Raw genomic sequence first — 911914 nt, 5'->3', positions numbered from 1 at the left:
ACTGGCGCGCCGACGTGCCGTTCGTGCCGAAGCCGTTCGATCTGGCGGCGCTCGCCGCGCTGCTGGGCTGAGCCGCGACGGCGATTGTTTCGATTGTTAATGGCGCGGCGCGTTTCCGAAATTTTCGATTAACGGGACTGGAGTCTCATAGACCCACGGCACCCGGCGACGCGCTCGCGACACCGCGGCGCACGATTCGACGATTCGAAAAAACTGGAGACACCGAATGATGAAGCTCAAGGCAGGTTTGCTGACGATGACGCTCGCGCTGACGGCCGCCGCGGCCGCCAGCGCAGGCGCGGCGACGTTGCGGATCGCATGCGGTGCAGCCGGCGTCGATCAGGACATTTGCCAGGTCTCGGCGAAGCGGTGGGCCGAGAAGACCGGCAACGCGGTCGAGTTCATCAGCATGCCGAATAACTCGAGCGAAACACTCGCGCTGTATCAGCAGTTGCTGGGCGGCGGCTCGGACAAGATCGACGTGATGCAGATCGATACGGTCTGGCCGGGCATTCTCGCGAACCACCTGATCGACCTGAAGCCGTACAGCAAAGGGCTGGAAAGCCAGTCGTTTCCGAGCATCGTCGCGAACGATACGGTGAACGGCAAGCTGGTCGCGATGCCGTGGTTCATCGACACGGGCCTGCTGTACTACCGCAAGGACCTGCTCGACAAGTACCGCGTGAAAGTGCCTGCGACGTGGGAGGAACTCGATGCCGCCGCACGCAGGATCCAGTCGGGCGAGCGTGCCGCCGGCAACGAGAAGGTCTGGGGCTATGTGTGGCAAGGGCGCGCGTACGAGGGACTGACCTGCGATGCGCTCGAGTGGGTCAGCAGCTACAACGGCGGCACGGTAGTCGACGACAAAGGCCGCGTGACGATCGACAACCCGGGTGCGATCAAGGCGCTCGAGCAGTCGGCAAAATGGGTCGGCACGATCAGCCCGAAGGCCGTGCTGAACTACGGCGAAGAGGAGGCGCGTGGCGTGTTCCAGGCCGGTAACGCCGTGTTCATGCGCAACTGGCCGTATGCCTGGGCGATCGCGAATCGTGCGGGCAGCCCGATCAAGGGCAAGGTCGGCATTGCGCCGCTGCCGAAGGGCGGCGCCGACGGTCGCCCGGCCGCTGCGCTGGGCGGGTGGCAGCTGGCCGTATCGCGCTACTCGCCGAACCCGAGACTGGCCGCCGATCTCGTGATGTACATGGCGAGCGCGGACGTGCAGAAGATGCGTGCGATCCAGGGTGCGTACAACCCGACGATGCCGGCGCTCTACCGCGACAAGGACATCCTGCAGGCCAACCCGTTCATGGCCGATCTGCTGCCAACCTTCAGCACGGCGGTCGCGCGGCCGTCGACCGTGACCGGCGCGAAGTACAACCAGGTCAGCAACCAGTTCTGGAATGCCGCGCACGACGTGCTCGCCGGCAGCGATACGGCAGCCGGCGCGCTCGCGCGACTCGCCGCCACGCTCAACCGGCTCGCGCCGGGCGGCAGCTGGCACTGAGCGTCGCGCACGATTGATCGATCGGGCCGGCCTCCGCAGGATGCCGGGCTGACAGGAGACATCGAATGAGAACCGGAAGCATCGAGATAAGTAGCAGTCCTGCATTCATGGAGGAGCCGGTGCGGGCCCGAGTCGGGCTTGCCCGCTCGCGGCGGCGCCAGGCGTGGCTGCTGGTGGCGCCTGCACTGCTCGCGCTGGCGGCCATCGCCGGCTGGCCGCTGCTGCGCACGGCGTGGTTCAGCCTGACGGACGCGCAGCTGTCCGATCTGTCGCAGCGCCATTTCGTCGGCCTCGACAACTATCTCGGCGCCGCAGGCGTGCTGCGCGATCCGGCCTGGTGGCAGGCCGTCGGCAATACCGTGCTGTTTGCCGTCGTGTCGGTGGCGCTCGAAACGGGCACGGGCCTCGGCGTCGCGCTACTGCTCGACGTGCCGTCGCGGCTGCGGACGCTGCTGCGTGCGGCCGTACTCGTGCCGTGGGCGATCCCGACCGTCGTGTCGGCGAAGGTCTGGAGCTGGATGCTCAACGACCAGTTCGGGATCGTCAACGCGATGCTGATGTCGATCGGCGCGATCCACGAGCCGCTCGCGTTCACCGCCGATGCACGCCTGGTCTTCCCGACCATCGTGCTCGTCGACGTGTGGAAGACCACGCCGTTCATGGCGCTGCTGATGCTCGCCGCGCTGCAGACCGTGCCGCGCGATTGCTACGAGGCGACGCGTGTCGACGGCGTGCCGCGCTGGCGCGTGTTTCGCTCGGTGACCTTGCCGCTGATCCTGCCGGGCGTGCTGGTCGCGATGATCTTCCGCTCGCTCGATGCGTTGCGCGTGTTCGACCTGATCTATGTGATGACGTCGAACAGCCGGATCACGAAAAGCATGTCGATCTATGTGCGCGAACAGCTGATCGATTTCCAGCAGGTCGGATTCGGGTCGGCGTCGGCGATGTTGCTGTTCGTCACGATCGTGCTGTTCACCATCGGCTACATGGCGGTGAGCCGCCGCCGGATGCAGGAGGCGTGACATGAAGAAGCATCCGCTCGACATCGCGATTCACGGGCTGCTTTCCGCGCTCGTGCTGGCGATCGCGCTGTTTCCGTTCCTCTACATGATCGGGACGTCGTTCAAGCATGGCGATGCGTTGTTCGACGCGTCGCTGTTCCCGGCCAACCCGTCGCTCGACAACTATCGCCAGTTGTTCCGCGACCAGCCGTTCGGCGCGTACCTGCTGAACTCGGCGCTCGTCGCGGGCGGGGCGGTCGCGTTGTCGCTCGCCGTGTCGGTGCTCGCCGCGTATGCGCTCGGTCGCGTGTCGTTTCGCGGACGCGGCGTGCTGATGATGTGCATTCTCGGCGTGTCGATGTTTCCGCAGGTCGCGATCCTGTCGGGCCTGTTCGAGCTGGTCCGTTCGCTCGGCCTGTACGACCACCTCGGCGCGCTCGTGCTGTCCGACCTGATCTTCACGCTGCCGTTCACGATCTGGATTCTGGTCACCTTCATGCGCGAGTTGCCGCGCGAGCTGGAGGAGGCGGCGCTCGTCGACGGCGTCGGCGTGTTCACGCTGATCTTCCGGATCTTCATGCCGCTGCTGCGGCCGGCGCTGGCCGCGACGTCGCTGCTCGCGTTCGTATCGGCGTGGAACGAGTTCCTGTTCGCGCTGACCTTCATGATCTCGTCGAGCCAGCGCACGGTGCCCGTCGCGATCACGATGATCTCGGGCGCGAGCAGTTTCGAGCTGCCGTGGGGAACCATCATGGCCGCGTCGGTCATTGTCACCGTGCCGCTCGTGCTGCTGGTGCTGGTGTTTCAGCGGCAAATCGTTTCCGGCCTGACCGCCGGTGCGGTCAAGGGTTGACGCGTATCGGCCCGAACAGGATCAGGAGGGAAAACATGAGTCAGATCAAGTTGAGCGGTCTTCGCAAGCAGTTCGGCACGACCCCCATCCTCAGCGACGTGAATCTCACGGTCGAGCCGGGCGAGTTCTGCGTGTTCATCGGCCCGTCGGGCTGCGGCAAGTCGACGTTGCTGCGGATCGTTGCCGGCCTCGAAGAGCAGAGCGCCGGCGATGTGTGGATCGACGGCCGCTGCGTCAACACGCTCGCGCCCGCGCAGCGCGACATCGCGATGGTGTTCCAGAGCTATGCGCTCTATCCGCACATGACCGTCTACGAAAACATGGCCTTCGGCCTGCGTCATCTGCGCTTGCCGAAGGACGAGATCGACCGGCGGGTGCGGCTCGCCTCCGGCTCGCTGCGCCTCGGCGAACTGCTCGAACGCAAGCCCGGCGCACTGTCCGGCGGGCAGCGGCAGCGCGTCGCGATCGGCCGGGCGATCGTGCGCAAGCCGAAGGTGTTCCTGTTCGACGAACCGTTGTCGAATCTCGATGCGGCGCTGCGCGTGAAGACGCGCGTCGAGATCGCCAGGCTGCACCGCAGCCTCGACAGCACCAGCATGATCTACGTGACGCACGACCAGGTCGAGGCGATGACGCTTGCCGACAAGATCGTGCTGCTGCGGCCGCTCGAAGGGCGCAGCGGGATCGCCAGCATCGCGCAGATCGGCACGCCGCTCGACCTGTATCACCTTCCGGCGAGCCAGTTCGTCGCCGGCTTCATCGGCTCGCCCGCGATGAACTTCCTGCCGGCAAGCGTCGCGGCGGCCGGCGGCGGCGAGGTTCGCGTGCTGGTTCGTGAGCACCCGCTCGGCGCCGATGTGTCCGGCGACGGCCTCGAGCCGGGCGCCGCCGTGACCCTCGGCATCCGCCCCGAGCACGTGCGGGTCGGCACCGGCACCGTGACGGGCCAGGTGGCGCACGTCGAGCAGATGGGCGAACACACCTATCTGTATCTCGACACGCCGCTGTGCGACCAGCCGATCGTCGCGAAGACCGATGCCGCCGGCGCGCGGGTCGGCGAGCGCATGCGCGTCGATCTGCCGGCCGCCGCGCTGCATCTGTTTCATCCGGACGGGCGCGCGGCGGTACGCATGCCGCGCGAGCCTGCCGCGCCGGCGCTCGCGATCGCCTGAGCGGCGCGCGGCAAATCCGGCCACGGGTTTCAGGCGGTCAGGGCGCATGGCCGCTGTCGAATGGGCGCCAAATCATCGATAAAGGATAGTCATGCTAAACAAGAAGCTGTCAGTGATCGTATGGAACGAGTTCGAGCACGAACGCGAAAACGCGGGCGTGCGTGCGGTCTATCCCGACGGCCTGCACCAGGTGATCGCCAGCGCGCTCGCCGAGACGCCGGCGCTCGGCCACGGTGCGTTGCCGCTCGAGATCGGCACCGCGACGCTCGACGAGCCCGAGCATGGCCTCGGCGAAGCGCGGCTTGCCGCGTGCGACGTATTGATCTGGTGGGGGCACAAGGCTCACGCGAAGGTCTCCGACGAGGTCGTCGAGCGCGTGCAGCGCCGCGTGCTCGAAGGCATGGGCCTGATCGTGCTGCATTCCGGGCACTTCTCGAAGATCTTCCGCCGCCTGCTCGGCACGAACTGTTCGCTGAAATGGCGCGAGGCCGCGGAGAAGGAGCGACTGTGGGTCGTCGAACCGTCGCATCCGATCGCGGCGGGTCTTGGCGAGTACTTCGAACTGCAGCACGAGGAAATGTACGGCGAGCGTTTCGACATTCCGCAGCCGGACAGCACCGTGTTCATCTCGTGGTTCGAGGGCGGCGAGGTATTCCGCTCGGGCTGCTGCTGGGAGCGCGGCCACGGCCGGATCTTCTATTTCCGCCCCGGGCACGAGGCCTACCCGACCTATCACGATCGCAACGTACAGCGCGTGATCGCGAATGCGGTGCAGTGGGCCGCGCCGCGCGTGAACATCGCCGACCGCTGCCCGAACTCGCCGCCGCTCGAAAAGCTCGGCGACAACAGCCGGCAGTTCGCGCACGTCGGCATCCAGCAAAGCGCAGGAGACCTCGCATGAACGACGACTACAAGGTAGAGCTGCCGGAAGTGGCGGCGATTGCGCGCGGCCGTCGCCTGCGCGTGGGCGTGATCGGACTCGGGATCGGCCGCAAGCATGTCGAAGGCTGGCGCGAACATCCGGATGTCGACGTGGTCGCGATTGCCGATCCCGATACGAAGCGGCTCGCGAAGGTCGGTGACGCGTTCGGCATCGACGCGCGCTATGCGTCGGCCGACGCGATGTTCGCAGCGGAGAAGCTGGACGTCGTCAGCGTATGTACGCCGAATAAGTTTCATCGCGAGTTGACGCTCGCCGCGTTCGACGCGGGCTGCCACGTGCTGTGCGAGAAGCCGATGGCGATGAACGCGGACGAGGGCCGTGAAATGCTGATCGCCGCGCATCGCGCCGGCAAGCGGTTGATGATCAATTTCTCGTACCGCTTCAGCGCGCAGTCGCGCGCGCTGAAGGCGCAGGTCGAGAGCGGCCTGTTCGGCGATTTCTATTTCGGGCGCACGGTCTGGCATCGCCGGCGAGGGATGCCCGGATTCGGCGGCTGGTTCGGCACGAAGGCGCTGGCGGGCGGCGGCCCGCTGATCGATCTCGGCGTGCATCGTCTCGATCTCGCGCTGTGGCTGATGGGCTATCCGAAACCGGTATGGGTGATGGGCAGCACCTACGATCCGATCGCGCGCGAGCTGGCCGCGCGTGCGGGCAAGACGTTCGACGTCGAGGATCTGGCGGCCGCCCTGATCCGTTTCGACAACGGCGCGACGCTCGCGCTCGAGGCGTCGTGGGCGACCCATATCCAGGAAGCGGAGCTGATGGAAACGCGCCTCCTCGGCACGCGCGCCGGGCTGCTGCAGAAGAACCTGAACGAGGGCTACACGTTCGACGCGCACGTGTTCGTCGAGCAGAACGGCGCGCAGTTCGACATGCGCTTGAACCCGCCCGCGGAAGGCGCGCACTCCGCGATGTACGACTACGCGGAGGCGATTCTGTGCGACGTCCCGCATCCCGCGTCCGGCGAGGAAGGTCTGATCGTGATGGAGATTCTCGACGCGATCTATGCGAGCGCGGCCGCCGGCGAGCCGATCCGCATTCACGCACCGGGAGCGGCGGCCGTCGATGCGCCGCCGGTGGTGGACCTCGACGTCGCGGGCTGAAGCCGCGAATCGACTTCGTATCGGGCCGGCGCGCGGATCGTCCGCCGCGTCGGCCCGCCGCCAGCACGACGGACGACGCAGCACCACAGCTATTCGATGACGCCGCGCATCGCACGCGGCGCACTGACAACGTTTGGAGACACGTTCATGATCGACGAAGCAGGCCGCGTCGCGCGCGGCCCGGCACGAACCCCGTTCACGCTCACGCGGCTTGCCGCCGCTTTCTCGCTGGCGATTGCATCGACTGCGCTGCACGCGGCGCCGGATCCGGCGGCGACTATCGCCGACAGCGCGCCGGGCGGCCTTTCGCAGGCCACCGGCGTCGTGCCGGCCGACACGAGCCCTGCCAACGTGGTGACGCCGACGCCGTCGTCTGCATGGAACCAGCTGACGCCGTGGACGCAGTTTCATGGCTACCTGCGGGCCGGCGTCGGGACCAGCGACAGCCATTCGCAGGCCTGCTTCCAGCTGCCGGGCGCGCAGAGCAAATACCGGCTCGGCAACGAATGCCAGGTCTACAGCGAGCTGGAGATCGACCAGACGCTGTACAAGTTCTCGAACGGCATGCAGCTATCGGCGGTCGGCATGGCGAGCCTCGTCAACGACCTCGATCGCATGCCGACCTTCAACGGCGATCACGGCCGCGTGCGCCTGCCGCAGTCATACGTGCAGCTCACGAACTTTCCGGGGCTCGACGACATGCGCGTCTGGTTCGGGCGCATCTACTACCGGCGCAACGACGTTCACATGAACGACTTCTATTACTGGAACCCGAGCGGCCTCGGCGCGGGCATCGAGAACGTGCCGATCGGCGGCGGCCTGAAGCTCAGCTATGCGCTGTTCCGCGAGGACTACATCGACCAGCCCAACTACGCGACGCGTCACGACCTGCAGCTGTCGGGCGTGCATCCGAACCCCGGCGGCGAACTGCAGTTCGGCCTGTCGTACATTCCGGCGCGCGCGCCGGTGCTGAACGCGAGCGGCACGCTGCAGGACGCGCACGGCGGCTGGTCGTTTACGGTTCAGCACGTGCAGACCAACCTGCTCGGCGGCAAGAACAAGCTGGCGTTCCAGTACGGCGTCGGTCCGGGCACGGGCCTCGGCTACACGGGAACGCTGACCAACGACAACCGCTACAAGAGTTTCCGCGTACTCGACGCGTTCGACTGGCAGGCGACGCGCGACTTCAGCGGACAGGTGGTCGGTATTTACCAGCGCGACATCGCGCCGTCGGGCGGCTCGCAGACCTGGATATCGATGGGCGTGCGGCCCGTGTACGCGTTCACGCAGCACATCAAGCTGCAGGGCGACCTCGGGCACGATCGCGTGGTGCCGTCCTGCGGGCCGACGCGCACATTGCTGAAGGCGAGCGTCGCACTGACGCTTGCGATGGACCGCTCGTTCTGGTCGCGGCCCGAATTTCGTGTGTTCTATACGTATGCGCGCTGGAACCAGGCTGCGCAGGATGCAGCGGCGCCCGGCGATCCGCTGTCGACGACGGGCATCTTCGGCACGTCGCGCACGGGTTCGACGGTCGGCGCGCAGGTCGAATGGTGGTGGTGAACGCGATGACGGAACGCTGCCCGACGATATCGATGGGGGCCGATGCCGCTCCGTTCTCGCGCATCGTGTTCGGGATGTGGCGGATCGGCGACTGGGCGTTGTCGGGCCGTGAACGCCGCGCGCTGGTCGAGGCAGCGCTCGAACTCGGCGTGACGAGTTTCGATCATGCCGACATCTACGGAGACTATACGGCCGAGAGCCTGTTCGGCGACGTGCTGGTCGAGGCGCCGCACCTGCGCGAGCGGATGCAGATCGTCACGAAGTGCGGGATCCGGCTCGTGTCGGCGCGCCGGCCCGCACACGGGATCAAGCACTACGACACGCGGGCCGCGCATCTCGTCGCATCGGTCGAGCAGTCGCTGCGCGCGCTGCGTACCGACCGGATCGACCTGCTGCTGCTGCACCGTCCCGATCCGCTGATGGACGCGGACGAAGTCGCCGCGACGTTTGCCCGCCTGCGGCGTGACGGAAAGGTGAGAGAATTCGGGATATCGAACTTCATGCCGGCACAGGCCGAATTGCTGCAGGACCGGATGAGGGCGCTCGGCATGTCGCTTGCGACAAACCAGGTCGAGTGTTCGCTGCTGCATCTCGCTCCGCTCGACGACGGCACCTTCGACCAGGCGCAGCGCTGGCGCTGTTCGCCGATGCTGTGGTCGCCGCTCGCGGGCGGTCGCGTGCTGACCGACGCGTTGCCTGCGGCGACCCGCGTGCGCGCCTGTGCCGAACGGATCGGGGCCGCGCTCGGCGTGCCCGAGACTGTGGTGCTGTTCGCGTGGCTCCTCGCGTTGCCGTGCCGGCCGCTGCCGATCGTCGGCTCGAGCCGGATCGCGGCGCTGCGCGAGGCCGTGGCGGCGACGCGCGTCACGCTCGAACGCGAACACTGGTTCGAGCTGCTGCACGCGGCGCGGGGCGCGGACGTGCCGTGAATGGAACGTTCGGCTCTCGACGGCCACGCGGAAGAACCGATGCGTGAGGCTTCCCTCAACGATTATCCGGCCCTGCGGCGTGCGGTGCATGCCCGAGCCCGGACCCCGTGGTAGCAGGCCGCGTCCTGATGGACCGGCCCCTCTCGTGCAATTCCATCGCTCATCCAAGGCGTGATCGAGCGCCACAGCGACTTGCCCGCCTGACGCCGCTCAGGATCTTGAACCCCCCGCATATTCGCTGCGAGTCACGCGGTCGAACGACGCGATGAAAGCTCATCGCCGTCACGACGGGGATACACCAGGCAGTCCGCCGCCGTGCGGCTCAAGCGACAACCCGCCCCGAACCACGACGATCGACAAACGCGTTCGATACGGCCTGCAAAGCAAGGGCGAGTTCGTACGGCACACGCGCACACATGCACCAGATTCATGTCGTGCATTTTTGTCCCGAATTTGACCGCGATTGGCGTGGCTCATATCGTGAGCACATCGCATCGATACGACTCGCGCCGCTTCTTGAGCATCAGGGGAGCGGGAACCATCACTTCATGTTTTCCGTCACCATGAACCCCGAAGCCCTGAACTCCGATCCAGGCGTGCTCGCTCACTCGCGACCCGCGCGCCCCGCAACGAATGTGCGCCGCGCGGTCACCACGGCGGTGCTCGGCCAAATCCTCGAGTGGTATGACTTTTTCCTGTACGGCACCGCCGCCGCGCTCGTCTTCGGCAAGCTGTTCTTTCCCGTCGGCACGGATCCGCTGACGGGCACCATCGCTGCATTCGGCGGCTTTACGGTGGGCTTTATCGCGCGACCGATCGGCGGCGTGCTGTGCGGCCATATCGGCGACCGTTACGGCCGCAAGGCCGTGATGATGTTTACGCTGCTCACGATGGGGACGGCCACCGTCCTGATGGGCGTCTTGCCAACGTATCAGCAGGTCGGCATCGCGGCGCCCGTCATGCTGGTTCTGTTGCGGATTCTTCAGGGGCTCGCCGCCGGCGGTGAATGGAGCGGCAGCATCCTGCTGATTCACGAGAACGCGCCGCAATCGAAGCGCGGAGCGCTCGCAGCATGGAGCCCTTGTGGCGCGGCGCTCGGCTTCGTCCTGTCCACGGGTGCGTTCATGCTGGTGCAGAACCTTCCGGCCGGCGACTTTCAGAGCTGGGGCTGGCGCCTTCCGTTTCTTGCGAGCGCGGCACTCGTGCTCCTCGGCCTCTGGATGCGCCGTTCCGTCGGAGAAAGTGCCGCGTTCGCCGAAGTGAAGGCGACGCGCCACGAAAGCCGGATGCCTGTCATCGAAGTGCTGCGCCAATGCCCGCGCGAAGTGCTCACCGTGTTCGGCCTGCGCTTTGGCGAGGGCGCGGCGTCCTACCTTTTCTTCGCGTTTTCGCTCGCCTACGGGCAGTTTCTCGGCGTCAAGCCGGGCTGGATTCTCAGCGGGCTGTGCATTTCGATGCTGCTGATGATCCCCGTCTCCCTGTTTTTCGGCTGGGTGACCGACCAGGTCGGGCGCAAGCCCGTGTATCTCGTCGGCGCGATCGCCATCGTGCTCGTTGCCTGGCCGTATTTCGCGCTGCTCGGCTCCGGCGAGTACTGGAAGGTCGTCGCGGCGCTGATCCTGGCCAACAGCATCACGCTTGGCATTCTCGAAGGCGCGCAGCCCGCGTTCATCAGCGAGCTGTTGCCGGTGCACCTGCGTTTTTCCGGGCTCGGCATCGGACGCGAAGCCTCTTCCGTACTCGGTGGCGGCCTCTCGCCGATGATCGCGACCGCGCTTCTCGCGCACTACCACAGCGCCGTGCCGGTCGCCGTCTATCTCGCCGCACTCGGACTGATCACCGTCGTCGCGACGTTGCTCGCACGCGAGACGTTTCCGAAAGCGATGCGCGCGGCAGCCCGTCAGCGGCCGGAATGACATCGATACACCATTAACCGAGAGGTACCACTCATGCACGCCCTGCAAAGCGAACCCGTCGTCGATTCGCAAAACGACTATCCGGCGTACGCCGAACCGTTGTCGCTCGATGCGCTGATCGAGGAAGTCGAGCGCCGCCGTGACGAATTCGATGCGCTGTCTCATGTACCGCGCGATATGGTCGGAAAAATGAAGCGCGCGGGCATTTTCCGCGCGAGCACACCGAAACGTTTCGGCGGCGACGCGCTGCCGCCTGCGCGTTTCCTCGAGATGCTCGAACGTATCGCGATCGCGGATGGCTCCACCGCCTGGGTCGCAGCGTTCGGCTCCGCCAATACCTATCTGGCGTCGCTGCCGATCGAAACGCAGGCGCAGATTTACGCAACGGGTCCCGATCAGGTCTTCGCGGGCGGCTTGTATCCGCTGCAGAAAGCCGAGCGCGCGCCCGGCGGCTTCCTCGTGTCGGGTCAATGGCGCTTCGCCAGCGGCTGCAAGGGGGCTGACTGGATCGGCGTGGGGATCGGCGGCGCACCGGCGGGCGCGGACGACAAGAACGCAGGCAAACCCTTCACCGCGGTCTTTCCGGCGAGCGAAGTCGAGATCGTCGACAACTGGAACGTGGTCGGCATGCAAGGCACGGGCAGCCACGACTTGCGCTTGAAGGACAAATACGTCGAGGAACGGTGGACGTTCGTGCGCGGTGGCACGCCGCTGATCGATGAACCGCTGTATCGGTATCCCGCGGTCGCCTATCAGGCGCAGGTGCATGCAGCCGTGAACATCGGTCTGGCGCGCGCCGCGCTCGACATGCTGGCGGGCATGTCCGGCGTGACCACGACCACGACAGGAGCGCCGCGGCTGGCCGATCGCGCCTACTATCGATCGGGGCTCGCACAAGCGGAGGCGCAGTTGCGCAGCGCGCGGGCGTTTTTCTTCGAAGCGGCGGAAGCGTCGTGGCGCACCGTGCTCGCCGGCGACCCGGTGTCGCCTTCCGGAGCGAATCTGCTGCGCCTGTCGGCCACGCATGCGGCTCACACCTGTGCCGATATCGTGATGCAGGCGTACAAGATGGCGGGCATCGGCGCGATCTATCGCGAGAACCGCATGCAGCGCCTGGTGCGCGATTCGATCGTCGTCACTCAACACGCCTTCCTCGGCGAAGGCAATTACGATGCATCGGGCGCGATCTTCGTCGGTATTCCGCCCGTCACGCCGTATCCCTGAACCGGCGAACCGTGAAAGGACAGCAGCCATGACCCACGATCAAGCGCGTGCGCAATTTCGCAATGCAATGGCCTCGCTCGGTGCGCCCGTCAACGTCATCACCACGGACGGCCCGCACGGACGCTGCGGTATCACGGCGAGCGCCGTCTGCTCGGTGACCGATACGCCGCCGACGATGCTCGTCTGCATCAATCAGTCGAGTTATGTTCACGACGTGCTGCTGAGCAACGGCCGCGCGTGCATCAATGTGCTCGGCGCCCATGCGCAGGAACTGGCGCGTGTTTTTGCCGGCATGGCCGGATGCTCGATGGACGAACGCTTTGCGCGCTGCGGCTCGCGGCCCGGCGCCCTGCAACTTCCCGTACTCGACGACGCCATCGCGAGCCTCGAAGGCTGCATCGTCGACAGCAAGAAGGTCGGCTCGCATTCGGTGCTCTTCGTACAGGTCGAGCACATCGGCTTGCGCGAGGACGGCGATGGTCTCGTCTATTTCGGCCGACAGTTTCATCGGCTCGCGCGCGCGAGCGCACCCTGCGAGGCGGCGTGACCATGCAAGTCTGCCTGTTCTTGACCGGTGCGAGCGGTCGGCGACCGCTGCTCGATGTCGCGCCGTTGTGGGGTATCGGCGGCTTGCACAGCCTGATCGTGCACGAGCCGATAACGCAACATGTCGATCCGCGCATCCCGCCGGCCGCCGATGCGCCATCGTGCGTGCTGCAGCTCTATTTCGATGAACTCGCCGCGCTCGAAGCGGCTGCGAGCAACGATGGTCCGATTCATCGCGCGCTGCGCGCACAGGCGTCGGTCGAGTGCTTCACGCTGCAAGTCATGGCGGTGCGCGCGCTGGTGTCATCCGTGCCGGCAGATGGAGCACGCGAGCAGCGGTGCACCTATCTCGTCACGTACGAAGGCCCCGCCGACGATTTCGACTCCTGGCTTGCGCATTACCTGCAGCATCACGCCCCGTTGATGTCGACCTTGCCCGCGCTGCGCGAGCTGGAGATTTACACGCGCATCGACTGCACGATCGGCCTGCCTTGCGCACGCGTGGAGGCGATGCAGCGCAACAAGGTCGTCTTCGACGACGTGTCGGCGCTCGCCGATGCGCTGGCTTCGCCGGTGCGCGACCTGATGCGGCGCGATTTCCATGCCTTGCCGCCCTACCGGGGTGGTGCGCCGCATTTTGCAATGCGCAGCACATACGGTAATCTCGCCGGACGTTGATGGCCGCATCGCGCGACCATGCGCTCGCTCGTGAGTCAACCGTATGACCAAGCTCAACCTCGGTCTCGCCGATCTGAATCTGCTGCGTGTATTCCTTGCCATCTGGGATCTGCGCAGCCTCACCGCCGCCGGCGACCGCCTGGAATTGACGCAGCCTGCGGTGAGTCACGCGCTGCGGCGCCTGCGTACGCTCTTCGACGATCCGCTGTTCGTGCGCACGCCCACCGGCATGGTGCCGACCGATGCCGCGCATCGGCTGTACCCGCCGCTCGCCCAGGCGCTGTCGATCATCAACGAGGCGGTCCAGCAGCTTGCCAGGTTCGATCCGGCGACGGCGCAACGGGTGTTTCGCATCTCGATGTCCGACATGTCGGAATTCTTTTTCCTGCCCCCGCTGGTCGCGTTGCTCGATCGCGAGGCGCGCGGCATCCGAATCGAAGCGGTCAATGTTCCGGTGCAATCCGTGAGCGCGGCGATGCGCTCCGGGGAAATCGACCTTGCGCTTGGCTATGTGCCCGGCCTGGATGCGGGTTGCGTGAGCCGGACCTTGTTCGTCGACGAGCATGTCTGTGTGGTGCGCGCGAATCATCCTTTGGGCAAGTCGCGGCCGACGCGCGAAGACCTGGCCGCGCTGCGCTACGTCTACGCGAGCACCAACGCGACGGGCCATCGCATGGTCGAGCAGTGGCTTGACGAACTCAATCTCAAGCGCGATGTGGTGGTCCGGCTGCCGCACTTCGTGGTCGCGCCCGAGATCGTGATGAACACGGACCTCGCAGTCATCTTTCCGAAGAGCATTGCGCGGCGCTTCAATCGCGGCAAGGCCTTTCGCATTCTGCCCTTGCCGTTCAAGCTGCCCCCCATCGAAATACAGATCCACTCGCACACGCAGTTCGCCAGCGATCCCGGCGTTGCGTGGTTGCGGCAGACCATCTCGACCCTGTTCGGTCCTCATAGCGCAAAAAGCGTGGATTGACCAGCGAGGTCTGAAGCGCGCCAGTGCGGGCGTCCCGTCTGACGACGTGGCGTCCGCTTCGTCACGTGCCGCGAACGTGTGCATCAACAATCAGCGTGAAAGATAAGTATTTCGAACGACCGGGCCGCATGAGCGCGATTCATGCCGGCCATTATTGGCCTGAATTTGACGGCCCACAGGCACGCTTCGATACTCGATCCCACTCTGCGCCGCAGAGCCCGCCGGCATAAGCACCGTGGTGCCGAGTGAACCATTCCATGCCGAGACGATGGAGTGCGATAAAGGACGGTGACAGCCACGATTGCACGGAGACACGACGCTGTGAAAAAGACAGACTCTCTCGCCGTATTCACGCAGGTCGATCGAAGTACATGCCCGCGCTGTTCGTTTCGTCGACGCTCACCGTCATGCTCGCGGCTTGCGGAGGCGGCGGATCGTCCGTTACGTCGGATCCCACCATTGCGGTGACAGCCGACGGCGCCGTGCAGGGCGCGGCGAGCAACGGCGTGGTCGCCTTCAAGGGCATTCCGTTCGCAGCTCCGCCAGTCGGCGCCCTGCGCTGGAGACCGCCGCAGCCCGTGAGCGCATGGAGCGGCGTGCGGCAGGCCACGTCTTTCGTGCACGATTGCATGCAGACCGACGGCCCGAATTCCGGGTTGACGGTCACGCCGTCGGAAGACTGTCTGTACCTGAACGTCTGGCGCCCTCAAGACAGCAAGGGCCAAAACTTGCCCGTCATGGTCTGGATCTACGGCGGCGGATACGTCAGCGGCGGCACATCGATGCCGACCTCCGACGGCACGCAGTTCGCGAAGCAGGGTGTCGTCATTGTCACGCTGAACTACCGTCTCGGCCGGTTCGGCTTCTTTGCACATCCGGCTTTGACGGCAGCCGCCGCGCCATCCGGCGAGACCTTGGGCAATTACGGCTACCTGGATCAGATCGCTGCGCTGAAATGGGTACAGCGCAACATCGCCAACTTCGGCGGCGACCCGGCGAACGTCACGGTCTTCGGAGAATCGGCCGGCGGCGAAGCGATTCACAACCTGCTGACGTCACCGCAGGCATCCGGGCTGTTCGCCAAGGCGATCATCGAGTCCGGCAATGGGCGCGTGAACCAGTACTACGGGCGCACGCTCTCGCGCAACGCGAAAACGGTGGGCGCCTCGGCGGAAGAACAGGGCTCCGCGTTTGCCGAAGAGTTCGGCATCGCCGGCAGCGACGCAGACGCGTTGAAGGCGCTGCGAGCGCTCCCGGCAGAGCAGGTTCTCGACGGTCTCGACCTTTCGACATTGAATGCCGCGCATAGCCTCGCGACCTTCTCGGGCGGCGCCATCATCGACGGCAAGCTGGTCGTGGACGAACCGGAGAATCAGTACAAGGCCGGCCGGTTCGCGAAGGTTCCGCTTCTGCTCGGCGTCAACAATGCCGACCTCGGCTTTGCTACTCGCGGGCTCACGACGAAGGAGCAGGCCTACGCGATCTTCGGTCCGCAGAACCTGAGCGCGGCTGCCGCGGCGTTCGATCCGACGGGCGCCGCTTCCGTTTCGACCGTGGAGAACCAGATTGCCCGCGTCATTACGATGGACGAGCCAGCGCGCTTTGTCGCGCGTACCTTTGCCTCGCGAGGTGTGCCGGCTTATCTCTATCGCTTCTCCTATGTCGCACAGTCGATACGCAGCCAGGTCGGCGGCGCATTTCATGCCGCCGAGATTCCCTATGTGTTCGACACGCTCTCCGCCACGTATGGCACGGCAGTGACGAGCCAGGACGAACGAGTCGCGCAGAACATGATTGCCTGCTGGACGGCCTTCGCCAGGACCGGGAATCCGTCGAATGCAGGCTTGATCGCGTGGCCGGCGTATACGGTCGACGCCGACAATCAGCTGGAATTTACGTCGTCGGGCGCCTTGCAGGTGGAGCAGCCGAATCCGCTGAAATCGCAGATCGATCTCGTTGAGCCGCTGAATGACGCCAACCAGACGGTGAATCGTCAGTACCAGTAGGCACGGGGAGTTGCGTCGCTCGAAGGGGGGATGGGTGGCTGGCATGATCGACCGGTCATGACCGATACCCGCCCACCCGATCGTCGGCCCGCGAACGCACACCGCGATCCGCGGTTTCGCGGAAAAACCGTCCATTCCGTCTGCCGCAATATACCCCTCCTCCCAATATGGATTCGCGGATTGGCATATACTCCCCCCCTCTATAAGAGGGAGCCGTCGTGAGCCATACCGTCAAGGAAAAGCAAAAGCTGCTGAACCGCGTTCGCCGCATCAAGGGGCAGGTCGAGGCGATCGAGCGTGCGCTGGAAGAAGAGCGCGGCTGCAACGAAGTCCTGCAGCTCATCACCAGCAGCCGGGGCGCGATGAACGGCCTGCTCGCGGTCGTGCTCGAGGATCACATCCGCAGCCACCTCGTCGACGCCGACGGGCACGAAGACGAGGGCAGCGCGACAGAGCAGTTGATCGAAGTCGTCCACAGCTATTTCAAGTAATCGAGTGCCGGGATGAGCGAATTCAAGGACGCCGCATTCGGTGCGGGCCACGACCACATTTTTCTGGGCGCCGCGCACGAGGAGAACGAGCGCAGGACCTGGATGGTCATCGCGCTGTGCGCGGCCATGATGGTCGCCGAGATCGTCGGCGGCTCGATCTTCGGTTCGCTGGCGCTCGTCGCCGACGGGCTGCACATGTCGACCCATGCCGGCGCGATGCTGATCGCCGCGCTCGCCTATGCCTATGCGCGCAAGCACGCGAGCGACCCGCGGTTCGTCTTCGGCACGGGAAAGCTCGGCGACCTGGCAGGCTTCACGAGCGCCATCGTGCTGGCGATGATCGCGCTGCTGATCGGGTATGAAGCGATCGCGCGCCTGCTCGCGCCCGTTCCGATCCATTTCGGTGAAGCGATCCCGATCGCGGTCGCCGGATTGCTCGTCAACATCGCGAGCGTCTGGCTGCTGAGCGGCGATCACCACGGCCATAGCCATAGCCATGGTCACAGCCACGGTCATCATCACGGGCATGCGCACGGCAGTCACGGCGATCATCAGCACGACGAGGAAGTGCATACGATCGTCGATCCGCACGGCGTATTCCTCGTGTCGATATTCGAAGATGGCGTGCCGCCCGTTTTCCGCATGACGCCTGCGTCGACCGATACGAAGCTCGTCGATGCAAGCGCCGTGTCGGTGACGACGATCCGCCCGGACGGTAGCCGGCAAGCGTTTGCGATGGAAGATCGCGGCGGCTGTCTGCAATCGGTCGAGGAAATCCCCGAACCTCACGCGTTCAAGGCCATCGTCCGGCTGAACGGCAGCGAGCACGAACTCGCGTTCGACGAACATGACCACGGCGTGTCCGCCGAGGCGGTTCGGGATCACAACATCCGCTCCGCCTACATTCACGTGATCGCCGATGCGGCGGTCTCCGTCCTCACGATCATCGGCCTGCTGCTCGCACGTGCGTTCGGCTGGGTGTGGATGGATCCCGTGGCGGGGATTATCGGCGCGCTGGTGATTGCGAACTGGTCGTACGGCCTGATGCGCGACACCGGCGGCATTCTGCTCGACATGAATCCCGATCGCCGGCTGGCGGACAGCGTGCGCTCCATCATCGAAGGCAGCGGCGACCGGATCAACGATCTGCACGTCTGGCGTGTCGGGCCGGGGCACATGAGCGCGGTCATCTCCGTCTCGACCGACGACGCTGCGCGGGATTCGCGCTTCTATCATGGCCTGCTGCAACGCTTCAAGGATCTGTCGCACGTGACCGTCGAAGTGGTGCCGGCCGCAAGGGGGCGCTGAGCATGGCGGTCAAATCGCCTTGCGTCGAAGTGTGCGTGTTCGACGGCAAGACCGGCTACTGCGTGGCGTGTCTGCGGACACGGGACGAAGCGCGCGCGTGGAAGAAGATGACGGATCATCGCCGCCATCAGATCGTGAACGATCGGGCGAGGAGACAGGCGAAGCTGCCTCCGGCAACCACCGACTGATCACCGTCGTTCCAGGTTTCGCGGAACTGGCCGCGTCGAGCGTCGACGCGGCGGCGAGTGGCGCGGCCGGACCGGCCATGCACGATGCCGCAACGAAAAGCACCCGCTCTAGACCGGCTTGACTCGATTGACGACCCGAAACCCGTCATCTGCGTCTGCTTAATCACCTCTTAAGCAAGCAGTCGGGATAATGGCGCCGCATCCGCTCCGATCGATCGGAGCCGCGTCCATTTTCACGTCAACCCGACAAGGAGCGACAGTTGTTCCGCTCTCTGCTTGCTGCGTCGCCGTTCCCCGGTTTTGGTCCGCGTGCCGCGCTGGCTTGCGCGGTGTCGTGCATCGCCGCGTTCGGCGGCTGCACGACCTATCGCCCGCAGCCCCTCGCGTCGCATGCGACGCTGACCACCGCCGACGAACTCGACCGGATCCGCATCGACCCGGCAAAAATGCCGCTGCCGGAATTGGCCGCGCATCGCTTCGACCCGTCCTCCGGCTTCGACATCGAAGACGTCGCGATGCTTGCGGTCGCGAACAATCCCGACCTGAAGCTCGCCCGCGACGATCTCGGCATTGCGCAGGCGCAGGCATATTCCGCGGGGCTGCTGCCCGATCCGCAACTGTCGGTGTCGAGCGATTATCCGGGCGCGGTCGGCCTCGAGCGCGCGTTTACCTACGGCCTGAGCATGGACGTGATGGCGATCGTGTCACGCAATGCGAACAAGCATTCCGCCGACGCCACCGTGCGCAAGACCGATCTCGGCCTGCTGTGGCAGGAATGGCAGGTTGTCGCGCAGGCGAAGCAGCTCTATACGAAGGCGCGCTACCAGGACGCGGTGCTGCCGCTGCTCGCCCAGGCGCGCGATCTCGATGCGATGCGCTACGAGCGGATCGCGCATGCGCGCGAGGCCGGCAACGTCACCGACGACGCGGTCACCGTCGCATCGACCGCATACAGCGACGCGCGCAAGCAATACGGCGACATGGTCGTGGCGCGCGAGCAGACCCGTCACGATCTCGATGCGCTGCTCGGCCTCGCGCCGGATGTCGAACTGCGGCTTGCCGGTTCCGATGCGACGACGGCGTTGCCCGATGCGACGCTCGACGATGCGCTCGCCGCGCTGCCGAAGCGGCGACCGGACCTGATCGCGCTGCAGGCCGGCTACGAGGCGCAGGAGCAGAAGTACCGCGCAGCGATCCTGAACCAGTTCCCGAGCCTCAACGTCGGCTTCAATCGTGCACGCGACACGTCGGGCATCTATACGACCGGCTTCCAGATCACGCTGAGTCTGCCGATCTTCAATCGCAATCGCGGCAACATCGCGATCGAGCAGGCGACCCGTCAGCGCCTCGGCGACGAATACCAGACCCGGCTGAACACCGCCTATGCGGACATCGCGCATCTGCGTGCCGATGCGCGACTCGCCGCGCAGCAGCTGGCCGGCGACGAGGCGGCCTTGCCCGCGCTCGAACAGGCGGCCGTGCATGCACAGCACGCGTATGCCGCGCACGACATCACGCTCGGGCAGTACACCGATGCGCAGCTCGCCGCGTTGACGAAGCGCATCGACGTGGCCACACAGCGCGACGCACTGGCCGAGCAGCGCATCGGCCTGCAGGCGCTGCTCGGCAGCGCGGTCCCGGATGCCTTTTCCACCGATTCCACCCAGCGTTGACCTCATGCCAGTCGTCCCGAATCGCTTGACCTGCCGTCGCGCGGCTTTGTCAGCCGCCGTACTCGCCGCCGCCTTTGCCGCGCTCGCGCCGTTGGCCAGCCCAGCGCGGGCCGACGAAGCCGTGTCCGCCGCGGTCGATACCGTGCGCGTGCAGCGTGCGCCGATCTCGCAACAGGTGCGCGCCTATGGCGTCGTCGCCACCTCGTCTGCCAGCGTCACGTCGGTGAACCTGCCGTACACGGCGCGCATTCGCAAGGTGCTCGTGCTGCCCGGCCAGACGGTCGCGCGCGGCGCGCCGCTGGTCGTCGTGCAGGCCGATCCCGCCGCGGCGCTGGCCGCGTCGCAGGCCGCCAGCGCGTTGACGCTGGCGCGCGGCGAATTCGCCCGCACGCGTGCGCTGCTCGCCGACGGGCTGGCGACGCAATCGCAGCTCGCCGCCGCGCAGAAGGCGCTCGACGATGCGCAGCAGGCGCAGGCCGCGCAGCGGCAGATGGGCGTGCGTAGCGGCGACGTGACGGTCACCGCGCCGTTCGCGGGCGTCGTATCGCAGCTTTCCGCGGTGCCGGGCGACCAGGTGCAGGCAGGCGCGACGATCGCGCAGCTCGCGGCGACGAATGGCGCGTCCGGCCGCCAGGCCAACGTGACGCTCGGCGTCGATCCGTCCGCGGCCGCGTCGATTCGCGCGGGCGATACGGTCGTGCTGCACGGGCTGTCCACCGCGCTCGCGCACGCGGCGCCGGCCGGGCAGGTCGTCGTCGCGGGTGCGTCGATCGATCCTCAAAGCCAGCTCGTGAACGTCGGCGCGAACGTGCCGCTCGGCGGCACCGCATTCATCCCCGGCACCCGCGTGAGCGCCGACATCGCGACGCAGACGGGCACGTGGTGGGTCGTGCCGCGCTCGGCCGTCCTGCAGGACGCAAAGGGCGCGTACGTGTTCCAGGTCACGCCGAAGCATGTCGCGCACCGCGTCGATGTCGCGGTGCGCGTCGAAAGCGGCGACCGCTACGGCGTGGACGGCCCGCTGAATGCGTCGGAGCCGCTCGTCGTCACCGGCAACTATGAATTGCAGGACGGGATGGCGGTTCGTTCCGCCGGAGGCGCACGTCAATGAACGTCGGGCAATGGATGCAGATGCACCGGCGATCGCTGCTGTTCATCGTCGCGCTGCTCGCGGTCGCCGGCGCGCTGACGGCGTTTCGCCTGCCGATCTCGCTGTTTCCGAACGTATCGTTTCCGCGCGCCGTCGTCTCGCTCGATGCGGGCGACCGGCCGGCCGAGCAGATGGCGACGCTCGTGACGATGCCGGTCGAGGAGGCGCTGCGGCGCGTGCCGGGCGTGCGCGATGTCGAATCGAAAACGAGCCGCGGCTCGGCGGAGATCTCGCTGAATTTCGACTGGGGCACCGACATGGCGCAGGCGACGCTGCAGGCGCAGTCGGCGATCGCGGAGATCCTGCCGTCGATGCCGAACGGCACGACGATGCAGGTCAAGCGGATGGACCCGACCGTGTTCCCCGTGCTTGCGTACAGCCTCACCTCGTCCCGGCAGTCGCTGTCGCAGCTGCGCGATCTCGCGCAATTTCAGTTGCGGCCGCTGCTATCGTCGGTCGACGGCGTGGCGCGCGTCGAAGTGACGGGCGGGGCGCAGGATGAATTGCAGGTCGACATCGATCCGGCTCGACTCGCCGCGTACAAGCTATCGGTCGAGGACGTGTCGAAGGCGATCGGCGCGGGCAACGTGCTGACGGCGACCGGCCGGATCGAGGATCACTACAAGCTGTATCTCGTCGTGGCCGACACGACGATCACGTCGCTCGACACGCTGCGCAATGCGGTCGTGTCGTCGGCCGGCGGCAACCAGGTGCGCGTCGGCGACGTTGCCACGGTATCGCGCGGCACGGTGCCGCAGTGGATCCGCGTGACGGCCGACGGGCAGGACGCGGTGCTCGTGAACGTGTTCCAGCAGCCGGGCGCGAACAGTGTCGCGATGGCCGCGGCGATCCGCGCAAAGCTCGCGGACTTCCAGAAGCAGATGCCGGCGGGCGTCCATCTCGCCAACTGGTACGACCAGAGCCAGCTCGTGATCGCGTCCGCGTCGAGCGTGCGCGATGCGATCCTGATCGGCGTCGTGCTGGCTGCGTTCACGCTGTTCGTGTTTCTGCGCAACTGGAAGATCACCGCGATCGCCGTCGCGCTGGTGCCGGTCGTGATGAGCGCGACGATCCTGTTGCTCGACGTGTTCGGCATGGGCTTCAACATCATGACGCTCGGCGGGATGGCCGCGGCGGTCGGGCTCGTGATCGACGACGCGATCGTGATGATCGAGCACATCGCGCGGCGCATGCGCGAGGCGGGCGCGCACGCATTCCACGGCCGCGTGATGAGCGCGGCGCTCGAGTTCACGCGGCCGCTCGCCGGCTCGTCGGCGGCGACGCTGATCATCTTCGTGCCGCTCGCGTTCCTGTCCGGCGTGACAGGCGCGTTCTTCAAGGCACTGTCGATCACGATGGCCAGTGCGCTGTTCATCTCGTTCGTCGTGAGCTGGCTGGCGATCCCGATCCTGTGCGATCACTGGCTCACCGCGGCCGACGCGGAGGAGCATCGCGAGTCGCGCTTCGCGCATTGGCTGAACACGCGTTACGCGACGCTGGTCGAGCGCGTCAGCCGCCGGCCGGTACTGGCGCTCGCGGGCATCGTGCCGCTCGTCGTGGTCGCCGTGTTTGCGTTCACGCGCGTCGGCAGCGGCTTCATGCCGTCGATGGACGAAGGCGGATTCGTGCTCGATTACCACACGGCGCCCGGAACGTCGATCACGGAAACGGACCGCCTGATGCGCGAGATCGAGACGATCATTCGCCGGAACCCGAACGTTGCGACGTATTCGCGTCGAACCGGCGCCGGCCTCGGCGGCGATCTCAACGAGCCGAACAAGGGCGACTTCTTCGTACGCCTGAAATCGGGTTCGCGCGAGCCGATCGAAACCGTGATGGAGGAGATTCGCTCGAAGGTCGAGGCGAACGTGCCCGGCGTCAACGTCGAGCTCGCGCAACTGATGGAAGACCTGATCGGCGACCTGACCGCGGTACCGCAGCCCGTGCAGATCAAGATCTACTCCGACGATGCCAACGTGCTCGACGCGACCGCGCAGCGCGTGGCCGCGCGCATCGGCAGGATCCCCGGCATCGTCGACGTCGACAACGGCATCAATCCGGCCGGCGATGCGCTCGATCTGCACATCCGGCCCGATGCCGCCGCTGCCGAAGGGATGGACCCGCAGTCGATCGCGCAACAGGTGTCGGATCTGCTCGAGGGCAGCGTTGCGACCCAGTTCCAGCAGGGGCCGAAGACGGTCGGCGTGCGCGTGCGCGTGTCGAACGCGATGCGGATGAACGACACGGGGCTCGGCGCGCTGCAGATTCACGCGCCCGACGGGCACCTGTTCCCGCTCGATCGCGTGACCGATCGCATCACGGTCAGCGGCCAGCCCGAGATCAGCCGCGACAACCTGAAGCGGATGGTCGCCGTCACCGCACGGATCGACGGGCGCGATCTCGGCTCGACGATCGCCGACGTGCAGCACGCGCTCGGCGACGCGAACCTGTTGCCGCGCGGCGTCTATTACGAACTCGGCGGGCTGTACCAGCAACAGCAGATCGCGTTTCGCGGACTGATCGCGGTGTTCGGCGCGGCGGTCGCGCTGGTATTCGGGTTGCTGCTGTTTCTGTACGAACGCTTCCGCGTCGCGCTCGCGGTGATGGCGATGCCGCTGTGCGCGACCGGCGCGGTGTTCATCGGGCTGTGGGTGACGGGCATCGAGCTCAACATCTCCGCGATGATGGGCATGACGATGATCATCGGCATCGTGACCGAGGTCGCGATCTTCTACGTATCGGAATTCCAGGGGCTCGTGCGCGACGAAGGGATGGCGCCCGATGCCGCGTTGCTCGCGGCGGGCCGCAACCGGCTGCGGCCGATCGCGATGACGACGATCGCCGCGATCCTCGCACTGCTTCCGCTCGCATTCGCGCTCGGGCAGGGCTCGGCGATGCAGCAGCCGCTGGCGGTCGCGATCATCTCCGGCTTGATCGTGCAGCTTCCGCTCGTCCTGCTCGTGCTGCCTGCGCTGTTGGGCATGTTGCTCGGTGTGCGCCGCGCGTAAATCCCGCGGTTGAGCGGGACGGAAGCTGACCCCGACGGGAAAGCGCGGCGCTGTCGCCGCGCATTGCGCTGGCGTTGTGCAACGTTATATCATCTCGACCGACGCACCTTAGCCCCACACTCAGACGAACACGACTTCCTTCGGCGCAAACCGGGTCCAGCTTACGATATGTTATATCGTATCCTTACGATTCGGCATGCGGTTCTTGCGGGCTTCGGGGAAAACATTTCTTCTTCCGATTCGCACTATGAAAATCAATCGCATGCTTGCGTCACAGGTCGCCGTCCTCGTGCTGACCGCGGTCGTTCGTGTCGACGCCGTTGCGGCGGATGCCGATGCCACGGTCGCCGGTACCGTCGCCGACAACCGGGGACGGGGGCTTGCCCACGCACGCGTCGTCCTGCAGGACACCGACGGGCACGCGGTCGCCCGCACGACGACGGGCGCGGACGGCCGGTTCCGGTTCGACCATGTGCCGCCCGGCACCTATGCGGCAGTCGTCGACGCGGACGGCTACACGACCGGCAGCGGCATCGCGACGGTCACGCAGGGCCGCTCGCCGGAGCCGGTGGACGTGGCGCTCGGCAAGGACGCGAACGCAACGCTCGACGTGTCGGTCAACGCGAAGCGGCTCGACCGCGCCCGCAACGGCCTGCTGCCGGAAGTGGGGAGCAGCGTCTATCGCCTCTCGCAGGCCGACATCCAGGCGCTGCCGCAGGGCGACAACACGCCGCTCAACCAGGTGCTGCTGCAGGCCCCGGGCGTCGCCGACGACTCCTACGGGCAACTGCACGTGCGCGGCGACCATGCGAACCTGCAGTACCGGCTGAACGGCATCATCATCCCGGAACCGATCAGCGGCTTCGGCCAGTCGCTCGATACGCGGATCGTCGACCAGGTCAGCCTGATCACCGGCGCGCTGCCCGCGCAATACGGCTATCGGACTGCCGGCGTCGTCGACATCCACACCAAGTCGGGCGACACGGGCAATGGCGGCACGATCGACGTATACGGCGGCAGCCATCAGACGCTGCGCACGAGCGCCGACGTATTCGGCTCGCAAGGCGCGTTCAGCTATTACTTCTCCGGCACGCTCGGCGAAAACAATCTCGGCATCGAGGCGCCGACGTCGAACGGCAGTCCGCTGCACGACCACACGCGCCAGGGCGACGCGTTCGGCTACATGTCGTACCTGATCAACCCGCTCACGCGCGTGAGCCTGATGTTCGGCGCGACGAGCAACCGCTTCGAGATTCCCAATACGCCCGGTATTTCGCCGTCCTACACGCTGAACGGGCAGTCGAGCTTCGACTCCGCGAATCTGAACGAAACGCAGGCCGAACTCAACAACTTCGCAGTGCTCGCGCTGCAAGGCACGAACGGCGGCGCGCTCGACTATCAGGTGGCGCTGTTCACCCGCTATACGCGCACGAAGTTCAATCCCGACCCGGTCGGCGACCTGATCTTCAACGGCGTCGCATCGAGCGACTTTCACAGCAATCGCGCAAGCGGCACGCAGGCCGATTTCACGTATCGCCTGAACGACACGCATACGCTGCGGGCGGGCCTGATGGCGGAGGTCGAGCACGCGACCTTCAACGACAGCGTCACCGTGTTCCCGGCCGATGCGGACGGCAACCAGCTGTCGGACCAGCCGCTGACGATCCAGGACGCGCACAGCAAGCCCGGCTATCTGTTCAGCCTCTACGCGCAGGACGAGTGGAAGATCACGCCGAAGCTGACGCTGAACTACGGCCTGCGCTTCGACCGGATGAACGAGTACGTGCAGGCAGGCCAGGTCAGCCCGCGGATCGGCATCGTCTATCAGGCCACCGAGACCACCACGCTGCATGCCGGCTACGCGCGCTATTTCACGCCGCCCGCGTTCGAGCTCGTGTCCGCCGCGACGGTCAGCCGGTTCCAGGGCACGACGAATCAGTCGCCGTCGACGCAGAACGATCCGGTGAAACCGGAACGCAGCCACTACTTCGACATCGGCGTCACGCAGCGTCTCACGCCCGCGCTGACCGTCGGCCTCGACGCGTATTACAAGAAGGCCTCCGATCTGCTCGACGAAGGACAGTTCGGCACCGCGCTGATCTTCACGCCGTTCAACTATCAGGAAGGCCGCGTCTACGGCGTGGAGTTCACGTCGAGCTACAAGCAGGACAACGTGTCCGCCTATCTGAACGTCGCGTACAGCCGTGCCCAGGGCAAGGGCATCGAATCCGCGCAGTTCAATTTCGGCCCGGACGAACTCGCGTACATCGCCAACAACTGGGTCTATCTCGATCACGACCAGCGCATCACCGCGTCGTTCGGCGGCGCGTATACGCTGGGTCGCACGACGTTCAGCGCCGACGCGACGGTCGGCAGCGGGCTGCGCAGCGGCTTCGCGAACACGGATCGCCTGCCTTGGTACATGCAGCTCAACCTCGGCGTGTCGCGGCATTTCGACGAGCCGATCATCGGCAAATTCGACGTGCGGGCGTCGCTCGTCAACGCGTTCGGTCGCGTCTACGAACTGCGCGACGGTTCCGGCATCGGCGTGGGCGCGCCGCAGTACGGGCCGAGGCGCGCGATCTACGCGGGTCTGACGAAACACTTCTGAGCTTCGAGCAGGACGAGGAATGACGATGAACGAGTGGACGGGATTTACCGATGCGTTGCGGATCGGCGGCTGGGTCGTCTATCCGCTGAGTGCGCTGGCGATCGTCGCGCTGGCGATCATCATCGATCGCGGATACGTATTCTGGCGCTTCGCGCGCGGCATCCACGACGCGTCGCGCGACTACCCCGACGCACATGTGATGCGTCGGCTCGGCGCGATCTTCGAGGAGGGCGGGATGCCGCTCTGGCGCGCCGAAGCGAAGATCGACGCGATTGCGCAGCGCATCGAGCGCGACATGAGCCGCGGCCTGTGGCTGCTCGAAACGATCGTCACGGCCGCGCCCTTGCTCGGCCTGCTCGGCACGATCGTCGGCATGATGCATTCGTTCCGGCTGATCGGCGGCGACGGGCTCGTCAATCCGGCCGGCGTGTCGGGCGGGGTCGCGCAGGCGCTCGTCGCGACCGCAATCGGCCTCGTGATAGCGCTGGTCGCGCTGTTCGCGTTCAACTACTTCTCGCGCCGCGTCGACCGCCTGATGGACGACATCGAGTTGCACGCGAACGAACGCCTGGGCGAGCTGCGGCTCGTGCAGGACCGCGGAGCCTCGGCATGAAGCTGCGCCGCTCGCGCGCCTCGAAGCGTGGACGTATCGAGATCATCCCGATGATCGACGTGATGTTCTTCCTGCTCGCGACCTTCATGCTGACCTCGCTCGCGATGCAGCGACTCGATGCGGTCCGCATCGATCTCCCGCATGGCAGCGCAACGCAGCTGCAAGCCGATCGACCGCTCACGCTGTCGGTCGACCAAGGCGACCGGATCTTCATCAACCAGCAGCCGACGGCGCTCGCGCAGGTGAGCGGCACCGTCGCCCGCCTGCTCGGCCGCGATCACGACATCATCGTCGCAGCCGACAATCGCGCTTCGCACGGCGTCGTCGTGCAGGCGATGCTCGAAGCGCGCCGCGCGGGCGCCGAACATTTTCTCGTTGCGGTCCATCGTGAATGAACGCTTGCCGGTATCCGGCGGCCGGCCGAAGCGGGACGTGCGTCGTTTCGCCATGGCAATCGGCGTCGCGAGCCTGCTGTGGTACGCGTTTCTCGGGGGCGCGCTGAAGCTGTTCATGGGTGAGCGGCCCGCTCCCGCGCGGCCCGAGGCGATACAGATGCAGCTGGTCGAACTGCCGCCGGTCGAACTGCCGCCGCCATCGCCGGGCATGCAGCACGTCGATCATGCGGAGCCTGTCGCGGTCCAGCATCATGCCGTGTCGCGGCCGACGACTGCGCAAGCGCCGCATGCGCCGACCCGGCCGACGCCGCCGATCGCGCGCCCGGCGACCGCGCCGTCGAATGACGCGCCGGTGACGCCATCGCCTTCAACGCCCACGCAATCCGCACACACTGCCGACGATGCGCGCCCGGCGCCGCCGACGCAAAGCGATGCGCCGCCCGCGCATGCGAACTCGACGGGCGGCACGCAGGCGCGCCTGCTGTCCCAGCCGCTGCCGGCGCTTCCCGACGATCTTCGCGAGCAGGCGTATCAAGCTGTCGCGGTCGCGCGTTTTTTTGTCCATGCGAACGGGACGTTCGACATCGAGCTCGTGAAGCCGACGCCCAATCCCCGGCTCAATCAGATACTGCTGGAGACGCTGCGGAGATGGCGTTTTTTCCCGGCGACGGAGGACGGGCATCCGGTGGAGAGCCGACAGGATGTCCGCGTGCATTTCAACGTGGAGTGAGCCGTCGATCGGCGGCGATACCGGCGCCGGAATGAAAAAAGCTGCTTGCGCAACGCGCAAGCAGCGAAGGAAAAAGGACATCTCTGGCACGAGGTGGGTCCCGATAAGTTATCGGCCCACGGTCGGAAAACCTGAGAGCGATCGTGAAAATTTTCGGGTCGTCGCGTGGCGCTCGACGCGGCCGCGGCATTATCGGCGATCGTCCGCGCTACCACCGCCTGCAAACGTGCTCAGGCGAGGTCCACCGTGCCATGGTCGTCGCAGTGATCGCCATGCGGGTGATGAAGGCGCCCGTTGACCAGATAATCGACATGATCGCCGTGCGGTACGGCTTCATGCCCGCAGCCCGGACCGTGTACATGGCCCGGTTCATGGTCGCCGCAGCCCGGCGTACACTGATCCGGATTTTTCGCGCTGACTTCGATCTTGTGCTCGTCGACATGATCGCCGTGCGGATGATGCAGATGGCCGTCGTGGAGATAGTCGACGTGGTCGCCATGCCTGATTGCCGTGTGGCCGCAAGCCGGACCATGTTGATGTTCATGCTGGGCGTGATGAGGCTCATTGCAGGTGCTCATACATACCTCCTTTGTTCGTCCGGCCAGGCAAGAAAGACCTGAACGTCCTTACCAGTATAAGACGGCCTTTCCGGGCCAGAGCGGCATTGCTTATAACCCTTCGGCATGAACGGCCGGTCGAAACGGGGTTGGAGACGGATAATCCGGGGCGTTGAGACAAACGTCTGAACAATGGCCCTGCACCGATGAAACGCTTGCCCGGCGCGCCGCAGATGGCAGCGCGCGGCGAGGCGCGGCAGGCCGCCTGACGAAACAGTTACAACATAAGTGTTGACGCCGGCAGTCTCCAGCAGGTACCGTGTCGTCCGAAGTTCAAGAAGTTCGATAGCTGTTCATCCACTGCTCCCCCCTCAGCGGTATTCGTTGTCCTCTCCCTCCTTGATGCTTCACCCGCTCGTCAGTCGGGCAAATTTTTCCATTCGTCATCAAGGATTCTCCACGGATACCGGTATCGTCAATTGACGGCTTCAGGACGCCGGCCGAGCATCAATCGGCTCGATCGCGCCACGCGTCTCGTCGCGCTTCATTCTTCTCCCGGACGGCAACGTCTCTTGCGCTTGCCGACTGCTCCCGATTCGGCCACGACGGCTTTGAATCAGCGTATCCGCGCGCAATGCGCACGGTACGTCCGATCTCGAACATCATTAAAATTAAAATGCATAACGAAACAATTCAACAATACAACGGCTATGCCGTCCGACCGTCGGCACATCGTTTGCCCGACGGCAGCTTTTCCTCGAACCTGCTGCTCGAACGTCACGGCAGCGCACGGACCGAAGGCCGCTACCAGTTCTATTCGCTCGATTACTTCGCGAGCGAAGAGCAGGCGCTGCAGTACTCGGCCCGCTGGGCGCGCCACTGGGTCGACACGCGCGGCTAGGGGCGATGCAGCGGTTCGACGCCGCCAGCGCATGCTCGACCTCGCCGGTCGAGCGACTTCATTCGTCTGCCATCAGATGGCGGATGATCAGCGACGGATCGGCGATGTCGAGAATCAGCCGGCGAAATATGCGCTTGCGCATGTGTTCCTCGTCGAGAATCCACGGTTGGCCCTTGTCGCTGAGATAGCGCGCGAGGGCATCCGCATTGTCATGGCCCGCGGGCAGGTCGAGCCTCGCGGACAACAGTCCTGCCACGACATCGTCGATCTCGATGTCGAGCGGCTTCGAGTCGATCAGAAGCGAGAGTTTCATGGCGGTCCTGGGCAAAAAGCGGCGCCGCGTGCCGAGTGGGCGTGCGGCGCCGAACGTGTTGCGCCGGCCGCGACTGGTTAGCCGGCGCTTGCACGAGCCGCTGTCAGGTCAGTACTCGAGTTCCGGCGTGGCGGACGGCGCCGGATCGGCGTCCTTCGGCGCTTCGGCAACCGATGCGTCCGTCGTCAGGATCAGGCCGGCGATCGACGCGGCATTCTGCAATGCCGTGCGCGTGACCTTGGTCGGATCGACCACGCCTGCCTCGACCAGATCGCCGTATTCGCCGGTCGCCGCGTTGTAGCCGAAGTTGCCCGTGCCTTCGAGCACCTTGGCGACGACGACCGAAGGCTCATCCCCCGCATTCGAAGCGATGACGCGCAGCGGCGCTTCGAGCGCGCGCAGCACGATCTGGATACCGGCATCCTGATCGCTGTTGGCGCCCTTCAGTTCCTTCACCATCGAACGCGCACGCAGCAGCGCGACGCCGCCTCCCGGCACGATGCCTTCCTCGACCGCCGCACGGGTCGCGTGCAGGGCATCGTCCACGCGGTCCTTCTTTTCCTTCATCTCGACTTCGGTCGCCGCACCGACCTTGATGACGGCGACGCCGCCCGCGAGCTTCGCCACGCGCTCCTGCAGCTTCTCGCGATCGTAGTCGCTCGTCGCCTCGTCGATCTGCGTGCGGATCGCCTTCACGCGCGCTTCGATGCGCTTCTCGTCACCGGCGCCGTCGATGATGATCGTGTCGTCCTTGCGCACCTCGACGCGCTTCGCGCGGCCGAGATCCTCGAGCGTGGCCTTCTGCAACTGCTTGCCGGTTTCCTCCGAGATGACGGTCGCACCCGTGAGAATGGCGATATCCTCGAGCATGGCCTTGCGCCGGTCGCCGAAGCCGGGCGCCTTGACCGCCGCGACCTTCAGGATGCCGCGCATCGCGTTCACGACGAGCGTCGCCAATGCTTCGCCGTCGATATCTTCGGCGACGATCAGCAGCGGCTTGCCGGCCTTCGAGGCTGCTTCGAGCACGGGCAGCAGGTCGCGGATGTTCGAGATCTTCTTGTCGTGCAGCAGGATCAGCGCGTCGTCGAGATACGCGGCCTGCTTTTCCGGATCGTTGATGAAGTAGGGGCTGACGTAGCCGCGATCGAACTGCATGCCTTCGACCACGTCGAGCTCGTTGTCGAGCGACTTGCCGTCCTCGACGGTGATCACGCCTTCCTTGCCGACCTTCTCCATCGCGTCGGCGATGATTTTGCCGATCGCCTCGTCGGAATTCGCCGAGATCGAACCGACCTGCGCGATCTCGCGGTTCGTGGAAATCGGCTTCGAAAGCTTGCGCAGTTCGTCGAGCACGGCAGCCACCGCCTTGTCGATGCCGCGCTTGAGGTCCATCGGGTTCATGCCGGCCGCGACGTGCTTCATGCCTTCCTGCACGACGGCCTGGGCCAGCACGGTAGCCGTGGTGGTGCCGTCGCCGGCGACATCGGCAGTCTTCGACGCGACCTGCTTGACGATCTGCGCGCCCATGTTTTCGAAGCGGTCCTTCAGCTCGATTTCCTTCGCGACCGACACGCCATCCTTCGTGATGGTGGGCGCGCCGAAGCTGCGCTCGATCAGCACGTTGCGGCCTTTCGGTCCGAGGGTCACCTTCACGGCATCGGCGAGAACGTTCACGCCCTTGACGATACGGGCGCGTGCGCTGCCATGGAATTGAACGTCTTTGGCACTCATGGTGTTGCTCCGGATAAAGTCGTTGACTCAACGCGTCGCGAACGCCGGTTCGGCGCTTCGCGAACGGCCTGGGATGTCAGGCAGCCTTGCGGGAGGCGTCTGCGTCGGCGTCGAGGACGCCCATCACGTCTTCCTCGCGCATGACGAGCAGTTCCTCGCCGTCGACCTTGACGGTCTGGCCTGCGTATTTGCCGAAGAGAACGTGGTCGCCGACTTTCAACTGGAGCGCGCGCAGCGTGCCATCCTGCAGCAGCCGGCCGTTGCCGACTGCGAGCACTTCGCCTTGTTCGGGCTTCTCGGCAGCCGAGTCGGGAATCACGATGCCCGAAGCTGTCGTCCGCTGCGTTTCGATTCGCTTGACGATAACCCGGTCGTAGAGGGGACGAATCTGCATTTCCATCTCCTGAGCGATTAGAGGATCACCAATAAGGGAATCCGGCTGCGGATCCCGGAGCGCGTGGAGCGCCGCGGTGCAGCCGCGCCAATGTTTGGCGGAAAGCGAGATAGAGGTGCACGTCGCGCCCTTCAAGAGGCGCGATCGCGGCTGTTTGTAACAAATTGTTTCAGCGTGCCGACAGGATCCGATGGACTGCGCCGAGCCGATAAATCGTGCGGCCGCGTCCGTTCGGGCGGCGCGGCTGGGGCAGCACGGGACAGGGAGGGCGGCGCCCGCCGTCCGCGTCGAGGGTGTCGTCCGGTTCGTCGAGCGTGCGCCACAGGCCGCCCTTGACGGGCCGGAACAGCCAGCGCACGTAGCCGCTGCGGGCGGCAAGCTGCATCAGCGCGTCGCGGTCGGTACGATCGTCGGGCAGCAGCGGATCGCGTGCGACGTCGTCCCCGTAGTCGCCGAACGCCTGACGGCAGGCGAGTGCCTCGGCGGCGCTCGCGCCGATCACGTTGCATCCGCGCCGCTCGACGCGCTCGACATCCCAGGCGCCCGATTGCCACGCGGCGTCGAGCAGCATCGCGTCCACCGCTTCGAAGCTGTGCCACGGCGTATCGAGTTGGACGACCGACCCCGGAACCGGCCGGGGCGGGATCTCGACGCCGGGCAGCACGAGCGGTGTCGCGCGGCGGAATCCGTGCCAGTGGAACATCGCAAACAGCGGTGTGTTGACGCGGGCCGCCGCCGTGACCGTGACGGCAAAGAGCGGCAGGCGCACGCTCTCGACCTGTTCCTGCAGCCTATCGAAAAGATCCATGAACCCTCCTGTGCGACATGTCGCGAGGCCTCTTGAAATTTCCGTTGCTTGCACTATTTTATGCATCGCTCAGGCAGTTGCGATAAGCACTGCGTGTTTCGATTTGTTTGTCGGCGGGGTTTCCCACGGGCAGGCGGACTGGAGCGCGTGGTTCCGTTCGTCTTTCGCGAGGCGCCCCCGGTTTCAAGGAGCCAGCCATGAGCGATCTTTTCTTCGGCACCGATCTGCTGGGCGAATTCGACCGCCTGCAACGGCAGATGGCCAGCCTCTTTGCGGGCTATCCCGCAAGCCTGCGCGCCACGCGCAGCGAAACCTTTCCTCCGGTGAATATCGGCAGCACCGACGACAGCGTCGAGATCGTCGCGTTCGCGCCAGGGCTCGATCCTGCCGCGATCGACGTCACGATCGACAAGGGGCTGCTGACGATCAGCGGCGAGCGCCGGCCGCCCGAATCGAACGCGGACGCCGAGACGCGCGTATATGCGAGGGAGCGTTTCATGGGCGCGTTCCGGCGCGTGATCGAGTTGCCGCAGCACGCCGATCCGGACAAGGTCGACGCGCGGTACGTGAACGGTTGCCTGATCGTCAGTGTCGGGCGGTCCGAGGCATCGAAGCCGCGCGCGATTACGGTCCAGTGATTCCGGATGAAATGTCAAAGGCACGGAGGACATCATGAACGACAGTACCGAACTGGCGACTCGCCGTTCCGGCACCGAGGTCGCCCACGCCGAGCAGGCGGCGCCTGCCAGGCAGTTCACCCGCATCGCGCCTGCCGTCGATGTGTTCGAGGACAGTCACGGCATTACGCTGTATGCGGACCTGCCCGGCGTTCCGCGTGAAAAGCTCGACGTGCGCGTGCAGGACAGCAGCCTGACCGTCGAGGCCGAAGCGGTGATTCCGACGCCTGCCGGACTGCGGCTGCAACACGGCGAAGTGCGCCATCCGCACTTCTGGCGCGCGTTCACGCTCAGCCCCGACTTCGACGTTTCGCGTATCGATGCGCAGCTGCGCGACGGGGTGCTGAAGCTGACCATACCGCGCCGCGAGGAGGCGAAGCCGCGACGCATCGAGGTGAGTGTCGACAAGGCAGGGGTATAGCAGCAGGTCGGGACGCACGGCGAAGCCTGCGCGGGCCGCAAGCGTTGCATCGGGCGACCGGTGCTTGCGCCGTGCGTACCGTTACCGCTGATACGCGTTGTATGGAAAATGTGGGACCGCCGGGTGGCGCGGGCGCGCGACGGTGCCCGGCCGTGTGGGGCCGTGACCCGGTTCGCGCCTGTATCGTGCTGCGTTTTTTCGAAACGCGCGGCTGCTCGCGGTTCCGTTGCTGACAGGAGAAGGAAATGCTCAGCCCACACGAATTCGCGACGCTGATGCTGGTTCGTCAGGCGCCGGATCAGCTCGACATGAACCGCGCCGAACTCGACGCGTTGCTCGAACGCCAACTCGTCATGCTCGAGCATTGTGCTGCGGGCGAGCGTCGTGCTCGTCTGACGGACAAGGGGCGTGTCTTTCTCGATGCACTCCATCGGGATGGCGCGCTGCTGGAGCCGGAGGATGTCGAGGAACAGTACGGAATACGTTGCATCGAGCAGGGTGCTTCGTCGGTGCGGCATGCAGGAGGGCAGCCTGCTGGTGAGCGGGTTGAAGAAGGCGGATGAGTCTTTCGCACGGCCGGGCTTTCGGCCGTGTACGTGATCGACACGAGGATTCTGCCGGATGCTGATTGTTTGTGTGAACGACCTGACGCGACTCGGCATTGACATCGCCAGCTTCCGACAGCGCATTCGGCCGGAACGGAACGACCGTATTCCAGAAGATGACTTTTCCGGGAGCCCGCAGCCGTTGTCGCGTCGCAGGTCGCGATAAATCGCATTCTGACGACCGGAGAAATGGCGTAGATTATGAACTCAATCCGCGTCATTTTTAACCGAAATATCGAGTCAATTTTTGTGGTCGGAGGATTTTCGTATTCCAACGGCCGAAATCGACGTAACCTTCACTGCTTCTGCCATGACAGCGGCGGCGCCATGATCCCGGGCAAAACAAATTTCGAAGAATTTGTCTAATTCATTGTCGGTCTATTTATTGGAGATGGTCCGAGTTTGCTGAAACATGCTTTCCGATAAGATCGCGGCTCCCCTCAAACACAAGAATGCCCACCTCCGATAAATCCAAATTCAGATTAATTATTTAACAAGCCTTCGCTGCCGAGCGATGATTTGCCGCGTACACCCGTATCAAACCCGTATCCATACAAGCACAAAAGCGGAACGCGGAACTCGAGAAACGCACACGCGGCTCGCTGGACAGAGGGCATTCAATTGAAATCTCAGAGGAGTAAATACGCACGCGCCGCGCGGCAGCGCGGTTGTCTGCTGGCGCTGACCGCCTGCGGATTGGGGAGCGGGGCGGCCTGGGCGCAGGACGCAGGCAACGCGACGCTCACCGGCAACGTGCAGGACGTCGTCGTAACGACCGGCACGCGCGAGACCGCGAAGAAGGCAGGCGACAGCACGAATCCCGTCGACGTGATCGGCGGCGATGCGCTGCGCCGCACCGGCCAGACCAACCTGCGCGATGCGCTCGTGCAGTTGTCGCCCTCGATCGCACGGCAGGCGATGCGGGGCGACGCGGGGAACCTGACCAGCACGCTGACGCTGCACGGGCTGAGCCCCGATCACGTCCTCGTGCTCGTCAACGGCAAGCGCCGGCATTCGTCCGCGAACATCTCGCTGAACCGGGGCCCGCAGCAGGGCTCGACCGGCGTCGACGTGGATCTGATCCCGGTCTCGGCGGTCGATCACGTCGAGATCCTGCGCGACGGCGCATCGGCGCAATACGGCTCGGACGCGATCGCGGGCGTGATCAACGTCATCCTCAAGTCCGACTACAAGGGTGGCGAGCTGTCGAACACGACCGGGCAGACCTATCGCGGCGACGGCCTCGCGCAGAACAATGCGGCCAGCCTCGGCCTGCGTCTCGGCGATGCGGGTTTCCTGGACCTCAGCGCCGAATACAACCGCCAGAACCACACGGTGCGCACCGGCCCCGATCCGCGCACGGGCCGCGACGACAACCTGATCCTCGGTTCGCCGGCGAGCACGCGCGAGGCATTCGCATTCAACGCGGGCTACCTGCTCGACAGCGGCGTGCAGCTCTACGGATTCGGCACGTACGCGCATCGCGACGGCAGCAGCTACCAGAACTACCGGCTGCCCTCGGTGCTGCCGTCGATCTATCCGAACGGCTTCACGCCGCAGGAGACGATCAGCGAGAACGACTATTCGGTGACGGCCGGCGTGAAGGGCGACAGGCTGTTCGGCTGGGCGTGGGATCTCAGCACGACCTACGGCAGCGACAACATCAACATCGGCATGATCAACTCGGCGAACACGAGCCTGTTCGCGGATACGGGCTCGACGCCGACGCGCTTTCACTTGTCGAATTTCCACAACACGCAGTGGACGAACAACCTCGACCTGTCGCGCGCCTTCCGGCTGCCGGTGCTGCCCGCGCCGCTGAACGTGTCGGTCGGCGTCGAGCATCGCCACGAGACCTACTCGGTCGGCGCCGGCGATGCGGCATCGACCTACGGTTCGGGCACGCAGGCGCTGCCCGGGCTGTCGTCGCTCAGCGCGCTGTCGGCGTCGCGCGAGGTGCTCGGCGCGTACGCCGATCTCGCGACGAAGCTCGCGCCGAACTGGCAGGTCGACCTTGCCGGGCGTTACGAGCACTACAACGACGTCGGCAGTACCGCGAACGGCAAGCTGTCGACGCGCTACGACATCACGCCGCGCATCGCGGTGCGCGGCAGCGTCGGCACGGGCTTTCGCGCGCCGTCGCTCGCCACGGAGTACTTCACGAACCTGAACATCTCGCCGCTCAGCGCAAACGGCATACTCGCGGCGAATTCCGCGGCGGCGCGTAATCTCGGCGCGACGCCGCTGAAGCCCGAGAAGTCGACGAACTTCGACGTCGGCCTCGTGCTCAATCCGCTGCCGAAGCTGAACGTGACGATCGACGCATACCAGATCGACATCCGCGACCGCATCGTGCTGGGCGGCACCTACAGCGGCCAGACGGCGATCGACGCACTGACGCTGGCCGGCATCACGCTGCCTGCCGGGCTGCCTTCAGTGACGGCGAACTACTTCACGAACGGCGTGAACACGCGCACGCGCGGCATCGACATCGTCGGCACGTATCACAGCAATTTCGCGTCGTGGGGCAGTGTCGACTGGGATCTCGGCATCAACTTCAACACGACGAGCGTGACGCGAATCGGGCGCGACAACAACGGCAATGCATTGCTCAACGCGCAGCAGGTCGCGTACCTGACGTCGTCGACGCCGAAGAACAAGATCGTGATCGGCGGCACCTGGCATCTCGACAAGTGGGCGGTCAGCCTGCACGAGTCGCGCTACGGCACGACATCCGGGGAAGAGAGCATCTGGAGCGGACCGAACGCCTACTCGACGACGACCTTCGTGCACTTCAAGAACGCTGCGCGCTACATCACCGATCTCGAAGTGCGCTATGCGGTGACGCGCAAGTTCGAGATCGCGCTCGGCGCGAACAACCTGTTCAACGCGTATCCGACCACGCTGCCGGCGAATACGCAGTTCCTGGGCACGAAGTACGACATCGTGTCGTCGCCGATCGGCGTGAACGGCGGTTTCTACTATCTGCGTGCGCGCTACCTGCTTTGACGCGCCGGCGCCGCACGGCGGCGCATTTTGCGATCGGGATCTTCGCCCTCGACTCCATCATGTCCAAGCCCATGAAAAAACGAGCAGAAGTCGCACACGCAGTCATCGATCTGGACGAAACCGCGCTGCGCGCCGATCACCTGCTGGCGCTATGCAACGGCGACGCATTGGCGATACGCATCCACACGTTTGCACCGCCGGCGGTGATCCGGCGCGCCGGGGAGCGCCTGTTCTCGCATCCGGAGCGCGGCGCGCTGGGCCATGCCACCGAGTTCACGCGGCTCGGCATCGCGTATGCCGAGATCCGCTCCGACGAGGTCCGGCGCGCGTACCACGCGCACGCACTGGACAACATCCAGCGTGTGCGCACGCTGTTCGGCGAGCTGGCCTCGCCGGTCGACCGGTTTCGCACGCTGCTCGACGACGCCTGGCCCGAAGGCGCGCGGCTCCTCAGCGTCGACCGGCAGAAATGCTTCGTCGGCGTGTGCCGTTACCAGACGCCCGGCGTCGATCTCGAGCCGCATATCGACAACCTGGAGTGGACGCTGCCGAAGGGCATCGACTGGAAACTTCGACACCAGCTGTCGGCGAACATCTATCTGCAGGTTCCGCCGCGCGGCGGCGAACTGGAGCTCTGGAACATCGAGCCCGACGCGCACGAGTACGCCGCGTTGCAGGGCGACCGGCGCTACGGGATCAGCCGCCGCCACGTGAGCGATCCCGACGTCGTCGTCAAGCCGGAGGTCGGCGACCTGATCATCCTGAATCCGCGCTTCATTCATGCGGTACGCCCGGTCGAGGAGCAGGACAGGGTCACGCTGAGTGCCTTTGTCGGCGTCAAATCCGAAACCGAACCGTTGGTCTACTGGAGCTAAGCATGTACAAGGTCTCGTTGCAGGCGCAAGGCAAATTCCAGGCGCATCATTACATCGGCAAGACGGCGCTGTTGCTGATCAGCGTCGGGAAGGAGTATCACGAAGGCGACAAGCTGGCGGCGACGGTCGACAAGATCAACGTGTCGGCGTTCGGCCGCTGCGTGATCGCGGTGGCCGACACGTTGCAGCGTCACAACTACAACACCGGATCGGCGCACAGCAACTATCGCCGCAGCCGCGAGCGCGGCGACGCGTGGCTCGCGCAGAACGCGGGCATTCTCGCGAAGCTGTCGATGCGGCGCGAGGTGCTGCGCTGGGACGATCTGCTGCGCCGCGACGACTACACGCAGTACTACCACCTGATCACCAACGAGTACTATTCGAATCACGAATACCGCGATGCGATCAACGGCACGATCGACGTGTTCGCCGAACGCAACGGGCTCGTGCGCGGCACGCAGGCGCACGAGGATGCGTTCTATCGTTCGCTGTTCTATATTCTCGAGGAATGCCCGATCATCATGCCGATGTGGGCGCGCGACGGCATCGACTTCATCCTCTACCCGAAGCAGATGACCTCCGCGATGAGCAAGACGCGCGAGATATTCGTCCAGAACGACGGCGACGCTCGCGCGAACTGGCTGGCTGTCAAGTTCAAGAAAAAGTCCTCGGCGCAGGCGCACGAGCACGGCTACGAGCACGAGGAAACCGAGGCGACGGCGCATGACTGATACATCGGGCAAGGTTCGAAAATATGTCGGGCTGACCGGCATTTGCATCGCCAGCTTCCTGGGCTGCATCGATCTCACGGTCGTCAACACGATTCTTCCTGCGATCGGCCGCGACTTCTCGATTCCGATCCAGGCGACGCAGTGGGTCACGTCGATATTCATGGTGGCGCTGTCGGCGTTCATGGTGCCGGTCGGCACGCTCGCCGACAATCTCGGGCGCAAGAAGCTGCTGATGATCGGCCTGGCGATATTCGGCGTCGCGTCGCTGTTCGCCGGTATCGCGCATCAGTTCTGGCTGCTGGTTCTGTTCCGCTTCGTGCAGGGCATCGGTTGCGCGATCCTGTATACGGTGTCGGGCGCGATCGTCAGCTATACCTTCGACGAAAGCGAGCAGGGCAAGGCGCTGGGGATCCTGTTCGGCGCGAACGGCATCGGCCTCGCGCTCGGCCCGATCATCGGCGGCGTGTTCGCGGGCGCGCTCGACTGGCATGTCGCATTCCTGATCAATATTCCGTTCATTGCGATCAGCCTGGTTCTCTGTGCATGGGCGATACCGGAATTCAGGGAAGCCACGGCGAAGCGCCTCGACGTCACCGGTTGCCTGCTGCTCGTCGTCGGCCTGACCGCGCTCGTCAGCTATCTGTCGATCGACGGGGCGTCGCTCCATCTGTGGCTGCTGCCGGTGTCGATCGGGTCGCTGGCGCTGTTCGTGCGGCACGAACTGAACACGCGCGATCCGATCGTCGAGTTTCATTTCTTCCGGGAACCGCGGTTCCTGTCCGCGCTGCTGGCGACGTTCTTTCTCGCGTTCTTCTACTGCATCGTGCTGCTGACCTTCCCGATTTTCTTTTCGAGCCAGCTCGGGATGGGCGACATCGCGATCGGCCTGTTCCTGCTGCCCGCGACCGTGACGTTCTCGGTCGCGTCGTCTTGGATCGGCGGCCGAAGCGAGCGCATCGGGCCGTCGCGGATCATCGTGACCGGCCTGTTCCTGTTCGTCGTCGCGGCGCTGCTGCTGGCCGTTGCCGCGGCGAAGCTGGACGCGCGCTGGTTCTTGCTGCCGCTGATCCTGTTCGGCATCGGCTGGGGCGCGATTCTCGGCCCGTCGACGCTGGTCGCGCTCGGCGCGCTGCCACGCGAGAAGGCGGCCGTCGCGATGGGCACCTCATGGACGGTGCACAACATCGGCGGCGCGAGCGGCATCGCGTTCGCGATCTTCCTGACCCGGCATTTCGACGATTTCCGCAGCGGCTATCGGGCGCTGATGCTGGCGCTGGCGGTGATCGTGATGATCGTCGCCGTGTCGTGTCATATGCTGGCGTCGCCGCGCGCCCAGGTCGACGGAGAGGCGCGCTAGTTCGTCCGGTTCGACGCTCACGCGAACGGCTGAAGCGCCTTCGGCACTTCGTACCGGCCGTTGCGGTAGCGGATCGAATAGTCGCGATGCTTCACGTCGGACGCGCGCACGTTGCAGTCGTCGGCCGACTGTCCCTTGTGCGGACTCGCATACGTCGACGACGTCTCCGACACATTCAACGTCGGGTAACCCGCGCTGCCGCTCGCCCCGACGGCGAGTTTCCGCTTTACCTCGGAGACTTCGCCGGCGCAGTCGTAGAAGATCCCGCCGGTGCGCCAGTAGACCAGCAGCCGGTCGAGGATCTGCTGGACGCGCGGCCCGTCGATCACGTACATCGACATCACGGCTTCGACGGTGTGCGATGCGCTGTCGGTGTCGCGATTCACCGCGACCACGCCGAATGCGGTCCGGTTTTTGTCGAGCGGATAGGGCGCCACGTCGATCGCGAGCCGTTCGAGACTGCGCCAGCTGCTGCGGTCGATCACGTCTTGCTGCAGGCCGTGCGCGACGACCTTTCCGGTTGCGCTGTCGGCGACGACGACACCGAGATCGGCGGACTGCCTGTCGAACGGCAGCGCGGCGATGGTCAGTTTCGGATTGGCGGGCCACGCGACGCAGGCGACATGCGCGGCGTCGACCGTGCGCTGCGGATAGAGCTGGGCCCATGAGCGGATGAAGCGCTTGCAGTCCGCGCGAGCGGGCGAAGACATCGCAAGACCCAGCGCGAGAGCGAAACAGGCGAGACGTTTCATGTGAGTGGCGCGAGATGAAATGGCAGGCGGGATGAAACCGGACGATACACGCATCGCTTCAGGATCGCACGGTGGAACCGCCCGGACGGTCGATATCGACACGTGCGGATCTGATTCATCATCGGCTCAAACCGCCATCGGTGCTTTGTCGGCATCCTCGCACAAGGTACGCGAAAGTCATTCGATTCGATGCGCAGCGAGCGGACCGCCGACGCACGCGCGCACGACAGTCGGCATCACGCGCGTTGTTGACAGCCGCCAGCGAGTCGACTAGATTCACCGCATGAACGCACGTTTCGTCACGACCACGACCACCACCACCACCACGACCGCTCATGGCGGGTCGGGAGGATGTCGCGCGTCGTAATTCAGTGCTTCGAACCATCCCAGGCCCCGCCGCATGCGACGGGGCTTTTTTCATGCTCCGTCGTATTCGGCATCGAATATCAGCGGAGAACATGATGGATGACTGCGATCACCGAGTGCTCGGCAACAAGCTCGAGCTGTTTCATCAGCAGGACGAAAGTCCGGGTGCCATTTTCTGGCATCCGCGCGGCATGGTCCTGCTGCGTGTCGTCGAAGACTATATTCGTGCCCGGATGCGGCAAGCCGGATTTTCCGAAGTGCGGACGCCGCAGATCATCGCGCGCAGCCTGTGGGAGCAGAGCGGCCACTGGGAAAAGTTCGGACGCGGCATGTTCTCGCTGCAGAGCGACGATCGCCCGTACTGCCTCAAGCCGATGAGCTGTCCGTGCCATGTGCAGATCTTCAGGAAAGGCGTCCGCTCGTATCGCGATCTCCCGGTTCGATATTCGGAGTTCGGCGCGGTGCATCGCGCCGAGCCGTCGGGCGCGCTGCATGGCCTGATGCGCGCGCGTGCATTCACGCAGGACGACGCGCACGTGCTGTGCATGCCCGATCAGGTCGAGGCCGAAGTCGCGCGCTTCTGCATGTTGCTGAAGTCGATTTATGCGGACTTCGGATTCGGCGGGTTCGACGTGGCGTTGTCGACGAGGCCGGCGGTGCGCGCGGGCGACGAAGCGGTCTGGGACCGCGCCGAAGCGATGCTGGCGTCCGCCGCGCGGGCGGCCGGCCTCGACTTTGCCGTGCGGCCGGGGGAGGGCGCGTTTTACGGCCCGAAGCTCGAGTTTCACCTGCTCGACCGTCAGGGGCGGCAATGGCAGTGCGGGACCATTCAGCTCGACTTCGTGTTGCCGGAGCGGCTCGGCGCGGCGTACGTCGCGGAGGACGGGGCGCGAGCCGTGCCCGTCATGCTGCATCACGCGGTGCTCGGCAGCCTCGAACGGTTTATCGGCGTGCTGCTCGAACACTACGAAGGCTGGCTGCCGACGTGGCTCGCGCCCGACCAGATCGTCGTCGCGAACATCGGGCATGACGAACGCGCGTTTGCCGACCGTGTGGCATCCGCGTTCGAAGCGATCGGCTGCCGCGTGCTGCGCGACTTCCGTGCGGAACGCCTGCCGCGCAAGATCTTCGACGCACGCGCGCTGGCCGCGCCGATCGTCGCGGTGACCGGGCGCAAGGAGGCGCTGGCCGGCGCGGTGTCGCTGCGCATGAGAAACGGCGAGTCGCAGGTGCTGGCGCTCGCCGATGCGCTGGCTTACCTGGAGCAGCATGCACATGCACCCTCCGCGACGCGTGCGTTCCGGCCGCCGGCCTGATCGTCATGCGCCGCCGTCCTGCCCCGCCACGTCGGCGGACGCGGCCTTCAGGCATTCGATGAAATGCAGCGCGGCCGGCGTCAGCAACGCGTGCCGGCGCATCACGATTGCGACCGTCAACTGCGGCATGGGTTCGACGAGATCCAGCACCGCGATCCCACGCGCCCGGCGCTCGGCATCGGCGAGCGGCCGCGCGAAGATGCCGAGCGCATCCGTCTGCGACACGAGCGCGAGCGTCGCGGCAAACGACGGGCAATGGATCACGCGCTTCGGCATGTCGATGCCGAACGGCGTGAAAATCGAGCGCACCAGGTCGTCGCCGCCTGCACCGTAGCGCGGTGTGCACCATTGCGCGTCGACGAGCTCGCGCAGCGATCGCGCGCGCCCCAGCCGATGCCGGCGTCGGGCCACGACCGCGAACGCCGTGCGGAACAGCGCAATGCTGGCGAATTCGTCCGCGTCCGGCATCGGCTCGGACAGTTGATGCGTGACGATGAAATCGAGCGTGCCGTCGCGCAGCCGCGCGAGATCGGTCGATGTCAGCGCGTCGTCGATGTTCACGGTCGCGCCGGGCAGCGCCCGCGTGAAAGCATCGAATGCGCGCGGCAGGATGGTCAGCGCGACGGTCGGGCTGACCGCGATCGACACCGAACCGGTCGTGCCGAGCCGCAACTGTTCGATCTCGTCGCGCGTGCGCTCGATCTCCTCGACGATCAACCGTGCACGAACGGCGAACGCGCTGCCGTACCCGGTCAGCGCAATCCCCTTGACGCTGCGCGTGACGAGCGGCACGCCGAGATCGAGTTCGAGCTCGCGCACGGTGCCGCTGATTGCCGGCTGCGTGACGCCGAGCGCGCGGGCGGCGCCGCGAATGGTGCGGTGCTCGGCAACCGCGAGAAAGGCATGGAGCTGCTTGAGTTTCATGGGCGCTGCCGCGAACGCGGCCCGGCGGGCGGGCGCGACCGAAGGTGAAAAGAAAAAGTTATCGAACGCAACGAAATCTTGGATTTTTCTGATCCATCCAAGTGTATATGCTCGGTGCTTTTCAGGAGCGACCGCGATGATCCTCGTTAACCAGCAAAGGCTGTGGGATTCGCTGATGGAGATGGCGAAAATCGGTGCCACCGCGCACGGCGGCAGCTGCCGGCTCGCGCTCAGCGACGACGAGGTGCGGGGCCGCCGCCGCTTCATCCACTGGTGCGAGCAAGCCGGCTGCGACATCCGCATCGACCCGATCGGCAACGTGTTCGCGCGCCGGCCGGGCACGCAGCACGGCGCGCCGGCGGTGATGTGCGGCAGCCATCTCGACACGCAGCCGCTCGGCGGCCGCTTCGACGGCGTCTACGGCGTGCTGGCGGGCCTTGAGGCGATTCGCACGCTGAACGAGCACGGCATCGCGACGCGGCATCCGATCGACGTCGTCGCATGGACCAATGAAGAGGGCTCGCGCTTCACGCCGGGCTTGATGGGCTCGGCCGTCTATGCCGGCGCGCTCGATCTCGACCATGCGCGCGCGCGGCCGTGCATGCAGACCGGCGTGCTGCTCGGCGACGAGCTCGAGCGCACCGGCTTCGCCGGCCGCGAGCGCGAGCGGCAGATGCCGAAGGCGTACTTCGAGGCGCATATCGAGCAGGGCCCGGTGCTCGAGAACGCCGGCAAGCCGATCGGCGTCGTGACCGGCGTGCAGGGCATCTACGAACTCGACGTCACGGTGACCGGCTTCGAGTCGCATGCCGGCACGACGCCGATGAGCGTGCGCAAGGATGCGATGAGCGTGGCCGCCGCGATGATCGCCGCGATCGTCGAGCACGGCCACGGTTTCGATGCCGATGCGCGCGTGACCGTCGGTCATCTGACGTGCCAGCCGAATTCGCCGAGCACGATCCCGGGCAAGGTCCGCTTCAGCGTCGACGTGCGCCATCCTTCGCAGCCGGCACTGCAACGGCTCGTCGCCGACATCGAGGCGATCTGCGTGCAGCGTACCGCGCTGCGCGGTACGCGCGTCGACGTGCAGACCATCGCCGAATATGCGCCGGTGGTGTTCGACGCGCAGTGCGTCGAGCAGGTCCGGCGCGCAACGGCGGCCGCCGGTTATCCGTATCTGGAGATGTGCAGCGGCGCGGGGCACGACGCGGTGAACCTGTCCTACGTCGCGCCGACCGCGATGGTGTTCGTCCCGTGCAAGGCCGGGCTGAGCCACAACGAGGCGGAGGACGCCGATCCGGTGCATCTGGCGCAAGGGGCGTCGGTACTGGCGAACCTGCTGGTGGATTGCGCGCGGTAACGTGTCGGGTCGAGCGAGCCGGATGGCGCGACGTCGGCAACGCGCGCTGTCCGGCGCATCCGGTCGACCAGAAAAATATACCCGCCTCTCGCGTATTCGAATTCGATATTCCAGGATTTACCGAAAATCATAAACCCCGCCGAAAATCCGCGAGACAGCGATTATTCGCGATTCGCGTTGCTTTAAATAATTCGTTATCGTCCTGTCACTTGCCTCCGTTACGCTGCGCGTAATAAAGACCGAGCAGCAAGGTCGCGAGGAAGGTTTTACGCATCACCGATTTGAAAAATCCGCCTGGCCGGTCATTCGCGCGATTGACCGCTACATTCAGGAGAGCATCCGTGATGGTCGATAAAAAACGCATCCGCGTCATCCTCTTCGCTGCGGCGCTCGCCGCGATCGCGCCGGCCGGTGTCGCGCAGAACACCACCGACTGGCTGGCGAACACCTACGGCACGCTCGCCGCCCACGTCGGCAATACCGCGCGTTCGATGTGGGTGTCGCCGGAAGGCGTGATCTACACGGCGTCGATGTGGGACGAGGACGAAGGCGGCGTCGCGATCTACCAGAACCACCGGAGCCTCGGCTCGATCGGCGCGCACGGCGAGTTCCAGGGCAGCGCGATCACCGGCAACGCGACGTCGATCTTCGCGGCGCTGCAGCCGGGCAAGACGTATGGAAGCGGCGCGGTCGGGCGCTACAACCGCGCGACCAAGGTCCGCGACCGGTTGATCCAGATCAGCGCGGCGACCAACCAGCCGCGCGTCGACGTCGTCACCGGGCTCGCGACGGCCGGCTCGCTGCTGTATGCGAGCGACTTCTACGGCAATCGCGTGCGCGTCTTCACGACCGACGGTGTGTGGCAGCGCGACATCGGCGTGTCGGGCCCGGGCGCGCTCGCGCTCGACGGCGCCGGCAACCTCTGGGTCGCGCAAAAGAGCGCGGGCACGATCGTCGAGTTCGCGCCGAACGGCGCGCTGCTGAACACGATCCGGATGGCCGGCGAGTCGCGGCCGTCGTCGCTGTTTTTCGATGCGTCGTCGCAGCAGCTGATGGTCGGCGACGAAGGCCCCGACATGAACATCAAGCGCTACGACGTGTCGTCCAGGCCGACCCTGGCCGGCACCTTCGGCGTGCAGGGCGGCTATCTCGACACCACCACCGGCATCAAGGGGCAGGTCGGCGCGAAGCGGTTCACGCGCATCGTCGGGATCGGCAAGGACACCGCCGGCAACCTGTACGTGCTGAACAACCCGTGGGGTGGCAGCTGGGACCTCGGCCGCGACGGCGCGACCGACATCCACGCGTACGACCGCAACGGCAACCTGCGCTGGACGCTCCAGGCGCTCAACTTCGAGGGCATCGCCGCCCCCGACCCGGCGACCGACGGCACGCTGTTCTACGGCGGCACGCACATCTACTCGGGCCGCGCGGGCGGCGTGTTCGTCGCGAACACGGTCGATCCGTTCACCTATCCGTCGGATCCGCGCATCGACGTCAACGACGTGCAGCGCGACGAGCATTTCGGGCAAGTCGTTTCGGTTGGCGCGAACCGGATCCTGGTCGCCGCCGGGCAGAATCCGCCGATCTTCTACTTCTTCCATTTCAACCAGGCGAACGGCTACATCGCCATTCCGGACGCGTCGATTCCGGGGCCCGCGTTCAATACGACGCGGCGCGTCACGAGCGGCTTCAGCCTCGACGGCAAGGGCGACGTGTGGGCGGGCCTGGACAAGACCGGGGCGATCTACCACTACCCGCTGACGGGCTTCGACGCGGACGGCAAGCCGGCGTGGGGCCGGCCCGTCGCGATTCCGGTCCCCGCGAGCGTGCAGCCCTTGACGCGCATCGTCTACCTCGCCGACAGCGACACGATGATCCTCGCGCAGGGCGTCCCCGGCAGCACGGACTGGACGGCGATCGGCACGCGCATCGAGGTGTATCACGGCTGGAGCGCGGGCAACACGACGCAGCCGAACCCGGTGATCACGCTGCCGCACAGCGGCGCGAAGTCGCTCGACGCGGCCGGCAACCATCTGTTCGTCGGCTACTGGTTCGGCGGCAGCGGCGCGGCGTTGCCGAACATCGACGCGTTCAACCTGTCCACCGGCAAGCTCGACACCACGCTGGTCAACACGAGCAGCAGCACCGTCGATGCGAGCAGCGCACTCGATTCGATGTACGGCGTGCGCGCCTATCGTCGGTCGAACGGCGAGTATGTGGTCACGAAGAACAACGTGAAGGGCAGCAGCATCACCGTTTATCGCTGGACGCCTTGACTGCCGATGCCGACGCGGCGGCGTGCGGCGATTGTCGGCCGCGCGCGAGCCGTCACGCGTGCCAGACCAGGCGGGCGCTGGTGGCCGTTTCCGACACGAGCCGGAAGCCGAGCCGCTCGTACAGCCGTCGCGCGGGATTGCCGTGCAGCACGCTGAGCGAGACGGGCACGTTCGCGCGCGCCGCGTCGGCGAGCACGCTGCCGAGCACGGCGCGGCCGATGCCGCGGCCCTGATGCGCAGGCATCAGCTGGAGCTGATGGATGTGCCATTCGTCGGCGGACCGCGAGACCTTCAGCAATCCGATTGCCTGATCGCCTTCGCAGATGATGGCGGCGTCGTCGAAGTGCGCCGAGATGCGGCGATGGTGTGAGTCGTCGTCGGTGGGGGCGCCGACGCGTTGCAGATGCGCGGTCATCGTGAGCCGGCGCAGCGTCAGCAGAAACGGCAGGTCGGCCGCGCAGGCGGGACGCAGGCCGATCGCGGGTTTCATCGCCGCCGTGCGGGCGAATGAAACGTAAGCGGCTGTTCGCCGCTCGCCGACGGCGTCGCGTCGCCGTCGGTGCCGCATGCGCCGCAGGTGCTGCAGCCGTCGCCGCAATCGGCCGCAGCCGCCGCGCCCGGCATCAGCCGCTGCCCGAGCCAGCGCAGCGCGCGCGTGCGAACCAGCGCGAGCGCGACGGCGCGCTGGCAGCGCGACGCGGGCTTCGGCGCGAGCTTGCGGAACATGAACAGCGCGCTGGCCGCGACCAGCGCGGCGATCACCGCGTATTGCGCGACGAGGCCGGCGCTCATGTCAGCGCCCTCGCGAGCTGGTAGGTGACGAACGACGCCGTGTACGCCATCACGAACATGTAGCCGAACGAGATCGCGACGTTGCGCCACGAACCCGTCTCGCGGCGAATCACCGCGAGCGTCGACATGCACTGCGGCGCGAACGCGAACCAGACCAGCAGCGACAGCGCGCTCGCGAGCGAGAAGTTGGCGACGAGCGCGTGGCCGACGCTCGCGATATCGGCGTCGCCGCCGCTCACCGCATAGACCGTCGCGAGCGCGGCGACCGCGGTTTCGCGCGCGGCGAACGCGGGGATCAGCGACAGGCTGATCTGCCAGTTGAAGCCGAGCGGCGCGAACACATACTGCAGCGCGCGGCCGAGGTAGCCGGCGAACGTGTAGTCGATCGCGGGGCCGACCGCGCCGGCCGGCGGCGACGGGAACGTCGAGATGAACCACATCAGCACGGTGAGCGCGAGAATCACGCCGGTCAGCCGTTTCATGAAGATCGAACCGCGCTCCCACAGGCCGATCGCGACGTCGCGCACGCGCGGCAGGCGATACGACGGCAGCTCCATCAGCAGCGCGTGCTCGCCCTGCGGGCCGCGCAGCTTCTTCATGATCCAGCCGACGAGCATCGCGCCGCCGATCCCCGCCGCATACAGCGCGAACAGCACGACGCCCTGCAGGTTGAAGATGCCGAGCACGCGCTGCGACGGGATGAACGCACCGATCAGCAGCGCATAGACCGGCAGGCGCGCGGAGCACGTCATCAGCGGCGCGACGAGGATCGTCGCGAGCCGGTCGCGCGGGTCGGTGATGCTGCGCGTGCCGAGCACGCCGGGAATCGCGCACGCGAAACTCGACAGCAGCGGAATGAACGAGCGGCCGGTGAGCCCGACCGACACCATCATCCGGTCGAGCAGGAACGCGGCGCGCGGCAGGTAGCCCGATTCCTCCAGCACCAGGATGAACAGGAACAGCACCAGGATCTCCGGCAGGAAGCCGAGCACGGTGCCGAGGCCGCCGATCAGGCCGTCGGTGACGAGACCGCGCAGCGGCCCGTCGGGGAGATGGGCGCCGGCCAGCGCGCCGAGCCACGTGAAGCCGTCGCCGATCGCGTCGGTGATCGGCTTGCCGATCGAATAGACCGCCTGGAACACCAGGAACATCACGGCGGCGAGGATCACGAGCCCGAACACCGGGTGCAGCGCCCAGTGGTCGATCCGGTCGTCGCGCACGTCGGTCGCGCGCGGCATCACGACGGCCGCCGCGAGCAGCGCCCGCACGCGCGCGTGGATCGTGTCGTCGTCGGTGTCGTCTGCCGCGGGCGGCGCGGCCGCCGGCGCGTTCGCGACGGCGCGGTCGAGCACGTCGACGAGCCGGCTGGCGCCGCCGCGCCGCACCGCCACGGTCTGCACGATCTGCACGCCGAGTTCGCGCGCCAGCACGTCGATGTCGATCCGGATGCCGCGGCGTTCGGCCGCATCCATCATGTTCAGCGCGAGCACGACCGGCCGGCCGAGCCGCTGCACTTCGAGCACGAAACGCAGGTGCAGGCGCAGGTTGGTCGCATCCGCGACGCAAACCACCAGGTCGGGCGGCGCCTCGCCCGGATGGCGGCCGAGCAGCACGTCGCGCGTGATGCGTTCGTCGGGGCTCGTCGAATCGAAGCTGTACGCGCCGGGCAGGTCGAGCACCTGGATCTGCCGGCCCGACGGCGCGACAAAACGTCCCACCTTGCGCTCGACCGTGACGCCCGCGTAGTTGGCGACCTTCTGCCGCCCGCCGGTCAGCTGGTTGAACAGCGCGGTCTTGCCGCAGTTGGGGTTGCCGACCAGCGCGACACGCAATGCATTGGCGCTCATGACCGGGCGTCCTCCGGCACGCTGACGCTCACGCGTTCCGCTTCGGCGCGACGCAGCGCGAAGCGCGTCGAGCCGACCTGGATCAGCAGCGGATCCGCGCCCCACGGCCCGCACGCGACGACGCGCACCGGCTCGCCGCGCACGAAGCCGAGATCGCGCAGCCGCTGCGCGATCGGGTCGTGGGGCTGGGCATCGTCGACACGCTCGACCAGGGCCGGCGTGTGTTTGGTCAGATTCGAGAGACGCATGATGGGATGACGGCTGCGAAAGAAAAATGAATATCGTTCGCATTATAAAAGAGTGGCCCGGACCGCGGCGGCGGGGCGCGCGATATCCGTGGCCCCGTCTACCCGGGGAGCAGCCCCGGTTCCTGCCGCGTGTCGGCAAGATTGGCGATCAGGTTGTCGACCACGACGCGCTTCAGGCCGGCGAGCGCCGGCGGCGCGTCCCGCTGGCCCGAGTGAATGCACACTTCGACCGACGGCAGCGGCGGCAGGCCCTCGCGCTCGCCGAGCCGGCGCAGCGTCGGCGGGACGCCGGCCATCGTTCTCAGCGTGATGCCGAGTCCGCCCGCGACGCCCGCCCACAGGCTCTGCAGGCTGCCCGTCGTATAGGCGACCCGCCACGGGATGCCCGCGCGGTCGAGTGCATCGGTGCCTGCGCTGCGGAACATGCACGGCGGCTTGTACAGCGCGAGGTCGAGCGGCATCCCGGGCCGCGGCCGGATGTCGCGGCCCGACGGGCCGATCCAGGCCATCGGCAGCGTGACCAGCGGCTCGGCGTCCACGCGCTGCGCGTGGCCCATCGCGAGCACGAGGTCGAGTTCGCCGTGATCGAGCCGTTCGAGCAGCTGCCCGTTGCGCTCGACGACGATCTCGACGCGCACCGCCGGATGCGTGCGCTTGAACTGGCCGAGCGCGGTCGGCAGCCACGATTCCGCGAAATCGCCGGGCAGCCCGAAGCGTACCGCGCCCTCGAGCGCCGAACCGCGGATCGCCTGGACGGCCTCGTCGTTCAACTCCAGCATGCGGCGCGCATACGACAACAGCAGCTCGCCCGCTGCCGTCGGCACGAGGCCGCGCCCCTGCCGCCGGAACAGCGGCTGCCCGACCTGCGTTTCGAGCTTGCGCATCTGCTGGCTGACCGCCGATTGCGAGCGGCCGATCCGGTCCGCCGCGCGATTGAGGCTGCCGAGCCGGTCGGCGGCGAGCAGCGTGCGCAGCGCATCCATGTCGAGATTGGGGAGCGTCATGATGCGGTTTTTCTTATAAGTCGATTTCGAATTATCGTATTTATTGCATGTCGCCGTCGCTACCATCAAGTGGATCGCGCCGGTCGGCATCGCGAAACATGAGCGGCACCGCAGCGTCCGGCGCGTCTTTCTTTCAAAGCTTGCGCAAAGGAGGGTGAATGAAACGCCACTCGATCTTCACGACCGGCGTGCCGGGCATGCTGCTGGCCGCCCTGGTGGTGCCGGGCAGCGCCGCGACCGTGCCGTCGCTCGCGGGCACGTGGACGCTCGTCGCCGCGGACGTCCGGCATCCCGACGGCACGCTTGGCCGCGACTACGGTGCCGCCCCGCACGGGCTGCTGCTGATCGATGCGCGCGGCAACTACTCGTTGCAGATCTTCAAGTCGGAACGTCCGCGCTTCGGCTCGAACGACAAGAGCAAGGGCACGCCGGATGAGTATCGCGAGGCCGTGCTCGGGTCCAGCACCCATTACGGCACGCTCGACGTCGATGCGGCGCAGCGCACGCTGACGTTCCACATCACCGATTCGTCGTTTCCGAACTGGGTCGGGCAGGCGCAGGTGCGAAGCTACGAGCTGAAGGGCAATGAACTGAGCTATCGCGTCCCGCCGCGGCCAAACGGCGATGTACCGATCTCGGTGTGGCGGCGTGTGGATTGAGCCGCGCGGCGCAAGGCGCTTGCGGCAGCTGGCGCGCGTGACCTCGCGCAGCCGCGGGCCCGACCGCGCCTCGGCCGCCGCTTATCGGGGCGCGTCGAACGCGAACACGATCTCGTCGATGGTCGCGCGAATGCGCGCGGTGTGGCGCAGGTCGCGATGCGTGACGAGCCAGACTTCGTACGGGGCTTCGCGTAGCTGCCCGGGCCACACGCGCACGAGGCCGTCGCGCTCGCCCATGTACACGGGAATCTCGCCGATGCCGAGGCCCGCGCGCAGCGCGGCGCGCATCATCAGGCTCGAATTCATGCGCGCGACGATGCGTGCGTCGCCGATCGGCTCGCCGGCAATGGCCGGCCGGCGGCTCGCATCGATATACGGCTGGTAGACGACGAGGTCGTGTCCCGCAAAGGCGGTGCCGCGGGTCGGCTCGCCGTGCCGCTGCAGATAGTCGGGGGATGCGAACAGTCCCATGTCCCAGCAGGCGAGGCGGCGCGCGACGAGATCGGGGTTGGCGGGCCGCACGGTGCGCACCGCGATGTCGGCCTCGCGTTTCGCGAGGTTCAGGACCTGCGTCGACGTATTCAGCGACACGCATACGTCGGGATGCTTCGCATGCAGCCGCGCGATCGACGGCATCACGAACTCGATTGCGAGCGCATCGGTCGTCGTGACCTTCACGTCGCCGGCGAGCCGCCGGTCGACGCCCTGCGTCAGCCGGACCAGCTCGTGCGCGTGCTGCTCCATCGCCTCGGCGGCGCGCAGCGCCAGTTCGCCGACCGGCGTCGGCAGATAGCCCTTCGACGAGCGCAGGAACAGCGTCGCGCCGAGCTGGTGCTCGAGCGTCGCGAGGCGCCGGCCGACCGTCGCCTGATCGACGCCGAGCGTCTGCGCCGCGCGGCGCAGCGTGCGCTCGCGATGGATCGCGAGGAAGACGCGCGCGTCGTCCCAGTTCATCGATTGTCCAGACTGATGCATTTTTGCATTCCCCGACCGGCAATTCGCTGCGTGCCGGCGCGCGGCATCGCCCCTAGACTGCCTTCACACCCATGGCGATGCCGCGATTCGGGGAAGGTCCGCGAATCGGCCGCGCATCGACGACGTTGAGGATCATATCGTGATTGATGACATGCAAACCCTGCCCGCCGACATGACCGCGATCGAGATCGTGCGTCCCGGCGGCCCCGAAGTACTGGTGCCCACCACGCGCGCGGTGCCGTCGCCGGCCCCCGGCGAAGTGCTGATCCGCGTACACGCGGCCGGCGTGAACGGCCCCGACGTGTTCCAGCGCAAGGGGCTGTACGATCCGCCGCCGGGCGCGTCCGACATCCCGGGCCTGGAGATCGCGGGCGAGGTCGTCGCGATCGGGCGCGACGTCACGCGCTTCGCGATCGGCGATCGCGTATGCGCGCTGATCCCGGGCGGCGGCTATGCGCAATATGCGGTGGCCGACGAGCACAACACGCTCGCGATTCCGCAAGGCCTCGGCATGGCCGAAGCGGCGGCAATGCCGGAGACCTTCATGACGGTCTGGCTGAACCTGTTCCAGCGCGGCCGGTTCACGGCCGGCGAAAGCGTGCTGATCCACGGCGGCGCGTCCGGCATCGGCACTACGGCGACGATGCTCGCCAGGGCGTTCGGCGCGTCGAAGATCATCACGACCGTCGGCTCGGACGCGCAGCGCGACGCGAGCGTGCGCCTCGGCGCCGATCACGCGATCGACTACCGCCGCGAGGATTTCGTCGAAGCGGTCGCGCGCCATACGGACGGCAAGGGCGTCGACGTGATCGTCGACATCATCGCCGGCGACTACGTCGCACGCAATTTCGCGGCGGCGGCGGTCAACGGCCGCATCGTGCAGATCGGCGTGATCAAGGGGCCGGCGAAGGAGCTGGACCTGTTCCCGATGCTGACGAAGCGGCTCACGCATATCGGCTCGACGCTGCGTTCGCGCACGCACGCGGAGAAGGCACAGATCATCGGCGAACTGGAAGCGGCCGTGTGGCCGCTGATCCGGCAAGGCAGCGTGAAGCCGCAGGTTTATCGGCTGTTCGATCTTCGCGATGCGCGCGCCGCGCATGCGCTGATGGACTCCGGGCGCCACATCGGCAAGATCGTGCTGGTGACGCCGGCGGCGGATCGGTCGCTGCAGGCCGCGGTCGACCGGCATGCCGCATGACCGGTCGGCGCCTTGCCTGCGACGTCCTCGCCGCCCGCCGGCGGTGGAGGACGTCAGATCTGGCCCATCAGCACCAGGATCACGACGATGACGACGATCAGCCCGACGGTCCCCGACGGCCAGTAGCCCCAGCTGCGACTGTGCGGCCACGCAGGAAAGGCGCCGATGAGGATCAGGATCAGTATGACGATAAGTATTGTTCCGAGCATCGCACTCCTCCTTGAATAAAGTCGACACGACGCCGCGGATACCGCAATTCCTGTGCCGCGACGCCCGACAGCCGGCGAACCGGCCGCCCGCACGGCGGAATTCATTCGATGAATACTGTTTGATTCAGAAAATAAATTTCAAAAATGCAATCCCGGTCGCTATGCTGGGCCTTCTGTTCCGATCTGGCTGGCATGCGATGGCAGAACTCTATCTGGTAAGGCACGGGCAGGCGTCGTTCGGCACCGACGACTACGACCGGCTGTCCGCCGTCGGCGAGCAGCAGGCCGTGTGGCTCGGCGAGTATTTCGCGCGGCAGGGCCTCGCGTTCGACCGCCTGATCTGCGGCACGCTGAACCGGCACACGCAGACGCTCGCGGCGATCCTGCGCGGGATGGGGCGCGAAGACGCTGCCTGCGATCGCCATCCGGGCCTCGACGAATACGATTTTCACGGGCTGTTTGCGGTGGCGGCCAGCGACTACCCGGCGCTCGCGCAGCTCGCGGCCGGATCGATGAAGGACTATTTCCGGGCGCTCAGGCAACTGCTGCAGCTGTGGTCGGAGGACAAGCTCGGGCCCGCCGCGCCCGAGACCTGGGCGCACTTCCAGCAGCGCGTCGCCGACGCGCGCGCCGCGATCCGCCACGGCGGCGGCCAGCGCGTGCTCGCGGTGAGTTCGGGCGGCCCGATCGCCGTCACCTTGCAGCAGGTGCTGGCCGCGCCGCCGGCGAGCGCGATCGCGCTGAACCTGCAGATTCGCAACAGCAGCATTTCGCAGTATTTCTTCAACGCCGAAGCGTTCCACGTCGCGTCGTTCAACGGCATCCCGCATCTGGAGGATCCGGAGCGACACGCGTTTCGAACCTACGGCTGACCACGAACGATCGCGACGATGACGACGAACACCACCCAGCAACTCGACGTTGCCCGCCTTGCGCGCTATCTGGAAGACCATGTGCCGGGATTCGAAGGGCCGGTCGATGCGGAGAAGTTTGCCGGCGGCCAGTCGAACCCGACCTTTCTGCTGCACGCCCGCAGCGGCCGCTACGTGCTGCGCCGGCAACCGCCGGGCGAACTGCTGAAGTCCGCGCACGCGGTCGATCGCGAGTTCCGCGTGCTGAGCGCGCTGTCGGGCACCGCGGTGCCGGTCGCGCATCCGTATCACCTGTGCGAGGACCGCGACGTGATCGGCAGCCTGTTCTACGTGATGAGCTACGAGGACGGGCGGATCTTCTGGGATCCCGCGCTGCCGGAGCTGCCGAAGGCCGATCGTGCAGCCTGCTACGACGCGGTGCTGCAGACGATGGCCGCGCTGCACGACGTCGACGTCGACGCGGTCGGACTCGCCGACTACGGCCGGCCCGGCAACTACTTCGAGCGGCAGATCGGCGTATGGACCAAGCAGTATCGCGCGGCCGAGACGGAACGGATCGACGCGATGGAAACGCTGATCGACTGGCTGCCGAAGGCCTGCCCGGACGACGCAGGCCGGCCGTCGCTGGTGCACGGCGACTACCGGATCGACAACCTGATGTTCGAGCGCGACAGCTACAGCGTGCAGGCCGTGCTCGACTGGGAGCTGTCGACGCTCGGCAATCCGCTCGCCGATCTCGCGTATTTCTGCATGTGCCTGCGCCTGCCGGCCGACGGCCAGGTGCGGGGGATCGCGGGGCAGGACCGCGCCGCGCTCGGCGTGCCGGACGAAGCGCAGATCGTCGAGCGCTATTGCGCGCTGCGCGGCATCGCGCCGATTCGCGACTGGCACTTCTATCTCGCATTCAGCTTTTTCCGGCTCGCGGCGATCGTGCAGGGCGTGAAGGCGCGCGCGCTGCAGGGCAATGCGTCGAGCGCGCAGGCGCTGCGGGTCGGCGCGATGGCCGGCCGGCTCGCCGGCGAGGCCGTGCGCGTGATCGACGCGCATCGTTGAGCGCCGGCAGAACACAACATTCATGGAGGAGCGAAGCATGGCAAGCAATCTGTTCGACCTGACCGGCAAGATCGCGCTGGTGACGGGGGCGAGCCGCGGCATCGGCGAGGAAATCGCGAAGCTGCTCGCGCAGCACGGCGCGCACGTGATCGTGTCGAGCCGCAAGCTCGACGACTGCCAGGCCGTCGCCGACGAGATCGTCGCGGCGGGCGGCCGGGCCGAGGCGCTGGCCTGTCACGTCGGCCGGCTCGAGGACATCGCCGCGACGTTCGAAACCGTGCGCGGCAGGCACGGGCGTCTCGACATCCTCGTCAACAACGCGGCCGCGAATCCGTATTTCGGCCACATCCTCGATACCGATCTCGCCGCGTACGAGAAGACCGTCGACGTGAACATCCGCGGCTATTTCTTCATGTCGGTCGAGGCCGGCAAGCTGATGAAGGCGCAGGGCGGCGGCGCGATCGTCAACACGGCGTCGGTCAACGCGCTGCAGCCGGGCGACCGGCAGGGCATCTATTCGATCACGAAGGCCGCGGTCGTCAACATGACGAAGGCGTTCGCGAAGGAGTGCGGGCCGTTCGGCATCCGCGTGAACGCGCTGCTGCCGGGCCTCACGAAGACGAAGTTCGCCGGCGCGCTGTTCGCGGACAAGGCCATCTACGAGGCCTGGATGGCGAAGATCCCGCTGCGTCGCCATGCGGAGCCGCGCGAGATGGCCGGCACGGTGCTGTATCTCGTGTCGGACGCGGCGAGCTACACGAACGGCGAATGCATCGTCGTCGATGGCGGCCTGACGATCTGAGCGCGCGATGAAGCTCGACAGCTACGCCGGACAGGCCGTGATGATCACCGGCGCCGCGAGCGGCTTCGGCGCGCTGCTCGTGAGCGAGCTGGCCGCGATGGGCGCGCGGCTCGCGCTCGGCGACCTGAACGCGGACGGGCTCGAACGCGTCGTCGCGCCGCTGCGCGCAGCGGGCGCCGAGGTGATCGCGCAGCGCTGCGACGTGCGCCGCGAAGCGGACGTCGCCGCGCTCGTGGAGGCCGCCGCGGCGCGCTTCGGGCGTCTCGACGTCGGCATCAACAACGCGGGCATCGCGCCGCCGATGAAGGCGCTGGTCGACACCGACGAAGCCGATCTCGACATGAGCTTCGCGGTCAACGCGAAGGGCGTGTTCTTCGGGATGAAGCATCAGATCCGCCAGATGCTCGCGCAGCGCGAAGGCGTGATCCTGAACGTCGCGTCGATGGCGGGGCTCGGCGGCGCGCCGAAGCTGGCTGCCTACGCGGCGGCCAAGCACGCGGTGGTCGGGCTGACGAAGACGGCCGCGCTCGAATACGCGCGTCACGGCATTCGCGTGAATGCGGTGTGTCCGTTCTACAGCACGACGCCGATGGTCACCGACAGCGACATGGGCGACCGGCAGGACTTTCTCGCGCAGGGTTCGCCGATGAAGCGGCTCGGCCGGCCCGACGAAGTCGTCGCGACGATGCTGATGCTGTGCGCGAAGGAAAACACCTATCTGACCGGGCAGGCCGTCGCCGTCGACGGCGGCGTCTCGGCTTACTGACGGAACCGAATCGAGGAGTCGATCATGGACTTTGGCTATACCCCGAAAGTGGAAGAACTGCGCGGCCGCGTGCGCGCGTTCATGGACGCGTACATCGTGCCGCGCATTCGCCAGTGGAACGACGAAGTGCATGCCGGGCAGTATCCGGTGTCGTTCATGGAAGAGCTGAAGGCGCGCGCGCAGGCCGAAGGGCTGTGGAACCTGTTCCTGCCGCACCTGAAGGACGACGAGCCCGGCACGCGGTTGACCAACCTCGAATATGCGCCGCTCGCGGAGATCATGGGGCGCGTCGGCTGGGCCTCGGAGGTGTTCAACTGCAATGCGCCGGATACCGGCAACATGGAGCTGCTGCACATGTTCGCGACGCCCGCGCAGCGCGAGCAGTGGCTGATGCCGCTGCTGCGCGGCGAGATCCGTTCGGCGTTCGCGATGACCGAGCCCGACGTCGCGTCGTCGGATGCGACGAACATCACGACGCGGATCACGCGCGACGGCGGCGACTACGTGATCAACGGCCGCAAGTGGTTCATCACGAACGCCGCGCATCCGAACTGCCGGATCTTCATCGTGATGGGCAAGACCGATCCCGATGCGGAATCGCACCGGCAGCAGAGCATGATCCTCGTGCCGCGCGACACGCCGGGCGTGACGGTCGTGCGCAACATCACGGTCGTCAATCACGTCGCGCCGGAAGGGCATTGCGAGATCACCTTCGACAACGTGCGCGTGCCGGCGAGCAACCTGCTCGGCGAAGAAGGCAGCGGCTTCGCGCTCGCGCAGGCGCGCCTCGGGCCGGGCCGCATCCATCACTGCATGCGTTCGATCGGCGCGGCCGAGCTCGCGCTCGAACTGATGATCGATCGCGCGCAGTCGCGCGAGGCGTTCGGCAAGCCGCTGAACCGCCACGGCACGGTGGGCGAATGGATCGCGCGCTCGCGCATCGAGATCGACCAGGCGCGCCTGCTCGTGCTGAAGGCCGCGTGGATGATCGACAAGGTCGGCGCGAAGGCGGCGCGCAAGGAGATCTCGATGATCAAGGCGCTGGTGCCGAACGTGCATACGACCGTATGCGACCGCGCGATGCAGCTGTTCGGCGCGATGGGCCTGAGTCCCGACACGCCGCTCGCCGATCACTGGACCTGGGGCCGCGCGCTGCGCTTCGCCGACGGTCCGGACGAGGTGCACCTGCAGTCGATCGCGCGGATGGAGATCAAGGGCGGCGAGCGCGGCGCGACGGCGCCGTACCTGACGCCGCCGCCGCGCGGCTGAGCACCGGGCCACGCGGCACCGACATGGACGAACCGGCGGCGCACGCCGTAACATGCCGGCAAGGAGGCCCGGCGATGCGCCTATCGAAGATTGACCTGAACCTGTTCGTCGTATTCGACGCGATCTACAACAAGCGCAACCTGACGCGCGCGGCCGAAGTGCTGAACCTCACGCAGCCTGCCGTCAGCAACGCGCTGGCGCGGCTGCGCAAATCGCTGAACGATCCGCTGTTCGTCAGCACGCCGGCCGGGATGATGCCGACGCCGATGGCGGAGAACATCGTCGGCCGCGTGCGCGAGGCGCTGCAGCTGCTCGATTCGAGCGCACACGAAGGCGACGTGTTCGATCCGGCGTCGTCGACGCGCGTGTTCCGCCTGAGCATGAGCGACCTGACCGAAGCGCTGCTGCTGCCCGCGCTCGGCGAACTGCTGCAGCGGCATGCGCCCGGCATGCATGTGCGCAGCTATACGCTGGACCGTCGCGAAGTGGCGACCGCGCTGGCGAACGGCTCCGTCGACATCGCGATCGACGCGCCGCTGATCGGCGACCCGCACCTGCACCAGGCGCCGCTCGTGCGCGACCGCTACGCGTGCATGATCCGCGACGGTCATCCGTTCGACGGCGACGTGTTGTCGATGGACGATTATCTGGCGATGGGGCACATCCACGTGTCGAGCCGCCGCAAGGGCAGCGGCCACGTCGATGCGGAGCTGACGCGGCTCGGGCTGCGCCGGAACATCCAGATGCGCGTGCAGCACTACATGGTCGCGCCGCTGATCGCGATGCGCGGCGATCTCGCGCTGACCGCGCCGCTGCGGCTGCTGCAGCGCTATCCGGCGCGCATTCTCGAACTGCCGTTCGAGATGCCCGGCCTCGAATACTTCTGCTACTGGCATCGCAGCGCCGATCAGGACCAGGCGAATCGCTGGCTGCGCGAGCGGCTTGTGGAGCTGATGCGCGATATGGGGTGATGGGCGGGTTTACCGCTAGTCATCGAAGCGACTCCCGCGCTTCACGTCCTTCAACCAGTCCCTGACCTTGTCGAGATCCTCGAACTCGCGCAGCGCGACATTCAACTCGTGGATGCCGCGCTGCACACTGGCCATGTCGCGCGCCAGCATGCGCATGACCGTATCCGGCGCGAGCTTGACCGATGACGCGATCCCGTAGGTGCGCCGGAAATCGGCTTCGACGTGCAGGATTTCCTGATCCAGTTCGCGCAGCTGCTCTTCGAGGATGCCGTTGTAGCGCGCCAGCCGCTCTTCGCCGAAGCTGTCGATCGCGTGCTGGTCGATCTGCTCGATCTCCAGCTGCAGCTCCAGCAGTTGCAGCAGCTTGCCTTTCGCATAAGCGTCGTTGACCCGCTGCATCAACACGGTCTTGCGTTCCTGTTCGCGCGGATCGGGTTCGCGATCGGGATGCAGCGCGCTCGCCAGCTTGCGGTAGATCTCGCGGATCGACCGGCTCGATGCCGCCTGCTCGGCTTCGCGTCGCGCCTGCGCGGCGGCTTGCCTTGGCGCTTTCCTGCGCCTGGCGCGCTGCGCTTCGCGGGCCGCGTGGCTCGCCATGTCGCGCTCGAATTGGGCGTCGAGTTCGGCCTGTATGCGTGCGGCGAGTTCGTCGGGCGACAGCGTGTCGAGATCGTCGGCCGGTTCGTCGCCGGGCGTCGGTCCCGCCTTCGTTTTCGCCGCCTTGCGATCGGTCATTGCGTCGCTGTCGATGCCCGATGCGCCGTGCCGCTTGTAGACGATTTTCAGTTGCGCGTCGTCGCCGACGTCGAGCAGATCGCGCGCCATGTCGGCGATCAACCCCGACAGGATGCGCTGCTCGGCCTTGCTGAGTCCTTTTTTCAGAAACGCGTCGTCGAGCAGATGGACGAGTCTGATCCGCAACGCGCTCGACGCCTGTTCGAGCGGCAGCAACCCGTCGACGAATTTCTTCTGGAACGCCGGCATCACGGCTTCCCACGCACCGAGGCGTTCGCGCCGCTTGTCGATTTGCTCGACGAGCGCGTTGAAGGTTTTCCGGGCTTTCGACAGGCGGGTGGTTTCGTAACCGGGCGCGATGGCGACCGCGGTGCCGCGACGTGCGGTCATGATGGGTGTCCTCCGGCTGCGGCGGGACGCGCAGCAGGCCGCTATTCTAGCCGGCCGGGCACGCGTTCATTCGAGAAACAGCTGCCCCTGCCCCGACACGACCCGTTCGAAATCGTCCCGCAGGAACGGCAGGATCGCGTCCGCGACCGGCTGCACCTGACGGCTCACGTAGAACGCGTAATCGATCGGCGAGCGCATCGTCTCGAGCGGCTCGGGCCCGGCCGTCGTCATCACGTAGCTGATCCAGCCACCGCGCTGGTATTGAAGCGGCCGGCCGCTGGCCTGGTTGAATTCGTCGGCGATGCGCGCTGCGCGCACGTGCGGCGGCACGTTGCGCTGATATTCGCGCAGCGGCCGGCGCACGCGCTTGCGATAGACGAGCTGGTCGTCGAATTCGCCCGCCAGCGTGCGTCGCACGTAGTCGCGAATGAAGTCCTGGTACGGCTCCCGCCTGAACACGCGCCGGTACAGCTCGCGCTGGAACTGCTGCGCGAGCGGCGTCCAGTCGGTGCGCACCGTTTCGAGTCCCTTGAAGACGATGTCCTCGCCGCCGTCGGCTGTCATCGCCAGGCCTGCATAGCGCTTCTTGCTGCCTTCCTCCGCGCCGCGCACGGTCGGCATCAGGAACCGGCGGTAGTGCCGCTCGTATTGCAGTTCGAGCGCGCTCTCCAGCCCGAAGCGCTCGCGCAGATGCGTCTGCCACCAGCGGTTCACGTGCTCGACGAGCGCGCGGCCCTTGCGGGCTGCCTCGTCGTCGTCATGCGCGCGGCCGAGCCAGACGAACGTCGAATCGGTATCGCCGTAGATCACCTCGAAGCCCTGCGCCTCGATCAGCTCGCGCGTGCGATGCATGATCTCGTGACCGCGCATCGTGATCGACGATGCGAGGCGCGGATCGAAGAACCGGCAGCCCGTCGAGCCGAGCACGCCGTAGAACGAATTCATGATGATCTTCAGCGCCTGCGACAGCGGCGCGTTGCGCTGGCGCTTCGCGTCGTCGCGGCCTTCCCACACGCGCTGCACGATGCCGGGCAGGCAGTGCGCGGTGCGCGAGAAGCGCGCGCCGAGAAAGCCCGGCACCGACGCAGCGTCGTCCGGCTGCGCGAGCCCTTCGATCAGCCCGACCGGATCGATCAGGAACGTGCGGATGATCGACGGATACAGGCTCTTGTAGTCGAATACGAGCACCGAGTCGTACAGGCCGGGGCGCGAATCCATCACGAAGCCGCCGGGGCTGTTCTGCCCCGTCACGTCGCCGAGGTTCGGCGCGACGTAGCCGAGCCGGTGCATGCGCGGCAGGTACAGATGCGTGAACGCGGCGACCGAGCCGCCGGTGCGATCGGCCGCGAGCCCCGTGACGGTCGCGCGTTCGAGTGCGAACGACAGCAGGTCGGCCTTCGCGAAGATGCGCGTGACGAGCTCGCAGTCCTTCAGGTTGTAGCGCGCGAGCGCGGGCTTGTCGTGATCGAAGCGGCGCTGGATCTCGTCCATCCGCTGATACGGATTGTCGATCGACTTGCCTTCGCCGAGCAGTTGCTGCGACACGTATTCGAGGCTGAACGACGGGAAGGTCCAGGTCGCGGACTTCAGCATGTCGATGCCGTCGAGGATCAGGCGTCCGGCCGCGCCAGCGAAGAAATGATCGGGCTGCTGGCCGTGCGCGCGCCAGTCGAGCACGCTGCCGCCGCGCCCGAGCTTCAGCGGCACGCCGTACTGCTCCGCATGCGCGTGCAGGATGCGCAGGTCGAACTGCACGAGATTCCAGCCGATGATCGCGTCGGGATCGTGCGCGTCGAACCAGTCGTTCAGTCGCGCGAGCATCGCGGGCCGGCTGTCGCAGTAGGCGAGGCGGAAATCGACGGCGCCCGCGTCGCCGTTCGGCGGGCCGAGCATGAACACGTCGCGCTGTCCGCAGCCTTCGAGCGCGATCGAATACAGCTCGCCGTGGATGCTGGTTTCGATGTCGAGCGAGACGCAGCGCAGCGCGGGGCGGTAGCCGGTCGCGGCCTTCAGCTCGGCGTCGAGCAGCGTGCCGTCGCGGCCCGGCTTGCCGCGAAACTGCACGGGCGCGGTGATGAAGCGCTCCATCGTGTAGCGATCGGGCGGCTGCACGTCGGCTTCGTAGACATCGACGCCGGCCGCGACGAGGCGCTTCTGGAGCCCGGCGAGATGGCGATAGCGCCGGCAGTAGAGACCGACGACCGGGCGCTGCCGGAAATCGCGCAGCGCGAGCGGCCGCAGCTCGGCATCGCGTTCGCCGGCGAGCGTCTGTTCGGCGAGCGCCTGCTGGTCGGCCGGCACGAACGCGACGGCTTCCTGCGGGCGCAGCCGCACGCGGCGCGGACCGAGTTCGGTTGCCAGCCAGAACTCGACCTCGATGCCGGTCGCGGTGTCCCGCCAGTGGCGGGTGAGGATGAAGCCCTGCTCGAACGCCGTCAAAACGCTTGTCCGTCGTGGATGTCCAGGCGGCGGATTTTAGCGCCTGGGGCGTGTTTATGCCGGGCATCGGTGAAATGGGGATGGACTCGCGGGGACTTGCGGCCGGCTGCGCACTTGGGTGAAATAGCGCGTTCCTGCCGTCCACCCGCCGCCACCATGATTTCGTTCGATGCTGGAAGTTACCGTTTCAACCTGAGGGCCGCCGCCGTCATCGTCCAGCGCGAATACGTGCTGCTGCATCGGGGCGACGGCGACGACTTCTGGAGCCTGCCCGGCGGTCGTGTCGAACCGGGGGAGGCCGCCGCCGACACGATCGTCCGCGAAATGCACGAAGAGGTCGGCGCGCGCGTTCGCGCCGGGAAGATGCTGTGCATTGCCGAGAACTTCTACGACTGGGATGGACGCCGGTATCACGAGATCGGCCTCTATTTCGATGCAAGCCTCGAGGCCGGATCGCCGCTGCTGGACGTGACGGCCACGCATCGCGGCGCCGAGCCGGACAAGGGGCTGACGTTCGCGTGGTTTGCGCGTGATCGGCTGGCCGACATCGACGTGCAGCCCGCGTTCCTGCGCGAACTGCTCAATACTGATCGCGTCGCGCTCGCGCATGTCGTGCAGCGCGACGACGGCTACCGGATTTCATGCTGACGCCTGCCGACAAAACGACGCGAAGCGAGCGCCTGACCTCGTCCATTCGCGAGCGCCCGTGCGTCGACGTTCGGGCTGAACCCTTCCACGACTGGATTCGACATGGATTTGCGCAAGACGCTGGTGATCGGTAACTCGGGTTCGGGGAAAAGCTGGCTGGCCGCGCGTCTTGCCGCCCGGCTTGGCGCGGACTGCATCGATCTCGACTGGTTTCACTGGCTTCCCGGCGGCTACGACGTCGCGCGCGACCGGGACGAAGCGATCCGCCTGACCCGGGCGGCGGCGCGCGGCGAGCGCTGGGTGATGGAGGGCATCTACGGCTGGCTTGTCGACGAAGTGCAGTCGGACGCGACCGCGCTCGTCTGGCTCTGTGTCGACGAAGCCGAGTGCGTCGCGAACATCCGGCAGCGCGGCATGCGTCGCGGCGGCACCGCGGATTCGTTCGAGCTGCTGCTTCGCTGGGCAGGGTCCTATCGGTCGAGGCGCGGCTCCAGTTCGTACGACGGCCATCGGGCGATTTTCGAACGTTTTGGCGGCGACAGGATCATGCTCCGGTCGCGCGACGCGGTGACGGCGTTCGCCGACCGGTGCGCCGAATAGCGACCGCGCCTGTCACGCCTGCGCGTCGTCGATGCGCGCGGCGACGCGCCACGTCGCGTTCGCGGCGTTTTCGGCACGCAGCAGCCAGCGCTTCGCGACGATCGCATGCCGTTTTTGCGTGACGTACGCGTCCACCGCGAGTTCGAGTGCATCGTCGTCGCGGCGTTCGAGCGTCGCGGTCGCACCCGAGCCGTCGGCGAATTCGATCACGGCGGGGCGGGGTGTCGTGATGCGGCGCGCCCCGTCGATCGCGACGAAGCTGCCGGGATACAGATGCGAATGGCTGGCGCGCAGCAGGATGGCGGTAGGCATCGGTCGGGGCAGGCAGGCGAAGGGTTGTTGACGCGTGCAGCGAAAGTCGGGTCGGAAACCCGTTCTCAAGGCATGGTCGTGCCGGACGCGTTGCGATTCAAAAATCCTGCCGCATGCGGTGAAGCAGCGCGCCGGGCGATTGGCGCGTGTTCACGGCGTCGATGACGTCGGTCAGAAACCAGGGTAGGTTCAGCTGCGTGTTGGAATCGCTCACGCAGACGCGGATCGAGGGCGGCTTTGCCGGCGATCCGGGCTGTCGCGCCACGTCGGACGAGCCTGCGGGGACGCAGTTCCTGCCGGCCGCGGGCACGGGGGACGCGCCGCCCGGGCTGGCGGCGGCGACGGTCGGCAAGCTGGTGGCGGCAAACACAAGCATGATCGATGCCGCGATAGGGCCAAGGTGTTTCATTCGTGTCTCCGGCGATGCTCGTTCGACCATGCGGGCGAACCGGAGTTCGGTCCGAACAGGGCGGGAGACAAGGGGGCGCGGCCGATGTGCCGGGACGACGGAACTCACGCAGCCATGTGGGCGGGAAACCGCGGCCTTGCTTCGACGCCGGGCGTCCCGGCAACGCATCCCCGGCAAGAAACGCCCGTCGCGTTTGCGCTCAGTGCAGCCCTGCCGACGCGATCGAGCGCATCGTATCGGTGATCCGCACGCAGCGCGACAGCCCGAAGCGCTCGGCTTCGCGCCGTTCCGGCTCGCTGCTCGCCACGCCGACCGCCCGTTCCGGCGGCACGCCGAGCGCTTGCAGCGCGACGTCGAACGGATGCTGATTTGCTATGGATTCCTGCTGATTCGCATCGGTCACGACGACCGAGAAGCGGTCGAGGCTGGCGCGGCCGAACTGGCCTTCGAACATGTCGCTGAGCCGTGCGGCGGGCAGCGTCGTGACGAGACCGAGACGATACCCCTGCTCCGACGCACTGTCGAGCCACTGGAGGATCGCGTCGCGCTGATGGCGCGATTCGTGCGAATCCGGTGTCGCTTCGATCTGTTCGAATGCGGCGTCGAGTCGGGTGACGATGGCTTCGATGACCACGGTGATTCCTCTCCAGAGACGTGACGATCCGTTCGCGGACGGGAATGGCAGTTACCTTAGCGTCGAACCGAAAAACAGAACCAATTAATCTTTTTCGCCAACCCATACGATTCGACTAATGAATCGGCGGCGACGCAGAACCGGCGCGGGATGCGCGCAGCGCAAGCGTTTCAGCGAAAAAATTGCCGCATCGACGCGCGTCGATGCGATGCACCGCGATCGTGCACGAATCGCATGCAAGGACCCACGATGTGAAAACGGCGTATCGGGCGACTCCCGCCCGATACGCCGTTTCGCGATGCCGTGCTGTTGCGGGCCGTCGTTCAGTGCAGCTTGATCGACGGCTGGTTGCGACGCTGCAGCCAGTGGCTCAGCGACTGGAACAGCGCGCGCTTGAGGCCGTACACGCTGAACAGATGCTTGCGGTACAGGAACTTGTACAGGCCGATCGCGGCGAGCCCGTCGACGATCAGCGAGCGCGAGCGCATGCCGAGCTCGGTCTGGTACACGGCGCCCGCGTCGCCGAGCGACACGACGGTGCCCGCGTCGCGGAACGTGAAGCCTTCGACCGGCTTGCCGGCGAGACGGCGCGCGAACGCGTTGCCGAGGTACACGGCCTGCTGGTGCGCGACCTGCGCGCGCGGCGGCAGGAACCCGCTCGCGCCGGACGACGGGCACGCGGCGCAGTCGCCGAATGCGTACACGTGCGGGTCGTCGGGCGTCTGCAGCGTGTCGGTCACGATCGCCTGGCCCGACCTGTTGAGCGCGATGCCGTCGAGTTCGCGCAGGATCGCCGGCCCCGCGACGCCGGCCGCCCAGATCGTGATGTCGCTCGGAAGGCGTTCGCCGCTCGCGGTCGTGATCGCGTCCGCGCCGACTTCGGCCACGCGCGTGTCCGTCAGCACGTCGACGTTCAGCGTGCGCAACTGCGCATGCATCTTGTCGGAGAGCCGCGCGTCGAGCGCGGGCAGGATGCGCGGTCCGCTTTCGATCAGCCGGATATGGACGTCGCGTGCGGACACCAGCGCCTTGAAGCGATACGTCGTCAGCTGCTGGATCGCATGACGCAATGCGCCCGCCAGCTCGACGCCGGTCGCACCCGCCCCGATCACGCTGATGCAGACCGGCGCCGCGCGCTGCGCGGGCTGCTGCTCGGCGAGATGGTTCGCCTTCGTGCACGCGGCCAGGAACTTGCGGCGGAAATCCTCGGCCTGGTCGACGTTTTCGAGCGGCAGCGCGTGGCGCGCCGCGCCCGGCACGTTGAAGAAGTTCGTCACGCTGCCGACCGCGAGCACGAGATCGTCGTAGCGGAGTTCGCGCTGCGGCAGGATCTCCGTGCCGTCGGCGTCGTGCACGGCGCCGATCGTCGCGAGGCGGGCTGCACGGTCGACCCGTTGCAGCGCGCCCTGCACGAAGCGGAAGCCGTGCCGCTTCGCCTGCGCCGCGTACTCGATCGTGTGGGACGCCGGGTCGCGATGGCCCGATGCGGCTTCGTGCAGCAGCGGCTTCCAGAAGTGCGTCGGATAGCGGTCGACGAGCACGACTTCGGCTTGCCCGCGACGGCCGACCGTGTCGGCGAGGCGCGTGGCGAGCTGCAGGCCGCCGGCGCCGCCGCCGACGATCACGATGCGCGGCGCAGGGGGTGCGCTGGGTTGGGTCGTGGTGTTGTCCATGTTGAGGCTCCCGCTGATGACGATTCGGATGACATTGCTCAAGAACCGACGATATAGTTTCGAACCCACGCGAACAATTTAATGTTTATAAGCGACTCATATGTATTCACTTATAGGAAAGACCGCGACGTTCCGGCAGCTGAAGGCGCTGGACATGATCGCGCGCGTCGGCAGCGTGTCGCGGGCGGCCGAGGAACTGAACCTGACGCAGCCTGCGGTATCGCTGCAGGTGCGTCTGCTGGAACAGGCCGTCGGCGCCGCCTTGCTGCAGCGGGTGGGACGCGGCGTGCAGCTGACCGCGGCCGGCGAGATCGTCGCGCGCTATGCGCGCGAGATCCTGCATCTCTGGAGCGAGGCCGGCGACGAGGTCGCGGCGCTGACCGGCGATCTCGGCGGCACGCTGCGGATCGGCGCGATCACGACCGCCGAATACCTGATTCCGCCGCTGCTCGTGAAATTCACCGCGACGCGTCCGCACGTGAAGACGTACTTCAAGGTCGGCAATCGCGACGACATCATCCGCATGCTCGCGACGCATGAAATCGATCTCGCGGTGATGGGCAGCCCGCCGAAGGAGCTGCGCACGCATGCGGTCGAGTTCGCGAAGCACCCGATGGTGTTCGTCGCGGCGCCCGGTCATCCGCTGATGCAGCGCAGGCGCGTCGCGCTGAAGGATCTCGAATCCGCGCACCTGCTCGTGCGCGAACGCGGCGCCGGCACGCGCTCGACGGTCGAGAGCCTGTTCAAGACGGCAGGCTACCGGTTTCATGTGGGCTCCGAACTGTCGAGCAACGAGGCGATCAAGCAGATGGCCGAAGCGGGGCTCGGCGTCGCGTTCCTGTCGCTGCACGCGTGTGCGCTCGAACTGCGGACGGGGCTGCTCGGGCAGCTGCCGTTTCCGGGCAATCCGATCGAGCGCGAATGGTATGTGGTCACGCTTGCCGATCGGCGCATCTCGCAGGTGACCGGGCTGTTCCGCGATTTCCTGATCAAGCAGGGCGCGCCGGTGATCGACGGCGCGACGGCCGCGCCGCACGAGCGGCGGCGCAAGTAGGCGCAGCGGCACGCGCCGGCGGGCATTGCACGGCCCTTCGCGCGATCGGCCTGTCGTACGCCCGCTCAACCGAGCCCGAAGTCGTCGTTGCTGTCCGGAATCGACGCGAGCAGCCGTTCGAGCCGATGCCAGCCGAGCGCGCGGAGGCACCCTGCGGCGATCGCGGACCGGATGCCGCGGACGCGGGAGCCCGGCCGGGGCGCGGCCGCGACGGACGAAGGCGGGACTGCGAACGCCGCGCGCGACGGGCAGTAATGGGGCATGACGGTCTCCGTCGGTGTCGAATGAGGCGATCGTAGGCGTCGCGACGGCCGCCGGCGCTCATGCAAGGATCGGCCAGAGCAGAAACGGATGATCTTTTTCTGTCCGACCCGCCCACGGCCGGCACGCCGCCGGAAAACGCGTCACAATGCCCGTTCGACATCCGATCTGCTCCAGGAGAACGTGCGATGAGCGATGCGATTCTCGCCGCGCCGCCGGACAACGGCGTCCCGGTCAGCCTGCGCTCCAGCCGCGGGCTGGGCTGGCACGGCTTCGGCGCGGCGCTGCTCGACATCCGCGCCGGCACCTACCGGATTCCGGCGGCCGAGCATCACCGCATCGGCGTGCATGTCGGCGGGCCCGTCCGCGCGGACTGCGTGTGCGACGGCGAGCGCGTGTCGCGCATCCAGGCGCATGGCGACGTCGACGTGATTCCGGCCGGCCTGCCGGGCCGCTGGACCGACAGCGCCGACTGCCGGATCCTGCACATCATGCTCGGCGACGCGTTCGTGCGCCGGACCTTCGAGCACCTCGAACTGAAGCCGTCGCAGGCGCAGATCCGGCGCCGGCTGCAGGTGCGCGACCCGCGCCTGCAGCACATCGCGTGGGCGATTGCCGCCGAACTCGAAGCGGACGATGCGTCGGACCCGCTGTATGCGGAGAGCCTGTGCACGGCGCTGGTTGCACGGCTGGTCGACAGCGCACCGGCGTTCCGCGAGCGGCGGCGTTCGCTCGCGCCGAAGACGGCCGCGCGCGTGCTCGATTATGTCGAGTCGAACCTCGACCGGCGACTCACGCTCGCGGAACTCGCGGCGCTCGTATCGATCAGCGTCCCGCACTTCAAGGTGCTGTTTCGCGAAACGGTCGGCGTGCCGGTGCACCAGTATGTCGTGCAGCGCCGCGTCGAACGTGCGAAGACGCTGTTGCTCGAAGGGCGGCTCAGCATCAGCCAGATCGCGCTCGAAGCGGGCTTCGCGCATCAGAGCCATATGGCGAGCTGGATGAATCGCCTGCTCGGTGCGACGCCGGCCGAGATCGCGCGCTCGGGCGCGCGGGCGGGGCTGCGGCTGGTCGTCGACGGGGAACGCGGCGGCCAGGGCCAGCGCTAGTCCGTCGCTAGCGCGAACCGGCCCCGGGCATGGCGCTTCGCCGCCGCGCGATTTCCGCACCAGCCGGAATCGGCGCGCTGCATGTCGGGCGCGCCCGCAAACCGCTGATCCTTTCCTGTCCGGTTCATCCGTTCGTGCGCGCCATCCAAGCCGCGCCTGCCGACAATCACGTCACCCCCATCCAACAGGAGTGGATCGTGTTCGTGATCTTCGGTGCATCCGGCAACGTCGGCCGGTCGACGGTAACGACCCTGCGTCGCGCAGGCCATCCGGTGCGCGCGGTGCTGCGCGACGCGCGTCATCGCGAGCGCTTCGCGCAACTGGGCTGCGAAGTGGCGATCGCAGACCTGACGGACCAGCGGTCGGTCGCCGCGGCGCTCGACGGCGCGCACGCGGTACAGATGCTGTGCCCGGTTCCGGTCGCCGACGACGATCCTGCCGCGACGATGTCGCGCATGATCGACGTCGCGATCGCGGCGCTCGCCGCGCATCCGCCCGCCGTGCTGCTCGGCCTGTCGGACTACGGCGCGGAGCGAGACGGCAATACCGGCATCACGAGCCTGTTCCATCTGCTCGAGGCGCGCCTGAAGTCCGTCCCGACGCATCTGACGCTGCTGCGCTCGGCCGAGCATCTGCAGAACTGGACGAGAGTCGCGCCGGTCGCGCTGGCGACGGGCGTGCTGCCGAGCCTGCATCATCCGGCCGGCAAGGTTTTTCCGGCGGTTTGGGCGCCCGACGTGGGCGTCGTCGCGGCGCGGTTGCTGCTGGACCGTCCGGAGGGCGGCCACGGGCCGCGCATCGTCAGTATCGAGGGGCCGCGGCGCGTCAGCGCGAACGAGATCGCGCTGACGCTCGGCGCGGCGGCCGGCCGCGACATCGTCGCGCGCGAACTGCCGCGCGACGCCTGGACCGCGACGTTGCTGCGCGCGGGGTTGAGCGAGCGCCACGCGCAATTGATCGTCGATTTGTACGACGTGCACAACGCGGGGCAGATCGACGTCGAGGACGGCGTGTCGGAGCGGCTTTACGGCACGACGACCCTGGCGGATGCGCTGGCGCAGCTGTTGCGCGAGCACGCGCGATAAGCGGCACGGCAGGCGCGGCGCGATGCACACGCCCGCGCCTGCGCCGCGCGTCGAATCTACCGCCGCACCTTGTTCAGCACCGCATACGACAGCGAGCCAATCACGATCCCCCAGAACGCGGAGCCGAGGCCGAGCCACGTCATCCCCGACGCGGTCGCGAGGAACGTGATCACCGAGGCTTCGCGATGGTTCTCGTCCTCGAAGATGCCGTGCACGTTCGCGCCGATCGCGCCGATCAGCGCGAGCCCGGCGAGGATCGCGACGAACGCCTTCGGCAGCGCGAAGAACACCGCGACGATGGTGCCCGCGAACAGCCCGCCGATCAGGTAGATCACGCCGTTCGCGATGCCCGCGATGTACCGGCGCGCCGGATCCTCGTGCGCGTCCTTGCCGGTGCAGAGCGCGGCGGTGATCGCCGCGACGACGATCGTGATCCCGCCGAAGCAGGCGACGACGAGCGACATCACGCTGGTCGCGGTGATGATCGGACGCGCCGGCGTGTGATAGCCGGACACGCGCAGGATCGTCATGCCCGGCAGGAACTGGCCCGTGAGACTGACGACGACGAGCGGCAGCGCGAGGCTGAGCGTCGTGCCGAGCGTCCATTCGGGCGCGATGAAGATCGGCCGCGCGATGTGCGCGGATACGTTGTCGAGATGCGTCATCCCGAGCAGCGTCGCAAGCGCGGCGCCCGTCAGCAGGACGAGCACGATGCTGTAGCGCGGCAGCAGGCGCTTGAAGATCACATAGGCGGCGATCATGCCGAACGCGAGCACCGGCTGCTCGGACGCCGCCGAAAACGCATGCGTGCCGAACGGCAGCAGGATCCCGGCCATCATCCCGCAGGCGATGCCGCGCGGAATATGACGCACCAGCCGGTCGAAATAGCCGGTGACGCCGATCACCAGGATGATCAGCGCGGCCGTGATGTACGCGCCGACGGCCTGGTTCAGCGTCAGTTGCGGAAACAGGCCGACCAGCAGCGCGGTGCCGGGCGCCGACCAGGCGGTCACGACCGGCACCTTCAGTTTCCAGCTCGCGAACAGCCCCGACACGCCTGCGCCGATCGAGATCGCCCAGACCCACGACGCGACCATCGCATCGGATGCATGGGCGGCCTGCGCGGCCTGGAAGAAGATCGCGAGCGGGCCCGCATACGAAATCAGTACCGCGAGAAAGCCGGCGGTAATCGCGGAAACGGACCAGTCGGTGCCGATCGCGCGCGCAGCGCCGGTCGGAGGGTTCGGATGCATCGTCGTCGGGAGTAGCGGGCGCGCGGCCCAGGGTCGGATCCGGGGGCCTGTTGCCCATGCCCGGAGGTGCCGTCATTCTGGGCGTAGCGGACGGAATTGACAATTCTTCGCCGAATATCAACACTATTTATTTTTCGTAAACAGTTCGGGCGGCGAGATGGACAGATTGACGGCCATGCGGCTCTTTACCTGCATCGTCGATTCGGGCAGCTTCACGCGCGCCGCGCAGCAGCTCGGCATGCAGCGCGCGTCCGCGACGCAGATCATGAAGCAGCTCGAGGCACATCTCGGCGCGCGACTGCTGGTGCGCACGACGCGGCACGTGAGCCCGACGCTCGACGGCGCCGCGTACTACCAGCGCTGCGTCGACATCCTCGACGGCATCGACGAGGCCGAGGCGTCGTTCTCCCATGCGGCGCGGCATCCGCAGGGCGCGCTGAAGGTCGATCTCGCCAGTTCGTTCGCTCGCCTGGTCGTGATCCCGGCGCTGCCCGGCTTCTTCGCGCGCTATCCGCAGGTCACGCTCGACATCAGCATCGGCGATCGCCGCGTCGATCTGGCGCGCGAGAGCGTCGACTGCGTCGTGCGGATCGGCGAGCTGACCGATTCGTCGCTGGTGGCACGCCGCGTCGGCATGCTCGAACAGGTCACCTGCGCGAGTCCCGGCTATCTGGCCAGGTATGGCCGGCCGCGCAATCTCGCGGCGCTCGCGAAGCATCGGGAAGTCGCATACGTGTCGGCGTCGAGCGGCAAGCGCGTGCCGCTCGTATTCGGCGTGGACGGGCGCGTGGAAACGCGGGAGTTGCCGGCGTCGGTGTCGGTCAACAACGGCGACGCGTATGTCGCCGCGTGCGAGGCGGGGCTCGGCATCGTGCAGGTGCCGCGCTATCACGTCGTCGGACAGCTGCAGCGCGGCACGCTGACGGAAATCCTCACGCGCGTGCGGCCGCCGCCGCTGCCGTTGTCGGTGCTGTATCCGCATCGCGGGCATCTGTCGCCGCGACTCAGGGTGTTCATCGACTGGGTGGCCGAGCTTGCATAGCGTGCGCTCGGCGCCGCGCTTGCCCTGCCTACGTACTGATCTGAGGATAGCCGTCGACGACGGTCACCTGCACGCCGCTGCCCGTCGACAGCGATGCGCTGCCGCGATCGAACGGGTGCACGGGCGTGTCGGTCGGCGTCCACGCATGACGCGCGAGCAGTTCGCGATAGCCGCGGATCACGAAGCCGCCGCATTTGCGCGCATACGCATCGCGCCGCATCCGGTAGGCGCGCGGCAGGTCGTACCACGGCAGCTTCGGCAGATCGTGATGGACGAGGTGGTAATTGTTGTTCAGGTACAGCAGCCGCATCGCGAAGCCGGCCTCGTTGATCGCGATGCGCGCCTTCGGATGCGGCGCGGCGCGATGCTCGTACAGCGAGCGGATCATCGCGATCGAATGCGCGGGCCACGTGACCGCGAGCAGGTAATACCACCACGGCACGCCGATCGCCGTTTGCAGCACGGCGAGCAGCGCGACGACGCATGCGGCATGCGTCGCCCACATCGGCAGGTAGCGCAGCTCGCCGCGCCGGAATTCGGCGAACGCCGCGGCGAACATCGCGGCGATGCTCGTCGGCGGCCCGACGACCAGCCGCCCGACGAAGGTCTTGCGCGCGGCCGACAGCGCGCGGCGCCAGCGCGGCAGTTGCGCCCAGCGGGCGCGCGACACGTAGTTCGTTTCGGGATCGACGCCCGGCACGGTCAGGTCTTCGTCGCGGTGATGATCGAGATGCGTGTCGCGATACAGCGTGTACGGATACCAGACCGTCAGCGGCGGATAGCCGAGCAGCTTGTTGATGCGCGCGGAACGCGTCGGGTGGCCGTGCAGCAGTTCGTGCTGCAGCGACAGGTGCCACGCGCCGAGCAGGATCAACGGCGGCGTCGCGGCCGCGAGCGACAGATGCGCCGCGCGCACGAGCAGCAGCACCGCGAGCCAGCCGCCGTAGATCGCGACGATCAGCAGCCAGGTCGGCCATTCGGTGCGGGCGGTGAAGCGGGCGTCGAGCGTGGCGATCGCGCGCGCGTGGTCGACGTCGAAGTATTCGGCCATGGTGCTGATGCGAAGTGGAGCGGGCGGCGCGTCCGCCGTCGAGGCGGGGCGTGCGCGGTTGAGCTGTCCGGCGTCGGCGGCGTCGTGGAACCGCGCCCATCGCCGATGGCGATCGATCGGTTCGACCGGGTCTGCCGCGACGACGAAACCGGCACTCGAACGTAACCGGATTGCGTTGCGGGGCCAACCAATTGATTCGCATTTGCTTATCGGAGCGGCTTCGATAAGCTTCCGGGCCGTCGTGGCGATGGCGCCGCCGGGCGCCCGGGTGCGGGATCGCACGGGCTTCCACCGCGCGCAGGCGGATGCGTAGAATGCGCGCATGAGCTCATGGATCGCCGGACTGCCGATGTACAACGTGACGCCGCGCCACGCCGCGCTGTGGCGGGCGCTGCTGCGCGACGCGCTCGACGCATTTGCGCGCGCGGGCGGCCCGATCGACTTCACGCTGCTCGACGAGCCGTTCGGCGATCTGCCCGCGTTGTGGCGACGCCCCGACCTGCTGCTGTCGCAGACCTGCGGCTTCCCGTACCGGATGCTCGGCCTGCGCGACGACGTGCACCTGATCGCGACGCCGGCGTTCGACGCGCAAGGCTGCGACGGCGCGCGCTATCGCAGCATGCTGGTCGTGTCGGCGCGCGTGCATGCGGGCGGCGCGACGACGCTGGCTGCGTGTCGCGGGCTGCGCGCCGGCTACAACGGCGACGATTCGCACAGCGGAATGAACGCGCTTCGGCATGCGGTCGCGCCGCATGCGCACGACGGCCGGTTCTTCGGCTCGGTCACGTCGTTCGGTTCGCATCTGAACGTGCTGCGCGCAATCGGCGCCGGCGACGCCGATTGCGCGGCGATCGACTGCGTGACGTTCGCGTACGTGCGCGATGCACTGCCGGCGCTGCTGGACGGGATTCGCGTGATCGACATGACGGCGCCCGCGCCGGGGCTGCCGTTCATCGCCTCGCGCGCGCTCGACGATGCACAGGCGGCCGCGCTGCGCGACGCGCTCGACCACGCGGTCGCGGCCGATGCGGCGCGCGCACGCGCGCTGCGGCTGCGCGGCTTCGAGCGGCTTGCGCCGGGCGACTACGACGCGATCGCGCAGTTCGCGCACGCGGCCGCCGCGCACGGCTATCCGGAACTGGCCTGAGTGTCGGTGCAGCGGCCCGCCGCCTAAAACGGCAGCGCGCCGGGCGGCGCGTTTCGCACGATCGCGAGCGTCGTGCCGATATGGTCTTCGAGCGCGAGCGCCGCGCGCGCGTCCGCGCGCCGCATCGCGGCTTCGAACAGGCAGGTGTGTTCCGCATGCACGTCGCGTTTCGAATCGCCGAGGCCGATGCATACGCGCCGGTAGCGCTCGCTCTGCTGCGACAGCATGCGCAGGATCAGGTAGGTCCACGGCGTCGCGGCCGCCGAGATCAGCGCCTCGTGAAAGCGCCGGTTGCACGCTTCCCAGGCGGTCCGGTGCGCGATCGAGACCGGCTGCTCCCACGCCGACAGCATCTCGAAGCTTTGCCGCACGCGCTGCTCCCACGCGGCATCCCCGCAGCGCACCGATTCGCGCAGCGCGTCGACCTCGATATGGATGCGCAGCCGCGTGATCGCTTCGAGGTCGGCGACCGACATCGGCGTCACGCGGAATCCGCGCTGCCCTTCGGCAACCACCAGCGCATCGCTGACGAGCCGCGTCAGCGCCTCGCGCAGCGTGCCCGCGCCGACGCCGTACACGTTCTTCAGATGTTCGACACGCAGTTTCGCGCCGGGCGGGTAGTGCCCTTCGACGATATGCTGCCGAAGCTGATGGTACGCATGCTCGCTGAGCGTGCGGGCATGCGGTTCGCTCGCGTCGTCGTCGGCGGGGACGGTCGCGGGCGCGGCGCCGTCGGCCAGTGGATCGAGCGGCGGATGGTCGGGCAGGATGGTGTTCATCTCACGCGTCCTCCTGGTCCTGTTTGCGGTTCAGGCGATAGCTGAGCTGCGCGCGCGTCAGTCCGAGCAGGCGCGCGGCGGCCGACAGGTTGCCGTTCGCGCGGTCGACCGCTTCATGCAGCAGCGCGCGTTCGAGCGCATCGAGGCCGCCGCCGCCCTGCAGCTGGTCGAGCAGGCTGCCGCAGTCGATCGTCATCGCGGACGCGGGCCGGATCTGCCCCGCGCGGTCGACCGTGGCGCCGCCCGGCAGCCCGACGCCGGGGAACAGGTCCTTCGCGTCGACCGCGAGATTGGGCCGCGACAGAATCACCGCGCGCTCGATCAGGTTCTCCAGTTCGCGCACGTTGCCGGGCCAGCGGTAGCCGCGCAGCGCGTCGTAGGCATAGTCGGTCAGCGTCGGCGCGGGCTTGCCGTGCAGCGACGCGAAGCGCGCGAGCATCGCGTCGGCGAGCAGCGCGATGTCGTCCTGCCGTTCCCGCAGCGGCGGAATCAGCACCGGGTAGACGTTGATCCGGTAATAGAGATCGGCGCGGAAGCTGCCGTCGCGCACCGCCTGTTCGAGATCGCGGTTGGTCGCCGCGACGATGCGCACGTCGACCTTGCGGCTGTCGGTCGCGCCGAGCCGTTCGACCTCGCCCTCCTGCAAGACGCGCAGCAGCTTCGCCTGCACGTCGAGCGGCAGCTCGCCGATTTCGTCGAGGAACAGCGTGCCGCCGTCCGCGCGTTCGAAACGCCCGGCGCGCGCGGCCTGCGAGCCGGTAAACGCGCCTTTTTCCGCGCCGAACAGCTCGGATTCGATCAGCGCATGCGGAATCGCCGCGCAGTTGACCGCGACGAACGGCTTGGCGGCGCGCGGGCTGAGGCAGTGCAGCGCCCGCGCGAAGCGCTCCTTGCCGACGCCCGTTTCGCCCGTCAGCAGCACCGCGACCTTGGTCGGCGCGGCCGTCTCCAGCAGCGTATAGGCCGCGCGGAATGCGTCGGAGCGGCCGACGAGCCGGGTCCGGTCGTCGTCGGGCGCGATCTCGAGGCGCAGCGATTCGACCTCGGTCTGCAGGTCGCGGATCGTGTTGATCAGCGAGTCGGCCTTGAACCACGACGCGATTTCGTCGGCATCCGGCCATTCCTCGGCCGGCTTGCCGACGATCGTGCAGTGCGGATCGTGCATGCCGACGCAGGTCGTCTCCTTGAACAGGATCTGGCGGCCGATGAACGCGCTCGTGTAGCCGGTCGCATAGCCGATCAGCATCCAGCACACCGGCTCGGGCTGCGGGCCGAAGGTGCGCAGGTGCACGTCGGCTTCCCACGAATGCTCCCACCGGTATTCGCAATGGAACGCGCCCGTCGCCGGGTCGGCGTCGAAGCGCAGCGGCGTGACCTGCACCGCGCCTTCGAGCATGTGCAGTTGCGGGCCGACGTGGAACATGTCGAACAGCGACGCGCCGCTGCGAATTTCGCGCGCGAGCGCCGCGTCGCGCTCGCCGGCCGCGAAGCCGACGCGCGTGAAGAAACGCCGCGTCTGCGCCGGGCCGACGCTCTCCATCAGTTCCTGGCGCAGCGTGGCCAGCGCGCCGGTGTGCAGCAGCACCATCCGCTGGCCGGCGAGCCAGATGCGACCGTCGCTCGCCGAGAAATGAATCAGCTTGCGCAGGTCGGCGTCCGGCGGCAAAGGGGGCAGGCTGGACCGCGTCATGTCGTCTCCGTCGAGATATCTCGTGATTTTCTGGAATCCTGCTGCCGGTCGCCCGACCCGGGCGGCGATTTGATCATTTGAGCAAATGCGCGCGGCCGGATTGCTCAAATGATGAAGAAGGCCGGTGGATCAAGGGTTTGGTGCGGCGATCCGGAGCAGGTTGCCATTCTGGTTAACCGGCATTGTGCTTCGCGAATCCGAATTTTGGCTCAGGGCTTTCCCTGAATTATCGAGATTTTTTGCGATGAGGCAGGAACGTGGCACGGATGCTGCATTGAAGTGCGGCATGGAGGCGACACCGATCATGGATCACACGACAACCGATCACCCCCCGTTCGATCCGGGTTGCAAGTATGTCCGGGTAACCGGCACCAACCCCCGAGGCTTCGTCGAATTCGAGCTTTCGATCGGCGGCGCACCGGAATTGTTCGTCGAGCTGACCTTGCCTCCTGCCGCCTTCGACGCGTTCTGCCGGGAGCAGCGCGTGACGCGGCTGAACGACGACGCGAACCCATGACCTTGAGGAGCAGGAAGTGACCATCGAGCTGAAGACAGTCGACATCAAGCCGCTGCGGCACACCTTCGCGCACGTGGCGCGGCAGATCGGCGGCGACAAGACGGCGACACGCTACCAGGAAGGGATGATGGGCGCACAGCCCCAGGTGAACTTCCACTACCGCCCGACCTGGGATCCCGATCACGAGATCTTCGATGCGTCGCGCACCGCGATCCGGATGGCGAACTGGTATGCGCTGAAGGACCCGCGCCAGTTCTACTACGCATCGTGGGCGACCGCCCGCGCGCGCCAGCAGGACACGATGGAGGCGAACTTCGAGTTCGTCGAATCGCGCCGGATGATCGACCTGATGCCCGACGAGGTCGCCGCGCACGCGCTCGACATCCTGGTGCCGCTGCGCCACGCGGCGTGGGGCGGGAACATGAACAACGCGCAGATCTGCGCGCTCGGCTACGGCACCGCGCTGACCGGCGCGGCGATGTTCCATGCGATGGACAACCTCGGCGTCGCGCAGTACCTGACGCGCCTGGCGCTGTCGATGGCCGGCCCCGACACGCTCGACGCGGCGAAAGCCGCATGGCAGTCGGACGCCGCGTGGCAGCCGCTGCGCCGCTATGTCGAGGACACGTTCGTCGTCGCCGATCCGATCGAACTGTTCGTCGCGCAGAACCTCGCGCTCGACGGCCTGCTGTATCCGCTCGTCTACGACCGTTTCGTCGACGAACGGATCGCGCTCGCCGGCGGCTCGGCGGTGGCGATGCTGACGGCGTTCATGCCGGAATGGCACACGGAGTCGAACCGCTGGGTCGATGCGGTCGTCAAGACGATGGCCGCCGAATCCGACGACAACCGCGCATTGCTCGCGCGCTGGACGCGCGACTGGGCCGCGCGCGCGGCCGACGCGCTGGCGCCGATCGCCGCCCGTGCGCTGCACACCGCCGGCGGCGCGGCGCTCGACGAAGTGGAGGAGCAGTTCCGCACCCGCATCGGCAAGCTCGGGCTCGCGCTCTGAGCCGACGACCGTCCTTCAACAGGGGAAACACGCATGTCCAACGTATTCATCGCCTTTCAGGCCAATGAGGAGTCCAGACCGATCGTCGAGGCGATCGTCGCGGACAACCCGAACGCGGTGGTCGTCGAATCGCCCGGCATGGTGAAGATCGATTCGCCGAACCGGCTCACGATCCGCCGCGACACGATCGAGGAACTGACCGGCGCGCGCTTCGACCTGCAGCAGATCCAGGTGAACCTGATCACGCTGTCGGGCCACATCGACGAGGACGACGACCAGTTCACGCTGAGCTGGTCGCACTGAACGCCGCGCATCGCGCAACGACAACACCGGAGACACGCATGGACACGCCAACGCTCAAGAAAAAGCTGGGCCTGAAGGACCGCTACGCCGCGATGACGCGCGGCCTCGGCTGGGAGACCACCTATCAGCCGATGGACAAGGTCTTTCCGTACGATCGCTACGAGGGCATCAAGATCCACGACTGGGACAAGTGGGTCGACCCGTTCCGCCTGACGATGGACGCGTACTGGAAATACCAGGGCGAGAAGGAAAAGAAGCTGTACGCGGTGATCGACGCGTTCACGCAGAACAATGCGTTCCTCGGCGTGACCGATGCGCGCTACATCAACGCGCTGAAGCTGTTCATCCAGGGCGTGACGCCGCTCGAGTATCTGGCACACCGCGGCTTCGCGCACGTCGGCCGGCACTTCACCGGCGAAGGCGCGCGCATCGCGTGCCAGATGCAGTCGATCGACGAGCTGCGGCACTACCAGACCGAAACACACGCGATGTCGACGTACAACAAGTTCTTCAACGGCTTCCATCACTCGAACCACTGGTTCGATCGCGTGTGGTACCTGTCGGTGCCGAAGTCGTTCTTCGAGGATGCGTACTCGGCCGGTCCGTTCGAGTTCCTGACCGCGGTCAGCTTCTCGTTCGAATACGTGCTGACGAACCTGCTGTTCGTGCCGTTCATGTCGGGCGCCGCGTACAACGGCGACATGTCGACCGTGACGTTCGGCTTCTCCGCGCAGTCGGACGAGTCGCGCCACATGACGCTCGGCATCGAATGCATCAAGTTCATGCTCGAACAGGACCCCGACAACGTGCCGATCGTGCAGCGCTGGATCGACAAGTGGTTCTGGCGCGGCTACCGGCTGCTGACGCTGGTCGCGATGATGATGGACTACATGCAGCCGAAGCGCGTGATGAGCTGGCGCGAATCGTGGGAGATGTACGCGGAGCAGAACGGCGGCGCGCTGTTCAAGGATCTCGCGCGCTACGGCATCCGCGAGCCGAAGGGCTGGCAGGACGCGTGCGAAGGCAAGGACCACATCAGCCACCAGGCGTGGTCGACGTTCTACGGATTCAACGCAGCGTCCGCCTTCCATACCTGGGTGCCGACCGACGAGGAGATGGCGTGGCTGTCGGCCAAGTATCCGGACTCGTTCGACCGCTACTACCGGCCGCGCTTCGAGTACTGGGGCGAGCAGGCGAAGGCCGGCAACCGCTTCTACATGAAGACGCTGCCGATGCTGTGCCAGACCTGCCAGATCCCGATGCTGTTCACCGAGCCCGGCAACCCGACGAAGATCGGCGCGCGCGAGTCCGACTATCTCGGCAACAAGTTCCATTTCTGCAGCGACCACTGCAAGGAAATCTTCGATCACGAGCCGCAGAAATACGTGCAGGCCTGGCTGCCCGTGCATCAGATCCACCAGGGAAACTGCTTCCCGCCCGACGTCGATCCGCGTGCCGAGGGCTTCGATCCGCTCGCCGCGGTGCTCGACTACTACGAGGTGGGGATGGGCCGCGACAACCTCGACTTCGACGGCTCGGAAGACCAGCAGAACTTCGCCGCATGGCGTGGCCAGGCCACGCGCAACTGATCGATACGCAACCTCGAACGAGACCGGCGCACGCGCGCACGCGCGAACGCCGGCCGACAGGAGACAAGCATGGCCGTCATCGCACTCAAACCCTACGACTTCCCGATCAAGGACGCGGTCGGGAATTTCCCGGCGCCGCTGCTGTACGTGTGCTGGGAAGATCACCTGATGTTCCCGGCGCCGTTCTGCCTGCCGCTGCCGCCGGACATGCCGTTCGGCGCGCTCGCGCGCGACGTGCTGCCGCCCGCCTACGGCTACCACCCGGACTTCGCGAAGATCGACTGGGATCGCGTCGAGTGGTTCCGGTCCGGCAAGCCGTGGACGCCGGACGCATCGAAGAGCCTGGCCGACAACGGCCTCGGGCACAAGGACCTGATCAGCTTCCGCACGCCGGGCCTCGACGGCATCGGCGGCGCGTGCTTCTGATCGCCGTACGGACGGGCGAACCATCATGAGCCACCAACTTACCATCGAGCCGCTCGGCGTCACGATCGAGGTCGACGAAGGGCAGACGATGCTCGACGCGGCGCTGCGCCAGGGCATCTACATTCCGCACGCGTGCTGTCACGGGCTGTGCGGCACCTGCAAGGTCGCGGTGCTGGACGGCGAGACCGACCTCGGCGACGCCAATCCGTTCGCGCTGATGGACTTCGAGCGCGAGGAGGGCAAGGCGCTCGCGTGCTGCGCGACCTTGCAGGCCGATACCGTGATCGAGGCCGACGTCGACGAGGATCCGGACGCGGAGATCATCCCGGTCAGGGATTTCGCGGCCGACGTCACGCGCATCGAGCAGCTGACGCCGACCATCAAGTCGATCCGGCTGAAGCTGTCGCAGCCGATCCATTTCCAGGCGGGCCAGTACGTGCAGCTGGAGATTCCCGGGCTCGGGCAGAGCCGCGCATTCTCGATCGCGAACGCACCGGCCGAGGTCGCGGCCACCGGCGAGATCGAGCTGAACGTGCGGCAGGTGCCGGGCGGTCTCGGCACCGGCTATCTGCACGAGCGGCTCGCGACCGGCGATCGCGTGCGGCTGTCGGGCCCGTACGGTCGCTTCTTCGTGCGCCGCTCGGCCGCGCTGCCGATGATCTTCATGGCGGGCGGCTCGGGCCTGTCGAGCCCGCGCTCGATGATCGCGGACCTGCTCGCGAGCGGCGTCACCGCGCCGATCACGCTGATCTACGGGCAGCGCAACGCGAAGGAGCTCTATTACCACGACGAGTTCCGCGCGCTCGCCGAGCGCTATCCGAACTTCACCTACGTGCCGGCGCTGTCGGAAGGCGCGGTGGACGCAGGCGACGGCATCGCGCAGGGCTTCGTCCACGACGTCGCGAAGGCGCACTTCGACGGCGACTTCTCGGGTCATCAGGCCTACCTGTGCGGGCCGCCCGCGATGATCGACGCGTGCATCACGGCGCTGATGCAGGGCCGCCTGTTCGAGCGCGACATCTTTCACGAGAAGTTCATCTCGGCGGCCGACGCACAGCAGACGCGCAGCCCGCTGTTCCGCCGGGTGTGACATGGACACGAGCCGCGTGTGCGGGACGGTGACGATCGCGCAGACCGACGAGCGCTATGCGTGCGCAAGCGGCGAATCGCTGCTGGCCGGAATGGCAAAACTCGGCCGGCGCGGCATACCGGTCGGCTGCCTGAACGGCGGCTGCGGCGTGTGCAAGGTGCGCGTGCTGCGCGGTGCGGTGCGCAAGCTCGGGCCGATCAGCCGCGCGCATGTGAGCGCCGACGAGGAGCACGACGGCTATGCGCTCGCGTGCCGCGTGGCGCCGGACGGCGACGTCGAACTGGAAGTGGCCGGCCGCCTGAAGAAGCCGTTCTTCTGCGGCACGGCCTGCACCGACGCGCCGGTTTTCAAAAAGTAATCTGGAGGAGACTCACCATGGGTGTGATGCGTATTGGTCATGTCAATCTGAAGGTGATGGACATGGAAGCGGCGCTGCGGCATTACATACGCGTGCTCGGCATGCAGGAGACGATGCGCGACGCGGCCGGCAACGTCTACCTGAAGTGCTGGGACGAGTGGGACAAGTATTCGCTGATCCTGTCGCCGTCCGACCAGGCGGGGCTCCGGCATGCCGCCTACAAGGTCGAGCACGACGCGGACCTCGACGCGCTGCAGCGGCGCATCGATGCCTACGGAATCGCGACCGAGATGCTGCCGGAAGACGCGCTGCCGGGCGTGGGCCGCCAGCTGCGCTTCCTGCTGCCGAGCGGGCACGAGCTGCGCCTGTTCGCGAAGAAGGAGCTGGTCGGCACGGCGGTCGGCTCGCTGAATCCCGATCCCTGGCCCGACGACATTCCGGGCTCGGCCGTGCACTGGCTCGACCACTGCCTGCTGATGTGCGAGCTGGATCCCGAGGCGGGCGTGAACCGCGTCGAGGAGAACACGCGCTTCATGGCCGAATGCCTCGACTTCCATCTCGCCGAGCAGGTAATGGTCGGCCCGGGCAACACGATCCAGGCCGCGACGTGGATGTTCCGCAGCACGACGCCGCACGACATCGCGTTCGTCGGCGGCCCGCGCAACGGTCTGCATCACATCGCGTTCTTCCTCGACGACTGGGCCGACGTGCTGAAGTCGGCCGACGTGATGGCGAAGAACAAGGTGAAGATCGACGTCGCGCCGACGCGCCACGGGATCACGCGCGGCACCACGATCTACTTCTTCGATCCGAGCGGCAATCGCAACGAGACCTTCGCGGGGCTCGGCTATCTCGCGCAGCCCGACCGCCCGGTCACGACGTGGACCGAGGAACAACTCGGGCGCGGCATCTTCTTCCACTCCGGCGAGCTGAACGAAGCGTTCACGACCGTCTACACCTGATCAACGGCACAGGAGCAACGTCATGGCTCGCAATGACTCGACCCACAGCGTCGCCACGCGCGCGATCGACTGGCCCGCCGCGTCGCATGCCGCGCAGGCGGCGCAGGCCGCCGAGCGCCTGGGCGTGCGGGTGAACGTCGCCGTCGTCGACGCGGGCGGTCTGCTCGCCGCCTTCGTCAGGATGCCCGGCGCGCCGCTGCATTCGATCGACATCGCGATCGACAAGGCGTATACGGCCGCGAGCTTCGGCTTGCCGACCGGTGCATGGCACGACGCGCTGGCCGCGCATTCCGAGGCCGTGCGGCAAGGGCTCGTGATGCGCGCGCGCTTCGTCGCGTTCGGCGGCGGCCTGCCGATCGTCGAGGGCGGCGTGCTGATCGGCGGCATCGGCGTGTCGGGCGGCAGCGAGGCGCAGGACGAACGCTGTGCACGTGCGGGCCTCGACGCCGTCGGCCTCGGCGGTACGTGACGGACGACGGAGCAGCGCAAACATTGTTCTCGGGAACGCACCCGATCACGGATTCACGATTATCGGCAGACACATCATGTACGACACGGAACCGATCGCCGCGACACGCGGCCCCGCCGGCGGGCAGCCGGAACCACGGCTCGTCCGCAACTTCATCGACGGCGAGTATCGCGCGGGCGAACGCTGGTTCGACAAGCGCTCGCCGCTCGACAACACGCTGATTGCGCGTGTCGCCGAAGCGAGCCGCGCCGATGTCGACGCGGCCGTGCAGGCAGCCCGCGCCGCGCTCGCAGGTCCGTGGGGCAGCCTCAGCGTCGCGCAGCGCGTCGAGATGCTGTATGCGGTCGCCGACGGCATCACGCGCCGCTTCGACGACTTCCTCGAAGCCGAGGTCGCCGACACCGGCAAGCCGGTGAGCCTCGCGAGCCATATCGACATCCCGCGCGGCGCGGCGAACTTCAAGGTGTTCGCCGACGTCGTCAAGAACGTGCCCGGCGAAACCTTCGAAATGGCGACGCCGGACGGCGCGGGCGCGCTCAACTATGCGATCCGCCGGCCGGTCGGCGTGGTCGGCGTGATCTGTCCGTGGAACCTGCCGCTGCTGCTGATGACCTGGAAAGTCGGGCCCGCGCTCGCGTGCGGCAACACGGTCGTCGTGAAGCCGTCCGAGGAAACGCCGCAGACGGCCGCGCTGCTCGGCGAGGTGATGAACGCGGCGGGCGTGCCGCGCGGCGTCTACAACGTCGTGCACGGCTTCGGGCCCGCGTCGGCCGGCGAATTCCTGACGACGCATCCGGGCGTGAACGCGATTACGTTCACGGGCGAGACGCGCACCGGCGCCGCGATCATGAAGGCCGCGGCCGACGGCGCGCGGCCGGTCAGCCTCGAGATGGGCGGCAAGAACGCGGCGATCGTGTTCGCGGACTGCGATTTCGACGCGGCCGTCGAAGGCACGCTGCGCTCGTGCTTCGCGAATACGGGGCAGGTCTGTCTCGGCACCGAGCGCGTCTATGTCGAGCGCCCGCTGTTCGAGCGTTTCGTCGCCGCGCTGAAGGCCGGCGCCGAAAGCCTGCGGCCGGGCCGGCCGGAAGCGGACACGACCGGCATCGGGCCGCTGATCAGCCACGAGCATCGCGACAAGGTGCTGTCGTACTACCGCAAGGCGGTCGAGCTCGGCGCGACGGTCGTGACGGGCGGCGGCGTGCCCGACATGCCGGCCGGGCTGCGCGACGGCGCCTGGGTGCAGCCGACGATCTGGACCGGCCTCGACGACGATTCGCCGATCGCGCGCGAAGAAATCTTCGGGCCGTGCGCGCTCGTGATGCCGTTCGACACCGAGGCCGAGGTGATCGGCCGCGCGAATGCGAATGCATACGGGCTGTCCACCGCGATCTGGACCGCCAACCTGTCGCGCGCGCATCGCGTTGCGGCATCGATCGAGGTCGGCATCGCATGGGTCAATTCCTGGTTCCTGCGCGACCTGCGCACCGCATTCGGCGGCGCGAAGCAATCGGGCATCGGCCGCGAAGGCGGCGTGCATTCGCTGGAGTTCTACACGGAACTGCGCAACGTGTGCATCAAGCTCTGATCCCTTTTCTCCTGACCGGAAGATTCATATGGACTCCACGTTGATCACCACGCTGGGCGACCGGCTGTACGACGCGATGACGTCGCGTACGCCCGTCTCGCCGCTCACGTCGCAGCACGAAGACCTGTCGGTCGACGACGCCTACCGGATCCAGCAGCGCTTCGTGCAGCGCCGCACGGAGGCAGGCGAGACCGTCATCGGCAAGAAGATCGGCGTCACGTCGAAGGCCGTGATGGACATGCTCGGCGTGTACCAGCCCGATTTCGGCTACCTGCTGTCGGGGATGGTGTACGGCGAAGGCGAATGCATTGCACTCGACACGCTGATCCAGCCGAAGGCGGAAGGCGAGATTGCGTTCGTGCTGAAGCGCGACCTGCTCGGCCCCGGCGTGACGAACGCGATGGTGCTGGCTGCGACCGAATGCGTGATGCCGTGCTTCGAGATCGTCGATTCGCGGATCCGCGACTGGAAGATCCGCATCGGCGACACCGTCGCGGACAACGCGTCGTGCGGCGTGTTCGTGCTCGGCGACAAGGCGGTGAGCACGCGCAGCGTCGACCTCGCGACCTGCGGGATGGTGCTCGAGAAGAACGGCGACGTGATCGGCACGGGCGCGGGCGCGGCGGCGCTCGGCTCGCCGGTGAACGCCGTCGCGTGGCTCGCCAACACGCTCGGCCGCCACGGCATCGCGCTGCGGGCCGGCGAAGTGATCCTGTCCGGCGCGCTGGCCGCGATGGCGCCGGTCGGTCCCGGCGACAACTTCCGCGTGTCGATCGGCGGTATCGGCGCGTGCTCGGTGCGGTTCGCGTGAGCGGCGCCGTTCTCATTCACTGGCAAACAAGGACTTCCCCATGACCCGGAAAATCCGTTGCGCGCTGATCGGCCCCGGCAATATCGGCACCGACCTGCTCGCCAAACTGATGCGCAGCCCCGTGCTCGAACCCGTGTGGATGGTCGGCATCGATCCCGATTCCGACGGCCTGAAACGCGCCCGCGAGCTTGGCCTGAAAACCACCGCGGACGGCGTCGACGGCCTGCTGCCGCACGTGCAGGCCGACGGCGTGCAGATCGCGTTCGACGCGACGAGCGCCTACGTGCATGCCGAGAACAGCCGCAAGCTGAATGCGCTCGGCGTGCTGATGATCGACCTGACGCCGGCCGCGATCGGCCCGTACTGCGTGCCGCCCGTGAACCTGAAGGATCACATCGGCTCGGGCGAGATGAACGTGAACATGGTCACCTGCGGCGGCCAGGCGACGATTCCGATGGTGCGCGCGATTTCGCGCGTGCAGCCGGTCGCATACGGCGAGATCGTCGCGACCGTGTCGTCGCGCTCGGTCGGCCCCGGCACGCGCCGCAACATCGACGAATTCACGCGCACCACGGCGGCCGCCGTCGCGCAGGTCGGCGGCGCGAAGCAGGGCAAGGCGATCATCGTGATCAATCCGGCCGAGCCGCCGCTGATCATGCGCGACACCGTGCACTGCCTGACCGAGGACGCGCCCGACGAGGCGCGCATCGTCGAATCGGTGCACGCGATGATCGCCGACGTGCAGCGCTACGTGCCCGGCTACCGGCTCGTCAACGGCCCGGTGTTCGACGGACGGCGCGTGTCGGTGTACCTCGAGGTCGAAGGCCTCGGCGACTACCTGCCGAAATACGCGGGCAACCTCGACATCATGACGGCCGCCGCTGCGCGCACCGCCGAGATGTTCGCCGAAGAGCTGCTGGCCGGCCGCCTCGCGCTCGCGCCGGCCGCGCCGGCCACCGCGTGACGCGCGCCGCGGCGCGCCCGCGAATTTCGAACCCACGGACGAACAAGGAACGGCAATGAATCTCAAAGGCAGGCGAATCACCGTCCACGACATGACGCTGCGTGACGGCATGCACCCGAAGCGTCACCAGATGACGCTCGACCAGATGCGCTCGATCGCGGCCGGGCTCGACGCGGCCGGCGTGCCGCTGATCGAGGTCACGCACGGCGACGGGCTAGGCGGCGCATCGGTCAACTACGGGTTTCCCGCACACACTGACGCCGACTATCTCGGCGCCGTGATCCCGCTGCTCAAGCGCGCGAAGGTGTCGGCGCTGCTGCTGCCGGGCATCGGCACCGTCGATCACCTGAAGGAGGCGCATGCGCTCGGCGTGCATACGATCCGCGTCGCGACGCATTGCACCGAGGCCGACGTGTCGGAGCAGCACATCGCGATGGCGCGCCAGCTCGACATGGATACCGTCGGCTTCCTGATGATGAGCCACATGAACAGCCCGGAAGGGGTCGTCAAGCAGGCGAAGCTGATGGAGTCGTACGGCGCGAACTGCGTCTACATCACCGACTCGGCCGGCTACATGCTGCCCGACGACGTGAAGGCGCGCCTCGCCGCGGTACGCGACGCGCTGCGGCCCGAGACCGAGCTCGGCTTTCACGGCCACCACAACCTCGCGATGGGCGTCGCGAACTCGATCGCCGCGATCGAGGCCGGCGCGAACCGGATCGACGGCGCGGCGGCCGGGCTCGGCGCGGGCGCGGGCAATACGTCGCTCGAGGTGTTCGTCGCGGTCTGTGAGCGGATGGGAATCGAGACCGGCGTCGACGTGTGGAAGATCCAGGACGTCGCCGAGGATCTCGTCGTGCCGATGATGGATTTCCCGATCCGCATCGACCGCGACGCACTGACGCTCGGCTATGCGGGCGTGTACGGCTCGTTCCTGCTGTTCGCGAAGCGCGCGGGCGACAAGTACGGGATTCCCGCGCGCGACATCCTCGTCGAGCTGGGCCGGCGCGGCATGGTCGGCGGGCAGGAGGACATGATCGAGGACACCGCGCTGACGCTCGCGAAGGCGCGCGCGGCGCACGCAAAGCAGGAGGCCGCATGAATCTTTCGACCGACCTCGTCGAATCGCTCGCCGCGCATCTCGACGACTGCATGCGCGACGCGCGCGACACGACCAAGATCACCGACCGTCACCCGGAGATGGACTGGGACGACGCGTATGCGGTGCAGGATGCGATCCGCCGCCGGCAGCTCGCGCGCGGCGCGCGGATCGTCGGCTTCAAGGCCGGGCTGACCTCGCACGCGAAGATGCGCCAGATGGGCGTCGACACGCCGGTGTTCGGCTTCCTGACCGACGTCTACGACCTGCCCGAAGGCGGCGAGTGCGACACGTCCGCCCTGATCCACCCGAAGGTGGAGCCCGAGATCGCGTTCGTCACGAAGGCCGAGCTGAAGGGGCCGGGCTGCCATATCGGCGCGGTGCTCGCCGCGACCGACTTCGTCGTCGCCGGCATCGAGGTGATCGACAGCCGCTACCGCGACTTCAGGTTCGACCTGAAGAGCGTGGTGGCCGACAACACGTCGGCTGCGCGCTTCGTCGCGGGCGGGCGCCCGCTTGCGGTGGACGGCGTCGACCTGCGCACGCTCGGCATCGTGCTCGAGAAGAACGGCCTGCCCGTCGCGTTCGGCGCCGGCGCGGCGGTGCTCGGGCATCCGGCCGCCGCGATCGCGATGCTCGCGAACCATCTCGGCGCGCGCGGCGAGTCGATTCCGGCCGGCAGCCTGATCCTGTCGGGCGGCATTACCGAGGCGGTGGCGGTCGAGGCCGGCGACAGCGTGACGCTGCGCGTGCAGGACATCGGCTCGATCGGCCTGCGCTTCCTCTGAACGCAGCACGACGAAACGGGAGGCCATCGTGCCGATTGCTCATCTGTACATCCTCGAAGGCCGCGACGACGACAGGAAGGAACGCCTGATCGCCGAGGTCACCGAGGCCATTCATCGCTCGCTCGATGCACCGGTCGAATCGGTGCGCGTGATCATCACCGAGATGCCGAAAGCGCATTTCGGGATCGGCGGGCAGAGCGCGAAGCGGCGCGGGCGCTGACGCGCGCCGCGCGACAAACGACTGGGGAGCGTCATGTCAACCAACCCTGAAATCGGCCGCCGGATCGTCGCCGGCGGCATCGACACGAACTATCACGACCTCGGCGACGGGCCGCCCGTGCTGCTGATTCATGGCTCGGGGCCGGGCGTGACGGCCTATGCGAACTGGCGGCTGACGATGCCGGCGCTCGCGCAACAGTTTCGCGTGATCGCGCCGGACATGGCGGGATTCGGCGAGACCGAGCGTCCGGCCGGCTACCGCTATTCGATGGACAACTGGGTCGATCACGCGCTCGGCCTGCTCGACGCGCTCGGCGTCGAGCGCGCGCACGTGATCGGCAATTCGTTCGGCGGCGCGCTGGCGCTCGCGCTCGCGATTCGCGCCCCGGCGCGCGTCGGCCGGCTCGTGCTGATGGGCGCGGCCGGCACGCGCTTTACGCTGACCGAAGGGCTCGACGCCGTGTGGGGCTATACGCCGTCGATCGCGAACATGCGTTCGCTGCTCGACGTGTTCGCGTTCGACCGCACGCTCGTGAACGACGAGCTTGCGAAGCTGCGCTACGAAGCGAGCGTACGGCCCGGCTACCAGGAGGCGTTCGCGAACATGTTTCCGGCGCCGCGCCAGCGCTGGGTCGATGCGCTCGCGAGCGACGAAGCGCGGCTGCGCGCGCTGCCGCACGACACGCTGATCGTGCACGGGCGCGAGGACCGCGTGATTCCGCTCGCGAGTTCGCAGAAGCTGCTCGAACTGCTGCCGAACGCGCAGCTGCATGTGTTCGGTCGGTGCGGGCACTGGACGCAGATCGAACACGCGGCGCGTTTCAACCGGCTCGTCATCGACCATTTCAACGAGTAGCGCGTCTGTGCAGGACGCGTTGCCGTCATGTGCCGAATACGACGGCGCGTGGCGGTAACGCGGAGCGTTTGCGTCCGAATCAATATAAGAAATTCACTCAGTACTACCAATATTGGAGACATCGATGAAACGAAAGGCTGCATTCGGAGTGATGTCGCTCGCCGCGTGCGCGGGCATCGCGTTGAGCACCGGCGCATCGGCGACGGAGGGCGGCGGCGATACGATCGGCGAGGGTGCCGAGGCGTTTTTCGCGGGCGCGCTGCCGCCGGCGGGACTGTACGGGCTGCTGTACTACACGCACTACCATGCGTCGCGCTTCAACGATTCGCACGGCAACGGCTCGGTGCCGGGCTTCAAGCTCGATGCGGACGTGCTGATTCCGCGCGTGGTCTGGATGTCGAACCTGTCGGTGCTCGGCGGGCGCTACGGCGCCTATGCGGTGCTGCCGATGGAGCATCTGGCGCTGGATGCGGGCGGCGCGTCGTTCGATCGCACCAATCTCGGCGACCTGATCGTGAGCCCGGCGCTGATCGCATGGGGCTCGGGCGCGTTGCGCACGGTGGCCGCGATCGAATTCGTGTTCCCGACCGGCCAGTACGACATGCATGCGGCGCTGAACACCGGCAAAAACTATTACACCGCGCGGCCGGTGTTCGGCGTGACGTGGCTGCCGAACGACAAGGTCGAGGTGTCCGCGAAGATCACCTACAGCTTCAATTCGCCGAACAAGGACACACACTACCACTCGGGGAACCTGTTCCATGTCGACTACTCGGCGAGCTATGCGGTGACGCCGAAGGCGCGCGTCGGGCTGTCGGGCTATTTCGTCAAGCAGACGACGGACGACATGCAGAACGGGCAGCCGGCCGCCGGCGACGGCTTTCGCGGGCAGACGTTCGCGATCGGGCCGGGGTTTCGCTATCAGTTCAGCAAGATCAGCGTGGAGGCGCGCGTCGTGAAGGAGTTCTTCGTGCGCAACCGGCCGGCGGGCGAGGCCGTGTGGGCGAAGGCCGTGATCCCGTTCTGACGGTGTCGGGTGGTTGACTCGGCATGCGTGACGCCGCCGTCGCGGCGGGCGTCACGTTGCGCGTTGTCGCGTCAGCGCGCGAGTTCGGCGAGGCGCGGGAACAGCGGCAGCGCGTTCGTGCGATTGATCGCGGCGTGCCGGTCGGCGTCCGGCGCGGGATACGCGTCGAGCGCCGCGGTGAACGACGTGCCGACGGACGCCGGCGCATACGGGAAGTCGCTGCCGTACAGCACGCGATCGGGCTGCGCGAACGCGGCGAGGCTCGGCAGCGCGGACGGCGCCGACAGCGCGGTATCGAAATAGAAGCGGCGCAGCAGGTCGAGCAGCCCGTCGCGGTTGGGCACGTCGTCGCGCACGCCCGGCGCGAGTTCGGCGAAGCGGTACGCGGCGTACGGCAGGAAGCCGCCGGCATGCGACAGGATGATGCGCACGTTCGGGTAGCGCGCGATCACGCCGTTGAGCACCAGTTGCAGTGCCGTGCGGGTCGTGTCGAACGGATAGTCGAGCAGCGGTCCGGGGATGCCGGGGAGCATGTCGATCGCGGGCTTCGCCGGGTGGATGAACACGACCGCGCGGCGGCGGTCGAGCGCGGCCCACACGGGTTCGAACGCTGGGTCGCCGAGATACGTGCCGCCGTAGTTGCTGAGCAGCACGACGCCGTCGGCGTGCAGCGCGTCGAACGCGTGGTCGATCTCGGCCAGCGTGCCGTCGACGTCGGGCAGCGGCAGCGTCGCGAAGTTGCCGAAGCGGGTCGGCCATTGCGCGACGAGGCCGGCCATGTATTCGTTGATGCGGCGGGCCATATCGCGCTTGGCGCTGCCGTTCCAGCCCTGCACGCCGGGCGCCGTCAGCGACAGCACACCGGTCTCGATCTGCAGCGAATCCATGAAGGCGAGTGCGCTTTCCGGGCTCCAGGCCGGGCTTCGCCAGCCGGACGGATCGCCGCCGTGCGCCGGCAGTGCGTCGGCCCAGAACGGCGGCACGACATGCTGGTGAACATCGATGCGGTGACGATCGGTCATGATTCGGCTCCTGTGAAAACGGGCTGCGTCGCAGCGCTCGATCGACAGGATGCGCGCGGTTGATTTTTCGATCCAATAGATTAAATTTCAGGATTGATTGTTTTGCGTGATCAATCGAGCGTATGGATCTTCGACATTTGCGCTACTTCCTCGCGGTGGCCGAGGAGGGGCATTTCGGTCGCGCGGCGGAGCGCCTGCATATCGTGCAGCCCGCGCTCAGCGTGCAGATCCGCGCGCTCGAGGACGAGCTGGGCACGGCGCTGTTCGTGCGCAGCACGCGCAAGGTGATGCTGACGGATGCCGGCCGGCTGCTGGTGACCGAGGCGCGGCGCACGCTCGAGCAGGCCGAGCGTGCGAAGACGCTGATCCAGCGTGCCGCGCGGGGCGAGACGGGCGTGGTGCGCATCGGCTTCGTCGGCAATGCGGTCGCGACGGGGCGGCTGTCGGACGACCTGATCGCGTTTCATGCGGCCTGGCCCGGCGTGGCGCTCGAACTGCACGAAATGGCGCCCGCCGCGCAGCAGGACGCGATCCTCGCGGGCCGGCTCGACATCGGCTATTGCCCGGCGTTCGGCACGGCCTTCGATGCGAAGCTGTCGGTGCGAACGGTCGGCAGCTGGGCGTGGCAGGTGGTGATGAGCGACCGGCATCCGCTCGCGAAGCGGCGCACGGTGCCGATCGCGGCGCTGATGGACGAGCCGTTCATTCTCTATGCGGCCGACGGCGACGACGAAGGGCAGCTCGCGGTGCTGCGGCAGGTGCTCGGCCGCGCGCCGCGCGTCGCGCACAAGGTGAGCAGCACGCTGTCGGTGCTGGCGCTGACGGGCGCGGGCCTCGGCGTGGCGCTCGCGCCGGCGCCGCTGAGCCGGATCGCGGCGCCGAACGTCGTCTATCGGAAACTCGGGAAGGGCGGGCCGCGATCGGAGCTCGTCGCGCTGAGCCGGATCGGCGCGGAATGGGGGGCGGTGGAACGGTATCTGGCGATGCTGGGCGAGCGCGCCGCGTAAGCGCCGCAGCGGGCGCTCGCGCGGCGCGCGTCGGCGTCATTCGTCCATCAGCCGGACCTTCACGCGCTTGCCCTTGATCTTGCCCGCATTGAGCTTGCGCAGCGCGTCCTGGGCGATACCACGCTCGACTGCGACGTAGGTCGAGAACTCGGTCACGTTGATCTTGCCGATCTGCTTGCCGTCGAATCCCGCATCGCCGGTCAGTGCGCCGAGCACGTCGCCGGGACGGATCTTGTCCTTGCGTCCGCCGAGGATCTGCAGCGTTTCCATCGGCGGCAGCAGCGTCTGGTCGCTGGCCGGCTTCAGCTCGGCGAGCGGATGCCATTCGACGTCGCGCTTCTGCGCCTGCTCGATCGCGCCGACGCGTCCCATCTCGTCCATGCTCGCGAGGCTCAGCGCCCAGCCTTCCTGATCGGCGCGGCCGGTGCGGCCGATGCGGTGCACGTGCACCTCGGGATCGGGCGTCACGTCGACGTTGATCACCGCCTCGAGCTGCGCGATGTCGAGCCCGCGCGCGGCGACGTCGGTCGCGACGAGCACCGAGCAGCTGCGGTTCGCGAACTGGATCAGCACCTGGTCGCGCTCGCGCTGGTCGAGCTCGCCGTGCAGCGCAAGCGCATGAAAGCCCTGCGCGTGCAGCACGTCGAGCAGATCGCGGCACTGCTGCTTGGTGTTGCAGAACGCGATCGTGCTGACCGGCCGGTAATGGTTCAGCAACATGCCGACCGCATGCAGCCGCTCGGTTTCCGTCACTTCGTAGAAGCGCTGGCGGATCTTGCTGTCGTCGTGGCGCTCTTCGAGCTTCACTTCCTTCGGGTTGCGCAGGAACTGCTGGCTCAGCTTCGCGATGCCGTCCGGATAGGTCGCGGAGAACAGCAGCGTCTGGCGCGTCGGCGGGCACAGGCGCGCGACTTTCGCGATGTCGTCGAAGAAGCCCATGTCGAGCATGCGGTCGGCTTCGTCGAGCACGAGCGTGTTCAGCGCATCGAGCTGCAGATTGCCGCGATCGAGGTGATCCATGATGCGGCCCGGCGTGCCGACCACGATGTGCGCGCCGTGCTCGAGGCTCTGCGCCTGCGGGCGCATCGGCGTGCCGCCGCACAGCGTCAGCACCTTGACGTTTTCCTCGGCGCGCGCGAGGCGGCGCACTTCCTGTGCGACCTGGTCCGCGAGTTCGCGCGTCGGGCACAGCACCATCGCCTGCACGTCGAAGCGGCGTGCGTCGAGGCGCGACAGCAGCGCGAGCGAGAACGCGGCGGTCTTGCCGCTGCCGGTCTTCGCCTGCGCGATCAGGTCGTGGCCGGCGAGCGCGATCGGCAGGCTCGCGGCCTGGATCGGCGTCATGTCGACGTAGCCGAGCTGCGCGAGATTGGCGAGTGCGGCGGGCGTCAGCGGCAGCGCGCTGAAGGGAGTCGGCGTCGGCTGGCTCATGTCAGGACAGGTCTCCGAGGTAAGGGCGGCCCGCCATCTGCTCGTAGACGACATTGCCCTCGTCGTCTTCGAAGCGCTCGAGATAGTTGCGCGCGCCGCACAGCGGGCAGCGGAACAGCAGGCCCTGGCCTTCGTCCTTGATGACGACGTCGGACGTCGCCCACTGCGTGCCGCAGCTCTGGTTTCGGCAGGTAAACACGGTCATTCTCCAGCTTGATTCGGTTGATGGCGCGCCCGGGCGGGCGCGGCCATGGCGTGCGGCGCTCGCGCGGTTCGGGCGCGGGCCGCGCCGGCGGCCGCGTGGTGGTGCGGTTGCGCCGATACGGAGGGTGGATCGGGCGGCGACGGGGTCGCGCGTGCCGCAATTCTAGCGGATGCGGGCGGCGGCGGCCGGCGCGCGCGTCGTCGCGCGCGCCCGCAATGAAAAACGGCCGCTCCGGAGAGCGGCCGTGTTGCGCGGCACAGCGGCCTGCGCCGGGTTACAGCGCCATGTCGGCCGATGCCTTCGCGGGCCGGACGGCTGGCACGCCGGTCGCCTGCGACGGCGCGTCGACGTCGATCTTCGGCGGCGGCGCGAGCTGCAGCACGTCGCTCGTGTACACCCATTCCTCATACACTTTCGCCGGGCTGTCGTTCAGCTTCGTGCCGTAGCTCGGCACGATCTGGCGGATCTTCTGCTGCCACTCGGGCGTCGCGACCTTGTCCTTGAACACCTTCTGCATCAGGTTCAGCATGATCGGCGCGGCCGTCGATGCGCCCGGCGATGCGCCGAGCAGGCCCGCGATGCTACCGTCCTGCGAGCTGACGATCTCGGTGCCGAGCTTCAGCACGCCGCCCTTCACCGGGTCGCGCTTGATGATCTGCACGCGCTGGCCGGCCTGCCACAGACGCCAGTCTTCCTTCTTCGCGTTCGGGAAGTATTCCTTCAGCGCGTTGAAGCGGTCGTTGTCGGACAGCATCAACTGGCCCGCGAGATACTCGACGAGCGGGAATTCGTCGATGCCGACGCGCATCATCGGCATCACGTTGTGCGTGTTGGTGCTCTTGGCGAGGTCGAAGTACGAGCCGTTCTTCAGGAACTTGGTCGAGAACGTCGCGAACGGCCCGAACAGGATGATCTTCTTGCCGTCGATGATGCGCGTGTCGAGGTGCGGCACCGACATCGGCGGCGAGCCGACCGACGCCTTGCCGTACGCCTTCGCGAGATGCCGGCTGACGACGTCCGGGTTGTCCGTCACGAGGAACGAGCCGCCGACCGGGAACGCGCCGTAGTCCTTCGCCTCGGGAATGCCCGACGCCTGCAGCAGATGCAGTGCACCGCCGCCCGCGCCGATGAACACGAACTTCGCGTCGACCGCCTGCGGCGCTTCATCCGAATGCAGCTTGACCCACGACACGTGCCATGTGCCGTCCGCGTTGCGCGTGATGCCGCGCACTTCGCTCGACAGCGACAGCGTGAAGTTCGGCTGGCGCTGCAGGTAGCCGACGAACTGGCGCGTGATCTCGCCGAAGTTCACGTCGGTGCCGATCGGCGTCCACGTCGCGGCGACCTTCTGCTTGCGGTCGCGGCCTTCCATCATCAGCGGCACCCACTGCTTGATCTGGTCGTAGTCTTCCGAGTACTGCATGCCGCGGAACAGCGGGCTCGCCTGCAGCGCTTCGTAGCGCTTCTTCAGGAAGCGCGCATTGTCGTCGCCCCACACGAAGCTCATGTGCGGCGTCGAGTTGATGAACGAGTGCGGGTTCTTCAGCACGCCCTGGCGGACCTGCCATGCCCAGAACTGGCGCGAGATCTGGAACGACTCGTTGATCTCGATCGCCTTCGAGATGTCGATCTTGCCGTCCGCCTTTTCCGGCGTGTAGTTCAGCTCGGCGAGCGCCGAGTGGCCGGTGCCCGCGTTGTTCCAGCCATTCGAGCTTTCGAGCGCGACGCCGTCGAGGCGCTCGACCATCGCCATCGACCAGTCCGGCTGCAGCTCGTGCAGCCAGACGCCGAGCGTCGAACTCATGATGCCGCCACCCACCAGCAGGACGTCGACCTTCTTCGTGTCGGCCGCATGCGCGGACGACGCGGCCACGCAGAGCGCGAGCCCCGACAGGATTACCCGTAACGTTTTGATCACAGCAGAACCTTTTTCAACTTGGATGCATCGATTTGCCACGCCGCCCGGTGACGGACGCGATGCCGGCAGGCGCGTGCACCGGCCGCGCCGAGCGCTTCCGGCAATCCGGATCGCGAATCCGGAATTCCGGATCGGCGCGGGCCGGTGTCGCATTTGCGCACACGAAATCGATGCCAAGGACACCTTCGGATCGCTCGATGCACGCCTGCGGTCGCCGCCGCCATGCGCGCGCAACCCGCGCAGGCCCGTGTGGAAAGCCCGGCGGGACGGCGCTTCAGGCCGTGCCGGAAAGAGCCGTGCGCGACGCGTTTGCGGGGGGCGGGGTGGCAAGGGGCGCGTAATATAACCGAACTCGATTGCTGTGTCGCAAACGAATTTTGTCCTTGTTTTTGTAGGGTTTTTTGCGCGTCCGGGTTTCCGGAACGAGGCCCGCCCGAACCGGCGGAATTGTGGATAACCGCGGTCGAGGCGTCACGTCATGTCGCGTCGCGGCGTTGCACCGCGACGCGTTCGAGTAAGGTCGCGTTACTGCGTGGCGCCGTTCCGACAGAACTGCTCGTAGGCCTGCGCCGAATTCGCAAAACCCTTCTGCTTCGCGAGTTCCCACGGACGCTCGCATTGCGCGGTCGCCTCGCACCACGCGTAGCCGGCCGAGCCGATGCAGCCGTGCGCGTCGCGATCGCCGCCTGCACGCGGCGGCGCGACCTGCACAGACGACTGATCCGGCGCAGCCGGTGGCGCCGCACAGGCGCTCAATGCCGACACGCACGCGATCGCGGCGGCCAGCGGCGCGGAACGGATGAAACGCTTCATAGGGTAGTGCTCCATGGGATGCGTCCGGGAGAATCGGACGAGGCGCCCGCGTGTTCGCCGCAGCGCCGGCTTCACGCTTCCGGCACCGGCACGCGCGACGAGAACTTCACTTCGCGCAGCGCGAGGCTCGACTGGATCGACGACACGCCCGCCTGCTGGCGCAGCACGCGCTCGACGAATTCCGCATACGCATCGAGATCGGACGCGACGACCTGCAGGATGTAGTCGGCCGCGCCGGTGATCTTGTGGCACGACAGCACTTCGTCGTGACGCCGGATCACGTCCTCGAAGTGATCGGAATCCTGGCCCGAATGCATGTTGAACGTGACCTGCACGAACGCGAACACGTTCATCCCGAGCGCGCGCCGGTCGAGGTTCGCCTGATAGCCGGTGATCACGTGCTCGTCCTCGAGCCGCTTGCGCCGCCGCCAGCACGGCGTGACGCTCAGCGACAGCTTCTCGCCGAGCGTCGCGTTCGACAGCGCGCCGTCGTCCTGCAACAGCCGCAGCATCGCTCGGTCGACGCCGTCCAGTTCGACCGAAGCGCGATTTTTGCTCATTTTCGAGATTCCGTAGGCGGTTTTCTCAAAAGTGTACGAAACGCGCAAGCGAAAAGCAAAGCTATTGCCGAGCGCCGTCAATAAACTGTTGCCACCTCTCATCGCAACGGTCAACCATGCTCACGGTCTACAGCAGCGATCACCGACTGCATCGCGGCGTCGAACTGAAGGACGGCGCGATCACCGAATCGTTCGAAAATCCGCTTCGCGCCGAAACGGTGCTCGCGCAGGTGCGCGCCGCCGGTCTCGGCGACGTGATCGCGCCGAAGTCGTTCGACCGCGCGCGCTACGCGGCCGCGCACAGTACGCGCTATGTCGATTTCCTCGCCGGCGCCTGGGACGAATGGCGCGCGACCGGCCGCACCTGCCAGGCGCTGCCGCTCGTGTGGCCGGTGCGCGCGATGCCGGCCGCCGCGACGCCGCCCGCGTTCATCGACGGCAAGCTCGGCTTCTACGCGATGGACGCCGGCGCGCCGATCAACGCCGGCACCTGGGACGCAGTCAGCGCGAGCGCGAACTCGGCGCTGACGGGTGCGGACCTGCTGTCGAACGGCGGCACGCGCGCGGCCTTCGCGCTGTGCCGCCCGCCCGGCCACCACGCGGGCCGCGAGTACATGGGCGGCTACTGCTACCTGAACAACGCGGCGATCGCCGCGCAGCACGCGATCGCGCAAGGCGCGGCGCGCGTCGCCGTGCTCGACGTCGATTTCCATCACGGCAACGGCACGCAGGACATCTTCTACGACCGTGCGGACGTGCTGTTCGCGTCGATCCATGGCGAGCCGCCGGTGTCGTATCCGTACTTCTCGGGCTATGCGGACGAGCGCGGCGTGGGCGCGGGCGAAGGCTTCAACCTGAACCTGCCGCTGCCGAAGGGCACGCTGTGGGCCGAGTACGAGGCCGCGCTGGGCCGCGCGACGGCCGCGATTGCCGCCCATGCGCCCGAGCTGCTCGTCGTGTCGCTCGGCGTGGACACGTTCGAGCACGATCCGATCAGCCACTTCCGGCTCCGCTCGCCCGACTATCTGCGCATTGGCGAGGCGCTCGCGCGCCTGAAGCTGCCGACGCTGTTCGTGATGGAAGGCGGCTACATGGTCGACGAGATCGGCATCAATGCGGTCAATGTGCTGCTGGGATTCGAGGGGCGCGCGTGAGCGCATTGCGCGGCCTTCGACGAACGACGTATTCGAAGACGAACCAGGCAGGACGAGACAAGGAGACGACATGAATCGACATCACAACACGAGGTGTGCGCGTGCAGTGGCACTGGCCTGTGCGCTGTCCGCGGTTTCGGCCCATGCGGACGAGGTCGTGCGCATCGGCCACGTCGCGCCGCTGACGGGCGCGATCGCGCATTTGGGCAAGGACAGCGAGAACGGTGCGCGGCTCGCGGTCGAGGAAATCAATGCGAAGGGGCTCGTGATCGGCGGCAGGAAGGTCACGCTGCAACTCGACGCGCAGGACGACGCGGGCGATCCGCGCACCGCGACGCAGGTCGCGCAGCGGCTCGTCGACGACAAGGTGGTGGGCGTCGTCGGCCATCACAACTCGGGCACGTCGATCCCAGCGTCGCGTGTATACAGCGACGGCGGCATCGTGCAGATCTCGCAGGCGGCGACCAATCCGATGTATACGCAGCAGGGCTTCAAGACGACGTACCGCGTCGTCGCGACCGACGCACAGCAGGGGCCGGCGCTCGCCAGCTATGCGGCAAAGAGCATGGGCATCCGGACGGTGGCCGTGGTCGACGATTCGACCGCATACGGGCAGGGCCTCGCGACCGAGTTCGAGAAGGCGGCGAAGGCCGCCGGCATCCGGATCGTGTCGCGCGACGCGACCAACGACAAGGCGATCGACTTCCGCGCGATCCTCACGAAGATCAAGGGCGAGAACCCGGACGCGATCATGTACGGCGGGATGGACGCGACCGGCGGCCCGCTCGCGAAGCAGGCGCGGCAGCTCGGCGTGCGCGCGAAGATCCTCGCCGGCGACGGCGTGTGCTCGACCGACCTGCCGAAGCTCGCAGGCCCGGCCGGCGACAACGTCGGGTGCTCGGAGGCCGGCATGGCGCTCGAGAAGATGCCGGGCGGCGCGGCGTTCGTGAAGCGCTACGAAGCGCGCTACCACCAGCCGATGCAGGTGTATGCGCCGTTCTCGTACGACGCCGTCTACATCATCGTCGATGCGATGAAGCGCGCGAATTCGACGAATCCTGCGAAGGTGCTGGCCGCGATGCCGGCTACCGACTATCGCGGCGTGATCGGCGAAACGAGCTTCACGCCGCAGGGCGACCTGAAGCACGGCGTGATTTCGGTGTTCACGTACAAGGGCGGGAAGAAGTCGCTGCTCGATGTCGTGAGGATGTGATGTCGCAGCGGATCGGGATGCGTCAGGCCGCGAGATCGGCGAACGCGTCCTGATCGACTGCGCCGGGTTCGAGGCGCGGCTGCCGCAACCAGTCGAACGCGAGCTCGACGATCTGAGCGGTCGGCTGGCTGCAATGCAGCGAACCGATGGATTCGCGATCGATCCACGCGCAATGCGCAATCTCATGCGCCGGGCGTGCGATCGCGTCAGGTTCGATGTCGGCGAGAAACACGTGATGCAGTTTGTGCGTGCCTGCGATCCGGAACAGGTAGCGTGCGCGGCCGCATGCGAGACCGGTTTCTTCCTGCAACTCGCGCCGCGCGGCGTCGCGCAGCGATTCGCCGTCGCGCGGCTTGCCGCCGGGCAGTGTCCAGCGGGCATTCAACCGGGCGACCAGAAGGATCCGGTCGCCGCGTCGGCAAAGGACGGTCGCGCGTACTTTCATGGTGGTTTCCTGATCGAAGGCCCGCGTTCGAATCGGCGAGCAAAAAAATGCCGCCCGCAAGGGCGGCAAGGAACGGAGATTGGCTACCAGGACGCTGGCCGAAACCACCGTCTCGCCCAGCATGGCCATTGTCGCGACGTGCAGGTGCACAGTGAATCAGACGGGTCTGATTCGAGCGCCGCTCGCACGAAAAAGCCGATCGGAAGCGATCGCGGTCGCCGCGCCCGTCACATCTGCCGGACGCGCTCGCCGTCCGTGCGGCGCGCCGCGTCGTGCACGATATGCAGCTCGCGCGTGCGGATCGGCAGCGTGCAGTCCGCGTTCGCGAGCGCCTTGCGCGCTTGCCGCGCGAGACGCCAGCGCATGTCCCAGAACTTGTCCGTGTGCGTCCATACGCGCATGTTCGCGACGGCGGTGCTGTCGTCGAAGCGCATCACCATGACGTTCGGTTCCGGGTCCTGCAGCACGTCCGGATCGGCGAGCGCCAGCTTGCGCAGCGCGTCGAGCGCACGGTCGATGTCGTCGTGCACGGATACTTCGACTTCGAGATCGAGGCGGCGCGTCGGGTTGCGCGTGTAGTTGCGGATCGCGCTGCCCCACAGCGCGCTGTTCGGCACATACTCGCAGATGCCGTCCGGCTTGGTCAGCCGCGTCATGAACAGTCCGACCTCGTCGACGGTGCCGGCCACGCCCGTGCCGCCGTCGATGTAATCGCCGACCTTGAACGGGCGCAGCAACAGCAGCATGATGCCGGCCGCGATGTTCTGCATCGTGCCTTGCAGCGCGAGGCCGATCGCGAGGCCCGCGGCGCCGAGCACCGCGACGATGCTCGCGGTCTCGATGCCGATCTGCGACAGCGCGCCGACCATCGCGACGATGCGGATGCCCCATACCGCGACGTCGCAGAGGATCGGCCGCAGCGTGTCGTCGACGCGCTCCTTGTTGGCGAGCAGGCGGTTCAGCCAGTTGCCGATGCGCTTCGACAGCCACCAGCCGGCGACGAGCAGCGCGAGCGCGGCGCAGAGTTTGATGGAGAGCGTGGACAGCGCGTTCCACAGGAACGTCCAGCGTTCAGGGTGTAGTCGATCGAGAAACATGAAGGGATTCCGGTTGGGTGACACGATGCGCGGCGGGTTGAGCGCGCGCAGGCAGCGTTCGACCGTACCCGGCCCGCGATGGTTCGCGCATGCGGGGAGTCGGCGGCGGGCCGGGCATGCTGGCCGACGTCAGCGTCCTGATTTCGTTCGAGTACCAAACGGGGTTTCTGGAAAATAGGATTGGTCCTATTGGTCTGTTCAGAGCCCGGAGTGCATCCCGATCGCGTTCGGTACGGTAACGAAATCCGCAAAATTCAACCGGTTTCCGGTCCGTCCCACTACGAGGCCGCAGCGCTGAGTCTTTCCGCGCCGCAGCGAAACTATCCCCATTGTTTTCCGATCCGAAATTAATCGGCGTCTGATTGCGGATATTTCTCAATCGGCGATTTGCAGCAATAACCTCACCAATATTGCGAGCGGAAAAATGAAAAGAAATGCGTGGAATCTGGGTTGGGGTGCGATGGCGATCCTGACCGGCGCGGTTCGACGGACGGCAATGCGTTCACGGGTTCCGTGGAAGCTGGCTCCGGTGCTTCTCGAGCGGGTTTGCGGCGCCCCCTCGACCGGCATTGGGGACGACAACGGCAATCGCCGGACGAAACGGCGTCCGGCGACTGCCCTCGCGGCGACCGCGACGCCGTCAGCCGAGCGGCCAGTTCAGGATTGCGATGCCGTCGTTATAGTCGCCATCCGTACCATCCTCCGACCCGACCAGCCCGAAGTACGTCTTCTTGAAGATGTCGACCTGACGCGAGCCGATCTTCGACGGCTTGCCGTTCGCCGTCACGACCACGCGCACCTTCCCCTTGCCGGAGTTCACGATCTGCGTGTTCAGGTTCGCATCCTGCGTGCCGGCGCCCTGGAACGTCGCGGCCGGCTTCGGGTTGTCGTCGACGAAGACCTCGATCGTCTGCTGCGCGGCCGAATTGACGAGCGCCGTTACGCCGAATGCGATGTTCGGCGGCAGGTTGAAGACGCCGTCGCGTTCGCCGCCGCCGGTGGTCGTGGTCGTCGGTGTGGGTGTGGGCTCCGGCGTCGCTTTCGCAAAGTAATTGACCACCGCGCCGACGCCGAACTTTGCCGCGGCGCCGGGCAGCACGCCGGGCGCGCCGGCCCACGTGACCGTGCAGGCGACGACCTGTCCTGCCGCATCGGTTTTCACCTTGTTCTGCCAGCTGCCGACATCGAAGCTGTACGGGATGGTCGCGATGTCGACGAAGACATCGTACTGCGGCAGTTTTTCGACGAGCTGCGCGGTCATGAACTGGCGCATCCGGTCGAGTACCGCCTGGTCGCCGTTCGACTGCACGGCGGTAGCGTCGTTGCCGGCGAGTTGCAGCAGCGCATACAGATCGTCATGGGTAAACGGTTGTGACATGTCGTCCTCGTCATGATGGAATCTCTCGCGTCGTGCGGCCGGCGAGCGGGTCTCGCCGCCGTCGCGCGCGGAGCACAGCGTGGGACTGCAAGCGGGCATGCCGGGAATCCCGCGAATTCGCAACGTGTGGTTGGCCCCGTCGCCGTTGCGATATCGGTCGTGGCGCGGGACGTGCCGCACCCGGTCTGCCGTCGATGGATGGCAGCGTCGGATGACGAAGCCGCCGACCCGCGATACCGGCAGCGGGGCGGCGGCCGTCGATGAATCGTTCGATCAGCCGATCGGCCACTGAAGCACGACGATGCCGTCGTTGTAGTCGCTGTCGTGGCCGTCTTCCGACACGACGATTCCGAAGTTCACCGTAAACGGCGAACCGTCCGATTTCTTGCCGTTGATCGGCGCGAGTCGCGCGTCGGTGGCCGACGGCTTGCCGTTCACCGTGATCTCGAAGCGGATCTTGCCGTTGCCGGAATTCAGCGTGGCTTCGCGCGGGCCGTCGCGCGTCGTCAGCTTGTGATAGGCGGCGGGTTCGCTGCTGTCGCCGATAAACAGCTTGATGTGCTGCTGCTCGGCGGCATTCGCGAAGAAAATCGCGCGGAAATCGGTATTCGGCGGAATAGAGAATTCACCGGCACGATTCGATGACGTTTGAAAGTCGGCCATGCTTTCCTCCTGAAGGACGTTGGTTAAGGCGTCTCCCCGCGTTGCGCAAACGTTTGCCGTTTGAAACGCGGTTTGGAAAGCATGTCAAAAAATAAATGAAAAAATATTCGCCTGAGAATGGTTATTGTTCAATAAATCGAAAACCGATGGGTGTTGATTTATTGAAATGACGTTAATTGGAGATATTGCAGTATTTTTAGAAAACTATATCGACGTGCGTTTCGATTTTCTGAATGATGCGCGACCGCCGCGCACGGGCGGCGGTGCACGCGGAAGAAGGGCGAATGCCGTCGGTGGACACGGGACGCAATCGCGCTTCGGCGCGGACGCTCGGTGTTCGCATATGGCAGCGTTAGCGTTTCAACACTTGTCAATCTCTGTCGTGGCCGCGCCCACCGACCACCACCGAGCGTCCGCGCCGAAGCGCGATCGCACCAAGGCAGGGTGCGGCGAACGGTGGGGATAGGTTCCCGCACTCACTCCGACATGAATAGGGCTTCACCGTCGCCGCACCCATGAAGCATATCGGGCGTGCAGGGTGTCGCCTATCGGACTGGGCTGATTTTGCTTGCAGGGCGCTGACGGGGCCCGCGATGATTGCGGCCAGCGCAGCACGAACGCCATCGGTACGCCGAACAGGAGGATCCAGCGCACGGTGTAGTACACGAGCACGTTCGAGTCGAACAGGAAGAACAGGAATGGCAGCGGCCACATCACGGCTCGCAGCGGCAGCCATTTGCGGGAACGCGCGCCCACGTTGTTCTGCAAGACGAGCAGCAGCGCGGGAATCGCGAACGCCATGACGAACCCCGCGATGCCGAAGTTCACCAGGAACTCCCCCGGCATGCCGAACAGCAGCGTTGTCTTGTCGAGCGAGGTACGCTCGAGATCGCGAACGATTTCGGATTTTTCGAGCGCGAACGTATCGGGCCGATCGCTCCACAGCGCACTCGGCACGATGGACGCGAATGCGCCGGCGAAGCTGCGCCCTATCGGATACTCGTAACCCGGTTGCGTGACGGTATCGATAGCGAGAGTCTGCACGTCGAAGCGCGACAGGTCGCGGAACAGGAACGCACTGACCGGCCCCATGCTCAGCTCAAGATCGCGCTGCTCGGCGAACCGCTGCGACAGGTTCGCGATGTCGTCGTAGCCGAGGCCGAACTTCAGCGGCATCAGCAGAAGGCCGACGAGCGCCACGCCGATGCCCGCGGTCCTGATCGTACGCGGGCCGATCGGCGCGACGAAAGCGTGATGGACGAACAGCGCGAATACCAGCACGAAAACGATACCCTGGCGACTCCCGGCGATGCCCGACGAGAGCCAGCCCAGCACGCCGAGCTGAATGAAGGCCACGGCGGTGAGCCACGTGCTGCGGCGCCGGCGCATCGTCAGGCAGACGAAGACCCATAGTGGCGACGTGTTGGCCAGCGCCTGGACGACCCCGAGCCCGCGAAACGGATCGTTATCGGTACCGGACAGTTCGACACGCGCGCCGTACAACTCGGCAATTCGTGCATAGCCACCCAGCTTGACGTAGATGAACGCGAGCGCACCGAGTGACAGCAGCGCGAACAGATATGCGAGGCCGCCGGCGCGCACGCCCGGCTCGAATCGCCATTCGAACGCTCGGAGGCGGCTGGCGTGTGCGTCGAGCGTCAGCTTGACGACCAGCACGCCGAGGAGGCTCAAACCGTACCACAGCGCGACGGGCAAGCTGTCCTGCGGCAGCAGGCGAAGATAAATCTCGTCGCCGGCCAGCAGTTGCCAGAACGGAAAAACGCCCAGAATGAAGAACAGGAAGACCCGGAACCAGCGCACGGTCGGGTTGCTCGGCCGTATGCCGGCAATCGCCAGCAGTAGCGTGCCGTTCAGCAACAGCAGCACGCCGTGCATGCGCTCGGTCAGCAGGAGCGTCGCGACGATCGCGGCCAGCGCGCCGATGATGAAAGTCATTCCAGCCGCCCGCCAGGGGCCGTCCTGTCGGCGCGCGCCGACGGGTGATCGTCGGGCATTCATCGCGATGGCGCTCCGGAGGCCCAGCCGCTGTAGTAACCGTACCGGCTGCTGAAGTCGCGTTCCGTGATGGCGAGTTCGCCGATACGATCGAGGACGATCCGCCCGTTGCGAACGATCGTGAACCTGGGCTGCCCGGGTAAGCTCGGAACGTCGACGAACGAAATGCCGGCTGGCAGCAGCCGGTGATCTGCTCGCCCGTCCTGCCGGACGGCCAACTGGGCGGGATGCGCCAGCAACACGCATACGAAAATGCGATCGAGCAGCGTCCCCTGCGGCATGCGCGGCGGCGCACAGGCCGATGCGGCCGGAAAGAGGCGATAGAAATAGAACAGTTCGTCGTACACGACCGGCGGCGGGCTGCCCGTCTTGAACCACCGGATGTAATGGTGCGACGCGCGTAGATAGCCCTCGTGGCTCAGGATCGGTCCGAAGCGCGCATGATAGACGGCGGCTTGCCGGGCTCCGCCGGTTGGCGCGACGTACGTCGACTCGGCCCAGTCGTTCCAGGTCACGATCTGCACCCAGGTCGCGCGCGACTCGATCGCGGCGCGCCATTCTTCAGCCATGCCGGCAAACCCGTCCGTCTCGAACGCGCGATAGTTCGTGCCTTGCGGCAATCCTCGGTAGTATGGCGTCACCGGGGCCATGAAGGCCTTGCCGGCGTCGCGCAGGGCCGTGGCGAGCGCACGCGTGGAGCGGGCCAGAAGCGATGGCGCGCCCGCCGCGCCGAAGTAGAAGTAGCCGTCCGCCGGGCCGATGCGCTCGACGATGTCGGCTGCCGCGTTCGCGTCGATTTCCCGTTCGCCGGTATGCGGGAACAGGTGTGGCACGAAATAGACGCCGAGGCGCTGCGCTCGTTCAAGCAGCGATTGCGCGCGGGCGCCTTCGAGCCCGCCCAGCGCGTATGCCGACAACATGGGACGTCCGTTTACCATCATCTGCGCGCGGCGCCCGCGGACAGTCCGGACGATGTCCTCGAGTTCGTCCTGCGCGTTGCCGTCGGCGGACACGAACAGCGCGAATGCGCCGTCGAACCGGTCGGCCGCATCGTACATCGCCTCGACCCGCCGCTTGTAGTACGGCTCGACTGCGCTCCACCCGCCGCAATTCAGCGCAAAGCCGTCGATGCCGGCCGCCATTGCGTCGCGTATCTCGCCTGCATACTGATCCGGGCCCGCCGTTTTTCCGTCTCTTGGCCACGCGACCATGTAATGGGCAAAGACCTTGCGCGTGCGCGGCGCATCATCGGCCCCGGCGGTGCGCGCGTGAAGCAGTTCGCCGGGGGCCAGTGCGGCAGCGCCCGCTGTCGCGATGAAGGATCGTCGTTTCATCAAGGCGCCTGTTCAATATTTGCCTGTCCGGCCCGTTGCCTGGCGCGATGCGGGATGCGACGCGCGGTTCGTCAGTCGGACATACGACGCCGTCAGGATGACGAGCGCCGCCGCGCCGACGCCGCAAATTGCGCCATAGGCCTCGAACTTCCAGCCGAGCGTCGCGACCAGTGCCAGTGTGAGGGTCGCCTCGAACGACGCCATCTTCACGAAGGTCCGACGGCTGTGCGCATACAGCCACAGCGAGAGGATTCGGCAGAGAAACACCAGGCACGCACCCAGCAGCACGGCGAACGCGAACACGAACTGATGAGCCCTGCTCCCGAGCGATTCAGCCGGAAACAGCCGGATTTCCAGCAACGCGTACGACGCGATGGTCAACGCGACCAAGACCGCCAGCAGGGGCGCTGCCACTTTGCGACCGAACCCGACACCGCTGATCAACTGCAACACGCGCGCGCCGTTTTCGCCGACCGCCAGCGAGAACGACTGACCGAAGTTGAAGGCCAGATTATTGAAACCCTTGGCGACGCGATACAGTGCTGCGCCGGCTGGCCCGGCCACGGCTGAAACGATCAATACGTCCAGATGCTTGGCGCCGGACAGCACGGCGTTGGCGTACCAGCTGCTCAGCATTTCGCGATGCGCCTGCACAATGAAGTCGCGATACCAGCCGAGCCCCCCGCGGGCGTCTGTCAGGTGGCGGGCCGGTTCACGACCGGCCGTGTCGCGGTCACTTAGCCACAGGTAGGCGACCAGCAGCATTGCGCCATACGCTGCTTCGACCAGCAGCAGCAGATCGGGGAAATGGCTGCGCAAGCCCGCGAATTTGGCGAGCAATGCGATCACACCCAGACGCGAAAACGCGGAGATCGTCGAGATTGCCAATACCACGCCGTTGCGCGCCGTCATCCTGAAGAAACCGAGCGCGAAGTGCGACAACCCATAGCACACGGAGGCGATCACGAGCGTCGGGGCCGCGTTCGGCAGCGCGATCGATCCGGTTCGGCCCAGCAGCGCGCAAGCCGTGCAGAACAGCACGGTCGAACCGATCGCGCTGATGCAGTCCAGCCGCAGCAGGCTCGGAAACCGCGCACGGATGCGATCGATCGTATAGATGCGCGCCGAGCCGAAGTTGAACACGTCGATCGCGACGTAGAACAATGCCAGCAGCGCATACGAACGCCCGACCAGAACGGGGTCGAAGAGATGCAGCGCCAGCGCCGCCACAGCGAAGTTCACCAGTGCCGGCAATCCGGCACTGGCGACGACATGGATCAGGTCGGTGTTCAGGCGGCGCATTGCTCGACCAGGTAACGACAGTACGCGTCGTACTTTTCCTGCAGCGCCGAATAGGCGAAACCGGCGACTTTCGCCCGTTGGCGCGCGCGCATGGCGACGAGCCGCGCCGGGTCGCGCCAGATCGCCTCGATCGCGGTTTCTATTGCTTCGACCGAGCCGGCACGGATCATGTCGCTGACCGGCAGCACTTCCGGGATTCCGCCCACACGCGCACCGAGCACCGGCGTGCCGACGGCCATCGCTTCAAGCATCGCGCGCGGCATGCCTTCCTGAAGCGACGGCAGCACGAACAGATCGTGTTCCGCGACGGCCGCGCAGGCAGCCTCCGACGCCACTTGCCCGCGGAACGTCACCACGTCGGCGATATCCAGTGCATGCGTCAGTGCCTCGAGTTCGACGCGCAACACGCCGTCGCCGACGAGCGTGAGGACGACGGCCACGTGTTTGCGCTTCAGGCGCGCCACGGCCTCGAGCAGCGCCACGTGCCCCTTGCTCCGGTTATGCATCATCGAGACGTTGATCAGCCGCAGCGGCCCGGTCCGAGCGAACGCATCGAGATTGCGCGCGGCGAACAGCCCGTCCGGCAGGAAGGCGTCGCTGAAGCCGAACGAGACGGTGTGCGTGCGCGGCGGATATTTTGCCTGCAGGTAGCCGTCAGTCACGTATCGCACGCTTTGTGCGCGTCGTGCGGCGAGCGCGGTCGAACGGCAATGCAGCCATTTCGCGACGCGGCGGAGCGGATGATTAGACGCCCCCTTGCTGAAGTAGTCCTCCGGATCGGCCACGATTTCGGCCGAGAACGGCTTGCGCGTGATCCAGCACAGCAGCAGGGCAAGTGTCGCGACGTTGCCCGGAAAGCGGATCATCAGCGTTTGCGCACTGCGGATCGCATGGACCAGGCGTGCGATCGTGCGCGGCAAGGCCGGCAGCCAATGGCGAGCGCCGCGAATTGCACCGAGATCGACGAACGACGTATTCGGTCCGGTTACGAGCGAACCGATCGGCCGGGCCTTCGGAAACGCGCGCGCGACGATCCGCACCGAATCGAAATGTGGCGCGAAGCGGCCGGCGAATTTCTCGTGACCCATGTGCGGACTGTAGATTTCGCGGCCGACCCGCGAAAAATTACCGTCCATCACGAAGGTGATTGAATTGCTCGATTTCATGTCGGATCCTTTCCACCATCTCGTTGTAGCGACCCGCATCTCCCGCGCGCAGTGCCCGCCAGTAACTGCTGTCGTCCTGCGCGATCTCGCGCGCGAGCGCGGCGACCCGTTCCGCATCGAAGTCGCTGGCATGCACCACGTAGCGCGACAGGCCGAGATCGTCGTAAGCGGCCTGCCCTTTGCGTTCGTACGCGATATGAATGCTCGGCACGCCGGCCAGCACGCTTTCGAGGCTGCCGTGCAGCCGGACGGAAACGACCACCGGACGCTCGCGCGCAACGAGCGTGGCCAGGTCGTCGACCCGCCCGACGCCGAACGTATCCTGATAGAACGTGTCGTCGCCGTTGCCGCGACCACTGCTTTGCAGCGCGAATCCCGCTTCCGGCAACAGCTTGCCGAGGCGGCGCAGGTTGACGACATAGTCGTCGCGATACGACTTGCCCTTCAGGTCTCGGAACACGAAGCGAATCGGCCGGGGTTGCCGCGCGCATCGCTGGGTATCCGGCTCGCCGTGCGGTGCCCGGCCGATCTCGAGTACGACGAGATCGCCGGTGCGAATGCCGTGCGGATGCGCGAGTTCGGCGACGCTCTGGTTGTCGCGCAGGAACACGACGTCGACGCAACGCCGAACCAGCGCCGCCAGCAAGGTGCCGGGCAGCGACTTCAGCGGACCGATGCTCTGCGGCAGATAGATCGAGCGCTTCGAGCGCCGCAGCGCCACGCATGCCAGTTGGCTGCCATGAGCGAAGAGCGATTTCCAGCCCTCCACGCCGCTGGACGCGCGCAGGTAACCACCGCCCACGCCGAAGAACAACTCGGGCCGCGCGCGGCCAAAACGGCGGACCGACTCGAGGCAGAACCGGGCCAGCGACCAGAGGCGCACCTTCGCATCGTCGAGATAGCCGTGGAACGACGCCGGATCGAGGCAGACGACGGTGACGACGCCGTCGATGCCGGCCGCGCGGATCGCCTTCAGACTCAGCTTGACCAGCAGGCCGTCGCCGCTGTTTCGCGAGCTGTACGCGTGCAGGAGATAGACGTCAGGCTTGTTCATAGATCCGCATCAGCGATTTCAGGAAATGCTCCTTCCTGAAGGTGTGGTCGAACACGTGCCGGGCGTTGTCGCCCATGCGCCGGCAGGTGTCGGCCGTCAGGCGGTTCAGGTTGTCGGCCAGGCATTGGCCGGTGAGTTCGGTGAGGATGATTCCGTTGTAGCCATGGATCACCTGCTCGGGCAGCGAGCTTTCTCCGGACACGACCACCACCTTGCCCGCACGCATCGCCTCGATCGGCACCAGCGCCAGCCCTTCCCAGCGGGACGGCACGATCACGACGTCCATGGCCTGCATCGCAGCCTTCGTCGTCGCGGCATCGACCCACCCGTGGTAAACGATCCGCTCGTCGCTGGTGCGGCCCGTCTCGACGCCACCGCGCACGGCTGTCCCGTACACGTTGACTTCGATGTCCGGCTTCAGCGTCGGCACGGCATCGAGCACGATGTCGAAACCCTTCTGGTAATCGAGGCGTCCGAAGTAGCCGACGCGGATCGTCGCGCTGCGGCGGGGACCATCGACGGCGGTCCTGGCGTCGTCTCCGGCGATGCCGGTATAGACGAGATCCACCTTGGACATCGGCATCCGGTACTTGCGGGCGGCCCGCAGCTCGTCGAGCGACATGCAGACGATCCGGTCGCACCGCCGGGCCAGCACGCGTTCCGTCAGCGCATACCCGAACCGCGTCGCGATGCCGACGTCTCGCTTCAGGAACGCCCACGCATGGGGCGTGTACAGGACCTTCGCGCGACGATGCCGGAGCAGGCGCACATACAGGCCGGGGAATGTGCTGTGACAATGGACCACGTCGGGGGCAGCGGCCTGCAGCAATGCCCGGATTTCGCGCGCAACACGGATGATGCGAGCCGGATGCCGGCTCGACCGGTAGCCGATCAGCGTCAGTCCTTCCATGCCGGCCGTGCCGACCATTTTGTCCGGATCGCAAATCAGCAGGACTTCGTTACCGAGGGCGATCTGCTCGCGAGCCAGCGCGCCAACGTAGGTGGCGATGCCGCCCACCCATGTTTCGACGACGTGCACGATTCTCACGATGCCTCCCGCTGCGCGCATGCCCGGTGGCCGGCGGCAGGACGCGTGCCGTCGCTCGGTTCGACCGGGCCGTATGGCGCATAGCGATATGCACCGTATCGGGAGCGGTAACCGAATGCACGCGTATCGACGCCGTTGAAAAGCACGCCGAGCAGACCCGACGAGATCCGGTTCAACTGTTTCGCCGACTCGGCGATTTCGCCGATTGTCGTCTGTCGGGCGCGCGTGACGAGGAACGTCGTCGCGCAGTGCGGTGCCAGAATGGTGGCGTCCGATACGGCGAGCACCGGCGGCGTATCGATGATCACGACGTCGTAGGCGGCGCTCATCTCGTCGAGTGAGCGAAGCGTCGATTCACCGAGCAGCAACTCGGACGCGCGCGGCGACGGGGTGCCCGCCGGCAGGAAGTCCAGCGCGTCCGTTACGCGGCGCGTCGCGCCGCGCAGCTGGACATGCCCGGCCAGTACGTCCGACAACCCGGGCGAGCTTGGTACGTCGAAGGATTCGTTCAGATGGCCGCGCCGCATGTCGGCGTCCACCAGCAGCACGCGGTGGCCGGCGGCGGCCATCACGGCGGCCAGGTTGGCCGACACGAACGATTTGCCGATGCCCGGGCTCGGCCCGGTCAGCAGCACGCGGTTGTTGTCGGCATCCAGCAGCGCGAGGCCGAGCGCCGTGCGCAGGCTTTTCAGACTCTCGATGGCCGGGTCGTGTGGATTCTCGTCCGCGAGCAACTGCGGGATGCTCCGGTGCCGCTTGGCCGATACCTCGGCCGCGCGCTGTGCCGACGAGTCGGGTATCGTGCCGTAGACCGTCAGGCCGGTGCGGCGCTCGATGTCGCCTGCATCCTTCACTCCGCCGAACAACGCTTCGCGCGCAATCGCTGCCATGAGGCCCAGCATTGCGCCCAGGATGGCGGACAGCGCGAGGATCAGCGCCTTGCGCGGTTCGACCGGTTCCTCCGGAACAGGCGCGTTATCCACTTCGCGCACGTTGCCGACTTTTCCCGCCGACACCAGCTTGAGTTGCTGGATGTTGTTCAACACACCGACGTACATCGCGTTGCCGACCTCGACATCGCGTCGCAACCGCAGTTCGTCCTGTTCGATATCGGGAAACGCGCGCAGGCGGGCTGACAATGCGTCGATTTTCTGTTTCGCGCCGTCGATCTGCCGATCGAGCGCCTGCATGTCGGGATGGCCGGGCGCGAACCGCGTGGACGCGTCCGCGCGCTTTTGCTGCAGCGCGAGCAGCGTCGCCTGCGTGGCGATGCTGTCCTGCAGATAGGCTTGCGCCTCGATGCCGAGATCGAACGTGCCCCGCTTGCGCCGCATCGCGTTGTATTTCGCTTCGGCCCGTTCCAGGTTCTGCTTCAATTGCGGTGCGACGCTCTCGAGGAATGCGAGCGACTTCTCGGCCTCCGCCGATTTACGCTTGACGTTCTGGGCAACGTATGCGCTGCCGATCGTGTTGAGGATGTTCGCGACCGTGTCCGGATCTTCACCCTTCAGCGACACGTTGATGACGTTGCTCTGCTTGCGGATTTCCGACACGTTCAGCTGCCTCTGCAGCTTTTGCAGCGTCTTGAGTTCGGAGCGACGCTTCACCCGGAACACCACGCCCGGATTACCCTGAAGCGCACTCACGCGAATGCGGAAGGTGCCGCCGGCCTGTGTCGATTCGACGAGCTGCCCGAGCGCGCCTTCGATCGGCCGGTCGAGATCGCCGTTGTCCAGTCGGAAGCGGCCGCCGGAAAGTGCCGTCAGTTCGAACGTTTCGTCTTCGAACGCCTTCGGGACGTCGAACGTGCCGATGTCGATCGATTCGTTGGCCCAGCCGTAGCCGCCAAGCCCGAGCAGGCCGGGGCGTGACAGGCCGGGCGTACGCGCGGCGATTGCAGTGCCGACCAGCGGGAAGCGCTTCGGCGTGGCTTCGATATACAGGCGCAGGTTCTTGACGGCATGGTCGACAACCATTCGCGACTTCAGGATTTCGATTTCGGCGGCGGCCTGGATCTTCGCGTCGAAGAGTGACGACACGCTACCGAGCAGCGTATCGGCGGAGCCCGTGTTGTCTTCGACCTGAATCAGCAGATTCGACTCGTAGGCCGGCCGCGCCAGCAGCACATACGCGGTGCCGACGGTGAAGACGATCGCCGCGACGCCGGCCACCAGCCAGCGGTTGGTCAGCACCAGGTCGACATAGCGTACGAGTTCCGGTTCGTCGCCGAGGTCTGTTTCGGGTAACGGGCCGGAAGCCCGGTTCATGAAAATTCTGTTCATCGTTCAACACTCACTTCAGTGCCGCGATCTTCGGCACCCACGCGTTTACGCCGCGTTCGATCTGACAGAAGGCCTGCCGGAATGCATCGATCGGCTTCATGTACGGATCCGGCACGTCCATGCCGCCTTGCCCGTCGAGCTGGAATACACGCCCCAACGCGAACGGATAGCGCTCGACGATCGCTCGCTTGTGGCGCGCCTCCATCGTCAGGACGACGTCCGCGCCCAGAACCAGTGCCGCAGTGAGCTGTTGTGCGCGGTGCGCGGAGAGGTCGATTCCCGACTCTGCCGACACAGCGACGGCGAAGTCGTCGGCCGACTCCCCGACGAGCGCCGACGTGCCGGCCGAGGCGATTTCAACGTCTGGCAGTCGCGAGCGCAGCAGCCCCTCGCCGATTGGGCTGCGGCAGATGTTTCCGGTGCAGACGACGAGGATGTTTCGAATCATTGGCGATGGCCCCCGGTCATTTCGTGACGATCGCGCCGGTCAATCCGGCATTGATCGCCGGCAGCAACAGATTCAGCACGCGGCTGGCGCGCACGAGGCTGTTGCTGTCCACGTAGACGATGTCCTTGGGTTGCAGGTCGAACTGATTGGCCAGCACCATCGCGACGGGCGAGCGCGCATCGAGGTGGAACACGCGCGGCGCACCGCTCGATGCGCCGCGGATCACGTAAAGCTGTGCGGCGTCCGCGCTTGCGCTGTTGAAGCTGCCGGCCTGCGACAGCGCATCGCTCAGCGTCAGGCGGCCAGTGCGCAGCGGCAGCGCGGTGATCGGTCGGCTGACTTCGCCCATTACGTACACGCCGTTTTCTTCGCGCGGCACCACGCGCAGCAGATCGCCGTCGCGCAGCACGACGCTGGACGGACTCACGCCGTGCGCGAGCATGCCGGGCAGGTCCAGCGCGTAAGACACGCCGCCGCGCACCAGCTCGATGCGGCTCTGGTCGGCCGCTGCGGTGAAGCCGCCCGCGCGGCTGACGGCTTCGTACAGCGTCAGCGGCACGTCGTTGACCGGCACGGTGCCGGGTGTGCGGACTTCGCCGTCGACGTGAATCTGCTTCGCGCGGAACGATGCGACACGTACCGTGACCTTCGGTCTCACGAAGTAGCGCGAAAGCGCGACCGAGATGGCCTGACGTGCACCGTCGATCGTCAGGCCCGCAACCGGCACGTTGCCTGCATAGGGCACCTGCAGGTTGCCGGCTTCGTCGATCACGAAGCCCTGCGGCGGATCGGACGGGCGTGCGTTGGCCTGCTGCTGTGGGCCTTGTGCGAGCGCGAGCTCCGGGTGATCCCAGACGGTAAGCTGCAGCACGTCGCCCGCACCGAGCGTGTAGGCGGTGGCGCGACCGGCGACGGCGGCGGCGTGGCTTGCGGCCGCGCCGCGCGCATCGGCCTTCAACTGACGGATCAGCGTGGCGTCGATTTCGGTGATCGGCACCGGCAGCGACTCGGCAGGCGCGTGTGCGTCGCCGGCCGATACCGGCAGGCTGGCCGCGGCAGGCATCTTCATACCCGGCGCGAGCGCGCATCCCGCGAGCGCCGTGCAGCACAGCGCTGCGGCGAGTGCGCGCGCGGCGCGGTGCACCGGTGGCAGGACGTCGGCGGTCGCGGGGAAGCGACGTTCGCCGATCGGTCGGAAAAGAGGGCGCTTCACGATATGCCTCATTCGGTAGGCTCAGTACGCGTTCGGGTGAGCGAATGCTTTCAACACCGTCGCCCCAATGATTCGCAGATCGAGCGCGAACGACCAGTTGCGCAGGTAGTAGAGGTCGTATTCGACGCGCGACTGCATGCTTTCGAGCTGTTCGGTCTCACCGCGCAAGCCGTTGACCTGTGCCCAGCCGGTGATGCCGGGCTTGATCCGGTAACGGTGGATGTAGCCGTCGACGAGCGTGCGGTAATGCGCGTCGTGTTCCACCGCGTGCGGGCGCGGGCCGACCACCGACATGTCGCCGAACAGCACGTTGACGAACTGCGGCAGCTCATCGAGGCTCGTGCGGCGCAGGAACGCGCCGATCCTCGTCACGCGCGGGTCGTTGCGCGTGGCCTGCGCGACCGTGCCCGGCTGCTCGACGTGCATGCGCATCGTGCGGAACTTGTAGATGTCGAACGTCTGGCCGTCCACGCCGCGCCGCCGTTGCGTGAACAGCACGGGGCCCGGCGACGTCAGCTTGATCGCCACGGCGAGCGCGAGCAGCAGCGGCATCAGCACGACCAGGACGACGGCCGCGAACACGCGGTCGAAGATCGCCTTCGCGGCCCGTGCGCGGCGCGACAGCGGCGGCGCGGCCAGCGAGATCGCCGGTTCGCCGAGAATGTCCTCGACGTGGCTGCCGAACAGCGCATGCTTGCTGACGTCGGGCATCAGCCGCAGTTCGACGAAGTCGTGGCGGAATTCGTCGATCACGCGCGTGATCGCGGCGTCGTCGTCGGGCGGTAGCGCGATCCAGATCTCGTCGACGCCTTCGGCGCGCGCGGATGCCGCGAACGAGACAAGGTCGGAGGCGACGAAAGCGCCGTCGCCGAGCGCGACAGCCCGGCCGGTCGTGCGATAGGCGCCGACGAACCGGTAGCGCGCCGCGCCGGCCGTGTCGATCGATTCCGCGAGGCGCTCCACCCATGCGCCGCCGCCGACGATCGCGACGCGCGCAGGCGAGTCCGGCACGTGCAGGCTGCGGCCGTGGACGATGCCCAGCCCGATCCGGAATACGGCGAGCGCGAGCGCCACACCGATCGTCCAGCCGACGAACCAGGCGAGCAGCGTCGCCGTGACGGCCGTCAGCGCGACCATCTTCAGGAATACGAAACCTTGCACGACAAACCAAAGCGCGAGTGTGCGCAGCGCGTAGCGGAGCGCCGGACGTGTGCAGCCTTCGAGACCGATGCCGGCAAGGCGCAGCAGGAAGGCGGCGAGCAGCGCACTGACGCCGATCAGCAGCCATTCGATGCGCAGCGATGCAAGATTCCACAGCGAATCCCGATGCGTGATCTCCGCGACGACGACGATAAGAACGGTGTCGACCGCACATACAGCGTATGCATTACCCGTTGCGCGCTTGCGCTTCATATCTTGGTTCACTCGGCTTGCGCCAGCGGTATTCCGGTCTTGGCAGCACGAAGCAACTGCATGCGTGTCGTCGGGAATCGGGCCTGGCATGATGACTATGACTGGAAGTGATAGTTGGCAAGGACGCTGAGTTTATGAAGAGCCGCGTCGAAGAGCCATGGGACGAAAGTGGGTCATATGTCTGAATGGCATAGGACAAGAACTAATTTGGTTGCAGATGTCCCGATACCGCGCAGATCGAGCGCATCGCGACGTTTTGCGCCGGGTGCTGCACGAGGCATCGGGGCAGTAAGGCGAGTCTATGAACGATGACGGTGCGCGACCATCGGACGCACTTGCGAAAGGCGAAGCAATATGCTCAGACCGGTCCTAGGTGAATTCGGACCACGGATCGATCGCGTCAAGAATGGTTAAACACGAGGAAAGCCGGGAAAATCGGCAGGCTGCGCGAACGCGCGACCGTGGAGAGAAACGGCGTGGGGCCGCTTCGAAGTGAATCAGGAGATTGACGGCGTCGGCCGGCTGCCGCGGAGCGTAAAAGACGCAATGGCTGCGAGACAGGGCGCCGAAACGAAGAGGTTTTCGTCGCCCCGATGGGCCGGATCGGGGCGTCGGCCACGCGCAATACGATCGTGAACAACGGCCGGACGGCAGGACCTCAAACAGGTCCGATCCGGTGCACGCGCGGCTGCGCCGCTACGTCGCGACGGCTTCCCGGGTCAGCAACGCAGCCAGCACATCGGCCTGCGGAATCCGCACGATCGTGTCGAGCGCGGCGGCTTCGAGCCGACGGCGCCGTGCGGTGTCGCGAACCAGTGAGACGCACGCGTCGGCCAGTGCCTCGTACGACGCGGGGTGGAAGCCGCCCGCATAGTCCGGCTCGACCGCCGTGGTCGGCGACACTTCGCCCACCACGGCCTTGCCGTTCGTCATCAGATAGAACACGCGCACGATCTCGAAGATGTGCGATGCGTAGTGGTGCAGGTTCAGCGCGACCTTCGCGCGCGCGATCAACGCATCGCGGGCCGCACCGTAGACGCCGTAGACGGCGCGCACGTTCAGCCCGCGCGCCGTCAACTCGTCGAGTACGGCCTGGCGCCGGGGGCCGATCGAACCGTAGAACAGCACGTCGATGTCCTGCTCGACGTCCGCCGGAATGCGGCGCAGCGCCGGATGGAAGCCGAGCTTCAGAAACCGGGCATCACGGATGCCGAGGCTGCGCAGCTTCGCGAGATTGCGCGCGCTGTAGTCCCAGGTTTCGAAGCGCGCCGTCCAGAAATAGATCCGCTCGTTCCAGTCGCGTTCGTCCACGTGGAGCTGCTCCGTGTTGACGACGATCGTGTCGGCTGGCACGTGCGCGATCGAATCCGGATCGGCGTGATGGCAGCCGATCATGATGTTCCGCGCGTCGGGCATCAGGTTGTTGTCGTTCACGTGCACGATGTGGCCGAGGTCGTGCAATCCGCACGCGATGACTTCCGCGAGTTCGTCGAATGCGGCCGTATGCGGGTTCGCCGGCGGGCGAACGATGCAGAGGTTGTATCGCATGATGGCGCTCCGGCGTCAGGCAGCCCGCACGCGGAGATCGGCCGCCGCTTCGTCGAGCACCGGCCGCCAGTCGCCGAACGTCCGCTGACGGTACAGCGACGCGCTCGGGTAGAACAGGCTGTCGCGCCGCTCGTGCTGCCAGACCCAGTGCGGGTTCGCGTCGAGCAGCACCCATGTGGGCCGGCCAAGCGCGCCGCTCAGGTGCGCGACCGACGTGCAGACGGTGATCACGAGATCGAGCGCGCCGACGAACGCGGCGGTGTCGTCCAGCGTTCGCCATTCGCGCGTCAGGTCGGTCACCTCGAAGCCGGCGGCGCGCGCCGCTTCGACGTCGTGTTGCGCACCGGGCTGCAGCGAGTAGAACGCGACGTCCTGCTGCAGGCCGCCGAACGCGTCGGCGTAGCGCTGCAGCCCGACGCGACGGAACGGGTTGCGCTGGTGGGTGAGGCTGCCCGTCCATGCGAGGCCGACTTTCAGCCGCTGCTCGCCGGCGAGTGCGCGTCGCCACGCGTCCGTCGCGCTCGCATCGGCATGGAGATACGGCGTGGGTGTCGCGAGCGCGTCGCCGTCGAGGCCGAGCATCCACGGAATGCTCATCAGCGGCAATTCGAAATCGCACGCGGGCAGATCCTCGATCCGGGCGCTGGCGTCATAGACGTCGACGTGTCGGCCGAGACTGCGTTCGAGCAGCGCGCCCATCTGCGGAAACGCGTTCCACACGATGCGGCCGCCTTCGCGGCGCACGCGTTCGGCCAGCAACGGCACGTAGCGGCAAAACTGCAGCAGGTCGCCGATACCCTGTTCGCCCCAGACGAGCAGCGTCTTGCCGGCAAGCGATTCGCCGCGCCAGCGCGGCGCCGGAAAGACCGGCAGGTTGCCACGCAGTTCGCCCGAACCGTCCCAGCGCGCTTCGTAGTTTGCCCAGCCCTCGGCGAAGTCGCCGCGCGCAAGCTGGATCAGCGACAGGTTGTGGCGATACTTCGGATCGTGCGGTGCGAGCTCGGCCGCACGTTGCGCGTACTGCGCGGCTTCGTCCCAGCGCTGGGCCTCCTTCAGCGCCGTTGCCGCATTGTTGACGGCCAGCGGATCGTGCGGCGCGAGCGCGACTGCACGCGTTGCCGCGCGCAACGCGCCGTCGAGATCGAAGCGGCCGACGCGCGTGATGACCGCGTTGGTCCAGGCCCGGGCGTCGTTCGGGTCGTCGTCGAGCGCGCCTTCGAGCAGTGCGTGCTCGGTCTCGGCGTCGCCGCCGGTCAGGCGGATCGCCAGTGCGAGGTTGTTCTTCAGGGACGGCCAGCTGGGGGCGAGCTCGAGTGCACGGCGGTACGGTGCGATGGCGTCTGCGTGACGGCCGGCCATCTGCATCGCGTAGCCGCAATTGAATGCCGCGGCTGCCGAAGCGGGGCGCAGCGCCCAGTGCATCGCCGCGAGTTCTGCGGCACGGGCCGCGTCGCCCCGCTCGACCAGCGTTTGCGTGGCGGCCGCGATGGCATCGTCGTCGGCATCGGGAGCCGGCGTGTGGTCGGCTGGTTCGATCGCCGCGTCGTGGAGGCGTTCGAGCATTGGCGGTGTGTCGTCGCGAAGCATCGTGTCGTGGTGCGTGGTCTGCATGTCGGGTCGCTCCGGAATGGCGGCTGCACGGTGAATCGGCAGCCGGCGTGTGATCGGTGGTCGAAAGGGCGGTCGGGCGCAAGCGCGGTGGCGATGTGCTCGATCGTCGGCGCCGCGAACCATCGCTGCGGAGTCGTCAGCCGCGCGAGCGGGCTCGGCGTCGTGTCGGACTCCACTGTATGGCCCCGGCTTCGATAACTGAATCGGACCAGTCCGAATCGCATTCGCGTGCCCGATGCGTCATGAGCGGCAATGCGTTCGCCGTACCGGCGCACCTCGCGTCACCACCCCGAATGCGCATGACGCGCCGCCCGCGTGCGGGGCAGCCGGCCGTCCCGGCGTTCATTCCTGTAGGCCCAGTCCTATTTGTGCCGGATTTGTTGCGCTTGTCAGACCCGTCCGATAGCGATTCGGGCCGTCGATCTCTTTAATACGAGGCATTCCGGCCGACCTCGTTCGGCCTTCATTCATCGAAAGAGGCCGACCATGAGCAGCGATGCAGACTATGTGGTGAAAGGCGCCGTGCTAGGCATGATCGCGAGCGCGGCGACCGTGGGGTTGGTGCACGTGACGGTCGAATTCGGCTCGCGCTGGTCGTCGAGCGGCGCGATCGTCACGCTGACGACCGCGCTGCTGATGGCATGCGTGCTGCTCGTCCCGCCGGTGCTCGCCGCATGGCGCAACCGGAAGGACGTGGTCGATCCGTTTTTCGAACCGAAGGCATTGAAGCCGATTCTGCAGGGGCGCACGATCGGCATCGTGCTCGGCATCCTGTTCGGCATTTCGGTCGTGACGGGGTGGTGACGATGCCTGCCCTCGATCGACCCTCGTGCGCGATGCCGGCGCCGTTGTCCGCAACGCTGCCTGCCCGTCCCGCGCCGGCCGTCAGCCGCACGCTTCGCGTGATCTCGCTGAACGATGCGCGCGGCCGCCGCGGTGCCTTCGCCGCGCAGAATCCCGATCTCGATTTCGCATTCGTCGACGCAGTCGACGGAAGCGCGTTGACGGACGCGGATATCGCCGACAGCGGCCTGTTCGCGCCCGGCCTGCCGTACACGCGCGGCGCACTCGGTATCGCGATGACGACGCATCGGCTGTGGACCGAGATTGCTGCCGGCGACGAACTGGTCACGATCGCGGAGGACGACGCGATCTTTCGCCCGGATTTCGACGTGACCGCCACGCAGTTCCTGCGCGCCCACGCCGAGCACTACGATTTCGTCGCGTGGGGCTACAACTTCGACTCGATCCTGCGCGGCACGATCTTCAACGACCGCACGCCGGTGACGATGCGTTTCGACGAAGCCGCGCTGGCGCAGGCGGTCGACGATTTCCGCACCGATCGCGGCCCCGTGCTCGTGATGAACCTGCTCGAGTTCTACGGGATCTGCGCTTACACGATCTCGCCGGCCGGCGCGCGCTTCCTGCTCGATCGTTGCTTTCCGTTGCAACCCGAAGCGCTGTTTTCTCACGGGCTCGGCCGTACGCTGCCGAACTACGGGATCGATGTCGCGATGAACAAGTTCTATGCCGCGATGCGCAGCGCAGCCGCGTTTCCGCCGCTGGCCGTGACGATGAATGCGCGCGACACGTCGACGATTCAACGGTGATGGCGTGCAGAATCGGACCAGGCTGATTGTCCGGGCGCGTATGCGCGTCGACAATGCAGGAGTCGGGCGTCCGCATGGTGTGAGCCCGATACCTCGTACCCGGAGCTTCGCTTCGTTGGACGCGCTGCCCGCTTGCCGGGCAGCGCATTTTTCTTCCCCGCGCGGCCGGACGGACACAGGTGAATGCCTTGCGGCGACCGGTGGGCTCGGTCGCGTCTGCACCCTCTCGGTCGCAGGTTGGGAGAACGCTGCCACATGCGAGCGCAGGGCATTCATCTCTGTCCTGCCATCCGTCGACCGTCGTGGCGTTACGGGCGGCGACGCCGCCGCAGGCGCGACCGGTTCGATCGAATCAGGTTCGGCTGATGCGCGATTGCTCGCGCGCAGCCCGTTCGGCGCCGACGCTCGGTTGCCCGCGGCGAAGCTGCCGCATCCCCTCCTGGCCGCCATCGCGTGCGGCATCTCCCTCCCTCGATGAAGGAATCGTCATGAACAAGCATCAAATTTCCATTGTTTCCACGCTGATCGCACTCGCGTGCGCCTGCGGGGCCCCGATCGCGCGCGCCGCAGGCACGAAAACCGAAACACCGCTGCCGCCGGGCGTCGAAGCGGTCGTCAACGACACGCCGATCGCGCGCAGCGACGTCGACGGCATGATCGAAGCGTCGGGGCAGGCCGTCACGCCGGCGCTGCGCGAACAGGCCAAACGCGAGCTGATCGCCCGGCAGTTGCTCGAGCAGGCGGCGGAAAAGGCCAACTACGGCAGCCGCGCCGAAGTGAATCGCGTCGTGATGCGCGCCCGCACCGTGGCCGCGACGGATCTCTACGTGCGCGACAACGTGCACCCGCAAGCGGTGACCGATGCGGAGGTGAAGGCGCGCTACGACCATATCGTGGCCAATGCCGCGCAGTTCGAATATCGCGCCGAGGTGATCGCCGTGGCCGATCCGGCCGAGATGAACACGGTGGTCGCGGCGCTGAAGCAGGGCGCGGCGTTCGACACGCTGGCGAAGCAGTACAACACGACGCCGAACGGCGGCGTCGCGCAGTGGGTCGAGCTGCGCACGCCGGTGGCGGAAGGGAACACGGGCGGCCTGCCTACGCCGATCGCGCAGGCGATCACGTCGCTGCAGCCGGGCGCCGTTGCGGGCCCGATCCGGATCGGCAATGCGTTGGCGATCGTGAAGCTCGACGAGAAGCGTCCGACGGTCGTGCCGGGCTTCGATGCCGCGAAGAAGGTGCTGCGCCAGCAACTCGAAGTGGAGGCACAGCAGCGCGCGATGAGCGCGCTGGTGGACAAGCTGGCCGCACAGGCGACGATTCAGCAGTAAGCGCGTGTATCAGGCGATTCGCCGGACAGGCCGCTGCCGTTTTCGACGGCAGCGGCCTTTTTTTGGAATGTGCGATGGGGGGAGGTAGATCGTTTAGCTAGCTGGCGAATTGCGCATACGTCGCTCTACAGTCGGAAGAGCGCGTGCAGGACGATTTGAGCAACGGACGCCGGATGTCCGGTTCATTCGATTGGACGCGAAGTATCCGATCGGCGCGCCGTCATGCATGCCAGGCGGTCATATGCCTGGAGCTTGTCGGCCAGAGGTGGTGGATGATTTGAGTGATGTTAGCAAATTTGATAATATCGCGATGAAGAACTGGACGATCCTGTATTACAGCGAACGTGTGAAGCGCGACGTATTTGCTTTGCCCACGGGCATTCTCGCGGGCTACCTTCGTCTGATCGAAATGATGGAGGAATACGGCGCGGATCTACGGATGCCGCATTCGCGGGCGATGGGAGACGGATTGTTCGAATTGCGCCCGAGAGGCCGTGAAGGTGTCGGGCGCGTGTTTTATTGCTCGCAGGTGGGAAATGAACTCGTCATCCTGCATTCCTTCGTCAAGAAGACGCAGGAAACGCCTGGCGACGAGCTACGCATTGCCCACCGGCGGATGAAGGAGGTTCGCAACCATGGCTAAGGCCCGCTCCGCACGCGCCAGGGAGGACCGGTATGCACCGGTCCGACACACTGCCGAAGACACCGCCGGTCTGCTCGCCGACCCCACCCTCAAGGCGGAATACGACGCGCTGGAAGAGGAATTCACCGCGCTTCGCGCGTTGCTGGACGCGCGTAAAGAGGCAGGATTGACGCAGGCTCAGGTCGCCGAGCGAATGGGAACCACGACATCCGCCGTCTCCAGGCTCGAGGCCTCGTTGTCGAGCGAAAAGCACTCGCCGTCGTTTGCGACGTTGCGCAAGTATGCCGCGGCGTGCGGGAAGAAGCTCGTCATTTCGTTTGCGTGAGTGTGCCGGGGCCAGGAACCGGGTCTCGAATGCATCGCGTCGACCGATTGCAGAATCAGCCTGGTCTGATGGGTTGTAACGGTTCTTCACGTTACATTGAGCGGGTGTGGCGCCGGAGCCGCTTCGGCGGCGGCCGCCGGGCCCGGTCGCAGTCATGCTATGCATTCGATAGCACTACTCCTAACGCTGCCTTATGCGAGCGCCGAGGCGGTTCCGGCCGCCACACCCATCCTTCAGCTTGTTTCCCTGACCGTCAGACCGATACCGTGATGCCTGCCGGAGCCGAGCGCCCTGCAGGCGTCACCACGATCTCCACATGCTGGCCGAACGACATCAGCGTCAGGATCAGTTAGTCGACGTCGGAAGCGGCCGGCACTTCGCCGGCGCGTCGATGCGAGTCGCGGCGCTTCATTGCACGTCCCCCGTCATCGCCGGATCCTGCGGCAAGGGTCGCTTCGGTGCGGCATCGCCGTCGGCGAGTCCGCGCGTTTCGAAAACGTCGCGGCTGTCTTCGTCGATCGGCGTGATGACGAGCCGCTTGTGCGTCACCTCGATCCGCAGGCGCTGCCCGGGATCGAAACCCGCCGCGTCGATCCACCGGCCCGACAGCTTCGCCCACAGGTACAGAACGGGCGGTGTATCGCCCGCCACGCGAAGCTCGGGGAAAGTGCGGCCCTGCCGGGAAGATTCCTGCGTCGGGACGAAACGATCGAGGAAAAGTACGGTTGCGCTATGATTCGCGTCAGCCATGGTCAACTCCTTGGTTGAGTTGGTTGCGGTCAGCGGCTCGCGGGTGCCCTTACACCTGCGGGCCGCGCTTCGTTGACGCGAAGGATTTCCAGCGCCGGAACCATCACCTGCATCACGCGCTCGATGGTTCGGTTTCCTTGCGTTAACGTGCGACTACTTTAGCTTCGTTCGACGCGTCTCGTTTGACGGAAAGTTGCGCTTTTCTCACGTTGGCCATCAGGCCAGTGTCTTGTGTGCCCGTGGCCCAATGAACGCAACGCAAGGGCGCGATCGGCCGCTTCATCGATGGATCGGCGATGTGTCAGAAAGTGTGTCGTGCGACGGCTTCGCGTCGCCGGCCGCACGCCGTTCGAGGATCTCGTGCGCGTCGTGCCGATAGCGTTCGAACTCGCGCGCGAACGCCGCCGCGTCGCCGGCCAGCGCCAGCGCTTCGAGCGACGCGCACAGCGTCGATATCTCCCGTTCCCCGATCATCGCGAACGCACCCCGCATGCTGTGAATTTCCGAACGCGCGATCTTCAGGTCGCCGTCCTGGAGCGCGCGCGCGATGGCGGCGTTCGAGCGTCGCGTCGCGTCGACCAGTACCGTGTGCAGGTCTTTCGGCAGCGGGCCGGCCGTGCGTTGCGGCACGGGCGGATGCGTGGGCCGTCGCCACGTCCCGGCGTATTTCGTGATCGCCTGTTCGAGCGACTTCAGCGACGTCGGCTTCGTGACGATTTCGTCGATGCCAGCCTCCCACGCCAGCTGCAGTTCGTCGGGTTCCGCATGCGCGGTCACCGCCAGAATCGGCTGCGCGCGCCCGCGCTCGCGCAGCACGCGCGCGAACGCGTAGCCGTCGAGGCCCGGCATATTCAGATCGGTCAGGATCACTGCATAGTCCTGGCGGTCCACGAGATCGAGCGCTTCCGCGACGTTCGACGCGATATCGGCCTGATAGCCGAGCACGTCCAGCTGATCGCTGATCAGCGAACGGTTGACGGCGTTGTCGTCGACGAACAGCACGCGGACGTCCGGCGCGTCGGCACCGGCGCGCGCATGCGCAGCACCGGGCTGCCGATCGAGCGGCAGCGGCAACGTGACGATGAAGGTCGAACCCACGCCCGGCACGCTGTTCGCCTCGATGCGGCCGCCCATCGATTCCGCGAGCTTGTAGCTCAGCGCGAGGCCGATGCCAGTCCCGCCGAAGCGGCGCGCGATCGATTCGTCGGCCTGCGCGAACGGCTCGAACACATGCGCAAGCTGATCGGCCGTCATGCCGATGCCCGAATCGCTGACGCGGATCGTCACCGGCGTCGCGTCGGCCGGCGGCGCCGAGACCGACAACGCCACCGCGCCGCGATTCGTAAACTTGATCGCGTTGCTGACCAGGTTCACGACGATTTGCCGCACGCGCATCGGATCGCCGAGATAAGTCCGGGCCAATGCTGGATCGACGTCGATGCGCAGCGCGATGCCCTTCGCGCCGGCGACCGGATCGAACAGGTCGGCCACGTCGCGCATCAGTTCATCGATGCGAAAGCCGGTCGATTCGAGCGTCATCCGGTCGGCTTCGATCTTCGTCATGTCGAGCACGTTGTTCAGCATGTCGAGCAGCATCCGCGCGGCCGACGTGACCGCATGCAGGCGCGGCTTCTGCCGGCTCGGGTCCGGCGCCTTGTCGAGCAGTTCGAGATTGCCGAGCATCGCGTTCAGCGGCGTGCGGATTTCGTGGCTGATGGTGGCGAGGAACGTCGATTTCGCGCGGTTCGCGCTGTCGAGCGCGCGCTCGGCGTCGGCGCGCGTCGTGATGTCCGAGAAGCTGTACAGCAGCGCGTTCATGCCTTTGAAGCGCACGCGCACGAAATTCACGAGCAGGTCGCGCCTGCGGCCGTCTTCGAGCGTGACCGGCAGCTCGACGTCGAACTGCACCGGCGCAGCGTCCGCGTACTCGCGGTAGCGCGTCAGCAGCCGCTCGTGCAGCGGCGGGTCGCCGGCCTCGCGCTCGTACAGCTCGAGCATCCGGTTGCGCAGCAGCACCTGGCGCGTGTCGGGCGACACGAGGCCGATGCCGAACGGCGCGGTCGCGATGATCGCGCGGCTCGTCCGCTCGCTTTCGAACACGCGGCGCGAGCGGCGGAACAGCGGCGCGAAGACGCGCAGGTCGAACGCGATCACGAGCGCCCACAGCACGATGAGGATGGCCGCGGTCGTGCCGAGTTCGCGCAGCATCGTCGAGCCGATCGCATAGGCGATCGTATGCCACGAATACGCATAGACGATCGCGTAGCCCGTATCGGAGATGCGGTCGCTGATCGTGAACACGCCGTGCCGGTAGCTTTCGTCGAACTGCACGAGGCCGCGCCGCCAGGTGTCTTCGGCGAGCGCATGCCGCATCAGCGCCGCGCCGTCTTCCGCGTCGCGGGTGCGGTCGGCATGCAGCAGCACGCGGCCGTTTTCGTCGATCAGCATCGCGACGGCGTCGTCCGGCGCATGTCGCAAGCGGTCGGCGATCACGTCGACGTCGAAGTCGCTGACGAAGGTCATGAAATGCCGCTGGCCGTCGAACGCGGGTTCGACGAGCCGGAAGACCGTTTTGCCGGTCAGCGGATCGATCGCCGGTGCCTGCCAGGCAATCCGGCGCGAAAGACGCCAGTAGCGCGCGATGGCCGGATCGGACCAGTCGGCCACGTCGAACGCGAGATGCCGGATCAGCGCGTGCGTGTCGGACACGCCGATACGCGCGAGCACGTCCGGATACGGCATCGACGGCGGCGGCGTGATCGCGATCACGGTGCGGTCGGGACTGTACGCGTAGCCGCGTACTGCGCGCCCGGTCTGGCGCTCGGCGGCCGCGACGGAAATCGTCTGGCGTTCCATCAGTTGCACGTAGCGATCGGTTTCGTGGTCGGCGATCGCTTCGGGCGATGCCGCCACGAAGATCTCGCTCACACTGCGCATCGGCGCGAGCAGCACGTGACCATCGCGCCGCAGCGCGTCCGACGCCTCGCGCGCATGCGGCGGATGGCCGTTCCACAGCAGCTCGGCATTGATGACCGCGCGGCGCATCGACGCCTGCTTCGCGTCCATTTCGAGTTGCACGAGCGCCTTGTGTGTCAGGAACAGGTCGCGCCGTTCCGCGATGTAGTCGCGCACCGAGCCGACGAGCAGGATGCCCGCCGCGATCAGGATCACCAGCGACAGCACGGCGGCGCCGCCATACAGCGTGAAGCGCTGATACCGGTTCAGCAGGCTCAGGTCGCGCGCGTCGTCGTCGATCGACGCGAACGGCGCGTTGGCGTCCGCGTGGGACGCGAAGAGATGGCGGATGGGCATGAGACGAAGACCGGTGAATCAATGCGCAAATCGGGAGACGCGCCGCGGCGAAGCCGGGACGCGGACGATATCCGCGAGCCGAATCGAGGCGACGCGATGCGCCGCCGGCTCGGGGAACAGGAAAATTATCGGGATAGCGGACTGGCCTGTATGTAGGGCAGTCCGAAACACTCGCGCGAGACGGATAGGACCAGTCCTATTCACGTCGTTGGTTGCGCGGATGCGTATATAAGGCCTGCGATACGGTCGTGTCAAACGGAATCGTTCAAGCGCAGGTCGTGTCGCGTCGCGCGTGGCATGCCCGATTGTCAAGCAACGTCAGTTTAGGACTAGGCCTACGAAATAAGTGCGATCGTGTCCAGCCGTCTGATTATCGAAATGACAGGCGATCAATACATTGGCATCTGTGGACGAGGAGCGTCCTTCTCTCTTTTTCTCTACAGAGGCAAACAACGTGAACAAGACCTATCGCACCGTCTGGAACGCGACGACGGGTACATGGACGGCAGCAGCCGAAACGGCGCGGACGCGAACGAAATCGAAGTCGAATACGGCGATGCGGTCGTCGGTGACGGCGGCGGTAGCGGTGATGGCCGGGGTCGGTGGCGGCGCTGTGTCGATGGATGCCATGGCCCAGGCCACGACTGGCGGCGGTCTCAATTTGTGCTCGAACACGACTGCGGCAAACGGCGTGAGATATGGGCAAACATTTGGTGCACTGAGCAATACGGTCAACGCGAACTGTGCGCCTATCAATACCAGCCTGCCTTCGTATCAGGGACATGCGCCGTCCTTCATTCTGGCTAACAACGCTGGTACGAACGGCGCTGCCGGCCTCACTCCGACGGCGTCGGTTATGGGCAGTACCGACGGGCACCTGGTCCTGTACGGCCAGAACGGTGTCCACGTCAGCGGCCCGGCCGACTTCGACAACAATGTCAACATGACGAACCATCGTATTACGGGGCTGGCGACGGGGACGGCCGGCACTGATGCGGTCAACGTCAACCAGCTAAATGCTGCAATTTCCGCCGCAGCGACAGCAAGCAACCCGTACGTGGCAATCAGCACCGGTACGTACGCGACGGCAACGGCCGCGAGCGCGGGCGGGAGCGCGACGGCGGTTGGCGCCAATGCGAGGGCGACCGGGACATCGGCTGTGGCGCTTGGCGGTAACACCAGCGCCACCGGGCAGAATGCGGTGGCGCTCGGCACCCTCTCCAGGGCGACAGGTAGCGAGACGGTGGCTGTCGGCGTGAGCGCCAATGCGGCAGGAACGAATTCGACGGCATTAGGACGCCTCGCTGCAGCGGTGGGCAACAATTCGCTCGCCGCGGGTTATGGAGCTCAGGCCAACGGTATCGGCTCGATTGCCGTTGGATCGTCTGCAAACGTCGCCGCGTCGAGCACTGGAAGCCTGGCGCTCGGTCAGGGCGCGGCCGTCACGAGAACCGGCGCGGATTCGTCGAACATGATCGCGATCGGTACGAATGCCCGGGCGGGCGACGCAGGCGCGGGGGTCTCGACGGGTGCGATCGCGATCGGCAGCGGCGCGAACGCGGGTGGTAACGGCTCGATCATGATCGGCACGAACGCGATGCATTCGGGCTCGAACGCGACGGTCGTCGGCGCAAACTCGAGCGCGATGGGCGGTGGCGCCGGTACGGTGCTGGGTTCGAACAGCTCGGCTGCGGGTAGCGCGAGCGTGGTGCTGGGCTCTGGTGCGACGGCCAGCGGCGCCAACTCGGTTGCGTTGGGCACGGGCAGCATCGCTAACGCGGACAACACCGTCTCCGTCGGGTCGGCGACGACGCAGCGGCGCATTACCAATCTGGCCGCCGGTATGGCGAACACGGATGCAGTCAACCTCGGTCAGATGAACGAGGCACTTTCGACGAAGGTCGCCAACACATACATCCAGATCGATACGCGTAACGGCACCGCCGCCGCGCAAGCGGGCGCGGGTTCGCTCGCCATCGGCACGAACACGAGTGCGGCCGGTTCCTATGCGACGGCTCTGGGCAACAGCGCGCTGGCCAGCGGCAACAACAGTACGGCCATCGGCTTCCAGAGCAGCAGCGCCGGCGGCGCCGCCGTCGCGATCGGCTCGGGTGCGAACGCAGGCGGCCTGCATGGTGTTGCCTTGGGTGTCAACGCACAGGCGACCCACGCCGATTCGGTGGCGCTCGGCGCCGCGTCGGTCACCGACCGCAATAACAGCGTATCGGTTGGCTCGTCGATGCTGCAACGGCAGATCACCAATGTCGCGGCCGGCACGCAACGTACCGACGCAGTCAACGTCGGCCAGCTGTCCGGCGTGACCAGGGCACTCGGCGGCGGGGCCGCGATCGACGGGAGTGGCAACGTTACGCAGCCGACTTACAAGGTCGCTGGAACGGACTATCACAACGTCGGCGACGCGCTCGACGCACTGGCCGCGAATGGCGGCAGCGATCCGAATGCCGTGACCTATGACGATGCGACGAAGGACAGCGTGACGCTGGGCGGCGCGGGTGCAACGACGCCGGTGGCGCTGCACAACGTGGCGGACGGTGTGCTGTCGGCGACGAGCAAGGATGCGGTGAACGGCTCGCAGCTGTTCGCGACGAACCAGGATCTTGGCAATCTGAAGGACGCGCTGAAGGACGGCGGCGTGATCGACCCGATGACGGGCGAATCGCGGGCGGTAGTGTACGACGGCGCGACCAAGGATACGGTCACGCTGAAGGGCGCGGACGGCACGACGCTGTCGAACGTGAAGGCGGGTGTGGCCGACATGGACGCGGTGAACGTTTCGCAGCTGAAGGACGCAGGCCTGATCGATCCGTCGACGGGCAAGTCGATCGCGGCAGTGACGTACGACCGTCACGCGGACGGCACGGCGAACTATGGTTCGGTGACGCTTGGCAACGGCACGGGCCCGACGCAGATCAAGAACGTGGCTGACGCGATGGACGACAGCGATGCACTGAACCTCGGCCAGCTGAAGAACGCGGGTCTGGTGGGTGACGATGGGTCGGGCAAGCTGACGTCGCTGGCGGTGACGTACGACAGCGCGGCGAAGGACGCCGTGACGCTGGGCGGCGCCGGCGCAACGACGCCGGTCGCACTGAAGAACGTAGCGGACGGTGTGGACCGTCACGACGCGATCAACCTTGGCCAGTTGCAGGACGCAGGCCTGGTCGCGCCTGTCGATCCGACGAACCCGGGTGCGGGCCTGACGTCGCTGGCTGTCACGTATGACAGCACGGCGAAGGACAAGGTCACGCTGGCCGGCACGGACGGCACGACACTGTCGAACCTGAAGGCTGGCGTGGCCGACATGGACGCGGTGAACGTTTCGCAACTGAAGGGTTCGGGCCTGATCGGAGACGACGGCAAGTCGATCGCGGCGGTGACGTACGACCGTCACGCGGACGGCACGCCGAACTACGGCTCGGTGACGCTGGGCAACGGCACGGGTCCGACGCAGATCAAGAACGTGGCTGACGCGACGGACGACAGCGATGCACTGAACCTCGGCCAGCTTAAGAACGCGGGCCTGGTGGGTGACGATGGGTCGGGCAAGCTGACGTCGATGGCCGTGGTGTACGACGGCGCGGCGCGCGACAAGGTCACGCTGGCCGGCACGGACGGCACGACGCTGTCGAACGTGAAGGCTGGCGTGGCCGACACGGACGCGGTGAACGTTTCGCAGCTGAAGGGTTCGGGCCTGATCGGCGACGACGGCAAGTCGATCGCGGCGGTGACGTACGACCGTAACACGGACGGCACGCCGAACTACGGATCGGTAACGCTGGGTGGTGCCGGCGCGGCCACGCCGGTGGCGTTGAAGAACGTCGCAACGGGCGTCGACGGCACCGACGCCGTCAACGTGAATCAGCTGAATACGGGGCTGTCGGATCTGGAAGACCGACTTTCCGGCGCGGATCTGCGCTTTGTCAAGGTCAATGCCGATCCGGTGTCGGGCACACCGGCTATCGCGAGCGGCGCACTGGCCGTTGCCATCGGTGCGGGGGCGCAGGGCGCGGGTGCCAACTCGCTCGCACTCGGCAGCGGTGCACGCGTGACCGGCAACGGTTCGGTCGCGATCGGCTACAACTCGGTCGCGAACCAGAACAACGTGGTGTCGGTCGGCGCGGTAGGCCAGGAACGCAGGATCGTCAACGTGGCGGACGGTGACGTCGCGTTCCAGAGCACCGACGCCATCAATGGCGGTCAGCTCTACGCGGCATTGAACAACCTGTCGACGTCGGTGACTTCGAAGACGCAGCAGGCGATCGACAGTTTCTCGTCGGAGATCGACAAGAAGACGAAAGCCGCAATTGACGAGGTGAACTCGCGTTCGATGCAGCCGATGGACGTCACCGACCCGCTCGTCGCGGTCGAAGGCCTGCAGGGCAATAACCTCGCTTCGCTGAACGGCGCGGATCCGGCGACGTCAACGGCAGCCGCGATCGGCACGTCGTCAGTCGCAAGCGGCGGCAACGCCGTGGCGGTCGGCCTGCAGAGCATCGCGGGTTCGAACAACTCGGTCGCAATCGGCAGCTTTGCGGGGACGGGCGCTGGTCAGGACTACTCGGTCGCCGTGGGCTCGAACGTCCAGACGAACGGCATGCAGGCCGTTGCGTTGGGGGCGAACACGCAGGCGAACGGCGACTACGCGCTGGCGATCGGCAACAACGGTGCGCAGGCGATCGGCGACAGCTCGATCGCGCTCGGTAACGCAGCGAACGTGCGTGCCGGGGCGACCAACGCGATCGCGATCGGTACGGGGGCAAACATCGCACGCAGCGTCGAAGGTGCGATGGCGCTCGGCGCGAACGCGACTGCGGCCGCGGCCAACAGCATCGCGCTTGGCGCGGATTCGTTCTCGAATCGAGCCAATGCGCTGTCCGTCGGCCGTGCAGGCGCGGAACGCCAGATCGTCAACGTCGCAGCAGGCACGCAAGCGACCGATGCGGTCAACGTGAGCCAGTTGACCGGCCTGGCGAATGCGCTCGGCGGCCATGCTGCGGTCGGCGTGGACGGCAGCATCACGCAGCCGACCTACAACGTCGATGGCAGCGACTATCACAATGTGGGCGACGCGCTGGACGCGCTCGCGTCGCGCAGCGCCGGCGATCCGAATGCGGTGGCGTACGACAGTGCAGCGAAAGACACCGTGACGCTCGGCGGCGCGGGGGCAACGACGCCGGTCGCGCTGAAGAACGTCGCCGACGCGAAGGACGATCACGACGCGCTGAACCTCGGTCAACTGAAGAATGCGGGTCTCGTCGGTGACGACGGCACCGGCAACCTGACGTCGCTGGCGGTAACGTACGACGGCGCGGCGAAGGACGCCGTGACGCTCGGCGGCACGGGCGCGACGGCTCCGGTCGCACTGAAGAACGTTGCGGACGGCGTGGACCGTCACGACGCGATCAACCTCGGTCAGTTGCAGGATGCGGGCCTGGTTGCGCCGGTCGATCCGACGAACCCGGGTGCGGGGCTGACGTCGCTGGCCGTCACGTATGACGGGGTGGCGAAGGACACGGTCACGCTGGCCGGCGCGGACGGCACGACGCTGTCGAACGTGAAGGCGGGTGTGGCCGACATGGACGCGGTGAACGTTTCGCAGCTGAAGGACGCGGGCCTGATCGATCCGTCGACGGGCAAGTCGATCGCCGCAGTGACGTACGACCGTAACGCAGACGGCACGCCGAACTACGGTTCGGTGACGCTGGGCAACGGCACGGGCCCGACGCAGATCAAGAACGTGGCTGACGCGACGGAGGACGGCGACGCGCTGAACCTCGGCCAGCTGAAGAACGCGGGCCTGGTCGGTGAAGACACGTCGGGCAAGCTGACGTCGCTGGCAGTGACGTACGACGGCGCGTCGAAGGACAGCGTGACGCTGGGCGGCGCGGGTGCAACGACGTCGGTGGCGCTGCACAACGTGGCGGACGGTGTGCTGTCGGCGACGAGCAAGGATGCGGTGAACGGCTCGCAGCTGTTCGCGACGAACACGCGCGTGGGTGACCTTGAGGACTCGCTGAAGGACGGCGGCGTGATCGACCCGGCGACGGGCAAGTCGCTGGCGGTGGTGTACGACAGCGCGGCGAAGAACAGCGTGACGCTGGGCAACGCGGGTGCGCCGGTAACCGTGTCGAACGTCGCGCGCGGCACGGCCGGCACGGACGCGGTAAACGTTGATCAACTGACCGATGCAATCCGTGACGTGACTGTTTCACCGAACCCGCTCGCAGTGTCTTACGACACGATTGCGAAGGATTCGGTGACGCTGGGCGGCGCGAGCGCGACCGCTCCGGTGGCGCTGAAGAACGTTGCGGACGGCGTGGATCGTCACGACGCGATCAACGTTGGCCAGTTGCAGGACGCGGGCCTGGTTGCGCCGGTCGATCCCACGAACCCGGGTGCGGGCCTGACATCGCTGGCCGTCGCGTATGACGGCGTGGCGAAGGACACGGTCACGCTGAAGGGCGCGGACGGCACGACGCTGTCGAACGTGAAGGCGGGCGTCGCCGACATGGACGCGGTGAACGTGAGCCAGCTGAAGGATTCGGGCCTGATCGGAGACGACGGCAAGTCGATCGCCGCAGTGACGTACGACCGTCACGCAGACGGCACGCCGAACTACGGTTCGGTGACGCTGGGCAACGGCACGGGCCCGACGCAGATCAAGAACGTGGCTGACGCGACGGACGACGGCGATGCACTGAACCTCGGCCAGCTGAAGAACGCGGGCCTGGTGGGTGAAGACGCTTCGGGCAAGCTGACGTCGCTGGCGGTGACGTACGACGGCGCGTCGAAGGACAGCGTAACGCTGGGCGGCGCGGGGGCGACCACGCCGGTGGCGCTGCACAACGTGGCGGACGGTGTGCTGTCGGCGACGAGCAAGGATGCGGTGAACGGCTCGCAGCTGTTCGCGACGAACACGCGCGTGGGGGACCTTGAGGACTCGCTGAAGGACGGCGGCGTGATCGACCCGGCGACGGGCGAATCGCTGGCGGTGGTGTACGACAGCGCGGCGAAGAACAGCGTGACGCTGGGCAACGCCGGCGTGCCGGTCGCGATCCACAATGTCGCAGCCGGTGCGGTGAGCTCGACGAGCAACGACGCGATCAATGGCTCGCAGCTCTTCAACGTGTCGAAGAGCGTCGCGGACAAGATCGGCGGCGGCGCGGGCGTGGGCGCGGACGGTTCGATCACGGACCCGACCTACTCGGTCGGCGGCCAGGACTACCACAGCGTGGGCGATGCCCTCGATGCGCTGGACAAGAGCAGCGGCGGCAACCCGCTGGCCGTGGCATACGACAGCGCGTCGAAGGATACGGTCACGCTGGCCGGCGCGGATGGCACGACGATCACGAACGTGAAGGCGGGCGCGGTCACGGCCGCGAGCACGGACGCGATCAACGGCTCGCAACTGCACGCGACGGCGCAGAGCGTGGCCGATTCGCTGGGAGGCGGCTCGACCGTGGATGCGGACGGCAAGGTGACGAACCCGTCGTACTCGCTGGCCGACCCGGCGGATGCATCGAAGTCGAAATCGTACAACAACGTGGGCGACGCGCTGGCGAACCTCGACGGCCGTACGTCGACGAACACGGAAAACATCACCGTGATCAACAAGCAGCTGGCCGACTCGGGTCTGGTGGACCCGGTGACGGGCCAGTCGATCGCGGCGGTGACGTACGACCGCAATGCGGACGGCACGCCGAACCTGGGTTCGGTGACGCTGGGCGGCGCGGGTGCGACGGCTCCGGTGGCGTTGAAGAACGTCGCCGATGGCGTGGATCGTCACGATGCGATCAACGTTGGCCAGTTGCAGGACGCGGGCCTGGTCGCGCCGGTGGATCCGACGAACCCGGGCGCGGGCCTGACGTCGCTGGCCGTCGCGTATGACGGTGTGGCGAAGGACACGGTCACGCTGAAGGGCGCGGACGGCACGACGCTGTCGAACGTGAAGGCGGGTGTGGCCGACATGGACGCGGTGAACGTTTCGCAGCTGAAGGACGCGGGCCTGATCGATCCGTCGACGGGCAAGTCGATCGCCGCAGTGACGTACGACCGTAACGCAGACGGCACGCCGAACTACGGTTCGGTGACGCTGGGCAACGGCACGGGCCCGACGCAACTGAAGAACGTCGCGGACGCGACGGACGACGGCGACGCGCTGAACCTCGGCCAGCTGAAGAACGCGGGCCTGGTCGGTGAAGACACGTCGGGCAAGCTGACGTCGCTGGCAGTGACGTACGACGGCGCGTCGAAGGACAGCGTGACGCTGGGCGGCGCGGGCGCAACGACGCCGGTCGCACTGAAGAACGTTGCGGACGGCGTGGATCGTCACGACGCGATCAACCTCGGCCAGCTGCAGGACGCGGGCCTGGTCGCGCCTGTCGATCCGACGAACCCGGGTGCGGGCCTGACGTCGCTGGCCGTCGCATACGACGACGCGTCGAAGGACGTGGTCACGCTGAAGGGCGCGGACGGCACGACGCTGACGAACGTGAAGGCAGGCGCGGTGACGGCCACGAGCACGGACGCGATCAACGGTTCGCAGCTGCACGCGACGGCGCAGAGCGTGGCCGATTCGCTGGGAGGCGGCTCGACCGTGGATGCGGACGGCAAGGTGACGAACCCGTCGTACTCGCTGGCCGACCCGGCGGATGCATCGAAGTCGAAGTCGTACAACAACGTGGGCGACGCGCTGGCGAACCTCGACGGCCGTACGTCGACGAACACGGAAAACATCACCGTGATCAACAAGCAGCTGGCCGACTCGGGTCTGGTGGATCCGGTGACGGGCCAGTCGCTTGCAGCGGTGACGTACGACCGCAACGCGGACGGCACGCCGAACCTCGGTTCGGTGACGCTGGGCGGCGCGGGTGCGACGGCTCCGGTGGCGCTGAAGAACGTCGCGGACGGTGTGGACGCGCATGACGCAGTGAACCTCGGTCAGCTGCAGACTGCAGGCCTGGTTGCGCCGGTCGACCCGACGAACCCGGGTGCGGGCCTGACGTCGCTGGCCGTGACGTACGACAAGCACGCGGACGGTTCGGCGAACTTCGACCAGATCACGCTGAAGGGCGCGAACGGTTCGACGCTCACGAACGTCAAGGCAGGCGCGGTGAACGCGACCAGCATGGACGCCGTGAACGGCGCGCAGCTGTACGGTGCATCGAAGAGCACGGCCGATGCACTCGGCGGTGGCGCGACGGTCGACGCGAACGGCAACGTGACGAACCCGACGTACACGGTCAACAACAAGACGTACAACAACGTCGGCGACGCGATCGAGAACATCTCGAACAGCCTCGTCCACGGCTCGATCGGCCTCGTCCAGCAGGACGAGGACACGCGCGAGATCACGGTCGCGAAGGACACGGACGGAACGACCGTGAACTTCACGGGCACGGCGGGCGACCGCGTGCTGACCGGCGTGGGTGCGGGTGCGGTGAGCGCGACGAGCAACGACGCGATCAACGGCTCGCAGCTGCACGGCACCGCGCAGAGCGTGGCGGACGTGATCGGCGGCGGGACGACGGTCGATGCGGACGGCAAGCTCGCGGATACGTCGATCGAGGTGAACGGGAACAAGTACAAGACCGTTGCCGAGGCAGTGCAGGCGGCGGCCCAGTACGGTGCGACCGATTCGCTCGCGGTGCGCTACGACCTGAACAAGGACGGTACGCCGAACTACGGTTCGGTGACCCTCGGCGGGACGGGCGCGGCGCCGGTGCGGCTGACCAACGTCGCGGACGGCGTGAACCAGTACGACGCCGTGAACTACGGCCAGCTGAGCGAACTCAGCGACAGGATCGGCGGCCTCGACGACCGTGTCGGCGCCCTGGAGCAGAACCCTGGCACGGGCAACCCGAATCCGGGCGATGGCGGTTCCGGCAACGACTACTTCGCCGGCACCGACATCGGTTCGACGGGCACGACGCCGGCGAACGCGGGCGACGGCACGGGCAACACGGCTGCGGGTTCGAACGCGACGATCGCCACGGGCGTGAGCAACGCCACGGTGATCGGTTCGGGCGCCGGCGCGTCGAAGGACGGTGGCGTCGCGATCGGCTCCAACGCGGCGAGCGCCGCCGAAGGGGCGGTCGCGATCGGCCGCGGTTCGGACGCATCGGGCAGCCAGTCGACGGCCATCGGCGACGGCGCGAAGGCGTCCGGTTCGAACTCGGTGGCGGTGGGCGCAGGCTCGGTGGCAACGGAGGCGAACACGGTGTCGTTCGGCAACGGCACCGATGATGGCAATCGCCGGCTCACGAACATCAAGGACGGTATCAACGAGTCCGACGCGGCGACGAAGGGCCAGCTCGATCGCGCAGTGGGCGGCATGCAAGGTCAGATCAACGACCTGTCGCGCAACGCGTACTCGGGTATCGCCGCAGCCACGGCGCTGACGATGATCCCGGGTGTCGATCCGGGCAAGACCTTGTCGTTCGGTGTCGGCGGCGCGACCTATCGCGGCTACCAGGCAGTGGCGTTCGGCGGGGAGGCCCGCATCACGCAGAACCTGAAGATGAAGGCCGGCGTGGGTCTGTCGAGCGGCGGCAACACCGTCGGCGTGGGCGCTTCGTACCAGTGGTAAGCCGCGGGGCGGGGCGCGAGCCCCGCCCGCGTGCAGGCCCGATCGACTCCATTCAACTTTTTCAGAAGTCCGCCCGCGCGGCGGACGTTTCACCATGACGATGAAAACCTTGTTGTTGCGCGCCGCATCGATCGGCGCGATTGCGATGGCGCTCGGTGCGTGTACGACGCACTCGGGCCTCACCTATGACATCCGTGCGGTGTCGATGCCCGGCAAGCCGGACAACGTGTTCCGCGTCAGCTGCGACGGGCTGCTCGGCAGCGCGAACGCCTGCGCGCGCGCGGCGGAGGAATTCTGCCAGGGGCAGGGCTTCACGCCGCTCGAGATGATCGACCGTGTGTACAGCCGTGCGCCGATGAAGGATCCGCGCGAAATCACCTTCATGTGCGGCAAGCCGCAGCCGGTCGTGCAGGCCGCGCCGCCGCCGCCGCAACCGGCTCCGCAGCCGGTCCCGCAGCGCCAGGTGCTGCTGCAGGGCGATGCGAACTTCGCGTTCGACAGCGCGGCACTGACGCCGGAGGCGCGCAGCCAGCTCGATCGCTTCGTGCAGATCAACAGCGGTATCGAGTTCCGTCGCGTGGCCGTGACCGGCTTCACCGATTCGACGGGCAGCAACACGCACAACCTGGCGCTGTCGGCGTCGCGGGCGCGCAACGTGATGAACTACCTGAGCAGCAACGGCCTGAAGGCGCAGTCGTTCGTCTCCGAAGGCCTGGGTGCAGCCGACCCGGTCGCGTCCAACGCGACGGCGGAAGGCCGTGCGCAGAACCGCCGCGTCGAGATCCGGATCGACGCGAAGTGACGCGCGACGGATGACGCTCCACCGGTACGCGCGGGAACCCGATCGGCACTGAGCCGATGGAAGGACGCTCCCCCGCCCGCCCTGTACCTTGAACCGCCCGCTTGTCACGAGCCGGCGGTTTTTTTATGACGATGCGCCGCACGAAGGCCCCGCCCGCCGAGGCGATGGCTGATGCCCCCGGTTTCATGCGAAGATAGCGCCCAATTACGATCCACGACGCCGCGATGCGCGCCGTCGCCGCCCGCCAGGCGGCGAGCCGGCCGCGACGATTGCCGCGCAAATCTGGACGACTATGGGAAGCTATCTGATACGCGTGGTACTGGCCGACGACCACCCGGCGATGCTGGTCGGCGTCGAGCATGGCCTGTCGTCGGTGCCGACGATCAAGTTGAGCGGCAAGGCCGTCAATTCGACCGAGCTGATCCGGCTCGTCGAAGGCGGCGAGTGCGACGTCGTGGTGTCCGACTATGCGATGCCGGGCAGCGCGCACGGCGACGGCATCACGCTGTTTTCCTATCTGCAGCGCAATCATCCGGCCGTGAAGCTGGTCGTGCTGACCATGCTCGACAACCCGGCCGTGATCGGCGCGCTGACGCGGCTCGGCATCGAGTGCATCGTCAGCAAGTCCGACACGATCGATCATCTGATTCCCGCGATTCACGCGGCCGCAACCGGCGGGTCGTATTTCTCGCCGTCGGTCGAGAAGGTCGTGCGCACGCTCACGTCGCATTCGAGCGCGCGCGCGACCGACCAGAAGCGCGACCTCAGCGATCGCGAGCTCGAAGTCGTGCGGCTCTATGCATCGGGGCTGACGGTCAACGAGATCGCGGAGAAACTCAGCCGCAGCAAGAAGACGATCAGCACGCAGAAGGCGCGCGCGATGGAAAAGCTCGGCATCGAGAAGGACATCGACCTGCTGCGTTACGCGATCGAGCACGGTATCGTCGCCGCGTCGGCCAGCGAAGGGCGGGGCGGCGACGCGCCGGCGCACTGAAACCCCGGCACCTCGCGGTCGCCGGGGTTTTCTCTTTCAGGCCAGGCGGCGGCTTTATTCGCCCGTTTCGTCGCCGCGCGCAGGCGGCGCATAGCCATAGTCGGTCACGAGCCCGCACGCGATCGCGTAGCGCACCAGATCGACGTCGCGCTCGATGCCGAGCTTCTGCATTGCCGAGCTTTTCTGCGTGCTGATCGTCTTCTTGCTGCGATTCAGCTTGTCCGCGATCTCGTTGACCGACAGTCCCGATGCAAAGAGGCGAATCACCTCGACCTCGCGCACCGACAACGCGGGCGCCTTGCCGCCGACGCTGCCGGTGCTGCGCAGGATCCGGTCCATCGACGGCGACAGGTAGCGGCCGTTCGTATAAGCCGCGTGGATCGCCATCGTCAGGTGGTTCGGCATGTCGGACTTGCTGACGATGCACGCGATGCCGATATCGATCAGCGCGCGCAGCGCCACCGCGTTCTCCATCATCGTCATTACGACGATCTTCAGGCCGGGAAAGCGTTTCAGGATGCCCGTAAACAGCGCGAGGCCGTCGCCGTATTCGTTGCCCGGCATCGCGTAGTCCGACACGAGCACGTCGCAGGGATGGCTCGCAAGCGCTTCCATCAGTTCCGTCGAGTTGTGCGCGATCGCGACGACCGAGACGGTGTTCGTCGCGGACAGTTCATAGCGAGCACCGATGACGACGGCCGGATGGTCGTCGGCGATCGCGATGCGAATGGGGAAGTTTCTGGTCATGTTGATATTGCGTGGCGCGCAGCGCCTGGGGGCGTACTGCGGTGAGCGTCTTCAAGACTGGGTTGGAGTCGGCGCAACGGCACGATCGTGGGCGGTACGGCGGGTGGACGCGATCCGGTCGCGCCGACGGCCGGTGGCCACTCGAATGAATGGCCACTGACCGTCGGCCGAAAGGCGAGAGGGATCGCGCCCTCCCGCTTCCGGGCGGTGCTCCGCTTGCGCGGAGCCGCCGGGTCAGAACTCGTAGCCGACCTGTGCACGGACGCCCACGTCGCCGACCGACGTGATCGACGTCGCGCCGTTCACGAGCCAGTTGCCGCTGCGCGACCGGTAGGTCGCACCGGCCGCAATCGCCGAGCCGCTCTTGAAGTTTGCGGCGCCGACGGCGACGACGGTCTTGCCCGGCTGCGACGGCGTCATGTTCGGCATCGCCATCGCCGCCGCGATACCGGCGTACGCGTTCTTCGCGACGTCGTTGATCGCGCGGTTCGTGTCGTTGAAGCGTGCGTCGACCGATTCCATCGCACGGTCGAGCTGGCCCTTCGTCGCCGCGTCGGACGCGTTGACGCCGTCCGCGATGTTGACGAGCCGGCGGTTGCCTTCGGCCGTACCGTCGCCGAACGACACCGTGTTCGCTTCCGTCGCCACGGAGCCCTGGCCGATCGCGACCGAACCGCTACCGGTGGCCGACGCGCCCTGGCCGAGCGCGGTGCTGTTCTCGCCCGATGCGATCGCATCCTGGCCGACTGCCGTGCCGTTCGAACCGGATGCGCCCGCACCCTGGCCGACTGCCGTGCCGTTCGAGCCGGACGCGTCCGCGCCGCCTACGACGAGCGAGCCTTCGCCGCCCGTTCCCATGCCCGGACCATAACCTGGCGTGCCGCTGCCGTCCCCGGGCCCGCCGCCGCCCGCTTCGAGATCGCCGACACGGCCGGAAAGGTCGCCGACCTTGCTGCTCAGGTCGCCATACTGCTTCGCGAACTCCTGCTGCATCGCATACAACTGGCCGCCGTTGACGCCATCCATGCTGCCTGCCGCAATCAGGCCCGGCGCGATGTTGTGCAGCGTCGTGCCTGTCTTGCCGCCGAACGTCACGGAATCGAGCGCGATGCCATCGTCGTAGGTGACGGCGCCGATTTCCTTGCCCGTGTAGTCGATCAGACCGGTGGCCTTCAATTGGGCGACCGTCACGGCGTCGTCATCGTCCACGCCTTTCGCGACGCCGGACAATCTGCGCGTGCCGTCGGTGCCGGCGATGTTCACCGATGCGCCGCCCAGGGCGGTGGCAACCATGATCGTGCCCGAGGCCGGATCTTGCCGAACGAGGCCGACCGATCCACTGCTCATGTCGTTGCGGATCTGCGTAATCGACGTCTCGTTGTTCGTCACGCGGCCGTCGAGGTTGGTGACGACGTCGCCGACGGAGTTGACGATCCTGGTGCCGCCGCTGCCGTCGCCGACGGTGAAGGCAGGCGCGGAGATCGAGCCGTCCGGGTTCACCGTCGAGCCGCCGCCGATGGCCGAAGCGACGCTGTCCGCGACGCCATGCAGCTGCGAACCGTTCACGGCTTCGTCGCTGGTGGCCGAGACTGTGCCGGCGGCGACGCCCTTGAGGGTACGGTCGCCCGCCTTACCGGCGAAATCGACGGCTGCGCCGTCGGTGTTGGCGCCGACGGTCAGGTCTGCGCCTGCACCGGCTTGCTGAACGAGGCCGATCGTGCCGCTCGACAACTCGTCGAGCTGGTTGTTGATGTTCGTGATGTCGCCGGTGTTTTTCGCGATGTTGGTTTCGTTCACCGTCACGCGGCCGTCGATGCTCGTGACCTGCGAACCCAAGTTCGCGAGATCGGACGCGTTCTTCGCAACGTCCTGATTGGTCGCATGCAGCTGGTCGCCGGTGACGGCGTCGGTGCTGCCTGCTGCCACGGTGCCGTTGGCAAGACCGGTGAGCTTGCGCGCGCCTGCGGTGCCGGTAAAGTTGACGGCTGCGCCATCGGTGCCTGCACCGACCGTGATGTCATCGCCGACGTTGGCTTGCTGGACGAGGCCGAGTGTGCCGCTGCCGATTTCGCCGGCGAGCTTCGAGATCGCGCCTTCGTTGTTCGTCACGCGGCCGTCGAGGTTGGTGACGACGTCGCCGACGGAGTTGACGATCGTGGTGCCGCCGCTGCCGTCGCCGACGGTGAAGGCGGGCGCGGAGATCGAGCCGTCCGGGTTCACCGTCGAGCCGCCGCCGATGGCCGAAGCGACGCTGTCCGCGACGCCGTGCAGCTGCGAGCCGTTCACGGCTTCGTCGCTGGTGGCCGAGACTGTGCCGGCGGCGACGCCCTTGAGGGTACGGTCGCCCGCCTTACCGGCGAAATCGACGGCTGCGCCGTCGGTGTTCGCGCCGACGGTCAGGTCTGCGCCTGCCCCGGCTTGCTGGACGAGGCCGATCGTGCCGCTTTCGAGCTTGCTCAGCTTGTCGTCGATGTCCCCGATCTGCTTCGTATGACCGGCAACGGTGCTGTTCGTCGAAGACAGGCCGGTGCTCAGACCGGCGACCGTGCTGTTCGTCGAAGACAGGCCAGTGCTTAGACCAGCGACCGTGCTGTTCGTCGAAGACAGGCCAGTGCTTAGACCAGCGACCGCGCTGTTCGTCGAGGACAGACTGGTGCTCAAACCAGCAACCGTACTGTTCGTTGTCGACAGGCCGGTGCTTAAGCTCGCGACCGTGAGGTTCGTTGCGGCGATCGAGGCGTTGGTGGTCGACAGTCCCGCGTTCATCTGCGCGACGTTCACTGCGTCGTTGTCTTCCGTGCCGGCGGCAACGTTGACGATCTGACGCGTGAACGTGCTTCCGTCGATATTGGGAACGCCGGCACCCACGGATACCGTGTTGTCCCGGTTGGCAACCGTGCCGAAACCCAATGCTACGGCGTTGGTGGCGCCGGCGCTGGAGGTGGTGCCAAGCGCAATCGAGCCCGTACCGGTCGCGACGGCAGCCCGGCCAGTAGTGGTGGCACCGCCGATTGCGACACTATAGTTTCCGCTTGCCGTCGAATTGCCGCCGAGCGCAATGGTCGCCGTACCGGCCGAGGTGGCTGACGGGCCGAACGCATTCGAATAGCTGCCCGCTACGGACGCATTGGAGCCGATCGCTGCCGAGTTCGAATTCGTTACGCGGGCGCTGGTCCCGAGTGCAACGGAATTGTTTGCCCCCGACACGACGGTTGCCCCCTGGCCGATCGCCGTCGAATCGGTGCCGCCCGAGTTTGCACTCCCCCCGATCGCGACTGCGTTGGTGCCCGAAGCGGTTGCGGCGGCGCCGGTGCTATTGACCTTTACGTACGTCGTGTCGTCGAACGCCATCGTCCCGATCAGGCCTGTCGTACCGATCGTGCCGCCATTGGCCACCGTACACACCCCCGCCGCGTCGACCGTCCCTTTCGTCCCTTCCTCCGTCGTACACGCTTCCGCCGCCGCCGCGCCACCGACCGCCGCACCGCCCAGCGCGAACGCAACCACCGCTTGCCGCGCCGCGCGCGCCGACCCCTTCGACTGCGACTTCGCCGTTTCGGCCGCCGCCGTCCATGTGCTGGTAACAGCGTTCCAGACGCTGCGATAAGCCCTGTTCATGGTCCTACTCCTTTCAGCTTGTCAATTCACAAACCGATGGTAGGGATCGGCCTCGTCCTAATCAGTCGTCCAGGGCTGATTCGGGAGAGCGGGCGTGTAGGCCTGGTCCTATACGCGTGCGGAAGCCCCGCGAGCGCGCCCCCGGGGGGAAAAGTAATGAGCAGGAAAGGCCGGCACAGAGCCGCCGTGCGGCGCTCAGGCAGTCGGTGCCTGCGTCGTGCGTCGCTGAAGCGCTTCCCGTGCAAGGTCGATCGCCTGCGCGAATCGCGCATCGAACGACGTCAGGTCACCGCCATGCACGACGGCCTGCAGCTCGCCGACCGCGTCGGCCACCGCATGTTCGTGAATCGTCGCGAACGCACCGCGCAGCGCATGCAGTTCGTGACGCAGCGCGGGGATATCGTCGCGTGCAATCGCGTCGCGCGTGGCCGCGATCGATTGCACGAGACTCGCGTCGAGCAGCGCATGCACGTCCGGCGGCAACGGCCCTTCCGCGAGATCGACGAGGGCGCGCCGTGCCGGCGCCTGCGCGGCGACGGCGTGTGCATGCCGCCGCACGGTCCGGTCGATCGTATCGAGCAGCACCGGTTTCACCAGCACTGCGACGATGCCGGCTTCCGCACAGCGCGCATGCTCGACCGCGCTCGCATGCGCGGTGACGGCGACCACCGGCAGCCCCGGATACTGCGCACGCAGCACGCGCGCGAGCGTGTAGCCGTCCATGCCCGGCATGTTCAGGTCGGTCATCACGAGGTCGTAGCGCGTATCGGTACAACGCCGCAGCGCCGCCGCACCTTCCTCGGCCGCATCCGCTGCATAGCCGAGCGTGACGAGCTGCCCCTGCAGCAGCTTGCGGTTCACCGGATGATCGTCGACCACGAGCACGCGCGCGGTGACGGCCGGCAGCGCGGCATCGTCGGCCTGCGCGGCGTCGTGTTCGGCCACCTGCGCGTCGGTGGCCGGCGGCAGCGGCAGCGTGACGACGAAGGTGCTGCCCTTGCCGGGCTCGCTCTTCACGTCCACCGAGCCGTGCATCATCTGCGTGAGCTGCTTCGTCAGCGCGAGCCCGAGGCCCGTGCCGCCGTAGCGGCGCGCGATCGACGTGTCGGCCTGCGTGAACGGGCGAAACAGCGCCGCGCGCTGCGCGTCCGTCATCCCGATGCCCGTGTCGCTGACGCCGATCGCGATCGGCGAAGCAGGATCGGTGTCATCGCGCAGGTACACCTCGAGCGTGATCTCGCCGTGGTTCGTGAACTTGATCGCGTTACCGACGAGATTCGCGGCGATCTGCCGGATGCGCGTCGGATCGCCGAGATGGCGCGCGGGCAGCGCGTCGTCGACGAATACGTCGAACTGCAGTCCCTTGGCCGCGGCGAGCGGTTCGAACATCGCGCCGGTCTGCCGGATCGTCTCCGCGAGATCGAACGGGATCGCCTCGATCGTCATCTGGCCGGCTTCGATCTTCGACAGGTCGAGGATGTCGTTGATCAGGTCGAGCAGCACCGACGATGCGCCTTCGACGGTATGCAGCCGCTCGCGCTGCGTCGCGGTGAGCGGCTCGCGGCCGATCAGTTCGAGGTTGCCGAGGATCGCGTTGAGCGGCGTGCGGATCTCGTGGCTCATCGTGGCCAGGAACGCCGATTTCGCGTCGTTCGCCGCGTCGGCCGCGCGCGCGGCTTCGTCGAGCCGGCGCTCGACGTTCTTCTGCGACGTGATGTCGGAGAAGTTGCACAGCACGACGTCCATGTCGCGGAAGCGCGTGCGCACGAGATTGACGAGCAGGTCGACGGCATCGCCGTCGGCCGTCGGCAGCGTCACGTGAAGATCCGGTTGCCAGGCGCCTGCGTCGGGCGAACGGCCGAAGCGTTGCAGCAACCGTGCCGGCAGCGACGGCTCGCCCGCGCGGCGTGCATCGTAGTCGCGCATCGTGTCGTTCTGCAGCAGCACGGCGCCGTCGGCGAGCGACAGCAGCGCGATGCCGGACGGCGCGGCTTCGACGATCGTGCGGTTCAGGTTCTCGCTTTCCACCACGCGCCGCGTGCGTGCGTCGTCGGGTTTCAGCACGCGGCGGTCGAAGCGCACCAGCAGCCACCAGACGAGCGCGATCGCGGCCAGCATGATCGCGACGTACCAGCCCGCGCGCAGCCCGATCGTCGCGAGCAGCGAGCGCAGCGTGAAGGCCTGCACCAGCGTCCAGTCGGTTTCCGCGATCGGCTGGCTCAGCACGAACAGGCCGTCGCCGAAGGCCGTGCGTGCGCTGCCGCGTTCGGCCGGCTGGCGCGCGCGGGCGCCGAGCCGTTCGAGGGCCGCGCGCGCGGCGTCGTCGTCGGCCGCGGTGCCCGCGCGCAGCAGCGTGCGGCCGTGCGTATCGACGACGATTGCCGCGTCGGTCGCGTCGCCGCTCGACAGGCGCGTGCGCAGTACGTCGACCGGCAACGTCGACAGGAACACGGCGCGCGGCGATTGCGCGTCGTAGACGGCGCCCGCAATGCGGAACACGTCGCGCCGCTGCACGGGATCGTAGACGGGCGGATGCCACTGGTATTGGCCGGGCGGCGGCGTATCGATGCCGGCAGCGACTTTCGCGACGAGCGTGGCGGCGTCCGTGGCCGGCGACGCGGTCAGCGGGTCGGGCGGCACGGGCTCGGGAATCACGACCGCAAAGCTGCGGTCGGGGCGGTACGCATAGCCGGCGATCGAGCGGTCGGCGTCATGCTTCGCGACATACGCGCCGACGCGGTAGCTCATGTCGCTCGCCATCGCGAGATCGTGCGCGTAGCTGGCAGCCGGCCGCGCGGCCGACAGGTCGGCCAGCACGAGCGTCGGCGGGAAGGTCGGGCTGCCCTGGATCACGAGCCGGCCATGGCCGGCGGCCAGCGCGGCGACGCGCGCCGGGTCGGTCGGCCGCGCATTCCACACGGCTTCGTCGTGCGTAACGAGCGTGTCCATGCCCGTCGTACGCATCTTGAATTCGATCTGGACCAGGAATTGGCGCACCGCGAACGTCGTATAGCGCGCCTGGATCGCCTCGCGCGCCATCGTATAGACCATCAGCCCGCTGGCGAGCAGGATCGCGACCGTCACGGCCGCGCCGCCGGCGTACAGCAATGCGCGCTGGCGCCGTCCGGCCGGTGTAGGGGCGGACGGACGGCCGTCGGCGACGGGGCGGGAGCGGTCGGATGCGGCGCGGTGGTCCATCGGGGGCGGGGCGGTCGGCCAAGGTGCCCCCATGATAATGGAGTCCGATCGGCGCGCAACGGGGCGCTGTCAGGGTGGCGAGGGAGCCGACGTGCCATCGAGGCTCGTTCGGCGATGCGAGGCGCGCCGCGTTTTCGTGCACGCCCGTCGCGGCCCGCTAGCGTGGCGGCGGGGCGCCGTCGCTGTCGGGCTGCGCGTCCGGCTCGCACGTGATGAGCCGATAGCCGAACCCGTATATCGTCATCATCCGCACGCCGTGCCGGCCGTCGAGTTCGAGCCGGTCGCGCAGGTACGCGACGTGCGTGTCGAGCCGCCGGTTTGTCGATGCGACGAGCGAGCCCCACGCGAGTTGGCTCACGTGTGCGCGGTCGAGCGCGCGGCCCATGTTCAGGAAGAACGCGGTGGCGATCTGGAAATGCTTTTCGGTCAGCACGTGTTCGCGGCCGGCGACGCGCACGATGCGCTCGGCGCTGTCGAATTCGAACCGGCCGACTTGCCAGCGGCGCCGGTATGTGGCGCGATGATGCGACCAGCGCAGCCACGTCGAGAGGCTGCCGATCAGCGCGTCCGGCGCAACGGAATACGGCAGGTGCTCGTTCGAGCCGGCCGCGAAGCACGCGACGCGGGAGCGCTCCGTATCGCGCTGGCTGATCGACAGGATCGCAACGGTGCCCGCGAAACGCGCGCGCAGTGTGCGGATCGCTTCTGCCGTGCGGTAGCAGGCCGTTTCGCACTGCACGATGAAGACGTCGAACGCGCGCACGTCGCAGCTGGCGAGCAGGTCGGGCAGGTATTCGAAGCGGGCCGGCCGATAACCGGCGCGGCGCAGGATGTCGTCGATGCGCAGGCGATCGTAGCCGCAACCGGCGCGACGCAGGCGATCGTCGAAGGTGCCGCGGCTGGGATGGTCGATCGTCAGGATCGCGATGGATGTCGGAGGCGTGTCGGTCACGATGCGGAGAAATCGCTGAAGACTGACATGACGACGCGCATGCGTCGCGGCGAACGGCACGCGACGGCGGCGCGGGAGCGTGAACGGGCGAACGGAATCGGAATCATGGCCGGTTGGCCGGGCGCCGTCCGGGCGGGGCGGCGCGATGCCTTCAAAAAAGTCCCGCCGGAACGGCGGGATCAAAGTATCGACTATGGAGCCGGCACGCCCCTGGATGATGACGTGCTGGCGAAGGCATTGTGCGCGGTTCGACGCGGCAGGGAAATCAGCCCAGTCCGATATTGACGTGGGCGCCGCAGGCATTCCGTGCGTTGCCCGACGGTTTAGGACGGGGCTGACGGGAATGGCGGCCGATTTAGGACTGCGCCCCGCATCGCGCCGTCGCCGCGCAGCTAAAATCGACCGCTCCGCTTACCGTACGGTGTCGATATACGCGACATCGCCCCAGGCTTCGACGCTCATGAAACCGTCCGTTCGACTCGCCGCGTTGCTCGCGTGGCTTGCGCTCAGCGTGACCGGCACTGCGTTCGTCGTGTCGCGTGCCGTGACCGACGCGTACGGGCGCTTCTTCCAGGATTCGAGCATCGCGATCCGCTTGCTGGCGCAGAAGGCCGCGCAGCACGAGGCGATCCTCGCGACGCTCGGCGCGTCGTCGCTGGGCGCGCCGCCCGCGCACATGCTCGACAGCCTGCGCGAGCGCATGCCGCAGCTCGACGGCCTGGCGCTGTGGCGGCGCGGTGCGGGCTGGCAGGCCGACGGCGGCCCGGCGCCCAACGTGTTGCCGCAGCATCGGCCCGGCAAGCCGTTCACGCTCGCATTCGACGGCCCGGCCGCGTACTGGCTCGTCGCGGAGTCGGGCTGGGCCGTGCGCGTCGATCCGCGCCGAATGTTCATGGCGGCCGACTGGCCCGCGTCGATGTCGACGGCGGCGCTGGAACTGCGCGACCGCCGCATCGACCTGCTGCCGTCCGCATCGGGCGACGCGCTGCCGTTGTGGACGATGCGCCTCGACAAACATCTCCCCGCGCAGCCGCAGGCGTTCGTGCTGCACACCACGCGCACGCTGACGGCTGCCGACCTGCCGTGGCTGCCGATCGCGCTGTGGAATGCGGTCGCCGCGCTGCTCGTGGCGGGCGCACTCGGCGCGTGGCGGCTGCGCGAAGCGCGGCGTCGCGAAGACGCGCGCGCCCGCCTCGATCGCTTCAGCCGGCTCGACACGTTCGGCGAGATGGCGGCCGGCCTTGCCCATGAGCTGAACCAGCCGCTGACCGCGATCGTCAGCCACACGCGTGCGGCCGAACGCATGCTCGACGAACCGGCCGAGCGCGACAGCGTGCGCCGCGCGCTGCAGACGAGCGTCGCGCAGGCCAAGCGCGCGGCGGCGATCCTGGAGCGCCTGCGCGAAGCCGTGACGTCCGCGCACGGCGGCGAGCGCCGCCCGATCGAGCCCGACGCGATCATCGGCACGCTGCTGTTCCTGTATCGCGACGACTGCGCGCGCGAACACGTGGCGCTCGGCTGGCACAACGCGGCGCCGCGTGCGCGGCCGTTTGCGGAGCCGATCGCGGTCGAGCAGATCCTGCACAACCTGATCCAGAACGCGCGCGATGCGCTGGGCGGCACGTCGCGCGGCGAGATACGCATCCGCGGTGAACAGATCGGCGGGCATTACCGCTTCAGCGTGACCGACAACGGCCCGGGCGTGCCGGAGGAGCTGCTGCCGCGCCTGTTCGAACCGTTTTTCACGACGCGCGAGCGCGGGCTCGGCCTCGGGCTGCCGCTGTGCGACACGCTCGCGCAGCGCCAGGACGGCACGCTGACCGTGAAGAACCTGGCGACCGGCGGCGTCGAGGCCGCGTTGCTGCTGCCGCTGGCCGAGGCGGGCGCATGAACGAAGCGCTGCGCTCGACGGACGGTGCATCGATCGTCGCGATCGTCGACGACGACCAAGCCGTGCGTGACGGGCTCGCGTTGCTGCTGCGCACGGTCGGCGTGGCGACGCGCTGCTATCCGGACGCATCGGCATTCCTCGCCGATGCGGACGACGCGGCGCTCGGTTGCGTGCTGCTCGACGTCCGGATGCCGGGGATGAGCGGCCTCGACGCGCTCGACGTGTTGCGCGCACGGCGCAACCTGCCGGTGATCGTGATGACGGGCCACGGCAACGTCGATGCGTGCCGGCGCGCGTTCAAGCGCGGCGCGCTGGATTTCCTGCGCAAGCCGGTGGACGACGACGAGCTGATCGACACGGTCCAGCAGGCGCTGCGCCGGCACGCGGCGCAGCGCGGGCAGGGCGACGCGGAGCAGACGCGCGCCGCGCGCGTTGCGACGCTGAGCGCGCGCGAACGCGAGGTGCTGGACGGCATCGTGCGCGGCTGGAGCAACAAGGCGATCGCGCGCGAGCTCGGGCTGTCGCCGCGCACCGTCGAGACCTATCGCGCGAACGTGTTCGACAAGCTGCAGGCCGCGTCGCTCGTCGAACTGGTGCGCGATTACGCGACGCTCGCGAGCGGATCGCCTCCGTAGCGCTACGGAGGCGCAACCCGTAGCCGAACGGGTTCAACGATCGCCGTGCGATTCCTACGATGACGGTTTCTCCGACAAGTCATCCATCGTCAAGGAATCGAACTCATCATGATCAAGCGCTTTGCCCTGCCGTCCACGCTCGCCCTGCTGTTCTCGGGCGCCGCTTTCGCCGACACCGTGACCGCGCCGGAAACGAAGCGGGCCGCCGAGGCAGGCGACGCCGGCTACTACGCGACGGGCCGCATCATCGGCGCGTTCGACAACGCCGTGAACATGGAGCTGACGAGCCCGCGCGTCGCGAGCCGCATCGGCGGCCCGGACGTCGGCTCGAACCTGACCGGCTCGCTCGGCCTCGGCTACCAGTTCGGCAACGGCTGGCGCGCCGAAGGCGAATACGTGTTCAAGCGCACCAACAACTTCACCAGCTACTGGGCGCCGTTCGATGCAAACGCGAACGAATTCCACGTGTCGGCGCAGCGCCTGATGCTCAACGGCTACAAGGACTTCGATCTCGGCCGCGGCTTCTCGGTGTACGGCACGCTCGGCATCGGCGTCGCGATCGTGTCGGCCGACGGCTGGCAGACCAACGACTCGCGCCGCTTCGCATCGAAGACGCAGACCAACCTCGCGTATTCGGCCGGAGCCGGCGTCAGCTACGCGATCAACAAGCGCTTCTCGATCGACCTCGGCTACCGCTACGTCGACATGGGCAACGTCGAGACGGGCTTCAACACGTTCGCGAACCGCATCAACGCGCGCGACGAGCAACTGAAGGCGAAGCTGTCGTCGAACGAAGTGTTCATCGGCCTGCGCGGCCGCTTCTGAGCAACGCAGCGTGCGAGTCGCGCGCATCCGCGAGGAGGCAGGAGACATGAAGGATGCCATCGATGCGGGCCGGCGCAGGCTCGTGCTCGCGACGGCGGCGCTGGCCGGCGGCGGGACGCTGGCCGCCACGCCCGCCGGGGCGGTCGAGCCCGCGTCGGCCATACCGGCGCAGGGCGCGGTGCGCGGCAAGCGGCGCGATCCGCAGCCCGACCTGACGGTGCGCATTGTCGACATGCTGCGAGGCGTGCCGGCCGAAGGCCTGCGCGTCGAGCTGTCGCGTTTCGACGGCGAGCACGAAGTGCCGCTACGCAACGCCACCGTCGACGCGCGCGGCGGGACCGGCGGCGCGTTGCTGTCGGGCGACGCCTATCGCGCCGGGTCGTATGCGCTGCTGTTGCATGTCGACGAGTACTTCCGCTCGATCGGCGCGCAGCTGGCGAAACCGTCGTTCCTCGCGACCGTGCCGATCCGCTTCCGCATCGCGAGCGCCGACGAGCGGCTGCACGTGCCGGTGCAGTTCGGCCCCTGGCATTACACGTACTACCGCGGCACGTGACCGCGCAAAAGGACTGCGACATGGCGGCAGGCATCAGCACCCATCTGCTGGACGTGACCAGCGGCAAGCCGATTTCCGGCGTGCGGATCGAGCTGTTCGATCTGGACGTACGGCCGCCCGCACTCGTCGCGCGGGCAGCCAGCAACGCGGACGGACGCAACGACGCACCGATGCAGAACGGCGATCTCGCCCGCAGCGGGACGTTCGAGCTGCGTTTCCATCTGGGCGAGCATTTCACTGCGCCCGACGCGCTGCTGGACGTCGTGCCGGTGCGCTTCACCGTGACCGACCCGGCGCGGCACTATCACGTGCCGCTGCTGTGTTCGCCGTGGTACGCGTCGGTGTATCGCGGGGCGTGAGCGGCTGGCGAGCGCCCGTGCTGCCAGGGTCGGTCCGGGGCGCGTGCCGTCGCGTCGGTAGGACTGGGCCGACTCGCCTGCCGAGGCAGGCGCGGCCTGGTCCGATTGTCCGGCGACGGCCCGGCGGCGATACTCGAAGCCGACCATCGTTCAACTACGGGAGCACGTACGGATCGCCGCGGCGGAAGCTGCGCGATACGTTGCCGACATCATGAGCATGCAGGACATCACCGGGCACTATGCGATTCCGCTGGCACTTCCGTATTCGGACGTGCCGCCGCCGTATGGCCGGCGACGTCGGCCGTTCGTGGCGAGCCGGCGGCCGCGACCGAGCGTCTTCGACATCTACGGCCCGCGTCCCGCGCAGGCGGCCATGCCGGCGCGCGACGCCGGGAGGATCAAGGTGACCCGACCGGTTCGGGCCGAGGATTTCGGCTCGGACAATCGGGCATGGGTACGGCCGCATCCGATCCGCCGTCGCTGGCGGATGACGGCGCTGGCGACTGCGATGTTCGGCCTCGTGTGCGTGGTGGCGACGCATCTGTTCGACGCACGCCAGCATGGGCCGATGCCGGGCAGCGTGTACGCGGCGGCGATCTCGATCGCGCCGGAGGCGATTGCCGGGGCGCCGATGGCGGCCGTGTCGGCGATGGTGGACAGCATCGAGGCGGCGGATACGCGGAGCGTCGTGCCGACGGCCAGCGCAGCGACCGTCGTTGCCGCGCAAGCGGCGCCGGCTGCGAGCGCATTGGCCGGCACGCAGAGCGCGAGCCGGGACGGTGCGGCGGCGACGCAGCCGGCGCGGCGCGCGGCGTCGCGGCCTGCGTCGGTCGCACGCGGTTCGGCGCAGGCAGGGCCGGCACGTGCCGTCGCCGAAGCGAAACCGGCCGCCGTCGCCCGGAGCCGGAAGACGCATGACGGCGTGGCGGGGCGGCAGCATCGTGCCGCTCCGGTAGCCGAGGTCGCACACGCCATGCCGCCGCGTGGACGCGACACGCAGCCGGCTGCTGCGGAGGCCGCTGCTTCGACGCCCACTGCGGCCGAGGCCGTCGGCATGACGGCCGCCGAGTTCACGCACTGGCTCGCGGCAACGCGCGAGACGGCGCGTCCGGCAGCCGTGTCGACACCATCGGGCACGCGCGGCACCGATCTCACGGTCAATTTGCCGAGCCACACACGCCTGCTTGAACGCTGAGCGGGACGCCGCAGCGAATATCGTGTCCGGTATCGACGTGCAGGTATTTCACGAGTGACTCTCCGCCGAGGCCGCTTTCCGAGGTTCGATAACCGGAAGGCAGCGCCCCTGCGCAGCGCGTCGCGCAGCCGCAAAATCGGACTCGGCTGATTTCCTGCATGCGCGGTTTCATCGACAATTTGGGTTCTGGAGGCCGGCGCGCGCCCCCCGCGCCGGATCATGGAGAGAGATGTCGTCTTGGCGGCCGGTCTTGCGACTGGCCGCTTTTTTTTACTCCCCCTTCGTTATCGAGGAGCACGATCGCGATGCAGGTCGATCGCCTGATTCCTGAAATCCTGTTCGGCTTCACCGGCCTGATCGGCATCATCAATCCGTTCGGCATGGCCTTCGTGTTCCTCGAACGCACGCAATCGCTGACGGAAGCCGAGCGCGCGATCCTGTCGAAGCAGTTGGCGACGAACGTGTTCCTGACGCTGCTCGTGATCTTCTTCGCCGGTGCGCCGGTGCTGAACTTCTTCGGGATCTCGATGGAAGCGCTGCGAATCGGCGGCGGCTTCGCGGTGGCCGTGGCGGGCTGGTCGATGCTCAACGCACCCGACGTGTCGGGCGGTGAGAGTGCCGCGCACGTTCTTTCCGCTCACGGTACCGCTGACGACCGGGCCCGGCTCGATCGCGACCGGCATCGCGTTGCATGCGAATCGCGCGCGCACGGCGACCGACTATCTGGCGTCGGGCCTGGTGTCGGTCGCGGTTGCGGCGCTCGTTGCGTTCGCGATCTGGCAGATCTACAGCCGTGCGACGACGCTCGCGCGTTATCTCGGCGGGGAGGGGACGAAAGTGGCGATGCGGGTATCGGCGTTCCTGCTGCTGTGCGTGGGCGTGCAGATCATGCTGACGGGGTTGGCGGCGTTCGTGCAGACGCTGGGCGGGCAAGCGGGGTGAGGGGCGACAGGTTCATCCGGGGCGGACGATTGCCGGGCCGATCTCGTGCGCGATTCGAATGAATCGCGCACGATCGGGCCCGAACCTTACAGCAGCTTCGCCTGAACGCGGGCGATCCCCTGCAGCGCACAGGCTTCGTCGAGATGGCCGCCAGGTGCGCCACCGACCCCCACCGCGCCGATCACTTCGTTGCCGGCCTTGATCGGCACGCCACCGCCCAGCACCAGGAAGCCGTCGATTGCCGCCATCTGCGCGGCGGCCGGGTTCTTCTGCAGGTTCGTCGCGAGCGTGGCGGTCGACGTCCTCGTCGACAGCGCGGTGTAGGCCTTGCGCTTCGATGCGTCCACGGTGTGCGGTCCCGCGTTGTCGCCGCGCAGTACGACGCGCACGAGGCCGCTGCGATCGACCACGGTGACGGCCACGTTGTAGCCGTCGGCCGAGCAGGCCTGGATGGCCTGATGAGCGATCTCGCTGGCAAGGTTCAGCGGCAGATTCCTTTCCTGAAGGACCTGGGCGGAAGCGGCGGTGGTCAGCGTGGCGGTGGCGAGCGTCGCCAGGATGGAACGAGCGATCATATGAATTCCTGAATGAATGGGATTGAATACGAGCGACTGGCGTCCGGCACGGGTCGTGTGTCGCGAGGTTCGACGCCGCAATGGTCGTGCCGCTCGATGGGTGCAGTGTCGGTCACGCGGAAACGAAGCTGAATAGGACGGGGCTGATTCTCGACGACGCGCGTTCGCCGGCGCCGGCTATGCACCCGCATCCGTGCGCCGGCTCCGGGCCGTATCGGCTGCTCCATGCGACGACAACGCGCCGCCGCAATGCGGACAGCATCGCGCCGCCTCGCCGGCCGGCCGCTTGCGCTCCAGTGCCGACGCCACCAGTTCGGCGCCCATGATCCCGGTCGGAAACGCGATGATTCCGTAGCCGAGCAGGATCGCGCACGAGGTGATCAGCCGGCCGAGCGGCGTGACGGGCGTCAGGTCGCCGTAGCCGGTCGTGCTCATCGTCACGGCTGCCCAGTACACGCCGACCGGAATGCTCGTGATCCCGTGCTCCGGTCCCTCCACGAGAAAGATCACCGTGCCGAGAATCACGACCAGCACGAACATCCCGCCAATGAACACGAAGATCTTGCGCCGCGCACGCGCGAGTGCACGAATCAGCATCTGGCCTTCCTCGAGATAGATCGACAACCCCAGGATGCGGAACACGCGCAGCAAGCGCAGCAGCCGCACGTCGATCAGCGCGTGCAGGCCGGGGAAGAAGAACGCGAGATAGGTCGGCAGTACCGACACGAGATCAACGATGCCGAAGAAGCTGCGCGCATACGCGAGCGGCTTCGGCGCGGCAATCAGCCGGACCACGTATTCGACGGTGAACAGCAGCGTGAACGCCCATTCCGCCACGTAGAGCGTGCGACCGTACCGTTCGTGCAGGTCGTGCACGCTGTCGGCCATCACGACGAGCACGCTCGCGACGATCAGCGCGAGCACGGCGACGTCGAGGTTGCGGAGGAACTGGGGGCGGCGGGTACGGTGCGCGACGGCATCGCGCAGCGCGTCGAAGGTGGTCTGGAGCGGAGGCATCATGTGCCCGAGTTTACGGACGGGATCCGGCGCGGTGTATCGGGCTAGTCTGAATTTCGACGTGGGTGTCGGGCCGTGGCCCGCATCCCGATCAGCGAACGAGGCCCGCGAGCGGCAGCGGCCCCTGTATCCAGCGATCGCACTGTACGCACAGGGCAGGACGACGTGATTTTCGTGCGGTCGGGAGACGAATCAGACCTGTCCGATGGTCAGCGCAGAGTCGTTCGTCAACAATAGCTCGGCCGGTCTGGCGTGGTGTCCACCGGTGTCCCGACAAGGGACCTCTCCTTGACGGCCGTTCCCCCCGAGCGGCCGATTTTTTATCATCATGCATGCGGGCGTGAGTGCCCTGTGGCGGTCGGTGGGCGCGGCCGCACGCCGGTTTGTATCGGCTGGATCGACGGAACAGGAACGCTGCCAGATGCGAGCACCGGGCATTCACTCGCGCATTGCATGACAACCGGCCTGCGGCCGGCGGGAATCACCGGATAGAGGAGGCACATGACGAACCACGACACGGCACGCGAAGCCGCGATCCCGGATGCAGCCGCTGCGCCGGCGCCGGCCGGCCGCTACCTCCAGCTTGCGCTGCTCGTCTGCGCGGCCGGCGCGATCTACTCGATGCTGTACCTGCGCCAGTTCTACCAGCACACGATGCTGGACCTGTTCCGGATTTCGCGCATGCAGCTCAGCTATCTCTACTCGGCGCTGGGCGTCACCTTCTTCATCTGTTATCTGCCGAGCGGCTGGCTTGCCGATCGGCTGTCGCCGCGCGGTCTGATCGCCTTCTCGCTCGCGGCGACGGGCGCGCTCGGCTTCTGGTATGCCAGCGCGCCGTCGTATGCGGCGTTGCTGGCGATCTTCTGCGGCTGGGGCCTGACGACAGGGCTCGCGTTCTGGACGCCTGTCATCAAGCATGTGAAGACGATCGCGTTGCCGACCGAACAGGGCCGTTTCTTCGGGTTCCTCGACGGTGGGCGCGGCTTGATCGAGGCTTTGCTCGCGACGGCTTCGCTTGCGTTCTTCGCGTGGCTCGTCGAGTCGCCAGGCGTATCGCCCGCGGGTGCGTTGCGGCAGGTGGTCGTCGGCTATTCGGTGCTCTGCATCGCGCTCGGCGCGTTGCTGCTGCTCGTCAAGGACGCGAGTGCGTCGGCTTCGGGCCACGCCGACGATGCGGCGCAAGCCGACAAGCGTCCGCTCGTGCAGGACCTGCGAACCCTCGCGCGCAATCGACGCCTGTGGGTGTTCGCACTGATCGTGTTCTGCGGCTATCACCTGTCGTGGGCGATCTACAGCATCTCGCCGTACCTGCAGCAGGAGGGCGTCGGCATGTCGATTGTCGCGGCCGGCTTCGTCGCGTCGCTGAAGCTGTGGATGCGGCCGATCGGCGGGATCGGCGGCGGTTTCATCGGCGATCGCGTCGGCACGCTGAACGTGCTGGGCGCAGCGCTGTTCTGCGCGGCGCTCGCGTTGGTCGCGCTGATCGTGTTCCCGTCATTCAACCAGGTCGTGCTGTTCGCCTGCGTCGTCACCGTGATCGGCCTGCTGACCTATGCGGTGCGCGGGCTGTACTGGAGCGTGCTCGAACGTTGCGACGTGCCGCCGCGCATCACGGGGCTCGCGATCGGCATCATCTCGCTGCTCGGCTATTCGCCCGACGTATTCCTGCCGCTGCTGAACGGCTGGCTGACCACCGCATACCCGGGCATGTACGGCTACCAGCTGTACTTCGGCTATGTCGCATGCGCGAGCGCGGTCGGTGGCGGCGCGTGTCTGGTGCTGAAAGGGATGCTGAAGGCACAGGCGACGCAGTGATCGCCATGACTGGCTCCCCCGCGCCGGTACGCCGTGAAGCGTTCATGCCATGGCGAATTCCGCGGGGCAGGCATGCCAAGGGCAGACGTGCCGTGCTTCGGCGCTGCGAACGCACGCGACGGCATGACCGCATTCCGAACCCCGGTGGTGCGACACCACATATTCATGTGATGAATCGCCAGATTGAGCGTATCGTTCGATGGGCGCAGACGGCGGCGACGGCCGGCGCGTGCCACCGTCGATTTCCGGCAGCTTCTTTCATTCACCCGGCCCGCGCCGGGGCAACCATGAGGAATGCGTGATGACGAAACCCGATGTTTTGAAAGGCGACATCAAAGGCCAGGCTCAGCAAGCGGATCGCCACAACCTCGCGCGGCCGGCCGTCAATGGCGCGCTGTGGGCGCGCGGACTGACGACGCAGCGGGTCGCCGATCTGTTCCGGACCTTGCCGGGCCTGCCCGGACACTGGATGCAGTTGCAGAACGAGGTCAACGCCGGCAATCGCTATTTTTACGGTGTGCAGAACGGCCATCAGACGACCGAGGAAGGGAAGGCGCTGATTCGCTGGATCGCTGACGCAGTGATCAGCGCGGCCGGACAGGCCGGCTTCGATTTCCCGTTGCAGCAGCTGCGGTTCACGGCCGATACGGGCTGGCTCAAGCTTTATCGCGTCGGCGGGCGCGTGTTGGTGCTGTCGCGTCCGTAAGCCGCCTGCCGCGCGTCGGGGCGGTTCGGCGGGCGGCGAGCGGACCGGTCGCGGGCGTCATGCCGCGACCGTGATGCCTGCCGTGCGTGCGCGTCGCGCGGGCTGCACGACGATTTCCACATGCTGGCCCAGCGATACCAGCGTATGCATCAACCGCGCGAGTGAAATGTTCTGCAGCTTGTAGCGGCGATGCCGGACCATCGATGGCATTCACCTACCGAACCGCTGGCTCAACGTATCCTTCAACCGTGCGGCGGTCAGCTCGCCCATGTGCGATTCGACGAGGTTGCCTTGCGCATCGAAGAACAGCGTCGTCGGCAGTCCGCGCGAGCCGTAGGCATGCATCGCGCGCAACGCGGGATCGAGCAGCACGTGATCGAAGCGCAAGCCCTGCTGTTCGAGAAACGCGCGCACCGTCTGCGCGTTTTCCCCTTGGTTGAGCATCACGACCGCGAGATCCGGATGGTCGCGTCCGGCCTGCTCCAGAATCGGCATCTCGCGCCGGCACGGCGCGCACCAGCTCGCCCACAGGTTCAGCACGACCGGCTTGCCGGCGAAGCGCTGCGGCGCAACCGGCGTTGCGTCGAGCGCTTCGAGCTGCAATGCGGCGAGCGGCGGCGCATGGTGCTGCAGCGTCGCGAGCGTGCCCTGCGCGATGCCCCATGCGCCAAGGCCGGCCAGCATGCCGGCCAGTGCCGGACGACGCAGCGCGGGCAGGCGGCGCAGCCGCCATCCGGCGAACGCGATGCCGGCCGCGAGGCCGATGCGCCAGTCGAAGCCGCCGTCGCCGAGCGCGACGATCGAGCGCGGCGCGGCCGCATATTCGGACCACCATCGAACGACATAGCTCGCACGCGCGGCGATCAGGCCGAGCAGCAGCGTGTCGAGAATCAGGCTCGCCGCCGTCTTGTGCTGGCCGTCCGGCGGCCGGCGCTGCATGAAACGGGCGACGAGCCACGCGAGCAGCGCGGCAGCGGCGACCGCGACGACTCGAATCGAGAAGGGACCGATGCTCAGCATGAGGAATGAATGACGTGATGTGACGTGATCGGAAGAGGGCGGCAGACGTAATCGACGGTCGATGTAGCGTTCCGTCGTCTACGGTCAGGCGGCGGGGTTTCGACCGCCCGTCATGCGCGCGGGTTCCCGGTACGAAATCAGCACGATCAGCACGACACCGGTCACGGTCCGTTTCCGGACGCCGCCTCGCCGAGCCGATATGCGGTGAAGAACTCGTACCACGGCGAGCCTTGCGCAACCGGTACGCCGAGCACCGACGTCCGCTGCTTCAGCGCCGCGAATACGTCGTTGATGCGTGCGATGTGCGCGACGTCGCGCAACGGCCGGGGCAGCAGCCGGTCGGCGGCGAACGCGCCGTAGGCGATCGCGAGCAGTCGCGCCGGATCGTCGATGTCGGCGATCGACGCGTCGATCGCTTCGACGAAGCGCTGCCGGTCTTCCTCGCGCGCTGCGGACAGGCACAGGAACACGACGGCGGACGTTTCGTGCGCGTCGTGCGCGCGCAGCAGCGCGGGCAGCCGCGCGACGATCCGCTCGGCAGGTTCGTCGCGCAGCGCAGCGCCGAAATCGAGCACGGCGGCCATCGGATTCGTGTCGTGCGCGGCGCGATCGAGCGCCGGTTCGTGCGGGCGCTTGCCGGAAGGTGTGCGTGCATTGTCGGCGGCAGCCGATCGCAGCACCTCCGCGACCGGCTGCTTCCACTCGGGAAAGATCATGCGCACCGCACCGAATTGCTCGCCGCCGTCGGCCGCTGGATGCCACCGGTAGACGATCGTGCCGCCGCGAGTGAATGGCGAATACAGATGCTCGGGCGTATTCGGGATCGGTCGCCGGATCGCGCTCGGCCAGGCGAGCGTCAGCCAGTCGTAGCGTCCCGTCGACGGCACCGACGGGCTCGAACTCGCGACGAGCGTCCATGTGCCGCGATTCGCATAGCGCCGGCGCGCGTCGGGCACCGGTACGGTGCGCTGTTTCGCGGTATCGAAGTAGGTGTCGCCCGACACGGCGGCGCCGCTGTCCGGCGCGGGCGTGAGATCGGCGATGACCCACGGCGAACCGTCGGCGGGCCGGTAGTCCGACGGGTTCAGCGTCGCGGTGTCGTGCACCATGCGCGTTTCCGCCGCGACGGTCGGGTACGGAATATCGGGGGGAACGAAGGGCGTCGGCATCGAAGGTCCTCGGCGTCGGTTGCGCGGCATGCGTCGTTTCGGGCTACTGTAAGCCGTTGCGGCGGGAAGTCAAACCCGCGGGATGCGGATCGCGCCGCTGCCGTCGCGCGCAGTCCGTTCACGCGCTGCGCCGCTTCGGCTTACCATGCGCATCCTGAGCAGCCTGCACGAATCCGGATCGGGAGCCCTTCATGACCGACACGAAACCCATCACCGCGCACTGGACGCACGTCGCCGACCAATGGATCGACTGGGCCGGCAAGCCGGGACACGACGCATTCTGGAAATACCGCGACGGGCTCGTCGCGTACATCGGCCGCGGCAGCGGTCGCGCGCTCGAGATCGGCTGCGGCGAAGGCCGCGTGAGCCGCGCACTGAAGACGCTGGGCTACGACGTGACGGCGAGCGACGCGGTGCCCGCGATGCTCGATGCGGCACGCCGCGCCGATTCCGCCCACGGCTACGCGCTCGCCGACGCCGCATCGCTGCCGTTCGATCCGGCGAGTTTCGATCTCGTGATGGCGTACAACGTGCTGATGGATCTCGACGACATGCCGCGCGCATTGCGCGAGGCGCGCCGCGTGCTGAAACCGGACGGGACGCTGTTCGTATCGCTCGTGCATCCGTTCCGCGATCGCGGGCGCTTCGCGGGGCCGCATCCCGACGCGCCGTTCGTGCTGGAAGGCACGTACTTCGGCCGCGAGCATTTCGAGGGCGTGGAGACGCGCGACGGGTTGTCGATGCATTTCGCGGGCTGGTCGCTGCCGCTGGAAGCCTACATGGAGGCGCTGGAGGCGGTCGGGTTCGCGATCGTGTCGTTGCGCGAGCCGCTGCCGGATCATGCCGATACCGATCAGCTGAGGCAGTGGTCGCGCGTGCCGCTGTTTCTGTGGATCAAGGCGCGGGTGGTGGGGTGAGGGAAGGCGGCGGACTGGGTCGTGGCAGCCGAGCCTGCACGGGCATCAGTTCTCCTTGCCGCGATTTGCCAGCAGCTCCGAGCGGCCAATCACCTCTCTCGCGTGATCGACCGGATCTGCGTCCGAGAAGCCGGCAGCTTCGATGACCGGTGTGGGCGCTTTGAACGCCACCTGCGGCTTGGCGCTGCGAAGCGACCCCATGCCTTCGTTCCATGCGTGCAGCATCTGCTTCGCGATCCAATGCCACCGAGTGTCGTTCTTCGCAGCTTCGACGATGTCCTTTGCGGTGGATACGGCGGAGTCGCACAGCGCTTCGACCATCTGGCGATATTGCTTCGGCGGGATGCCAAGACGCGTGTTGAAGAAACGTTCCAGCGTCTTGCCAGGGGCCCATGTCTTGCGGCCTTCGATGCTCAGTCCCGGAGGTAGCGCGTAGTTGTCCGCCTGGCGATAGAGATGAGCGGCGAGCTTGCCTTTGACATGGACATGAAGGCGCATGTCACGTCTCTCCCATCGTGCGCTGTTCGGTCAGGATGTCGTCCAGCGTCCGTCCGTGGCCGCGCCTGACCGTTCGCAGATCATAGCCGGCCGCCTCGAGAAGACGAACGAGCGCAGATGCGCGCATGTCGCTTCGCGCCAGCGTTTCCATGCGGGCCAGCGTGGTACGCGCGACACCGGCGCGATCGGCCAGTTCCTGTTGCGAAAGACCCGCCGTGCGGCGCGCTTCCCTCAGCATCTCCGCAACGTCAGCCAAAGTCGTCATTTGTAGCCCCGGGGCATCAAAAACAGTCGGATCGACTCTCGTTGTAGCCCCTCTGCTACAAAATACCATCTCGGAATTGTGGCCCCGGAGATACAAGAACGCGGTAGGGCGCGGATTTTGTGTCCCCGCGGCTACAGAATTCGACGCGCCCCAGCCGCTTCACCCCCGCATCGGCGGATTGCGCCGCGCGAACGCCTCCTGCCGGCGATACGGGAAATGCGGATACGGCGCTTCCACCGCACTCGCCGCATCGAGCTTCGCAATCTGCGCGTCGGTCAGCGCCCAGCCCGCCGCGCCGAGGTTCTGGCGCAGCTGTTCCTCGTTGCGCGCGCCGATGATCACCGACGACACGGTCGGCCGCTGCAGCAGCCAGTTCAGCGCGATCTGCGGCACGGTCTTGCCGGTTTCTTCGGCGATCCCGTCGAGCACGTCGACGATGTCGTACAGGCGCTCGTCATCCACCGGCGGCCCGTAGGCGGCCGTTTCATGCAGCCGGCTGCCGGCGGGTAGCGGCGCGTTGCGGCGGATCTTGCCGGTGAGCCGCCCCCAGCCGAGCGGGCTCCAGACCAGCGCGCCGAGGCCCTGGTCCGCGCCGAGCGGCATCAGGTCCCACTCGTAGTCGCGGCCGACGAGCGAGTAGTAGACCTGGTTCGCGACGTAGCGCGACCAGCCGTGCCGGTCGGCCGCCGCGAGCGACTTCATGATCTGCCAGCCCGCGAAGTTCGACACGCCGATATAGCGCAGCTTGCCCGCGCGCACGAGAGCGTCGAGCGTCGACATCACTTCCTCGACCGGCGTCGCCGCATCGAACGCATGCAACTGCAGCAGATCGATGTAGTCGGTGTCGAGGCGGCGCAGCGCGTCGTCGACGGCGCGCACCAGCCGTGCGCGCGACGTGCCCGCGTCGTTCGGGCCGTCGCCGGTCGGCAGGCCCGTCTTCGTCGAGATCAGCACCCGGTCGCGCCGTCCCTTGATCGCGGCGCCGAGCACGCGTTCGGACTCGCCGTCCGAATACACGTCGGCCGTGTCGAACAGGTTCACGCCGGCTTCGAGGCAGATGTCGACCAGGCGCCGCGCTTCGTCGACGCCCGTGTTGCCCCACGCGCCGAACAGCGGGCCGGTGCCGCCGAATGTGCCTGCCCCGAAGCTCAGCACGGGAACCTGGAGGCCGGAGCGGCCGAGGGTGCGGTATTCCATCGCGGATTTCCTTGAGTAGGTGATCGAAGCGCCGGCGAGCCGCGCGCGAGAACAATCGTCCGAGCCACTTTATCGCTTCCGGATATCTCGGATAATTGGGCTGGCTTCGAAAATATCATTCGGAAGAGGCGAAGAATGCTGCTCGACAACCTGGCGCTGTTCCTGCGCATCGTGGAGAAGGGCGGGCTGGCCGCGGCCGGCCGCGAGGTCGGCCTGTCGCCGGCCACCGTATCGGAGCGGCTCGGCGCGCTGGAGCGCTACTACGGCGCGGCGCTGCTCACGCGCACGACGCGCGCGATCAGCCTGACCGACGAAGGCCGCACGCTCGTCGCCGGGGCGCGGCGGCTGCTCGCCGAAGCCGACGAACTGGAAAGCCGCGTGCGGCTCGGTGTACAGACGCTGTCGGGCCCCGTGCGCCTGAGCGCGCCCGCCGATCTCGGCCGCGAACGCGTGGTGCCCGTCGTCGACGCGTTCCTCGCCGAGCATCCGGCCGTGACGGTCGACCTGCATCTCGGCGACGGCTTCGTCGATCTCGTCGGGCAGGGACTCGATTTCGCGATCCGGCGCGGCACGCTGGCCGACAGCGCGCTGCGCAGTCGCTCGCTCGGCCGTTCGCGGCGCGTGGTGTGCGCGTCGCCCGCGTATCTCGCCGCGCACGGCACGCCGCGGCATCCGGACGACCTCGCCGCGCACGATTGCATCGTGATGCGCTTCGGCCAGTCGCCCTATGCGGAATGGCCGTTTCTGGTCGACGGCGAGCCGAGGCGCGTGACGGTGCGCGGCCGCCGCATCGCCAACGACGGTGCGCTCGTGCGTGCGTGGTGCATCGCGGGGCATGGCGTCGCGCTGAAGTCGCTGATCGACGTCGAACAGGATCTGGCGTCCGGTGCGCTCGTCGAGATCCTGCGTGCGTTCTCGCCGGGCGACGTGGATCTGCAGATCGTCTATCCGGGGAGCGCCGTGCAGCCGCGCCGCGTGCGTGTACTGATCGACAGGCTGGCGCAGGCGCTGGCCGCGACCTGAACCGCGCGCGGCCGACGGCGAGAGCGCGGCCCGTCCACCCCGCATCGACGAGACCGCATCGCGGGCGCCGATGCAGCAGCGTCGAATCCTGCGCGTCGGCAGTTGCCTCCATCGACCGAACGGCATGGCCGCGCGAAACCGTGCTCCGATCCGCTTGTCCACGTTTCGTCATTTAGCTAATATTCGAAACGTCAAGCGAGGCCGAACCATGGACGACGTCACCCGCATCAGCGCACTGGCCAACGAAAGCCGTCTGGCCGTGATGCGCTGGCTCAAGCAGCCGAGCAAGCATTTCCCGCCGCAACCGCATGGCGATATCGACGAACTCGGCGTGTGCTGCACCTACATCACCGAGAAGCTCGGCATCGCGCCGGCGACGACCACGCGCCACATGCGCATCCTCGCGGACGCGGGGCTCGTGCGCGCGACGCGCGTCGGCAAGTTCACGTACTACAAGCGGATCGACGCCGCGCTCGAGCGGCTGGGCCGCGATCTCTCGCAACTCTGACATTTGCCGAGGCCAACGACATGGACGAATCAGCACTGCTTGCCGACGCCGACCGGCGCGCACACGCGTATCTCGCCGCGACGGACCGTCGCCGCGCGTTTCCCGACGCCGCCGCGCTGGCGGGCCTTGCCGCCTTCGACGAGCCGCTGCCGGACGACGGCCGACCGGCCGACGACATGCTGCGCCTGCTCGACGAGCGCGGGTCGCCCGCGACCGTCGCGTCGAACGGCCCGAACTATTTCGGCTTCGTGATCGGCGCCGCGCTGCCGGCGGCGGCCGCGGCCGAGCGGCTGATGCTCGCGTGGGACCAGTGCGCGTCGTCATTCGCGAACTCGCCGGTGGCCGCGACGATCGAGCGCCAGGCCGCGCGCTGGGTCGTCGACGCGCTCGCGCTGCCGGCCGACAGCGCGGTCGGCTTCGGCACGAGCGCGACCGCCTGCACGCTGGTCGCGCTCGTCGCCGCGCGGCGCGCGCTGCTCGCGCGCAAGGGCTGGGATGTCGACGAGGACGGCCTGATCGGCGCGCCGGAAGTGAAGGTCGCGATCTCCGAGCTGGCGCACATCACGGTCAGGAAGGCGCTGCGCGTGCTCGGCTTCGGGATGAAGCGCCTCGTCGTCGCGCCGGTCGACGCGCACGGCCGCATCGATCCCGCCCGCATGCCGCCGCTCGACGACATGACGATCGTCTGCCTGCAGGCCGGCGAGGTGAATACCGGCGAATTCGATCCGTTCGCCGCGCTGGTGCCGCGCGCGAAGGCGGCCGGCGCATGGGTGCACGTGGACGGCGCATTCGGCCTGTGGGCGCGCGCGTCGTCGAAGCGCGCGCTGACCGAAGGCATCGACGGCGCGGACAGCTGGACCACCGACGGCCACAAGTGGCTCAACACGCCGTACGACGGCGCGATGGTGATCTGTCGCGACGCGGCCGCGCTCGCGACCGCAATGAACAGCGACGCCGTGTATCTGAGCGGCGCGCAGGACGCGCAGAAGAACCTGAACCTCGAATTCTCGCGGCGCGCGCGCGGGATCCCCGTGTGGGCCGCGCTGCGCACGCTCGGCCGCGCGGGCGTGGCAACGATGGTCGACCGGCACTGCGCGCAGGCGGCGCGGATCGCCGACGGCCTGCGCGCGGCCGGCTACGACGTGCTGAACCGCGTCGTGCTGAACCAGGTGCTGGTGCGCGCCGGCACCGACGACGAGACCGTCTCGATCCTCGAGGCCGCGCAGGCGTCGGGCGACGTGTGGTTCGGCCCGACCGTATGGCAGGGGCGGCCCGCGTTCCGGATCAGCGTGTCGTCGTGGCGCACCGGCGACGAACATGTCGATCGTCTCATCGCGTTGCTGACGGCATTGCGGGTGCGCTGACGGGCGGATCGCCGCACGGGCGATCGCGGGTCGGACCGGTCGCGCCCGATCGCGTCGCGCCGCGCCCGAAAATATCGGACAATAGCCGGCACGCCGTTCGCGGCGCGCCGATCCATCCCCTGTCCGCCCCACGCAAAGGCCTGCCCGCATGGTCGACTCCGCCGCTGTTGCCACGGTTTTTTCCGTTTATGTCGCCGGTGTCGTGTCGCCGGGCCCGAACTTCGTCGCGGTCGCGCATCGCGCCGCCTCGGGCACGCGCGCCGATGCGCTGGCGCTCGTCGGCGGCGTCGTCACCGTCAACCTGTTCTGGGCGAGCTGCGCGATCCTCGGCATCGGCTTCGTGTTCGCGCTGTTTCCGTGGCTCGCGATGATCGTGCGTGTCGCCGGCGCGGGCTACCTCATCTGGTTCGGCATGCGGCTGCTGCTGTCGTCGGGCGCGGTCGCGGCTGCCGGCGCGCCGGACGCCCGATCCGCCGGCGGGCGGGCCGCGTTCCTGCAGGGCGTGGCGACCAATCTCGCGAATCCCAAGTCCATCGCGTTCTTCGCGGCCGTGTTTTCGTCGGCCGCGCCGGCCCATGTTTCGTCCGCGACCTTCTTCGCGATGCTCGCGACGGTCGGCGTGACGGCCGCGAGCTGGTACGGGCTCGTTGCGCTCGTGCTGTCGCACGCGGCGATTGCGGCCGCGTATCGCCGCGCGAAGCGCTGGGCCGACCGCGTATGCGGCGTGCTGATCGTCGGGCTCGGCATCCGCCAACTGATCCGCTGACGCGCAGCGCCGGTGTGGCCGCCGTCCGCGCGCGGCCGACGGGTTCGATCGATACCGTAGTCAATCTTGCGAGAACACCCATGTCGACTCCACCCAGGGAATTGCTGAAGGCCGCCGATATCGCGAAGCTCGAACCGGACCGCGCCGTGCATCCGCTGAACGCGAATGCGGTGCGTCTCAGGAAACCGCTCGGCGACCTGACCGGCCTCACGCAGCTCGGTTTTCACCTGATCACGCTGATGCCCGGCCACGAGTCCGCCGAATATCACCGGCACCTGTACGAGGAGGAATGCGTGTACGTGCTGTCCGGAACCGGGACCGTGACGATCGGCGAGCGCAGCCACGCGGTCGGGCCCGGCGATTTCCTCGGCTTTGCGCGGCGCGGCGAGGCGCACACGCTGCAGAACACCGGCGACGTGCCGCTGGAGCTGATCGTCGTCGGCCAGCGGCTCGAACACGACGTGTGCGAATACCCGAGAAGCGGCAAGCGACTGTACGTGGCCGGAAAGCTCGAGGAGTACGTCGACCTGCCCGCGCCGGGCGCCGCATGAGCGGCGGTCACGCGCGTCCGGTCGCGCTGGTCACGGGCTCGACCTCGGGCATCGGCGCAGCCATTGCGCGGCGCCTGTCGGCCGACGGCTACGCGGTGATCCTGCATTCGCGAAGCTCGGTCGACACCGGTCGCGCGATGGCGCGTGAACTGGGCGAGGCGGCCTACGTGCAGGCCGATCTGGCCGACGACGCCCAGCGCGTGCGGCTGATCCGCGACGCGATCGCCGTGCGCGGGCGACTCGACGTGCTGGTCAACAACGCGGGGATCAGCCGCGTGATTGCGCATGACGATCTCGTGGCCGCGACGCCCGAAGTCTGGCGGGAGATGCACGAGATCAACGTGATCGCGCCGTTCCGGCTCGTCGCGGCGGCGGAAGCCGCATTGCGCGACGCTGCCTCGCGCGGACGGCCCGGCTGCGTCGTGAATGTCAGCTCGCATGCGGGCGTGCGGCCGAAGGGCGCGTCGATTCCGTATGCGGCCGCGAAAGCCGCGCTCAATCATGCAACGCGGCTGCTCGCGCGCACGCTCGCGCCGGCGATTCGCGTCAACGCGGTCGCGCCGGGGCTGGTCGATACGCCGCTGACGGCCGACTGGACCGACGCGCAGCGGCTGTGGCGCGAGCATGCACCGATGCGCCGCGCGGCAACGCCGGACGATATCGCGCAGACGGTCGCGATGCTCGTCGCGTCCGACTATGTGACGGGCGAGATCGTGATGCTCGACGGTGGATTGAACCTGACGTGACGTCGTGCCGGCCGGCAAGCCGGTGTTCGCGTGTGGCGGCGTGCGCGATCGCGGCTGCCTGCGCGCGCGGCCGGCGTCATGGCATCGCGGAACGCGCGGTGCGACCGCGCGTCATCGGCGACCGTGGGCCGGACGGCGCGTCACGCGAGCTTCGAACGCAGCTGCGCGAGCGCATGGTCATGCGTGCGCTCGAACTTCAGCGGCGTGACGGCAACATACCCTTCGCCGAGCGCGATCGTTTCCGACTCCGGCGCATCGTCATGCGGCGCGCGCGCGAGCTTCAGCCAGTAATAGTCGATCTCGCGCGGATCGCGGCCCGACACGATCTCGACGCCCTGCAGCGTGCCCGCCCCCTGGTTCGTCGGCTTCAGGCCGCGCACGTCCTGCGCGGCGCACGCGGGGAAGTTCACGTTGAGGCACGCGTCGCGGTCCCAGCCGGCCGCGACAAGTCGGCGGATCACGTCCGGCGCGTGGGTGAGCGCCGTGTTCCACGGCACTGCGTGACGGTCGGTGAAGGCCTGGCTCAGCGCGATCGCCGGCACGCCGACCAGCATGCTCGTCATCGCGGCGCCGACGGTGCCCGAGAACACGGTTTCGGTGCCGAGATTTGCGCCGCGATTCACGCCGGACAGCACGACGTCGGGGCGTGCGTCCTTCATCAGGTGGCTGACCGCGATCGCGACACAGTCGCCGGGCGTGCCGCGCACCGCGAAGCGGCGCTCGCCCTTGTGATGCACGCGCAGCGGTTCGTGCAGGCTCAGCGAATGCGACGTGCCGCTCTGGTCCTCCGCCGGCGCGACGATCCATACTTCGCGCGCGAGCTGCGCGGCAACCTGTTCGAGTATCCGGAGGCCGGGGGCGTCGAAGCCGTCGTCGTTGGTGAGCAGGACGCGGTCGAACAGCGGGCGGGTTTCTTGCATCGGGACGATCCTCGCGAAGTGGGGCAATGACAGGGGCTGCATCGTGGCCTATGTCCGCAAGGCTAGCATCCTGCCGTGTCGCGTGTCGTCCCGCGCCGTCGGTGCGCAGGCGAAAACGGGCGCATTGCGCGCCCGTCGGTCGATCGGTGGGCCGCGCGCGCCGGCTCGGGCGGCGCATCGCGGCGGGGTTGTATCGCGTTATCCGAGCAGATGCCGCAGCAGGCCGGCCGATGCGACGCCGACGATCACGGTCGGCAGGATCGACAGGCGCGTGGCCGCGACCAGCGTGATGCCGAGCGCGAGCAGGTCCGCCGGGCGCGTCGACACGAAGGCCGGCGCGATCACCGAGATCAGCACGCAGCCGGGCACGTTTTCCATCACGGCCGCCATGCGCGGGCTCAGCGTGCGGTTGCGCAGCATCACGTAGCCGAGCACGCGCGACAGGTAGGTCGTCGACGCCATCAGCACGATGGTCGCGACAGTGGCGAAATCAGGCATCGCGCGGCTCCGGTTCCCACAGCAGCGTGGCGATCAGCCCCGCGCACGCGCCGGCCGCGACATACCACGCGCCGGGCACGGCCAGATGCGTGGCCGCCGCGACGACGAGGCTGACGAACCACGGCCGGCTCGCGCGCATTCCTTTCCACATGCCGCGCAGCAGCACCAGAAACACGGCCGTGAACGCCATGTCGAAGCCGTACTGCTCGACGTTGCCGATCGTCGGGCCGGCCGCCGCGCCGAGCGTGGTCATCGAGATCCAGGTCAGGTAGAGCCCTGCGCAGATGCCCGCGTAATAGGGCACGCTGATGTGGCTGTCCGAGCGCGCCTTCGCATCGGCGAGCGACATTGCCCAGCTCTCGTCGCACATGAAGAACAGCGCGGCGAACGCGCGGCGGCGCGGCAGGCGGCGGATATAGTGCGCGAACGCCGCGCCCATCAGGATGTGCCGCGAATTCACGAGGAACGACATCGCGACGATCAGTGCGATATGCGGCGGCGACGTCCACAGATGGATCGCCGCGAATTCGGACCCGCCGCCGAAGTTCAGGCCCGTCATCATCGGCACCTCGAACAGGCTCAGCCCTTTCTGCGCGGCCTGCGCGCCCAGCACCAGCGCGAACGGCACGAAACCGAGCATGACGGGCAGCGCCGCGCGCAATCCGCGGCCCATCTCGGCGAGATACGCGGGCTTGTCGCGAAGCCCGGACGACGTTGAAACGCTACTGCTCATTACTCCTCCTTCGGGAGAGGAATTGTCTGCTTTTTTGACTCGAATCGGGTTGCGTTGTGGCTATGTTTTTCGGAGAATTTGGCATTGAACGCGTGATTCGCGAATTTCTTGGAATCGGATGCCAATGAAGCTGGATGCTATCGACCGGCGGATCCTGAGCGCGCTGCAGCGCGACGGCCGCATGCAGAACGTGGAACTCGCGCACGAGGTCGGGCTGTCGCCGTCGCCGTGCCTGCGGCGCGTGCGGTTGCTCGAGGAAGCGGGCGTGATCGAGAAGTACGTGGCCGTGCTGAACCCCGCGAAGGTCGGCAAGGGGCTGACGATCTTCACGCGCGTGTGGCTGAAGGGGCAGGACGCGGAATCCGTGAACCGTTTCGCCGACGCCGTCCAGCAGATGCCGGAAGTCGTCGAGTGCCATCTGATGGCGGGCGACTGCGATTTCCTGCTGCGCGTCGTCGCGGCCGACATCGACGATTACCGGCGCTTCCAGATGGAATACCTGACGCGCATCCCCGGCGTGCTGAGCGTGAAGACCGACATCCCGATGCAGAAGGTCAAGCTCACGTCGGCGCTGCCGACCTAGCGCGTGGCGAGGCGTCGACGAACGGTCATGGCTTGGTGACAATTGCCCGATACACTGAGGAATCAAGTGAATCGAACGCCGCGCGGCGTTCGATGTGCAAGCAACTAACGGTCGATGTCGACGCGATCGGGCAGGCGGCGCCGCGCGCCCGGTCATGCGTCGTCGCGGATGCGTTTCTTCTTGTCGAGCCACCCATGCAGCCCATCAACAACCCGTGGAATTCGCTGGAAATCGTCAAGCTCGTGCTCGGCGTGCTGACGCCGCTGTCGGTGGCCTGCCTCGGCTGGCTCGTGGCGCGGCGGCTGAAGCGGCTCGAGCTCGTGCAGTGGACCAACCAGCGGCTGATCGAGAAGCGGCTCGCGCTGTACGACGCGGTTGCGCCGCAGCTCAACGCGCTGCTGTGTTTCTACACGTGGATCGGCTACTGGAAGGACATCTCGCCGGACGACGTGATCCGCGCGAAGCGCGAACTCGACCGCACGTTCCATATCTACCGATACCTGTTCGACGACGACGTGTACGACGCGTATCACGCCTATATCCACGCGCTGTTCGACATGCATACGGGCCCGGGCCGTGACGCGCGGATCCGGTCACTGATCCAGGCGCCCGACGGCGATCGCAGCGTGCACGGCTCGTATGAATGGAAGCCGGCGTGGTCCGAGCGGTTCGCGACGACGAACGTCGTGCCGAAGGACGAGGTGCTGCGGCATTACACGCAGCTGATGGAGCGTCTGCGCGTGGCGCTCGGCGCGACGCGCTGAAGGCCGGCCGATGCTGCCCGGCTTGGGGACGGCTCAGGCGAAAGTGATCACGAGTTTCTTGCCGCAGGCGGCCGCATACTTGCGCAGCGTTTCGATCGACGGCGAGTGCTGGCCTGTCGCAAGCGAGCGTTCGAGTCGCGTGACGGCCGGCGCCTTCGTGCCCATGCGCTCCGCAACATCGGCTTGCGACAGACCGGCGGCTCGCCGCGCGGCAAGCATGGCATCGAGCAGCGCGAATTCCTCGCGATTCAACCGCTGATACTCGGCGTGTACCTTCGGATCGGCCAGCGCGCGCTCGCGCAGTTCCTTATAGGTTGCCATCTCGAACCTCCTTCAATCGACGGCGCGCGGTATCCAGCTCTTTCAACGGCATTTTCGCGGTTTTTTTCACGAAGCAGTGAAGCATGACGATCTGCTCGCCGACGACTGCGCAGTAAAACACACGGGCGATGCCTTCCGCCCCCTTCAGGCGCATTTCATACAACCCGTCGCCCATCGCCCGGGTGTGAGGCTCGCCCAGATTCGGGCCGTACCGTTCCATCCGGTCGGCGAGTGCGAAGAACCGCGCGATCAACGTCTTCGGCAAGGCAAAAATGCCTGCCTCGACACGCTCGCTGAAAAACCGGATTTCAAAGCGCAGGTTCGCATGGTAACAAATGTGTTATCTCCGTGCAAGAAGCAGAGCCGTCGCGCCGATGGCGCGGGTGGCCTGGTCGAGAGGTGGGAGGCACCGGAAACGCGGGACGTTGCGCCGGTGCTTCGTTGACGATGCGAACCTGATTGTTGGCGGACGAGCCTGATCCGGCCAGTCGTCCGAATGGCTATCAGGCTTGCTCGCGCACGCGGGACGGGAAGACGATCAGTTGCGCCCCGCCACCGCGAGCCGTGCCGCGAGCCCGACGAATACCGTGCCGAGCAGGTATTGCGGCAGCTTCGACGGACGGCGGCGCGCGCCGAGCCGCTGGCTCAGCCGGCTTGCGGAGAGGATCACCGCGCCGTTCACGACGAGCCCGATCAGGTTGAGCACCGTCGCGAGCACGAGGATCTGCACGGCGATCGAGCCGTGTTCGGGCCGCACGAACTGCGGGAACAGCGCGAGCACGAACAGCGCCATCTTCGGATTCAGCAGGTTCGTCGTCAGGCCCTGGCGGAAGATCGCGGCGCTCGAGTGACGGCGCGGCGATGCGACGGGCGACAGCGCGGTCGCGTCGGAGCGGAAGGTTTTCCACGCGAGATACAGCAGATACGCGGCGCCCGCGAAGCGCACGGCGTCGTACGCGATCGGCACTGCGAGAAACAGCTGCGACAGTCCGAGCGCGGCGGCGAGCGCGTGGCAGTACGTGCCGGCCTGGATGCCCGCGAGCGTCGCGAAGCCCGCGCGGCGACCCTGGCTTACGCTGCGAGACGCGATCAGCAGCATGTCGGGGCCCGGGGTGGCGGTCAGTGCGAGGCAGGCGCCGGAGAACAGCGCGAGCGTGGAGAGATCGATCATGGAGGGCCCTCTTGCCGAGACGGCGTAAAAGGGACCTCAGTGTAGGAGCGGGCGCGATCCGGGTCAATCGGCCGAACGGGGAAGGGGCCGGCAACGCGGTGCAGCGGGTGGCGTTCCGCAAGGGGAGGCCGCACGGTGTCGGGCGACACGCGCAGATACGGCGACGATCGACGCGCACCCGCTCTCGTCGCACGCCGCTACGGCTTGCGGCAGGCGACCTGGTAATCGACGACGATGTTCGCCGACGGTTTGTCCGGTTCGCCGCCGGCCGTCGTCACGCCAAGCACGCCGGCTGCGCTTCGATATCGGAGCGCGCAATATCCCATACCGGTGCCGGAGCAGGCTTCGGCCTCGACGATGCCGTGCCTTGCGAGCGTCGCCGCGCCGTCCGCCGGGTCCGGCTTCTCGCGCGGGCGCAGTGGCTGCCATCCATGCGCGATCAGGATCCTGCGCGACGCATCGAGCGGCTTGCCGTACACGTTGGGCACGACCGCGCGGCCGTGGCAGTACGTGTGTTCGGCGGCGACCTCCGTCAGGCGCAAGCCGCCATTTTCCTCGCGCAGTTCGCCGACCGGCGGCGCGGGACCGTCGCCGCCCCAGATCAGCAGCGCGCCGCTTTCCAGCGGTTCGGCCGCGCCGAGCTGCCAGTCCGCGTGGCGGGCCGTATAGCCGAGCGCGACGAGCGTCGTGCCGTCGAACACGCTGACGTTGCCGTTGCGCGAGTAACAGATCGCGCTCGTGCCGGGTTTGAAGCCGCTCGCGAAGGTGACGACCGTGTAGCGGCCGAGCGGCGCTTCGGACGTCACGATCCAGTCGAGCTTCGCGACGGCGCGGCCGGCCGCCGTGGTCGGCTTTACGCGATAGCGTGCGCAGAACGCGTCGAGCGAACCGTTCTCGGGCGAGCGCGGGAGCGCGCCGAGCGGCACCAGCGCCGCGCCGGCGATATCGGATGCCGTGCGCAGCGTTTCGGCCGACGCCGTGCCGCTGAACAGGGCGCTTGCCACGGCCGCGATCGACGCGAGACGGCAGGCGGGGAGCCGGAACATGAAGCGGAGCACGCGGGCTGTCTCAACGAAAAAGAACGCGGATGCGACGAGCGCGGGTTGCCGGCCGGGTGTCGCTGTCAGGCATGCGGCATGCTGCGGCGTGCCCTTCGCTCGCCCGCGGCGTCGGTGCGACGACTCGCGCGTGTCCATGTTCTCTCAAAGGTTCAGCCCTTCGCCACGACGTCGATGCGCAGCGCTTCTCCGCCCGCGACGATCGCAAGCAGCCGATCGACGTTCGGGTGCGCACCGGGGCGGTTGCGCGCGTCGGCAGTGTGTTCGGCGAACACCGCGAGGCCATGCTCGGCGGCCTTCGCGTCGAGCGTGCCGAACGCCTGCTTCAGATAGTTGTATACCGCCAGCGAACCCTGCTTGCCGGGCTGGTTCTCGATGCTGGCGACCACGTCGCCGTTGGCGCCGACGAGATCGATGCGGGCGATGCCGTCGATGGCCGGCAGTTGCGCGAGATTGTCCTTGAAGACTGCGGTCGGTTGAATCACTGAAAACACTCCGTCGGTTCGATAAAGGTCGGGCCGTATCTTATCCGATCGGACGCGGCGATATGGCCGACGCACGCGGCCCTCGGCCGATCGGCCGAGAGCCGGCGTCGGGCGTGCTTTTCCGCTACAGTAGGAGATCGCAGGCCGCGTCTTCCGGCACGACGCGGCCAGGTTCATAACGGTACACGAGGAGCCCCGATGCACACTCCGCAACGCTATTCCTCCGACGCGCCCACGCGCGCGGAAGTCGACGCGCTCGCCGGCGCCACCGTCATCGAATTCGGCGCGAACTGGTGCGGCATCTGCGCGGGCGCGCAGCCGTCGATCGTCGAGTCGTTCGCCGCGCATCCCGCCGTGCGTCACCTGAAGATCGAGGACGGCCCCGGCCGCCCGCTCGGCCGCTCATTCGGCGTGAAGCTGTGGCCGACGCTGGTGTTCCTGCGCGACGGGGTCGAAGTCGCGCGCGTCGTGCGTCCGGCCGATGCGCGGCAGATCGAGGCCGACGGCTTCGCCGCGCTGGCCTGAGGTGATGCGCATGCAACAGGCGATCACGCATATCGGTGTCGACACGCGCGGCAGCGGCCTCGTCGAATTCACGGCGCAGGTGCGCGCGTTCGTCGACCAGCAGGCGATCCGCACGGGCCTGCTCACCGTGTTCTGCCGGCATACGTCGGCATCGCTGCTGATCCAGGAGAACGCGGATCCGTCGGTGCAGCGCGATCTCGAACGCTACTTCGCGACGCTCGCGCCCGAGGATGCCACCCGCTACGAGCACGACACCGAAGGCCCCGACGACATGCCCGCGCATCTGCGCACGGCGCTCACGCAGGTGCAGCTGTCGATCCCGGTCGAGCACGGGCGCATGGTGCTCGGCACCTGGCAGGGGATCTACCTGTTCGAGCATCGCCGCGCCGCGCACCGGCGGGATATTGTGCTGCACCTGATTGGCGAGTGAACGCGCAGCGAGCGGCCGGCGCGCTCAGCCGAGCAGCTTCTCGACGAGCGCGCCGAGTTCGCGCAGATGGACGGGCTTCGGCAGGAACGCGTCGAACACCTGGCTGTTGTCGCGCAGCGCGGCCGACTCATACGCGCTGACACCGAGGATCGCCGGCGCGCGCGCGTCTGCGGGCCGGGCCGCCGCGCGAATCCGGCGCGCGACGTCGAAGCCGCTGAGGTCCGGCAGTTCGAGGTCCAGCACGACGAGGTCGTAGCCGCCGTCGCCGACGCGCGTCACGCCTTCCTGCCCGGTGCCGCACAGGTCGGCTTCGATGCCGAGCGCCGTGAGCATCGCGCCGAGCGTTTCGCGCGCGTTGTCGTTGTCGTCGACGACGAGCGCGCGCCGATGGCGCTGCGCGGCGGCGTCCGGCAGTGCGGGCGCTTCGCCCGGCGTCTCGCCGAAGTCGGGCACCTCGACCGGCAGCGTCACGACGAACTCGCTGCCTTCGCCGACGACGCTGCGCACCTCCACATGCCCGCGCAGCGTCGTGACGATTTCGCGCACGACCGCGAGCCCCATCCCGATGCCGTCGACGCTCAGTCCGGCCGCATCGTTCGCGCGGTAGAACGGTTCGAAGATCTTCGACAGATGCTGCTTCGCGATGCCGACGCCCGTATCGCGCACGGCGATCTTCAGCTGCCGGCCGGCCGGCGCGTCGGCGAGCGCGATCGACACGGCGATCGTGCCGCCGCGCGTGTACTTGACCGCGTTCTCGATCAGGTTCGTCAGGATCTGCCGCAGCAGCTTGCGATCGGAGCGGATCGCGAGATCGTACGGCGCGACGTGCGACGTGACCGCGATCCGCTGCGCGTCGATCCTGGCGCGGAACGGGTCGAGCACCTCGCCGAGCAGCGCGGCGATGCCGATCGGCTCCGTCTCGGCGAGCCGCTTGGTCGAGCGCAGCTTGATATAGTCGGTCAGGTCCTTGACGAGCGCTTCGAGCGACGACGCGGAATTCTGCAGCCGCCTGATCGTCTTGAGGTTCGCGTCGGACTGCGGGCGCGCGAGCAGGATCTCGATCGATCCGCAGATCGCCTGCAGCGGCGTGCGCAGTTCATGGCTGACCATGCCGAGGAACGCGTTCTTCGCCTCGATCATCTCGAATGCGCGGTCGGACGCCTTGCGTTCCGCGTCGAGCGCCGCGTTCTGCCGGTCGAGCAGCGCGTCGCGCGTGCGCATCGTATAGAACAGCAGCAGGAACAGCGCGCACAGCAGCACGCCGAGCACGCTGCCAAGCATCAGGATTGCGCGCTGCTTGGCCTTCAGCTGATGGAACGTGAAGTCGCGCTGCGCCATCTCGATCGCGCGGAAGTAGTTCGCGAGGCCGTTGACTTGCGGCCAGTACGCGCTGACTTCCGCGATCACGCGCGGCGCGTTTTGCGGGGCGTCGCGCAGCAGCGGCACCTCGCGCTTCAGGCGCGTCATGAATTCGCCGAGTGTCGCGATCTCGGCGCGCGCCCGCGGGATCCGCAGCCAGTATTCGGACACTTCGGACGGGCGCTCCAGAAAGCCGAACGATACCGACAGGCTGTCGAGCTGCATCTGCACGCGGTCGAAGTCGTCGTCCTGGTGCGTCGCGTAGAGGATCAACTGACGGTCGAACCGCGTATAGACGTTCCGGTATTGCGACGCGGTCCAGAACACGCCTTCGCGCGGCCCTTCGAGCACGCCCTCGTTGACCGAGGTCGCGAGCAGGTCCCACAGCAGGAACGCCCAGGCGGCGAATCCCAGGAGCCAGACGAATCCCAGGACGAGGATGATTTTTCTATTGCGCCATCGCCCGCGCTTCATTTCACGGTCAGGCCGATGATCTGCCACGCGAACTTCGCTTCGCCGAGCGGCGTCTTCAGCTCGTCGGGAAACTGGTCGCGCGGATACATGATCCACAGCGGGCCGTAGTTGTCGTTGTCGAGCACCTTGCCGTTCATCGTGCGCGCGAGAATCACGCCGTAGCGGTCGGCGTCGGATGCGGGAATCGTGAACGTGTATTCGTCGATGCAGCGGAATTCGATCTTCGTGCCATGCGCGCCGACGATCTTCAGCACGTCGGACAGCCGCGGGCCGGTGAAGGTCGCCTTCGGCGTCCAGCTCGTCGAGGTCGTGATCGAATGCTGCGGCAACGCCATCAGCGCCTGTTCGGAAAAGACGTAGACGGCCTTGCCGGGCTGGTTGCTCTTGTCGATCTTGCCGTCGACGGTGAACGTAAACGACGCCGCCCACGACGTCGCGGCGATGCCGAGCAGGCAGGCCGCCATCAGTTGCTTGATCCAGGTCGTCGAAACTCGCATGTCTTTTCCTCGGTCGTGTGGTGAATGTTGTTGTTCCGGCCTCAGCCGATTGCCGCCGCGGCCGGCACCGCGATCTTCAGCTCGCGTGCGACTTCGGCGAACAGGATCGGCAGCCGCACCGGCTTTTCCTCGCAGCGCGCGTTGTAGTGCGACACGATGTGCGCGATCTCGTCCTCGCTCGCCTCGCCGGTCGAAATCTTGCCGGTCAGCAGGAAGATCGGCGCGCCGCTGTTCTCGCTCGAACGGATCCCGCGCACGAGCTCGGCGGCGGTCTGGTCGCCGAGCATCCAGTCGAGGATGTAGCCGTCGAAATCCTCGACTTCCAGCGCCTTGCGGAACGTCTCGCCGTCATGGTACGGAATCGCGTTCACGCCTTTCTCGATGAAGTATTCGCATACCGTCTCGGCCACGTCCGGCGAATCGTCGACCACGGCGATCCGCGCCGCGTACACGTTTGGCTGGCTCGAACGCAGCTCGACGACGTCGACCGGATAGGTGCGCCCCTCGTGCGCGTGCTGCCGTTCGGTGACGATCCATTCGCCCTGCCACTGCAGCGCGACGAAGTCCGTCTCGATCTGGCTGCTGGCCTTCGTCGAGATCGCGGCCCGGCAGCGGAAGCGCCGCGACTCGATCACGAAGGTCGCGTCGATCATCTCGGCGGCGGCCGGCTGCGCGCCCTTGTCGTCGAGCAGGATCGCGGGCGGCACGCCGAAATGCGTCGCGATGTCCTGCAGCTGCGACAGGTTCCACGGGATCAGGCCTTTCATCTTGCGCGTGACGACCGAGAAACTCAGCCCGAGCACGTTCGCGATCGTCGTGTTGTGACTGCGCGGCGGGATGCCGTTCCGGTTCAGAAGGTCGCGCACCTTGGTGGCGGTGATGAGGTCTGCGTTGGCCTGCTCGCTATTGGGCATCTCGATCGGGTCTCCAGGGGTTTTGGCGAGGAAGAGCATATTCAAAAGTGACGCGCTACGCAAACTTTGAAAAGCGAATCACCTTGACATGTCATTTTTCTCCATTATTATTGCTCACCACGTCACTATTGTTTGTCGCGTCATGTTTGGAGATCGAAGCCGGGGAGAGCCGGCACAGCGAAACGCGGCAGCAACACTGTGACAGAACGATTCGAAGAGAGAACCTGAGAGAGCCTTGGAATGCGCGTCGGCATCGGCGGATCGAATTCGCCGCGCCGCGCGCAAGCCGGGTGCGAGCTCACGGGGGTGTGGACAGCTCGAAGAATTGCGGCGCCAATAAAACTAGAGGAAAGCACCAATGTATCGCCGTTTACTCGCACCGGGGCTGCTGTTGCTGCTGGCCGCGTGCGCGCAGGATCCGTCCGTCACCGGCAACACGGTGCGGATCTGTGACGACACAGGTTGTTCCGATCGACCCAAAGATCAGGTCTCCTACCAAAAAAGGGACGACTCGGAAGACCGCGAAGATCCGCGCATCGCCGCACTCAAGCAGGCTGCGAAAACCCAGCCGAAGGCCGCCTACGATCTCGGCCTGCGCTATTTCCGTGGCGACGGCGTTCGTCAGGATAGCTATCAAGCGCTGAAGTGGATGCGCGAGGCCGCCGAACGCGGCGACCTGAATGCGCAGAAGGCGCTCGGCAGTTTCTACCTGTTCGGTCTCGAGGAAATGGGCTCCGATCCGCGCGAAGCGGACAAGTGGCTGTCGATCGCGGCAGCCCGCGGCGACAAGGAGTCGAAGAAGCTGCTCGAGCTCGCGCGCAACGAAAAGAAGGCCGACGAAGACGACTGGAAGTGGCGCACGCAGTGGCGCGACGTCTATTACGGCTACTGGTATTCAGGCTATCCGTATTACGGCGCCTGGCACCAGACTTACTGGTACGGCTACTGACCGGACCGGAAGCAACGGGGGCCGCTGCGGGGAGACCACCATCGCGCGCCATGCCCGGGGGGCTTATCGACGTTCGCATGAACCCATAAGCCGAACAACGACTCTTTCGATCGATAACGACAATGAAGACCACTCTTTCCCGACGTCTTACCCAGGCTGCGCTGGCCGCAGCCGTTTCCGCAACGCTGGCCGGCTGCGGCGGCATGGTGTCGCCCGGCGGCCAGAGCCTCGGCGTGACCGGCGCGGCCGGCGGCGGCGCGAGCGCCGGCGCCGATTCGGGGCTGCAGCGCTGCGCGTCGCCGCTCGGCACGATCGCCGTCGATGACGGCCGCAATGCCGACTGGTGGGGCCCGTTCGGCAGTGCGACCAAGGTGACGAGCATCGATCCGCTGCTGCGCCTGGCCGTCCAGCAGTCGAACTGCTTCGTGATCACGTCGATCGGCAACCAGAAGACCGACTCGCGCCTGTCGCGGATCACGCAGATGCAGCGCAACTCGGGCGAATACCGCGCGGGCTCGAAGCAGCAGAAGGGCCAGCGCGTCGCGGCCGACTACTACATGGAACCGCAGATCGTGGTCAATGATTCGCCGATCGGCGGCATCGGCAGCATGATCGGCGGGCTGATCGGCAACAGCGCGGTCGCGGCGGTGGCCGGCCACCTGCAGACGAAGGCGTCGGTCGTCACGCTGACGCTGTTCGACGTGCGCTCGGCGGTGCAGATCGCCGCGGCCGAAGGCAGCTCGACGGCGACCAACTACGGCGCGGCGCTCGGCGGTCTCGGCGGCGGTGTGGGCGGCGGCCTCGCGGGCTTCTCGACGACGCCGGAAGGCAAGGCGACCGTCGTCGCGTTCATCGACGCATGGAACAAGATGGTCGTCGCACTGCGCAACTACAAGGCGCAGGACGTCAAGGGCGGCCTCGGCCGCGGCGGCCAGCTGCAGGTCAACTGACATACGCCGGCCGGCGGCGCGGCCGCCGGTCGTGCCGATTTCCGATCCACCACGGTCCGTGCGCGCGGCTTCGTCCGCGCGCACCGGCTTCGTTCGTCCGGTTCGTTTCGAGGAGGGAATTCCGATGAAAGCCGTTGCATTGATCGCGCTGACCTGTCTGGCACTGACCGCCTGCGGCGGCGACGACAGCCCGTCTCCGGCCGCATCCGCCGGCAACGGATCGGGCACGGGCAGCACCGGCGGAAGCGGCGGCACCGGTAGCGAGGGCAGCGGCGGGAGCGGAGGAACCGGTGGGACGGGCGGGACCGGAGGTACCGGCGGCACGGGCAGCACGGGCGGCAGCACGCTGACGCTGCGCTACGAGGCGCAGCCGCTTGCGTCGGATGCGGCGAGCTTCCTGACGCTCCTCAATGCCGAAGGCGCGAAGGGCTACCGCTACCTGGGAGACGGCGCATACTCGCCGCCCAACGGCGAAGTGCGTTCGATCTTCGTGAACGACGGCACCGCACCGACCTACACGTACCAGCTCCAGTCCAACCCGGCCGACATGACGAGCTTCGTCAACCAGGCCAATGCGCAGGGCGCGAACGGCTACCGCTACGAAGGGCCGTACTCGTACGGCTATCTGTATCGGAAGGACGGCGGGTCGCCGGCCACGTATTCGTACGTGACGACGGCGCTGCCGGGCGATCCGGCCGCGTTCCTCGCGCAGGCGAACGGCCAGGGCCAGTCGGGCTACTGGTTCTTCGGCCCGATGATGGTGGGGGCGGTGCAGGCGAACGTGTACATGAAGAACAATGGGTCGGGCGCAACCTATACCTACGATACGCTGGCGCCGCAGACGACGCTCGACGGCTTCATCGCGCAAGCCAACAGCGAGGGCGCGAAAGGCTATCGCGCGAAGGGCGAGATGCTGTTCGGCACCACGATCTCGTCGGTCTACGTGAAGGACCAGACGCAGTCGCCGACCTTCACGTATCAGTCGGCCGCGCTCCAGGGGACGGCCGCGGACTTCATCCAGCAGGCGAACGGCCAGGGCGCGACCGGCAACGCATACTTCGGCGATCTGGCGTTCGGCACGGTCGCGCCGTTCGTGATGGCGTCGGTCTACTTCAACGCGAGCCACTGCACGGGCTTCCTCTGCACGACGCTGAATCCGCTCACGCAGAACTGAGCGCGCACGTCTGCGCGGCGTGCCGTCGATTGGGACGCTGTCCTGTCGGCGGCCGGCAGGACAGTGCAATTTCACGCGCAAAATCTCGTTCAAGTTCAAAACAATAGCCAGAGCATATTGGACATGTACTAAATCGTTCGCATTGAACTGATTTTCGCAGGACCGTTTGGCATGATCGAACCGTTTCCATCTTTGTACGGTTTCGTTCATGCGATGCCTCGGCCCCCGGATCGGCTTGCCATCCGGGGGCCGATGCGTCGTCGTCCTGCGCCATGCCTCACAGCCCGCTTCAATCGATCCGGCGTTACCAGAGCATCTCGATGTTCGGCGGCGGAATCGTCGTGACGGTCCTCATCCTGATTGCCTGCGCACTCGGGATGGCGTCGATCGTCTACGGCTATCTCGACGGCGAGCGGCGCAACTACCTGGCCGGCCTCGTGCAGACGCTGAACGAAATCAAGGTCAGCGAGACGTCGTTCCGCAACGGCGTATCCAATGCGCAGCTGATCTGGCGGGACATCGACCACGCGCCGGACAGCATCGTCGATACGTTCTACGACAACGATCAGCAGGTCACGATCAGCCCGTATCCGTCGGTCGTGTTCGGTGTGCCGGGGCAGACCGCCGACCGGCGCGAGATCGCGCGCTACCTGTCGCTGTCGGTGCTGCTGGCGCGTATCTGCGCGGCCAGCGCGATCAATCGCGGCTATGCGCTGGTCGGCTATCACTACAGCACGCATGCGGGCGTGTTTGCGCTGGTGCCGAACGCCCGCACCGACGACGCGGCGCTGCTGACGCCGGAAGGGCGCGCCCGCGCGATGGACGCATTGCGCGTCGACTTCGAGGATCAGCCGTCGACCGGCGGGCACGGTCGTCCGCACGTGCGCTGGCTGCCGCCGTTCGTCGATCCACTGTCCGGCGAGTTGCGGATCCGGCTCGCCGCGCAGGCGCAGATCGACGGCGAGCCGTTCGCGGTGCTCGTCACCGAATACGCGCCGGACTACCTGCTGTCGTGGCTGCCCGCGCATCCGGCCGACGGCACGTTCTTCGTGACGACGTCCGACAACCGGCTCGTCGCCGCCGGCCCGGGCATTGCACAGGACGACGCGCGGATCACGCGGCTGCTGCGTCTCGACGCCTCGCGCGATCTGGCGAGCACGGACGAGCCGGTGTTTCGCGGCGGCCACGTGCTGTTTCGCGGCAAGCTCGACAATACCGGCTGGACGCTCGCCTATGCGCTGTCGTGGGGTGACGTGATCGCGAACGTCGCGCTGCGCGCGGGCCTGCTGCTCGGCGCGTCGCTGCTGACGATCGCGATCATGTGGACGCTGCTCGTGCGTTTCCACCATCGCATGCTCGCACCCGTCTATGCGCGTTCGCAGCGCGTGTTCGACAGCGAGTCGCTGTGCCGTAGCGTGATCGAGATGGCGCCGATCGGTCTCGGGCTGATCTCGCGCGCCGACGGTCATTTCATGCTCGTCAGTCCGGTGCTGGCCGAGCGGATCGCGCAGCTGGGCAGCGACTATCGCGCGCTGTCCGGACAGATCGTCGAGCAATACCGCACGCGCGCGTCGAGCGGGCCGCTGCAGGTCGATCTCGTGCTGCCGGACGCCGCCGCCGACGCCGCGCCGCTGCACCTCGAAGTGATCGCATGCGGCGCGCGCTACCAGGAGCGCGACGTGCTGATCGTCGCGGTCGTCGACGTGACCGCGAAGCGGCAACTGGTCCGGCAACTCGAGGAAGCCGTGCGCGCGGCCGATTCCGCGAATGCGGCGAAGTCGTCGTTCCTGGCCGCGATGAGCCACGAGATCCGTACGCCGCTCAACGTGATTCTCGGCAATCTCGAACTGCTCGACCGTCATGCGCTCGACCTGTCGCAGCGCAGCCGCGTGCGCACGCTGCGCACCGCGGCGGCGGGGCTGCTGGAGCTCGTCAGCGGGATCCTCGATTTCTCGAAGATCGAGGCCGGCGCGATGTCGGTGGAATCGATCGAGTTCGACGTGATGGGCGTGATCGCGCGCGAGCTCGGCGCGTTCGCGCCGGTCGCGAAGGCGAAAGGGCTGTCGTTGTTCTGCGAGATTGCCGCGAGCCGCACGCAGCGGATGCGCGGCGACCCGACGCGGCTCGCGCAGGTGTTCGGCAACCTGCTGAGCAACGCGATCAAGTTCACCGAGCAGGGTCATGTGACTGCGCGCGTGCTGGTCGTGCGCGGCGAATGCGGCGCGGCCGAGCTCGCGATCGCGGTCGAGGATACCGGCATCGGCATCGGCGGTGCGGATCTCCACAAGCTCTTCAAGGCGTTTTCGCAAGTCGATGCGACGATCACGCGCCGGTACGGCGGCACGGGCCTCGGGCTGGCGCTGTGCGACCGGCTCGTCACGGCGATGGGCGGGCGGATCTCGGTGACGAGCGCACCGGGCGCGGGCAGTTGCTTCACGGTGCGCGTGCCGCTCGGGCTCGGCATCGAGCCGTTCGGCGCGCGCGTCGCGCGCGACGCCGGTACGCTGCTGCTCGTCGCGCCGCAGCCGGAGTGGCGGCAGTTCGCGCTGCCGCACCTGTCCGCATGGGGTTTCGACGTGGACGTCTACGAATGTCCGTGGCAGATCCCGGCCGCGCGCCATGCGCATGCGGCCGCCATCGTGCTGTTCGGCGACGCCGATGCATGGTCGCGCGACGCGCTCGACCGGCTGGGCGGCGGCGCGCCGCTCGTGCTGGCGACGCCCGACGGTCCGCTGGAGCCGGTACGCGCCGGCCGCACGATCCGCGTGTCCAGCTACGCGCTTCACGGCCTGCACGTCGCACTCGGACAAACGCTGGCCGATACGCCGGCGCCGCTTGCCGGGCCGCGCGAAGTCGCGGCACCGGCTGCCGCCGTCGCGAGTTCCGCCGCGCTGCGCGTGCTGCTGGCCGACGACGCCTCGGTCAACGGCACGATCCTGCGCGAACAGCTCGACGTACTCGGCTGTACGGTCCGCGTTGCCGGGCTGGGCCGCACGGCGCTCGACCTGCTCGATGCGGACGAATGGGATCTGCTGCTGATCGGCACCGATCTTCCCGACATGAAGGCGGTCGTGCTCGCGCAGACCGCTCGTCTGCGGCACGTGTCGTGCGACGTCGTGATCGTGACGTCGCATCTGATGCCTGACGACGCGCGCGGCTATGCGGCTGCCGGCGTGGAATGCGTGCTGACCAAGCCCGTGACGCTCGCGCGTTTGCGCGGTGTGCTGACGAGCGTGGCGCATCGCAGCGGCAGGCACGTCGGCGGCGCCGCCATGCAGACGTAGCCGCCAAAACAACAACAGGATCGCGCGCGGCTGTCGCATGGCGGTGTCGCGCGACACGCAGCGATGCGGCCCGGCGCCGTAACCGGGTGTCCGAGGTATCGAAGGCAGGCCTGCGCCGCAACGCGCGTGCGGCGTGGATTATTTTGGGTGAAGAGGGGAAAGACAGTGCGTCACATGGAGAAGGTCTTCGCGCTGCTGCTCGATTTCGCCACGCTTCCTGAAAAGTCCCGACGAGACTTTCTGGCGAGGATCAACGAATTCTTGATCATGTCGCCATTGCAGAAGCGGCAGGCGATCGACGAGTGGAAGCTGGTCGCGGAGCACAGGCGAGACGAGCGCCGCGAGGATCCGGGCGGGCATTGATCGTGCGGAAGCGAACGCGCTGACAGGCGCGCGCAGGCAGTAGCGCGGGTTGGATGCGCGGCGGCGTCGATTGGCTCGCAGGCGGGCCGACCGCGTGTCGGAAGCGCAGTCGCGCGTGACGCGATGCGTCGCAAATGCATGTCGCGGCGCAAATCGACGTGCGTTGCGGCGATCCGCGGCATGTCGCATCAGCAACAGGGCCGATGGCCGGGGCCCGGACCGCGCGCGCGTGTCGCGCGCGCAAACGAGTTCACCGATGTTATTGTCTTAAAATTACATCGTGCTTGCCTGACCGATGCATCGGATTGGCGGGCTTGGCCTGTGACAGGACGAGCGAGCGCCGGAGGCTGCATTGCACGTCGCGGCGCCGAGCGGGCGCATAATCGAAAGGTCGGGGAGAACAAGGACCATGGATGAATTCTTTGTGCGGGTGATGGTGGCGGACGACCATCCATCGTCCGCGATCGGCATGTCGAAGGCGCTCGCGGAGAGCAGCACGATCCGGCTTGTCGGCACCGTATCCAACTCGACGGATCTCGTCGCGGCGCTGGAAGAGCATCCGAGCGACGTGCTGGTGCTCGACTTCGTGATGCCGGGCGGGAAGTTCGGCGACGGGCTCGTGCTGCTGTCGTTCCTGCAGCGCCGTTATCCCGCGCTGCGCATCGTGACGATCACGATGATCGACAATCCGAGCGTGCTGCATGCGATCCGCCGGCAGGGCGTCGGCTGCATCCTGAGCAAGTCGGACGCGATCTCCCATCTGGTCGGCGCCGTGCACGCCGCATTCGTCGGCGCCGACTATCAGTCGCCGCACATCAAGCAGCTGCTCGAAAGCACCGGCTCGCCGGCGATCGAGCGTCCGCTGACGACTCGGGAAATCGAGGTGGTTCGCCTGTACAGCGCCGGCCTGACCGTCGGCGAGATCGCCACGCAGCTGCATCGCAGCAAGCAGACGATCAGCTCGCAGAAGGCGAGCGCGATGAAGAAACTCGGCATCGTGCGCGACGCCGACCTGATCCGTTACGCGGACGAGGGCCGGCTGCCGGTCGACCCGTCCGCGGACATGCCGGACGACGGCGCGTAACGCATGCGCCGCGCGCTCGCCCCGCTTCGACGAAGGCGCGCGCCTGCCCGCATGCCGGGCCGCCCGGCGGCGGCGCGCGACAGCGTCCCGCGCAACGTGCGCGCCGCGCGACGGGACGCCGAGCGTCCAGGACAATCGATCGTATGCCGACCAAACTGAAGCTGCTTGCCGCGCACGACGGCGCCGCGAGCGGGAAGCGATTCGAGCCGGCCCGCGTCCGTCGGCAGCAGCGCTCGCTGCTGTATGGCGGCGGCGTGGCGGTGACCGTCTTCATCGTGGCCTGCGCGACGCTGGTCGCGTTGCTCGACGTGTACGACTTCCTCGCACGGTCGCGCTCGGCGTTTCTCGGGCGCGAGGCCGAACTGCATGCCGAACTGCAGATTGCGAACGTACTGCTGACGCATCACGTGGACAGCATGGAGATGTTCGCGAGCGCCGGCGCGCGCCCCACGCCCGATCAGTTGCGCCAGTTCACCGACACGAACGGCCGGATGATCGTTCGCAGCCGCACCGGCCAGCCGTCGGTCGCGGCGTTGGCCGACATCACGCCCGATCATCCCGCCGGCAGCTATGCGGCGTGCCTTGCCTTGTTGACCGGGCAGGCGGACGTGATGGTGGTGCCGATGCCGCACACGGCCAACGCCGGATTGAGCGCATATCTGGCCTGCGCGAACCAGGACTTCATCGGCATCGTCGGCCTCACGCCGGTGGGCCGCGCGTTCGACCGGCTGCCGGCCATCGACGTGCACGCGCTGCTGCGCGACGTGCGTCCGCGCCGCGGCGAAGGCGTGGCGCTGCGCTCCGTCGATGGGCGCGACGACGCGACGCTGACGACGCGCAGCGATCCGCTGCTCGGGCGTTCGGTGCTGCGGCTGACGCGCCCGGTGCTCGATGCGGCGGGGCAACCGGTCGCGTGGCTCGTGATCAATACGCGGGCGCGAGTCGGCGAGCTGATGACGCCGGACCATGTCGACGAGACGCACGCGCTGATCGATCGTCACGGCACGGTCGCGATCGGGCAGCCGGCCGATGCGGCGCTGGTCGAGCGCGCACTCGCGTTCGCCGGCGATCCGCAGGGTGGACGTGCAGGCCTGCACCGGATCGGCACGCGCTTCGTGATCAGCGATCGCTTGCCCGAATCCGATCTCGTGCTGATGACGACGTTTTCGTGGCGAAGCATCGCCACCGCGCTGGCGCCGTCGCTCGGCGCCACCGCCGGCACCGCGCTGTTCGCGCTCGCTGCGTTGTGGCTGACCATCTGGGCGTTCGACCTCCGCGCGCTGCGTCCGGCGTATCGTCGCGCGATCCGGCTGATCGAAAGCGAGTCGCTGAACCGCATGCTGATCCATACGGCGCCGGCGGGCCTCGCGCTCGTGTCGCTGGCCGACGGCGACGTGATCGTGCGCAACGACACGATGGCCCGCTACGACGAGCAGGCGGCCGGCACGCCGCTCGGCAAGCGTCTGTGGCACGCGTATCGCGACGGTCGCGACCGCCGCGACGGCGGCGGCAGCGCGCGCGTCGTCAGGTGCGAACTGGCGATCGATCCCGACCGGCCGGATAGCGCATATGTGGCGGCGAACATCATGCGAACCCGATACCGTGGCGTCGACGCGCTGCTGTGCACGCTGCTCGACATCACCGCGCGCCGGCAGACGGAGCAGAAGCTGCAGGAAGCGCGCGCGGCGGCCGAATACGCGAACAAGGCCAAGTCGACCTTTCTCGCGACGATGAGTCATGAAATCCGCACGCCGCTCAACGCGATCATCGGCAATCTCGAACTGATGGGGCGCGCGCCGCTCGCGCCGACGGAGCGGCGGCGGCTGGAGACGGTCGCGTCGTCGTCGGACGCGCTGCTGCGCATCATCAACGACGTGCTGGACCTGTCGAAGGCCGAGTCGAACCAGATGACGATCGAGCGCATCCCGTTCGACGTCGGCGACATGCTGCGCGATGTCGTTGCGTTCTATCGTCCGCTCGCGGACGCGAAGGGCCTGACGCTCGCGAGCCGGATCGCGCCGGCGCTGTCCGACGGCCATGTCGGCGACCCGGTGCGGTTGCGCCAGATCGTGTCGAACCTGATCGACAACGCGATCAAGTTCACCGAGCGCGGCAGCGTGACGATCGACGCGCAACTGTCGTCGCCGGACGCGGGGCCGCGCTGCGTCGAGATTCGCGTGACCGATACGGGGATCGGGATCCCGGCCGACAACCTGCCGACCCTGTTCGACGTCTACCTCCAGGCCGACACGTCGATCTACCGCCGCTTCGGCGGCACCGGCCTCGGGCTGCCGCTGTGCCGCCGCCTCGCGCGTCTGATGCACGGCGAGCTGACGGTCGACAGCACGGCGGGCGAAGGCACGACGGTGCTGGTCGCGTTGCCGCTGCCGGAGGCGCCGCGCGGCTGGCGCGGCGCGGAGCCGGCTCGCGACGCGTTCGCGGTCGACGCGACGCCGCATGCCGATGCGCGGCCGATGCGCGTCCTGGTGGCGGAGGATCACCCGGCGAGCCGCGCGCTGCTGCGCGACCAGCTCGAATTGCTTCAGCACGACGCGACGATCGTGACGAACGGCATCGAAGCGATGCGCGCGTTCTTCGGCGCGCCGTTCGACGTCGTGCTGACCGATCTCGGCATGCCGGAACTCGACGGCTACGCGCTCGCCAATTTCCTGCGCGAGCAGCATACGCGCGTGCCGGTCATTGCGATGACCGCCTACGCGACCGAGGAAGACTATCGACGCTGCGAGCAGGTTGGCGTTGCGGAAGTCGTGCTCAAGCCGCTGGCGATTGCGGTGCTCGACGCCGTCCTGAGGCGGCATGCCGGCGCGGGCGAGCATGCACCGGCCGGGCGCGAACCGGCGCGGCGCGACGAGCCGCCGGCGATGTCGGACGAGATTCGCGAAACGCTGCGTACGGCCACGCTGCAATCGATGGCGTCGATCGACGCTGCGCTTGCGCGTCGCGACCTGGCGACGATCGGCGTCGAGCTGCATTCGATGCGTGGCGGTTTTGCGTTGGCGGGCGACACCGCCGCGAGCGACGCGTGCGCGGCGATGGAGCGCGCGGTCGGGGCGCAGGCGCCCGACGCGAACTGGCAGGCGTTCCGGCACGCGATCGGGCAGGCGCTGGCGCGTCTCGAGCGTTGACGGGCGGCGTGGGCCGGGACGGCGGAGTGTCGCGACAGGTGTGCGATCTGAAGTGGCGCTCATCGACTGATATCTGCACGATCGCGTGGAATTTCCGGTCCGGACGGATTGCCCACGCATCGATTTAGTACTTGTACTAGTAGATATTTACGTAGATTAAAACTCGTCCTGTATTCGCGCACGAGGCGGAACGCGTACGCTATATCCCTCGATGCCGCGCATCCGTGTTGGGGCGAAACTGCCATACGAGCGGCTTTCGCATCGCCACTACCGGTCACATGTCGCGCGGCCCAGTCCCGTCTGTATCCCCGGATTCCACGAATGCTTTCGTTTCGGCCACGGCGCGTGCGCCGCGGTGGCACCGATCCGAGGCCCTGCATTCATTCGTTTACTCGCTCATGAAAGCCAAAGACTTGTCCACCCGACTTCTGCTTGTCGCTGCAACGATGCTCGGCTTCGCCGGGTCTAGCACCGCAGCCAACATATATGCGTTCGGCGGCAGGGACCTCGCCGTTCCGTCAGCCGTGCCGTCCGGTGCCACGCTGTCCCGTTATACGTTCTCGCCGGCCGAGGTGTGCGGTCAGAGCCAATGCGAAATCTCGCTCGTCTTTCTCTATAACAAGGGCAGTATCTGGGAAAGCAACGTCGCCGGGCCGGACATGGAAACCAATGTTCCGGGCGTATCCGTTCGTTTGTTCTTCGACGGAAAGCCAGTCACTTCCAACTTCACCGGCACTTTTTCACGCATCGCCGAACTTCAGCTGTTTCGCAACGGCGGCCCGATCGCGAGCGGGGCGTTCTCGAGCGGCTCGTTCGATTCGTACTACATCATCAGCTACAAGACCGGAATGATTTCTTCGCGCGACTCGTCGATCCGACTGTCGGGCAAGGTTACCGCAATCGACGGGACGTGCGAGGTGCCGGATCAGAACGTGAAACTGCCGCCCGTCAGCTCGGGGCAGTTGCACGGTATCGGCGCGACCGCAGCCGACACGCCGTTCAATCTCTCGGTGACCGGATGTCCGCGCGGCTTCAATCGTGTCGGCTACACGATTCTTCCGGCGGGCGGCTCCGTGCCGGACGGTTCCGGCACGCTGCCTTTGCTGCCCGAATCGACCGCGACCGGCGCGTCGATTCGAGTGGTCGATGCGTCCGGTACGCCGCCGAAGTTCGGCGCATCGCTCCCCGTGACCGCATATAGCAAGGACACCGGCGGGTCGTATCAGATTCCGATGCGTGCTTCGTACGTGCAGACCGCCGGCAAGGTGACAGGCGGCTCGGTCCATGCCGCGATCGTGGTCCTGCTCGACTATCAATAGGGCGCACGCTTTGCCGGCGCGCCCGGTTCGATGCGACGAGTCGCATCGGAAATTCAGTTTAGAACAAGTCCGATATCTATACGCGTCCTTATCGAATATGTCCTATTTATTGGGGTAGGTATCCGCCAATAAAATGAAATTAACTCTTGATGATTGTTTAAAAGAGTTAAATTTTGCAATTGAAATGGAGTAAATCGTGACTTTCGATATCAAAAAAATAACCGCGGCTGCAGTGGCTGCCGTTGCCACGAGCAGCGTGATGGCGGCAGACGGCACCATCAATTTTTCGGGAGAAATCGTCACGGCGTCGTGCTCGATCTCGAGCGGCGCGGGTGCGAACGTGACGGGCGGCAAGGGCGCGCAGAACGTCGAAGTGAAGCTGGGCAAGGTCAGCTCTGACGCAATCGGCTCGGTCGCCGACGGCCAGATCGCGGCCGGTACCAACATCAACTTGAATCTCGATTGCGGCAACACGGCCGACAAGCTGACGACGGTGAAGGTCCGCTTCGACCCGAACGGCGGCTCGGGCGTCGATCCGAAGAACGTCTATCTGCTGAAGACGACCGGCACGGCGGAAGGCGTCGGCATCGGCATCTACGACATCGACAACAAGCTGCTGAACCTCGCCGCGAACGAAACCTTCGACGCGCCGCTCGTCAAGACGACAACACCGGGTGCTGCCGAAGGCGATCCGGAAGTCGTCAACTATTCGGCCAAGCTGGCGCTGCGCGCGGCCTACGTGAAGAACGGCGACCCGGTCAAGGCCGGCGTCGCGAACGGCACGCTGCCCTTCACGCTCACCTACGAGTAAGTCAACCTGCTGGAGGCGATCTCCCGGTCCCTCCAGCGTCAATTCGGATCCGAGATGAAACAACGATTCATTGTCAGCGTGTTGCTGGCCTGTGCGCTGTCGATTCTCCCTGGCTTGTCGAGTGCAGGCGTCACGCTGGAAAGCACGCGCGTGGTATTCCCGCCAGGGGGAAAGGAAGCATCGATCCTGGTCAAGAATCGCGCATCCGAGGACGTCATGATCCAGTCGTGGGTCGAGTCCGGAAGCGACCCCAAGGCGGCGGTCCCGTTTGCGATTACGCCGTCGCTGAGCCGGCTGGGGCCCGCCAAGCAGCAGGTGCTGCGCATTTTCTATCAGGGGCGCGGCCTGCCGTCCGACAAGGAGTCGGTGTTCTGGCTGAACGTGCAGGAGATTCCGCAGAAGGCCAAGTCCGACAACACGCTGCAGATCGCCGTGCGTCAGCGGGTCAAGGTCTTTTACCGGCCGTCCGGTTTGCCTGGCAATGCGGACGAGGCCGCGAGCCATCTCTCATGGCGCGTCGTCGAGGCCGACGGCAAGCCATTCCTGGAGGTCAGGAACGACTCGCGTTTCAACGTCTCGTTCGGCGCGGTCAAGCTGGTCAGCGGCCAGAGCGCGCAGCGCGTGCCGGTCGAAATGGCGGTGCCCGGCGGCACGCAGCGCGTCGAGATCACCGGCAAGCACGCGACGCCCGCCCGCGTCGAATACGAGACGGTCAACGACTACGGCGCGATCGTGTCGCACTCCCGCGACGTCTCCCCATCTTGAGCGCCAGACCGCCCGCAGCAATCCACATGTTTCTGTAGAGGAGGGATTTTCTTTCCTGTTCAGGGGCAGCATACCTGATGAGGAGTCCAGATGGAAAACATCAAGAAGACCAAGAAGCGGAACAAGCCGACAGTATCCGGCCGTTCTCCCGCCTGCTTTCTGGTCCTGCTGGGCATGGCGCTTCCGGGCAGCGCGCCGGCGTCGGTCGTTCAATTCAACGAGATCCTGCTCAAGCGCGACGATGCGCCGGTCGAAATGTCGTACTTCGAAAGCGGCAATGGCGTCGTACCGGGCACGTACGAACTCGACCTCTATCTGAATCAGTCGCTCGTCAAGCGGGCGTCGGTGCGGTTTGCCGACGACGGCGACGACAAGATCGTCAAGCCGTTGCTGACGGTCGGCGTGTTGAAGCAGATCGGCATCGATATCGCGAAGCTCGAAGCGGACGGCCTGGTGCCGCCGGGAAGTCCCGACGACGCGGTGGTCGGCTTCTTCGGCGGCGACAGCGGCGCGTCGGTGGATTTCGACATCCATGCGCTGTCGCTGCATCTCGCGATGCCGCAGAAGTACATGGCGCGGCAACCGCGCGGCCATGTCGACGAGTCCCTTTGGGATGACGGCATAACCGCACTGTTCTCCGACTATCAGGCGAGTTACAGCCGGAACACGGGCGGCGGATACAACAGCGACTACTACTACCTTGGATTGCACAACGGTTTCAACGTCGGCCGCTGGCGCTTGCGCAACGATGCGTCGTTGACGCGCAGCGGCAACCTGACGCGATTCTCGAGCAACCGGACGTACGCGGAGCGCGATCTGCGCGCGATCAAAGGGAGAATGGCGGCCGGCGAGCTGTATACGTCCGGACAGATCTTCGACAGCTTCCGGTTTCTCGGCGCACAGCTTGCGTCGGATACGGGGATGCTGCCCGATAACGAGAACGGCTTCGCGCCGGTCGTGCGCGGCATCGCGGAGAGTCATGCGACCGTCGAGGTGCGCCAGAACGGGTATCTCATTTACTCGACGCCCGTGTCGCCGGGCGCATTCGAAATCGCCGACATCTATCCGAGCGGTTCGAACGGCGACCTCGAGGTGCGGATCATCGAAGCCGACGGCCGCGTGCGCACCTTCACGCAGGCGTATTCGTACGTGCCGGTGATGGTGCGTCGCGGCGGCCTGCGCTACCACTTCGCGACCGGGAAATTCCGCAACACCGGCAAGCCGTCGCCGACCTTTGCGATGGCGACGCTCGTGTATGGCGTGACCGACAACGTCACCGGGTTCGGCGGGCTGCTGGTTTCGCAGCGCTATACCGCGCTGAACCTCGGCGCGGGCTTCAATTCGCCGTTCGGCGGCCTGTCGCTCGACGTTACGCACAGTCAGTCCGATGCAGGCAACCGAACGCAGCGCGGGCAAAGTGCGCGCTTGCTGTATTCGAAGACGCTGGCTGCGACCGACACGACGTTGACGATGGTCGGCTATCGCTACTCGACCGAGGGCTTTCGCACCTTTGCGCAGCATGCCGACGATCTGGGCCTCGTGCAGCCGTATGGCTATCAGCGCCAGAAAAGCCGGTTCGACGTCAACGTCAACCAGTCGATCCGGCGCGGCTCGCTGTTCGTGTCGCTGGGGGAAACCAGCTATTGGGGCGAGTCGGGGCGCAGTCGTCGCTATCAGCTCGGGTATAGCGGCAACCTGTCCGCCGCCAGCTACAGCGTCGCGCTGTCGCATACGCGCGAGAGCGGCGCGTGGCGTCGATCGGATACGCAGGTGACCGTGTCGGCGAGCATTCCGCTCGGCGGCGGGGGGCGCTCGCTGCGCGCGTATACCAACGTGGTGTCGTCGCTCGACGGCAGCGCGAACGTGCAGAGCGGCGTCTCGGGTTTCGTCGACCGGAACGGCACGCTCGGCTTTTCGGCGCAGGCCGGCTACGAGAAGCACGGCGGCGCGTCCGGCGGCCTCGGCATGAGCTGGGATGCGCGCATGGGCAAGCTGGGCGCGAACTACAACCAGAGCCGCTACGGCGGACACTTCGACGCGAGCGCCGCCGGGTCGATGGTGATTCATCGGGGTGGTGTGACGTTCGGCCAGCCGGTCGGCGAAACCTTCGCGGTGATGCGCGTGTCGGGCGTCAAGGGTGCGCAGCTCGATGCGTCGTCGTCGATTTCGACGGACGGTCGCGGCTATGCGGTGGTGCCTTATATGCAGCCGTATCGCTATAACTGGCTGAACCTCGCGGCGGCGTCGCTCGGCACGGATACCGAAGTGTCCGACAGTACCAAGGTGCTCGTGCCGACGCGCGGCGCGGTGGTCGCGGCCGACTTCGAAGCGGAGGTCGGCCGTCGCGTGCAGTTCGTGCTGCAGACGAAGGGCGACGCGACCGTGCCGATCGGCGCGATGGCATATGACGACACGGGCCGCACGCTCGGCGTGGTCGACAACCAGTCGCGCCTGATGGTGTTCGGCGCGCAGGATCACGGCGACTTCGAGGTGCGCTGGCGCGACAACGGATGCCGCGTCCGCTATACGTTGCCGCAGGCCGATCCGTCGTTGAGCTATGACGTCGTCGACGCCGAGTGCATCCCCGATCCGGCCGGTGCACCGGTTGCCGCGCTCGACACGCAGAACGCGGATTCGTGAACGACCGGCCCCGGTATCGTCGCGCGATCGGCGGGACGTCGCCGCCCCGTGCCGCGCATCAGCCTTCGCCGAACATCCCGCTGTACGCGCTCAACGCCGGCGCGCCGCCAAGATGCGCGTACAGCACTTTCGAGCCCGGCTCGAATTCGCCGCGCCGCACCTTGTCGATCATCCCGTGCATCGACTTCCCTTCGTAGACGGGATCGGTCAGCACGCCTTCGAGCCGCGCGCACAGACGAATCGCGTCGAGCGTGCCGTCGTTCGGCAGCCCGTACTCGGGGCCGGCGTAGCGCTTGTCGAGGACCACGTCCGCATCGGTGATCTCGCGTCCGAGTTCGACGAGGGCGGCCGTATGGCGTGCGATGCGCGTGATCTGCTCGCGCGTGCGTTCGGGCGTCGCCGACGCGTCGATGCCGATCACGCGGTCGGCGCGTCCGTCGGCCGCGAAGCCGACGACCATCCCCGCCTGAGTGCTGCCCGTCACCGAGCACACGACGATGTAGTCGAACCGGAAGCCGAGCTGCGCTTCCTGCGCGCGCACTTCCTCGGCAAATCCGACGAAGCCGAGCCCGCCGAGCGGATGCTCCGAGCAGCCGGCCGGAATCGGATACGGCTTGCCGCCCGCCCGCTTCACGCTTTCGAGTGCTTCCTCCCAGCTGCGGCGAATGCCGATGTCGAAGCCGTCCGGCACGAGCCGCACGTCGGCGCCCATCATGCGCGATAGCTGGATGTTGCCGACCCGGTCGTAGACCGGATCGTCGTAGTTCACCCAATGCTCCTGCACCAGCACGCACTTCATGCCGAGATGCGCGGCGACGGCTGCGACCTGCCGCGTCTGGTTCGACTGGACGCCGCCGATCGACACGAGCGTGTCCGCGCGCTGTTCGAGCGCATCGGGAATCAGGTACTCGAGCTTGCGCGTCTTGTTGCCGCCGAACGCGAGCCCGCTGTTGCAGTCCTCCCGTTTCGCGTAGAGCTCGACCGTGCCGCCGAGGTGATCGCTCAGGCGCTTGAGCGGCTGGATCGGCGTCGGGCCGAACGTCAGCGGATAACGGGGGAAACGTTGCAGGTTCATCGGCGGGCTCCGGGGACGTTGGGGGGAAAGGCGGGATCGTTCGCGCACGGCCGGCGGCCGCGCATCCCGTCAGAAGATGATAGGAACATCGATGCGAAATGAGCTTGCGAAATAAATCGCGTCGGCCTACGTTGTCGAAGACCGGACCATTGACCAAGCAATTTCAGTTCGTCAAAACGGAGCGAGACGCAATGAAATTAGAAAGGAAAGCGGTTTCCCCCGGCGACGCCGCGCCGGCACTCGATCGCATCGACCGCGCGATTCTTCGGCAGTTGCAGCGGGATGCGTCGATCTCGAACGTGAGCCTCGCCGCGAAGGTGAAGCTGAGTGCGCCCGCATGCCTGCGGCGTGTCGAGCGGCTGAAGGAAATGGGGCTGATCCGCGGCATCGTCGCGCTGCTGGACCCGAAGCCGCTCGGCGCCGGCATGCTGGTCGTGATCGGCTTCGTGCTCGATCGCTCGACGCCCGAAGCGTTCGCCGCATTCGAGACGGCGGCGCAGAAAGTCTCGGGATGCGTCGAATGCCATGTCGTGACCGGCGAATTCGACTACTTCATGCTGGTGCGCACGCGCGACAACGAGAGTTTCAATCGGCTGCATGCCGAGCAACTGCTGTATCTGCCGGGCGTGCGGCAGGTGAGGTCGTTCATGGTGCTCAAGGAAATTCTTTCGACGCATGCGTTGCCGGTCTAGCGCGGCCGCGCTTGCCTGTTTCGTTTGCCTGTCGGCCATCTGACGAACCGATGACGGCCGCGGCGGATGCGCGGGCTGCGAAACAATGCACGCAAATGCGCGTTCAGGACGCCGATTCCCGCGTTTGTCTATCATGCGCAGAGGTGCCGCGCCGGCACGCGGGACGAACCGGCGCGCACGCACACCGGCATGTCGCGACAACCCAACCTGCGAGCGAGGGCATCATGGCAAGACAGACGATGGCGGAATATCTGGCGAAGACGCTGGCGGCAGCGGGCGTCGAGCGTATCTGGGGCGTGACCGGCGACAGCCTGAACGGCCTGTCGTTCAGCCTGAGCCAGATCGGCTCGATCCGGTGGATGCATACGCGTCACGAGGAGAGCGCGGCGTTCGCGGCCGGCGCGGATGCCGCATCGACCGGGCGGCTCGCGGTGTGCGCGGGCAGTTGCGGCCCCGGCAACCTGCACCTGATCAACGGGCTGTACGACTGCCACCGCAATCATCAGCCGGTGCTCGCGATCGCCGCGCACATCCCGTCGACCGAGATCGGCCTCGGCTATTTCCAGGAAACCCATCCGCAGGAACTGTTCCGCGAATGCAGTCACTTTGCGGAACTGGTGACCAATGCGTCGCAGTTCCCGCGGCTGCTCGCGCGCGCGATGCGCACCGCGATCGACGAACGCGGCGTCGCCGTGATCGTGCTGCCGGGCGACATCGCGCTCGGCGACGGTCCCGACGAAGCGCCGCGCTGGCACGACGCGGCGCCGCCGTCGATCGTGCCGGCCGACGCCGATCTCGACCGGCTCGCGGCGCTGCTGAACGCGTCCGACGCGGTCACGCTGCTGTGCGGCAGCGGCACGCAGGGGGCGCACGATGAGGTCGTCGCGCTGGCCGACACGCTCGGTGCGCCGGTCGTGCATGCGTTGCGCGGCAAGCAGTTCGTCGAATGGGACAATCCGTTCGACGTCGGGATGACGGGGCTGATCGGTTTCAGCTCCGGCTATCACGCGATGGAATCGTGCGACACGCTGCTGATGCTCGGCACGGATTTTCCGTACCGGCCGTTCTATCCGTCGAATGCGAAGATCGCGCAGATCGACTGGAAGGGGTCGCAACTCGGCCATCGCGCGCCGCTTGCGCTCGGTCTGGTCGGCACCGTGAAGGAGACGATCGCGGCGCTGCTGCCGCGCCTGACGCGCAAGACGCAACGGCGCTTCCTCGAAAACGCGCTGAAGCATTATGCGACCGCGCGCAAGGGGCTCGACGATCTCGCGGTGGCCGAGCCGCCGGGCCGCGCGATCCATCCGCAATACCTGACGAAGATCGTCGATGAAGTCGCGGCCGACGACGCGATCTTCACGGCGGATGTCGGTACGCCGACGCTGTGGGCCGCGCGCTATCTGACGATGAACGGCAAGCGTCAGCTGCACGGCTCGTTCAATCACGGCTCGATGGCGAACGCGATGCCGCAGGCGCTCGGCGCGCAGGGCGCGCATCCGGGGCGGCAGGTCGTGTCGCTGTCCGGCGACGGCGGGCTGTCGATGCTGCTCGGCGACCTGCTGAGTGCGCGCCAGCTCAACCTGCCGATCAAGATCGTCGTCTACAACAACAGTCTGCTCGGCTTCGTGTCGATGGAGCTGAAGGCGGCCGGCTATCTGGATACGAACGTCGACCTGAGCCCGACGGATTTTGCGGCGATTGCGAAAGGCGCGGGTATCTTCAGCGTACGCGTCGAGCATTCGGAGAACATCGAGCACGCACTGCGCACGGCGTTCGCGCACGACGGGCCGGCGCTCGTCGACGTCGTCACGTCGAAGTACGAGCTGGCGATGCCGCCGAAGATCGAACTCGCGCATGCGAAGGGATTCAGCCTGTTCATGCTGCGCGCGATCCTGAGCGGACGCGGCGACGAGATCGTCGAGCTGGCGAAGACCAATTTGAGGTGAAGTGCGCCGCGCCGTGAAATCGGCGGATATCGTTCGCCGACGGGGCCATGTGGCGCCGCCTAATACCCGGCAATGGCGTAGTAAATCCCGAGGCCTGCATCGGCGATGAGCGGCAGCGCGATCGCGATGAACACGATGCGCGCGATGCCGCGCACGCGCAGCACGCCGACGTACAGGGAAAGGCAGCCGAAAAACAGCGTCAATGGCCAGTAGATGGCGCCGAACATCACCGGAATGACCCAGGCTGGCAGTTCGATACCGATGTCACTCATTGGGGGAATTCCCGTTCAGCGTCCTGGCATCGACGTGCGGATTCAATTCCAGCAGTTCCCTCGCCAGTCCTGCGGTTATCACGACACCGCAGTCGTCGCACACACCGCGCAGGGTTGTCTTGCCGCAGCGCGGGCAAAACCACCGGCCGACGTCAAATGTCGGGGGTGGCACTGTGGCGGCGCGCTTTGCCGCGACCGCATCGAGTCGTGCGCGCACCGACGCGCTGAAGGATGCGCCGGTCGACGAGCACCGAAGTTCTCCTCCCGGCGAGATCGCGAGCGTGGCGGAACAATAGGGGCAATGCATGGGCGAGTATGCAGCGGTTGGCGTGGCGGATTGCCGAGCAGCATCATGATCGGCTTGCCGTATGACTGCAAGCGGCCGAGCCATGTCGGATAGGCGAGAACCGGGCAGAACCCCGGCAACCGGGGCTGCCGCGCTATCCGCCAAATCCCGTTCCGGCGGCCCGGCGCGGCAGCAGCTGGCTCCACAGCGAAGGTTCCGGCGGAGGCGGCTTCGGAAGTTTCACGTCGATTCCCGGCGCATCGCTGCATTGTTCGAAATGCCATTTGGAGAAATCGAATGGCTCGGAATGGACGAATTCACCGTTCTTGCGCACCTGGTATCTCGTCGGAATCGAAAATACGGCGAGCTTCCCGCGATGGCATTGCACGTCGCCGATTCGTTGGTCGTTTGCCAGCTCCAGCGTGGCGACCTTGTCATTGGTCACGTCGAGCGCCGTCGCCGTCACGCCTGCCACGGGCATCGGGCTCGCAAACCGGATCCTTGCCGTCAGAAGCGTATCGTTCGTCGGATACGAGAAGTTCACCAGAGAACCTGCCGGGATGCGCAATTGGCCATACTGGATGGACGCGGGAAGAAATTGCCTTTCCCATTCCCTCGTTTGTTTTATCGCTTCATAGTTTGCGTACTCGAGGTGGTACCTGTACCGGACCATCTCGATGGCCGTGGCATCGATCGCCAGAACGCCCAATACAAGTAAAACCGGTATCGGCCGAAGCGGCAGGAACCGTCCACGGCCGGGATGGGTGCGAAAGCGATGCACGGTGCGCCACAGCAACAGCAGCGTGACGGCGATGGCGATAAGCGGGCCGATTGCCTCAAAGAGAGCGCCGCCGAAGAATGCAAACACCATCGCCACGAATTCGACAGCGGACGCGATCCCCGTCAAGAAAGACACGATCCCGGTGAAAAAATCGCTCATTCCGCGCGATACTCCCGCAACACACTGCCCCGCATCAGAACCGCGCGCCGTCCGGCACACGAGCCGACGGACGCGCCCACGCGCGCTTGATCGCGCGATCCAGCGGCGTCGCAATCCCGCGCGCGATCGCCGCACTCAGTGCCGCCGACACTGCCAGATACGCGACCAGCAACAGCAGCTTGTCGTCGCCATGCGTGGCCGACGGCGGCCAGCAGGTGCGCAGTGCGCCGAGCACGATCAGGTGGAACAGATACAGCTCGTAGCTGAGCCGGCCGCTCCAGCGCAGCGGCGCGAGCAGGCGGCCGCGCGTTGGCGCGCTTGCCGCATGCGAGCCGATCAGCAGCACGGCCGTGCCGAGCGCCATCGCGGTCACGCCGAGGACATGGCTTTGCGCGATCGGCCACGCAAGATAGAGCACGATCATCGCAATCGCGACGATCCACTGTACGGGCTTCGCAGCCAGCGTCTGCCAGCGCGCGCGTTCGGCCAGCAGCGCCGTGCAGCAGCCGATCGCGATGCCGTCGAAACACGCGAAATACGCGTAGAGAAAGCCGCCTTCGTCGTCGGCATGCGTGAGACGGTAGAGCGGGCCGATCGCGGCGATGCACGTCCAGAACGCAAACAGGCGCGCGTCGCGGCGCAGCGCGACGCACAGCAGCGGAAACGACAGGTAGAACACCTCTTCGACCGACAGCGACCACAGCACGCCCAGCGCGTAGTTGACCCACCCGCAAGCGCCGATCAGCACGTTCATCCAGAACGTCAGCGACGCGAGATTCACGAGCCACAGCGACACGGCGACACCCTGCGGCGCGTGATTCATGAAGACCGGCACGCCGGCCGCCGCGAGTCCGTCGACGATCGCGAGCAGCAGGAGCAGGCACGGCACGATGCGCGCGACGCGCGACACATAGAACGTGCGCACGTCGATCGCGCCGAGGCTGCCCCATCGGCGGCGCGCATTCGACGTGATCAGATAGCCGGAGATCACGAAGAATATCGTCACGCCGTAGTTGCCGTTGCGCACCACCGCATGCACGGCATCGCGGCCGAACGCGCGCGCGACGGCCGTGTCGCCCAACGCGTACGGAATATTGAAGTGATGCAGCAGGACGAGCAGGATCGATATGCCGCGCAGCAGGTCGATCCGTGCGTTGCGCGGGCCGGCGCTCATTGCGGGCGGCCCGGTTCCGCGAGCGCGGGTAGCGCGTCGAGAAACGTGTCGCGTGCGCGCAGGCCGGCATTCGGCGTTTGTCGCTGCTCGTCCTGGATCAGGTACGCGAACGCGAGCTTGCGCTGGCCCTTGGTCGCCCAGCCGACGAACCAGCCGTACGCGTGCGACGCATCGTACCGGGCTCCCGGCGATCCGGTGCCGGTTTTGCCGTGCACGATCCAGCCGTCCGGCTGCCTGTCGATCAGCGTGATCCGTTCGGTCATGTCGTACGCGTGCGCGCTGACGGGCAGCGTCCGGTTCGCGATCCTGCGCATGAAGCCGACCTGTTCGAGCGGCGAGATCTGCAGCGACGAATTGACCCACGCGCCCATCACGCCGCTCAATTCGCCCTGCCGGCTGGTGACGTCCGCGTTGCCATAGCCGAACGCGTTCGTGTACTGCTGGAAGCGCGCCTGTCCGAGCGCCTGCGTGACCTGTTCCGAATACCAGAAGATCGACAGCTTCATCCAGCGCGCCGGGTCGGTCGGCTCGCGCCACGGCGCGCCGCCCCAGTCGGGATAGCCTGCGTGGAAGTCGAGTGTCGGCGTGTGCTCGTCCTTCAGCACGCCCGCGTCGAAGCCCATCAGGCTGATCGCAACCTTGAACGTCGACGCCGGCGTCACGCGGGTCGCGCAGTCGCCCTGCTGCACGAGTACGCGTCCGGTGGCGGCATCGGCGACGACGGTGCAGAGCGGGCGGGCTTGCGCGGCGGCCGTGGTCAGCAGGCCGGCGGTGACGACGAACAGCGCGTGGCGCCAATGTTTCAACGGAGACTCCTTCGGGGCAGGGAGGGCACGCAGGCATCGTTCGACGGCGGGGCGCGTGATGGAGGTCCGGCGTGGCCGGCCGCGATTGCGGGGACCGGACGACGAGACCGCTCACAGTGTATCGGCGGATCGTCGAATGTCGACCTGTCACGGTTGACGGGTGGGGCGCGACGGCGAGAACTTCCCGATCCACGCGCGGCGATCATCGCGCTGAAGCAGCGCAGCAGCGACCGCGGCATCGTACGCTTCGGGCTGCCGGAGGATTACGCGGAGCAGTGGCTGCCCGACCTGCCGAAGTCGTTCTATACGCTGCGGCCGGGCGCGCGCCTGCACACCGTCCGGCGGCTCCCGCTCGGGGACACATGCCGTTTTTTCACCGGCACGCCGCTTTTTTGCACGGCGTTTATGCCGCGCCCCTTAATCTCGAAGCGTGTCGAACCGCCCAGACGGCTTCCGTCCGCGCCATGACCTTCATTCGCCCCGTTCCCGCTTTCGCTGTCGTCAGCCGGCCGCGCCGGTCCGGCGCCCGCCAGCCCATTGTTCCGGCACCGTTTTCACGGGTGCTGCTGCCCGTCACGCTGAGCGCGCGCTCGCCCCGCGTCGCGCACGACCGCCTCGCGGCCTTGCTGGGCTCTCCGCTCGGCGTCTATGTCGTCGGCGCGCGCATCGTGCGGCGCGTCGTCCATCTGCATTTCGACATCGCACCGGAAGACCTGGACTTCACGCTGCACACGCTGATCGCGCAACTGGCCGATGCGGTGATCGGGCCGGTCGTGCGCGGGCCGCAGGCCGCCGCGCGAAGCCGATAGCGCGCGGCACGCATCTTGCTCGTTCCTTCCGGCTGCTCGTTCGATCTGCCGGCCGGTTGTCGTGCGCTGCGTCATGCGGCGGCGACGAACGTTCGGGCGCTGCGCGGTGCGCGGCGTCGCCCTTGATAACGGAGAACTCATGTACCTCATGGAAGAAGTGCAGGTCGCGCGCCCGGCAGCCCGCCGCGCGCCCGCCGCGGCGCTGCCGTCGGGCAGGCAGCTCGCGCGCCAGATCATGGTGACGGTTCGTACGGCGGAGGTGCTGCTGCGCCAGGCGATCCGCGTGCCCGACCATCATCAGTGGTCGGTCGATATCGAGCGCGTCGACGCGGCCGGCGGCCCGCTTGCCGCGTGGGATTCGTACGTGACGTTTCGCGTCGCCAAGGCGTTCGCGCCGGGCGTCGACGCGAACGCGCGCGCGGGCGATCCGGAGCAGGCGGCCGTCGAGATCCGGCTGTCGCTGCCCGAGCAGGCCTACGTGTCGGAACGCCGCATCGGCGTGTTCGGCCGCCGGCACGGCCACCGGTTCGGCGCGACGCTGTCGGTCGTGGTCGGCTCGCAATGGGGCGGACGCCGCGCCGAGCAGGTTCCGCCGGCCGGGCGGCACGTGCGCGGCGATACGCTCGAAGCGCTCGTCGATACGGCGGCGGGGATCGTCAACGCGGCGCTGTGCACGGCCGGCTTCGCCGTGCCGGACTGACGCGGGCGTGGCCGCGGCGCGCGTGCGCCGCCCGCCGTGGCGGGGTCACGCGTCGCCGGCCTGGCCGGTCTGCCGCTGCAGGTCTTCCATCAGTTGCTCGGCGAGGAAGTCGCACGGCGGCCGTTTCGATTTCGTGCTGCGCGCGAGGATCAGTTCGAGCGGCGGCAGGTCGGGCAGCCCGTGCGAGCGGCCGAGCATCGACAATTGCGCGGGAATCGCGCAGCGCGCCAGCGGCGCGACCGCGAGCCCCGCTTCCACCATGCTGAGCAGCCCGAGCAGGCTCGGGCTTTCGTAGGACGTCCGGTACGGCAGCTTCGCGCGTTCGAGGCTGCGGATCGCGTTCTCGCGCGCGACGCTGCCCGGCATGAACACCGCGATCGGCAGCGGCCGTTCCTCCCACACGCGCGGCCCGTTCGTCATCGCGGCCCAGGCCATCGGCTCGTGGCGGATGAAGTCGCCGGACAGGCCCTTGATGCGCGTGCCGCACACGAGATCGACGGTGCCGTCCTTCAGCAGCGGCGCGAGCGCGCTGCTCGGCAGCCCGATCACCTGGATCTCGACCTTCGGGTAGGTCGCCGAGAATTTCTTCAGCACCGACGGCAGCAGCGACGACGCGTAGTCGTCCGGCACGCCGATCACGACCTTGCCGGTCACCTCCGGCCGCACGACGGCCGCCCACGCCTCGTCGCGCAGCGCCAGCATTCGTCTGGCGAATCCCAGCAGCACCTCGCCTTCGCGCGTGAGCACGATGCTGCGCGGCTTGCGCACGAACAGCGGCCGGCCGATCGCGTCCTCGAGGCTCTTGATCTGCATGCTCACGGCCGACTGCGAGCGGTTCACGGCCTCGGCGGCGCGCGTCATGTTGCCGGTCTCCGCGACGGCGACGACGGTGGCGAGCACGTCGTGATCGAGCATTTTCATCGGTATCAGGAAAACTGAACGTAACGATCAGCATTATGCGTTTTTATTGTTGTTATGTGTCTGCCATAGTGCGATCACGCCGGCGGCATCGTCGGGATGCGGCGCGGCTTGCAGCACTGAACAGGAAGCGTGGTGTATCGATGATGGACCATCCGTTGCGCGCGGCGCTGGCCGCCGAATTGCATGCCCGGCCGTTCCTGCGGCTTGCCGAAGCCGTGTCGCTCACGCATTACGCGATCTACGCGGACGGCCAGCCCGATCTGCACGAAACGCTGCTGCACGCGCTGTGCCGCGACACCGGCATTGCCGCGCCGCACGAAGGCGCGACGCACCATGCTGTGCAGTCGCCGTGCGGCTGGTACCTGAAGTGGGAGCGGCACACCGAATTCTCGACCTTCACGTTCGTCGCACCGCGTCGCGACACCGGCTACTTCGACGATCTCGCGATCGAAGGCATTCCGGCCGCGTGGTTCGCGCGGCTGGCCGGCATCCGCTTCGTCGCGGTGTGCATGGAACTGCTGTCCGGCGACGCCGCGCGGCTCGTGTGCGGCGACCTGCGCCGCTGGATCGACGGGCCCGTGCTGGTCGGCAGCAGCGTGCTCGGCGGCGGCAAGGTGTTCTGCGACTGGCACGTGCGCGACGATGGCTTCATGCGCTTTCTCGTCGTCGACGAGGATTTCCGCGAGGAGCAGGGCGGGCGGCTGCTGCAGCGCCTCTACGAAATCGAAACGTACCGGATGATGGCGCTGCTCGCGCTGCCCGTCGCGCGGCGGATGAGCCGCGAACTCGACGAGATCCATGCGTCGCTGCACACGCTGATGCAGCAGATGGATGCCGGCGGCGCGGACGGCGACGATGCGGCGCTGCTCGTCAGGCTTACGCATCTCGCGGTGCGCGTCGAGGCGCTGTCGGGCTCGGGCGGCCGCTTCAGCGCATCGCGCGCGTACGAGAAGCTGGTGCTCGCGCGCATTCACGAACTGCGCGAGGAGCGCATCGAGGGGATGCCGACGATCGCGGAATTCATGGAGCGGCGCTTCGCGCCGGCGATGGAGACCTGCCGCAGCGTATGGGCGCGTCACGAGCAGATCGCCGCGCGAATCGCACGCGCGGTCGACCTGTTGCGCACGCGCGTGAATCTCGCGCAGGAAAAGGACGTCACGCGCCTGCTGGCCGGGATGGAGCGTACCGCGCGCAACCAGCTGCATCTGCAGCATGCGGTCGAAGGGCTGTCGGTGGCGGCCATTTCGTACTACGTGCTGTCGCTCGCGACCGCGGCATTCAAGGCGCTGCACGTGATGAACCTGCCGATCGATCCCGAACTCGCGGAAGGACTGCTGATCGCGCCGGTCGTGTTCGCGGTGATCCACATCACGCGGCGCACGCGCGCGCGGCTCGCGCATGCGGAAGCCGCACACGATGGCGGGGCGGTGCCCGCGGCCGCGCTGAAACAGGCAAGCTAGAAAACCGATAACCGATCAAGGAGTGGAGATGACTTTTTCGCAGACGCAACCCGAATTTTTCAGCGGCTTCGACGCATTCGACGAACCGCTGCCGGACGATGCGGGCACGCCCGACGACGCACGCGTGACGTCGTACCAGGCCGTGCTGCAGGAACCGATGATGTCGCTCGTCGGCAGCACGAGCGACCGGCCGGATGTAGCGTCGGTCGCGATTCTCGGGTACAACTGACGCGCAGTTTTCGCTGCTGCCGTGCCTCGTGCGGGTGTGCGTTCGTCGTACGCCCGGCCGCGTGCCCGTGCCGGCTTCCCGTCGTCGACGCATCCTGCGTCGACGCGTTTTCATCGTCTTCCGCACGCCGATATCGCGCCACCGCCTGTCGGCATCTATAAGTCCTGCCTATCCGGGCGATCACGAATCGGTCTTTTACCGTATCGGGCGTCCGGCGTAACCTGCCCTCGTCGACTTCGCAAGCAGCGGCGGCCGCGACGCCCGTTCGTCGCGCGCGCCGGCCTTGTCGCGTCGTGTGTGCGCCGGCCGCCGGGTGGCGCACGTTCCCTGCCATGCCGTTTCAAGAGGACGATGTGATGGATTTTGTGAAACGTACGATCGATCTCGCGATGAAGAACGTGGAGGAGGGCGGACGTCCGTTCGCGACGGTGATCGTCCGCGACGGCGAGATCGTCGCCGAGAGCCCGAACCTCGTCGCGCAGACCCGCGACCCGACCGCGCACGCCGAGATCCTCGCGGTGCGCGACGCGTGCCGCAGGCTCGGCACCGAGCACCTGACCGACTGCGAGATCTACATACTCGCGAGCCCGTGCCCGATGTGTCTCGGCTCGCTGTACTACTGCAGCCCGAAGCGGGTCGTCTACGTCACGACACGCGAGGATTACGCGCCGTTCTATCGCGACGACCGCAAGTACTTCGAGCTCGATACGTTCTATGCCGAATATGCGAAGCCGATCGGCGAGCGCCGCCTGCCGATGGTGCAGCAGAAGCACGCCGGTGCGATCGAGGTCTATCGTCGCTGGAAGGAACTGAACGCAGGGTGATGTCGTTTCGCGCCCGCGCGAGTTGCGTCATGCCCCCGTTTTCCCGCGCGCGCAAACATCGATTCCGCTCAATGTCAGGAACCGAAATTCGCGATCCAAAAAGTTTTTGACGGGTTTAAAAATTCGCACTGGAGACGACAGATACGTGCGGAAAGCCCGATGAAAACCGATGAAACCCACCTGACAGCCGCTGTGGCGAACCTGGCCGGTGGCCCGATGCGGCATGCCGGCCGCATCGCGACGCCATTCGTCGCGCCCGCCGCCTTCGGTCGCGGCTGAGCGCCGCGCCTCACCCCCGACACCTGCCTTCCTGCGTCATGCGTTCCGGACGAGGAGTCGCTCGATCCCTCTCCGTTCATACCGCGCGACCGCATGTCCGGCCGCGCCACGGATTCGCCTGCCCCGATTACTCGCTTACCACGGACCATCATGAAACGGGATTCATTCAGTACCCCTGATGCAGCACGTCGCGAAATGCCCCTCGTCAAGCCGGCCGACGCCTTCGTGCGCATCGAAAACGTCGTGAAGAAATTCGGCGACAGCACGGCCGTCGACAACGTGAACCTGACGATCGCGAAGAACGAGCTGTTCGCGCTGCTCGGCAGCTCGGGCTGCGGCAAGTCGACGCTGCTGCGCATGCTCGCCGGGCTGGAGACGGCCACCTCCGGCAAGATCTACGTCGACGGCGAGGACCTCGCGTCGCTGCCGCCGTACCGCCGCCCGGTGAACATGATGTTCCAGTCGTACGCGCTGTTCCCGCACATGACGGTCGAGTCGAACGTCGCGTTCGGCCTGAAGCAGGAAGGCACGCCGAAGAACGAGATCAGGGAGCGCGTGGCCGACGCGCTCGCGCTCGTGCAGATGAGCAAGTACGCGCAGCGCAAGCCGCACCAGCTGTCCGGCGGCCAGCAGCAGCGCGTCGCGCTCGCGCGCTCGCTGGTCAAGCGCCCGAAGCTGCTGCTGCTCGACGAGCCGATGTCCGCGCTCGACAAGAAGATCCGCCAGAAGACCCAGCTCGAACTCGTCAACATCATCGAGAAGGTCGACGTCACCTGCGTGATGGTCACGCACGACCAGGAAGAGGCGATGACGATGGCCAGCCGCCTCGCGGTGATGAGCGAGGGCAAGATCGTGCAGATCGGCGCGCCGGGCGAAGTGTACGAATTCCCGAACAGCCGCTTCTCGGCCGAGTTCATCGGCTCGACCAACCTGTTCGAGGGGCGCGTGGTCGAAGACGAGCCCGACCACATCTTCGTCGAGAGCGACGACCTCGAGGCGCGCATGCACGTGAGCCACGGCATCACCGGCCCGCTCGGCATGCCGGTCGGCATCTCGGTGCGCCCGGAGCGCGTGCACGTGTCACGCGAGAAGCCGGCCTCGCCGCACAACTGGGCGCGCGGCGTCGTCACCGACATCGCCTACATGGGCGCGTACTCGCTCTACCACGTGCGGCTGCCGAGCGGCAAGACGGTCGTGTCGAACCTGTCGAGCTCGCACCTGCTGCACGACGGCGCGCCCGCATGGAACGACGACGTGTTCGTGTCGTGGTCGCCGTCCAGCGGCGTCGTGCTGACGCAGTGAGGACCACGCGATGAGAACTTCCGCTTCCCCCTCGTCCGCGCCGGTGTCGTCCGGCGCCGCCGCCGCGACCGCGGCCTCGACTGCCGCGCGCGGCAATCGCTTCCCGCGGCTGTCGCGCTTGCTGCCGTCGGGCCGCAGCGTGGTGATCGGCGTGCCGTTCCTGTGGCTCGCGATCTTCTTCGCGCTGCCGTTCGTGCTGGTGCTGAAGATCAGCTTCGCCGACCAGGTGATGGGCATCCCGCCGTACACGTCGCTCGTCGAGATCAAGGACGGCGTCGTGCACTTCGCGCTGCAGCTGTCGCACTACGCGTTCCTGCTGCAGGACGACCTGTACGTCGCGACCTACCTCAGCTCGCTGAAGATGGCCGCCGTGTCGACGGTGCTGTGCCTGCTGATCGGCTATCCGATGGCGTACTACATCGCGCGCTCGGAGCCGGGCACGCGCAACGTGCTGATGATGGCCGTGATGCTGCCGTTCTGGACCTCGTTCCTGATCCGCGTGTACGCATGGATCGGCATCCTGAAGGACGACGGCCTGCTGAACCATGCGCTGATCGCGCTGGGCATCATCCACACGCCGCTGCGGCTCTATCACAGCGATGCGGGCGTCTACATCGGGATGGTCTATTCGTACCTGCCGTTCATGGTGATGCCGCTGTACGCGCACCTCGTGAAGATGGACCTCACGCTGCTGGAGGCCGCGTACGACCTCGGCGCGAAGCCGTGGGTCGCGTTCACGCGCATCACGCTGCCGCTGTCGAAGAACGGGATCATCGCGGGCAGCCTGCTGGTGTTCATTCCGGCGGTCGGCGAGTACGTGATTCCGGAGCTGCTGGGCGGCGCGGACACGCTGATGATCGGGCGCGTGATGTGGGATGAATTCTTCAACAACATGGACTGGCCGATGGCGTCGGCCGTGACGGTCGCGATGGTGGTGCTGCTGCTGGTGCCGATGGCGCTGTTCCAGTACTACCAGGTCAAGGAACTGGAGGACGCGAAATGATCAAGCCGAGCAAACCGCTGTCGACGGGCGTTCTCGCCTTCGGGTTCCTGTTCCTGTACATCCCGATCATCAGCCTGGTCGTGTACTCGTTCAACGAGTCGAAGCTGGTGACGGTGTGGTCGGGCTTCTCGCTGAAGTGGTACGCGGCGCTGTGGCAGGACGACGAGCTGCTGAGCGCCGCGTGGCTGTCGCTGAAGATCGGCCTGCTGACGGCGACCGCCTCGGTCGTGATCGGCACGTGGGCGGGTTTCGTGCTGGCGCGCTTCGGACGCTTCAAGGGCTTCACGCTGTACACGGGGATGATCAACGCGCCGCTGGTGATTCCGGAGGTGATCCAGGGGATCTCGCTGCTGCTGCTGTTCGTCGCGCTGGAGCAGATGTTCGGCTGGCCGAAGGGGCGCGGGATGGTGACGATCTGGATCGGCCACGTGATGCTGTGCGTGTCGTACGTGGCGATCATCGTGCAGTCGCGCGTGAAGGAGATGAACAAGTCGCTGGAGGAAGCGGCGCTCGATCTCGGCGCGACGCCGCTGAAGGTGTTCTTCGTGGTGACGCTGCCGCTGATCTCGCAGGCGCTGCTGTCGGGGTGGCTGCTGTCGTTCACGCTGTCGATCGACGACCTGGTGCTGTCGGCGTTCCTGTCGGGGCCGGGCTCGACGACGCTGCCGCTGGTGGTGTTCTCGCGCGTGCGGCTGGGGCTGAACCCGGAGATGAACGCGCTGGCGACGCTGTTCATCACGGCGGTGACGATCGGCGTGATCGTCGTGAACCAGATGATGATCGCGCGCGAGCGGCGTCGCATGGCCGACATGAAGGCGGCGTTCGCGGTGGCGTGAGCAGGGTGGCCGCTGCTTGCGCTTCACGCTATAGTCGGACGAATCGCGCCGGGGCACGCGTGCCCCGGTCATCCCGTTCACGCATGCGCCCGCCCATGACCGCTTCTCCCGACATTTCCTTTCAGCTTGCCGACACCGCGCAGCCCGCCGCGCGCGACTTCATCAGCCGGAAGCTCGGCGAATTCAACGACGCGGTGACGGGGCGCGCCGATACCGCGGCGCTCGACGTCTACGTGACCGATCCGGCGAGCGGCGAAGTGCTCGGCGGCCTGACCGGCCGCACGTCGCTCGGACTGTTCTTCATCGACCTGTTCTATCTGCCCGATTCGCTGCGCGGCGGCGGAGTCGGCAGCCGTCTGCTGCAGACGGCCGAAGCCGAGGCGAAGCGGCGCGGCTGCAGTCGCGCGGTGCTCTACACGATCTCGTTCCAGGCGCCGGGCTTCTACCGCAAGCAGGGCTACGAGGTCTTCGGGGAAGTGCCGTGCGAGCCGGCGGGCGCGTCGCGCGTGTTCATGGTCAAGGTGCTTTGAGCAGCGGAGAGCCACACGCGGATGGCGCGCGGCCTGCGCGAACGGTCAGTGTGCCGCGGCCGTCGGGAACGCGCTCGGCTCGCCGGGCGGCTGGCCCGTCTGCCGGCGCGAACGGCCCGAGCTCAGGTACGCGGCGATCGAATCCTGCGTGACCTCGCCAATCCATACGCCGTCGGCATCGAGCACCGGCATCCACGACGCGCTGTACTGGTACATCTTCGACAGCACGATGCGCAGGTTGTCGTCCATCGATACGCTGGCCGCGAACGGCGTGATGCGATCGCCGCACACGCCGTCGGCCGCGCGCGCCGCGCGGCGCGTCACGTAGCCGAGTGCGCGGCCGGCGTCGTCGAGCACGCTCAGGTAGCGGCAGTCCGTGTCGTCCATCACCGTGAAGGCGTGCGCGAGCGGCGTGTCCATGCGCGCTGTTTCGGGCTGCGTGGCGGCATCGCCGGCCTTCACGAGCAGCAGGCGCTTGAGCGTGCTGTCCTGGCCCACGAACTGCGCGACGAATTCGTCGCGCGGCCGTGCGAGCAGCGTATCGGGATGATCGTACTGGACGAGCTGGCCGCGCCGGAACACGGCGATGCGGTCGCCGAGCTTGATCGCCTCGTCGATGTCGTGGCTCACCATGATCACGGTCTTCTTCAGCTGCCGCTGCATCTGGAAGAACTCGTTCTGGATCGACTCGCGATTGATCGGGTCGACCGCGCCGAACGGCTCGTCCATCAGCAGCACGGGCGGGTCGGCCGCCAGCGCGCGAATCACGCCGATGCGCTGCTGCTGGCCGCCCGACAGCTCGCGCGGATAGCGCTTCAGATACTGCTTCGGATCGAGCGCGACCATCGACATCAGCTCCTGCGCGCGTTCCGCGCAGCGCTTCTTGTCCCAGCCCAGCAGGCGCGGCACGACGGTGATGTTCTCTTCGATCGTCATGTTCGGGAACAGGCCGATCTGCTGGATCACGTAGCCGATATGGCGTCGCAGGTCGACTTCGTTCAGCTGCGCGGTATCCTCGCCGTTGATCAGCGCGCGACCCGACGTGGGTTCGATGAGCCGGTTGATCATCTTGAGCGTGGTGGTCTTGCCGCAGCCCGACGGGCCGAGGAATACGCAGATTTCGCCCTCGGCCACCGACAGGCTCACGGCGTCGACGGCGCGCACGGCCTGGCCGTCCTTTCCGGTGAAGGTCTTGGTCAGTTTGTCGAGTTCGATCATGTCTTCTGCACTCCCTTCGGTGTCAATGCACGCTGCAGCATCTGCAGCAGCAGGTCGGCGACAATCGCGAGCACGCTCACGAGCACGGCGCCCACCAGCAGCTTCATCATGCTGCTCTGGCCGATCGCGCGCAGGATCAGCGTGCCGAGGCCGCCCGCGCCGATCACGGCGGCGATCGTCATCACGCCGATGTTCATCACGACCGCGGTGCGCACGCCGGCGAGAATCACCGGCACCGCGAGCGGCAGATCGACGAGGCGCAGCCGCTGCCACGAGGTCATGCCGATGCCGGTGCCGGCTTCCCGGATCCCGGGCTCGACGTTGCGCAGCGCGAGATAGGTGTTGCGCATGATCGGCAGCAGCGAGTAGAGGAACACCGCGGTGATCGCGGGCGCCGCGCCGATGCCCTGGCCGAAGCGCGAGAAGAACGGGATCATCAGGCCGAACAGCGCGATCGACGGCAGCGTGAGCACGATGGTGGCGAGACCGAGCAGCGGGCCGGCGAGCCATTCGTGGCGATTGATCAGGATGCCGAGCGGCACGCCCGCGACGATCGCGCAGCCCACGGCGATGCCGACGAGCCAGATGTGCTGCAGCGTGAGTTGCAGCAGCTCGGGCCAGCTCGAAGCGAGATAGGCGGACAGAGTCATCAAGCCTCCTTCAAGGTAGCGGGTGCGTGCGCAGGAACTCGTCGGCGACTTCGCGCGGCGACTTGCCGTCGAGATCGACCGCCTTGTTCATCGCCTGCATCACGTCGTTGTCGAGCACTGCCGACAGCGCATCGAGCTGCGCCGCGAGTTTCGGGTTGCGTTCGAGCGTGTCCTTGCGCACCACCGGCGTCGCGTTGTACGGCGGGAAGTAGTGCTTGTCGTCTTCGAGCGGCACGATGCCGAACCCCTTCACGCGGCCATCGGTCGTGTAGACGAGGCCGATCGTCAGCTGGTTGTTGTGCAGCGCTGTATAGACGAGCCCCGGATCCATCTGCTTCATCTGCGCGCGGCTGAAGTGCATGTCGTAGGTTTCGAGCAGCGGCTTCAGGCCGTCGGGGCGGTTCGCGAATTCCGCGTCCATGCCGAACACGTAGCGCTTCGCGGCGGGATCGGTCTTCAGATGCGCGGCGAGCTGCGAGATCGTCCGGATGCCGGTGGCCTCGACGACCTTGCTCGGCAGGCCGAGCGCATAGGTGTCGTTGAGCGGCGACGCGCGGAGCCAGACGAGCCCGCGCGGCACGTCGAGCGCCTTCACGCGCCGGTACATCTCGTCGGGCGACAGCTTGTCCTGGATCTTGTTGTAGACGAGCGCCGCGGTGCCCGTGTAGTCCCACATCAGGTCGAACTGGCCGTTCTCCAGCGCGCTGCGTGCGAGCGTGCTGCCGAGGCCGGACTTGACCTCGACGTCATAGCCTCGCGAACGCAGGTATTGCGCGGTGACTTCCGCGAGCACGTACTGCTCGGTGAAGTTCTTCGCGCCCAGCACGAGCTTCGCGGCGAATGCCGACGTGCTTGCCGCCACGCACAGCGCGCCGGCCGCGACGAGGCGCGCGATGGCCCGGATTGCAACACGACGCGTCATGCCGCACCTCCATGGCGAGCGAGCCAGTGACGGCTTGCCGCGGCGACGACGCCGTCCAGCGCGAGCGCGAGCGCGGCGGTGAGCGACGCGCCGAGCAGCAGCAGCGGCTGGTTGTCGAGATAGATGCCGGGGAAGATCAGCGAACCGAGGCTGTCGGCGCCGATCAGATAGGCGAGCGGTGCGGTGCCGACGTTGATCGCGAGCGCGGTGCGCACGCCGCCGACGATGATGGGCAGCGCATTGGGCAGCTCCACGCGCAGCAGCGATTGCCAGCCCGTCATGCCGATGCCTTTGGCGGCCTCGCGCAGTGCGGCGGGCACGTTCTTCACGCCCTCGTAGGTGTTGCGCGTGATCGGCAGCAGCGAGGCGAGGAACAGCGCGACGATCGCGGGCACGTCGCCGATGCCGAAGATGCCGAGCGCGATCGCGAGCACCGCGAGCGAAGGAATCGTATTGCCGATGTTGAAGACCTGCATGAAGCGCTCGGCCTGGCGCTGGAACCGCGGTCGGCTCAGCAGCACGCCGGCCGGCACGCCGACGACGATCGCGAGCACCATCGAATAGCCGACCAGCAGCATGTGCCGGCCCGCGTAGTACGTCAGGTCGTCCGCGCGCTGGCGGAACGTCTCTGCGCCTATGCCGCGCGCCAGCGCCCAGGCGACGACGACGGCGGCTATCAGGCTGCCCAACAGTCGGACAGTGCGTCGAGTCATGAAGATACGCCTCCTCGATCTCGGTGCGGTACGCATGCTGGCACACGCCGCGATGGAAGTTCGTGATCCCGGCATGGCCGCGATTGAACTGACGGAAACAGTCCTTGCCGACGCGCAGCGATGCGCGACGGAAAGTCGTATGAACGCGTCGATGCGTTCGCCTGATTGTCATGTTCGGCCCGGCAGCGCAATTACCACGCGATTTGCGCGCTCGGGCGGGCGCCGCCATATGAAGCAGCGGCAAGGACGCGGACGGGCCAGGGCTCATCCGCTGGGGCCGACGGCCCCTTTTGATGTGGCATAACGGTTGCGCCCGCAACTAAATGCGGGCTTGCATCGCCGTTATGCACGAGTCGTACTCTGGGTGATGAAGTGAGCCGAGTATAGAGCAATCGATCGGATCCGTCTACCTTGAGAACCGATTGGTGATCAGGGTGCGAGTCGTCATTCCGGAAATTTATAAATAGATTTGACCTGCGAACTGAATGGTCGGGCAATTCACGTCGATGAGCTGCAGTCGAATCGCAGCATGAAAACGGCGTGACCTTTCATTCTGCGAAGTGATTTTGAATCGATCGATAGCAGAACGAGATACGGTTGTCGACGTGTGCGTTATCAGCCGGTTCGCCATCGTCTTTATAAGACTTCGAAAAACTGATTATTCACCCGTGGCGATGCGATCGAGATTGCGGATGTCGGGGTGCGTGAGCGTGCAGATTTCGCGTTCGAGCCGATTCCCGCCGCCGCGATCGCCGACGCGCACCGCTCGAGAAAGGCCGGATGCGCGGCCATGTGCGTGCCGCGCGGGACCGATAGCCGCGACCTCCGTTGAGCGCGTGTGGACGAAAGACGACAAACACCCGAATAAATGTTTACCGTCCGATGACAACTCGTTATATTTCGACAAATATATCGAAGGCCGCGACGCCGTCAGGTGTCGCGCCGTCCACTGCTCCGCGAAAGCCGGAAGACGCGATTCTCTGACCTGCATCGCCGGAGCAACGCGCCGACACGCACGCGTGCACCCGCGCGCACGCGGGTCGGCGCTGCAATACGAGCGGCCGCCCCCGCGGCATGCCGCTTCGGCAAGCACACCCCGGCATCGGAACGGAGCATCGTGCCCGCGCGCATGAGGCGCGGGCGCGTCCCGACCATGCGGCGCGCTTGCATCGGTACGTCAAACGGTTTTTCGTCAACACGCCGCGCGCTCCGCTGCGACGGAGTCGCGCGCGCCCATGAAAAGGAAGAGCATGAAGAAGACCATCGTGGCCGCGGCCACACTCGGGATGTTCGGCGCGAGCGCGCACGCGCAGAGCAGCGTCACGCTGTACGGGCTGATCGACGCGGGCGTCACGTACGCGAACAAGGTCGCGACCTCGACCGGGCACGGCAAGCTCGTCAAGTATGGCGACGGCGTCGCGTCGGGCAGCCGCTGGGGCATCCGCGGCACCGAGGATCTCGGCGGCGGGCTGAAGGCGCTGTTCGTGCTGGAAAGCGGTTTCAGCAGCGGCGACGGCACGCTCGGCCAGGGCGGTGCGCTGTTCGGCCGCCAGGCGTTCGTCGGCCTGTCGAAGAACGGCGTCGGCTCGCTGACGTTCGGTCGCCAGTACTCGTTTTCGACCGACTACATCGGCGGCAACTACACGATGGGCAGCCAGACGCCGGCCGGCAACTACGCGTATCACATCAACGACCTCGACCAGCTGACGTCCAGCCGCATCAACAACGCGGTGAAGTTCCAGAGCGCGAACTTCGCGGGCCTCACGTTCGGCGCGATGTACGGCTTTTCGAATTCGACGCAGTTCGCCGGCGCGCCGACGACGTCGTCGGGCGGCACGACCACGCAGGGCGCGTCGAGCGCGTACAGCTTCGGCGCGAACTATGCGCAAGGCCCGTTCGGCATCGGTGCTGCTTACACGAACATCCGCTTCCCGGGTGGCGCGACGCCCGCGTTCGGCGTGAGCATCGCGAACGTCAATACGCTCGGGCTGCGCGACCTCGAAACCTTCGGCATCGGCGCGCGTTATGCGATCGCGGCCGCGCTCGTGTGGGCGAACTGGACGCACACGAAGTTCGAGCCGCTGTCGGGCGAGGCGTCGAAGCTGAACAACTACGAAATCGGCGGCCGCTACGCGTTCACGCCGGCACTGAGCGCCGGGCTCGGCTATACGTTCTCGAAGCTCGACGACCGCTTCGAAGGCAAGTGGCACCAGGTCAACGCCGCCGTCGACTATGCGCTGTCGAAACGCACCGACGTGTACGTGAGTGCGGCGTACCAGAAGGCGTCGGGCAGCAACACGGTCAACGGTCGCGTGGTGCCGGTGCAGGCCGAGATCGGCTCGTCGGCGTCGTTCATCGGCAATGCGGGTGCGAATACGCAATTCGTCACGCGCATCGGCCTGCGTCACAAGTTCTGAGCGCCGAACCCGGAGGGCACCACGATGAATACAGCAGTCAAGGAAGCCGTCGGCGCGGCGTTTTCGCTCGACGCGATGCGGCACGCGAGGACCATGACCTGGAAGGCCGTCGACATGATCGCGGCCGCTATCCGGCCCGGCATGCGCGAATCGGAGGCCAATGCGCTCGGGCGGCGCATCCTCGACGATCTCGGGATGGACCGCATCTGGCATCCGGTCATCGTCCGTTTCGGCGAAAACACGCTGCGAACCTTCAAGGAGCGTTCGGCGAGGGATCCGGTGCTGGCCGACAACGATATCTTCTTCATCGACCTCGGCGCGGTATGGACGCAGCACGAAGGCGATGCGGGCGCGACCTTCGTATGCGGCGACGATGCGGACATGCGCGCCTGCGCGGACGCTGCGCGCACGATCTACGGCGAAGTCGAGCAGCACTGGCGAACCACCGGTTGCGGCGGCATCGCGCTGTACGATTTCGCGGCGCAGCGTGCCGAGGCGCACGGCTTCCGGCTGAACCTCGACATCAAGGGTCATCGCGTCAGCGACTTCCCGCATGCGATCTACAAGGCCGGCAACCTCGGCGACTTCGATGCGGCGCCCGCTGCCGGCCTGTGGATCCTCGAGATCCAGATCGCCCACCCGACGCGACCGTTCGGCGCGTTCTACGAGGATCTGCTCGTCTAGGGCCATAAACGATCCGGTATGCCGTTCATACCCGATGCCGATCGCGCGGCCGGCCGCGGTGCAGCGTAATATATTCGCCGATATATCGATGCGCCGGCATGGGGCCGGCCCCGGAGGAAGCATGGACATTGCGGGTACGGCGGCGCAGCCGTCACAGGACGCGGCGGTCGGTTCGATCGCACTGACGGGCGCATTCGCGCGGCCGCTGACGGTGACGCTCGACGATCTGCGCCGCTATGCGCACGTGACGGCCGAGCCGTTCGATCTGCGCTGCTTCACGACGAATCGCTTCATCCGCAGCGTCGATCGCTATCGCGGCGCGCGGCTGAAGGACCTGATCGACGCGGCCGGCCTGCTCGGTGCGCAGGTCGGCGATTTCAAGCGCACGGTCTTCATCGCGCATGCGCACGACGGCTACGCGGTGACGTTTTCCTGGCACGAGCTGTTCAATACGCCGATCGGCGAGCGCGTGCTGGTCGCGTTCGCGCGCGGCGACGAGCCGCTGTCGATCGACGACGGTGCGCCGATCCTCGTGTCCGCTGCCGATATCCTGCCGGCGCCGCGTCATGTGAAGCGTCTCGCGGGCGTCGTCGCGCGCGTGCTCGAGATCTGAGCGGTCCGCGTCGCCGTGCGATCCATCGTGTATGCTTGCGCGCATGGTTCAACCGGCGGACAACATGAAGACTTCGGCATCCCCCAAGCCACAGGTACGTTTCAGGATGCGCATCCAGCAGGCCGACACGATCGCGCTCGGGCCGGGCAAGGTCGCGCTGCTCGAGGCCGTGCGCGAGCATGGATCGATTTCGGCGGCGGCCCGCAGCCTGAAGATGTCGTACCGGCGCGCGTGGCTGTTGATGGACGAGCTGAACCGCTCGCTCAAGTCGCCCGCGACAGTCTCCGAGCACGGCGGACAGAGCGGCGGCGGTAGCGTGCTGACGCCGGTCGGCGAGGAAATCATCCGGCTCTATCGCGGGATCGAGGCGCGCGCCTACGAGACCTGTGCGGACGACATCGCCGCGCTGACGAAAATGGTGCGCCGCTGAGCACGCCGCAGTCGCGCGCTTGAATCGCCTTCGGCCGTCGGCGGGACGCTCCCGCTATCCATGCCGCAGACAGAATCGCGAAGCGTCGCCCGCCGACGAATCGGGAAGCGTCGCTTCCTGCGCGTGCGCGTCGAGCCGGCCGATCAGTTCGACGAAACTCGCGACGCTCGCAGTCCGCAGCGGGTAGTACGCCACGTGGCTGCGCTCGCAGATGCGCTTCAGCTGGTTCATCGAATCGTGATCGATGCAGTCGACCGGGAACACGACCAGGTTCGCACCCGGCAGCGCCGCGGCGAGCAGGCCCTTGCGGTCCTCGATGCCGCCGTCGTGCACGGTCATTTCGCCGCCCGACGTCTCGACGATCCGGCGGATCGCGCGGTTCGAACCCGGGCGCCCGCCGACGTAGACGACGCGCTTGCCGCGCAGCATCGACAACGAATCGGCCGCGCGTTCGGACGGATCGTCGCTCGATATCTGCACCGCACGTTCCAGCGCGCTCGCTTCGGCGCGCAGCGTTTTCACCATCGTCATCAATTCGTCGAGCCGTGCGCGCATCGCGCGGGCGCTCGCCTGTTCCGCGGCGATCCGCTGCTCGGCGGCCTCGCGACGGCTCGTGTGCAGCGCAAGCCGCTCGTCGCGCAGCGCCAATGCTTCGCGCAGCTCGCGGACTTCGTCGCGCAGACGGCTTTCGTCTGCTGCCGGCTGCGCATCCTGACGCGCACGGCAGGCGTCCAGCGCATCGAGCGCCGCGTCGCGCTGCTGGCTGATTTCCTGCAGGCGGGCCTGCTGCCGGTCGAGCTTCGCGTGCAGTGCCGCGTTGTCCTCTTCGAGCGCGACCAGCCGCCGGATATCCGCGCGATTGGCCGCGCCGACCAGATGCGACAGCATGTGCAGATCGCCGAATGCCGACTGGCGCACGCTGGCCGTCGCGCGCGGATGCGTCATCAACGCCCAGTACGCGGGCGGAATGTCGCCGCGCTTGAGCGCGTCCTTCCATAGCGCGAGCAGTGCGTCATCGTCCGGCGCGCTGTCGAACGTGCGGACCGCGCCGGCGTAGCGCTCGTCGAGTGCCTTGTGCAGCGCCTTGGCGCCGGCCGCTCCTTCGATCGCGAGTTCGACGGCTGCGTGGTGGATTTCGAGGTCGGTTGCGCGCTGGCGGTCGAGATCGGTGAATTTCGGCACGAGCTTGCGCAGTTCATGCGTGGTCAGGCAGGTGCCGATGATCGAGCAGTGCAGGGTCGCATCGAGCTCGGACAGCCGCGCGCGGCGCTTCGTCTCGGCGCGCTGCGCGCGGGACGGCGCGCAGCATGCGTCGATGCGGCCGCCGCCCGACGACGCGGTGTCGCCGGCCGACGCAATGCCCGCGGTGCGGGCCAGTCGAAAGGGCGGAGCGTGCATGTTGACCTCTGTCCGGCGCTGGCGTGCCGGAGACGGATGCGCGAAAGAGGCTCGTAATATACCAAGGAATATAACGAGCGGAATTCGGGGAAATGTGGAGGAACCGGCAGATCAGGCCGGCGCCGCAGCGTGGCGCGCCATCACGGATTCGACACACAGTGCGACGAAGCGCACGTCGGCGCGCTCCAGCGCAACGATCGCGGCTTGCATCGCAGCCGGGTCGTTGCTGAAGGAATCGGAGAACACGTCGTCGCGCGTGCGTTCGAGCCCGCGCGCCTGTGCGATTGCCTGTTCGAGATCGCGCAAATGCGGGAAGCGCGTGGCCCGCGCGGCTTCTTCGAGCGTCGCCAGCAGTTCGCGCAAGCTCATCGCGGACAGCGCGTCGTCGGGCAGCGCCGTTTCGCGTCCCGCCTCGAACATCCGGATGAAGCGGGCGAGGCTGCCGCGAAGCCGTCTGAACGCGTCGACGACGCGCGTGACCTGCTGCGCGCGCGCGTCGTTCGGCGGCGGCTTCAGCGCGCGGATCCGGTGCGTCGGCGTGTGTTCGCGTGCGGCGCGCTGCAGGGGGCGATTCATGATGCGTCTCCGGTGGTGCGAGTGTCGATATATTCTATGGGATATATCGATGTTCCATGCCGGCCGATTCGAACGTCAAGGCGGCGCACGAGCCGGTCGTTTATCTGCGAATCAGAACGCAGCCGCCGATCAGCAGGGCTATTCCCACCAGGCGCGACACATCGACCGGCCGCTGCACCAGGCCGAACCAGCCGAAGTGATCGATCGTCATCGACGCGAGCATCTGGCCCGTCACGACCAGCACGAGAAAGGTCGCCGCGCCCAGCTTCGGGATCGTGAAAATGGCGAGCGCGATGAAGATCGCGCCAAACAGGCCGCCGCTGAACGCCCACCACGGGGTGCGCGCCGCGAGCGCGGACGACGGCAGCGGCTCGCGCAGCACGAGCGCGAGCACGGCCATGCAGGCGAGCCCGAGCGCGTAACTCGCGAAGCCCGACCACGCGGCCGAATTCAGTGCGCCGCGCAGGTTTGCATTGAGCACCTGCTGCGTCATCAGGCTGACGCCGGCGACGATGGTCAGGATCGACAGCAGGGCGGCTTGAATCATCGGCGTCTCCTTTTACGCGGTGTGTCGAAGCCATTTGACGACAGCGTCGTCCATGTCGTCAAATGCCGGAATTGCTTCTTTCCATGCAGATCAGGCATGCTCAATCCGGCCCACATCGATCTTTTTCGTGCGGTGATGCGTCATGGCGGCATGACGAGAGCGGCGGAAGCGCTCGGCATCGGCCAGCCGCATGTCAGCCGCGCGATCGCGCAGCTCGAAGCGGAACTCGGCTTCGCGTTGTTCGTGCGCGGGCACGGCAGCGCGCTGCCGACCGTCGAAGGAGAAGCGTTCGCGCGCGAAGTGGAGCGCACGTATGCGGGACTCGATCAGCTGCGACACGCGGCCCGCCAGATACGCGAACGCGGCACGGGTTCGCTGCGCATCGCGTGCCAGCCGTCGCTCGCGACGACGCTCGTGCCGCGCGCGATCCGGCAGTTGAACGCGGCCAGTCCCGGCGTGCGCGTGTCGCTTTACGTGCCGGGGCCGGACACGATCTGGTCGTGGGCATCGACCGCGCAGTGCGATGTCGGCCTCGTGCGGCCGCGTGCCGGTTATGCGGGCGTGCGAAGCGAATCGTTTCTTGCCGTCGATGCGGTGTGCGCGGTGCCGCGACGGCATCCGCTGGCGCGCAAGCGCGCGATCGGCGTATCCGATCTTGCGGGCGTTCCGCAGATCGCGGGGGCGCCGGGCGCATTTCAGCAGGCGATCGAAGACGCGTTCGTGCGGGCCGGCGTCGATGCGCATTTTGTGCTGATGGCGCAGTACACGGCCGCGCGGTGCGGTCTGGTGGCGGAAGGGTTGGGGCTCGCGATCGTCGATCCGCTGGCGGCCGGCAAACTGCGCGGCCTGCCGGTCGTGCTGCGGCCTTTTCGGCCGCGTCTGCGCATCGAGACCGTGCTCGTCCAGCCGGACGGCAGGCCGCCCGATCGTGTCGTCGCGCGTTTCATCGAGTTGCTGAAGGCGGAACGCGATGCGATGTCGAGCGCGGACATCGCGTAGGCGCTTGATGGGCACGGAGCGATAAAAAACGGGACGCGGAAAGCTCCCGAAAACCTGAAAAAAAGCGACACCCCGGCCCCCGCCGGAATGTCGCCCACGACTTCAAAAACCGCGCCGATCAGTCGATCGCCCGCATCGCGTGCCGCAGCTCCTGATAGCTGCGCAACCCCGCGATGCCGAGCTCGCGCCCGATCCCGCTCAACCCGAACCCGCCCCAGCAGACGTGCGGGTAGATGAGCTGCGGCGCATTGATCCACACCAGCCCCGCCCGCACGCGCGACTGGAACTGCCTCGCGACCGCCGCATCGCGCGTGACGACCGTCGCGACGAGCCCGTAACGCGTATCGTTCGCGATCGCGATCGCCTCGTCGTCGGTGCGGAACGACTTCACGCAGGCAACGGGGCCGAACACTTCGTCGGTCCACAGCAGGTTGTCGGCCGCCGGTTCGGCGATCACGACAGGCGCCATGAAGAAGCCGGCGCCGCCCGCATCCGCGACGCGTCCGCTGAACGCGATGCGCGCCCCCGCCTCGATGCCCTGCTTCAGCATCGCGTCGACGCGCGCGCGCTGCGCGGCCGAGATCAGCGGCCCCATCGCGACCTGCTCCGCAGCGGGCGGCGCGACGACCAGGGCCCGCACGGCCGTCTCGAATGCGGCCATGAAGCTGCGATAGACGCTGTCGTGCACGAGGATGCGCGCGGTCGCCGAGCACATCTGGCCCGCGTTCGTGAACGCGCCCGCGACGGCAAGCGACACCGCGAGATCGAGATCGGCGTCGTCGCGCACGATCAGCGACGACTTGCCGCCGAGTTCGAGCGTCACGCGCTTCATGTCCTCGGCCGCGACCTGCATCACCTTCCGGCCGGCGGCGGTGCTGCCCGTAAACGAGATCTTGTCGATCAGCGGATGCGCGCTCAGCGCGGCGCCGACCTCGGCGCCGCCGTTCACGATGTTGACGACGCCGGCCGGCACGCCGGCTTCGATCACGATGTCGATCAGCGCATGCTCGGTCGGCGACGTCAGTTCGGACGGCTTCAGCACGACCGCGCAGCCGGCCGCGAGCGCGGGCGCGAGCTTCCATGCGGTCGTGACCATCGGGAAGTTCCACGGCACGATCAGCGCGGCGACGCCGACCGCGTCATGGAAGCGCTCGGCCGCGAACGTATCGGCCGGCAGCGCGACCGGCTCGGCGGCGAACGTCGCCGGGTCTTCGCACAGCTTCGCGTAGTACGCGAACGTCGCGGCGACGTCGCCGACATCGGCTTGCGCTTCGAACGGCGGCTTGCCGCTGACCTGCATCTGCAGCGCGGCGAGGCGCTCGCTGTCGGCTTCGACGCGCGCGGCGATCTTCGCGAGGATCCGGCCGCGCTCGGCGGGCGGCGTGTCGCGCCAGCCGGCGAATGCGTCGCGCGCGGCGCGCACCGCGGCGTCGACATGCGCGGCGGTCGCGAATTCCTGCCAGCCGATCGTCTCGCCGGTCGAGGCATTGCAGACGGGCGCGCCGGCTTCGTCCGAATGCGTGCGCACGGGCCGGCCGGCGATGCGCGCGGCGGGCAGCACGAGCGTCGCGGCGGAAGGGGAGAATTCAGCGGTGGACATGGCGGTCATCCTGTCGGTCGGGTCGGGTTAGCGGTAGTTGACGCCGGGCATCACGCAGAGCATCTCGAACGCGAGGTTCGCGCCGACGAGCGCGGTGGTGCCGGCCGGATCGTACGGCGGCGAGACTTCGACGAGGTCCGCGCCGACGATGTTGAGGCCTTTCATCCCGCGCACGATCTCGAGACCCTGCTGCACGGACAGGCCGCCGACTTCCGGTGTGCCGGTGCCCGGCGCGAACGACGGATCGAGGCCGTCGATGTCGAAGCTCAGGTAGACGGGCGTGTCGCCGACGCGTTCGCGCACCTGCGCCATCAGCGGCGCGAGCGACTTGTTCCAGCATTCCTCGGCCTGCACGACGGTGAAGCCCTGCTCGCGACACCAGTCGAAATCGTCGGCGTGATAGCCGGTGCCGCGCAGGCCGATCTGCGTGACCTTGTCGCATTGCAGCAGCCCGTCCTCGACCGCGCGGCGGAACGGCGTGCCGTGCGCGATCTTCTCGCCGAACATCGTGTCGTTGACGTCCGCGTGCGCGTCGACGTGCACCACCGCGACCTTGCCGTACTTGCGGTGCAGCGCGCGCAGGATCGGCCACGCGATCGTGTGGTCGCCGCCGAGCGTGATCGGCCGGCAGCCGTTCGCGACGATCCGGTCGTACGCTTCCTCGATGCGGCGCACCGAGTCCTTCAGGTCGTACGGATTGGTCGCGACGTCGCCGATGTCGGCGACTTGCAGCGAATCGAACGGCGCGGCGCGCGTGGCCATGTTGTACGGGCGCAGCAGCACGGATTCGGTGCGAATCTGGCGCGGGCCGAAGCGCGAGCCGGAGCGGTTCGACGTGCCGAGATCGAGCGGCACGCCGACGAAGCAGACGTCGAGGCCGTCGGTCGTGTCGGCCTGCGGCAGGCGCATCATCGTGGCGATGCCGCCGAAGCGCGGCATCTCGTTGCCGCCCAGCGGCTGGTTCAGTTCGCGGTGCATGGGGCCGTCTCCTCTTTCTGATGAAAAACGATCGGCCGATGGTAGAGGAGAACGCCCGCGCGAAGATCTTGAAGTCGCAACGTTTACATCGACGGGGCTCGATGCAAGCGACGCCGCCGCATCGACGCGGCGGCATCGACGCGGCGGCGCGCTCAGCCGGCGAACGACGGCGGCGCGTGCTCGCCGGCGGCGGCGCCCCACGCGGCGAGCTCGCGCTTGGTGCGCACGCCGAGCTTCGCGAACGCGCGCTTCACGTACGACTCGGCCGACGCGACGCGCACGCCGAGGATCGCGGCGGTCTCGGGCACGGTCTTGCCGGACAGCAGGTGCTTGCAGGTTTCGTATTCGCGCTTCGACAGCTTCACGCCATCGGCGGCGAGACGCGCGTCGAACTGCGCGAGCGGATGCACGTCGGGCGTCGGATGCGCGACGCGCCGCACGGCGGTCGTCGACGCATGCAGTTCGAGCAGCGGAAACAGCACGTCGCTGATGCTGCGAAAGCGGTTCATCTCGGCGAGCGTGAACGGCGGCCGGTCGCGTCCGCGTTCGAGCGCGATCGAGTGCTGCGAATAGCGCGTGCCGCGCGCGAGCACGCATTCGTGGCCGATCCGCACGTCGTCGAACAGGCGCTGGCGGAATTCGCCGGGCGGGATCGCCGCGATGTCGCGCACGACGAGCATCGTGCCGGTCTTGCCGCGCAAGCCCGCGAACAGCGGGTCGCTGTCGAGAAAGCGCTCGTAGTAGAGCGTCATCACGTCGGAGATTTCCGCGGTCTCGGTGCCGATGCCGCTGCTGCCGATCCATTCGCAACGATAGCCGGTCGGCATCGTGCCGTCGACGCGCGAGCGTTCGACATGCGCGACGTCGAGCGGCACCACTTCGTTGAGCAGCTGCGTGAGGCGCGGCACGAAATGCGGCGTGCCGACCGTTTCGATCAGTTCGCCGAGCGCCTTGAACGACACGTTGAAGCGGTCGGTGTCGCGGGGGAAGGGGTTCACGTTGAGCAGCATGCGGTCCCCGATGGAAAAGGCCTGCGAAAAAGCGCGCGGATTGTAGCGCTCGCAACGGAAAACGTCATTAGGGAGAAACACCGGCTCCCGCCGTTTCGATGCGCGGCCGCCGCGAAACGCGGCTTGTCCCCCCCGGAGGGGGGCATACCGGGGCAGTGTAAATGAGTAACTTTGTCTCTGCTTTTTTCAATCGAGAGACGAAAGATTCAGATGACCAAACTGATCAAGGACATCCTGCCGCTGGGCGCAGGCGTGGGCGAATTCACGAAGCTCGACTTCGGGATGGACGAAAGCGACTGGCGCGCGGCCGAAGGCAAGAGCGGCAACTACATCGTCGGCTGGTGGGAAGGCAAGGTCGGCTCGGTGGAGTTTCCGGCGACCGAGGCCGACGAAGCCGTCTGGCTCGTCGAGGGTCGGATCGCGCTGACCGACGTCGAAGGCAACCGCAAGGAATTCACGCCGGGCCAGGGCTATCTGCTGCCGGCCGGTTTCGCGGGGCGCTGGGAGACGATCGAGGACGCGAAGAAGTTCTACGTGCTGCTCGAGAAGTCGTGATGTCCGAAGCCGCCGCCCTGGTGTCGTCGTCCGTGTGACGCGCACCCGGCGGCGGTTTCGTTTTGGATCGTCCGCACGCGCGGGACGAGAGGGCCGGGATCACGTGGCATGGCTGGAATCATGGAAATGGAAGTCAAGGAAGCAAAACCGACCGCACCGGTGCACGCGACGCGCGGCGCACCGGTCGCCCTGAGCGTCGAGCAGGCGCTCGCGAACACGAAGCTGTTCCCGTACTGGCTCGACAATCCGGCCGCGCCGGCGACCGAGCCGGAACTCGTCGGCGACGTGACGGCCGACCTGCTGATCGTCGGCGGCGGGTTCACCGGGCTGTGGTCGGCCGTGCAGGCGAAGGAACAGATGCCGCACCTGAACGTGGTGCTGATCGAGGCCGGCAAGGTCGCGCATGGCGCGTCGGGCCGCGCGGGCGGGATCATCTCGACGTCGGTGATGCACGGGCTGCCGAACGCAGTGCGCGTGTTTCCGAACGACATCGCGCAGCTCGAGGAATTCGGCCATCGCAACCTCGACGGCTTCGAGGACACGCTGAAGCGCTACGACATCGACGCCGACGTCGAGTGGAACGGCGAGATGACGGTCGCGGTCGATCCCGAGCATCTCGCGCACCTGAAGGGCGATTACGACCTGCACAGCGAATACGGGCACAACGTCGTGCTGCTCGATCGCGAGGAAACGCTCGAGCAGCTGAACTCGCCGCTGTTCGCGGGCGCGCTGTGGTCGCGCAATCGCAGCGGCATCGTGCATCCGGCGAAGCTCGCTTGGGGGCTCAAGCGCGCGGCGCTGTCGCTCGGCGTGAAGCTGTACGAGCACACGCCGCTGATGACCGTGACCGACGAAGGCAGCACCGTCTACGTGAAGACGCCGAAGGGCAGCGTGCGCGCGCCGCGCGTGATGTTCGGCAGCGGCACCGCGAAAGTCGGGATTCCCGACATCAACCGCCGCGTGATGCAGGTGCGCGACCACGTGCTCGCGACCGAGCCGCTGACCGACGAGCAGCTCGCGCGGATCGGCTGGAAGAACCGCCAGGGCATATACGACACGCGCACGCAGCTGAACTATTTCCGCCTGACAAAGAACAACAACATCATCTTCGGCGGGCTGGTGAGCTATCACTTCGACGGCGACCCCGACCCGCACCAGGACGGCAGGCGCGAAACCTACTACCGGCTCGCACAGGCGTTCTACCGGACCTTCCCGCAGCTGAGCGACGTGCGCTTCTCGCACGCGTGGGGCGGCCCGATCGACTACTGCTCGCGCGGCTCGGTGTTCGCGAAGCGCTATCTCGGCGACAAGGCCGTGTTCGTCGCGGGCTATACGGGCTTCGGCGTCGCGGCGAGCCGGTTCGGCGCGTTCATGGGCCTGAACATCCTGTTCGATCGCGACAGCCCCGAGCGCAAGCTCGACATCGCGAACCAGAGCCCGACCTATATCCCGCCCGAGCCGATGCGCTGGGTCGCCGCGAAGATCACGTTCCATGCGTTCGACGGCGCCGATGCCGAAGGCGGCTGGAAGCGTGCATGGATCAGCGGCCTGAAGGCGATGGGCTTCCCGATGTAAGCGGCGCGGCGGTCCGGAGCCGGGCCGCCGCGCGGCGCATCCCATGAGGAGACTGTCCGTGCAGCGGACAGCGAGAGAGAGACACCGGATGAACGTAGTGAACTTACAAGATGAAGCGCGACAGGAAAGCGCTCGGTTCGTCGTCGTGATGCTGCTGCTCGGCATACTCGGGCCGACGGTATTTCTCGGCCTGCCCGCGATCGTCGGGCAGGTCGAGCGCCATTGGGGCTTCGGCGAGGCCGCGCTCGGCCTGTCGAGCTTCGTCGAGGTGCTCGGCGAATCGACCGGCACGCTGCTGGTCGCGTTCGTGCTCGGCCGGCAGCCGGTGCGGCTCGTGCTCGCCGGCGCGGTCGCGCTCGCGGCCGGCGCGAACCTCGGCACGCTCGCGACGCACGGGCTCGTCGCCTATTCGATGCTGCAGTTCATCGCGGGCGTCGGCTCGGGCGGCCTGAACGGCATCGCGCTGCGCTACCTGTCGTATTCGCGCCGGCCCGAACGCAATCTCGGCATGATGCTGATGGGCCAGGTGCTGTGGAGCATGATGCTGCTCGCGTATGTGTTCCCGCTGCTGAGCGGCCTGTGGGGCGCGTATGGCGTGTTCGGCTTCGTCGCGACGGTGCTCGGCGCGTTCGTGCTCGCGACGCCGCTGTTCCAGCGCGGCGAGACGCTGGCCGTGCCGACGCCCGCGGGCACGGCCGGCAGCATCGACCGCGGCGGCGCGATGCTCGTGCTGTGTGCGCAGCTTGCGCTGTACGGCGGCGTCGGCGTCGTGTGGACCTTCCTCGAGAAGATCGGCACCGATGCGGGCCTGAGCGCAAAAGCTGTGTCGCTGGTGCTCGGCATCGCGAACGTCGCGAGCCTGGCGATCTGCGCGGCCATGCCGAAGCTCGGCGTCGGCGCGGGCCTGCGCCGCTGGACGCTGCTGAACCTCGGCGGCTGCGCGGTCGCGGCCGTGCTGCTCGCGATGCCGGCGTCGGCCGTGACGTTCGCGCTCGGCGCGGTCGTGTTCATCGGCTGCTGGACGGGCGGTGCGCTGCTGATCTACGCGACGATTCCGCAGTACGACCTGATCGGCAAGTCGGCCGCGTTGTCGCCGGGCTGCGTCGCGCTCGGTTATGGCGTCGGGTCGGTCGCCGGCGGTTCGCTGATCGAGAACACCGGCACGCAGTCGGCGCTGATCGCGGCGATCGTGCTGTGTGCGATCGCGTTCCTCTGCTACGTGCGGCTGCGGCCCGCGGTGTTCGGCATGGATCAGGCGCTCGCGGCGACGCCCGAGTGACGTGACGGGTGCGGTGCGCGCCGATGCCGATGGCGGCGCGCGTCCGAATCGGGTTCATCGGCTCGGGCGGCCGGCGTCGCACACAGCGCGCCGGGCCGGCCGGACAACGCGCGCATGCGCAGCGGCTTCAGCATGTTTTCGAATACCACCGATCTCGATCTCCGGCTCATCCGGGTCTTTCTGGCCGTCGTCGATGCACGCGGCATCACTGCCGCCGAGGCGTCGCTCGGCGTGCGGCAATCGACGATCAGCACGCAGCTGTCCGCGCTCGAGGCGCGCGTCGGCTTCAAGCTGTGCGATCGCGGACGCGGCGGCTTTCGCCTGACGTCGAAGGGCGAGCGCTTCGCGGCGACCGCGCGCACGCTGGTTGCGGCAACCTCCGAGTTCGTCGCGCGCGTGCGCGACATCGACCGCAAGCTGGTCGGTACGTTGTCGATCGGGCTGATCGGCCAGGCGCCGCTCGTCGAGAACGCGCGACTCGCCGATGCGATCGGCGCGTTCCGCAAGCGCGACCAGGCCGTCACGTTCTCGATGAAGGTCGCGTCGCCGCAGGAACTCGAGGAAAGCCTCGTCAACAACCAGCTCGATCTCGCGATCGGCTATTTCTGGCATCGCGTGCCGGGGCTGATCTATACGCCGTTGTTTACCGAGCAGCAGGTGATCTACTGCGGGCGTGGGCATCCGCTGTTCCATGCGTCGCGGCCGGTGACGGCCGACGACCTGCAGGCGCACGACTGGGTGTGGCGTACCTATCCGGTGCCGGAGGAGCAGTATCCGCTGCCCGAGCGCCGCGTGACCGCGAGCGCGGACAGCATCGAGGCCGCGACGATCCTGATCCTGTCGGGCGGCCATCTCGGCTACCTGCCCGCGCATTACGCGGAGCCGTTCGAGCAGCGCGGGCTCGTGAAGGCCGTCGGCCGTTCGACGTTCAGCTTCGACGTGCCGCTGCATCTGGCGATGAAGCGCAGCGCGTCCGACAAGCCGATCGTCGACGCGTTCTGCGACGACCTGCTGCGCGCGTTCAACATCAAGGCGGTCGCGCTGGCGGCGTAGCGCGGGCGGGCGGCGCGGCGCATCGCGCGGACGTGCCGCTCAGCAGTCGACGAGCACCCAGTCGAACAGCTCGCGGCGCGTGCGCACGCCGAGCTTCGCGAAGGCGCGCTTCACGTACGACTCGGCGGTCGACAGCTTCACGTCGAGCTGCTGTGCGGCCTCGGGCACCGAGCGCCCGCACAGCAGCAGCCGGCAGATCTCGTGCTCGCGTCGCGACAACTGCACGTTCTGCCGTTCGAGCCGCGCATCGAAACCCGCATACGAGGTCGCATTCGTCGAGACCGACGCGACACGTCGCGCCGCACACGTGCGCGCGTGCAGGTCGAACATCGGGAACAGCAGGTCGACCATCTGCCGGAAATGAAACAGCTCGTCGGTCGTGAACGCGGCCTGCCCGTCGGTGCGCGCGAGGCCGAGCGCGTACTGCACGTGCGCGTTGCCATGCACGAGCACGCATTCCTGCGCGATGCCGGGCTCGTCGAAGATCCGCCGGCGGAAGTCGCCGTGCGCGAGCCCGTCGATATGACGCTGCACGAGCAGCGTGCCGGCCTTGCCGCGCAGCGGCGCGAACAGCGGATCGACGTGACAGTAGTCCTGGTAATAGACATCCATCACGCGCAGCGTGTCGGCCGCGAAGCGCAGGCTGCCGCTGCCGAGCCATTCGACGACGTAGCCCGACGTGCTGCCGGTGTCGGCGCGCCAGCGTTCGAGATGCACGGCGTCGGCGGCGATGCTGTCGTTGACGAACGCGGTGACCGCCGCGACGAATCCCGGCGTGCCGACCGCGCGGATCGTCGCGCCGAGCGAGCCGGGACGCACGCCGATCAGGTAGTGGCCGTGGGCGGCCGGGTCGGGATGAAGGAGTCGCATGATCGGACCGGGGCGGACGAGTGACAGGGCGACGTTACGCGAACCGCGCGCACGCGTCAGCCGGGAATTTACCGGATAAAAAATCCGCCGTCGCGCGGCGCGGGAATTCCCCAAAGCCCCTGTTTCGGGGGGGCAGACCGGTGCGAATCGTCTGTCTATAGTGAAAGCGCTTCGAAACCCGAGACAGAAAGGACTGGCCATGCAGATTCAACCGACGCCCGCCGCGACGACGCCCGCGGATTTCGTTCTGACCAACGCGAAGGTCTACACCGTCGATCCGCACCGGCCGTGGGCGCAGGCCGTCGCGGTGCGCGACGGACGGATCGTCCATGTCGGCGACACGGCCGCCGTGCAGGCCCATGTCGGCGCGAACACGAAGGTCGTCGACGCGGGCGGCCGGCTCGTGCTGCCGGGCTTCGTCGAATCGCACTGGCACTTCGAGACGACCGCATTCGCGTTCCAGGCCTTCGTGAACTACGAGGATCCGCAGCAGGTGCTCGACGCGCTGCGCGCGTACGTCGATGCGCATCCGGACGAACCGGCGATCACCGGCATGGGCTGGATCCAGGCGACGATTCCGCCGCAGATGCTGCGCAAGGAGACGCTCGACGCGATCTGCGCGGATCGCCCGGTGTGCCTGCTGTCGACCGACTTCCATTCGATGTGGGTGAACTCGAAGGCGCTGGAGATCGCGCGCATCGACGCGTCGACGCCGCCGGTGCAGGAAGGCGCGAGCTGGTTCGAGAAGGACCCGGCGACGGGCGAGCCGACCGGCCTCGTCGTCGACGGCGCCGCGTATTCGCTGCTGATGCAGCGGATCAGCGCGGCCGGCCTGATGCCGACCGGCATCGACCTGTACCTGAAGTCGATTCCGCCGTGGCAGAAGAAGCTGTGCGCGGCCGGCGTGACGACCGTGTTCGACGCGGGCTTCTTCGACGCGAGCGGCGACCAGTCGCTGCTGTTCGAGACGCTGCAGACGCTGGAGCGCGCGGGCGACCTGAAGCTGCGCGTGGTCGGCAGCGTCGCGGTGATCGGCGAGATCGACGATCCGGTCGGCACGCTGGTCCGATACCGCGAGCAGTACGATTCGCCGCTCGTGAAGGCGCGCGCGCTGAAGCTGTTCCTCGACGGCACCGAGGCGAACCACACCGCATACCTGCTCGAACCGTATGCGGACCGCCCGGACACCTGCGGCGCGCCGACGATGCCGGCCGACACGTTCAACCGCTATCTCGTCGAAGCCGATCGCGCGAACGCGAACGTGATGGTCCATTGCGTCGGCGACGCGGCCGTGCGCATGGCGCTCGACGGCTTCGAACAGGTCAACCGCTCGAATCCGCCGCGCGATCGCCGCCACGTGATCACGCATGCGTTCCTCACGCATCCGGACGACATCCCGCGCTTCCGACGCGCGGGCGTGATGGCGAACACGCAGCTGCAATGGGGCGTCGTCGACGCCTATACCGAGCAGCTGCGCGATCACTACGGTCACGAACGCTGGAGCAACATGTACAAGTTCCGCACCTTCCTCGACGAAGGCGTGACGGTGTCGATCGGGATGGACGGCCTCGCGTGCCAGTGCCGCTGCCAGCACAAGCCGCTCGAACACATCGAGTCGGGCCACACGCGCCAGCTCGCGGGCGAGCCGCACGCGCCGGTGTTCCCGGACATCGCGGAGCGCCTGAGCATTCCGCAGCTGATCGCCGCATACACGATCCACGGTGCGTACCAGCTCGGGATGGAGCACGAGATCGGGTCGCTGACGCCCGGCAAGCGCGCGGATCTCGTCGTGCTCGAGAACGACCTGTTCGAAGTCGGCCAGTACGACATCGGCCGCATCGACGTCGCGCTGACGATGATGGACGGCGGCGTCACGCACGTCGGCGAGGATTTCGGCGCACGCACGGGAATCGAGGCGGCCTGAGCGGCGTCAATCTGACGGCGCGATGACGCGGTCTTTCAAATCGCTTGCGTCGTGTCGTGTGGCAACGCATCCGGTGTATGCCGGATGCACCGATTGTGCGGCGTGTCCCCCTATTGGCAGGGCAGACCGGCCAATTTCCTCTGGCTACATTTTTCCGGACGGCCGTTCAGGCGAACGGATCACGATATCGACGGAGGAAACCATGGCAGGGGACTGGAAGAAGCATCTGAGAACGGCATGCGCGGCGCTCGCGCTGGGCGGCATCGCGTGCTACGGCGCGCCGTCCGCGCGGGCGGCGGAAGTCGTCAACGTGTACAACTGGGGCAATTCGATCGGCAAGGACACGGTCGCGAACTTCGAGAAGGCGACCGGCATCAAGGTCGTCTATCAAGAGTTCGATTCGAACGAGACGCTGCAGGCGAAGCTGCTGTCGGGCACGTCGGGCTACGACGTCGTCGTGCCGTCCGACATCTTCTGGGCGCGCCAGCTGCAGGCCGGCATCTTCCGCAAGATCGACAAGAGCCAGGTGCCGAACTACGGGCTGCTCGACCCGGAAATCATGAAGGTGCTGTCGCGGGACGATCCGGGCAACCAGTTCGGCATTCCGTGGACGTGGGGCACGGACGGGCTCGGGATCAACGTCGAGAAGGTCAAGGCCGCGCTCGGCAACGACGCGCCGCTCGACAGCTGGGCGCTGCTGTTCGACCCGAAGTACGCGCAGAAGCTCAAGCGCTGCGGCGTGTCGGTGCTCGATTCGCCGGTCGACGCGTTCGGGATGGCGTTCGTGTACCTGAAGAAGGATCCGAACACGACGAACCCGGCCGACTACCAGGCCGCCTACGAGCTGCTGAAGACGGTGCGCCCGTACATCACGCAGTTCAATTCGAGCAGCTACATCAACGATCTCGCGGGCGGCGACATCTGCCTCGCGCTCGGCTGGTCGGGCGACGTGAACTCCGCGCGCATCGCGGCTGCTTCCGCGAAGAAGCCGTATCACATCAAGTACGTGATTCCGACCGAAGGCAGCGCGATGTGGTTCGACATGATAGCGATCCCGAAGGACGCGCCGCATCCGGACGCGGCGCTGAAGTTCGTCAACTTCGTGCTGTCGGAGAAGGAGAGCGCGAACCTGACCAACGACACGTCGTATCCGTCGGCCGTGCCGTCGTCGAAGCGCCTCGTGCGCGCCGAGGTGACGAGCGACCCGGCCGTGTTCCCGCCGGCCGACGTGATCCGCAAGCTGAGCCTCAGCAAGCCGATCCCGCCTGACCTGATGCGTCTGCAGAACCGTCTCTGGACCCGGCTGAAGACCGAGTAAGCCCGCTCCCGTTCCCCCGATTTCCCGCGCGCGCCCCGCCGCCATCGGCGGCGGGCGGGGGCGCGCGCGTCCCTACGACCACCGATCCCATGAAAATCAGACACATGACGGCGCTGTGCCTGCTCGCGTTCGAAGCGGCCACGGCCTCCGCCCACACGGCGCGGCAGACCACCGACGCGAGCAAGATGAAGACGCTGGAGGCGCAGGTCGCCGCGCTGCAGCGGCAAGTGAACGAACTGCGCGCGAGCATCGTCGCGTCGAAGGCGCCGGCCTCGGCCAACGCCACACCGGGCGCCGCGAAAATCGGCACGATCAACACGGCCGCCGCCGAGGCGCCGCCATCCGGCTCGGCGCCCGCGTTCACGAACGACGATCTGCAGCAGATGCGCGAGCAGATCGCCAACGCGTCGCTGAAGGTCGACACGCTGCAGGAAGCGGCGACCACCGGCCCGCTCGCGGGCCTGAGCATCACCGGCTACGTCGATCCGCTGTACCTGTACAACCGCGCGCAGCACTCGGCGGGCTTCCAGTTCCTGAACCACGATCCGGGCGCGTACGACTACTTCAACAGCACGATCGGCGACATCTACCTCGACATCAAGAAGACCTTCGGCGTCGGGCCGATGGCGCCGTCGGCCGAGATCGTGATCCAGCCGAACCGCGGCTTCGGCAACGTGTTCAGCAATGCGCACGGCGGCGTCGGCAACAACATCGTCACGCAGGCGCAGGTCAACGTGCCGCTCGGTACGACGAAGACCTTCGAGGCCGGGATGATGACGAGCCTCGCCGGTTACGAAGTGCAGCCGTCGACGCAGATGCTGACGCTCACGCATGGGCTGCTGTACGACTTCAGCGAACCGGGCAACCTCGTCGGCATCGGAATGAAAGGCTCGAACGCGGCGATGACGCGCTTCTGGCAGGTGATCGTCGGCAACGAGGTGCTGCGCACGGCCGGCGCGATCGCGAACGCGGCGAACAACACGACCAAGAGCAACTGGACGCCGACGATCACCGCGCGCTTCGACAACGCGACGTCGACCGCGTTCGACTTCGGCGTTTCGGGGATGCTCGGCCGGCAGTCGCTGTTCTCGCCATGCCCGGATGCGGGCGGCTACGGCTACCAGTGCAACGGATCGTCGCCGACCGGCCTGTACAAGTACGTCGAAGCCGACATGACCTATACGCACGACAAGACGCAGGTCAACGCGCAGGTCGACTACGGCGAACTGCAGAAGGGCGCATGGAACGGCGGCACCGCGCGCTGGTACGGGATGTCGCTGCTCGGCCATACCAAGTGGACGTCGTCGTGGGTCGGCAGGATGGGCGCGACGCTGCGCTTCGACTATCTGAACAACACGTCGAACGGCGGCGGCGGCACCAACATCCAGTATGGGCTCGCAGGCGGCAATCCGTCGGTGAACGGGTCGAGCGGCTTCGGCATCGATCCGGCCTGCTTCCGGAATTCGGCGTCGAACGGCACCGAGTGCAAGGGCGCGCAACGCTATGCGATCACGGCCGACCTGCTGTTCTATCCGACCGAGCAGATCACCGTGAAGCTCGAGTACCGTCACGACGCGGCGAATCATCCGGTGTTCCTGAAGAGCAACGGGTCGTACTCGCGCAGCAACGACCTCGCCGGGATGCAGTTCGTCTACTCGTTTTGAGCGGGACACGGCGCCGCCTCCGCCGACGCGCTACGCGCGCGCGGCGGCGCGGGCGGCGTCCGGATCGAGCGGCGGCAGCAGCGCGCCCTGCGGCGCGAGCGGCAGGCCGAGCGCCTGCAACTGCTCGCGCAGGAACTGGATGAACACGCGCACCTTGCGCGTGTGACGACGATGCGGCAGGAACAGCACGTGAATCCACGGGCCGAACGCGCTCGTCTCGCGCGACAGCTCGGTCGGCACCTCGACCAGGTCGCCCTGTGCGAGATGGCGCGCGACGCTCCATGCGGGTGCGAACTGCAGCCCGTGGCCGTCGAGCAGGCACGCGAGCAGGAAGTCGTAGTTGCCGCTCGACAGCCGCGGCGTCGGCTGCTTCACGCGGATGCGTTCGCCGTCGCGGCCGATCCACCAGAAGTGCCGGTTGATCAGCGGGTGACGGAAGATCAGCCAGTCGTGCGTCTGGTAGTTGTCGAGCGTCACGTCGCCGCCGCGGCGCGCGAGATACGCGGGGCTCGCGCACAGCACGAGACGGTTTTCGAGCAGCGGCTGCGCGATCACGTCGGGCAAGTCGGTCGGCCCGTCGCGCAGCGACAGGTCGTAGCTGCCGTCGAGCGGATCGGTCTCGGTCATCTCGACTTCGACGCGCACGAGCGGATGCTCGCGCATGAAGCGGCAGCACACCTGCGTGAAGAAGGCCGGACCGAATGCGGGCGACGTCGCGATTCGCAGGTTGCCGCGCAGCTCGTGCTGCAACTGCTCGACTTCCTCGCCGGCGAGCTGCAGCTGCATCAGCGCCTGGCGCGCGGCATCGAGATAGAGATGGCCGGCTTCGGTCAGTGCCATGCGTCGCGTCGTGCGCTCGAACAGGCGCGCGCCGAGATCGGCCTCGAGCTGCGTGACGCCTTTCGTCACGGCCGACGGCGTCTTGCCGAGCTGTTCGGCGGCGCGGCTGAAGCCGCCATGTTCGGCCGTCGCGACGAACATCGTGAGCGCGGTCATCTTGTCCATTGAATCTATTCCTGACAGGCACAGAAGTTATGCAAAAACCGGGCGCGACCGGCGGCGACGCATCCGTTAGGCTGGTTCCTCTGCGTGCGATGCGTGCCGGCCGCATGAGGATACGACGGATCGCGCGCGCATGACATTCCGGGTCGAGCCGCGCCCGGCCCTCATCCGAACCAGGAGACTTCATCGTGAAGCTGCATACCTTCGTGACCGACATCACCGATCCGCGCGAGCGCGGCCGCCGGATCGGCGAGCGTTTCGCGCCGCAGATCCGGCAGACGGTCGCGCTCTATCTCGCGTTCTTTCCGAAGCTCGGCATCGATCCGATGCGCGCGCGGCAGATCGGCGAGGCAAGCCTCGCGTCGCTCGAGGCGTGGTGTCCGGAACTCGCCGACGAAGTGCAGGCGATCGCGGACGGCGTCGAGCTACCGCGCTGGCAGCTCGCGTGCCTGAACGCGCGCACGGAGATTCTCGCGACCGCGCCGGCATCGACCGAAGGCGAGTGCTCGACCACCGTCCACGCGCCGGCCGGCGCGCAGGCGCCGCGCACGCTGCAGACCTGGGACTGGCACGACAGCCTCGCGCCGCACGGGCTGCTGATGCAGTTCGCGACGCGGCACGGCCGCACCGTCAAGCTGTTCACCGAGTGCGGGATGCTCGCGAAGCTCGGCGTGAACGGCGCGGGCCTCGGGCTGCACTTCAACATCCTGCATCACGCGAGCGACAACGACAGCGCGGGCGTGCCCGTGCATGCGATCGCGCGCCGCCTGCTCGAGGAGGCGACCACGGTGCAGGAGGCGATCGAGCTGGCGCGCAGCGCGCGCGTGAGCGCGTCGACGGTGCTGACCGTGTTCACGCGGCACGACGCGAACCCGCGCGCCGCAAGCATCGAGCTGAGTCCCGCAGGCATCGGCATCGTGGTGCCGCGCGCCGACGGCTGGCTGCTGCATACGAACCACTTCCTCGATCGCACGCTGAGCGGCGGCGAATGCATGCCGGACAGCTCGACGACGCGCGAGCGCTTCGCGCACCTGAACGAGGTCGTGAACGGGATGACGAGCGCCGATGTGCGCGAGCGTGCGGCGGCGATGTGCGGCGCGGCCGGCGATCAGGCGGTGGTGTGCTTCCATCCCGACCCGTCGATGCCCGATACCGAGCGCTGGGAAACGCTGCTGACGGTCGGCATCGACACCGACGGCTGCGCGCTCGAATACGTGGCCGGCAATCCGCACGATCTCGCGCGCGACGGCTTCCGGCGGTTCTGACGCCTGCGCGTGCATTGCGCGGGCAGGCGCCGTCGCGGCGATGCGACGGCGCGCCCGTCGACGCTGCTTACGCGTCGATCCGTTCGACCTTGCCGACGAGCAGCCCGTAAGAGAGGCTGCCGGCGAGCGCCATTGCCGCGATGTAGGTGATCGCGTGCGAGAAGTCGGCCCCGTCGACCAGCAGCCCGATCACGATCGGCGTCGCGATGGCGGACAGGTTGCCGATCAGGTTGAACATGCCGCCCGTCAGGCCGAGCAGCCGCGCGGGCGCGAGCCCCGACACGAGCGACCAGGTGATCGACGCGAAGCCGTTGCCGAAGAATGCGAGCGTCATGAACGCGATCACCCAGCCGGTCGAGCTCACGTAGTTCGCGCCGATGATGCAGGTCGAGATCAGCAGCCCGGAGATGATCGGCAGCTTGCGCGCGAAGCCCTGCGATGCGCCGCGACGCATCAGCCAGTCCGACAGCACGCCCGAGCACAGCACGCCGACGAACGCGGCGAGGAACGGCAGCGATGCGAGAAAGCCCGACTTGATGAAGTCCATCCCGCGATATTTGACGAGATAGGTCGGGAACCACGTGAGGAAGAACCACAGCGTCGAGTTCAATGCGAACTGGCCGAGATAGATGCCCCACAGCTTGCGCCGGCCGAGCACGATGCCGAGGTCGCGCCACGTCGACGGCGTGCGTTCGCTGCGTGCCGCGATGCGGTCCTCGAGGTCGACGAGGCCGCCGCCGTCGCGGATCAGCGCGATTTCGCCGGCGTTGACGCCGGGAAACGCGCGCGGTTCGCGATACACCGCGTACCAGATCGCGGCCCACGCGATACCCGCGAGCCCCGTCGCGACGAACACCATGTGCCAGCCGAGGTGGACCTGCAGCCACGCGAGGACCGGCGTCAGGAACGCGAGACCGACGAACTGGCCCGACGTGTAGCCGCCGATCGCGGTCGCGCGCTCGCGCGTCGGGAACCACGTCGTGACCACGCGGTTGTTGATCGGATAGGCGGGCGCTTCGAGCGCGCCGACCGCCAGACGCAACACGATGAGTCCGACGAACGAGCCGGCGAAGCCGAGCAGCAGCGTTGCGGCCGACCACAGCGCGAGCGCGCCCGCGTAGAGCACGCGCGGCGATATCTTGTCGACGAGCCAGCCGCCGGGGATCTGCATCAGCGCATAGGTCCAGCCGAACGCGGAGAACACGAGGCCCGCGCGCACCGGGTCGATGTGCAGTTCGCGGAACAGCGCGGGCGCGGCGATCGACAGGTTGCTGCGGTCGAGATAATTGATCACGACCGTGACGAACAGCAGCGCGAGGATCAGCAGGCGCTTGCGGGAAGGGCGCGTCGTCGCGGCGGCCGCGCTGGTGCGCGCGGCGGATTCCATCGGGGCCTCGGCGCGTGTGGGCGGCCGCTGCTGCGGGCTGGCGGGGGTGCGTGACGCGGAATGGGCCACGGTCGTCTCCTGTTCGGTATGCGTCCGGAACCGATGCGACCGGTTCCAGCCAATCTGATGTCTTGGGCCGAACGTTAGGGCCGCGAGCCGAAATGCGTCAACATATGGATAGGCATCCCTATAAATGGGACGATCGACTTCCAATATGTGGGAAACTGGCGCGCGCGTCAGCCGCCCGTCGCTTCCTTCACGTTGATCCAGCCCGTCACCGCGCCGGCGCGCGGGTTGCGGTAGACGACGGCACGACCTTGCGCGAAGGCCCCGTGATCGCGCAATACCTCGCGGACCGGCGGCCCGACGCGGGGGCTGGCGCCGGCATGGGGCACGCTCGCGCGTTATCGGCTGATGGAATGGCTCAACTTCCTGACGACGGAAATCCACAAGGGCTTCATTCCGCTGCTGTATGCGGTGCAGGCGGGGAAGTATGTCGAGCCGGCGCGTCGCAAGCTCGACAGCCGGTTTGCGTGGATCGATCGGCAACTCGCCGGCAGGACGTTCGTGACGGGCGACGCATTGACGATCGCCGATGCGTATCTGTTCGCGCTGACGGGCTGGGCAAGGCGGCATGGATGCGCTCGGTTTACAACGCGGATATCGACTTGAGCCGGTTCGGGAACCTGCGCGGGTGGTGTGAACGGGTGCGGGCGAGGCCGGCGGGCCAGGCCGTGCTGACGGCGGATGGATTGAGCGCGGACCGTTCGTGACGGGGCGCGCGCGGGAAGCGGAAGTCGGGCGCCGGCGAACACGGCACGACTGATTACATCGGCCTATCGACCAATTACTACAAACTGTCATTGAGCGCCGCTAAGCTTTCGCCACCCTCACAACCGGGATTCCTTGTCATGCGCTCGACAATCCGACTGTTTGCCCCGCTATTGCTTCTGCCGACGCTCGTGGCGCCGGCGCTGGCCGTCACCGCCGCCCCCGTCAGCCCGAACTGCGGCGGCAGCGCGACGCCGATCGCCGATATCCAGGGGCCCGGTGAGCCGTCGCCGCTCGCCGGCCAGAACGTGTCGATCGAGGCGGTCGTCACCGCCGATTTCGGCGGCACCGACGGCTTCGGCGGCTTCTTCGTACAGCAGGCCGATCCGCAGCGCCGCAACCAGCCGGGCGTGTCGGAGGGGCTGTTCGTCTATTCGCCGAAGGCGCGCGCCAAGGCCGGCGATCTCGTCCACGTGACGGGCAAGGTCGAGGAAAAATACGGGCAGACGCAGCTCACGCTGTCGGGTGCGATCGCGGTGTGCGCGAACGGCCAGACGGTCACGCCCGCGACGCTGACGCTGCCGGTCGACAGCCCGAACGCGTTCGCCGCGTATGAAGGCATGCTCGTGCGCCTGCCGCAGACGCTGAACGTTACGGACAACTACGAGCTGGGCCGCTACGGCAGCGTGATGCTCAGCAACGGCCGTCTGCGCACGCCGACGAGCGTCGTGCCGCCCGCGCAGGCGCAGACGCAGATCGATGCGAACGCGCGCAACCGGTTGATTCTCGACGACGGATCGAACAAGCAGAACCCCGCGACCGTGCCGTATCCGGCACCGGAACTGTCCGCGTCGAACACGCTGCGCGCCGGCTACACGGTGCGCGACGTCGAAGGCGTGCTGGAGGTGCGGTACGGCGCGTGGCGCATCCAGCCGGTGCCCGGCGCGGCGGCACCGACCTTCGACGCACGCGCGAATCCGCGCACGAAGGCGCCCGCGCGCGATCCGCATGCGAACCTGCGCGTCGCGTCGTTCAACGTGCTCAACTACTTCAACGGCAACGGGCTGGGCGGCGGCTTCGACGATCCGAACAACCGCGGCGCGAAGAACTACCAGGAATTCGTGCGCCAGGACGCGAAGATCGTCAGCGCGCTGAAGGCGCTCGACGCCGACGTGATCGGCTTGATGGAAATCCAGAACAACGGTTACGGCGAACTGAGCGCGGTGCGTCAGCTCGCGGCGAAGCTCGGCGACAGCTGGCGCGTCGTCGATCCGGGCACGTCGCGGCTCGGCGGCGACGCGATCGCGGTCGCGATGATCTATGACAGCCGCAAGGTCGAGCCGGTCGGCCGCGCGGCGACGCTCGCGATCGACGACAAGAACCGCCAGCCGCTCGCGCAGTCGTTCCGTCGCATCGGCGGCAAGCAGGCGCTGACGATCGCGGTCAACCATCTGAAGTCGAAGAACTGCCCGGACGCGACCAACGACGATCTCGACCAGGGCGACGGCCAGGGCTGCTGGAACCCGACGCGCACGCGCGCGGCGGCGAAGCTGGCCGACTGGCTGGCCGGCACGCCGACGGGCGTCGCGGGGCAGGGCGTGCTGCTGATCGGCGATTTCAACAGCTACACGTACGAGGATCCGATCCGCCTGCTCGAATCGCGCGGCTATCGCAACCTCGTGTCGCGCTGGATCGGCGACAAGGCGTACAGCTACGTCTACAACGGCGAAGCGGGCTATCTCGATCACGCGCTCGCATCGCTGCCGCTCGCGTCGCACGTGAAGGCCGTGCACGAGTGGCACATCAACGCCGACGAACCGGTCGCGCTGCAGTACACGCTCGCGTACAAGACGGCCGCGCAGCAGCAGACGTACTACGCGCCCGATGCCTATCGTTCGTCGGATCACGATCCGGTGCTGATCGATATCGCGCTGCCGGGCGGCGGGCGTTGATGACCCGTTGAGCGCCGTGTGATCGACGACGTGCGGTGGCGACGCGCGTCGTCGCCGCGCGCGGTGGCGCATGCGCATGCATGACGAGCCGCCCGCGCGTGCGTTGTATTCGAATCGCGCTCGCCGCGTCCCGGGAAAATTCCTGTCGAACCGCCGGGTAAATAATGCCGAATCGAGGTCGTCCAATTAAGTAGATCGGTATTTTCTGACAACCCGATGGTCCGGACAATTCGTTTAATAAATGCCTGAAGTAAACGGAATTGCCGAATCATCGTGCGCGAATGACCGATGCGTTTCGCCCAATGCCGCGAAATTAAAATGAAAGATAAATCGCGGAAATCTGAAGGGCGTTTGTCGGCAACGCGCAGCGTATCGAGCCGACGGCGGCAGTCTCCGCGCGGAAAATAAAATAATCGCCGCCCTCCGGCGCCGAAACCGCGCCATGTCCGAACAATCCCGCCTTCTCGCGAAATGCAGACACTGATTGCCTTCCGCATCATAGTCATCTGCTTAATATCGGAATGATCTTTGACAACGCGGCGCAGCACCGCCTATTTTTGTTGTGTCGTAAATTTTGGTAATGAAAAGGAAGTCAAAACTGCAGGGGGCGTTCAAGCACCATCTACGCCAGCAGTGAGCTGTGTCTGTATCAAGTTCAGTCTCTTGAAGAAGTCCAATCCCCAACCGCCGTATGCCAATGCGCAGCGCGAGTGGCGGGTATTGCTGCGCGTCTTGCCGGCACAGGCGGCCTTTGTGAAGCGGTATTCGAACCCACACCAAGGACAGAGATGAAACCAGACAGAAGCAGTACCGGCAACAGCCTGGGCCGTCACGCCCGGTTGGCCGGGCTAGGCGCATTGACGATCGTGACCGTGGTGCTCGCGGCGTGCGGCGGCGACGATTCATCGTCGGTCGGCGCGTCGAGTCTCGCACAGGCCACGGCGAGCCAGCAGGCCAGCGCGCAGCAATCGGCCGGCAGCCAGACGCCGGCAGGCAACCAGCCCTACGTCGATCCGGTCGCCTACTCGATGAACGCGACCGACGGCCTCGCCGCGACGCAGGTCGCCGAGAAGGCGGCCGTCATGCATTACCAGTGGAAATCCGGCGGCACGACGATCAACTACACGACGACCACCGGCCACCTGACCGCCGCGGATGCGAACGGCAATCCCGAAGCATCGATGTCGTATGTCGCGTACACCGCGCCGAGCACGAACGGCAAGCCGCGCCCGGTGACGTTCGTCTATAACGGCGGGCCGGGCTCGTCGTCGATCTGGCTGCGGCTCGGCTCGTTCGCGCCGACGCGCGTCGCCACGCCCGATCCGCTGTTCGGCACCAACTGGCCGAACTATCCGCTCGTCGACAACCAGGAAAGCCTGATCGACACGACGGACCTCGTGTTCATCGACCCGCCGGGAACCGGGCTGTCGGAAGCCGTGCTGCCGAACACCAACCAGAAGTTCTGGGGCTCCGATGCGGACGTCAACATCATGCGCGACTTCGTCGAGCGCTATCTGACGGTCAACAATCGCAGCAATTCGCCGATCTATCTGTACGGCGAATCGTACGGCACGCCGCGCACCGACATGCTGGCGCTGGCGCTCGAATCGGCAGGCGTGCACCTGACCGGGATCGTGCTGCAGTCGTCGATCCTGAACTACTTCGCGGACGCGACGGAAGCGGTGGCGATCACGCAGTCGACGGAAGGGCTGCTGCTCGATACGGACACCGTGGCCGGCTACCTGCCCGGTTATGCGGCGGTGGCGGCGTACTTCAACCAGGTGTCGCCGGCGCCGATCAACCAGGCGCTTTATGCATTGCAGACCGAACTGTTCACGACGCTCATCTACAACCAGCTGCAGAAATACTCGCAGTCGTGGGTGCTGAGCCAGCTCGGCATACCGGATGCACTCGGCACGCCGGTGTTCCCGAGCGATGCGACGCTGCGGCTATGGTCGATCCCGTCGAGCCTGACGATGCAGGCGCTGCGAGGCTACTTCAATGCGAATCCGTTCGGCACCAGCCTGCTGCCGGGAACGACGATCGGCCGGTACGACGGGCGCGTGTCGCTGCCGAACTCGGATCCGCGTCTGCAGACGGACGGCGATCCGTCGGACATCCTGATCTCGCAGCCGTTCACGAACGCGCTCGCGACACAGCTGCCCGACTACCTCGGCTATACCGCGCCGAATGCGACCTACATGCCGTTGAACGACAACATCATCCAGGTGTGGGACTTCTCGCATGACGGCCAGCCGATGCCGGACACGATCCCCGATCTGCTCGGTGCGCTGCAGCTCAATCCGAAGCTTCAGGTGCTCGCGGAGAACGGCTTCCACGATCTGGCGACGCCGTTCTTCAGCACCGAGAAGCAGCTCGCGCGACTGCAGACGGTGAAGGGCCTGAACCCGAAGCTGCAGGTGAATTTCTTCCAGGGCGGGCATATGACCTATCTGGACGACGTGGCGCGTCCGCAGATGAAGCGGGATCTCACGTATTTCTATCAGGGCAGGCGGATTCCGACGGCGTTGACGCTGCGGACCTTGCCTCCGCCGTGGCCGGATGAAAACCCGGCCGGCACGCCGACGGGCAGCAGCCCCGGCGCGACGGCGACGACCACCGTGGCGGCGGCGCCGTGAACGACGGACGCCTGATGTCAGGAACCCTCAATTCATCCATTGAATGCGAGCGATCATGTCCCTAATCCATTTGATGCGACGTATGTCTCCGCTGATCGTCGTCGGTGCCGTGATGAGCAGCGCCTACGCATTGCCGCCGCAGGCGGTCGCGCCGGTGAAGCTGCCGCACGGCGGGCGAGGTGTCGACGGCCCGTTCTTTCCCGCGAACCGCGTGGCGCCGGTGCTGCCGTCGACCGGCGCGACGCTGCAGCAGCAGGCGCAGCGGCGTGTCGACGCAAGGCTGGGCGCGAACACGGTGCTGAGCAACGGCGCGGCGGTGACCAAGGCGCAGGCGCAAAGCAGCGGTCTCGGCTTTGTCGCGAAGCACTTCGACGAGATCGATACGAAGCACACCGGCCGCGTGACGATGAGCGACGTGCGGCAGTTCATTCAGCAGCGACAGTTGCAGGAGCAGCAACAGCAGCAGGAATAACGACGCAGTGATGTAGGCGACGGATCGGCGGCCGGCGTGTGAATGCGCGTCGGTCGCCGATTGTTCGTTCCGGAAGGCGAAGCGGCTATTTCGCGGCAGCGAGTCGTGCTCGCCGTGTCGATGCCTTCAACGATCGATGCGCTTCACGCCGAAGCGCGCCCGATAATCTCGCGGCGACACGCCGACCCGCTTCGCGAATGCGCGCTGCAACGCATCCACACTGCCGAATCCCGAACGCTCCGCAACGCGCTCCAGCGGCCAGTCGGCGCGCTCCAGCAGCGCTTTTGCGCGCTCGATCCGCGCGGCGAGTACGAATTGCGCGGGCGATTGTCCGGTCTCGTCGCGGAAACGGCGCGCAAACGTTCGTTCGCTCATGTGCATGCGCGCGGCGATGCCGAGATCGCCGGTCGGGTCGTCGGCGATCGCGGCGAGCAGCGCACGCATGCGAGGCGTCGCACTGGCGTGGATGTCGAGGCCGACGCTGAACTGCGCCTGCCCGCCCGGGCGGTGCACGAAAAGCACGAGCTCGCGCGCGACGGCGAGCGCGGTGGGCGCGCCGCAGTCCGCTTCGACGAGCGCGATGCAGAGATCGATGCCGGCGGTCACGCCGGCCGACGTATGGAACGGCGGATCGCTGACATAGATCGCATCCGGCTCGATGTGCGCGTCGGGACACAGCGCTTGCAGCGTCGAACACTGGTTCCAGTGCGTGGTCGCGCGCTTGCCGTTCAGCCATCCGCCCGCAGCGAGCACGAACGCGCCGGTGCAGATGCTTGCGATTCGCCGCGTGTCGGCGACGCGCGCCTGCAGCCACGGCAGCACGCTATCGTCCGACGCGGCTTGCCGCAGCGCCGCTTCGCTGCCGCCGGCGATGACGATCGTATCGATGCGCTCGGGCAGCGCCGCCAATGCGGTCGGACCGGCGAGGCGCAGGCCGGCATGCGTGACGATGTCGTCGCCGTGCGGCGACGCGAGCGTGAGCCGATAGGGCGCGACATGCTCCGGCAGATGGCGGTTCGCGACCGCGAACACTTCCATCGGGCCGGTGATGTCGAGCGACTGCACACCGTCGAAGCCGACGACGACAATGTCGCGCGCCGAACGATTGAGCTGGGGCATGGCAGAAAATGCGGTGGAGTTGTCCTTGTGACCGCGAGCATGATCCTTGTAATTTTGCGGACGTGCAATCGATTAACGCGGGCGGTGGATGCGGGGCAAGATGAGGAAGAACCTGAAGCGCATGATCGTGGCGATGCTCGTGGGTGTGCTGTCGGGCGCTTGGCCGTGGAGCGGGGTGTCGCATGCGGCGGCGGAACGCATGCAGCCAGCTGTGCGAGCGTCGGACGCGGCCTCGCCGAAGGCGGCGCGGACACGGCCACTCGTCGCGATCGTCGCGGACAACGCGGGAACGGAGACGACTGATTTCATCGTCCCGTATTCGATCCTGCAGACGTCCGGCGTGGCCGATGTTGTTGCCGTGTCGCCCGACGCAACGGAGGTCGAACTGATGCCCACACTGCGGATGCGTGCCGATACGACCTTCGAGCGTTTCGACGCCGCGACACCGGCCGGGGCGGATGTGGTGATCGTGCCTGCAATGCATCGCGCGGATCGGCCGGCGATGCTGGCGTGGCTGAAGAGGCAGGCCGCGGCCGGCGCGACGATGGTGGCGATCTGCGATGGTGCGGAAGTGCTGGCGAACGCCGGTCTACTCCGGCATCGGACCGCAACGTCTCACTGGTATTCGCGCGACGGCCTGCGCCGGCGCTTTGCCGATACGGACTGGATCGACGATCGTCGCTATGTGATCGACGGCGACGTGATGACGACGAGCGGCGTGTCGGCGTCGATTCCGGCGTCGCTGGCGCTGGTGGAGCGGCTCGCCGGACCGGCAGCGGCGCGTGACACTGCGCGACGCATGGGGGTGCGGACGTGGAGCGACGTGCATGACGGCAGTCGGTTTGCGCTGTCGGCGCGGGCTGTCGCGACTGCGCTGATGAATCGCGTTGCGCTCTGGCGGCATGAAACGTTCGAGTTGCCGGTTGAAAGCGGCTTCGACGAGTTGACGGTGGCGTTGACTGCCGACGCGTGGGCGCGGACCTGGCGCAGTGATGTCGTTGCGACGGGCGCGGCGCGGGAGATCGTGTCGAAGCAAGGGCTGCGGTTGCTGGCTCAGCCGGCGAAGCGTGCGCGCGAGCGCATCGCGATGCCCGATGCACAGACCGCGGATGCGGTGCTTCCGGGCGTGTTGGAAGATATCGCGTCGCGATATGGTCGAGCGACGGCGGATTGGGTTGCGTTGCAGTTGGAGTATTCGAACGACGATAAGCAAGACTAGCTGCTTCGAACTGTTGCCGGTGAGTTGCGCGTGTATGGGCGGTGCGTATGTCGCCGTCTCCGGGGCGATCCATGATCACGGTCGGATATACAGTTGGCGTATCCTGCTGGGCGCGTTCGATGCGCGTTTCCCTCGCACCGCGCGTAGATGACGGGAATGTAATGGTCCGGTGCGCGGCGGGTAAGGTTGCGCGCACTATGCTGCCTCGCATCCCATCCCGAATCGGGTCGATCCACGCCGCTTTCGTCGCGCCGGCGCGTGGCCGTGCAGAGTGCCGCTGTCGCGATCGTCCCCGGTTTAGTCCGGAGTGCGTCATGAACCAGCTTGCGTCCATTCGGACCTTCGTCAAGGTTGCCGAGCACCGGAGTTTCGCGAAGGCCGCGAAACAGCTCGGCGTCTCTGCGTCGGTCGTTACGCGCAGCGTCGCGTTGCTCGAAAGACATCTGTGCGTGCAACTCGTCAATCGCACGACACGCAGCATGTCGCTGACGGCGACGGGCGAACTCTATCTGCAGCACTGCACGGAACTGATCGGCCTGCTCGAATCGATGGACGCGTGCATTGCTACGGCGACCGGCATGCCGGCCGCGACGCTGAAGATCGCCGCGTCGGCGTCGTTCGCGTCGACCGACCTGCCGCGTCTGCTTGCCATGCATCGCGTGTTGGAGCCGCGCACCGCATTCGACCTGACCGTGTTCGACAGCATGGCCGACGTCGCCATTACCGATTTCGACGTGTGCTTCGGCACCGAGCGCCGCCTGCGCGATTCGACGCTCGTGTGCCGCTCGCTCGCCCGGATCGACGATGTGATCGTCGCCAGCCCCGACTATGTCGCGCGCCACGGCGCGCCGCAGACCCCGGATGAACTCGCATCGCACGACACGCTGCTGACCACTGAAGCGCCGGGGAGCTATTGGGAGTTCGGCGACGATTACGGCACCTACCGGGCCGTGGTGCGTCCGATCCTGAACGCGCAGCCGCCGCTGACGGTCAAGGGCGCGGCGCTCGCTGGGCTCGGCATCGCGCGGTTGCCGCGCGCGCTGGTTTCGGCGGAACTGGAAAGCGGCGCGCTGCAGGCGCTGCTCGCGCATGTCGCGTTGCGCGATGGCGCGCGCACCGTGTGGGCGCTGTATGCAAAGCAGTCGCGCCAGACGTTCGCGGTGCAGAATTTCGTCGAATTCGTCGTCGCGCATTACCGCCGCGAGGACCCCGCATGCGACGTCAATGTGACGGTTGGCGTGAATGCGGCGCGACACGAGAGGGTTAATTCTGAACTGATCTCGACCGAAAATATGTAGCGCCTACGGTGTGTGCGGTGGTCACGTTTACGTGATCCGACGCGGAAGCGGGATCGGAGTACGTGGCGCGCTCCCACGCATGACTCGAGCGGCTGAATCAATGAGCGGTCAGGTGCCGTGGACGACCTTGGGACGGAAGGTCTTTTGCGAACCCTGGCTAGCGGTGTCTTCGAGTACGATGTCCCGCGACAGATACCGGAGGCAGCAGACCCTCAGGAACGACGTGAAATTGGCCGGCGGTTCGCCGCGCAGGTCAAGCAGTTCTTCATAGAGCTTGACCGCGAATTGGCTGGTCGTCATCTTTTCGCGCTGCGCAATCTCGTGCAGCACGTCCCAGAACAGATTTTCCATGCGCACCGTGGTTACGACGCCGCGGATGCGTAGCGATCGCGTGCGCGATTCGTAGAGCATCGGATCTGCGTTGACTAGGACTTCACACATGGTTGTACTCCCTGGTTTCTCTTGCACACGGAGGGCGCGACACCGACAACAGCGGGGCGCCACGATTTTCGCTCAGAAGCGCTGCCATCGTCGGTTGTCTGTGTCAGCGCCGATAGGTCCCGGTTTCAGATTGCGCGCTTCTGCATCTGTTCTGCAATGTAGTCGGCTTGGCGGATCGCAAGCGTGACGATCGTGAGCGTGGGGTTCTCTGCGGCGCCCGTCGTGAACTGGCTTCCGTCCGAAACGAACAGATTCGGGACGTCATGTGTTTGACCGTGACGATTGACTACACCGTCTTCCGGCTCGGCGCTCATCCGACACGTGCCGAGATTGTGTGTCGACGGGTACGGGGAAACCCGATGGACCCTGATGGCACCGACGGCCTTGTAGAGCGCCTCGCCCTGCTTGAAGGCGTGCTCTCGCATCGCTTCATCATTGGGATGGTCGTCGTAGTGCACGTCAGCCACCGGCAGACCATACTGGTCCTTCTGGGTACTGTTCAATGTCACACGATTGGTTGCGCGCGGCATGTCTTCGCCGACGATCCAGAGCCCGGCCGTATGCGAATACTGGTCCATGGCCTGCGTGAACTCCGCTCCCCAGGCGCCGGGATTGAGAAACGCCGCGTAAAACGGCAAGCCGAGCGAAATCGTCTCGAGGTGGTAGCCGCCGACGAAACCGCGTTTGGGATCGTGGCGCGCTTCGTCTTCGACGATGCCGGCCATCGTCGTACCCTTGAACATTTCGACCTTCTCGTTGAACGACGCGTACACCGAGCCTGTCGTGTGACGCATGTAGTTGCGTCCCACCTGATCCGAGGAATTCGCGAGTCCCTTCGCGAATTTTCCGGAATGAGAATTCAACAGCAACCGCGGGGTCTCGATCGAGTTGCCTGCTACGGCGACAATACGTGCCTTCTGCCGCTGCAGCTTGCCCGCCGCGTCGTAGTAGAGCACGGCATTCGCCCGACCGCGTGCATCGTGCTCGATGCGTGCGACATGCGCCTCGGTGCGAAGCTCCATGTGCCCTGTAGCCTGCGCGTGCGGCAGTTCGGTATAGAGCGTGGACCATTTGGCGCCAAACCGGCAACCCTGGAAGCAGAAACCGCGCTGGAAGCAGTGCGTGCGATCGTCGCGCGCGACGCTGTTGATCGCCATGCGACCGGTGCTGCATTCCTTGTATCCGATCTTTGTCGCCCCTGCGTACAGCACCTTGAAGTTGTTGTTGCCGGGCAATCCGGGCAGCCCATTGGTGCGCGTCACCCCCATCTTCTTCTCTGCGCGATCGTAATAGGGGTCCAGTTCCTCGCGAGTGAGGGGCCAGTCGAGAAGCTGTGCGTCGTGGACCTGGCCGTAGGTGGTGCGGGCCTTGAACTCGTGGGGCTGAATGCGCAGACTCGCGCCGGCCCAGTGCACCGAGGTTCCGCCCACCGTCTTGCAGATCCACGCGGGGAGATTCGGAAAGTCCCGGGCGACACGCCAGGTTCCGGACGTAGTTCGCTTGTCGAGCCACGCAAGCTGCTGGAAAGAGGCCCATTCATCTGCGATGAAGTCCCCCTGGGTGTGCAGTTTGCCCGCTTCGAGCACGACCACGTCGATACCTTTCTGTGCCAGTTCGTTGGCGAGCGTGCCGCCACCCGCGCCTGATCCGATGATCACGACGACGTGATCGTCGTTGAGCGAGAACTTGGCGCTTGTCGCTCCTGACTGGATTTGCGTCTCTGCCATGATGTCTCTCTTTGCGCGATATCAGTTGTCGGACGGAACAGGGCCGCTCAGCGGTGCGGGCGGATCGGGCAACCAGGACAGGTTGTTGAAGCCCTTGTGGAGGTAGCCTCCGTCTCCGTCGCTTCCGCCGTATCCGAAGTGAGCGTAAGCAAGCGGATTGCTATACAGCGACACTACTGCTGTCGAGCGCACCGCGTCGAAGAACGGCGACCCTGCAAGAGCCGCTACGTCCTTGTCCTGCTGCGCGATCCCTCGCCTGGACCAGTCGCCGCCAGCGACAGCATCGAGTCGTTGGACGCCCTTGGCCAGCGTCGAGCGCAACTGCTTGTCGGCCACCGCCTTTTTGTCGAGGTCCTTGACGACCAGCGCATAGACGGCGTCGTCCAGGGACTGATGCGGATAGATGCGCTTGACGAGCGCGAGCAGGACCTGCCCCTGGTGCGTGTCGAGGCTCGTCATTTCAAGGGCCCAGGCGTGGCTTGGTGCGAACCCGGCAAGGATGGAGGTCACTGCCAGGGTGCCGAAGAGTACGCCGGTTCCCTTCAGCCATTCACGGCGTGTCAGTTTGATGCGTTGCACGGGCTCTACCGGTCGCTCCGTAGTCGCGGTGGCGAGCGGAATCGTCTCCATTTTCATTGTCTCGTCTCCTTCATATCTGCTCATGCTGGATTGCGGGTGACGCCTTATCTGTTGCGATGCTGCGAACTCGTACGTTGCGAGTTGTATTGCTTGTTATGTGTTGCGCTCACTGGTAGTGACCGTGTCGCTCCAGTACTTCGATCTTGTAGCCGTCAGGGTCGAGTATGAAGAAGTACCGCGCGAGGAGACTGCCGTCGCCAGCATGGAACTCGCGGAGATCGTTTGGCTGCATGCCAAGCGAAATCAGTCGGGCCCGCTCCTTGGTCGCGTCGTCTACCACGACCGCGACGTGACCGTAACCATCGCCATGCGTGTAGGGTTCTTGACGTCCCCTGTTCCAGGTCAGTTCGATTTCGTTTTCGCTTTCGCTATTGCGCAGATAGACGAGCGAGAAATCTTCGAAATCGAGGCGATGGCTGGTCGTCAGGCCGAACGCGCTTTCATAGAATGCGAGCGAGCGCTCCAAGTCGGCCACACGAATCATGGTGTGAATCAGTTTTGCCATGTTTGTGTCACCGGATATCAGAGCGAAATGCGCGCACCGAGCAGCGCGAGGAACTGTCGGAGCCACGCGCTATGGGCCGTCCATGCAGGAGCGGTCACGAACTGACCGTCGGTGACGGCTTCGGCCCAGTCGAGCTCGACAAATTCACCCTGTGCAAGCCGGACCTCGGGGGCGCACGCGGGATAGGCGGAGATCCGCTTGCCAGCGATGACCCCGGCGGCGCTCAGCAACTGCGCACCATGGCAGACCGCCGCAATCGGCTTGCCGGCTTGCGCAAAATCGCGGATGACGGTGATTACACGCGGGTTGAGCCGAAGGTACTCGGGAGCGCGGCCGCCGGGCAAAAGCAGGGCATCGTAGGCAGCCGTATCGACATCCGAGAAACTCGCATTGAGCGTGAAGTTGTGACCGCGCTTCTCGCTGTAGGTCTGATCGCCTTCGAAGTCGTGAATTGCCGTGCGGATTTGCTCGCCGGATCGTTTATCAGGGGTAACGACGTGTACCACGTAGCCAAGCGCACTGAGCGCTTGTACCGGCACCATCAACTCGTAGTCTTCCACGTAATCGCCTGCCAGTACCAGGATCTGTTTGGCCATTCTGTTCTCCATTCAGAAAGTGACGGGTAACTCGCCGTCCTCGCCGGTAGTCGTGGCACGAGGCGGCGCTTTGGTTACCGCAAGTGTATGGAGCAGCCGGGCCCGGCTGGTAATAGCGGGTTAAAACGGTGTTCGGGATTTCCACCATGTCCGCGGGACGTCGTTCGTTCTCGAAGACTTCCGGCGACGAAGATACGGCTCGGTGCTGATTTGGATGTCGCTCAGGCAAGACACGACGAAGAAAGACTGACCGGGCAGTATCATTGTCAGTCGAGGAATCGTTTTTTTCTCTGATGGGCTCTTCGCCCATGAAGGTTTTTACGGCATTCGTTTTCGGAGTGACGGCAGCGAACAGTGGGGCGGGGGGCTGCTTGGGGTATCGGCGGAATTGCTGGGCGTGGAGGTGAAGCCTGCGACTGCAGGGAAAACCGCAACGAAGGCCTGAGTCGCCGGGCCTGTCAGGAATTTTGTGTTTAAGGCATAACATGCTCCCAAGGAGAGTTTATGCCTCGCAAACCGAAAGCCCAGCCGGCGGCTCTGCCGGCGATTCCGGCCGAGCTGCTCGAGCAGTTCGGCAACGGTCCGATGACGGCCGAAGCCATCAACGCCGCGACGCTGGCGCTCAAGAAGGCGCTGATCGAACGGGCGCTGGGCGGCGAGATGAACCATCATCTCGGCTACCCTCCCGGTGCGGCCAAGCCGGTCAACGCCACGAATCAGCGCAACGGCAAAGGGGCCAAGACGGTTCTGACCGAAGACGGTCCGATCCGTATCGAGGTGCCGCGTGACCGCGACGGCAGCTTCGAACCCATCCTGATTCCCAAGCACGAACGGCGCTTCACGGGCTTCGACGACAAGATCGTCGCCATGTATGCCCGAGGCATGACCGTACGCGAGATTCAGGGCTTCTTGCTGGAACAGTACGGCACCGAGGTCTCGCCCGACTTCATCAGTTCGGTCACCGACGAGGTCATGGCCGAAGTCACCGCCTGGCAGGCCCGACCGCTTGAGCCGATGTATCCGGTCGTGTTTTTCGACGCACTGCGGGTCAAGATTCGCGAAGACGCCGTCGTGCGCAACAAGGCGGTGTACCTGGCGCTGGGCGTGCTGCCCGACGGCACGCGGGAAATCCTGGGCCTGTGGATCGAGAATACCGAGGGGGCCAAGTTCTGGATGAAGGTGTTCAACGATCTGAAGACGCGCGGCGTTCACGACATCCTGATTGCCGTCACGGACGGGCTCAAGGGCATGCCCGAAGCGCTGGCCGCCGTGTTCCCGGCCACCACGCTGCAGACCTGCATCGTCCACCTCATCCGCAACAGCCTCGATTACGCCAGTTGGAAGGACCGCCGAGGCTTGGCCGCGGCGATCAAGCCGATCTACGCCGCTCCCAGCGCGGAAGCCGCTCAGGCCGAACTCGATGCGTTTGCGGATGGGCCGTGGGGTCAGAAATTCCCGACTGTCAGTAGCGCGTGGCGCAACGCCTGGGATCGCGTGATCCCGTTCTTTGCGTTTCCGCCGGGTGTGCGCAAGAGCCGCGTAACCAAAACTGAATCGGGGCTTCGTAACCGAAATTAATGCACCTGAGCACGGCCATGCCATCATCACCCCACCCCTATTCCACCGTCACCGACTTCGCCAGATTCCTCGGCTTGTCGATATCCGTCCCCCTCGCCAGCGCCGCGTGATAAGCCAGCAGCTGCATCGGCACCGTATGCAGGATCGGCGAAAGCGGCCCGTAGTATTCATTGAGCCGGATCACATCGATCCCGTCCCCCGGCGACAGTCCGCAATCGACATCCGCGAACACGAACAGCTTCCCGTTGCGCGCGCTGACCTCATGCATGTTCGACCGCAGCTTCTCGAGCAGCATGTCGTTCGGCGCCACCGCAATCACCGGCATCTCGTTGCTGACGAGCGCGAGCGGCCCATGCTTGAGCTCGCCCGCCGGATAAGCCTCCGCATGGATATACGAAATCTCCTTCATCTTCAGCGCCCCTTCCAGCGCGATCGGATAATGCATTCCGCGTCCGAGAAACAGCATGTTGTCGCGGCGCGCGAGCAGTTCCGACCACGCGATGATCTGCGGCTCCAGCGCGAGCACCTTCGACATCGCATCGGGCAGATGCCGCAGCGCGCGCAGATGCTCCTTCTCGTCGTCGTCGCTCAGTCGCCCGCGCACCTGTGCCAGTGAAAGCGTCAGCAGGAACAGCGCGACGAGCTGCGTCGTAAACGCCTTCGTCGACGCCACGCCGATCTCGATGCCCGCACGTGTCACGAACTGCAACGCGCATTCGCGCATCAGCGCGCTCGTCGCCACGTTGCAGATCGCAAGCGTATGCGCCATCCCGTTCTGCTTCGCGACATGCACGGCGCCGAGCACGTCGGCCGTCTCGCCGCTCTGCGACACCGCGACGACGAGCGTGCGCGGATTCGGCACGCTGTCGCGATAGCGGAACTCGCTCGCAATCTCGACGCTCGCCGGCAGTTTCGCGATGCTCTCGATCCAGTACTTCGCGGTGAGCGCCGCGTGATAACTGCCGCCGCACGCGAGCAGCAACACCGAATCGACGTCGTTGAACACGCGCCATGCGCGATCGCCGAACAGCTCCGGCATGATCGACGTGACGTCGAGCAGCGTATCGGCGACGGCCTGCGGCTGCTCGAAGATCTCCTTCTGCATGTAGTAGCGATACGAACCGAGATCGGCCGCGCCGCTGTGCGCGGCGACGCGCTGCACCGCACGCTCGACGCGCTGACCCGCGGCATCGACGATCCAGTAGCGATGAAGCTGGATATCGGCGACGTCGCCGTTCTCCAGGTAGGCGATGCGGTCGGTGATGCCGGACAGCGCAATCGCGTCCGACGCCAGGAAGTTCTCGCCTTCGCCCACGCCGACGACGAGCGGCATCCCGTCGCGCGCGCCGACAATCCGGTGCGGCTCGTCGCGGCACATCACCGCGATCGCATAGCTGCCGCGCAGCCGCGCGACGGCGCGCCGGACCGCCTCGAACAGGTCGCCGTCGTACAGATGATCGATCAGGTGCGCGATCGCCTCGCTGTCGGTCTGGCTCGCGAACACGTAGCCGTGCGCTTCGAGTTTGGCGCGGAGCTGGTCGCAGTTCTCGATGATCCCGTTGTGCGACAGCGCGATGCGCGCATCGTCGTCGCTCGGCGAGAAGTGCGGATGCGCATTGAGCGTGACGGGCGCGCCGTGGGTCGCCCAGCGCGTATGCGCGATGCCGGTGTAGCCCGACAGCGCCTGCGCGGCGATCTCGCGCTGCAGGTTGGCGACGCGCTCGACGCTGCGCGCGCGAGCCAGCGCGCGGTCGCGGTAGACCACGACGCCGCACGAGTCGTAACCGCGGTATTCGAGCCGCTTCAGCCCGTCGACGAGGTTCGGCAGGATGTCCCGCTGGGCAACCGCCCCGACAATTCCACACATATCGCGCTCCGTAAATGACGTGTCTGAATCAGTGACAGCGATGGTAGAGGTGAGGGAATGGAATTTAATTTCAAAATATTGAAGTAGATGAAATGGATCGATGATCGGTTATGATATTGAAATTAAATTTCACATCACCGACCCGGAAGGAGCTGCCGATGGCCGGCATTACCCTTGACGATCTCGACTTGCGCATCCTGTCGATCCTGCAGGACGACGCGTCGGTGTCGAACCTGGAACTCGCCGAACGTGCGCTGTCGTCGCCGCCGACCTGTATGCGCCGCGTGCGCCGGCTGACGGAAGCGGGCGTGATCCGTCGGCAGGTGGCGATGCTCGACCAGGCCGCGATCGGCACGGCCGTCACGGCGCTGATCGAGATCAGCCTCGACCGGCAGACGGCCGAAGACTACGACGCGTTTGAGGCGTACGTGTGCGCAGAGCCGTCGGTCACGCAGTGCTATCGCGTGTCGCCGGGCCCCGATTTCGTCGTGGTGGCCGATCTGGCCGACGTCGCCGAATACGACGAATTCGCGCGGCGGCTGTTCACCGGCGCATCGAACGTGCGCAACGTGCGGACGTTTTTCTCGACCCGCCGCGCCAAATTCGAGACCAACGCGCGGGTTGCGCATGCGATGCGCAGGCGCGGCGGCTAGCAGGTGCAGGAGATGCGTTGCAAACGGGCATCGAGCCGAACGTCAACGACCGATCCTGCGAAACGGTCGCAGTCGGTGCGTTCGAAGTCAGTTCATGATCATGTAACGTTTTTTCACGCTTTTATTTCGAGATACGTTGATTGGCTTTATGCATTCAACGCTCACGAGTTCGGATGACTGACGTAATCGTGCGTTGAGATTTTGTCGAAGTCATGGATCTTCCCTTGGTTGATGTCTGCATCAACGGGTGCGGTTCGACGGGCGCTGAACCGAAACTCGCAAAATTACGTTGTTCAAATTCTAAAAATTAAAAATTTTATTATCTGAAAAATAAATCGCTTTATTTCGAGATATGCCGCGCGAGTTTTCGGTCGATTTGATTATTCCTGACAGTGTGGCTTGTCGGGTTCCTGCTACGATTGCGCACGGGGATCACGGGAGACCACGGCCGCGCAATGCCTGATTTCGTCCGCAGTCGTAACGCGTGCGAGGCGCGAAACCGCCTTTGAATCCTGCGCAGCTTCGGGGCCGGGGCTGCGCAAACCGCCACCGGTCCGACCGGGCATTGATCTTGATCAGAACCGAATTCATCGGCTCTGCACCTATTAAAACGAAAAATGAACAAGAACTGCTACCGGGTAGTATGTAATCGTGCGCGCGGCGCGATGATCGTCGTGCAGGAAAACGGCAGCTCGTCGCAAACAGCTGCGAATTCTCGGGGCACAAGTGCGCGATGGAGCCAGCCGAGCTTGCGTGTCGCGTGGCAACCGATTGCCATGGTGGCGGCGTTATTGTTCGGTGCGCCGTTATTCAGCTTTGCTCAGATTGCGCCAATACCCGGTACGAGCACACACGTCGTTCAGACGCAAAACGGTCTGCCGCAGGTGAATATTGCCGCGCCGTCCGGCGCAGGCGTATCGGTCAATACCTACAACCAGTTCGACGTTCAGAAAAACGGCGCGATTCTGAACAACTCGCCAACGCTGGTGAACACGCAACAAACGGGCTACATCAACGGCAACCCGAATTTCGGCCCGAACCAGTCCGCGCGCATCATCGTCAACCAGGTCAACAGCTCGAACGCCTCTCAACTGCGCGGTTACGTCGAGGTGGCGGGCTCACGGGCCGAAGTGATCCTGGCGAATCCGTCCGGCATCGTCGTCGACGGCGGCGGCTTCATCAATACGTCGCGCGCCACGCTGACGACCGGACAACCTTACTATGGCGCGGACGGTTCGCTCGCCGGCTACAACGTCAATCGCGGCCTCATCACCGTGCAAGGCGCGGGCCTCAACGCCGCGAACGTCGATCAGGTCGATCTGATTTCGCGGGCGGTGCAGGCGAATGCAGCGATTTACGCGAAGAACCTGAACGTCGTCGCCGGCGCGAACCAGGTCAATCACGATACGCTGGCAGCGACGCCGACCGCCGGCGACGGCGCGGCTCCGGCGGTCGCGATCGACGTGAGCCAGCTCGGCGGCATGTACGCGAACAGGGTCTTTCTTGTATCGAACGAGTTCGGCGTCGGTGTCGCGAATGCCGGCACGATCGCCGCACAAGGCGGCGACCTGACGCTGCAATCGAACGGGCAACTCGTCCTTACCGGCAAGACGACGGCGAGCGGCAATCTCGCCGCAACCGCGAACAGCGTGCAGAATTCCGGCACGACGTATGCGCAGCAGAACGTCAGTGTATCGACGGGCGGTACGTTGTCGAACAGCGGCACGCTCGCCGCGCAACAGAATACGACCGTCAACGCAGGCAGCATCGGTTCGATGGGTACGCTCGGCGCGGGCGTCAACAACGACGGTTCCGTCGGCCATAGCGGCGACCTGAATCTGTCGAGTAGCGGGCAACTGACGGCGACCGGTCAAAACGTCGCAGGCGGCAGCGCGTCGATCTCGGGCGGCAGCGTCAATCTCGGCGGTAGCCAGACGGCCGCAAACGCCAATCTCGCGTTGAATGCGAACGCGGGCGATCTGAATCTGTCCGGCGCGAGCACGAGCGCACAGGGTGCGCTCGATGCGAATGCGTCGGGTGCGCTGATCAACGATCACGGCAACGTGTCGAGCCAAAGCGCGGTGACGCTGACGGGTGGTAGCGTTTCGAATCAAGGCGGCAAGATATCGGCGCAAGGCCCGCTGAACGTGCAGACGAACGGCGCAATCGCGAACCAGGCCGGCACGCTCGTCTCCGACAGTTCGATGCAGATACGCGGCGGCGCGATCGCAAACAACCAAGGCACGATCCAGAGCACGGCCGGAATGAATATTTCCGGTGCGTCGGTGGACAACAGTGCCGGACGCATCACGTCGCTGAACGGTGACGGCCTTTCGATCACGACGACCGGGCAATTGATCAATGCGGCGGGCACAACAGCGACGGGCGCGCAGGGCGGTGTGATCGGCGGCAACGGCGGCGTTTCGGTACAGGCGGGCGCCGTCGCGAACCACGGTTCAATCACCGCACAGACCGACTTGCAAGTCGGCGCGCAATCTGTCGACAACGGCAGCGGCTCGATCTCCGCCGGGCGCAATGCGACGATCGATGTCGGTACGCAGTTGACGAACGGCTCGGGCAGCATTGCGGCTCAACAGGCGGTGACGGTCAACGCGGCATCGCTGAGTAATGACACTGGCGGAATCCAGGCAACGCAGTTGTCGCTGTCGGCGACGAATCTGAGCAATCGCGGCGGCACGATCACCCAGACCGGAACGGGCGCAACGAATATTGCCGTCGCGAACACGCTCGATAATTCGAGCAATGGCCTGATCCAGACCAACAGCACGGACCTGAACCTGGCGCCTGCGACGCTGATCAACGATCAAGGAAAGATTACGCACGCCGGCAACGGTACGTTGTCGATCGCCACGGGCGCATTGTCGAATCAGGGCGGCACGATTGCGACCAACGGCGCGCTGAGCCTGAAAGCCGCGGCCGTATCGAATCGTGCCGGTACGCTCGCCGCGCAGCGACGGGCCGCGCTCGACGTACGTTCGCTCGATAACCGTGCAGGCGGGTACATCGGTGCAGACAGCATGACGCTGAACGCACGCGGTGCAATCGACAACCGTGCGGGCACGCTCGAAGCGAACAACGGCGTTTCGGTGACTGCCGACAGTCTCGCGAACGCCGGCGGCTCGCTCAAAAACGTAGGCACGAGCGCGCTGTTGGTCACAACGGCAAACGCGCTGACGAATACCGCGGGCGGTACGATCGGCGGCAACGGCGACGTTTCCGTGTCGGCGGCCAGTATCGAGAATTCCGGCGGCTCGTTGTTGGCAGGGCAAGCGCTTTCAGTGCAGTCGAACGGCGCCATCGCGAATGCGGCCGGCCTCGTTCAAGCGAACGGGAACCTGACGCTGCGAGCACAAGGAGCGGTCACTAATAACGCGGGGCAAATCGAAGCGAACGGTACGAGTTCGACGCTCGCGTTGTCGGGCGCCAGCGTCGACAACAGTGACGGTCGTATCGTCAATATCGGAAGCGGCGCGACGACGATCGACGGCGGCGCGTCGATCACGAATACCAATGCGTCGGGAAAGGACGGCGCCGGCACGATCGGCGGCAACGGTGACGTGACGCTCACCGCGCAAACGCTGACGAACTCGCAAGGCGCTCAGACACTCGCCGGACATGACCTCCAGTTGAACGTCGGCAGCGACGCGAACAATAACGGCGGCGTGCTTTCTGCGGCGAACAGCCTGACGCTGCATAGCGCGAACGCTGCGTTTTCGAATCAGGCTGGGTCCGTGCGGGCCAATGGTGCGCTCGCGTTGCACACTGCGTCGATCGACAACACGTCGGGCAAGATCGGTAATGACGCAGGCAGCGGCGGCAGCGTGTCGATTCAGAGTGGTGCGCTGTCGAATCAGGGCGGCGCGATTGGTAGCGATCAAGATCTGACGTTGGTCGCAAACACGCTGACGGGTGACGGCTCCATCACCGCGGGCCGCAACGGTGCGATCGCGCTCGCGAACGACTACACGCAGACGTCAGCGAACAAGCTCCACGCGAATGGCAATCTGAACTTCACTACGTCGGGCAAGCTGACGAACCAGGGCGTGCTGGATGCAAACGGCGCGCTGACGGTGAATGCGGCGAACGTCGACAACCAGGCCGGCGCGGATCTGAATTCCGCGAACACGACGGTCAATGCGAACGGTGGCACGATCGACAACGCAGGCCGTATTGAAGGCGATGCGGTCACGACCAACAGCGCGATGCTGAACAACACGGGCACTGTGATCGGCGCCAACGTCACGGCGAACGCGAATACGATCACGAACAGCGGGGTGGCGGCCGTTTTCGCCGCAGCCAACCAGTTGAACCTGTACGCGACCAACCAGTTGTCGAATACGGGCGGTGCGAACCTGTTCAGCATCGGCGATATCAACATCGCGGCGAACGGCCAGCGCGACGCGAACGGTTCGCTCGCGAACCGCACGCAAAACGTGCTGAGCGATCAATCGACGATCGAAGCGCAGGGCAATATCGAACTCGCGGCAGGGACGTTCACCAATACGCGTCCCGCGCCGATGGTCAACACAGAAACGATCGACACGACGACCACGCACCAGACCAAACGCCAGAAGTACATCGTATGCGCGACGATGAACGCGGTCCCGAACGGAGGCTGTTCGCAGGCGATGTGGGTGAACGGCTACAAGACACCGCTCACTTCAACGTATACCCCATCGCAAGTTGTATCCGAATCGTCCGGACCTAATGCGACCGACAAGGTGCTGGTCGTGAGCGTGAACGGCACGCAGCAGACGATCTACTACAACACGCTGACGACCAACGCGGACGGAACGGTGACCGTCAACTATTGGGATGCGTACGATCCGCACGTAAACTACGTGCCCGATACGGAGTACACGACGCGCAGCGACGCCCATAACGGTTATCAGCGTGTCGAAATCTGGCGCGACACGACGTCGACGATTCAGCAGGACAAAGTGACGAGTCAGGCGCAGCAAGCGCAGCTTGTCGCGGGCGACAGCATCACGATGGCGAACGTCGGGGCGATCAACAACGAATACAGCGCGATCGCTGCCGGCAAGTCGATTCAGATCGGCAGCACGCAGCAGGACGGGGCCGTCGGTAGCGGCAGCTATGGCGGCACGGTCGTGAACAACGTCGGCCGGACGCTGTATCAGTATCAGACCGACAGCATCGTGTCGATGTATGCATGGAACCAGGACACGACGCGGGATCGCGGCACGATCGTCCAGCCGTCGGTGGTGTACACGCCGGTCGCGATCGGCGGAACCGGCGGCACGATCATCGCGAATCAGTCGGTGTCGATCGGTGCGCAGAACGTCAATAACCAGAACGTCGCCGCGCAGAATTCCGCGACCGGCGCGACGGGCGGCACGCTCGGCAGCAATGCGGCCAATCAGGGTGTATCGGGCGGTAGCCCCTCCAAGGTCGGTGCGGCGAGCGGACCGATAACCGTACCTGCGCTGCAATCGGTTGCGAGCGCCACGGGCGCATTGTCGATCACGCTGCCGACGAGCGGCATGTACACGATTCATCCCGCACCGGGCCAACCGTACCTGATCGTCACCGATCCGCGGTTGACGAGCTATACGAACTTCATTTCGAGCGACTACATGCTCGGCCAGCTGAACCTGAATCCCGCGAGCATCGAAAAGCGGCTGGGCGACGGGATGTACGAACAGCAGATGGTGCGCAACCAGATCACGCAGCTGACGGGCCGCACTTTCCTGCCGGGGTACGCGAACGCCGAGGACGAATATCGCGCGCTGATGACGAACGGTGCGAACTATGCGAAGTCGTTCGGTTTAGTGCCGGGCATGGCACTGACGGCTGCGCAAATGGACGCGTTGACGAGCGATATCGTGTGGCTCGTCGATCAGACCGTGACGCTGCCGGACGGGAACACGACGCATGTGCTGGCGCCAGTGGTCTACATGGCCCAAACGCACGCGAATGACCTGCAGCCGACCGGCGCGTTGATTGCAGCGGACGACATTCAAATTCATGCGGCTGGCAGCGCGACCAACTCGGGCGTGATCAAGGGCGGCACGAAGACCGTGCTGACAGCGACCGATATCCTGAACCGCGGCGGCACGATTGCGAGCGGCAGCGCGGGCGGGACGACGGTCGTATCGGCGACCAACGATGTCGTGAACGCGTCGGGCATGATCACCGGCAATCGCGTTGCGGTGATGGCCGGCCGCGATATCGTCAACACGACGCTGGTCGATGCGGTGGGCGCAACCGGCGCGTCCGGTGCAAGCAAGGTCAGTACGAGCTTGATCGGCCAGCAAGGCACGATCGCGGCGACGGGCGACCTGTCGGTGCAGGCTGGTCGCGATCTGACGTTGCATGGTGCGAATCTGTCGGCGGGCGGCGATGCGATGGTCACGGCCGGCCGCGATATCAATGTCGATACGGTTCGGTCGACGACGAACCAGTCGATGTATCTGAACGATCAGCATCATTGGGAAGAATCGACGACGAAGAACGTGACGAGCGGCATTACCGCAGGCGGCAGTCTCGGGATGCAAAGCGGCAACGATACGACGCTCAAGGGCGCGACCGTTTCCGCCGGTAAGGATTTGTCGGTGCTCGCAGGCGGCAACCTGACGGCGACGACGGTCACGGATACCTTGAAGCTCGATAACGTCGCGGCGGACAGCAAGACGCGCAAGGAAGTCGATCACAACTACGACGAACACGCTGTCGGCACGCAGTTCACGGCGGGCGGCAACGTGAATCTGGCCGCGGCGAGCGCCGACAAGTCGAAAGGCAACGTGACGCTTACAGGTTCGTCTGTGTCGGCAGGCATGACGAACGGTGTCGATAACGGTTCGGGCGCGGTGAATATCGCGGCGACGGGCAACGTCACGATCAACGAAGCCCGGGAGGAGCACGACAGGTATCAGTCGGTGCAGGTCCAGCGCGGCAGCTTCGTCAGCAGCACGAAGACCGATTCGATGACGGATATGCACGCGAATGTCGGCGTCGGCAGTACGGTGTCGGGTAACACCGTCAACGTTCAGTCGGGCCGCGATTTGACGGTGCAAGGCAGCACGATCGTCGGCACGGGCGATGTGACGCTTGGCGCGACGAACAACGTCAATATCACGACGTCCAGAGATACGGTCACGCAGGACAGCTACTACCGCGAAACGCATTCGGGTATCGGCACGAGCGGCTTGAGCGTGAGCATCGGCACGCAGAAGAAGACCGATACGGATCATGCTTCGTCGGTGGCGAACAACGCGAGCACGGTCGGGTCACTCGACGGCAACCTGAATATCAAGGCGGGCGATACGCTGCACGTGACGGGCAGCGACCTGATTGCCGGAAAGAACCTGACGGGTACGGCCGCGAACGTCGTGATCGATTCGGCGACGGATACCAGCAACAGGACGCATAGCGAAACCACCAGCAGCAGCGGCGTCACGCTCGGCCTGTCGGGCAGCGTTGGCGATGCGATCAACGGTGCGTATCAGCAGGCGCAGGCGGCAAAGAGCGGTGCCGGTGACAGTCGTGCGACGGCGCTGCACGCGATTGCTGCGGCGGGTAATGCTGCAATGGGCGTCGCTGGATTGACCGGTGGCGCGCTCGCGGGCGGCGGCACGCCGAGTCTTGGTGTTCAGGTGAGCGTCGGCTCAAGTCATAGCCGGCTCGATACGTCGGAAAACCAGACGACGCAGCGTGGATCGAGTGTTGCCGCTGGCGGCACTGCGGCGCTGATTGCGACCGGCAACGGCACGCCGGGTAGCGGCAATATCACGGTGGCCGGTTCGAATGTGTCGGGCGACGACGTGTTGCTGGTGGCGAAGAACCAGATCGACCTGCAGAACACGACGAATACCGATTCGACGCGCAGTTCGAATTCGTCGTCGGGCAGCAGCGTTGGTGTGTCGATCGGCACGAACGGGATTGGTGTTTCCGCATCGATGTCGCGTGCGCATGGCGACGGCAATAGCGACGCTGCGATGCAGAACAACTCGCTCGTGACGGGCGCGAACAGCGTCACGATGATCAGCGGCGGCGATACCAACATCGTTGGTTCGAACGTATCAGGTCGCACCGTGACGGCCGACGTAGGCGGCAATCTCAACATTCGTAGCGTGCAGGACACGACTGTCAGCGGCGCACATCAGAGCAGCGCAGGCGGAGGCCTCAGCGTCAGCACGATGGGCGGCAGCGCGAGCTTCAGTTCGTCAAAGGGGAACGCGAGCGGCAATTACGCAGGCGTGAACGAACAGGCCGGGATTCAAGCGGGTGAAGGCGGGTTCAATGTGAACGTCAAGGGTAATACGGACCTGACGGGCGCCTATATCGCCAGCACGGCCGAAGCGTCGAAGAACACGCTGACGACGGGCACGCTGACGTATAGCGATATTGCGAACCATTCGACGTACAGTGCGGACAGCAGCGGCTTTAGCGCAGGCGCAGGCGTTGGCGTTACCGGCAAGTCCATCGGCACGGGCTCGGTGAGCGGTGCGGGCGGCGTGACGCCCATGATTTCGCAATCGGACAGTGGAAGCGAGAGCGCGACCACGCGCAGCGGCGTGAGCGCGGGCACGATCAACATCACGAACCCGGCAGGGCAGACGCAGGACGTGGTCGACCTGAACCGCGATACGGCGAATCTGAATGGCACGGTATCGAAGACGCCGGATGTGCAGCATTTGCTGGATCAGCAGACGGACATGATGAATGCGACGCAAGCTGCGGGTCAGGTGGTCGCGCAAGGCATCGGTTCCTACGCTGACATGAAGCAGAAGGAGGCCCAGCATGCGGCCGATGCGGCCAAACTCGCCGGGGATACCACGGCTCAAGCGGCCTATCAAGCCGAGGCGGATTCGTGGGACGAAGGCGGAGCCAATCGGCTTTACCTGCATATTGCTGGTGGCGCGCTCATCGGTGGCTTGGGCGGTGGCGGAATCGGGAGCGCTGCGCAGGGCGCGGCTGGAGCGGGATTGGCGGCATTGCTGGCCGATCAGACGGCACAGGCCGCAAAAGGCGTTGCCGGTGCGACGGATTCGACACTCGCCGGGAAGGTGTCGGGCAACTTGCTCGTGGGTGCGCTAGGTTGGCTGGTCGGTGGAACAGCAGGCGCGGCTACGGCTTCGAATGTGAACTTGTACAACCAGTACAACCATACGGACGCCGATGCGCTGCTAGAGGCGAGTGGACAGGGTACGGCCCGCAAGAAGGCGACGGCGCTTACTTTAGCATTGCAGGGTATCGCCAATGGGCTGAACGCGATTATCGGGCTTGGTGGTGGTAAGCCGCCTACGGCGAGCCCGGGGCTGGTGCTGGTAGAAGAGGCAGGCGCGGGCGGGCAACTCGCGAAGTCAGGTGCTGCAGGGTATGTGCCGGATAATGCCACGCTCGCAAACGGCAATCGGGATAGCCGGCTTCCGATTCCCGAGAAAACAACGGCCGACAACGGTTTGCAAGTTGAGTCGAATCCTAAGCATACTCTGGGTGTGCAAGGCAATCGTCCAAACGCCGGCACTGAGCCTAGGAATTCGCTCGATCTATTCAACTCCTCAATTTCCGATGGCGGAAAGGCAAGGTACGCGATCGATTCGAGCGGAAATATCAATAGGTTCTATTCGGACGGAAACGGTGTCTTTCATTGGGCCGGTTCTACGGGTGATGGCAGAGCTCCTCTGGATGTCTCAACCTTTCCTATTGAAATAAGGCGCGCTCGAGGGTTTAGGGGGGAATGACGTGTTATTCGGAAATCCTGATGTATTTGCAATTTGGTGTGATTCTGTTGAATTATGGTCAACGGATCACTTTAAGAATGGCTGCTTTTCTTATTTCATTGGCGGCAATCTAATTTGGTCATTAAATTCAACGATCGGCGTTGATATAAATTTGCTGTCTTCGGTTAATTGTATGGATGGTGATGTCGAGGATGATGAGCTATTTAATTTGCCGGCGTTGACTTCCTATGCAAAGCTTGTTGAAAGAGCGTTTCCAGGAATGGACTCGGATGCAGAGTATAGCGATTACAAACATTTGGTTTCTGTCGGAAGCTTATTGGATGATGGATTTCGGGTCTTCCTTGTTGAGTCGGGCGATCGGGCTAAATTAATATGGAGTGGCCGAGGTGATGCATCGATTGTTCACGAGTTTATTTTAAATCGTGGGGGGTTTCAGAATGTAGTCCGCGCCGCAATCTCGCAGTTTGGCGCATAGATCGCATCATCGAACCTCGTCTGCGGAGTGAGGTAACGGTGTTTGCTCTGCTCCTCTCCTCTCTACTCAGGGCTGTTGCTTGCTGGATGTAAGTGGTTCTCGGTCTATGTATAAAGGAACCCGATGTAACATTTGAAATTGCAACTTCGCTCAGTCAACGGCATATCAGGGAAAATTACAAAAGAATCGATCTATGAAATTGAATAACCGACTGACGGTGTTGCCATTCCTAGCCTTGACGTCGCTCGGGGTACATGCACAGCAGGCTCCCACCCCTGTCGACCGAGCCGCGGCGGCACGCGTAACCGGAAGTCGGCGCAATGACTCAATTCATTTTCCAATCACGGACTTCAATTTCCCTCTTTCCACAAACTTTCAAGCTCTCATCGAGATACTTCGAGTAAGCCATTCAGTTTTTCGCAAACAGTAGATGCGACCGTATCGAATTCGATGCTGGCCGCAGCGCGCGGCCTTTACTGGCGCAATGAACTGCAAATGCCGATCGGGCAGACGGGTCAAGCAATTTACGCGGGCCTGGATTACGGCCGCGTATGGGGCCCGCAGCCGGTCGCGCTCGTCGGCACACAACTGGCCGGCGCGGTGATCGGCGTCAAGGGCAGCGTAGCAACGCGCTTCGGCGCTTACGGATACGACCTGTTCGCAGGCACGCCCGTCTACAAGCCGTCCGGATTTCCGACCGCGCGCGTGACCGCGGGTTTCCAACTCACGGCGCAATTCTGAAATCGCCCGCGCCTCAGAACGCCAGCGCCTGCTGCGCTGGATGCCGCGCCCCGCGCCGCAACCCCGCCCCTTCAAGCGCCAGCAACGCACGCTTCCGCTCGATGCCGCCCGCATAACCGGTGAGACTCCCCGACGCGCCGACCACGCGATGGCACGGCACGATGATCGACACCGGGTTCCGGCCGACCGCGCCGCCGACGGCGCGCGCGCCGCTCATCGGCAAGCCGACGCGCGCCGTGATGTCGCCGTACGACAGAAGCTCGCCGAACGGAATCGCGAGCAGTTCCTTCCATACAAGCCGCTGAAACGCGGTGCCGCGCAGGTGGATCGGCACCGAGAACGTTTCGCGCGTGCCGGCGAAGTATTCGGCGATCTCTTCCGCGACCTTGCGCACGATCGGCGGCGCGGCGTGCGGGTCGCGCTTGTCTGCGATCGCGAGCGGCGGGAAATACTTCTGGCCGACGAAGAACAAACCCGTCAGCGCATCGTCCTCGATGCGCACGGCGATGTCGCCCAGCGGGCTCGGAATCAGGTGGGCGGGCGTCATCGCAATCCATCTCCATGAAGGCGCCACGCGTGCAGCGCGGCATACGCGCGCCACGGCGCCCAGCGCGCGGCATGCGGCGCGGCCGGCGGCACGCGCGTGCGGTCGGCGTGTTCGGTCGAATCGACACGCGCGGCCAGCCATGCATCGTCGGCGGGGAACGCGTTCGGCCAGGCCATCGCGCGCATCGCGACGTACTGCACCGCGCGTTCGTCGAAACCGGGCAGCTTGCGCAGCGCGGCGAGCGTCGCATCGAGCGGCGCCATCGGTTCGAGCGCGAGCATACCGTCGGCGACTGCGCGTGCAAGCGACACGATCGCCCGCGCCGTTTCGCGCGTAATCCCGATCGCTTCGAGCGCCGCTGACGGCACGGCAGCCAGCATCGTTGCGGACGGCAGCGTATGCGCGAGGCCCGGCGGCGCGTGTTCGACCTCGCTGCCGAAGCGTTCGGCAATCCGCGCGAGACTGCCGGCCGCCTGCGTCGCCGCGAGCCGTTCGCCGGCGATCGCGCGCAGTGCGATCTCGAGGCCATCGAATGCGCCGGGCACACGCAGGCCAGGCGAGCCGTCGGCGAGTGCGCCGAGATGCGCATCGATCACGTCGGGGCGGCTGTCGAGATCGAACAGCCGCCGCACGCGCGCGAGCACGGCAGGCACGGCCGGCGTCAGCGCGGGCGATACCGTGACGGCGAGCGCGAAGCGCTGCGGCACGTGCGCAACCGACAGCCAGCCCGTGACGCGTCGGTTGCCGCCGCGCGGCAGTTCCACGACGCGCGCATAGCCGTGCGCATCGACGCGTTCGACGCCGGCGATCTGCCGCTGCGAGAAAGCGCATCAGCTCGTCCCACGCGAACGGCGGCCGGTAGGGCAACGGAAACGTCATGTCGCCGCCGTCGGACGGACGGGCGCCTTTGCGCAGCCGCAGCGGATTGAGTCCGTAGCGTTTCCGGAACAGGTCGTTGAAGCGGCGCACGCTGCCGAACCCGGCCGTCGACGCGACGACGGCCATCGGCAGCGCCGTATCGGTCAGCAGCCGCTTGGCCATCAGCAGGCGGTGCGTCTGCGCGAATTCGACGGGCGACACGCCGAACTGCGCGCCGAAGATCCGCCGCAGATGGCGCTCGGTCACGCCGACGCGTCGCGCGAGCGCATCGACGCCGTGGCCGTCCAGGAAACCGTCCTCGATCAGCGTCGCGGCTGCGTCGGCGAGGTTGCCTGACAGGTCGAGCAGGCCGTGGCCGGGCGCGAGTTCGGGGCGGCAGCGCATGCACGGGCGAAAGCCGGCCTTCTCGGCGGTCGCGGCGCTCGGGAAGTAGCGACAGTTCTGCGCCTTCGGCGGCTTCACCGGGCAAACCGGGCGGCAGTACACGCCCGTCGTCGACACGCCGACGAAGAACCAGCCGTCGAAACGGCGGTTTCTCGAAAGCAGGGCGTCGTAGCAGGTGTCGGGGTCGAGGTGCATGCGAGCAATGTAAACCATCGCCGGCGCGCATTCCGGCCGGAATCGGACATGTGTCTCGGCGCCGGCCTTGCGGCCCGTCCACGGCGCCGATCGATCCGGGAAAAACGGTTAACGCCATATTGCGAAACGGTCGTCTCTTTTCCGGGCGGCAAACAAGAGATGACTCATCGAAATCCCCGACTGACAGCACCTCCGCAAAGCTCCTATCCTTTGAAAAACGTTTTCCAAATCATCGAGCGATCGGCTGCGCCGCGCAGGGGACGCGTGGCGCGGCCCGCTCCGGCGCCTGTCGCCGGTCATGAACATCGTGCGGCGCGACGGGCGCGGCCGCACATCGGAGACATTCATGCAATCTGCCGTCATCGGCGTCGCGCGCGCCGCCAGCCGCTACCGCTGGGCCGTCTGTGCGCTGCTGTTCTTTGCGACCGTCATCAACTACATGGATCGGCAGATCCTCGGCCTGCTCGCGCCGATGCTCCAGCACGACATCGGCTGGAGCCAGGTCCAGTACGGCCGGATCGTGATGGCGTTTTCCGCGTTCTACGCGCTCGGCCTGCTCGGCTTCGGCCGCATCGTCGACTGGCTCGGCACGCGCATCTCGTATGCGGCGGCGATGCTGGTGTGGAGCATCGCCGCGATGCTGCATGCGGCAGTCGGCTCGGTGAGCGGCTTCGCGTTCGTGCGCGCGCTGCTCGGCATCGGCGAGGGCGGCAACTTCCCGGCGGCGATCAAGACGACGGCCGAGTGGTTTCCGCGCCGCGAACGCGCGCTCGCGACGGGCATCTTCAACTCGGGCGCGAACATCGGCGCGGTGTTCGCACCGGCGATCATCCCGGCCATCGCGGTCGCGTACGGCTGGCGCGCGGCGTTCGTGATCGTCGGCGCGATCGGCCTCGTGTGGCTCGCGGTGTGGCTCGTGTTCTATCGCCAGGCCGATACGCGCGCGCTTGCCGCCGAATACGACGAGCCGCGCGACGAGGCCGAGGCGCTCGACGCCGCGAACGCGGACGCCGGCGCGCCGCGCTGGGGCGAACTGATCCGCAAGCGCGAGACGTGGGCGTTCCTGATCGGCAAGTTCCTGACCGATCCGGTCTGGTGGTTCTATCTGTTCTGGCTGCCGAAGTGGCTCAACGAGTCGCGCGGGATGGACATGCAGCACATCGGCCTGCCGCTCGTCTGCATCTATGCGCTGACGACGGTGGGCAGCATCGGCGGCGGCTGGCTCTCGTCGCTGATGCTGCGCTCGGGCTGGAGCGTGAACGCCGCGCGCAAGACCGCGATGCTGATCTGCGCATGCTGCGTGCTGCCGATCGCGTTCGTGTCGCAGGTGCAGGACCTGTGGGCCGCGGTGCTGATCGTCGGCCTGGCCGCCGCCGCGCACCAGGGCTGGTCGGCGAACCTGTTCACGACCGCCTCGGACCTGTTCCCGCGCCGCGCGGTCGCGTCGGTGGTCGGCATCGGCGGGATGGCCGGCTCGCTCGGCGGCGTGCTGTTCTCGGAAGTGATCGGCCAGGTGCTGCAACGCACCGGCCATTACTGGGTGCTGTTCGCGATCGGCGCGTCGGCATATCTGATCGCGCTGGCCGTGATGCACGTGCTGACGCCGAAGATGAAGCCGGCGAAGCTCGATGCCTGAGCGTGTTGCCCCGGTTGCGAAGCGCGCCGCCCTCGTTGGCGGCGCGTTTGCGTCGGGGCGTCGCGATGCCGGCGTTGCGGGCCGTTCAGCCGATCGCCGCCGTCGACGCGCGCACGATCAGCCGCGGCTCGAACGTCGAATAGCTCGCGTCGGTGCGCCCGGCGAGCGCGTCGATCAGTTTCTGCATCGCGAGCTCGCCCATGTTCTCGCTCTGGATATCGACGGTGGTCAGCGCGGGCGCCGCGTACTGGCCGTACGGCACGTTGTCGATGCCCGCGACGGAGACGTCGCGCGGCAGCTGGAAGCCGAGCGACGCCGCCTCCTTCATGAAGCCGAGCGCGATCAGGTCGTTGTAGCAGATCACCGCCTGCGGACGCTGCGGCCCGAGCATCACGCGCGAGCATGCACGTTCGCCGGCCTCGGCGGTCGGCGCATGCGCGTCGTGCACGTCGAGCGTGAGCCCGGCTTCGGCGAGGCAGTCGCGCGCACCCTGGATCCGTTCGTCGTTGACGCGCGCCGAGCCGAAGCCGAGATACGCGATGCGTGTGTGGCCGAGGTTCAGCAGATGACGCGCAAGCATGTAGGTCGACATCCGGTTGTCGATGCCGACGCTCGGCAGCGACAGGGCCGGGCTGCGGCGCAGCAGCACCAGCGGCTTGTGCAGGTCGAGCATCCAGCCGGCTTCGTCGTCGGGCATCCGTGTGCTGACGATCAGCCCGTCGACGCGTTGCGCCAGCGCTTCGATCAGCGAGCGTTCGCGCGCCTGGTTCTCCTCGGTGTCGACCAGCAGCAGCGTGTAGTCGTGCTGCAGCGCGACGCGGTTCGCGCCTTTCACGACGTTCGTGAAGTGCGGGTTGCTGATGTCAAGGATCACGAGGCCGATGGTGCGCGTGCGTCCGGTGATCATCGAGCGCGCGAGCGGATTCGACCGGTAGCCGAGCCGGTCGATCGCTTCCTTGAGCCGCGCCTCGACGTTCGGCGAGAAACGCTGCGTGCCGTTCACGTACTTCGACACCGTCGCGACCGACACGCCGGCTTCCGCGGCCACGTCGCGGATCGTCGGGGAAACTTTTTTCATCCGAAGGGTAACGTTTTCGTTCGATAAGGCCGGATTGTGGCAGAAAAAGCCGTCGCAGAGCCGGGGCCTCGCCATCGGGAAAATGCGGATGGCCGGGAAGGGTATCCGGCATTGACGTTCCGGGCGGGTCGCGCGTATAGTCGGAAAACGTTTTCCAAATCAGTTCAGAATTTGAAGGAGATCCGATGAACGCTTCATCCACCGGAACGGCGAAGCCGTTCGGGCGCCTGCTGCTGACGGGCGCGGCCGGCAACCTCGGCCGCCAGTTGCGCGGCGCGCTCGCGAACTGGGCCGACGTCGTGCGCGTGAGCGATATCGCGTCGCTCGGCGATGCGGCCGCGCATGAAGAAACCCGCGTCGTCGACCTGGCCGACCGGGCGGCGGTGATGCAGCTCGTCGACGGCGTCGATGCGATCGTCCATCTCGGCGGCATCTCGATCGACGCGCCGTTCGACGATCTCGTCGACGCGAACATCACCGGCACGTACAACCTGTACGAAGCCGCGCGCAAGCACGGCGTGAAGCGGATCGTGTTCGCCAGCTCGAATCATGCGATCGGCTTTCATCCGGTCACCGAAGTGCTCGACGCCGATTCGCCGCAGCGTCCGGACAGCCTGTACGGCGTGACGAAGTGCTTCGGCGAGGCGCTGTCGCGCTACTACTTCGATCGTTTCGGAATCGAGACGGTGTGCCTGCGGATCGGTTCGTCGTTCGAGGAGCCGAAGAATCCGCGCATGCTCGTCACGTTCCTCAGCTATCGCGACTTCATCGAACTCGTGCGCTGCTCGCTGCTGACGAACCGCGTCGGACACGCGATCGTGTACGGCGTGTCGGACAATCCGGTGAAGTGGTGGGACAACACGAAGGCCGGCTTCCTCGGCTTCCGGCCGCGCGACAGCTCCGCGCAGTTCGCGGAGCGCTTCCCGGTGACGGCGCCCACCGCGGACTACGACGATCCCGCGCAGCGGTTCCAGGGCGGCGGCTTCGTGGTCGGCGAGCCGATGGAGCGGAAGGCGTCGTAAGCGACGCGCATCAGCGCAGGATATCGGTCGCGCGGTGCTGCGCATCGACGCCGTCGATCAGGATCAGCGGCCCGCTCGCATGGCGCGCGCGTAGCGGCTGGATCGCGCGGTACGCGTCCGACGTGTACCACGCGCGGGCCGTGTCGAGATCGGCGAACGCGATTGCGATCAGGTCGCCGCGCCACTCGCCCTCGCGCACGTCCGGACGCGCGCCGTGAATGACGAAGCGGCCGCCGAACGGCGCGAGCGTGCCGTCGATGCGTTCGAGGTATTCGACGATGTCGTCGCACATTTCGACGTCGTGCAGGTGGGCGATGGCGTATGCGGTCATGGTGGGCTCCGTGGTGCGATGTGGTCCGGTTCGGCGGTCGATGGGTTCATGATCGGTGCGCGTGTGACGTGCGTCGATTACCTGGGACGTAAGGGAAATTTGGCGGGTGGTGGGCGATACCGTACGCTCCGGCGGATCGACGTGCGCGCCGTGCAGCGCACCCGCGTCATTTCTGCATACGTTGTATTCCTGTCTTTTCAACGCTGACGTCTTTTTGCCCTTTCGTACCGTTGAGGCAAGGGCGTCTGCCCGAAGGCCCGCGTCGGACATTCCGCTGCCCCGAGCGACGGTTCGACAGTGCGGCTCGGATCGCCGACAATCGCTTGCACAAGCGTCAGCCAGTTCGCGTCATCGTTGGCTTCCGGGGCAACTTTATCCAGCAGTGAGGCACTACGATCATGGGTATAGGCAAGTGGTTCGAGCGAGTTCAACGTGATTCCTGCAATGCCGGCCCGTCTGAAATGCTTACCTTGGGCAATGCTCATCGAATCCTCTCACCGGTTGTCGATGCAGCGTTGGAGGGAAGAGGGTTCGAGCCCATCGCCCCCCTCAAATGGGCGAGATTCGATGGGACGCCGATACGCCAGATGTTTGCGTTTGCGCCATGGAAAGGCGGTGTAATAGCGCCACAATGGGGATTTTCCTTCGACTTCGTTCCCCACGTATCAGGTAATTCCGTTCGATGGCCTCGGACCAATAAGTCCGCGAAACTCGATCTCTGCGTCGATGCGCGAGATAGAGCGTTGGACATCAGCCTGATCCGCGGAGAGCAAGCCTTTGTTCGAGTCGCGCCGCGGATAGTTGAAATGGCAGTCTCGCGCGCGGACGAACTCTGGCGACGCGTCAACTCGCTGGAAGACGTTGTGGCCGCATTCGAGTGGCTGCGAGGATATTTGTCGGGCGGAGGATTGGGGTTCTACAACTACGTCCGACATCCGCTCGCGCTTGCCTTTGTGCTTGCGAAGGTCGGTGACGATGCTGGTGCACGCCGGGAACTGGAGCTCTTTCTGAAGGGGCGCTCGCCCGAAGAGCCTGTTTCGGTTCGTGTACGGAAACTATTATCCGAAGCCGCGCAGAATCGCTGACAGTCTTTCGCGGATAGACGCGCAATGTGGTGTTGAACGGGAGCAACGTGCCTTCTCGAAACCGGATGAAAGCGTTCATATTGACCGTTCTTTCGGCCTGTCTGAGGCAACTGCACACGCCGCGGGAATAAAGTTTGCGCGGATTCCGGCTGATGCCGACGGCCCGCCGTTAAAAGCGATAGCGTGGACACCGTGCACGGGGCCTGCTGAACGGGTGCCGATCGAACCATATGCCATGAAGGGCGGTAGGAGGGCACGTGAAGCGTTTCAATCCGACGCTCGTAACGAGCACGACATCGAAGCTGGCAGAAGGCGCCATCGCGGCCGCGGTTCTGCTGGCGTGCTCGATCCCTTACACGTCGGCCTATGCCGAACCCGTTGTCACCGGGCCACTCAGCATCGACGGCTCGCTCGTCGTCCTCGGGCCGGTGACGGTCGACGGCTCGCTGACGGTGGCCGGCGAGATTCATGCACACGGCCCGGTCACCGCGGCTCGTATCGAACGCATTTCTCCCGACGACCCCGCCATACGCAGGCGTCAGGGAGACAACAAGTTTCATGGCCCGCTTACTGTGCATGGCGCGCTGATCGTACACGGCGATCTGGAAGCGCAGGGCCCGATCACCGTCGGCGGCCCCGCTGCTGCCGTCGGAGCCGTGGACGCCGAGGGGCCGATTACCGAGCGTCATTGAATTCGTGTCGTGCGAGACGTCCGACGATTTGCAGAATTCGGTCGGTTGATTCCTCGACCGCTACTCACGGCAAGCACGCCGGCGGTGTTCGATGTGTCTCGAGTGGCGCTCCCAAGCTCAAGCCCGCTTCCGCACCGCCCCAAGCGCCCGTGCAGGCCGCACGGGCGCGGCATCCAGTTCCGCCTCGTCGGCTTCCGCGCACATCCGGTCGAGCATGCGCTGCGCCGCACCCGCGCAATCCTCGCCGGCCGGCTTGGTCTCGATCGTATCGACCAGCGTCTGCAGATGCTGCCGGTTTTGCGCGAGACGCCGTTCGAGCGACGCAATCTCGTCGATCTTGTGCCGCAGCGCGTGCAGCAACTCGTCGCGCGGCCATGCGCCGAGATCGGGCGGCAGCACCGCGCGAATCTCGTCGAGCGTGAACCCCGCGCGCTGCGCACGATCGATGATCGCCAGCCGCGTCAACGCTTCCGACCCGTATTCCCGATACCCGTTCGCCTGCCGCCGGGCCGGCTCCAGCAGGCCGCTCGCTTCGTAAAAGCGGATGCGCGACGCCGCGAGGCCGCTCGCGCGCGCCAGTTCACCGATCTTCATGTCGTGCTCCAAAAGGACTTGACCTTGAAGTGAACTTTAAAGTTATCGTCGCGCATCAGTCAATCGAGGACGCACTCATGAAACTGTTCGCACCCCTGACGCTGCCTAACGGCGCGATGATTCCGAACCGGCTGGCCAAGGCCGCGATGGAAGAGAACATGGCCGACGCGGATCACGCGCCGTCCGACGCGTTGCTGCGCCTGTACCAGGCGTGGGCCGACGGCCGGGCCGGGCTGATCCTGACCGGCAACGTGATGGTGGACGGCCGCGCGATGACGGGGCCGAACGGCGTCGTGCTCGAGAACGACGCGCATCTCGAGCGCTTCAGCCGCTGGGCGCAGGTTGCGCGTTCCGGCGGCGCGCACGTATGGATGCAGCTCAACCATCCGGGGCGGCAGATGCCCGCGGCACTCGGCCAGACGACGCTGGCGCCGTCGGCGGTGCCGCTCGATCTCGGCTCGCTGTCGAAGCAGTTCCCGGTGCCGAAGGAGATGACGGCGACCGACATCGACGACGTGCAGCAACGCTTCGTTCGCACTGCCCGGCTCGCGGAGCGCAGCGGCTTTACCGGTGTGCAGATCCACGCGGCGCACGGCTATCTGCTGAGCCAGTTCCTGTCGCCGCTGACCAATCGTCGTCAGGACGCGTGGGGCGGCAGCATCGAGCGTCGTGCGCGCCTGCTGCTCGATATCGTGCGGGCCGTGCGTGCGGCGGTATCGCCCGGGTTCGTCGTCGCGGTCAAGCTCAATTCGGCCGATTTCCAGCGCGGCGGCTTCAGCGCGGACGATGCGAAGCGTGTCGTCGAACTGCTCAATCCGCTCGGCGTCGATCTGGTGGAACTGTCGGGCGGCAGCTACGAAGCGCCGGCGATGCAGGGGCAGGCGCGCGACGGCCGCACGCTTGCCCGCGAGGCGTACTTCCTCGAATTCGCACGCGACATCGCGGCCGTCGCGCGGATGCCGCTGATGGTTACCGGCGGGATTCGGCGTCGCGCGGTGGCCGAGCAGGTGGTCGACAGCGGCATTGCGATGGTCGGCATCGCGACCGCGTTGTCGATCGATCCGAACCTGCCGCGCGACTGGCAGGCGGGCAAGGACAGCGTGCCGCTGCTGCAGCCGATTCGCTGGAAGAACAAGGCGTTGGGCGCGCTCGCGAACATGGCCGTGGTGAAGTTCCAGCTCGGGCGGCTCAGCGCAGGCCGGCGGACGAATCCGTCGGTGTCGCCGCTGCGTGCGCTGGTGTCGCAGCAACTCGCCGCGCAGTGTCAGAGCAGACGGTATCGGAAATGGATGGCGCGGCGGGTGGCGCGGTAAGCAACGCAACAGCGTTCGTTCATTCATCGCGCGCCGGGCCGGGCGGCACGTCTGGCGCGTCGTCTTCCGTATCGCCGGATATTAAATCGGAAAGATCGGCAGGCGACAGCCGCCGCATCGCCCGCTCGACGTCGTGGTCATAGCGGCGATCGTTCGGGTCGAACTGCTTCTGCGCTTTGCGCCCGTATCGTTGGATGAAAACGCCCAGTTCGCCGGCGAGTCGGGACTTGCGGGTCTTGATGCTCATGCGGCGATGTTATCGGCCATGTCCGTATCCTGGCAATGGCCGCTCGCCGGTGCACGGCGCCGGCTCACACCGGATACGCATCGTCGACCTTCAGGTTCGCGAGCCGAAACAGCGTGCGCAGCGTCTGCGGATGAATGTCGCGGCGTGCGGCGAGCGAGGTCAGGATGAAGTCGAGCACCTTCGCATAGCGAAGCAGTACGAGGCAGCGCGCGAGATCGGTGGTGCCGCGCATGGCTTCGGCCAGGCGGACCATCTCGGTGGACAAGCTGCGCGCCATCTCGAGTTCCATCTGCTGTTTTTCGGTCCAGTCGGGCAGCGGCTGTTCGAGCAGCTTCGCGAGAAAGAGCTGGAACGACGTGTCGGATGAGTTGGGCAGCGCATCCATGAATGGCCTCATTGCTTGCACGGATCGATCGGGCGCGTCCGGCGACGCGGCTTTTACCGGAAAGCGGATGCAGGTTCCGTACCAGCCCACGCCGCGATGCCCGGGCGATGACGAGCCGGCATCGCGTGCCGGTCGCTCAGGCCCGTCGGCGCGGGCTCGCGGCGGAAGTCGAGGTGGGCATCCACGCGCGCGTCGTCGCGGCTATCGACCGAGCGGCACGCGGCGCAGACGCGAAATGCTTCACGGATGTAACGTAACGCGCGCATGAAACGCGTCGTCGAGTTCCGCGCCGACGGCCTGCGCGCCTGCCCGGCACGCGTTCGGCATGCACCGTCTGCGTCGGCAACAGGTTGGCGCGGCTCGGCGAGCCGTGCGGGGCGACATTCGCGGGATCGTGGCATCTCGCGGCGGGCGCGCCGAGTGTTTCATAACCGAGACCGGGATGCGATCGACGCAACGGATCGGGCAGCGAGTGCCGTCCTTGCCGCGCAACTGGCCCAGCGGATCGCCGCACAACTGTCCATGGGCAGGCGGCGCGCATCGGCGAACAATTCCCGCATCGCGTCCCGGGACCCGCCATGAGCACTCACACCTTTTTCACGGCCAACCTGCTGCTGGCTTATACGGCTTATTTCGTCGGCACGGCCAGCCCCGGGCCGAGCAATCTCGCGATCATGTCGGTCGCCGCGCATCATGGCCGGAAGGCGGCGCTGACGTTCGCGCTCGGCGTGATATCGGGATCGATGTTCTGGGCGACGATTGCCACGCTCGGCGTGTCGGCGGCACTGCTCGCCTGGTCGAAGCTGCTCGTCGCGATCAAGCTGTTCGGCGGGCTGTATCTGCTGTGGCTCGCTTTCAAGTCTGCGCGCACCGCCATCGCGACCCCGGCTTCGTCGTCGGCGAGTCCGGCGTCGAGCGAGCCGCGGCTCGCGCGCTTCTATGCTCGCGGCGCGATGCTGCATCTCACCAATCCGAAAGCGATCCTCGTGTGGGTGTCGATCGTCGCGCTGTCGTCGAATGGTGCGGGCGCGTCGCACGGCGCCGTCGTGCCGGGCTGCGTCGTGATCGGATGCGCGGTGTTCGGCGGCTATGCGCTGGTGTTCTCGATGGACGGTGCACGCCGGCTGTACGTACGCTGCCGCCGGGCGATGGAGGCGTGTCTCGCCGTCGTGTTCGGGGTGGCGGGTGTTCGGTTGCTGGTGTCGAACGTGTAAGGCGGTGCGTTGCGCGGCAGGGGCCGTCGTCGATCCACGTGCGTATCGCGGTCGCGGCACGTGAGCAAGGCACGACAGCGGACGGCAGCAACGATCCCGACCACGACGAAAAAAGTCCGCTGCACTCCCGTACAGCGGACTTTCTCAAACCGGCCACATCCGCATCCGCGTCAGAAAATGAAACCCGTATTCACGAACTTCGAGTAGTGGTCCGACACGATCGTGTCGAGCAACTGCTTGCTGCTGTCCGTCTGCTTCGCCGCCACCATCGAGCGGATCGAGAACGCGCGCAGCGCATCGCTTACCGACAGCGTGCCTTCCGCCGAATCCTTGCGCCCGGCGAACGGGAACACGTCCGGGCCGCGCTGGCACTGGCAGTTGATGTTCACGCGGCACACCTGGTTCACGAGCGGATCGACGAGCGCGCCGATCTGCGCCGGATCCGAGCCGAAGATGCTGACCTGCTGGCCGTGGTCGGACGTCGTCACGTAGTCGAGCGCGGTTTCGACGTCGTCGAACGGCGCGACCGGGATGATCGGCCCGAACTGTTCCTCGCGATACAGCTTCATTCCCTCCGACACCGGATACACGACGGCCGGATAGAACAGCGTCTTGCAGAACACGCCGCCCGAATCGTTGACGACCTGCGCGCCCTTCGCCTTCGCATCGTCGATCGCGTCCGTCATGTACGCGGTGCGATGCATGCCGGGCAGCGGCGTGATCGCCACGCCTTTCTCCCACGGCATGCCGACCTTCATCTTCGCGAGTTCGGCGGTGAAGCGCTTCAGGAACTCGTCGACGATCGAGCGGTGCACGAGCAGCATCTTCAGCGCGGTACAGCGCTGGCCGTTGAACGACAGCGCGCCGAGCAGGCATTCCTTCACGGTCAGGTCGAGATCGGCGTCGGGCAGCACGATCGCCGCGTTCTTCGCATCGAGGCCGAGGATCGCGCGCAGCCGGTGCGACTTCGGATGCTGCTTCTTCAGGTGATCGGCGACCTTGCTCGATCCGATCAGCGCGAGCACGTTGATCTTGCCCGACGCGAGCATGTGCGGCACGACCACCGCGCCCGGTGCGTAGATCGTGTTGATCACACCCTTCGGGAACGCATCGCGGAACGCCTCGAGCAGCGGCTCGAACAGCAGCGTGCCGTACTGCGGCGGCTTGAACACGACGGTGTTGCCCATCAGCAGCGCGGGGATCAGCGTCGCGAAGGTTTCGTTCAGCGGATAGTTGTACGGACCCATGCACAGCACGACGCCGAGCGGCGTGCGGCGGATCTGGCCGATCGTGCCTTCCGCGATCACGAAGCGCGAGTTCGCGTTGTCGAGTTCCTTCAGCGCGTCGATCGTCTGCGTCATGTACGTGACGGTGCGGTCGAACTCCTTCTGCGAGTCGGCAAGGCTCTTGCCGATCTCCCACATGATCAGGTTCACGACCAGCTCGCGCTGCGCGACCATCCGCTTGATGAAGTCCTGCATGCACGCGATGCGTTGCTCGACCTTCATCGTCGGCCATTCGCCGCGACCGGAATCGTAGGCGCGCACCGCGGCGTCGAGCGCCGCGTCGCTTTCCGTTTCCCCCATCACCGGATAGCTGCCGATCTCGACCTGTTCGACGCTGCCGTCCGGCTGCCGCACGCATACGGGCGACAGCACGGTCTTGGTCGCGCCGTCCCACGGCCGCAGTTCGCCGTCGACGAGCGACACGCGCTGGTGGATCGGCGAGCTGAGCCGGTATTCGGCGGGGATGTCCTGGACGGCGGGAAACAGTTGCTGCAGGGAGGCGGAATCGGGCATGACGGTCTCGCTTGACGGGGTGTCCGGGAACGGACGGGCGATACGGAATCCTGAGCTGGCGGTCCTCGATCCTGAATCAGCATGATGACGCGCAGACGGCGGCGCGTCACGCACCGGCATGGCCGAAGCAAGGAATGGAACCAGTTCCATTAAAAAGGAACCCCGGGCCGAATGCAAGATTTACCCCGCGCGTTCGCTGACGCGGAAAGCAAAATGTAAAACTGTGTCGGAATATCGTGTATAACGCGTTCCGCGCTTGCGCAAACGTTTCACGTCGACGAATTTGGGCGGATAATGGCGCAGCGCGGCGAAGTAAAAAATGCAGGGAACCTGAGGGAGCCTACGAAGTGAACGACGAAACGCTGCCGCGCTGCCGAAGCGAGGTCGGCTGCCCGGAGCGCCGGGTCGGGGTTGCCCGGCCCGGCGCGCACCGGACAGGGAACCGCTTCTCCTTCGACCCGTCCTTCTCCGCGACAGTGTCGTCGCGATTCTCTTCTTTCCTTCGCTACCGTTTCCGACTGCCTCGTGAAGCGAGCCGGGCCGGACGTCGCAATGCGACCCGCTACTCGACGTCCTCGTCATCCTCCAGATCGGCGTCCACGGTCACCGCATCGCCCCCCGGCGCCGCATACGCGCTCGCCTGTTCAAGCAGCCACGCGCGAAACAGCTCCAGCGGCTTGCTATGGCTGAACTCGGTCGGATACACGAGGTAGTACGCCGAATCGCCGACCGTCGCTGCGTCGCACGGGACGACCAGCCCGAGCTGCTGCAACTGCTCCTCGACGAAGAACTTCGGCACGAGCGCGATGCCGAGCCCGGCCGCGGCCGCGCTGATCAGCATCGTATGCAGCTCGTAGCGCACGCCCTGCATCGTGCGGATGTCCTCGACGCCGTGCGACTCGAACCATTGCGCCCACGCGCCGGGGCGCGTGGTCGAGTGCAGCAGCGGATAGGCGAGCAGATCCTCGACGCGCTCCACCGGCCCGTCGAGCAGCGCGGGCGAGCAGATCGGCACCACTTCCTCGCCGAACAGGTAGTCGGACGACGTGCCGGGCCAGGTCGGCTTGCCGTAGTGAATCGCCGCCTCGAAGTGCGTGTCCTCGAACGAGAACAGGTCGGTGCGACTGCCCATGTTGACGCGCACGTCGGGCGTGCGGTCATAGAAGCTCTTGATGCGCGGGATCAGCCAGTGCGACGCGAAAGTCGGCAGCACCGCGAGTTCCAGGTAGCCGCCGCCGCTGCCGTGCGCGATGATCGACAGCGTGTCGCGGTCGAGCGCTTCCAGCGCGCGCCGCACCTGCGTGCCGTACAGCTTGCCGGCGCGCGTCAGCACGACGCGCTGCTTGACGCGCGCGAACAGCCGCACGCCGAGGCTCGATTCGAGCGTCGCGATCTGCCGCGATACCGCGCTTTCGGTCAGGAACAGCTCCTTCGCTGCATGCGTGAAACTTTCGTGGCGCGCGGCGGCTTCGAACGCGACGAGCGCGCCCATGTTGGGGATCTTGAATTTACGCATGATGTTCGATAAGTCGGACGATGGGGCGCGGGCCGCGACGGCCGGCGACTGACCGCGGATAATTCCAAAAACTCATCACGTGTCAATTTAATCTCGCTTTACGCCCGGCTGCAAGCCTTTGAATAATGCATCCCGTGCAAGGCCAGGCGCCCGCGGGCGGCCGGCCGACAAGTTTGCCGGCACGCTTTGCCGGCCGGTCCCGACACGAGAGATCCTGATGCGCAACCCGAATATCGACAGCTTGCTGACGAAGCTGCTGGGACAGGCGAAAACCGACGCCCTGTTCGCGACCCTGAACATGCCTGCCATTCTCGACGAGTGGGAACCCGGCGTCGTGACGCGCGCGGAGATCGCGCAGGCGATGAACATGGCGCTGTTCGAGGGGCTGCTCGACCGTTCGGCGAATGGCCGCGCGTACACGGCCGACGCGGTGCGGAACGGCGGCTCCGTCTATTTCGATCACGGCGCGCTGCGCACGGTGCGCTGGCCGCACACGGGCGCGCTGCCGCCGGGCGAGGCCGCGTTCACGCGGATCCTGCGTCCGCTCGGCTTCCGCCTGAACGGCCGCTATCCGCTCGACAAGCTCGGGATGACGGGCCGCGCGTACGCGCATGAGGATGCCCCGGACGAGATCGCGCAGTTCTTCGTCAGCGAACTGCATCCGGAACGTTTTTCGAAGGAATTCCAGCAGGCCGTGACGAACGTCGTGAGCTCGTCGCGCGATCCGCTGTCGCCGGCGGCCGTTGCGCTGCTGTGGGAAGTCGAGCGCGAAGGCTGGCTGTCGCTCGACGCCGCGCATCAATTGCTGCCCGAGATCGTCGGCGCCTTCGCGCGCCAGCACGACGTGCCGAACGAACTCGACTACGAAACGCTGCTGCTCGAGTCCGCCGAGATGGCGTGGATCGCGACCGAAGGCAATGCATTCAATCACGCGACCGACCGCGTCGCCGACGTGTTCGCGCTGTCCGACGACGAGAAGGCGAAGGGCCGGCCGATGAAGCCGGAAGTCGAGCACTCGCGTTCGGGCCGCGTATTCCAGACCGCTTACCGTGCGGATACGGTCGAGCGCGAATTCCGCACGCGCGATGGCGGCATCGTGAAGCGCAACGTGCCGGGCTCGTTCTACGAATTCATCACGCGCAAGCGCACGTTCGACCAGGCGCAGCGCCGCTGGGTGACCGACCTGCGCTTCGATGCCGGCAATGCGCAGGGCATCTTCAAGATGACCGCGAACGCGAAGTAAACGCGAAGCGCGCGCCCTCGGGCGCGCGCCATCGCGGTACGCATCGCGTTTTCAGAACAGGTGCGTAATCAGATAGAACAGCACCAGCACCCCGAGGGGCACGCCCAGCAACCACGCGATCAGATATTTGCCCATCTCGTCGTCCTGACAGGGAAAGCCGCGACGCCGGCGGCGCCGCGGCGGGTTGCGTCACCGCATTACAGCTCGCGGTCGAACTCCTTCAGCTGCTTCTCGGCTTCGTCGCGGGCGATCCCGTAACGCTCCTGGATCTTGCCGGCCAGATACTCGCGATTGCCGTCGGCCACCTTGAGATCGTCGTCGGTCAGCTTGCCCCACTTGGCCTTGAGCTTGCCCGAGAGCTGCTTCCATTGGCCCTTGATCTTGTCCTCGTTCATCATGTGCTCCTTGGTTCAGGTCAGGAAAATGCGCGGCGGCTCGCCGCGCAGCGTGGTCAGGCCTTTGCCTTCAGGCCGGATGCGTCGACGTGCTTCACGCCCTTGATCGCGCGCGTCACCGCGACTGCCTTCTTCACGGCGATCTTGCTCGGCAGCACGCCGGTCAGCGTGACGACGCCGTCGATCGTCTTCACGCCGATGTCCAGGCTTTTCAGCCCGTCGGTGGTCGCGAGTTCGCTCTTCACCTTGGTCGTGATCCACGTGTCGGTGACGGGCTGGCTCGATTCGGCCGCCGTGCCGTCGCCGGACGAGGCCTGCGCATGGACGTTCGCCATGGGCGCGACGCCGAGCAGAAAGGCCGCGCTGACGGCGAGCAGCGTCGAAAGATGCGGGGTCTTGTTCATAAAATTCCTCCCTCGGTTGGCGTGATGAATGAATGCGACCGTGTGCGTCACTTCACGATCGGCGTGTCGTAGCCGGGTTCGCGCGGCGGCATGTCAGGGCGCGGCGGGTCCGGCGGCAGCGGAACGGGCGGATCCGTGCCGGGCGCCGGCTCCGGCGGGTTGTCCGGATGCGGTTCGGGCCGCGTCGGATCGGGTGTCTGGTGCAGCTTCATCGTTGCATCTCCTGTGCGGTTCGGGATGGCAGCGCATGAGCGCCGATGCAAGTCCAGCGTACCGGGGCGGGCGGGGCGCGACATCGCGCAAATTCACCTGATCGACTAGTGCATTCGCACCGGACACGCGCAGCGGCAGTCGCGGGCTGCGCGGGTGTGCGCGCGGCGCAAGTCGGACGCGATGCGGGCGCCCGCACGCGCATGTCGTGCAACGGCGGCCTGGCGCACACCGGCGACGCGCGGTGCGAATGTACTATTGCGGGTAGTGCATTCGCGTCTGCCCTGCGGACGCGCGGCACGCGATCATCGCCACACGCGCCGGGCGGCGCGTGTCGGCGCGTGCGGCGCCTGTCGGTACGGCAGGCGACCGGTGCGACGACCTTGCTGACGACGTGGAACCCATCGATGGACGAACCCGTAAACGAACAGGCGTTGAAATCGCATACCGATCGGCGCCAGCTGCACCAGATCATCGCCGGGCTGACCGAGGGCGTGATCCTGATCGAGCCCGACCAGCGGATCGTGTGGGCAAACGAGGCCGCGCTCGCCATGCACGGCGTGACCGAACTGAAAGCGCTCGGCGCGGACGTCACCGACTATCGCGAGCGCTTCCGGCTGCGCTATCGCAACAACCATCCGGTGCGCGACGGACACTATCCGATGGATCGCGTGATTGCCGGCGAGGAATTCAGCGACGTGACGGTCGAAGTCGAATCGGCCGCCGACGAGAACGTGACCTGGGTGCACCGGATCCGCAGCCTCGTGCTGACGAACGCGGCCGGCGAGCCCGACTGTCTCGCGCTGGTGCTGCACGACGCAACCGAATGGGCGAGCGCCGAGCAGCGCTTCGAGCGCACCTTCAACGCGAATCCGGCGCCGGCCGTGATCTGCCGCCTCGACGACCTGCGCTACGTGAAGGTCAACCAGGGCTTTCTCGACATGACGGGCCACGCGCGCGACGACGTGCTCGGCCGCTCGGTGTACGAACTCGACGTGCTCGAACACGCCGATCGGCGCGAACTCGCGATCGAGCGGCTCAGCGAAGGCGCGACGATCCCGCAGATGGAGGCCGTGCTGAAGCTCGCGGACGGCGGCACGAAGGCGGTCGTCGTCGCGGGCCAGCCGATCGACATGAACGGCGAAGCGTGCATGCTGTTCACGTTCATGGATCTCGAACCGCGCAAGCAGGCCGAGCGCGCGTTGCGGCAGAGCGAGGAGCGCTTCGCGAAGGCGTTCCGGATGGCGCCGGTCGCGACCGCGATCGTCACCGCGGACCGGTTCGAGCTGCTCGACGTCAACGACGCGTTCGTCGGCATGACCGGGCATGCGCAGGCCGACGTGCTCGGCAAGTCGGCCGAGGAGATCGGACTGTGGGCCGAGCGCGGCGCGCGGCAGCGACTCGACGCCCAGCTCGCACGCGACGGCAACGTGCGCAACGCGGACGTGCAGATCCGCACGCTGGACGGCGACGTGCGCGACTGCCTGGTGTCGGCCGACCCCGTCGCGATCCACGGGCAGGACTGCCTGCTGGTCGCGCTGCTCGACATCAGCGATCGCAAGCGCACCGAGATGGAACTCGTGTATGCGATCGAGACCGCGATGCAGGATGCGTCGTGGTTCAGCCGCACGCTGATCGAGAAGCTCGCGAACGTGCGGCGCGCGAATGCGCCGGACGCGGGCGCGCAGCTGTCGGACCTGACCGCGCGCGAGCGCGACGTGTTCGACCTGCTGTGCCACGGCCTCGCGGACAAGGAAATCGCCGGCCGCCTCGGGCTGGCGCCGAACACGGTGCGCAATCACGTCGCGACGATCTACGCGAAGCTCGACGTGCACAGTCGCGGCGAGGCGATCGTCTGGGCGCGCGAGCGCGGCATCGTCGGCGCGGCCGATGCGAACGGCGCGCGCGGCGACAAGGCCGCGAAGCGCGACAAGGAGTAGGCCCGGCGCAGCCCTCGCGTTCCTGGATCGGTGCGGATGCACCATATGCGCTGGTGCATCCGCATCTGCCGCGTGCGGCGGCCGTTTGCGATCCTGTCCATTCGACGGCGCGGCGCCACGCCGCCGTGATCGTCGGCTCTGTGTCGAACACTGCAGGAGACGACCATGGACAGGAATCGCATCGAAGGCAAGCGCAAACAGGTGAAGGGTTCGGTCAAGGAAGCGCTCGGCAAGGTCACGGGCGACCGCAGGGCGGAAGCGGAAGGCATCGCCGAGCAGAAGGCCGGCAGGCTGCAGGAGAAGGCCGGCGAAGCGGCGGACGCGGCGCGCCGCAATACGGAACGGCACTGACGCGACCGGCGCGGTCCCAGCCGGACTGATGCCGTGCCGGCATGACCCGCTCGACGCAGCCGCAGCGGGCGCCGGCGCCGCACGCGCGCGACGCGTGCCGCCCGCGGCGCGCCGTTGCACGGCTTACCGCCGATCCGCGCACCGGAACTTGATGACAATTCCTCACAACATAGTTCCGATATTTCGTTTGCTGCGCGGGTATTGGCTACCCACAATCCTTTCACCTCCTTCGCGGTGAAAGCTCCCCTCGAGACGGAACCCGGACGTGTGCCGACGCGCGGGAGGTCGCGCCGATGCGCTCTGCTGCGCGTCGTCCATCGACCCACCGAAGAAAAGGACTGTTCCGATGACGTTCCGACTCCGCTCGCTTTCCGGCCTCGCGCTGACCGCCGCGCTTCTCGCGTTCCAGACCGGCCCGGCGCATGCGCAGGAAACGGTGGTCAAGGTCGGCGTGGCCGTCCCGCTGACGGGCGGCGGCGCCGCATACGGCAAGGACATCGAGAACGGCGTGCGGATGGCCGTCGACGAGGCGAACGCCGCGCGCACGACGATCGGCGGCAAGCCGGTGAAGTTCGTCGTGACGTCGCAGGACGACCAGAGCGATCCGCGCATCGGCGTACAGGCCGCGCAGCAGCTGACGGACGGGCAGGTCGCGGTCGTGATCGGCCATTTCAATTCGGGCACGACGCTGCCCGCTTCGAAGATCTACGCGAAGGCCGGCATTCCGATGATCACGCCGTCGGCGACCAATCCGGACATCACGCGCGCGGGGCTTGGCACCGTCTACCGCGTGATCGCGACCGACACGCAGAACGCCGGCAACGCGGGTGCCTACGCGGCGACCGTGACGAAGGCGAAGCGCATCGCGATCATCGACGATCGCACCGCGTTCGGCCAGGGCGAGGCCGACGAATTCGAGAAGGCCGTGAAGGCGAACGGCGGCACGATCGTCGCGCGCGAATTCACCAACGACAAGGCGGTCGACTTCAGCGCGCAGCTCACGAAGATCAAGAGCGTGAACGCCGACCTGGTGTTCTTCGGCGGACTCGACGCGCAATCCGCGATGCTCGTGAAGCGCATGCGCCAGCTCGGCATCCGCGCGCAGTTTCTTGCCGGCGGCGGCGTGATGAACGCGAATTTCATCAAGCTCGCGGGCAACGCGGCGGAAGGCGCGGCCGTGTGGGAGTACGGGCAGCCGTTGTCGCGGCTCGCGAAGGGCAAGCTGTTCGAGACGAAGTTCAGGCAGAAGTACGGCGTCGACATGCTCGCGTATGCGCCGTTTGCGTACGACGCGACGTGGATCGCGATCAACGCAATGCAGAAGGCAAACTCGACGAAGCCGGCCGATTTCAACGGCGCGCTGAAGAGCACGCGCTACGACGGGATTACCGGCACGATCGCGTTCACCGACACCGGCGACCTGAAGAATCCGAGCTCGACGCTGTATGAAGTGAAGAACGCCGCGTGGCAGCCCGTCACCACCAAGTCGGCGGATTGAACGCGAACGCGCGCAGGCTTTCGCGGTGCGGCCGGACATGCTGAAATACCGTGAGCGATCGATGGCGCTTGCCTTGCGCCGGCGCGGCGCGGTACGAACCCATTACGGGCGCGGCGGGATGGCCGCGCCTTTTACGTGCAACTGGAGTCAGTCGTGAGTTCTCAAGTCGTCATCGTCGGCGGTGGTGTGATCGGCAGCTCGATCGCCTATTTCTTGCGCGCCAAGGATCCGACGGTATCCGTGACCGTCATCGAACGCGATCCGACGTATGCGAAATCGTCGTCGGCGTTGTCGGCCGCGTCGATCCGGCAGCAGTTCTCGACGCCGCTGTCGATCGAGATGTCGTTGTTCGGAATCGAGTTCCTGCGCACGCTCGGCGAGCGGCTTGAAGTCGATGGAAATCGGCCGTCGATCGATCTGCATGAAGGCGGTTACCTGTTTCTCGCGACGCCGGCGGGCGAGGCGACGCTGCGCGAGAATCATGCGCTGCAGACGCGGCTGGGCGCGGACATCCGTTTGATGGATGCGGAGGCGCTACGCGAGAAGTTTCCCTGGCTGAACGTCGAGGATCTCGTCGCCGGCGCGTATGGCGTGACGGGCGAGGGCTGGTTCGACGGGTACGGGCTCGTGCAGGCGCTGCGCAAGAAGGCGCAGGCGCTGGGCGCGCGTTACGTGGCTGCCGATGTGACCGATGTGGTGCGGGCCGGGCGCAAGGTGACGCATGTCGTGACGAGCGACGGCGAGCGCCATGCGTGCGACACGCTCGTCAATGCGGCCGGTGCGTGGGCGCGCGGCCTGTCGGCGAAGATGGGAATCGAGATTCCCGTTTATGCGCGGCGGCGCAGCATTTTCAACGTGTCGTCGCCGGCGCGGCTCACGGACTGTCCGTTGCTGATCGATCCGACCGGCGTGTATTTCCGGCCGGAAGGGCGCACCTATATCTGCGGGACGTCGCCGAGCCCGGACAAGGATCCGGACGATCTGCCGCTCGATGAAGTCGACCACGACCTGTTCGACGAGGTGATCTGGCCGACGCTCGCGCATCGCGTGCCCGAGTTCGAGGCGCTGCGGGTCGAGAACTGCTGGTCGGGGTATTACGAGTACAACGTGTTCGATCACAACGCGATCATCGGGTATCACCCGGAACTCGACAACGTCGTGTTCGCGAACGGGTACAGCGGGCACGGACTGCAGCAAGGGCCGGCCACCGGGCGCGGAGTGAGCGAGCTGATTCTCGGCGGGCGTTATGAAACGCTCGATCTGTCGTCGCTCGGCTGGGCGCGCGTGCTGGAAAACCGGCCGATCGTCGAAAAGAACGTCGTGTAGCGCGGCGTGTCCCACCCGGTGTGGCGGGTGGGGTTCTCCTTGTGTTTCACCGATTGGCCCGACGGTTTTGTCGGGCTTTTTTTTTGCGCGCCGTCTGCGTCCCCCACCTTTAACCAGTCATCACCGAACCGGAAAACGCCGTCGATCTGGCGAAGCTCGACGACCGAATCGGACTGGATTAACGAATCAGAGCACATTTTCGTAATCGTCCGATTTCAAGTTGGTCATGAAATCAGTATGCTCGCTGGATTCTTTTTTTTGCTCGACGACGAAGTCATTTGAAGTCCGAATAAACGCCGGACCCGATCGGGCCGTGGCGCGCAACCGAGGGTGAATGCTGAGGTATCGGCTGCGGCTTTTTCATTCTTTAAATCGAGGGTGTCGCCTTGAATCGAAGCGTGGAGATAATGGACACGGTAAAAATCCGCGACTGCACCGCATCTACGAAAAATGCATAAGGCCTGCGGTGCTCGATTGTCTTCATCTGCCGACGCGATCGCCGTTCGGCACGCTCGCCCGATCTTGTCGATCGTCACGCCGTTCTACAACGAGGAAGAGGCGATCGACGCGTTCTTTCGCGAAATCAGGGCGACGCTGAGCGGTATTCCCGACACCGATTACGAGGTCGTTTGCGTCAACGACGGCAGCACGGATGCCACCTTGTCACGACTGCTCGAATTTTGCGAAGCCGATGCGCGCATACACGTTGTCGACCTTTCCCGAAATTTCGGCAAGGAGGCGGCATTGACGGCGGGGCTCGACGTCGCGAGCGGCGATGCGGTGATTCCGTTCGACGCGGATCTGCAGGATCCGCCCGACGTGATTCCGATGCTGGTCGAGCGATGGCGTGAAGGTTTCGACGTCGTGCTCGCAACGCGCTCGGATCGTCATTCGGATTCCTGGCTCAAGCGCCGGACCGCAGCGCTGTTTTATCGCGTCCACAACGCGATTTCGGATACGCCGATTCCCGACAATGCAGGCGACTTCAGGCTGATGTCGAGGCGCGTCGTCGATGCGCTGAAACGCATGCCGGAGAACCGCCGCTTCATGAAGGGGTTGTTTTCCTGGGTCGGCTTTCGGGTCACGTCGGTCGATTATGTGCGCCGCCCGCGCGTGGCTGGCCATTCGAAATTCTCGGGCTGGAAGCTGTGGAATTTCGCGCTGGAAGGGCTGACCAGCTTCGGCACGCTGCCACTCAGGGTATGGACTTACATCGGCGGCGCGACCGCCGGCGGTGCGATCGTCTATTCGGGCTACCTCGCCGCGCGCACGCTGCTTCACGGAATCAGCGTGCCCGGCTATGCGTCGCTTATCACGGCCGTGCTGTTTCTCGGCGGCATGCAACTGGTCGGCATCGGGATTATCGGCGAGTACGTCGGCCGCATCTATATGGAGACGAAGCGCCGTCCGGTCTATATCGTGCGCGCAATTCACCGCAAGGACGGCACATGACCGGACCGGAAGCCCGCCGATTCGTGCGCTATGCGTCGGTCGGCGCAATCGGAACCGCGGTGCAGTACGGAACGACGGCCATGCTGGTTTCGCTGCGGGCCTGCGAGGTCGTCGTCGCGTCGTGCGCGGGCGCCATCGCGGGGGCCGGCGTGAATTACCTGCTCAATTATCACGTGACGTTTCGCGCGACTGGCGCGCATTGCGCAACCGCGCTGCGCTTTTTCTCCGTGGCCGTGCCGGGGATCGCCGTCAATGGCGCGCTCATGTGGCTTCTGTCGCACCGCGGCGGATGGCCGTGGCTGCCCGCTCAGTGCATGTCGACGGTCATCGTGCTGGTGACGACCTATACGGCCAACTCGCTCTGGACATTTCGAATTCGCAGGCGGTGAAGCTTCGAACCGTCATCGCCCGCTTCCATTTTTCATCCCATTCTCATGGCGCAAATCACTACCCGCGAGCCGTTGCCGTTGCTCGCGCTTTTACCGATCAACGCTGTCGTGTGGACCGTTGCCGCATGGTTGTCGCGGGGCAATCTCGACATGCAGGGCGACATGATCGAGAACTACGCATGGGGTATCGAGTGGCAGGCCGGCTACTTCAAGCATCCGCCGCTGTTCGCATGGGTCACGGCTGCGTGGTTTCGCATTTTTCCCAATACGGACCTCGCCTATTTCGCGCTGTCGTCGTTCAACGTATTGATCGGTCTGCTCGGCATCGTGGCGCTTGCGGGGCAGTTCGTGCCGCGCCGGACCGCCGTCGTCGCGGGGCTGGCGATGGCCGTGTCGCCGCTTTATTCGACGCTCGCGGTCAAGTTCAATGCGAACGCGATCCTGTTGTCGCTCTGGCCGTGGACGGCCTATTTTTTCGTCCGGTTCATGCAGACGGGACGACGGCGGTTCGCGCTCGCGCTCGGTGTGTTCGGCGCGCTCTCGCTGCTCGGGAAGTATTTTTCGGTCGTGTTGCTGACCGCGTTGTTGACGGCGGCACTCGCGCGGCCCGCGTGGCGTGCTCGACTGTGGAGCTGGCCCGCGCTCGTCGCCGTCGCAGCCGGAGCGGTCGTGCTGGGTCCGCATATCGCGTGGCTCGTGGACGACCGGTTCGAGACATTCTCTTACGCGGAAGATCGGATGGGCGGCGCGCGGTGGGCGGCGGTCGAGCGATTCGGCATCTATACGCTCGCGCAGATCGGCTATCTGTGCCTGTCGTTCGGATTCGTCGGCCTGCTTGCAGGCCGATCGCGTTGGCGCGCGATGAAAACGATGATCGGCAGCAGCGTCAGACCGAAAAGGTGTCCTGATCTTTGGTGGCTGACGTTCGGTCCGCTCATCGTCACGGGCGGGGTGGCAGTCGCAACCGGCACGCAAATGGCATCGGTGTGGGGAATGGCCGCCTGGTTTGCGATCGTGCCGATGTGGCTGGCGGTGCTGCGCCGGGCCCAGATCACCGTCGAGCCGGCGCGCGCGCGTTGCCTGATGGCAGCCTATTGGGCGATCGTTCTGGTGGCGACGGCAGCGGTCGGGTTCAACGCCGTATTGCGCGGGACCGACGACGCAGCCGAACCGCGCAAGGAACTCGCGATGGCGGCACGTCTGCTCTGGCGAACAACCGTCGGCGGCGAGATTCCGGTCGTGACCGGTTCCGTCCACGAGGCGCAGTCCATCCTCTTCTATGGCAATCGACGGACGCGCTATTGGGATATGGAGCGCCCCCGGACGACGCCATGGCTGACCGCGGACGAGGTACGGCGGCAGGGCGTGCTGCTGGTGTGCCGCGTCGGCGATACGGCGTGTGTTGAGCGGTCCGCGGCGTTCAGTCGGGCGGTGCCGAACTATGTCGAGGTTAGCAAGCGCGCGTGGGGACGCGTGATGGCGCCGCGGGGCTATGTGGTGTTTGTTTCGAGACCGGCTGAGCAGGTGGTGAGGCCATAAGGAGCGTCGATCGGCTTTCCGTCTACAGTGACGTAGACCTGGCGGCGTGCCCGTAAGACCTGCCACGGTGGATCGGCACCGCTCCCCCGGTTAATGACCAAACCGCAAGACCTAGTGCATAGATATCGTTTGCCGCAGCCTTAATGACTGTCGACAATCGTGGCTCGAATTCACCGCCGCTGCGCCCGATACCCGAAGCGCGACGACGGTCGGCAACCCGGCGGCCAACCCGGCCCCTCGCCATCCAGCACACGACGACATGTACGCGTTCACGCCCTCATTCCAGAACCCAGCCGGCTCGCCGATCCGCGAGTTGTTCAAGTACCTCGCGGAGCCCGGCATGATTTCCTTCGCCGGCGGTTATCCGGCCAGCGACCTGTTCGACGTCGACGGCCTGGACGCCGCAGCCGCGCGCGCGTATGCGCAGCCGGTGCGCTGCCTGCAGTACGGTCCGACCGACGGCCTTGCCGAACTGAAGCAGCAACTGATCGCGTTGATGGCGCGTCGCGGCGTCGCGTGCACGCCGGCCGAACTGCTCGTCACGACCGGCTCGCAGCAGGGCCTCGACCTGCTGCTGCGCGTGATGGTGTCGCCGGGCGACGTCGTGCTGACCGAACAGCCGGCCTATCCGGCCACCTTGCAGGCGATGCGCCTGCAACAGGCGCGCATCGCGACGATTCCGGTCGACGGCGCGGGCCTCGACGTCGATCGTCTCGAAGCGCTGCTCGCGTCGGGTGCAATCGCGCAGCCGAAGCTGCTGTACACGGTGCCGACCTTCGCGAACCCGACCGGCGCGACGTTCACGCGCGAACGCCGCGTGAAGCTGCTGCGTCTCGCGGTGCAATACCGCTTCCTGATCGTCGAGGACGATCCGTACGGCGACCTGCGCTTCGCGGGCGAAACCGTGCCGTCGACGCTCGCGCTGGCCGATGAAGTGGACGGCGCGCGCGACTGGATCGTGCATTTCGCGAGCCTGTCGAAGATCGTTGCGCCGGGGCTGCGCGTCGGCTGGACGATCGCGCCGGCCGAGATCGCGCGGCGCTGCGTGATCGCGAAGCAGACGGTCGATCTGTGCAGCACGCCGTGGACGCAGGCGACCGCTGCCGAATATCTGGCCGACGGCGCGCTCGAGCGTCACCTGCCGCGCATCACGGCCGCATACAAGCGCAAGTGCGACGCGATGTGCGATGCGCTGCGCGACGGCCTCGGCGACGCGATCACGTTCCATCGCCCGGAAGGCGGGATGTTCGTGTGGGCGCGGATCGGCGCGGTATCGTCGGCGGTGCTGCTGCAGCAGGCGATCGCGAACAAGGTCGTATTCGTGCCGGGCAACGCGTTCTTCGCGGACAACGTCGACGATGCGTCGCTGCGTCTGTCGTTCGCCGCGCCGGACGTCGACTCGATCCGGGAAGGCGTGGCGCGCCTCGTGCGCGCGTACGGTGCGGCCATCGCCGCGTAAGGAGACCGGTCATGAGCCATGTCGTCAACGAAAGCGGATGGATCGACGCACTGCCGTGCATGGCCGATGTCGCGCCCGTCGGGCATCGGTCGTCGCAGATCGGCGCGGGGCCGCAGTACGTCGCCGCGGTGCTCGGCCGGTTCGGCGCGGAGCCGGCCGATGCCGGCGAGGCGGCCGCGGTCGTGCTCGGCTACAACTGAGCGGCGGACGGCGCTTGCGTCGCCGCCGAAACGGTTAAGCTTGCGCAATCGCCCCATTCCGCCAGCCCGCCATGTCCGACCAAGGCCCCGCATCGCTTCCCGCTACCTACGACCGGCTCTGGTCCTGCATCGAGTCCGGCGTCGGCGCACCGCGCTCGCCGTTCACGATGCTGCAACTGGCGACGCTCGGCATCGACGGCGCGCCGAAGGTGCGCACGGTCGTGTTGCGTCAGGTGTGCCGCGATACGCGCCGCTTGTCGTTGCACACCGATGTGCGGTCGGAGAAAGTCGCGGAGCTGCGTCGCGATCCGCGCGTCGCGCTGGTCGGCGTCGATCTCGATGCGCTCGTGCAGATTCGCGTCGAGGGCATCGCGTCGATCTGCGACGACGAAGCCGAGCGGCGCGCGCTCTGGCAATCCAGCCGGCCGCATACGTTGTTGCTCTATCGCGCACCGCTGCCGCCGGGAACGCCGATCGATTCGCCCGACGACGCGCATCTCGCGGCGAACCAGGGCAGCGCGCCGACAGACGACGGCTATGCCAACTTCTGCGTGATTCACGTCACCGCGACGCGTATCGACTGGCTCGAACTCGCGCATGCCGGCCATCGTCGTGCCGTGTTCGACCTGAGCGACGACGGCTACGAAGGCCGCTGGGTTGCGCCGTGAGACGACGTTTGATTGCGCTCAGCCGATAGCGGCCGCGCCGTCATCGCATGCGGGACCTCACGGCCGCCCGTCCGTCACCGCCTGCCGAATCATCCACTCGCGCATTACCGCAATCCCATCGTCGTCGCGCCGCTCGGCCGGATACACGAGATAGAAGCCCACCGACAGCGGAAACGCGAAATCGAACGGCTTGCACAGCCGCCCCGCAGCAATATCGCGCTCGACGAGCGGATCGGTCGCGAGCGCGATGCCTTGCCCGGCGACGGCCGCGTCGATCGCGAGCGACGTCTGGTTGAAGCGCAGCCCCTTGTGCGGATCGACATCGACGGGCTCGGGCAACGCTGCGAGAAACGCCGGCCACAGATCGTGCGCATCGTGCAGCAGCACATGACCGGCCAGCGCGCGCGGCGACGCGTGCTCGGCCAGCAACGCCGGACTGCACACCGCACACACATCGAGCGGGAACAGCGCGTGCGCGGCGAGATGCTTGCCGAACGGCGGCTTGCCGTAGCGGATCGCAAGGTCGACGCCGTCATGGCGAAACGTCGCGAGCTGGTGATCGGCGATCACGCGCACATCGAAGCCGGGATGCGCATCGGTGAACTGCGCGAGGCGCGGGATCAGCCACTTCGATGCGAACGACGGCGTCGTGCTGATCGTCAGCGTCGCGCGGCGCTTCACGAGCCGGTCGGTCGCATCGGCGATTGCGTTCAGCGCGCGCTGCACGTCGGAGAAATACGCGGCGCCGTCGTGCGTCAGCGCCAGCCCGCGCGGCAGGCGTTCGAACAGTTTCAGCCCGAGCACGTCCTCCAGATGACGCACCTGCTGTGCGACCGCGCCCTGCGTGACGCCGATCTCGTCGGCGGCGGCGCGGAAATTGAGGTGCCGCGCGGATACTTCGAACGCGCGAAGCGCATTCAGGGGCGGCAGGCGGGAAGGGCGGAGCGGCATCGTGAGACTGTAGAAAATCTATTGTCAGGGCGCAGAAATACTGGTTCGACAGGGCGATGTGATGCGCCTACATTACCATCTCGGCGCGCCGAATGGCGGTTGCGCGGCAGCGGGTTTCGAGCGAGGAGTGCATCATGACTGTAGAAAAAGTGGCGTTGATCACGGCGGCGGGCAAGGGCATGGGCGCGGCGATCGCGCGCGAACTGGCGGCGACGGGCTACCGCGTCGCGCTGATGTCGCCGTCGGGCAGCGCGGTCGCGCTCGGCGAGGAGCTGGGCGGGTTCGGCATCCAGGGCTCGGTGACCGAGGACGCCGACATCGAGCGGCTGGTGCAGCAGACGCTCGCGCGCTACGGCCGGATCGACGCGGTCGTCAACAACACCGGGCACCCGCCGAAGGGCGACCTGCTGTCGATCAGCGACGACAACTGGCACGCAGGGCTCGACCTGATCCTGCTGAACGTCGTGCGCGTGATGCGTCGCGTGACGCCGGTCTTCCAGAAGCAGGGCGGCGGTGCGGTGGTCAACATCTCGAGTTTCGCGGCGGATGCGCCCGAGCAGCCGATGCCGGTGTCGTCGGTGCTGCGCGCGGCGTTGAGTGCGTGGACGCGTCTTTACGCGGAACGCTATGCGGCCGAGAACATCCGGATGAACGCGGTGCTGCCCGGCTTCATCGACAGCTGGCCGGAGACGCCGGAAATCGTCGCGCGCATTCCGGCCGGCCGTTTCGGCAAGACGCAGGAAATCGCGCAGACGGTCGCGTTCCTGCTGTCCGACGGCGCGGGCTACATCACCGGGCAGAACCTTCGCGTCGACGGCGCGATCGTGAAGGCGCTTTGAGCGTCGCGCGACAGGCGGCCCGCGCGGGCGGCCCGTCGCACCGCGATTGCGCCGCAATACGCCGTTTCTCCGACGATTTTGAATCGTCTTGTGTCGTGTACGAACCCGGATACGTTGAGATACAAAGCATCCGGACGGTTCGGATATAAATGCGCTGAAGCGTTCGCGACGGTAGCGCAGCGTCATGCGCCGCTTCGCGAACGGCGATGCCGGAACGCTCGCACGTGCCGCGGGCCTGTTCCTCACCAACCGACCATGGAGAACGAGTCATGCCAGAAACCGTGAACACCCGACGCCGCCTGATCCTCGGTACGACGCTGGCGAGCCTGACGCTCGCCGACCTCGGCCTCGGCAACCTCGCACGCGCGCAATCGGCCGGCGACGCATCGCCGACGAAGCATGCTCCCGGCGGCGCGTCGTTCGACACGATCCACCAGATCGACGCGGGTGTGCTCAACGTCGGGTATGCGGACGTCGGGCCGAGGAACGGCCCGGTCGTGTTCCTGCTGCATGGCTGGCCGTACGACATTCACAGCTACGCCGAAGTCGCGCCGCTGCTCGCGGCTGCCGGCTATCGCGTGATCGTGCCGTATCTGCGCGGCTACGGCTCGACGACGTTCCGCTCGGCCGACACGGTGCGCAACGGCCAGCAGGCGGTCACGGCGGTCGACATCGTCGCGCTGATGGATGCACTGAAGATCGACCGCGCGGTGTTCGGCGGCTACGACTGGGGGGCGCGCACGGCCGACATCATCGCGGCGATCTGGCCGCAGCGCGTGAAGGCGCTGGTATCGGTGAGCGGCTACCTGATCGGCAGCCAGGAAGCGAACCGCAAGCCGCTGCCGCCGCAGGCCGAATTCCAGTGGTGGTATCAGTTCTACTTCACGACCGAGCGCGGCGCGCAGGGCTATGCGGCGAATCGCGATGCGTTCAACAAGCTGATCTGGCAGCTTGCGTCGCCGAAATGGCAGTTCGACGATGCGACGTTTGCACGCAGTGCGGCATCGTTCCGGAATCCGGATCATGTTGCCGTGGTGATCCACAACTATCGCTGGCGCCTCGGCCTCGCGAACGGCGAAGCGCAATACGACGACCTCGAACGACGCCTCGCGGCCGGGCCCGCGATCACGGTGCCGACGATCACGATGGAAGGCGACGCGAACGGTGCGCCGCACCCGGAACCGGCCGCCTATGCGAAGAAGTTCACCGGCAAGTACCAGCATCGGACGATCGCCGGCGGCATCGGGCACAACCTGCCGCAGGAGGCGCCGCAGGCGTTTGCCGATGCGATTCTGCAGGTCGAGCATCTGTGAGGCGCGGCTGACAGGCTTCGGGCGTTGCGTTCTCGTCGCGGGCAGGCCGCAGCCGGCTCCGTGACGAGCGCACGCGATGCTGTTCCGGCATCGCGTTCGAGTCTGGATTCCCCAGCGATTCGCGTTCTGCGACGCTGAATTCCCGTCGACGATTCTTTCAAGACCCTTCCTCGTGCGATGGCGCATGTCGCATCGCACCGCCATCGCTATGCATTTCCGGCGCGTGCCCGTGCGCCCGCGTCGATCGCATATCTGCGCCATTGCAATTCACCCGGCGCTGATTAGGAAATGAATTTTTATTGGTTCTGCTTCCCGACACGCACTCGCATAGTGACGCTGACGGCTATAGACAGCACGCAAGCTGCACCGGCCGCACTCCCAGCCTTTTTGATCGTACGAATCTGCAAGGACAAGGAAGCGTCATGACGCATGCATTGGAAGAACGAACCGTCGCGCAGCAGGCGCTCGAAGACGCCCGCGCGGCCGCCGCATCGGCCGGCACGCCCTATGCGGGCGGCGTCGCGCCGGAAGTCGCCTGGGCGCTGTTCTCGGCCGGCGACGCGCTGCTGGTCGACGTGCGCACCGCGGAAGAACGGAAATTCGTCGGCCACGTGCCGGCGTCGCTGCACGTCGCGTGGGCCACCGGCACGAGCCTGACGCGCAATCCGCGTTTCGTGCGCGAACTGGAAGCGAAGACCGGCAAGGACGCCGTGGTGCTGTTGCTGTGCCGCAGCGGCAACCGCTCCGCGCAGGCGGCCGAGGCCGCGACCAAGGCCGGTTTCACGCAGGTATTCAACGTGCTCGAAGGCTTCGAGGGCGACCTGGACGACGGACAGCACCGCGGCGGCCGCAACGGCTGGCGTTTTCACGGCCTGCCGTGGGTGCAGGACTGACACGCGGCGATACGGGGAGAGGGGATCATGGCCGCATTCGAAATCGACGACATCGTCCAGTCGCTGCAGAGCGTGCGCCGCGCATGGCGCGAGAAGCAGCGGCGCTCGCTCGAACCGGGCGGACGCGACCTGCCGGCGCGCGAGGCGCTCGCGCAGATCGTCGGCGCGTTGAAGGGCGTGCTGTTCCCGATGCGTCTCGGGCCGCCCGACCTGCGTCAGGAAAGCGAGAACTTCTATGTGGCGCACGCGCTCGACGCGGCGCTGAACGCACTGCTCGCACAGGTGACGCTGGAACTGCGCTACGCGGCGCGCCAGCGCAACAGCGACCCGTCGATCGACGAGCCGGCGTCGGCCGCCGTGCAGGCATTCGCCGAGCGCCTGCCCGAGATCCGCCGGCTGCTCGACAGCGACGTGCTGGCGGCGTTTCATGGCGATCCGGCGGCCGGCAGCGTCGACGAAGTGCTGCTGTGCTATCCGGGCATCCTCGCGATGATCCATCACCGGCTCGCGCACGAACTCTATCGGCTCGGCCTGCCGCTGCTCGCGCGGATCATCGCCGAGCAGGCGCATGCGGAGACGGGCATCGACATCCATCCGGGCGCGCGCATCGGCGGCGGCTTCTTCATCGACCATGGCACCGGCGTCGTGATCGGCGAGACGGCGATCATCGGCGAGCGCGTGCGCGTATACCAGGCCGTCACGCTCGGCGCGAAGCGCTTCCCGCGCGACGCGGCCGGCCACCTGGAGAAGGGGCTCGCGCGCCATCCGATCGTCGAGGACGACGTCGTGATCTACGCGGGCGCGACGATCCTCGGCCGCGTGACGATCGGGCGCGGCGCGGTGATCGGCGGCAACGTGTGGCTCACGCAGGACGTGCCGGCCGGCGCGAACGTCACGCAGGCGGTGCTGCGCAGCGACGCGAGCGCGACGCCGCGCGCGGCGGTCGAGACGACCGCGATCGCACGGGTGGCGTCATGAGCGACCTGATCCAGCACTTCGGATCCACCGTGCGGCGGCTGCGAGAGGCGCGCACGTGGTCGCAGGAGCAGCTTGCCGAGCATGCGGGGCTGAACCGTTCGTACGTCGGCGAGATCGAGCGCGGCGAGGCGATCGCGTCGATCGTCACCGCACACAAGATCGCGCGCGCGTTCGACGTGTCGTTGTCGTCGCTGCTGAGCAGCCCGTCCGACGCGCTCGTGCCCTGACCGGCCGCGTCCGTTCCGTTTCTTTCCGCCATCGGTGGTGCCGCGTGACGGCTATAGCATGTTGAGCCGGCATGCGTACGCTTCCGATAATCACCCCGCGTCATAAGCAATCCCGTTTTTCATCTAAAGAACCCGGAGCCACACATGTCGACCGTTGCAAGCGGCACGGCCGCGCTGAGCGATCACGCCGCCCGCCAACTAGCGAACGCTACCAAGACCGTCCCGCAGCTTTCCACCATCACGCCGCGCTGGCTGACCCACCTGCTGCAATGGGTGCCGGTCGAGGCGGGCATCTATCGCCTGAACCAGGTGAAGAACCCGGAAGCGGTCCGCGCCGCCTGCACGCAGCTCGAGGACGAGAGCGTGCTGCCGCGGACGTTCGTGCCGTACGAGGAGCAGCCGCGCGAGTATTTCCTGAACGCGGTCAGCACGGTGCTCGACGTGCATACGCGCATCTCCGATCTCTACAGCAGCCCGCACGACCAGATCAAGGAGCAGCTGCGCCTGACGATCGAGACGATCAAGGAGCTGCAGGAAAGCCAGCTGATCAATAATCCGGACTACGGATTGCTCGCGAACGTGACCGACGAACAGCGGATCTTCCCGCTGACGGGCGCGCCGACGCCGGACGATCTCGACGAACTGTTGACCAGGGTGTGGAAGGAACCCGCGTTCTTCCTCGCGCATCCGCTCGCGATCGCCGCGTTCGGCCGCGAATGCACGCGGCGCGGCGTGCCGCCGCCGACGGTCAGCCTGTTCGGCTCGCAGTTCCTCACGTGGCGCGGCATTCCGCTGATTCCGTCGGACAAGGTGCCGGTCGCGGACGGCAAGAGCAAGATCCTGCTGCTGCGCGTCGGCGACAAGCGGCAGGGCGTCGTCGGCCTCTACCAGCCGGGCGTCGCGGGCGAGCAGGGCCCGGGGCTGTCGGTGCGCTTCATGGGGATCAACAACCAGGCGATCGCGTCGTACCTGATCTCGTTGTACTGCTCGCTCGCGGTCCATTCGCCGGATGCGCTGGCTGTCCTCGATGACGTCGAAATCGGCAAGTACCATGACTATCCCGACACCTACCGTTAATCCCGGCGTGCCGGGCAGCGACGCACTCGCGCTGCCGCACGCGCCGCTGCCGGCCGGGCTGCCCGACCCCGCGACGCTCGCGCGGCTCGCGGCCGAATTCTTGTCGACGCCACCGGGCCATGCGACGGCGCCCGGCCTGTCGGCCGGCAGCGGCGCGGTCGGCGGCGTGCCGTCGGCGCTGCCCGCCGCCGCGCCGATCCTCGCTTCGACGAGCAATCCGGCGCCGGCCGGCTCGCCGCTCGCAGGATCGGGCGGCACGGGCACCGGCGTGCCGGGCCTTGCGTTGCCGCAGGGCAAGGCGGCCGGCGCGAACCTGGCGCCGTCCGCGCCGACGCACGTGCTGTCGCTCGGCAATCGCGTGCCGGCGCTGGCGCCGCATGCGGCTGCGCAGAACGGGCTGCCCGACAACGTCGTGTCGATCGCGCCCGCGCTCGAACCGCGTGTCGGCGGCACGGCGCTCGGCGTGCCGCAGGCGCATGCGGCGGCAGCGGAACAGGCTGACAGACGGGCGTCGCCTGCTTCGCCGTACTACTTCACCGACGGTGCATTGCAGGACTGGCACGCGACGCCGCAGGACATCGTCGTGCCGTCGAACGGCCTCGCGTCGCCGGAAGCGTTCGGCCTGCCGGGCGACGACGCGCTGCGCGAACTGCTCGCGCTGCGTCGCGACACGCCGGCGCCGGGCGCATCGCGCGCGCCGGGCACCGACGTGCCGCGCTACTTCGTCGACGATGCGCGCGCGGCCGAACCGCATGCGCTGGCCGGCGGCGCGCATCCGCCGTTCGACGTGAACGCGATCCGCCGCGATTTCCCGATTCTCCAGGAGCGCGTGAACGGCAAGCAGCTCGTCTGGTTCGACAACGCGGCGACCACGCACAAGCCGCAAGCCGTGATCGACCGGCTCGCGTATTTCTACGCGCACGAGAACTCGAACATCCACCGCGCCGCGCACGCGCTGGCGGGCCGCGCGACCGATGCGTACGAACAGGCGCGGGAAACCGTGCGGCGTTTCATCGGCGCGGCGTCGCCGGACGAGATCGTGTTCGTGCGCGGCACGACCGAAGCGATCAACCTGATCGCGAAGACGTGGGGTGTGCAGAACGTCGGCGAGGGCGACGAGATCGTCGTGTCGCATCTCGAGCATCACGCGAACATCGTGCCGTGGCAGCAGCTTGCCGCGCTCAAGGGCGCGAAGCTGCGCGTGATTCCGGTCGACGATTCGGGGCAGGTGCTGCTCGACGAATACCGGAAGCTGCTCAACGATCGCACGAAGATCGTGTCGGTCACGCAGGTGTCGAATGCGCTCGGCACGGTCGTGCCGGTCAAGGAGATCGTCGAGCTTGCGCATCGCGCGGGCGCGAAGGCGCTCGTCGACGGCGCGCAGTCGATCTCGCACATGCGGGTGGACGTGCAGGCGCTCGATGCGGATTTCTTCGTGTTCTCCGGACACAAGATCTACGGTCCGACCGGCATCGGCGTCGTGTACGGCAAGCGCTCGATCCTCGACGACATGCCGCCGTGGCAGGGCGGCGGCAACATGATCGCGGACGTGACGTTCGAGCGCACGGTGTTCCAGCCGCCGCCGAACCGCTTCGAGGCCGGCACCGGCAACATCGCCGATGCGGTCGGGCTCGGCGCGGCGCTCGACTACGTGAGCCGGGTCGGCATCGAGAACATCGCGCGCTACGAGCACGACCTGCTCGCGTATGCGACGAGCGTGCTCGCGCCGGTGCCGGGCGTGCGGCTGATCGGCACCGCGCGCGACAAGGCGAGCGTGCTGTCGTTCGTACTGAAGGGCTACGAGACCGAAGAGGTCGGGCAGGCGCTGAACGAAGAAGGAATCGCGGTGCGCTCGGGGCATCACTGCGCGCAGCCGATCCTGAGGCGCTTCGGGCTCGAGGCGACGGTGCGGCCGTCGCTTGCGTTCTACAACACCTGCGACGAGGTCGATGCGCTGGTGCGTGTGGTGCGGAGGCTGGCGACGCGGCGTTGAGCGCGCGACAGCGTCAGGCCGCTTGCGTGCGTCGGCGCGCAAGCGGCTTTTTTGTCCTGTGAAGTCAGGCGCGCAGATATTCGCTTACGCGCGCCTGCAAGTGTTCGATCGCGTCGGGCAGGCGCAGGTATGCGTCGACAGGCATCAGCGTCCATTCCTGGCCTTCGTCGCCGAAGCGGATCGCGGCGATGTCCATGGCGCTCAGCCAGCCGGCGAAGAACCACTGCGGCAGGCCGTTCGGCCGGGTCGACGGATAGACCTTCGACCAGCGGATCCGGTCGGTCGGGATCGTGATGCCGAATTCCTCATGCAGTTCGCGCAGCACGCAGTCGGTCGGCGTCTCGCCGCCTTCCCTGCCGCCGCCGGGCAGATCCCACCGACCGGGAAACGGGATGTCGGGCTTGTCGTCGCGCCGATAGACGAGGATCTCGCGATCCTTGAACAGCGCGATCTTCGAACCGCTGAACGGGGTGGGCCAGTCCATGCCGGATCCGTGGTGGGGAGCGTGGCTGCCAGTATAGATTTGCCGGTGCGCGCGCGTCAGCACGATTTCAGATAAGCATCCGCCCGAGCGGCGCAGCGACGCCGGGCGCTCACCGTCCTGCCAGCATCTTTCCGCCGAGGCCCATCAACAGCAGGCCGGCCGTCGTATCGAGCACGGCCTTGCGCCGGATCAGCAGGCCGCGCACCGCCGGATGCGACGCGAGCATCGCCATCGCGCCATACCACGCGGCCGAGATGCCGACGGCGATCGCGACGACGGCGGGTGCGAACCACATCGGCGCATCGGCCGGCACCATCAGCGCGAAGACGCTGCCATAGAACGCGACGGCCTTCGGATTCGTCATGCTGACCACATAGCCTTTCTTCGCCGCGCGCCAGTCGGAGCCGGCGGTCTCGGTCGACACGGCGAGCGGCCGGCGCGCGGTCAGGATCATCTTCGCGCCGAGCCAGATCAGGTAGGCGGCGCCCGCGAGCCGCAGCGCGGTATGCACCCACGCGACGTGGGTCACGAGCAGGCTCAGCCCGGCGATCGCGATCGCCGCCCAGGTGCCGGAGGCGGCGGCGAGGCCGATGCTCGTCATCACGCCCGCGCGTCGCGATGCGACGGCGGTCGACGTGACGATCACGAAGTTCGGGCCGGGGCTGGCGACGCTCAGCAGCAGGACGCCGGCGAGCGGGAGCAGGGTGGCGAGGTAGGCGGGCATGGGGGCGCTCGGCGAGACGGAACGGATGTTCATCTTAACCGAGGACGGGCGAGTCCATCGCCCCGGCGCACGGATGGCGCCATTGTTGACGAGGCTAGAAAGGTCCAATCCAGACCGGGCAATAGGTTCCGGAGAAGCGACCGATTATGCTCCCGACCGCAGCATCGGGCCACGCGCATGCGGGCGCTCGTAGTGCTTACAAAATCAATGGCTCAGGGGAGACCTTTCGTGAGACGCATCGTCATTTGCGCCGGGACCGGCGCGATTTCCACCGTTGCCGCATCATCCGCATGCGCGCAGAGTTCCGTCACGCTGTACGGCCTCGTCGATACGGCGATTCGCTACCAGACCAATGCGGGGCCGGACGGCAAGGACATGATCGGCATGACGGTCGGGCCGTAAACGCACAGCCGCTGGGGGCTGCGAGGCAGCGAGGATCTCGGCGGCGGGCTGTCTGCGATTTTTCGCCTCGAGAACGGCTTCGAGGCCGGCGACGGCAAGCTGCACGTCGCGAACACGCTGTTCAGCCGGCAAGCGTATGTCGGGTTGTCGAAGGGCCGCTACGGCACGCTGACGTTCGGCAACCAGTACGCGCCGCTGTACGACACGATAGGCGACATCTTCGATCCGATGACCGTCGGCGACTACTGGCAGGACGGCTGGGCGTACAACGGCATCGACGAACTTGTGCAGCCTACTGGACAGTAAGTCATCCTAGGCATTGTGATCTTGTCAAGTCCCAATCCGCGGCCGGTGTCTCTGACGGGTATTTCCGCTGCTAATCGTAGCGCTTGATGAAACGATCGAACACGGAAGGCGGGTTCAATACCTTGGCCGATTTGTTCTCTAGATCCACGGATCCGTCGTCATCACTGATCGTGACGAACAGCGTGATTTTCTCGCGCTCCGCACCGGTGCCGAACAGTCCTTCCTGATCGAGAAGTCGCAGCGCCTCGATCATGTCGCTCTGGAGGTCTTCAAAAAAGACGTGAAACTTCGCTTCCGGAAAGTTCGGAGCAAGTACCGTGTCGGCCAACCTTTTGCATAAGGGATTGAACGAGTCCGACTCGGCTGCTTCATACGCCCATTCGCCTGTCGCCCACTTGAACTCCGGAGCATCTTCGTCGTCCCCGATTTCCATCTGTTCGCGGACCCGCTTCAACCCTTCCTCAGTATTGGCGGCTGGCACGACGGTCATTGCGCCACTGTCGGTGTAGAGAGCAAAAGCATAAAAATGTTCGTCGGGATGTGCCGCGAGAAGGGCACGATAAGTCACTCGCGCCGCGTCGGCAATCTCCTGCGCAAATCCAGGAAACACGCTCATTTTGACCTCGCCTATAACCTAGTCGTTGTTGCCTAAAAAAACTTCTCGACCTATTCGTTGCAGTTCGGCACGCATTGATCGGACTTTTCCCACGCATCTGCTACCGCGTTCGAGTCCGATCGGATCGCTGCTCAGGTATTGTCCAGTGTCGGGATCATAGTATCGATGGAGGTTGTAGCTCACGCCAGTCTCGTCGTCTGCCCACTGCCCCTGGAATCGATGCGTCGCGTCGACGATGGCGCTTATCGGTTCGTTTGCCGCTTGCCGAGGCGGGAGCATTTTGCCCCACAGCGAATAGGCGCCTGTCCAAACAGCCTTGCCGGTCGAATCAAACACGGCCCTCGGCAGCCCGATCTGATCAGCCACAATCGGGTAGAGGCCGCCGTCGGTCTCTTGCGCCAGCGGCAGATAACTGCCGGGTTCGATGTGCCAGGTGACACATTGGCCAGTCGTCCCGTCTCGCATCTCGACCCACCGTTCTGCGAGCGTGGCGCCATCCCAAAGGAACCTTATAGCTTGCTTTTCTCCGATACGTCGCTTCTTGACGCGCCGGTCGAACGCATCATAGCCATATGACCAGACGCCTCGCTCTGGCGTTACGACCTTAACGAGACGATTCAGACCGTCCCGGCTGTACAGCCACGTCTATGGCCTGAATCCCGGGCGGGCGACAGTTTTCTCAATTGTCCGCCCACGCTTGTCATAACGGTACCTGATGTGCCCGACTTGCTCTGGCAGGCCGCCTAGCCGATACATATGAGCATCCACGGCGCCTTGGTGGCCATGCGCCGCAATGTTCATCGCCGCGTCGTAACGGAAATGCTCGGGCGGGTGAAGGAGGTTCGTTGCGGACACAACCTGCCCGCGTTCGTCGTGCTTGATCTGAAGCGAATCGATGTCCGTTTGCACGAGCTCCAGTTGGCCCGCTTGATCGTATTCATAGATGTGGCGGGTCAATTGCTCGATGGCGCGCACAGAATCGGTTTGCAGAGCTTCGAACGCGGCACGCGGCCCTGCAGCTTGGCGCTGAAACCGGCCGGCGGGGTCGTAGTCCTGCCGTGAGAGGACGTCGCCGAATTGCCCCCGGTCATGCGTCCAAGGGCATCTCCATGGATCGCTAGACCGGCAACCTTAGTGCAGGCTCCCAGAGCGTCATACGCATAGGCAGTCTCGCGTCGCGGCGTTGTACGCATCAGACGCCTTCCCTCCGCATCGTACATGTGACGCAGGAGTTCGCCGTTCTGGTCCTCAGCAATGAGCCGGCCGCCACTGTCGTACGCGAAATTCGTGATATGCGTCGCTTCTCCGCTCACCGAAGTGGCCGACACGAGATGACCATTTGCGTCGTGGTGGTAGAGGAGCTTGACGTCACCGGCGTCGATTTCGACAACTCGGTTGTACAGGTCGTAGGTGTAGCGCCATTGACCGCCATCGGGCGGGCCTTTGCAAGGAGCTTGCCAGTCACATCGCGCGCGTAGCGAGTCTCGCGCTCACCCCAGTCGATTTCGCCGACGAGACGGCCGGCGGCGTCGTATTGATAGGTGTAGGTGTCGCCGAGCTGATTGACAACGCGGGTCAGGCGGGCTGCTGATCACGGTGGCCGGCTATTACGGCCGCGCGCGCAACGCGGAACGGCTCGACGGCACGCTCGGTGCGGGGATCAACTACTCGGCGACCGTGCTGGCCGAATATGCGCTGTCGAAGCACACCGAGGTGTACGGCACGGTCGACTTCGCGCGCGGCAACGGCGCGTTTGCCGCCGACTATCCGGGCGCGACCGGTCCGCTCACGGGCAAGGTCGACCAGATCGGCAGGATCCACAGCGTCGGCGCGGCGATCGGCCTGCGCCAGATGTTCTGACGACGGTTCGCGCGGAGCAAAAAAAACGCGTGACGACCAGCTCTGTCACGCGTTTTGCGTCGAGGCGTGGCCGCCGGTCTTCGGGCGGCCACCCGGGCAGGCATCAGAAATCGAAGCCCGGCCCGCCCGCGCCCGGGCCGCCCGGCGCGGCAGGCGGCGCTGCGTCCTTCGGCGCTTCGAACACGGTTGCGTCGGTCGTCAGCAGCAGCCCGGCGACCGATGCCGCGTTTTGCAGCGCGGTGCGCGTGACCTTGGTCGGATCGAGCACGCCCGATTCGACGAGGTCGCCGTATTCGCCCGTCTGCGCGTTGTAGCCGAAGTTGCCCGAGCCTTCCGCGACCTTCGCGACGACCACGCTCGATTCCTCGCCCGCGTTCGCGACGATCTGGCGCAGCGGCTCCTCCAGCGCGCGCAGCACGATCTTGATGCCCGCATCCTGATCGGCATTGGCGCCCTTCAGCTCGCGGATCGCCTGCCGCACGCGGATCAGCGCGACGCCGCCGCCCGGCACGATGCCTTCCTCGACGGCCGCGCGCGTCGCATGCAGCGCGTCGTCGACGCGGTCCTTCTTTTCCTTGACCTCGACCTCGGTCGCACCGCCGACCTTGATCACCGCGACGCCGCCGGCCAGTTTCGCCACGCGCTCCTGCAGTTTCTCGCGGTCGTAGTCCGACGTCGCTTCTTCGATCTGCACGCGAATCTGCTTCACGCGCGCCTCGATGTTCTTCGCGTCGCCCGCGCCGTCGATCACGGTCGTGTTTTCCTTGCCGACCTCGATGCGCTTCGCCTGGCCGAGTTCGGCGAGGGTCGCCTTCTCGAGCGTCAGGCCGGTTTCTTCCGCGATCACCTGGCCGCCGGTCAGGATCGCGATGTCCTCGAGCAGCGCCTTGCGACGGTCGCCGAAGCCCGGCGCCTTGACCGCGACGGTCTTCAGGATGCCGCGAATGTTGTTGACGACGAGCGTCGCGAGCGCCTCGCCCTCGACGTCCTCAGCGATGATCAGCAGCGGCCGGCCCGACTTCGCGACCTGTTCGAGCACGGGCAGCAGGTCGCGGATGTTCGCGATCTTCTTGTCGTGCAGCAGGATGTACGGATTCTCGATCTCGGCGATCTGCTTGTCGGGATTGTTGATGAAGTACGGCGACAGATAGCCGCGATCGAATTGCAGCCCTTCGACGACGTCGAGCTCGTCGGCGAGCGACTTGCCGTCCTCGACGGTGATCACGCCTTCCTTGCCGACGCGATCGATCGCTTCCGCGATGCGCTGGCCGATCGATTCCTCGCCGTTCGCCGAGATCGTCGCGACCTGCGCGATTTCCTTGCTCGTCGTGGTCGGCTTGCTGATCTTCTTCAGCTCGTCGACGGCCGACGCGACAGCCTTGTCGATGCCGCGCTTCAGGTCGAGCGGATTGAGCCCGGCCGCGACGTACTTCTGGCCTTCGCGCACGATCGCCTGCGCGAGCACGGTGGCCGTCGTCGTGCCGTCGCCGGCCGCATCGCTGGTGCGCGACGCGACTTCCTTCACGAGCTGCGCGCCGATGTTCTGCAGCTTGTCGGCGAGTTCGATTTCCTTCGCGACCGACACGCCGTCCTTCGTGACGACGGGCGCGCCGAAGCTGCGTTCGAGCACCACGTTGCGGCCCTTCGGACCGAGCGTGACCTTCACTGCGTTGGCGAGAATGTTCACGCCTTCGGTCAGTTTTGCGCGCGCGACGTCGCTGAAGACGATTTCCTTGGCTGCCATGATTGCGCTCCGTTATTGATTGACGACGGCGACGATGTCTTCCTCGCGCAGCACGAGGAGTTCGGCACCGTCCACCTTGACCGACTGGCCCGCATATTTGCCGAACAGCACGCGCTCGCCGACCTTCAGGTCGGGCGCGATGCGCTGGCCGTCGGTGTCGCGGCGGCCGGGGCCGACCGCGATCACTTCGCCCTGGTCGGGCTTTTCCGCGGCGCTGTCGGGGATCACGATGCCCGACGCGGTGGTGGTTTCCTGGTCGAGTCGCTTCACGATGACCCGGTCATGCAAGGGGCGTAGGCTCATCTGTCGTTCCTGTGCTGTCGAGTTGGATTGGCACTCTTGAGTGGAGAGTGCTGACGAGTATAAAAACGCGCGACGGCGCAATCCAATAACGGATTCCGAAAAGCATTTGCGTGGGCGCGCATAGGCGCGATTCGCGCAAGGCGTCGTCGCGGCTATTGCGATGCGGACGGTGGTTGCGGCGCGGGCGTGCAGACCGGCCGGATTTTCTCGCCGGCGAGCACGCGCTTCACGAACGGGATCGAATCGGCGAGCGAGGCGTTGACGGTGCCGTTGTGATCGCGGCCTGCATAGAGGTGCGCTTCGACCGTCGTGCCGGCCGCGCACGCGTCGCTGGCGAGCGCGAGTTCGAGCGGCGCGAGTCCGTCGTCCGCGCCCGCGCCGATGAACACCGGCGTATCGATCTTCAGCGTCGGGTACTTCAGGTAGGCGTCCCACCATGCCTGCAAGCGCGCGTCGCCACCGGGCTTTACCGTGTTCGCGTGCGTGAGGCGGGCGAGCGCGGCGTCGTCCTCGAGCGACGCGAGGCAGGTGATGCGGGCCTGTTCGAGAAGCGGCAGCGCATGCCCGGTCAGCACTTCGTCCGCGTGCAGCGCCGGATCGATCTGCTGCGCGGACAGGACCGAATAGAACTGGTAGGCCAGCGTCGGGTCGACGCGCTCGGGGTCGCGCCGATACGCGGTGTCGAACTTCGGCAGCGACGCGAGCGTGTCGCGCGACGCGTTGTAGATCGTGCCGGTCGCGACGGTGGCGCGCACCGCGAGTTCGGGTGCGTAGTCGCGCGCATAGCCGGCGGCGGCGAACACGGCCGAGCCGCCCTGCGACTGGCCGACGAGCACGATCTCGTTGGCCAGGTCCGGCACGCCGCGCAGCACCGCGCGTACGCTGTCGAGCAGCGTGTAGCTGTTCGAGCGGTTGTTGAGCTGCGGATTCGGGCCCGGCGTGCCGAGCCCCTGGTAATCGGTCGCGACGACCGCGAAGCCCTGTTGCAGCCATGCGTTCAGGTAACGGACGTCGCGATACGAGCGTCCGAACCACGACGGCGCGCAGATGTCGGCCATCCCGAACGTGCCGTGTGCCCACGCGACGATCGGCCAGCCGCCGGCGGGCGGCGTGCCGTGCGGCACGAACAGCGCGCCGGACACCGCGATCGGCGTGCGGCCGCCGATGCCGTCGGTCGACGAATACAGGATGCGCAACTGTCGCGCGGCGCTCGCGAGACCGAGCGTCGCGGGCAGCGGTTCGCTGCGCAGCAGTGTGCCGGGCGTGGCCGGAATGTCGCGATCCCACGTATAGAACGCGGAGACGCGGCCGTCGCCTTGCAGCGGATCGGGCGCCGGTACGCGGGCTGCGGGGGCGGCGAGCGATGCGAAGGACGAAGCGGCCAGGGCGGAAACCAGCAACGTGCGCGCGACGTTGCCGCGCAGGGGAAAGAGAGTCATGTCGATCGGATCGAGAAAAGTCGGTACGGAATTCGCGGACCGTCGTGAAGCGGGCCGCAACAAGCGAATGGAGCGCAACGCAAGATTCGAACCAGCGTGTCGCGTCCAGTCATTGCCGTGCGTCGTGCGATGGGCTTCGCCGCCACCGATGCGTGCACTGTGTCGCGTGCAGCAATGCAGGCCGCACGCTGTTGCTGTCGCAGCAGCGAATGGCTGCGGATCGTCCGCTTCGCTGCGCAACGTGCGCGCGTGCATGGCGCTGGCCGCGCGTTCGATACGCATGCGTCGCTGCTGGCACGATTGCTGCTGATTCGTTCGCGGCATGCCGTCATCCGGCGGCACGATTCGTTCAACCGAAAAAGGAATCCGCATCCATGTCAGTCACCTCAACCATCGACAGCGGCGAACTCGTTGCCTTCGTCGAGCGCGCGACGCGCGAATTCGCGCAGGCCGTGCGCGTGCTGAAGGACACGCGCACGCTGTCCGCGACCAACACCTTCCAGGCGTTCCAGCGCGTGCCGGGCACGGATCTCGTGGTCGCCTTGTCGGCGCCGAGCCCGTGGGCGGCATCGCAGGAAATCCAGCCGGTCGTCGTCACCTTCGACGGCGACGTGTTGCACGGCGACGCGCGCGCGGGCGGCAACGGGCCGCGCTACGCGGACGTGTTCCGCGAGGCGCCGGAAGTCGACGTCGTGATCCACGTGCACGGCCCGTATCTCGGCGCCTGGGCGAGCGCGCACCGGGCGCTGCCGATCCGCTATGCGCCGGCCGCGCGCCATACGCGGGCGCGCGAGATTCCGATCTACATCGATCGCCGGCCCGGCGAGCCGCGCTTCATCGTCGACACGATCCGCCGCGATCCGCAGGTGCCGGCGATCCTCGAGGCGAACGGCGGCGCGACGTTCTGGGGCAAGTCGATCGTCGACGTATCGAAGTACATCCTGATCCTCGAGGAAGCCGCCTATTTCCAGGCGCTCGCGGAGCCGCTCGGCGGGTCGCGCGAATTCGGCCCGGGCGCACTGGAGCAGCAGTGGAAGATGACGGGCCTCGCCTGACGCGACACGCAGGCCGGATGCGCGACGCAATCCGGCCTGCGTCATACCGATAGCTCGATGAATTGGTTCGTCCCCGGCGCGCGTCTTGCTATCGTCGGGCTTCCCCGTTCATCACGCCGGTCGTGCCATGGCCATCTTCAGTTTGCCGGACCCGACTTCGCACGCGATCACGATTCGTGCGAAGGCCCTGACGTTCGACGACCCCAAATCGCGCGTCCTGCTCGAACGCATCCATCTCGTCGCGCCCAGCGACGCCACCGTGCTCGTCACCGGCGAGAGCGGCACCGGCAAGGAGCTGATCGCGCGTCTCGTGCACTCGCTGAGCGAGCGGCGCGACGGCCCGTTCGTCGCGGTCAACTGCGGTGCGTTCTCCGAAACGCTGATCGAGAGCGAACTGTTCGGTCACGAGCGCGGGGCGTTCACCGGCGCGGTCAACAGCCAGCCGGGCTGGTTCGAGTCGGCGAATCGCGGCACGCTGTTTCTCGACGAGGTGGGCGACCTGCCGCTGTCCGCGCAGGTGAAGCTGCTGCGCGTGCTGCAGGAACGCGAAGTGACGCCGGTTGGCTCGCGCAAGACCGTGAAGATCGATGTGCGGCTCGTCGCAGCAACCAACGTGAATCTCGAGGCGGCGGTGCGCGCGGGCAATTTCCGCGAGGATCTCTATTACCGCCTCAACGTCGTGAAGCTGAGTCTGCTGCCGTTGCGCGAGCGGCCCGGCGACATCGCGCCGCTGATCGACCATTTCGTCGATGCGTATGCGAAGCGGCTGCGCGTCGCGGCGCCCGTGCTGACCGACGCCGCACGCGCGCGGCTGCACGCCCATGCGTGGCCCGGCAATATCCGCGAACTCGAGAACGTGATCCATCACGCGGTGCTGATTTGCGCGGGTGGCGCGATCGACGTCGGCGACCTGCAGTTTTCCGCGCTGTCGCTCGCACCGGACGCCGACGGCGCAGGCGGCGCGGCGGTGGTGCCGCCGCGTCGCGCGCGCGATGTCGCGGAAGCGACCGATGCGCTGCGCAATGCGGTGATCGAACTGCTCGACCTCGGCGCGCCGAACCTGTGGCAGCACATCGAGGACACGGTCTATCGCTGCGTGTTCGACTACAGCGAACACAACCAGCTGCGCATGTCGCGCCTGCTCGACCAGTCGCGCAACATCGTGCGCGCGCGGCTCGCGCAGCTCGGCATCCTGAAGCCGCGCGACGCCGGCGATGCCGACACGCGGCTCAGCCGCCAGGCGTGACCCGTCACGCGTGATCGCGCCAGCGCATCGCGCGCTGCGCGATCCGCTCGCACAGCAGGCTCATGCCGGCCGCCAGCGCGGTCACGCCGAGCACGCAGACGAGCAGCACGTCGGCGCGCGCGCCGGCCTGCGCGTTCTGCATCAGGTTGCCGACACCGGCCCCCGCGTTGAACAGCAGCTCGCTGCTCGTCGCGGTGATCCACGCGAACGGCACGGCCTGCAGCACCCCGGTGAACAGGTCGGGCAGCGCGCCGGGAAGCAGCACGTCGCGCCACAGGCCCACGCGCGTCAGCCGGTACGACTGCGCGAGTTCGACATAGCGCGGATCGACGCGGCTCAGGCCGTCGAAGCTCGCCGTCGTCATCGGATAGAACGCGGCGAGCGCGACGATGAAGATCTTCGCGAATTCGCCGGTGCCGGCCCACAGGCTGAGCAGCGGAATCAGCCCGAGAAGCGGCACGTAGCGCAGCGCCTGGAACGCCGGCTCGCACAGCTTGCGCACGAGCGTCGAGCGCGCCATCGCCGCGCCGAGCGCGAGCCCGGCGGCGATACCGACGCCGAGCCCGAGCGTCGTGCGTCGCAGGCTCGCGCCGAGATCGGTCGCGAGTTCGCCGCTGCGCGCGAGTTCGAGCAGCGCGCTGCCGACCTGCTGCAGCGGCACGAACGCGTACTGATGGGCCGCGTCGCCGTGCGATGCGAATTGCCATGCGGCGACCAGCGCGGCGGGAACGACGCAGCCGCGCAACCGGCGGCGCCAGGCGGCGAGTGGAATTCGGCGGGTGAGGGCGGTCATCGTGAAACTCGCTTGAATGGATAACGCGTGATTCATCGCGCCGGCGCCTGCCAGCGCAGCGCATGCCGTTGCACGAGTGCGATCGAGCGGTCGAGCGCGAAGCCGATCAGCCCGATTACCGCGACGTCGACCAGCACGACGTCGAGCCGCAGCATCTGCCGCGCGAGTTCCATCATCTGTCCGATTCCGCTGTCCGCGCTCAGCAATTCGACGGCGACGAGCGCGAGCCAGGCGCGCGCGAGGGCGATCCGGATGCCCGTGAGCAGCGGCGGCAGCGCGGCGGGCAGCAACACGTCGCGCAGCAGCGCGACGCGGCCGACGCCGTAGTGGCGGGCCATTTCGACGAGATCGCGCGGCGTGTCGTGCACGCCCGCGAAGGCGGCCAGCGCGACCGGAAAGAACACCGCCTTGCCGACGACGACGAGCTTCAGCGGCTCGTCGACACCGATCAGCAGGACCAGCAGCGGAATCAGCGTGAGCGTCGGCACCTGACGCAGCAGGTCGAAGGTCGGCCGCAGATAGTCGGAGAACAGCCGGCTCGATGCGAGCAGGATGCCGAAGGCGGCGCCGCTCGTCGCGCCGATCGCGAAGCCGAGCGCGAGCCGGTGCAGCGTGATCAGCAGGTTGTCGCGCAGCTCGCCGGTTTCGATCAGCACGCGCAGCGTCGATGCGATGCGTTCGGGCGGCACGACGAGTTGGGGCGGGAACCAGCGCTGCGCGCTGGCGAGCCACCACAGCGCGGCGAACGCGGCGGGCGTCGCCCACCACAGCGCCTGCGCGCCGATCCGCGCGACGGCGAGCGGGCGCACCGTGCGCGGGGCGTTCGAGGTGGGCGCGTGCATCGTCATCAGCGGCTCGCGACGCGCGATGCGTTGGCGCGCCAGTAACCGTCGAGGCCGAGCTGCCTGAGTGCGGTCGACACGAAGCTCGGCGCGAGCAGCGCGTTCACGTCGACCGGCGTCGACGTCAGCCCGGCCTGCCGGCTGTAGGCGATCACGTCGCGGTAGTGGTCGGTCAGCGCGGGCGTGAACAGCGGCGTCCATTGCTCCTTCCACGGCGTCGCTTCGTCGGCGTACTCGCGCCGCACGACGTTTTCCGGCTGTCCCGACGCGCTCAGGATCTTCACGTACGCATCGCGGTTCTGCGGCTGCGAGATCCAGTGCGCGGCCCGCACGTAGGCGGTTGCGACGAGCTGCGTGATGTCGGGGTAGCGCCGCACGAAGTCGTCGGACGCCCATAGCTCGGCGCGCATCTTCCAGTCGTCGGGCGCGGTCTTGGTCGACCAGATGATCTTGCCGACGTTCCTGTCGACCAGCGAATACGCGTCGGACAGCGTGAAGAACCCGTCGACGCGACCGGCTGCGACCGCCGCCGCGCCGGCCTGCGGATCGAGGTTGTAGATCCGGAAGTCGGACAGCTTCAGGCCGTTCGCGGCGAGCAGCTTGCCGAACGTGACTTCCCACGGTCGGCCGCGATTGAGCGCGATGCGCTTGCCCTTCAGGTCGGCGATCGATTTCGCGGTCGAGCCAGCCGGCACGACCAGATACGTGTTGCTGCCGACGCCGCCCGGCACGACCAGCCGCGTATGCGTGCCCGACGCGTTGACGACGACCGACGGCAGGTCGCCGTAGCCCGCGAAATCGATGCTGCCGTTGGTGAATGCCTCGTTGACGAGCGTGCCGACCGCGGCGGTCGACACCGGCACCCATTGCAGCTTCACGTGCCGCGCGGCGAGCGCCTTCTCGAGCGACTTGTCGGCGTCGATCAGCGCGGACGCGCCGGCGTATTGCGTCTTGCCGCCGCTCGAATAGGCGACGACGGCGATCCGCACGACCTTCGGTGCGTCGTCGGCGCGCACGGACGGCGCGGCGAGCGAGGTCGCGGCCATCGGCAGCGCGACGAGCAGCGCGCGCAGCAGGCGGCGCGGCGTGGCGAGGGAGAGCGTGTATTTCATGATGTCCGGAATGAGTGGCGGGAAGGGCGGCGCTCACGCGCGCCTTTTCAGCGACGGCTGCAAGACCTCGGCGAGCGGGCGCGGATCGATCCAGTCGGCGACGTCGAAGTCCGCTTCGAGAAATCCCCAGTCATGCAGGAAGGTCTTGAAGTCGTCGAGCGCGGCGATCGATTCGTCGTCGAGATTGACGCCGAGATGCTGGTGAAGCTGGTTGCCGTATGCGGCGCGCACCCAGTCGATCGACGCCGCGGTTTCGCCGGCCACGTAGTGCGCGGTTTCGTCCGGATGCGTGCGCGCCCAGTCGCCGGCCGCGACGACGAGCTTCAGGAAGCCGGCGACGATGTCCGGGTGGTTCGCGAGCACGTTCGCGTTGACGGTCAGCGGGCGCGGCGTACCGTTGTTGTTGCGGATCGCGCGCTCCGGATGGAAGCCGATGTCGATCACGACGTGCGCACCGATCAGTTGCGCGATCTCGAGGCCGGTCGATCCTTTTACGTAGATCGCGTCGACTTCGCCGCGCAGCAGCGCGCCGGCTTCGGACGCATACAGCGCGCGGCTCGAGAAACCCTGCGGCGATGCGAACAGGCTGGCGGCGCGCGCCGGGCTCACGGCCTGCAGCGTGCGGGCGCGTACGTCGACCAGTTCGACGTCGCGCGTGGTCAGTCCTTCGAGGCTCAGTGCATTGACGATGCCGCGCAGCGCCGACGCGCGAAAGATGTCGATGCGGTCGTCGGGCCGGCTTGGTATCGCGACGCGGCGGCCGCGCAGCGCCTTCACCGAGCGGATGCCGGACTCGGGCCGTGCGAGGATCAGCTGCGACTCGTCGACCCACGACAGCCCGATCACGCGCGTGTTCGCGGCGTTCGAGCGCGCCCACATCGCGGGGATGCTGCCGCCCTGGCGAAACGATTGCGCAAGTGTGTGATCGCTGATCGACGACACGTCGAGTCGCGTCTCGACGCGCGGCGAGCGAATCGCGACGCCGTCGGCCGACGTCTCGCCGTTGAGCCAGCCGAGATGCACCGCGATGCCGAGCGGCGTCGGCACGGGCGAACGGGCATACCAGAACGTCTGCTGCTTGTCCGATGACGAATCGGGCCTGTCTGTCATGTGTGAGATTCCCTCTCTGGGCAATGCATGGTCGAAGCGCCGCCGCGCACGATGTCGCACGCGCGGGCCGATCAGGACATTGCAAATTCCGGGCCAGCGGCTGCGTCGTCGCGCGATCGCCTGCGCGGCGCGGCATGCCGGTGCGCGATGTCGCGCGCTCCGGCAGCGCGGGTGTTGCGCCAGCAACAGTCGCGCGGACGGCTGTTGCACGCGCAGCACCGGCGCTGCGTATGCAGCAGCGCGACGCGACGCCGGACGACGGGCGGGCCGCCGGGTTCGCCGCATCTCGGACGATCCGCGCAAAGCCGCATGGAGCAAGGCGTCACGCGCCCCGAACGGCAACCCGGCGCACACCGTGCGACGACGCTTGGCACACCGCGTGCTTAACAGCGGCGAACACGCGCGGCACGCCGGTGCCGCACGCATCCGAACCGGCCGACAAGGAGAACCCCGATGGCTGTTGAATTTCTGTGGCGGCTGCCGATGCACGGCGACGGCAGGCGCGCACATGACCTGCATACGCGTGGCGAGTGGAATCGCCAGCGCGCGTCGCGCGTCGCGCCGAAGCTCGACGACGATGCATTCGGCTATATCGACTATCTGTCGCAGGTCGCGCGCGCGGCCGACATCGCCGGCTTTCACGGCGCGCTGATTCCGATCTTCCGCTTCACCGAGGAGCCGTGGGTCGTCGCGGCCGCGCTGGCGCGCGAGACGCGCCGGCTGCGCCTGCTGATCGCGTTGCAGCCGCATTTCGTGCATCCGGTCTATGCGGCGCAGATGGCCGCGAGCCTGCAGCGGGTCAGCCGCGGGCGCGTCGAGTGGAACGTCGTCACCGGCGGCGGCGGGCCGGACCAGCGCGCCTACGGGGACTTCATCGATCACGACAGCCGCTATGCGCGAACCGACGAATTCCTCGACGTCGTGCGCGGCGTGTCGGCCGGCGCGCCGTTCACGTACGACGGCCGCTTCTATCGCGTCGAAGCGGGCGGCCTGCTGCCGCCGCTGAGCGGGCAGAAGCCGCCGCGCATCTATCTGGCCGGCGCGAGCGACGCGGCGCTCGCGGTCGCGGCGAAGCACGGCGACGTGCACCTGAGCTGGGGCGAACCGCTCGCGAAGCAGAAGGAGGTGATCGACGCCGCGCGTCGCGCGCTCGACCGGCAGAACGCCGAGCGCGACCTGCGCTTCGGGATGCGCATCGACATCCTCGCGCGCGAGACCGAGGAGCAGGCGTGGGCCGAGCTGCGGCAGATGTTCGGGACCGTCAGTGCGTCGACGCGCGACGGCTTCGGCGGGCGCGGCGACGCGTCGGAATCGGTCGGCGCGAAACGCCAGTTCGCGCTGCACCAGGGCAACACGCAGCATTTCGACGACCTGATCGTCGGACCGAACCTGTGGGCCGGCATGTCGCAGATCCGCGGCGGCCCGGGCTGCGTGATCGTCGGCAGCCACGAGCAGGTGGCCGAGCGGCTTGCGGAATACGTCGACATCGGCGTGTCGACCTTCATTCTCGCGAGCAATCCGCATCTGGAGGAGGCGTATCGCGTCGGCGAGGAAGTGCTGCCGCTCGTCGACGGCGCGCTGAACGCGCGCGGCACGCAGGCGGCGCTGCGCGTCGCCGGCGCATGAGCGGGCGCGATGCGCACCGCGTTTCAACGATCGGGACAAACACAATGACGACATACGCAGCGCAGGCGACCGCCTGCGACGCACTCTGGTATACGCGCTGCCCGGTGCCGACCGCGCTCGGCATCGCCGTGCATCGCGGCTGGTTCGACGAGGAGTTCGGACCCGACGGCATCGCACTGCATTCGTTGCAGGAGACGACCGACGCGAACAAGCGTGAATCGCACTTCGATCACAGCCTGCCGCACTCGTTCCGCCAGGGCGGCAACATTCCGGCGCTGTGGGCGCGTTCGCGCGGCGCGGACACGCGCGTGATCGGCCTGTCGTGGACCAACGAATTCCAGGCGATCGTCACGCTGCCCGAGCGCGGCATCCGCACCGCGCGCGACCTGCGCGGGCGACGGCTCGGCCTGCCGCGGCACGCGATCAGCATCGACTTCTGGCGTGCGGCCGCGCTGAAAGGCTTTCTCAGCGCGCTCGAACTGGAAGGGCTCGGCCACGGCGACGCGGAATGGGTCGACCTGCCCGAACGCGCGCCCGATGCACGCATGGGCCGCGCATCGTTCCTGCGCGGACCGCACGAATACGGGCTCGAAATCGCGGCGCTGATGCGCGGCGAAGTCGACGCGGTGTTCGTGAAGGGCGTGGCGGGGCTGGAAACCGTGCACCTGATCGACGCCCAGGTCGTGATCGATCTCGGCGCGCACCCGGATCCGCTGGTGCGGATCGGCAACGGCACGCCGCGCACGCTGACCGTCGATCGCGCGTTGATCGACGCGCGCCCCGATCTCGTGAGCCGCTTCCTGTCGGTCGTGGTCGGCGCGGGCGACTGGGCCGCGCGGCATCCGGCCGAAACGGTCGCGTATATCGGCCGCGAAACGCGGGCCTCCGACGAGTGGGTCCGTTATGCGTACGGCGCGGACGTGCACCGGCATCTGGAGACGGGGCTTGCGCCGGCGTCGATCGACGGGCTGGTCGCGTTCAAGGATTTTCTCGTCGAATGGGACTTTCTCGAACGGGATTTCGACGCGCGCGCGTGGATCGATCCGGAGCCGTTCACGCGGATCGACCGGCATCGCCACGCGTGGGTCGCGTAGCGCGCCGCCAGGCGCCATTGCAAGGAGTCGAACATGACAGGACTCACGGTCCGGTACGGCGCGCTGCATGCGCGCCGACACGCGGCACGGGCGGTGCGCGCCGCGCCGCCGCTTGCGGCGCGACCGCCGTTGCCGCTGCCGCCCGCGCCGGCCGACACGCGGCGCGCATCGAACAACGGATGGCGCGAAGCGGTCGCAGCGGCGCTCGCGGTCGCCGCGTTGCATGCGGGCGTTGCGCTGCTGGCGGCACGCGCGCCGGCCACGCCGGCCGTGCAGCCGCCGCGCCCGCTGCCGATGACGGTCGAACTGACGCGGCCGCCCGAGCCGTTGCCGCAGGCTGCGCATCCGCCGCCGGTCGTGCCCCCGAAGCCGCCGAAGCAGGCGCCGACGCCGAAGCCGCACGTGGCTCAGCCGCGCCCGCCGGTGGCGCGGGCAGCCGCGCCGCAGCCGGTGCACGAAGCGCCATCCGCGGCCGCGACGCCGCTGGCGGCGGCGCCGGCGACACCCGAGCCCGCGCCTGCGCCGACGCCTGCCGCGCCCGTCCGCGAAACCGCGCCGATCGGCGACGCGGCCTATCTGCGCAACCCGGCGCCCGACTATCCGGCGTTCGCGCAGGACCAGGGCTGGGAAGGGCGCGTCGTGCTGCGCGTGCACGTGCTCGCGAACGGCTCGCCCGACTCGGTCGAGGTGAAGACGAGCAGCGGCCGGCGCGTGCTCGACAACGCGGCGCTTGCCGCCGTCCGGCGCTGGACCTTCGTGCCCGCGAAACGCGGCGACGAGGCCGTCGACGGCTGGGTCAACGTGCCGATCGATTTCAAGCTGGGCTGACCCACCGATCAGCTCGTCACATTTTCAAGGGAATGCAAACCATGAACGGTATCTCGACCACTTTCATCGTCCAGGGCGCGCTCTGGCTGCTCGTCATCTTCTCCGTCGTCACGTGGACGCTGATCGTCGTGAAGGCGATCCAGAGCCTGCGCGCGAGCGCGCGCAACCGGCGTTACACGAAGGCGTTCCGGGCTGCGAACAGCTTCCAGGAAGCGGCCGCGCTCGACGGCGCGAACAGCCCCGCGGGCGAGCTCGCGGCCACCGGCTTCGACGTGCTGCGGCGCGCCGACGAAGGCAGCGCGCACGATCTCGAACACAGCTGGAACCGCCACGACCTGCTCGAACGCCATCTGCGCCAGCAGATCCAGCACGCACGCCGCCGCGAGGAAGCGGGGCTGGCGGTGCTCGCGTCGATCGGCAGCACCGCGCCGTTCGTCGGGCTGTTCGGCACCGTGTTCGGCATCATCCATGCGTTGACCGCGATTACGCACAGCGCGTCGGCGAGCATCGACGTGGTTGCCGGGCCGATCGGCGAAGCGCTCGTCGCGACCGGCATCGGCATCGCGGTCGCCGTGCCGGCCGTGCTCGCGTACAACTTCTTCGTGCGGCGCGTGAAAGCCGCGTCGGCCGATCTCGACGCGTTCGCGACCGACTTCGTCACGCTCGCGCAGAAGGCCGGCTTCCGCGTGCCGGCCGCTGCGGCTGCGCCGGCGCGCCGCGCGACCGAAACCCGTCAGGAGGCGTTCGCATAATGGCTTTCTCGTCCTCTTCCGACAACGACGACGTGCTCAGCGAAATCAACATCACGCCGCTCGTCGACGTGATGCTGGTGCTGCTCGTCGCCTTCATCGTCACCGCGCCGCTGCTGAACAACGCGGTCCACGTGAACCTGCCGAACACGGTCGCGACCGCGCCCGCCGATCGCAAGCCGAACGTCACCGTGAGCGTCGACGACAAGGGCGTCGTCTATCTCGACAAGCGCGCGGTCGCGCTCGCCGCGGTGCCGGCCGAGCTCGCGGCGCTGAAGGCGGGCCGGCCCGACGTCGCGCTCGACCTGCAGGCGGACGAGCACGTGCCGTACGGCACGGTCGCGAAGCTGATGGCCGCGATCGAGCATGCGGGCATCACGCGACTGTCGGTGCTGACCGCGCCACGCGGCTGATACGGCTTTCCACGACTCCTTTACCGAACGCATTCATGAGCACCACGGCTTCACACAAGGTCCAGTCGATCTGGTACACGCGCTGTCCCGTGCCGACGCCGCTCGGCATCGCCGCGCATCTCGGCTGGCTCGACAGCGAATTCGCCGGCGACGGCATCACCGTGCGCGCGCTGCAGGAGAGCCAGCACGCGACGCTGCATCACGCGCATATCGATCATTCGCTCGACAACGCGTTCCGGCAGGGCGGCAGCATTCCCGCGCTGTGGGCGCGCGCGGCCGGCGCGGACACGCGCGCGATCGCGTTGACCTGGGTCGACGAGGCGCAGGCGATCGTCGCGCTGCCGGAAGCCGGGCTGAAGCGGCCGAGAGACCTGCGCGGCCGGCGTATCGGACTGCCGCGCCGCGACGGCGAGCGGATCGACATCTTTCGTGCGGCCGCGCTGCGCGGCTTCGTCAGCGCGCTGTCGCTCGACGGGCTCGGCGCCGCCGACGTCGAATGGGTCGACGTGCCCGCGTCGAACCTGCGTGCACCGGTGCCGACGCCGGCGACCCGCGAGGCGGCGTTCAGCCATCCCGCGAGCCTGTCGAGCCGCCGGCTCTATGCGGCCGAGGCGGCCGCGCTGGTGCGCGGCGACGTCGATGCGATCTACGTGAAGGGCTCGCTCGGCCTCGAAACCGCGCATCTGATCGGTGCGCAGCCGGTCGTCGACATCGGCTTCCATCCGGATCCGCAAATCCGCATCAACAACGGCTCGCCGCGGCCGCTGACCGTCAACGCGTCGACGCTCGACCGGCATCCGGACATCGTCAGCCGCTTTCTCGCGCGCGTGACCGACGTCGAAGGCTGGGCGCGCGACCACGAACACGAAGTGCTCGGCTACCTGGGCCGAGAGACGGGCTCGGGCCACGACTGGCTGCGGCTTGCCTACGGCGCCGACGTGCATCGGCGCCTGCGCACGGATCTCGACGACGCGTCGATCGCCGCGCTCGACGATTTCAAGCGCTTCCTCGTCGACTGGCATTTCCTGCCGGCCGATTTCGACATGCGCGCATGGATCGACCGGCGCGCGTTCGACGGCATCGCGGCGCTGTCTCGCGACGCGGCGCGGTGAGCGCGGCGAACCGCGTCGCCGGCGCATGGCGGCGCGAGCGCTTCACGGGCGGCTTCATGCTGCTCGCGCTCGCGAGCGGCACGACGATCAGCATGGCGCAGCTCGCGACGACGCTCTATGCGTTGCAGCTCGGCGTCGACAGCGCGAAGCTCGGCATCATCGCGGCGATGGAACCGCTCGGCATCGCGCTGATGACGCTGCCGGCCGGCCTGCTCGTCGCCCGTTACGGCGCGCGGCGCGTGTATTTCACCGCGAGCCTCGGACCGATGCTGCTGAACCTCGTCGTGCCGTTTACCGGCGCATGGCCGCTGATCGCGCTTACGCAATGGCTGATCGGACTGTGCATCCCGTTTCGCATCGTATCGATCGGCGGTGTGTTTCTCGCGCGCCTCGCGCAGATCGGCGTCGCGCGCGCCGGCTGGTATCGCGCGGCGATGTCAGTCGGCACCGGCATGACGGGGCCGTGGCTCGCGAGCGGGCTGATCGGCGCGCACGGGCCGGTCGCGACGTTCTGCGCAGCGTCGGCGAGTTTCGCAGGGATGGCGCTGTTCAGCCGCGCGCTGCTCGGCGACGCGGATACCGCTGCGTCGGGCGCCGCGCATCCCGGCACGGGCGGCCTGCGCGCGCTGCTGTCGCTCGCGAACCATCGCGACGTGCGGGAACAGCTCGCGACCGAAGCCGTGAACAGCGCGACGCGCTCGCTGGCCGGCACCTACACGGTCGTGCTCGCGATCCAGCATCTGCGTCTGTCGCAGACGCAGGCGGTCGCGCTGCTGACGCTGCAAGGCGTCGTCGCCGTGGTCGCGTTGTTCGGGCTCGGCCGCGTCGCGTCGCGCTGGGGCGACGCGCGCTGCTACGCACTCAGTGTCGCGGGCGGCGTCGCGGGACTGCTCGCGCTCGGCCTCGCGCGCGAGGCGTGGATCGTCGGCGCGGGGCTGGCCGCGCTGTGCGCGGGCTCGTCGCTGCTGCATCTCGTCAACATGCAGCGCCTTGGCCGTCATCCCGCCGACAAGAGCCAGGTATCGAGCCTCTACAACCTCGCGTCGATGACGGGCGCGTTCTGCGGCCCGCTCGCCGGCAGCGCGCTCGCGCCGATGGTCGGGTTGCCGTCGGCGTTTCTGTGCTGGCTGCCGGTGGTGGGCGTCAGCGCGGTCATGCTGCGGCGCGCGCGGCGCGATGCCGCGCTGCCGCTGTCCGCGGACGCGCGATGACGCCTTGCGATGCGACACGCGAGTGTTGCGTGGCAAGCACCCCGACACCACCTCACAGATGCGCAGGCAGCAACGGCGCGTCGCGCGTGCGGCGCAAACCCCCGTGCCGTGGGCACGTCGATGCTGGCATCCGAATTGCAATACCGGACGTGGTGCGTCGCGCACGCACATGCGTTCAACCGATCAAACAGGATGACTCATCGATGTTCAGGAAAAAAGTAATCGTCACCGCGCTGGGGGGACTGCTGACGGGCGGCTTCGTATCGATGCCCGCATGGGCGGAAGACGGCGCGACGACGGCGGGGACGCCGGACGCGAACCCGGCGCAGCAGGCTGCCGCCGATGCGGCTTCCGTGCCGTCGCGGAAGAAGAGCGCGACCACCGCGCATGAAACGAACCTCGGCGCGGTGACGGTGACCGCGCGCCGTCGCAAGGAGAGCATCCAGGACGTGCCGGTTGCGGTCAGCGCAATCGGCGGCGACGCGATCAGGAACAACGAGCTGCGCGTGGTCAACGACGTGACGAAGTACGTGCCGAACTTCACCGGCCAGTCGACCGAAGGCCGCGAGCGGCCGCGCTGGTTCCTGCGCGGCGTCGGCAGCAACGATCCGTCGGACCTGTCGCTGAGCCCGATCGGCGTCTATTTCGACGACGTGTATATCAACAGCGTGTTCGGGCAGGGCTTTCCGCTGTTCGACCTCGACCGCATCGAAGTGCTGCGCGGGCCGCAGGGCACGCTGTGGGGCAAGAACACCGTCGGCGGCGCGCTCAGCATCACGTCGCAGAAACCGACGTTCGACGTGAGCGGCTACGGCAAGCTCGGCATCGGCCAGTACAACAGCCGCCTCGCGGAAGCCGCGATCGGCGGGCCGATCGGCAACAACGACGTGCTCGCGGCGCGCGTGTCGGTGTATCACGAGAATGCAGACAGCTTCTATACGAACACCGTGCAGCAGGGCCGCTTCGGCGGCTTCCACGACAACGCGGTGCGTTTCCAGGTGCTGGCCGTGCCGACGTCGGATACCGACTTCCTGTTCAACATCCACGGGCGCAACTATACGGGCGGCGGCAACGCATGGCATGCGGAAGGCGCGGGGCCGGGCGGCGCGAACCAGTTCGGCTTCGTCGGGTCGAGCGATCCGTATACGGTGTCGCTCAACGCGCCGTCGAGCGATCACATCTCGACCTGGGGTACGTCGCTGACCGCGCACTGGCGCATCAATCCGGCCGTGACGCTGACCTCGATCACCGCGTTCGAAGGGCTGCATCGCTGGTACCAGGACGACGAGGACTATTCGCCGTTCGACGCTGCGCGTACGCACGACCGGCTGTCGACCCGCCAGTTCTCGCAGGAGTTCCGTCTCGAATCGCCGCAGAACGATCGGCTGAGCTGGCTCGTCGGCACGCACCTGTTCACCGAGCAACTCGCGGAGCAGGGCGCGGGCGGCGGGCTGCCCGGCTCGCCGTCACCGGCGTACTATCACCTGACCGATCTCACGCAGCATACGCAGAGTGCGGCGGTCTTCGGCAGCGTCAAGTACCGCTTCACCGACCGTTTCAACGTGACGGCCGGGCTGCGCTACACGATCGAGCGCAAGAACATCAACCTGACCGGGCTGCAGGGTACCGGCAACGTGACGTTCAGCGATCCGAACAGCTGGTGGTCGCCGTCGTCGGTGTCGTCGCCGCTCGCGGTCAGCGCGCGGCAGAACCAGACGAACACGTGGCGCGCGCCGACCTGGGACTTCACGCCCGAATACGCGCTGGCCAGCAACGTGCGCGCGTATTTCCGCTATGCGCGCGGTTTCCGCTCGGGCGGCTATAACGGCAATGCGTATACGCAGAGCACGGTGTCGACCGTGTCGCCGGAATACCTGACCGACTACGAAGTAGGGATCAAGAGCGAGTGGTTCGACAAGCGGCTGATCGTCAATGCGAGCGTGTTCCACTACGACTACCGCGACATCCAGGTCTTCGCGCTCGCGCCGAACCCGTTCGGCGGGCCGCCGGTGTCGACGCTGTCGAACGCGGGGCAGGGGCGCGCGGACGGCTTCGAGCTCGAACTGAAGGCGCAGCCGATCAACAGCCTGTACCTGTTCGCGAACCTCGGGATGCTGAACACGCGCTACACCGAGTTCCGCTATGTGCCGACCGCGGTCGGCAACTCGTTCGCGCGGTCGCCGCATACGACCATCAACGCGGGCTTCGATTATCGCGTGCCGGTGTCGTTCGGCACGCTGACGGCCGGCGGCGACGTCAACTACCGCAGCCGCGAATACTTCAGCGCGACGCGGCAGACCTTCCCGCAGCTCTGGCAGGGCGGCTATACGGTGCTGAACGCGCACGTGTCCTACACGACGCCGAACCAGAAGTACATCGTGACCGGCTATGTGACGAACCTGACCAACAAGGTCTACAAGAAGCTCGAACTGCTGCCGTCGTATGGCGCGTATCCGGTGCTGTACGGCGATCCGCGCACGGTCGGGATCACGCTGACCGCGAAGATCTGACGCAGGACCGTCCGGCGATGGCGAGCGGGGCGGTGCGACGCGGTGGCGCGTCCGCCCCGCCTCAGATCAACAGCGACACCGTCCTGAACAGCGCAAGGTCCTCCTTGCGCGCCGAGCGCGCATGCCGGCGGATCACCTGCAGCAGGCAGTCGATGAAGCAGCGCGCCGCATCGCTCAGCGTACTGCTGCGCCGCGTGACGATGCCGAGCTCGCGCGGCTCGAAGGTCTCCTTCAGCGACAGCGCCCGCATCCGCTCGCCGAACGTCGGCACCGCGGCCAGGATCGTCGGGCACCACGTGCACATGTCGGCCTGTTCGAGCATCGTCTGCAGCATCGACACCGACTGCGCGCGCACGATGCGCCGCTCGTCGAGCTGCGCGCCGTGGCGCGTGAACAGGTAGTCGACGAGCGCGCTCTGGCCGTCGGCCGTCGAATTCAGCACCCAGTCGTCGTCGAGCAGATCGTGGATCGACCGTGCGCGCTCGCGCGGATGGCCGGCGCGCACCATCACCGACGTGTCGTAGCGCAGCATCGGCTCGAACGCGAATTCCTGCGCGCTGCTGCCCGGCTGCACGTGGCCGAGCGCGAAATCCATGCTGCCGTCGCGCAGCAGCGGCTGCGCGACGGCCATCAGCGCCTCGTAGAGTTCGAGCCGCACGTCGGGCATCCGCTCGCGAAAGCGCAGCACCGTTTCCGCGAGGAAGGTCAGCGTCAGCCACGGCGTGACGCCGACGCTCAGCCGCCCTTCGATGCGGCCGCGCATCTGCGCGAGATCGTCGTGCGCGTGTTCGAGCTGCTTGAGCACGAGCTTCGCGTGCGTCAGCAGCGCCTTTCCATATGCGGTGAAGCCGATGCCCTCCGGTGCGCGCACGAGCAGCGGCAGCCGCTCGCCGGCCTCCAGTTCGCGCAGCGCGCGCGTGACGGCCGCCTGCGACAGCCCGAGCGTGCGGGCCGCGCCGCGGATGCTTCCGGCCTCGGCGCTCGCGACGAGCGCCTGCAACTGATGCAGTTTCATGGTGCGATACCTGACAACCAAATGTTGTCATCATAACGAAACCGGGGCTGTTCGCCGGGATTTTCGCTGCATACGATCCCGCCACGATCCGCCATTCCGGCGATCGGCGACGAAACGGCATCGAGGAGTATCGGGGTTGAATCCAGCACGCATTCCACCTGAAATGGCGGCGATCGAGGCCGACATGATCGCGCTGCGGCGCCGGCTGCACGCGCATCCGGAACTCGGCTTCCAGGAGCATGCGACCAGCGATCTGGTCGCCGAATGCCTGACAACATGGGGTTATCGGGTCACACGCGGCCTCGGCGGCACGGGCGTGGTCGGCACGCTGGCGCGCGGCGCCGGCAAGCGGCTCGGGCTGCGCGCGGACATGGACGCGCTGCCGATCGTCGAGACGACCGGGCTGCCGCACGCGAGCCGCCACGAAGGCGTGATGCACGCATGCGGCCACGACGGCCACACGGCGATGCTGCTGGCCGCCGCGCGCTGCCTCGCGCAGCGCGAGCGTTTCCACGGCACGCTTAACCTGATTTTCCAGCCGGCCGAGGAAGGGCTCGGCGGCGCGAAGCGGATGCTCGACGACGGGCTGTTCGAGCAGTTTCCCTGCGACGCGGTGTTCGCGATGCACAACGTGCCGGGCCTGCCGGCCGGCGTGCTCGGCTTCTGCGACGGCGCCGCGATGGCCTCGGCCGACGAGGTGCGCGTGCGCGTGACCGGGCGCGGCGGGCATGGCGCGGCGCCGCACACGACGATCGATCCGGTGGTCGTCTGCGCATCGATCGTGATGGCGCTGCAGACGATCGTGTCGCGCAACGTGAACCCGCAGGAGCTGGCGATCGTCACGGCCGGCTCGATCCACGCGGGCACCGCGTCGAACGTGATTCCGCCGCATGCGGAACTCGAACTGAGCGTGCGCGCGCTGTCGCCGGACGTGCGCGCGCTGCTCGAGCGGCGCATCCACGAGATCGTGCACGGCCAGGCCGCGAGCTACGGCGCGACGGCCGAGATCGACTACCGGCACGGCTATCCGGTGCTGGTCAATCACCCGGAGGAAACGGCGTTCGCACGCGAGGTCGCGCGCGAATGGGGCGGCGACGATGCGCTGATCCCGCATCTGCGGCCGATCGCGGCCAGCGAGGATTTCGCGTTCATGCTGAACGCGTGCCGCGGCAGCTATCTGTCGATCGGCAACGGCGAGGGCGCGGCCGGCTGCGGACTGCACAACCCCGGCTACGACTTCAACGACGCGTGCCTCGCGACGGGCGCGAGCTACTGGGTCGCGCTGGCCGAGCGCTACCTCGCGTGACGCGCCGGACGATTTCGATTCACACAAGGAGACGGGCAATGAAGAAATGGACGATGGCGCTCGCGGTGGCGCTGGCGGCAGGGGCGGCGCATGCCGGCGACTGGACGGGCAAGGAGATCCGCCTCGCGGTCGACCCGACCTACCCGCCGCTCGAATACAAGCTGCCCGACGGCACGCTGACCGGGTTCGGCATCGATATCACGAATGCGCTGTGCGCGGAACTGCGTGCGCGCTGCGTGTGGGTCGAGTCGAGCTTCGACGGGATGATTCCGGGGCTGCTCGCGCGCAAGTTCGACGTGATCGCGTCGTCGATGACGATCACGCCGAAGCGCGCGCAGCAGATCGCGTTCACGAACCGGATCTCGAATGCGCCCGCGCGGCTGATCGCGCGCAAGGGTTCGCCGCTGCTGCCGACCGCGGACGCGCTGAAGGGCAAGCGCATCGGCGTCGAACAGGGCTCCGCGCAGGCCGACTATGCGATCGCGAACTGGCAGCCGGCCGGCGCGCAGATCGTGTCGTACCAGAACCAGGACCAGGTCTATGCCGACCTCGTCACCGGCCGTCTCGACGCGGCGTTCCAGGCCTCGATCGCGGCCAGCGACGGTTTCCTGAAGAAGCCGCAGGGCAAGGACTTCGCGTTCGTCGGCGCGCCGATCGACGACATCAAGTATTTCGGCCAGGGCGACGGGCTCGGCCTGCGCAAGCAGGACGCCGACCTGCGCGAAGCATTCAACCGCGCGCTCGCGACGATTCTCGCGAACGGCACCTATCAGCGGATCAACCGCAAGTACTTCGACTTCGACATCTACGGCGCGAAGTAAGCGGAAGGGGCCCGGCACGTGCGCTGCGCGCCGGGAACGGCAGTGGAACGATGCCCGACGACGGGGCGAACGACGATTCGCATCGCGCGAGGCATCGAATAATGAATAAGGATCACGAATGAACTGGAGACTGGCTTTCGTCGCGATTCCGGCGCTGTGTGCGGCGCCCGCGTTCGCGCAGAGCAACGTGACGCTGTACGGCCTCGTCGATGCGGGCATCGACTATACGAACAACGTCGGCGGCCACAGCGCGTGGCAGATGGCGAGCGGCTTCGCGCAGGGCAGCCGCTGGGGCCTGAAGGGCACCGAGGACCTGGGCGGTGGCTACAGCGCGCTGTTCCAGATCGAGAACGGCTTCAACGTGACCAGCGGCACGCTCGCGCAGGGCGGCCGCATGTTCGGGCGGCAGGCGTATGTCGGGCTCGGCAGCACGCGTTACGGCACGCTGACGCTCGGCCGTCAGTACGATTCGGTCGTCGACTATCTCGCGCCGACGACCGCCAACGGAAGCTGGGGCGTCTACCCGTTCTCGCATCCGCTCGACAACGACAACACCGGCAACACGTTCCGCGTGAACAACACGGTGAAGTATGCGAGCCCCGACTTCGCCGGCTTCTCGTTCGGCGGCACGTACAGCTTCAGCAACGACACGGGCTTCGCGAACAACCGGCAATGGAGCGTCGGTGCACAGTACGAGAACGGCGGGCTGCTGGTCGGCGCGGCGTTCCTGAACGCGAATAATCCGGGCGCGACCTCGGGCGGCGCGATCGCCGGATCGGGCTCGGTCGGCGCCGATGCGAACTTCGTGTCGTCGCGGCTGCGGATCTTCGGGGCGGGCGTCAACTACACGGCGGGGCCGGCGACGGTCGGGTTCGCGTATACGAACAGCAACGTCTCGCGGCCTGGCGCGAACGTCGGCTACCTGTTCGGCGACGAGACGATCGCGCCGGTGACGGGCCCGCTCGCAGGCGGGACGGTCACGTCGATCAAGTACCAGAACTTCGAAGTCAACGGCAAGTACCAGTTCACGCCCGCGTTCTTCGTCGGCGCGCAGTACGTGTACACGACGGTGCGCTACGACGCGACGACCGGCACCGCGAAGCCGAAGATCCATTCGATCGGGCTGATGGCCGACTACAACCTGTCGAAGCGCACGGACCTGTACGTGATGGGCGCCTACCAGCGCGTCGCCGGCGACGCGACGGGCTCGTCGCTCGATCAGGCCTATATCCCGGGCGCGGCGGACCTGTCGTCGACGTCGAAGCAGGTGATGGTGCACGCCGGGATTCGGCACAAGTTCTGAGCGGCACACGCGGCACTCGATCGCGGGGCGGGCGGCGCGAGTCGCCCGCCCCGCTTCGTCATCGCGCGACGCGGATCACGATCTTGCCGAAGTGCTGCCCCGACTGCAGGTGCGCATAGGCGGCCGGCGCATCGTCGAAGTCGAACACGCGATCGACGACCGGGCGGATCCGCTTCGTGTCGAACAGCCGCACGACCTCGTCGAGCATCGTGCGGCTGCCCACCATGATGCCGTGCAGCCGGCGGATGCCGCCGATCAGCGACAGCAGCCCGAGTTCGGGGCCGCCGAAACCGCTGACGCCGCCGATCACCGAGACGACGCCGCCCATCCTGGTCGCGGCGACCGAGCGCGGCAAGGTGTCCTTGCCGCCCACCTCGACGACCAGGTCCGCGCCCGCGCCGTCCGTGAGCCGCAGCACTTCGTGCTGCCAGTCGGGCGTCGCGCGATAGTTGATCGTGGCGTCGGCGCCGAGCGCGCGGGCGCGCTCGAGCTTCGCGTCGCTCGACGACGTGACGATCGTGTGCAGCCCTGCCGCGTGCGCGAGTTGCAGCGCGACGATCGATACGCCGCCGGTGCCGAGCAGCACCACGGTCGAGCCGGGCGCCGCCTGGCCGTCGGCGAACAGCGCATTCCATGCGGTGATGCCTGCGCACGACAGCGTCGACGCCTCGTCGTAGTCGAGATGCGCGGGGATCGCGACCAGCGCGGCTTCGTCCGTGACGAAGTGCTCGGCAAGCACGCCGTCGAACTGCGCGCCGGGCGAACCGGCGACTTTAGACGGCGTGGGCGGGCCGTCGATCCAGCGCGGGAAATACGTGTTGATCACGCGATCGCCGGGCTTGAAGCGTGTGACGTCGCGGCCGGTCTCGACCACTTCGCCGGCGCCGTCCGCGACCGGAATCAACGGTGCGTCGCCGATGCCGAGGTAGTCGCCGCGCGCGAACATCAGGTCGCGATAGTTCAGCGATGCCGAGTGGATCTTCACGACGACGTCGGTCGGCCCGACCGGCCGGTGCATCGCATCGATGCGGCGGAGCCCGGCGGGACCGTCGCCCGGCGTCTGTTGCCATGCTTGCATGTCGACTCCTTGTTCGTGGGTGTCCGGACTATCATAGTGTTGCTTGGCAGGACGCATTGATGAGAATCGGGACACTGACTGTCGCCGATGCGGATACAAATGCAGGATCGAACGGAGCGAAATCGCATGGACGAGCGCTTGAGGGGCGTCGCCGAATTCGTCGAGGTCGTGGAGTCGGGCAGCTTCGCTGCGGCGGCGTTGCGCGTCGGCGTCACGCGCTCGGCGGTGGCGAAGATCGTCGCGCGGCTCGAACGCCGGCTCGGCGTGCGGCTGTTGCAGCGCACGACGCGGCAGCTCAACCTGACCGACGAAGGGCATGTGTACTACGAGCAATGCCGGCGGCTGCTGGCCGAGCTCGGCGAGACGGAAGCCGCGCTCGACGCGGGCCGCCGCGAGCCGTCGGGGCGGCTGCGCATCAGCGTGCCGGTGCTGTTCGGCAGGCAATGCGTGGCGCCCGTGATGCGGCGGCTCGTCGAGCGTCATCCCCGGCTCGAGGTCGACATGTCGTTCAGCGATCGCGTCGCCGACCTGATCGACGACGGCTTCGACATCGCGGTGCGCATCGGCACACTCGCGGACACAACGGCGCTGGTCGGGCGGCCGCTCGGCGTGCAGCGGATGGGCATCTGCGCGTCGCCCGCGTATCTCGACCGGCACGGCTGGCCGTCGGGGCCGGACGCACTCGCGTCGCACGTCGGCATTGCCTATGCACGCGGCGGCCAGCCCGTGCCGTGGCGGATCATCGGCGCGGATGGCGAGGCGCACGACTATCGCGTGGCCGGGCGCCTGCGCTTCGACGACCTGCAGGCGATCGCCGAGGCGGCGGCGGCCGGTGCCGGCCTCGCATGGCTGCCGTGCTGGTTGATGGCGCCGTACCTGCGGGACGGCCGTCTCGCGCTCGTGATGGACAGCAACAGCGTATCGGGCGCCGACGTGTTCGCAGTGCGGCCGAAGGCGCGGCATGTGCCGTCGAAAGTGCGCGTGGCTGTCGAGGCGCTCGTCGACGAGATTCCGCGCATGCTGGCGTCGGAGGGCGCGGCACCGCCGGCATCGACGCCGGCGCGTGCGCGCGGCGGATGCGCCTCTTCCGCGGCCTGACGTGCCGATGCACCGGCGCGTATGATGGCCGCATCGCAACCGTTTCGGAAAACCCATGAGCGTGGTCGGCGCCTCGGATCCCCGCCGCAAGCCCGGCTGGCTGCGCGCGGCGCCCGCGCTGTTCCTGCTGCTGTGGTCGAGCGGCTTCGTGTTCCTGAAGCTCGGCTTGCGCGACGCGGACCCGTTGACGTTCCTCGCACTGCGCTATGTCTGCGTCGTCGCGCTGCTCGCCGCCGCGTTCCTGTGGCTGCGCCCCGCGTTGCCGCGCACGCCGCGCGCGTGGCTGAACCTCGTCGTCGTCGGGCTGCTGTTGCAGGCCGGCTATTTCGCGTTCACCTACCTGAGCCTGAAGCTCGGCATGTCCGCCGGCGCGGTCGCGCTCGTCACGTCGCAGCAGCCGATCCTCGTCGGGCTGCTCGCGCCGGCGCTGGCCGGCGAGCGTGTCGGCGTGCTGCGCTGGGCTGGGCTCGCGCTCGGCGCGGCCGGCGCGGTGCTGGTGATCGTCGCGCGCGGCCCGGTCGCGATCGCGTCCGCGTGGGCGCTCGCGTTCGCGCTGCTGGCGCTCGCGTGCATCACGGGCGGCACGTTGTGGGAAAGGCGCTTCGGCACCGACGTTCATCCGGTCAGCGCGAACCTCGTGCAATATGCGGTCGGCCTCGCGGTGAGTGCACCGCTCGCGTTCGCGCTCGAACCGATGCACGTGCACTGGAGCGCCGGTCTCGCCGGGTCGCTCGCGTATCTGGTGATCTGCAATTCGCTGATCGCGATCTCGCTGCTGCTGGCGATGGTCCGGCATGGTGAAGCGTCGCGCGTGTCGGCGCTGTTCTTCCTGATTCCGCCGGCCACCGCGTTGATCGCGCTCGCGGTGCTCGGCGAGACGATCGGCGCGCTGGCGTGGCCCGGCATGGCGCTGGCGGCCGCCGGGCTGTATCTCGTAATGCGCTACTGAGCGATGCGCGCGTGCACGCAGCCCGTCGCGCACCGGCATGCCGATATCTCATATATCGAGACGGCTTCCCGATAATTGACGCGATTTTCCCGTCACTCCTAGACTGCATTGCATGACGCCGCGCACCACGCGGCGCGACGCTGCTGCCGGCCATGCGAGAAGCCGTGCCGGCCGGCGACACGATCCAGGAGACACATCGATGAACGCTGCCGCCCCGCAGTTGCACGCCGCGACGATGCGGCGCCTGAACCTGCGCCTCATTCCGTTCCTGATGCTGCTGTATCTCGTCGCGTACATCGACCGCTCGAACATCTCGGTCGCCGCGCTGCAGATGAATGCCGATCTCGGCCTCAGCGCGGAAATGTACGGGCTCGGCGCGGGGCTGTTCTACGTGACGTACATCCTGTTCGAAGTGCCGAGCAACCTGTTTCTCGCGCGCGTCGGCGCGCGCCGCTGGATCGCGCGCATCATGATCACGTGGGGCATCGTCGCGGCCGCGATGAGCGCCGTGCGCACGCCCGGCGAACTCTACGCGATGCGCCTGCTGCTCGGTGCGGCCGAGGCCGGCTTCACGCCGGGCATCATCTACTACCTGTCCGCGTGGTATCCGGCGAGCGACCGCGCGCGTGCGATGTCGTTCTTCTATATCGGCGCGACGCTCGCGTCGGTGATCGGGCTGCCGCTGTCCGGCGCGCTGCTGAACCTGAACGGCGTGCTCGGTGTCGAGGGCTGGCGCTGGCTGTTCCTGCTCGAAGGCGTGCCGGCGCTGCTGCTCGGCATCGTCGTGCTGCGCCGTCTGCCCGATACGCCCGCGCATGCGCGCTGGCTGCCGGCCGACGAGCGCGCGTGGCTCGAGGCGACGCTGCGCGACAGTGCGCCGCGCGAGCACCTGTCGCACGGTGTCGCGCTTCGCCGCGCGTTCGGCGACGGCAAGGTGTGGGCGCTGGCCGCATTCTGGCTGCTGCAGGCGTTCGGCACGATCGGTCTCACGCTGTTCCTGCCGCTGCTGGTGAAGAGCCTGTCCGGGCAGTCGAGTTTCGCGGTCGGCAGCCTGTCGGCGCTGCCGTTCCTGTTCGCGTGCGTCGCGATGTACACGAACGGCCGGCATTCGGATCTCGGCGGCGAGCGGGCGCTGCATCTCGGCGTGCCGATGCTGCTCGCCGGCGCGTTGCTGACCGGCGCGATCTACGTGCATGTGCTGCCCGTCGCGTATGCGCTGCTGGTGCTCGCGGTCGGGTTCAACTGGGCGGCGACGCCGGTGTTCTGGGCCGTGACGACCGAGTACGTGTCGGGTCTGACGGCGGCCGCATCGATCGCGCTGATCAACGCGGTCGCGAATATCGCGGGCCTTGCGCTGCCGCCGGTGATGGGGCGCATCAAGGACGTCACGCATTCGTACGATCTCGCGCTGCTGCTCGTCGCGGTCGCGCTGTTCGCGGGCGGCGTGCTCGGCTTGCGGGTCGCGTCGCGGCGCGCGATGCCGATGACGGAGCGGCGGGTGTAACGCGCGGGCGGGACAGCGGGGCGATGCATCTGCTTCGACGAGAGACGCCCGGGCGACGCGCATGCTGCGCGCGGCGGCCGGGCGGGGTCGACTCGATGCGACATGCGTCACGGTCGGCGGCGAGCCGCCGACCTGCCGGCGACGATCAGGACCTCGGCGCGAACGCGAGATTGAAAGCGACCGGCAGCGCGAACATCGACGGGGTCGGCATCATGCCGAACGTTGGGACCGCGGGCGCCGGAATCGGCCTGAACGCGAACGGCGGCGCGACGAACGGGCGGCTCGGGATGAACACGGCAGGCGGAAACGTCATCATCGGCGGGAATACCGAGATGGCGATCGGCGGAACGAGCGGGTTCGCGACCGGCGGCCAGATTGGCGGTCGGGCGGGCTTGTCGGCGATGACGACCGGTGGAGTCGGCGCGACGGGTTTTGCCGCGATTGGTGTGGAGGTTGCCGGTTCAGCAGGCTTCTCTGCGACGACAACGGGCGGAGTCGGTGCGATCGGTTTTTCCGTGATCGGCGTCGAGGTTTCCGGCTCAGCAGGCTTCTCTGCGACGACAACGGGCGGAGTCGGCGCGACCGGTTTTTCCGCGATCGGCGTGGAGGTTTCCGGCTCAGCAGGCTTCTCTGCGACGACAACTGGCGGAGTCGGCGCGACCGGTTTTTCCGCGATCGGCGTCGAGGTTTCCGGCTGAGCGGGTTTTTCTGCGACCACAACCGGCGGAGTCGGCGCGACCGGTTTTTCGGCGATCGGCGTCGAGGTTTCCGGCTCAGCGGGTTTTTCTGCGACCACAACCGGCGGAGTCGGTGCGACCGGTTTTTCGGCGATCGGCGTCGAGGTTTCCGGCTGAGCGGGTTTTTCCGCGACAACAACGGGCGCAGTCGGCGCGACCGGCTTGTCCCCTTCAGGCGCCACCGCCTCCGGCCGCTTCATGAACTGCACCAGTTCGCCCAGATTGGTCATGCCGCCCATCCGGCTGATCCGCTCGTAGCTGCTGATCCGGCCGCCGCGTTCGTTCACCAGCGAGCCCATCAGGCTCATCGGGCCATCCGCGTGCACGGTGCCGGCATTGCTCACGTTGCCCATCGACGACAGCGCGCCGCCGCTCTCGATCCGGCCGGTCGACGTGTTGCGCAGGTTGCCCATCAAGCTGAGGCCGCCGCCGGCGCGCACGACGCCCGCGTTGTCGAGGTTGCCGTGGATCGCGACACCGCCGCCCGTCAGGCTCGCGCCGTTCTGCACCTTCACGCGTCCGTCCGACAGGATCGAGATCCCGCCCGTGACTGCGTCGACCTTGCCGGCGAGATTGACGCCGACGCCCGCCGACGAGCCGTGCATCGTGATGCCGGACGCATGCATGCTGCCGAGCGCCGACACGTCGATTGCGACGTCGGGCGTCGCACCGTCGGCGTGGCTCGCGACCTGACGGCTGCCAGGCCGCTCGACGTCCGCCGTGCCCCGGTGCGCGACGAGCGTCGCCCGGCGCGCGTGCAGCGCCGCATTGACCTTGAGCGTGCGGGAAATCAGGTCGAGCTGGTCGACGTTGCGCGCGTCGAGTCCGGCGCCGTCGATCGAGATGCGGCCGTCTTCGGTGCGGAACCGGCGGATCGCGCCGTCGTCGTCGAATTCCGTGGTGCCGGCGACGAGCGACACGCGGTTCGCGTTGATGAAGCTGCCGCCGTCGACGCTGATGCCGTTCGGATTGGCGACGATCACGCGCGCGCCGTGCCCCGCGACTTCCGTCGCGCCGGCCAGCACCGACGCATTGACGCCCGTCACCTGGTTCAGGATCACCGACGCGGGCGCGCCGCCGAGCAGCGCGTTGCCGTCGATGCGGCCGGCGAGCTGCGTATCGACTGCGGACGTGCTGTTGTTCAGCACGAGGCCGGCCGGATTGACGTTGTACTCGGTGAAGCGGTTGTGCGAAATGCCGGCGCTGTCGGGCGCCGTGATGTTGACAATCGGCGTGCCGTTCGTCGCGGTCGCGAGCGCCGGGCGATTCGCCGCCGAGGGATCGACGACGAGTGGCGCCGCCTGGGCGTGCGCGAGCTGCGCGGCGAGCAGCGGCATCGTGCATGCGAGCGCGGCGACCAGCGCGCGGCGCGTGCCGGGCCGGGGCGGATGGCGGTGTGCTTGGGTGGTGTATGGCATGGTCTTCCCGATGGTGGTGGTTCGAAGGGCCGGCGCGGCGCAGGCCGTGCCGTGGCGGGCCGTCGCATGGCGCGGCCGCGGGCGGATGGCGATCTACATCGTGGGTTCCTCCATGACGAACGACAGGCGCGCGTGCGCGCGAAATTCAGAAGCGGGCCGTCAGCGACAGGTCGAGCGCGACCGCGGCCGTCTGCAGCGACGCGGGTTTGCGCAGCGGCACGCCGAGCGCGACGCCGTAGCCGAGCAGCCGGCCGCCGCCGCGCATGCCGAGCGCGGCGCCGACGAGCGTGCGTCCGTCCCGTCCGGCGCCTTCGGACGCGCCGGCGCCCGCGACGCGGCCGGCGTCGAGCGCGGCATAGATTTCGTTCGCGCCGAACGCGCCCGTCGCGAGTTCGTTGCGCCAGGTCCAGCCGCTCGCGCCGGCGAGCGTGTGATTGCCGTCGAACCCGCGCACCGTGTAGCGGCCGCCGATCTGCATGAACTCGGTCGACGGCGCGGTGCCGGGCGCATGCTGAAGCAGCAGGGCGCCGCGGTAGCCGACGCGGCGCGGCCCGACGCGAAAGCGCGCATCGCCGCCGAGCGTCGCGGTGAGGACTCGGTAGCGGCCGTCCCACGCGGGCCGGTCGTTGACGCGGCCCGGATGCGCGCTGAGCCCCGCGACGCTGCCGCGCATGCCGAGACCGGCGTCGATCGAGCCGTGCGCGAGCTTCTCGCGATGCGCGACGCCGACGTCGTAGCCGACGATGTCGCGCCGATACACGTCGAGCTCGGTGGGGCCGAGCCAGCTGCGATCCTCGCGCCGCGACAGGCGCAATCGCAGCGTGGTCTTGCCGTGGCTCGACCGGTACGGCACGAACGCGAGCCCGGCCTCGTAGCGGCGCGTGCGCTGCGCGAGCCGCGGCCCGGCGATGCCGCGCGCATCGGAGGACAGCGTCTGTCGCGACGTCCATTCGCTGATTCCGAACGACACCGATGCATAGCCGGCCGGCACGTTCCAGGCGGCGCTTTTCGCCTGCGAGCCGAGCGCCTTGTCGCGCAGCGCGGCGTCGGTGTTGTAGGTGACGACGAACTGGTCGTAGAGACGCAGCGGCGAATCGATCGCGACGATCGCGCCGAGCTGGTTGCGCCCGGTCGCGTCGAGCCCCGCGTTGTCGGCAGTCGCGATGAAGCGCACACGGCGCGCGGCTTCCGGATGACGGACGACGATGTCGGTGTCGCCGAGCGTCGCGCCCGGCACGAGATCGAACGCGGTCGCGGCCTGTCCCGGCAGCCGCCGCACGTTCTCGAGGGCCTGGTCGAGATCGCGAACGTTGAGGAGTCCGTCAGCGTGCTGCGGGAAGGCCGTCGCAGGCCAGCCGATCCGGCCGTGTTCGTCGCGAATCGCGCCGATGCGCCCGGGCAGGATGTCGACGATGAGCCGGCCGCTCGACAGATCCTGTTCGGGAATGCCGGCTGTGGACGTGATGTAGCCGCGCGCGATCAGCCGGCGCGTGACGCGGTCGCGCAGCACGCGCAGTCCTTGCGGGCCGATGCATACGGGTTCCGGCGGTGCTTCGCGCACGAGCCACGGAAACGCGTCGGCGCCCCGCCATTCGATCGTATGGATGGCGAAGCATGGCGACTCGACCGGCAGCGCCAGCGGGTCGGCTGCATGCGGCGCGCGCGCGGACAGCGCGTCCGGCGACGGCGCGAGCTGCTGCCGTAGCTGGTCGATCTGCTGCGCCTGATGGCGCGTGGTGTCGGAAAGCGACGGGATCGGGCGACTGTCCTGGGCGATGGACGCAATGCAGCGCAACAATAATGCGGCAGCGCATATTGCTCGCACTGCGCAAATCGAGTTACGCATGTCCGGAGGGAAGGTGGGCTGAAATCTCGCGGATTTTATCTTGCGTGATTTATTTTGATGTGGCTGTTTTTTGCGGGATAAGCGGTGGGGATTTTATATCTATATGAATAACCAGAGATTTTGGCTTGATATTGAGATTTGGGAAGTGTGGAATTGTTGTTTTTTGGTTCGAGTGTTTTGTTTTTTAAAGTTCGGATTTGTATGGGTTTGGAGGGTGGTGTTTTTGAATTTATGTGATTTTCTGTCCGATTCTGATCGGTAAATTAATCGTTAATTTACGAATAAGAGCATAAATCCAATAAGACAAGTTCGAACTCGCGTCCGGATACGGATTCCGGGGATCACCAGGTTCCCCATGCGCGGCACACGCGACGACGCACCTGCCCGGCGGCACCCACCCGTGCCGCGATGCCCGGCCACCCCGCCTGTCCCGATATTCCACCCGACCGTTTGCTTGTGACGATTCGGACTTTGGCCGTCGCGTGCCCGGCGCTACCATCGCCGATCCCGATCATCAGGTGATACAAGCATGAGCCTTTCCGCGTCACGTCTGGTCCCGTTCCGTTTGCGCGTCGTCGGCGCGATCGCCGCCGGCGCGCTGTCGCTCGCCTCGTGCGGCGGCGTCGACGAAAGCACGCCGCCGCAGGCCGATGCGACGCCGGCGGCGAAGCACCCGAACATCCTGTACATCATGGCCGACGACCTCGGCTACTCCGACATCCACGCATTCGGCGGCGAAATCGACACGCCGAACCTCGACGCGCTGGTCGCGTCGGGCCGCATCCTGTCGAACCACCATACGGGCACGGTGTGCGCGATCACGCGCGCGATGCTGATTTCCGGCACCGATCACCATCTGGTCGGCGAGGGCACGATGGGCGTGCCGACCGACGAGCGGCGCGGGCTGCCCGGCTACGAGGGCTATCTGAACGATCGCGCGCTGTCGGTCGCGCAGCTGCTGAAGGATGCCGGCTACCACACGTATATCGCGGGCAAGTGGCATATCGGCTCGGGGATCGTCGGCAGCGCGACCGGCAGCGGGCAGACGCCCGATCAGTGGGGCTTCGAGCGCAGCTACGTGCTGCTCGGCGGCGCGGCGACCAACCACTTCGCGCACGAGCCGGCCGGCTCGTCGAACTACACCGAGGACGGCCGCTACGTGCAGCCGGGCCAGCCCGGCCAGCCGGGCGGCGCAGGCGGCAGCCCGGCCGTGTTCTATTCGACGAACTTCTATACGCAGAAGCTGATCGAGTACATCGATTCGAACCGGCAGGACGGCAAGCCGTTCTTCGCGTACGCGGCGTACACGTCGCCGCACTGGCCGCTGCAGGTGCCGGATCCGTGGCTGCACAAGTACGCGGGCGTCTACGATGCGGGCTACGGCGCGATTCGCAACGCGCGCATCGCGCGGCAAAAGGCGCTCGGCCTGATTCCGGCGGACTTCAAGCCGTTCGACGGCCTGCCCGAGACGACCGCGGCGTCGCCCGCGACGGCGAACGACGGCACCGCGAACGCGAAGTACATCAGCGCCGTGCATTCGGCGGCCGACGGCTACAGCGACTACGGCGCGGGCAAGGTCGACAAGCTGTGGTCGAGCCTGTCGCCAGCCGAGCGCAAGGCGCAGGCGCGCTACATGGAGATCTATGCGGGGATGGTCGAGAACCTCGACTACAACATCGGCCTGCTGATCCAGCATCTGAAGGACATCGGCGAGTACGACAACACCTTCATCATGTTCCAGTCGGACAACGGCGCGGAAGGCTGGCCGATCGATTCGGGCGCGGACCCGACCGCGACCGATACCGCGAACGCGCAGGAGCCGACGTATTCGTCGCTCGGCACCGACAACGGCAAGCAGAACGCGCAGCGCCTGCAGTACGGGCTGCGCTGGGCCGAAGTGAGTGCGACGCCGTTCCGGCTCACGAAGGGCTATTCGGCCGAGGGCGGCGTGTCGACGCCGACGATCGTCCATCTGCCGGGCCAGGCACAGCAGCTGCCGACGCTGCGCGCATTCACGCACGTGACCGACAACACCGCGACCTTCCTTGCGGTCGCGGGCGTCACGCCGCCGTCACAGCCGGCGCCGCCGCTCGTCAATACGCTGACGGGCGTCGACCAGAACAAGGGCAAGGTCGTCTACAACAACCGCTACGTGTATCCGGTCACGGGCCAGTCGCTGCTGCCGGTGCTGACCGGCAGCGCCACCGGCGAGGTGCATACGACGCCGTTCGGCGACGAAGCCTACGGCCGCGCGTACCTGCGCAGCGCCGACGGCCGCTGGAAGGCGCTGTGGACTGAACCGCCGCTCGGGCCGCTCGACGGGCACTGGCAGCTCTACGATCTCGCGTCGGACCGCGGCGAGACGACCGACGTATCCGCGCAGAACCCGTCGGTGATCCAGACGCTGGTCGGCCAGTGGAAGACGTACATGAGCAACGTCGGCGGCGTCGAGCCGCTGCGTCCGCGCGGCTACTACTGAGGAGCGGGCGATGCGGTTCTGGACGATCGGCGCGGCGGGCGGCGTCGCGCTGTTTGCCGCGGCGTTCGCGGCAGGCTATGCGCATTCGCCGGCGTCGCCGGACAGCGCGTTCGACGACGCGAATCGCGGCCGTGCGCTCGCGCCGCTCGGCTCGGAGCAGCAGTGCGAACGTTATTCGGGACTGCCGGCGAACTGGCGCGACGATCCGAAGGCCGGGATGGTGCACCTGGCCGGCGGCGCATTCGTGTTCGGCAGCACGCGCGGCTACGCGGACGAGCGGCCGTCCGGCGACGGCAGGACGCGCGTCGGCGGGTTCTGGATCGACCAGACCGACGTGACGGTCGCGCAGTTCGCCGCGTTCGTGCAGGCGACCGGCTACGTGACCGAGGCCGAGCAGCAGGGCGGCGCGGCCGTGTTCCACGTGCCGACGCGCGACGAGCTGAATGCGCGCGACCTCGCCTGGTGGTCGTGGGTGAAGGGCGCGTCGTGGCGTCATCCGCGCGGCCCCGGCAGCACGATCGACGGGCACGGCAACCTGCCGGTCACGCTCGTCACGCAGCGCGATGCGCTTGCCTACGCGCACTGGCTCGGCCGCGACCTGCCGACCGAGGCCGAATGGGAATACGCGGGCAAGGCCGGCCGCGACGACGCGTCGCTCGACGCGGCGCCGCGCGACGCGCAGGGCAGGCCAGCCGCAAACTACTGGCAGGGCCCGTTTCCGGTGCTCGACACGGCCGAGGACGGCCATGCAGGGCTCGCGCCGGTCGGCTGCTACGCGGCGAACGGCTTCCGGCTCTACGACATGATCGGCAATGCATGGGAATGGACCCGGGACGTCTACACCGGCCCGCACCAGTCGCATACGAACGGCGACACGGCGGCCGTCGCACCGGCGACGCGCCGGCACGATACGCCGATGGTCATCAAGGGCGGCTCGTTCCTGTGCTCGCGCGACTATTGCGTGCGCTACCGCGCGTCGTCGCGCGAGCAGCAGGAAGCCGACCTCGGCGCGTCGCACATCGGCTTCCGCACGATCCTGAGGGATGCATCGTGATGCGCATCGTGAATGGCATCGCGTTACTGCTGTGGATCGTCGCGGGCTTCGCCGGCCTTGCCGGGTTGGCGGCGGGCGTCGCGCGCGCCGCAGAAGCGGGCGCCCCGCCCGTGCGGGTCGGCGTGACGCACGGCGTGCACGCGCAGATCATGGACGAGGTGAGGCGGGTCGCCGCGTCGCGCGGGCTCGGCATCGACGTCGTCGAATTCGCCGACGCGTCGCGCATCGACGCCGCGCTGGCCGACGGCCGCATCGATGCGGCGAGCTTCGAGGACGCGCAGCAGCTCGCGGCGACGCGCAGCGCGAAAGGCTATGCGCTGACCGACGTCGCGCCGACCGTCACGCTGCCGATGGCGCTGTATTCGCGCAAGCTGACGAGCCTGAACGCGTTGCAGCCGGGCGCGACCGTCGCGATCCCGGCCGACCCGCGCGGGATGGCGCGTGCGCTGATCCTGCTGCAGAACGACACGCTGCTGACGCTGCGCGAACGGGCCGGCCTGCATCCGACGCTGCGCGACGTGACGGGCAACCGGCTCGGGCTGAAGCTCGTCGCACTGCGCGGCGACCGCCTCTACGCGGCGCTCGATACGGCCGCGTTCGTCGCGATCGACAACGACGACGCAACGCGCGCCGGCCTGCAGCCCGCACGCGACAGCATCGGCATCGAGGATGCGCGCTCGCCGTACGCGAACGTGCTGACGGTGCGCGCCGCCGACCGCGCGAAGCCGTGGGTTGTCCAGCTCGTCGCCGCGTATCACTCCGACGAGGTCGCGCGCTTCATCCTGACGCGCTACCAGGACTCGGTGCGGCGGCCGTGGTAGACACGTATGCGCTGGCCTGCAACGCGTGCGGCCGCTGCTGCAACAGCGCGCCGACGCTGTCGCTGCGCGAGCTGTTCCGGCATCGGCAACGCTTCGTCGGCGCGCTGACGATTCATCGCGTGCCGAAGCGGCGAATCGGCGAGCGCTGGCTGGCGGGCGGCCGCGAGTGCGTGCTCGATGCGGACGACGTCGCAGCCTGCGATGCGCTCGCGGATACGCTGTTCCATCCTGTCGGCGGCGCGCGCGGCGATTGGCTCGCGCTGACGCTGCAGGGCTACGACTATCCGTCGCTCGGCCGGTGTCCGGCGCTCGCCGGCGACGGCCGTTGCAGCGTGCATGCGGACAAGCCGTCGATCTGCGGCGCGGTGCCGCTCGATCCGATGCTGCCGGACCGGCTGCAGCCGCAGGTGCTTGCCGGGCGGCGCGCGGAGGCGGCGTGGCTCGGCGCGCAGTGCATTGTCGACGACGCACGCGCGGCGGATGCGTCGTTCGCGACGCCGCTGTTGACGGCGGGGCGCATCGCCGATCGCGCGGCGCTCGATGCGTATCGCGATGCGCTCGTGTTCGAGCGCGCGGTGTGGCGCGACGCGGTATCCGCGTCGCTGCTCGGCGACGCGAAGGCGGCCAGCGAGCTGATGGCGCGGCTCGCGCCCGGCGCCTATCTGACCGTGTCGATCGTGCCCGTGCTGCTGGCGGTCGCCTCGGTCTCCGCGCGTTGCCGCGCGCTGTGCATCGACTTCATCGGCGCTCAGCTTGCGCTGATCGACTCGCGCGTCGAAGCGGCGCTCGCGCGCCGTCGTCTCGACGACCGGCCCGCGACACGCGAACTGCGCACGTTCGCGCAGGCTTTCGAGCGCGCGCGGCAGGCGCTGGTCGCAATGCCTGCACCTGCGGCCGGCGCGAACGGCGATGCCGCGCGCATCGAGGGCTGGCTCGACGGCGCACCGGTCGCGGCGTGACGGACGCGGCGTGCCGCGCATGCCTTACACTCGACGCTCTTTCCATCGTGTCGGACGGGGCGCACATGTACGCATCGACTTTCATTTTCCGGGCCGGGCAGTATGACGACGAGTTTCACCGGCTCGACCGGCAGATCGCCGACATCGCACGCGCGACACCCGGCTATCTCGGCGAGGAGACGTGGGAGAACGTCGAGGCGGGGCTGATCCAGAACGTCTACTACTGGGAATCGGAGGAGGCGCTGCAGCAGTTGATGCGGGATCCTGTGCATCTCGAGGCGAAGGCGAAGCAGGCGCGCTGGCTCGACGGCTATCCCGTCGTGATCGCGAAGGTGCTGCGCGAGTACGGCGACGGCAATCTCGCGAAGCCGCATACGGGGACGTCGGCATAAGAAGCCGTCGCGAAATCGATCGAACATGCTCTCGAGTCGGCTTATCGAGCACGGGATTCCCGACCGGCATCCGGATGCGGTGGTGCGTTGCTGTCGACGGCGCGGATCCAGGTTCCGGGTCAATGACCCGAGCACTAATGCGCGCCGGTCTTCGGAATCGACCACGGACGGATCGAATCCGGTTCGCGGCAGCCGATGCCCAGAGGTCAGGTCGATTCCCCTTGACCGGTCGGCACTGGCCAGGTGTCATCGTTTCGCCGGTTCGCGCCCCTGAAGCGGCGGTTGCACGTCATCGGGAATCGGATTCACGTAGGGCTCGCCCGCGCGGCGCATGACCAGATCCTGCTTCGCGGCCTCGATCAGGGACGGGTCGCGGAACAGGTCGATCGCCGTCGCGGCGATCGTCTTTGCGGCCAACACCATGCCTTTGTGCGCGATCGAGCTTTTTCCCTGCGCCACCCATTGCCACGAGTGCGGCGTCGTGCCGAACGCGAAGCACGCGGTCATGCATTGTACGGTTGGCGTGATCCAGCTCACGTCGCCGACGTCCGTCGATCCGTGCACGTCGATCAGGTGCTCGGTATCCAGGCGGCTGATCGTGTCGAACAACGGCTTCGGATTGCGCCAGACGTCGGTGAGCATGCGTCCGATCGCGTCCACTTCCTCCTGGCGCGCCGTCTTTTGCATCGCGTCGGCGAATGCAAGATCGCGATCGTCGTACGCCGGCGTGCCGAGACGCACCAGATGCTTGTGCATCAGTTCGTTGAGCGGTCCGTTCTGTAACACGTTCGAGAACGCGACGTCGAAGCGTTGCTCAACCTTGCAGCCAGTCATCAGCGCCGCGCCTTGTGCGATTGCCTCGACGCGTTCGAACAGTTCGGCGACGTCCCGGTTGCGCGGTCCGCGCACCATGTACATCACTTCTGCGTGCGCTTGCACGACGTTCGGCGCCGTGCCGCCGCTGTCGGTGATCGCATAGTGGACGCGGGCGTCGGGTAGCATGTGCTCGCGCAGGAAATTCGTGCCGATGTTCATCAGTTCGACGGCATCGAGCGCGCTACGGCCGAGGTGCGGCGACGTGCCCGCGTGCGCAGCGACGCCGGTAAAGCGAAAGAACGCCTGCTTCGCTGCAAGGAAGTTGAACGTCTTGACGCCGTTCATCCAGCCCGGGTGCCATGTGAGCGCCGCATCGAGGTCGTCGAACAGCCCTGCACGCGCCATGAACGTCTTGCCGCCGCCGCACTCCTCGGCCGGGCAGCCATAGAAGCGCACGATGCCGGGAAGCTTCTCCTTTGCCAGATAGTCCTTCACCGCCGCTGCCGCCAGATGCGCGCTTGTGCCGAGCAGGTGGTGGCCGCAGCCGTGCCCGTTGCCGTTCGCGATTTCGGTCGACAGGCGGCATTCAAGCGCCTGGCTCTCCTGGCTGAGTCCGGACAGTGCGTCGAACTCCCCGAGAATCCCGATAATCGGCCCGCTGGTGCCAGCTTCCGCGATGAACGCGGTTGGAATCCCGCCGACGCCGCGTGTGATTTCGAATCCGGCGCGCTCGAGATACTCGATATGCGCATCGGAGGATTCGAACTCGACGTAGCCAAGCTCGGCCAGTCCCCAGATCCTGTCCGACAACCGGATATAGTCATGCGACTGCGCATCGATGAATTCGTCAGTGGTATGAATCATTTGCATCTCCTTGAGGAATGAAGAGCGCGTGCCGATCGGCATGACGCCGCGCCGCCTTTCGAGGCAGGATCAGAAATTCGTGTACATGCCTATCGTCACGCTACTGATCGAGTGACCGTTGCTGACGGTCGTGGACGGCGACGTCGCGTCGAAGTTGTAGGTGAGATTCGAGTTCGGTCCGTTGCGCAGCCACCCGACACGCGCATACAACGCGGTGCGCTTCGACAGGAAGTGGTCGACGCCCAGCGTCGTGCCGTATGCGTAATCCTTGTCCACGGTCGTGGCGCGATAGCCGATCGATGCGCGCAGCAAATTCCCGTGCCACATCTTCTGCACGCCGCCGATATACAGGTTCGCGATGCCGTCGCCGGCCAGTTTCGGATCGGTTCGCAGATAAGCGAACTGGCCGACGACCGGTCCGAAATCGTGGACGATGCTGGCGATCAGATCGTCGGTCCGAATCGTCGGCGCGAGGCTGGCGGGCCCGGTGCAACTGCCGGCAAGACCCGGATCGCACCATGTCTGGCCGTACGACACCGCGGCGGTGGTGCCGTAGCCGACATAGTTGATTGCCGCCGAGCGCGAGTGGACGGCCGGGCCTGGCGTCTGGGTACTCTTGAGCGAATAGCTGACGTCGACGTTGAACCCGTCGAGGCGCGGCGACACGTAGCGGAGGGTATTGGGTACGCGTCCCAGCGCGTCCAGCGTCGCACCGGTACCGAGATCCGACACGCCCGCCAGAAACGCGAAGATTGCGTCGTGCCCATTCACGTAAAACGTATCCGCGCCGAGCGCCGCGATTCCGAGCGACGTCAACTGATGTCCCAGCGTCAGTTGCCCGTAGCGAGGATTCTGCAGACCGACGAACGCGCCGCGATTGAAGAACGACGAAGGCGACTGTATCGCGCCGTTGTTTGCGTAGAATCCGGACTCGAGCCGGAAGAATACGGTCGTCTGTCCACCGAGATCTTCTTGCCCGTAGAAACCCAGTTTCGACGTCCATACGTTGCCGCTTTGCATCCGCAAGGCGGACTTGCCACCCGCATTGATGTAGTTCATCGCGAGATCGACGCTGCCGTACAGCGTGACGAGGCTCTTGCCGGTCTGCACCCCGAACGATCCCGGGCCGGCACCGATGCCTATCGGTGCAAGGATCGCGCGATATTGGTTCTTTCCGACCTCGTTGTCGAACGGGGCCTCCACATACTGGGCATGGGCGGTATGGGCGAAGCATGCGGCTGCGCACAGCATCGAAAGCAAGGTGCTCTTCATGTTCGTTGACGGAGGAGGGAGTGATCGAGTTTTTTTGCCGAACTGCATGTCGCGACGTTTCTGGCACGCCGTCGCATGATTCGGTCGGTGTGCTGCGAACGAAGGTTCGTCGCGCCATAAATTCAGCGCAAATCATGTTTTGTTACGGGTATGCGGCTTTCGCATAGCCGTCCTCGATTCCAGTCAACAACGCATTCATCGGCCAAGGCTTGCCGCCCGATTCGGTCATGCCGACCAGGGCTGATTCGAAATGGCATAGCCATAACGAAATATGCTTTGTCGGGATATTTCTGGTTGTGAATGATGTGCCGATTGGCGATTCGAAACGATATCGCTCATCGCTCGTGGAGACACCATGCAAAACTCGGCCCTTACCCCTGCCGTCGCCGCCGACCCGCCCACGGCCACAGACACGATCAGTACGCGCAAGATCATAGCGGCGACCACGCTCGGCAACGGTCTCGAAGTATTCGACTTCACTGTCTACAGTTTTTTCGCTGCATACATCGGCTCGGCGTTCTTCCCGTCGCACGATCCGCTGACGTCGCTGCTGCTGTCGGTCGGCACGTTCGGTGCCGGGTTCTTCGCGCGCCCGCTCGGCGCATTGTTGATCGGCAGCTACGCGGATCGCGTCGGTCGCCGCGCCGCGATGACGCTGACGATCTGGCTGATGACGCTCGGCACCGCGGCAATCGGCCTGTGCCCGACGTACGCTCGCATCGGTGTCGCCGCGCCGCTCGTCGTATTGGCGGGGCGACTGCTGCAGGGGTTTTCCGCCGGCGGTGAAATCGGTGCGTCGACGACGCTGTTGATGGAGTCCGGCGAAGTCCGCAAGCGCGGCTATATGGTCAGTTGGCAAACGCTCAGCCAAGGCGTATGCGCGATGCTGGGCGCGTTGTTCGGGCTGACGCTGTCGCACGTGCTGACGCCCGACGCACTCGTGAGCTGGGGGTGGCGGCTGCCGTTTCTGATCGGTCTGCTGATCGCGCCGGTCGGCTATTACATTCGCCGCCACCTGCCCGAAGTGTGCGGCGTCGCGAGCGGTCGCGACACCGCACAGCCGCCGCTGCGCGAACTCGCATCGTCGCATCTTGCGAAGCTCGTGGCGTGCGTGTTTCTGCTGATGAGCAGCACTGTCACGATGTATACGGCCGTCTACTTCATGCCGAGCTATCTGACGCGCGTGATGCATCTGCCCGCGACAACCGCGTTTCTGGCCGCCATGATCGGTGCGATGGTGATGGTCGCGATGTCGCTCGTCTCCGGCGTCCTTGCGGACAGCCTTCGACAGCGACGGCGTTTCGCGCTGATTTTCACGGCCATTTCTACCTGTGTAGCGCTTCCGGCGTTCTGGCTGATCACGCACCTGCCGACGCCGGCCATCGTACTGAGCGTAAGCGCGCTATTGACCGGGTTGATGGTGCTCGGCTCCAGCAATCTGGTTCTGATGATGATGGAAGCCTTCCCGCAGCGCGTTCGTGCGAGCGGCTTCGCGACGAGCTACGCATTCAGCGTGACGTTGTTCGGCGGCACGGCCCCGTTCGTCGTCACAGCGCTGATCGCGCATGCACAAGCCCCGTTCATGGCCGGCGTGTACGTGTTCGTGTGCAACCTCGTCAGTCTGGCAGCGGTCTATGCATATCGCGAACAGTGGCGTGCGAACGCGTGATCGCGCACGGTCATGGCTGGAGTTCGATATCCCGGGCGTCGTAGCGAAAGCCGTCACGCTCGACTTTGTTGCGCAGCCAAAGTGCAAAATCGCGTGCGGGCGTCGTCATCAGGTCGCGGTCCCGATAGGCGAGCCGCACACTCATGCGAGGCATCGGGTCCGCGACGGTGATGCGGCGCATCCCGCCTTCGGCGAAACAACGCTGCAGGAAATCGCTGCCGCTCGCGGTCCAGATCGATACCGCGCCGACCCGCCGCGCAATGCCGCGATACATGGTCGTTGCCGTGCTGCGAATGATTCGTTCCGGCAGTGGCAAACCCGCCGATTTCATCAACACCGAGATGAAACTGTTGTCGTCCTGAACGAGATCGAGCGTCAGCCACGGCATTTTTTGCAGCGCGGACAGCGACAGCGACGTCGGGCCTGCATAGCAGCTGCTGATCGCGAGCACCATGTCGCCCTGATACAGCAACTCCGCCTGATACGGAAATACGCTCTGGTCGCCGAAGTGCGTGAGCACGCCCACGTCGGTCGTACCGTCGCGCAGACTGTCCTCGATCTGCTGCGTGCGCATTTCGCGAATTTGCAGATCGACATGCGGCCGCTCGTTCGCGAAATCCGCGAGCGTGTCGATGAGCGCCGTACTCATGGTGGGCGCGCTCACGGCAATCGACAGGCGTCCGTTCAGCATGCCGCGGATCTCGTCGACGTACTCGCCGATTCGCTCGATCTCCCGGTGAATCGCTCCGGCGCGCCTGACGATGAGATCCGCATATTCAGTCAGCGTCGCGCCTCGCGTCGTGCGAATCAGTAGCGGCAGGCCGAGCTCGCTCTCGAACTCGCGGACGATCCGGCTCACCGCAGGCTGTGTCAGGCAGAGTCGCCGGGATGCTTCCTGAATGCTGCCCGATTCGGCAATCACCTGTAGCGCGCGGAGATGTTTCAGTTTCATGTCGTCGATGGTGTGAGCGGGATCGAGCATATCGGCTGCGATCCCGAAAAGGGCGCGCCATTCGTGTATCAGCGAAATAGTATCCAATCGACGGTTCAGCCCGACAGCGAGCGGTGACCACGAGGCCGGTCGTCACATCGTGACGCCGGGACGGTGAATTTCAATACGCGACCCCGAAACGTTCCGTACAAGGAAATTGACGGGCGACACGACAGTGCTCGCCGCGCCTCACAGCGCTTCGACGAGCCGCCGGTTGCTCTTCTCGCAGTATTCGTGGCACGCCGCACGCGCGGCGATCGACGCGCCGTGCACGAACCGCGGCGCGTCGGCGCGCCGCGACATCGACACGACGATCGACGGCGGCGACGGCTGCAGCGGCAGCTCGACCACTTCGCCGCTTTCGATCAGCGCATCGACGAACAGCCCCGGAATCGCGGCGACGCCGAACCCGTCGCGCACCAGCTGCACGATCACCGAGATCGACGGCGACCCGGTGATCCGCGTTTCCGACAACGGCACGCCGTGCGCGTGCGCGAGCGTGCGCACGATGTCCTCCAGCGCGCGGTGGGGCGCCGTGCCGCGCCCGTAGGTCAGGATCGGCTGCCGCAGCACCTGCCGCGCGAGACCGGTGCGCGTATTCGGCAGCAGCCCCGCGCGCGCGATCCAGCGCACCGGATAGTTCGCGAGCGCGTCGCAGACGACCGACGCCTCGTCGCTGCCCTCGACGCGGATGATCAGGTCGAGTTCGCCCGCCATCAGCCTGCGCTGCAGCACGACGCTGACATCGACGGTCAGGTCGATCTCGAGCTGCGGATAGTCGGCCGCAAGGCGGCGCAGATAGTGCGGCAGCCAGCTGTGCACGACGGTCTCGATCACGCCGAGCCGCAGCTTGCCGCGCAGCGCGCTTTCGCCGGACGCGGCCGCCTGCAGTTCATGCGTCGCCTCGACCACCGCCTGCGCATAGCCGAGCAGGTATTCGCCGTTCGGCGTGAGCCGGAATTCGCGGCTGTCGCGATCGACGAGCACGGTCTGCAGTTCGTCCTCGAGCGCCTTGATGCGCTGCGAGATCGCGGCCGGCGTCGCATGCAGCGCGGCGGCCGTCGTGCGGAAATTGCGCAGTTTCGCGAGCGTGACGAAGGTTTCGAGGAAACGCGTGTTCATGGCGATCGGAAAAGCGGTGGGCGTGCAGCCTGCCCGCTACGAAAACTGAACGGAACCCGGGGAAAACCCCGAGAGTTGTTAAGAGATTCTATACAGGAAGTGCAAAAAAACTCGTTGGCGACAAAATTTTTTCTTTTCTATTCTTCGCCGTATCCGATGACGCCGCTCCGTCATCCTGCTGACTTCCCGATCTGCCCATGAATCCGATGACGCCTTCCGAATTCCGCCAGTCCGTGCGCCGCGGCGCGTTCCGCGGCCCGACCGCCGGCCAGTGCGGCCCGTTTGCGCAAGCGAACCTCGCGATCCTGCCCGACGCGTACGCGCACGATTTCCTGCGCTTCTGCCAGGCGAACCCGAAGGCCTGCCCGCTGCTCGGCGTCGGCGAACCGGGGGCGTTCCGCCTCGACGTGCTCGGCGACGATCTCGACATCCGCACCGACGTGCCGAGCTACAACGTCTATCGCGACGGCCGGCTGACCGAGCGCGTCGACTCGCTCGAAGCGCTGTGGCGCGACGACTTCGTCGTGTTCGCGATCGGCTGCTCGTTCTCGTTCGAGGACATGCTGGCACGCGAAGGGATCGCGCTGCGCCATGTCGAGGAGGGCCGCAACGTGCCGATGTACCGCACGTCGATCCCGAACCGGCGCGCAGGCATCTTCGGCGGCCGGCTGGTCGTGTCGATGCGGCCGATGCGCGGCGCCGACGCGATCCGCGCGGTGCAGATCACGAGCCGCTTTCCGGGCGTGCACGGCGCGCCGATCCATATCGGCCATCCGCAGGAACTGGGCATCGCCGATCTCGGTGCGCCCGACTTCGGCGATGCGGTGACGATCCGCGCCGGCGAGCTGCCGGTGTTCTGGGCGTGCGGCGTGACGCCGCAGACCGCGCTGATGGACGCGAAGCTGCCGCTCGCGATCGCGCATACGCCCGGCCACATGCTGATGACCGACATCACGAACGCGTCGCTGGCCGTGTTCTGACGCAGCACGGCGGCGGCCCGTGCGGCCGTCGTCCCGACCGCGTCGCGGCCTGCCGCCGCGACGGCAAGACGATCCGCCCTAGCGGAGGGCGGCGCGCATCCGCGGCCCGGCGCCGCGCACGGCGCGTGCACGCTACGACTCGATTTTGACCGCGCATTTCAACAGGAGATTCACCATGGAAAGCAAGACGCTTGCGGCGGCCGACGCCGAAGCCGCGGGCCCCGCGCGCAACGGCCTGTTCTCGTGGTACGCGGACGCGCAGCCGCGCGAGCGCCGTGCGTTCTGGAGCTGCAAGGTCGGCTACATGCTCGACGGAATGGATACGCAGATGCTGTCGTTCGTGATCCCGACGCTGGTCGCGACCTGGGGCATCTCGTTCGCGGATGCGGGCTTCATCGGCACCATCACGCTGCTCGCGTCGGCGCTCGGCGGCTGGATCGCGGGCATCCTGTCCGACCGGATCGGCCGCGTGCGCACGCTGCAGCTCACGGTGCTGTGGTTCGCGGTGTTCACCGCGCTGTGCGGGCTCGCGCAGAATTACCATCAGCTGCTCGCGGCGCGCGCGCTGATGGGCTTCGGCTTCGGCGGCGAATGGACGGCCGGCGCGGTGCTGATCGGCGAAGTGATCCGCGCGCGCGACCGCGGCAAGGCGGTCGGCCTCGTGCAGTCGGGCTGGGCGATCGGCTGGGGGCTGTGCGCACTGCTGTATGCGCTGATGTTCTCGGTGATGCCGGCCGAGCTCGCGTGGCGCGCCTTGTTCCTGGTCGGGCTTGCGCCCGCGCTGCTGGTCGTCGTGATTCGGCGCTACGTGAAGGAGCCCGACGTCTACGAGAAGGAGAAGGCCGCGCAGGCGCGCGTCGCCGATGCGCCGCGCCTCACCGAGATCTTCGCGCCGCAGCTGATCACGACGACGCTGCGCGCAGCGCTGCTGACGACCGGCGCGCAGGGCGGCTACTACGCGATCACGACGTGGCTGCCGACCTTCCTGAAGACCGAGCGGCACCTGACGGTGATGGGCACGGGCGGCTATCTCGCGATGATCATCCTCGGCTCGTGGGTCGGCTACCTGACGAGCGCATACCTGACCGACCGCCTTGGCCGCAAGCCGAACTTCATCCTGTTCGCGCTCGGCTCGATGGTGATCGCGTTCGCGTACACGTCGCTGAACCTGACCGACACGTCGATGCTGTGGCTCGGCTTTCCGCTCGGCTTCTTCGCCTCGGGCATCTTCTCGGGGATGGGCGCGTTCCTCACCGAACTGTTCCCGACGCGCGTGCGCGGTTCGGGGCAGGGCTTCTGCTACAACGTGGGCCGCGCGGTCGGCGCACTGTTCCCGTTCCTGATCGGCGCGCTGTCGAAGCACTACGGCCTCGGCGCGAGCATCGGGATCTTCGCGGTCGCCGCGTACGGCGTGATGATCGTCGCCGCGCTGACGCTGCCCGAGACGCGCGGCCGCGAACTCGACGCCGCGTGAGCGGCGCATCGCCCGCACACGATTTTCTTCCTGACGAACGGCCCCGTGACGCGGCGCGCGATGCGCGCCGTGCGGCGGCGCTCGTCCTTCGAATCCACGACGCATCGATTTCATCGCCATGACTGACCGACACACTTCTCCCGCACCCTCCGACACCGCGCGCTGGCAATTCTGGATCGACCGCGGCGGCACCTTCACCGACATCGTCGCGCGCCGGCCCGACGGCACGCTCGTCACGCACAAGCTGCTGTCGGAAAACCCCGAGCAGTATCGCGACGCGGCGGTGGCCGGCATCCGTCACCTGCTCGGCCTCGCCGACGGCGAGCCGATCACGCCCGAGCGCGTCGACATGGTGAAGATGGGCACCACGGTCGCGACCAACGCGCTGCTCGAACGCAAGGGCGAACGCACCGCGCTCGCGACGACGCGCGGCTTTCGCGACGTGCTGCGCATCGCGTACCAGAACCGGCCGCGCCTGTTCGATCTCGACATCGTGCTGCCCGACGCGCTGTACGAGACGGTCGTCGAGATCGACGAACGCGTCGGCGCGCACGGCGATGTGGTCGAGCCGCTCGATCTCCACCGCGCCGAAGCGGCGCTGCGCCGCGTGTTCGACTCGGGCGTGCGCGCACTCGCGATCGTGCTGATCCACGGCTATCGCTACACCGCGCACGAACGCGCGCTCGCGCAGCTCGCGCGCCGCATCGGCTTCACGCAGGTGTCCGCGTCGCACGAGGTGTCGCCGCTGATGAAGATGGTGTCGCGCGGCGACACGACCGTCGTCGACGCGTATCTGTCGCCGATCCTGCGCCGCTACGTCGAACAGGTCGCGCGCGAGATGCCGGGCGTGAACCTGCAGTTCATGCAGAGCAGCGGCGGGCTGACGCGCGCCGACGCGTTCCAGGGCAAGGACGCGATCCTGTCGGGCCCGGCCGGCGGCATCGTCGGGATGGTGCGCGCGGCGCGCGCGGCCGGCTTCGAGCGCGTGATCGGCTTCGACATGGGCGGCACGTCGACCGACGTGTCGCATTACAACGGCGAGTTCGAGCGCGTGTTCGAGACGCAGGTGGCCGGCGTGCGGATGCGCGCGCCAATGATGAGCATCCATACGGTCGCCGCGGGCGGCGGCTCGGTGCTCGGCTTCGACGGCGCGCGGCTGCGCGTCGGGCCCGAGTCGGCCGGCGCGAATCCGGGGCCGGCCGCGTACCGGCGCGGCGGCCCGCTGACCGTGACCGACTGCAACGTGATGCTCGGCAAGATCCAGCCCGACTATTTCCCGCGCGTGTTCGGCCCGCATGCGAACGAGCCGCTCGACCGCGACGGCGTGGTCGCGAAGTTCGCGGCGCTCGCCGACGAGATCCACGCGGCGACCGGCCGGCGCGAGACGCCCGAGGCGCTGGCCGAAGGCTTCCTCGAGATCGCGATCGGCAGCATGGCGAACGCGATCAAGAAGATCTCGGTGCAGCGCGGCCACGACGTTTCGCGCTACGTGCTGACGACCTTCGGCGGCGCGGGCGGCCAGCATGCGTGCGGCGTCGCCGACGCGCTCGGCATGACGCAGGTGTTCGCGCATCCGCTCGCGGGCGTGCTGTCCGCGTACGGGATGGGCCTTGCCGACCAGACCGCGATGCGCGAGCGCGCGGTCGAAGCCGTGCTGTCGGACGACTCGCTGCCGGCGCTGAACGCGGCGCTCGACCGGCTGACCGACGAGGCGGTCGGCGCGCTGCTCGAACAGGGCGTGCCGCCCGAACGGATCGCGACCGACCGGCGCGTGCACTTGCGCTACCAGGGCACCGATTCGGCGCTCGACGTGCCGGCCGGCAGCGTCGCTGCGATGCAGCACGCGTTCGAGGCCGCGTACCGGCAGCGTTACGCGTTCCTGATGCCCGGCACGCCGCTCGTCGCCGAGCTGGCGTCGGTCGAGGCAATCGGCTGCTCCGACGCGCCGGTCGAGATCGCACCGCTCGCGCCGCGCGGCGACGGCGCGCCGGCGGCGGACACGACCGTGCGTTTCTATTCGGGCGGCGCATGGCACGACGCGGCGCTGTACGTGCGCGACACGCTGCTGGCGGGCGACGCGATCGACGGGCCGGCGATCATCGCGGAACGCAACGGCACGACCGTCGTCGAGCCGGGCTGGCGCGCGCAGATGTGCGCGCAGGGCAACCTCGTGCTGACGCGCACGACGCCGCTGCCGACGCGCCGCTCGCTCGGCACCGACGCCGATCCGGTGCGGCTCGAGATCTTCAACAACCTGTTCATGTCGATCGCCGAGCAGATGGGGCTGCGGCTGCAGAACACCGCTTACTCGGTCAACATCAAGGAGCGGCTCGACTTCTCGTGCGCGATCTTCGACGGCGACGGCAACCTGATCGCGAACGCGCCGCACATGCCGGTGCACCTGGGCTCGATGGGCGAGAGCATCCGCACGGTGATCGAGCGCAATCGCGGCCGCATGCGCGACGGCGACGTGTTCATGCTGAACGATCCGTATCACGGCGGCACGCACCTGCCGGACGTGACGGTCATCACGCCGGTGTTCGCGGACGGCTCCGACGCGCCGCTGTTCTATGTCGGCTCGCGCGGCCACCACGCGGACATCGGCGGCACGACGCCGGGCTCGATGCCGCCCGATTCGACGCATATCGACGAGGAGGGCGTGCTGATCGACAACTGGCTGCTGGTGTCGGCCGGCGCGCTGCGCGATGCGGACACGCGCGTGCTGCTCGCGTCCGGCCGCTATCCGGCGCGCAACGTCGAGCAGAACATGGCCGACCTGCGCGCGCAGATCGCCGCGAACCAGAAGGGCGTCGACGAACTGCGCCGGATGGTCGTGCAGTTCGGCCGCGACGTCGTGCTCGCGTTCATGGGGCACGTCCAGGACAACGCCGAGGAGGCCGTGCGGCGCGTGATCGGCGCGCTGCAGGACGGCGACTATCGCTATCCGCTCGACAACGGCGCGGAGATCCGCGTCGCGATTCGCGTCGATCGCGCGGCCCGCTGCGCGACGATCGATTTCACGGGCACCTCGGCGCAGCTCGACAACAACTTCAACGCGCCGAAGGCCGTGTGCATGGCCGCGGTGCTGTACGTGTTCCGCACACTCGTCGGCGACGACATCCCGCTGAACGCCGGCTGCCTGAAGCCGCTCACGGTGATCGTGCCCGAGCGCTCGATGCTGAACCCCGAGTACCCGGCGGCCGTCGTGTCGGGCAACGTCGAGACGTCGTCGGCGATCACCAACGCGCTGTACGGCGCGCTCGGCTGCGTCGCGTCGAGCCAGGGCACGATGAACAACTTCACGTTCGGCAATGCGCAGTACCAGTACTACGAGACGATCGCGGGCGGCAGCGGCGCGGGCGACGGCTTCGCGGGCGTCGGCGCGGTGCAGACGCACATGACGAATTCGCGGCTGACCGATCCGGAAGTGCTCGAATGGCGCTACCCGGTGCGGCTCGACTCGCACGTGATCCGCGCGGGTTCGGGCGGCGCCGGACGCTGGCGCGGCGGCGATGGTGCGGTGCGGCGGATCCGCTTTCTCGAACCGATGACCGCGTCGATCCTGTCGAACAACCGGATCCATGCGCCGTTCGGCGCGGCGGGCGGCGAGCCGGGCGCGCTCGGCCGCAACACGATCGAGCGCGCGGACGGCACGGTCGAGACGCTCGACCATATCGGTCGCGCGCAGATGGCGCCCGGCGACGTGTTCGTCGTCGAGACGCCGGGCGGCGGCGGATACGGCGTCGCGGGCTGACCGGGGCCCGCATGCGGACGGCGGCCGGCGCCCACCCGCCGTCCAAAGCCCGGCCATGCCGGCGCGGGCGCCGCACGCGCGCCGGCATGACGGGTTTCGCCGCGCCGGCGCGGCTGTCGCGCCGACAAAACGTCCGGTGCACCGGAATGCGGCGCGTTATTGCCGCGTTCGGGGAAATTAAAATCGCGCATTCCTGCTAATACCGAATGGAAATTGTCCCGCCCGGCGTCAATTCGTATCGGATCATTCCCATTTTTCGCGTTTGGTATAAGATCCGTCCCCGGATTTCAGGATTTGCCGCAAACCCCCGCCGGGCGCGGAATTCCGTCCGTCACGCCGAAACCCTTGTCCGGCGCGGCGTGCGGCCCCCGACCACGGCCCGGCATGAAAACAGGCGCCGATCAGTCGAGTCGTGATTCCTTGACACCCCGAATGAAATGTGAATGCCAATCCGTATCGGCATTTGATAAGATGGCTTCGTCACTCGATTGGCAGAACCCGTGCGTAATAGGCAGACGCCGGGTCGCATGAGTTGGGAACAAGTACGGGACGAGGACCGTCGTCGCGGTTGTCACCGCCGCCTGGTTGGGTGGGCGGCAGGTCCGGACGGACGGTCGGCGAACTCGCCTCCGTCTACACTGTGCGTTTTTTCTGGGTCGGGGCGTGTCCATGGATGACGAAAACGATAGCGCGGTGCTCGAGGCGCATGTCGGTACGCGCAGCCCCTGCTGGCGTCTAGGCAGCGACAGCAACGCGCTCGAACTCGCCGCCGTGCGCGGCATGACCAATATCAGTGTCGCGCTGGCGGCCGATCAGGCCGCGCGGATCCGCGCGCTGACGGGCGTCACGTCGCACCTGGTGCTCGACATCGCGCTGTTCGGCCATCCGGTGGCGCTGCATCTGGTCGGCAGGAAGGTCAACACGACCGACTGGGCCGGCACCGCTTCCGCGTATTCCGACACCGTGTCCGTGGCGGGCGATCTCGCGCACGGGCTGGCGTTCGCGGAGCAGGTCGTCTCCGAGGTGAACTCGCTCGTCGTGATCCTCGACCGCAACGGCATGGTGCAGCGCTTCAACCGCCTGTGCGAGGAAGTGACCGGCAAGCGCGAGGTCGACGTGATCGGCCGCAGCGCGTTCGAGCTGTTCATGAGCCCCGAGCAGGGCGCGCAGTCGCGCAGCAACATCACCGGGTTTTTCGCGAGCAACCAGGCGTTCGCGGTCGAGCGCTACATCAACACCGTCAACGGGCCGCGCCTGTTCCAGTTCCGCAACAAGTTCGTGCAGAGCGGCAGCGGCGTCGACGAGCAGTTCCTGATCTGTTCGGGCATCGACATCACCGAGGAGCGCAACGCGCAGCAGCGGCTCATCGAGCTCGCGAACACCGACGTGCTGACCGGGCTGCCGAACCGCCATGCGATCAGCGAGCGCATCCATGCGGTGATCGCGGAGCAGAGCCGCGACAAGCCGGGCCAGATCGGCATCCTGTTCCTCGATCTCGACAACTTCAAGCGCGTCAACGACCACTACGGCCACATCACCGGCGACCGGCTGCTGCAGGACGTGTCGGCGATCATCAGCGGCTGTCTGCCGTCGGGCGCGACGCTCGCGCGGCTCGGCGGCGACGAATTCCTCGTGCTGTTCGAGAACGGCACGCGCGCGCTGCTCGAAGCGACCGCGCAGATCATCCTCGAACGGCTGCGCACGCCGATTCATCTCGGGCTGATGGAGGTCTACACGAGCTGCTCGATCGGCATCGCGATGCATCCGCAGCACGGCGACTCGCTCGAGACGCTGATCCGCAACGCCGATACCGCGATGTACGTCGCGAAGGAAGCCGGCAAGCACACGTACCGCGTGTTCTCGCTGGAGATGAACCAGCGGGTCGCGAAGTACATGTGGCTCGACACGAACCTGCGCAAGGCGCTCGAGGAAGAGCAGTTCGTGCTGCACTACCAGCCCGTCGTCGATATCGCGACGGGCGACGTGCATGCGGTCGAGGCGCTGATCCGCTGGCAGTCACCGGACCGCGGGCTCGTCGCGCCGGTCGAGTTCATCCGTTTCGCGGAAGAGTCGGGGCTGATCGCGCCGCTCGGGCGCTGGGTGATGCGCACGGCCGCCGCGCAGGCTGCCGCGTGGAAGGCGAAGGGGCTCGGCGTGCGGATCGCGGTGAACGTTTCCGCACGGCAGTTGCAGGACATGAACATCGTCCACCAGTTCGCGTCGATCCTCGACAGCGCCGGCCTGAAGCCGGGCCTGCTCGACATCGAGCTGACCGAGAGCTGCTTCATCGAGGACGAGGATGCCGCGCACGGGCTGATGAAGCGGTTCCGTCAGCTCGGCGCGCAGGTCCATCTCGACGATTTCGGCACCGGCTATTCGTCGCTGTCGCAACTGTCGCGGCTGCCGCTCGATGCGATCAAGCTCGATCGCAGCTTCATCACCGGCATCGACCGCAATCCGCGCTCGCAGGCGCTGGTGCGCTCGGTCGTGTCGCTCGCGAATGCGCTCAATTTCTCGGTGATCGCCGAGGGCGTCGAAACGCACGAGGAAGCCGCGTTCCTGAAGCAGATCGACGTCGGCCACGCGCAGGGCTACTACTACGCGCGGCCGATGGCGGCCCAGGCATTCGAGGCCTGGCTCGCGGAGACGAGAAAGCTCAGGCTGATCGCCTGAGCCGTCCCGGGTCGCGGCCGCCGGCATCCGGCGGCCGCCGCCGTCACGTCACACGGTGCGCAGCTTCGACACGCGCCGGTTCTGCAACATCACCAGGCGTTCCATATACGCGAGGTCCTTCGGCTCGATCGTGAACGCCGCATGCACCCAGTCCTCGGTGATGTCCATCAGCTCCGAACGCGTGAGCTGGAACACGCGCTCGCGCGCGCGCAGCATCGCGCGAATCCCGTTCAGCTTCGGCTTCATCACGTCGATGAAGGTGCGCGTCGCGAGATAGGCGTCGCCCGCGTCGAAGGTCTGGTCGATCAGCCCGCGATCCTCGTACCACTCGGCCGCGTGGGCCTCGCCGGTCGAGATCAGCTGCTCCGCGAGCGCGCGGTCGGCCTTGCGCTTGACGAGCGAGTAGCCGCCCATGCCCGGGAACAGGTTGAACGCGATCTCGGGAAAGCCGAGCTTGACGCCCTTCTGCGCGAGCACGTAGTGATGCGCGAGCGCCGCCTCGAAGCCGCCGCCAAGCGCGCTGCCCTCGACCATCGCGATCGAGATCGCGCCGGTGCCGAAGCCGGTGTAGATCTCGTACACGCCGTCGATGCACGAGCGCGCATAGGCCATCAGCAGGTCGCGCTTGCCGCTGCGGATCGCGTCGACGAAGAAGCTCAGGTCGCCGCCGACGTTGAACAGCTCGGGGACGAGCGAGCCCGTCACCCAGAAGTCGAACGGCAGGCCCGAGTCGCGTGCGACGCGCGCGAGATGGATGATGTCGGTGACGAGCTGCTGGTTGAAGCACGGCCGCGGTTCCGATCTCAGCATCATCCACATGATGTTTCGGCCTTCCTCGTAAAACGCGGTCAACTGCGTGAGTTCCCCGGCTTCGTAGAACGGACGGCAAGCGGGATGAGATTGGAGTTGCATGGTATGTCCTCGTGAGATGTGGTTTTTGAACAGACCGCCGCGAGTGGCGCCATGCGGGGAGCGGGTTTCCCGCATGGCGCCGCTCGCGAGGCCCCGCCATTGTTGCGCGCACACAAAAGACGAATTGCGGGGAAAAACGCACGAAGGGGATGCGGGCGGAAATCGCGTCGGCGCGATGAAGCGGGCGGGCGCGGGGCCCCGAGCGCGGCGTGGCCGCCGGGCTGCGGCGCGGCGCGGCGCCGGTTTGCTGCGGGGCCGGCGGCGCGGGCCGGGCGCTTACGCGCTGAAAGCGATGCGGAACGGCTGCGCGTGCCCTATGGAATGTGCGGACTGGCGCAACGCGCGTGTGTCGATTAGCTTTAAAAGATGACGCCGCCTCGCCGCGGCGCGGGGGAGGGGACCATGGCCGCATTCCGGAAAGCGTGGCAAATGCTCGTCGGCAAGCCGCTGGATCCGCTCGATCCGCGCACGCGGCATGCGATCGCGGTCACGCCGCTGCTGGCCTGGGTCGGGCTCGGCGCCGACGGCCTGTCGTCGTCGTGCTACGGCCCGGAAGAGGCATTCCTCGCACTGGCCCACCACACGCCGCTCGCGCTGTTCCTTGCGCTTGCAACGGCGGCGACGGTGTTCATCATCGCGCTCGGCTACAACCAGGTCATCGAGCTGTTCCCCACCGGAGGCGGCGGCTATCGCGTCGCGACTGCGCTGCTCGGGCCGAAACCCGGCCTCGTGTCCGGCGCGGCGCTGCTGGTCGACTATGTGCTCACCGTCGCGACGTCGCTCGCGAGCGGCGTCGATGCGTTCTTCAGCCTGCTGCCGGTCGGCGCGCAAACGTTCAAGCTCGCGACCGAGATCGTGCTGATCGTACTGATGACGGGCCTCAACTTCCGCGGGATGCGCGAATCGATCATGGTGCTGCTGCCGGTCTTCATCGGCTTCGTGGTCCTGCATTTCGGGCTGATCGTGTACGGCGTGGCGGTGCACGGCAGCCATCTCGCGCAGATCGTGCCGGGTGCGGTGCACGAGGCGCACGGAATGTCGCAATCGCTCGGCACCTTCGTGATGCTGGCGCTGCTGATGCGTGCGTTTTCGCTCGGCGGCGGCACGTATACAGGCCTCGAGGCCGTGTCGAACAACGTGAACATGCTCGCCGAGCCCCGCGTGCCGAACGGCAAGGCGACGATGTGGTACATGTCGACGTCGCTCGCATTCACGGCCGGCGGCATCATCCTGCTCTACATGCTGTGGGACGCGCGGCCCGTCGAAGGCGAGACGCTCAACGCGGTCGTGTTCGGCAGCGTGATCGACCACCTGGGGCTCGGTTCGGCGTTCGCCCGCCATGCGCTGCTCGCAGCCGTGCTCGCATTCGAGGCGGGGCTGCTGATGGTCGGCGCGCAGACGGGCTTCCTGGACGGGCCGGCCGTGCTGTCGAACATGGCGTCGGATTCGTGGGTGCCGCGCCATTTCCGCGACCTGTCGACGCGGCTCGTGCGGCAGAACGGCATCATCGTCGTCGGCTTGTCGGGCCTGCTGATCCTGCTGTGGACGCACGGCAGCGTCGACGTGCTCGTCGTGCTGTACAGCATCAACGTGTTTCTCACCTTCAGCATGTCGCTGCTGGGCATGTGCACGTACTGGTGGCGGCATCGCGGCGAGCGCGGCTGGTTCAAGCATTTCTTCCTGTCGGCGCTCGGGCTCAGCGTGACGGCGACCGTGCTCGCCATCACGCTGATCGAGAAGTTCACGGCCGGCGGCTGGCTCACGGTGCTCGTGACCAGCGCGGTAGTCGCGCTGTGCTTCATGATCAACCGCCACTACGCCTACACGCGCACACAGCTCGCCAAGGAGGACGCGCTGTTCTCCGGGCCGCCCCCCGCAGTCGACGAAGCGGTCGCGCCCGGCAGGCCCGACCCGGCGCAGCCGACCGCCGTGCTGCTGGTCGGCAAGCATCGCGGCGCGAGCATGCACGCGCTGCTGTGGGTCAACCGGCTGTTTCCGGGACACTTCCGCAACGTGATCTTCCTCGCGGTGGGCGAGGTCGATGCGAAGTCGTACGACGGTCACGAACACCTCGAGCGGCTGCGTCACACGATTACCGAATCGCTCGACTACTATGTCGCGCACTGCCGCCGCAACGGCATCGCCGCCGACTACCGGATCGCGTTCGGCACGAATCCCGTGCTCGAATTCATGAATCTCGCATCGTCGACGCTCGACGCGTATCCGAACGCCGTCTGCTTTGCGAGCAAGCTGATCTTCCGGCGTGTGAATTTCCTGACCGCATGGCTGCACAACCAGACGCCGGTCGAGCTGCAGGCGCGCTTGCACGTCGAGGGCAAGCAGATGGTGCTGCTGCCGATGAACGTCGGCTGACGCGCGGCGGTCGCGATTCCGTGAAAACGATTCCGTATCGTCCGTGCCGGTTCCCCACGGTTGAATACATCACAATGTGATATAAAATAAAAACAGGCCTTCGTGCCATTCGGCCATGAATCGCGAGCGAGTCCGGCGGTGCGAGGCGCGCATTGCGTTGGACAGCCCGGCGAACCGGGCTGGCGGCTGCGCGGCGTGACGGGATGGCCGAACAGACCGCGCCGCAACGAGCGCGCGACAAGCGCCGGACGCCGCCGCGGTAACGACAGGGGAAAATGACGATGCTGGTTACGTTTCGGTCATCCGCCGCACCCGATATCGTGATGTTGCGCGATCTGGCGCAATACCTGCTCGGACTCGTCGGCAAGGGGCTCGAGGTGCGCGGCGTGATTTCGGTCGACGAGCTGCCGGGCGCGATCGCGCGGCTCGAACAGGCGATCAGGGACGACGTCGCGCGGCAAAGCGCGCACGAACATTCGACGCACACGGCGCGGGTCGAACTGTCGCCGCATGCAGGCGGGCTTGCGCAACGCGCGTGGCCGCTGCTGGACATGATGCGCGCGGCTCGCGAGCAGGGCCGGCACGTGATGTGGGGCGTGTAGGCGCGCATCGCACGCGTGCCGCCATGCAACGAACCTCCGCTGGAAGGCCGGCGGCTTCGCATCGCACGATGCGGATGCCGCCGGCCGATTTTTTTTGTCCGGCGCCGCCACGCGGACGCGCCGCGCACCGCCGCGGCGTTGTCGCGACTACGGATGACGGTGCGTGTGCGAGCGCGGCGAACGTCGCGAGGGCCGGTGAAGCAGCCGGTCGCGCACGCGGTCGCGGCTGCGCCGCTCCGCGAAGAACAGCACCGCGAATACGAGGACCGCGAGCAGGATGATGATCCGGACGATGTCGTGTTCCATGTTGCCTCCGACGATCAGCCTGCGGGCATCGGCGCGGCGGCGAGCTTCGTATCGATGAAGCGCTTGGCCAGCGCGATCGAGAGCCGGACCGCGTCCGCGTCGCTGCGGAACACGTGGTGCTTCGGATCCAGCAGGTGTGCTTCATGGCGCCCGCCGGCGTCGTTCCAGCAAACGACGGCGAGCGGCTGGTACAGCGCGCCGAGTTCGAGGCCTTCTCCGGCCAGCGGCTCGACGAGCGCGCATGCACGGATCTCGCAGCGGCGATAACGCATGCAGAGCGGTATCTCCATGATAGTCCTCCTGGCGGCGGCGATCGTTTCGACCCCGCGTGTGCGACGCTGCCGTCGCAACGGCCTTTGATCGGACGAATGGCCGTCGTGCTGCCGCAAGCGCTCAGGTCAGCATCGGCATCGCTTCGATCAGCGCGATGCCGATCAGTGCGCCGAGCGCGGCGCCGATCAGCTTCGGATGCCAGCGTTCGAGATGGAGCGCCGTCAGCAGCGCGCCGATCAGGATCACGCCGAGCAGCGCGAACGCCACCACGAGATAGCCGATTTCGAAATCATTGTTGATCAACATGATCGCCTCCTTCTCCAGGCCGGGCAGGTCGCGTTCTCGGTGCCGCATCGGCGTCGGCAACGGCATGTGCCCTTGGTGACCTGTCCGGATTATATATCACAACATGACATAAATGGCGATCAGGCCGCGACCGGAATGCGCCGGCCGGGAATCGGGCGATCGAGCACTCGGCGGCGTTTCGACGGGCGCGAGCCGCATCGCTTGACGCTCGCCGGTGCGTCACCCACACTGGACGAGCCCGGCGGGCACGCCCGTGTGCACTGCCGGCGCGCGATCATTGCGTCCCGATACGAACGGGCACAGAGGTTCGACGTGGTGCGTCCTTTTTCCCGATTGACCGGTTGCGTGCTGGCCGGCGTCGTGCTGCTCGGCGTCGGCGCGTTCGTGCCGCGCGCGCATGCCGAGGCCGGCGACGATGCGCCCGTCACTGTGGTCGAGGACACGCACGTATTCGTGATCCAGCACGACGGCTCGCTCGACGAGCACGACGATTCGACGCTGCGCGCGAACAATGCGAACGGGATCGACGCGATCGCGCAGCGCTACGTGTGGTTCGACAAGAACCTCGAGCAGGTCGAATTGCTCGCGGCGGAAACGATCGATCGCGACGGCGTCGCGCACGCGGTCGGCGCGGACGCCATTCGCGACGTGCAGGAGCCGCGCTCAGCCGGCGCGCCCACGTTCCAGGACGGCCTGTTGCGCACGGTCGTGTTTCCGGGCGTCGAAGCCGGGTCGAGCACGCGCGTCGCGTTCCGCAAGACGCGCACCCGGCCGGTCAATGCGGGCTACTTCGGCTACACCGTCGAGCCGTCGCGCGAGCCGGTCGAGAGCCAGCGGCTGATCTTCGACCTGCCGGCCGACATGCCGCTCCATGCGGACGCGCACGGCTACGTCGCGTTGCCGCCCGTGACCGCGAACGGCCGCACGCGCTACGAGTTCGATTACCGGCACGGCCCGTACGATCGCATCGAGCACGGTGCGGTCGGCTATCCGACCTACGGCGACCGGCTCGTCGTGTCGACGCTGCCCGACTATGCGGCGTTCGCCGCGCGCTATCGCAACGCGGCGGTCGATCCGGGCGCGAACGACCCGGCCATCGTGCGCCTGGCGCAGTCGCTCACGGCGAACGCGGGCGATCCGCGCGACAAGGCGCGCATCCTGTACGACTGGGTGCAGGCGAACGTGCGCTACGTCGGACTGTTTCTCGGCGAGACGGCGGCCGCGCCGCATCGCGTGACGGACATCCTGCGCAACCGCTACGGCGACTGCAAGGACCACGTCGCGCTGTTCGGCGCGCTGCTCGCGGCGGTCGGCATTCGCAGCGAACCGGTGCTGATCAACCTCGGGTCCGTTTATACGCTGCCGTCGGTGCCCGGCTATGGCGGCGGCGCGATCAACCATGCGATCACCTGGCTGCCCGATCTCGGGCTTTACGCGGATACGACCACGGCCGGCATCGCGTTCGGCTACCTGCCGCCGATCGTGATGGATCGTCCGGCGCTGCTCGTCGACACGGGCGTGCTGTCGCGCACGCCGGCCACGCAGCCGCGGCGCCGCATTGCGCGGCTCGACATCGACGCGGCGCAGCGCGGCGCCGAGCGGTTTCATGCGTATATCGAGGACGACGGCTGGACCGCCGAACTCGAGCGCAACGTGTTTCGCCGCGCGCCGCCCGAACGCATCGCGCAACTGGCCGCGGAACGCCTGCGGCTGAGCGGGCTGCGCGGGCGCGCGCAGATTGCAACCGGCGTGCGCAATGCGACGGACGGGCCGTTCGACGTGACGATCTCGGGCACGCTCGATCATCTGGTGTGGCCCGACGGTACGACCGCGGTGCCGGCGCTGTCGAGCCTGACCGGCGGCATTGCGACCCAGGTCGAAGGTTGGCTGGAGGAGCCCGTGCGCACGCAGCCGTGGGTCTGCATCGGCGGCGCGTTCGACGAGACCGCGCAGATCGCGCTGCCGCGCGATGTCGCCGTGACCGACTTGCCGGTCGATATGAGCGTGCACGATCGTTTCATCGACTTCACGTCGCACTACGTATTCGATGCGGCCGCGCGCGTCGTGCAGATCACGCGGCGAATGAACGCGGATTTCGGGCGGCAGGTGTGCACGCCCGACGAGTTCGCGGCGCTGCGCGCGTCGCTCGAACGCATCGAGCGCGATACGCAGGCGCAGATCGTCGTGCGGGCGAAGCCGCGCTGAGCGTCGCCGGCGCCAACGAGCACCGGCGGGCGTCGCGGCGTCCGCGATCACGCGCGCATGACCGATGCCGGTCGGCGCGCAGGAGAGGAACGATGACGGAACGAGACCATGAAATCGCCGACCTGTCGAAGGAACTGCTGGGCCGGATCCTGCAGGGCACCGTCGCGAGCGGTGCGGCCGTCGATGCGCAACAGTGCGCGGCGCTGGCCGTGCAGTGCGCGACGGTGCTGATCGATCAGCTGGAAGCGCGCAGCGGGTGATTCGAAACGAATGGCCGCAGCGAGCAGCACGCCGCCTGCGGCGCCTCGGCCGCAGCACCGCTGCGCGCGCCGGCGGCTACGTCCCGCTCGTGTCGTGAACGGGCGCGCCGACCGTATCGGCGCCGACCCGCACCGCGCCCGGCGGCCGGCCGACCACGCGCTTGAATGCCCGGCTGAATGCGGCCAGCGAGCCGTAGCCGAGCCGGTACGCGACAGTTTCGATCGCCTCGCGATCGCGCGTGATCCATTGCGCGGCGAGCCGCATCCGCAATTCGGTCAGGTAGCGCACCGGCGCCATGCCGGTCGCCGCGAGAAAGCGCTCGGCGAACACCGAGCGCGACACGCCCGCTTCGGCGGCCAGTTCCGCGACGCTCCAGTTGCGGCCCGGATCGCGGTGCAGCGCGACGATCGCGCGACCGAGCTTCGGTTCGCGCAGCGCCTGCACCCAGCCGGTCGCATCGCCGCAGCCGCACTCGACCCAGCCGCGCACGATGAACGCGGCGACGACATCCGCGAGCCGCGCAAGGATGCCCGCGAACCCCGCGCGCTCCGAGCACGCTTCGCGCTCCATCGCGTCGAGCATCGGGCGGATTTCCGGATAGCGTGCGAGCAGCGTGCCGACGTGCATGAACTCGGGCATCGTGCCGACCAGCGGCTGCATGCCGCCGAGATCGAGTTCCATGCACGCGCTGAAGATCAGCGCCTCGCCGGCGCCCGGCTCGGTCGTCGCACACGCGGGCGGCGTACCGGCCGAGCCGACCGACGCGACCGTATCGCAGATCTTCGCGGCCTCGAAGCCGTTGATCTCGCGGCACGGCGCATCGGGGTCGGAAACCAGCGCATGCATGTTGCCGTGCGGCAGCAGGATCGCGTCGCCGGCCTCGAGCTGCATCGTCGCGCCGGCCGCGTCGCGCAGCAGCACGGGGCCGCGCCCGACGAAATGAAACTGCGCGCGCCCCGGCGCGTGACCGAAGCTCAGCCCGAACGGCCGCGCAACCTGGATGCGGCGGTACTGGACGCCGCTCAGGCGCATCCCGAGCAGCAGCTCGCTGACGAGGTCGTGCGCGTCGGGGACGGGAGGAAGCAAGGGCTCGGCCATCGGATTCGGACGTTCGATCAATAAAGTCGGATTGTATGTCATAGACCGTCCTGCTGTCGTTCCTTAGGATACGCCGACATCGGTATTTATCCCTATACGGAACGGAACGACACATGAACCCCGGAATGTCCACCGCCGCCTCGCTGGCGGCCCCCCGCGAACCCGCCTGGGGCGCTGTTTTCGCGATGACGCTCGGCGTGTTCGGGCTCGTCACGGCCGAATTCCTGCCCGCGAGCCTGCTGACGCCGATGGCCGACAGTCTCGGCGTGACCGAAGGCGTTGCCGGTCAGGCCGTCACGGCCACGGCCGCGGTCGCGCTCGTCACGAGCCTGCTGATCGCCGCCGCGACGCGCACGATCGACCGGCGCCGCGTGCTGCTCGCGTTCTCGGTGCTGCTGGTCGCATCGAATCTCGCGGTCGCGTTCGCGCCCAACCTGACGATGCTGCTGACCGGCCGCGTCGTGCTCGGCGTCGCGCTCGGCGGCTTCTGGACGATGGCGACGGCGACCGCGATGCGGCTGGTGCCGACCGCGATGGTGCCGCGCGCGCTGTCGATCATCTTCAGCGGCGTGGCCGTCGCGACGATCGCCGCCGCGCCGCTCGGCAGCTACTTCGGCCATCTGATCGGCTGGCGCAACGTGTTCCTGATCGCGGCCGGGCTCGGCGGTCTCGCGCTGCTGTCGCAGGCCGCGACGCTGCCGTCGATGCCGCCGAGCGGCACGACGCGGCTGCGCACGCTGATCGACGTGCTGCGCCGGCCGACCGTCGGCCTCGGGATGTTCGCGACGATCCTCGTGTTCACCGGGCATTTCGCCTTCTTCACGTATCTGCGGCCGTTCCTCGAACAGGTCGCGGGCGTCGGCGTGAACGGGCTGTCGGCGATCCTGCTCGGCTACGGCGTCGCGAACTTCGTCGGCACGTCGCTCGCGGGCCGCGTGCTCGAGCACCGGCTGCGGCCGATGCTGATCGCGATGCCGGCGCTGATGGTCGTGCTCGGCATCGCGCTCGTCGCGCTCGGCCGCGCGCCGCTGCTCGACGCGGTGCTCGTCGCGTTGTGGGGCATGGCGTTCGGCGGCGTGCCGGTCGCGTGGTCGACCTGGGTCACGCGCACCGTGCCCGACGAGGCGGAGAGCGCAGGCGGGCTGATTGTCGCGGCGATCCAGCTCGCGATCGCGACCGGCGCGGCGGCGGGCGGCGTCGTGTTCGACGCGAACGGCGCGGCCGGCGTGTTCGTCGCCGCGGCGGTCGTGCTGGCCGTCGCGGTCGCGACGATCGTCACGGGTGTGCCGAAGCGCGTGGAAGCGGTGTCGTAAGCGGGCGGCCGGATCGCGTCGGCGCATCCGGCCGCCCGCGCATGCGCGTCAGCCGCGCGGCTGCACGAGCGCCGCGAGCGCCTTCATCGCCTGGATATACGGATAGGGGCCGTGACTGATGCGCGCGACGCCGGCTTCGGCGAGTTCGGCCAGCGTCGGCGTTTCCGCGACGCGCATCACGTTGACGGGCAGCGGCGACGCCGCCGTCAGCCGTCGAATCAGCGCCGGGGATTTGAGGCCGGGCACGAACAGCCCGTCGGCGCCCGCTTCGGCATAGGCGCGACCGCGCGCCAGGACCGCGTCGACCAGCTGCTCGTCGTGCCGTTCCGCCGGCGTGACGAAAAACACGTCCGTGCGCGCGTTGATGAAATATCCCGCCCCCTGCTTGTCCGCCGACGCGCGCGCGGCCGCGATGCGGGCGGCGGCCGCTTCGACGCTGCGCACCTCGCCCGTCGCGGGCACGCTGTCCTCGAGATTGCAGCCGATCGCGCCGGCGTCGATGCTGAGCGCGATCGTCTCCGCGACGTCGTCGGCGCGCTCGCCGTAGCCGCTTTCGAGATCCACGGTCACCGGCAGGTCCGCCGCGCCGACGATGCGCGCGAGCACCTCCATCACGAGCGCACGCGGAATGTGCTCGCCGTCCGCGAAACCGTTGGCCTTCGCGACCGACCAGCTTCCGGTCGCGAGCGCGGGCGCGCCGGCATCGGCGACTGCGCGGGCGCTGCCGGCGTCCCAGACGTTGAACAGGATCAGCGGATCGCCCGCGCGATGCAGCGAGCGAAAACGGGCATGCTTGTCAGCAGTTGTCATCGATGTCTCTCCTGGTGGGCGCGATCGAATGCCGCCGTGAAGGATACGTCTGCCGCGCCGCGCGTGGAGAGAAAAATTCCGTGCGGGCTCAGTCGCGCGCCGACGGATCCTCGGACAGCGTGCGCAACTGGTCGCGCAGCCGGTCGACGTCGCCCGGTGGAAACGGCTTCTCGATCTCGGCGTGCGTCTGCTGCCACAGCGGAAACGCTTCGGTCAGCAGCCGATCGCCGGCGGGCGTCAGCGCGAGCAGGCGGCTGCGCCGGTCGTCCGGATCCTGCGCGATCGTCACGAGGCCGCGCCGCTCGAGCGGCTTCAGCGCGGCCGTCAGCGTGGTGCGATCCATCGCGAGCAGCGACGCCACCGCTTTCATCGGCGCCGGCTGCGGCCGGTTCAACGACATCAGCAGCGAGAACTGGCCGTTGGTGAGATCCAGCGGACGCAGCGCATCGTCGAAAATGCGCGCGAGATTGCGCGCCGCGCGCTGCATGTGCAGGCACAGGCAGCAGTCGCGCACCATCAGCGTCGTTTCGAAAGGGAGCTTTTCTTTTCGTGCCATGTTGCAATTATGTTGATATCAACCTATCTTGTCAAGGTCGAGGCGCGGCAACCCGCCGCGTCCGTCCTTGGAGGAGAAAGCATGAGTGCGCAACCGCAGTTGTATCTCGCCGTATTCCTCGGCAGCAAGGAGAGCCCGCAGATGAAGGCGTGGGCCGCGTTGTCGGACCAGGAACGGCGCGCGAAGGAGCAGGAAGGCATGGCTGCATGGACCGCATGGGTCGACCGGCATCGCGACGCGATCGTCGAGCTGGGCGGCCCGCTCGGCAAGACCAAGACCATCGGCGCGCGCGGCATCGCGGATACGACCAACGCGATGGGCGCGTTCACGGTCGTGCGGGCCGCCTCGCACGACGAAGCGGCGCGGATGTTCGAGGGTCACCCGCATTTCACGATTTTCCCGGGCGAGACGATCGACGTGATGCCCGTGCTGCCGATTCCGGGCAGATGAGCGGCGGCGGGCGAGCGGCATGCGCCGCTGCCCGTGCGACGTTTCCCGAACTTTCTGAATGGAGATTTGCGATGAAGCTTTACGGATTTGCCGGTACCCGTACGCAGCGCGCGCTCTGGGGGCTCAAGGAACTCGATGCGGATTTCGAGTTCGTGTCGGTCGACCTGCTCGCGGGCGAGCACAAGCGGCCCGAATTCCTGCGCCTCAACCCGGCCGGCAAGGTGCCCGTGCTGGTGGACGGCGATCTCGTGATTCCCGAATCGGCCGCGATCGTGCTGTACCTCGCCGACAAGTACCCGGAGAAGGGGCTGCTGCCCGCCGATCCGGTACAGCGCGCGCAAGCCTATCGCTGGATCATGTTCGCCGTCACGGAACTCGAACAGCCGCTATGGCGGATCACGCGGCATTCGTTCATCTATCCGCCGGAGAAGCGCAGCCCGGCCGACATCGAACTGGCGCGAGAGGACTTCACGACGATGGCCGCGGTCCTCGAACGGCATCTCGAAGGGCGCGAATTCATCGTCGGCGATACGCTGACGGTGGCCGACTGCGTGACCGCCTATCTGATCGACTGGGCCGGCGAATGCGACCTGCTCGAGCCGTTCCCGCAGTTGCGCGCGTATCTCGAACGGCTGTATGCGCGGCCGAAGGCGCCGCAGCGGATTGCGGACACGCGCAAGGCGGCGTGAGCGGGTGGGCGTGACGGGCGACAGGAGGGGGAACGCAACTGTCACATTCGCTCGATACATTGGATTTTCCGATGCCAGTCGGCATGCGACGCGAAATTCCCGATCGATCGACCGTCATGACCCTCACCCAGATTCGCAGCTTCATCGCCGTCGTCCAGCACGGCGGCTTCACGGCCGCCGCTCGCGCACTGTCCACGAGCCAGACGACGATCACGTCGCAGATCCAGACCCTCGAACACGAACACGGCGTCGAGCTGTTTCACCGGCGCGGCCGGCGCGTCGAACTCTCCGCGGTCGGCGTCGAATTCCTGCCGATCGCGCGCCGCATCTGCAGCGACGAGACCGACGCCGCCGCGCTGCTGCGCGACAGCGGCGCGTTGCAACGCGGTTCGCTGAAGATCGGTGCAGTCGGTCCGTTCCACGTGACCGAGATGATCGAGGCGTATCACGCGCTGCATCCGCACATGCATCTGTCGGTCGCACTCGGCAATTCGGAAGCGGTGCTGCGTGATCTCGACCAGTACACCTGCGACGTCGGCGTGGTGGCGCGCGCCTTCGAGGATCCGCGTTATTTCACACAGCGCTACGCGAGTTTTCCGGTAATCGCGTTCGTGCGCTCGACACATCCGTTCGCGAAGCGCGCGACGATCACCCTGGGCGAGCTGGCCGGCGAACCGCTGCTGATGCGCGAACCGGGTTCGACGACGCGCCGCGCACTCGAGGATGCGATGCAGGCCGCCGGCCTGACGCCGCGCGTCGCGATGGACATCGGCAGCCGCGAGGCGCTGCGTGAAGCGGTCGCGCGCGGCCTCGGCGTCGGCACGGTGTCGAAGGCCGAATACGTGCCCGACGAGCGGCTGCGGCCGCTGCGCATCGAAGGCGATCCGGTCGAAACCCATATCCACGTATGCTGCCTGAGCGAGCGGCGCGACAGCCGGCTCGTCGCGTCGTTCTTCGATGCCGTCGCGCGCTGCCGGCCGCTCGATGCGTGAGCGCCGTCGTCGGATGTGCCGCGCGAGCGCGTCGACGATCGATCGGAAATATCGGTCGATCCATTACGAATGACCGGGGATTTCGATCATGAGCCCGTCATCGCGGATGCCTAACCTGCTGCTCACACCCACTTTATTCAGGTGCGAGCATGAATTTCGTTGCAGAGTTCCATTCCGCTCCGATTCGGGATGCTGACAAATTTGTTGGTGCTGTGCCGACACCCGGCCATCACGACTGGCGCGGCCCCGTGACGACCGTCGTGTTCGACTGGGCGGGCACAGTGCTCGACTTCGGCTGCATGGCGCCGGTCGCGGCATTCCGCGAGATTTTCTCGGATGCCGGCGTGCCGGTTTCCGTCGAGGAAGCGCGCGCGCCGATGGGCGCGGCCAAGCGCGAGCACATCGAGATGATGCTCGCGATGCCGTCGGTCCAGGCGCGCTGGGCGGCGCATACGGGCCGAGCGTCGACGGAACGCGACGTCGACGCGCTGTATGCCGCGTTCCTGCGCGTCGACGCGCTAAACGTGTCGCGCCACAGCGCACTGATCCCCGGCGCGCTCGACACGATCGCCGCCCTGCGCGCACGCGGAATCGCGATCGGCAGCACGACGGGCTATCCGCGCGAAGTGATGAAGCATCTCGCGCCGATCGCTGCAGCGAACGGCTATTCGCCGGATTTCTGCTGCACCGTCAGCGACGTCGCACGCGGCCGACCGTGGCCCGACATGTGTCTCGCGAACGCGCTCGCGCTCGGCGCGGCGCACGTGCAGGGCTGCGTGGTTGTCGACGATAGCCCGACGGGCCTGCAGGCGGGCCGTGCCGCCGGCATGTGGACGGTCGGCGTCGTGGTCACCGGCAACGAGATCGGGTTGTCGCAGGCGGAGTGGCAGGCGCTCGATCCGGCCGAACGCGACACGCGGGCCGCGCATGCGCGATGCACGCTGCGGCAGGCCGGCGCGCACTTCGTGATCGACGGCATCGCCGACCTGCCGCCCGTGATCGACCGGATCGAAGCCGCGCTGGCTGCGAGGGCGGCGGCATGAGCGACTGGCGCTTTCACAACCCGGTGCGTATCCGATTTGGCATCGATTCGCTTGCCGACGCGCCCGACGCGCTCGCCGGCCGCAGCTACGCGATCGTCACGTATCCCGATGCCGTGTTCGCGCGGCTCGCGGATCGCCTCGAGGCGCAACTCGGCCCCGCGCTCGCACGCATCGACTGCGTCGAGGCGAATCCATCGGTGCCAATGCTGAGGCGCGCGTGCGAACGGCTCGCGGTATTGCCGCGCAAGCCCGACGTGCTGGTCGCGCTCGGCGGCGGCTCCGTGATCGATTCGGCGAAGGTGCTGGCTGCCGAGCACGGCGATTTCGACCGCGTGCTGCGCATCCTGTCCGGCGACAGTTCGACGGTGCACGCGGCGCTGCCGATCCTCGCCATCCCGACCACGGCCGGCACCGGCAGCGAAGTGACGCACTGGGCGACCGTGTGGGACCCGCACAATGCACGCAAGCTGTCGCTGTCGCGGCCCGATCTCTACCCGGAGACGGTCATCGTCGATCCGCGCCTGATGATCGGGCTGCCGATGCAGCCGACAATCGCCAGCGGCCTCGACGCGTTGTCGCACGCGCTCGAAAGCATCTGGAACGTGCATGCGAACCCTGTCACGCGCGGCCTCGCCGTGCACGCCGCGCGCGAGCTGATCCGCGGCCTGGGCCGCGTGAACGCGGATCTCGACGACCTCGACGCGCGCAGCGACATGGCGCTCGGTGCGCTGCGCGCCGGGCTGGCGTTCTCGAATACGCATACGGCACTCGCGCACAACATTTCCTACGCGATCACGCTGACACGCGGGGTCGCGCACGGCATCGCGTGCTCGTTCTGCCTGCCTGCCGTGATGCAGGCGGCGATCGGTGTCGACGGCGCATGCGATGCCGCGTTGTGCGAGATCTTCGGCGACACGGATTCGGCGCCCGCGCAGCTCGCGACGCTGCTCGACGCGCTCGGCGTCGCGCGCCATCCAGCCGCATACGGAATCGACGCGAACGAATGGGCGCAGATCGTGGACCACGCCTTCGACGGCGCACGCGGCCGCAACTTCATCGGCACGCGCGCGCGCTTTCCACATTTCGACTTCAGCCCGGAGCAGCCCGAGCGGGCGCTTCACTGACGAGGAGCAACCCATCATGAAACTCTCCCAACCGATCGAAACGGACGCGCTCACGCGTCTCGACAACTTGCCGTGGACGCGCTTCCACACGCTGATGCTGGTCGCGCTGGGCGTCGGCTGGGCGCTCGATTCATTCGAAACCAACATCATCGGCAGCGTGTTCGGCGTGCTCAAGTCACACTGGCATCTGAGCGCCGCGCAAGGCTCGCTCGCGGTCAGCATCTGGGTGTTCGGGATGCTGGTCGGTGCGATCGCGTTCGGCTATCTCGCCGATCGCTACGGCCGCAAGCGCCTGTTTCTCGCAACGCTGCTCTGGTATGCCCTGTTCAGCGTCGCGACCGTGCTGTCGTGGAACTACGCGTCGTTCCTGTTCTTCCGCGCCATGACGGCGCTTGCCGTCGGCGGCGAGTATTCGGCGGTGACCGCGACGATGGGCGAATTCATTCCGAAGAAGCACCGCGGCCGCACCGATGCGCTGATCCTGTCGGGCTTTCCGGTCGGCGCACTGCTGTCGGCGGCCGTGTCGTACCTCGTGCTGAACCAGTTGCCGGCCGAATGGGCATGGCGCGTCGGTTTCGGCTTCGGGACGACGATGGCGTTGATCTTCTTCTGGATTCGTCGCGTGATTCCCGAGTCGCCACGCTGGCTGATCCAGCAAGGGCGAGTCGCCGAAGCGGAAGCGATCGTCGAGCAGGTCGTCGCGAGTGCGGCGCGCGATCCGCGCATGCAGGCCGAGCACGCGCAACTGTCGAAACGTTACGCGCCGATGCGCTTCGAACATCAGGCGCCGGCTTTCTGGCGCAACGTCGGCGAACTATTCGGCGCGTATCGCGCGCGCTGTGCGCTGGCCGGTGCGCTGAACTTCTCGCAGGCGGCCGTCGTGTACGGCGTGCTGTCGCTGATGGCGCTCGTGATCCTCCCATACATGAAGGTGCCGTCGACCGACATGCCGCTCTACTACGTGTACGGCAACGTAGCCGCGCTCGCAGGCGGCATCGTCGCGGCCGTGCTCGTCGAGGCCTGGGGGCGGCGCGCATCGCTGTTCGTCAGCTATACGTTCACTGTCGCGGCGATCGTGTTCATCTACGCGATGCACGCGCTGCCCGGCATGGTGCTCGGCTATTGCCTGATCCAGTTCGGCGTCACATGGGCGTACATCTCCGGCTATGTCGTCTCGTCCGAGATCCTGCCGACCCGCATCCGCGCGACGGGGCTCGGCGTGTCGGTCGCGATCGGGCGGCTTGGTGCGGTGATCGCGCCGCTGATGCTCACCAACGTCTATGCGATGGCGGGTACGCCGTCGGCCGCGTTGATCGTGCTGCTCGTGCTCGCGCTGCCGGGGCCGCTCGCGGCCGGTCTGTGGTGGATCAACGGGCGCGAGACGCGTCGTATTTCGCTGGAAGCGTGCAGCGCGGACGTCGGCGACGAGCCTGCGCTGGAGGCGTCGCCGCGCGTCGCGTGACGTGCGGCTTCGCGCGCCGTCGCGCACGGGGATGCCGGAAGGCGATTTCGACGCGGAAATCGCAGGACGGCATCGCGCCCATTGATGCGCTGCAACCTCGCGGAAGGCCGCCTGCGATGTTCATTGGGCAGGTCGCACACCCCGCGCGGGCATGGTCTGTCCCCCAACTTCTGCCCGGTTCGTCCGCCACAGGGCAAAATACGGGTTTTCCGCACCCCGCGAGGGGGCCAGAATCACGCGCCGGGCGGCGCGGTGCGCGTGCCGCGCGCCGCCGCCCGGCGCCCAGGCAAGATTGCTCGCCGCGCGGCGAGCCCACAGGAGTCCAGACCTCATGCCCGAATCCAACCTGTCCTTCTTCGGCCGGCTGTCGCTCGCCGTCGGGACCTTCTTCTCCGTGCTCGGCAATCGCGAATTCGCCGCCGGCGTGCAGCGCGTGCGCGACGGCGTCCCGGCCCCGGTCGCGCCGGCGCCGGCCGCCGCACCGCAACCCGCGCCTGCGCCTGCGCCCGTCAAGGCCCCTGCGCCGGAACTGCGCGAAGCGAGCCCGCAGGCTGCGCTGCAACTGCTCGGCCTGCTGCAGCGCGACGCGCGTTTCATCGATTTCGTCGAGGAAGACATCGCGGGGTACGCGGACGCCGACATCGGCGCAGCTGCGCGCCTCGTGCACGACGGCTGCCGCGCGGCGCTGCGCGAGCACTTCACGATCGTGCCGGTGCGCGATGAGGCGGAAGGCAGCCGCGTGACGCTGCCGGCCGGCTTCGACGCGACGGCCGTGCGCGTGACCGGCAACGTGGTCGGTTCGGCGCCGTTTACGGGCACGATCAGCCATCGCGGCTGGCGCGTCGCCGACGTGCGCCTGCCGAAGCTGACGGGCAGCCATGACGCATCGGTACTCGCACCGGCGGAGGTGGAACTGTGAGCGATCCGCGCTATTCGATCGGTATCGACCTCGGTACCACCCACTGCGCGCTGTCGTACGTCGACAGCGCCGCGAGCGACGGCGAGACGATCGCGCAGCAGGTGCTGCCGATCGCGCAGCTCACCGCGCCCGGCGCGCTGGAGTCGCGCGACCTGCTGCCGTCGTTCCTTTACCTGCCGCACCCGAGCGAGCTGACGCAGGGCGACCTCACGCTGCCGTGGACGGCCTCGCGCGAGTTCGCGGTCGGCGAGATGGCGCGCAGCCGCGGCGCGGGCACGCCGATCCGCCTCGTGTCGAGCGCGAAGAGCTGGCTGTGCCATCCGGGCGTCGATCGCCGCGCGGCGATCCTGCCGAGCGATGCGCCGCCCGAGGTGGCGCGCGTGTCGCCGCTGGAAAGCTCGATCCGCTACCTGACGCACCTGCGCGAGGCCTGGGATCACGCGCATCCGGACGCCCCGTTCGTCGAGCAGGACGTGACGGTCACGATTCCCGCGTCGTTCGACCCGGCCGCGCGCGAACTGACGGCCGAGGCCGCGCGCGCCGCCGGCTATTCGCGGATGACGCTGCTCGAGGAGCCGCAGGCCGCGCTCTACAGCTGGATCCAGAAGAGCGAAGGCGGCTGGCGCAAGCAGGTGAAGGTCGGCGACCTGATCCTGTGCGTCGACGTCGGCGGCGGCACGACCGACCTGTCGCTGATCGCGGTGGTCGAGCGCGACGGCAATCTCGAACTGCATCGCGTGGCCGTCGGCGAGCACATCCTGCTCGGCGGCGACAACATGGACCTCGCGCTCGCGCACGTGGTCGCGCGCAAGCTCGCGCAGCAGGGCACGCAGGCCGATCCGTGGCAGTTGCGCGCGCTCACGTATGCGTGCCGCGGCGCGAAGGAAACGCTGCTGTCCGACCCGACGACCGACGCGGTGCCGCTGGTCGTGCCGAGCCGCGGCTCGAAGCTGATCGGCGGCTCGATCCGCACCGAGCTGACGCGCGCGGAACTCACGCAGACGATCCTCGAAGGCTTCTTCCCGCAGGTCGATGCGGCCGCGCGCCCGGTCAGCCGCGCGCGTGTCGGTCTCACGCAGCTCGGCCTGCCGTACGCGCAGGACGCGGGCATCACGCGCCATCTCGCGGCGTTCCTCGGCCGCCAGGTCGCGGCGCTCGATACGCTCGAAGGCGTGCAGCGCACGCTGCCGGCCGGCGCGACGTTCCTGCATCCGACCGCCGTGCTGTTCAACGGCGGCGTGTTCAAGTCGTCGCTCCTCACGCAGCGCGTGCTCGACACGCTCAACGGCTGGCTCGCCGCGGAAGGCGCGCCGCCCGCACGCCTGCTCGAAGGCGCGGATCTCGATCTGGCGGTCGCGCGCGGCGCGGCGTACTACGGCTACGTGAAGCGCGGCCGCGGCGTGCGGATTCGCGGCGGCACGGCGCGGGCCTACTACGTGGCGATCGAATCGGCGATGCCCGCGGTGCCGGGGCTCGAACCGCCGGTGCAGGCGCTCTGCGTCGCGCCGTTCGGGATGGAGGAAGGCTCGGACGCGGCGCTGCCGCCGCAGGAGTTCGGCCTCGTCGTCGGCGAGCCGGTGCAGTTCCGTTTCTTCGGTTCGTCGGTGCGCCGTCAGGATCAGGTCGGCACGCTGCTCGATTACTGGTCGCCGGAAGAGCTGCAGGAACTCGAGGAAATCCAGGCGACGCTGCCCGCGGAAGGGCGCACGGTCGGCGAGATCGTGCCCGTGAGGCTGCACGCGCGCGTGACCGAGGCCGGCACGCTGGAGCTCGAAGCGATCCCGAGCGGCACCGACGAGCGCTGGAAGGTCGAGTTCGACGTGCGCGGCACTGCCTGAGTGCGATGAAGCGCTATACGGTCGGCATCGACCTCGGCACCAGCAATACGGTCGTCGCGTATGTCGCGGCCGGCTCCGACGCGATCCGCGTGTTCGACGTCGAGCAGCTGGTCGGGCCCGGCGCGGTGGCCGCGCAGCCGCTGCTGCCGTCGGTCCGCTATCACCCGGCGCCGGGCGAGCTTGCGGCGGAGGCGCTGCGGCTGCCGTGGCAGGCGTCCGGCGCGCGCGACGCGGGCGGCGGCCGTCGCGGTCCGGGCGATCGTGACGGCGGCAACGGCAGTGCGCTGCCGCCCGTGATCGGCCGCTATGCGCGCACGCTCGGCGCGCAGGTGCCGGGTCGGCTCGTGACCAGCGCGAAAAGCTGGTTGTCGCACGCGTCGGTCGACCGGCTCGCGCCGATCCTGCCGTGGGGCGCGGCCGACGGCGTCGACAAGGTGTCGCCGGTCGACGCGAGCGCGAGCTATCTCGCGCACGTGCGCGACGCATGGGACGCGCGCTTTCCCGATGCGCCGCTCGCGCAGCAGGACGTCATTCTCACGGTGCCCGCGTCGTTCGACGACGGCGCGCGCGCACTGACGGTCGAGGCCGCGCGCCGTGCGCGGCTGCCCGCGCTGCGGCTGCTGGAGGAGCCGCAGGCCGCGTTCTACGACTGGCTGTACGGGCAGCGCGACGCGCTGCGCGACCGGTTCGCCGCGCCGCGGCGCGTGCTGATCTGCGACGTCGGCGGCGGCACGACCGATCTCACGCTCGTCGACGTCGCGCCCGGCGACGACGGCGAGCCGACGTTCACGCGCGTCGGGGTCGGCAATCACCTGATGCTCGGCGGCGACAACATGGATCTCGCGCTCGCGCGCCTCGTGGAGCCGCGCTTGACCGATCCCGGCGCGCGGCTGTCGGCCGCGAGCCTGTCGCAGCTCGTCGAGCGTTGCCGTGCGGCGAAGGAGCGCCTGCTCGGCGACGATGCGCCGGCGTCCGTCACCGTCACGCTGCTTGGCGCGGGCAGCCGGCTCGTCGGCGGCGCGCGTTCGGCGGAGCTGACGCGGCGCGAAGTCGAGCAGATCGTCGTCGATGGATTCTTTCCGCAGGTCGAGGCCGGCGAGCTGCCGCGCCGCGCGCGGGCCGCGATCGTCGAATTCGGGCTGCCGTACGCGAGCGACCCGGCCGTCACGCGACACATTGCGGCGTTCCTGAGCCGGCATGCGGAAGGCCCGCTGCCCGACACGCTGCTGCTCAACGGCGGCGTGTTTCGCGCGCAGGCGCTGGCCGGCCGTCTCGCGCAGACGCTCGGCGCGTGGCGCGGCGCGCCGCTCGACGTACTCCACAACGCGCATCCGGACGTGGCGGTCGCGCGTGGCGCGGTCGCATACGGCCTCGCGCGCGCAGGCCATGCGCCGCGCATCGGCGGCGGTTCCGCGCGCAGCTACTTCCTCGTGCTCGGCGATGGCGACGGCGATGCGACCGCGCGCGGCGTCTGCCTGCTGCCGCGCGGCGCGGAAGAGGGCCGCGAGATCCGCCTCGAAGATCGCACGTTCGCGCTGCAGCTCGGGCAGCCGGTGCGCTTCCACCTGATGTCGACGGTGGCCGACACCGCGTATCGTCCCGGCGACCTCGTCACGCTCGACGGCGGCGACTTCGTGCGGCTGCCGCCGATCGCGACCGTCGTCGACCGGCAGGCGGGCGGCGACGCGCGCGAAACGCCGGTGAAGCTCACCGCGTCGCTGACGGAAGTCGGCACGCTCGAAATGCACTGCATCGCGACCGACGACGCGGCGCGCCGCTGGCGGCTCGAATTCCAGTTGCGCGGCGATGCGCCCGCGCAGGACGACGAAGCCGCGCCCGCGCGAAACCCGCGCGCCGATCAGGCGATCGAGCTGATCGACCGCTCGTTCGGCAGCCGCGCGGCGAACGTCACGCCGAAAGAGACGCGCCGTCTGCGCGCGCAGCTCGAACAGGTGCTCGGCCCGCGCGACGAGTGGGACGTCGCGCTCGCGCGCGAACTGTTCGACGCGCTGCTCGCGCGTGCGCGGCGCCGACGGCGTTCGGCCGATCATGAACGCGCCTGGCTGAACCTGGCCGGCTATTGCATGCGGCCGGGCTTCGGCCATCCGCTCGACGCCTGGCGCATCGAGCAACTGTGGCCGCTGTTCGACGACGGCATCCAGTATGTGAACGACGGGCAGGTCTGGTCCGAATGGTGGACGCTGTGGCGGCGCGCGGCAGGCGGGCTCGACGATGACGCGCAGATGCAGGTGCGCGACGCGATCGCCTTCCTCGAGCCGTCGCCCGACGACAAGCGCCGCAAGCTGCCGTTCGATCCGGACAAGGTCGGGCCGGCCGACATGACGCGGTTGTCGGCGTCGCTCGAACGCTTGCCGGTCGAGCGCAAGATCGAACTGGCCGAGCGCCTGATCGCGCAATTGCAGAAGCCGGCCGAGCGCGCGCTCTGTGCATGGGCGCTGGGGCGCATCGGCGCGCGGCGTCCGTTCTACGGCAGCGCGCACAGCGTGGTGCCGGCCGATGTCGCATGCGGATGGCTCGATGCGCTGTTCGCGCTCGACTGGAAGCAGGTCGAGCCGGCCGCGTTCGCGGCCGCGCAGATCGCGCGGATGACGGGCGACCGCTCGCGCGACCTGCCGGCCGACACGCGCGACGCGGTGATCCGCCGGCTGGGCGCGGCGAACGCGTCGCCGGCGTGGATCGACATGGTGCGCGAAGCGATCGCGTTCGACGAGGCCGACACCGTGCGCGTGTTCGGCGAGACGCTGCCGGCGGGGCTGAAGCTGCTGGGCGACTGACGGGCGGCGAGCCGGGATGTCGGGGTCGTTCGGATGCCTTGCGGTGTGGCTTCCGCATCGGCCGCCGCTTGCGCTGCCCGGCGTCAGGCGTGAGGTGCGGGCTCGGGCTGCCGGTCATCCGATGCGATGACCGTTCTGTCGCGCGTATCCGGCGCGACCGTGCGTCGCGCGAGGTGAATGCCCGCGAGCATGCAGCGCACCGACCCGCCGGCCAGTTCGATCGTCGGCACGTCGAGCGGCAGCAGTCGCGCCGAGCGCTCGATCGTTGCGCGCTGCTCGCGCGTCAGGCAATCGAACGCGCGCCGCGACAGCGCGAGCACGCGCCCGTCCCGCCCCGACAATTCCAGCGTATTACCCGCGAAATTCGCGATCTGCGCCGCATCGAGCGCGATCACCGCGCGGCCCGTCTCGGCCAGGCGGCGCGCGATCTCGTCGCGGCGACGGCCGTCCGCGATCAGGTCGAGGCCGATCATCGCGAACTCGGTTGCGACGCTCATCATCACGTTCGTGTGATAGATCGGCCGACCGTCGGCGTCGGCCGTATCGAAGCAGATCGGCTCGAAATTGAAGTGCGTGCAGAAGCGTTCGAGCGCGACCGGATCGGCGCGGCGCGAGCGCGCGGTGTAGGCGATCCGCGCGACGTGGTCGAGCACCATCGCGCCGGTGCCTTCGAGAAACACGTCGTCGTATTCGAGTCCCGAGTAGTCGATCACGTCCTGCACGCGGTACTCGGCCTTCAGCATCTCGACGATATCGGCGCGCCGCTCGCGGCGGCGGTTCGGGCTGTGCATCGGATACAGCGCGACGTGGCCGCCCGGATGCGTCGAGAACCAGTTGTTCGGGAATACGGAGTCGGGCGTGTCGCGCTCGCCGTGGTCGTCGAACACGTGCACGCGCACGCCGGCGTCGGCGAGCTTTCCTGCGGCGGCGCTCACTTCGTCGCGCGCGGCCGCGGACACGCCGGATGTGCCGCCAGCCGCCGCCGTGCGCTGGAACGCGTTGTCGGCCGCGGTCTGCGGGTTAGGCACGAAGCGGTGCGGCCGGATCATCACGACGGCGGCCGGGGCCTGGATCGATACGAGATTCATGAGGAGCGGGAGCGAAAGGCGAGGGGCCGGGCAGCGCGTGCCGCCCGGCGTTCGGAGCATCAGCGCGCGAACGCGGCGACGGCTTCGGCGACGAACGCCGCGTGGCCGTGCGCGACGGCGGCCGGATCGTCGATCAGCGCGAACAGGTTCTTCGGATCGACGGCCGGCGGAATCAGCGCGATCTCGACGCCCGCGTTGTGCTGCTGCGCCAGCGCGTACAGGTAGCGCAACGCCGAGTAATCCTCGAGCGCGAAGCCGACCGAGTCGAACACCGTGATCTCGTCGGCGCGCTCGCGGCCGGTCGTTTCGTGCTGCAGCACGCGCCACAGTTCGGTCACCGGGAAATCGGCGGGCATCTGCTGGATCTCGCCCTCGATGCGCGACTGCGGTTCGAACTCGACGAATACGCGGCCCGCGCGCAGCACGTCCGCTTCCAGCTCGGTCTTGCCCGGACAGTCGCCGCCGACTGCGTTCAGGTGCATGCCCGGCTCGATCATGTCGGCCGTGACGATCGTCGCGTAGGCCTTGTCGGCCGTGACCGTCGTCACGATGTCGGCGCCGCGCACCGCTTCGGCGGTCGACGCGGCGCGCACGACGCGCAGCGCCGGATACGCGGCGAGGTTGCGCACGAGCTTGTCGGTCGCGCGCGGATCGACGTCGAACACGCGGATTTCATCGATGCCGAGCAGCGTATGGAACGCGATCGCCTGGAACTCGCTCTGCGCGCCGTTGCCGATCAGCGCCATCGTGCGCGAGTCGGGCCGCGCGAGCGCCTGCGCGGCGAGCACCGAGGTCGCGGCCGTACGCAGCGCGGTCGTCAGCGTGAGTTCGGCGAGCAGCAGCGGGTAGCCGGTGTCGACTTCGGCGAGCGCGCCGAACGCCATCACCGTGTGCATCCCGCGCGCGGCGTTGACCGGGTGGCCGTTCACGTACTTGAACGCGAACAGCGACGCGTTCGCGACCGGCATCAGTTCGATCACGCCGTCGCGCGAGTGGCACGCGACGCGCGGCGACTTGTCGAAGTCGGCCCAGTGCAGGTAGTCGGCACGCAGGGTGTCGACGAGCGCGCGCAGAAACGGCGTGACGCCGGTCTGCGCGATCAGTCGGGCGGTGGCGGGAACGTCGAGGAAGCGGGTCATGAGTCTGTCTCCATGGTTTTGCCGATAGCGCCGCTGCGCGGGCGCCGGCGCGTCGAAACGCGTCGGCGCGGCCGGTGCAGCCGGTCGATGGAGAGATTATTTCCGCGAGTGAAGCCAACAAATAGACAGCAAAAGTGGCAGATTTATCGATGGATTTGTCAAAATGCCAGTTCCGGATGACAATCTGTTCATTCGCCACTGGCCGGAATGCGCGGCGTGCGGCACGCTTGCTTGCCCGTGCGCGCTCAACAGGAAGGTTCACCCATGATTACGCTCGACGACGTCGACCGACAGCTCATTGCGCTGCTGCGCGACAACGCGCGGCTGCCGGTCGTTGCGCTGGCGAAGGCGCTGCGCGTCGCGCGCGCGACCGTGCAGAACCGGCTGACGCGGCTGGAGAAGAACGGCGTGATCGTCGGTTATACGGTGCGGCTGAAGCCGGCGGCCGACCGGCACCGGATCCGCGCGCTGATGTCGATCGCGGTGCAGGGCAATCGCGGTGCGGAAGTGGTGAAGGTGCTGCGCGGGCATCCGAACGTCGCGGCGATACACAGCACGAACGGGCGCTGGGATCTTGTTGCCGAGCTGCACGCCGACTCGCTCGAGCATTTCGATCGCGTGCTTGGTGCGATCCGGTTGATCGACGGGATCGCGAATACGGAGACGAGTATTTTGTTGTCAACGCATAAGGCGTGAGCGGCCCGTGTGTATGGCATGCGTCGTATGAATGTTTTCGCGCGTATCGAGGTGGTCGGACCAGCGACGACGCTAAACAGTTCACCGTCACACCGGGAGCTCATGCGTGTGCCCGACAGCGACCCTGCCGCATGAGCGTGTTTCCCCAATCCCGACCGCAACGACAAACGACGCATCGCCCGATACATCGTCCGCGCTACCGGCCTTCCGCCTCCGCAAACACCGGCTCCCCCAACGTCAGCATCAACCGATTCGCCCATGCGAAGATCGCGACCGCATGCGACAGGTCGAGAATTTCCTCCTGCGTAAGCCCCTCGGCTTCCAGCGCCGCGACATCGTCCGCGCCGACCGCATCCGGCCGCTCGGTCAGCGCGATCGCATAGCGCACGATCGCGCGTTCGCGCGCCGTCGTGCCGGCCGTCGCCGGATCGTCGAACACCTGCTCGATCGCGTCGGTGCGTTTCGCGAGTTGCGCGAAGCGCTGCGCATGCACGGATGCGCAGTACACGCAGCCGTTCACGCGTGACACGGCCGTGCTCGCCAGCTCGCGCTCCGCACGCGGCAGTCCGCCGGGCTCGTACATGATCGCGTTGAACACGCCCGAGCGCTGCCGCAGGATCTCGGGCAGGTGAACGAGCAGTAGATAGTAGTCTGACGTCTTTGCCTGCGGATGGCTCGCTTCGAGCACCGCGAGCTGTTCGGGCGTCGCCGTGTCGAGCGGCACGGTGTCGAGCCACGCACGCCAGCCGAGCGTGTCGAACGTGAAGCCGTGAGCATGCGTCGTCATGCGGCCTCCTTCGCGACGCGCGCCTGCAATGCCCGTGCCGCCGCCGCGACGCGCAACTGATAGGCGACGAACGCGACGAGTTGCGACAGCGCGACGATCGCGGGCGTCGTGAGACCGGCCGCTTTCAATGCATCGAGATCGACTCGCTGCGCAGCGGCGGGAGACGTCGTCAGAAGCCGTGCATGCGCGAGGATTGCGCTGAGCCGCGCGGGCAGCGCGTCGAACGCATCGGCGTCTGCCCGCGCGATGTCGGCGTCGTTGCCGCCGGCGTCGATCAGTCGCGCGCGATAAAGCGACGCAAGGGCCGGCGCGTTCGACCGTTGCGCGACATATCGCGCCGCATGCAGACGCTCGACCGGCGACAGGTCGGGCAGCGCGGGATCGAACAGCGCCGCTTCGCCGAGCTGCGTATGCAGCCGTACCTTGTCTCTTGCGCGACGCAGTGCGGCCGTGGCATCGTCGTCGCGCAGACCGGCCACGCGGTCGATCGTATCCGGCGCAGCGGCCGGTGTGAGGGTATCGGTCATCGTTTCGGTATCCGTCATCGTCAATGGAACAGGCGCTCACGCATCGGCGTCGCGCCATTCGTCGCCTTGCAGCTCGGCGTTGGAAAACGCGACGAGCGCGTCGTAGTGGCGCTCGCGGTCCGCGTCGAACAGCCGGCCCGCGATGCCGCGCGCCAGCCGCTCGGCGCCCGCACTGATCGCGGGAATGTCGCCGGACAGCTTGCCGTGGCTCAGGCTCGCCGCATGGTTGAAGCAGTGGATGCGTGTCACGGCCGGGCACGCGCCGGGCTCGCGCTCCTGGAACGCGAATGCGGGGCCCAGATCGGGCGACTCGGCCAGCTCGTCGAGCCACGTATCGGGCGCAGGGCGATAGCGATCCTTCCAGCGTCGCACGTGCGCAGCGAACGCCGCGAATTCCGCGCGCGTCGTCCAGTCCGAATGAAAACCGGTCGCGAAGATCAGGAAGTCGACGACGTAGCGGCCGCGCGGCGTCGTGACTTCGAGCCCGTCCGCATGCTCGGCAAGCGTCTCGATCGGGCTGCCCGCATGAAAGAAGGCCTGCGCGTGGCGCGACACGCGCAGCACGCTGTCGCGCGGCGGCGGCGTCTGCGATGTCAGCGCGTAATGCATGAAGCGCCACTTGCTGGCGTCGTCGAGGTCAGCATAGCCGTGCACGAGGCCCGGGCTGCCGATGCCGGTCAGCTTGTTGATGCGCGGAATGTCCGTGCGGCGGAAGAACAGGTCGACGCGCGCGGCGCCCGCTTCGAGCGCGGTACCCGCGTTGTCGAACGCGGACGCGCCGGCGCCGACGACGCCCACGCGCTTGCCGGCCAGCGCCGCGAAGTCGATCGGTTCCGACGAGTGCGCCCAGCGTGTACGCGGCGCGCGTTGCGCGACGGGCGGCACGTACGGGCCGCCGAGGCCGTCGCGGCCGGTGGCGAGCACGACGTGGCGCGCGAGCAGCGTCTGCGCGTAGCCCTGCGTGTCGAGATCGAGCGCGAGCAGGCCGTCGTCGCGCGGGCGCAGCGCGACGAGCGTCGTGTCGTTGCGCACGTTCAGGTCGAGCACGCGCCGATACCAGCGCAGATAGTCCATCCATTGCGTACGCGGAATCTTGTAGAGCGCGTCCCACGCGTCGCGGCCGTATTGCGCTTCGAACCAGGCGCGAAACGTCAGCGCGGGCAGCCCGAGCGCGGGGCCGGCAAGCTGCTTCGGCGAGCGCAGCGTGTCCATGCGCGCGAACGTGACCCACGGGCCTTCGTAGCCGGCCGGCGCGCGATCGATCACGCACTGGTTTCCGATGCCGAGCAGCCGCAGTTCGGCGCTGGCCGCGAGCCCCGCCATCCCGCCGCCGACGATCGCGACGTCGAGCACGCGCTCGCCGTCGACGTCGCGCGGCGGCACCCACGACGGCGCGGGCAGGTCGAGCCAGCGCAGGTCCTCGGCGAGCCGCGATTCGAGTGCGTCGAGTGAGGTCGTCATGCGAATTTTTCGTCCTTCGTTTCGTTGTTCGAAAGGGTGCGGAAAGCCGTCATGCGGAAACCGCCCGGCGCGTCCTGCGCACCCGCGCCCGCGTGCGCGGGCGGTCGCCGCGCAGCAGCGCGTCGTGTGCGGACGCATCGTGAAAGAACGCATCGTCGAACAACGCGCGCGTCGTGCGATGCAACGCATCGAGCAGCGCATCGACGGCCGCCGTGCGCATCTTGCCGGCCGGCGTCGCGACGCCGAACGCGAACGGAATGTCGACGTCGAGCGGCCGCGCGACGACGCCGTCCACCGGCAGCGCGACACCCGTCGCCGGATCGACGATGCCGATCCCGACGCCGGCGCGCGCGGCCATCACCGCGTTGAGCGACGCATTGGTCTCGATGAATACGCGCGGCTCGATGCGCGCGGCGGCGAATGCGGTATCGATCCGCTGGCGCAGTCGATGGCGGTTCGCGACGGTCACGATGCGGCGGCGCGCGAGATCGCGCAGCGCGATGCGCGGCTTCGCCGCGAGTGGATCGTCGGCGGCCAGCACCGCGACGCAGGGCATCTGCGCGATCCAGTGCACGTCGAGGCCCGCGTGCGCCATCGGCAGCGTGACGACCCCGACGTCCGCGGTGCCGGCCAGCACTTCGTGCACGACGTGCTCGGCCGATTCGCTGCGCAACTGGTAGTGCGGTGCGTGCGCGTCGTCGGGCAGCGCCGCGAGCGCGGCCGGCACGATCGTGGCCGCGAGCGCGGGCGTCGCGGCGATGCGCACGGGTTGAGCGATTTCGCTGCCGATTGCGCGGGCGCGCGCGTCGATCGCGCGCAGGCCGATCAGCGAACGCTCGACTTCCTCGTAAAGCAGGAACGCGCGCCGCGTCGGCGTGACACGCGGGCCGTGACGGTCGAACAGCGCATAGCCGAGATCGGCCTCGAGTTCCTGGATCTGCCGCGTGACGGCCGGTTGCGAGCGGCCGAGCAGTTCGCCCGCGCCGGTCACGCTGCCGGCCGACATGACGGCGGAAAAGGCCTCGAGTTGATGCAGCTCCATGACGCGTTCCGATGATGCGATTTGCGCATTGTAGGAGCGTGAGCATGCGCGATTCTTATAATGATTTTTGCTATCGACAGCGCGAAAACTGCGAAGGACGCGCGCGTCGTCATTGCCGGCTATGCGCACATGCGCATCTCGCACGCGCACCGCCGAACCGGAAACGGCAATCGAATCAATACGATGGGCGAACCTCGTCGCGCCTGCGCGATGCCGCGTATGAAGTCGGCGTCGAAGCGCACGATGCGCTACGCGCGCGCCGCGATATCGATATGCGCAAAACTTCGTTGGATCGTCCGGACCCCGATGGTTTCATGCCCTCACTCTTTTCTACTGACTGACGTTGGGGGATCCATGAACGTTTCGGGGAACGACGCGCGCGGCGCATGGCGGCGCGTGCTGGGCACGGTGGCGGCGCTCGCGGCCGCCTGGGGCTTGTCGACGGGCACCGCGCTCGCGGCAGGCGTCTCGGGCGAGCCGGTCGTCGTCGGCGTGAGCGGGCCGCTCACGGGGCAGGACGCGCAATACGGCGAGCAGTGGAAGCGCGGCTTCGACCTCGCGCTCGACGAAATCAACGGCAGCGGCGGCATACACGGCCGGCCGCTCGCGATCGACTTCCAGGACAGCCGCAGCGATCCGCGTCAGGCGGTGGCGATCGCGCAGAAGTTCGTCGCCGATCCGCGCGTCGTGATCGAGCTCGGCGACTTTTCGAGCGCGACATCGATGGCCGCGTCGCCGATCTATCAGCGCGGGCAGCTGATCCAGTTCGGCTTCACGAACTCGCATCCGGACTTCACGAAGGGCGGCGACTATCTGTGGAGCACGGCGCTGAGCCAGGCCGAGGAACAGCCGCTGCTCGCGCGCTACGCCGTGAAGGAGCTCGGCTTCAAGCGGATCGCGGTGCTCTACCTGAATACCGACTGGGGCCGCACGAGCAAGGACATCTTCGCGAAGGCGGCGGCGGCGCTCGGCGCGCAGGTCGTCGCGGCCGAAGGCTATCAACCGGCCGAAAAGGATTTCCGCTCGACGCTCGTGCGGATCGGCGAGTCGAAGCCCGACTCGATCGTGCTGATCTCGTATTACGCGGACGGCGCGCAGATCGTGCGGCAGGCGCGCACCTCGGGCATCGCGCTGCCGATCGCGGCAGTCGGTTCCGTGTATTCGCCGAAGTTCCTCGAACTGGGCGGCACGGCCGTCGAAGGCGTCTACACCGAATCGAACTTCTTCCCGGCCGAACCGCGCCCGGAGGTGCAGGCGTTCGTGCAGCGCTATCGCGCGAAATTCCACGCCGATCCCGACTCGTTCGTTGCGCGCGCGTACGACGCGCTGATCCTGTCGGCCGAGGTGCTGCGCCGCTACGGCACGACGCGCCAGGCCGCGCACGACGGCTTCGCGAAGATCAGCGACGTGCCGAGCGTGATCTTCGGCAAGGTGCGCTTCGATCCGCAGACGCGCCGCGTCGCGGGCGCGCGCACCGTGTATCTCGTCGTGAAGCAGGGCCGGTGGGCGCTGTGGGACGGCGCCAGGCCGCAGCTCGCGGCACGCTGAACCGTACCGGACGCATCGCAATGGCATCCTGGCTCGACTACACGCTCAACGGCCTCATCGTCGGCAATATCTATGCGCTGCTCGCCGTCGGGCTCGCGCTGATCTTCGGCGTGTCGCATCTGATCAACTTCGCGCACGGTTCGGTCTATATGGTCGGCGCGTTCATCGGCTGGCTGTGCCTGACGCGCTTCGGGCTGCCGCTGCCGGTCGCATTCGCGGCGGTCGTCGTCGGCTGCGGCGCGCTCGGCGTCGCGATCGAACGGATCGGGCTGCGGCCGTTGCGTCATGCGGCGCGCATCGCGCCGCTGCTCGCGACGATCGGCATCAGCTTCATCCTCGACCAGCTCGCGCAGCTCGCGTTCGGCGCGGACCCGCGTGCGGTGCCGACGCCGCTGCCCGACTGGCATCTGCGGCTCGGCGGCGCCACGCTCGGGTCGCTCGATCTGCTGATCGCCGGCATCGGCATCGCGGCGGCCGCACTGCTGTACGGCTTCCTGCGCTTTACGCGACTCGGCTGGGCCGTGCGCGCGACGGCGCAGGATCGCGACGCGGCGCTGCAGATGGGTGTCGACGTCGACCGCGTAAACCAGACCGTGTTCGCGATCGCATGCGCGCTCGGCGGCGTGAGCGGGCTGCTGGTCGGCATGTATTACAACAGCATCGATCCGGCGATGGGCTTCCAGGCGACGCTGAAAGGCGTCGTCGCGCTGCTGATCGGCGGGCTCGGCAACGTGCCGGGCGCGATCGCGGGGAGCCTGCTGCTTGGGCTCGTCGAAAGCTACGGCGTCGCGCTGTTCGGCACGAGCTATCGCGACCTGTTCGCGTTCGGGCTGCTGATCGTGTTCCTCGTCTGGCGGCCGAACGGCTTGTTCAGCGCGAACCGCGCGCTGCCGCCCGAGCCGATGACGGGCACCTTCCTCGCGGCCGCGAAGGCGCTGCGCGTGCCGCGCCCGGCGATCGTCGCGCTGGTCGCGCTCGCGGCCGTGCTGCCCTGGCTCGGCGCATCGCCATACGTGCTGCAGACGCTGACCAACGCGTGGCTGTACGGCCTGCTCGCGCTGAGCCTGACGCTCGTCGCCGGCACGGTCGGGCAGATCTCGCTCGGCCATGCGGCGCTGCTCGTGATCGGCGCGTATGCGTCGGCGCTGCTGTCGTCGGATCTCGGCTGGTCGCCGGCCGTGACGATTCCGTGCGCGGGCGCGATCACGGCCGTGCTCGGCACGCTGCTCGTCTATCCGGCGTTCCGGCTGCGCGGTCACTACGTGTCGATCGCGACGCTCGGCATCGGCGAAGTGGTAAGCCTCGTGATCCTGAACTGGGATGGCCTCACGCGAGGGCCCCTCGGCATCACCGGCATCGCGCCGCTGCCGTGGGCGTCGACCGCGCAGGCCGCGTACTGGTTCACGTTGGCGGTGCTCGTCGCATTCGCGCTCGTGCAGGTGCGGCTGCTGCGCTCGCATCTGGGCCGCACGCTGCGCGCGGTGCGCGAGGACGACGTCGCCGCGCGCGCGCACGGGATCGCACCGAACCGCTACAAGGCGATCGCGTTCGCGGTCGGCGGTGTCGCGGCAGGCGTGAGTGGCGGCATCGCCGCGCACCTGTACAGCTACATCAATCACCAGACCTTCGATTCGCAGGTGTCGATCCTCGCGCTGACGATGGTGATTCTCGGCGGGCTCGGCAACGTGCTCGGCGGCATTGTTGGCGCGCTCGCGCTGATTGGCCTGCCCGAACTGTTCCGCTGGGCGGCCGACTACCGGATGCTGATCTACGGTCTCGTGCTGCTGCTGCTCGTCCGGTTCCGGCCGCAGGGATTGCTCGGCACGGTGTGAGGAGGAAAGCGATGACCACCACCCAACCGTCCTTGCTCGACGTCCAGGGGTTGACGCGCCGCTTCGACGGCGTCACGGCGCTCGACGGCGCGAGCCTGACGCTGGCCGAAGGCGAACTGCTGAGCGTGATCGGACCGAACGGCGCGGGCAAGTCGACGCTGTTCAATTTGATCGCGGGCGCGGACCGGCCCGATGCCGGGCGCGTGACGTTCGACGGCCGCGACGTCACGGGCGCGGCGCCCGAACGGCTCGCCGCGCTCGGACTCGCGCGCACGTTCCAGCATGGCCGCGTGTTCGGCAACCTCAGCGTGCTCGACAACGTGCTGATCGGCGCGCACGCGCGGCTGCGCGCGGCACGACCGGGCTGGCCCGTGCTCGGCGCGGCGGCCGAAGTTGTACGCGCGCTGCTGCGCCCGGCGTCGGTGCGGCGCGAGGAAGCGGCGCTGCGCGACGAGGCGCGCGAGATCGTCGCCGGGTTCGGCGAGCGGCTCACGCCGCGCATCGATCATCCGGCGCACAGCCTGTCGTACGCGAACCGGCGGCGCGTCGAGATCGGCCGCGCGCTCGCGCTGCATCCGCGCCTGCTGCTGCTCGACGAGCCGACGGCCGGGATGAACGAAACGGAGACCGCGGAGATGCTGGAGCTGATCCGCTCGCTGAAGGCGCGCGGCCTGACGATCCTGCTGATCGAGCACAAGCTCGAACTCGTGATGCGCGTGTCCGATCGCGTGATGGTGCTCGACAACGGCGTGAAGATCGCCGAAGGCGCGCCGCGCGACGTGCGCCACGATCCGCGCGTGATCGAAGCCTATCTCGGCCGCCGCCACGCGGGCGGCACACCGGCCGATCGCGCGGCGCAGGCGGCCGCATGAGCACGATTTCTTCGGGATCCGATACGACCATGACCGACGCCTTGCTGAAACTCGAACATCTCGACACGTTCTACGGACCGGTGCAGGTGCATTTCGACGTGAACGTCGCAGTCGGCCGCGGGCAGATCGTCAGCCTGCTCGGCGGCAACGCGAGCGGCAAGTCGACGACGATGAAGCTGATCCTCGGGCTGATGCGGCCGCGCCGCGGCGTGGTGCGCTTCGACGGCGACGACGTGACGGGCCTCGCGACGCCGCAGCGCGTGCGGCGCGGCATCGCGGCCGTGCCGGAGGCGCGGCGGCTGTTCGGCGACATGAGCGTGCGCGAGAACCTGCTGATGGGCGCGTACACGCGCGGCGATCGCGCGGCGGTGGCCGACGACTACGAACGTGTGCTTGACCTCTTTCCGCGCGTGCGCGAACGACTCGCGCAGCGCGCCGGCACGCTGTCGGGCGGCGAGCAACAGATGCTCGCGATGGCGCGCGCGCTGATGGCGCGGCCGAAGCTGATCTGCATGGACGAGCCGACGATGGGGCTGTCGCCGCTCTACGTCGACAAGGTGCTCGAGCTGATCGATACGATCAACCGGCAGGGCGTGACGGTGTTCATGGTCGAGCAGAACGCGAGCCTCGCGCTCGAAATCGCGCACTACGGGTACGTGCTGCAGACGGGGCGCGTCGTGCTCGAAGGCGCGGCCAAGACGCTGCTCGACGACGAGCGCGTGCGCGATGCGTATCTGGGCGGCGAGGCGGTGACGGCGTGAGTGCGGTGCGCGCGCCGGCGTCGACATGCCGTGCCGCATGTTCTACGGCCGGCGGTATGACGAACTGAATCGATGGCGATGGGCAACCGCGACGATTGTCGATTCGCGAGTAGACGTTAGCCCGTTCGCGCAGCCTTCGGAAACCTCAACACGACCTCAAACCCGCCCGTATCCGGAAACGCGAACTCGACGCGCCCGCCATGCGCCTTCATCACTTCCTGCACGATCGCGAGCCCGAGGCCCGAGCCGGTGCGGCGCTCGGTGCCGTCCGGCGCGATCCGCACGAACGGCTGCAATGCGGCCTCCCAATGCTCGCGCGGGATGCCGCGCCCGTTGTCGGCGACGGTCAGCGTCACCGCGTCTTTCGCGCTCGCGACCGACACCACGATATCGTCCGCATGACCGTGCAGCAGCGCGTTGTGCAGCACGTTCGACAGCGCTTCCTGCAGGCTGATCGCGTCGCCGTCGATCCACGCGTGCGGCGCGTCGCTCGCGAACGCGACGGCGACGTCGCGCTCGCCCGCGAGCGGGATCGTGCGGCCGAGCACTTCCTTCGCGAGCGCGGCGAGATCGACGGGCTGCAGCGGCACGACCTCGGTGCGATGGATCACCATCGCGTGATTGAGCAGCTGGCCGGTGAGCCGGCCGACGTCCGCACTGGTCGCGCGCAGCGCATCGAGCCGCGCCGCGTGGCGCGCGGGATCGGCTTCGCCGTCGAGCAGCTCGATCTGCGCGTCGAGCCGCGCGAGCGGCGTGCGCATCTGGTGCGCGGCGTCGGCGATGAAGCGCTGCATCGCGTTGATCCGTTCCGCGAGGCGGTGCATCAGCCCGTTGATCGCGCCGATGATCGCGTCGATCTCGCTCGGCGTATCGACCGCGACGGGCCGCAGGTCGGCCGGGTCGCGCGCCGCGATGATCGTGCCGATCTGCGCGAGCGGGCGCAGCCCGCGCCGGATCGCGAGGCCGCTCGCGCCGATCGCGAGCACGCTCATCAGCAGGATCAGCGTCCAGACCTTGAAGCTCATGTCGTTCGTCAGCTGCTGACGCGCGTGCGTGGTTTGTGCGACGGTGACGAGCGCCCAGCCGGGCACGCGCTCCTCGGGCATGTAGCGCGCGATGCTCGCGGTGCGGACCGCGTGCCCCTGGTAGGTCGCGTTCGCGAACGCGGGGCCCTGCTTCGCGGCAGCGAGCGTCGCGGGGCTCGCGAGGTCGTTGTAGCCGGCCACGACGATGCCGCGCGAATCGACGACCTTGTAGTAGACGAGGTCGTAGCGCGACAGCGTCGACAGCGCGGCCACCGGCGGATTCAGCGCGAGCACGCCGCCCTGCACATAGAGGTTCTCGGCGACCTGGATCGCCGCGCCGGCGAGCAGCTGGTCGTACGCGCGCTCGGCCGCGACGCCCGCGTAATAGCGCGCGATGCCCGCCAGCGCGAACGCGCCGGTCGCGACGACGAGCGCGACGAACAGCAGCGTGCGTCCGAACAGCGTCTTCGGGAACCAGTCAAAGCGCCGCAATCTGATACCCCATCCCGCGTGCGGTGCGGATCTCGACCGAGCTGCCCGACAGCTTGCGGCGCACGCGCGTCACGTATTGCTCGACCGCGTTCGCGGTCGGCTCGTTGCCGAAGCTGAACAGCTGGTTCAGCAGTTCCTCCTTCGAGAAGATCCGCTGCGGCCGGCTGGCCAGGATTTCGAGCAGCGCGAACTCCTGGCGCGACAGCGACAGCGGCTGGCCGTCGAGTTCCGCGAGCCGGCTGCTGCGGTCGATCACGAGGCCGCCGAGCGTCAGCACGTCGTTCGCGTGTCCGCTGTTGCGACGCAGCAGCGCCTGCACGCGCGCATCGAGTTCGCGATAGTCGAACGGCTTCACCAGATAGTCGTCGGCGCCGAGGCCGAGGCCGCTCACGCGGTCGTCGATCGCCGAGCGCGCGGTGAGAAGCAGCACCGGCGTCGTGCTGCCCGAGGCGCGCAGGTTGCGCAGCACCGCGAAGCCGTCGAGGCCGGGCAGCATCACGTCGAGCACGACGAGGTCGAAGCGCTCGACGCGCAGCAGGCCGTTCGCGGTCGCGCCGTCGGTTTCGAGGTCGACCGCGTGGCCGAGCCGCGCGAGGCGGCTGCGGACCGCCGCGCCGATTTCGGCATCGTCTTCAACGACGAGAATGCGCATGGTGCCGTTCTGCAGACAAGAGGGTTTAGGGGTTTTCCCGAGGCCGGGATGTCAGCATTTTCTCAGACTCGCTCGATAACCTGTGTCGAGCCGGAGAAGGCGATGAAAGCGATGAAATCCAATAGCCAAGGAGACGACACCATGCAGCATGTCACGGGCGCGCCGAACGTGCGGCGCGGCGCGTTGCGGGCCGGCGTGCGCCCGCGTCGCATCGCGTGCCGCATGCCGTGCGCCGGATGCGCGCGGGAGGCATGCGCATGACGACATCGCTGCGCCGCCGCGCGTTCGTCGCGGCCGGGCTCGGCGCGCTCGCCGCGCCGGCGCTGGTGCGTGCGCAGCCGCGCACGGTGCGGATCTCGAAGGGCTATGGCGTGCTGTACCTGCCGCTGCTCGTGATGGAGAAGCAGCGTCTGTTCGAACGACATGCGGCTCGGCACGGCGTGCGCGACGTCGCGGTCGAGTGGGTGCTGCTCGACGGCGGCAATTCCGTCAACGACGCGATGATGGCCGGCACGCTCGATTTCGCGGCCGCCGGCGCACCGGGCTTCATCGAGCTGTGGGCGCGGGCGCGCGGCATTCCGAACGTCGAGGTGATCGGCATCAGCGGGCTGTCGACGACCTCGCTGTCGCTCAACGCGAACCGTCCGGGCCTCGCGACGCTGCACGACTTCACGCCGTCCGACCGGATCGCGGTGCCGGGCATCCGCACGTCGCTGTCGGCAGTCGTGCTGCAGATGGTCGCGAGCCGGCAGCTCGGTCCCGCGCATTTCGCGCAGCTCGATTCGATCACCGTGAATCTGCCGCATCCGCAGGCGATGCAGGCGCTGATCCGCCGCGAGAACGGCGTGACCGCGCACTTCACGTCGCCGCCGTTCTCGACGCTCGAGCTGCGGCAGCCGGGCATTCATCGCGTCGTCCGTTCCGTCGACGTGCTCGGCCCGCTGACGCTCGACGTCGTGTTCGCGCCGAAGCGGCTCGTCGATGCGCAGCCCGCGCTCGCGGCCGCGTTTCTCGGCGCGCTCGACGAAGCGAACCGCCTGATCGCGCAGGATCCGCGCGCGGCGGCCGCGCTGTATGCGGCGTCGTCCGGCGTCGGCGTGTCGCACGACGACGTGATGCAGATGCTGGCCGCGCCGGAAACGCGTTTCTCGGTGCGCCCGAACCAGTTGATGGACTACGTCGATTTCCTGTATCTGGCCGGCACGATCAAGGCGAAGCCGCGCGCCTGGCACGAAATGTTCGCGCCGATGCTCGACGACTACCGCTCGGGCTGAACGCCGGCGATCGCGGCCGCACGACACCGGTCGACATCATTCACCCGCGCGCGGCGTCAGGCGCGCGACACCCATCCGATCCTATCCGCAACCGATTCACGAGGAGCATGCAGTGAGCGCCACCGAAACCCTGGACCCTGCGTCCGCCGAAGAACAGCGCATCATGTCGAAGATGGCGCGGCGCCTGATGCCGATCCTCGTCGTGATGTTCCTGATCGCCTTCATCGACCGCCAGAACGTCGGCTTCGCGAAGCTGCAGATGGTGCACAGCCTCGGGATGACGGAGGCCGCGTTCGGGCTCGCATCGTCGCTGTTCTTCATCGGCTACCTGCTGTTCGAGGTACCGAGCACGCTCGCGCTGCATCGCTACGGCGCGCGCGTCTGGCTCGCGCGGATCATGCTGACGTGGGGGCTCATCACGGTGCTGATGGGCTTCACGACGTCGATGCCCGCGTTCTGCGCGCTGCGCTTCGTGCTCGGCATCGCCGAGGCCGGGTTCTATCCGGGCGTCATCTATTACCTGACGCTGTGGTTTCCGCAGAGCTATCGCGCGAAGGTGCTCGGCATCTTCACGCTGGGCAGCGCGCTCGCGAACATGCTCGGCTCGCTGGTCGGCGGTGCGCTGCTGAGCCTGAACGGCGTGTGGGGGCTCGCGGGCTGGCAGTGGGTGTTCGTCGCGACCGGCATTCCGGCCGTGATCGTCGCGATCGTCGTGTTCCGCGTGCTGCCGGCCTCGCTGAGCGACGCGCGTTTTCTCGATGCACGCGAGAAGCAGGTCGTCGCGGCCGCGCTCGAACGCGAGAAGCCTGCACAGGCCGAGCATGCGCAGCCGTGGAAGGCGCTGCTCGACCCGCGCGTGATGCTGTTCGCGGCGACCTACATGCTGATGTCGACGTCGCTCTACGGCGTCACGTACTGGCTGCCGACGCTGGTGAAGTCGTTCGGCGTGTCGAGCACCGTCAACGGCTTCCTGAGCATGCTGCCGTGGGCGCTCGCGGTGCTGCTGCTGTCGTGGCTGCCGGCGAAGCTGCGCCGCGCGAAGAGCATCCTGCGCACGATCGCGATCGTCGCGGCGCTCGGCGCGCTCGGCTTCCTGCTGAGCCTCGTGCTGCCTTCGACGCCGCTGCGCTTCGTCGCGCTCGTGCTCGGCGGTGCATGCATTCCGCTGCTGTATCCGTGCTTCTGGTCGATGCCGCCGCGTTACTTCACGGGCGCGCGGGCGGCCGCGAGCGTCGCGGCGATCAACTCGATCGGCAATCTCGGCGGCTTCTTCAGCCAGAACCTGATGCCGTTCGCGGGCAAGGTGACGGGCACCGCGTTCGGGCCGATGATCGTGCCGATCGTCTGTCTGGCGCTGCTCGGAATCGGCGCGCTGGTCGCATGGACGCGCTCGGAGCGCGCGCTGGCGACCGCGCAGGCGTGACAGGGCGGGAACTCGCCGCCTATCCGTTCGCCGGCGACGTGCCGCCTTCGTCATCGGCGACCGCGACCTGAGCGGACGCCAGCGGAATATCGACCTCGACCTTCGTTCCCTTGCCGAGCTCGGCTTCGATCGTCAAGGTGCCGCCCACGAGGTACGCGCGTTCGCGCAAGCCGACCAGCCCGAACGAACCCGACTTGCGCGGCGCGCCGAGATCGAAGCCCGCGCCGTCGTCGCGGATCGTCAGCGCGATCGTGCCGTCGCCGCGCACGAGCGTCACCTCCGCACGCGACGCGGCCGCGTGCCGCGCCACGTTCGCGAGCGCTTCCTGCGCGATGCGGAACACCGTCGTCGCATACGGTTCGTCGAGCTGCAGTTCGGGCGGCGTCACGTGCAGCGTGCAGCCGATCCCGTGACGGTGCCGGAAATCCTCGACCAGCCATTGCATCGCCGCCGCGAAGCCGAGATCGTCGAGCATCAGCGGACGCAGGTCCGACGCGATGCGGCGCGTCGCGGCGACCGCGCCGCGCGCGAGCGCATGCATCGCCGCGATCTTGCGCGCCAGCGACGCATCGTCCTGCGGCACGCGGTCGAGCAGCCATTCCAGATCGTTCTTCAGCGTCGCGAGCGTCTGCGCGAGTTCGTCGTGCAGTTCGCGCGCGATGCGGCGCTGCTCGGCCTCGCGTGCGCTCGCGCTGATCGCCGCGATCTCGCGCAGTTCCTCGCGCGACGCCTGCAGAGCCCGCTGCGCACGCACGCGCTCGCCGACTTCGCGCCGCAGGTCGCGGTTCGACGCGCTCAGCTGCGCGGTGCGCGCGGCCACGCGCTGTTCGAGGCGTTCGTTCGCATCGTTCAGTTGCGCGCTCTTCTGCACCACGAGCTGATGCTGGAAGCGCGCGCCCGCCAGCGCACGCACCGTCTGCGCATGCAGGCGGCCGTTTTCGAACAGCAGCGCGAACAGCACGACGCCCGACGCGACGAGGCCGTAGGTGCGTCCCGCATAGAAGCCGAGATCGAAGCGCCCGTGATTCAGCATCGACGACAGCGCGAGGTCGAACAGCCAGGCGATGAGTACCGTCATCACCCACAGGTCGAGCACGGAATGACGGCGGCGCCGTCGCCACATCAGCACGAGCGCGAACAGGTTCAGCATCCAGACGAAGGTGATCGCGTTCGACATCGTCGCGGTCATCCGGTTGCCGCGCATGATGTGCGGCAGCAGGTCGTGGCCCATGGTCGCGAGCAGCGCCAGAGCGACGGTGGCGGCCGCCGCCGCGGCGATGCACAGCATCACCGGAATCACCGCGCGGCGCGGCACCGGCACGGGGCGCGGGCGCGGCGCCGTACGCAGCAGCGTGTAGGCGGCGACCGTCAGCGGAAAGCCGCCGTGCCAGAACAGGTAGAGCCACGCGGTCGTCTGTTCGCCGGCGCCGAGCAGGCCGGTCGGCGCGAACAGCCCGGGAAAGGTCAGCATGTGCGTGCCGGCCATGAAGCCCGTGAACAGATAGCCGCCCGCGAGCACGACGAGCGCCTTCTCGCGCAGGATCGCGTACTGGCCGAGCAGCAGGCCGGCCGTCACCATGTCGTTGACGACGATCGCCGACTGATACACGGGAATGAAGCCGAACACCGGCGCGAGCGGCCGGCCGGCGAACGGCACGAGCGCGACGAACAGCGCGGCCGAGATCAGCACGGTGACGATCGCGACGCGCCGCTCGCGTCGTCCGGGCGGCAGCGACGACATGAACAGGCGCGAGCCGTCCGGATCGTCGTCGTCGGAAGCGGGAGGGAAGGCGGGCGCGTGCGTCATGCGTCGTCGATCCCGAGGTCGAGGTCGTGCCGCACCGCATAGCGGATCAGCGCGGCTTCGTGCGGCAGTTCCATCTTCTCGAGAATCCGCATCTTGTACGTGCTGACCGTCTTCGCGCTGAGGTCGAGCGCCGATGCGATCTGCGTGACGGTCTGGCCCGCGACGATGCGGCGCATCACGTCGAGCTCGCGCGTGGACAGGTGTTCGTGCGGCAGCGTCTCGGCCGGCGTGCGCAGCGTGCGCGCGAGGCTCTCGGCTGCCGACGGGCTCACGTAGACGCCGCCCGCGGCCACCTTGCCGACGGCTTCGACGAGCTCGGCCGTCGCGCTGTCCTTCGTCAGGTAGCCGGTCGCGCCGGCCTTGAACGCGCGCGCCGCGTACTGCGCCTCCGCGTGCATCGTCAGCACGAGCGTGCGCAGCGACGGCGCGTGGGTCTTGACCAGCCGGATCAGCTCGATGCCGGTCGGCGCGGGCATCGACAGGTCGAGCAGCAGCACGTCGGCGACGCCGCGCTCGGCCAGCGCGAGCGTGGCCGCGCCGTCGCTCGCCTCGCCGACGATCTCGAAGCCGCCGGCCGTCTCGAGGATGTAACGCAGTCCGTCGCGCATGACTGCATGGTCGTCGGCGAGAATGACGCGGATCATCTACGGTCGGCTTCCCTGTGAAACGGAGGTGCATTGCGTCGCGAACGGCCGCTCGCGAGGCAACCCCAGGCTGGCAGGTTCATGTCGCGGGAGCGTTTCGACTCGTCCACCTGCCGACGTCGCTCGCCGCTTGCCCGGTTCGACCGGACGACGCTCGCCGCGCGTGGTGCCGCGAGCGGTTTCGGGCATTCGCATGTACGTTTCATAGGTAAACAGACCCTGGCGATCCTCTTCGGGATGGCGCGGCGGGACAGCCGAACTGCTCGCCGCCGCGACGGTTCTTCTGATCAATATATTCCGTCGATTCGAAAAACGATACACATCGGGGAAATTTTCGGGATGACAACGGGCGGAATGTATGCCGAAACGAAATAATCGGCGCGGACGGGGCAAGGGTAATCCCTGATGTCGACCTCGGTCGATCGTCCCGTTGGCCGCGCCCGCGAGCGGCCGGCCGGAGCATGCGGCGCGCCGCGTCGCGGACCGGCCCGATTCGGGACTAAACTGGTGCCCGAAACCACCCTGCGATCGGAGGAGCGCCCGCGATGATCGATCTTGCCGACATACTGTCGTCCGCGCTGCCCGACGCCGTCGCATGGGCCGAAGCGCAGGCCGCGCGCGGGCTCGCGCAGGGCCTGCCGCTGACGCCGTCGCAGGCCGACGACGCGCGGTCGGTCGGCGTCGCGCAGCCGGAACGGGTCCGCGTGGTGGTCGCCGATCGGCTGCCGTTTCCCGATACGCCGACGCTCGCGGCGATCGCGCGCGACACCGGGCTGCTGTCGCCCGGCACGATCGGCCTGACGCTCGGCCATGCGGTGTTCGTGCTGCGCGGGCACGATACGCGCCGGCTGCTCACCCACGAATTCCGCCATGTGCATCAGTACGAGGCCGCCGGGTCGGTAGGCGCGTTTCTTGCGCGCTATCTGCACGAGATTGCGACGGTCGGCTACGATGCCGCGCCGCTCGAGGCCGATGCGCGTCAGCACGAATTCGACTGACGCACCCCGATCGCGCGACGGCATGCACGCGCAGATGAACCGATGAACGTTTCCCCCGCGATTGAGCGGCGCCCGGTGCGCGGTGGCGCCGTTTCCCGGAGCGCGCCATGAGCGACATGATCCATGCGTGGCTCGGCACGATCGGCGCGCATCCTTCGCTCGTGCTGGCGATCGTGTTCGCGACCGCCTGCGCCGAGGCGATCGCGCTGATCGGCACGATCGTGCCGGCCGGCGCCGTGATGTTCGCGGCCGGTGCGCTGATCGGGGCCGGCGCGCTCGACGCCTGGATCACGATCGGCATCGCGGCCGCCGGCGCGATCGTCGGCGACGGCATCAGCTACGAACTCGGGCGTCGCCATCGCGGGATGATCCGCAACTGGTGGGTGCGCTTCGGCTACGCGGCCGCGTATGAGCGCGGCGAGCAGTTCGTGCTGCGCCACGGCACGACGAGCATCGTGCTCGCCCGCTTTCTCGCGCCGGTGCGGGCGGTCGTGCCGGTCGTGGTCGGCTGCGCGACGCTGCCGCGCCGGTCGTTCTATCCAGTCAATGTCGTATCGGCGCTGGTTTGGGCGCCGGTCCACGTCGCGCCGGGCATCCTGTTCGGCGCATCGGCGGTGCTGGCCGCGGCGATCAGCGTGCGGGTCGCCGCGATCCTGATGGTCGTCGCCGCGCTGGTCGCGGCGGTGTGGTTCGGCGTGCGCATCACGTTGCGGCGCGGCTGGCCGTTGCTGCGCCGGGCGCTGGTCGCGGCTGTGCATGCGTGCGCACGCCGCTGGCCGCGGTTCGGCGCGCGGCTGCACGACGCGATCGCGCACGCGCGCAGCCTGCCCGGCGCGGTGCCCGTGCTGGCGCTGCTGTTCGTCGGCTGCGTGTGGCTGTTCGGCGGCGTCGTGCAGGATGTCGTCGCGAACGATTCGCTGATGCATGCCGATGTCGCGCTCTACGTGTTCCTGCAGAATCTGCGCACGCCGCCGGTGGACGCCGCGATGCGCGCGCTCGCCGTGCTGCACGGGCGCGATGCGGGGCTGATCGTGTCGGCCGCGTTCCTCGTGTGGCTGATGATTCATCGTTGCTGGCTCAGCGCGGCGTGGTGGCTCGCGACGATCGGCATCGCGATCGTGCTCGTGCCGGCGTTCGGCATCACGCCGCCGGGCGCGACGCCGGCGAGCCTGCCGCCCGGTGCGCCGCACATGCCGCTGCCCGATGCCGACGCGGCATTCGCGATCCTCGCGAGCAGCGGTGTCGGCTGGCTGCTCGTGCGCGACCGGCCTGTGCTCTGGCGCATTCCGGTCGTCACGGCGGTCGTGCTGTGGATCGTGCTGGGCGGGTTCGCGCGGCTGTATGTCGGCGACACGTGGCTGTCGGGCCTGCTCGGCGGCTGGAGTCTCGGGCTCGCGTGGTTCGCGCTGCTGGCGGGTGCGTATGCGTACTGGCGCGTGCGCGAGCACGTGCAGCCGGTGGGGGCGCTGGTGACGCTGGTCGTGGTGCTGGCGACCGCCGGCGTGTGGATGATTCCCGCGCAATGGCAGGCCGATCGCGGCTTGCGTCCGCATCCGGGCGACGTGGTCGCAATGACCGTCGACCAGTGGATGCGCGGCGGCTGGCAGCGTGTGCCGATGCGGCGCACCGAGATCGGCGGCGATCGCGAGGAGTATCTGCCGCTGCAATGGTGCGTGGCGCCGGACACGCTCGCTCGCCATCTCGCGCTGGCCGGCTGGCAGCGCGCGACGCCGTGGTCGCCGCAGACCGCGCTGCGCTGGCTGCTGCCGCAGGCGTCGGCCGATACGCTGCCGGTGCTGCCGCGCTATACGCACGGCGAGAGCACGCATCGCGTGTTCGTTCGCGTCGAGCCGGGCAGCCCGGACAGCCGACTCGTGCTGCGGCTGTGGCGCTATCCGTACGTGCTGTCGGATGCGCGCGGCACGCGGCCGCTGTGGTACGGCGCGCTGTATCGCGAGACGCTGCATCACCCGGCGCGGTTGATGACGATCGTGCGCACGACGCCGATCGACGATGCGGCGACGCTTGCGCAGGCGCTCGCGATCGCGCCGACGATCGTGCATCCGCCAGCGCGGATGGATGCGGCGCCCGGCGGGGTGCTGCTGGTGTGGACGGTCGAGCCGTGAGCGGCGAAGCGGCGGCGCCGACGGGCGCGCTTACGCGGATGCGTGATCGGCCGGCACGACCGACAGGCGCAGGCCGACGGTCTTGAGGACGGCGAGCAGGGTTTTCAGCGTGGGGTTGCCGTTCGGCGACAGCGTGCGGTACAGCGATTCCCGGCTGATGCCGGCTTCGGCCGCGACGGCGCCGAGCCCGCCGTAAGCCTCCGCGACCGTGCGCAGCGCGAGCAGCGCGCCCGCGCGGTTGTCGGGATCGTCGAGCGATTCCATCGCGACTTTCAGATACGCGACCGCGAGTTCGCGGTCGGCGCGCAGTTCGGCGACTTCCGCGTCGTGGTGCGACACCGCGCCTTTGAGCTTGCTCACATTTGCCTCCGTTTCCAGTTCGACCAGCATTCCTTCGCGTGCCGGATGCTGTCGGCTTGACGGCGCTTGTCGCCGCCGGACAGCAGGAGTATCAGCGCGTCGCCGTACCGGCCGAAATACACGCGATAGCCGGCGCCGACATGGATGCGCAGTTCGATCACCCCTTCGCCGACCGGCTCGCAATCGCCGAAATTGCCCGCCTCCACGCGACGCAGCCGTTCGCGGATGCGCGCCTGCACGGTCTTGTCGCGCACGGCGTTCAGCCATTCGGTGAAAGGCTCGCGACCGTCGTCGCGTCGATAGCGAAGCAGTTCGAACTTGGAGAGCATTGTAGCTTATAAGTTACATGGGTGGAAGAAAAATGATGCGGTCCGGATACCGGCGCCGGCAGCCGGCATGGCGCTGCCTTTCGGGTTCGGCGTTTCCGGCGACGTGATCCCGGTGATGTGGACCACGAACATTCTTTCATTCGACGCGGACGGCGGCGATTCGGCCGAATGGCCGGGCGAGGTGGAGGAGGTACAGGGAAATCGATGCGGGGGGCGTGCGCGCCGGGGGCGGCGCGAAGGCGGGAAAGCTTGCGTGCAAGGCGGCAGCCCGCCGGCCGCAGCGCATCGCGCGCGCGGGCCGGCAGGCAGCCGGGCGTTACTGCTTGGCGGGCGCCGTCGTCGCGACCTTGTCGAGCGCAGGCGGGATGAACATGTCGAGCTGCGCGGTCACCGACTCGTAGAAGTCGATCGGCTTGCCCCATGCGTCGGGCACGTCCTGGTGCTTGCCGGTCGCATATTCGGCCAGCGTGTACACCTTGCCTGCGGCCGACGGGTAGAGCGCAAGCACCTTCTCCTTGTGCTTGTCGGTCATCGTCAGGATCACGTCGGAATGCTTGACGTCGTTCGCGCTCAGTTGCACCGAGCGATGCGCGGACGTGTCGATGCCGCGCCGCTTCATCAGGATCACGCCGTTTTCCTCGGGCTTCACGTCGTACGGGTCCTCGTCGACGGCGCGCGAGATTACCGCGATGTGCGCATGGCGCTGCTCGATCAGCTGACCGGCGATCGCTTCGGCCATCACGCTGCGACCGGTGTTGCCCGTGTCGACGAACGCGACCTTCTTCGGTTCGTCAGCGACCGCGGACGTCGCGTACTGGATGCCGATGCAACAAAGCAGCGCAAGGATCTTGAGGGAGGGGCCTTTCTTCATGTCGTCTCCGCCGGTGCAGGATGGTTGTCGTCACGGCGTGGGGTCGCCGCGTACGCGAGATCATGCCGGGCGCGCGTGATGGAAAAAAATAACCGGTCGCTTTTCATAAAACGATGTCGCATCGTCGCAAGCATCGGTGCCGATGGTTCGGGCGGCGTGGGAAAACACCAATGCTGGGTCGGGGCAATTAATTTAGTATCGGGGCCAAAACTACATTCGGCGTCCGGCTGCGAGCCGTTTCAGGAAATCGGCGGCGGCGATTTCGCATCGTCGCGCTTTGCACTGCAGACGCCGTGCGCACTATCTACTTGAAGAGAGCATCCGCATGATCACGCTTCGCCCGATGACCGACGACGACTTTGCCCGGTTCTGGCCCATCTATCACGCGGTGGTCGCTGCGCAGGAAACCTATGCGTTCGATCCCGCGACGACGCCCGACGCGGCGCGCGCGCAGTGGCTCGATGCGCCGCTGTGCACGTGGGTCGCCGAGGAGGACGGCGTGCTGCTCGGTTCTTACTACCTGAAGGCGAACGCCGCCGGCCCCGGCAATCATGTCTGCAACTGCGGCTACATGGTCGGCGAGGCCGCACGCGGACGCGGCGTCGCGCGACTGATGTGCGAGCACTCGCAGCAGGTCGCGCGCGAGCGCGGCTTTCTCGCGATGCAGTTCAATTCGGTGGTCGCGACCAACGAGGTGGCGGTCGCGCTCTGGCAGAAACTCGGGTTCGACGTCGTCGGCCGGCTGCCGCGCGCGTATCGTCATGCGCGCCACGGGTTCGTCGACTGCCTCGTGATGTACAAGTGGCTTGGCGGCGACGTGCAGGCGTAACAGCATGCAAACACGCGACGACTCGAACTACAACGGAGACGATCCGATGCGCACAGCGTCGCCAGCAAAACGCGCCGGCGCATCGCAGCCCGAGGCCGCCGCGACGGACCCCGATCGGATGGCCGCGTGGCGGCTCGCGATCTGCCTGTCGCTCGGCAGCGCGATCGCGCTTGGCCTCGCGCGCTTCTCGTATGCGCTGCTGCTGCCGCCGATGAAGGCCGATCTCGGCTGGAGCTTCGCGCAGGCCGGCGCGCTGAACACGGCCAATGCGGCCGGCTACCTGATCGGCGCGCTGGCGTTTCCGCTGCTGTCGCGGCGTTGGGCGGCCGGCACGCTGCTCGCGGCCGGCTGTGCGCTGACTGCGTGCCTGATGGCCGCATGCGGCCTCAGTTCCGGCATGGACGCGCTGCTCGCGCAGCGGCTCGCGACCGGCGTCGGCAGCGCGCTGATCTTCATCAGCGGCGGCGTGCTGGCCGCGCGGCTCGCGTCGGCGTCGCCGCGCGATGCCGGCCTGCTGCTCGGGCTCTATTACGGCGGCACGGGCTGGGGCATCGTCGCGTCGTCGCTGCTGGTGCCGGCGACGCTCGTGCATCGCATGCACGGCTGGCAACCGGCATGGTTCGCGCTCGCGCTCGCGTGTGCGCTGTTCGCGATAGCGGCCGTGTCGGCCGCGCGCCGCATCGAGCACGCCCATCCGGTGCAGGCCGGACCGCGCGGCACCGCCGCGGCGGCCGCGACCGCGGGCCCCGCGCGCTTCGCGCTCGCGCTGGCCGGCTACGGGCTGTTCGGCGTCGGCTATATCGGCTACATGACCTTCATCGTCGCACTGCTGCGCGGCGCGGGAATGAGCGGCACCGTGGTCGCCGCGTTCTACGTGATGCTCGGCGTCGCGACCGTTGTATCGGCACGGCTGTGGTCGGGGCTGCTCGACCGGATGCGCGGCGGCCAGGCGCTGGCGGTGCTCAACGCACTGCTCGGCGTCGCGACGCTGATGCCCGCGCTGGTCGTGCATCCGGTCGCCGCGTTCGCGTCGGGTGTGCTGTTCGGCGCGACCTTCCTGTCGGCGGTCGCGTCGACGACCGCGTTCGTACGGCACAACCTGCCGCCCGACGGCTGGGCGAAAGGCATCAGCGCGTTTACGACGGTCTTCGCGTTCGGCCAGATCGCGGGGCCGGTCGCGATCGGCTGGGTATCGGACAGCGCAGGGCTCGCGCGCGGGCTCGTGTATTCGGCGCTGACGCTGTTCGCGGGCGCGGCGCTCGCGGCCGGGCAGCGCGCGCTGCGGACGCCCGCATAACCGGCCGGCGCCCGTGCCGCTCAGCGTAGACCGGTCGTCCGTGCGACGCGATGAAATGCGCGGCTGAAATAGATCAGGCTGTCGCCGTCGTCGCGCACGCGAATCGTCGTCGCCTCGATGAACATCACCGAATGCGAGCCGACTTCCTTCATCTCGGCGATCGTCCCCTGCAGGCTCGCGAGCGCGTCGCGCAGCACGGGCACGTCCTGCTCGCCGCGATCCCAGACGGGCAGTTCGAAGCGGCGCGCCATCGGCAGCTCGGTCAGCCCCGCGAAATGCCGCGCGAGCAGTTCGTGCTCGGCGGGCAGCACGTTGATGCAGACATGGCGATTGCGCTCGAAGACCGTGCGCATCGCGCTCGACCGGTTCAGGCAGACGAGCACCGTCGGCGGCGCGTCGGTGACCGAGCACACGGCGCTCGCGGTGATCCCGCAGCGGCCGTGCGGCCCCGCGGTCGTGATCACGTTGACGGCGGCGCCGAGATGGGCCATCGCCTGCCGGAAGGCCTTCTGCGCATCGGACGGTTCGACGCGCGCCGGTTGCCGGATATCGGACGGGACGGAAGTTGAGGACATGAACGCTCCTGACTGGACGAAGAGGGCGATCGCATGCGCGGGTTGCAGCCGGATCGTCGACGATGAACCAAGCGTACGTCGCGAAAAAGCGCGCGACCATTCGCACGATTGATGGCGGAGATGGCGTTGCCGCCAACGCGTCTAAAGGTTCTACCTAGATGCATCGCGCGCCGCGCGAAAAAATGTGCGGGCGTGCGTGCATGCGGGACGTGAAAGGCTTTTCAGCATGTTTTCGGCTCGTTATGATGTGCCGCACCGCTCTGCCGAACGCGCGCGCCGCGCGTTCGAGACCCATACCGATATCCCGCGAGACACCCCGATGACGTCACCCGCTCCGATCGTATATATCGTCGACGACGACAGCGGCATGCGGACCTCGCTCGCATGGTTGCTCGAATCGGTCGGCATCGTCTCCGAAGGGTTCGCGAATGCGGCGGACTTCCTCGCGCGCTTCGACGCGAATCTGCCCGCGTGCCTGGTGCTCGACGTGCGCATGCCGGAGAAGAGCGGCTTCGACGTCCAGGCGGAACTGAACGCGCGCGGCGCGACGCTGCCGGTGATCTTCGTCAGCGGCCACGGCGATATTCCGATGTCGGTGCGCGCGCTGCAGAACGGCGCGATCGATTTCGTCGAGAAGCCGTACAACTCGCAGCAGATGCTCGAACGCGTGCAGCGCGCGCTGCGGCTCGCGCAGCAGCGGCATGCGGTCGACCGGCGTCATCGCGAGCTGCGCCAGCGGCTCGATGCGCTGACCGCGCGCGAGAAGGAGGTGCTGCGCGGCGTCGTGGACGGCAAGGGCAGCAAGCAGATCGCATCGGACCTGTCGATCAGCGTGAAGACCGTCGACGTGCATCGCGCGAGCATCAAGGAAAAGCTCGGCGCGACGTCGATCGCCGCGCTCGTGCGCGACGTGATGGTCGTGTGGGGCGGCGACGACGCGTCGTCGCACTAGGCGCGCCGGCCGCTTCCTGCGTGCACATAGGCGCATCGCCCCGCATCGCGCACACGCTGCGGCGCGCCGCCTTCACCGCATGTACAACCCGCCGTTGATGTCCCAGCACGCGCCGTTCGCGAAATGCGCGTCGCCCGACGCGAGCAGCACGGCCGCATCGGCGACGAAGCCGGCCGAGCCGAGCTTGCCGCCCGGCAGGCTCGCGAGCACCTGGCGCAGCTTGTCCGGCGCAACGCTCTCGTAGACGATCGGCAGATCGAGCGGGCCCGGCGAGATCGCGTTCACAGTCACGCCCTGCGCGGCGAGGTCGCGCGCGAACACCTTGGTCAGCGTCAGCGTGCCGCCCTTCGCGGCCGCGTAGTGCGCACCCGTCGCCGAGCCGCCGTTCTGCCCCGCGAGCGACGCGATATTGACGATGCGGCCCGCGCCGCGCGTCGCGAAATAGTGGCCGAATACCTGGCAGCCGAACAGCACGCTGCGCAGGTTGACGTCGATCACCTGGTCGAACTGCTCGGCGGTGATCTCCATCACCGGCACGACCTTCGACGCGCCCGCATTGTTGACGAGCACATCGATCGCGCCCCAGTGTGCGACGAGCGCATCGCGCGCCGCCTCGAAATCGCGTTTCGACGTGACGTCGAGCGGCAGCGCGATTGCGCGCGCGCCGTCGGGATCGAGCGCGCGGGCATGGGCTTCGATCGCGTCGACGGCGATGTCGGCCAGCGCGACGCGATAGCCGGCCGCATGAAAGCGCGCGGCGATGACGGCGCCGAGCCCGCGGGCGGCGCCGGTGACGAGGACGACTCGGTCGGACATGGTTCGGGGTTCCCTGGTTGGCATGCGCGACGGCGCGCATGCATCGTTCGTCATGCGGCCAGCACTGCTTCGAGATGCGCGGCGACCGCGCACACCCGTTCGTCCGCGCCCTTGCGCCCGACGATCTGCAGGCCGGCCTTCAGCGGCGAGCCGGCAAGCGGCAGCGGCACGCTGAGCGCCGGATGGCCGCTCAGGTTGAACGGCCGGATCAGCGACGACATCGCGATCACCGATACGCCGTTGCGGGCCTGTTCGAGCGTGATCGGCAGCGCGGGCAGCGTCGGCAGCACGAGCACGTCCGCGTGTTCGAGCGCCGCGTCGATCTGCGCGGTGATGCGCGCGCGTACGGCTTCGGCTTCGGCCAGCGCGGCGGGCGTCGTCGTCGCGGCCGCGCGCAACCGCGCGTCGAGATCGGCGCCGAGCCGGCCCGTTGCGACGAGATGGCCGAACGCATGCGACGTCTCCGCATTGATCACCGCGAGCCCCGCGTCGAATGCGGCGCGCAGGTCGTCGAGCACGATCGCGTGCGACCGGTAGCCGGCCGCGCGCACGGCGCCGTCGAGCGCGGCGGCGATGGCCGGATCGGCATCGACGACGACCTGCGCGACCGTGCAGTCCGCCGCCGGCGTCGTCGCGCGCGCGAGGTCGAAGCCCGGCGCGATCGCGGCCATCGCGGCGGCGAGCGTGCGCGCATCGCGTGCGAACGGCCCGACGCAGTCGAGCGACGATACGGCCGGCGCGACGCCGCGCCGCGATACGCGGCCGAACGTCGGCTTCAGCCCGAACACGCCGCAGCATGCGGCCGGCCCGCGAATCGAGCCGCCGGTGTCGGTGCCGAGCGCCGCATCGACCGCGCCGACGCCGACGAGCGACGCCGAGCCGCTCGACGAGCCGCCCGGAATGCGCGACGCGTCCTGCGGATTGACCGGCGTGCCCGTGTAGTCGTTGATGCCGGTCATCCCGAACGCGAGTTCGTGCATGTTCGCCTTACCGGCGATCTGCCAGCCCGCGTCGAGCAGCAGGCGGACCACGTCGGCGTGCTGCGCGGCGGGCGGCGCGTCGGCGAGCGCGCGGCTCGCGGCGCGGGTCGGGTGGCCCGCGATGTCGATCGTGTCCTTGATTGCGATCGTCGGGCCCGGGCCGCCGAGCGTGAAAGTGTCGATGAAGCCTGTCATGTGCGGTGTCGCGCGAACGCGGTGGAAGGGTTCAGGGCCGGGTTGCGGCGGCGAGCGGCCACGGGCCGTCGAGCACGCGCTCGGTGCGGAAATGACGGATCAGCCACGATCTGCCGTCGGCGGCCGGCGCGAAATCGACGGTCAGCCGCGCGGCGATCAGCTCGGCCGCATGGTCCGCGTAGCGCGACGCCTGCAGCATGATCCAGCGGCCGCGCACGCTCGCGCCAGCGGCGTCGACGTCGATCGATTCCGACGTCAGGAAGTGCAGGTTCGCCGAGAAATGCGGCTCGGGCGGCAGGTAGCGGCGCAGCATCGCGACGATCGCGTCCGTGCCTTCGAGGCGGCCGAACTTGCGCGCGTACTGCGGGCCGATGCCTTCCCATACCGCGTCAGCGGTAAACAGGCCGGCAAGATCGGGGCCGTCGCCGGCATCCTCGGGCACGTCGCACAGCGCCATGTAGCGCGTCATCGTCGCCCGCACCGCGCGTTCGGCGTCGAGCGCGGCGACGCGTCGCGCGAGTGCGTCGAGCCGGTCGTGCAGGTCCGTCGCCGGTGTGGCGGGCGTGGTCATCGCGCGCCTCACGATGCCGGCCGCGCCGCCGGCGGCACGCTCAGCGCGCGACCGACGCGCGCCTCGATCTTGCCGTAGCGCCACAGGTTGTATTCGCCGACCGGCGTCGTGCGATACAGGTTGCAGACCGCGACCGCGGTGTCGAAGTCGGCGACGTCGGCCATGATGTAGAACGTCCATGGCGCGCCGTCGGCGTGACCGACGACGAGGCGGTCGTCGTCCATCACGCCGAGCACGCGCACGCCCGGCATCGCTTCGACGGCGGCCAGCATCGCGCCGTACGCCTGCCAGACTTCGCCGATTTGCTCGCGCGGCAGGTCGAAGAAGTTTTGCGACACGCCGCAGCAGAACAGCACGCGCAGCGGCAGCGGATTCGAATCGGACATGACGGGTTCTCCAGAAAAATCGGTTGGGCGGGCGGGCCGGCCGATGCGCGTGCGCCGGCGCGGCGACGATTACAGGTAGCCGGGAAACGGCGCGACGCCGGTGAATACCGCGCCGGCGCCGTCGAAGTTGCCTTCGCCGAGAAATGCGTGCTGCGTGACGACCATCGCGTCGCGCAGCAGGCGCTGCAGCGGATGCGACCGGTAGATCGCGGCCGTGCCGCCGAGGCGGTACGCACGTTCGACGACGCTCGCGCCTTCGCGCGCGATGTGCGTGGCCGCGAGCCGCAGCAGGCTCACCTGATCGGGCGTGACCGGGTTGCCCGCGAGGATCGATTGCCACACCGTGTCGGTCGCGTCGTAGAAGAACGCGCGCGCCGAACGCAACTGCGCCTCGGCCTTCGCGAGCTCGATGCGGAAGTACGCGCGATCCGCGAGGCGCGGCGCGCCGGTGGTCGTCTGGCGGCCGCCCGACATGCGGTTCGCGACGTCGAGCGCCGCGCGGCCCAGCCCGAGGTTGACGACGGCAAGCACCTGCGCCGCATACGCGACGGTCGGGTAGCGGTACAGCGGTTCGTCGACGGTCGGTTCGCCGCCGCGCACGAAGGTCCACGCGTCGGACACGAACCGGTCGTGAACGCGCAGGTCGTGGCTGCCGGTGCCCTGCATGCCGACCACGTTCCAGTTCTCGACGATCTCGACCTGGTCGGCGCGGAACACGGCCGTGCGCGGCTTGTTCGGCGTGGCGTCCCGAGCGCCCGGCACCGCGATGCCGACGCCGAGCCAGTCGGCGCCCTTGCAGCCGCTCGCGAACTTCCACGTGCCGTTGACGCGCCAGCCGCCGGGCGCGGGCTGCGCCGGCTGCACCGGAAACAGGCCGCCGGCGAATACCTGGTCGGGGCCGCTCGCATACAGCTCGGCCTGCGTGTCGAGCGGCAGCGCGGCGAGATAGACGTTCGCGGAGCCGAAGCTGGCGACCCACGCGGCCGAGCCGTCGGCGGTCGCGATGCGTTCGATCATGTCGAGGAACGCGGTCGGCGCGAGCGCGTCGCCGCCGAAGCGGCGCGGCGTGCCCGCGCGATAGATGCCGGCCTGCCGGAACAGGTCGATCACGTCGCGCGGCACATGCGACAGGCGGTCGAATTCGTCGCGTCGCGCGGCGACGGCCTCGAGCACCGCGTCGAATGGCGACAGCGGCGCGGCCGGCGCGCCGGTCGCGGGCGGCGACGCGGACACGGAATCGACGGCGAGGGCTGCGGTGGGCATGACTGTCTCCTGGGGCGGACGGGGTTCGGAAATCGGACGGCTCGCGTGTCGCGCGGCAGGCGCTGTGCGACACGACGATGCAGCCAGTCTAGAAACGCCGAAAACACGCGGCAATTGGGACGATGGGTCGCGTGACTGGTGGCGTTCCGTGCCCCACTAAAGAAATCTTCAGGTGCGACCCGCGCGCGCCGGTGCTATGTTGGGAATCCGGCCGCGCGATGCCGCGCGCCTTCCTTCGAATCCGATCATGAGCTTCCCTGACGAAGACGATTTCCACCGCCTGCTCGATGCGTTGACGACGTGCGTGCTGCTGCACGACGTGCAGACGCGGGCGATCGTGTGGGCGAATCGCGCGGCCTGCGTCGCGCTCGGCTTTTCCGTCGAGGAGCTGCTGCCGCTGAAGGCGCCCGACATGACGCGCCCCGAGCCGAAATACCAGCGCGAGATCGCCGTCAGTGCATGGGACCGCGCGCTCACCGACGGGCCGCAGGTCTACGAGTGGTGCTACCGGTCGCGCACGGGCGTCGACATGCTGTCCGAGGCGATCGCGACCTACGTGCCGCTGCGCGGACGCGACGTCGTGATGGTGCAGTTCCGCGACATCAGCGCGGAGGATGCGGTGCGTCAGCAGCTGCGCCGCTACGAGGCGCGGCTGCGCGAGTTCATGCAGGATCTCGACGAGGGCGTCGCGGTCCTGACGCCGCACGGCGACGTGCAGTTCATCAGCGAGTCGGGGCGGCGCGTGCTCGGGCTCGCGCCCGACGAAGCGCTCGGCGAAGTGCTCGACTACTGCTCGGAGGACGATCGCGACCGGCTCGTCGCGCAACTGCGCGATGCGCCGTCGACGTGCCCGTCGGAGCCGCAGCGCTACCGGATCGCGCGGCGCGACGGCTCGACGTGCTGGCTGCGCATCACGTGCCGGCAGGTCGAGATCGAAGGCGACCTCGACGGGCTGCTCGTGCATTTTCGCGACGTGAGCGACGAGGTCGCGACCGAGGAAGCGCGTCGCGCCGAAGCGCGGATGCTCGAATATGCGGGGCGTTACAACGCGATGGGCGAGATGGCGTCCGTGATCGCGCACGAGCTGAGCCAGCCGCTCGCGGCCGTGCGCAACTTCATCGAGGGCGCGGTGCAGCGGCTCGAGGCGCGCGGCGCGATCGACGATGCGATCTGGGGGCTGCGCAGCGCGGACCGGCAGGCCGAGCATGCGGCGCTGATCATCAAGAGCGTGCGGGAGTTCATCGTGCGGCGCGAGCCGGTCGTGGTGGTCGCCGACCTGCGCGACATCCTCGCCGACGTTGCGTACTTCATCGAGCTGCGCGCGAAGGAAGCCGGCGTCACCGTCGTGATCGCGCAGGCGGATCGCCCGCTGCCGGTCCGGTGCGAGCGCGTGCTGATCGGGCAGGTGATCCTGAACCTCGCGTTCAACGCGATCGAGGCGTTCACCGGCTGTGCACGCGCGTCGCGCGTGCTGACGCTCGGCACCGCGGCCGTCGCGGGCCGGGCCGAGCTGCGCGCGATCGACAACGGCCCCGGCGTCGCCGACGACGCGCACGACCGGCTGTTCGACGGCTTCTCGTCGTCGAAGGAAGGCGGCAATGGCATCGGGCTGTCGCTGTGCAAGAGCATCGTGACGCGGCACGGCGGCCGCATCGTCGCGCGCCGGGCCGAGGGCGGCGGGCTCGACTGCCGCGCGACGCTGCCGCTCGCCCGCGCGCGGGCCTAGCCGCGGCGTCGCATCGCGACCCGGCGGCGAACGATGCGGCGCGCGGCGCATGGTCAGCGTCCCAGCGCTCGCGCGGTCTGGCCGCCGATGCCGAAGTCGGTGTTCGGGATGTCCTTGATCATCACGCGTGTCGCCTCGAGCGGCGCGTCGAGCACGCCGGCCGCCGCGTCCGACAGTGCGGCGATCAGCGCGCGCTTCTGCGCGTCGGTGCGGCCGGCGATCAGGATCGCGACGATCACGGGCAGCGACGGCGGCGCACCGTCGGCCGCCGTGCGACCGCCCAGGCCGATATGCGTTGCCGGCAATTCGGTCAGCAGCACGCGCACCGATTCGAGCGGCGCGCCGATGGCGTCGACGGTCGCGTGGCTGAGCCGCGCGATCAGTTCGGCCTTGCGTGCATCGTCATGGCCGGCCGGCAGGAAAACTTCGAGTGTGGGCATGGTCGTCGGGAAAGGTGAAGGTGACCGGTTCACCGTTGCGCGGGCGACGGCGAACCGGGGGCCGCTTACAGCAGGAAGCCGATTGCGCTGAGCGCTTCGGTCGAGTCGATCAGCCGCACGACCTTTTGCGCGATCCGCATCTCGCCGTCGGCGTCCACCTGCAGCCGGTGCGTGACGTCGGCCGCGAACAGCGTGGCGACGCCGCGCTTGTACGCGACGACGACCTGCGCGGATTTCAGCTCGATCGCATCGGCATCGCCGCTTTCGATCGTGAAGCGCGACACGGTGCGCACCGTGCGCGCCGCATCGGTCGCCGACGCCGAATAGCCGGACAGCATCCGCTGCACGCGCTTCTCGCGCATGTCGTGATCGTCGAATACGTAGTTCAGCGTCGCCGCGAAGTCGGTCGTGTCGGGATCGATCGGCACCACGTAATGACCGGCGGGATCCCACAGGTCGAGCCACGCGCGATAGTCGCGGCGGTCGAGCAGTTCGGCTTCGCGCCACACGAACTCGACCGCGCGGGCGAAGGTCTGCTGCGAAAAAAGGGCGTTGCGGTCGTCCATCATCGTTGCTCCATCATCTTGCGCCATTGCTGGTAGGCCTCGCGCATGCCGGTCTCGTCGGTCGCATGCGCAGTCTTCTCGCCGTTCGCGGCGGTGGTTTCGCGGTTCAGCCCGCGGTTCACGAGGATCGGCACGTCGGGGCCTGCCTGCGCGCCGCGCTGCACGCGCTCCCAGGCTTCCGCGTCGTCGGGGCTGCCGAAGCCGAACGGGCCCTGGAAGTGCTCGTGGATCCGCAGCCGTTCACGGTTCGCTTCGTCCGGGCCGCCGTCCATCGCGAGCGCGACGTGGCGGATCTCGGTTTCGTTCGCGGAGATCGGCCGCAGCACGCGGAAGAACGCCATCGACAGCGCGAGGTTCGGAAACAGGTTCAGGTTGAAGCCGACGCCCATCAGCGAGCGCACGATGCGGCGCACTTCTTCGGGCGTGTGGCGCTCGGCGAGCGTCGCGGCCAGCGGCGCGAAGCGCTCGGGCAGCGGCGCACCGTCGTCCTGGTCGAGATCGACCAGCTCGGGCATCAGCACCGCGAGGCTGTGGCCGTTGCCGAGCGCGCGGCAGAACGCGTCTTCGCTGGTCATGAAGCTCGTAATCGCGGCGGCCGTCTCGTCGTCGATCGACTTCATCCACGACTTGTGCACGACCGGGAAGTGATAGAGGTCCGTCGTGTTCTCGAGCTGGATCTTCCAGTTGCCCTTGAAGCGGAACTTGTGCTCGCCGTTCGCCTTGATCGGGTAGCCGGCGCCCTGCTTCATGAACAGGTCGATCCACGGCTTCGCGCCGCCGAGGAAATCGTCGAGCGGTTCGATGTCGTCGTTGAAGCTCGCGAAGATCAGCCCCTGGTACACGCCGACGCGCAGCTTCACGAGCGGCAGGTCGCCCTTGTCGCACACGCCTTCGTAGCCGTCGCCGTACGGCAGCGCGCGCAGCGTGCCGTCGAGCGCGTACGACCAGCTGTGGTACGGGCACGTGAAGCCTTTCGCGTTGCCCTTGTGCGCTTCGCAGACGGTCGCGCCGCGATGGCGGCAGCGGTTCTGCAGCACGTTGATCTCGCCGGTCTTGTCGCGCACGACGATCACCGGCTGGCGGCCGATCGTCGTCGTCACGAAGTCGCCCGGCTTCGGCAGCTCGCTTTCGTGCGCGACCCAGATCCAGGTGCGGTAGAAGATGCGGTCAAGTTCGGCTTCGAACAGCGCGGGATCGTGATACATCGCGGGCGCGATGCGGTCGGGCTGCGCGAAGCCGTGCAACGCGCGGGTGTCGATCGTCTGATAGGGAGTGTCGCTCATCGTCGTCGTGGGGAAAGAGTCGCGAAATCGGGCCGCGCCGTGCGCGGCGTCGTGAAGCCAGTCTCGTCTCCCGCCGCATATCCGTCAAATTGATCTAAAATTGCTGATCGAATAAATGCGGCAAATAATGGAGGTCACGATGACGTCGGTCGATCATCTCGATCTGAACCTGTTGCGCGTGTTCCAGGCGATCGTGGAGGAACGCAGCCTGACCAAGGCCGGCGAGCGGCTTGCGCTGTCGCAGCCGGCCGTCAGCTATTCGCTCGGCCGGCTGCGCACGCTGTTCGACGATCCGCTGTTCGTGCGCACGCGCGCGGGCATGCAGCCGACGCCGGTGGCGCTCGAACTCGCGGGGATCGTCGGCAAGGCGCTCGACATGGTGCGGGTCGCACTGCGCTATGCGGAGCGTTTCGATCCGGCGTCGAGCACGCGCACGTTCCGGCTGTCGCTGTCCGATGCGGGGGAGATGGCGTATCTGCCGGCGATCTGCCAGGCGCTGCGCGAGCGCGCGCCGCGCGTCACGCTGAGCGTGCAGCCGCTGCCAGTCGAGGAAATCGAGGAGGCGTTGCGCGCGAGCCGGCTCGACTTCGCGATCGGCAACCTGCCGGAGCTGATGTCGCGCACGCGCCATCAGCTGCTGTTCGAGGAAACCTACGTGTGCATGACGGGCCGCCGGCGCGGGCTGCCGACGGCCGGCGCACTGAGCCTCGAGCAGTTCGTGCGCGCGGCGCACGTGAACGTGAAATCGGTCGAGCACAGTCACCACGCGCTCGACGATGCGTTGCGCGCGCAGGGCGTGGGCCGCAACATCGCGCTCGAAGTCCCGCATTTCGTCGCGCTGCCGGGCGTGCTGTCGGTTACGGACCTGTTCGCGACGCTGCCGAAGCGGCTCGCGCAGATTCTCAACCGCGGCAATGCCTTCCGGCTCTACGAGTTGCCGGTGACGCTGCCGCCCGCGCCGGTGACGATGCACTGGCACGAGCATTTTCACGAGGACGAGGGAATCGCGTGGATGCGAACGCTGCTGGCCGAAATCGTCCAGCGCTTCGATGCGGCATGAGCGCGCGAGCGCCTGACCGTGCCGCGCACGGCATCGCGCCGCGCGTCAGAGATCGAGCACGAGCACCGCGGAACGCGCGCGCGACACGCAGCAGCAGATCACCGTATTGCTCGCGCGCTCGGCCTTGCTGAGACAGTGGTCGCGATGATCGGGCTCGCCGTCGACGACCGGCACCATGCAGGTGCCGCACACGCCTTCGCCGCATGACGTATCGACCTCGATGCCGATTTGCGCGAGCGCGTCGACGATCGACGTGTCGGGCGCAACGTGGACCGACTGGCCGCTGCGCTGCAGGCGCACCTCGAAGCCGCCGGCGGGCGCGGCGTCGGCCGGCGCCGGCTCGGCGGCGAAGCGTTCGAGATGGATCGCTGCATCGGGCACGCGCGTGGCGGCCGCCGCGACGACTGCGTCCATGAACGGGCCGGGCCCGCAGGTATAGACGTGCGCCTGCGCATCGAGCGACGCGACGCAGCGGCCGAGTTCGGCCGCGAGCGCGTCGGGCGCGACGCCGTAGTGGAACGTGACGTGCGACGCGAACGGCTCGGCCGACAGCGCATCGACGAAGGCCGCATGCTCGCGGCTGCGCGCGAAATAGTGCAGCCGATAGCGCGCGCCGTGCCGGTCGAGCGCATACGCCATCGACAGCAGCGGCGTGATGCCGATGCCGGCCGCGATCAGCACATGCTCGCTGGCGGTGTCGGCGAGCCGGAACAGGTTGCGCGGCGTACCGATCGTCAGCTCGGCGCCGACCTGCACGTCGTCGTGCAGCGAGCGCGAACCGCCGCGCGACTGCGTCTCTTTCTTCACCGCGAACAGATAGCTGCCGCGCTCGTCGGGGTCGCCGCACAGCGAGTACTGGCGCGTGACGCCCGACGGCGCGGTGACGTCGATGTGCGCGCCTGGTTCGTACGCGTCGAGCGGCCGGCCGTCGACGCGCGACACGCGGAAGCAGCGGATGTCCTGCGCCGCGTCGATCAGCGCGTCGATTCGGACCTGGTGACGGTTCGCTTGCATGGGTCGTTCCGTGGGGTAAGGGAAAAACCGGTGCGGCACGCGCCGCACCGTGATGCGATCGAGGATAGGGATGGGCGTCTCATAAATCAAATCGATTAAAAATCGATTGATAAATCAGTCCGGTGGATGATGGTGTCGCGCGCCGTCCCGTGCGATCAGCGCGCGGCGGAGCCCGGCGCGGCGATCGCACTGGCGTCGGCGGCAGGCATCGGGGCCGCTGCCGACGCATGGCCGCGTTCGCGATCGAGGCTGAGCCGGTAGCGGCGGCAGCCGGCGCCGAGCAGCAGCGCGGCGAGCAGGGCAGCCGCGAGGTTGACGATCGACATCGAATGGCCGACCGCCGCCGGCGCGCCGAACACGCGATCGGTGAACAGCGCGACGACGGTCGTGCCGATGCCGAGCGCGATCAGGTTCGACACGAGCAGGAACAGCGCGGAGATCTGCGCGCGCATCTGGTTGGGCGCGAGCGTCTGCATCGCGGCGGTCGACGTCGGCATCGGGAACGACGCGAAGAACATCGCGACGACGAGCAGCGCGAGCGACGTCGGCAGATGATCGACCTGCGTGAACAGCGCGGCGGGAATCACCATGCACGCGGCGCCGATCGCGCCGGCGCGCATCGGCGCATCGACGCGGCCGCGCCGCAGCAGCCAGTCGTTGAGCCAGCCGCCGCAGAACACGCCCGCGGTGTTCGCGACCAGCAGCACGATGCCGAGCGTATAGCCGGCTTCGACGGCCGTCATCCCGAAGTGGCGGATATAGAACGCCGGCGTCCAGCTCAGCAGGCAGTACAGCGCCATCGCATAGAACGAGAAGCCGAGATAGTGGCACGCGAAGGTCGCGCGATGGGTGCCGACGAAGCGCAGCGAATCGCGCATCGATACGCGCCGCACCGCGCCCGAGCGGTCCTGCGCGAGCCCCTTGCGCTGCGGATCGCGCACGGTCGCGGCGAACAGCAGCGCGACCAGCAGCCCGGGCAGGCCGACGATCAGGAACGTGACTTGCCACGCATGCACCTGCCCGACGAGCGGCAGCGTGAACGCACTCGCGTGCTTGAGCAGCGCGATCACGTAGCCGCCGATCAGGAACGCGACGCCGCCGCCGACGAACGAGCCGAGCGAATACACGGCGATCGCGCGCCCGAGCTTCTCCTTCGGGAAGTAGTCGGCGAGCATCGAATACGCGCCGGGCGACAGCGCGGCCTCGCCGACGCCGACGCCCATCCGCGCGACGAACATGTGCAGGAAATGCTGGCTGAACCCGCACGCGGCGGTCGCGAGGCTCCACAGCGCGATGCCCAGCGAGATGATGCGCGGGCGGGCGTAGCGGTCGGCGAGATACGCGATCGGCATGCCCATCACCGCGTAGAACAGCGAGAACGCGAAGCCGTTCAGCAGGCTGAACTGCGTGTCGGTCAGGTGCAGGTCGCGCTTGATCGGTTCGATCATCAGCACGAGCACCTGGCGGTCGACGAACGAGAAGATGTACGCGAGCATGCAGACGATGACGACATACCATTCGTACGTATAGCGCTTGCCGTCGGCAGCGCGAGCCGGGGTTGCGGACATGCGGGTTCTCCTGGAGCGGGCAGTGGAACGCCGCTGCGCCGGCCGCGCGGGCCCGGCGCCGGGGCGGCGCGAAAGCGTGCGGAGGCACGATCGGACCCGCAGCGTAGTCGGCCAAATTCGGCCGCCATAGCCGGAGTGACAGCCGCGCCACACGGACATCTACCGACCCGGCTAAAGAAAATACCGAGGCCGTGCGCGCGGGCCGCCGCGCAGCGCACGTGCGGCGGGGCGCGTGCGCATCATGCAGCGCATCTATAAGCGTTATAGAGCGCGTTGCGTCGACCTCCGAAATTGTCCTTCCTAGACTCGGCCCGTTTTCGATCGGCAGCGTTCGGCCGCCACGGCGGACGCACTTCACGATACGCGGCGCGAGGCCGACACGCGCCGGCTTCTCTACGGGACGACCACGATGAACCACCCGAACGGGCGGGCCGCCAGGCTCGCCGCACCGCTTGCCGCGCTGCTCGCATGCACGGCGCTTCCCGCATTCGCGCAATCGAGCGTGGTGCTTTACGGCCGTGTCGACACCGCGATCGAATATGCGAATGCCGGGCCGAACCATGTGGCGCGGATGGGCAGCGGCAACCTGTTCGCATCGCAGTGGGGGCTCAAGGGCGCCGAGGATCTCGGCGGCGGCTACACGACGATCTTCAAGCTCGAGGACGGCTTCAACGCGGCCAACGGCGCGCTCGCGAACAGCAGCGCGCTGTTCGGGCGCGAGGCGTGGGTGGGCGTGACCGGCCCGTTCGGCGGCGTGCAGTTCGGCGAGCTCTACACGATCCTGCATACGACGCTCGTCACCTACAGCCTGCCGGGCCTCGGTGCCGGGCTCGCGTGGGGCAACGCGACGAACAACTTCGTCGGGCCCGCGTTCCTGCGCGTGCGCAATTCGATGCGCTACACGTCGCCGCGCTATGCAGGCTTGCTGTTGCGCGCGATGGCCGCGCGCGGCGCGAACGGCGCGGCCGGGCAGCCGTCGACGCTCGGCGATACCTACGGCGCGGGCGTCAACTACGTGAACGGCGGGCTGTCGATCGACGTCGACTACATGCAGCAGAAATTCAGCCCGGCTGCCGCCGCGACGCTCGGCGACGCGAGCCCGGCCGCGAACGGCAACTACGCGCTCGGCGCGATTTCGTACGACTTTCGCGTCGTGAAGGTCGCCGCGCTGTACCTGCGCCACCGCGGCGGCCCGGATGTCGCGACCGCGATCGACAGCCAGGGCGCGTATCCGCACAGCGACATCATGGAGCTGAGCGCGACGGTGCCGATCGGGCGCGCGTCGCTGCTGCTGAGCGTCGGTCATTACCGCAAGGTCGCGGACAGCGACGGCAACGCCGATTCGTACGGCATCCGCTTCGACTATCCGTTGTCGAAACGCACGGTGCTGTACACCGGCGCGGCGATGGTGCGCAACGGCGCGCATGCGCGCTTCGTCGTCAACGGCGCGGCCGGCGGCGGCGTCGCGCTCGCGAATCCCGGTGCGACCGCGAGTTCGATCGTCGCCGGCATCCTCACGTCGTTCTGATCGCCACCCGCGCGGGCCTGCGCGCGCGGCGGCTACGCGCACGCGGGCGGCTGCGGCGCGAGCCATGCGTCGAACGGCGCCTGCCGGCCGATGCTGAACAGCTCCAGCAGCAGCGCGCGCAGCCAGCGATGGCCCGGATCCGCGTCGAAGCGCCGGTGCCAGTACGCATTGACCGGCCAGTCGCCCGCGCCGGCGATCTCGTAGAGCGCGCAGGCCTGCTGCGCCGCGAACGTGATCGCGATGGTTTCCGGCAGGATCGCCGCGTAGTCGCCGTGCCGCAGCAGCGCGGGGATCACCATGAAGTCGGGCAGCGCGGCGCGCACGCGCGGCATCAGCCCGTGGCGTTCGAGCAGCTGCATCGACTGCGGATGCGACGTGACCGCGACGAAGCGCAGCGCGTCGGGCGCCGGGCCGTCGAGCACGAAATCGTCGGCGAGCGAGAGTCGCCGCGCGGTGCGGCGCGGCATCAGCAGCACGCAGCGCTCGTGCAGCAGCGCGGTGCGCTGGAAGTGGCTCGACGCGTCCGCGAAGTGACCGAGCGCGAAATCGATGCGCCCCGATTCGAGCGCGACGTTGAGCTGGCATTCGTCGACGTGCAGCGTCTCGATCACGGCGCCGGGCGCGCGGCGATCGAATGCCGCGAGCAGCGTCGGCAGGAACGCGCTCGCCGCGAAATCGCTCATGTGCAGGCGGAACACGCGCTGCGTGCTGTCGGGCGCGAAGCGCGAGCCTTCGTCGAGCACGTGCTGCAGGATCGCGAGCGCCTTGTCGACCGACACGGCGAGCCGCTGCGCGCGCGGCGTCGGCTCGACGCCGGTGCCGGTGCGCACGAACAGCGCGTCGCGGAACATCAGCCGCAAGCGGCCGAGCCCGTAGCTGACCGACGGCTGCGTGACGCCGAGCCGCAGCGCCGCGCGGCCGACATGCCGCTCCGCATAGACGGCGCGAAACGTCTTCAGCAGGTTCAGGTCGAGGTCCTGCACGCGCAGGCCGTCGGTTCCGTCGGGGTCGTGCGGCGCGGGATCGGATCGCGCGGACGCGAGCGTGCGTTGGGGAGCGGGAAGCGTCATCGGGATTGCCTCGCGGTGACCGAAGGCGGATGGCCGTAGCGCCGCGCATATGCCTTCGCGAAATGGCCGAAGCCGTGGATGCCGTGCGCGATCAGCACGTCGGTCACGCTGCGCGCGTCGCCGCGCTGCAGCGCCGCGTGCACGGCGGCGAGCCGGCGTTCGCGCACGTATGCGGCCGGCGTGGTGCGCAGGAACGCACGGAACCCGTGCTGCAGCGTGCGCGGTGCGACGCTCGCGACGGCCGCCAGCACCTCGAGCGCGAGCGGTTCGCCGAGATGCGCGTCGACGTAGTCGCATGCGCGGCGCACGTGCGCGGGCAGCGGCGGCGTGCCGCGCGCGAGCGCGTCGCTGTGCGAGTGCGGCAGATGCGTGAGCAGCAGCGACATCAGCCACGCGCTCAGGTCGGCGCCGAACGTCGCGCGGGCGTCGCCGGTCGCCGGCAGTGCGGCGAGACGGCACAGATAGTCGAAGGTCGGCAACACGAGCGGGCTGCCGGTGCCGTGTGCGCCGGGCGCGAGCGCGAATTCCAGCGGCCGCCTGAGTGTCGCCTGGAGCATGTCCTGCAGCTTGCGTTCGAGCGCGCCGCGTTCGAGCCGCAGCACGAGGTTGCGGCAATCGGGGCTCGTGCGCAGGCGGCTCGCCAGCGCCGGCGACGACACCGTCAGCGCGCCGGGGCCGGCTTGGGCGACGGCCTTGCCCGCCTGCAGTTCGCATGCGCCCGACAAGGTCAGCCGGAACAGGAAGTGATCGGCGTCGTCGCCGAAATCGATATGGGTTTCGCGGCCGTAGCAGAGTTCGAGCAGCACGCCGCGATGCAGCGGCACCTCGTACAGCTCCGCGCGGAACGGATCGCGGCCGCGCGCGGCCATCCGGTGCGGCCCGAGCCGGTGCGCGACCGCGCGCTCGACTTCGTCGGGCGCGTGCAACGCGCCGAGCCGGTTCGGGGTATGGCGGGAAAGGGCGATGTCCATGCGAGGGCCTGGGGTCGGTGCGTCGGCGCAGGGCCGGACGCGGGTATGGTCGCGGTGCGCGGCGCATCGATGCGATCGCGTTGCGCGAACGGGAGCGCGGTTGCGCGTTTCGAAGCGACGCGGCGCCGGCCGCCGCGTAGTCTGGACGCGTTCATTCACCGGGAGACGACGATGAAGGTATGCGTACTGGGCGGCGGCCACGGCTGCCATGCGGCCGCGATCGACCTGTTCGAGAAGGGCCATGACGTCACGTGGTGGCGGCGCGATCGCGAGCCGCATGCGCGGTTGCGCGAACGCGGCGCGCTGACGGTCACCGACTACCGCGGCAAGCGCACGATTGCGCTGGGCGACGCACCCGGCGCGATCCGGCTGACCGACGATCTCGCCGCCGCGCTGCGCGGCGCGCGGCTCGTCGTGGTGCCGCTGCCGGCCACTGCGCACGACGCGCTCGCCGCACAGGTCGCGCCGTTGCTCGAGGACGGACAGGTCGTGTTCCTGCCGCCGGGCACGTTCGGCAGCATCGTGTTCGCCCGTGCGGCAGCCGACGCCGGCAATCGCGCAGATGTCGCGTTCGCCGAGACCGGCACGCTGCCGTATCTGGTGCGCAAGCACGGCGATGCCGACGTCGTGATCAGCGCGTATGCGACGCGCCTGCCGACCGGCGTGTTTCCCGCGCGCGCGGCAGACCGGGCGTTCGACGTGCTGCGCGCGGGCTATCCGTCGATCGAGCCGGTCGAGGACGCGTTGTCCGGCGCACTGATGAATGCGGGGCCGGTGATCCATCCGCCGCTGATCCTGATGAACGCCGGGCCGCTCGAACACTTCGCCGCGTGGGACATCCACAACGAAGGCACGCAGCCGGCGATCCGCCGCGTGACCGATGCGCTCGACGCGGAACGCATCGCGGTGCGCGACGCGCTCGGCTATCGCGCGCCGCATTTCCCGCTCGCGGATCACTACGCGCGCGACGGCGACGAATGGATGTACGGGCGCGGCGCGCACGGCAAGCTGACCGACAGCGGCGACTGGCGCGAGAAGATCGATCTGCGCACGCATCGCTACATGCTCGAGGACACCCGGCTCGGGCTGTCGCTGATCGTGTCGTGCGGACGCTGGGCCGGCGTGCCGACGCCGGTCGCGCAGGGCCTGCTGAGCATCGCGAGCGCGGTGACGGCGCGCGACCTGTACGCGGAAGGCCGGACGCTGGAGCGGCTCGGGCTGGCGTCGCTGTCGCGCGACGCGATGCGCGCGCTGCTCGACACGGGGTGCGCAGCATGACGCCCGCGGCCGACGTGACGCGCGTGCACGTGCTGGGCGCAGGACGCATGGGGCAGGGGATCGCGCTGGTGTTTGCGTTCGCGGGCCTCGACGTGACGCTGATCGACTTCAAGCCGCGCGATGCCGCCGGCGCGCGCGCATTCGACGCGCGCACGCGAGACGAGATCGGCCGGCCGCTGCATGCGCAGGTCGCGCTCGGCCGTATCGACGCCGCGCAGGCCGACACCGTCGCGGCGCGCATTGCGCTCGTCGCGCGGGACGGCGCGGCCGCCGCGTTGCACGATGCCGCGATCGTGTTCGAGGCGCTGCCGGAACGGCTCGACGCGAAGGCCGACGCGCTGCGCTGGCTCGGCGCGCACGTCGATGCGCGCACGACGATCGCATCGACGACCTCGACTTTCGTCGTCACCGAACTGCAGCGCCACGTGACGCACCCGCGGCGGATGCTCAATGCGCACTGGCTGAACCCTGCGCTGCTGATGCCGCTCGTCGAGATCAGCCGCAGCGACGCGACCGATCCGCAGGTGGTCGACGCGCTGGCCGCGCTGCTCGAACGCGTCGGCAAGCGGCCCGTGATCTGCGGGCCGGCGCCCGGCTATATCGTGCCGCGCATCCAGGCGCTCGCGATGAACGAGGCCGCGCGGATGGTCGAGGAGGGCGTCGCCAGCGCCGCGGACATCGACACGGCGATCCGCACCGGCTTCGGCCCGCGCTTCGCGGTGCTCGGGCTGCTCGAATTCATCGACTGGGGCGGTTGCGACATCCTGTACTACGCGTCGAAGTACCTGGCCGGCGAGATCGGCCCGCGCTTCGCGCCGGCGGATAGCGTCGTGCGCAACATGGCGGCCGGCCGCGACGGCGTGCGCACGGGGGCCGGGTTCCACGACTATGCAGACGTCGACGTGCCCGCCTACATGCGGCAGCGGCTCGGCGAATTCGCACGGCTGCTCGATCACCTCGGGCTCGCGCCGGAGTTCGATGCCGCGCGGCGCGGGCCGGCCGGCGCGTGAGCGGCACGGCGTGGCCGCGTGCGCGCTCATGCGGCGTCGCCGGACGCGCTCCCGGCGTGCGCGACGCGCGTCTCGCGCATCGCGCACAGCGTCCCGACCGTGATCGCGCCGAGCAGCACGAGAAACAGCGAGACCGGCCACGACGCGTGATAGCGCGCGAGCAGTGCGGTCGCGATCACGGGCGACATCCCGCCCGCGAAGATCGACGCGACTTCATGGCCGAGCGCGACGCCCGAATAGCGCACCTCGGTGCTGAACAGTTCGCCGACCAGCGCCGGCAGCGTGCCGATCATCGCGCCGTGGCTGACGGCCGTGGCGACCGTGAGCGCGAGCCAGACGAGCGGCGTCATGCGCGTGTCGAGCAGCCAGAAGAACGGAAACGCACAGGCGATCAGGCTCAGCGCGCCGATCAGGTAGACGGGCTTGCGGCCGATCCGGTCGGACAGCCGGCCCCACGCGAGCATCGCACCCATCTCGACGATCATCGCGATCATCACGCCGGTCAGCATCACGCCGTTCGGAATCCCGACGTATTTGCCGTAGACGAGCGAGAACGCGAGAAAGATATAGGCGCCGCCGTTCTCCGCGACTCGCAGCCCCATCGCGAGCAGGATTTCCTTCGGATGACGGCGGATGCATTCGACGATCGGCAGGTGCGCATGCGCGCCGCGCTTGCCGGCCTGCTCGTAGTCGCGGCTTTCCGGCAGATGGCGGCGGATGTAGATGCCGATCGCGAAGATGACGATGCTCGCGAGGAACGGCAGTCGCCAGCCCCAGCTGTGAAACGCGTCGCCCGGCAGCGCCTGCGCCGCGAGAAACGCGGCCGACGACAGCACGAAGCCGCCGCCGACGCCGAGCTGGCTCCACGCGGCGTAGTAGCCGCGCTGCTCGGGCGGCGCGTTCTCGCTGATCATCAGCACGCCGCCGCCCCATTCGCCGCCGGACGCGACGCCCTGCAGCAGGCGCAGCACGACGAGCGCGGCCGGCGCCCAGATGCCGGCTTGCGCGTAGGTCGGCAGCAGGCCGATCGCGAACGTCGATGCGCCCATGATCAGCAGCGTCCATACCAGCGACGCCTTGCGCCCGTAGCGGTCGCCGACGTGGCCGAACACGATCCCGCCGAGCGGCCGCGCGACGAAGCCGAGCGCGAACGCCGCGAACGCGGCGAGGCTGCCGGCGAGCGGCGATGCGCCGGGCGGAAAGAACACGTGGCCGAACACGAGCGCCGCGGCCGTGCCGTACACGAAGAAGTCGTACCACTCCATCGCGTTGCCGGCGACGGAGGCGATGACGATGCGGCGAAGCTGCCGGTCGGCGAGCGGCGGGGCGGCGCTCGGGGACTGCACGGTGTCGGTCGGATACATGGCGGACTCTGAAGGGGGCGGGACGCGCCGTCTCGATGCGGCGCTGCGGGCTAGTGTTGTCGGCGCCGCCGACACCGGTCAAATCCGCAGAAAAAGGGGGGTGTCATCACTCCCGCAAATGATGGTCGCGTCGCCGTTTCGTCAGCTTTCTTACGTGAGCCTTGCGTGCCGAGGCTCGATGCGCCGCGCGGTGCGGGCGCGTTTGCTTTCATTCCTGTTTCGCGGCCGGGTTGTGCCGGGCGTTTCCTTTCCGTTTCCCCACCATTCGATTTGCCACTGCCCGCCAGTTGAACATTTCATTTCTGCATGCGAATTCGGCTGGATACCATCCGGGGACTGTCTATACAACCCCGGCCATGCCGGCGTGGATCGGCAGATTCAACCGATAAAACATCGAAGAGCAGGTCTGGAGAGGAGATGACGCAAATGGTGCGAGTGAAGGGTGGCAAGGCGGGCGCCGCATGCCTGTGCGCCGGCATCGCGATGCTGGGCGCGGCGGGCGCCGCGCATGCGCAGTCGAGCGTGACGCTGTACGGGATCGTCGACGCGGGCGTGACCTATACGAACAACCTGAAGGGCCATTCTGCCTGGCAGTTCACCGGCGGCAACGAATCGGGCCCGCGCTGGGGGCTGCTCGGCAGCGAGGATCTCGGCGGCGGCCTGAAGGCGAACTTCCGGCTCGAGAACGGCTTCAACGTCGCGAACGGCGCGCTCGGACAGGGCGGCCGGATGTTCGGCCGCTCGGCGTGGGTCGGGCTGAGCGGCGCGAGCTGGGGCGCGGTGACGCTCGGCCGTCAGTACAACTCGACGCAGGACGTCCTCGGCTCGCTGCAGATGAGCAGCTTCCTCGCGCAGTATTCGACGCATCCGTTCGACAACGACGACATCAACAACACGTTCCGCACCAACAACGCGGTCAAGTACGTGTCGCCGACGATCGCCGGCCTGCAGGCGAACCTCGTCTACGGCTTCTCGAATTCGACCGGCTTCGCGAACGACAACAGCTGGAGTGCGGGCCTCACCTACGTGAACGGGCCGCTCAACGCGGGCGCCGCGTATGCACGGATGAATCATCCGGCCGTCAGCGCGACCGGCGCGGTCGCGTCCGACAACTACTACCCGGCCTCGGCGTCGGTGTTCGGCGCAGGCCTCGCGCACGCGATTCGCCAGCAGATCTGGGGCGCGGGCGGCAACTACGCGTTCGGACCGGCGACGCTCGGGCTGCTGTACACGGGCTCGAACTTCGCGATGGCCGCCGGCGGCTCGCTGCGCTTCGACAACTACGAAGGCAGCCTGCGCTATCTGTTCACGCCCGCGCTGATGGCGGCGGCCGGCTACACGTACACGCAGGTCGCGCGCGGCGACGCCGGCGGCCACTACCACCAGGTGTCGGCCGGCGTGCAATACCTGCTGTCGAAGCGCACCGACGTGTATGTGAACGGCTTCTACCAGAAGGCGTCCGCGGCGGTCGGCGGCGCGTGGATCAACGGCACCGACGGCCCGTCGTCGACGACGTCGCAGGTCGCGCTCGTCGCCGGCATCCGCCAGAAGTTCTGAAGTATCGATGTTCCGATGCGTACGCGCGTCTTCCGGAGGCTGACATGAAACTCAAACTGTTGCTGGCGGCATTGCCGTTCGTCGGGATGTATGCGGGCGGCTCGATCGCCGAGGTGCGTCCGCTGCTGTTCGGGCTGCCGTTCCTGCTCGTGTGGAACCTGATCTGGATGGCGGCGACCGCCGCGATCCTCGCGATCCTGTTCCGCCTCGACGAACGCGACGCGGCCCGCGACGGCCGCACGGGAGACGCGCGATGAACGCATCGATCGTCATCATCGCCGCGTTTGCGGCATTCGCGCTCGCGATCGGCCTGATGGCGCGGCGCGGCCGCAAGCTGAGCCTCGAGCAGTGGGCGGTCGGCGGGCGCGGCTTCGGCTCGCTGCTCACGTTCCTGTTGATGGCCGGCGAGGCGTTCTCGACGTTCTCGTTCCTCGGCGCGAGCGGCTGGACCTACAGCAAGGGCGTGCCCGCGTTCTACATCCTGTCGTACGGCTGCCTCGCGTTCGTGATCGGCTACTGGATGCTGCCCGCGATCTGGCGTTACGCGAAGGAGCGCGGACTCGTGTCGTTCGCCGACTACTTCGCGTCGAAGTACGACAGCCGCGCGATCGGCGTGCTCGTGTCGGTCGTCGCGGTGTTCGCGATGGTGTCGCTGCTGATGATCCAGTTGCGCGGGCTCGGCGTGATCGTGTCGGAGATGTCGTACGGGCTGATTCCGCAGTCGGCCGCGATCTGGATTGCCGCGACGCTGATGGCGGCCTACATGGTCGTGTCGGGCATCCACGGCTCGGCGAACATCGCGATCGTCAAGGACGTGCTGATCCTCGGCATCGCGATCTTTCTCGGCCTGTACCTGCCGATCCATTACTACGGCGGCCTCGGCGCGATGTTCGCGAAGATCGACGCCGTCCATCCCGAACTGCTGCGGATGCCCGCGCACGGCTTCAACCTGAGCTGGTACAACTCGACGATCCTGCTCACGTCGCTCGGCTACTACCTGTATCCGCACGGCTTCACCGCGATCTACGTCGCGAAGGACGAGCGCGCGCTGCGCCGCAACGTGATCCTGATGCCGCTGTACCAGGTGCTGATCGCGTTCCTGTTCCTCGTCGGCTTCGCGGCCGTGCTGACCGTGCACGGGCTCGAAGGCGCGCAGACCGATCTCGCGCTGCTGCGGCTCGTCAAGCAGACCTTCCCCGCGTGGTTCGTCGGCGTGGTAGGCGGCACGGGGCTGCTGACCGCGCTGGTGCCGGGCTCGCTGATCATGCTGAACGCGTCGACGACGATTGCGCGCAACATCTACCGCGAAGGCTTCGCGCCGAACGCGACCGATCGCGACGTCGCGCGCGTCGCACGGATCGCGCTGCCGATCTTCACGCTGGTCGTCGTCTACTTCGTGCTGCGCGGCGGCGCGACCTTCGTCACGCTGGCGATCTTCTCGTCGAGCCTGCTCACCCAGCTGGTGCCGATGCTCGCGTCGAGTTTCCTGAAGCGGCCGTTCGGCACGCGCGAAGGCGCGTTCGCGGGGATCGCCGCGGGCGCGGTCGTGATCGCGATGACGAACTACTACGGCGTGACGCTCGCGTCGCTGCTGCCCGGTGCGCCGGGCACGCTGACGTCGATTAACCCGGGGCTGGTCGCGCTCGCCGTGAACGCGGCGGTGTTCGTCGCGATCAGCGCGGTGCAGCGCAGGCTGCGCGCGCGCGGCGTGACGACGGTCGGATCCGCATGACGGGCGCGAGCCTTTTACTGTCCGGCTTCGTCGCGGGGCCGGACTTCATCGAGCCGAACCACAACAGGACTTGAGGCCATGACTATCGACGACCCTCGCGAAGCGATCGACGTGCTGATCGCGAACGGTTGCGTGATCACGCTCGATCCGCAGCGACGCGTGATCGAGCACGGCGCGGTCGCCGTAAAGGGCGAGCGCATCGTTGCCGTCGGCGACACCGACGCGCTGCAGGCGCGCTACCGCGCGGCACGCACGATCGACGCGCGCCGCAAGGCCGTGCTGCCGGGCCTGATCGACGCGCATGCGCATGCGGGCCATGCGATGCTGCGCACGATCGGCGGCGCGGACGGCGACGCGTGGACGGCGGCGGCCGAGACGATCTACACGCGCGGCTCGGACGAGGCGTTCTGGGAAACCGAATCGCATCTCGCGGCGCTCGAGCGGCTGAAGGCCGGCGTGACGACCGGCGTGTCGCTGCTCGGCGGCGGCAACTCGATCATGCGCGTCGACGATCCCGTCTACGCGCGCCGTCACTGCGACGCCGTCGTGCGTACGGGCACGCGCTCGATCGTCGCGGTCGGCCCGTCGCGGCCGCCCGCGCCGCGCGCGTATACGCGCCATACGGCGGACGGCAGCGAGACGCGCGACATCGACTTCGACACGATGTACGACGTGTGCAACGAGATCGTCGACGCGTGCCACGGCGACGCCGACGGCCGGATCCGGATCGCGCTGACGCTGCCCGTCTACTGTCCCGGGCACGACCCGGAACTCGCGCAATACGAGCGCGATTTTCGCGACGAGGCCGCGCGCTACGGCGCACTCGCGCACGAGCGCGGGCTCACGTTCACGCAGGACGGCCACCGCGCCGGCACGCTCGCCTTCGCGCATCGCGAACTCGGGCTGCTCGGCCGCGGCTCCTTCATGTCGCACAGCATCGACCTGACCGACGACGATATCGCGGCCTGCGTCGAGACGGGCACGGCGATCGTCCACAACCCGAGCGCGATCATGTCGATCATCGGACGCTGTCCGGTGCCCGAACTGATCGACGCGGGCGTGACGGTCGCGATCGCGTCGGACGGTGCTGCGCCCGATCGCGGCTACGACATGTTCCGGCACATGTGGCAGTGCATGCACTACCATCGCCGGCACTTCCGCGACCCGGACGTGCTGCCGCACGGCAAGGTGCTGGAGATGGTGACGATCGACGCGGCGAAGGCGCTGTCGATCGATCACGAGGTCGGTTCGCTCGAAGCGGGCAAGCTTGCCGACATCATCCTGGTCGACCTGTTCCGGCCGCACATGATGCCGATGAACATGCCCGTCTATCGCGTGACCTGCTTCGCGAACGCGGCCGACGTGTGCATGACGATGGTCGGCGGCCGCGTGCTGATGGAGGACCGCCGCGTGCTGTCGGTCGACGAGCGGGAAATCCTCGAACGCGTGAACGAGGTCGCGGAAGCGACGTATGCGCGCAGCGGACTGCGGCATCTGCTCGACGAACCCGCGACGCTGTGGGGGCGGAGTCATTACCGGGCGGGACGGGTGGGCGGTTGACTGCGCGATGCGACGTCGGCGACGCGGCGGGTTCGGCGATGCCCGGCTACGCGCTGACGCTCGACGGCGCAGGCGTCATCGTCGACAATCAATCACTGTGCTGCCGGGGCGTCGCCGTCACCCGGCCCGTGCCGGTTGGCTCGTGCGCCGTCGGCATGACATGGATGGCGCTTCTCACGTGTATCGCAACGACCATGGATCTTCATTCGGGCAGTTCTTTATCGGCAATGCAGGCGGAGATCGAGGCGCCGGGGCCGGCCGGACCGTTGAAAGGCACGCTGTTGTCGCCGGCCGTCGGCGATGTGCCGGTGGTGCTGATCGTGCCGGGCTCGGGTGCGACCGACAGGAATGGCAACGGACCGAACGGGGTGCAGCCTTCGACCTGCCGGTTGCTCGCGGAGGGATTGCTCGGCAAGGGAATCGCGTCGGTGCGTATCGACAAGCGCGGCATGTATGGCAGTGCGTCGGCGATACCGGATGCCAACGATGTCGCGATCGACGACTACGTCGCCGACATTCACGCCTGGGTCGCGGCCATCCGCGCACGGACGGGCGCTTCGCGCGTGTGGCTGCTCGGGCATAGCGAGGGTGGGCTGGTGGCGTTGCTAGCGGCGCGGCAGAGGGCCGACGTTGCCGGCCTGATCCTGGTCGCTACGGCGGGACGTCCGGTGGGGCAGGTGTTGAGGCAACAATTGCGGGACAACCCCGCGAATGCGCCCGTGCTGGAAAACGCGATGTCGATACTCGCGTCGCTGGAGGGCGGGGAGCGGGTGGACGCGAGCCGGATTCATCCGGCGCTGATGCGATTGTTCGCGCCGCAGGTCCAGCGCTTTCTGATGAGCGAATTGACGATCGATCCGGCGGCGCTGCTGGCGGATTGCGTGAAGCCCGTGCTGATCGTGCAGGGGACGCGGGATATCCAGGTCGGTGTTCAGGATGCGGAGCGGTTGAAGCAGGCCAATCCGCGCGCTGAAATGGCGTTGATTGCCGATGCCAATCATGTTCTCAAAACGGTTCGCACCTCGAATCGGCAGGAGAACATCGCCGCGTATTCGAATCCGGATTTGCCGCTGGCGGAGGGGGTTGTGGAGGCTGTGGCGGCGTTTGTGTGGGGGTGAGGGGCGCGTTCGGCCAATCGAGGCCGCACGCCCCCGACGCGCAGATCGTCGAGAATTGAGCCTTCAGTCGAGCCTCGGCTTTGCATGTCGGACCGGGTTGGCGGGAGTATTTTTCCTGGCGACACGATGCGCCGGGATTTTACCGATTTGCCATCAGTCGCAAGTGGCGATGTTTCGCACCGACACAGGTTCGTCGCCCGGCGGTCATTTCCGTTACGATGCACGTCATCTTGACTCGATAAAACGACATGAAAAAACGCGTCATCGAGAGGGGCGCAATGCTCATTGCTGTTTTCGCCGGCGCCGCCATCCCGCTTGTCGCCACGGCCGCCCCCGAGGAGGCGGTTAGCGCGCCCAGCTATGACACCTATAAGTCATGGCTGGTCGCCTGCGACAACGGCCTGACCTGTGAGGCGAGGGGTTTCGCGGCCGAGGGCGAATTCCGCGGGGACCTGCGCTTCATTCGCGCGGCCGGCCCGCGCGGCTCTGTTGAAGCACGGCTCAATGTCGCAACCGACACGAGCATCGGTCTCGGCGACCTGCGTGTCGATGGAGAACCGTTGCGGCTGGACGAGTCGTCCTGGAGCGTGGATGTCGATCTCGTCAACGATGTCGCGACTTTTTCGACAACGGAGCCGGCGGCCGTGGCCGCATTCGTATCCCGGCTTCGCGATGGCAGAAAGCTTCAGGTCGGTTCGGATGCGCGCACCTATATTCCACTCGACGGCATGGTCGCCGCTCTATTGCGTATCGACGATCGGCAGGGGCGAATCGGCGGCGTGACCGCGTTGATCCGCAAGGGCTCCGCACCCGCGTCCCGGGTTATATCCGCACCGCCGCTGCCGATCGTACCGACGCGGAAGATCGCTTCGCAGTTGTCCGATAAAGAGGAAAAGCGCCTGATCGAGCGCGCGCAGCGTAGCCGGGACGGCAGTCGTTGCGACAAGAATGCCTCGAAGTATCTCGATGAAGGCGCGTATGCACTCGATGAACGGCAGGCGCTGGTTTTCCTTCCGTGCATTCAGGGCGCCTACCAGGGATCGTCGGACGTGTTCGTTGTTCCTCGCGTCGGTAACGGGGCGGCGGAGCCCATCAAGCTGACGAATCCGGCAGGGGGCGTTTTGGAGCCCTCGCTGGTCGAGCCGAGCTTCGATCCTGCGACTGGCGTCCTTTCCACGTTCGCCAAGGGGCGCGGGCTGGCCGATTGCGGGTTTCAGGCCGAGTGGATCTGGGATGGTCGGGCATTCCGGATTTCGGCGGCGTCGCGGCAGGATAGCTGTGGTGGTTTTGAACCCGGTGACTGGCCCACGCTTTATCGATCGAGGAGGCGGTAAGGAACAGCTCATGTCGGCATGCGCACGGAATCTCCGCGCCAACCGCATTCGCTGCGTTCAGTCGGCGTTGTCGACCGCGATCGACGCCGGAACCAGTCCGGTCACCCTATGAACGGGGAAAGAAGGTATGGGAGCAAGAATGCATATCCGCGCATCGACGTCCGGTTCGCGTCGTGTGGCGCTTGGCGTCGTCACTGCGCTGACATTTGCGTGGCTCACCGCTGCGCAAGCGCAAAGCTGCGAACCTGACAGTGTGGCGCGGGAGCGCTTGCAGCAGCGTAGTCAGGATGAGTTTCAGCAGGCAGACGACGAATTGAACCGTACCTACCAAAAGGTCTTGAAGGCGATGTCCCGGCCGCGTGGCGAGTACGTCAACTATCCGGCACTCAAGGTGAAATTCGTCGAGGCTCAGCGGCAATGGATCCGTTTTCTCGACAACGAGTGTGCCGCTTGGTATCTGATAAACGAGGCAGGTGCAGATCGCAATCTCGATCTGCTGACTTGCGAAATCGACAGAACACGGGATCGTACGCGTCAATTGAAGGCGTGGCTTGAGCAGATTGGCCACGGTTAGCGCAGCGTAGACGAGCGAGCGCGATTCGACGTCAGATTGAAAAATATCGACCGCGGCTGCCGCGAGGCGCGACCTTCCCCGACAGCGAGGCAGGCCGCTTCGCTCGCGTCTACGAAAGGCAGCGGAGTTTGTGAGCAAGGCACCGCGCATTCGCGCGGCATCTTTCCGCTTTCACCACCGCCCTCGGCTCGGTCATGAGTGAATGTCGAGCGCCCTGGCCGCCGCTGCGCGCGCAGCCACCAGCGTCCGGATGTGCGCACGATCGACTGCCGTCTCGGGCGTGAAGATCACGAGCGTCAGGTCGGGCCGGCCGCCGACGGTGAACGTCGAATATTCGAGCGAAATGCGTCCGACGGCCGGATGACGAATCTCCTTGGTGCCTTCGTCGCTCGAACTGATCGCGTGGTCGCGCCACATCGCGTCGAATTCGGCGCTCGTCGCGCGCATCTCGTCGACGAAGGCCTGCACGGTCCGCGTCGCGCCGCCGCGTGCGATATCGGCGCGAAACGCGCCCACCGCGAACCGTGCAACGCGTTCCCAGTTCGGCTGCGCATCGCGCACGCCGCTGTCGACGAAGATCAGCCGCAGGATGTTGCGCGCGTGCGGCGGCAGTGTCGCGTAATCGGTCAGCGTCGCGGCGGCCGCGTCGTTCCACGCGATCACGTCCCAGGTCGCGGTGCGCACGATCGCCGGGCTGGCTTCGAGCGAGTCGAGCACATGCTGCACGCGCGGCGTCACGTGTTCGGTCGCGTGGTAGCGCACTTCGGGCGGATGCCCGACACCGATCAGGAACAGGTGCTCGCGCTCCGCTTCGTTCAGCATCAGCGCACGCGCGAGCCGGTCCAGCACGTCGGCCGACGGCGCGCCGCCGCGCCCCTGTTCGAGCCACGTGTACCATGCGGCGCTCACATGGGCGCGCTGCGCGACTTCCTCGCGCCGCAGGCCCGGCGTGCGACGTCGCCCGACGGGCAGCCCGAGCGCGGCCGGGTCGAGTTTCTCGCGGCGGTCCCGAAGGTACGCGCCGAGCAGGTTGTCGGGTGCGTCAGCCATAGCCTGTTAGTCCGTTTACCAGTAAACCGTCACGGCTTCACCGTGAGCAGCCGTCGACGGATAGTAATCCTCCATGCCATCCGGAGGGTTTGAACATGCGTGTATTCGTTACGGGAGCGTCGGGCTTCGTCGGTTCCGCCGTCGTGGCCGAACTCATTGCCGCCGGGCACTCGGTGCTCGGCCTGGCGCGTTCCGACGCGGCGGCCGCGTCGGTGGCGGCGGCCGGCGCCGACGTCCATCGCGGGTCGCTGGAGGATCTCGACAGCCTGACCAGCGGCGCCGCGCACGCCGACGCGGTGATCCATACGGGATTCAATCACGACTTCTCGCGTTTTGCCGAGAACTGCGAACTCGACCGCCGCGCGATCGAGACGCTCGGCGCGGCGCTGACCGGCTCGTCGCGGCCGCTCGTCGTCACGTCGGGGCTCGCGCTCGTCGCGCCCGGGCGCGCGGCGACGGAGGACGATCCGCCGGTGCCGGTCTCGGCGAACTATCCGCGCGCGTCCGAGACGACCGCGGCCGCGCTCGACGCGCGCGGCGTGCACACGTCGGTCGTGCGCCTGCCGCCGTCCGTGCACGGCGACGGCGATCACGGATTCGTGCCGCGCCTGATCGCGTTCGCGCGCGAGAAAGGCGCGTCGGCCTACATCGGCGACGGCGGCAACCGCTGGCCGGCCGTGCACCGGCTCGACGCGGCGCGCGTCTATCGTCTCGCCGTCGAGCACGGAACGGCGGGCGCGCGCTATCACGCGGTCGCCGATACGGGCGTGCCGTTCCGCGAGATCGCCGCAGTGATCGGCCGCCGGCTGAATCTGCCGGTCGTCGCGAAATCCGCGCAGGAGGCGGCCGAACACTTCGGCTGGTTCGCGATGTTCGCCGGGATGGACGCGGCGGCGACGAGCGAGCGCACGCGCGCCTCGCTCGACTGGGCGCCGGTGCAGCCCGGATTGATCGCCGATATCGATCGGCCGCGCTATTTCGAAACCTGACCGCGTACGCGCGCGACGGCCGCCCGTCGCGCGTCGCGGGTCATTCGACCGGATGCAGGTCCTGCAGCAGCGTCGGTATGAGTTCCGACACGGTCGGGTGGATGTGCATCGCGCGGCTGATCGTCGTGTAGGGCGCGCCGGCCGTCATCACGTCGAGCATGCTGTGCACGACCTCGTCGCCGGTGACGCCCAGGATCGATGCACCGAGGATTGCGTGACTGTCCGCGTCGACGATCACCTTCATGAAGCCCTGGCTCTCGCCTTTCTCGACGGCGCGGCCGACGCGCATCATCGGACGCGTGCCGAGCAGCAGCCGGCGGCCCGTCTGTTTCGCTTCCGCGAGCGTCATCCCGGCGCGCCCGAGCGGCGGGTCGATGTACATCGCGTACGCGGTGACGCGGTCGGACACCTTGCGCGGGTCGTTGTCGAGCAGGTTGGCCGCGACGATCTCGTAGTCGTTGTACGCGGTGTGCGTGAACGCGCCGCGGCCGTTGCAGTCGCCGAGCGCCCAGATGCCGGAGACATTGGTACGCAGCTGTTCGTCGACCTCGATATAGCCGTGCGCATCGGTCTTGACGCCGGCGCGGTCGAGCCCGAGATCGTCGGTGTTCGGCACGCGGCCGACTGCGAGCAGCAGGTGCGAGCCTGCGACCTCGCGCCCGCCGCCCGCGCAGTCGAGGCCGATCACGATGCCGTCGCCGTCGCCGTCGCGCCGCGCGCTCAGGCAGTTCGCGTCGAGCTGCACGTCGATGCCTTCGTTTTCGAGAATGTCGCGCACGGCCTGCGACACGTCTTCGTCCTCGCGCCGGATCAGCCGCGCGCCTTTCTCGACGATCGTCACGCGCGAGCCGAAGCGGCGGTACATCTGGCCGAATTCGAGGCCGACATAGCTGCCGCCGACGATCACCAGATGCTCGGGCAGGAAGTCGACGTCCATCATCGTCGAGTTGGTCAGGTAGGGCACCGTGTCGAGGCCCGGCATCGGCGGCACCAGCGCGCGCCCGCCGACGTTGATGAAGATGCGCGGCGCTTCGAGCAGCGTGTCGCCGACGCGCACCGCGTCGGCGCGTTCGAAGCGCGCGTGCCCCTGGAACACGGTTGCGTTGTCGAGCCCGCGCACCCATTGCTCGACGCCGCGGTTCGAGCGGCCGGCGATCTGGTCCTTGCGCGCCTTCACGGCCTTCATGTCGACGCTGACGGGGCCGCCGACCGACACGCCGTATTCGCTCGCGCGCCGCGCGAGCTGCGCGGCGTACGCGCTGGCGATCAGCGTCTTGGTCGGAATGCAGCCGGTGTTGACGCAGGTGCCGCCGAAACGGTTGCGCTCGACGATGGCGACTTTCATGCCGGCGCGCGACAGCCGCTCGGCGAGCGGCGGGCCGGCTTGCCCGGTGCCGATGACGATCGCGTCGAAGTGTTGCGTCATGACGTCCTCCTGCGCTGGTTCAACGTGGGACAAGCATGCGGGGCGGGGCCGCGCGGCGCACGCCCGTTCACGAGACGGCGAGCGCCTATGGTAGACCGGTTGGCGGCCGCTTGCGCACGGCATGCCGGACGGCCGGCGCTCGCTGCGTTGAAAAAGGGCGCTGCCGCCGGCATCGATATGCGCGACGCGCAGTTTTCATTCCTTGCGGCGCCACTGGCTGAACGACACCGGCCGGTGCGGGTCGGCGCGCGTCACCGTGACGGAGTCGGGCTTGTCGTCGAGCGGAAACGACTCGGTATCGATCTGGCTCGAAAACACCCAGCCGTGCGTGCGCGGGTCGTAGCGGAACGTCACGTAATCGCTCCAGTGCTGTCCGCACGCGACTGCGTTCTGCACCGTGAAATAGCGACCCTTCACCGCCAGCCCGTCGTCGGCGAATTCGAACGGGTCGCACTGCATCGCCTCGTTCGCGCGCAGCACGACGCTGTCGTTGCGCGCCGCGAGCCGGTACGCATGGTCGGCCTGTTCCTCGTAGATGAGCAGCGGGCGCGGCGACGGGTGGTCGCGCGTGTCGACGTCGCGATGCACGACCACGAGGAAGCTGTGCCGTCCGTTGTCGAGGTCCGGCCCCGGTTGCGCGAGCATCGGCTGGTAGCCGGGCGGCAGTTGCGCCGCGATCGACTTCGGCAGGTCGTCGGCCCGTGCGCTGGCGGACAGCGCGGCAAGCAGCGGGAGCAGCAGGCGAAGCGGCTTCATGGCGGTGTGGGTGGTCAGGGGGACAGGACGCATGGCGCGGCGCGCGGGCGACGCCAGCATACCAGCGCGCGCCCGCTTTCGGCCGCGCGCGAAGCGTGCCAGAATCATCTACTGGACCGTCGGGTCCGCTCAAGGAGATGCCGATGACTGCGTCAGCTGCCGTATTCGCCATTCTGGCCGCGCTGTGGCTCGGCGCGATGATTCCGGGCCCGAGCTTCGTGCTGGTCGCCCGCAACTCGATCGGCCTGTCGCGCCGCGACGGCCTCGCGACCGCGCTCGGCATGGGCATCGGCGGCATCGTGTTCGGCGGCGTCGCGCTGGCCGGGCTCTATACGCTGCTGCAGGCCGTCGAATGGCTGTACGTGGGCCTCAAGCTGGCAGGGGGCGCCTACCTGATCTACATGGCGTCGAAGATCTGGCGCGGCGCGGACCGGCCGATCGCGATGGACGATCCACAGGCTGCGGGCGCCGGCCGCGCGAGCCGGTCGTTCTGGACCGGCCTCACGACCCAGCTCAGCAACCCGAAGACGGCGATCTGGTACGGCAGCATCTTCGCGGCGCTGCTGCCGCAGCATCCGCCGCTGTGGTGCTATCTGGCGCTGCCGCCGCTGGTGTTCGGCGTCGAATTCGGCTGGTACACGCTCGTCGCGCTGTGCTTCTCGACGCGGCGGCCGCGCGAGCTCTACCTGCGCGCGAAGAGATGGGTCGACCGGATCGCCGCCGGCGCGATCACGCTGCTCGGCCTGCGGCTGATCCTGAACGCGCCGAAAGCGGGAATCTGACCGGCGGCGCGGGCGCCGTGCGCGCCCCTGCTGCGCCGCCGGATACGACGACGGGGCTTCGGCTCCGGCCGTTGCAGGCCGGCCGGCGATACGCCGCCAGCCTTGCCCGGCGGGCATCGTGGCCCGTCTCGCAGCGCGCCGGCCGCCATCGCGTCCGCGATTCTGGCGGTCCCGGTCCCGACGACGTGTAAACTGCTGCCTTTTTTGACTGTTCGCAGCATGGTGCACGCTTCCCCGCGCCCGGCATTGAGTGGACCGACCCTCGTTCGGCTGCTCGCGCGCCTGGCCGATGCCGACGTCGCGGAATCACGGCAGACGCTGTCGGACCGACTGAGCCAGTGGCTCGGCTGGACCGACGCGATCACGCTGTCGTCCGCGCTGAACGCGAGCCCGCCCGGCGTCGCGGCCGGCGTGCGCGGCCACGACGCTGAGCGCGACTGCGCGCGCGTGCGCCACGATCTCGCGCAGGCCATCACCGCGCTCAACCAGCGGCGCGCGCGGCGACGCCCGGGCGAGCCGCCACCGCCGCCCGCCGATACGGCCGACTTCGCCGATTTCCGCCAGCGCACGCTGCTGCTGCAGCAGGAGATGGAGACGGCGATCGGCCAGCTGCGCGGCCGCCTGCGCGTCGCGCTTGCGGCGCGCTCGCCCGGCATGGCGCGGCTCGCGTCGCTCGACGCGATCATGGAGCGCGTGCTCGGCGCGCGCGAGCGCAGCCTGCTGTCGGCCGTGCCCGCGCTGCTCGGCACGCGCTTCGAGAAGCTGCGCGACGCGGAGCGTCAGGCGCTCGCCGCCGCACAGGCCGACGCGCCGGCCGATGCCGATGTCGATGCCGACGCGGCGCGGCCCGCGGCGATCGTGCCCGGCGCATGGCTCGACACGTTCCGCGACGAGATGCAGAGCGTCCTGCTCGCCGAACTCGAAATCCGGTTTCAAACGGTCGAGGGGCTGCTCGCGGCCCTTCGTACCTGCTAGGTCTGTTTACTACGCTATGTCCAGAATTCGTCTTGATCTCGTTGTCTTCATCGCCGGTCTGATCGCCGTGTGCTGGATCGGCGCCGGCTATGTCGCGTCGAACCCGCTGGCGGCGGCCGTCACGCTGCTGATCGGCGCGTGCTACGTCGCGGGCGCCTGGGAGCTGCAGCGCTACCGGCAGGCGACCGCGACGCTGTCGCGCGCGGTCGCGGGCCTGTCCGAACCGCCCGCGAAACTCGACGCCTGGCTCGACGCGCTGCATCCGGGCCTGCGCGGCGCGGTGCGCGCGCGTATCGAAGGCGCGCGCGTCGCGCTGCCGGGCCCGTCGCTGACGCCCTATCTGGTCGGCCTGCTGGTGCTGCTCGGGATGCTCGGCACGCTGCTCGGGATGGTCGTCACGCTGAAGGGCACGGGCGCCGCGCTCGAAAGCGCGACCGACCTCGACGCGATCCGCGCGTCGCTGATCGCGCCGGTGAAGGGGCTCGGGTTTGCGTTCGGCACGTCGATCGCGGGCGTCGCGACGTCGGCGATGCTCGGGCTGCTGTCCGCGCTCGTGCGCCGCGAGCGGACCGACGCGGCCGCGCAGCTCGACGCGAAGATCGCGACGACGCTGCGCGTGCATTCGCATGCGCACCAGCGCGACGAGTCGTTCCGGCTGCTGCAGCGCCAGGCCGACGTGATGCCGGCGCTGGTCGACCGGCTGCAGACGATGATGACGACGCTCGAGGCGCGCAGCGTCGCGCTGCACGATCGCCAGCTCGAAAGCCAGCAGGCGTTCTTCGACCGGACCGAGCGCGCGTATGCGGGGCTCGCGTCGAATGTCGGCGATGCGCTGAAGGAAAGCGCCGCCGAAAGCGCGCGCGTGGCCGGCGCCGCGCTGCAGCCGGTGGTCGCGGCGACGATGACGGGCCTCGCGCAGGAGATGGCCGCGCTGCGCGACACCGTGACGGGCGCCGTGCAGCGTCAGCTCGACGGGCTGACCGACGGTTTCGAGAAGACCACCGCGAACGTGACGACCGTCTGGACGCGCGCGCTCGACGAGCAGCGCCGTGCCGGCGACGCGGTCGCGCAGCAGTTGCAGACGACGCTCGGCCAGTTCACCGACACGTTCGCGCAGCGTTCGACGGACCTGCTCGACGGCGTCGCGACGCGCCTCGAATCGACCGAGGGCCGCCTCGCGGACGCATGGCGTGACGCGCTGGCGCGCCAGGAGCAGGTCGGCGATGCGCTGGCCGGCCAGCATGCGCGCGCGTTGGGCGAAGCCGCCGCGACGTTCGAGCGGCATTCGGCATCGACGCTGGCCGCGATGCGCGACGCGCATGCGAATCTGCAGACCGAGCTCGCGTCGCGCGACGCGCAGCGTCTGTCGGCATGGAACGAGTCGCTGGCTGCGATGGCCGCGAAGCTCGGCGACGAATGGCAGCGTGCGGGCGAGCACAGCGCGGGACGTCAGCAGGCAATCTGCGATGCGCTGGCCCAGACGACGCGCGATCTCGCCGCGCAGGCCGCGACTTTCGAGCAACGCTCGAACGACCTGCTGACGACGATTCGCGAATCGCATACGGGCCTGCAATCGGAACTGACCGCACGCGACGAGCAGCGCCTGTCGGCCTGGAACGACTCGCTGGCCGCGATGGCCGCGAAGCTCGGCGACGAATGGCAGCGTGCGGGCGTGCACAGCGCGGGCCGTCAGCAGGAAATCTGCGATGCGCTCGCCCAGACGACGCGCGATCTCGCCGCGCAGGCCGCGACTTTCGAACAGCGTTCGAACGACCTGCTGACGACGATCCGCGAATCGCATACGGGCCTGCAATCGGAACTAACCGCACGCGACGAACAGCGCCTGTCGGCCTGGAACGACTCGCTGGCTGCGATGGCCGCGAAGCTCGGCGACGAATGGCAGCGTGCCGGCGTGCACAGCGCAGGCCGTCAGCAGGAAATCTGCGACGCGCTCGCCCAGACGACGCGCGATCTCGCCGCACAGGCCGCGACTTTCGAACAGCGTTCGAACGACCTGCTGACGACGATCCGCGAATCGCATATGGGCCTGCAATCGGAACTGACCGCACGCGACGAGCAACGCCTGTCGGCCTGGAACGACTCGCTGGCTGCGATGGCCGCGAAGCTCGGCGACGAATGGCAGCGTGCCGGCGTGCACAGCGCGGGCCGTCAGCAGGAGATCTGCGACGCGCTGGCCCAGACGACACGCGATCTCGCCGCACAGGCCGCGACTTTCGAACAGCGCTCGAACGATCTGCTGGCGACGATCCGCGATTCGCATGCGGGCCTGCAGACGCAACTGGCCGCGCGCGACGAACAGCGTCTGTCGGCCTGGAACGACTCGCTGGCCGCGATGGCCGCCGCGCTGCGCGACGAATGGCAGCAGACGAGCGCGCAGGCCGCGACGCGCCAGCAGGACATCTGCGACACGCTGGCCCGCACCGCGAACGACATCACCGCGCAGGCGCAGGCGCATGCGAGCGACACGATCAACGAGATCGCGCGCCTCGTGCAGGCCGCATCGGAAGCGCCGAAGGCCGCGGCCGACGTCGTCGCCGAGCTGCGCCAGCGGCTGTCCGACAGCCTGGCGCACGACACCGCGATGCTCGAGGAGCGCAGCCGCCTGCTCGCGACGCTCGAAACGCTGCTCGGCGCCGTCAACCATGCGTCGACCGAACAGCGCGGCGCGATCGACGCGCTCGTCAGCACGTCGGCGGACCTGCTCGACCGTATCGGCGCGCGTTTCAACGACACCGTCGAAGCGCAGGCGCACCGGCTCGATTCGGCGACCGCGCAGGTCACGGCGGGCGCGGTCGAGGTCGCGAGCCTCGGCGACGCGTTCGGGATGGCCGTACAGGCGTTCGGCGAGTCGAATGACAAGCTGCTCGCGCATCTGCAGCGCATCGAGGCCGCGCTCGAGAAGTCGCTCGCGCGCAGCGACGAGCAGCTCGAGTACTACGTCGCGCAGGCGCGCGAGGTGATCGACCTCAGCATGATGTCGCAGAAGCAGATCGTCGAAGACCTGCAACAGCTCGCCGGCCGGCGCGCGTCCGTCGGAGCGTAACGCATGCACGACGAAATCGACGGCGGCGCGGAATCGGCGCCGGTCTGGCCCGCGTTCGCCGACCTGATGTCGGTGCTGCTCGGCGCGTTCGTGCTGATCCTCGTCGGCGTGATCGGCATGCAGTTGCAGCTCACGTCGAAGCTTGAGGAAGCGGTGCGCGCGCGCCAGCAGGAAGCGCAGCAACGCAAGTCGCTCGAACAGGCGCTGGCGGGCCCGCTCGCGGCCGGCCGCGTGACGCTCGTGAACGGGCGCATCGGCATCAGCGGCAACGTGCTGTTCGCGCTGAATTCCGATCAGCTGCAGCCGGAAGGCCGCGACCTGCTGAAGACGCTGGCCGGCCCGCTGGCCGCGTACCTGAAGACGCGCGACGAGATCCTGATGATCAGCGGCTTCGCGGACGACCAGCAGGTGCGTGCCGGCAACCGGCTGTTCGCGGACAACTGGGAACTGTCGGCCAAGCGGGCGCTGACGGTCACGCGCGCGCTGATCGATGCGGGCGTGCCGGCTTCGTCGGTGTTCGCGGCCGCGTTCGGTTCCGAGCAGCCGGTCAGCTCGAATGCGGATGACGAAGGCCGCGCGAAGAACCGCCGCGTGGAAATCGCGCCGGTGCCGCGCAAGTCGGCGTCGAACGGAGGGAAGGCGCGGTGACGCACGACGCGACGCCCGCCCGCGCGCAGCTCGACGCGTGGCGCGAGCAGCATGCGGATCGCCTCGATCCGGTGCGGTTTCATCGCATCGATGCGCTCGAGCGGCGCGCGGCCGCGTTCGACGGCGACGCGCGCCGGCTGCTCGACGCGCGGCTCGCGACCCTGCTGGACGACTACGCGCAGATCGTCGCGCGCGCCGACGACGCGTCGGCCGCGCGCGAAACGCCAATGGCGGATGCGGCGCCGCCCGCGCCGACACGCGGCGCGCTGGCTGCGCTCGCCGAACGGCTCGCGCGCGATGCGCAGGCCGATCGGCGCGGGATCGATCCCGCGCTGATCGACTACTTCCGCGCGACATGGTCGAAGGTCCGCACCGAGAAGCAGTACCGGCAGTCGCTCGACCAGGTGCCGCGCAACGCGGGGCCGCTGAATTCGAACAGTCTCGTGCACCGGTCGCTGTCGGTGATGCGCGAATTGTCGCCGGCATATCTGCAGCAGTTCCTGTCCTACGTCGATGCGCTGGCCTGGCTCGAAGACCTCGCCGGCGGCGGCGCGCAGCCCGACAAGGAAGCGCCGCGCGCGAAGACCGCGAAGAAGGGCGCGCGGGGCAAGCGGTAGCGTCGGCACGGATTTCGGCGAGCGGATGCGCGACCCGGCGTCATCGCGACGCCGGGTCCGCCATGCCGGTCGCCCGTGCGAATGTCGCGAGATCCCAGCCGCGGCCGAGCAACAGCCGCCGCGTATGCAGCGCATCGTGCACGTGGTCCGGCACCGTGGCGCCGAGATAGCGCAGCGCGCGGCCCTCGACGTCGACGAAGCCGTGCCGGTAGTCGTGCGCGAGCGCGCCCCAGAGCTGCGCCGCGCCGACCGACTGGCGCGCGCCGCTGATCAGGCACAGACCCGCATCGAGCCCCCATCGATACAGCGTCGTCGCGACGCCGCGGCGCTGCGCCGAGCCGCGCAGCCGCGTGTGCGGCGCGCGCAGATAGCGGTCGGCGCGGCGCGGGATTTCAGGCAGACGGTTGAATACCGTGTAGCCGGCCAGCTCGCGGGCGGCCGGGTTTTCCACGTACAGGAAGTATTCGCCGTCCGCTTCGCGGTGGCGGACGATCAGGCCCGAGCGGCCGAGTGCGACGGCCGGCAAACCGTGCAGCCGGTGGCCCGGCTGGTGCAGGCGTGCGTAAAGCGCATCGAGCTCGTCGTCGATGTCGCGCTGGGAATGCTGTACGTCGATGCGCATGGCAAAGGACGCCCGTCTCGGGCGTATCGGGAAAGAGGTTCATCGCAACGGGAACGGGGGAAGGGCAGGGAAGCGGCGCCCGGCTCGGCGAGCGAGCCGGGGCCGCGAATCAGCCGGGGATGTGCTGGAAACCGGCGGCGATCGCGGCGAGGCCCGCGATGCAGAGTGCGAACAGGATCAGGACCTTGTGGATCACGCCTCTCTCCTCAATCAAGCATGCGCGGCGCTGCATGGCGGCGCCGCGGAGACGGTGATGGCGGGCACGCCCGCACGGCCGTCGCCGGATGACGACGGTCGGGTGTCCGGCGGTGCGGCGGGCCATGTGAGGCGGCGGCGCACGCGGACGGCCAGCACCATACGCGAGGCGCACGGGGCGGGCAACCGGATCGACGGGGAAAAGCGACGAAAAGCGATGAAAAGCGGAAAATCGCGTCGTTTCGCGACAATTGGCCGCAGGCGGGCCGGGCGGGAGCGGGTGCGCGAGCGGCCGGCGCGGGCGCTTTCGCCGGCGCGGCCGCCCGCCGCTGCGTCAGGCCGGCTGACGCTGCCCGCCGAAGGCCTGGCGGATCCGCGCGAACAGCCCGTGCTGCGCGATCCATTCGGCGTACGCGCGGTAATCGGGATCGCGCATCAGGTGGCGTTCTTCCGTTTTTGCACGCACGTAATAGATCAGGTTGATCGCGACGAGCCCCGCGCAGTGCATCAGCCCGACCTGCCAGCCGAGCGGCTCGACGAACGGCACCGACACCATCCAGTACGACAGATTCTTCGTGATGTACGCGGGATGCTTCGTGAAGCGGTACGGGCCCGACGTGATGATCCCGCGGTTGGTGAGGTTCGAGAAGCGCAGCCCGAACGAGATCGTCGACAGCGCGTAGGTCATCAGCAGCAGGATGATGACGGTGCCCCAGACCACGCGGATCGTCGGGGCGGACAGCAGCCAGTTGTCCCAGAACATCGAGCCTTCGTAGCGGATGTAGTTGTTCGAGATCAGCGACCAGAACGGCTGGTAGCAGATCAGCGCGGCGGTCCAGCCGAGCATCGTCGGCTCGACGGTGCGCACGTGGCTGTCGAGGATGCGGAACGTGCAGAGGTAGCCGACCGTGCCGAACATCAGGTCCATCGTGAACGACAGGTCGTACAGGAACATGAAGGTCGCGAGCGTCATCGGCGCGTTCATCGCGTGCGTCAGCGACGCGCTCAGGTGGTCGGCGTCCTTCGACAGGTAGACGGTCATCAGCGGCAGGAAGAACGCCTTCACGCCCCAGCCCGCGAGCATTTCGCGCACCGGCTGCCAGCTCGCCGGCTTGTCGCGGCGGAACAGGAAGCGGCCCCACAGCAGATAGGCGTCGTCGGTGTCGCGCTGGTGGCGATCCATCCACGCGAAGTAGAACGGCGCGGCGACGATCACGTACGGCGCGAGCGAGCGCAGCAGCGACCAGAACGGCAGGTAGAAGGTGCTGTGATATTCGGGCAGCAGCCAGTAGATCGTGCCGATGCCCGCGTAGATCGACGCGAGCGCGCCGAGCCGGGTCGCGACGCGCGCGATGCCGAGCGGTCGCACGGCCTGGCGCGACAGCCCCGTGCTCGGGCGCAGGTAGACGCGCGAGATCAGCAGTTCGTGCAGCGCGATCGTGCCGATGATGGCGAGACTCGCGATGACGGCGCGCGTTGCCGCGTCGAGGCCCGGCTGGTCGCGCGTGATCCACAGCGCGAACAGGCCGGCCGTGATGCCGAGCAGGCCGGCGCGAAATGGCGTGGCGGAACGGGGCGGATGATCCTGGACCGCGGCGATGCCGTCGAGCGTGGAATTCATGGTGTGATCCTCGTAGGGAACGTGGCCGGCGTCCCCGCTTGGCGGGTGACGCCGGCCGTCGGCCGGGCTGTCGGAGATCGCGTGCCCGGCCATTGGCCTGTCGTTCTGATAGAGACTGCGTTACTTCTTGGTGCCCGCGCCCAGCAGACCGCCGAGCAGGTTCGTCACGGGCGACAGCAGGTTGTTCGTGCCGCCTGCCGCACCGCCGTTCGAACTGCCGCTCAGGCCGGCCGACACGGTGCCGCTGCCGCCCGGCGTCGTCACCGTGCCTGCCGCGCTGCCCGGGGTAACCGTGCCGTTGGCGCCGGCGCCGGCGGCCGGCGTCGTCAGCGAGCCGGTCAGCGTGCCGACCGGGCCGCTCGTCAGCAGGCCGCCGAGGCTGCCCGTCACGTTGCCGCCCGGCGTCGTGACCGTGCCCGTCAGGCTTGCGCCGAGCGGCGTCAGCGCGTTGACGAGGTTGGTGACCGGCGACAGCAGGCCGCCGACACCCGAGCCGCCGGTGCCGCTCGTTCCGCTGGTGCCGCCGGAACCGCTCGAACTGCCGCCGACGCCGCCGAGCGCGCCGGTCAGGTTGCCGAGCAGGCCGGTGATCGGTGCGAGCGGGTTGCCGCCGCTGGTGCCGCTGGTGCCGCCCGAACCGCTTGAGCTGCCGCCGACGCCGCCGAGCGCGCCGGTCAGGTTGCCGAGCAGGCCGGTGATCGGCGCGAGCGGGTTGCTGCCGCTGGTGCCGCTGGTGCCGCCCGAACCGCTCGAGCTGCTGCCCGCGCTGCCGCCGTACACGAGGCCGCCGGTCGATGTGACCGTGTTGCCGAGTTGGCCCACGACGCCGCCGAGACCCTGGCCGAGCGAATTGTCGGTCGCGCCGCCGATCTTCGAGCCGGCGAGGCCGAGGCCGCCGCCCAGCGTGCCCAGCAGGCCGTTCAGCGGCGTGCCGAGCAGCGTCGCGCCGCCGAGTGTCTGCGTGACGCCCGGCGTCTGGACGCCGCCCGTCAGCGTGTTCGTGATCGGGTTGATCACCTTGCCGAGCTGCGTTTCGAGCTGCTGGACCGGCGAACTGCTCAGTGCGGTGTTGAGGCCCGACGCGGTCGAGTTGACGGCGCCGCCGACCGTGTTGACGAGGTCGCCGACCAGCGTCGTCACCGGCGAGAGCGGCGACAGCGGGCCCGAGCCGAGGCTCTTGACCGCATTGCCGAGGTTGTTGACCGCGCCGCCGGCGCCCGTCAGCAGGCCGGTGGTCGAGGTCAGCGTCGGGCCGAGCGGGTTCGCCGACACGCCGATCGAGCCGAGGCCGGCCGCGACGCCGTTGCCGAGCGACTGCACGCCGTTGCCGAGGCTCGTGACCGCATTGCCGATGCTGGTGGCCGTCGTCGGGTTGGTGCCGGGGATCTGCACGCCGCCGATCTGGCTGCCGCCGTTCGCGACCGCGGTGCCGAGCGACGTGACGAGGTTGCCGGATTTCTGCAGGACGTTGCCGAGCGGGGTGACGCCGGAGCCGGAGGTGCCGGAGGTGCCCGAGGTGCCCGACGTGCCCGACGTGCCCGAGGTGCCCGAGGTGCCCGAGGTGCCCGAGGTGCCCGAGGTGCCCGAGGTGCCCGAGGTGCCCGAGGTGCCCGACGTGCCGGAAGTACCCGACGTGCCCGAGGTGCCCGAGGTGCCCGAGGTGCCGGAAGTGCCCGACGTGCCGGAGGTGCCCGAGGTGCCGGAAGTACCCGACGTGCCGGACGTGCCCGACGTGCCGGAGGTGCCCGAGGTGCCGGAAGTGCCCGACGTGCCGGAGGTGCCCGAGGTGCCGGAAGTACCCGACGTGCCGGACGTGCCCGACGTGCCGGAGGTGCCCGACGTGCCGGAAGTACCCGACGTGCCGGAGGTGCCCGAGGTGCCGGAAGTACCCGACGTGCCGGAAGTACCCGACGTGCCGGAAGTACCCGACGTGCCGGAGGTGCCCGACGTACCCGACGTACCCGACGTGCCGGAGGTGCCCGACGTGCCGGAGGTGCCCGACGTACCCGACGTACCCGACGTGCCGGAGGTGCCCGACGTGCCCGACGTGCCGGAGGTGCCCGACGTGCCCGACGTGCCGGAGGTGCCCGACGTGCCCGACGTGCCCGACGTGCCGGAGGTGCCCGACGTACCCGACGTACCCGACGTACCCGACGTGCCAGACGTGCCAGACGTGCCAGACGTGCCAGACGTGCCGGAAGTACCCGAAGTACCCGAAGTACCCGAAGTACCCGAAGTACCCGAAGTACCCGAAGTACCCGAAGTACCCGAAGTACCCGAAGTACCCGAAGTACCCGAAGTACCCGAAGTACCCGAAGTACCCGAAGTACCCGAAGTACCCGAAGTCGTCCCCGACGTACCGGAACTCCCCGACGTACCCGAGCTGCCGGAAGTACCCGAAGTCCCCGACGTCCCCCCGCCGGACGTCCCCGACGAGCTGGGTTTCACGACGGGCGGCGTGGTCGGCCCGTCGACGGAGCCGCAGCCGTACAGTGCGAGAAGCGACGAGACAGCCAGCGATACCGTCGTCTTTTTGAAGTAGTGGTGCATGTTGGCCTCGACATTGGAAATGTGTCCAAGCCTCCACTGCAAATTCCGCGCCACGGCAGGTTTCGCGAAACGGTCTTGCGCTTTATTGCAGGAACCGGGAGTTTCGGTGCGATTTAAACGGAATAACCGTGCTTTCGCGGAACGGGCATGCGCGATGCGGCGCCGTGCCTGTTGCGATGTTCCCGTAAGGCGCCGTAACGCGCGGCCGGATGTTACGTAGCGCCGGACGTGACGGATCCGACGTTACGCGGCCGCCGACCGCGCGAAGAATCTTTGACGAAACGCCGGGCCTCCGCAAACATGGTGCGACTCCCCCGGCCGCCGGTATGCCGAAGGGGCCGCGACTCCATACAGGACACGCACATGAGCGAACAGGACAGGGAATACGGCAAGGCGCGCCGGGTCGACGTGATGGGCGAGGCGTTCGTCGAGCGCGCGATGCGCGATCTCGACGGCTTTTCCCGGCCGCTGCAGGACTGGCTGAACGAACACGCGTGGGGCAGCACCTGGCAGCGCGGCGGCATCGACCTGAAGACGCGCAGCCTGTGCACGTGCGCGATGCTGGCGGCGCTCGGCCGCAGCACGGAACTGAAGGGGCATGTGCGCGGCGCGCTCAACAACGGCGCGAGCCTCGTCGAGATCCGCGAAGTGCTGCTGCACAGCGCGCTGTACGCGGGCGCGCCGGCCGCGGTCGAAGCGTTCCGCAGCGCGCGCGAGGTGATCGCGGATCTCGGCCTGACGCTGCCGGACGACGAAACCTGAGCGGCCGCCGCTTCTGCCGGCCCTAACGCACGCCGACCGACGCACGCAGCGTCGCGCCCAGCGTGCGCAGGGCCTGCCGTGCCGCGGCGTCGGTCTGGTTCGAGTACAGCACGACATCGCGCGTCGGCAGCGGCGGCAGACCGTAGCGCGCGCCGACGTCGACGGTGCCGGACGGCGCCACGCGATGCCCGAGCGCCGCGACGGCGAGCCCTGCGGACACCGCCGCGCCGATCGTCGCGACGCCGCCGCCGACGAACACCTCCGTCCACGCGATGCCGGCCGCATCCAGTGCGTCGACCGCCATGCTGCGGACGCTGCACGGCGCGGCCTGCGTCGCGAGGCGCAGCGGCGGCTGGTAGTCGAAGTCGGCCGCCGCCATCCAGCCGAACGATTCCGACAGCACGGTCTCGCCGTCCAGCCGGCGGCTGTCGTGCCGCAACACGATGGCGGCGTCGAGTTGGCCGCGGTCGTACGCGTCGAGCACGTCGCGCGACGTTGCCACGCGAATCTCCAGCACGAGCGCCGGCTCCGCCTCGCTCATCCGGCGCAGCAGCGTCGGCAGGTCGGCGCCGACGATGTGGTGGCTGATGCCGATGACGAGCCGGCGCTGCGCCGCGTCGAATGCGCCGACCGCGCCCTGGTGAGCCGTCACCAGCGCGCGCGCCGGCTCGAGGAACGCGATGCCGTCGGCCGACAGGCGTACCTGCCGTGGCGTGCGTTCGAGCAGCCGCCGCCCGAGCCCGTCCTCCAGCCGCTTGATCTTCAGGCTTACCGCGGATTGCGTCGTGTCCATCGCCTCGGCGGCCCGCGTGAAGCTCTTGAGGTCCGCCGTCAGCACGAACGCCTGGACCGCTTCGATATCGAGCGTTTTCATCGCGTCTATCCATTTGGAAACAGAATCACTGAAATATTCTGCCATGGGATTTTCAAATGATTCGGGCCGCTCTACGCTGTTCTCACGCCATCCCGAACGACCGCCCCGCGTCGTTGGGCAAGCCAGGAACCGATCATGCTGACTGCCAGCTATGTGCACCGCCTGCCTGCGGACTACGACCTCGACATCATTCGCGCGCGCGTCCGCGAGCGCGGCAGGCGCTGGGACGACGCGCCCGAACTGCTGTTCAAGGGATTTCTGCTGCGCGAGGCCGGCCGATACGGCGCGACGGAAAACGCGTATGCGTCGCTCTATCTGTGGCGCGACGACCGTGCGTTTGCGCAGTTCGTCACCGACGGCCGCTATCGGGTCGTGACCGACAGCTTCGGACGGGCGCCGATCGAGGTCCAGGTCGCGCTCGATGCGCGCCGCGGCCGTGCGTCGGCGGCCCGCTTCGCCCGTCTGGAAGCGATCGACATCCCGGCCGACGCCGATCTCGACGCGACGCTGGCGCAAGAGGTCGCGCGCAATGGCGAAACGGCGGCGCGGCCCGGCATCGTCGCGGCGGCCGTCGGCCTCGATGCGCTGCGCTGGCGGCTGACCCGGATCGCGCTCGCCGATCGCGAACCGGACGACGGGGCTGCCGGCACGGTGTACCAGGTGCTGCATCTGGCGCAGCCGCTGCTGCATACGCTGCGCGAGAGCGTCGAATGAAGGCCGGCAGCGCGCGGCCGGACGCGCGAGTGCGGCTGCGCGGCACGGCCTGCGATGCGTCGTCGCCGGGCCTCACTGCGGGCCTTGCGCTCGCCGCGCATCTCGCGGGTGTGGCGGTGGGGATGGGCGCGGTCGCGGCATTGACGGCCGTGCTGATCGCGCTGATGCGCTGAAACGGCCGCGTCGCGCACCGTCGTGCGATGTCCGGCACGGCGTCATGCCGAAGCGGCGGGGCGGCGGAGCGGCGAGTGCGGCCATCGGCGTTGCGCGGAGGCGTCGTTCCTGCCCGAGCCGCGCCGAAGCAGGCTCGCCGGCCCCTGCCGCACGCACGCGGCGCAGGCCGGCGAACCCGGACGACGTTCAGTGCGCGACGCGCGCTGTCTGCGACACCTGCGCCGGCGCATCGACTGCCGCATCGACCGGCTCGGCCGCGACCTCGAGCAGCCAGTCGGCGGTCGCATCCGGAATCGTCACCGGCAGCATGTGCCCGCCTTCGACGACCTTCAGCCGCACGCGCGCCGACTTCTGCGCGAGCGATTCGCCGTGCTCGCGCCAGTTCAGGATCGGATCGGCGCGGCCATACAGCACGTCGACCGGCAGCGCCAGTTCCGCATAACGCTGTTCCATCGCGGGCAGATCGGTCGGCGCCGACAGCAGGTCGGTGGCCGTCGCATAGAAGCTGTCCGGCCGCAGCCCGAGCAGGCCGCCGCCCTTGACCGGGAAGTCGCGCGGCACTTCTTCGGGCGCGAACACCTGGCGCACGGCCTTGCGGCCGGTCAGGATCGTCAGCGGGATCGCGAAGGTCCACGACACGAAGCGGCGCACCAGCGGCGACGGCAGCATCAGCGGCCGGAACGGCGCCGGCGGCTCGGACTGCGGATGCGACAGCGGCGCGATCAGCGCGAGCCGGCTCACGCGCTCCGGATGATTGAGGCCGACCGCGAGCGCGATCGCGCCGCCGAGCGAGTGGCCGACGAGCACCGGCCGGTCGAGCCGCAGCGCGTCGATGAAGGCGGCGACCGTGCGCGCCTGCGCAAACACGTTCGCCTGCGAGCTCGCGCCGCGGATCGAGCGGCCCGCGCCGGGGCGGTCGAGCAGGATCACGCGATGCCGCTGCGCGAGCCGTGCGAGCGGCAGGTACGCGAAGTTGCGCAACTGCCCGGCGAGCCCGTGGACGAACACGAGCGGCGGCCCGTCGCCGTATTCGACATAGTGGATGCGGTCGCCGCCGACGTCGACGAAGCGTCCTTCGGGCGGAAACGCGCGCGTCACGCGGCGCGCGACGTAGGCGGCAAACAGCGCGAGGGCCGCGAACACCGCGACGGCGGCGATCAGTACGTTCTGGATCAGGTGCAGCGTCGTGCTCATGTCGGCCTCAGCGGGTTTCGAGTACGGGTTCGGCCACCGGCGCGACCGCCGGGACGGTTTTTGCGCGGCGTTCGAAGTGCATCGCCGAATCGGCGAGCGCGCTGAACTTCAGCGAGGCGAGATCGAGCACGTAGTTCTGATGGAATTTCCACGGCTTGCGCTGGCCCTGCTTCGGCAGGATGCCGGCCGCGCGCTGGATGTAGCCCGAGCTCAGGTTGACGGCCGGCACGTCGCCGAGGTCGCCGGCGCGCAGACGCGGCACGCAGGTGTCGTAGCCGTTCGCGTGCATGTGATTGAGCAGCCGGCACACGTAGCGCGCGATCAGCTCGGCCTTCAGCGTCCACGATGCGTTGGTATAGCCGAACGACGACGCGAGGTTCGGCACGCCGCTGTACATCATGCCCTTGTACGACACGGTGTCCGGCAGGTTGACCGCGCGGCCGTCCACCGTCACCTGCGCGCCGCCGAGCATCTTCACCTTCAGGCCGGTCGCGCTGACGATCACGTCCGCGTCGAGCTGCTGGCCGCTCTTCAGCCGGATGCCGGTCGGCGTGAAGCGCTCGATCTCGTCGGTGACGATCGACGCGCGGCCCGCGCGGATCGACTTGAACAGGTCCCCGTTCGGCACGAGGCACAGCCGCTGGTCCCACGGCTTGTAGCGCGGCGTCAGGTGTTTCGCGACATCGAAGCCGGGGCCGAGCTGCCTGCCGGCCGCGCGGATGATGAACTTCTTGGTCGCGTCCGGCTTGCGGCGCGCGAGATTGTAGAAGTACATCGTCAGGAGTACGTTCTTGATCCGCACCAGCCGGTGCGCGAGCCGCGACGGCAGCACGCTGCGCAGCGCGTTCGCGATCTTGTCGCGCGCGGGCAGCGACACGATGTAGGTCGGCGAGCGCTGCAGCATCGTCACGTGCTGCGCGTCCGCGGCCATCGACGGCACCAGCGTGACCGCCGTCGCGCCGCTGCCGATCACGACCACGCGCCGGTTCGCGTACGAGAGGTCCTTCGGCCAGTGCTGCGGGTGCACGATGCGGCCCTCGAACGCATCCATGCCGGGCCAGTCGGGCTGGTAGCCCGCGTCGTAGTCGTAGTAGCCGCTGCACATGTACAGGAAGCGGCACGTATGGACGAGCGTGTCGGTCGCGCCGTCGCGCGTGCGTTCGACGCGCACCGTCCAGCGGGCGCGGTTCGAATCCCAGTCGGCCGCGACGACCTTCTGCCCGTAGCGGATCGTCTTGTCGATGCCGTAGGCGCGTGCGGTGTCGCGGATGTAGTCGAGGATCGTCTGGCCGTCCGAGATCGCCTTGTCGCTGTGCCACGGGCGGAAGCTGTAGCCGAGCGTGAACATGTCGGAATCCGAACGGATGCCCGGATAGCGGAACAGGTCCCAGGTGCCGCCGATCGCGTCGCGCGCCTCGACGATCGCGACGCTCGCGAACGGGCAGCGCTGCTTCAGGTGATACGCGGCGCCGATGCCGGACAGGCCGGCGCCGACGATCAGCACGTCGAGGTCGCAGGGGGTGTTGCCGTCACGGCGGCTGCCGGCAGGCTCGGGCGGCGCGGCGCGCCGGTCGGTCGTCGTCGAGGTCATGCGGGATCCTTGGTCGGCGTGGTCGGGAGCGCGCCGGCTGCGTGCGCGCGTTCGAGGTTGCGCGCGCGGGCACGGCGCACGTGGCGAAGCATCAGCCACTGGTAGCCGGCGCCGAGCGCGCGCGCGATCCGGTCGAGCCGGCGCGCGTCGGCGCCGACCAGCACGCGGCGCGCATTGCGCTCGACGCCCGCGAGGATCTGGCGGGCGGCGTCGTCGGCCGTCGTCGCGCTGATCAGGCGGTTCGCCTGGCGGCGATGGGTCGCCTCGTCCTGGCCCGTGAGCGCGTGGATGCTCGTGTCGACGCGGCCCGCATCGACGATGTTGGTCGCGACGCCGCCCGGATGCACGCAGGTCGCGCTGACCGGTGCGCCGTCGAGCTCGAGTTCCATCCGCAGCGCCTCGGTGAAGCCGCGCACCGCGAACTTGGTCGCGTTGTACGCGCTTTGCGTGGGCATCGCGACGAGGCCGAACAGGCTCGACGTATTGACGACGTGGCCGTCTCCGGAGGCGCGCAGGTGCGGCAGGAACGCCTGCGTGCCGTGCACGACGCCCCAGAAGTTGATGCCGACGATCCATTCGAGATCGGCGAGGCGCGCGGTTTCGGCGCTGGCCGCGAGCGACACGCCCGCGTTGTTGAAGATCAGGTTGACCTTGCCGTGCTGCGCGCGCACGAAATCGGCCCATGCGAACACCGCGTCGCGATCGGCGACGTCGAGCCGTCGCGTGGACACGCGCACGCCGTGGCGCGCACACGCGGCGGCCGTGCCGGCGAGCGCGACTTCGTTGACGTCCGCGATCGCGACCTCGCAGCCGCGCCGCGCCAGCTCGACCGCGAGGCTGCGGCCCATGCCGGAACCGGCGCCCGTGATCGCGGCGACCTTGCCGGAAAACCCTTTCATTCGTCGTCCCTCCCGTTCCGCTTGCCGGGCGCCGGTCGTGCGCCTATTGTGGTGTTTGTTGTCACCACTTTAGTTTTCGGGTGTCCTGATGTCAAATAGCGGAATGGAGAAAGCACTCGAAACGGAAAAAAGGGGTAGGTCGTACGGCGGCGTGGCGCCGGAGGTGCGCGCGGCCGAGCGGCGCGACGCGCTGATTCGTGCGGCCACGCGCGTGTTCGGCACGGTCGGGTTCCGCAAGGCGACCGTGCGGTCGATCTGCCAGGAAGCGAAGCTGAACGATCGCTATTTCTATGCGGCGTTCGACAGCACCGAGGATCTGTTGCGGTGCACCTACCTGCATCACGCGCAGCAGTTGCACGACGCGGTGGCGGAGGCGGTGGCCGCGCGCGGCGGCGATCTGCGCGAGCGCGTCGATGCGGGTCTGGCCGCGTTCTTCGGGTTCCTGCGCGACCCGTGCGCGGCGCGCGTGCTGTTGCTCGAAGTGATGGGCGTCAGTGCCGACACCGACGCGACGTATCAGCGGATGCTGCTCGATTTCGGCAAGCTGATCATGGCGATCGGCGCGTCGCGCGAGCCTGCGACGCCCGCGGAGCGCACCGAGCAGCGGCTGATCGGGCTGGCGCTCGTCGGCGCGATGACGAACGTCGGCGCGGCGTGGCTGCTGACCGAATACCGCGATGCCGAGGCGCAGATGATCGCGAGTTGCAGGAAGGTCCTGCTGGGGACGCTGGGCGAGCGCGGCGACCGGTGAGTCGCCGCGCGGGGTTCGTGCGGCGCAGCCGGGCGTTTTGATGGTTCAGGATCGCCGCCCGTACGGCGCAGGCACATCCGTGCGTCCCGGTTTCAGCATGCCGTGCTCGTCCCAGTCCTCCCAGCCGGGAAATCGCAGCGGCGTGTCCGTGCGCCAATTCGCGAGGCGGCGCGCGAGATGGGCGCGATGCGCGCTCAGCGACGCTGCCAGCGCCGCATCCTCCTGATACCGGTAGCCGCCGCGCGCATCCTGCACGCCGTGTGCGAGCACCGGTTCCAGCACGGCGTAGCCCATGTAGTGCAGCGAATAGTGGAGCGGCCACAGCAGCAGGTCGATGTCGCCGCCGCGGCCGCCCGGGCCGAACGTCGCGGCCGGCGCGCCGGTCGTCACCGAGCAGATCGCGCGCCGCCCGCGGAAATGGCCGCGATCGTAGCGCCGGCTGCCGGAATACAACGCGCCGTTCACGAACACGCGATCGAACCATCCTTTCAGCATCGCGGGCGGCGCGTGCCACCAGAGCGGAAACTGGAGCACGACGAGATCCGCTTTCTCCAGGCGCGCGATCTCGCGGCGTATGTCGTCGGGCAGCGTGCCGTGCGTGCTGGCGTGACGCTGTTCGACCAGCGCGGAAAAGACTTCGGCGTTGGCGCGAGGCCGGTAGTGGCGCGGCGCCTCGACCGGATCGAAGCCGTCCGCATAGAGATCCGATACCTCGACGTCGTGACCGAGATCGCGCATCGCCTGCGCCGCGGTGTCGCGCAGCGCGGCATTGAACGAGCGGGCTTCCGGATGGCAATGGACGATCAACGTGTTCACGGCGAGGCTCCTGTTTGTCCGGGCGGCGCAGCAGGCGCGGCGGCGTGCGCCGGTATTTGCCTGACACCTTACGCGTTGCGAAAATGAACCGGAACTGGCCAATTTCGCAAACGGAGTTTGCATGGACGAACAGCGGATCTCCTGGGACGACCTGCGTCTCGTGCTGGCCGTCGCGCAGGCGGGATCGCTCGCGGGCGCGGCGCGGCGGCTCGGCGTCAGCCATGCGACGGTCTTTCGTCGCCTGGCGGCGCTCGAGGCCGGCCTGCGCGTCCGGCTGTTCGAGCGCACGCGAACGGGCTACGCGCCGACGCCGGCCGGCGACGACATCGCGGCGGCCGCCGAGCGGATCCAGGACGAGGTGCACGGCGTCGAGCGCCGCGTGGCCGGCCGCGACGTGCGTCCGTCGGGCACCGTGCGCGTGACGACGACCGACACGCTGCTGGCGGGGCTGCTGTCGCCGGTGTTCGCGGCATTCCGGCATGCGTGTCCCGACATCGCGCTCGACGTGTCCGTGTCGAACGCCGTATTCGACCTGTCGAAGCGCGAGGCCGACGTCGCGATCCGCCCGTCGTCGTCGCCGCCCGAATGGCTGGTCGGCCGGCGGATCGGGACGATCGCGCAGGCGGTGTACGCGACGCCGGCATGGCGCGCACGCGGCGACGACCTCGCGTGGGTCGGGCCGGACCCGCGCATGGGCTACCGGCAGCTCGACCAGTGGATGCGCGCGCGCGGCGCCGACGATCGCTGCGCGTATCGCGTCGATACGCTGCTGGGCCTGTTCGCCGCCGCCCGCGCGGGCATCGGCGCGGCCGTGCTGCCGTGCTATCTCGCCGATGGCGACCGCGATCTCGTGCGGATCGGCGGGCGGATCGACGATCTGGCGACCGACCTGTGGCTGCTGACGCACCCGGATCTGCGCGATACCGCGCGGATTCGCGCGTTCCTGGCGTTTGTCGCGACGGCGGTCGACGCGTTGCAGGCGCGGCTGGCGGGCGGGTAGCGCGACGTTTTCTCCTTCCCGGGGCCGGATTCTTCCAGTCCCGTCTCCCCAGGCAGACACCCCCTTCCGTTCGACGCGCGCTCCGCTCTGCCGGTACATGACCGTTCGCACATACACGTCCGGCCGGCGACTCCCCCGTTTCCGGGGAAAGCTTTAAATATTGTCAAATCGCCGCGAGGTCGGAATATTCCGATGGTCAGGCAAATGTAATTTACTCATCATTCTGTCAATTATTAAGAAATCGAAATTCGAAACGGGGAATGCAATGAGGTCTGCCGTAAAAAATCCATCGAGCTGATCCGCTCTTTATGAAGGAAATGGCGGATTAGCCGTCGTCACCGGGGATTGTCCTGATCCGGCATGCCTTGCGCATAGGCCGGCGGGGGAAATTCGTCCATCTGAATAAGCCCGGCTCCGATTTATTCGGGGCGCGGAGATTATTTCTCGCCGAAAAGCCGTTTCGCAACCGAAACGGGCGGTTTTCGAATTCGCCCGGTTTTTGCGCGGCAATCGAGGTGAATCTTGCAAAGGATCGGAATAATCGTACGAACGAAAATGATAATCGGCGCCGGATTATTGGCGTTTCCGCTCGTTTGCGTCCATGCGGGGCAATTGTCGGGGGCGATGGACGTCAGTCTGCAGGTGCGAAGCGGCTGCCAGATCGGCGGCGTGGCGAGCGCCACCGATTTCGGCCGGCTCGACTTCGGCGAGCACGGCCCGACCTGGACGGACTATCCGACCGCCGACGGTCGCGCGACCGGTGGCGGCCCGGTGCGCATCGCCTGCAGCCCGAACATCGACGGCTTCCTGGTTTCGATCGACAGCGGCCGCAACGGCACGCAATCGACGCGCTACGTCGCGAAGCGCGACGCGGCGGGGCGCGTCGTCGCGCGCGCTGCCTACAACGTGTACCGCGATCCGGCGCGCAGCGTGCCGTACGTACCGCTGGTGCCGCAGTCGTTTCGCGTCGACGGCGCGCACGCCGAGGTGGCGCTGCCGCTGTTCGGCGTCGTCCAGGGCCAGGCGCAGCCGCTTCCGGCCGGGATTTACGAGGATTTGCTCGGCATCACGCTCGACTGGTGACGCAGGGCGAATGACGCAATCGCAGTTCTTTTATTCATCAAGGAAAAACATGAACGCTCAGTGGAAACTTCTGGCGGCCGTCGCTTTCGCGTCGGCTTGCGCAGCCGCTCAGGCACAGACGAGCCCGCTTACGGGGACGGTAAACGCGCAGCTCGTGCTGACCACCGGTTGTGCGATCGACACGGGCTCCGGCTCGGTCGGCTCGACCACCTTCGGGACCCTCGACTTCGGCACGCAGCCGAGCGGCTTCACGGGTTCGCTCAACTCGCAGGCGACGGGCGGCGGTTCGACGGCCACGCAGGTGACCTGCTCGCCGGACGTGTCGTCGGTGCAGGTGACGGTCGACGGCGGCCAGAACGCGGGCAAGGGCACCGGCGTCGGCGCGGGCACGCGCGCGCTGGCGAACGGCGCGGCCTACGTGCCGTACGAGGTCTATGCCGATTCCGCGCACGCGAAGCAGTACGTCGCGGGCACCGCGCAGGCGGTGGCCGTGCCGACGCCGGGCGCCGCGTTCGAGCTGCCGATCTACGGCGTCGCGAACAAGACCAGCAGCAGCGCGCTGGCCGCCGGCACCTACACGGACGTGCTGAACGTCACGCTCGGCTGGTAAGCGTCGCGCTGCCATCCGTTCCAGCCCTGCGGCTTTCGCGGGAAAGCCGCAGGGCGCCTCTCTTTTCCTATCGCTATGTGGACGAGCAAAAGTGTCGCGTGCGTGCTCGGCGCCGTCGTGCTGCCGGCCGCGAGCCTGGCCGATACGGCGGTGCCGACGACCGCGACTTTCACGGTCAGCGCGCAGGTCGTCGCGGGCTGCGGCGTCGCGGGCGGCGGTGCGGGGAGCGGGCTGAATTTCGGCACGCTCGATTTCGGCGCGCATCCGGCGATCGCGACCGGCGACGTCAGCGCGGCGACGAGCGGCAGCACGCTGCAGATCGAATGCTCGCCCGGCTCGACGCTGAAGATGAGCGTCGACGGCGGCGGCCAGCCGAGCGCCGGCAACACGCAGCGCAACCTGCAAGGCCCCGGCGGCGCGCGGGTCGCGTATCGGCTGTACGCGGACGCGGCGCATACGCGGGCGATCGGGATCGGACAGGTAGTGTCGATCCCGGTGTCGGGCACGACGAGCCTGCCGATCTACGGTGCGCTCACGTTGCCCGGCGGTGCGGTGCCCGCCGGCACCTATACCGATGTCGCGCAGGTCACGCTGAGCTACTGAATCAATCAGGAATACATGATGAATGATGGTGTCGTCGATCGTGGTGCCGGACGAACGCTGCAGCGCGCGATGCGCGTCGCGTTCGCCGCGCTGTCGCTCGCGGGGGCGGGCGCTGCGCAGGCGGCGGCGTCCGTGATGATCTGGCCGATCGATCCAGTGATCGACAGCGATCAGCGTGCGGCCGCGCTGTGGCTCGAAAACCGCGATACGCGGCCGGTGACGCTGCAGATCCGCGTGCTCGGCTGGCGCGAGGAGGGCGGCGAGGACCTGTATGGGGAAGACCAGAACCGTATCGCCGGCAGCCCGCCGATGGCGACGGTGCCGCCCGGCAAGCGTCAGCTGATCCGGCTGACGCGGCTCGCGGACAGCGCGCCCGGCGCCGAGGAAGCGTATCGCGTGCTGATCGACGAAATCCCGCAGCCGGACGACGGCGCCGCGCAGCAGGACGGTCGCGCGCAGCTCGGCGTGAAGTTCCAGATGCATTACTCGATCCCGCTGTTCGTCTACGGACAGGGGCTGTGGACCAAGGAGAACCCGGAGCGCAAGCGCGATCCGGCCACCGCTGGGCAGCCGGCGCTGAGCTGGCATGTCGCGCGCGACGGCGGCAAGCGCTGGCTCGTGATGACGAATCGCGGCCCGGTGCACGCGCGCATCACGCAGGTGGCGTTCGACGCGCCGGGTGCGCGCACCGACGTCGCGCGCGGGCTGCTCGGCTACGTGCTGCCCGGCGCGCAGATGCGCTGGGAACTGCCGGAGAGCGTCAGGATTGCGGCCGCGCCGAAGCTGGTCGCGACCGTCAACGGCAAGACCGGCGTCGCGATCGACCCGGACGCCGGCGACGCGCGCCAGTGACCTTGCGCGGTCGACGACAGGCGAGCACATCAACGATACGGGGACGGCCTTGAAGCGGGGAATTCGAATGAAAGGCGAGCGATTGCCGCGCCTGCGCGGCGTCGCATGGGCGGTCGGGCTCGCGTTCGCGGCGGCGGGACCGGCGCACGCGCACGATACGCTGCAGCTCGCCGACAATTTCGGCCGCGCGCTGCCGCTGCCGAGCCAGTCGATGCGCAGCGCCACGCTGTACCTGGAGCTGGTGGTCAATGCGCTGCCGACCGGGCATATCGTGCCGGTGCGCTACCAGGACGGCGCGTACTACGTGCGCGCCGGCGATCTCGCGAAGGTGTCGGTGCGCACCGGCGCGGAGCCGGACCGGATGATCGATCTCGCGAAGCTGGACGGCGTCGAGGTCGAGTACGACAGCACCGGTCAGCGGCTCGCGCTCACCGTGCCGCCGGACTGGCTGCCGCATCAGACGGTCGGGTCCGCACGGCTGTACGATCGCACGCCGGCCGCGGTCAGCTTCGGGATGCTGTTCAACTACGACGTCTACACCAGCTCGCCGACGCGCGGGCCGGGCTATACGTCGACGTGGACCGAGCAGCGGCTGTTCGACCGATGGGGCACGCTGGCCAACACCGGCGTCTACCGCAAGTCGTACGGCAGCGGCGCGGGCGCGCCCGGCGACAACCGCTATCTGCGCTACGACACGACCTGGCGCTACTCCGACCAGGACCGGATGATCACCTATTCGGCGGGCGACGTGATCACGGGCGCGCTGTCGTGGACCAGCGCCGTGCGGCTCGGCGGCGTGTCGGTCGCGCGCGACTTCGCGGTGCGGCCGGACATCGTCACCTATCCGCTGCCGCAGTTCGCCGGACAGGCGGCGGTGCCGACCGCGGTCGACCTGTTCGTCAACGGCAGCAAGACGGCGAGCGGGCAGGTGAACCCGGGGCCGTTCGCGCTCGACAACGTGCCGTTCATCAACGGCGCCGGCGAGGCGACGGTCGTGACGACCGACGCGCTCGGCCGTCAGGTCGCGACCACGATCCCGTTCTACGTTGCCAACACGCTGCTGCAGAAGGGGCTGGTCGACTACGCGCTATCGATGGGCGCGATGCGCCGCAACTACGGGATCAGCTCGTTCTCGTACGGCAAGTTCGCGGCGTCGGGCACCGCGCGCTACGGCCTGACCGACTACCTGACCGTCGAAGGGCATGCGGAAGGCGGCGAGCGGCTCGCGCTCGGCGGGCTCGGCTTCGATCTCGGCGTCGGCAGGTTCGGCGTGCTCAACGCGGCCGCAACGCAGAGCAGCCTCGCCGGTTCGTCGGGGCAGCAGTACGCGTTCGGCTACAGCTACACGTCGCAGCGCTTCAGCGTCGCGCTGCAACGCATCCAGCGCACCGGCGGGTTCCGCGACCTGTCGGTCTACGACCTGCCGTCGAACATCGGCTATCGGCTGGTCCGCAGCAGCACGCAGGCGACCGGCGCGCTGAATCTCGGCGCCCTCGGCGGCACGCTCGGCGGCGGCTACTTCGACGTGCGCGGCGGCGACGGTTCGCGCACGCGGATCGCGAACCTGTCGTACACGCGGCCGCTGTTCGGGCGCGCGACGCTCTATGCGTCGCTCAACAAGACGATCGGCGATCGCGGCGTCGCCGCGCAGATGCAGCTGATCGTGCCGATCGGCGGCCGCGGCGTGGTGACGACCGGCGCGACGCGCGACGGCGACGGCAACTGGACCGAGCGCGCGCAGTACAGCCGCAGCGTGCCGAGCGACGGCGGCCTCGGCTGGAACCTCGCATACGCAGGCGGCGCGTCGCACTACCAGCAGGCCGACATGACGTGGCGCAACCGCTACTTCCAGGTGCAGGGCGGCGTGTACGGCTACGGTTCGCGCCAGGGCGGCTATACGCGCTGGGGCGAGATGCAGGGCTCGGTGGTCGTGATGGACGGCGCGGTACTGCCCGCCAATCGCGTCGACGATGCATTCGTGCTGATCGACACGCAAGGCCAGAAGGGCGTGCCGGTGCGCTACGAGAACCAGCTGGTCGGCACGACCGATGCGGGCGGCCATCTGCTGGTGCCGTGGTCGCCGTCGTTCTATGCGGCCAAGTACGAGATCGATCCGCTCGGCCTGCCGGCCAACCTGCGCGTGCCGACGGTCGAGCGCCGCGTCGCGGTGCGGCAGCGCGCGGGCGCGCTGGTCTCGTTCCCGATCGAGCGGATCGTGGCGGCGAGCATCCGGCTCGTCGACGGCGCGGGCAAGCCGCTCAAGGTCGGATCGCGCGTCGTGCATCGCGAGAGCGGACAGACCGCGCTGGTCGGCTGGAACGGCGAGACCTATTTCGAAGGCCTGTCCACCGTCAATCACCTGAGCGTGACGAAGCCGGACGGCAGCCATTGCGACGCGCGCTTCGACGCCGACATGAACGCGAACGCGACGAGCCGGGTCGGGCCGCTCGTCTGCGGCGAATGACAACAGGATCGACAGAATGGAAATCATTGGCCAATTGATGCGCCGCATCGTGCTGACCGCGGCGCTCGGGCTGCTCGCGCCGCTGCATGCGCACGCCGACTGCACGACCTCGTCGCCGATGCCGGCCGCGTTCGGCACGGTCACGTCGTTCGCCGTCAGGAACCAGGCGCAGACGACCTCGTCCGTCAACAGCGGCGTGTCATGCGGCGGCGCGCTGGCGGCGTTCCTCGTGATCGGCAACTACATCAACGGGACGATCGCGTCGGCGAACGGCGGCAAGCTGACCGGCCCGACGGGCGACGCGATTCCGTACACGCTGTACGCGGACAAGGACTACTCGACGCAACTCAATCCCGGCCAGACGTACAACTGGGCGAGCACGCAGTTCCTGAGCTTCCTTGGCCTCGGTGGCGGCTCGTCGGTGCCGCTGCCGCTCTACCTGCGCACGTCGATCGGCAGCAATGTCGCGGCCGGCACCTATACCGACATGCTGACGATCAACTGGAACTGGCATGTCTGCGGCGGGATCGGCATCATCTTCTGCATCGGCTGGAACGACGGTGCGACGACCGTGACCGTGCCGGTGACGCTGACCGTGACGAACGACTGCATGATCAATGCGCCCGACGTCAGTTTCGGCGCCGCGCCCACCGTATCGAGCTTCGCGCCGGTGAACGGCAGCCTGTCGCTGGTCTGCACGAAGGGCATGGTCTATACGGTCGGCCTGAGCGCGGGCAACAACGCGGCGGCCAGCGGGCGGCGCCAGATGGCGAGCGGCGCGAACCGGCTGCAATACGACCTGTACGGCGCGGGCGGCAGCACCGTATGGGGGCAGGCGACCCGTCGCGTGAACAGTGCCGGCGCGGCCGACGGCCAGTCGAGCCAGCAGTTCCCGTACACGGCGCGAATCTATCCGGACCAGGCTACGCCGCCGATCGGCACGTATACCGACAGCGTGGTCGTCGACGTGCGGTACTGACACGGCGCAGGCAGGCGGGCAGAATGAAAAAACGGACGCCGCGACGGCTGACGCGATGCGTCCGGCCGAGCGAAGTGCGATGGTCCGTCGGACGGCTCGCGAGCCTGTCGCGACGGCGCATCGTCGACGCCGACTGCGCGGAGATGCGGCCAATCTCCGTTGGACGAGCGGCCACGCCGTGCGCAGTCGATGCGAGGAGACGGACGAGGCGTCGAATGGGGTAGCGAACAAGCGATACCGGATCGTGCATGGCCTGTGCGCGGCGGCCTGCATCGCGATGCTGTGCCGCGTGGCATGCGCCATGCCGCCGGGCGCCGCGAACGGCGCGCAACGTCCGCAGTCGGTCGCGAATGTGTCGGTCGGGCGCGTCGCGTATGCGACGCTGACGGCCGGCCTGCTCGCAGCCGGTTTCGCATGCCTGCGCGTGCGACGCGAGCTGACGCGCACGCGGGCCGCGTTGCACGCGATGCGTGCCGCGCTCGCGGTGACCGGTCATGAATTGCGCACGCCGCTGCATGCGATGGTCGCGCTCGCCGATCTCGTTCGGGACGGTGGCGTGACGACCGAGCAGCGGCGTCTGCTGACGCTCGTGCACGAGGCGGGCGAGTCGTTGTCGCGCCTGCTCGACGACATCGCCGATCCGGCACAGGTCGAGGCGGGCCGCGTGGCCGTCGGCCGCGGCGCGGTCGAGCCGCGCGTGTTGCTCGACGACGTGCTCGCGCTGCTCGCGCCGCAGGCCCGCGCGAAAGGCCTGCAGTTGCGCCAGCGCGTGAGCGCGGCCGTGCCGGCGCTGCTGCGGACCGACGGCGATCGCGTGCGGCAGGTTCTCGTCAATCTGCTCGGCAACGCGATCAAGTTCACCGCCGCCGGCACGATCACGCTCGATGCCGATGCCACCGCGCGCGAGGACGGCGAGGTGACGTGGACCGTCACGGTCGCGGACACGGGCGGCGGCATCGCCGAGCACGTCTGGCCGCATCTCGTCGATCCCGACGCGCAGGGCCTGCACGGCGTGCGGCGCGACGGCGCCGGCGCGGGGCTCGGCCTCGCGATTTCGCGGCGGCTCGCGGCGCTGCTCGACGGCGAGCTGAGCCTGGCGAACGAGCCGGGCGCCGGCACGACCGCCACGCTGCGGCTGCGCTGCCCGGTCGTCGTCGCGCACCGCACGGTCGCGTCGCTCGCCGGCCGCGCGATGGTCGTCGAGCATGACGATGCGTGGCTTGCGGATGCGCTGCGCGCGTATGCGGCGGCGGCCGGCATGCGCATCGTCGCGCGCGCTGCGGCGTCGGACGCAATATGGGTCGGCGCGATGCCCGGCGCGGCGGCGCTGCGGGTCGAACTACGCGAGCCGGGTCGCGTACGGGCATCGGTGCGGCTCGGCTGCAATCCGCTCGCGTGGGGCGAGTTCGTCGAGGCGTGCAAGCGCGCGTGCGAAACGCAGGCGGCGCACGTCGAGCCGGACGCAGCCGCGCGGTGCGCGCCGGGCGACGGCTATCGCGTGCTGATCGTCGACGACCACGCGCTGCATCGCGAAGCGTTGCAGCGTCGGCTCGAACGGATCGGGTATCGCGTCACGGCATGCGGCAGCGGCCGCGCCGCGCTCGATGCGCTCGAATCCGGCGCGGTCGACGTCGACGCCGTGATCACCGACTGCCTGATGCCGGAGATGGACGGTGCAGCATTGACACGCGCGTTGCGCGAGCATGCAACACCGCATCTGCGATCGCTGCCGGTCGTGGGTCTGACCGCGCTGGCCGACGACCGGCGCGGCCTGCCCGCGGGCATGGCGGCGTGCCTGCGCAAGCCGGTCGACACGGAGCTGTTGCGCGCGACGCTCGAAACGGCGGTGCGCGCGCCGTCCCGACGCGACGGCGTTGCCGCGGGCGCACGCGAGAGCGCCGCGACAGTGCGACACTTTGACGCCGCGGCGCTCGACGGCGACGTGCTGCTGCTTGCATTCGGGGTTTCGTCACAACCCGATGCGAGCGTGCTCGATATACTCGCGCTGTGCCGCCGGTCGTTGTCGGACGATCGCGCTGCGCTGGCGAACGCGCTGCGCGACGACGAACGGATTGCGCTGCGCAAGTGGTGCCATACGGCGAGCGGGACCTTCAGCCTGTTCCGGCAGCCGCACGTCGACGCGCTGGTCGACAGCTTGCGCGCCAGTGCAGCGTTCGGCGATGCGTGCGCGATTCGCGCGGCAGGCGCCGAGATGATGAGCGCGATGGACTATCTGATCGCGCATGTGGAACGTCTGGCGGCGAGCGTCGAGCGCACCGGCGGCGTGGGACAGGAGCAACGCAAAGGGGGCGAGGCGTGAGCGTGCGGGTTGTGATAGCGGATGATCATCCGTTGACGGTGCTGGGGATTCGTCAGGTGCTTTCCGGGGCGCCGGATCTGATCGTGGTCGACGAGGCGGGCGAGCCGGGCGCGCTGCTCGACTGTCTGGCGCGCACGTGCTGCGACGTGGTGGTGACCGATTTCGCGATGCCGGGACATCGGCATGCGGACGGCCTGCTGATGCTCGAGGCGATTCGCGCGGCGTTTCCGCAGGTGCGGCTCGTCGTGCTGACGATGCTCGACAATCCCGCGCTGCTGCAGCATATCCGCGATGCCGGCGCGCTGGCCGTGGTCGGCAAGCGCAGCGACCTGGGCGAGCTGCCGCGCGCGATCATGGCCGCGTATCGCGGGCGCAGCTATTCGACTGCGTCGGTGCACGCGACTTACTCGGCGGCAGTCGATGCGGACGGCGCGCGTCCGCTCAGTCCGCGCGAAATCGAGATCGTGCGCCTGTGCGCGAACGGCATGACGATGACGGACATCGCGCTGCACTTCGATCGCAGCATCAAGACGATCAGCACCCACAAGCACAATGCGATGGACAAGCTCGGCATCAACAGCGATGCCGAGCTGTTTCATTACGCGGTCAGCAACGGGCTCGCGTAGGGCCGCTGCGACGCGCGGCCGGCGCGCGGGCTCAAGCGCTGCGGGAGGTCTTGCGCGCTGGCCGGCCGGCGCGCACCGGCATCTCGCCGATCCGCGCCTTCATCGCGTCGACGAACGCGCGCACCTTCGGCGACGGCAGCCGCGTCGACGGAAACACCGCGTGGATGCCGGCGGGCGCCGAGCGCCATGCGGGCAGCAGCCGCACGAGCCGGCCGGCCGCGACGTCGTCCGCGATCGAGAAATCCGTCAGCAGCCCGAAGCCTCCGCCCGCGAGCACGATCGCGCGGCACGCGGTCGCGGTATTCGACACGACCGGCGCGACGCAGCGCACGGACGCGCTGCCGCCGCGCGTGTGCTCGAGTTCGAGCGTATGCGGGCGCGGCAGCGACGACAACATCACGAACGGCAGTGCCGCCAGCGCCGACGGGTCTTTCGGCAGCCCGTGGCGCGCGACGAACGCCGGGCTCGCGACCAGCCATTTCTCGTAGGTGCCGAGCTGCACTGCGCGGTAGTTCGAATCCGCGAGGCGGCCGATGCGGATCGCGACGTCGAGATTCTCCGCGACCAGATCGACGACGCGATCGTTCGCGACCAGTTCGACGTCGAGCGCCGGATGCGCGTCGCGCAGCGCGACGATTGCGGCCGCGACGACCTGCGCGCCATAGTCGATCGGCACGCTGACGCGCAAGGTGCCGCGCAGCACGCCCGTGCCGGACGACACCGCGTCGAGCGCGTGTTCGGTCGCCCGCACGATGTCGCGGCACGCGTCGTAGAACGCGCGCCCCGCATCGGTCACGCTCAGCCGGCGCGTCGTGCGCACCAGCAGGTTCGCGCCGACCTCCGATTCGAGGCGCTGCATGTGCGTGCTGACGACCGTCTTCGCGAGGCCGAGCCGCTCGGCCGCGGCGGTCAGCGAACCGGCGTCGACCACCGCGACGAAGATCGCCAGCCGGTTCAGGTTCACGTTGCGCAGATCGGCCATCGTCGATTGTCCTGTCGGAAAGGATAATGTTTCCGCGATTATCGCTCTTCTGCGTGCGAACGGCGCGCGCTACGCTGATGCCGTTCGTCGCCGATTTCCGGCGGCGCGTGATAGTGGAGTGTGTTCATGTCCGCCGCCAGCAAGCCCGAAGCCGGTATGCCCGTCGCCGGTATGCCCGTCGCCGGTAGGCCCGTCGCCGGTATGCCCGTCGCCCCGATTCGCGTCTATTCGTTCCCGTTGTCGGGGCATGCGCATCGGGTCCGCCTGTTCCTGTCCTTGCTCGGCCTGCCGTTCGAGACGATCGACGTCGATCTCGCGGCCGGCGCGCAGCGCGAACCGGCCTTTCTCGCGCTCAATCCGCTCGGGCAGGTGCCGGTGATCGACGACGGCGGTATCGTGCTCGCCGACTCGAACGCGATCCTCGTCTATCTCGCGAAGCGCTACGGCGACGCGCACTGGCTGCCCGACGATGCAGCGGGCGCGGCTGCGGTGCAGCGCTGGCTGTCGTTCGCGGCCGGGCCGATCGCGTCGGGGCCCGCGGCGGCGCGGCTCGTGACGGTGTTCGGCGCGGCGCTCGACCACGACGCGGCCAAGCGCACGGCCGCGAAGCTGCTCGACGTGATCGACCGCGAACTGGCCGGCAAGCCGTTCGCCGCCGGCGCGCGGCCGACGATCGCCGATATCGCCGCCTACACGTACATCGCGCATGCGCCGGAAGGCGGCGTGTCGCTTGATGCGTATCCGCACCTGCGCGCGTGGCTCGCACGCATCGAGGCGCTGCCGGGCTTCGTCGGCATGCAGCCGACGCGCGCGGGGCTGCTGGCCGCGTGATGACCCTTCGTTTCGGGAGAACGAAATGAGACCGCCGAGCGCCGCGATACCGGGCTGGGAGCTTGCCAGCTCGCCGTTCCATGCGGGCGAACTCGCCGTGCAGCAGCGCGCGGGCGTGATCGACGCCGCGAGCGCGGTCGGCCTGCGCGGCATTCGGCGCTTCATGCCGGACCAGCACCGCGCGTTCCATGCGCAACTGCCGTTCTTCGTGCTCGGCGGCGTCGACGACGATGGCCAGCCGTGGGCGACGCTGCGCGTCGGCGAGCCGGGATTCGTGTCGTCGCCCGATGCGCGCACGCTGCGGATCGCCGGACATGCGCTGCCGGGCGATCCGCTGGCCGGTGCGTGGCGGCCGGGCGCGCTGCTCGGCGGGCTCGGCATCGAGTTCGGCACGCGCCGGCGCAATCGCGTCAATGGCGTCGTGCAGGCGGTCGACGGCGACGCGCTGACGGTCGTCGTCGAGCAAAGCTTCGGCAATTGCGCGAAATACATCCAGGCGCGCACGCCGACCTTCGCGCCGCGCGACGCCGCCGCGCAGTCGGCGCCGCAGCGATCGGACCGGCTGGGCGACGCCGATGTCGCGCTGCTTGCCGGAGCCGACACGTTCTTCGTCGCCAGCGCCAACGGATCGGCGGACGCCGGCGTCGCGCGCGGCGCGGACGTGTCGCATCGCGGCGGGATGCCCGGCTTCGTGCGGGTCGACGATGCGCGCACGCTGACGACGCCGGATTTCAGCGGCAACCGGCTGTTCAACACGCTCGGCAATCTGCAGCTCGATCCGCGCGCGGGGCTGCTGTTCGTCGATTTCGAGCGCGGCGACCTGCTGCATGTCGCCGCGCGCGCGGAGATCGTCTGGGACGGGCCGCTGGTCGAATCGTTCGCCGGCGCGCAGCGCGTCGTGCGTTTTCACCTGCAGGAAGTGCGGCGCAGCCCGGCCGTGCTGCCGTTTCGCTGGTCGGCGGTCGAGCGGGCGCCGCAATTCGCCTGACTTCACTGCGGGCTGCGACATGCTGCCGCAGTCCGCGTGCTGCGCGAAAATCGCGCGCAACTGCTTCTTTTTTCGGATGCCGCTCGGAACGACGATAGCGTCAACCGATAGATGAAAGGAGCACAACCATGAAGCTGCTCGGCATGATCCGCCTGGTTCTGTGGAGTTTCTTCGGGGTGCGCAACAGCAAGGCGCACGCAGCCGATCTCGCGAACGTCAACTTCACGCTGCTGCCGTTCGTCGCGATCATCCTGGCGCTGGTCGTCGGCGCGGCGATCTACGGCGTCGTGCATCTGGTCGTCGATCCGACGGTGACGATGCAGGGGTTCTGATCGTCGCGCGTCGCGCCGCCGTTCGTCAGAACGCGTGATTCAGCGCGACGCGTCCGACGATCTGGTGCCCGTTCGACGACGCGCCGGGCGACCCGGGCACGAGTGCGCCGTCGAGCGGCGTGCCGGTCGCGCTGCCGCCCACCTGCTGATACGCGACCTGCGTATAGACCGACGTGCGCTTCGACAGCGAGTACTGCGCGATCGCGCCGAACTGGTTCCAGTGCAGCGACGACTTCGCGCCGGCCCGGTCGAGCCCGCCGCGCGTGTACGTGTACATTCCGCCGACCATCAGCACCGGCGTGATGCTGTACTTCGCGTTGACCTCGAGGTTGTCGAACGTGAGCCGCGCGTTCGCCAGGCCGAGGTCGCCCGCGTACAGCGACGCGTCGGGCCGGCCGACGTTCACGTGCGAATAGACCGCGCCGAGCGTCGCGGGCCCGATCCCGTAGTTCATGCCGATCCCGTAGATCTTCTGGTTGCCGGCGACGAAGCCGGTGTCGTCGGGCGTCAGCGCGCCGCCCGTCGTCGTGCCGGGGTTCGACAGGTTTTCGTAGACGGCGGCGACCGACAGCGTCCGGTACGTGTAGTTCAGGCCGACGCCGAGCATGCGGTTCTGCGTGAAGCCGCCGGCGGCGTTGCTGAGCCCGATCATCACGGTGCCGGACAGGCCGGCGATCGTCGGGCTCGTGTATTTCACCGCGTTGTTCGAGTGGAACGACGCGTCGGTGTTGTCGTTGTCGAGCGGATGCGAGAACAGGAAGCCGGCCCAGCTGCCGTTCGCGGTCAGCGGCCCGATCGTGTCGGAGACGCTGTCGAACTGGCGGCCGAGCGTCAGCGTGCCGAGACGGTCCGACTGCAGGCCGACGTAGGACTGGAAGCCGAACAGGCGGCCGCCGTAGCCGAGCTGGCCGCTTTCGATGGCGAAGCCGCTCTCGAGATCGAAGATCGCATGCAGTCCGCCGCCGAGATCCTCGTTGCCCTTGATGCCCCAGCGGCTCGTCGACAGATCGCCGCTCGCCATCTGCCACGACGACTTGCCGCCGACGTTGTTCGTGTAGTTGATGCCTTCGTCGAGGACGCCGAACAGCAGCACCGAGCTTTGCGCATGCGCGTTCGCGCAACCGATCAGGAATCCTGCCGACAGGACGATGGAGGTTTTCTTCATATGGGTACGGGCTCGCAAGTGAAACGGTCGATGGTCCGGCGCACGGCATGTGCGGTCCGTGACCTTCGATAAGCAGATGGCATGCCATCCGCCCTTTCAAGACCGGCATGCACCGTCGGCGTTCCATTTCATTCGGCGAGCGCGCTCGGGCGATGCTTGATCCCGCGCAAGCGGCGTAGCAATTCGCATTGCGTGTCGCATGGCAAGTCTCAAGTTGAGACGGGAGCGCGCGCGAACGCCCGCGCGACAGGCGCGGGACCTGCGCGTCGGGCAGTGCGAGCGGAACGGAGAACGGGGAAGAGGGGAGCCGGAACGCCGCGCGTCACGCGCGCGCGAACGGATAACCCTGGGTTTCGAGCCACCGGCGCACGAGCGCGGCCTGCGGCGGCGCGAGCGTTGCCAGCACCTGCGCCGCGGGCCGTGCGCGCAGCGCTGCGACGATCGGCGCGAGCGGAATCCCTTGCAGATGCCAGATGCCGAGCGGCTGGTCGGGGCTCGTCACGACCTCGGCCTCGGCGATCGTGTCGCCGTCGATCACGGGCGCGCGCTCGATCGCGAGCGCATCGAAGTCGGGCGCGCGATGCGACGGCACGTCGTCGGGCCAGCTGCGGCGCGCGTGCCAGAACGGCCGGTCGGGCCACTGCGTTTCGAGTGCGTGGAAGTCGCGGCCGATGCGCGCGAAGCGCGTGAACAGCGTGCCGATGCGGCGCTGGTGAAAGCGCAGCGCCAGCGCGGCGCGATCGGGATGCGCAAGCAGCGTGTGGATCACGGCCGGCGCCTGCAGCGCGGACGACAACGACTGGAAGATGCCGTTGCCCGACAGCGGATCGACGGCCATCGCCGCGTCGCCGACGCGCAGCCAGTTCGCTCCGCCCGTGTCGGCGCAGAGCGTCGCGCTGCTGGTGCGCGCAAACACGCGCGCCTCGGCGGCGGCGCAGTCGCCGAAGAAATCGCGCGCGAGCGGCGTGTGGCGCCGCGCCGCGCACCATGCGGGCAACGCGTCGCGCGGCGGCAGCGTCGTGCTGGCGACATCGAGCGTCACCTGCCAGTAGCACCGCCCGTCGGGCAGCCGCGCCATCCACGCCCAGCCGTCGGGCAGGCTCTCGACGGCGGACGCCGCGTCGCCCGGTGCGCCTTGCCATGCGCTCAGCAGGCTGAGCGTCTGCGGCCCGCGCGTGGCGTCGCGCGCGAGCGGCGCGAGCCGGCCGCGCGCCTCGACGACGAAGGCCGCACGCAGCGTGTCGGCGCCGCCCGGCGTGTCGATGCGGATCGCGTGGCCGTCGCCGTCCGGCTGCACCGCACGGACGGTCGCTTCCACGACGGCGACGCCCGCCTCGGCGAGATCGCGGCGCAGCGCCGCATCGAAGCGGCGGCGCTCGATCAGGTGTTCGTGGTTCAGCGTGCGCGTGTCGCCGTTCCAGCGCGTGATGCGCGCGCACGGCGGCAGCGCGCAGTCGGCCGCCTGCGCGAGCCCGGCATGGCGCAGCCCTTGCAGCACGCGCGCGGACACGCCTTCGACCGCATCGAAACGCCGCCATTCGCTGACGACCCTGACCGGATAGCCGAGCCGGGCGAGGCCGAGCGCGGCGGCGGCGCCCGCCGGCCCCGCGCCGAGCACGACGATCGGCGCGCGGCTCATGACGCGCAGCTGCGCCGCTCGACGCCGACGTAGGCGGCGTTCGCGCGCAGGTGATCGAGCAGCGCGGCGGTATCGGCCTCGCGATGCCGCGACAGCCAGCCGGCCGCGTGGCCGCTGAGCGCCGCGCACGCGATGCTGGCGCCGGCCGGCGCGTGCGATGCGCCGCTCGACACGCGCGCGCCGAAATCGGCCTGCGCACTGTCGAGCCACGACCATTGGCCGGGCGCGCAGCGTGCGTCGCCGGTCACGCGCACGACGCCGGGGTAGCTGGCGGGAAATACCGGCATCCCCTGCGCGGGGCTCGACGCGAACACGGCGACGCGCTGCGCAACGGCTTGCGCGCAGGCCTCGCGCAGCGTGTCGCGGTCGGCGCGCACGCCGAGACTCAGGTTGATGAGGTGCACGTGCCGCGTCAGCAGCCAGCGGATCGCGTGCGCGATCTGCGCGGCGCTCGTCACGCCGCGCGCTTCGAAGACTTGCGCAACGAGCAGGCGCGCGTCGGGCGCGGCCGCCGCAATCGTCGTGCACACCGCGCTGCCGTGGCCGAGCCGGTCGGCTTCGACGGCGCCCGCCTGCAGCGTGCCCGCGTCGTCGAACGCGAAGCGTCGCGCCTCGACCACGCATGCGCCAAGCGACGCCGGATAGCCGCTGTCGACGACGCCGACGCGAATCGCGCGGTCGATATGGTCGATATGGTCGATGTCGTCATGCATGCGCGGGATCCCGCTGCGCGCGCCGTGCGAGCCGTCCGTCCAGCAGCTCGAAATGGAGATCGACGCCCGCAAGCGTCGATGCGCGATGGCTGATCAGGATGCGCGTGCGGTCGCCGAACAACATGTCGATCTGCGCGATGACCTGCCGCTCGGTCGCCTCGTCGACGGCCGACGTCGCCTCGTCGAGCACGAGGATCGACGGCGCCTGCAGCAGCGCGCGCGCGATCGCGATGCGCTGTTTCTGCCCGCCCGACAACTGCTGGCCGCGCTCGCCCACCGCGCCGTCGAGGCCGCCCGGCAGCGTCGCGACCAGTTCGTCGAGTCGCGCGACGCGCGCGGCCTGCGCGACGTCGTCGCGCGATGCGAGCGGCGCCGCGTAGCGGATATTGTCGGCGAGGCTGCCGCGAAACAGCACGATGTCCTGGCTGACTACCGCGACATGGCGGCGCAACGCGTCGAGATCGACGTCGCGCAGATCGACGCCGCCGATCCGCACGCTGCCGCGCTGCGGATCGTAGAAGCGTTGCAGCAGGTCGATCAGCGTCGATTTGCCGCTGCCCGACAGCCCCGACAGCGCGACCTTGCTGCCGGCCGGCACGCGCGCATCGACGCCTTGCAGCACGGGCTGTTCGCGCTGGTCGTGCGCGAACCAGACGTCGGCGAATTCGAGGTCGCCGCGTGCGGGCAGTTCGCGCGGCGCGGCCGGCGGCTGCACGGCGACCGGCGCGCGCTGCAGTTCCATCACGCGACCGAGGCTGACCGTCATCCGCTGCAGCGCGACGTACAGCCCGAGCAGGCTTTTCACCGGGCCGATCGCCATCCCCAGATAGCTCGAGAACGCGATCAGCGAGCCAAGCGGCCAGTCGCCGCGGATCACCCAGTAGCCGCCGACGATGAACGCGCCCGCGCGCGACAGCGACGTCAGCGTGCCCGGCACCGACTGCGTGACGAACTCGGTCACCTGCAGCTTCAGCAGCCGCTGCATGTAGCGCTCGCCGAGCCCGTCGAGCCGTGCCTGTTCCGCGCGCTGCCGCCCGGCGGCCTGGATGAACTTCATCGCGGGCAGCGTCTCGACGAGGAACGACGACACGTCGGCCGCGCCTTCGCGCACCGCGCGCGCGTCGCGCTCGACCTTGCGGCGCATCGTGCGCAGCCACAGGATCTCGAACGGGATCAGCAGCAGCGCGAGCAGCGACAGCTGCCACGACAGCGTGACGAGCAGCACGAGCGTGCCGGCCAGGCCGATCACGTTCGACACCGCGGAGAACAGCGCATCGAGCGCGAAACGCTGGATCTCGGCGACGTCGCCGTCGAGGCGCGACAGCAGGTCGCCGAGGCGGCGCTGCCCGAAGAACGACGGCGACAGGCGCTGCAGGTGCGCATAGACGGCGCTGCGCAGCGAGAACAGCACGCGGCCCGACAGCCGCGTATGCAGGTAGCGGTTGATGCCGCCGAGCAGCGTGCCGGCGAATCCGGCCAGCACCATCACGCACGCGATCGCGACCAGCATCCGCAAGTCCTTGCCGACCAGCCCGCGGTCGATCAGCTCCTTCGTGAGCCACGGCTGCGCGAGCGCGAGCAGCGATGCGCATGCGGACAGCGCGAGCAGGCCCGCGATCGCGAGCCGGTGCGGCCGCACGAAGCCGTACAGCCAGCCGAGCGCGCGCGCGAGCTGCGCGCGATCGTCGGTCTTCACGACACGCAGCAGGAGCGTCAGCATCGGCGCGGCGGGCGAAGGGCGGACGAAGCCGCGCGCGGCATCATGGCTGCAGTCGCTTGAGCCGGCGATACAGCGTCGCGCGGCTGATGCCGAGCGTCTGCGCGGCAGCCGCGACATTGCCGCCGTGGCGCGCGAGCGATTCGCGGATCAGCTCGTCCTCGTGGCGGCGGATCAGCCCCGGCGAGCCGTCCGGCGGCGGACACACGCCGTCGATGAAGCCGTCGCACAGATGATCGAGGCCGAGCTCGTGCTCGTGATCGGCGCGCACGGCGAGCGCGGTGCGCAGCACCATTTCGAGCTGGCGGATGTTGCCCGGCCAGCGATGCTGGCGGAACACCTCGGCGAGCTCGGCGCTGATGCTTACCTGCGGCGCGCCGAGCCGCGCGAGCAGCGCGGCGACGATCAGGTCGACGTCGTCGCGTTCGCGCAGCGCGGGCAGCAACACGTTCACGCCGTGCACGCGGTAGTAGAGATCCTCGCGGAAGGTCTTGTCGTGCACCATCGTCTGCAGGTCGCGGTGCGTCGCGCAGATCACCGCGATGTCGACGGCCTGCTCGTCGCCCGCGCCGAGCGGCGCGACCTTGCGCTCCTGCAGCACGCGCAGCAGGCGCGCCTGCAGTTGCAGCGGCATGTCGCCGATCTCGTCGAGAAACAGCGTGCCGCCGTGCGCCTGCATCAGCCGGCCCGTCATGCCGCCCTTGCGCGCGCCGGTGAAGGCGCCGTCGCGATAGCCGAACAGCTCGGACTCGATCAGCCCTTCGGGAATCGACGCGCAGTTTACCGCGACGAACGGCTTGCCGGCGCGCACGCTCGCATCGTGCAGTGCGCGCGCGACGACTTCCTTGCCGGTGCCCGTCTCGCCCTGCACGAGCACGGGCAGCCCGTTGTTGAGGCCCTGCCGCGCCATCGTCAGCGCACGCAGCAGGCGCGGCTGGCGGCCCGCCAGCGCGGCGAGCGCGGCCGCGCCCGCATCGCTGCGCGCGTCGGCCGCCGGCGCCGGCGTCCTCGCGCGCAGCGCCGGCACGCGCGACGCGCGCGACGCGCGCGGCATGCGCAGCGCCTTGCAGTGGAACGCGGCGTCGACGCCTTCGACGCGCAGCATGCCGCCTTGCTCGGCGAATGCGATGAACGACGGCAGGCGCGCGGGCGACGCGTTTTCGCAGCGGCGGCCGACGAGCGTGTCGCGCGCGATGCCGAGCAGCTCGCACGCGTGCGCGTTGGCCGCGACGATGCGGCCGTCTTCCGCGACCGCGAGCACGCCGCTCCAGCTCGATTCGAGATAGGTGCGGCGCGGATGGAAGCGCAGCACGACATGCTCGGGGAAATACGCGTCGAACAGCCGCGTCTCGATATGGGTGGCCGCCGCGCTCATCAGCATCGACATCCCGTCGAGCGTGAGCGGCAGTTCGCCTTCGCGCGTCAGGTCGAGCACGCCGATCGTGTTGCCGTGCGGGTCGCGCAACGGCTGCGAGCGGCACGAGAAGCGGCTCAGCCGGCCGAGAAAATGTTCGCCGCTGTCGATCGCGACCGGACGGCCTTCGACGAGCGCGGTGCCGAGCGCGTTGGTGCCGCGCAGCGATTCGCACCAGCTCGCGCCGGCGCGGATGTCGCCGATGCCCATCGCGGCGAGGTGGCTCGCGTCGCCTTCGACCGACAGGATGGTTGCGCGCGCATCGGCCAGCAGGATCATCCCGTCGCGTCCGCAGCGCTCGGCGAGGAAGTCGAGCTCCGGCGCGGCCGCGTCGAGCAGCAGGCGGTTCGCGTCGCGCAGTTCGTCGAGATTGCAGAATTCATGCAGGTTCAGCCGCGCGTCGTCGTCCCAGCGCACGCCGTGGTCGAGGCTGCGCCGCCATGACTGGTCGATTTCGATGCGCAGGTAGCCTTGCGGAAGCACGCCGTCCGAACGCAGCCGTTCGCGAATCAGGCGGGCCGCTTGCAGCCGGTCCGGAACTCGTTGGCCGGAAGGGAAGTAGTCTTGCACGTCGCCCCTCCTCAGGAGATTGTCGGGCCGTCCGATCCGGCGCGGCCGCACGCAAAAAGGCCCGCCGAGTCTGGCATAAGCCCGGGCATAAATCCATCCGGTCAAAAACCTAAGACCCAGGCGGGACGCGGCGGCGCGGGCGATTCGCGGGCGCGTGTGCAGCGGCTGAGGAGAGGGGGCGACGTGCATGGCGATGGGCGGGGCGGACGGTTCGGGTGGCCGTCCTCGAACGGCATGGGTTCGCGTGGCGCGCCGGCGGGCCGTTCGCGCCCCCGTTGGCGACCCGTTTCCCGCCGAGCGGCGGACCACGGGCGGGGGCGCGGCCGCGCGCGGCGGCTATACGTTCATCAGCACCGATTTCAGCTCCGTGTAGTGCTCGATCGCGGCCGCGCCCATTTCGCGGCCGAAGCCCGACATCCGGTAGCCGCCGAACGGCAGCGCCGGATCGAGCGCGCTGTGGCAGTTGACCCACACCGAACCGGAGCGGATCTTCGGGATCATCCGGTGCGCGGCCGACAGGTCGTTGGTCCAGATGCTCGCGCCGAGCCCGTAGCGCGTGTCGTTCGCGAGACGGATCGCGTCGTCGATCGTGTCGAACGGCATCGCGACGAGCACCGGGCCGAAGATTTCCTCCTGCACGAGCGGGCCTTTCTGGTCGACGTCGACGAGCACGGTCGGCTTCACGAAGTAGCCGGGCCCGTATGCTTCGCCGCCGCATGCGAGCTGCGCGCCGAGTTCGCGGCCGCGCTCGATGTAGCCGGCCACGCGCTGCTGCTGCTTCAGCGAGATCAGCGGCCCCATGTCGACGCTCGGGTCGAGCGCGTTGCCGAGCTTCATGTTGCTCGCGATGTTCGCGACGTCGCCGACCACGCGGTCGAAGTGCTTGCGCTGCACGTACAGGCGCGAGCCTGCGCAGCACACCTGGCCGTGATTGAAGAAGATCGCGGTGGCCGCGCCCGCCGCCGCGACGGCCGGGTCGGCATCGGCGAACACGATGGTCGGCGACTTGCCGCCGAGTTCGAGCGTCACGCGCGTCATCGATTCCATCGCGGCCTTGCCGATCAGCTTGCCGACCTCGGTCGAACCCGTGAAGGTCAGCTTGTCGACGTCCGGATGCTGCGCGAGCGCGGCGCCCGCGTCGACGCCGGTGCCGGTCACGACGTTGAACACGCCGGCCGGGTAGCCGGCTTCCTGCACGAGCTGCGCGAGCCGCAGCGCGGTGAGCGGCGTTTCGTCGGCGGGCTTCAGCACCATCGTGCAGCCGGTCGCGAGCGCGGGGCCGAGCTTCCAGCACGCGAGCAGCAGCGGGAAATTCCACGCGACGATCGCGCCGACCACGCCGACCGCCTCGCGCCGGACGAAGCCGTGGAACTGGCTGTCGGGCATCAGCGGCATCGACACGTCGACGGTCGAGCCTTCGATCTTGGTTGCCCAGCCGGCCATGTAGCGCAGGAAGTCGATCGACAGTTGCACGTCCATCACGCGCGCGATCTGCGCGCTCTTGCCGTTGTTCACGCATTCGAGTTCGGCAAGCTGCTGCGCGTCGCGCTCGACCAGATCGGCGAGGCGCCACAGCAGGTTCTGCCGTTCGCGCGGCCGCATGCGGCTCCACGCGGAATCGTCGAAGGCCTGGCGGGCGGCGCGCACCGCGCGATCGACGTCGGCCGCGCCGGACGCCGGCACGCGGCACAGTTCCTCGCCGGTCGCGGGATTGCGGACCGCCAGCGTCGCGCCGCTTTCGGCGCCGAGCCACGCGTCGCCGATCAGCATCGACGGCGCGCGTGCGATGAACGTCTGGGTTTGCGGAAGTAAGGACAACGGTGCCTGCATGGAAGCTCCTCGCTCATCGGGGTTCGGGTGCCGAGCCGCGAAGCAGCTTCCATACCAAGCGTCGCGCGAACAAGCGGCGACGCGGCGTGCGAACCATGCGCGGCGGGGCGGCAGACGCGATGTGCGCACCATGGTGCGGCGCACCGGGTTCGCGCCGCGCCGGCCGCGCGTTGTCTCATTTTGAGAATCGGCGTGCAACGTGAGACGCGACATGCGGCGCGTGCGACGGCGATGCGTCGTGCGAAGCCGCCGCAAAGGCGTGCGAATGCCGGTTTGGCAAGCCGGTTTGAATCGGGATTTTCCCGAGCGTTCGCCGGTGAAAACGCGTGTTTTCCTTGTGGCGAACTCGACGCCGGCGATTGGCACGGCCTGTGCTTGAAGAGCATCCGACACGCGCCGCAGCGCTGGATGCCGGACGAATCGAGACCCCACGTAAAGGAGCAGAGCCTTGTTCAAGACTTTCATTCGACGCAGCAGGCCGCGCCGCGCGGCCGTGGCCGCCGCGGCCGCCGGCGCGCTTGCGCTGGCAGCCGGCGCGGCGCACGCGCAGGCCCAGGCGCCGCGCGATGCCCACGCGATCCTGAGCCAGACCTGCGCCGCCTGTCACGCGGCCGAGTCGAAGGATGCGTGGAGCCGCATCAGCCATCAGCGCAAGACGCCGGAAGGCTGGCTGATGACGATCGCGCGAATGCAGACGATGCACGGCCTGACGATCAGCGACGACGAGCGGCGCATTCTCGTCAAGTACCTGTCGGATACGCAGGGTCTCGCGCCGTCGGAGACGAAGGACTTCCGCTATGCACCGGAGCGCCGCCTGAACACGCAGGAGACGGCCGGCAACGATGAGTTCAGGCAGATGTGCGCGCGCTGCCATTCGGCTGCGCGTCCGCTGCTGCAGCGCCGCCCGGTCGCGGAATGGGACCGGCTCGTGAACTTCCACCTCGGGCAATGGCCGTCGATCGAGTATTCGGCGATGGGCCGCGATCGCGACTGGCTGAAGATCGCGCTGACCGAGATGGCGCCGATGCTCGCGAAGGACTACCCGTACGACAGCCGCGCGTGGACCGACTGGAAGCAGCATCATCCGCCCGCGACCGCGCTCGCCGGCACGTGGAGCTTCGGCGGCCACATGCCGGGCAAGGGCGACGCGTACGGCACGATGACCGTGAAGGGCGGTGCGGGCGATCGTTTCGACGTCGAACTGAAGGGGCGTTTCGCGGACGGCAGCCCGCTCGAAGGCACGGGCACCGCGACGCTCTATACGGGCTACGAATGGCGCGCGAGCGTGAAGGTCGGCGACACGACGATGCGGCAGGTGCTGATGGCGACCAACGGCGAGATGCGCGGCCGGATGTTCGACGATGCGCATGACGAGCGCGGTCTCGACTTCAGCGCGGCGAAGCTCGGCAAGCCGCACATCGTCGCGGTGCAGCCCGCCTACGTGAAGGCGGGCGCCGAGACCGACGTGACGATCGTCGGCGCGAACCTGCAGGGCGCGCCCGCGTTCGGCCCCGGCGTGACGGTCGCATCGGTGCTCGAACGCGCGCCCGGCTACCTGCGGGTGCGCGTGAAGGCGGCCGACGGCAGCGCGGCCGGCCCGCGCCGCGTGAGCGTCGGCGCCGCACAGGCGGACGGCTTCGCGGTCTATCGCGAGATCCGCGACGTGAAGGTCGAACCGGACTTCGCGGTCGCGCGCATCGGCGGCAACGGCGGCGCGACGCCGAAGGTCGAGGGCCGCTTCGACGCGGTCGCATGGGGCGTCGACGCCGCCGGCAAGCCGTTCCGCATCGGCGTGGTGCCGGCGCAATGGTCGGTCGCGCCGTTCGACGACCAGGCGAAGGGCGATCGCGACACGCAGTTCGCGGGCGTGATGCAGGCGTCCACGGGGATCTTCACGCCCGGCGACGCGGGGCCGAATCCCGCGCGCCGGATGGGCACCAACAACACGGGCAACCTGAACGTCGTCGCGACGGTGACCGACGGAGCGCGCACGCTGACTGGCACCGGGCACATGATCGTCGCGGTGCAGCGCTGGAACAATCCGCCGCTGCCCTGAGCGACGCCGCAACCGCTGGCGCCGGGCCGCGACGCGGCCCGGTCCGAATCGACGAACGCAAGGAGAATCCGATGAGCGCCCTGCTGAACGTGGTCGAACGCAACGTGCATGAAGTGCGGGTCGACGACGAGCGCCTGATGTTCCACGTGCCGAGCAGTTCGCTGTTCGCGGCCGATCGCGTGACGGCCGACATCCTCGACGCATTGCGCGCGAGCAGCTGCACGGCCGACGAGCTGTTCGCGCGGCTCGGCGGCCGCTCGCCGCGCGGCGAACTTGCCGAAACGCTCGGCGAGCTGATGGCCCTCGAGGTCGTCAGCGACGGCTCGCCGCTCACGCCCGAGATCGCGGTGAAGCGCGTCGAGCGCACCGCGATCGATACGGTCGTGCTGAACGTGAACACCGGCTGCAACCTGAGCTGCACGTATTGCTACAAGGAAGATCTCGATACGCCGTCCGCCGGGCGGCGGATGGATCTCGACACCGCGAAGGCGTCGGTCGAGATGCTGCTGAAGGAGTCGCCCGACCTGCCGCGCTACACGGTCGTGTTCTTCGGCGGCGAACCGCTCAGCAACCGCAAGCTGATCGAGACGATGGTCGAGTATTGCGAGCTGCGTTTCGGCGCGCTCGGCAAGCAGGTCGAATTCGTGATGACGACCAACGCGACGCTGCTGACCGAGGAGATCGTCGACTGGCTCGACGCGCATCGTTTCGGGCTGTCGGTCAGCATCGACGGGCCGCGCTCGATCCACGACCTGAACCGCCGCACGGTCGGCGGCGCCGGCACCTACGACGTCGTGCGGCGCAAGGTCGACATGCTGCTCGGGCGCTATCGCAGCCGGCCGGTCGGCGCGCGCGTGACGCTGACGAGCGGCGTGACCGACATCGAAGGAATCTGGGATCACCTGTTCAACGAGCTCGGCTTCGCGGAAGTCGGCTTCGCGCCCGTCACGTCCGGACAGCTCGACACGTTCAACCTGCAGCCCGACGAGCTCGCCCAGGTGTTCGCGAACATGAAGGCGCTCGGCCGCCGCTATCTCGCGGCCGCGCTCGAGCACCGCAACATCGGCTTCTCGAACCTGCACCAGCTGATCACCGACCTGCACGAAGGGCACAAGAAATCGCTGCCGTGCGGCGCGGGGCTCAAGATGCTCGCGGTCGATCACAAGGGCGACCTGAACCTGTGCCACCGCTTCACCGGCTCGACGCTGCCGACCTTCGGCAACGTGCGCGACGGCGTGGCGCAGACGCAGCTCAACGACTTCCTGTCGCAGCGCCTCGAACGCAGCGGCACCGGCTGCGAGACCTGCCGGATCCGCAACCTGTGCTCGGGCGGCTGCTATCACGAGAGCTATGCGCGCTACGGCGACCCCGCGCATCCGACCTATCATTACTGCGAGCTGATGCGCGACTGGATCGATTTCGGCATCGAGGTCTACAGCCGGATCGTCGCCGGCAATCCGGCGTTCATCGACACTTACCTCATTCCGCGGAAGGCGAACTGACCATGAAACATCTGAAGCCGCTCAACAACAAGGCGAGAAAGCTCGAAGAGGCCGCGCAGCAGGACCGGCTCGAGGAAGTCGTCGCGATGACGTCGGTCGCGGGCTGCACGTCGACCACCGATCCCGGCTGGGAGACCGACGTGTTCGGCGGCGTCGCATCGTTGTGCCAGCCGATGGAAGCCGACCTGTACGGCTGCTCCGACCCGTGCTGGTGGCCTGCGCAGGTGCCCGACATGATGAGCACCTATCCCGACTGGAACAAGCATGCGGCCGATTCCGGCACCGACTGGCGCCAGCTCGGCAGCGTGTTCCCCAAAGACAAGTGACCCACCCGGCTCCGAACAAGGATTTTCCATGCGATTCACGACACCCCTGAGCCGGGCGCTGCTCGCCGCGGCGCTCGCATCGGCCGCGACGCTGTCGGCCGCCGCCGACGGCCCGCTGCAGGCCGGACGCGAATACCTCGCCGTCACGAACTATCCGAACAACCTGACGGTGATCGACGCGGGCACCGACAGCGTCGTCAAGACCTGCACGCTGCCCGACGCGTTCGGGCCCGGCACGATCCAGATCAGCCCCGACCGCACGCGCGCGTACGTGCTGAACAATCACTACGGCGACCTGTACGGCGTCGATCTCGATTCGTGCAGGACCGTGTTCCATGCTGACCTTGCCGAGGCGGGCAACGAACGGGCGCGCGCGATGTTCTCGATCGCGCTGAGCCCCGACGGCAGCGAGATCTACAGCGTCGTCAACCCGACCCGGCTGAACCGCGACAGCTACGAGGTGCAGCCGCCGCGCCTGCAGGTGTACCGGACCGACGGCGGGCTCGACGCGAAACCGGTGCGCACGTTCGCGGCGCCGCGCCAGACGACGATGCTGCAGGCCGCCGACGACGGCTCGCTGTTTATCGTCGGCGCGGACATCTACCGGATGAATGCGCAGACGGGCAAGTACGACGTCGCAGTGCCGCTGCGCAACTGGAAGCGGCCGTTGTACGGGCAGCCCGACGTGCTGTACGTGTGGCCGCAGCAGCGTCCGCAGCATACGTTCAACCTGCTCTACACGGCCGACCGCTTCAAGGACGACAGGAAGGATCCGGCTTCCGCGCAGACGATGTACGGCTACATCGACATCGACCTGAAGTCGGGCAATGCGACGGTGAAGGATTTCGCGCCGGTGACCGAGGTGTATTTCACGGGCGGGTTGTCGCCGAAGGATCCGAACCTGATGTACGGCGTGCTGAACCGGCTGACGAAATACGACGTGAAGCACGAGAAGCTGATCGAGGCCGCGCCGCTCGATCACTCGTACTACTGCCTGTCGTTCAACCGCGCGGGCAGCAAGCTCTATCTGGCCGGCACGTTCAACACCGTCGCCGTGTACGACGCCGATACGCTGAAGAAGCTGAAGGACATCCGCGTGCCGGGCGGCGACATGGCGATCACGACCGCGCAGATGTTCACGCGATGACGAACGCACGGCGCAACCGATCAGGAGACCTTGCATGACTACCGTCATCGCAGACGGCGCGCCGCGCGACGGCCTGTCGATCGTGCGCGGCCGCACCGACGTGCCGCTGTCGGACGCGACCGTCGCCGCGCTGCTGCGCGACGCCGCCTCGCGCTTTCCGGCGCGGCCGGCTGTCGTGTTTCGCGAGCAGCAGGTGCGCTGGAGCTGGCGCGAGTTCGCGCACGAGGTTGATGTGCTCGCGGCGGGGCTTGCCGCCTTGGGGATTGCCAAGGGCGATCGCGTCGGCATCTGGTCGCCGAACCGCAGCGAATGGCTGCTCACGCAGTTCGCGACCGCGCGCATCGGCGCGATCCTCGTCAACATCAATCCCGCCTACCGGCTCGCGGAACTCGAATACGCGCTGAACAAGGTCGGCTGCCGCGCGCTGATCGCGGCCGAGCAGTTCAAGTCGTCGGCGTACCTGGAGATGCTGCAGGCACTCGCGCCGGAACTCGCGCATTGCGCGCCCGGCGAGCTGCGCGCGGCGCGGCTGCCCGAATTGCGCATCGTGATCCGGATGGGCGACGGCCACACGCCGGGCATGCTGCGCTATCCGGACGTCGTCGCGCAGGGCCGCGACACGCTCGACGTCGCGCGGCTCGATGCGCTCGGCGCGACGCTCGCGGCGACCGATCCGATCAACATCCAGTTCACGAGCGGCACGACCGGCAGCCCGAAGGGCGCGACGCTCACGCATCGCAACGTCGTCAACAACGCACGCTTCATCGCGATGGCGATGCGTTTCAGCGAGCAGGACGCGCTGTGCATCCCGGTGCCGCTCTATCACTGCTTCGGCATGGTGCTGGCCGTGCTCGCGTGCGTGTCGACCGGCGCGGCGATGGTGTTCCCGGGCGAGGCGTTCGACCCGGTCGCGACGCTCGCGGCGGTGGCCGAAGAGCGTTGCACCGCGCTGCACGGCGTGCCGACGATGTTCATCGCGGAACTCGATCACACTGAGTTCGCGAAGTTCGACCTGTCGACGCTGCGCACGGGGATCATGGCCGGCTCGCCGTGCCCGATCGAGACGATGAAGCGCGTCGTGTCGCAGATGCACCTGTCGGAGATCACGATCGCGTACGGGATGACCGAGACGAGCCCCGTGTCGTTCCAGAGCTCGACCGACGATCCGCTGGAGAAGCGCACGACGACGGTCGGGCGCATCCAGCCGCATCTCGAAGTGAAGATCGTCGATCCGGAAGGGAATATCGTGCCGGTCGGCGCGACGGGCGAGCTGTGCACGAAGGGCTATTCGGTGATGCTCGGCTACTGGGACGACGAGGCGAAGACGCGCGAGACGATCGTCGACGGCTGGATGCACACGGGCGATCTCGCGACGCTCGATGCGGACGGCTACTGCAATATCGTCGGCCGGCTGAAGGACATGGTGATTCGCGGCGGCGAGAACATCTATCCGCGCGAGATCGAGGAATTCCTGTTCCGGCATCCGAAGATCCAGAGCGTGCAGGTGTTCGGCGTGCCCGATCCGAAATACGGCGAGGAGCTGTGCGCGTGGATCGTGCTGCGCGCGGACGAGCAGATGAGCGAGGACGACGTGCGCGCGTTCTGTCACGGACAGATCGCGCACTACAAGATTCCGAAATACGTGTGCTTCGTCGACGAACTGCCGATGACGGTGACGGGCAAGGTGCAGAAGTTCGTGATGCGCCAGCAGATGATCGAAGCGCACGGGCTGAAGGCTGCCGATACCGCATAGCGCGGCCGCGGCGATCCGGCGTCGCCGCGCCGCCTTCCGCCGCGACGGTCGAAACCTTGTTCTCCCGGTTGTCGACCGCTTCGACGCGCCGACCGCCGCTGCCGGCGGTTTTCCCTGTCGCCCCGTCCGCCCGGGGTAAAATGCGCGCCGCGCCGCGATGTCGCGCGCGACCGGCAGCTTGCCGTTCCCCGGAGCGGCGCGCGCTGCACGCGTCGCATGCCGCGCCGTGGCGTCCGAAGCGTCCCCGCATGAAACGACTGCGCGATGCAGCCGACCGCACGATACGCGCCGACGAACGACCGCCGACACGCGGCGCCGGTTGCCGGCGCATCGCCTGAATCCGGTGTTTCCTCTTGCGTCCCCCGATCGGCCGGCATCCATGCGGCTTTATCGTCAGACGAATGGCGTCTGCGTGTGCGACCGGGCATGGAGATCGACGTGGCGGCGGAGACCGGCGGCGTATCGGCCGTGCGCTTCGCGGCTTCGTGACGGGCTTCGGCTTTCGACAGGGTTGAGTGGCGAGTTTTCCATCCAGAACAATGACGGTGAATAGAACAACAGCGTCGGCCGCACGGCGGCGGCGCGCGAATGTCGGGCTCGGCGTCGGTCTCGGCATCACGCTTCTCGCGGCGCAGGCCGCCGCGGCAGCGGGCGATGCGCCGGCGCCGGACGCCGATGCGACCGCCGGCGCGACACTGCCGACCATCACGGTCAACGGCGCGCGCGGCAGCACGTATCGCGCGCGCGACGCGTCGGTGGCCGGCCTCGACGACGCGCCGCTGCGCGACACGCCGGCCTCGGTGAGCGTCGTCACGCGCGCGCAGCTCGACGACCAGCAGGCGAAGCGGCTCAGCGACGTGGTGCGCAACGACGCGTCGGTCGTCAACGACTATGCGCCGGTCGGCTACTACGAAGGCTTCGCGATCCGCGGCTTCCCGGTCGATCTGGCGAGCGCGATCCGCATCGACGGGCTGACGGTGTCCGGCGAGCAGAACGTGCCGCTCGAGAACAAGGAGCGGGTCGAGATCCTGAAAGGGCTCGCGGGCATCGACAGCGGCGTGGTCGCACCGGGCGGCGTGATCAACTTCGTGACCAAGCGCTCCGCGAACGTCGCGAGCGTGACGACGGGCGTCGACAGCCGCGGCTCGACGTCGGCGGCGGTGGACCTCGGGCGTCGCTTCGGCCCCGACAATCAGTTCGGCTTCCGGATCAACGCCGCGAAGGAGAACATGCACTCGTATATCGACGGCACGAACGGACGGCGCACGTTCGGTTCGATCGCCGCCGACTGGGACATCAACCCGCGCGCGAGCCTGCAGCTCAACGCCGAATTCCAGCAGTGGATCCAGCGTTCCGCGCCCGGCTATCAGCTGCTCGGCGGCACCGTCGTGCCCTCGGTCAACACGACGTCGAAGGCGCTCGGCACGCAGCCGTGGGCGAAGCCCGTCACGACCGACGCGCTGAACCTGAATGCGCGCTTCGACTACCAGTTCAGCGACGACTGGCGCGCGTATGTCGCCGCGGGCCGCAGTCGCACGATGATCGACGACAACAGCGCGTTCGCGTACGGTTGCGCGTACGCACCGAGCTGCGCGGCCGGCGCGACCTCGCCGTTCTTCTTCGGCGCGAACGGCGACTACGACGTGTACGACTTCCGCAGCCCCGGCGAATATCGTCGCAACGACGACCTGCGCGCGGTGACGACCGGCAAGTTCTCGACCGGGCCGCTGCGGCACGAGCTGACGCTCGGCCTGAGCGTGCAGCGTCGCGTCGTGCACATGGCGGACGCGGTGTACGACTACGTCGGCAGCGAGAACATCTACGGTCCCGATATCGCGTTTGCGCCGTCGCCGAACGTGGCGGGCCCGTCGTATCCGCAGCTCGATGCGTGGCAGTACGGGGTGTTCGGGCTCGACCGCATCAGCCTCGGCGAACACTGGCAGGTGCTCGCGGGCGGCAAGGAAGTGCTGCTGCGTCAGCGCAGCTGGGACAGCCTCGACGGCCCGGCGACGCATACCGACCGCTCGGTGTTCCTGCCGCAGGTCGCGCTCGTCTACAAGCCGGTGAACGCGTTGTCGCTGTACGCGTCGTACAGCAAGGCGCTGTCGCTCGGCGACCAGGCGCCGGTGCGCGCGACCAACGCATATGCGTTCCTGCCGCCGGTCGAATCGCATCAGGTCGAACTCGGCGCGAAATACGACTGGCTCGACCGGCTGAGCCTCACGGCCGCCGTGTTCTCGATCAGCAAGCCGTTCCAGTTCGCCGATCCGGATGCGTCGGGCGCCAGCTATACGTTCGTGCAGCGCGGCACGCAGCGGCACCAGGGGATCGAACTCGGCGCGGCGGGCCAGCTGACGCGGCGGCTGTCGCTGACGGCCAGCGTCGCGGCGATCCGCGCCCGCGCATACGATTCGGGTTCGCCCGCCTACGAAGGCCACCAGATCATCAACGTGCCCGCGCTGCGCGCGTCGCTGTACGCGGACTACGCGGTGCCGCAGGTCGCGGGCCTGAACGTGCTCGGCGGCGTCGAGTACAGCGCGGCCCGCAACGCGAACGAGGAGGGCACCGCGCGCGTGCCGTCGTGGTTCGTGTTCAATCTCGGCGCACGCTACACGACGAAGATCGCGGGCCATCGCACGGTGCTGCGCGTGTCGGTGGACAATCTGTTCAACAAGTTCTACTGGCGCGATGCGGGCGAGCAGCAGGGCGACGCGTACCTGTTCCCGGGCGCGCCGCGCACGGCTCGCGTATCGTTGACCTATGATTTCTGACCGGCCGGCGCCGGCCGCCTGAGCGGCGGCCCATCGGCCCCACTGGAGAGCACGGACGATGTCCCCACTCGAAATCGCCGGCGTGATCGTCAGCGCGCTCGCGATCTGGCTGACCGCGAAGCGGCGCATGCTGTGCTGGCCGGTCGGCCTCGCGTCGGTCGCGCTGTACGGCTGGATCTTCTTCGACGCGAAGCTGTACTCGGACATGCTGCTGCAGGGCGCGTTCGCGGTGCTGCAGGTATACGGCTGGCAGCGCTGGCTCGCGCAGCGCGCGCGGGAGGCGAGCGGTGGCGCGGCGCCGGCGGGCGACGTGGCGCCCGTCACGGGCGTGCGGCCGCGCCAGATGCTGCCCGACCTGATCGCGGCCGTGGTCGGCAGCGCGCTGCTCGGCGGGATGATGGCGCGCTGGACCGACGCGGCGCTGCCGTTCGTCGACGCGTCGCTGACCGCGTTCAGTCTCGTCGCGCAATACTGGACCGCGCGGCGCTATATCGCGTCGTGGGGGCTGTGGATCGTCGTGAACGTCGTGTACGTCGGGATGTTCGTGTTCAAGGAGCTGTATCTGACGGCCGGGCTCTATGCGCTGTTCATCGGGCTGGCGGTGGTCGGCTGGCGCGACTGGAGCCGGACCGCCGACGCGCTGCGCGCGGCGGGCAGGTCCACGCTCGCGGCGGGCGACGGCGCGCGCTGAGTCGCGCGGGTTCGCGCCGCGGTTCGCGCGATGATTCGTTTACGGAGCTAGGTCGTTCATGTCATTTCCTCTCGAACCGGACGGGCCGGTATCGCGCGACATCGCGCCGCCGCAATTCGGCGTCGACGGCGAGCAGGCCGAACGCGACTGGCCGCTGATGACGCACGACGAAGTCGCGGCGGTGCTCGCGCGCATCGACGGCGCCGGCGAGCCCGAGCAGCTGACATGGCACAGCCCGCGGCCGTTCTCGGCGGCCGCGCTGGTGCGCATGGCGGCCGGTCGCACGCCGCTGTTCGTCAAGCGTCATCACGTGAGCCTGCGCGATGTCGCGGGGCTCGAGGAAGAGCATCGCTTCATCGCGCATCTGCGCGCGCACGGTTGCCCGGTGCCGGAAGTGCTCGCGGCGCGCGGCGGCGCGACGGCGTTTGCATGCGGCGACTGGACCTACGAGGTGCACGTGGTCGCGCCGGGCGTCGACGCCTATCGCGGCGTGATGTCGTGGAAGCCGTTCATGCATCCGTCGCATGCGCATGCGGCCGGCCAGGCGCTGGCCCGCCTGCATCGCGTGTCGGCCGGCTACGACGCGCCTGCGCGGCCGGTGCGCACGCTGCTGTCGAGTTTCCGCGTGCTGTCGTGCGCCGATCTCGCGGGCGCGCTCGAACGCTGGGTCGACGCGCAGCCGCTGCTGGTGCGCGCGCTCGGCGCACGCGACTGGCGCGGCGACGTGGCCGACGCGATCGGCCCGTATCATGCGCGCCTCGCGCCGCTGCTGCCCGCGCTCGCACCGCTGTGGACGCACGGCGACTGGCATGCGTCGAACCTGCTGTGGAGCGGCGCCGAGCCGGGCGCGCAGGTGCAGACCGTGCTCGATTTCGGCCTGTCGGATCGCACCTGCGCGGTGATGGACCTCGCGCTCGCGATCGAGCGCAATGCGATCGACTGGCTCGCGCCGGCCGACGCGCGCCGCATCGAGTACGCGCAGATCGACGCGCTGCTCGACGGCTACGAAGCGCTCGAACCGCTGAGCGACGACGCGTATGCGGCGCTGGTGGCGCTGCTGCCGATCGTGCATACGGAGTTTGCGTTGTCGGAAGTCGCGTATTTCGGCTGCATCGTCGATGCGCCGGAGATCGTCGACATCGCGTACGACGGCTATCTGCTCGGCCACGCACGCTGGTTCGGCGAACGCGACGGGCGGCAGCTGCTCGACTGGCTCGCGCAGCGCCGCCGTGCGGGACGCGGCGGCGCGTGACGCACGCGCCGCGTCACACCTGCGCAAGCGCCTGATCCAGATCGGCGAGCAGATCGTCGATATGCTCGATGCCGATCGACAGCCGCACCGTTTCCTCCTTCACGCCGGCCTTCGCAAGCTCGGCCGGCGACAGTTGCCGGTGCGTCGTCGAGGCCGGATGCGTCGCGAGCGACTTCGTGTCGCCGATATTGACGAGCCGCGTGAACAGCTGCAGCGCGTCCTGGAACTTCGCGCCGCCCGCGCGGCCGCCCTTCACGCCGAAGGTCAGGATGCCCGGCGCGCGGCCGGACAGATAGCGCGCCACCAGCGGATGGTCCGGATGATCGGGCAGGCCCGCATAGTTCACCCATTCCACCTGTTCGTGATGCGCGAGATGCTGCGCGATCTTCAGCGCGTTGTCGCTGATGCGGTCGATGCGCAGCGCGAGCGTCTCGATGCCCTGCAGGATCTGGAATGCGTTGAACGGCGAGATCGCCGCGCCCATGTTGCGCAGCGGCACGACGCGCGCGCGGCCGATATACGCGGCCGGCCCGAACGCTTCCGTGTAGACGACGCCGTGATAGCTGACGTCCGGCTCGTTCAGCCGCTTGAAGCGGTCCGCATGCTCGGCCCACGGGAACTTGCCCGAATCGACGATCGCGCCGCCGAGGCTCGTGCCGTGGCCGCCGAGATACTTCGTCAGCGAATGCACGACGATGTCCGCGCCGTGCTCGAACGGGCGCAGCAGATAGGGCGACGGCACCGTGTTGTCGACGATCAGCGGGATGCCGTGACGATGTGCGATGTCCGCGAGCGCGGCGATGTCGGTGATGTTGCCGAGCGGGTTGCCGACCGATTCCGCGAAGATCGCCTTCGTGCGCGCGTCGATCAGCGGCTCGAACGAGGCCGGGTCGCGCGGATCGGCGAAGCGCGTCGTGATTCCGTATTGCGGCAGCGTATGCGCGAACAGGTTGTAGGTGCCGCCGTACAGCGAACTCGCGGACACGATGTTGTCGCCGGCCTCGGCAATCGTCTGGATCGCATAGGTGACGGCCGCCTGGCCGGAGGCGAGCGCCAGCGCGCCGATGCCGCCCTCGAGCGCGGCGATGCGCTGTTCGAGCACGTCCGTCGTCGGGTTCATGATCCGCGTGTAGATGTTGCCCTGGACCTTCAGGTCGAACAGGTCCGCGCCGTGCTGCGTGTCGTCGAATGCGTACGCAACGGTCTGGTAGATCGGCACCGCGACCGCGCGCGTGGTCGGGTCGGGGCGATAGCCGCCGTGCACGGCGAGGGTTTCGAGACGCCACTTCGAAGAGGCCTGTTCGGTCATGGGTGCTCCGTCTGTTGTTGTGATGGTTCGGCGATTATATGGGCCCGTGGCGTGCCGACTTAGAACGAATGGTTCGTTGCTTATTGGCGTGCGGTGCATAGAATGGCCTTTTCCGCAGACGAAAGGTGCGTGATGGATCAGGATCAGTGGAACCAGGTGGACGCCTATTTCTCCGCGACGCTCGTGCCGTCCGACGATGCGCTCGACGCGGCGCTGGCGGCGAGCGAAGCGGCCGGACTGCCGGCGATCAACGTCGCGCCGAACCAGGGCAAGCTGCTGCAGCTGCTCGCGACGATTCGCGGCGCGCGGCGCATTCTCGAGGTCGGCACGCTCGGCGGCTACAGCACGATCTGGCTGGCGCGCGCATTGCCGCCCGGCGGCCGGCTCGTGACGCTCGAGCTGAATCCGGCGCATGCGGAGGTCGCGACGCGGAACGTCGCGCGCGCGGGGTTCGCGCAGGCGGTGTCGGTCGTCGTCGGCAGCGCGAAGGAGAGTCTTGTGCGGCTCATTGCCGACGGCGAGGCGCCGTTCGATTTCATCTTCATCGACGCGGACAAGGACAACAACCGCGCCTATCTCGATGCCGCGCTGAAGCTGTCGCGGCCGGGCACGGTGATCGTCGTCGACAACGTCGTGCGGCGCGGGCGCGTGGCCGATTCCGACAACCGCGATCCGGATGTCGTCGGCGTGCGCGAAGGGTTCGCGCGCATCGCCGCCGAGCCGCGGCTCACGACGACGGCCGTGCAGACCGTCGGGCAGAAGGGCTGGGACGGGTTTTCGATTTCGATCGTCGGCGAGTGACAGGCATTGACGGGCGATTGACGGGCGAGGGCGCGTAGCGGGTAGACGCGTCCGCGGCCGGCATGCGCGCGACGACGTTCGCGTCAGTGCCGGTTTTCCGTCGCGCCGGCCGTTCGATACAGGCGCGCCCACTGATCGGGGAACATCCCGTTGCAGGTGCCGTTCGTCGCGACATCGCTCAGCACGAAGCGGCGCCCGTCGAAGATCCACGACGCGCTCGAGCCGCAATCGCCGGCGCTGCGCAGCCGGACGAGGCTCGACAGCGTCGCGTCGGCGGGATCGTAGCTGGCCTGGGTCAGCTCGTTGACGAACGAGGCCGAATCGAGTCCCGCGTTCGCGTTCTCGCCGAAATCCACCGGCGTCGGCGCGTACGGCGGCGATCGGCGCACGCGATACCAGAGGTCGGTATGGTTGTACATGCTGCTCGTCTGGCACGGGATCGACACGAGCGCCTCGTCGGCGGACAGCGATGTCGCCTGCGATGCCTGGCGGCGGGCCTGCGGCGACATCTCGTCTTCCATGTCGGCCGCGCAGCGCTTCACGTCGCCGCCGAATTTCGCCAGCACCGCATCGACGAGCGGGCGCTGTTCGGCCGCCGACAACCGGGCAGCGGGCGGCGCGGGCGTCGGTGCGGCAGGCAGCGCCGGCGCGGCGGGCACCGCTGCGGCGGGCCGGCCGCCCTTGCGCAGCAGCGCGGTGACGGTGCCGATGCGGCCTTGCGTATCGTCGATCAGCAGCAGCGCGGCGTTCAATCCCGACAGGGAAAGACTCGGCGTCGCAGCCGATGCCGGATCGCCGAAGCTCAGCGTCTGCGCGTTGCGCGACGCGCCGAGCCATGCATCGATCGTCGCGGCGTCGTCGGTGCGGACGTGGAACGGATACGTCCGGTCGTTCGCGTGGTCGTCGGACGCCTGCCAGCGGGTGGGCGCCACGTCGAACGGGCGGCCGTCCACGCGGGCGGCATGCAGATCGAGCGGGGCCGTCGCGAAGAGCTCCAGCGACGCTTGCGCGTCCGGGCCGGCATCGCGCGTCAGGCGCACGATCAGGCCGGTGCGCGAATCGAGATCGTCGCCGCCGCTTTCGGCAATGCAGCGGCGGGTGTTGTCGCAGACGACGGACCAGTTCCGGAAGGTCCGGTCGATCGAATGCTGCGCGGACTGATGCGCGTGGGCGGTGAGCGACGGGGCGAGCAGGGTGGCGGCGATGGCGAGCGAAAGGCGGCGAAACATGGCGGTTCGTATCGACGAGGGGCGGGAAAGCAGAAGCGGCCCGGCAGTCGGCGTATCGTAAGCAAGCCCTACGCGTCGGGCCGGACAACGTCGAGTATAGCCGCTAGCCTCGTCGCGATCGGCTTCGGTCCGTGCGGTGCCGGGCCGCGCGCAGGCATGCGCGTTGCTGCGGCGAGCGGCGTCGCGCCCTGCGCGCATCGGGCGAAACGGCGCGATACCCGCAGGCATCGCGCCGTTCGCGCTTCATCGATGAGCGAGCACGTCGCGCAGGAACGCGTCGAGCATCGCGACGTCGCCCGACGGCCGCTTGTATTCGCGGTCGTGCGCGGCGTCGGCGAGCATCGACTCGATGAGCGCGTGGAGCGCAGGGCGACGCGGCCCGTATTCGCTTTCGTTCGCGCTCATCTTCAGCGCGAGCAGCGCATCGAGCTCCGCGCGCACCGCCGGCTCGTGCACGGTGCCGGCGACGAGATCCGCGAAGCGCATCGGCGGCATCCCGAGCCCCATGTCGATCCAGCGCACCGCGAGCAGCGGCCGCAGCACGTACAGATACTTCTTGTAGCGCACCGTGTCGCCTTGCAGATAGCCGCGAAAGTTCTTCTTCGCCATCGCGAGATAGTGATGCCGCCCGCGCAGCGGCGCAAAGAACGCGCCGGCCAGCGACCTGAGCCGTGGCGCCCAGCGCGGATCCTCGCGATAGACGACCGGCGAGTCGAGCCATTCGAGCAGCGTCGGATTCGACCGGTGCAGCAATTGCAGCGCCTTGCGCAACTCCCAGCCGCTGACGTCGAGCTCGTCGTCGAGCGGCCGCTCGATCACGTCGCGCTGCGCTTCGACGCGCAGATACCAGTCGCGCCGATGCACGTAGACGAAGCGCACGTCGTAATCGCTGTCCGGCGACGCGAAGCCCCAGCCGCGGCTGCCCGATTCGCAGGCGAACAGCACGCTCACGTCGTGACGGCGCTCGACATCCGCGAGCTCCGCCATCACGCGCGCCCGCACGGCCGGTTCGACCGGATGCGCGCTGCGCACGGGTTTCAAGGTTTCCTTGTTCATCGTTGTCGTTTTCCTTCGTTGTGCGCGGCCGCCGGCCATCGGCCGCGCACCGCGCTATCCTTTCACGCACACCACCTGCCGCAGCGTATGCATTACTTCGACGAGGCTGCGCTGCGCCGCCATCACCGCGTCGATGTCCTTGTAGGCCATCGGGATTTCGTCGACGACGCCCGCGTCCTTCCGGCATTCGACGCCTTGCGTCGCCTTCACCTGGTCGTCGACGGTGAAGCGGCGCTTTGCTTCGGTCCGGCTCATCGTGCGGCCCGCGCCGTGGCTGCACGAGCAGAAGCTTTCCGCGTTGCCGAGCCCGCGCACGATGAAGCTTTTCGCGCCCATCGAACCCGGAATGATGCCGAGCTGCCCCTTCTGCGCGGACACCGCACCCTTGCGGGTCACGAGGACGTCCTGGCCGAAGTGGCGTTCGCGCTGCACATAGTTGTGGTGGCAGTTCACCGCGTGCTCGTCGATCGCGAACGGCTTGCCGATCGCGCCGCGCGCCGCATCGATCACGGCTTCCATCATCAGCTGACGGTTGCGGCGCGCGTAGTCCTGCGCCCAGCCGACCGCCTCGACGTAGTCGTCGAAGTGCCGGCTGCCCTCGTTGAAATACGCGAGGTTGCGGTCCGGCAGGTTCGCGATGTGCTGCCGCATGTCGGCCTGCGCGAGCTCGATGAACAGGCTGCCGATCGCATTGCCGACGCCGCGCGAGCCGCTGTGCAGCATGAACCACACGCGGTCCGCTTCGTCGATGCACACTTCGATGAAGTGGTTGCCGGTGCCGAGCGTGCCGAGATGCGCGTAATGGTTGGTCTTTTCCAGCTTCGGGTACTTGTCGACGATCCGCCGAAAGCCCGGCAGCAGCGACTGCCATACATCGGCGACGGTCGCCGGCGCGCGGTCGCCCCAGGCACCCGGATCTCGCCGGCCCGGCGCGCGGCCGTGCGGCACCGCGCGTTCGATCGCGCTGCGCAGGCCCGCGAGCGAGTCCGGCAGATCGGACGCGCTCAGCGTCGTGCGCGCGGCCATCATGCCGCAGCCGATATCGACGCCGACCGCGGCCGGAATGATCGCGCCCTTCGTCGGAATCACGCTGCCGATCGTCGAGCCCTTGCCGAGGTGCACGTCCGGCATCACCGCCACGTGCTTGAAAATGAACGGCATCTGCGCGGTGTTGCGCAGTTGCGTGCGCGCGTCTTCCTCGACGGCGACGCCGTTCGTCCACATCTTCACCGGCTTGCCGTTCGCCAGCTCCATCACCTGATAATCCGTTTCACTCATTGGCTTCACCTGATTCCATCGTTCATCGCGCGCGGCGCCGATGCGCCGCGCCGTTGCATTCACTGCGCACCCTTGATGCTGACGAGTCCGTTCAGCACCTGGTCGAGACCGCCGAACACCGAGATGCGGTCGATCCGTTCCGCGACGCGCTCGAGCGTTTCCAGCTCCTTGAGCCGCAGCGCGGTCGGGTTCTCTTCCATCACCTTCGCCGTGTTCAGCAGCGAACGCGTCGCGGCCGTTTCCTCGCGGCGGCGAATCACGTTCGCCTGCGCGGCCTTCTCGGCCTCGACCACCTGCGCGAGGATCGTCTTCATGTCGCCGGGCAGCACGATATCCTTCACGCCGACACTGCGCACCTCGACGCCCGAATTCGCGAGCCGGGCGCGCACCTGCGCGATCACGACCTCGTCGATCGCCTGCTTGTCTTCCAGCAGCTCGTCGAGCGAGCGCGTGCCGACGGCCGCGCGCAGCGCGAACTGCAGCTCGCGATACAGGTGCTCGACCGGTTTCTGCAACTGGCCGAACGCGTGCAGCACGTCCGCATAGCACCACGTTGCCGACAGGTTCAGCCGCAGCGCGACCTTGTCGCGCGTCAGGATTTCCTGCCCGCCGACTTCGACCGACTGCACGCGCAGGTCGACGTACTCGACCGCGACGTCGCGGTTGAAGCGCCAGAACGCCGACAGCCCGGGATCGAGCAGCCGCTCGACCTTGCCGTCGATCTTCAGCACGCCGACGTGGTACGCCGGCACCTGCGCCAGCAGCACGCCCGTCAGGCCCGCGACGCCGCGCGCACGCAGCGCCGGCTGCGCGAGGCGCTTCGCCAGCGCGGCCGGCAGCATGCTGTCCTGCGACAGGTCGACACGCTCCAGCCGATGCGCGATCAGGCCGCGCCAGTACAGGCGACGCGTGCCGGGCGGCAGGATCTCGACGAGCACGTCGTCCTCGTAGCGCAGGCCCGCTTCGTCGTCGGCCAGATCCATCGCGACGAAGTGCTGCGCGAGCACGTCCGCAGCGTCGTGACGCAGGTAGTCGGCCAGTGCCGCGTCGGCGAGCGGCGCATCGAGGCGCGCGGTCTGCACCGACAGACGCTTGAACGGATCGAAGGCCCGGAACACGCCCGGTTCGAGCACCTTCACGAAATCGCCCTCGTTCATCAGCAGCGCGCGTTCGTTCTTTTTCACTACATGACGCTTCCACATATTCTTGTCCTTTTCTTCGATGACCGCCGGGCGGCACGCATCGCACGGATCGGGGCGCGACGCGACCGGGCGGGCGGCGCGGGGGCCGGCGCCTGCGTTCACGGCGACACCGGTTGCTTCGTGTCGCGATGCGCGCTGGCGCAGGCCGTCCGGCCGCCCGGCCGCCCGGCCGGTCGCGCGGAACCGCAACCGGTCCGACACGCGGCGGGCCTCGCGGCCCGCGCCGGCGGGTACTGCTGTTTCAAGAGATTGTCCTTGCGGACAATGTTCGAGCGGGAATCGAACCCGCTACACGCCGGCTTTCGCCGGCTGCTCTACCCATGAGCTATCGAACGGTGGGCGCCCCGGGAGTCGAACCCGGGCGCGGCACCATGCGCGCCCCTTTGCCTTCGTCTGTCCATGGCGGCATGCGCTGCCGCGACGAATCGTGTTCGGCGGCGGCGCACCAGCAAGGCTTGCGAACCTTCACTCGCGGGCCAGCGGGACATCCGGCGCTTTCTATTTAGCGAGGAGCGTGCCAGCGGGTGTCGCGGCGCACGGAATAATTTTCAAGTCGTTGAATCGGAAGGGAAATTGCCTGAGACCGGCGCGTGGTGCGAAGCGCCGTCGGCGAAATGCGCTCGCGAAAATCCGATACAATCGGATCGCTTCTTATCTTGTGGGATAAAAAATGCGCAAGACCGTCGCGATCGGTTTTCTCGGCACCGTGCTCGACCAGGCCGGCGGTGTGCAGCGCCGCTGGCGCAAGTGGCGGCCGACGGTCTCACTGTGCGACCAGCCCGACCTGCCGATCGACCGGCTCGAACTGCTGCATCCGCCGAGCTATGCACGGCTCGCGAACCGCGTGAAGGAGGATATCGAACGCATCTCGCCGCACACCGAGGTGCGCCCCGTGCCGGTCGCGATTCGCGATCCGTGGGATTTCGAGGAGGTCTATGCGACGCTGCACGACTACGCGCGCGCGTATCCGTTCGACCTCGACCGCGAGGACTACCTGATCCACATCACGACCGGCACGCACGTCGCGCAGATCTGCTGGTTCCTGCTCGCGGAGGCGCGCTATCTGCCGGCACGCCTCGTGCAGACGGGGCCGCCGCAACAGACCGACGAGGGGCCGAGCGGGCCGGGCACGGTGTCGGTGATCGATCTCGACCTGTCGCGCTACAACCGGATCGCACAGCGCTTCACGCGCGAGCGCGACGAGACGGTGTCGTTCCTGAAGGCCGGTATCGCGACGCGCAACGCGCGCTTCAACGCGCTGATCGAGCAGCTGGAGCGCGTCGCGGTGCGCTCGCGTGCGCCGATGCTGCTGGTCGGGCCGACGGGCGCCGGCAAGTCGTTTCTCGCGAAGCGCGTGTACGAGCTGAAGCGCGCCCGCCATCGGCTCGCGGGGCCGTTCATCGAGATCAACTGCGCGACGCTGCGCGGCGATGCCGCGATGTCGACGCTGTTCGGTCACGTGAAGGGTGCGTTCACGGGCGCGCAGTCCGCGCGCGCGGGGCTGCTGCGTGCGGCCGACGGCGGCCTGCTGTTTCTCGACGAGATCGGCGAACTCGGGCTCGACGAGCAGGCGATGCTGCTGAAGGCGATCGAGGAGAAGCGCTTCCTGCCGGTCGGCGCGGATGTCGAGGCGAGCAGCGATTTCGAGCTGATCGCCGGCACGCATCGCGACTTGCGGCAGATGGTGGCCGCCGGCACGTTCCGCGAGGATCTCTATGCGCGGATCAATCTGTGGACCTATGAACTGCCGGGGCTGGCCGAGCGGCGCGAGGACATCGAGCCGAACCTCGAATTCGAGCTCGACCGCTTCGGTCGCGAGCAGGGCGAGCAGGTGCGCTTCAACGTCGAGGCGAAGCGGCGCTATCTCGCGTTTGCGACGTCGCCGCGCGCGGCGTGGGCCGGCAATTTCCGCGAGCTGTCGGCGTCGGTCACGCGGATGGCGACGCTGGCCGACGCGGGCCGCATTACCGAGGCCATCGTGGAGCAGGAGGTCGAGCGGCTGGCGCGCACGTGGTCCACGCCCGACGGCGCGGGCGCGGACGCGCGCGTCGACGCGGTGCTCGGCGCACGCGCGGCGGAACTCGACCTGTTCGACCGCGTACAGCTCGAGCGCGTGCTCGAGGTGTGCTGCGGGTCGGCGAGTCTGTCGGAAGCGGGGCGCACGCTGTTCGCGGTGTCGCGGCAGGGCAAGAAGCAGCCGAACGATGCGGATCGCCTGCGCAAGTATCTCGCGCGATTCGGGCTCGACTGGGATGGCGTCCGGCAGGCGCTCGACGTCGTGCGGTAGGCGGCGTCGGCGCGCTCAGGCGTCGGTCGCGGCGGCAATCTGTCGAAACGGCGCGACGAACGTCCAGTCGGGGTGCGCGGCGGCCAGCGCCGCGAACCCGCGCGCGAGCGCCTGCGGCGGCAGCCACGGATAGCCGAACGCCGCATGCAGCGCAGCGAGCTTTGCACCGTTCGGATCGTCGATCGTATCCATGCGCGCGATATGGATGTGCAGCGCGGCAATTCGCCCGATACCGTTCGCATCCGATGCGAAGCGCCAGCGATACGCGCCGTGCCCGATCCGCAATGCGCCGCTGTCCTTCTGGCGCATCGCGACGAGCCACGGCATCGCGCTGACGCCTGCTTCGTCCACCGACGGCTCCATGCACACATAGTAGGTCCGGCAGCGCTCGAAGCGTTCGCCGAAATCGCCGACCAGCGTGTGCGCAATGGCCGGCGCGCCGGCGACGCGCGCGGGAAAATCGATGTCGTCGCGCGCGAGCGAAAAGCTCAGTTCGGCGTCGGCCGCGAAGCAGTCGGCGATCAGCGCGGGACGGTTCAGGTCTTTCGCGCGCAGATAGCATTCGAGCAGCGCGCGCACCGACTCGGCGGGAAGCGGGAAGGGCATGGTCGTTTCTCCTGTGGCGGGCCGTCCGGCCGCACGCGCCGCCCGGCGGCGGGCCGGGGCGCATGTGCCTTTGCCGTATAATTTCGTTTCAAAGCTAAATTCGCATGACCGCACGGAGCGTGAACGTCATGGCCAAGCAGCAAGAGGAGTCCGTTCTGACGATTACCAACCCGGCGTGCCTGATCGACGGCACGGACACGGAATTCCGGCACCTGATCAATGGTTTGCTGCCGTTTGCCGCGCGCCTGCTGTCGGTGCGCGACGGCTTCGGCTCGCTGGTCGGCCTGACCGGCATCCAGTATTCGCTGCTCGTCTCGGTCGCGCATCTGTCGCACGACGATGTCGTGACCGTCAACCGCCTCGCCGATCACCTGCACCTGAGCGGCGCGTTCGTCACGATCGAGACCGGCAAGCTGAAGAAGCTCGGCCTGATCGACAAGCGCGCCGATCCCGACGACAAGCGCAAGATGCGGCTCACGGTCACCTCGGCCGGCACCAGGCTGCTGAAGGCGCTTGCGGAAACGCAGCAGCGCATCAACAACGTGCTGTTCGAAGGCGTGACCAGGACGGAATTCAAGGTGCTCTGCGCGGTGATCGATCGCCTCGTCACCAACGGCGATCGCGCGACGCTCGATCTCGCCCACCTGATCGCCCGCCAGGAAAAAGGCTGACACGCGGCCGCCGCGCGCCGATGCGCCGGCGGCCTGCCTGCTCGGCGGCGCGCTCAGTGCGCGGCCCACTCGATCGTGCTCAGGTCGACCCCTTCGAGATGCATGTCCCACAGCGGGCTCAGCGCGCGCAGCTTGCCGACCGTGTCGCGCACCTGCGCGATCACGTCGTCGACTTCGGCCTCGGTCGTGAAGCGGCCGAGCGTGAAGCGGATCGAGCTGTGCGCGAGCTCGTCGCTGCGGCCGAGCGCGCGCAGCACGTAGGACGGCTCCAGCGACGCCGACGTGCAGGCGGAGCCTGACGACACCGCGACGCCCTTGATCCCCATGATCAGCGATTCGCCCTCGACGAAGTTGAAGCTGACGTTGAGGTTGTGCGGAATCCGCTGCGTGAGGTCGCCGTTCACATAGACCTCGTCGAGCGTCGACAGCCCGGCCAGCAGCCGGTCGCGCAGCGCGCCGACGCGGCGGCTCTCCGTTTCCATCTCTTCCTTCGCCAGCCTGAACGCCTCGCCCATGCCGACGATCTGGTGCGTCGGCAGCGTGCCCGAACGCATTCCGCGCTCGTGGCCGCCGCCATGCATCTGCGCCTCGATGCGCACGCGCGGCTTGCGGCGCACGTACAGCGCGCCGATGCCCTTCGGGCCGTAGACCTTGTGCGCGGTCACGGTCAGCAGATCGACGTTCAGCGCGTTCACGTCGACCGGAATCTTGCCGGCCGCCTGCACCGCGTCGCAATGAAACACGATGCCGCGCGCACGGCAGATCGCGCCGATCTCCGCGACCGGCTGGATCACGCCCGTCTCGTTGTTCGCGAGCATCACCGACACGAGGATCGTGTCGGCGCGCAATGCCTGCTGCAGCGCATCGAGGTCGAGCAGGCCGTTTTGCTGCACGTCCAGATACGTGAGCTCGAAGCCCTGGCGTTCGAGTTCGCGGCAGGTATCGAGCACGGCCTTGTGCTCGGTCTTTACCGTGACGATGTGCTTGCCCCTGCCTTGATAGAAGTGCGCGGCGCCCTTGATCGCGAGGTTGTTGCCTTCGGTCGCGCCCGACGTCCACACGATCTCGCGCGGATCGGCGCCGAGCAGCGCGGCGACGTGCGCGCGCGCTTCCTCCACCGCTTGCTCGGCCTCCCAGCCATAGCTGTGGCTGCGCGATGCGGGGTTGCCGAACTGCACGTGCAGGAACGGCACCATTTTCTCGACCACGCGCGGATCGACGGGCGTCGTCGCGCTGTAGTCCATGTAGATCGGACGGGATGTCGGCTGGGTTGACATGAATCGGACTCCGGAAGGCAGGGGCTGCCGCGGTGCGCGAAAGCCCCGGGGAAATGCGTTGTGCGCAGTGTACGTGGACATTCGCGGGCGCCGCGCAACATCCATCCCGTCAGTAGGGTTGTCTTTTAAACAAAGCTTTGAAGATCAGGGTTTACGACAGCTTGAGCCGGCCGTTTTGTTTACATTTAATAAAAGCTAAATAACAAAGCTAATTTTCAGCGGTTTGTCGGGGCGGGTTCCACGGCGGAAACCGCGATCAACTCAAGGAGAGCGAGATGAGCGAGAACCAGGCCGGCCACGGCGCGAGCGCGGACGAACAACGGCGCTTTCGCGCCGCGCTGTCGATGTTCGCGACGGGCGTGGCGGTGATTACGGCGCCGCGCAAGCAGGGAGCGCCGATCGGCATCACGGTCGCGTCGTTCAATTCGGTGTCGCTGGATCCGCCGCTGATCCTGTTTTCGGTCGACCGTCGCAGCCTGAGCCTCGACGGGCTGCTCGAAGCGGATCGCTACGCGGTCAACGTGCTCGACGAGACGCAGCAGCATCTGTCGAACTGCTTCGCGAAGGCGAACGGCGACAAGTGGGGCTGGCGCGCCGGCGAGCCGGACGCCGACTTAGTGCTGCTGCCCGATGCGCTCGCGACGTTCGAATGCGCGCCGTACGCGCACTACGACGGCGGCGATCACGTGATCTTCGTCGGCCGCGTGACGCGGCACCGGGCGCGCGCGGAAGGGCGCCCGCTGATTTTCTTCGGCGGCCGCTACCGCACGCTCGACGGCGTGCATGCGCCGTCGGCCTGAATGCAGTCCGAACCATTTCCACCCAGGAGGACATCATGATCAAGAACGGGTCTCAGCACATCGCGTCGCTGCGCGACGGGCGACAGGTCTATCTGAACGGCCAGCCGGTCGGCGACGTCACGGCGCACGCGGCCTTCCGCAATTCGATCCGCAGCTACGCGAACCTGTACGACTACCAGGCGCGCGACGAAAACGTCGAGAAGATGACGTTCGCGTCGCCCGACACGGGCCGTCGCGTCAGCAGGATCTGGCAGCTGCCGACCTCCTACGACGAACTCGTCGAGCGTCGCGCGGCGCTCGAAGCGTGGTCGGAGCTGCATTACGGCTTCATGGGCCGCTCGCCCGACCACGTCGCGTCGTGCCTCGCGGGGATGGTGATGGGCGCCGACGTGTTCGAGCAATACGATCCGGCCCGCGCCGGCGCGCTGCGCGACTACTACCGCTACGCACGCGACAACGATCTGTTCCTGACCTACGTGATCGTCAATCCGCAGGCCAACCAGTCGAAGGCCGCGCACGAGCAGGAAGACAAGTACCTCGCGGTCGGCATCGTCGACCAGGATGCCGAGGGCATCACGGTGCGCGGCGCGAAGATGCTCGCGACGAGCGGCATCATGGCCAACGAGGTGTTCTGCAGCTGCATCCAGCCGCTGCGCGCCGGCGACGAGATGTATGCGCTGTCGTTCGCGGTGCCGATGAACGCGAAGGGCATGAAGATCCTGTCGCGCAAGTCGTACGAGGAGAACGCGCCGTCGGTGTTCGACAACCCGCTGTCGAGCCGCTTCGACGAAAACGACGCGGTGCTGTACTTCGACGACGTGAAGGTGCCGTGGGAACGCGTGTTCGTCGCGGGCGGCACCGCGATGTGCGCCAAGCAGTTCCATGCGACGCCCGCGCACGTCTACCAGAACTACCAGTGCCAGGTGCGGCTGATGACCAAGCTGCGTTTCCTGGTCGGCCTCGGCCTGAAGATTTCCGAAGTGAACGGCACCAACGCGTTCCCGCAGGTGCGCGAGACGCTGGGCCAGCTCGCGGCCGAGGCGTCGATGGTCGAGGCGTGGGTGTACGGGATGGAGGCGAAGGGCGCCGTCGTCAACGGCTACTACGTGCCCGATCGCAACATGCTGTACGGCTCGCAGGTCGTCACGCAGCAGCTCTACTCGAAGGTGCTCAACACGCTGCGCGAACTGGCCGGCGGCGGAATGATCATGCTGCCGTCCAGCGTGCGCGACTTCGAGAACCCCGACCTGCTGCGCATCATCGAGAAGACGCAGAAGTCGCCGGTGTGTTCGTCCGAGGAGCGCGTGAAGTTCTTCAAGCTCGCATGGGACGCGGTCGGCTCCGAGTTCGCGTCGCGTCACAACCAGTACGAGCTGTTCTATGCGGGCGCATCGTTCGTGACGAAGGGCCATGCCTACCGCACGTACGACTGGCAGCGCGCGTCGCATCTCGTCGATTCGATGCTCGGCAGCTATTCGCTGGCCCAGGAACTGTCGACGCCGCGCGCCGCGTGAGGGCGGCATCGACCCGATTCGCTACGACACACAGGAGGAAAGCATGGCGATCAACAAGCTTCACGACGAATTCCATACGCTCGACATGAGCCGCGACTGGCGGCTGCCGGAGGGCTATGACCCGGCTTCCGGCGCGCAGGAGCTGATCCTGTCGGGCGCGCTCGACACCGTGAACCGGCGCGGCAGCCGCACGCGGCTGCTGCGTCTGCCGGCCGGCCTTCATACGAAGCAGCCGTTCGTGCACGACTACTGGGAGGAAGTGTTTCTCGTCGAAGGCGACCTGACGGTCGGCAACGACGAGCACGGCAACGGCGGCACGCCGTTCAGCGGCTACACGTATGCGGTGCGCCCGCCCGGCGCATGGCACGGCCCGTTCAAGTCGAACGGCGGCTGCGTGCTGCTCGAGATCCATTACTACGACCCGGCCTGAGTCGCGACCGGTTCACGAACCCGCGCGGACGGCGGCGCGTGTGCCGCGCGCCGTCCGCCACGAGGAGCATTCGATGAAAACCATCACATTCGCGATCGAGGATCGCGACGGCACGACCGAGCGCGCGATCGCGATCGACACGCTCGTGATCGCCGGCTGGACGGGGCGCGACACGGCGGCCATGGAGAAGCACATTCGCGAGCTGGAAGCGCTCGGCGTCAGGCGTCCGGCGACCACGCCGGTGTTCTATCGCGTCGCGGCCGACCGCCTCGATCCGGCGCCGGCGATCCAGGTGTCGGGCGGGCAGAGCAGCGGCGAAGCGGAATTCGTGCTGGTGCGCGACGGCGGCGAGACCTTCGTCGGGATCGCGTCCGATCACACCGATCGCGAGGTCGAGACGTACGGGATCACCGTGTCGAAGCAGATGTGCGGCAAGCCGTGCGCGAACACGCTGTGGCGCCTCGACGACGTCGCGGCGCACTGGGACCGGCTGGTGCTGCGTGCGTACGCGACGATCGACGGCGAGCGCGTGCTGTATCAGCAGGGCAGCGTCGCCGCGATGCGCGCGCCGGACGATCTGCTTGCGCAGTTCGCGCACCACGGCGGCCGCTTCGTCGACGGCACCGCGATGCTGGGCGGCACGCTCGCGGCGATCGGCGGCATCCGGCCGGCCGAGCGCTTCGAGATCGAACTGGAGGATCCGGTGCTCGGGCGCACGATCCGCCATGCGTATGCGGTGGAGACGATGCCGGTCGCGGGGTGAGACCGGCGCAGGGCGAGCGCGTGCGTGCGTTCGCGATTCACGCGCGGCAGGTCGCGATGATCTCCGCACTGGTCGCTTCGTCGAACGGCGCGCCATGCCAGTCGCCGCACCACTCGACGCCGGAGAAGCCGGCGCCGAGCACGCGCGCATGCAGGTCGCGCTGCGCGATGAAGCGCAGCCGGCTCGCGCTTTTCAGCTGCGTGCCGTCACGATGGAACCGGTAGTGCGTGTCGAACGACACGATCGCGCCGTCGATTTCGCAGCCGGCGTGATGAAGCTCGACGATTCCGCTTTCGGGCGAATCCACGCGGCGCGCCGACTGCTGCGGCGTCCATGCGCGCCACGGTTCGACACGCGGGTTGCGCGTCTCGAACAGGAAGCGGCCGCCGGGTGCGAGGATGCGGCGCACGCCGTGCAGCGTCGCGTCGATGTCGTCGTCGGTCAGCAGGCACTGGAACGCATGCCCGGTCATCACGACCGCGTCGAACGGCGCGCCGGGCGGCAGGCCGCACAGATCGCACGCGAGCCAGCGCACCGCCTCCGCGCCGGGCTGGCGACGCGCGTGCTCGATCATCGCCGGCGCCGGATCGATCGCGACGACGTCATGCCCGGCCGCCGCGAGCCGGCGTGCAAACGTGCCGGTCCCGCAACCGACGTCGAGGATGCGCTGCGGTGCGGCGCCGATGCGCGACGCATGGAACGCGAAGTCGTGGTCGCCCGCATTGAACAGGTCGTAGACCGCGACGAGGCGCGGGTCGGTGTACAGCGTCTCGTCGGCGGGCGCGACCGCGCCGCCGCCCGTCACCGCTGCTGCACCGCGACGCGCAGCCCGAGCGCGATGAAGATCGAGCCGATGATCTTGCCCTGCCAGCGCGTGAGCCACGTCAGCCGCTTCACGACGCGGCCGAGCGGGCGGATCGCGCAGGCGATCAGCGTCGTGTAGAGCGAGCTGAGCACGACGAAGATCAGCCCGAGTACCGCGAACTGCACGAAGGTCGAGCCGCGCTCCGGATGCACGAACTGCGGCATGAACGCGAGGAAGAACAGCGCGGTCTTCGGATTCAGCACTTCGGCCGGAATCGCCTGCAGATACGCCTTCAGCGGCGTGACGGGCGACACCGTCGGCAGCGACGGATCGGACGGCCTGTCGAGCAGCGCGCGCACGCCGAGATAGGTCAGGTACGCGGCGCCGACCCACTTCACGACGTTGAACGCGAGCGCGGACGTCATCAGCAGCGCGGACAGCCCGACCGCGGCGAACAGCGTATGGACGAAGTCGCCGCTCGCGACGCCGAGGCCGGTCAGGATGCCGGTGCGGCGGCCACCCTGCACGGTGCGGCTCAGCACGAGCAGGACCGCAGGACCGGGAATCAGGAACAGACCGAGAACGACGGCGGTGAAGGTGGTCAGCGTGGTCAGGTCGAACATGGCGGCTCCGGGGAGGTGGCGCAGCGGCGGTGGTCTGCCGCATTGTATGCGTTTCGATGCGCGCTTGCCGAAGCGGCCGGTCGCGGCGCGGCAGCGTTGTCGCCTTTCTGGTATAAGCGCGGAGAAACGGCGCGCTGCGGCGCGCGGCCTTTCTTCTTCGCTGATCGTCCCATGCAAAACCTTCCCCGCGGCGCCGTCGCCGATCCGGCGGTGAGCCTCGCCGATGCTCCGGCGCCGCGTCCGCTCATGCTGTTCGGCGGCTCGGTCGTCGAGCCCGAATGGCGGCTGGAGCGGCACAGTCATCGGCACGCGCAGCTGCTCTACACGCTGAGCGGCGTCATCTATTGCGAGATCGACGGCGGCGTATGGAGTGCGCCGCCGCAATGCACGGTGTGGATTCCGGGCGACGTCCCGCATGCGGCGCGCGGCTCGGCCGGCGCGAAGTTTTACGCGGTGCTGGTCGAGCCGGACGCCGCGCTCGCGCTGCCGACGCGCTGCTGCACGCTCGGCGTGTCGCCGCTGCTGCGCGAACTGCTGCTGAAGGCGGCGAGCTTTCCGAACCTGTACGACGTCGACGGGCCGCAGGGCCGCCTGATGGCGACGCTGCTCGACGAGCTGGTCGCGGCGCCGGTCGAGGATCTGTACCTGCCGATGCCGGTCGATCGCCGGCTGCGCAAGCTGATCGATCATCTGCTCGACGAGCCGGCCGACAAGTCGCCGCTCGCCGAACTCGCGCGGCGCGCCGGCATCAGCGAGCGCAGCCTCACGCGGCTCGCCGCGAAGGAACTCGGCATGAGCCTCGGCGACTGGCGCCGGCGGCTGCATGTCGCGCTGTCGCTGCAGATGCTGACGACCGGCCGTCGCGTGCACCAGGTCGCGATCGATCTCGGCTACGAAAGCGCGAGCAGCTTCGTGACGATGTTCCGCAAGGCGACGGGCAAGTCGCCGACCCAGTACCTGAGCGACCGGCAGCGCTGAGCGCGGGCCCGGTCGCCCGCGTTTTGGCCGGATTGAGCAAGCGCTTGGCCGGCGCGAAAAATGACGCGATCGGCGTCGCTCCATAAAATGAGAATCGTTCTCATCTGGAGGTCGACATGCAGATCGTCACGTCTGAATTCCCGTTTGTCTGGTTGCGTTACACGCCTGCGTCGTCGGGCGACCCCGCGGCGCTGCTTGCCGAACTCGACGCGTTGCTCGCGCGGCGCGAACGCTTCGTGTTCCTGACCGACGACGCGCCGGCCGGCGATCGCGGCGCCGACGATCACGAACTGCGCAAGCAGCTCGCGAAATGGAGCAAGGCCAACCGCGCGCAGTCGCGCGCATCGATTCCCGCGATGATCGCAATCGAGCCCGACGCGCAGCGGCGCGCGGCGCTCGACGCGTTCTCCGGCGCGTTCGAGAAAGTCTGGGGCTATCCGCTGAGCGCGGCCGCAAACCGCGACGATGCGCTCGCGTTGGCACGACGGCTGCTCGCCGAGCCCGCGCGCGCTGCCGAGCCGATCAACGGCTGAACGGCCGCGCGTACCGGCGGGCGCAGGGTGACGCGCCCGCATGGATTCCTTCGACATGCAGCGGCGGCGCGGACGAGCGCGTCGCCGCATGCGGCAACCAGGCAGGGTATTCCGGTGGACAATCCGATTCGCGCGATGCGCATCTTTGCGCGCATCGTCGAGATGAACAGCTTTACGCGCGCGGCGCTGTCGCTCGGCATTTCGCGCGCGACCGCGACGCGCACCGTGCAGGAGCTGGAAACGGCGCTCGGCATGCCGCTGCTGGTGCGCACGACGCGCGCGCTGCGTACGACGCCCGAAGGCGACGCGTACTACCGGCGCTGCCTGCGGATCACGGCGGACGTCGACGAGCTCGAGGCGAGCATCCGCCGCGCCGCGCGGCATCCGAGCGGGCCGCTGCGCGTCGACCTGCCGGGCCCGGTGGCGAGTGCGATCGTGCTGCCGGCGCTCGGCGCGTTTCATGCGCGGCATCCCGACCTCATGCTGATGCTGGGCGTGTCCGCGCGCGCGGCCGATATGGTCGGCGACGCGGTCGATTGCAGCGTCCGCCTCGGCGAGCTGCCCGATTCGTCGTTCGTCGCGCGCCCGCTCGGCGCGCTCGAACGCGTGACCTGCGCGAGTCCCGCGTATCTCGATCGGTGCGGCACGCCGCGCACGCTCGACGAGCTCGGCACGCATCGCGCGGTGGGCCGGACGTCGGGGTCCGGGCCGCGCGCGGCCGAATGCGATTTCGTGGTCGACGGCGCGGTGCGCAAGCTCAGGCTCGACAGCATCGTCGGCGTCGACGACGAGCACGCGTACCTGGCATGCGGCGCGCACGGGCTCGGGCTGATCCAGCCGCCGCGGGCGGTCGCGCAGCCGCTGATCGATGCGGGGCAGCTGCGGGAAGTGTTGCCGCAGTGGCGGCCGTCGGCGGTGTCCGTGTCGGCCGTCTATGTGAAGCGTCCGCATGTGTCGCCCGGCGTGCGTGCATTCGTCGACTGGATCGCCGAGCGGTTCGACGCGGCCGCGCGGGAGCAGGCGGGGTTCGTGACCGGGCTGGCGGCGAGGTGGCTCGCGCCGGGGCGCGGTGATACGCCGGTTGCGGAAGTGTCGGCGGCGGTCGCCTGAGCGCGACCGCATCGACGCAGGCACGCGCCGCGTGCGCGCGTTGCGCGCCAGGGCGTTCCGCTAGGCGCCGGCTGCGACGCGTCGCGCGATGTCGTCGGCACACGCTTCCACCGACGCGGCCGACGTATCGATCAGGCAATCGCTGAACGCGCGCGACGCATAGCCTTCGCGATACATCTCGGCGATGCGCCGGCGTTCCCAGTCCGTCAGCGCACGCGTGCCGCGATCGGACGACGCGACCGCCTCGGGCGGCGCGAGCGTCGCGACGAACAGGCGCGCACCACGTGCGTCGCAGGCCGTACGCAGGCGGGCGAATTCCGCATCGCCGATCGGATAGGCGATCACCAGACAGCGTTCGCGCGCATTCGCGATCTGCGTGACGAGGCGCTCCAGCGCGATCGCCCATTGCACGTCGAACGGCGCATCGTCGGGCGCATCGTGATCGTCGCCGTCGATGAAGCGGGCGTCGGGCAGCCGGCGCGCGAGCGCGAGGCCGAGCGTCGTCTTGCCGCTGTTGATCGGGCCGTTCAGGTGGATGACGGTGAGCGAATGCATGAGGACGCGGATGGATCGGACGAAGCGTAGCTTGCCACGATCGCGGCAGCGTTGCAGCGTCGTTGGCGCGAGTGGAGCCGGGAGCGGTGACGGACCACGTCGCGACTCGCGACATCGACACGCCGGACAGCAGGAAAAAGCGGGGGAGAGGCGGAAGAACGGCAGGCCGCGCATGCAACGACGCACATGCGGCCTGCCCGACCGGGCTCGATGCGCGAGTGCGCGGCCCGGTCCGGCGAACGGCGGCTTACTCGCCGCTGTCGCCCTTGATTTGCGGCAGCGCCGATGCTTCGCCCGGCGTCAGCAGCCCGACTTGCGTATAGACGCGCAGCTTGTCGCGCGTATCGGTGATGTCGAGGTTGCGCATCGTCAGCTGGCCGATCCGGTCGCGCGGCGAGAACGTCGAAGCGACCTTCTCCATCGACAGGCGTTCCGGCTGATACGTGAGGTTCGGCGACTTGGTGCTGAGGATCGAGTAGTCGTTGCCGCGGCGCAGTTCGATCTTCACTTCGCCGGTGATCGCGCGCGCGACCCAGCGTTGCGCCGTTTCGCGCAGCATGATCGCCTGCGGGTCGAACCAGCGGCCCTGGTACAGCAGGCGGCCGAGGCGGCGGCCGTTCTCGCGGTACTGCTCGATCGTGTCCTCGTTGTGGATGCCGGTGACGAGACGCTCGTAGGCGATGTACAGCAGCGCGAGGCCCGGGGCTTCATAGATGCCGCGGCTCTTCGCCTCGATGATGCGGTTCTCGATCTGGTCGCTCATGCCGAGGCCGTGACGGCCGCCGATGCGGTTCGCCTCGAGCAGCAGCTCGACCGGGTCCTTGAACTCGACGCCGTTCAGTGCGACCGGCTGGCCGGCTTCGAAGCGCACCGTCACTTCTTCCGCGGCGATCTTCACGTCGTCGCGCCAGAACGCGACGCCCATGATCGGGTTCACGATCTTGATGCCGCTTTCGAGGCTTTCCAGGTCCTTCGCCTCGTGCGTCGCGCCGAGCAGGTTCGAGTCGGTCGAGTAGGCTTTCTCGGCCGACATCTTGTACGCGAAGCCGGCCTGGTTCATGAACTCGGACATTTCCGCGCGGCCGCCGAGCTCGTCGATGAACGTCTGGTCGAGCCACGGCTTGTAGATCTTCAGGTCCGGATTGACGAGCAGGCCGTAGCGGTAGAAGCGCTCGATGTCGTTGCCCTTGTAGGTGCTGCCGTCGCCCCAGATGTTGACGCCGTCTTCCTTCATCGCGGCGACGAGCATCGTGCCCGTCACGGCGCGGCCGATCGGCGTCGTGTTGAAGTACGTGACGCCGGCCGTCGTGATGTGGAACGCGCCGCTTTGCAGCGCCGCGATGCCTTCGGCCACCAGCTGCGCGCGGCAGTCGATCAGGCGCGCGCCGGCTGCGCCGTATTCGAGCGCACGTTTCGGGATCGCGTCGTAATCGTCTTCGTCGGGCTGGCCGAGGTTCGCCGTGTATGCGTACGGGACGGCGCCCTTCAGTTTCATCCAGTGCAGCGCGGCGCTGGTGTCCAGGCCGCCGGAGAAGGCGATACCGACCTTCTGGCCGGTCGGGAGGCTTTCGAGAATCGTGCTCATAGGAATTGCCGTGGATTGAAGTCCGGTGGGATCGTATTTCGCGGAATATGCGAGTATCGGCTGTCCGGGAAGTTGGGGCAAGGCCTGATTTTAGCCCGAACCGCGGCTGCGGCCCGTCGCGGCGGGCCTGACGGCCGGTTCGCGGTGCGTCGGGCGCGACGGTCGCCGCGACGCGAAACGACAGCAAAACGATGAAAACGGGGCGGAAAAGCGGGGCGGAATCCGCCAGGTGCGCGGCCTTGTATGGAAATTGAAAGATTTCTTCGCGCGCCCGAATCAGATATTCCACGCACGTGCGCTATCCAGCAGTTTCTCGCGCAGCTGGTCGACCTCGCCGGCCAGTTTCAGCATGACCGACACGTACCCGAGCAGCTGCGGCGGCACGTCGCCCGACAGCGCGGCGGGCTGTCGGCGCGGCGCGAGCCGGCTCGGCGTGCCGAACTTGAGCGCGCGGCTCGCGCCGACGAGCGTGTCGCGGATCTGCCGGTTCACGCCCTTCAGGCCGACGCGCAGGTATTCACGGGCCGCGACATCGTCGCGGGCCGGCAGCACGCTCGACAGGATTTCGAGCGTGCTGATGCACAGGCGCAGGCTGCGCTGGATCGCCTCCAGCTGCACCATCGAGATCCCGCATTCCTTCGACACGGACGGCATCAGCGAACGCAGCTGGACCAGCAGCGCGCTGAGCGCGGCCATCTCCTTCAGATGCACGTCGTCGCTCACGTGGCGGTCGCCCGCGAGCCGCACGTGCACGGCCGCGCACGTGCGCAGCAGGTCGGCGAGCTTGTAGCGCCACGAATAGGTCGCATAGAGCGGCAGCGCGAACGAGAACGCCAGCGCGATCGCGATGCCGGTCAGCACGTTCACCGCGCGCCACAGGCCGTCGACGATCTCGTTGTCGCCGTGCCCGGCGACGATCACCATCGTGATCGCCGACAGCAGCGCGATATAACCGGCCTTGCCGATCGCGTGATACGCGCAGACGCCGCACGCGATCGCCATCAGCCCGTAGATCGCGAGCGGCGCGTGCACGGCCGAATGCAGCAGGATCAGCAGCAGCCCCGCGAGCGCGCCGATCGACGTGCCGAGCGCGCGCTCGGCTGCCTTCTTGCGGATGTTGCCGTGATGCTGCAGCCCGCCGACGACGATCAGCACGGTGATCGTCGACCATTCGCCGTGCGGCACGCGCAGCCCCGTCGACAGCCCGATCGACACGAGAATCGCGAGCGCGACGCGCGCCGCATGGATCAGCTTCGCGTGGCGGTAGCGGCGGTACGGATCGAGCAGCGGACGAAGCGCGCCGCGGATCAAGGGCGGCAGCCGGGCAGGGAACGGGGCGGTCATGGCGGAGCGGAGTGGCCGGGAAGGCGCGCGGCGGCGCGGGCGCCGGCCGGCGCCGCATCGCCATGCGGGCAGACGTAACGCTAGCCGAACGCGCGCGGGCTGTCCACGGCGGGCGCGGGCGGCTGCGCGAGGTGTGGCGGAGATGCGGAGACGTGATGCGGTGATGCGGTGAGGCGATGCGGCGATGCGGCGATGCGGCGCCGCGCCGCGTCATGCGTCGGCCGCGCTCCGCTCGGCGTCCTCCACGCGGTTGCGGCCGCCGGACTTGGCGCGATACAGCGCGTCGTCGGCGAGCCGCAGCAGCGTCGCGGGCGCGGTGCGCCCGTCTTCGGCGGTCGCGGTGCCGATGCTGGCCGTCACGCGCCCGTGCGGGCTCTTCGCGTGCTCGATGTCGAGCGCCGCGATCGCGCGCCGGATCGCTTCGGCGACGGTCGCCGCGCCGTGCGCGTCGGTGTCCGGCAGCGTGACGACGAATTCCTCGCCGCCGTAGCGCGCGATCTGGTCGCTGTCGCGGCGCAGGCAGCGCGATGCGCTTTGCGCGACCCGGCGCAGCACGTCGTCGCCGGCGAGGTGGCCGTAATAGTCGTTGAACGCCTTGAAGTGATCGACGTCGACGAACAGCACCGACAGCGGCCGGCCGGCGCGGGCCGCGCGCCGCGCCTCGTTGGCGAGCACCGTGTCGAAGGTGCCGCGGTTGTCGAGGCCGGTCAGCGCATCGGTGTGCGCGAGCCGGTACAGCTTCGATTCGGCGCGCTGCCGCCGCTTCAGCTCGCGCGACAGCAGCAGCGAGCCCCACGCGATGAACCCCGTAAACAGGCTCATCAGCACGACGATCGAGATCGTGCGATGGCGCCACGACGCATAGACGTCGGTCTCGGCGGGCGCGACGTCGACGATCAGCGGCAGTCCGGCCAGCTGCCGGTAGACGTAGATGCGCCGCACGCCGTCGATCGCGCCGATGCCGAGCAGCACGCCGTCGCGGCTGCGGCGCGATTCGATGAACAGCGGCGAATCGTGCAGGTCGAGGCCGACCACGCGCGCGTCGTACGGCAGGCGGCTCACCAGCATGCCGTTCTCCTCGACGATCGCCGCGGAGCCGTGCTCGCCGACCGCGAGGCCGTCGAGCAGCGCGCGGAAGTAGTCGAGGCTGAGCGTGCCGACCACGACGCCGCCGAACGTGCCGTCCGGACGGTCGATGCGGCGGCTGAGCGCGATCGTCAGCGCGCCGCCGCGCAGCCGGGACGCATACGGCCGGCTGATATACAGGCCCTGCACGCGCCGGTCGCGATGGGCGGTGAAATAGTCGCGGTCGGCGTAATTGCCGTGTCGCGGCGGCGATGCGCCCGAATCGACGACGATATTGCCGTGCGGATCCATGACGAAAATCGAGCCGAGATAGGCGCCGGTCGCGGCACGGTCGAACAGCAGCCGATGTCGCTGGCGCGGCGGCAATGCCATCAGTTCGGGATCGGCAATGCCGTCGACGACGTTTTGCAGCGACAAATCGTAGAGCTCGATATTCCGCGCGATATCGCGTTCGATCAGCAGCATCAGGTTGCGTGCATTTTCGATCGCGTGCTCATACGCGTCGCGCCGCGCCTCGATCAGCAGCGACGCGGAAAGGCCCCAGCTGAACAGCAGCAGGACGATGCCCGCCACGAGCACGCCGCGGGGCGACAGGACGCGGGCCACGACGGATGCGGTATGGCGGCGCAGCGCGGCGAACAGTGGGTGTGACTTCATCCTCGGTGGGCGGGCGGAGGAATATTCGCGCAGTCGCGATTCCCCGTGCTGATTATTTCGAATTAACGCGCATTATCTCGCGAAAACCTTGCGATTCGACGACGCGCGACAAAATGCGCACGGCCAAATGCCGTTCGATACGATTACGCCCCATTACCGAATGCCGTTACGGGTGGGGCCGGATCCGAATTGAATCGATTATTGGCGTGCGCCATTTTGTCTGATTATTTGCCGGCGTGTGGGCGGACATTTCCATTAATCCGGTTTTTGTCGGTTTCCGACAGGGCGACTGGCGCATACCGCGCGATTCGTCATTGCGGACGCGTCCAAGCCGTTGATTCTGCAAAGCCTGCCCGCGAGCGCGCGCGGTGCCGCGCGAGCTGTCCCTCCGGCGAATCAGGTAGAATCCGCGCTTCGCCGCAGGCGCCCGGCGCGCAGCGCGCATCGGGGCCACATCGAATGCATCGCCGGCGGCGCAGCGCGCCCGATGCCGGATGCACGCCGGCCCCGACTGCCAGCGGCCCGCTCAACGTTCGTCTCGTTTATGTCCGCACTCCCGAATTCCGACCAAGCCGGTTCGCCCGCGAACCGACCCAAGCTTCATCGCGCGCTGAAGGCGCGCCACCTGACGATGATCGCCATCGGCGGCTCGATCGGCACGGGCCTGTTCGTCGCGTCCGGCGCGTCGATCTCGCAGGCCGGCCCCGGCGGCGCGATGGTCGCGTACATGCTGATCGGCCTGATGGTGTACTTCCTGATGACGAGCCTCGGCGAAATGGCCGCCTTCATGCCGGTGTCGGGTTCGTTCGCGACCTATGGCGCGAAATACGTCGACGAAGGCTTCGGCTTCGCGCTCGGCTGGAACTACTGGTACAACTGGGCGGTGACGATCGCGGTCGAGCTGGTCGCCGCGCAGCTCGTGATGCATTACTGGTTTCCGGACGTGCCGGGCATCTGGTGGAGCGCGGCGTTCCTCGGCGTGATGTTCCTGCTCAATGCGCTCACCGTGCGCGGCTTCGGCGAGGCCGAATACTGGTTCGCGCTGATCAAGGTCGTCACGGTGGTCGCCTTCATCGGCGTCGGCCTGCTGATGATCTTCGGCATTCTGAAGGGCGCGCCCGGCAACGGCTGGGGCAACCTGACGATCGGCGACGCGCCGTTCGCGGGCGGCCTGCCGGCGATGATGGGCGTCGCGATGATCGCGGGCTTCTCGTTCCAGGGCACCGAACTGATCGGCGTCGCGGCCGGCGAATCGGAAAACCCGCGCACGACGATTCCGCGCGCGGTGCGCCAGGTGTTCTGGCGGATCCTGCTGTTCTACGTGCTCGCGATCTTCGTGATCGGCGTGCTGATTCCGTATACCGACCCGAACCTGTTGAAGACCGACGTGACCGATATCGGCGTGAGCCCGTTTACGCTGGTGTTCCGCCACGCGGGCCTCGCGTTCGCGGCCGGCGTGATGAACGCGGTGATCCTGACGGCCGTGCTGTCGGCCGGCAACTCGGGCATGTACGCATCGACGCGGATGCTGTACAACCTCGCGACCGAGGGCCGCGCGCCGAAGCTGTTCGCGAAGCTGTCGCCGGGCGGCGTGCCGCGCAATGCGCTGTATGCGACGACCGCGGTCGGCGCGCTGTGCTTCTTCACGTCGCTGTACGGCGACAAGACCGTCTATCTGTGGCTGCTGAACACGTCGGGGATGACGGGCTTCATCGCGTGGCTCGGCATCGCGGTCAGCCATTACCGGTTCCGCAAGGGCTACGTGAAGCAGGGCTATGCGGTCGACCAGCTGCCGTACCAGTCGAAGTGGTTTCCGTTCGGGCCGCTGTTCGCGTTCGTGCTGTGTCTCGTGATCGCGCTCGGGCAGGACTATCAGGCGTTTCTCGCGAACCGGATCGACTGGGCGGGCGTCGTCGCGACGTACGTCGGCATTCCGCTGTTCCTGGTCGTGTGGCTCGGCTACCGGCTCGCGAACAAGAGTCGCTTCGTGCGCTACGAAGAGATGGAGATCGCGCCGTGGGTGGCCGAGAACCGTCGCGGACAGCGCGGCGTGCAGGCGAGTCCCGCGACCGAGCGGGAAACGGTGGCCTGAAGCGGGCGGGCAGTCGCGACGCGACGTCGCGCCATCGATATCGAAACGGGAAGCATCGCGCTTCCCGTTTTTTTTGGTCGGCTTTTGTCTGTACGGGGTCAAAGCCGGTTATATTGCCCGACCCTGCCGGGCCGCGACCCGGCCGGCGCGACCAGCGCGGCGCGGATCGGCATCCGCTGCGTGCGGCGCGCGCGGCCGGCGATCTCCGGCGTTTTCATCGTTCCGCGCGGGCCGGGCAGGCCCGCCGGAGCGCGCAACCGAGAGGAATCCATGAGCGCATCACCCGCCGAGCGGAAGACCGAACCCGTTTCCATCGTGCGAATCGAGGCCGCGATCAATGCGTGGCGCGAAGTGTACCCGCCGGCGCCGGACGGCGAGGACGGCTACGCGCTCGATGCCGGCAGCAATTGCCTCGCCGAACTGTACGGCACGATGATCTGCTATCGCCTACCGGACGTGCCGCTCGATACGCTGAGCGACGCGCAGCGCGACGCGCTGTACGCGACCGAGGTGTAGCGCGCGCTCGCGCAGGCGCAGGCCGGCAGCGCGAACCACGCAGCGAACGGGGAGCCCGCAGGCTCCCCGTTTTGCTTTCCGGCCGGGCGCAGACGGCGGCGCGCTTGACGCGGCGCGCGTGGCCGGGCCACCATCGTCGGCATTCGATGCGGCCGCCGGCGTGCGGCCGCCTTCACGCAGACGACCGACACATGACCGATATCGTGACCGAGGAGACCTTCATCGAGACGCCGCAGGGGCGTCTGTTCGTCAAGCGCTGGCGCGCGGATGGGGGATGGGACGCCGCGGAGGCGTCGAAGCTTGCCGCGCCTATGCCGGCCGCGCCTAAGCCGGCCGCGCCCATCCTGCTCCTTCACGATTCGCTCGGCTGCGTCGAGCTATGGCGCGACTTCCCGGAACGGCTCGCGCATGCCACGCAACGCGACGTGATCGCCTACGATCGTCTCGGCTTCGGCCGCTCGGATCGCCATCCCGGGCGACTCGACGTGCGCTTCGTGCGCGACGAGGCCGATCATGGATTTCGCGCGCTGCTCGAGCAGTTCGGCCTCGACGCGTTCGTCGTGCTCGGGCACAGCGTCGGCGGCGGAATGGCGACGGGATGCGCCGCCGCGTATCCGGACCGTTGCCGCGCGCTCGTGACGATCGCCGCGCAGGCGTTCGTCGAGGACTGCACGCTGAACGGCATTCGCGACGCGGCGCGCCAGTTCGAAGCGCCGGGCCAGCTCGAGCGGCTCGCGCGCTATCACGGCGACAAGGCCGAATGGGTGCTGCGCGCGTGGGTCGATACCTGGCTGTCGGCGCCGTTTCGCGACTGGAGCCTCGACGACGACCTGCCGCGCGTGCGCTGCGCGACGCTCGCGATTCACGGCGCGCACGACGAATACGGCTCGGACGTGCACCCGAAGCGGATCGCCGCGCGCGTCGCGGGACCGTCGTCGTTCCTGTTGCTCGACGCGTGCGGACACCTGCCGCATCGCGAGCGGACCGACGACGTGCTGGCCGCGGTGGCGGCGTTGCTGCGCGACGCGCGCGCGTAGGCGCGCAGCGGGCGGCGCCGCCTCAGAACGACAGCTGGATCGCGAGATCGATCGCGAGCAGCGCGATCGAGCAGCCGATGCCGAGAATCACGTTCGGCAGGCGGTGTTCGAAGTCGCGATCCTTGCGCATCGCGGCCCCGAGCAGGAAGACCGCCTCGACGACGATCTGCAGCCCGACGAACAGCAGCATCAGCAGATACTCGTAACCCATCTCCTTGAAGCCGGCGAAGTGCATCCCGTGATCGCGGATCCACTGGCCGACGCGCAGCAGTTCGTAAACGAACAGCAAGGCGGGAAACAGGTAGCTGATGAAATAGGTTGGCGCGGTGGCGTGCCGCAGTTCGAGGTGGAAATGCTGATGCGTGGTGGCCATCACGAATCCCTCCTTGCAACGCATGATTGCGGTCGCGACGGCGGCGCGAAAACGTGCGATTCAGGGATTGCCCGATGCGGATTGCGCAACCGTACGTCATCAGCATACTGCGGCCCGGCGCTTTTCGCATCGGTCGTGTGTCGCGACCGACACAGTCGCGCGGCGTTACGCGCGTGACGCGTCGCGCGGCGACGCCGGCGTTTTCGCCTGCGCGCCTTCGACGAACAGTCGCGCCACCGACTGGAATTCCTTCTTCAACGACAGGCCCGGCACGGTCAGCCAGCGCAGCATGGCCGCGAGATACAGGTGATGGAACCAGGTCGCGAGCTGTTCGGCCGGCAGCGAGCGGTTCAGTTCGCCGGCCTGCTGGCCCGCGACGATCAGCTGCTGCCAGACGAGCGCGATGTCGCTGCCCTGCGCGTGGTCGCTGTCCGGCGCGGCTGCACCGATGCTCAGGAAGCGATGCCGCAGATACGCGAGCAGATGGACCGGATGCTGCTCGCACCATGCCGCGGAGGCATCGAGCACGCAGCCGACGCGCGCCGCGAAGCTTTTGCGGCGCGCGACGTCGCGCTGCAGGTGCCCGAGATCGCGCGCGAGTTCCTGTTCGAGCCAGTGCGCGAGCACGGCTTCCTTCGTCGCGAAGTGGTTGTACAGCGTGCGCTTCGCGACGTCGGCCTCAGCGGCGATCTGCTCCATCGTCACGGCGTCGTAGCCGTATGCATCGAACAGGCGCGCGGCGGTGGCGGCGAGATGCGCGAGCATCTGGATGCGCTTGCGCGCGCGGCGGCCCGGATCGTCGGTCGGAATCGGCATGGCGAGCATTGCGGAAGAAAGTGTACGAATTGCATTAGTATACGCCGTGCACTTTTTTGAAACCACGCATTCCCGTCGTGAACGACCAACGAGGTTTTCCGCATGAAGCTCGTCATCGCCACCTACGGCACCGAAGGCGACACACGCCCGCTTGCAGCGCTGGGCCGCGCGCTGATCGATGCCGGCCACGAAGTCCTGCTGCTGGCCGACCGCGCGACGCTCGGCTCGGCCGCAGCAGCCGGCGTGCCGGCGGCCGCACTGTCCGGCGACATCCGCCGCGCGATCGCGCCGGACGGCGCGTTGTCGGATGCCGTGCGCGGGCGGGGCGGTTTCAACGACACGTCGAAGGCGCTTGCGGCGATCGCGAACGCGAATACGGCGGCCTGGATGCGCGAAGTCGCGGAGGCATCGGCGGGCTGCGATGCGATCGTCGTGTCGGGGCTCGTGTCGTTCGTCGGGCTGTCGGTCGCCGAGTATCGGCGCGTGCCGGCGATCGGCGCGGGGATGATCCCGATCACGCCGACGGCCGCGTTTGCATCGCCGTTCCTGCCGCCGCGCAAGGTGCCGCGCTGGCTGAACCGCGCGAGCCACCGTTGCGTGAATGCGCTGCTGTGGCAGGCGTTCAGGCGCGCGACGAACGCGGCGCGCGCAGGCGTGTGCGGCTTGCCGCCGCGCCGGCGCGTGTGGACCGATCATCCGATGCTGTACGGCGTATCGCCTGCGCTGCTGCCCGATGTCGGCGACTGGCCCGATCATGCGCGCGCGTGCGGCCAGTGGCGCGTCGCCGCCGCGCCGCAGTGGACGCCGCCGCCCGCACTCGCGGCGTTTCTCGACGCGGGCGAGCCGCCCGTGTATGTCGGCTTCGGCAGCATGGGCGGGTTCGATCGCGGCGCGCTCGCCGCGGCGCTGGCGACGGCGCTCGACGGTCGGCGTGCGCTGTTCTATCCGGGCTGGAGCGGCATCGATGCGGCGCTGCTGCCGCCGCAGGTATGCGTGATCGGCGACACGCCGCATGACTGGCTGCTGCCGCGCACGTCGCTCGCGATTCATCACGGCGGTTCGGGCACCGCGCATTCGGCCGCGCGCGCGGGCATTCCGTCGGTCGTCGTGCCGTTCGCGGGCGATCAGTTCTTCTGGGCGGACCGCTTGCAGCGGCTCGGCGTCGCGGACCAGGTCGCGGGCCGGCGGTTGCAGGCCGCCGCGCTCGCTCGCGCGATCGCGTTTGCCGAACGCAACGACACGCGGGCGCGCGCAACGGAGCTTGGTGCGCGCATCGCGCGCGAAGACGGCGCGACGTGCGCGGTTGCCGCGATCGAACGATGGGTGCGCGCCGGCGTGCGCTGACGCCGGCGCGACGCGTGCGTCAGAAGTGCCCGGTGAACCGGTATCGGCTGCCCGGATGCCACAGGTTCGCCACCGACGCGACCATGCCCTGCGACCACGTGCGTCGATGCAGCATCAGGCACGGCTCGCGCTCGTCCATCGTCAGCAGGCGGCGCGTTTCCGTATCGGGCATCGCGGCCTCGATCCGGTATTCGACGCGCTGCAGCGGCGCGACGCGCGTCAGGTACTGGTTCGGTGTCGTCGTCGTGAAATCCTGCAGCGCATATTCGGGCGCGCAGGCCGGATTGACCCAGCGTTCCTCGAGCTGCACGGGCGTGTCGTTCTCGAAATGCAGCACGCGTGAATGGAAGATCGGGCTGCCGGTATCGAGCCGCAGCTCGTCGGCCAGTTTCGCGTCGGCGATCGCCGCGCCGACTTCGAGCACCTGCGCGCGATAACCGTGGCCGCGCGCCGCGACTTCATCGGAGATGCTGCGGATCGCGACCAGCGTCGATTCGTATTTCGGCGACGCGACGTAGGTGCCCGAGCCGCGCGTGCGCGTGAGCACCTGTTCGGCCGTCAGTTCGCGCAGCGCGCGGTTGACGGTCATGCGCGCGACGTTGAATTCGCGCGCGAGTTCGTTTTCCGACGGCACCTGGTCGCCTTCCGCCCATTCGCCGGCATGAATGCGCGCGAGGATGAAGTCCTTGATTTCCTGATAGATCGGTGTGGTCATTGCATCGCTGTTCGAGAGACGGCGGACCGCGCGCCGCGCGCCGGTCCGCGCGTACCGCACGGTTATCGCTGCCGTTTCGTATCGTCGTTTGCCGCCGGCGGCCGTGCGCGGCGACGTCAAGTATAGACAAGCTCGCCGGCCGCTTCGGCAACGGGATGCTGCCGCGTGTGCGCGATCGCATTTCTCGGCCGTCCCTTCGTTTCGGCGATTTCTTGACGCAGTCCGGCCGCCTGCGGGGCGGCGTCGTTTCAGAGGACGATGTCTAGACAGATATGAGCCATATGCCGGCTTGGCAATTCATCCGACGAAACGCGTCATTTCTCTGAAAGGTGTTCGCATATATTTGAAATAAAAGAGAATTTACCAGAATGACGGGCGCGCCCGACGAATAGAGATAAACACGGATTGCGGGTGCAGACCGGTAAACGGCAAAGTTGTATGTACAACTTGGGTGTCCGGACGAAGGCGCGCAGGTTGGGCAGGGGCCGCGCCCCTGACGTGCTTGGCCACTTACAGGAATGCCATGAAGAAACTCGTGCTCAGTGTTGCCCTCGCCTGCCTCGCCGTCGGCGCCCACGCGAAGGATTGGTCGACGATCCGCTTCGGCGTCGATGCCAGCTATCCGCCGTTCGAATCGAAGGACGCGAGCGGCAAGGTGGTCGGTTTCGACGTCGATCTCGGCAACGAAATCTGCCGCCGCCTGAACGCGAAGTGCGTCTGGATCGAAAACGACTTCGACGGAATGATCCCCGCGCTGAAGGCGAAGAAGTTCGACGGCGTGCTGTCGTCGATGTCGATGACGCCCGCGCGCGCCGAGCAGATCGCGTTCTCCGACAAGCTGTTCAACACGCCGACGCGCCTCGTCGCGAAGAAGGGCTCGACGCTGCAGCCGACGGCCGAATCGCTGAAGGGCAAGACGGTCGGCGTCGAGCAGGGCACGATCCAGGAAACCTACGCAAAGACCTACTGGGCGCCGAAGGGCGTGCAGGTCGTGCCGTACCAGAACCAGGACGGCGTGTACCAGGACCTGATGTCCGGCCGTCTCGACGCCGCGCTGCAGGACGCGGTGCAGGCCGACCTCGGCTTCCTCAAGACGCCGCGCGGCGCGGGCTTCCAGTTCGCGGGCGCCGACATCGACGATCCGAAGACGCTCGGCAACGGCGCGGGCATCGGCCTGCGCAAGGACGACGCCGACCTGAAGGCGAAGATCGACGCGGCGATCGCCGGCATGCTGAAGGACGGCACGTACAGGAAGCTCGAAAAGAAGTATTTCGCGTTCGACGTGTACGGCGGCTGACGCTTCTGCGGCGCGCGCGGCCGGTCCGCACGCGCCGCCCGTCTCTCTGGATGGATACGCTGACATGATTTTCCAAGGATTTGGCCCGCTGCTGTGGGCCGGCACGGTCGAAACCGTGAAGCTCGCGGTGCTGTCGCTCGCCGCGTCGCTGATACTGGGCCTCGCCGGCGCGGCCGCGAAGCTGTCGACGAACCGCGTGCTCAAGTCGCTCGGCACGTTCTACACGACGCTGATCCGCGCGGTGCCCGACCTCGTGCTGATGCTGCTGCTGTTCTACGGGATCCAGATCCTGCTGAACAACGCGACCGACCTGCTCGGCTGGGACCAGATCGACATCGACCCGTTCGTGGCCGGCGTCGTGACGCTCGGCTTCATCTACGGCGCGTACTTCACCGAGACCTTTCGCGGCGCGTTCCTCGCGGTGCCGCGCGGCCAGCTCGAAGCGGGCTTCGCATACGGGATGAACGGCTGGCGCGTGTTTCACCGCATCCTGTTCCCGCAGATGATGCGCTTTGCATTGCCGGGGATCGGCAACAACTGGCAGGTGCTCGTGAAGGCGACCGCGCTGGTATCGATCATCGGCCTGGCCGACGTCGTGAAGGCGTCGCAGGACGCGGGCAAGAGCACGCTCGATTTCTTCTTCTTCACGCTTGCGGCGGGTGCGATCTACCTCGCGATCACGACGGTGTCGAACCTCGTGCTGCACCATCTCGAGAAGCGTTACTCGGCCGGCGTCCGGAGGCTTGCACTGTGATCGAAATCATCAGCCAGTACTGGCAGAGCTATCTCTATACCGACGGCTACCGCTTCAGCGGTCTCGCGATCACGCTGTGGCTGCTGGTCGTCTCGATCGTCGCGGGCTTCGCGCTGGCGGTTCCGCTCGCGATTGCGCGCGCGTCGTCGAACCGCTGGATCTCGGGGCCCGTCTGGCTCTATACCTACGTGTTCCGCGGCACGCCGCTCTACGTGCAGTTGCTGATGTGCTACACGGGCATCTACAGCCTGCAGGTCGTGCACAACCACGTCCTGCTCGATGCGTTCTTCCGCAACGCGATGAACTGCACGCTGCTCGCGTTCGTGCTGAACGAGGCCGCGTACGCGACGGAGATTTTCGCGGGCGCGATCAAGGCGACCGCGGCGGGCGAGATCGAGGCCGGTCTCGCCTACGGGATGTCGCGCTTCAAGCTCTATACGCGCATCATCCTGCCGTCCGCGCTGCGCCGCTCGCTGCCGAGCTACAGCAACGAAGTGATCCTGATGCTGCACGCGACGACGCTCGCATTCACCGCGACCGTGCCCGACGTGCTGAAGGTCACGCGCGACGTGAACTCCGCGACTTACATGTCGTTCCAGGCGTACGGCATCGCGGCCGTGATCTACGCGGCGGTCGTGTTCGCGCTCATCTGGGCGTTCCGCAAGCTCGAGGCACGCTGGCTTGCCTACCTGTCGCCCCGCGGCCACTAACGCATTCGCGCATTCGAAAGGAAACACACGCATGTACAAGCTCATCGTCGAGGACCTGCACAAGAAGTTCGGCGACAACGAGGTCCTGAAGGGCGTCACGATGAAGGCGAAGGCCGGCGACGTGATCAGCATCATCGGTTCGAGCGGGTCGGGCAAGAGCACGTTCCTGCGCTGCATCAACTTCCTCGAGCAGCCGTGCTCGGGGCAGATCACGCTCGGCAGCGAGGCGATCCGGACCACGCGCGACCGCAACGGCTCGCTGCGGGTGGCCGACCAGAAGCAGCTGCAGCGGATGCGCACCAAGCTGTCGATGGTGTTCCAGCACTTCAATCTGTGGGCGCACATGACGGTGCTCGAGAACGTGATCGAAGCGCCGATGGCCGTGCTCGGGATCGGCAAGGACGAAGCCGTGACGCGCGCGCGCAAGTATCTCGAGAAGGTCGGGCTGCCGTCGCGGGTCGAGACGATGTATCCGTCGCATCTGTCGGGCGGCCAGCAGCAGCGCGTCGCGATCGCGCGCGCACTGGCGATGGAGCCCGAGGTGATGCTGTTCGACGAGCCGACTTCGGCGCTCGACCCGGAGCTGGTCGGCGAAGTGCTGAAGGTGATGCAGGCGCTGGCCGAGGAAGGGCGCACGATGGTCGTCGTCACGCACGAGATGGGTTTCGCGCGCAACGTGTCGAATCACGTGATCTTCCTGCACCAGGGGAAGATCGAGGAAGAGGGCGATCCGCACGAGATCCTCGTCAACCCGAAGAGCGAACGGCTCGGGCAGTTCCTGTCGGGACGGTTGAAGTAATCCGTTTGAAATGCGTGCGCGCGGCTTCGCTCCCGAGCCGTGCGCATCATCCTTCGTCGAGCCCTCGCTCGACGTGCTTTCCTTTGGCTTCCGAACGGATTCGGCCGTGAAAGCTTCGAAAGCCGAAAGGACGGCGCCACGGCGCTTTTCAGCGCCAACCTGCAGCGATGTCAAAGATCGTCAATTTCGGATGCGTGCGGTGCACGGCTCGTCGTCGGCCGGCGTTAAGGACATAACAGCCGGACGACCGGCTGGCCTACCCAGGAGAATGTCATGACCCGCATCGCAAAGATCCTGACGGCTGCGGCCGTCGCCTGTGCGGTCCTCGCGCCGACGCTTGCCGAAGCGCATTCGCACCGCGTGTGCCATTTCGACCATCACCACCATCGCGTGTGCCGCTGGGTGCGCTGATCGTCCCGAGCCCGGGCAATTCCACTGACAGGGAGCAAACATGAACAAGACGATGTTGATCGCCGCGCTCGTCGCCGGCATGGGTATGTCGATCGGTGCGTTCGCACAGGTTCCGGCCAGCGCGCCGGCTGGCACGACCGGCCTGTGCAAGGACGGTTCGTTCTATTCGGGCGCGTCGAAGAAGGGCGCATGCGCGGGTCACAAGGGCGTGAAGACCTGGTACGGCGCATCGGCGGCCGCGGGCGCGAGCGCGCCGGCCGCGATGGCGCCGGCGACCGCGGCTTCCGCACCCGCTGCCTCGGGCGCCGCGCCCGCGAAGGGCGCGCCTGCGACGACCGCGGCAGCGGGCGGCGGTGCAGGCAAGGTGTGGGTCAACGACAGCACGAAGGTCTACCACTGCTCGACCGACAAGTACTACGGCAAGACCAAGCACGGCAGCTACATGTCGGAAGCGGATGCGAAGGCGAAAGGCTTCCATCCGTCGCACGGCAAGGCCTGTTCGTAAGCCGGATGCGGGGGCCCGGCCCCCGCGCGTTGCCTGACGGCTGTCGGGCATTCCTGTCGCCCGCCGCCGCGGCGGGTCGGCCGAAGCGACGCACGGCGTCGCGGCGCCGACCTTGCCGCGACGGCGGGCGCTTCGCCTGCACGGCCGGCGTGCCGGTGCGCAAACTGGAACGCGACATGCTTGTCACGGGGATCCTGTCGATCAAGGAGCACCGCGATGAGCACGCCGACCGCCACCCGTTTCTCCCACGTGAAGCCGCAGGACACGGCGTTTCAGGGCGAGGGCCTGCGCGACTTCTTTCTGTATCGCGATCTCGGCATTGCGGCCGCGACGAACGGAAAGGTCGTCGCGCAACTTGTCAGGGCAAATCATGCACCGGAGGCGGGCACCGGCTGGCATCGTCACGAGGCGGAGTTCCATATCGTGATCATGCTGAAGGGCTGGGCGCGCTTCATGTACGGCGAGCAGGAAACGCTGGTCGCTGCCGGCGACTGCGTGCACCAGGCGCCGGGAATCGTCCACTACCTGTTCGACTACTCGCCCGACATGGAGTACCTGGAGATCGTCGGGCCGGCCGACTTCAAGTCGATCGACGTCGACGGCCCCTGCGCGGTGCCGGCGCCGACGCCCTGGGGGGAAGCGGGCGCGTAGCGGCGCCAGCCCGGCCGTCATCGGTCCGGCGTGGCGCGCTGCGCGTTCAGTGAGGCTGCGGCGAGGCCGCGTCCGCCGCGGCCGCACTCGCACGACTGGCCGCCTGCGCGTCCAGCAACGCACGCAGCGTCACGTAGTGGACGCCGTGCGTGTGGCCTGCCGCCTCCGCCGTGCGATCGTACGGCTCGTTGTCGTGGATCGTCGCGCGCACGATCGGGTAGATCTGCGATTCCCAGCGGCTGCCGTTGAACACGCCGTAGTGGCCGGCGCCCGTCTGCACGTGATGCGTCTTCAGATACGGCGGCAATCCCGAGCACAGCTCCTGCGCGGCCACGGTCTGGCCGACCGCGCAGATGTCGTCCTTTTCGCCTTCGATCGTCAGCAGCGCGGTGCGATGAATCGCCGCCGGCTCGACGAGCGTGCCGCCGACCGTCAGTTCGCCGCGCGCGAGCGCATATTGCTGAAACACCTTCTCCACCGTTTCCAGATAGAACTCCGCGGTCAGGTCGGCCGTCGCGAAGTATTCGTCGTAGAAATGCCGCAGCGTGTCGGCTCTGGCGGGGTCGCCCTTCGCGCGCTCGTAATACAGGTCGGCAAACGAGGCCGCGTGCCGGTCGGGGTTCATCGACATGAACGCGGCGACCTGCACGAATCCCGGATAGACGCAGCGTTGCGCGCCGACGAAGCCGGTCGGCACGACGCTGATCAGATGCTTCGCGAACCATTCGATCGGGCGGCTCGTCGCGAGCGCGTTGACCTTGGTCGGATTCACGCGACAGTCGATCGGGCCCGCCATCAGCGTCAGGCTCGCAGGCTGCGCCGGATCGCCGCCGGCCGCCATCAGCGCGACTGCCGCGAGCGCCGCGACCGTCGGCTGGCAGATCGCGAGCACGTGCGCATCGGGCCCGATGTGGCGGATGAAGTCGATCACGTGCGCGACGTATTCGTCGAAGCCGAAACGCCCGGCCGTCAGCGGGATGTCGCGCGGGTTGTGCCAGTCGGTGATGTACACGTCGTGGTCGGCGAGCATCGTGTGCACCGTGCCGCGCAGCAGCGTCGCGAAGTGTCCCGACATCGGCGCGACGATCAGCACGCGCGGCTGGCGCGCGACCGGCCCTGCCTTGCGGAAATGCAGCAGCGTGCCGAACGGCGTGATGGCTTGCGCCTCCTCGACGATCGGCACGGCGGTGCCGTCGACGACGATCGACTCGATGCCGAACGGCGGGCGCCGATGCGAGAACGCGCAGCATTCGAGCAGTTCGCACAGCGCGTCGAGCAGGCGGCCCGACGGCGTCGAGGCCGCCGACGGCCACAGCGACAGCGTCGCGCGCGTGCAGGCCGCCCATGCGCGCGCCGGGCGCAGGCATTCTGCAGACCATTGATAGAACGGGTAGGCAAGCAGGTTCATGACCGTCGCTCGTAGCGCTGCGTTGTAGAGAACGAGGCAAGCCGTGTGCCAAGTGCGCGGCTGGCACGCGCGTTGCACGCGATTGGGCAACACGGCGGCGCGGATGGTGCGCGGCAGCGCGGGCGCCGCGCGCAGCGAGCGCGCGCCGATTGTGCCGATCGCGCATGCGGCGACAGCGTGCGGAGCTGCGCCAGTTCGGCGAATGCGTCGCACCGGCATGGTGCGGTCGAGCCGCCCGACCTCCGTTTCGGTGCGCGGGCACGCACGGCATCCAGCAGGGGAGCGACATGGAATCCACCGGACAGACGACGCTGACGATCAGCAGCCGCAACTACTCGTCGTGGTCGATGCGAGGCTGGCTGCTCGCGAAGCTGAGCGGGCTCGCGTTCGAGACGGTGAGCGTGCCGATCGATGCGGCGTCGCGCGCCGAGCTGCTGCTGCTGTCGCCGTCGATTCTCGTACCGTGCCTCACGCACGACGGCAACCAGGTGTGGGACACGCTCGCGATCGCCGAATACCTGAACGAGATCCGGCCGCAGGCGCGACTGCTGCCCGCGGATCGGCATGCGCGCGCGCATTGCCGTTCGATCTGCGGCGAAATGCATTCGGGTTTCAGTGCGCTGCGCTCCGCGTTGCCGATGAACCTGCGCGCGCATTTTCCCGGCTTCCGGATCTGGTCGCGCGCGCAGCACGACATCGAGCGGATCGTGACGATCTGGCGCGAGTGTCTCGCCGCGTACGGCGGCCCCTGGCTGTTCGGCGCGGAGATCGGCATCGCCGATGCGATGTATGCGCCGGTCGTCACGCGCTTCCTGACCTACGACGTGAAGCTCGAACCGGACATCGCCGACTACTGCATGCGCGTGCTCGCGCAGCCGTTCGTCGCCGAATGGATCGAAGGCGCGAAGGCCGAGCACGAGGATATCGACGAGCTCGACATGGAGTTCTGAGCGCCGCAGTCGCGCCGCAGCTGACGGGCGGCTTTCAATTCGGCGTCGCCGAGGTGGCAAATGACATTTGTTTCGTGCGACCGCATCGCTCGCAAACGTTTGACGTCGATTTCGGATCCGCGCGAGTGTGATTTCCCTAAAGAACCGCGACCGCAATGACGTAAACGGGTCACGGGGACGACCGCCGATCCATGCTTCGAACATGCGACGCGGTCGACGGCAATCAGCGCAGCAGGGGAAACAACTTGAATCGTCAGCAATCGTGGACGCGCACGGCCGCGCCCGGCGAGATCATTTACGCCGAGGGCTTCGCCGGCGAAGCCGTCATCTTCCTGATCGCCGACGGCAAGGTCGAACTGTCGACCCGCTGCGACGACAAGCGCGTCGTGCTCGCCACGCTCGGCCGCGGCGAGTTCTTCGGCGAATCCGCGCTGCTCGCGGCCGAGCCGCGCGCGCATACCGCGAAGGCGCTGTCGTTCTGCCAGCTGACGGTCGTGCCGGCCAGCCTGCTCGACGACGAGATCGAGCGCGTGTCCGCGCTGCTGCGCCATATCGTGCGCACGACGATCCGCCGTGTGAAGCGCAGGGACGACCAGCTCGCGACCTATACGCATGCCGACTTCATGCCGGGCGTGCTGTCGTATGCGCACGTGCTCGCGCTGATGGCGTCCGGCAACGTGCGCGAAGCGGGCGACGCCTGGAGCCGCCGCCCGTTGCAGGCGTATGCGGAGACGGCCGCGGTGCCGCTCGCCGACGTGATCCGCAAATGCCGCGCGATCGCCGGTCATTCGCGCCCGCACGTGATGGCGATGCTGCGGCGCATGGAAAAGCTCAATCTCGTCACGATCGAGGCCGCACAGGCCGACCCGAGCGGCGGCGCGGGCGAGCACGCGGCGTCGGCCGACGCGCGTCAGGTCGTTGCGTTCGATGCGGCGCGCATCGTCGATCGCGCACAGCAGGTCGCGGATCGCGAGCTCGACCTGTCGATCAACAGCGAACTGGAGCTGATCGAACTGGCCGATCTCGAATCGCTGATCGGCGTCGACCGGAAGCTGCTGCTCAACAAGCTGTCGCATGGCGAGATTGCCGACGAACTGTTCGCGTTCCGCAAGTCGAAGGTGCTTGGCTACGTCGAGCAGAAGGGCGTCGCGTATTTTTCCCGGCGCAACGTGCGGCGTGCCGGCGACATCCGTTCGCTCGAGGATCTCGCGTGGATCGACGCGCGCACGCTGTTCGATGTCGTCGCCGCGTTCGACACCTACGATCTCGCGAAGCTGATGGCGAGCGTCGACGATCGCGCGGTGGCGGACCGGCTGTTCTCGGTGATGACCGAGGTGCGGCGCAACGAGGTGTCGTGGGTGATGCGTCGCGACCTCAAGCTCGATCCGGTCGAGGTGGAGGAGATCGAGCAGCGCCTGCTCGACGCGGTGCGGGCGGCCAAGGCGCCGAGCGCGGGCGCGACGTCATCCGTGCCGTCCGAATCCGACGTCTGAGGCGCGCCATGGACCTGCTGACATTGGCTGGCGTGGTGCTCGGTGGCGCGGCCATCGTGTTCGGCTTCTCGCTCGAAGGCGGCCACCTGGCGACGCTGTTCCAGCTCGAAGCGTTCGTGATCGTGCTGGGCGGCACGCTCGGCGCGGTCATGATCCAGAACACGTGGGCGCGCTTTTTCGATGCGGTGAAGCAGTTGCGGCTCGCGTTCGTGCGGGCGGCCGAGGTCGATCGCACGCATCTGTCGGCGCTGCTCGAATGGGGCGATCGCGCGAAGCTCGACGGGCTGCTCGCGTTCGAGTCGATGGATGTCAGCGGCATTCATCCGTTCGCGCGGCGCGGCATCGAACTGCTCGCGAACGGCATGTCGACCGCTGTGATCGAGGACGCGCTGCAGCGCGAACTCGACGCGTACGAGCGCAGCCATCTGGCCGCCGCGCGCGTATGGCAGCAGGCCGGCGGCTATGCGCCGACCTTCGGCATTCTCGGTTCGGTGCTCGGGCTGGTGCAGGTGACGAGTCACATTCTCGAACCCGCGCAGCTCGGGCCCGGCATTGCGGTCGCGTTCGTCGCGACGCTCTACGGGCTCGCGTTCGCGAACCTGGTGTTCCTGCCGCTCTACGGAAAGCTGCGTGCGCAGCTCGACAGCGAACTGCGGTTTCGCAAGCTGTATCTCGACGGCCTGCTGGCGATTTCGCGCAAGGAGTCGCCGCATACGATCGAGACGCGGCTGACCGGCGATGTGCGCGGCCGTGCATCGGAGTCGCTCGCATGAGCGGCGCGTGCCATTCCGGTTGGCCGAAAACGGCAGCGGCGGCGATCCATGCGGCGCTTCGCGATGAACGCGCGAACTGACGGCGCGCGGGCGGGCGCGGGTTCCGCCGAGCGCGACGACGAGGACGCCGAGGGCACGCAGGCGGGGCGCTGGCTGATTTCGTACGCGGATCTCGTCACGACGCTGATGGTGCTGTTTCTCGCGCTGTACGTGCTGCAGCTCGCGAAATACAACGCACTCGATGCGCGCTATCGGACGCTGGAGCGAAGCGGCGGCAGTCAGGCGAGCGCGACCGATGCCGCCGCACCCGCGCGCCCGCCGGCCTGGCTGGCGCTGCTCGATTCGCTGAAGGCGCACGGCGGAATTTCGCTCGTGAAGGCGCCGCACGGCGTCGAGATCGGCATCGACGCAAAGATCCTGTTCAATGTCGGCGACGCCCGCCTGCTGCCGGAGTCGGCGCCGGTGCTGGACCGGATCGCACTGGCGCTCGGCGCGCACGCGACCGGCGACATTCTCGTCGAAGGCCATACGGACCGCGTGCCGATCGCGAACGCGAAATACGAATCGAACTGGGAGCTGTCGTCGGCGCGTGCGGGCAGCGTCGTCCGTTATCTGGCCGAGCGGGGCGTCGCGCCGCATCGGCTCGCGGCGGTCGGCCGCGCCGATACGCAGCCGTTGGTCGCGGGCGACGATGCGGCGTCGCGCGCCCGCAATCGGCGCGTGACGATCTTCGTCGCGTATTGACGACGCCGCGCGCCGTCAACGACATATCGGATTTGATATGACGGATATCAAGAATCAGCAATGATGTTCCGCGCATTGCGTGCCGATAACCCGAACTGGCTCGAACGAGCGGTTACCGAGGGTTCTCCATGCATTTCTGGCGCAAGCTTTCCATTCAGAACAAGCTGATTCTCAGCATGACGAGCTGTCTGCTCGTGTTCGTCGCGATTTCGAGCGGATTGAGCGTCCGCCTGATCGGCAACGCGGTGCGCGAGCGCGTCGTCCGCGAGGAATTGCCGACGGCCGTCAACGGCATTCGCGCGGACGTGCAGCGCCAGCTTGCAGGGCCGATCGCCGCATCGCGCATTCTGGCGCGCGATGCGTTCCTGCTGCAGTGGGAAGCCGACGGCGAACCCGAGGCCGGCGCGCGCAACTGGATCCAGCTCGCGCGCAACGTGAAGGACGAGCAGAAGGCCGCGTCCGTGCAGTGGGTGTCGGTGAAGAGCGGCAACTACTACAACGAAGCCGGATTGCAGCGCAAGGTCACCGACCAGGATCAGTGGCTCACGCGTTTCCTGTCGTCCGGCATGCCGTATGAAGTGCACATGGATCACGAAGTGACGGTCGGCGGCTACATGATGTTCATCAACAGCCGCGTCGAACTCGACGGCGTGCCGATCGGCGCGGCGTGCATGAGCCTGTCCGTCGATGCGCTCGCGAAGGGGATTGCCGCGTACCGGATCGGCGAGACCGGCTTCGCCTATCTGGTGCGCCCGGACGGCGCGATCATGATGCATCGCGATACCTCGCTGATCGACGGCAAGCATTTCATGAAGGATCGGCCGGGCCTGCCGGACGATGCGTCGTCGGTGTTGCTGAGCGGCAAGCCGTATGCGTACATGAGCTACGACGGTGAAGGCGGCGCGCGCTTCATCGCGACCTCGTTCGTGCCGGAGCTGAATGCGTACGTGGTCGTCGAGGTGCCGCAAGACGAACTGCTCGGGCCGGTGACGCGTGCGATCCATGGTGCGGCGCTGGTGGCGGCCGTGGTCGGTCTCGGGGTCGCGCTGGCGGTGATCTGGTTCGTCGGGCGGGCGATCGCCGCGCCGATCCGGCGCGCGGCGACGCTGCTGTCGGAGATCGCGAGCGGGCACGGCGACCTGACGCGCCGGATGACCGTCGAGGGCGGGGACGAGATCGGCCAGTTGTCGGACGCGTTCAACCGCTTCGTGTCGTCGCTGTCGACGCTCGTGCACCGGATCCGTGCGGCTTCGGCGTCGATTGCGACCGGGTCCGCGCAGATCGCGTCGGGCAACGCGGATCTCAGCGCGCGGACCGAAGGGCAGTCGAGCAATCTCGAACGAACCGCTTCGTCGATGGAAGAAATTACGGCCGTCGTCAGGAACAACACGGAGACGGCCACGACCGCGGCGACGATGATCAATGGCGCATCGGATGCGGCCGCGCGCGGCGGGCAGGTGGTGGGCGAAGTCGTAAGCACGATGGAGCAGATCAGCAACGCATCGCAGCGGATCTCCGAGATCATCGTGATGATCGACAGCATTTCGTTCCAGACGAACATCCTCGCGCTGAACGCGGCGGTGGAGGCCGCGCGGGCCGGCGAGCAGGGCCGCGGGTTCGCGGTGGTCGCGTCGGAAGTGCGGAACCTGGCGCAGCGCAGTGCGCAGGCGGCCAAGGAGATCAAGGCGCTGATCGAGCACAGCGCGGGGACGGTGAACGTCGGGTCGCGGCTCGTCGCCGAGGCGGGGGCGGTGATGAGCGATGTGGTGTCGCAGGTGCAGGGCGTCAGCGCGATGATGCGCGAGATCGCCGAGGCGAGCCTCGAGCAGAGCGCCGGCATCGACCAGATCGGCGACGCGGTGCAGTCGCTCGACCAGATGACGCAGCAGAATGCGGCACTGGTCGAGGAAAGCGCGGCGGCGGCGGAGAGCCTGCGGCAGCAGGCGGCGGAACTGACGACGCTGGTTGCGGCGTTCAAGGTGGATGAATGAAGCGCGCGTGACGGCTTGAAATCGCGCGTTTGCGGAGCGCGGCCGTCGTGGAATCGCGGCGGCCGTTTTACCTCGCGGCGTGTGAAAGACGGCCTTCGCTTATGTGCGGACTGAAGTTCGGCATGCGCCGTCTACCGAACCCGCTTCCCGCGATCTTCTAGCTGCGCGATTCCAGCGCGATGCGTACCGCGAGCCCGGCCAGCACCGTGCCCATCAGCCAGCGCTGCACCAGCGCCCAGCCCGGCCGACGCGCAAGAAATTCCGCGATGGAGCCGGCCATGCTCGCGATCAGCGCATTGACGCTGACGCTCACCGCGATTTGCACGCAGCCGAGCGCGAGCGATTGCGCGAGGACGCTGCCATGTCCCGGTGAAATGAACTGCGGCAGCAGCGACAGATACATCACCGCGATCTTCGGGTTCGCGAGGTTCGTGACGAAGCCCATCGTGAACAGTTTCAGACGGCTGTCGTGCGGCAACTGCCGGACCTGGAACGCCGAGCGTCCGCCCGGCTTGAGCGCCTGCCACGCGAGATAGGCGAGATACAGCGCGCCGGCAACGCGCAACGCGTCGTACGCGTACGGCACGGTCAGCACGAGTGCGGTGATGCCGAATGCCGCGCAAAACATGTAGAACACGAAGCCCAGCGCAACGCCGCCGAGCGACAGCAGGCCCGCGCGTCGGCCCTGGCAGATCGACCGCGAGATCAGGTAGATCATGTTGGGCCCGGGCGTCAGGACCATGCCGAGCGACACGAGTCCGAAAGCGAGCAGGGTGGACATCGGCGGCACGGGGGTCTCCTTCGGGGCGGGAAAGTCGGGTCGACAGGCTCCGTGCAATGTATTGCATATCGAGCGCATTCGGCATGAATAATCTGCAAGCCGTGCATGAGCGCCGCTCATCGGACGGCGGCCCGCTACTTTTCTTTTGATGCCCGCTTCGAGGTTCGTTTTCCGCGCGCCGTGCCGGCTTTCGCGCGCTGTTCAGCGACGAGCCTGACGAATTCGTCGGTGACCGCATTGCCGGTCCTGTTCCACGCCAGCCGCACCGAACGCTGCAGCTTTGGCGACAGCGTCAGCACGCGGCCGGCGAACGGCGTGTAGGTGAGCGTGATGCGCGGCACGATCGACACGCCCATGCCGGCCTCGGCCATCGACAGGATCGTGCGCATCTCGACCACGTTGAAGGCGGCCCGCAGCGGCACGCCGCCGCGCGCAAAGTAATCCGCGATCACGGGCCCGCAACCGGCCTTCGAGAAAATGAACGGCTGCGCGGACAGGTGCCTTGCCGACACGCTCTTGCGATCGTCGAAGGTGCCGGCCGCCGCGACCGCGACGAAGTCCTCGTCGAGCAGCGGCCAATGGTTCGCGAAGGTGTTGCTGCCCGCCACCACGCCGACATCGGCGGTGCCGTCCTCGATCCATCCTTCGACTTCCGCGTCGGTGCCTTCGAGCAGCACTGCCGACACGCCCGGATGCATCTGCTTCAGCGCCTCGAGCGCGGGTGCGACGAACGCGAGCGACACGCTCGGCAGCGACGCGACCACCAGCCGGCCTTCGAGCTTGCCGCGCGACAGGCTGAACTGCTGGCGCAGCGTCTGCGCTTCGCGCACCACGTTGCGCACGTACGGCCACAGGCGTTCGCCGGCCGCCGTCAGTACGACGGGCTGACGGTCGCGCACGAGCAGCTTGACCCCCGTGAGGTCCTCCAGTTCGGTCAGCGCGTGACTGATCGCGGACTGGCTGCGGTTGAGCCGGTCGGCAGCGGCCGTCAGCGAGCCGAGTTCGACCACGGCGGCGAGCGCCTGCAACTGGGCGAGCGTCATTGGCGTCCCTTCTGTCGATGCATGTGAACCGCGCATGAAACGGCGGCATGTCATGAATTATATTGAAGGGGCGCGAGGATGCGGGACGTGGTCGAAACCGGGGCGGGGGATGCGATGTGCGTGCGGTTGACGCGCGAGTGCCGGCGCGTTATGAGCGAAACTCGATGTCCGTCGAGATATCGGCGCCGGCGGCCTTCGCAAGCGCGAGTACCCGATCGAGGTCCTCATGCCCGACGGCGAACGCCGTGTATTCATCGGATCCGTTGTCGAGGTGCAGCAGCACATAACCCCTGTCGTGCAGCCATCGACCCAGCACGCTCAATCCGGCGGGAACGTCGCCGTCGGCGCTCCAGGTCCAGCGCTCCGCGACGCCCAGCGTATCCAGCATCTGGTTTGCCTGCCATTCGATGTTATCCGACGCGCGCCAGTCGACCGAGATGCACAGGCACCAGTCGGAAGTGTCGATGACTTCCGGCGTCGTGCTGACATCGCGCGTGAGCACCCAGTCGAGTATCGACGACGCGTCCTCGCCCGGCTCCGCGTGGTGTACATACGCGACGAGGCGCTCGCGTGTGGCGGCGTCGAGCGGCTTGACGATGATTTCCACGAGATCGGCGAGGGCCGACAAGGCCTCTGGCGACGGCGAGAAGTAGTCGCGCAGCATCTCGGCATCGGAAATCGACGGCTCTGCCGGCTCAGGCGGGTTATTCGCGTCGACTGCCTTGCTGTTACCGAACCAGCGCCTGAAAAGACGGACCATGAGATTTTCCTGTTTGTTCGTCTGGTGGTCGACCGTGTGTGGGCGAACAACGCGAGACGGCGTTGACCGAACAGTCACGGCACACTCAGTTTAGAGCGATATCGATTCGACATCGAAACCGACTGTCGCGGGGAATGCGCGCGGATCGGCCGCTTCGGGCCGTCTGCGGTTAAACTCGTCGCGATAATGTGGTCGCGCGTTTCTTCCCGAAGTTTCGACACACACACTTTGCTGCCGGATAAAAGGAACTCCAGCGTTGATGCTCTATGGAATCTCGGGATTTGCCATTGCGATGTTCCTGGCACTCGTCGCGACAATCGGCCTGATCGTCGTCGTTGCGTTGCTCGGCCTCGGTCGGACCATTCGCGAGAGCCGGCTCTGGAAGCGCAGCCTGATCGGCTGCATCGTCATCGCGGGCATCGAGGTCATCATGCTCGCCGGCAGCACGGCGATCGAGCAGCTTTACGAGCGGGCCCGTGTCGCGTGGTACACGCACCATCTGACGCAGCCTGCCGTCTTCGATGGCGCAACGTTTCCGGCAGGGTCGACCGTCGTGCAGAGCCCCGACTGGCCGCATGCGGTAACGGGCGGCACCGTCCCGCCGAACACGCCGCTGTGGGGCGCCGCCGTGAGCGGCGACTTCGCGTCCGACTCGATCGATGCCTCCGTCGGTAAGGGCACTTATCTCACGGAAGGAACGCTGGCCCGGCCGGCAAGCTTCGAAGGCATCGCTTGCGCGGCCGGCCCGTTCTCTTATCGCGCCGGGCAGGTCAGTCGCGACTATCAAAAGAAAGTCGTGTGCACGCTGGCGTCGGATTTTCGTGCGGGCGACGTCGTTTTGCCGACCGGCAGCCACATCGAAGCGATCGATACGGACGCCACGCGCGTGGGGACGATCTCCGGCACCTTGCCGCGCGAATGGTCCACGTTCGGCGTCCGGTGTGCGAAGGGCGCGTTCGACATCGACGGGTCCGCTCGATTTACGTGCGTGTCGGCGCAGCGGCAGCACGTCGCCGGCTATGATCTCGCCGCGGATCGCAAGATAACCGTCTATCGGAGTCCGGAAGGCGAGCCGGCCGTTCGCGAGGGCGTGCTCGCGTCGACGCTCAAGGTCGACGTCATGCGCATTCCGGCGGGCGCCTGGATGTATGTCCCTGACGACAACGACTTCGCGAATTCGGCTGAACGCGTGAGTTCGCTCGCACTGGAGCGGCACCAGTATCTCGAGTTCGGGATTCCGGCCGGAACCGCGCTGCATGTCGCGGACGAAGTGCTGGAAGGCGGTGCGGTGACGGTTCAGATGAACGGCATCGGTGCCAACATCGAGGTTGCGGGCAAGTCGGACGATCAGGCGAGTCGACGCTATACGTTACTTTTCGGGGCGAAGTGACATTGCGTGTCGCAGCGGGCGGACCGTGCCGCATTCGTGCGAAGATTGACGGCGACCCATCCCAACCGAGACCGACGTGACCCGATCGAACCCCGAACGCGATCCGAATTCAGTCCTTGCCCCCTGGATGCCCGTCGCCCTGGCCGAACTCGGCATCCGCCGCCACCCGCCCGGCAGCATCAACCCGCGCATCGTCGAATACAACAACCAGACGAACCTGGTCGGCTACGACGACAAGATTTCGTGGTGCTCGTCGTTCGTCAACTGGTGCATGACGCGCGCCGGGATTCGCGGCACGGGCTCCGCGCTCGCGCGGTCGTGGTTCGAATGGGGCAGGCCGCTGGACAAGCCGGTCTACGGCTGCATCGCCGTGCTGACGCGTGACGATCCGGCGAGCTGGAAGGGCCATGTCGGGTTCTACCTGCGTCACGACGACGAGCACGTGCATCTGTTCGGCGGCAACCAGCTCGACGAGGTGCGCGAGCTTGCGTATCCGCTCGGCGAGGTAATCGGATACCGCTGGCCCGACGCCGGATAACGCCGCCGCGCATCGAATCGTCGCAACGGCATGTCACGGCGTTGCTAAACTGTCGCGAACTGTTTTGACCCTTCGGAGCCGCGCGCGGCACCGCCCGTGCCGACTCGATCTCCGCATCCATCAGGAGCCTGCAGTGCAAACCGGTAATCTCCGTCTCTACGCGGACGCGCAATACGCGAGCCCTTACGCGATGTCCGTATTCGTCGCGCTCGAGGAAAAGACGCTGCCTTACGAACTGGTGACTGTCGATCTCGGCAACCGCGCGCACTTCGCGCCCGACTATGCGGCGACCTCGCTGACGCAGCGCGTGCCGACGCTCGTGCACGACGATTTCGCGCTGTCGGAGTCGTCGGCGATTACCGAATATCTCGACGAGACTTTCCCCGGCGTGCGGCTCTATCCGGTCGATCCGCGCCAGCGCGCGCGGGCGCGGCAGGTGCAGGCGTGGCTGCGCAGCGACCTGATGCCGATCCGCACCGAACGGTCGACCGAAGTGCTGTTCTACGGCCCGTCGAGCGAGCCGCTGTCGAAGCTCGCGCAGGCCGCCGCGCAGAAGCTGTTCGCGGCCGCCGACAAACTGCTCGCGCCGGGCGCGGCGAACCTGTTCGGCGAGTGGAGCATTGCCGACGTCGATCTCGCGGTGATGCTGAACCGTCTGGTGCTGAACGACGATCGGGTGCCGCAGCGTCTGGCCGACTATGCGCGCGCGCAATGGGAGCGGCCGTCGGTGCAGCGCTGGGTGAAGCTGAAGCGGCCGCCGCTGTGATGCAACGCAGCGCCCCGGTGGCGTTGTCGCCCGACGCGGCCGCGCCGAGCGCGTCGAAAACCGCCGTGCTAGAGTAGGCCGGTCTTCCCGTTCACCCACACGAAACCATCCGAACCGCCATGAGCTATCTTCCCCAACTCGCCGCAGTCGGCGGCGTGATGTTGCTGGCCTGCGTCAGCCCCGGCCCCGACCTGATCGCCGTGTCGTCCCATGCGCTCGGCAACCGCCGCGCCGGCCTGCTGGCCGCGCTGGGCATCGCGTCGTCGCATGCCGTCTGGGCGGCGATGGCGATCTTCGGGCTCGGGCTGGTCGTCGCGAAGCTCGCGTGGCTGTACGAGGCGATCCGCATCGCGGGCGCCGCCTACCTGATCTACCTCGGCATCAAGACGCTGTCGAGCCTGCGTCAGTCGGCGCAGCAGCCGGAAGCCGCGCGCCAGCCGGCCGTGCGCGGCGGCGCGCATGCGTATCGCAAAGGCTTGCTGGTCGGCCTGACGAACCCGAAGGCCGCCGCATTCTTCGGCAGCCTGTTCGTCACGCTGCTGCCCGCGCATGCGCCGGCATGGGTGCACGGCGCGACGCTGGCCGTGGTCGTCGCGGTGTCGCTGACGTGGTTCTGCACGGTCGCCGTGCTGTTCTCGACGAATCGCGTGCAGGTCGGCTATGCCAGGCTGCGCAAGCCGATCGACGCGGTGATGGGAACGATCCTGCTCGGGCTCGGCGCGAAGCTGGCGCTCGATCGCTAAGCCGGAACCCGCTGTCGCACACACGCCCGGCGCCGGGCCTGCATCCGGCGCCCGCATCGCATCCTCAATTCCTCGCCACGGCTTCCGCTGCTTCCCCCGCCTCATTCCTGCTCCACCCGCCGCCCAGCGACCGATACAGCGCGACCGCCGCGAGCGCATGCTCGCGCTTCACCTGATTGAGCGAATCCGAGTCGCGCAGATACACCTCCTGCGCGGACAGCACATCCAGAAAATCCGTCGCACCGCCCTTGTAGAGCTGATTGGCCAGCCCGAGCGCCTTGTCCGAAGCGGCCAGCGCGCTGTCGAGCCGCCGTGTCGCTTGGTCCGTACTGACCAGATTGGCGCGCGCATCTTCGACCTCCCTCAACGCCTGCAGCATCGTCTGCCTCAAGCCGAGTTCCGATTCGCGCATCCGGCTTTCGCTTTGCGCGATATCGGCGGTGATCCTTCCGGCATTGAAAATCGGGCTCGTCGCACTGAGGGCCGCACTGAACAGGTTGTCGGTCAGCGTCGGCAGCCCGAGATACGAGGCCGCGAGAATCCCGTCGGTCAGGTTCAGCGAGAACTTCGGATAGCGCTCGGCCTTCGCCACGCCGACCTGCGCTGCCCGCTGCTCGACCTGCGCATACGCGGCCAGCACGTCGGGGCGACGCAGCAGCGCCTGCGAAGGCAGCGTCTGCGGCGAGCCGGCCGGCGGCGCGGGAATATCGCCGGGCTGCGCGAGCACGAGCCGGTCGACCGATTCGGGCGTGCGCCCCGCATACACGGCAATCAGATTGAGCTGATGCGCGATCTGCGCCTGCGTCGGCGGAATCCGCGCTTCGAGCGCATCGAGCTGGTTCTGCGCGCGCGTGACGTCGAGTTCCGTCGACAGCCCGAACGTCTGCCGCTTGCGCGTGAGTTCGAGCGCATGCTGGCGGATCGTTGCGTTGTCCTGCAGGATCTTCAGTTCCTGCTGCGCCCAGCGCAGGTCGACGTACGCGGCGGCCGCATCGGCCGCGAGCGCGAGCCGCATCGCGTCTTCCGCATGCTTCTGCCCGACCAGCGCGGCTTGTGCGGCCAGCAGGTCGAGCCGTTCGCCGCCGAACACGTCGGGCGACCAGCTCAGCGCGAGGCCCGCGCCGGCCTGCTTCACGTAGCCGAGCGGCGGCGGAACGTTCTGGCGCGCGTCGGACGCATGCGCGGTCGCGTCGAGCTCGGGCAGCAGCACCGCGCGCTTCTGCACGGTCAGCGCCTGCGCCTGCTTCACGCGCTCGGCGGCCGCCTGCAGGTCGAGGTTGTCGTCGAGCACGGTTGCGATCAGGCGGTCGAGCACGGGGTCGCGGAATTGCGCCCACCACGCGGCGGCGTCGATGTCCGCACGCGGGACCTCGGTATCCCACGCGGTCGGCGCAAGCGTCCGGACCGAGTCGTGCAACGCGGGATGCTGCGCCGGCTGCACCGCGCAACCGGCGGCGAACGCGCTGACGGCGAGCGCGACGAGTAGCTTTTTCATGATGATGACCTCAGTGCGCGTCGGGCGGCGGCGCGTTCAGCGAAATGGGTTTGGAGAAAACGACGGCGATCAGCGCGACGACGAAGCACAGCGACAGCGCGTAGTACGCATCCGCATAGGTGAGCGTCAGCGCTTCGCGATAGATCAGCCGGTGCAGGTTCGCGAGCCCGGCCTGCGCGGTGTTCAGCGTATTGCCGGCGACCGACGCCCAGTACGCGGCCTGGCGATCGAGCAGCGACGCGATCTGCGGCTCGCCGGCGCTCACGTGCTCGTTCAGGCGCAGATAGTGGAAGTTCAGCCGGTCGTTGAGCATCGTCGCGCTGACCGCGATGCCGATCGCACCGCCGAGATTGCGCATCAGGTTGAACAGGCCGCTGGCTGATTTCAGCCGCGACTGCGGCAGCGAGCCGAGCGCCATCGTCACGATCGGCGGCACGCTGAACTGCTGGCCGATGCCGCGCAGCGCCTGCGGCAGCAGCAGTTCGCGCCAGCCCCAGTCGTGCGTGATCGGCGTATACAGGTAGCAGCCGAGACCGAAGCAGACCAGCCCGAACACGAGCAGCGCGCGCAGGCTGAGGTAGCGCGCCGCGAACGCATACGCGCAGAGCGCGATCAACTGGAACGCCCCGACCGACAGCAGCGCGATGCCGATCTGCAGCGAGCTGAACGCGCGCACCTGCGCGAGAAACAGCGGCGTCAGGAACACCGTCACGAAGATCCCGATGCCCGTCACGAACGACAGCAGGCTGCCGATCCCGAAGTTGCGCACGGCAAGCGCGCGCAGGTCGACGATCGGCTCGTCCGCGCTCAGCGCATGAACGATGAACAGGAAGCCGCAGATGCCGGCGATCCACGCGCAGCCGACGATCACGTGATCGCTGAACCAGTTCTTGCGCGGGCCTTCCTCGAGCACGTATTCGAGGCAGCCGAGAAAGCCCGACATCAGCGCGATGCCGAGATAGTCGCCGCGCTTGAGCAGGCCGACGTTCGGCTCGTCGATATGCACGTAGCGCGGCACCAGCGCGGCCACCGCGATGCCCGGCACGAGGTTCAGGTAGAACAGCCAGTGCCACGACCACTGATCGGTGATCCAGCCGCCGATCACGGGCCCGATCGCCGGCGCGAGCGATGCGAGCGCGCCGATCGTCGTCGACGCGATCAGCCGCTGCCGGCCGGGGAACAGCACGAATGCGGTCGTGAACACGGTCGGGATCATCGCGGCGCCGAGCGCGCCCTGCAGGCCGCGAAACAGGATCATCGAGTCGATGTCCCACGCGAGGCCGCACAGCATGCTCGTGATCGTGAAGCCGACCGCCGACGCGACGAACAGCCAGCGCGTCGACATCACCTTCGACAGCCAGCCCGACATCGGGATCACGATGATCTCGGCGATCAGGTACGCGGTCTGCACCCACGACAGCTCGTCCTGGCTCGCGGACAGTCCGCCGCCGATGTCGCGCAGCGACGATGCGACGATCTGGATGTCGAGCGTCGCCATGAAGAAGCCGACGCACATCAGCGCGAACGCGAAGACGCGCTGCCGGATCGGTTGCGACGCGGGGTCGCCGGTGAAAGCGGTGTTCATGGTCGGCTCCCGGTCAGTTCGCGTGCGCGGTGTGCACGGTCACGACCGCCGACAGGCCGGGGCGCAGCACGCGCTCGAGGCCCGGCTGCGGATCGAGATGCACGCGCACCGGCACGCGCTGGACGATCTTCGTGAAGTTGCCGGTCGCGTTCTCGGGCGGCAGCACGCTGAAGGTCGCGCCGGTCGCGGGCGCGAGGCTGTCGATGCGGCCGTGCAGCGGCGTGCCCGACGCATCGAGCGTCACGTCGACGCGATCGCCGGCGCGCATCTTGCGCAGCTGGTCCTCCTTGAAGTTCGCGTCGATCCACAGCCCCGTCGCGGGCACGATCGTCAGCAGCGGCACGCCGACGTTGGCGAGCATCCCGACGCGGCCGGTGCGGTTGCCGACATAGCCGTCGACCGGCGAGCGGATCGTCGTGTACTCGACGTTGAGCGCGGCGACGCGCTGCGCGGCCAGTGCGGTGTTCACGCGCGCCCGCGCATCGGCGAGCTGCGCGCCGAGCACGTCGAGCTGGCGCTTCGATGCGAGCAGCGCGGCGTCGCTGCGCGCGACGGCCGCATCCGCCTTCGTGTAATCGGCATCGGCGCGCTCGACGATCTGGTTCGACACCGCGTCGGATTTCACGAGCTCGCGGTAGCGCACGCGATCCGACGCGGCGCGCGTGAGCTCCGCCGACGAGGCGCTCCTGTCGGCCGCATGCTGGCCGATCACCGCGTATTGCAGCTGCTGCTTCGCTTCGAGCTCGGCGACGGCCGCGCGGGCGCTGTCGACTTCCGCGCCGGCCTGTGCGAGCTTCGCGTCGTAGTCGCGCGCATCGAGCTGCACGAGCACGTCGCCGGCCTTCACGCGCTGGTTGTCGGTCACGAGGATCCGGTCGACGAAGCCGTTGACCTTCGGCGCGAGCACCGTCACGTCGCCGCCGACGTAGGCGTCGTCGGTGCGCTCCTGGAAGCGCAGCACGAACAGCCAGTCGAGCGCGGCCGCCACGATCACGACGACGACGGCGCCGGTCGCGATCCGCATCCACGGCACGCGACGACGCTGCTTCGCGGGCGGTTCGATTGTGGCTGCCTCGCGGGAAGCCGCAGTTTGGGTCGTATCCATCGATTCACCTATGTATATGCACTTATCAAAGCGATCGGCGATACCGTGTCGATCGCGGAAAGGGTCAACGTTCCGGCAGGTTGTGCGTGATCCGGAACAACTCGTCTCTGAGGCGCGCCGCCTGCTGCGGCCCGAAGCGCCGCTCGAACGCCTGCTGCGCGTCGCGCCAGTGCGCGTGCGCTTCGGCGATCTTCGTCTCGCCTTGCGCGGTGAGCGCGAAGGTCTGCCGGCGGCAGCGCGGCTCGGTCCGCCCCGCGACCAGCGCCGCGCCGATCAGCGGCCGCAGCGCGCGCAGCAGCGCGGTGCGCTCGATCACCAGCACGGCCGACAGCGTCGCCATCGTCAATCCCGGGCGTTCGCGCAGCAGCGCGAGAATGCTGTATTGCGACGGCGTGACGCCTGCCCGCGACAGGTAGCGTTCGTAGAACTGCGAGATCCGGCGGGCGGCCTGCCGGATCGCGAAGCAATCGTCGTCGGTGAGGGTCGTCATGTGCATGTACACATGTTAAGCGGCGCGCGGGCGTGGAGCGATGTGCGAGGCGGGATCAGATTGGTGTCGCGGCCGTACCAATCGAGCGCGGGCCGGCGCGGGCGAAGAACCCGCGCGTCAGGCCGCCATCGACGTGATCCAGTTTTCGCGCTCGCAGTAGCGGGTCGTGTAGTCGATGAATGCCTTGACCTTGGCGGGCAGCAGCGCGCGGTTGGCGTAGGCGAGCTTGATCTCGACGAACGCGTCGAGCAGCTCGGCGTCTTCGAGCAGCGGCACCAGCGCGCCCGACGCGAGTTCGGCGCTGACGAGCGTTTTCGGCACGACGCCGATGCCGAAATCGTGCATCACCATCTCGCGGTTGAACACGGGGCTGTTCGACGAGATGTCGAAGCGGAACGGCACGGTCAGGATGTCGCCGTCGACGCGGAACGACAGCGCGGGCCGGCGCAGCGACGGCGACAGCGGCACGAACGGATGATCGGCGAGATCGGCCGGCGTGGCGGGGCGCGGATGCGTGCGCAGATACGCGGGCGTCGCGACGATCACGAACGGAATCCGCGCGATGAGCCGCACGACGGTCGTTTCGCTCGTCAGCATATACGGCACGACGATGCCGATGTCGTAGCCTTCGCCGACGAGATCGACGGGCCGCTCGGTCAGCGTCACGTCGAGGCGCAGCTTCGGGTGCGCGCTCTTGAAGCCGGCGATCAGCGGCACGAGCTGGTTCAGCGCGGCCGTCGTGTGCACGACCAGGCGCAGCAGCCCTTCGGGTTCGCGCGTCTGCGTCTGCGCCTCGAGTTCGAGCGCGTCGAGCTCGTCGAGCACGGCCGCGCAGCGTTCGTAGAGACGCTCGGCCGTTTCGGTCAGCGACACCTGGCGCGTGGTCCGGTGCAGCAGCCGGCCGCCGAAGCGCGCCTCGAGGTCCGCGACCGCGCGCGACACGACCGGGCGGGCGAGACCGTGCATGTCGGCGGCGCGCGTGAAGCTGCGCAGTTCCACCACCGACCGGAAGATCCGCAGCTTGTCGATATAGTCCATGTCCGTCTCCTGGCCGGCCGTTACGGCGGAGTGTACATTGACTTTATGCATATGCACATATAAATTGCGCATCATGAACGACACCCGGATTGCCCACGCCTGCAACTGCCTCGCGCTGCGCCAGGCGACGCGCTTCGTCACGCAACTGTACGAACGTCATCTGGCCCCGGTCGGCGTCACGCCCGCGCAGTTCTCGATCATGGCGAACCTGACGCATCGGCCCGGCATGCTGATGAGCGAGCTGGCCGAGACGCTCGTGATGGATCGCACGACGCTGCTGCGCGCGCTGAAGCCGTTGCAGCGCGACGGGCTCGTCGCGGCGGCCGCGTCCGAACACGATGCGCGTGCGCATGCGCTCGGTCTGACCGCGCTCGGCGCCAGCACGTTTGCGCAGGCGAAGATCGCGTGGCAGGCGGCGCAGGACGAGTTCGAGACGCAGTTCGGCAAGGGCCGCGCGAAGGCGTTGCGCGAAGAACTGTTCGAACTGACCGGCAAGCGGTAACGGAAAACCGGTCGCGCCGGCGTGCCGGCGGCTATGTGCGACGCCAGTGCCGTGGTCTGGTTCGCAGCCGCCCGGCGGGGCTTCTCGTCGCCCGCGTACCCCTGTTCCCCATCGATCCCCGTTTCATCACGCCGTGGCGTTCGCCGTCGCATCGGCGCGCGCGTCCGTTGCCGAACGCGTCGAGTACGATGCACTCCTGCCTGACTGGCGCAAAATCGTATCCAATTTTCTGATTTCTCCGCGTCAACCTTTGAAATTGGTCACGATCGTCGATGAATTGGTCTGAATATCGTCCGGATGGATAGTTTTCTGGACATATTTTATTTCCAGTTGTACAGTCGCATCACGAACTTCACGGAGCGGCGCAGCGGGCGCCGTCGACAGGAGCGACCTATGTTGCAGTTGAGCGACCGCGACGACGCGATGTTGCGCGGGGATTTCGGCGAAGGCGTCGCGCGGGCGATGCGGATCGTCGCGCGCACGGCGGACGTGATGTCCGCGCCGCACCTGATCGACATCACGTCGGCGCACATCGACGGCTGTCTTTATCACGGCCAGACGAGCCTCGACTTCGTCGAATACTTCGTCGCGACCGGCGCGCGGGTCGCGGTGCCGACCACGCTGAACGTCGGCTCGCTCGACCTGATCCATCCCGAGCTGTACCACGGCGACCGCACGATCCAGCGCGACGCGCAGCGCCTGATGGACGCGCATCTGCAACTCGGCTGCGAGTCGAGCTTCACCTGCGCGCCCTACCAGTTGAAGAACCGGCCCGCGCGCGGCGAGCAGATCGCGTGGGCCGAGTCGAACGCGATCGTGTTCGCGAATTCGGTGCTCGGCGCGCGCACCAGCCGTTACGGCGACTTCCTCGACCTCGCCGCCGCGATCACGGGGCGTGCGCCCTATGCGGGGCTCCATGTCGAAGCGAACCGCGCCGGGCAGATCGTCTTTACGGCGCCGGATTTCAGCCATCTGCCGACGCGCGACATCTACTTCGCGGCGCTCGGCCTGCTGGTGGGCAGGATCGCCGGCGCGATCGTGCCGGTGATCGTCGGGCTGCCGGCGGATACCACCGAGGACGAGCTGAAGGCGCTCGGCGCGGCGGCCGCGTCGAGCGGGGCCGTCGCGCTGTTCCACGCGGTCGGCGTGACGCCCGAGGCGCCGACGCTCGACGCGGCGCTGCACGGCAAGGCGCCGCGGCAAACGGTCGACGTCTCGATGGCGGATCTCGTCGAGATTCGCCGCACGCTGAACCACGGCGCGCAAGGCGATGCGCTCGTCGCGGTCGCGCTCGGCACGCCGCATTTCTCGCTCGCCGAATTCCGCACGCTCGCTGCGCTGCTCGACCGTTTCGAAGGCCGGCCGAAGTGCGATTTCTACGTGAATACGAGCCGGTTCATCTTGTGGGAACTCGAAGAACTCGGTCTTGCGAGCCGCTTCGCGGCGCGCGGCATCCAGATCGTCGTCGACACGTGCACGTACATCACGCCCGTGATGAAGCAGCTGTCGGGGCTCGTGATGACCAATTCCGGCAAATGGGCGTCGTATGCGCCCGCGAATATCGGCGTGACGGTCGCGTACGGCAGCATGAGCGAATGCGTCCGGTCGGCGTTTGAAGGAAAGGTGCGATTCGATGACTGAAGCAAAGGGCGAGGGCGCGGTGCTGTCGGGCGATACGCTCGTCGCGGGGCATGCGGTTGCGCAAACGGTGGTGCTCGAGAAGCCGCTGAGCTTCTGGGGCGGCTACGATTCGGCCGCCGGGCGGATCATCGATCGCGGCCATCCGCTGGCCGGCGCAAGTCTCGCCGGCCGGATCATGGTGATGGCGCATGCGAAAGGGTCCAGTTCGAGCAGCAGCGTGCTCGCGGAAGCGGTGCGCAACGGCACGGGCCCGGTCGGGATCATCCTGAAGGAGCGCGACCTGATCATCTCGATCGGCGCGATCGTCGCGGCCGAGCTTTATGCGATCGCGGTGCCGGTCGTGTGCGTGCCGGAAGCCGCGTACGACACGATCGCCGCCGCATCGGGGCCGATCCGGATCGAAGCGGAAGACGGTATCGGCGGCGCGCGGATCTACCTGTAGCGACGCACCTGCCGATCCCGACGGCCGGCGCGCTGCATGCCCGGCCGTCCCGGTTTTCATCCTGAAGATTAGGATGACATACCAATCGGCGCACGGATGCCGGCGTTTCGTCAGGACGCGTCCCGTTCGCAAGCACGGGGCGTCGAACCGGCCCGGAACGCGCATTCGGGCGCGATGGCGCGGTGCTCACCGGGGCGCCGGCCCAATCCGGCTCGCGATATCGCGGGCACTCGTTGAGGAGACTGCATGAAGACGAAAATCGTTGTTGCATCGCTCGTATTGGGCGCGGCCGCGACCGGCATCGCGCACGCGGAGCAGGTCGTCACGATCGCGATCTCGGGGCCGCTGACGGGCCCGCAATCGGTCAGCGGCAAGGACGACGAGAACGGCCTGCGGCTCGCGATCGAGTCGCTGAACCAGAAGCCGATCCAGGTCGGCGGGCAGCCGGTGCGGTTCCGGATGATGTCCGAGGACGACCAGGCCGATCCACGGACCGGCGTGCAGGTCGCGCAGCGCCTGCTGGACCAGCGGCCGGTCGCGTTCTTCGGGCCGCAGAACTCGGGCGTCGCGATTCCGGTCGCACGCCTGACCAGCGCGGCGCGCGTGCCGATGCTGACGGTTGCATCGAATCCGCAGCTCACGACGCTCGGCTACGACAACCTGTTCCGCACCGGCGCGAGCGACTCGGTGCTCGGCGCGTCGATGGCCGCGTTTGCCGCCGGGAAACTGGGCGCGAAGACGGCGGCCGTGATCGACGATCGCACCGCATACGGGCAAGGGCTGGCCGAGCAGTTCATCGACAAGGCGAAATCGCTCGGCTTGCAGGTCGTCGCGCGCGAGTTCACGCATTCGCAGGCGAACGACTTCCTCGGAATCCTCGCGACGATCAAGGGCAAGAACCCGGACGTGATCTTCTTCGGCGGCTATACGGCGCAGGCGGCGCCGATGGCGCGACAGATGGTGCAGCGCGGCGTGCGGGCCAAGCTGCTCGGCGGCGACGGCATCTGTTCGGTCAATATGGCGCAGGTCGCGCAGGCCGCGTCGCGCAACGTCTTTTGCGCGATGAGCGGAACGGGCCTCGAGGGCACCGAACCGGGCCGCGACTACATCGCGCGATATCGCGCACGGTTCAAGAGCGAGCCGCAGACTTACGGCATCACGTATTACGACGGGATGATGCTGCTCGCGAAGACGATGGAGGCCGCGCAGACGACCGATCCCGCGAAGCTGATTCCGGCGTTGCGCTCGGCGTCGCACCGCGGCGTGGCGGCGACCTACGCGTTCACGAAGCAGGGCGAACTGCTGGACGCGCCGACGACCGTCTTCACGTTCGAGAACGGGCAGATGGCGCCGGTGCGGTAACGCGGCGAGCGGTGGCCGTGCGGCCGGGCGATCGCGCGCGGCCGGCGCGTAGCGCGCACCGGCGCCGCGCCGACCCCGTTACACCGCGGCCGCCGCGGCCCGGTAGGCGCTCGGCGTCTGTCCGGCCCAGCGCCGAAACGCGCGCGTGAAGTTCGCCGGGTCGGTGAACTGCAGGCGCTCGGCGATCGTCTTGAGGTCGAGATCGGACGCCGCGAGCAACTGCTTCGCGTCGCGAAACCGCGCTTCGTCGAGCAGCTGGCGATAGCTCGATCCGGCGTCTTCGAGTCGCCGCCGCAGCGTGCGCGTCGACACGAGCAGCGCATCGGCGAGCGTGTCGGGCCCCGGATAGTCGCCCGCCGCGCGCGCCAGTTCCGCGCGCACGCGTTCGACGAGGTCGCCTTCCTCCTGACGGACCTGCGCATATTCGCGCTCGACCTGCACGAGCGCCTGCCGGTGCGCGACGTCGTCGGCGAACGGCAGCGGCCAGTCGAGCACGTCGCGCGCGATCCACAGCGCATTGGCCGCGCAGTCGAAGGCCACGGGCGGCAGGCAGTCGCGATAGCGTGCGAAATAGGCCGGCTCCGGCCACGCGAACCGCAGCGCGATCGCCGGCGCCGCACGCCCCGCCCATTGCGCGATGTTCTGCGCGAGGCCGGTCAGCACGAACTCGAACATCACGTGATGCTGGAGCACCGGGCTCGCCTGCACGCCGTGCAGTTCGAGCGTCGCGCCGCGTTCGTCCTCGACATAGGTCAGGCGATACTGGCGGTTGCGCATCCGGAAGTAGCGGTGCGTGACCTGCAAGGCTTCGCGGATGTCCCGCGCGGTCAGCGTCGCATAGCCGAGAAAGCCGTGCACGGTCGGCTTCAGCAGCAGCCCGAACGCGAGGCCGATGCCGGGGTCGCCGCCGATTTCGATCGCGTTGAGCACGAGCCGCCCCCATTGCGACGGCGCGACGCGCGCGTCGGGCTCGGCCAGCACCGTGTCGCGCAGGCCCGTGCCGGCGCGCACCGCGTCGAGGTCGACGCCGCGCGCGGCCAGCGCCTGCAGCAGCAGGCGCGGATACGCGACCGGAATCGTCGGCCGGCGCAGCCCGAGGCGGTCCTTGCGGGATGGGGAGGTCATCTGATATTGGCCGGAAATGACAAGCATTATGGCTGTTTGCCCCCTCACGTTCAACGCGGCGCACGGCCTACGATGCAGCCATCGCTTCTCTGCCTGCCGATCATGACGACACCCTTTCCCCACTTGCTCGCGCCGCTCGATCTCGGCTTCACGACGCTGAAGAATCGTGTGCTGATGGGCTCGATGCATACCGGCCTCGAGGACAGCCGCAAGACGCTGCCGCGGCTGGCCGAGTATTTCGCCGAACGCGCGCGCGGCGGCGTCGGCCTGATCGTGACGGGCGGTTTCGCGCCGAACGTGGCCGGCTGGACCAAGCCGTTCGGCGGCACGCTGATGACCTCGGCCGGCGCGCGGCGGCATCGCGCGATCACCGATGCCGTGCACGCGGAGGACGGCAAGATCGCGCTGCAGATCCTGCATACGGGCCGCTACGGCTATCACCCGTTCGCGGTCGCGCCGTCGAAGATCAAGTCGCCGATCTCGCCGTTCGCTCCGCACGAGCTGAGCGCGCGCGGCGTCGAGCGGCAGATCCGCGCGTTCGTGCGCTGCGCGCAGCTCGCGCGCGAAGCCGGCTACGACGGCGTCGAGATCATGGGCTCCGAGGGCTACCTGATCAACCAGTTCATCTCGATGCATACGAACAAGCGCAGCGACGCATGGGGCGGTTCGTACGAGAACCGGATCAGGCTGCCGATCGAGATCGTCGAGCGCACGCGCGAAGCGGTCGGGCGCGACTTCATCCTGATCTACCGGCTGTCGATGCTCGACCTGATTCCGGACGGCAGCGACTGGCGCGAGACGGTGCAGCTCGCGAAGGCGGTCGAGCGTGCGGGCGCGACGATCATCAACACCGGGATCGGCTGGCACGAGGCGCGCGTGCCGACGATCGCGACGTCGGTGCCGCGCGGCGCGTTCGCATGGGTGACGAAAAAGATGAAGGGCGAGGTCGGCATTCCGCTCGTGACGACCAACCGGATCAACCGGCCCGAAGTGGCCGAGCAGATTCTCGCGGACGGCTGCGCGGACATGGTGTCGATGGCGCGTCCGCTGCTCGCCGACGCCGAGTTCGTGATCAAGGCCGCGCAGGGCCGCGCGGACGAGATCAATACCTGCATCGGCTGCAACCAGGCGTGCCTCGATCATGCGTTCAAGAACCGCATTGCGTCGTGCCTGCTGAATCCGCGCGCGTGCCATGAAACCGAACTGGTCTACGCGAGCGCGCGGCAGCCGAAGCGCATCGCGGTGGTCGGCGCGGGGCCGGCCGGCCTCGCGTGCTCGACCGTGCTCGCGCAGCGCGGCCATCGGGTGGATCTGTTCGATGCCGCGTCCGAAATCGGCGGCCAGTTCAATATGGCCAGGCAGATTCCGGGCAAGGAGGAATTCAATGAAGCGCTGCGCTACTTCGCGCGGCAGGTCGAGCTGACCGGCGTGAAGCTGCACCTGAACCGCCGCGTCGACGCGAGCGAGCTGATCGCGGGCGGCTACGACGAGATCGTGCTCGCGACCGGCGTGTCGCCGCGCGATCCGAAGATCCCCGGCCAGGACGGGCCGAACGTGCTGAGCTATATCGACGTGCTCGCGGGCAAGCGGCCGGTTGGCCGGCGCGTCGCGGTGATCGGCGCGGGCGGGATCGGCTTCGACGTCGCCGAATATCTGGTGCAGGACGGCGTGTCGCCGGCGCTCGACCTGGACGAGTGGAAAGCGGAGTGGGGCGTGACCGATCCGGCCGCGACGCGCGGCGGCGTGACGCGTGCGCAGGTGTCGCCGCCCGCGCGCGAAGTGACGCTGCTGCAGCGCAAGGCCGCGCCGCTCGGCAAGGGCCTCGGCAAGACGACGGGCTGGATTCACCGCGCCACGCTGAAGATGAAGCAGGTGAAGATGATCGGCGGCGTGAACTACGAGCGAATCGATGCGCGCGGGCTGCACGTGTCGTACGGCGAGCAGCGCACCGGTCACGAACTGATCGAAGTCGACACGATCGTGCTGTGCGCCGGGCAGGAGCCGCAGCGCGCGCTGCTCGCGCCGCTGCAGGCGGCAGGGCGCCCGGTGCACCTGATCGGCGGTGCGGAACTGGCCGCCGAGCTCGATGCGAAGCGCGCGATCGACCAGGGCGCGCGGCTCGCGGCGCGGCTGTAACACGCGCGCCGTCGCCGCGCGACGCGCGCCCGCCTGGCGGTGCGCTTCAGGCCGCTTCGGCGCGTTCCTCGGCCTCCGCTTCGAGCATCGCCTTGACGATCAGGTAGACGGCCGGCAGGTCGTCGTCGTCGCGACGCCAGTCGACCGGCTCGTCGACGTCCGCGGCGACCAGCCGGCTGTCGCGCAGCCGGATGAACGCATCGACGACGGTCGGATCGTTGCGGTTCAGAAACCCCGGATTCGAGAACGCGAGTTCTTCGACGTCGAGCAGCGCCTGCCAGCTCATCGTGCGGACCGCGGCCGGATGGCTGCGTCGGCGCAGGCCGAGCGCGCGCTGCGCGGGACCGCCGACGACGCGTTGCAGATCGACGACGGCCCGCTGCGCGGCACGCTCGAAATGGGCAGGATTGAAGCCGGGTTGCTCGGGATCGAATGCGGATGACTGGAACATGGTCGCCTCACAAAAGTCCGTCCGTCGATGCCTGACGGAATTCGGGTCAAATGGTGCAAAAGCACTGTAAATATATACAGTGTCCGATGCGGTTTCAAGTCCCGGCTTGCGAAATTTTGCGCGGCGGGCAAGGCGCCGAGGCGGGATATCGTCGCGTTACACCGCGGCCGCGATGGTTTCGCGCAGCCAGCGATGCGCCGGATCGCGATGCACGCGTTCGTGCCACAGCATCGACATCTCGTAGCCGGGCACCTCGACGGGCGCCTCGACGACGCGCAGCGCGGGCGCGTCGCGCACCAGCCGTTCGGGCAGCATCGCGACGAGGTCGGTGGCGGCGACGGCCGACATCAAGAACAGGAAGTGCGGCACGGAAAGCGCGACGCGGCGGGTCGCGCCCACCTTCGCGAGCGCCTCGTCGGTGACGCCGAAAAAGCCGCCGCCGTCGGGCGACACGATCACGTGCTCGAGCGCGGTGAATTGCGCGAGCGTCGGGCGGCGCTTCAGCTTCGGGTGACCGGCGCGGCCGACCAGCACGTAGCGCTCGACGAACAGGGGCAGCCGTCTCATGCCGGCCGGCGAACCTTCGGTCATGTGGAACGCGAGATCGATCCCGTTGCGCTCCGCGTCCTGCTCGATGCGCGGCGGCACCAGCTCGACGACCGCGAGCCGCGTGCGCGGCGCGGCCGCGCGCAGCGCCGGCAGCGCGGGCAGCACGATCGTCGATTCGCCGTAGTCGGTCGCGGCCACGCGCCACGTATGCGTCGCGGTCGCGGGATCGAACGGCGTCGCCGGCAGCACCGCGCGCTCGACCGCCTCGAGCGCGTCGCGCAGCGGCTCGCGCAGCGCTTCCGCGCGCGCGGTCGGCCGCATGCCGCGCGGCCCGGGCAGCAACAGCGGGTCGCCGAACAGCTCGCGCAGCTTCTGCAGCTGCACGCTGACCGACGGCTGCGACATGTTCAGCTTTTCGGCTGCGCGCGTGACGTTGTGCTCGGCGAGCAGCACGTCGAGCGTGACGAGCAGGTTCAGATCGAGACGCCTGAGATTGTTCATCGCTATACCTGGCATATCGGGAATTCATTTCCAATATACCGAAGGCGGCGGCATCCTGCGGTCATGCCATCGACGGAGTCTCGAACATGAATGTGCTGATCGTCTATGCCCACCCCGAACCGCGTTCGCTGAACGGCGCGCTGCGCGACTTTGCCGTCGCGCATCTCGAAGCGGCCGGTCATGCGGTGCAGGTCTCCGACCTGTATGCGATGAACTGGAAGGCGACGCTCGACGCGGACGACGCGACCGATCGCGGGCCCGATGCCGATGCGCGTTTCGATCCTTCGCTCGACTCGAAGCGCGCGTTCGAGACGGGCACGCAGCGCGACGACATCGCACGCGAGCAGGCCAGGCTGAAGTGGGCCGACGCGGTGATCCTGCAGTTTCCGCTGTGGTGGTTCTCGATGCCGGCGATCATGAAGGGCTGGGTCGAGCGCGTGTATGCGTACGGTTTCGCCTACGGCGTCGGCGAGCATTCGGACACGCACTGGGGCGACCGCTACGGCGAAGGCACGCTGGCCGGCAAGCGCGCGATGCTGATCGTCACGGCGGGCGGCTGGGAATCGCACTACGGCGCGCGCGGCATCAACGGGCCGATCGAGGACCTGCTGTTCCCGATCCAGCACGGCATGCTGTACTACCCGGGCTTCGACGTGCTGCCGCCGTTCGTGATCTACCGGACCGGCAAGATGGACGATGCGCGTTTCGAGGCGACGCGCGCGGCGCTCGGCGCGCGTCTCGATGCGCTGCACGACACGCCGCCGATTCCGTACCGGCGGCAGAACGCGGGCGATTACGAGATTCCGGCGCTGACGCTGAAGGCGGAGATCGCGCCGGAGCAGACGGGGTTTGCCGCGCATCTCGCGCACGAGTATTGAACGTGCCCGGTGGCGGGAGGGCAGGCAGTGTCGCGCGCGCCGACAGCGGACGCGCGCCGCGACGAGTCGACAGGCGCGGCCAAATCCAGTAGTTTCCCGAGATCGAAGCGATTTGTCTGTTTAATGAATCGCGTGCCCGTGCCGTCGGGCATCGCGAATCGATCTCGACGGAGAACAACAACCATGTCACTGGAACAGGCGGACCGCGCCGAACCGCCGCAGGGCGACGATCGCAACGTATTGCTGATGGCGCTCGAAGTCGGCGGTTATCTGACGGAGGAGGCGGCGGAGCGTGTCGGGCAGCGCCTGAAGGACAGGCCGGACGAGTTTCCCGATACCGGCTCCGCCCGCGCCCTGCTCGACTGGTTGATCGCCGAAGGCTATACGACCGGGGAGGCCGAGGCGAAAGCGACGCAGGCGGTGCTGGACTCCAGCTTCGCGGACGTGCGCGCGAAACTCGTTCTGCTGGACATGCTGCAGGACATCGATCCGCGCTTCGCGCAGCGTCTCGACGAGACGATCGCGTCGGTCCAGCGCGGGCAAAAGCGGCAACGGATGCTGACCGGTTTCGGCGTGCTGGTTGCCGCGCTCGCGGTCGGCGCCTATCTGCTGTGGCCGGCATCGACGCCGATGTGCGGCGCGTCGACCACGGTCAAGACGCTGAATTCGCTGATGTTGAAGTTGCGCGTGGAGATGATGCGGAAGGACCCGATGCACGCGCTGGGCAGCGAAACCTATCCGCATGTCGCCAACCATCGCGAAGTCGGCTATGACGAGGCCAATCGCTCGCGCGGCTGCCTTGCGGACCTGACTGTCGCCGACGAGCACACGACGCTCGGTTACGTCGTCCGGCATGACGACAAGGATCCGGGTACATTCGTCGTGCAGACTTTCCCGTCCGAATACGTGACGGCCCGCTACAGTGCGGCGGGCCTGAACCCGAAGCTCGGCGCGCCGCTCGGGCGCGAGGTCATCGGCGCCGCGTTCAGGGAGGGCGTCGCACGGTTCGACAAGCAGGTATCGGATCGATCGCCGAGCTACGGCAAGTCGCTGCCGGGCGACGACACGCCTGCGACGCTGACGAGCAGCGTGCAGGGCGTGATGCCGGCCGCCGACTGCAGGCGGATCGACGGCGACCGCGTATCGTGCCCGCTGCTGATCGACTACCGCGACAGGCTGCTCGGTGCGATCGGCATGCCGTCGATGCTGCAGCTGAAAGGCGATTTCACGTTCGTCAAGGACGGCAGCGGCTGGAAGACTGCCGACGATTTCGACGAGACGCTGATGAAGGCGATCGTCGCGCGGCGCGTCGCGGAGGTATCCGGCGACGCCGCCGCCGACCAGGTGGATTCACGGAAGTGAGATGCGACACGGGCGACCCGCGAGGAAACCGCAGGTCGCCCGTGTCCGCGCGCAGACGACGCCGCGAAGCGGCGACGATGGCCCGCTTACCGGTCGTCTTCCCGAATCGACGAAGGATGGCGGCAAAGCGCGCGCACTTCGAGGTCCATGTACGGGAACAGCGGCAACTGGCTCAGCAGGTCATGCAGTTGCTGCACGCTTTCCACGTCGAAGATGCTGACGTTCGCATAACGCCCGGCGATCCGCCACAGATGCCGCCAGATGCCTTCGTTCATCAGGCGCTGGCACATCGCCTTCTCTTCGGCCTTCAGCGTCGCGGCCTTGACCGGGTCCATGTCCGCCGGCAGCTTGACGGTCATTTCCACATGAAACAGCATTGCGCACTCCTTGCTTGATCGGTTCGTTCTGTAAATGGCCGTTCAGGCCTGCGCGCGTGCGCGCTCGACTTCGCTCGCCGGCACGTTGTCGCGCTCCCTGACCAGCGAGAAGTCGAAGTCGATCAGCGCGAACGGGCCGTCGATGCCGTACGGCTTGCCTTGCGCGCCTTCGGCCTGGCGGATTGCCGGGATCAACCCTTCGCGCGTCGCGAATGCGAAGTCGTCCCAGATGTGCGGATCGCCTTCGATGTTGATCTGCGTCGTCAGCTTACGATATCCGTCCGCGGAAACGAAGAAATGGATGTGTGCGGGACGATGGCCGTGGCGGCCGAGCTGGTCGAGCAGCTGCTCGGTCTTGCTGCCCGGCGGCACGCTGTAGCCGACCGGCAGCACGCTGCGGAAGCTGTAGCGGCCCTCCGCGTCGGTGCGGATCGAGCGGCGCAGGTTGAACGCGGGCTGCGACGGATCGAAATACGAGTAGTTGCCGAGATGGTTCGCGTGCCAGACCTCGACCAGCGCGTTCGCGATCGGCGTGCCGTCGTTGCCGAGCACCTGGCCGCGCATCACGAGCGTCTGGCCCGGATCGGTGCCGTCGTCGAGACGCGCATGACCGACCGACTCCGGCGCGCCCGCGACATACAGCGGCCCTTCGATCGTGCGCGGCGTGCCGCCTTCGATGCCGGCCTTCGCTTCGGCCTCGTCCATCCGCACGTCGAGGAAGCGCTCGAAGCCGAGGCCCGCGGCGATCAGGCCGAATTCCCTGCCGGCTTCGTTCAGGTAGTTGAGCGCGGTCCAGAACTCGCTCGGCTGCACGTCGAAATCCTCGATCGTGTAGAACAGGTCCTTCACGATCCGGTTGACGATCGCGCGCACGCGCGGGTTGCCGGGCTTCTCGGCGGCATCGTCGAAGGTTTTCAGCAGCGCGTCGATGGCTTCCTTGTTCATCTGTGTCTCCGGTGGCGGTTGTCGTAGGGGAATCAGCGGGCGCCGCGCCGCATCCGCTCGATGCGGGCCCAGTCGAAGGTGATGCCGAGGCCGGGCGTCGCCGGCAGGTGCAGCTTGAAATCCGCGTAGCGCAGCGGCTCGACGAGGATCTCCTCGGTAAGCAGCAGCGGGCCGAACAGCTCGGTGCCCCATTTCAGCGACGCGAAGGTGCTGAACAGTTGCGCGGACGCCATCGTGCCGGCCGCGCCTTCGAGCATCGTGCCGCCGTACAGCGCGATGCCGGCCGCCGACGCGATCGCCGCGACGTGCGCCGCGCCCTGCAGGCCGCCCGATTGCGCGATCTTCACCGCGAACACGTCGGCCGCGCGTTCCTGCGCGAGCGCGAACGCATCGACCGGGCCGTGCAGCGCCTCGTCGGCCATGATCGGGATCTGCGCGAGCTGCGTCAGGCGTTTCAGGCCCGCCCGGTTGGACGCGGCGATCGGCTGCTCGACGAGGCTCACGCCGGCATCCGCGAGCCGTGCGCCGGCCCGGATCGCATCGGTTTCGGTCCAGGCCTGGTTCACGTCGACGCGCACGTCGCCGCGCTCGCCGAGCGCGCGCTTGATCGCGATCACGTGCGCGACGTCGTCGTCGACCGCGTTCGAGCCGATCTTCAGCTTGAACGCGCGATGGCGGCGCGCGTCGAGCATCGCCTCGGCTTCCGCGATGTCGCGTTGCGTGTCGCCGCTCGCCAGCGTCCACGCGACTTCGACCTCATCGGTCGTGCGGCCGCCGAACAGCTCGGACAGCGGCACGCCGACACGGCGCGCCTGCGCGTCGAACAGCGCGGTTTCGAGCGCGCACTTCGCGAAGCGGTTGCCCTGGAACAGCTTGCGCGCCCGCGCCATCGCGGCGCCCGGGCGGGTCGCGTCCATGCCCTCGAGCAAGGGCGCGAAATAGGTGTCGATATTGGCCTTGATGCTTTCCGGGCTTTCCTCGCCGTAGGCGAGCCCGCCGATCGTGGTGGCCTCGCCGACGCCTTCGATACCGTCCGTGCATCGAACACGGACCAGCACGAGCGTCTGGCAATTCATCGTGGCGACCGAAAGCTTGTGGGGCCGGATCGTGGGCACGTCGACGAGCAGCGTCTCGATGCGCTCGATGGCGGCGGCAGTTGCTATCATGCGATTCCTCCTGTCGGTGCATATGGTAGGAACGACCGCGGGCGGCCGTCCAACACTCTTTCCGACTACTTCCATACCTTCGGAGCATGAAATGGAATTGCGTCAGCTGCGGTACTTCATGGCCGTGGCCGAGGAAATGAACATCACGCGGGCCGCGGAGCGGCTGCACATGACGCAGCCGCCGCTCAGCCGCCAGTTGCAGGCGATCGAGGACGAGCTCGGGCTGCCGCTGTTCGTGCGCGGCGCGCGGCCGCTGAAGCTGACCGATGCGGGGCGCGTGTTCTATGCGCAGGCGAAGCGCGTCGTCGACCAGGCCGACGAGCTCGGCCCGCTGACGCGGCGGCTCGCGCAACTGTCGGAACGGATCGTGATCGGCTTCGTGCCGTCGACGCTGTACGGTGCGCTGCCGGACGTGATTCGCGCGTTTCGCGAGCGGCAGCCGGACGTCGAGCTGTCGCTGATCGAAATGTTTACGCTCGAACAGCTCGGCGCGCTGAAGGGCGGCCGGATCGACGTCGGGTTCGGCCGTCTGCGCTTCGACGACGACCAGCTCGTGCGCGAGGCGCTGATCGAGGAAAAGCTGATCGCGGCGGTGCCGGTCGGCCATCCGCTCGCCGATCCGGGCCGGCCGCTGACGCTCGCGGACATCGCGAACGAAACGCTGATCGTCTATCCGAGCACGCCGCGCCCGAGCTTCGCGGATCAGCAGTTGTCCGCGCTGCGCGACGGCGCGCTGGTGCCGGCGGCCGTCCACGAGGTGCGCGAGCTGCAGACGGCGCTCGGGCTTGTCGCCGCGAAGGTCGGCGTGTCGCTGGTGCCGGAGAGCGTGGAGGGGGTGCGCGTGAAGGGCGTCGTCTACCGGCGGCTGCCGGAACCCGCGGCGACTTCGCCGATCATCATGAGCCGCCGGCTGCACGGCGAAAGCGCCGCGACCACCGCGTTCTGCGCGATTGCGCGGGAGATGATCGCGCCGGCGGCGCAGGCGTAGGCACTGCCGCCTTATATGCAACTAACGGTCGATTCCCGCGCGCGTTGGCGAATTCGGAGGCGGGGATTGCGGTGGCGGCGGTGGCGGTGCGCGCGCGGCGCGCTGCAGCGCAGTGCCGCTACGACCTGCTGTCCAGCGTATCGGACGGCAGTTCGCCGAATTTTTCCCGATACGCGATCGCGAAGCGTCCGAGGTGCGTAAACCCGCAGTCGAGTGCGATATCGGCGATGCGCCGGTCGGACGCCGCCGCGCGCAGCAGCTCGCGCGCATGCTCGAGCCGCGTCGCGCGCAGGTACTGCATCGGGCTCATCCCGCGAAACTGCAGGAACGCGTCGCGCAGCGTGCGCTCCGGCACGTTGGCGGCGCGCACGATGTCGGCGAGTTGCAGCGGCTGCGCATAGTGCGCGTTCACGAACTCCTGCGCGCGCCGCACGAAGCCCGGCGCCGGTTCGTGGCGCGAGGCGGGCAGCGCCGACGGCGGATGGCCTTCGATCAGCAGGTCGATCAGCAGGTGTTCGAGCTGCGACGCGACGCGCGGGTTCGCGTTGGCGCGTTCGAGCAGCTCGGGCGAGCGCGCGACCAGCATCAGCTGCTCGCGCCACGCGGTCAGCGCCGCGTCGCTGACGTGCAGCACCGGGTCGAGCGTCGCGCGCGGGTCGCCGGTCAACGCGCCGACCGTCGCCGCGTCGATGCGCAGCACGAACTGCTCGCAGTCGGCCGACAGCGTTGCATCGAAGCGCTCGCCGGGCGCGCACAGCACGCCGGTCTGCCCGTCGACGCCGAGCTGCCGGCCCATCGCGCGCACCTCGGCCTGGCCGGACAGGCAGAACATCAGCAGGTAGTAGCCGTCGACCGCGTCGACCTGCACGCGCATCGCGTCGCCGAACGCGATCGTGCCGATCCCGAGCCCGCCGAGCCGGACGAAATCCATATGCGACGCGCCGCGCACGCGGCCGCTCGGCAGCAGCGCGTGCGGCTGCATCACGCGCGAGATCCGCTCGCGCGTCTCGTCGAGATCGCGGGATTCGAACAGCCGGTGCGCGCGCAGCGCGAGCGGCTCGAACGACGTCGGGGACATGGGCATCGGCCTCGTTGGGGCGCGCATCGATCGGACGAATGGGTCGCGATCGCGCGCCGAGTGTGTCGTCATGCTAGCGCAGAAATCCGCCGAAAGTGGATACTGCGCCGCCGCAATCGCACTTTCCGGATAGACGGCGAATATTAGCTTTTCAAAAATCGGCTCCATCGATCAACGAAACGGAACCCCCAAGGAGTCCGACATGGAGCAGACAGAATCGCCCGTCGTGTTCGCCCCGCGCGACGATGCGTCCGACGTGAGCTTTCCGCACGCCGACGGCTCGCGCGTGCCGTACAAGGTGTTCAGCTCGCGCGCCGTCTACGACCGCGAGCAGGAGCGCATCTTCCGCGGCCCGACGTGGAACTTCGTCGCGCTGGAAGCGGAAATCCCCAACCCCGGCGACTTCAAGAGCACCTTCGTCGGCGACACGCCGGTCGTCGTCACGCGCGCCGACGACGGCTCGCTCGCCGCCTGGGTGAACCGCTGCGCGCATCGCGGCGCGCAGGTGTGCCGCAAGTCGCGCGGCAACGCGAGCTCGCATACGTGCGTGTATCACCAGTGGAGCTTCGACAACACCGGCAACCTGCTCGGCGTGCCGTTCCGGCGCGGCCAGAAGGGCATGACCGGGATGCCGGCCGATTTCGATCCGAAGCAGCACGGGCTGCGCAAGCTGCGCGTCGACAGCTACCGCGGGCTGGTGTTCGCGAGCTTCAGCGACGAGGTCGCGCCGCTGCCCGACTATCTCGGCGAGCAGATGCGGCCGTGGATCGACCGGATCTTCCACAAGCCGATCGAGTATCTCGGCTGCACGCGCCAGTATTCGAAGTCGAACTGGAAGCTGTACCTGGAGAACGTGAAGGACCCGTATCACGCGAGCATGCTGCACCTGTTCCATACGACCTTCAACATCTTCCGCGTCGGCATGAAGGCGCGCTCGATTCCCGATGCGAACCACGGGCTGCACAGCATCATCACGGTGACGAAGACCGGCGACGACACGTCGGCCGCGTACAAGCAGCAGAACATCCGCTCGTTCGACGAGGGTTTTCATCTCGAGGACGAATCGATCCTCGACCTCGTGTCGGAATACGACGAGGACTGCACGAACCACATCCAGCCGATCTTCCCGCAGCTCGTGATCCAGCAGATCCACAACACGCTGGTCGCGCGGCAGATCCTGCCGAAGGGGCCCGACAACTTCGAGCTGATCTTCCACTTCTTCGGTTATGCGGACGACACGCCCGAGCTGCGCGCGCTGCGCATCAAGCAGGCGAACCTCGTCGGGCCGGCCGGCTACATCTCGATGGAGGATACCGAGGCGACCGAGCTGGTGCAGCGCGGCACGGTGCGCGACGGCGACGCGACCTCGGTGATCGAGATGTCGCGCGGCAATCCGGACCAGCAGGACACGGTGATCACCGAAAGCCTGATTCGCCGGTTCTGGGTCGGCTACCAGAAGCTGATGGGCTATTGAAGCGGGAGCGAGACATGACGGAAGACATGAAGACGTGGTTCGAGCTGTACATGCTGCAGAACCGCTATATCAGCCATCTCGACAACAACCGGCTCGAACAGTGGCCGGCGATGTTCACCGAGGACTGCACCTACGAGATCGTGCCGAAGGAGAACGCCGACCTCGGGCTGCCGGTCGGGATCGTGCACTGCACGAACCAGCGGATGCTGCGCGATCGCGTGGTGTCGCTGCGGCACGCGAACATCTACGACGAGCATACGTACCGGCACATGACCTCGGGCCTGACGATCGTCGCCGAGCGCGACGGCGAGATCGACACCGAGAGCAACTACGTGGTCGTGCAGACGCGCAGCAACGGCGAGTCGAACGTCTACCAGGCCGGCAAGTACTACGACACGGTCGTGCGCACGCCCGACGGGCTGCGCTACAAGACCAAGCGGGTGATCTACGACACGTCGCGCGTGCAGACGCTGCTCGCGACGCCGATCTGATGCACGGGCAAGGAATCGACATGAACGAAACGACGCTGGCCGAGTGGCATCCGCTCGGCGCTTTCGACGAATTCTCCGAAGACGAACCGGCGGCGCGCGTCGCCGGCCAGAAGCCGATCGCGGTGTTCCGCATCGGCGACGAACTGTTCGCGATGCACGACCTCTGCACGCACGGCCATGCGCGGCTGTCCGAAGGCTATGTGGAGGACGGCTGCGTCGAATGCCCGCTGCATCAGGGGCTGATCGACATCCGCACCGGCGCGCCGAAATGCGCGCCGATCACCGAGCCGGTGCGAACCTATCCGATCCGGATCGTCGACGGGCAGGTGGAAGTCAATGTCGGCTGACCCGTTCGTGATCGTCGGCGCCGGTCACGCGGCGCGGCGCACCGCCGAGGCGCTGCGCGAACGCGATGCCGATGCGCGCATCGTGATGATCGGCGCGGAGCGCGAGCTACCGTACGACCGGCCCGCGCTGTCGAAGGATGCGCTGCTGAGCGACGACGGCGAACGCCGCGCGTTCGTGCGCGACGCGGGCTGGTACGACGCGCAGCGCATCGAGCTGCGGCTCGGCACGCGCGTCGACGCGATCGAGCGCGCTGCGCAGCGCGTGCGGCTCGACGATGGCGCGACGCTGCCGTACGCACGGCTCGTGCTCGCGACCGGCTCGCGCGTGCGAAGCTTCGGCGGCCCGGTCGACGCAGGCGTCGCGCCGCATTACGTGCGCACCGTCGACGACGCGCGGGCGCTGCGCGCGCAGCTGGCGCCGGGACGGCGCGTCGCGGTGCTCGGCGGCGGCTTCATCGGTCTCGAAGTCGCGGCCGCCGCGCGCCAGCTCGGTTGCGACGTGACGGTGATCGATCCGGCCGCGCGGCTGCTGCAGCGCGCGTTGCCGGAAGTCGTCGGCGCGTTCGCGCGGCAACTGCACGACGCGCGCGGCGTCGCGTTCCGGCTCGCGACGCTGCCGCGTGCGATTCGTCGCGCGGCAGCGGGCGGGGCGATCGTCGAGACCGAGCAGGGCGATGTGCCGGCCGATCTCGTCGCGGTCGGCATCGGCGTCGTGCCGAACGTCGAGCTCGCGCAGTCGGCCGGTCTCGACGTCGACAACGGGATACGCGTCGATGCGGGGTGCCGCACGAACGATCCCGCGATCTTCGCGACCGGCGAGGTGACGATGCATTTCAATCCGCTGCTCGGACGCCACGTGCGGATCGAGTCGTGGCAGGTCGCCGAGAACCAGCCGGCCGTCGCGGCCGCCAATGCGCTGGGCGCGGACGAGGCCTACGCGGAGCTGCCCTGGCTGTGGTCCGATCAGTACGACTGCAACCTGCAGATGCTCGGGCTGTTCGGCGGCGAGCGGACCATCGTCGTGCGCGGCAATCCGGCGAGCGGGCCGTTTGCGGCGTTCGGGCTCGGCGCTGACGGGAGAATAATCGCGGTGGCCGCCGCGAACGCGGGGCGCGACATCGGCGCGTCGCGGCGGATGATCGCGGCCGGAGCGACGCCCGATCCGGCGAGGCTCGCCGATCCGGCGGTGAACCTCAAGACGTTCCTGTAGCGAAGGAACGGCGGCGGCGCAGGGCGATGCGTCATCGTCGCCCGGCACGCGGCGGCACGACGCGCGGCACGATCGCCGCGCCGCGCGTCGTCGTCGCGGTTACGCCGCGTTGCCGTAACCCTGGAACACGCGCAGGTCCGGGTACATGCTGCGGATCTTGCGCCATTCGTTCGCATCGTAGAACTCGCACGCGCCGGCCGTGAAGCGCTTCGCGACTTCGACGGAGAAGCGCACGGCTTCGGCCAGGTCGATCTCGTGGCTCGCGCTCGAATCGCTGCCGCCGACGACCGAACGCGCGGTCAGCGCGACGCCGACCACCGGCTTGTCGGTGCCGACGTGCGGCTGCATGATGCTGTTGAAATGCGACAGCCCGTTGTCGTACGGCGAGATGTCCTGCAGCGAGATCGGGAACGTGACGGCCGGCATGCCGGTCGTCGATTCCATGATCGCGACGAGATCGGGCGCCATGCGCAGGATATAGCCCTGCATGGCCGTCGGCGAGAGCGCGAAGCCGCGCTGCTTGACGATCCGGTTGCCCTTCGACGCGTCGAGCGACAGGATCGCGTCCATGTCGGGCGTCACTTCGTAGCGGTTCATCGTCGCCGACGAAACCGGCATCCCCATGAACGGCACGCCGTTGTTCTCGCTCATCGACACGTCGGTCGACAGGTGCGTCGTGACGATCACGTCGCCCGGCAGCACGTCGCCGTTCGCCTTCATCTGCGCGAGCTTCAGCGCGGCCGCGAGCGAGCCGATCGGGCCGTCCGCGTCCGACACCATCCCGAACTTCGCGGGGCGCGCGCCGATCGCGCCGTTGCGGCCGACGATGCCGAGCGTGCGCGCGTCGCCGCCGGCCGTCTTGCCGCGTGCGCCGGGAATCGTGATGCGGATGAAGTCGGTCGTCTTCGTCGGGTCTTCCGGCGGTTCGTTGTTGACCGTGGTGACCTCGACCGTCACGCCGTGCGCCGCGTACGGCTCGAACAGCGCGGCGATGTCCTGCCCGTTGACGGTCGCGCCGTCGAGCGCGTCGAAAATGACGAGGGTCTGTTTCAGTGCCATCGAATGCCTCTTGGTTCAGTGTGCCGATGCGGCGTGTCGTGCGCCGCGCCGCGACCTGCATCGGCGAATTGCGCGGAGATCAGAAGAAATGTCGCAGGCCGAGCAGCACCGAGAGCTGCTCGTTGCGACCGTTGAGCGCGCTGCCCCGGGCCGCCGCCGCATTGGTCGTCGTGTTGCCGAACAGTCCCGACCAGCCGCCGCGCGTCCACTCGTAGGAAGTCGCGAGGTAGACGTCGGTGCGCTTGCTGAGGCTGTAGTCGGCCACGCCGTATACGGTGCTGCGCGCGCCGTTGAAGCCGTCGGCGAGCGTGCGGTTGTGCATTCCCGCGACGACGAAGTTCCATACCGGCGTCGCGCGCCAGCTCGCGCCGAGCGTGAAGAAATCGTCGCGGCGATGCGAACCGAACACCGAGTTGATCGTGACGGCGGCGGTCGGCGAGCCGGACGCCATGCTCGTGATCGACGCGGTGTCGGCGCCGCCGTTCGACGAATCGAAGCCTGCGTCGCGATCGCTGTGCAGATAGTTCGCGTACAGGTTCACGCTGCCGATCGCGGCCTTCGCGCCGGCCAGATAGATGCGTGCACGGCGGCTCTGCGTGTCGCGCGTCTGCTGCGCGTCGCCGATCACGGTCACGGGGCCCGCCTGATACTTGACGCCGAGCGACATCGACGCGCGTGCGCGCGTGTCGCCGGCGATCCCGCCGAACGCATACTCGGCGATCACCTGCATCGGCCCGTAGCTGCCGGTGTAGCTGACCGCGTTGTCGTAGCGCTGACCGACGAGGTAGACCTGCCATGAATTGGTCGGTGCGGCGCCCACGCCGAGCGGGTCGACGTAGTACAGCATCGTGTTGCCGGTCGTGTACTGCCGGCCGAGCGCGAGCTCGCCCCAGCGCTCGTGGCCGAGCTTCACGAACGCCTGGCGGCCGAACAGCTGCCCCTGCTGGTCGAGCTTGCCGTTGTTTGCGAGAAAGCCGTTTTCGAGCGTGAAGCCGGCTTTCCAGCCGTCGCCGAGCTCCTCGGTGCCCTTCAGCCCGAAGCGGCTGCCGGACAGGAAGCCTTCGTTGCCCTGCTGCAAGCCGACGGTGCGATCGCCGGACGGGTTGGTATGCGTCTGATACCCGATCGCGACGTCGATCACGCCGTACAGCGTCACGGTCGACTGGGCGTGTGCGACGCCCGTCGCACCGGCCAGCAGCGCAATTCCGGCAAGCTTCTTGTTCATGAAAAGGTCTCCTAACCAATAGGGAACTGTATTTTTAAAAAAAGGGAGATCAGGGCCTGCCTCCGTACGAAAGCAGACCCCAAGCGTTTATTTCCGGAACGCGGGCCACAGGTCGATGTCGGCCGGGCCCGTGATCGATGCGAGCGGGAAGCGCGCGTTTTCCGCCAGCGTGCGCACGTCCGTCTTGCTCGCGAAGTGCAGCGCGCCGCGCTCGCCGAGCACCGTGCCGGTCGTGCCGTCGGACAGCAGCGCCGAGCCTTCGGGCAGCGCGAATACCTGTTCGGGCGCATTGATGTCGAGGAATTCGCCGAGGCGTTCCTCGCGGCTCTCGCCGTTGTGGCCGACCGGCTTGCCGCTGATGAAGTGCGGATTGATCTGGAACGGCACGAGACCGAGCGCGCGCAGCGTCGGCGGCTGCACGATCGGCATGTCGTTGGTGGTGCGGATCGTCGGGCACGCGACGTTGCTGCCCGCGCTCCAGCCGATGTACGGCACGCCCGCGTGCACGCGCGCGCGGATCGCATCGACGAGATTGGCGTCGTACATGCGCTTGAGCAGCGCGAACGTGTTGCCGCCGCCGACCGCGATCGCATCGGCCTGCTCGATCGTCTTGCGCGGGTCGGCGCTGTGGTGCAGCGATTCGAGCGCGTAGCCGAGCTTCTCGAACACGGGCTTCACGATGCCTTCATAGGTGTCGAAGCTGAACGACACGCCCGCATACGGGACGAAGACGATCTTGCGCGCCTCGCGGCGGAACAGCGCGTGGATCTGCTCGGTCGCGTGTTCGAGATAGCCGAGCGCGTCCTTGCGGGAGCTGCTCATCAGCAGAAAGCGTTGGTTCATGGTGGTTCCTGTTTCGGTAGTCGAGAGAGGCTCAGTGGGCCGCCGCGCGGATCAGCTCGGCGACGCGCTCGATTTCTTCGCGCGTGTTGAAGTAGTGCAGCGAGACGCGCGCCATCGTCGATACGCCGTAGCGCGCGAGGATCGCGTCGGCCATGAAATTGCCGGCCTCGATGATGCATTGCTGCGCTTCGAGCGCCGCGACGATCGACGCGGGATCGACGCCGCGCAGGTTGAACGGCACGATGCCGATGCGGCGCGCCGTATCGCGCGGGCCGTACAGCTCGAAGCCCGGCAGCGTCGCGAAGCGCTCGACCGCGTAGGCGGTCAGCTCGCGCACGCGCGCCTCGATCGCGTCGATGCCGATGCGCTGCGCATAGTCGAGCGCGGCGCCGAGGCCGAGGATCGCCGGCACGATCGGGCAGCCGGCCTCGAAGCGCTTCGCGCCGGCGACGAACGACAGCGCGCCGGTCGCGCGATCGCAGGCGCCGTTCCACCAGCCCGCGAGCACGGGTTCGAGCCTCTCGACCTGCTCGCGCCTCACGTACAGAAAGCCCGAGCCTTCGGTCGCGCGCAGCGCCTTGCGGCCGCAGCCCGCGAGGAAATCGCAGCCGAGCGCGAGCACGTCGGTGGCGACCATGCCGACGCTCTGCGACGCGTTGACGAGCGACAGCACGCCGTGCGTGCGCGCGACCGCGCACAGTCCGGCGGCATCCTGCAGCGCGCCCGATGAGTTCGGCACGTGCGAGAACGTCAGCAGGCGCGTGCGCGGCGTGATCGCCTGCGCGAACGCGTCCGGCGACAGCAGTCCTTCGTCGTTCGCGGCGACCATCTTCACGACGATGCCGTGCGTCGTCTCGAGCCGCTTCCACGGCAGCAGGTTGCTGAGCATTTCGGTATCGGCGACCAGCACTTCGTCGCCCGGCTGCCAGCGCATCCCCTGCGCGACGATCGAGATCGCCTCGGTGGCGTTCTTGGTGAACGCGATTTCGTCGGCCTGCGCGCCGATGAACGCGGCGAGCTGCGTGCGCACGGCGTCGACGCGTGCGTAGGTCGTCTTGCGGAACGCGGGCAGGTAGATGCCGACGCGGCCCGTGTCGCGCAGGTAGTCGTTGACGGTGTCCAGCACGGGTTCGGGCGGCAGCGACGCGGCGGCCGTATCGAGGTAGATCGTCGAGGCCGTCAGCGGCGTATCGGCGCGGATTGCGGTGATGTCCATCGAAAGTCCTGTGGGTGAAACGGAATTACTTGAGCTTGATCAGCGAACGCGTGAAGCTGAACAGCGCGTCGCCCGCGATCACGCCGCCGGCGAAGGCGCTCATTTCGGCGACGTCGCGCTCGCCGCGCGTGCGCAGCAGGATGAAGCGGATCGCGAGGCCGAACAGCACCGCGAAGCCGGCGAGCGGCGAGGTGAGCAGCATGCCGGTCGACAGCAGCACGCCGAGCTGGCGCTTCGCGCCGCCGAGCCATTGCAGCAAAGCGCCGGGCACGGCCCAGATCGCGAGGTTGCGCGCGATGTCCCACGACGAGCCGGCCCTGATCGACGCCGCGTAGACGCGATCGACCGGCGGCAGCATGTCGCGGCTGAAGAAGCCGTGGTGGAACAGCACGACGACGATGCCTGCCACGACGAAGCCGAGCGTGGCCGCGAGGAACTGCTGGCGGCGGCCGGCCAGTTCCAGCGCGGGGTCCTGGCCCGAGCCGCGCAGCAGGAAGCCGGTCTTGAGGTCGTAGCCCATGTCGGCGAATGCGGGGCCCGTCGCGGCCGAGAAGCCGACCAGCACCGCCAGCGCCGGCGCCGGGAAGCCGATCAGGATGCCGATCGTCAGCGTGATCAGCGCGACCGCGAACGCGGGGAACCAGCCCGAGTGCATCGCGGCGATGCCGACGATCAGTTCGTGGATGTAGGCCGCGAACGCCGCGTACAGCACGAACACGATCAGCATGCCGGTCGACATTTCCGAGAAGCCGCCGGTGCAGCCGACGATCACCAGTGCGATCAGCATGTAGACGAGATAGCCGAGGCCGAGGATGCGGCCCGCGCGGCGCGGCGACACGTCGCCGGTGCCCGCTTCGTCGACCGGCGCGCGGCGCGCGCGGCGGATTTCCGCCGACACCTGCAGCATCGCGACGGCGCCCGCGCCGATCATCACGCCGTGCGGGATGTAGGCCTTCGCGATGTCGACGCCGGTCAGCGCGACCGAGTAGCCGCGCACCAGCAGGCCGAGGCCGAACATCGTCAGCGCGGCGAGGTTGCCGAGGAACGCTGCGCCGAACGCGGACATCGGCACGCCGAGCCACGCGCCGGCCACGCCGACCGCGACGCCGATCCCGAGGAACGCGGCCTTGCGACCGCCGCGGTCGCCGGCCCAGATCGCCTCAGCGGTCGCGACGCCCGACGGCCAGCTGCCGGTCGCCGGGAAGATCTTGCTGCCGAACAGCAGGTACAGCATCGTGCCGTCGACCAGCATCGCGGCGAGCGCGCCGATCAGCATCGGCGTCGCGAGTTCGGGCATGCCCATCGCGTACGGCACGCCGATCGGGATCATCAGCGAGTTGGCGGCGCCGAACGTGGCCGACGAGATCGCGGTCTGCACGAGGTTCTGGCGTTCGAGCACGCGAAAGCGCCGCGCGAGTTCATGCGGAATGCGCGAAAACACGATCGCGATCAGCGCGCCGATGATCGACGTGTTCGCCGAAATGCCGAGCGACACGATCAGCTGCATGCCGATGATCGCGCCGAGCACGGACAGCACGACCGACACGATCAGCAGCACCGGTTCGGCGAAGCGGACGCGCGGGGCGCCGGACGGGGCCGCGGAGGCGGCGGGGTCGCCGGCCTGCGCGTCTTGCAAAGCGTTCATGGGTTTCTCCTCAATGCCTGTGGCTTGTTGTGATGTAGCGGGCCGGCCCGTCGACGAGTCGGGCGAATTCGGCGCGAAATTCGGACGGCAGCGGCGCTCAGCGCATCAGGCTGAGCACGCTTTCGATCTTGCGGCGCGCGTCGTTCAGCGCGTCCAGCAGGCGCGGCACGGCCGATTCGTCGAGGCGCTGCATCGGCCCCGAGATCGCGAGCGAACCGGCGACCGAGCGGCTGCCTTTCGCGGTGAGCGGCACCGCGAGGCCGGCCACGCCGGTCGCGGCTTCTTCGCGCGTGTACGCCCAGCCGTGCTCGCGGATCACCTCGAGGCGCGCCTCGACGGCCGCGCGATCGACCGCCTGGCCGGCCTTCGCGGCGCGCGCATAGACCTCGTCGCGCACCGGGTCGGGCTGGAACGCGAGCATCGCCTTGCCGTGTGCGCCCGCGTGCAGCGCGAAGCGCTGGCCTTCCTCGATCGAGAAGCGCAGCTGCTGGTCGCCGTGCGCGATGTCGAGGCACAGCCCTTCGTAGCCGTCGAGCAGCGACAGGAACACGGTCTCGCCGCTCTGCTGCGCGAGCCGGTGCAGCGCGGGCTCGACGATCTGCGACGGCGACAGCGAGCGCCGCACGATCTCGCCCATCTCGAACCAGCGCAGGCCGAGCGCATAGCGGCCCGCGTCGTCCTGCACGAGGTAGCCCTCGGCCGCGAACGTCGCGAGCACGCGATGGACGATCGCGTGATGCACGCCGCTTTCCTTCGCGAGTTCGCGAACGCCCCATACGGCTTGCCGGGCGGTGAAGTACTGCATCAGTTGCAGTGCGCTGCTGAGTGTCTTGAGCATGATGTGTGTCTCTATATAGGAGACATTGTCTCGAAATGTGAAATCAGTCTGCGGCGTTGGCGCGGCGTCGTGCTATCCGGGTAAACGCCAAATCGAGAGACAGTCCGTCTGGCGGGGCACAGCGGGCGATCGACGGGGGCGAAGGGAGCGCAGCGGCGTCCCGGAGGCGGTGGGATCCCGATGGCGGGCGGCGTGAACGGGGAGGGGAATGGGCCGGCCGGGCGCCTGGGCGTCCTGCCGGTAAAAGGGGGCCGGGTATTTGGCGGCGACCGCCGAGTCGGTGCATATTGACGGCATCTTTCGCGCTGCCGGTTGCCCATGACGCCAGACAAAGCCCTCGAACTGAAACGCAGCAAGCGCCGCGCGCTGTGGCTGCTGCTGGCCGCGGTCGCGGTATTCGCGACGACGATCGTCCTGCCGCGCGGCCCGTGGATCGACGGCGTCAAGGCCGTGGCCGAGGCCGCGATGGTGGGCGCGCTCGCCGACTGGTTCGCGGTCGTCGCGCTGTTCCGTCGCGTGCCGATCCCGTTCGTGTCGCGCCACACCGAGATCATTCCGCAGAACAAGGACAAGATCGCCGACAACCTCGCGGCGTTCGTGCGCGAGAAATTCCTCGGCCCCGACGCGCTCGCCGCGCAGATTCGCCAGCACGATCCGGCGCAGAAGCTCGGCGCGTGGCTCGGCGATCCGGCGAACACCGATGCGCTGGGCGGCTACGCGACCAGGCTGATGAGCTTCGCGCTCGACATGACCGACGACGCGCGCATCCAGTCGTTCGTCCACGACGCATTCCGCGCGCTGATCGACAAGGTCGACCTGTCGCAGTCGGCCGGCGCGATCCTCGACACGCTGACGAAGGACGGCCGCCACCAGGCGATGCTCGACGACGCGATCGAGCAGATCGTCGACGTGCTCGGCAAGGAGGAGAACCGCGAGGTGATCGCGGGCTTCATCGTCGAATGGCTGAAGACGCAGTACCCGAAGTTCGAGAAGATCATGCCGACGCACTGGCTCGGCGAGAACGGCGCGCAGCTGGTGGCGAATGCGGTCAGCCGCGTGCTCGAGGGCGTCGCCGCGGACCCCGACCACGAGCTGCGCCAGCGTTTCGATCGCGTCGTCGCACGCCTGACCGAGCGGCTGAAGCACGATCCGGCTTTTGTGGAGAAAGGCGAGGAAATCAAGCGCTACATCCGCGACGGCGAAGCGTTCAACCTGTACCTGAAGGATCTGTGGGTGCAGTTGCGCGCGTGGCTGAAGGCCGATCTCGCGCGCCCCGATTCGGCGCTGCACCGGCAGGCCGCGACGCTCGGCGGCTGGCTCGGCGCGCGGCTCGCGGAAAGCCCCGCCTTGCGCGCGTCACTGAACGAGCATATCGAGAAGGCCGTGCACGAGATCGCGCCGGATTTCGCGGACTTCCTGATGCGTCACATTCGCGACACGGTGCGCAACTGGGATGCGCGCGAGATGTCGCGGCAGATCGAGCTGAACATCGGCAAGGACCTGCAGTACATCCGCATCAACGGCACGCTGGTCGGCGGGCTGATCGGGCTGGGCTTGTATCTGGTGTCGCTGGTGCCGCGCTGGGCGAGCGGCTGGCTGCACTGAGGCGGCCGGACCGGCGCGCGGCGGCGCGCGGCGCGCGCGTCACGCGTGTGCTTTCGAGCCGTGCAGCTGCAGGCCGAGCGCCTTGATGACCTTCAGGATCGTGCCGAAGCTCGGGTTGCCGTCGTGCGACAGCGCCTTGTACAGCCCTTCGCGCGACAGGCCCGCATCGCGTGCGACCTGCGACATGCCGCGCGCGCGTGCGATCACGCCGAGCGCATGCGCGATGAATGCCGGATCGTCGCCGGCTTCCTGCAGACAGGCGTCGAAATAATCGGCCATGTCGTCTTCGGTTTTCAGGTGTTCGGCCGAATCCCAGGGCCGGGTCTTGATCTTGTCCATCGCTCACTCCGTATCGAAATCGAGATGCGCGAGCATCGCGTGCGCGGCGCGGATGTCCGCCCGTTGCGTCGACTTGTCGCCGCCGCAAAGCAGGATCACCCAGATCGACTCCCGCCGCGTGTAGTAGACGCGGTAGCCGGGGCCGTGGTCGATCCGCATTTCGACGATCGGCGCGCCGGCGGATTTCCAGTCGCCCGGATTGCCCATCGACAGCCGGTCGATGCGCGCCTGAATGCGGCGTTTCGCGACGCGGTCCTGCAGCGCGTCGAACCACGCGTCGAACACGTCGGTGGTGCGAATGCTGTAGATGGGCGGAGTGTAGCGTGTTGTCGTCGGTATGTAAACCATGGTTCACAGATTCCATTCGAAGTGCGCGCCTCGATGTCGCGGCCGTGCAGCTGGCGCGACGCAGGCAGGCGCTCCGACTATAGGGCCATGTTGCCGCCGCGCGGGCGTTCCCGGCCATCCGGACGACCCTGCGACGGGCGCGGCGCGGGTGCCGCCGAAGTCGCCATTTCGCGATAGCGTCTACAATCGAAAGCGTCCTTGCCGCCGGCGCGCGCAGCTCGCGCGCCGGCGGATCCGTTCGTCCTCCGGGAGCCGGAGGCGCCGTCGCGCAGCGCGCGGCGGGCAGTGCCCGTGGTCTCAGTCCAGCAGGTAAGCGTCCGCGCGCCGTAGGCCGGCGCGCGTCCTGAACGTCGCGCGTCCGTAGGCCGGGCAGGCGGCATCAACCGAGAGTCCCCATGAAAGCATCGGATCTGTTCGTGAAGGCGCTGGAAGCCGAAGGCGTCGAGTACGTGTTCGGCATTCCCGGCGAGGAAAACCTCGATCTGCTCGAATCGCTGCGGCGATCGAAGATCAAGCTCGTGCTGACCCGGCACGAGCAGGCGGCCGGCTTCATGGCCGCCACCTACGGCCGCCTGACGGGCCGCACCGGCGTGTGCCTGTCGACGCTCGGGCCGGGCGCGACCAACTTCGTGACGGCCGCCGCCTATGCGCAGCTCGGCGGGATGCCGATGCTGATGATCACGGGCCAGAAGCCGATCAAGTCCAGCAAGCAGGGCCACTTCCAGATCGTCGACGTCGTCGACATGATGCAGCCGCTCACCAAGTTCACGCGGCAGATCGTGTCGATCGGCAACATCCCGTCGGCGGTGCGCGAAGCGTTCCGCCGCGCCGAGGAGGAGCGTCCGGGCGCCGCGCACCTCGAGCTGCCCGAGGACATCGCGCACGAGGAAGGCGACGGCAAGCCGATCCCGCGCAGCTTCAGCCGGCGGCCGATCGCCGAGGAGAAGGCGGTCGCGCACGCGGTCGACGCGATCCAGGCCGCACGTCATCCGCTGCTGATGATCGGCGCGGGCGGCAACCGCAAGACGACCTGCAAGATGCTGCTCGAATTCGTCGACAAGACGGGCATCCCGTTCTTCACGACGCAGATGGGCAAGGGCGTGATCGACGAGACGCACCCGCTGTGGCTCGGCAACGCGACGCTGTCCGACGGCGACTTCGTGCACCGCGCGATCGAGCATGCGGACTGCATCATCAACGTCGGCCACGACGTGATCGAGAAGCCGCCGTTCTTCATGCGCGCGGACGACAAGACCGTGATCCACGTGAACTTCCTCGGCGCGCAGGTCGATCCCGTCTATTTCCCGCAGATCGAGGTGGTCGGCGACATCGCGAACGCGGTCTGGCAGATGAAGGAGGCGATCGCGCCGCAGCCGCACTGGGATTTCACGCGCTTCGCGATGATCAAGGAGCATTTCGACGCGCACCTGCAGAAGGGGCAGCACGACCCGCGCTTCCCGATGTACCCGGTGCGCATCGTCAACGACCTGTACAACGCGCTGCCCGTCGACGGGATCGTCTGCCTCGACAACGGCATGTACAAGATCTGGTTCGCACGCTACTGGCGCGCGCACGAACCGAACTCGCTGCTGCTCGACAACGCGCTCGCGTCGATGGGCGCTGGCCTGCCGTCGGCGATCGCGACGAAGATCGTGCATCCGCAGCGCAAGGTGATCGCGGTGTGCGGCGACGGCGGCTTCATGATGAATTCGCAGGAGCTCGAAACGGCCGTGCGGCTGAAGCTCGACATCGTCGTGATGATCCTGCGCGACGATGCGTTCGGGATGATCCGCTGGAAGCAGGAAAACATGAACTTCCCCGATTTCGCGATGACGCTGCAGAACCCCGATTTCGTGTCGTACGCGCAAAGCTACGGCGCGCACGGCCATCGCGTCGAATCGGCCGATGCGCTCGAGCCGCTGCTGCGCGAATGCTTCGCGTCGCCGGGCGTGCACGTGATCGACGTGCCGGTCGACTATTCGGACAACGAGCGCGTGCTGAACCGCGAGATCAAGCGGCTGTCGGCGCAGCTCTGAACCCCCGTTCACCGGAAGGAGCCATTCCATGCTGAAGGAAACCTATCCGTACTACCTGGCCAACGAGGCCGTCTACGCGAATACCGATCTCGAAGTCACCGACAAGTACAGCGGCAAGGTCGCGACGCGCGTCGCGCTGGCCGACGCGAAGGCGATCGATGCGGCGATCGGCGCGGCGGTCGAGGCCGCGAAGCCGATGCGCGAGCTGCCCGCGTTCAGGCGGCAGGCCGTGCTCGACCACTGCGTCGCGCGTTTTCGCGAGCGCTTCGACGAACTCGCCGAAGCGCTGTGCATCGAGGCCGGCAAGCCGATCAACGACTCGAAGGGCGAGGTGACGCGGCTGATCGATACGTTCCGCGTCGCCGCCGAGGAGTCGGTGCGCATCGACGGCGAAGTGATCAACCTCGAGATCTCGGCGCGCGCGCAGGGCTATACCGGCTATACGCGCCGCGTGCCCATCGGGCCGTGCTCGTTCATCTCGCCGTTCAACTTCCCGCTGAACCTCGCCGCGCACAAGGTCGCGCCGGCGCTCGCGGCCGGCTGCCCGTTCGTGCTGAAGCCCGCGAGCCGCACGCCGATCGGCGCGCTGATCATCGGCGAAGTGCTGGCCGAAACCGACCTGCCGAAGGGTGCGTTCTCGGTGCTGCCCGCGCATCGCGACGGCGCGGACCTGTTTACGACCGACGAGCGTTTCAGGCTGCTGTCGTTTACCGGGTCGCCGGCCGTCGGCTGGGCGCTGAAGGAGAAGGCCGGCAAGAAGAAAGTCGTGCTGGAGCTCGGCGGCAACGCCGCGGCGATCGTGGACGCGGACCAGCGCGAGCAGCTCGACTACGTGGTCGAGCGTCTCGCGTTCGGCGCGTTCTACCAGTCGGGCCAGAGCTGCATCGGCGTGCAGCGGATCCTCGTGCATGCCGATCTCTACGACGCGCTGCGCGACAAGCTGGCCGCGAAGACGCGTGCGCTGAAGATGGGCGACCCGAAGGACCCGTCGACCTTCGTCGGCCCGATGATCTCCGAATCCGAATCGCGCCGGCTGTCGGGCTGGATGGACGCGGCCGTCGCGGCGGGCGCGAAGATCGTCGCGGGCGGCAAGGTCGACGGCGCGATGTTCGAGGCGACGCTGCTCGAGAACGTCGGCCGCGAGCAGGATCTTTACCGGAAGGAGGCGTTCGGCCCGGTCGCGATCCTCGAGAAGTTCGACCGGTTCGACGATGCGCTCGCGCGCGTAAACGACAGCGACTTCGGGCTGCAGGCCGGCGTGTTTACCGATTCGCTCGCGCACGCGCAGCGCGCGTGGGACGAGCTGGAAGTCGGCGGCGTGGTGATCAACGACGTGCCGTCGTTCCGCGTCGACAACATGCCGTACGGCGGCGTGAAGGACTCGGGGCTCGGCCGCGAAGGGATCCGCTACGCGATCGAGGACATGACCGAACCGCGCCTGATGGTCGTGCGGCGCCGGTGACGCGCGGCGCGGCAACACGACGGCACGCGGGCTGGCCGCGTGCCGTTTTTCATGCCGGGCGCGCCGGCCTGGCGCCCGCCGCCGCGTGCAGCAGCCCTGACGATCTCGACTGCATGCACGGCCTCGTGATGTAATCGCGCGAAACGCCGGCCGGGATACGCCCCGGGCGGGCCGCGCATTCATTCGTCACAAGGTCGTTTCATGTCCAACGTCTCGGCATTCAAGCTGGTTTTGTTGTCATTCCTGGCGATCGTCGCGCTCGAATGCATCGCCAAGCGGCTGCGCCTGCCGCCCGCCGCCGCGCTGCTGGTCGGCGGCATCGGCATCGCATTCATTCCCGGCCTGCCGCCCGTCAACCTCGATCCCGACCTGGTGCTCGTCGTGTTCCTGCCGCCGCTGCTGATGGACGGCGCGTATTTCTCCGTGTGGGAGGAGTTCAAGCGCAACGTCGGCGGGATCCTGCTGCTCGCGATCGGCGCGGTCGCGTTCACGACGCTGGCGGTCGGTCTCGCGGTGCACTGGGCCGTGCCGTCGCTGCCGTGGGCCGCGTGCTTCGCGCTCGGCGCGATCGTGTCGCCGCCCGACGCGGTGGCGGCGAAGGCCGTGCTCGAACGCGTCGCGCTGCCGCGCCGGCTGATGGTGCTGCTCGAAGGCGAGAGCCTGCTGAACGATGCGGCGGGCCTCGTGCTGTTCCGTATCGCGATCGCGGCCGCGATGACGGGCGTCTTCAGCGCCGGCCATGCGGTGGTCGGCTTCCTGGAGCTCGGGCTCGGCGGCGTGGTGGTCGGCTTCGTGGTCGGCCGGCTGATCGTATGGTTCCTCAAGCTGCTCGACGACGACTACCTGGTGATCACCGTCGCGGTGCTCGCCGGCTGGATCGCGTATATCGCCGGCGAAATGGCCGAGGTGTCGGGCGTGATCGCGACCGTGACGGCCGGCATGATCGTCGGCTGGCACCAGCACGAGGTGTTCTCGGCCGCCGTGCGCACGCGCGGCACCGCGTTCTGGCAGGTGATCGTGTTCCTGCTCGAGGCGCTGGTGTTCGTGCTGATCGGGCTGTCGCTGCGCGGCGCGATGCAGCGCCTCGGCGGGTTCGAGCAGGTGCTCGCGACGATGCTGCCGCCGGTGGGCGCGGTGCTGGCGGCGGTGATCCTGTCGCGCTTCGTCTGGATCTATGCGGTCGAGGCGCTGAAATGGCCGGTGCGCGGGCTTGCGCGGCGCGTCGACGCGCCCGACTGGAAGGCCGCGACGATCATGAGCTGGGCCGGCATGCGCGGCGTCGTGACGCTCGCGATCGCGCTGTCGCTGCCCGACGCGATGCCGGGCCGCGACCTGATCCTGGTCGCCGCGTTCGCGGTGATCCTCGTCACGGTGCTGCTGCAGGGCACGACCATCGGGCCGCTGATCCGGATGCTGCGCCTGCCGCCCCGGGAACAGCGCGCCACCCATCACCTGACCGAGCCGCAGACCTGGGCCTACATCGAAGCGGCGCAGCTCGCGGCGATCCAGCCGCTGGTGCGCGACGAGAACGGGGTCGTGATTCATCCGCGCCTGCTCGAGCAGTACACCTACCGCGCGCAACTGACCGAGCGGGCGAAGAACGAGCCCGAGTATCCGGCGGAGGTGCGCGCCGCGCACTACGACGTGGTGCTGGCCGCGATCCGCGCCGGGCGCGCGGAACTGTTGCGCCTGCACCGTTCGAACCGCATCCACGACGAGATGCTGCACGCGCTCGAACGCGATCTCGACCTGCAGGAAGTGTCCGCGCAGCACGCCCGCGGCTAGGCCGCCGCGGCCGGATCCAGCCCCGAAACGGCCGTGCGACGCGCACGCTGCGGCGTGCGCGTTTGCACGCCGTGCGTCGCGGCCTGCGTCGTTCCCGGCCGCCGGGCGCTCCCGCCCCCCGATTCCGGAAATGATCAGATTTATCTGATTCCGGCTGTTTCCGCATATTTGGCAAAACTAAACCGGAAGGAGATAGATGCTGTGTTCTAATTTCATTTAGAATCAGCCGGTTATCTTTATTGAGAGAAAGCGTGCGGAGGTAATGCGATCGCCGACGGGGAAAAACGGCGCTCGGAGCCCCGCGAGGCAACGCTGATGGGCCAGATCGGCAAAAACAGGCGGACCTCTCAACCGCCAAAATAAGATGGCGTACAAGTCGGATAAACAACTCCTATGAAAGAATCGATTGGAGATTGGGCGTTTGAAACTGTATTTATGAAAGAATCGATCGGTGAAAATGCCTCGGATTGTCTGGAGTCGGGGCTATCGGTCCTGCTCGTCGACGATCAGCCGTTCGTCGGCGAGGTGATCCGGCGTGCGCTGCGCAGCGAACACGACATCGACCTGCACGTGTGCACCGATGCGCACCGTGCGATGGCGGTCGCACGCGACGTGAAGCCGACGGTGATCCTGCAGGATCTCGTGATGCCCGACATCGACGGCCTCGATCTCGTGCGCGCGTGGCGCGCGGACGCCGAAACCGCACGTGTGCCGATCATCGTGCTGTCGGCGAAGGAAGAGCCGATCGTCAAGCGCGAAGCGTTCATCGCCGGCGCGAACGACTATCTCGTCAAGCTGCCCGACGCGATGGAACTGGCCGCGCGCATCCGCTATCACTCGAATTCGTATCTGATGTCGCGGCAGCGCGACGAGGCGCTCGACTTCCTGTCGCACGACATGCGCTCGCCGCAGACGTCGATTCTGGCGCTGCTCGATGTCTACCGGGCCGAGCACGGCGACATGCCGGCGATCATGGAGCGGATCGCGGGCCATGCGCGGCGCGCGCTCGCGCTCGCCGACGGCTTCATCCACCTGACCCGCGCGCAGTCCGAGCGCCGCGCGCACGAGGTCGTGAGTCTCAACGAGATCGTGCTCGACGCCGTCGACCAGCTGTGGGAGAAGGCCGCCGGGTTCGGCAGCCGCGTCGTCGCGCACGTGCCCGACGCAGAATGCGTGACGATGGGCGACCGCATGATGCTGACGCGCGCGGTCGCGAACCTGATCGACAACGGGCTGAAATACGGCCCGAGCGGCGCGGACGTGCACTGCACGCTGAGCGAAGAGGACGGCGCGTGGCTGATCGGCGTCGAGGATGCCGGCCCCGGCATCGCGCCCGAGCAACGCACGGCCGCGACCGAGTCGTTCGTGCGGCTCGAATCCGCGCATGGCGCGGCGCGCAGCGGTTTCGGGCTCGGGCTCGCATTCGTGCGCGCGACCGCGGCGCGGCATCGCGGCCAGATCCTGATGCGCAATTCCGCGCGCGGCTTCATGGTCGCGCTCCGGCTGCCGGCACAGGCGGAACGGTGATTTTCCGGGGCGGCCTGCCGGCGCCGCGCCGATCCCGATGCGTTCGCGGCGCGCCCTCCGGCGCGTACGCGGGCGCGGATTTTTTCAACGCAAGACACTAGAAAGTCCATAACGAACATGGCCACCGTGACGCCCCGCGCGAACAATGAAAGCCTGCCTCCGACGATCGGCGCCGTCCGGCTGACGCTCGGCAATCGCATCCTGCTCAGCTTCGGCGTGCTGTTCGTGCTGATGCTGGTGACCGCCGGCGTGTCGTACGAGCGGCTGCGCGCGATCAACAGCGAGGCCGTCAGCATCGAGCGCGACTCGCTGCCCGGCGTCTATCTCGCGGCGTCGCTGCGCGGCACCGTCAACGAAACCTTCATGGCGCTGCAGCAGGCGACCTTCGTCGACACGGAGCCCGACGCGGTCCAGCGCGATTTCGCGCGGATCGCCGCGCTGACGAAGGACATCGACGGGCTGACGGCCGACTATCAGGCGACGACGTTCCGCGACGACGATCGCAACCGCTTCGCGACCTTCCGCGCGTCGTACGACCGCTACCTGCCGCTGCTGAACGACGCGATGCAGAAGGGCCGTGCGTCGCACGACGAGGCCGTCGCCGCTTACGCGAGGGCGCTGCCCGTGTGGACCGAGGTCGTGCGCAACGCGAACACGCTGGTGCAGGAGAACCGCAAGTTCGCCGACCAGTCCGCGAAGCTGATCCGCAATTCGGTGCAGGACACCGAGGTGGTGCTCGCGGTTGCGCTGGCGATCGTGCTGCTGTCCGCGCTCGGGCTCGGCTACGGGCTGTTCCGGTCGATCACGCGGCCGATGGCGCGGCTCGTCGAGGTGCACGACGTGATGCGCACCGGCAACCTGACGCGCCGTCTCGACCTGCGGCGCCGCGACGAATTCGGCACGCTCGAGACGGGCTTCAACCGGATGGCCGACGAGCTGACCGAGCTGGTCTCGCGCGCACAGCAGTCGTCGCTGCAGGTGACGACGTCGGTGGCCGAGATCGCCGCGACGTCGCGCGAACAGCAGGCGACCGCGAACGAGACCGCGGCGACCACGACCGAGATCGGCGCGACCTCGCGCGAGATCTTCGCGACCTCGCGCGACCTGCTGCGCACGATGAACGAGGTGGCCGGCGTGGCCGAGCAGTCGGCGACGCTCGCGGGCGTGAGCCAGAGCGGGCTCACGCGGATGGGCGAGACGATGCGCAGCGTGATGGATGCGGCCGGCTCGGTGAACGCGAAGCTCGCGATCCTCAACGAGAAGGCGCTGAACATCAACCAGGTCGTCGCGACCATCACCAAGGTGGCCGACCAGACCAACCTGCTGTCGCTGAACGCGGCGATCGAGGCCGAGAAGGCCGGCGAATACGGCCGCGGCTTCGCGGTCGTCGCGACCGAGATCCGCCGCCTCGCCGACCAGACGGCGGTGGCGACCTACGACATCGAGCAGACCGTCAAGGAGATCCAGTCGGCCGTGTCGGCCGGCGTGATGGGAATGGACAAGTTCTCCGAGGAAGTGCGGCGCGGGATGCTCGACGTGCAGCAGGTCGGCGGACAGTTGTCGCAGATCATTGCCGAGGTGCAGACGCTCGCGCCGCGCTTCCAGATGGTCAACGAAGGGATGCAGACGCAGGCGAACGGCGCCGAGCAGATCACGCAGGCGCTGTCGCAGCTGTCCGAAGCCGCGCAGCAGACGGCCGAGTCGCTGCGGCAGTCGTCGCAGGCGATCGACGACCTGACGCTCGTCGCGAACCAGTTGCGCACCAGCGTGTCGCGCTTCAAGGTCGACGCGTGATGCGCGCCGAGTCGCAGAACGGCGCGCAGGCGCTGTTCCTGATGTTCGAGCTCGACGGCGAGCGGTATGCGCTCGATGCCGCCGGCATCGACGCGGTGCTGCCGCTCGCGGCCACCAAGGCCGTGCCCGGCGCGCCCGACTGGATCGCCGGGCTGCTGATGCACGGCGGCCAGCCGGTGCCGGTGATCGACGTGCCGATGCTGGCGCTCGGGCGGCGCGCGCATGCGCTGCGCTCGACCCGGCTGGTGATGGTGCGGTATCGCTCCGGCCCGACCGCGGCCGAGCACCTGATCGGGCTGATCGTCGAGCGCGCGACGCAGACGATGCGGATCGATCGCGCGGCGTTCCGCGCGAGCGGCGTGTCGACGCTGCGCACGCGCTGGCTCGGTCAGGTCGCCAATACGCCCGACGGCATCGTGCAGCAGGTGTCGGTCGCCGACCTGCTCGACGACGTCGCGCGCCTGCATCTGTTCGACAGCGTGGCCGACCACGAAGGGGGAGCCGCATGAACGACTTCGATTCGCGTTTTCGCGGCTGGCTGCTGCGCGAGACCGGCATCGACCCCGATTCGCTCGGCAACGATTTCCTGATTCGCGCGGTGACCGAGCGCGTGCACGCGGTGCAGGCCGCGGACGGCGAACGCCTGCCGTCGACGGCGCGCGCGCCGGTGACGCCGGAAGCGCTCGACGCGTACTGGCAGCGGTTGAACGGATGTGCGGACGAGCGGCGCGCGCTGATCGAGCTGTTCGTCGTGCCGGAAACCTGGTTTTTCCGCGACCGCGAAGCGTTCGCGACGGTCGGCCGGCTCGCGGTCGAGCGCGTCGCGGCGGCGCCCGGACGCGTGATTCGCGTGCTGAGCGCGCCGTGCTCGACCGGCGAGGAACCGTATTCGGTCGCGATGGCGCTGCTCGACGCGGGGCTCGACCCGTCCGCGTTCTCGATCGACGCGATCGACCTGAGCGCGCGCGCGATCGAGCACGCGCGCGTCGGCAGTTACGGGCGCAATGCGTTTCGCGGCACCACGATGGAGTTTCGCGCGCGCTATTTCGCGGCCACGCCGGACGGCTGGCTGCTCGACGAGCGCGTGCGCGCATGCGTGCAGTTCCGCCATGCGAACCTGATGGAGCCGCTGGCGGACACCGGCATCCGCTACGACTTCGTGTTCTGCCGCAACGTGCTGATCTATTTCGACCGCGACGCGCAGGATCGCGTGATCCGCTCGCTCGACGACTGTCTCGCCGACGACGGCATGCTGTTCGTCGGCCCGGCGGAAACCGGCGTCGCGATGCGGCACGGGATGCGTTCGGCGCGGATTCCGCTCGCGTTCGCGTTTCATCGCGAACGCGCCGGCGCGGCCGTCGACGGTTGCGCGACGCGACGCGCGGCGCCGATGCCCGCGGCGGCGGCTGCGCCGCACCGGCGCGCGGACCGCTTCACGGTCGCGCCGGTCGCCGCCGTGCACACGGCGCGGGCCGTGGCGTCGCCGCCGGCCTGGCTCGACGACACGCCGTCGCCGCTGCCCGCGTCGCCTGCACTGCGAACGGCCTTCGACCCGGCGCCGGCCGTAGTGCTGCCGGCGAATCCGGCGGCGCCGGTCGCCGACGTCGTCGCGCCGACGCTCGAGGAAGCGCAGGCGCTCGCGAACGCGGGCGCATTCGACGAAGCCGAGCGCGTGCTCGCGCAGTTCTCGGCGCGCGTCGGGCCGCATGCCGACGCGTTCTACCTGAACGGACTGATCGCGGACGCGCGCGGGCGCGCCGCGGAAGCGAGCGATTTCTATCGCAAGGCGCTGTATCTGCGGCCCACGCACCACGAGGCGCTCACGCATCTTGCGACGCTGCTCGACGTCGGCGGCGATCGCGCCGGCGCACAATGGCTGCTCGAGCGTGCGCGGCGCTCGGCGGGATAAACCTGAAAAAGGGTGGGGGCCAACACCGGATGACCAGAGGAACACATGAACCGCGACGCCGTTGCGCCTGACGATACTACGATCGACGTCGACGATTGCTGGAACCGCATCGGCACGCGCGGCGACCGTTCGTGCGAGCGGCTGGACGATTGCCTGCGCTGCCTGAATTGCCCGGTCTATGCGGATCACGCGGCCAGGCTGCTCGAACGGCCGCTCGACGCCGCCGAGATGGCCGAAGCCGCGCGCCGCATGAGCGGCTTCGACACGGCGCATGCGCACGCGGCCGACGGCGAGGCGCGCCATGCGGCGCTGGCGTTTCGCGTCGCCGACGAATGGCTCGCGCTGCCGATTGGCGTGCTGCGCGAGATCGCCGGCACGCGCCCCATTCACTCGCTGCCGCATCGCCGTCATTCGGCCGTGCGCGGCGTGGTCAATATTCGCGGCACGCTGCGCATCGCGATCTCGATCGGCGCGCTGCTCGGCCTCGACGCCGGCGGTAACGGCGGCAGAGTTGACGGCGGCGCGAGCGGCCGCGACGACGGTCGTTTCACGCGGCTGCTGGTCGCCGCGCATCACGGCGAGCCGGTCGTGTTCCCGGTCGACGAAGTCGAGGGCGTGCTGCGCTTCGGCGCCTCCGACTGGGTGCCGGTGCCCGCGACGGTCGGGCGCGCGAGCGCGGGCCTGTCGCGCGGCGTGCTGTCGTGGCGCGGCAAGTCGGTGGGCCTGCTGGACGACGACCGCCTGTTCGACGCGGTGACACGGAGCATGCGATGAGCGGCGATGACGACCTGAGCCACCTGTCGCTGCTCGAACTGTATCGCGAGGAAACGCGCACGCAGACGCAGGCGCTGTCCGAGCGCCTGCTCGCGCTCGAATCGGGCGAACCCGATTCCGTCGCGCTGGAAGCCTGCATGCGCGCCGCGCATTCGCTGAAGGGCGCCGCGCGCATCGTCGGCGTGCCGCTCGGCGTCGATATCGCCGGGCGCATGGAGGAGTGCTTCGTCGCCGCGCAGGCCGGCACGATCGCGCTGACGGCCGCGCACGTCGACGTGCTGCTGGCCGGCGTCGACCTGCTGGTGCGGGTGGCCGATCCGCAGGCGCAGCCCGTGTCGCCGGGCGAGATCGACGCGTTCGCGGCCGCGCTGAAGGGGGCGGACGGCGCGCAGACGATGCAGCTGCCGGCGGCCGTGCCGCCGTCGCCGCAGCCGCCGCCCGTCGTGCCGTACCGCGAGCACGAGAGCGCCGCGAACGAGTCCGTCGGCGCCGGCGCGCCGATGCCGCCGCTGGCCGTGTCGGGCGCGCTGCCCGATCCGGTCCAGGCCGGCCGTGCGGCCGGTGCGGGCGCGATGCGCCGCGTGCGTGCGGATACGCTGAACCGGCTGCTGAGCCTGTCCGGCGAATCGCTGGTCGAATCGCGCTGGCTCAAGCCGTTCGCCGAATCGATGCTGCGCGTGAAGCGCGCGCAGCGCGACGCCGCGCGCGCGCTGGACCTGGTCTGCGAGCAGTTCACCGACGATCTCGACGCGGGCGTGCTCGCGTCGATGAACGAAGTGCGGCACATGCTGAACGACCTGCAGCGCTCGTTCGCCGAGCGGATGGACGAGTTCGACCGCTTCGAGCGGCGCAGCACGCATATCGCCGAGCAACTGTACGACGAGGCGCTGCAATGCCGGATGCGGCCGTTCGGCGATGCGACGCGCGCGTATCCGCGCATCGTGCGCGACCTCGCGCGCTCGCTCGGCAAGCAGGTGCGCTTCTCGATCGTCGGCGAGGGCACGCAGGTCGACCGCGACATCCTCGACCTGCTCGACGCGCCGCTCGGCCATCTGCTGCGCAACGCGATCGATCACGGCGTCGATTCGCCCGACGCGCGGCGCGCGCGCGGCAAGCCGGTCGAGGCGAGCGTCACGCTGGAAGCGCGTCACAGCGCGGGCTCGCTGCTGGTCAGCGTGATCGACGACGGCCCGGGCGTCGACATGGACGCGCTGCGCGCGGCCGTCGTGCGCCAGCGGCTGACCGACGACGAGACGGCCGCGCGGCTGTCCGATCCGGAACTGCTCGAATTCCTGCTGCTGCCGGGCTTCTCGATGCGCGACGCGGTCACCGACGTGTCGGGCCGCGGCGTCGGCCTCGACGCCGTACAGGAGATGGTGCGCGGCGTGCGCGGCGCGGTGCGGATCTTCAACGAGCCGGGCGCGGGGATGCGCTTCGTGCTGCAGCTGCCGCTCACGCTGTCGGTGATCCGCAGCCTGCTGGTCGAGGTCGGCGGCGAGCCGTATGCGTTTCCGCTCGCGCACGTGCGTCGCACGCTCGAACTCGCGCTCGACGACATCGACGTGCTCGAAGGGCAGCCGCATTTTCCGTTCGACGGCCGGCGTGCGGGCCTCGTCGCCGCGCACCAGCTGCTCGACGCGGGCGAGCCCGATGCGGCGCGCGCGAGCACGGCGGTCGTGGTGGTCGGCGGCGAGCCCGAGCTGTACGGCGTCGCGGTCGACCGGTTCCTCGGCGAACGGATGCTGGTCGTGCAGCCGCTCGACAGCCGCCTGCACAAGATCCAGAACATCGCGGCCGGCGCGCTGCTCGAAAACGGCGATCCGGTGCTGATCGTCGACGTCGAGGACCTGATCCGCTCGGTCGACAAGCTGGTGCGCGGCGGCCAGCTCGCGAAGCTGACGCACAACCCGCAGCTCGCGCTGGCCGACCGCCGCCGCCGCGTGCTGGTCGTCGACGATTCGCTGACGGTGCGCGAACTCGAGCGCAAGCTGCTGGAAAAGCGCGGCTACGACGTGACCGTCGCGGTCGACGGGATGGACGGCTGGAACGCGGTGCGCAGCGAGGCGTTCGACCTCGTCGTCACCGACGTCGACATGCCGCGCATGGACGGCATCGAGCTCGTCACGCTGATCAAGAACGATCCGATGCTGCAGCGCGTGCCGGTGATGATCGTGTCGTACAAGGACCGCGACGAGGATCGCCGCCGCGGGCTCGACGCCGGCGCCGACTACTACCTCGCGAAGAGCAGCTTCCACGACGAGGCGCTGCTCGACGCGGTGCACGACCTGATCGGAGACGCGCGCGGATGAACATCGGCATCGTCAACGATCTGCCGCTGGCGGTCGAGGCGCTGCGGCGCGTGATCGCGCTGCGGCCCGACCATCGCGTGCTGTGGGTGGCGACCGACGGCGACGAGGCCGTGGATTTCTGCGTCGCGCATCCGCCGGACCTCGTGCTGATGGATCTCGTGATGCCGAAGGTCGACGGCGTGGCCGCGACGCGCGCGATCATGGCGCGTGCGCCGTGCGCGATCCTGATCGTGACCGCGAGCGTCAGCGCGAACACGTCGTCGGTGTACGAGGCGATGGGCGCGGGCGCGCTCGACGCGGTCGATACGCCGACGCTCGCGCTCGGCCTCGCGAGCGATGCGTCGCCGCAGCCGCTGCTCGCGAAGATCGACCAGATCGGTCGCCTGCTCGAAAGCCGTACGGCGGCCCTCGTGCCGCCCGGGCCGGCGCCTGCGCCGGGCCAGCCGACGCTCGTCGCGATCGGCGCGTCCGCCGGCGGCCCGACCGCGCTGACCGCGCTGCTGCGCGTGCTGCCGGCCGATTTCCCGGCCGCGATCGTGATCGTCCAGCACGTCGACCAGGCGTTCGCGCTCGGCATGGCCGAGTGGCTCGACGGCTATACGCGGCTGCCGGTGCGCGTCGCGCGGCAGGGCAACGTGCCGTGCGCGGGGGAGGTGCTGCTCGCGGCGACCAACGACCACCTGTACCTGTCGCCGCGCGGCGTGCTCGGCTATACGCGCCATCCGGCCGACACGCCGTACCGGCCGTCGATCGACGTGTTCTTCAACAGCGTCGCCGACGGCTGGCAGGGCGATGCGCTCGGCGTGCTGCTGACCGGCATGGGGCGCGACGGCGCGCTCGGGCTGAAGGCGATGCGCGCGAAGGGCTGCTACACGATCGCGCAGGACGAGGCGACCAGCGCCGTCTACGGGATGCCGAAGGCGGCTGCCGCGATCGGCGCGGCGTCGGCGATCCTGCCGCTCGACCGGATCGCGCCTCAGCTGATTTCGCGCGTGACGCGCTGCGCGTCGCGCGGCTAGAGCCCGCCGCCGACCGCGGGCATGCGCCGGCCGTCGGCAGGGGCCGGTGCACGGGCCCGCGCATTGCCCGCGCTGCGCGGCGTCGCGTACAATCGTCGGCTGCGGAGATGGCATGCCTCCCTGCGGTCGCCGGCGGCGCGTGGCGCGCGGCCCGGACCCTCAACCGCCGGTGCGTCCGGCTGATGATGCCTGCGTGTTCCTGGGTGACAGGAGGTCGCAGGCCGTCCATGCGGCGTTCTGCCGCCCGGGTTTGATGCTCTGTCGAATCTGGAAATCATGTTTTTCACCACTTCTGCGGATCTTCTCGCGACCGTGCGCTACGTGTGCCGCTGGCTCGCACTGTCGGTCCTGCTCGGCGCGCTGGCCGGCACGGCTTCCGCGCTGTTCCTGATCGCGCTCGATTGCGCGACCGGCACACGCGTCGCGCATCCCTGGCTGCTGTGGGGGCTGCCCGCAGCCGGTTTCGCAACCGGCTGGGTCTACCATCGTTTCGGCCAGTCGGTCGCGCGCGGCAACAACCTGCTGATCGACGAGATCCACGACCCGAAGGCACTGGTGCCGAAGCGGATGGCGCCGCTCGTGCTGGTCGCGACCGTCGTCACGCATCTGTTCGGCGGGTCGGCCGGGCGCGAGGGCACGGCCGTGCAGATGGGCGGCGCGCTGGCCGACCGCGTCACGCACGTGTTTCGCCTCGATCGCGAACATCGGCGCGTGCTGCTGATGGGCGGGATCGCGGCCGGTTTCGCGTCGGTGTTCGGCACGCCGCTCGCCGGCGCGGTGTTCGGGCTCGAGGTGCTTGCGATCGGACGCGTGCGCTACGACGCGCTGCTGACCTGCGTCGCGTCGGCGATCGTCGCCGACGTCGTGTGCCGCGCGTGGGGTGTGCACCACACCGCGTATGCCATTCCGTTCGTGCCGGCCGTGTCGGCGACGGGGCTGGCGGCAACCGTCGTCGCGGGGATCGCATTCGGCGTGGTCGGCCGGCTGTTCGCGCATGCGACGCATGCGCTGACCGCGTGGTTCCGGCGCGCGATCCGCTATGCGCCGCTGCAGCCGGTGCTCGGGGGCGCACTGGTCGCGGCGGCCGCCACCGCGCTGAACGTGCCGCAGTATCTCGGCCTCGGCGTGCCGACGATCGAGGCGGCGTTCCACGGGCCGCTGCCGGCTTACGACTTCGCGGGCAAGTTCGCGTTTACGGTGGTCACGCTGGCGTCGGGGTTCAAGGGCGGCGAGGTGACGCCGCTGTTCTATATCGGCGCGACGCTCGGCAACGCGCTCGGCCAGGTGCTCGCGCTGCCGGTGCCCGTGCTCGCCGGGCTCGGCTTCGTCGCGGTATTCGCGGGCGCGGCCAATACACCGATCGCATCGACGATCATGGCGATCGAATTGTTCGGCGCGGATATCGGCGTGTACGCGATCGTCGCGTGCGTGGTCGCCTATCTGTTTTCCGGGCACGCGGGGATCTATCGCGCGCAGCGGGTGGCGGTGGGCAAGGGCGCGCGGGTGGAGACGGAGTGACCGGGCGGGCGGCGCCCGCGCGCGATCCGGCGCGGCCGTCCGGTTGCTTGGCGGAGGCTTCCCGGCTCGCCGGTGCACCGCCGTGGCCGGCAGACGAAAAAAGGCCGTGCTCCCGGCACGGCCCCGATCCCGACGACGATCCGGCCGGCGTCGGCGGCCGAAACGCTACCGCCGGGCCGTCCGTCGTCACGCTTGCGCCGGCTCGCCGAGCGGCCCGGCCGAGTCGTCGGCGGTGCGGCGCGGCGTGTCGATCAGCCCCTTCGCCAGCTCCAGCGCCTGCCGCTCGAACAGGCGCCGGTACACGCCGCCGTCGATCCGGATCAGCGCATCGTGGTTGCCTTCCTCGATCACCTTGCCGCGATCGAGCACCAGCAGGCGATCGAGCGCGCGCACGGTCGACAGCCGATGGGCGACCACCAGCGTCGTGCGCCCGACCATCAGCCGCTCCATCGCCTGCTGGATCAGCACCTCGCTTTCGCTGTCGAGGCTCGACGTCGCTTCGTCGAGGATCAGGATCGGCGCGTCGGCGAGGAACGCGCGCGCGATCGCGACGCGCTGGCGTTCGCCGCCCGACAGCTTGATCCCGCGCTCGCCGACCAGCGTGTCGTAACCGTCCGGCAGCGCCGCGATGAAGTCGTGCGCGCTGGCGAGCCGCGCGGCGCGCTCGATGTCGGCGCGGCTCGCATCCGGACGCGCATACGCGATGTTCTCCGCGAGCGTGCGATGGAACAGCACGGGCTCCTGCTGGACGATCGCGATCTGGCTGCGCAGCGAATCCTGCCGCACCCGCGCGATGTCCTGCCCGTCGATCGTGATGCGGCCGCCCGACACGTCGTACAGGCGCTGGATCAGCTTGATGAACGTGGTCTTGCCGGAGCCCGAATGGCCGACGAGGCCCACGCGCTCGCCCGGCGCGATGCGCATCGAGAAGTCGTCGTACAGCGGCACCGGATGGTTGCCGTAGCGGAACGTCACGTGCTCGAAGCGGATCTCGCCTTCGCCGATGCGGATCGCGGGCGCGCCCGGGCGATCCTCGATGCCGAGCGGCTGGCGCTCGAGCGCGACGAGTTCCTCCATGTCGTTGACCGAGCGCTGCAGGTTGCGGATATGCATCCCGACGTCGCGCAGATAGCCCTGCAGCATGAAGAACATCGTCAGCGAGAACGCGATGTCGCCGACGCTCGCCTCGTCGTTCGCCCACAGCCGCAGCGCGACGCCGATCATCGCCGCCTGCATCGCGACCAGCATCGCGCCCTGCAGCCCGCCGTTGAGCGTGCCGCGCACCCAGGTGCGGCGCGTGCGCTGCCGCCACTTGCCGATCACGCGCGACAGCCGCGCTTCCTCGCGCGTTTCCGCGCCGAACGCCTTGACGACCGCGTTGCAGCTCACCGCGTCCGCGAGCGCGCCGCCCATCCGCGTGTCCCACAGATTGCCGAGCCGCGCGGCCGGCGCGACGATGCCGAGCGACACGGCGACCGTCACCGAGATGTACAGCAGCGAGCCCGCGCCGACGACGAGCCCCATCACCGGCCAGTGCGTGCCGAGCAGCACGGTCGCGCCGAGCAGCATCGTCACCGACGGCAGCAGCGCGATCAGCACCGTGTCGTTCAGCAGGTCGAGCGCCCAGATCCCGCGCGTGATCTTGCGCACGGTCGAGCCCGCGAAGCTGTTCGCGTGCCAGTCGGTCGAGAAGCGCTGCACGCGGTGGAACGACGCGGCGGCGATCTCGCTCATCATCTTCAGCGTGAGCGTGATGATGTTCAGGTAGACGCCTTGCCGCAGCAGCGTCGCGCCGATGCCGAGCGCGGCCAGCGTGCCGAATGCGACGATCGCCGCATGCCATGCGGCGGCGCGCTCGGCCACGCCGCTCGACAGCGCGTCGACGAGGCGGCCGGCGAACAGCGGCGTGAGCACGTCGGCGACGGCGGCGAGCAGCGCGAACGACGCGACCGTGACGATGCGCAGCGGCTGCTTGCGCCAGTAGCGGAACGTGAAGCCGAAGACGGCACGGAATGCCTGGCCGCCCGGACGGGTGGTTTTCTGGGTCATGTATCGTTGCCCGGCGCATCGCGCGACGGGACTTTCCGGTTCGGAGAACAAACGCAACAGCCGGGGCCGCACGGATGCCGCGCGGCGGAACGAAAACGGGCTGTCGGGAAAATGCGCGGGCCGGCGGATTATCGAAACATCCGGGAGCCGGCGCAGACGGCAGGCTGGATCAGCTGTGCCGTGGGACCACGTTCGGGAAGGCTGCTGGCATTCGGAACATCTGCACCTCCCTGAAGTGAACGGTTGAAAGGACGTCGAAAAGACGTGCAAGGATTCTATCAGCAGTGTCCGATCCGCCGCAACGTCCGACGAATGCGGCGTTGCGGCGTCGATACGGTTAGTATTCAGGGTTTCGGCCCTTCTTGCGCGGGCCTGACGCGGTGCGGCGGTGCACACCGGCCGGCGTGCGCGGCGCTTGCGTTTCGGCTTGCGCTGCGTGCCGGGCGGCCCGGCGCGCCGCCCCCCGCGGATTCACCACGAACCATTCCTGAGGAAACGATGAGCGACGTTCAGCAAGGCATCCTGGCTCCGATCGACACGGCGGCCCGATACCTGACCTTCACGATTTCGAACGGCGGCGATGTGCCGGCCGCGCTGGCCGCGCTGCGCGAGATCGTCGACGGGCGCGACACGGTCGTCGGTTTCGGGCACTCGCTGGCGCTGCACCTCGACCGTCGGATTCCGGGCCTGACCGACTATCCGGCGTTCGCGGTGAAGGACCGCGCGCTGCCGGCGACGCCGGCCGACGTGTGGGTCTGGCTGCGCGCCGACGATCGCGGCGAGATCGTGCTGCGCGCGCGGGCGATCGAACGCGCGCTCGCGCCCGCATTCACGCTGCAGGACGCCGTCGACGGGTTCCGCTATTCGAACGATCGCGACCTGTCCGGCTACGAGGACGGCACCGAGAACCCGACCGGCGACGACGCGGTGGCCGCCGCGATCGTCGCGGGGCAGGGCGCGGGGCTCGACGGCGCGAGCTTCGTCGCGGTCCAGCAGTGGCTGCACGACTTCGACCAGATGGAGCGCATCGCGTCCGCCGACATGGACAACATCGTCGGCCGCCGCCGGTCGGACAACGAGGAGCTCGACGACGCGCCGGCGTTCGCGCACGTGAAGCGCACCGCGCAGGAAAGTTTCGAGCCCGAAGCATTCATGCTGCGCCGTTCGTCGCCGTGGTCCGACGCGCGCCGCGCGGGCCTCTACTTCGTCGCGTTCGGCAACTCGTTCCGCGCGTTCGACGTGCAGATGCGCCGCATGAGCGGCGCGGACGACGGGATCGTCGACGGCCTGTTCCGCTTCACGCGGCCGCTGACGGGTGCGTACTTCTGGTGTCCGCCGATGAAGGACGGCAAGCTGGACCTGTCCGCGCTCGGGCTGTAAGCGCGGGATACGCAGTCGCTCGCAAACGGGCGGGCCGCGCGATGCGCCGGTCCGCCCGTTGCGCATTTCGCGCGATCCCGGTCACGCGCCTGCTTTCGCACGCCGCGCGACGGGTGACGCGCATCACGCCAGCGTCGTCTCGATTCGCGTGCCGCGCTTGATGAACAGCGTGACGGGCGTCTTCTCGCAGATTTCCGCGAGACGGGCGCGCTGCGCGTCGTCGAGCGCACCGTCGAGCGTGACGACGCGCCGCACGTACTGCAGGCCTTCGCGATCCGCGTGCAGCTCGGTGCGCACGTCGATGCGCACGGCCGGCCACGACTTGCGCTGCATGTACATGCGCAGCGTCGCGGCCGTGCATTGCGCGAGGCCGGCCAGCACGAACTCGTACGGCGCCGGCCCGGCATCATGGCCGCCTTCGCGCTCGGCTTCGTCGCCGGTCAGCGAATGCGAGCCGGCCTGCAGTCGAACGACATAGTCGGGCGCATCGGCATCGAGGACGGCGGTGGCGTGGATCGACGGCATGGCGAATCTCCGAGGGCGGGAAAGCGGGCGCCGCAGCGCGGCTGCGACGGGCGGAGTCGCCAGCATACCGTTTCGGTCGAACTCGCGTATGCAATGTGCCGCGCAGCGCGGCGGCGCCGCGCAATATTCAGCAGCGACATACCAACGGCCCGCGACAACCTGTAGTAATCCGCCATCATGCTGTCCGAGTCGGCCAACTGGCGCCCCACGCGCAACCCGTTCGGCTAAGATGCCGTCGCTTCATATTTCGAGATAGCCGTCCTGTCGCGTGAATTCAAAATCCAATACCAGCCAGACAGTTCGACGGCAATAAAAGAAGTCGGAACGAGCGGGGGCTTGGCACGTGGATGCAGCAAATCAGCGGTGGGTCGTTATCTATTTGAGCACGGGGTTTTCGTTGGCCCAGGCCGCGCGTCTCGGCGAGGCCTTCAATCTGGCGAATCGCCTGCACGCGTTCGGCGCGGGCTATCAACTGAAGTACGTTTCCGAAAGCGGCGGGCTGCTGCAATCGGCGTCCGGTGTGCGGATCGCCACCGAAGCGCTTAACGACGAACACGCCCGGCGCGTGCTCGCGTTCTTCCATCTGCACGGCGAGCGGGTGGCCGTCAACTGGAACGACGCGCTGCGTCGCCGGCTGGCCGAGGTGCGCGAGCACGCGCGCTCGATCGTCGATGCGATGGACCTGCCGGCGCTCGCCGCGGCGCGGCGCGCGTCGGCGACGCCCGCGCGGCCCGCCGGACGGCATCGCGCGGCGACCGCGACCGAATTGCACGCGGTCGAGACCGACGTGTTCGCCGCGGCGCTCGACATGTTCCGCGTCGACCTCGGCGACAGCGCCGCGCAGGAGATCGCCTGCAACCTGCTGCGGCCGGTCGAGCAGCGCTATGCGCAGTCGATGTGGGCATTCCGCGAACTGAGCGCGAGCCCGTCGATCCGGATGGCGGCGCAGCGTCTGCGCGCGCAGAGCGTGAATCGCATCTCGGTCGCCGATGTCGCGCAGGCCGTCGCGATGAGCGAGCGCAATTTCCTGCGGCGCTTCAAGAACGAGATCGGCGTGACGCCGACCGAGTTCGTACAGCACGTGCGGCTCGAGCGCGCGTGCCACATGCTGGTCCATACGATGCTGCCGGCCGACAAGGTCGCGCGGCGCACCGGCTTCGGCAGCGGCGAGCGGCTGGCGAAGCTGTTCCGCCAGCGCCTGCTGATGTCGCCGACCGAATTTCGCGTCGCCGAGCGGGAGAAGATCCTCGCCCACGACGTCGCAGCGCTGGACCACGCGGGCGAGCCGGCGGCGCACGCGTACGATGCCGAACGGCCGCGCCGCGGCGCGCGGGAGAAAACGGGGCGGATACCCGTAAAATCGCCCTATCGCGATTTCGACTCCCGGCTTCCATGCGCTTCCTCCCCACCACCGCCACAGCTCCGTTCTGTCCGTCGGAAGTAAAGGGCAGCATCACGATCGACGCCGGCGCGTCGCGCTGGCTGAAGCTCAAGCGCTTCTTCGGCCCGGGCCTGCTGGTCGCGATCGGCTACATGGATCCCGGCAACTGGGCGACCGATATCCAGGCCGGCTCGCAGTTCGGCTATGCGCTGCTGTGGGTCGTCGCGTTTTCGAGCATCGCGGCGATCTTCCTGCAGATGCTCGCCGCGCGGCTCGGCCTCGTCGCCGGCAAGGATCTCGCGCAGGCCAGCTACGACCGCTACGGCCCGTTCGGGCGCGCGGTTCAATGGGTGACGGCCGAGGTGTCGATCATCGCGTGCGACATCGCGGAAGTGCTCGGCTGCGCGCTCGCGTTCAAGCTGCTGCTCGGCGTGCCGCTCGCGTGGGGCATCGTGCTGACCGCGCTCGACACGGTGATCGTGCTCGGGTTGCAGGGCAAGGGCTTCCGGCAGATCGAGGCGATCGTGCTCGGGCTGATCGCGACGATGGCGTTCTGCTTCGTCGCGCAGGTCGCGATCACGCCGCCCGACTGGCATGCGGTGGCGCGAGGGCTCGTGCCCGGCGATCCGGGGCATGACCGCAAGGACGCGATCGTGCTCGCGCTCGGCATCGTCGGCGCGACGATCATGCCGCACAACCTCTATCTGCATTCGTCGGTCGTGCAGACGCGGCGCGTGGTCGGCGGCGCGCGCGGCGCGATTCGCGACACGCTCGCCGTCGTACGCGTCGACACCGTCGTGTCGCTGTTCGTCGCGATGCTCGTCAACGCGGCGATCCTGGTCGTCGCGGCGGCGGCCTTCCATGCGACCGGGCAGACCCACGTCACCGACATCGAGCAGGCCTACCAGCTGATTACGCCGATCGCGGGCGGCGCGGCTGCGCTGCTGTTCGGCATCGCGCTGCTCGCGTCCGGGCAGAGCTCGACGCTGACGGGCACGATCGCGGGCCAGGTGATCATGGACGGCTTCCTGCACATGAAGATCCCGTGCTATCAGCGCCGGCTGATTACGCGCGGCCTCGCGCTGGTGCCCGCGCTGATCGGCGTGCTGTGGCTCGGCGACAATTCGGTCGGACAGCTGCTGGTCTGGAGCCAGGTGCTGCTGAGCCTGCAGCTGCCGTTCGCGATGTGGCCGCTGATCCGCTCGGTCGGCGATCGCGCGACGATGGGCGAGCACACGATCGGCCGCGGCACGCGCGCGATCGCGTGGGCGCTGTTCGTCGTCATCACCGGCACCAACCTGCTGCTGATTACCGGTGTCGCAGGCTGATACAGCCTGACACAGGCAGACACAGACGCCTCGCGCGCATGCGTTAAACTGCGGCCTTTCAGCCGTGGTTCGAAGTGCGCTATGTGGAGTGAAATCAGCAACATCGGCGATGCCGCGTTGACCTTGCCGATCGCCCTGACGTGCGCGGCCTGGCTCGCGCTGTCGAACTGGCGGCTCGCGCTGCGCTGGGTCGCGCTGCTGGCGGCCGGCATGGCGCTGGTCGGCGCGACCAAGATTCTCTATGCGGGCTGCGGCGTCGCGCTGCCCGCGTTCGATTTCCGCGTGATCAGCGGCCATACGATGCTGTCGACGTCGGTGTGGACCGTCGCGCTGTCGATGCTGTGGCAGGCGTTCCGTCCGGGCCAGGCGCCCGGCGTCGCGGCGGGCCTGCTCGCCGGCGCGGCGACGGCCGTCGCGCGCGTCTTCGATCATTCGCATACGATTCCCGAGGTCGTCGCGGGCTGGCTGCTCGGCGCGCTGGTCGCGTTCGCGTTCCTGCGTGCGTACGCGCGCGTGCAAAGGACGCCGGTCTCGCCGCGTCTCGCGGCCGTGTGCCTGTTTCTGGTGTCCGGCATCGCGTACGGGCATCGTGCACCGTTCCAGCAGATGATCGACACGCATTCGCCGCAGCTGTGCGCGTTCGTGCGTTCGGCGCCGGCCGACCGCGCCTGAGCGGCGCGGCTCTTCCACGACGGCCGGCGGCGCGCATTGCAGCCGGTCCGGCCATCACGGTCGCGGCCACGAACCGCGACGACGATTCACGACAGGAGCAGCTTCGATGACAGCCGTTTCCCCGCGCCTCGCAGGCAAGTGCGCATACATCACGGGCGCCGCCGGCGGCCTCGGCCGCGCGATCGCGCGCCGCATGGTCGAACAGGGCGCGCGCGTGTTCCTGACCGACATCGCCGAGGCGGCCGCGCTCGATGCGCTCGCGCAGGAGCTCAATGTGGGGCGCGCGGACACGGTCGCGTTCGCCGCCGTGCAGGACGTGCGCGACGAAGCGCGCTGGCAGGCGCTGCTCGCGCAGGCGAACGAAGCGATGGGCGGGCTGTCGGTGCTCGTCAACAATGCGGGCGTCGGCTCGGTCGCCGCACCCGCGCAGGTCGAACTCGACGAATGGCGGCGCGTGATGGCGATCAACGTCGAGAGCATCGTGCTCGGCTGCAAGCATGCGCTGCCGTACCTGAGCGCGAGCCGCCCCGCGTCGATCGTCAATATCTCGTCGGTCGCCGCGTTCAAGGTCGAGCCGGACTACACCGCGTACAACGCGTCGAAGGCGGCGGTCGCGTCGCTGACGAAGTCGGTCGCGATCGACTGTGCGCGGCGCGAGCTCGACGTGCGCTGCAATTCGATTCATCCGGCGTTCATCCGCACGGGCATCGTCGAGCCGCTGTTCCAGGCGCTCGGCGAACGCGACGCCGCGCGCAAGCTCGCGCGCGGCATTCCGCTGCGCCGGCTCGGCGAGCCGGACGACGTCGCGCATGCGGCCGTCTATCTCGCGTCCGACGAGAGCCGCTTCATGACCGCCGCCGAACTCGTGCTCGACGGCGGCATGTGCGCGGTCTGAACAGCTTGCGCAGGTCAACCAGGAGGAGCAGATCGTGTCGACACCCGTGAATCGCCAGCTGTTGCTGAAGACGCGCCCGGAAGGACGCGTCGGCCGCGAACATTTCTCGCTCGTCGAAACGCCCGTGCCGGCGCTCGCGGACGGCGAAGTGCTCGTGCGCGTGCTGTACCTGTCGATGGACCCGACCAACCGCGTGTGGATGAGCGACGTGCCGCAGTACCTGCCGCCCGTCGCGATCGGCGAAGTGATGCGCGCGCTCGGCATCGGGCGCGTGGTCGCGTCGCGGCATGCCGGTTTCGCCGAAGGCGATCTCGTGCAGGGGCTCGTCGGCTGGCAGGACTATGCGGCGGTGCCGGCCGGGCATGCCGCGCAGCTCGTGAAGCTGCCCGCGGAGTCGGGGCTGCCGCTGCCGACGCTGCTCGGCGCATGCGGGATGAGCGGCCAGACCGCGTACTACGGGTTGACGGAAATCGCGCCGGTGCAGCCGGGCGAGACGCTGGTCGTGTCGGCGGCGGCCGGCTCGGTCGGTTCGATCGCCGGGCAGATCGGCAAGATCCACGGCGCGCGCGTGGTCGGCATCGCGGGCGGCCCGGACAAGTGCCGCTACCTGACCGACACGCTCGGCTTCGACGCAGCGGTCGACTACAAGGCCGACGACTTCCGCCAGCAGCTGAAGGCGGCGACGCCGGACGGCGTGCACGTCAATTTCGAGAACGTCGGCGGCGAGGTGATGCGCGCGGTGCTGTCGCGGATGGTGATCGGCGGGCGCGTCGCGCTGTGCGGCGTGATCTCGAACTACAACAGCGGCCGCGCGGCGGACGACGTCGGCGTGCTGATCTCGAAGCGGCTGACGATGCGCGGCTTCCTGATCCTCGACTACCGCAACGGCCGCGAAGCCGTGCGCACGCTCGCGGGCTGGTTGCGCGACGGGCGGCTCAAGGCCGAGGAAACTGTCGCGGACGGTCTCGAAAACGCGCCCGACGTGCTCAATCGTCTGTTCGACGGCGACCATCGCGGCAAGCTCGTGCTGCGCGTCGATCCGGATGCCTGATCGTATGCCGGCTCGGCCGGCGGCGCGGGCGCAGCTGAAGAACGATACGAGTTCGATCAAGCAAGCAGCGATTTAGGACTTGTCCCATATATTGTCCCGGCGTCTCTCTCTAAAGTGATTGCCAGCAAACGAAGCGGTGTGACGGATGCGTCACGCCGCTTTTTTTCTGGTTGCACGGCAGAGGGAGGCGGAACATGCGAATCAGGCAGAAGCGAACGGAAGGGGAAGCGGGCGGCGCGGAGAATTGCGCGCCGCGGCGCATCGGCGCCGCGCTGCGGATGACGATGGCGGGCGTGGGCGTCGCTTGCGCGATGTCCGGCGCGGCTGCGGCCGGGACGGTCGGTTCGAACGGCGTGGTGCGGTTTACCGGCGCGCTCGTCGAGCGCTACGACGTGAGGTTCGACGCGTCGCCGCCGGCGATCATGGAAGAGTCGGGGAGTAGAACGGCGACGCTGCATTTCGATGCGCACGGCCGGCGTTTGCCGGGCGCGCATGTCGCGCTGCTCGGGCTCGACGGCGCGCCGCTCGCCGCGCCCGAGCGATCGGGCATTCGCGCGACGTGGCGCGATGCGGCGGGCGGGCGCGTCGTGTCGCTGCGACCGGACGGCGTGCATCGGGTTGGCCCGTCCGGCGGATCGCTGACGCTCGCCGCAGCGGGCCGGGCGTCCGGCGCGCCGGAGCCGGTCGTGATCCGCATTCGCCACCCTTGACCGGCCGCGTTCGCCGGCGCGCCGCGCGTCATTCGCCCTGTTCGGCGCGCGCGTAGATGTCCCAGCTCGCCATGAACAGCGCGGCGACCAGCGGCCCGATCACGAAGCCGTTGATGCCGAACAGCGCCATGCCGCCGAGCGTCGAGATCAGCACGACCCAGTCGGGCATCTTCGTGTCCTTGCCGACGAGGATCGGGCGCAGCAGGTTGTCGACGAGGCCGATCACGCCGACGCAGAACGCGACGAGGATCACGCATTTCCAGACCGCGCCCGTCATCAGGAAGTAGAGCGCGGCCGGCACCCACACGAGGCTCGCGCCGATTGCCGGCAGCAGCGACAGGAACGCCATCAGCGCACCCCACAGCACGACGCCCTGGATGCCGAGGATCCAGAAGATCAGGCCGCCGAGCGCACCCTGCACGAGCGCGACCGCGATGTTGCCTTTCACCGTGGCGCGCACGACCGTCGTGAACTTCGCCAGCAGCAGGTTCTTGTGCTCTTCGTCGAGCGGCAGCGCGCGGCGCACGCGGCGGCCGATCTCGCCGCCGTCGCGCAGCAGGAAGAACACCATGTACAGCATCACGCCGAAGCTGACGATGAACTGGAACGTGTTCTGGCCGATGCTGAGCGCCTGCGACGCCGCGAACTGGCTGATCTGCGCGGCGCCGTCGGTCAGCTTCTTCTGGATGCCGGGGATGTTGGTCAGCCCGTACTTCTGCAGCAGGTGCTGGATCGAGGTCGGCAGCGCGTGGATGATGTCCTGGAAATATTGCGAATAGTTAGGCTGCGCGTCCTTGAGCTCCTGGTAGACGTACGCGATTTCCTGCACCAGCGTCGCGGTGACGAACACCAGCGGCAGGATCACGATCAGGATGATCAGCGTCATCGTGACCAGCGCGGCCAGGTTGCGGCGCTTGCCGAAGCGTGCGGCGAGCCAGCGCTGCACGGGCTGGAACAGGATCGCGAGAATGGTGCCCCAGAACACGGCTCCGGAGAACGGCGCGAGGATTCCGCAGAGTCCGACGGTGACCGCGAACAGCAGGAAGTAGAAGAATTTTTGGTGGTCGTGTCCGCTATCCATGGGTGGCGTTCGCGCAGATTGATGCTTGGTTGGATTGAATCTCGCCGCTCCGTGCGCGATCGGCTCGCAAACGTCACGGATGCGCGGCGAAACGCGCGCAGGGCGGCCCGATCGGCAGTATGCCCGCAAAAAGTGCCGCCATAAACGGCGCCGACAGCGCCGCCGCTGCGCGCCGATACAAAAACGCCGCGGCCGGGGCCGCGGCGTTGCCGCAATGCCGATGCGGCGTTCGCGTCAGATGTTGAGCTTCGTGACCTTGGTGCCGTTCACCGACAGGTCGCCCATCAGCCCGGCGTTGGTCAGGACCAGCACCTCGACCGGCGCGGTGGCCGTGGTCGTGTCGACCGCGCCGTTCGCGCCGACCTTGACGACCGCGACCGACGCGTCGGCGCCGGCCGACCAGCCGTCCGACTTGCGGAACGAGTCGAGCGCGTCCTGCGTCATGAACAGGAACACGATTGCCTTCGACTGCGCGCCGGCCTGCAGGCCGACCGACAGCGACGACGTGTTGTAGTAGCCGACCGTGCTGCCGCCGACGCGCAGCGCGCCGTTGCCCGACTGGCCGCCGACGATGAAGCCGGCTTGCAGCACGCTCGGGAACACGAGCACGCCGCGCGCCTTCGCGACGAGTTCGCGCGAGCCCTGTACCGTCGAATAGAGGCGCGACAGCGTCGCATTGACGTTGGCGTCGATCGACTGGCGCTTCGAGGCGCTGGCCGATGCGCTTTCGGGCCGGTCCGGCGTGGTCGTGCAGCCGGCGAGGGCGAGGCTGCCGAGCATCACCGCGGCGGCGGCCTTCATGGCGAGGGACTTCTGCATGGCGGTTCTCCTTTGTGATCGGATAGAGGACGAACGGGACAGCCGGCCCCGTTCTTCAACGGCGGGCAAGGAGCAGGCCCGCAACGAACGCGAGGCCGGCGACGACGCCCGCGGTCTGCCACGGGTTGTCGTGCACGACCTGCGACACGCGTTCGGCCGAATCGCGCAGCCGGGCGGCTGCGTTGCCCGATGCGTAGTCGAGCGCGCTGCGCGCTTCGTCGAGCCGCGACTGCACGCGCTTGCGCAGCGCAGCGATATCGCCGTCGCCGTCGTTCTTCAGCAGATCTTCCAGTTCGTCGACCAGTCCGCGCAGATCGTCCTGCACGTCCGCATGCAGGTCGCGGGCGGCGGAGCGCGTCGAGCGTCCCACGCGCCGGCCGGTGCGGCGGACTTCGGACAACCCGCGGTCCAGCTTGTGTTCGATCGAGTCGGTGAGCGCCATGGTGTTTATCCTCCTTTGTTCAAGGCAAAATTGAAGATAAGACGAATCGCAACAACCTATGTGATTCAACTAACCCAATTGAGTTTCGAGACAATTTTTCAATTCGTCCGCCGGCCTGCCGGAAAGCCCCGCGGGGCGGGGCTGCGCAGCGGTTGAAAAAAATTCCCGGTCGGGCGCGGCCGCTGTCGTTCGAAATGAAAGTCCGGTAAATATGGCGTCGCTACAGGTATCAGGTAAATAGTGCCATTGCGGGAGAGCCGCTGATGCAATTGCACTAACGCCTGTTGCGGCAGAGCAGAATTTGTGCCCGACGGGCGACGCCGGGTCGCCCGGCGCGCGCGGCACGCGGGCCGCGCGCGGCGACCGGACCGCGCACCGCGCGTCGTGTGCGCGGCATGCCGGTCCTTACAGGAGACATCCATGTCCTACATGCTGTTGATAGTCGAACCGGTCGGCCAGCGCGCCGAACGCACGCTCGAGGAAGGGCAGGCGCTCTACGCGAGCATGGTCGCATTCGCCGAGACGCTGAAGGCGCGCGGCGTGCTGCGCGCGGTCGAGTCGCTGGAGCGCGCCGAGCGCGGCGCGCGCGTGCAGGTGCGCGACGGCGAGACGCGCCTGCTCGACGGCCCGTTCGCGGAGGCGAAGGAGATGGTCGGCGGTTTTTTCATCGTCGATGTCGATACGCGCGACGAGGCGATCGAGATCGCACGCCAGTGCCCGGCCGCCCAATGGTGCACGGTCGAGGTTCGCGCCGTCGGCCCGTGCTTCCTGTAGGCCGGCTAGGTATTTACCCTGATGCGCCGCGCCGCGTGTCGATCCGGCCGCGTTCCGTGCGTCGTGCACACGAGGCGCCGATGAACGCGCGCCTGCATCCACCGACGACAAGGAGCGAACGATGCGATTCATGATCATGGTCCGGGCGAACGCCGTCAGCGAATCCGGCGCGTTGCCGGACGACCGGCTGGTCGAGGCAATGACCGACTACCACGAGGAACTGGCGAAAGCCGGCGTGCTGCTCGACGCGACGGGCCTGCGGCCCAGCGCCGAAGGCTGGCGCGTGCGCTACTCGGGCGGCAAGGGCACGGTGATCGACGGCCCGTTCGCCGAAACGAAGGAACTGATCGCCGGCTATACGCTGATCCAGGTGCGCTCGCGCGACGAGGCGCTCGAATGGACGCGCCGCTTCCCGGCGCCGTTCGGCGCCGACATGGAGGCGGAGATCGAGGTGCGTCCGCTGTTCGAGCTGGACGACCTGATGCCGAGCGACGCGGTCGAGCGGTTCCGCGAACTGCAGGTCGGGCGCGACCGCGCCCTCTGATATCGACACCAACAGGAGCGACCGTCATGCACAAAATGATCTTCATCAATCTGCCGGTAGCCGACCTGCCGCGCGCCCGGGCCTTCTACGAGGCGCTCGGCTTCGGCGTCGTGCCGGCTTATACGAACGACCAGGCAGCCTGCATCCGGATCAGCGACACGATCTTCGCGATGCTGCTGGTCCGGCCGTTCTTCCAGAGCTTCACCGACAAGACCGTCGTCGAACCGGCGACGCACGTGCAGATCCTGCCGTGCCTGTCGTGCGAAAGCCGCGCCGAAGTAGACCGCACCGTCGCGACCGCGCGGGCCGCCGGCGGCACGGCGCCGCGCCCGCCGCAGGAGTATCCGGGCATGTACGGCCATGCGTTCGCCGATCCGGACGGCCACGTATGGGAGCTGATGTACGCGGAACAGGACGCGACCGCCGAGGGGCAGGCGTCGTGACGCATGAGGCGACGCATCGTGCGATCGAAGCGGTCTGGCGGATCGAGGCGCCGAAGATCATCGCGCGCGCCGCGCGCGTGGTGCGCGACGTCGGCGTCGCCGAGGAACTGGCGCAGGACACGCTCGTCGCGGCGCTCGAGCACTGGCCCGTCGAGGGCGTGCCCGACAACCCGGCCGCATGGCTGATGACGGCCGTGAAGCGCCGCGCGCTCGACCGCGTTCGCCAGGAGTCGCTGCATGCGGCGAAGCGCAGCCAGCTCGGCCACGAAATGGATGCGCTCGAAGCGCACGTCGTTCCGGATATCGCGGATGCGCTCGCCGATGCGCGCGACGACGACATCGGCGACGACCTGCTGCGGCTGATCTTCACGTCGTGCCATCCGGTGCTGTCGACCGATGCGCGCGTCGCGCTGACGCTGCGGCTGCTCGGCGGGCTGACGACCGGCGAGATCGCGCGCGCGTTCCTGACGCCGGAGCCGACGATCGCGCAGCGGATCGTGCGCGCGAAGCGCACGCTCGCGGCGGCGCGCGTGCCGTTCGAGGTGCCGGCCGCCGATGCGCGGCCCGCGCGGCTCGCGTCGGTGCTCGAAGTGATCTACCTGATCTTCAACGAAGGGCACGCGGCGACCGCGGGCGACGACTGGATGCGCCCGGCGCTCTGCGACGAGGCGCTGCGGCTCGGCCGCGTGCTGGCCGGACTCGCGCCGGACGAGAGCGAGGTGCTCGGGCTCGTCGCGCTGATGGAACTGCAGGCGTCGCGCATGCATGCGCGCACCGACGCGCAGGGGCGGCCCGTGCTGCTGCTCGACCAGGACCGCAGCCGCTGGGATCCGCTGCTGATCCGGCGCGGCCTCGCTGCGCTCGAGCGGGCGACGAAGCTCGGCGGCGTGCGCGGGCCGTATGCGCTGCAGGCTGCGCTCGCGGCCTGCCATGCGCGGGCGCGGCACGCGTCGGAAACCGACTGGGCGCAGATCGTCGCGCTGTACGACGCGCTCGTCGAGGTCGCGCCGTCGCCGGTCGTCGAGCTGAATCGCGCGGTGGCGGTGGGGATGGCGTTCGGGCCGGCCGCCGCGCTCGAACTCGTCGACGCGCTGCGCGACGATCCCGCGCTCGTGCGCTATCACTGGCTGCCGAGCGTGCGCGGCGACCTGCTCGCGAAGCTCGGCCGCGCCGACGAGGCGAAGGCCGAGTTCCGGCGCGCGGCCGAGCTGACCCGCAACGCGCGCGAACGCGAACTGCTGCTGCGGCGCGCGACCGGCGCATGACCGGCGCATGACCGGGCGCCCCGCGCCGGCTTCGTGCTATCGGCGGGATTGAAAATGCCTATTGGGGGATGCGAACGCGAACGCCTAGATTAAAGAGCACGATGCGCGCGCCCCGGCAAACGCATCGTTCCCCACATACTTCATCGGCCCGGTCTGACACGCGGCCGCGCCGACACGAACGGAGGCGCAAATGGCTCAACTCAAGGGCAGCAAAACCGAAGAGAACCTGAAGGCCGCATTCGCGGGCGAATCGCAGGCGAACCGGCGCTATCTGTATTTCGCGTCGAAGGCGGACGTCGAAGGCCAGAACGACGTCGCCGCGCTGTTCCGCTCGACCGCCGAAGGCGAAACGGGTCATGCGCACGGCCACCTCGAATACCTCGAAACGGTCGGCGATCCGGCGACGGGCTTGCCGTTCGGTTCGTCGCGGCTGAATCTCGAATCGGCGATCGCCGGCGAGACGCACGAATACACCGACATGTATCCCGGCATGGCGAAGACGGCGCGCGACGAAGGTTTCGACGAGATCGCCAACTGGTTCGAGACGCTCGCGAAGGCCGAGCGCAGTCACGCGAACCGCTACACGAAGGCGCTCGAGGCGCTCGTCGACTGACGGTTCGCCGCCCGCTGCACGGCCCGGTGCGGTCGCGCCCGGCGACGGGCGGACCGTGCGTCGATCGCTGCCCGCCCCGCGCGGGCGGCGGGTTCGCGCGCCTGCGCGCCACGCTCGATGGAGCGCCCCATGCCCCACAAGGAAGGCAGCCTCGAAGCCCCGACCCGGCATCCGCTCGACTGGCAGTCCGAAGCATTCTATGACCAGGCCGAGATCGACGCCGAGATGACGCGCGTGTTCGACATCTGCGCGGGATGCCGGCGCTGCGTGTCGCTGTGCGGCGCGTTTCCGACGCTGTTCGATCTCGTCGACGACACGCCGATGGGCGACGTCGCCGAAGTGCCGAAGGAGGCGTTCGGCAAGGTGGTCGACCAGTGCTATCTGTGCGACCTCTGTTACATGACGAAATGCCCGTACGTGCCGCCGCACGCCTGGAACGTCGATTTCCCGCACCTGATGCTGCGCGGCAAGGCCGCGCGCTACCGGCGCGGCGAAGCGAAGCTGGGCGACAGGCTGCTGTCGAACACCGATGCGCTCGGTCATCTCGCCGGCATTCCGGTCGTCACGCAGACGGTGAACGCGGTCAACCGCACGCCGCCCGCGCGCCATGCGCTCGAAGCGGCGCTCGGCGTCGATCGTCACGCCTGGCTGCCGGAATTCGCGCCGCGCAAGTTCCGGCGCGCGGCGCAGCGCTCGTCCGCGCCGGCTGCGCGCGACGGCGAGCGCACGCCCGGCCGCGTCGCGATCTACGCGACCTGCTACGTGAATTTCAACGAGCCCGGCATCGGTCACGACCTGCTCGCGATCCTCGCGCACAACGACATCCCGTACGAACTCGTGACGCGCGAGGCCTGCTGCGGGATGCCGCTGCTCGAACAGGGCAACCTCGCCGGCGTCGCCGCGAAGAAGGCCGTCAACATCCCGGTGCTCGAGCGCTACGCGCGCGAAGGCTATGCGCTGATCGGCGCGATCCCGAGCTGCGTGCTGATGTACAAGAACGAGCTGCCGCTGATGTTCCCCGACGACGAAGCGGTGCGCGCGGTCGCCGACGCGTTCTGGGATCCGTTCGAATACGTGATCGCGCGGCATCGCGACGGACTGCTGAAGACCGATTTCAAGACCGGCCTCGGCACCGTCTCGTATCACGTGCCGTGCCACGCGCGCGTGCAGAACATCGGCCGCAAGACGGCCGACACGCTGTCGCTCGTGCCCGATACGCGCGTGAACGTCGTCGAGCGCTGTTCGGGCCATGCGGGCACCTTCGGCGTGAAGAAGGCGTTCCACGCGGACGCGATGCGGATCGGCGGCCCGGTGTTCAAGGCGATGGCCGAGCCGAAACCCGATTTCGTGTCGTCCGATTGCGCGCTGGCCGGCCATCACATCGCGCAGGGCATCGACGAGCAGGGGCTGCCGTCGGCGCCGCTCGCGCATCCGCTCACGCTGCTGCGTCGCGCATACGGCATCTGACGCACGGCGGCCGCCCGACCAACGAGGACGAGGACATTCATGACGCTGACCCGCGACTCCCTGCTGACGCTCGAGGCGTACGCGAAGATCCGCAAGACCGAACACGCGCGGCTCGTCGCGTACAAGCGCCGCCGCGCGGTATCGCTCGGCAATCATCTGCGCTTCCTGTTCGAGGACGAGACCACGATCCGCTATCAGATCCAGGAGATGCTGCACATCGAGAAGATCTTCGACGAGGCGGGCATCGAAGGCGAACTGGATGCGTATCTGCCGCTGGTGCCCGACGGCACCAACCTGAAGGCGACGATGCAGATCGAGTACGAACACGAGGCCGAACGGCGCGCGGCGCTCGCGCGGCTGATCGGCATCGAGGATCGCGTGTACCTGCAGGTCGACGGTCACGCGCCGGTCCATGCGATCGCCGACGAGGATCTCGAACGCGACAACGCGGAGAAGACCTCCGCCGTGCATTTCGTGCGCTTCGAGCTGAGCGCGCCGATGCGTGCGGCGCTCAAGGGCGGCGCGGCGCTGTCGATCGGCTGCGATCATCCGGCGTACAAGATGCCGGCGCAGCGCATCGACGCGGAGGTGACCGCGTCGCTGGCCGGCGACCTGCGCTGACGACACTCATGCTTGCGACGGCAACGACATTTTTGCCTGCGCGCGCTTGCGCGCAGCGAAACAACGTGCGCGTCACGTCACGTCGCTTTCATCACCCGCAGGGGAACCGATAAAAACTTGTGCGCGGAGATAATTCCAACGGCGCGCAATTGAATGATTTACCGGTTCGTGAATATCTTGTTACCAATTTTTCCCGGATTTACCGATTTTCGGCCGTGAATCCCGGGTTTGTTACCGGTAAGGGTCGGAGCACTGCGAAACAATCCCTCCGCAAGTTTCGTAGGCATCCCGCAGAGCCCCGCCGGACGGGGCTTTGCAGCGCCCTGCATAAGCATCCCGTAAAAAAATTCATGCATAAAAAGATTCCGCATCCTTGGCAGGTTGTTTCAGTGCGTAACATTAAGTCATTGTCATATTGAGATAAACCCTAGGGATGGTATGCTTCGTGCACAAAAATTCCCACATTGGAGTGAGACCGTGATTTGTGCGCCATTGCCGGGAATCGCGGCACCGCGGTAGTGCGGTGTCGAGCCGGCGTGCACAACCGGATAACCATAACGTGCAACCCGGCCGCCCCAGCGACCTGTCGCGACGGCGCCGCCAATCGCAGCCCCGGCCTGGCTGCGTGGAGAGATCTGCTATGTTCTTCGATGAGCTTAACGATGAAGAGTGGTTTCGTCTTTCACCGCTGATCGCCGATGAACCCATCCGGCTGAACCGCCGCGGTCGTCCACGCGCGGAACCGCGCGTCGTCGCCAACGCGGTGCTCTGGATCCTGACCACGGGCGAAGCCTGGTCGAAGCTGCCGGGTCGTTACCCGTCCGGCCCGACGTGCCGCCGCCGTTACGAAGAGTGGCTCGCGAACGGCACGCTGCTGAAGATGATCGACGTGCTGACCCAGTTCAGCGGCCGCACGTTTGCGTATGTGCCGCCGCCGCCGGCGCCGGTCGCACCCGCGTGCCGCGCGGAACCCGTGCCCGACAACGACCGTTTGCGCGGCGTGTTCTGGCAAAACCCCGAGTCGTGGCAATTGCCGGTGGCGCAGGCAAACGTTTGGGCCGACGAAGGCGCGCGAGGCAGTGCCGCGGCCCGCGACGAAGCGGCTGCATCGTCCGGCGCGTCGTTCGCCGTGCCCGGTGCGCCGGACGCGGGCATGCGTCATGCGCGCGTGTCGTCCGCGAGCTTCGCGTCGGCCGAGCCGCAGATCGACGAGTATCGCGGCTACACGATCTACGGTATCGCGCAGCCGGTGCAGAACCTGATGTACCGCGCCTGGGCCGAGATCGTGCAGGACGACCGGCGCGTCGAACGCTCGGGCCTGATCGGCCCGCGCTTTACCGATCCCGAGGAAGCCGAGCAGTACGCGCTCGACTGGGCGCGCCAGTGGATCGATCGCCACGGCGCGAGCGACGAGCCGGCGCGCGTGCCGCAAAGCGAAGTGCTGGCCGGCCTGTCCGCGCTCGCGCGTGCGGAGTCGGACATCAAGCGCTTCATCGCCGACCGCCACGCGGGTGCGCTGGCCGAGAGCCGCAACGATCCGGTGCAGTCGGAGCGTCGCGAGTACGCGTATCGGGTCGGTTGAGCGTCGCGCGAAGCCGCGCGGACATCGTGCTCGCGAGGTCCGCCGTCGGTGCGATGCAGGTCAGGCCGGGGCGCCGCAGTGGTCGATGCGGCGCCCCGTCGTTTGTGGCCGCCGGGGCCTCCTGCGTGCCGTTACTCCCGGCCGTAGGTGTCGTCGAAGCGGACGATGTCGTCCTCGCCGAGATACGCGCCCGATTGCACCTCGATCAGTTCGAGCGGCATCTTGCCCGGGTTCTCGAGGCGATGCGAAACGCCGAGCGGGATATACGTCGATTCGTTCTCCGACAGCAGGAAGGTGTCGTCGCCGCGCGTGATGCGCGCGGTGCCGCGCACGACGATCCAGTGTTCGGCGCGGTGGTGGTGCATCTGCAGCGACAGCCGCGCACCCGGCTTCACGACGATGCGCTTCACCTGGAAGCGTTCGCCCATGTCGACCGAGTCGTAATGGCCCCACGGGCGATGCACCTTGCGGTGATCGGTCGCTTCCGCGCCGCGCTCGGCCTTGATGCGCCCGACGATCTTCTTCACGTCCTGCACGCGCGACTTGTCCGCGACGAGCACCGCATCGGGCGTCTCGACGACGACGAGGTTCTGCGTGCCGACGCACGCGACGAGCCGGCTTTCCGAATGCGCGAACGTCGATCCGGCGTCCTCGAACAGCACGTGGCCGCGGCCGACGTTGTCGGCGTCGTCCTTCGGCAGGATCTGCCAGATCGCGTCCCACGAGCCGACGTCCGACCAGCCCGCGTCGAGCGGCACGACGACGCTTTCGGGCACCGACGGCAGGTTCGCGAGCTGTTCCATCACCGCGTAGTCGATCGAGTTCGACGGCGACGCGGCGAACGCGTCGCGATCGACGCGGAAGAAATCGCCGTCCTGCTTGCCTTGCGCGACCGCCTGTTCGCAGGCCGCGTAGATGGCCGGCTCGAGTTCGCGGATCGCGTTCAGCCATACCGACGCGCGGACGATGAAGATGCCGCTGTTCCACCAGTATTCGCCGGATGCGACGTACTGGCGGGCGAGTTCGAGATGCGGCTTCTCGACGAAGCGGTCGAGGCGGCGTACGTCGAGTTCGCCGGTCTCCGCATCGCCGAGCGGCGCACCGACGCGGATATAGCCGTAGCCGGTTTCCGCGCGGTCGGGCACGATGCCCATCGTGGCGATCCGGCCTTGCGCCGCGCAGTGCACGCCGGCCGCGACGGCCGCGTGAAAGCGCGGCAGGTCGGCCACCGCATGATCGGCCGGCATCACGGTCATCACCGCGTCGCTGCCGCCGGCGACGATGCGCAGCGCGGCAAGTGTCAGCGCGGGCGCGGTGTCGCGGCCGAGCGGCTCGAGCACGATCGACGCGCGCTTGCCGGTCAGGCGCAACTGCTCGGCGGTGGTGAAGCGGTGATCCTCGCCGCAGACGATCAGCACCTCGTCGTTGACCGGGTGGCCGGTCGTCAGGCCGTCGAGGCGCAGCGCGGTCGACTGCAGCAGCGAATGGTCGCCGAGCAGGCCGATCAGCTGCTTCGGATAGTGTTCGCGCGACATCGGCCACAGGCGCGTGCCCGACCCGCCGGCGAGGATCACCTGCTGAACCGCGACGCGCGTGCCGGCGGCGCTTGCGGCGGAAGAAGAATGGCGCGTATCGGCAGCCACGGCCGGAGCATTCATGTTGGCACTCCTCGATTGAAGTCAGTGCCTGCCGTTGTAGCATGAAGTAAATCGACAATAAAACCGGGCTAATTTCCGGAGAGGTGCGATTCATTCACCATGGAAAATCTTACGTGCGAGTGGCGGGTGCAAATAAAAAAATAAAAAATAAATCCGCTTGCTGGCCGGGTAAGGCCGTCTGCAAAGGGTCTGAGGTCGGCGTAAAGCTTGCGAAATAGTCGTAATTTTCAGTCGATTCGGGAAAACCTGCCGATTTAATTCGGTTTGCGGGTGGAAAGAATTTCCGATTATTTTTCGAAATACTTGTGCGCTTGCGGGAGGAATTTTCTTACCGGTTCAATAGCGTCATGCAACGTTTGAATCGAATGTGCGGCACGGGCTGCACGAGGAGCTGTTCGGCAAACGCCTGTTCAAAGAGGAAGCAGACATGTTGAGCGTGCTGGCGAGAGTCATCGATATCGCGATGGTCGTGACGGGGGCCCTGATCGCCGCCGCGCTGCACGGCGGCAGCGTCTGGTTCAGCGATCTGCAGCGCACGATGGTGCTGTTCGATTGCCTGCTCGTCGTCGTGTGTTTCCCGGCGTTCGGCATCTACCAGTCGTGGCGCGGCAAGCGGCTCGTCGGGCTGATGGGGCGCGTCGCGTTCGCGTGGCTCGTGGTCGAGCTCGCGGGCATCCTGATGAGCTTCAGCTTTCACCAGTCGGGCGAGCTGTCGCGACTGTGGCTCGGCTACTGGGCCGTCGTGACCGTGACGCTGCTGGCTGGCTCGAAGGCGTGCGTTCATGCGGTGCTGCGGCGGCTGCGGCGCGGCGGCTTCAACCTGAAGGCGGTCGCGATCGTCGGCGGCACGCCGGCGGCGCGCCGGCTGATCGCGCAGATGCGGGCGCGGCCGGAAGCGGGCTTCAACCCGGTGTGCGTGTACGACGAAAGCGCGGCGGCCGGCGACGTGGCGCTCGACGACGTGCGCATCGAGCGGCAGTTCGAATCGCTGGTGTGGCTCGTGCGCAGCCGCGCGATCCGCGAGCTGTGGCTCACCTTGCCGATTTCGGAAGAGCGGCGGATCCACCAGATCGTCACGGTGTTCCGTCATGACTTCGTGAACATCCGCTTCATCCCGGACGTGCGCAGCCTGTCGTTCTTCAACCAGGAAGTGGTCGAGGTGCTCGGCGTGCCGGCGATCAACCTCGCGGCGTCGCCGATCACCGACGTGCGGATCCTGCCGAAGTTCGTGTTCGACCGGCTGTTCGCGCTGGCCGCGCTTGCGATGCTCGCGCCGCTGATGCTGCTGATCGCGGTGCTGATCAAGGCGACGTCGGCCGGGCCGGTGTTCTTTCGCCAGAAGCGCAAGGGCATCGACGGGCACGAGTTCGAGATCTACAAGTTCCGCTCGATGAAGGTGCATCAGGAAGTGGCGGGGCAGGTCACGCAGGCGACCCGGAACGACTCGCGCGTGACGCCGGTCGGCCGGTTCCTGCGCCGCACGAGCCTCGACGAGCTGCCGCAGTTCATCAACGTGCTGAAGGGCGAGATGTCGGTGGTCGGCCCGCGTCCGCATGCGCTCGCGCACGACGACATCTACAAGGATCTGGTCAAGGGCTACATGTTCCGCTACCGGATCAAGCCCGGCATCACCGGCTGGGCACAGATCAACGGTTTTCGCGGCGAAACCGACCAGATCGAGAAGATGATGGGCCGCGTGAAGCTCGACCTGTACTACATGCAGAACTGGTCGTTCTGGCTCGACATCAAGATCGTCGCGCTGACGCTCTGGAAAGGTTTCACCGGCAGCAACGCTTACTGACGCGGCGCATGCGCCCACCCGGTTTCAGCAATTTCGAATCATTGGTCACGAGGTCCGACACATCATGAATCTGACTATCATCGGCAGCGGTTACGTAGGTCTGGTCACCGGCGCCTGTCTCGCCGACATCGGCCACGACGTGTTCTGTCTCGACGTCGATCAGGCAAAGATCGACATCCTGAACAACGGCGGCGTGCCGATCCACGAGCCGGGCCTGAAGGAAGTGATCGCGCGCAACCGCTCGGCGGGCCGCCTGCGCTTCTCGACCGATATCGAGGCGGCGGTCGCGCACGGCGACGTGCAGTTCATCGCGGTCGGCACGCCGCCCGACGAGGACGGCTCGGCCGACCTGCAGTACGTGCTCGCGGCCGCGCGCAACATCGGCCGCTACATGACCGGCTTCAAGGTGATCGTCGACAAGTCGACCGTGCCGGTCGGCACGGCCGAGCGCGTGCGCGCGGCGGTCGCGGAAGAGCTCGCGAAGCGCGGCGGCGACCAGATGTTCTCGGTCGTGTCGAACCCGGAATTCCTGAAGGAAGGCGCGGCGGTCGACGATTTCACGCGGCCGGACCGCATCGTGATCGGCTGCGACGACGACGTGCCGGGCGAGCGTGCGCGCGAGCTGATGAAGAAGCTGTACGCGCCGTTCAACCGCAACCACGAACGCACGCTGTACATGGACGTGCGCTCGGCCGAATTCACGAAGTACGCGGCGAACGCGATGCTCGCGACGCGCATCTCGTTCATGAACGAGCTCGCGAACCTCGCGGACCGTTTCGGCGCGGACATCGAGGCCGTGCGGCGCGGGATCGGCTCCGATCCGCGCATCGGCTATCACTTCCTGTACGCGGGCTGCGGCTACGGCGGCTCGTGCTTCCCGAAGGACGTCGAGGCGCTGATCCGCACCGCGGACGAGCACGGCCAGGCGCTGCAGATCCTGCAGGCCGTGTCGGCCGTCAACGCGAACCAGAAGCGCGTGCTGGCCGACAAGATCGTCGCGCGCTTCGGCGAGGACCTGACGGGCCGCACGTTCGGCGTCTGGGGCCTCGCGTTCAAGCCGAACACCGACGACATGCGCGAGGCGCCGAGCCGCGCGCTGATCGCCGAGCTGCTGTCGCGCGGCGCGCGCGTCGCCGCGTACGACCCGGTCGCGCAGCAGGAAGCGCGCCGCGTGCTCGCGCTCGACCTCGCGAGCCACCCGAGCTGGCTCGAGCGCCTGAGCTTCGTCGACGACGAGGCGCAGGCCGCGCGCGATGCCGACGCGCTCGTGATCGTCACCGAATGGAAGGCGTTCAAGAGCCCCGATTTCGTCGCGCTCGGCCGTCAGTGGAAGTCGCCCGTGATCTTCGACGGCCGCAACCTGTACGAGCCGGAGACGATGAGCGAGCAGGGCATCGAATATCACCCGATCGGCCGGCCGGGTTCGCGGCAGGCCGTCGCCGCCCGCGTGCCGGGCGCCGCGCGCGCGAACGCGTAAGCCGCGCGCAAACCGTTACCCGTTACTCGTCACGACACGCCATGTTCCGGAACATCCTGATCGTCTGCCACGCGAACGTCTGCCGCAGCCCGGCGGCGGAAATGCTGTTCAAGTCGCACGCCGCGTCGCGCGGCGGCCCGCGCGCGACGTTTCACTCGGCCGGCGTGTACGCGAACGACGGCGACGGCATCGACCCGGTGATGCGGCGGCTGCTCGCGGAGCGCGGCGTCGATGCGACGCCGCATCGTTCGCGGCCGCTGTCGCGCCGGATCGTGCGTGACGCCGACCTGATTCTCGTCAGCGAGCGCGGACAGATCGCGGCCGTCGAAGCGGTCGATCCGTTCGCGCGCGGCAAGGTCCACCTGCTCGGCAAGTGGGAAGACGCCGAAATCGCCGATCCGCATGGCGGCCCCGAGGCCGACTATCGCGAGAGCTACTCACTGATCGAACGTCTGGTTCAAGGATGGCTGCAAAAACTATGCTGAAACGCCCGATGCGCCCGCTGGCGCTTGCCGTCGCGATGACGACCTTCCTGTCGGCCTGCGCGAGCGCGCCCGGCAACTACCTCGACTCGTCGAACCTGAAGGACGAAGGCCGGCAGGGCCAGGCCGAGACCTATCCGGTTCATTACATCGACGCCAAGCTGGTGATGGACCAGCTGCAGAAGCAGCAGGTCGAGCACCCGCTGCCGCCGGGCCGCTATACGGATCCGTCGCAGTACGTGTACCGCGTCGGCCCGCAGGACATCCTCGGCGTCACGGTGTGGGACCACCCGGAACTGACGACGCCGCAGGGCCAGTCGTTCTCGAGCGGCGGCAACACGACGCAGTCGGTCGCGGGCGCGCTGCAGCAGCCGTATACGACCGCGCTGCCGGGCCAGGCCGATCCGTACGGGCAGACGGTGGGCGCCGACGGCACGATCTTCTTCCCGTTCGTCGGCCGCGTGCACGTCGCGGGCAAGACGGTCGCGCAGATTCGCGACGAAATGGCGTCGAAGCTGGCGCGCTACGTGAAGAACCCGCAGCTCGACGTGCGCGTGCTGTCGTTCCGCAGCCAGAAGGTGCAGGTGACGGGCGAAGTGAAGCAGCCGGGCCCGCTCGCGGTGAGCGACGTGCCGCTGACGCTCGTCGACGCGATCTCGCGCTCCGGCGGCTCGACCGCCGAGGCCGACCTGCAGCGCGTGCGCCTGACGCGTGACGGCAAGCTCTACACGCTCGACGCGAACGGCGTGCTCGACCGCGGCGAAGTGAAGCAGAACGTGATGCTGCAGCCGGGCGACATCGTCAACGTGCCGGACCGCAGCGACAGCCGCGTGTTCATCATGGGCGAGGTCAAGACGCCGGTCACGGTGCCGATGCTCAAGGGCCGGCTGACGATCGCCGATGCGCTGACCGCCGGCGGCGGCATCCTCGACACCGACGCGAACCCGCGCAAGATCTACGTGATGCGCGGGATGCGCGACAACCCGACGAAGCCCGAAGTGTTCCGCCTCGACATGACGCAGCCCGATGCGTTGATGCTGTCGAGCCGCTTCCCGCTTCAGCCGCTCGACGTCGTGTACGTGAGCACGGCCAGCTCGGTGCAGTTCAACCGTGTGCTGCAGCAGGTGCTGCCGACGATCCAGACGATCTTCTACATGCGGCAGATCACGCGCTGACGCCGCGCAGGACGGCCATCCGCCGGGGCATCGTCGCCCCGGCACCACTCAAGCGGGAACGAATGGTGAACACGCAAGCGAAACACTCCTACGCGGATCTGACCGCGAAAACCGAGGAAGAGGACGTCGTCCTCGGCCAGCTGCTCCAGGTGATCATGGACGACATCTGGCTGCTGCTCGGCATCGCGGTCACGGTCGTCGCGCTCGCCGGCCTCTACTGCTACGTCGCGAAGCCGGTGTACCAGGCCGACGTGCACGTGCGGGTCGAGGGCAACGACAACACGTCGCAGGCGCTCACGCAGACGCAGACGGGCGCGATGATCAACAGCGGCCCGCAGCAGGCGCCGACCGATTCCGAAATCGAGATCATCAAGAGCCGCGGCGTGGTCGCGCCGGTCGTCGAGCAGTTCAAGCTGAACTTCTCGGTCGTGCCGAAGACGATGCCGCTGCTCGGCAGTCTCGCCGCGCGGCTGGCGACGCCGGGCGAGCCGGCGCGGCCGTGGCTCGGCCTGAAGTCGTATGCGTGGGGCGGCGAAATCGCCGACATCGACTCGGTCAGCGTCGTGCCCGCGCTCGAGGGCAAGAAGCTGACGCTGACGGCGGGCCCGAACGGCAGCTATTCGCTGGTCGACGAGAACGGCGCGCGGCTGCTGAGCGGCCACACCGGCGAGCAGGCGCAGGGCGGCGGCGTGACGCTGCTCGTGTCGAAGCTCGTCGCGCGCCCCGGCACGCAGTTCACGGTGGTCCGCTACAACGATCTCGATGCGATCACCGGTTTCCAGGCGGGCATCACGGTGACCGAGCAGGGCAAGCAGACGGGCGTCGTGCAGATCTCGCTGGAAGGCAAGGATCCCGAACAGACGGCCGCGATCGCCAATGCGCTCGCGCAGTCGTACCTGAACCAGCACGTCGTGGCGAAGCAGGCCGAGGCGACCAAGATGCTGGCCTTCCTGAAGGGCGAGGAGCCGCGCCTGAAGGCCGACCTCGAACGCGCGGAAGCGGCGCTGACGCAGTACCAGCGCACGTCCGGCTCGATCAACGCGAGCGACGAGGCGAAGGTCTACCTCGAGGGCAGCGTGCAGTACGAGCAGCAGATCGCCGCGCAGCGCCTGCAGCTCGCGTCGCTCGCGCAGCGCTTCACCGATTCGCATCCGCTCGTGATCGCCGCGAAGCAGCAGCTCGCCGAACTGGAAGGCGAGAAGCAGAAGTACAGCGACCGCTTCCGCAGCCTGCCGGCGACCGAAGTGAAGGCCGTGCAGCTGCAGCGCGACGCGAAGGTCGCCGAGGACATCTACGTGCTGCTGCTGAACCGCGTGCAGGAACTGTCGGTGCAGAAGGCCGGCACGGGCGGCAACATCCACCTGGTCGACTCGGCGCTGCGTCCGGGCGCGCCGGTCAAGCCGAAGAAGGTGCTGATCCTGTCGGCCGCGGTGTTCCTCGGGCTGATCCTCGGCACGGGCGTCGTGTTCCTGCGCCGCAACCTGTTCCAGGGCATCGAGGATCCCGATCGCGTCGAGCGCACCTTCAACCTGCCGCTGTACGGGCTGGTGCCGCAAAGCGCCGAGCAGGTGAAGCTCGACGCGGCGGCCGAGAAGGGCGGCGGCCGCACGCGGCCGATCCTCGCGAGCCTGCGCCCGAAGGATCTCAGCGTCGAAAGCCTGCGCAGCCTGCGCACCGCGATGCAGTTCGCGATGATGGACGCGAAGAACCGCGTGATCGTGCTGACCGGTCCGACGCCCGGCATCGGCAAGAGCTTCCTGACGGTCAACCTCGCGGTGCTGCTCGCGCATTCGGGCAAGCGCGTGCTGCTGATCGACGCCGACATGCGCCGCGGCATGCTCGACCGCTACTTCGGGCTGACCGTGCAGCCGGGCCTGTCCGAACTGCTGAGCGACCAGTCGCCGCTCGAGGACGCGGTCCGCGAGACGCCGGTGCAGGGCCTGTCGTTCATCTCGGCCGGCACGCGCCCGCCGAACCCGTCGGAGCTGCTGATGTCGAGCCGCCTGCCGCAGTACCTCGAAGGCCTCGGCAAGCGCTACGACGTGGTGCTGATCGATTCGCCGCCGGTGCTGGCGGTGACCGACGCGACGATCATCGGCCGCATGGCCGGCGCGACGTTCCTGGTGCTGCGCGCGGGCATGCATACCGAAGGCGAGATCGCCGACGCGATCAAGCGGCTGCGCACCGCGGGCGTCGATCTCGAAGGCGGGATCTTCAACGGCGTGCCGCCGAAGACGCGCGGCTACGGTCGCGGCTATGCGGCCGTGCACGAATACCTGAGCGCGTGATCGCCGTGGACGAAACCGGGCCGGCGCGGCTGAGCCGGCTCCGTCGAATGGAGAACCCAACATGAAAATTTCCGTGCTCGTTCCGACCTACCGGCGCCCGGCCGACCTCGCGCGCTGCCTGCTGGCGCTGCAGCGCCAGCAGCGGCTGCCCGACGAGGTGATCGTCGTCGCGCGCCCGGAGGACGACGCCACGCACGAACGCCTCGCCGATCCGTCGGTGGGTGGCGCGCTGCCGCTGCGCGTCGTGCCGGTCGACGTGCCGGGGCAGGTCGCCGCGCTGAACAAGGGGCTCGACTCGGCGAGCGGCGACATCGTCGCGATTACCGACGACGATGCGGCGCCGCGCGCCGACTGGCTCGCGCGCATCGAGGCCGGCTTCGCCGCCGATCCGCGCGTCGGCGCGATCGGCGGGCGCGACTGGGTCCACGAGAAAGGTCGCGTGCTGGACGAGTCGCGCGAGCGCGTCGGCCAGCTCACGCTGTCCGGCAAGATCGTCGGCAATCACCACCTCGGGGTCGGCGGCCTGCGCGAAGTCGACATGCTGAAAGGCGCGAACATGAGCTACCGCCGCACCGCGATCGAGCGGCTGCGCTTCGACACGCGGCTGCGCGGCGCCGGCGCGCAGGTGCACAACGACATGGCGTTCAGCATGCGCGTGCAGCGCGACGGCTGGAAGCTCGTGTACGACCCGGCGATCGCCGTCGACCATTTCCCGGCCGAGCGCTTCGACGACGACCGGCGCGATGCCGCGTCGCTGAATGCGATCAGCAACGGCGCGTTCAACCTGCACCTGATCCTGCGCGAGCATCTGCCGCCGGTGCGGCGCGAAATCGCGTGGTGGTGGTGGACACTGGTCGGCACGCGCGTCTATCCGGGCCTCGCGCACCTGCTGCTGTCGCTGCACACGGCGCGGCGCGACCGCGTGCGCGAGCACTGGCGCGCGGTGCGCCGCGGCGCACGCGACGCGCGCCGCGCGAACCTGGCCCCCACCCGTGCGGCGATGCCGCCGGTGACGTCTTGAACGGGCTGCGCGCAGCGCGCGCGGCCGCCTCCGGAGGGCTTGCATGACCACGACGAAAGTTCACGTCCACCTGTTTTACGGCGCCGATCCGCGTTCCTACCGGAAAGGCGAGAACATCGGCTGCCTGTACGGCTATCACCACGCCGAATCCGACGAGTTCCGACTGACCTATTCGCAGGACCGGCGCGAGAACCGCGTCGCGAGCGTCGCGCGCCGCGCGCTGAAGGCCGCGCTCGGCTTCGACGTCGTGCACGCGTGGCGCAACCGCGCCGCGCTGCTGAATACCGACGTGATCTGGACGCATACAGAGCAGGAGCACCTGGCCGCGGCGCTGGTCCTGAAGCTCGCCGGCGCGCAGGGCAAGCGGCCGCTGCTGCTCGCGCAGAGCGTCTGGCTGTTCGACAAGTGGGGCAGCTTCGGCGGTCCGCGCCGCTGGCTGTACCGCAAGCTGCTCGCGCGCGCCGACGTGCTGACCACGCTCGCGCGCGACAACGCCGAGCTGTGCCGCCGCTACCTCGGCCGCGATGCCGAGTTCGTCTACTACGGGCTGAACACGCAGGACTTCCCGCCGGTCGAGCCGCAGGCGTGGCGCCCGAACCGGCCGCTCAGGATCGCGGCGATCGGCAACGATCGCGACCGCGACTGGCGCACCTTCCTCGCCGCGTTCGGCGGCGACGAGCGCTACGACGTGCGGCTCGCGACGCGCCGCCGCGTGCCGCGCGAATGGCATGCGCCGAACGTGAAGATCGGCTCCGCGTCCGGGCTGGCGAAGCAGCATGAGCTGTATGCGTGGGCCGACGTGATCGTCGTGCCGCTGCGGCCGAACTTCCACGCGTCGGGCATCACCGTGATGCTGGAGGCGGCGGCGGTCGGCAAGCCGATGATCGTGTCCGACGTCGGCGGGCTCAGCGACTATTTCCCGCACGACACGGCCGCCTATGTGCCGCCGTTCGACTCGCAGGCGCTGCGCCAGGCCGCGGACCGCTTCGTGGCCGATCCGGCCGCCGCGCTCGCCTGTGCGCGGGCCGCGGCCGCGCGCCTGCGCGAACGCGACCTGACCACGCAGGCGTTTGCCGAGCAGCACGTGCGGATCACGCGCGACCTGCTGCGGCGGCGCCATACGCCCGCGCCGGCCGGCCTCGCGATGCCGCTCGCGGATTCCCGTCCTTCGTCGCAGTGAGTGTCGGAACGATGAGCACGATTGCCGCCGACCGCGCGCCGTCGCGTTCCCGCCGCTGGTTTGCCGAGCCGAAGCACTGGGCCGGGCAGGCCGGGCTGTGGGGCGTCACGGCCGCGCTGATTGCCGTGCACCAGGGCAAGGTGCTGACGCTCGCGTTCCCGGTGCTCGCGATCGCGGTCGGCCTCTGGCTGTATTTCAAGAGCCCGGCGCGCTATGTCGGCTTCATGTGGTGGGTGTGGTTCCTGAGCCCCGAGGTGCGGCGTCTCGCCGACTGGTCGAAGGGCGCGTTCACGCCGACCAGCCTGATCCAGGTCGCGCCGCTCGCGGTGACGATGATCGCCGGCCTCGGGCTGCTGCGGCATTACCGCGTGCTCGCGCAGCGGCGGGGGATTCCGATCCTGCTGATCCTGTTCGGGCTGACCTACGCGTATCTCGTCGGCATCGTGTCGAGCGGCGTGATGGCCGCGACCTACGACCTGGCGAACTGGCTGTATCCGGTGCTGATCGGCTTTCACATCATGGTCAACGCGCGCGACTACCCCGAGTATCGCGACGTGCTGCTGTCCACCTTCATGTGGGGCATGCTGGTGATGGGCCTGTACGGGATCGTGCAGTACTTCGTGATGCCGCAGTGGGACGTGCTGTGGATGATCGGCTCCGACATGGGTTCGCAGGGCGAGCCGGTGCCGTACGGCGTGCGCGTGTTCAGCACGATGAATTCGTCCGGGCCGTTCGCGTTTGCGATCATGGGCGCGCTGGTATTCGTGTTCGCGGCGCCGCAGCGCGTGCGCTGGTTCGCGGGCGCGGCCGGCTTCGTGTCGTTCGCGCTGTGCCTGGTGCGCTCGACGTGGGGCGGCTGGGTGATCGCGCTCGCGATCCAGCTCGTGCAGTCGAGCAACCGCGTGCGGATGCGGATCCTCATCAGCGGGGTCGTGCTGGTCGGGCTGTGCGTGCCGCTGCTGACCGTCGGCCCGGTCGCCGACCGGCTGGGCCAGCGCCTGCAGTCGATCACGAACCTGAAGGACGACCGGAGCTACGACGACCGCAACAAGTTCTACGCCACGTTCGCGCAGACGGCGTTTACCGACGTCGCCGGCGAAGGGATGGGCGCGACCGGCGCGTCGACCAAGCTGTCGAGCGACAGCGGCGAGCTCGGCAAGTACGGCAGCTTCGACAGCGGCGTGATGAACGTGCCGTTCGTGCTCGGCTGGCCCGGCACGCTGCTGTATCTCGCCGGCGTCGCGATGCTGCTCGGCCGCACGCTGCGCGCGGCGTTCAAGCTGCGCAAGGACAAGTTCGTCGGCGCGTGCCTGAGCCTGTGCCTGTCGGTGTTCGCGATGCTCGTGTTCACCAACTCGCTGATCGGCACGGGCGGCCTGCTGCTGTTCACGGCCATTTTTTCGATACTTTCCGCGGCGCACTGGCAGAAGGCGCAACGCCTGCTGGTCGCCGCGCGCTTACGGGGAGGCGACCATTGAGAATCGCGATCGTCACGCACACCGTGCGTCATAACGACGGGCAGGGCCGCGTCAATTACGAAATCGCGCGCGCGGCGCTGGCCGAGAACTACCGGGTCACGCTCGTCGCGTCGCATGTCGCGCCCGAGCTGCTGGCCGATTCGCGCGTGCGCTGGGTGCCGGTGAAGGTCGGCGGCTTCTGGCCGTCGAACCTCGTCAAGCAGCAGGTGTTCGCGCTGAAGAGCGCCGCATGGCTGCGCGCGCACCGCGCCGAATACGACGTGCTGCACGTCAACGGCTTCATCTCGTGGATCAAGGCCGACGTGAACACCGCGCACTTCGTGCACGGCGGCTGGTTCAAGAGTCCGTACTATCCGTTCGGGCTCACCAAGGGGCTGTGGTCCGCGTACCAGTACGTGTATACGCGCGTGAACACCACGCTCGAACGCTGGGCGTACCGGCGCTCGCGCGCGATCACCGCGGTGTCGCAGAAGGTGGCCGACGAGATCGCCGGGCTCGGCATCGACAGCCGCAAGATCAGCGTGATCTACAACGGCGTGGACGGCAGCGCGTTCGCGGGCGCGCAGGCCGATCGCGCGGCCTTCAAGCTGCCGGACGACGCGTTCCTGCTGCTGTTCGTCGGCGACCTGCGCACGCCGCGCAAGAACCTCGGCACCGTGCTGAAGGCGCTGACCAAGCTGCCGGCGAACGTCCATCTCGCGGTGGCCGGCTATCTGCCCGGCAGCCCGTACCCGGATGAGGCGCGCGCGCTCGGGCTCGATGCGCGCGTGCACTTCCTCGGGCTCGTGAAAAACATGCCGACGCTGATGCGCTCGGTCGATGCATATGTCTTTCCGTCGCGCTACGAAGCGATGAGCCTGTCGCTGCTGGAGGCGATGGCGGCCGGGCTGCCGGTCGTCACCGCGCGCACGGCGGGCGGCGCGGAGATCATCACGCGCGACTGCGGGATCGTGCTGGAGGATCCGGACGATCCGGCCGCGCTCGCGCAGGCGATCGGCTCGCTCGCCGCGTCGCGCGACACCTGTCGCGCGATGGGCGACGCGGCCCGCGAATTGATGACCCGTTTCGGCTGGGCGCACATGGGCGCCCAGTACGTCGCGCTTTACCGGCGCATCGGCCAACCCTCGCAGCCGGGCGCGTTCGAACGCGTCGAGCATGCGGTCACGCAGGAGCAATCGTGATGTCCCAATCTTCCCGGCCGATCAAATCGTTGCAGATCGGCATGCACTGGTTCCCCGAACGCGCGGGCGGCCTCGACCGGATGTATTACTCGCTCGTCGGCGCGCTGCCCGGCGCGGGCGTCGAGGTGCGCGGCCTCGTCGCCGGCTCGCCGAAGGTCGCCGACGACACCGGCGGCGCGATCCAGGGCTTCGGGCCCGCCTCGCAGCCGCTTGCGCGGCGGATGCTGGCGGCGCGGCGCGCGCTGCGCGATGAAATCCGCGCCGCGCGGCCCGACGTGATCTCGTCGCACTTCGCGCTGTACACGTTCCCGGGCCTCGACGTGACGCGCGGGATTCCGCAGGTGTCGCATTTCCAGGGGCCGTGGGCCGACGAGAGCCAGGTCGAGGGCGCCGCGTCGCTCGGCCAGCGCGCGAAGCGCTATCTCGAACAGGCCGTGTACACGCGCTCGTCGCGGCTGATCGTGCTGTCGCAGGCATTCGGCCAGATCCTGACGAACCGCTACGGGATCGATCCGTCGCGCGTGCGCGTGATCCCGGGCTGCGTCGACACCGCGCAGTTCGACACGCCGCTCACGCCCGGCGAGGCGCGACACAGGCTGCAACTGCCGCAGGACCGGCCGATCGTGCTGGCCGTGCGCCGGCTCGTGCGCCGCATGGGGCTCGAGGATCTGATCGATGCGATCGGGATCGTCAAGCGCCGTCATCCGGACGTGCTGCTGCTGATCGCCGGCAAGGGCAAGATCGCCGAGGAGCTGCAGCAGCGCATCGACGCGGCCGGCCTGCAGGACAACGTGAAGCTGCTCGGCTTCGTGCCCGATCAGCATCTCGCGGCGCTGTATCGCGCGGCGACGGTCAGCGTCGTGCCGACGGTCGCGCTCGAAGGCTTCGGGTTGATCACCGTCGAATCGCTTGCGTCGGGCACGCCGGTGCTGGTCACGCCGGTCGGCGGCCTGCCCGAGGCGGTGGCCGGCTTGTCGAGCGATCTGGTGCTGCCGTCCACCGGCGCGGACGCGATCGCGGAAGGGCTCGGCGCGGCGCTGTCGGGCGCGATCGCGCTGCCCGGCGAGGACGCGTGCAAGCGCTATGCGCGCGAGCATTTCGACAACGCGGTGATCGCGCGGCGCGTGGCCGGCGTGTACGAGGAGGCGATCCGCGCGGCCGGCTGAGCGGTCGACGTGTCGCATGATGCGCGGGCCGGCCCGACGGTATCGGGCCGGCCTGCGCTGCGCATGTGTGGACGCGCCACGTCGCGGGCAGGCGGGCGCGGCTATGCGCGCATGACGAGCGTAGCCCGCAAACCCGCGGCTCCGAAGCGCCCGCCGTATTACGTGCGCTTGAGCGTCGCGGCCCACACGCCGAGCGCGGCCACGCTCACCGCTGCACCGAGCACGCAGACGCCGGTCCATCCGGCATGCGCATAGGTGAGCGTCGATGCGATCGCGCCGAGCCCGCTGCCGGCCGAATAGAACAGCATGTAGCAGCCGACGAGGCGCGCGTGCGCATCGGCGCGCGCGCCGAGGATCATGCTCTGGTTGACGACGTGGACGGCCTGCCCGCCGACGTCGAGCAGCACGATGCCGACCACCAGCAGCGGAATCGACGTCGGCGCGAACGCGATCGGCAGCCACGAACACGCGAGCAGCGCGAGCGCCGCGCCGGTCGTCGTTTCGCCGAGCCCGCGATCCGCCAGGCGGCCCGCGCGCGCGGCGGCCGCGGCGCCCAGCGCGCCGACCAGGCCGAACGCGCCGATTTGCGTGTGCGACATCGCATGCGGCGGCGCGCTCAACGGCAGCACGAGCGCACTCCAGAAAATGCCGAACGCGGCGAACATCAGCAGCGCGATCGCGCCGCGCACGCGCAGCGTGCGTTCGTCGCGCAGCAGCGCCACCATCGAGCGCAGCAGCGCCGCGTAGCCGATGCGCTCGCGCGGTGCGTCGCGATCGGGCAGCAGGCGCGACAGCGCGACCAGCATCGCGATCGCGAGCGCGCCCGACACCAGATAGACCGCGCGCCAGCCGGCCAGATCGGTCACGACGCCGGCCAGCGAGCGCGCGGTCAGCAGGCCGATCACGACGCCGCCCTGCGCGGCGCCGACCACGCGTCCGCGCTCGCCGGCGCCCGCGAGCGCGGCCGAGCACGCGATCAGCCCTTGCGTCATCGCGGTGCCGAGCAGCCCGAGCGCGACCATTCCCGCCAGCAGCGCAATGCGCGTCGTCGATGCGGCGACGCCGATGCACGCTGCCGTCAGCAGCACCAGCTGGACCGAAATCAGCCGCTTGCGGTTCAGCAGGTCGCCGAGCGGCACGACGAACAGCAGCGCGAGCGCGCAGCCGAGCTGCGTGGCCGTGATCACGCCGCCGATCGCCGCGTCCGATACGCCGAAGTCGCGCGCGATCGAATCGAGCAGCGGCTGCGCGTAGTAGACGTTCGCAACGCTCGCCGCACAGCAGACCGCCAGCAGCGCGACGCGCGCGCCGGAGAGGCGATTGTTCTCGACGCCGCACGCCGCGTTCGCCGGGACGGCGCCCGACCGACAGGAAGAATCCATCTTGAGCCTCGCGCAAACTAGTTGCAAATTGAAAGTAGTTTGAGTGTAGGAAAAGTAGTTTTAAAATGCAACGTGTTGTGTGCGGGCGCGGGGCCTGCGCACCGACGGCCGGCATCGCCGCGCGGGCGGCCGGCACGACAGCGGAGAGCATCATGGCCAGGCAGAAAAGTCTTGCGGATTCGCCGTGCCCGGTGGCGCGGGCGACCGACATCGTCGGCGACCGCTGGGCGTTGCTGATCGTGCGCGACGCGTTCGACGGCGTGCGGCGCTTCGGCGATTTCCGCGCGAGCCTCGGCGTCGCGAGCAATATCCTGTCCGACCGGCTCAGGATGCTGGTCGACGCCGGCGTGTTCGAGATCGTGCCGGCATCGGACGGCACCGCGTATCAGGAGTACGCGCTGACGAAAAAGGGCGAAGGGTTGTTCCCGGTGATCGTGATGCTGCGGCAATGGGGCGAGGCGAACCTGTTCGAGCGCGGCGAGCCGCATTCGGTGCTGATCGATCGCAATACCGGCCGCGCGCTGCGCAAGCTATCGCTCCGGCACGACGACGGCCGGCCCGTGAAGGCGGCGGAGACGCTGGTGCGAAAGGTCGGATAGACTGGCGCGGTCATCGTTGAACGGGGCTGCGTTCCCATGTCCAATCCGCTGCAAAGCGCCGGCTATCGACGCCTGCTCGAGCTGCAACGCCGCATCTACGACTACTGCGAAAGCGAGAACGCGGACGACGGCCGCGATCATGCCGATCCCGCCGAGCCGCTGTGGTCGACCGATTTCAACTACGTCACCGTCGCGCCGATGCGGGCCGGCCTGCATGTGCGCTACTTCGGCGAAACGTCGGGCGAGCCGTTCGACTGGACGCTGGCCTGCCTCGCGGAGCCGGCCGTCGCGGATGTCGTGACCGACCTTGCATTCAGCGGCCGAGATAGCGGCGCGAACGGCACGCGCGAATGGGATTTCGGTCCGCTGCTCGACTCGGACGCGCGGTTCCCGCTGCTGCGTACGCTGTACGTCAGGCCGACCGAACCGGCCGATCACCATATCTCGATGGTGGTCGGCGCGGCGCGATCATGCGCGAGGGCGGCGAGATTGCGCGCTTCGTCGCGAAGGCGCCGTTTCTGTCGGAGCTGACCGTGCCGAATGCGCCCGACGCGCGCTTCTTCGACGTGCCGCTCGCGCATCTGGAAAGGCTGCGCATCGGCGGCGGACACGATACGCAGCAGTTCATCGAGCGTCTTGCCGCTAGCGAAAACCTGCCGTCGCTCGCATGGCTCGACTTCTCCGAATCGACGGAACTGCATTCGACATGGAAGCGTCAGCGCGATCCGGCCAGCGTGACGTCGTTCGACGCGTATGCGCGTCTGCTGCGGAGCGACGCAGGGCAGCGGCTTCATACGCTGTGCCTGAGAAACACCTGCCTCGAGCTCGCCGAACTCGAAGCGCTGCAGGCGCTCCATCCGAAACTCCAGTTCATGGTGATCCAGGCGACCGGCGGCGGGTACGTCAGCCACTTCCGGAGCAACGTGTTCCCGTGGCGTCATCTGATCCAGCGGGACCCGGGAGAAGACTGAGCGACGGCGGTCAGTCGGCTGCCCGCACCGCGCGAGCGGCGGGCGATGCGCCGCGATGCGCGTCGGGTCGCACCAGCATGGCCAGCAGCGCGGCGGCGATCAGCAGCACGACCGACACGGCGGTTTCGATCCGCAGGCCGTTCACGACCTGCGCGCTCGCGGCGCCGCCGGCCAGCGCGCCGAACGCGGCGACGCCGATCGCGCCGCCGGCCTGTCGCGCGGTGTTCAGCACGGCCGACGCAATGCCGGCGCGCTCGGGCGCGACCGACGCGAGCACCGCCGTCGTCATCGCGGGCACCGCGAAGCCCATTCCCGACGGGATCAGCAGGAACGGCACGAGCAGGATTGGCAGCGGCGTCGCCGCCTCGACGAAATGCAGCGATCCGTAACCGAGTGCGGCGACGAGCGCGCCCGCGAGCATCGGCACGCGCGGGCCGTGACGCGCGATCGCGCGGCCGCTCGCGAGGTTCGACAGCAGGAAGCCGCCGGTCAGCGGCAGGAACGCGAGGCCGGCCTGCCACGCCGATTCGCCGCGCACACGCTGCAGATACAGCGCCAGCACGAACACCGTGCCGTAGTACGTGAGGTTCACGCAGATCCCGAACAGCACGGCCGCGCTGAACGTGCGGCGGCGAAACAGCGACAGCGGCAGCATCGGCGTCGCGGTGCGCGACTCGACCGCGACGAACGCGAACGCGGCCAGCGCCGCCAGCGCGAAGCCGCCGGCGACGACCGGATGCGTGAAGCCGAGCGGCCGCCACTCGATCACGGCGGCGGTCAGCGCGGTCAGCATCGCGATCGCGACGAGCTGGCCGCGCAGGTCGAGTGCGCGCGCGGCCGGCCGCGTCGCCGACGCGTCGTCGCGGCGCGCGGGCACCCAGGCGAGCGTGGCCGCGAGTCCCGCCGCGCACAGCGGCAGATTGACGAGGAAGATGCCGCGCCAGCCCGACGCCGCGATCAGCAGGCCGCCGACCACCGGGCCGGCCGCGATCGAGATCGAGCCTGCGGCCGTCCACGCGCTCACCGCCCGCGCGCGCAGGCGCGGGTCGTGCCGGCAGGCGTCGTTGAGCAGCACAAGCGAGTTGGGCAGCATCGCCGCCGCGCCGACGCCTTGCAGCGCGCGGGCCGCGATCAGCATCGCGGGTGCGGTGGCGGCGCCGCAGGCAAGCGACGCGAGCGCGAACAGCGCGAGGCCCGCGACATACAGGCGGCGCGCGCCGAAGCGATCGCCGAGCGCGCCGCCCGACAGCATCAGCACCGCGAACGCGAGCGTGTACGCGTCGACGACCCATTGCAGGCCGGCGACCGTCAGGCGCAGGTCCGCGGCCAGATGCGCGAGCGCGATGTTGACGATCGTCACGTCGAGCTGCGTGACGACGAAGCCGACGCTGACGGTCGCGACGATGCGCGCAAGCGCGCGCGGGAAGTGCGGGGCGGGCGGTGGTGTCGTATCCATGTGCCCATCCTAGGCCGCGTGCCGACGCGATGTTTCAGCGGGGCGTGAAGCGTCGATACGGTGCTGGACGGGCGGGGCCCGTGTGCGCAGTGAAGCGGCATTGCATGCGGCCGGGGTGCGCGGCGATTAACATGGCGGGGCGACCGATCGAATGCGATCGCGTACCCATCCCCCCAGGCCCCGCACGAATGAAACCACCGAACCTCACGACGCGAGCGTCGCAGATCGACGACTACATCGACATTGCCCGATTGCTGCGCCAGCTTGGATACGATTCGACGTCCGGGATGATCCGCGAAAAGCTGCAGGCGTTGCTGCCCAGTCAGGCCGACCGGATTCTGGTCGCGACGATAGACCGGGAGATCGTCGGCTGCATCAGCCTGCATGCGCTTCCGCTATTCCACATGGCAGGCAGCCTCGGGCGCATCACCAGCATGGTCGTCGACGCGCGCTGCCGCGGGCAGGGCATCGGCAGTGCGCTGATCGCCGCGGCCGAGCACTGGTTCGAACAGGCAGGATGCGTGAAGCTGGAATTGACGAGCGGCGACCACCGCCCGGATGCGCACCGTTTTTACGCGCGGCATGGTTTCGTGCGAAACGGGCAACGGCTCGCGAAAACGATGGGGTCGTGATCGGCCCGGGGGCTCGTAGATGCAATGGTAACGACGCAGCGCGCCGCGCCTTCAATGCCGGTCGCCGCGCCAGCGTCCCGGCGCAATGCCGAACCGCTTCGTGAACGCATGCGTGAACGCGCTCTGGTCCGCGAAGCCGACGCTGCCCGCGATGTCGATCAGCGAATGCCGGCCCTCGGCGAGCAGCACCGCCGCCGCGTCGAGCCGCAGCCGCTGCAGGTAGCGATGCGGCGTTTCGCCGAACGCGTCGACGAACAGCTGATGAAACCGCCGCATCCCGTAGCCGCAATGCGCGGCGAGATCGGCGATGCGCAGCGGCTCCGCGAGCCGCGCGCGCAGCCAGCGGTCGATGCGCGCGAAATCGAGGCCTGCGGCCGGCACTTCGATCCCGCTTTCGTCGAGCAGAGCGCCGCACAGCCGGGCGGCCGCCTGCCACTGGAAACGTCGCGCGGCCGCGCGCTGCGTATCGCCCGCCGGCATCCCGTCGAATTGCGCGGCGCCCACGGCCAGCTGCGCGACCAGCGAGGTCAGCGCCGGTTCGATCGACACGGCGCGTGCGCGCTCGAACAGCTGCCGCGGCACCGCGAGCGACGCGGCCGGGAGATCGAGCACGAGCTGGCGGTTGTCGCCGAGGCCCGCGTAATCGTGGCGCGCGCCGGCCGGAATCAGCCAGGCCGCGTGCCGGTCGATGCGCTGGCCGACGCCGTCCACCGCCATCACCATCGTGCCGTCGACGCCGAGCACGATCTGGTGGAAGTCGTGCACGTCCGACGCTTCGAGCACGTCGTAGCGGCGCAGTGCGACGGCGGGAGACGGGATGCGTTCCATCGGAGGGCGTCGGCCGGCGCGGGCGTCAGATGGCGAGCAGCTCGACCTCGAACACGAGCGTCGCGTTCGGCGGAATCACGCCGCCTGCGCCGCGCACGCCGTAGCCGAGTTGCGGCGGGATCGTCAGGCGACGCACGCCGCCGACCTTCATGCCCTGCACGCCTTCGTCCCAGCCCTTGATGACCATGCCGCCGCCGAGCACGAACGCGAACGGGTCGTTGCGGTCCTTGCTCGAATCGAATTTCTGACCGTCGGTCAGCCAGCCCGTGTAGTGGACGCTGACGGTCTGGCCCGCTTGCGCTTCCGCGCCGGTGCCTTCGGTCAGGTCCTCGTATTTGAGGCCCGATTCGGTCGTGATCACAGACATGACTTCTCCTGAGAGGGTTGGGTAAAACCGCTATTGTAGGCGAGCGCGCCGACGGCCGTCGCAGCTGGCCCGCGCCCGGTCGCGCGGCGCGCGAGGGCGGTGAAGTCGCGTGTCGTTCTCCTGCGAATGGAACGCCTGTTTGAATTGTTCGGCGACGATCGAAACCGCGTTGCGCGACGCGAATGCGCAACGCGTATGAATCGTGGCGGTCCGGGCCGTCGATCGCACGCCGCACGTCGCCTGCCGGATTCGGCGAAAGGCCCGCCGCACGGGGCCGGCACGCCGCCGGCGCGCCGCGTCGGCAGCCGCTGCCCGCGGCGCGCCCGCATGCACGCGCGTTCGAACTGGGACCGATTTCGGCGCCGTTCGAGCGCCGATTTTTCCGCCTTCCCGACCGTGCCTCGTTTGGAAGCGCGCATCTACCGCGCGGCTTGCGCGCGCAGGCGCTCGGCGCCTATCTTTACAGTTATCGATGTCAAGATTTTGGCGGGGCGCGATCGGCCATCGGCCTGCCGCGCCACCCCCGAAGCAAGGAGAACGACAAACATGAAGTCAGCCGCTCACGCTACCGCCGCCGAGGTGATGCCGGTGCGTCGCGACCTGCGCTTCGACCTGCCGGTCGAACGCGCGAAGGACTGGCATGGCCTCGGGTCGCACGTGACCCACTTCTTCAATGCGCTGTCGCTGCTGTTTCCGGCCGGCGAGCGCTTCTTCATGGATTCGGTGCGCAACTATCGCGACCGCATCGACGATCCGGTGCTGAAACGGCAGGTGCTCGGCTTCATCGGCCAGGAGGCGATGCACACGCGCGAGCACGTCGAATACAACGAACTGATGCAGGCGAACCGGCTGCCCGCGCGCAAGCTCGACCAGCGCGTATGGAAGGTGCTCGGCTTCATGAAGCGCGTGCTGCCGCATTCGGTGCAGCTCGCGCATACGGTGGCGGCCGAACACTACACCGCGATGCTCGCCGATTGGCTGCTGCGCGACCCGACGCGGCTCGCGGGTTCGGTCGAAGGCTATCGCCAGATGTGGATATGGCATGCGCTCGAGGAAACCGAGCACAAGGCCGTATCGTTCGACGTCTGGAATGCCGTGATGAAGCCGGGCCTGCGCCGCTACCTGATCCGCATCGGCGTGTACCTCGTCACCACGCTGACGTTCTGGCCGACCGTGTTCCTGATGCACGTGACGCTGCTGTGGCGCGACCGCGCGGCGCGGCACCGGCTGCGCGGGATGCTGCGCATGATCGCGTTCCTGTACGGGCCGCGCCGCGGGCTGTTCCCGCGCATCGCCGGAGAATGGCTCAGCTATTTCCGCCCCGGCTTCCATCCGTGGGACCACGACAATCGCCATCATCTCGCGCGCGTCGACGCGCTCGTCGCCGCCTACGGCGATCACGACGACGCACCGTCGGGGCGCGGCCGCGCGAACGCGCTGGCGCCGCTCGCATCGGGCCGCTGAATGCACGGCCATGCGGCCGCCGTGTGACGGCGGATCCGCCTGTTGCGTCCGCACATCGCCGCGGCTCGTCTGACGACTGACCGAAATCAGCCGGAACCGGTTGCGCATGCCGATGCGTGGACAACCGGCCGGCCCCGCGCGGCGCGCTCCGCCGCGCCGACGGTCCCGTCCTGCCACCCGCGCGGACGCCGCGCGCCAGCACCGGCGCGGCTTCCGGCGCCGGACGCTGTCCGGTTCGGGGGCGTGCCCGTCATGCCACCGGGATAACACCCATCTAGCCGCGCGTCGCCGGCATCGATATACCGTTCATGAAGGATCCCGTCGCCGTCCGCGATTATTGAGCGGGGGGATTTTATTCGGCGGGAAATGCGGCCAATATGTCGGTTCAATCGTCGTCCGTCTTATGCGGCGGCGAGCCGGCGCACGATACCAACGCCAAGCGGGGAACAACGATGGTTGCAAGGTCACCCGACGCAAACGGGAGGGCGGCGCCCGACATGCCGCCGGTGTCCGTCACCGCCCCGGAGGCCGGACGCAGGCTGTTCGCGATCATGCGCACGCCCGACGAACCGCTGCTCGCGCAACTACGCGGGCTCGGCTGGGAGGTGTCGGTCGCGAAGACGGCCGGCGCCGCGCAGAACATGACGTCCGGCGTGGGCGTCGCCGCGGGGCTGGTCGATTTCACGGGGTTCACGTCGCGCGACTATCCGGCGCTGAAGGCCTGCCTGAGCCAGCCGGCGATCGGCTGGATCTCGATCGCGCAGGCCGGCGTGACGATCGGCCCGGCCGTGCGCGAGCTGATCCGCAGCTACTGCTTCGATTACGTGACGCTTCCGCTGCCCTACGAATGGATTTCGCACGTGCTGGGCCATGCGCGCGGGATGGCCGCGCTCGATCGCGTCGACGGCGCGGCGTACGCGGCGTCGATCGGCGAGCACGGCATGATCGGCAACTGCGAGGCGATGCAGCAGTTGTTCAGCACGATCCGCAAGGTCGCGAAGACCGACGCGAGCGTGTTCATCTCCGGCGAGTCGGGCACCGGCAAGGAACTGACGGCGCTCGCGATCCACGAGCGTTCCGGCCGCGGCAAGGGGCCGTTCGTCGCGATCAACTGCGGCGCGATTCCGCATCACCTGCTGCAGTCGGAGCTGTTCGGCTACGAGCGCGGCGCGTTCACCGGCGCGAACCAGCGGCGCGCGGGCCGCATCGAGTCGGCCAACGGCGGCACGCTGTTCCTCGACGAGATCGGCGACATGCCCGTCGAGAGCCAGGCGAGCCTGCTGCGCTTCCTGCAGGAAGGGAAGATCGAACGGCTCGGCGGCCACGAATCGATCGCGGTCGACGTGCGGATCATCTCGGCGACGCACGTCGATCTCGACGGCGCGGTCGAGGCCGGACGGTTCCGCGCGGACCTCTATCACCGGCTCTGCGTGCTGCGCATCCACGAGCCGCCGCTGCGCGCGCGCGGCAAGGACATCGACATCCTCGCGCACTACGTGCTGCAGAAGTACAAGGCCGACAGCGGCCGCAAGATCAGCGGCTTCACGTCGGCCGCGCTCGATGCGATGCGGCGCTACGAATGGCCCGGCAACGTGCGCGAGCTGATCAACCGCGTGCGGCGCGCGATCGTGATGGCCGAAAGCCGGCTGCTGACGCCGCACGATCTCGGCCTCGAGACGCCCGGCGAAACCGAGCCCGTCACGCTCGAGCAGGCGAGGGCGCTGGCCGAGCGCACCGCGATCGAGAATGCGCTGCTGCGCAACGATCACCGGATCAACAAGGCGGCCGCCGAACTCGGCATCTCGCGCGTGACGCTTTACCGGATGATGATCGAGCACGGGCTGAACGATCACGACACCCACCACGGCGATCACGGCGATCATGGCGACAACGGGGATAACGGCGGCGCGACGCCGGGCGACGCCGGGCACTGCCGGGTCGGCTGAGCGGCCGGCGCGGCGGCTCCCGGCGCATGTAAAGGACGTGAAACATTTCGCGTCGGCGAGCATGCGAATTCGTGCGGCAAAGGCGTGCGCAGGCGTTTCGCCGCAGCCGGCAAATATTCCCTGAATCGTGCGTCGGCCTTGCGTCGCAAGGCTTTGCCGCCGCGCGGCCGGCGCCGGCCGCGCGCCGCATGTATCAGATTCGCAACCACCCGCATCGCTTGCCCGCCGCGGCTGCCATTCGTTGCGGCCGAACCCTTGTGCGGCCGGGCGCGCGCGGGGCTGGCCCGCTCCTTGCAAATGAGGGCATGCGCAAGTCGACGACGTGGCGTCCGGCCGGTTTGGCACCGTCAGGCCAGGACGCAGTCCGCGGGGAGGCATGGCGGGACGGGGCGAAGCCGCTCCGTTCCCGCGGCACGGACCGTCGTCGGCGGGGCGTCGGGGCGCCGGCCTTGTCGGACCGGTTGCCGGAACAAGCAACAGACCGAAACGGGGTAGAAAAATGATCGATCGCCACACGCCGCGGCCGGCTGGCCGCGATCGCAGCGACCCGGGGCATCGCCGGTCGGCCGTGCAGGGTGCGGCCCGCCGGCATGCACCGGCTGGCCATCTGTCCGCATCGGGTACGAGGCGGATCCGGCGGATTGCCGGTCATCCGCGCCGGGGCGGCGCTTTTCCGATTGCAAGCCCGATCCGCAAGGGAATGTGCGTGCGGGCGCCGCTGCCGCGACGCCCGGTTTTCGTGTATTGAGGTCGCGCGTCGCCGCCGGCCGCGCGCGATGCCGCGTCAGCCGCCGTAGATGTCGAAGTCGAAGTACTTCGACGCGAGCCGCTTGTAGGTGCCGTCCTTGACCATGTCGTGGATCGCGCGGTCGATCTTCGCCTTCAGGTCGGTGTCTTCCTTGCGCAGGCCGATGCCCGCGCCGATGCCGAGAACCTTTTCATCGACGAGCTCGGGCCCGACGAACTGGTAGCCCGCGCCGCGCGGCGACTTCAGGAAGCCGATCGCGGCCTGTACCTCGTCCTGCAGCGCGGCGTCGAGACGGCCCGAGGTCAGGTCCGCATAGACGCCGTCCTGGTTCTGATACGACACGACGTTCGCGCCTTGCTTCGCCCAGTAGGCCTTCGCATACGCTTCCTGCGTCGTGCCCTGTTCGACGCCGATCGACTTGCCCTTCAGCGATTCGGGCGTCGGCAGCAAGGGCGAGCCTTTCTTCACGACGAGCCGCGTCGGCTGGTTGTAGATCCTGGTCGTGAAGCCGATCTGCTCCGCGCGCTGCGGCGTGATCGACATCGACGACAACACCGCGTCGAACTTCTTCGCCTTCAGCGCCGGAATCATCCCGTCGAAATCGTTCTCGAGCCACACGCACTTTGCCTGCAGGCGCGCGCAGATCTCGTTGCCGAGGTCGATGTCGAAACCGACCAGCTTGCCGTCGGGCGCTTTCGATTCGAACGGCGCGTAGCTGGCATCGGTGCCGAAGCGGATCGTGGTCCAGTCCTTCGCGACGGCTGGGCCTGCGGATACCGCGAGCAGGGCGATCGAAACGGCGGCAATCAGTCTCTTCATGGTGCGTTCCTTGGCGTGGTCCTTCCGGTTCTGGGCGACACGGTTTTCCGCGGACACGCATCGCATTCCGGCGCGCTGTCCGCACGGCCATTAACGCAGAAAATAAAATAACAGTCCAGAATGGACAAAAAATATCGATTTGTCGGATGCAATGGGCGGTAGGAGGGTGTCGACCCTTGCAAAAATACGAAAATGGACTAGTCTTGTTAGTAGATTCATTCTGAGACTAACCGTCATGTCGCAGCCCGCTTACGATCCGCATTCCGCCCCGCCGCAGGCCTCGGTCGCGCAGATGTCGGCAGCCGGCCTGCGCGCGTTTTTCAACATTGCGCGCGACTGGGCGCTGACCATCGACGAACAGATCGTGCTGCTCGGCTCGCCCGGCCGCTCGACGTTCTTCAAGTGGAAGGCCGCGCCCGAATCGGCGCGCCTGCCGCGCGATACGCTGGAGCGGCTGTCGCTGCTGCTCGGCATCTACAAGTCGCTGCAGATCCTGCTGCCGCAGCCCGCCGCGGCCGACGCGTGGGTCAAGCGGCCGAACGACGCGGCGCCGTTCGGCGGCAAGCGCGCGCTCGACCGGATGCTGGCCGGCAACGTCGGCGACCTGGTCGCCGTCCGGCAATACCTCGACGCCATGCGAGGTGGCTGGGCGTGACGAGTCCGACCGAAACGAAACACTGGCCCACGACCACGCTCGACTGGGCGCCTGCCTATCGTGTCATTCCCACCCGTTTTCCGGCGATCAACCTGTTCGACCGCGTGGCCTCGGCGGAGGATTTCGACGCGCTGTACGCGCTCGAATCGATGACCAACGACCGCATCCGCAACGAAGTCGGCACGCTCGACCTCGTGCCGGCGGCCGAGCGACGCTACGGGCTCGGCTGGGGGCCGATCATGGCCGCGTTCACGCACCTGAATCCGCAGGGCAGCCGGTTTTCCGACGGCAGCTACGGCGTGTTCTACTGTGCGCGCTCGCGCGACACGGCGATCGCCGAGACGCGCTATCACAGCGGGCTGTTCATGGCCGCGACGAAGGAGCCGCCGATGCGCCAGCAGATGCGGCTCTACACCGTGATCGCACACGGCGACGTGGCCGACGTGCGCAACTGGCCGCAGCGCGATCCGCGGCTGCTCGATCCGCTCGATTACGGCGCGGGGCAGGCGTTCGCCCGCACGGTGCGCAACGCGGGCGGCGCGGGAATCGTCTATCCGTCGGTGCGCGATGCGGGTGGCGAATGCCTGGCGGCGTTTCGCACGACGCTGCTGCGCGACTGTCATCACGCGGCCTATCTCGAATACAACTGGAACGGCTCGGCGATCGATGCGGTGTTCGAACTGAATCAGGTCGGTTGACGCCGCAAGTCTCTGCGCCGGGCGCCGGGGCGGGTGGTGCGTTGCCGGCGTGGCGCGTTCCCTGATCCTCGAAACCTGGCGTGTCGCCCGCATCGCGTTCGACACGCGGCGGGGCGTGCCCGATCCGATTCCGCCGCGCGACGCCGCAACGGCCGCCATGTCCGCCAGGGCCGCTAAGGCAGCGGCCAATCCCCCGCGCGGCGTTCGCGCGCTTCGGTCTGCGTCATCGACCACGTGCGTCCGGTGCGCGGCTCGACAACCGTGAGCCGGCCCGAAGGCGCGAACGCGCCGGTGTCGATGAACCACTGCGCGCCGATGCGCTGCGGCTCGCGCACCGGCGTGTGGCCGGTGCAGGTCAGCGACAGCCCGGCCTGCCAGCCGGGATCGGCGAGGCCCTGCACGAGATCGCGGCCCCAGATCAGCCGCTCGCGCACGTCGTGCGAATAGCTGCCGCTGTCGAGATCGGCGTCCGAGCCGAAGAATTCCGCGTGCAGCACGTTGAAGCGTGCGGCGCCGTCGCCGACCACACGCACGAGCGGCAGCGCATCGACGCGCGCCGCATGCGCATGCAGCCGTTCGGGCGGCAGGTCGGCGCCCCAGTCGCCGCCGATGCCGCGCCACGCGTCGGCCGGCAGCTTGCCGCGCGACACGAGGCTCAGCACCTCCTCGTGATTGCCGCGCACGACGTGGCACCACGGGCGGTCGAGGAGTTCGAGTGCGGTTTCGGAGTCGGGGCCGCGGTCGACGAGGTCGCCGACCGAGAACAGACGGTCGCGCGCCGCGTCGAACCGGACGTCGTGCAGCAGCGCGCGCAGCACGTCCACGCAGCCGTGCAGGTCGCCGACGACGAAGTCGCGGCCGGCCGGGTTCGCGGGATGGTGGCAGAGAAGGGCGGAGGCAGTCATCCCCTTATCTTAGGCGCTGATCTCCATCGCCACGTCACGCCGGAATGGCGATAATCGGGGCGACAACCCGGCGGGCCGGCGCGGCACGCGATGCCGCGCGCCGGCCCGATCCTTTCCATCCGCTTTCGGATTCGTATGATGACGCTCTATCCGCAGGTATTGCGCAACCGGCCGCGCATGGTCGCGGCGTTCGCCGCGGGCGTGCTGTGCGCGCTGCTGCTGCCGCTCCCGCTGCACTTGTCCGCCCGCGCGCTGATCGGCTGGGATTGCGCGATCTGGCTGTATCTGATCCTGATGTGGGTGCGCATGGTCACCGCGCATCATCACCAGGTGCGCGAGATCGCGATCCGCGAGGACGAGAACGCGACCACCGTGCTGACGGTCATCTGCCTCGCGACGGTCGCGAGCGTGGCCGCGATCGCGATCGAGCTGGCGACGGCGAAGGGCGTCGGCCTGCGCGTCGAACTGGCCCACTACGCGGTGACGGCCGCGACGCTGTTCGGCGCGTGGTTCCTGATCCCGACGATCTTCACGCTGCACTATGCGCGGCTCTACTACGGCTCGCCGAGCAACGACCGCGCGCTGCGGTTTCCCGACCGGAATCTCGAGCCCGACTACTGGGACTTCCTGTATTTCGCGTTCACGCTCGCGGTGGCGTCGCAGACGGCCGACGTGTCGCTCGCGAACCGCTCCGCGCGCCGCGCGGTGCTCGCGCAGTCGATCCTGTCGTTCTACTTCAACATGGCCGTGCTCGGGCTGTCGATCAACGTCGCGGCCGGCTTGCTGAGCTGACGCGCCTTCGGACGGGGCGAGCGCGGCGGCCCGCCCGCGTTCGCGCGCCGCGCATCACTTGAGCAGTTCATACGGGCCGCCGCGTTCGAGTGCGCGCCGGTAGGCCGGGCGCGCATGGATCGTGTCGAGAAAGCGCGCGATCGCGGGATGCCGGCCGGCGTCGCCGCGCGCGGTGCCGGCTTCGAGCGGAAAGCTCATCTGGATGTCGGCCGCGCTGAAGTCGTCGCCGACGAACCAGCCCGAGCGCTGCAGCGTGTTGTCGATGTAGCCGAGATGCAGCGCGATCTGCGGATCGACGAAGCCCGCCTGCAGCGTCGCGGCGATCTTGCGCGCGATCGGCCGCGCGAAGAACGGCATCGGCGCGTGCGCGATCCGCAGCGCGACGAGCTTGAGCAGCAGCGGCGGCATCGCCGAGCCTTCCGCGTAATGGAGCCAGTACCGGTAGTCGTGCCGCTCGGGCGTGCCGGGCGGCGGCGCGAGGCGCCCGTTGCCGTAGCGCTCGACCAGATACTCGACGATCGCGCCCGATTCGGCGTAGGTGCGGCCGTCGTCGGTGACGACCGGCGACTTGCCGAGCGGGTGGATCGCACGCAGCGCGGGCGGCGCGAGCATCGTCTTCGGATCGCGCTCGTAGCGGACGATCTCGTACGGCACTTCCAGTTCCTCGAGCAGCCAGAGTACGCGCTGCGAGCGCGAGTTGTTCAGGTGATGGACGGTGAGCATGTCGATCCCGGAAGAGGGGCGGGAACGACATCATACCGAGCGCGCGCGACGTGCGGCAGCGCGCGAGGGCGGGGCGGGCGCGTCGTTCGTCGCATTCGACTCCGGCGTCGTCGCCCCGCCCGCGACCGTTCGCACCGTCACGCGCGCCGCACGGCGATCCACGCGCCCCAGAACAGGCTCGCGAAAAAGCGCAGCGGCGCATCGAAGCCCGCGTCGCGCAGCAGGCCGAACACGACTTCTTCCGATGCGGGCGGATCGGCGCCCTGCAGGATCTTCGCGAGCTGCGCGCGCACGGCGTCGGGCGTCGCGCCCTTCATGCGCCAGCGCTGCTGCCATGCGTCGAGCAGGCGCGGGTGATCCGCGTAGCGGCGGTAGTTGCCTGCGATCACGAGCGGTGCGCCGGGCTTCACGCGCTGCGCGATCGCGTGCAGCAGCGCGGCCTTCGCCGCATCGCCGGGCACGTGATGCAGCACGCCGACCAGCGTCGCGCCGTCGAACGCGGGCGTGTCGGGCAAGGCGTCGACGCCCGCTTCGACGAACGTCGTGCGCGCGCCGAAACCGGCGGCTTCGACGTTCGCGCGCGCCAGCGCGAGCATCGGCGCGGACGGGTCGACGGCCGTGAACCGCCAGCCCGGCTCGAGCGCGGCCGGCACGCAGATTTCCTGGCCGGTGCCGCCGGCGCCGGCGACGAGTATCCGTGCGTCGGGGGCGCCGATCGCGGCCGCAAGCATGCACGCGGCGAGTTCATGGCAGGCGTCGTAGCCGGCGAGCGCGATGCGCGACTGTTCGGCGTATTCCTGCGCACGTGCGGGATCGAATTTGGCGGCGCTGGCGGGGAGCGACATCGATGGTTCCTCGAGTGGCGCGCGGACGGGGTGTCCGCACGCATTCCGCGCAGCGTAAGCGGGCGCGGCGCGGGCAACAAGGCGAGCCGTCATTCCGGTATGCGAACTACCCGGTTCGTCGCATGCGCGGTTTATGTGTCGCAGCGTGCGTGACGAAAGGGCCCCGTGCGGCGTGCGCGCGCACCGGACCACGCGATGATTCGCATCCGCCGCGTCGGCCGGGTTTCGCGGGGTCGATCCTCATTTAAAAATCTCCACGGCGATGCGTCACGCTCGCCAAAGCGGTGCATACTCGTTTCTCTCCCCCCGCCCGGCCGCCGCGTGCCGGGCTCCATTGCGCCGCGCCGACGGCGCGGCCAGGCCGCTCGGCACGCGCGAGGAGCGCATGATGTCCGATTGTCCGCACGATCCGTATGCGCAGCACTACATCCACTGCCTGCCGTTCGGCGCACAGCCTTGCGGCGCGCGCTGCGCGACGCCGCGCACGCACTTCCGCGTATGGGCGCCCGGCAGCGCGCAGGTCCAGCTCGAACTCGACACCGGCCACGGCCCGACATTGATCCCGATGACGGCCGCAGGCGCGGACTGGTTCGAGGTCTTTGCCGAATGCGGCGCGGGCGCGCGCTACCGCTACCGGCTGGACGACACCGTCTCGATTCCCGATCCCGCGTCGCGCTCGCAGCCCAAAGGGCTCAACGGCCCGAGCGAGGTCGTCGACCCGCGCGCGTTCACGTGGCGCAACACGTTCTGGCATGGCCGCCCGTGGGAAGACATCGCGCTCTATGCGATCCGGCCGCACGCGGTGGGCGGCTTCGACGGCGTGCGCCGGCGGCTGCCGCAGCTCGCGCGCCTCGGCGTCACGGCGCTGGAACTGCTCGCGTCGCCGCACGACAGCCTGCCGTTCGCGCCGCTCGCGGCCGAAGGCGGCCCGGACGCGCTGAAGGCGCTGATCGACGCCGCGCACGGCTTCGGGCTCGCGGTGCTGCTGGAACTCGACTACGCGCGCTTCGGCAGCGGCACCGACGCGCTGCGTCATTACGCGGCGCCGTTCTTCCATACGCGCGACGATCCGCTGCAGGCGCCGCCGCTCGCGCTCGATCATCCGGACGTCTGCGATTTCTTCTGCGACAACGCGCTGTACTGGATCGACGAATACCGCTGCGACGGGCTGCGGCTGCGCGAGGCCGACCGGATCGACGCGTCGTGGCTGCGCGAGATCGCCGACCGCGTGCGCGCGGCCGTGCCGGCGGACAGGCTGATCCATCTCGTGCTCGGCAGCGAGCGACATCCGGCGCATCTCGCCGATACGCATTTCGACGCGCAGTGGAACAGTTGCGGCGAACGCGCGCTGCACCGCCTGACGGGCGGCGACGCGCCGGGCCATGAAGGCATCTCGACGCACCAGTCGATCCACACGCTCGCGCGTGCGCTGACTGCGGCCGGCGCGGCGTTCCAGCCGGCCGCGCCGGGCGAAGGGATGGCCGCCGAAGGCGCGCTGCCGCTGACGTCGCTGGTGCTGTCGGACGGCGCATGGCGGCACGGCGTGCGGGAGCAGGAGGCCGGTCTTGCCGCGCTCGCGCTGTCGCTGCTCACGCCACAGATTCCGCTGGTCTTCGATGAAACCGCGCGCGACGCGGACCGTGCGCATTTCGTGCAGTCGGCGCTCGCGGTGCGCGCGAAGCTGATCTCGCCGCGGCTGTCCGACTGCCGGCCGCAGTCCGCGCATGCGCTGCGGGCGAGCGGTGCCGGCGATGCCGACGCGCTGCTCGCGTCATGGCGGCTCGCCGACGACGAAACGCTCAGCATCGCGCTGAACCTGTCGCCGGACAGCGTGCCGTTCGATGCGCCGGCCGGGCAGGTCGTGTTCGAGACGCCGGCCCGTGCGCGCGACCATGTCGATGCCGGCGCGTTGCCGCCGTACTCGCTCGTCGCATGGCTGACGGGCGACGTGAACCATTACGCGCTCACGCACGATGTCCGCCGCATCGACGGCGGCGCGTGGCGCGGCATGCGTCCCACGCCGCTTGCCTGAACCGTGCTGAATGGCCGGGTGCGCTCGCGCCCGGCCCTTACCAGAAGCTGCGTATGCCCGCGATTCCGTAGGCGTGGTGCCGGCGTGCATCGTCGAGATGCGCGGGCGTCATGCCGCCGAGCGCGTAGACGGGCATCGCGGCCTGCGCGGCCCATGCGCCGAATTGCGCCCAGCCGAGCGTCGGTGCGCCCGGGTGGCTGAGCGTCGGCAGGACCGGCGACAGCGTGACGAAATCCGCGCCGGCGCGCGCGGCCAGCTGCAGATCGTCGAGGGAGTGGCACGCGGCGGACAGCCAGCGGTCGGCCGGCAGCGGGCGTTGCGCGGTCGCGCGCAGCGCGGCGCCGTCGAGATGCCAGCCCGCGCCGTCGAGCTGCATCACGCCCTGCGCGTCGATCGGGCCGTTGAGCATCAGATGCGCGCCGGCCGCGTGGCAGGGCGCGAGCGCCTCCGCGGCGAGCCGCGCGAACGCCGCCGCATCGAACGATTTCACGCGCAGTTGCACGAGCGTCTCGCCGCGCGCGAGCACGGCCGACAGCCGCTCGACGAACGCGCGGCAGTCGGCCGCCGACGCGGACGCCGGTTCCGGCGTGATCACGCAGCGGCGCGGCAGCGTCGCGTTCATCGCGCGCGGCGATGCGAGGCCGTCATTCGTCGGCCTCCTTCGCGATCTTCGGATAGACGCGCACGAGCACGATGCGCGGCCCGTTCATCTTCTTCACGACCACGTCGAAGCGGTCGAACGACACGCGCTGGCCTTCGGACGGCAGGTCGTTCAGCGCCTGGATCACGAGGCCGCCGACCGACTCCGCGCGCCCTTCGTCGATGTCGATGCCGAGCGCCTGCTCGAGCGACACGACGGGCAGGCTGCCCTTGCCCATCAGCGTGCCGTCGTCGAGGCGGCTCCAGTCGGCGTCGCCCTGGCGGAACTCGTCGTGGATCTGGCCGACGAGCGCGCCGAGCAGGTTGTCGAGCGTCAGGAAGCCGATCGGCTTCTGGCCCTTGTCGCCGACCAGCGCGAAGTGCGGCGCGCCCTTGCGGAAGCGGCGGAACAGGTCGAGCGCGGGCGTATCGGGCTTTACGTACTGGACCGGGCGCACGTAGTCGGACAGATCGTCGAGCGCCGCGCCCGCGTGGCGAGCGAGCAGCAGGTCCTTCAGGTGGATCAGACCGCTGACCTGCTCGCGCGACGCATCCTCGAACAGCGGATAGCGGCTGAAGCGGTGCCGCGCGACGATGCCCATGTTGTCGGTCAGCGGCAGGTCGCGCCGCAGGCCGATCATTTCATGCGCGGGCCGCATCAGGTCCGACACCGTCATCGACGAGAAGTCGAGCGAATGCGCGAGCGTGTTCCATTCGTCGTTGCTGTAGGTGCCGCGTGCCGGCTGCGCGGTGTTGCCGGCCGTGCTGCGGCGGCTGCGCAGGATCAGCTTCAGCTCGTCGGTCGAGTAGTGCGCGTCGCCGCCGTGATCGGCCGACAGCCCCGCGAGCCGCAGCACCGCGTTGGCGCTGCTGTTGAGCAGCCAGATCGCCGGATACATGGCCCAGTAGAACGCATACAGCGGCAGCGCGACCCACAGGCCGACCTTCTCGGACTGGCGGATCGCCATCGATTTCGGCGCCAGTTCGCCGACGACGATATGCAGGAACGAGATCAGCGAGAACGCGAACACCAGCGAGATCAGGTGCACGATGCGCTCGGACTGCACGCCGATCAGGTCGAGCAGCGGACCGATCAACTGCGCGAACGCCGGTTCGCCGACCCAGCCGAGGCCGAGCGACGCGAGCGTGATGCCGAGCTGGCACGCGGACAGATACGCGTCGAGCCGGCCGTGCACGATGGCGAGAATGCGGCCGCGCAGTCCGTGCTTGCGGGCCAGTGTCTTGACGCGCGTCGCGCGCAGTTTGACGAGGCCGAATTCGGCCGCGACGAAGAAGCCGTTGAGGGCCACCAGGAACAACGCGCCGATGAGCGCGAAGATCTGTAACAAGGAATCGCTCCGGTTATGACAGGCCCATCAGTATAGAGCCTGAAAGGCAGGTGTAATGTGCTGGGTCGACCCGCCTGCTTACACCGGCGCCTCGCATCGGAGCGACAACGTGAGCGCGACCGCCGCGCCGTCGGCGAACGGCGCGTGCGTGAACGTGCCGCCGTGCGCCAGTGCGACGCGCTGGCAGAGCGCCAGCGCCCACGCGACGCGTTTCGCGTCGCGTTCGCGCAGCATCTCGTGGCGCGCGAACGGTTCGAGCACATGCGGCAGCGCCGGATCGACAAGCGCGCCGGCGCTCACGTCGCAGCCGACGCGCGCGGTGCACTGCGCGCCTTCGCGCGTGCAGGCGAGCGTCACGCGGCTGCCGGCGGCGCTGGCCTCGACGGCCGTCGCGAGCATCGTCCACAGCGCCTGCGCGACGCGTTCGCGGTCGGCGAACAGCGGCAGGGCATCATCGGGCAGCGTCGCGTCGAGCGCGACCTGTCGCGCGTCGGCGAGCGCGAAGCGAACGAGCGCGAGCGTATCGTCGACGAGCGGGCGCAGCGCGAACGGCTGCGGCGCGAGCGTCAGCGTGCGCGTCTGCGCGCGCGGCGCGTCGAGCACGTCGTCGATCAGTTTCACCTGCTGATCGATGCCGGTGCGAATGCCGGCCAGCGCACGCTGCAGGTTCGGATCGGCGTTCGCGAGCTGGCGCTCGAGCACGTATGCCCAGCTGTGCATCGCGTTGAGCGGGCTGCGCAGGTCGTGCGACGCGGTGGACAGCGCCTGGTCGCGCAGGAACAGCGCCGTTTGCGCGGCGTAATGCGCTGCGCGTTCGCGCAGCAGGTCGGCGGCGGGATCGACTGAAGTGGACGTCACGGAGCAGGCCTGTCGGAAGCGGTTGGCGGGGAAAACCCGCGAACCGCCATTATAGGGACAGCGCGCCTCATGCCGGCAGCGCGTCCTCGTCCTTTTTCCGGGCCTCGCCGTTCGGCAGAAGCTGGCACGCGAGCAGGCCGGCCAGCATCAGCGCGCAGCCGACCAGCGAGCGCGTCGTCAGCGTTTCGCCGAGCGCGGCCCAGCCCGCGATCGCGGCGAACACGCCTTCCATGCTGAAGATCACGGCCGCATGCGCGGGCGCCGCGTGGCGCTGCGCGACGACCTGCAGCGTATAGGCGACGCCGACCGACAGCAGCCCGCCGTACAGCAGCGTCGGCAGCGCGCCGCGCAGCATCGCGACGCTGATCGGCTCGACCGCGAGCCCGATCGCGAGGCACGCCGCGCCGCATACGACGAACTGCATGAACGCGAGCACGAGCGGATCGTGGCGTTTGGCGAGATGGCCGACCGCCATCACGTGCCCGGCGATGATGATCGCGCCCGCGAGCTGGAACCAGTCGCCGTAGAGCACCGAGAAATGTTCGTCGATGCTGAGGAAATACAGGCCGGTCGCCGCGAGCAGCGCGCCGAACCACGTGCCGGCGCCGATCCGGTGGCGCGCGAACATGCCCATCAGCGGCACGATCACGACATACAGCGAGCTGATGAAGCCCGCGTTCGCGATCCGCGTGTACTGCAGGCCGATCTGCTGCAGTGAGATCGACACCGCGAGCAGCCCGCCGAGCGCGAGGCCCGGCAGCAGCAGCGCCGGGTCGCGGCGGATTGCCGCGAGCTGCGCGCGCGCCGCCGCGTTGTAGTTCAGCAGCGGGATCAGCACGAGCGCGCCGAGCAGGAAGCGCAGTCCCGTAAACAGGAACGGCCCGATCACGTCGAGGCTCAGTCGCTGCGCGACGAAGGCCGAGCCCCAGATCGCGGCGGCGGCGAGCATCAGCAGGTTGGCGCGGAGGTGCTGGCGGGCTTCGGGCTTCATCAAGATTTGTCAGGAGATTGGACGCGGCGTAATCCGCTAGTTTACGCCGAGATTGCAAGGCTGTCGGCAAACCTTCGCAGCGCGGCGGCCGCGCGCGCGTCGCGTACGCGCGAATAGAGCACGACCTGCGAGCGCGGCAACGGCGGCAGGCCGAACTTCGCGCCGACGTCGACCAGCGTGCGCGGCGCGACGCGCCGGGCCAGCGGGCACACGGCGAGGCCTGCGGCGGCGGCCGCCGCGACTGCCGCGACGCCGCCGCCGATGAAATGTTCGCGCCACGGCCGCCCGGCGTGGTCAAGCGCGCGCAACGCGGCGGCGCGCACGCCGCACGGGCCGGCCAGCACCGCGAGCGGCAGCGGCTCGCCCGCGCGCGGCGTCCAGTCGGGCGCGGCGAGCCACGCGAGCGGTTCGGTAAACAGCAGCGTGCCGTCTTCGCGCGGCGGATCCTCGCCCGGTTCGTGCCGCACGATCGCCGCGTCGAGCCGGCGCTCGTCGTACTGCGCGAGCAGGTTCGTCGACGTCCCGAGGTGCATTTCGAGCGACAACCCCGGATCCCGCCGATGCAGGCTCGTCAGCACGGCCGGCAGGTCCGGCACCGCGACATGCTCGCTGACGCCGAGCGACAGCCGGTGCGTGCCGGCCGCGATCGCGCCGAGCGCGCGATCGTGCGCATCGAGCAGCGCGCGAGCGGCCGGCAGGAAGTTTTCGCCGTCGGCCGCCAGCTTGACGACGCGCGGCGTGCGCGCGAGCAGCGGCTTGCCGAGATGGGCTTCGAGCCGTTTCAGCTTCAGGCTCACCGCCGATTGCGTGGTGCCGAGCGCGTCGGCGGCGCGCGTGAAGCTGGCGAGATCGGCGACCAGCACGAAGGCCCGCACCGCATCGAGGTCGAGAACTTTCATTTCAAATTGAAATGGATGAAATATCCGATGATGACTGTTCATTATAGTTCGGCGCGCCTAACCTGACGTGGCAGTCCGATTTTTCGATTCCGACTTCACCGACAGGAGCAAGACCATGCCATTCACCCGTATCGCCCTGCGCGAAGGCAAGCCCGCCGCCTATCGCGCGGCCCTCGTCGATGGCGTGCATCGCGCGCTGATGCACACGTTCAACGTGCCGGAGGACGACATCTTCATGATCGTCACCGAGCATGCGGCCGAGAACTTCGTGTTCGGCCGCCACTACCTCGATATCGAGCGCAGCGACGATCTGGTGATGATCCAGATCACCGCGAACAACACGCGCACGCTCGAACAGAAGCAGGCGCTGTACCGGACGATTACGGAACATCTCGCGAAGCAGCCGGGCGTGCGGCCGCAGGACGTATTCATCAGTCTGGTCGAGGTGCTGAAGGAGGACTGGTCGTTCGGCAACGGCATCGCGCAATACGTGGTTTGATGCAGCACAGCGTGCGGGGCCAGATCGCTACCCGCACGCTTTCGGGCCGTGTACCATGAACGCTGCTTCACGGGCGACGCCGGTGCGGAGGATGCGCCGGCGATCCTTCATGCAGGAGCCTTCATGTCGCGTGTGCTGGAAGTCGTGTTGTGCCTGTCGCAGGACGGATGGCCGGTCAAGGCCTCGAATCGTACGCGCGCCGCGCCGCGCGACTTCGGCGCCGAGCTGGTGCGGGCATGGCGGATCTGTCCGCAGGTGCGAATGCGCCGCGGGCACGAGCGCGTCACGATCGAGCCGTGTCAGGTCGTCGAGGCCGAGCCGAGTCCCGGCGCGAGCTGGTGGACGTGGATCGAGTCGCATGCGCACGAACGGCGCGTCGTCGCGTCGCGCACGCAGGCGTTCGCGCCGGGCGTCACGCAGCGCGAACTGTTCGATGCGGCGCATGCGGGAATCGTCGTGTCGGCGCTCGGCGCCGGGCACGGGGCGGCGGCGGTCGACGGGACGGATTCGCCGCCCGCGGCCGGCGGCGACGCGAAGCCCGTCGCGAAATCTGAAACGAAGTCGGCGGCCAGGTCGGCCGCGAAGGCCGCGGTCGATGCGTCGGCCGGGGCCGGAGCCGGGAGCGGCGACGGCGCGCAGCCCGGCGGCGGATCGCGCGGCCGGCCCGAAGCTGCCGCCGCGTCGGCAGCCACCGACGCACCCGTTGCGCCGCAGCCGGCTGCCGCGCCGGCGGGCCGCTGGCTCGTCAGCGAGCGGCGGCGCGGGCGCTGGGCCGACGACAGCGGCGTGGTGGTCGAGATGACGCTCGACGACATCGCGCTGCACGACGGCGATGCGCCGCCGCGCCGCTACGTCGAGCTGCGTCTCGCGGCGCCCGACTGGGAGACCGTCGAAGCGCGCAGCGCCGCGCTGCGCGCGCTGTTCGCCGCCGCGCGCGAACTGAGCGGCGCGTGGCCCGCGTTCGTGCAATTGACCAGCGCGATCGACCGCGCGTGCGCGGGCGAGTTCGCGACGGCCGCGCCGGTCAAGGCGCAACTCGTCGACCTGGCCGGCATCCGCTCGCAGCGCGCCGCGCTGTTCGCGCTGTCCGGCGACATCGCCGCGCAGTGGCTCGGCAACGAGGGCGGCGTGCTCGATCGCGACGATCCCGAATTCGTGCATCAGATGCGCGTCGCGCTGCGCCGCCTGCGCACGCTGATGCGCTTTTTCCCGCGCTTCGCCGACCGGCAGTGGCAGGACACGTTCGGCACCGACCTGCGCTGGCTGGCCGCGCTGCTCGGCACGGTGCGCGACTGGGACGTGTTCTCGACCGAAATCCTGCCCGCGCTGATCGCGGCCGACGGCGGCGGCGCCGACTGGGCCGGCACGCTCGACGCCGCACGCGCGCAGAGCGCGGCCACGCGCGTCGAGCTGCGGCAGGCGCTGCATTCGGCGCGCTATGCGCGGCTGACGCTCGGCTGGCTCGAATGGCTGAGCACGCTCGCGCTGCCGCCCGCCGCGAACGACGATGCGCCGTCGCTGCGCCGTCATGCCGCGAAGCGCGTGCGGCGGCTGTTCGGCCACCTGTACGCCTCGCCGTCGCTCACGTCGCTCGATACGGCCGCGCGGCATCAGGTGCGGATCGATGCGAAGCGGCTGCGCTACGCGCTCGAATTCTTCGCGTCGCTCGCGTCGCGCCGCACGCGCACCGAGACGGTCAAGACGCTCGCGCGCGTGCAGAGCGTGCTGGGCGAGGCGAACGACGCGATCGTCGCGCTGCATCACCTCGAACAGCTCGCGGCGCCGCCGTACCAGATCGGCTTCGTGCGCGGCTACGGCGCGGCGCTCGAGCAGCGCGCGGCGCGCGACGCCGAGGCGCTGCTCGCCAGCCTGCGGCCGCCGAAGCTCGACGGCAAGGCGCGCTGAGCAGCACGGCGCGCGCCGCGCGGATGCCGTGCCTATAATGGCCGCCCGTTCCTTTCGAGCCGACCGATGAGCGATACGCCGCCTTCCTCTTCTCCTGCCGAACCGCTCGAACTGGGCGGCGAGCTGTGGCTGCGCGCGGGCGAGCAGACGCTCGGCGGCGCGACGCGCATCGCGCTGCTCGCGGCGATCGGCGACACCGGTTCGATCACGCGCGCGGCCAAGGCCGTGGGCCTGAGCTACAAGGCCGCTTGGGATGCGATCGACACGATGAACAATCTTGCCGGCGAGCCGCTCGTGGTGCGTTCCACGGGCGGCAAGGGCGGCGGCGGCACGACGCTGACGCCGCGCGCGACGTCGCTGATCGCCGCGTTTCGCACGATCGAGCGCGAGCATCGCCGCTTCATCGCGGCCGCGAGCGCGGCGGTGGCCGGATTCGACGTCGACTGGGCGCTGATCGGCCGGATCGGCATGAAGACCAGCGCGCGCAACCAGTGGTTCGGCAAGGTCGACGCGATCGTGCGCGGCACGGTCAACGACGAGGTGACGCTGGGCTTGCCCGGCGGCCAGGCGATCGTCGCGGTGCTGACGCACGAGAGCGCCGACGGGCTCGGCCTGCAGGTCGGCGCGCCCGCGTGTGCGCTCGTCAAGGCGTCGTGGATCGTGCTGGCGATCGACGACGGCGGCCCGGAACCGAAGGTGTCCGCGCGCAACCGGCTGCGCGGGACGGTCGAATCGATCGAGGCAGGGGCCGTGAACAGCGAGGTGACGCTCGCGCTCGACGGCGGCGGAACGCTGGCGGCCGTCGTCACGAACGACAGCGTCGATGTGCTGCCGCTCGTCGTGGGCCAGCGGGCGATTGCGTTGTTCAAGGCGTCGAGCGTGATTCTCGCGGTGACCGGCTGACGCGATTTGCGAGCCGGCGTGCGGGCGTGCCGCTGACGGCCGGATGGCGGGCTGACGCGGCAAAACCGCATCGACCCGGCTCCGGCTTCGTTTTCAGTCGATGCCGCTCGAGGCGGCGTCTCTCAGGTTCCCGGCCGCGCAGCGCGACGACCGCGGCATTGCCGGTCGATCACGCGACGCGCGTCGGCCACTCGGTGTGCGGCGTCGCCGCCTGCACGCGCCCGTCGTTCAGTTGCACGACCTGATCGCCGAATGCGGCGACGTCGTCGGGATCGTGCGAGATCAGCACCATCGGAATGTCGAGCCGCGCCTGCAGCTCGGCGAGTTCGTGGCGCATCCGCTGACGCATCGCGCCGTCGAGCGCCGCGAACGGTTCGTCGAGCAGCAGCATGCGCGGCTGCGCGACCAGCGCGCGCGCGAGCGCGACGCGCTGCTTCTGTCCGCCCGACAATTGCGACGGATACTGTCCGGCGAGCGCTTCGAGTTCGAACGCCCGCAGCCAGTACGCGACTTCGGGCGGCAGCGTCTTCGCGCGCGGATTGCGCAGGCCCGACGTGAGCCCGAACGCGATGTTCTGGCGCACGTTCAGGTGCGGGAACAGCGCGTAGTCCTGGAACAGATACGCGACGCGGCGTGCGCGGGTCGGCACGTCGATGCCGCGCGCCGCATCGAACAGCGGCTCGCCGTTCAGCATGATCGCCCCCTCGTCCGGTGCGAGCAGCCCGGCGATCGCCTGCAGCGTCATGCTCTTGCCCGCGCCGGACGGCCCGAACAGCACGACGCGCTGCGTCGTCGCGGTGAACGACACGTCGAGCGTGAAGCGGCGCTCGGCGGTCGCGTAGGTCTTGCGGACGTCGACGACGAGGCTCACGCGGGCCTCCTGTGCGCCGGTCCGCGCATGCCGGCAACGGGCGTCGCCACACCGGGCGTTGCGACCCGGGCCGCGGCGCGATACGGAAGCAGCGGGCGCGTCATGTCGGTTGACTCCGCCGCGCGCGCGCCGGCACGAGCCAGCCGGCCGAAAGCAGCACGAGCACGCAGGTGATCGACGTGACCAGCACGAGGAAATTGGCCGTGCTGTCGTCGCCGGCCTGCACGGCCGCGTAGATCGCGACCGACAGCGTCTGCGTGCGGCCGGGCAGGTTGCCGGCGATCATCAGCGTCGCGCCGAATTCGCCGAGCGCGCGCGCGAACGCGAGCAGCGCGCCCGCGAGGATGCCGCGCGCGGCGAGCGGCAGCGTCACGCGGAAGAACACCGCGGCTTCGCCGAGGCCGAGCGTGCGCGCGGCGCGCTCGAGATGCGGATCGACGCCTTCGAACGCCGCGCGGGCCGACTTCAGGATTAGCGGAAACGCGACGATCATCGACGCGACCACCGCACCCTGCCACGTGAAGACGAGCTCGATGCCGAGCCGGTCGAGCCACGCGCCGAACACGCCGCGCCGGCCGAGCAGCACGAGCAGGTAATAGCCGAGCACCGTCGGCGGCAGCACCAGCGGCAGCGTCAGCAGCGAATCGACGACGTCGCGCGCCGGCGAGCGCCAGCGCGCGAGCGCGAACGCGGCCGCGACGCCGAGCACGATATCGAGCGCGGTCGCCCAGCCGGCAACCTTCAGCGACAACAGCAGCGGTATCCAGGCGTCCTGCATCGCGCTGCGCTCACTTGCCCGCGGCCGGCTTGAAGCCGAACGCCGACAGCACGGCCTGGCCCTGCGGCGACGCGACGAAGTCGATGAACGACTGCGCCTGCGCGGCGTGGCGGCTGTCCTTGACCACCGCGATCGGATAAGTGATCGCCGTCTGCGTCGGCACCGTCAGCGCGACTTTCACGCGGCCCGGCATGATCGCGGCGTCGGTGCCGAACACGAAGCCCGCGTCGACCTCGCCGCGCGCGACGTAGTCGAGGCTCTGGCGCACGTTCGCGGCCAGCACGCCCTTCGCGCTGACGGCATCCCAGACGCCGGCCGCGCGCAGCGCGCCTTCGGTGTAGCGGCCGACCGGCACCGACGCCGGGTCGCCGTACGCGATGCGCTTCACGCCCGGCGCGGTCAGGTCACGCAGCGAGGTCGGCGCGTTCGCTTGGCTGTCCGCCGGCACGATCAGCACCAGCGAGTTCGCGGCGAAATCGCGGCGCGTGCCGGGCACGATCACCTTCTCGTCGACCGCACGATCCATCGCCTTCTGGTCGGCCGACGCGAACACGTCGGCCGGCGCGCCTTTCGCGATCTGCTGCATCAGCACGTCCGACGCGCCGAAGTTGAACAGCACTTTGGTGCCCGGATGCTGCTTCTCGTACGCATCGCCGACGGCCTTGAACGCGTTCGTCAGGCTGGCGGCCGCCGACACGACCAGTTCGTCGGCGGCGGATGCGGGGGCGCTGAACGCGATTCCCGCAGCGAGCGTGGCGATCGGCAGCAGTCGAAGCAGGGTGCGGCGAAGCGGACGGACGGATGAGCGCATGGCGGATGGCTTCTGATCAGTGAAAACCGTAATCGTAATATAGGGCGGGTTATAACGCTCGACATACCGCTCATGCGATGGGGCACATGAACGGTTCGGACGAGGAAAACGGCGCGACCGGCTAGGCGTGCAGCGTATGCGCCTGCGATTCGGTGCGCTGCAGCGACGACGGCTGCGACGCGGGGCGGTAATTGGGGTTCGCTTTCCAGCGCGCACGCACGAACGGGCGCTCGTGGCCCGACAGCTGCAGCGCGACCTTGGTGACCCAGCGGTGCGACGGCACCGTGATGCCGTGCAGCGCGACGGTGACGAGCGCGAGGCTCGCGACGACGGCCGGCACCGACCAGCGGTGCGGCACCGCGCGCCACGAGCCGGCGATGAAGGCCAGCGCGGCGATCGCGCCGACGATGCAGCCCGTCACCGATTCGGACGGCGAATGGGCGTCGAGCGCGACGCGCGACACGCCGACCGCGATGCCGGCCGCGAGCCCGAGCGCGATGCCGGCGAGCCGCACCGGCGTGCGCGTGCGGATCAAGGCGAGGAAGATCGCGACCGGATAGACCGAGGTCGACAGCATCGCGTGGCCGCTGAAGCCGGTGAAATCCCACGCGCGCACGCCGATCCCCCAGCCGAGGAACGCGATCTTCGTCAGCGCGACCACGCCGATCGCGGCCGCCAGCACGCCGAGCCACGCGAGCGCACGCTGCCACGAGTAACCGAGCGCGAGCCAGACCGCGATCGTGATGGCGAGCGGCAAGGTCAGGCCCGCGCCACCGAACGCGGTGATCGTGATCCACAGGTGAGGCGGCAGGTCGAACATCGGGAAGGGAACGTGCAGGGCAGGACGGATGCTTAAATCAACGCGCGAGCCGGGAAGAACGACTACAACGGATACAAGCGGCGAAACCCCAGTATAGCGCCGCACGCGTACGAGGCCCGTTTTTTGGTGCGACCGGGAACTATCCGCACGCAGGAAAAATCCCATAAACAATGGTATGGTGCATTGCACAATTTTGAACGATACGCCGAATGTGGCGTCCCCAATTTTCCTGACTGCGAGCCCGATTGATGACCAAAAGTCTGACGAAGATGTGGCTGGGCGGCATGAAACGCATGCTGTCTCCGGTCGGCAAGCGCGCGGCGCGCGATGCCCAGCGGATCACGCGCGACGTGCTCGAAGCTGCCGCGACGCCTGCCGCATCCGAACTGTCCCCGCCGCGCGAGTCGCGCGTGCGTCCGCGCGCCGCCGCCTGGGCGACCGGCGAATGGACGCGCGGCGAGCACCCGATGGCGCCCGCGCTCGGCCGCCTGGTCCAGCAGCTCGCGTACGGCCTCTACGTGCCGACCGGCCGTCGGCGCGGTGCGATGCCGCTGGTCGTGATGCTGCACGGCTGCCAGCAGAGCGTCGACGAGTTCGTGCAGGGCACGCGGATGAACCTGCTGGCCGACAAGCACGGCTTTGCGGTGCTGTACCCCGAGCAGTCGCGGCGGGCGCACTCGCACGGCTGCTGGCACTGGTATGAGGATACGGACCGCGCGGGCCGCGGCGAGGCGGACGCGGTCGCCTCGCTGGTCGACGCGCTGGTGGACGAACACGGTTTCGACGCGTCGCGCGTCTATGTCGCGGGCCTGTCGGCCGGCGCGGGTCTCGCGGCGCTGCTCGCGCTGCATCATCCGGACCGTTTCGCGGCCGTGGCGCTGCATTCGGGCCCGGCGATGGGCGAGGCGAATTCGGGGATCACCGCGATGGACGTGATGCGGCGCGGCCTGCGCCAGAACCCGGCCGCGACCGTCGACGCGCTGGTCGATTCGGCCGCCTATCCGGGCATGCCTGCGCTGATCGTGCAGGGCGACGGCGACCATGTCGTCGCGCCGAAGAACGCCGACCAGCTCACGGTGCAGTTCATGCGCCTGAACGGGCTGGCCGACAGCCGCGGGGCGCTGCGCGGCGGCGAGCGCGTCGAAACGCGCAAGGCGGGCGCACAGATCGTCGACGTATGCCGCGAGGGCGAGACGATCGTGCGGCTCTGCCATGTGAAGGGGCTCGATCACGCATGGGCGGGCGGCGACGAAGCCGTGCCGTTCCATGCGGCGGTCGGCCCGGACGCGAGCGCGATGACCTGGTCCTTTTTCGCCGAGCACCGGCGCACTGTGGCGACCGAACGACGCACCGTCTGATCGAGGCTGGCAAATGACTAGGGTTTTCCCTATAATACGGGAAAACCCTAGTCAACGAATTGCGAGATCGATCATGTACCTGCTGAGCCACCTCTTCCTGATGCTGACCAAGAACGCCGAACAGGCCGCGAAAGAGCGCGCCGAGGCGTACCTGTCCGAAGCGACCGACATCTACGATCTCGAATTCCGCATGCGCAAGATCGACCGCGAAGCGGCGATGAACCGCCCGTACTCGATCGGCGCGCGTTAAGCGAACGAACGAGGAACGCCGGGCCGGCCGGTCCGCCGTTCCGGCGCATCACGCGAAAGGGCGTGTGCGGCAATGAGCCGCACACGCCCTTTTTGCATTCGGCGCGCGCGTCGTATCAGACGACCGTCAGTCGCACCGGCACGTTGTTGCGCGTCGCATTCGAATACGGGCAGACCTGGTGCGCCTTGTCCACGAGCGTCTGCGCATCGTTCTTGTCGAGGCCCGGCAGCGAGACGCGCAACTCGATGTCGAGGCCGAAGCCGCCGGCGTCGTTCGGGCCGATGCCCACTTCCGCGGTGACCTGCGTGTCGGCCGGCAGCGTCTGCTTGTTCTGGCCCGCCACGAATTTCATCGCGCTCAGGAAGCAGGCCGAGTAACCTGCGGCGAACAGCTGCTCCGGATTCGTGCCTTCCGCGCCCGTGCCGCCCAGCTCGCGCGGCGCGGCCAGCTTCACGTCCAGCTTGTTGTCGGCCGATACCGCACGGCCGTCGCGGCCGCCCGTGCTCGTGGCACTGGTCTTGTACAGAATGTTCATCGTGCAGCTCCTGTCGAAAAGTCAATGGAAAGCGGTCCGGTCGGACGCTTGTGTCGCCGGCCACGAGGAAAATATAGAACACTAAAGATTAGTGTGCAAATGAATTTTTGAAGAAAAACCCGGCGAGGCCGGGCGGGGCGGTGGTGCCGGATGCGTCAGCGGTCGCCGGCGGTCCCCAGCGCATCGCGCAGCTGCCGCAGATCGGCGCGCAGCCTGAGCAGGAAGTCGGGCGTTTGCTGCATCGTGCAGAACAGCTCGGCAGGCACCGAGCGCGCCTGTTCCCTCAGCGCACGTCCGGCGGGCGTGACATGGACGTTGACGACGCGCTCGTCGGCCGCGCTGCGCACGCGCTCGACGTAGCCGAGCGCTTCCAGGCGCTTGAGCAGCGGCGTGACGGTGGCCGGATCGAGATCGAGCCGCGCGGCGATGTCCTTGACCGCGATGTCGTCGCGCTCCCACAGCACGAGCATCGCGAGATATTGGGGATAGGTCAGCGACAGCTTGTCGAGCAGCGGCTTGTACGCCTTCGTCATCGCGTGCGAAGTCGAGTAGAGCGCGAAGCACAATTGCTCGTCGAGGGTCTGGGGCAGGTCGGGCAGGCGATCCATGATTCGGGGCGCGCGCGAATGCGCTAACGATTTACATGCAAATTATTTTGCGCGCAAAAGAGCGGATTGAACAGCGTTGCCCGGGCTCGGCGCGTGCGCGAAGCGGGACGGGTGGGACGACAGCGAAGGGGAATGCCGCGCCGATCGCCCCGGCGGCGGAAAAGCGCAGGCCGGCAGTCGATGCCGGCCTGTTCGTCGCCGGCCTTCAGCGGCCGGACGTGGTCGGCGTCGCGCCGGGCTCCTGCACGCCGAAGCAGCCGCGATAGGTCGCATAGAACGAGCAGTACAGCATCGTGACGATGATGATCGTCACCGGCATCATGACCGTCAGCGCATAGGCGCCCGCGCCGAGCGCCTGCAGCAGCAGCGACAGGCCGAGCGACGTGCCGAGCGCGACGGCGAACCACAGCAGCCCGTACACGACGAACGCGCCGCGGTTGCGCCAGCAGCTGACGACGCTGAAGAACAGCGCCTTCGCGGGCGGAATGTCGTGCCAGGCGATCAGCACCGGCGCGAACCAGAACAGCATTGCGACCGGCACGTACAGCAGCGTCGCGAACATCAGCGCGCCGAGCGTGCCCTGTGCGGCCAGCGCTTCCGGCGCCGGGTTGGTGTCGCCCGTCGCGCCGAGCATCAGATGAAACAGCATGCCGCCGTCGACCACCGACGACGCGGCGAACACGACGACCATCGACGCGACGTAGATCGCGCCGAGCACGAGCAGCCGCTGGGTCGCGACGGTGCCGTACGAGCGGAAGCCGTCGATCAGGATCGTCGGCATCACCGGCTTGCCGGCCACCGTATCGCGGCACGCGGCCATGAAGCCGACCGCGATGCCGGGAATGAACAGCAGCGGCAGCGCCGCGCCGACCACCGGCACCATCGACACCAGCGTGATCGCGAGCAGGTACGTGAAGAACAGCGTGATGAACGCAAGCGGATTCCGGCGGAACAGCCAGATGCCTTGTCGGAACCAGACATAGCCCGTTTTGGCGGGCACTTCGATCAGTTGCATGCGGTTTGGATCTCGGGAAGCACGGGCGTATGGGCGATACGCTCACGCAGGATGCGTTCGAAATGGCCGGGGTCGTGCGGCTTGAGCATCTCGGCCGCACGCGGCAGGTGGAAGTCGTACAGGCGCGACACCCAGAAGCGGTACGCGCCCGCGCGCAGCATGTCGCTCCAGTGGCGGCGCTCCTCGGCCGTGAACGGTCGCACGGTCTGGTACGCGCGCAGCAGCGCGTCCGCGCGCGCGGCGTCGAGTGCGCCGGTCGCGAGGTCGACGCACCAGTCGTTGACGGTCACCGCGACGTCGAACAACCACTTGTCGCAGCCCGCGAAATAGAAGTCGAAGAAGCCGCCGAGCCGCACCGCGTGACCGGTATCCGGCGCGGCATGCGCGAACAGCACGTTGTCGCGGAACAGGTCGCAATGGCACGGCCCTTCCGGCAGCGCCGCGTAGTCGTCCGACGCGAAGAAACCGGCCTGGTGCGCGAGTTCGCCTTCGAGCAGCGCGCGCTGCGCGTCCGTGATGAACGACACGATCGCCGGCACGTTGTCTTGCCACCATGGCAGGCTGCGCAGGTTCGGCTGATGGCGCGGATAGTCGCGCCCCGCGAGATGCAGGCGCGCAAGCATCTGCCCGACCTCGATGCAGTGTTCGACCCCGGGCGCGAGTTCGGCCGCGCCGTCGAGCTTCGTGACGATCGCGGCCGGCTTGCCGTGCAGTTCGCCGAACAGCGCGCCGTCGTTGCGCGGGACCGGATCCGGCACCGGCACGCCGTGGCCGGCGAGGTGGCGCATCAGGTCGAGGTAGAACGGCAGCTGTTCGGCCGTGAGCTTTTCGAAGATCGTGAGGACGTATTCGCCGCGCGTCGTCGTCAGGAAGAAATTGCTGTTTTCGATGCCGGACGGAATGCCGCGGAACGCGACGACATCGCCCAGTTCATAGTGGCGCATCCATTGCGCGAGATCGGAGTCGGAAACAGCGGTGAAAACGGCCATGCGGGATGCGTCTGGTCAGATTGTCGGCCCGCGCGAGGCGGTCGCGGCGGGAGGTGAAGGGGCGGCGCGCCGCGGTGTTGTCGATGCGGCGCGGCAGCGGTCAGTAGCGGAGGTTGACCGACGGCAGGCGCGTGATCGGCACGCCCGCATCGTGCGGTTTCGGCGACGTGTCGGGCGTCGAGCTCATCTGGTAGCGCGTGCCGAAGTTCGACTTCACGTCGATCTCGACCGGCTTGCCGCGGTCGCGATACTCGGTGACCTCGGTGCCGTTCTTGCTCTTTTCGTGGAAGCTCGGGGTGCGCCGGATGTCGCTGAAATCGACCTTCGACGTGACTTCCGCGCCGGGCCGGTTGATCTGGCGGAGATCGGGCAGGCCGGCGGCTTCGTTGGCCTCGGCCTGGGCCTGCGCGTCGGCGGCAGGCGTGCCGCCGGCGGCGTGAGCGACGCTGGCGGCGGCAAACGCGGCGGCAGCGACGACGAGAATGAGCGGCTTCATGATGAGTCTCCAGTGAACCTACCGATTTTAGCAAATACTGCGCGCCATCCGGCCCTCGCGTGCCCTCGGACGGCCATGAGCGTGACCGGGTTCCGTGGTAATGTCGTCGGATCAGACGAGGTGATGAAAATGAAGAACGATTTGAGCCGCCGGCACCGGATGCTGACGCCCGAAAGTCCGCCGGTCGAAGCTTTCGACGACCCGATTGCCGCCGTCGCGCGGCTGTCCGCCATCTACGATACGAACACCGGTTTCCTGCGCGACGCATTCGCGCGCTATCGTCGCCACGAATCGATCACCGAGCATGTGCGCGCGTGCTATCCGTTCGTGCGGATCCGCACCGACGTCAACACGCACGTCGACTCGCGCCGTTCGTACGGCTTCGTCGCGGGCCCGGGCGTCTTCGAGACGACGGTCACGCGTCCCGACCTGTTCGCCAACTACTACCGCGAGCAACTGCGCCTGCTCGCGAAGAACCACCATGTGAAGATCGAGATCGGCGTGTCGTCGCAGCCGATCCCCGTTCACTTCGCGTTTCCCGAAGGCATCCATCTCGAAGGCGAGCTCGATCGCGACAGCCTGCTCGCGATGCGCGACATCTTCGACACGCCCGACCTGTCGTATCTCGACGATCGCATCGTCAACGGCACGTTCGAGCCGTCGCCGGGCGAGCCGCATCCGCTCGCGCTGTTTACGGCCGCGCGCGTCGATTTCTCGCTGCACCGGCTGCGTCACTACACCGCGACGTCGCCGACGCACTTCCAGAACTACGTGCTTTATACGAACTACCAGTTCTACATCGACGAGTTCGTGAAGCTCGGCCGCACGATGATGACGGAAAGCGACGATCCCGACGTGCGCGCCTATCGCAGCCAGTACAGCGCGTTCGTCGAGCCGGGCGACGTCGTCACGTACAACGCGAACCTCGGCAGCGAAGCGGGCGAGGGCGCCGCGCCGCCGCGCCTGCCGCAGATGCCCGCGTATCACCTGAAGCGGGCGGACGGCAGCGGCATCACGATGGTCAACATCGGCGTCGGTCCGTCGAACGCGAAGACGATCACCGATCACATCGCGGTGCTGCGTCCGCATGCGTGGGTGATGCTCGGCCACTGCGCGGGGCTGCGCAACACGCAGCGTCTCGGCGACTACGTGCTTGCGCACGGCTATGTGCGCGAGGACCACGTGCTCGACGCCGACCTGCCGCTGTGGGTGCCGATCCCGGCGCTGGCCGAAGTGCAGCTCGCGCTCGAACGCGCGGTCGCCGACGTCACGCAGCTCGACGGTGCCGAACTGAAGCGCGTGATGCGCACGGGCACGGTCGCGAGCGTCGACAACCGCAACTGGGAACTGCGCGACCATCGCGAGCCGGTGCAGCGGCTGTCGCAGAGCCGCGCGATCGCGCTCGACATGGAAAGTGCGACGATCGCCGCGAACGGCTTCCGCTTCCGCGTACCCTACGGCACGCTGCTATGCGTGTCGGACAAGCCGCTGCATGGCGAGCTGAAGCTGCCGGGCATGGCCGACCAGTTCTATCGCGCGCAGGTCGATCAGCATCTGCAGATCGGCGTGAAGGCGATGGAGATCCTGCGCACGAACGGGCTCGACAAGCTGCATAGCCGCAAGCTGCGGAGTTTTGCGGAGGTGGCGTTTCAGTAACGCCGGCGTTCGAATCGGCGAGCGCCGTGTGCGGTCGTTTCCGCTGCCATCGCCGGGACGACCGCGCGTGCTGGTGCTCGCGGCGCCGTCATCGGCGCGCCGGCCCGCGTTCGACGATGACGGGCAGGCAGCGCGCGTGATGCTTCGATTCGGGCCCGCCAGCGCGCCTCTTCGACCTCAACCGTCGCGCTCGATCAACGCCGCCAGTTCCGCCAGTCGCGACGGCGCGAACACCTGAATGCCATGCTGTTCGAGCAGCGCGGCAGTGACGCCGGCGCCTTCATGCCGGGTTCCCGAGAACGTGCCGTCATAGATGAAGCTGCTGCCGCACGACGGACTGCCGTCCGCGAGCAGCGCATAGCGGCAGCCCTGCGCGGTGGCCTGCCGCAGCGCGTGGTGCGCGCCGTCGATGAACATCGCGGTCACGTCCGTGCCCGCGTCGTCGCAGATCGACGCCGCGCCGGCCAGCACGTCGCCGCCGCTGCGATGCAGCCGGATCTCGGCCGGCCGGCGCGGCGTGCCGAAGCCGGCGGCGACCTCGGGGCATACGACGACGAGGCGGCCCTCGTCGCGCCACGTTTGCAGCAGCGCATCCGCGACCGTCTTCGCCGAACCGTCGTAGCGCACGGGCAGGCCTGCGAGGCAGGCGCTGACGAGAATCCTGTTCATGAGTGGATGAGGGGTGAGTGGCCGTATGCGCGGCCGATACTACCACTCGCGTTTCGCGAGCGAGTGCGTCGACCCCGGGCCGGCGACCCCGTCGGCCAGCGCGAACGTCGCGCGACGCAGCGGGCGCCACGATCGCTTGCCGAACGCGTCGCCAAACGACAAGGCCGCCCGGCGCCGAAGCGCGCGGGCGGCCTTGCCGATACAGGCGGTCGTGCCGTGTCGTTCAGCACTCGCCCTTTTTCGCGTGTCCCGGTGGGCAGTGATAGCCGCGGCGATCGTCATGGCCATGATGGCGCTGATGCTCTTCCCACTCGCGGCGTTCCCAGTAGCGGTGGCCGTCCCAGTAGCGGTCGCCGTGCCAGCCGACGACGACGACGGGAGCTGGCGCGACGACGACCGGCGCAGGCGTGCCGATGTTGACGTCGACGTTGACGGCGTGGGCGAGGCCGGACAGCGAAAGGCCGAGGCCGGCGAAGGCGAGGGCGAGGGCGATCAGCGAGCGTTGCATGTTGTTTTCCGTGATGTCGTTGTAAAAGGTCGGCGTGGCGCAGTGGAATCGATGACGCATCGCGAATCGCTCCAAGGGGGGATCGCCGACGCCGACGGAATGCAGTGTGCGGGTACGCGCCGGAAAAGGCGAGCGGCGTTTATTACCGGCGATTGGATGACGCGCGAGCAGCGAACGCGCGTGCGGCGCGGCACGATTTGACAATGGCGGGCGACGGGCCCGAACGTTCGCGCCGTGTCGCGCTGCGCGCGGTGCGCGGATTTGACATTCGACGTCACGCGACCGCGACGTACGATTAACGAAAGGTTACAAAGCAACGCGCGAAGCGGTGCGCCGGCCGTGCGGCCGGCTCCCGCTGCCGCGCGCATTTACAGATAGAACATCCGGTCTTCTTCCGGGCGCGGCGGCTGCTCGTCCGAGCCTTCGCCTTCTTCCTCGCCGCTGTCCTCGTAGAACGCGAGCACCGCGTCGAGCACCTGGTCGGGATCGTCGATCACCTGCATCAGGTCCATGTCTTCCGGATTGATCAGGCCCATCGGAATCAGTTGATCGCGGAACCACTGCAGCAGCCCCTTCCAGAAGTCGCTGCCGACGAGAATGATCGGCACGAGGCGCGACTTCTTCGTCTGGATCAGCGTGAGCACTTCCGACAGTTCGTCGAGCGTGCCGAAGCCGCCCGGCATCACGATCACCGCATCCGAGTTCTTCACGAACGTGACCTTGCGCGTGAAGAAGTGGCGGAAGCGCAGCGAGATGTCCTGGTAGTGGTTGCCGGCCTGCTCGTGCGGCAGCTCGATGTTCAGGCCGACCGACGGCGCCTTGCCGGCGTGCGCGCCCTTGTTCGCCGCTTCCATGATGCCGGGGCCGCCGCCGGAGATCACCGCGAAGCCGGCGTCGGACAGCTTGCGCGCGATCTGCACGGCAAGCTTGTAGTGGGGCGTGTCGGGTTTCAGACGGGCAGAGCCGTAGATGCTGACGGCCGGGCGGATCTCCGACAGGTACTCGGTCGCCTCGATAAACTCTGCCATAATCGTGAACATCTGCCACGATGCGCGCGCCTTCTTGGCCGTCGCGCGCTCTTGATCTGCGAGCGAACGCAGACTCGGAATCACTTTTCTCTTGTTCATAATGCCTGAAGAACGAAATCTGGAAGGTAAGACCCTGCTATTGGTTGACGGTTCGAGCTATCTGTATCGGGCTTACCATGCGATGCCTGATTTGCGTGGCCCTGGCGGGGAGCCGACCGGAGCGCTCTACGGAATCATCAACATGCTGCGCCGTATGCGCAAGGAAGTCAGTGCAGAGTATAGCGCTTGCGTGTTCGATGCAAAGGGCAAGACGTTCCGCGACGACCTTTATGCCGACTATAAGGCAAACCGCCCGTCGATGCCGCCCGATCTGGCGCTGCAGGTCGAGCCGATTCACGGCGCCGTGCGCGCGCTCGGCTGGCCGCTGCTGATGGTCGAAGGCGTCGAGGCCGACGACGTGATCGGCACGCTCGCGCGCGAAGCCGAACGGCGCGGGATGAACGTGATCGTGTCGACCGGCGACAAGGATCTCGCGCAGCTCGTCACCGATCGCGTCACGCTCGTCAACACGATGACCAACGAAACGCTCGATCGCGACGGCGTGATCGCGAAGTTCGGCGTGCCGCCCGAGCGGATCATCGACTACCTCGCACTGATCGGCGATACCGTCGACAACGTGCCGGGCGTCGAGAAGTGCGGGCCGAAGACGGCCGTGAAGTGGCTGACGCAGTACGACAGCCTCGACGGCGTGATCGCGCATGCGGCCGAGATCAAGGGCGTGGTCGGCGACAACCTGCGCCGCGCGCTCGACTTCCTGCCGCTCGGCCGCAAGCTCGTGACCGTCGAGACGGCCTGCGATCTCGCGCCGCATCTCGAATCGATCGATGTGTCGCTGAAGACCGACGGCGAAGCGCGCGACCTGCTGCGCGACATCTTCGCGCGTTACGGCTTCAAGACCTGGCTGCGCGAAGTCGACAGCGCGCCCGCCGAAGGCGGCGGCGCCGATGCGCCGGAAGGCGAGCCGGCGGTGACGGTCGGCGCGGACGTCGCGCGCGAATACGACACGATCCAGACCTGGGCGCAGTTCGACGCGTGGCTCGCGAAGATCGACGCGGCCGAGCTGACCGCCTTCGATACCGAGACGACCTCGCTCGACCCGATGGTCGCGCGGCTCGTCGGCCTGTCGTTCTCGACCGAGCCGGGCAAGGCCGCCTATCTGCCGGTCGCGCACCGCGGCCCCGACCTGCCCGAGCAGCTGCCGCTCGACGACGTGCTCGCGCGCCTGAAGCCGTGGCTCGAATCGGCCGAACGCAAGAAGGTCGGACAGCACCTGAAGTACGACGCGCAGGTGCTCGCGAACTACGGGATCGAGCTGAACGGCATCGAGCACGACACGCTGCTCGAATCGTACGTGCTCGAGTCGCACCGCACGCACGACATGGACAGCCTTGCGCTTCGTCATCTGGGCGTCAAGACGATCAAGTATGAAGACGTGGCGGGCAAGGGCGCAAAGCAGATCGGCTTCGACGAAGTCGCGCTCGCGCAGGCCGCCGAGTATGCGGCCGAAGACGCCGACATCACGCTGCAGCTCCATCACGCACTGTATCCGCAGGTCGCGCGCGAGCCGGGGCTCCAGCGCGTCTATCGCGAGATCGAGATGCCGGTGTCGCTGGTGCTGCGCAAGATGGAGCGCACCGGCGTGCTGATCGACGATGCGCGCCTGCAGGCGCAAAGCACCGAGATCGCGACGCGGCTGATCGAGCTCGAAGGGCAGGCGTACGAACTCGCGGGCGGCGAATTCAACCTCGGCTCGCCGAAGCAGATCGGGCAGATCTTCTTCGAGAAGCTGCAGTTGCCGGTCGTGAAGAAGACGCCGAGCGGCGCGCCGTCGACGGATGAAGAAGTGCTGCAGAAGCTGGCCGAGGATTACCCGCTGCCGAAGCTGCTGCTCGAACATCGCGGCCTGTCGAAGCTGAAGTCGACCTATACCGACAAGCTGCCGCGCATGGTGAACCCGGCAACGGGGCGCGTGCACACGAATTACGCGCAGGCGGTCGCGGTCACCGGCCGCCTCGCGTCGAACGATCCGAATCTTCAGAACATTCCGGTCCGCACGGCCGAAGGCCGACGGATTCGCGAGGCGTTCATCGCGTCGCCGGGCCACCGGATCGTGTCGGCCGACTATTCGCAGATCGAACTGCGGATCATGGCGCACATCTCGGGCGACGCGTCGCTGCTGCGCGCGTTCTCGCAGGGCGAGGACATCCACCGTGCGACCGCGGCCGAGGTGTTCGGCGTGACGCCGCTGGAGGTCAATACCGACCAGCGCCGAATCGCGAAGGTCATCAACTTCGGGCTCATCTACGGGATGAGCGCGTTCGGGCTCGCATCGAATCTCGGCATCACGCGGGACGCGGCGAAGCTCTATATCGACCGGTATTTCGCACGCTACCCGGGCGTTGCGCAGTACATGGAAGACACGCGTACGGTTGCGAAGGAGAAGGGCTACGTCGAAACCGTTTTCGGCCGCCGCCTGTGGCTGCCGGAAATCAACGGCGGCAACGGCCCGCGCCGCCAGGCGGCCGAGCGCGCGGCGATCAACGCGCCGATGCAGGGCACCGCGGCCGACCTGATCAAGCTGTCGATGATCGCGGTGGACGGCTGGCTCACGCGCGACAAGCTCGCGTCGCGCATGATCATGCAGGTGCACGACGAACTGGTGCTCGAGGTGCCCGACGACGAGTTGTCGCTGGTGCGCGAGAAGCTGCCCGAAATGATGTGCGGCGTCGCGAAGCTGAAGGTGCCGCTGGTGGCGGAAGTCGGCGCCGGCGCGAACTGGGAGGAAGCGCACTGATCGTTCCCCCTGTACACGGTTCGTGCCGTCTGCGGCATATTGTTGCAGGGATGTCGAATATCGAGCTGGTTTGCTTGTGGTCAACGCGCAAGCTCCCGGACAATGCATGTCAGTCATGCCATTGACGCGGGGCCGCGCGCCCCGCGTGCCGGGAGCGGACCCATCGAGGTGTTTCGAACTGCACATCGATGATGTCCGAACCGGTTAATCCATGAGGCGACATGAGCGCATCGCGTTCAGATCGTCCGGCGGCAGCAGTTTCGAATCGCAAAGGGGGAATCGGGATGCATCGGATCATCATCGTAGGCGGAGGCGCGGGCGGCCTGGAACTGGCGACGCGGCTCGGCGACCGTTACGGCGCGCGCGGCAATCGTCCCGCGCGCGCACTCGTCACACTCGTCGACCGCAATCCGACGCACATCTGGAAGCCGCTGCTGCACGAGGTGGCGGCAGGCAGCATGGACCCGTTCACGCAGGAGCTCGAATATGCGGCGCAGGCGCGCTGGCACGGCTTCGAGTTCCAGCAGGGCGAGCTTACCGGGCTCGACCGCGCGGCGAAGCGTGTCACGCTCGCGCCCGTCAACGACAGCGACGGCGAAGAACTGCTGCCGGCGCGCGAGCTGGAATACGACACGCTCGTGATCGCGATCGGCAGCACCACTCACTTCTTCGGCGTGCAGGGCGCATCGGAAAACGCGATCGCGCTCGATACGGTTGGCGAGGCCGAGCGCTTCCGCAAGCGGCTGATCGCCGCGTGCATGCGCGCCGAGCACCAGAGCCCGCCGCCGGCCGCGCCCGGCGAGGCGGCCGAGCCGCGCATCCAGGTCGTGATCGTCGGCGGCGGCGCGACGGGTGTCGAGCTGTCCGCGGAGTTGCGCAATACGGCGCAGGTGCTGTCCGTATACGGGCTGCACAAGCTCGATCCGCGGCACGACGTCGGCATCGTGCTGATCGAATCGGGGCCGCGCATTCTTCCGGCGCTGCAGGAGCGCGTGTCGTCGGCGACGGCCGAACTGCTCGAAAAGCTCGGCGTGCGGCTGATGCTCGGCGAGCGCGTGACCGAGGTCGCGCCGGGGTTCGTGCATACGGCGAGCGGCAAGGCGGTGCGTGCGGACCTCACGGTGTGGGCGGCCGGCATCAAGGCGCCGGCGGTGCTCGCGCATCTCGACGGCCTGCAGGTCAACAAGCTCGGCCAGCTCGACGTGCGCCGCACGCTGCAGACCTTCGCCGACGACAACATCTTCGCGCTCGGCGATTGCGCGGCGTGCGTATGGCCGGGCAACGAGCGCAACGTGCCGCCGCGCGCGCAGGCCGCGCACCAGCAGGCGAGCTTCCTGCTGAAGGCGATCGGTTGCCGCCTCGACGGCCGTCCGCTGCCCGAGTTCACCTATCGCGATTTCGGCTCGCTGGTGTCGCTCGGCCATTTCAGCGCGGTCGGCAACCTGATGGGCGGCTTGATCGGCGGCAACATGCTGATCGAGGGGCTGTTCGCGCGCTTCATGTACATGTCGCTGTACCGGCTGCATATCGCGGCGCTGCACGGTTATCCGCGGATGATGCTCGATACCGTCGCGCACTGGCTGCGGCGCACGACGCTGCCGCGGGTGAAGCTGCACTGACCCGTATGCGGGGGCCGCTCGACGCGTCGTAATCGAGTCTTACATATCTGACAGTTGACGCAACAACGGATTATTGGGCATCTTGTCCGGGTGTCCGTTTGCGGCGGGGTGCCAACCGCCGCAACCTCCGCACCGTACGCCGGTGCGATGCCGCGTCGCGTCGGATTCCGGGTCGCGACGGCGGCGCTCAATCGAGGAGTGCATTCATGTTGAAACCCGAAGTCGACAGCCTGGTCCCCCACGTTCCGTTCTCGCGCCGCAAGTTCATGCAGGCCGCGCTGGGCGGCACCTTCGCGGCGGCCGTGCTGCCCGTGTCGGCGCAGACGATCACGACCGACAGCGAAGGGCTGGACGTCGACACCGTCGAGATCCGCTCGGGCGACGCGAGCGTGCCCGCGTATCGCGCGCAGCCGAAGGACAAGACGAACCTGCCGGTCGTGATCGTGATCCACGAGATCTTCGGCGTGCACGCGCACATCGCCGACGTCTGCCGACGCTTCGCGAAGCTCGGCTATCTCGCGATCGCGCCCGATCTGTTCGCGCGGCAGGGCAATGCGTCGAAGTATCCGACCATCAAGGATCTCTACGAGAACATCATCAGCAAGGTGCCGGACCGGCAGGTCACCGAAGATCTCGACGCGACGGTCGCGTGGGCCGGCAAGAATGGCGGCGACCTGTCGCGCCTCGGCGTGACAGGGTTCTGCTGGGGCGGCCGTCAGGCATGGTTGTATGCGGAGCACAATCCGCACGTGCGCGCAGCGGTCGCGTGGTACGGCTTCGTCGAAGGCAAGACCGACGAGATGACGCCGTTCAACCCGGTCGATCACGCCTCGTCGCTGAAGGTGCCGGTGCTCGGCCTTTACGGCGAGAAAGACACCAACATCACGCAGGCGTCGCTCGCGGACATGCGCAAGGCGATCCAGACGAGCGATTCGAAGCGCGCACGCGAATCGGAAATCGTCGTCTACCCGGATGCCGGCCACGCGTTCTTCGCGGACTACCGGCCGAGCTATGTGAAGGGCGATGCCGAGGACGGCTGGAAGCGCGCGATCGCGTGGTTCCACAAGTACGGCGTGATGTAAACGACAAGCGGCGGCCCGGGCCGCCGCTTCGTGATGGCGCCGCGCCCGCGCGTTACGGCGTCGGGCCGGTCGCGATCGGCCGCGACGGATCGGCGCTCCATTCGCTCCACGAGCCCGGATACAGCGATGCGCCGTGCAGCCCGGCCACTTCCATCGCGAGTGCGTTGTGGCAGGCGGTCACACCGGAGCCGCATTGCAGGATCACGCGATTCGGCTCGGTGCCGGCCAGCAGCGCGGTGAACGTCTCGCGCAGTTCGTGGCCGGTCTTGAAGCGGCCGTCGGCCGCGAGGTTGTCCTTGAAGAACCGGTTGCGCGCGCCGGGAATGTGGCCGCCGACACGATCGATCGTTTCGTTTTCGCCGCGATAGCGGTCGGGCGCACGCGCGTCGATCACGACGCGGGTCGGCGCGCCGAGGTTCGCGAGCACGGTCGCCGCATCGACCGTCGATTCGAGCGGCGCCGCGGCGCGGAAGTCGCCCGCGGCCGGCTGCGGCACGTCGGTCGTCAGTGGCTGGCCGGCCGCTTCCCAGGCCTGCAGGCCGCCGTCGAGCACCGCGACCGAATCGTGCCCGAGCCAGCGCAGCAGCCACCACAGCCGCGCCGCATAGGCGCCGCCTTGCGCGTCGTACGCGACGACCTGCTGGCCCTGCTTCAGGCCGTGGTTCGCGAGCAGCAGCGCGAGCGCGTCGCGGCTCGGCAGCGGATGGCGGCCGTTGGTGCCCGTCTTGCGGCCGGACAGGTCGCGGTCGAGGTGAAGGTATTGCGCGCCGGGAAGATGGCCGGCGGCATAGGCGGCTTCGCCCGCGCCCGGGTCGACGAGATCGAAGCGGCAGTCGAACAGCGCGACGCTGGCGGGCGCGGCGGCAAGCCGCTCGGCAAGATTGGTCGCGGAGATAAGCGTGGTGTAGTGGGTGTGTGGCATGACAGCTCCCTGGAGTGCGAACGGCCCGATATTCCCAGTCTAAACAAAAAAGACGGGCCGAAGCCCGTCTTTTCGTCATACCGCATGCGTGCGCGCCGCGCGGCTGTCAGAGATCGCCGAGCTGGCGGCGCAGGAACTCGTGGAAGTGCTGCATGCCGTCTTCCATCGGGCTCTGGTACGGGCCGACCTGCGACTCGCCGCGCGCCATCAGCGCGCGCCGGCCGGCGTCCATCCGCATTGCGATCTCGTCGTCCTCGACGGCCGTTTCCATATAGGCGGCGCGTTCGGCCTCGACGAATTCGCGTTCGAACAACGCGATTTCCTCGGGGTAATAGAACTCGACGATGTTGGTCGTCTTCTGCGGGCCGCGCGGGATCAGCCACGACACGACGAGCACGTGCGGATACCACTCGATCATCAGGCCCGGGTAGTAGACCATCCAGATCGCGCCGAACTCCGGCGGCACGCCGTTGCGGAACTTCAGCACCTGCTCGTGCCATTTCTGGTAGGTCGTGCTGCCCGGCTTCGCGAGCGCGTTGTGCACGCCCACCGTCTGCACGCTGTACCAGTCGCCGAACTCCCACTTGAGATCGTCGCACGACACGAAGTTGCCGAGGCCCGGGTGGAACGGGACGACGTGGTAATCCTCGAGGTAGACCTCGATGAACGTCTTCCAGTTGTAGTCGCACTCGTGCACTTCGACGTGATCGAACAGGTACTCCGAGAAGTCGAAATGATGCTTCGTGCCGAGGTTCGCGAGGTCGCGCGCGACGTTGCGGCCTTCGGCCTCGAACAGCAGCCCCTGCCAGTTCTGCAGCGGGCTCTTGCCGAGGTTCAGGCAGGGCTTGTCGGGGAAGTGCGGCGCCCCGAGCAGCTGGCCTTCCAGATCGTACGTCCAGCGGTGCAGCGGGCACACGATGTTCTGCGTATGGCCGCGCCCGTTCAGCATGATCGCCTGCCGGTGACGGCAGACGTTCGACAGCAGTTCGACCTGGTTCGCCGGGTTGCGGACCAGCACGCGGCCTTCCTGTTCGGACGGCAGCGCAAAATAATCCCCCGCCTCGGGCACCATCAACTCGTGCCCGACGTAACGAGGTCCTTTCTTGAAGAGGGTTTCGATCTCGCGCTCAAGCAGCGCCTCATCGAAGTATGCAGTGACTGGAAGCTGGCTGTGAGCCGACTTCAACTGAAGCGCATCGCTCAGATTGGACATTCCCACTCCCGGTGATAGCGTGAAAGCAGTGAACAACCCAACCATCGAAAAATCGATTTAGGGAAACGGAGAATTATACCCGGTTCGCCCAGCAAGGCTAGGATTAAGTGCCTGATTTGTGTCAATTTTTTGTCGGGCGACAATCGGGAGGCGCACAATGTGCGCTGGAGATGGGGCCGGAGTACGCGCCCGGGTGACCAAGTCGGCAGGTCGGAAAATTCTCTTTTGCCGTAGAATGTCCGACTTGTTTTGAAATTTGACACCTCGTCCATGGCGAAAACCGCATCCCCAGGCGCGACACTGCCCGGCACCGACGCCGAACCGTTGCCGGACAATTACGAAGCGGCGCTTGCGGAGCTCGAGACGCTGGTTGCCCGGATGGAAGGCGGCGCGCTGAGCCTCGAGGATTCGCTGGCAGCGTATCGCCGCGGCGCGGCCCTTGTTGCGTTTTGCCAACAGCAGCTCGAAAAGGTGGAGCAGCAGGTTCGCGTGCTCGACGGCGCGACGCTGAAACCCGCGGCCGCCACGGACGGCGAAGACGACGATCTATGACATTCGAACAATGGATGCGGTCCGTGCTGGACCGCGTCGAGGACGCACTCGGCCACTATTTGCCGGCTGAAAACGTGGTGCCCACGCAACTCCACGAAGCGATGCGCTATGCGGTCCTCGGCGGCGGCAAGCGCGTTCGCCCGCTGCTGTGCCATGCAGCGGGCGAGCTGACCGGCGCGACGGAAGCGGCGCGCAACGCGGCGGCGGCGGCGCTGGAGATGATCCACGTCTACTCGCTCGTGCACGACGACATGCCGTGCATGGACGACGACGCGCTGCGGCGCGGCAAGCCGACCGTGCACGTGCAGTACGACGAGCCGACCGCGCTGCTGGTCGGCGACGCGTTGCAGTCGCAGGCGTTCGTCGCGCTGACCGACGCGGCTGCGCTGTCGCCGGTGCAGCAGGCGGCGCTCGTGCGCGAGCTGGCGCTCGCGAGCGGCTCGATCGGCATGGCCGGCGGGCAGGCGATCGACCTGGCGAGCGTCGGCCTGAAGCTGACGCGCGAGCAGCTCGAAACGATGCACCGCATGAAGACCGGCGCGCTACTGCGCGCGGCCGTGCGGATGGGTGCGCTGGCCGGCGACACGCCGTCGGCCGACGCGATGGCTGCGCTCGACGTCTATGCGGGGGGCGTGGGCCTGGCCTTCCAGGTCGTCGACGACATTCTCGACGTGACGACCGATTCGGCGACGCTCGGCAAGACGGCCGGCAAGGACGCGGCGAACGACAAGCCGACCTACGTATCGATCCTCGGCCTCGATGCGTCGCGCGAACTCGCTGCGCAACTGCGCACCGAAGCGCATGATGCGCTGAAACCGTTCGGCGCACGCGCGCAGCGTCTCGCCGAACTTGCCGACCTGGTAGTGAACCGGGTCAGCTGACGCGAAAGCCCGCCGCCGCGCACACGCTACGGTGCGTGCAACAGAATGCGGGCGCGTTTGATTTCCTACAATGGAACGACGATGTACGACTTGCTGAAAACCATCGACGACCCGGCGGACCTGCGCCGCCTCGATCGTCGCCAACTGCAACCGCTCGCGGATGAACTGCGTGCGTTCGTGCTCGACAGCGTGTCGAAGACGGGCGGCCATTTGTCGTCCAACCTCGGGACGGTCGAGCTGACGATCGCGCTGCACTACGTGTTCAACACGCCGAACGATCGCATCGTCTGGGACGTGGGGCACCAGACCTACCCGCACAAGATCCTGACCGGCCGTCGCGACGAAATGCCGACGCTGCGCCAGCTCGGCGGCATCTCGGGCTTCCCGCGCCGCTCCGAATCCGAATACGACACGTTCGGCACCGCGCATTCGAGCACGTCGATCTCGGCCGCGCTCGGCATGGCGATCGGCAGCCAGCTGAACGGCGACGACCGCTTCTCGATCGCGGTGATCGGCGACGGCGCGATGACGGCCGGCATGGCGTTCGAGGCGATGAACAATGCGGGCGTGTCCGAGGACGCGAAGCTGCTCGTGATCCTGAACGACAACGACATGTCGATCTCGCCGCCGGTCGGCGCGCTGAATCGCCATCTTGCACGCCTGATGTCGGGCCGCTTCTACGCGGCCGCACGTGCGGGCGTCGAGCGCGTGCTGAGCGTCGCGCCGCCGGTGCTCGAACTCGCGCGCAAGCTCGAGGAGCATGCGAAGGGCATGGTCGTGCCGGCTACGCTGTTCGAGGAATTCGGCTTCAACTACATCGGCCCGATCGACGGTCACGATCTCGATTCGCTGATCCCGACGCTGCAGAACATCCGCGAACTGCGCGGCCCGCAGTTCCTGCACGTGGTGACGAAGAAAGGCCAGGGCTACAAGCTGGCCGAAGCCGATCCCGTGCTCTACCACGGCCCCGGCAAGTTCAATCCGGCCGAAGGCATCAAGCCGTCGGCCACGCCTGCGAAGAAGACCTATACGCAGGTGTTCGGCGAATGGCTGTGCGACGAAGCCGAGCGCGATACGCGCGTCGTCGGTATCACGCCCGCGATGCGCGAAGGCTCGGGCATGGTCGAGTTCGAGAAGCGCTTCAAGGATCGCTACTACGACGTCGGCATCGCCGAGCAGCACGCGGTGACGTTCGCGGGCGGCCTCGCGACCGAAGGCCTGAAGCCCGTCGTCGCGATCTACTCGACGTTCCTGCAGCGCGCGTACGACCAGCTGATCCACGACGTCGCGCTGCAGAACCTGCCGGTCGTGTTCGCGATCGACCGCGCGGGCCTCGTCGGCGCGGACGGCGCGACGCATGCGGGCGCATACGATCTCGCGTTCATGCGCTGCATCCCGAACATGACGATCATGGCCGCGTCCGACGAGAACGAATGCCGCCAGATGCTGCACACCGCGCTGCAGCAGCCGAACCCGACCGCGGTGCGCTATCCGCGCGGCGCGGGCACCGGCGTCGCGACGGTGAAGGAATTCACCGAGCTGCCGATCGGCAAGGGCGAGGTGCGTCGTCGCACGTCGCAGCCGGAGGGCAAGCGCATCGCGATCCTCGCGTTCGGCACGATGGTCGCGCCGTCGCTGGCCGCTGCCGAGGAACTCGACGCGACCGTGGCGAACATGCGTTTCGTGAAGCCGGTCGACGCGGCGCTCGTGCGCGAGCTCGCCGAGACGCACGATTACCTCGTCACCGCCGAAGAAGGCTGCGTGATGGGCGGCGCGGGTTCGGCATGCGTGGAAGCCCTGATGGAGAGTGGGGTTATCCGACCCGTACTACAATTGGGCCTCCCTGACCAGTTCATCGATCATGGCGATCCCGCGAAGCTGCTGTCGCAATGCGGCCTCGACGGCGCGGGCATCGCGAAATCGATCCGCGAACGCTTCCTGAATCCGGCGGCTGCCGTCGCCGATCAGGCCAAGCGCGTCGCGTAAGCTGACGCCGCCCGCGGGCGGCGTCGGTGCGACTGGCGCAACCGGTCTACATTGATGCGGAAAACATGGGCCTGCGGGCCCATGTTGCTTTTTCGGCTGCCGCATGACGCTGCGTGCGCGTCGACGAACGCGCGGCTAATAAGAAAGAAGGATTGAACCAGATGAACCAGATGAATCCCGCCTTCGTGATGCCCGACGTGCAGAGCACGGTGGATACCCGTCAGATCACGATTCAGCGCGTGGGCGTGAAGGCGGTCCGACATCCGTTGACGGTGCATACCGAAAGCGGCGACGTGCAGCCGACGGTCGGCCTCTGGAATCTCGACGTTCGCTTGCCGGCCGACCAGAAGGGCACGCACATGTCGCGCTTCGTCGCGCTGCTCGAGGAACATCGGGCGGCGCCGCTGACGGTCGAGCGCTTCCGCGCGATGCTCGCGTCGATGCTCGAGAAGCTCGAAGCCGACGCGGGCCGCATCGAGGTCACGTTCCCGTACTTCGTGAACAAGACCGCGCCCGTGTCGGGCGTGCAGAGTCTGCTCGACTACGAAGTGACGCTCGCGGGCGAGCGCCGCAACGGCGATACGCGCCTGTTCCTGAAGGTGCTCGTGCCGGTGACGAGCCTGTGCCCGTGTTCGAAGAAGATCTCGCAGTACGGTGCGCACAACCAGCGCTCGCACGTGACGATCGACGCCGAGCTGGCGGCCGACCTGCCGGTCGAGGCGCTGATCCGCATCGCGGAGGAAGAGGCGTCGTGCGAGCTGTGGGGCCTGCTGAAGCGTCCGGACGAGAAGTTCGTCACCGAGCGCGCGTACGAGAACCCGAAGTTCGTCGAGGATCTCGTGCGTGACGTCGCGACGCGTCTCGATGCGGACGAGCGCATCGTCGCGTACGTGCTCGAAGCCGAGAACTTCGAATCGATCCACAACCACAGCGCGTATGCGCTGATCGAGCGCGACAAGCGGCAGGCGGCGTAACGTACGCTTCGCCTGCGGCGCGCCTCGCGCCGAACAAAAAGCCGCTCGGACGAGCGGCTTTTTTGCATTCGTGCGCTGCGCGAGGCGCTGGCGCCTGTGCGTGAGGTTCAGCGTGCGAGCGAGGCGAGATCCCAGCGCGGCTTCACCGTGAACGCATAGTCGGCGTTCGCCTGCTCGGGCCAGCGCGCGAGCCGCAGTGCGCCGGCAAGCGCGATCATCGCGCCGTTGTCGGTGCACAGCGCGAGGTCCGGGTAGTGCACGTCGAAGCCGCGCTTCGCCGCGGTGGCCGACAGCGTTGCGCGCAGCTGGCGGTTCGCACCGACGCCGCCTGCGACCACGAGACGCTTGAGCTTGGTCTTTTTCAGCGCGGCGAGCGACTTCGCGACGAGCACGTCGACGGCCGCATCGACGAAGCCGCGCGCGAGGTCGGCCTTCGCGCGCTCGAGCGCTTCGCCGGTCAGCTTCGCCGCCTCGAACTTCTTCATCTGCGTGAGCACGGCCGTTTTCAGCCCGCTGAAGCTGAAGTCGAGATCGCCCGAATGCAGCATCGGGCGCGGCAGCACGACGGCGCCCGGCGTGCCCGTTTCCGCCAGCTTCGACACCTCCGGGCCGCCCGGATAGCCGAGGCCGATCAGCTTCGCGGTCTTGTCGAATGCTTCGCCGGCCGCGTCGTCGAGCGTTTCGCCGAGCGTTTCGTACACGCCGACGTCGGTCACGCGCATCAGCTGCGTATGGCCGCCCGACACGAGCAGCGCGACGAACGGAAACGGCGGCGGCTGATCGACGAGCAGCGGCGACAGCAAATGGCCTTCGAGATGATGGATGCCGACGGTCGGCTTGTTCCACGCGAGCGCGAGCGCGTTCGCGATGCTCGCGCCGACCAGCAGCGCGCCGGCGAGGCCGGGGCCTTGCGTGAATGCGATCGCGTCGATGTCGTCGCGGCGCGTGCCGCTTTTCTGCATGACTTCCTCGAGCAGCGGCAGCGCGCGACGGATGTGGTCGCGCGACGCGAGTTCGGGCACGACGCCGCCGTAGTCGCGGTGCATCGCGATCTGCGAGTGGAGCGCGTGCGCGAGCAGGCCGCGCTGCGTGTCGTAGAGCGCGAGGCCGGTTTCGTCGCAGGAGCTTTCGATGCCGAGAACGAGCATGGGTGCGGGCGGGGCGCGCTGCGTCGAGTGCGCCGCCGATATGTCAACGTAACCGGAAAGTATAGCAGGCGAGTGCCGGCCGCCGCTGGCGGGGGCCCGGGCGCGGTGCCGGGCGGGTACAATCCGCGCCATGGAAACTTACGATATCGCCGTGATCGGCGCGGGCGCCGCCGGCATGATGAGCGCCGCGGTCGCCGGGCAACTCGGCCGCCGCGTGGTGCTGATCGACCACGCGCCGCGGCTCGCCGAGAAAATCCGCATCTCGGGCGGCGGCCGCTGCAACTTCACGAACCTGTACGCCGGGCCCGACAACTATCTGTCGGCCAATCCGCATTTCGCGCGCTCGGCGCTGGCGCGCTATACGCCGCGCGACTTCCTCGGGCTGCTCAAGCGGCATCGCGTGACCTGGCACGAAAAACACAAGGGCCAGCTGTTCTGCGATCACGGCAGCGACGCGGTCATCGACATGCTGAAGCACGAGTGCGATGCGGGCGGCGTCGCGTGGCGCCGCCCGGTCGTCGTCGACGCGGTGCGTCATGCGCCGGCCGACGGCTTCACGCTCGATACGCAGCAGGCCGGGCCGATCCGTGCGCGCGCCCTGGTCGTCGCGACCGGCGGCCTGTCGATTCCGAAGATCGGCGCGACCGATTTCGGCTACCGGCTCGCGAAGCAGTTCGGACACAAGCTCGTCGATACGCGGCCCGCGCTCGTGCCGCTGACGTTCGCGCAGCAGGACTGGGCGCCGTTCGCGGCGTTGTCGGGCGTGTCGCTGGAAGTGCGCGTGTCGACCGGCGACAGGAAGCGCGGCGGCGAATTCGTCGAGGATCTGCTGCTGACGCATCGCGGGCTGTCGGGGCCCGGCATCCTGCAGATCTCGAGCTACTGGCAGCCGGGCGAGCCGATCCGCATCGACCTGCTGCCGCAGCGCGACGCGATGGCCGACCTGCTCGAGGCGAAGCGCACGTCGAAGCGGCAGATCGGCTCGCTGCTCGCAGACTGGGTGCCGTCGCGCCTCGCGCACGTGTGGCTCGACACGCACCGCGTCGCGGCCGACGCGCGGCTCGCGGACCTGCCCGACAAGACGCTGCGCCAGATCGGCGACGCGCTGACCGGCTGGACGCTGACGCCGAACGGCACCGAGGGCTACAAGAAGGCCGAGGTGACGAAGGGCGGGGTCGACACGCGCGAGCTGTCGTCGGCGACGATGATGAGCGCGCGGGTGCCGGGGCTGTTCTTCGTCGGCGAGGCGGTCGACGTGACGGGCTGGCTCGGCGGCTACAATTTCCAGTGGGCGTGGGCGTCCGGCACCGCCGCCGGGCAGGCCGCGGCCGAGTTCGCGCGCGGTGCTTGACGCGCTAGTGCCTTTGTGCAACGGCTCTGCTATACTCGTTAATCTTTCCCTGCAAACCTTTATTCGTGTCGGATCATGACGATCATTCGCGTTAAAGAAAACGAGCCGTTCGAAGTTGCCATGCGTCGCTTCAAGCGCACGATCGAGAAGAACGGTCTGCTGACCGAGCTTCGTGCGCGCGAGTTTTACGAGAAGCCGACCGCGGAGCGCAAGCGCAAGAAGGCTGCGGCGGTAAAGCGTCACTACAAGCGTATCCGCAGCCAGATGCTGCCGAAGAAGCTGTACTGAACGATTGGGCGCCGCGCGGTTCGCTGAGCGGCGCACCGGCGAACTCCACGCGATCGGGCAGGGAGCCGCCGATGCCGGATTCGAGCAACCCGCTTGAGACATTGTCCAAGCGGGTTTTTGTGTTGACGTCCATTGCGGGCGTCGCGTTCACGTTTCCACCCCGGGTGAAAGATGAGTTTGAAAGAGCAGATCAGCGATGACATGAAGGCCGCGATGCGCGCGAAGGAAAGCGAGCGTCTCGCGACGATTCGCCTGCTGATGGCCGCGATCAAGCAGCGCGAGGTCGACGAGCAGGTCACGCTCGACGACGCGGCCGTCACGGCCGTGATCGACAAGATGATCAAGCAGCGCAAGGACTCGATCAGCCAGTTCCAGGCTGCGGGCCGCGACGATCTCGTCGCGAAGGAGCAGGCCGAGCTGACCGTGCTGGCCGGCTACATGCCCGCGCAGCTGTCGGACGCCGAAGTCGCCGCCGAAGTGCAGGCTGCGGTCGCGCAGACGGGCGCCGCCGGCCCGCAGGACATGGGCAAGGTGATGGGCGTGCTGAAGGGCAAGCTCGCCGGCCGCGCCGACATGACGGCCGTTTCCGGGCTGGTCAAGGCCGCGCTGTCGAAGTAAGCCCGTTGCCCCGGTGCACCCTTCGGTGCGTGCGCCGGGGCGTCGCATGACCTCTTTTCGCTCGATCCCACGGTGATTCCGCATTCGTTCCTGCAGGATTTGCTGAACCGCGTCGATATCGTCGACGTGGTGGGCCGGTACGTGCAGCTCAAGAAGGGCGGCGCGAACTTCATGGGGCTGTGCCCGTTTCACAACGAGAAGAGCCCGTCGTTTACCGTCAGCCCGACCAAGCAGTTCTATCACTGCTTCGGCTGCGGCGCGCACGGCACGGCGATCGGCTTCCTGATGGAGCATGCGGGGCTGACGTTCCCCGAGGCCGTGCAGGAGCTCGCGCAGTCGGTCGGGCTGACCGTGCCGCACGAGCCGTCGATGCGCGGCGGCGGCGGCGGTGGCGGCGGTGGCGGCGATTATCCGGCGCCCGTGTCGAAATCGGTCGCGACCGCGCTGTCCGACGTGATGTCCACGGCCTGCGACTACTATCGCAAGCAGTTGCGCGGCGCGACGGCCGCGATCCAGTATCTGAAAAACCGGGGCCTGACCGGCGAGATCGCCGCGCGTTTCGGGCTCGGCTATGCGCCGGACGGCTGGCAGAACCTCGAAACGGCATTTCCCGACTATCGGGACGACGCGCTCGTCGAGGCGGGGCTGGTGATCGTCAGCGAGAAGACCGATGCGCAGGGCGTCGCGCGGCGCTACGACCGGTTCCGCGAGCGGATCATGTTCCCGATCCGCAACGTGAAGGGGCAGGTGATCGGCTTCGGCGGCCGCGTGCTGGGCGCCGGCGAGCCGAAGTACCTGAATTCGCCCGAAACGCCGCTGTTCAACAAGGGCAGCGAGCTCTACGGCCTGTTCGAGGCGCGGCTCGCGATCCGCGAGCGCAAGTATGCGCTGGTCGTCGAAGGCTACATGGACGTCGTCGCGCTCGCGCAGCTCGGCTTCCCGAACGCGGTCGCGACGCTCGGCACGGCCTGCACGCCGATCCACGTGCAGAAGCTGCTGCGACAGACCGACACCGTCATCTTCAGCTTCGACGGCGACTCGGCCGGCCGGCGCGCCGCGCGGCGCGCGCTCGAAGCGTGCCTGCCGCATGCGGCGGACAACCGCACGATCCGGTTCCTATTTTTGCCGCCCGAGCACGATCCGGACAGCTATGTCCGCGAGTTCGGCGCGGAGGCGTTCTCCGAGCAGGTGGAGCGCGCGATGCCGCTGTCGCAATTTCTGTTGAACGAAGCAATTGCCGGCAAGGCGCTCGACCAGCCGGAAGGCCGGGCCAAGGCGCTGTTCGATGCAAAGCCGCTGCTGCAGGCGCTGCCTGCGAACGCGTTGCGCGCGCAGATCATGCACATGTTCGCGGATCGCCTCGATATCCCGTTCGAGGAAGTGGCGGGGCTGTCCGACGTCGATGCGCGGATCGCGGCGGCGCCGCGCCAGGCGCCTGCGCGCAGCGACCGGCGCCGCGTGACGGACAGCGAGAAGCGCGCGCTGCGCACGCTGGTGATGCATCCGCGGCTCGCGTCGCAGCTCGATGACGAGCAGATTGCGACCCTGCGCGCACTGCCGCGCATCGGCGAGCTGTTCGCCGAAGTCGTCGAGCACGCGCGCGCGCTCGGCGAAGGCGCGGAGTTCCGGCTGCTGTCCGACGTCCTGCGGACCTCCTCGAACAGCGCGACTTACGAGGAAATCTTCCGCGAAATTCTGGACTATGATGAAAACGTCCGCGATTTGCTGTTACAGAATCCGGAAGACGAGACGGTGTCCGAGCGGCAGCGTGAACAGGAACGGATCGCGGGGGAGGAACTGCAGGCGGCGGTGCTCAAGGTGCGCTACGACGCGTGCTGCGACCGGCTCGATCGGCTGGCGCGGCAATCCGCGTTCACGCCCGAGGAATTGGCCGAATTGAAGCACTTGAATGAGCAGCGAACCGACATGAAACGTCGGCTTGGGCTGTAGGCGGCCGGGGCGCCAGGAGAGGGCTCCCCAGCGTGCTATAATATAAGGTTTCCAGCGGTTTGTTTTCTAAGCAGAGGCGAGATTCGCGATGGCAAAGACGACAGGCGGAAAGAAAGCAACAGGCAAGGGCTCGACGGAGCCGACCAAGAAGGTCACAGCGGCCAAGTCTGCTTCTTCCTCCAGGACAACGTCTTCAGCCACATCAACCACTGCAAGAAAGAAAACCGCGGCCGGCACTGCTCAGGCTGCGCCGGCGCCGGCAGCCAGAACACGGGCTGCCGCCAGACCCGACTCCGGGCCGGCCAAGCCGGCGGCGAAGCGGGCAAGTGCGAAAAGCGCAAGGGACACGACTGCCGCGGCGGACGAAACGGCAGTACGTACTACTCATGCACCCACGGTTCAACCGGCTGTCGTCCAGCAGCCGCGAGTCGATATAGCCGGTACGGCGAACTCCATGACGAAAAAGCTGAACGAAGTATCCGTCGATGACGACGCAAATCAGAGCGACGAGCAGCCCGCAGCCGCGGCTGCACCGGGCAAATCCAAGGTGCGCGATCGTCGCGCCAAGGAAAAGGCGCTGCTGAAGGAAGCGTTCGCGACGAGCACGCCCGGCACGGCCGAGGAGCTCGAAGAGCGCCGCGTGAAACTGCGCGCGCTGATCAAGCTCGGCAAGGAGCGCGGCTTCCTCACGTACGCCGAAATCAACGACCACCTGCCGGACAACTTCACCGAGACCGAGGCCCTCGAAGGCATCATCGGCACGTTCAACGATATGGGCGTGGCGGTTTACGAGCAGGCGCCGGACGCGGAAACGCTGCTCCTGAACGACAACGCGCCGGCCGCGTCGTCGGACGACGAGGTCGAAGAGGAAGCGGAAGTTGCGCTGTCCACCGTCGATTCCGAATTCGGTCGCACGACCGATCCGGTCCGGATGTACATGCGCGAAATGGGCACGGTCGAGCTGCTCACGCGCGAAGGCGAAATCGAGATCGCGAAGCGGATCGAGGACGGCCTGCGCCACATGGTGATGGCGATTTCCGCGTGCCCGACGACGATCGCCGACATCCTCGCGATGGCCGAGCGCGTCGCGAACGAGGAGATCCGCGTCGACGAACTCGTCGACGGCCTGCTCGATCCGAACGCTTCGGACACCGACACGGACGGTTTCTCCGCGAAGGAAGCGGAAGAAATCGAGAACGAGGACGAGGACGCCGAAGAGGAAGAGGAAGAAGAGGAAGAGGAGGACGATGACGGCGCCGCGCAGGCGACCGCCAACGCCGCCCAGCTCGAAGCCCTCAAGCGCGCGTCGCTCGAGAAATTCGCGCAGATCAGCGAGTGGTTCGACAAGATGCGTCGCGCGTTCGAGAAGGAAGGCTACAAGTCGAAGTCCTACCTGAAGGCGCAGGAAACGATCCAGTCCGAACTGATGACGATCCGCTTCACCGCGCGTACCGTCGAGCGTCTGTGCGACACGCTGCGTGCGCAGGTGGACGAAGTGCGTCAGGTCGAGCGCCAGATCCTGCACATCGTCGTCGACAAGTGCGGGATGCCGCGTTCGGAATTCATCGCGCGCTTCCCGGGCAGCGAGACCGATCTCGACTGGGCGGAGAAGATCGCGGCCGAAGGCCACTCGTACAGCGCGGTGCTGTCGCGCAACATCCCGGCGATCCGCGAACAGCAGCAGCGCCTGCTCGACCTGCAGGCGCGCGTCGTGCTGCCGCTGAAGGACCTGAAGGAAACCAACCGCCAGATGGCGGCCGGCGAACTGAAGGCGCGCCAGGCGAAGCGCGAGATGACCGAGGCGAACCTGCGTCTCGTGATCTCGATCGCGAAGAAGTACACGAACCGCGGCCTGCAGTTCCTCGACCTGATCCAGGAAGGCAACATCGGCCTGATGAAGGCGGTGGACAAGTTCGAATACCGTCGCGGCTACAAGTTCTCGACGTATGCGACGTGGTGGATCCGTCAGGCCATCACGCGCTCGATCGCGGACCAGGCGCGCACGATCCGTATTCCGGTTCACATGATCGAAACGATCAACAAGATGAACCGCATCTCGCGGCAGATTCTGCAGGAGACCGGTCTCGAGCCGGATCCGGCGACGCTGGCCGAGAAGATGGAGATGCCGGAAGACAAGATCCGCAAGATCATGAAGATCGCGAAGGAGCCGATCTCGATGGAAACGCCGATCGGCGACGACGACGATTCCCATCTCGGCGACTTCATCGAGGACAACAACACGGTCGCGCCGGCGGACGCCGCGCTGCATGCCAGCATGCGCGACGTCGTGAAGGACGTGCTCGATTCGCTGACGCCGCGCGAGGCGAAGGTGCTGCGGATGCGTTTCGGTATCGAGATGAGCACCGATCACACGCTCGAGGAAGTCGGCAAGCAGTTCGACGTCACGCGTGAGCGGATCCGCCAGATCGAAGCCAAGGCGCTGCGCAAGCTGCGTCACCCGAGCCGTTCCGACAAGCTGAAGTCGTTCCTCGAAGGGAACTGATCTCCGGCTTTCCCTCCCGAACGCCACCGGTATTTGCAGGATGCCGGTGGCGTTTGTCTCCTTTGTTGTTACAATGCCGGCCCGGCGTCTTTGTCGGACGCGCGTGTCGTGCGCATCACTACTCATCAGGGCCTGTAGCTCAGCGGTTAGAGCAGTCGACTCATAATCGATTGGTCGCGGGTTCGAACCCCGCCGGGCCCACCAGCATTTTTCCTTTGCAGTCAATGCCTTACGAGATTCGCTCCTTGTCTTGGGGAGGTTTCCGGGAGGTAAGCGTGCTTTCGAGCCTCGCCATTTCGAGACTGTTCTGATTCCCGTCGATCCATTTCGAATAGGTGTTCAGGAACATCTCTACGCTATGGCCGAGCTGCTTCGCGCAGAACGCCGGCGTCATCCCAACCATCAACATCGCCGTCGCGTAGCTGTGTCGCATGTTGTAAGGGCGCCTGTAGCGTATGCCGAGGCGCCTGAGCATCGGTTCCCAGTATGTGCGGCGGAACGCGTCCTCGTCGTGCCATACCTCGTTGTACCGCGGGTCGAGGAAGACCCGGCCCCCAGCCATTTGAGTGAACTGGCGTTGTCGTTGCAGCGCCGCCATTGCTCGGCTGTTCAAGTGGACGAGCCGAGCAACTTTCGTCTTCGTTCGATCCAGTTGCTCGCCGCGTACGTAGGCCTTTGCTACCAGCATTGTCGCGCTGGCGAGGTCAATCTGCGGCCACTCGAGCCCGTATATCTCGGACGTCCGTAGGCCGGTCCAGAACCAAAATTCGGTGAGGTTGTGGACTTGCCCGGGGTACGCGCGCTCCGCCTCGGCAATGATTCGATCCGACTCGTCGCGATCAAAAGGATCGGGAGTCGGCTTTTGATGTTTCGCGCGCGGCACGGCTTCGGTGGGATTTTCCGCGATGAACTTGTCCGTTACAGCAAGCGCCAGAGCGGCGCGAAGGACAGACAGATAGTTGTTGATCGTCTTCCCGCTCAGGTCCGGGCGATTGGCGATCGCCGTCTGAATCTGTATCGCTTTGAGCGATCTGATCGACACGTCGGCGAGAGGCTTCGTATGTGCCTCGTCGCATGCGGTCTCCTTCCAGAACTTGATAGCCGTCGCGTAGCCGTCTCGGGTCGATCGCTCGATCCGTTGCGCAGCCAGCCACCTGTCGAGCCAATCTCCCAGGAGCAGCGAGGTGGCAACGCCATCCGACGGGAAGTATTCGGACATGACGAAGGTGCCATGCCGAATCCGGTCGCGGATCTCGGCAGCGACGCGCTTCGCATATTTCACGTTCGCCGGCGTGGGAAGCATGGGCTTCCCGTTCACCTTCAGCGTTTTGCGTTCTTCCCGGCCGTCCAGAACGAAGGACAGCCGGATCGATTTTTCTCGAATCTCTACGCCGTCGCCTTTTCGACCCATTGCTGGTACCCCCTAAGCGAAATGAAAATGCCGCCATCAGGCGATCGACGATACTCCCGGCCCTCGATCCACTTTCCGTCTTCGATTTTTCGACGGATAGCTTTTTCAGTCAGGCCCGTGATCATCGCGGCGAGTGCCACGGTGACGTACGGGGCCGGTGCGATGTGAGTAGGTGAGTTCACCATGCTACGATTCCCCTGTCTCAAAAAGGCGTTGAACCAATGCAGAAGAAGTTTGTGATGCGCGGGTACGAGATGAACTGCGGGCCGCGCGTGACCGAGGACGGCAGGTATGCCGCTCAGGTTGAGGTAACGAAGTTGGGTTTCAGCCGGGAGGCTGCTTTCCGGAAGCTTGGCGAATTCGGCACAGAGGCCGAGGCCGTCGCCTACGCGAAGAAATTTTCGGAAGAGTGGCTTAGCCGATACGCTTGAATTCGATCACCCACACCCAAGGGTTTGTATCCCAGCCATGCCCGCGCGTGGCGTTCAGGCTGTCCCACAGTTCGTGGAAGGCGCGGATGCTCGGCGGCCGGTAGGCGTCGGCGCGGTACCCGCGCAGGTGATGGTCTACGATCGTCACGCCTTCAGCCCGTGCATCCGGCTCGCTGATCGACTGCAGGCGTTCGGCGCGCACGCCGGTGATCTCGAGCGTGATGCGCGCCATTGACCGCGGCATGTGGATGGCGGGGCGCTTGCGCAGTTCGTATGGCTCGATGTAGTCGGGATCGTCTGATTCACCCCAGCCCCAGGCCGCAGCGTGCGCGCCTTCATCTGACTCGACGTACACCGGGCCGACCCAGCCATTGCGCTCGACGTCGTACGTTGTCTCGCGCACCCACAGACGATCGCCGACGCTCCCGTGCGGGCACGCGAGTTCATCGATGCTGCACCAGCCCGGGCCCTCGAGGTCGCAGAGATCTCCAGTTTCCTCGCCGCGTGCGGTGCCGCTGACATACCAGCCGAGCCCGGTCGGCATTTTGAACACGCGGCGCGTCTGCGTCTTCCGGCCTTCGAGGATGGCGCGCACCATCGGGCCGCTGAAAAGGATAGGGCGTTCTGTCATGCTACGATTCCTTGCCACAATTCGCGAGCAGCGGGCCATGTCAAATATCCATCCGATGAAGGCAGTGTCGATTGCAGAAATTGAAACGGCGATTGCACGCGCGATAGAGGCGGTTACGGGGTCTGCCGTCTCAGTTTCGATCTCGTCTCTGAACTTAGGCGAAGCGACAACTCTCGAATCTTTGACAGGCCAAATGCCAGGTGCGACGGTCAATTTGAGTGTCACGCCGGTGGCTCCGAAGGACGATCAAATTCCGTTTTAGCTCTGACGTCGCGCGACCCCGGCTGGCCACGACGGGCGGCGTCAGGCTGGACGAGCCCGAGCGATCGCGAGTAGGCGAGGTAGTGCTCGACCTTCGCCATCTTCTGCGACATCGCAACGTGGTCGGGTTCGAAGTGGAATTCCCCGAACGCGATGTCGTTCAGCCGCAGCACCATGGCATTCAGGTCGTTGAGCTCGGCATAGATGCGTTGCGCGTTCGTTTCGTCGCGGCCCGGCTGCGTCTCGCTCAGGCCGAAGTGGGCCGTTTTCAGCGCGATCTGCGCGACCTCGGCGGCTTCCTCGGCGATCTTGACGAGCAGGTATTGCGTGAGCGTCATCATTGCTTGGCTCCTTGGAGAAGGGCGCGCAGGGCGGCGATGTGCTCGTGATACGGGTTGCTTGCGATCGTCGCCTGCTCGTACCAGCCGATGACGAACTGGACCGCCTCGCGCTGCTCGTCCGTCAGCCCGACCCGAGCGTCTGCCTGCGCGGGCTGCGGCACGGCGGCAAGCGCTCGCTCCCATGCGCGGCGCGCATCACGTTCGTTCTGCCAGATAGCCATCAGGATTTCTGGCGTCGGATCGACCGGCACGAGCTTCCAGCCTGCCGGGATCGTCACCGCTTCCGCAGCCTGCGCGGTCGTCGCACCGATCCGGCCGAGCGCGATCGAATAGCTCTCGGCCAGGCGAGCGCCGGGCGCGCCTGCGTGCTCGATCATGTCGCGCTTCTTCGCGTCCGAGATGCAGTCGCGCGGGTCGTCAGCGCGCATCCATGCGACAGTCGCCCCTTCCGCCGCCGTCTCGTTGGCAGATGCGGCGCGGGCTTCGTTTGCCAGTCGGATAGCCTCGCGAGCAAAAGCGGCTCTCACCTTCATGTAGCTGCCGAACACATTGGGAATGCCGGCACTAACTCGTTCGAAAACATCGAGCCATTCCGCGTCGGTCAAATCGAACGCCGCCCGCTCGTCCGCCGGCGAGGGTGCGGGAGTCGCGGCGAGCGAGAAAATGCGCGTCATGACCGACTTGGCGTTGTACTTCCCTTGCTCGTCATCGAGAAACAGGCGGCACAAGCGCAGAACCTCTTGGCGCAGATCGTCGATCGGCGCTTCTGCGGTCTTCTCTCCGCACTCGATGCAGACGCGATCCTTCCGCACGTAATCGTGGGCGCAGGGTTCGGGCGATGCGGACTGATCGTCCGCCGGCGAGGGTGCGGGAGCAGGTTCCTCGATTGGGTTTTCACCGTTGATGCCGAAACGCGCGGGCGACCCAAGCGCCTTCAGGAGCGCGTTACAGGATTCCTGAATCCTCTCGGCGAACCAGCCGCCGATTCCGGTTTCTTTCTCGTAGGCGTTCACAGCGCCCATCAGCACTCGAAGCGCAGCATCGATAGGCGCTGCTGCGGGCTGAGAAACGGGGGATGCGGCGCGGATAGCGCATTCAATGGAACGCACAAGCTGGATTTCGTGCGGGGCTGGCGCGTACCCATAAGTCGAACGGTAAATCTCTGTTATGGCTTGGTCCGTCAGCGCATCAGCGCGGCTATTGTCGGTGGTCATGGTGGTCCTCATGCGTGCGTTGCGTAGACCGCATACGGGCCGTCTTCGCTGTCGCCGATTTCGAGCAGCCACCAGCCGGGCTCGGGCGACGGGTCCCACTCGGTGATGTCGAGGTTGCCGTTGTCGAAATACGAGACGTATGCCGGGTGATCGATGCTCTCGTTGTTGAGGTGGTAGATCGACGTCTTGATGCCGGCGCGCGTTTCGAGGTCTTCCCACTGCTGCGGCGTGCAATGCTCGGCGCCGTCCATCGTGACCGTCCAGAAGTGCAGCAGGTCCGGATGGATGAAGTAGCCGTCCTTGTCGCGCACGACGGGAATTTTCTGGAGCATCGGGGTGGTCGTCATGGTGTTTGGTCCTCAGATGGTCAGGATGTCTCGCGCGGCGAGGATGAATTGCGTCGCCGCTTCGGCGTTGATCGCGTTGCCGTAGGCGCGCAGTCGTCCCACTCGCGAGGGAGCCCCATCAACCAGCGGGAATGTGCCGGGTTCAACTGGCCGCCACTTTCCATCCCGGCACAGGAGCCAGTCAGCATCCCGCCAGACGCCGTTAGTCGGGCCGGTTCCGTTTTCAGGAAGCCAAGGTGCACCTGCGACGCAAGGCCCATGTTCACCTTGCGGCCACTCGGGTGCTGACCGGTCATTGACGTGTCCGGATGCGGACGCTTCCCGCCATTGCCGTCGGATGCCGCTGGCGTGTTCCAGCCCGCGAGCACTGCCGCATGATTCAACGTGACGTTCGACGTCGTGAAATTCGGCGCCGGCTTGCGCAATGCGTCCGAACTGGTTGTGGTCGGCCAGCCCGCCAGCCACGCCACCCGGCCGAGCAGCGCGTTCAGGGGCACGTTGGCGCATTCCGCGCCGTCCTTGTGATCGCGCGTGGTCGGCGTAGGCCAGCCAGTACGCCCGGTCCCGGATGTGCGGGGAGCCGACGCCCGCAGACGGAAACGGGAGACACCCGAAGGGGTAGTCCAACGCTTCCATATCAGCGTGTACAAGGTCGACCCAAGGATCGACAGCCGAGCTCGCAACCTGCTCTCCAAAGATGACTGGAGGTCGGCGCTCGCTGATGAGCCAGTACCACGCAGGCCACAGGTGCCGCTCGTCATCAAACCCAGCTCCTTTGCCTGCCGCGGAGAAAGGTTGGCACGGACAGGAACCGGTCCAAACAGGTCGATCGTCAGGCCAGCCTGCGCGTCGAAGCGCGTGCGACCAGACGCCGATTCCGGCGAAGAAATGGCACTGGTCGTAGGCTCGCAGGTCATCAGGTCGGACATCCTCAATACTCCGTTCGTCGACGTCGCCAGGAGCGATGTGCCCGGCGGCGATCAGGTTGCGCAGCCACTGCGCGGCGTATGGGTCGTGCTCGTTGTAGTACGCGGCCATGGGTCAGTCGCCGCACATGCAGTCGATGAGGGCGTCATCCTCTTCAGGCTCGGGAAACGCGAGCGGGAACTGCTTCGCGTAGAACTCGGCTTCGCGCAGCAACTCGGAATATCGGGGGCGGTCATTTCGGAACGTGGCTTCCGACGGCCGCGATTCTTCGTTGATCCACCACGTGGCGAGATCAGGGCGCGAGACGAACGCACGAACGATCTTGTGCCGAGCCTTCAGGAAGCAGGCGTCGCAGTTGCCGAAGTCGCCCTCGGGGTCGAGCGCGAGATCGAACGGCTGCTCACGCCAGAACGTGAGCACGTCAGCCTTTCGAACTCTGGCGCGCGCGAGCGGCAAGTTCGGGATGCCGCCGCTGTTGTCTCGGCCGGGTGAGAGAAGGCGAGCAACGCGACGCGGTTCATCGGCGCGAATTCCCATCACGTTGTCCCATTCGGTGTAGCCCAGCGAACGCATGAACGATCTGCCGGTCTTGACCTTGAGGTTTGCCGTACACGTGCGCATGACCGGGTTCGGAAGGATGCCGAGCGCATCATTCAGTCTGGAGAACGGCTCACCTTTCCGGCTGGCTGTTTCGAAATCCACGATCCGCACATGGCACCGCGATCGCGATCCTTCTTCGAACCCGTCCCATTCGATCCAGGTGATAGGGACATGCCAGCGGCTGGCGCATTCTTCGATGAACACCAGCGTTTCCTCGCGCTCTTTGCCGGTGTTCTGGAATGTCACGATGCAATCGTTCGGCAGGCCGCCATTCGCTTCGAGCAACTGATGCAGCATGTATCCCGACGTGCGTCCGCCGCTAAAGCAGATCTGCGCCGGGCCCTCGATCAGGTATGGGTTACGCGAAGTCATCGCATCCTCTAAATCAGTAGATCAAGCCTCAATGGCAGGTGCTCGGCAGCGCTGGGTAGTCGAGCGTCTGCCGTTGAGGCCGGGAAGAAAAAAGAAGGGCGCCGAACAGGGCGCCCACAGGAAGAAACCGCGCGTCCGAGGCAACGGTAAGTGCGCGGTTTGGGGTGGGGTGTCATGTTACGATTCGCACCAAAACTACGGGGGGGTGCGATGAAGCGGAGTGTTTGCTATTACGTCTCAGGTGTCGTCGTTGGAGTGATTGCGATAGCGGGGTATCGCTACGTCGACTGGGGCAATCTCAAATCAGCGGACTGGGCTGCGTGGGTTCAGGCGGTTGGGTCAATTGGCGCCATACTGGTTGCGATATGGGTCTCGCATAGTGGTCTTCGTGCAATCGAACGTCAGCGTAAATACGACGCATCGCAACAGTCAGATCGACTTGCAATTGTGACGCTTGCGATTGCCGTAGATGTCACAAGTTTTCTTCAGCGCGCCCATGAGTATTTGAAAGAAAAGCCCGTGGGCGTACAGGCGCTCAATGAATCGGACTATCAGGACATTCTCAGCCAAATCGCCGAGGCGAGACGAGTTGACAGTTCGGTGAAATACTGGGGAGCGCTTTCTGTCCTGCGTGGGATATTGGTTGAAGCAGCCGACCGAATGCGCCACACCAACACCACCGATGTAACCCTTAAATCCTGCATTTCAGGGTGCTTCGAACGGGCGAGTAAAATGCGCCACGAATTTCAAAATGACCTGCGGAAGGCGGGGATTGTTGATGATGCGAGTTCTCAAGCTCAGAAGCAAGCAGCAGGTAAAGAGCAATTGCTGCAGCAGCGCCAAACCAAATTTTGAGGATCTTCAAAGCAATACTCCCGCACGGTAGGCAACACAGAGGAACCAGACACAGCCGATAGCGACGCCGCAAGCTATTGCGACGGCGATTCCCTTGACGACGTACCCGTGAAGTTCATCGCAGGACGCGAGCAGGGCGTTATCGCTCGGTGCTCGCGTAACAAGCGATCGTTTGTTTTGCGGAAATACAGGCTGAAGGCTGTTCATTGGTCCCTCTTGATTGTTTTTTGGTCTCGTCAGTACGCGCCTAACGCGTAGAGAACCGGGCGACTGTGCTGCGTGGCCGCCCGTTCTTTCGACCTGTTACGCGAGCGCGCTTTCTCCCCACCAGTTTTCGACGGCACGACCATCGGCGCACCGGTAGCGAACGAGGTAGGTGTTCTCGGCCGCTGCGTATTCGGCACGGCCGATCACTTCACCGCTTTCGCCGCTGGCCTCGATCGATACGTCGCTGCCGACTGCAAATTTGAAATTGCTCATGTTTTTGCTCCGAGAGATACAGCGTGGTTAAAGGATCGCAGTCATCGTTGTGCTGCCGTTGCCGTGGTCGGTTCGCAACATCAGCGGAGTTCCGGCGAACAGCTCAGGGCGAAGTACGCTAGCGCGTCGAGCCGCGAAGTCGGGCGGTTGTTGATGCGCCAGAGAAACCGGCCGCGCTTGTCGCAGACCGTGCGGATTTCAGTGCCGTTGAACCGCGCAACCGCATGGCCCACCGTCTTTGCGATGCGCGTGTTGCGCTTGAAAATCTCGATCAGTTCGTCGCTCACGTCGTTCTCCTGTAGCGGGCGGGGTTACTCGTATGCTGAGCCTGCACGTTCGGCTTCGCGCTCGCACATGCCGGCGTGAATCTCGTTGATCTTCGCGATGACCTTTTCGCGACGCTCTTTCGAGCCGATCATCATGAAAACGTCAGGGAGCGCGCCGTCCAGCGTCCCATCGATGTCCATCGCCATGTGAGCCGTGCGCACCTTCGCCTTCAGCCAATCCGGTTTCGTTTGCTTCGTTGCCATCGTCATTCCCTTTCGTGTTGCGTTGGTCAATGTTTGCGCTTGCTGCCTGCGCGCTGACCGAGATCGAACGCAGCGACGAGCAGTAGAGCGGCGGCGAAAGCGCCAAGACCAACGCCGATAAGTAGCGTTGTCATAATTTGGTATCCGAAATGAATTGAGGCCGGCTAGATTTCTGGCGGCCTGACTGCGCTCACGGAATGGCACTGAAGGTCAATGCGATTCAATCAGGGCAGTCACAGAACAGCACTCAGGGAGGGCGCCTCGATTCCACCAAACGGAGACCGTATGCGTTTACGGGCTATTTAGAGCCGCCGCGCCGGCTTGAGGCGCCCTCACTGAACGTTGTTGCATTACTCGCGCGCCCGACTACTCCCGGCCGTGCCGGCTCCGGGTCGCGCGAGGTTTGTGCCGATTACGACGCCATCGGACACGTATTGCTGGCTGTCTTGCATCAGGTTCGCTCGGCGCACAGCGGCTTTCCGCTGGGTCCGCCCTGACTCACGACGCAGATCGCGCCGGCCTGTCGCCTGCTTACGCAAGCTCGGCTTACCTTCGATTGTCTGGACGATGCCGGTACAACTTCACCGGGCCGTCTAAGGAGCGATCCGCCGGGGCGGTGGCGCAGCGTTCAATGTTGCGTTGGGATAAATCTTGGGACATATAAGACCTGATGTCAAGACTTTTGTGTCCTGTCCGTGAGACTTAAGCGTCTTGGTTGCTATCAGGCCCGGGAATGTGCTGGACGTTGCGCAAATAAGCCCGCAGAGCGCGGGCTTCGTGGATGACGCGTGAACAGTAATGCGTCGAGATTGCTTGATCGTAGGGGCACGGCACGTGCCCGTGGAGGCCGCTACTGTCCGTTCGATGATGGAAGAGAGGCATACCGACGGAGTCCCATTCGTATCTCGGATGTTGGAACCCTGATGTCACCAATCCGATCGTGAATCTGTTCCCCGAATTTCTGTACGTTGAGGAGTGCCTGAACCAGATCACGGGTGACCGGCCTGAGTTCATCGTTGAGGCTGCGCAGCTCGGCGTGTCGATTCCAGCGGCTTTCGGCCTTCGGATCCGAAATGTTCGATGTGGCTGCCGCGCGCAATCTCAACTCAATATCATTCTTTTTGTTAATTAGTTGGATGGTTCGCAGTCCGTCCGCAGCGTATGCAAGGAATAGATCGTTCAACTGATCGCTTTCAACGAGTGCCGCTAGTCCTCGTGGCGGAGTCCGCGGGGAGTACTTTCCCTCGGAATTGTTGATGTCTTCTTCGTTGCGCGTTCTATCCATCTTCAGCACCCTCTCAACGGTGCGAGATACATATTCCGCATCGCGGGATATCTGCTCTCTTTGGACTTCCCTAACGTGCATCGTGTAGACACCAAGCGCCGCAGTGACAATTGCCACAACTAAGAAACTGGTTGCGGCAACACGGATTTGCTTACCTTTCATATACGTCCCCGGATTTGAGCACAGATGTTTGAAATTGTAATAATTGAAATTATACCGGGCGATAACACGTCAAAGGCAGGGTCGTGCTCTTTGAACGGTTGAATGTAGAGGACAGGGTTCCGTCAGGGCTTGATGCTGCGTGCGCGGTGTTTGCTGACTGGCTCTCGGAGGCCCAGGACTGTTTTGAAAACGAGGAGATCGAGGTGCTGGCGTGGCAGGCAACTGCGTCGACCGCGCCAGCGTCGGGGGTAAAAACAGCGTTGAATCCCGCCGCTGCTTGGCCGTTTCCCACTGGCTCCCGGCCGTGACGGCTTAATCCTTTTGCCGGGGGAACTTGTCTTCGCAAAATGAAAAGCCCCGCTCGGGCGGGGCAATTTGCATCTAATTTGATTAGAGGCGAATCAATGTAGGCGACCTTGACTTGCGACGGGCTCAGTTCTCTCGGCGCGCATAAGTCGCGGTCGACCAGCTTTGTCTGTTTCATATTCGCCGCTAACCTTTACAGTTTTGCCAAGGAGGCTTCTAGCTTCCTCTTGAGTAAACGCAGCGGCACACCGGATTGAGCCGACTCCTTGTATATTTCGGAGCTGGAAGCGACCGGCATCAAGGTCAATTTCTCGGATTTCTCCGATGAATGTGCCTTTGATTTTTTTTCCAAACAATGGAGATCGCAGCGCCTCTCTAAGAATAATGCGCTCGCGCTGACCAAGGATGCCAAAGTCTCCATTCGCAGAGGCAACCTCGACCGTCACCAAACCGGACGAAACAGTCGGAGCCAACCTCATCGCTGCAAACATAGCCGCATCACGGACAGCCGGATCAGTCAGGGCTTCGGTGATTTCACGATCGACAATTCCTTGCTCAGTGAATTGCGGAATAAGGGAAACCGATTGAGCCGCGCGGACTATCGTGTCGAGCGCAGCATTGTCGGCTTCTTCGAAGCCAATCTGTGATTCAGGGCGACTTACAGCGAAACCCATAAAGATACTTCCGGGAACGACTCCGGTAACGTTCCATTGAATCTTTTTTGCAATCGCAAGTGTGTCGCCGTTTGCTGGTAGTGCCGCTTCCGCAAGCAGCACCAACTGCTGCTTAACTTTTGCACTAAGCCAATTGACCGCCCGAAGCTGCATAGATGAACCCATCGCGGCGGGCCCTTCGGCGTGCACAACGATCTCCGAAGAATCCTTCATCTGGGCTATAGGCAATTCCTCGGCATATAGCTTTGCCAGCATGTCGTGCAGAGGTCGTAAAATTGCCTGCCGTTCTTTGTCAGATAAATTCTCGCCGACTTCCGAATTCATGGCCGACATCCACGCTGCGATCTGCCCATGGATGATGCTGGCTCTAGCGTGAAGTTGGTTTACCCATGTATCCATTGCGTTACCTCGATAATCCCGCGCTTATCTTTCGCCTGGAGGTGCTTGATAGCTGCAGTCTTGTCTCCAACGTACTGAAAGAATTGAGAAAAGTCGTTTGCTCCCGGCTGTTCAATAGAAAGATAAAAGTCTACCTCGTAGCGAGCTTTGATGGAATCGTGTTGTCCGCTCAGGTTGAACGCTTTCTGCCAACCGTCGGGAAGCTGCAGTTCGGCCCGCTTGATAGTGAGGCAAGCCTCGATGTCATTAGGGTAGGGCTTGTCACTGAATGTGCTCCCGGCCAAAAACAGGGGACACATTGGAAATTGTGGGCGGAGGTGCGTTAGCGCGAATTCTCTGGCGTTGCTGAGCAACGTGGTTCGTCTCACGTCATGGACGAAGTACGAACTGACCTCTGCCCAGGTCGCAGAGTGAATACCGGCCGGCAGCAGCCCGCGCATGTCAAATGGTGGAATCACTGAGTACTCGGCGTGCTTGGTTCAAACGGGGGGTCAACGGCGATGCTCGTAGTGATTCCCCGTCCTCGAATTCATATACTTCCCGCCCTTATGCGATGAACCATGGCCGCCAGCATAGTGTCCGCCCTTTGCCGAGGTGATGGCAGGTGCCGCGAGGGCAACGCAGAGGATGGCTGCGACGATCTTTTTCATATTATATGGTCTCTCGATGCGTGGTTTTGGACCTGCGTCGGCGCTGGGCCGGAACGAGGCTGATCAATTATAGCGATGTGCGTCGCGCCATGCTTTCAAATTAAGTATCTGCTGACACCAGTTGAAAGCTTCCCAGTTCTGCCGCTAAACTACTGTACATGCATACAGTGTTCTAGGTAGGTAAGCGGGGGCAAGGGTGAATCGAGAGACGAGTGTCGGTGGGTTGCGGTGCAGGCCGGGGGATTTGGCGCGGGTGGTGAAAGCATGGAATCCGGCGCTGGTCGGCAGGATTGTGTTGATCAAAGCGGCCCATTCGCAGACAGAATGGGTCGTCACCCTGTTAGGTGAGCCTGGGGTGACGCTCACAAAAAATAGAAAAAGGCTGGTCGCCGGCAATAGCGCGCTTGCTTACGATTCGGGGCTTGAGCCGATTCGAGCCGTCGAGCTGGACGGCATTAGCCGGGCTACGGTTGCAGGTGGGGGCGATCCCCGTCACCCCTAGCTGGGTCCGAGAACGCGATCGTTGCAAGCAGGGACTTGATTGACCTGAACACCTCGGACGACAGCCCAGCCGCATCCGCATTCACAATCACGTCGACTAGGGCTAGCGCGTCAGGGCTCAAGTTTTCCCATGATCGGGGTATGGGGAGCTGCTGGCTCAACGCTGCGTCTGCCGTGCCGTGCCCGATAAGGGCGACAGCGCTTTTCCCGACAGTTTTGGCGATGATGTCGACCGTGGAAAGCTGGACGTCTTTGTCGCCAGAGCGAACGCGATTCACTGTCCGGGCAAAACTCTCCGCGCTCTCAACCAAGCCGAGGGTGTGCGCCCGCTGCGCGAGTTCGCGCCCGCTGGCGAATTTCCTTCCGTCCCCGATAAGTTCATCGACGGCGATTCTCAAATTTTCGCGTAGGTCACTCATGTCCCAGAGAGTAGTGAGTTGCTCGGGACTTATGTGTCTTGTTTGTTGGGACAAATAAGTCTATTATTGGGCCATGAACGAACTCACCTTCATCCGGTCGTGGCTTTGCGAGAAGCGCGGGAAGTGGGCCCGCATCGCTGCAGATACCGGGCTCAGCTCAAAGACCGTTCAACGGATCGCTCGAGGCGAAGTAACGTCGGTGAGCTTGCGGACCTATGTCTTGCTGCGTGACGCGATGCTCGCCCAACAAAAGGAGACCGCATGAAGCGCCTGTACGCAGGTTTGGTCCTCTGGCTTCTGGCGCGGTGGAATATCCCGGCCCACCGCTCAGGCGGATCGATCGTGTTGCATGGAGATGAAGTGCGCGGGGTCGATCTGGTGAGCAGGCGGGTCGTGTGGCGAATTTCGAAAAACGGTTCGATCGCGGTTACTGGCGCCGCAGTACAGCCGTCAGGAGATCGCTCCGATCGGCAAGCAGGGCTCTGAGGGGGCTTTCGAACGCTTCCTGGTCGCCCGACGATGGCGGGGATGCCAAGAAATAGGAAACGCAGTCCTCCAGTGCCGTTTGATTGAAGCCTGGGGAGTCTTGAATCGATGCCTTCAGCGCAGTCAGCGCGGCCAGCACGCCGAATCGGAAACTGTCCAGTTCGTGAAGTAGTTGTTCGTTTGATGTGGTCATGCGAACCCCGTTGTGTGGTTGTTGATGAGGTCAGAGGCTTCGATTCTCGCATAGCGGTGGTTCGCAACTAGTTGTGATGTACGCAGTTTAGAAATTTCGACCTTCAAGGTCATTCAATCAGTTTTGAACGGAGTTGAGTTGCTATGAGCACGATTGAGGTCATCCGGAAGCCGAGCATCGAGCGGGCATTTCGGGAAGCGCTGAGCGATCCGCGCAGCCGCGGGCCGGTTGCGGACGCGCTCGGCTGGGACGATTCACAGGTGAGCCGGTTTCTGTCGGGGAACCTCGGCGTTCCGATCAACAAAATCGACGCGGGGCTGAATGCTCTCGAACTGCGCGTCGTCTCGCGCGAGTACCTGGACGGGTTGTCGACGATGAGCAAGGTGGGCGTGAACTGCCACTGCGCACGGGAGGGTTTCGGGGAGTGCGGCGGCCGCTGGTGATGTAAGCGACGGGCCTCGGCAAAAGCGTTTTCGACGGAGAGCGCTTCTGTCTGGGTTTAGTAATCCTAAAAATTCGAAATTTATGGAAGCCAAGCAGATCAACCAATCGGCCGAAATGCAGCAGCGGAAACAGGCCCTGTCCAGCGAAGTCCAGCGCATCGTGCGCGATACCAACCAACATCCGACGTACCCGCGCAGGTGTCTGTCGTGCGGTGCGGTCGAATCCCTCGACGGCTCGGTGCCGTGCGGTCACTGAAATGGCCCGCTTCCATTGCCGCTGCCGGCACTGCGAAACGCGCCGGGTGCTGAAGAAGCGTCCCGACGAGTACGTACGGCAACCGCAATGCAGCGTCTGCGGCCGGCGCGATTTTCGAATCGACGCGTGGATGCAGAAGCGCAATACCCGCCTGATGGCGTGCACATGCGCCGGTTACTGGTTCTGGCATCGGCGCGGCTCGCTGTACTGCTGGCACCGAGCAGACGGTTCGACCAGATCACCTGGCGATTCGGATTTCGCGGATCGCAATCCGCCGCCCGACGTGCTGGCGGCCTGAATTTTCTCCAGGAGGAAAACGTGGCAAAAAGCTCCGTTGAAGCATACGGCGCGCAGAGCAAGGTAACTGCGCTGGCGATGGACCCGAACGATCTCGAATTGGTCATGGACCCGTCGCACCCGTTGTACGACCGGCGCGTGCATCAAGAGCCGAATCCCAAGACAGTGCAGAACTATCGCGCGATCGGCGTGCGTAAACCGGTGCTGTTCTACAAGGATCCCGAGACGGGCAAGAACCTCATCATCGACGGCCGGACGCGCGTGATCAATGCGCGCGAGCTGAATCGACAACTGGTCGCCGCAGGTGAAGAACCGATCACGATCCCCGCAATTCCCCAGCGAACAATCAACGACGGCGGCAAGACGTACTCGGCCGTGATGGTTAGCACGAACGAGATCCGCAAGGAAGACTCGCCGATCAACCGTGCTGAAAAGATGGCCCGCATGCTCGACGCCGGCCACACGGAGGAAACGGTCGCCGTCATGTTCGGCGTCGAAGTGCCGACGGTACAGCAGTCACTGAAGCTGCTCGACTGCACGGCGGCCGTGCGTGATGCGCTCGAACTCGACCAGATCACGGTGTCACACGCGCTAAAGCTGGCGAAGCTATCGCCGGAGAAACAGCGCGAGAAGGTCCAGGCAGTCATCGCCGCAGCGGAAGGCAAGGAAGGCCACGAAAAGGCTCGTGCACAGAAAGCCGCTCTGACTGGCGACGCAGCTCCGCGTATGCGCACTCGCAAGCAGATCGCGGCCGAGCTGGAGAAGGCGACCGGCGAGCGTGCTGACGCGCTGCGGTGGGTTCTCAATCTCGATGGCGACGCGCCGACGGCCGAGGCTGCGGACTCCCGTCAAATGTCGCTCGACGAGGCTGCATGAGCATCAAGGTTCAAACGATGGTATGGGACCGGTATCCGGGCGAAGACCATGAACTGTTGCTCGCCCTGAAGCTGGCCGACTACTGCGACGACAACGGGGAGCACATTTTCCCGAGCATCGAAACGATGGCCGAGAAGACGCGTCGCTCGGCGCGCGCCGTTCAGTACCAGATCAAGAGCATGGTGGAGCGCGGCTGGTTGATCCTGGTCGCCAACGCAGGCGGCGGCCGTGGTCGTACGTGTGAATACCGCATCAATCCCGAATGGATAAACGGTGCAGAGCTTGCACCCATTTCCGTTGGCTCAAAGGGCGCAACGGATGCACCCATAGGAAAGGGTGCAACGAACAGCAAAAAGGGTGCAACGGACGACAGAAAGGGTGCAATGGGTTTCGCAAAAGGGTGCAATGGGTTGCACCCGATTCACCATGAACCACCACAGGAACCATCAGAGAACCACCAAGGCGCACGGCGTGCGCCGCGAGTTGCGTTGCATGCCGAGCTGCGTTCGACCGAACTGCCCGACTGGCTGGCGTTCGAGGATTGGGACATGTGGTGCGAACACCGGGAGGCAAAGCACAAAGACGCGCCTTGGACGCGCCCGGCCGCGACCGTATCGATCCGGAAGCTGACGAAGCTGCGTTCGCTGGGGCAAGACCCGAAGGCGTGCATCGAAGAGGCGGTACTGCGTGGCTGGACGGGCCTGTTCCCGCTGAAAGGCGACGTGGCCGCGACATCGTCGGGCGCCGGCACTGCGGTCGCGCCGGATTGGTGGAAGACGGCGCCGGGCATTCGCGAGCGCGGCAAGCAGCTCGGTATCGACGAAAAGCCGAATCAGGTGTTCGAGCAGTTCAAGGCGCGCGTGTTCAAGGCGGCAGGCCCGGGCGAATGGATGGAAGACATGCTGCGCACGGTCAGCCGCGAAAGCGAAGAGCGCTACGAGTCTCTGTACGCGTACTTCAACGACATTCCGCGCGACCAGGGCCTGCAACAGGCGGCGGCATGACGGCCAACGAGTGCCGCGAGCGATTCATGGCTGCGGTGCGGGACGCTCGGGCCGGCAGGAACAGCAAGGCACACACGCTCATCTCGTCGGTGCGCGAGCGATTTGGGGATGCGGCGGCCGAGACGGCACGCCGTGAGTTGAGGAATTACGTGGATAGCGACAGGAAGGCATGACGAAACGAACCACATGGCCGATGCGCGTTGACGGGGGTACGACGAAGGTCGGCACGGCGCGCGTGCGTGATGACTCGCGGCCGAGGATGACGGCAGCGCAGAAGGCGGTTTTCGATGCGACGGGCAACCGACCGCAGGTCGATGCTGGCTTCGACGACATTGGCGACGGGATCGATGCGCCGCCCGTGCTGACACCGACGTACCGCCAATCCGATGCCAAGACGCGCATGCAAGCGCTTGGGCGGCTGAAGACCGGCGAGATGAACAAGACCGAACAGCGGTACGCGGACCACCTGGAAGCGCGCAAGCAGGCGGGCGAAATCGTCTGGTATCGCTTCGAGGGCATCAAGTTCCGCCTGGCGGACAACACGTTCTACACGCCCGACTTCGCGGTGATGCTCGCGAACGGCCAACTCGAAGCTCACGAAGTAAAGGGGCACTGGCAGGACGACGCGCGAGTGAAGGTCAAGGTCGCCGCGGATCAATACCCGGTCCGGTTCGTGGCAGTGAAAGCGGGGCCGTCAAAGACCGGTGGCGGCTGGCAAACGGAGGAATTCTGATGGCGGCCAACAAGAAACCGCGCAAGGCATATCGACCGCGAGTAGTGCGCCGCACGGCCGGCCTCGATGTGCTGGAGCGGCGTACACCGATGGATCGTAGTCAAAAGACGGATCTCGGGATCGCCTACTACATGGCGCTGAACGAAATGACGAACGGTCGCGGCACGGAAGAACACTGGTCGACGGTTACGTGCGCGCTGAATCTGGCGCTGGTCATTGCGGAGACGGGGCCAGGCCTCGACGGCATCGGGATCATCAAGAGCGCGCTGGCCGGCGCAGTTCGGTCGAGGGATCGGGCACGGCGTACCGGGAAGTGGGGTTTCGACGGAGACGCGCTGATCGACGTACGAATCGCTCTCGAAACGCACGATGCGCAGATGGCGACGGTTTCGAAGGCAGCGATTCTCAAAGCGCTCGGGGAGGTTCACCGCCGAATCGACGCGGGCGACGTATTCAAGGAGGCAGCGTGAGCAAACGCCCGTGGCGGAAATGGAGCGAGCAGGAAGAAGCGGATCTGGCCCGCGTATGGACGGCCGACGGCCCGATGAAGCTGTACCTGGGCCTGTTCAACGGCAGAAGTGTGGAAGCGGTCCTGGCGCATGGCTTGCAAATCGGTCTGGGCGAGCGGCCCAACCGCAATGCGTGTGCGGGGCACCCGAATGCGGCAGCAATCTTGCGCGTGCTGGCTCAGGGACCGATGGAGTCAGTCGAGCTGTCGGCGAAAACCGGAATCTCGCGCCGCACGGTGATGAAGCACCTCAAGCTGCTGCATGCCGAGGGGAAGGTCTACATCGCGCGATGGGAGCGATTCAGCGTCAGCGGCTACCCGTGCCGGGTCTACGCAGTTGGCAAGCGCGAGGATGCGCGCCGGCCGGCGGTCCGCACGCCGGGGCAGAAGTGGCGGGAGCGAATGGCGGACCTGAAGAAGAACCGGCCCGACGAGTACGTGCGTGTGATGGCACGGCGTCGTGCGAACGCGCAGAGGCGCTCGCAGGTGGCTAGGCGAGACATTGCAGCGGTGGCGATGTTCGGGGTGGCGGCAGCATGAAGCGATCCGCGTTCAAGCCGCGCCAGAAACCGATGTCGCGCGGATCGTGGTCCCGGAAAAGCTCACCGCTTCCCGAGCAAGCGCCGCGAAAGATCGCGATGCGGCGACGTCTGAAGAAGCCGACCGTCGCCGAAGGCTCGAAGTATCTCGCGGCATGCCGCGGCGAGCCATGCTACCTACGCGTGCCGGGCCTGTGTCGGCGGAACCCGATCGATGAAACCGTGGTGCCGTGTCATTCGAACCAATCCCGCCACGGGAAGGCCGGGGCGATGAAGGCGAAAAACGAATTTACGGTTCCCGGTTGCGGCGCGTGTCACGCCTGGATCGATCAGAACCGCGTCGGCACCCCGAAGCAGGTCAAGTTCGACGTGTGGGATCGGGCATATGAGGAATGGGTGCCGGTGCGTGCCCGAAAGATGGGAGAGGGAAATTGCCAGTGATTCTTACCGTGCAGCTGCCCGCGGGCCGGCACAGCTTCAAGCGAAAGCACGGCATGGGGCCTGCGATCAGTTCAGAGATGTACCGGCCGCTGGTAACGACGGTGTATCGGATCGCGCGGATCCCGACCGTGAAGCGCCAGTTGCTCGCGGTCGTCGAGGTCGATGCGTTCATCCCGGAGCGGCACCGGACACACCTCGCACCGAACGATCCCCGATGGGTGCGGCCGGGCGTCTTGCGAACGAAGGCGTACTGGATCGACAACAAGAAGTCGCGGGCGCTCGGGCGGTTTCTCGCGAGCGACGCGCTGGTACTGGACGTGAGGGATACGCAATGACGCCGGCGGCACAGAGAAAGCGTTTGGAAGGTCAGGCGACGATCGCGAAAAAGGTGTTCGAGGCGGTGCCCATCCGCGATGCGTGGTCGATCCACCAGATGATGTCGCACCTGACGAAGATTACCAAGAGCCATATCGACTACCGGGTGATGCAGGGATGCTTGAGCGCCCTGAAGGATTCCGGGCTGATTCGAGAGCCGCAGCGCGGTTTCTTCCAGCGAGTCGAGGTCCGCGAGGATGCAGTGAAAACCGAAGTGACAGGAGAGATTGAAGTGCCGAACCTGAAAACCGAATCGAAACCGGCTGCACCGGCATCGCCGATTGACGTACTGGACGGGATTGCCGGGCGCTTGCGCCGACTGCGGGACGATGCAGAAACGCTCGCGTCCGACATCGAGACGGCGGCACTCGTCATCGCGGAGCAAGGGGCAGAGACGCAGGCGGCCGTGATGAAGGCGCGTCAGCTGCAGCAGCTCTTGCAGGAACTGGGCGGCATCCGCGTATGAGTGCAGCCGCATGCGTCCTGTACGGAGACGTGCCTGAGCCTTTGCTCATCGCGGCGATCCGTCATCGCGACTCGGTGACCGGCGCGGATCTCATCGCGTTCGACGAATGCCCTTTCTCGGGGGAGATTACCGAGACGGAGCACGGCATGCAGATCGCCTTTCCATGGCCGCGCAACCGGATGCTGCGCCACGCCATAGGGGATTGGCTTACACACCACGGCATCAATTTCACTGTCGTCATGTAACGACGAACGACCGACCCGCCTTTCAAGCAAATCGAAAACAGGAACAACATGACGATCGACGAAAGCAACCAGATCGAAGAACTGCTGTGCGAATGGTACGACTGGCAAGCAGCATATACCCCGAGCCTTGGCTATGGGCGCATCGATCCGTCGTGCCGTGGATTCTCCGAGTCCGAGCGCACGCTGACGGCCGACGAGCGCTCGGAAGAGGCGGACCGGAAGGTGGCGAAGAAGCGGGCGGAACAGATCGACGTGTGCGTTGACGCTCTGACGTGGCAGGAGCGCGCAGCAATCCAGCGACACATGAAGGCGAAGCGAATTGGTGCGATGAACGAGGCATGCGGCGCAAACGTCTGGAGCAATCCGCGCGGACTAGATTTGTCGGATGCGCATGCAAACTATCAGGCCGCGAAAGAAGCGCTGTATCCGCGTATGAAGGCTCGCGGCCTGTTGAAGGAGCCGCATCCGGCCTGAGGTGCGTGAGGCCAAAATTGGGCTTCCTTGGGCGCGGCACCTCGGTAAGAGGCGTGATCAATGCGAAGCTGCCTCCCTTCGGTCTGCGCATGCGAGAAACGACGCTCACGGGGGCAATGGCCAATCGCTGAGCCGATCTTTCGGCCCTTGCTGCCTTTGACGTGGGATGTAGTCCTACGCCGCAAATTTTTTGGGATGCTGACGTTCGTACAGACACCGACGGGCGATCTGCTCAAGTCAAATCGCTGCGTACGGTGGTAGCGGTAAGTTCGGCGTAGATCAACGGTGCGGGAAACCCCTCATACGGCGAATTTTCCGCAATTCACTATTATCTTGAAACATGCCACGGTGGGGAATATCGGGCATAGGGAGCGGTAGCTCATAGACAGAAAACGAACGGGGAAGACGTGAGAAAGGTAATCCTGCTGCTTGTCGCAGTTTGTCCGCTCCTTTTTGGCTGCGTGGTTGGTGGCGTCCCCTCTCATATATCGCAGGCGCTTCCACCGTGCGACCAAACGTCAGATAACCTGGATTGCATCCTGAACAAGAACTCTGGCGTCGTCGAAGAGCTGAGACCGAACAAAAAGCCGTTGCCTACTCTAGGTCTCGCATTGTCAGGGGGAGGCTCGAAAGCCGCGCCATTTGCCATGGGCGTAGTGAAGCGTTTTGTTGACGAGGGTTGGCTTTACCGTACCGACTATGTGACGTCAGTGTCCGGAGGTTCGTACACCGCGTTCTACCTATATTACAAGGCGTATCGAGCGATTCTCGACGACGTGCCTGTCATTAGCGCGTATCCCGGCCTTACGCGCTATTTCATGGACACCCGTAATCTCGATAGCAGGAAGCGTGAACTTCCTTACGTATGGCTATTTTCACCCGATGAAGTTCACCATCGTTGGGACAGCCTCGCGGAGCTGCCCGGCGGTTGTACGAACCTAGGACCGGTACCGACCGATGACCCGCATCCCACGGATCTTAGTGCCCCGGTATGGAAAGACGTACAACAGGCAGCATACCAAGGTTGGGTCGAGTGCTATCAGGACCTGCTGCGCAGAGACAGAGTCCAGATGTCTAAATATAAGAACGGCATGCTTGCTCGGACTCGCTATGCCGATCAGCTTGGCGGGACGTTCGCGATGCTCTTCGCAGAGTCGTTGGCAACAGCCCCCGCTAACTGGTTCACTAATGTCCTCTTTGACTGGAAATGGCGGGTCTCGCCAACGCAGTACGACTATCTGTACGGCATTATGCGCACATACGGCTACATGCCACAGCCTGGAGATAAGCTTCCGGTATCACCTCATTCGAGCCGGTTTCGAGAAATGGTCAACTGTCTGGATTTTGGTGACCTGTCTATCATATACACACGCGATCCTACCATTACAAAAGAGAAGCTCGGTGGATACTTGCCGAAGTGGATCATTCAGGCGACGGCTAACTCCGGGAACATTGGTCTTGACCTTTCGCCAAAGCACTACGATTTGAGTTCGGACGTCTTTGAAATATCGTTCGATATGTTTGGATCCGGTCATTATGGTTATGTACAGGGCTCGCCTTGGCTGGTTGGGCTGACCGTACCCATGGCTGTGCTGTCATCGGCAGCTTTCGCGGATACAGCCCAACGTAGCATTCATATCCCGCGCGGACTTGTAAACTTCGGCTTGCAAACCATTAATCTTAGATGGGGATTTGATATCGCAAACTATAACGTTCCAGACAGCACGAGACGTCTTCACTCGCTGCTGATATGGCCGTTTTACTACCTGGACTCTCCTGTAACTACCGAATGGGGACCAACTATTCACCTCTCCGATGGGGGGCAGACTGGCGATAATCTTGGATTGGTTCCTCTTTTGCGTAGAGGAGTGCGTAACATTGTGGCGGTTGCCGGAGAGAACGACTACGATAGCACCTCGAATGCGATGTTGTTAGCGTCGCTGTGCTCAGTTAACTACTACTTGAACGTGCATGGCTACACCATGGATTTCGACGGCGACCCGACGTTGCCGATTGGAAGTGGTCCGGAGAAATACCATCTTGCGAAAAAGTGTACGTGGGACGGAAACCGTCAGATTTACGTACATCCGACAAAGGACGGAAGCGATATCTCGCCTCTGAACTGGAAGCGCCGCGTTTGGGTCGGCCATGTGGTGCCATATGTTCCCGGGGTGGACGGCTTGCAATTGCTGCAGGGCGAAAAGCTCGCGGAACCTGAGGTGACTCCAAAACATCTTGAAGGCATTACCGTTTACTACATTAACTCGGCAATGGACCAGCAGGAGTGGATGAAAGTCGTTGATGATTGGTATCCCCCCGACCCATCCCTCAAACAGCCCTTCCTTCCGAAGGGCGAACCCCATAATCCGGTGCGTTGCAACGGCATCGTGACAACTGCCACAGGTACGTACAACTGTCCGCTTATCGAATACTTTCAGGATACTATTGATGCTGTGCAGAACGGCGGCCATAAATGGGTATTCCCCCAGACAAGCACTGCCTTCACAACGTACAGCAACAGCATCAATTTGTTTCGAGCGTATCGCGATTTGGGTTGGTTGTACGCGGGAGATCTCCCGAACGCGTCGCCACAGCTTGGTGACATTCTATTGCATGGTCACCCGAACGACGCTCCGGACGGATTGAGCGTCCTGTACGATCAACAAAAGCATCGGTACCCGAAGGATGCGCAGGTATGCAAGGGGTGGAAGGGTTGATTGCTGGCTTAGCTAGATGCAAGGTGGAACTGGAGAACCTTGATTAAAGGCTAAACTCAGACAATAGCTTCCACAGGCGCGAGCAAGGAAACCGACTGGGTAGCAAACGCCCTCTCGCGCGGGTGAAAGGAGGCTTCTAGTGACCTGAGACAGTCGTTCTGAAGCTGTCCGTTTGGTATGGTGCAGACTAATGCACACAAAGCACTTGTAAACCCCTTCGCGTTTCGCTATATTGACGACGTCGGGCGCGAGGTGCGCCCGAAACGAAGCCCGCCCGGTTTGCCGTGCGGGCTTTTTCCGTTTATGTGGCCGAAGTCGATATGGCGGTGCTGATGTTTCGTCGTCGCCCGCGCTGGGTACGCGCAGTCGTGGCGGTCATCGCGCTCGTTCGGTTGCATTACGCAGATCGGCGAGACGAGCGACATCGCGTTACAGCGCACAGGTGGCGGATCGATTAGATCGTCACGCGTGTGCGGCCATTTCGTGTTCGGCGGCAAGCGCGAGGAATGCCGAGCGCGACAGCTTGCGTGCGCCCGCTGCCGCATCGATCTGCTGCAGGAGCCGTTCGGGCATGCTCACGTTAAAGCGCACGGCCTTCGAATTGATCTTCGACAGATCGATATCGAAGAGCATCCAGACGCCGCCTTCGTACTCGGGATTTCTGGTAAGCGCTTCCAACGCGGACGGCGCCGGCACCGGGCCTTCCTCATCGTAGAAGTGCGCTTCGACCGCTTCCTGTACGGCAGCGGGAAGTTCTTCCCAGGTGTCGGCCGCCGCGAAGCAGCCCGGGAAGTCAGGGAATGTGACGCCGTGCGCGTGCTTGGCGTCGCCTACGTGGACATAGAGTGGATAGAGCATTCTTCTCTCCTCAAAAACTGCCGGTCATTTCAGGCCGGCTTGCTTCAGGATGCTGCGCACCGTAGCGATCAGCAGGTCTTTCTTCGGGTGAGGCACCGTTACCTTGCCCGGCTTTGTCGGGTGCTTGAACTGGTGGTGCGACCCGACAGTGTGTACGTGGTACCAGCCATCGGCCTTGATTCGCTTGATGAGTTCGGTGCTGTTCATGTGTGTAATTATACACACTACACACGAATACACAACAGATATGTCGAAACGCCCGTTGAAACCGTGCAAGCACCGAGGGTGCGGCGCACTCGTCGCAGACGGCAAATCGTACTGCGAGAAGCACGCCGACGAGGCGGTGAAATGGAAGCCGGACGCGGTGCGTGGCAATCGCCATGTGCGGGGTTACGGAACGGCGTGGGACAAGATCAGGCAGCGCATCCTGCGTCGCGACAGCGGTCTTTGCCAGCCTTGCCTGCAAGTCGGGCGCGTGACGGCGGCAACGGCAGTAGACCACATCATTTCAAAGGCCCGAGGCGGAACCGACCGCGATGAGAACCTGCAAGGGATCTGTCGTGATTGCCATGCGACGAAGACGGCTCGCGAGCGGTTGCGTTGACGCGGGGCGGTCGCGCTCGGCCGTTGCCCGCCCGGCGGATGCGCCGGGCGGGGAGGGGGGTGAAAAAGTCTGGGAAGCGTCGCCTTCGGGACCGCCCGCTTCGTCGAATTTTTACGCCCGCGAAATTAAAAATTCAGGAGTTGGCCAGTGGGAGGTATCGCGTCAGTGCCGGGGCGGGGCAGAAAACCCAAGCCGACGGCGCGGAAAATCGCCGCCGGAAACCCCGGCAAACGTGCGTTGAATAGGGACGAGCCGGATTTTGGACTGGTCACCAACATCGAACCGCCGGAGTGGATAGCCGGCGAGGCGCGCGACATGTGGGAGCGCGTTGTCCCGCTGCTTTGCGGGCAAAAAATCTTGCAGGTGACCGACCTGCACATTGTCGAGATTTTCTGTTCGGCCTATGGAAACTGGCGCACTGCGCAGGACGATCTGACTCGCAACGGTCCAGTCGTCGACAGCTCGCAAGGCAGTCCGATGAAGAATCCGGCCGCGACCGTTGTGAAGGAGGCGGCGGCGCAAATGGCGAGTTTCGGCGCAATGCTTGGGCTCGACCCGGCGAGCAGGCAGCGCCTGGTCGGCGCCAAGCCGAAGACACCGGACAACCCTTTCGCGAAGCTACTCGGCAAATGATTGGAAGACATGGCGACGAATTTCCCGCGCGTAGAGCAGGGGCTAAAGTTCGCGCGGGAAGTCGTTCGTGGCAAGCGGGTCGCCTGCCGCTATGTGCAACTTGCTTGCAAGCGCCACCTTGACGACCTTGCGGCGAGCAGAAAGAAGGACTTCCGATGGAAGTTCGATGCGGAGGCCGCAGAGCGAAAGCTCGCGCTCATTGAACTGCTGCCGCACACAAAAGGCGAGTGGGCGTTCAAGGGACAGCTGGTAACGCTGGAGCCTTGGCAGAAGTTCGGCCTGATGGCGACCTTTGGATGGCTCAGCAAGCGCACCGGCAAGCGCCGGTTCCGAGAAAGCTACTGGGAGGTTCCCAGAAAGAACGGCAAATCGGTGATTGCCGCAGGCGTCGGCATCGGGATGTTCGTGCTCGACGAGGAGTTCGGCGCAGAGGTCTATTCGGGCGCGACGTCTGAAAAGCAGGCATGGGAGGTCTTTCGCCCAGCTCAGTTGATGGTCAAGCGCTCGCCGATGCTGATCGAGTCGGCCGGAATCGAGGTGAATGCCTCGAATATGAACAAGCCGGCAGATGGCAGTCGGTTCGAGCCGATTATCGGCAACCCGGGCGACGGTGCGTCTCCATCGTGTGCGATCGTCGACGAATATCACGAACACGACAGCGCCGCACTGTACGAAACGATGCTGACCGGGATGGGGGCGCGCCGTCAGCCGCTGATGTTCATCATCACGACGGCGGGCGCCAACATCGAGGGGCCGTGCTTCGACAAGCGCCGACAGGTGATCGAAATGCTCGAAGGGACGGTTCCCGACGACGAGCTTTTCGGCTGGATCTGGACGATCGACGACGGAGACGACTGGACCGATCCGCGTGTGCTGGCGAAAGCCAATCCGAATATCGGAATTTCGGTCTATCAGGAGTACCTGGAGAGCCAGCAGCAGCGCGCGATCAAGTCGGCGCGGTTCACGAACACGTTCAAGACGAAGCACTTGAACGTTTGGACGTCGGCCAAGGCCGGCTATTTCAACCTGGAAGACTGGAAAGCATGCGAAGACCGTTCGCTGTCCCTCGAGCAATTCGAGGGACAAGATTGCGTGCTTGCGCTCGACATGGCGCGCAAGCTCGACTTGAACAGCATGGCTCGCATCTTCTGGCGTGATACCGACGGGCGGCGGCATTACTTCTGCGTTGCGCCGCGGTTCTGGGTGCCCGAGGACACGGTACGCAATACCGAGAACCGTCGCATGGCGGAGCGGTATCAGGCGTGGGTCAACCAAGGCTTTCTGTTCGAAACAGATGGCGCGGAGATCGACTATCGCGACATTCTGGAAGAAGCGAAGGACGCAAACCGGCGGTGTCCGGTTCAATGCACGCCGCTCGATCCACACGGCGCAACGAACCTGTCGCACCAGCTTGATGACGAAGGCCTTACGCCGGTCACGATCGTGCAGAACTACACGAACATGTCCGATCCGATGAAGGAACTGGAGGCTGCCATTACGTCGGGCCGGTTCCATCACGACGGAAATCCGATCATGACGTGGTGTATCGGCAACGTCATTGGCAAGAACTTGCCTGGTAATGACGATGTGGTGCGTCCGATCAAGCAAGGCAACGACAACAAAATCGACGGCGCCGTGGCGCTGATTATGGCAGTGGGCCGGGCAATGCTGGCCGACCGCGTCGATTCCGAGTCGATCTACGATCAAGGGGTGGGTGTTTGAATTCTATTGGTATTGCGGCCTGGGTGGCCGGCCTGCTCGGGTTCGCGCTACTGGTGACGGGTGTGGTGCTGATTAGCCTGCCGATCGGGCTTATCGTTGCCGGCGTGCTCCTGCTGGTGTGGGCGTTCCTTGCGGATCTGGCTGCTGCTCGCGCCGTGCGCGCCGGTCAGCCGAAGGAGTAACCCTATGTTTTTCAGTAGGCAATTGCTCTCCAACAGCGGCCAGACGCAGATGGGTGCTGGCGGGTGGATATCGGCGCTGCTTGGTAGCTCGCGATCCGACGCCGGCCAGGTGGTTACCCCCGCGAGCGCGCTGTCGCTGACCGTCTTGCAGAACTGCGTCACGCTGCTCGCGGAGAGCATCGCGCAGTTGCCGATCGAGCTATATGAGCGATCCGGCGACGACAGGAAGCCGGCGGTCGATCATCCGCTGTATTCGATTCTGAAGTACGAGCCGAACCCGTGGCAGACGCCTTTTGAGTTTCAGGAGCAGTCGCAGGTGGCTGCCGGCCTTCGCGGAAACAGCTACAGCTTCATCGATCGCGATCCGGACGGCGTGATTCAAGGGCTGTATCCGCTCGACAACGAGGCCATGACGGTCATGAAGGGCTCGGATCTCATGCCTGTCTATCGCATCTACGGATCCGATCCGATGCCGAAGCGGATGGTGCATCACGTTCGCTGGATGTCGATCAACGGCTATACGGGGCTGTCGCCGGTTCTGCTTCATGCGAACGCAATCGGACATGCGCAGGCTATCCAGCAATACGCCGGCAAGTCTTTCATGAACGGCACGGCGCTGTCGGGCGTGATCGAACGGCCAAAGGAGAGCCCGGCGCTCAAGGATCAAGCGAGCGTGGATCGCATCACGGACGGCTGGAACGCGAAGTTCGGCGGATCGGGTAACGCGAAGAAAGTCGCACTTCTGCAGGAGGGCATGACGTTCAAGCCGCTGTCGATGACGAACGTCGACGCAGCGCTCATTGACGCGTTGCGCCTCTCCGCGCTCGACATCGCCCGGATCTACAAAATTCCGGCCCACATGGTGAACGAGCTGGAGCGGGCGACATTCAGCAACATCGAGCATCAGTCGCTCCAGTTCGTCATCTACACACTGTTGCCGTGGGTTAAACGGCACGAGCAGGCAAAGACGCGTGACCTGCTCCTGCCGTCGGAGCGCAAGCAGTATTTCATCGAATACAACCTCGCGGGGCTGCTGCGAGGCGATCAGTCGTCGCGCTACGCAGCTTATGCGGTCGGACGCCAGTGGGGCTGGCTATCGATCAACGACATTCGCCGGCTTGAGAACATGCCGCCAGTCAAGGGCGGCGACGTCTACCTGAGTCCTATGAACATGGTCGACGCGTCGAAGCCGCAGCAATTCCCTCCAGGGAAGTCCGAGCCGACGAAAGCGCAGATCGACGAAATTGGGAGGATCCTTTCTTGAAACCGCACCTCAGACTCGCAAGTCTGATTTTCAATCAGCCGCAGCTCGTCACGGACCCGATGATGTCGCTGGCGGTGCAGTGGGCGAATCACGCGCTCAACCTGAACATCGTCAACCTGACCGTGAACAACGCACAGCCGAAGATCATGGAGGACGATGAGTTCGACAGCGGTGTGCAGATGGCCGCGGCATCGGAGCGTCGTCGTGCCCTGGTAGCTGATACCGGTATGGACATCATTCCGGTTTCGGGAATCCTGGTGTCGCGGTCCGCTCACATGAACCCGTGCGAGCCGATGACCAGCTACGAAGGCCTGCGAACTGCCGTGAATCAGGCAGTTGCGGATCCGGCCGTCGAGCACATCGTTCTCGATATCGACAGCAATGGCGGGAGCGCGACCGGCGCATTCGAACTGGCCGACGATATTCGGGCTGCGTCGCTGGTGAAGCCGGTCACGGCGATCGTCAACTTCTCGGCATTCTCGGGCGGGTATCTGATCGCCGCCGCTGCATCGAAGGTCATCGTCAGCCGTACGTCCGGCGTGGGTTCGATCGGCGTCATCGCCAACCATCTCGACGTTTCGAAGCGTGATGAGCAGCAAGGGATCAAGGTGACCTCGGTGTTTGCCGGGAATCACAAGAACGATCTCACCCCGCATGAGCCGCTGAGCGATCAGTCGCTGGCGTTCCTCACCAGCATGGTGCAAAACAGCTACAAGCAGTTCGTCGATGCAATCGCGAGCTTCCGCGGGCTGAGCACGCAAGCGGTGAAGGACACGCAGGCGGGCATCTTCTTCGGTCAGCAAGGTGTCGATGCAGGGCTTGCGGATAGCGTCGAGACGCCGCAGGCAGCGATCAACCGGATTGCTGCCGAAGTGCGCGCATCGCGCACCGAGCGCCAGAGCGGCAACGCGCGGCGTAGTGTCTCCGCGCGCGCGGCCGCGATGAACATGCAATCCGTGATGTAACTGGCCAAAAATCGAATTTTTCACGATCAACATCCGAGCGCGTTCGCGTCTCAGTTGAGCACTGCCACCTTTGGGTGGCATTTTTTTTAGGAGAAGGTAAGTGAACATCAATGAACTCCGCCGCGAACGCGCAGCCGTCAACCAGCGTGTGCAGGCGCTTGCGGCGATCGAGTTGGGCGGCACCGCATTGTCGGTCGAGCAGCAAGCCGAATTCGATCATCTCAGCTCGAAATTCAACGATCTGACTGCGCAGATCGAGCGCGCGGAAGCGGCGGAGCGGATGGCCGCAGCTGCGGCAGTGCCGGTTGACCCGGCGCCGGCCGCCGTTGCTGCGCCGGCCGCGGCGAGCGTGCCGGCACAGCCGAAGGCGCAGGAAGTGAAGGGCGCGAAGATGGCCCGCATGGTTCGCGCGCTTGCGGCGGCGCGGGGGGATGCGCAGCTCGCGTCGAAAATCGCGATCGAGCGCGGCTTCGGCGAAGAGGTCGCAATGTCGCTGAACACCCTTTCGCCGGGCGCGGGTGGCGTCCTGGTGCCCGAGAACCTGTCGAGCGAGGTCATCGAACTGCTGCGCCCGAAGTCCGTGGTCCGCAAGCTCGGCGCTCGTACGCTGCCGCTCTCGAACGGAAATATCACCATCCCGCGTCTGAAGGGCGGCGCCATCGTCGGCTACATCGGCGCCGACACCGACATCCCGACGACGCAACAACAGTTCGACGATCTGAAGCTGACGGCCAAGAAGATGGCCGCGCTGGTCCCGATCGCGAACGACCTGATCAAGTACGCCGGCGTGAATCCCAACGTCGATCAGATCGTGGTCGGTGACCTCACGGCCGCAATCGGGGCGCGCGAAGACAAGGCATTCATTCGCGACGACGGCACCGCGAACACCCCGAAGGGCCTCCGCTTCTGGGCGCTTCCCGGCAACGTCTTGCCGGCCAGCGACGGTTCGACGCTGCAAAAGATCGAAACGGATCTCGGCAAGGCCATTCTGGCGCTGGAGAACGCCGACGCCAACCTCACGCAGCCGGGCTGGATCATGGCGCCGCGTACGTTCCGATTCCTCGAAGGCCTGCGCGATGGCAACGGCAACAAGGTCTATCCGGAACTCGCCAACGGCATGCTGAAGGGCTATCCGGTCGGCAAGACGACGCAAGTGCCGATCAATCTCGGCGACGGTGCGAACGAGTCGGAAATCTACTTCACCGACTTCGGCGACGTGTTCATCGGCGAGGAAGAAACGCTGGAAATCGACTACAGCAAGGAGGCGACCTACAAGGACGCCGACGGCAACATGATCAGCGCGTTCCAGCGCGATCAGACGCTGATCCGCGTGATCGCGAAGAACGACTTCGGTCCGCGTCACGTCGAGTCGATTTCCGTGCTGGCCGGCGTGACCTGGGGCGCGTAAGCGAATCTGTAACCGTGCCGCCCGCCTGTTGGCGGGCAGGCAGCATGTCGGAGAAAAACATGAAGGTGGTCAAGTTCAAGCGGCACTACGCACAGTACACGCCCGGCGATGTCGCTGGGTTCGAAGACGAGCACGCGGCCCGGCTCGTCGATGCAGGAATCGCGGACGCGTCCGCGCCAGAACCGAAGGAGGCGAAAGCCTCGCAAAAGGCAGAAACGGGCAAGGCCGCAGCGGCAAAGGGGTGATCCGGGATGGCTGCTGTTCTCGTCGAATACCTGGACGATGTTGAGCCGCTTACCTTCGAGGAAGTCGCAATTCAGTGTCGAATCGATGATGAAGATGAACGCCAGTTCGTCGAAAACATCGTGATTCCAGGTGCGCGCCAGGCAGCCGAGAGAAAGTCCGGTGCGGCTATCCGGAAAGCGCGGTATGTCGAACGGCTTGCCGGCTTCCCAGCTGGTGAGTTCTCGTTGTCCGTGGGGCAAGTGCTCGGTGTCGATAGCATCGAAGCGCGCGATGCGACCGGATTTGCATCGACGCTCGATCCGGGTGGATATGAGGTAGTTCAACTGGGCCGAGAAACGCTTTGCGCTCCGCTCGGCACCGCTCGGTGGCCTCATGCGAGTGTCGTGACGATCACGTATCGGGCCGGTATCGACATCGACAAGCATCCGTCGGTGCGCTCGTGGATGCTTCTTGCGGCGGCATGGGCCTACGATCATCGAGAGCTGTTCTCCGAAGGCCAGACAGTCGCGCAAATGCCGGACGGCTATGCCGATCTCCTGCTCGATTCCATCACCGTTCCACCGAGGTTTTGATGAAGGCCGGGAAACTGAAAGAGCGAATCGTCATCGAGCGGCCGAGCGGTGAAGAAAACGAGAATGGCGAACCGTTGCCGGGCGCATGGGTAGTCCATGCGCGCCCGTGGGCCGATGTGCTGTTCGTGAACGGAAAAGAGCACGTCGTCTCGGGGGCGGTGCGAGGTTCCACGGTCGCCAGCATGCGCATTCGCTATCGAGCAGGAATCGACGAGCAAATGCGCGTGCGGTATGGCGGTCGGCTGTACGACATCACGGCCGTGCTGCCCGCGCGTACGCGCGGGTATCTCGACCTGTCGGTAAAGGTGGGGGAGAAGTATGTCTAGTGTCCAAGTACTTGGGCTGGCTGACCTGCAAGCCGACTTCGCAAAGCTCGCGAAGGCGCAGTCGACGAAGGCGCTCCGGCGCGCGACGTTGGCGGGTGCAAAAGTGATCCGCGATGAAGCTCGGACGCGAGCGCCCAAGAAGACGGGGAAGCTGAAGCGCAACATCCAATCGACCTCGCTTCGTCAGAAAGAGTCGCCGGGCATCGCGACGGCTGGTGTGCGAGTTCGGACTAAGGGAAAGGCCGAGTCGCCGACGAATGCTTTTTACTGGCGCTTTGTGGAACTCGGAACGCAGCACATGAGGGCGGAGCCGTTCATACGACCAGCCTTTGACGCTTCGATTGCCCAGGCCGAGGGCGCGATTCGAACGGAGCTTGCACGTGCGATCGATATGGTGATCGGGGGTGGACTTTGAGTGCACTTGTCGTCCGTGACGCGATCGGGTCCGTAGGCAGCGCGAAAGGGTACGTCGGCGTCGCCGGGTCAAAAGCGCAATCGCCGTACTACGTCGTGTCGCGAGTGAGCGGCGAGCGCGATATTGCGCTTGGCGGAGCGACCGGCGGTAAGTCGGGCGTGTTCCAGATCGACGTGTACGCGAGTACCTATACCGAGGCAGACGCGATCGCCGATCGGGTGATCGACCGGGCGTCGTCAAGCGGGATATTCGCCGTCGGTGGTGTCAGCGAATTGCCCGATGACTTTTCGAGCGATACCGGGGATTTCCGGGTGAGTCTCGAAATATCCGTGCAGTTCTGACCGATTCAATTTCTGTTTGGCCCGCCGAGTGCGGGCCTTTTTCATTCTGAGGGGCTTATGGCCGAGAAAAGCAAGCGCATCAAGGCGCAAGGCACGAAGGTCGAGGTATCGAAGACCGTTTCGACGGACCTCGATGACAAGACGCTCGTCTTCGTCGATCTGAATACGACGAGCAAGACCGTCCAGTGGCAGGGCGGGCAGTCGTCGGAAATCGATGCGACGACGCTGGCGAGCGAGGAAAAGGAATCCGAGCTGGGGCTGCCGGATCCGGGGGAGTTTTCGGTCGACGGCAACTATTCGTCCGACGACGAGGGCCAGGTGATCCTCCGGGCTGCGCGCGGAACTGGCGAAAAGCGAGTTTTCCGCGTCACGTTCCGAAACGGCGCGCAGTTTCTGTTCATCGGTATGGTCCGTCAGTACACGTGGTCGGCCGGCGTCGACGGCATCGTGACGTCGACGTACAGCGTCCGTGTCAGCGGTTCGCCGAAGGAAGTGCCGCCGCCGGCGCCGCCGGCAGGCTGACCAATCCGATGAACCAGTGAGGAATAGAAGATGAGCAACAAGACAAAAACCGGCGCGTTGCGCGCCGCGATTCTCAATCCGCTGGCCGGCTGGAAGCACGAATTTCTGTCGATGCCGGAATGGGGCGGCGTCACCGTCGCGGTGCGTGAGCCGCTGCTCGAAGATCGCGCCTTCTGGCTCGAACCGCTCCGCATGGCAGCGGGCGTGGAGCCTGACGACGATCAAGAGACGGCGCGCGCGAAGTACGCCCGCGTCAGCGCCGAAGACTACCGGACGTCGTACGCGCGCCTGTTCGTGCGTGTCCTGTTCGTCGACACGCCGGAGGGCTGGCGCCGCGAATTCGAAGACGGTGACGTTGAGGCCGTTGCCGAAGCGTTCGGCGTTGCGCACGACCGTATCGTTACCAAGGCGATCGAGCTGGGCGATCTCAACGCCGATCCGGACGAAGCGGGAAAAAAGCCTTCCGCCGAAACCCCGACCTCCGACTCGAACTGACGTTGGCGCTGCGCCTCGGCAAGACGCTCGCCGAGCTGCGCTCGTCGATGTCAGCGGCCGAGTTTGTGCTGTGGCAGGCGTTGGACGCCGAGTCGCCGATCAGCGACGACCGCTACGACCTGCATGCCGCGATGGTCGCATCGGCGGTGTTCCAGGCACAGGGCGCGAAGGTGAAGGTGTCCGACATGCTGCCGAACTGGGGCGGCGGCGAGTCGGAGGCGGCTCAAGAGGTTGCGGACGATCCATTCTTCGCTGCCCTCGCGAGCATGGCAAAGTAGGCGGAAAAGAACTATGGCAACGAGTCTGCGCGAGCTGATTGTCAGCGTTACCGCGAACACGACCGAATACGACCGACGTATGCGCGGGCTGGCGTCGACGGCTGGCGGGTATTTCAACGCGGTCCGGGACGGAGGCCGGGCCGCCGACGCAGCATTCGCGTCGAATGCATCGAGCGTCCAGGTCACGGTGCGCGCGATCGAGGCCGCTCGCGGATCCATTCGCGGGTATGCCGAGGCGGCGGCCGCGGCTTTCGGCGTGCATCAGCTCATCGAGTACGCCGATGAGTGGACGAACCTGAGTAACCGGCTCAAGATCGTTACGCGAGACCAGATCGATTTCGCGATCGCGCAAAACGATGTGGTCCAAATCGCGCGTACGGCGCGGCAGCCGCTCGACGCGACGGCCGAACTGTACCAGCGGATCGCGAACAATACCGGTCACCTCGGCCTGTCGATCAAGGAGGTCGGCCCGCTGGTCGAGACGATCAGCAAAGCGGTCGCGCTCTCCGGTGTTTCGGCGGATACGGCCCGGATGGGTATCGTGCAGCTGGGTCAGGCGTTCGCGTCCGGTCAGTTGCGCGGCCAAGACCTGCATAGCGTGCTCGAGGAACTGCCGGGCGTCGCCGAGGCAATCGCGCGCGGGATGGGGCGCAGCTCGTCCGAGTTGAAGGGGCTCGCGGAAGCCGGCAAGCTGACGGTCGAAAACCTCATCGACGCCTTGAAGAACGCATCGTCGAGCACTGACGCGCTGTTCTCCAAGATGCAGGTGACCGTCGATCAGTCGATGACGCGCCTGCATACGGAGATTCTTAAGTACATCGGTGAGGCCGATCAGGCAACGGGCGCGAGCGCAAAGCTGTCGCAAGGCATCATCTACGTTGCCGAGCATATCGACCAGATCGCGAAGATCAGCGCGTCGCTCGCTGCCGGCCGACTCGCGGTGTATTTCGTCCAGACGGCAGTGGCTGCCGGAAAGTCGGCGATCGCGTGGAATGCCGAGCGCCAGGCGCTGCTCGCGAAGGCGCAGGCGGAGAACGCGGCCGCTTTGGTGACGATCACGCGGGCGCAGAGCGACCGCGATGCGGCGGCCGCGAAACTGCAGAATGCGCAGGCCGCAGAGGTTGCGGCACAGGCGGAACTGGCCGGCATGCGCGCGATGCGCGAGAGCCTTGCCATGCAGTCGGCGCTCACGGCTGGCTCAATCCGGTATACGGAGGCGAAGCTCGCCGAGGCGCGGGCGATCGAGGCGAGTGCCGTGGCGCAGGTCGCGACGGCGCGGTCGAATCTTGCGAACAGCCAGGAGATCGGTTCGCGGATCGCCGGGACGCCGTACGCAGCGGTCATCGCGCGCGAAACTGCCGCGGCTCAAGGGGAGCTTGCGCGCGCAGAGGCGTCACTCGCGCTGGCGCAACAACGTCGCGCTGCGTTGGAGGCGGCCGCAGCCAAGGGCACAGTCGATCAAACGCGATATGCGGCCGCGCTGGCGGAAACGGAAAAGGGGCTCGCTGTCGCGGAGCGCGAGGTGGCGGCAGCGACGCGCGCCCGGGAAAGTGCCGAGCGCGGTGCCACGGCGGCGACTGCGGGCCTTGCTGCTGCGACCGAACGTGCGGCGGTAGCGCAGACTGCTGCGGCGCGCGCCGGCTCGCTGATGCGCACAGTCGGCTCCGGGCTGTTGTCGGTCGTTGGCGGCCTGCCGGGCATTCTCACGACTGTCGGCACGGTTGCGCTCGGCGCTGCCGTGAACTGGTTAGTTTTCCGGGATCACGCGAGCAGTGCGACGTCGAGCCTGATCGACATGCAGGCGCCGCTCGATCAGATCATCGAGAAGTATCGGCAGCTCTCCCCGCTGTTGCAGCAGGTCGAGCGTGATCGCGCAAAGCAAATGCAGGCCACCGCGGCGAGCGACATCGCGGAGGCTTATGCGAGTCTCGCTGCGCGAGCGTCGCAAAGCGTCACGCTTCCAAACTTCGGCGATGGTACACCGATCATCACGCCGGAGAACGAGGCCGCGCTGGATCGGTTCATGGAGGGACTGAACCGGATCAAGTCGGAGAACCTTGGCGTCGACGAGAAGTCGCGCGAGCTATCTCGACTCGTCGACGTATTCGTCGATGCGACGAAGGGCGGGGATGATCTCCGATCCGAGCTTGTAAGGGCTGCATCTGCCATTGACATCGCCGGCGCGGCCGCTGACAAGGGAGCGCGCACGCTCGATGCGATGAATGCAGCGGCGCGCAGTGCGGCAGACGGTATCCGGTTGCTTACCGAGGAAAACAATTTCTTCGCGGGCGGCATGGGTGCCGAGGCGTGGAACAAGTACGTCGACAAGCTGAAGGAAGCATCGGACGTCATCGGCATGACCGCGCGGCAGCGGGCTGAATACGAGGCGAAGACGAAGGGCGCAAACGCTGCCGAGGCGCGACAGGCCGGTTTGATGGCTGGTCGAGCGGACGCGTACAAATCGCTCGAAAAGGCGATTCAGGACAAGGATGCGAAGGCCGAGGCCGGTGCCCGTCGGAATATCGACAACCTGACGCGCGAACTGGCGCTGATGAATCAGCAGATGGTCGTTGCCGCGGCCCTGGCTGAATTTCAGGCGGATCTCGTCAGCAAGAAATTCGAGAAATTCGGGTTCAACGCTGACGCCGCTCGCGCTGCCGCGGCTGCTCGCGGCAAGCAGGCGTTCGACGACACGGTGTCGGAGTCGGCTGCGCAGGTCGCCCGGATCAGCGTCAATGCGCCGGCCTTGGGGCACAAGGCTCGGTCGGGTGGCGCGCGATCCGACCCGGAGAGCCAGCGTCTGCTCGACAACATCGAGCAGCGGATTGCGCAGTTGCGCGTCGAAGCAGTCGCGACCGACAAGCTCACGCAGTCGGAGAAGGACCGGATCGGCTTCGATCAGAAGCTGACCGACCTGGCCAGCAAGCGCACGAAGCTGTCGGACGGTGACAAGAGCCTAATCCGTGACCAGGCATCGATTCGAGCGGCATACGACCGTGCGGTTCAGCTCGAAAAGGAAGTTCGCTATCACGACGCGATCAACAAGCTGAAGGAGCGCAGCGCGCAGATTGACGCTGAACTGGCCGACTACGCGACGGAACGTCAGCGCGAAGTCGAGCGCGAACTCGCTGCGATGTCGATGGGTGACAACGCGCGCGAGCTGAATCAAGCGACGAGCCGTGTCAGCGACGAATTCCGGCGCCGGCGTGACGAGCTGACGAAGGGCGCGCGGAAAGACGGCACGCTCAATTCGCCGGAGTACCTGGCGGAGATTGACCGCATCAACCGTGCCGAGGCCGAGCAGGTCGAGCGCGAACGCGGCTATTTCGATCAACGCCTCGCTATGCAGCGTGATTGGCGCGTTGGCGCGAGCCGGGCGGTTGCGCTGTACCAGGAGTCGGCGGAGAACGCCGCAGGCCGAGCGGAGGAAGCCTTCACCAGCTCGTTCCGGAATCTGGAGGATGCGGTCACGTCGTTCGCGGCGACCGGGAAGTTGGATTTTCGGGGGCTGGTCGACAGCATGATCGCCGATCTCGCGCGGTTCGCCGCGCGGGCGGCGCTGGCGCCCGTGTTCGGTTGGCTCGGGAATGCGATCGGCTTGGGTGCGTCGGCGGCAAGCGGATTCAGCTCGTCGTCCCTGCTTGGTGGTATCGGTGGTGGGCTGACCGATGCGCTCGCGAGCGGCGGTGGAAATGCGTACGGATTCCATCTTGCGACGGGCGGCCGCGTTACCGGGCCGGGGACGTCGACGAGCGACAGCATCCCGGCGTGGCTTTCGAACGATGAGTTCGTGGTCAAGGCTTCTGCCGTTCGGAAGCCGGGCGTTCTTCGGTTGCTGGAGGCGATCAACAGCGGGCGCGACGTCGGATTCGCGAAGTTTGCGAACGGCGGGCTCGTTGGCGGCCGCGACGGCGGTGTTAGCGTGCCCGGCGGCCAGGATGGTGGCGTCACATTAAACATTCCGTTGACGATCGACGGCGGATCCGGCAATCCATCGCAGATGATGGCGAGCGCTGAGTTCGTGAAGAAGCTTAAGCAACTGATCCAAGGGCTAATTGCCGCTGAAAGTCGTCAAGGTGGTTCGCTCTGGAAACTCAGGAACGGGGTTGCGTAATGACCGATACGTTTATCTGGTCGCCGACTGTTGAAGGATTCGGCGGCGATACAGCGCTACGTGTGCGAAAGGCCGGGTTCGGTGACGGGTATACGCAGCGCTCGGCGGACGGCCTCAACAATCGGGTGGCGACTTACAACCTGCGGTTTGTCGGGAAGGCTGACACGATTTCCGCAATTCTCGCGTTCCTCGACTCGCACGCCGGCGCGGTGTCGTTCTTTTGGACGCCGCCGCTTCGCCCGCAGGGACGCTTCGTATGCGAGAAGTACACCGAGCCGGTGAAAAACGGCAAGGTGTACACGATCACTGCACAGTTTGAACAGACATTCGCGCCGTAAGGGTTGACATGGCATCACTTCAAAAAGCAAATCTCGGAACGATTCCGACGGGCTCCGGTGGAGACGATCAGCGTACGGCGAACACGAAATTCAACGGGAACGTTGATGTGCTGAACGCGCAAGTGCCGCTCACCACGGCATCAACGATTACGGCTGCGCAGGTACTGACCGTCGGTCATGTCGGTAAGCGGGTGAATATCAACCTCTCGTCGGAAGGAACAGTCAATCTGCCGATCGCGTCGACGTGTCCGACCGACGGTGTTATCCACCTACGTAACGTCGGGAAGAAAGTCACAATTGCCGCTGCGGCGGGCTCCGGAAATTCGTTTACCACAATTGATCTAAATGTCGGGGAGTCCATATTAGTAGATACGGACGGCGGGAACGTGTGGCGTGTGCTTTTGCGAGGCCGTTCATATCTCGCAGATGAGATCGTCAGGGGAAATATGACCCTCGGAGGTTCGCTTGTTGCGGTTCACCGATACAACCTGCTCTTTAATAGCACCGCAGAGTTCGGAGATATCGGATGGAGTTCCGCGAATTTCGGCGCTAGAAACGACGGGGGAAACGGCGGGCCAAAATTCGGAAACTCGTCAGCTATCCCGGGCGGGAGCGCTTTGGAGGACGTGTCTGATTTTTTTATCTTGTTTCCCAGTGCTGTCTGTTTGCAGGCTGAGATGGCAATGGCGGGAAGCACGCCAGGAACCATGTATGTTGCGCTCGATACGTACGATTCTGCAAAGAAGTTGATTGCCAAAGACGTTGTACGTCTTTCTCTATCGAATACGTCGTCGGCATCGTGGAATCTGTACACCGCTACGGGGACAACGACGGGTGCTGCTTACGGGCGCATTCGCAAGGGCTGTGATGCCAATGTCGTCGCCCCTGGCGCGGCAGCAGTCCAGTTCCGTAGGATCAAACTGGAAGGCGGTGCATGGCCGTCGCTGTACTCCCAAGAGGCGAGCATTGCGTATCTCGCTGGTGCACCAGCGTTTTCCGGCCGCCCCACTTTCGCGGGTAAAACGCCTTGGGATAGCGGGAATTTCGACCCGAACTCGAAGCAGGCTGCTGGGAACTACGTTACTCGCGACGGGCACACATACAACATTTCGTGGGACGGAAGTTCGCCGCAAATCTCAGTAGACGGAACCGCACAAGGAAGGTTGCTGACTGATACCTTTATCGGCCCCGACTCGGTTAGCAACTTTGGATTCGGCTCGAATACGCTGACCGCGCCATATTTCAGAAAGAGGGATACGAAAGAACTGGCATGGTTGGTGATGCAGCATCCACAGGCAAATGGGGCGTGGGTCAATCAGCCCAGGAGGTCGAACGGCTATGTCGAATGGCAATCAGACATCGGTGCGATTGGCACGAACTACTTTACCTCGGATGCTCGCTACAAAGAGAACATCAAGCCTACGCAGATTGATCCTATTGCGCTCGTCCAATCGCTCAAGTTCTATGAATTTGATTACGACGCTGCGCACGGCGGCTACCACGTAGAGCACGGTGTACTAGCGCAACAAGCGGCCGGCATTGCGCCCTGGCTCGTCAACACGCTTAGCGACGGTACGCTGTCGCCGGATGCTACTCGTTTGCTCACGGTTGCATTACATGCGATCCAGAAGTTGTCAGAAGAAGTACAGGCGCTCAAGCGCGATCCGGAAGCGACAACGGAGGTTTGATGGCGATCACGGCGGATATTCAGGGCCTCGAGCCCGGTCACCGAATCGAGCTATTCGAGCTCGACTGTTCGGAGATCGGCGGCGAAGTTCTGCGGTTTCATGGCCATTCGCAATCGAGGTCTATCGTTTGGCAGGAACAGGAGTACAGGCCTTGGCCGATTCAGGGGGCTGGGTTCGAGCGGACGTCAGATGCACGACAGCCGTCGCCGACGCTGACCGTTGGCGACATCAACGGCACGATCACAGCGATGTGTATCGCGTTGGAGGATCTTGTCGGAGCGAAGGTGTACCGTCGCCGTACGCTCGCGAAGTATCTCGACGCAATCAATTTCCCGGACGGGAATCCGTCCGCGGACCCGAATGAACAGTGGCCGATCGAGCAGTGGCGAGTCGAGCAGAAAAGCGACGAGCAACCTGGCGTGCAGGTTGAGTTCACGCTGTCGTCGCCGCTCGACTTCGGCGGTCAGCAAGTACCGGCGCGTCAGATTGTCGGGACGTGCCAGTGGCGCTATCGCGGCCCGGAATGTGGATACACCGCAATGGTGTTCTTCGACAAGAACGACATGCCGGTGAGTGACCCGGCACTCGACCGATGCAGTCAAAAAATCAGCGGATGCGAGTGCCGATACGGCGCCAATAACCCGCTACCGCACGGCGGTTTTTTGTGCGACACGCTCGCCTAGCCATCAATCAAACCTCACTACATGGACCCGCCAACTGGCGGGTTTTTTTATGGACGAACGAATCAAGCAAGCGATCGCGGAGCACGCGCTCGCCGAGTATCCGCGCGAGTGCTGCGGGCTGGTCGTGCGAGCTGAGGCTGGCGACGAGTACGTGCCTTGCCGGAATGTTGCGATGTCGCCGACCGAGCAATTTGCGATTGAGCCCGAGGACTATGCGGCAGCTGAGGACATTGGTGAGGTCGTCGCCGTCGTGCACTCGCATCCGAATGGAGCTGCACAGCCGAGTATGGGCGATCGCGCGATGTGCGAGGTCGCCGGCATCGCGTCGTGGCTGGTTGTCTCGCTGGGCGTGCAGGCCGATGGTTCGCTCGGCGTCGACGACTGGTGCGAGTTCGGCCCGAGCGGATACGTCGCGCCCTTGTACGGACGCGAATACGTGCATGGCGTGCTCGACTGCTACGCGTTTGTGCGCGACTGGTATCTCGCCGAGCGCGGCGTCGCACTTCCGGATTTCGAACGCAAGGATGGGTGGTGGAACGACGGCTACTCGAACTTGTATATCGCGCACTACCAGGACGCGGGTTTCCTCGACATGGGGCGAGACGCGACGCTCGAACCGGGCGACGTGTTGCTGATGCAGGTCCGCAGCAAGAACGGTGTGCCGAATCACTCCGGTGTGTATCTCGGTGACGGGATGTTCGGGCATCACATGTACGGGCGGCTGTCCTGTCGAGCCGTATGGGGTTCGATGTGGCGCGACTCATGCACGACGGTGCTCCGTTACGTCGGAGGCGCGAATTGAACGAACGACTGCGTGAAGTGAGGCTTTACGGGATCGCAGGCGCACGATTCGGCCGGATTCATCGGTTGGCCGTGTCGTCGACTGCAGAGGCGGTGCGCGCATTGTCGGTGCTCATTCCCGGCTTTCGCCAATTCTTGCTGGAGGCCCGCAGCAAGGGGCTGACATTTGCTGTTTTCAACGGGCGTAGAAACCTGTCGAAAGACGATCTCGGCGCACCGGTGGGCGACGACGCAATCCGAATTGCGCCGGTGATTATCGGCAGCAAAAGCGGCGGCCTGTTTCAGACGATTCTCGGCGCTGCACTCGCCGTTGCCGGTTTCGTGTTCAACCAGCCGACCTTGATCGGTTTGGGCGTCTCCATGGCGCTCGGCGGTGTCGCCCAGATGCTGAGCCCGCAACAGGCCGGGCTCGCGGGCGTGGCTGATAACGGCACGTCCTACTACTTCAACGGACCGGTCAACAGCGCGGCACAAGGCGAGCCGCTTCCGCTGGTCTATGGCGAGATGGTCGTGGGATCGAAGGTCGCCAGTTCTGGCATCTACGCAGAGGATCAGGTGTGAAAAAGCTATACGCGGAATCCGGCCGGAAGCGCATCAACGGCGCGAAAGGTGGGGGCGGCGGCGGAGGGAGCAGTGAGTCGCCGGACAGCCTCCATTCCACGGCACGCGCGAAGGTGCTCGACATCATTTCGGAAGGGCCGATTGTCGGGCTCGTCAACGGCATGCAGTCGGTCTATCTCGACGGCACGCCAATCCAGAATTCCGACGGTTCGGTCAATTTCCAGAACTACAGTGTTGACGTTCGCACGGGCACGATCGATCAGGAGTTCATCCCGGGCTTTCCGGCTGTCGAGCGCGAATCGGCTGTTGGCGTGCAATTGACGTCTGACGCGCCGTGGGTACGTCAGGTGCAGAACCCGCAGCTCACGGCGGTCCGAATTCGATTTGGCGTGCCGGCACTTCAGAAAAGCGACCCTGCGTCGGGCGTGTTCGGCTATCGCGTGGAATATGCGATCGATCTGTCGGTTGACGGCGGTTCGTATGCGCAGGTGCTGTCGGCAGCGTTCGACGGCAAGACGACGTCGCTCTACGAGCGTTCGCATCGGATCGAATTGCCGCGCGCGAAAGCTGGCTGGTTGGTGCGCGTGCGCCGCATCACGCCGAATCAGCACAGTTCGCTGATTGCCGATACGGTGAACATCGAGGCGATCACCGAGGTCATCGATCGGAAGCTGCGCTATCCGATGACGGCGCTTGTCGGCATGACGTTTGACGCGCGCTCGTTTTCGCAAGTGCCGGTGCGGTCGTACAAAGTGCGCGGGCTGATCGTCCGCGTGCCGTCGAATTATGACGTCGAGACGCGCACGTACTCGGGGGCGTGGGACGGCACGTTCAAACTAGCGTGGACGAACAATCCGGCATGGATCTTCTACGACCTGCTATTGAACGATCGCTACGGCCTCGGCAAAACCGTAGATGCGTCGATGATCGACAAGTGGGGGTTGTACGAGATCGCGCGCTACTGCGATGTGTTGGTGTCGGACGGCAAGGGCGGCGTCGAGCCGCGCTTCACGTGCAATTGCGTGATCCAGTCGGCGGCCGACGCGTTCAAAGTGCTGCAGGACATCGCCAGCGTTTTCCGGGGGATTGCGTACTGGGGGCCGGGTGCCGTAGTTGCGTCGGCGGATATGCCGTCCGATCCGGTGTACGTGTACACCGCGGCCAACGTGATCGATGGTGCGTTCCGGTATGTCGGCAGCGAGCGTAAGACGCGGTACACGGTTGCGCTCGTCAGCTACAACGATCCGACGAACCAGTACAAGCAGGCCGTCGAGTACGTCCCTGACGAGGACGGTATTGCTCGGTACGGCGTCGTCAAGACGCAGGTCACTGCGTTCGGCTGCACGTCGCAGGCGCAGGCGCATCGGCTCGGACAGTGGATTCTGCTGACATCCAGATATGAAGCCGGCACCGTGTCATTTCAGGTCGGCATGGATGGAGTCCTGGTCGGCCCGGGTCAGGTGATCGCAATTGCTGATCCGAAGAAGGCGGGGCGGCGCATCGGCGGCCGGATTCGTTCCGTGGCCGGGAATGTCGTCACGCTGGACAAGGCGCCGACCGTCGCGCCGGGCGATCGCTTCACGGCAATCCTGCCGTCGGGTGTGGCGCAGTCGCGAGCGGTGAAGTCGGCCGATGGCGACGTGCTGGTGTTGGTGGACCGTTTCGATGCCGATCCGGTTTCCGGCGCAGTATGGATGCTGGAGAGTGACGAAATTGCCGCGCAGCTCTATCGAGTTGTCAGCGTGCAGGAAAGCGACGACGAAGGGCAGATCGCGTACACGATCACGGCGACGAAGCACGAACCGGGCAAGTACGCGGCGATCGATGACGGCGCACAGATTCAGCAGCGTCCGATTACAGTCGTTCCGCCTTCGGTACAGGCGCCTCCGGCGAATGTCCGAATTTCGACGTACTCGGTCGTCGATCAGGGCATCGCGAAAACCAACATGGTTATCGCGTGGGATGCCGCTGACAAGGCTGTGACGTATCTCCCGGAATGGCGGAAGGACAACGGCGACTGGGTTAGCGTTGCTCAGACGGGCGGCCTGCAGGTCGAGATTCCGGGGATCTATCAGGGCCGATATGTCGCTCGCGTTCGTGCGCAGAACGTGATGAACGTCACGTCGCTGCCTGCCGTGAGCGCGGAAACGACGCTGGCCGGGAAAACGACGCCGCCGCCCGCGGTTGCATCGCTGAAGGCGGCCGGCGTCGTCTACGGGATCAACCTTAGCTGGTCGTTCCCGGCCGACGGTACGGCAGGTGACACGCAACGTACGGAGGTATGGCAAAGCCGCACGACGAACCGTGCTGACGCGATCAAGCTGTCGGACTTCGCATATCCGCAGGCGTCGACGTCGATTCAAGGGCTGGCGCCTGGTCAGGTGTTCTATTTCTGGGCGCGGCTGGTTGACCGGTCGGGAAATGTCGGATCGTGGTTCCCGGCTACCGGGCCGGGTGTGCAGGGCCAGCCGGCGACTGATCAAAGCGAGTACGAAAAGTATTTCGAAGGTCAGATTTGGCATTCGGCGCTCGGGGATGACCTGAAGAAGCCGATCGATGCGATTCCTAGCATCCAGAAAGACGTTTCGAGCAACGCGACGGCGATCGCAAAGGAGGTATTGGACCGAGCCAGCGCGATCGCCGCGGAGGCGGCTGCGCGTGCCAGTGCGATCAATGCGGAGGCATCCGCTCGCGCGCAGGCGCTGGCGGATGAGGTGCTGGCGCGGAATGCGGCCATCGCTGCGGAGGCTGCAGTACGCGCCGCGGAGATTGAGCAGGAAGTCGCGGACCGCATCGCGGCCATCAAGAAGGAGATCGAGGACCGTCAGGCGGCACTCGCGGCCGAGGCTTCGGCTCGGACAACGGCAATCGCCGGCGAAGCGTCTGCACGCGACGCAGCCATCAAGGCCGCGTCCGATGTGCAGGCGCGCGAGCTGGCCGATCAGGCCGCAAAGCTCGGCGCTTCGATTGCGTCGGAGCAATCCGCGCGGCAGGCGGCGGACTCGTCGCTCTCGAGCCGAATTGATACGAACACGGCAGCGATCGGGCAGAACACGTCCGCTATCCAGGCCGAGCAGGTAGCGCGCGCGTCCGCTGTTGACGCGGAGGCGAACCAGCGTGAGCTACTGGCGACGCAGCTACGCGGCGCGTACGACGGTGCCGATCTCAGCAAGGTAACGAGTGGGCTGATCGGTCAGGAACGCGACGCGCGCGTGACTCAGTATGAGTCGGTCGTACAGCAGATCACGCAGCTTCAGGCCGGCGTCGGCGAGCAGTTCGACTATGCGCAAATCTGGTATTTCACGAACGGGGTAGACGGCTGGACGGCGCAATCCGGGACGCCGACGGTGACGGCGTCCTGGCTGAGGCCGCCGGCGGTTGCGAAGGGGTACGTGCAATCACCGGCATCGCTCGACATCAACGGCGACGAATATCGACAGGTTCGCCTTCGTATTCGAAAGACGGGTAATCCGGGGTGGTACGGTTTCATCGGCCGCAACATCGCGGGCACGTGGTCGAACCTGGCGATCCCGGAGCCGGACTACGACGAGAGCGGCATCGCGGTCGTGATGCTGAACGAGGCGTGGAGCGGCAGCGTCAGCCAGCTTCGTGTGTATTTGGCGCTGGCGCCGACGGCTAAGGACTTTTTCGAAATCGATTGGGTCGCTGTCGGCCGACCGGCACCCGGTGCGAGCAGCGCTGCGCTCACGAATGAAGCGATGGCCCGCGCGACTGCCGACACGGCGGAGACGACGGCGCGGCAGCAACTTTCGGTGAAATTGACCGGGCTGCAAGATCCGAGCAACGCGAAGCTGGAAACGTTGCCGAGCGGTCTGATCGTCGATGAGAGGAATGCGCGTGTCGCCGCAGACTCGGCGAACGCATCGGCGATTTCGTCGCTGCAGGTATCGGTCGGGCAGAACGCCGGCGCGATTCAGACTGAATCGAACACGCGTGCGACTGCGGACGCAGCATTGTCGGGTCGAATCGATACGGTGACGGCGACTGCGAACGCCAACAAGGCTGACATCAGCAGCGAAGCCAGTGCGCGGGCGAGCGCCGACTCGGCGCTTGGCAAGCGTATTGATGCCGTGACGGCGGATGTCGGTTCGAACAAGGCGGCGATCACGGCTGAGCAGCAGGCGCGGGCCGACGCTGATAGCGCATTGGGTAAGCGCGTCGACGCGGTTACAGCGACGGCGAGCGCGAACGCCGCGGCCATCACGCAGGAGCAGTCCGCGCGTGCTGATGGTGACGCTGCGAACGCGAGCAGTATCGCCGCGGTCCAGGCTCAAACTAACGCGAAGAACACGACGTTCCGACAGTCGGTCACGCCGGTTGCCAAGGCGGTCAATGACGTTTGGATCGACCTTGGAAGTACCAACCTGCTACGAAATTCGCAGGATTTCACGGCAGGCTCGTGGTCGAAGCAGCGCGTGTCATTGGTCGTTGCCGCCGCTGCCGCGCCGGATGGTGCGCAGACGGCTCAGAAGTTGGTGGAGGGGACAAATACCGATTCGAACGCTCACTATTTCGATCAAGTCCCCGCAGGCCTCGATACGACCGGCACGTATACGCGCTCGATCTTCGTCAAAGCAGCTGAGCGCTCCTGTGTCTTCCTGTACACGTATTGCGCCCACAACACGGGGACGTACGCGCGCGTCATTTTCGACGCGAAGACCGGGAAGTTCTCGAGCATGGCCGTCACCAACGGTGTCCAGTCCTACGCGGCTGTCCCGCTGGACGGTGGATGGTGGCGCATTTCTCAGACCGTTTCGTTCACAACGAGCGACACCGCCTACATCGTTCGGGTCGGCGTGGCTATGGACGCCACGACGATCAACTACAGCGGAGATGGCGTTAGCGGCATCTACCTGTGGGGCGCGCAGCTTGAGGCGCTTGCCGGAGCTGGACGTTATATCCCGACGGCCGCCAGCGCCGTCAGCACGATCGGCAATAACAGCCTGTTGGTCTGGGATGGCTCGAATTGGGTGCTGTCGCAGGACATCGGGCTGGCCAATAACGCGGCAGCGATCGCGACGGAGGTCGATGCGCGAGTGTCGGCCGACAGCGCGCTTTCGAGCCGAATCGACAGCGTAACGGCGTCTGCGGCGGCCAATACCGCGGCGATCACAGCGGAGAAAACGGCCAGAGCGGACGCGGATGGTGCGTTGTCCACTCGAATCGATGCAGTCACGGCCACGGCGAACGGAAACAAGGCCGCAATCAGCAGCGAGGCATCGACGCGGGCTTCGGCTGATTCGGCATTGTCGAATCGGATCGACTCCCTCGGTTCGACCGTTGCCGGCAATTCCGCCGCGATTTCGGCCGAGCAGTCGGCTCGGGCGAGCGGGGACTCGGCGCTCGGTAAGCGCATTGACTCGGTAACTGCGGATGTCGGCGCGAACAAGGCAGCAATCGCGACCGAGCAGCAAGCCCGAGCGGATGCCGATACCGCGCTTGGTAAGCGTGTCGACACTGTCACGGCAACGGCGGCGGCGAATGCCGCTGCAATCACGCAAGAGCAGACGGCTCGCGTCACCGGCGACGCAGCGAACGCGGAGAGCATCGCATTGGTGCAGGCGCAGACCAATGCGAAGAACGCCACGTTTCGACAATCGATCACGCCGATCGCCAGGGCGGTGAATGACGTATGGATTGATCTCGGCAGCACGAACCTGATTCGGTACTCGGAGGACTACACGAATGGGGCGTGGTCGAAGGTCCGATGCTCGATTGTGAAAGATGCGATTGCTGGACCGTTTGACGGGGCGAGGGCGCAAAAGCTGGTGGAGTCGACGGACAACGGTGAGCATTACTTCGACCAATATCCGAGCATTGACCCGACCCAGCCGTTTACGCGCTCGCTTTACGTCAAGTCCGGAGAACGCGCGAAGCTCCAAATCAAGGTGTTTTGCCGCAACAACACCGGTACGTTCGGTGGCGTGGTATTCGACGCCGATACCGGGGTGTTTTCTGGGCCGAGTCTGTCCAGGGGATCGCATTCGTACGCTGCGACGCAGTTGTCGGAGGGTTGGTGGCGCGTGGTGTACACGGCGCAGTTCACTACAGCGGACACGTCGATCATTCTGCGCACGCAGGCCTTCAACGGGTCTACGACGTACCAGGGAGACGGCACCAGCGGTATCTATGTCTGGGGGCAGCAACTGGAGGCGCTGGCGGGCGCCGGACGGTACATCCCGACGGCCGATGCGGCAGTGAGCACGGTCGGTAACAACAACCTGTTGGTGTGGGATGGCGCTGACTGGAAGTTGTCTCAGGATATCGGGCTCGCAAACAATGCAGCTGCGATCTCGACCGAAGCGAGCGCGCGGGCAACTGCAGACGATGCGCTGTCGAGCCGTATCGATACGGTAAGCGCTTCGGCCGCAGCAAACTCGGCCGCGATCACCGCCGAGCAGAAAGCTCGCGCCGACGCGGATAGTGCATTGTCGACGCGAGTCGATGCCGTGACGTCGACCGCGAACAGCAACAAGTCGGCCATTGCGTCCGAGCAAACCGCGCGAACCGATGCTGATTCGGCGCTTGGTAAGCGCATCGATTCTGTGACCGCGACGGCCAACTGCAACACGGCCGCGATCGCCGCGGAACAGAAGGCTCGGGCGGATGCCGATAGCGCGCTGTCGAATCGTATCGAGAGCGTGTCGGCACAGATCAACGTGCCGATGGCTGGCGACTCGAACCAGGCTGCGGGGTCGACACAGGTCATGGCCGGAGTCTGGTCGGAACAGTCAGCACGTGCCGAGGCTGATATGGCGCTGGCGCAGCAGATTGAATCGGTCACGGCCCAAATGCAATCGGGTCAGGCCGACTTGTTCGCCGGTATTCAAAACGAGGCTCAGGCTCGGGTGGATGCCGACAGCGCGCAGGCCAGCCAGATTGCAACGATCAGCGCGAAGGCAAACGACACCGAGGCCGCCGTCCAAACAGTTGCGCAGTCGTACGCGGATCTGAATGGGCGTGTTGCTGCGTCGTACCAGATCAAGACGCAGGTGACGACGGACGGCAAGACGTATATCGCTGGCATCGGTGTCGGGATCGACAACAGCAGCGGTGTAGTCGAGTCGCAGGTACTGGTCTCGGCGAGTCGCTTTGCCGTGGTCGACCCGAACAACGGGGGATCGTCGATTGTGCCGTTCGTGGTGCAGGGCGGGCAGGTGTTTCTCCGCCAGGCGCTCATCGGCGCCGGCTGGATTACGAACGCGATGATCGGCAGTTACATCCAGTCCGATAACTACATCGCGGGTCGACAGGGCTGGCGTATCGACAAGAACGGCTTTTTCGAGATCAACGCGTCCGATGGCAGCGGGAATCGACTGGTGCTCGACGGTAGCAGCGTGCGGGTTTATGACGGCAACGGCGTACTGCGGGTGCGCATGGGGATGTGGTGATGGCGGCCGGACTCCAGATTTTTGACGGTGCCGGCCGTCCCATTCTCGACGCGCAGTCGCGCGCGGGTCGGGTAGTCGGCATCGTCCGCGTAGACGGGAATAACGGATCTATTGCGGCCGACCTGTCCGGCGGTGAACCGTTCTGGTCCTTCATGCCGGACAGGATTTTCTATCGAGTATCAGGTGCGGAGCCGTCGCCTGTAGTCTCGATCGACAGGTTCGGTGTGAGCTGGTCCTATAGCGGCAACGCGAGTGGGTCGAATGCGTATAAGCAGGTTCCGGGCTGGATCGTTTTCGGGGTGTATTGATGGGAGCAGGATTTCAGGCGTTCACTGATTCGGGCGTGTATCAGATTGATGGCTCCACCCCGAACTATCAAATGGTGCAGGCGATGGCGGGGCAGTCGGTGACGACCGGCCTGCCTTTCGTGGTCAACGATGCCGGGATTTCCTTCGGTGCGAACCTGCCGAATGTCTCCTTCACATTCACCTCAACGGCTGGGCCGATGTACGGTGTGTTTGCGTCGGATGGCGTGGGGATCACGATCTGGAGCACGGAAGTTAGTGGATCGGCATATACGCTGCGTTTCGTTACGGAGCGCGAGTGTACCGTCTACTTTTTTCTGTTCGATCGTGTACCTGTGGCTTCCGGCAGGTTCGGCTTACAGGTGTTCAACGAGCGCGGGGATCTCATCGCAGATTCTTCGAAGCCGTTCCTCCGCGTGCTCGACGTTATCTTTGACGAGTACTTTCCTCCAGGGACAGGTTGGGTGTCTGCCGACGCGCCAAATCCAAAATGGAATTCCCGGACGTACGGTGTGCCGGTCATTGTGTCGGCCATTTATCCGGTCCACGTCGGATGGAGCTATTCCCCTGCGGGTGTCGAACTCACGTCGATTCGGGTCAGCGGCAAAACGATAAGTTGGGGAACAACGATGTACGGAGGCGGGAGAAAGCCCGGATTTTCCGGATTTAGAGAGCAGTGGCGCCAGCGCTTCATGGTGCTGGATGGGACAGGGATTGTGTGACGGGCCGCTTAACTGAGCGGCCCTTTTCATTACGGGGAACAGATGCGAGCGAGTCCAACTGAAGTCGCGAGCTACGTAGGGAGTGTTACGGCTGTGGCGTCATCGCTGACGTTGACTGATATCGGGGTGATCGTCGGCATTTTGACGGCGATGGCGACCTTCGGACTCAACTTCTTTTTTATGTGGCGGAAGGATCGCCGCGAACAGCGCGAGTCGGATATGCGCATCTTGGAGATGGGGAAGCACGATGGCTGAAGTGCCGAAGAAGACGCTTGTCGGTGTGGTGGGGGCTGCTGCGGCAGCCCTTCTTTTTTCGATGGTTCCGAAGTTCGAGGGCGAGGTGCTGGTCGCTGGGCCTGACCCAATCGGGATCGTCACTGGATGCTTTGGCGACACGAAAGATGTGAAGCTCGGCCAGCGCTTCACGCACGACGAATGCGTTGCTCGGCTTGAACAGCGCCTCATCGAACATGCGGAGCCGGCACTGAAGTGCACACCGGGTCTGAAAGGGCATCCGTATCAGCTCGCGGCCGGTGTGAGCTTTGCCTACAACATTGGTGTTGGTGCGTATTGCCGCAGCACGACCGCGAAGCGATTCAACGCGGGCAACTGGAAGGGGGCATGCCGAGCGATGAACGAATCCGACACAGGTAAGCCGCAATGGATCTACGGCGGTGGTCGCGTATTGCCGGGATTGGTGGAGCGTCGCAAGTTCGAGCGTGCCTTGTGCGAACGGGGGTTGTGATGTTGGCCGATCCTCGTTTCTGGCTCGCCGTCATCGTGGCGATCGTCGTCGGCTCGGCCGGCGGCTACTTCAAGGGGCACCGCGATGCCGATCAATCGGCCGTGGTCGAAACGCAGGCGAAGCGAATTCGGGATCTCGTTGCCGAGCGGGACGAGAGCGACCGGATCGCTCGCCAACAACAGGGAAATGCTGAAGATGCATCGAAAAAACGAGATTTGGCGCGCGCTGATGCTGCCGCTGCTGCTTCTGCTGCTGACGGCCTGCGCAAGCAAGTCGCCGAACTCATCGGGCGGGTTCGTGATTCCGCCACTCAGGCCGGAGGCCAGACAACCGGTGACGCCCTCGATCTGCTTGCCGACTTGTTCGGCCGGGCTGATGCGCGAGCGGGAGATCTGGCGAAAATCGCTGACGAGCGGGGCATTGCCGGCCAGCAGTGCCAAGCTGACTACGACGCCCTGAAATTCGCAGATGACAGGCTGGGTAACTAATCTGTAAACTGCGATACGCAGAAGTGAAAGATATTAACTAGCGCCTGAGACCAATCAAGACATGAAGAAAATCCTCGCAGCACTCGCGTTTCCTGTCTGCTTTTCCCTTTCCGCGTGTGGCGGCGGCGATGACGGCGGTCCTGCACCGTCAGGACCGGCGATCAAGCTCACATATTCGGGTGTCCCGCTCGTTGCGACAAAGCGCGCGCGAGCAATGGCCGCGGCAACCGATGTTTCCAGTTCCTCGCCTTCACAGGGCGATTCTTCTGGCGATGTGCAGCCGACAATCACGGCGCTTCAGGACGCCTTCAAGGCGCGAGGCGCGGACATTGCGGTATATCCCGGTATCGTCAACGGGTCGAAGCTGCACGACATCGTTATGAGCGAGAACGATGGCGTGGGGCCGACACTCAACGACATCTTTGCCGCCAAAGTCAATATTTCGACGTGGACGTTGGTGAACTTCCAGTATGACGACATGACGGGGTATATCGACACGCCGGAAAAGAAAGCGATGGCCGATCAGTTTTACAAGGACATTCGCGTATTTGCCGCCCGCGAGTACATCAAGGGCAATGTGGTGTTCTACGCGAACCCGGTGATGTCGTGTCTGCCCGACAAGCTCGACGCATCGGGTTACAAGATTCTCACTGCTACGGAGGCACTTTGGTACGCACTGGGAGCGAGCGGCGACAACATCGGGAATGCGATTGGCGGAACTCGGCCGACACCGGACCAGATGGGAAGCGATTGTCAAACGCCGAATGCGACCGCGCAGGCAGCGTATGTCGACAGCATTGCCGATCCCCTGGTCGCTCGCTATAACGTTGCGCTCGACACGATCAACAAGTGCAAGTACAACCCGGAAGCCATCCCGGAAGATGGGCGGTCCGCTCAGTGCTGGGGAATCGAACCCGTGAAGAAATAGAGAGGGCGCCTGGACGAGCGGCGGCTCCATCGCTAAGTCTCAGAGGTGTGAATCCACCGCGTAACGTAGTCGGGGTTCGCGCCGTTTGGAGAGTTTCCTCTATAGAAGGGGGCCGGACTTCGACTACGATTGGATGGCCCGTGTTGCCCCAAAAAGGTCCCGACCACCACGGGGGTAGTGGTCGGGACTCCAAAGCACCTTTCTCAGGCACGAGGGTGGGTGCATGCACAGTATAGGGGCGGGAAGTAATTTTTTGAAATACTGTTAATTAAAGATACAACCATTAATCGTATTACAAATAACAGATCGACTGATTTTAACGTTTGCGGAATCTATTTTGTCGTCGATTTTTACTAAACTCGCCTTGCGCGGGTTTAGTTTTTTGCGGCGCGGAATTTTCGCTGCTCCGTGCAGATTGCCTTCGGAGTTGCTGTGGTGCATCCACAGCAGACGTGTTCAGTCCACGACTGTGCCGTCGATCATGCGACGGAGCTGGTCAAGTGCGAACAAGTCGGGGGAGCCGTTCTTCCTCGATTCCAACTCGGCGGCGCAGACCATCTTTTCCATGAGCCGCAGGACGCGACGCACATGCACGATCTCCAGCACCAAGCGCTGTTCCAGTGCAAGCGGACGATTTTTCTTGTAGGTGTGGGTGCTCCATGTGTCGCGCAATTCGGACCATGATATGCGCTGGAATTCGGGCAACTTCGTCGCCTTGTCGGAGCCGGGATCGGGTTCGCCTGGGGTGTCGCGGAGCCGGCATCTCATCGCTTCGCGCGCGCGCCATTCGTCGGAGAACGGTGCAATCGGTGCGCGGGGATTTCCCAGGCGGCCAGCGCGCGTGATTTCTTTGTCGAGCTTGATTGCCAGGCGGCGCAACGGCGCAGCGTATTTCAGCGTGTCGGCTTGTTCGAGGTACGCGATCATGCGCTTTGCGTCACCGGTAAGGTCGCTCATCTCGCCCAACGTAATCCGCAGGTGGAGCACCTCCAAGATCAGACGGTGAACCTCGGCGTAAGTGCAGGTGCGCCACCATGTCGACATCTCGTCGAACTTCGGCGGGTCAAATGGGGGCAAGATCATGATGCGCGGAATTACTGTATGGATATACAGTTTATCGCGCTGTATCATGACCTCGTCAAGTCTCAAAAATAGGGTTGCTGTCGATACCGATCGGCGGCGCATTTGGGGGACCGGGAGGTGCCATGCCAAGGCCGATGACGGTGGTGCAGCGAGCTTTTATCGACTGGTGTATCGCGTACTGCAAATTCCGGATCGTCGACGACATGTCGATCATGCTGGTGGACTACGACGCAAGCAGTTACGACGCGCTTTGCAAAGACGGCCAGCTCGGCAAGTATGGGTATCTGGACTCGGGGATGGTGGAAATTGGCCGAAGCCGGTTTCCTGATGCCCCTGGCCAACCGGAGGGTTCGGCGTTTGACGAGGCGTATGACATCGTATGCACCGCACTGGACGAGTGGTTGAGCGGTCCGGTCATGCCGATCGAGCAGGTTTCGTTTCCTCCGGAAGGGGAGCCGCCGGACGATTTCGATCTGCTTCCTTCGAACCGGTGATTCAGTTTTTGGAGGGGCCAGCGAGTGTGTACGAACTACTACGCGCCGGGCGAGGATCCGGGCCTGAACGAACTGAAGATCGACAATTTCCGTGACCTGTACCGCTGGACGCCTTGGAAGCCGGAGATCTACCAGGACTATGACGCGCCGATCGTCGGCTACGTCGACGGGCAGTTCAAGCCATTGATCGCCGGGTTTGGTTTCTGGCCGCGTGCGCTTCAGAAGGCCAACATCGAGAAAGCGAAGGCGCAGGGGCGCAAGCCGCCGATCATGCGCCGCACGATGAACGTGCGCGATGATAACCTTGGGCAGTCGCCGCTGTACGCGCCGGCGTGGCGCGCGGGGCGGCGCTGCTTGATTCCGGCGAAGTGGATCTACGAGCCGAACTGGGAGACGGGGAAGCATATCCGGTACCGAATCGGGCTCGCCGGCTGGCGGCCGCTCTGCGTCGCTGGCATCTGGCGGACGCTGCAGTATCCGGACGGCGCCGAGCGGCATACGATGGCGATGATCACGGTCAACGGAGACGAGCATCCGATCATGAAGCGCATGCACCGGCCCGGCGAGGAGAAGCGATCGGTCGTGATCCTACGGCCGGACGACTGGGAGGAATGGCTCACGACGCCGAACCTCGAAGCCGCACGCGCGATGCTGCAGCTCTATCCAGCCGAGGACATGGCGGCCGAGCCGGCCGCCGCTAACTCTCTGGTTGCAAATGCCGGGGAGGAATTCAGGGAGGAATAGGGGAATCTCAGGGGAATGGAACGAACGCCGTTTCTATATGAATCAACTACTTATCCCCTTGTGAACCCCTAGCATCCCCGCTTCTACGGGTTCGAACCCCGCCGGGCCCACCAGATTCGTTTCCAGGCTTATCCGAGGAAATCCCGAAACCCGCGATGCCGCAAGGCTTCGCGGGTTTTTTGTTTCGTGCGCGTCAAAGGGATTCCGGGCGCGTCGGCGCATCGAGGCCCGTCCCGATTGATAGCCGCCCTGCATCAATCCTTCCAAAAATTGCACTTATCGTTTGATCGACGTCGGGCGAACATTCCGGGAAACGACAATCGACCAGCCCCCTCCCGCGTATTTCAGGTTTTTCAGGAGACACCCCGATGCACCCCTCGTCCAGCCTTCCGGCCGAACGTTCCAAGGCCGCCGCGATCTTTCGCGTCACGGCCGGCAACTTTCTCGAGCAGTTCGACTTCTTCCTGTTCGGCTTCTACGCCACGCAGATCGCCCATGTCTTCTTTCCCGCGCAAAGCGAATTCGCATCGTTGATGATGACCTTCGCGGTGTTCGGCGCCGGCTTCCTGATGCGGCCGCTGGGCGCAATCGTGCTCGGCGCGTACATCGACGAGGTCGGCCGCCGCAAGGGCTTGATCGTCACGCTGTCCATCATGGCGAGCGGCACCATCCTGATCGCGTTCGTGCCGGGCTACGCGACGATCGGGCTGCTGGCGCCCGGGCTCGTGCTGATCGGGCGGCTGCTGCAGGGCTTCTCCGCCGGCGCCGAGCTGGGCGGCGTATCGGTCTATCTCGCCGAGCTGGCGACTCCCGGCCGCAAGGGCTTTTTCACGAGCTGGCAGTCCGCCAGCCAGCAGGTCGCGATCGTCATCGCAGCGGGCCTCGGCTTCGCGCTCAATCAGTGGCTGAGCGCATCGGCGATCGCCGCGTGGGGATGGCGCGTACCGTTCTTCGTCGGCTGCATGATCGTGCCGTTCATCTTCATGCTGCGCCGTAATCTGGAGGAGACCGAAGCGTTCAAGACGCGCAGGCATCGTCCGGGCATGAAGGAGGTGTTCGGTACGCTGGTTCAGAACCGGGGCGTCGTGGTCGCCGGCATGATGCTGGTCGCGATGACCACCACGAGTTTCTATCTGATCACGGTCTACGCGCCGACCTTCGGCAAGACGGTGTTGCATCTGAGCACCGCCGACAGCCTGCTGGTGACGCTCTGCGTCGGCGTGTCGAATTTCGTGTGGCTGCCGATCGGCGGTGCGCTGTCCGACCGGCTCGGCCGCCGGCCGCTGCTGGTCGGCATGACGGCGCTTGCCATCGTGACCGCCTATCCGGCGCTGTCGCTGCTCGCGCACGCCCCGTCGTTCGTCAACATGCTGCTCGTCCTGCTGTGGCTCTCGTTCATGTACGGCATCTACAATGGGGCGATGGTCGTCGCGCTCACGGAAGTGATGCCCGTGCAGGTGCGTGTCGCAGGCTTCTCGCTCGCCTACAGCCTCGCGACGGCCGTGTTCGGGGGCTTCACGCCGGCCGTCTCGACCGCGCTTATTCACATGACGGGCGACAAGGCCGCACCGGGCTACTGGATGAGCTTCGCGGCGGTGTGCGCGCTGCTTGCGACGTTCGCGCTCTATCGCCCCCGCACGGCGACGCTGACGCCGGCGCATTGATGCCGGCCCGATCCGGAATGTTCATGAACACCCAGGAATTCGCACGACCATGACCATGAGAAACCTGCTGCTGAAATTCTGCGCGACCGCGCTCGTCCTTACCGCTGCGGTTGCGGCCAACGTGCAGGCCGCCGAGCTGCATGTGATGAGCTCCGGCGGCTTCACCGCCGCGTACAAGATGCTCGGCCCGCGGTTCGCGTCCGCGACTGGCAATACGCTCGACACAGCGCTCGGCCCGTCGATGGGCAAGTCGCCCGAAGCGATTCCGAACCGGCTCGCACGCGGAGAACCCGCCGATGCCGTCATCATGGTCGGCTACGCGCTCGACGAGTTGATCAGGCAAGGCAAGGTCATCCCCGGATCGCGGGTCGAGTTGGCCGATTCGCGCATCGGCATGGTCGTGCGCGACGGAGCGGCAAAGCCCGACATCAGCACTGCCGAAGGCCTCCGGCAGGTGCTGCTGCACGCGAAGTCGATCGCCTATTCGGACAGCGCGAGCGGCGTGTATATCGAACGCGAGCTGTTCAGGAAGCTCGGCATCGAGGAGCAGGTGAAGTCGAAGGCGAAGATGATTCCGCGAATTCCGGTGGCGTCGGTCGTCGCGAACGGCGAATACGAAATCGGCTTTCAGCAGGTAAGCGAGCTGCTGCCGGTGCAGGGCGCGACGTTCGTCGGCAAGATTCCCGAATCATTGCAGTCCGTCACGCGCTTCGCAGCCGGCATCCCGGTCGGCGCGCAGCACCCGAAGGAAGCGAAGGCGCTGCTCGACTATCTCGCGTCGCCCGACGTGCAGGCCGACGTGAAATCGACCGGGCTGGATTCCGTTTCCACGCGTTGAGGACGGTTGGCGGGAAGGCTCGTATCGGTCTGCCTTCCCGTTATCGCAGTCACGTGATGCCGGACGCGATCGTGCAAAAGACGATCGGCGCGACGATGATCCGGACGAGCCCGATGAATGTACCGCCGAGGGGCTCGGGGATCGCGCCTGACGTCGGCCATGCGCAAGCGACCATCACGCCGAGCATCATGGCGACCGGGAGGTGCACATAGCGCGATTCAAGCAGCCCGGCCACGCTCGCGGTAGGGCTCTCTCCGTGGCGCTTCCGCTGCCGTCACACTGACGCACCGCTGCCTGCGAGACCGCCGCGCTTCGCATCGACGATCATCCGATGAAATGCCTCGGCGGCCGGCGTAAGCGGCCGTCCGCGCCGCTTCACGATTCCGACGCGTCGTTTGACGGCCGGCTCGACGAGCGGCACGCTCGTGAGAATCGGGTGGTCGTGCCCGGGCATTGCCATCGACGGTACCGCGGCGACGCCGAGCCCAGCCTCGATCAATCCGAGCAGCGTGGTCACGTGGCGCGCTTCGCACACGCTCGGCCCGGGCGGCGCCACGGCCGCAAGCGCCTGGTCGAGCAGCAGACGGTTTCCCGAAGTCTTGTCCACCGACACGTAGTCGTGCTCGTAAAGTTCTTTCCAGGTCACGCGCTTCCTGCGCGCGAGCGGATGGTCGCGCCGGCAGGCGGCGACGAACCGCTCCTGGAGCAATACCTTGAATTCGATCTCGGATTCCTGGCTGCCCATGAAGCTCACGCCGAAGTCGGCCTCGCCGCTGATGACGGCCCCCAGCACCTCGTTTGCGCTCGCGTCGAACAGCTTGACCCGGATGCGCGGAAAGCGCCGGCGATAGCTTGCGATGATGGCGGGGAGAAAGTAGTAGGCCACCGACGGAACGCACGCGATGGTCACATGGCCGAGCCGGCTCGACGATACGTCGCGGATGCCGAGCAGGGCGGCGTCGAGGTCGTCGAGCAGTTGTTCGGCGCTCTGCGCGAACACGCGGCCGACCGCCGTGAGCATCACGCTGCGCGTGGTGCGCTCGAGGAGTCGCACGCCGAGCGCTTCCTCGAGCTTGTCGATCCGACGACTCAGGGCCGGCTGGGAAATGCTGACCGACTCGGCGGCCTTTCGGAAGCTTCCCGTTTCCACTACCGCGCGGAATGCCTGCAAGTCGTTCAAATCGAAGTTGATTCCCACGGGAAAGTCTCCGCATCTCGGATGCGGAGTATTTTGCACGAATCCGCAGGGACTAACGTGAGGGAATGAAAACGGGTAGGGCGGCTCACTCGGGATGGTGATCGCGCGATTCGTGCGGGGCATGCTGCTCCGGCGCCGCATGCGGATGAGGCGCCGGAGCGGGCGCGTGCTCGGGTGAGGGCGGGTGCTGTTCCCTTGCCGCGCGTTGCTGCATCTCCTGCTGCCGCTGCTGCTGAGCCTCGTTGCGTTGCCGCAACTCCTGCCGCTGCCGCTGCTGCTCGGCCTCGCTGCGCTGCTGCATCTCCCGACGCTGTTGCTGCTGCGCCTGTTGTCCCGCCGCCCGACTTTCCTGGGCGGCTCGTTGCTGCTGCATCGCCTGCTGCCGCTGCACCTGCGTTGCATCGGACGGGTGCTGCACGGGTGCACCGCCATGCCCGTCGTTCGCACGACCTTGTTGCGCGAACGCTTCCGGTGAAGGCCGCGCACCGGGGCGTGTATCGTTCGCGCCGAAGTGCGGCATCGTCATCGGCGCGGCGCCCGGACGCTGCTGCATCGCCTGTCCGCGCATCGGCTCCGCGCCCGACGGTATCGCGTTGCGTTCGACGGTCGTGTTGTTGGTGACGTTGCCGCCGGTGTTGTTCGTGATCCGCGTGTTGCGGATGTTGGTGATGTTGTTGACGACGGTGGTCGATTTCGAAACATAGGTGGTGTGGTTGTACACCACGGCCGGACGTCGCCAGCCGTCGCCGCGGCCGGGCTCGTCGCGATGCGGTTCGCCCCAGTTCATGCCCCACGAATGCCATCCCCAGTCGTGATGTCCGAAGATCGCGGCGCCCACCGCAACGCCGACGCCGAACGTGATCACGCCGGCCGCCACCATTTCGCCGGTGCTGTATGCAGGCGGCCGATACACGTAGCCGGGATAGGTCGAGACCGGTTCGCCGTAGACGACCGCCGGGTTGTACGACGGCACGTAGACGACGTCGGGCTGCGCAGGTTCGATCTCGATCGCCTGTTCGGGCGGCGGCACGACGGCCGGGCCGGAATAGACGGCGGGTGCATCGGGGGCCGGCGTGTAGTTCGCCGGCGCGGCCGGTGCGGCTTGCGTGACGCGCAGCTGGCTGCCCGAACGAAGATGGCCCGATGCCTGCGCGCGCTGGCGCATCACCTGGATCGCGTTCATCACGTCGGTCGGATCGTTGTAGTACGCCTGACCGAGCGACGTCGTCCACGCCGGGTTCGATGCCATTTGCGCGAGCACGGCGGGGAACGCGGTCAGCGCCTTGACGGACGGATCCCATGGCTGCGCGTCGGCAGCGCTGGCGAGTGCCTGCCCCTTCAGCGAAGGGTTCTGCGAAACCCAGGTATTGGCGGCCGCGATCTGGTCGGGGTAGGTCGCGCCCGCGAGCACGAGCGCGACGAGCTTGTCGGGGAACAGCGCGATCGGCGCGACCATCTGATAGAGCTGGTCGGCGCTCGGCGGCGTGTACGCGACGGGCGTCGAAGCGGGCTGCGGCGCGGATGCCGCGCTCGCGTCGCTCGCCGGCGCGGCGGGTGCGGTTGCGCCATTGTTCTTGTTGCACGCGGAGAGGCCGAGCAGCGACACGATCAGGGACGATGCGATCAGCGTTCGAACGGGGCGGCGGTGTGCGGATGTCATGGCGTTTTTCGATCAGGTCGGGGCGTGAACGGACACGCGGGCCATGCAACCGACCCCGGCACGGCGCCGGGGCGCGGCCCGCATACGCCGGCGGCAATTGCCGGTGCGGGCGCAGCGGTCCTGTTCGCATGGTTGTCGTCCCGCGACGAATCTACAACCGATAATCTGATCAACGCACGGCGCGCCGAATGGTTGTCGGGGTGTCGTGTAACAGTGTGTGATCGGCTTTCTGTTTGAAAGCCTCGACGGCCCGCGTGAGGGAAATGGCGGGCGTCATCATTCAAGAATCCGGAACGAGGGGGCGTAAGGCACGGCTTTCGCGTGCCCGTTGCGAACGCCGATCGAGCGCAGGCGCGGTTGCGGAACGGCGCCCGAGAGCCGTCACCCCGCGCTCGCCTGCCACCCGAGCCCGAGGCTCTTCTGCAGCGACACGTAGTCCTTGAGCAGTTCGGCCTGCCCCGCGATCACGTTCTGCTGCGCGGACAGCGCTTCCCGCTGCGTGTCGAGCAGGTCGATCATCGAGGCGACGCCCGCACGATAGCGTTCGTCCATCAGCGACGCCGAATGCGTGGCGGACGCCTGCACCTTCGTCAACGCGACGACGTGCTCGCGCTGGTGCCCATAACGCTGCAGCGCGGTGTTCGCATCCTGCAGCGCGCCTAGCACCGCCTTGCGGTAGTTTGCCTCGGCCTCGTCGCGCGACGCCTCGGCCGCGCGCACCGCGCCGCGCGTGCGCCCGAAATCGAGGATGTTCCATTGCAGGTACGGCGCGCCGATCCAGGTGAAGTTCTGCTTGCGGAACAGGTGGCCCGGATCGGTCGCGCTGAAGCCGAGGTCGCCGAGCAGCGTCACTTTCGGGAAGTAGTCGGCGATGTGCTCGCCGATCTGCGCGTTGCTCGCCGCGAGCCGGCGTTCGGCCGAGCGGATGTCGGGACGCTGCTTCAGTAGCGCGGCCGGATCGCCGATCGGTACGGTAGCCGGCAGCGTCGGCAGCGGCGCGTTCGCGCTCGACAGCTCGGCATCGAGCGCGCCCGGCGCACGGCCGGTCAGGATCGCGAGGCGATCGAGCGATTCCGTGACCTGTGCATCGAGCGGAATCAGCGATGCACGCGTGTTTTCCACCTGGGTCGTCAGCCGTTCGATGTCCGCGTCGGCGGCGACGCCGCGTGCACGACGCTGCTGCGTGAGTTCGAGCATCCGCTGCTGCAGCGCGGCCGTGCGTTGCGACAGCGCGAGCCGCTGCTGCTGGTCGCGCAGGTCGACATACGCCGTCGCGACTTCGGCGGCCAGCGAGACCTGCGTATCGGCGAGATCGGCATCGACCGCCTCCGCCTGCGCGGACGCGGCTTCGACTGCGCGGCGCGTGCCGCCGAACAGGTCGATTTCCCACGTCGCGTCGAAGCCCGCCGAATACAGTTGCAGCGGGCCCGAACCGCCGAGCGACGAGGCCGGCGAACCCGACGTACCCGACTGGCCTGAACTGCTCGACGGCAGCAGCGAGCCGAGCGCGCTGATATCCGGTTCGCGCATGCGAATCGCCGCGACGGTGGCCGACGATTTCGGCAGCTGTGCCGCGCGCTGCTGCGTGAGTTGCGCGCGTGCTTCGCGCAGCCGCGCCTGCGCGGCGTGCATGTCGGGGTTGAAGGCGAGCGCGGCGACGATCAGTTCGTCGAGCTGACGATCGTTCAGCGCACGCCACCATTCGCTCGGCGCCGGAGCGCCGGCGTCGACGCCGACGGCCGGCGCACGCACGAAGGTCGGCGCATCGGGCGCGGCGGGCGCGCCGCGATAGTCGGGCCCGACCGTGCAGCCGGCGAGCACGCATGCAGCCGCACACAGCGTGAGCGCGGGGCGGCGGGGCAGGGAAAAAGGCTTCATGGTGTAAGGCGATTCAATGGCCGGACGACATCGGCTGCGGTCCGCGCGGCGTCCTCAGCAGCAGTGCGAGCGGCACGCAGGCGAGCAGCGCGAGGCCCAGCAGATAGAAGGTTTCGGAATAGGTCATCACGACGGCCTGGACCTGGATCTGCTGCGCAAGCTGTCCGAGCGCGCGCATGTGCGAATACGCGAGATCGCCGGTCTGCGCGAACCAGTTGCCCGCGTAGGCCGACAGCCGGTCCTGTCCGATCAGCGAGTTGGCGCTCACCGATTCGCGCAGCGCGGCCGTATGGAAGGTCGTGCGCCGGTCGATCACGGTACCGATGATCGCGAGCCCGATCGAGCCGCCGAGGTTGCGCGCCATGTTGTAGAGGCCGGCCGCATCGCCCGAGTCCTCGCGCGCGACGGCCGCCATCGACGCCTGGTTCAGCGGCATCATCGCAAGCATCTGCGCGACGCCGCGGATCAGCTGCGACCACACGAAGTCGTGGCCCACGCTTTGCGCGGTGAGCGTGATGTCGAGCATGCAGCTCAGGCAGAACAGCAGCAGCCCCGAGATCACCAGCACGCGGAAATCGACCTTGCCGAGCAGGCGCGGCAGGATCGGCATCACGAGGAACGCGGGCAGGCCCGACAGCAGCATGATCGCGCCGGCCTGTTCCGCGTTGTAGCCGGCGACGATCGCGAGGAACTGCGGCAGCAGGTACGACACGCCGTACAGCCCGGCGCCTACCGCGGACACGATCACGATGACGCTCGCGTAGCGCGGGTTGCGCATCAGCGACAGGCGCATGATCGGCCGCTTCGCGAAGCGCTGCGACAGCGCGATCAGGATCATCCCGGCCAGCGACACGTAGCTGAGCGTGACGATCATGTGCGACTCGAACCAGCGCTCGCGCTGGCCTTCCTCGAGCACGACGGTGAGCGAGCTCAGGCCGATCGCGAGGCCCGCGATCCCGAGCCAGTCCGCGTTGAAGAACGCATGCCACTGCGGGCGGTCCGACGGCAGCCCGAACACCAGCAATCCCATCAGCAACAGGCATACGGGCAGGTTCAGGAAGAAGCACCAGCTCCAGCTGACGTTTTCCGCGAGCCAGCCGCCGAGCACCGGGCCGAACAGCGGGCCGAGCAGCACGATGAGGCCGAACAGCGTCATCCCCACCGGCAACTGCGACAGCGGCAGCCGCGTGCGGATGATGGTCTGCGCGGTCGGGATCAGCGCGCCGCCGGTGAAGCCCTGGCCGATCCGGCCGGCAATCATCATCGGCAGCGAATGCGACCAGCCGCAGATCATCGAGAACGCGATGAACAGCGCGGAGTTCGTCAGCAGGAAGTTGCGCAGTCCGAACACGCGCGTGAGCCACGCGGCGAGCGGGATCATCACGATTTCCGACATCAGGTAGCCGGTCGAGATCCACGTGCCCTCGGTGCCGGTCGCGCCGATTTCGCCCTGGATCTGCGGCAGCGCCGAGTTCGTGATCGAGATGTCGAGCGTCGCCATCAGCGCGCCGAGCGCGCCGGCCGCGACCGCGATCCAGTCGGTGACGCTGGCGCGCCCTTCATGCGGCGGCGCGGGCGGGGTGGCGGCCGTGTCAGCCATGGCGCGGCTCGTTGTCGTCCGAACGCGTGTCGACGTCGACGGTCACGGACAGTCCCGGCAGCAGCCGCTGCTGCGCACGTGCGTTCGGCGCGATGCGGATGCGCACCGGCACGCGCTGGACGATCTTCGTGAAGTTGCCGGTCGCATTCTCGGGCGGCAGCAGCGCGAACTGCGCGCCCGTGCCGGGCGCGAAGCTGTCGACCACGCCGGACAGCGTGTCGTCCGGCAGCGCGTCGATGTGCAGTTCGACGTGCTGGCCGACCCGCATGCGGCTGATCTGCGTTTCCTTGAAGTTCGCGACGAGATAGATCGCGTCGACCGGCACGACGGTCAGCAGCCGCGTGCCGGGCTGCACGTACTGGCCCACGCGCACCGTGCGGTCGCCGACGCGGCCGTCGAGCGTGCTGCGCACGATCGTGTTGTCGAGATCGAGTCGCGATTGCGCGGCGCTGGCCTGCGCTGCCTCGAGCTGCGCGCGCGCTTGCTGGAGCTGCGCGGTGAACGATGCGATCTGCGTACGCGCGGCGGCGATCGACGCGTTGTTCGCGGCAAGCGTCGCGAGCGCCTGGTCGCGCGTGCTCTTCAGCTCGGCGACGCGCTCGTGCGTTTCGGCGCCGGTCGCCGCGAGCGGCGCGTAGCGCGCATATTCGTCGCTCGCATGACGCGCATTGATCTGCGACACCTTGGCCTGCGCTTCGGCCTGCTCGAGGTTCGCGCGCTGCTGGTTGATGTCGGCTTCCGCGCGGGCGATGTCCGCACGGCGCGCATCGACGGTCGCGAGCGCCTGGTCGAGCGACACCTGGTACTGGCGCGTGTCGAGCCGCACGAGCGGGTCGCCGGCCTTGACGACCTGGTTGTCGCGCACGTACACGTCGGTCACGTAGCCCGACACCTTCGGCGCGGCCGTCATGCTGTCGGCCTGCAGATACGCATCGTTGGTGCTTTCGATGAAGCGGCCGACCGTCCACCAGCGGCCGAGCCAGACGGCGCCGCCGATTGCCGCGAGCACTGCGATGCCGAGCAGGATGCGCCGTTTCGAACCGCCGTTGCGGGGTGTTGTTCCGTTTTCCTGACGATCTGCTTTCTGTGGCGAGTCCTGCGGCGTCGACATGCGAATACCCAATTTATTCCAAACGGAAGAATTATTCCAGTTGCTAAAATTGTGTCAAGTAGAATGTCGGTCGATCGAATGACGAGGAATGCATGAACGAAGCGAAGAAGCTGCGTCGCACTTCGACGGGCGGCTACGCACGCGGCGACGAGACGCGTCAGCGGATCATCGAGGCCGCGATCGAACTGTTCGGCGAACGCGGGTTCGCGGGCGCGTCGACGCGCGACATCGCCGCGAAGGCCGGCGTGAACGCGCCCGCGCTCCAGTACTACTTCGAGAACAAGGAAGGCGTTTACCGCGCGTGCGTCGAGTCGATCGCCGAGCTCGCCTGGGAGGTGTTCGGCCCGGCGGTCCAGCATGCGCGCGCGATGCTCGATGCGAATGCGGACGCGGATGCGCTGATCGATGCGTTCGTCGGCCTGCTGCTCGCGCTTGCGGACCGGATGTTCACGGCGCCGAAGACGATGAACCAGCGAATGTTCTTCGCGCGCGAGCAGAGCGGGCAGGAGCCCGCGAGCGCGAGCGAGATCCTGTTCAGGCGGATGCGCAAGCCGCTCAACGACGTGAGTGCGGAACTGATCGGCCGCATCTCGGGCCGGCCCGCCGACGATCCCGTCACGCGCCTGCGCGCGCTGAGCCTGTTCGGCCAGTTGACGGTGTTCCACGTCGCGCAGCGCTCGGCACTGCAGTTGCTCGAATGGGAATCGTTCGATGCAGATGGCGCCGCGCTGCTGAGCACGACGATCGCCGACCAGACGCGCCTGCTGCTGCGGCAGTGGCATGCGCAGCGCGAGGCGTCGGCGGTCGATTCGGCGCAGCCGGACGCACGGACCGCGGCCACGCGTGCGGCGAAGCGCGTCGCGTCACCGGCTGCCGCGTCGACGCGCGGTGCGAAGTCCGCGTCGCGGGCGAAGAAGCCGGCCGGACGCTGAGCGCGCATTGCCAGCGGGCTGGCACGGCGCCGGCCCATGCCTGCGCATCTCAGTCGGGCTTGCGCGTCGGTTCACCGGCTGGCTGCTGCTGCGCTGCCGTCTCTGCGGCGCTGCCGTCAGCGTCGCCGCTGTCGCTCGGCGGCGGCCCCGCCTCATACGCGACGACGCTGCGCTGCGGATTCGCGATCCGGATCCCGCGCTCACGGAACGTCTCCGCGATCCGCCGGTTGAATTCGCGCTGCACGCCCCAGCGCGCCGAGTCCTTGCACTGCACCTGTCCCGCGAGCGCGATCGCCGCGCCGTCGACCTGATCGATACCCCAGTAGCTGAAGTCCGACAGGATGCCGTCCTGGTATTTCGGATCCTCGCGCAGCGCCGCGCCGATTTCCTTGAGCGTCGCGACCGCGAGGTCGATGTCCTCGCCGTACGCGATGCTGACCTTGACGGCCGCGTTGCCGAGCCCGCGATTGGTGTTGTTGACGGTGGTGACCGAGCTGAACGGAATCGTGTACAGCGAGCCGTCGCCGCCGCGCAGCCGCACGGTGCGGATCGACAGGTATTCGACGGTGCCCGATACGCCGGCGAGCGTGACCCAGTCGCCGACCTGCATCGCGTTTTCCATCAGCAGGAAGATCCCGGTGATGAAATCCTGCACGAGCTTCTGCGACCCGAAGCCGAGCGCGACGCCGAAGATGCTGGCGCCCGCGAGCAGCGGGCCGACGTTCACGCCGATTTCGCTGAGCCCGGTCAGCACGACGACGAGCGCGATCATCACGAACAGCAGCGTGCGCAGCATCGGCAGCAGCGTGCGCAGCCGCGCGGCGCGCACGAAGTTGCCTTCGCGGGTCCAGCGCTGCAGGCGCCGTTCGATCGCGATGTTCGCGGCCTCCCAGACGACGAGCGCGACGACCGCGGCGATCGCGATCGTCACGAGCGCCGACGCGAGCCGGTGGCCGATCGTGCCGGTCTGGAACGCGCGGAACACCGGCACGCCCCAGATCTGCAGCAGCAGCGTGACGGTCACGATGGCGATGACGGCCGATACGATCTGGCGCAGCAGCGGGTAGTAGCGGTACGCATGGAGATGGACCAGCGTGCGGTCGTCGTCGCGCTGCTGGAACAGCCGCGCCAGCGCGCCGAACACGACGATCGACACCATCCGCATCGCGATCATCACCGCGATCGAGCGTCCGCCGAGCGTGATCAGCACGCGGTAGCCGTTGTGCACGTCGAGCGCCCACACGAACCACAGCGCCATCACGACGAACACCGATACGGGCGCCCACGCATCCGCGAGCGCGTTGCGGACGACCGCGAACGTCGGCCGGTCGTCGCCGGTCGCGCGAATCCGCGCGGCCACCGGACGGCGGCACTGCAGGATCAGCACCGAGATCATCACGTGTCCGATCAATGCGACGGCCTTCAGCAACGCGACGTGGCCTGCCTCGCTGAGACCGAAGTTCGCGGCGATCTCGGTCGCGGCCGTGCACGCGCCGACGACGATCACGATGCGCGCAATCGAGCGCTGCGCAAAGCGGGCCCATGCGTCGCTGATATGCAACAGCCGCAGTTGCCGCGCGTCGGGCTGGAAGAACAGCCGGCTGACGATCGTGATCAGCCGGCAGATTACGTAGATGTCGATCAGCGCTTCGAGCGCAGCCTCGGCCGGCGTGCCGGCGTCGGCGACCACCGACATCGCCAGGCCCGCGACGCCGACGAAGACGAGCAGCGGCACCGCGCGCAGCACGAGGCTGATGAGCGCGCGCGGCATGCGGTGCAGCAGCGTGCTGTGGCGTCGCGCGTGACCGCGGCCTTGCGACGACGATGGCGTGGCGTCGGGCGAGCCGGGCGGCGGGGCGTCGTCCGGGTGCGGCGCATCGTCGTCGTCAGGAGTGTGTGGGCCCGCTGCGTTCGGGCGCGACGTGCCGGCGCGGCGTGCGGCCAGCGCGGCCAGCGCGCGCCGCAGCAGGCGTCGCGCGAGCCATTCGCCGACGAACGCGGGCGCCAGCACGGCGACGATGATCCACAGTGCATGCGCGAGGTCCGCGCGTGCGTCGGCGCGCACCAGCTTGTCGCGCCACCAGTTGCCGACCGAGCCGACATCGAGCAGCGAGTGCAGCGACTCCCTCAGCGCATTGCCGATGCTGACGGCCCAGTGCGAGCCTTGGCGGACCAGCATCGACGCGAGTCCGTTCGACGTCAGCGCGGCCGGTGCGGCGGCCGCCGAGGCCGCGCTCGCCGCAGCCGCGTCGCTCGCCGCGACCGCGGGCGTGCTCAATACGCCGACGGCGGCGATCGCACGCAGCGTCGTTTCGACCTGTTCGCGCTGGTGCGGATTTTCCAGCACGGCAAGCGCCTGCCGGGCCTGTTGCGGTGTCAGCGCGGGTTCGGCGCCGGAAGCGGCCGACGCGGCGGCCGGTGCAGCAGCGGCCGCGTGGGCGGCCGTGACGACGGCGGCAAGCAGCCAGCCGAGGAGGATATGTCGCATGAGTTGGCATGCGGGCGCACATCGGCGCGCGGCCCGCCGAGCTGGACGATGGACGGAAGTTAACATGATCCCGGCTCGAACCGAATAGTTCCGCAGACGAATCTGCGGGCGGGGCTTTTCGTATCGTGGCTCGGCGCCGCGATGCGCGTGCATCGAGCGCCTGACTGTTCGCGCATCGACGGCCGATCGCGCGGATGTCCGACGCAGACTGTCGGCCGGGCTGTCAGTCAACAGTCGTTCCTGTCGGTTCGTAAGGTATCGGCGGCCTGCGGGGTGCCGACGCAATCAATGCGCATCGGCAGGCACGAACCGTGCTCCGCCGGCATCGTTCCGGCGAACGCAACGTCTTCGCATTCCTGATCGATCACGCCGGTTCGTCATGAAACGCCGGCAACACATGCGCGGCGATCTCCTCGATGACCTCGCGTACGGGACGATCCGCATGCAGATTCAGCGTCACATGATGCACGCCGGCCGCGCGCATGTCCTGCAACAGCCCGATCAACGCGCGCCGCCCGGTTGCATAGCCGAGCGGCAAGGCGGTGGGCGGTGCATCGGGATTCGCATCGAGATCGAGCCGCATCGCCACGCCGAACGCGCGAAACGCTGGCGATGCGAGGCGGTCGACGGCCGCGCGCCACATCGAGTGGCGCGCACGCTGCGTATCGGGATCGCGGTGATACGTGAGCCAGCCGAGCGAGTGGCGGGCGATCCAGTCGACGCTCTGTCCGCCGGAACCGACCGCGAGCAGCGGAACTGGCTCGGCGCCGGCCGGCAGCAACGCGAATTCGGGCGCATCGGGCGGCGCCGCGTCGGGCAGCACGCGCGACGGTACGCCGAGCGCGCTCGCGACGACTTCCCAGTGGCGCCGATAGCGTTCGCGCCGCGTGTCGGCGTCGACGCCGAAGGCCGCATATTCGGGCGGCCGGTCGCCGGATCCGAGACCGAGGATGAAACGTCCGCGCGACAGCGTCGCGACCGACAGCGCCCCTTTCGCGATGTGCAGCGGATGGCGCAGCGGCAGCACGATCGCGCCGCTGGCGAGCGCGATGCGTTGCGTGCGCGCCGCCAGCGCACCGAGCAGCACCCACGGGTCGAGATGGCCGACCGGATCGGGGTAGTCGGCGCTGTTCAGCGGCACGTCGCGCACCCACAGCGCGCGAAAGCCGAGCGCATCCGCGAGCGCCGCGAGTTCGACCTGCTCGTTGAAATCCGCGACGATATCGCCGCTGCGCAGCAGCGGCAGCGTCAGTCCGATCGACAGCCGGCCGGCGGAGAAGACGCGATGCGCGATGTCGGAACGGTTGCGGGGGGATGAGGTCATTGCATGCCCGGGTAGCAGGGCGCAGCGAACGCGTGCGCCGGTTTGGGGGTGATGGGTCGTGCGTACGTGGGTGGCGGTGATCGACGCTTCACGCACGTTCCTGCCACTGCAGGCCGACGATGCCCGCGACGACGAGCGCCATGCACAGCAGCCGCCCGGCGGCCGCGGGTTCGTGGAACCAGACGATGCCGACCGCCGCGGTACCGGCCGCGCCGATGCCGGCCCAGACCGCATAGGCGGTGCCGAGCGGCAGTACGTTCAGCGTGAGGCTCATCAGCCATACGCTTGCCACGGCCGCGACGATCGAGATCGCGCCGGGCACGAGTTTCGTGTAGCTGTCGGACAGCTTCATCGAGACCGAGAAGACGATCTCCAGCAATCCCGACGCGAGCACGATCGCCCATGCGGCGATCGAACCGGAAACGGCGATCATCGGCGAGCCCTCCAGTCGGACGGTATCGTGAAGCCTGCCGGCGCGTCGTCCGAAAGTCGCGTCGGGATGCGTCGAATCCGGCGACGCTACGCGATGCGCAGCGTCGTGCCGCGCAACGCGAGGCCGAGGCGCGCCGCGACACGCCGCGAGGCAAGGTTGTCGCGGTCGGTGCTGTAGAACAGCGTGCGCGTGCGTAGCGACGGCAGTCGCGACCAGCCCTCCGTGACGGCGGCCGCGAGCCCGCGTCCGCGAAACGCGGGCGCCGTCGCGACGCCGAGTTCCGCACCGACGTCGGACAGCCGCGCGGCGAACGCGACCGACGCGACCTCGCCGCCGACGACGGCCGCGCACCATGGCGACCACAGATCGTCGACGCCGCGAAAACCCATCGAATGCAATCCTGCGGGCATGCCGTGCGTCGCCAGCGATTCGCGCAGCTGCCGCCCCGCGTCGCTGTCGCCGTCGATCAGCGCGACGCCCGCACCGGCGTCGCAGCGCAGCGCGTGCGGCAGCGCGTAGACGAGCCCGACGTTCCAGTGCTCGACGGGCGCGAGCAGATGCAGATAGCGGTCGAGATGGGCGGGCGTTGCGCGATCGAAGAACGGCGGCTCGCTCGCGGCGACGCGCGCCAGCTCGGCGGCGATGTCGTCGCGCACATCGGCGCGTACGCCGCACAGGTTGCCGCTTGCGCATCCGCCGAGCCAGAAGCGCGGCCCGGGCGAACGGTCGGGGTCGTTCTCGCGTTCGATCCGGCGCTGCGCCGAGCCGGTGTCGTCGCGCAGCCGGAACAGCGTGCGATAGTCGATATCGAGCCAGTCTTGGTCGTTGAGCATGCGTCGAGGCAGAGATGAGTCGGGCGTGGCGGCGTGGGGCAATTGTAAGCGGACTCGATGGGCCCGCGCTGCCGCGCCGATGCAACGGCCCGGCGCTCGCTCCGTTGCGCCGGGAGTCGGCGCAGCGACCGGGCCGGCCCGGCCGCCGACGATCGCGCAGCCCTCGCGCCCGTTTCAGTTTCGAAACGTTCGCGGCGCGCGAGGTGCGCCACGGCCGTTGCGACCGGCCGCATGGCCTTGCGCCGCGATGCATGGTGCGCTCCTTGCATGTCTGTCTGCGCCATGAGCGCGAGCGCCGGCGCAGTGTTGCCGGCAGCCGCTTCAGTAGGTCGGACGCATCTGAGACGGGGACAACAGAATGAAAACACACCGCATCGCAACCTACCGTGTTGCAAACATGAATCGCCGACCTGCCCGGGTGTTCGCTTCGCCGTCATGCGCGGCGACGTGAGCGCGCGGCATTCAGTTCGATCCGAACACTCGGGTTCTTTCTGGACGTTGACGTGCATGCGTGACGCACGAGGCCGACAGGTGCCGGTCGGCCATCGGGGATATCCCCGCGGGCGCGCGCAAACGGGCACGCACGTCTTCCGGACCGTCTTGCCGTCGCGCGCTGCGCGCGCCTGCCGTGCGCCCCGGGCGCGTGCGGCATTGCGTGCCGGCGCCGATGCGCGACGCGAGGGAGGACCGGGCCGACGGCGCGGCGACAGGCGCGACACCGGGACCGGTCAGCGGGGGTTGCCCCAGGGATCGTCCGCCGGCATGTGCGGGCGGACGCGGCAACGCAGTCGTGTAGTCAGTTGATCCACTACCCCGATGGATCAATTGTTGAAGCGCCCGACCGCTGCGCAGCGGTCGGGCGTCTTTTTTGCAGCGGCGGCGCCCGCCCGATCGCACGCCGTTCTGTATCATGTGCTGGCGTGCCGGCCGCTCGCGCAGCGGCGCGACCTGCCGGCGCACTCCGCTCACGCGCCGCCGTCATGAACGATACCGCCTTGCACGATCCCTCATCCGTTCCGGCCGATCCGTCCGCGCTCGATGCGCTGCACGCCTTCGTCGAACGTCATCCGCGCCTGTTCGTGCTGACCGGCGCGGGCATCAGCACCGACTCCGGCATCCCCGGCTATCGCGACCGCAACGGCCAATGGATGCGCTCGCCACCGATCCAGCTCCACGAATTCCTCGGCTCCGACGCGGCGCGGCGGCGCTACTGGGCGCGCAGCATGATCGGCTGGCCGGTCGTCGGCCGCGCGCAGCCGAACCGCTCGCACGCCGCGCTGGCGCGGCTCGGTCGCGCGGGGCGCATCGAGCGGCTCGTCACGCAGAACGTCGACGGGCTGCACCAGCGCGCCGGCAGCGGCGACGTGATCGAACTGCACGGCGGCATCAACGGCGTTACCTGCCTCGACTGCGGTGCGCATCACGAACGCGCGGCGATCCAGGCCGTGCTCGAAGCGGACAACCCCGAGCTGCTCGGCGCGCAGGCCGAACCGGCCGCCGACGGCGATGCGCATCTCGAATGGGCCGCGCTCGACACCTTCCGCATCCCGGCATGTCCCGCGTGCGGCGGCCTGCTGAAGCCGGCCGTCGTGTTCTTCGGCGAGAACGTGCCGCGCGAGCGCGTCGCGCTGGCGTCGCAGGCGCTCGACGCGGCCGATGCGCTGCTCGTCGTCGGTTCGTCGCTGATGGTGTATTCCGGCTATCGCTTCTGCGTCTGGGCGCAGGCGCAGCACAAGCCGATCGCCGCGCTCAATCTCGGCCATACGCGCGCCGACCCGATGCTGGCGCTGAAGGTCGAAGCGCACTGCGCGCCCGTGCTCGATGCGCTGAACGCACGGCTGGGCCTCCCCAACGATGCGGCGGAGCATGCATCATGAGCGGCGCGACGTCGTCTCCCGATCCGTCCGAACGACTGTCGGCGCCCGCGGCCGAGCGCAATCGCGGGCCGATCCTCGACGTATTGCGCCGCGTGCTGCCGGCCAGCGGCCGCGTGCTCGAAATCGCGAGCGGCACCGGCCAGCACGTCGTCCATTTCGCGCATGCGCTGCCGGCGCTGCGCTGGCAGCCGAGCGATCCGGACGCGCAGGCACGGCGTTCGGTCGCCGCGTGGATCGCGCACGCGGGCGTCGCGAACGTCGACGCGCCGCTCGCGTTCGATGTGCGCGACGCATCGTGGCCCGCCGGGCCGTTCGATGCGATCGTCTGCATCAACATGATCCATATCTCGCCGTGGGCCTGCACCGAAGCGCTGTTCGCGGGCGCCGCGCGCGTGCTGCGGCCCGGCGGCGTCCTGTTCCTGTACGGCCCGTATCGACGCGAAGGGCGTCACACGGCGCCGTCGAACGCGGCCTTCGACGCGCAGCTGCGCAGCCGCGACCCGGCGTGGGGCGTGCGCGATCTCGAGACGGTCGTCGCGCTCGGCCTCGATCGCGGGCTCGACTGCATCGAGGTCGTCGAGATGCCGGCCAACAACCTGAGCGTCGCGTTCCGGCGCCTGCCGCACGCGGAGCAATGACACGCCGGCGCGCATCGCGGCCGGCTTTCCACTATCCTTTCGCCTGTGCGCGCGGCCCGGCTCGGGTCGCGCCCCGTTTTTTCCGGAGAATTGACTAATGGGCAAACAAGCAATCGGTGTGATCGGGCTCGCGGTGATGGGCCGCAATCTCGCACTCAATATCGAGAGCCGCGGTTATGCGGTGTCGGTGTACAACCGCAGCCGCGAGAAAACCGACGAACTGATCGCCGAATTCCCCGGCCGCAATCTGGTGCCGACCTATACGCTCGAGGAATTCGTCGCGTCGCTCGAAACGCCGCGCCGGATCCTGATGATGGTGAAGGCCGGCGAAGCGACCGACGCGACGATCGCGTCGCTCAAGCCGCTGCTCGAGAAGGGCGACGTGCTGATCGACGGCGGCAACACGCATTTCACCGACACGATCCGCCGCAACCAGGAACTCGCGCAGTCGGGCCTGCACTTCATCGGCACCGGCGTGTCGGGCGGCGAGGAGGGCGCGCTGCACGGCCCGTCGATCATGCCCGGCGGCCAGCGCGACGCGTACGACCTGGTCGAGCCGATCCTCAAGCAGATCGCCGCGAAGGCGCCGTCGGACGGCGAGCCGTGCGTCGCATACATGGGCCCGGACGGCGCGGGCCACTACGTGAAGATGGTCCACAACGGCATCGAATACGGCGACATGCAGCTGATCGCCGAGAGCTATGCGGTGCTGAAGCAGGTCGCGGGCCTGACGAACGAGGAACTCGGCGCGGTGTACACCGAGTGGAATCAGGGCGAGCTCGACAGTTACCTGATCGAGATCACGTCGAAGATCTTCGGCAAGAAGGACGACGAAACCGGCAAGTACCTGGTCGACGTGATCCTCGATCGCGCCGCGCAGAAGGGCACCGGCAAGTGGACGAGCCAGAACGCGCTGGATCTCGGCGTGCCGCTGCCGCTGATCACCGAGTCGGTGTTCGCGCGCGTGCTGTCGTCGCTGAAGACCGAGCGCGTCGCGGCCAGCAAGATCCTGTCGGGCCCGGCCGCCGCGCCGTTCGACGGCGATCGCGCCGCGTTCATCGAGGCGGTGCGCCGCGCGCTGTACCTGAGCAAGGTGATTTCGTACGCGCAGGGCTTCGCGCAGCTGCGCACGGCGTCGCAGGAATACGGCTGGAACCTCGACCTCGGGACGATCGCGAAGATCTTCCGCGCGGGCTGCATCATCCGTGCGCGCTTCCTGCAGAAGATCACCGACGCCTATGCAAACGACGCGGCGCTCGCGAACCTGCTGCTCGACCCGTACTTCCAGGACATCGCCGCGAAGTACCAGGCGTCGCTGCGCGACGTCGTGATCGCCGCGGTGAAGGCCGGCGTGCCGGTGCCGGCGTTCGCATCGGCGGTCGCGTATTTCGACAGCTACCGCTCCGAGCGGCTGCCGGCGAATCTTGTGCAGGCGCAGCGCGACTTCTTCGGCGCGCACACGTTCGAGCGCACCGACAAGCCGGGCAGCTTCCACGCGAACTGGTCGTAAGGGCCGTGCGAGACCGGCATTGTTGCGAAATTCTATTCTTTGAGTAGGGTTTTTCGGTGCCGGATCCCGGAATTGTTGGCTTCCGGGAAACAGTGTTTTCGTTCTTTCATGGTTTTCCCTAGGTGATCGCGAGACTAAACTCTGTTCCATCGCTGCAGACATGGTGTGTGCGGCGGAGCAAAAAAATCTCGGAGGTCATCATGAAATCGCTGATCGCAACGTTCGCTGCAGCTGCCGTTCTCGCCGTCCCCGCCGTGTCGTTCGCCCAACAGAACGCGCCTGTCACGCGCGCGCAGGTCAAGGCCGAGCTGGCCGCCCTGCAACAAGCTGGCTACAAGCTCGGCAGCGACCGCACGAACTACCCGGAAGGCATCCTGGCTGCTGAAGCGCGCCTGAATCCGCAACAGAACGTCGCCGCCGCCGACACGACCGGCTACGGCGCGCAACCGGCCGCTGCGCAGGAATCCGGCGCTCCGGCCAAGGCCAAGACCGGCTGGCAAGTCAAGCGTATCGCTGACGACGCCCCGATCTACAAGGGTCGTTGATGCTGCGGCCGCCTCGGCGGCCGGATCCGACCCCATGCAGTACCCGCAGCCCGTCGTTCCGTCATACGGAACGGCGGGCTGTTTTCATTGGTGTGGCGAATGGCCGCGCCGGCCGCGTCAGTGCAGCGGCCGCTTGCCGCGTCCGAGGTCGCTGAACAGCGCCGCAGCCGGCTCCAGCATCTGCAGCCACGATTCGTCGTAGCCGCTCAGCGTGTCGAGTGCGTCGCGCAGCCGCTCGACCGCGAGGATCGGCAACTCGACGCTGTGGCGCGTGCCGCCCGTCAGGTGCGTGACGCTCGCAAGCTGGATCAGCGCGTCCGCGGCCTCGGCGACGTCGGTCGCGAACAGCAGGTGGCGGTTGAGCAATTCGACGAGGCCGCTGGATCCGGCGAAATCCTCGGCGTTGAGCTGCACGGAAAGAAACGTCGCGTTGTTCATGTCAGGTTCCTCGTTGTCGTTGGTCGGACCGCCAGTTCGAGTATAGGAGGCGATCGCCGGCCGGCCGGGCGGCAGCGTGCGCAAGCCGGGCCGACGGCTCGCCGAATGGCCCGCCCGGCAAGGCGCGGTGGCGATTTCGCGGCGCTGCGGCGGGCCGCGCGGCGCCGCAAGATTGTTGCCGGGCCGGGCGGCTGTCGCGGGCCGGACCTCGACAAATGGTATCTTTGCCGGTCGGGACGACGCGAAAAAGGGCCGGCGAGCCCGTTCGTACCGATGTCCCGCTGTGGAAACCGATCGCCGCTGGCGCGGTCGGATACTGGTTGGTCCGGCCGTCCGGCCGGACATCGTGCGTCGCATGCCGGAGGGCGGTGGGCGGCGCGACGAGGCAAATCCGGGAGGTACCTTGAGAAAAACGATTCCCATCCACGATGCCGTTGTGCGCTGGCTGCCGCAGGCGGCGTTCGTCGTCGCGGCCGCTGCGCTGACGGGCTGCACGATGACGCCGTGGACCGACAGCTGGCAGCCGGCGCGGCCGCCGGCGCCGATGACGGCCGCCACCCCGGGCGTGCTGGCCGGCTATTACCGCGTCAACCCGGGCGATACGCTCGCGGGCATCGCGGGTGCGTACGGGCAGCGCGTGCAGGACGTCGCGAGCTGGAACCACATGGCGCCGACCGACGCCGTGACGCCCGGGCAGGTGCTGCGCGTCGCGCCGCCGCCCGCCGCGACCTCGCTCACGCCGCCGCCGGCGGCGGGCGCGCAGCCCGGCTCGCTCGCGTGGCCGGCCACCGGCGTCGTGGCGACGCCGTTCGCGGCCGGCAAGACGCGCGGCGTCGTGATCGCCGCGTCCGGGCCCGACCATACGGTGCGGGCCGCGGCGAACGGGCGCGTCGTCTATGCGGGTTCGGGCGTCAAGGCCTACGGCCCGCTCGTGATCCTGAAGCACGACAACGGCCTGATCACGGCCTACGGGCATAACGGCAAGCTGCTCGTCAACGAAGGCGACGCGGTGCGCACGGGTCAGCCGGTCGCCGAGATGGGTACCGACGCGAGCGGCCGCGCGACGTTCGAGTTCGAAGTCCGGCAAAACGGCAAGGTCGTCGATCCGATGGGCTTCCTGCCGCGCAACGGCGGCTGACCGGCCGTCACCCGCGTGTGCGCCGCCCGGCGCACACGTCCCGCCTCATCCTTCCTTGAGCGTGACCGGGCCGGACTGGATCGCATGATTGCCGAGCCAGCGGATGCCGAGTGCGAGCGCCGCCGCGCCGAGCGCGATCATCGAGCACTGGATCGCGACCGGCAGGTAGCCGTGCGGTCGCGGGTCGACGAACGGGTAGGGATACCAGTTCTCCAGCGCGCCGCGCACGAGCGTATAGCCGAGATAGACGACCGGGAAGCCGAGCCAGGCGAACGCGCTGCGCCGCGGGATCGGCGAGCGCGGTTCCACGTACAGCCAGTCGCACAGCATCACGAGCGGCACGATCCGGTGCAGCACCCAGTTGTTCAGCGCCGGCGTGACATGGCGCAGCGCATCGAGCCGTGCGAGCAGCAGTTCGTAGACGATCGCGGTGATCAGCATGTACAGCACGGCGGCGCCGCGCATCGATTCGTAGCGGGCCGAACCGGGGCGCGTGATGCGCCAGAGCCCGGCGGCGAGCATCGCGGCCGCGTAGAGGCTGCTCAGCTGCGTGAAATAGCTGAGGTAGTTGCCGAGATGAAACGTCGGCATGTTCCAGTAGGTGGCGACGCTGTGCAGCGTGGTGGATACCGCGAGCAACGCGACGATCAGCCGATAGGCCGCAACGAAGGACGCTTTGCTCATGATGCGCGCGCGACGTCGACACCAAAGCTCCATCGTGCCACAGCCGTTTGCGCGTGCGATGCGGATTTTCCATATGGTGGTTCGCCCGCAAGCATGGGCGCAGCCGATTCATCGGATATTTGACCGCGCCGTGCAAAACCTGCCGCGCGTGCGGCTACAATCGTGGCAGCGCGCCGGGCGCCGGCCAGCCGCGGCGCCCGTTCATCCCCGCATATAACGACGAGACCGAGCATGAGAAACATCCTCGCGAAACAGGTGCGCTACAGCTCGCCCGCGATCTTCTTCCACTGGGCCATTTTCCTGCTGGTCGCCCTGGCGTACCTGGCGATCGAGATACGCGGACCGAAGGGCAGCGACAGCCGCGCGTTCTGGATGAACGTGCACCTTACCGCCGGGACGTTCGTGCTCGTGCTGTCGGTGCTGCGCGTGCTGTGGCGGGCGGTCAGCCGCGTGCCGGAACCCGTGCCGCAGCCGGCGTTGCTGAGCTGGCTGGCGAAGCTCGCGCACTTCGCGCTCTACGCGTTCATCCTTGCGCAGCCGCTGCTCGGCATCCTGATGATCAATCTCGGCGGCAAGCCGGTGTCGCTCGACTGGCTCGGCGTGTCGTTCACGCTGGTCGGCCCCGACAAGGCGCTGCGGCCGACCATCAAGGAAGCGCACGAGCTGATCGGCAACGCGTTCTATTTCGTGATCGGCCTGCATGCGCTGGCCGCGCTCTATCACCATTTCGTCAAGCGCGACGACGTTTTGCGGCGCATGGCGCCCTAGGGCGCGTTCACGCGCAGCGACGTCGTCCGCACGTCGATCGGGGGCGCATGGTTGCGTTGACAACCATGCGCCCCCGATCCGTTTACCGGCGCCTGCGGCTGGTCATCGCGGCGAACATTCTGTAACATCTCGGCTGCTTTTACATTCCGCTTACTGGCTGCCGCGCATGCTGCATCGACATCGTCATCTGACCGCCTGGCTCGGCGTGCTCGCGATCTGGTTCGCGATCGCCGCGCCGCTGGTGTCGCAGTGGCGGGTCGCGCAAGCGGCGACGCCCGATGCGGTCGTCTGCAGTGCAGAGCACGGCGCGCATCGGTCGGCCGAGGCGGGTCGCATGCACGATCATGCCTCGCATCTCGCCGCATGCGGCTACTGCGGATTCTTTGCGCACAGTCCCGCGATCGGCGGCCCCGCTGCCGCGCCGTTCGCTTCCTCTCCCGCTTCGTTCGCTTCCGCCGCCGCGCCGCACGTCTTCGCGGCGCGCGCCGAGCGCTATCCGCGCGCCTATCCGCGCGCACCGCCCGAGCGCGCCTGACGCGCTTCGTTCCGTTCTTTCTCTCGCCGATATCCGTGCGACCCGTCGTGGTCGCGCGGAGGGCGTCACTCGGGCTTTCGATCATGACCATTTTCCAGTTGCGCGCGCCGCGGGCGTCGCGCAATGCCGCTGCGCCGCGCCTGCCGCGCGTGCTGAAACTCACCGTTCCCGCGCTGGCCGCCAGCGTAATGACTGCCACGGTCGCCGCCGCCGAAACGGCGCGCGCGGCCGCGATGCCGCCGGACGAGGCGGGCACGCTGCTGCCGCCCGTCGAAGTCGTCGCGTCGCCGCTGACGACGCCGCTCGTCGTCGTCACGGATCCGAAGACGCCGCGTCAGCCGCTGCCCGCCAGCGACGGCGCGGACTACCTGAAGACGATTCCGGGCTTCACGTCGATCCGCAGCGGCGGCACGAACGGCGATCCGGTGCTGCGCGGGATGTTCGGCTCGCGGCTGAACATCCTCGCGAACGGGATGCCGACGCTCGGCGCGTGCCCGAACCGGATGGATGCGCCGACCTCGTACATCGCCCCGGAAAGTTTCGACAAGGTGACCGTCGTGAAGGGGCCGCAGACCGTGCTGTACGGCCCCGGCGCATCGGCCGGCACCGTGCTGTTCGAGCGCGTGACGCCGCGCTTCGACAAGCCGGGCATGCGCTTCGACGGCAGCGTCGTCGGCGGATCGTTCGGCCGCAACGACCAGAACATCGACGTGACGGCCGGCACGCCCGACGTGTACGGCCGCGTGACCGCGAACCATGCGCATGCGCAGGACTACAAGGACGGCAACGGCAACGTCGTGCCGTCGCAGTGGGACAAGTGGAATGCCGATGCGGCGCTCGGCTGGACGCCCGACGACCATACGCGCGTCGAGCTGACGGCCGGCACCGGCGACGGCTATGCGAAATATGCGGGACGCGGGATGGACGGCGCGCATTTTCGTCGCGAGACCTTCGGGCTGTCGTTCGACAAGCGGCATATCGGCGAGGTGCTCGACCGCGTCGAGGCGCGCGTGTACTACAACGAAGCCGATCACGTGATGGACAACTACACGTTGCGGCAGCCCGACCCGACCAGCAGCATGCCGATGCGGATGGCGGCCGAGGTGCGCCGCCGCACGTTCGGCGCGCGCGCGGCGGCGACCTTCCGTTTCGGCGACGACTTCAAGCTCGTGACCGGCGTCGACGCGCAAACGAACCGGCTCGATTCGCGCTCGGCGATGGGGCGGCAGAACTATGGCGACCAGCCGTGGAACGCGCAGGCGACGATGTGGAATGCGGGCGCGTTCGGCGAACTGACGTGGTACGCGAGCGATGCGTCGCGCGTGATCGGCGGCGCGCGCGTCGACTATGCGAGCGCGCGCGACAAGCGTGCGGCGACGAGCGGGATGATGACGAGCCGGCCGAACCCGACCTTCGACGACGATCGCGGGCGCGTGCTGCCGAGCGGTTTCGTGCGCTACGAGCGCGATCTCGCGTCGCTGCCCGTCACGTGGTATGCGGGGATCGGTCATGCGGAGCGCTACCCCGACTACTGGGAGCTGTTTTCGGCGAACCGCGGGCCGGCCGGTGCACTCAATGCGTTCTCGGCCGTGCAGCCGGAGAAGACCACGCAGCTCGACATCGGCGCGCAGTACAAGAGCGATCGACTCGACGCATGGGTGTCCGCGTATGCGGGCTACGTGCAGGACTTCATCCTGTTCAACTACGCGGCCGGGATGATGGGGCCGACCACGCAGGCGACCAACGTCAACGCGCAGGTGATGGGCGGCGAAGCGGGCGTCGCCTGGCGGCCGCTCGCACCGCTGCGCGTCGAGACGTCGATCGCCTACGCATGGGGACGCAATGCGACGAGCGGCGATCCGCTGCCGCAGATGCCGCCGCTCGAGGCGCGCTTCGGGCTCGAATATACGCGGGGCGCGTGGTCGGCCGGCGGCCTGTGGCGGGTCGTTGCGCCGCAGCATCGGTATGCACCGAACGAGGGCAACGTGGTCGGCAAGGACTTCGGTCCGAGCGCGGGGTTCGGCGTGCTGTCGCTGCATGCGCAGTACAACGTCAGCAAGACCGTTCAGGTCTCGGTCGGCGTCGACAACGTGCTGAACAAGGCCTACACCGAGCACTTGAACCTCGCCGGCAATGCAGGCTTCGGCTATCCGGCGAATGCGCCGGTGATGGAGCCGGGCCGCACCGCGTGGCTGCGCGTCAGCGCGAAGCTGTAGCGCGCCGTGCGCGTGTGCGATGCAGCATCCGCATCCGCGCGCACGACCCCGCCCGAACGGGCGGGGCGCGTCAATCGATTAGAGAAGCGTGTCTAGTCGGCACGCAAACGTTCGCGACTCGTGCTTCACTCGCGCTTCGATACATGGCGTGCGCGCGACGGGGCCGCCATGCGTCGATCCGATCTCATTCGCACCGGCAGCACAATAATCAGGAGAACATGCATGGCCAGATCGATGCTTTCCAGGGTGGCAGCAGGGGCAGTGGCGTGCGCGATGAGCGTTGCGCCGTTCGCAGGAGCCGCCGCGTTGACGATGGCCGCGACCACGCGCGCGGCGCAGGCCGCGACCGCGCCGGCCGATGCTTATGCGGCGACGCGCTATCCGATCATCCTCGTGCACGGCCTGACGGGCACCGACAAGTATGCGGGCGTGCTCGACTACTGGTACGGCATCCGCGAGGATCTGCAGCAGCATGGCGCGACCGTCTACGTCGCGAACCTGTCGGGCTTCCAGAGCGACGACGGCCCGAACGGGCGCGGCGAGCAGCTGCTCGCCTACGTCAAGACCGTGCTCGCCGCGACGGGCGCCGCCAAGGTCAACCTGATCGGCCATAGCCAGGGCGGTCTCACGTCGCGCTACGTCGCGGCCGTCGCGCCGGATCTCGTCGCGTCGGTGACGACGATCGGCACGCCGCATCGCGGCTCCGAATTCGCGGACTTCGTGCAGGGCGTGCTCGCGACCGATCCGACCGGCCTGTCGTCGTCGGTGATCGCGGCATTCGTCAATGTGTTCGGGATCCTGACGAGCAGCACGCACAACACGAACCAGGATGCACTGGCGGCGCTCCAGACGCTGACGACCGCCCGGGCCGCCGCCTACAACCAGAACTATCCGAGCGCGGGGCTCGGTGCGCCGGGCAGTTGCCAGACCGGCGCGCCGACCGAGACGGTCGGCGGCAATACGCACCTGCTGTACTCGTGGGCCGGCACCGCGATCCAGCCGACGGTCTCGGCGTTCGGCGTGACCGGCGCGGCGGATACGAGCACGATTCCGCTCGTCGATCCGGCGAATGCGCTCGACCTGTCGACGCTCGCGCTGCTCGGCACGGGCACCGTGATGATCAATCGCGGGTCGGGCCAGAACGACGGGCTCGTATCGAAATGCAGTGCGTTGTACGGGAAGGTGCTGAGCACCAGCTACAAGTGGAACCATCTCGACGAGATCAACCAGCTGCTCGGCGTGCGCGGCGCCTATGCGGAAGATCCGCTCGCGGTGATCCGCACGCATGCGAACCGGCTGAAGCTCGCGGGCGTGTGATCGATGGCCGTGCGTGACGGACGCGCGCCGCGCGTGCGGCGTGTCGTGGCCTATGGCGTCGTGGGGCTGGCGGCGGTTGCCGGCGTCGCGATGTGGAGCGGGGCGGCCCGGCAGCGCGGTGCCGACGCCGCGCACGCCGCGCCGGATGCGGCGGATTCCGCCGGGACGTTCGCGATGTCGCCGCCGGCCGCCGTGCCGGCGGGCGCGAGCCTGCCGGCGCCGCTGGCTGGTTCCAGCGCACCGCGCTTGCCGCTCGATGCAGGCGGCCATCTCGCGAAGACGCGCGCGGTGCGCGATTTCCTCGACTACTGCCTGACCGCGCGCAGCGATCTCGATGCGACCGCGCTCGACGCGCTGGTCGTGCGCGAGATTGCCGCGCAGCTCGACGGCACGATCGCGCAGGCCGAGGCGCTCGACGTGTGGCACCGGTATCGCGCCTATCTCGACGCGCTGGCGAAGCTGCCCGATGCGGGTGCGGTCGACAAGTCGGATATCGGCGCGCTGCAGCTCGCGCTCGACCAGCGCGCATCGATCGCGTACCGGACGCTCGGCGACTGGAGCGAGCCGTTCTTCGGCGCGGAACAGTGGCGGCAGCGCTACGATCTCGCGCGGCTGAAGATCGCGCAGGACCGCTCGCTGACGGACGCGCAGAAGGCCGAGCGGCTCGCGGCGCTCGCGCAGCAGATGCCGGCCGGCGAGCGCGCCGCACAGCAGCGGATCGAACAGCAGCAGGCGGCGATCGACCGGATCGCGCAGTTGCAGAAGAGCGGCGCGACGCCCGACGCGATGCGTGCGCAACTGACGCAGACGCTCGGCCCGGAGGTCGCCGCGCGCGTCGCGCAGATGCAGCAGGACGATGCGTCGTGGCAAAGCCGTTACGCGGACTATGCGGCGCAGCGTGCGCAGATCGACGCGGCCGGGCTGTCGCCGCAGGCGCGCGACGCGCAGGTCGCCGCGCTGCGGCAGCGCATGTTCACGAAGCCGGGCGAAGCGGTGCGCGCGGCATCGCTCGATCGCGGCGCGGGCGCCGCGCCGTAGCGCACGTCGCGTGCGTGCCGCGGTTACGCCGCGCGCGTGACGGACTGCGGCAGATGCTGTTCGATGATCGCTGCAAGCGTGTCGAACGCGGGGCCGATGCCTTCGTGCGCGACGCATGCATAGCCGAGCAGCAGTCCGCGCCGCGCGGTGTCTGCGCGGCTGTAGTAGCTGGTGAGCGGACGCACGATCACGCCCGCGTCGAACGCGCTCTGCGTCACCGCGCGATCGTCGCAGGCGTCGGGCAGCCCGAGCACCAGATGCAGACCGGCTTCGTCGCCCATCACCGGCAGCGCGTCGCCGAAACGCGCGTGGATCGCGTCGATCAGCAATTGCCGGCGCTCGCCGTACAGCGTGCGCATTCGTCGGACATGAGAAGTCAGGTGGCCGTCCATGATGAACTCGGCGAGCACCGCCTGCTGCATCAGCTGCCCTTCGCGATACAGCTCGGACAGCCCGGTGCGGAACGTGTCGACCAGATGCTCCGGCACGACCATGTAACCCATCCTCAGGCCCGGAAACAGCATCTTGCCGAGGCTGCCGACGTAGATCACGCGGCCGCCGTCGTCGAGGCCCTGCAGCGACGCGAGCGGGCGGCTGCCGTAGCGGAACTCGCTGTCGTAGTCGTCCTCGATGATCCAGCAGCGATGCTGGCGCGCATATTCGAGCAGCCTGCGGCGCCGCGCGAGGCTCATCACCATGCCGAGCGGATACTGGTGCGACGGCGTGACGAGCACGAGCCGCGGCGGGTGCTGCAGGTCGCCCGGGCTCGGGTCGAGCCCTTCCTGGTCGACTGGCACCGGCACGAGCGCGAGGCCGGCGGCCTGCAGCACGCTGCGCACGCCCCAGTAGCACGGCTCCTCGACCCACGCGCGATCGCCGACATCGGACAGCAGCCGTACCGCGAGGTCGATCGACTGGTGGATACCGGTCGTGATGATCACCTGGTCCGGCGAGCATTTCACCGAACGCGCGACGCGCAGGTAGTCGGCCAGCGCGCGCCGCAGCGGCCGGTAGCCGCCGCCGGGCGCATACGTCAGCAGGTCGGGGTTCGCTTCCTTCCAGAGCCGTGCCTGCAGGCGGCTCCACGTGCGGCTCGGAAACTCGGAGACGTCCGGCACGCCCGGCATGAACGCACCCCACTGGCGGCGCGACACGCCCGCGTGCTCGATCAGCTGGCGGCCGCGCATCGACAGGCCGCCGTGCGCGTCCGGCAGCGGCGTCGGCAGGGCGTCCGCCCCCGACGGCTGCGGCGGCGCCTGCATCGCGGCGGCATCCGGCCGCGTGTCGGCGACGTAGGTGCCGCTGCCGGTCGTCGTCAGCACATAGCCTTCGGCCGTCAGCTGGTCGTATACGTGCAGCACGGTATTGCGCGCGATCGACAGGTCGGCCGCGAGCGTGCGCGAGCTTGGCAGCTTCGTCCCCGGCCCCAATTCCCCGGTCAGGATGGCCTGCTGCATCAGCTGCAGCAGCTGACGGTACATCGGCTCGGACGAACTCCGGTCGAGACGGGCGGACAGCCAGTCGGCGACGATCACGGTATCCAAAGTGGTCCTACTGGGAATATTGAAATGGTTCCCTATTGTAGAACCGTGCGCGCCGTATAGTGGCTCGCATCTCGATAAAGATTGCTGCACAGCAAGGGGACAGCCAGGATGAAGTCCGATGAAGTAATCGTCAGTTTTCGCGGGGTGCGCAAGACCTACGACGGCGAGGCGCTGGTCGTGAAGTCGCTGGATCTGGACATCCGCCGCGGGGAGTTCCTGACGCTGCTCGGGCCGTCGGGCTCGGGCAAGACCACCTGCCTGATGATGCTGGCCGGCTTCGAGTTTCCGACCGGCGGCGAGATTCGCCTCGACGGCGAGCTGCTGAACCAGGTGCCGCCGCACAAGCGCAACATCGGCATGGTGTTCCAGAACTACGCGCTGTTTCCGCACCTGACGGTCGAGCAGAACGTCGCGTATCCGTTGACGGTGCGCAAGCTGGGCGCGGCCGAGCGCGCGGAGCGCGTCGCGCATGCGCTGAAGATGGTGCAGATGGAGCGCTTCGCGAAGCGCTATCCGGCGCAGCTGTCGGGCGGCCAGCAGCAGCGCATCGCGCTGGCGCGCGCACTGGTGTTCGAGCCGAAGCTGGTGCTGATGGACGAGCCGCTGGGCGCGCTCGACAAGCAGCTGCGCGAGCACATGCAGTACGAGCTGAAGGCGCTGCACGAGAAGCTTGGCGTGACCTTCGTGTACGTGACGCACGACCAGGGCGAGGCGCTGACGATGTCGGATCGCGTCGCGGTGTTCGACAAGGGCGTCGTGCAGCAGCTCGACACGGTCGACCGCCTGTACGAATCGCCGTGCAACGAATTCGTCGCGAATTTCATCGGCGACAGCAACCGGCTGCGCGGCACGATCGCGCGCGTCGACGGCGAGTTCTGCGAGTTCCACCTGAACGACGGCACGAAGCTCGTCGGCCGCCGCATCGGCGATGCGGCCGAGGGTGCGCCGGCCGTCGCGTGCATCCGCCCCGAACGCATGAATCTCGCCGCCCACGGTGCGAACGGACACCTCGACGGGCAGGCCGATGCACGCGCGAACGGCGCGGCTGCGAACCGCCTGACGGGCGAGGCGCGCAGCCTGATCTATTTCGGCGATCACGTGCGCATGCGCTGCGCAGTGCCGGGGCAGGACGAATGCTTCGTGAAGGTGCCGCTCGGCACGGGCGCGCTCGACGCGTTTTCGCCGGGTGCGCCGGTGTCGCTGGCGTTCGCGCCCGAGCATCTGCGCGTGTTCGCGTAAGCGCGGCTTCCGATTCCTGCAGCACGTCGTACACAACAAACGGCGCATTTTCACCACGACCACCACGAGCATCACGAGAGGAGAGCACCATCATGAATCGAACCCGCTTTACCGCGCGCCGCACCGCGTTCGCGCTGGCGCTGGCCGTGTTCGGCGCGTCGGCGTCGGCGGCCGAACTCACGGTCGTCAACTTCGGCGGCGCGAACGGCGACGCGCAGAAAGCCGCGTTCAACCAGCCCTTCGAGAAGGCGACCGGCAACAAGGTCACCGCCGTCGAATACAACGGCGAGCAGGCGAAGGTGAAGGCGATGGTCGAGGCGAAGCACGTCAACTGGGACGTGGTCGAAGTCGAGTCGGGCGACCTGAACCGCGGCTGCGACGAAGGGCTGTACGAGAAGCTCGACTGGTCGAAGATCGCGAAGAAGTCCGACCTGATTCCGGAATCGCCGCAGGTTTGCGGCGTCGGCTTCTTCGTGTGGTCGACCGCGCTGTCGTACAACGCGGACAAGCTGAAGACCGCGCCGACGGGCTGGGCCGATTTCTGGGACGTGAAGAAATTCCCCGGCAAGCGCGGCATGCGCAAGGGCGCGCGCTACAACCTCGAGTTCGCGCTGATGGCCGACGGCGTCGCGCCGAAGGACGTCTACAAGGTGCTCGGCACGAAGGCCGGCCAGGACCGCGCGTTCAAGAAGCTCGACCAGCTGAAGCCTTACATCCAGTGGTGGGAGGCGGGCGCGCAGCCGCCGCAGTTCCTCGTCGCCGGCGACGTCGTGATGTCGACCGCGTACAACGGCCGCATCGACGCCGCGCAGAAGGAAGGCAAGAACCTGAAGGTCGTGTGGAACGGCAGCATCTACGACCTCGACTACTGGGCGATTCCGAAGGGCTCGCCGAACAAGGCGCTGGCCGAGCAGTACATCGCCTACACGCTGACGCCCAAGCCGCAGCAGGCCTATGCGCAGCACATCGCGTACGGCCCGGCGAACGTTGCCGCGATCAAGTCGCTCGATGCGAAGACGCTGGCAAACCTGCCGAACTCGCCGAGCAACGGCAAGAACGCGGTGCTGGAGGACATCGGCTTCTGGACCGACCATAGCGACGAGCTCGAGCAGCGTTTCGCCGCGTGGGCGACGAAGTAAGCGTTCGGGTTTGCCGATGCAACCGGCCGCGCGAAGCATGCGTCGCGCGGCATGCCGCCGGACCGCAATCGCGGTCCGGCCGGAGAGAGACAGTTGAATACGATGACGATCGCTTCTTCCGCACCGTCGAGCGCCGCGCTCAAGCGCGAGCTGAAGGCCGCCGAGGCCCGCAAGCGCACGATGGCGCTGCTGCTGGTCGCGCCGCTCGCCTTGTTCGTGCTGCTGATCTTCGTCGTGCCGATCGGCACGCTGCTCACGCGCACGGTGCAGAACCCCGAGATCGCCGCCGCGCTGCCGGATACGGTCGCCGCGCTCGCGCACTGGGACCGCAAGGCGCCGCCTTCCGACGCCGCATACGCCGCGCTCGCGGCCGAGATGACCAAGGTCGCCGACAGCGACGCGATGGGCGCGCTCGCGCGCCGCCTGAACACCGAGATTCCCGGCTACCGGTCGCTGGTCGCGAAGACGGCGCGCGCGATGCCGCTGAAAAATGACGACGGCGCAGCGCTGACGCCCGCGCAGGCGCGCGACAAGCTGGTCGAACTCGATTCGCGCTGGGGCGATGTCGCTTACTGGCAGGCGATCGCGAAGAACGGCAGCGCGTACTCGCCGTTCTACCTGCTCGCCGCGCTCGACCACAAGCAGGACGGCTTCGGTCACATCGTGCCGGCCGACCCCGACCAGTCGATCTATCTGGCGATCTTCGGCCGCACGCTCGTGATCGGCGTCGCGGTCACGCTGTTCGCGCTGCTGCTCGGCTATCCGCTCGCGTACTGGATCTCGACGCTGTCGGAGCGGCGCGCGAACCTCGTGATGATCCTCGTGCTGATTCCGTTCTGGACCTCGGTGCTGGTGCGCGTGGCCGCATGGATCGTGCTGCTGCAAAGCGAGGGATTGATCAACAAGGCACTGCTCGGCACCGGGCTGATCTCGCATCCGCTGACGCTGCTGTTCAACCGCGTCGGCGTGTATATCTCGATGACGCACATCCTGCTGCCGTTCATGATCCTGCCGCTGTACAGCGTGATGAAGTCGATCCCGCCGACCTACCAGCGCGCGGCCGTGTCGCTGGGCAGCCATCCGTTCGCGGCGTTCTGGCGCGTGTACGTGCCGCAGACCTATCCGGGCGTGGGCGCGGGCGCGCTGCTGGTGTTCATCCTCGCGATCGGCTACTACATCACGCCGGCGCTGCTCGGCGGGCCGAACGACCAGATGGTCAGCTACTACGTCGCGTACTTCACGAACGTGACGATCAACTGGGGCATGGCATGCGCGCTGGGCGGGCTGCTGCTCGCGGCGACGCTGGTGCTGTATGCGGTGTACGGGCGCTTCACGCGTACCAACGTGAGCCTCGGCTGACGCGTAAAAATCAGGAAGACCGATCATGAAACTCGCCAGGCCGCTGTTTGCGCCGCACATGTCGTTCGTCGAGCGCGCGTGGTATGTCGCGCTGCGCGTGCTCGTCGTGCTGACGCTGCTGTACCTGATCCTGCCGGTGCTTGCGATCGTGCCGCTGTCGTTCTCGTCGAGCACGTTCCTCGTGTATCCGATCCCCGGCTTCTCGACGCGCTGGTACGAGAACCTGATCGCATCGGACGAGTGGCGCATGGCCGCGAAGAACAGCTTCATCGTCGCGCCGTCGGCGACGGTCGTCGCGACGGTGCTCGGCACGCTCGCGGCGATCGGGCTGACCAAGGCGGATTTTCGCGGCAAGGGGCTGCTGATGGCGGTGCTGCTGTCGCCAATGATCGTGCCGGTGGTGGTGGTCGGCGTCGGCATGTACCTGTTCTTCGCGCCGCTCGGGCTCGCGAATACCTACACGGGGCTGATCGCCGCGCACGCGGCGCTCGGCGTGCCGTTCGTCGTGACGACGGTGGCGGCCACGCTGCAGGGCTTCAACCACAACCTGGTGCGCGCGAGCCTGTCGCTCGGCGCGAACCCGGTGACGACGTTCTTTCGCGTGACGCTGCCGGTGATCGCGCCGGGCGTGATGTCGGGTGCGCTGTTCGCGTTCGCGACGTCGTTCGACGAGGTGGTCGTCACGCTGTTCCTCGCGGGCGCGGACCAGACGACGCTGCCGCGGCAGATGTTTACGGGGATTCGCGAGAACATCAGCCCGACGATCGCCGCGCTCGCGACGATCCTGATCATCTTCTCGACGGGACTGCTGCTCGCGCTCGAGTGGCTGCGCGGGCGTAATGCGAGGCGGGCGGTCGCCTGATCCGGCTCGACGCAGCGCGAAACGGCCGCCGGCCGGCACGTCGTTCGTTGCACGATCAACGAGACGCTGCGCACCGACCTGTACGCAGCGTCCGCTTTCGTTTGGCTGACGACCGATGCGCTCGCCTGCACGTTCGATGCGGCTCTGCAACAATACGGGTCGCGACGACGCGCGCGACTGCATCATCGGCCGCGCGTTGCCGCATCGCTCAATTCGCGGCGCCTCGCGCCGCTCGTCTGCCGAGCCTCATCTTGTCCGAAATCGCTCCCGCCGCCGGCATCGCCGAGCCGGCCGTCAACTGGCGCGCGATGGCCGCCGTACTGCTGGCCGTCGCGCTCGCGACGCTCGATACCGCGATCGCGAATACCGCGCTGCCGGCGATCGCCGCCGACCTGCGCGCGTCGCCGGCCGCTTCCGTGTGGATCATCAATGCATACCAGCTCGCGATGGTCGCGACGCTGCTGCCGTTCGCGTCGCTCGGCGACATCGTCGGCCACAAGCGCGTCTACATCGCGGGCCTCGCGGTGTTCACGCTTGCCTCGCTCGGCTGCTCGCTCGCGTCGACGCTGCCGCAACTGACGGCTGCGCGAATCGTGCAGGGCTTCGGCGCGAGCGCGATCATGAGCGTGAACGTCGCGCTGATCCGCAGCCTGTTTCCCGCGCATCGGCTCGGGCGCGGCGTCGGTTTCAACGCGCTGGTCGTCGGCGTGTCGTTCGCGGTGGGGCCGACGATTGCGTCGCTGATCCTGTCGGTCGCCGCGTGGCCGTGGCTGTTCGCGGTGAACGTGCCGCTCGGCGTGTTCGCGCTCGCGGTGGCGATTCCGTCGCTGCCGCAGACGGCGCGCGGCAAGCATGCGTTCGATCCGCTCGCCGCCTTGTTCAACGTGATCACCTTCGCGTCGCTGATTTTCGCGCTCGGCGAATTCGCGCAGCGCGGGCCGCGCTCCGTCGTGCTCGCGGCGGCCGCGGTCGCGCTCGCGTTCGGCGCGCTGCTGATCCGCCGCCAGGCCGGCCACCCGGCGCCGATGCTGCCGGTCGACCTGTTCCGCCGGCCCGTGTTCGCGCTGTCCGCGCTGACCGCGGTGTGCGCGTTCGCCGCGCAGGGGCTCGCGTTCGTGTCGCTGCCGTTCTATTTCGAGACCGTCCTGCATCGCAGCGCGGTGGAGACGGGTTTCCTGATGACGCCGTGGTCGGCGATCGTCGCGCTCGCCGCGCCGATCGCGGGCCGGCTGTCGGATCGCTATCCGCCGGGCCTGCTCGGTGCGATCGGGCTTGCGCTGCTGAGCGCGGGGATGGTGTCGCTTGCCGCGATGCCGGCCGCGCCGGGCGTGCTCGACATCGGCTGGCGGATGATGCTGTGCGGTGCGGGGTTCGGCTTCTTCCAGTCGCCGAACCTGAAGGCGCTGATGTCGAGCGCACCGCCCGAACGCAGCGGCGGCGCGAGCGGGATCATCGCGACCGCGCGGCTGATCGGGCAGGCGACGGGCGCCGCGCTCGTCGCGCTGTCGTTCGGGATCGCCGGGCGTCACGGGCCGACGCTCGCGCTGATGCTCGGCGCCGGTTTCGCCGGCGCGGCGAGCGTGGCGAGCGGATTGCGGCTGTTCGCGCCGTCGCATCGCGCCGGCGTGGCGGCCGCGTCGGAGCGCTCGACGTCGTAGCGCCCGCATCGATCCGCAGGCCGGCGCACCGCAAACCGCCACGGCGCGCCGGCCCGTCCGCGTCGCTCAGAACCCGCCCGACTTGATCAGCTGGTTGAGGTTCGCGATGTTCAGGCTGCCGAAGCCGGTCGTGTAGTCCCAGCCGCTACCGGCGTTGTAGCCATAGCCCTGATAGCCGTTGTTCCCCGACACCACGTCGTAGCGCAGCAGCGAAGGATTCGCGGGAATCGCGCGATAGAGATTGCCGGCCGGGAAGCCGAGGCCGGTGCCGTTCGCCGCGAGCAGGCGCGCCCAGAAGCCCGTGAAGATCGGTGCGGCGAGGCTGGTGCCACCGATCTGCTGCAACTGGCCGTAGTTGTAGATATACGCGCCCGTGCTCTGCGCGGCGTCGAACGCGATGTCGGGCAGCCGCCGGTTGCTGCCCGACTGCCACGACGGGGCGGGCAGGATCGTGCTGACGCCGCCGCCCGTCGCCCACAGCTTGCCGTTGCTGTCGAGCCCTTCGTTCCAGACCGTCTCGTTCGAGAACGCGCCCGTGGAGGTCGTGTACAGCGTCGTGCCGCCGATCGCGAGCACGTGCGGCGACGATGCCGGCCACGACACCGTGTAGTTCGAGCCGTCCGGATAGCCGCGGTTGTTGCACTCGTAGACGCCTTCGTCGCCGGACGACACCGAGAACGTCTGCCCCTGCGCGGCGGCGGTCGTGAAGATCTGCTCTTCCGCATCGAGCGTGCCGTCCGCGTTCGCGTCGGTCTCGCACCAGCCGAGCGACACGTTGATCACCTTCGCGGTGTTGTCGGACACCGCGCGATTGAACGCCTGCGTGAGCCCCGTGTTGCCGGACGCGTTCAGGTCCGCCATGTAGAACACCAGCTTGCCGACCTGTCCGCCGGCCGAACCGACGATCGACTGGCTGTCGAGATCCCATTCGCCCTGGCCGTCCGGGTCGTCGCTGTAGCTGCCGCTCGAACCGGTGCCGTTGGTCTTCACGGTCTGCGTCGCGACCGTGCCGTAGCCGTTGCTCGAGGTGAACTGCTTCAGGTCCTGCAGCGTTTGCGATACGCCGCCGATCGTGATGATGCCGACGGTCACGCCGGCCGCGGTCGGCACGCCGGTCGCGTTGTACAGGCCCGGGAATTCCTTCGGATAGTGGCCGGTGGCCGTGCCGGCCGCGAGCGGCTGCGGCTTCGACACGTTGCCGATGCGCAGCATCGGGTGCGCGCGCGCGACGTTCTGCAGCCCGAGCACCGAGCCGACGACGTCGCCGAGCGCGCGCGGCACCTGCGCGGTCGATGCGTTCGCGAAGCCGGACCGGCCCGCATACTGGAAGTGCACGAGCGACGTGTTGAACGCGGTCTTGACCGTGCCGGCCGTGCCGCGCGCCGACACCAGCAGCCGGTTCGGCGCGACCTCGATGTCGACGAAGCCGCTCTTGCGCAGATAGTCGACGACCGACTTGACCTGTGCGTCGGTCGGCGCGTAATCGGCGAGGAACTGTTCGTGCGTGAGGTAGCGGCGATAGTGTTCGTTGCCGGGGCGGTTCACGTCGCGCGCGAGCTGCTTGAGCTGCGCGGCGTTGCGCAGCTTCAGGCTGACGACCACGTCGGTCGTCTCGCCGGCGGCGAGTTCGAGCGACGGCGCCGCGCTGCGCGCCATCAGCTGCGGGCCGGTCAGAAAGGCCTTTGTATGGGTGTCGACCCAGTCCGTCGTCGCGTGCGCCGCGCCGGCGGCGAGCACGAGCGGCCACGCGCACGCGAGGCGGCGGGGCGACGGAAGGGGAAGGGCAAACCAGGCGTTCCGTTTCATCGGGAGTCCTTTTTAGGAGAGACGACGTGGTTGGAACCCCGGCCCTTGTGGGGCCGCGAGCGGTGACGAGCGTAGGGACGTCGGCGCGATTCAGGTAGCTGCCAGTTTCCATAGCTGTCAGTTCTGACATCGGCGCGCGGTTTCGCCAGCGTCGCGTCGCGGATGCGACGCACGAGCGGCGCGGCGACGGGAACCGGTTCTCCGTACGTCGCCCCGGCAATCCGCGACGTTCGCGCGCACGCGTTGCTCGCTGCGGCGGCGGAACCTGCGCGATCGCGGAGCGGATCGATGCCGGCGCGCGTCGCCTGCGAACGCACGCCGCCGCATGCCGCGTCGCACTATGTGGTCAAACGCGACTTGGCGGCATGCCGCACGACGCGTGTGGATTCGCGGACCGCGAAAACGGGGCGGGTCGAACGCAAACGTTTCCCCAAACTGTGGAACGGCGCGGCGTGCAGTCTTGCGGACAGCTTTCGATCGGCCGCGTCGCAGCGGAATTTAGAGCAAACGCTCGAATCCGGCGGCGCCGAAATTCACCTTGACGCTCGACGACGGCCGAGTATTCTTCCAATCCATAGCCATCGAGTTATGAATCAGGAATGCAATCGGCTCACGACATGTTGTTCCGGACGCTTGCCGATCCGACGCGCCGCGCGCTGTTCGAGCGGCTGTGCGAGGAGGGCGAGCTGACGGTCGCCGCGCTGACCGCTCGGGCGGGCGTATCGCAGCCGGCCGTGTCGAAGCACCTCGGCGTGCTGAAGCAGGCCGGGCTCGTCAGCGACCGCCACGCAGGCCGGCAGACGCATTACCGCGCGCAGCCGCGGGCGCTGGCTCCGCTGCTCGACTGGACGAGCCAGATGGCCGGCTTCTGGCAGAACCGGTTCGATGCCCTTGAAGATCTGCTCAACAGGATGGACTCATGAACCCAGCCTCTACCGAAACGCGCTCCGTCGTCGTCGAACGGGCGCTGCCGCATCCGCCGGAGAAGATCTGGCGCGCACTCACGCAACCGCACCTGATCGAGGCGTGGCTGATGCAGAGCGATTTCGAGCCTGTCGAGGGCCGCGCGTTCCGTTTCCGCGCGGACTGGGGCGCGGTGGACTGCAAGGTCCTGACGATCGAGCCGCAGCGGACGCTGTCCTATACGTGGGCCGCGTACGGCCTCGACAGCGTCGTCACCTGGACGCTCGAGCCGACCCCGGACGGCGGCACGCGTCTGCGCATGGAGCAGGTCGGCTTCCGCGCGGACCAAGAGCAGGCGTACCGCGGCGCGCAGCACGGATGGGGGCGCTTCCTCGACGCGCTCGAACAGCTGCTGTCGCGTCCGGGCGAAGGTGCGGAGGCACGATCATGAGCGCGACGGACCCGAGCCCGGCAGAGCGCATCGATGCGCTGATCGCGGGGATTGCCGACTGGCGCGGCGATACGTTTGCCGAACTGCGCCGGACGATCCTCGACGCCGACGCGGGCATCGTCGAGGCATGGAAGTGGATGGGCAGCCCGGTGTGGGAGTGCGACGGGACGATCGCGGTCGCGAACGCGCACAAGGGCAAGGTGAAGCTGACCTTCATGCACGGCGCGCAGCTGCCCGATCCCGACGGACTGTTCAACGCGGGCCTCGACGGCAACGCGCGGCGTGCGATCGATTTTCTCGAAGGCGACCGGATCGACAGGCCGGCGCTGAAGCGGCTCGTTCGCGCGGCGATCGACTACAACCGTGCGCATCTGAAGAAGAACGCGCGCTCGGGCGGGAGTGCGGGCGCGAAAGCGCGCAGCCGCGACGCGGCGTAGGCCGCGCGATGCGACGGGCGGCAGCCCGTCCCGCCGCGCAGGAACGCAAAAAAAAACGCCGACACGAGGTCGGCGCATCCAAATCGGCCGCAACCGCCGCGAGGCGGCTGCGGCACCTGCAAAAGCAGGGCGCTTACGCTGCGAGCAGCGAGCGCAGCACGAACGGCAGGATCCCGCCGTGCTTGTAGTAGTCGACTTCGATCGGCGTATCGATGCGCAGCAGCACCGGCACGCGCGTCGTTTCGCCATCCTTGCGATGGATCACGAGCGTGACGTCCTGCTGCGGCTTGAAGTCGTCGCCGAGGCCTTCGATGTCGTACGTTTCCTCGCCGGTGATGCCGAGCGACTGGACGCTGTCCGCGCCCTTGAACTGCAGCGGCAGCACGCCCATGCCGACCAGGTTCGAGCGGTGGATGCGCTCGAAGCTGCGTGCGATCACGGCCTTCACGCCGAGCAGCTGCGTGCCCTTCGCGGCCCAGTCGCGCGACGAGCCCGTGCCGTACTCTTCGCCCGCGAACACGACGGTCGGCGTGCCGGCGTCGACGTACTTCATCGCCGCATCATAGATCGACAGCTGTTCGCCGCTCGGCTGGTGGATCGTCAGGCCGCCTTCGACGCGCGTGCCGTCGGCCTTCGCCGGGATCATCAGGTTCTTGATCCGGACGTTGGCGAACGTGCCGCGCATCATCACGTCGTGGTTGCCGCGGCGCGAGCCGTAGCTGTTGAAGTCTGCCTTCTGCACGCCGTTTTCCTTCAGCCACTTGCCTGCCGGCGAGTCTTCCTTGATCGAGCCTGCCGGGCTGATGTGGTCGGTCGTGACCGAATCGCCGAAGATGCCGAGCGCGCGTGCGCCCTTGACCGCCGCGATCGACTCGGCCGGCTCCATCGAGAAGTCGTTGCCGAAGAACGGCGGCTCCGCGATGTAGGTCGACTTCGGCCAGTCGTAGACCTGGCCCGATTCGCCCTCGATCTTGCTCCAGAGGTCGCCCTTCTTGGTCAGGTGCGCGTAGTTCTTCTCGAACTTCTCCGGATCGAGCGCGAACTTGAGCAGCGACTGGATTTCCTCGCTCGACGGCCAGATGTCGCCGAGGTAGATGTCGCGGCCGCCCTTGCCCTTGCCGACCGGCTCGGTCATCAGGTCGCGCGTGATGTTGCCGGCGATCGCGTAGGCGACCACCAGCGGCGGCGATGCGAGGAAGTTCGCGCGGATGTTCGGGTGGATGCGCGCCTCGAAGTTGCGGTTGCCCGACAGCACGGCCGCCGCGACGATGTCGTTCTTCGTGATCGCTTCGTTCAGCTCCGGCGTCAGGTCGCCCGCGTTACCGATGCAGGTCGTGCAGCCGTAGGCCGCGACTTCGAAGCCGAGCTTCGCGAGATAGGGCAGCAGGCCCGTCTTCGTCAGGTATTCGGTGACGATGCGCGATCCCGGCGCGAGCGAGGTCTTGATCTTCGGGTCGACCGTGAGGCCGGCTTCGACGGCCTTCTTCGCGAGCAGGCCGGCGGCCAGCAGCACGCTCGGGTTCGACGTGTTGGTGCACGACGTGATCGCGGCGATCAGCACGTCGCCGTTCTTCACGTCGACGCCGTTGCTCGTCGTGTACTGCGCGTCGAGCTCCTCCGCCTTCTTCGCGAAGCCGTTTTCCGCGACCGGCTTCGAGAACAGCTCGGTGAACGTCGACTTGACGTTGCCGATCTCGATGCGGTCCTGCGGGCGCTTCGGGCCGGCCAGCGACGGCGCGACCGTCAGCAGGTCCAGCGTCAGCGTCTTCGTGTAGTCGATGTCGCCGGCCTTCGGAATGCCGAACAGGTTCTGCGCCTTGAAGTAGTTTTCGAACGCGGCGATTTCCGCCTTCGTGCGGCCCGTGCCCTTGAAGTAGTCGATGGTCTTTTCGTCGACCGGGAAGAAGCCCATCGTCGCGCCGTATTCCGGCGCCATGTTCGCGATCGTCGCGCGGTCCGGCAGCGACAGCGACTTCGTGCCTTCGCCGAAGAACTCGACGAACTTGCCGACGACCTTCTCCTTGCGCAGCATTTCGGTGATCGTCAGCACCAGGTCGGTCGCCGTCACGCCTTCGCGCAGGCGGCCCTTCAGTTCGACGCCGACCACGTCCGGCGTCAGGAAGTACACCGGCTGGCCCAGCATGCCGGCTTCGGCTTCGATGCCGCCCACGCCCCAGCCGACCACGCCGATGCCGTTGATCATCGTCGTGTGGCTGTCCGTGCCGACCAGCGTGTCCGGGTAGTACACGGTGTCGCCGCCGTCCGTCTTCTGGTGGACGCCGCGCGCGAGGTATTCGAGGTTCACCTGGTGGACGATGCCGACGCCCGGCGGCACGACCTTGAACGTGTCGAACGCCTGCATGCCCCACTTCATGAACTGGTAGCGCTCGTTGTTGCGCTGGAATTCCAGCTTCATGTTCAGGTCGAGCGCGTCCTTCTGGCGGAAGTAGTCGATCTGGACCGAGTGGTCGACGACGAGGTCGACCGGCACCAGCGGCTCGATCTTCTTCGGATTCTTGCCCGTGCGCTCCGCGACACCGCGCATGGCCGCGATGTCGGCGAGCAGCGGCACGCCCGTGAAATCCTGCAGCACGACGCGCGACACCACGAACGGGATCTCGTCGACGCGCTTCGCAGTCGGCTGCCACTTCGCGAGCTGCTCGATGTGCTCCTCGGTGATCTTCTTGCCGTCATAGTTGCGCAGCACCGACTCGAGCACGATCCGGATCGACACCGGCAGGCGCTCGATCTTCGTCTTCAGTTCCTTGCCGAGTTGCGGCAGCGAGTAGAACTTGCCTTTGCCGGAACCGCTGTCGAATTCCTTGAGGGTCTTGTGGAGGTTGTGGGCCATGGTGATTTTCCTGGGTTTAAGGCTAGGAAAGAAGAAGTCCTGTATCTGACGGCTATATCACATACAAGTCGACGTACTCATCGACCGGCATCGCTTCGAGCTTTGCCTGGTCCAGCGACACGTCGAGAATCGCTTGTTGCTGCTTGGCCGGGAAGCGGCGGGCGAGGTTGGTCCTGAATTTCTCGACCAGGAGCGGGATGCCGTCCGCGCGGCGTCGCTGATGGCCGAGCGGATAGTCGACCGCCACCTCGGCAAGCTTCGAGCCGTCCTTGAACTCGATCGTCAGCGCATTCGCGATCGATCGCCTGGACGGATCATGGTAATCCTTCGTGAACTGCGGATCCTCGACGCACACGGTTTTCGCGCGCAGCGCGTCGATGCTCGGATCCGCGGCGACCGCGTCTTCGTAGTCGGCCGCGCTCAGCCTGCCGAACAGCAGCGGCACGGCGACCATGTACTGGATGCAGTGGTCGCGGTCGGCGGGATTGGCGAGCGGCCCCTGCTTGTCGATGATGCGGATCGCGGCCGCGTGCGTGCGGATCGTGACCCGGGCGATCTCGTCGGTCGTGCGGCCCGCCGCGGCGAGCTGCGCGTGCAGCTGCAGCGCGGCCTCGACGGCTGTCTGCGCATGGAATTCGGCCGGAAACGCGATCTTGAACAGCACGTTCTCCATCACGTAGGTGCCGTACGGGCGCTGGAAGCGGAACGGCTTGCCGTCGAACAGCACGTCGTAGAAGCCCCAGGTCTTCGCGGTGAGCGCGGACGGGTAGCCCATTTCACCCGTTTTCGCGATCAGCGCGAGGCGCACCGCGCGGGACGTGGCGTCGCCGGCCGCCCACGACTTGCGCGAGCCGGTGTTCGGCGCATGGCGGTAGGTGCGCAGCGCATGGCCGTCGACGAATGCATTGGATACCGCATTGATCAGCTCGTCGCGCGTGAGCCCGAGCAGCCGGCCGACGACGGCCGTCGACGCGACCTTCACGAGCAGCACATGGTCGAGCCCGACCGCATTGAACGAATTTTCGAGCGCGAGGCAGCCCTGGATTTCGTGGGCCTGGATCATCGCGACCAGTACGTCGCGCATCGAAAGCGGCTTCCGGCCGGCCGCGACGGCCGAGCGGGACAGCCAGTCGGCCGTCGCCAGGATCCCGCCGAGATTGTCGGACGGATGACCCCATTCGGCGGCGAGCCAGGTGTCGTTGAAGTCCAGCCAGCGGATCATCGCGCCGATGTCGAACGCGGCCTGGACCGGATCGAGCTGGAAGGACGTGCCGGGCACCTTCGCGCCGTTTGGCACGATCGTGCCGGGCACGACGGGGCCGAGCAGCTTGGTGCAGGCGGGGTAGGACAGCGCCTCGAGTCCGCAGCCGAGCGTGTCGATCAGGCAATGACGCGCCGTCTCCAGCGCGAGTGCGCTGTCGATTGCGCCGGTATTCAGCACGTAGTCGACGATGTCGACGAGTACCGTATCCGGCGCAGGGCGGACGTTGGAGACCGGGGCGGACATCGGGGCGCCTGGGAGCCGGTTTAGTTCGTCGCCGGCTTCAGTTCGTTCGATTGCGTCGGCGCGGGCGTGCCTTGCGCCATTTCCGGCGTCACGCACTCGTCCGCGAGGCGCTCGCCGCCGTTCGCGTCGGAGAACAGCATCGCCTTGGACGGGATCACGATCAGCTTGAAGCCGGCTGCCGGATCGTAGAACGTGTCGGCGCCCGTCGTCGTGGCCTGACGCGGCAGCTTGTAGTTCTTCTTCGCCCAGTGAACCGTGACGACCTGGTCGCGCTTCATGTCGCCGGCGAGGTCGAACGACAGGCCTTCCTTGCAGGTCCACTTGACCGCGCCGTCCGGCACCGGATCGACCTTCGCGGCAGCACGTGCCTGGGCCTTCTTGCTGCGCGGGATGATGCGCTTGGCCGGCGCCGGGCGCTTGGCCGTCTTCTTCGCGGTCGTCGTGGACGTACCCTGTGCGAACGCGCTCGGAGCCGAGACCAGCATCGTGGCGGACAGCGCGCCGATGGCGGTAGCGATCAGGAGTTTCTTCATGGAGTCAGAACCTTTCGATAATCAGTTGACAAGGGCCCGCAGCACGAGGCTGCCGGCCGGTTTGAAACTGCACGCGCCCCGGAAGCGCGCAGCGGCCGCTATTTTCACCTATTTGGCCGCAGATATTTCAGGTTTTCGGGCTCCGTTACGTTTTTTGTCGTTTCTTGAACCAGCGGCCGGCCCGCGCTCGCGGCGGTCGCGCGACCGCTGCGTGACGGCCGTCCCGGCGGTGCGCATTCACGGCGCGCCGCCTTGCGCGGCCGGGCCGAACAGCGGCGCGGCCTCGGCCGGCAGCGGCTGGCCGGTCGCACGCGCGCGGCGCAGCACCGACCAGTAATAGCGGTAGCTCGCGCGGTCGTGCAGCGTGTCGCCGTGGCGTGTCGGGCCCCAGTCGGCGGCCTGCGCGGCCAGCAGGATCTCGGCGGCGAGCGCGACTTCGTCGGTGCGCGGCGCGAACGCGTCGACGATCGGCCGGATCTGCGCGGGATGGATGCTCCACATCCGCGTGAACGCGAACTCGTCGCGCGCGCGGCGCGCGTCGCCGGCCACCACGTCCATGTCGCGGACCTCGGTCGTCACGTTGTGCGACGGCGTCTTGCCGTGCGCATGGCAGGCCGCGGCGATCTCGAGCTTGGCGCGGCGCACCAGCGGATGCTCGAACTGGCCCGGCGAGCGCATCGCCGAATCGGGAATCGCGCCGTGGTGGGCGGATACGAAATCCATCAGCCCGAAGCTCAGCGTGCCGACCAGCGGCAGCGCGGCGAGCGCGGCGGCCTGCGCGAGCGCGCCGTGCGTCTCGACCAGCACGTCGACCGGAATCGGCCGCGCGATGCCCAGCTCGCGGCGGGTGCCTTCGATGAACGCGCACATCTCGGCCGCGTCGGCGGCGCTGGCGATCTTCGGGAGCGTGAGGTAGGCGGGCGGCTGCGCGGCGCGCAGGATGATGCGCACGTCGTCGCGCCAGTGCGGATGGGAAAAGTCGTGGATGCGCGCGCCGACCCGCCCGAAGCGGTTCTCCGCGCTGCCGAGCGTCGCGGCGACCAGCTCCGCGTGCGCGGCTTCCTGGCCGACGGCCGCGCCGTCCTCGCAGTCGAGCGTGATGTCGAACACCGGGCCCAGCTCGGCCTGCAGCGCCAGCGACTTGCGCATCAGTTTCTCGCTGCCCGCGTAGTGATCGCAGCAGGGCAGGATCGCGGGCGGCGAAGCGCCGTCGTACAACACTTGTGCAGGAGTGAGCGCAGGCATCTGTTCTACGTCGAGGAAGCGGGTCAACGTGGCGAAAATCGGATTCGGGCGCGTTCTGGGCCGGCGCGGTGACGGCGCGCGGCGGCAAAACGTATCCGGATCGGATCGTGCGGCCGGGCCGGCGAGGTGCCGGCCCGGGCCGTCGGGCGGCCCGCAGGCCGCCCGGCGATGCGCGTGATGCGGTGCGCTTAGTTCTTCAGCAGGTGGGCGACGCCATCGCGCTCTTCGAGCAGCTCGGCCAGCGTGCCGTCCATCTTCTCGCGCGAGAACGCGTCGATCTCGAGGCCTTCGACGCGCTTGTACTCGCCGTTTTCGCAGGTCACCGGCACGCCGTAGATGATGTCTTCGGGGATGCCGTACGAGCCGTCCGACGGGATGCCCATCGTGACCCACTTGCCGTTCGTGCCGAGCACCCAGTCACGGACGTGGTCGATCGCCGCGTTGGCCGCCGACGCCGCCGACGACAGGCCGCGCGCCTCGATGATCGCCGCGCCGCGCTTGCCGACCGTCGGGATGAACGTGTTGCGGTTCCATTCGTCGTCGTTGATCAGCTTCAGCAGCGATTCGCCTTCGGCGGTCGCGAAGCGGAAGTCGGGGTACATCGTCGGCGAGTGGTTGCCCCACACGGCGAGCTTCTCGATCGACGCGACCGGCTTGCCCGACTTGGCCGCGAGCTGCGACAGTGCGCGGTTGTGGTCGAGGCGCAGCATCGCCGTGAAGTTCTTCTTCGGCAGGTCCGGCGCCGACTTCATCGCGATGTAGGCGTTCGTGTTCGCCGGGTTGCCGACGACCAGCACCTTCACGTCGCGGCTGGCGACTTCGTTCAGTGCCGCGCCCTGGACCGTGAAGATCTCCGCGTTCGCCGACAGCAGGTCCTTGCGCTCCATACCCTTCGAGCGCGGACGCGCGCCGACCAGCAGCGCGACGTCGGCATCCTTGAATGCAACCTTCGGATCGTCGGTGATCACGACGCCCGCGAGCAGCGGGAACGCGCAATCGTCGAGTTCCATCACGACGCCTTTGACGGCGGCTTGGGCTTGCGGGAGGTCGAGCAGTTGCAGGATGACCGGCTGGTCCTTGCCGAGCAGGTCGCCGTTCGCGATGCGGAACAGCAGGGAGTAAGCGATTTGACCTGCGGCGCCGGTGACGGCAACGCGCTTTGCGGGCTTAGCCATTGAAAATCTCCAGGACGGGTGAAGCGTGGGACGCTAGCGAAAACGCCATTCTATGCGCGTTGTGCGTAGCGTTGCATTGAAGCAGGGCGGAGGACTCGCGATGGCAGACGCGGTGAACCTGGAGACGGCCGTGGCACGTAGCCGGGGACGCGCTTCTTGCACCCGCGAACCCTTGCTCGACCCGGAGTGTAGGAGCCGTGACGTGCAAAGTCAAACAGTATCATATGTCTTATATAAGACAGATGTTTTGCTGAATTTGAGTGGACGGAAAAGCGCGGTTTGTGATGAAATGCGCGCCATGACATCGAACCAGGCGAACAACGCGAACCAGACCGGCGCAGGCGGCCCAGGGCAGCCGGGCGCGTCCGAGTCCGCGCCGACGCCTGCGGTCTCGCCGTCGCCGACATTCAGTCCTTTATACCAGCAGATCAAGTCGCTGATCACGCAGAGCCTCGAATCCGGCGAATGGAAGCCGGGCGAGATCATCCCGAGCGAAGTGGAGCTTGCCGCCCGTTACAAGGTCAGTCAAGGCACCGTGCGCAAGGCGATCGACGAGCTGGCCGCGGAAAACCTCGTGGTCCGGCGGCAGGGCAAGGGCACATTTGTTGCGACGCACAATGAAGATCGCGCGCAATTCCGCTTCCTGCGGCTGCTGGCCGACGACGGCGCCGAACACGCGCACGTCAGCCGCCTGCTCGAATGTCGGCGCCTGCGCGCGCCGGCCGAGATCGCGCGCCAGCTCGACCTGAAGCCGGCCGATCCGGTCGTGCAGGTGCGCCGGCTGCTGGAGTTCGAGGGCGAGGTGACCGTGCTCGACGAGATCTGGCTGCCCGGCGCGATGTTCCGCGGGCTCACGTTCGAGCGGCTCAGCGAATACAAGGGCCCGCTCTACGCGATGTTCGAGACGGAGTTCGGCACGCGGATGATCCGCGCGACCGAGAAGATCCGCGCGGTGGCGGCGGAGCCCTCGGTGGCCGACCTGCTGCACGTGCCGGCGGGCTTCCCGCTGCTGTCCGTGGAGCGCGTGTCCTATACATACGGAGACCGGCCGGTCGAGGTGCGACGCGGCTGGTATGTCACAACCGGGTACTACTATCAGAACGACTTGAGCTGACGACGTATCGGCACAAGCGGCGTGCGTTTGCGCTTCCCATGTTCGCGAAGCACGTTTCGGGCCGCCTTTTGTTATTGTTCGCGCAACTATCCAGAGCAGACTTTCGCTGCAGCGCGATATAAAAAGGCGCTAAAATTGCGGATTAGTGTGACAACATAGTAGGGGTCTAGCATGACTGACGCAGTAAGAAAACCGAGGCCGGAATACCGGAACATCGGATTCGGCGACATTACGATGAAATATCGCATGCCGCTGGCAGCGAAATTGTCGATCCTCCATCGAGTCAGCGGTGCGCTGCTGTTCCTGTTCCTTCCGTTCCTGCTGTTCCTCTTCGACCAGAGCCTGACGTCCGAGCTCAGCTTCGAAGTCTTCAAGGCCTTTCTTTCCAACATCGTCGTCAAGCTGATCGTCCTCGCGCTGTCCTGGGCGTTCTTCCACCATTTCTGCGCCGGCATTCGCCACCTCCTGATGGACGTCAACCACGACGCCGTCTCGAAGGAAAGCGGCAAGCGGACGGCAGTCGTCGTCTTTGTCGTCTCGATCGCACTGACGATCGCCATGGCACTCAAACTGTTCGGAGCATTCTAAGAAAATGGCAGCCAACAACCGAATCGGCTCGAAGCGCCTCGTCGTCGGCGCACACTACGGCCTGCGCGACTGGCTCGCGCAGCGCGTCACCGCCACGATCATGGCGGTCTACACGGTCATTCTGCTCGTCCTGTTCTTCGGCGCGCACGACTTCTCGTACGAAGGCTGGGCATCGATCTTCTCCGCGCAATGGATGAAGCTCGCGACCTTCGTGACGCTGCTTTCCCTCTTCTACCACGCATGGGTCGGCGTGCGCGACATCTGGATGGACTACGTGAAGCCCGTCGGTGTGCGCCTGCTGCTGCAATCGCTGACCATCGTCTGGCTGCTCGCATGTGCGGGCTATGCCGCGCAGATTCTCTGGAGAGTGTAAAGAATGGCTGCAATCAAAACTTCCCTCCCGCGTCGCAAGTTCGACGTCGTGATCGTCGGCGCGGGCGGTTCCGGCTTGCGCGCAGCGCTGCAACTGTCGCGTGCGGGCCTGTCGGTCGGCGTGCTGTCGAAGGTGTTCCCGACCCGTTCGCATACGGTGGCCGCGCAGGGCGGCATCGGTGCGTCGCTCGGCAACATGAGCGAAGACAACTGGCATTTCCACTTCTACGACACGATCAAGGGCTCCGACTGGCTCGGCGACCAGGACGCGATCGAATTCATGTGCCGTGAAGCGCCGAACGTCGTGTACGAACTCGAGCACTTCGGCATGCCGTTCGACCGCAACGCGGACGGCACGATCTACCAGCGCCCGTTCGGCGGCCATACCGCGAACTACGGCGAGAAGCCGGTCCAGCGCGCCTGCGCGGCCGCCGACCGGACCGGCCACGCGCTGCTGCACACGCTGTACCAGCAGAACGTCGAGGCGAAGACGCAGTTCTTCGTCGAATGGATGGCGCTCGACCTGATCCGCGACGCGGACGGCGACGTGCTCGGCGTGACGGCGCTCGAAATGGAAACGGGCGACGTCTACATCATGGAAGGCAAGACGACGCTGTTCGCGACGGGCGGCGCAGGCCGGATCTTCGCGGCGTCGACCAACGCGTTCATCAACACCGGCGACGGCCTCGGCATGGCCGCGCGTTCGGGCATCGCGCTGCAGGACATGGAGTTCTGGCAGTTCCACCCGACCGGCGTGGCCGGCGCGGGCGTGCTGATCACCGAAGGCGTGCGCGGCGAAGGCGGCATCCTGCGCAACGCGAACGGCGAGCGCTTCATGGAGCGCTATGCGCCGACGCTGAAGGATCTGGCGCCGCGCGACTTCGTGTCGCGTTCGATGGACCAGGAAATCAAGGAAGGTCGCGGCGTGGGTCCGAACAAGGATCACGTGCTGCTCGACCTGTCGCACATCGGCGCCGAGACGATCATGAAGCGTCTGCCGTCGATCCGCGAAATCGCGCTGAAGTTCGCGAACGTCGACTGCATCAAGGAGCCTATCCCGGTCGTCCCGACGATCCACTACCAGATGGGCGGCATCCCGACCAACATCCACGGTCAGGTCGTCGGCACGTCGCGCGATCACAAGGAACCGGTCAACGGCTTCTACGCGGTGGGCGAATGCTCGTGCGTATCCGTGCACGGCGCGAACCGCCTCGGCACGAACTCGCTGCTGGACCTCGTGGTGTTCGGCCGTGCAGCCGGCAACCACATCGTCGAGCACGTGAAGAACCAGAAGGAACACAAGCCGCTGCCGGCCGATGCAGGCGAATTCTCGCTGGCGCGCCTGAACAAGCTCGACAAGTCGAGCTCGGGCGAATACACGCAGGACGTCGCGAACGACATCCGCGCGACGATGCAGAAGCACGCAGGCGTGTTCCGCACCTCGGCGCTGCTGAAGGAAGGCGTCGACCTGATGGCCGGCCTGAAGGCGCGCGTGGACAACATCCACCTGAAGGACAAGTCGAAGGTGTTCAACACCGCGCGCGTCGAAGCGCTCGAGCTGGAGAACCTGATCGAGGTCGCCCGCGCGACGATGGTGTCGGCCGAGGCACGCAAGGAAAGCCGTGGCGCGCACGCGCACAGCGACTACGAGCACCGCGACGACGAGAACTGGCTGCGTCACACGCTGTGGTACAGCGAAGGTGACCGCCTCGACTACAAGCCGGTTCAAATGCAGCCGCTGACGGTCGAGTCCGTGCCGCCGAAGGCGCGTACGTTCTAAGCCGAATCAAAGGAATCTGAAATGGCAAAACGCATTTTTGAAATCTACCGCTACGATCCGGACAAGGACGCAGCGCCGCGCATGCAGACGTACGAGCTCGAGATCCAGCACGAGCGCATGCTGCTCGACGCACTGGTCAAGCTGAAGGCCCTCGACGAGACGCTGTCGTTCCGTCGCTCGTGCCGCGAAGGCGTGTGCGGCTCGGACGCGATGAACATCAACGGCAAGAACGGTCTCGCGTGCCTGACGAACCTGAACGACCTGCCGCAGAAGATCGTGCTGCGTCCGCTGCCGGGCCTGCCCGTCGTGCGCGACCTGATCGTCGACATGACGCACTTCTTCAACCAGTACCACTCGATCAAGCCGTACCTGATCAACGACGCGCCGCCGCCGGAGAAGGAACGCCTGCAGTCGCCGGAAGAGCGCGACGAGCTCGACGGCGTGTACGAGTGCATTCTGTGTGCGAGCTGCTCGACGTCGTGCCCGAGCTTCTGGTGGAACCCGGACAAGTTCGTCGGCCCGGCCGGCCTGCTGCAGGCTTACCGCTTCATCGCGGACAGCCGCGACACGGCGACCGGCGAGCGTCTCGACAACCTCGAAGATCCGTACCGTCTGTTCCGCTGCCATACGATCATGAACTGCGTCGACGTGTGCCCGAAGGGCCTGAACCCGACGAAGGCGATCGGCAAGATCAAGGAACTGATGGTCCGCCGTGCGGTTTAAGGTCGAGATGAGCGACAACGCACATCAATCCGACCCGCACCGCCGCGCGCGCCTTCGCTGGCGCGCGCGGCGGGGTCTGCTGGAGAACGATCTGGTTTTCGAGCGTTTCTTCAGCCGACACGAGCATGACCTCACCGATGCAGACGTAGGCGCGTTGTCGCGCCTGCTCGATCTGAGCGACAACGACCTGATGGACTTGCTGCTTGCGCGCAAGGAACCAGAAGGCGACCTAGACAGCCCCGATGTTCACCGGCTGTTGGAGATGCTGCGCAACGTGTAACCGCGTTACGCCCGTTATCGAATCCCGTTTCTTTATTTCGATTGAGGATGTGCCATGACTCCGTCTGATGTTAAAGCCACGCTATCGTTCAGCGACAACTCGCCGAGCGTCGAACTGCCGATCTACAAGGGCACGATGGGCCCGGACGTAATCGACATCCGCAAGCTGTACGGCCAGACCGGCAAGTTCACGTACGACCCGGGCTTCATGTCGACGGCTTCGTGCAATTCGGCGATCACGTACATCGACGGCGACAAGGGCGAGCTGCTGTACCGCGGCTACCCGATCGACAATCTCGCGCAGAATGCCGACTTCCTCGAGACCTGCTACCTGCTGCTGAAGGGCGAACTGCCGAACGCCGCGCAGAAGAAGGAATTCGTCGACACCGTCACGAAGCACACGATGGTGCACGAGCAGATGCACTTCTTCTTCCGTGGCTTCCGCCGCGACGCGCACCCGATGGCGATCCTGGTCGCCGCGGTCGGCGCGCTGTCCGCGTTCTACCACGACTCGCTCGACATCAACGACCCGCGTCACCGTGAAGTCTCCGCGATCCGCATGATCGCGAAGCTGCCGACGCTCGTCGCGATGGCATACAAGTACAGCATCGGCCAGCCGTTCGTCTATCCGAAGAACGACCTGTCGTACAGCGCGAACTTCATGCGCATGATGTTCTCGAACCCGTGCGAAGAGTACAAGGTCAACGACGTGCTGGTCCGCGCACTCGATCGCATCCTGATCCTGCACGCCGACCACGAGCAGAACGCGTCGACGTCGACGGTCCGCCTGGCCGGTTCGTCGGGCGCGAACCCGTTCGCGTGTATCGCGGCCGGTATCGCGTGTCTGTGGGGCCCGGCGCACGGCGGTGCGAACGAAGCCGCGCTGAACATGCTCGAGCAGATCGGTTCGCCGGACAACATCCCCGAATTCATCAAGCAGGTGAAGGACAAGAATTCGGGCGTGAAGCTGATGGGCTTCGGCCACCGCGTGTACAAGAACTACGACCCGCGTGCGAAGCTGATGCGCGAGACCTGCTACGAAGTGCTGAACGAACTGGGCCTGCACGACGACCCGCTGTTCAAGCTCGCGATGCAGCTCGAGAAGATCGCGCTGGAAGACGAATACTTCGTGTCGCGCAAGCTGTACCCGAACGTCGACTTCTACTCGGGTATCGTGCAGCGCGCGCTGGGCATCCCGACGTCGATGTTCACGTGTATCTTCGCGATGGCGCGTACGGTCGGCTGGATCGCACAGTGGAACGAGATGATTGCCGATCCCGAGCAGAAGATCGGCCGTCCGCGTCAGCTGTTCATCGGCGACACGCCGCGCGAAGCGAAGCCGCTCGACGCACGTTAAGCCGTGCGCGGCGCGAACGGCCGGCAAGGCCGTTTGCGTCGGGCGAAGCGCAACGCCAGACACCCCGACGGGTCATTCCGCCGGGGTGTTTTCATTTGCGCGGCGCGCGTTCGAGCGACGGCGGCCGCGTATCGAGCGCCGGCGTGTCGTCGCCGGGCGCGTGGCCGTGCTGTACGAAGAACTGCCGGTACGCGCCGGGCGTCATGCCGCGCGCGGCGAGGAACTGGCGGTTGAAGTTCGCGGGATTCGGAATGCCGCAGCGTGCGGCGACGGTCGCGATCGGCCAGTCGGTGCCGACCAGATGGCGGCACGCGTGGGCGATCCGCAGCCGCTGCACGTAGCGGCCGACGCTGTCGCCGAGGTGCCGGACGAACAGCCGCTGCAGCGTGCGTTCGGACATGTGTGCGACGGCGGCGAGCGCGTCGATCCGCAGCGGCTCGTGGAAATGCCGGTCGATCGTGTCGAGCACGCGGTCGAGCCGCTCGGCTTCCGGCGCTGGCGCGTCGGCCGGGCGTGCCGGCGCGTCGGGGCGGCCGTACGCGTGCGCGGTCGCGAGCGGTTCGCCGCCGGCTTCGGCGAGATCGGCGAGCGTGTCGAGCGCCGCCGCGAGCCGCACGCGCGGCGACGAGGCGAGCAGGGCCGGCAAGCGGGCGCGCATCGCGCGCGCGGTATCGGCGTCGAACTGCAGGCCCGGCGCCGCGCGCCGCAGCAGCGAGCGCAGCGGCGCGTATTCGGCGCAGCAGTCGGCGAGCCGCCGCACCCAGTCGCCGTCGAACCAGACGACGAGCGCGACTTCCGGCGCAGCGGGATCGATGCGCGCGTTCGACGCCCAGGTATGCGGCAGGTTCGGCGGCACCAGCACGAGGTCGTCGTCCGCGTAGGCGGCGACGTGGTCGCCGATGAAGCGGCGGCCGCGGCTGTTGAGCGTCAGCGTCAGCTCGTACTCGGGATGCCGGTGCCATTCGAACGGGATGCGCGCGAGCTGGCGGTGGTACACGCGGATCGAACAGCCGGGCGCGAACGTCACATGCTCGTACTGCGGTTTCATCGCGATCTCCGGACGAGGGCGGGCGTCGTACCGTGGCATGATCGTCGTCGATCTCACCACGGAGCGAAGCCGATGTTTTCACATGTTTGCGTGGGCGTCAGCGATACCGCACGCGCCTACGATTTCTATGCGCCGCTGCTCGCGGAACTCGGGCTGCGCCTGAAATTCCGCGAACCGGACGGCTGGTGCGGCTGGATGCCGGCCGACGCCGACCGGCCGCTGTTCTTCTTCGGGCTGCCGCTCGACGGCCGCGCGCCTGCGCCGGGCAATGGCCAGACGATCGCATTCGACGCGTCGACGCGCGCGTGCGTCGACCGCTGCCACGCGCTGGCGCTGCAGTCGGGCGGCCGCTGCGAAGGGCCGCCCGGCCTGCGCCCGCACTATCACGCTGACTATTACGGCGCCTATTTTCGCGACCCCGACGGCAACAAGCTCTGTGTCGTCTGCCATCGGCACGCGTGACGCGCGCTTGTCAGGATTGTATCGATGATTGACCGGATCGACGTGAGGAACAGCCGGCCGTCGCCCTAAGCTGGCATCACATTCCAATCCGATTCGGAGACAACGATGCCACTGACGATCGACGATGTGCCGGCCGCGATTCGCGCCGCGAAAACGACGCTGCGCGCCGCCCTGCCGCGCTACGCGGCCACGTTCCGCGAACTGGAGGGCGATATCGCGCGGCAGGTCGATGCGATCCGTGCGACGCATGCGCACGGGCAGGACGTGATCCCGGTGCTGCCGTTCGCGGACATCGCGCAGGGCAGCGTCGATCCGCGCGCGATCGACGCGATCCGCACGCGCGGCGCGGTCGTGATTCGCGGCGTGTTCGACGCGCGGCAGGCGAGCGACTGGAACGACGAAATCGGCGCGTATCTCGATGCGAACCGTTTCACCGAGCGGCTGCATGCGCGCGCCGAGGACCGCTACTTCGGCAATCTCGCGTCGGGCAAGCCGCAGATCTACGGCGTCTACTGGTCGAAGCCGCAGGTCGCCGCGCGCCAGTCGCCGGCGCTCACGCAGGCGCGCGTGTTCCTGAACCGGCTGTGGCGCGGCACCGACACGCATTTCGATCCCGACCGCGTGCCGGCCTATGCGGACCGGATCCGCCGCCGGCCGCCCGGCTCGACGTCGCTCGGGCTCTCGCCGCACGTCGACGGCGGTTCGGTCGAACGCTGGCTCGGCCCGCGGTTCCGGCAGGTCTATCGTCACGTGCTGGCCGGCAACTGGCGCGATTACGATCCGTTCGACGCGGCGTTCCGGCCCGACGTCGAGGAGATTCCGTCGCCGGCCGTCTGTTCGATGTTCCGCACCTTCCAGGGCTGGACCGCGCTGACGCCGCAGGGGCCCGGCGACGGCACGCTGCAGCTGATCCCGGTCGCGAACGCGATGGCCTACGTGGTGCTGCGCGCGTTGCAGGACGACGTCGCCGACGACGACCTGTGCGGCGCGCGTCCGGGCCGCGCGCTGTCGATCCTGCCCGAATGGCATGCGCTGCTGCTCGATGCGCTGGTGCCGATCCCGCATATGGAACCCGGCGACGCGGTGTTCTGGCACGGCGACGTCGTGCACGCGGTCGAGGATGCGCATCGCGGCAGCGGCGACAGCAACGTGATGTATATCGCGGCCGCGCCCGGCTGCGCGAAGAACGACGCGTACCTGCGCCGCCAGCTGCCGGCGTTCGTCGCCGGCGAGAGTCCGCCCGATTTCCCGGCCGATCATTTCGAGGTCGCGTTCGACGGACGCGCGACGGCCGGCGACCTCACGGCGCTCGGCCGCACGCAGATGGGGTTCGAACCGTCGGCGTGAGCGGCGCGCGGGGCGGATCAGGCCGCCTGCCGAATCCGTTGCGCGCTGCGTGCAATTCGACGCAATCGGCTGTCGGCGCGGCCGAAATCGACGCGAATTGCGCAAATTGGCTTCCGATAATGGTCCGGACACAACGCAGCCGTCTCGTGCGCCGCACGGGGCGACCCAGACCATGGAGGAGTCGATGCAATTCACGCAAGCGATCGTTCGCCGTCCCGCGCCGTCCTGCGGCGCGGGCCTGACCACCGCCGAACTCGGCGCGCCCGACTACGACAAGACGCTCACGCAGTTTCACGCATACTGCGACGCGCTGCGCCAGCTCGGCGTCGAACTGACCGAGCTGCCGCCGCTGGAGGCGTTTCCCGATTCGCACTTCGTCGAGGACGTCGCCGTCGTGACGCCGGAATTCGCCGTGATCACGCGTCCCGGCGCGCCCGCGCGGCGCGGCGAGACCGTGCATATCGAAGCGGCGCTCGCCGCGCACCGCGAACTGCTGCCGATGCGCGACGGCCGTCTGGACGGCGGCGACGTGATGCTGGTCGGCAAGCGCTTCTTCATCGGCTTGACGAGCCGCACCGACGCCGAGGGCATCGCGGCGTTCGAATCGCTCGTGTCGCGCTACGGCTATACGGTCGTCGCGGTGCCGGTCGGCGCCGGCCTGCACCTGAAGTCGGTCGTCAACGCGCTCGGCGACGACACGCTGCTGGTCACCGAAGCGCTGGCCGCGCATCCGGCCTTCGCCGACTATCGCCGGATCGCGATTTCGGCGGCCGACGAATACGCGGGCAACACGCTGCGCGTGAACGGTACGCTGATCACGCCGGCCGGCTATCCGCGCGTGCACGACGCGATCGCGACGCTCGGTCTGCCGCTGCACGTGATCGACACCAGCGAGTTCCGCAAGATGGACGGCGGGCTGACCTGCCTGTCGCTGCGGTTCTAGGGTTCCAGTCGGGTGGCGCGCGGCCCGCTTCGGCCCGATAATGTGGCCCCCGCGCGGAACGGGAGACGTTCCGCGCCCGAGCCACGACCCGACCGGAGCGACCGCGGATGACCGACAAGAAAATGCAGCTCGACAAGATCGATCTCCGGATCCTCGACATCCTGCGCACCGACGGCCGGATCTCGTACCGCAAGCTGTCGGAGCTCGTGAACCTCACGCCGCGCCCGTGCCAGGCGCGCGTGGAGCGGCTCGAGGCGCTCGGCGTGATCGCCGGCTATCGCGCGGTGATCAACGCGCCGCGCGCGACCAAGCCGATCGTCGTGATCGCGCAGATCGTGCTGGCCGACCACGGGCGTTCGCAGGCGCCGTTCGAGGACGAGATGCGCGCGAATCCGGCCGTGCTCGACTGCTGGCTGGTCAGCGGCACGTTCGATTTTCTCGTGCGGCTCGCGTGCGAGGACCTCGACGAGTACCGGCGGATCGCGAATGCATGGCTCGACAGCCCGCGGTTCCGGATCGAGAAGATCGTGACGACGGCCGAGTTGCAGGCGATCAAGCGCAGCGTGATCTGACGCGGCGCGGCGCTGCCATATGCAGGTTCCGTTTCGATGCGAATCACCGGGTCGATCGATTCGTATTCCAAATGAAATGAATCGACCCGACAACCATTCAGGGTGAACACGATGGATGCTTTGCAAGCGGCAGTGGAGACGGCCGCGCCGTCCGGAGCGACGCTGAAGCGTCGGTTGCAGGGGCGCCACATCGCGATGATCGCGATCGGCGGTTCGATCGGCACGGGGCTGTTCGTCGCGTCGGGCGCATCGGTCGCGCAGGCGGGGCCGGGCGGCGCGATCGCCGCGTATATCGCGATCGGGCTGATGGTCTACTTCGTCGTCACCGGCCTCGGCGAGATGGCCGCGCTGATGCCGGTGTCGGGGTCGTTCGCGATCTACGGCGAGAAGTACGTCGACGAAGGCTTCGGCGTCGCGCTCGGCTGGACCTACTGGTACAGCTGGGCCGTGACGATCGCGATCGAGCTGGTCGCCGCGCAGATCGTGATGCGCTACTGGTTTCCGTCGGTGCCGGGCATATGGTGGGGCGCGGGCTTCCTGGTGCTGATCTTCGTGCTGAACACGCTGTCGGTGCGCGGCTTCGGCGAGTCCGAATACTGGTTCTCGCTGATCAAGGTCGTCACGGTCGTTGCGTTCATCGCGGCCGGGCTGCTGATCGCGGCCGGCCTGATCGGCAACGGGCACGCGGTCGGGCTGCGCAACTTCACGACCGGCGACGCGCCGTTCGTCGGCGGCGTGCACGCGATGATGAGCGTCGCGCTGATCGCCGGCTTCTCGTTTCTCGGCACCGAACTGGTCGGCATCACGGCAGGCGAATCGGAGAACCCGCGCAAGACGATTCCGCGCGCGGTGAAGCAGATCTTCTGGCGCATCATGCTGTTCTACGTGCTCGCGATCTTCGTGATCGGCCTGCTGGTGCCGTACACGGATCCGAACCTGCTGAAGAGCGACGTGACCGACATCGGCGTGAGCCCGTTCACGCTGGTGTTCAGCCACGCGGGGTTCCGGCTTGCCGCCGGCGCGATGAATCTCGTGATCCTGACGGCCGTGCTGTCGGCCGGCAATTCCGGCACCTACGCGGCGACGCGGATGCTGTACAACCTCGCGGCGGAGCGGCGCGCGCCCGCGATGTTCGCGACGCTGTCGCCGGGCGGCGTGCCGCGCAACGCGCTGTACGCGACGATGGCGGTCGGCGGGCTGTGCTTCCTGACCTCGCTGGTCAATAACCAGCGCATCTATCTGTGGCTGCTGAACACGGTGGGCATCACGGGCTTCATCGCGTGGCTCGGCATCGCGGTGTGCCATTACCGGTTCCGCAAGGGTTTCCTGCGGCAGGGCTATCGGCTCGACCAGCTGCCGTACCGCGCGAAGTGGTTTCCGTTCGGGCCGCTGTTCGCGATCGCGATCTGCATCGTGATCTCGCTCGGGCAGGACTATCAGGCGTTCTTCGCGCCCCGTATCGACTGGATGGAGGTGCTGTCGATCTACGTGTGGATTCCGCTGTTCGTCGCGATCTGGTTCGCGTATCGCCGCGTGCGCAGGAGCCGGCTCGTGCGCTACGAGGAGATGGACATCGGGCCGTGGCTCACGCGCTCGGTCGACGCGGTCGATGCGGCGGTCGCGCAGCACGGGCCGTCGCGCTGAGCGTTCGCCCGCACAGGCAACGGCAGCCGGTCGTCACATCGTGCGGCCGGTTGCCGTGATCGGGCATGCCGTAATCATGCACGCGATCCACGCTCAGCGCGCGTGCTTCAGCTGCGCCTTCATGAAGTCCACCCACGCGCGCACCTTCTGCGGAACGTGCCGCGTCGCGACGTACAGCGCATAGACGTTCTGTTGCGGAAACCGGTACGCGGGCAGCGCGTCGACCAGCGTGCCGGCTTCGAGATCGTCGTGCACGAGCCACGCAGGCAGCAGCGCGACGCCGCTGCCTGCGCGCGCCAGTTCGCGCAGCACCGAGGCATTGTCGACGACGATGCGGGGTTTCGCGTGCGGCCGGAAGACATGTTCGCCGCCCGCGCGATCGGTGAGCGTCCATTGCGCGATTCGCTCGAGCCGGCTGTGGCCGAGCTGCGGCAGGCGCGCGAGGTCGTCGGGCGATGCCGGATGCGGGGCGCCGACCCGCGCGGGCAGGTCGGGCGCCATCACCGGCAGCACGTCGTAGGTGCCGAGGCAGACGCCGCGATACGGCAGGTCGCGAAAGTGCTCGATGCGGCCGAGCCGGATCGCGACGTCGAAGCGGTCGCGCACGAGATCGGCCTGCGACGTATGCGTTTCGAGCCGCACGCGCAGCGCGGGATGCAGCGCGGCAAACGCATGCAGCGCCGGTGCGAGGATGCGCGCCGCATACTCGACCGTCGATGTCACGCGCAGGATGCCAGCCATCCCGCCATGTTCGCCGCGCACCTCGTCGATTGCGCCTTCGGCTTCGTCGAGCACGCGCAGGCAGCGCCGGTAGAAGCGCTCGCCGGCATCGGTCAGCTCGACGCGGCGGGTGGTCCGCGTGAGCAGCGTGACGCCGAGCTCGGTTTCGAGCTGCTTGATGTTGAAGCTGACGGCCGCGCGCGCCTGGTTCAGCGCGGTCGCGGCGGCCGTGAACGAACCGGCCTCGACCACGGCGCGAAATACGACGAAACGATCCAGGCTCACCATGAGGCGTCGTTCATCCCGTGAATGCGATAGACGGATCGAAGGGTACCCGAATGTGCGGCGGCGTGCGGGCTTCGCGCGTCGCGGCCCGGTGCGTCGCTGCGTCGCGGCGGCTGCCGATTGTCAAAGTTTTTCGACGGGACTGGTCGAATCCGGCCGCTTACCGGCGCGGGCGGCGCGACCTACACTGCGGCGTTTCGTGATGTTTTCGCCGCCATGCCAGACCGTTTCAGGATCGCCGTCGTCTATCTGCTCGGCTTCGCGCTCGATCTCGCGAACATGTTCATGCTCAATGCCGCGTATCCGGCATTGCAGCGCGAACTGCACGCATCGGTCGCGCAGCTTGCGTGGATCGGCAACATGTACGTGCTCGGGCTGACCGTCGTGATTCCGCTCGGCGCCTGGCTCGCGCGCCGCTGCGGCGAACGTCGCGTGCTGGCGGCGTCGCTGCTGTTGTTCGGGTTCGGCAGCGCCTGCGTAGGCGCGTCGCCGACGATCGAGGCGCTGCTCGCGTGGCGGCTGATCCAGGGGCTCGGCGGCGGGCTGCTGATTCCGGTCGGGCAGACGATGGCCTATCGCGCGTATCCGCCGCACGCGCGGGCACGGCTCACGTCGGTCGTGATGATGGTCGCGCTGCTCGTGCCGGCGTTGTCGCCCGCGATCGGCGGCGCGATCGTCGATCGCGGGTCGTGGCGCGCGATCTTCTTCGCGATGCTGCCGATCGCACTCGCGACCTGTGCGCTCGCGTTCGCATGGCTGCCGCGCGACGGCGCGCGCGAGCGGCCGCCGCGGCTCGACTGGCCGGGGCTCGGCCTCAGCGCGGCGACGCTGGTCGCGTTGCTGCTCGGCCTGAGCGCGGCAGGGCTGCCCGGCGGTGCGGCATTCCCGCTTGCGATGCTGGCGCTTGCGGCGGCGACCGGCGCCGCCTATGCGGCGCATGCGCGTCGCGCGGTCGCGCCGGTGCTCGACCTGCGCCTGCTTGCGCAGCCGCTGCTGCGGATCGGCGTGGTGGTCTATCTGTGCGTGCCGGGCGTCTTTACGGGCGTCAATCTCGTCGCGTCGCTCTATCTGCAGGACGCGCTGGGCCTGAGCGCCGCGCATGTCGGCGCGCTGATGCTGCCCTGGGCGATCGCGGCGTTCTTCGCGATCGCGACGACGCGCCGCTGGTTTCCGCGCTGCGGTGCGAAACCGCTGTTCGTCGGCGGGATCGCGGTCGACTGCGCGGGCATCGCGCTGCTCGCGACACCGTGGGCCACGGTCGAGGCGGTCCGCATCGCGGCCTTCGTCGCGATGGGCTTCGGTGCCAGCCTGTGCACCAGCACGTCGCAAAGCGCGGCGTTCGTCGATGTGCCGGCCGAGCGGATGGGCGACGCGAGCGCGCTCTGGAACATCAACCGCCAGTTGAGCTTTTGCCTCGGCGTGGCCGTGCTCGGCAGCGCGCTCAATGCGCTGCTGGCGCTCGACGCGAGCGGCCCGGCGCCGTACCGCTGGTGCTTCGGCCTCGCGGTACTGCTGAGCCTGCTGCCGCTCGGCGTGATCGCGCGGCTGCCTGCGCATCGCGCGCCGGCCGTGCAAGCCGTTTCATCCCGACCATGAGAACCTGAGAGACCGATGAATCTGCCGAATCCGTTTTGCAACGAAATCGTCGATGCCCACGTCGACATCGAGGACTGGCTGTCCGGCCGCGCGGGCCCCGAGCGGCTCGCGATGCTGCTCGCGCGCTTCTCGCCGGAATTCTCGATGATTACGACCTCGGGCGCGGTGCTCGATTGCGCGGGCGTCGATGCGCTGTTCACCCGCGGGCACGGCGCGCGTCGGGGGCTGCAGATCGCGATCGACGAACTGCGCGAAATCGCCGACTGCGCCGACGGCGCAGTGATCGGCTATCGCGAGACGCAGACCGACGCGGCGGGGCGGCGCACGGTCCGGCGTTCGACCGCCGTGCTGCGGCGCGATGCGGACGGTCGCATCGTCTGGCAGCACCTGCACGAGACGCCGGTGACGGCCTGAGCCGCGGGCCGCCGGCCTCAGGAATCCAGTTCCGGGTAGTGCCGGAAGATGCCCATCTCGTTGAACGGAATGCGGCGCTCGGACGCGAGGTAGCGCGCGATGGCCGGCAACTGCGCGACACGGTCGTGCAGCGCGACCAGCGCCGCGACGTCCCGCTCCGCGTGCTTCATCGCGTTCGGGAACGCGTAGCGCAATCCCTCGATCAGCTGGAACATCGACAGGTCCGCATAGCTCAGCGCGCGGCCGGCGAGATAGCCGCTCGCGTGCGGATTCCGTTCGAGCACGCGCGCGAAGTAGCCGAGGAATTTCGGCAGGCGATGCTGGAGGAAGTCGCTCGCGCGCTCGGCGGCCTCGGCCTTCTGGTCCTCGTAATACAGGCCGCTCGCGATCGGGTGATGCGTGTCGTGGATCTCGGTGACGAAATCGGCGACCGTCAGCTGGAGCTGATGCACCCATAGCCGGCCGGCCTCGTCCTCGGGCGCGAGCCCGAGCCGCGTGCCGAGAAACAGCAGGATGTTCGCGGTCTGTCCGACCAGCACGTCGCCGGCCTTCAGGAACGGCGGCGCGAACGGCACGCATTCGGTTTTCGCGCCGTCCATCAGGCGCATCATCGCCGATACGCCCATGCCGCGGCCCGACTCGCGCGCGACGTCGACGTAGTCCGCTTCGGCGGCTTCGAGCGCGAGCCGCACGTATTCGCCACGGCCCTGGATCTCGGGCCAGTAATAGAGTTCATAACGCATGCCGTTCTCCTGCCCGACGAGGCGGGCGTAGTGGAATCGCGAGGGGGCGCGCCGACGCGTCGCCCGTGGCAAATAGACAGTCTAGGAGATCGCGCGGAAATTGCCGCGCGTCGGCCGCGGGTGAAATTTACCGGCTGATTCACCAGATCCGGAACAAACCGGTTCATAGGCGAAACACCGAAACGATCGACGCGATTAGATCGAGAATTTCACTGGAACTTAATAAACAGCCAATACGATCGCGCATCGTCATTCGCTCGATGCATGGTGCTGTCTCCGCATTCCGACGTCCGTCGCATCCGGTGCATGACTCGCCGGATGGCCCTTCCCGTGAACCCGCGACTCGAAACGCCGATGTCCGCTCTCCGACACCGGCGCGATACGCATCGTTTCGTATTTCTCATGAATTTGAATCAGCCCGATCAACTCGATCAGCCCGTCTCGCCCCGCAGAAAATTCCTTGCCGCCGCGCCGGCCGTCGCCGCGACCTCGCTGCTGGCTGCATGCGGCGGCGACGATGTCACGTCGACGCCGGTCAGCGACGCCGCACTCAGCGCGCAGATGTCGGCGAAGCTGAACGCGCAGCTCGGCGATGCCGCGACCGTCGACGCCGTGATGCCGGCGATGATCGACGTCGGCTTCAGCTGGGACCTGCCGACGATCGCGGCCGCCCAGGCCGGCGCGATCGTCGCGTACAGCTTCGGCAATCGCCCGAACGCGGCGAGCGGCAATACGTCGAGCACGGGCGGCAACCAGGCCGCGCTGCCCGATCCGGGGCCCGTCAACGAAGCGCTCGCGGACGCCGTGCACGCGATCTATCGGCTCAAGCCGGTGAAGGTCTACGCGCAGTGGGAGATCGCGCGCTTTCTCGTATCGAAATACGGGATGGGCACCGACGTGCTGACGTCGATCGAACCGCAGATCGCCAGCGACGGCACGATCGTCTACCTGAGCACGGCCGGCGTCGCGGCCGCGGCCGTGTCGCGCGCGGGCGGGGCGGCCGCGATGGGCAAGGTCGCGGTCGTCGGGCATCGCGACCACGCGAAACGCTGCATCCAGACTTCGCGGCAGGCCGGCATGCAGGCGGCCGCGGCGGCCGAGGTGCCGCTGCCGACGCTGTACGACCCGCAATCGGGGCAGCCGTGGACGCGCAACCGCAATCTCTATCTCGTGCACGACATGTACGCGCAGATGCTGACGAGCGCCACGGTCGCCACGATGCAGGCGTTCCCGAAAGGCTGATGTATTCCCGCATTCCTCCGATTTCCATGACCATGCAGACCCGCCGCCATTTCCTCGCCGCCACGTCGCTGTTCGCCGCATCGTGTGCGGCCAGCACGCCCGGTTTCGCCAGCGACGTCCCGTATTCCGATGCCGAACTGCAGCGCCAGATGCTCGGCAAGCTGACGAACGAACTCGACGACCGCACGGTGGCCGCCGCCGATAGCGGCTACCTGTTCGAGGCATTTTTTTCGTGGACGCCGCCGACCGTCGCCGCGAGCGCGATCCGCACCATCGTCGCGTTCGGCTTCGGCAGCCGCGCGCCGGCGACCGGTTCGACGACGCCGCTGCCGGGCCCCGTAAACGAAGCGATTGCCGACGCCGTGTTCCAGCTCCGCCAGCAAGTCGCGGCGCCGATCGTCGCGCAGCAGGAAGTGGCGAGCGTGCTCGCGTCGAAGTACGCGCTGACGGCCGGCGTCACGTCGATCGCGCCGCCAGCCGTGTCGGCCGCCGCGGCGCTCAGCACGGTGCCGACGCCGGACGGCCTGGCCGCCGCGATCGTCAGGCAGGCCGGCCCGGCCGCGGCGCTCGGGCAGGTCGGCGTCGTCACGCATCGCGATCAGGCCGCGCTCGCGGTGCAGGCGTCGAATGCGCTCGGCATGCAGGCCGCGGTGCCGGCCGGCCTGGCGCTGCCGTCCGCCTACGACGCGTCCGCGCAGCAGGCGGCGCTGCGGCGTCGCGATCTCTACCTGCTCGGCAATCTGGGCGCGCAGCTCGGCATGCTAAGGCTCGCGCTGATCGGCCAGGAATATCCGAACGGCTAGGCCGGACGAAGGCCTGCCCGTTTCCCGTATCCATTCACGTCAATTCCGGAGTCGTCATGTCCTTTCGCTTGCTGATGCGCGCCACGCTGGTGGTCGCGCTCGGATCGCTCGTCGCGCTGATCGTCGCGGCGTGCGGATCCTCTTCGTCGATGCAGGCCAGCGGCCAGCAGCAGATTCGTCACGTGTTCGTGATCACGCTCGAAAACGAGAACTACGCGACCACCTTCGGCGCGAACACGAAGGCGCCGTATCTCGCCACGACGCTGTCCGCGCAGGGCGCGCTGGTGCAGCAGTACTACGGCACGGGGCACGTGAGCCTCGACAACTACATCGCGATGCTCAGCGGCCAGTCGCCGACCAATGAAACCGACAACGACTGCATGGTGTTCGAGGACTTCAAGCTGACCGGGATGACGCCGGACGGGCAGGCGATCGGCTCCGGCTGCGTGTATCCGGCAAGCGTGAAGACGCTGCCCGACCAGCTGAAGGCGGCCGGCTACACGTGGAAGGGCTACGAGGAGGACATGGGCAACGATCCGTCGCGCGAGGCGGCGACCTGCGGCCATCCGACGCTGAACACGACCGACCTCACGCAGGCGGCGCAGGCGCCGAGCGCGGCGGTGCCGGCCGGCGACCAGTACGCGACGCGCCACAACCCGTTCGTGTACTTCCATTCGATCATCGATTCGCCGGACTGCGCGAAGAACGTCGTCGCGCTCTCCACGCTCGAGAACGACCTGAAATCGGTCGACACCACCGCGAACTTCAACCTGATCACGCCGAACCTGTGTCACGACGGCCACGACGCGCCGTGCGTGAACGGCGAGCCGGGCGGCCTGACGAGCGCCGATGCGTTCCTGAAGAAGTGGGTGCCGCTGATCACCGCGTCGCCGGCGTTCCAGAAAGACGGGCTGCTGATCGTCAACTTCGACGAAAGCAGCTATGCGAGCATCACGCAGCCGTCGCCGGGCGTGACCGCGTTCACGTTCGCGGGCGCCACGTGCTGCAGCGAGCAGCCCGGCCCGAACCTGGCGCCGTTCCCGCAGACCTCGTCGCTCAACTACAAGGGCGCGACGATCGAGCTGACGAAGCAGAGCTTCGGCGGCGACCAGACGGGCGCCGTGATGATCTCGAAGTTCATCAAGCCGGGCACGGTGTCGACGGTGCAGTACAACCACTATTCGATGCTCCGCAGCATCGAGGACATCTTCGGCCTCGATCACCTCGGCTACGCGGCGCAGGCCGGGCTGCAGGGCTTCGGCAACGACATCTTCACGAACCTGTGAAGGCGCTGCGGACGGTCGGCGGCGCGCAACGGCGCGGCGGCTGGCGCGCGCTGGGCGTCGCGCTGGCGCTCGGGTTCTGCGCGTCACATGCCGGCGCGGCGCCGGCCGGGCCGGGCGAGGCGGCTGCGCTCGGCAAGCTGATGTTCTTCGATCCGTCGCTGTCCGCGTCGGGCCGGATGTCGTGCGCGACCTGCCACAGCCCCGCGCACGCCTACGGCCCGCCGAACGGCCTCGCCGCGCAGCTCGGCGGCGCCGATCTGAAGCGGCAGGGCGCCCGCGCGGTGCCGAGCCTGCGCTACGTGCTGAACCGCACGCCGATCTGGTCGCATGCGCAGGCCGCCAGTGCGGCCGAGCGGCTGACGGAAACCGACAACGCGCCGGTCGGCGGGTTCGGCTGGGACGGCCGCTTCAACCGGCTGCGCGACCAGGCGGCCTTTCCGCTGCTGAATCCGGACGAGATGGCTAACCCGAACCCGGAGGCCGTCGTCGCGAAGCTGCGGGCCGCGCCGTATGCGGCACGTTTTCGCGCGGTGTTCGGTGCGCATGCGCTCGACGATCCGAAGCAGGCGTTTGCGAACGCGGCGCTCGCGATCGAGCGTTTCGAACTCGAGGATCCCGACCTTCATCCGTACACGAGCAAGTTCGACTACTACCTCGACGGCAAGGTCGAGCTGAGCGCGCAGGAGTTGCGCGGCAAGCGGCTGTTCGACGATCCCGCGCGCGGCAATTGCGCGTCGTGCCATATCGACCAGCCGGGCGTGAACGGCGCGCATCCGCTGCTGACCGACTTCACGTTCGAGGCGCTCGGCGTGCCGCGCAACCGGGAGCTGCGCGCGAACGCGAACCCCGCTTACTACGACCTCGGCCTCTGCGGGCCGGTGCGGACCGACCAGTCGGCGGACCGCGCGAACTGCGGGCTGTTCAAGACGCCGTCGCTGCGCAATACGGCGACGCGGCGCGTGTTCTTCCACAACGGACGCTTCCATGCGCTGAAGGACGTGCTGCGCTTCTACGTGCAGCGCGATACGGATCCCGCGAAGTGGTACGCGAAGGATCGGCACGGCCATGTGGTGCCGTACGACGACCTGCCCGCGAACCTGCGCGCGAACGTCGACACGACGGACGCGCCGCTGACGCGCCGGCGCGGCGAGCGGCCGGTGTGGAGCGAGCGCGATATCGACGACGTCGCCGCGTTCCTGGCGACGCTCGACGACGGGTATGTGCTGCCGGCGGCGGCGCCGCGCGGCACGCGCAAGCCCGAGTGAAGGCGCCCGGAGTGTGTGCCGCCGGCGGGCACGCTGCGCCCGACTTGCCGGGTAATGCCGATACAGGTATTGGAACTACCAGCCAAGCTACTGTTTTTAATGGGTTTTTTAGCGGTCGGCCTGCGCCGGCGCGCGTTCTGCGTGGCATAATCGGCTCCATCCGCAAGGCTTGTAGTCACAACGACCCCGCATACCCATGGCACAGACTCTCTACGACAAACTGTGGAATACCCACGTCGTCCACACCGAGGAAGACGGTACGACCCTGCTGTACATCGACCGTCAGTTGCTGCATGAAGTCACGAGCCCGCAGGCGTTCGAAGGGCTGAAGCTCGCGCAGCGTCCGGTGTGGCGCATCAGCGCGAACCTGGCCGTGTCCGACCACAACGTGCCGACCACCGATCGCAGCCATGGCATCGCCGATCCCGTTTCGAAGCTGCAGGTCGACACGCTCGACGCGAACTGCGACGCGTACGGCATCACGCAGTTCAAGATGAACGACCTGCGCCAGGGCATCGTCCACATCATCGGGCCCGAGCAGGGCGCGACGCTGCCGGGCATGACGATCGTGTGCGGCGATTCGCACACGTCGACGCACGGCGCGTTCGGCGCGCTCGCGCACGGCATCGGCACGTCGGAAGTCGAGCACGTGCTCGCGACGCAGACGCTGCTGCAGAAGAAGAGCAAGAACATGCTCGTGAAGGTCGAGGGCGCGCTGCCGCGCGGCTGCACCGCGAAGGACATCGTGCTCGCGATCATCGGCAAGATCGGCACGGCCGGCGGCACGGGCTACGCGATCGAATTCGGCGGCTCGACGATCCGCGCGCTGTCGATGGAAGGCCGCATGACGGTCTGCAACATGGCGATCGAAGCCGGCGCGCGCGCGGGCATGGTCGCGGTCGACGACACGACGATCGACTACCTGAAGGGCCGTCCGTTCGTGCCGACCGGCGCGGAATGGGATCAGGCCGTCGAATACTGGAAGACCTTCAAGTCGGACGACGGCGCGCATTTCGATCGCGTCGTCGAGCTGAACGCGGCCGAGATCGTCCCGCAGGTCACCTGGGGCACGTCGCCGGAGATGGTCACGTCGATCGACGGTCGCGTGCCCGATCCCGAGCGCGAGAAGGATCCGGTCAAGCGCGACGCGATGGAGCGCGCGCTGGCCTACATGGCCCTCGAGCCGAACACGCCGATCGAGTCGATCAAGGTCGACAAGATCTTCATCGGTTCGTGCACGAACGCGCGCATCGAGGACATCCGCGCGGCGGCGTACGTCGTGAAGAAGCTGAACCGCCGCGTCGCGCCGAACGTGCGGCTCGCGATGGTCGTGCCGGGCTCGGGCCTCGTGAAGGCGCAGGCCGAGCGCGAAGGGCTCGACAAGGTGTTCACCGACGCGGGCTTCGAATGGCGCGAGCCGGGCTGCTCGATGTGCCTCGCGATGAACGCCGACCGGCTCGACCCGGGCGAGCGCTGCGCGTCGACGTCGAACCGCAACTTCGAAGGCCGGCAGGGCGCGGGCGGCCGCACGCACCTGGTCAGCCCCGCGATGGCGGCGGCGGCGGCGATCGAAGGCCATTTCGTCGATATTCGCAAGCTGGGGTAACGCGTGACGGCATCGAAGCGCATCGCGCGGCTGCTGGCCGCGCTGGCGCTCGCGGGGCTGGGCTTCGGCCTCGCGGGCTGCAATACCGTCCGAGGCTTCGGGGAGGACGTCAACGCCGCCGGCAACGCGCTGCAGCGCGCCGCGGACTGACACCGACCACCGAGAATTTGTCGATGTGCGCCGGCCGAGTGCCGGCCCTTCAACCGGATAGCGGATCATGGAAAAATTCATTGTGCATACCGGCGTCGTGGCGCCGCTCGATCGCGAGAACGTCGACACCGACGCGATCATTCCGAAGCAGTTCCTGAAATCGATCAAGCGCACGGGCTTCGGTCCGAACGCGTTCGACGAGTGGCGTTACCTCGACCACGGCGAACCGGGCCAGGACAACTCGAAGCGTCCGCTGAACCCGGACTTCGTGCTGAACCAGCCGCGCTACCAGGGCGCGTCGATCCTCGTCACGCGCAAGAACTTCGGCTGCGGCAGCTCGCGCGAGCATGCGCCGTGGGCGCTGCAGCAGTACGGCTTCCGCGCGATCATCGCGCCGAGCTTCGCCGACATCTTCTTCAACAACTGCTTCAAGAACGGGCTGCTGCCGATCGTGCTGACCGAGCAGCAGGTCGATCACCTGATCAACGAGACGGTCGCGTTCAACGGCTTCCAGCTGACGATCGACCTCGACGCGCAGGTCGTGCGCGCGCCGGACGGCCGCGAGTATCCGTTCGAGATCACCGCATTCCGCAAGTACTGCCTGCTGAACGGCTTCGACGACATCGGCCTCACGCTGCGTCACGCGGACAAGATTCGCCAGTTCGAAGCCGAGCGGCTCGCGAAGCAGCCGTGGCTGAACAACAAGCTGGTCGGCTGAGCGCCGTGGCATTCACAACCTACCCAGTCAGGAATAACGCATGAAGATTGCAGTGCTGCCGGGCGACGGCATCGGTCCGGAAATCGTCACCGAAGCGGTGAAGGTGCTGAACGCACTCGACGAGAAGTTCGAACTCGAACAGGCGCCGGTCGGCGGCGCGGGCTACGAGGCGAGCGGTCATCCGCTGCCGGACGCGACGCTGAAGCTCGCGAAGGAAGCCGACGCGATCCTGTTCGGCGCGGTCGGCGACTGGAAGTACGACTCGCTCGAGCGCGCGCTGCGCCCCGAGCAGGCGATCCTCGGGCTGCGCAAGCACCTCGAGCTGTTCGCGAACTTCCGTCCGGCGATCTGCTATCCGCAGCTCGTCGACGCGTCGCCGCTGAAGCCGGAACTCGTCGCGGGCCTCGACATCCTGATCGTGCGCGAACTGAACGGCGACATCTACTTCGGCCAGCCGCGCGGCGTGCGCGCGGCGCCGGACGGCCCGTTCGCGGGCGAGCGCGAAGGCTTCGACACGATGCGCTATTCGGAGCCGGAAGTGCGCCGCATCGCGCACGTCGCGTTCCAGGCCGCGCAAAAGCGTGCGAAGAAGCTGCTGTCGGTCGACAAGTCGAACGTGCTCGAGACCTCGCAGTTCTGGCGCGACATCATGATCGACGTGTCGAAGGAGTACGCGGACGTCGAGCTGTCGCACATGTACGTCGACAACGCGGCGATGCAGCTCGCGAAGGCGCCGAAGCAGTTCGACGTGATCGTGACCGGCAACATGTTCGGCGACATCCTGTCGGATGAAGCGTCGATGCTGACGGGTTCGATCGGCATGCTGCCGTCGGCGTCGCTCGACAAGAACAACAAGGGCCTGTACGAGCCGTCGCACGGTTCGGCGCCGGACATCGCGGGCAAGGGCATCGCGAATCCGCTCGCGACGATCCTGTCGGCCGCGATGCTGCTGCGCTATTCGCTGAACCGTGCCGAGCAGGCCGATCGCATCGAGCGCGCGGTCAAAACGGTGCTCGAACAGGGCTACCGCACCGGCGACATCGCGACGCCGGGCTGCAAGCAGGTCGGCACGGCGGCGATGGGCGACGCGGTGGTCGCGGCGCTGTAAGCGATGCGGAAGTAAAGGTAGAAAAGGGCGCGAACGGGCCGCAAAAATCGGCGCGTTCGCCCGCGGTTGGCCGTTGTGCGGCCAACCGGCTTTGTGTAGACTCGAACGATGGCGCTGATTTCCCTGATCTCCCCGGTCCTGAAACTCCACGGCAACACTGCCCGTGCGGGTGCGCGCGCCATCGTCATCACGAAAACCATTACCACGAAAACGATCATTAAACGCTGATCGTCCGTCGTGCCCGCCTGTTTCCCCGCGCGGTCACGCGGGGACGGAAATGGCGGGGAAGCTCCATTCAAAGCAAAGGGTTAGTCATGAACGTAGGTCTCGTAGGTTGGCGCGGCATGGTCGGCAGCGTCCTGATGCAGCGCATGCAGGAAGAGGGCGATTTCGACCTGATCGAACCGGTGTTCTTCAGCACCAGCAACACGGGCGGCAAGGCGCCGTCGTTCGCGAAAAACGAGACCACGCTCAAGGACGCGACCAACGTCGACGAGCTGAAGAAGTGCGACGTGATCATCACGTGCCAGGGCGGCGACTACACGAACGAGGTGTTCCCGAAGCTGCGCGCGGCGGGCTGGAACGGCTACTGGATCGACGCGGCCTCGTCGCTGCGGATGAAGGATGACGCAGTCATCATCCTCGACCCGGTCAACCTCGACGTGATCAAGGACGCGCTCGTCAAGGGCACCAAGAACTTCGTCGGCGGCAACTGCACGGTGAGCCTGATGCTGATGGCGCTCGGCGGCCTGTTCCGCGAGAACCTCGTCGACTGGATGACGGCGATGACCTACCAGGCCGCATCGGGCGCGGGCGCGCAGAACATGCGCGAACTGCTGTCGCAGATGGGCGCGCTGCACGGCGCGGTGCAGCAGCAACTGGCCGATCCGGCATCGGCGATCCTCGACATCGATCGCCGCGTGCTGGCCACGATGAACAGCGACGCGATGCCGACGAGCCATTTCGGCGTGCCGCTCGCAGGTTCGCTGATTCCGTGGATCGACAAGGATCTCGGCAACGGCATGTCGAAGGAAGAATGGAAGGGCGGCGCCGAAACGAACAAGATCCTCGGCAAGCCGGCGATGGGCGAGCCGGGCTCGATCCCGGTCGACGGGCTGTGCGTGCGGATCGGCGCGATGCGCTGCCACTCGCAGGCGCTGACGATCAAGCTGAAGAAGGACGTGCCGCTCGACGAGATCGACGGCATCCTCGCGTCGGCGAACGACTGGGTGAAGGTCGTGCCGAACGAGCGCGAAGCGTCGATGCACGATCTGTCGCCGGCGAAGGTCACCGGCACGCTGACGGTGCCGGTCGGCCGCCTGCGCAAGCTCGCGATGGGCGGTGAATACCTGTCGGCGTTCACGGTCGGCGACCAGCTGCTGTGGGGCGCGGCCGAGCCGCTGCGCCGCATGCTGCGCATCCTGCTCGACAAGTAAGCCGGGTCGCACGCGAGACGACGCGCCTGCCTGCCCTTCGCGGGGCGGCCGGCGCGTTTTTTATTGGGCCGGCGCTGCGTGGGCTGCGGCCGTCCGTCGCGCGCAAATGCGAAAGCCCCGAACCGCTCTCCCGGTCCGGGGCTTTCTTGCATCGGTTCCTTTGGCACGAGGAGGTGATGCGGGGCGTAGTATAAGGGCTCTAATTCGTTCCTGTGCTGAAATTGTCGTCGGTATTTGCCTCAATTGATGTCCGATTTTTGATAAAGCGGCGCTGTGCCGGGTGGTCGGTCGAATCGGCGTGGCGGGGTGCGGCAAGCGGGCGGAATGATCCTGCGCGGCTACCGGTTCGCGCCCGAATGCGCGGCGCGGTTGCACCCGCCGGCGACGAATTCGGCCCGAACCCGATCGCGTGAAGTAAACTACGCGGTTACGACGCGCAGACCGGCCGAAAGCGTCGCGTTCAGCGCGACGCTTTTGCATTTCTGCGGCGACTTTATTGACGCTTCCCTACGCGAATCCGAGCCGCGCCCGCGCGCGGCGATAGAGCCAACGATGTCCCGAATTTCCTTGTTCCCGCGTCAGTCCCGTCTGTCACGCGCCGTGCGCGCTGCGCTGGCGATCCTGGCGCTCGGCGCGGCCGCGTCGGCCTGGGCGGCCGGTACCGCCGCCGGCGAAGCGACGGCGGCCCCCGCCTCCGCCTCAGGCCCCGCGCCGCTCGTCATCACGGTCCAGCCCGGCCAGTCACTCAACGACATCGCGATCGCGGCCACGCAATCGCACGATCCCGGCGTGCTCGCGCGCGCCGGCCGCGCGCTGTTCGACGCGAATCCGCAGGCGTTCATGAAGCGCGATCCGAGCCGCCTGAAAGTCGGCGCGACGCTGACGGTGCCCGCGCTCGACGCGAACGGCGCGGCGCTGGCGCCGGCCGGGGCCTCGGGTGCGGCGGCGGCTTCGGCGGCGGTCGCCGCTTCGGGCGGGGCTGCAAGCATGCAGCACGCGGCTTCGATGCCGCATGGTGCGTCCTCCGTCGCGTCCGCCGCTTCGGCGGCCTCGGCCGCGCAGCGGGGCGCGGCAAGTGGCGCGAACGGGGCGGCTGCGCCCGCGGGCGCATCGGCTTCGTCCGCCGTATCCGCCGCGTCCGCGGCGCACGGCGCTTCTTTCGTTGCCGGAGCGGCATCGGCATCGGCGTCGTCGGCGGCCGCTGCGGCGGCCGCGAGCGGCCCGCATATGTGGAGCGGCGCCATCCAGTCCGCGCCGTCGTCGGCCAGCGACGCGGCGGTCCAGCCGGCGCCGGGCGCCGGGACGCGCGCGGCAAGCGAGCCGGTCGGCGCGGCGCCCGTTGCGGCGGCGTCGCAGCCGCGACCGTCGAGCCTCCAGCAATTGCTGGCGCTGAAGAATCGCGTGCTGATGGAGCTGCAGAAACACGGGATCGGCAAGCCGGCCGCGACCAACACAGTCGCACCGGCGCTTGCGCCAGTCGCCCCGCGCTCGACGCCGGGCGAGGCGGGCGCATCGGCCGCGGTCGCGTCGCCGGCGAGCGCAGCGGCCTCCGATGTCGCCGCCAGCGCGGCGCAGCCGGCGTCGGCATCCGGGCAAGCGGCCGCGCCCGAGGTCACGCCGCCGCCCGCGAATCGCGCGGAGCAGCAGATCGACTGGCGCCCGGCGTCGCTAGCCGGCGCGGCCGTCGTCGTGCTGGCGGCCGGATTCCTGTTGCGCAAGCGCCGCAAGGCGCGTCAGGCCGATGCAGTTGCGGCGTCTGCTGCGGCAGGCGGCGGTGCGGGCGCCGCGGCCGTGCCGGAGGTCGAGCAGGAACTGCCGATCCAGCCCGAGATGCCGGTTGCCCGCGACGCGGCAGCCGACATGACGCTGGCCGCCGCCACGGCGGCAGCGGCCGAAACGGTCGCACCGCCCGACGCGGAAGCGGCGCCGTCGTCGTCGCCGGAAGCGGCGGAAGAGGTGGATGCCGCGCACACGCACTTGCCGCCCGCTGATGCCGAATTGCCGCAGACCGGCGACGCGTCGGCGGCGACGCACGACGCAAAGCCGGCCGAGGTTGCCGAGCCGACCGAAGCGCCCGTCGTGCCGCTGGCAACCGACGCGCAGCACGCGGCGCTGATGCAGAACGCGATCACCGCGCTCGGCAGTCTCGACATGCCGCTGCCGCCGCGCACGCCGGACGAGTCGTCGCTCGCGGCGGACGAGTCGGGTAGCCCCGCAGATCACTTCCGGGCCCCCAGTAACGCAACTAACGGTCAAACCGCCGCCCGCCCGCCGATTGGCGCAGCCAATCCGGCCCCCGAATATCCGGCCGACCACGACGACGAGCTCGAATGGGATCCGGACGACGCACCGGCCCGTTCGTCCGCGCCGTCGTCACTGCCGCCGCTCGGCGGCGCACAGTTCGGCGCGCTGAAGCTCGATTTCGATCTCGACCTGCCGCCGACGCCGGGCGCGGTGCTGCCCGCGCTGACGTCGGAAGAGCTGGCGCGCATCGCGCGCAACAAGCTCGACCTCGCGGCCGAATATGTGGAGCTGGGCGACCTGTCGGGCGCGCGCACGCTGCTGCAGGAAGTGGTCGACGCGAACGATGCGGCGACGCGCGACGACGCGCGCGCGCTGCTCGCGAAACTGGCGGACGAGGCGTGATGCGGATCGCACTCGGCATTCAGTACGACGGCGCGGCGTTCTGCGGCTGGCAGGCGCAGCCGCACGGCAAGACCGTGCAGAACGCGCTCGAGCACGCGCTCGCCGAATTCGCGCGCGTGCCGCTGCACACGACGGTGGCGGGGCGGACCGACACGGGCGTGCACGGGCTCGGGCAGGTCGTGCACTTCGACACCGATCTCGATCGCGAGCCGTTTTCGTGGGTGCGCGGCACCAACGCGTTCCTGCCGCCGAGCGTCGCCGTGCAGTGGGCGAAGCCGATGCCGGACGCGTTCCACGCGCGCTTTTCGGCGTTCGAGCGCACCTATTACTACGCGCTGTACGTGCACCCGGTGCGTTCGCCGATGCTGGACCGCCGCGCGGGCTGGATCCATACGCCGCTCGACGACGACGCGATGCGCACCGCCGCCGCGCACCTGATCGGCGAACACGATTTTTCGTCGTTCCGCTCGTCGGAATGCCAGTCGAAGACGCCGGTCAAGCACCTGTACCAGATCGACATCCGGCGCGTCGGCCATTTCCTGCATTTCCGCTTCCGCGCGAACGCGTTCCTGCACCACATGGTGCGCAACCTGATGGGCTGCCTCGTGGCGGTCGGGCGCGGCCGCTATCCGGCCGACTGGATGGCCGCCGTGCTGGCCGGGCGCGACCGCAACCTGGCGGCGCCCACCTTCATGGCCGACGGGCTGTACCTGGCCCACGTCGGCTACCCGGCGGAATTCGCCGTCCCGCCCGCGCAGCTCGGCAGTGTGCCGTGGAGCAGCGTCTGGGCCGATCTGGACCCACTACCATGACGGATCACGCCCTTTCTACCCCGGGCGCCGCGGCCGACCTGCCGCCGCGCACGCGCATCAAGCTGTGCGGGCTGTCGCGCCCCGACGACGTGCTGCACGCGGCCGCGCTCGGCGCCGATGCGATCGGCCTCGTGTTCTACCCGAAAAGCCCGCGCGCGGTGAGCATCGCGCAGGCGGCCGAGCTGGCGCGGCTCGCGCCGCCGTTCGTGTCGGTGGTCGGGCTGTTCGTGAACGCGACCGAAGCCGAGATCGAGGCCGTCGTGCGCGAGGTGCCGCTCACGCTGCTGCAGTTCCACGGCGACGAAACTCCCGAGCAGTGCGACGCGCTCGGCCGCGCGGCGCGCCTGCCGTGGCTGCGCGCGGTGCGCGTGGGGCCCTCGACGCAGTCGGCCGATTTGGTAGAATCGGGTCTTCGTTATTCGAAAGCGCGCGGCCTGCTGTTCGACACACTCGTGCCGGACTACGGCGGCAGCGGCAAGGTCTTCGATTGGTCACTTATTCCCGCAGAGCTCGCGCGTCGGGCCGTTTTGAGTGGTGGCTTGAACGCGCAAAACGTCGGTGATGCGATTCGCCAGCTGCGCCCGTTTGCTGTCGATGTCTCGAGCGGCATCGAAGTGGAGGGCGCAAAGGGCGTGAAGGATCACGCCCGGATGGCGGCGTTCGTGCGCGCGGTGCGCGAAGCGGACGCCGGGTGATGCAAGCCGGTGCGGCCCCGCAAGTGGGGCGCGCCGACCGATCGAGAGTGACACACCATGTACAACCTTCCTGATGATCGCGGCCATTTCGGCCCGTATGGCGGCACGTTCGTCGCCGAGACGCTGGTGCACGCGCTGGACGAACTGCGCGGCGCGTATGCGAAATACCAGAACGATCCCGATTTCGTCGCCGAGTTCGAGCGCGAGCTGAAGCACTTCGTCGGCCGTCCGTCGCCGATCTATCACGCGCAGCGCTGGAGCGAGACGCTCGGCGGCGCGCAGATCTACCTGAAGCGCGAGGATCTGAACCACACCGGCGCGCACAAGATCAACAACGTGATCGGCCAGGCGCTGCTCGCGAAGCGGATGGGCAAGCGGCGCGTGATCGCCGAAACCGGCGCCGGCCAGCACGGCGTCGCGACCGCGACGATCTGCGCGCGCTTCGGGATGGAATGCGTCGTCTACATGGGCGCCGAGGACGTGCGCCGGCAGGCCGCGAACGTGTACCGGATGAAGCTGCTCGGCGCGACCGTCGTGCCGGTCGAATCGGGCTCGCGCACGCTGAAGGACGCGCTGAACGAAGCGATGCGCGACTGGGTCACCAACATCGAGAACACGTTCTACATCATCGGCACGGTCGCGGGCCCGCACCCGTACCCGATGATGGTGCGCGACTTCCAGCGCGTGATCGGCGACGAGTGCAAGGTGCAGATGCCCGAACTCGCCGGCCGCCAGCCGGACGCGGTGATTGCCTGCGTCGGCGGCGGCTCGAATGCGATGGGCATCTTCTATCCGTACATCGACGATACGTCGGTGCAGCTGATCGGCGTCGAAGCGGCCGGCGACGGCCTCGACTCCGGCCATCACGCGGCCTCGCTGATCGCCGGCAGCCCGGGCGTGCTGCACGGCAACCGCACGTACCTGCTGCAGGACGACAACGGCCAGATCATCGAGACGCATTCGGTGTCGGCGGGCTTGGACTATCCGGGCGTCGGTCCCGAGCACGCATGGCTGAAGGACAGCGGCCGCGCGCAGTACGTCGGCATCACCGACGAAGAAGCGCTGAAGGCGTTCCACGACTGCTGCCGGATCGAGGGGATCATTCCCGCGCTGGAGTCGAGCCACGCGATCGCGTACGGCGTGAAGCTCGCGCCGACCTTGCCGAAGGACAGGATCCTGCTCGTCAACCTGTCGGGTCGCGGCGACAAGGACATGCATACGGTCGCCGAGCGATCGGGCATCGCGCTCTGACCCCGCCCGATGCGTGACCTGATCGAAGAACCGGGCGGCGGCGCCGCGAGCGAAGCGGAGGCGGCGCAGCCCGCCGCCGCGGTCGTGCCGCGCGCGCTGCCGTCCGGGATCGAACTGCACAACCGCGATTTCATGACCGAGGCCGCGCGGCTGCCGGACGCGTCGATCGACCTGATCGTCGCCGATCCGCCGTACGGGCTCGGCAAGGACTACGGCAACGACTCGGACAAGCGCTCGGGCGACGCGTTTCTCGCGTGGACGCGCGAGTGGCTCGAACTCGCGGTGCCGAAGCTCAAGCCGAGCGGGTCGATGTACATCTTCTGCACATGGCAGTACGCACCGGAAATCTTCAGCTTCCTGAAGACCAGGCTCACGATGGTCAACGAGATCATCTGGGACCGCCGCGTGCCGAGCATGGGCGGCACGACGCGCCGTTTCACGTCGGTGCACGACAACATCGGCTTTTTCGCGGTTTCGAAAGCGTATTACTTCGATCTCGATCCGGTGCGCATCCCGTACGACGCCGATACGAAGAAGGCCCGCTCGCGCAAGCTGTTCGAAGGCAGCAAGTGGCTGGAGATGGGCTACAACCCGAAGGACGTCTGGTCGGTCTCGCGCCTGCACCGGCAGCACGCGGAGCGCGTCGATCATCCGACCCAGAAGCCGCTGGAAATCATCGAGCGCATGGTGCTCGCGAGCTGCCCGCCGGGCGGCCGCGTGCTCGATCCGTTCATGGGCAGCGGCACGACCGCGGTGGCCTGCGCACGGCAGGGGCGCGACTTCGTCGGCTACGAGATCAACGAAAGTTATTGCGCGATCGCGCACGAGCGCGTGAGCGCGCTCGCCGCGCAGGCGTGCGCGTGAGTCGCGCCGCCGCATCGCACCAAGGAAAATTGCCATGTCCCGTATTCAGCAAACCTTCGCCGCGCTCGCCGAACAAGGTCGAAAGGGCCTGATCCCGTTCATCACCGCCGGCGATCCCGATCCCGCGAAGACCGTCGAATTCATGCACGCGCTCGCCGCGGGCGGCGCCGACGTGATCGAGCTCGGCGTGCCGTTCTCGGATCCGATGGCCGACGGCCCGGTGATCCAGCGTTCGTCGGAACGCGCGCTCGAACGCGGCGTGTCGCTCAGGAGCGTGCTCGCCGACGTCGAGCGCTTCCGCGAAACCGACCAGAAAACGCCCGTCGTGCTGATGGGTTATGCGAACCCGATCGAGCGGATGGGCGTCGACGCGTTTGCGGCCGCTGCGCAGGCGGCCGGCGTCGACGGCGTGCTGGTGGTCGACTATCCGCCGGAAGAGGCGGCCGCCTTCGCCGAGCGGATGCGTGCCGCGCAGATCGATCCGATCTTCCTGCTCGCGCCCACGTCGACCGACGAACGCATCGCCGAAGTCGGCAAGATCGCGAGCGGCTACGTGTATTACGTATCGCTCAAGGGCGTGACCGGCGCCGGAAATCTGGATGTTTCGAGCATTGCGGGTAAAATCCCGGCCATCAAGTCGCGCGTGCCGGTTCCGGTGGGCGTCGGCTTCGGCATTCGCGACGCCGAAACGGCGCGCGCGGTGGCCGAAGTGTCGGACGCCGTCGTGATCGGCAGCCGCCTGGTGCAGCTGCTCGAAAGCGCTGCGCCGGAAGGCGCGGCGGCCGCGCTGAAGGCGTTCATCGCCGAGCTGCGCGCCGCGCTGGACGGCGCGGGCAAGACGGCGCGATAAGCGCGATTAATACAACACAGGAAGCGGGAGCGGGCCGACCGGCCCGTCCCGCCACGGAACAGGAAACCATACGATGAGCTGGCTCGACAAACTGTTGCCGCCGAAGATCAAGCAGACCGACCCGAAAAGCCGCAAGGGCATTCCGGAAGGCCTGTGGGTTAAGTGCCCGTCCTGCGAGGCCGTGCTGTACCGCAACGACGTGGACGCGAACCTGCACGTGTGCCCGAAGTGCGACCACCACATGCGCATCGGTGCGCGCGAGCGCCTCGACGGGCTGCTCGATCCGGAAGGCCGCTATGAAATCGGCCAGGAAATCGTGCCGGTCGACTCGCTGAAGTTCAAGGACAGCCGCAAGTATCCCGATCGTCTGAAGGAAGCGATGGACGAGACGGGCGAGACCGACGCGATGGTCGTGATGGGCGGCGCGATCCACACGCTGCCGGTCGTCGCGGCCTGCTTCGAGTTCTCGTTCATGGGCGGCTCGATGGGTTCGGTGGTCGGCGAGCGCTTCGCGCGCGGCGCGCAGAACGCGCTGGAGCAGCACGTACCGTTCATCTGCTTCACGGCTTCGGGCGGGGCGCGGATGCAGGAAAGCCTGCTGTCGCTGATGCAGATGGCGAAGACCACCGCGATGCTGACCAAGCTGGCCGAAGCCAAGCTGCCGTTCATTTCGGTGCTGACCGACCCGACGATGGGCGGCGTGTCGGCGAGCTTCGCGTTCCTCGGCGACGTCGTGATCGCCGAGCCGAAGGCGCTGATCGGCTTTGCCGGCCCGCGCGTGATCGAGCAGACGGTGCGCGAGAAGCTGCCGGAAGGCTTCCAGCGCGCCGAGTTCCTGCTGAAGACGGGCGCGATCGACATGATCGTCGACCGCCGCAAGATGCGCGACGAGATCGCGCAACTGCTCGCGCTGCTGCAGCGACAGCCGGCCGACGCGCTGGCTTGACCGGCGCAAGCTCGTGACCTTCGCGCGTCGCCTGGCTGAACCGTCGGGCGGCGCGCTTCGTTTTTTGGCGTAGTGGCGATCCCGATCCAGATTTGATCCGATGAGCACTTTTCCCACCCTCGACGCGTGGCTTTCGCATCTCGAACGCGCGCACCCGGTCGGCATCGACATGGGCCTCACCCGCATCGGGCAGGTCAAGGCGGCGCTGCAACTCGAATTCGCGTGCCCCGTCATCACGGTCGGCGGCACCAACGGCAAGGGCTCGACCTGCGCGTTCCTCGAGGCGATCCTCGTGCGCGCCGGCTACAAGGTCGGCTGCCACACGTCGCCGCACCTGCTCGAATTCAACGAGCGCGCGCGCGTGAACGGGCAGGCCGTGAGCGATGCCGAACTGCTGCCGCATTTCGAGGCCGTCGAAGCCGCGCGCACGTCGCTGCCCGAGCCGGTGTCGCTCACGTACTTCGAATTCACGACGCTCGCGATCCTGCACCTGTTCGCGTCGCGCGGGCTCGACGCGGTGATCCTCGAAGTCGGCCTCGGCGGCCGGCTCGATGCGGTCAACATCATCGATACCGACTGCGCGATCGTCACGAGCATCGACATCGACCACACCGAGTATCTCGGCGACACGCGCGAGAAGATCGCGTTCGAGAAGGCCGGGATCTTTCGCGCGGGCAAGCCGGCCATCTGCGGCGACCCCGCCGTGCCGCAGACGCTGGTCGACCATGCGGCCGCGATCGGCGCCGACCTGTGGCTCGTCGGCCGCGATTTCCGCTACGAGGCGCAGCCGGGCACCGAGCGCCAGCAGTGGAGCTACCTCGGCCGCGACAAGCGCTATCCGGCGCTCGCGTATCCGGCGCTGCGCGGCGCGAACCAGCTGATCAATGCGTCGGCCGCGCTGGCCGCGCTCGAGTCGCTGCGCGCGCAACTGCCGGTGTCCGCACAGGACATCCGGCTCGGGCTCGCAAACGTCGAATTGCCGGGGCGCTTCCAGGTGCTGCCCGGCAAGCCGGCGATCGTGCTCGACGTCGCGCACAATCCGCATGCGGCGGCCGTGCTCGCGCAGAATCTCGGCAACATGGGCTTCTTCCCGTACACCTACGCGGTGTTCGGCGCCATGCACGACAAGGACATCGACGGCGTGCTGCGGCACCTGAAGGGCGAGATCGACCACTGGTGCGTGACGGACCTGCCGCTGCCGCGCGCGGCCAGCGCCGAGCAGCTCGAAGCTGCGCTGCACAAGGCCGGCGTCGGGAACGGGCCCGATTCGAGCGTGACGCGCTACGCGTCTCCCGCCGAAGCGTTTCGCGATGCACTAAAAAGAGCATCCGAGAATGATAGAATCGTGGTTTTCGGCAGTTTCCATACGGTGGCCGGCGTGATGGCCTACCGTAAATCGCAGCAACACTGACTGACGAGCAGTTTCGGACTCAGCCATTCATGGGAATTTTCTCGTTCGGCAAGAAAGACGACGACGCGCCGGTGCGGCGCGGCGGTCGTACCGGGGCCTCCCGGAACGTGCGCACCGAGCGCACTGAACGCGTCGAGCGACGCTCGCGCCGTACCGAGCGTCCGGAATCGGATGCACTGCTCCTCGATCCGACCCTTCCAGAAAAGCAACGCGCACGCCGTCGCCTCGTCGGCGCGATCGCGCTCGTCGTGGCCGCCGTCATCGTGCTGCCGATGGTGCTCGACTCGCATCCGAAGCCGGTGACGGACGATATCGCGATCGATATCCCGAACCGGCCCGCGCACCAGGCGGCCGCACCGCGCGACGACGATGTGTCCGACGTGCAGGCCGGCGTCGCGCACGACGAGCCGCCGGCGTCGGATGCGGCGGTTGCCGCCGCGCCCGCGCCGAAGGATACGGCCCGGACCGCAGCGAAACCTGATACGACGACCACGGCAAGCGTGGCGCCGCCGCCGGCTGCGCCCGCCGCGAAGCCGGCCGCGCCGAAGCCGGCCGCACCGAAGCCGGCGCCCGCGCCGGTTGCGAACGCCGATGCGTCCGGTGCCGACACGCGCGACGCATCGTCGCCGTCGTCGCCGGCCGGCGCGCGCTTCGCGGTGCAGCTCGGCTCGTTCAAGGACGATGCGACGGCCCGTTCGTGGGCCGCGAAGTTGAAATCGGCGGGCGTACCCGCATATGTCGAGCGTCGCAAGCAGGCGGATGGCAGCACGGCTACACTGTTGCGTGCGGGTCCGTTCGCGGATCGCGCGGCAGCGTCCGAGGCGATCGCGAAGGTGCGCGAAGCCGGGCTGACCCAGTAACGCGCAATGCTGACGGCTTTCGACTACGCTGTATTGGCGGTGATCGCGTTGTCGGCGCTGCGCGGCGCGTGGCGCGGCTTCGTGTCGGAGATTTTCGGGCTGATCGGCTGGATCGCGGCGATCGTGATTGCGGGCCGCTACGTCGGTCTGCTCGTGCCGTATATTCCGGCGAACTGGCCGGGCGGCGCGCTGACGCAGTGGGTGATCGCATTCGCGCTGATCGTGATCGGCGTCGTGTTCGTCGCCGGCGTCGCGAATGCGCTGCTGTCGCGGATCGCGCAGGCCACCGGCCTCGGCGGCGTCGACCGCTCGCTGGGCATGATGTTCGGGCTCGTGCGCGGCTGCGTGCTGGTGGTGCTGCTGGTCGCGGCGGCCGGGCTGACCGAGCTGCCCAAACAGGATTTCTGGCGCAATGCGCTATTGCGTCCGATTGCCGAGCAGGGCGTGCACGAGCTGAAGCAGCTCCTGCCCGACGGCATGGCCCAGTACGTGCGCGTGTGATCGCGCGTACGGGCAGGACGGAACCGATTTTGTCATTCTGAAGGACATGCCATGTGCGGCATCGTAGGCGTTATCTCCCAATCCCCGGTCAATCAGCTGATCTATGACAGCCTGCTGCTGCTGCAGCATCGCGGTCAGGACGCAGCCGGCATCGCGACCGCGGACGGCAGCAATTTCCACATGTACAAGGCGAACGGCATGGTGCGCGACGTGTTCCGCACGCGCAACATGCGCAGCCTGCCCGGCACCTTCGGCATCGGCCAGGTCCGCTACCCGACGGCCGGTTCGGCGTCGAGCGAAGCCGAGGCGCAGCCGTTCTACGTGAACGCGCCGTTCGGGATCATCCTTGCGCACAACGGCAACCTGACGAACTGGCAGCAACTGAAGGACGAGATGTTCCGGATCGACCGCCGGCACATCAACACCAATTCCGACAGCGAAGTGCTGCTCAACGTGTTCGCGCACGAGCTGCAGCTGTCGACGACGGGCCTCGAGCTCGATCCGGCCGCGGTGTTCAAGGCGGTCGCGGGCGTGCATCGCCGCCTGCAGGGCTCGTATGCGATCGTGTCGCTGATCGCCGGCTACGGCCTGCTCGCATTCCGCGATCCGTTCGGCATCCGCCCGCTCTGCATCGGCAAGCTCGAGACCGAGAACGGCACCGAATGGATGGTTGCGTCGGAGTCGGTCGCGGTCGAAGGCATCGGCTTCGAGTTCGTGCGCGACGTGCTGCCGGGCGAGGCGATCTTCATCGACCAGGCCGGCAACTTCCACAGCCAGCAGTGCGCGGACAACCCGACGCTGAATCCGTGCATGTTCGAGTACGTGTATCTCGCGCGTCCGGACTCGTGCCTCGACGGCGTGCCGGTCTACAACGTCCGTCTGCGCATGGGCGACTATCTCGCGGAGAAGATCAAGCGCGAGCTGCCGAACGTGCCGATCGACGTCGTGATGCCGATTCCCGACTCGTCGCGCCCGGCCGCGATGCAGGTCGCCGCGAAGCTCGGCGTCGAGTATCGCGAGGGCTTCTTCAAGAACCGCTACGTCGGCCGCACGTTCATCATGCCAGGGCAGGCCGTGCGCAAGAAGTCGGTGCGCCAGAAGCTCAACGCGATGAGCATCGAGTTCAAGGACAAGAACGTGCTGATCGTCGACGATTCGATCGTGCGCGGCACGACGTCGCACGAAATCGTGCAGATGGCGCGCGATGCGGGCGCGAAGTCGGTGATCTTCGCGTCGGCGGCGCCGCCCGTGAAATTCCCGAACGTGTACGGCATCGACATGCCGACGCGCGGCGAGCTCGTCGCGCACGGCCGCAGCGACGAGGAAGTCGCGAAGATCATCGGCGCCGACCATCTGATCTATCAGGACGTCGACGATCTGCGCCGCGCGGTGCGCGACATCAACCCGAAGCTCGAGCGCTTCGAGGCGTCGTGCTTCGACGGCAACTACATCACCGGCGACGTGACGCCCGAGTATCTCGATGCGATCGAGCGCGCGCGCCTGACGCCCGCATCGCAGGCCGACCGCGACACGGCGAGCGATACCGCACGCTCGCAGATGAACCTGCAGTTGTCGGTCGAATGACCGCGGCGCACGCGTTTGCCGAAGCGTGCTAGCATGTGGGCTTGCGTCGATTTGATTTCAGCTTGCGGACGCGGGGCGAATACCCCAAACAGCTAAAGCGAAGGCCGGCGGCAGCCGGCCCGAGTCGAGCTGTCGTACCGCACGAAGCCCGCCGATGCATACGCATGGCGGGCTTTTTGTTTGGCCTGGCTCGCGCGCACGCGCGGCCATCGAATACGGAAAACGGACATGGACGACTCCCTCAACTTCGACACGCTCGCCGTGCGCGCGGGCACGCTGCGCAGCGACTTCAACGAGCATTCGGAAGCGCTGTTCCTCACGTCGAGCTTCTGCTTCAAGAGCGCGGCCGAAGCGGCCGAGCGCTTCGCGAACTCGGAAGACTACTTCACCTATTCGCGCTTCACGAACCCGACCGTCACGATGTTCCAGGAGCGTCTCGCGGCGCTCGAGGGCGGCGAGGCGTGCATCGCGACCGCGTCGGGGATGGCCGCGATCATGTCGGTCGTGATGGCCGCGCTGCAGGCGGGCGACCACCTCGTCAGCTCGCGCAGCCTGTTCGGCTCGACGCTCGGGATGTTCTCGCAGATCTTCAGCAAGTTCGGGATCACGACGACCTTCGTCGACCCGACCGACCTGAACGCGTGGCAGGAAGCCGTGCGTCCGGAAACGAAGATGTTCTTCCTCGAGACGCCGTCGAACCCGCTGACCGAACTCGCCGACATCGAGGCGATCGGCAAGATCGCGAAGGCCGCGAATGCGCTGTTCGTCGTCGACAACTGTTTCTGCAGCCCGGTGCTGCAGCAGCCGCTGAAGCTCGGCGCGGATGTCGTGATGCACTCGGCGACCAAGTTCCTCGACGGCCAGGGTCGTGTGCTGGGCGGCGCGCTGGTGGGCTCGAAGGCATTCATCATGGGCAAGGTGTTCCCGTTGGTGCGCAGCGCGGGCCCGACGCTGTCGGCGTTCAACGCATGGGTGCTGCTGAAGGGGATGGAGACGCTGTCGCTGCGCGTCGAGAAGCAGTCGGCGAACGCGCTGGAAATCGCGCGCTGGCTCGACTCGCATCCGGCCGTCGCGCGCGTGTTCTACCCGGGCCTCGAATCGCATCCGCAGTACGAGCTCGCGAAGCGGCAGCAGAAGGCGGGCGGGGCGCTCGTGTCGTTCGAGCTGAAGGGCGACACGCCCGAGCAGCAGCGCGCGAACGCATGGCGCGTGATCGACAGCACGAAGCTGATCTCGATCACCGGCAACCTCGGCGATACGCGCTCGACGATCACCCACCCGGCCACCACGACGCACGGCCGCATCACGCCGGAAGCGCGCGCCGCGGCCGGGATCGGCGAAGGGCTGATCCGCCTGTCGGTCGGCCTCGAAAACGCGGGCGACCTGCGCAACGATCTCGCGCGCGGGCTGGACGCCTGAGCGCGGCGCGAGCCGCATCGATGCGACGAGCCGTTCGCGCCGGATGATGCCGGCGCGAACGGCTCGTTCGTTTTTGGGGAGTCTATATCGTCTGCGCAGCGCGCTGACGCACCGTGTCAGCCGGCGTGCGCGTGCTCGTCGCGCATCGCCTCCACCATCCAGCGCAGCGTATCGTCGAGCGGCGTGACGGGCAGCTCGCCCACCGCGCGCCGCAGCTTGGCGCGCGAGCCGACGAGGCGCTTCACTTCGTTATGCCGAACGAAGCGCGGATCGACCTTCACGTCGATCACGTAACCGGCGATGCGCGACAGCATCGCCAGCACCTCCTTCAGCGAATACGCGTGTTCCGAGCAGACGTTGAACGTTTCGCCCGCCGGCGCGGTTTCGACGAGCCGCAGGTACGCGGCCGTCACGTCGCGCACGTCGGAGAAATCGCGGCTCACGTCGAGGTTGCCGAGCGAGATGCGCGGCGCGTTGCGCGCGTAATGCGCGGCGAGCTTCGGCAGCAGGTACGCCTCGCTCTGGCCGACGCCCGTGTAGTTGAACGGCCGCGCGATCACGATCGGCAGCCGGTCGGCCCACAGCTTCGCCGCGTATTCCATCGCGAGCTTGCTGACCGCGTAGTCGTTGGCGGGCGCGGGCGCGACGGTTTCGTCGAGCACGCCGGCCGTCGAATTGCCGTAGATGTTCGCGCTGCTCGCGAGCAGCACGGCCGACGGGCGGCGGTCGAGGCCCGCGAGCGCGGCCAGCAGGTTGCGCGTGCCGGTGATGTTGACCGCGTAGGTCTGCGACGGCTCGTCGTTGGCGACGTGCGCGCGCGCAGCGAGATGCACGACCGCGTCGGGCCGCGCGTCGGCTGCCGCCGCACGCATCGCGTTCGCGTCGAGCAGGTCGACGGGCAGCAGCGTGCAGCGCGCGAGCGCCGGATCGTCGGGGCGCGGCACGCCGGGCGCCGTCGTGCCCCACACTTCGTAGCCGGCCGCTTCGAGGCGTTGCGCCATATGGCGGCCCGTGAAGCCCGTCAGGCCGGTGACGAACGCGCGCCGCGACGCGCGTCCGGCATCAGAACGTGTCATGGTGGCTGTTCCGCGTCAGGTCCGCTTCGACCATCATCTGGCAGAGCTGTTCGAGCGTCGTTTTCGGCGCCCAGCCGAGCTTGCTTTTCGCCTTGTCCGCGCAGCCGATCAGCAGGTCGACTTCGGCCGGGCGGTAGAACTTCGGATTCACTTCGACGAGCACGTTGCCGGTCGATGCGTCGAGGCCGCGTTCCTGTTCGCCCTTGCCGGTCCATTCGATCTGGTAGCCGGCCGCGGCGAACGCCATCCGCACGAAGTCGCGCACGGTCTCGGTGCGATTGGTCGCGAGCACGTAGGTGTCGGGCTCGTCGGCCTGCAGCATGCGCCACATGCCTTCGACGTACTCGAGCGCGAAGCCCCAGTCGCGTTTGGCGTCGAGATTGCCGAGTTCGAGGCGCGACGCCTTGCCGAGCTTGATCTTCGCGACGGTGTCGGTGATCTTGCGCGTGACGAACTCGCGGCCGCGCAGCGGCGATTCGTGGTTGAACAGGATCCCGCTGCAGCCGAACAGGTCGTACGACTCGCGATAGTTCACCGTCATCCAGTGCGCGTACAGCTTCGCGACGCCGTACGGGCTGCGCGGGTAGAACGCGGTCGTTTCCGTCTGCGGAATCGCCTGCACCTTGCCGAACATCTCGGACGTCGACGCCTGGTAGAAGCGCGTTTTCGGGCTCACCACGCGGATCGCCTCGAGCAGGTTCAGCGGGCCGACGCCCGTCACCTCGGCGGTCGTCGCCGGCTGGTCGAACGACACGCCGACGAAGCTTTGCGCGGCGAGGTTGTAGAGCTCGTCGGGCTGCGTGCGTTCGAGCAGGCGCAGGCTCGAGCCGGCATCGGTCAGGTCGTGCTCGACCAGCGACAGGTTCGGGTGCGTGTCGACGCCGAGCTCGGCGATGCGCCAGAAATTCACCGAGCTGGTGCGGCGATAGGTGCCCGTGACCTCGTAGCCCTTGTCGAGCAGCAGTCTGGTCAGGTAGGCGCCGTCTTGCCCCGTGATCCCCGTGATGATGGCCTTCTTGCGAGTTTGGCTCATGGTGATGTCCTGGTAGAAACGAAAGAGAAAATCAGGCGGTCGTGCGCGCGGCGGCCGGCAGCACGCGGCGGGCCGGGCCGCGCGTCAGGCGCCGTTCGAAGCCGTACCAGCTCAGCGTCGCGTAGGCGAGCGTGATCGCCAGCGCGAGCGCGGCCGTGACGAAGCGGTTCAGATGCAGCGGCCACAGCGCGTACAGCACGCTCAGGTGGATCAGGTACACGGTGTAGCTGACGGTGCCGACGTAGACGAGCGCAGGGTTCGTCAGCACGCGCTGCACGAGGCCGCGGCCGCGCAGCGCGATCACGACGACCGACGTGCAGAGCAGCAGCGAGATGCTGTAGAGCGCGGCATTCGACAGCGGCGTGTTGGCGGCGCGAAAGCGCGGGAACGACAGGTGCAGCCAGCCGAGGATCGCGAGCGACACGAGCGCGCCGACGATCGCGAGCGGGTAGAACGGCTCGAGCGCGCGCCGGTCGCGGCGCAGCACGATCGCGAGCAGCGCGCCGGCGGCGAGCAGGTCCATCCGGAACGGCGTCAGGTAGTAGATCGGCCAGAACGAGTCGAACCACGGCGTCGCGATCGCGCGCAGCACCGGCGCGACGACGATCAGCGCGGCGGCGACCCACAGCAGCGCGCGCTCCGAGCACCACAGCACGACGAACGGCCAGAAGATGTAGAACTGCTCCTCGACCGCCAGCGACCACAGCACGTTCAGGCTGTCGTGGCCGATGCTGCCCAGCGACAGCCCGATATTGGTCGAGAAGAACGCGAACCACGGCCAGTGCGGCAGCCAGCTCGCGCCGAACAGCAGCGTCGACACGACCAGCAGCAGCACGTACGGCGGCAGGATGCGGCGCACGCGGCGCGCATAGAAGTGGCTGAAGTACGACTGCCCGCGCGCCTTGCGATCGAGCAGGATGCCGGTGATCAGCAGCCCGCTCAGCACGAAGAACAGGTCGACGCCCATCCACAGCGGCGCCTTCAGCGCGTGCTGCAGGAACACCGCGCCGACCGCGATCGCGCGCAGCCCGTCGAGCTGCACGATGCGGCCGTGTTGCGGCGGGGCGAGGTCGAGGTCGGCGGATCGCGAGATGCCCGTCATCGCGCCGCTCCTTCGCGACGCGCGCCAGCACGTCGTGCATCCGATGCGTGAACGTAATGCATGCCTTTGAATTGAAATATCGAATCGAAATCGATTCTAGGGAAAAGAAATCGGCAAAAAAACGCGTGTCATTTATCCGGAAGAAAACAATCGAATCGAGAAATTCCAATCGGAAAATGAAAGCTTGACGGCCGCCCGGCCGCCATCAGCATGCCGAAGCGGCATTTTCTACAGATAAAAAATAAGAAATGCGGTCGTTATTGCCGGTTTTCGGTGGCGGCGGGAATTTGTTCCGGTTCGATATTTCACGCAGAAACATCCCCAAATATTTCCAAATTTCTTGTGATTATTTTTGCTTGTAACCTGCATCGCGACGTTTGAAACCCATTTAGCGACAGGGGAGTGCGGCGGTCATTCGCCGCGGCCCGGCCGCTTCCGTATCGAGTCTGGAGAAGCGCATTGCGACGTCTGATTCTGGTAGGCATGACGGTGTGCACGGCGCTGCTGGCCGGCGCCGCCCGAGCTGAAACCGTGTTGCCCGCGACGACGTCGTGGATCGGCAACACGTTCGGCTATGGCGACGGCAGCTGGACGCAGATCGACATCCGCGCGATCGCGGTCACGCCCGAAGGCAAGGTGTATACGAATGCGCCGTGGGACGAGAGCGGCGCCGAGGCGAGCGTCTACCAGGACGGCAAGATGCTCGGCTTCGCGGGCGGCACGCACGGCTGGGGCAATCTCGGCGGCAATGCGATCGCGGTCAACAGCAAGTACGCGTATGTCGCGATCGGCGTCGGCAACGAGCGCGGCCACCTGCAGTCGCCCGGCATCTGGCCGGACAAGGGCAAGCAGTGGTTCGGCATCTCGCGGCGCACGCTCGGCGACATGAAGCAGCCGGCGCCGTTCCGCGCGGCGCCGCAGGTCGCGCCGGGCGGGCGCGCCGATGCCGGCCGCGCGCGGATGGCCGCGAGCTTCATGATGGTCAACGAGGTGCCGGCGCCGGCGCGCTCGGAAGCGGGCGACGTGAAGGCGGAAGTCGGCGGCCTCGCGGCCGACGACAAGACGCTGTTCGCGACCAACCCGTCGCACGACGAGGTCGACGTCTACGACGCCGAGACGATGCAGAAGAAGGGCACGTGGAGCGCGCACGAGCCGGGGCGCATCGCGCTCGCCGGCGACGGCACGCTGTGGCTGCTGACCGATACGCTGAACGGTCCCGCGCATCTGGTGCACGTGCGGGTGGACGGCCGCAAGCTCGACGACGCGCCCGCGCTGCCGGAGGGCACCGACGCGGTGGACGTCGCGGTCGACGCGAAGGGCCGCGTGCTGATCGCCGACAACGGGCCGCGCCAGCAGATCCTGATTTTCTCGAAGGGCGGCAAGGGCTACGCGCCGTCGGGCACGCTCGGCACGCGCGGCGGCATCTTCGCGGGCCCGGTGCCGGGCCGGCCGGGGCCGCAGCGTTTCAACGGGCTGACGGGCGTCGGCGTCGATCGCGCCGGGAACATCTATGTCGCGATGAACGGCATCGGGCCGCGCCACGACACGATCGGCGCGGGGCTCGGCGCGGTGCTCGAAAGCTACACGCCGGACGGCGCGCTGCGCTGGCAGGTGCAGGGGCTGCTGTTCGTCGACGGCGCGTGGCTCGATCCCGCGCGGCCGAACAGCGTGTACACGGGCAACAAGCGCTTCGAGCTCGACCTGTCGAAGCCGCCGGGGCAGGACTGGAAATACGTCGGCTTCCTGTCGAACCGCTTCAAGTATCCGGACGATCCGGTATTCCACACCGACCAGTGGCCCGGCATGCCGACCGCTCGCCGGCTGGACGGCCGCACGTTCCTGTACCTGACCGACATGTATGCCGATCACCTGAAGATCTACCGCTTCGACGCGAAGCGCGACGGCGAGGTCGCGATTCCGTCCGGGCTGATCGCGGGCCGCGCGCGGCCGGTCGACAAGGTGCCGAACAAGCCGCCCGGCGGCGACTGGATGTGGCGAGACGCGAACGGCAACGGCCGCCTCGACGCCGACGAGTTCGAGATCAACACGACCGGCAAGGCGAAGGCGGGCGGCTGGGGCTGGTGGATCGACACGAAGGGCGACATCTGGCGCACCAGCGACGTGCGCGGCATCCACCGGTTCCGCTACGGCGGCGTCGACAAGGCCGGCAACCCGATCTACGCGTACGACAAGGTCACCACCTATCCGATGCCGCAGCCGTTCACGCAGCTGCGCCGCGCGATCTACGAGCCGCAGACCGACACGCTGTACGTGACGGGCTACACGGCCGACGCGCCGCCGCAGCCGGGCATCAACAAGGAAGTCGGCCGCGTGCTGGTGCGCTTCGACAAGTGGTCGACGGGCTCGCCGGTGGCGCGCTACACGGTCGCGCTGCCGTGGCAGCTCGACGCGAAGCCGATCCTCGACCTGATCGGGATCACGGTCGAGGGCCGCTACATCTTCACGGTGGAGCCGGTCGGCAAGATCCACGTGTACGACAAGGAAACCGGCAAGGAGGTCGGCGTGATGAACCCGGGCGCGGAAGTCGGCAAGGCGTCGGGCTGGGTCGACGTGCCGTTCGGCATCAGCGCATTCCGGCGCGAGAACGGCGAGTACCTGGTGTTCGTCGAGGAAGACGCGCGCGGCAAGGTGCTGATGTATCGCTGGAAACCGTGACGCGCGATCGTCGACAAGGCACAGGCATGGACAAAGGCATACTCAAGAACGTTTCGATCAACTTCATCGGGCTGATCCTGCCGACCTTCGTGTCGCTGGTGACGGTGCCCGCCTACATTCACGCGCTCGGCGTCGAACGCTACGGCGTCGTCAGTCTCGTGTGGACGCTGATCGGCTATTTCGGGATCCTCGATCTCGGGATGAGCATGGCCGCGCAGAACCACATCTCGAAGGCGCTCGCGAGCGGCGACGCCGCTGAAAGCGCGCGCGTGTTCTGGAGCGCGTTCTGGCTCAACCTCGGCACCGGCATCGCCGGCGGCCTGCTGATCTATTTCGGCGCGTTCGTCTACACCGCGTATTTCACGAAGGTGTCGGCGGCGATGCAGCACGAGGTGTATCTCGCGCTGCCGTGGCTCGCGCTCGCGATTCCGCTCGCGAACGTGTCGTGGGTGTTCGCCGGCGCGATCAACGGCGCCGAGCGCTTCGGCGTGTTCAACACGAACCAGACGATCGGCACCTTCCTGTTCCAACTGCTGCCGCTCGGCGCCGCGTGGTGGATCGCGCCGAACCTGCAGACGGTGCTGGCCGCGGCGGTCGTCGCGCGGCTGGTCGCGGCGGTGATGCTCGGTCACGCGAGCATCAAGGTGCTCGGCATCAGGCGCATCGATCCGCCGAAGTGGGGCACCGCGAAAGGGCTGTTCAACTTCGGCGGCTGGATGCTGATCGCGAGCACCGCGAGCATGGTCGCCGACACGCTCGACCGCGTGATGCTCGGCGCCGGCATGGGCGCAAAGTTCGTCACCTACTACACGGTGCCGCAGAACCTCGTCACGCGGCTGAACATGCTGCCGAACGCGCTGGTGCGCACGCTGTTCCCGCGCCTGTCGGCGCTCGGCCGCGAGCACGCGGACACGCTCGCGCGCCAGTCGCTCGAATTCCTGAACGGCGTGTTCACGCCGGTCGGCATCGTCGCGATCTTCGCGCTGGCGCCGTTCCTCACGCTGTGGGTCGGCCCCGACCTCGCCGCGCATTCGGCGCCGGTCGGCCGCGTGCTGGTGATCAGCGTATGGCTCGTCGGGCAGGCGAGCGTCACGCGGATCCTGATCCAGTCGCAGGTCAATCCGGCGCGCGCGGCGATCGCCGGGCTCGTCGAGATGCCGTTCTTCGTCGGCGGCCTGTGGCTGGGCATTCATCACTTCGGGCTGATCGGCGCGGCGGTGGTCGTCGCGACGCGCGCGCTCGTCGACTACGGCGTGCTGCTGTACCTGTCGGCGATCCGGATGCGCGCGATCGTGCTCGACATGCTCGCGCACCTCGCGTTCCTGCTCGCGAGCCTGGTGCTGGCGCAGGCGTGGCCGGCGCTCGTGGAGTCGATCGGCATGTGCGCGGTCGTGCTGGCGCTGAACGTCGCGTGGTCGCTCACGATGACGCCGGGGCTGCGCGCGCTGGCCCTCGGCCTGATTCTCCGTCTCAATGCGAGGAAAACCACATGAATCGCGATCTGGCGGATCACGCCATCCTCAATGCGGCCACGGCCGACGCGACGGCTGCGGCCGGCGCCGGCGAAGCGGTCGCGCTGCGCACCGCGCGCCGCGAAGCCGCCCCCGCGCGCGACGCATCCCGCCCGCTGCGCGTGGCGATCGTCCACGACTGGCTGGTGACCTACGCGGGCGCCGAGCGCGTGCTCGAACAGATCGTCGCGTGCTTCCCCGACGCCGACCTGTTCAGCCTCGTCGATTTTCTCGACGACCGCACGTTCGTGCGCGGCAAGCGCGTGACGACGTCGTTCATCCAGAAGCTGCCGTTTGCGCGCACCAAGTACCGCAGCTACCTGCCGCTGATGCCGCTCGCGATCGAGCAGCTCGACGTGTCCGGGTACGACCTCGTGATCTCGAGCAGTCACGCGGTCGCGAAGGGCGTGCTGACCGGGCCGGACCAGATGCACATCAGCTACGTGCACTCGCCGATCCGCTATGCGTGGGACCTGCAGCACCAGTATCTGGAACAGTCGAACCTCACGCACGGGCCGAAATCGCTGCTCGCGCGGATGATCCTGCACTACATCCGCAACTGGGATACGCGCACCGCGAACGCGGTCGACGGCTTCATCGCGAACTCCGCGTTCATCGCGCGGCGCATCCGCAAGGTCTACCACCGCGACGCGGCGGTGATCTTTCCGCCGGTCGACGTCGACGGCTTCTCGCTGAACACCGTCAAGGAGGATTTCTACCTGACGGCGTCGCGGATGGTGCCGTACAAGAAGATCGACCTGATCGTCGAAGCGTTTGCGCAGACGCCGGAGCGCAGGCTCGTCGTGATCGGCGACGGCCCCGAGATGGACAAGATCCGCGCGAAGGCCGCCCCGAACGTCGAGATCATGGGCTACCAGCCGTTCGCGGTGCTGCACGACCGGATGCGGCGCGCGAAGGCGTTCGTGTTCGCGGCGGAGGAGGATTTCGGCATCTCGGTGGTCGAGGCGCAGGCCTGCGGCACGCCGGTGATCGCCTACGGCAAGGGCGGCGCGCTCGAGACCGTGCGCGATCCGCGCTCCGACGCGCATCCGACCGGGCTGTTCTTCGACGAGCAGACGCCGCAGGCGATCGTCGCGGCCGTCGACGATTTCGAGCGCGCGCCGCAGCGCTTCTCGCCGCACGCGTGCCGCGCGAATGCGGAGCGCTTTTCCGCCGACACTTTCCGCCAGCGCTTTCTCGATTACGTCGAGGCGGCGCTGCCGGGCGCGACCGCCCAGCGCGGCGTGGCCGCGCCGATGCCGGCCGCGCGCGGCCCGGCGACGCTCGTGCTCGACCAGAGCGGCGTGCTCGGCGGCGCGGAGCTGTCGCTGCTCGAGATCATGAAGCACATGCGCGCGAACGCCGACGTGCTGCTGTTCGACGACGGCCCGTTCCGCGCGGCGCTCGACGAGATCGGCGCGCGCGTCGACGTGGTCGAGCAGGGCGCGCTCGCCGGCGTGCGCAAGCAGGGCGGCGTGTCGCTCGGCGCGCTCAGGCAGCTGACGCGCCTGGTGCGCGACGTTGCGCGCCGCGCACGCCGCGCCGAGGTGATCTATGCGAACACGCAGCGCGCGATGGTGGTCGCCGCGCTCGCCGGGCGGCTCGCGCGCAAGCCGGTGGTCTGGCATCTGCGCGACATCGTCAGCGACGACCATTTCGGCAGCAAGCAGCTGCTGGCGATCAAGTACTGCGCGCGGCTCGGCGTGACGCGCGTGATCGCGAACTCGGATGCGTCCGCGCAGGCGTTCCGCGCGCTGACCGGCTTTACGCCGCAGCACGTCGACGTCGTGTTCAACGGCATTTCGGCCGAGCCGTTCGACGCGCTGGACGGCGTCGGCCAGGCCGCGCTGCGCGCGCGCTTCGGGCTGCCCGAGCACGCGTGGCTGGTCGGCTCGTTCAGCCGCCTCGCGCACTGGAAGGGGCAGCACGTGCTGCTGGAGGCCGCCGCGCGGCAGCCGGACATGCACGTCGTGCTGGTCGGCGCGCCGCTGTTCGGCGAGGACGAATACGCGGCGCAGCTGCACGAATACGTCGCGCGGCACGGGATGGACGAACGCGTGCATTTCGTCGGCTTCCAGCGCGACATCGCCGCCTGCATGAAGGCCGTCGACGTCGTCGCGCACACGTCGATCACGCCGGAGCCGTTCGGCCGTGTGATCGTCGAAGGCATGCTGGCGCGCCGGCCGGTCGTCGCGGCGCGCGCGGGCGGCGTGATCGAGATCGTCGAGCACGGCGACAACGGGCTGCTGTGCGAACCGGGCGACGCGCGCGCGCTCGCCGATGCACTGGTCGCGCTGCGGTCCGATGCGCGGCTGCGCGAGCGGCTGGTCGCGAGCGGGCGCGCGACCGCGGTGCGCCGGTTCGGCACCGAGACCTACGTCGAGCGCGTCGAAAAGATCCTCGCAGATACCGCGCCCGCGGCCAAGGCGAAGCAGGCTTGAGCGGTCGTTGCCGCCGCCGCGCCGATGGCGTGGGGCGGCGGCGGGCTGGAACCGAGCGGCCCCTGCACGGCGTGATGCCGGGCGGGGGCTTTGCGCATGGCGCGCGGAGCGTAATGCCGCTCGACCGCCGCCGGTATCCCGTTCCTCGCGGCATTGGCCGCCGCGTATCCACCCCGCAAAAAAGCCCCCGCACGGGCGCTGCCGTGCGAGGGCTTCCGGTCCCGATCGAAACGCTCAGACCGCCCGTTCGGGCGCCGGCGCGACCACGCGGGCGGTACGCGACGGCTTCAGGCTGGCCGACCACTTCATCGCCGGCCGCTCGAACAGCCGGTAGAACAGGTACGCGACCGGGATCGCGACGACCATGAACCCGAGCGACGGCCAGATCGACAGCTGCAGCTCGGAATGGAACAGCACCGAGCCGAGGCAGACGAACAGCGGCAGGTGGATCAGGTACAGCGAGTAGCTGAAGTCGCCGAACCAGCCCAGCACGCGCAGCGGCGGCGTCGGCCGCGGCGGACGGGCGAGCGCGCGGTACAGGAAGCACGCAAAGCCGGCCGCCCACAGCTGGAACGCGCCGTACTGGCCGAAGTGGAACGCGCCGCAGCCGGCCGCGAGCAGCACGGCGGCCGCGACGTACCATGCGCGCGACGGCACCGCGGCCGCGGCGCGCGACGGTTGCGCGCGCACGTCGGCGATCCACGCGCCGATCGTCCACGACAGCCAGTACGACGTGAAGAACTGCAGGTCGTGCCGCTCGAGCAGCCAGGCCGACGCGACGTTGACGAGCGCGACCGCGGCCACGACCGCCGGCATCCCGATGCGGCGGCGTACCGCGAACAGCAGCGGGTAGACGACGTAGAACTGCACTTCGAGCGACAGCGTCCAGAGCGCGCCGTTCGATCCGTACGTATAGCCGGCGACGCCCTGCAGCGAGAACAGGTTCACGAGGAAGGCGGCGACGCCGATGTCGCGGATCTTGTGGCTGACCGGCTGGATCTGCAGGCTGATCGTGTCGAGCGCGAGCGTGAGCAGCAGCGCGGCGAGCAGCACCGGGTAGATCCGCGCGAAGCGGCGCGCCCAGAAGTTCGGCGCATCGAGCCGGTACGCGGGATCGGCCGCGAGCTTGAGCGCCGCGTTGCGGTGGATGCAGTAGCCGCTGATCACGAAGAAGATCGGCACGCCGGCCGAGCCCCATCCGAACGGGAAGGTCAGGTAGCCGACCAGCACGCTCGGATCGAGCGCGTGACCGTAAGCGCGATGGAAGCTCTGCATGCCGACCCAGACGACCTGGCGGCAGTGGAAATAGGCGACGAGCAGCGCCGCGAAGCCGCGCATCGCGTCGATCACGTGTTCCTTGTGGTCGGCGACGGGCGGCGCGGTCAAAGGCGATCCGCTGAAAGCTTGCATGCGATTCGGTTCCTTGCGACGGATGAAGGGATGCTTCGATCGTAATGCGCAAGAATTCGATCAATGAATAAAAAAATAACGCCTGAAAATAGGCGTATTTCAGATGGTGGTTTTATCCGGTTGTGAAAGCGGTTTCGCAGGGTGCGCAAATTATTTGCCGATTTTTTTCTGATAGTTTGAAGCTCCAGTTGATTGATGCAAGGAGCGGCAAGATGGACATGCATTGGATCGCGAGCGCGGCAGTACTGCTGGTCATGGCCGTGCTGTCGGCGTACCGCGAGGCGCTGAAGAACGAGCCGATTCGCCCGGGCCTCGAACGGGGCGGCGTGCCCTATATCGAGGAATTCGAATCGTAAGTATTTGTATCCGGAAAATCGGTAATTTGTTTCTGCTTCGGCAATCGGTTCGGCAATATCGACCGCATGACGGGATTATCGACTTTCCGGATTTAAGGGCAATCGGTCCATATCGAAAGCAAGCGGCGTGGAGCGGGTTGTGGCGCCGGCACCCGATAGACCGTTCGGAAAACAAATCGCGCCGGGTCGCCGGTCGACGCGGCGCAATCAACGCAATCAGGATGCAATCATGTTGAAAGTCACCAAGGCCGTGTTCCCCGTTGCCGGTCTCGGCACGCGGTTCCTCCCGGCAACGAAGGCGAGCCCGAAGGAAATGCTGCCCGTCGTCGACAAGCCGCTGATCCAGTACGCGGTCGAGGAAGCGATCAACGCCGGTATCACCGAGATGATCTTCGTGACCGGGCGCAGCAAGCGCGCGATCGAGGATCACTTCGACAAGTCCTACGAGATCGAAGCCGAGCTCGAGGCGCGCGGCAAGGAAAAGCTGCTCGAACTCGTGCGCGGCATCAAGCCGAGCCACGTGAACTGCTTCTATGTGCGCCAGCCTGAAGCGCTCGGCCTCGGCCACGCGGTGCTGTGCGCCGAAAAGCTCGTGCACGGCGAGCCGTTCGCGGTGATTCTCGCCGACGACCTGCTGCACGGCGAGCAGCCGGTGCTCAAGCAGCTCGTCGACGTGTTCGACCACTATCACAGCTCGGTGATCGGCGTCGAGACGATCGCGCGCGAGGACAGCCGCTCGTACGGCGTCGTCGAAGGCCGCGAATGGGAAGAGGACGTGATCAAGCTGTCGGGCATCATCGAGAAGCCGGCGCCGGAAGATGCGCCGTCGAACCTCGGCGTGGTCGGCCGCTACGTGTTCATGCCGACGATCTTCGATCATCTGCGCAAGCTCAAGCCGGGCGCGGGCGGCGAACTGCAGCTGACCGACGCGGTCCAGTCGCTGCTCGCGAACGAGCAGGTGCTCGCGTATCGCTACTACGGCACGCGCTTCGACTGCGGCAGCAAGCTCGGCTATCTGAAGGCGACCGTCGAGCTGGCGCTCCAGCATCCGGAGGTCAGCCGCGAATTCGAGGCGTACCTGCGTACCTGTCTGCCCGCGCTGGCTGCTGTCGCATAAGCAGCCGCGCTGCTCCGCTGTTTCAGGTGGTGGTTGTTCCGTTGGCCCCGGCTTGCCCGGGGCTTTTTTGCGGTGCGCCCAGCATGGGCGCACTCCTGCGGGTGCAAGTCCCGCCATGAGCTGGTCACGGCGAATGAAGCGAAGCGCAACTGCATGAGGGCGACCGAGTGTGGGGAGGAAGCGTGGAGCGTAAATCGCGAGCCGATGGACAAGAACTGCATAGAAGGCGCTGCCGAGCAGGGCGAGCGGGCCGTAAACCGCGAAGCTCTGGTGACCAAGGCGAGGTGGCGTAAATGCGGCGGCTGTGCGATGAAGGAGTGCGTTCTTACCTGGGGAGGCCTCGCCTCATGGAGTTGACCCTGTAATCCCGGACACGGCATCACACTAAGGTTGCTGAATCCATCGAGCGCCGGAACTCGCGAGGCGAGCGGTATTTCAGCGCGCTATGGGGATGCTTCTCGTTGTAATGCTCGAACGCGATGGCCAAGTTGCGTGCGGCAGTCGCTGCGTCCGGCTTCGGCATGAAGGCGACGTAGTCGCGTTTCATCGTCTTCACGAAGCTCTCTGCCATCCCATTACTTTGTGGGCTGCACACCGGTGTGGTCAATGGCTTCAGGCCGATGGCCACTGCGAACCGGCGCGTGTCGTCGGCCGTGTAGCCCGAACCGTTGTCGCTCAGCCACTCGATTTCGGACGGGGTATGCAGTTCGTTGCCAAACCGATTTTCCACTGCAGCCAGCATCACGTCGCGCACGATGTCGCCGCTGTGACCTGCTGTCGTGGCTGCCCAGCTCATCGCCTCTCGGTCGCAGCAATCCAGCGCAAACGTCACCCGCAGCGGCTCGCCGTTGTCGCAGCGGAACTCGAAGCCGTCCGAGCACCATCGCTGATTGCTGCGCGCGACGGCCACCTTGCCATCGTGCCGACGTTGCGGCCGAGGCGGGGCTGGACGCCGTTGCATCAGCAGACCGTGAGTGCGCATGATGCGATAGATGCGCTTCGCATTGAACGGCACCTGTCCGGCAGCAATGCGTTCATTGCGCAGCGAGCCCCACACCCGGCGATAGCCATAGCTGGGCAAATCGCCGACGACTCGGCGGATTTCCTCGACCACGCTCGCATCGTCCGTCTGCCGCGATTGACGGCCATCGCGCCACGTCGCCGGACGCGACAGTCGTGCCGATACGTTCGAGCGCGACACGCCGAGAACTTCACAAACCAGTTTCACTGGTCGTCCTCCGGCAGCGAGGGCGAGTGCGCTATCCATTTTTTTGCCCGGCCGTACTCGACTGCTTCGCGGAGAATCTCGTTCTCCATGGTCTTCTTGCCGAGCATCCGTTGCAGCTCGCGAATCTGCTTGAGCGCGTCGGCCAGCTCTGAGGCCGGAACCACTTCCTCGCCAGCCTTGACCGCTGACAGGCTCCCATCCTGGTACAGCTTGCGCCAGTGGAACAGCTGGTTCGGGTTCACGCCGTGCTGCCGCGCGACCATCGAAACCGACTTCCCTGGTTCGAAACTCTCGCGAACCATCGCCAGCTTTTGCTCCGCCGTCCAGCGCCGCCGGCGCTCCGGGCCCGTCAACACTTCCATCACTTCCTGCCTGGTGTTAGTCAAAAACACAGTCTTATGCCTACCCGTTATTGTAAGTGGGTGACTGTGTCCGGCGTTTCAGGGGGCTGCTCCACCTCATGCCTGAAAGGGCAACGGCGTCGAGCCGGAGCGAGGAGTCAGCAGAGGTCGTAGTAGCCGCAGGATAGGCCGGGAAGGCTGAGGCTAGTGGCGAAGGACCAAACGAGGAGGAGTGTTCAACGACATGCCGACGCAACAGGCAAGGCGTCAGATGCCCGCGCGAGCGGGGCGAGCGGTGGCAGCGCGCGGTGAAGCTGCGCGTGAAGCCGTGAGTGACGAAGCTTGCGGCTCGCGGCATGAGACGAGAGACACAGGGTCGGCGTTGCTGGAAGCGGCGCTGACGAGAGAGAACCTGCGGCAGGCGTTCAGGCGGGTGCGGGCGAACAAGGGAGCACCGGGTGTCGACGGACTGGACATTGACCAGACTGCGCGACACCTGGTGACAGCTTGGCCGGCAATACGTGAGCAGCTGCTGCGGGGGGCGTACCGGCCGATGCCGGTGCGGCGGGTGACGATCCCGAAACCGGATGGTGGCGAGCGCGAGCTGGGCATCCCGACGGTGACGGATCGGCTGATTCAGCAGGCGTTGCTGCAGGTGCTGCAACCGGTACTGGAGCCCACCTTCAGCGAGCACAGCTACGGTTTCCGGCCAGGGCGGCGTGCGCACGACGCGGTGCTGGCCGCGCAATCGTACGTGCAGTCGGGGCGGCGGATCGTGGTGGACGTGGACCTGGAAAAGTTCTTTGACCGGGTTCACGACATTCTCATCGACCGGCTGCAGAAGCGTATCGGAGATCCGGGAGTCATCCGGCTGATCCGGGCGTACCTGAACGCAGGTGTGATGGGCGATGGCGTGGTGCAGGAGCGGCACGAGGGGACGCCCCAGGGCGGTCCGCTCTCACCGTTGCTGGCGAACGTGCTGCTCGATGAGGTGGACAAGGAACTGGAGCGACGGGGTCATTGCTTCGTGCGCTATGCCGACGACGCGAACGTGTACGTTCGCTCACGCCGGGCGGGCGAACGGGTGATGGCGCTGTTGCGCCGGCAGTACGGGCGACTACGCCTGAAGATCAATGAAGCCAAAAGCGCGGTGGCAAGCGTATTCGGTCGCAAGTTCCTGGGCTACAGCTTGTGGGTAGCTGCGGGTGGTGCGGTCAAGCGCAAGGTGGCAGTCAAACCATTGGCCACGTTCAAACAGCGCGTGCGGGAACTGACGCGCCGGGGCGGACGTAGTCTGGCGCAGGTGGTGGAGAAGCTTCGCCGCTACCTGCTGGGCTGGAAAGGCTACTTCCGTCTGGCGCAGACACCGGGCGTGATGCGCGAACTGGACGAATGGGTGCGCCATCGTTTGCGCGCGATCCAGCTGAAGCATTGGAAGCGCGGCCCGACCATGTATCGTGAGTTGCGCGCACTTGGTGCGGCCCACGATGTTGCGCGACAGGTGGCGGCCAACAGCCATCGCTGGTGGCGCAACAGCGGCAAGCTGCTCAACCGCGTGCTGCCCATTGCATGGTTCGACCGGCTAGGCTTACCCCGTCTCTCCTGACCTCAACTTCTCGAACCGCCCGGTGCGGACCCGCATGCCGGGTGGTGTGGCAGGGGCGTAGCCTGTTGGCTACCCCCTATGCCGATTTTGGGCGAGGCGGGGCGGCGGCTGCGCTGCGCTGCGGGCGGCCGTGCCGATGCCGGGCAGCTGTGAATCGGGCGAACGAGGGCTGCGGCCGGGGCGCATGCCCGCATGCGACGCGTGCGCCGTGATTCGCTGACGTTGTTTTGCTTCCCGCCGGCGCGCGTGCGGCGCCGCCGCCTCGATGCCGGTTTCCCGCTCAGCGCGGCGACGTGCCGGGCCGTGCCACGAAGCGCCGGGCCAGCATCGCGGCGACCGGCTTCTTGAAGTCGAGCAGCCGCTTTTCCAGGTAGCGCCACGACAGATGCGCGAGCAAAACGGCGAGCGCGAACTGCAGCAGTTCGGGCAGCGCATCGCGGACGAATGCCGGCAGCGGCACGCGCGCGAACAGTGCGGGCATCACGCCGAAGCGCGCCGGAATCAGGTTGTGGAACAGGTAGAAACCGTAGCTGATCGTGCCGAGGTAGACGAGCGGCGCCCAGTCGAGCAGCGCGACGGCCGGATGGTCGGGTTCGGTGACGATCCACAGCATCAGCGAGCCGAGCGACGCCGACAGGCCGAGATCCGCAAGGCCCGTGACGACGTCGGGCAGCGTCGTGAGCGCCGGCAGCGCGAGAAAGAACACGACGCCGGCGGCGCCGAGCCAGCCGGGCGGAATGCGGCGTACGACGGCCGGACCGCGATCGGCGAGCGCCACCGCGCCGAGGCCGCCCAGCGCGATCAATGCGAAATTCCACGGGGAAAACGCGTAGATCAGCACCGGCGACGCATCGGTCGCGTAAAGCGCGAGATGCGCGAGCGCGCACAGCGCGACGGCTGCGACGCCGAGCGCGACGTGTCGCGCGGCCGGCACCGCGAGCAGCGCGAGCGGCGCAATCAGATAGAACTGCTGTTCAACCGCGAGGCTCCAGAAATGCGACGTGGAGCCCGGCCAGCCATCCTTGACGACGCCGATCCAGTAATTCGACAGGAACACCGCGTGCCACGCGAGCCCGAGATTGACGCCGCGCTGGTAGAACAGCGCATGCGCGATCGCGAGCGCGGCGAGCAGCAGGTAGTAGACGGGAAAGATCCGCAGCGCGCGCTTCGCGAGGAACAGCGCGAGCGCGTGCCGGCGCGTCATCGTGCCGCACTCGACTGCCTCGCGGTTGCGGTGCAGCTCGCCGACGATCAGGAATCCGCTGATGAGGAAAAACGTCCACACGCCGAGCTTGCCCACGTCGACAGCGAGGACGTGGCCCTTGTGGGACAGGAAAACGAGGATGACGGCGATGGCTCGCAGGCCGTCGAGTCCTTTGACGTATCTGACTTCGCGCATGAAGGCATCCGGGGCACTGAGCGAGCTCAGTATAGGTGCGCAAATATCGAACGTAATTCGCGTTCGGGCGTATACGTGAAGGCGTTTTTCGCTGTTCGGGCGTCGACGGAGTCGGTCGCGCGCAACAAAACCTGCGGGAAACCCCGCGAAAACGCACAAAAGTACTGCACGAAGCGTCACGGCGCTTGTAGAATCCGGCGTTGAAGCGCGCGCGTTGCACGCTTCGTGTATCCAACGACCACACCTGGTAGGAGAAACATGGCGACTTCCGCAAAAAAGGTGGCCAAGAAGGCTGCCGCACCGGCGACCAAGAAAGTGGCTGCCAAAAAGGCTGCTGCGCCCGCGAAGAAAGTAGTGGCCAAGAAGGCTGTCGCGAAGGCAGCACCGGCCGCTCCGACGCCGCTGAAGGACAAGTTCACGAAGGCATCGCTCGCAACGCACATCGCTGAGCGCGCTGCTGTCGAAGTGAAGGCTGTCAAGGCAGTGCTCGCCGCACTCGAGAACGTCGTGCTGGGCTCGGTTCACAAGAAGGGCGCAGGCGAGTTCACGCTGCCGGGTCTGCTGAAGATCACGGCGCAAGTCGTGCCGGCAAAGAAGAAGCGCTTCGGCAAGGATCCGTTCACGGGCGAAGAGCGCTGGTTCCCGGCAAAGCCGGCCAGCGTGCGCGTGAAGGCACGTGCGCTGAAGAAGCTGAAGGACGCAGCGGCGTAATGCCGCGCGGCGGCTGCCGGGCGTTCAGGCCGGCAGCCGTTGCGATGTGCCCGAAATCCCCGTACGCGAAAGCGTGCGGGGATTTTTATTGCGCTGCGCGGACCTGGGTGAATCCGCGCACGTCATATGGCAGCGAAGAAGCGATGCGCGGCGAACGGCGTACCGCGCTGCGCATCTGCGCTTACGCGGATCGTCGCGCGCGGCGCCGCGATACGGCGCTTCGTCAGCCCGCCGTTCCCGCATAGGCCGCCCGCAGCGCGGCGACATCGAACTTCGTCATCTGCATCATCGCGGCGGCCACGCGTCCGGCCTTGACCGGATCGCGGTCGGCCATCATCGGGATCAGGTCGTCGGGGACGATCTGCCACGAGACGCCGAAGCGGTCCCTGAGCCAGCCGCAGCCGTCGGCCGTGCCGCCGTTGTCGAGCAGCGCGCTCCAGTAGCGGTCGAGTTCCGCCTGGTCGGCGCAGTTGACGAGCAGCGAGATCGCGTGGTTGAAAGACTCGGCCCGTTCGTGGCCCATCGCGAAGAACGGTTGCCCGAACAGCTCGAACTCCACGACCTTCGTGCCGCCGGTGCCTTGCACCGACGTGACGCGCACGACGCGCGAGTCCGGAAAGATGCTTGCATAGAACGTCGCCGCTTCTTCGGCTTCCGTCGAGTACCAGAGGAAAGGCGTGATCTTCTGAATCGGCATGACGAATCTCCTGTGGGTATGGGGCGGGGCGAGTCGCGTGCCGCCATCGACACGACGAACGAAGGTCGCCGGAATCGACACGCGGGCATGCAAATACGTCGTGCGCGGGATCGGCTGCGGTGCGGCGAACGGGATGCGCGTGGCGTTGCCCACGCTATTCTGGGCCGGTTTCGCTCGCGTGAAAACCGCGGCTGCAAGATCGCGGTGGCGTCGGCGTCGCGGTTTCGGCTGCGATACAGGCCGCGCAGCCGCCGGCGGCTCGTCGCCTTCCCGGAAGCCGACAACGGTATTCCGGCGCGTCGTGCGGGCCGTTATCGGCCCGGCCGCGATGTCTGCGTCGCGCGACAGGCGAAAAAAAAGCCAGCCACGGCCGAAACCGATGACTGGCTTTCCAGTTCGGCGGCAGGGCGTCGAAGACGCCTTGCACGCCGGAAACGTACTTCTTAGAACTTGTGGCGCAGGCCGAGTGCGACCATTTCCTGCGAACGCGTGCCGGCATAGCCGTACGAGCCGATCGATGCCTGTGCTGCCGACGTCGTGCCGTCTTCGTTGAGCTGCGTGCCGCTGGCGTGCTGGTACGCGCCGACCAGGTAGACGTCCGTGCGCTTCGACAGCGAGTAGTCCGCGCCCACCGAGACCTGGTGGTACTTCGCGTCCGTGTTGCCGCTCGCCTTCGTGTACGAGTAGCCGAGGCCCAGCAGCAGCGGCGGCGTGACCTGGTACGTCACGAAGCCGCGGCCCGTGTTGTACTTCTCGGTCGACGTGAACGCCGAGTATGCATCCGGCTTGTATTGCGCGTTGCTGTAGCCGAGGCCGAAGGTCACCGGGCCGATCGAGTACTGGCCTGCGACTTGCGCGATGCCGATCGACTTCGCCGTCACGTAGCCTGCGTTGATCGGGCCGTCGACGATGTTGTCCGACGTCGTCGAGCCCCAGCCGCCACGGACCGCGGTGGTCGTCGGCGACGGGTTGTTCGCGTAGAAGTAGCCGGCGGCGATGCCGATCGGGCCGTTGTTGTAGGCGGCGGCAGCCGACCACGTCTGACCCTGGCCCGGCTTGCCTGCGATGCCGCTCAGGCCGTACATGCCTTCGAACTGGAAGCCGGCGTAGACGGGCGACGTGTACTTGATCGCGTTGCTGACGCGCAGGCTGTTGTCGTTGTTGTCGACGTCGCCCGGGGTCGCGAAGAAGCTGCCGAAGTAGTTGTCAGCCGTGACTGCCTGGACCAGGTCGACGACCGGGTCGTACTGGCGGCCGAGCGTCAGCGTGCCGTACTGGTTGCTTTGCAGGCCGACGAATGCCTGGCGGTTGAAGATCGTGTTCGATGCGCTCAGCTTGCCCGTGCCCGGGTTGAAGCCGTTTTCGATCTGGAAGATCGCCTTCAGGCCGCCGCCCAGGTCTTCAGCACCCTTCAGGCCCCAGCGGCTGCCCTGCAGGTTGCCCGACAGCATTTGCCACATGTTGTTGGCCTTGCCGTCATTGCCGTGAACATAGGCGATCGACGTATCGATCACACCGTACAGCGTCACGCTCGACTGAGCCTGAGCTGCGCCGGCGGCGCCCAGCAGGGCGAGCGAGAGGGTCGACAGAGCAAGTTTCTTCATCGTTGAGTTTCTCCACGCAAGTGATTCGTTATTTGTTGCGGATTGGAGAATAGCTCAGTGCCATACACGCAAGAAAGCTTAAAAAATAAAGTGTCTCGAAAAGGTAACAACGGGGAAAAAGCCATATATATCAAGCACATCAACAACTGTTCCTATTTTTGAAATAGTTGACAATTGCTGCGCTGCGATTGTTGCGGCGATTTGCGCGCGGAACAGCAGATGGACCGATTCAGCCGCTCGTCGCACGGAAATCGGCGACCGCAAACGTTTGCCATTGCAAAGTAAATGCGCGCCGGTGCAAACGGCGTATCAAGCCGGGCGATACGCGTTCCGCGCGCGTGCTTGCCAAAAGGAAAGCGCTTGGGTAGGGCGCGGCATGCATTGCATATTCCCTGCGCGCGCCGAATACCGGAACGAATCAGTGCTCGTGCGGGCGCTCCGAGGACGTGCCGGGCGGCCTGGGCGCGGCCGGTGCGTCGCCGGTGCGCCGATAGGCGACGCCGCGCGCCGCCGCGAATTCCGCGCCGAGCAGCAGCACCAGCGCCGAGAAGTACAGCCACATCAGTAGCACCGCGAACGATCCGGCCGCGCCGAACGCGCTGGCGGTGCCCGCGTGCGCAAGGTAGAGCGCGAACAGCTTCTTGCCGCCGGAAAACAGGATCGCCGACACGACACCGCCGACCGCCGCGTCGCGCCACGCGACGCGCGCATCGGGCAGGAACTTCATCAGCGCGGCGAATGCGCCCGCGAGCACCGCGATGCCGACGAAGAACTGGATGAGGTTGGTGACGACGACATACGGCGAATTGCCGAGCAGCCAGGTGCCGACGAACGTGATCGCGGTGTCGAGCACGAGCGACACGATCAGCAGGAACGCGACGCCGAGCACGAGCCCGAACGAGATCAGGCGCACCCGCACGAGCCCGAGCATGCTCGACCAGCGGCTTTCGGTGGCCGGCCAGATCACGCTCAGCGCGGCGCTGAGCGACGCGAAGGTCGCCGATGCGCCGACCGCGAGCGCGGCGAACGAGATCAGCGTCGCGATGCCGCCGCGCTGGCCCGCGCGATGCGCGTTCTGCACGATGGTCTGGATGCTGGCCGCCGCGTCGTCGCCGATCAGCTGATGCGCCTGCTCGAACACCTGCCCGCGCGCGGCGTCGTCGCCGTAGAACCAGCCGGCCACCGCGATCACCATCACGAGCGTCGGCGCGAGCGAGAACGCGGAGAAGAACGCGATGCCTGCGGCCATCGCCGAGCAGCGGTCGGCCGAGAAACGCTTGAACGCGGTGAGGGCCCAGTTGGCCTGCTGTTGTGCGAGGCGCGTCGCTTCGGAGGTGATCGGTCGTTTCATGGTCTGTCGATGGCGGGTCGTTGTCGATAGTCGGACTCGTCGATAAACGGACAATTCAGTATTGATCCGAAGATTCCGTCATGGTTGCGTGAACTGTCTATAATTCCTTTCAGTTTCCCACCCCACAATAATGCCGAGACCGCCATGCTACAAATGTCCCGGCGCCAGTTCCTGAAGGTGACGGCCACGTCGCTTGCCGGATCGAGTCTAGCCCTGATGGGCTTCTCTCCGTCCGAAGCGCTCGCCGAAGTCCGACAGTACAAGCTGGCGCGCACAGTCGAAACGCGCAACACCTGTCCTTACTGCTCAGTCGGTTGCGGCATCCTGATGTACGGCCTCGGCGACGGCGCGAAGAACGCGCGGCCGAGCATCATCCACATCGAGGGCGACCCCGACCACCCGGTCAATCGCGGCACGCTGTGCCCGAAGGGGGCGAGCCTGATCGACTTCATCCACAGCCCGAACCGCCTGACGCACCCCGAGTATCGGGCGCCCGGCTCGGACAAGTGGGAACCGATCTCGTGGAGCGACGCGCTCGACCGGATCGCGAAGCTGATGAAGGCCGACCGCGACGCCAACTTCGTCGAGACGGCGGAAGACGGCGCGAAGGTCAACCGCTGGCTCACGACCGGCATGCTGGCCGCGTCGGCCGGCAGCAACGAAGTCGGCTACCTGACCCACAAGACTGTCCGCAGTCTGGGGATGCTCGCATTCGACAATCAGGCGCGTGTCTGACATGGCCCGACGGTGGCAGGTCTTGCCCCGACGTTTGGCCGTGGAGCGATGACGAACCATTGGGTCGACATCAAGAACGCGGACGTGATTCTCGTGATGGGCGGCAATGCAGCCGAGGCCCATCCGTGCGGCTTCAAGTGGGTAACGGAGGCGAAAGCGCACCGCAAGGCGCGGCTGATCGTCGTCGACCCGCGCTTTACGCGTACGGCCTCGGTGGCCGACTATTACGCGCCGATCCGCACCGGCACCGACATCGTCTTTCTGGGCGGCGTCATCAACTATCTGCTGACGAATGACAAGATCCAGCATGAGTATGTGAAGAACTACACGGACTTCACGTTCATCGTGCGCGAGGATTTCGCGTTCAACGACGGCATCTATTCCGGCTACGACGCGGAGCACCACACGTACCCGGACAAGTCGAGCTGGGACTACGAGCGCGGCGACGACGGTTACGCGAAGGTCGACCCGACGCTGCAGCATCCGCGCTGCGTGTACAACCTGCTGAAGCAGCACTACGCGCGCTATACGCCGGAAATGGTCCAGCAGACCTGCGGCACGCCGAAGGAGAAGTTCCTGAAGGTGTGCGAGATGCTCGCGACCACCGCGGTGCCCGGCCGCGCCGGCACGGTGCTGTACGCGCTCGGCTGGACCCATCACTCGATCGGCGCGCAGATGATCCGCACCGGCGCGATGGTGCAGCTGCTGCTCGGCAACATCGGCATCGCCGGCGGCGGGATGAACGCGCTGCGCGGCCACTCGAACATCCAGGGGCTCACCGACCTCGGGCTGATGTCGAACCTGCTGCCGGGCTACATGACGCTGCCGATGCAGGCCGAGCAGGACTTCGACGGCTACATCAAGAAGCGCGCGCAGCAGCCGCTGCGGCCGAACCAGCTCAGCTACTGGAAGAATTACAAGGCGTTCCACGTCAGCTTCATGAAGTCGTGGTGGGGCGACGCGGCCACCGCCGAGAACAACTGGGGCTACGACTACCTGCCGAAGCTGGACAAGCAGTACGACCTGCTGCAGACGATCGAGCTGATGGCGGCCGGCAAGATGAACGGCTATATCTGCCAGGGCTTCAACCCGCTCGCGGCGGCGCCGTCGAAGGTGAAGACGGCGCAGGCGCTCGCCCGGCTGAAGTGGCTCGTGATCATGGATCCGCTCGCGACCGAGACGTCCGAGTTCTGGAAGCATCACGGCGACTACAACGACGTCGACGCGTCGAAGATCCAGACCGAGGTGTTCCGTCTGCCCACCACCTGCTTCGCGGAGGAAGACGGCTCGCTCGTGAGTTCGAGCCGCGTGCTGCAATGGCACTGGAAGGGGGCCGAGCCGCCCGGCGAAGCGAAGAGCGATCTCGAGATCATGTCGGGGCTGTTCCTGCGCATCCGCAAGATGTATCAGGCGGATGGCGGCAAGTATCCGGACCCGATCGTGAACCTGACCTGGCCGTACGCGAACCCGGAAAGCCCGACGCCCGCGGAACTGGCGATGGAGTTCAACGGCAAGGCGCTCGCCGATCTGCCCGACCCGAAGGATCCGTCGAAGGTGCTCGTCAAGAAGGGCGAGCAACTCGCCGCGTTCGCGCAGCTGAAGGACGACGGCACGACCGCGAGCGGCTGCTGGATCTTCTGCGGTGCCTGGACGCAGGCCGGCAACCAGATGGGGCGGCGCGACAACTCGGATCCGACCGGCATCGGCCAGACGCTGAACTGGGCGTGGGCATGGCCGGCGAACCGGCGGATCCTGTACAACCGCGCATCGTGCGACGTGAGCGGCAAGCCGTTCGATCCGACCCGCAAGCTGATCGGCTGGAACGGCAAGGGGTGGACGGGCGCCGACATTCCCGACTTCAAGGCGGACGAGCCGCCCGAGAACGGGATGGGCCCGTTCATCATGAACCCGGAAGGCGTCGCGCGCTTCTTCGCGCGCGCGGGGATGAACGAAGGTCCGTTCCCCGAGCACTACGAGCCGTTCGAGACGCCGCTCGCCGCGAACCCGCTGCACCCGAACAACCCGCAGGCGCTGAACAACCCGGCCGCGCGCGTGTTCCCGGACGACCGCGCGTCGTTCGGCAAGGTGTCGGAGTTCCCGTACGTCGCGACGACCTACCGGCTGACCGAGCACTTCCACTACTGGACCAAGCATGCGCGGCTGAACTCGATCATCCAGCCCGAGCAGTTCGTCGAGATCGGCGAAGAGCTCGCGAAGGAGGTCGGCGTCGCGCACGGCGATCGCGTGAAGGTGTCGTCCAAGCGCGGCTACATCGTCGCAGTCGCGCTCGTCACGAAGCGGATCAAGCCGCTGACCGTCGACGGCAAGAAGGTCCAGACGGTCGGCGTGCCGCTGCACTGGGGCTTCAAGGGTCTGGCGAAGCCCGGCTATCTCGCCAATACGCTGACTCCGTCCGTGGGTGACGGCAACTCGTACACACCGGAATTCAAGTCGTTCCTGGTGAAGGTCGAAAAGGCGTAAGGGGGAACAGATGGCATTGCAATCGCTGGATATCAAGCGCGTGTCGGCCACCACGACGCCGCCGCCCACGGCGCGCGAACCGGTGACCGGCAGCGTCGCGAAGCTGATCGACGTGTCGAAGTGCATCGGCTGCAAGGCGTGCCAGACGGCATGCATGGAATGGAACGACCTGCGCGACGAGATCGGCACCAACGTCGGCGTGTACGACAACCCGGCCGACCTCACCGAGCATTCGTGGACGGTGATGCGATTCTCCGAATACGAGAATCCGCAAGGCGACCTCGAATGGCTGATCCGCAAGGACGGCTGCATGCACTGCGAGGATCCGGGCTGCCTGAAGGCCTGCCCGTCGCCGGGCGCGATCGTGCAGTACAACAACGGGATCGTCGATTTCCACGAGGAGAACTGCATCGGTTGCGGCTATTGCGTGACCGGCTGCCCGTTCAACGTGCCGCGGATCTCGAAGAAGGATCATCGCGCCTACAAGTGCACGCTCTGCTCCGACCGCGTCGCGGTCGGCCAGGAACCGGCCTGCGTGAAGACCTGCCCGACCGGCGCGATCGTGTTCGGCACCAAGGAGGACATGAAGCAGCACGCGGCCGAGCGGATCGAGGACCTGAAGGAGCGCGGCTTCGAGCATGCGGGGCTGTACGACCCGCAGGGCGTCGGCGGCACGCACGTGATGTACGTGCTGCACCACGCGGACAAACCGTCGCTCTACCACGGGCTGCCCGACAATCCGTCGATCAGCCCGATGGTGAAGCTGTGGAAGGGCATCGCGAAGCCGCTCGCGGTCGCCGGCCTCGCGCTGACCGCGCTTGCCGGGTTCTTCCACTATGTGCGGGTCGGTCCGAACGAGGTGAGCGACGAAGAGGAAGCCGCCGCCCGCGACGAGGCGCGACGCATCAAGGAGGACGCGAAATGAAGCACGACGACCCGAACCTGATCGTCCGCTACACGGCGAACGAGCGCACGAACCACTGGATCACCGCGATCACGTTCGTGCTGCTCGCGCTGTCCGGGCTCGCGCTGTTTCATCCGTCGATGTTCTGGCTGACCGCGCTGTTCGGCGGCGGCCAGTGGACGCGGATCCTGCATCCGTTCGTCGGCCTCGTGATGTTCGTGTCGTTCGCGATCCTGGTGGTGCGTTTCTGGCATCACAACACGCTCGACGCGGACGATCGCCAGTGGCTGAAGCAGATCGACGACGTGGTGAACAACCGGGAAGACAAGCTGCCGCCCGTCGGTCGCTATAACGCCGGCCAGAAGCTGCTATTCTTCACGCTGGTGGCGTGCCTGCTGCTGCTCCTGCTGTCCGGGATCGTGATCTGGCGGCGCTACTTCTCGTTCTACTTCCCGATCGGGGTGATCCGCGCGGCGGCCGTCGTGCATGCGGTGGCGGCGTTCGTGCTGATCGCGAGCATCATCGTGCACATTTATGCGGCACTGTGGGTGAAGGGCTCGATCGGCGCGATGGTGCGCGGCACCGTCACGCTCGGCTGGGCGCGCAAGCACCACCCGAAGTGGTTCCGTGAAAGCGTGAAGTAACGCGGCGGAACGGGGCGGTGCGCCGGGTTTCGGTCGCGCCGCTCCGCCAGCGGCCGGAATCGCCCGAAAGCGCCGATTTGTCGGCGCTTGTTTTTTTGGAAGACACTTTCGTGACACAACGTATTCTCGAACCGACCGAGATTTCGGCGCTCGATCATTCCGCCATTCCGCGCTTTCGCCTGCCGGAGCGCGGCGCCGTATTCTCCGCGCGCGCCACGCGGCTGCGCAAGCTCGCCGACCTGAACCCGATCGCCGGTTATCTGCGGCTGATGGCGAGCGTCGCCGATGCGCAGCATGCGGTGCTGCAGTCGCTGAACCTGCCGATGCCGTCGAAGGACGCGATCGCGCGGGCGCAACAGCATTCGATGCCGCTCGTGCCGGCGCTCGGTGCCGAACGCGACCCGCAATGGCGCGCGGTGCTGTACGAACTGCTCGACCGCGTCGAGAGCGCGGGGCTCGTGAACCCGTCGCTCGCGAAGCTGCTCGACCGCCTGCGCCTGATGACGCCCGCCGAGCTCGACGCGCAGGCGGATGCAGTCCTCGCGCTGCGCTTCGCGGAAGTCGATCCGGCCACCGCGCCGTTCCTGATGGCCGCGCTGCAGGTCGTGTGGACCGATCTCGCGAGCCGCGTCGCGCCGGCCGACGTCCCGTATCTCGACCAGCCGGGGCTGTGCCCGGTATGCGGCACGCATCCGGTCGCGAGCGTGATCCGCGTCGGCGGCCAGTACCAGGGCTATCGTTTCCTGCAGTGCGGACTGTGCACGACCGAATGGCACATGGTGCGCACGAAGTGTTCCCACTGCGACTCGACGAAGGGCATCGCGTATCACGGGATCGAGGGCGGCAGCGAAGCCGTGAAGGCCGAATCGTGCGACGAATGCAAGACTTATCGCAAGATCGGCTATCAGGAAAAGGACTACGAGTTCGAGCCGCTGGCGGACGATCTCGCGAGCCTGACGCTCGATCTGCTGATGAACGAGGCCGGCTACCAGCGCAGCTCGCCGAATCCGCTGCTGTGGCCGGACCTGTCGAAGGATGCCGGATAAGCGGCGCGCAGCAGGCGCCGAAGCAGCGAAGGCTTCGGCCGATCCGATCGTGACGCAGCGGATCCGCACGGACGCGAGGGCGCCCGGTGCGGATTCACGGCGTGCCAACTTCTGCCGACAAGGAACCAGATACTCGTGTCCGAACCGGGTTTGAACGAACTGAATGCCGTCCTCGCGCGCGTGCCGTCCGTGGAGCGCGTGCTGTCCTCCGGGCCGCTGCAGCCGCTGCTGGCGGAGTACGGGCGCACGCGCGTGCTGAACGCGGTGCGCGCCGAACTCGACCGCTGGCGCAGCGCCGCGCAGCAGGATCCGGGCAGCGCCGAGCCGCTCGACGAGCCGCGCATCGCGGCGGCGGTCGCGCGCGCGCTCGCCGCGCAGAATGCGGGCACGCTGCGCGCGGTGTTCAACTTGACGGGCACGGTGCTGCATACGAATCTCGGGCGCGCGCTGCTGCCCGACGACGCGGTGCGCGCGGTGGTCGACGCGCTGACGCAGCCCGTGAACCTGGAGTTCGATCTCGCGACGGGCCGCCGCGGCGACCGCGACGACCTGATCGACGAGCTGCTGCGCGAACTGACGGGCGCCGAGGCCGCGACCGTCGTCAACAACAATGCGGCCGCCGTGCTGCTGACGCTGTCGGCGCTCGCGACGAAGCGGGAGGTTGTCGTGTCGCGCGGCGAACTCGTCGAGATCGGCGGCGCATTTCGGATTCCCGACATCATGAGCCGCGCGGGCGCGAAGCTGCGCGAAGTCGGCACGACCAACCGCACCCACCTGCACGATTACGCGGATGCGATCGGCCCGCGCACCGCGCTGCTGATGAAGGTGCATTGCAGCAACTACGCGATCAGCGGATTCACGAAGGAAACCACGCTGGCCGAACTCGCGCCGCTGGCGCGCGAGCACGGCGTGCCGGTGGCGGTCGATCTCGGCAGCGGCATGCTCGCCGATCTCGCGCAATGGGGACTGCCGCACGAAACGACCGTGCAGGAAACCGTCGCGGCCGGCGCGAACCTCGTCACATTCAGCGGCGACAAGCTGCTCGGCGGCCCGCAGGCCGGCCTGATCGTCGGCGATCGCGCGCTGATCGCGAAGATCAAGAAGCATCCGCTCAAGCGCGCACTGCGCGTCGGCAAGCTGACGCTCGCCGCGCTCGAACCGGTGCTGCGCCTGTACCTGGCGCCCGAATTTCTGCGAGAGCGGCTCACGACGCTGCGCCTGCTGACGCGCCCGCAACGCGAGATCGCCGACGCGGCCGAACGCGTGCGCCCGGCCTTGCAGGCTGCGCTCGGCAGCGGCTATGCGGTGAGCGTCGAGCCGATGTTCAGCCAGATCGGCAGCGGCGCGCTGCCGGTCGACCAGTTGCCGAGCGCCGGGCTCGTCGTGCGCACGCCGGACGGCAAGCGCGGCGGGCGTGCGCTCGGGCAGCTCGAGAAACGGCTGCGCGACTGGCCGCGCCCCGTGATCGGGCGCGTGGCCGACAACGCGCTGCGGCTCGATCTGCGCTGCCTGGAGGCCGCCGACGAGGCGGCTTTCGTCGCGCAATGCGCGCAGGCTGCGGGGCCGGCTGCATGATCGTCGGCACTGCAGGACACATCGACCACGGCAAGACGACGCTCGTGCGCGCGCTCACCGGCGTCGACACCGACCGGTTGAAAGAGGAGAAGGCGCGCGGCATTTCGATCGAACTTGGCTATGCGTATACGCCGCTCGACAACGGCGACGTGCTCGGCCTGATCGACGTGCCGGGCCACGAGAAGCTGATTCACACGATGGCGGCCGGCGCGTGCGGGATCGATTTCGCGCTGCTCGTGATCGCCGCCGACGACGGCGTGATGCCGCAGACGCGCGAGCATCTGGCGATCCTGCAACTGCTCGGCGTGACGCACGGCGCGGTTGCGCTGACGAAGTGCGATCGCGTCGACGCCGCGCGCATCGCGCAGGTGCGCGACGAGATCGCTGCGTGGCTGCACGATTCTTCGCTGGCGGATGCACCGATTTTCGAAACCTGCGCGACGATCGCGGGCGATGCGGGTGTCGTCGCGCTGAAGCGCTGCCTGACCGAGGCGGCGATCGCGTGGCGCGCGCGGCGCGACGACGGCCTGTTCCGGCTCGCGGTCGATCGCGTGTTCACGCTGGCGGGGCAGGGAACCGTCGTGACGGGCACCGCGTTCGCGGGCCGCGTGACGACCGGCGACACGCTGGCCGTCGTGCGCACGGGCGGCGCGGCGCGTGTGCGCAGCATCCATGCGCAGAACCGCGCGGTCGAGACGGGGCGCGCGGGTGAACGCTGTGCGCTGAACCTGGCGGGCGTCGACAAGGCGGACGTCGAGCGCGGCGACACCATCGCGGATGCGCGGCTGGCCGCGACCTCGCCGCGCCTCGACGTCGAGCTGACGCTGCTCGACGATGCCGGGCTGACGCTCACGCACTGGGCGCCGCTGCACGTGCATCTCGGCACGCTGCATCGCGTCGCGCACGTCGCGCTGCTCGACGGCGACACGCTCGTGGCCGGCCAGCGGATGCGCGTGCAACTGGTGTTCGACGAGCCCGTGTTCGCGTTGCCGGGCGATCGCTTCATCGTCCGCAATCCGCAGGCGACGCGCACGGTCGGCGGCGGGCGCGTGCTCGATCCGTTCGGTCCCGCGCGCAAGCGCCGCACCCCAGCGCGCCGCGCGTGGCTCGATGCGCTGGCCGCATGGCTCGACGAAGGGCGGCTCGATGCGCTACTCGCGCAGGCGCCGCTCGGTATCGCACGTGCGACGCTGACGCATCTGACCGGTTTCGCGCCGGATGCCTTGACGTTACCCGACGATGCGCTGGCGATCGGCCAGCGCGATGCCGCGTCGAACGACGGCGCGGTGTTTTCGCGCGCGCATTGGCTTGCGTTGCAGGCGCGCGCGATCGAGGTACTGCGCACGTATCACGAGCGGATGCCGGACGAGCAGGGGCTCGACGCTGCGCGTCTGCGGCGCATGGCCGCGCCGCTCATTGGCGATGCGCTGTGGCGCGCGCTCGTCGATGCGCTGGTCGATGGCGGACAGGTCGCGCGCAGCGGGCCGTGGCTGCATTTGCCGTCGCATGCGGTGAGTCTCGATGCGCGCGAGGAGGCCGTGGCGCAGCAACTGCTGCCGCTGCTGCAGGCCGGGCGCTTCGATCCGCCCTGGGTGCGCGATCTGGCGCGCGACACGGGCGTGGCGGAGGAGACGGTGCGCACGCTGTTGCGCAAGCTCGCGCGGCGCGGCGACGTGCATCAGGTCGTGCGCGACCTGTTCTATCACGCGGACGTGGTGCGCGAACTGGCCGAGCTGGTCGCGCATCTCGTGCAGTCGCGCGGCGCTGCGCTCGATGCCGCGACGTTTCGCGATGCGACGGGGCTTGGGCGCAAGCGCGCGATCCAGATTCTCGAGTTCTTCGACCGGGTTGGGTATACTCGCTTCCACCGCGATCTTCACTTCCTGCGGCCTGACAGCGGTTGGATTGGTAGTCGGGCGTAGGCGCTTGTTGTTCTTTGTAGGTGTGCCGTTAAGCATAAAGTGGCCGAGAAATAAAACATAACGTGGCCACATCTCTAAGCCTTTTTGCTACTGGAAGGCAGACCGATAAAGAATAACTTGGCCCAACGTAACGAATTAAAGCATTACGTGGCCAAAAGAAAATCTCCTTGTGCAACAGCCCCATTTTTGCTGCGTGCTGAGCGTGCTCGGCACCGTTAGCATGGTGTTGCCGTGAACCCCGGTGTGGTTCGCGAAAACAGTGAGGTTGTTGTGACAATGTTCGAAGAGTGTTCGCGTGCGAGGCCATTGGGACAGCAGCTCCTTGAGGAGCTTGCCGTTGACGCCGAGCCCTTACGACATTCCAGCGCTAGGAGACTGCAATGCCCATCTGGAAACCAGGCTCAGTTTCGGAATTGCCAAAAATTCCGCTATCGCGATGGCGCATTTTTGAGCTGGCTGACGGAAGCCGGTATTTTGTTGGCATTGATATGTTCGACCAGTCGGGGCGCGTCAGCTCCCCGATAGTGACGTTTGACCCTGTTGCTCGACAAGGCACGACGCAGACTGGCCGCATCTACGAACTAATCTACCGCGATGAATCCTCGGTCGGAGTTGCATGCGCTGGAACCCATTGGACTGGGTACGCCCTCAGTGGAGAGTCTGCTGAGCTATCTGTGCCGACTGGCCGTGTCGCACACCGTTTCGCTGGCGGCCCTGTCGCGCAAGGTGGCGTCGACGATGGGCTGGGAGATTTCGGGGCGCGACGATTGGAGCCTGGCGAATATCTGCGGCATGGGTGAGGCGGCAAACAACTGGTCGGCGGCGCTTTCGGCGATGACCGGTGTCGGGCGCCTGGATAATCTGACGCTGCTGCCGTGGCGAGATGTTGTCTCCCAGCTTGGTTTGACGAACCGGTCGTTGCGCTGGTGCCCGGAGTGTTTCGCACAGGACAAAGCCGAGGGGCGGTCGCCGTACTTCCGCCTGGCGTGGACGGTTAACGATATGATGGCGTGTCCTGACCATAGGCGCTGGAGCAGCCCCTTGAAACACCGGACATAGCCTCTCACTTAAACTAGCGGGTAGGCATAAGACTGTGTTTTTGACTAACACCAGGCAGGAAGTGATGGAAGTGTTGACGGGCCCGGAGCGTCGGCGGCGCTGGACGGCGGAGCAGAAGCTGGCGATGGTTCGCGAGAGTTTCGAACCGGGGAAGTCGGTTTCGATGGTTGCGCGCCAGCACGGCGTGAACCCGAACCAGCTGTTCCACTGGCGCAAGCTGTACCAGGACGGGAGTCTGTCGGCGGTCAAGGCTGGAGAGGAAGTGGTCCCTGCATCAGAGCTGGCCGATGCCCTCAAGCAGATTCGTGAGCTGCAGCGGATGCTCGGCAAGAAGACCATGGAGAACGAGATTCTCCGCGAAGCAGTCGAGTATGGCCGAGCAAAAAAATGGATAGCGCACTCGCCCTCGCTGCCGGAGGACGACCAGTGAAACTGGTTTGTGAAGTTCTCGGCGTGTCGCGCTCGAACGTATCGGCACGACTGTCGCGTCCGGCGACGTGGCGCGATGGCCGTCAATCGCGGCAGACGGACGATGCGAGCGTGGTCGAGGAAATCCGCCGAGTCGTCGGCGATTTGCCCAGCTATGGCTATCGCCGGGTGTGGGGCTCGCTGCGCAATGAACGCATTGCTGCCGGACAGGTGCCGTTCAATGCGAAGCGCATCTATCGCATCATGCGCACTCACGGTCTGCTGATGCAACGGCGTCCAGCACCGCCTCGGCCGCAACGTCGGCACGATGGCAAGGTGGCCGTAGCCCGCAGCAATCAGCGATGGTGCTCGGACGGCTTCGAGTTCCGCTGCGACAACGGCGAGCCGCTTCGAGTGACATTCGCGCTTGACTGCTGCGACCGCGAAGCGATGAGCTGGGCGGCTACGACGGCAGGTCACAGCGGCGACATCGTGCGCGACGTCATGCTGGCCGCAGTGGAAAATCGGTTTGGCAACGAGCTGCATACACCGTCCGAAATCGAGTGGCTGAGTGACAACGGTTCGGGCTATACGGCCGATGATACGCGCCGGTTTGCAGCGGCCATCGGCCTGAAGCCATTGACCACGCCGGTGTGCAGCCCGCAAAGTAACGGGATGGCCGAGAGCTTCGTGAAGACAATGAAGCGCGACTACGTTGCCTTCATGCCAAAGCCGGACGCAGCGACTGCTGCACGCAACTTGGCCATCGCGTTCGAGCATTACAACGAGAAGCATCCCCATAGCGCGCTGAAGTACCGCTCGCCTCGCGAGTTCCGGCGCTCAATGGATTCAGCAACCTTAGTGTGACGCTGTGTCCGGGATTACAGGGTCAACTCCAGGCGCGAACTCGTAAAGGTCTGCCCCGATTGCGGTCGCACGGAAGGACGGCGGAAATCCGCTTACGTCGTGCCGGGTTGGTGCAGTCATTGCGGCGGATTCCTGGGCGTAGATGGGGAGCGCGTTGAGGCGACACCCGAAGCGTTGTGGAAATCGAGTCAGGTGGGCTCCATGTTGGCTGCCCAGTCGACGCTGGCTAGCACTCCGGTGCAAGCGGCTATGCGCGCAACCATCCAGGAGCTGATTACCCGTCTCGACAATGGTAAGAGCGCCATCTTCTCCCGTCGAATTGGGCTGAATCCGGCGACGGTGCATCACTGGATGAAAAGCGGCGGCAGCCCAGGATTGTCAGCCCATCTGCGCATCGCATCGCAAACAGGGCTATCGCTCCCGAAATTGCTCACCGGTGACATGTCTGGCTGGACACCTTCGTCATCTAGGGTGTACCAGTTGGCGCTGCTGTTTCCCGATGACGGGCCTCGGCGGGCCCCACGTACTCTGGATTGGGAGCAGGTCCGAAAGGAAATGGTAGCAATGAGCCGGTTGCCCACGCCTGTCAGCGTGGCAGAAGCCGCCCGCCGACTCGGCATCAGTTCGCATGCGCTGTACAGGAACCTCAATCGCGAAGCCCGTATACTGAGCGAACGGTGGAAGTCGTACATGAAACGCCGTGGCGAACAGAATCTGGAGCAGGCACGAACTGTCGTCGAGGCAGCATGCCGGGGCATGGTGGCGGACGGCCAGGCGGTGAATCTGCGGTCGTTGAAGACGCGCCTGACGCCGGAGGAGTTCAGCCGGGTTCAAGGGGCAATCTATCTGCTGCAAGAGTTCAGGGACGAGATGATGTAGGACGACTGCTGGGTTGCTCCAACAAGGGACAGAAATAAAAAAACCGGCTGCTGGCCGGTTTTTTTGCGCCCATCGCCGTGGGCTTCTTGCGAAAAATCCTCTAAACTACCACCGATTTTTGGTAAAGCATAATGTGGCCCATCGGGCAATAAACCATAACTTGGCCAAGTGGCCAAGTTATGGTTTCCGGCACAGTAGGTTTCCTCGAGGAAGGCATTCGTATCCGGTGGTACGGCCGGGCTTCAAACCCGGTTGGGGGTGTCAGACACTCCCGGGTCGGTTCGACTCCGGCTGCCTTCCGCCACACGGCCCTTCCGGGCTATTCCGATCTCTTCCGTTGATGTCCTCTAGATCGCTGATTTAAAGCGGTTTGTGGGTAACGACGTGCTTGCGACTACCGTTGACGTCCCGCACAATTTCCTCACCAAGTATGGGTAGCGATGTGGGTTTGTGGGTAGGGAGGGCAACATGGCGGGAAGGCAACTGCATCGACTCAGCGCGCTGCGGGTCGCGAAAGAAGTGATGCCGGGTCATTACGCGGATGGCGGTGGCCTCTACATGCAGATCGCGGACAGTGGTGCGCGTTCATGGGTGTTTCAGTTCAAACTGAACGGTCGCATTCGGGAGATGGGGCTTGGTCCGCTCTCGCGAGTCTCTTTGGGTGAGGCGCGTAAGCTGGCCGCCGGGTACCGTGACATGGTCAGGGACCTGATCGATCCCATCCTTGCGCGACGTGAGCAGTAGCGAAGGCAACTGCTCGACATATCGCCGGCCTCCAACGTGACGTTTCGTGAAGCAACTGAAGCGTTTATCTGCGCGCACGAAACTCAGTGGCGAAATCGCAAGCATGCCCAACAGTGGGGGAACACGCTCAAGACTTAAGCGTATCCGGTGATCGGTGACGTCCGGGTGCGTGACATTAACACCGCGATGATCATGCGAATCCTTCAGCCGATCTGGACGAAGAAGGCGGAGACTGCGCGCCGGGTGCGCGGTCGCATCAAGGCGATTCTGACGCAGAGACGGTGCTGGGTCATCGCGTAGGCTGCAACCCGGCACGATACGATGACCCACGCCTCGAATACGAAATCGTACGGCCAGACGCGTCGTGCCGCCGTTGCCTGCTGCGGCCGAGGGCGATGGACCAACACGCGTCAACCGGGGCGCTTGCTCGGAACCTGCAACCGGGCAGTTTTACGTCGGAATGGCAAGTTCCATCACGTTACCATTTCCAAAAAGCCGTCCTACGGCAGTTAGAGCTGTATCCGACAAGGTCTGTGTGGCGAGAACCGCAAGTCGCGTCATGGGCCGCGAAATGGAGACATAGAAGAGGTTACGCGCCCGATAGAACCCTTTTGTGTTTTTTGCATTTAGCGCTCCCGTTTCAAGAAGCTCTAGTAGTTGTGGCCAGTTGTAGTGATTCCAGCCGCCGCCGAGCACTACAAGAACGTTCTCAAACTCGGCTCCCTTGACGCTATGTTGCGTGGCAAAGGGCGTCTGCTTTTCGACAAACTTCACCAGTTCGACCATCTCGGCGTAACGAACATTTCGGAGTTTGCTGTAGCGCTGAAGCGCAGTGGCATCATCAGGTATGGATTGGCCATTGAACGCTCTAAGCTCATCATCGCGCCGCAAAAGGCGGTCCGGTGGCGGCGGGCGCCTCGTCTTTTTCAGATGGTCAATGACTTGCCCGACCGTTCCTTCGGTGCGCAGCTTTTGAAGGGCGTCCATATCGCCACGCCAGGAGGCTTTGTCTTGGTGCTTCATAATGGCGGGACCAGAGCCAAACGCCCTAAACATGTCACCATAGCGAGAGGTGCTGTAGGCCGCACACATAGGTTCAACTGTCTCAGCAAAGAACTTGATTGCGGGATCTTCCTTCCTTGCAAACAAGTCGGTCCTGCCGCTGAATATTTCGGCGATGGTCGGGTATCCCTGCTCTGCGGCGAGAACATTGTGGGTGAGCATGAGTACCTTGGTCTTGCTAAGTTCCCAACCCTCAGCTTGGAGTTGCTCCATCAGCCGTTCTCGGGTGCTTCGCGCTAGTTCGGGAGGTAGGTCGCCCTTCGAGTTTCTATCATTGGTTCGCTGCCCTCTATAGGCATTAGCGTGAAAAAATCTTGCCTCACCAAGCGCATTGGGATCGCATACGGCTTGTGTCAGTTCGGGGCGAAGTTTGTTGAGTACATCCACGATGACCGGTACAGAGCGAAAATTGGAACCTTTGCCAATTCCTTCAATCGGGTACTCAGCGAGCTCGTATTCGCTGCGATAGATGGTCTGCCAATGATCGCCAAAAAGACCTATTAGCGGACCAGCACCGGGTTTCAAGAAATGTTCAGTCATCGCCTCCATAAACTGTCGGTGCGTATCCTGGTACTCATCGATGAAGATGATGGGAAACTGCTGAGTTAGCACGCGGCGAAACTTTTCGCGTTGCAGAAGTGTCGCCATCATTTCTGGAATGTCGTCGTGACCGAGCGTGATTCGATCAGCATCGACACCGAAGAAGCCTAGGTCGTAGTCCACGGCCTTTGAACCTACGCCCCCGCCTTGCTCGATCTTTTCGCGTCTGTCTTCCATTTCGGTCACGAGGTCGCGCAACGCCTTCTGAAATTGGCGTAGGAACGCCCACGAGAAACCATGAATAGTATCGACGAGAATCGCAGGATGATCTTCGATCTCCTGCGCAATCTCATTTCGAGCGACCTCGGTATAGGTTATACAGGCGACCTTTTGTCCTGCCTGAACCAACGTCGATCCACGGTTCGCGATTAGCCGTTTCAGGGCGGCAACCAGAGAGTACGTCTTTCCTGCACCTGCGCCGGCTTCAAGACGAAAGCTGCGACCTGCGTCAAGGGCCTGATCGATCTTTCTTTGAGCATCCTGCGCGGCAACAAGGGCGGGGTTTTCGGTAGGTTCGGTCATGCTTTCTCCGCATTGGCTAGCACTTCCGGATTTTCTATAGTGGGTACTATCTCTGCAGGAGGAGGTTCGGAGAGCCATGCGAGACCCTCTCGGATGTAGCGCGGCACCGTCCAGTTCTTCTCACGAATTGCAAACCGTAAAGCGGTGTCCGCCTTCGCGAGGCCCTGGGCGATATGCCATGCCTCCGTTGCTTCGTCGTGTTCTTTCGGCCAATCAAATCGATCCGGGTTGGCAAGGACAAGCGCATCTTCGTAACTGCGGGCACAGACGGCGGAACCATCCACCTCCGGGACTTGGTAGGCAATTCTGCGATAGCCGCGCTGTTTCTCGGTCGCCGTTTTGGTCGCAAGTTCTGCTAGAGTGATTTGCCAGTCATCCTCGTCCTTCTTGTCTTTTGGATGAAACCATTCTTTGATGGCTGCATTAGAGGTTCGTTCGCCTTCGGCGACTGGGCATTTCTCCCATGTTTTTATCTTCTTTCCGTGCTTGCTCTCTTTTTCCATCAGCTTTGTTGAATCGAGGTCGGTGATGACGAGCGTTTTGAGTTCCAGAAAATCGAGTAGGGGATAAAAGATGTGCGCGTAGGCGCCACCTACTTCGACACAGGTCACATACTGTCGGGCCAGCTTATGTCTTTCGTCGAGCGTCTTGTCGACCAGCTCACAAAGGCGCGGCATAAGGAGTCGTTCCGTGGTTCCTTCCACCATGATCGCTTTGTCTGCAAAGTACAGGTCACACTTGGTTAGCGTCATGTACTGGTGAAGGAAGTCCTGGTCTTCGGCGGGAATGGTGGTCATCCCTCTTTTGAAATCCTTGACCTTGGTATGGCGAGTGCTCGCCTTCTCTGTCGAATCGTTCAGAAAATACCGCACTGCCTCGAACGACGCAGCGTTTGCTACATGCGGCGAATGCGTTGTAATAATGAACTGCACTTTCCAGGCTGGCTCGTCGGGGTAACTGGCCGATAGCTTGCCGATGGCTGCATTCAATTGGTTGATGAAAACCTCTTGCATCTGCGGGTGCAAGTGTGCCTCAGGTTCTTCGATAAAAATCAAGTGGGTAACGGGGCGGGTTGCTTTTGCGCGGTAGGTTTTGTGGAAGCTCTCAAGCTGCAACAGCATATAAATCAAGTTGCGAGTGCCTAATCCGTTATAGCCTTCTGGCAAGTGCACGCCGTCCGAACCTGTATAGACGATCTTAGTATGGTCAGATAGAAGCGCCTCAACGTTCAAGGAGGTTTCCGGTCGAAGCTCCGTATCGTTGAGGCTCGGGAAGCCCAGTACTTCCATGGCCGGAAGCAGTTTTTTCAGCATCTCGTCGAAGTCTTCTTGAACGTTTCGTTCGATGTCTTCGACGGAAGCCTTAAGTTTGGCGGCGAGCTCCTGATCTGCCGCCGCCGCTGTTGGTGTTGCGGCAGTCTTGAAGAGTGAGCTGAGTAGTTTTCCGATAACATCAGCGTCGCCGTGCCTCGCATGGTCGAGAGTACGCTGAGCACGAACGAAGTTGCATTGCATTAAGGCAGCTAGCGCAGCCGTTCCCTCAAAGTCGCGTCGGTTAGTGTCGTCTGTCGGGTCGATGGCGCATACGTGGATGCCGTACGCCTTCGGTAGCGTTTCGCGCAATGAGCGGAGAAAGTGAGTGTTCGGATTTACGCCTTCCGCTGGCGTCGGTACATCAAGCAAGGTGTGGAGCGTGGCTAATGTTGGACCATACTCGACGCGCACAATCGCTTTGGTAGATGCAACGTCTAAGTCGATAACGAATGGTGCAAGAGGGCCTAAATTCGGTGCCACGCTGTCGTAGACGAAGGTAAGAGTCAGTACGATTTTCGGGAGTGCCGCGAGTATTTCCTCTGGGCTGGCCTCCTTTTCTCGCAGCGTCTTCGCATCAAAAAATTTGCTGCGCGACCTGGCCGAGAAATCTTCCAGCCGGAAGCGGGCGCCGGTTTCTCCCGTGAAGCGATCGAATATATCGGTGAGGGACGTTTTGCCACTGTTGTTTCGTCCGACGATCACGGTGGAATTAGATTCCAGTATGATCTCGACGTCCTGAAGCAGTCGAAATCCTTCGACCTTGACCTTTTCAATGCGCATTCCTGCTCCCCGTATTTTTGCCCCTAATGACTTCGAGGCCCGATGGATGTGTGGCTACACGAATATCTGACGGCCCGCCCATTATAATTGCGCTTGTAAAACATGCCTTCTATGCGCGTCTTCCGGGGTGTCGGGCCGAGCTATCGAGCTCTGCCCAGCCCTCGCCGCACCCTTCATTTGCGAGGGGTCTGCGCCCCCGTGGCCGGTTGTCTGTCCGCTGACTCCCTTTGTCAACAACTGTAGCCTGCGGCCGTACGCCGTCAAGGCGCGCCCGGCTGTGTCCTAGCTGCGTTGCAGGCTGAACCATCTTGGCGCTTGTTTCCTTCACATCACTCATCCACGCGCTCCTGACCGTCGCCGGCGATAAGCTCAGGAAAGTCGGTGACAGCGAGGCGTGTCGCTGGAAAGTATGCTTGGGATAATGTGTACGCGGTAATCGGGAAGAGTGGGAGTCAAACTTGGCGGGGAATTACGAGCGATAGTTGTAGTCGGCTGCCTTCCGCCATCAGGGCCTCCGGCCTGTTCCGGTTTTTTCTGTCAATGTTCCGCGCGTTGCCGGCTCAGAAGCAGTTTCCGCGTAGCAACGCACTCGCAGCCGCTGTCGACGTCCTGCTATTGCAGTGATTCGTGCTCCTTATCGGCGCCCTGGCGACAACACGCGGATACACTCATCGGTCCTTTCCCGGAACGCATTCGTCCGGGCTTCGACCATACGGAGTCCGCAGAAGCCGCTGCGCCCGTCTATGCCGGCAGCAGACCCGCCACGCGATAGCTCTCGATCAACGTGTCATATAGCGCGATATCCGCACGGCTTCTGGCCATGAGCTGAGCGCCGGCGATGGCGGCGAAGATGGCGCGCGCCCGCTGTTCGCACGCTTCGGGCGTGCCCACGCCCGCAGCGGACAGGACTTTGCTCAGCCACGCGACATTGACATCCGCAAACGCCTGGACCTCTTTCATCACCGCCGCCGGCAGGTCGTCGCTTTCGGCGGCCATGAAGCTGCAGAGGCACATGCGGTTGCCGCTCTCGAGCGCCTTGCGAAACGTATCGGGATACTGGCGCAGACATTGGAGCGGATCCGCGGATTCGGCCAACATGGCCTCCAGCGCAGCCGCCGAGTCCTCCCGATAGCGCCTCGCGACCGCGGCGCCGAGTTCGGCCTTGCTCGGAAAGTGATGGTAGACGCTGGCAGCCTTGATGCCGACGACGTCCGCGAGGTCACGAAAATTCAGCCCGCCGTAGCCATGCGCCTGCGCGACCTTTCTGGCGGCCGCCAGGATGTTTTCCCTGGAGTTCGAGCTTGTTTCGTTCTTCACTGCTGCGGCCTCGCAATTCGAGAAAAGGAGTGTTGACGGAGGCGATTATACCTTCTACAGTAAACCTGCCAAGTGGCAGGTAGGCCAAAACGCCACGGGTTCCGGTGCCGTCTTCCGATACCGTCTATTCCGACGCAAACCGAACTGTAGAGGCCGAGCCATGCGTTCCGACATTACCGATTTCGATGCAACCCGACTTCCCCTGATGAAGATTTACGATTTCCCGACCGGGCCTTATCCGACCCGCGTGCGCATCGCGTTGGCCGAGAAGAACCTTCAGTCGCGCGTCGAGTTCGTGATGGTCGATCTTTACAAGGGGGAACACAAAAAGCCGGAGTTCATCGCGCAGAAAAACTACTCGGGCACGCTGCCGGTGCTCGAACCCGACGACGGGACGCTCATTGCCGAGTGCACGGCCATTACCCAGTACCTGGACGCACTCGACGGCGCGCCGACCCTCACCGGCAGGACGCCGCTCGAACAGGGCATGATCCACATGATGAGCAAGCGGGCCGAACTGGAGCTGCTCGACGCCATCAGCGTCTATTTCCACCACGGCACGCCGGGGCTGGGGCCGGACGTCGAAACCTATCAGAACGCCGAGTGGGGATTCCGTCAACGCGACAAAGCCCTGAGGGGCATGCGCTACTTCGATGAGGTCCTGAAAAGACAGCCGTATGTCGCCGGGGAGGCCTTCTCGATGGCCGACATTACCGTCATCGGCGGCTTGATCTTTGCGTCGATCGTGAAGTTGCCGGTGCCCGCCGAGTACGCGGCGCTTCAGGCGTGGTACGCGAGGATGAAGGAGCGCCCCAGCGTGAAGAACCAGCCAGCGTTTTCAGCGCTGATCGAGGCGTCGTCCGATTGAATTCGATGTCGGTGGACGGCCGCCTTCGCGTTCAATCGCTGGCCGGCGCTCGGCTACGGTAAGCGCCGGAAGTGCCGTGACGCCTGCCTCGATGCGCTTCAGGCGCGCTGCGACGAGCCTGCGCGCCTGTCCCGGTAGCCGGCGTCGGGGCCGAGCTTACTTCTTCTCCGGCAAGAACCAGTTCATCACGAGCGCACAGACCCCGCCCGTCGCGACGCCCGATTCCAGCACGTTCTTCAGCGCATGCGGCAGGCTGTTCAGGATGTCCGGCACCTGCGACACGCCGAGGCCGAGCGCCAGCGATACCGCGATGATCAGCAGCGCGCGTCGGTCGAGATGAATGCCCGCGAGGATGTTGATGCCCGACGCGGCCACCGCGCCGAACATCACCATTGCCGCGCCGCCCAGCACCGGCTCCGGCACGGCCTGCAGCGCGCCGGCGACGACCGGGAACAGCCCGAGCACCACCAGCATCCCGGCGATCCAGATGCCGACGTAGCGGCTCGCGACGCCGGTGATCTGGATCACGCCGTTGTTCTGCGCGAACACCGAGCTCGGGAACGTATTGAACACGCCGGCCAGCAGCGAGTTCGCGCCGTTGACGAGCACGCCGCCCTTGATCCGCTGCATCCACACCGGCCCTTCGACCGGCTCCTTCGAGATCTTGCTGGTGGCCGTGACGTCGCCGATCGCTTCGAGCGACGTGACGAGATAGATGATCAGCATCGGAATGAACAGCGACCACGAGAAGCCGATGCCGAAGTGCAGCGGCGTCGGAATCTGGAACAGCGCGGCCTGATGCATGCCGGTGAAGTCGAGGCGGCCCAGGAACGCGGCCGCGAGATAGCCGATCACGAGCGCGATCACGAGCGCGGTGCTGCGCACCCAGACGATCGGCACGCGGTTCAGCAGGATGATCGTGCCGAGCACGAGGCACGACAGCGTCAGGTTCTGCGCGCTCGCGAACGTGCCGTTGGCCATCGCGCCGTAGCCGCCGCCCATGCTGATCAGGCCGACCTTGATCAGCGTGAGGCCGATCAGCAGCACGACGATGCCGGTGACGAGCGGCGTAATCAGCCGCTTCACGAACGGCAGGATGCGCGACACGCCCATCTCGACGAACGAGCCCGCGATCACGACGCCGAAGATCGCGGCCATCACGGTCTCGACCGGCGTGCCCTGCTTGACCATCACGCTGCCGCCGGCGATCAGCGGGCCGACGAAGTTGAAGCTCGTGCCCTGGACGATCAGCAGGCCGGCGCCGAGCGGCCCGAAGCGCTTGCACTGGACGAAGGTGGCGATGCCGGAAATCACCAGCGACATCGACACGATAAGGGTCGTATCGCGACTGGACACGCCGAGCGCCTGGCAGATCAGCAGGCCGGGCGTGACGATCGGCACGATGATCGCCAGCAGGTGCTGGACCGCGGCGACGAAGGCGACCATCGGCGCGGGCCGGTCGTTCGGGCCGTAGACGAGGTCGCGGGACGATTCTGCGTCGTCGGCGCCGTGGGAGGCGGATTGGGCGGAGGAGGCGGGTTGCATGGCGAGCGGGCCGGACAAGGTGGAAAGTGCGGCATTTTAGCCGAAGGGTCCTTCGACGCCCCCCGGCGCGATGCGAATAGTCTGGATTCGGCGGGCGACGCCGGGGGGCGGACGGGGACGGGTAGCGGGATAGCCGGGGCAGCCGTCCGGTCGACACGGGAATATCGCGGCACGCGCAACGGGCACGCATCGCCGCGGCCCGGTGGGGAATGGCCATCAGCGCGCCGGCTGTGTCGGCTGAAACCCCGGTAACGCGGGAATCCGCTCCTCCATGAACTGCAGGAACGCGCGGGTCCTGAGCGGCAGATACCGGCGCGACGCGTAGACGAGATGCAGCGTATGCGGCAGCGCCATGTCCCATTTCGGCAGCAGCCGCACGAGTCTGCCCGTATCGATGAGGTCCTGGACGAGCCACGCGGGCCCGCTGCCCACTGCGTTGCCGGCCAGAAAGCATTCGCGCAGCGCCAGCGAGCTGTTGACGCGATAGCGGCTGCGTACCGGCACGGCGACCCGCTCCGTGCCGCGGACGAATTCCAGTTCGGCGCCCACGCCGGCGCGCGCGTAGCCGACATAGTCGTGTCTGGCGAGATCGCCGGGCTTCCGGATTTTCGGGGCCCGAGACAGGTACTGGGGTGCCGCCACCAGCAGGCGCGGCGATACCGCGATGCTGCGCGCGACGACATCGGGGGGCAGCACGTGGCCGAGGCGAATCGCGACGTCGACGCCTTCCTCGATCAGGTCGATCACGCGATCGGTCAGGTGCAGTTCGACTTCGATCTCCGGATAGACCGCAAGAAACTCGAGCATCAGCGCGTTCAGTCTCAGCTCGCCGAGTCCCATCGGCGCGTTGACGACCAGCTTGCCGACCGGGCGCTGCGTCAGTCCGCGCACGTCGGCCACCGCGCCGGCGTACTCGTCGAGCAGGCGCTTGCAGCGCTCGTAAAAGCGCCGCCCTTCGTCGGTCGGCGCGAGACTCGTCGTCGAACGTTCGAGCAGGCGCACGCCCAAATCCTTTTCGAGGGCGGCGACGATCTTGCTGATCGTCGGCTGGCCGAGGCCTTCTTCACGAGCAACCGCCGAAAAATTGCCGAGTTCGACGGCGCGTACGAACAGGTGCATGGATCGCAGCGAGTCCACCTTATTCCTCCTCGGCATGAGCCCTATTCAAATCGTCTACGTTCCGCTGCGATAGAGAATGACCTAACGTTCGCGAACCTTCAATCCCTGATGAGGAATCGACATGAACGATGCCATGCAATCCGCGGTGCTCGACGGCACGCACGTGGTGGTGTTCGGCGGGAGTTCGGGAATCGGTCTCGCGGCTGCGAGGACCGCCAAGGCGAGAGGCGCAGCCGTCACGCTGGTCGGCCGGAGTGCCGCGAGACTCGAGGCCGCCGCGCAGGCGATCGGCGGTGCGCGCACGGCCGTCGCGGACATCGCGGACCGGCAGGCCGTGCAGGCGGTGTTCGACACGATGACGCGCGTCGATCATCTGGTCGTCACTGCCGGGCGCTTCATCGCCGGCAAGCTCGGCGAAGCCGATCCCGATCAGCTGCTCGCTGCGATACAGGAGCGCATCGCAGGGCCCGTATATGCCATCCGGGCCGCCTTGCCGTTGATGCCGGAGACGGGCTCGATCGTGCTGACGGGCGGGCAGCTGTCGGATCGTCCGTCGGGGCACGGCACGTCCGTCGTTGCCGCCGCCGTGCGCGGCGTGGAAGCGCTTGCGCAGTCGCTCGCGCTGGAACTGAAGCCCATTCGCGTGAACGTCGTCGCGCCCGGCTTCGTCGAGACGCCCTTGTACGATACGTTCGGCCCGGAAGCGCGCAGCGCGATCCTCGCGGGCGCCGCGTCGACGTTGCCCGGCGGCCGCGTGGGCCAGGCCGGCGAAGTTGGCGAGGCGATTGCATTCCTCCTGAGTAACGGCTTCATGAACGGCGAGATCCTGCACATCGACGGCGGTGGACGTCTGGTTTGAGCGGAAGGGGTTCGATGCGCTCAGTCCGCCTCACGCGTTCGCGCACCGCGTGCTGCCGCACGCACCTCCGGATAGGCACGCCGACACACCTCGATGACGGCGCTACGCAACCGGCGATGCACGGGATCGCCATGCATGCGCGGATGCCACAGCGCCGAGATCTCGATGTCCGGCAGCCGGGCCGGGATCTCGAAGCTGCGCAGCCCGAGCGCGTCGATCGGCCCCGGCGACAGCGCATTGCCGAGGCTCGAGTGCGGGACGAGCGCGATCAGGTCGGTGCTGGCCGCCACCCGCATCGCGTCGGGATAGCCCGGCACGACGACACGCACGGTGGCCTGGCCGAAATCGCGCGCGGCCTGTGCGTCATCGACCGGTCCACCGAAATCCCCGAGCTGCGACGCGATCACCTGACCGCAGCCCGCATAGCGCGAAGCCGTGATCCTGGCCGATGCAAACAGCGGATGCCCGGCGCGCGCGACGCCGACGTGCCGGTCGTGAAAGAGCAGGCGCGTGTGCAGTTCGGGCGCGTCGTCGCCGCGCTTGCCGATTTCCAGATCGACCGTGCCCTCGCGCAGCGGCCCCGGATCGCGGTCGAGCTTCGCCACGAAGCGCAGGCGCACGCGCGGCGCGACGTCGCCGATCGCGGCGACCACCGGGCCGGCCAGCATGTCCATGAACGATGCCGCCGCACGGATCGTGAAGGTGGACGCGAGCGACGCGAGATTCACGTCGGCGGACGCGGGCCGCAGCACGGCATGCGCATCGCGCGCGATCGCATGCACGCGGTCGCGCAGCGCGGCCGCATGCGGCGTCGGCACGAGCGTGCGGCCGGCGCGCACCAGCAGTTGATCGCCGGTTGCGATCCGCAGGCGCGCGAGCGTGCGGCTCATCGCGGACGTGCTCAGGCCCAGCCGGCGCGCGGCGCCGGTGACGCTGGCTTCGGTCAGCAGCACGTCGAGCGCGGTGACGAGGTTCAGGTCGATGTCTTCCATATGGGCAGCATACGTCATCGAGCATGAACACAGCGCGTCAGACGCAACTATTGTTTGCATTGCGTGCGTCTGGCGCCTGTCGTGCCGCGTGACTATAGTGGGCGAATCACCGCACTCGGCAAAGGCAGAACCCATGCAATCGACCCCCTCGAATTCGAGCCGGAACGCCCCGTCGATCCTGCTCGTCGCGGCCTCGCGCGGCCTGGGCCTCGCGATGGCGCAGGCGTTCCTGGAAAAAGGCTGGCACGTCGTCGGCACCGTTCGCGACGGTTCGACGCGTACCCGGCTGCACGATCTGGCGACCCGCTTCGACGGCCGGCTCGAGATCGAGACGCTCGACATCTGCGAGCCGGCGCAACTGGCCGCGCTGCATGCGCGTCTGGCGGGGCGGCGCTTCGGCATGCTGTTCGTGAACGCCGGCACCACCAACGACCCGCGCGAGACGATCGGCGAAGTGACGACCGACGAGTTCGTGCGCGTGATGATCACCAACGCGCTGGCGCCGATGCGCACGGTCGAGACGCTGCAGGACCTCGTCGCCGCGGACGGCCTGATCGGCGTGATGTCGTCGGGGCAGGGCAGCGTGACGAACAATGTCACCGGGATGCGCGAGGTCTATCGCGGCAGCAAGGCCGCGCTGAACCAGTTCATGCGCAGTTTCGCGGCCCGTCACGCGGACGGCGGCCGCGCGATGGTGCTGATGGCGCCCGGCTGGGTCCGTACCGATCTGGGCGGCCCCGACGCGCGCCTGAGCATCGACGAAAGCGTGCCGAACCTCGTCAACGTGCTGATCGGCAGGCAGGGTATTCCCGGGCTCGCGTATCTCGACTATCTGGGACGGACGGTTCCGTGGTGAGCGCGCACGGATGCGGTCGCCTGCCCGTGAAGTTGTGCGCGCAACGATCGTGCAATCCGACCGCACGCCGCTCGCTGCATCGCACAACCTATCGCGCTTGACACGCCCACGACCTCCGCCGTAAATTGCGCGGGCAGATCTAGATAAGAGACTATCTGTAGGATGGTCTCTTCTTGCGTCGATCGCATCTGCAATGTCGAGCCTCTTACAGAACAAATATACGGAGGCCGATTGTGCAAACGATCGCGGTCAAGCTTCATGGCATTGAAGACGTCATCTCGTTCCTCGACGCACGCCCCGGTATCGCGGGCAGAGCGGGCCTCATCTGGTGGCTGGCGCTCGGCGGGCTGTTTCTCGACGCATTTTCCAATTCGGCATTGAGCGCCGGCCTCGGGCCGATGACGCGCGAACTGCATCTGTCGGCCGCGCAGGTCGCGTGGATGACCTCGTTCGCGTCGTGGGTCGCGATCGCGTTCAACCCGATCGGCGGCTGGATGGCCGACCGGTGGGGGCGCGTGCGGCCGCTGATCGCCGCGAAGGTGCTGTCGGTGATCGGCGCGCTGCTGGTGGTGTTCGCGCCGGACTTCGACACGATCCTCGCCGGCCGCTTCTTCGTCGGGATGGCTTACGGCATCGATTTCGCGATCGCGATGGCGATGCTCGCGGAATTCACGCCGGCCCGCCTGAAGAGCCGGCTCAATACGTGGCAGGGCATGTGGTACACGGCGGTCTGCTCGAACCTGCTGCTCGCGCTGCTGTTCCATTCGTGGCAGGTCGGCGACTCGATCTGGCGCTACTCGGTCGCGGCTACCGCCGTGTTCGGCATCGCGATTCTCGCGCTGCAATGCGCGTTCCTCGTCGAAAGCCCGATCTGGCTCGCGCGCAAGGAACGGCTCGACGACGCGGCGCGCGCGATGACGCGCATCTACGGGCAGGCGTTTGCCGCTGCGCCCGCGCATCAACGCACGCCGGTTGTCAATCCGGCCAGGCGGGGCCTCGCGAACCTGCTGCTGATTTTTCGCGGCGTCTACCTGCCGCGCACGATCCTCGCCGCGACCGTGCAGATCGGCCAGTCGATCGAATATTTCGCGATCGGCTGGTATCTGCCGCTGATCAGTGCCGCGCTGTTCGGCACCGACTTCGTCTATGCGACGCTCGGCGCGCTCGTGTTCAACCTGTTCGGGATCGTCGGCGGCTTCTCGTCGTCGACGGTCGGTCGCCGTGTCGGCCTGCGGCGCGCATCGGCGTTCGGCTTCGCGGCGGTCTGCGCGATGCTGGTCGTGCTCGGGCTGTTCCATGCGCGCATGCCGCTCTGGCTGTCGGTCGTCGTGCCGTCGCTGTTCATCCTGTTCCACTCGGCCGGCCCCGGCGCGAACGGCAAGAGCCTGTCGTCGCTGTCGTATCGCGGCGAGCTGCGTGCGGGCGCGAACGGCGTCGTCGGCGCGCTCGGCTCGATCGGCGCGGCGCTCGGGCTGCTGGTGTTTCCGCTGTTTCGCGCACGCTACGGCCTCGAACACACGTTCCTGATCCTCGCGATCGTGCCGTGCGTCGCGAGCGCGATCTGCTTCGCGATCCGCTGGGATCCGACGCGCACGACGATCAATCCCGACAACGAACCCGACGCGCCGCACTTCGACGACGATGCGCGCGCGACGTCGACCCTCCTCAAACCCGCCATCGAGAAAACCCAGCGATGACCGAATCCCGAACCGCCATTCTCGCGATCGACGAAGGCACGTCCGGCACGCGCGCCGCGCTCGTCGACGCGAGCGGACACGTGTCGTGCCTCGCCTACCTGCCGCTGTCGGTCGACAGCCCGCGACCCGGCGTCGTCGAGCAGGACGCGAACGCGATCCTCGACAAGACGCTCGAAGTTTGCCGCGCGACGCTCGCGCAAGCGCGCGAACAGCACATGCATGTCGTCGCGCTCGCGCTGGCGACGCAACGCGCGACCGCCGTGCTGTGGGATACGCAGACCAGCCGCGCGCTGGTGCCGGCGATGGTCTGGCAGGACACGCGCCACGCGGACGAACTCGACCGGCTCGCAGCCGACTGGGACCGCGAGCTGCTGACGCGCGTCGGGCGGCCGGCCGGTGTGCGTTCGCCGTATCTGTGGGCCGTGCACCAGCTGCGTACGGCGCAGCCGGTGGCCGACGCGCATCGCGCGGGCCGGCTCGCGTTCGGCACGATCGACACCTGGCTGCTGTGGCATCTGTCCGATGCGCGCGCGTGCGTGACGACGCCGACGAACGCGACGTCCGCGAGCGCCTACCTGCTCGGCGAGCATCGCTATTTCGACCGCTGGATCGATGCGCTGGGTTTCCCGCGCGAGCTGCTGCCGGCGCTGCGCGAGGACGCCGACGCGTTCGGCCGCACGCGCGCCGACCTGCTCGGCATCGACGTGCCGATCCTCGCATGCGCGGGCGACCAGTTTGCGGGCGCGATCGGCCTCGGCTGCGTCGAGCGCGGCCACGCGATGTGCGTGCACGGCACGGGCAGCTTCGTCGATCTGCTGACGGGCACGATGCGGCCCGATGTCGGCGGCCGGGCGGAGCCCGGCGACGCGCACGACGGCACGCTCGCGATGACCGCGCGCCGGCACGGCGGCGTGTCGCATTACTCGCTCGAGACCTTCGTCGCGACCACCGGCTCCGCGTTGCGCTGGCTCTGCGAGAAGCTGCACTGGTTCGACGATCCGGCGCAGATCAGCACGCTTGCGGGCAGCGTGGATTCGTCGCGCGGCGTGACCTTCGTGCCGGCATTGACGGGCTTGCGCGTGCCGCGAATGGAGCCGAATGCCCGCGCGCTGCTGTCGGGCATCTCGATCGCGACGACGCAGGCCGAAGTCGCGTATGCGGTGCTGGAAGGCATCGCGCATTCGGTCGCGTCGTGCATGGAAGCCAACCAGGCGGTCGCGCGGGCCGACGTGTCCGAGCTGATCGTCGGCGGCGGCCTCGCGGGCAGCGACACGCTGCTGCAGATCCAGGCCGACGTCAGCGGGGTGCCGGTGCGGCGGATCCGCGAAGGCGATCGCGCGAGCCTGCGCGGCGCGGCGTTCCTCGCGGGTGCGTCCGGGCTGATGTGGGATTCGCTCGACGCGGCCTGCGCGACGCTCGTCACCGATGCCGTGTTCGAGCCGTCGATCGATGCGGACAGCCGGCAGCGGCGGCGCGCGGCATGGCACGCGCGGATCGCGTCCGAGCTGGCGCACGCAGCCGATTTTGCTCATGCGTAAGCACGGAGAACGACCAGCATGATGTTCCTGCCATCCAGAAAGCCCCGGGCAGACCGGGCCGACATGACGGGCACCGAGCCGCTGCGGGCGAACCGCGACGACCATCTGGCGCGCCTCGAGACCGACGCATTCGACGTGCTGATCGTCGGCGGCGGCGTGACGGGCGCCTACGCGGCGCTCGACGCGAGCCTGCGCGGGCTGCGCGTCGCGCTCGTCGAGAAGAGCGACTTCGCGTCCGGCACGTCGTCGAAGTCGTCGAAGATGGTGCACGGCGGGCTGCGCTACATCGAGCAGGGCAATCTCGGGCTCGTGCGCCATTCGCTGCTCGAACGGCAGCGTCTGCGGCGCAACGCGCGTCATCTGGTGCAGCGGCTGCCGTTCCTGTTTCCGGTGATGGAGCGCGAGGGCGTGTTCGACCCGCGCCTTGCGAAGGCCTTCGAAAGTCTGCTGTGGACCTACGACATCGCCGGCGGCTGGCGCGAGGGCATCCTGCACCAGAAGCTGACCAAGGCGGAAGTGCTGTCGCATTGCCCGACCTTCGACGAAACCTGGCTGACCGGCGGCTTCATGTATTTCGACGCGCGCGTCGACGATGCGCGGCTCACGCTGAACCTCGTGCGCACGGCTGCGTTTCATGGCGCGGCGGTCGCGAACCATGCGCGCGTCGTCGCGCTGACGCGCGACGGCCACGGCAAGGTCGACGGTGCGATCGTGCATGCGGACGGACGCGAGCGGCGCGTGCGCGCGCGCGTCGTCGTGATGGCGACCGGCGTCTGGCTGCGCGACTGGACCGGCGCGCGCAACGGCGATGCGTCGGCGTTGCAGGTGCGCCCCGCCAAGGGCGTGCATGTCGCGATTCCGTGGCTGAAGATCCGCAACGACTGCACGGTGACGATCCCGGTGCCGGGCCGTAACCGGCGCGCGACGATCACGCGCTGGGGCAACGTGTCGTATCTCGGCACGACCGACGAGGACTACGACGGCGATCTCGACGACGTGCACTGCACGCGGCGCGAGCTCGATTTCCTGCTCGAAGGCGCGCGCTCCGCGCTGAAGACCGACCTGTGCGCGGACGACGTGGTCGGCAGCATCGCCGGATGCCGGCCGCTGGTCGGGCCGCCGGGCGGCAAGACGATCGAGATGAAGCGCAATCACGAGATCCGCGTCGCATCGGACGGGCTCGTGACGATCGTCGGCGGCAAGCTGACGACGTCGCGGCACATGGCCGAGCAGACCATCGATACGGTCGGCAGGCTGCTCGGCCGCGCCACGCGCTGCCGCACGAAATCGGCCTACCTGCTCGGCGCGGCCGGCTACGACGCGCAGGCGATCGTCGCGTCCGGCGGGCTTGCCGCGCATCTCGGCGAGCGCTACGGCACCGAGGCGCGCTTCGTCAGCGACATCGCCGACGCGACGCCGTCGCTGCTCGCGCCGATCGTCGACGGGCTGCCGTACAGCGAAGCGGAAGTGGTCTACGCGGTGCGCCACGAGTTCGCGCGCAGCGTCGACGACGTGCTGTCGCGCCGCACGCGCGCGCGCCTGATGGCGCGCGACGCTTCGGCGCGCGCGGCGCCGCGCGTCGGCGCCATCCTCAAGGCGGAGCTCGGCCTGTCCGATGCGGCCGTCGCCAGCCAGGTGCGCGACTACGTCGCCGCCGTCGCACTCGAAAAAGCCATCCTCATGGGAGAAAACGGATGATCAGCAAGGAAGCCATCAAGCGCGGCTACAACCGCGGCAACTACGTCGTCGGCTCGCATACGCCGCCGCCTTATTCGCTGAACCTGCCGGCGGCGGGCGGCGCGGCCGTCGAGGCCGGCATGCAGCGCGCGCCGGTCGCGCTGTCGGCGCAGCAGGTCGACGCGCTGCGCGCGGCGGCCGACGAAGTGCTCACGCAGCCTGCCGACGTCGTCGCATGGACGCGCGACTGGTGGGCCGCGTCGATGGTGACGGAGACGGCCGGCCGTCCCGCGACGCCGCATGCGGTGGTCGTGCGCGTGTCGACGATAGAGCAGGTGCAGGCCGTGATGCGCATCGCGCACGCGGCGTCGATTCCGGTGACGGCGTCGGCCGGCCGCAGCAACGTGACGGGCGCGGCACTGCCGGTGCGCGGCGGCATCGTGCTCGACGTGTGCGCGCTGAACCGGCTGATCGGCGTCGATGCGCAGAGCCAGATCGTCGAGGTCGAGGCCGGCATGTTCGGCGACGTGTTCGAGGAAACGATCCAGCGCGAGCACGGGCTGACGATGGGGCACTGGCCGTCGTCGTTCGGGATCAGCACGATCGGCGGCTGGATCGCGTGCCGCGGCGCCGGGCAGCTGTCGACGCGCTACGGCAAGATCGAGGACATGGTGTTCGGGATGGACGTCGTGCTTGCGGACGGCAGCCTGATCACCGTCGGCGGTTATTCGCGCGCGGCGGTCGGCCCCGACCTGCAGCAGCTGTTCATCGGCAGCGAGGGCACGCTCGGCATCATCGTGCGCGCGCGCCTGAAGCTGCATCGGCTGCCCGATTACGGACGCGCGATCGCATACGGCTTCGACACCTTCGCGGCCGGCCTCGATGCGTGCCGCGAAATCCTGCAGTGCGGCGCGAACCCGGCGGCGCTGCGGCTCTACGATGAGCTCGAAAGCGGCGTGCAGTTCGGGCTGCCCGATACGAACGTGTTGCTGATCGCCGACGAAGGCGCGCGCGAGCTCGTCGACGCGGTACTGGCGATCAGCGCGCAGGTGTGCGAGGCGGACGGGCGCCGGCTCGACGGCGACGCGATCTTCGAGCGCTGGCTCGACACGCGTTACCTGACCGGCAAGAGCGCGGAAGGCTTCAAGCGCAGCCCGGGCTTCGTCGCCGATACGCTGGAGATGTGCGGCCGCTGGCGCGATCTCGCGGCGATCTATCGCGACGTGGTGGCCGCGCTGCAAGCGGTGCCCGGCACGCTGGCCGGTTCCGCGCACCAGTCGCATGCCTATGCGGACGGCGCCTGCCTGTATTTTTCGCTGCGCGGCGACGTCGCGGTCGAGCAGCGGGCCGCCTGGTATCGCGCCGCGTGGGACGCAGCGAACGCGGTGCTGATCCAATACAATGCGGCGTTGAGTCATCACCACGGCGTCGGGCTGCTGCGTTCGCCGTACATGCGCGATTCGCTGGGCACTGCGTTTCCGGTATTGCAGGCGGTGAAGCGCGCGCTCGATCCGACGCATATCCTCAACCCCGGCAAGCTCGGTCTCGGCGACGAGACCGGCCCGCACGTCGACCGCTGAACGCCATGGACAAGTCGCTGGGCGCGCGTCTCGCCCGTCATCCCGTCATCGCCACGCTGTACGGCGCCGAGCAGGCCGACCGCTTCGTCGACAGCGCGGCCGAGGTCGGCATCGTCGCGAACGTCGACCTGCGCCGGCTGCAGGCGGTCGTCGCGGCGCTCGCGCGGGCCGGCAAGTTCGTGATCGTCAACATCGACAGCTGCGACGGGCTCTCGCAGGACAAGGGCGGCGTCGAGTATCTGGCCGATATCGGCGTCGCGAGCGTCGTGTCGACGCGCGTCGCGACGATCCAGCGCGCGAACCGCGCCGGGCTGATGACGATGCAGAAAGTCTTCGTGACCGACCGTTCGACCTGGCCGCGCAGCGTGAAGGCGATCGAGCAGAGCGATCCGAACCTCGTGCAGCTGATGCCGGCGCCGATGCTCGCGCATCTCGGCGACGCCGACCGGCAGGCGCTGCCGCCGATCGTCGCGTCGGGCTTCGTCTGCAATGCGGACGACGTGCGCAGCGCGCGCCGGCACGGCGCGGTCGCGGTGTCGACCAGCGACAGCGCGCTGTGGAATCTCGACCCGTCGTGACGGCGGCATCTCATCCACCTCCTGGGAGTGCAGCATGAACGAGCCTTATCTGCAGGTCATCGTGCATTACTACGCGAAGCCGGGCCAGGGCGACCGCGTGATCGAACTGCTCGCCGAACTCGCGCCGGCGACGCGCGCGGAGCCGAAGAATCTCGACTACGCGTATTTCCGCGCGCCGGACGATCCCGACCATATCCTGATCCTCGAACGGTACAGGGACGCGGACGGGCTCGACGTGCATCGGGAAACGCCGCATTTCCAGCGGATCGGTGTCGGGGCGATCATTCCGTTGCTCGATCGCCGCGACGTGACGCGCTTCATGGTGCAGCCGGACACCGGCACGGCGACGCCCCCGGGAGAGGCCCGATGAACCCGTTTCAATTCCGTACCGTCCCGACGCAGATCGTCGAATTCGGCGCCGCGCGCCGGCTTGGCGTGCTGCTGCGCGAGCGCTTTCCGGCGCTGGCGCGCCTTTGCGTCGTCACCGATGCGTTCCTGCATCGCAGCGGCGTGCTCGCGCCCGCGCTCGAAAGCCTGGCCGCGCACGGCTGGCAGGTCACCGTGATCGACGACGTGATCGCCGATCCGCCCGAACAGGTCGTGCTCGACGCGACCGCGCGCGCCGTCGCGGCCGACGCGGAAATCGTGCTCGGCCTTGGCGGCGGTTCGTCGATGGACGTCGCGAAGTTGATCGCGGTGCTCGCGCCGGGGCAGCAGCCGCTCGCCGACATGTACGGCGTCGACAAGGTCGCGAGCGCGCGGCTGCCGCTCGTGCAGATGCCGACCACGGCCGGCACCGGTTCGGAGGTGACGGCCGTGTCGATCGTCACGGTCGGCGAGGCGCGCAAGATGGGCGTCGTGTCGCCGCAGCTGTTCGCGGACGTCGCGATTCTCGACGCCGAGCTGACGCTCGGGCTGCCGCGCGCGGCGACGGCCGCCACCGGCATCGACGCGATGGTGCATGCGATCGAGGCCTATACGTCGTCGCGGCTGAAGAACCCGGTCTCGGACATGCTGGCCGTCCAGGCGCTGACGCTGCTGTCGCGCAACCTGCTCGCGGCCTGCGACGACGGCCGCGACCGCCACGCGCGCGAGGCGATGCTGGTCGGCGCGATGTTCGCGGGGCAGGCGTTCGCGAATGCGCCGGTGGCGGCCGTGCATGCGCTCGCGTATCCGGTCGGCGGCATCTTCCATGTGCCGCACGGGCTGTCGAATGCGCTCGTGCTGCCGCACGTGCTGCGCTTCAACGCGCCGGCCGCCGCGCCGCTCTATGCGGAAGTCGCGGCGATCGTCGCGCCGGCGGCGACGGGCAGCGACGAAGCGAGGACGCAGGCGCTGATCGACGAGATCGATCGGCTGATCGTCGCGACCGGCATTCCGCGTACGCTGCGCGAGGTCGGGATCGGCGAAGGCGACCTGCCGAGGATGGCGTCGGACGCGATGCTGCAGACGCGGCTGCTCGTGAACAACCCGCGCGAGGTGACGGAGGCCGACGCGCTGGCGATCTATCGGCAGGCGTGGTGACGCGGCGGCGCGGCGCTATCTGGCGGGCGTGCGCGCACGCCACGCCGCCTTACTTCAGGTCGCGATCCTTGCAGGTTGGCTCGAATTCGCCGTCGAAGTACTGATAGAGGTGCACGAGCAGCTTGCCGCTGCCGACCTTGCGGCCGAGATAGTGCGTGCCTTCCGTCGACGAGCAGCGTGCCGTTCACGACGCACGGGCCGTTTGCCGCACCGGCCGCGCCGCGATGCATGCACAGCCGAGTGCGACCGCCACGAGCGCGCATCCGGCCCACGGCGTGGCGAGCAGCGCATCGCGTCCGACCAGCACGCCGCCGAACGCCGAACCGAGCGCGACGCCCGCGTGCATCGCGGACACGTTGATGCCGACGCTCGCATCGGCCAGCGACGGCGCGGCGTGGATCAGGTAGTTCTGCACGATCGGCGAGATCGACCAGCTGATGGCGCCCCACAGCATCATCGCGGGCACGAACACGAACGGCGATGCACCGGCGGCCGGCAGCATCGCCATCGCGACGAGAAACGCCGCAGGGCATGCGCAGAGCGCGCGCGAGGCGCCGAGCCGGTCGGACAGCAGCCCGCCGAGCCACGCGCCGGTCACGCCGGCGACACCGAACGCGACATACAGGCTTTCGAGTGCAGCCGCGCCCGGCGACAGCACGGCCTGCAGGTACGGCGTCAGATACGCGAACAGCGTGAAGTGCCCGCCGATCATCGCGATTGACACGCATTGCGCGGCCAGCAGCCGCGGGCGGCCGAGCACCGCGCGATACGACGCGGTGGCCGGTGCGACAGCGGTTTCGGCGGCCGGCAGGTTCGCGATGCGCGGCAGTCGGCGCGCGAGCCACAGGCCGAGCGGCAGCGCGGGCAGCGCGATCGACGTGAATACCGCCCGCCAGCCGGCCCAGTCGGCGATCCGCATCCCGATCGGCACGCCGAGTACGAGCGATGCGCTGATTCCCATGAACACGATGCCGATCGCGCGACCGCGCTGCGACGGCGGTGCGAGCTCGGCCGCGAACCGCGTCGCGACGAGGATCAGCGTCGCGCAGCTCGCGGCCATCAGCACGCGTGCGACGAACAGGCTCGCATAGCCGGGGCTGGCCGCGGCGAAGAGGTTCGTGGCCGCGAACGCGCCGAGCGACGCGAGCAGTGCGGTGCGCCGCTCGACGCGCGCGATGCAGGCGGCCGCGACGAGCGCGGCCAGGGCGAAGACGGCGGAAAAAATCGTGGTGAGCTGGCCGGCGGCCGCGACCGATACATGAAGGCCGGCGGAGAGGGCCGGCAGGATGCCGACGCAGATGTTTTCGGCGACGCCGGCCAGAAACACGGCGGCGCCCAGCAGGTAAACGCGAGTGTCCAACGGAAACCCCTCCTGTACGCACGACGCGACCGCGCCGGCAAGGACGGGCCGCATCGGATCGAATCGACGGATGGGTTTCGACGCGAGGCTTCGGTTATCCCGGAAAGCAGCACGCTACCGCAGGCGCGCGTCGTGTGCAAGTGCCGCGCGGCGGGCGCGAGCACGAGCGCAACGCTGGCGATCGCGCTGCCGGACGATGGTCGGCTTCGTCAGCGCGCGGGCTTCTGCAATAGCGCGGGCAGTTCCTTTTTCAGCAGGTCGACGATCGCCCGCACGCGCGGCGGCAACGGCCGATGCGCCTGCACGAGCGCATTGAGCGCGAAGTCGGGAATCGTATGGGCCGGCAGGAGTTCGACGAGCCTGCCCTGCGCGAGCGCGTTCGCGCAGGCCGGCTGCTGGACCACGCCGATGCCGCCGCCGGCCATGATCGTGTCGAACATCGGGCGCCAGTGGCTCGTCGTCATCACGGTCTGGATTCGTGCATGTTCGAGCGTTCCGTCGGCGTTCTGCAGCGGCAGCTGTTCATTCGCGAAGACGCCTTTGACGCGGATGAACGGATGCTTGACGAGGTCGGCCGTCGACTCGATCGGTCCGTAGCGATCGAGATACGACGGCGCGGCGACGAGCACGCGCCCGACATGGCCGATCGGGTGCGCGACGAAGCCGCCGTCGCCGAGCTGGCCGAGGCGGATCGAGATATCGACGCCTTCGGTCACCGGATCGACGATGTTGTCGTTCAGCACGAGATCGATCCGCAGTTGCGGGTAGAGCGTACGGATGTGCATCAGCGCCTTCGGGATCACCACTTCGCCGAAGCATTGCGGCGATGCGAGGCGAATGGTGCCGCTGAGCGTGTGCTCCGCTTTCGACACCGACGCGATCGAGTCTGCGGCCGCATCGAGCAGTTCCTTGCTGCGTTCGTAGAAGACCCGGCCTTCTTCCGTACAGGTGAGCGTGCGCGCGCTGCGCATCAGCAGCCGCGTGCCGAGGAATTTCTCGAGTTTCTCGATGCGCTCGCTGACGGCGGGCTGGCCCATGTCGAGGTCGCGGGCCGCGCCGGACATCGTGCCACGCTCGACGACCCTGACGTAGATGCGCATCGTCGCCAACAAATCCATGAAGTCGCCTTTTCCGGGATAAACGGACGCTTATGATGCGACAAAAAATTGTGGATTGCTTTCCGATCGGCGTGAAATGTCCGGCTACGCGTCGCTCGGCACGCTGCACGTCCCGGAGGGGCCGGTCGGCGTGTGCGAGCGGGGCTGCGCATGGTCCTGCGAAGGCCCGCGCAGCTGCGCCGCGCCGGCTCGCGCGAATCACGATTCGTCATCGAAACCGCCCGTCCTGCCCGCGCCATGAGCGACAATCCGTTTGCACCCGATCGACGCGGCAGCGCGACACGCACACGCCGATCGGCCGCAATCATCAAACGGGAGACGGCGAGATGACGCAAGCGAACGAACCGACGCGCACGCGATGCGTCGCGTGGCAGATCGTGCAGACGTGGCAGGCGGCCGAATGGTGCCGGCTCGTCGAGACGCCTGCCGGGATCGACCTGTCGGGTTCGGTCGCGGGCGCGATCGACGGCACGCCGTTTCGCATCGATTATGCGATCGCATGCGGCGCCGACTGGCTCACGCGTTCCGCGCGCGTGACGCGCTGGCTCGGCGCGACGCCGCAACAGCTCGACATCGCGTGCGACAACGGGAAGTGGACGATCCAGGGGATCGACGCGCCGTCTCTGGACGGCGCGACCGACATCGACCTCGGCTTCAGCCCGTCGACCAATACGCTGCCGATCCGGCGGCTCGCGCTGCGTATCGGCGAATCGACGCTGATCCGCACTGCATGGCTGCGCTTTCCCGACTTCGACGTCGTGCGCGGCGAGCAGCGCTATACGCGAACGGCCGAGCGCGTGTATCGCTACGAGAGCGGCACTTATGCGGCCGATATCGCGGTCGACGAAGCGGGCCTGGTCATCGACTACGACGAGTGGAAGCGGATCGGCGCGACGCCGCCGCGATAACGGCATCGGCCGGGTGCATCACGCATGCGTCATGCGGGTGTCGCGTGCCAGCGCGCGTCGGCGACCGTGACCTTGCCGGGAATCAGCTTCAACGTGCTGAACGCATCGGCGATGTTCTGCTGATAGGCGATCGTCGCATCGGCGATCGGCTGCACGCCGTATCCGGTGCGCTTGAGCGCGACTTCGAGCGTCGGCGCGTCGAGACCGACGAGCGGCGACAGCTGCGCGGCGACCTCGGGAATGTGGTCGCGCCCCCAGCGGTCGACCGCATCGACTTCGTCGAGCAGTGCGCGCAGCACCTGCGGCTGCGCGGACGCATACTTGCGCGCCGCGAGGTAGTACTGCGTATTGCGCACGAGCCCTTCGCCGTTCGCGACCACGCGTGCGCCGAGCTGTCGTTCGGCGGCCGCCAGGTACGGATCCCAGATCACCCACGCATCGACGCTGCGCTGGACGAACGCGGCGCGCGCGTCGGCGGGCGTCAGGTAGATCGGCTGGATGTCGGCATACGTGAGGCCGGCGTGCTGCAGCGCCTTCACGAGCAGGTAGTGGACGTTCGAGCCCTTGTTGAACGCGACCTTCTTGCCGCGCAGCTGTGCGACCGTGCGGATCGGCGAATCGGGCAGCACGACGATCGCCTCGCCTTGCGGGGCCGGCGGCTCGTTGCCGATATAGACGAAATCGACGCCGGCCGCCTGCGCGAAGATCGGCGGCGTCTCGCCGACCGTGCCGACGTCGATCGCGCCCGCATTGAGCCCTTCGAGCAATTGCGGGCCGGCCGGGAACTCGAGCCACTGCACGGTGACGCCCTGGGCCGCGAGCCGCTTCTCGAGCGTGCCGCGCGCCTTGAGCACGACGAAGTTGCCGTATTTCTGGAAGCCGACGCGCAGCCGCGTGCCGCTGCCCTGCGCATTTGCGGGCAGGCCGGCGAGCGGCCCGAGCGCGAGGCCGGCAAACCCGGCGGCCGTGTGTTGCAGCCACCGGCGGCGACGCGGGTTCGCCGGTGTCGTTGCGACGTCTGCGTGAGAGGTGTCGTTCATTGAAGCGTCCTGCGTGCGGAAGGCGGGCCGCGCGCGGATGCGGCGCGGTCGGCGCACGGCAGGGCCGGATGCGGCGACGCGCGCCGCGGGCCGGTCCCGCCGGACTCAGCACGATACGTCGGCGCGGGTCGGCGGCCAACCAACGAATCCGCATATGCAAATCAGCGGCGGCGCAGTGCGGAAGCGGCCTGTGCGATGCGCGGCGCAGCGCGCATCGCATCACGGCGGTGGCATGCAGGCAGGATGTCGTCGGTGTTCAGTCCTGGCCGGCCGCGCTGTCGACGATCGAATCGACGCGATCGGGATAGAACGCGAGGTGTCCGCGAATCCCTTCGACGGCCGGATACGGATGTTCGTACGTCCATACCGCGTTGACCGCGCGTTCGCCGCCGGACGGGATCGAGTAGTACGCGCAGTCGCCCTTGTACGGGCAGTACGTCGCATGGTCGGTGCGCTGCAGCAGCGTCATGTCGGCGTCCTCGCGCGGAATGTAGAGCACGGCCGGGTAGGTGGCCTCGCGCAGCGACAGCGCACGCTGCGTATCGGCGATCGTCCGGCCGGCCACGGTGACGACTACCCGCGACGGATGCGGCGAGACCGTGATCGGATGGTCGGGGCCCGGCGTCTTCACGGGGCGCGATTGCGTATCGGGGTTGTCAGGCATCGTGTGTCCTCCTGGTATGGGCGGTGCGCAGGCGGCGGATCCCGGCGCGCGTGCACCGGCGTCCGGTCAGCCAACCGATACGATGCGCCGATTCCGCGGAACCTGCAGGGGGCCGGATGACGGGGGGCTGCCCCGACGTTCGCGCGGACGTTTTCGCGCGGCGGCGCCGGGATGCAGCGATGGCGATAAGCAATACCGAATCGATTGGTTCGCGATCGGCGGGACAGGCGCGAAGATCGTCCGTCTTCATTCGTATGACCGCCATTCCTTTCGATCGCCATGAAAATCCGCTTGATCTCCTCCGCCGCGCGTCGCGCGTGCCACGTGTCGCCGTTCGCGAGCGCGCTTCGCTGCATTGCCGCCTCGCTGATGCTGGCCGGGGCCGCGTCGCATGCGCTTGCCGCGCCGGCGGGCAACACGCTCGTGTTCTGCAGCGAAGGCAGCCCGGCCGGTTTCGATCCCGGCCAGCACACGACCAGCACCGATTTCGACGCGAGCACGCATACGATCTACAACGAACTCGTGCAGTTCCGGCGCGGCACGCTCGATCTCGAGCCGGCGCTCGCGACGAGCTGGGACGTGTCGGCCGACCAGCGCGTCTACACATTCCATCTGCGGCGCGGCGTGAAATTCCAGACGACTGCGTGGTTCAAGCCGACCCGTCCGTTCCAGGCCGACGACGTGGTCTTCACGTTCCGCCGGATGCTCGATCGCGACGATCCGTTCCGCAAGGCATATCCGGTCAGCTTTCCGTACTTCAGCGACCTCGGCTTCGACCGCAATATCGAGCGCATCGAAAAGGTCGACGACTACACGGTGCGCTTCGCATTGAAAGAGCCCGACGTCGTATTCGTGCGCAATCTCGCGATGGCCTTCGCGTCGATCCTGTCGGCCGAGTATGCGTCGCAACTCGCCACGCGCCATCGCGAAGCCGACATCAACCAGTTTCCAGTCGGCACGGGCCCGTTCCAGTTGCGCGCGTACCAGAAGGACGCCGTGATCCGCTACGACGCGAATCCCGGCTACTGGAAGCCCGACGACGTGAAGCTCGCGCACCTGGTGTTCGCGATCACGCCCGACCCCGCGACGCGCCTGCGCAAGCTGACGGGCGGCGAGTGCCAGGTGTCGGTATTCCCGCGCCCGGCCGATCTCGACACGGTGCGGCGCAACCCGTCGCTGACGCTGTTCTCGGCGATGGGGTTCAACGTCGGCTTCGTCGCGTACAACACGCAGCATCCGCCGCTCGATCGCGTCGACGTGCGGCGCGCGCTCGACATCGCGATCGACAAGGCCGCGATCCTGAGGACGGTCTTCAACGGCGACGCGACGATCGCGACGAATCCGATGCCGCCGGCGCAATGGTCGTACAACCCGCGCCTGAAGGATGCGCCGCACGATCCGGCCGCCGCGAAGGCGCTGCTCGCGCGTGCGGGATTCCCGAACGGCTTCGAGCTGACGCTGTGGGCGATGCCCGTGCAGCGTCCGTACAACCCGAACGCGCAGCTGATGGCGCAACTGATCCAGCAGGACTGGGCGAAGATCGGCGTGCGCGCGAAGATCGTCAGCTACGAGTGGGGCGAATACAACCGGCGCGCGAAGCAGGACGGCCAGCACGACGCGATCCTGTACGGCTGGTCGGGCGACAACGGCGATCCCGACAACTGGCTCGGCGCGCTGCTCGGCTGCGACGCCGTGCACGGCAGCAATCTCGCGAAGTGGTGCAACGCGGATTTCGAGCGGCTCGTCGAGGCCGCGCGCACGAATGCCGACGTCGCGAAGCGCACGGCGCTGTACGAGCAGGCGCAGGTCGTGTTCAAGGATCAGGTGCCGTTCACGCCGATCGCGACGTCGATCGTGTCGCTGCCGGTGTCGAAGCGCGTGCACGGGCTCGCGTTTTCGCCGCTCGGCGGCCATCGGTTCGATGGCGTGTGGCTCGATTGACTCGCAGCCGTTCGATGTGTCGGTATGCGGATGACGACGGACCGGCGCGCCGGTCCGTGCCCGCGTCGCGCGTCAGTTGAGCGCGACCGCCGCCGCGGCTTCCACCGGCGAGCCTTCGAGCGCAACCGACGGTCGTCCGTCCGGCCCGACCGGCACGTCGCCGACGAGCGTGGTGCGGTAAAGCTGGCGATCGAAGTCGAGGTCGAAGATGTCGACGGGCGCGAGATGCGCGGTCGCGCGGTTGTCCCAGAACGCGATGCTGCGCGGTTCCCACTTGAAGCGGATCGTGAATTCCGGCCGCGTCACGTGTTCCCACAGCAGTTCGAGCAGCGCCTGGCTTTCGCGCGGCGTCAGCCCGACGATCGATTTCAGGAAACTCGGGCTCACGTACAGCGCACGCTCGCCGGTTTCCGGATGGACGCGCACGAGCGGGTGCTCGGTCACGAGCGGGCGCCGCTCGACGGCTTCGTCGAAGGCGCCGGTCGCGCGTGCGCCGGCCGGCGGCGTGAAGCGGTGAATGCCGCGCAGCCCGTCGACGAACCCACGCAGCGGTGCGGACAGCGTCTCGTACGCGCGCACGAGATTGGTCCACTGCGTGTCGCCGCCGTACGGCGGAATCGTCACGCCGCGCAGGATCGACGCCCACGGCGGATTCACGGCCGCGGTGACGTCGGTATGCCAGCCGGTCCACGGCCGCCGCACCGGTTCGCCTTCGAAGCGCGTCGCCTTGCGATGCTTCGCGATCGAATAGACGGCGGGATGCCCGTCGACATGCCCGAACACCGGATGGCCGACCGTCGGCTCGCCGAACTGTGCGGAGAATGCGACGTGCTGCTCGTGCGTGAGGAATTGTTCGCGGAAGAAGACCACGCGCCATTTCAGCAGTGCGTGGCGGATCGCGGCGATCTGCGGGGTGGTCAGCGGCTGGGTCAGGTCGACGCCGCGAATCTCCGCGCCGATGTGGGCGGACAGCGGAATCACGTCGACCGGCTGGCCGGCGGGTTCGAGTAGGGCGCTCATGCGACGCTCCTGGCGGAAGTGAACGGAACGAACGGCCGACATCGCGACAGGCAGGCGAGCCGGTTCGGCGGGCGAGGATGCATGGTCGGGTTTCCGGTAACGCGGCACGGGCCGCCGCGCCGCGCAGGCGGGAACGGCGACGCGCTGCCGTTCCCGCCCGCGCGACGCGCATTACTGCAGCGTGGCGCCCGGCCCCTTCAGCACGACGCTTTGCCGGCCGTCGATGCCGACCGGCACGTCGCCGTGAACGGTCGCGCGGCGCACGACGCGGCGCGCATCGCCGTAGTCGTTGATCGCGTAATGCTGGGTCGCGCGGTTGTCCCAGATCGCGACGTCGCCTTCCTGCCAGCTCCAGCGCACGGTGTTCTCGAGGCGCGTCACGTGTTCGTGGAAGACCTGCAGCAGATGCGCGGAGTCCTGCGTCGACAGGCCCTTGATTCGCTGCACGAAGTGGCCGAGCACGAGCGTGCGCTCGCCCGTTTCAGGATGCACGCGCACGACCGGATGCTCGGTCTCGTAGACGGTCGACGTGAACACTTCGCGGTAGCGCTTCAGCTGCGTTTCGTCGGCGTGCACGTGGGTCGACGCGTAGTCGTACGCATTCGTATGGACGGCCCACAGCGTATCGGCGAGCGTGCGCAGCGTGTCGGGCAGATGCGCATACGCGGCGGCCGTGTTGGCCCATACCGTGTCGCCGCCGACCGGCGGGATCACGACGCCGCGCAGGATCGAGATCTTCGGGTACGCATCGACGAAGGTCACGTCGGTATGCCACGAGTTGGCGCGTGCGCCGTGCGCCGAATCGAGTTCGAGCAGATGCGCGCTGCCGTCGACGGACGGCACGGTCGGATGCGCGACCGTGTCGCCGAAGCGGCGCGCGAACGCTTCCTGCGCGGCGTCGTCGAGATGGCGCTGGCCGCGGAAGAACAGCACCTTGTGGCGCAGCAGCGCGGCCTGGATCGCGTCGAACGTCGCATCGTCGAGCGTGGCCGACAGCCGCACGCCGGAGATTTCGGCGCCGATCCGGCCGGCGACCTGGCGAAGCTGGAGCGGGGCGGCGGCCGTACGCGGCGCGGCATGCGATGACGGGTGAGCGGCGTGCTGGACTTCGGACATCGGGAGTCTCCTGAGGTGAGGGCGTTCGGGCTTCCATTCAAGCAGAGACCGCGCGGAACCGGAACCGATCAATCGTCACAACCTTAGCGTGCGGACGAGAACGATCGATATGCGCGGGAATGCGATGCAATGGCGCGTGCGTGTGCGCCTACCATGCGAGCCGCCATGCGCCGATCCGGCGCGCGTGCGGCGCATCGGCCCGCACAGGCGGGCCGCCCGGCCGATCGTCGTCGCCGCCGTCGTCGAAGTCGGCGAGCACCGTCGCGCGCAGCCGCGCGAATTCCGGCGAATCGCGGCGGCGCGGACGCGGCAGCGCGACGTCGACGATGCGCTCGATGCGGCCGGGGCGCGGCGCCATCGTGACGACGCGATCGCCGAGATAGACGGCCTCGTCGACGTCGTGCGTGACGAGGATCATCGTGATGCGTTCCTGTTCCCAGATGCGCAGCAGTTCGTTCTGCATGCGCGCGCGCGTCTGCGCGTCGAGCGCGCCGAACGGCTCGTCGAGCAGCAGCACGCGCGGACGGTTCACGAGGCCGCGCGCGATCGCGACGCGCTGCGCCATGCCGCCCGACAACTGGTTCGGATACGCGTGCTCGAAGCCGTTCAGGCCGACCAGCGCGATGTGATCCGCCACCGCGCGGCGCTTCTGCTGCGCATCGAGCGGCGCGTTGCGCAGCGCGGCCTCGATGTTCTGCGCGACGGTCAGCCACGGAAACAGCCGATGGTCCTGGAACACGATGCCGCGTTGCAGCGAGGTGTCGCGCACGATCTCGTCGCCCGCGCGGATCTCGCCCGCATAGTCGGTGTCGAGCCCCGCGATCAGCCGCAGCAGCGTCGACTTGCCGCAGCCGCTCGCGCCGACGATCGTGACGAACTCGCCGGCGCGCACGTGCAGCGATACGTCGTCGAGCACGGCGAGCGAGGCGCCGCGCTGCGCATAGCGTTTGCTCACGTGAAGGATGTCGAGCGAATCGGAGGCGAGGGTCGTCATGGCGGAGCAGGCGGAGGAAGTCACGGGGAAAAGGGACGATCAGGCGTTCAGGTCGCCGCGCCGCGCGAGCACCTTGCGCTCGATCGCGCGGGCGAGCGCGTTCAGCGCCCAGCCGGTTGCGCCGACGACGATGATGCCGAACAGCACGAGATCCATGCGGAACTGCTCGCTGCCGTCGATCAGCGTGTTGCCGATGCCGCTGCCCGCGACGAGCAAGTATTCGGCGCCGAGCGTCGCGAGCCACGAATAGATGAGGCCGAGATAGAGCCCGGTGAAGATCGACGGCAGCGCGGCGGGCAGGATCACGTGGCGCACGAGCTGAAGCCGCGAATAGCGCAGCGCACGCGCGACGTCGACATAGGCGCGCGGCACCGCGTGAATGCCGTCGCAGGTATGCGCGGCGACGGGCAGCAGCGCGGCGAGCGACAGGAACACGACCTTCGCGACGTCGCCGAGGCCGAACCAGACGGAGATCAGCGGAATCCACGCGAACAGCGAGATCTGCTTGAAGGTGTCGAAACTCGGGCCGACGATGCGCGTCGCGACGCGCGACAGCCCGAGCGCGGCGCCGAGCAGCAGCCCGCCAGTTGCGCCGATCGCGAAGCCGCATGCTTCGCGCGCAAGCGACGCCGACAGCGCGCGGGCCAGCGCGCCGCTCGTGATCTGCGTCCATGCGGTGCGCAGCACGTCGGCGGGGCTGACGAGCAGCCCGCTGTTGATCAGGTGCGCGGACGCGATCGCCCACCAGATCGCGACCGCGGCCAGCGGCAGCACGAGGCCGCGCCAGTCGGGCGCGTGGCGGCGTCGTGTCACGACGGCGGCGTGCCGGGCTTCGTGCGGGATCGGCGTAGTGGAATGCGGCATAAAAGGATTCCTCGGAAGGCGCGGCGCGCAGCGTCAGCCGCGAAACGCGGACGGCACGCCGCGCCGCAGGCGCGCTTCGAGCGCGTCGAGCAGCCGGTTGATCAGCAGGCCGACCGCGCCGACCACGACGACGGCGGCCATCACGAGATCGAGCTGGAACAGTTGCCTGCCGTACACGATCAGGTAGCCGAGCCCTTCGGACGACGCGACGAGCTCGACGACGACGAGCGCGAGCCACGACTTCGTGAACGCGAGCCGCACGCCGGTCGCGAGCGTCGGCACGGCGGCCGGCAGCACGACGTGGACGATGCGCTGGCGGCGCGTGTAGCCGAATCCGCGCGCGACCTCGTCGAGCGCGGCGGGCGTCTGACGAAAGCCTTGCAGCGTGCTCAGCGTGACCGGTACCAGCGCCGCGTGCGCGATCAGCAGGTACTTGAGCGGCTCGCCGACGCCGACGAGCAGCAGCAGGAACGGCAGCCAGCCGAGCACCGGAATCTGCACCAGCGCATTGAAGCTCGGCAGCACGTACGCCTCGAACGTGCGCGACAGGCCGAGCGCCGCGCCGATCGCGAAGCCGAGCAGCGTGCCGGCCGCGAAACCGACCAGCACGCGCTGCAGGCTGATCAGCGTATGGCGCAGCAGATCGCCGCTCGCCGCGAGTTCGGCGAGTGCCTGATAGACCTGTTCGGGCGGCGGCAGGATCTGCGGCGCAATCCAGCCGCGCGCGCTGCCGACGTTCCATAGCGTGAACAGCAGCGCGGGGAGCACCCATGGCGCGAGCAGCCATGCCAGCCGCTTCGCGGCCGCGCGACGGCGCGACGACGCGCCGAGCGCATGCGGGTCGGACGACGGGATCGGGATCGCGGTGTCGCTCATCGGCGGATTCCGGTTCAGGACAGCGGCTTGCCGGACGCGTCGTAGCGCGGCCAGTACTGTTCGAGCTTCTGCGCGCGCAGCGCGTTGTCGAGATACTTCGGCTCGAACCAGCCGTCGACGTCGATCGGCTGGCGAATCAGCTTCAGTCGCAACGCGTCCTGTGCGACGGCCTTGTAGCGCGCGACCAGGAACGGGTCGATCAGCGGCGACAGGCGATCCTTCAGGCGCTGGTTCGCATAGTCGGCCTGCCACGACGACACCGGCACGCCGCTCTTCGCCCACAGCCTGAACAGCGCATCGCGGTTCGCTTCGTCGGACGACCAGCGCGCGCCTTTCACGACCGCGTCGACCACGCGCTGCACGATGTCGGGATGCGCGCGTTCGAAGTCGTCGAGCACGAGCAGGTGGGTCTGGCGCGTGAACTGAGGACCGTCGTTCTGCGATTCGTAGATGATCTTCGCGAGCCCCGCGTCGCGCAGCTTGTACAGCTGATAGTCGTTCACCGACGCGTCGATGCCCTTCGACGCGAGTGCGGCCAGCGCGCTCGCGGTGTCGAGGTTGGTCACGCGCAGGTCGCGTTCGTCGAGCCCGTTCTTCGCGAGCGCGTTGTCGGCGACGAGCTGCAGGTTCGTGCCGCGGAAGATCGAGACGCGGCGGCCCTTCAGGTCCTTGATCGACTTGATGTCGGAATCGGGCGGCACCGCGATCTTGACGCCCGAGCGGACGCTGGTGGCGAGCAGCAGATGCGTCTTGAGCCCGTTGGCGCGCGCGAGCACGGCGGGCAGGTCGCCCTGGTACGCGAAGTCGAGCGCCTTGTTGGCGATCGCTTCGTTGACGGCCGGCCCCGCACCCTTGAAGAACAGCCATTGCACCTTGATGCCGTCGGCCGCGAATTCCTTTTCGACAAGCTGTTGCAATTGCACGGTCGCGGCGGACGAGCCGCCGAAGGTCGGCGGGTCGCCGGCGCCTTGCTGCGCGACGCCGATGCGGATGGTGGCGGGCTTGTCCGCGTGCGCGGCGGCGGCCGGCAGCGCGAAGACGGAGGCGATCAGCAGCGATCGCAGCAGACGCAGTGGAAGCATGGATCGATCAAAGTGGAAACGTTAGGGAACGAAACCGGGCGCGAGCCCGTCGGGTCATTCTCGATGACGCTCCGGGCGCGGACAAGCAACGATTTGAACTATGCTTATCGCGGTGGTGCAGGTGATCAAAGACGGTGGCGCGGATATGCGACGCGCGCGGCGGCCGCGATGTCGTCGCCGGAGACGAAGCGGAGGCGGGCATGCAAGTCGAGGACCTGACAGGCGCGGCGCTGGATTATTGGGTGGCGATGGCCATGGATCGCGATGCGCCGCGCGTCGATGCGTCGGGCTGCACGGTGGTGGGCGAGCGGGGCGGCGCGCCGGTGCCGTTTGCGCCGTCGTCGTCGTGGGCCGACGGCGGTCCGCTCGTCGAGCGGCTGCCGTTCGCCGCATTCGAGCGCGACGGCGCGTGCGGTCCGTGGCGTGCCGTGCTGCATCGCGCGGTGCCGGCCGCGGGCGAGCGCTGCACGTTCAACCAGTCGGGGCCGACGCTGCTGGTCGCCGCGATGCGCACGCTGGTTGCGTCGACGTTCGGCGACGACGTACCGGATCTCGACATGACGCGGCCGCGCGGCGTGCCGCCTTCGGTCTGACGAATTCGACATTGCAGCAGTCGTTGCAGCCATGGCTGCAATGACGCGAACCCGACTCGTCCGCTTGCCGTCCTAGCCTGCCTGGGGCGCGCCGAGATTGCGGATCGCGATCGACGCGACGTCGACTCGCTTCGGCAGGATCGCATCGGCCGCCGCGCGGTCGGCGACGCGTTGCAGCACCGCGATGTCCACGCCGGTCAGGCCGCGCTGTGCGAGTGGCGCCCGGCGCACGATGTCGGCGGCCGCATCGGGCGGCAGGCGCGTCAGCGATGCGTAGACGCTTGCGTAATCGGCCGGATGCGACAGCGCCCATTGACCGGCGCGCGTGAGCCGCGCGAGTACGTCGGCGAGCGCCGCGCGTTTCGCACGATCGTTCAGCGTGTCGACCGGCGACGTGAGAAACGCGAGTCCCGAGTTGATGCCGCTGCCGTCGCGCACGACGCGCGCGCCGCGTCGCACCACATGCCCGTAGTACGGATCGAAGGTCGCCCAGATCGGGATCTGCTTCGCCTCGAACGCGGCGAACGCATCGACGGGCAGCACGAAGCGCACGTCGACGTCGGCGGCCGCGAGGCCGTGTTCGCGCAGCGCGCCGTACAGCTGGTACTGGGAGATGCTGCCGCGCGCCGACGATACGACGACCGTGCGTCCCTTCAGGTCCGCGACCGTGCGGACCGGCGAGTCGGGCTGCACGACGATGCCGAGCGATGCCGGCGAGCCGACGCGGGTCGCGACGATCCGCAGCGCCGGATCGCCGAGCGCGGCGGTCAGCACCGGCAGGTCGCCGGCCGGTGCGAGATCGATCGCGCCCGCGCGCTGCGCCTCGAACAGCGGCGCGGCGCCCTGGAAATTGGCCCAGCGGAACCGGTACGGCGCGCCGTCGAGCACGCGCGCGGCCTCCGCGAGCGCGCGCAGGCCGCCGGCCTGGTCGCCGAGCACGAGCGTGACGTTCGACAGATCCTGGGCGGCGGCGTGGGCGGGCAGCGCGCGAGCGGCGAGCGGCGCGGCCGCGAGTGCCGCGAGACGCAGCAGCGTGCGGCGACGGGTGACGGAGGGGGCGTGATGCATCGGCGGCGTGTCCTCGGTGATCCGCGTGTTCATGGCGCGGCTGCCGGGCAGCTTACGGAATCGGTTTCCCGCCGACAAACATCGAATCGTGAAATGCATATTCGGGCGGAGCGGGTGTGCGGTGGCCGAGGCTCGCGTACATGCAGGCAGGCGGCAACGCGAGTTCGCTTGGAATGTGCTGCGATGGCGGATCGGCGTCCGGGACAGGGCGGCGGTCCAGCGCGTTCGTCATCGGCCCTCGCACAGCCGACGCGCATTACGGGGCCGGCACGACCGTCCGCAGGAACGCGCGCACCGCCGGCGCTTTTTCGAATCGCCGGTGCGCGAGCGCAAGCTCCGACATGATCGGCTTGCCCGCGATCGGCCGGTAGACGACGCCCGGCAGCGACACGCAGTCGGCGAGCGCATCGGGAATCACCGCGACCCAGCCGTTCACGGACACGCAGGCGAGCACCGCGAGCAAGCCGCCCGGCCGCGCGGCGATCACCGGCGCGAAGCGGCCGCGGCGCGCGACTTCGAGCGTGCCCCGTTCCTGCTCCGGCACCGCGAAGCGCGCATCGGCGAGATCGGCGGCGCGCACGGTCGCCATCGCCGCGTAACGCGAATCGGCCGGCACCGCCGCGACGAACACGTCGCGCTGCAGCGTGACGATCCGCAGCCCGCCCGGCAGCGGCAACGGCGGCCGCACATAGGCGAGATCGAGCCGGCCGGCGTCGAGCTGCCGCGCGACGTCGTCCATCGGGACTTCGCGCAGGTCCAGTTCGATGCGCGGATGCGCGGCGCGATACGCGCCGACCGTGCGCTGCAAGGTGCCCGAATAGACGGCGGACGACACATAGCCGATCTCGATGCGGCCGAGCTCGCCGCGCTCGGCCAGCGCCGCGAGCTCGCGGCCGCGCCGCAGATGCTCGAACGCGGCGCTCGCCTCGCCGAGGTAGGCCTCGCCCGCCGCGCTCAGCGTGACCGCGCGCCGCGACCGGTGAAACAGCCGCACGCCGAGCAGGCGCTCGGCTTCCTGGATCTGTCGCGTGAGTGCGGGCGGCGCCATGTCGAGCGCCTCGGCCGCGCGAGCGAAGTGCAGATGCTGCGCGACGCTCAGGAACGCGCGGACGTGACGGAATTCGAGCCGGTCCATGATTGCAGGATTCGTCAATAAAACAGCGTGGGAGTGTCAATGACAGGCAATACCGGGCAAGCCTAGCATACGGCTCGTCCATCCTGTCCCGGAGTCGTCGATGTCCCTTTCTTCACCGGCGCCCGCCACGACGCGCGCGGGCCCCCGCATGCCGGCCGCCGCGACGCTTGCCGTCGCGTCGGCCACCTGCTCACTGATCGTGCTCGACACGAACGTCGTCGCGGTGTCGCTGCCGAGCATCGCGCGCAGCTTTCATGCGAGCTTCGCCGACGTCGAATGGGTCGTCAGCGCCTACATGACGGCGTTCGCCGCGTGCCTGCTGCCGGCCGGCGGCCTCGCCGACCGCTTCGGCCGCAAGCGGATGCTCGGCATCGGCCTTGCGCTGTTCGCGATCGCGTCGCTCGGCTGCGGCATCGCGCCGTCGGCCGGCTGGCTGATCGCCGCGCGCGCGACGAAGGGCGCGGGCGCCGCGCTGCTGCTGACGGCCGCGCTCGCGGTGATCGCGAACCGTTTCCCGGACGGTCGCGAACGCGCGCGCGCATGGGCGGTGTGGGGCATGTGCATGGGTATCGCGACGGCCGTCGCGCCGCTCGTTGGCGGTGCGATCACGCAGTGGATCGGCTGGCGCTGGGTGTTCCTGCTGAACCTGCCGGTCTGCATGCTGCTGGCGGCCGGTGCGCGCGGCGCAATCGACGAGTCGCGCGATCCGCAGGCGAAGCGCGTGGATTTCGCCGGCAGCCTGCTGTTCGGCGCGGCGCTTGCCAGCGCGATCGCGGCGCTGATCGGCGCGCCGTCGCACGGCTGGCTGTCGGCGGCGACGCTCGGCCGGCTCGCGCTCGCCGCCGCGCTGTTCGCGGCCTTCGTCGGCGCGGAACGCTGGCAGGCGCGGCCGATGATCGATCTCGCGCTGTTCCGCCAGCCGCGTTTCGTCGGCGCGGTGCTCGCGATGTTCGGCTATGCGGCCTGCGCGCAGGTGATGATGACGTTCCTGCCGCTGTACCTGCAGAACGCGTTCGGGATGTCGGCGATCGACGCAGGACTCGGGATGCTGCCGTTCGCGTTCGCGATGATCGCGGGACCGTCGCTCGGCGCGGCGCTGGGGGCGCGCGTATCGTCCGGCGGCGTGCTGGCCGCCGGGCTTGCGCTGATCGGCGCGGGCAATCTCGCGACCGCGGCGCTGACGGCGAGCGGCGCGTATCGATGGGTCGCGCTCGGCATGTTCGTGACCGGCTGCGGCGCGGGCATCATGAACGGCGACACGCAGAAGGCGATCATGGCGTGCGTGCCGCCGAACCGCACGGGGATGGCGTCGGGGATCAGCACGACGACGCGTTTCTCGGCGATCGTGACGGCCGTCGGCGTGCTCGGCGCGGTGCTGGCGGCTCGCACGCATGCGCAGCTCGACCGCCTGCTGGAGGCTGGGTCCGTGCTGCGCGGCAGCGTCGATGCGCGATTCATGTCGAGCCTGCTGGCCGGCGATCTCGCGCAGGCGCTCGGGCGCGTGCCGGCATCGGCCGCCGGCGCGCTCGCGCAGGCCGCGCCAACGGCGTTCGCGCGCGGTTTCGCCGATACGCTTGTCGTGAGCGGCGTGCTGGCGCTCGGGGTTGCGGTGGTCGCATACCGGTTGCTTGCGCAGCCAATGCGCGCGGCGTGACGGGCGAAGCCCGCTGCGGTTCCGTTCGAGATGGCGCGACCTGGAACGAGCGAGCGACGGCCCGGCATCTCGTTGCCCGGTGCGTACGCCTCAGTGCGACTTCGACGGCAGACGATGATGACGCGACACGCGCGCGACGGGCGCGCGTGGTGCCGTGCCGCACTGCGCCGCATGCCGGCGACGCGGCGTGCGAGCGGGTTCCGACGCGACCGCAGCGGCCGCTTTCGATGCCGGAATCGCCGCGACCGCCGGCCGCCCAGCTTCCGCCCCGAGCCAGCTTTGCGTCGCTTCGGCAACCAGCCCGCGCAGCCAGTGCACGCCTTCCACGCACGAGCCCGCTTCGTTCCACGTCATCCGGTACGCGATGTCGGGCGGATCGGCCGGCAGCGCGACGACGCCGAGCGGCAGCAGTTTCGCGTAGTGGCGCGCGAGCCGGTAGGTGGTGGTCAGCAGCAGGTCCGAGCGCACGAGTGCGTGCGCAGCAAGTTCGAAGTGCGGCAGCGTGACGACGATCCGCCGCTGCAGGCCGACGCGTTCGAGTTGCCGGTCGATCGCGCCCGACGCTTCGAGCCACGACGGCGTCGGGCACAGCTGCGGCGCATTGGCGAAATCGGCGGCCGTCATCGCGCCGCGTCGCGCGAGCGGATGCGTGGCGCGCATCAGGCATACGACGCGATCGTCGAACAGGTGGTCCTGCCGGAACCGCGACAGCCGGGCAGGGCGGTTGTCGATCACGAGGTCGAGTTCGCCGTCGGCGAGTGCGCGCTCGTCGTCGAAGCCGTCGCCGAGCGGATGGAACACGAGCTGCGCGTTCGGCGCGCGTTCGCGGAACAGCGCGACGAGCTTCGGCACGAACAGCACGTTCAGGTAGTCGGGGCAGCCGATCCGGTAGGTGCGCACCGACGTGCGCGCATCGAATCTCGGCTGCTGGATGCGGATGAAGTCGATCACACGCAGCGCGTTGCGCAGCGGTTCGATCAGCCGCGCGCCGAATTCGGTCGGCACCATCCCGTAGCGGCTGCGCACCAGCAGCGGATCGCCGAGCAGCGTGCGCAGCCGCTTCAGTGCGGCGCTGGTCGCCGGCTGCGACATGTTGAGCCGCACGGCCGCGCGCGACACGGTGCGCTCGGTCAGCAGCACGAGCAGGATGCGCATCAGGCGCGCATCGAGTACGTCGAGCGCGTTCGTGGTATCGAACGCGCCGGCCGGGCAGGCGTGCGGATCTAGCGCGTCCCGCATGGCGATGATCCTCCCTGCGACACGCGGCCCGCACGCATGGCAACGGCCGGCCGGCGGCGCATCATTTCGCGAAGCTGGCCGGCCAGCCGACGATGCGCTTCGGACGCGGCGGCGCGTACGTGCGCACCTTCGACGTCTTCAGCTTCAGGCGCACCAGCGATTCGGCGAGTGCGACCGCGGCCGACACGCCGTCGACGACGGGCACGCCCGTGCATTCCTCGATCTGCCGGTCGAGGCCGGCCATCCCGCCGCAGCCGAGGCAGATCACTTCCGCGTGATCGTCCTTCACCGCGCGCTGCGCCTGGTCGACGATCGATTCGATCGCGCGGGCCGGGTTCTCCTCGAGTTCGAGCACCGCGAGGCCGCTCGCGCGCACCGACGCGCAGCGCGCGTCGAGCCCCGCGAGCTTCAGGCGATCCTCGATCAGCGGCACCGTGCGGTCGAGCGTCGTGACGACCGAGTAGCGATGGCCGAGCAGCATCGCGACGCTGGCCGCCGCTTCGGTGATGTCGACGACCGGCGCGGTCAGCAGTTCCTGCAGGCCTTCGCGGCCGTGCTCGCCGTAGCCGGCCTGGATCACCGCGTCGTACGGTTCGTCGTAGCTCAGCACGCGATCCATCACGGCGATCGCCGCGAGGTAGCTTTCGAAGTTGCCTTCGACGGATTCGGCGCCGAAGCGCGGCGTCAGCCCGACGATCTCGGTGCCGGGCGATGCGGCCGCGCGCGCCTGCGCGGCGATCGCGTCGGTGATCGACTCGGTCGTGTTGACGTTGACTATCAGGATCCTCATCGGCGACTCCGTGTTTCCCGTTGCATATGTTCGAGGTTCAGTGCTGTGCGCAGGCGACCGCAATGTGCTCGCCGGAGCGCTCTTCGTATTCGCGCTTGCGATCGGCGCTCAGCCAGTACACGCCGCCCGCGACGGCCGCGCCGAGCAGCCAGGAGAACGGCGTCATCGCGCTGAACGCGGGCACGACCGCGAGCGTGATCGAGATCAGCGCGGACGGCACCAGTGCCGCGAGCGCCTTGCGGTTCACGCCGCGCGTATAGAAATAGGTGCCGCTCGGCGCTTCGGTATAGAGGTCGGGAACGTTGACGCGCTGCCTGCGCACGAGCCAGTAGTCGACCGTGATGATTCCGTACAGCGGCCCGAGCAGCGCGCCGAGGCCCGACAGGAAATAGACGATCACGACCGGGCTGTTGTACAGGTTCCACGGCAGGATCAGCACCGCGACCGTCGCGCTGATCAGGCCCGCGCGGCGGAACGTCAGGCGGTGCGGCGCGAGGCTCGTCAGCACGAAGGCGGGCGCGACGAAGTTCGCCATGATGTTGACGGCGACCGTCACGATCAGGAACGCGAGGCAGCCGAGCACGAGGAACAGCTTGTTCGGCACGGTCGCGATGATTTCGGTCGGGCTGTGGATCACCTGGCCGTTGAGCTTGAACTGCGCGCCCGCGAGCACGAAGCTGATCGTCGCGAACACGAGGATGTTGACGGGCAGGCCCCAGAAATTGCCGACGCGCACCGTCTTCGCGCTCGGCGACGAGCGCGCGAAATCGCAGAAGTTGAGCACCAGCGTGCCGTAGATCGCCAGCCACAGCGAGCCGCCCGCGAACACTTCCGTCCATGCCTTCAGGCCCGTCAGCGGCGCGCCGATCGACAGCGCGAGATGACCGCCGGTGCGGCTGAACATCCACGCCGCAAGCGACAGCGTCGTGACGAGGATGATCGGGCCGGCCAGCGCCTCGTACTTGCGGACCATCTCCATCCCGTACGCAAGGATGCCGATCTGCACGAACCAGATCGCGACGAACGTGATCCAGCCGAGCGACGACAGGCCGAGCACCGCGTTCCGGTCGAACGCGGCGAGACCCGGCCAGATCGCGGTGAGCAGCACGCGCAGCACGACCGACGCGAGATAGGTCTGGATGCCGAACCATGCGATCGCGATCACCGCGCGGATCATCGCGGGCAGCAGTGCGCCATAGATGCCGAAGCTCATCCGGCTGATCACCGGAAACGGCACGCCGGTTTTCTGGCCCATGTAGCCGGTCAGGTTCATGAAGCAGTAGACGAGCACCGCGCCGATCGCGAGCGACGCGAGCATCTGCCAGCCCGACAGGCCGAGCGCGAACAGCCCGATCGCGAACGAATAGTTCGCGATGTTGTGCACGTCGTTGGTCCACAGCGCAAAGATGCTGTAGCGGCCCCAGGTCCGGCCCTCGGCCTGGGTCGGCGCGAGATCGGGGTTGTGCAGCCGCAGGCTCAGCGCAGGGTCGCGCGCGGCTGCGTCGGTGCGATGCGATGCGTCGTCCGCGCCGAGCATGATGCCCGCGCGGTGGGTGGCTTCCAGTTGCACGCCGGTGTCTCCTTCCATGTTCGGGGCGCGAACCGGCCGCGTATGCACGCAGCGCTGGCCCGGCCGTCGTGGATGTTATGTGTCGGATTCGTTCGCGAGTATGGGCGGCCGTCGAAACGATGGGAAATTAAATATTCGCGTGGCCGTCATTCGAAAAATGAATGGGGTGGATCGACGGCGGCGGTACGCGGATTGCTTGTGATCGGGTTCCATCCACACGACATCGGCAGGAGGTGTCATGCAGCGATATTCACTTCGTCACGTATCGCGTGCCGTGTTCGCCGGCATCCTGATTGCAGGCCTGGCGGCGGGTGCGGGCTGTCAGAAGAAATCCGACACCGGCGACACGAGTTCCGGCCAGAGCGCCACGGGCGGCATGTCGCCCGCGCCGTCCACCGCGCCAGGCAGCGGCACGGCAGGCAGCGGCGCCGACATGGGGGCGAGCACACCGGGCGCGGCTTCGTCGCCGAGTGGCGCAAGCGGCGGCTGACGAGCGCATTCGCGAACGGTGTGCCGGCCGCAGGCGCGGTGCGGCATGCCGCGCGATCGTGCCGGCCGGACACGGGTGCCCTGCGGCCCCGTGCGTGCGGCTGCGTGTTTGAAAGATTTGCAAGGACCGTTGTAGCGAATCCCGGCGCGGCGGCGGCGCGTGCGCACGCCGACCGGACAAGGAGGTGCGATGCAGAACGCGGAATCGAATCCAACCCCGAAACAGCAGCAGGAAGCGGTGGCGAAGAGCCCCGTGAAGACGCCGGCGGCGGGCCACGACATGCCGGACGCGGCGACGCAGGCCCATGAGGTCGCGCAGCACCGGCCGCTGTCGCCCGAGGCCATTGCCGCGAAGACGCCGACCGGCTTGCCGCCGATCGACACGAGCGCGCATGC

General features: G+C 67.2%; 832 protein-coding genes, 3 tRNA genes, 15 pseudogenes and 1 riboswitch (2 of these 851 cut by a window edge). Of the genes and pseudogenes, 518 read left to right on the top strand and 332 right to left on the bottom strand.

Annotated elements, in window-relative coordinates:
• From WS57_RS12625 to WS57_RS12495, 27 genes are all read left to right on the top strand, one after another.
• On the top strand, window positions 1-71 hold the 3' end of the coding sequence (locus tag WS57_RS12625) for an ATP-binding protein (protein ID WP_059516333.1). The gene continues 2533 nt to the left of window position 1, outside the view; the window shows 71 of its 2604 coding nt (coding positions 2534-2604); its start codon lies off the left edge, out of view; it ends in the stop codon at window positions 69-71.
• A gap of 155 nt (window positions 72-226) precedes the next feature.
• The gene (locus WS57_RS12620; RefSeq protein ID WP_081056776.1) at window positions 227-1504 is read left to right on the top strand and encodes an ABC transporter substrate-binding protein; all 1278 of its coding nucleotides are present in this window, start codon (window positions 227-229) and stop codon (window positions 1502-1504) included.
• A gap of 65 nt (window positions 1505-1569) precedes the next feature.
• The gene (locus WS57_RS12615) at window positions 1570-2526 is read left to right on the top strand and encodes a carbohydrate ABC transporter permease (protein WP_230945591.1); all 957 of its coding nucleotides are present in this window, start codon (window positions 1570-1572) and stop codon (window positions 2524-2526) included.
• A gap of 1 nt (window position 2527) precedes the next feature.
• Window positions 2528-3358, top strand: coding sequence for a carbohydrate ABC transporter permease (locus WS57_RS12610; RefSeq protein ID WP_009687651.1), 831 nt, complete (start codon window positions 2528-2530; stop codon window positions 3356-3358).
• A gap of 35 nt (window positions 3359-3393) precedes the next feature.
• On the top strand, window positions 3394-4530 hold the full coding sequence (locus WS57_RS12605; protein WP_059516330.1) for an ABC transporter ATP-binding protein: 1137 nt from the start codon (window positions 3394-3396) through the stop codon (window positions 4528-4530).
• A 91-nt stretch (window positions 4531-4621) separates the two neighbouring features.
• Window positions 4622-5431, top strand: a complete 810-nt coding sequence (locus WS57_RS12600) for a ThuA domain-containing protein (RefSeq protein ID WP_059477487.1) — start codon at window positions 4622-4624, stop codon at window positions 5429-5431.
• Entirely contained in the window at window positions 5428-6576 is a 1149-nt protein-coding gene (locus tag WS57_RS12595) for a Gfo/Idh/MocA family protein (protein WP_059604372.1), read from the top strand. Before WS57_RS12600 ends, WS57_RS12595 begins: the two co-directional genes overlap by 4 nt.
• Before the next feature lie 147 nt (window positions 6577-6723).
• Window positions 6724-8139, top strand: a complete 1416-nt coding sequence (locus tag WS57_RS12590) for a maltoporin (RefSeq protein WP_081056780.1) — start codon at window positions 6724-6726, stop codon at window positions 8137-8139.
• A 5-nt stretch (window positions 8140-8144) separates the two neighbouring features.
• On the top strand, window positions 8145-9068 hold the full coding sequence (locus WS57_RS12585) for an aldo/keto reductase (protein ID WP_230945590.1): 924 nt from the start codon (window positions 8145-8147) through the stop codon (window positions 9066-9068).
• Window positions 9069-9631: 563 nt separating this feature from the next.
• Window positions 9632-10984 carry an MFS transporter gene (locus WS57_RS12580; protein WP_069244292.1) on the top strand — a complete coding sequence of 451 codons (1353 nt, stop codon included), beginning with the start codon at window positions 9632-9634 and terminating at the stop codon, window positions 10982-10984.
• A gap of 33 nt (window positions 10985-11017) precedes the next feature.
• Window positions 11018-12208, top strand: a complete 1191-nt coding sequence (locus WS57_RS12575; protein WP_009692570.1) for an acyl-CoA dehydrogenase family protein — start codon at window positions 11018-11020, stop codon at window positions 12206-12208.
• 28 nt (window positions 12209-12236) lie between these two features.
• A complete protein-coding gene (locus tag WS57_RS12570) occupies window positions 12237-12755 on the top strand; it encodes a flavin reductase (RefSeq protein WP_040130687.1) in 519 nt (172 codons plus the stop codon).
• 2 nt (window positions 12756-12757) lie between these two features.
• Entirely contained in the window at window positions 12758-13432 is a 675-nt protein-coding gene (locus tag WS57_RS12565; protein ID WP_069244291.1) for an EthD family reductase, read from the top strand.
• Between the two features lie 43 nt (window positions 13433-13475).
• Entirely contained in the window at window positions 13476-14408 is a 933-nt protein-coding gene (locus tag WS57_RS12560) for a LysR family transcriptional regulator (protein WP_059516319.1), read from the top strand.
• A gap of 371 nt (window positions 14409-14779) precedes the next feature.
• A complete protein-coding gene (locus WS57_RS12555; RefSeq protein ID WP_236871897.1) occupies window positions 14780-16414 on the top strand; it encodes a carboxylesterase/lipase family protein in 1635 nt (544 codons plus the stop codon).
• 218 nt (window positions 16415-16632) lie between these two features.
• Window positions 16633-16905 carry a metal/formaldehyde-sensitive transcriptional repressor gene (locus WS57_RS12550; protein ID WP_059477495.1) on the top strand — a complete coding sequence of 91 codons (273 nt, stop codon included), beginning with the start codon at window positions 16633-16635 and terminating at the stop codon, window positions 16903-16905.
• 12 nt (window positions 16906-16917) lie between these two features.
• Window positions 16918-18213 carry a CDF family Co(II)/Ni(II) efflux transporter DmeF gene (gene dmeF / locus WS57_RS12545; RefSeq protein WP_069244290.1) on the top strand — a complete coding sequence of 432 codons (1296 nt, stop codon included), beginning with the start codon at window positions 16918-16920 and terminating at the stop codon, window positions 18211-18213.
• A gap of 2 nt (window positions 18214-18215) precedes the next feature.
• Window positions 18216-18401: a DUF1289 domain-containing protein gene (locus tag WS57_RS12540; RefSeq protein ID WP_194794288.1), complete on the top strand. Its 186-nt coding sequence runs from the start codon at window positions 18216-18218 to the stop codon at window positions 18399-18401.
• Between the two features lie 260 nt (window positions 18402-18661).
• A complete protein-coding gene (locus tag WS57_RS12535) occupies window positions 18662-20074 on the top strand; it encodes a TolC family protein (RefSeq protein WP_419469154.1) in 1413 nt (470 codons plus the stop codon).
• Window positions 20075-20120: 46 nt separating this feature from the next.
• On the top strand, window positions 20121-21185 hold the full coding sequence (locus WS57_RS12530; protein WP_236871896.1) for an efflux RND transporter periplasmic adaptor subunit: 1065 nt from the start codon (window positions 20121-20123) through the stop codon (window positions 21183-21185).
• Window positions 21182-24232 (top strand): efflux RND transporter permease subunit, encoded by a 3051-nt coding sequence (locus WS57_RS12525; RefSeq protein ID WP_069244289.1) that lies wholly within the window; start codon window positions 21182-21184, stop codon window positions 24230-24232. The genes WS57_RS12530 and WS57_RS12525 overlap by 4 nt, the downstream gene beginning before the upstream one ends.
• 247 nt (window positions 24233-24479) lie before the next feature.
• Entirely contained in the window at window positions 24480-26843 is a 2364-nt protein-coding gene (locus WS57_RS12520) for a TonB-dependent receptor (RefSeq protein ID WP_069244288.1), read from the top strand.
• A 25-nt stretch (window positions 26844-26868) separates the two neighbouring features.
• Window positions 26869-27456 carry a MotA/TolQ/ExbB proton channel family protein gene (locus tag WS57_RS12515; protein ID WP_059604449.1) on the top strand — a complete coding sequence of 196 codons (588 nt, stop codon included), beginning with the start codon at window positions 26869-26871 and terminating at the stop codon, window positions 27454-27456.
• Window positions 27453-27851, top strand: a complete 399-nt coding sequence (locus WS57_RS12510; protein ID WP_069244287.1) for an ExbD/TolR family protein — start codon at window positions 27453-27455, stop codon at window positions 27849-27851. Before WS57_RS12515 ends, WS57_RS12510 begins: the two co-directional genes overlap by 4 nt.
• Window positions 27832-28581 carry an energy transducer TonB gene (locus WS57_RS12505; RefSeq protein ID WP_236871895.1) on the top strand — a complete coding sequence of 250 codons (750 nt, stop codon included), beginning with the start codon at window positions 27832-27834 and terminating at the stop codon, window positions 28579-28581. Before WS57_RS12510 ends, WS57_RS12505 begins: the two co-directional genes overlap by 20 nt.
• 143 nt (window positions 28582-28724) lie before the next feature.
• Complete coding sequence (locus tag WS57_RS37860) at window positions 28725-29201, top strand: hypothetical protein (RefSeq protein WP_208610295.1); 477 nt, start codon at window positions 28725-28727, stop codon at window positions 29199-29201.
• A gap of 613 nt (window positions 29202-29814) precedes the next feature.
• A complete protein-coding gene (locus WS57_RS12495; protein WP_009688704.1) occupies window positions 29815-30039 on the top strand; it encodes a hypothetical protein in 225 nt (74 codons plus the stop codon).
• A gap of 58 nt (window positions 30040-30097) precedes the next feature.
• Here WS57_RS12495 and WS57_RS12490 read toward each other — a convergent pair whose 3' ends face one another.
• The 4 genes from WS57_RS12490 to WS57_RS12475 all read right to left on the bottom strand — a co-directional run bounded on the left by WS57_RS12490 (window position 30098) and on the right by WS57_RS12475 (window position 33285).
• Window positions 30098-30352: a hypothetical protein gene (locus WS57_RS12490; protein ID WP_009688705.1), complete on the bottom strand. Its 255-nt coding sequence runs from the start codon at window positions 30350-30352 to the stop codon at window positions 30098-30100.
• Window positions 30353-30460: 108 nt separating this feature from the next.
• Entirely contained in the window at window positions 30461-32083 is a 1623-nt protein-coding gene (groL, locus tag WS57_RS12485) for a chaperonin GroEL (protein WP_059516307.1), read from the bottom strand.
• Window positions 32084-32159: 76 nt separating this feature from the next.
• Window positions 32160-32477, bottom strand: coding sequence for a co-chaperone GroES (locus WS57_RS12480; protein WP_009688709.1), 318 nt, complete (start codon window positions 32475-32477; stop codon window positions 32160-32162).
• A 169-nt stretch (window positions 32478-32646) separates the two neighbouring features.
• Window positions 32647-33285: a hypothetical protein gene (locus WS57_RS12475; protein WP_040130680.1), complete on the bottom strand. Its 639-nt coding sequence runs from the start codon at window positions 33283-33285 to the stop codon at window positions 32647-32649.
• A 197-nt stretch (window positions 33286-33482) separates the two neighbouring features.
• Between WS57_RS12475 and WS57_RS12470 the strand changes: the two genes are divergently transcribed.
• The 7 genes from WS57_RS12470 to WS57_RS12440 all read left to right on the top strand — a co-directional run bounded on the left by WS57_RS12470 (window position 33483) and on the right by WS57_RS12440 (window position 40960).
• Window positions 33483-33923 carry an Hsp20/alpha crystallin family protein gene (locus tag WS57_RS12470; protein WP_009688711.1) on the top strand — a complete coding sequence of 147 codons (441 nt, stop codon included), beginning with the start codon at window positions 33483-33485 and terminating at the stop codon, window positions 33921-33923.
• A 34-nt stretch (window positions 33924-33957) separates the two neighbouring features.
• Window positions 33958-34383 (top strand): Hsp20/alpha crystallin family protein, encoded by a 426-nt coding sequence (locus tag WS57_RS12465; RefSeq protein WP_009688712.1) that lies wholly within the window; start codon window positions 33958-33960, stop codon window positions 34381-34383.
• 245 nt (window positions 34384-34628) lie between these two features.
• On the top strand, window positions 34629-34946 hold the full coding sequence (locus WS57_RS37990; RefSeq protein WP_230945586.1) for a hypothetical protein: 318 nt from the start codon (window positions 34629-34631) through the stop codon (window positions 34944-34946).
• Window positions 34947-35609: 663 nt separating this feature from the next.
• Entirely contained in the window at window positions 35610-37997 is a 2388-nt protein-coding gene (locus WS57_RS12455) for a TonB-dependent receptor plug domain-containing protein (protein ID WP_155774290.1), read from the top strand.
• Complete coding sequence (locus WS57_RS12450; protein ID WP_009688716.1) at window positions 37994-38872, top strand: 2OG-Fe(II) oxygenase; 879 nt, start codon at window positions 37994-37996, stop codon at window positions 38870-38872. Before WS57_RS12455 ends, WS57_RS12450 begins: the two co-directional genes overlap by 4 nt.
• Window positions 38873-38874: 2 nt before the next feature.
• Window positions 38875-39603, top strand: coding sequence for a hypothetical protein (locus WS57_RS12445; protein ID WP_069244285.1), 729 nt, complete (start codon window positions 38875-38877; stop codon window positions 39601-39603).
• Window positions 39596-40960 (top strand): MFS transporter, encoded by a 1365-nt coding sequence (locus WS57_RS12440; RefSeq protein WP_069244284.1) that lies wholly within the window; start codon window positions 39596-39598, stop codon window positions 40958-40960. Before WS57_RS12445 ends, WS57_RS12440 begins: the two co-directional genes overlap by 8 nt.
• A gap of 17 nt (window positions 40961-40977) precedes the next feature.
• On the opposite strand, the gene WS57_RS12435 is transcribed toward WS57_RS12440, so the two are convergent.
• Window positions 40978-41670: a hypothetical protein gene (locus WS57_RS12435; protein WP_059516300.1), complete on the bottom strand. Its 693-nt coding sequence runs from the start codon at window positions 41668-41670 to the stop codon at window positions 40978-40980.
• A 461-nt stretch (window positions 41671-42131) separates the two neighbouring features.
• Here WS57_RS12435 and thrS point away from each other — a divergent pair, with 461 nt between their 5' ends.
• Complete coding sequence (gene thrS, locus WS57_RS12430) at window positions 42132-43394, top strand: threonine--tRNA ligase (RefSeq protein ID WP_236871894.1); 1263 nt, start codon at window positions 42132-42134, stop codon at window positions 43392-43394.
• Window positions 43395-43397: 3 nt separating this feature from the next.
• On the opposite strand, the gene WS57_RS12425 is transcribed toward thrS, so the two are convergent.
• Window positions 43398-44318, bottom strand: coding sequence for a LysR family transcriptional regulator (locus tag WS57_RS12425; RefSeq protein WP_009688721.1), 921 nt, complete (start codon window positions 44316-44318; stop codon window positions 43398-43400).
• A gap of 136 nt (window positions 44319-44454) precedes the next feature.
• Here WS57_RS12425 and WS57_RS12420 point away from each other — a divergent pair, with 136 nt between their 5' ends.
• Together WS57_RS12420 and WS57_RS12415 are read left to right on the top strand one after the other, a co-directional pair.
• Entirely contained in the window at window positions 44455-45678 is a 1224-nt protein-coding gene (locus tag WS57_RS12420; protein ID WP_069244282.1) for a Zn-dependent hydrolase, read from the top strand.
• A 344-nt stretch (window positions 45679-46022) separates the two neighbouring features.
• Window positions 46023-47957: an SMP-30/gluconolactonase/LRE family protein gene (locus tag WS57_RS12415; protein WP_069244281.1), complete on the top strand. Its 1935-nt coding sequence runs from the start codon at window positions 46023-46025 to the stop codon at window positions 47955-47957.
• Window positions 47958-48009: 52 nt separating this feature from the next.
• On the opposite strand, the gene WS57_RS12410 is transcribed toward WS57_RS12415, so the two are convergent.
• The 5 genes from WS57_RS12410 to WS57_RS12390 all read right to left on the bottom strand — a co-directional run bounded on the left by WS57_RS12410 (window position 48010) and on the right by WS57_RS12390 (window position 51848).
• The gene (locus WS57_RS12410) at window positions 48010-48447 is read right to left on the bottom strand and encodes a GNAT family N-acetyltransferase (RefSeq protein ID WP_069244280.1); all 438 of its coding nucleotides are present in this window, start codon (window positions 48445-48447) and stop codon (window positions 48010-48012) included.
• Window positions 48444-48749 carry a DUF6587 family protein gene (locus WS57_RS12405; RefSeq protein WP_059516293.1) on the bottom strand — a complete coding sequence of 102 codons (306 nt, stop codon included), beginning with the start codon at window positions 48747-48749 and terminating at the stop codon, window positions 48444-48446. Before WS57_RS12405 ends, WS57_RS12410 begins: the two co-directional genes overlap by 4 nt.
• Window positions 48746-50596, bottom strand: coding sequence for a ferrous iron transporter B (gene feoB / locus WS57_RS12400; protein ID WP_059516292.1), 1851 nt, complete (start codon window positions 50594-50596; stop codon window positions 48746-48748). Before feoB ends, WS57_RS12405 begins: the two co-directional genes overlap by 4 nt.
• Entirely contained in the window at window positions 50593-50844 is a 252-nt protein-coding gene (locus tag WS57_RS12395; RefSeq protein ID WP_009690701.1) for a FeoA family protein, read from the bottom strand. The genes feoB and WS57_RS12395 overlap by 4 nt, the downstream gene beginning before the upstream one ends.
• A 98-nt stretch (window positions 50845-50942) precedes the next feature.
• The gene (locus tag WS57_RS12390) at window positions 50943-51848 is read right to left on the bottom strand and encodes a LysR substrate-binding domain-containing protein (protein WP_059604330.1); all 906 of its coding nucleotides are present in this window, start codon (window positions 51846-51848) and stop codon (window positions 50943-50945) included.
• A gap of 158 nt (window positions 51849-52006) precedes the next feature.
• On the opposite strand from WS57_RS12390, the gene WS57_RS12385 reads away from it, so the two are divergent.
• The gene (locus tag WS57_RS12385) at window positions 52007-52507 is read left to right on the top strand and encodes a lipocalin-like domain-containing protein (protein WP_009690704.1); all 501 of its coding nucleotides are present in this window, start codon (window positions 52007-52009) and stop codon (window positions 52505-52507) included.
• An 81-nt stretch (window positions 52508-52588) separates the two neighbouring features.
• Here WS57_RS12385 and WS57_RS12380 read toward each other — a convergent pair whose 3' ends face one another.
• Window positions 52589-53461: a LysR family transcriptional regulator gene (locus tag WS57_RS12380; RefSeq protein ID WP_040130667.1), complete on the bottom strand. Its 873-nt coding sequence runs from the start codon at window positions 53459-53461 to the stop codon at window positions 52589-52591.
• 193 nt (window positions 53462-53654) lie between these two features.
• Between WS57_RS12380 and WS57_RS12375 the strand changes: the two genes are divergently transcribed.
• Window positions 53655-54683 carry an NAD(P)H-quinone oxidoreductase gene (locus tag WS57_RS12375; protein WP_059516369.1) on the top strand — a complete coding sequence of 343 codons (1029 nt, stop codon included), beginning with the start codon at window positions 53655-53657 and terminating at the stop codon, window positions 54681-54683.
• Between the two features lie 53 nt (window positions 54684-54736).
• On the opposite strand, the gene WS57_RS12370 is transcribed toward WS57_RS12375, so the two are convergent.
• Entirely contained in the window at window positions 54737-54892 is a 156-nt protein-coding gene (locus tag WS57_RS12370; RefSeq protein ID WP_009690707.1) for a DUF3309 family protein, read from the bottom strand.
• 197 nt (window positions 54893-55089) lie between these two features.
• Between WS57_RS12370 and WS57_RS12365 the strand changes: the two genes are divergently transcribed.
• The 6 genes from WS57_RS12365 (at window position 55090) to WS57_RS12340 (ending at window position 60625) form a co-directional block, all read left to right on the top strand.
• Entirely contained in the window at window positions 55090-55764 is a 675-nt protein-coding gene (locus tag WS57_RS12365; protein WP_069244381.1) for a histidine phosphatase family protein, read from the top strand.
• Window positions 55765-55782: 18 nt separating this feature from the next.
• Entirely contained in the window at window positions 55783-56817 is a 1035-nt protein-coding gene (locus WS57_RS12360) for a phosphotransferase (RefSeq protein WP_059516286.1), read from the top strand.
• Between the two features lie 37 nt (window positions 56818-56854).
• On the top strand, window positions 56855-57619 hold the full coding sequence (locus WS57_RS12355) for an SDR family oxidoreductase (RefSeq protein ID WP_009690710.1): 765 nt from the start codon (window positions 56855-56857) through the stop codon (window positions 57617-57619).
• A gap of 7 nt (window positions 57620-57626) precedes the next feature.
• Window positions 57627-58385 (top strand): SDR family NAD(P)-dependent oxidoreductase, encoded by a 759-nt coding sequence (locus tag WS57_RS12350; protein WP_069244279.1) that lies wholly within the window; start codon window positions 57627-57629, stop codon window positions 58383-58385.
• A 24-nt stretch (window positions 58386-58409) separates the two neighbouring features.
• A complete protein-coding gene (locus tag WS57_RS12345; RefSeq protein WP_009694222.1) occupies window positions 58410-59654 on the top strand; it encodes an acyl-CoA dehydrogenase family protein in 1245 nt (414 codons plus the stop codon).
• A gap of 74 nt (window positions 59655-59728) precedes the next feature.
• A complete protein-coding gene (locus WS57_RS12340) occupies window positions 59729-60625 on the top strand; it encodes a LysR family transcriptional regulator (RefSeq protein WP_009694223.1) in 897 nt (298 codons plus the stop codon).
• Between the two features lie 15 nt (window positions 60626-60640).
• Here WS57_RS12340 and WS57_RS12335 read toward each other — a convergent pair whose 3' ends face one another.
• Window positions 60641-61750, bottom strand: coding sequence for a J domain-containing protein (locus tag WS57_RS12335; protein WP_059604327.1), 1110 nt, complete (start codon window positions 61748-61750; stop codon window positions 60641-60643).
• Window positions 61751-61816: 66 nt separating this feature from the next.
• Window positions 61817-64189: a DNA polymerase II gene (locus WS57_RS12330; protein ID WP_069244278.1), complete on the bottom strand. Its 2373-nt coding sequence runs from the start codon at window positions 64187-64189 to the stop codon at window positions 61817-61819.
• A gap of 96 nt (window positions 64190-64285) precedes the next feature.
• On the opposite strand from WS57_RS12330, the gene WS57_RS12325 reads away from it, so the two are divergent.
• Window positions 64286-64837: an NUDIX hydrolase gene (locus tag WS57_RS12325; protein ID WP_230945583.1), complete on the top strand. Its 552-nt coding sequence runs from the start codon at window positions 64286-64288 to the stop codon at window positions 64835-64837.
• Between the two features lie 102 nt (window positions 64838-64939).
• The gene (locus WS57_RS12320) at window positions 64940-65437 is read left to right on the top strand and encodes a hypothetical protein (RefSeq protein ID WP_009694227.1); all 498 of its coding nucleotides are present in this window, start codon (window positions 64940-64942) and stop codon (window positions 65435-65437) included.
• A gap of 12 nt (window positions 65438-65449) precedes the next feature.
• Here the strand turns inward: WS57_RS12320 and WS57_RS12315 are convergent, their stop codons facing one another.
• The 4 genes from WS57_RS12315 to WS57_RS12300 form a co-directional block, all read right to left on the bottom strand.
• Window positions 65450-65749 (bottom strand): hypothetical protein, encoded by a 300-nt coding sequence (locus WS57_RS12315; protein WP_009694228.1) that lies wholly within the window; start codon window positions 65747-65749, stop codon window positions 65450-65452.
• A gap of 97 nt (window positions 65750-65846) precedes the next feature.
• On the bottom strand, window positions 65847-66158 hold the full coding sequence (locus tag WS57_RS12310) for a hypothetical protein (protein ID WP_059516277.1): 312 nt from the start codon (window positions 66156-66158) through the stop codon (window positions 65847-65849).
• Between the two features lie 199 nt (window positions 66159-66357).
• Window positions 66358-66792 carry a hypothetical protein gene (locus WS57_RS12305; protein ID WP_009694230.1) on the bottom strand — a complete coding sequence of 145 codons (435 nt, stop codon included), beginning with the start codon at window positions 66790-66792 and terminating at the stop codon, window positions 66358-66360.
• A 323-nt stretch (window positions 66793-67115) separates the two neighbouring features.
• Window positions 67116-68465: an NAD(P)/FAD-dependent oxidoreductase gene (locus WS57_RS12300; RefSeq protein ID WP_069244277.1), complete on the bottom strand. Its 1350-nt coding sequence runs from the start codon at window positions 68463-68465 to the stop codon at window positions 67116-67118.
• 100 nt (window positions 68466-68565) lie between these two features.
• Between WS57_RS12300 and WS57_RS12295 the strand changes: the two genes are divergently transcribed.
• Complete coding sequence (locus WS57_RS12295) at window positions 68566-69519, top strand: LysR family transcriptional regulator (RefSeq protein ID WP_059477552.1); 954 nt, start codon at window positions 68566-68568, stop codon at window positions 69517-69519.
• 65 nt (window positions 69520-69584) lie between these two features.
• Here the strand turns inward: WS57_RS12295 and WS57_RS12290 are convergent, their stop codons facing one another.
• Window positions 69585-69782, bottom strand: coding sequence for a hypothetical protein (locus tag WS57_RS12290; protein ID WP_009694234.1), 198 nt, complete (start codon window positions 69780-69782; stop codon window positions 69585-69587).
• 186 nt (window positions 69783-69968) lie between these two features.
• Here WS57_RS12290 and WS57_RS12285 point away from each other — a divergent pair, with 186 nt between their 5' ends.
• Together WS57_RS12285 and WS57_RS12280 are read left to right on the top strand one after the other, a co-directional pair.
• Window positions 69969-70889, top strand: a complete 921-nt coding sequence (locus WS57_RS12285) for a helix-turn-helix domain-containing protein (RefSeq protein WP_009694235.1) — start codon at window positions 69969-69971, stop codon at window positions 70887-70889.
• A 197-nt stretch (window positions 70890-71086) separates the two neighbouring features.
• Window positions 71087-71974: an NAD(P)H-binding protein gene (locus WS57_RS12280; protein WP_059516367.1), complete on the top strand. Its 888-nt coding sequence runs from the start codon at window positions 71087-71089 to the stop codon at window positions 71972-71974.
• 56 nt (window positions 71975-72030) lie between these two features.
• Here the strand turns inward: WS57_RS12280 and WS57_RS12275 are convergent, their stop codons facing one another.
• The gene (locus WS57_RS12275) at window positions 72031-73227 is read right to left on the bottom strand and encodes a benzoate/H(+) symporter BenE family transporter (RefSeq protein WP_009689395.1); all 1197 of its coding nucleotides are present in this window, start codon (window positions 73225-73227) and stop codon (window positions 72031-72033) included.
• Between the two features lie 175 nt (window positions 73228-73402).
• Here WS57_RS12275 and WS57_RS12270 point away from each other — a divergent pair, with 175 nt between their 5' ends.
• Window positions 73403-74269, top strand: a complete 867-nt coding sequence (locus WS57_RS12270) for a LysR family transcriptional regulator (RefSeq protein WP_330769397.1) — start codon at window positions 73403-73405, stop codon at window positions 74267-74269.
• Between the two features lie 28 nt (window positions 74270-74297).
• On the opposite strand, the gene WS57_RS12265 is transcribed toward WS57_RS12270, so the two are convergent.
• Window positions 74298-75320 (bottom strand): fatty acid desaturase, encoded by a 1023-nt coding sequence (locus tag WS57_RS12265; protein WP_069244276.1) that lies wholly within the window; start codon window positions 75318-75320, stop codon window positions 74298-74300.
• Window positions 75321-75642: 322 nt separating this feature from the next.
• Here WS57_RS12265 and WS57_RS12260 point away from each other — a divergent pair, with 322 nt between their 5' ends.
• On the top strand, window positions 75643-76467 hold the full coding sequence (locus WS57_RS12260) for a phosphate/phosphite/phosphonate ABC transporter substrate-binding protein (RefSeq protein ID WP_040130635.1): 825 nt from the start codon (window positions 75643-75645) through the stop codon (window positions 76465-76467).
• A gap of 23 nt (window positions 76468-76490) precedes the next feature.
• Here WS57_RS12260 and WS57_RS12255 read toward each other — a convergent pair whose 3' ends face one another.
• Both WS57_RS12255 and WS57_RS12250 read right to left on the bottom strand, forming a co-directional pair.
• Complete coding sequence (locus WS57_RS12255) at window positions 76491-77246, bottom strand: GntR family transcriptional regulator (RefSeq protein ID WP_009691348.1); 756 nt, start codon at window positions 77244-77246, stop codon at window positions 76491-76493.
• 1 nt (window position 77247) lies between these two features.
• Complete coding sequence (locus WS57_RS12250; protein ID WP_040130634.1) at window positions 77248-78936, bottom strand: sigma-54-dependent Fis family transcriptional regulator; 1689 nt, start codon at window positions 78934-78936, stop codon at window positions 77248-77250.
• Window positions 78937-79060: 124 nt separating this feature from the next.
• Between WS57_RS12250 and WS57_RS37985 the strand changes: the two genes are divergently transcribed.
• The 17 genes from WS57_RS37985 to WS57_RS12165 all read left to right on the top strand — a co-directional run bounded on the left by WS57_RS37985 (window position 79061) and on the right by WS57_RS12165 (window position 93014).
• Window positions 79061-79453, top strand: a complete 393-nt coding sequence (locus tag WS57_RS37985; protein ID WP_230945582.1) for a phenol hydroxylase subunit — start codon at window positions 79061-79063, stop codon at window positions 79451-79453.
• Between the two features lie 16 nt (window positions 79454-79469).
• Entirely contained in the window at window positions 79470-80465 is a 996-nt protein-coding gene (locus tag WS57_RS12240) for a phenol hydroxylase (protein WP_059604309.1), read from the top strand.
• Window positions 80466-80498: 33 nt separating this feature from the next.
• The gene (locus WS57_RS12235; protein WP_006413994.1) at window positions 80499-80768 is read left to right on the top strand and encodes an MmoB/DmpM family protein; all 270 of its coding nucleotides are present in this window, start codon (window positions 80499-80501) and stop codon (window positions 80766-80768) included.
• A gap of 38 nt (window positions 80769-80806) precedes the next feature.
• Window positions 80807-82357, top strand: a complete 1551-nt coding sequence (locus tag WS57_RS12230; RefSeq protein WP_009691341.1) for an aromatic/alkene/methane monooxygenase hydroxylase/oxygenase subunit alpha — start codon at window positions 80807-80809, stop codon at window positions 82355-82357.
• Window positions 82358-82426: 69 nt separating this feature from the next.
• Window positions 82427-82783: a phenol hydroxylase subunit P4 gene (locus WS57_RS12225; protein WP_040130631.1), complete on the top strand. Its 357-nt coding sequence runs from the start codon at window positions 82427-82429 to the stop codon at window positions 82781-82783.
• A 25-nt stretch (window positions 82784-82808) separates the two neighbouring features.
• Entirely contained in the window at window positions 82809-83873 is a 1065-nt protein-coding gene (locus WS57_RS12220) for an NADH:ubiquinone reductase (Na(+)-transporting) subunit F (RefSeq protein ID WP_069244275.1), read from the top strand.
• A gap of 1 nt (window position 83874) precedes the next feature.
• The gene (locus tag WS57_RS12215; RefSeq protein ID WP_060298592.1) at window positions 83875-84231 is read left to right on the top strand and encodes a 2Fe-2S iron-sulfur cluster-binding protein; all 357 of its coding nucleotides are present in this window, start codon (window positions 83875-83877) and stop codon (window positions 84229-84231) included.
• A gap of 17 nt (window positions 84232-84248) precedes the next feature.
• The gene (locus tag WS57_RS12210; protein WP_009691337.1) at window positions 84249-85193 is read left to right on the top strand and encodes a catechol 2,3-dioxygenase; all 945 of its coding nucleotides are present in this window, start codon (window positions 84249-84251) and stop codon (window positions 85191-85193) included.
• Between the two features lie 22 nt (window positions 85194-85215).
• Window positions 85216-85662, top strand: a complete 447-nt coding sequence (locus WS57_RS12205) for a GlcG/HbpS family heme-binding protein (RefSeq protein ID WP_069244274.1) — start codon at window positions 85216-85218, stop codon at window positions 85660-85662.
• 76 nt (window positions 85663-85738) lie between these two features.
• A complete protein-coding gene (locus WS57_RS12200) occupies window positions 85739-87250 on the top strand; it encodes a 2-hydroxymuconic semialdehyde dehydrogenase (protein WP_069244273.1) in 1512 nt (503 codons plus the stop codon).
• Window positions 87251-87278: 28 nt separating this feature from the next.
• Window positions 87279-88061 carry a 2-oxopent-4-enoate hydratase gene (dmpE, locus tag WS57_RS12195; RefSeq protein WP_059516258.1) on the top strand — a complete coding sequence of 261 codons (783 nt, stop codon included), beginning with the start codon at window positions 87279-87281 and terminating at the stop codon, window positions 88059-88061.
• 40 nt (window positions 88062-88101) lie between these two features.
• Complete coding sequence (locus WS57_RS12190) at window positions 88102-89025, top strand: acetaldehyde dehydrogenase (acetylating) (protein WP_006397651.1); 924 nt, start codon at window positions 88102-88104, stop codon at window positions 89023-89025.
• A gap of 55 nt (window positions 89026-89080) precedes the next feature.
• Complete coding sequence (gene dmpG / locus WS57_RS12185; protein WP_069244272.1) at window positions 89081-90127, top strand: 4-hydroxy-2-oxovalerate aldolase; 1047 nt, start codon at window positions 89081-89083, stop codon at window positions 90125-90127.
• A complete protein-coding gene (gene dmpH / locus WS57_RS12180; RefSeq protein ID WP_069244271.1) occupies window positions 90124-90912 on the top strand; it encodes a 2-oxo-3-hexenedioate decarboxylase in 789 nt (262 codons plus the stop codon). Before dmpG ends, dmpH begins: the two co-directional genes overlap by 4 nt.
• A gap of 28 nt (window positions 90913-90940) precedes the next feature.
• Window positions 90941-91132 (top strand): 2-hydroxymuconate tautomerase, encoded by a 192-nt coding sequence (locus WS57_RS12175; protein WP_006413927.1) that lies wholly within the window; start codon window positions 90941-90943, stop codon window positions 91130-91132.
• Window positions 91133-91165: 33 nt separating this feature from the next.
• A complete protein-coding gene (locus tag WS57_RS12170) occupies window positions 91166-91987 on the top strand; it encodes an alpha/beta fold hydrolase (protein WP_059604301.1) in 822 nt (273 codons plus the stop codon).
• Between the two features lie 124 nt (window positions 91988-92111).
• A complete protein-coding gene (locus tag WS57_RS12165) occupies window positions 92112-93014 on the top strand; it encodes a SphA family protein (protein ID WP_069244270.1) in 903 nt (300 codons plus the stop codon).
• Between the two features lie 71 nt (window positions 93015-93085).
• Here the strand turns inward: WS57_RS12165 and hndA are convergent, their stop codons facing one another.
• Entirely contained in the window at window positions 93086-94036 is a 951-nt protein-coding gene (gene hndA, locus WS57_RS12160; RefSeq protein ID WP_069244269.1) for a 2-hydroxy-1-naphthoic acid nonoxidative decarboxylase, read from the bottom strand.
• Between the two features lie 122 nt (window positions 94037-94158).
• On the opposite strand from hndA, the gene WS57_RS12155 reads away from it, so the two are divergent.
• Window positions 94159-95043 carry a LysR substrate-binding domain-containing protein gene (locus WS57_RS12155; protein WP_059477579.1) on the top strand — a complete coding sequence of 295 codons (885 nt, stop codon included), beginning with the start codon at window positions 94159-94161 and terminating at the stop codon, window positions 95041-95043.
• 36 nt (window positions 95044-95079) lie between these two features.
• Here WS57_RS12155 and dbpA read toward each other — a convergent pair whose 3' ends face one another.
• The 5 genes from dbpA to WS57_RS12130 all read right to left on the bottom strand — a co-directional run bounded on the left by dbpA (window position 95080) and on the right by WS57_RS12130 (window position 99970).
• Entirely contained in the window at window positions 95080-96474 is a 1395-nt protein-coding gene (dbpA, locus tag WS57_RS12150) for an ATP-dependent RNA helicase DbpA (RefSeq protein WP_009693031.1), read from the bottom strand.
• 1 nt (window position 96475) lies between these two features.
• Complete coding sequence (locus WS57_RS12145; protein WP_009693032.1) at window positions 96476-96673, bottom strand: hypothetical protein; 198 nt, start codon at window positions 96671-96673, stop codon at window positions 96476-96478.
• Between the two features lie 280 nt (window positions 96674-96953).
• Complete coding sequence (gene mqo, locus WS57_RS12140) at window positions 96954-98597, bottom strand: malate dehydrogenase (quinone) (protein ID WP_059516248.1); 1644 nt, start codon at window positions 98595-98597, stop codon at window positions 96954-96956.
• A 525-nt stretch (window positions 98598-99122) separates the two neighbouring features.
• Window positions 99123-99410: a hypothetical protein gene (locus WS57_RS12135; protein WP_069244268.1), complete on the bottom strand. Its 288-nt coding sequence runs from the start codon at window positions 99408-99410 to the stop codon at window positions 99123-99125.
• 71 nt (window positions 99411-99481) lie between these two features.
• Window positions 99482-99970 (bottom strand): Lrp/AsnC family transcriptional regulator, encoded by a 489-nt coding sequence (locus WS57_RS12130; protein WP_040130616.1) that lies wholly within the window; start codon window positions 99968-99970, stop codon window positions 99482-99484.
• 116 nt (window positions 99971-100086) lie between these two features.
• Here WS57_RS12130 and WS57_RS12125 point away from each other — a divergent pair, with 116 nt between their 5' ends.
• Window positions 100087-101124 (top strand): histone deacetylase family protein, encoded by a 1038-nt coding sequence (locus tag WS57_RS12125; protein ID WP_059477584.1) that lies wholly within the window; start codon window positions 100087-100089, stop codon window positions 101122-101124.
• Window positions 101125-101194: 70 nt separating this feature from the next.
• On the top strand, window positions 101195-102337 hold the full coding sequence (locus tag WS57_RS12120; RefSeq protein WP_069244267.1) for a branched-chain amino acid ABC transporter substrate-binding protein: 1143 nt from the start codon (window positions 101195-101197) through the stop codon (window positions 102335-102337).
• A 22-nt stretch (window positions 102338-102359) separates the two neighbouring features.
• Here the strand turns inward: WS57_RS12120 and WS57_RS12115 are convergent, their stop codons facing one another.
• The 16 genes from WS57_RS12115 to WS57_RS12040 all read right to left on the bottom strand — a co-directional run bounded on the left by WS57_RS12115 (window position 102360) and on the right by WS57_RS12040 (window position 122355).
• Complete coding sequence (locus WS57_RS12115) at window positions 102360-102905, bottom strand: NUDIX hydrolase (protein ID WP_236871893.1); 546 nt, start codon at window positions 102903-102905, stop codon at window positions 102360-102362.
• A gap of 104 nt (window positions 102906-103009) precedes the next feature.
• Entirely contained in the window at window positions 103010-103879 is an 870-nt protein-coding gene (locus WS57_RS12110) for a mechanosensitive ion channel family protein (RefSeq protein WP_040130612.1), read from the bottom strand.
• Between the two features lie 640 nt (window positions 103880-104519).
• Window positions 104520-105257, bottom strand: a complete 738-nt coding sequence (locus tag WS57_RS12105; RefSeq protein WP_059516229.1) for a fucose-binding lectin II — start codon at window positions 105255-105257, stop codon at window positions 104520-104522.
• Window positions 105258-105530: 273 nt separating this feature from the next.
• A complete protein-coding gene (locus tag WS57_RS12100; protein ID WP_069244265.1) occupies window positions 105531-105920 on the bottom strand; it encodes a fucose-binding lectin II in 390 nt (129 codons plus the stop codon).
• Between the two features lie 498 nt (window positions 105921-106418).
• Entirely contained in the window at window positions 106419-107876 is a 1458-nt protein-coding gene (locus WS57_RS12095; RefSeq protein WP_208610294.1) for a hypothetical protein, read from the bottom strand.
• A 59-nt stretch (window positions 107877-107935) separates the two neighbouring features.
• The gene (locus WS57_RS12090; protein WP_069244264.1) at window positions 107936-109270 is read right to left on the bottom strand and encodes a glycoside hydrolase family 71 protein; all 1335 of its coding nucleotides are present in this window, start codon (window positions 109268-109270) and stop codon (window positions 107936-107938) included.
• A gap of 12 nt (window positions 109271-109282) precedes the next feature.
• Window positions 109283-110572, bottom strand: coding sequence for a hypothetical protein (locus tag WS57_RS12085; RefSeq protein WP_069244263.1), 1290 nt, complete (start codon window positions 110570-110572; stop codon window positions 109283-109285).
• Complete coding sequence (locus WS57_RS12080; protein ID WP_236871892.1) at window positions 110560-111738, bottom strand: glycosyltransferase family 4 protein; 1179 nt, start codon at window positions 111736-111738, stop codon at window positions 110560-110562. The genes WS57_RS12085 and WS57_RS12080 overlap by 13 nt, the downstream gene beginning before the upstream one ends.
• Window positions 111698-112792 carry a polysaccharide pyruvyl transferase family protein gene (locus tag WS57_RS12075; protein ID WP_069244262.1) on the bottom strand — a complete coding sequence of 365 codons (1095 nt, stop codon included), beginning with the start codon at window positions 112790-112792 and terminating at the stop codon, window positions 111698-111700. Before WS57_RS12075 ends, WS57_RS12080 begins: the two co-directional genes overlap by 41 nt.
• Window positions 112779-113831: a glycosyltransferase family 4 protein gene (locus WS57_RS12070; protein WP_236871891.1), complete on the bottom strand. Its 1053-nt coding sequence runs from the start codon at window positions 113829-113831 to the stop codon at window positions 112779-112781. The genes WS57_RS12075 and WS57_RS12070 overlap by 14 nt, the downstream gene beginning before the upstream one ends.
• A gap of 5 nt (window positions 113832-113836) precedes the next feature.
• Entirely contained in the window at window positions 113837-116107 is a 2271-nt protein-coding gene (locus tag WS57_RS12065; RefSeq protein ID WP_236871890.1) for a polysaccharide biosynthesis tyrosine autokinase, read from the bottom strand.
• A 25-nt stretch (window positions 116108-116132) separates the two neighbouring features.
• Complete coding sequence (locus WS57_RS12060; RefSeq protein WP_009692853.1) at window positions 116133-116570, bottom strand: low molecular weight protein-tyrosine-phosphatase; 438 nt, start codon at window positions 116568-116570, stop codon at window positions 116133-116135.
• Window positions 116571-116586: 16 nt separating this feature from the next.
• Entirely contained in the window at window positions 116587-117633 is a 1047-nt protein-coding gene (locus WS57_RS12055; protein ID WP_069244379.1) for a polysaccharide biosynthesis/export family protein, read from the bottom strand.
• 171 nt (window positions 117634-117804) lie between these two features.
• Window positions 117805-119196, bottom strand: coding sequence for an undecaprenyl-phosphate glucose phosphotransferase (locus WS57_RS12050; RefSeq protein WP_009692855.1), 1392 nt, complete (start codon window positions 119194-119196; stop codon window positions 117805-117807).
• A gap of 696 nt (window positions 119197-119892) precedes the next feature.
• Window positions 119893-120744 (bottom strand): hypothetical protein, encoded by an 852-nt coding sequence (locus tag WS57_RS12045; protein WP_059516217.1) that lies wholly within the window; start codon window positions 120742-120744, stop codon window positions 119893-119895.
• A gap of 15 nt (window positions 120745-120759) precedes the next feature.
• A complete protein-coding gene (locus tag WS57_RS12040; protein WP_069244260.1) occupies window positions 120760-122355 on the bottom strand; it encodes a hypothetical protein in 1596 nt (531 codons plus the stop codon).
• Window positions 122356-122841: 486 nt separating this feature from the next.
• Here WS57_RS12040 and WS57_RS12035 point away from each other — a divergent pair, with 486 nt between their 5' ends.
• From WS57_RS12035 to WS57_RS12015, 5 genes are all read left to right on the top strand, one after another.
• A complete protein-coding gene (locus tag WS57_RS12035) occupies window positions 122842-123159 on the top strand; it encodes a hypothetical protein (RefSeq protein WP_059516214.1) in 318 nt (105 codons plus the stop codon).
• Window positions 123160-123161: 2 nt separating this feature from the next.
• Window positions 123162-123965, top strand: coding sequence for a glycosyltransferase family 25 protein (locus tag WS57_RS12030; protein ID WP_230945576.1), 804 nt, complete (start codon window positions 123162-123164; stop codon window positions 123963-123965).
• Window positions 123966-124453: 488 nt separating this feature from the next.
• Window positions 124454-125296 carry a peptidylprolyl isomerase gene (locus WS57_RS12025; protein ID WP_059516210.1) on the top strand — a complete coding sequence of 281 codons (843 nt, stop codon included), beginning with the start codon at window positions 124454-124456 and terminating at the stop codon, window positions 125294-125296.
• A gap of 310 nt (window positions 125297-125606) precedes the next feature.
• A complete protein-coding gene (locus WS57_RS12020; RefSeq protein ID WP_059516362.1) occupies window positions 125607-125939 on the top strand; it encodes a type II toxin-antitoxin system RelE/ParE family toxin in 333 nt (110 codons plus the stop codon).
• Window positions 125932-126264 carry a helix-turn-helix domain-containing protein gene (locus WS57_RS12015; RefSeq protein ID WP_059516208.1) on the top strand — a complete coding sequence of 111 codons (333 nt, stop codon included), beginning with the start codon at window positions 125932-125934 and terminating at the stop codon, window positions 126262-126264. Before WS57_RS12020 ends, WS57_RS12015 begins: the two co-directional genes overlap by 8 nt.
• Before the next feature lie 408 nt (window positions 126265-126672).
• On the opposite strand, the gene WS57_RS37005 is transcribed toward WS57_RS12015, so the two are convergent.
• Window positions 126673-127014 (bottom strand): SymE family type I addiction module toxin, encoded by a 342-nt coding sequence (locus tag WS57_RS37005; protein ID WP_059516206.1) that lies wholly within the window; start codon window positions 127012-127014, stop codon window positions 126673-126675.
• A gap of 279 nt (window positions 127015-127293) precedes the next feature.
• Window positions 127294-130326 carry a hybrid sensor histidine kinase/response regulator gene (locus WS57_RS12005; protein ID WP_069244259.1) on the bottom strand — a complete coding sequence of 1011 codons (3033 nt, stop codon included), beginning with the start codon at window positions 130324-130326 and terminating at the stop codon, window positions 127294-127296.
• Window positions 130327-130780: 454 nt separating this feature from the next.
• On the opposite strand from WS57_RS12005, the gene WS57_RS11990 reads away from it, so the two are divergent.
• The 3 genes from WS57_RS11990 to WS57_RS11980 all read left to right on the top strand — a co-directional run bounded on the left by WS57_RS11990 (window position 130781) and on the right by WS57_RS11980 (window position 142731).
• Complete coding sequence (locus WS57_RS11990; RefSeq protein ID WP_230945575.1) at window positions 130781-140935, top strand: YadA-like family protein; 10155 nt, start codon at window positions 130781-130783, stop codon at window positions 140933-140935.
• A gap of 94 nt (window positions 140936-141029) precedes the next feature.
• Complete coding sequence (locus tag WS57_RS11985) at window positions 141030-141737, top strand: OmpA family protein (RefSeq protein WP_059516198.1); 708 nt, start codon at window positions 141030-141032, stop codon at window positions 141735-141737.
• Between the two features lie 292 nt (window positions 141738-142029).
• The gene (locus WS57_RS11980; protein ID WP_059516196.1) at window positions 142030-142731 is read left to right on the top strand and encodes a response regulator transcription factor; all 702 of its coding nucleotides are present in this window, start codon (window positions 142030-142032) and stop codon (window positions 142729-142731) included.
• A gap of 54 nt (window positions 142732-142785) precedes the next feature.
• Here the strand turns inward: WS57_RS11980 and WS57_RS11975 are convergent, their stop codons facing one another.
• From WS57_RS11975 to WS57_RS11960, 5 genes and pseudogenes are all read right to left on the bottom strand, one after another.
• Complete coding sequence (locus tag WS57_RS11975; RefSeq protein WP_059516194.1) at window positions 142786-143478, bottom strand: LuxR C-terminal-related transcriptional regulator; 693 nt, start codon at window positions 143476-143478, stop codon at window positions 142786-142788.
• A gap of 234 nt (window positions 143479-143712) precedes the next feature.
• The gene (locus WS57_RS11970; protein WP_420481036.1) at window positions 143713-146985 is read right to left on the bottom strand and encodes a YadA-like family protein; all 3273 of its coding nucleotides are present in this window, start codon (window positions 146983-146985) and stop codon (window positions 143713-143715) included.
• A gap of 36 nt (window positions 146986-147021) precedes the next feature.
• A pseudogene (locus tag WS57_RS38370) lies at window positions 147022-147096 on the bottom strand (ESPR-type extended signal peptide-containing protein); the annotation flags it as partial.
• A 195-nt stretch (window positions 147097-147291) separates the two neighbouring features.
• The gene (locus WS57_RS11965) at window positions 147292-150327 is read right to left on the bottom strand and encodes an ATP-binding protein (protein WP_236871889.1); all 3036 of its coding nucleotides are present in this window, start codon (window positions 150325-150327) and stop codon (window positions 147292-147294) included.
• Between the two features lie 124 nt (window positions 150328-150451).
• Window positions 150452-151549, bottom strand: a complete 1098-nt coding sequence (locus tag WS57_RS11960; RefSeq protein WP_230945573.1) for a winged helix-turn-helix domain-containing protein — start codon at window positions 151547-151549, stop codon at window positions 150452-150454.
• 157 nt (window positions 151550-151706) lie between these two features.
• Between WS57_RS11960 and WS57_RS11955 the strand changes: the two genes are divergently transcribed.
• The 7 genes and pseudogenes from WS57_RS11955 (at window position 151707) to WS57_RS11925 (ending at window position 157649) form a co-directional block, all read left to right on the top strand.
• Complete coding sequence (locus tag WS57_RS11955; protein ID WP_069244256.1) at window positions 151707-153137, top strand: ATP-binding protein; 1431 nt, start codon at window positions 151707-151709, stop codon at window positions 153135-153137.
• Window positions 153134-153772, top strand: a complete 639-nt coding sequence (locus WS57_RS11950) for a response regulator transcription factor (protein ID WP_069244255.1) — start codon at window positions 153134-153136, stop codon at window positions 153770-153772. Before WS57_RS11955 ends, WS57_RS11950 begins: the two co-directional genes overlap by 4 nt.
• A gap of 108 nt (window positions 153773-153880) precedes the next feature.
• On the top strand, window positions 153881-154597 hold the full coding sequence (locus WS57_RS11945) for an outer membrane protein (protein ID WP_059516185.1): 717 nt from the start codon (window positions 153881-153883) through the stop codon (window positions 154595-154597).
• 46 nt (window positions 154598-154643) lie between these two features.
• Complete coding sequence (locus tag WS57_RS11940) at window positions 154644-155153, top strand: hydroxyisourate hydrolase (RefSeq protein WP_069244254.1); 510 nt, start codon at window positions 154644-154646, stop codon at window positions 155151-155153.
• Between the two features lie 20 nt (window positions 155154-155173).
• Window positions 155174-155512, top strand: coding sequence for a hydroxyisourate hydrolase (gene uraH, locus WS57_RS11935; RefSeq protein ID WP_059516181.1), 339 nt, complete (start codon window positions 155174-155176; stop codon window positions 155510-155512).
• A gap of 211 nt (window positions 155513-155723) precedes the next feature.
• Window positions 155724-156707 (top strand): hypothetical protein, encoded by a 984-nt coding sequence (locus WS57_RS11930; RefSeq protein WP_069244253.1) that lies wholly within the window; start codon window positions 155724-155726, stop codon window positions 156705-156707.
• Between the two features lie 305 nt (window positions 156708-157012).
• Window positions 157013-157649 (top strand): annotated as a pseudogene (locus WS57_RS11925) (MarC family protein).
• An 86-nt stretch (window positions 157650-157735) separates the two neighbouring features.
• On the opposite strand, the gene WS57_RS11920 reads toward WS57_RS11925, so the two are convergent.
• Window positions 157736-158224: a GlcG/HbpS family heme-binding protein gene (locus WS57_RS11920; protein WP_059516174.1), complete on the bottom strand. Its 489-nt coding sequence runs from the start codon at window positions 158222-158224 to the stop codon at window positions 157736-157738.
• Window positions 158225-158401: 177 nt separating this feature from the next.
• Window positions 158402-159244 carry an ion transporter gene (locus WS57_RS11915; RefSeq protein ID WP_059516172.1) on the bottom strand — a complete coding sequence of 281 codons (843 nt, stop codon included), beginning with the start codon at window positions 159242-159244 and terminating at the stop codon, window positions 158402-158404.
• Between the two features lie 498 nt (window positions 159245-159742).
• Here WS57_RS11915 and WS57_RS11910 point away from each other — a divergent pair, with 498 nt between their 5' ends.
• On the top strand, window positions 159743-161056 hold the full coding sequence (locus WS57_RS11910) for an MFS transporter (protein WP_069244252.1): 1314 nt from the start codon (window positions 159743-159745) through the stop codon (window positions 161054-161056).
• A gap of 199 nt (window positions 161057-161255) precedes the next feature.
• The gene (locus WS57_RS11905; RefSeq protein ID WP_236871888.1) at window positions 161256-161762 is read left to right on the top strand and encodes a peptide ABC transporter ATPase; all 507 of its coding nucleotides are present in this window, start codon (window positions 161256-161258) and stop codon (window positions 161760-161762) included.
• Window positions 161763-161819: 57 nt separating this feature from the next.
• On the opposite strand, the pseudogene WS57_RS11900 reads toward WS57_RS11905, so the two are convergent.
• The 3 genes and pseudogenes from WS57_RS11900 to WS57_RS11890 all read right to left on the bottom strand — a co-directional run.
• A pseudogene (locus tag WS57_RS11900) lies at window positions 161820-161954 on the bottom strand (XRE family transcriptional regulator); the annotation flags it as partial.
• A gap of 18 nt (window positions 161955-161972) precedes the next feature.
• The gene (locus tag WS57_RS11895; RefSeq protein ID WP_069244251.1) at window positions 161973-162782 is read right to left on the bottom strand and encodes a TlpA family protein disulfide reductase; all 810 of its coding nucleotides are present in this window, start codon (window positions 162780-162782) and stop codon (window positions 161973-161975) included.
• Window positions 162783-162943: 161 nt separating this feature from the next.
• Window positions 162944-163951, bottom strand: a complete 1008-nt coding sequence (locus tag WS57_RS11890) for a hypothetical protein (RefSeq protein WP_069244250.1) — start codon at window positions 163949-163951, stop codon at window positions 162944-162946.
• A gap of 191 nt (window positions 163952-164142) precedes the next feature.
• Between WS57_RS11890 and WS57_RS11885 the strand changes: the two genes are divergently transcribed.
• On the top strand, window positions 164143-164868 hold the full coding sequence (locus WS57_RS11885; protein ID WP_009693409.1) for a class I SAM-dependent methyltransferase: 726 nt from the start codon (window positions 164143-164145) through the stop codon (window positions 164866-164868).
• 45 nt (window positions 164869-164913) lie between these two features.
• Here the strand turns inward: WS57_RS11885 and WS57_RS11880 are convergent, their stop codons facing one another.
• The 3 genes from WS57_RS11880 to WS57_RS11870 all read right to left on the bottom strand — a co-directional run bounded on the left by WS57_RS11880 (window position 164914) and on the right by WS57_RS11870 (window position 166828).
• On the bottom strand, window positions 164914-165366 hold the full coding sequence (locus WS57_RS11880; RefSeq protein WP_009693408.1) for a hypothetical protein: 453 nt from the start codon (window positions 165364-165366) through the stop codon (window positions 164914-164916).
• Between the two features lies 1 nt (window position 165367).
• A complete protein-coding gene (locus WS57_RS11875; RefSeq protein ID WP_009693407.1) occupies window positions 165368-165631 on the bottom strand; it encodes a helix-turn-helix domain-containing protein in 264 nt (87 codons plus the stop codon).
• Between the two features lie 159 nt (window positions 165632-165790).
• A complete protein-coding gene (locus tag WS57_RS11870) occupies window positions 165791-166828 on the bottom strand; it encodes an aldo/keto reductase (RefSeq protein ID WP_069244249.1) in 1038 nt (345 codons plus the stop codon).
• A gap of 135 nt (window positions 166829-166963) precedes the next feature.
• Between WS57_RS11870 and WS57_RS11865 the strand changes: the two genes are divergently transcribed.
• The 6 genes from WS57_RS11865 to WS57_RS11840 all read left to right on the top strand — a co-directional run bounded on the left by WS57_RS11865 (window position 166964) and on the right by WS57_RS11840 (window position 171786).
• Entirely contained in the window at window positions 166964-167851 is an 888-nt protein-coding gene (locus tag WS57_RS11865; protein ID WP_059516164.1) for a LysR family transcriptional regulator, read from the top strand.
• Window positions 167852-168059: 208 nt separating this feature from the next.
• On the top strand, window positions 168060-168359 hold the full coding sequence (locus WS57_RS11860; RefSeq protein WP_009693403.1) for an ArsR/SmtB family transcription factor: 300 nt from the start codon (window positions 168060-168062) through the stop codon (window positions 168357-168359).
• Window positions 168360-168379: 20 nt separating this feature from the next.
• The gene (locus tag WS57_RS11855) at window positions 168380-169723 is read left to right on the top strand and encodes a pyridoxal phosphate-dependent decarboxylase family protein (RefSeq protein WP_069244248.1); all 1344 of its coding nucleotides are present in this window, start codon (window positions 168380-168382) and stop codon (window positions 169721-169723) included.
• A gap of 148 nt (window positions 169724-169871) precedes the next feature.
• Window positions 169872-170489, top strand: a complete 618-nt coding sequence (locus tag WS57_RS11850; protein ID WP_069244247.1) for a LysE family translocator — start codon at window positions 169872-169874, stop codon at window positions 170487-170489.
• 80 nt (window positions 170490-170569) lie between these two features.
• A complete protein-coding gene (locus tag WS57_RS11845; protein WP_059516158.1) occupies window positions 170570-171040 on the top strand; it encodes a cupin domain-containing protein in 471 nt (156 codons plus the stop codon).
• Window positions 171037-171786 carry an SDR family NAD(P)-dependent oxidoreductase gene (locus WS57_RS11840; RefSeq protein ID WP_059516156.1) on the top strand — a complete coding sequence of 250 codons (750 nt, stop codon included), beginning with the start codon at window positions 171037-171039 and terminating at the stop codon, window positions 171784-171786. The genes WS57_RS11845 and WS57_RS11840 overlap by 4 nt, the downstream gene beginning before the upstream one ends.
• A gap of 140 nt (window positions 171787-171926) precedes the next feature.
• On the opposite strand, the gene surE is transcribed toward WS57_RS11840, so the two are convergent.
• From surE to WS57_RS11825, 3 genes are all read right to left on the bottom strand, one after another.
• On the bottom strand, window positions 171927-172706 hold the full coding sequence (gene surE, locus WS57_RS11835; protein WP_069244246.1) for a 5'/3'-nucleotidase SurE: 780 nt from the start codon (window positions 172704-172706) through the stop codon (window positions 171927-171929).
• Between the two features lie 198 nt (window positions 172707-172904).
• The gene (locus WS57_RS11830) at window positions 172905-173204 is read right to left on the bottom strand and encodes an AzlD family protein (protein WP_009691373.1); all 300 of its coding nucleotides are present in this window, start codon (window positions 173202-173204) and stop codon (window positions 172905-172907) included.
• Entirely contained in the window at window positions 173197-173937 is a 741-nt protein-coding gene (locus WS57_RS11825; RefSeq protein ID WP_009691374.1) for an AzlC family ABC transporter permease, read from the bottom strand. Before WS57_RS11825 ends, WS57_RS11830 begins: the two co-directional genes overlap by 8 nt.
• Window positions 173938-174061: 124 nt before the next feature.
• Here WS57_RS11825 and WS57_RS11820 point away from each other — a divergent pair, with 124 nt between their 5' ends.
• Together WS57_RS11820 and WS57_RS11815 are read left to right on the top strand one after the other, a co-directional pair.
• Window positions 174062-174520, top strand: a complete 459-nt coding sequence (locus WS57_RS11820; RefSeq protein WP_009691375.1) for an Lrp/AsnC family transcriptional regulator — start codon at window positions 174062-174064, stop codon at window positions 174518-174520.
• Between the two features lie 194 nt (window positions 174521-174714).
• A complete protein-coding gene (locus tag WS57_RS11815) occupies window positions 174715-175284 on the top strand; it encodes a hypothetical protein (protein WP_009691376.1) in 570 nt (189 codons plus the stop codon).
• 33 nt (window positions 175285-175317) lie between these two features.
• Here WS57_RS11815 and WS57_RS11810 read toward each other — a convergent pair whose 3' ends face one another.
• The 5 genes from WS57_RS11810 to WS57_RS11790 all read right to left on the bottom strand — a co-directional run bounded on the left by WS57_RS11810 (window position 175318) and on the right by WS57_RS11790 (window position 178319).
• The gene (locus WS57_RS11810; RefSeq protein ID WP_009691377.1) at window positions 175318-175605 is read right to left on the bottom strand and encodes a helix-turn-helix domain-containing protein; all 288 of its coding nucleotides are present in this window, start codon (window positions 175603-175605) and stop codon (window positions 175318-175320) included.
• The gene (locus WS57_RS11805; RefSeq protein WP_009691378.1) at window positions 175592-175870 is read right to left on the bottom strand and encodes a type II toxin-antitoxin system RelE/ParE family toxin; all 279 of its coding nucleotides are present in this window, start codon (window positions 175868-175870) and stop codon (window positions 175592-175594) included. Before WS57_RS11805 ends, WS57_RS11810 begins: the two co-directional genes overlap by 14 nt.
• Before the next feature lie 273 nt (window positions 175871-176143).
• Window positions 176144-176776, bottom strand: coding sequence for a LysE family translocator (locus WS57_RS11800; RefSeq protein ID WP_009691379.1), 633 nt, complete (start codon window positions 176774-176776; stop codon window positions 176144-176146).
• Window positions 176777-176973: 197 nt separating this feature from the next.
• Window positions 176974-177822, bottom strand: coding sequence for a hypothetical protein (locus WS57_RS11795; RefSeq protein WP_059604418.1), 849 nt, complete (start codon window positions 177820-177822; stop codon window positions 176974-176976).
• A gap of 164 nt (window positions 177823-177986) precedes the next feature.
• Entirely contained in the window at window positions 177987-178319 is a 333-nt protein-coding gene (locus tag WS57_RS11790) for a DUF2322 family protein (protein WP_009691382.1), read from the bottom strand.
• 198 nt (window positions 178320-178517) lie between these two features.
• Between WS57_RS11790 and WS57_RS11785 the strand changes: the two genes are divergently transcribed.
• Entirely contained in the window at window positions 178518-178844 is a 327-nt protein-coding gene (locus tag WS57_RS11785) for a thioredoxin family protein (RefSeq protein ID WP_009691383.1), read from the top strand.
• A 10-nt stretch (window positions 178845-178854) separates the two neighbouring features.
• Window positions 178855-179274, top strand: coding sequence for a secondary thiamine-phosphate synthase enzyme YjbQ (locus tag WS57_RS11780; protein WP_009691384.1), 420 nt, complete (start codon window positions 178855-178857; stop codon window positions 179272-179274).
• A gap of 24 nt (window positions 179275-179298) precedes the next feature.
• Here WS57_RS11780 and atsR read toward each other — a convergent pair whose 3' ends face one another.
• The 3 genes from atsR to WS57_RS11765 are packed head-to-tail and all read right to left on the bottom strand — an operon-like array spanning window position 179299 to window position 182518.
• A complete protein-coding gene (gene atsR / locus WS57_RS11775) occupies window positions 179299-181107 on the bottom strand; it encodes a hybrid sensor histidine kinase/response regulator AtsR (RefSeq protein WP_009691385.1) in 1809 nt (602 codons plus the stop codon).
• Window positions 181104-181604: a molybdopterin-dependent oxidoreductase gene (locus WS57_RS11770; RefSeq protein ID WP_009691386.1), complete on the bottom strand. Its 501-nt coding sequence runs from the start codon at window positions 181602-181604 to the stop codon at window positions 181104-181106. The genes atsR and WS57_RS11770 overlap by 4 nt, the downstream gene beginning before the upstream one ends.
• Window positions 181605-181645: 41 nt before the next feature.
• Window positions 181646-182518: a response regulator gene (locus tag WS57_RS11765; RefSeq protein WP_009691387.1), complete on the bottom strand. Its 873-nt coding sequence runs from the start codon at window positions 182516-182518 to the stop codon at window positions 181646-181648.
• Window positions 182519-182876: 358 nt separating this feature from the next.
• Between WS57_RS11765 and WS57_RS11760 the strand changes: the two genes are divergently transcribed.
• The 11 genes from WS57_RS11760 (at window position 182877) to WS57_RS11710 (ending at window position 199003) form a co-directional block, all read left to right on the top strand.
• The gene (locus WS57_RS11760) at window positions 182877-183467 is read left to right on the top strand and encodes a tetratricopeptide repeat protein (protein WP_009691388.1); all 591 of its coding nucleotides are present in this window, start codon (window positions 182877-182879) and stop codon (window positions 183465-183467) included.
• A 122-nt stretch (window positions 183468-183589) separates the two neighbouring features.
• Window positions 183590-184417 (top strand): hypothetical protein, encoded by an 828-nt coding sequence (locus tag WS57_RS11755; protein WP_040130585.1) that lies wholly within the window; start codon window positions 183590-183592, stop codon window positions 184415-184417.
• A gap of 124 nt (window positions 184418-184541) precedes the next feature.
• Entirely contained in the window at window positions 184542-185591 is a 1050-nt protein-coding gene (locus tag WS57_RS11750; protein ID WP_069244245.1) for a hypothetical protein, read from the top strand.
• Between the two features lie 272 nt (window positions 185592-185863).
• The gene (locus WS57_RS11745; RefSeq protein WP_069244244.1) at window positions 185864-188875 is read left to right on the top strand and encodes an ATP-binding protein; all 3012 of its coding nucleotides are present in this window, start codon (window positions 185864-185866) and stop codon (window positions 188873-188875) included.
• Between the two features lie 165 nt (window positions 188876-189040).
• Window positions 189041-189238 (top strand): hypothetical protein, encoded by a 198-nt coding sequence (locus WS57_RS11740; protein WP_059516354.1) that lies wholly within the window; start codon window positions 189041-189043, stop codon window positions 189236-189238.
• 409 nt (window positions 189239-189647) lie between these two features.
• Complete coding sequence (locus WS57_RS11735; RefSeq protein ID WP_040130583.1) at window positions 189648-190322, top strand: response regulator; 675 nt, start codon at window positions 189648-189650, stop codon at window positions 190320-190322.
• A 143-nt stretch (window positions 190323-190465) separates the two neighbouring features.
• Window positions 190466-193468, top strand: coding sequence for a hybrid sensor histidine kinase/response regulator (locus WS57_RS11730; RefSeq protein WP_069244243.1), 3003 nt, complete (start codon window positions 190466-190468; stop codon window positions 193466-193468).
• A gap of 398 nt (window positions 193469-193866) precedes the next feature.
• Window positions 193867-194787 carry a fimbrial protein gene (locus tag WS57_RS11725; protein WP_069244242.1) on the top strand — a complete coding sequence of 307 codons (921 nt, stop codon included), beginning with the start codon at window positions 193867-193869 and terminating at the stop codon, window positions 194785-194787.
• Window positions 194788-194983: 196 nt separating this feature from the next.
• Window positions 194984-195598, top strand: coding sequence for a fimbrial protein (locus WS57_RS11720; RefSeq protein WP_069244241.1), 615 nt, complete (start codon window positions 194984-194986; stop codon window positions 195596-195598).
• 54 nt (window positions 195599-195652) lie between these two features.
• Window positions 195653-196363 carry a molecular chaperone gene (locus WS57_RS11715; RefSeq protein ID WP_009688123.1) on the top strand — a complete coding sequence of 237 codons (711 nt, stop codon included), beginning with the start codon at window positions 195653-195655 and terminating at the stop codon, window positions 196361-196363.
• Between the two features lie 90 nt (window positions 196364-196453).
• Window positions 196454-199003 (top strand): fimbria/pilus outer membrane usher protein, encoded by a 2550-nt coding sequence (locus WS57_RS11710; protein WP_069244240.1) that lies wholly within the window; start codon window positions 196454-196456, stop codon window positions 199001-199003.
• Window positions 199004-199061: 58 nt separating this feature from the next.
• Here the strand turns inward: WS57_RS11710 and WS57_RS11705 are convergent, their stop codons facing one another.
• Entirely contained in the window at window positions 199062-200078 is a 1017-nt protein-coding gene (locus WS57_RS11705; RefSeq protein WP_009688121.1) for a 1-aminocyclopropane-1-carboxylate deaminase, read from the bottom strand.
• Between the two features lie 191 nt (window positions 200079-200269).
• On the opposite strand from WS57_RS11705, the gene WS57_RS11700 reads away from it, so the two are divergent.
• Together WS57_RS11700 and poxB are read left to right on the top strand one after the other, a co-directional pair.
• Window positions 200270-200770, top strand: a complete 501-nt coding sequence (locus WS57_RS11700; protein ID WP_009688120.1) for an Lrp/AsnC family transcriptional regulator — start codon at window positions 200270-200272, stop codon at window positions 200768-200770.
• Between the two features lie 224 nt (window positions 200771-200994).
• Entirely contained in the window at window positions 200995-202716 is a 1722-nt protein-coding gene (gene poxB / locus WS57_RS11695) for a ubiquinone-dependent pyruvate dehydrogenase (protein WP_009688119.1), read from the top strand.
• Window positions 202717-202775: 59 nt separating this feature from the next.
• Here poxB and WS57_RS37000 read toward each other — a convergent pair whose 3' ends face one another.
• The 4 genes from WS57_RS37000 to blaOXA all read right to left on the bottom strand — a co-directional run bounded on the left by WS57_RS37000 (window position 202776) and on the right by blaOXA (window position 206194).
• Window positions 202776-202988, bottom strand: a complete 213-nt coding sequence (locus tag WS57_RS37000; RefSeq protein ID WP_063894524.1) for a hypothetical protein — start codon at window positions 202986-202988, stop codon at window positions 202776-202778.
• 440 nt (window positions 202989-203428) lie between these two features.
• Entirely contained in the window at window positions 203429-204214 is a 786-nt protein-coding gene (locus tag WS57_RS11685) for a hypothetical protein (protein WP_009688117.1), read from the bottom strand.
• A 34-nt stretch (window positions 204215-204248) separates the two neighbouring features.
• Window positions 204249-205388 (bottom strand): acyltransferase family protein, encoded by a 1140-nt coding sequence (locus WS57_RS11680; protein ID WP_069244239.1) that lies wholly within the window; start codon window positions 205386-205388, stop codon window positions 204249-204251.
• Window positions 205385-206194 carry an OXA-1043 family class D beta-lactamase gene (gene blaOXA / locus WS57_RS11675; RefSeq protein WP_069244238.1) on the bottom strand — a complete coding sequence of 270 codons (810 nt, stop codon included), beginning with the start codon at window positions 206192-206194 and terminating at the stop codon, window positions 205385-205387. Before blaOXA ends, WS57_RS11680 begins: the two co-directional genes overlap by 4 nt.
• A 362-nt stretch (window positions 206195-206556) precedes the next feature.
• Here blaOXA and WS57_RS11665 point away from each other — a divergent pair, with 362 nt between their 5' ends.
• A complete protein-coding gene (locus WS57_RS11665) occupies window positions 206557-207003 on the top strand; it encodes a hypothetical protein (RefSeq protein WP_236871887.1) in 447 nt (148 codons plus the stop codon).
• Window positions 207004-207142: 139 nt separating this feature from the next.
• Window positions 207143-207703, top strand: a complete 561-nt coding sequence (locus WS57_RS11660; RefSeq protein WP_059477689.1) for a hypothetical protein — start codon at window positions 207143-207145, stop codon at window positions 207701-207703.
• Between the two features lie 45 nt (window positions 207704-207748).
• Here the strand turns inward: WS57_RS11660 and WS57_RS11655 are convergent, their stop codons facing one another.
• Complete coding sequence (locus tag WS57_RS11655; protein WP_059477691.1) at window positions 207749-208624, bottom strand: LysR family transcriptional regulator; 876 nt, start codon at window positions 208622-208624, stop codon at window positions 207749-207751.
• A gap of 140 nt (window positions 208625-208764) precedes the next feature.
• Here WS57_RS11655 and WS57_RS11650 point away from each other — a divergent pair, with 140 nt between their 5' ends.
• From WS57_RS11650 to WS57_RS11620, 7 genes are all read left to right on the top strand, one after another.
• Window positions 208765-210084, top strand: coding sequence for a DUF3422 family protein (locus WS57_RS11650; RefSeq protein ID WP_069244236.1), 1320 nt, complete (start codon window positions 208765-208767; stop codon window positions 210082-210084).
• Between the two features lie 28 nt (window positions 210085-210112).
• Entirely contained in the window at window positions 210113-210313 is a 201-nt protein-coding gene (locus WS57_RS11645; protein WP_009688468.1) for a hypothetical protein, read from the top strand.
• Between the two features lie 356 nt (window positions 210314-210669).
• The gene (locus WS57_RS11640) at window positions 210670-211137 is read left to right on the top strand and encodes a nucleoside deaminase (RefSeq protein WP_009688467.1); all 468 of its coding nucleotides are present in this window, start codon (window positions 210670-210672) and stop codon (window positions 211135-211137) included.
• A 474-nt stretch (window positions 211138-211611) separates the two neighbouring features.
• A complete protein-coding gene (locus WS57_RS11635) occupies window positions 211612-212718 on the top strand; it encodes an ABC transporter ATP-binding protein (protein ID WP_069244235.1) in 1107 nt (368 codons plus the stop codon).
• Window positions 212719-212728: 10 nt separating this feature from the next.
• On the top strand, window positions 212729-213721 hold the full coding sequence (locus WS57_RS11630) for an ABC transporter permease subunit (protein WP_069244234.1): 993 nt from the start codon (window positions 212729-212731) through the stop codon (window positions 213719-213721).
• Window positions 213718-214557, top strand: a complete 840-nt coding sequence (locus WS57_RS11625; RefSeq protein ID WP_040130544.1) for an ABC transporter permease subunit — start codon at window positions 213718-213720, stop codon at window positions 214555-214557. The genes WS57_RS11630 and WS57_RS11625 overlap by 4 nt, the downstream gene beginning before the upstream one ends.
• Window positions 214558-214652: 95 nt before the next feature.
• Window positions 214653-215087, top strand: a complete 435-nt coding sequence (locus WS57_RS11620; protein WP_009693314.1) for a GNAT family N-acetyltransferase — start codon at window positions 214653-214655, stop codon at window positions 215085-215087.
• Between the two features lie 45 nt (window positions 215088-215132).
• Here WS57_RS11620 and WS57_RS11615 read toward each other — a convergent pair whose 3' ends face one another.
• From WS57_RS11615 to WS57_RS11600, 4 genes are read right to left on the bottom strand one after another with little or no spacing between them, the layout of a single operon-like run.
• Window positions 215133-216305 (bottom strand): betaine/proline/choline family ABC transporter ATP-binding protein, encoded by a 1173-nt coding sequence (locus WS57_RS11615; protein WP_069244233.1) that lies wholly within the window; start codon window positions 216303-216305, stop codon window positions 215133-215135.
• The gene (locus WS57_RS11610) at window positions 216302-216955 is read right to left on the bottom strand and encodes an ABC transporter permease (protein WP_009693311.1); all 654 of its coding nucleotides are present in this window, start codon (window positions 216953-216955) and stop codon (window positions 216302-216304) included. Before WS57_RS11610 ends, WS57_RS11615 begins: the two co-directional genes overlap by 4 nt.
• Before the next feature lie 10 nt (window positions 216956-216965).
• Complete coding sequence (locus tag WS57_RS11605; RefSeq protein ID WP_069244232.1) at window positions 216966-217877, bottom strand: glycine betaine ABC transporter substrate-binding protein; 912 nt, start codon at window positions 217875-217877, stop codon at window positions 216966-216968.
• Window positions 217874-218590 carry an ABC transporter permease gene (locus tag WS57_RS11600; RefSeq protein WP_009693309.1) on the bottom strand — a complete coding sequence of 239 codons (717 nt, stop codon included), beginning with the start codon at window positions 218588-218590 and terminating at the stop codon, window positions 217874-217876. The genes WS57_RS11605 and WS57_RS11600 overlap by 4 nt, the downstream gene beginning before the upstream one ends.
• Here WS57_RS11600 and WS57_RS35700 point away from each other — a divergent pair.
• The 5 genes from WS57_RS35700 to WS57_RS11580 all read left to right on the top strand — a co-directional run bounded on the left by WS57_RS35700 (window position 218589) and on the right by WS57_RS11580 (window position 222734).
• Complete coding sequence (locus WS57_RS35700; protein ID WP_081056696.1) at window positions 218589-218894, top strand: hypothetical protein; 306 nt, start codon at window positions 218589-218591, stop codon at window positions 218892-218894. The two genes, WS57_RS11600 and WS57_RS35700, sit on opposite strands and share 2 nt — an antisense overlap.
• Before the next feature lie 946 nt (window positions 218895-219840).
• Complete coding sequence (locus tag WS57_RS11595; protein WP_040130538.1) at window positions 219841-221007, top strand: porin; 1167 nt, start codon at window positions 219841-219843, stop codon at window positions 221005-221007.
• Window positions 221008-221031: 24 nt separating this feature from the next.
• Window positions 221032-221691, top strand: coding sequence for a M24 family metallopeptidase (locus WS57_RS11590; RefSeq protein WP_009693300.1), 660 nt, complete (start codon window positions 221032-221034; stop codon window positions 221689-221691).
• 121 nt (window positions 221692-221812) lie between these two features.
• Window positions 221813-222304, top strand: a complete 492-nt coding sequence (locus tag WS57_RS11585; protein WP_059606383.1) for a molybdopterin-dependent oxidoreductase — start codon at window positions 221813-221815, stop codon at window positions 222302-222304.
• A 106-nt stretch (window positions 222305-222410) separates the two neighbouring features.
• Complete coding sequence (locus tag WS57_RS11580; RefSeq protein ID WP_009693298.1) at window positions 222411-222734, top strand: winged helix-turn-helix domain-containing protein; 324 nt, start codon at window positions 222411-222413, stop codon at window positions 222732-222734.
• A 54-nt stretch (window positions 222735-222788) separates the two neighbouring features.
• Here WS57_RS11580 and WS57_RS11575 read toward each other — a convergent pair whose 3' ends face one another.
• From WS57_RS11575 to WS57_RS11565, 3 genes are all read right to left on the bottom strand, one after another.
• Window positions 222789-224132, bottom strand: a complete 1344-nt coding sequence (locus WS57_RS11575; protein ID WP_059606412.1) for a DUF2325 domain-containing protein — start codon at window positions 224130-224132, stop codon at window positions 222789-222791.
• 111 nt (window positions 224133-224243) lie between these two features.
• A complete protein-coding gene (locus WS57_RS11570; protein ID WP_009693296.1) occupies window positions 224244-224708 on the bottom strand; it encodes a hypothetical protein in 465 nt (154 codons plus the stop codon).
• A gap of 100 nt (window positions 224709-224808) precedes the next feature.
• Window positions 224809-225255: a DMT family transporter gene (locus WS57_RS11565; RefSeq protein ID WP_009693295.1), complete on the bottom strand. Its 447-nt coding sequence runs from the start codon at window positions 225253-225255 to the stop codon at window positions 224809-224811.
• A 96-nt stretch (window positions 225256-225351) separates the two neighbouring features.
• Between WS57_RS11565 and WS57_RS11560 the strand changes: the two genes are divergently transcribed.
• Window positions 225352-226254, top strand: coding sequence for a LysR family transcriptional regulator (locus WS57_RS11560; RefSeq protein WP_059606387.1), 903 nt, complete (start codon window positions 225352-225354; stop codon window positions 226252-226254).
• Between the two features lie 118 nt (window positions 226255-226372).
• On the opposite strand, the gene WS57_RS11555 is transcribed toward WS57_RS11560, so the two are convergent.
• The 3 genes from WS57_RS11555 to WS57_RS11545 all read right to left on the bottom strand — a co-directional run bounded on the left by WS57_RS11555 (window position 226373) and on the right by WS57_RS11545 (window position 229842).
• Window positions 226373-227854 (bottom strand): aldehyde dehydrogenase family protein, encoded by a 1482-nt coding sequence (locus tag WS57_RS11555; protein WP_059514004.1) that lies wholly within the window; start codon window positions 227852-227854, stop codon window positions 226373-226375.
• Between the two features lie 27 nt (window positions 227855-227881).
• Window positions 227882-228832: an agmatinase gene (speB, locus tag WS57_RS11550; RefSeq protein ID WP_059606390.1), complete on the bottom strand. Its 951-nt coding sequence runs from the start codon at window positions 228830-228832 to the stop codon at window positions 227882-227884.
• A 152-nt stretch (window positions 228833-228984) separates the two neighbouring features.
• Entirely contained in the window at window positions 228985-229842 is an 858-nt protein-coding gene (locus WS57_RS11545; protein WP_059514001.1) for a helix-turn-helix transcriptional regulator, read from the bottom strand.
• A gap of 210 nt (window positions 229843-230052) precedes the next feature.
• On the opposite strand from WS57_RS11545, the gene WS57_RS11540 reads away from it, so the two are divergent.
• The 4 genes from WS57_RS11540 to WS57_RS11525 all read left to right on the top strand — a co-directional run bounded on the left by WS57_RS11540 (window position 230053) and on the right by WS57_RS11525 (window position 234304).
• Window positions 230053-230397, top strand: coding sequence for a cupin domain-containing protein (locus WS57_RS11540; protein WP_009687952.1), 345 nt, complete (start codon window positions 230053-230055; stop codon window positions 230395-230397).
• A gap of 120 nt (window positions 230398-230517) precedes the next feature.
• Complete coding sequence (locus tag WS57_RS11535) at window positions 230518-231972, top strand: NAD(P)/FAD-dependent oxidoreductase (protein ID WP_059513998.1); 1455 nt, start codon at window positions 230518-230520, stop codon at window positions 231970-231972.
• A gap of 88 nt (window positions 231973-232060) precedes the next feature.
• Window positions 232061-233251 (top strand): hypothetical protein, encoded by a 1191-nt coding sequence (locus WS57_RS11530; RefSeq protein ID WP_059513995.1) that lies wholly within the window; start codon window positions 232061-232063, stop codon window positions 233249-233251.
• Between the two features lie 132 nt (window positions 233252-233383).
• Entirely contained in the window at window positions 233384-234304 is a 921-nt protein-coding gene (locus WS57_RS11525; protein ID WP_059514028.1) for a LysR family transcriptional regulator, read from the top strand.
• Window positions 234305-234343: 39 nt separating this feature from the next.
• Here WS57_RS11525 and WS57_RS11520 read toward each other — a convergent pair whose 3' ends face one another.
• Window positions 234344-235174, bottom strand: coding sequence for a helix-turn-helix transcriptional regulator (locus WS57_RS11520; RefSeq protein WP_059481050.1), 831 nt, complete (start codon window positions 235172-235174; stop codon window positions 234344-234346).
• A 199-nt stretch (window positions 235175-235373) separates the two neighbouring features.
• Here WS57_RS11520 and WS57_RS11515 point away from each other — a divergent pair, with 199 nt between their 5' ends.
• From WS57_RS11515 to WS57_RS11505, 3 genes are all read left to right on the top strand, one after another.
• Entirely contained in the window at window positions 235374-237098 is a 1725-nt protein-coding gene (locus WS57_RS11515) for an amidohydrolase (RefSeq protein WP_040130522.1), read from the top strand.
• 202 nt (window positions 237099-237300) lie between these two features.
• Complete coding sequence (locus WS57_RS11510; protein WP_069244231.1) at window positions 237301-238416, top strand: polyamine ABC transporter substrate-binding protein; 1116 nt, start codon at window positions 237301-237303, stop codon at window positions 238414-238416.
• An 89-nt stretch (window positions 238417-238505) separates the two neighbouring features.
• On the top strand, window positions 238506-240080 hold the full coding sequence (locus WS57_RS11505) for a DUF3138 family protein (protein WP_059606398.1): 1575 nt from the start codon (window positions 238506-238508) through the stop codon (window positions 240078-240080).
• Between the two features lie 30 nt (window positions 240081-240110).
• Here WS57_RS11505 and WS57_RS11500 read toward each other — a convergent pair whose 3' ends face one another.
• Complete coding sequence (locus tag WS57_RS11500) at window positions 240111-241085, bottom strand: LysR family transcriptional regulator (RefSeq protein ID WP_081056695.1); 975 nt, start codon at window positions 241083-241085, stop codon at window positions 240111-240113.
• A gap of 185 nt (window positions 241086-241270) precedes the next feature.
• Here WS57_RS11500 and WS57_RS11495 point away from each other — a divergent pair, with 185 nt between their 5' ends.
• Window positions 241271-242347, top strand: coding sequence for a C45 family autoproteolytic acyltransferase/hydolase (locus tag WS57_RS11495; RefSeq protein WP_059606399.1), 1077 nt, complete (start codon window positions 241271-241273; stop codon window positions 242345-242347).
• A gap of 67 nt (window positions 242348-242414) precedes the next feature.
• Here the strand turns inward: WS57_RS11495 and WS57_RS11490 are convergent, their stop codons facing one another.
• Entirely contained in the window at window positions 242415-243803 is a 1389-nt protein-coding gene (locus WS57_RS11490; RefSeq protein ID WP_059513982.1) for an MFS transporter, read from the bottom strand.
• A gap of 104 nt (window positions 243804-243907) precedes the next feature.
• On the opposite strand from WS57_RS11490, the pseudogene WS57_RS11485 reads away from it, so the two are divergent.
• Window positions 243908-244507, top strand: a pseudogene (locus tag WS57_RS11485) (glutathione S-transferase C-terminal domain-containing protein).
• 138 nt (window positions 244508-244645) lie between these two features.
• Window positions 244646-246457 carry an ExeM/NucH family extracellular endonuclease gene (locus WS57_RS11480; protein WP_069244230.1) on the top strand — a complete coding sequence of 604 codons (1812 nt, stop codon included), beginning with the start codon at window positions 244646-244648 and terminating at the stop codon, window positions 246455-246457.
• On the opposite strand, the gene WS57_RS36995 is transcribed toward WS57_RS11480, so the two are convergent.
• Window positions 246409-247005, bottom strand: a complete 597-nt coding sequence (locus tag WS57_RS36995; protein WP_155755114.1) for a hypothetical protein — start codon at window positions 247003-247005, stop codon at window positions 246409-246411. The two genes, WS57_RS11480 and WS57_RS36995, sit on opposite strands and share 49 nt — an antisense overlap.
• Window positions 247006-247245: 240 nt before the next feature.
• Here WS57_RS36995 and WS57_RS11475 point away from each other — a divergent pair, with 240 nt between their 5' ends.
• Together WS57_RS11475 and WS57_RS11470 are read left to right on the top strand one after the other, a co-directional pair.
• Window positions 247246-249096: a S10 family serine carboxypeptidase-like protein gene (locus WS57_RS11475; RefSeq protein ID WP_060300004.1), complete on the top strand. Its 1851-nt coding sequence runs from the start codon at window positions 247246-247248 to the stop codon at window positions 249094-249096.
• 43 nt (window positions 249097-249139) lie between these two features.
• The gene (locus WS57_RS11470) at window positions 249140-249568 is read left to right on the top strand and encodes a 2-oxoglutarate dehydrogenase (RefSeq protein ID WP_081074517.1); all 429 of its coding nucleotides are present in this window, start codon (window positions 249140-249142) and stop codon (window positions 249566-249568) included.
• A 126-nt stretch (window positions 249569-249694) separates the two neighbouring features.
• Here the strand turns inward: WS57_RS11470 and WS57_RS11465 are convergent, their stop codons facing one another.
• Entirely contained in the window at window positions 249695-250687 is a 993-nt protein-coding gene (locus WS57_RS11465) for a GlxA family transcriptional regulator (protein ID WP_059513971.1), read from the bottom strand.
• A gap of 100 nt (window positions 250688-250787) precedes the next feature.
• Here WS57_RS11465 and WS57_RS11460 point away from each other — a divergent pair, with 100 nt between their 5' ends.
• Together WS57_RS11460 and WS57_RS11455 are read left to right on the top strand one after the other, a co-directional pair.
• Window positions 250788-251906: a DJ-1/PfpI family protein gene (locus WS57_RS11460; RefSeq protein ID WP_069244378.1), complete on the top strand. Its 1119-nt coding sequence runs from the start codon at window positions 250788-250790 to the stop codon at window positions 251904-251906.
• 47 nt (window positions 251907-251953) lie between these two features.
• Window positions 251954-253204, top strand: coding sequence for a LysR family transcriptional regulator (locus WS57_RS11455; protein WP_236871886.1), 1251 nt, complete (start codon window positions 251954-251956; stop codon window positions 253202-253204).
• A gap of 108 nt (window positions 253205-253312) precedes the next feature.
• On the opposite strand, the gene WS57_RS11450 is transcribed toward WS57_RS11455, so the two are convergent.
• From WS57_RS11450 to WS57_RS11430, 5 genes are all read right to left on the bottom strand, one after another.
• Entirely contained in the window at window positions 253313-253645 is a 333-nt protein-coding gene (locus tag WS57_RS11450; protein ID WP_040130511.1) for a ribbon-helix-helix domain-containing protein, read from the bottom strand.
• 125 nt (window positions 253646-253770) lie between these two features.
• Window positions 253771-255372, bottom strand: a complete 1602-nt coding sequence (locus WS57_RS11445; protein ID WP_069244228.1) for a GMC family oxidoreductase — start codon at window positions 255370-255372, stop codon at window positions 253771-253773.
• Window positions 255373-255393: 21 nt separating this feature from the next.
• Window positions 255394-256002 carry a tat (twin-arginine translocation) pathway signal sequence gene (locus WS57_RS11440; RefSeq protein ID WP_230956338.1) on the bottom strand — a complete coding sequence of 203 codons (609 nt, stop codon included), beginning with the start codon at window positions 256000-256002 and terminating at the stop codon, window positions 255394-255396.
• A 115-nt stretch (window positions 256003-256117) separates the two neighbouring features.
• Window positions 256118-256516 carry a VOC family protein gene (locus tag WS57_RS11435; protein ID WP_059513957.1) on the bottom strand — a complete coding sequence of 133 codons (399 nt, stop codon included), beginning with the start codon at window positions 256514-256516 and terminating at the stop codon, window positions 256118-256120.
• A gap of 17 nt (window positions 256517-256533) precedes the next feature.
• Window positions 256534-257112 carry a DJ-1/PfpI family protein gene (locus tag WS57_RS11430; RefSeq protein WP_009687978.1) on the bottom strand — a complete coding sequence of 193 codons (579 nt, stop codon included), beginning with the start codon at window positions 257110-257112 and terminating at the stop codon, window positions 256534-256536.
• Between the two features lie 504 nt (window positions 257113-257616).
• Here WS57_RS11430 and WS57_RS11425 point away from each other — a divergent pair.
• Window positions 257617-258645, top strand: a pseudogene (locus WS57_RS11425) (IS256 family transposase); the annotation flags it as partial.
• An 82-nt stretch (window positions 258646-258727) separates the two neighbouring features.
• Here the strand turns inward: WS57_RS11425 and glmS are convergent.
• Window positions 258728-260557 (bottom strand): glutamine--fructose-6-phosphate transaminase (isomerizing), encoded by a 1830-nt coding sequence (glmS, locus tag WS57_RS11420; protein ID WP_059515976.1) that lies wholly within the window; start codon window positions 260555-260557, stop codon window positions 258728-258730.
• 158 nt (window positions 260558-260715) lie between these two features.
• Here glmS and WS57_RS11415 point away from each other — a divergent pair, with 158 nt between their 5' ends.
• The 4 genes and pseudogenes from WS57_RS11415 to WS57_RS11405 all read left to right on the top strand — a co-directional run.
• Window positions 260716-261210, top strand: coding sequence for an Lrp/AsnC family transcriptional regulator (locus tag WS57_RS11415; RefSeq protein WP_009688362.1), 495 nt, complete (start codon window positions 260716-260718; stop codon window positions 261208-261210).
• A gap of 617 nt (window positions 261211-261827) precedes the next feature.
• Complete coding sequence (locus tag WS57_RS11410) at window positions 261828-270938, top strand: hemagglutinin repeat-containing protein (protein WP_081337604.1); 9111 nt, start codon at window positions 261828-261830, stop codon at window positions 270936-270938.
• Window position 270939: 1 nt separating this feature from the next.
• Window positions 270940-271413 (top strand): immunity 42 family protein, encoded by a 474-nt coding sequence (locus tag WS57_RS35695; RefSeq protein ID WP_081074511.1) that lies wholly within the window; start codon window positions 270940-270942, stop codon window positions 271411-271413.
• A 447-nt stretch (window positions 271414-271860) separates the two neighbouring features.
• A pseudogene (locus tag WS57_RS11405) lies at window positions 271861-272154 on the top strand (ShlB/FhaC/HecB family hemolysin secretion/activation protein); the annotation flags it as partial.
• 13 nt (window positions 272155-272167) lie between these two features.
• Here the strand turns inward: WS57_RS11405 and WS57_RS11400 are convergent.
• The gene (locus WS57_RS11400; protein WP_069244227.1) at window positions 272168-272701 is read right to left on the bottom strand and encodes a methylated-DNA--[protein]-cysteine S-methyltransferase; all 534 of its coding nucleotides are present in this window, start codon (window positions 272699-272701) and stop codon (window positions 272168-272170) included.
• Window positions 272698-274177, bottom strand: a pseudogene (locus tag WS57_RS11395) (AlkA N-terminal domain-containing protein). Before WS57_RS11395 ends, WS57_RS11400 begins: the two are co-directional and overlap by 4 nt.
• Before the next feature lie 328 nt (window positions 274178-274505).
• Here WS57_RS11395 and WS57_RS11390 point away from each other — a divergent pair.
• A complete protein-coding gene (locus tag WS57_RS11390; RefSeq protein WP_040130499.1) occupies window positions 274506-275795 on the top strand; it encodes an MFS transporter in 1290 nt (429 codons plus the stop codon).
• Window positions 275796-275880: 85 nt separating this feature from the next.
• Here the strand turns inward: WS57_RS11390 and WS57_RS11385 are convergent.
• Window positions 275881-276985: pseudogene (locus WS57_RS11385) on the bottom strand (LacI family DNA-binding transcriptional regulator).
• Between the two features lie 73 nt (window positions 276986-277058).
• Between WS57_RS11385 and WS57_RS11380 the strand changes: the two are divergent.
• Window positions 277059-277895, top strand: coding sequence for an NAD-dependent epimerase/dehydratase family protein (locus WS57_RS11380; RefSeq protein ID WP_009694062.1), 837 nt, complete (start codon window positions 277059-277061; stop codon window positions 277893-277895).
• 10 nt (window positions 277896-277905) lie between these two features.
• Here the strand turns inward: WS57_RS11380 and WS57_RS11375 are convergent, their stop codons facing one another.
• Together WS57_RS11375 and WS57_RS36990 are read right to left on the bottom strand one after the other, a co-directional pair.
• Window positions 277906-278226 carry a DUF1330 domain-containing protein gene (locus WS57_RS11375; protein WP_009694063.1) on the bottom strand — a complete coding sequence of 107 codons (321 nt, stop codon included), beginning with the start codon at window positions 278224-278226 and terminating at the stop codon, window positions 277906-277908.
• A 197-nt stretch (window positions 278227-278423) separates the two neighbouring features.
• Window positions 278424-278711 carry a hypothetical protein gene (locus WS57_RS36990; RefSeq protein WP_155741171.1) on the bottom strand — a complete coding sequence of 96 codons (288 nt, stop codon included), beginning with the start codon at window positions 278709-278711 and terminating at the stop codon, window positions 278424-278426.
• A gap of 258 nt (window positions 278712-278969) precedes the next feature.
• On the opposite strand from WS57_RS36990, the gene WS57_RS36985 reads away from it, so the two are divergent.
• Entirely contained in the window at window positions 278970-279311 is a 342-nt protein-coding gene (locus WS57_RS36985) for a hypothetical protein (protein ID WP_155741170.1), read from the top strand.
• A gap of 257 nt (window positions 279312-279568) precedes the next feature.
• Window positions 279569-280003 (top strand): hypothetical protein, encoded by a 435-nt coding sequence (locus tag WS57_RS11370; protein WP_069244226.1) that lies wholly within the window; start codon window positions 279569-279571, stop codon window positions 280001-280003.
• Window positions 280004-280120: 117 nt separating this feature from the next.
• Here WS57_RS11370 and WS57_RS11365 read toward each other — a convergent pair whose 3' ends face one another.
• On the bottom strand, window positions 280121-280597 hold the full coding sequence (locus tag WS57_RS11365; protein WP_059606167.1) for a MerR family transcriptional regulator: 477 nt from the start codon (window positions 280595-280597) through the stop codon (window positions 280121-280123).
• A gap of 77 nt (window positions 280598-280674) precedes the next feature.
• Here WS57_RS11365 and WS57_RS11360 point away from each other — a divergent pair, with 77 nt between their 5' ends.
• Window positions 280675-281910, top strand: a complete 1236-nt coding sequence (locus WS57_RS11360) for an NADH:flavin oxidoreductase/NADH oxidase family protein (protein WP_069244225.1) — start codon at window positions 280675-280677, stop codon at window positions 281908-281910.
• Between the two features lie 19 nt (window positions 281911-281929).
• On the opposite strand, the gene WS57_RS11355 is transcribed toward WS57_RS11360, so the two are convergent.
• Entirely contained in the window at window positions 281930-282157 is a 228-nt protein-coding gene (locus WS57_RS11355; protein WP_069244224.1) for a hypothetical protein, read from the bottom strand.
• Window positions 282158-282221: 64 nt separating this feature from the next.
• Window positions 282222-282542 carry a hypothetical protein gene (locus WS57_RS11350; protein WP_009694068.1) on the bottom strand — a complete coding sequence of 107 codons (321 nt, stop codon included), beginning with the start codon at window positions 282540-282542 and terminating at the stop codon, window positions 282222-282224.
• A gap of 578 nt (window positions 282543-283120) precedes the next feature.
• On the opposite strand from WS57_RS11350, the gene WS57_RS11345 reads away from it, so the two are divergent.
• Window positions 283121-283756 carry a LysE family translocator gene (locus tag WS57_RS11345; RefSeq protein ID WP_009694069.1) on the top strand — a complete coding sequence of 212 codons (636 nt, stop codon included), beginning with the start codon at window positions 283121-283123 and terminating at the stop codon, window positions 283754-283756.
• 170 nt (window positions 283757-283926) lie between these two features.
• Here WS57_RS11345 and WS57_RS11340 read toward each other — a convergent pair whose 3' ends face one another.
• Both WS57_RS11340 and WS57_RS11335 read right to left on the bottom strand, forming a co-directional pair.
• A complete protein-coding gene (locus WS57_RS11340) occupies window positions 283927-285555 on the bottom strand; it encodes an NADP-dependent glyceraldehyde-3-phosphate dehydrogenase (protein WP_009694070.1) in 1629 nt (542 codons plus the stop codon).
• A 562-nt stretch (window positions 285556-286117) separates the two neighbouring features.
• Entirely contained in the window at window positions 286118-287071 is a 954-nt protein-coding gene (locus WS57_RS11335; protein ID WP_040130493.1) for a LysR family transcriptional regulator, read from the bottom strand.
• Between the two features lie 217 nt (window positions 287072-287288).
• On the opposite strand from WS57_RS11335, the gene WS57_RS11330 reads away from it, so the two are divergent.
• Window positions 287289-288314, top strand: coding sequence for a DUF1338 domain-containing protein (locus WS57_RS11330; protein WP_069244223.1), 1026 nt, complete (start codon window positions 287289-287291; stop codon window positions 288312-288314).
• A gap of 197 nt (window positions 288315-288511) precedes the next feature.
• Here the strand turns inward: WS57_RS11330 and WS57_RS11325 are convergent, their stop codons facing one another.
• The 3 genes from WS57_RS11325 to WS57_RS37600 are packed head-to-tail and all read right to left on the bottom strand — an operon-like array spanning window position 288512 to window position 289325.
• Window positions 288512-288709 carry a CsbD family protein gene (locus WS57_RS11325; protein ID WP_009694074.1) on the bottom strand — a complete coding sequence of 66 codons (198 nt, stop codon included), beginning with the start codon at window positions 288707-288709 and terminating at the stop codon, window positions 288512-288514.
• A 56-nt stretch (window positions 288710-288765) separates the two neighbouring features.
• Entirely contained in the window at window positions 288766-289113 is a 348-nt protein-coding gene (locus WS57_RS11320) for a BON domain-containing protein (protein ID WP_040130491.1), read from the bottom strand.
• 47 nt (window positions 289114-289160) lie between these two features.
• Window positions 289161-289325 (bottom strand): hypothetical protein, encoded by a 165-nt coding sequence (locus WS57_RS37600; RefSeq protein ID WP_009694076.1) that lies wholly within the window; start codon window positions 289323-289325, stop codon window positions 289161-289163.
• 405 nt (window positions 289326-289730) lie between these two features.
• Here WS57_RS37600 and WS57_RS11315 point away from each other — a divergent pair, with 405 nt between their 5' ends.
• From WS57_RS11315 to WS57_RS11270, 10 genes are all read left to right on the top strand, one after another.
• A complete protein-coding gene (locus WS57_RS11315) occupies window positions 289731-291263 on the top strand; it encodes a helix-turn-helix transcriptional regulator (RefSeq protein ID WP_009694077.1) in 1533 nt (510 codons plus the stop codon).
• Between the two features lie 165 nt (window positions 291264-291428).
• Window positions 291429-291614 carry a CsbD family protein gene (locus WS57_RS11310; protein ID WP_009694078.1) on the top strand — a complete coding sequence of 62 codons (186 nt, stop codon included), beginning with the start codon at window positions 291429-291431 and terminating at the stop codon, window positions 291612-291614.
• A 346-nt stretch (window positions 291615-291960) separates the two neighbouring features.
• On the top strand, window positions 291961-293112 hold the full coding sequence (locus WS57_RS11305; RefSeq protein ID WP_060252455.1) for a branched-chain amino acid ABC transporter substrate-binding protein: 1152 nt from the start codon (window positions 291961-291963) through the stop codon (window positions 293110-293112).
• Between the two features lie 153 nt (window positions 293113-293265).
• The gene (locus WS57_RS11300) at window positions 293266-294438 is read left to right on the top strand and encodes an NAD(P)/FAD-dependent oxidoreductase (RefSeq protein ID WP_069244222.1); all 1173 of its coding nucleotides are present in this window, start codon (window positions 293266-293268) and stop codon (window positions 294436-294438) included.
• A 522-nt stretch (window positions 294439-294960) separates the two neighbouring features.
• Window positions 294961-295890, top strand: a complete 930-nt coding sequence (locus WS57_RS11295; protein ID WP_009694083.1) for a glycosyltransferase family 2 protein — start codon at window positions 294961-294963, stop codon at window positions 295888-295890.
• Window positions 295887-296279 (top strand): GtrA family protein, encoded by a 393-nt coding sequence (locus WS57_RS11290; RefSeq protein WP_069244221.1) that lies wholly within the window; start codon window positions 295887-295889, stop codon window positions 296277-296279. The genes WS57_RS11295 and WS57_RS11290 overlap by 4 nt, the downstream gene beginning before the upstream one ends.
• Before the next feature lie 45 nt (window positions 296280-296324).
• On the top strand, window positions 296325-297818 hold the full coding sequence (locus WS57_RS11285) for a glycosyltransferase family 39 protein (protein WP_081337602.1): 1494 nt from the start codon (window positions 296325-296327) through the stop codon (window positions 297816-297818).
• A gap of 259 nt (window positions 297819-298077) precedes the next feature.
• A complete protein-coding gene (locus tag WS57_RS11280; RefSeq protein ID WP_069244219.1) occupies window positions 298078-299277 on the top strand; it encodes a PLP-dependent aminotransferase family protein in 1200 nt (399 codons plus the stop codon).
• Between the two features lie 11 nt (window positions 299278-299288).
• On the top strand, window positions 299289-299477 hold the full coding sequence (locus WS57_RS11275; RefSeq protein ID WP_009694087.1) for a hypothetical protein: 189 nt from the start codon (window positions 299289-299291) through the stop codon (window positions 299475-299477).
• 71 nt (window positions 299478-299548) lie between these two features.
• Window positions 299549-300145 (top strand): pyridoxamine 5'-phosphate oxidase family protein, encoded by a 597-nt coding sequence (locus WS57_RS11270; RefSeq protein WP_069244218.1) that lies wholly within the window; start codon window positions 299549-299551, stop codon window positions 300143-300145.
• 57 nt (window positions 300146-300202) lie between these two features.
• Here the strand turns inward: WS57_RS11270 and gcvA are convergent, their stop codons facing one another.
• Window positions 300203-301096 carry a transcriptional regulator GcvA gene (gcvA, locus tag WS57_RS11265; RefSeq protein ID WP_069244217.1) on the bottom strand — a complete coding sequence of 298 codons (894 nt, stop codon included), beginning with the start codon at window positions 301094-301096 and terminating at the stop codon, window positions 300203-300205.
• 134 nt (window positions 301097-301230) lie between these two features.
• Here gcvA and WS57_RS11260 point away from each other — a divergent pair, with 134 nt between their 5' ends.
• From WS57_RS11260 to WS57_RS11230, 7 genes are all read left to right on the top strand, one after another.
• Window positions 301231-301935: an SDR family oxidoreductase gene (locus tag WS57_RS11260; protein WP_069244216.1), complete on the top strand. Its 705-nt coding sequence runs from the start codon at window positions 301231-301233 to the stop codon at window positions 301933-301935.
• A gap of 269 nt (window positions 301936-302204) precedes the next feature.
• Window positions 302205-303248, top strand: a complete 1044-nt coding sequence (locus WS57_RS11255) for an alpha/beta fold hydrolase (RefSeq protein WP_069244215.1) — start codon at window positions 302205-302207, stop codon at window positions 303246-303248.
• A gap of 422 nt (window positions 303249-303670) precedes the next feature.
• Window positions 303671-304141: a rhodanese-like domain-containing protein gene (locus WS57_RS11250; protein WP_009694093.1), complete on the top strand. Its 471-nt coding sequence runs from the start codon at window positions 303671-303673 to the stop codon at window positions 304139-304141.
• Between the two features lie 27 nt (window positions 304142-304168).
• Window positions 304169-305119 (top strand): serine O-acetyltransferase EpsC, encoded by a 951-nt coding sequence (gene epsC / locus WS57_RS11245; protein WP_069244214.1) that lies wholly within the window; start codon window positions 304169-304171, stop codon window positions 305117-305119.
• Window positions 305116-305346, top strand: coding sequence for a helix-turn-helix domain-containing protein (locus WS57_RS11240; protein WP_009694095.1), 231 nt, complete (start codon window positions 305116-305118; stop codon window positions 305344-305346). The genes epsC and WS57_RS11240 overlap by 4 nt, the downstream gene beginning before the upstream one ends.
• A gap of 144 nt (window positions 305347-305490) precedes the next feature.
• Window positions 305491-306423: a family 2A encapsulin nanocompartment shell protein gene (locus tag WS57_RS11235; RefSeq protein WP_040130479.1), complete on the top strand. Its 933-nt coding sequence runs from the start codon at window positions 305491-305493 to the stop codon at window positions 306421-306423.
• Window positions 306398-308416, top strand: coding sequence for a family 2A encapsulin nanocompartment cargo protein cysteine desulfurase (locus WS57_RS11230; RefSeq protein ID WP_069244213.1), 2019 nt, complete (start codon window positions 306398-306400; stop codon window positions 308414-308416). The genes WS57_RS11235 and WS57_RS11230 overlap by 26 nt, the downstream gene beginning before the upstream one ends.
• Window positions 308417-308480: 64 nt before the next feature.
• Here the strand turns inward: WS57_RS11230 and WS57_RS11225 are convergent, their stop codons facing one another.
• Window positions 308481-308900, bottom strand: a complete 420-nt coding sequence (locus WS57_RS11225; RefSeq protein ID WP_069244212.1) for an NUDIX hydrolase — start codon at window positions 308898-308900, stop codon at window positions 308481-308483.
• Between the two features lie 109 nt (window positions 308901-309009).
• Complete coding sequence (locus WS57_RS11220) at window positions 309010-309624, bottom strand: LysE family translocator (protein ID WP_009688182.1); 615 nt, start codon at window positions 309622-309624, stop codon at window positions 309010-309012.
• Window positions 309625-309852: 228 nt separating this feature from the next.
• Between WS57_RS11220 and WS57_RS11215 the strand changes: the two are divergent.
• Window positions 309853-310302: pseudogene (locus WS57_RS11215) on the top strand (porin); the annotation flags it as partial.
• Between the two features lie 100 nt (window positions 310303-310402).
• Here WS57_RS11215 and WS57_RS11210 read toward each other — a convergent pair.
• Window positions 310403-310948 carry a DUF4303 domain-containing protein gene (locus WS57_RS11210; protein WP_059480991.1) on the bottom strand — a complete coding sequence of 182 codons (546 nt, stop codon included), beginning with the start codon at window positions 310946-310948 and terminating at the stop codon, window positions 310403-310405.
• An 18-nt stretch (window positions 310949-310966) separates the two neighbouring features.
• A complete protein-coding gene (locus WS57_RS38185; RefSeq protein ID WP_257786272.1) occupies window positions 310967-311413 on the bottom strand; it encodes an RHS repeat domain-containing protein in 447 nt (148 codons plus the stop codon).
• 291 nt (window positions 311414-311704) lie between these two features.
• On the opposite strand from WS57_RS38185, the gene WS57_RS38365 reads away from it, so the two are divergent.
• Window positions 311705-312010 carry a hypothetical protein gene (locus WS57_RS38365; RefSeq protein ID WP_257786271.1) on the top strand — a complete coding sequence of 102 codons (306 nt, stop codon included), beginning with the start codon at window positions 311705-311707 and terminating at the stop codon, window positions 312008-312010.
• A 534-nt stretch (window positions 312011-312544) separates the two neighbouring features.
• A complete protein-coding gene (locus WS57_RS36980) occupies window positions 312545-312808 on the top strand; it encodes a hypothetical protein (protein ID WP_069244209.1) in 264 nt (87 codons plus the stop codon).
• Window positions 312809-312911: 103 nt separating this feature from the next.
• Here the strand turns inward: WS57_RS36980 and groL (WS57_RS11190) are convergent, their stop codons facing one another.
• The 3 genes from groL (WS57_RS11190) to WS57_RS11180 all read right to left on the bottom strand — a co-directional run bounded on the left by groL (WS57_RS11190) (window position 312912) and on the right by WS57_RS11180 (window position 316294).
• Window positions 312912-314552, bottom strand: a complete 1641-nt coding sequence (gene groL, locus WS57_RS11190) for a chaperonin GroEL (RefSeq protein ID WP_059602009.1) — start codon at window positions 314550-314552, stop codon at window positions 312912-312914.
• Window positions 314553-314564: 12 nt separating this feature from the next.
• A complete protein-coding gene (locus tag WS57_RS11185; RefSeq protein WP_009688185.1) occupies window positions 314565-314855 on the bottom strand; it encodes a co-chaperone GroES in 291 nt (96 codons plus the stop codon).
• A 152-nt stretch (window positions 314856-315007) separates the two neighbouring features.
• A complete protein-coding gene (locus WS57_RS11180) occupies window positions 315008-316294 on the bottom strand; it encodes an alpha/beta hydrolase (RefSeq protein ID WP_059602011.1) in 1287 nt (428 codons plus the stop codon).
• Window positions 316295-316668: 374 nt separating this feature from the next.
• Between WS57_RS11180 and WS57_RS11175 the strand changes: the two genes are divergently transcribed.
• Both WS57_RS11175 and WS57_RS11170 read left to right on the top strand, forming a co-directional pair.
• On the top strand, window positions 316669-317349 hold the full coding sequence (locus tag WS57_RS11175) for a class II aldolase/adducin family protein (protein WP_009688187.1): 681 nt from the start codon (window positions 316669-316671) through the stop codon (window positions 317347-317349).
• 127 nt (window positions 317350-317476) lie between these two features.
• Window positions 317477-318595 (top strand): sigma-54 interaction domain-containing protein, encoded by a 1119-nt coding sequence (locus WS57_RS11170; protein WP_059515931.1) that lies wholly within the window; start codon window positions 317477-317479, stop codon window positions 318593-318595.
• 4 nt (window positions 318596-318599) lie between these two features.
• Here the strand turns inward: WS57_RS11170 and WS57_RS11165 are convergent, their stop codons facing one another.
• From WS57_RS11165 to WS57_RS11150, 4 genes are read right to left on the bottom strand one after another with little or no spacing between them, the layout of a single operon-like run.
• Complete coding sequence (locus tag WS57_RS11165; protein WP_069244208.1) at window positions 318600-319388, bottom strand: ABC transporter permease; 789 nt, start codon at window positions 319386-319388, stop codon at window positions 318600-318602.
• A 32-nt stretch (window positions 319389-319420) separates the two neighbouring features.
• The gene (locus tag WS57_RS11160; protein WP_059602020.1) at window positions 319421-320236 is read right to left on the bottom strand and encodes an ABC transporter permease; all 816 of its coding nucleotides are present in this window, start codon (window positions 320234-320236) and stop codon (window positions 319421-319423) included.
• Entirely contained in the window at window positions 320236-321342 is a 1107-nt protein-coding gene (locus WS57_RS11155) for a PhnD/SsuA/transferrin family substrate-binding protein (RefSeq protein ID WP_069244207.1), read from the bottom strand. Before WS57_RS11155 ends, WS57_RS11160 begins: the two co-directional genes overlap by 1 nt.
• A 33-nt stretch (window positions 321343-321375) precedes the next feature.
• Window positions 321376-322452 (bottom strand): ABC transporter substrate-binding protein, encoded by a 1077-nt coding sequence (locus WS57_RS11150; RefSeq protein WP_069244206.1) that lies wholly within the window; start codon window positions 322450-322452, stop codon window positions 321376-321378.
• A 453-nt stretch (window positions 322453-322905) separates the two neighbouring features.
• Here WS57_RS11150 and WS57_RS11140 point away from each other — a divergent pair, with 453 nt between their 5' ends.
• From WS57_RS11140 to WS57_RS11105, 8 genes are all read left to right on the top strand, one after another.
• Window positions 322906-324078 (top strand): LLM class flavin-dependent oxidoreductase, encoded by a 1173-nt coding sequence (locus WS57_RS11140; RefSeq protein WP_040130467.1) that lies wholly within the window; start codon window positions 322906-322908, stop codon window positions 324076-324078.
• Between the two features lie 44 nt (window positions 324079-324122).
• Window positions 324123-325172 carry an ABC transporter substrate-binding protein gene (locus WS57_RS11135; protein WP_009691510.1) on the top strand — a complete coding sequence of 350 codons (1050 nt, stop codon included), beginning with the start codon at window positions 324123-324125 and terminating at the stop codon, window positions 325170-325172.
• Window positions 325173-325205: 33 nt separating this feature from the next.
• Window positions 325206-326000 carry an energy transducer TonB gene (locus tag WS57_RS11130; protein WP_059515920.1) on the top strand — a complete coding sequence of 265 codons (795 nt, stop codon included), beginning with the start codon at window positions 325206-325208 and terminating at the stop codon, window positions 325998-326000.
• A 41-nt stretch (window positions 326001-326041) separates the two neighbouring features.
• On the top strand, window positions 326042-326752 hold the full coding sequence (locus tag WS57_RS11125) for a MotA/TolQ/ExbB proton channel family protein (protein ID WP_059602028.1): 711 nt from the start codon (window positions 326042-326044) through the stop codon (window positions 326750-326752).
• The gene (locus tag WS57_RS11120) at window positions 326752-327162 is read left to right on the top strand and encodes an ExbD/TolR family protein (protein ID WP_009694203.1); all 411 of its coding nucleotides are present in this window, start codon (window positions 326752-326754) and stop codon (window positions 327160-327162) included. The genes WS57_RS11125 and WS57_RS11120 overlap by 1 nt, the downstream gene beginning before the upstream one ends.
• Window positions 327163-327197: 35 nt before the next feature.
• Window positions 327198-328274, top strand: a complete 1077-nt coding sequence (locus WS57_RS11115) for an ABC transporter substrate-binding protein (protein ID WP_059480965.1) — start codon at window positions 327198-327200, stop codon at window positions 328272-328274.
• The gene (locus WS57_RS11110; RefSeq protein ID WP_069244375.1) at window positions 328271-329485 is read left to right on the top strand and encodes an MFS transporter; all 1215 of its coding nucleotides are present in this window, start codon (window positions 328271-328273) and stop codon (window positions 329483-329485) included. The genes WS57_RS11115 and WS57_RS11110 overlap by 4 nt, the downstream gene beginning before the upstream one ends.
• A 203-nt stretch (window positions 329486-329688) precedes the next feature.
• On the top strand, window positions 329689-331995 hold the full coding sequence (locus tag WS57_RS11105) for a TonB-dependent receptor (protein ID WP_069244205.1): 2307 nt from the start codon (window positions 329689-329691) through the stop codon (window positions 331993-331995).
• A gap of 61 nt (window positions 331996-332056) precedes the next feature.
• Here WS57_RS11105 and WS57_RS11100 read toward each other — a convergent pair whose 3' ends face one another.
• Window positions 332057-333010: a LysR substrate-binding domain-containing protein gene (locus WS57_RS11100; RefSeq protein WP_059602031.1), complete on the bottom strand. Its 954-nt coding sequence runs from the start codon at window positions 333008-333010 to the stop codon at window positions 332057-332059.
• Window positions 333011-333146: 136 nt separating this feature from the next.
• On the opposite strand from WS57_RS11100, the gene WS57_RS11095 reads away from it, so the two are divergent.
• From WS57_RS11095 to WS57_RS11085, 3 genes are all read left to right on the top strand, one after another.
• Entirely contained in the window at window positions 333147-334316 is a 1170-nt protein-coding gene (locus WS57_RS11095; protein WP_059602034.1) for a M20 aminoacylase family protein, read from the top strand.
• A gap of 38 nt (window positions 334317-334354) precedes the next feature.
• Window positions 334355-335137, top strand: coding sequence for an ABC transporter substrate-binding protein (locus WS57_RS11090; RefSeq protein ID WP_009687917.1), 783 nt, complete (start codon window positions 334355-334357; stop codon window positions 335135-335137).
• A gap of 118 nt (window positions 335138-335255) precedes the next feature.
• Entirely contained in the window at window positions 335256-336440 is a 1185-nt protein-coding gene (locus WS57_RS11085) for a porin (protein ID WP_059480957.1), read from the top strand.
• Between the two features lie 58 nt (window positions 336441-336498).
• Here the strand turns inward: WS57_RS11085 and WS57_RS11080 are convergent, their stop codons facing one another.
• Complete coding sequence (locus WS57_RS11080; RefSeq protein WP_069244204.1) at window positions 336499-337518, bottom strand: zinc-dependent alcohol dehydrogenase family protein; 1020 nt, start codon at window positions 337516-337518, stop codon at window positions 336499-336501.
• Window positions 337519-337644: 126 nt separating this feature from the next.
• On the opposite strand from WS57_RS11080, the gene WS57_RS11075 reads away from it, so the two are divergent.
• From WS57_RS11075 to WS57_RS11065, 3 genes are all read left to right on the top strand, one after another.
• Window positions 337645-338616: a LysR substrate-binding domain-containing protein gene (locus WS57_RS11075; protein WP_069244203.1), complete on the top strand. Its 972-nt coding sequence runs from the start codon at window positions 337645-337647 to the stop codon at window positions 338614-338616.
• Between the two features lie 55 nt (window positions 338617-338671).
• Window positions 338672-339565 (top strand): DMT family transporter, encoded by an 894-nt coding sequence (locus tag WS57_RS11070; protein ID WP_069244202.1) that lies wholly within the window; start codon window positions 338672-338674, stop codon window positions 339563-339565.
• Window positions 339566-339764: 199 nt separating this feature from the next.
• Window positions 339765-341069 (top strand): MFS transporter, encoded by a 1305-nt coding sequence (locus WS57_RS11065; protein ID WP_059602049.1) that lies wholly within the window; start codon window positions 339765-339767, stop codon window positions 341067-341069.
• Between the two features lie 145 nt (window positions 341070-341214).
• Here WS57_RS11065 and WS57_RS38240 read toward each other — a convergent pair whose 3' ends face one another.
• Window positions 341215-343224, bottom strand: a complete 2010-nt coding sequence (locus tag WS57_RS38240; RefSeq protein WP_069244201.1) for a filamentous hemagglutinin N-terminal domain-containing protein — start codon at window positions 343222-343224, stop codon at window positions 341215-341217.
• A gap of 145 nt (window positions 343225-343369) precedes the next feature.
• Complete coding sequence (locus tag WS57_RS11055) at window positions 343370-345019, bottom strand: ShlB/FhaC/HecB family hemolysin secretion/activation protein (protein ID WP_230945505.1); 1650 nt, start codon at window positions 345017-345019, stop codon at window positions 343370-343372.
• A gap of 580 nt (window positions 345020-345599) precedes the next feature.
• Between WS57_RS11055 and WS57_RS11050 the strand changes: the two genes are divergently transcribed.
• From WS57_RS11050 to WS57_RS11030, 5 genes are all read left to right on the top strand, one after another.
• On the top strand, window positions 345600-347549 hold the full coding sequence (locus WS57_RS11050; RefSeq protein ID WP_069244200.1) for an arylsulfatase: 1950 nt from the start codon (window positions 345600-345602) through the stop codon (window positions 347547-347549).
• Between the two features lie 10 nt (window positions 347550-347559).
• The gene (locus WS57_RS11045; RefSeq protein WP_009688355.1) at window positions 347560-348603 is read left to right on the top strand and encodes a formylglycine-generating enzyme family protein; all 1044 of its coding nucleotides are present in this window, start codon (window positions 347560-347562) and stop codon (window positions 348601-348603) included.
• Complete coding sequence (locus WS57_RS11040) at window positions 348603-349424, top strand: MetQ/NlpA family lipoprotein (protein WP_155774288.1); 822 nt, start codon at window positions 348603-348605, stop codon at window positions 349422-349424. Before WS57_RS11045 ends, WS57_RS11040 begins: the two co-directional genes overlap by 1 nt.
• A complete protein-coding gene (locus WS57_RS11035; protein ID WP_069244198.1) occupies window positions 349418-350383 on the top strand; it encodes a YkgJ family cysteine cluster protein in 966 nt (321 codons plus the stop codon). Before WS57_RS11040 ends, WS57_RS11035 begins: the two co-directional genes overlap by 7 nt.
• A 65-nt stretch (window positions 350384-350448) precedes the next feature.
• The gene (locus WS57_RS11030; RefSeq protein WP_069244197.1) at window positions 350449-350775 is read left to right on the top strand and encodes an antibiotic biosynthesis monooxygenase family protein; all 327 of its coding nucleotides are present in this window, start codon (window positions 350449-350451) and stop codon (window positions 350773-350775) included.
• A 246-nt stretch (window positions 350776-351021) separates the two neighbouring features.
• Here WS57_RS11030 and WS57_RS11025 read toward each other — a convergent pair whose 3' ends face one another.
• Entirely contained in the window at window positions 351022-352461 is a 1440-nt protein-coding gene (locus WS57_RS11025) for a M20 family metallopeptidase (RefSeq protein WP_059602167.1), read from the bottom strand.
• A 63-nt stretch (window positions 352462-352524) separates the two neighbouring features.
• Window positions 352525-353775 (bottom strand): porin, encoded by a 1251-nt coding sequence (locus WS57_RS11020; RefSeq protein WP_081074392.1) that lies wholly within the window; start codon window positions 353773-353775, stop codon window positions 352525-352527.
• 307 nt (window positions 353776-354082) lie between these two features.
• Here WS57_RS11020 and WS57_RS11015 point away from each other — a divergent pair, with 307 nt between their 5' ends.
• Window positions 354083-355396 (top strand): MFS transporter, encoded by a 1314-nt coding sequence (locus tag WS57_RS11015; protein ID WP_059602070.1) that lies wholly within the window; start codon window positions 354083-354085, stop codon window positions 355394-355396.
• A 10-nt stretch (window positions 355397-355406) separates the two neighbouring features.
• Here WS57_RS11015 and WS57_RS11010 read toward each other — a convergent pair whose 3' ends face one another.
• Complete coding sequence (locus WS57_RS11010; protein WP_155755034.1) at window positions 355407-356435, bottom strand: LysR family transcriptional regulator; 1029 nt, start codon at window positions 356433-356435, stop codon at window positions 355407-355409.
• Between the two features lie 141 nt (window positions 356436-356576).
• A complete protein-coding gene (locus WS57_RS11005; RefSeq protein ID WP_009694167.1) occupies window positions 356577-357509 on the bottom strand; it encodes a LysR family transcriptional regulator in 933 nt (310 codons plus the stop codon).
• Between the two features lie 206 nt (window positions 357510-357715).
• Here WS57_RS11005 and WS57_RS11000 point away from each other — a divergent pair, with 206 nt between their 5' ends.
• The 4 genes from WS57_RS11000 to pdeR all read left to right on the top strand — a co-directional run bounded on the left by WS57_RS11000 (window position 357716) and on the right by pdeR (window position 366390).
• Window positions 357716-358489 (top strand): putative hydro-lyase, encoded by a 774-nt coding sequence (locus tag WS57_RS11000; protein WP_069244374.1) that lies wholly within the window; start codon window positions 357716-357718, stop codon window positions 358487-358489.
• A gap of 175 nt (window positions 358490-358664) precedes the next feature.
• Entirely contained in the window at window positions 358665-359963 is a 1299-nt protein-coding gene (locus tag WS57_RS10995) for an MFS transporter (protein ID WP_040130447.1), read from the top strand.
• A gap of 118 nt (window positions 359964-360081) precedes the next feature.
• Complete coding sequence (locus WS57_RS10990) at window positions 360082-363717, top strand: hydantoinase B/oxoprolinase family protein (RefSeq protein WP_069244195.1); 3636 nt, start codon at window positions 360082-360084, stop codon at window positions 363715-363717.
• A 669-nt stretch (window positions 363718-364386) separates the two neighbouring features.
• Complete coding sequence (gene pdeR / locus WS57_RS10985; protein ID WP_009694801.1) at window positions 364387-366390, top strand: cyclic di-GMP phosphodiesterase; 2004 nt, start codon at window positions 364387-364389, stop codon at window positions 366388-366390.
• A 48-nt stretch (window positions 366391-366438) separates the two neighbouring features.
• On the opposite strand, the gene WS57_RS10980 is transcribed toward pdeR, so the two are convergent.
• The gene (locus WS57_RS10980; protein WP_009694800.1) at window positions 366439-367302 is read right to left on the bottom strand and encodes a crotonase/enoyl-CoA hydratase family protein; all 864 of its coding nucleotides are present in this window, start codon (window positions 367300-367302) and stop codon (window positions 366439-366441) included.
• Between the two features lie 402 nt (window positions 367303-367704).
• On the opposite strand from WS57_RS10980, the gene WS57_RS10975 reads away from it, so the two are divergent.
• On the top strand, window positions 367705-369675 hold the full coding sequence (locus tag WS57_RS10975) for an APC family permease (protein ID WP_069244194.1): 1971 nt from the start codon (window positions 367705-367707) through the stop codon (window positions 369673-369675).
• Window positions 369676-369956: 281 nt separating this feature from the next.
• Complete coding sequence (locus tag WS57_RS10970) at window positions 369957-370277, top strand: DUF1840 domain-containing protein (protein WP_009687697.1); 321 nt, start codon at window positions 369957-369959, stop codon at window positions 370275-370277.
• 147 nt (window positions 370278-370424) lie between these two features.
• On the opposite strand, the gene WS57_RS37595 is transcribed toward WS57_RS10970, so the two are convergent.
• The 3 genes from WS57_RS37595 to WS57_RS10960 form a co-directional block, all read right to left on the bottom strand.
• On the bottom strand, window positions 370425-370583 hold the full coding sequence (locus WS57_RS37595; RefSeq protein WP_167361722.1) for a hypothetical protein: 159 nt from the start codon (window positions 370581-370583) through the stop codon (window positions 370425-370427).
• Between the two features lie 14 nt (window positions 370584-370597).
• Entirely contained in the window at window positions 370598-370873 is a 276-nt protein-coding gene (locus WS57_RS10965; RefSeq protein ID WP_059480939.1) for a hypothetical protein, read from the bottom strand.
• Between the two features lie 103 nt (window positions 370874-370976).
• A complete protein-coding gene (locus tag WS57_RS10960) occupies window positions 370977-371162 on the bottom strand; it encodes a hypothetical protein (protein ID WP_009687700.1) in 186 nt (61 codons plus the stop codon).
• Window positions 371163-371474: 312 nt separating this feature from the next.
• On the opposite strand from WS57_RS10960, the gene WS57_RS10955 reads away from it, so the two are divergent.
• The gene (locus WS57_RS10955) at window positions 371475-373367 is read left to right on the top strand and encodes a DUF3857 domain-containing transglutaminase family protein (RefSeq protein WP_069244193.1); all 1893 of its coding nucleotides are present in this window, start codon (window positions 371475-371477) and stop codon (window positions 373365-373367) included.
• 92 nt (window positions 373368-373459) lie between these two features.
• Window positions 373460-373627, top strand: coding sequence for a hypothetical protein (locus tag WS57_RS37590; protein WP_009687702.1), 168 nt, complete (start codon window positions 373460-373462; stop codon window positions 373625-373627).
• Between the two features lie 76 nt (window positions 373628-373703).
• Here the strand turns inward: WS57_RS37590 and WS57_RS10950 are convergent, their stop codons facing one another.
• On the bottom strand, window positions 373704-374768 hold the full coding sequence (locus tag WS57_RS10950) for an AraC family transcriptional regulator (RefSeq protein WP_009687703.1): 1065 nt from the start codon (window positions 374766-374768) through the stop codon (window positions 373704-373706).
• Window positions 374769-374839: 71 nt separating this feature from the next.
• Between WS57_RS10950 and WS57_RS10945 the strand changes: the two genes are divergently transcribed.
• A complete protein-coding gene (locus tag WS57_RS10945; protein ID WP_059515886.1) occupies window positions 374840-376039 on the top strand; it encodes an MFS transporter in 1200 nt (399 codons plus the stop codon).
• 48 nt (window positions 376040-376087) lie between these two features.
• On the opposite strand, the gene WS57_RS10940 is transcribed toward WS57_RS10945, so the two are convergent.
• Together WS57_RS10940 and WS57_RS10935 are read right to left on the bottom strand one after the other, a co-directional pair.
• Complete coding sequence (locus WS57_RS10940) at window positions 376088-376849, bottom strand: isocitrate lyase/PEP mutase family protein (RefSeq protein WP_009692504.1); 762 nt, start codon at window positions 376847-376849, stop codon at window positions 376088-376090.
• Window positions 376850-376937: 88 nt separating this feature from the next.
• Complete coding sequence (locus WS57_RS10935; RefSeq protein ID WP_009692503.1) at window positions 376938-377405, bottom strand: MarR family winged helix-turn-helix transcriptional regulator; 468 nt, start codon at window positions 377403-377405, stop codon at window positions 376938-376940.
• An 81-nt stretch (window positions 377406-377486) separates the two neighbouring features.
• Between WS57_RS10935 and WS57_RS10930 the strand changes: the two genes are divergently transcribed.
• From WS57_RS10930 to WS57_RS10890, 9 genes are all read left to right on the top strand, one after another.
• Window positions 377487-377855, top strand: a complete 369-nt coding sequence (locus WS57_RS10930) for a hypothetical protein (protein WP_009692502.1) — start codon at window positions 377487-377489, stop codon at window positions 377853-377855.
• Between the two features lie 71 nt (window positions 377856-377926).
• On the top strand, window positions 377927-378544 hold the full coding sequence (locus WS57_RS10925; RefSeq protein ID WP_009692501.1) for a glutathione S-transferase family protein: 618 nt from the start codon (window positions 377927-377929) through the stop codon (window positions 378542-378544).
• A 116-nt stretch (window positions 378545-378660) separates the two neighbouring features.
• Window positions 378661-379536, top strand: a complete 876-nt coding sequence (locus WS57_RS10920; protein ID WP_059515989.1) for a LysR substrate-binding domain-containing protein — start codon at window positions 378661-378663, stop codon at window positions 379534-379536.
• 248 nt (window positions 379537-379784) lie between these two features.
• Window positions 379785-380579, top strand: coding sequence for a phosphonoacetaldehyde hydrolase (gene phnX, locus WS57_RS10915; protein ID WP_009692499.1), 795 nt, complete (start codon window positions 379785-379787; stop codon window positions 380577-380579).
• Entirely contained in the window at window positions 380576-381703 is a 1128-nt protein-coding gene (psrA, locus tag WS57_RS10910; protein ID WP_009692498.1) for an iron-containing alcohol dehydrogenase PsrA, read from the top strand. Before phnX ends, psrA begins: the two co-directional genes overlap by 4 nt.
• A 16-nt stretch (window positions 381704-381719) precedes the next feature.
• Entirely contained in the window at window positions 381720-383165 is a 1446-nt protein-coding gene (locus tag WS57_RS10905) for an MFS transporter (RefSeq protein WP_059602084.1), read from the top strand.
• Between the two features lie 331 nt (window positions 383166-383496).
• The gene (locus WS57_RS10900) at window positions 383497-384084 is read left to right on the top strand and encodes a DUF2760 domain-containing protein (RefSeq protein WP_040130435.1); all 588 of its coding nucleotides are present in this window, start codon (window positions 383497-383499) and stop codon (window positions 384082-384084) included.
• A complete protein-coding gene (locus WS57_RS10895; protein WP_009694117.1) occupies window positions 384081-385922 on the top strand; it encodes an Hsp70 family protein in 1842 nt (613 codons plus the stop codon). Before WS57_RS10900 ends, WS57_RS10895 begins: the two co-directional genes overlap by 4 nt.
• Window positions 385923-385927: 5 nt before the next feature.
• Window positions 385928-388717 carry an Hsp70 family protein gene (locus WS57_RS10890; protein WP_069244192.1) on the top strand — a complete coding sequence of 930 codons (2790 nt, stop codon included), beginning with the start codon at window positions 385928-385930 and terminating at the stop codon, window positions 388715-388717.
• Window positions 388718-388800: 83 nt separating this feature from the next.
• Here WS57_RS10890 and ctlX read toward each other — a convergent pair whose 3' ends face one another.
• Together ctlX and WS57_RS10880 are read right to left on the bottom strand one after the other, a co-directional pair.
• Entirely contained in the window at window positions 388801-389805 is a 1005-nt protein-coding gene (gene ctlX, locus WS57_RS10885) for a citrulline utilization hydrolase CtlX (protein ID WP_069244191.1), read from the bottom strand.
• 59 nt (window positions 389806-389864) lie between these two features.
• Window positions 389865-390944, bottom strand: a complete 1080-nt coding sequence (locus WS57_RS10880) for an ornithine cyclodeaminase (protein ID WP_009694544.1) — start codon at window positions 390942-390944, stop codon at window positions 389865-389867.
• Between the two features lie 264 nt (window positions 390945-391208).
• On the opposite strand from WS57_RS10880, the gene WS57_RS10875 reads away from it, so the two are divergent.
• Window positions 391209-391640, top strand: coding sequence for an Lrp/AsnC family transcriptional regulator (locus WS57_RS10875; RefSeq protein WP_009694543.1), 432 nt, complete (start codon window positions 391209-391211; stop codon window positions 391638-391640).
• Between the two features lie 196 nt (window positions 391641-391836).
• Here WS57_RS10875 and WS57_RS10870 read toward each other — a convergent pair whose 3' ends face one another.
• The 4 genes from WS57_RS10870 to WS57_RS10855 are packed head-to-tail and all read right to left on the bottom strand — an operon-like array spanning window position 391837 to window position 395457.
• A complete protein-coding gene (locus WS57_RS10870; RefSeq protein ID WP_069244190.1) occupies window positions 391837-392427 on the bottom strand; it encodes a peroxidase-related enzyme in 591 nt (196 codons plus the stop codon).
• Window positions 392424-392954 carry a CMD domain-containing protein gene (locus tag WS57_RS10865; protein ID WP_059602176.1) on the bottom strand — a complete coding sequence of 177 codons (531 nt, stop codon included), beginning with the start codon at window positions 392952-392954 and terminating at the stop codon, window positions 392424-392426. The genes WS57_RS10870 and WS57_RS10865 overlap by 4 nt, the downstream gene beginning before the upstream one ends.
• A 36-nt stretch (window positions 392955-392990) precedes the next feature.
• Window positions 392991-394415: an NAD(P)-binding domain-containing protein gene (locus WS57_RS10860; protein WP_059602093.1), complete on the bottom strand. Its 1425-nt coding sequence runs from the start codon at window positions 394413-394415 to the stop codon at window positions 392991-392993.
• A gap of 49 nt (window positions 394416-394464) precedes the next feature.
• Window positions 394465-395457 carry a LysR family transcriptional regulator gene (locus WS57_RS10855; protein ID WP_009694538.1) on the bottom strand — a complete coding sequence of 331 codons (993 nt, stop codon included), beginning with the start codon at window positions 395455-395457 and terminating at the stop codon, window positions 394465-394467.
• Between the two features lie 44 nt (window positions 395458-395501).
• On the opposite strand from WS57_RS10855, the gene WS57_RS35685 reads away from it, so the two are divergent.
• From WS57_RS35685 to WS57_RS10835, 5 genes are read left to right on the top strand one after another with little or no spacing between them, the layout of a single operon-like run.
• On the top strand, window positions 395502-395798 hold the full coding sequence (locus WS57_RS35685) for a hypothetical protein (RefSeq protein ID WP_236871885.1): 297 nt from the start codon (window positions 395502-395504) through the stop codon (window positions 395796-395798).
• A 13-nt stretch (window positions 395799-395811) separates the two neighbouring features.
• Complete coding sequence (locus WS57_RS10850; RefSeq protein WP_059602096.1) at window positions 395812-397005, top strand: ABC transporter substrate-binding protein; 1194 nt, start codon at window positions 395812-395814, stop codon at window positions 397003-397005.
• A gap of 20 nt (window positions 397006-397025) precedes the next feature.
• Window positions 397026-398837, top strand: a complete 1812-nt coding sequence (locus WS57_RS10845; RefSeq protein WP_069244189.1) for an ABC transporter permease — start codon at window positions 397026-397028, stop codon at window positions 398835-398837.
• A gap of 11 nt (window positions 398838-398848) precedes the next feature.
• Complete coding sequence (locus WS57_RS10840) at window positions 398849-399709, top strand: ABC transporter ATP-binding protein (RefSeq protein WP_069244188.1); 861 nt, start codon at window positions 398849-398851, stop codon at window positions 399707-399709.
• Complete coding sequence (locus tag WS57_RS10835) at window positions 399706-400470, top strand: ABC transporter ATP-binding protein (RefSeq protein ID WP_009691652.1); 765 nt, start codon at window positions 399706-399708, stop codon at window positions 400468-400470. The genes WS57_RS10840 and WS57_RS10835 overlap by 4 nt, the downstream gene beginning before the upstream one ends.
• Before the next feature lie 116 nt (window positions 400471-400586).
• Here WS57_RS10835 and WS57_RS10830 read toward each other — a convergent pair whose 3' ends face one another.
• Together WS57_RS10830 and WS57_RS10825 are read right to left on the bottom strand one after the other, a co-directional pair.
• On the bottom strand, window positions 400587-401987 hold the full coding sequence (locus WS57_RS10830) for a sensor histidine kinase (RefSeq protein WP_009691653.1): 1401 nt from the start codon (window positions 401985-401987) through the stop codon (window positions 400587-400589).
• Window positions 401974-402639 (bottom strand): response regulator transcription factor, encoded by a 666-nt coding sequence (locus tag WS57_RS10825; protein ID WP_009691654.1) that lies wholly within the window; start codon window positions 402637-402639, stop codon window positions 401974-401976. Before WS57_RS10825 ends, WS57_RS10830 begins: the two co-directional genes overlap by 14 nt.
• A gap of 102 nt (window positions 402640-402741) precedes the next feature.
• Between WS57_RS10825 and WS57_RS36975 the strand changes: the two genes are divergently transcribed.
• From WS57_RS36975 to WS57_RS10815, 3 genes are all read left to right on the top strand, one after another.
• Window positions 402742-402900 (top strand): hypothetical protein, encoded by a 159-nt coding sequence (locus WS57_RS36975; protein ID WP_155774287.1) that lies wholly within the window; start codon window positions 402742-402744, stop codon window positions 402898-402900.
• Window positions 402897-403913 carry an ABC transporter substrate-binding protein gene (locus WS57_RS10820; RefSeq protein WP_069244373.1) on the top strand — a complete coding sequence of 339 codons (1017 nt, stop codon included), beginning with the start codon at window positions 402897-402899 and terminating at the stop codon, window positions 403911-403913. Before WS57_RS36975 ends, WS57_RS10820 begins: the two co-directional genes overlap by 4 nt.
• 112 nt (window positions 403914-404025) lie before the next feature.
• Window positions 404026-405336, top strand: coding sequence for an MFS transporter (locus WS57_RS10815; RefSeq protein WP_009694238.1), 1311 nt, complete (start codon window positions 404026-404028; stop codon window positions 405334-405336).
• A 19-nt stretch (window positions 405337-405355) separates the two neighbouring features.
• On the opposite strand, the gene WS57_RS10810 is transcribed toward WS57_RS10815, so the two are convergent.
• Together WS57_RS10810 and WS57_RS10805 are read right to left on the bottom strand one after the other, a co-directional pair.
• Window positions 405356-407143 carry a sensor histidine kinase gene (locus tag WS57_RS10810; RefSeq protein WP_069244187.1) on the bottom strand — a complete coding sequence of 596 codons (1788 nt, stop codon included), beginning with the start codon at window positions 407141-407143 and terminating at the stop codon, window positions 405356-405358.
• Complete coding sequence (locus WS57_RS10805; protein WP_009694240.1) at window positions 407140-407787, bottom strand: response regulator transcription factor; 648 nt, start codon at window positions 407785-407787, stop codon at window positions 407140-407142. Before WS57_RS10805 ends, WS57_RS10810 begins: the two co-directional genes overlap by 4 nt.
• A gap of 81 nt (window positions 407788-407868) precedes the next feature.
• Between WS57_RS10805 and WS57_RS36970 the strand changes: the two genes are divergently transcribed.
• From WS57_RS36970 to WS57_RS10795, 3 genes are all read left to right on the top strand, one after another.
• The gene (locus tag WS57_RS36970; RefSeq protein WP_155774286.1) at window positions 407869-408162 is read left to right on the top strand and encodes a hypothetical protein; all 294 of its coding nucleotides are present in this window, start codon (window positions 407869-407871) and stop codon (window positions 408160-408162) included.
• A gap of 170 nt (window positions 408163-408332) precedes the next feature.
• Window positions 408333-408785 carry a hypothetical protein gene (locus WS57_RS10800; RefSeq protein WP_059480899.1) on the top strand — a complete coding sequence of 151 codons (453 nt, stop codon included), beginning with the start codon at window positions 408333-408335 and terminating at the stop codon, window positions 408783-408785.
• Window positions 408786-408892: 107 nt separating this feature from the next.
• Window positions 408893-410911, top strand: coding sequence for an LssY C-terminal domain-containing protein (locus WS57_RS10795; protein ID WP_069244186.1), 2019 nt, complete (start codon window positions 408893-408895; stop codon window positions 410909-410911).
• Between the two features lie 30 nt (window positions 410912-410941).
• Here WS57_RS10795 and WS57_RS10790 read toward each other — a convergent pair whose 3' ends face one another.
• The 3 genes from WS57_RS10790 to WS57_RS10780 all read right to left on the bottom strand — a co-directional run bounded on the left by WS57_RS10790 (window position 410942) and on the right by WS57_RS10780 (window position 412471).
• Window positions 410942-411271 (bottom strand): addiction module antidote protein, encoded by a 330-nt coding sequence (locus WS57_RS10790; protein ID WP_009694245.1) that lies wholly within the window; start codon window positions 411269-411271, stop codon window positions 410942-410944.
• Window positions 411268-411600 (bottom strand): type II toxin-antitoxin system RelE/ParE family toxin, encoded by a 333-nt coding sequence (locus WS57_RS10785; protein WP_009694246.1) that lies wholly within the window; start codon window positions 411598-411600, stop codon window positions 411268-411270. The genes WS57_RS10790 and WS57_RS10785 overlap by 4 nt, the downstream gene beginning before the upstream one ends.
• 316 nt (window positions 411601-411916) lie before the next feature.
• Window positions 411917-412471 (bottom strand): protein tyrosine phosphatase, encoded by a 555-nt coding sequence (locus WS57_RS10780; protein ID WP_059515855.1) that lies wholly within the window; start codon window positions 412469-412471, stop codon window positions 411917-411919.
• 325 nt (window positions 412472-412796) lie between these two features.
• On the opposite strand from WS57_RS10780, the gene WS57_RS10775 reads away from it, so the two are divergent.
• Both WS57_RS10775 and WS57_RS10770 read left to right on the top strand, forming a co-directional pair.
• Window positions 412797-413300 carry a GNAT family N-acetyltransferase gene (locus tag WS57_RS10775; RefSeq protein WP_040130408.1) on the top strand — a complete coding sequence of 168 codons (504 nt, stop codon included), beginning with the start codon at window positions 412797-412799 and terminating at the stop codon, window positions 413298-413300.
• Window positions 413301-413346: 46 nt separating this feature from the next.
• Complete coding sequence (locus tag WS57_RS10770) at window positions 413347-414597, top strand: YbfB/YjiJ family MFS transporter (protein ID WP_069244372.1); 1251 nt, start codon at window positions 413347-413349, stop codon at window positions 414595-414597.
• Between the two features lie 20 nt (window positions 414598-414617).
• On the opposite strand, the gene hpaC is transcribed toward WS57_RS10770, so the two are convergent.
• Window positions 414618-415172, bottom strand: coding sequence for a 4-hydroxyphenylacetate 3-monooxygenase, reductase component (gene hpaC, locus WS57_RS10765; protein WP_069244185.1), 555 nt, complete (start codon window positions 415170-415172; stop codon window positions 414618-414620).
• Window positions 415173-415491: 319 nt separating this feature from the next.
• Here hpaC and WS57_RS10760 point away from each other — a divergent pair, with 319 nt between their 5' ends.
• Complete coding sequence (locus WS57_RS10760) at window positions 415492-416124, top strand: response regulator transcription factor (RefSeq protein ID WP_009690901.1); 633 nt, start codon at window positions 415492-415494, stop codon at window positions 416122-416124.
• Window positions 416125-416196: 72 nt separating this feature from the next.
• On the opposite strand, the gene WS57_RS10755 is transcribed toward WS57_RS10760, so the two are convergent.
• The 5 genes from WS57_RS10755 to WS57_RS10735 all read right to left on the bottom strand — a co-directional run bounded on the left by WS57_RS10755 (window position 416197) and on the right by WS57_RS10735 (window position 420335).
• Entirely contained in the window at window positions 416197-416940 is a 744-nt protein-coding gene (locus WS57_RS10755) for an SDR family NAD(P)-dependent oxidoreductase (RefSeq protein WP_069244184.1), read from the bottom strand.
• A gap of 50 nt (window positions 416941-416990) precedes the next feature.
• Window positions 416991-418115, bottom strand: a complete 1125-nt coding sequence (locus WS57_RS10750; RefSeq protein ID WP_069244183.1) for an amidase — start codon at window positions 418113-418115, stop codon at window positions 416991-416993.
• 31 nt (window positions 418116-418146) lie between these two features.
• The gene (locus WS57_RS10745) at window positions 418147-418686 is read right to left on the bottom strand and encodes a nuclear transport factor 2 family protein (protein ID WP_059515847.1); all 540 of its coding nucleotides are present in this window, start codon (window positions 418684-418686) and stop codon (window positions 418147-418149) included.
• Window positions 418687-418694: 8 nt separating this feature from the next.
• The gene (locus WS57_RS10740; protein ID WP_009695569.1) at window positions 418695-419072 is read right to left on the bottom strand and encodes a hypothetical protein; all 378 of its coding nucleotides are present in this window, start codon (window positions 419070-419072) and stop codon (window positions 418695-418697) included.
• A 69-nt stretch (window positions 419073-419141) separates the two neighbouring features.
• The gene (locus WS57_RS10735) at window positions 419142-420335 is read right to left on the bottom strand and encodes an acyl-CoA dehydrogenase family protein (RefSeq protein ID WP_059515846.1); all 1194 of its coding nucleotides are present in this window, start codon (window positions 420333-420335) and stop codon (window positions 419142-419144) included.
• 196 nt (window positions 420336-420531) lie between these two features.
• On the opposite strand from WS57_RS10735, the gene WS57_RS10730 reads away from it, so the two are divergent.
• Complete coding sequence (locus WS57_RS10730) at window positions 420532-422061, top strand: ATP-binding protein (RefSeq protein WP_236871884.1); 1530 nt, start codon at window positions 420532-420534, stop codon at window positions 422059-422061.
• Between the two features lie 53 nt (window positions 422062-422114).
• Here WS57_RS10730 and WS57_RS10725 read toward each other — a convergent pair whose 3' ends face one another.
• From WS57_RS10725 to WS57_RS10715, 3 genes are all read right to left on the bottom strand, one after another.
• Window positions 422115-422501 (bottom strand): tautomerase family protein, encoded by a 387-nt coding sequence (locus WS57_RS10725; RefSeq protein WP_009688984.1) that lies wholly within the window; start codon window positions 422499-422501, stop codon window positions 422115-422117.
• A 65-nt stretch (window positions 422502-422566) separates the two neighbouring features.
• Window positions 422567-423070 carry an aromatic-ring-hydroxylating dioxygenase subunit beta gene (locus WS57_RS10720; RefSeq protein WP_009688983.1) on the bottom strand — a complete coding sequence of 168 codons (504 nt, stop codon included), beginning with the start codon at window positions 423068-423070 and terminating at the stop codon, window positions 422567-422569.
• A complete protein-coding gene (locus WS57_RS10715) occupies window positions 423067-424350 on the bottom strand; it encodes an aromatic ring-hydroxylating oxygenase subunit alpha (protein WP_009688982.1) in 1284 nt (427 codons plus the stop codon). The genes WS57_RS10720 and WS57_RS10715 overlap by 4 nt, the downstream gene beginning before the upstream one ends.
• A 139-nt stretch (window positions 424351-424489) precedes the next feature.
• Between WS57_RS10715 and WS57_RS10710 the strand changes: the two genes are divergently transcribed.
• Window positions 424490-425410, top strand: coding sequence for a LysR family transcriptional regulator (locus WS57_RS10710; RefSeq protein ID WP_009688981.1), 921 nt, complete (start codon window positions 424490-424492; stop codon window positions 425408-425410).
• A 45-nt stretch (window positions 425411-425455) separates the two neighbouring features.
• Here the strand turns inward: WS57_RS10710 and WS57_RS10705 are convergent, their stop codons facing one another.
• Complete coding sequence (locus WS57_RS10705; RefSeq protein WP_069244181.1) at window positions 425456-426424, bottom strand: PDR/VanB family oxidoreductase; 969 nt, start codon at window positions 426422-426424, stop codon at window positions 425456-425458.
• A gap of 155 nt (window positions 426425-426579) precedes the next feature.
• Window positions 426580-427992, bottom strand: a complete 1413-nt coding sequence (locus tag WS57_RS10700) for a spinster family MFS transporter (RefSeq protein WP_069244180.1) — start codon at window positions 427990-427992, stop codon at window positions 426580-426582.
• A 409-nt stretch (window positions 427993-428401) separates the two neighbouring features.
• Here WS57_RS10700 and WS57_RS10695 point away from each other — a divergent pair, with 409 nt between their 5' ends.
• On the top strand, window positions 428402-429520 hold the full coding sequence (locus WS57_RS10695; protein ID WP_069244179.1) for a porin: 1119 nt from the start codon (window positions 428402-428404) through the stop codon (window positions 429518-429520).
• A gap of 32 nt (window positions 429521-429552) precedes the next feature.
• Here the strand turns inward: WS57_RS10695 and WS57_RS10690 are convergent, their stop codons facing one another.
• Window positions 429553-430590 (bottom strand): LysR family transcriptional regulator, encoded by a 1038-nt coding sequence (locus WS57_RS10690; RefSeq protein ID WP_059515837.1) that lies wholly within the window; start codon window positions 430588-430590, stop codon window positions 429553-429555.
• Window positions 430587-431561 (bottom strand): AraC family transcriptional regulator, encoded by a 975-nt coding sequence (locus WS57_RS10685; protein WP_069244178.1) that lies wholly within the window; start codon window positions 431559-431561, stop codon window positions 430587-430589. Before WS57_RS10685 ends, WS57_RS10690 begins: the two co-directional genes overlap by 4 nt.
• Before the next feature lie 171 nt (window positions 431562-431732).
• Here WS57_RS10685 and WS57_RS10680 point away from each other — a divergent pair, with 171 nt between their 5' ends.
• Window positions 431733-432839: an NAD/NADP-dependent octopine/nopaline dehydrogenase family protein gene (locus WS57_RS10680; protein ID WP_059602184.1), complete on the top strand. Its 1107-nt coding sequence runs from the start codon at window positions 431733-431735 to the stop codon at window positions 432837-432839.
• Window positions 432836-433849: a 3-hydroxybutyryl-CoA dehydrogenase gene (locus tag WS57_RS10675; RefSeq protein ID WP_059515982.1), complete on the top strand. Its 1014-nt coding sequence runs from the start codon at window positions 432836-432838 to the stop codon at window positions 433847-433849. The genes WS57_RS10680 and WS57_RS10675 overlap by 4 nt, the downstream gene beginning before the upstream one ends.
• Before the next feature lie 26 nt (window positions 433850-433875).
• Here the strand turns inward: WS57_RS10675 and WS57_RS10670 are convergent, their stop codons facing one another.
• Window positions 433876-435213 (bottom strand): MFS transporter, encoded by a 1338-nt coding sequence (locus WS57_RS10670; RefSeq protein WP_069244177.1) that lies wholly within the window; start codon window positions 435211-435213, stop codon window positions 433876-433878.
• Between the two features lie 426 nt (window positions 435214-435639).
• On the opposite strand from WS57_RS10670, the gene WS57_RS10665 reads away from it, so the two are divergent.
• The 7 genes from WS57_RS10665 to WS57_RS10635 all read left to right on the top strand — a co-directional run bounded on the left by WS57_RS10665 (window position 435640) and on the right by WS57_RS10635 (window position 443088).
• Complete coding sequence (locus WS57_RS10665) at window positions 435640-436770, top strand: porin (protein WP_069244176.1); 1131 nt, start codon at window positions 435640-435642, stop codon at window positions 436768-436770.
• Window positions 436771-436814: 44 nt separating this feature from the next.
• A complete protein-coding gene (locus tag WS57_RS10660) occupies window positions 436815-437027 on the top strand; it encodes a DUF3311 domain-containing protein (protein WP_009692339.1) in 213 nt (70 codons plus the stop codon).
• Window positions 437024-438502, top strand: coding sequence for a sodium:solute symporter family protein (locus tag WS57_RS10655; RefSeq protein ID WP_059602145.1), 1479 nt, complete (start codon window positions 437024-437026; stop codon window positions 438500-438502). Before WS57_RS10660 ends, WS57_RS10655 begins: the two co-directional genes overlap by 4 nt.
• A gap of 78 nt (window positions 438503-438580) precedes the next feature.
• Window positions 438581-440062: an amidohydrolase family protein gene (locus WS57_RS10650; protein ID WP_069244175.1), complete on the top strand. Its 1482-nt coding sequence runs from the start codon at window positions 438581-438583 to the stop codon at window positions 440060-440062.
• Window positions 440063-440289: 227 nt separating this feature from the next.
• The gene (locus WS57_RS10645) at window positions 440290-441180 is read left to right on the top strand and encodes an alpha/beta hydrolase (RefSeq protein ID WP_155774298.1); all 891 of its coding nucleotides are present in this window, start codon (window positions 440290-440292) and stop codon (window positions 441178-441180) included.
• A gap of 248 nt (window positions 441181-441428) precedes the next feature.
• Entirely contained in the window at window positions 441429-442514 is a 1086-nt protein-coding gene (locus WS57_RS10640; RefSeq protein ID WP_081337601.1) for a DUF1176 domain-containing protein, read from the top strand.
• A 139-nt stretch (window positions 442515-442653) separates the two neighbouring features.
• Window positions 442654-443088: a lysozyme inhibitor LprI family protein gene (locus tag WS57_RS10635; RefSeq protein WP_236871882.1), complete on the top strand. Its 435-nt coding sequence runs from the start codon at window positions 442654-442656 to the stop codon at window positions 443086-443088.
• A 192-nt stretch (window positions 443089-443280) separates the two neighbouring features.
• Here the strand turns inward: WS57_RS10635 and WS57_RS10630 are convergent, their stop codons facing one another.
• Window positions 443281-444138 (bottom strand): helix-turn-helix transcriptional regulator, encoded by an 858-nt coding sequence (locus tag WS57_RS10630; protein WP_009692333.1) that lies wholly within the window; start codon window positions 444136-444138, stop codon window positions 443281-443283.
• 95 nt (window positions 444139-444233) lie between these two features.
• Between WS57_RS10630 and WS57_RS10625 the strand changes: the two genes are divergently transcribed.
• Complete coding sequence (locus WS57_RS10625; RefSeq protein ID WP_069244172.1) at window positions 444234-445127, top strand: SDR family oxidoreductase; 894 nt, start codon at window positions 444234-444236, stop codon at window positions 445125-445127.
• Window positions 445128-445167: 40 nt separating this feature from the next.
• Here the strand turns inward: WS57_RS10625 and WS57_RS10620 are convergent, their stop codons facing one another.
• Both WS57_RS10620 and WS57_RS10615 read right to left on the bottom strand, forming a co-directional pair.
• Complete coding sequence (locus WS57_RS10620) at window positions 445168-446553, bottom strand: FAD-containing oxidoreductase (RefSeq protein ID WP_069244171.1); 1386 nt, start codon at window positions 446551-446553, stop codon at window positions 445168-445170.
• 195 nt (window positions 446554-446748) lie between these two features.
• Complete coding sequence (locus WS57_RS10615) at window positions 446749-447309, bottom strand: hypothetical protein (RefSeq protein ID WP_069244170.1); 561 nt, start codon at window positions 447307-447309, stop codon at window positions 446749-446751.
• A gap of 143 nt (window positions 447310-447452) precedes the next feature.
• Between WS57_RS10615 and WS57_RS10610 the strand changes: the two genes are divergently transcribed.
• The 5 genes from WS57_RS10610 to WS57_RS10590 all read left to right on the top strand — a co-directional run bounded on the left by WS57_RS10610 (window position 447453) and on the right by WS57_RS10590 (window position 453395).
• Window positions 447453-448091, top strand: coding sequence for a LysE family translocator (locus WS57_RS10610; RefSeq protein ID WP_059602192.1), 639 nt, complete (start codon window positions 447453-447455; stop codon window positions 448089-448091).
• A gap of 219 nt (window positions 448092-448310) precedes the next feature.
• Window positions 448311-449066 carry a DUF3348 domain-containing protein gene (locus tag WS57_RS10605; RefSeq protein WP_059515814.1) on the top strand — a complete coding sequence of 252 codons (756 nt, stop codon included), beginning with the start codon at window positions 448311-448313 and terminating at the stop codon, window positions 449064-449066.
• A gap of 16 nt (window positions 449067-449082) precedes the next feature.
• Complete coding sequence (locus tag WS57_RS10600) at window positions 449083-452130, top strand: DUF802 domain-containing protein (protein WP_069244169.1); 3048 nt, start codon at window positions 449083-449085, stop codon at window positions 452128-452130.
• A 3-nt stretch (window positions 452131-452133) separates the two neighbouring features.
• Window positions 452134-452778: an OmpA family protein gene (locus WS57_RS10595; RefSeq protein WP_060300104.1), complete on the top strand. Its 645-nt coding sequence runs from the start codon at window positions 452134-452136 to the stop codon at window positions 452776-452778.
• Window positions 452775-453395: a DUF2894 domain-containing protein gene (locus WS57_RS10590; protein ID WP_069244168.1), complete on the top strand. Its 621-nt coding sequence runs from the start codon at window positions 452775-452777 to the stop codon at window positions 453393-453395. The genes WS57_RS10595 and WS57_RS10590 overlap by 4 nt, the downstream gene beginning before the upstream one ends.
• 40 nt (window positions 453396-453435) lie before the next feature.
• Here the strand turns inward: WS57_RS10590 and WS57_RS10585 are convergent, their stop codons facing one another.
• From WS57_RS10585 to WS57_RS35680, 3 genes are all read right to left on the bottom strand, one after another.
• Window positions 453436-454017, bottom strand: coding sequence for a hypothetical protein (locus tag WS57_RS10585; protein ID WP_059515806.1), 582 nt, complete (start codon window positions 454015-454017; stop codon window positions 453436-453438).
• A 529-nt stretch (window positions 454018-454546) separates the two neighbouring features.
• Entirely contained in the window at window positions 454547-455833 is a 1287-nt protein-coding gene (locus WS57_RS10580) for an isoprenylcysteine carboxylmethyltransferase family protein (RefSeq protein ID WP_059515804.1), read from the bottom strand.
• A 120-nt stretch (window positions 455834-455953) separates the two neighbouring features.
• A complete protein-coding gene (locus WS57_RS35680; RefSeq protein WP_081337600.1) occupies window positions 455954-458383 on the bottom strand; it encodes a collagen-like triple helix repeat-containing protein in 2430 nt (809 codons plus the stop codon).
• A 363-nt stretch (window positions 458384-458746) separates the two neighbouring features.
• On the opposite strand from WS57_RS35680, the gene WS57_RS10565 reads away from it, so the two are divergent.
• Window positions 458747-459145, top strand: a complete 399-nt coding sequence (locus WS57_RS10565; RefSeq protein ID WP_009689841.1) for a carboxymuconolactone decarboxylase family protein — start codon at window positions 458747-458749, stop codon at window positions 459143-459145.
• 22 nt (window positions 459146-459167) lie between these two features.
• On the opposite strand, the gene WS57_RS10560 is transcribed toward WS57_RS10565, so the two are convergent.
• Entirely contained in the window at window positions 459168-460019 is an 852-nt protein-coding gene (locus WS57_RS10560; protein ID WP_059480849.1) for a LysR family transcriptional regulator, read from the bottom strand.
• Window positions 460020-460154: 135 nt separating this feature from the next.
• On the opposite strand from WS57_RS10560, the gene WS57_RS10555 reads away from it, so the two are divergent.
• Window positions 460155-460733 carry a DUF4865 family protein gene (locus tag WS57_RS10555; protein ID WP_059518856.1) on the top strand — a complete coding sequence of 193 codons (579 nt, stop codon included), beginning with the start codon at window positions 460155-460157 and terminating at the stop codon, window positions 460731-460733.
• The gene (locus WS57_RS36965; protein ID WP_155774285.1) at window positions 460730-460906 is read left to right on the top strand and encodes a hypothetical protein; all 177 of its coding nucleotides are present in this window, start codon (window positions 460730-460732) and stop codon (window positions 460904-460906) included. The genes WS57_RS10555 and WS57_RS36965 overlap by 4 nt, the downstream gene beginning before the upstream one ends.
• A gap of 187 nt (window positions 460907-461093) precedes the next feature.
• Here the strand turns inward: WS57_RS36965 and WS57_RS10550 are convergent, their stop codons facing one another.
• The 3 genes from WS57_RS10550 to WS57_RS10540 are packed head-to-tail and all read right to left on the bottom strand — an operon-like array spanning window position 461094 to window position 464591.
• A complete protein-coding gene (locus WS57_RS10550; RefSeq protein WP_069244165.1) occupies window positions 461094-462101 on the bottom strand; it encodes an alpha/beta fold hydrolase in 1008 nt (335 codons plus the stop codon).
• A 7-nt stretch (window positions 462102-462108) separates the two neighbouring features.
• Window positions 462109-463692, bottom strand: a complete 1584-nt coding sequence (locus WS57_RS10545; RefSeq protein WP_069244164.1) for a flavin-containing monooxygenase — start codon at window positions 463690-463692, stop codon at window positions 462109-462111.
• Window positions 463689-464591, bottom strand: coding sequence for an SDR family NAD(P)-dependent oxidoreductase (locus WS57_RS10540; RefSeq protein ID WP_059518863.1), 903 nt, complete (start codon window positions 464589-464591; stop codon window positions 463689-463691). Before WS57_RS10540 ends, WS57_RS10545 begins: the two co-directional genes overlap by 4 nt.
• Before the next feature lie 103 nt (window positions 464592-464694).
• On the opposite strand from WS57_RS10540, the gene WS57_RS10535 reads away from it, so the two are divergent.
• Window positions 464695-465342, top strand: coding sequence for a TetR/AcrR family transcriptional regulator (locus WS57_RS10535; RefSeq protein ID WP_230945473.1), 648 nt, complete (start codon window positions 464695-464697; stop codon window positions 465340-465342).
• Between the two features lie 45 nt (window positions 465343-465387).
• On the opposite strand, the gene WS57_RS10530 is transcribed toward WS57_RS10535, so the two are convergent.
• Window positions 465388-466158, bottom strand: coding sequence for an NAD(P)H-dependent oxidoreductase (locus tag WS57_RS10530; protein WP_069244163.1), 771 nt, complete (start codon window positions 466156-466158; stop codon window positions 465388-465390).
• Between the two features lie 121 nt (window positions 466159-466279).
• On the opposite strand from WS57_RS10530, the gene WS57_RS10525 reads away from it, so the two are divergent.
• The 9 genes from WS57_RS10525 to WS57_RS10485 all read left to right on the top strand — a co-directional run bounded on the left by WS57_RS10525 (window position 466280) and on the right by WS57_RS10485 (window position 476695).
• A complete protein-coding gene (locus WS57_RS10525) occupies window positions 466280-467158 on the top strand; it encodes a LysR family transcriptional regulator (RefSeq protein WP_069244162.1) in 879 nt (292 codons plus the stop codon).
• Window positions 467159-467713: 555 nt separating this feature from the next.
• The gene (locus tag WS57_RS10520; RefSeq protein ID WP_069244161.1) at window positions 467714-468241 is read left to right on the top strand and encodes a spore coat U domain-containing protein; all 528 of its coding nucleotides are present in this window, start codon (window positions 467714-467716) and stop codon (window positions 468239-468241) included.
• 49 nt (window positions 468242-468290) lie between these two features.
• Entirely contained in the window at window positions 468291-468851 is a 561-nt protein-coding gene (locus tag WS57_RS10515) for a spore coat protein U domain-containing protein (RefSeq protein WP_040130370.1), read from the top strand.
• A 75-nt stretch (window positions 468852-468926) separates the two neighbouring features.
• The gene (locus WS57_RS10510; protein WP_069244160.1) at window positions 468927-469454 is read left to right on the top strand and encodes a spore coat U domain-containing protein; all 528 of its coding nucleotides are present in this window, start codon (window positions 468927-468929) and stop codon (window positions 469452-469454) included.
• A gap of 18 nt (window positions 469455-469472) precedes the next feature.
• Entirely contained in the window at window positions 469473-470306 is an 834-nt protein-coding gene (locus WS57_RS10505) for a molecular chaperone (RefSeq protein ID WP_236871881.1), read from the top strand.
• 67 nt (window positions 470307-470373) lie between these two features.
• Window positions 470374-472770 carry a fimbria/pilus outer membrane usher protein gene (locus WS57_RS10500; RefSeq protein ID WP_069244158.1) on the top strand — a complete coding sequence of 799 codons (2397 nt, stop codon included), beginning with the start codon at window positions 470374-470376 and terminating at the stop codon, window positions 472768-472770.
• Window positions 472771-472786: 16 nt separating this feature from the next.
• Window positions 472787-473749 carry a spore coat U domain-containing protein gene (locus tag WS57_RS10495; RefSeq protein WP_059518875.1) on the top strand — a complete coding sequence of 321 codons (963 nt, stop codon included), beginning with the start codon at window positions 472787-472789 and terminating at the stop codon, window positions 473747-473749.
• Window positions 473750-473927: 178 nt separating this feature from the next.
• On the top strand, window positions 473928-476069 hold the full coding sequence (locus WS57_RS10490; protein ID WP_167361721.1) for an ATP-binding protein: 2142 nt from the start codon (window positions 473928-473930) through the stop codon (window positions 476067-476069).
• A complete protein-coding gene (locus tag WS57_RS10485) occupies window positions 476066-476695 on the top strand; it encodes a response regulator transcription factor (RefSeq protein ID WP_040130365.1) in 630 nt (209 codons plus the stop codon). The genes WS57_RS10490 and WS57_RS10485 overlap by 4 nt, the downstream gene beginning before the upstream one ends.
• Before the next feature lie 31 nt (window positions 476696-476726).
• Here the strand turns inward: WS57_RS10485 and WS57_RS10480 are convergent, their stop codons facing one another.
• Window positions 476727-477677 carry a LysR family transcriptional regulator gene (locus WS57_RS10480; protein ID WP_059518879.1) on the bottom strand — a complete coding sequence of 317 codons (951 nt, stop codon included), beginning with the start codon at window positions 477675-477677 and terminating at the stop codon, window positions 476727-476729.
• Between the two features lie 171 nt (window positions 477678-477848).
• Here WS57_RS10480 and WS57_RS10475 point away from each other — a divergent pair, with 171 nt between their 5' ends.
• The 3 genes and pseudogenes from WS57_RS10475 to WS57_RS10465 all read left to right on the top strand — a co-directional run bounded on the left by WS57_RS10475 (window position 477849) and on the right by WS57_RS10465 (window position 479828).
• Window positions 477849-478508 carry a glutathione S-transferase family protein gene (locus WS57_RS10475; RefSeq protein ID WP_059518882.1) on the top strand — a complete coding sequence of 220 codons (660 nt, stop codon included), beginning with the start codon at window positions 477849-477851 and terminating at the stop codon, window positions 478506-478508.
• 25 nt (window positions 478509-478533) lie between these two features.
• Window positions 478534-479493, top strand: a pseudogene (locus tag WS57_RS10470) (pyridoxamine 5'-phosphate oxidase family protein); the annotation flags it as partial.
• 131 nt (window positions 479494-479624) lie between these two features.
• Window positions 479625-479828 (top strand): DUF2970 domain-containing protein, encoded by a 204-nt coding sequence (locus WS57_RS10465; RefSeq protein ID WP_059480822.1) that lies wholly within the window; start codon window positions 479625-479627, stop codon window positions 479826-479828.
• A gap of 25 nt (window positions 479829-479853) precedes the next feature.
• Here WS57_RS10465 and WS57_RS10460 read toward each other — a convergent pair whose 3' ends face one another.
• From WS57_RS10460 to WS57_RS10435, 6 genes are all read right to left on the bottom strand, one after another.
• On the bottom strand, window positions 479854-480993 hold the full coding sequence (locus tag WS57_RS10460) for a porin (RefSeq protein WP_059518886.1): 1140 nt from the start codon (window positions 480991-480993) through the stop codon (window positions 479854-479856).
• A 322-nt stretch (window positions 480994-481315) separates the two neighbouring features.
• Window positions 481316-482632, bottom strand: a complete 1317-nt coding sequence (locus tag WS57_RS10455; protein ID WP_059518888.1) for an NAD(P)/FAD-dependent oxidoreductase — start codon at window positions 482630-482632, stop codon at window positions 481316-481318.
• Window positions 482629-483345 carry a S8 family serine peptidase gene (locus WS57_RS10450; RefSeq protein WP_059518938.1) on the bottom strand — a complete coding sequence of 239 codons (717 nt, stop codon included), beginning with the start codon at window positions 483343-483345 and terminating at the stop codon, window positions 482629-482631. The genes WS57_RS10455 and WS57_RS10450 overlap by 4 nt, the downstream gene beginning before the upstream one ends.
• Entirely contained in the window at window positions 483338-485065 is a 1728-nt protein-coding gene (locus tag WS57_RS10445) for an ABC transporter ATP-binding protein (protein WP_069244157.1), read from the bottom strand. Before WS57_RS10445 ends, WS57_RS10450 begins: the two co-directional genes overlap by 8 nt.
• 40 nt (window positions 485066-485105) lie before the next feature.
• Entirely contained in the window at window positions 485106-487046 is a 1941-nt protein-coding gene (locus tag WS57_RS10440) for a sigma-54-dependent Fis family transcriptional regulator (RefSeq protein ID WP_059518891.1), read from the bottom strand.
• Window positions 487047-487382: 336 nt separating this feature from the next.
• Complete coding sequence (locus tag WS57_RS10435) at window positions 487383-488876, bottom strand: aldehyde dehydrogenase family protein (protein ID WP_059518893.1); 1494 nt, start codon at window positions 488874-488876, stop codon at window positions 487383-487385.
• A 448-nt stretch (window positions 488877-489324) separates the two neighbouring features.
• Here WS57_RS10435 and peaA point away from each other — a divergent pair, with 448 nt between their 5' ends.
• The 8 genes from peaA (at window position 489325) to WS57_RS10395 (ending at window position 500374) form a co-directional block, all read left to right on the top strand.
• A complete protein-coding gene (gene peaA, locus WS57_RS10430) occupies window positions 489325-490932 on the top strand; it encodes a quinohemoprotein amine dehydrogenase subunit alpha (RefSeq protein WP_155741268.1) in 1608 nt (535 codons plus the stop codon).
• A 71-nt stretch (window positions 490933-491003) separates the two neighbouring features.
• A complete protein-coding gene (peaB, locus tag WS57_RS10425) occupies window positions 491004-492434 on the top strand; it encodes a quinohemoprotein amine dehydrogenase maturation protein (RefSeq protein ID WP_009689613.1) in 1431 nt (476 codons plus the stop codon).
• Between the two features lie 2 nt (window positions 492435-492436).
• The gene (gene qhpC, locus WS57_RS10420) at window positions 492437-492760 is read left to right on the top strand and encodes a quinohemoprotein amine dehydrogenase subunit gamma (RefSeq protein ID WP_009689614.1); all 324 of its coding nucleotides are present in this window, start codon (window positions 492437-492439) and stop codon (window positions 492758-492760) included.
• 28 nt (window positions 492761-492788) lie between these two features.
• On the top strand, window positions 492789-493907 hold the full coding sequence (gene peaD, locus WS57_RS10415) for a quinohemoprotein amine dehydrogenase subunit beta (RefSeq protein ID WP_155774283.1): 1119 nt from the start codon (window positions 492789-492791) through the stop codon (window positions 493905-493907).
• Window positions 493908-493941: 34 nt separating this feature from the next.
• Window positions 493942-495660, top strand: a complete 1719-nt coding sequence (locus tag WS57_RS10410; protein ID WP_059518897.1) for an AMP-binding protein — start codon at window positions 493942-493944, stop codon at window positions 495658-495660.
• A gap of 539 nt (window positions 495661-496199) precedes the next feature.
• Window positions 496200-498431, top strand: a complete 2232-nt coding sequence (locus tag WS57_RS10405) for a TonB-dependent siderophore receptor (RefSeq protein ID WP_059518899.1) — start codon at window positions 496200-496202, stop codon at window positions 498429-498431.
• 58 nt (window positions 498432-498489) lie between these two features.
• Window positions 498490-499122 (top strand): nicotinamide riboside transporter PnuC, encoded by a 633-nt coding sequence (gene pnuC, locus WS57_RS10400; RefSeq protein WP_059518901.1) that lies wholly within the window; start codon window positions 498490-498492, stop codon window positions 499120-499122.
• Window positions 499123-499180: 58 nt separating this feature from the next.
• Window positions 499181-500374: a phosphotransferase enzyme family protein gene (locus WS57_RS10395; RefSeq protein ID WP_069244156.1), complete on the top strand. Its 1194-nt coding sequence runs from the start codon at window positions 499181-499183 to the stop codon at window positions 500372-500374.
• Window positions 500375-500387: 13 nt separating this feature from the next.
• Here the strand turns inward: WS57_RS10395 and WS57_RS10390 are convergent, their stop codons facing one another.
• Window positions 500388-501683 (bottom strand): O-acetylhomoserine aminocarboxypropyltransferase/cysteine synthase family protein, encoded by a 1296-nt coding sequence (locus WS57_RS10390; RefSeq protein WP_009691922.1) that lies wholly within the window; start codon window positions 501681-501683, stop codon window positions 500388-500390.
• A gap of 132 nt (window positions 501684-501815) precedes the next feature.
• Here WS57_RS10390 and WS57_RS10385 point away from each other — a divergent pair, with 132 nt between their 5' ends.
• Complete coding sequence (locus WS57_RS10385) at window positions 501816-502484, top strand: O-methyltransferase (protein ID WP_069244155.1); 669 nt, start codon at window positions 501816-501818, stop codon at window positions 502482-502484.
• A gap of 83 nt (window positions 502485-502567) precedes the next feature.
• Here WS57_RS10385 and WS57_RS10380 read toward each other — a convergent pair whose 3' ends face one another.
• From WS57_RS10380 to WS57_RS10360, 5 genes are all read right to left on the bottom strand, one after another.
• A complete protein-coding gene (locus tag WS57_RS10380; protein WP_059518905.1) occupies window positions 502568-503713 on the bottom strand; it encodes a DUF1176 domain-containing protein in 1146 nt (381 codons plus the stop codon).
• A 243-nt stretch (window positions 503714-503956) separates the two neighbouring features.
• Window positions 503957-504769, bottom strand: coding sequence for a nucleotidyltransferase domain-containing protein (locus WS57_RS10375; RefSeq protein WP_009690495.1), 813 nt, complete (start codon window positions 504767-504769; stop codon window positions 503957-503959).
• Between the two features lie 54 nt (window positions 504770-504823).
• Window positions 504824-506047, bottom strand: coding sequence for an RtcB family protein (locus tag WS57_RS10370; protein WP_059518907.1), 1224 nt, complete (start codon window positions 506045-506047; stop codon window positions 504824-504826).
• 59 nt (window positions 506048-506106) lie between these two features.
• On the bottom strand, window positions 506107-507249 hold the full coding sequence (locus WS57_RS10365; protein WP_059518909.1) for a slipin family protein: 1143 nt from the start codon (window positions 507247-507249) through the stop codon (window positions 506107-506109).
• Between the two features lie 264 nt (window positions 507250-507513).
• Window positions 507514-507584, bottom strand: a tRNA-Phe gene (locus WS57_RS10360).
• A gap of 335 nt (window positions 507585-507919) precedes the next feature.
• Here WS57_RS10360 and rtcR point away from each other — a divergent pair.
• Window positions 507920-509536, top strand: a complete 1617-nt coding sequence (rtcR, locus tag WS57_RS10355; protein WP_069244154.1) for an RNA repair transcriptional activator RtcR — start codon at window positions 507920-507922, stop codon at window positions 509534-509536.
• A gap of 15 nt (window positions 509537-509551) precedes the next feature.
• Here the strand turns inward: rtcR and WS57_RS10350 are convergent, their stop codons facing one another.
• Window positions 509552-510142: a nuclear transport factor 2 family protein gene (locus WS57_RS10350; RefSeq protein ID WP_009692278.1), complete on the bottom strand. Its 591-nt coding sequence runs from the start codon at window positions 510140-510142 to the stop codon at window positions 509552-509554.
• Window positions 510143-510270: 128 nt separating this feature from the next.
• Here WS57_RS10350 and WS57_RS10345 point away from each other — a divergent pair, with 128 nt between their 5' ends.
• Window positions 510271-510813, top strand: a complete 543-nt coding sequence (locus WS57_RS10345) for a MarR family winged helix-turn-helix transcriptional regulator (protein ID WP_069244368.1) — start codon at window positions 510271-510273, stop codon at window positions 510811-510813.
• Window positions 510814-510866: 53 nt separating this feature from the next.
• On the opposite strand, the gene WS57_RS10340 is transcribed toward WS57_RS10345, so the two are convergent.
• Window positions 510867-512090, bottom strand: coding sequence for an IscS subfamily cysteine desulfurase (locus tag WS57_RS10340; RefSeq protein WP_069244153.1), 1224 nt, complete (start codon window positions 512088-512090; stop codon window positions 510867-510869).
• A 275-nt stretch (window positions 512091-512365) separates the two neighbouring features.
• Between WS57_RS10340 and WS57_RS10335 the strand changes: the two genes are divergently transcribed.
• The 4 genes from WS57_RS10335 (at window position 512366) to WS57_RS10320 (ending at window position 515597) form a co-directional block, all read left to right on the top strand.
• Window positions 512366-512890 (top strand): flavin reductase family protein, encoded by a 525-nt coding sequence (locus WS57_RS10335; RefSeq protein WP_059518917.1) that lies wholly within the window; start codon window positions 512366-512368, stop codon window positions 512888-512890.
• A 35-nt stretch (window positions 512891-512925) separates the two neighbouring features.
• Window positions 512926-514404, top strand: a complete 1479-nt coding sequence (locus WS57_RS10330; protein WP_069244152.1) for a 4-hydroxyphenylacetate 3-hydroxylase family protein — start codon at window positions 512926-512928, stop codon at window positions 514402-514404.
• 43 nt (window positions 514405-514447) lie between these two features.
• On the top strand, window positions 514448-514834 hold the full coding sequence (locus WS57_RS10325; RefSeq protein WP_060300135.1) for a hypothetical protein: 387 nt from the start codon (window positions 514448-514450) through the stop codon (window positions 514832-514834).
• 73 nt (window positions 514835-514907) lie between these two features.
• Entirely contained in the window at window positions 514908-515597 is a 690-nt protein-coding gene (locus tag WS57_RS10320; protein WP_069244367.1) for a DUF2848 domain-containing protein, read from the top strand.
• Between the two features lie 37 nt (window positions 515598-515634).
• Here the strand turns inward: WS57_RS10320 and WS57_RS10315 are convergent, their stop codons facing one another.
• On the bottom strand, window positions 515635-516402 hold the full coding sequence (locus WS57_RS10315) for a class I SAM-dependent methyltransferase (protein ID WP_069244151.1): 768 nt from the start codon (window positions 516400-516402) through the stop codon (window positions 515635-515637).
• Window positions 516399-517025 carry a LysE family translocator gene (locus WS57_RS10310; protein WP_069244150.1) on the bottom strand — a complete coding sequence of 209 codons (627 nt, stop codon included), beginning with the start codon at window positions 517023-517025 and terminating at the stop codon, window positions 516399-516401. Before WS57_RS10310 ends, WS57_RS10315 begins: the two co-directional genes overlap by 4 nt.
• A gap of 171 nt (window positions 517026-517196) precedes the next feature.
• On the opposite strand from WS57_RS10310, the gene WS57_RS10305 reads away from it, so the two are divergent.
• The 3 genes from WS57_RS10305 to WS57_RS10295 all read left to right on the top strand — a co-directional run bounded on the left by WS57_RS10305 (window position 517197) and on the right by WS57_RS10295 (window position 519646).
• A complete protein-coding gene (locus WS57_RS10305; RefSeq protein WP_059601207.1) occupies window positions 517197-518003 on the top strand; it encodes an AraC family transcriptional regulator in 807 nt (268 codons plus the stop codon).
• Between the two features lie 116 nt (window positions 518004-518119).
• Complete coding sequence (locus tag WS57_RS10300; RefSeq protein WP_059518927.1) at window positions 518120-518536, top strand: hypothetical protein; 417 nt, start codon at window positions 518120-518122, stop codon at window positions 518534-518536.
• Window positions 518537-518650: 114 nt separating this feature from the next.
• A complete protein-coding gene (locus WS57_RS10295; RefSeq protein ID WP_059518928.1) occupies window positions 518651-519646 on the top strand; it encodes a LysR family transcriptional regulator in 996 nt (331 codons plus the stop codon).
• 60 nt (window positions 519647-519706) lie between these two features.
• Here WS57_RS10295 and WS57_RS10290 read toward each other — a convergent pair whose 3' ends face one another.
• The 4 genes from WS57_RS10290 to WS57_RS10275 form a co-directional block, all read right to left on the bottom strand.
• Window positions 519707-520201 (bottom strand): hypothetical protein, encoded by a 495-nt coding sequence (locus tag WS57_RS10290; protein WP_059518930.1) that lies wholly within the window; start codon window positions 520199-520201, stop codon window positions 519707-519709.
• 247 nt (window positions 520202-520448) lie between these two features.
• Window positions 520449-521786 (bottom strand): argininosuccinate synthase, encoded by a 1338-nt coding sequence (gene argG, locus WS57_RS10285; protein WP_040130335.1) that lies wholly within the window; start codon window positions 521784-521786, stop codon window positions 520449-520451.
• 276 nt (window positions 521787-522062) lie between these two features.
• Window positions 522063-523130: an FUSC family protein gene (locus WS57_RS10280; protein ID WP_040130334.1), complete on the bottom strand. Its 1068-nt coding sequence runs from the start codon at window positions 523128-523130 to the stop codon at window positions 522063-522065.
• A gap of 210 nt (window positions 523131-523340) precedes the next feature.
• Entirely contained in the window at window positions 523341-524873 is a 1533-nt protein-coding gene (locus WS57_RS10275; RefSeq protein WP_059518933.1) for a sensor domain-containing diguanylate cyclase, read from the bottom strand.
• A 544-nt stretch (window positions 524874-525417) separates the two neighbouring features.
• Between WS57_RS10275 and WS57_RS10270 the strand changes: the two genes are divergently transcribed.
• From WS57_RS10270 to WS57_RS10260, 3 genes are all read left to right on the top strand, one after another.
• Window positions 525418-526965 carry an amino acid permease gene (locus WS57_RS10270; RefSeq protein ID WP_059480782.1) on the top strand — a complete coding sequence of 516 codons (1548 nt, stop codon included), beginning with the start codon at window positions 525418-525420 and terminating at the stop codon, window positions 526963-526965.
• 270 nt (window positions 526966-527235) lie between these two features.
• Window positions 527236-527481 (top strand): DUF3717 domain-containing protein, encoded by a 246-nt coding sequence (locus WS57_RS10265; protein ID WP_009688424.1) that lies wholly within the window; start codon window positions 527236-527238, stop codon window positions 527479-527481.
• Window positions 527482-527672: 191 nt separating this feature from the next.
• Window positions 527673-528518, top strand: a complete 846-nt coding sequence (locus tag WS57_RS10260; protein WP_009688423.1) for an alpha/beta fold hydrolase — start codon at window positions 527673-527675, stop codon at window positions 528516-528518.
• 22 nt (window positions 528519-528540) lie between these two features.
• Here the strand turns inward: WS57_RS10260 and WS57_RS10255 are convergent, their stop codons facing one another.
• Both WS57_RS10255 and WS57_RS10250 read right to left on the bottom strand, forming a co-directional pair.
• The gene (locus WS57_RS10255) at window positions 528541-528891 is read right to left on the bottom strand and encodes a hypothetical protein (protein WP_009688422.1); all 351 of its coding nucleotides are present in this window, start codon (window positions 528889-528891) and stop codon (window positions 528541-528543) included.
• Window positions 528892-529056: 165 nt separating this feature from the next.
• Entirely contained in the window at window positions 529057-529707 is a 651-nt protein-coding gene (locus tag WS57_RS10250) for a TetR/AcrR family transcriptional regulator (protein WP_069244366.1), read from the bottom strand.
• A 102-nt stretch (window positions 529708-529809) separates the two neighbouring features.
• Here WS57_RS10250 and WS57_RS10245 point away from each other — a divergent pair, with 102 nt between their 5' ends.
• A complete protein-coding gene (locus tag WS57_RS10245; protein WP_069244149.1) occupies window positions 529810-531051 on the top strand; it encodes a glycosyltransferase in 1242 nt (413 codons plus the stop codon).
• A 19-nt stretch (window positions 531052-531070) separates the two neighbouring features.
• Here the strand turns inward: WS57_RS10245 and hutC are convergent, their stop codons facing one another.
• Entirely contained in the window at window positions 531071-531766 is a 696-nt protein-coding gene (gene hutC, locus WS57_RS10240) for a histidine utilization repressor (RefSeq protein ID WP_040131856.1), read from the bottom strand.
• 523 nt (window positions 531767-532289) lie between these two features.
• Between hutC and WS57_RS10235 the strand changes: the two genes are divergently transcribed.
• From WS57_RS10235 to WS57_RS10210, 7 genes are all read left to right on the top strand, one after another.
• The gene (locus WS57_RS10235) at window positions 532290-533063 is read left to right on the top strand and encodes an ABC transporter substrate-binding protein (RefSeq protein ID WP_040130329.1); all 774 of its coding nucleotides are present in this window, start codon (window positions 532290-532292) and stop codon (window positions 533061-533063) included.
• A gap of 64 nt (window positions 533064-533127) precedes the next feature.
• Entirely contained in the window at window positions 533128-533817 is a 690-nt protein-coding gene (locus tag WS57_RS10230) for an ABC transporter permease (RefSeq protein ID WP_040130328.1), read from the top strand.
• The gene (locus WS57_RS10225; protein ID WP_059519112.1) at window positions 533814-534527 is read left to right on the top strand and encodes an ABC transporter permease; all 714 of its coding nucleotides are present in this window, start codon (window positions 533814-533816) and stop codon (window positions 534525-534527) included. The genes WS57_RS10230 and WS57_RS10225 overlap by 4 nt, the downstream gene beginning before the upstream one ends.
• Before the next feature lie 31 nt (window positions 534528-534558).
• Window positions 534559-535326, top strand: coding sequence for an ABC transporter ATP-binding protein (locus WS57_RS10220; RefSeq protein WP_059519110.1), 768 nt, complete (start codon window positions 534559-534561; stop codon window positions 535324-535326).
• Between the two features lie 273 nt (window positions 535327-535599).
• Entirely contained in the window at window positions 535600-535737 is a 138-nt protein-coding gene (locus WS57_RS37585) for an HHHH-motif protein (RefSeq protein ID WP_167361720.1), read from the top strand.
• Window positions 535738-535777: 40 nt separating this feature from the next.
• Complete coding sequence (locus WS57_RS10215; protein WP_059519108.1) at window positions 535778-536242, top strand: DUF3761 domain-containing protein; 465 nt, start codon at window positions 535778-535780, stop codon at window positions 536240-536242.
• Between the two features lie 216 nt (window positions 536243-536458).
• Window positions 536459-536893, top strand: coding sequence for a cupin domain-containing protein (locus tag WS57_RS10210; RefSeq protein ID WP_059480772.1), 435 nt, complete (start codon window positions 536459-536461; stop codon window positions 536891-536893).
• A 46-nt stretch (window positions 536894-536939) separates the two neighbouring features.
• Here WS57_RS10210 and WS57_RS10205 read toward each other — a convergent pair whose 3' ends face one another.
• Window positions 536940-538301 carry a polyhydroxyalkanoate depolymerase gene (locus WS57_RS10205; protein ID WP_040130325.1) on the bottom strand — a complete coding sequence of 454 codons (1362 nt, stop codon included), beginning with the start codon at window positions 538299-538301 and terminating at the stop codon, window positions 536940-536942.
• Window positions 538302-538588: 287 nt separating this feature from the next.
• Here WS57_RS10205 and WS57_RS10200 point away from each other — a divergent pair, with 287 nt between their 5' ends.
• The 5 genes from WS57_RS10200 to WS57_RS10180 all read left to right on the top strand — a co-directional run bounded on the left by WS57_RS10200 (window position 538589) and on the right by WS57_RS10180 (window position 544252).
• A complete protein-coding gene (locus tag WS57_RS10200; protein ID WP_059519104.1) occupies window positions 538589-539251 on the top strand; it encodes a glutathione S-transferase family protein in 663 nt (220 codons plus the stop codon).
• Between the two features lie 245 nt (window positions 539252-539496).
• A complete protein-coding gene (locus WS57_RS10195; protein ID WP_059519102.1) occupies window positions 539497-540744 on the top strand; it encodes a Crp/Fnr family transcriptional regulator in 1248 nt (415 codons plus the stop codon).
• 8 nt (window positions 540745-540752) lie between these two features.
• The gene (locus WS57_RS10190; RefSeq protein ID WP_069244148.1) at window positions 540753-541517 is read left to right on the top strand and encodes a flagellar motor protein; all 765 of its coding nucleotides are present in this window, start codon (window positions 540753-540755) and stop codon (window positions 541515-541517) included.
• Window positions 541518-541580: 63 nt separating this feature from the next.
• Window positions 541581-542261, top strand: a complete 681-nt coding sequence (locus WS57_RS10185; RefSeq protein WP_009691714.1) for an OmpA/MotB family protein — start codon at window positions 541581-541583, stop codon at window positions 542259-542261.
• Between the two features lie 128 nt (window positions 542262-542389).
• Window positions 542390-544252 (top strand): methyl-accepting chemotaxis protein, encoded by a 1863-nt coding sequence (locus WS57_RS10180; protein WP_069244147.1) that lies wholly within the window; start codon window positions 542390-542392, stop codon window positions 544250-544252.
• Window positions 544253-544409: 157 nt separating this feature from the next.
• Here the strand turns inward: WS57_RS10180 and WS57_RS10175 are convergent, their stop codons facing one another.
• From WS57_RS10175 to WS57_RS10165, 3 genes are all read right to left on the bottom strand, one after another.
• Window positions 544410-545042 carry a LysE family translocator gene (locus tag WS57_RS10175; protein WP_069244146.1) on the bottom strand — a complete coding sequence of 211 codons (633 nt, stop codon included), beginning with the start codon at window positions 545040-545042 and terminating at the stop codon, window positions 544410-544412.
• A 125-nt stretch (window positions 545043-545167) separates the two neighbouring features.
• Entirely contained in the window at window positions 545168-546076 is a 909-nt protein-coding gene (locus WS57_RS10170) for a LysR family transcriptional regulator (protein WP_059519096.1), read from the bottom strand.
• Between the two features lie 148 nt (window positions 546077-546224).
• Window positions 546225-546836 carry a DUF6630 family protein gene (locus WS57_RS10165; RefSeq protein ID WP_059519094.1) on the bottom strand — a complete coding sequence of 204 codons (612 nt, stop codon included), beginning with the start codon at window positions 546834-546836 and terminating at the stop codon, window positions 546225-546227.
• Between the two features lie 340 nt (window positions 546837-547176).
• Here WS57_RS10165 and WS57_RS10160 point away from each other — a divergent pair, with 340 nt between their 5' ends.
• The 4 genes from WS57_RS10160 to WS57_RS10145 all read left to right on the top strand — a co-directional run bounded on the left by WS57_RS10160 (window position 547177) and on the right by WS57_RS10145 (window position 550273).
• The gene (locus WS57_RS10160) at window positions 547177-548226 is read left to right on the top strand and encodes a hypothetical protein (protein WP_155774282.1); all 1050 of its coding nucleotides are present in this window, start codon (window positions 547177-547179) and stop codon (window positions 548224-548226) included.
• A gap of 127 nt (window positions 548227-548353) precedes the next feature.
• Window positions 548354-548764 (top strand): TIGR02594 family protein, encoded by a 411-nt coding sequence (locus WS57_RS10155; RefSeq protein WP_069244144.1) that lies wholly within the window; start codon window positions 548354-548356, stop codon window positions 548762-548764.
• Between the two features lie 133 nt (window positions 548765-548897).
• Entirely contained in the window at window positions 548898-549530 is a 633-nt protein-coding gene (gene yfcF, locus WS57_RS10150) for a glutathione transferase (RefSeq protein WP_081055883.1), read from the top strand.
• Window positions 549531-549649: 119 nt separating this feature from the next.
• Window positions 549650-550273 (top strand): LysE family translocator, encoded by a 624-nt coding sequence (locus WS57_RS10145; protein ID WP_059480759.1) that lies wholly within the window; start codon window positions 549650-549652, stop codon window positions 550271-550273.
• A gap of 64 nt (window positions 550274-550337) precedes the next feature.
• Here the strand turns inward: WS57_RS10145 and WS57_RS10140 are convergent, their stop codons facing one another.
• From WS57_RS10140 to WS57_RS10120, 5 genes are all read right to left on the bottom strand, one after another.
• Window positions 550338-551768, bottom strand: coding sequence for an efflux transporter outer membrane subunit (locus tag WS57_RS10140; RefSeq protein WP_069244143.1), 1431 nt, complete (start codon window positions 551766-551768; stop codon window positions 550338-550340).
• A 10-nt stretch (window positions 551769-551778) separates the two neighbouring features.
• Window positions 551779-553353, bottom strand: a complete 1575-nt coding sequence (locus tag WS57_RS10135; protein WP_069244142.1) for a DHA2 family efflux MFS transporter permease subunit — start codon at window positions 553351-553353, stop codon at window positions 551779-551781.
• Window positions 553354-553366: 13 nt separating this feature from the next.
• Window positions 553367-554458 carry an HlyD family secretion protein gene (locus WS57_RS10130; protein WP_040130310.1) on the bottom strand — a complete coding sequence of 364 codons (1092 nt, stop codon included), beginning with the start codon at window positions 554456-554458 and terminating at the stop codon, window positions 553367-553369.
• A 64-nt stretch (window positions 554459-554522) separates the two neighbouring features.
• A complete protein-coding gene (locus tag WS57_RS10125; protein ID WP_009691701.1) occupies window positions 554523-554954 on the bottom strand; it encodes a MarR family winged helix-turn-helix transcriptional regulator in 432 nt (143 codons plus the stop codon).
• Between the two features lie 111 nt (window positions 554955-555065).
• A complete protein-coding gene (locus WS57_RS10120; RefSeq protein WP_059480748.1) occupies window positions 555066-555986 on the bottom strand; it encodes a LysR family transcriptional regulator in 921 nt (306 codons plus the stop codon).
• A 73-nt stretch (window positions 555987-556059) separates the two neighbouring features.
• Here WS57_RS10120 and WS57_RS10115 point away from each other — a divergent pair, with 73 nt between their 5' ends.
• The 4 genes from WS57_RS10115 (at window position 556060) to WS57_RS10100 (ending at window position 559933) form a co-directional block, all read left to right on the top strand.
• On the top strand, window positions 556060-556488 hold the full coding sequence (locus WS57_RS10115) for a MarR family winged helix-turn-helix transcriptional regulator (RefSeq protein WP_009691699.1): 429 nt from the start codon (window positions 556060-556062) through the stop codon (window positions 556486-556488).
• 393 nt (window positions 556489-556881) lie between these two features.
• A complete protein-coding gene (locus tag WS57_RS10110; RefSeq protein WP_059519082.1) occupies window positions 556882-558129 on the top strand; it encodes an aconitase X in 1248 nt (415 codons plus the stop codon).
• Entirely contained in the window at window positions 558122-558571 is a 450-nt protein-coding gene (locus WS57_RS10105) for an aconitase X swivel domain-containing protein (protein WP_009691696.1), read from the top strand. Before WS57_RS10110 ends, WS57_RS10105 begins: the two co-directional genes overlap by 8 nt.
• 246 nt (window positions 558572-558817) lie before the next feature.
• On the top strand, window positions 558818-559933 hold the full coding sequence (locus WS57_RS10100; protein WP_009691695.1) for a branched-chain amino acid ABC transporter substrate-binding protein: 1116 nt from the start codon (window positions 558818-558820) through the stop codon (window positions 559931-559933).
• 78 nt (window positions 559934-560011) lie between these two features.
• On the opposite strand, the gene WS57_RS10095 is transcribed toward WS57_RS10100, so the two are convergent.
• On the bottom strand, window positions 560012-561085 hold the full coding sequence (locus WS57_RS10095; RefSeq protein ID WP_059519078.1) for an AraC family transcriptional regulator: 1074 nt from the start codon (window positions 561083-561085) through the stop codon (window positions 560012-560014).
• Between the two features lie 75 nt (window positions 561086-561160).
• Between WS57_RS10095 and WS57_RS10090 the strand changes: the two genes are divergently transcribed.
• On the top strand, window positions 561161-563194 hold the full coding sequence (locus tag WS57_RS10090) for an NADPH-dependent 2,4-dienoyl-CoA reductase (protein ID WP_059519076.1): 2034 nt from the start codon (window positions 561161-561163) through the stop codon (window positions 563192-563194).
• Window positions 563195-563240: 46 nt separating this feature from the next.
• Here WS57_RS10090 and WS57_RS10085 read toward each other — a convergent pair whose 3' ends face one another.
• Complete coding sequence (locus WS57_RS10085; RefSeq protein ID WP_059519069.1) at window positions 563241-563645, bottom strand: DUF2471 family protein; 405 nt, start codon at window positions 563643-563645, stop codon at window positions 563241-563243.
• Between the two features lie 156 nt (window positions 563646-563801).
• The gene (locus WS57_RS10080; protein WP_040130302.1) at window positions 563802-564695 is read right to left on the bottom strand and encodes a LysR family transcriptional regulator; all 894 of its coding nucleotides are present in this window, start codon (window positions 564693-564695) and stop codon (window positions 563802-563804) included.
• 86 nt (window positions 564696-564781) lie between these two features.
• On the opposite strand from WS57_RS10080, the gene WS57_RS10075 reads away from it, so the two are divergent.
• Together WS57_RS10075 and WS57_RS10070 are read left to right on the top strand one after the other, a co-directional pair.
• Window positions 564782-565573, top strand: coding sequence for an NAD(P)H-dependent oxidoreductase (locus WS57_RS10075; RefSeq protein ID WP_069244141.1), 792 nt, complete (start codon window positions 564782-564784; stop codon window positions 565571-565573).
• Window positions 565574-565600: 27 nt separating this feature from the next.
• A complete protein-coding gene (locus WS57_RS10070) occupies window positions 565601-566935 on the top strand; it encodes a hypothetical protein (RefSeq protein WP_236871880.1) in 1335 nt (444 codons plus the stop codon).
• A gap of 86 nt (window positions 566936-567021) precedes the next feature.
• On the opposite strand, the gene catC is transcribed toward WS57_RS10070, so the two are convergent.
• From catC to WS57_RS10055, 3 genes are read right to left on the bottom strand one after another with little or no spacing between them, the layout of a single operon-like run.
• The gene (catC, locus tag WS57_RS10065) at window positions 567022-567312 is read right to left on the bottom strand and encodes a muconolactone Delta-isomerase (protein WP_009687773.1); all 291 of its coding nucleotides are present in this window, start codon (window positions 567310-567312) and stop codon (window positions 567022-567024) included.
• Between the two features lie 42 nt (window positions 567313-567354).
• Complete coding sequence (gene catA / locus WS57_RS10060; RefSeq protein WP_060251966.1) at window positions 567355-568257, bottom strand: catechol 1,2-dioxygenase; 903 nt, start codon at window positions 568255-568257, stop codon at window positions 567355-567357.
• 32 nt (window positions 568258-568289) lie between these two features.
• Window positions 568290-569423, bottom strand: a complete 1134-nt coding sequence (locus WS57_RS10055; RefSeq protein ID WP_069244139.1) for a muconate/chloromuconate family cycloisomerase — start codon at window positions 569421-569423, stop codon at window positions 568290-568292.
• A 91-nt stretch (window positions 569424-569514) separates the two neighbouring features.
• Between WS57_RS10055 and WS57_RS10050 the strand changes: the two genes are divergently transcribed.
• Window positions 569515-570411, top strand: a complete 897-nt coding sequence (locus WS57_RS10050) for a LysR family transcriptional regulator (protein ID WP_059519061.1) — start codon at window positions 569515-569517, stop codon at window positions 570409-570411.
• 118 nt (window positions 570412-570529) lie between these two features.
• Here WS57_RS10050 and andR read toward each other — a convergent pair whose 3' ends face one another.
• Window positions 570530-571489 (bottom strand): anthranilate 1,2-dioxygenase regulatory protein AndR, encoded by a 960-nt coding sequence (andR, locus tag WS57_RS10045; RefSeq protein WP_009687779.1) that lies wholly within the window; start codon window positions 571487-571489, stop codon window positions 570530-570532.
• A gap of 202 nt (window positions 571490-571691) precedes the next feature.
• Here andR and andAc point away from each other — a divergent pair, with 202 nt between their 5' ends.
• From andAc to andAa, 4 genes are read left to right on the top strand one after another with little or no spacing between them, the layout of a single operon-like run.
• Window positions 571692-572963 (top strand): anthranilate 1,2-dioxygenase large subunit AndAc, encoded by a 1272-nt coding sequence (andAc, locus tag WS57_RS10040; protein ID WP_009687780.1) that lies wholly within the window; start codon window positions 571692-571694, stop codon window positions 572961-572963.
• Between the two features lie 14 nt (window positions 572964-572977).
• Window positions 572978-573454 (top strand): anthranilate 1,2-dioxygenase small subunit AndAd, encoded by a 477-nt coding sequence (gene andAd, locus WS57_RS10035; RefSeq protein WP_009687781.1) that lies wholly within the window; start codon window positions 572978-572980, stop codon window positions 573452-573454.
• 20 nt (window positions 573455-573474) lie between these two features.
• Window positions 573475-573801, top strand: a complete 327-nt coding sequence (gene andAb, locus WS57_RS10030; protein ID WP_009687782.1) for an anthranilate 1,2-dioxygenase ferredoxin subunit AndAb — start codon at window positions 573475-573477, stop codon at window positions 573799-573801.
• On the top strand, window positions 573791-575011 hold the full coding sequence (gene andAa / locus WS57_RS10025; RefSeq protein ID WP_069244138.1) for an anthranilate 1,2-dioxygenase system ferredoxin--NAD(+) reductase: 1221 nt from the start codon (window positions 573791-573793) through the stop codon (window positions 575009-575011). Before andAb ends, andAa begins: the two co-directional genes overlap by 11 nt.
• A gap of 99 nt (window positions 575012-575110) precedes the next feature.
• Here andAa and WS57_RS10020 read toward each other — a convergent pair whose 3' ends face one another.
• The 6 genes from WS57_RS10020 to WS57_RS09995 form a co-directional block, all read right to left on the bottom strand.
• Window positions 575111-576070 carry a DUF1177 domain-containing protein gene (locus WS57_RS10020; protein ID WP_059480724.1) on the bottom strand — a complete coding sequence of 320 codons (960 nt, stop codon included), beginning with the start codon at window positions 576068-576070 and terminating at the stop codon, window positions 575111-575113.
• A gap of 79 nt (window positions 576071-576149) precedes the next feature.
• Complete coding sequence (locus tag WS57_RS10015) at window positions 576150-577295, bottom strand: porin (protein WP_059519056.1); 1146 nt, start codon at window positions 577293-577295, stop codon at window positions 576150-576152.
• A gap of 87 nt (window positions 577296-577382) precedes the next feature.
• The gene (pepE, locus tag WS57_RS10010; protein WP_009692887.1) at window positions 577383-578138 is read right to left on the bottom strand and encodes a dipeptidase PepE; all 756 of its coding nucleotides are present in this window, start codon (window positions 578136-578138) and stop codon (window positions 577383-577385) included.
• Between the two features lie 31 nt (window positions 578139-578169).
• Window positions 578170-579354 (bottom strand): aminotransferase class V-fold PLP-dependent enzyme, encoded by a 1185-nt coding sequence (locus tag WS57_RS10005; protein WP_009692886.1) that lies wholly within the window; start codon window positions 579352-579354, stop codon window positions 578170-578172.
• A 25-nt stretch (window positions 579355-579379) separates the two neighbouring features.
• Complete coding sequence (locus WS57_RS10000; RefSeq protein ID WP_059519054.1) at window positions 579380-580999, bottom strand: OPT/YSL family transporter; 1620 nt, start codon at window positions 580997-580999, stop codon at window positions 579380-579382.
• A gap of 97 nt (window positions 581000-581096) precedes the next feature.
• Window positions 581097-581837, bottom strand: coding sequence for an IclR family transcriptional regulator (locus tag WS57_RS09995; protein ID WP_009692883.1), 741 nt, complete (start codon window positions 581835-581837; stop codon window positions 581097-581099).
• A gap of 318 nt (window positions 581838-582155) precedes the next feature.
• Between WS57_RS09995 and WS57_RS09990 the strand changes: the two genes are divergently transcribed.
• Window positions 582156-583442, top strand: coding sequence for a DUF445 domain-containing protein (locus WS57_RS09990; RefSeq protein ID WP_059519053.1), 1287 nt, complete (start codon window positions 582156-582158; stop codon window positions 583440-583442).
• A gap of 39 nt (window positions 583443-583481) precedes the next feature.
• Here the strand turns inward: WS57_RS09990 and WS57_RS09985 are convergent, their stop codons facing one another.
• Complete coding sequence (locus WS57_RS09985) at window positions 583482-583781, bottom strand: addiction module antidote protein (RefSeq protein ID WP_009692881.1); 300 nt, start codon at window positions 583779-583781, stop codon at window positions 583482-583484.
• Window positions 583782-583784: 3 nt separating this feature from the next.
• Window positions 583785-584129, bottom strand: coding sequence for a type II toxin-antitoxin system RelE/ParE family toxin (locus WS57_RS09980; RefSeq protein ID WP_059519052.1), 345 nt, complete (start codon window positions 584127-584129; stop codon window positions 583785-583787).
• A 395-nt stretch (window positions 584130-584524) separates the two neighbouring features.
• Between WS57_RS09980 and WS57_RS09975 the strand changes: the two genes are divergently transcribed.
• The 11 genes from WS57_RS09975 (at window position 584525) to WS57_RS09925 (ending at window position 600262) form a co-directional block, all read left to right on the top strand.
• A complete protein-coding gene (locus WS57_RS09975) occupies window positions 584525-586165 on the top strand; it encodes an acetolactate synthase large subunit (RefSeq protein WP_059519051.1) in 1641 nt (546 codons plus the stop codon).
• Window positions 586166-586193: 28 nt separating this feature from the next.
• Window positions 586194-587627 (top strand): aldehyde dehydrogenase family protein, encoded by a 1434-nt coding sequence (locus tag WS57_RS09970; RefSeq protein WP_059519050.1) that lies wholly within the window; start codon window positions 586194-586196, stop codon window positions 587625-587627.
• 201 nt (window positions 587628-587828) lie between these two features.
• Window positions 587829-589412 carry a Na+/H+ antiporter gene (locus tag WS57_RS09965; RefSeq protein ID WP_040130283.1) on the top strand — a complete coding sequence of 528 codons (1584 nt, stop codon included), beginning with the start codon at window positions 587829-587831 and terminating at the stop codon, window positions 589410-589412.
• Window positions 589413-589805: 393 nt separating this feature from the next.
• Window positions 589806-590939, top strand: a complete 1134-nt coding sequence (locus WS57_RS09960; RefSeq protein WP_069244137.1) for a hybrid sensor histidine kinase/response regulator — start codon at window positions 589806-589808, stop codon at window positions 590937-590939.
• A 117-nt stretch (window positions 590940-591056) separates the two neighbouring features.
• Entirely contained in the window at window positions 591057-592733 is a 1677-nt protein-coding gene (locus WS57_RS09955; RefSeq protein ID WP_059519047.1) for a methyl-accepting chemotaxis protein, read from the top strand.
• Entirely contained in the window at window positions 592730-593242 is a 513-nt protein-coding gene (locus tag WS57_RS09950) for a chemotaxis protein CheW (protein ID WP_059519045.1), read from the top strand. Before WS57_RS09955 ends, WS57_RS09950 begins: the two co-directional genes overlap by 4 nt.
• The gene (locus tag WS57_RS09945; RefSeq protein WP_059519043.1) at window positions 593239-594642 is read left to right on the top strand and encodes a CheR family methyltransferase; all 1404 of its coding nucleotides are present in this window, start codon (window positions 593239-593241) and stop codon (window positions 594640-594642) included. The genes WS57_RS09950 and WS57_RS09945 overlap by 4 nt, the downstream gene beginning before the upstream one ends.
• A 45-nt stretch (window positions 594643-594687) precedes the next feature.
• Window positions 594688-595416: a chemotaxis protein CheW gene (locus WS57_RS09940; protein WP_069244136.1), complete on the top strand. Its 729-nt coding sequence runs from the start codon at window positions 594688-594690 to the stop codon at window positions 595414-595416.
• Window positions 595413-597725, top strand: coding sequence for a hybrid sensor histidine kinase/response regulator (locus WS57_RS09935; RefSeq protein WP_069244135.1), 2313 nt, complete (start codon window positions 595413-595415; stop codon window positions 597723-597725). The genes WS57_RS09940 and WS57_RS09935 overlap by 4 nt, the downstream gene beginning before the upstream one ends.
• The gene (locus tag WS57_RS09930) at window positions 597722-598744 is read left to right on the top strand and encodes a chemotaxis response regulator protein-glutamate methylesterase (RefSeq protein WP_059601168.1); all 1023 of its coding nucleotides are present in this window, start codon (window positions 597722-597724) and stop codon (window positions 598742-598744) included. The genes WS57_RS09935 and WS57_RS09930 overlap by 4 nt, the downstream gene beginning before the upstream one ends.
• 94 nt (window positions 598745-598838) lie before the next feature.
• Window positions 598839-598943: riboswitch (Fluoride riboswitch) on the top strand.
• A gap of 77 nt (window positions 598944-599020) precedes the next feature.
• Window positions 599021-600262, top strand: a complete 1242-nt coding sequence (locus WS57_RS09925) for a voltage-gated chloride channel family protein (RefSeq protein ID WP_009691040.1) — start codon at window positions 599021-599023, stop codon at window positions 600260-600262.
• Between the two features lie 186 nt (window positions 600263-600448).
• Here WS57_RS09925 and WS57_RS09920 read toward each other — a convergent pair whose 3' ends face one another.
• Window positions 600449-602311 (bottom strand): ABC transporter ATP-binding protein, encoded by a 1863-nt coding sequence (locus tag WS57_RS09920; protein WP_069244134.1) that lies wholly within the window; start codon window positions 602309-602311, stop codon window positions 600449-600451.
• A 498-nt stretch (window positions 602312-602809) separates the two neighbouring features.
• Between WS57_RS09920 and WS57_RS09915 the strand changes: the two genes are divergently transcribed.
• A complete protein-coding gene (locus WS57_RS09915) occupies window positions 602810-603691 on the top strand; it encodes a Dyp-type peroxidase (protein ID WP_009691042.1) in 882 nt (293 codons plus the stop codon).
• A gap of 123 nt (window positions 603692-603814) precedes the next feature.
• On the opposite strand, the gene WS57_RS09910 is transcribed toward WS57_RS09915, so the two are convergent.
• Entirely contained in the window at window positions 603815-604216 is a 402-nt protein-coding gene (locus tag WS57_RS09910) for an OsmC family protein (RefSeq protein WP_069244133.1), read from the bottom strand.
• A 397-nt stretch (window positions 604217-604613) separates the two neighbouring features.
• Here WS57_RS09910 and WS57_RS09905 point away from each other — a divergent pair, with 397 nt between their 5' ends.
• The 6 genes from WS57_RS09905 to WS57_RS09880 all read left to right on the top strand — a co-directional run bounded on the left by WS57_RS09905 (window position 604614) and on the right by WS57_RS09880 (window position 610253).
• Window positions 604614-605660, top strand: a complete 1047-nt coding sequence (locus WS57_RS09905) for a helix-turn-helix domain-containing protein (protein ID WP_069244132.1) — start codon at window positions 604614-604616, stop codon at window positions 605658-605660.
• A complete protein-coding gene (locus WS57_RS09900) occupies window positions 605609-606925 on the top strand; it encodes an Nramp family divalent metal transporter (protein WP_069244131.1) in 1317 nt (438 codons plus the stop codon). The genes WS57_RS09905 and WS57_RS09900 overlap by 52 nt, the downstream gene beginning before the upstream one ends.
• A gap of 81 nt (window positions 606926-607006) precedes the next feature.
• Window positions 607007-607597, top strand: coding sequence for a phosphatase PAP2 family protein (locus WS57_RS09895; protein WP_009689344.1), 591 nt, complete (start codon window positions 607007-607009; stop codon window positions 607595-607597).
• Window positions 607598-607703: 106 nt separating this feature from the next.
• Window positions 607704-608492, top strand: a complete 789-nt coding sequence (locus tag WS57_RS09890) for an SDR family oxidoreductase (RefSeq protein WP_069244130.1) — start codon at window positions 607704-607706, stop codon at window positions 608490-608492.
• A gap of 34 nt (window positions 608493-608526) precedes the next feature.
• Window positions 608527-609543 (top strand): NADP-dependent oxidoreductase, encoded by a 1017-nt coding sequence (locus WS57_RS09885; RefSeq protein ID WP_059519027.1) that lies wholly within the window; start codon window positions 608527-608529, stop codon window positions 609541-609543.
• A gap of 194 nt (window positions 609544-609737) precedes the next feature.
• Window positions 609738-610253, top strand: a complete 516-nt coding sequence (locus WS57_RS09880) for a thioesterase (RefSeq protein ID WP_230945480.1) — start codon at window positions 609738-609740, stop codon at window positions 610251-610253.
• A gap of 28 nt (window positions 610254-610281) precedes the next feature.
• On the opposite strand, the gene WS57_RS09875 is transcribed toward WS57_RS09880, so the two are convergent.
• From WS57_RS09875 to WS57_RS09865, 3 genes are all read right to left on the bottom strand, one after another.
• Window positions 610282-611334 (bottom strand): AI-2E family transporter, encoded by a 1053-nt coding sequence (locus WS57_RS09875; RefSeq protein WP_009688020.1) that lies wholly within the window; start codon window positions 611332-611334, stop codon window positions 610282-610284.
• Window positions 611335-611568: 234 nt separating this feature from the next.
• Window positions 611569-612153: a YSC84-related protein gene (locus tag WS57_RS09870; RefSeq protein ID WP_009688019.1), complete on the bottom strand. Its 585-nt coding sequence runs from the start codon at window positions 612151-612153 to the stop codon at window positions 611569-611571.
• Window positions 612154-612208: 55 nt separating this feature from the next.
• On the bottom strand, window positions 612209-612595 hold the full coding sequence (locus WS57_RS09865; protein WP_009688018.1) for a DUF883 family protein: 387 nt from the start codon (window positions 612593-612595) through the stop codon (window positions 612209-612211).
• A gap of 420 nt (window positions 612596-613015) precedes the next feature.
• Between WS57_RS09865 and WS57_RS09860 the strand changes: the two genes are divergently transcribed.
• From WS57_RS09860 to WS57_RS09825, 8 genes are all read left to right on the top strand, one after another.
• Window positions 613016-613369 (top strand): YciI family protein, encoded by a 354-nt coding sequence (locus tag WS57_RS09860; RefSeq protein ID WP_009688017.1) that lies wholly within the window; start codon window positions 613016-613018, stop codon window positions 613367-613369.
• Window positions 613370-613490: 121 nt separating this feature from the next.
• Window positions 613491-613913: a YciI family protein gene (locus tag WS57_RS09855; protein WP_069244129.1), complete on the top strand. Its 423-nt coding sequence runs from the start codon at window positions 613491-613493 to the stop codon at window positions 613911-613913.
• Window positions 613914-613939: 26 nt separating this feature from the next.
• Window positions 613940-614356 (top strand): VOC family protein, encoded by a 417-nt coding sequence (locus WS57_RS09850; RefSeq protein WP_009688015.1) that lies wholly within the window; start codon window positions 613940-613942, stop codon window positions 614354-614356.
• Window positions 614353-615621 carry an RNA polymerase sigma factor gene (locus WS57_RS09845; RefSeq protein WP_069244128.1) on the top strand — a complete coding sequence of 423 codons (1269 nt, stop codon included), beginning with the start codon at window positions 614353-614355 and terminating at the stop codon, window positions 615619-615621. Before WS57_RS09850 ends, WS57_RS09845 begins: the two co-directional genes overlap by 4 nt.
• Before the next feature lie 190 nt (window positions 615622-615811).
• A complete protein-coding gene (locus WS57_RS09840; RefSeq protein ID WP_009694302.1) occupies window positions 615812-616234 on the top strand; it encodes a rubrerythrin family protein in 423 nt (140 codons plus the stop codon).
• A 129-nt stretch (window positions 616235-616363) separates the two neighbouring features.
• Window positions 616364-617701 carry a heterodisulfide reductase-related iron-sulfur binding cluster gene (locus tag WS57_RS09835; protein ID WP_069244127.1) on the top strand — a complete coding sequence of 446 codons (1338 nt, stop codon included), beginning with the start codon at window positions 616364-616366 and terminating at the stop codon, window positions 617699-617701.
• Between the two features lie 39 nt (window positions 617702-617740).
• Window positions 617741-618322, top strand: coding sequence for a DUF3501 family protein (locus WS57_RS09830; RefSeq protein WP_069244126.1), 582 nt, complete (start codon window positions 617741-617743; stop codon window positions 618320-618322).
• Between the two features lie 640 nt (window positions 618323-618962).
• Window positions 618963-619904, top strand: coding sequence for a transposase (locus WS57_RS09825; protein ID WP_059519021.1), 942 nt, complete (start codon window positions 618963-618965; stop codon window positions 619902-619904).
• Between the two features lie 131 nt (window positions 619905-620035).
• Here WS57_RS09825 and WS57_RS09820 read toward each other — a convergent pair whose 3' ends face one another.
• The gene (locus WS57_RS09820) at window positions 620036-621562 is read right to left on the bottom strand and encodes a mannose-1-phosphate guanylyltransferase/mannose-6-phosphate isomerase (RefSeq protein WP_059519019.1); all 1527 of its coding nucleotides are present in this window, start codon (window positions 621560-621562) and stop codon (window positions 620036-620038) included.
• 427 nt (window positions 621563-621989) lie between these two features.
• On the opposite strand from WS57_RS09820, the gene WS57_RS09815 reads away from it, so the two are divergent.
• The 10 genes from WS57_RS09815 to WS57_RS09770 all read left to right on the top strand — a co-directional run bounded on the left by WS57_RS09815 (window position 621990) and on the right by WS57_RS09770 (window position 634811).
• The gene (locus WS57_RS09815) at window positions 621990-623363 is read left to right on the top strand and encodes an undecaprenyl-phosphate glucose phosphotransferase (protein WP_059519120.1); all 1374 of its coding nucleotides are present in this window, start codon (window positions 621990-621992) and stop codon (window positions 623361-623363) included.
• Window positions 623364-623427: 64 nt separating this feature from the next.
• Complete coding sequence (locus WS57_RS09810) at window positions 623428-624840, top strand: UDP-glucose dehydrogenase family protein (RefSeq protein ID WP_040130259.1); 1413 nt, start codon at window positions 623428-623430, stop codon at window positions 624838-624840.
• 41 nt (window positions 624841-624881) lie between these two features.
• Window positions 624882-625325: a low molecular weight protein-tyrosine-phosphatase gene (locus tag WS57_RS09805; RefSeq protein WP_009694027.1), complete on the top strand. Its 444-nt coding sequence runs from the start codon at window positions 624882-624884 to the stop codon at window positions 625323-625325.
• A complete protein-coding gene (locus WS57_RS09800; RefSeq protein WP_040130258.1) occupies window positions 625319-626497 on the top strand; it encodes a polysaccharide biosynthesis/export family protein in 1179 nt (392 codons plus the stop codon). Before WS57_RS09805 ends, WS57_RS09800 begins: the two co-directional genes overlap by 7 nt.
• A 62-nt stretch (window positions 626498-626559) precedes the next feature.
• Window positions 626560-628785, top strand: coding sequence for a polysaccharide biosynthesis tyrosine autokinase (locus WS57_RS09795; RefSeq protein ID WP_009694025.1), 2226 nt, complete (start codon window positions 626560-626562; stop codon window positions 628783-628785).
• Between the two features lie 61 nt (window positions 628786-628846).
• On the top strand, window positions 628847-629806 hold the full coding sequence (locus WS57_RS09790) for a glycosyltransferase family 2 protein (protein WP_040130257.1): 960 nt from the start codon (window positions 628847-628849) through the stop codon (window positions 629804-629806).
• A 43-nt stretch (window positions 629807-629849) separates the two neighbouring features.
• Complete coding sequence (locus WS57_RS09785) at window positions 629850-630986, top strand: glycosyltransferase family 4 protein (protein ID WP_069244125.1); 1137 nt, start codon at window positions 629850-629852, stop codon at window positions 630984-630986.
• Between the two features lie 11 nt (window positions 630987-630997).
• Complete coding sequence (locus WS57_RS09780) at window positions 630998-632464, top strand: polymerase (protein ID WP_009688301.1); 1467 nt, start codon at window positions 630998-631000, stop codon at window positions 632462-632464.
• Window positions 632461-633645 (top strand): glycosyltransferase family 4 protein, encoded by a 1185-nt coding sequence (locus WS57_RS09775; protein WP_009688300.1) that lies wholly within the window; start codon window positions 632461-632463, stop codon window positions 633643-633645. Before WS57_RS09780 ends, WS57_RS09775 begins: the two co-directional genes overlap by 4 nt.
• The gene (locus tag WS57_RS09770) at window positions 633645-634811 is read left to right on the top strand and encodes a glycosyltransferase family 4 protein (RefSeq protein ID WP_009688299.1); all 1167 of its coding nucleotides are present in this window, start codon (window positions 633645-633647) and stop codon (window positions 634809-634811) included. The genes WS57_RS09775 and WS57_RS09770 overlap by 1 nt, the downstream gene beginning before the upstream one ends.
• Before the next feature lie 158 nt (window positions 634812-634969).
• Here WS57_RS09770 and WS57_RS09765 read toward each other — a convergent pair whose 3' ends face one another.
• A complete protein-coding gene (locus WS57_RS09765) occupies window positions 634970-636193 on the bottom strand; it encodes an MFS transporter (RefSeq protein WP_069244124.1) in 1224 nt (407 codons plus the stop codon).
• Between the two features lie 152 nt (window positions 636194-636345).
• Between WS57_RS09765 and WS57_RS09760 the strand changes: the two genes are divergently transcribed.
• The 3 genes from WS57_RS09760 to WS57_RS37850 are packed head-to-tail and all read left to right on the top strand — an operon-like array spanning window position 636346 to window position 637763.
• Window positions 636346-636792 carry a winged helix-turn-helix transcriptional regulator gene (locus WS57_RS09760; protein WP_009691117.1) on the top strand — a complete coding sequence of 149 codons (447 nt, stop codon included), beginning with the start codon at window positions 636346-636348 and terminating at the stop codon, window positions 636790-636792.
• A 36-nt stretch (window positions 636793-636828) separates the two neighbouring features.
• Window positions 636829-637323 (top strand): hypothetical protein, encoded by a 495-nt coding sequence (locus tag WS57_RS37855; RefSeq protein WP_208610293.1) that lies wholly within the window; start codon window positions 636829-636831, stop codon window positions 637321-637323.
• Window positions 637263-637763: a hypothetical protein gene (locus WS57_RS37850; RefSeq protein WP_196787345.1), complete on the top strand. Its 501-nt coding sequence runs from the start codon at window positions 637263-637265 to the stop codon at window positions 637761-637763. Before WS57_RS37855 ends, WS57_RS37850 begins: the two co-directional genes overlap by 61 nt.
• 10 nt (window positions 637764-637773) lie before the next feature.
• Here the strand turns inward: WS57_RS37850 and WS57_RS09750 are convergent, their stop codons facing one another.
• The gene (locus tag WS57_RS09750) at window positions 637774-639219 is read right to left on the bottom strand and encodes an MFS transporter (RefSeq protein ID WP_069244123.1); all 1446 of its coding nucleotides are present in this window, start codon (window positions 639217-639219) and stop codon (window positions 637774-637776) included.
• Between the two features lie 188 nt (window positions 639220-639407).
• On the opposite strand from WS57_RS09750, the gene WS57_RS09745 reads away from it, so the two are divergent.
• Window positions 639408-639851: a GNAT family N-acetyltransferase gene (locus WS57_RS09745; protein ID WP_009695297.1), complete on the top strand. Its 444-nt coding sequence runs from the start codon at window positions 639408-639410 to the stop codon at window positions 639849-639851.
• Between the two features lie 51 nt (window positions 639852-639902).
• Here WS57_RS09745 and WS57_RS09740 read toward each other — a convergent pair whose 3' ends face one another.
• Window positions 639903-640679, bottom strand: a complete 777-nt coding sequence (locus WS57_RS09740; RefSeq protein WP_069244122.1) for an AraC family transcriptional regulator — start codon at window positions 640677-640679, stop codon at window positions 639903-639905.
• A gap of 25 nt (window positions 640680-640704) precedes the next feature.
• Window positions 640705-641046 carry an FKBP-type peptidyl-prolyl cis-trans isomerase gene (locus WS57_RS09735; RefSeq protein ID WP_069244121.1) on the bottom strand — a complete coding sequence of 114 codons (342 nt, stop codon included), beginning with the start codon at window positions 641044-641046 and terminating at the stop codon, window positions 640705-640707.
• Between the two features lie 546 nt (window positions 641047-641592).
• Here WS57_RS09735 and WS57_RS09730 point away from each other — a divergent pair.
• A complete protein-coding gene (locus WS57_RS09730; protein WP_009689107.1) occupies window positions 641593-642510 on the top strand; it encodes a metal-dependent hydrolase in 918 nt (305 codons plus the stop codon).
• 452 nt (window positions 642511-642962) lie between these two features.
• Window positions 642963-644456 carry a sigma-54 dependent transcriptional regulator gene (locus WS57_RS09725; protein ID WP_009689108.1) on the top strand — a complete coding sequence of 498 codons (1494 nt, stop codon included), beginning with the start codon at window positions 642963-642965 and terminating at the stop codon, window positions 644454-644456.
• Window positions 644457-645240: 784 nt separating this feature from the next.
• On the opposite strand, the gene WS57_RS09720 is transcribed toward WS57_RS09725, so the two are convergent.
• Entirely contained in the window at window positions 645241-646023 is a 783-nt protein-coding gene (locus tag WS57_RS09720) for an ABC transporter substrate-binding protein (RefSeq protein WP_040131851.1), read from the bottom strand.
• A 235-nt stretch (window positions 646024-646258) separates the two neighbouring features.
• Here WS57_RS09720 and WS57_RS09715 point away from each other — a divergent pair, with 235 nt between their 5' ends.
• Complete coding sequence (locus tag WS57_RS09715; protein ID WP_009693578.1) at window positions 646259-646678, top strand: MbcA/ParS/Xre antitoxin family protein; 420 nt, start codon at window positions 646259-646261, stop codon at window positions 646676-646678.
• Window positions 646675-647376 carry an RES family NAD+ phosphorylase gene (locus WS57_RS09710; RefSeq protein WP_059518999.1) on the top strand — a complete coding sequence of 234 codons (702 nt, stop codon included), beginning with the start codon at window positions 646675-646677 and terminating at the stop codon, window positions 647374-647376. Before WS57_RS09715 ends, WS57_RS09710 begins: the two co-directional genes overlap by 4 nt.
• A 173-nt stretch (window positions 647377-647549) precedes the next feature.
• Here WS57_RS09710 and WS57_RS09705 read toward each other — a convergent pair whose 3' ends face one another.
• Window positions 647550-648281 carry a metallophosphoesterase gene (locus WS57_RS09705; RefSeq protein ID WP_059518997.1) on the bottom strand — a complete coding sequence of 244 codons (732 nt, stop codon included), beginning with the start codon at window positions 648279-648281 and terminating at the stop codon, window positions 647550-647552.
• 138 nt (window positions 648282-648419) lie between these two features.
• Between WS57_RS09705 and WS57_RS09700 the strand changes: the two genes are divergently transcribed.
• Window positions 648420-649073 carry a DUF1345 domain-containing protein gene (locus WS57_RS09700; RefSeq protein ID WP_009693582.1) on the top strand — a complete coding sequence of 218 codons (654 nt, stop codon included), beginning with the start codon at window positions 648420-648422 and terminating at the stop codon, window positions 649071-649073.
• 54 nt (window positions 649074-649127) lie between these two features.
• Here the strand turns inward: WS57_RS09700 and WS57_RS09695 are convergent, their stop codons facing one another.
• On the bottom strand, window positions 649128-649796 hold the full coding sequence (locus tag WS57_RS09695) for a glutathione S-transferase (protein ID WP_009693583.1): 669 nt from the start codon (window positions 649794-649796) through the stop codon (window positions 649128-649130).
• A gap of 137 nt (window positions 649797-649933) precedes the next feature.
• Complete coding sequence (locus WS57_RS09690) at window positions 649934-650641, bottom strand: class I SAM-dependent methyltransferase (protein ID WP_059518995.1); 708 nt, start codon at window positions 650639-650641, stop codon at window positions 649934-649936.
• Between the two features lie 388 nt (window positions 650642-651029).
• Between WS57_RS09690 and WS57_RS09685 the strand changes: the two genes are divergently transcribed.
• Complete coding sequence (locus WS57_RS09685; RefSeq protein ID WP_069244365.1) at window positions 651030-652673, top strand: DUF3459 domain-containing protein; 1644 nt, start codon at window positions 651030-651032, stop codon at window positions 652671-652673.
• A gap of 37 nt (window positions 652674-652710) precedes the next feature.
• Here the strand turns inward: WS57_RS09685 and WS57_RS09680 are convergent, their stop codons facing one another.
• From WS57_RS09680 to WS57_RS09660, 5 genes are all read right to left on the bottom strand, one after another.
• Window positions 652711-653295, bottom strand: a complete 585-nt coding sequence (locus tag WS57_RS09680) for a thiamine phosphate synthase (protein ID WP_069244120.1) — start codon at window positions 653293-653295, stop codon at window positions 652711-652713.
• Between the two features lie 22 nt (window positions 653296-653317).
• Entirely contained in the window at window positions 653318-654661 is a 1344-nt protein-coding gene (locus WS57_RS09675; RefSeq protein ID WP_069244119.1) for a hemolysin family protein, read from the bottom strand.
• A gap of 78 nt (window positions 654662-654739) precedes the next feature.
• A complete protein-coding gene (locus tag WS57_RS09670; RefSeq protein ID WP_040130238.1) occupies window positions 654740-655519 on the bottom strand; it encodes a sensor histidine kinase in 780 nt (259 codons plus the stop codon).
• A gap of 67 nt (window positions 655520-655586) precedes the next feature.
• Window positions 655587-656510, bottom strand: a complete 924-nt coding sequence (locus WS57_RS09665; protein WP_069244118.1) for a DMT family transporter — start codon at window positions 656508-656510, stop codon at window positions 655587-655589.
• A gap of 41 nt (window positions 656511-656551) precedes the next feature.
• The gene (locus WS57_RS09660; RefSeq protein WP_069244117.1) at window positions 656552-657409 is read right to left on the bottom strand and encodes a LysR family transcriptional regulator; all 858 of its coding nucleotides are present in this window, start codon (window positions 657407-657409) and stop codon (window positions 656552-656554) included.
• Window positions 657410-657524: 115 nt separating this feature from the next.
• Here WS57_RS09660 and WS57_RS09655 point away from each other — a divergent pair, with 115 nt between their 5' ends.
• The 3 genes from WS57_RS09655 (at window position 657525) to WS57_RS09645 (ending at window position 660716) form a co-directional block, all read left to right on the top strand.
• Window positions 657525-657908, top strand: coding sequence for a tautomerase family protein (locus WS57_RS09655; RefSeq protein ID WP_059518989.1), 384 nt, complete (start codon window positions 657525-657527; stop codon window positions 657906-657908).
• 123 nt (window positions 657909-658031) lie between these two features.
• Window positions 658032-659813: a CHAD domain-containing protein gene (locus tag WS57_RS09650; RefSeq protein ID WP_069244364.1), complete on the top strand. Its 1782-nt coding sequence runs from the start codon at window positions 658032-658034 to the stop codon at window positions 659811-659813.
• Window positions 659814-659879: 66 nt separating this feature from the next.
• Complete coding sequence (locus WS57_RS09645) at window positions 659880-660716, top strand: TOBE domain-containing protein (RefSeq protein ID WP_009693192.1); 837 nt, start codon at window positions 659880-659882, stop codon at window positions 660714-660716.
• A 169-nt stretch (window positions 660717-660885) separates the two neighbouring features.
• On the opposite strand, the gene WS57_RS09640 is transcribed toward WS57_RS09645, so the two are convergent.
• From WS57_RS09640 to WS57_RS09625, 4 genes are all read right to left on the bottom strand, one after another.
• Window positions 660886-661587, bottom strand: coding sequence for a sulfate/molybdate ABC transporter ATP-binding protein (locus WS57_RS09640; protein WP_059601146.1), 702 nt, complete (start codon window positions 661585-661587; stop codon window positions 660886-660888).
• A gap of 100 nt (window positions 661588-661687) precedes the next feature.
• On the bottom strand, window positions 661688-662365 hold the full coding sequence (gene modB, locus WS57_RS09635; protein WP_059601143.1) for a molybdate ABC transporter permease subunit: 678 nt from the start codon (window positions 662363-662365) through the stop codon (window positions 661688-661690).
• 10 nt (window positions 662366-662375) lie between these two features.
• Window positions 662376-663176, bottom strand: coding sequence for a molybdate ABC transporter substrate-binding protein (gene modA, locus WS57_RS09630; RefSeq protein ID WP_059518983.1), 801 nt, complete (start codon window positions 663174-663176; stop codon window positions 662376-662378).
• A 121-nt stretch (window positions 663177-663297) separates the two neighbouring features.
• Window positions 663298-663996 carry a phosphatase PAP2 family protein gene (locus WS57_RS09625; RefSeq protein WP_009693196.1) on the bottom strand — a complete coding sequence of 233 codons (699 nt, stop codon included), beginning with the start codon at window positions 663994-663996 and terminating at the stop codon, window positions 663298-663300.
• Window positions 663997-664244: 248 nt separating this feature from the next.
• Between WS57_RS09625 and WS57_RS09620 the strand changes: the two genes are divergently transcribed.
• Both WS57_RS09620 and WS57_RS09615 read left to right on the top strand, forming a co-directional pair.
• Window positions 664245-665354: a PHB depolymerase family esterase gene (locus WS57_RS09620; protein WP_069244116.1), complete on the top strand. Its 1110-nt coding sequence runs from the start codon at window positions 664245-664247 to the stop codon at window positions 665352-665354.
• 73 nt (window positions 665355-665427) lie between these two features.
• Window positions 665428-665604: a DUF3563 family protein gene (locus WS57_RS09615; RefSeq protein ID WP_009693198.1), complete on the top strand. Its 177-nt coding sequence runs from the start codon at window positions 665428-665430 to the stop codon at window positions 665602-665604.
• Between the two features lie 115 nt (window positions 665605-665719).
• On the opposite strand, the gene WS57_RS09610 is transcribed toward WS57_RS09615, so the two are convergent.
• The 5 genes from WS57_RS09610 to WS57_RS09590 all read right to left on the bottom strand — a co-directional run bounded on the left by WS57_RS09610 (window position 665720) and on the right by WS57_RS09590 (window position 669247).
• Complete coding sequence (locus tag WS57_RS09610) at window positions 665720-666139, bottom strand: organic hydroperoxide resistance protein (RefSeq protein WP_009693199.1); 420 nt, start codon at window positions 666137-666139, stop codon at window positions 665720-665722.
• A gap of 155 nt (window positions 666140-666294) precedes the next feature.
• Window positions 666295-666747, bottom strand: a complete 453-nt coding sequence (locus WS57_RS09605; RefSeq protein ID WP_009693200.1) for a MarR family winged helix-turn-helix transcriptional regulator — start codon at window positions 666745-666747, stop codon at window positions 666295-666297.
• Window positions 666748-666952: 205 nt separating this feature from the next.
• Window positions 666953-667762, bottom strand: coding sequence for a BPSS1780 family membrane protein (locus tag WS57_RS09600; RefSeq protein WP_009693201.1), 810 nt, complete (start codon window positions 667760-667762; stop codon window positions 666953-666955).
• Window positions 667753-668751 carry a homoserine kinase gene (locus WS57_RS09595; protein ID WP_009693202.1) on the bottom strand — a complete coding sequence of 333 codons (999 nt, stop codon included), beginning with the start codon at window positions 668749-668751 and terminating at the stop codon, window positions 667753-667755. Before WS57_RS09595 ends, WS57_RS09600 begins: the two co-directional genes overlap by 10 nt.
• 100 nt (window positions 668752-668851) lie before the next feature.
• Window positions 668852-669247 carry a hypothetical protein gene (locus WS57_RS09590; protein WP_059480641.1) on the bottom strand — a complete coding sequence of 132 codons (396 nt, stop codon included), beginning with the start codon at window positions 669245-669247 and terminating at the stop codon, window positions 668852-668854.
• Between the two features lie 129 nt (window positions 669248-669376).
• Here WS57_RS09590 and WS57_RS09585 point away from each other — a divergent pair, with 129 nt between their 5' ends.
• Window positions 669377-670903: an AMP nucleosidase gene (locus WS57_RS09585; RefSeq protein ID WP_009693204.1), complete on the top strand. Its 1527-nt coding sequence runs from the start codon at window positions 669377-669379 to the stop codon at window positions 670901-670903.
• 177 nt (window positions 670904-671080) lie between these two features.
• On the opposite strand, the gene WS57_RS09580 is transcribed toward WS57_RS09585, so the two are convergent.
• The 3 genes from WS57_RS09580 to WS57_RS09570 form a co-directional block, all read right to left on the bottom strand.
• The gene (locus WS57_RS09580) at window positions 671081-671572 is read right to left on the bottom strand and encodes a DUF523 domain-containing protein (RefSeq protein ID WP_009693206.1); all 492 of its coding nucleotides are present in this window, start codon (window positions 671570-671572) and stop codon (window positions 671081-671083) included.
• Window positions 671573-671795: 223 nt separating this feature from the next.
• Complete coding sequence (locus tag WS57_RS09575; protein ID WP_069244363.1) at window positions 671796-672080, bottom strand: hypothetical protein; 285 nt, start codon at window positions 672078-672080, stop codon at window positions 671796-671798.
• A gap of 368 nt (window positions 672081-672448) precedes the next feature.
• Window positions 672449-673207: a TIGR00730 family Rossman fold protein gene (locus WS57_RS09570; RefSeq protein WP_009693209.1), complete on the bottom strand. Its 759-nt coding sequence runs from the start codon at window positions 673205-673207 to the stop codon at window positions 672449-672451.
• A gap of 1 nt (window position 673208) precedes the next feature.
• On the opposite strand from WS57_RS09570, the gene polA reads away from it, so the two are divergent.
• The 3 genes from polA (at window position 673209) to WS57_RS09555 (ending at window position 678663) form a co-directional block, all read left to right on the top strand.
• A complete protein-coding gene (gene polA, locus WS57_RS09565; RefSeq protein WP_069244115.1) occupies window positions 673209-675962 on the top strand; it encodes a DNA polymerase I in 2754 nt (917 codons plus the stop codon).
• 284 nt (window positions 675963-676246) lie between these two features.
• Complete coding sequence (locus WS57_RS09560) at window positions 676247-677581, top strand: NAD(P)/FAD-dependent oxidoreductase (RefSeq protein ID WP_059480630.1); 1335 nt, start codon at window positions 676247-676249, stop codon at window positions 677579-677581.
• A 206-nt stretch (window positions 677582-677787) separates the two neighbouring features.
• A complete protein-coding gene (locus WS57_RS09555) occupies window positions 677788-678663 on the top strand; it encodes a dienelactone hydrolase family protein (protein WP_009693213.1) in 876 nt (291 codons plus the stop codon).
• A 52-nt stretch (window positions 678664-678715) separates the two neighbouring features.
• Here the strand turns inward: WS57_RS09555 and WS57_RS09550 are convergent, their stop codons facing one another.
• Both WS57_RS09550 and WS57_RS09545 read right to left on the bottom strand, forming a co-directional pair.
• Window positions 678716-679585 carry a sulfurtransferase gene (locus tag WS57_RS09550; protein WP_059518975.1) on the bottom strand — a complete coding sequence of 290 codons (870 nt, stop codon included), beginning with the start codon at window positions 679583-679585 and terminating at the stop codon, window positions 678716-678718.
• A gap of 106 nt (window positions 679586-679691) precedes the next feature.
• Window positions 679692-680798: an aromatic ring-hydroxylating oxygenase subunit alpha gene (locus WS57_RS09545; RefSeq protein WP_009695708.1), complete on the bottom strand. Its 1107-nt coding sequence runs from the start codon at window positions 680796-680798 to the stop codon at window positions 679692-679694.
• Between the two features lie 270 nt (window positions 680799-681068).
• On the opposite strand from WS57_RS09545, the gene WS57_RS09540 reads away from it, so the two are divergent.
• The 4 genes from WS57_RS09540 (at window position 681069) to folE2 (ending at window position 685191) form a co-directional block, all read left to right on the top strand.
• Window positions 681069-681350 carry an exodeoxyribonuclease VII small subunit gene (locus tag WS57_RS09540; protein ID WP_009695709.1) on the top strand — a complete coding sequence of 94 codons (282 nt, stop codon included), beginning with the start codon at window positions 681069-681071 and terminating at the stop codon, window positions 681348-681350.
• The gene (locus WS57_RS09535; protein ID WP_069244114.1) at window positions 681347-682231 is read left to right on the top strand and encodes a polyprenyl synthetase family protein; all 885 of its coding nucleotides are present in this window, start codon (window positions 681347-681349) and stop codon (window positions 682229-682231) included. The genes WS57_RS09540 and WS57_RS09535 overlap by 4 nt, the downstream gene beginning before the upstream one ends.
• A gap of 81 nt (window positions 682232-682312) precedes the next feature.
• Window positions 682313-684217 (top strand): 1-deoxy-D-xylulose-5-phosphate synthase, encoded by a 1905-nt coding sequence (gene dxs, locus WS57_RS09530; RefSeq protein WP_009695711.1) that lies wholly within the window; start codon window positions 682313-682315, stop codon window positions 684215-684217.
• Between the two features lie 161 nt (window positions 684218-684378).
• Entirely contained in the window at window positions 684379-685191 is an 813-nt protein-coding gene (folE2, locus tag WS57_RS09525; RefSeq protein ID WP_009695712.1) for a GTP cyclohydrolase FolE2, read from the top strand.
• Between the two features lie 107 nt (window positions 685192-685298).
• Here the strand turns inward: folE2 and tsaD are convergent, their stop codons facing one another.
• On the bottom strand, window positions 685299-686339 hold the full coding sequence (gene tsaD, locus WS57_RS09520; RefSeq protein WP_009695713.1) for a tRNA (adenosine(37)-N6)-threonylcarbamoyltransferase complex transferase subunit TsaD: 1041 nt from the start codon (window positions 686337-686339) through the stop codon (window positions 685299-685301).
• A gap of 130 nt (window positions 686340-686469) precedes the next feature.
• Here tsaD and WS57_RS09515 point away from each other — a divergent pair, with 130 nt between their 5' ends.
• The 6 genes from WS57_RS09515 (at window position 686470) to WS57_RS09485 (ending at window position 693253) form a co-directional block, all read left to right on the top strand.
• Window positions 686470-687690, top strand: a complete 1221-nt coding sequence (locus WS57_RS09515; protein ID WP_069244113.1) for an NAD(P)/FAD-dependent oxidoreductase — start codon at window positions 686470-686472, stop codon at window positions 687688-687690.
• A 75-nt stretch (window positions 687691-687765) separates the two neighbouring features.
• Entirely contained in the window at window positions 687766-687978 is a 213-nt protein-coding gene (gene rpsU, locus WS57_RS09510) for a 30S ribosomal protein S21 (protein WP_004190342.1), read from the top strand.
• A gap of 171 nt (window positions 687979-688149) precedes the next feature.
• Window positions 688150-688596, top strand: coding sequence for a GatB/YqeY domain-containing protein (locus WS57_RS09505; RefSeq protein WP_009695715.1), 447 nt, complete (start codon window positions 688150-688152; stop codon window positions 688594-688596).
• 72 nt (window positions 688597-688668) lie between these two features.
• Complete coding sequence (gene dnaG / locus WS57_RS09500) at window positions 688669-690546, top strand: DNA primase (RefSeq protein ID WP_059518974.1); 1878 nt, start codon at window positions 688669-688671, stop codon at window positions 690544-690546.
• Window positions 690547-690634: 88 nt separating this feature from the next.
• The gene (gene rpoD, locus WS57_RS09490; RefSeq protein WP_080293055.1) at window positions 690635-693049 is read left to right on the top strand and encodes an RNA polymerase sigma factor RpoD; all 2415 of its coding nucleotides are present in this window, start codon (window positions 690635-690637) and stop codon (window positions 693047-693049) included.
• Window positions 693050-693177: 128 nt separating this feature from the next.
• Window positions 693178-693253, top strand: a tRNA-Ile gene (locus tag WS57_RS09485).
• 25 nt (window positions 693254-693278) lie between these two features.
• Here WS57_RS09485 and WS57_RS09480 read toward each other — a convergent pair.
• Both WS57_RS09480 and WS57_RS35640 read right to left on the bottom strand, forming a co-directional pair.
• Window positions 693279-694460, bottom strand: a complete 1182-nt coding sequence (locus WS57_RS09480; RefSeq protein ID WP_069244112.1) for a site-specific integrase — start codon at window positions 694458-694460, stop codon at window positions 693279-693281.
• A complete protein-coding gene (locus WS57_RS35640; RefSeq protein ID WP_081056893.1) occupies window positions 694436-694645 on the bottom strand; it encodes an excisionase in 210 nt (69 codons plus the stop codon). The genes WS57_RS09480 and WS57_RS35640 overlap by 25 nt, the downstream gene beginning before the upstream one ends.
• 36 nt (window positions 694646-694681) lie before the next feature.
• On the opposite strand from WS57_RS35640, the gene WS57_RS09475 reads away from it, so the two are divergent.
• Entirely contained in the window at window positions 694682-694891 is a 210-nt protein-coding gene (locus WS57_RS09475; RefSeq protein WP_059601750.1) for a hypothetical protein, read from the top strand.
• Here WS57_RS09475 and WS57_RS09470 read toward each other — a convergent pair.
• The 6 genes from WS57_RS09470 to WS57_RS09445 form a co-directional block, all read right to left on the bottom strand.
• Window positions 694875-695522 carry a hypothetical protein gene (locus WS57_RS09470; protein WP_069244111.1) on the bottom strand — a complete coding sequence of 216 codons (648 nt, stop codon included), beginning with the start codon at window positions 695520-695522 and terminating at the stop codon, window positions 694875-694877. The two genes, WS57_RS09475 and WS57_RS09470, sit on opposite strands and share 17 nt — an antisense overlap.
• A gap of 221 nt (window positions 695523-695743) precedes the next feature.
• The gene (locus WS57_RS09465) at window positions 695744-696124 is read right to left on the bottom strand and encodes a hypothetical protein (RefSeq protein ID WP_069244110.1); all 381 of its coding nucleotides are present in this window, start codon (window positions 696122-696124) and stop codon (window positions 695744-695746) included.
• Window positions 696121-697338, bottom strand: coding sequence for a hypothetical protein (locus WS57_RS09460; protein WP_155774281.1), 1218 nt, complete (start codon window positions 697336-697338; stop codon window positions 696121-696123). Before WS57_RS09460 ends, WS57_RS09465 begins: the two co-directional genes overlap by 4 nt.
• A gap of 8 nt (window positions 697339-697346) precedes the next feature.
• Window positions 697347-697685: a hypothetical protein gene (locus tag WS57_RS09455; protein ID WP_069244108.1), complete on the bottom strand. Its 339-nt coding sequence runs from the start codon at window positions 697683-697685 to the stop codon at window positions 697347-697349.
• Window positions 697686-697697: 12 nt separating this feature from the next.
• Entirely contained in the window at window positions 697698-698723 is a 1026-nt protein-coding gene (locus WS57_RS09450; RefSeq protein ID WP_069244107.1) for a DNA cytosine methyltransferase, read from the bottom strand.
• 3 nt (window positions 698724-698726) lie between these two features.
• Window positions 698727-699584 carry a hypothetical protein gene (locus WS57_RS09445; protein ID WP_069244106.1) on the bottom strand — a complete coding sequence of 286 codons (858 nt, stop codon included), beginning with the start codon at window positions 699582-699584 and terminating at the stop codon, window positions 698727-698729.
• Window positions 699585-699794: 210 nt separating this feature from the next.
• Here WS57_RS09445 and WS57_RS36960 point away from each other — a divergent pair, with 210 nt between their 5' ends.
• Window positions 699795-700439 carry a hypothetical protein gene (locus tag WS57_RS36960; protein WP_155774280.1) on the top strand — a complete coding sequence of 215 codons (645 nt, stop codon included), beginning with the start codon at window positions 699795-699797 and terminating at the stop codon, window positions 700437-700439.
• A 303-nt stretch (window positions 700440-700742) separates the two neighbouring features.
• On the opposite strand, the gene WS57_RS37580 is transcribed toward WS57_RS36960, so the two are convergent.
• From WS57_RS37580 to WS57_RS36955, 4 genes are all read right to left on the bottom strand, one after another.
• Window positions 700743-700919 carry a hypothetical protein gene (locus tag WS57_RS37580; RefSeq protein ID WP_167361719.1) on the bottom strand — a complete coding sequence of 59 codons (177 nt, stop codon included), beginning with the start codon at window positions 700917-700919 and terminating at the stop codon, window positions 700743-700745.
• Between the two features lie 80 nt (window positions 700920-700999).
• Complete coding sequence (locus tag WS57_RS09440) at window positions 701000-701206, bottom strand: hypothetical protein (protein ID WP_069244105.1); 207 nt, start codon at window positions 701204-701206, stop codon at window positions 701000-701002.
• Window positions 701207-701230: 24 nt separating this feature from the next.
• Window positions 701231-701455 carry a hypothetical protein gene (locus WS57_RS09435; protein ID WP_069244104.1) on the bottom strand — a complete coding sequence of 75 codons (225 nt, stop codon included), beginning with the start codon at window positions 701453-701455 and terminating at the stop codon, window positions 701231-701233.
• 844 nt (window positions 701456-702299) lie between these two features.
• The gene (locus WS57_RS36955; RefSeq protein WP_155774279.1) at window positions 702300-702896 is read right to left on the bottom strand and encodes a hypothetical protein; all 597 of its coding nucleotides are present in this window, start codon (window positions 702894-702896) and stop codon (window positions 702300-702302) included.
• A 218-nt stretch (window positions 702897-703114) separates the two neighbouring features.
• Here WS57_RS36955 and WS57_RS35630 point away from each other — a divergent pair.
• Window positions 703115-703204, top strand: a pseudogene (locus tag WS57_RS35630) (histone); the annotation flags it as partial.
• A 93-nt stretch (window positions 703205-703297) separates the two neighbouring features.
• On the opposite strand, the gene WS57_RS36950 reads toward WS57_RS35630, so the two are convergent.
• Together WS57_RS36950 and WS57_RS09430 are read right to left on the bottom strand one after the other, a co-directional pair.
• Window positions 703298-704275: a hypothetical protein gene (locus tag WS57_RS36950; protein ID WP_155774278.1), complete on the bottom strand. Its 978-nt coding sequence runs from the start codon at window positions 704273-704275 to the stop codon at window positions 703298-703300.
• Window positions 704260-704733: a DUF6932 family protein gene (locus WS57_RS09430; protein WP_155774277.1), complete on the bottom strand. Its 474-nt coding sequence runs from the start codon at window positions 704731-704733 to the stop codon at window positions 704260-704262. The genes WS57_RS36950 and WS57_RS09430 overlap by 16 nt, the downstream gene beginning before the upstream one ends.
• Before the next feature lie 1185 nt (window positions 704734-705918).
• On the opposite strand from WS57_RS09430, the gene WS57_RS09420 reads away from it, so the two are divergent.
• A complete protein-coding gene (locus WS57_RS09420) occupies window positions 705919-706110 on the top strand; it encodes a hypothetical protein (RefSeq protein ID WP_059601776.1) in 192 nt (63 codons plus the stop codon).
• A gap of 162 nt (window positions 706111-706272) precedes the next feature.
• On the opposite strand, the gene WS57_RS09415 is transcribed toward WS57_RS09420, so the two are convergent.
• Window positions 706273-706524, bottom strand: a complete 252-nt coding sequence (locus tag WS57_RS09415) for a hypothetical protein (RefSeq protein WP_069244102.1) — start codon at window positions 706522-706524, stop codon at window positions 706273-706275.
• Window positions 706525-706667: 143 nt separating this feature from the next.
• Between WS57_RS09415 and WS57_RS09410 the strand changes: the two genes are divergently transcribed.
• The 13 genes from WS57_RS09410 (at window position 706668) to WS57_RS35620 (ending at window position 715898) form a co-directional block, all read left to right on the top strand.
• A complete protein-coding gene (locus WS57_RS09410; RefSeq protein WP_081056699.1) occupies window positions 706668-706967 on the top strand; it encodes a DNA-binding protein in 300 nt (99 codons plus the stop codon).
• Between the two features lie 82 nt (window positions 706968-707049).
• Window positions 707050-707223 carry a hypothetical protein gene (locus tag WS57_RS36945; protein ID WP_155741112.1) on the top strand — a complete coding sequence of 58 codons (174 nt, stop codon included), beginning with the start codon at window positions 707050-707052 and terminating at the stop codon, window positions 707221-707223.
• 318 nt (window positions 707224-707541) lie between these two features.
• Window positions 707542-708396, top strand: a complete 855-nt coding sequence (locus tag WS57_RS09400; protein ID WP_059601782.1) for a ParB/RepB/Spo0J family partition protein — start codon at window positions 707542-707544, stop codon at window positions 708394-708396.
• Complete coding sequence (locus tag WS57_RS09395) at window positions 708393-709400, top strand: helix-turn-helix domain-containing protein (RefSeq protein ID WP_069244101.1); 1008 nt, start codon at window positions 708393-708395, stop codon at window positions 709398-709400. The genes WS57_RS09400 and WS57_RS09395 overlap by 4 nt, the downstream gene beginning before the upstream one ends.
• 169 nt (window positions 709401-709569) lie before the next feature.
• Window positions 709570-710133, top strand: a complete 564-nt coding sequence (locus WS57_RS09390; protein ID WP_069244100.1) for a hypothetical protein — start codon at window positions 709570-709572, stop codon at window positions 710131-710133.
• Entirely contained in the window at window positions 710133-710603 is a 471-nt protein-coding gene (locus tag WS57_RS09385; protein WP_069244099.1) for a hypothetical protein, read from the top strand. The genes WS57_RS09390 and WS57_RS09385 overlap by 1 nt, the downstream gene beginning before the upstream one ends.
• Entirely contained in the window at window positions 710600-711181 is a 582-nt protein-coding gene (locus WS57_RS09380; protein ID WP_069244098.1) for an ArsR/SmtB family transcription factor, read from the top strand. Before WS57_RS09385 ends, WS57_RS09380 begins: the two co-directional genes overlap by 4 nt.
• The gene (locus WS57_RS09375) at window positions 711178-711621 is read left to right on the top strand and encodes a nuclease domain-containing protein (RefSeq protein ID WP_069244097.1); all 444 of its coding nucleotides are present in this window, start codon (window positions 711178-711180) and stop codon (window positions 711619-711621) included. The genes WS57_RS09380 and WS57_RS09375 overlap by 4 nt, the downstream gene beginning before the upstream one ends.
• Window positions 711618-711956, top strand: a complete 339-nt coding sequence (locus tag WS57_RS09370; protein WP_081337597.1) for a hypothetical protein — start codon at window positions 711618-711620, stop codon at window positions 711954-711956. Before WS57_RS09375 ends, WS57_RS09370 begins: the two co-directional genes overlap by 4 nt.
• Window positions 711953-712462, top strand: coding sequence for a hypothetical protein (locus WS57_RS09365; protein ID WP_069244096.1), 510 nt, complete (start codon window positions 711953-711955; stop codon window positions 712460-712462). Before WS57_RS09370 ends, WS57_RS09365 begins: the two co-directional genes overlap by 4 nt.
• Window positions 712459-712707: a phage portal protein gene (locus WS57_RS09360; protein WP_069244095.1), complete on the top strand. Its 249-nt coding sequence runs from the start codon at window positions 712459-712461 to the stop codon at window positions 712705-712707. The genes WS57_RS09365 and WS57_RS09360 overlap by 4 nt, the downstream gene beginning before the upstream one ends.
• A gap of 48 nt (window positions 712708-712755) precedes the next feature.
• Window positions 712756-713181, top strand: coding sequence for a hypothetical protein (locus WS57_RS09355; RefSeq protein WP_069244094.1), 426 nt, complete (start codon window positions 712756-712758; stop codon window positions 713179-713181).
• A gap of 407 nt (window positions 713182-713588) precedes the next feature.
• The gene (locus tag WS57_RS35620) at window positions 713589-715898 is read left to right on the top strand and encodes a patatin-like phospholipase family protein (protein ID WP_155774276.1); all 2310 of its coding nucleotides are present in this window, start codon (window positions 713589-713591) and stop codon (window positions 715896-715898) included.
• 462 nt (window positions 715899-716360) lie between these two features.
• Here WS57_RS35620 and WS57_RS09345 read toward each other — a convergent pair whose 3' ends face one another.
• Both WS57_RS09345 and WS57_RS09340 read right to left on the bottom strand, forming a co-directional pair.
• Entirely contained in the window at window positions 716361-716756 is a 396-nt protein-coding gene (locus WS57_RS09345) for a type II toxin-antitoxin system HicB family antitoxin (RefSeq protein WP_069244092.1), read from the bottom strand.
• 24 nt (window positions 716757-716780) lie between these two features.
• A complete protein-coding gene (locus WS57_RS09340; RefSeq protein WP_059771351.1) occupies window positions 716781-716963 on the bottom strand; it encodes a type II toxin-antitoxin system HicA family toxin in 183 nt (60 codons plus the stop codon).
• A gap of 40 nt (window positions 716964-717003) precedes the next feature.
• Here WS57_RS09340 and WS57_RS35615 point away from each other — a divergent pair, with 40 nt between their 5' ends.
• From WS57_RS35615 to WS57_RS09205, 30 genes and pseudogenes are all read left to right on the top strand, one after another.
• Window positions 717004-717360: an HNH endonuclease gene (locus WS57_RS35615; RefSeq protein ID WP_081337595.1), complete on the top strand. Its 357-nt coding sequence runs from the start codon at window positions 717004-717006 to the stop codon at window positions 717358-717360.
• 147 nt (window positions 717361-717507) lie between these two features.
• A complete protein-coding gene (locus WS57_RS09335; RefSeq protein WP_081337594.1) occupies window positions 717508-717993 on the top strand; it encodes a phage terminase small subunit P27 family in 486 nt (161 codons plus the stop codon).
• A gap of 9 nt (window positions 717994-718002) precedes the next feature.
• Window positions 718003-719715 carry a terminase large subunit gene (locus WS57_RS09330; RefSeq protein WP_069244091.1) on the top strand — a complete coding sequence of 571 codons (1713 nt, stop codon included), beginning with the start codon at window positions 718003-718005 and terminating at the stop codon, window positions 719713-719715.
• On the top strand, window positions 719712-719897 hold the full coding sequence (locus tag WS57_RS09325) for a hypothetical protein (protein ID WP_059514084.1): 186 nt from the start codon (window positions 719712-719714) through the stop codon (window positions 719895-719897). The genes WS57_RS09330 and WS57_RS09325 overlap by 4 nt, the downstream gene beginning before the upstream one ends.
• Before the next feature lie 4 nt (window positions 719898-719901).
• Complete coding sequence (locus WS57_RS09320; protein WP_059514087.1) at window positions 719902-721161, top strand: phage portal protein; 1260 nt, start codon at window positions 719902-719904, stop codon at window positions 721159-721161.
• Window positions 721158-722126: a S49 family peptidase gene (locus WS57_RS09315; RefSeq protein ID WP_069244090.1), complete on the top strand. Its 969-nt coding sequence runs from the start codon at window positions 721158-721160 to the stop codon at window positions 722124-722126. The genes WS57_RS09320 and WS57_RS09315 overlap by 4 nt, the downstream gene beginning before the upstream one ends.
• A gap of 100 nt (window positions 722127-722226) precedes the next feature.
• A complete protein-coding gene (locus WS57_RS09310) occupies window positions 722227-723534 on the top strand; it encodes a phage major capsid protein (protein ID WP_069244089.1) in 1308 nt (435 codons plus the stop codon).
• 59 nt (window positions 723535-723593) lie between these two features.
• Complete coding sequence (locus WS57_RS09305) at window positions 723594-723779, top strand: hypothetical protein (protein WP_059514170.1); 186 nt, start codon at window positions 723594-723596, stop codon at window positions 723777-723779.
• A gap of 6 nt (window positions 723780-723785) precedes the next feature.
• Window positions 723786-724352, top strand: a complete 567-nt coding sequence (locus WS57_RS09300) for a hypothetical protein (protein ID WP_059514096.1) — start codon at window positions 723786-723788, stop codon at window positions 724350-724352.
• Window positions 724352-724678 carry a phage head closure protein gene (locus tag WS57_RS09295; protein WP_081074386.1) on the top strand — a complete coding sequence of 109 codons (327 nt, stop codon included), beginning with the start codon at window positions 724352-724354 and terminating at the stop codon, window positions 724676-724678. Before WS57_RS09300 ends, WS57_RS09295 begins: the two co-directional genes overlap by 1 nt.
• Complete coding sequence (locus WS57_RS09290; protein WP_069244088.1) at window positions 724671-725093, top strand: HK97-gp10 family putative phage morphogenesis protein; 423 nt, start codon at window positions 724671-724673, stop codon at window positions 725091-725093. Before WS57_RS09295 ends, WS57_RS09290 begins: the two co-directional genes overlap by 8 nt.
• The gene (locus WS57_RS09285; RefSeq protein WP_069244087.1) at window positions 725090-725434 is read left to right on the top strand and encodes a DUF3168 domain-containing protein; all 345 of its coding nucleotides are present in this window, start codon (window positions 725090-725092) and stop codon (window positions 725432-725434) included. The genes WS57_RS09290 and WS57_RS09285 overlap by 4 nt, the downstream gene beginning before the upstream one ends.
• A 57-nt stretch (window positions 725435-725491) precedes the next feature.
• The gene (locus WS57_RS09280) at window positions 725492-725956 is read left to right on the top strand and encodes a phage tail tube protein (RefSeq protein WP_059514107.1); all 465 of its coding nucleotides are present in this window, start codon (window positions 725492-725494) and stop codon (window positions 725954-725956) included.
• A 30-nt stretch (window positions 725957-725986) separates the two neighbouring features.
• The gene (locus tag WS57_RS09275) at window positions 725987-726451 is read left to right on the top strand and encodes a phage tail assembly chaperone (protein WP_069244086.1); all 465 of its coding nucleotides are present in this window, start codon (window positions 725987-725989) and stop codon (window positions 726449-726451) included.
• A complete protein-coding gene (locus tag WS57_RS09270) occupies window positions 726448-726729 on the top strand; it encodes a phage tail assembly protein T (RefSeq protein ID WP_059514113.1) in 282 nt (93 codons plus the stop codon). The genes WS57_RS09275 and WS57_RS09270 overlap by 4 nt, the downstream gene beginning before the upstream one ends.
• A gap of 13 nt (window positions 726730-726742) precedes the next feature.
• A complete protein-coding gene (locus tag WS57_RS09265) occupies window positions 726743-730843 on the top strand; it encodes a phage tail tape measure protein (RefSeq protein ID WP_069244085.1) in 4101 nt (1366 codons plus the stop codon).
• A complete protein-coding gene (locus tag WS57_RS09260) occupies window positions 730843-731181 on the top strand; it encodes a phage tail protein (RefSeq protein WP_069244084.1) in 339 nt (112 codons plus the stop codon). The genes WS57_RS09265 and WS57_RS09260 overlap by 1 nt, the downstream gene beginning before the upstream one ends.
• Window positions 731182-731189: 8 nt before the next feature.
• On the top strand, window positions 731190-732869 hold the full coding sequence (locus WS57_RS35610) for a tail fiber domain-containing protein (protein WP_081337593.1): 1680 nt from the start codon (window positions 731190-731192) through the stop codon (window positions 732867-732869).
• A complete protein-coding gene (locus WS57_RS09250; protein WP_069244082.1) occupies window positions 732869-733552 on the top strand; it encodes a phage minor tail protein L in 684 nt (227 codons plus the stop codon). The genes WS57_RS35610 and WS57_RS09250 overlap by 1 nt, the downstream gene beginning before the upstream one ends.
• Window positions 733553-733601: 49 nt before the next feature.
• A complete protein-coding gene (locus WS57_RS09245) occupies window positions 733602-734354 on the top strand; it encodes a C40 family peptidase (RefSeq protein WP_069244081.1) in 753 nt (250 codons plus the stop codon).
• Window positions 734351-734914, top strand: a complete 564-nt coding sequence (locus tag WS57_RS09240; RefSeq protein WP_069244360.1) for a tail assembly protein — start codon at window positions 734351-734353, stop codon at window positions 734912-734914. Before WS57_RS09245 ends, WS57_RS09240 begins: the two co-directional genes overlap by 4 nt.
• A pseudogene (locus WS57_RS38260) lies at window positions 734911-737478 on the top strand (host specificity protein J); the annotation flags it as partial. The gene WS57_RS09240 and the pseudogene WS57_RS38260, both read left to right, overlap by 4 nt.
• Window positions 737479-738483: 1005 nt before the next feature.
• Window positions 738484-741078 (top strand): annotated as a pseudogene (locus tag WS57_RS38360) (phage head spike fiber domain-containing protein); the annotation flags it as partial.
• Window positions 741079-741588: 510 nt separating this feature from the next.
• Window positions 741589-742326 (top strand): annotated as a pseudogene (locus tag WS57_RS38255) (DUF1983 domain-containing protein); the annotation flags it as partial.
• Window positions 742326-742634, top strand: coding sequence for a hypothetical protein (locus tag WS57_RS09230; RefSeq protein ID WP_208610292.1), 309 nt, complete (start codon window positions 742326-742328; stop codon window positions 742632-742634). The pseudogene WS57_RS38255 and the gene WS57_RS09230, both read left to right, overlap by 1 nt.
• On the top strand, window positions 742634-743353 hold the full coding sequence (locus WS57_RS09225; protein WP_059514138.1) for a hypothetical protein: 720 nt from the start codon (window positions 742634-742636) through the stop codon (window positions 743351-743353). The genes WS57_RS09230 and WS57_RS09225 overlap by 1 nt, the downstream gene beginning before the upstream one ends.
• Before the next feature lie 42 nt (window positions 743354-743395).
• Window positions 743396-743608 carry an HP1 family phage holin gene (locus tag WS57_RS09220; RefSeq protein WP_059514141.1) on the top strand — a complete coding sequence of 71 codons (213 nt, stop codon included), beginning with the start codon at window positions 743396-743398 and terminating at the stop codon, window positions 743606-743608.
• On the top strand, window positions 743601-744098 hold the full coding sequence (locus tag WS57_RS09215; protein ID WP_059514144.1) for a lysozyme: 498 nt from the start codon (window positions 743601-743603) through the stop codon (window positions 744096-744098). The genes WS57_RS09220 and WS57_RS09215 overlap by 8 nt, the downstream gene beginning before the upstream one ends.
• Window positions 744095-744586: a DUF2514 family protein gene (locus WS57_RS09210; protein WP_059514147.1), complete on the top strand. Its 492-nt coding sequence runs from the start codon at window positions 744095-744097 to the stop codon at window positions 744584-744586. Before WS57_RS09215 ends, WS57_RS09210 begins: the two co-directional genes overlap by 4 nt.
• 61 nt (window positions 744587-744647) lie before the next feature.
• Window positions 744648-745514, top strand: a complete 867-nt coding sequence (locus tag WS57_RS09205; RefSeq protein WP_059514150.1) for a hypothetical protein — start codon at window positions 744648-744650, stop codon at window positions 745512-745514.
• Window positions 745515-745970: 456 nt separating this feature from the next.
• On the opposite strand, the gene WS57_RS09200 is transcribed toward WS57_RS09205, so the two are convergent.
• Window positions 745971-746645: a hypothetical protein gene (locus tag WS57_RS09200; RefSeq protein WP_230945500.1), complete on the bottom strand. Its 675-nt coding sequence runs from the start codon at window positions 746643-746645 to the stop codon at window positions 745971-745973.
• A gap of 74 nt (window positions 746646-746719) precedes the next feature.
• On the opposite strand from WS57_RS09200, the gene WS57_RS09195 reads away from it, so the two are divergent.
• The 4 genes from WS57_RS09195 (at window position 746720) to WS57_RS09180 (ending at window position 750337) form a co-directional block, all read left to right on the top strand.
• A complete protein-coding gene (locus WS57_RS09195) occupies window positions 746720-747091 on the top strand; it encodes a hypothetical protein (RefSeq protein WP_236871878.1) in 372 nt (123 codons plus the stop codon).
• Between the two features lie 24 nt (window positions 747092-747115).
• Complete coding sequence (locus WS57_RS09190; protein WP_069244079.1) at window positions 747116-747835, top strand: SOS response-associated peptidase family protein; 720 nt, start codon at window positions 747116-747118, stop codon at window positions 747833-747835.
• Between the two features lie 368 nt (window positions 747836-748203).
• Window positions 748204-749499, top strand: a complete 1296-nt coding sequence (locus WS57_RS09185) for an MFS transporter (RefSeq protein WP_069244078.1) — start codon at window positions 748204-748206, stop codon at window positions 749497-749499.
• Window positions 749500-749554: 55 nt separating this feature from the next.
• A complete protein-coding gene (locus WS57_RS09180) occupies window positions 749555-750337 on the top strand; it encodes a substrate-binding domain-containing protein (RefSeq protein WP_069244077.1) in 783 nt (260 codons plus the stop codon).
• Window positions 750338-750386: 49 nt separating this feature from the next.
• On the opposite strand, the gene WS57_RS36930 is transcribed toward WS57_RS09180, so the two are convergent.
• The 6 genes from WS57_RS36930 to WS57_RS09155 all read right to left on the bottom strand — a co-directional run bounded on the left by WS57_RS36930 (window position 750387) and on the right by WS57_RS09155 (window position 757784).
• Window positions 750387-750572 carry a cation:dicarboxylate symporter family transporter gene (locus WS57_RS36930; protein WP_009690239.1) on the bottom strand — a complete coding sequence of 62 codons (186 nt, stop codon included), beginning with the start codon at window positions 750570-750572 and terminating at the stop codon, window positions 750387-750389.
• A 39-nt stretch (window positions 750573-750611) separates the two neighbouring features.
• Window positions 750612-751535 (bottom strand): LysR family transcriptional regulator, encoded by a 924-nt coding sequence (locus WS57_RS09175; protein ID WP_009690238.1) that lies wholly within the window; start codon window positions 751533-751535, stop codon window positions 750612-750614.
• 85 nt (window positions 751536-751620) lie between these two features.
• Window positions 751621-753195, bottom strand: coding sequence for a DUF3300 domain-containing protein (locus WS57_RS09170; protein WP_069244076.1), 1575 nt, complete (start codon window positions 753193-753195; stop codon window positions 751621-751623).
• A 381-nt stretch (window positions 753196-753576) separates the two neighbouring features.
• Entirely contained in the window at window positions 753577-755073 is a 1497-nt protein-coding gene (locus WS57_RS09165) for an efflux transporter outer membrane subunit (protein ID WP_059601744.1), read from the bottom strand.
• 13 nt (window positions 755074-755086) lie between these two features.
• On the bottom strand, window positions 755087-756673 hold the full coding sequence (locus WS57_RS09160) for an MDR family MFS transporter (RefSeq protein ID WP_059480617.1): 1587 nt from the start codon (window positions 756671-756673) through the stop codon (window positions 755087-755089).
• Window positions 756666-757784 (bottom strand): HlyD family secretion protein, encoded by a 1119-nt coding sequence (locus tag WS57_RS09155; RefSeq protein ID WP_059480614.1) that lies wholly within the window; start codon window positions 757782-757784, stop codon window positions 756666-756668. Before WS57_RS09155 ends, WS57_RS09160 begins: the two co-directional genes overlap by 8 nt.
• Window positions 757785-757876: 92 nt before the next feature.
• On the opposite strand from WS57_RS09155, the gene WS57_RS09150 reads away from it, so the two are divergent.
• Window positions 757877-758716 (top strand): CerR family C-terminal domain-containing protein, encoded by an 840-nt coding sequence (locus WS57_RS09150; protein ID WP_059601742.1) that lies wholly within the window; start codon window positions 757877-757879, stop codon window positions 758714-758716.
• A 49-nt stretch (window positions 758717-758765) separates the two neighbouring features.
• Here the strand turns inward: WS57_RS09150 and WS57_RS09145 are convergent, their stop codons facing one another.
• From WS57_RS09145 to WS57_RS09130, 5 genes are all read right to left on the bottom strand, one after another.
• The gene (locus tag WS57_RS09145; RefSeq protein ID WP_069244075.1) at window positions 758766-761204 is read right to left on the bottom strand and encodes a mechanosensitive ion channel domain-containing protein; all 2439 of its coding nucleotides are present in this window, start codon (window positions 761202-761204) and stop codon (window positions 758766-758768) included.
• Window positions 761205-761431: 227 nt separating this feature from the next.
• Entirely contained in the window at window positions 761432-761572 is a 141-nt protein-coding gene (locus tag WS57_RS36925; RefSeq protein WP_155774275.1) for a hypothetical protein, read from the bottom strand.
• Window positions 761569-762528, bottom strand: a complete 960-nt coding sequence (locus tag WS57_RS09140; RefSeq protein WP_009693466.1) for an LLM class oxidoreductase — start codon at window positions 762526-762528, stop codon at window positions 761569-761571. The genes WS57_RS36925 and WS57_RS09140 overlap by 4 nt, the downstream gene beginning before the upstream one ends.
• 88 nt (window positions 762529-762616) lie before the next feature.
• Window positions 762617-762961 carry a DMT family transporter gene (locus WS57_RS09135; RefSeq protein WP_009693467.1) on the bottom strand — a complete coding sequence of 115 codons (345 nt, stop codon included), beginning with the start codon at window positions 762959-762961 and terminating at the stop codon, window positions 762617-762619.
• An 86-nt stretch (window positions 762962-763047) separates the two neighbouring features.
• Window positions 763048-763794: a GNAT family N-acetyltransferase gene (locus WS57_RS09130; RefSeq protein WP_059513141.1), complete on the bottom strand. Its 747-nt coding sequence runs from the start codon at window positions 763792-763794 to the stop codon at window positions 763048-763050.
• 980 nt (window positions 763795-764774) lie between these two features.
• Here WS57_RS09130 and WS57_RS09125 point away from each other — a divergent pair.
• The 4 genes from WS57_RS09125 (at window position 764775) to WS57_RS09110 (ending at window position 768364) form a co-directional block, all read left to right on the top strand.
• A complete protein-coding gene (locus tag WS57_RS09125) occupies window positions 764775-765671 on the top strand; it encodes an NAD-dependent protein deacetylase (RefSeq protein WP_059513139.1) in 897 nt (298 codons plus the stop codon).
• Entirely contained in the window at window positions 765668-766309 is a 642-nt protein-coding gene (locus WS57_RS09120) for a DUF938 domain-containing protein (protein ID WP_009692405.1), read from the top strand. The genes WS57_RS09125 and WS57_RS09120 overlap by 4 nt, the downstream gene beginning before the upstream one ends.
• Window positions 766310-766406: 97 nt before the next feature.
• Window positions 766407-767819 (top strand): NADP-dependent phosphogluconate dehydrogenase, encoded by a 1413-nt coding sequence (gene gndA / locus WS57_RS09115; protein ID WP_009692404.1) that lies wholly within the window; start codon window positions 766407-766409, stop codon window positions 767817-767819.
• A gap of 200 nt (window positions 767820-768019) precedes the next feature.
• Window positions 768020-768364 carry a DUF4148 domain-containing protein gene (locus tag WS57_RS09110; RefSeq protein WP_009692403.1) on the top strand — a complete coding sequence of 115 codons (345 nt, stop codon included), beginning with the start codon at window positions 768020-768022 and terminating at the stop codon, window positions 768362-768364.
• Between the two features lie 117 nt (window positions 768365-768481).
• Here the strand turns inward: WS57_RS09110 and WS57_RS09105 are convergent, their stop codons facing one another.
• On the bottom strand, window positions 768482-768802 hold the full coding sequence (locus tag WS57_RS09105; RefSeq protein ID WP_040129901.1) for a hypothetical protein: 321 nt from the start codon (window positions 768800-768802) through the stop codon (window positions 768482-768484).
• A 403-nt stretch (window positions 768803-769205) separates the two neighbouring features.
• Here WS57_RS09105 and WS57_RS09100 point away from each other — a divergent pair, with 403 nt between their 5' ends.
• Window positions 769206-769940, top strand: coding sequence for a peptidoglycan DD-metalloendopeptidase family protein (locus WS57_RS09100; RefSeq protein WP_040129899.1), 735 nt, complete (start codon window positions 769206-769208; stop codon window positions 769938-769940).
• A 45-nt stretch (window positions 769941-769985) separates the two neighbouring features.
• Here WS57_RS09100 and WS57_RS09095 read toward each other — a convergent pair whose 3' ends face one another.
• Window positions 769986-770624 carry a Pr6Pr family membrane protein gene (locus tag WS57_RS09095; RefSeq protein WP_009689951.1) on the bottom strand — a complete coding sequence of 213 codons (639 nt, stop codon included), beginning with the start codon at window positions 770622-770624 and terminating at the stop codon, window positions 769986-769988.
• Between the two features lie 231 nt (window positions 770625-770855).
• On the opposite strand from WS57_RS09095, the gene WS57_RS09090 reads away from it, so the two are divergent.
• The 5 genes from WS57_RS09090 (at window position 770856) to WS57_RS09070 (ending at window position 776498) form a co-directional block, all read left to right on the top strand.
• A complete protein-coding gene (locus tag WS57_RS09090; RefSeq protein ID WP_059480600.1) occupies window positions 770856-771392 on the top strand; it encodes a cytochrome b in 537 nt (178 codons plus the stop codon).
• Window positions 771393-771558: 166 nt separating this feature from the next.
• A complete protein-coding gene (locus WS57_RS09085) occupies window positions 771559-771927 on the top strand; it encodes a DUF2946 domain-containing protein (protein WP_069244074.1) in 369 nt (122 codons plus the stop codon).
• An 83-nt stretch (window positions 771928-772010) separates the two neighbouring features.
• Entirely contained in the window at window positions 772011-774143 is a 2133-nt protein-coding gene (locus WS57_RS09080) for a TonB-dependent copper receptor (protein ID WP_069244073.1), read from the top strand.
• A 222-nt stretch (window positions 774144-774365) separates the two neighbouring features.
• A complete protein-coding gene (locus tag WS57_RS09075) occupies window positions 774366-775460 on the top strand; it encodes an esterase/lipase family protein (protein ID WP_069244072.1) in 1095 nt (364 codons plus the stop codon).
• Between the two features lie 3 nt (window positions 775461-775463).
• Window positions 775464-776498: a lipase secretion chaperone gene (locus tag WS57_RS09070; RefSeq protein WP_059513136.1), complete on the top strand. Its 1035-nt coding sequence runs from the start codon at window positions 775464-775466 to the stop codon at window positions 776496-776498.
• A 23-nt stretch (window positions 776499-776521) separates the two neighbouring features.
• Here the strand turns inward: WS57_RS09070 and WS57_RS09065 are convergent, their stop codons facing one another.
• Complete coding sequence (locus tag WS57_RS09065; protein WP_059513134.1) at window positions 776522-778042, bottom strand: PLP-dependent aminotransferase family protein; 1521 nt, start codon at window positions 778040-778042, stop codon at window positions 776522-776524.
• Window positions 778043-778150: 108 nt separating this feature from the next.
• On the opposite strand from WS57_RS09065, the gene WS57_RS09060 reads away from it, so the two are divergent.
• The 5 genes from WS57_RS09060 to WS57_RS09040 all read left to right on the top strand — a co-directional run bounded on the left by WS57_RS09060 (window position 778151) and on the right by WS57_RS09040 (window position 784299).
• Window positions 778151-779281: an ABC transporter ATP-binding protein gene (locus tag WS57_RS09060; protein ID WP_069244071.1), complete on the top strand. Its 1131-nt coding sequence runs from the start codon at window positions 778151-778153 to the stop codon at window positions 779279-779281.
• Window positions 779282-779373: 92 nt separating this feature from the next.
• Entirely contained in the window at window positions 779374-780420 is a 1047-nt protein-coding gene (locus tag WS57_RS09055; RefSeq protein WP_040129885.1) for an ABC transporter substrate-binding protein, read from the top strand.
• Window positions 780421-780522: 102 nt separating this feature from the next.
• Window positions 780523-781779 (top strand): ABC transporter permease, encoded by a 1257-nt coding sequence (locus WS57_RS09050; RefSeq protein WP_069244070.1) that lies wholly within the window; start codon window positions 780523-780525, stop codon window positions 781777-781779.
• A gap of 25 nt (window positions 781780-781804) precedes the next feature.
• Window positions 781805-782641: an ABC transporter permease gene (locus tag WS57_RS09045; protein ID WP_040129882.1), complete on the top strand. Its 837-nt coding sequence runs from the start codon at window positions 781805-781807 to the stop codon at window positions 782639-782641.
• A 251-nt stretch (window positions 782642-782892) separates the two neighbouring features.
• Window positions 782893-784299 (top strand): MFS transporter, encoded by a 1407-nt coding sequence (locus tag WS57_RS09040; RefSeq protein WP_040129880.1) that lies wholly within the window; start codon window positions 782893-782895, stop codon window positions 784297-784299.
• A 66-nt stretch (window positions 784300-784365) separates the two neighbouring features.
• On the opposite strand, the gene WS57_RS09035 is transcribed toward WS57_RS09040, so the two are convergent.
• Entirely contained in the window at window positions 784366-786105 is a 1740-nt protein-coding gene (locus WS57_RS09035; protein WP_059518191.1) for a S53 family peptidase, read from the bottom strand.
• A 599-nt stretch (window positions 786106-786704) separates the two neighbouring features.
• Between WS57_RS09035 and WS57_RS09030 the strand changes: the two genes are divergently transcribed.
• The 3 genes from WS57_RS09030 to WS57_RS09020 are packed head-to-tail and all read left to right on the top strand — an operon-like array spanning window position 786705 to window position 787896.
• Window positions 786705-787028 (top strand): ArsR/SmtB family transcription factor, encoded by a 324-nt coding sequence (locus WS57_RS09030; protein ID WP_059518189.1) that lies wholly within the window; start codon window positions 786705-786707, stop codon window positions 787026-787028.
• The gene (locus WS57_RS09025; protein WP_059518187.1) at window positions 787025-787459 is read left to right on the top strand and encodes an SRPBCC family protein; all 435 of its coding nucleotides are present in this window, start codon (window positions 787025-787027) and stop codon (window positions 787457-787459) included. Before WS57_RS09030 ends, WS57_RS09025 begins: the two co-directional genes overlap by 4 nt.
• Window positions 787456-787896, top strand: coding sequence for a DUF1801 domain-containing protein (locus WS57_RS09020; protein WP_069244069.1), 441 nt, complete (start codon window positions 787456-787458; stop codon window positions 787894-787896). The genes WS57_RS09025 and WS57_RS09020 overlap by 4 nt, the downstream gene beginning before the upstream one ends.
• A gap of 133 nt (window positions 787897-788029) precedes the next feature.
• On the opposite strand, the gene acnA is transcribed toward WS57_RS09020, so the two are convergent.
• The 5 genes from acnA to WS57_RS08995 form a co-directional block, all read right to left on the bottom strand.
• Window positions 788030-790747 (bottom strand): aconitate hydratase AcnA, encoded by a 2718-nt coding sequence (gene acnA, locus WS57_RS09015; RefSeq protein WP_009687479.1) that lies wholly within the window; start codon window positions 790745-790747, stop codon window positions 788030-788032.
• Window positions 790748-790799: 52 nt separating this feature from the next.
• A complete protein-coding gene (locus tag WS57_RS09010; RefSeq protein ID WP_069244068.1) occupies window positions 790800-792254 on the bottom strand; it encodes a bifunctional 2-methylcitrate dehydratase/aconitate hydratase in 1455 nt (484 codons plus the stop codon).
• Window positions 792255-792274: 20 nt separating this feature from the next.
• Window positions 792275-792787, bottom strand: coding sequence for a hypothetical protein (locus tag WS57_RS09005; protein ID WP_009687477.1), 513 nt, complete (start codon window positions 792785-792787; stop codon window positions 792275-792277).
• Between the two features lie 237 nt (window positions 792788-793024).
• On the bottom strand, window positions 793025-794032 hold the full coding sequence (locus WS57_RS09000) for an HpcH/HpaI aldolase/citrate lyase family protein (protein WP_059518183.1): 1008 nt from the start codon (window positions 794030-794032) through the stop codon (window positions 793025-793027).
• Window positions 794033-794220: 188 nt separating this feature from the next.
• Window positions 794221-795207: a malate dehydrogenase gene (locus tag WS57_RS08995; RefSeq protein WP_040129868.1), complete on the bottom strand. Its 987-nt coding sequence runs from the start codon at window positions 795205-795207 to the stop codon at window positions 794221-794223.
• A gap of 289 nt (window positions 795208-795496) precedes the next feature.
• Between WS57_RS08995 and WS57_RS08990 the strand changes: the two genes are divergently transcribed.
• The 7 genes from WS57_RS08990 (at window position 795497) to gltA (ending at window position 801420) form a co-directional block, all read left to right on the top strand.
• Window positions 795497-796321 carry a GntR family transcriptional regulator gene (locus WS57_RS08990; RefSeq protein WP_009690689.1) on the top strand — a complete coding sequence of 275 codons (825 nt, stop codon included), beginning with the start codon at window positions 795497-795499 and terminating at the stop codon, window positions 796319-796321.
• Window positions 796322-796492: 171 nt separating this feature from the next.
• A complete protein-coding gene (gene sdhC, locus WS57_RS08985; protein WP_009690690.1) occupies window positions 796493-796909 on the top strand; it encodes a succinate dehydrogenase, cytochrome b556 subunit in 417 nt (138 codons plus the stop codon).
• 4 nt (window positions 796910-796913) lie between these two features.
• Window positions 796914-797282 (top strand): succinate dehydrogenase, hydrophobic membrane anchor protein, encoded by a 369-nt coding sequence (sdhD, locus tag WS57_RS08980; RefSeq protein ID WP_006399546.1) that lies wholly within the window; start codon window positions 796914-796916, stop codon window positions 797280-797282.
• 3 nt (window positions 797283-797285) lie between these two features.
• A complete protein-coding gene (gene sdhA / locus WS57_RS08975) occupies window positions 797286-799061 on the top strand; it encodes a succinate dehydrogenase flavoprotein subunit (RefSeq protein WP_059600830.1) in 1776 nt (591 codons plus the stop codon).
• Between the two features lie 21 nt (window positions 799062-799082).
• Window positions 799083-799784, top strand: a complete 702-nt coding sequence (locus WS57_RS08970) for a succinate dehydrogenase iron-sulfur subunit (protein WP_040129866.1) — start codon at window positions 799083-799085, stop codon at window positions 799782-799784.
• A 7-nt stretch (window positions 799785-799791) separates the two neighbouring features.
• Complete coding sequence (locus tag WS57_RS08965; protein WP_040131783.1) at window positions 799792-800064, top strand: succinate dehydrogenase assembly factor 2; 273 nt, start codon at window positions 799792-799794, stop codon at window positions 800062-800064.
• A gap of 54 nt (window positions 800065-800118) precedes the next feature.
• On the top strand, window positions 800119-801420 hold the full coding sequence (gltA, locus tag WS57_RS08960) for a citrate synthase (protein ID WP_009690695.1): 1302 nt from the start codon (window positions 800119-800121) through the stop codon (window positions 801418-801420).
• Window positions 801421-801511: 91 nt separating this feature from the next.
• On the opposite strand, the gene WS57_RS08955 is transcribed toward gltA, so the two are convergent.
• The gene (locus tag WS57_RS08955; RefSeq protein WP_059518181.1) at window positions 801512-802468 is read right to left on the bottom strand and encodes a helix-turn-helix domain-containing protein; all 957 of its coding nucleotides are present in this window, start codon (window positions 802466-802468) and stop codon (window positions 801512-801514) included.
• A gap of 72 nt (window positions 802469-802540) precedes the next feature.
• Between WS57_RS08955 and WS57_RS08950 the strand changes: the two genes are divergently transcribed.
• The 5 genes from WS57_RS08950 (at window position 802541) to WS57_RS08930 (ending at window position 807436) form a co-directional block, all read left to right on the top strand.
• A complete protein-coding gene (locus WS57_RS08950; RefSeq protein WP_069244067.1) occupies window positions 802541-802930 on the top strand; it encodes a VOC family protein in 390 nt (129 codons plus the stop codon).
• 105 nt (window positions 802931-803035) lie between these two features.
• Complete coding sequence (locus WS57_RS08945) at window positions 803036-804277, top strand: DUF1479 domain-containing protein (RefSeq protein WP_069244066.1); 1242 nt, start codon at window positions 803036-803038, stop codon at window positions 804275-804277.
• Between the two features lie 184 nt (window positions 804278-804461).
• Window positions 804462-805220: a dimethylarginine dimethylaminohydrolase family protein gene (locus WS57_RS08940; protein ID WP_040131781.1), complete on the top strand. Its 759-nt coding sequence runs from the start codon at window positions 804462-804464 to the stop codon at window positions 805218-805220.
• 107 nt (window positions 805221-805327) lie between these two features.
• Window positions 805328-805792: an Lrp/AsnC family transcriptional regulator gene (locus tag WS57_RS08935; RefSeq protein ID WP_069244065.1), complete on the top strand. Its 465-nt coding sequence runs from the start codon at window positions 805328-805330 to the stop codon at window positions 805790-805792.
• A 111-nt stretch (window positions 805793-805903) separates the two neighbouring features.
• Window positions 805904-807436: an amino acid permease gene (locus tag WS57_RS08930; RefSeq protein WP_069244064.1), complete on the top strand. Its 1533-nt coding sequence runs from the start codon at window positions 805904-805906 to the stop codon at window positions 807434-807436.
• A gap of 93 nt (window positions 807437-807529) precedes the next feature.
• Here the strand turns inward: WS57_RS08930 and WS57_RS08925 are convergent, their stop codons facing one another.
• On the bottom strand, window positions 807530-808444 hold the full coding sequence (locus tag WS57_RS08925) for a LysR family transcriptional regulator (RefSeq protein ID WP_009695402.1): 915 nt from the start codon (window positions 808442-808444) through the stop codon (window positions 807530-807532).
• Window positions 808445-808657: 213 nt separating this feature from the next.
• Between WS57_RS08925 and WS57_RS08920 the strand changes: the two genes are divergently transcribed.
• Both WS57_RS08920 and WS57_RS08915 read left to right on the top strand, forming a co-directional pair.
• Complete coding sequence (locus WS57_RS08920) at window positions 808658-810037, top strand: MFS transporter (protein ID WP_059600838.1); 1380 nt, start codon at window positions 808658-808660, stop codon at window positions 810035-810037.
• 15 nt (window positions 810038-810052) lie between these two features.
• Entirely contained in the window at window positions 810053-810451 is a 399-nt protein-coding gene (locus tag WS57_RS08915) for a hypothetical protein (RefSeq protein ID WP_009693010.1), read from the top strand.
• 17 nt (window positions 810452-810468) lie between these two features.
• Here the strand turns inward: WS57_RS08915 and WS57_RS08910 are convergent, their stop codons facing one another.
• Window positions 810469-811194 carry a glutathione S-transferase gene (locus WS57_RS08910; protein WP_059518168.1) on the bottom strand — a complete coding sequence of 242 codons (726 nt, stop codon included), beginning with the start codon at window positions 811192-811194 and terminating at the stop codon, window positions 810469-810471.
• A 402-nt stretch (window positions 811195-811596) separates the two neighbouring features.
• Here WS57_RS08910 and WS57_RS08905 point away from each other — a divergent pair, with 402 nt between their 5' ends.
• From WS57_RS08905 to WS57_RS08800, 22 genes are all read left to right on the top strand, one after another.
• Window positions 811597-812436, top strand: a complete 840-nt coding sequence (locus tag WS57_RS08905) for a hypothetical protein (RefSeq protein WP_059518197.1) — start codon at window positions 811597-811599, stop codon at window positions 812434-812436.
• A 32-nt stretch (window positions 812437-812468) separates the two neighbouring features.
• A complete protein-coding gene (locus WS57_RS08900; RefSeq protein WP_059518195.1) occupies window positions 812469-813239 on the top strand; it encodes a hypothetical protein in 771 nt (256 codons plus the stop codon).
• Window positions 813240-813295: 56 nt separating this feature from the next.
• Window positions 813296-814525, top strand: coding sequence for an alkaline phosphatase family protein (locus tag WS57_RS08895; protein WP_009693005.1), 1230 nt, complete (start codon window positions 813296-813298; stop codon window positions 814523-814525).
• Window positions 814522-815790 carry a cytochrome-c peroxidase gene (locus WS57_RS08890; RefSeq protein ID WP_069244063.1) on the top strand — a complete coding sequence of 423 codons (1269 nt, stop codon included), beginning with the start codon at window positions 814522-814524 and terminating at the stop codon, window positions 815788-815790. Before WS57_RS08895 ends, WS57_RS08890 begins: the two co-directional genes overlap by 4 nt.
• Window positions 815791-815986: 196 nt before the next feature.
• Entirely contained in the window at window positions 815987-817396 is a 1410-nt protein-coding gene (leuC, locus tag WS57_RS08885) for a 3-isopropylmalate dehydratase large subunit (protein WP_040129845.1), read from the top strand.
• A 3-nt stretch (window positions 817397-817399) separates the two neighbouring features.
• Window positions 817400-817546 carry an entericidin A/B family lipoprotein gene (locus WS57_RS08880; protein WP_009694908.1) on the top strand — a complete coding sequence of 49 codons (147 nt, stop codon included), beginning with the start codon at window positions 817400-817402 and terminating at the stop codon, window positions 817544-817546.
• A 67-nt stretch (window positions 817547-817613) separates the two neighbouring features.
• On the top strand, window positions 817614-818264 hold the full coding sequence (gene leuD / locus WS57_RS08875) for a 3-isopropylmalate dehydratase small subunit (protein WP_009694907.1): 651 nt from the start codon (window positions 817614-817616) through the stop codon (window positions 818262-818264).
• Window positions 818265-818304: 40 nt separating this feature from the next.
• Window positions 818305-819372: a 3-isopropylmalate dehydrogenase gene (gene leuB, locus WS57_RS08870; RefSeq protein ID WP_006399581.1), complete on the top strand. Its 1068-nt coding sequence runs from the start codon at window positions 818305-818307 to the stop codon at window positions 819370-819372.
• A gap of 108 nt (window positions 819373-819480) precedes the next feature.
• Window positions 819481-819600 carry a hypothetical protein gene (locus WS57_RS37970; RefSeq protein WP_006756675.1) on the top strand — a complete coding sequence of 40 codons (120 nt, stop codon included), beginning with the start codon at window positions 819481-819483 and terminating at the stop codon, window positions 819598-819600.
• Between the two features lie 86 nt (window positions 819601-819686).
• Window positions 819687-820808 (top strand): aspartate-semialdehyde dehydrogenase, encoded by a 1122-nt coding sequence (gene asd, locus WS57_RS08860; protein WP_009694904.1) that lies wholly within the window; start codon window positions 819687-819689, stop codon window positions 820806-820808.
• Window positions 820809-821360: 552 nt separating this feature from the next.
• Window positions 821361-823454: a FimV/HubP family polar landmark protein gene (locus WS57_RS08855; RefSeq protein ID WP_069244062.1), complete on the top strand. Its 2094-nt coding sequence runs from the start codon at window positions 821361-821363 to the stop codon at window positions 823452-823454.
• Window positions 823454-824266 (top strand): tRNA pseudouridine(38-40) synthase TruA, encoded by an 813-nt coding sequence (gene truA, locus WS57_RS08850; RefSeq protein ID WP_009691543.1) that lies wholly within the window; start codon window positions 823454-823456, stop codon window positions 824264-824266. Before WS57_RS08855 ends, truA begins: the two co-directional genes overlap by 1 nt.
• Complete coding sequence (locus tag WS57_RS08845) at window positions 824263-824961, top strand: phosphoribosylanthranilate isomerase (protein ID WP_009691544.1); 699 nt, start codon at window positions 824263-824265, stop codon at window positions 824959-824961. The genes truA and WS57_RS08845 overlap by 4 nt, the downstream gene beginning before the upstream one ends.
• Before the next feature lie 57 nt (window positions 824962-825018).
• Complete coding sequence (gene trpB / locus WS57_RS08840; RefSeq protein ID WP_009691545.1) at window positions 825019-826212, top strand: tryptophan synthase subunit beta; 1194 nt, start codon at window positions 825019-825021, stop codon at window positions 826210-826212.
• 9 nt (window positions 826213-826221) lie between these two features.
• Complete coding sequence (locus WS57_RS08835) at window positions 826222-827076, top strand: DNA-methyltransferase (protein ID WP_009691546.1); 855 nt, start codon at window positions 826222-826224, stop codon at window positions 827074-827076.
• A gap of 34 nt (window positions 827077-827110) precedes the next feature.
• A complete protein-coding gene (gene trpA, locus WS57_RS08830) occupies window positions 827111-827926 on the top strand; it encodes a tryptophan synthase subunit alpha (protein ID WP_009691547.1) in 816 nt (271 codons plus the stop codon).
• 73 nt (window positions 827927-827999) lie between these two features.
• Window positions 828000-828872 carry an acetyl-CoA carboxylase, carboxyltransferase subunit beta gene (gene accD, locus WS57_RS08825; protein WP_009691548.1) on the top strand — a complete coding sequence of 291 codons (873 nt, stop codon included), beginning with the start codon at window positions 828000-828002 and terminating at the stop codon, window positions 828870-828872.
• Window positions 828873-828972: 100 nt separating this feature from the next.
• Window positions 828973-830283, top strand: a complete 1311-nt coding sequence (folC, locus tag WS57_RS08820) for a bifunctional tetrahydrofolate synthase/dihydrofolate synthase (protein ID WP_009691549.1) — start codon at window positions 828973-828975, stop codon at window positions 830281-830283.
• Between the two features lie 29 nt (window positions 830284-830312).
• Window positions 830313-831143, top strand: a complete 831-nt coding sequence (locus tag WS57_RS08815) for an SPOR domain-containing protein (RefSeq protein ID WP_059518158.1) — start codon at window positions 830313-830315, stop codon at window positions 831141-831143.
• A 6-nt stretch (window positions 831144-831149) separates the two neighbouring features.
• Entirely contained in the window at window positions 831150-831644 is a 495-nt protein-coding gene (locus WS57_RS08810; RefSeq protein WP_040129826.1) for a CvpA family protein, read from the top strand.
• Between the two features lie 51 nt (window positions 831645-831695).
• On the top strand, window positions 831696-833228 hold the full coding sequence (purF, locus tag WS57_RS08805) for an amidophosphoribosyltransferase (protein WP_009692370.1): 1533 nt from the start codon (window positions 831696-831698) through the stop codon (window positions 833226-833228).
• Window positions 833229-833456: 228 nt separating this feature from the next.
• The gene (locus WS57_RS08800; protein WP_069244061.1) at window positions 833457-834647 is read left to right on the top strand and encodes an O-succinylhomoserine sulfhydrylase; all 1191 of its coding nucleotides are present in this window, start codon (window positions 833457-833459) and stop codon (window positions 834645-834647) included.
• 116 nt (window positions 834648-834763) lie between these two features.
• Here WS57_RS08800 and WS57_RS08795 read toward each other — a convergent pair whose 3' ends face one another.
• From WS57_RS08795 to WS57_RS08785, 3 genes are read right to left on the bottom strand one after another with little or no spacing between them, the layout of a single operon-like run.
• Window positions 834764-835723 (bottom strand): NAD-dependent epimerase/dehydratase family protein, encoded by a 960-nt coding sequence (locus WS57_RS08795; RefSeq protein WP_009689469.1) that lies wholly within the window; start codon window positions 835721-835723, stop codon window positions 834764-834766.
• The gene (gmd, locus tag WS57_RS08790; protein ID WP_040129822.1) at window positions 835710-836756 is read right to left on the bottom strand and encodes a GDP-mannose 4,6-dehydratase; all 1047 of its coding nucleotides are present in this window, start codon (window positions 836754-836756) and stop codon (window positions 835710-835712) included. The genes WS57_RS08795 and gmd overlap by 14 nt, the downstream gene beginning before the upstream one ends.
• A 31-nt stretch (window positions 836757-836787) precedes the next feature.
• Complete coding sequence (locus WS57_RS08785; protein ID WP_040129820.1) at window positions 836788-837858, bottom strand: acyltransferase family protein; 1071 nt, start codon at window positions 837856-837858, stop codon at window positions 836788-836790.
• A 483-nt stretch (window positions 837859-838341) separates the two neighbouring features.
• Here WS57_RS08785 and WS57_RS08780 point away from each other — a divergent pair, with 483 nt between their 5' ends.
• From WS57_RS08780 to WS57_RS08770, 3 genes are read left to right on the top strand one after another with little or no spacing between them, the layout of a single operon-like run.
• Window positions 838342-840534 carry a hypothetical protein gene (locus WS57_RS08780; protein WP_069244060.1) on the top strand — a complete coding sequence of 731 codons (2193 nt, stop codon included), beginning with the start codon at window positions 838342-838344 and terminating at the stop codon, window positions 840532-840534.
• Window positions 840535-840560: 26 nt separating this feature from the next.
• Window positions 840561-842027, top strand: coding sequence for an oligosaccharide flippase family protein (locus WS57_RS08775; protein WP_069244059.1), 1467 nt, complete (start codon window positions 840561-840563; stop codon window positions 842025-842027).
• Window positions 842024-844486 carry a glycosyltransferase family 4 protein gene (locus WS57_RS08770; protein WP_069244058.1) on the top strand — a complete coding sequence of 821 codons (2463 nt, stop codon included), beginning with the start codon at window positions 842024-842026 and terminating at the stop codon, window positions 844484-844486. The genes WS57_RS08775 and WS57_RS08770 overlap by 4 nt, the downstream gene beginning before the upstream one ends.
• Window positions 844487-844720: 234 nt before the next feature.
• Here WS57_RS08770 and WS57_RS08765 read toward each other — a convergent pair whose 3' ends face one another.
• Window positions 844721-845896 (bottom strand): acyltransferase family protein, encoded by a 1176-nt coding sequence (locus tag WS57_RS08765; RefSeq protein WP_059518150.1) that lies wholly within the window; start codon window positions 845894-845896, stop codon window positions 844721-844723.
• Window positions 845897-846108: 212 nt separating this feature from the next.
• Here WS57_RS08765 and WS57_RS37575 point away from each other — a divergent pair, with 212 nt between their 5' ends.
• Both WS57_RS37575 and galU read left to right on the top strand, forming a co-directional pair.
• Window positions 846109-846252: a hypothetical protein gene (locus tag WS57_RS37575; RefSeq protein ID WP_006479318.1), complete on the top strand. Its 144-nt coding sequence runs from the start codon at window positions 846109-846111 to the stop codon at window positions 846250-846252.
• Between the two features lie 229 nt (window positions 846253-846481).
• Window positions 846482-847369, top strand: coding sequence for a UTP--glucose-1-phosphate uridylyltransferase GalU (gene galU / locus WS57_RS08760; protein WP_040129812.1), 888 nt, complete (start codon window positions 846482-846484; stop codon window positions 847367-847369).
• 379 nt (window positions 847370-847748) lie between these two features.
• Here the strand turns inward: galU and WS57_RS08755 are convergent.
• Window positions 847749-848959 (bottom strand): IS3 family transposase gene (locus WS57_RS08755; protein WP_155774291.1). Its coding sequence is split into 2 segments (ribosomal slippage): window positions 847749-848644 and window positions 848644-848959, totalling 1212 coding nucleotides; the frame shifts between segments, so codons are not numbered across the junction.
• 223 nt (window positions 848960-849182) lie between these two features.
• Here WS57_RS08755 and ltrA point away from each other — a divergent pair.
• A complete protein-coding gene (gene ltrA, locus WS57_RS08745) occupies window positions 849183-850544 on the top strand; it encodes a group II intron reverse transcriptase/maturase (RefSeq protein WP_069244057.1) in 1362 nt (453 codons plus the stop codon).
• 280 nt (window positions 850545-850824) lie between these two features.
• On the opposite strand, the gene WS57_RS08740 is transcribed toward ltrA, so the two are convergent.
• On the bottom strand, window positions 850825-851943 hold the full coding sequence (locus WS57_RS08740) for an acyltransferase family protein (protein WP_059515027.1): 1119 nt from the start codon (window positions 851941-851943) through the stop codon (window positions 850825-850827).
• A 258-nt stretch (window positions 851944-852201) separates the two neighbouring features.
• Here WS57_RS08740 and WS57_RS08735 point away from each other — a divergent pair, with 258 nt between their 5' ends.
• The gene (locus WS57_RS08735; protein ID WP_040129808.1) at window positions 852202-852654 is read left to right on the top strand and encodes an HU family DNA-binding protein; all 453 of its coding nucleotides are present in this window, start codon (window positions 852202-852204) and stop codon (window positions 852652-852654) included.
• Window positions 852655-852877: 223 nt separating this feature from the next.
• On the opposite strand, the gene WS57_RS08730 is transcribed toward WS57_RS08735, so the two are convergent.
• The 3 genes from WS57_RS08730 to WS57_RS08720 all read right to left on the bottom strand — a co-directional run bounded on the left by WS57_RS08730 (window position 852878) and on the right by WS57_RS08720 (window position 856306).
• Window positions 852878-853351 (bottom strand): VOC family protein, encoded by a 474-nt coding sequence (locus tag WS57_RS08730; protein WP_009688404.1) that lies wholly within the window; start codon window positions 853349-853351, stop codon window positions 852878-852880.
• 443 nt (window positions 853352-853794) lie between these two features.
• A complete protein-coding gene (locus tag WS57_RS08725) occupies window positions 853795-854955 on the bottom strand; it encodes a porin (RefSeq protein ID WP_040129806.1) in 1161 nt (386 codons plus the stop codon).
• A gap of 418 nt (window positions 854956-855373) precedes the next feature.
• Window positions 855374-856306 carry a YihY/virulence factor BrkB family protein gene (locus WS57_RS08720; RefSeq protein ID WP_059480542.1) on the bottom strand — a complete coding sequence of 311 codons (933 nt, stop codon included), beginning with the start codon at window positions 856304-856306 and terminating at the stop codon, window positions 855374-855376.
• Window positions 856307-856450: 144 nt separating this feature from the next.
• Between WS57_RS08720 and fdnG the strand changes: the two genes are divergently transcribed.
• The 11 genes and pseudogenes from fdnG to WS57_RS38355 all read left to right on the top strand — a co-directional run.
• Window positions 856451-859522 carry a formate dehydrogenase-N subunit alpha gene (gene fdnG / locus WS57_RS08710; protein ID WP_080293001.1) on the top strand — a complete coding sequence of 1024 codons (3072 nt, stop codon included), beginning with the start codon at window positions 856451-856453 and terminating at the stop codon, window positions 859520-859522.
• A 10-nt stretch (window positions 859523-859532) separates the two neighbouring features.
• Window positions 859533-860447 carry a formate dehydrogenase subunit beta gene (gene fdxH / locus WS57_RS08705; protein WP_009688398.1) on the top strand — a complete coding sequence of 305 codons (915 nt, stop codon included), beginning with the start codon at window positions 859533-859535 and terminating at the stop codon, window positions 860445-860447.
• Window positions 860444-861070: a formate dehydrogenase subunit gamma gene (locus WS57_RS08700; protein WP_060243067.1), complete on the top strand. Its 627-nt coding sequence runs from the start codon at window positions 860444-860446 to the stop codon at window positions 861068-861070. The genes fdxH and WS57_RS08700 overlap by 4 nt, the downstream gene beginning before the upstream one ends.
• A 110-nt stretch (window positions 861071-861180) precedes the next feature.
• The gene (gene fdhE / locus WS57_RS08695) at window positions 861181-862116 is read left to right on the top strand and encodes a formate dehydrogenase accessory protein FdhE (protein WP_196482417.1); all 936 of its coding nucleotides are present in this window, start codon (window positions 861181-861183) and stop codon (window positions 862114-862116) included.
• A 135-nt stretch (window positions 862117-862251) separates the two neighbouring features.
• Window positions 862252-863691, top strand: coding sequence for an L-seryl-tRNA(Sec) selenium transferase (gene selA, locus WS57_RS08690; protein ID WP_059515029.1), 1440 nt, complete (start codon window positions 862252-862254; stop codon window positions 863689-863691).
• Window positions 863688-865613, top strand: a complete 1926-nt coding sequence (selB, locus tag WS57_RS08685) for a selenocysteine-specific translation elongation factor (RefSeq protein WP_069244358.1) — start codon at window positions 863688-863690, stop codon at window positions 865611-865613. The genes selA and selB overlap by 4 nt, the downstream gene beginning before the upstream one ends.
• Window positions 865614-866264: 651 nt before the next feature.
• Window positions 866265-866672 carry a TniQ family protein gene (locus tag WS57_RS08680; RefSeq protein WP_236871877.1) on the top strand — a complete coding sequence of 136 codons (408 nt, stop codon included), beginning with the start codon at window positions 866265-866267 and terminating at the stop codon, window positions 866670-866672.
• Between the two features lie 64 nt (window positions 866673-866736).
• Window positions 866737-867947, top strand: a protein-coding gene (locus WS57_RS08670; protein ID WP_155774271.1) for an IS3 family transposase whose coding sequence is annotated in 2 segments (ribosomal slippage) — window positions 866737-867052 and window positions 867052-867947 — 1212 coding nt in all. Because the reading frame shifts where the segments join, the coding sequence is not laid out codon by codon here.
• Window positions 867948-868148: 201 nt separating this feature from the next.
• On the top strand, window positions 868149-868826 hold the full coding sequence (locus WS57_RS37965) for a hypothetical protein (RefSeq protein WP_081337590.1): 678 nt from the start codon (window positions 868149-868151) through the stop codon (window positions 868824-868826).
• Between the two features lie 208 nt (window positions 868827-869034).
• Window positions 869035-869130: transfer RNA gene (locus tag WS57_RS08660), tRNA-Sec, on the top strand.
• Window positions 869131-869294: 164 nt separating this feature from the next.
• Window positions 869295-869896: pseudogene (locus tag WS57_RS38355) on the top strand (tyrosine-type recombinase/integrase); the annotation flags it as partial.
• A 124-nt stretch (window positions 869897-870020) separates the two neighbouring features.
• Here the strand turns inward: WS57_RS38355 and WS57_RS08650 are convergent.
• The 3 genes from WS57_RS08650 to WS57_RS08640 form a co-directional block, all read right to left on the bottom strand.
• Window positions 870021-871754 (bottom strand): UvrD-helicase domain-containing protein, encoded by a 1734-nt coding sequence (locus WS57_RS08650; protein ID WP_069244054.1) that lies wholly within the window; start codon window positions 871752-871754, stop codon window positions 870021-870023.
• Window positions 871751-873847, bottom strand: coding sequence for an ATP-dependent nuclease (locus WS57_RS08645; RefSeq protein ID WP_069244053.1), 2097 nt, complete (start codon window positions 873845-873847; stop codon window positions 871751-871753). The genes WS57_RS08650 and WS57_RS08645 overlap by 4 nt, the downstream gene beginning before the upstream one ends.
• 741 nt (window positions 873848-874588) lie before the next feature.
• Window positions 874589-875164 carry a TetR/AcrR family transcriptional regulator gene (locus tag WS57_RS08640; protein WP_069244052.1) on the bottom strand — a complete coding sequence of 192 codons (576 nt, stop codon included), beginning with the start codon at window positions 875162-875164 and terminating at the stop codon, window positions 874589-874591.
• A gap of 160 nt (window positions 875165-875324) precedes the next feature.
• Between WS57_RS08640 and WS57_RS08635 the strand changes: the two genes are divergently transcribed.
• Window positions 875325-876032, top strand: a complete 708-nt coding sequence (locus WS57_RS08635; protein WP_069244051.1) for a glutathione S-transferase — start codon at window positions 875325-875327, stop codon at window positions 876030-876032.
• A gap of 156 nt (window positions 876033-876188) precedes the next feature.
• Here the strand turns inward: WS57_RS08635 and WS57_RS08630 are convergent, their stop codons facing one another.
• Both WS57_RS08630 and WS57_RS08625 read right to left on the bottom strand, forming a co-directional pair.
• Entirely contained in the window at window positions 876189-877577 is a 1389-nt protein-coding gene (locus tag WS57_RS08630; RefSeq protein WP_069244050.1) for a uracil-xanthine permease family protein, read from the bottom strand.
• A gap of 216 nt (window positions 877578-877793) precedes the next feature.
• Window positions 877794-878714 carry a LysR family transcriptional regulator gene (locus tag WS57_RS08625; RefSeq protein ID WP_009690836.1) on the bottom strand — a complete coding sequence of 307 codons (921 nt, stop codon included), beginning with the start codon at window positions 878712-878714 and terminating at the stop codon, window positions 877794-877796.
• 103 nt (window positions 878715-878817) lie between these two features.
• Between WS57_RS08625 and WS57_RS08620 the strand changes: the two genes are divergently transcribed.
• Complete coding sequence (locus WS57_RS08620; RefSeq protein ID WP_069244049.1) at window positions 878818-879555, top strand: SDR family oxidoreductase; 738 nt, start codon at window positions 878818-878820, stop codon at window positions 879553-879555.
• A gap of 20 nt (window positions 879556-879575) precedes the next feature.
• On the opposite strand, the gene WS57_RS08615 is transcribed toward WS57_RS08620, so the two are convergent.
• Window positions 879576-880547, bottom strand: a complete 972-nt coding sequence (locus WS57_RS08615; protein WP_069244048.1) for a LysR substrate-binding domain-containing protein — start codon at window positions 880545-880547, stop codon at window positions 879576-879578.
• Window positions 880548-880680: 133 nt separating this feature from the next.
• Here WS57_RS08615 and WS57_RS08610 point away from each other — a divergent pair, with 133 nt between their 5' ends.
• From WS57_RS08610 to WS57_RS08575, 8 genes are all read left to right on the top strand, one after another.
• The gene (locus WS57_RS08610) at window positions 880681-881403 is read left to right on the top strand and encodes an SDR family oxidoreductase (RefSeq protein ID WP_069244047.1); all 723 of its coding nucleotides are present in this window, start codon (window positions 880681-880683) and stop codon (window positions 881401-881403) included.
• Window positions 881404-881636: 233 nt separating this feature from the next.
• Complete coding sequence (locus WS57_RS08605) at window positions 881637-883100, top strand: MFS transporter (protein WP_069244046.1); 1464 nt, start codon at window positions 881637-881639, stop codon at window positions 883098-883100.
• Complete coding sequence (locus tag WS57_RS08600) at window positions 883097-884638, top strand: FGGY family carbohydrate kinase (protein WP_069244045.1); 1542 nt, start codon at window positions 883097-883099, stop codon at window positions 884636-884638. Before WS57_RS08605 ends, WS57_RS08600 begins: the two co-directional genes overlap by 4 nt.
• Before the next feature lie 18 nt (window positions 884639-884656).
• Window positions 884657-886336: a glycerol-3-phosphate dehydrogenase/oxidase gene (locus WS57_RS08595; RefSeq protein WP_069244044.1), complete on the top strand. Its 1680-nt coding sequence runs from the start codon at window positions 884657-884659 to the stop codon at window positions 886334-886336.
• The gene (locus WS57_RS08590; RefSeq protein WP_069244043.1) at window positions 886333-887895 is read left to right on the top strand and encodes an FAD-binding oxidoreductase; all 1563 of its coding nucleotides are present in this window, start codon (window positions 886333-886335) and stop codon (window positions 887893-887895) included. The genes WS57_RS08595 and WS57_RS08590 overlap by 4 nt, the downstream gene beginning before the upstream one ends.
• 5 nt (window positions 887896-887900) lie before the next feature.
• Entirely contained in the window at window positions 887901-888473 is a 573-nt protein-coding gene (locus tag WS57_RS08585; protein WP_059477983.1) for a glycerol-3-phosphate responsive antiterminator, read from the top strand.
• A gap of 34 nt (window positions 888474-888507) precedes the next feature.
• Window positions 888508-888843 carry a putative quinol monooxygenase gene (locus WS57_RS08580; protein WP_009695164.1) on the top strand — a complete coding sequence of 112 codons (336 nt, stop codon included), beginning with the start codon at window positions 888508-888510 and terminating at the stop codon, window positions 888841-888843.
• Entirely contained in the window at window positions 888840-889997 is a 1158-nt protein-coding gene (locus WS57_RS08575; RefSeq protein ID WP_069244042.1) for an iron-containing alcohol dehydrogenase, read from the top strand. The genes WS57_RS08580 and WS57_RS08575 overlap by 4 nt, the downstream gene beginning before the upstream one ends.
• A 184-nt stretch (window positions 889998-890181) precedes the next feature.
• Here WS57_RS08575 and WS57_RS08570 read toward each other — a convergent pair whose 3' ends face one another.
• On the bottom strand, window positions 890182-891357 hold the full coding sequence (locus WS57_RS08570; RefSeq protein WP_059515040.1) for an MFS transporter: 1176 nt from the start codon (window positions 891355-891357) through the stop codon (window positions 890182-890184).
• A 209-nt stretch (window positions 891358-891566) separates the two neighbouring features.
• Window positions 891567-892475, bottom strand: coding sequence for a LysR family transcriptional regulator (locus WS57_RS08565; protein WP_069244041.1), 909 nt, complete (start codon window positions 892473-892475; stop codon window positions 891567-891569).
• Between the two features lie 326 nt (window positions 892476-892801).
• Here WS57_RS08565 and WS57_RS08560 point away from each other — a divergent pair, with 326 nt between their 5' ends.
• Entirely contained in the window at window positions 892802-893383 is a 582-nt protein-coding gene (locus WS57_RS08560) for a putative glycolipid-binding domain-containing protein (RefSeq protein WP_069244040.1), read from the top strand.
• 29 nt (window positions 893384-893412) lie between these two features.
• On the opposite strand, the gene WS57_RS08555 is transcribed toward WS57_RS08560, so the two are convergent.
• Both WS57_RS08555 and WS57_RS08550 read right to left on the bottom strand, forming a co-directional pair.
• Window positions 893413-894423, bottom strand: coding sequence for a sulfonate ABC transporter substrate-binding protein (locus tag WS57_RS08555; RefSeq protein ID WP_040129763.1), 1011 nt, complete (start codon window positions 894421-894423; stop codon window positions 893413-893415).
• 256 nt (window positions 894424-894679) lie between these two features.
• A complete protein-coding gene (locus WS57_RS08550; RefSeq protein ID WP_059515042.1) occupies window positions 894680-895087 on the bottom strand; it encodes a DUF427 domain-containing protein in 408 nt (135 codons plus the stop codon).
• Window positions 895088-895366: 279 nt separating this feature from the next.
• Here WS57_RS08550 and WS57_RS08545 point away from each other — a divergent pair, with 279 nt between their 5' ends.
• Window positions 895367-897028, top strand: coding sequence for an ABC transporter substrate-binding protein (locus tag WS57_RS08545; RefSeq protein WP_059515043.1), 1662 nt, complete (start codon window positions 895367-895369; stop codon window positions 897026-897028).
• Between the two features lie 72 nt (window positions 897029-897100).
• Here WS57_RS08545 and WS57_RS08540 read toward each other — a convergent pair whose 3' ends face one another.
• The 6 genes from WS57_RS08540 to WS57_RS08515 all read right to left on the bottom strand — a co-directional run bounded on the left by WS57_RS08540 (window position 897101) and on the right by WS57_RS08515 (window position 902980).
• On the bottom strand, window positions 897101-898048 hold the full coding sequence (locus tag WS57_RS08540; RefSeq protein WP_009690306.1) for a TauD/TfdA dioxygenase family protein: 948 nt from the start codon (window positions 898046-898048) through the stop codon (window positions 897101-897103).
• Between the two features lie 171 nt (window positions 898049-898219).
• Window positions 898220-899164 carry a TauD/TfdA dioxygenase family protein gene (locus WS57_RS08535; RefSeq protein ID WP_009690305.1) on the bottom strand — a complete coding sequence of 315 codons (945 nt, stop codon included), beginning with the start codon at window positions 899162-899164 and terminating at the stop codon, window positions 898220-898222.
• Between the two features lie 148 nt (window positions 899165-899312).
• Window positions 899313-900158 (bottom strand): ABC transporter ATP-binding protein, encoded by an 846-nt coding sequence (locus WS57_RS08530; RefSeq protein WP_059515044.1) that lies wholly within the window; start codon window positions 900156-900158, stop codon window positions 899313-899315.
• Between the two features lie 39 nt (window positions 900159-900197).
• Window positions 900198-901022 carry an ABC transporter permease gene (locus WS57_RS08525; protein WP_059515045.1) on the bottom strand — a complete coding sequence of 275 codons (825 nt, stop codon included), beginning with the start codon at window positions 901020-901022 and terminating at the stop codon, window positions 900198-900200.
• A 33-nt stretch (window positions 901023-901055) separates the two neighbouring features.
• Complete coding sequence (locus WS57_RS08520) at window positions 901056-901898, bottom strand: ABC transporter permease (RefSeq protein ID WP_069244039.1); 843 nt, start codon at window positions 901896-901898, stop codon at window positions 901056-901058.
• Between the two features lie 14 nt (window positions 901899-901912).
• Window positions 901913-902980: an ABC transporter substrate-binding protein gene (locus tag WS57_RS08515; protein ID WP_040129749.1), complete on the bottom strand. Its 1068-nt coding sequence runs from the start codon at window positions 902978-902980 to the stop codon at window positions 901913-901915.
• Between the two features lie 200 nt (window positions 902981-903180).
• On the opposite strand from WS57_RS08515, the gene WS57_RS08510 reads away from it, so the two are divergent.
• Window positions 903181-903573: a phage protein NinX family protein gene (locus WS57_RS08510; RefSeq protein WP_059515096.1), complete on the top strand. Its 393-nt coding sequence runs from the start codon at window positions 903181-903183 to the stop codon at window positions 903571-903573.
• A gap of 72 nt (window positions 903574-903645) precedes the next feature.
• Here the strand turns inward: WS57_RS08510 and WS57_RS08505 are convergent, their stop codons facing one another.
• Genes WS57_RS08505 through WS57_RS08500 form a run of 3 tightly spaced genes read right to left on the bottom strand, consistent with a single transcriptional unit; the run spans window position 903646 to window position 905776 of the window.
• Window positions 903646-904641, bottom strand: a complete 996-nt coding sequence (locus WS57_RS08505; RefSeq protein WP_069244356.1) for an ABC transporter substrate-binding protein — start codon at window positions 904639-904641, stop codon at window positions 903646-903648.
• A gap of 52 nt (window positions 904642-904693) precedes the next feature.
• Entirely contained in the window at window positions 904694-904873 is a 180-nt protein-coding gene (locus tag WS57_RS36910) for a hypothetical protein (protein ID WP_155774270.1), read from the bottom strand.
• A 24-nt stretch (window positions 904874-904897) separates the two neighbouring features.
• Complete coding sequence (locus WS57_RS08500) at window positions 904898-905776, bottom strand: LysR family transcriptional regulator (protein WP_069244038.1); 879 nt, start codon at window positions 905774-905776, stop codon at window positions 904898-904900.
• Between the two features lie 100 nt (window positions 905777-905876).
• Between WS57_RS08500 and WS57_RS08495 the strand changes: the two genes are divergently transcribed.
• Entirely contained in the window at window positions 905877-907430 is a 1554-nt protein-coding gene (locus tag WS57_RS08495) for an MFS transporter (protein WP_069244037.1), read from the top strand.
• 90 nt (window positions 907431-907520) lie between these two features.
• On the opposite strand, the gene WS57_RS08490 is transcribed toward WS57_RS08495, so the two are convergent.
• The 4 genes from WS57_RS08490 to WS57_RS37570 form a co-directional block, all read right to left on the bottom strand.
• A complete protein-coding gene (locus WS57_RS08490) occupies window positions 907521-908669 on the bottom strand; it encodes a LysR family transcriptional regulator (protein WP_069244036.1) in 1149 nt (382 codons plus the stop codon).
• Between the two features lie 61 nt (window positions 908670-908730).
• Window positions 908731-909459: an aspartate/glutamate racemase family protein gene (locus WS57_RS08485; protein WP_069244035.1), complete on the bottom strand. Its 729-nt coding sequence runs from the start codon at window positions 909457-909459 to the stop codon at window positions 908731-908733.
• Between the two features lie 37 nt (window positions 909460-909496).
• Entirely contained in the window at window positions 909497-911047 is a 1551-nt protein-coding gene (locus WS57_RS08480; RefSeq protein WP_155741148.1) for an NCS1 family nucleobase:cation symporter-1, read from the bottom strand.
• A 303-nt stretch (window positions 911048-911350) separates the two neighbouring features.
• Window positions 911351-911566 carry a hypothetical protein gene (locus WS57_RS37570; RefSeq protein WP_167361707.1) on the bottom strand — a complete coding sequence of 72 codons (216 nt, stop codon included), beginning with the start codon at window positions 911564-911566 and terminating at the stop codon, window positions 911351-911353.
• Window positions 911567-911708: 142 nt separating this feature from the next.
• On the opposite strand from WS57_RS37570, the gene WS57_RS08470 reads away from it, so the two are divergent.
• A protein-coding gene (locus WS57_RS08470; protein WP_040129736.1) for a DUF3005 domain-containing protein crosses the window boundary here: on the top strand, window positions 911709-911914 show its start. Its footprint extends 349 nt past the window's final position; 206 of the gene's 555 nt are visible here — the first part of the coding sequence; its start codon is at window positions 911709-911711; its stop codon lies beyond the right edge, outside the window.

This window comes from Burkholderia pseudomultivorans (assembly GCF_001718415.1).
In the GTDB taxonomy this organism is placed as follows: Bacteria; Pseudomonadota; Gammaproteobacteria; order Burkholderiales; family Burkholderiaceae; genus Burkholderia; species Burkholderia pseudomultivorans_A.
This window is presented reverse-complemented; position numbering and strand designations above follow the sequence as displayed.

Coding starts and splice junctions, on each gene's coding strand:
- WS57_RS08955 (WP_059518181.1), bottom strand. CDS start 802,468: ATGAAACCGCAGTACGAGCATGTGACGTTCGCGCCCGGCTGTTCGATC.
- WS57_RS11005 (WP_009694167.1), bottom strand. CDS start 357,509: ATGAACACGCGTTTCCTCGAAACCTTCGTCACGCTCGCGAAACTGCGC.
- WS57_RS09695 (WP_009693583.1), bottom strand. CDS start 649,796: ATGCTCACCGTCCATCACCTGAACAACTCGCGCTCGCAGCGCGTACTC.
- WS57_RS10080 (WP_040130302.1), bottom strand. CDS start 564,695: ATGAACAATCTCAGGCGTCTCGATCTGAACCTGCTCGTCACGCTCGAC.
- WS57_RS12440 (WP_069244284.1), top strand. CDS start 39,596: ATGACTGATACATCGGGCAAGGTTCGAAAATATGTCGGGCTGACCGGC.
- WS57_RS09140 (WP_009693466.1), bottom strand. CDS start 762,528: ATGACCTCATCCCCCCGCAACCGTTCCGACATCGCGCATCGCGTCTTC.
- WS57_RS08535 (WP_009690305.1), bottom strand. CDS start 899,164: ATGTCCGAAGTCCAGCACGCCGCTCACCCGTCATCGCATGCCGCGCCG.
- WS57_RS08515 (WP_040129749.1), bottom strand. CDS start 902,980: ATGCTTCCACTGCGTCTGCTGCGATCGCTGCTGATCGCCTCCGTCTTC.
- WS57_RS11980 (WP_059516196.1), top strand. CDS start 142,030: ATGGGAAGCTATCTGATACGCGTGGTACTGGCCGACGACCACCCGGCG.
- WS57_RS12215 (WP_060298592.1), top strand. CDS start 83,875: ATGGACACGAGCCGCGTGTGCGGGACGGTGACGATCGCGCAGACCGAC.
- andAa (WP_069244138.1), top strand. CDS start 573,791: ATGTCGGCTGACCCGTTCGTGATCGTCGGCGCCGGTCACGCGGCGCGG.
- dbpA (WP_009693031.1), bottom strand. CDS start 96,474: ATGAGCCAGCCGACGCCGACTCCCTTCAGCGCGCTGCCGCTGACGCCC.
- poxB (WP_009688119.1), top strand. CDS start 200,995: ATGGCAAGACAGACGATGGCGGAATATCTGGCGAAGACGCTGGCGGCA.
- WS57_RS10105 (WP_009691696.1), top strand. CDS start 558,122: ATGACTGAAGCAAAGGGCGAGGGCGCGGTGCTGTCGGGCGATACGCTC.
- WS57_RS11910 (WP_069244252.1), top strand. CDS start 159,743: ATGACGAACCACGACACGGCACGCGAAGCCGCGATCCCGGATGCAGCC.
- WS57_RS12310 (WP_059516277.1), bottom strand. CDS start 66,158: ATGAAACACCTTGGCCCTATCGCGGCATCGATCATGCTTGTGTTTGCC.
- WS57_RS09160 (WP_059480617.1), bottom strand. CDS start 756,673: ATGGCTGACACGGCCGCCACCCCGCCCGCGCCGCCGCATGAAGGGCGC.
- WS57_RS09480 (WP_069244112.1), bottom strand. CDS start 694,460: ATGGGTCGAAAAGGCGACGGCGTAGAGATTCGAGAAAAATCGATCCGG.
- WS57_RS36950 (WP_155774278.1), bottom strand. CDS start 704,275: ATGGATACATGGGTAAACCAACTTCACGCTAGAGCCAGCATCATCCAT.
- WS57_RS09415 (WP_069244102.1), bottom strand. CDS start 706,524: ATGACCACATCAAACGAACAACTACTTCACGAACTGGACAGTTTCCGA.
- WS57_RS12115 (WP_236871893.1), bottom strand. CDS start 102,905: ATGCTGGGCGAGACGGTGGTTTCGGCCAGCGTCCTGGTAGCCAATCTC.
- WS57_RS10235 (WP_040130329.1), top strand. CDS start 532,290: ATGAAGAAACTCGTGCTCAGTGTTGCCCTCGCCTGCCTCGCCGTCGGC.
- WS57_RS10810 (WP_069244187.1), bottom strand. CDS start 407,143: ATGACGCACGCGCCCGCCTTCCCTCCCGCTTCCGACGACGACGATCCG.
- WS57_RS10785 (WP_009694246.1), bottom strand. CDS start 411,600: ATGCTCTCCAAGTTCGAACTGCTTCGCTATCGACGCGACGACGGTCGC.
- WS57_RS12335 (WP_059604327.1), bottom strand. CDS start 61,750: ATGACCGCACGTCGCGGCACCGCGGTCGCCATCGCGCCCGGTTACGAA.
- WS57_RS09215 (WP_059514144.1), top strand. CDS start 743,601: ATGGCTGAAGTGCCGAAGAAGACGCTTGTCGGTGTGGTGGGGGCTGCT.
- speB (WP_059606390.1), bottom strand. CDS start 228,832: ATGCACCGCGAACTGAACCAGCCGCTGGGCGGCAACGAGATGCCGCGC.
- WS57_RS11920 (WP_059516174.1), bottom strand. CDS start 158,224: ATGATCGCTCGTTCCATCCTGGCGACGCTCGCCACCGCCACGCTGACC.
- WS57_RS09805 (WP_009694027.1), top strand. CDS start 624,882: ATGTTCCGGAACATCCTGATCGTCTGCCACGCGAACGTCTGCCGCAGC.
- WS57_RS10335 (WP_059518917.1), top strand. CDS start 512,366: ATGAGCGAGAACCAGGCCGGCCACGGCGCGAGCGCGGACGAACAACGG.
- accD (WP_009691548.1), top strand. CDS start 828,000: ATGAGCTGGCTCGACAAACTGTTGCCGCCGAAGATCAAGCAGACCGAC.
- WS57_RS10050 (WP_059519061.1), top strand. CDS start 569,515: ATGGAATTGCGTCAGCTGCGGTACTTCATGGCCGTGGCCGAGGAAATG.
- folC (WP_009691549.1), top strand. CDS start 828,973: ATGAGCACTTTTCCCACCCTCGACGCGTGGCTTTCGCATCTCGAACGC.
- WS57_RS09025 (WP_059518187.1), top strand. CDS start 787,025: ATGAACCCAGCCTCTACCGAAACGCGCTCCGTCGTCGTCGAACGGGCG.
- WS57_RS11315 (WP_009694077.1), top strand. CDS start 289,731: ATGGACGAACCCGTAAACGAACAGGCGTTGAAATCGCATACCGATCGG.
- WS57_RS10645 (WP_155774298.1), top strand. CDS start 440,290: ATGCAGGCGGAGATCGAGGCGCCGGGGCCGGCCGGACCGTTGAAAGGC.
- WS57_RS09810 (WP_040130259.1), top strand. CDS start 623,428: ATGAATCTGACTATCATCGGCAGCGGTTACGTAGGTCTGGTCACCGGC.
- WS57_RS11825 (WP_009691374.1), bottom strand. CDS start 173,937: ATGAGCAGTAGCGTTTCAACGTCGTCCGGGCTTCGCGACAAGCCCGCG.
- WS57_RS10710 (WP_009688981.1), top strand. CDS start 424,490: ATGACGTCGGTCGATCATCTCGATCTGAACCTGTTGCGCGTGTTCCAG.
- WS57_RS10900 (WP_040130435.1), top strand. CDS start 383,497: ATGCCCGAATCCAACCTGTCCTTCTTCGGCCGGCTGTCGCTCGCCGTC.
- WS57_RS11400 (WP_069244227.1), bottom strand. CDS start 272,701: ATGACGCCCGCCCACCTGATTCCGAGCCCGCTGGGCGACATCGCCGTG.
- epsC (WP_069244214.1), top strand. CDS start 304,169: ATGGCCGCATTCGAAATCGACGACATCGTCCAGTCGCTGCAGAGCGTG.
- ltrA (WP_069244057.1), top strand. CDS start 849,183: ATGCCGACGCAACAGGCAAGGCGTCAGATGCCCGCGCGAGCGGGGCGA.
- WS57_RS12585 (WP_230945590.1), top strand. CDS start 8,145: ATGACGGAACGCTGCCCGACGATATCGATGGGGGCCGATGCCGCTCCG.
- WS57_RS11555 (WP_059514004.1), bottom strand. CDS start 227,854: ATGTCCACCGCTGAATTCTCCCCTTCCGCCGCGACGCTCGTGCTGCCC.
- WS57_RS11660 (WP_059477689.1), top strand. CDS start 207,143: ATGTACCTCATGGAAGAAGTGCAGGTCGCGCGCCCGGCAGCCCGCCGC.
- WS57_RS09835 (WP_069244127.1), top strand. CDS start 616,364: ATGCCCCACAAGGAAGGCAGCCTCGAAGCCCCGACCCGGCATCCGCTC.
- WS57_RS09420 (WP_059601776.1), top strand. CDS start 705,919: ATGAACGAACTCACCTTCATCCGGTCGTGGCTTTGCGAGAAGCGCGGG.
- WS57_RS37575 (WP_006479318.1), top strand. CDS start 846,109: ATGGACATGCATTGGATCGCGAGCGCGGCAGTACTGCTGGTCATGGCC.
- WS57_RS11750 (WP_069244245.1), top strand. CDS start 184,542: ATGAAAGCCGTTGCATTGATCGCGCTGACCTGTCTGGCACTGACCGCC.
- WS57_RS11230 (WP_069244213.1), top strand. CDS start 306,398: ATGACTATCCCGACACCTACCGTTAATCCCGGCGTGCCGGGCAGCGAC.
- WS57_RS09965 (WP_040130283.1), top strand. CDS start 587,829: ATGTCCAACGTCTCGGCATTCAAGCTGGTTTTGTTGTCATTCCTGGCG.
- WS57_RS10145 (WP_059480759.1), top strand. CDS start 549,650: ATGAGCTATCTTCCCCAACTCGCCGCAGTCGGCGGCGTGATGTTGCTG.
- WS57_RS08995 (WP_040129868.1), bottom strand. CDS start 795,207: ATGGCTAAGCCCGCAAAGCGCGTTGCCGTCACCGGCGCCGCAGGTCAA.
- WS57_RS12105 (WP_059516229.1), bottom strand. CDS start 105,257: ATGTCACAACCGTTTACCCATGACGATCTGTATGCGCTGCTGCAACTC.
- WS57_RS12475 (WP_040130680.1), bottom strand. CDS start 33,285: ATGGATCTTTTCGATAGGCTGCAGGAACAGGTCGAGAGCGTGCGCCTG.
- WS57_RS11085 (WP_059480957.1), top strand. CDS start 335,256: ATGAACTGGAGACTGGCTTTCGTCGCGATTCCGGCGCTGTGTGCGGCG.
- WS57_RS11020 (WP_081074392.1), bottom strand. CDS start 353,775: ATGCAGTTCGGCAAAAAAACTCGATCACTCCCTCCTCCGTCAACGAAC.
- dmpH (WP_069244271.1), top strand. CDS start 90,124: ATGAATCTTTCGACCGACCTCGTCGAATCGCTCGCCGCGCATCTCGAC.
- WS57_RS08815 (WP_059518158.1), top strand. CDS start 830,313: ATGGGAATTTTCTCGTTCGGCAAGAAAGACGACGACGCGCCGGTGCGG.
- WS57_RS12200 (WP_069244273.1), top strand. CDS start 85,739: ATGTACGACACGGAACCGATCGCCGCGACACGCGGCCCCGCCGGCGGG.
- WS57_RS10245 (WP_069244149.1), top strand. CDS start 529,810: ATGAAGCTCGTCATCGCCACCTACGGCACCGAAGGCGACACACGCCCG.
- WS57_RS11440 (WP_230956338.1), bottom strand. CDS start 256,002: ATGGAGACGATTCCGCTCGCCACCGCGACTACGGAGCGACCGGTAGAG.
- WS57_RS11430 (WP_009687978.1), bottom strand. CDS start 257,112: ATGGCCAAACAGATCCTGGTACTGGCAGGCGATTACGTGGAAGACTAC.
- leuB (WP_006399581.1), top strand. CDS start 818,305: ATGAAGATTGCAGTGCTGCCGGGCGACGGCATCGGTCCGGAAATCGTC.
- WS57_RS10435 (WP_059518893.1), bottom strand. CDS start 488,876: ATGCAGGCACCGTTGTCCTTACTTCCGCAAACCCAGACGTTCATCGCA.
- argG (WP_040130335.1), bottom strand. CDS start 521,786: ATGAGCACGATTCTCGAAAGCCTCCCGACCGGCCAGAAGGTCGGTATC.
- WS57_RS12030 (WP_230945576.1), top strand. CDS start 123,162: ATGCCTGCCCTCGATCGACCCTCGTGCGCGATGCCGGCGCCGTTGTCC.
- WS57_RS10455 (WP_059518888.1), bottom strand. CDS start 482,632: ATGAGCCGCGCGCCGATCGTCGTGCTCGGCGCGGGGCCGGCGGGCGCC.
- WS57_RS11960 (WP_230945573.1), bottom strand. CDS start 151,549: ATGCCTGCGGCGCCCACGTCAATATCGGACTGGGCTGATTTCCCTGCC.
- WS57_RS11545 (WP_059514001.1), bottom strand. CDS start 229,842: ATGCTGCTCAACGTGAACCCCTTCCCCCGCGACACCGACCGCTTCAAC.
- WS57_RS35680 (WP_081337600.1), bottom strand. CDS start 458,383: ATGCACCACTACTTCAAAAAGACGACGGTATCGCTGGCTGTCTCGTCG.
- WS57_RS09105 (WP_040129901.1), bottom strand. CDS start 768,802: ATGAACAACGCGACGTTTCTTTCCGTGCAGCTCAACGCCGAGGATTTC.
- WS57_RS11625 (WP_040130544.1), top strand. CDS start 213,718: ATGATCAAGCCGAGCAAACCGCTGTCGACGGGCGTTCTCGCCTTCGGG.
- WS57_RS09120 (WP_009692405.1), top strand. CDS start 765,668: ATGAGCGGCGCGACGTCGTCTCCCGATCCGTCCGAACGACTGTCGGCG.
- WS57_RS09715 (WP_009693578.1), top strand. CDS start 646,259: ATGTCGCAGCCCGCTTACGATCCGCATTCCGCCCCGCCGCAGGCCTCG.
- WS57_RS08585 (WP_059477983.1), top strand. CDS start 887,901: ATGGACAAGTCGCTGGGCGCGCGTCTCGCCCGTCATCCCGTCATCGCC.
- WS57_RS11785 (WP_009691383.1), top strand. CDS start 178,518: ATGCACACTCCGCAACGCTATTCCTCCGACGCGCCCACGCGCGCGGAA.
- WS57_RS10835 (WP_009691652.1), top strand. CDS start 399,706: ATGAGCACGATTTCTTCGGGATCCGATACGACCATGACCGACGCCTTG.
- WS57_RS11040 (WP_155774288.1), top strand. CDS start 348,603: ATGCGCATCGTGAATGGCATCGCGTTACTGCTGTGGATCGTCGCGGGC.
- WS57_RS12380 (WP_040130667.1), bottom strand. CDS start 53,461: ATGAACTGGGACGACGCGCGCGTCTTCCTCGCGATCCATCGCGAGCGC.
- WS57_RS10880 (WP_009694544.1), bottom strand. CDS start 390,944: ATGACCCGCTTCCTCGACGTTCCCGCCACCGCCCGACTGATCGCGCAG.
- WS57_RS08970 (WP_040129866.1), top strand. CDS start 799,083: ATGGCAAAACGCATTTTTGAAATCTACCGCTACGATCCGGACAAGGAC.
- WS57_RS12155 (WP_059477579.1), top strand. CDS start 94,159: ATGGATCTTCGACATTTGCGCTACTTCCTCGCGGTGGCCGAGGAGGGG.
- WS57_RS09515 (WP_069244113.1), top strand. CDS start 686,470: ATGGAAACTTACGATATCGCCGTGATCGGCGCGGGCGCCGCCGGCATG.
- asd (WP_009694904.1), top strand. CDS start 819,687: ATGAACGTAGGTCTCGTAGGTTGGCGCGGCATGGTCGGCAGCGTCCTG.
- hutC (WP_040131856.1), bottom strand. CDS start 531,766: ATGACCACACCGATCTATCAGGAAATCAAGGACTTCATCCTCGCGCGC.
- WS57_RS11155 (WP_069244207.1), bottom strand. CDS start 321,342: ATGAAATACACGCTCTCCCTCGCCACGCCGCGCCGCCTGCTGCGCGCG.
- WS57_RS11310 (WP_009694078.1), top strand. CDS start 291,429: ATGGACAGGAATCGCATCGAAGGCAAGCGCAAACAGGTGAAGGGTTCG.
- WS57_RS11930 (WP_069244253.1), top strand. CDS start 155,724: ATGAGCATGCAGGACATCACCGGGCACTATGCGATTCCGCTGGCACTT.
- WS57_RS11650 (WP_069244236.1), top strand. CDS start 208,765: ATGATGGACCATCCGTTGCGCGCGGCGCTGGCCGCCGAATTGCATGCC.
- WS57_RS10190 (WP_069244148.1), top strand. CDS start 540,753: ATGGACCTGCTGACATTGGCTGGCGTGGTGCTCGGTGGCGCGGCCATC.
- WS57_RS09770 (WP_009688299.1), top strand. CDS start 633,645: ATGTCCCAATCTTCCCGGCCGATCAAATCGTTGCAGATCGGCATGCAC.
- WS57_RS09280 (WP_059514107.1), top strand. CDS start 725,492: ATGGCCGAGAAAAGCAAGCGCATCAAGGCGCAAGGCACGAAGGTCGAG.
- WS57_RS10465 (WP_059480822.1), top strand. CDS start 479,625: ATGAAGCTGCTCGGCATGATCCGCCTGGTTCTGTGGAGTTTCTTCGGG.
- WS57_RS11180 (WP_059602011.1), bottom strand. CDS start 316,294: ATGACTCTCTTTCCCCTGCGCGGCAACGTCGCGCGCACGTTGCTGGTT.
- WS57_RS11460 (WP_069244378.1), top strand. CDS start 250,788: ATGAGGAAGAACCTGAAGCGCATGATCGTGGCGATGCTCGTGGGTGTG.
- WS57_RS10625 (WP_069244172.1), top strand. CDS start 444,234: ATGCGTGTATTCGTTACGGGAGCGTCGGGCTTCGTCGGTTCCGCCGTC.
- WS57_RS11800 (WP_009691379.1), bottom strand. CDS start 176,776: ATGATCGATCTCTCCACGCTCGCGCTGTTCTCCGGCGCCTGCCTCGCA.
- WS57_RS10650 (WP_069244175.1), top strand. CDS start 438,581: ATGACTATCGACGACCCTCGCGAAGCGATCGACGTGCTGATCGCGAAC.
- WS57_RS10330 (WP_069244152.1), top strand. CDS start 512,926: ATGATCAAGAACGGGTCTCAGCACATCGCGTCGCTGCGCGACGGGCGA.
- WS57_RS11225 (WP_069244212.1), bottom strand. CDS start 308,900: ATGGACTGGCCCACCCCGTTCAGCGGTTCGAAGATCGCGCTGTTCAAG.
- WS57_RS10055 (WP_069244139.1), bottom strand. CDS start 569,423: ATGATAGCAACTGCCGCCGCCATCGAGCGCATCGAGACGCTGCTCGTC.
- WS57_RS08895 (WP_009693005.1), top strand. CDS start 813,296: ATGTCCTTTCGCTTGCTGATGCGCGCCACGCTGGTGGTCGCGCTCGGA.
- WS57_RS09915 (WP_009691042.1), top strand. CDS start 602,810: ATGAGCGACGTTCAGCAAGGCATCCTGGCTCCGATCGACACGGCGGCC.
- WS57_RS10510 (WP_069244160.1), top strand. CDS start 468,927: ATGTGGACGAGCAAAAGTGTCGCGTGCGTGCTCGGCGCCGTCGTGCTG.
- WS57_RS12135 (WP_069244268.1), bottom strand. CDS start 99,410: ATGAAGCGTTTCATCCGTTCCGCGCCGCTGGCCGCCGCGATCGCGTGC.
- WS57_RS10560 (WP_059480849.1), bottom strand. CDS start 460,019: ATGAAAACGCTCGATATCGAAGCGGTCCAGGCGTTCGTGCTGACGGCG.
- WS57_RS12375 (WP_059516369.1), top strand. CDS start 53,655: ATGACCGCGATCGAGATCGTGCGTCCCGGCGGCCCCGAAGTACTGGTG.
- WS57_RS09760 (WP_009691117.1), top strand. CDS start 636,346: ATGGCCAGGCAGAAAAGTCTTGCGGATTCGCCGTGCCCGGTGGCGCGG.
- WS57_RS10920 (WP_059515989.1), top strand. CDS start 378,661: ATGACCCTCACCCAGATTCGCAGCTTCATCGCCGTCGTCCAGCACGGC.
- WS57_RS09450 (WP_069244107.1), bottom strand. CDS start 698,723: ATGGCCGCGTACTACAACGAGCACGACCCATACGCCGCGCAGTGGCTG.
- WS57_RS09435 (WP_069244104.1), bottom strand. CDS start 701,455: ATGACGATGGCAACGAAGCAAACGAAACCGGATTGGCTGAAGGCGAAG.
- WS57_RS35615 (WP_081337595.1), top strand. CDS start 717,004: ATGTCGAAACGCCCGTTGAAACCGTGCAAGCACCGAGGGTGCGGCGCA.
- WS57_RS12510 (WP_069244287.1), top strand. CDS start 27,453: ATGAAGCTGCGCCGCTCGCGCGCCTCGAAGCGTGGACGTATCGAGATC.
- WS57_RS11965 (WP_236871889.1), bottom strand. CDS start 150,327: ATGGGGGCACCTTGGCCGACCGCCCCGCCCCCGATGGACCACCGCGCC.
- WS57_RS11855 (WP_069244248.1), top strand. CDS start 168,380: ATGGACGAATCAGCACTGCTTGCCGACGCCGACCGGCGCGCACACGCG.
- WS57_RS11350 (WP_009694068.1), bottom strand. CDS start 282,542: ATGGATGCGCTGCCCAACTCATCCGACACGTCGTTCCAGCTCTTTCTC.
- WS57_RS10960 (WP_009687700.1), bottom strand. CDS start 371,162: ATGTTGATCAACAATGATTTCGAAATCGGCTATCTCGTGGTGGCGTTC.
- WS57_RS10890 (WP_069244192.1), top strand. CDS start 385,928: ATGAAGCGCTATACGGTCGGCATCGACCTCGGCACCAGCAATACGGTC.
- WS57_RS09895 (WP_009689344.1), top strand. CDS start 607,007: ATGTGGAGTGAAATCAGCAACATCGGCGATGCCGCGTTGACCTTGCCG.
- WS57_RS09745 (WP_009695297.1), top strand. CDS start 639,408: ATGAAACCACCGAACCTCACGACGCGAGCGTCGCAGATCGACGACTAC.
- WS57_RS10615 (WP_069244170.1), bottom strand. CDS start 447,309: ATGAAGCCGCTTCGCCTGCTGCTCCCGCTGCTTGCCGCGCTGTCCGCC.
- WS57_RS11950 (WP_069244255.1), top strand. CDS start 153,134: ATGAACGAAGCGCTGCGCTCGACGGACGGTGCATCGATCGTCGCGATC.
- WS57_RS12395 (WP_009690701.1), bottom strand. CDS start 50,844: ATGCGTCTCTCGAATCTGACCAAACACACGCCGGCCCTGGTCGAGCGT.
- WS57_RS11850 (WP_069244247.1), top strand. CDS start 169,872: ATGGTCGACTCCGCCGCTGTTGCCACGGTTTTTTCCGTTTATGTCGCC.
- WS57_RS11140 (WP_040130467.1), top strand. CDS start 322,906: ATGGCTGTTGAATTTCTGTGGCGGCTGCCGATGCACGGCGACGGCAGG.
- WS57_RS10165 (WP_059519094.1), bottom strand. CDS start 546,836: ATGGTCCGTCTTTTCAGGCGCTGGTTCGGTAACAGCAAGGCAGTCGAC.
- WS57_RS12275 (WP_009689395.1), bottom strand. CDS start 73,227: ATGCATCCGAACCCTCCGACCGGCGCTGCGCGCGCGATCGGCACCGAC.
- WS57_RS12360 (WP_059516286.1), top strand. CDS start 55,783: ATGACGACGAACACCACCCAGCAACTCGACGTTGCCCGCCTTGCGCGC.
- WS57_RS12405 (WP_059516293.1), bottom strand. CDS start 48,749: ATGAGCGCCGGCCTCGTCGCGCAATACGCGGTGATCGCCGCGCTGGTC.
- WS57_RS09910 (WP_069244133.1), bottom strand. CDS start 604,216: ATGCCGTCGATCCACGCCACCGCCGTCCTCGATGCCGATGCGCCCGAC.
- pepE (WP_009692887.1), bottom strand. CDS start 578,138: ATGAACCAACGCTTTCTGCTGATGAGCAGCTCCCGCAAGGACGCGCTC.
- WS57_RS08595 (WP_069244044.1), top strand. CDS start 884,657: ATGATGTTCCTGCCATCCAGAAAGCCCCGGGCAGACCGGGCCGACATG.
- WS57_RS12130 (WP_040130616.1), bottom strand. CDS start 99,970: ATGAGCAAAAATCGCGCTTCGGTCGAACTGGACGGCGTCGACCGAGCG.
- WS57_RS11975 (WP_059516194.1), bottom strand. CDS start 143,478: ATGACCAGAAACTTCCCCATTCGCATCGCGATCGCCGACGACCATCCG.
- WS57_RS09765 (WP_069244124.1), bottom strand. CDS start 636,193: ATGGATTCTTCCTGTCGGTCGGGCGCCGTCCCGGCGAACGCGGCGTGC.
- WS57_RS08835 (WP_009691546.1), top strand. CDS start 826,222: ATGCGTGACCTGATCGAAGAACCGGGCGGCGGCGCCGCGAGCGAAGCG.
- WS57_RS10630 (WP_009692333.1), bottom strand. CDS start 444,138: ATGGCTGACGCACCCGACAACCTGCTCGGCGCGTACCTTCGGGACCGC.
- WS57_RS11455 (WP_236871886.1), top strand. CDS start 251,954: ATGTCGCCGTCTCCGGGGCGATCCATGATCACGGTCGGATATACAGTT.
- WS57_RS08740 (WP_059515027.1), bottom strand. CDS start 851,943: ATGCGCGAAGTCAGATACGTCAAAGGACTCGACGGCCTGCGAGCCATC.
- WS57_RS10125 (WP_009691701.1), bottom strand. CDS start 554,954: ATGCACATGACGACCCTCACCGACGACGATTGCTTCGCGATCCGGCAG.
- ctlX (WP_069244191.1), bottom strand. CDS start 389,805: ATGAATCTCGTATCGATCCAGGCCCCGGCCGCCGTCGTGATGATCCGG.
- WS57_RS09150 (WP_059601742.1), top strand. CDS start 757,877: ATGAACGAAGCGAAGAAGCTGCGTCGCACTTCGACGGGCGGCTACGCA.
- WS57_RS11025 (WP_059602167.1), bottom strand. CDS start 352,461: ATGCAAATGATTCATACCACTGACGAATTCATCGATGCGCAGTCGCAT.
- WS57_RS10275 (WP_059518933.1), bottom strand. CDS start 524,873: ATGAAGTCACACCCACTGTTCGCCGCGCTGCGCCGCCATACCGCATCC.
- WS57_RS11165 (WP_069244208.1), bottom strand. CDS start 319,388: ATGACCGCCCTCACCCGCCGAATTCCACTCGCCGCCTGGCGCCGCCGG.
- WS57_RS11520 (WP_059481050.1), bottom strand. CDS start 235,174: ATGCGACTCCTTCATCCCGACCCGGCCGCCCACGGCCACTACCTGATC.
- modA (WP_059518983.1), bottom strand. CDS start 663,176: ATGCGCTCATCCGTCCGTCCGCTTCGCCGCACCCTGCTTCGACTGCTG.
- WS57_RS10000 (WP_059519054.1), bottom strand. CDS start 580,999: ATGAACGCTTTGCAAGACGCGCAGGCCGGCGACCCCGCCGCCTCCGCG.
- WS57_RS11275 (WP_009694087.1), top strand. CDS start 299,289: ATGAGCCATGTCGTCAACGAAAGCGGATGGATCGACGCACTGCCGTGC.
- WS57_RS12520 (WP_069244288.1), top strand. CDS start 24,480: ATGAAAATCAATCGCATGCTTGCGTCACAGGTCGCCGTCCTCGTGCTG.
- WS57_RS10320 (WP_069244367.1), top strand. CDS start 514,908: ATGAAAACCATCACATTCGCGATCGAGGATCGCGACGGCACGACCGAG.
- WS57_RS12125 (WP_059477584.1), top strand. CDS start 100,087: ATGCTCACGGTCTACAGCAGCGATCACCGACTGCATCGCGGCGTCGAA.
- WS57_RS10770 (WP_069244372.1), top strand. CDS start 413,347: ATGCGCACAGCGTCGCCAGCAAAACGCGCCGGCGCATCGCAGCCCGAG.
- WS57_RS11235 (WP_040130479.1), top strand. CDS start 305,491: ATGTCGACCGTTGCAAGCGGCACGGCCGCGCTGAGCGATCACGCCGCC.
- WS57_RS11525 (WP_059514028.1), top strand. CDS start 233,384: ATGTTTTCGAATACCACCGATCTCGATCTCCGGCTCATCCGGGTCTTT.
- WS57_RS11680 (WP_069244239.1), bottom strand. CDS start 205,388: ATGAGCGCCGGCCCGCGCAACGCACGGATCGACCTGCTGCGCGGCATA.
- WS57_RS11665 (WP_236871887.1), top strand. CDS start 206,557: ATGCCGTTTTTTCACCGGCACGCCGCTTTTTTGCACGGCGTTTATGCC.
- WS57_RS09610 (WP_009693199.1), bottom strand. CDS start 666,139: ATGAACATTCTGTACAAGACCAGTGCCACGAGCACGGGCGGCCGCGAC.
- WS57_RS37000 (WP_063894524.1), bottom strand. CDS start 202,988: ATGAGTGACATCGGTATCGAACTGCCAGCCTGGGTCATTCCGGTGATG.
- WS57_RS12210 (WP_009691337.1), top strand. CDS start 84,249: ATGGGTGTGATGCGTATTGGTCATGTCAATCTGAAGGTGATGGACATG.
- WS57_RS11240 (WP_009694095.1), top strand. CDS start 305,116: ATGAGCGACCTGATCCAGCACTTCGGATCCACCGTGCGGCGGCTGCGA.
- WS57_RS12350 (WP_069244279.1), top strand. CDS start 57,627: ATGAAGCTCGACAGCTACGCCGGACAGGCCGTGATGATCACCGGCGCC.
- WS57_RS10405 (WP_059518899.1), top strand. CDS start 496,200: ATGACGGTGAATAGAACAACAGCGTCGGCCGCACGGCGGCGGCGCGCG.
- WS57_RS09300 (WP_059514096.1), top strand. CDS start 723,786: ATGGCTGCTGTTCTCGTCGAATACCTGGACGATGTTGAGCCGCTTACC.
- WS57_RS08575 (WP_069244042.1), top strand. CDS start 888,840: ATGAACCCGTTTCAATTCCGTACCGTCCCGACGCAGATCGTCGAATTC.
- WS57_RS09575 (WP_069244363.1), bottom strand. CDS start 672,080: ATGCAACGCTCGCTGATCGCCCTCGCCCTCGCCTTCGCCGGCCTCGGC.
- WS57_RS11330 (WP_069244223.1), top strand. CDS start 287,289: ATGCGCAACCCGAATATCGACAGCTTGCTGACGAAGCTGCTGGGACAG.
- WS57_RS12270 (WP_330769397.1), top strand. CDS start 73,403: ATGCGGCTCTTTACCTGCATCGTCGATTCGGGCAGCTTCACGCGCGCC.
- WS57_RS09265 (WP_069244085.1), top strand. CDS start 726,743: ATGGCAACGAGTCTGCGCGAGCTGATTGTCAGCGTTACCGCGAACACG.
- WS57_RS09615 (WP_009693198.1), top strand. CDS start 665,428: ATGTACCTGCTGAGCCACCTCTTCCTGATGCTGACCAAGAACGCCGAA.
- WS57_RS11760 (WP_009691388.1), top strand. CDS start 182,877: ATGTATCGCCGTTTACTCGCACCGGGGCTGCTGTTGCTGCTGGCCGCG.
- WS57_RS10745 (WP_059515847.1), bottom strand. CDS start 418,686: ATGACCACGCCCGCCACACCGGCGACGGACCTGCACGACCGGCTCGAC.
- WS57_RS10200 (WP_059519104.1), top strand. CDS start 538,589: ATGGAATCCACCGGACAGACGACGCTGACGATCAGCAGCCGCAACTAC.
- WS57_RS10230 (WP_040130328.1), top strand. CDS start 533,128: ATGATTTTCCAAGGATTTGGCCCGCTGCTGTGGGCCGGCACGGTCGAA.
- WS57_RS09875 (WP_009688020.1), bottom strand. CDS start 611,334: ATGGATAGCGGACACGACCACCAAAAATTCTTCTACTTCCTGCTGTTC.
- WS57_RS12620 (WP_081056776.1), top strand. CDS start 227: ATGATGAAGCTCAAGGCAGGTTTGCTGACGATGACGCTCGCGCTGACG.
- WS57_RS09030 (WP_059518189.1), top strand. CDS start 786,705: ATGCAATCGGCTCACGACATGTTGTTCCGGACGCTTGCCGATCCGACG.
- WS57_RS09230 (WP_208610292.1), top strand. CDS start 742,326: ATGGCGGCCGGACTCCAGATTTTTGACGGTGCCGGCCGTCCCATTCTC.
- WS57_RS08900 (WP_059518195.1), top strand. CDS start 812,469: ATGCAGACCCGCCGCCATTTCCTCGCCGCCACGTCGCTGTTCGCCGCA.
- WS57_RS09600 (WP_009693201.1), bottom strand. CDS start 667,762: ATGCAACTGATCGAAGTGCCCGCCAAAACGGGCTATGTCTGGTTCCGA.
- WS57_RS09320 (WP_059514087.1), top strand. CDS start 719,902: ATGTTTTTCAGTAGGCAATTGCTCTCCAACAGCGGCCAGACGCAGATG.
- WS57_RS11410 (WP_081337604.1), top strand. CDS start 261,828: ATGAACAAGAACTGCTACCGGGTAGTATGTAATCGTGCGCGCGGCGCG.
- WS57_RS10140 (WP_069244143.1), bottom strand. CDS start 551,768: ATGAAAAAGCTACTCGTCGCGCTCGCCGTCAGCGCGTTCGCCGCCGGT.
- WS57_RS12110 (WP_040130612.1), bottom strand. CDS start 103,879: ATGTTTCTCGATCGACTACACCCTGAACGCTGGACGTTCCTGTGGAAC.
- WS57_RS08920 (WP_059600838.1), top strand. CDS start 808,658: ATGCCAGACCGTTTCAGGATCGCCGTCGTCTATCTGCTCGGCTTCGCG.
- pdeR (WP_009694801.1), top strand. CDS start 364,387: ATGGATGACGAAAACGATAGCGCGGTGCTCGAGGCGCATGTCGGTACG.
- WS57_RS12170 (WP_059604301.1), top strand. CDS start 91,166: ATGTCAACCAACCCTGAAATCGGCCGCCGGATCGTCGCCGGCGGCATC.
- WS57_RS10205 (WP_040130325.1), bottom strand. CDS start 538,301: ATGAACCTGCTTGCCTACCCGTTCTATCAATGGTCTGCAGAATGCCTG.
- thrS (WP_236871894.1), top strand. CDS start 42,132: ATGCTCCGTCGTATTCGGCATCGAATATCAGCGGAGAACATGATGGAT.
- WS57_RS12040 (WP_069244260.1), bottom strand. CDS start 122,355: ATGCAGACCACGCACCACGACACGATGCTTCGCGACGACACACCGCCA.
- WS57_RS10535 (WP_230945473.1), top strand. CDS start 464,695: ATGGAGAAAGCACTCGAAACGGAAAAAAGGGGTAGGTCGTACGGCGGC.
- WS57_RS08520 (WP_069244039.1), bottom strand. CDS start 901,898: ATGAGCGACACCGCGATCCCGATCCCGTCGTCCGACCCGCATGCGCTC.
- WS57_RS11905 (WP_236871888.1), top strand. CDS start 161,256: ATGGGCGCAGACGGCGGCGACGGCCGGCGCGTGCCACCGTCGATTTCC.
- WS57_RS36990 (WP_155741171.1), bottom strand. CDS start 278,711: ATGAGCATTGCCCAAGGTAAGCATTTCAGACGGGCCGGCATTGCAGGA.
- WS57_RS11355 (WP_069244224.1), bottom strand. CDS start 282,157: ATGAGCATCAAGACCCGCAAGTCCCGACTCGCCGGCGAACTGGGCGTT.
- WS57_RS11705 (WP_009688121.1), bottom strand. CDS start 200,078: ATGAACCTGCAACGTTTCCCCCGTTATCCGCTGACGTTCGGCCCGACG.
- WS57_RS09940 (WP_069244136.1), top strand. CDS start 594,688: ATGAACCGCGACGCCGTTGCGCCTGACGATACTACGATCGACGTCGAC.
- WS57_RS09985 (WP_009692881.1), bottom strand. CDS start 583,781: ATGGACAAGATCAAGACCCGGCCCTGGGATTCGGCCGAACACCTGAAA.
- WS57_RS10635 (WP_236871882.1), top strand. CDS start 442,654: ATGCATATCCGCGCATCGACGTCCGGTTCGCGTCGTGTGGCGCTTGGC.
- sdhC (WP_009690690.1), top strand. CDS start 796,493: ATGACTGACGCAGTAAGAAAACCGAGGCCGGAATACCGGAACATCGGA.
- WS57_RS12025 (WP_059516210.1), top strand. CDS start 124,454: ATGAACAAGCATCAAATTTCCATTGTTTCCACGCTGATCGCACTCGCG.
- WS57_RS11335 (WP_040130493.1), bottom strand. CDS start 287,071: ATGCGTAAATTCAAGATCCCCAACATGGGCGCGCTCGTCGCGTTCGAA.
- WS57_RS38365 (WP_257786271.1), top strand. CDS start 311,705: ATGAGCATCCACGGCGCCTTGGTGGCCATGCGCCGCAATGTTCATCGC.
- WS57_RS09445 (WP_069244106.1), bottom strand. CDS start 699,584: ATGACTTCGCGTAACCCATACCTGATCGAGGGCCCGGCGCAGATCTGC.
- WS57_RS09620 (WP_069244116.1), top strand. CDS start 664,245: ATGACCAAAAGTCTGACGAAGATGTGGCTGGGCGGCATGAAACGCATG.
- WS57_RS08910 (WP_059518168.1), bottom strand. CDS start 811,194: ATGCGTTATGAACTCTATTACTGGCCCGAGATCCAGGGCCGTGGCGAA.
- WS57_RS36955 (WP_155774279.1), bottom strand. CDS start 702,896: ATGAAAGGTAAGCAAATCCGTGTTGCCGCAACCAGTTTCTTAGTTGTG.
- WS57_RS11065 (WP_059602049.1), top strand. CDS start 339,765: ATGAACGCTGCCGCCCCGCAGTTGCACGCCGCGACGATGCGGCGCCTG.
- WS57_RS09410 (WP_081056699.1), top strand. CDS start 706,668: ATGAGCACGATTGAGGTCATCCGGAAGCCGAGCATCGAGCGGGCATTT.
- WS57_RS09135 (WP_009693467.1), bottom strand. CDS start 762,961: ATGATCGCCGTTTCCGGTTCGATCGCCGCATGGGCGATCGTGCTCGCG.
- WS57_RS36945 (WP_155741112.1), top strand. CDS start 707,050: ATGGAAGCCAAGCAGATCAACCAATCGGCCGAAATGCAGCAGCGGAAA.
- WS57_RS11345 (WP_009694069.1), top strand. CDS start 283,121: ATGAGCACTCACACCTTTTTCACGGCCAACCTGCTGCTGGCTTATACG.
- WS57_RS12085 (WP_069244263.1), bottom strand. CDS start 110,572: ATGCGCCGCCTGAACACCGACCTGATCCATGTCGTCGCCAGTGCCGGA.
- WS57_RS08730 (WP_009688404.1), bottom strand. CDS start 853,351: ATGCCGATTCAGAAGATCACGCCTTTCCTCTGGTACTCGACGGAAGCC.
- folE2 (WP_009695712.1), top strand. CDS start 684,379: ATGAACCAGATGAATCCCGCCTTCGTGATGCCCGACGTGCAGAGCACG.
- WS57_RS11530 (WP_059513995.1), top strand. CDS start 232,061: ATGAACGTAGTGAACTTACAAGATGAAGCGCGACAGGAAAGCGCTCGG.
- WS57_RS08940 (WP_040131781.1), top strand. CDS start 804,462: ATGCAATTCACGCAAGCGATCGTTCGCCGTCCCGCGCCGTCCTGCGGC.
- WS57_RS11500 (WP_081056695.1), bottom strand. CDS start 241,085: ATGGACAAGATGACCGCGCTCACGATGTTCGTCGCGACGGCCGAACAT.
- WS57_RS09925 (WP_009691040.1), top strand. CDS start 599,021: ATGTTTTTCACCACTTCTGCGGATCTTCTCGCGACCGTGCGCTACGTG.
- WS57_RS09740 (WP_069244122.1), bottom strand. CDS start 640,679: ATGGAACGCATCCCGTCTCCCGCCGTCGCACTGCGCCGCTACGACGTG.
- WS57_RS09580 (WP_009693206.1), bottom strand. CDS start 671,572: ATGAACAGGATTCTCGTCAGCGCCTGCCTCGCAGGCCTGCCCGTGCGC.
- WS57_RS09645 (WP_009693192.1), top strand. CDS start 659,880: ATGAGCGATACGCCGCCTTCCTCTTCTCCTGCCGAACCGCTCGAACTG.
- WS57_RS11360 (WP_069244225.1), top strand. CDS start 280,675: ATGAAACTGTTCGCACCCCTGACGCTGCCTAACGGCGCGATGATTCCG.
- WS57_RS10500 (WP_069244158.1), top strand. CDS start 470,374: ATGAAAGGCGAGCGATTGCCGCGCCTGCGCGGCGTCGCATGGGCGGTC.
- WS57_RS12235 (WP_006413994.1), top strand. CDS start 80,499: ATGTCCAACGTATTCATCGCCTTTCAGGCCAATGAGGAGTCCAGACCG.
- WS57_RS10780 (WP_059515855.1), bottom strand. CDS start 412,471: ATGAAGAAAGGCCCCTCCCTCAAGATCCTTGCGCTGCTTTGTTGCATC.
- pnuC (WP_059518901.1), top strand. CDS start 498,490: ATGTCCCCACTCGAAATCGCCGGCGTGATCGTCAGCGCGCTCGCGATC.
- WS57_RS10700 (WP_069244180.1), bottom strand. CDS start 427,992: ATGTCCGCAACCCCGGCTCGCGCTGCCGACGGCAAGCGCTATACGTAC.
- WS57_RS11030 (WP_069244197.1), top strand. CDS start 350,449: ATGTACGCATCGACTTTCATTTTCCGGGCCGGGCAGTATGACGACGAG.
- WS57_RS12045 (WP_059516217.1), bottom strand. CDS start 120,744: ATGCGATACAACCTCTGCATCGTTCGCCCGCCGGCGAACCCGCATACG.
- WS57_RS10715 (WP_009688982.1), bottom strand. CDS start 424,350: ATGAGCGACACTCCCTATCAGACGATCGACACCCGCGCGTTGCACGGC.
- WS57_RS09390 (WP_069244100.1), top strand. CDS start 709,570: ATGACGAAACGAACCACATGGCCGATGCGCGTTGACGGGGGTACGACG.
- glmS (WP_059515976.1), bottom strand. CDS start 260,557: ATGTGTGGAATTGTCGGGGCGGTTGCCCAGCGGGACATCCTGCCGAAC.
- WS57_RS10340 (WP_069244153.1), bottom strand. CDS start 512,090: ATGTCAACCCAGCCGACATCCCGTCCGATCTACATGGACTACAGCGCG.
- WS57_RS09705 (WP_059518997.1), bottom strand. CDS start 648,281: ATGACTGCCTCCGCCCTTCTCTGCCACCATCCCGCGAACCCGGCCGGC.
- WS57_RS11600 (WP_009693309.1), bottom strand. CDS start 218,590: ATGACTCGACGCACTGTCCGACTGTTGGGCAGCCTGATAGCCGCCGTC.
- WS57_RS09075 (WP_069244072.1), top strand. CDS start 774,366: ATGGCCAGATCGATGCTTTCCAGGGTGGCAGCAGGGGCAGTGGCGTGC.
- WS57_RS10740 (WP_009695569.1), bottom strand. CDS start 419,072: ATGTCCGATTCGAATCCGCTGCCGCTGCGCGTGCTGTTCTGCTGCGGC.
- WS57_RS12220 (WP_069244275.1), top strand. CDS start 82,809: ATGAGCCACCAACTTACCATCGAGCCGCTCGGCGTCACGATCGAGGTC.
- WS57_RS11250 (WP_009694093.1), top strand. CDS start 303,671: ATGACGCATGCATTGGAAGAACGAACCGTCGCGCAGCAGGCGCTCGAA.
- WS57_RS08555 (WP_040129763.1), bottom strand. CDS start 894,423: ATGAACGACACCTCTCACGCAGACGTCGCAACGACACCGGCGAACCCG.
- WS57_RS10905 (WP_059602084.1), top strand. CDS start 381,720: ATGAAACTCTCCCAACCGATCGAAACGGACGCGCTCACGCGTCTCGAC.
- WS57_RS12480 (WP_009688709.1), bottom strand. CDS start 32,477: ATGCAGATTCGTCCCCTCTACGACCGGGTTATCGTCAAGCGAATCGAA.
- WS57_RS09690 (WP_059518995.1), bottom strand. CDS start 650,641: ATGTCGCTCCCCGCCAGCGCCGCCAAATTCGATCCCGCACGTGCGCAG.
- WS57_RS12555 (WP_236871897.1), top strand. CDS start 14,780: ATGCCCGCGCTGTTCGTTTCGTCGACGCTCACCGTCATGCTCGCGGCT.
- WS57_RS09820 (WP_059519019.1), bottom strand. CDS start 621,562: ATGAATGCTCCGGCCGTGGCTGCCGATACGCGCCATTCTTCTTCCGCC.
- WS57_RS11735 (WP_040130583.1), top strand. CDS start 189,648: ATGGATGAATTCTTTGTGCGGGTGATGGTGGCGGACGACCATCCATCG.
- WS57_RS12370 (WP_009690707.1), bottom strand. CDS start 54,892: ATGCTCGGAACAATACTTATCGTCATACTGATCCTGATCCTCATCGGC.
- WS57_RS11595 (WP_040130538.1), top strand. CDS start 219,841: ATGAAGAAGACCATCGTGGCCGCGGCCACACTCGGGATGTTCGGCGCG.
- WS57_RS11685 (WP_009688117.1), bottom strand. CDS start 204,214: ATGAGCGATTTTTTCACCGGGATCGTGTCTTTCTTGACGGGGATCGCG.
- WS57_RS37570 (WP_167361707.1), bottom strand. CDS start 911,566: ATGCCGCACCGCGCCTGCGGCCGGCACACCGTTCGCGAATGCGCTCGT.
- WS57_RS10385 (WP_069244155.1), top strand. CDS start 501,816: ATGGATCAGGATCAGTGGAACCAGGTGGACGCCTATTTCTCCGCGACG.
- WS57_RS10720 (WP_009688983.1), bottom strand. CDS start 423,070: ATGATGGACGACCGCAACGCCCTTTTTTCGCAGCAGACCTTCGCCCGC.
- WS57_RS11375 (WP_009694063.1), bottom strand. CDS start 278,226: ATGACCGCATACGCCATCGCCCACCTGCACGACGTCGAAATGTGCGAC.
- WS57_RS10155 (WP_069244144.1), top strand. CDS start 548,354: ATGCCCGTCGCCCTGGCCGAACTCGGCATCCGCCGCCACCCGCCCGGC.
- WS57_RS09980 (WP_059519052.1), bottom strand. CDS start 584,129: ATGGTTTACATACCGACGACAACACGCTACACTCCGCCCATCTACAGC.
- fdxH (WP_009688398.1), top strand. CDS start 859,533: ATGGCATTGCAATCGCTGGATATCAAGCGCGTGTCGGCCACCACGACG.
- WS57_RS10495 (WP_059518875.1), top strand. CDS start 472,787: ATGGAAATCATTGGCCAATTGATGCGCCGCATCGTGCTGACCGCGGCG.
- WS57_RS08530 (WP_059515044.1), bottom strand. CDS start 900,158: ATGACGACCCTCGCCTCCGATTCGCTCGACATCCTTCACGTGAGCAAA.
- WS57_RS12410 (WP_069244280.1), bottom strand. CDS start 48,447: ATGAAACCCGCGATCGGCCTGCGTCCCGCCTGCGCGGCCGACCTGCCG.
- WS57_RS38240 (WP_069244201.1), bottom strand. CDS start 343,224: ATGCCATACACCACCCAAGCACACCGCCATCCGCCCCGGCCCGGCACG.
- WS57_RS11150 (WP_069244206.1), bottom strand. CDS start 322,452: ATGACAGACAGGCCCGATTCGTCATCGGACAAGCAGCAGACGTTCTGG.
- WS57_RS11575 (WP_059606412.1), bottom strand. CDS start 224,132: ATGCACGCTCCGCCCTTTCGACTGGCCCGCACCGCGGGCATTGCGTCG.
- WS57_RS12225 (WP_040130631.1), top strand. CDS start 82,427: ATGGCCGTCATCGCACTCAAACCCTACGACTTCCCGATCAAGGACGCG.
- WS57_RS11080 (WP_069244204.1), bottom strand. CDS start 337,518: ATGCAAGCATGGCAACAGACGCCGGGCGACGGTCCCGCCGGGCTCCGC.
- WS57_RS10100 (WP_009691695.1), top strand. CDS start 558,818: ATGAAGACGAAAATCGTTGTTGCATCGCTCGTATTGGGCGCGGCCGCG.
- WS57_RS10820 (WP_069244373.1), top strand. CDS start 402,897: ATGACGACATCGCTGCGCCGCCGCGCGTTCGTCGCGGCCGGGCTCGGC.
- WS57_RS37965 (WP_081337590.1), top strand. CDS start 868,149: ATGTTGGCTGCCCAGTCGACGCTGGCTAGCACTCCGGTGCAAGCGGCT.
- WS57_RS09475 (WP_059601750.1), top strand. CDS start 694,682: ATGCAGAAGAAGTTTGTGATGCGCGGGTACGAGATGAACTGCGGGCCG.
- WS57_RS09840 (WP_009694302.1), top strand. CDS start 615,812: ATGGCTCAACTCAAGGGCAGCAAAACCGAAGAGAACCTGAAGGCCGCA.
- WS57_RS10850 (WP_059602096.1), top strand. CDS start 395,812: ATGAACGTTTCGGGGAACGACGCGCGCGGCGCATGGCGGCGCGTGCTG.
- dmeF (WP_069244290.1), top strand. CDS start 16,918: ATGAGCGAATTCAAGGACGCCGCATTCGGTGCGGGCCACGACCACATT.
- WS57_RS37580 (WP_167361719.1), bottom strand. CDS start 700,919: ATGAGCAATTTCAAATTTGCAGTCGGCAGCGACGTATCGATCGAGGCC.
- WS57_RS09780 (WP_009688301.1), top strand. CDS start 630,998: ATGAGCACGATTGCCGCCGACCGCGCGCCGTCGCGTTCCCGCCGCTGG.
- WS57_RS11955 (WP_069244256.1), top strand. CDS start 151,707: ATGAAACCGTCCGTTCGACTCGCCGCGTTGCTCGCGTGGCTTGCGCTC.
- WS57_RS11745 (WP_069244244.1), top strand. CDS start 185,864: ATGCCTCACAGCCCGCTTCAATCGATCCGGCGTTACCAGAGCATCTCG.
- WS57_RS11700 (WP_009688120.1), top strand. CDS start 200,270: ATGAAATTAGAAAGGAAAGCGGTTTCCCCCGGCGACGCCGCGCCGGCA.
- WS57_RS08765 (WP_059518150.1), bottom strand. CDS start 845,896: ATGCAAGCTTTCAGCGGATCGCCTTTGACCGCGCCGCCCGTCGCCGAC.
- WS57_RS10085 (WP_059519069.1), bottom strand. CDS start 563,645: ATGTTCCAGTCATCCGCATTCGATCCCGAGCAACCCGGCTTCAATCCT.
- andAc (WP_009687780.1), top strand. CDS start 571,692: ATGGAGCAGACAGAATCGCCCGTCGTGTTCGCCCCGCGCGACGATGCG.
- WS57_RS08915 (WP_009693010.1), top strand. CDS start 810,053: ATGAATCTGCCGAATCCGTTTTGCAACGAAATCGTCGATGCCCACGTC.
- WS57_RS10380 (WP_059518905.1), bottom strand. CDS start 503,713: ATGTTTCGCCGCCTTTCGCTCGCCATCGCCGCCACCCTGCTCGCCCCG.
- WS57_RS11090 (WP_009687917.1), top strand. CDS start 334,355: ATGAAGAAATGGACGATGGCGCTCGCGGTGGCGCTGGCGGCAGGGGCG.
- WS57_RS10520 (WP_069244161.1), top strand. CDS start 467,714: ATGATAATCGGCGCCGGATTATTGGCGTTTCCGCTCGTTTGCGTCCAT.
- WS57_RS12580 (WP_069244292.1), top strand. CDS start 9,632: ATGAACCCCGAAGCCCTGAACTCCGATCCAGGCGTGCTCGCTCACTCG.
- WS57_RS12165 (WP_069244270.1), top strand. CDS start 92,112: ATGAAACGAAAGGCTGCATTCGGAGTGATGTCGCTCGCCGCGTGCGCG.
- WS57_RS08550 (WP_059515042.1), bottom strand. CDS start 895,087: ATGCCTGACAACCCCGATACGCAATCGCGCCCCGTGAAGACGCCGGGC.
- WS57_RS37600 (WP_009694076.1), bottom strand. CDS start 289,325: ATGAAGCTGCACCAGACACCCGATCCGACGCGGCCCGAACCGCATCCG.
- galU (WP_040129812.1), top strand. CDS start 846,482: ATGTTGAAAGTCACCAAGGCCGTGTTCCCCGTTGCCGGTCTCGGCACG.
- WS57_RS12120 (WP_069244267.1), top strand. CDS start 101,195: ATGAATCGACATCACAACACGAGGTGTGCGCGTGCAGTGGCACTGGCC.
- WS57_RS10840 (WP_069244188.1), top strand. CDS start 398,849: ATGACCACCACCCAACCGTCCTTGCTCGACGTCCAGGGGTTGACGCGC.
- WS57_RS09955 (WP_059519047.1), top strand. CDS start 591,057: ATGGCCACCGTGACGCCCCGCGCGAACAATGAAAGCCTGCCTCCGACG.
- WS57_RS10375 (WP_009690495.1), bottom strand. CDS start 504,769: ATGAACAAGGAAACCTTGAAACCCGTGCGCAGCGCGCATCCGGTCGAA.
- WS57_RS11320 (WP_040130491.1), bottom strand. CDS start 289,113: ATGAACAAGACCCCGCATCTTTCGACGCTGCTCGCCGTCAGCGCGGCC.
- WS57_RS09225 (WP_059514138.1), top strand. CDS start 742,634: ATGGGAGCAGGATTTCAGGCGTTCACTGATTCGGGCGTGTATCAGATT.
- WS57_RS11635 (WP_069244235.1), top strand. CDS start 211,612: ATGCCCCTCGTCAAGCCGGCCGACGCCTTCGTGCGCATCGAAAACGTC.
- WS57_RS12050 (WP_009692855.1), bottom strand. CDS start 119,196: ATGAAGCGCAAGCGCGCAACGGGTAATGCATACGCTGTATGTGCGGTC.
- WS57_RS36910 (WP_155774270.1), bottom strand. CDS start 904,873: ATGACGAACGCGCTGGACCGCCGCCCTGTCCCGGACGCCGATCCGCCA.
- WS57_RS11100 (WP_059602031.1), bottom strand. CDS start 333,010: ATGAAACTGCATCAGTTGCAGGCGCTCGTCGCGAGCGCCGAGGCCGGA.
- WS57_RS10260 (WP_009688423.1), top strand. CDS start 527,673: ATGACCGATATCGTGACCGAGGAGACCTTCATCGAGACGCCGCAGGGG.
- WS57_RS10845 (WP_069244189.1), top strand. CDS start 397,026: ATGGCATCCTGGCTCGACTACACGCTCAACGGCCTCATCGTCGGCAAT.
- WS57_RS08735 (WP_040129808.1), top strand. CDS start 852,202: ATGGCGACTTCCGCAAAAAAGGTGGCCAAGAAGGCTGCCGCACCGGCG.
- WS57_RS10410 (WP_059518897.1), top strand. CDS start 493,942: ATGACTACCGTCATCGCAGACGGCGCGCCGCGCGACGGCCTGTCGATC.
- WS57_RS09360 (WP_069244095.1), top strand. CDS start 712,459: ATGAGTGCAGCCGCATGCGTCCTGTACGGAGACGTGCCTGAGCCTTTG.
- WS57_RS09655 (WP_059518989.1), top strand. CDS start 657,525: ATGCCATTCACCCGTATCGCCCTGCGCGAAGGCAAGCCCGCCGCCTAT.
- WS57_RS10655 (WP_059602145.1), top strand. CDS start 437,024: ATGAACGCATCGATCGTCATCATCGCCGCGTTTGCGGCATTCGCGCTC.
- qhpC (WP_009689614.1), top strand. CDS start 492,437: ATGAAACATCTGAAGCCGCTCAACAACAAGGCGAGAAAGCTCGAAGAG.
- WS57_RS11185 (WP_009688185.1), bottom strand. CDS start 314,855: ATGAGCCTACGCCCCTTGCATGACCGGGTCATCGTGAAGCGACTCGAC.
- surE (WP_069244246.1), bottom strand. CDS start 172,706: ATGCAAGAAACCCGCCCGCTGTTCGACCGCGTCCTGCTCACCAACGAC.
- WS57_RS10935 (WP_009692503.1), bottom strand. CDS start 377,405: ATGGCACGAAAAGAAAAGCTCCCTTTCGAAACGACGCTGATGGTGCGC.
- WS57_RS11605 (WP_069244232.1), bottom strand. CDS start 217,877: ATGACGCGTCGTGTTGCAATCCGGGCCATCGCGCGCCTCGTCGCGGCC.
- WS57_RS11645 (WP_009688468.1), top strand. CDS start 210,113: ATGACTTTTTCGCAGACGCAACCCGAATTTTTCAGCGGCTTCGACGCA.
- WS57_RS11280 (WP_069244219.1), top strand. CDS start 298,078: ATGTACGCGTTCACGCCCTCATTCCAGAACCCAGCCGGCTCGCCGATC.
- WS57_RS10220 (WP_059519110.1), top strand. CDS start 534,559: ATGTACAAGCTCATCGTCGAGGACCTGCACAAGAAGTTCGGCGACAAC.
- WS57_RS10950 (WP_009687703.1), bottom strand. CDS start 374,768: ATGACATACAATCCGACTTTATTGATCGAACGTCCGAATCCGATGGCC.
- WS57_RS09395 (WP_069244101.1), top strand. CDS start 708,393: ATGAGCATCAAGGTTCAAACGATGGTATGGGACCGGTATCCGGGCGAA.
- selB (WP_069244358.1), top strand. CDS start 863,688: ATGATCGTCGGCACTGCAGGACACATCGACCACGGCAAGACGACGCTC.
- WS57_RS09560 (WP_059480630.1), top strand. CDS start 676,247: ATGCATCGGATCATCATCGTAGGCGGAGGCGCGGGCGGCCTGGAACTG.
- WS57_RS09035 (WP_059518191.1), bottom strand. CDS start 786,105: ATGAAACGGAACGCCTGGTTTGCCCTTCCCCTTCCGTCGCCCCGCCGC.
- WS57_RS10760 (WP_009690901.1), top strand. CDS start 415,492: ATGACGTCACCCGCTCCGATCGTATATATCGTCGACGACGACAGCGGC.
- WS57_RS11820 (WP_009691375.1), top strand. CDS start 174,062: ATGAAGCTGGATGCTATCGACCGGCGGATCCTGAGCGCGCTGCAGCGC.
- WS57_RS09990 (WP_059519053.1), top strand. CDS start 582,156: ATGACGCCAGACAAAGCCCTCGAACTGAAACGCAGCAAGCGCCGCGCG.
- WS57_RS12390 (WP_059604330.1), bottom strand. CDS start 51,848: ATGACGCTCCCCAATCTCGACATGGATGCGCTGCGCACGCTGCTCGCC.
- WS57_RS09685 (WP_069244365.1), top strand. CDS start 651,030: ATGTCCGATTGTCCGCACGATCCGTATGCGCAGCACTACATCCACTGC.
- WS57_RS08855 (WP_069244062.1), top strand. CDS start 821,361: ATGTCCCGAATTTCCTTGTTCCCGCGTCAGTCCCGTCTGTCACGCGCC.
- WS57_RS09375 (WP_069244097.1), top strand. CDS start 711,178: ATGAAGCGATCCGCGTTCAAGCCGCGCCAGAAACCGATGTCGCGCGGA.
- WS57_RS11135 (WP_009691510.1), top strand. CDS start 324,123: ATGACGACATACGCAGCGCAGGCGACCGCCTGCGACGCACTCTGGTAT.
- WS57_RS12020 (WP_059516362.1), top strand. CDS start 125,607: ATGAAGAACTGGACGATCCTGTATTACAGCGAACGTGTGAAGCGCGAC.
- WS57_RS37970 (WP_006756675.1), top strand. CDS start 819,481: ATGGCGCTGATTTCCCTGATCTCCCCGGTCCTGAAACTCCACGGCAAC.
- WS57_RS10975 (WP_069244194.1), top strand. CDS start 367,705: ATGGCCGCATTCCGGAAAGCGTGGCAAATGCTCGTCGGCAAGCCGCTG.
- WS57_RS10460 (WP_059518886.1), bottom strand. CDS start 480,993: ATGAAGAAAACCTCCATCGTCCTGTCGGCAGGATTCCTGATCGGTTGC.
- WS57_RS12005 (WP_069244259.1), bottom strand. CDS start 130,326: ATGCCCATCCGCCATCTCTTCGCGTCCCACGCGGACGCCAACGCGCCG.
- WS57_RS10005 (WP_009692886.1), bottom strand. CDS start 579,354: ATGGACATCACCGCAATCCGCGCCGATACGCCGCTGACGGCCTCGACG.
- WS57_RS11505 (WP_059606398.1), top strand. CDS start 238,506: ATGAAAATCAGACACATGACGGCGCTGTGCCTGCTCGCGTTCGAAGCG.
- WS57_RS11305 (WP_060252455.1), top strand. CDS start 291,961: ATGACGTTCCGACTCCGCTCGCTTTCCGGCCTCGCGCTGACCGCCGCG.
- WS57_RS11160 (WP_059602020.1), bottom strand. CDS start 320,236: ATGACGATGCACGCGCCCACCTCGAACGCCCCGCGCACGGTGCGCCCG.
- WS57_RS12095 (WP_208610294.1), bottom strand. CDS start 107,876: ATGACTTTCATCATCGGCGCGCTGGCCGCGATCGTCGCGACGCTCCTG.
- WS57_RS11795 (WP_059604418.1), bottom strand. CDS start 177,822: ATGTTCCGGCTCCCCGCCTGCCGTCTCGCGTCGATCGCGGCCGTGGCA.
- WS57_RS09800 (WP_040130258.1), top strand. CDS start 625,319: ATGCTGAAACGCCCGATGCGCCCGCTGGCGCTTGCCGTCGCGATGACG.
- WS57_RS09870 (WP_009688019.1), bottom strand. CDS start 612,153: ATGCAGAAGTCCCTCGCCATGAAGGCCGCCGCCGCGGTGATGCTCGGC.
- WS57_RS11115 (WP_059480965.1), top strand. CDS start 327,198: ATGAGCACCACGGCTTCACACAAGGTCCAGTCGATCTGGTACACGCGC.
- catA (WP_060251966.1), bottom strand. CDS start 568,257: ATGAACAAGGAAGCCATCGACGCGCTGCTGAAAACCTTCGACGATGCC.
- WS57_RS10130 (WP_040130310.1), bottom strand. CDS start 554,458: ATGGATACGACCCAAACTGCGGCTTCCCGCGAGGCAGCCACAATCGAA.
- WS57_RS10115 (WP_009691699.1), top strand. CDS start 556,060: ATGAACGACACCCGGATTGCCCACGCCTGCAACTGCCTCGCGCTGCGC.
- WS57_RS11845 (WP_059516158.1), top strand. CDS start 170,570: ATGTCGACTCCACCCAGGGAATTGCTGAAGGCCGCCGATATCGCGAAG.
- WS57_RS09275 (WP_069244086.1), top strand. CDS start 725,987: ATGAGCAACAAGACAAAAACCGGCGCGTTGCGCGCCGCGATTCTCAAT.
- WS57_RS10270 (WP_059480782.1), top strand. CDS start 525,418: ATGTCCGCACTCCCGAATTCCGACCAAGCCGGTTCGCCCGCGAACCGA.
- WS57_RS11380 (WP_009694062.1), top strand. CDS start 277,059: ATGAACGCTTCATCCACCGGAACGGCGAAGCCGTTCGGGCGCCTGCTG.
- WS57_RS11015 (WP_059602070.1), top strand. CDS start 354,083: ATGCAAAACTCGGCCCTTACCCCTGCCGTCGCCGCCGACCCGCCCACG.
- WS57_RS08700 (WP_060243067.1), top strand. CDS start 860,444: ATGAAGCACGACGACCCGAACCTGATCGTCCGCTACACGGCGAACGAG.
- WS57_RS10980 (WP_009694800.1), bottom strand. CDS start 367,302: ATGCAACTCCAATCTCATCCCGCTTGCCGTCCGTTCTACGAAGCCGGG.
- WS57_RS12090 (WP_069244264.1), bottom strand. CDS start 109,270: ATGAAACGACGATCCTTCATCGCGACAGCGGGCGCTGCCGCACTGGCC.
- WS57_RS11415 (WP_009688362.1), top strand. CDS start 260,716: ATGGCCGGCATTACCCTTGACGATCTCGACTTGCGCATCCTGTCGATC.
- WS57_RS10685 (WP_069244178.1), bottom strand. CDS start 431,561: ATGGACATCGCCCTTTCCCGCCATACCCCGAACCGGCTCGGCGCGTTG.
- WS57_RS11580 (WP_009693298.1), top strand. CDS start 222,411: ATGCGCATCCAGCAGGCCGACACGATCGCGCTCGGGCCGGGCAAGGTC.
- WS57_RS08795 (WP_009689469.1), bottom strand. CDS start 835,723: ATGACACGTTCTGATGCCGGACGCGCGTCGCGGCGCGCGTTCGTCACC.
- WS57_RS11120 (WP_009694203.1), top strand. CDS start 326,752: ATGGCTTTCTCGTCCTCTTCCGACAACGACGACGTGCTCAGCGAAATC.
- purF (WP_009692370.1), top strand. CDS start 831,696: ATGTGCGGCATCGTAGGCGTTATCTCCCAATCCCCGGTCAATCAGCTG.
- WS57_RS09110 (WP_009692403.1), top strand. CDS start 768,020: ATGAAATCGCTGATCGCAACGTTCGCTGCAGCTGCCGTTCTCGCCGTC.
- WS57_RS10775 (WP_040130408.1), top strand. CDS start 412,797: ATGATCACGCTTCGCCCGATGACCGACGACGACTTTGCCCGGTTCTGG.
- WS57_RS09125 (WP_059513139.1), top strand. CDS start 764,775: ATGAACGATACCGCCTTGCACGATCCCTCATCCGTTCCGGCCGATCCG.
- WS57_RS11540 (WP_009687952.1), top strand. CDS start 230,053: ATGACCAAACTGATCAAGGACATCCTGCCGCTGGGCGCAGGCGTGGGC.
- WS57_RS09290 (WP_069244088.1), top strand. CDS start 724,671: ATGTCTAGTGTCCAAGTACTTGGGCTGGCTGACCTGCAAGCCGACTTC.
- WS57_RS09195 (WP_236871878.1), top strand. CDS start 746,720: ATGCCAAGGCCGATGACGGTGGTGCAGCGAGCTTTTATCGACTGGTGT.
- WS57_RS11755 (WP_040130585.1), top strand. CDS start 183,590: ATGAAGACCACTCTTTCCCGACGTCTTACCCAGGCTGCGCTGGCCGCA.
- WS57_RS08480 (WP_155741148.1), bottom strand. CDS start 911,047: ATGGAAGGAGACACCGGCGTGCAACTGGAAGCCACCCACCGCGCGGGC.
- WS57_RS35700 (WP_081056696.1), top strand. CDS start 218,589: ATGAAGATACGCCTCCTCGATCTCGGTGCGGTACGCATGCTGGCACAC.
- dmpG (WP_069244272.1), top strand. CDS start 89,081: ATGAATCTCAAAGGCAGGCGAATCACCGTCCACGACATGACGCTGCGT.
- WS57_RS11475 (WP_060300004.1), top strand. CDS start 247,246: ATGAAACCAGACAGAAGCAGTACCGGCAACAGCCTGGGCCGTCACGCC.
- WS57_RS10660 (WP_009692339.1), top strand. CDS start 436,815: ATGAAACTCAAACTGTTGCTGGCGGCATTGCCGTTCGTCGGGATGTAT.
- WS57_RS10280 (WP_040130334.1), bottom strand. CDS start 523,130: ATGACCGCCCCGTTCCCTGCCCGGCTGCCGCCCTTGATCCGCGGCGCG.
- dxs (WP_009695711.1), top strand. CDS start 682,313: ATGTACGACTTGCTGAAAACCATCGACGACCCGGCGGACCTGCGCCGC.
- rtcR (WP_069244154.1), top strand. CDS start 507,920: ATGCGCAAGACCGTCGCGATCGGTTTTCTCGGCACCGTGCTCGACCAG.
- WS57_RS08780 (WP_069244060.1), top strand. CDS start 838,342: ATGACGGTGTGCACGGCGCTGCTGGCCGGCGCCGCCCGAGCTGAAACC.
- WS57_RS10640 (WP_081337601.1), top strand. CDS start 441,429: ATGAAAAAACGCGTCATCGAGAGGGGCGCAATGCTCATTGCTGTTTTC.
- WS57_RS11810 (WP_009691377.1), bottom strand. CDS start 175,605: ATGGCAACCTATAAGGAACTGCGCGAGCGCGCGCTGGCCGATCCGAAG.
- WS57_RS08785 (WP_040129820.1), bottom strand. CDS start 837,858: ATGACGGGCATCTCGCGATCCGCCGACCTCGACCTCGCCCCGCCGCAA.
- WS57_RS09865 (WP_009688018.1), bottom strand. CDS start 612,595: ATGGCGCTCACCGACTCGATCGAACACAAGCTGGACCGCGGGTTGTCC.
- WS57_RS11220 (WP_009688182.1), bottom strand. CDS start 309,624: ATGCCCGCCTACCTCGCCACCCTGCTCCCGCTCGCCGGCGTCCTGCTG.
- WS57_RS10680 (WP_059602184.1), top strand. CDS start 431,733: ATGAAGGTATGCGTACTGGGCGGCGGCCACGGCTGCCATGCGGCCGCG.
- WS57_RS11890 (WP_069244250.1), bottom strand. CDS start 163,951: ATGCCGACGCCCTTCGTTCCCCCCGATATTCCGTACCCGACCGTCGCG.
- WS57_RS10970 (WP_009687697.1), top strand. CDS start 369,957: ATGCTGGTTACGTTTCGGTCATCCGCCGCACCCGATATCGTGATGTTG.
- WS57_RS11830 (WP_009691373.1), bottom strand. CDS start 173,204: ATGCCTGATTTCGCCACTGTCGCGACCATCGTGCTGATGGCGTCGACG.
- WS57_RS08990 (WP_009690689.1), top strand. CDS start 795,497: ATGCGCGCCATGACATCGAACCAGGCGAACAACGCGAACCAGACCGGC.
- WS57_RS11450 (WP_040130511.1), bottom strand. CDS start 253,645: ATGTGTGAAGTCCTAGTCAACGCAGATCCGATGCTCTACGAATCGCGC.
- WS57_RS10670 (WP_069244177.1), bottom strand. CDS start 435,213: ATGTATCCGACCGACACCGTGCAGTCCCCGAGCGCCGCCCCGCCGCTC.
- WS57_RS10515 (WP_040130370.1), top strand. CDS start 468,291: ATGAACGCTCAGTGGAAACTTCTGGCGGCCGTCGCTTTCGCGTCGGCT.
- WS57_RS11940 (WP_069244254.1), top strand. CDS start 154,644: ATGAAGGATGCCATCGATGCGGGCCGGCGCAGGCTCGTGCTCGCGACG.
- WS57_RS09930 (WP_059601168.1), top strand. CDS start 597,722: ATGAACATCGGCATCGTCAACGATCTGCCGCTGGCGGTCGAGGCGCTG.
- WS57_RS10620 (WP_069244171.1), bottom strand. CDS start 446,553: ATGACGCAACACTTCGACGCGATCGTCATCGGCACCGGGCAAGCCGGC.
- WS57_RS36960 (WP_155774280.1), top strand. CDS start 699,795: ATGAAGCGGAGTGTTTGCTATTACGTCTCAGGTGTCGTCGTTGGAGTG.
- WS57_RS12260 (WP_040130635.1), top strand. CDS start 75,643: ATGAGCTCATGGATCGCCGGACTGCCGATGTACAACGTGACGCCGCGC.
- WS57_RS08610 (WP_069244047.1), top strand. CDS start 880,681: ATGCAATCGACCCCCTCGAATTCGAGCCGGAACGCCCCGTCGATCCTG.
- WS57_RS10875 (WP_009694543.1), top strand. CDS start 391,209: ATGATTACGCTCGACGACGTCGACCGACAGCTCATTGCGCTGCTGCGC.
- WS57_RS10600 (WP_069244169.1), top strand. CDS start 449,083: ATGTCCAGAATTCGTCTTGATCTCGTTGTCTTCATCGCCGGTCTGATC.
- WS57_RS08490 (WP_069244036.1), bottom strand. CDS start 908,669: ATGCGGGACGCGCTAGATCCGCACGCCTGCCCGGCCGGCGCGTTCGAT.
- WS57_RS11945 (WP_059516185.1), top strand. CDS start 153,881: ATGATCAAGCGCTTTGCCCTGCCGTCCACGCTCGCCCTGCTGTTCTCG.
- WS57_RS09920 (WP_069244134.1), bottom strand. CDS start 602,311: ATGACCCAGAAAACCACCCGTCCGGGCGGCCAGGCATTCCGTGCCGTC.
- WS57_RS10965 (WP_059480939.1), bottom strand. CDS start 370,873: ATGGAGATACCGCTCTGCATGCGTTATCGCCGCTGCGAGATCCGTGCA.
- WS57_RS10995 (WP_040130447.1), top strand. CDS start 358,665: ATGGAAAGCAAGACGCTTGCGGCGGCCGACGCCGAAGCCGCGGGCCCC.
- WS57_RS10170 (WP_059519096.1), bottom strand. CDS start 546,076: ATGACGCTCGCCCAGTTGCAGGCGCTCGCCGCCGTGGTCGAACTCGGC.
- WS57_RS12355 (WP_009690710.1), top strand. CDS start 56,855: ATGGCAAGCAATCTGTTCGACCTGACCGGCAAGATCGCGCTGGTGACG.
- hpaC (WP_069244185.1), bottom strand. CDS start 415,172: ATGTCCTCAACTTCCGTCCCGTCCGATATCCGGCAACCGGCGCGCGTC.
- WS57_RS09020 (WP_069244069.1), top strand. CDS start 787,456: ATGAGCGCGACGGACCCGAGCCCGGCAGAGCGCATCGATGCGCTGATC.
- WS57_RS09060 (WP_069244071.1), top strand. CDS start 778,151: ATGAAGTCCGATGAAGTAATCGTCAGTTTTCGCGGGGTGCGCAAGACC.
- WS57_RS36970 (WP_155774286.1), top strand. CDS start 407,869: ATGTCGCGGGAGCGTTTCGACTCGTCCACCTGCCGACGTCGCTCGCCG.
- WS57_RS11270 (WP_069244218.1), top strand. CDS start 299,549: ATGTCCGACCAAGGCCCCGCATCGCTTCCCGCTACCTACGACCGGCTC.
- WS57_RS10555 (WP_059518856.1), top strand. CDS start 460,155: ATGCTGACTGCCAGCTATGTGCACCGCCTGCCTGCGGACTACGACCTC.
- WS57_RS37850 (WP_196787345.1), top strand. CDS start 637,263: ATGCGCGAGGGCGGCGAGATTGCGCGCTTCGTCGCGAAGGCGCCGTTT.
- WS57_RS10300 (WP_059518927.1), top strand. CDS start 518,120: ATGCAGATCGTCACGTCTGAATTCCCGTTTGTCTGGTTGCGTTACACG.
- WS57_RS08600 (WP_069244045.1), top strand. CDS start 883,097: ATGACCGAATCCCGAACCGCCATTCTCGCGATCGACGAAGGCACGTCC.
- WS57_RS09975 (WP_059519051.1), top strand. CDS start 584,525: ATGAAAGCATCGGATCTGTTCGTGAAGGCGCTGGAAGCCGAAGGCGTC.
- catC (WP_009687773.1), bottom strand. CDS start 567,312: ATGCTGTTTCATGTGGAAATGACCGTCAAGCTGCCGGCGGACATGGAC.
- WS57_RS12465 (WP_009688712.1), top strand. CDS start 33,958: ATGAACGACAGTACCGAACTGGCGACTCGCCGTTCCGGCACCGAGGTC.
- WS57_RS10730 (WP_236871884.1), top strand. CDS start 420,532: ATGTTGGGAATCCGGCCGCGCGATGCCGCGCGCCTTCCTTCGAATCCG.
- WS57_RS09180 (WP_069244077.1), top strand. CDS start 749,555: ATGAGAAACCTGCTGCTGAAATTCTGCGCGACCGCGCTCGTCCTTACC.
- WS57_RS38185 (WP_257786272.1), bottom strand. CDS start 311,413: ATGCGAGACGGGACGACTGGCCAATGTGTCACCTGGCACATCGAACCC.
- WS57_RS09855 (WP_069244129.1), top strand. CDS start 613,491: ATGCGATTCATGATCATGGTCCGGGCGAACGCCGTCAGCGAATCCGGC.
- andAd (WP_009687781.1), top strand. CDS start 572,978: ATGACGGAAGACATGAAGACGTGGTTCGAGCTGTACATGCTGCAGAAC.
- WS57_RS10250 (WP_069244366.1), bottom strand. CDS start 529,707: ATGCCGATTCCGACCGACGATCCGGGCCGCCGCGCGCGCAAGCGCATC.
- WS57_RS11875 (WP_009693407.1), bottom strand. CDS start 165,631: ATGACGACTTTGGCTGACGTTGCGGAGATGCTGAGGGAAGCGCGCCGC.
- WS57_RS09935 (WP_069244135.1), top strand. CDS start 595,413: ATGAGCGGCGATGACGACCTGAGCCACCTGTCGCTGCTCGAACTGTAT.
- WS57_RS09155 (WP_059480614.1), bottom strand. CDS start 757,784: ATGTCGACGCCGCAGGACTCGCCACAGAAAGCAGATCGTCAGGAAAAC.
- WS57_RS12540 (WP_194794288.1), top strand. CDS start 18,216: ATGGCGGTCAAATCGCCTTGCGTCGAAGTGTGCGTGTTCGACGGCAAG.
- WS57_RS09010 (WP_069244068.1), bottom strand. CDS start 792,254: ATGTCCGCCCCGGTCTCCAACGTCCGCCCTGCGCCGGATACGGTACTC.
- WS57_RS08770 (WP_069244058.1), top strand. CDS start 842,024: ATGAATCGCGATCTGGCGGATCACGCCATCCTCAATGCGGCCACGGCC.
- WS57_RS08945 (WP_069244066.1), top strand. CDS start 803,036: ATGCCACTGACGATCGACGATGTGCCGGCCGCGATTCGCGCCGCGAAA.
- WS57_RS10020 (WP_059480724.1), bottom strand. CDS start 576,070: ATGGCACTGAAACAGACCCTCGTCATTTTCGACGCGCTCGACGGCGCG.
- WS57_RS09815 (WP_059519120.1), top strand. CDS start 621,990: ATGTTGAGCGTGCTGGCGAGAGTCATCGATATCGCGATGGTCGTGACG.
- WS57_RS08540 (WP_009690306.1), bottom strand. CDS start 898,048: ATGAGCGCCCTACTCGAACCCGCCGGCCAGCCGGTCGACGTGATTCCG.
- WS57_RS11815 (WP_009691376.1), top strand. CDS start 174,715: ATGCAGCCCATCAACAACCCGTGGAATTCGCTGGAAATCGTCAAGCTC.
- WS57_RS09250 (WP_069244082.1), top strand. CDS start 732,869: ATGGCGATCACGGCGGATATTCAGGGCCTCGAGCCCGGTCACCGAATC.
- WS57_RS10930 (WP_009692502.1), top strand. CDS start 377,487: ATGAGTGCGCAACCGCAGTTGTATCTCGCCGTATTCCTCGGCAGCAAG.
- WS57_RS08560 (WP_069244040.1), top strand. CDS start 892,802: ATGACGCAAGCGAACGAACCGACGCGCACGCGATGCGTCGCGTGGCAG.
- sdhA (WP_059600830.1), top strand. CDS start 797,286: ATGGCTGCAATCAAAACTTCCCTCCCGCGTCGCAAGTTCGACGTCGTG.
- WS57_RS09825 (WP_059519021.1), top strand. CDS start 618,963: ATGTTCTTCGATGAGCTTAACGATGAAGAGTGGTTTCGTCTTTCACCG.
- WS57_RS09365 (WP_069244096.1), top strand. CDS start 711,953: ATGACGCCGGCGGCACAGAGAAAGCGTTTGGAAGGTCAGGCGACGATC.
- WS57_RS09460 (WP_155774281.1), bottom strand. CDS start 697,338: ATGACCACCGACAATAGCCGCGCTGATGCGCTGACGGACCAAGCCATA.
- WS57_RS37855 (WP_208610293.1), top strand. CDS start 636,829: ATGTCCAATCCGCTGCAAAGCGCCGGCTATCGACGCCTGCTCGAGCTG.
- WS57_RS11870 (WP_069244249.1), bottom strand. CDS start 166,828: ATGGAATACCGCACCCTCGGCCGCTCCGGCCTCCAGGTTCCCGTGCTG.
- WS57_RS11125 (WP_059602028.1), top strand. CDS start 326,042: ATGAACGGTATCTCGACCACTTTCATCGTCCAGGGCGCGCTCTGGCTG.
- WS57_RS09050 (WP_069244070.1), top strand. CDS start 780,523: ATGACGATCGCTTCTTCCGCACCGTCGAGCGCCGCGCTCAAGCGCGAG.
- WS57_RS09185 (WP_069244078.1), top strand. CDS start 748,204: ATGCACCCCTCGTCCAGCCTTCCGGCCGAACGTTCCAAGGCCGCCGCG.
- rpoD (WP_080293055.1), top strand. CDS start 690,635: ATGGCAAAGACGACAGGCGGAAAGAAAGCAACAGGCAAGGGCTCGACG.
- WS57_RS11715 (WP_009688123.1), top strand. CDS start 195,653: ATGAAACAACGATTCATTGTCAGCGTGTTGCTGGCCTGTGCGCTGTCG.
- WS57_RS10090 (WP_059519076.1), top strand. CDS start 561,161: ATGACGACACCCTTTCCCCACTTGCTCGCGCCGCTCGATCTCGGCTTC.
- WS57_RS12515 (WP_059604449.1), top strand. CDS start 26,869: ATGAACGAGTGGACGGGATTTACCGATGCGTTGCGGATCGGCGGCTGG.
- WS57_RS09130 (WP_059513141.1), bottom strand. CDS start 763,794: ATGCTCAACGACCAAGACTGGCTCGATATCGACTATCGCACGCTGTTC.
- groL (WP_059516307.1), bottom strand. CDS start 32,083: ATGAGTGCCAAAGACGTTCAATTCCATGGCAGCGCACGCGCCCGTATC.
- WS57_RS10690 (WP_059515837.1), bottom strand. CDS start 430,590: ATGACGCTTCCCGCTCCCCAACGCACGCTCGCGTCCGCGCGATCCGAT.
- WS57_RS12595 (WP_059604372.1), top strand. CDS start 5,428: ATGAACGACGACTACAAGGTAGAGCTGCCGGAAGTGGCGGCGATTGCG.
- WS57_RS12590 (WP_081056780.1), top strand. CDS start 6,724: ATGATCGACGAAGCAGGCCGCGTCGCGCGCGGCCCGGCACGAACCCCG.
- WS57_RS09595 (WP_009693202.1), bottom strand. CDS start 668,751: ATGGCCGTTTTCACCGCTGTTTCCGACTCCGATCTCGCGCAATGGATG.
- WS57_RS10750 (WP_069244183.1), bottom strand. CDS start 418,115: ATGACAGGCTTCATCGACACTTTCACGCTCGGCGGCCCGGGCCCGACG.
- WS57_RS08485 (WP_069244035.1), bottom strand. CDS start 909,459: ATGAGGATCCTGATAGTCAACGTCAACACGACCGAGTCGATCACCGAC.
- WS57_RS12055 (WP_069244379.1), bottom strand. CDS start 117,633: ATGCCTGCCGCGGCCAGCCTGCCGGTATCGGCCGGCGACGCACACGCG.
- WS57_RS09665 (WP_069244118.1), bottom strand. CDS start 656,510: ATGAAGCCCGAAGCCCGCCAGCACCTCCGCGCCAACCTGCTGATGCTC.
- WS57_RS11175 (WP_009688187.1), top strand. CDS start 316,669: ATGTCAGTCACCTCAACCATCGACAGCGGCGAACTCGTTGCCTTCGTC.
- WS57_RS12340 (WP_009694223.1), top strand. CDS start 59,729: ATGCGCCTATCGAAGATTGACCTGAACCTGTTCGTCGTATTCGACGCG.
- WS57_RS11255 (WP_069244215.1), top strand. CDS start 302,205: ATGCCAGAAACCGTGAACACCCGACGCCGCCTGATCCTCGGTACGACG.
- WS57_RS12560 (WP_059516319.1), top strand. CDS start 13,476: ATGACCAAGCTCAACCTCGGTCTCGCCGATCTGAATCTGCTGCGTGTA.
- WS57_RS11780 (WP_009691384.1), top strand. CDS start 178,855: ATGCAACAGGCGATCACGCATATCGGTGTCGACACGCGCGGCAGCGGC.
- atsR (WP_009691385.1), bottom strand. CDS start 181,107: ATGAAGCGCGGGCGATGGCGCAATAGAAAAATCATCCTCGTCCTGGGA.
- uraH (WP_059516181.1), top strand. CDS start 155,174: ATGGCGGCAGGCATCAGCACCCATCTGCTGGACGTGACCAGCGGCAAG.
- WS57_RS09730 (WP_009689107.1), top strand. CDS start 641,593: ATGAAGTCAGCCGCTCACGCTACCGCCGCCGAGGTGATGCCGGTGCGT.
- WS57_RS08845 (WP_009691544.1), top strand. CDS start 824,263: ATGACGGATCACGCCCTTTCTACCCCGGGCGCCGCGGCCGACCTGCCG.
- WS57_RS09700 (WP_009693582.1), top strand. CDS start 648,420: ATGACGCTCTATCCGCAGGTATTGCGCAACCGGCCGCGCATGGTCGCG.
- WS57_RS09340 (WP_059771351.1), bottom strand. CDS start 716,963: ATGAACAGCACCGAACTCATCAAGCGAATCAAGGCCGATGGCTGGTAC.
- WS57_RS12080 (WP_236871892.1), bottom strand. CDS start 111,738: ATGAAATCGAGCAATTCAATCACCTTCGTGATGGACGGTAATTTTTCG.
- WS57_RS09900 (WP_069244131.1), top strand. CDS start 605,609: ATGCGCTTCCTCCCCACCACCGCCACAGCTCCGTTCTGTCCGTCGGAA.
- WS57_RS09055 (WP_040129885.1), top strand. CDS start 779,374: ATGAATCGAACCCGCTTTACCGCGCGCCGCACCGCGTTCGCGCTGGCG.
- WS57_RS10505 (WP_236871881.1), top strand. CDS start 469,473: ATGAATGATGGTGTCGTCGATCGTGGTGCCGGACGAACGCTGCAGCGC.
- WS57_RS10075 (WP_069244141.1), top strand. CDS start 564,782: ATGAATGTGCTGATCGTCTATGCCCACCCCGAACCGCGTTCGCTGAAC.
- WS57_RS09795 (WP_009694025.1), top strand. CDS start 626,560: ATGGTGAACACGCAAGCGAAACACTCCTACGCGGATCTGACCGCGAAA.
- WS57_RS10390 (WP_009691922.1), bottom strand. CDS start 501,683: ATGACCGAACAGGCCTCTTCGAAGTGGCGTCTCGAAACCCTCGCCGTG.
- WS57_RS08495 (WP_069244037.1), top strand. CDS start 905,877: ATGTCCCTTTCTTCACCGGCGCCCGCCACGACGCGCGCGGGCCCCCGC.
- gmd (WP_040129822.1), bottom strand. CDS start 836,756: ATGAGCCAAACTCGCAAGAAGGCCATCATCACGGGGATCACGGGGCAA.
- WS57_RS08800 (WP_069244061.1), top strand. CDS start 833,457: ATGGACGACTCCCTCAACTTCGACACGCTCGCCGTGCGCGCGGGCACG.
- WS57_RS10550 (WP_069244165.1), bottom strand. CDS start 462,101: ATGAGCACGACGCTGCACCTGATCCAGAACGTACTGATCGCCGCCGTC.
- WS57_RS09305 (WP_059514170.1), top strand. CDS start 723,594: ATGAAGGTGGTCAAGTTCAAGCGGCACTACGCACAGTACACGCCCGGC.
- WS57_RS09330 (WP_069244091.1), top strand. CDS start 718,003: ATGGCGACGAATTTCCCGCGCGTAGAGCAGGGGCTAAAGTTCGCGCGG.
- WS57_RS10800 (WP_059480899.1), top strand. CDS start 408,333: ATGATCGATCTTGCCGACATACTGTCGTCCGCGCTGCCCGACGCCGTC.
- WS57_RS12610 (WP_009687651.1), top strand. CDS start 2,528: ATGAAGAAGCATCCGCTCGACATCGCGATTCACGGGCTGCTTTCCGCG.
- WS57_RS09720 (WP_040131851.1), bottom strand. CDS start 646,023: ATGAAGAGACTGATTGCCGCCGTTTCGATCGCCCTGCTCGCGGTATCC.
- tsaD (WP_009695713.1), bottom strand. CDS start 686,339: ATGCTCGTTCTCGGCATCGAAAGCTCCTGCGACGAAACCGGCCTCGCG.
- WS57_RS37590 (WP_009687702.1), top strand. CDS start 373,460: ATGACGGAACGAGACCATGAAATCGCCGACCTGTCGAAGGAACTGCTG.
- WS57_RS36975 (WP_155774287.1), top strand. CDS start 402,742: ATGAAAGCGATGAAATCCAATAGCCAAGGAGACGACACCATGCAGCAT.
- WS57_RS12230 (WP_009691341.1), top strand. CDS start 80,807: ATGGACACGCCAACGCTCAAGAAAAAGCTGGGCCTGAAGGACCGCTAC.
- WS57_RS10290 (WP_059518930.1), bottom strand. CDS start 520,201: ATGCATTCGCTCACCGTCATCCACCTGAACGGCCCGATCAACAGCGGC.
- WS57_RS10545 (WP_069244164.1), bottom strand. CDS start 463,692: ATGACCTCGACGACGACCGACCGGCGCGCCGCGCCGCCCGAGCCTGCC.
- WS57_RS09585 (WP_009693204.1), top strand. CDS start 669,377: ATGAAGAACGATTTGAGCCGCCGGCACCGGATGCTGACGCCCGAAAGT.
- WS57_RS10255 (WP_009688422.1), bottom strand. CDS start 528,891: ATGGCCACCACGCATCAGCATTTCCACCTCGAACTGCGGCACGCCACC.
- WS57_RS09750 (WP_069244123.1), bottom strand. CDS start 639,219: ATGGATACGACACCACCGCCCGCCCCGCACTTCCCGCGCGCGCTTGCG.
- WS57_RS12100 (WP_069244265.1), bottom strand. CDS start 105,920: ATGGCCGACTTTCAAACGTCATCGAATCGTGCCGGTGAATTCTCTATT.
- WS57_RS10665 (WP_069244176.1), top strand. CDS start 435,640: ATGGTGCGAGTGAAGGGTGGCAAGGCGGGCGCCGCATGCCTGTGCGCC.
- WS57_RS12295 (WP_059477552.1), top strand. CDS start 68,566: ATGTATTCACTTATAGGAAAGACCGCGACGTTCCGGCAGCTGAAGGCG.
- WS57_RS12250 (WP_040130634.1), bottom strand. CDS start 78,936: ATGACGCGGTCCAGCCTGCCCCCTTTGCCGCCGGACGCCGACCTGCGC.
- WS57_RS10925 (WP_009692501.1), top strand. CDS start 377,927: ATGAAGCTTTACGGATTTGCCGGTACCCGTACGCAGCGCGCGCTCTGG.
- WS57_RS10210 (WP_059480772.1), top strand. CDS start 536,459: ATGAGCACGCCGACCGCCACCCGTTTCTCCCACGTGAAGCCGCAGGAC.
- WS57_RS11895 (WP_069244251.1), bottom strand. CDS start 162,782: ATGCTGAGCATCGGTCCCTTCTCGATTCGAGTCGTCGCGGTCGCCGCT.
- gndA (WP_009692404.1), top strand. CDS start 766,407: ATGGGCAAACAAGCAATCGGTGTGATCGGGCTCGCGGTGATGGGCCGC.
- WS57_RS10305 (WP_059601207.1), top strand. CDS start 517,197: ATGCAAAACCTTCCCCGCGGCGCCGTCGCCGATCCGGCGGTGAGCCTC.
- WS57_RS10610 (WP_059602192.1), top strand. CDS start 447,453: ATGACTGCGTCAGCTGCCGTATTCGCCATTCTGGCCGCGCTGTGGCTC.
- WS57_RS12075 (WP_069244262.1), bottom strand. CDS start 112,792: ATGAACAAGCCTGACGTCTATCTCCTGCACGCGTACAGCTCGCGAAAC.
- WS57_RS09735 (WP_069244121.1), bottom strand. CDS start 641,046: ATGTCTGTGATCACGACCGAATCGGGCCTCAAATACGAGGACCTGACC.
- WS57_RS08525 (WP_059515045.1), bottom strand. CDS start 901,022: ATGCCGCATTCCACTACGCCGATCCCGCACGAAGCCCGGCACGCCGCC.
- WS57_RS09650 (WP_069244364.1), top strand. CDS start 658,032: ATGTCGCGTGTGCTGGAAGTCGTGTTGTGCCTGTCGCAGGACGGATGG.
- rpsU (WP_004190342.1), top strand. CDS start 687,766: ATGACGATCATTCGCGTTAAAGAAAACGAGCCGTTCGAAGTTGCCATG.
- WS57_RS12445 (WP_069244285.1), top strand. CDS start 38,875: ATGTACAAGGTCTCGTTGCAGGCGCAAGGCAAATTCCAGGCGCATCAT.
- WS57_RS12575 (WP_009692570.1), top strand. CDS start 11,018: ATGCACGCCCTGCAAAGCGAACCCGTCGTCGATTCGCAAAACGACTAT.
- WS57_RS11590 (WP_009693300.1), top strand. CDS start 221,032: ATGAATACAGCAGTCAAGGAAGCCGTCGGCGCGGCGTTTTCGCTCGAC.
- WS57_RS10860 (WP_059602093.1), bottom strand. CDS start 394,415: ATGACGACCTCACTCGACGCACTCGAATCGCGGCTCGCCGAGGACCTG.
- WS57_RS11285 (WP_081337602.1), top strand. CDS start 296,325: ATGGCGCAAATCACTACCCGCGAGCCGTTGCCGTTGCTCGCGCTTTTA.
- WS57_RS08635 (WP_069244051.1), top strand. CDS start 875,325: ATGCGTTCCGACATTACCGATTTCGATGCAACCCGACTTCCCCTGATG.
- WS57_RS12415 (WP_069244281.1), top strand. CDS start 46,023: ATGGTCGATAAAAAACGCATCCGCGTCATCCTCTTCGCTGCGGCGCTC.
- leuD (WP_009694907.1), top strand. CDS start 817,614: ATGGAAAAATTCATTGTGCATACCGGCGTCGTGGCGCCGCTCGATCGC.
- WS57_RS09070 (WP_059513136.1), top strand. CDS start 775,464: ATGGCCGTGCGTGACGGACGCGCGCCGCGCGTGCGGCGTGTCGTGGCC.
- WS57_RS09880 (WP_230945480.1), top strand. CDS start 609,738: ATGCGAATCAGGCAGAAGCGAACGGAAGGGGAAGCGGGCGGCGCGGAG.
- WS57_RS10540 (WP_059518863.1), bottom strand. CDS start 464,591: ATGAAAGGGTTTTCCGGCAAGGTCGCCGCGATCACGGGCGCCGGTTCC.
- peaD (WP_155774283.1), top strand. CDS start 492,789: ATGCGATTCACGACACCCCTGAGCCGGGCGCTGCTCGCCGCGGCGCTC.
- WS57_RS11260 (WP_069244216.1), top strand. CDS start 301,231: ATGACTGTAGAAAAAGTGGCGTTGATCACGGCGGCGGGCAAGGGCATG.
- gltA (WP_009690695.1), top strand. CDS start 800,119: ATGACTCCGTCTGATGTTAAAGCCACGCTATCGTTCAGCGACAACTCG.
- WS57_RS11075 (WP_069244203.1), top strand. CDS start 337,645: ATGGACGAGCGCTTGAGGGGCGTCGCCGAATTCGTCGAGGTCGTGGAG.
- WS57_RS12425 (WP_009688721.1), bottom strand. CDS start 44,318: ATGAAACTCAAGCAGCTCCATGCCTTTCTCGCGGTTGCCGAGCACCGC.
- WS57_RS08580 (WP_009695164.1), top strand. CDS start 888,508: ATGAACGAGCCTTATCTGCAGGTCATCGTGCATTACTACGCGAAGCCG.
- feoB (WP_059516292.1), bottom strand. CDS start 50,596: ATGAGCGCCAATGCATTGCGTGTCGCGCTGGTCGGCAACCCCAACTGC.
- WS57_RS08810 (WP_040129826.1), top strand. CDS start 831,150: ATGCTGACGGCTTTCGACTACGCTGTATTGGCGGTGATCGCGTTGTCG.
- WS57_RS11655 (WP_059477691.1), bottom strand. CDS start 208,624: ATGAAAATGCTCGATCACGACGTGCTCGCCACCGTCGTCGCCGTCGCG.
- WS57_RS09535 (WP_069244114.1), top strand. CDS start 681,347: ATGACATTCGAACAATGGATGCGGTCCGTGCTGGACCGCGTCGAGGAC.
- WS57_RS09890 (WP_069244130.1), top strand. CDS start 607,704: ATGACAGCCGTTTCCCCGCGCCTCGCAGGCAAGTGCGCATACATCACG.
- WS57_RS11640 (WP_009688467.1), top strand. CDS start 210,670: ATGGATTTTGTGAAACGTACGATCGATCTCGCGATGAAGAACGTGGAG.
- WS57_RS10585 (WP_059515806.1), bottom strand. CDS start 454,017: ATGCGCATCGACGTACAGCATTCCCAGCGCGACATCGACGACGAGCTC.
- WS57_RS09725 (WP_009689108.1), top strand. CDS start 642,963: ATGGTTGCAAGGTCACCCGACGCAAACGGGAGGGCGGCGCCCGACATG.
- WS57_RS11130 (WP_059515920.1), top strand. CDS start 325,206: ATGACAGGACTCACGGTCCGGTACGGCGCGCTGCATGCGCGCCGACAC.
- WS57_RS09540 (WP_009695709.1), top strand. CDS start 681,069: ATGGCGAAAACCGCATCCCCAGGCGCGACACTGCCCGGCACCGACGCC.
- peaB (WP_009689613.1), top strand. CDS start 491,004: ATGAGCGCCCTGCTGAACGTGGTCGAACGCAACGTGCATGAAGTGCGG.
- WS57_RS10795 (WP_069244186.1), top strand. CDS start 408,893: ATGAGCGACATGATCCATGCGTGGCTCGGCACGATCGGCGCGCATCCT.
- WS57_RS10395 (WP_069244156.1), top strand. CDS start 499,181: ATGTCATTTCCTCTCGAACCGGACGGGCCGGTATCGCGCGACATCGCG.
- WS57_RS10565 (WP_009689841.1), top strand. CDS start 458,747: ATGAGCGAACAGGACAGGGAATACGGCAAGGCGCGCCGGGTCGACGTG.
- WS57_RS09505 (WP_009695715.1), top strand. CDS start 688,150: ATGAGTTTGAAAGAGCAGATCAGCGATGACATGAAGGCCGCGATGCGC.
- WS57_RS12600 (WP_059477487.1), top strand. CDS start 4,622: ATGCTAAACAAGAAGCTGTCAGTGATCGTATGGAACGAGTTCGAGCAC.
- WS57_RS11880 (WP_009693408.1), bottom strand. CDS start 165,366: ATGCGCCTTCATGTCCATGTCAAAGGCAAGCTCGCCGCTCATCTCTAT.
- WS57_RS11325 (WP_009694074.1), bottom strand. CDS start 288,709: ATGAACGAGGACAAGATCAAGGGCCAATGGAAGCAGCTCTCGGGCAAG.
- WS57_RS10870 (WP_069244190.1), bottom strand. CDS start 392,427: ATGACGACGCATGCTCACGGCTTCACGTTCGACACGCTCGGCTGGCGT.
- leuC (WP_040129845.1), top strand. CDS start 815,987: ATGGCACAGACTCTCTACGACAAACTGTGGAATACCCACGTCGTCCAC.
- WS57_RS09205 (WP_059514150.1), top strand. CDS start 744,648: ATGAAGAAAATCCTCGCAGCACTCGCGTTTCCTGTCTGCTTTTCCCTT.
- WS57_RS09145 (WP_069244075.1), bottom strand. CDS start 761,204: ATGCGACATATCCTCCTCGGCTGGCTGCTTGCCGCCGTCGTCACGGCC.
- WS57_RS09590 (WP_059480641.1), bottom strand. CDS start 669,247: ATGAAGCCGCTCATTCTCGTCGTCGCTGCCGCCGCGTTTGCCGCCGCC.
- WS57_RS12565 (WP_069244291.1), top strand. CDS start 12,758: ATGCAAGTCTGCCTGTTCTTGACCGGTGCGAGCGGTCGGCGACCGCTG.
- WS57_RS12190 (WP_006397651.1), top strand. CDS start 88,102: ATGACCCGGAAAATCCGTTGCGCGCTGATCGGCCCCGGCAATATCGGC.
- WS57_RS10445 (WP_069244157.1), bottom strand. CDS start 485,065: ATGCTGACGCTCCTGCTGCGTGTCGTGAAGACCGACGATCGCGCGCAG.
- WS57_RS37990 (WP_230945586.1), top strand. CDS start 34,629: ATGCTCAGCCCACACGAATTCGCGACGCTGATGCTGGTTCGTCAGGCG.
- WS57_RS11565 (WP_009693295.1), bottom strand. CDS start 225,255: ATGATTCAAGCCGCCCTGCTGTCGATCCTGACCATCGTCGCCGGCGTC.
- WS57_RS09970 (WP_059519050.1), top strand. CDS start 586,194: ATGCTGAAGGAAACCTATCCGTACTACCTGGCCAACGAGGCCGTCTAC.
- WS57_RS10345 (WP_069244368.1), top strand. CDS start 510,271: ATGGCCAAGCAGCAAGAGGAGTCCGTTCTGACGATTACCAACCCGGCG.
- WS57_RS10095 (WP_059519078.1), bottom strand. CDS start 561,085: ATGCTTGTCATTTCCGGCCAATATCAGATGACCTCCCCATCCCGCAAG.
- WS57_RS10180 (WP_069244147.1), top strand. CDS start 542,390: ATGCATTTCTGGCGCAAGCTTTCCATTCAGAACAAGCTGATTCTCAGC.
- WS57_RS37595 (WP_167361722.1), bottom strand. CDS start 370,583: ATGGAACACGACATCGTCCGGATCATCATCCTGCTCGCGGTCCTCGTA.
- WS57_RS11340 (WP_009694070.1), bottom strand. CDS start 285,555: ATGCCCGATTCCGCCTCCCTGCAGCAACTGTTTCCCGCCGTCCAGGAC.
- WS57_RS08950 (WP_069244067.1), top strand. CDS start 802,541: ATGTTTTCACATGTTTGCGTGGGCGTCAGCGATACCGCACGCGCCTAC.
- WS57_RS11725 (WP_069244242.1), top strand. CDS start 193,867: ATGAAAGCCAAAGACTTGTCCACCCGACTTCTGCTTGTCGCTGCAACG.
- WS57_RS11290 (WP_069244221.1), top strand. CDS start 295,887: ATGACCGGACCGGAAGCCCGCCGATTCGTGCGCTATGCGTCGGTCGGC.
- WS57_RS10595 (WP_060300104.1), top strand. CDS start 452,134: ATGCACGACGAAATCGACGGCGGCGCGGAATCGGCGCCGGTCTGGCCC.
- WS57_RS10755 (WP_069244184.1), bottom strand. CDS start 416,940: ATGTCCGACCGAGTCGTCCTCGTCACCGGCGCCGCCCGCGGGCTCGGC.
- WS57_RS09680 (WP_069244120.1), bottom strand. CDS start 653,295: ATGAACGCGACGCTGCCGCGCCGCTGCGTGATCACGCCGGAACCGGCG.
- WS57_RS12385 (WP_009690704.1), top strand. CDS start 52,007: ATGAAACGCCACTCGATCTTCACGACCGGCGTGCCGGGCATGCTGCTG.
- WS57_RS09850 (WP_009688015.1), top strand. CDS start 613,940: ATGCACAAAATGATCTTCATCAATCTGCCGGTAGCCGACCTGCCGCGC.
- WS57_RS12495 (WP_009688704.1), top strand. CDS start 29,815: ATGCATAACGAAACAATTCAACAATACAACGGCTATGCCGTCCGACCG.
- WS57_RS11730 (WP_069244243.1), top strand. CDS start 190,466: ATGCCGACCAAACTGAAGCTGCTTGCCGCGCACGACGGCGCCGCGAGC.
- WS57_RS09550 (WP_059518975.1), bottom strand. CDS start 679,585: ATGCCACACACCCACTACACCACGCTTATCTCCGCGACCAATCTTGCC.
- WS57_RS09245 (WP_069244081.1), top strand. CDS start 733,602: ATGGACGAACGAATCAAGCAAGCGATCGCGGAGCACGCGCTCGCCGAG.
- WS57_RS08630 (WP_069244050.1), bottom strand. CDS start 877,577: ATGCAACCCGCCTCCTCCGCCCAATCCGCCTCCCACGGCGCCGACGAC.
- WS57_RS11390 (WP_040130499.1), top strand. CDS start 274,506: ATGCAATCTGCCGTCATCGGCGTCGCGCGCGCCGCCAGCCGCTACCGC.
- WS57_RS10475 (WP_059518882.1), top strand. CDS start 477,849: ATGCCCGTCGCCGGTAGGCCCGTCGCCGGTATGCCCGTCGCCCCGATT.
- WS57_RS12255 (WP_009691348.1), bottom strand. CDS start 77,246: ATGAACACCATCCTGCCCGACCATCCGCCGCTCGATCCACTGGCCGAC.
- WS57_RS11515 (WP_040130522.1), top strand. CDS start 235,374: ATGCAGATTCAACCGACGCCCGCCGCGACGACGCCCGCGGATTTCGTT.
- WS57_RS10365 (WP_059518909.1), bottom strand. CDS start 507,249: ATGTGGAAGCGTCATGTAGTGAAAAAGAACGAACGCGCGCTGCTGATG.
- WS57_RS09295 (WP_081074386.1), top strand. CDS start 724,352: ATGAAGGCCGGGAAACTGAAAGAGCGAATCGTCATCGAGCGGCCGAGC.
- WS57_RS09080 (WP_069244073.1), top strand. CDS start 772,011: ATGACCATTTTCCAGTTGCGCGCGCCGCGGGCGTCGCGCAATGCCGCT.
- WS57_RS11535 (WP_059513998.1), top strand. CDS start 230,518: ATGGAAATGGAAGTCAAGGAAGCAAAACCGACCGCACCGGTGCACGCG.
- WS57_RS11840 (WP_059516156.1), top strand. CDS start 171,037: ATGAGCGGCGGTCACGCGCGTCCGGTCGCGCTGGTCACGGGCTCGACC.
- WS57_RS09605 (WP_009693200.1), bottom strand. CDS start 666,747: ATGGATCGCCTGCCCGACCTGCCCCAGACCCTCGACGAGCAATTGTGC.
- polA (WP_069244115.1), top strand. CDS start 673,209: ATGCCTGAAGAACGAAATCTGGAAGGTAAGACCCTGCTATTGGTTGAC.
- WS57_RS10805 (WP_009694240.1), bottom strand. CDS start 407,787: ATGATCCGCGTCATTCTCGCCGACGACCATGCAGTCATGCGCGACGGA.
- WS57_RS11765 (WP_009691387.1), bottom strand. CDS start 182,518: ATGCCCAATAGCGAGCAGGCCAACGCAGACCTCATCACCGCCACCAAG.
- WS57_RS11435 (WP_059513957.1), bottom strand. CDS start 256,516: ATGGCAAAACTGATTCACACCATGATTCGTGTGGCCGACTTGGAGCGC.
- WS57_RS08505 (WP_069244356.1), bottom strand. CDS start 904,641: ATGCATCACGCCCCCTCCGTCACCCGTCGCCGCACGCTGCTGCGTCTC.
- WS57_RS09785 (WP_069244125.1), top strand. CDS start 629,850: ATGACCACGACGAAAGTTCACGTCCACCTGTTTTACGGCGCCGATCCG.
- WS57_RS09220 (WP_059514141.1), top strand. CDS start 743,396: ATGCGAGCGAGTCCAACTGAAGTCGCGAGCTACGTAGGGAGTGTTACG.
- WS57_RS10725 (WP_009688984.1), bottom strand. CDS start 422,501: ATGCCCACACTCGAAGTTTTCCTGCCGGCCGGCCATGACGATGCACGC.
- WS57_RS10120 (WP_059480748.1), bottom strand. CDS start 555,986: ATGGACTATATCGACAAGCTGCGGATCTTCCGGTCGGTGGTGGAACTG.
- dmpE (WP_059516258.1), top strand. CDS start 87,279: ATGGACTCCACGTTGATCACCACGCTGGGCGACCGGCTGTACGACGCG.
- WS57_RS09355 (WP_069244094.1), top strand. CDS start 712,756: ATGACGATCGACGAAAGCAACCAGATCGAAGAACTGCTGTGCGAATGG.
- WS57_RS11860 (WP_009693403.1), top strand. CDS start 168,060: ATGGACGACGTCACCCGCATCAGCGCACTGGCCAACGAAAGCCGTCTG.
- WS57_RS10825 (WP_009691654.1), bottom strand. CDS start 402,639: ATGCGCATTCTCGTCGTTGAAGACGATGCCGAAATCGGCGCGGCGGTC.
- sdhD (WP_006399546.1), top strand. CDS start 796,914: ATGGCAGCCAACAACCGAATCGGCTCGAAGCGCCTCGTCGTCGGCGCA.
- WS57_RS09090 (WP_059480600.1), top strand. CDS start 770,856: ATGAGAAACATCCTCGCGAAACAGGTGCGCTACAGCTCGCCCGCGATC.
- WS57_RS09660 (WP_069244117.1), bottom strand. CDS start 657,409: ATGAAAGTTCTCGACCTCGATGCGGTGCGGGCCTTCGTGCTGGTCGCC.
- WS57_RS11070 (WP_069244202.1), top strand. CDS start 338,672: ATGAGCGTGGTCGGCGCCTCGGATCCCCGCCGCAAGCCCGGCTGGCTG.
- WS57_RS08935 (WP_069244065.1), top strand. CDS start 805,328: ATGACCGACAAGAAAATGCAGCTCGACAAGATCGATCTCCGGATCCTC.
- WS57_RS10310 (WP_069244150.1), bottom strand. CDS start 517,025: ATGTTCGACCTGACCACGCTGACCACCTTCACCGCCGTCGTTCTCGGT.
- WS57_RS08925 (WP_009695402.1), bottom strand. CDS start 808,444: ATGGTGAGCCTGGATCGTTTCGTCGTATTTCGCGCCGTGGTCGAGGCC.
- WS57_RS09945 (WP_059519043.1), top strand. CDS start 593,239: ATGAACGACTTCGATTCGCGTTTTCGCGGCTGGCTGCTGCGCGAGACC.
- WS57_RS08590 (WP_069244043.1), top strand. CDS start 886,333: ATGATCAGCAAGGAAGCCATCAAGCGCGGCTACAACCGCGGCAACTAC.
- WS57_RS09545 (WP_009695708.1), bottom strand. CDS start 680,798: ATGTCCAATCTGAGCGATGCGCTTCAGTTGAAGTCGGCTCACAGCCAG.
- WS57_RS11770 (WP_009691386.1), bottom strand. CDS start 181,604: ATGCGAGTTTCGACGACCTGGATCAAGCAACTGATGGCGGCCTGCCTG.
- WS57_RS12315 (WP_009694228.1), bottom strand. CDS start 65,749: ATGCCTACCGCCATCCTGCTGCGCGCCAGCCATTCGCATCTGTATCCC.
- WS57_RS10695 (WP_069244179.1), top strand. CDS start 428,402: ATGAACCACCCGAACGGGCGGGCCGCCAGGCTCGCCGCACCGCTTGCC.
- WS57_RS37585 (WP_167361720.1), top strand. CDS start 535,600: ATGACCCGCATCGCAAAGATCCTGACGGCTGCGGCCGTCGCCTGTGCG.
- WS57_RS08510 (WP_059515096.1), top strand. CDS start 903,181: ATGCAAGTCGAGGACCTGACAGGCGCGGCGCTGGATTATTGGGTGGCG.
- WS57_RS09260 (WP_069244084.1), top strand. CDS start 730,843: ATGACCGATACGTTTATCTGGTCGCCGACTGTTGAAGGATTCGGCGGC.
- WS57_RS09790 (WP_040130257.1), top strand. CDS start 628,847: ATGAAAATTTCCGTGCTCGTTCCGACCTACCGGCGCCCGGCCGACCTC.
- WS57_RS09625 (WP_009693196.1), bottom strand. CDS start 663,996: ATGTTCGACCTGCCGCCTCACCTGTGGATCACGATCACCGCGTTCGGT.
- WS57_RS11045 (WP_009688355.1), top strand. CDS start 347,560: ATGCGGTTCTGGACGATCGGCGCGGCGGGCGGCGTCGCGCTGTTTGCC.
- WS57_RS11465 (WP_059513971.1), bottom strand. CDS start 250,687: ATGCCCCAGCTCAATCGTTCGGCGCGCGACATTGTCGTCGTCGGCTTC.
- WS57_RS11000 (WP_069244374.1), top strand. CDS start 357,716: ATGACGCCTTCCGAATTCCGCCAGTCCGTGCGCCGCGGCGCGTTCCGC.
- WS57_RS11445 (WP_069244228.1), bottom strand. CDS start 255,372: ATGGCAGAGACGCAAATCCAGTCAGGAGCGACAAGCGCCAAGTTCTCG.
- WS57_RS10265 (WP_009688424.1), top strand. CDS start 527,236: ATGAGCGCATCACCCGCCGAGCGGAAGACCGAACCCGTTTCCATCGTG.
- WS57_RS09860 (WP_009688017.1), top strand. CDS start 613,016: ATGTCCTACATGCTGTTGATAGTCGAACCGGTCGGCCAGCGCGCCGAA.
- WS57_RS08905 (WP_059518197.1), top strand. CDS start 811,597: ATGAATTTGAATCAGCCCGATCAACTCGATCAGCCCGTCTCGCCCCGC.
- WS57_RS09005 (WP_009687477.1), bottom strand. CDS start 792,787: ATGAAGAAACTCCTGATCGCTACCGCCATCGGCGCGCTGTCCGCCACG.
- WS57_RS08725 (WP_040129806.1), bottom strand. CDS start 854,955: ATGAAGAAACTTGCTCTGTCGACCCTCTCGCTCGCCCTGCTGGGCGCC.
- WS57_RS08775 (WP_069244059.1), top strand. CDS start 840,561: ATGGACAAAGGCATACTCAAGAACGTTTCGATCAACTTCATCGGGCTG.
- WS57_RS12490 (WP_009688705.1), bottom strand. CDS start 30,352: ATGAAACTCTCGCTTCTGATCGACTCGAAGCCGCTCGACATCGAGATC.
- WS57_RS09830 (WP_069244126.1), top strand. CDS start 617,741: ATGACGCTGACCCGCGACTCCCTGCTGACGCTCGAGGCGTACGCGAAG.
- andR (WP_009687779.1), bottom strand. CDS start 571,489: ATGTCCCCGACGTCGTTCGAGCCGCTCGCGCTGCGCGCGCACCGGCTG.
- WS57_RS09165 (WP_059601744.1), bottom strand. CDS start 755,073: ATGAAGCCTTTTTCCCTGCCCCGCCGCCCCGCGCTCACGCTGTGTGCG.
- WS57_RS11365 (WP_059606167.1), bottom strand. CDS start 280,597: ATGAAGATCGGTGAACTGGCGCGCGCGAGCGGCCTCGCGGCGTCGCGC.
- WS57_RS08500 (WP_069244038.1), bottom strand. CDS start 905,776: ATGGACCGGCTCGAATTCCGTCACGTCCGCGCGTTCCTGAGCGTCGCG.
- WS57_RS10110 (WP_059519082.1), top strand. CDS start 556,882: ATGTTGCAGTTGAGCGACCGCGACGACGCGATGTTGCGCGGGGATTTC.
- WS57_RS09095 (WP_009689951.1), bottom strand. CDS start 770,624: ATGAGCAAAGCGTCCTTCGTTGCGGCCTATCGGCTGATCGTCGCGTTG.
- WS57_RS11470 (WP_081074517.1), top strand. CDS start 249,140: ATGCGAGCGATCATGTCCCTAATCCATTTGATGCGACGTATGTCTCCG.
- gcvA (WP_069244217.1), bottom strand. CDS start 301,096: ATGCCGCTCCGCCCTTCCCGCCTGCCGCCCCTGAATGCGCTTCGCGCG.
- WS57_RS11865 (WP_059516164.1), top strand. CDS start 166,964: ATGCTGCTCGACAACCTGGCGCTGTTCCTGCGCATCGTGGAGAAGGGC.
- WS57_RS10580 (WP_059515804.1), bottom strand. CDS start 455,833: ATGAATTCCACGCTCGACGGCATCGCCGCGGTCCAGGATCATCCGCCC.
- WS57_RS11630 (WP_069244234.1), top strand. CDS start 212,729: ATGAGAACTTCCGCTTCCCCCTCGTCCGCGCCGGTGTCGTCCGGCGCC.
- WS57_RS10370 (WP_059518907.1), bottom strand. CDS start 506,047: ATGAGTGAAACGGATTATCAGGTGATGGAGCTGGCGAACGGCAAGCCG.
- WS57_RS09570 (WP_009693209.1), bottom strand. CDS start 673,207: ATGAACAAGAGAAAAGTGATTCCGAGTCTGCGTTCGCTCGCAGATCAA.
- WS57_RS10865 (WP_059602176.1), bottom strand. CDS start 392,954: ATGACCGATACCCTCACACCGGCCGCTGCGCCGGATACGATCGACCGC.
- WS57_RS11210 (WP_059480991.1), bottom strand. CDS start 310,948: ATGAGCGTGTTTCCTGGATTTGCGCAGGAGATTGCCGACGCGGCGCGA.
- WS57_RS35610 (WP_081337593.1), top strand. CDS start 731,190: ATGGCATCACTTCAAAAAGCAAATCTCGGAACGATTCCGACGGGCTCC.
- WS57_RS12300 (WP_069244277.1), bottom strand. CDS start 68,465: ATGGACAACACCACGACCCAACCCAGCGCACCCCCTGCGCCGCGCATC.
- WS57_RS09465 (WP_069244110.1), bottom strand. CDS start 696,124: ATGATGACGCTCACGCAATACCTGCTCGTCAAGATCGCCGAGGAAGCC.
- WS57_RS08720 (WP_059480542.1), bottom strand. CDS start 856,306: ATGAAACGACCGATCACCTCCGAAGCGACGCGCCTCGCACAACAGCAG.
- WS57_RS11885 (WP_009693409.1), top strand. CDS start 164,143: ATGACCGACACGAAACCCATCACCGCGCACTGGACGCACGTCGCCGAC.
- WS57_RS11170 (WP_059515931.1), top strand. CDS start 317,477: ATGGCCATCTTCAGTTTGCCGGACCCGACTTCGCACGCGATCACGATT.
- WS57_RS12470 (WP_009688711.1), top strand. CDS start 33,483: ATGAGCGATCTTTTCTTCGGCACCGATCTGCTGGGCGAATTCGACCGC.
- WS57_RS12035 (WP_059516214.1), top strand. CDS start 122,842: ATGAGCAGCGATGCAGACTATGTGGTGAAAGGCGCCGTGCTAGGCATG.
- WS57_RS10480 (WP_059518879.1), bottom strand. CDS start 477,677: ATGGCCGATCTGCGCAACGTGAACCTGAACCGGCTGGCGATCTTCGTC.
- WS57_RS35640 (WP_081056893.1), bottom strand. CDS start 694,645: ATGGTGAACTCACCTACTCACATCGCACCGGCCCCGTACGTCACCGTG.
- WS57_RS10945 (WP_059515886.1), top strand. CDS start 374,840: ATGAACCCCGGAATGTCCACCGCCGCCTCGCTGGCGGCCCCCCGCGAA.
- truA (WP_009691543.1), top strand. CDS start 823,454: ATGCGGATCGCACTCGGCATTCAGTACGACGGCGCGGCGTTCTGCGGC.
- WS57_RS10350 (WP_009692278.1), bottom strand. CDS start 510,142: ATGCCCTTCCCGCTTCCCGCCGAGTCGGTGCGCGCGCTGCTCGAATGC.
- WS57_RS10940 (WP_009692504.1), bottom strand. CDS start 376,849: ATGACAACTGCTGACAAGCATGCCCGTTTTCGCTCGCTGCATCGCGCG.
- WS57_RS08620 (WP_069244049.1), top strand. CDS start 878,818: ATGAACGATGCCATGCAATCCGCGGTGCTCGACGGCACGCACGTGGTG.
- WS57_RS11570 (WP_009693296.1), bottom strand. CDS start 224,708: ATGAATCGCCCCCTGCAGCGCGCCGCACGCGAACACACGCCGACGCAC.
- WS57_RS11480 (WP_069244230.1), top strand. CDS start 244,646: ATGCGCTCGACAATCCGACTGTTTGCCCCGCTATTGCTTCTGCCGACG.
- modB (WP_059601143.1), bottom strand. CDS start 662,365: ATGCAGGACGCCTGGATACCGCTGCTGTTGTCGCTGAAGGTTGCCGGC.
- WS57_RS10990 (WP_069244195.1), top strand. CDS start 360,082: ATGACTGACCGACACACTTCTCCCGCACCCTCCGACACCGCGCGCTGG.
- psrA (WP_009692498.1), top strand. CDS start 380,576: ATGAGCGACTGGCGCTTTCACAACCCGGTGCGTATCCGATTTGGCATC.
- WS57_RS11510 (WP_069244231.1), top strand. CDS start 237,301: ATGGCAGGGGACTGGAAGAAGCATCTGAGAACGGCATGCGCGGCGCTC.
- WS57_RS11615 (WP_069244233.1), bottom strand. CDS start 216,305: ATGATCGAACTCGACAAACTGACCAAGACCTTCACCGGAAAGGACGGC.
- WS57_RS11610 (WP_009693311.1), bottom strand. CDS start 216,955: ATGACTCTGTCCGCCTATCTCGCTTCGAGCTGGCCCGAGCTGCTGCAA.
- WS57_RS09345 (WP_069244092.1), bottom strand. CDS start 716,756: ATGCTCTATCCACTCTATGTCCACGTAGGCGACGCCAAGCACGCGCAC.
- WS57_RS12015 (WP_059516208.1), top strand. CDS start 125,932: ATGGCTAAGGCCCGCTCCGCACGCGCCAGGGAGGACCGGTATGCACCG.
- trpB (WP_009691545.1), top strand. CDS start 825,019: ATGTACAACCTTCCTGATGATCGCGGCCATTTCGGCCCGTATGGCGGC.
- groL (WP_059602009.1), bottom strand. CDS start 314,552: ATGGCAGCCAAGGAAATCGTCTTCAGCGACGTCGCGCGCGCAAAACTG.
- WS57_RS09170 (WP_069244076.1), bottom strand. CDS start 753,195: ATGACATCCGCACACCGCCGCCCCGTTCGAACGCTGATCGCATCGTCC.
- WS57_RS11585 (WP_059606383.1), top strand. CDS start 221,813: ATGGACATTGCGGGTACGGCGGCGCAGCCGTCACAGGACGCGGCGGTC.
- acnA (WP_009687479.1), bottom strand. CDS start 790,747: ATGGCCCACAACCTCCACAAGACCCTCAAGGAATTCGACAGCGGTTCC.
- WS57_RS10015 (WP_059519056.1), bottom strand. CDS start 577,295: ATGAACAAGAAGCTTGCCGGAATTGCGCTGCTGGCCGGTGCGACGGGC.
- WS57_RS10325 (WP_060300135.1), top strand. CDS start 514,448: ATGGCGATCAACAAGCTTCACGACGAATTCCATACGCTCGACATGAGC.
- WS57_RS09960 (WP_069244137.1), top strand. CDS start 589,806: ATGAAAGAATCGATTGGAGATTGGGCGTTTGAAACTGTATTTATGAAA.
- WS57_RS12265 (WP_069244276.1), bottom strand. CDS start 75,320: ATGGCCGAATACTTCGACGTCGACCACGCGCGCGCGATCGCCACGCTC.
- WS57_RS09555 (WP_009693213.1), top strand. CDS start 677,788: ATGTTGAAACCCGAAGTCGACAGCCTGGTCCCCCACGTTCCGTTCTCG.
- WS57_RS10735 (WP_059515846.1), bottom strand. CDS start 420,335: ATGCCCACCGCAGCCCTCGCCGTCGATTCCGTGTCCGCGTCGCCGCCC.
- WS57_RS11985 (WP_059516198.1), top strand. CDS start 141,030: ATGACGATGAAAACCTTGTTGTTGCGCGCCGCATCGATCGGCGCGATT.
- WS57_RS12420 (WP_069244282.1), top strand. CDS start 44,455: ATGATCCTCGTTAACCAGCAAAGGCTGTGGGATTCGCTGATGGAGATG.
- WS57_RS10450 (WP_059518938.1), bottom strand. CDS start 483,345: ATGCATGACGACATCGACCATATCGACCATATCGACCGCGCGATTCGC.
- WS57_RS08615 (WP_069244048.1), bottom strand. CDS start 880,547: ATGGAAGACATCGACCTGAACCTCGTCACCGCGCTCGACGTGCTGCTG.
- WS57_RS10135 (WP_069244142.1), bottom strand. CDS start 553,353: ATGAACACCGCTTTCACCGGCGACCCCGCGTCGCAACCGATCCGGCAG.
- WS57_RS10215 (WP_059519108.1), top strand. CDS start 535,778: ATGAACAAGACGATGTTGATCGCCGCGCTCGTCGCCGGCATGGGTATG.
- WS57_RS12435 (WP_059516300.1), bottom strand. CDS start 41,670: ATGTCTTCGCCCGCTCGCGCGGACTGCAAGCGCTTCATCCGCTCATGG.
- WS57_RS11915 (WP_059516172.1), bottom strand. CDS start 159,244: ATGATGCCTCCGCTCCAGACCACCTTCGACGCGCTGCGCGATGCCGTC.
- WS57_RS12345 (WP_009694222.1), top strand. CDS start 58,410: ATGGACTTTGGCTATACCCCGAAAGTGGAAGAACTGCGCGGCCGCGTG.
- WS57_RS09000 (WP_059518183.1), bottom strand. CDS start 794,032: ATGCCTGCGCTCACTCCTGCACAAGTGTTGTACGACGGCGCTTCGCCG.
- WS57_RS09455 (WP_069244108.1), bottom strand. CDS start 697,685: ATGACGACCACCCCGATGCTCCAGAAAATTCCCGTCGTGCGCGACAAG.
- WS57_RS12615 (WP_230945591.1), top strand. CDS start 1,570: ATGAGAACCGGAAGCATCGAGATAAGTAGCAGTCCTGCATTCATGGAG.
- WS57_RS08965 (WP_040131783.1), top strand. CDS start 799,792: ATGAGCGACAACGCACATCAATCCGACCCGCACCGCCGCGCGCGCCTT.
- trpA (WP_009691547.1), top strand. CDS start 827,111: ATGTCCCGTATTCAGCAAACCTTCGCCGCGCTCGCCGAACAAGGTCGA.
- WS57_RS12065 (WP_236871890.1), bottom strand. CDS start 116,107: ATGAACCGGGCTTCCGGCCCGTTACCCGAAACAGACCTCGGCGACGAA.
- WS57_RS12285 (WP_009694235.1), top strand. CDS start 69,969: ATGAGCGATGCGATTCTCGCCGCGCCGCCGGACAACGGCGTCCCGGTC.
- WS57_RS35685 (WP_236871885.1), top strand. CDS start 395,502: ATGCGCGATTCTTATAATGATTTTTGCTATCGACAGCGCGAAAACTGC.
- hndA (WP_069244269.1), bottom strand. CDS start 94,036: ATGACCGATCGTCACCGCATCGATGTTCACCAGCATGTCGTGCCGCCG.
- WS57_RS09045 (WP_040129882.1), top strand. CDS start 781,805: ATGAAACTCGCCAGGCCGCTGTTTGCGCCGCACATGTCGTTCGTCGAG.
- WS57_RS08545 (WP_059515043.1), top strand. CDS start 895,367: ATGAAAATCCGCTTGATCTCCTCCGCCGCGCGTCGCGCGTGCCACGTG.
- WS57_RS12205 (WP_069244274.1), top strand. CDS start 85,216: ATGGCTCGCAATGACTCGACCCACAGCGTCGCCACGCGCGCGATCGAC.
- WS57_RS37005 (WP_059516206.1), bottom strand. CDS start 127,014: ATGGCTGACGCGAATCATAGCGCAACCGTACTTTTCCTCGATCGTTTC.
- WS57_RS08565 (WP_069244041.1), bottom strand. CDS start 892,475: ATGGATTTGTTGGCGACGATGCGCATCTACGTCAGGGTCGTCGAGCGT.
- WS57_RS36965 (WP_155774285.1), top strand. CDS start 460,730: ATGAAGGCCGGCAGCGCGCGGCCGGACGCGCGAGTGCGGCTGCGCGGC.
- WS57_RS11710 (WP_069244240.1), top strand. CDS start 196,454: ATGGAAAACATCAAGAAGACCAAGAAGCGGAACAAGCCGACAGTATCC.
- andAb (WP_009687782.1), top strand. CDS start 573,475: ATGAACGAAACGACGCTGGCCGAGTGGCATCCGCTCGGCGCTTTCGAC.
- WS57_RS10605 (WP_059515814.1), top strand. CDS start 448,311: ATGGTGCACGCTTCCCCGCGCCCGGCATTGAGTGGACCGACCCTCGTT.
- WS57_RS12605 (WP_059516330.1), top strand. CDS start 3,394: ATGAGTCAGATCAAGTTGAGCGGTCTTCGCAAGCAGTTCGGCACGACC.
- WS57_RS11560 (WP_059606387.1), top strand. CDS start 225,352: ATGCTCAATCCGGCCCACATCGATCTTTTTCGTGCGGTGATGCGTCAT.
- WS57_RS12060 (WP_009692853.1), bottom strand. CDS start 116,570: ATGATTCGAAACATCCTCGTCGTCTGCACCGGAAACATCTGCCGCAGC.
- WS57_RS10185 (WP_009691714.1), top strand. CDS start 541,581: ATGAACGCGCGAACTGACGGCGCGCGGGCGGGCGCGGGTTCCGCCGAG.
- WS57_RS11105 (WP_069244205.1), top strand. CDS start 329,689: ATGTTCAGGAAAAAAGTAATCGTCACCGCGCTGGGGGGACTGCTGACG.
- WS57_RS09200 (WP_230945500.1), bottom strand. CDS start 746,645: ATGATACAGCGCGATAAACTGTATATCCATACAGTAATTCCGCGCATC.
- WS57_RS11620 (WP_009693314.1), top strand. CDS start 214,653: ATGACCGCTTCTCCCGACATTTCCTTTCAGCTTGCCGACACCGCGCAG.
- WS57_RS08930 (WP_069244064.1), top strand. CDS start 805,904: ATGGATGCTTTGCAAGCGGCAGTGGAGACGGCCGCGCCGTCCGGAGCG.
- WS57_RS10525 (WP_069244162.1), top strand. CDS start 466,280: ATGGACGAACAGCGGATCTCCTGGGACGACCTGCGTCTCGTGCTGGCC.
- WS57_RS09385 (WP_069244099.1), top strand. CDS start 710,133: ATGGCGGCCAACAAGAAACCGCGCAAGGCATATCGACCGCGAGTAGTG.
- WS57_RS12365 (WP_069244381.1), top strand. CDS start 55,090: ATGGCAGAACTCTATCTGGTAAGGCACGGGCAGGCGTCGTTCGGCACC.
- WS57_RS10855 (WP_009694538.1), bottom strand. CDS start 395,457: ATGGAGCTGCATCAACTCGAGGCCTTTTCCGCCGTCATGTCGGCCGGC.
- WS57_RS11050 (WP_069244200.1), top strand. CDS start 345,600: ATGAGCCTTTCCGCGTCACGTCTGGTCCCGTTCCGTTTGCGCGTCGTC.
- WS57_RS12320 (WP_009694227.1), top strand. CDS start 64,940: ATGGATTTGCGCAAGACGCTGGTGATCGGTAACTCGGGTTCGGGGAAA.
- WS57_RS10675 (WP_059515982.1), top strand. CDS start 432,836: ATGACGCCCGCGGCCGACGTGACGCGCGTGCACGTGCTGGGCGCAGGA.
- WS57_RS12525 (WP_069244289.1), top strand. CDS start 21,182: ATGAACGTCGGGCAATGGATGCAGATGCACCGGCGATCGCTGCTGTTC.
- WS57_RS10705 (WP_069244181.1), bottom strand. CDS start 426,424: ATGCAAGCGAACCGTCACCAGGTCCGAATCGACGCGCTGATCGACGCG.
- WS57_RS08645 (WP_069244053.1), bottom strand. CDS start 873,847: ATGCGCATTGAAAAGGTCAAGGTCGAAGGATTTCGACTGCTTCAGGAC.
- WS57_RS12570 (WP_040130687.1), top strand. CDS start 12,237: ATGACCCACGATCAAGCGCGTGCGCAATTTCGCAATGCAATGGCCTCG.
- WS57_RS08650 (WP_069244054.1), bottom strand. CDS start 871,754: ATGACCGAACCTACCGAAAACCCCGCCCTTGTTGCCGCGCAGGATGCT.
- WS57_RS12290 (WP_009694234.1), bottom strand. CDS start 69,782: ATGCCCCATTACTGCCCGTCGCGCGCGGCGTTCGCAGTCCCGCCTTCG.
- WS57_RS09995 (WP_009692883.1), bottom strand. CDS start 581,837: ATGCTCAAGACACTCAGCAGCGCACTGCAACTGATGCAGTACTTCACC.
- WS57_RS09470 (WP_069244111.1), bottom strand. CDS start 695,522: ATGACAGAACGCCCTATCCTTTTCAGCGGCCCGATGGTGCGCGCCATC.
- WS57_RS09085 (WP_069244074.1), top strand. CDS start 771,559: ATGCTGCATCGACATCGTCATCTGACCGCCTGGCTCGGCGTGCTCGCG.